This is a genomic window from Prolixibacteraceae bacterium (assembly GCA_019720755.1).
Lineage (GTDB): Bacteria > Bacteroidota > Bacteroidia > Bacteroidales > Prolixibacteraceae > Halosquirtibacter > Halosquirtibacter laminarini.
The window spans coordinates 865,071-1,787,816 of record CP081303.1; the positions used below are offsets into that span (position 1 = coordinate 865,071).

Here is a 922,746-nt window from a genome sequence, read left to right on the forward strand (position 1 = left end):
GTATTTCTAGGTTCAATGACGTCATCAATATATCCATAAGATGCTGCTTGATATGGGTTTGCAAATGCGTTGTCATATTCATCCGTTTTCTTTTGGATATAGTCTAACCTCTCTTGCTCATCTTCTATTTTGCGAACATTTTTGCCTTCCAAGACTTCGATAGCCCCTTTGGCACCCATCACAGCAATCTCTGCTGATGGCCAAGCGTAGTTAAAGTCACCTCTTAACTGTTTACTACTCATAACACAGTGTGCTCCACCATACGATTTACGTAGTGTTACAGTAACTTTAGGTACGGTTGCCTCTCCATATGCAAACATTAATTTTGCACCATGGTTAATAATACCAGCATACTCTTGTCCTGATCCAGGAAGGAATCCAGGAACGTCTACTAAAGTAAGAAGAGGAATATTAAATGCATCACAGAAGCGAATAAAACGTGCTGCCTTTCTCGATGCATCACAGTCAAGAACCCCAGCTAAGAAGTTTGGTTGGTTGGCGATAATACCAATAGATTGTCCTGCTAAACGAGAAAATCCAACCACAATATTACGAGCGTAGTTTTGGTGTATCTCCAAGAACTCGTTGTCATCGACGATAGAGTAGATAATATCTTTTACGTCGTATGGCATATTAGGATTAGGAGGAATAATGGTATTCAACTCCTCATCCAAACGATCAATAGGATCGGTACACTCAATCATCGGTGCCTCTTCAAAGTTGTTCTGAGGAAGATAAGAGATCAACTTACGTATCATCATTAATCCCTCTTCTTCAGACTCTACCTTGAAGTGAGATACTCCTGACTTGGAAGAGTGAACATTGGCCCCTCCTAAATCATTCACTGTAATGGTTTCACCCGTTACAGTCTTTACAACCTTGGGACCAGTAACAAACATGTAGGAGTTTTCCTCCGTCATCATGATAAAATCAGTCAACGCTGGCGAATATACTGCACCACCGGCACATGGACCAAAAATAGCAGAGATCTGTGGTACCACACCTGAAGCCAAAATGTTACGCTCAAATATTTCAGCATAACCAGCCAGTGCGGTCACTCCCTCTTGGATTCGAGCTCCACCCGAATCGTTGATGCCGATAACAGGGGCACCTGCCTTCATGGCCATATCCATCACCTTACAAATCTTCTGAGCCATCGTTTCAGAAAGCGATCCTCCAAAAACTGTAAAGTCTTGTGCATATACATAAACGACACGACCATCAATGGTACCGTGTCCAATTACTACTCCATCGCCTTTGAACTTGGTCTTTTCCATTCCAAAATTCGTACAACGATGCGTTACAAACATATCAAGCTCTTCGAAGCTACCTTCGTCAAGGAGCATTTCGATACGTTCTCTTGCAGTCATTTTACCTTGTTCGTGTTGTCTGTTAATCCGTGCTTCTCCTCCACCCATACGAGCTTCGTTACGCAATTCAATTAACTTTCTGATTTTATCTTGATTGTTCATGATGTTAGGTTTTTGAATCTATTGAGTATAGATTGTCAAAAGTAACTTATTTATTTATCTCCCTCGCTACAAAGCTCAGTAAGCACTCCGTGAGTAGACTTTGGGTGCAAGAATCCAATGTTTAGACCTTCAGCACCTTTTCTTTGTGTCTTGTCGATAAGACGAAGACCACTCTCTTCTGCTTCGGTAAGCGCTTCGTTTACATTATCCACTGCATATGCAATGTGGTGTACTCCTTCTCCTTTTTTCTCTACGAATTTACCAATAGGTCCTTCAGGATCTGTTGACTCTAGCAATTCGATTTTCACTTCACCAACCTTGAAGAAAGCGGTACGCACTTTTTGCTCTGCTACCTCTTCAACATTATAACACTTTGTTCCTAAAAGTGCTTCATAGTAAGGAATTGTTTCATCTAGACTTTTTACAGCAATTCCAATGTGCTCAATTTGCTTTACTTTCATAATTCAAATAACCTTTTGATTCGATACCAACGTCTTCACGTCGTCTTTAAAAGTGATGTAAATGTAGGTATCAAAAATTAATAAAACAGTTTTCAATATATGAGATAAGTCTGTTTTAGCAATGTTCTAAAACAGCGTATCGATATTCGATTTAACAAATTAATATACTCATTGATTGTGATCAAAAAAAATGTCACTTTTCTCCATTTCTATTGATCAAACAGATTGTTTTTATCGTTAAAATGGAGCCTTTTTGTATCATGCCGGGGGAAGGCTGATAATACATTTATTCATTTAATTTAAGCACAATTCATATAGGGTTCCATATGTCAAAGAGCATTATTCCCTTCCCTTTGGGCTATTCAAAGCGCAACCTGAAGGGGTAATAGGAATCGTTAAAGGCTTCCTGTTACACTTACAAAAGTAAAATAATATTAAGTATGGAGAATGAAATTACACGATTGTTTTATTCGTTTTAGCTTATTTAAACAGAATAAATTTTTAGAAATGTTTTTGTGCTCTTTTTTATTTTTTAGTAGAACACTTTTTATGTTTTTATGTTATGATACCATAATGATATTTTATAATTAAGAACCCATGCAATCTGATAATATAGAACATTTCGACCTTGTCGTTATTGGAAGTGGTCCTGCAGGATTTGCTGCGGCCATGCGTGCCATCGATTTTCATAAAAAGGTGGCAATAGTAGAAGAGAAAAATTTAGGGGGAGCTGGAGTATTTCACGGAGCTTTGACATCCAAGACGATGTGGGAGCTATCTGCTGATTTTGCAGTAGCCTCGGCTGTCAATAGAGGCTATCGTGCTTCTCACCTAACTGTTGATTATAAGAAGGTAAAAAAGACTGTGGTGAATGCAGCCAAAACCAAGCAGTACCAGATGCTTTCCCAGATAGAATCGTTCTCCTCGTCTAATAAGATTGGTCACGGTGGAAGTCTTACTCTGATTCAAGGACATGGATCTTTTCAAGATGCCCATTATCTGAATATTGAGACTAGAGGGGAAGGAGAGAAGGTGATTTATGGTGAGTATTTTATCATTGCTACAGGATCGAGACCGCGACAACATCCCATTCTTAAAACGGATGGACATCGTATCGTGAACTCAGATGAACTTTTGGGATTGGATCGTTTTCCTGAAAGAATGCTTATTGTAGGGTCGGGCATTATTGGTTGTGAATTTGCAACTATCTTTTCCAATTTCAATCAAACCGAAGTGCATCTATTGGATAGAGCACATTGTGTGATTCCTTTTGAAGACAAGGATGTAAGCTCTTTTGTCTCTGAAGGACTTGAGAAAAATGGCGTGCAAATACACCATACTGCAAACTTTAGAACTGTACGTAAGAAAGAGGATAGCTTGGATGTCGTACTCGATTATGAAGATGGACACAGTAGGGTCATTGAGGTGGATGTGATACTGGTGAGTATTGGGCGTGTGCCAAATACCGATCATCTGAAACTAGAGAATGCTGGACTCCATGCCAACGAGAGAGGATTTCTAGAGATTAATAATGAGTGCGCGATGGAGGACTTCTCTAAATGTCATATTTTCGCTGCGGGGGATACTACAGGACATAAGGCACTTTACTGTGTGGCTGAAGAACAAGGACGTCATATCGTGGAAGCGATATGGGGCAATGTTGCATACCCATTGGACTATAGTCACCTACCTACCTTAATGTTTTTTAAACCAGAACTTGCTTCCGTTGGCATGAATGAGACGCAACTGCAAGAGAAAAAGATCCCATATCGTGCTGCTTATTACTCTAATAAATTAGTCAATAGGGCGATTGCAATGCAGAATACTAGAGGTTTTGTAAAAATCATGATCTCAGATGATGGGAAAAATAAGATTTTAGGAATGCGTGCAGGAGGCCCACAAGCATCTGCTTTTATCACCTCTTTTGCCTATCTATTGGATCAAAACCTTACCGTGGAGGAGGTCCTTAAAAATACTCATCCCCACCCAAGTGTCACAGAGGGAATACAGGAGTGTTTGCGTCTTCTGATGGGTATGTCTATTTACAAAGAGGAGGTGTTTCCTGAAGAGATTAAATTAACAGAGTGGAAACCATAATAAGTTCTCTTCATGAGACTTTTGTGTCATATTCATCATTATTGAAGCTCCAATCAGGAGCTTCCTTCCTCTTTGGTGTTTCCGTTACGATTATTGCGACATGATTGGTGGTATGGTAGCAGAAATGCCGTAACTACCCAGGTTCTTTTTGAGTCTAATAATCACACAAAAGTTCCAAACACGTTGTTTTAGTGATGATTGTTAATAATAATAGGCCGTATTGTTGATTACTTTCTGTTATATTATTTTCTAATTTGTCAAGATCAATGAATCTTTGTAGTCATGAGAACAATTGATTGTTTAGAAGAAGAAAATAGAGCTTTAAAGAAGCAGGTTGAGTCCTTAAAGGAAGAGCTAGACAGAGTGATGTCACGAGTTCAAGCTTTGTCACAAGAGAATACTATGCTTCATGAAAAAGTAAAGGATCTAGAAGATAAACTATCGCGTAATCATAAAAACAGTAGTAATAGTAGTTTTCCACCTTCAAGAGATTTACATACAGTAAAGAAAAATCAATCACTTCGAAATAAATCCACTAGGAAACCCGGAGGTCAACCCAACCATAAAGGATCGACATTACAACAGAGTGATTTTCCAACAAGCATAGAGTCATATAATCCTCCATCGACATGTCAGTGTGGTAATACATTAAATCAAGAAGACGCAAGCTTGTTATGCAAACGTCAGGTTTTTGACATACCACCTGTTCTTGAACAAATCTGTACCGAGCATCGTCTTTATGAAAATAGATGCAGTTGTGGTCAACTACACAAAGGTTCTATGCCCTCGAATATAAAAGCACCTGTCCAATACGGTTCTCATTTACGATCACTAATTGTAAGCTTGTATGTTGAACATTATATCCCTTTAAACCGTATTGGTTCACTAGTGGAAGAGATAACATCATTTAAAATTGGAGATGGGACTATTACTAATATTTTAAATAAAGCCCAAGAGGTGATGACTCCTTTATATGAATCACTTCGTGAATCGATATCCAAATCCAGTGTAGTTGGCTCAGACGAAACAGGTTGCAAGATCAATGGAGGCAAAGGATGGATGTGGGTATGGCAAAATCATGAGGTAACATTCATTACAGCCAATAAGTCTAGAGGGTATAAAGTTGTTGTAGAAAATTTTAAAAAAGGATTTATTAATGCGACCTTAGTCAGTGACTGTTATGCTTCACAATTAAAAACTCCAGCCAAACATTATCAACTATGTTTAGCACATTTACAACGAGAATTAATCTACATTAAACAACAAACGAATAACAGTTGGGCAGAGGATATTTTGAATATATTCTATAAAGCCATGAAATTAAAGAGAGAATCAGCCAAGAACCAATATCCTTTAAAAGAAAAATCAATATTTAAAGAACAGCTTTTATTACTGTTGAAAAATGACGAGTATGACGATCAGCTAGATGAGATCAAGACATTACGGAGTCGATTAATTAAAAGGATTGATAGTGTGTTTACTTTCTTAGAGTATTACGAAGTTCCTTTTGACAACAATGCATCCGAAAGGTCAATACGTAATATTAAAATAAAACAAAAAGTATCTGCAGGTTATCGAACAGAAGAAGGAGCCCAAAGGTATGCCATGTTACGCTCTATTGTTGATACACTTAAAAAACAAGGAAAGAGTGTAGTGAGAATGATTGCTCATTGGTTATCTCAAAACCATCTTAAGGTCAGTTGGCAATAAAATAATTTACACATTATATATTTTCTGAACCTCCATTCTTTAGCGAATGGAGGCTAAACTATAAATGAAGCTGAGTAGTTACCTTTGATTGTATAATGTTTATAAACTTTGTGAGGTTTTAGGGTATAAAAGGGCGTGTTTTGATATATGTGGCATTTACTTCGACCTGTAGTCCTGTATTTCGACCTGTAGTCCTTGCACTTCTGAGAAGTGGTCTCTGAGCTTGTCAAAGGGTTCAGTAACCAAAATATCGTATCCAATTTCTTGTAGCCGTTGATACCATAAGTTTTAATGATGTGAGACGATTGGACACAAAAAAAAGGAGGATCTCTCCTCCTTTTTGAAATTCAATATAATTTATCTTTTAGACATGCACCTAAAAATGGTACCAGTCGTAGACTTATGATTCTTCTTGAGTAAGATCGCCCACGAGTCTTCTTCCATGGAACTCTTTGGCAGGGATCATCTCTTTGATCTCATCAATATTATCCTTGGTCACTTTACCAGCAACGATAATAACTGGATCTTGACGTGCAGCATCTCTCATCTTTTTAAGCATCTCCATACCCTCTATTGCCGTAGGTTTTCCCCCAGAAGTGAGAACTCTATCAATAGAACCTATCATCTTAATATGTTTGATTGCAAGGTCTGGTCGTGGACACTCATCGATGGCTTTATGGAAAGTGATAGACATTCCCCTAGCCAAGACACAAAGCTCTTGAACCACTTGTGTGTTTATCTCCGCCTTCTGGTTTAGAACCCCGAAAACAATCCCTTCTACTCCAAGTTCTCTGCACAGTTTAATGTCCTTCTTCATGATCTCCACCTCGATATCATTGTAGACGAAGTTACCACCACGAGGACGAATCATGACAAAGAAAGGAATCTTTAGGTATTTCTTACACAACGCAATAGTCCCATAGGATGGAGTAGTTCCTCCTACATGCAAATTCTCACAAAGCTCTATACGTGAGGCTCCCATTTTTTGGGCTTTTATTGCTTCTTCAAAATTCTCTACACAAACTTCTTTAATCATGACGTATCTTATTAAAATAACGCATTGAACACAACAGAGAATGCACAAAAATCATACCTTAGTGGAATGCTCTTTTAACTGATCAATTACATCAGATGCCAACTTACTCTTTCTGTGGATATGCTGAATGATCTCATTGACCACACTATTGGTCTCAAAAGTACCTCTTACTTGTTCGAAATCTTTTATCTGTACACTATCATCCCCATCTGGACCAAATCCAGTACGGCTACTTAGTGTAAATTCCTTCTTCGCATCATTATAGAGCATTTTATCTAACTCTATCACACTATCTCTCCAACGTCCAACAAGAGAAATCACATCACTCACCTGAATCTCTTCCAGCGATTTGTTCAACTCTTTTTCCAATAGATCCGCAGCCCAAGTCCACTCATATTCATAATAGTTGTTATGAGCGTCTTCAAAATAACTCTTTATTTGTTTAAGCGATTTAATCTCTTTTTGTTCAATTTTATCCATAAAATTTGTCACAACCTCTTTGGGTGTGATGAGTCCAGCTAGGTCAACCCATTGCCCTTTTCCGTATTTCGAAGTAGGCTTAAGGACCTCTTGTATCGTCATCTCTTTGTTGTAATTCATCTTATGTAGTCGAGAAATCACCGAGTTTCCTAAGAACTTAGTAATTCCTATGGAGTACAGATGAATCCCTCTCTTCAGTGATTTAGAGGTGATTTTTGTACTCATATAGTGATAACTCTCACTAGTCATTCCCGATACTGCTTGAAGTTGCTTGAGGATAGATCGTCCATTATACATCTTATTGATGGTGAACGGACTCAAAAGATTGCAATTTACAAGATCTAGTTTATTTGGATCTGTTCGTTTATCCCTCTTCGGCCACTTCACTGCATCACGGATCGTACCAACACTCTTTATGTTTACCGCTGGAGCCAAATAACTTTCATCATTTTTTTCAATAAGATAACTGAAAGGGAGGTCACTGGTATCCGAATTTTTGTAGTGACGTCCCATGACCAATGTAAAAGGACCTATCTTTGCTGGCCACAAGATGTAGGAATCTGAAGCCGTCTTTGACCCTCGTTGCATAATTCCTGCGTGAATCGGTCCCAACTTATACATGTGGTTACTTTGGTTCGATCCACTACCTGCATTCATAAACGAGTAGAGCCCTGCAATCAAAAGGGTCGACTTATGGTGTGTTACGGTATAGGGACCTGCAAAAATAGAGCATGCCTCACCATGATATCCTTGACAGTTTGCAAAGAAAAGAGAGTTCTCTGCGGAGTAGTGTTTGCTTAGTTTACATCCCTGTCCAATAAAACAACGATCTACAATGGCACTATCCGAAATTTCAGATCCTGATGCCACAATGAAATTACTTGCAATCACACCAGAGCCAATCTTTACAGGAGCTTTCTTTACACTGTTAATCGTTCCATTCGACAAACGATGTGCGTTTGTGATGGTGGAATATTTCCCTACTTTGGTATTTTTAATCTCTTTACAGTTCTCAATAATAGTCCATTCTCCAATCACTCCCACAGACGACTTCTGTTTTTCTGCATATTTTTGAATAATATTCTCTAGCTCTAGAATTGCCTTATCACGGTGACGATATAGGGCAATTATATAAGCCAGATGTGCGGATAATTGATCGAAAATAGGAACTTGACGTCCTCCTGTTTCATCTAAAACCGAAACTTTCACTCCGTTTCCAAATGAGGTCTCTCCCTCCACCTCTAGGGTGTTCAGAGATTCAATTCTTACATTGTTCTCAATGGTGTAGTTTGCAATGTAATTTTGTATATTATGAATGCGACAATTGTCTCCAATAGTGCAGTTTGAAAGGGTGGCACAATAAATTCCAGAGTCTCTTTTAATCCCATTTTTAAGTATAAACTGACTTTCAAAAAGTCCTAGACGTATGTTTCCATGAAACTGTACTTGTCTTATTCTTGTACAGTCCAATGGTTGTTTAACAAGAACTTTTTTCCAATCAGATGAGGTGCATCCGTTGTTCTCTAGCTCTTCAATTTGGTTAGGGGTTAAATTTTCATACATTTTATAATCTTTGTTAGTTCTCGTCTCTATATTAAAATTAAAGGTAGTAAAAAAAATGTATCACTTGTTTAATCCTTCAAAAAGATAATCGTTTAGCCATTTTTTAAAAATAACTTCGTCCTCTATATCATGATGCCTAATCTGTTTTAGCACTTGATCTAATGGCTTCTCTCGATCTAAATGATTTGGATCTTTGCTGTAAAATTTATCCGCAATACATACAATCTTTTGTTCATGACTTTCAGGAAGATAATCTTTTATGGGAATCGGGATATGTAGTGATTTCACTTTCTCTTTCGACAATCCGATACCAGTATGGTTCTCACTAAATGGAGCCAAATCGTCTCTTCCTTCTTGCCTAAGTATTTGTCCACCCAAGTAACCGTGACAGATATATGGAACTTTCCCATGACAACCTATATCTGTGGCATTCGTCTGAATGATTCCAATATCATGAGCCATAGCTCCCTCCTCAATAAGCTTTATGTTGAGGTTTAGATGGTTGCATTTGGAGGCGATATCCAAAGCCTTTTGTCTTACCAACTGGCTATGTATCAGTAGAATTTCGTATGCTAGGGGAGAATTTTCATAATATTTGCGAATAATATCTAGAATATTTATCTTCTCCATTACTTTTTTTTATTGTACTATTAAACCAAATATAGAAATATGTGTCTAAGATAGTAATAATATAAGATGGGGCATCTGTTTGTGGAACCCATAAGTAATAATCTTTAAATGGGGCAATGGCCAAAGACGATATCATTAAAAATCAGTTAAAGATTCCATCACAAAAAAAGTATGCTTTTCAGTCGATGGTACAGCTTTATCATCCCCGTCTATACCATTTTGCTCGTAAGATGGTATTAATACACGAGGATACTGACGACGTATTACAAGAGAGCTTTTTAAAAGCATGGAAGGCTATCGATAAGTTTCGAGGAGAGGCTTCTCTTTACACTTGGCTTTGCCGTATTGTGATGAACGAATCTCTCTCTTTTATTGAGAAAAAGAAAAAAGAAGCTTCGTTGATGAACCAAGATACAATAGATTGGAAAATGTCGCAACTTAAAAGCGATCCCTATTTTAGCGGAGGAGAGATAGAGTTGCAACTACAAAAAGTAATTTTGTCGCTTCCAGAAAAGCAACAGTTGGTATTTAATATGAGATACTACGAGGAGATGAAGTACGAAGAGATTTCAGAAATATTGGATGTCTCTGTAGGAGCACTTAAAGCATCCTATTTTCATGCTAAACAGAAGGTGGAGAAACATATGTTAAAGACATTATAAAGATTATGGAACTAGATAAGTTGAAAAATAACAAAAAGAGCTGGGACGTTCCGGATGGCTATTTCGACCAGTTCTCTGCAAAGATGATGGAGCGTATCGATCAAGAAGAGTCGGTGGAAGCACCAAAGGTGAAACCTTCTAAGGTCTTGATGTGGTCTTATGTTGGTGTGGCTGCCTCTATCTTATTAATGGTGGTAAACCTATTTGTTATGTCGAGCAATAGACAGATGCAAGATAAGATTGATACTTACCTCTCTGCTGAAATGGAATCAACGCCTCAAATTGAGGTAATCTCTGAGGAAGAGATGGAAGATATTCAAGAGTATTTGGTGGACAATAAACTAATTTATGATGCAATATACAATGAAGAGAATACCGAAAAATAAGTCCTGTTTTAGATGGATGATTCTTTTTATCGTGATGATTTTAGGAGGTCATGCGAATGCACAACGTTGTCTCTCGGAAGAGATGAAAGCTGAAAAGGTGGCATATTTTACCAACTTCCTGGATCTCTCTTCTAAGGAGTCTGCTGCTTTTTGGCCCATATATAATGACTATGAGTCTAATCGTCGGGATATTCATTCAAAACTTCGTGCCTATTATGGCGAAATTCATGAGGTGGTGAAGACTGACGATAACCAGAAGATCACAGAACTCTCTCTAAAAATAAGCGATGCGGTGGTCGAAGAGGGAGGATTATTGAAAAAATATCAACCCAAATTCGAAGAGGCTATTGGTCCTAAAAAAGCATTAAGACTCTTTCTTGCGGAGCGTAGTTATAGAGTTTATCTCATGAAGCGGTACCGTAAAGGGGGAGGCAATCGTCATGGACGAAAATAATATTGAGCTCGTAAAATTTAAAGTGTTTTGGTAGAGCTAATGGTATGTGCGTATCTACTCAGTTGAATTGCTTTTATATAGGTGGAGAGTGATAAAACGCAAAAAAGGAGCTTAAAATAAGCTCCTTTTTGTATGGGTCGCGCAAAGTAATGTATTGTGTAAAACTCCTTATAACAGGATTTGAGTGCCTGGCCGATCAGACTTCCACTGAACCTCGAAAGGTTACTCTTGCGAGTTGAGGCCTGTCTTTACAGTCATAAGCTTTCTCGTTTAAAATGTAAATGTTAGTTTACCAAAAACAGATACTAAGCGCGATATCTTTTATATTTAAATATCTTCTGTTTTGTTGATAACAAAGTTAATAGTTTTTTTCATTGACAAAACTATTTTGATTTAAAAAAATGACCGTAATTGTTAAAAATGCCCATTGTATAGGCTCAAATTATTGGTTTTATTGTAGTTGCGAGTAATCATAAAAATTCAAATGTTTTCATCCCAATAGCAGTCGCTTTGTCTACAATAATTCAATATAACGCTTCGCTTGTGTCTAAAAGATTCTCAAATATCAGTTCCCCTGTTTCAGAGAAATACAAGCTACCGTGGGATATGTCATAAAATACGCTCTTTTATTATTAAAGGATATTAAGAGAGAAATTGTTCAATAAAGATCCATGAATTTTTGATCTCATATTGTTCATCTACGACTAATGATCATGTTATTTTGCTTGTATTTATCCCTTCTGTAATAGTTCAAAAAGGGAATAGAAAAATGGTGGAATTCTATATAAGAGATATAGGGACGCTTTGATCTTAAGGGAAGTGAGTCGTTATATCATCTATCCCTTTCGTATGTTGCCATTGAATTTCTATCTTTATGACGAAAGAGAACCTTGAAATAGATTTTTTTATATTAAGTATTGTTGTGTTTCTATTTCAAGTTTAATTCGTTATGTTTCTTGCTGTAATGGTATCGCTAGATTGGATGAATGATGTTTTATCAATCTCTTGAAAGCTATAATCAACCATCAAATTTGTAATAAACGAACTATACCCAACGAGATATGAAGCGAGTAATCATGATGATATGTGGTGTTTTATTGATCTGTTTGTTCATTATATGCCCTACTTCTGCCCATATAAGGATCTATAAAAATGTAGCCCCCAATCTATTTCCACAAAGACTTTACAGTAACCTTTCATCTCAAATATATTGGGAGGATGGTTTTTTGGATGTTACCAAGGCTCCATATAGTGCGAAAGGGGATGGCATTACAGATGACACAGAGGCTATTCAATGGGCCATAGACGATGCTTTTGCCTCCAATCTAGTGGTTTATGTTCCTTTTGGGACTTATCTGTTATCCGATCAGTTGCACTGCATTCAACTGCAAGGCAAAGCGCTACCACAAAATTCAATCCAAGCGATGAGTCAACGTAAATTTGGACATATTTTATTGGGAGAAGCGCTACATCCTCCAATATTTCGTTTAAAAGATAATGCAACCGTTTCTGACCATATACTAATTTTGTTTGAATATATGGATACCAATGGTAAAAAGGCCCCTTCAAGACACTATCTAGGCACCCTACGAAATTTTAAAATAGAGATGGGAAACAATCCCCACGTCTCCGCAATATCCAATGCTGGAGCCCAACATTGTGTGTTAGAGAATATCGATATATCAGGAAATTTTGATGTTGGAATTAAATCTTTGCCTGGATCAGGGGGGTATGCTGCCAATATCAAAATAGAGGGAGGAAGGATTGGAATTCAACAAAATCAGTATCGACCTTGTCCCACCATATTTGGTATTCGGTTGGAGAATCAGACAGAACATGCTATAGAAGTATTGAACACACGAGGTGCGCTTACTTTGTGTGGGTTCGAAATTATTGGCCCAACAGATCCAAATGCTAAATATGAAGCCATTCGCGTTCATAATACGAATACGTCTCTTGAGCAAGGTGCTTGTGGTGATCTCGTCTTGGTTGATGGCGCTATTGAAACCTTCGGCTCTAGTACTGCTGTATTTAATTATCGTCAGAATATGGTGGTCCGTAATGTTTGGTTTAAGTCTCGTATTGCTATTTCAAGTGGAAACAATGCTTCGTCTTTGGACATCCTTGAAAGCAATGTGAATCAATGGAAGCGAATGCAGGAGTATGTATATGCTACGAGTGTCGATCATGGACAAGTTCATATAGATAAGAAACGTTATGCCGATGGAGTTCATGATTGTTGTTTGAAATTACCTCTTTTAGATGAGTGTCCTCCAAAAGATCTGCTTACTAGACATGTTTGGGGTAAAATGCCTTCTTGGGAAGATCCTCATGTAGATATAGTAAAAGATTTTGGTGCAACAAGGGATGATGATTCTGATGACGATGGGGTGCCCATTCAAAATGCAATTGATGCAGTGGTAAACCCTAAAAGCGTACATTTCGGAAAAACAATCTTTATTCCTCGTGGTCATTTCCATCTGAAGCGCAGTCTATCTCTTAAAGATGGGGTGAAGATGACTGGAGCAGGAAAAAATATCTCTCTCCTCATGGTGGCAGAGGATTGGTTGCCAGATTCGCCTGTCTCTGTTATCGAAACGGAAAACGACAAAGATGCATCTGTAAAATTAACCGACCTAGGACTCGTTCTCAATTCGGCTCCCATAAAACAAGGTTTGACAAATAATAGATTTTTTACCTTATTGGATGTAAAGTCAGGTAATTTTACGATGCGTGATGTACAGACCGACTATCGACTACTGAACTATGGTCCTAATGCCTTTGAACAACCGTTTATCCGCTTTGGGGGAAATGCTGGGGGGAAGATCTATGGACTTTGCTTAGATATCGGAACAAAAGGAACCGTAGCGGACTCTTTTCGTCATTTATTAATAAAAGATACACAAAATACTTTACGTTTTTATCAAATTTCGGTGGAGGATTATTACATGTCTACAAAGAGTGAGGTGGGTAAAGAAAATTTTACACCACTAGAGGTGGATCATTGTAATAGGGTAATTTTATATGGCTTTAAGTATGAGGGCCTATCTCGACATTTGGTCGTTAAAAATAGCCATGCTTTTGAGGTGTACGGGGGGGCTGGTAATCTGTCTATGAGAAACGATCGTTACGATGCCCTGTTCTACTTTGAAAATACCTCTTCTCTTTTTCTAGCGAACCTGTCGCATGACACGCACAAGGATATTACAGGAAAAAATATGATTGATGTTGATGGATATACAATTACAGACGATGCCCCACTTGTTCTTTATAAAAAGACAAAACGATTGTTTCGAAGAGTAAATGATAAGCAATAAGCAGTAGTCTGCCTTTTCATAGAGAGGTTTGATTATGCTGATTGATCATTTTTTTGGGGTGTTTTTTTGCCACTATGATCTTCAGCGAACGATGCTTTGGGAGTTATAGCAATACAATCTTAGACTTCTTGGGATTGTATAAGCAACTTGTTGCTTTCGTGCCTTTTTTTGAGAAAGGGGGGGTGGTTTGCTACCTTGATTACTCCGATGCAATGTCTACGAACTTTACTTCCACGAATCCCATGTTGTATCTACTATTTCGATGCCATCAATCATGATGGGACATCTCTATTACTATACCCCCAAAGGATTTTTTAATACGCCTTCTCTGACAGAGTCTCTCTCTTTATGGATAGTGACTTCTCTTCTTTTTCGAACAGTGTCTTCGTTTATTTTAGTAGTAAACAAAAAGGAACCTGAGCCCTACTTCGGATACCCTTTGGTTACCCTTTCTTTACCCTTTGGTTACCCTTAGAGTAACCAAAAGGTAAAGAAACCTTGACGTATGAGTATGGCAAGATAGGCTAAGATAAGTGAAAGAGTAAAATTGTATAAGGTCAGGATGGGAGTTTTTGGGAGTGTCCAGTAAAGAGTGTAAGTTCTATTGATCTATATTTCAATTTGGGACTGCTTCTAAAATTAAAGTGTCGGAAGGAATATTTTAACGTAGTATAATTGTCCTAATACGGCTTTGGTTTATTTTTCTTATAGATATAATCAGAAGCCTTTTTTATGTTGAAATAGAACATTCTTAAGGAATAGAGAGGCTCTTTTATTCTATTGTTTTGTGTGAAGCATAAAAAAAGTATAAATCAATAGAATTGATTTATAGTAAATTGGGTAAAAACTTGCGATGTAGTGGGAATTATTTAGGCTAATTATTTTGTGTAAAAGCTAGAGTTTTCTACATTTGCAACCGCAATCAAGGAGGGGTGGGTGAGTGGCTGAAACCACCAGTTTGCTAAACTGACGTACTCTATTCGGGTACCGGGGGTTCGAATCCCCCTCTCTCCGCTGATTTTTAAAATCAGTTTTTGTATGTCTTTTTTTGACAATATGATGTTTCGGGGTGTAGCGCAGTCCGGTTAGCGCACCTGCTTTGGGAGCAGGGGGTCCCAGGTTCGAATCCTGGTACCCCGACAGATTATTAGCTCAAAATAGTCATTATCAAAAAAACGTTGAATGTTTCATTCAACGAACTATAGTTTCGGGGTGTAGCGCAGTCCGGTTAGCGCACCTGCTTTGGGAGCAGGGGGTCCCAGGTTCGAATCCTGGTACCCCGACGAACTATTCGTTCTTAATAAGTTTTATTGCAATAGAAGTTGAATGTTTATTCAATGTACTATATTTCGGGGTGTAGCGCAGTCCGGTTAGCGCACCTGCTTTGGGAGCAGGGGGTCCCAGGTTCGAATCCTGGTACCCCGACGAACCATTTGTTCAAAATAGGTTCTATTGCAATAGGATGGAATAGTATATTCAATTATTTTTAGTTTCGGGGTGTAGCGCAGTCCGGTTAGCGCACCTGCTTTGGGAGCAGGGGGTCCCAGGTTCGAATCCTGGTACCCCGACAAACTATTCGTTCTTAATAAGTCTTATTGCAATAGCGTTGAATGTTTATTCAACGAACTATATTTCGGGGTGTAGCGCAGCCCGGTTAGCGCACCTGCTTTGGGAGCAGGGGGTCCCAGGTTCGAATCCTGGTACCCCGACGAACCATTTGTTCAAAATAGGTTCTATTGCAATAGGATGGAATAGTATATTCAATTATTTTTAGTTTCGGGGTGTAGCGCAGTCCGGTTAGCGCACCTGCTTTGGGAGCAGGGGGTCCCAGGTTCGAATCCTGGTACCCCGACAAACTATTCGTTCTTAATAAGTCTTATTGCAATAGCGTTGAATGTTTATTCAACGAACTATATTTCGGGGTGTAGCGCAGCCCGGTTAGCGCACCTGCTTTGGGAGCAGGGGGTCCCAGGTTCGAATCCTGGTACCCCGACGAACGATTCGTTCTTAATATTATCTATTGCAATAGGATTGAGTAGTTTATTCAATCATCTATAGTTTCGGGGTGTAGCGCAGTCCGGTTAGCGCACCTGCTTTGGGAGCAGGGGGTCCCAGGTTCGAATCCTGGTACCCCGACAAACTATTCGTTCTTAATAGTAGTTATTGCAAATAAGTTGGGTATCTTTATTCAACGATCTATGTTTCGGGGTGTAGCGCAGTCCGGTTAGCGCACCTGCTTTGGGAGCAGGGGGTCCCAGGTTCGAATCCTGGTACCCCGACAGATTTATCATAGATCAATTATTTTAGGAGGGATGGGTGAGTGGCTGAAACCACCAGTTTGCTAAACTGACGTACTCTATTCGGGTACCGGGGGTTCGAATCCCCCTCTCTCCGCTTTTTTTTATTTAACCGTTTTTTTGTACGTCTTGATGGACGTTTTTTAGTTTCGGGGTGTAGCGCAGTCCGGTTAGCGCACCTGCTTTGGGAGCAGGGGGTCCCAGGTTCGAATCCTGGTACCCCGACAGATTGATTCAGATCAACCATCTTAGGAGGGGTGGGTGAGTGGCTGAAACCACCAGTTTGCTAAACTGGCGTACTCTATTCGGGTACCGGGGGTTCGAATCCCCCTCTCTCCGCTTTCAATCACAAAGAAAGTCCTGCACGAATTTACTGTGTAGGACTTTTTTTATCTCTAAATGTGAAAGTAGAAAGTTGCTGCATTTCAAATATTGATTGATCCCAGAAAGGTTGCTGAGCTTGTCGAAGCAAAATAACCATCAATTCAATATGAACAATGGTAGGGGTATCCCTTGTGGTTACCCTCATATGCGAGAATCGCATATAAATGTTGTCAATGAATTATTATAATTGTTTGTTTTACAAACAAAAGGGCACCCATAAAGGGAGCCCCTACATCTCTTAATACATCAAAATTATTGCATTAAATGATATATTTCCAATATGTTGCAACAACCTTAGAGACAAGGCCCTGCCTTGTCTTATATCATGCAGTACAACGATTCATTATAATGATATCAGAACCATACAAATTCGACATTGTAGCTGCAAACCCATGTGTTTACCCTCGTTTCGTCAAATAGTAATGCAGAGCTACATATAAATGTTGTCAATGAATTATTATAATTGTTTGTTTTACAAATAAAAGGGCACCCTTAAAGGGAGCGCCTACATCTCATAATACATCATTGTAGCATTAAATGATGCATTTCAAATATGTTTCAACAACCGTAGAGACAACGGCACTGCCTTGTCTCATATTACGCAATATAATGATATCAGAACCATACAAATTCGACATTGTAGCTGCAAACCCATGTGTTTGCCCTCGTTTCGTCAAATTGTAAGAACTATTTAATGCGAAAATAAAAGTTTTTGGAGCCACACAAAGTGGAGTGCAGATATACCTTTTTTGTCTGATTTTATTCATTCGTATTTACAATAATAAAAATATCATCGTTTTTACTAAAGTTCTCTCTAACTTCAAATTCAAAATCTTTGATATAAGTTACGTCGTTTTTTGTGTACCCTAAATGAATATCAGGCTCATCGTCATATTTTAAAATATTTTCTCGAAGAGTATCAATTTTTTCAATAAATTCTTTAGCTGTCATTGGTTCTTTTCTTTTATTTGTAAGATTATACAGTAATGTTTTTTTAGCTTATCATCCGAGTAAAACCTATTCATCTGTTTCAATTAACTCCTGAAAGGACTAATTATAATGGAATATTTAGTCTTAAGCAGATTCGTCTGGTTCTATCATCGCAGATGGTGGTATTAATGCATTACCATCTCTGAATTTTTCAACTAAATGAAAATTTTCTAATTTTTTTTCAGTCCAGTATTTTTGTGGAGCATGTTCTAATAGAATTATTTGGAAATCTGTTTCATACTCCTTGTTTATAATATTGATAAATGAATTTATAAGGCTGAATGCGTCTTGTAGCTTACCTTTATCATCATCTTTAGTTAGCTCTTCATTTTCCTTTATGCCTTCATAATATGGTTGGCTTGGTTGATCAAGAACTAGAAATTGAGGTATATAACTTTGTTCTATATCAATAAAATGTTCATGAAGTCCTAGGAACATGAACAGGTGTAAGAACATGTAGTTTGATTTACTTCCAATTGTTTGTTGAGCAAGCTGTTCTTTGGGCTTCCTTACTTTCAAATTTTTTTCTTTAGTATCAAAAAAGACTTTATAATTTTGGTAGACTCCCATTGATTCTGATAAGTCAAAATATCTTTGAATTTTAGATTCCAATTCGTTAATAATTATACGTCTTTTATCGTTCGTATTACTAATAATCTTTTTTAGCTCATCAATTTCTACTGAGATATTAGATGTGTCTGATATTTCATCATCAATGTTCCACTTATCTTTATAAAAATCTAACTGTGATTTTAACTCTCCAATAAATATGAATTTCTGAGCTTCATCTTTATAATCTTTCGTTGTTGTTGGCAATTTAGATAGTTCAGCATCGATATTTTGAACTTTCTTTCTAATTACTGAAATTTCTGATTTTACATTTGTAGATAGTGTTTTTCTTTTAGAAACTTCAGTTTTAATGTTCCTTAAGGATGCTTCTAGAGTTGATAAGAATGTTTTTAATTCAATTGTAGGAATTAATTCATTGAAATTTTCTTGTAAATATTCTATTGGTCTTAAGCTGTCATAGTTATTTCGAAGGTTTTTTTTATAGTCAATGTATTCTGAATCGAAACGTTCTAGATTTCTCAACTTACGAAATAAACTTCGCTTATTCTTATTCAAATCATCAACCATCTGCATGTTGCTAGAATAGTTTGCTGTTTTAAAATCATTAATTAAATTCGATAATCGTTTTTCTCCTTCTTCTATTGTAAATAGTTTTCTTTCAATTAAATCGTATTCTTGTGCTTTGCCAACAAGTTCTATAATTTTTTCTCCGAATAATTTTTCTTCTTTATCAATTGCTTTCTTTTTCTTTTCAATTTTTAGAAGTTCTCTTTCAAGCTTATCTATTCTTTCTTTTGCTAGTACATTCTCAACATCATCAACACCTATAGCCAAATAAAAGATACGGGCTAAGGCTTCAATATACTTGTCTCTTTCATAAAGGTGATAATCAAAAAAAGTATTAGTGTGAGCTATTGTATCTTCCGATAGAGTATTGAATAATAAGAAGTAGCGATATGATATTTTTGAACCACCAGTAATATACTTACCACCGAAAGGGATTTTTAAATTTTCATCTATACCAAATTCTTGTTCTAAGGCAGTTTTTACAGATTTTATATCATTGTTTTGTTCTGGAGTATTTGGAATTGTTCCATCACTTGAAAAGTATATTTCTTTTGAACCTATATTGTTAATAGGGTGTTTTCTTATTATAACAAAATCCTTATCATTAATTTTAAAATCTAAACCATACCATAAAACATTTTCGTTTATAATCTCCTCTGTAATATTAGCTTTTGTTGAAAGCATACAGTAATCTAGAATTGATAATAAGCTTGTTTTGCCTGTGCCACTACCACCAGTTATTACATTGACTTTATTTGGTTTAAATACCAATTCTCTTGGTTTAGAATCATTTTTAAACCATAGGATTATTTTTTTAATATGGAACTTCATAATTGAATTTTGAGTTTTAGGTATAGAGAGTGTGTTTCTTCATCTTTAATTAGTTCATTCAGAGAGTCAATTGCTTGAAAAATATTTTTAGCCCTTTTCCCTATTTTAATTGAGTTTTCAGGGGAGAAGTTCGCTCCTATATTATATAGAAGAGCTTCTTTTTCAATTCGAGTGACATTAATGGCATTAAGAATGGTTATTGAATTAACTGAGATAGGTAGAAAGTCTTCATATCGTTTATTGAAAGTAATAAGACATTCAGGATGTTTTATTATGAATTCTTCAATGCTCCTTTTAAATGAACGACCTTTTAATTTCTTCATTGTGGGTTCATGTAAAACAAGTGGCAATACTATTAAAGCTTTTGCGATTGAAGTAACTTGGATATGCAACAAAATATCGGACAATTAATTAAGCCACATTAAAATATTTCTGTTTCCCAAATTCGAGAGGAGTCAAATAACCAAGTGTTGCATGTCTTCTCTGTCTATTGTACCAAATTTCGATGAATTCAATTATGTCTATCTTAGCTTGGAAATGAGAGTGGTAGTGTTTATGATCAATCATTTCTGATTTGATAATTTTAAAGAAACTTTCTGCAACTGCATTATCCCAGCAGTTTCCTTTTCTGCTCATACTTTGTTTTATTCGATCTTTAACTAACTCATCTCGGAATACTTTTGCTGTATATTGTACACCTCTGTCGGAATGAAAAATCATACCTGGCTTGTTATCACGGTTTATTTTAGCCATCCTCCATGCTTTAATGATTGTACACTCCGTGGTCATATTATCTGAAAGAGACCATCCTATTACTTTTCGATCAAAAAGGTCTATTACCGTTGTTAAATAAAGCCACCCTTGGTCTGTTGGAACATAAGTTATATCAGAGACCCAAACTTTTGATGGTTCGTCAGGTGAAAACTTTCGATCCAAGTGGTTGTCTGATATTATATTTGAATGATTAGAATCAGTTGTTTGTACCTTATATTTCTTATTTACAATACTTTTAATGGATTCTTTTTTCATTATTCTAGCAACTCTATTTCTTGAAGTAACAACGCCTTGTACTCTTAATTCTGCTGTAATTTTATGACTGCCATATCGGTATTTAGATTGTTCGTATATTTCTCGAATACGAATAGTATCCTCCTTTATAGCAATGGATCTAGGAGCTTCTTCTCTTGATAACCAATCATAAAAACCACTTCGACTCACTTGCATAACACGGCACATATCCTCGACAGTAAATTCGTTGTTAAACGTTGCTATAAATTCATATTTGTGCTGTCGCTCTTGGAGAATATGCTCACTGCCTTTTTTAATATATCTCGCTCTATTTGTGTTTTACGAAGTTCTGCCTTTAGTTCAGTAATTTCTTCTTGTTCAGCAGTACGAACAGGATTACCGTTCCCCTTAAAACTATTCTCTTTGAATTGAGTCTGCTCACTAACCCATCGATATACCATTCTTCTATCAAGGTCCATATCCGAAGCAACCTCACTTGTTGATTTGCCACTAAGACAGAGGTTAACAACCATTGTCTTGAATTCTTTGTCGTAACGTTTTCTTTTTTTTATTGTCATGTTGTAAAGATAAGTGCTTTATCTAATTGTCCGAACAAATGTAGCACATCCAACTTTATGTAGTTTCATAAAGTATCCCAAGGCAACACTTGCTATTGCTTCATTGTTATACAGGTATCTAGAGTGTTTCATTTTTATTCTGTTTTTTTCCAATCATATTGCCAACCAATTTCTTGACTCTCTGTAAGTAGATATAAGTGTCCGTTACTTAATTCCGTTGATAGAATTGTATCATCAATTTTTAGAATTTTATTTCTCATTTCATCTAAAAGAGATACAGCCGTTTCTTTGATATTATCATTTAATTCCTCAATTGAATTTCCAGAGTTTATTTTATGTTTTATTTTTCGATATTTTGCTTTGAAGTTATTTTTCCATATTTGGATTGTCTCTTCATTAAATTTTTTTAATTCAGAAGGCAATAAATCTCCATCATCTTCCCAAGTCTTTAGGTTGTTGTAGAGTTGTAATAGTTGGGTTGTAAATTCAATGATTTCCTCCCTGTCTTCAATCGATATGTCTCTAATATGAATTAGCTGTTTAATAAATAATTGTTCTTCAGGATTCTCTGGAAGAGAGAACTGAAAACTTCGAACAGGTAATTTATCACTCATTGCAACCTGAAAACATTTTCTGAATTTATTTATAAAATCTTCAAAACCTATAACATTTTTTGTGCCATTTTTAACTGATAAATAATTGGTGTCTCTTAGTTCAGAATGAAGTTTTACGTACACATCATCAACTCTATTTTTTTGATATATTTTTTCTAATATTCGTTGTTTTATTAGCCTTATTAAATCATCTTGATTAAATTCAAAACCAATGTGCATAACGAATTCTTTTAATAACGCAGCTTTGATTGCTTTAAATTCATTAATGTAATTACATATCGTTTTATCAGTAGTGCTATCGTGAAGAGATTTCAAGTAAGATTTGAAATATGATACATTTATGTCATCCTCTGCTAGTTGTTTAAGATTAATGATAAATTGGTTGGAAGCTAGGCTTTTGTTACTTATTAACTGAAAGGTAGTTTTTTTTACATAGTCAAGTGGAGATGCTTGTTCATTAATAATTTTAGTCCAATTGGAGATTGTTTTCCAAAGGTCTTTATCTCTTTCAGTTAAATTAATAGATTCACCATCAGACCTTGTTTGGAGAGTATGTTTTGTTTGAATCAGAATTAGGTCACCATTTGATAGTTCTACATGAACATCATCTTTTTCCTCTAAGCCAATTTTTTCCCCATGTTTTAGACCAAGTGTAAGATAAAAAAAATAATAAAATTGATAATCAAATCCGATTGAAGTATCAGAAGCTGAAATTACATTTTGCCTGTCAGAATTACCCATAGTCATGAGTTAAGTTTCTTATTTGATGAATAATTTTTTTGAGCAATTATATTATAAGAATTTTTAATATTCCAGTATTTAAAAATAGACATAATAGCTTTATTTATGAAGTGATTTGTGTCAATATAAATATTCAATTTGGAAAAGCCCTGCTCTATACATGGCTTTATCATAAAAAAGTATTTTATTTGAATAATGACAAACATATTAAACCTTTAAGATGACTAAAAAAACGAGGTTAAGGAGTACTATGAAAATTTGAAAGGAAATCTAGTTTATCCTAGAGATACATGAGGGAAGAAGCATGATTTAGAGTTTGTACGTAAGTAGTCAGGTTATATTATACTCTAGCCTGAGTAGTTACACTTTTTTTCTTTCTTGCTCTTTCCAAATGTTGATGGGAAATTCTAATATTATAGGTCTTTTTTAAGAAATATTGATAATATCAAAGGTCGTCTATTTTTAAAAAAATATTCAATTAAAAAATTCTCATATGATAAAATAAAATTGGTATGTATTTGCTTAAATAATAGACCTCAAAAATTCTACAATAAGTTTATTGAGGTCTATAATAAGTTGAATACTTATATCTTAAATTCTATAGTTTTACACCAAATCTTCATTTAGCAAATCAGCCAATTCATAGTATGTTCTAAAAGAGTTGTTACCATTCTTTGGTTTGGGTTTGTTCTTTAGTTCAATTGCTTTGTTTGATAGCATAAAAACTTGCTTTTCATCTTTAGGCAGTGCGGACCAAATTTTGTTTTTAAGCATATAATCTACATAGTCTTTTACTCTTTTGCGATAATCTTCGCTGTAATTCACATCTTTCAAGAATGTCTCGTAGTCGTCGTGAAAATTCAAGATGATGATGTCTTCGATTTTAAATAGTTTATCCATTTCCCCTCCGCCTTTCTTTCTGAAAGTAATGTAAAGAGGCTTGTGATTCATTAAATATTTTCCACTATTAGGACATTCATAGACCTTTAAATCATTTATGGCTTGTTCTGACCAATCTGCTGTTGGGATTGAATAAACTTCTTTTTCGTAAAATTTCATTGTTCCATTAATATTTGTTAGAAAACTAAAGTAATCGTCAAGTAGTGTATCTTGTTGCGGGAGTACATTATAGGTAAGCGTTCGGTTATTCACATCTTGTGCATTATTTTAAAGCCTTCTATTTTTGAGACATAATCAAAAAAAGAAATTGATGAGTAAAAAAGCACATATGTTTGATCTCATAGAAGCACAACACAATAGTGGACTAAGCAATATCAATTACTGTAAACAGAATAATATAAAACTATCAGTATATAGTTATTGGAAGGCAAAATATAAGAAGGAGTATTCTAAAGAAACTGAAGGTTTCTTTGTCACATTAGACAATGAAACCTCACAAATAAAAGAAGAGATCGTTATCACTTATCCCAATGGTGTAACCCTTCAACTTTCTTCAGCAACGACAATATCGACGCTTCGATCATTAATCCAAATTCAAGGCTGATGTTATCAATATCTTCAAATGATCGTTTTCACCTCTATTCTGAAGCAACAGATATGAGGAAAAGTTTTGATGGATTATCCGGATTGGTGCAGAATAAGATTGATGCCAATATTACTTCGGGAGATGTATTTATCTTTCTGAACAAACGTCGTACCATGATGAAATTACTTAAATGGGAAAGAGGTGGTTTTGTTCTTTTTGTGAAACGACTAGAGAGAGGAACCTTTAGACCTCCTGAAATAAAAGACTTAACATCAATGCATCTTGAGTACACTGATCTTGTCCTTCTTATAGAAGGTGTTCTTGTCAAAGAATATAAAAGACAAAAACGTTATGTTATTTAAATAAATATGTGTATCCTTAAACCATGAATAAGAGCGATATCATAGAGGATGTAAGTAAAGAAGATCTTTTGGATCAACTCCAGAAGATGATGACTGAATACTCTAATGTCGACTCTGAAGTTACTAGTTTAAAACAAGAAAACGAATCCTTAAAGGCACAGATTGCCTATCTTAAGAGACGTATCTTTGGCTCAACCAAAGAAACCTATAAAGATCCGAACCAATTAGAGTTAGCTCTTGAAGTCGAAGAGAAAAATCTAGAAGACTTACAGATATCTTCTCCAGAAGAGGAGGTTATTGAGGTTGTTAAGAAGAAAAAAAAGGCAAAAAGAAAAAGTATCCCTTCTGACCTTCCTCGTCAAGTAGAAGTGATTGAACCTGATGATGTCCCAGAGGGAGCAACTCGTATTGGAGAAGAGATATCAGAGAGAATTGAATTTAGTCCAGGTAAGCTTTATGTAAGACAAATTGTTCGTCCAAAATATCGTTTACCCGAAGAGGATAACATTATCATCTCCGAACTTCCGTCGGATCTTATCCCCAAATGTATGGCGGGAAACTCATTAATAAGTCAATTTATTGTTGGTAAATTCTACGACCATATACCTCTTTATAGAGCCCAAGGGATCTTTAAAAGATCAGGAATTGATTTTCCTAAAGCAACCATCAATGGATGGATAAGGAAGGCTGCTGAACTACTTTCTCCACTATACAAACATATCGAGAAAAAAGTAATCCAGTCAGACTATATTCAAGCCGATGAGACAAGTATCAAGGTTCTAACAGATAAGAAACAAGGAGCCACTCATCTTGGTTACTTCTGGATCTATTATGCTCCAAATATAAAGAGTTGTTTATTTACTTACGATAACTCCCGAAAAGGTTCTGTACCAGAATCGATTTTAAAAAAGTTTAAAGGAGTTCTACAGACAGATGGATATCAAGGTTATCATAAACTTGGAAATCAAAAAGAAATTATAAAGTTAGCATGTATGGCACATGCTCGACGGAAATTTTTTGAGGCAAAAGAAAATGATCGAACTCGTGCCGAATATGCTTTAAAAAAGATCCAAGAACTATATAAGATAGAGAGAACAAATCAGGAAAAAGAGTTGTCTATCGAAGAAACCTATCTTCTTCGACAAGAACTTGCTGTGCCTATACTAAAGGAACTCGAAAAATGGTTAAAAAAAGAGTCTCTTACAGCATTACCTAAAAGCCCTATTGGGAAAGCAATCAACTATAGCCTAAACCTATGGGATGAACTGTGCCAATATACAGAAGATGGAAGCTACATTATCGACAATAATAATGTGGAGAATAAAGTACGTCCAGTAGCCATTGGACGTAAAAACTATCTCTTTGCAGGATCAGAAGAGGGAGCTAAAAGAGCAGCAATGTTCTATACTTTATCTTCAATGTGCAAAATGGCAGACGTTGAACCTCATGCATGGTATACAGATATCTTAAATCGTATATCCGACACCAAGCCATCGAAATACGATGACTTACTTCCTCAAAACTGGAAATAATCTTTATAGTAAAAAAGATCAATCTTCATATACGTGAGTAGCCGAACGGATACCATTATAGAATGCACTAATAATATCTTCCCAAGTGATCGATATTAAACTTGGGTGTTTGTTATAGCTTGGAAGTTTAATGAGCGTAACACCAAAACAGTTGTTTCCAAATATGTCTAGCTCTTCGAAGACTTCATTTTCAATATAGTTCTCGATTTGTTTGTTTGCCTCGTAAACAGATATCCTTTTATTGATGCTTTTGGCTTCAATAAGAATTGCTTTAAAAGGCTGCCCTTCTTTATAGAATCGCAATACAATATCTGCTCTGTATTTATTGGTGGAGTTAGAGATCAATTCGCAATTAACAATAACTCGACTAAGGGATTTTAAATCAATTTCCCCTACCTTCGATTTAATAGAATGAATATCGAGAAAGGCTTTTAATGCTGTATCTGATTTTGATAATAATAGTCCCAGCCCTTTGGTTTGTTGTGTTTCTTTATCGCCTGAGATCAAATCAAAATAGCTCGAATGCATCGAACTATAAAGTCTAAAACTGTTCCTCATTTCTGTCTTTTGTAATGGGTGCAAACATTAATATGTTCACACATGTGTTGCTTATATACTTCGTATGTTGTTTGTGTGTGGTAAATTATAATTTTAATTATAAAGACTATTAATATATATCGTTTTTCTTTGCTAAATATGCTCAATAATAGTGTTTAGGGGGTGTTGGGGTTGATTAGAATAGGGATTGCTTTTATATCATTAGCAATAATTTCGCATGTGTATTACTTTTTCATTCGTGTGTCTCTATTGTTCTAGTCATAGTTTTGGGCGCAAGAAAGGATAGTTACGATTACCATATAGAACATCAATTTTAGGATGGTGGATATTGATAAAATATGCATGTTATTTAGAGTGGTATTGTTGCATATGATGGTCTGAAAGCACGATGTTGGAGATGCTACCATGATATGGTGATGTTGAATGTGGCGGACTGATATCGTGTGGTAGTATTTTGAGCTTTGGTACGAGATCGTATGCAGATCTTCCTTTTCGGATGGAATAGGGGGGTACTCTTTGCGGTTGCGATCGAAGAGGAAGCACATGGCGTAGGCGTGGTATTGGGTGACATTTTTTCTCTTTATCCCGATTTGAGCTTAGTTTTGAACAACTTCATTGTATTTATACCCGATGGGGTATATCATGCATTGAAAGAGAGTCGTGCTCTTTTGATTAGAGGTTTATGGTTTGGAAATAAATAGATCTTCAATATTGGTATGATCCTCTTCTTTCTCAAATATGAGCTTAAAATCATCTAACTTGTTTAGTAGGCGAGCAAGCTTCAGTAATGAGTCTAAGGATATTTGTCCTGTTGTTTCGAAACGTTTTAAACTTCCTAATGAGACACCAGATCGTTCTGCCATCTCTGCTTGAGAAAACTTTAACTGTTTTCGAAGGACTTTATGTCGCGTTGCCAATTGTTTGGCAATCTCTTTTGGTGTTGGGTCGAGTGAATACATATAGCTAATATATTATCCAAATATAGTGAAAAATATGCATTCTGGCTAATATATTGGCTGTTTTGTGTACTTGTCTTGTTAATGTGTTTAATTTATTTAGGTGTAACTAGCACTGTTGTTTTGTTTTCTGAGAGATTGGGAGTAATAAAATTGTTGTTTCATCTTTCTACTAGAGAGTTGTCGTATGGAAGCGTTGCTGAATAAGGTCGAAAACGTTGCTCTTAATTCATTAATGAAACATGAGAAATAAGATTTAATCTGTGCTTGTCTATGTTTATACTGCAAGTTAGTTCTAGTTCAGTTAGGAGTTGCTTAATCTTTGACACAGTTTCATGATATGCCTTTATATTTCTTTCATGTAAATGTTTGTAAAGTGTTTTATTGTTTATAGAGATTGTTCCACTCTTTAGAAATGTTGTTATTTTGCGTTTTAAGCTCTTTTAAGCAACTTAATATGGTTGGGTGTATGTTTGTCTTTGTGTTTTGTTAAAATCCCTTATATTGTCTTTATTCTCTTTTGTGTAAGATCGTTCTTGATGGTTTTTGTGACAAAGCGGTATGTTTTCTTTTTCTATTAGGTTTTCTCTGGTGCTTGTTTTTAGGGAGACAACTACTGTTACTGTCTCTGCAGGGTTTATGATATGGTCTTTATATTTTCTCCTGCAAAATATAGCGAAGGATTGCAGAGTGTGCTTTTTTTCTGATGCATCTTTTCGTTGATGGTAAGATATATCACTTGTTCTTTTTTCATGACTTTCATTTTAAGGTTTTTCTTTTTTGATTTATATCCGTTTACCGCTGTAAGCCTGGATGCTTTTGGGCTGTTCCAAAGGAGAAGTTGGATGCTACTTAGGGGATTAGCCTATTTTCTTGGTGCAACGGAGGTGCCCTTTTCACCTCACTCTATCCTGCGCTTGAGGGTAGGAGTCGAAATCGAAATCCTACTATGGCCGTCGAATCTCATCGCTTATAGCAGTATTTCACGGTTTTTACTTCAGTACTCTATAATTTCTGGTTTCTAATATCGTCTTAATTCTCTCATGATGATTGGTTTTGGATCAAAGGTCGTTTGAGGGAGAATTTGTTTTAATTGTTTTTTTTATACTTCTACATTTGTGTTTTTTTTAGATCTCCGATAGACACTATTGAGTGGGGTAGAATTAAAGGTTTGATGTTGTGACATGTAGAAGTATAATTTTTTTATACTTCTACATTTTTCGCATTAAATAAATCTGTGAGGACTTGTTGCATCTGTGGACATCATCTTCCTGCCTTTGTGTCTAGGTGGTTCCTTTTCCTATGTATTTTCGCAAAATGATGTTGTCACAAAGAGGGCAAATACATGGGTTTGCTGCTACCACGTCGTATTTGTGTGGTTCTTTCCTGCCTTTGTGTCTTCGTAGCTCTTTTTCCTTTGTACCTTCTCACAATGATATTGTCACAAAGAGGGCAAACACATGGGTTTGCAGCTACTACGTCGTATTTGCGTGGTTCTTTCCTGCCTTTGTGTCTTCGTAGCTCTTTTCCCTTTGTACCTTCTCACAATGATATTGTCACAAAGAGGGCAAACACATGGGTTTGCAGCTACTACGTCGTATTTGCGTGGTTCTGGTTATATCGGGTGTGATATTTCATGCGTTTAAACCAAACTTTGTCGGGCGCAAAAAATTGAAGCTGAACAGCACACTACAATATTGTCACTATGAAGTTACGCTACGACTAAAACCTATAAGAATAATGAGGTGCGGAAATAGATTCGAGATGAGTGATTCTAAATAAATTTTCTTGTTTTTTATATATACCCTTAATATATACTCTCTCATTTTTGCTTTTTTTATTTAGTCTAGATAGTGTGCTTTTTGATCGTAAATAGTTGATTGATTTGATGACACTTTTTTGTCGCATTTATGTGATACTGATATCAAGAGAAAAAACATATTTTAAGCATTTGCATAATACCTCCTGTTTTATCAAATTACAGGGCTTGTTGATGAAATTTAAGCGGCGAAGAAATCGTGTAATTTATCAGTATTTCGCACAAGCTCTTCTCTTAAAATATTCAAGTTATTGTAGCTATTTGTTTTCATTAATCCACTACAAATAAACAACATAACAGAGGATATTGATTTTTGTAATCCATGATCTAATGACTTTAATTTGTCTTCTCCAAAATTAACATCACGAATACGGTTCATTATTTCTATTTTCCAATGACCTCTAATAGCACCAGCAATTTCACCTATTTCCCCATTATAATTGGTGATATAATATCGTGTTTCTGTACTCCTTCTACCTCTCTTTACATTGTGACTCTCTCTTGTCACTTTAATCATATTACATATACCACTATTACTCCATCTAGGCTCTAACATCTCTGTATTGATTGGGAATATTTCGTACCTTCTAATGTCTATTCTTCCATGCGATTTGTCTGTTTCTGTCATCACATCACCTACTTTTATATGATTGGATGTATGCACTAAGTCATCCTTTAATTTCTTCTGATTTGACTTTATTTGAGTCAAATAGAATCGACTATTTTGGTGAATATTAGACAACAGATTTTCTGAATTGTGCATTGCGTCGAGTGTTATCTTTGCCTGCTCTGGCAACTCAAGAATATGATCATAAACAATACTCTTTTCACTCTCTTTTGTCCCATCATAAAAACCTAATAACTGTTGTACATTTGTGTTATGACCAATAGAGTAAACAATACTTAACCCTCTCTTTTTATTGCTTTTAGAATCGATACTTCCTCGAAGTTCTTTACCATCAATAGATATCCATTCTGTAGAAGAGTATACTTCATCACAAATTGTCAAAAAGGACTCATAATCAAACTCAGACAGAATTCTTGTCAACTGAACTCGACTTATAAAATGATCAACATCTTTATGTAAACAGATACATAACTTCTCATAATAACGAACCATATTACGATGAATCTTATTTATGCTAAGATGATCGGAACTTGTTAGAATTGAGATAATAAAAAGCGTAATCACAAATGCCAATTCATGCTTTCGTCCTACATGACTCCGATTATCGACTAATTTAACTTGTAATTTCTCATAGAATCTTCTAATTTCGGCACTTGAAAGGTCGTTATTCATAATTTATATCTGTTTTTAGCAATCCAAATATAATATGAATAGTCGACCTTTTATCATTTCAGCAATTCATGAACAAGCCCTGTACTAACCAATGAGATAAAGAAAAATTCCTTAGAATGAAGATACATATACTAATTCTTATTCAATATATTCCTATTTAAAATATACTCAATCACATTTACTTTTCCTAAAATGATAGTTGTTCGTGCATTAACAACTTCCTCAAAAGTTAAATCAGATTTATTAACTATTCCTGTAATATTATAATAACTTCCATTCTTATTAATGTGAACAACAGTATCTATATTAGATACAACAGACCTCAATACATATTTATCATGAAATGAAAATTCAATTTCTTGTCCTTGGGTTATTTTCTTAATATTGTCAACAGGAATGGCTATTTCATACCGAATAATACTATTAGTAGGATATAGGATTGCATTACATTCAATTGTTTCATTAAATCGATAACTACATGCTATACTAAAAAGTACCGTAAAAACTAAAGAAATCACTCCTACCCCAGTTCTAATGACTAATGGGGGAATCTTTCCAATAATATTTCTTACCTTTTCACTACGAAGTTCAATATCGTTTCTATCATCCATAATTAATTACCTAATTCTAGTTGATTTTTGATCAAATTATAATACTTTCCTTTTTTAATAGCAAGTTGTTCATGTGTTCCCTTCTCTGCTATTCTTCCTTCATCTAGTACGATAATTTGATCTGCATTTTTTACAGTACTTAAACGATGCGCTACAACAATAACAGTTTTGCCTTTATAGAACTCTTCAAGATTCTTTAGTATTTCTTTCTCATTATTCGCATCAAGAGCATTTGTAGCTTCATCTAAAAATAGAAAATCAGGGTCCTTATAAACAGAGCGAGCAATTAAAACGTAACTACTAAGCTTCATTTATAGTTTAGCCTCCATTCGCTAAAGAATGGAGGTTCAGAAAATATATAATGTGTAAATTATTTTATTGCCAACTGACCTTAAGATGGTTTTGAGATAACCAATGAGCAATCATTCTCACGACACTCTTTCCTTGTTTTTTAAGTGTATCAACAATAGAGCGTAACATGGCATACCTTTGGGCTCCTTCTTCTGTTCGATAACCTGCAGATACTTTTTGTTTTATTTTAATATTACGTATTGACCTTTCGGATGCATTGTTGTCAAAAGGAACTTCGTAATACTCTAAGAAAGTAAACACACTATCAATCTTTTTAATTAATCGACTCCGTAATGTCTTGATCTCATCTAGCTGATCGTCATACTCGTCATTTTTCAACAGTAATAAAAGCTGTTCTTTAAATATTGATTTTTCTTTTAAAGGATATTGGTTCTTGGCTGATTCTCTCTTTAATTTCATGGCTTTATAGAATATATTCAAAATATCCTCTGCCCAACTGTTATTCGTTTGTTGTTTAATGTAGATTAATTCTCGTTGTAAATGTGCTAAACATAGTTGATAATGTTTGGCTGGAGTTTTTAATTGCGAAGCATAACAGTCACTGACTAAGGTCGCATTAATAAATCCTTTTTTAAAATTTTCTACTACAACTTTATACCCTCTAGACTTATTGGCTGTAATGAATGTTACCTCATGATTTTGCCATACCCACATCCATCCTTTGCCTCCATTGATCTTGCAACCTGTTTCGTCTGAGCCAACTACACTGGATTTGGATATCGATTCACGAAGTGATTCATATAAAGGAGTCATCACCTCTTGGGCTTTATTTAAAATATTAGTAATAGTCCCATCTCCAATTTTAAATGATGTTATCTCTTCCACTAGTGAACCAATACGGTTTAAAGGGATATAATGTTCAACATACAAGCTTACAATTAGTGATCGTAAATGAGAACCGTATTGGACAGGTGCTTTTATATTCGAGGGCATAGAACCTTTGTGTAGTTGACCACAACTGCATCTATTTTCATAAAGACGATGCTCAGTACAGATTTGTTCAAGAACAGGTGGTATGTCAAAAACCTGACGTTTGCATAACAAGCTAACGTCTTCTTGATTTAATGTATTACCACACTGACATGTCGATGGAGGATAATATGACTCTATGCTTGTTGGAAAATCACTCTGTAGTAATGTCGATCCTTTATGGTTGGGTTGACCTCCGGGTTTCCTAGTGGATTTATTTCGAAGTGATTGATTTTTCTTTACTGTATGTAAATCTCTTGAAGGTGGAAAACTACTATTACTACTGTTTTTATGATTACGCGATAGTTTATCTTCTAGATCCTTTACTTTTTCATGAAGCATAGTATTCTCTTGTGACAAAGCTTGAACTCGTGACATCACTCTGTCTAGCTCTTCCTTTAAGGACTCAACCTGCTTCTTTAAAGCTTGATTCTCTCGTTCTAAACGATCTATTGTTCTCATGATTACAAAGATTCATTGATCTTGACAAATTAGAAAATATTATAACAGAAAGTAATCAACAATACGGCCTATTATTATTAACAATCATCACTAAAACAACGTGTTTGGAACTTTTGTGTGATTATTAGACTCAAAAAGAACCTGAGTAGTTACATTAAAACTCTTTGTTTTTGTCCCTGACTAACCCCTTGTCCATCTTCCCCAATAATAGTATTGTACCCTAATGGCATTTGCCTTATAAACTCATGTATACATGCTGTTTTTGTAGCATTCTTAAGTTTATTGGTATTTATATGTAAATCAGAGGTGGCAATGTTCTTTGCTATTGACTCAGAAAAAATAAAGCCATCCTGCATAACAGCTCCACATTTGCTTCTCCACCATTCTAATTTGAAGTTCTCAAGAGGTTGATTCCCGACATTAATACTACCTTCTTGTGGTTTATAATACCCAAGTAATAATTTAAGAAGAGTCGTCTTCCCACTACCACTTGCCCCAATAATAGCTGTAGTTTTACCATGTGGTATTAATAGGTTAATGTTGTTTAATACTTTTTTATTTGATCCATTTTCGTACCCAAATGAAAGCTCATTTATTAGAATATTTTTGTGCTGAAAATTATCGTATGAATTAATATGTTTTCTTCCTTCATTTTCTTCTTTCTTTTTATGAATCTCATTCATTCTTTCAAGGCTAATGCTTACATCTTGCCATTGATAAATAAAATTCATCATTTGCTCTATAGGGCTATTCAATTGACCAATTATATACTGTATTGAAAGCATCATACCAATAGTCAACTCTCCATAAATTACAGAGGAAGCAGCCAAAATTGTTATAAAGATATTCTTGGTTTCGTTAATGAATATACTCCCAGCTTCCTGTGACTGCTGTAATGAAAGTGTCTGCATGTTTACTTCAAATAAATCAGCTTGAGTATCTTCCCACTCCCAACGTTTGCTTTGCTCATAATTTTGAAGTTTAATCTCCTGCATTCCATTAATTAATTGATATGTCTTACTCCTATTAGTAGACTGATACTCAAATTTTTTATAATCCAGCACCCTTCGTTTCTTTAAGAAAAACATTGTCCAAAAGCCATATAATAAACCGCCAAAAATAAAAACTAAGAATATTTTTATATTATATATTAATAGCACAATGCCAAATATAATTAGACTAAATATTGAGAACAGGAGATTGAAGGATTGTACTGTAAGAAATCTTTCGACTCTATTGTGATCTTCAATTCTTTGCAAAAGGTCCCCATGAAGCTTAATATCAAAAAAACTCATCGGAAGTTTCATTAATTTTATGAAAAAATCTGAGATTAATGAAATATTTATTCGAGTGCTTATGTGTAACAATATTCTTCTTCTAATAAAATCTATTCCAGCTCTACCTAATAATAAAGACAATTGAGCTAGTAATACCAACCAGATGAAATTTATATCTTTATTGTTAATCCCCTTATCAACTATAGATTGAGTTAAAAATGGAAGGATTAGGTGCATAATGCTACCAGCAATTAAACCTATTATAAGTTGAAAAAATAACCTTTTATAGGGCAAGAAATATTTTGCTAAAAAAAATATTTTTCGACTATTATCTATTCTTGCATCACTATTTTTATTATAGAACAGAGAAGAGGGGTCCAATAAAAGAGCAATCCCTTTATCCTCATTTTTTTTTGAAGTGCTAATCCAATAATTCCTAAACTCTTCAACAGAATATGTTAATAGACCTTTATTTGGGTCAGCAACTCTTAAACTATATTGTCCCTTCTTTTTTTTCACTCGATAAAGGACAACAAAGTGATTTTGATTCCAGTGAAGTATGCATGGTAGGGGAGCATTCTCAACTAATTTTTCAAAAGTGAAACGGCCACCTAAAGTCTTAAACCCAAGCTCCTCCGAAGCTTTACTAATGCCCAATAAGGATACTCCATCTTTATTCAAGAATGCATGTTGACGTATAAAATCGATGCTATATTTGCGGCCATAATATTGAGAAATCATACTCAAACATGCAGGACCACAATCCATCGCATCGAGCTGTTTATGAAAGGGAAACTTCTTCATATGGTTTTATAACTATTTAAAATTAACAGTATTCTCTTTAGATAATCCCGATACTCTATCTTCGTTTCTCAATCTCTTTTTATTATTTCTCGTCTTTTTATTACCTGTATGTATAAAATAATTAAGCTTTATCCCAAAAACATTTTGCAACTCATCCCAAACCTTATTTTCATTTAATGAAATCACATTTGAAATAGACCTACTGGATACTGGTTCTGGTTGATGCCAATACCAAGCAGCAAGGGTAAGGTTCTTTTTTGTAAAAGAAAGCTGACCATAAGCACTCCTTCCAACTTCAGTTACAATATCTCCTTGTAAATTTTTATAAGGTTCAATATCCTCTAAAATTAGCTTCCAGCTTTTATGTGAAAGCGTTGCTTTTAAGCTAAAGTAGTGAGAGGCTAGTTTTTCTGTTCTATTCCCAGTATATTGGTTTGAAACATATGAAAAACCATAGATTGGCTGAATAACAAATTGTTTAAATGGCTTCCAGCTAATAAATAAACTCGTATATGCATCCTGAAGTTTTTCTTGATGCTGATAAGTTTTCAGTATATATTGGTTTTCATCGATAAATGTAGCTTGATAAGGTTCTAAAAATACTTGATACCTTGCTAAATAACTTATATATACTTTTTCAAAGTTTAATTGATATTTAAATTGATTACCTACTACATAATATGGAGATATGTTGTAATTCCCTCGGTATATTAAAAAATCATCTATTTGAACTTGATTATTTGCTAGCTCGGTTATTGAAGGGACATTGGATGATAAGTACGCATTATATCTAAACTTGTTCACACTATTAACTGTAGTGGATAGTGAGAGTGAAGATTTTAATACGATATCATTTTGAGTAATAGAGTTGTTGCTCTCATATTTTGCATGAGTGTTTTGAACTCCTAAATTATAGGTGTAGGATATCTTTTTAAACTTCCCTGATAGTCCTGAATATAGATAACTAATATTTTGGTATATGTCGCTAGAATATTGATTGTTGTATATTTGAGATAGATGTTTGTAAGAATTTCGAAAGCCTATGGTTAAACGATGTTTTTTTAATGGTTTGGTATAAAAGGTTTCTCCAATGATCGAATTGCTTTCATTATCATTAAAGTCAGAATAAATTCCACTATTATCCGATTTTAGTGAATTGGATGTTGAGAGTTTAGATTTTGAATTAGCTCCTGAAATTGTATTTACAATATTAATACCCCATGATTGGTCATTTCGTAATTTTCTTGAATAATATAAATCCAAAGCAATCGAATTAGATTGATCATCTAGCTCGCGGTGTCGATACTCTCTTTCTACTATCTCCATCCCACTGTGAGTGGCTCTTTGATTATATTTTTCATATCCATTGCTGTTACGATAAACCAATTCACCTGAGAATAGATATTTTGACGTATTGCGCTTGTATTCTGTGGATAGTTTGTTGTATGTCCCACGATATTCACTCGGTAAACCTTCGTAAATAGCATGGTAGTTTTTTTTGTTGTAGAAATAGGATTGATTTTTCTTTATATCATCAAACCCTCTATAGTCTATAAAATATTGTACATTAAAACTGTTAATCGAGTCGTATGCTTCAATGTTTAAAACATTTGTGCCAAAAATGTCTGAATAGGAGTTATTAAGATTCGTGCTTAGATCGAATCCTTTTTGCTTTCTATTGAAGGTAATAACATTAATTACTGATGTTAAGTTCAAATCGGAATATCGAGCAGGAGGAAGTTCGTAATGCTCAATTTTTTGAATCTCTTTTGGGTTTATTGATAACAATTTCTCTTCGTTTGTTCGTATGCCATTTAGCAGTAGTAGAACCCTTTTACCTTCATTGGTTGTAATTTTATTGTTAAAATGATTCAGTGAAAACAAAGGTAAATCGGTAATTAATTCAGAAGCTGTTGGAGTGTTTTTCCTATCCTTATCTGAGATTAAAAAAATATCCTTTTCGGCATTAACAAGCAGTTTGCTTGCTTTAACGTGAATATCATCAATAGTCAACAATGTGTCCTTTAACGTAATCGTATTAATATCCTTATAACTGAGACTGTTTAGCTTAACTGCCTTATCTTTGAATCCAAGACTTTTGAATCTAATTTCTGAGTATAATTTAGGATTAACATTTAAACTAAACCGACCTAATGTATCTGTGATGGTGCTATTTGTGTTTTTCCCTTCTTTGTCAAGGACCAATACACTGGTAGTTGGTATTGGTTCTTGTTTCTCATCAACTACAATTCCCTTTATTTTATTTTGTGCTAATGCTGCAAAAGAAAAATAAAAAATAAAAATAATTAGAGTAGATCTCATTTTAAACATATAATTTTTGTTGTAACTGTTTTAATTTCAAGTTAAAAAGAACTAATTCTTCAATGTTTAAGTTTAAATTTTTCAACACACATTCAAATCCATCTTTATTTTGTAAATGTTTTTCTGAGCATCTTCCGAAACAGGCAGGGTAAAGTTTACATTCGTAACAAGTATCGTCTCCAAAAAAAACCATTTTTTTTGCCAATCGATCAAAGTCCCACTTGATCAGACCACTTTCATAAAAAGTCCCTTCTGCATTTTCATCATTAAAATCATCACGAGTTGAGCATTTAAAGACCTTTCCGTCATAATTAATCAACACCTGATTTAGTCTTTCAGCAAAACATGGTATATTATGAGGTAATGTGTAGTAATCAACTAAAAAACCTTGCTTTAATATTAAAAATAATGTTGAAAGAATCGTTTCTTTTGAGATCTTTTCATGATCAACTTGCCAAACTTTCCTAATTATTAAAGAACATTTTTTTCGATTAAAACCATCTATCTTGTCTAATATTTTTGGCAAATCGTGTATAGATTCATCATCATAATTGAATCTTACCCATAAGTATGAGTTTTCAATATTTTCAAGGATCAAATGCATATTAGAAATTATTTTTTCATAAGTTCCTTTCCCATTATTTGTTTTCCTAATTGCATCATGCCTTACAGAACTACCATCTAGAGTTATTTGGAAGATAACTCTATACTTACCTAAGAAAGTAAGAAAGCTTTTAGAAATTAATGTTCCGTTGGTGGTGAAATCAAGTAATAGTTCTATCTTTCGTTCTCGACAAAATTCAGAAGTTAGTTCAATTAATGATTTAACACTATTAATATTTAATAAAGGTTCTCCACCAAAAAAAGATAGTTTTAATTCCTTATATGGATTACAGTCATAAGTTGCTTTTATATTCTTCTCTACTAATTCTATTACCTCATTAGTTATTTTTGTTCCTTTTATCTTATTTTCATGGCAATACCAACAGTCAAGATTACAATCTAATGTAGTGTTAACACTTACCTGATATGTACTGCGATCCATCCTAGACAACATTCTAGAGAAATGTGCATTTTTTAGCTCATCTTTTTCGTCATCTATAATTAATCCACTTTCGCATAACTGTTCAAAAAGAGCTTTTTCATATTGTTGAATATAATTAATGTCATTATTTTCGAATACATCACTCAGTCTATTATTAAGAATAGTATAGCTATTTTTTACACTGCTGTAAAAAACATTTCCTTTACTCACCCTTGCTTTTACAAAGTATTTACTTTTTTTCATTGAATATAAATTGAATATAATAAATACTACCCCTGTCATAAATAACAGAGGTAGTGTCTCACATTGCTGATTTATTACTTGCAATCGCAGCCGTGTCCTGAATTGTGAGTACTTTCACCAGAACAACCACAACCATGACCAGAGTTAATTACAGTATCTTCCATAATAGATTCACCCCAGCCTCCAACGACTAATAGCATTTCTTCTGATTCTAATACATCATCTACAAATGGGAACCTCTCAAAATCGTTTTTTTCAAACTAATGCCTGTATCCTCATAGAGATAAGAAAAATTATCTATTTTTAGTTACACCTTAAGCGTTGAATATCAGGATAATACACCATGCTCACTAATTGATTAGACATACCTATCCCTACATTAGTTGTAATCGTCTAATTTGCTCATATCTAAATAAGTTGTAAGTAAGATTAATTAGCCCTATAATGGTACTTGCTCTTTTAAAACCGATGCTTCTGACATATAATTTATTCATACTGTATTCCATAAAACCAAAGACATGTTCAACTCTTGATCTTGTTTTAGACTTCTCTTTATTTCGTTTTTTTTGCTGGTCTGTCAATGGATTTCCTCTGGTTCCTTTTTCATTGACTTTATTATTCATGTCGCTCTTTTTAATAATTTCCTCACATCTCTCTCCTGTATAAGCACTATCAGCATAAAAGTCACAATTCTCATCAGATTTGTCTCCGATAAGAAGTTCTATGACTTTTGAGTCGTGAAGCTCTGCACTAGAAGAGGTGTACTCATCTATCAGTTTACTTTTTGCATCTATTTTGATGTGATTCTTATAACCATAAAAGGTTTCACTTCCTTTTTTAGCCCAACGAGCATCTATATCTTTTTGTCTTATTTTATGAACATTAGACTCCCAAGACTCTGGAATACAGTCATTCTCTTTAATATGTTTGTTCTCTTCTTCACTATTTCGTTGCCTTGGAACTTCCACAAAACTTGCATCAACAATCTTCCCTTCTGAGACTAATAGTCCTTCATTATTTAACTTCTCATTAAAAAGTTCAAAGAGGTCTCGTTCAAGTCCTAACTTTGTTATATTGTCCCGAAATCGCCATATTGTCTTTTCATCAGGTACAGCACTACTTCGAACAAGACCTAAAAAACGACTAAATGAATGTCGGTCTAGAATCTGATATTCTGTTTGAAAATCACTAAGATTATAGTACCGTTGTAATATTAAAATCTTGAACATTAGTATTGGGCAATATGATGAAGCTCCTGCATTACTCTTTCGGTCTTTCTCATAAATAAGTTCCAATGTCGGTCGAAAAATTTCCCAATCGATAATGTCATTTAATCGCTCCAAGGGATCTCCCATTTGCTGTAACCTCTCTAGCCTAAAAATGTCATCAAATAAAATATCGTTATCTATAGTCTTATATCTCATAGTCCGAAAGATCTTAATTATGACAACAATAAGGTAATTTACAATATTAAGTATCAGTTAATTAATTCTGAGAGGTGCCCAAATGATGAAAATCCACTAAACGAATTGTTTTTTTCTAAATTCATAATTTTATAATTTATTAAATATTAATTTGAGTGTTTTATAGTGTTATCACTCATCACAATAACTATATGTAGTTACCTTATCTAAAATCTTCGATTTACCTTCTATACATTTCATGCAAAGTTCAGTCACATATTTTTAAAGTGCTTCTTAATTCTCTTGTGAATTCAAAGAACAAATGGAACATTACATTTTTTTAACAAAGATGATTCGTTAAACTAAGGTCGAAAATAACAGGGAAATTGCATTTATAACTTGTTGGATATTAGATAGAATTAACAAGTCTGTGAACGAGCGATAAGCTTTTCTCTATATTCATCGACATATATTGCTCTATTTTTCTTCCATTTCAATGTTTTTTTGTTCTCCGTATCCAACTTTAAGATGTTAAGAGCCATTTTACAAAGCATATTCATATTTTCAGCTGCATGATCTTTTTTTCGCTGCTGTTTATCTTCATTGAAGCTTACATCGAGTGTCCAATGAAGATTATTTTCGATTGCCCAATGTGAACGTATAAGTTTATTAAACCTCTCAGCTGTTGTATCTAAAGAGGATATGTAATACCTCACATCACTTCGTTCTTTATTTGTTGAAGATTCTAATGTCTGGGTTGTTATTCTAATTAAACTATGGATACCTCTCCATTTGGTCAACACAGGAGCATCTTCAAAGTCATTTATTACATCACAAATACGAGTTTCAATTCTTCCATGACCAAAGTCTTCTGTTATATTAGAATCACAAACAATATCTGTATTAAACTGAATATCAAGCTCCTCTTTAGTTTTCTTCTGATTGCCTTTTACTTGTAGAATATAGTCACCTTCTTTTTCTAGTATTTTATTTGCAATTTCAGTTTGACAGCCCATTGCATCTGTTGTAACAACCATGCCTTTGATAGTAATAAGATCTAACAATTCTGGAATGGCTGTTATTTCATTACTCTTTTTATTGGTGGTAACCTGTCCTAAACATAAACCATTATCTGAGGCAAAGGCAGAGACAACATGAATTGCATTCTTCTTTGCATTAGCAGATCCCTTAATGGTCTTTCCATCAATACCTATTACTTGATTAGATGTAAGCTTTGTTAAGCTTGAAGACCACTTGATAAAACACTCGTTAAAGAGAGAAGAATCTAAATGTCTAAATACTCGACCAATGGTATCGTGTGATGGAATCCCTGATGCGTACGGATAAAATTTTCTGAGCCAATCGATTTTAAGCTCTCCAAATTGTGCAATATCTTCATTGGTTTTAAAACCACTTAATATAGCTGACAATGAAAGAAATAGAACTTCTATAAGTGGGTACATAAAATTGCCTTTTTGTATTCTTCGAGGATCTTCTAATGGAAGGAAATAAAGAGCAAACTTATTATCATAATTATTTACTATTGCTTCACTCATGTTTTTTTTAGAAAGGGACATCTCCCTTGAATAATAATACAGAATGTAAAAGGCAGAATATGCCATAACTAATGTAGCAAAGATAACAATATTTATTAATTACTTAAATGCAATTTCCCTGTCGAAAATAAATCTTCTAGATCATCCCTAATACTGTCTTCTTGGTTATAATTTCTTAAACTTCTTATAACATAAGGAACTGCATTTGTTTTTTAAATAACAACACAAAATCATTACTTACACCTATCGCTTAAATTTGTAATTATTTGTAATTTTATGTTTATTAATATTGTTTCAAATATATAATATAATTTAAATAGGTTGTTCATATCTACGTTATTTATAGTACATCAAAACTATAAATAAACCATCAAAATTATTTTATTTAATCTTATATCTTGGGATAGGTACAAAATGCATATGGTGTAATATGCTATATGTGTGACAGTTAAGAGTTGTGATCTTTTTATGGTTCATCCACATTTTGCGTATATATCTTGATGCATTGCTTTTATTTTGTAACTACTCAGGTTCTTTTTGAGTATAATAATCACACAAAAGTTCCAAACACGTTGTTTTAGTGATGATTGTTAATAATAATAGGCCGTATTGTTGATTACTTTCTGTTATATTATTTTCTAATTTGTCAAGATCAATGAATCTTTGTAATCATGATAACAATAGATCGTTTAGAACGAGAGAATCAAGCTTTAAAGAAGCAGGTTGAGACATTACTGAAAGAGCTAGACAGAGTGATGTCACGAGTTCAAGCTTTGTCACAAGAGAATACTATGCTTCATGAAAAAGTAAAGGATCTAGAAGACAAACTATCGCGTAATCATAAAAACAGTAGTAATAGTAGTTTTCCACCTTCAAGAGATTTACATACAGTAAAGAAAAATCAATCACTTCGAAATAAATCCACTAGGAAATCCGGAGGTCAACCCAACCATAAAGGATCGACATTTCAACAGAGTGATTTCCCAACAAGCATAGAGTCATATTATCCTACATCGACGTGTCAGTGTGGTAATACATTAAATCAAGAAGACGCTAGCTTGTTATGCAAACGTCAGGTTTTTGACATACCACCTGTTCTTGAACAAATCTGCACGGAGCATCGTCTTTATGAAAATAGATGCAGTTGTGGTCAACTACACAAAGGTTCTATGCCCTCGAATATAAAAGCACCTGTCCAATACGGTTCTCATTTACGTTCACTAATTGTAAGCTTGTATGTTGAACATTATATCCCTTTAAACCGTATTGGTTCACTAGTGGAAGAGATAACATCATTTAAAATTGGAGATGGGACTATTACTAATATTTTAAATAAAGCCCAAGAGGTGATGACTCCTTTATATGAATCACTTCGTGAATCGATATCCAAATCCAGTGTAGTTGGCTCAGACGAAACAGGTTGCAAGATCAATGGAGGCAAAGGATGGATGTGGGTATGGCAAAATCATGAGGTAACATTCATTACAGCCAATAAGTCTAGAGGGTATAAAGTTGTCGTAGAAAATTTTAAAAAAGGATTTATTAATGCGACCTTAGTCAGTGACTGTTATGCTTCGCAATTAAAAACTCCAGCCAAACATTATCAACTATGTTTAGCACATTTACAACGAGAATTAATCTATATTAAACAACAAACGAATAACAGTTGGGCAGAGGATATTTTGAATATATTCTATAAAGCCATGAAATTAAAGAGAGAATCAGCCGAGAACCAATATCCTTTAAAAGACAAATCAATATTTAAAGAACAGCTTTTATTGCTGTTGAAAAATGACGAGTATGACGATCAGCTAGATGAGATCAAGACATTACGGAGTCGATTAATTAAAAGGATTGATAGTGTGTTTACTTTCTTAGAGTATTACGAAGTTCCTTTTGACAACAATGCATCCGAAAGGTCAATACGTAATATTAAAATAAAACAAAAAGTATCTGCAGGTTATCGAACAGAAGAAGGAGCCCAAAGGTATGCCATGTTACGCTCTATTGTTGATACACTTAAAAAACAAGGAAAGAGTGTAGTGAGAATGATTGCTCATTGGTTATCTCAAAACCATCTTAAGGTCAGTTGGCAATAAAATAATTTACACATTATATATTTTCTGAACCTCCATTCTTTAGCGAATGGAGGCTAAACTATAAATGAACCTGAGTAGTTACTTATTTACAGCCGCCTTGCATATTGAAAGTCCATTTTATATTGATTATTTAGATTTTGACACAGCCAATAAACGACTAGATGTTCATGTTTCTTTTACAAGAGGATCTAAATTTAGTTATGATGGTGAATGTGATCTAAGTGTACATGATACAAGAGAGAAACGTTCGCAGCATTTGAATTTCTTTGAAAATGAATGTTTCATAATAGCTAAAGTATCAAGAGTAATAACAAGATCTGATAGAGTTGTCACCTTACCTATGAGTTGGGAGGGAACAGTGAGTGGTTTTACACTACTATTTGAGGCGCTCTTATTACCATTACTTAGTAATATGCCAGTACATAAAGTATCGAAGCTTACAGGTATCTATGTTGATAAATCTAGGTCTACTGAAGATTTTACTGATCTAGAAGTGGTTGGTATTGACGAGACTTCATGTAAAAAGGGCCATAATTACGTAACACTATTTGTCGATTTAAAGGAACGAAGAACTGTACATGTCTCGGAAGGAAAAGGGTCTGACACGATTGCTTCATTTTGTGAGATTATCCCTCATAAGAAAGAAGAAGACATGCCAATAGAATCAGATTGTATCAAACAAGTTAGTTGTGATATGTCACCCTCCTTTATTAGCGGGGTACAAAAGCATCTACCTAAATCATCTATTACATTTGATAAATTTCATATTATGAAACTTATCAATGAAGCAGTGGATAGTGTTCGACGCACTGAATGTAAGGAAGAAGAGTGTTTAAAAGGTCACCGATATTTGTTTTTAAGTAATCAAGACAATTACACAAAAAAGCAAGAGGAGTCTTTTAATGATCTAAAGATATCTCATAGTAAATTAAAAAGTTTTAGAGCATTACGCATAAGAGAAAGTTTCCAAGATATTTATTCCTATGCTAATACGATTGAAGAGTTCGAATGCTTATTGAAACAATGGTATTATTGGGCAACACACTCAAGATTAGAACCCAATAAGAAGGTGGCTAAAACAATAAAAAATCATTGGAATGGAATCGTTAAGTGGATGGATACTAAACTTAACAATGGAATTTTAGAAGGCCTTAATTCTATTGTCCAATCCGCAAAAAGAAGAGCACGTGGGTTTAGAAAAACAGAGAATTTTATTACGATGATATACTTGATCACAGGTAAATTAGATTTTAGAAAAATCAACAAACATTATCGCTCTTTTTAGGATTACCCACCAAAGTTTGGAAAGAGCCTGTTTTTAGGTCCCCAGTTTGATACTTTTAGATTGTAAAAGGTCACGCTCTTTGATCTATTTTTACCTTTTTCTGTGATTCTCAAGATATAGTGTTGTGGTGTTGTGTTATCGTAGCGGCAATTAATATAGAAGACTGCCCCAAAACTATATAGAAAAAACAGAAATGTAATGAGTAAAATCGAGCCATAATCTCTAAGTTTTTTAAACATAAGTGTGATCTGATTCCTTCCTATAATAAGTAGGATTAGCAGAGATAACACTACGAGACTTGTTTTTAGCCAAACATTAGAATATTCATAGATGTTGTATTTCCCCACTGCACCAGTTATCATTGCAATAGATGAAAAGACAAGGGCAAAAATTACAGAAGGAAATTCACATTCACCGTAAATCATTTGGATGTATCCTTCAAAATATAGGATTGCAAAAATCGCAATGAAAGGAATTGCAAGAATCGCAAAAATCGCATAGTCAGACATGTCTGATATCATGCCCCAGATTAAAGAAATGGCTCCAAGTGTATTGATAACTATGGCTGTTTTTTTAGCAAGGGCTAGTTTTTCTTGATTTATCTCTTTAATTGGCGCATTTTTCTTTTCGTTTAACTTTTTCTGTTCAACCTCCCGTTGCTCGATTACATCGCACGCTTCAAATGTCTGGCTAATCCAAGAGAATAGATTATCATAGCCTACGACTCCTCTGTTGACCTTAATCCTCTTTTTTTGTTTGTCTTTAGGAATTAATAGAAGATATCCAGGGTTTTCTCGACAACCTTTAATTTCATCAAAGTATAGCTCTCTCTTTTGGGGTTTAAAATAACCGTAAGAGGTTAGCTTATCTTCCTCCACAATAAGGCGCTCTCTTTGTACATCCAGGTTTCCCATGATGCTAAAAACGTTTATCACTGTTATGATAGGTAGGGTAATAAGAAGATAAATGGGGGTACCTAAGAATAGTTTGGCTACCTCCCGTTTTTTTAGTCAGAAATCTAGATTGAGTCTCATTTGTCCTACGTCTACTTGTGTCTGTTTACTCTGTATTATATGTTTTGTGTAAACATTTGCCAATAAAATTTTAATTATCGTACTTATCTTATAATAGATAAAATTTCTGAGTTCAGATACCTTGTTTTTATCAAGTATCTTAATTTTGCTATCTAGCAACAACCTTAGATGCATGGACTCTAATGTGTTATAAAGGATTCCCATTGCAATGGTTAAAATTGCCAACATGCATTGCAGTCCATCAAACTTCTTTATTTGTATATTCTCTAAATCATAGCTTGATTTGATATGTCTATGGTATTCTTCTATTTTCCAACGAAAGCCATATGCTTGAAAAGCTTCCCTAATAACTTCTGTTATTGTATGCTTAGGTGAATTGGTTAATAACCAACATTTCCCTCCTGATTTGCGTTTTGTAGCAACAAGCCATAGCTCAAATTCCCTCTGCTTTATTCTATATTTAACCTTAACAGCACCACACTCAAAGTTTATCTTTTTACTTTTGTTTTTGCCTCTTTTATTGGCAGTTAATTCCATGAAGAATGGAATCTTTTTCCCAATTGTAGATACAGTAGTTTCTTTGCCTTTGTATATTAATTTGGTATTCTTTTTCAATCTGATTATGAAGTTATTTTGTTGACTAACAACATAATCCTTAATAATCTGACGATCAAATCCTCGATCAAACACACAAGTTACATTCTTATAAATAGCATTATCTACTTCTTTTAATGCTTCGATTGCTTCATTATTTTCACTCTTGGCTCCATGATCGAAACTGTACAGCTTATTATACAAAGGTGTCATCTTATTGGCCTTATCAATATGTACAACATTCATAAGCCAATAACCTAATCCAACCTTATTTTTCTCATCTCCATCTTTTACAAAATCCAGACCTTCCATGGTCTTAGCATATTTCTTTTGAATATCTGATCCATCAAATAGAATGTAGTCTCCTTCATGAATTGTATCTGACACACAATCCATATGGCCTCTAAGAAGTTTTAAAAAGAAACCTTTTTTATTGTAATGATTCCGAAGCCTTTTGGTCGTTTGTTGTTTGTCTATAGAATCCCCTATAGCTGTTGCTATTTGATTGATAATAACAGACCCTGTCTTAAGAATACCTGTTGTTATCTCACGTGTACAACGTAATTCTGGTTTGGTTAAATGACTATTTAATTTACAAAAATATAGACTTAACTTGTTCTGTATTTGTTTTGTAAGTATCTTGTTCATGAGCTAGGTTTTAAATGATTATGTTTTCACACTTAAAATAACATTTTTAATCTAGCTTTCCTCGTTTTTACACATATATTATATTGTGAATGTCAGATACTTGCAGTAATAATACAACTTTTTTCGGGAGGTAGTCAACTAAGAATAGTGGTAACAATCCAAGAATTGTGAAAATACCAAGCGCCAATGTTGTAAAAATCCAACGAGAATTAATATGGGCTTTCGTTACTTTAAATTCGTACATAGGAACGATTCGTTTGTAAGGTTTTGTGTCTGTCTTTTATAAAAGACATATATCAAATATATTAAATTGATTAGAAAAAAATGTATAATTAACATCAAATGCTATGAATCCTAATATATCTCACGTTTAATAGCCCCCTAGGTCTTATCTATCAAGCCATCGTTTGAATATGGCTGCCTTATCCTTGCCAACAACGATATCCATATGGTGTGTCGGTTCTGTTTCTAGTTTGAGTTTTCCATTAAAATAGTAATGTACTCTTTTGATGGCTTCGATATTGACAACGACTTGCCTGTTTATTTTAAAATAACAACTAGGATCTAGTTGGTCTTTTAAACTCTCTAATGAGTGGTTTATGGGGTACTCTCTCTTTTCGAAGGTGACAGCAAAGGTTACCCCATGGCTGCTGTAGAATAGGGCAATTTGTTCCATAGGTAGAAAGAAGAAAGATTCGTTAGACTGAATAAGAAATCGTTTTCTGTAATCGTTATGTTTATTCTGTATTATAGATGCCATCTCATTATAGTCAATGGAAGCATTTTTCTGTTGAATAAACTGTTTGTTATACTGAAGATACTTCTCGAGTGCTGCTTGTAGCTCCTCTTTTTCTATCGGTTTTAGTAGGTAGTCTAAGCTATTTACTTTGAATGCTTGTAGGGTATATTCATCGTAGGCGGTGGTAAAGAGGATCATGCTCTCTACTTGGATATGTTTAAAAATCTCGAAGCTCTTCCCATCGGATAGTTGAATGTCTAATAGGATCACTTCGGGATGTTTATTATTACGTAGCCACTTTATGGCAGCTTGGTTACTGCTAAGGCATCCTACCACTTCTGTCTCAATCTCTATCTCTTGAAGTGTCTCTTTGAGCAGTCGTTGAGCTGGTATTTCGTCTTCTATTATCAGTGTTTTTATAGCCATATTATGCCTCTATTAGTGGAATGAAGATGATGAATTCTGTCTCTGTTTGTTCGATCTTTAGTGTTCCTTGGTTTAGAAGTTCGAAGCGTTTGATCAGATTGGATAGCCCTGTGTGTGTTGAATCTATATTTTCTTTGAGTTGTAAGCTATTTCGTACGATTAACTGATTGGTTCCTTGTGTCTCAATAGCAATATGTAAAACTTGATCGATATTTGCAATATTGTGTTTGATGGCATTCTCAAGAAGTATCTGCAGGGTTAGAGGAGGAACCTCTTTGTCTAGAAAGTTTTCTGGCACCTTACATGAGTAGTCCAAAGCATCACCAATTCTCACTTTATGAAGGAAAATAAAAGAGTCGATAAATTCTAACTCTTTTCTAAGCGAGATGAGATCGTAGTTCTTACTTTGAAGTACGTAGCGATATACTTTAGACATTTTTCTCGTAAATGAGATCGCTGTTTCGGGATCGTGTTTTATTTCGGAGATTAATACATTCAGGCAGTTAAAAAGAAAGTGTGGGTTGACTTGATTTTGTAAGATCTTATATTCAGCCTTTAGTCTTTCCTCTTTGTAGTGTGCTGCATCCAATAGGGAGATTTGCCACTGTTTGAAGAAATTCATAGCCATAGAGATGCTGATACATCCAAGAAGTAGTACGAATGCCCCTATAAAAATGATGACAGTAGCAGGGGGATATGCTAAATATTTTCCATTGATATAGTACCAGATCGTAAATGGAATGACAATAGATAAAAACGACCACCCAAGTATTGTTAACAATTGAATGATCAACCTTTTTCGAGGGTTATCAAACCAAGGGAGCTTTCTATTTAAGTATCGATCCAAAAAAAGATTGCCTTCGGTGCTTAAGTTAAAGAATAGTAGGTATAATAAGCCGAAAATAGCTTTGGGAAAAGGTGGATTGAATTCAATATCATCTGGCATGGTGAATTGAACCAATTGCATTACAAAAATGGCATATACCGAAACCAAAACGACTCTCTTCACTGCATGATACCAATCTTTCTTTTTATCCATATTTTTCTTATTGCGTCTTATTTGTGAGTCCAAGTTATTGTAAAAGGAGGTTCTTCTTGTCGTGTGAAAAAGTAGATTCTCCCATTCTATGTAGCTATTTTAAGAAAAACTATCCATGAAATAGAAATGTTCAGTAGATCTTTTATGATACAATAACATTAAGGTATGAAATTGTGATCATGGGGGATGTCATTTGGACTTCTGTCTTAAATAATTGGAAAAGATATCTGCCAAGCATAAGCTAACGAAAGAGGCAAACCTTTTTAGGGGAGGTAGATTGGTTGTTATTATAAGAGTCCAAAAAAGGACTCCTATAACAACGATAATAAACAATAATTATAAACTATGTAGGGGGGTATATTTTTGTCTTTTAATGAGATGATTGTAATAATCCCATTATCTTTTGTGCCACTTCGTGTCCAGCATTTTGATTTTGTCCTGTTACAAAGCGTTTTTCTGAATCGATCACAGTAAGGTTGGCAAAGAGATCCATAAAAGCCGTATTGCTTTTATAGTCGGCCCCAGCCATTATTAGCTCCTCTTCTGGATGCATAGGGGTGAAGGTCACTTTCAACTCTTTGATCTGTTTATTTGTCACTCCTGTCATAATTCGACCTTCGATAAGTGCGTTGCCTACGCTATCTTTTGCTTGAATAAATCCTAAGGCTCCGTGACATACACTACCGAAAATTGCAGGGCTATCCTTATATGCATCACTTATCTTCTCTCCCAATATTGTGGAGTATCCTAGATCGTAGGCTGCTCCCCAACCTCCAGCGAAGAAGATCACATCGTACTGTGTAAAATCGATGTGGTCTATTTTCATGGAATGTTTTACCTTATTTTGGAAAAGAGAATCTTTCAGAAAGCGTTTGTCTGCTTTGGTTCGGATAAACCAATTAAGCGATTGTTTTTCGATAGGTATCTCCCCACCTTGAATGCTTGCGATATCGACAGCCATCTTTGCATCGGTAAATTCATAATAAGGAACGGTCATCTCTGAGGCATATACTCCTGTAGGCTTTCCTGTAGTTTCGCCTGGTGCGTTTAATATCCCATGACTCGTGGTGATGATGAGTGCTCTTTTCCCCTCTAAGTCGTATTTCTTCCCCTTGTATTTGGGGTGTAGACCCAATGCTTGTAGAATGTTTGGCATAAAGCATAGGATAAGTATTAGGAGTACTACGATGGATACTATTAATTTGCTATTCATTGTTTGGCGATTTTGGGGTGTAAATGGATAAAATAAACATAATCAATGAAAAGACGATCATCACATAGTTTGCTACTCCACCAGGTGCTGTACCGGTTGTGATAATCGGTTTCATCATACCTAAGATAAGTCGCATCAAATATTCGATGAAGAGGAATATATACATCAATGGAACCAAACTTCTATATCTTATCGAGACAACCCCATAGAAGATTCCCATAATAAGTTGTGATAATCCCCATAGAGAGAAGATCAAAATAACGGTTTGGGTAGCTTGAGTGGAGTAGCTGTCAATAGGAATGGTGGCGATACTTTGGGCCCCACCATCGGAAGCAAACATATGAATCAGGCTACGAGTGACGGTAATTAGTGTAATCAGGAAAAAAAAGTATAAAGCGATCTTTTTCCCCTTGTAAGTATTGTCTACAGTCTTTGGAAATATTTTCTCTAACATGATTATTTATTTAAAATGACACTTTTGTTTATTCTCAAATTGACAACGTAATGAAAGGGATATTGGCTCCTTCTACAAAGTCTAAAATGGCCATACCTATTGTAACTAGTTCTTTTTTTGGGACATGACTCATGTATTATACCTCTGTACGAATCTATATGGTTAGACCTATTCTGTGTCTATTTTAGTCCAATTTAAGGTTTTACTAAAGAACCCAACCGAGATCCTAATCTCTAGTTTGTTATCCTTTTTATGTAAATCTACATCATACCATGCATCACGTTTTGGAGCATATAGCTTCGCAGTCCATGCCTCTTTTTTGACTTTAATATTTTTTAATATAATCTCCCCAACCCTTGCTTTGGGATTGTCTGAAGAGATCATTTTGCCTATATAATCTCCATCCTGGGCTTCAATTTTTATCACCGTATTTTGGTCACCAGTATGCCATGATCCGATCAACTTTGATTGAGCCGAAGCAGCGATGCTGATAACACTAAGAATTGCTACAAAAAATATATGCTTCATATTTGATTCTTGTTTAATGATTCCTACAAATCTAAGCTGTTTTGCTTTTCGTGTTTAAGAAAAAATGTTCAGGTCGAATATCTGATGATAGAATCGAATAAAAGCATTATGAACTTCTAAAAGAACATGCTTTGTGATTCATTTGTTTTGATATAGTAGTATACCTTTTTTGACGCCTCTTTGTTCAAGTTTGGTGAACTCTATAGTGATGAGAAAAGACTTCGAAGGCAATTTATTGAGGAGACTGGAATACTAGTGTGGTTAAATATTGTCGAAATAATCTATTGGGTTATATATCAATACAGTAATTGTTTTAGTATAGACCTTCATCGTATTGCCAAGAGTATCATGGATGACTATGATCCAAACTATAAGTTTTTAGATTACTCGATGATTGGATTTATTCTCTTTTATAAAGAAAAGAGCCATAAAGTTCTACAAGCAGAAACACTCCTCTCTCAAAGACTTCATCCTCGATATGAAGCCTTGGTGAGAGGAGTGTCTTGTCTGTAAATACAACCACAGAACTTAGTCTAAAGAGGTGTCATAATTGGAAACGATTTAGTTCTTTGCGATTCGTTGGCAAAAGACTAAAATAGGGGATCTGTTTGTGCTCCTTTTCTTTTTAAATCCACTTTAACGCACCTCCATGATAGGATTGCATTTGTCGCTTGAATCCACGTCTTAATGTCTATCTCTATTTGTTCGTTGTGATCTCTAGTAATATCTTTTCTAGTATCATATTAAATGCTTCGGGTTTTTCTATCATAGGATAGTGGCCTGTAGCGGGAATGACCTCAATATTAAAATTCTCTTTACAGTGATCATTAAGTCCCTCTATATTCGTAGGAGTCGCATCACTATGGATCAGATGCAGTTTGTAGTTTAGCTTTTCTAACTTAGGAGCGTCATGCATTAGGAACTCCATCTGTTTCATGCAGGTTTCATATCCTACATGTGAATCGCTCTCGGAGAAATCTCTTTTTACACGATCTTTAACCTCTTGGGTGGTGGTAGGAGAGAACAGCGCCATATCGGCATATTGTGGTGCCGTGTTTTTGAAATCTTTTTTTAGCATCTCAAAGAATTCATCAAACTGCTCTAGTTGTTCTTTAGGAAATACGACATCTATTAGTTTGAAGTTGTCGATACCAACGATACCAATGATGTTGGGATTATTGGATAGTGCTGTTTGAAGCATGATTTCTCCAGCCATAGAGTGTCCGATGACTACAATGTTTTTCATCTTTAGCTCATGGATAAATGCCTTTATATCTTCAGAATATGCCTCTATGGACCACTCCTCTCTCTCCGCTTTTGATCCACCAAAACCGGGAAGATCTAATGCATACACATGATACTGTTTGGAGAAATAATCTATTTGATGACTCCAATAGGATTTATCAATACACCAACCATGAATAAATAGTAAGGAGATTTCTCCTTGCCCTTTCTCTATGTATTGGATCTCTACTTGGTTGTTCTGTAGGGTAATTTTTTTTGCACGCATATCTTATCATATTTTGTTATGGAACCCTCCTCTTATAAAGTGTAACAATATAGAAGAGGTATGTTCCGATGGTTTATGGTACAAAAATAGAGGGTCCTACTGACAGCCCTCTGTCAGGGGTCTATATAATTTTTTGGTACGCTCTTCTAGATAGCGTTCCATTTTAAATGTTTTATCTAGTAAGAAGTGAGATTCGAGTAGTTCAAACTCCAGAATTCTGTCCAAACGAAACTCTCTTAATTCACCCCTTAATTCGCAATAGGTGATCGTGGACCAAACCGCACCACTAAAGTATACGGCATAAGGTCGTATTGTTCGTTCTGTGATCTGTTGGGGATCACGTGCTTGGTATCTGATCTTCACTTTCATGCTTTCGGTGATGGCATGTTGTATTTCATCTAAATACAAACTGGTTGGAGCCCAAGGTTTGTGATAACCGATTCGTGAGTCTAACAACTCCAATTTATCTTTGTCGTGAAGCGACAGGATTGACTTGATCTTTAATAGGGCAGACTCATAATTTCTCTTTAGTGAATCTTCTGCGTGGTATTGTAGAATTTTACTTGTAGTAATCAGTGCTCTTGCCTCTTCTATGGTCAACATCACAGGAGGCAACCGATATCCATCCACAATAAAGTAACCTTTTCCCTCTTCTTCTCCTATAGGAATCCCTGCCAGTCTCAATGTTTGAATATCTCTGTAGATTGTTCTAGTGGATACTTCGAACCGTTTGGCTATCTCCCCAGCAGTAGAGATCCTCTTGGATTGAAGTTGAATAAGAATGCTTGTTAATCGGTCTAGTCTATTCATTATTTGTCCTAATATATGTACAATTCTTCGAATTTATCAAAACTCGTGAAACTATTGTATCGCAGTAATTTGAAATTATATTTTATTATTCTGAAGATTCTTGTATTATTCTTATTTTGTTGGCAACACATTAATGAATATCTCTGTAGATTGTTCTAGTGGATACTTCGAACCGTTTGGCTATCTCCCCAGCAGTAGAGATCCTCTTGGATTGAAGTTGAATAAGAATGCTTGTTAATCGGTCTAGTCTATTCATTATTTGTCCTAATATATGTACAATTCTTCGAATTTATCAAAACTCGTGAAACTATTGTATCGCAGTAATTTGAAATTATATTTTATTATTCTGAAGATTCTTGTATTATTCTTATTTTGTTGGCAACACATTAATTCTATAAAACGACAAACTGTATGAGACTATTTATGTTGACCATCATTTGGATATGGTCATTCCAACTTATTGCGCAAGAGAAGCCAAATATTCTATGGATCACCATTGAAGATACCTCTCCCCAGTTTATAGGTTGCTATGGAAATAAGGATGCACAAACCCCTGCTATTGATAAACTTGCTTCAGAGGGTGTGCTATTTAATAATGCTTTTTCTACAGGAACAGTATGTTCTCCTAGTCGTACTGCTATTATAACAGGAGTTAAGACGTATGAAACGGGAACAGGAAACCATCGAAGTGCTATTCCTATTCCTGATTATATCAAAGGGTTTCCCTACTATCTTCAAAAACAAGGGTACTACACGAGCAATAATAGCAAAACGGATTACAATGTAAAGAATGAGAGAGCGTTTATTGCAGCATGTTGGGATGAGAGCTCTCCCAATGCAGGATGGTGGAAAAGAGCGAAGGGGCAACCCTTTTTTGCAGTTTACAATTTTATGGATTCACACCAATCCAGGACGATGACCAATACATATGAGTGGTATGAAGACCATGTTTTGAAGAATGTAAAGAACCCTATTGGTGAAAATGAGTTTGATATGCCTCCCTTCTATAAGGATTCCCCAGCAATGCGCAAACAGTTTGCACGTGTTTACAACTCCATTAAATTAACCGATAGTAAGATAAACAAGCTGCTTCAACGTCTAGAGAAAGATGGTTTGAAAGAGAATACCATCATATTCTTCTATGCAGATCATGGGGAAGGTATTCCTAGGGGGAAAACCAATGGCATCAACTTAGGATATCGTGTCCCATTTGTAGTATGGTTTCCTGAAAAATATGAACATCTATCTCCTTGGGGAACAGGAGGTGTGGTCTCGGATGAACTGATTAGTTTTGAGGATTTAGCCCCAACACTCATCAGTCTTGCAGGAGGAGAATGTCCTGATTACCTGAAAGGGCGAATCTTGATGGGCAACCAGCGATCTCCAAATACAGACCACTTGATACTCTCTTCGGATAGATCCGATAATGGGATAGATATGGTTCGTACGGTAACCAATGGAAAATATGTCTACACTAAGAATTTTATGCCTTTTATGCCCGAGGCGAGATATATTCGCTATATGGAGATTGGCGACATAAAACAACAGATGCGAACGGACTACAAACAAGGACAACTGAATGAGGTGCAAAAAAGGTTGTTTGAACCGAGGCCCTCAGAGTCGTTATATAATATCGAAGAGGATAGATGGGAGTTGGTTAACCTGATTGATGACCCTGAACACCAAAAGATGGTGAAGCGGATGAGAAAGCAGTTGAAAAAAGAGATGTTGCAATCTCGTGATGTTCTGTTGTTGCCAGAATATGAACTGAACATGGTGGCGAAAAACATTCCTCCCTATGCTTATCGAATGGAAAAAGAGTATGCTATCAAAGAGATAGGCAAGGGTGCTTGGATGTCAGGAGAGAGAGGGGCTAAGATTGCTCAAAAACAGGCAAAGAATCTTTCTGATCCTAATAAGGTTGTTCGTTACTGGGCATCGGTAGGACTAAGATCTCAATCGAAGTCTGACTTGAATTCTTGCAGAGCTGATATTCTGAAAGCAATAGAAGATCCATATGCACCTGTAGCAATCACTGCAGCTGCTATTGCATACAATCAGTGGAAGAATAGAAAGGCTGAGTTATTACTTAAAAGTTACTGTATGGATTCTAATAATGATCTTGCGCTATTGTCTATTCACTATTTAATGTATGTGGAGGATAAAACCCCTTTTGTCGAAACGATCAAAGCATCCCATGAAATCAATGGGCGAGATTATAATGCAAAAGCAGCAGCCATTGATTTTCTAGGAAGTATAGGGCTGGTTCCAAACAATCCATCCTATAGCCAATAGAAGATGAATAACACCGTATTTACATGATTCCCTTGGCTAGGAATTATTAGAAAGAATCCTAAAAGAGTCGCTTTTAGGATTCTTCTTTATTACATACATTACTCCTTCGACAAGCTTATAAATATCTCCTGTTCTAAACATCTCTTATATTGATGAAATAGATCAATTAATTGTGCGACCTCTTCATTTAGGTTCAAAGAGGAAGTGGATCTAAACTGTTTATCATATAGTGTTTTGTTTCCATATCGTTGAATTAGATCCTCTATATTTTGGGGTATAAAGAAAGACGCTCTGTCTCCAAGATATTTAAAATACTCATCTCTAAAAATACGTATCCCCTCAAAATCAAAATCTCCAAAGTGGATATAGGAATTGTCACCCTGTTGTAGCCATCGAATTAAATCTTTGGATTGGGGATAGCGACTAACAAATAAGATGGATTTATGGTCAAAAAGACTTATCTGTTGTTGGATATATCGAAAGTTCTCTGGATTCTCGATACCAACCACTACGGTCTCCGAAGGGATATGAAAGCTTTCATAGTCGTGGATATAAGTATAGGTTCCTTCTTGGGGGGCTATCACCAATGCCTTATTGTGCATCTCAGCCTCTATGGGAGCCACGCAGTTGACCAAAAAACCTTTAAACGTACGCACCACAGAAGATTTCGAATCGGAGGAGGCTATGATATTCTCAGCCCTTGTGGTGCCACTCTCTAAATTGCGGATATATACCCCTAGATCGTGAATCCCCATCTCGTTGTGCAGATAGTTTGTTACAGCTTCAGGGGTGAGGACAAAGACGGTCTTTTTACTGCGACCTTGAAGTTTTATATTCAGCACGCCATCATCAATCATTTGATTGATGATGGCATTTTTTAGTTGTCCTAAAGGAATCGATTCCCCTAGGATTAAACGTTGTATCTTTTTTGCCGTCTGGATGGTTATCTTCTTCATCTCTTCCTTTTTAAATAGGATTAGAAACAATACGTTTAATGGTCGATTGTTTTTTACTGTCTTTACTGATTTTAAAGATATGACGATAGTTTAGTGGAGTGTTCTCTGTTGGCGAACCATTGATAAGTAAGATGTTTCGATCATTTGCAAAATGAAGTATTCCTTTCACATTGGTAGGATGAAGTTTTCCAATCTCATCCATCATACAGTGTAGTTTGAAGTCTTTAAATCTTCGAGAAGCTCCCTCTTTAAACACATTGAGAAGCATAATGTTGATCATGGCTTTCACCAGAACATCTGTCCCTTCTGATCCAACATTACTAAGTTTTTCGACCCATCCCGTGTCGTTGCCATTCTCCTCTATCCTGAATGTCAATTCAAAAGAATCTGTTAGTTTTATCTCCGTATTTTTACTTTGGTTGATCTCTTTAACTAGTTGTTTTAAAAGATCTACCGCTCTTTCATTGCTCTTGTCTTGTTTGTTTCCAGAGAACAGATTGGCCTCCCCTAAGATATGGGCATTTTCGTCGTTAAACGCTTTTATTTTCTTCAAAAGAATAACTGCACTATTCTTGCTATCTGTAATCCCTAGTTCAATATTATTAATGGCGGTAACAAAATTCTTTTGCCTGAAGTCTGCATTGATCTTATTGATGATCCTTTTAATCTCTCCTGTTTTCGAAATAAGTGAGGTGGTCTCTTTTCCTACAAGTTTGATAATATCTGCAAAACGTTCGTTGATCAGTTTCTCATAATGCTCAATTAGATTGTCTTCGATAAAATTGTTTAACTCCTCTGCTTGATCTATATATTCTCTGTTTTCGATGAGTCTAGTAGGGAAGTTAAATAAATTTCCTTTGGAGAAATGAGATAGAAACTTATCGATATTCTCTCTTAACTCTTGATTCTTTTTCGTTAGAGTGACATCATTATTTAAGATCTTATCAATAATATTGATTGCAGTCTCTTCTGTTTCTATCGTAGCAATGTTCTCTTTAACTCTCTCGAAATAGGAGAGTGCTTCCGAGACAGATTGCCTGTTGTATTTCTCTACATCGGCATCCAAGACCTCAATATGCTTCTCTATTATATGGATCTCCTGTTTCAGTGAATCGATCTTTTGTAAGAAGAGTTCCTTTTGATTATTAAAATCAGACTGCTGTTGTTGTAGCTTACTATTTAAGGTGTCTATTTTATTGGAAAACTCCTTCACTTTGTCAAACAGTTCTCTTTTATCTTTTTCATATTCACTCACGATAGACCTATTCTTCTCAATAAAAAGAAGTTCATTGTCCACCGTTGTAATCTGTTTGTCAATCTCAATAATACGATTCGTATCTGCTCCTTTGCTATGAAGTTCAGAAATTTGCTGTGTCTTTAAGTTGGCAATCAGTGCATCTACAGTTCCTTTCTTTTCATTAATTTGATGTTGCAAGTTCTCTTTGGTAATTTGATTTTCGGCACAAAGTTTATTGATCCTACGTGTTTTCTCTTTTTGTTTATTCTCTTTGGCTTTGCGTAATTTCTCTTTACATTCTTTAAGTTCTTTGAATGCCATCTCTTTAACCGAAATAGCACTATTTATCTCTTTTTGCAGAATACTGATGGCCTCAATTTTATCAGTCTGAGCCTTCTGTATTAGAGAATTAAGGTTTTGCTTCTCTTTCTCTATCTGCTTGTTTAATTGTTCTGCATGAAATTCAGACTGACGTATCTTCTCTTTAAGCTCTTTTATCTTGGGCTGATATCGACGTTGAATCTTTACTCTCTGTTTCTCTATTGACTCGGATGTCACTTGAATCTTTTGACGATATGCTTCGATTGTAGAAGTATAATTCTCTATCTCGAAACGGTAGTCCTCTATCGTCTTAATCTTTATTTCTAAATCCTCAAGGTGGATATTTACGCCATATAAAGAGGTGCTATTATCCGACAGCTTAGGAGATAGTCCATCTTGAAAAAGTAGCTTTTCATCTATCACCTTACCAATTGTACTCTCCCAGTTTGGTCTATTTTGATTTAACCAGCCATAGAGTGAATCACTACTTTTGGCTATTTTGTCTTCTATATCTTGTTTGACTTGAATCGTCTGATTTAATTCTTTTTTCAGACTATTCATGTCCATCCAATAATCGTTTTCGGCCTTCTGTATTGCATAATCCCACTTCGTTTGTAGTGTTTCAATCTGTTGCTTGAAATTACCACAATTGTTTATTTCTGTACTTCTTGATAATTGTGCTTCGCTGATCTCCTTTTGTTTGCGTATGATCTCCTCATCGTATAATTTTGTATACTCTAATTTTGTCTTCTGGTTGTTGAGGTTGTGTACTGCCTCTGATTTGATCAATAGAGATGCCTCTTTTGTCTCAATCTCTATATGGAGATCCTCTTCTATCTTTTGTAACAAATCACCATACTCTTTGTGGAGATTGGAGACAAACGCGATTTCCTGTTTATCTATTTCAATCTTTTGTTCCTCTTTTTGATTCCTAAAAAGATGAAACTGATTTTGCTGTTCCGAGATGAGTGCATCAAATTTGTTTTGAATGTCACTATGTTGATTGGTTAATATCGTACGCTCTTTCTTTAGCGAATCTAGCGCTAGTTTGAGTTCTTCATTCTTTGCCACTCGACTTATTAACTCCTCAATGTTTTTACTTGCATAATAACTCTTCTGTCGTTTAGAGTCTTTCATCCTATTGTTTAAGCCAATGACCTCCTCTTTGATCTTGTTCTCTCGTTTATGGAATAGTCCTTCTAGGTGGTTTAATTCGTGCTTCTCTTGGTTTAATATCTCTTGTTTCTCTATCTCTCTTTTAACGCACAGAGGTCTCTCTTGCTCTATAAAATCAAGTCGGTATTTAAGCTGTCCTGCAAGATTGTTTTGTTCCATCTGAAGATGACGTAAAGCCGAAAGGTTTGTGATGGCACTATTGGCTTGTCGTTGCACCGAAGGATATCGAAAACTCTTGATATCATTAAGTTGTTTCTCGAAATCTTTTAGGTGATGGTCATATTGTTCTAGATCTATCTTGGTGTTCTCCTCTTCCATGGAAGAGATGATTGTCTGTTTTATTTCATCTGCATCTAGCTTGGTATTTAGAAAGACATTTTGGATTGTACGGTATATGTTTTTATACTGCTTTGCTTCCAGTAGTGCATATCTTTTATACTCTCTCTTTCCTGCATAGTTGCCGAATAGGATATCTCTGTAGTCGTCGAAGCTACTGATTATAGGAGAGACATTCACCCTGTCTGCATCCAATCTTTCTCGGATCGCATCCCACGTAGCAAATGCTTCATGCGTCTCTTTAATAAAATATTCCGATTTATATGGGGTGTCTATAAAGCGATAACAAACTCTATTCTGTGACTTAAAGGCTAATACACAAAAAGCTCCTGTCTCTTTTATCACTTCATAAATAATATAGGAGTTTGTATGTTTGAGATACCAATCTACGAAACTTTTAGAGGTAGGTCCTTTAGGAATCCCCAACTTTCGTGAATCTGCATTATAAAAGAAAAGAATCGCACGTAGTACCGTGCTTTTCCCGACTCCTTGGGTACCAATAAAGTGTATATTACCATCCAAAGGAACTTCAGCATATGGGATTGTTGCACTATTAATGAAAATAATTTTATTTAGGTATCTCATTTTGAACTTCTTCTGAAAGGTTAATACTTAGGACTAAGTTTTCTAAATAACTAAATGAAGAGAGGACTTTATAAGCGTCTGTTGTTGCATCCTCTAACTCTACAAATCCCTCTTTCTCGAGACTTTTAATCAGATCCCCTATTTTTTCAAGTTCCTTTTCTGACTTGGTATATTTCTTTAAGGATGATAACTTATTCCTAAGCGTGGCATTTCTCTTAAGCTCTACGGTTATTTCGGAAGGGGTAAAGCGATAACCAGAACCAAAAGAGGGATCATATGTTTTAAAGAGATCGAGAATGTCAATCCATCGAAATGCTTGTTCTAGCTTTCTTGTTATATCCGCTTTCTGTTCATGTCGTGTGAAATAGAAGTATTCTACACCTTGTGTTAGAATGTAATTTATCTCTTTAAAATAGCTTGCTAATGCGTCGAAATGATCCTCTATATAGTTGTATAGTCTCTGTCTTTGTGGTTCGGAGCTATTAGAACATATAAAATTCCCTTTGCTCAATAACTCGAATACATCATTCTTATAATTATTTATTCCCATCGATTTAAATTTGATATGAACACCTTCCTATATAGGATACACAACTGAAAACTCCACCCCTTTATGGGTTATATACCTATCTGTAAACTTAAAATCGTTCTCATATAGAGAAATTAGTTGACAATAATAGGTTACAATATCTTCAAAATGAACCTGTTTTGGATAGTTGTATTGCAAGACAAATTCCAACAAGTGATAGCCAGAAGCAGTAAAGCTTGTCTTCATCTTCTCTAAATCAATAAACAGATCACTCTCTTCTGTCTCATTAAAGAAAGAGGGGTCTATCGCACCCGCTAAAGAGATCTTCTTTTTGGTTTTGCTTTGATCTTTCTGACTCAGCGTTTTTATGATTTGATATATACTGTCCTCCTGTAGTATATCTAGGGATAATTTGACCGAAGTATTCGTTCTCTTTTCAAAGAGGATAGCATTTTCTTTATTTAATACACCAAGAATATCACTTTTGTTTTCAAGTTCATATTGATCTTTCAGATATTTGATTTGACGTATCTTCTCAATCTTCTTATTTTGTTCTCTTACTTGATTTATAAAGTCGATGATCTGTTTCTCGATCTCTATCAAGATGTGCATAGAGACATTCAAGTCAGTAAGAAGCTTTCCTTTGATTTCAATCAACTCTTGATCCTTTGCTGTCGCAAAAAAGGTTAGTTCATCTTCTGTTACAAAAGTCTCTGTTTGCTGAATAAGCTGTTTGATATCGTCCCTTCGTTTGCCGTAGTTCTCGAGCTTTTTTATCTTGATTTTATAGTTCGGCTCGGTCTTAAATGTACTGTCAATATTACGATATAGATCGTCAATATTTCGGGAGCATATTAGGCCAATTTTACGAAGGGTTGTTTTAACTATTTTCAGGTATCTTCCTTTCTGATATTCCGTATCTTCTGATAAATAGTAATCAATATTCTCTCTTAAAGAAGTAATTTGTTCATGAATAAGAGAGATATTGATCTCCTCATTTACATCTAATATCTGTTCAAAGAAGGAGAGTAGTTGCTCTTCAATCTCAAGGTATCTACCATTCCTTTGAATGATGCCTTTGTCGATAAGCGCATTGACCCTATTCTCATCATAGTTATCCAGCTCAATTGCTTGGTTATATCGATAATCAAACGATTTTCGTTTCCCAAACATCTCACCCAATAACTCTTTCCCTGAGGTTAATGTGTTGAGTAGCTCTTTTATGGAGTGGAAGTTATACATATATTGAATGTCTTGTTTTATTATCTGTAGAGCTTGAACCTATTTCAAACGACCATGGGTGTCAAACCCAAAAATAATAAAAATATTGGTTCGTGAGTTCTCTGCCAACCGATTCCATAAACAGGATTTTATCCCATTTTACTTTGCTGAGCAATTCGTAAACCTACTCAATGATAGCACTCTGATGGGGAACAATTTTCCTGGAAGGAGCACAAGATGAGCAACCATGGTTTATAATGGTAAAGGCATTATTTGCTTCGAAAAGTGGGTCCCTGAGTCCTTCGATAAACTCAGGAACCACTTGTAGAAGGGCCCAGCAACCTTTCTGTCGAAATGTGGTCATTGAGCTTGTCGAAATGCAGTAACCTATATTCCGATCAATTCTCCTAAATTATCACCTGATCCTTTTTAATCGTTGATGCTGTAGACCCACCTAATTTGTAGTACCCCTTTATTTAAATTTAAATAGTACTTGTCTAAAGAGTCTTCTGTGTAGAATTCGATCACAGCAGTGTTACCCTTAATATAAATAGGATATTGAAGCTTGTAGTTAGGGCGATATTGGGGATCGTCTGGATACACACAGCTTAATATCTTATCTATATAGACCTTAGAGTCGAAGAGTTTCTCTATAGTATCTATTGCGCAAAAGAACCCAACGGGTGCATCATTGGCAGACTTCAAGGAGGAAAAGAACTCATCATAATCCTTAAGATGGGGTGCATATTTATAAATTGGTGCCTTCAAACTATGGTCTAGTAGCAAAATATCGAGTAGATCATACCTTTTATCTAGCTCTTTTAGATTCGAATTTTTATGATATTCTTGCTCAAAATCTTCATATCTAATAAATTTTGTCTGTCCTATCACTCTTGTATGGATACAGAATATGCTGATAAAAAAAGCAAACAGTAGAAGTATAGGTCGTCTCATAATTTATGAATTTATCATGTTGTTTTTACTTTGAAAAAACAATCTTTCAGGTTATCGTATTTATGGGATTGCTGTTGCAAAAAGACTTTGGATTCTCTGTTTTACAAAGGAGCCTTTCTGTTTTCTAAGTAACATATGAATTCTAAAGTTAAAAATAAATATCATGATTTAATATCGTTTCCAAAACAAAGCGATTTGCTTTTATGAGAACTTAGCCTCTGTCTTTGTCTTTGCTTTTGTCAACGATGTTATGATTTTGTCTGGTTCGATTCTCGACCATATTTGGAGGGAAGGGACATTTAATTTGAAATATACATTAAGACCACTTACACACTTTTCTGGACAGTGCCATGGACAGTGCCACAGTGTCCTTTTTTGTTTATAAATAATGGTCAAGTAGGGGATTGAAGGCTAGATTCTCCATCTTTTACCCAATCTTTATTCATGCTTCATCCACCGAATCGATGGAGAATCGATGAACAAACCATGAACAAACCATGAACAAACCATGAACAAACCATGAACAAAGGTGCTTTCAATCCCCTATCAAACTACTCTTGAACCGTTCATATATTATGTGGCAGGGTCAGTACATAAAGCCAAAGTCCCCTATCTTGTTCACACCTTTATTCATTCAAGTAGATTGAATTATACGAATAGAAAGATTTAATCTATCCGACTGAGATAACTAAGAAGATGTGTATTCTCTCAAGATGACCTTCTCTTTTTCTCTATTATAACAATTTAGTCTGATCCCCTTAATGTATTGGGACTATCTGTTAATTTTTTCTTGTCGTATTTCAGGCATGTATGTAATAATATTGAGCATCTATATAGGCTAGAGATGTGGCCAATAACTACAAACCTGATTTAAAATAGAAGGATCTTTACCTGTTTCCGTTATGGCTTTCATTTATTGTCTTTAGTTGTTTAAGAGAGTGGGGGTTAAACGTTTAAAAAACTTTTTAAACATTGATTAACTAGTCATAACTAACCGATTGTTTAGTTATATGAAAACTGAAATGAATATGCCAAGGGTCAAAACTTATAATGAGCATGAGGTTCTAGAAAAAGCAATGAATTATTTCTGGATACATGGATATGAGTCCGCATCGATGCAGGAGTTAGAGGTTGCAATGGGGATAAACAAATTCTCTATATACTCTAGTTTTGGAAGTAAATATGGACTTCTACTAGAGAGTATTAAGTGTTATGTGGCGAAGCTACATGTTATAATAGACAAGTTACAAAATGCAAGTGGAGGCATAAATGCGATAAAACAGTTCTTTTATGACTTTCTGAACTTCTCGAAAGAGAATCATATCCAGAAAGGTTGTCTTTTGACCAATCTTGCGAATGAATGTTCGAATGGAGATGATAGCGAGATCTTAAATATTATCAAAGAGTATACCTCCAATATTCGAAATGTATTTGCCTCTAAGCTTGAAGAAGCGACTGATTTTACAAAGGATGAGATAGAACAAAAAGCAGATTTTCTTTTTATTGCGATGTATGGATTTGCAACTGCTTCGAAGGTCTTTTCCCAACAACAGATCGAACATTACATCTCCCATATATTTAAAGCATGATATCGGTGTTGCCAATAGGTAATGTCTTTGTCTCTTTAAAAATGTTACTATTAATCTTTTAGATATAAACCCAAAACCAAAAAATATTGTCATGAAACAGACTACAATTATTATTTTAGGAGTTTTATTAAGTGCTCTCTACTCTTGTAATAGCAAGAGTGGGAAGAAATCGTCTACTATTGAAAAGGCGACTAAGAGTGAAGTTCCAACCCAAAGCCAGGAGTTGGAGCAGCGTAAAGAGAACTTTACCAAAAAGGCAGACTCGAATACTAAAGAGATATACAAAGAAGGAATCGATGCAGTAAAAGCTAGTGGTATCCTTGAGTCTGCAAAGAATGTAGGAGACATCGCACCTAATTTTACTTTGAAGAATGCACTGAAGAAAAATACCTCTTTGTCAGACTATCTAAAAAAAGGGCCAGTTGTTTTGGTTTGGTATAGAGGAGGTTGGTGCCCATATTGCAATATTAATTTGAGATACCTGCAACAAGAACTGCCAAATATTAAAGCATTAGGTGCCAATTTGTTAGCATTGACCCCCGAACGACCTGATGAATCCATCTCAACAAGTGAGAAGCATCATCTAGATTTTCAAGTGCTTAGTGATGTTGGGAATAAAGTGGCGAAAGAGTATGGTGTCGTATTCAAATTGACTGACGAAGTGGCCAAGATTTATAACGAAAAGATCGGTTTGAATGAACATAATGGGGATACATCGAACGAACTTCCGTTGGCTGCAACTTACATCATTGATACTAATGGGAAAATTGTATATGCCTTCCTAGATGCGGACTATCGAAATAGAGCTGAACCCAAAGATATAACAGCATTCTTAAGAAAGCTAGGAGAGAGATAGTATCCAAAGTCATCTTGTTTGAGTCTATTTACACGTATTGTTAGATGAATTGAGATGGCTTTTATTAAGGTCCTATTACTGGATAACACGAATGAACAAAAGCATTATGAATCATAGAATGAAAGGATTAATACCATTCGTAATACTGATTGGTTTGGCTGTTTTAGCTTATACTAATCAGGATAAAAAAAGTAACGATAAAGAAATAGACAAGCTGAAGGCTGAAAATGAACGACTGAGGACTACAATAAAAGATAAAAGTAGCGGTATGAGAAAGCAATTTATTACGTCATTAACTTTTCAAGATAATAATGCAGAGAAAGCAATGAATTTCTATATTGCATTGTTCGATAATTCTCGAATTATTCATATCAATCGTTGGGGTAAGGAGGCTCCTGTTGAGGAGGGGCGAATCATGAAAGCGACTTTCGAACTTAATGGAAATCTTTTTATGTGTAGTGATAGTCCTGCCCATCATAATTGGGACTTTTCTCCTGCAGTTTCTAAATATATTGAATGTGATGATGAGAAGGAGATCGAAAGACTATATTCCAAACTATCTGAGAATGGTGAGGTTCCTATGCCATTAGATAATTATGGATTTAGTACGAAGTTTGCATGGGTAATAGACCAGTTTGGTGTCTCATGGCAATTGAATTTACAGTAAAACAATCAAGTTGTTCTTTTAATAACAAAGATCTAAAAATAGAGTAGCCTGAATCATATATTCAGACTACTCTTGTTGTTTTAGTTTTTTGAATAAACTGCTTGAGTCTATTCGGTTTGTTTGTGTTTATAGTTGCCTATTTGGGCAGATGTCATAAGCTCTATCGCCATATAATTGAGTAGCCTGAACCATATATTCAGACTACTCCTGTTGTTTTAGTTTTTTGAATAAACTGCTTGAGTCTATTCGGTTTGTTTGTGTTTATAGTTGCCTATTTGGGCAGATGTCATAAGCTCTATCGCCATATAATTGAGTAGCCTGAACCATATATTCAGACTACTCCTGTTGTTTTAGTTTTTTGAATAAACTGCTTGAGTCTATTCGGTTTGTTTGTGTTTATAGTTGCCTATTTGGGCAGATGTCATAAGCTCTATCGCCATATAATTGAGTAGCCTGAACCATATATTCAGACTACTCCTGTTGTTTTAGTTTTTTGAATAAACTGCTTGAGTCTATTCGGTTTGTTTGTGTTTATAGTTGCCTATTTGGGCAGATGTCATAAGCTCTATCGCCATATAATTGAGCAGTCTGAACCATATGTTCAGACTACTCAGTTTGTTTTAGTTTTTATGTAAACTGCTCAAGTTCCTTCAGTTGTTCTTTGCTTAGTCCAGCTGGATCAAAGCCAGCAGACCATGCTGTTAATAATAATTTTGCTCCTTTATTTGCCACATCAAGGTAGTCAAATGCTTTCTCTACATCTTCTCCAGTAGCTGTTGCACCATGTTTTTCCCACAACGAAACATTGTTATTGCGCAGTGCTTCAATGGTTTTGTCTGCCAGATCTTCAGAACTAGAGAGAGCATATGGGGTACAGTGGACTCCCTTGGGTACAAATACCTTAATTTCAGGGCACATCTTCCATAAAGAATGATTCAGTAACTCTTGATCATCAAATATTGGGTGATGACTCATTACAATCAATTCGATAGGGTGTGTATGTACTATCGCTTTATGTGTTGGATTATTCACAGTGTTAACTTGATGTATTTTAGCATGTGATATTAATTCACATGTAGGTCCAAAATTCTCTTTCTTTCCACCCCATACAATAGAATATCCTGTACCTTCCTCATTAATTTTCAGGATACATGCCACCTCTTCTACACGATTGATTAGGTGACGAAGGTGACAACCTGTTCCTGAGATAAAAATAACCAAACCTGCTGCCTCTTTTGGGAATGCAAAATCAAAATATCGATCTGGATTATCTAGCTCTACCCCTTTAAAGTAGTCTGTCAAGTTGATAGATATGTTCCCAGCATTCCTTTCTGCCCACTCTCTTTGCCATAGGTAACCAGCAATTTCGGAAACCTTATCGATCTCTTCTTGTACTCCTTTAGGTAAAATTGTTATGTTATTCATAACCTAATATTTAAATTTTATAAACTCTTTTTATTATTATCTATTTGAGTATCTGTTTTTAAAACGAATACTTTTATATCTCTGAACTATCTTTTTGCCAATATTCTATAGGAATATTTCCCATAAATAGCGATCACAACGAAACACATTAAAGGAAGAGCAAACGATACATTAACAGCTGGTAAATTACCAACGGTTCCTAGATCAATAACCATCGCTTGCAACATAGGCATAATAGCCCCCCCCACGATAGCCATGACCAATTCTGCGGATCCCAGTGTGATATCCTGCCCAACATTTCCTAGTGCAATACCATATATTGTAGGGAACATCAATGACATAAAAAGAGAAGTTGCAACCAAACAATACAATCCAGGTAATCCAACAATGAATATTGCTCCTGTTATCGTTACAATGCCTCCTATTGCGAACCACATTAAAAGTTTGCTTGCATTGACATATTTCAATAAATAGGAACTAGCAAAACGTCCTGTAATAAATAGCCCCATGGCAACCATATTATGGTATTGTCCTGCCTCTTTCGATAAACCTAGATTCTCAGAATATTGAATAATAAAAGTCCAACACATAATCTGAGCAGCAACATATGCTATTTGTGTAATAACACCAGCTCGATACACTTTGTTATGAATCAATCGTTTCATTGAATGCAATGGTTTAATATCCTTTTGATGTGCAGTGTCTGGCATCTTAATAATAGCAATCACAACAAACATCGCAAGTACAACAAGTCCCAATGCAACATATGGATCTCTAATTACAGCCAAATCGTGTAATCGATCTAATGCCTTGGTGGATTCATCTAATGAAGAAAAAGCAATCTTATTTCCTACACTATCGAAATGCTTGTCAGCATTTAAGTTTGCAAGTACAAATTTTGCAGCTACAATCATCCCTAGAAAGGATCCTAATGGATTAAAAGATTGAGCAAAGTTAAGTCGACGTGTGGCGGTCTCCTTGGATCCCAAGGAGAGGATAAATGGATTGCATGTGGTCTCTAAGAATGCAAGACCAAATGTCAAAACATATAGTGAAACGACAAAGAAGCCAAACATCTGATAGTGGGCTGCTGGAAAGAATAGGAGTGCTCCTAATGCATATAGTCCAAGTCCAAGAAGTACTCCTTTCTTATAGCTATACTTCTGTATAAATAGCGCTGCAGGGATAGCCATGGTGGTATATCCTCCATAGAAGGCTAATTGGATTAATGTCGCTTTCGTATTAGAAAGCTCCATGACTGTTTTAAATGCAGCCACCATTGGGTTGGTGATATCATTGGCAAATCCCCACAAGGCAAAAAGACTTGTGATGAGGACAAATGGAACAATATATCTCTTTTCGATTACTTTGGTTTGAGGATTCACTATGTGTTTTGTTTATTGGTTTATATTGGTGTCATTCCTTTTTTGATGATGATATTCCCATACTTCTCTGTTTCTCCTGTAATGACAACAGCATATGCTTTGGTTGTTCGTTCAAAAAAAGAAAAACGTTCTATCTTCCCTATCTCCTTTATATCTGGATTGGTGATCTGAATACTTCTACGATAACGTAGCTCGATATTCGGATCTATCTTGTCTCCAGTATTCGTATCCATCATAATCAAAGGACTACCAGTATATTGATCTAATTCAATAAGGGGAAGAATCGCTTCCAACAAATGATGTATTTCCACTCCGTCAGCTCTAATAACATTCTTATTAAAACTTTCTCCAGGAAATGTTGCATTTGCTAACACAATTTCGTCACCTTGTTCCATCCTGTATAGGGTAGACAATAGTTCAGGGTTTAGTAGTGGAGATATTCCTTTTAGCATACTTCTAAGGTTTATTCTTAAATTCGAGAAACTGTTTATAGAGTTGGTTGTAGATATTAATATTTTTTGATGGAGTGATTACTTTGGGGTTATAAGTAATCTTTTCCCTAGCAGCTTCAGGAGTACTATATACTCCAGAACCTGAAAAAACAAACATTGCTGCTCCCAATACAGTGGTCTCTTTTTGATCAATTAAATGGATTGGAGTATTACATACGTCTGCTCGCAATTGATTCCATAGCATGTTTTTAGATCCACCACCGACACATATAATGCAATCGTTTTTAAATTCACCTGCTTCTTCTATTGCTTCCAAACCTTCTCGCAAACGATATGCTAGACTCTCTAAGAATGCTCTATATACTTGTCCTTTTCGTGTATCTATTTTTAATCCTCTGATGGTTCCAGAATTTTTGCTTGTTCCATCATCATAGAATGCTGGATCTACCGATATCCCTTCCGATCCTGGCACTTCTTGTTCTGCATCATGAATCATTTTTTCATATAATGCATCTCCACTTAAGTTTGGGTAGAAATTCTTGGCGAACCACTCTAATACTCCCGATCCCAACCAGTTCTGACCTATGTTGTAAACTCCTGATATAGAATCTAATTCAGTAGTTAAGTTGTTTTTTAATTCTTTAATGGAAGAAGAGAACGAACTACTTCTTGTCATGATAATTTCCCATGTGCCGGAGCTTAAAACAGGTTGATTCAACTCTGCACCCGATCCAAATATAGCAAACTGGGTATCGTGTCCAGTTAGAAAAACTGGTGTCGTTTCGGGCAATCCTGTTGCCAAAGCCGCACTTTCTGTAACTCCTCCTACTTGATCACCAGGTTCCCCAATGGACCCGAATTTTTCTAAATCAATACCAAGGGTGTTTAATATCTTTTCGGAGAGATCTCTTTTCCCAATGTCAGCCATCATGGATGTTCCCATCATGGTTGCATCGTTTTGGTATACTCCCGATAGTTTGCTTGCAAGAATAGAGGAGATAAATAGATATCTATCTGCTTGTTCAATCACCTCTGGTCTATTCTCCTTAAACCATATCATCTTATTGATGGTATTGAAAGCATATGGATAGACCCCACTGATTTGATACACCTCTTCCAATGGCATATATTTGCCAATATTGTCCATGATAGGTTGGGTACGTGCACATTGCCATGAAATAATCGGGTATAGAGGCGCTCCTTTATCATCGATAAACGTACCATCTACTCCAAAAGTGGTTACTGTGATTCCTGCGATCTGATCTACATCGATCTGAGCAGTAACAGTTTTGGTTGCTTTACACAATTTGGACCATAACTTATCGATATCCCACACCCTTCCTCCTGGATAGTATGGATCTTCGTCCGTTTCGTTAGGCATCGATTGGGCTGCAATGATTTGCCCCGATCTATTCATCGCAATAACCCTTACATTGGTTGCGCCACAATCAAAAACGATCGCTATATCTTTATGAGTCATTTTCCCTTTTATTTTGATTATCCGACATCTTAGAATGACTAGATACAAGAGCTTAAAAGGCTCCTGTAACTGTCATTCGAACTATATAGGTTTAATTTGAAGTTGAAATCATTACTTCATTCCGTATAGTGGTCCATAGTTTTCACATGCTCTATAGTCCGATCCCTCTTTATCCTCTCCAAATGCGTTCCATGCACTTGGACGGAAGATATCATCATCGTTCACATTGTGCATGTTCACAGGAATACGCAACATCGAAGCAAGAGTGATCAAGTCGGCACCAATATGTCCATAACTAATGGCTCCATGGTTTGCTCCCCAATTGGCCATTACAGAATAAACATCTTTAAATGCACCCTCTCCATTGGTTCTAGGAACAAACCATGTCGTAGGCCATGTAGGATTGGTTCTTTGATCCAATACGGTGTGAATCTCATCCGGTAGTTCTACAGTCCATCCTTCTGCCAATTGAAGTACTGGTCCCAAGCCTTTAACCATATTGATACGACACATCGTTACAGGCATCTGTCCCTCTGTCTTGAAGAGAGAAGAGTATCCTCCTCCTCTAAAATAACCACGGTCTGCTTGTGGCCAAGTAGTTTTATCTAGACACTTTTGTACCTCTTCTTCTGTGATCTCCCAGTATGGCTTCATTGTAGGATTCCCTTCAGAATCTCTCTGTTGTGCGGTTGCATCCAAGGTAGTGGATCCTGAATTAATAAGGTGGATGATTCCATTTCCTGCCAATCCAGTTAGTTCTTTTCCTGTAACACGTTGTACAGCATCTGGACTCCAATAGGTTCTAACATCCGAGAATATCTGTGCGGTATTGGTTAATAGGTGTCCAAAAAGCATAGATACACTGTTGAGACTATCATTTTCTGTGGCGAAAACAAAGGCCTCACGAATACCATTCCAATCAAATGATGAGTTAAGAATTGCTTCAGGGAAATCAGCATTTGGTTGATAATCGGTCCATTGACGCTGTCCTTGGAAGCCTCCTAGGATTGCATTTCTACCCAATCCTTCTTCTCTATATCCCTTGTCAATAACTTTTTGATTACCAATCATCATATCTCGGCATATCAAAGTCATTTTCACAACAGTTTCCCACTCCACTCTTTTTCTTTCAGCAGTTGCCTGTTTCTCTGGAACATTAGGATCTTCGCCCTCTTTGCAGTGTTTTTCTGTCCAAGCCATGGCTTTTTGGAACTCCTCTTCATCGTAGATCCCCTCTTCGATACGTCGAAGAATCTCTACGGATTCCACAAACTCTGTGCGAATACCTAGATAGTCTTGGAAGAAGTTTGAGTCAACCATAGAGCCTGCAATACCCATAGAACTATATCCAATAGATAGATATGATTTTCCGTTCATTTGTGCTACTGCAAGGGCACTCTTTACAAAACGTAGTAGCTTCTCTTTTACATCCGAAGGGATGGATGTGTCATCACAATCTTGCACATCACGTCCATAGATACCAAATGTTGGTAGTCCTTTTTGGGTATATCCAGCAAGTGCTGCTGCAAGGTAAACAGCCCCTGGACGCTCTGTTCCATTAAATCCCCATACTGCTTTGGGAATTAGAGGATCTGTATCCATTACCTCTGTTCCGTAACACCAGCATGGGGTTACTGTCAATGAAACACCTACTCCCTCTTTCTTAAATTTATTGGCACACATTGCAGCTTCTGCTACACCACCAATACATGTATCTGCAATGACACATTCTACTTTCTCCCCACTAGGGAATTTTATATTGTCTTCAATGAATTTTGCAGCTGCTATTGCAAGATCCATAACCTGAGTCTCTAACGATTCTCTTACACCATTCTCTCTACCATCAATTACAGGTCTGATCCCTACTTTAGGTAAATCGCCTATTAACCTTTTAGCCATATTGGTTATATTTTATTGTGTTTTAAATGAACTCTCTAACTTTTAAACAAAAATGATAATATTTAACTAGTTAATAAATGTTTGTTATCATTATATTTGTATCTATTTCAAACATAAAGCTGATGAAAACACGACTTAAAAAACCTGATAAAGGAGATCCTTCTGAAATATTACAGATGTTTCCTAGCTATAACTTACACTTACACTGCTGCCGATATTGGTGGTTGCAACATTGGGAATTTAATGAACTCTCATTTCCTTATTGGAGAATTTATCATAATAGCGAAGAGGGGGCTGTGATCATGTATGATAATAAAACATACCAATTAACTCCGGATAAAATTGTGATGATTGCACCCAATACATCTTATGCGACCCGTTTACATAACTATAAAATACCTCAAAATGGATATGAGTTAAAAGGAGGTCGCATAGGTTCTTCTGAATGTTTTGAAAAGATGCAAAAAGAGAAATATATTCAGCATTTCTTTATTCATTTTAATATCGGCATGCCGTATGATAATATTGCTCCAGGAGTTTTTGTATATGATTTGACAGATCATTTTAAGGAGAAGATAGAGGTGTTGAAACAACATCTTAATCATGAACACACTCGTTTCACATTCTATGCGAATCTTGTAATTAGATCTCTTGTGAGTGATTTGTTGTCCTCTTTGCCAGAATCTAGTTGGAATTTGATCTCTAATGATTTTCGAATATTGGAAGTTTTAAGCCATATAGAAACAAACCTAAATGAGGATCTGTCCAATATCTCACTGTCGAATATTGCGGGAATGGCTCCCAATGCATTTATTCGTCTTTTTACCAAAGAGATAAGTACTTCCCCTCAGAAGTATGTGAAGAGAAAAAGAATTGATAGGGCTTGTGTTTATTTGCATCACTCTAACCTTACCATTGATGAAGTGGCTTGGCAAACAGGTTTTGCCGATCGTTACCATTTTTCCAGAATCTTTAAGGAGATTACAGGGATCTCTCCTGCAAGATATAAGAAGGAGTTTGAAATCAACCTCTCTTTTGAACCTTAAAATCACCATCAAGGTATAGCCCTTTGCTGCAATCATATGCTTTGAGAAGAACAAGTAGTTTCACCACTATTAGGAGATATAACTGCTTGTTCTTCGTTTAATCATTCTGTTTGAAAATGTCAGATTGAGAAATTCGAGCTATCGTTTCATACATTATACGATACAATAACTTGTTTTATATAGATATCCAAAACGATGTTTCAATTGGTATCTTCTTTTTGATGTTTCTACTATAATCTACTTCTAATTAGACTATCTCAATAAAAAAAATAGTGCATAAAAACTCTTGACTTTAGAGATTTTACACACTATGATGAATTTGTTTTAAGTAGAGAAGGAGGTTCGTTTATAGCCTCCTTTTTACCCTCTCATATGCTTTTTTAGACGATCTTTATTTGTCGGTTCTATTCCCATCAGGATTTACAGAAAATCTACCATAGTTTTTATCATGAACAGTTTCTGACGTACTCCATGGCCAACCTCCAAATTCAGTCTCTCTATATTCTTTAAGCTTCTTCTTTAATGCTTCATTCGATTCTGCTACAAAAGGACCATATTGAACCACTGGTTCTGCAATAGGCTTTCCTTGTAGAAAAACAAACAACCCTCTTTGATCCCCATTATGCAAAACGATCTCTTTTTCACTTTTCAGTTCAACCATGTGGTCACTCTCAATCACTTCTTCTTCAATAGTGACCGTATCCCCCTGGTAAAAATATAGTGACCTATTCACATTCTCCTCTAATGGAGGAATCACAAAGGTGGCACCAGCTTCCATATCCAATGTCCATATTTGAACATGATTATTTGGATCGGCAGCCCATGAATCTGGATTTGGCGACAGGGATATTTTATCTCCATAGTATCCCGAAATCAGATTCAGTATAGTGTTTTTTTGATGAGAATCCTTTAGTGTGAGCTTAGGAATATCCTCACTCCATAACATCTGATAATAGGGGGTAGCACTTTTACTCTTAGCGGGAAGATTTAACCATAATTGAAAAATCTTCAGTGGGTTGGCATTTTTGTTTAACATAGGAAACATCTCAGAGTGGTTGATGCCATTCCCTGCAGTTAGCCACTGTACATCTCCATCTCCAAATCGTCCGTGTGCACCCATTGAGTCTGAATGATCCACCATGCCTTCCGTTACGATACTTACGGTCTCGAATCCACAATGAGGATGCGATGGAAATCCAGGGATATGGGAGCCATGGTACATACTCCAACCGTCTTTTCCTGAGAAATCGTTCCCTTTGTTTCTTCCCTCTAAACCATGAGAAAGCCCTAAGTTATCATCTCCTCCAGGATATCTTTCGTGATGATATGTCCCAAAAAGAAAGGGATCTTGCGTTTTCCATGGAATATTAAGGCGCGATATATTTTTAATTTGTCTATCTGTTTTCATATGACCTTTTTTGTAATGATATGATTCAAGAAATGGTTTGTTAGAGGGTGCCATATTCCCAGTTATTTAGGAATGAAAGCAAATACAGGTTTCTTTAATGATCTATACTTTGGGGTATGTTTTTTAGATACAGTGCATTAATAAATCCTCCTTTTCTCCATCTCGTATCATGAACAATATCTATCTCTTTTTGCTAATAGTGAGAGTATCACAAGAAACAGTGATAGTTGTTTCTTGTACTCTATTTATCTATAAAATATAGTCAAAACAATATCCAATTATCAATATTCGAAGAAGAGCCTTTATTCTGTTATCAACTTGATGTTTAGAGTAAATATATTGTCAATTGCTTTATTTCCTAGATTGTCAAAAAAGCTGTTTGAGCCATATCTAACGTTAAAATGAGAGCGGTCTACTTCGAGGCTTGCGGTATAGATATTGTTCGATCTTTTGACTTTGAATGTGATCTTTTCTGTCTCCCCTTTGATGGTAATGTTTCCTGTTACCGTTGTCTCATTATTATTGAAAGGAGTACTACTGATAATATGTAGTTTGGCTTCAGGATATTTTGCTACACCAAAGAAATCATCTGACTTTAAGTGACCAACCAATTTGTCTTGATATGTTTTGCTATCTAAGTCTGTATTTGTAATGGTATTCATATCCACAACAAACTCTCCTGATTGAATATTTCCATTTTTGAACTTTAATACCCCCTCTTTTAGTTGAATGGCTCCATTGTGTTGTCCACCTATTTTTTTCCCAATCCACTCTATGTTGGAGTTCTTTGTGTCTACTTTAACTGTTTTTGCATTTACCGTAATGGCGAATAGTACAAATGCTGCTGTAAGAATATTCTTAAGTTTCATATTTCTTTTTTTTAAATATTTGTAAATAATCTTAGATGGAATGGTTTCTTATCGATAGAGATAATTCATTGGGTCTATTCCATCTCTTTATTGTGATTTCTTTGTGTTTGTAACAATATCTGTTGTGGATATCTATTGATACAAAAAATTATTTTATTATTTTATCTATAATACGCTTCAGTTCAATAGCCTCCTCTTCTGTAATTTTCTTCTCAAAAAAGTCTCCTACAGATATCTTTGCTCTTTTGTGTGCTTCATATAATATTGCTTCTCCTTCTTTGGTCAGCGTTATATCGATTCTACGTCTGTTGTTTGGACAGGTCTCTCTAGAGATAAATCCTTTTTTAGTTAGTCGGTCTAATAACCTAGTTACATCTGGATTACTATCTAGAAGTTGCTCTTTTATCGAATTTACCGACACCGGTTCTGGAGCATTCCTATAGAGTATATGAAGTACATTTAGCTGAACATGGGTTATCCCAAATGGTTTCAATGCCCCTTTAATTTTTTTCTCCATCCAACTAGATGCTTTTATAAAGGTGAAATATGCTCTTGCATGTTTGGTTGTAATATCCTCTATCATCTCTTTATGTGTGTTTAACGATATTTGTTTACAACAACAAAACTATTACCTTTATTTTGAACTACCAAGTTTTTGGATATGAAGAAATACTAAAAACTCTTTTATTGTTTTCAAAATTCTGGTAATTAGGTGTCTATGTGTTTTTGTGGAAGAGGCTTTATGAACCATTTTGTAAAATACTAGAGACTTGTAGAGAGAAAATATTCGTAACTCACCAAGAGATTCTATGTGTTTAGACTGATGTTATCAGGTTTCATTGGAGACATATTCTTGGTTTGATTCCATCAATGGGTAGGAGTGGAGTTTTCGTTCTCTATGTGATTTGCATGACCTCAAAATACCCTTTTATGTTATTTATGAATTTTTCTAGGAAAAGAATCAAAAACGAATGAATGCATATCTCTATTTATATTATTTTGTAGAATATACGGATACAATGCACTAAATATGATGAAAAGAGTTTTTATGGTGACGATGCTTTGGATGATCTTCTCTTTGATCTCCATGGCACAAGTGAATGATGGTTGGAATATTTCAACCGAAACCTCCGATAACTATACAGGAATAGTACTTGCCAATGGAACTATTGGAATATTACCTACTTCCACTCCGTTTGGGGTAAAACATGTGGTGTTGAACCATGTCTTCGATAAAGACCCGTATCATCAGGTGAGTCGGGTGCTTCATGGAATGAACTTCGGGAACCTAGAGATTACAGTAGATGGAGAGAGGATTACTTCGGATAATATTCATCAATGGAGTCAAACCTTCGATATGAAAGAGGCGAAACTGGTCTGCTCCTTTGAGTATAAGGATAAAGCTAAGATTAGTTATGAACTCTATGCACTACGTAATCTTCCTCAGACGGGTTATTTTAATGTCAACATTAAAGCTCTTAAAGATATCGAGGTGAAGGTATGTGGGAAGATTGTCACCCCCAAGTCTGATTATCAAGAGCCTGTTCAACGATACCAAGTATTAGCCGATGCCGACAAGTCGATGCCCATTCTTCAATCTCTCGCAAAAAGTAGATATGGTCTACAGACGGTAAGCACCTCTGCCACTTTTGTTTGGCCTCATATCACTTCAGCATATGCTAAAGCGCGTCCAGAGCTAAAACATACTACTCGTTCAAAATGGGAACATACCCTTAGCTTTCGCAAAGCATTGCAGCAAAAGGACTCCTTGGATTTTGTATGGAGTGCATCGGTATGTTCTTCCCAAAACTTCTTTGACCCAAAGTCAGAAAGTGAGCGTATTGCCATATACACCCTTCTTACTCCCCGTAAAACATTGATTGATCAGCATGTTCAGCGATGGAAGAATCTTTGGAGAGGCGATATTATCATTGAGGGAGATATCGCATCCCAGCAAGATGTAAGACTTGCACTATATCATCTCTACGCTTTTGGTCGCGCGGGTAACGATCTTAGTATTGCTCCGATGGGGCTATCCGTTCAATCTCCCTATAATGGGCATATCTTTTGGGATACCGAACTATGGATGTTTCCGCCATTGTTACTCTTCAATCAGGGTATTGCAAACTCTTTGGTGAATTATCGCTACGATAGGCTAGAGGCTGCAAAGCGTAGGGCTACAACCTATGGATATAAAGGGGCTATGTATCCTTGGGAGAGTGACTTTAGTGGAGAGGAAGCTACGCCACCTTATGCTCTTACTGGTCCTTTCGAACATCACATTACTGCCGATATTGGTATTGCTTTTTGGAACTACTACTGTGTGACGAAGGATAAGGAGTGGTTGAAATCAAAAGGGTACCCTGTCCTGAAAGAGGTGGCCGACTTTTGGACTAGTCGTGTTACCAAGAATGTGGATGGTACATACTCTATTCTAAATGTGATTGGCGCTGACGAATATGCAACCAATATTGATGATAATGCTTTTACCAATGGAGCAGTTCAAACGGTATTGCATTATGCCACCCAAGCAGCAAAAGAGGTGGGAATAAAACCTATATCTAAATGGAAAGAGATTGCGAATGGTCTACAAATTCATCGTTTCGAAGATGGTACAGTGAAGGAGTACAAAACATATGATGGCGCGATCATAAAACAAGCGGATGTGAACTTATTGTCTTATCCGTTGCATGTTGTAACCGATAGTAAAACCATCGCTAAGAACCTTGCTTATTATGAGCCCAAATTGGCTCCTGAGGGGCCTGCCATGGGACGAGCAATCTTTGCAGTAAATTATGCAAGAATGGGAGATGCTTCTCATGCCTATTCTCTATTTAAAGCGTCATATGAGCCCAACAAACATCCACCCTTTGGAGCATTAAGTGAAACTGCTACAGCCAACAGATCCTACTTCGCTACTGGGGCAGGAGGAATGCTTCAAGTGGTGTTATTTGGATTTGGTGGACTACAATTTACCGAGAATGGTATTATCCAGAAAAAACCTATGTTACCTAAACAGTGGAAATCTTTAACGATCAAAGGAGTTGGTCCCAAACAGAAGACTTTTATCATCCGATAGAATAAAATAAGAATGGAGTGCTTGTCTGTAAAGTGAAGACTAGCACTCCATTCTTTTCATTATAGCGTGACATTCCTAGCGAGATTGTTCCATCCTAGTGTTTTCTTATGATAGTGAATTTCATGATGTTATTTTCTTAGAGAGATCTTGAAAGTCGTCGTAGAAAACCTTTGGGTACGTAGATCTTGGAAGCAATCTTTCGGTTTCTAAAAAATCAGTGATATGAACTACCCCATCTTTATATTGACGATCTATCTCTTGTGTAAACATATGCCATGGATAGAATTCGTAAGTTAATGCCTCAATATCACATTGGTTATCATAGTAGTATGCAATGTCTCCCCCTAGCAATGAATGAAGCCCAAACACCTCTTCTCTAAAATCTTGTAGTGCTGATCGATCTCTATTTAGGATATCATCTGATTCCATAAAATTCCTACAGAACGACCACCAACGTGGATCATAACAGCTATAGCGGTTGATAAAACAATCATTTTGTATATACCCGTACACATAATCCTCGTGTAAATTATGAAGATGGTAATAGTGACTACTTTTTGCGTGTTCAAATTCTTGAAAATAAGGGTTTTGATTCTGAAAGTATGGTAACTCTATGTACTGGTCTCCATGATTCTGTAACAACTTCTGCATAGGATAGAACTCATCACTGATCCATAATATATTGTCCGAATTTGCGTGGGGAATACTTCCCAACACAATATTCTGATATGAAGGTTCTTGCTTTACTCCATTTTCATCAAATTCATATTGGTCTATATATCCATAATCAACACGAATGGTGAACCTTTGAGAAAGTTCTTGTGCCAACATCTTAAGGTTCTTAAAATTCAAATTGTGATTTCCAATAATGGCTACTTCATGTCCCATTTTCTATTAAAGTATTAAGAGTATAATACGAGTAATCTAATATTGTTACTTTATGTCTCTTTAGACACTCAAGATGAGAAAAAATCTTCTCTTTCAGTCCTATTTAATGAAATGATCGGCACCTAAAAACTTGTTGAATAATAGGCTTCCGTTTTTTGTGGAAATTAATAAAGATAGTTGGAACTCTCAGAAAGTTTATTCTATGTTATCATTTATTGATTCGTATACGGAAAAAAATGATTTTTTACTTGGCAGATAATTCAATGCTGTTCTTTTATTTAAGGTTGTTCTTACTAGTAAGAGAGGTTGTTCTTTTTGTCAAAAAAACAATGATTATTCTTGCTGATTAAAAAACAAAAGCTATTTTTGAATCAAATATACATTATTGATGAAGAAGAAGTTACATAAACTCCAATTGTTTAGCGTCTACCTTTCAGGGGTAGTGCTGTTGCTTCATATGGTTATCCCTCATCATCATCATATTAATAGTGTCCCTGATTATCAGTCGTATGAATATTCAGAGTCTGTTAGACTCGAAGGCAGTGTGACGACCTCCAACCAGCACGAATTTTGTGACTCGTTAGAGCATATGTTTTCTGAACTAAATCAGAAGGATAATAGATCTATAGCACTCAGTTTTCTATTTTTCCCAATAACATTGTTGATCGCTTTAGTTCATCTTCTTGTTGAAGGCAGAGTGATGAAAAATAGATACTTTATACGTCTCAAATTTATTATTCACTCTCCTCTTTTATCCTCTTCATTATCTAGACGTGGACCTCCACAAATTTTATCTTTTTTATAACGTGTAAATATTTGTTTGTTCGTTTTTGACTAACAACAGGGAATATTTACTCTATTTTCTTTCTCTTTTGAGATTGGTTATTTCATATCTAATTTATATTGACTGTAATCTGTGGAATGGATTGATATACAGTCTGTATTGTTGGATCTTGAATAATGTTTAAACGATAAGATTTAGAGCATATCATGATAGACAAAATAATATCATTTTCAATAAAGAATAAATTCTTTATTGTACTACTTACGATCGCTTTAATCGTAGGTGGAATTTATTCCATGAAAAGCATTCCTTTAGATGCTACTCCTGATATAACGAATAATCAAGTACAGGTGATTACTGTTTCTCCAAACTTAGGAACAGAAGATATGGAGAAGTTTGTAACATATCAGGTGGAACTTGCGATGTCGAACCTACCTAAAGTAACCGAGTTGAGATCCGTATCTAGGTTTGGCCTTTCTGTTGTAACCATCGTTTTTGATGACGATATGGGAACCTATTTGCCACGACAACTGGTGAGTGAGGCTCTGGGGGAAGTGGAGGAGAATATACCTGAGGGTTTTGGAAAACCTTTTATGGCTCCTATCAGTACTGGCCTTGGCGAGGTATATCAATATACATTAGAGGTCGATAGTGCTCATAAAAGTATGTATACACCTCAGAAATTAAGAACCATACAAGATTGGATTGTCAAAAGACAGATGGCCATGACTCCTGGGGTTGTTGAGGTTAATTCTTTTGGTGGGTATACCAAGCAATATGAAATAGCAATTGATCCAGACAAGCTTAGGAGTATGAATATCTCTATATCGGAGGTGTTTGAGGCTGTGAAGAAAAACAATCAGAATACTGGTGGTGCATATATAGAGAAGAATTATAAGGTGAATTACATCCGTGGAGAAGGATTGGTTCGATCTCTAGACGATATCCGAGATATTGTGATAGATGTTCGAAATGGAGCACCTATCTATATTCGAGATATTGCGAATGTTCACTATGGAAATGCGATTAGATATGGTGCATTTACACGAAATGGTCAGGGGGAAGCCGTTGGAGGTATCGTGATGATGTTGAAAGGTGCCAATTCAAATAAAGTTATTGCCACGGTAAAAGATAGAATGGCACTAATTCAAAAATCTCTTCCAAAGGGAGTTCGTGTGGTTCCTTTTTTAGACAGGAGTGAAATGATCAAAAAAACCACTTCTACTGTTGCTGAGAATCTTGCCTTAGGTGCTTTGATTGTAATCTTTGTATTAGTTCTAATATTAGGAAATGTTCGTGGAGGTTTGATTGTCGCATCCACAATACCACTCTCTTTGCTTTTTGCTTTCATTATGATGAAGTGTTTTAATGTATGGGCAAATCTTATGAGTCTTGGTGCCATTGATTTCGGTATATTGATTGATGGAGCAGTGATTATTGTGGAGTCCATGGTGTTCTATCTCCATGAAAAACATATGATCGGAAAGAAGTTATCTTCTGAAGAGCGTAATGAGTTATCATTTAAGTCGTCTAGTACTATGATGAATTCTGCTTTTTTTGGACAGATTATCATCATGATTGTTTTTATTCCTATCATGGTTCTAGGAGGAATCGAAGGTAAAATGTTTCGACCAATGGCCTTAACTTTTAGTTTTGCTGTGATAGGTGTTTTAATTCTTTGTTTGACTTATATCCCTATGATGAGTGCCCTCTTCTTAAGAGCTCCTAAGAATAATAAAAGAAGTTTTGGGGATAAGGTGGTATCTGCATTGGAAAATATATATCGTCCTGTTCTTAATTGGGCGCTTTCTCATACAAAAACGATCATTGGTTCCTCTTTAGCTCTACTATTGGTATCCATTGGTGTTTTTTCAAGAATGGGGGGTGAATTTATTCCTCAATTAGATGAGGGGAATGTTGCACTTCATATCCTGATGCAACCAGGAACCGCACTATCCGAGATGGCCTCTACTTCAACTAAAGTAGAAAAGTTATTATTGAAAAAATTCCCTGATGAGATTAAATCTATTCAAACAAGGATTGGAGTTGCTGATATTCCAACAGATCCAATGCCAATGGATATTGGGGACTCTTTCGTAATATTAAACCCTCAAAGTCAATGGACCGCAACGGATAATAAAGAAGAATTGGTTACTCTTTTTAAGAAAACGGTTCAGTCAATACCGGGTGTAAACTATGAATTCTCACAGCCAGTAGAGATGCGTTTCAATGAACTCTTAACTGGAATTAGAGAAGACTTGGCGATTAAAATATATGGAGAAGATCTTGAAGTATTGGCAAAGAAAGCTTCTGAAATAGAGAAATTAATTGCGAATATTCCTGGTGTTGGTGATTTACGTGCCGAAGCGATTCAGGGGTTGCCACAAATAACCATCCACTATAATAGAAACAAAATCGCTCAATATGGTTTAGATATTGAGAAACTTAATCAGATGGTATCCATTGCTTTCGGAGGGCAATCAACAGGTGTAACTTATGAAGGAGAGAAACGCTTCGATATTGTAGTACGTTATGATGCTTCTCATCGTGCAGATATACAGGATGTTAAAGATCTAAATGTTGATCTGCCAAACGGAAACCAAATACCTTTAAAGGAGTTGGCAATGATTAGTTATAAGCCTGGTCCAATGCAGATTAGTCGTGATAATACCAATCGAAGAACTTATGTCGGAGTGAATGTAAGAGGACGTGATGTAAAATCATTAGTGTATGATATTCAGAATAAATTAGATAGTGAACTGGACCTTCCTGCTGGCTACTTTATTCGCTACGGGGGTGCTTTTGAAAACCTTCAGAGAGCTACCAATAGGTTAAAGGTAGTGGTGCCTATTGCATTAATTGTAATCCTTCTTTTAGTATATGTTGCGGTAAAATCTTTCAAACAGACACTGATGATATACGCAGCAATACCCCTAGCAGCTGTAGGAGGTATTTTCTCTCTGTATCTAAGAGGTCTTCCATTTAGTATCTCTGCAGGGGTAGGATTTATTGTGCTATTTGGTGTTGCTGTCATGAATGGTCTTGTCCTTATTGGGGGGCTTAATGAATTGCATAAAGATGGCAATCAAAATCTTAAAGATCTTATCTCTCTAGGTGCTATTCGTCGTATCCGACCGATTATCCTTACTGCCTCGACAGATATCCTTGGCTTCTTACCAATGGCCGTATCTACTTCTGCTGGGGCTGAGGTACAGCGCCCTCTGGCTACAGTTGTAATTGGGGGAATGATCACTGCCACATTGTTAACACTATTGGTTCTTCCTGTATTATATCAGTGGGTCATGAGGCCCTCAAAAAAGCAAAGAGACAAAAAATCTTCCTCGTCCAATGGTATTGTGATTGGAGCGGTTGTTCTGTTGATGTTTGTAGGAGTTAATAAATCGTATGCTCAAACTGTCAAAGTAGACTTAAATAGTGCAATTAAAATAACCAAGAAGAATTACCCCCAAATAAAAGCTGCTCGATTAAATGTAGTACAACAGAAAGAATTGAAACGAACTGCATGGGATTTCGGTACCACTGGAATTTCGACATCGGCAGATGAAACCAATAGTGTCGCTCCTGGTACTGTGAACAATATCGCAATCTCACAATCAAATATTGATCTTTTTACAGTCGGTGCTAAGAAGAAACTATTGGAGTCAAATATACATACTGCAGAGGCTTCCTCTAATTTAGTGGAAGATCAAGTGATTCTGCAGATGACTCAAGCGTTTAATAAGGTAGTGTATCGGAATATGATGGTCGATCTATACTCAAGTCTTGATACAATATATGATAATTTTGTCTCTGCTGCTGAAATGAGATATAAGATGAGAGAGAGTTCAAAATTAGATTATCTATCTGCTTTAACCAGGTATAAAGAGTTTCAGCTAACTGTTCAAAGAGTGAAAGGAGAGCAGGAAGTGGCTTTAAAAAACTTGAACCAATTCTTAATGTTAGAGGATTCCATTGTGATAGCTCCGATGACCAGCAAATTAGCTAGTTTTGATACAGATACATTGGTAAATTCATCTTTAAACCTTGCTTCTACTAAGATAGAGCAAGCATCTAAGAACTATAAAATGCAGAAGCTTCGATTTCTACCTACAATAAATGCTTCGTATAAGAAACAAAGTGTAGATGGCAGTAGTGGTTATTATGGATATGAAATTGGAATTTCAATTCCATTATTTAATGGACAGTCAGCACGATCTAAAGCCGCCAAAGTTCGAGTGCAAATAGCCCAACAGAATTATCAAACCCAGCTTATTGATAATCAAACATTATATGCGAAAATGCAAATAAGATATAAAGTTTTAAAGGATGTCCAAGATTATTATAATGACGAAGCACTCCCTTTAGTGGAGGAGCAGATCTCTGCTACACAACTAGCTTACAAGGCGGGAGAGATTGGCTATGTTGAATTTGTTCAAAATATTGATTCAAGTATATCAACAAAAGAAAAATATTTAGAGTCCTACCTATCTCTATTGGATGTGGTTGCCTCTTTAAAGTATATCACTGGCTCTATTTAATAAATACCTTTTAAATAAATATATAATGAAAGTTCTATCAAAAAATATACATACTCTACTTCTCTCTGTCTTTTTACTATCTATGTTTAGTTGTTCTAATAAGCAACCACTAAATGATAAAAAAGAGGAAGTTCATGAGTCAGAAGAACATGAATTAATTGAGGGGAAAGTTGTTCTTAATAAAGTTCAACGAGATGCGATTAATATAAAGATTGGCTCTATCCAAAAAAGAGTAATGGCTGGAACGATTAAAACCAATGGACGTCTGGTTATTGCTCCTGCTGAGAGAGTAAATATTACGACATATATCGGAGGAATTGTCAAACAGATACCTATACTTGATGGGAAAAAGGTAGACAAAGGGGATTTTATTGCAGAAATTGCTCACCCTGATATTATCCGTATCCAACAATCTTACCAGAAAGTGTTCCATAAAATGGGCTATCTTCAAAAAGAGATGCAACGACAAAAGGTCCTTTTTAAAGGGGATGTTGCAGCTGGGAAACAATATGAGAAGGCATCATCTGATTTTCAAATGGTTCAGTCAGAGTATAATGGAATGAAGATGCAGTTAAAAATGATCGGTTATGATACTGATAAGATTGAAGCAGGGAAAATTTACCCATCTTTGAGATTATTTGCTCCAATATCTGGATTTGTGAGCGATATTAATGTTCAATCAGGTCAATATATCAATGCCAATAGTTCTATCGCTACCATTTTAAATATCGAAAAACTCCACGCAGATATGCAGGTCTACGAAAAAGATATTGAAAAACTAAGAATTGGACAAAATGTACGACTAACTGCTACAACTTCTCCTTCGAGAGAGATAACGGGACAAATCTTCTCTATCGGAAAAGAGTTAAATCCCAAAAGTAAAACGGTTGTAGTTCATGTCTCGTTGGACACTGTCTTTTCTGATCTCAAAGCCGATGGCTTTGTGAATGGGGAGATTCTTTTTGGAGAGAAGCAAGCGGAAGTTCTACCTGAAAGTGCTATGGTTGAATTGGCTGGAAAATATTATGTTTTCGTCTTTGATAAACAAGTAACAAAAGAACTTGCTGAACTTACCCATACAAAAGATGAAATGCAAGAGGATCGTTTTGTATTCGACATGGTGGAAGTGATTCCAATAAAAAAACAAAATAGCTATATTGAAGTGAAATTTGTAAAACCAGTAAAATCAGATACAGATATTGTTCTTGATGGCGCTTTCTATCTTCTATCTGATATGAAAAAAGGAGAGACTGAGCATTCTCACTAAGCCTTTTGTTTTTGTTAAATAAGATTTTTTGTTCATATTCCTCGAAATTCAGTAATCAACTGAAAATCGAGTGAATTTTATAGCCAAACGGTGAGGATATATATGCCTTTAAATAACATGAAAAGTGTAATCTCAAGTGTTGTTAAATATTTTATTTCCTCATGATAATATTTCTAAAAGGACAGATTTTTAAGAATGAAAAGTCTGTCCTTTTATGGGATGTAAGATAACTGGACCCTATTTGAACTTAATTTACAACAAGTAGTCATCCCTAGATACTGATTCAATGAAAGATCATTTTTGGCCCTCTAAGGAAAATAATCTCCATACCCTATCCTTCTTGTATCTCTCTAATGAAGTTTTGGGAACAAACACCTTTGCCTCGAATTTAAACTTAGTATCAAAGCTATTATAACATATGGATGGAGGAGTCGTAGCTTTACATTGTATTACTTGTATTCCATTACAACAATAAAATGCCCACTTTTTGATGGAAGTGACACCTTTGGGAATTACGAGATGACCACCCAATCCCGTACACCCCTTAAAGACTTCCTCTTCAATTTTACTTAATCCCTTAGATAGAATGAGCTCTCCTGAGAACCCTTTACAGTCATAAAATGCATTTGAATCAATTTTAGTTACTGTATTAGGAATCTTTAGTTGGCCCGTGAATCCTGAACAGCCATAAAATGCTGAATCTTCAATTTTACGTAATCCCTTTTGCAGAATCAGTTCACCTGTAAACCCCTTACAATCCGTAAATGCTCCCGAACCAATTTCAGTCACGGTGTTCGGAATCTTTAGTTGTCCTGAGAACCCAGAACAATAAGCAAAAGCATATTCTTCAATTTTTTCCAATCCCTCAGGCAGAATAAGCTCTCCAGAGAATCCTGTACAATCATCAAATGCAAAAGAACCAATCTCGGTTACGTTCATCGGAATGTTTAGTGGTCCAGATAGCCCCTTACAATTAGTAAATGCTAAGGAACCAATTTTTCTCAAAGTATTTGGCAATATTAGTTTTCCCACTGCTTCTTCACAACTAACAAATGCAATATCAGCGATACTGTATACCTTTTTCCCATTGATCTCATTGGGTATCACAAATTCAGTATTGGTCGCAGGCCCTTCGTATCCAGTAATTTCAATACCTGAAATATATACACCATTTTCTAGGACTTTACAACTGTCATAGAGGAAGTCTTCCACTTTTTGTGCGGGTGCAATCCATACGATAAAAAAAATAGGATGGTAAGGTTTGTTTTCATGCAAATAACATTAAAGATTTATTGTTGTTGCTATTGCAAAGTTAAGTTTAAAAAGTATTTATTTCGTTGGTCTATAAGATAAATTGCCTTGTGTAATGTATAACTTTATGTCTATAACATGGATTCGATTCCATGTTTTAAGCTATTGATTGAATCGATTCATTCATTTTTTGTACTTCTTTATGGGGACAGAAAGGCAATATATAGAGGCAATAAAAAAGGACAAACCAACATCTGTTGACCTGTCCTTTCGTGGGAAATATGAAAGCAAACTTTTCCCAATATATTTTACTCTAACTCCACGTCTTTGTGGCTACCATCACAATAGGGTGGGGTCTTGGTCTGTTTACACATACATAGGGCAACCTCTTTCTCCTCTTTCATCATAAAGACAGTGGGAGTGAAGCTTGTTCCTTGATGTGACCCATCACACCACGGTTGATTTTTTGATCTACCACAAGCACACCAAGCATAGGTCTCCCCCTCTTTGAGAGTCAATATTTTGGGCTTATTATCTGGGATCATCGCTTTAGACATAGATTAAATTTTAAAATTATCATTGTTGAAAAAACCGAGAATACAATGATGAAGCATCTCTCATTCTTACACTTTCTGTATCTCTATCCTGATAAACATCTATAAGGGGGTGGTTGTTCAATCTCTTATAGATTGTGCAAAAAATAGTAAGAAATGGGGAATATTGGTTATTGCTAACCTAACGCGATGACAACCAGAAGAGGAAACACAATAAGATTTAAAATGATTTAGTAGAAGTATTTGCTATCTATAGAAAAGTTAAAAGTAAACCTGAAAGTTGATTTTATGAAACTAATCCCTATATTTGGAGAGAAGTTATGTGCAGTTGAATATCCTGAAGATCATGAAGATATATTCACCAAGATATTTGAAAGTTGGGTTAACCCAGAATATCTAGAGGAGTTCTTTGAGAACAATAAAGAGGATATTACTAAGGGATATTATATTGGTTACTCTGTAGAATCGGCAATATTAAAGACATATGATCTTGCGGAATAATTTGAAAAGAGAATATTAGAATTAGCCCATTTGCCAGTATGGGAATACGAAATAGGTTTGGATGAAATATTTAAACCATTGCACAATGAACAAACAAATATTATTCCGCTAAAAAAGAGTAAAGTACAAAAATATTGGTTAAGAATATATGCCCTGCGTATCGAGTCGAATATATATATCGTTACAGGTGGTGCAATAAAATTGACCAAAACAATGCAAGAACGACAGCATACACAAAAAGAGCTAAACAATATCGATAGATGTAAAAATTTTCTTGTAGAACAAGGAATCGTTGATCACGATGGGCTCATAGAAACACTCCAAAGTCAATAAGTTATGGCAGATACTTTAACCAAAATAAAACATGTTGCTGAATCTACCCCTTCAAAATGGATAGATAATGCAACAGAGAGACAACAAAATAGAGCTTGGAAGAGACGTTCGTTTAAAATAGCGGTAAGAGTACTTCAAGAGATTCGTGCCCAAAAACAGTCGAATGGAATGTCTCAAAAGATGCTTGCGCAGCACATGGGTGTTTCTCCCCAATATATCAATAAGTTACTAAAAGGAAATGAGAATCTTACACTCGAAACAATTTCTAAGATAGAAGAGGTGCTTCAAATATCTCTCATTGAGGTATTATCAGAAACAACGTCCACAACAGTGCGAACAATTAATACATTTGATAATGTGGTAAGTTCTAAGAAAGCAATAAATATTACAGAACCTAAAGTGATCGATCTAAATAGTTATACAAATGCAACGGTAACAAATGGATAATTTAAATCAAACCATAAGCTTTGCTTTGGCTAAAATAACCACTGAGCAATTTGCAATTATAGAAAATGATCTCTCTCTCGATTCACTTAACTTGGAATCGAATTTCCGTTTTGCTGCCGATAAGGAGAAGAAAATGGTTGGCGTATTTGCAAAATTTTCATTCTCATCAGACCAAAATCCTTTTATGATTATTGAGTGTGGGTGTCACTTTAGAATACAACCTGATGCGTGGGAAAAGTTATTAAGCAAAGAGGAGAACTCCATTACATTTCCTAAATCTATCATTCAGCATCTTACAGTGATAACCGTTGGAACAACAAGAGGGGTTTTGCATGCAAAAACAGAAAACACAAAATATAATCATCTCTTTCTTCCAACCATAAACCTACAAGAGATGATTACCGATGACCATAAATTCACATTTTAATTATCACCTTCCATCTATTATACGCTTATCGTAGTCTATAAAGATGTAAGTTTCATGTAACCCAATGCCTTAGAATGACAAATTGAAGAGAATGGTGATTTTATGTGGATAGTAGTGTTCAACTGTTTGTATGTTAAGTTGTTGGGATTGTGATATAGGTCTTGTTTCGGTCCTTTATGTCTCTGCATTGCAATAATCTTATAGAGAATAGAGATTGTTATCGCATATTATACTAGATCTCTTCACGTTTCAGAACGCTACCTATATAAATCAGTCCAATGAGAACCGTAGGTGGAAACCATCAAAATTACAGATATGTTGTGTTATCTCATTGTATATTGTACGGATTGTAAATTAAATAGTTAATACATTTTTGCATACGAACATAAGAGACTCTTTACATTTAGGCTCACTCTCTTGTAAAAGAAAATGATTACCTTAGTATTATATTAAGAATACCAACATCAATATGAAGATATTAGTAACAGGAGCAGCGGGGTTTATCGGGTTTCATTTAATTGAAAAATTAGTACAGATACCCCATTATGAAATCATTGGACTCGACAATTTAAATGACTATTACGATACTCGTTTAAAGTATGATAGACTGAAGATTGCAGGAATTGTTTCTAGTGAAGCCCAAAAAGAGAACTGTCTTACTAAAAGTACAAAATATACCAACTATCAATTTGTGCGCACCGATTTGGTGGATGAGGAGAAATTAAATCATCTCTTTGCAAAAGAGAGGTTTACGCATGTGGTCAATTTGGCGGCACAGGCTGGGGTTCGCTACTCTATTGAGAATCCACAAGCTTATGTTCAAAGCAACTTGGTGGGGTTTGTGAATATCTTAGAGGCGTGTCGTCACCATCAGGTGAAGAACCTTCTTTATGCTTCTAGCTCATCAGTGTATGGTGGCAACGAGAAAGTTCCTTTCTCTGAAGGAGACCAAGTGGATCATCCAGTGAGTCTTTATGCTGCTACTAAGAAGAGCAATGAGCTGATGGCACATACCTATTCACACCTTTATGGATTGAATACGATTGGGTTGCGATTCTTTACGGTCTATGGTCCTTGGGGACGTCCTGATATGGCTCCGATGCTATTTACAAATGCCATCTCAAAGGGAGAGGAGATTAAGATCTTTAACCATGGTGACATGGAGAGAGACTTTACTTTTATCTCCGATATTGTGGATGGGATTACAAAGTTAGTTGCATTGCAAGATTCGGGCAAAAACAAATACCAGATCTTTAATATTGGCAATTCTTCTCCGGTGAAATTGATGCATTTTATCTCTACTCTCGAGTCAGAGTTGGGGGTAAAGGCAAGAAAAAAATATCTCCCAATGCAAGATGGAGATGTCCCACGCACCTATGCGGATACCACTGCATTGCACCATGCCACCGGCTATCAACCTAAAGTGAAGATTGAAGAAGGAGTAGCTCTCTTTGTCGATTGGTATAAGAAGTATCATCAGATATAAAAGAAGGCTTGAAAATATATTATCACGACAGTTTTTACTTTCGTGATGTTCTTACAAAAAGATACTATAAGGATAAGATAGGTCAGTTATTTTACCTCGTAGTATCTTTTTCTTTTTACCCCCACTGGCATCATCAAACCCTCCTTATACTGTTGGTCTCTTTGTGGAATATCATGTCAGGTTCTTGATGGTTCTTGACAAATATTCAAGACCTCTTGTCTTCTTGTTGCTCCTATTTTCATAGAAATGATAAAAGGGATGATGCCAATATTTGTACCCTATTGTTCGAGAGATTGAATTCTTGTCAAAAAAGTAAATCAAACATGAATAAGGAGACCGTTTATATTATATACTTAAATAGTCCTCTGTTATGATGGCTTTGTTTTTGTAATATACTGAATATTAATACTATGATGTTTGTAGAGGGGGTCCCTTTTTATTCTATAGATTCGTTATAGGTGTTTCAAAATAGCGAATACTTTTTCTCTTATGAACTTTTGTAAATATTTTTATTCCGTTGGTTCGAAGTGTTTGAATGATCTCTTTAGTATCATTTAAATCTTTCAAAGAGACTCATGATCTCTTTTTCGTTTTGTTTGTTCTTATTCATGATATTATAAGAGAGATACTTAATCACCCGAATCATTTCAACCTTCCTAAAGAGTCGTAAACAGTAGAATGTTTGATATGTAATAGATATCGTTAATATTCGGTGCCAAAAGATCGACGAACGGACTATCTCAAACTTTTGAAAAATAGGACCTTAAAAAGCCTAATACTTTCCGCTACAAAGGAGTGTGTCAAAGCCTATGAATGTCATAAGCATCCCTTACCGATGACGTATATTGAAATGTGAGTGAATATAAAACAGAATGAATATATCGCGAGGTGCAAACCTCCAACGCAGATACTGTTTTCTCTTCTTTATGTGGAGGAGAGGGACCCTATCGGAGCTTATACTAAACTAAAAACATAAACTATTTATATGAAGTTAAAAGAGATGTCTTTAACGATGGCCATGATGTTCTCTGCATCTTGTTTCCATCACGCACAAGCCAAAGAGGAGAAGAAAAGTCCCAACATTCTATTTGTTGCTGTGGATGATCTGAATGACTGGATCGGTGCCATGGGGGATAAAGGACACCCAGATGCAATCACACCAAACTTAGACCGCCTCGCTGCCAGAGGGGTATATTTTACCAATAACCATGCGAACACGACTGCATGTACCCCTTCTCGTCTCTCTGTGATGACTGGTATGGGAGCTGTAAGTACTGGATGTTATACCAACAAAAGTGGGGTTCGAAATGAAAATCTGTTTGAAGAGTCCATTCCGCTTTCAAGTTATTTGAGACAGCAGGGTTACCACACGATGGGCTGTGGTAAGATCGAAGGTCATGCTTTGAAAGGGTATGACAAACGTTACCCACAAACCAAGATGTGGGATGAGCGTTTGCCTCGTAGTTTTCGTATCAACTCAGAGACTTTAAAGGATGCTGCAGGATATGGTGATGTCGATTTCTATCCATTTCCAATGGGTGGCTCAGATATCAAAAAACACAATGCATCTTACAAAGGATTCTCTCTTTGTGCTGGTCCTATCGATAGAGACTATATTCCTGGAGGAAAGATGCCAGACGAACTGACCGTAGCGTGGGCTATCGATAAACTTCATAAAGACTATGAAAAACCATTTATGTTAGGGGTTGGATTTGTTCGTCCCCATGTGCCTTATACTGCTCCACGAGAGTTCTTCGATCTCTATCCGATCGATAAGATCCATGTTCCAGAGGACCCTAAGGGAGAGATGGACGACATTCCTCTTTTTGGAAAAGCCATGGCTTACGGTTGTTTTGATCCTTGTGACGAAAGAATGGTGCGTGAATTAGGACCTGATTACAGAAGAAAACTGGTGCAGGGATATCTTGCTAGTGTAACCTTTATGGATGCACAACTAGGAAAACTTCTTGATGCATTAGACAAAAGCGACTATGCCGAGAACACCATCATCTGCTTGTGGTCAGATCATGGACAGCACCTAGGAGAGAAGCATAGCTGGAGAAAGCAAGATCTATGGCAAGAGGCAACCAACTGTCCTATGTTGTGGGTGGTGCCAGGAGTAACCAAAGGCGGTAAGGTCTGTAAAGAGCCAACCAGTTTGATCGATATCTATCCTACGATGGTGTCTCTTTGTGGAAATGATCCTGTCTCTCGTTTAGATGGAACCAGTTTGATACCACAATTGAAGAATGTAAAGTCTAAGAGATCCTATCCTGCTCTCTCTTCTTGGTCGTTTGGAAGCCACTCGCTTAGAGGTGTTCGCTATCACTATATTCGTTATTATGATGGCTCAGAGGAACTTTATGATTGTAAAAATGACTATGCAGAGCATCGCAATTTGGCATCGAATCCTAAATATGCTAAAGTGATCAAAAGAATGAAGAAATTCCTTCCAAAAGATAAGTACCAGCCAACAGATAAGAATCAAGAGTTTCATAACTATCTAGATCGCGTAGACCGTTGGACTAAAGACCCAGCTTCGCTACCAGACTACCTAAAATAGAGGTTTAAAGCCATTAGATAACACGAAAGGGGATCGCATAGCCATGCGATCCCCTTTATGCTTTTTATGAAAACAAGTTTCCTTCGATTGTGAACGTACTGCATTCGTAATTAAACTAGACTCAATATAAATTACCTTTATGCATAGAAAATTGCTACCAAAGAGACTCCTGTATTGAGAACGTTTCAACAAACAGATGGCGTTCGAGATAATTAGAATGTTAAATAAACAGCAAACTATACGAATGTCCAGGGCTTAGTAATCAAAAATAGACTCACTTATATCGATAAAGTGATACAAAACATTGCTTTCTAATAGAACTTACACACTTTTCGGGACAGTGCCTTGAAAAGATTCTAGAACCACTTTCATACTAGGTTTGGATACCCTTCGGTTACCCTTCCTTTACCCTTCCTTTACTCTAGGGGTAACCAAAGGGTAAAGGAAGGGTAACCGAAGGGTAAAGGATCTGTATTGCATCCACTTGTTTGTTGTAATATTTCGATTTTAATATTGAACACACTCACTTAATCAGATTTTTTAGACATCCTTGTTATTAGCATTTGTATTACTAAAGTAACAATAGGAATAGTAATTACAATAGCTAAATACCCTACAATAGTAATAATCAACCCTTCGGTCGTTCCTCTGGGGATATCAATTATTTTTCCTTGAGAAAAAAATCTCATTAATTTGTAACCTACTATCGCAGCAATAAATGGAGTAATACTATATTTTTTAAAAAATGTATTATTTTTATTCATGATTTGAAAATTAAATTAAGACTTCATGTGATGATATTTTACTAATAAATTGGTGATTAGCTATCTAATTTATGAATAAAATAGATAGCTAATCTTACAGTCTTTTCAACCTTACAATCCTACTGCTCCTGTCGCTATCCAATATGCAGCTCCTACGGGATTGGCGGAAGCAGCACCTCCTGTAGTTAGCGTAGCCTGTGCTCCAAAACAACCCATGCCAACAAAAAGCGACGAACAAACATCTTTTCCATATTCCAAACCTGCATTCAATGCGCCTCCTTCTTCAGTACAAGCGGATCCCATAGCACAACCAAGTCCTAGCTGCTGAATGGTTATATCGTGATTACTTTTTGTACTCATCCCTTGCATAAAACCAAGAGAAAAAATCCAGGGAATTCTCTGGATATAGTACTCGGATTCTTATCAAGATGCTTTGCAATGCAACGTAACGAAATTCCTTCTTTGACTTTATCTTCTAAAATGTATCTTTGTTGTATGGTGAAGTGCTTCATTGAGGGCAAAGTATTGATTAATATTTAGGTGCAACCTCAAAGAAAGGCTTCACCTTTTTCTTGTCCAAAATGTTGCACTTCAATCTAGAATCTAAGTAAAATAAAACAACTCTTTTTTATTACCTGTTGAGTAAGCGGCAAAAGCATCAGTCAAAATATTTGATAAACTACTTGTTTGTGAGATGTTTGAGCTAGGTATATTGTGTTTGCTATCATTAATTGATATCCTTAAAAAGAAAGGTATTGACCAAATACTAATCGCTACGATAACATAAATTGATAATATCTTTAATTGTTTGTTGTAATATTTCGCTTTTTTAATATTGAACACACTCACTTAATCAGATTTTTTAGACATCCTTTTTATTAGCATTTGTATTACTAAAGTAACAATAGGAACAGTAATCATAATAGTTAAATACCCTACAGTAATTATAATCACCCCTTCGGTCGTTCCTTTGGGGATATCAATTATTTTTCCTTGAGAAAATAATCTCAGTAAAAAGATAGCTGATATCGCAGCAATAAATGGAGTAATACTATATTTTTTAAAAAATGTATTATTTTTATTCATGATTTGAAAATTAAATTAAGACTTCATGTGATGATATTTTACTAATAAAATGGTGATTAGCTATCTACTTTATGAATAAAATAGATAGCTAATCTTACAGACTTTTCAATCTTACAATCCTACTGCTCCTGTCGTTATCCAATATGCAGCTCCTACGGGATTGGCGGAAGCAGCACCTCCTGTAGCTAGCGTAGCCTGTGCTCCAAAACAACCCATGCCCATAAAAAGCCCCCCACATACATCTTTTCCATATTCCAAGCCTGCATGCAATGCGCCTCCTTCTTCAGCATAAGTGGCTCCCATAGCACAACCAAGTCCTAGCTGCTGAATGGTTATATCGTGATTACTTTTTGTACTCATCCCTTGCATAAAACCAAGAGAAAAAATCCAGGGAATTCTCTGGATATAGTACTCGGATTCTTATCAAGATGCTTTGCAATGCAACGTAACGAAATTCCTTCTTTGACTTTATCTTCTAAAATGTATCTTTGTTGTATGGTGAAGTGCTTCATTGAGGGCAAAGTATTGATTAATATTTTGGTGCAACCTCAAAGAAAGGCTTCACCTTTTTCTTGTCCAAAATGTTGCACTTCAATCTAGAATCTAAGTAAAATAAAACAACTCTTTTTTATTACCTGTTGAGTAAGCGGCAAAAGCATCAGTCAAAATATTTGATAAACTACTTGTTTGTGAGATGTTTGAGCTAGGTATATTGTGTTTGCTATCATTAATTGATATCCTTAAAAAGAAAGGTATTGACCAAATACTAATCGCTACGATAACATAAATTGATAATATCTTTAATTGTTTGTTGTAATATTTCGCTTTTTTAATATTGAACACACTCACTTAATCAGATTTTTTAGACATCCTTTTTATTAGCCTTTTTATTAGCATTCGTATTACTAAAGTAACAATAGGAATAGTAATTACAATAGCTAAATACCCTACAATAGTAATAATCAACCCTTCGGTCGTTCCTCTGGGGATATCAATTATTTTTCCTTGAGAAAAAAATCTCATTAATTTGTAACCTACTATCGCAGCAATAAATGGAGTAATACTATATTTTTTAAAAAATGTATTATTTTTATTCATGATTTGAAAATTAAATTAAGACTTCATGTGATGATATTTTACTAATAAATTGGTGATTAGCTATCTAATTTATGAATAAAATAGATAGCTAATCTTACAGTCTTTTCAACCTTACAATCCTACTGCTCCTGTCGCTATCCAATATGCAGCTCCTACGGGATTGGCGGAAGCAGCACCTCCTGTAGTTAGCGTAGCCTGTGCTCCAAAACAACCCATGCCAACAAAAAGCGACGAACAAACATCTTTTCCATATTCCAAACCTGCATTCAATGCGCCTCCTTCTTCAGCATAAGTGGCTCCCATAGCACAACCAAGTCCTATCTGCTGAATGGCTATATCGTGATTACTTTTTGTACTCATCCCTTGCATAAAACCAAGAGAAAAAATCCAGGGAAATTGCATTTATAACTGATTGGATATTAGACGGAATTAACAAGTATTAGAACGAGCGATAAGCTTTTCCCTATATTCATCGACATATATAGCTCTATTTTTCTTCCATTTCAATGTTTTTTTGTTCTCTGTATCCAATTTTAAGATATTAAGAGCCATTTTACAAAGCATATTCATATTCTCAGCTGCATGATCTTTTTTACGCTGTTGTTTATCTTCATCGAATGACACATCAAGAGACCAATGAAGATTATTCTCTATTGCCCAATGTGAACGTATAGGTCTATTAAACCTCTCAGCTGTTGTATCTAACGAGGAAATATAATATCTCACATCAGATCTTTCTTTATTTGTTGAAGACTCTAATGTCTGGGTTGTTATTTGAATTAAACTACGGATACCACTCCATTTGGTCAATACAGAAGCACCTTCAAAGTCATTTATTACATCACAGATACGTGTTTCAATTCTTCCATGACCACAGTCTTCTGTGATATTAGAATCACAAACAATATCTGTATTAAATTGAATGACAATCTCCTCTTTAGTTTTCTGCTGATTACCTTTTACTTGTAAAATATAGTCCCCTTCTTTTTCCAGTATTTTATATGCAATTTCAGTTTGACAGCCCATTGCATCTGTTGTAACAATCATTCCTTTGACAGTGATAAGATCTAACAATTCTGGGATGGCTGTTATTTCATTACTCTTTTTGTTCGTGGTAACCTGTCCCAAGCACAAACCATTACCTGAAGCAAAAGCGGATACAACATGGATTGCATTTTTCTTAGCATTGGCAGAACCTTTAATAGTCTTACCATCAATTCCTATAACTTGATTTGAAGTTCGCTTAGTTAAATTTGAAGACCAGTTGATAAAACACTCATTAAAGAGCGAAGAATCTAAATGTCTAAATACTCGACCAATGGTATCGTGTGATGGAATCCCTGATGCGTACGGATAAAATTTTCTCAGCCAGTCAGTTTTAAGTTCTCCAAATTGTGCAATATCTTCATTGGTTTTAAAACCACTTAAGGTGGCTGATAATGAAAGGAATAGAATTTCTGTGAGTGGGTACATAAAATTACCTTTTTGTATTCTTCGAGGATCTTTTAATGGAAGGAAATAACGAGTAATCTTATTATCATAATTATTTACAACTACTTCATTCATATTTTTTTTAGAAAAGGACATCTCTCTGTTAATACTAATTCAGAATGTAATAGGCAGAATATGCCATAAATAATGTAGTAAATATAACAAAATTTATTAATTTCTTAAATGCAATTTCCCTGCCATTACCACGCTTTTTCAAAATAATATAGAGAAAGGATTTTATAAGGATAAGAGTACATATTACAATGGCGTCTCTTTAGGACATCAGTTAGATGTAGATGAGGTTCATGCTGGAGGGGTGCTATCCGACGTTCAGAATATTCAATATGTTGTTCCTGAGAGTTACAAAGTACGTATTGAACAGTCTAAGCAGGCTTCTTTGAAGAAGGACAAAGGGGGGTAAGTATAATCCGATCTAAGTGGCTCATTCCAAAGCGTGGATAGATCATGGTCGTGCTCCTTAAAGGGGCTTCCTATGAATATCTCGTATTGATGGATGCTAAGCGTAATGAAGCAAAAGATAGAGCAACCAACAAAGGGTATCAAGTGCTTCAGCAAGATTCTGTAGCCCATGTAGTGAAGCATGCGAAACTGAATATGACTGGTTATGTCATCTTTAAACCAAATGAATTCCATTCCAAAGGAAGGATTAAGGGGGTGGATACACCTCTATTGTTGATGATGAAAGAGAACGGAAAGGCGAGTATGTTGACTATTGCAAATCCGGACTTACATATGCCTAAGTGGAATCATAATATGTCGGTGATGCCTTTGGATATTACCCACGGATATATCTCGGGTGAAGTGGTGTCGGTTACCCTGGATGGGATTTGGAGACCGATAGGGTATAATTATGATTTGCTTTCGGTAAAGTATGACAACCAGAGCACTACGCTGAAAATCTATACCCGAGATGGGAAGAGTATTGATCTGCCTCTTAGTAAGCAGTAATCGTAGTTGACTTTAATATAATGTTGAATATATAATGCGAATCAAGAGTTGGATTTCATATCTAACCAAGTGGTTTAATTGCTTATATATTAGACATTTATATTGTTTTTATCTTTGAAAATCAGTATCTTATAGTTGTTTTCAAAGCGACTTTAAAATATGATAATCAAGGATAAGGACTTCAATTTAATAAAAATATACGATCTAATTTGTTATTATTTCGATGAGTTAAGATATTATTGTGAACGATTTAGTAACATAACTCCCCTTGCTTTACTGATCAAGAGGTGATGACAATATATCTTTTTGGTGTTCAATATCAAGAATACACCAAGATAAATCAGATTCATAAATTTGCATGTGATTACTTGTCTGACTGGTTTCCAAATTTAGGATCTTATCAAGCATTTTGTAATCGCCTTAATCGTTTAGGTGGAGCTTTTACAAGATTGTCTGAGTTATTACTTGAAGACACTCAGCCTAATGATTGTATTATCGATCAATGTTTACTTGATTCGATGCCAATTATAACGTGTTCTGGCAAACGAAAAGGCAAGGTGGCCAATGAAGTAACCAATAAAGGCTATTGCTCTACGAAAGGAGTTTACTATTATCGCATGAAGCTTCATATGCTGGGATAAGACGACAAGATGCTTTACCATTTCCAGAGCAAGTCCTTTTTACCCCTGCATCTGTGAACGATATTGTCGTTTACAAGGAGAGATGGTCAGAGATGCGGAACAGAACCTTCTTCGGAGATAAAATTTACATGCATAATGAATTTAACCAACAAGTGAAGAATCAGTATAATTCAGAAATGTTGACACCTATTAAGGCAATAAAAGGAATGCCCTTGATAATCAAACAAAGAATAAAAGCAGCAGATGATTTGTATAATAGAGCTGTATCTAAAATTAGACAACCTATTGAAGCAATGTTCTCTTGGCTAATCGAAAAAACAGATATACAAAGAGCTAGTAAAGTAAGGTCTACAAAAGGATTAATGGTACATGCATTCGGTAAACTAACTGCAACGTTTCTTAATTATGTTTTGAACCCTTGATTCGCATATATAGTGAAGTTTTACACTTCAGAGCTCGCATTGGGGACCAGCCATTCTCCAAAGCAGCTCTTTTAAACAACAAACTTAAATTATATAATATAATATATGAAGTTAAAAGATATATCCTTGTCGATGGCAATGATGCTCTCTGCATCTTGCTTTCATCATGCAGAGGCACAGAGTGAGGAAAAAAGCCCAAATATTTTATTTATCTCTGTAGATGATCTAAATGATTGGGTCGGATTAATGGGAGATAAGGAGCATCCTGATGTCATTACTCCTAATCTAGATCGTTTGGCTGCTAGAGGGGTCTACTTCACGAATAATCATGCAAATACCACCGCATGTACGCCCTCTCGACTCTCTGTGATGACCGGAATGGGAGCAGTAAGCACGGGCTGTTATACCAATAGTAGTGGGGTGCAAAATAAGTCGCTTTTTCAAGAGAGTATTCCTCTTCAAAGTACCCTTCGTCAGAGTGGTTACTATACTATGGGGTGTGGTAAGATTGAGGGACATGCTTTGATGGAGTATGATAAGAAATATCCTGATACAAAAATGTGGGACGAGAGGGTGCCAAGAAGTTTCCGTATGAATACGCCTACTTTTAGAGATGGTGGTGGTTATGGGGGGATCGATTTTTATCCTTTTCCTATGGGTGGATCGGATATCAAAAAATATAATGCATCCTATAAGGGACACTCTCTTTGTGCTGGTCCAATTGATAGAGATTATATCCCTGGAGGAAAGATGCCAGATGAACTAACCGTTGAGTGGGCTATGGACCGTCTTCAGAAAGACTATGAAAAGCCTTTTATGTTGGGGGTGGGATTTGTTCGTCCCCATGTGCCTTATACCGCACCACGTGAGTTTTTCGATATGTATCCTCTAGATAAAATTCATATTCCAGTAGACCCAAAAGGAGAGATGGATGATATACCACTTTTTGGTAAAGCGATGGCGTATGGTTGTTTTGATCCTTGTGATGAACGAATGGTTCGAGAGTTAGGACCAGAATATAGAAAGAAATTGGTGCAAGGTTATTTGGCTTGTGTCACGTTTATGGATACCCAATTAGGAAAACTGCTCGATGCCCTAGATAAAAGTGTCTATGCTGATAATACCATCATCTGTTTGTGGTCGGATCATGGACAACATCTAGGGGAGAAGCATAGTTGGAGAAAACAGGATTTGTGGCAAGAGTCAACGAATTGTCCGATGCTATGGATTGTTCCAGGAGTGACCAAAGGGGGTAAGGTTTGTAACCAGCCAACTAGTTTGATTGATATCTATCCTACCATGTTATCCCTATGTGGTTTGGAATCAAAGCATGCCTTAGATGGAAATGGCTTGCTCCCACAACTTAAGAATGTGAAAGTGAAAAGAGATTACCCTGCACTGACGTCATGGTCTTTTGGTAGCCATTCGTTGAGAGGGGTTCGTTATCACTATATTCACTATTATGATGGGTCAGAAGAGCTCTATGATTGCAAAAAAGATTATGCAGAACATACGAACTTGGCTTCGAATCCTAAATATGCTAAGGTGATTGAAAGAATGAAGAAATTTCTTCCGAAGGATAAGTACCAACCAACAGAGAGAAGTAAAGAGTTTCATCGCTATTGAGATCGTGTCGCTCGCTGGAGTAAAAATCCAGAGTCGCTACCAGACTATTTGCGGTAGCTTTTGTTATTTATATTTGTTCATTAAAGGGATTGCGTGCAAGTGCAATCCCTTTTTTAATATAACGTATGACTAAAATAGATGTATAGTCTACCTAATATTAGGGTTGAACGTTGATTCCTATGACGAGAGAAATGTCGAGTCGAATAAAAAAAAAGGTTGTCTAACATATAGACAACCTTTTTCGTGAAGAGAGCCGAATATCAGATTCGAACTGATGACCCCGAGATTACAAATCACGTGCTCTGGCCAACTGAGCTAATTCGGCATGTGGGCGAGCTAACTACATCGCACTGCTACAACCACCTATCCTTGCTGCCTTCCGACCCTGGGGAGTTTCAGTAGGAGCATGTCGTGTAGCACTCACCCGCGACAAAAGTAATACCTATCCTTTTATTTGCAAATATTTGTTCCCTTTTTTTTGATAAAAAATAGAATAAATGATCTATTTGGGAGGAGTGTTTTTTACCTCTCTTTTTAGATATGTCTATGAATCAGGTGAATATTCATTTGATATACATGTTTTAATTGTCTTCATCTTTTGCAATGATGAGGACTTTGAGTTTTATAAGTTCTACCATTTTTTAAACAATTCTGTAAAAAGAGTGTATTAAAAATTGCTTTTAATGCACCTTTAGTGTTAATCTGTGTTAATATTGGGGTTGTTTTTGTTTCGTATTTTGTTGTCTTATTTGTGTTTCAAATATATTGTGTGTTTGTAATATTCAGTATATTAGTTGTTTGTGTTTTTATTTCTGTGTGTGTTGGTGTTTGTCTTGTTTGTTAATAAAAATATATAAAATATCGTATAAGATTGTTTTTGTATGATATGTTTTGTACATTTGATATGCACCCTAGCGGAGAGCTTATTAATTGCTTTTTCTTTACTTTCCTATAAAAATTATGGCTCTTTGCTAGGGGGTCTTTCAAACATTTCTTCCCTCTTTATTGTTGATTATTGTGTAAGCATAAACTTTTATTTTATGGACCATGTCGACATTGCTAATATAGGAGTATCCCTTACTGGGACTAATATTATTCATCAACCTTCGTATGATCAACTATTTGAATATGAGTGTTCTCTCTCATTAGAGGATAATGAGCGTGGGGTGGTAACCAATACAGGAACCATTGCTGTGGATACTGGTGTATTTACAGGACGTACCCCACGGGATAAATATATTCTTATGGATAGCACTACGGATCATCAAGTTTGGTGGACGAGTGCTGCTTACCCTAATGATAATAAGCCGATAAGTCCATATATTTGGTCTCATCTTCTGGATTTAGTTACGAACTATTTGCAAGAGAGAAAACTTTATGTCGTAGACCTCTTTTGTGATTTAGATCCTCAATATAGAAAGAAAGTGAGAGTGGTTACGGAGATTGCTTGGCAAGCTCATTTCGCAATGAATATGTTTGTTCGCCCGACCAAAGAGGAGTTAGAATGTTTTGGAGATCCCGACTTTACGGTTTTGTGTGCTAGTAGGGTGTTGAATAAAGAGTGGAAAGAGCAGGGTTTGAATTCCGAAAATTTTGTTGCTTTTAGTTTGGCTCATGGTATTCAATTGATTGGCGGTACTTGGTATGGTGGAGAGATAAAGAAGGGGATCTTTTCGATGATGAACTATTTTCTTCCATTAAAAGGAGCTCCAACGATGCATTGTGCAGCTAATCAAGGAGAGGATGGAGATATTGCTCTTTTCTTTGGTCTTTCTGGAACAGGAAAAACGACACTTTCAACTGATGAGGGGCGTCTGTTGATAGGGGATGATGAACACTCTTGGGGGAATGCTGGAATTGCGAATCTCGAAGGAGGTTGTTATGCAAAAACATCTAAGCTGAGTTTTGAGAAAGAACCTCATATATACCAAGCGATAAAACGAAATGCACTCTTAGAGAATGTGATGGTGGGAGAGGATGGAGAGGTGGATTATGATGATGTGAGCAAAACGGAAAATGGTCGTGTTTCTTATCCTATTAATCATATTGAATCGCTTGCCTCCTTAGTACAACCATTAGGACATCCGAATAAGATTGTCCTTTTAACAGCAGATGCTTTTGGCGTTTTTCCTCCTGTCTCTAAGTTAAACAAACAACAGTTTATGTATCATTTTCTCTCTGGATTTACATCCAAAGTATCCGGAACGGAACAAGGGGTTCTAAGTCCAGTGCCTACATTTTCTGCTTGTTATGGTGCTGCTTTCCTGACACTACACCCTACGGTATATGCTAACTTAATATTGGAAAAGATTAAAACTTTTGGAACTGAAGTGTTCTTGGTAAACACTGGTTGGCAAGGGAGTGGAGTGCGTTATCCTTTAGATCAAACACGAGCTATGGTTCGATGGGTTCTTTCAGATGAAAGTTCTCATGCTTCGTATCAAAATATCCCTATTTTCAACCTGTCGGTGCCATTAGAGATTGTTGGGGTAGAAACGGCATTGTTAGACCCAAGAAATGGATATGAGACTGAATCTTTGTGGGAAGAGAGAGCCGATAAACTATCCAAAATGTTCGTGGATAATTTCGATAAATACTCCAGCTTATTTGATTACCAAAAGATCTGTAGTGGAGGCCCGTCTTTGGTGCATGACTTTTAAGTAAGTCGTCCCCCTTATTTGGAGATGCGTTCTGTTCTCTATATTTTTGGCACATGAATGTGAAAAAAGAATATACCCAGCCATTAGAGATCTTCTCTCCCGAGATAGATCAGAAGATGGAGCTTCCTTTTTTGGGAGATGTGGTTGCAGGATTTCCTTCTCCTGCTTCGGATTACATGGAGTTGAAAATCGATCTGAATAAAGAGTTGGTACAGTGCCCAGAAGCGACATTTTATGCTAGAGTTCGAGGAGATTCAATGATGGATGCAGGACTTCATGATGGGGATGTTTTGATTATCGATCGCAGTCTGCGTCTTCAAAATAACCAAATAGCAGTCTGTTTTGTGGATGGCGAATTTACGGTAAAGAGAGTTCTAATGGAGGAGAAACAGTATTGGCTCGTTCCCGAAAATCCCTCTTTTGAACGAATAAGAATAACGAAAGAGAATGACTTTATTGTTTGGGGTGTGGTCTCTTACGTGATTAAAAAAGTTCTATAGTATGGGTTATATTGGGCTGATAGATTGTAATAACTTCTATGTTAGCTGTGAACGTCTTTTTGATCCTTCATTAAACGGGGAACCGGTGGCTGTATTATCGAACAATGATGGGTGTATTGTTGCTCGATCTAATGAAGTAAAGCAATTGGGTATTCCAATGGGGGCTCCTGTGTTTAAGTATCGTGAGATTATAGAGAAAAATAATGTTCGCCTGTTTGCTTCTAATTATGCCCTTTATGGAGATATTAGTGACCGTATTATGCGTGTGATTTCATCTGAAGTTCCTGCCTTGGAGGTTTACTCTGTGGATGAGGCTTTTGTCGATTTAGGTGGGATGGAAGTGGATAAACTACAGTCCCTTGCGGTTGCATTGAAAGAGAAAATCTTTCGCTGGGTTGGAGTGCCTGTAAGCATTGGCATTGGGCGTACCAAAACTTTAGCGAAAGTGGCTTCTCATATTGCGAAGAAATTTCCACAACGAGAGGGAGTCCATATTTTAGAAGATGAACTCTTAGAACATAAAGCATTGAAATGGATTGCTTTGGGTGAGATATGGGGAATCGGCCGACAGTTAAGAAGACGTTTTTCTTACTATGGAGCGGAGGTTGCTTGGGATTTTGTGATGCTTTCGGACTCCTTGATTCGCAAAGAGGGAGCCATCGATGCATTGCGTATTAAGAAAGAACTCTTAGGAGAGTCGTGTTTCGAAATCGATAGCCAGCCTTCTAAAAAAAAGAGTATATCTAGTACCCGGACTTTTACAAAGATGGTGACAGATAAACAGGAGTTGATGTCTCGTATATCTAATTTCTCTGTAAGGTGTGCTGAAAAGCTTCGAAAAGAGCATCTATGTGCGTATGAAGTACGTCTTTTTGTTGCAACCAATAGAAATAGGCAAGATCTTCCTCAATATTTTCAAAGTGCTTATTATCGTTTTTTATCCCCTACTCATGATTCGATGTATTTGGCATCTACTGTTTCTAATTTGGTGGAGCAGATATATCGTGATGGTTTTCATTATAAACGTGCTGGAGTGATCGTTTCTGATTTGGTGGATAGAGATAGTATTCAGTTGGATCTATTTTCTGGAACAAGAAAGATAAAGACAGATGATCTACTAAAAGCATGGGATCGTCTCAGTAGTACTATGGGAAGGAATATCGTTCGATTGGGGAGTCAATACCAAAGTGCTCTATCTTCTAAACTTCGCAGTCCTAAATATACTACTAGGTGGGACGACCTTCTTCCTATTGGGAAATGCCAACCAGATGATTCATCAGAATAGGTCAATCTCATTATATATAGATATTTTTAGTTGCAATGGAGATTATATTCTACATAAGATAGAGGTGAAAGTTTATTATAAAGAGAAAAAGAGAGGCCCGTTGGGGCCTTGTGTACTTTACCATTTGTTGATATGGATTTTTGATTCATCATATTTATCTTTTGAGCTACTCTTTTGATCTGGTACTCCAAGAGGAATCACATTGAGAGGGACGATATGTTCAGGAAGCTCTAAGATTCGTTTTACGATATGTATTCTACTGATGTCTGGGTAGACGGCGGTCCATACAGCACCATAATTTAAAGATTCGATAGCAAGTAATATATTTTGGGTTGCGGCACTACAGTCTTGTATCCAAAAAGACTCTTCCCAGCCATCTAGCATATTCTTCTGATTTCCACATACAACAATTGCCGCAGGGGCAAATTTAGTCATCTTGGCATAGGGGAGAAGAGACCCTAGTTCGAAAAGAAGTGCTGTATTATCGATCACTACAAACTCCCAAGGTTGTTTATTTACAGCTGTAGGTGCTGCCATTGCTGCTTTAATGATAAGTTCTAGATCTTCTCTTGGAACCTTATCCTCTTTAAAAGTGCGTACACTCACTCTTTGTAAAATCGTATCAATGGTTGAATTCATAGTATGTCATTTTTCATGGAACAGTTGTCAGTATGGTTTTGTTCTTATCTAATTACAAACTCTCTCTCTTAGCAGCATTTCTTGACCATAGTCATGGAGAAGAGATATGTTGTTTGTGATAGGGGGAGAGAAATAAAAAGAGAGCATGTTGTCATCTTATAGTAATGAATCCCATGCTCTCCTTATATATGTATGTATACAAGATTATTTGTATATTTCGTTTTTTGCGGACATTAAGGTGTTGTATAGTAGCGAAGCAATGGTCATCGGTCCAACGCCTCCTGGTACAGGAGTGATAAAGCTACATTTCGGTGCGACATTCTCAAAGTCAACATCTCCAAGAAGTTTCCAACCAGACTTTGTTTTATCAGAAGGTACACGAGTAATTCCTACATCGATAATTGTAGCGCCCTCTTTAACCATATCTGCTTTTAGAAATTCGGCTTTTCCAAGTGCTGCAATGATAATATCAGCTTCTAAACAGATCTCTTTAAGTCCCACTGTTCTACTATGACAAAGGGTTACTGTGGCGTCGATTCCTTTCTGAGACATCAAGATACTCATCGGACGACCTACGATATTACTACGTCCAATTACGACACATTTCTTGCCAGAAGTCTCAATATTGTATCGTGAAATAAGTTCCATAATACCATGAGGAGTTGCCGAGACATAGCAAGGAGATCCAAGAGCCAAACGTCCCATGTTTTGAGGATGGAATCCATCGACGTCTTTATTTGGATTGATACGTTCGGTAACCTTCTCTTCTGAGATATGATCTGGGAGAGGAAGTTGTACAATTAGCCCATCGATATCTTGATCTTGGTTAATTTTATCAATTCTTGAAAGAAGTTCCTCTTCGCTAACAGAGGTCTCATAACGTATCAAGGAGGATTTGAATCCGACCTCTTTACAAGCCTTTACTTTGTTTGCCACATAGGTTTCGCTAGCCCCATTGTTCCCAACTAGGATGGCTGCCAAATGTGGCTGCTTCAGCCCTTGCTCTTTACGCTTTGCTACCTCTTCTGCGATCTCGTTTTTGAGTGCAACAGAAGTCTGCTTTCCATCTAATCGTATCATGATATATAAACCGTTTTAAATGATGTTTACTTATAGAAATAAAGGTATAAAAAATCTTGTTTCATGGAATATTTAGAGAGATTAAGCATAAGAATTTTGAAATTTATTTACATATGGGTGATATTTCTATGAGATAAAAAGGATTGGATGGCATAAAAAAAGCACCTCTTAGGAAGAGATGCTTTTATGTTTATTTGTAACAAACAATTATTGATACATTGGTAGTACTTTAAATAGCGTTGCCATATATGCTCCAAAAGCTTGATAATGATTATACCCGTCTACTTTGACTGCTTGTACTGGAGCGCCTTGTGACTGCATGTATTGAATTGCAGTGATTGAATTAATTGGGTTCACAATATTGTCGGAACTGCTATAAAAAACCATCATTGGTTGTTTTGGAACCCATTGCCATCGATCGTTATCTTTTACTGCATTAGATATTTGAGGATTATTTCCTGTTGTCAATGCTTCAATGAACGATTTACTCAGAAGTGCCTGTGGAATGGTTTGAACCTTTTTATATTGCAATTCGAAATTTGTATTAAGTTTGTTCATCATCTCTCCATAAGGGGCGTTTAACATCTCTGTCCAAGGAGTATCGATTTGATAAATAGTCTTATAGGTGTTCACAATCCAAAGAAAATATTTGGTCATTAGAGATGGTGCTTTCTCTTGAGCAAATAGTTTGTTTGCCTCTGTTTTATTGTAGGCACCAGAAGCAGGAATACTCAATGTGATTGCTTCGTTGCTGTTCTCTTCCATATACTTGTGAAGTGCCATGGTTGCAGAACCTCCCTCAGAATATCCTGTGATCACTAGTTTGTTATTGAGTGCAACATTCTTTTCTTTTAAGAATGCTTTGGCTGCTTGCAACATGTCAAAAGAGCTTTTTGCTAACGTCTCGGCATGTTCATATGGATGGATATAATCTGATGATGCACCATATCCAATATAGTCAGGAACTACTACAGCATATCCCATACTAGCAAGAGGAGTTGCTAACATCTTGATCTCTTTCCCTGTATTATACTCAGAAGGAGCATCACTCTCATTCCATATCGTTCCATGTTGGTATGAGATGATTGTCAGAGGTTTGTCTATATTTGGAACTAAAAGAGCACCAGAAGCTTTTACTTGTTTCCCATCGTAGTTGGTCGTATTGTAGACAATTCTATATACTTTAATGTCTAGAAGAGGCATCTCTGCTGCATTTTTTCCTACTACAGGATTTAGTGCAAGTAGTCCTCTTGTAGTCTCTTTATCCACATTCTCAATAAGAGATGATGAGTCATATAAAGTAGGGGTCTTTACCTCCTCTTTGCTACATGCAGTAAAGAGTGAAGATGTAATAGAGAAGATAAAGATGTATAGCAATAAATTTATTTTGCTTCGCATGATTTTATGTGTTTGTTAAAATATGGATGCGAATGTAAAAATCATTATACACTACTGCAATACTGAAAAATTTGATTGGTCGAAAGGTTGCGTACAAAAGGTTGGGTTGGCATATTTAGATTAAATGAAAGACGTAAAAGTGTTCATGCCCAATGTTTTGTTTTTTAATTATTTATAAGATGTATCATTTCACCTTATGGTGTTTTTTTAGAAGTAATTAATTTGAAATAGTAACTCTAGGGTTTAGGTGTTGCTGTAAGGACTGAATGATCTGCTCTGTAGATAGATGTTGCTTTAGGATCTCTCTATTTTTCTCTTTTTGTGCTTTTGTTAGAGGGGTGGTTAGACTACTCTCTTTTTTTAATTCTTTCATTTCAAATAGTGTAATACCAATTCTCTTAAAAAAATGATAGATATTGTTTCTAGTATCTAAAAAAAGTTTGGCTCCCAACCATAAAGAAATAATGATATTTCCCATGGCTTGTTGTCTATAGTGGTTCATGATCACATAACCACATTGCTGTACTATTTGGTTATACTCGGCTAGAGGCATAAAATTAAGCAAGGGTGTGAATTTATCTCCAAAAATAGTTGATCCTTCTTTATGGATCTGTGATGCATAGTGGTCATCTCCATAACTTAGAGGGACAATAATTTGTTGGTCTGCTGAAAGGAAAATGTTTCGAAGCATATCAAATACTTCTAGGTGGTTATTGCTATGAAAGGCAGAGTTCCCCACAAGTATATTTTCTCCTTGAATCGATTCATTACATATTTTTTCTAGAATGAACTCAATAGGATAGTAACTAAAGTTCATCCATCTAGATGTTTCTCCAATGATGTGGTGGTTGCATAGCATTTCGTGCTCTTCTCTAATCTGAGTTGCAAAAAAATCAATATGTTTTGCTGCCAACCTCACGGCATTGTCTGATGAGGGGAGTTTATATTTCAAGCGATAGTATAAGTTTCGAATATGTTGATGTATTTTATCCTGGATGGTCGTTTTACATAGAAGTTGTGTTTTTTGTCCATATTTTTCTAACAATCCCATCTCCTGATTTCGGTATACTTCGAATCCAAAATATGCCCATACAAAACATGTATTGGGTGAGGCCAGTACAATTTGAGCAAACTGAAATGGGAGACTATGAAGTATGACGCAATCATATTTAGGGAGAAGGGGGAGTATTTCTTTTAGTAAATATCTGAGTGAAACAATACGGGTGTTTTTTGTAAGAGTCACATGTTTGAGCGATTGGTTGGGGTTCTTTACTGTTATAATGAGATCATTCTCCTCAGGAAAAGCCTGTTCGAAAAGCCAATTAGAGGCATCGATAAACTTTTCGTCCATAGCTAGATGTAAAATCTTGTTATTCATAAAAATCTAATATCGTTTCTGCAACACGTACAACTTCTTGGTCCTTCAATTCATAATAAAGAGGTAGTCGTAGAAGGGTGTCAGCATATTTCGAACATTCATAAAAACTCTCTGTTTGCGGAGTCTGAGATCTCTTGATAAATGGGCTATTGTGTAGACCTAGATAATGAAATACTGCCTGGATATTCGCTTCTTTTAGATGTGAAATAAGGGCTGTCCTCTCTTCTAAATCACGGCATAAGATGTAAAAAATATGACCATTATTTGTTGCATCTTTTGCAATATGCAATGTCTTTATCTTCTTCTTTAATACGAGAGGATTTAGTAGGTGTTCATATTTTTCTGAAATGTGTATTCTTTGCTTTTGAATGGTGTCAATCGACTCTAATTGTGCTTTGAGAAATGCCGCTTGCATATCCGAAGGTAAAAAAGAGGATCCTGTGTCGACCCAATTGTATTTGTCTATCTCTCCTCGAAAAAACTTGGCTCTATTGGTTCCTTTTTCCCATATTATTTCTGCTCTCTCGGCAAGCAAAGGTTCATTGATTGCAAGAAAACCACCTTCTCCACATTGGATATTTTTTGTCTCGTGAAAAGAGAAGGTAGAAAGATGTCCAATAGTTCCTAAAGCTTTTCCTTGATAATATGAATCGATGGCTTGAGCTGCATCCTCAATAACGAAAAGGTTGTGTTTTTGTGCAATCTCCATTATCCTCTTCATTTGGCATGCTACTCCTGCATAATGCACGACAACCAATGCTTTGGTTTTGTGGGTGATTTGCGACTCTATAAGGAGAGGATCTATGTTTGGAGTTGTTTCCTCACTATCCACAAAACGTATATTGGCTCCTTGTCTAACAAAAGCCAAAGCGGTCGAGACAAATGTAAACGAGGGGACAATGACTTCGTCTCCTGGTTTTATATTTAGTAGAAGAGCACTCATTTCGAGTGCGGCAGTACAGCTATTGGTGAGAAGTACTTTATTGCATTTTAAGCGAGATTCTAAAAATTGTTGACACCATTGGGTAAATATTCCATTGCCGCTTAAATGTCCTTCCTCTACAGCCTCCTTTATATATTGGACCTCTTGTCCAGTCATATATGGTTTATTGAATGGTATAAAATGTTCCACGATAGCGTTGTGTTATATAGTTATACTAGAGAGATGTGATTTTTTTGAGAGGTGCTGAATAGCCTCTTTAGTTCCTACATTGAAAAGAAGGTCTAAGATGGATACATGATGGAAAAATTCTGGATAGCATTGTGGATAGGTGGGGTAGTGATCATATGTCATCCACGATACCTCTATTCGGTTCTTGTTAAAAAGCATTTCATCGAGATAACATTTTGCAGCAGGTCCTGATATATATATATGTGCATTGGCACCTTGACATATCTCAAGAAGTTTCTGGCTCTTGTGCCCTTTAGATGGATAATCTCTACTATTGGTAATTGGTGTGTTTATATCCATCATACTGCATAAGTGAGTGATGAAATGATGATTGATTTCTGAAATATATTGCGATGTACAGGTACGATATAGTGCCTCTATTTGTGGATATATCTCGTTATAGAAAGGTGCTTTAGTATAATGTGTTCTTAATGAAGAGAGATGTTTTTCTCTCCATTTACAGTTACTCACTGTGGTTTGGTCGATAGATTGATTGTATTTACTCTTGGTATTGCATGGAATTGTCAACCACTCTAGCCCTTTGTCTGTTTTTATCTGGTTTCTATTTCTCCAATCTCTTTTCGTAAATTGAACTTCATCAAAAAGAATGAATTCATCTACTAGATTTATCATGTCGAAATATCCTTTCCATGGGATATAGTTGGATTGTAATATGGCAATTTTTTTCATTTACATTCAATGCATTAGATCATATCCATATCTAGAAGCAGGGGTTACTTATCCTTTTTCTTGTATGGTATATAAGAAGTAACCAGCCTTTGTAGGGACTATGTTTCGTTTTAGTTAAAACGAAAGAATATATTTTAAAGTATAGTCTCTGTTTATTTTATGATGATATTTCTATAGCAAAAGTAAACACTTAGGAGTGTCATGGATATATTATCTATTGTTCGGCTTCATTTATGGTGCAATGAATCAATTCGAAATAGATGAGACGTGGAGTATAAAACCCATAACCAAACGAGACCTTACTTCTTATGAGTCGTTTTGTTATGGTTTTTTTTATCGAAACGATATGTTCCTTACTTGATTATTTCAATTTAAGATATTTGAAAATATTACGGCTTTTGATATTACTTGTAACCCCTTTCCCAATTAGTATATATTCACCATTGGTCTCTAGGTTGACTACCCTTGCAAAGCAGGAGAAGATCTCTCCTTTGAGGATACATAAAGTTGTACTCCGTCTTCGTATTGGCAATGGAGTGGAAAAGCCAAGGTTTTGATACGGCAAAATCAGTGAATACTTCAGAAACTTTTGCTTCAGACATATTAGGTAGTTTATTGTCGGCAAAAGAGATTCCTTGTCCTGTGGTAGAGAAACCAAACATCCCATTTTGTAGGTCTCAGCTATTAAAATAAGGTCCTTCTCCCTAATAAACAGTACCATGTCTTAATGGCTTTTTAATAGATTTCTTTGTATTTATGTCGTATGGACTCCATTTTCCTTCTTTATGTTCATACCATTCTACGACTCCAGCTTCGCTTCCCATTTTTAGCTTATAAAACTGAGGATGCTTTCTATCCTTGTTTTTCATCGTGATATCATAGAATCTAATTGCACCTCCATTCGCTGTAAAGCGATCTGAAAAATCTTTCATCAGTGCTCCGTTTGAAAGTCTTACTGGAAGTTTGTTCCCCTAGAAAATAATTGCAGTATACTTGTTTGTGTCTAACATTCCCATATAAGTTTGGTCAAAAGAGAGACTTCTTCAGCATTACTTCCTTTGGATGCATCTTCTGTTGTCTTCAATGAGTTTGCCTAGGCTTTGTTGTATGGATTCAGGTTATAGTCAATGCATTTGTAAGTAGCTTGGATACGATTGGTGTATAATGCATCTGAACCAAAGCCAGAACCTAGATCTCGAGACCATATGTCGCGCCATCGAAATAGATCGCATACAATCAAACGTTGGTTGTATGCCAAATCCAAAAGATATTGATTAAAAGCAACTGCTTTGTCTAACATTTTATCAGGAGATGGAAGTATCATTTGGTCTTTTATATATGGAGTTGCCGCGTACTTAAAAGCTGCTCCCATGATAGGTCCAATGAATTTCCAGAACTAGAGTATTTAATGATTTTATCGTCTTGGGAAGAGATGATTTTTTTATGGAACACTTTGGTCGTTTTAAGTACTATTTCTTGGTGAATATTTCCAACCTTTACAAAAATAGCCAAAGGGTGGTTCTTTGTCGTAGCATACATCATTTGGTAGCTTGTTCCTTTAAAATGGTAGTCATAGAGGACACAAGCTGGATAGAATTGAGAACTTCCTTTTTTAGCTTTCAGTTCAATCAGTTTATTTTTTGTTTTAGATATAATATACCATTGTTATCTCGATCATCTTTATTGACAAATGCATTTGCTTAAGTAATGAATAGCTCATTTCCCGTTCCAATAATAGCTTCAGGCATTTTGTCTTGATATGTTATCTTAACATGGTCAAGATCGGAAGCGAAAGAGATAGTATAGAATAGTAGTGTGGCTAATGTTAATAGATTGTTTTTTAGTTTCATAGAATAGGACTAGTTATTGTTGTAAATGATAATAATCTCTAATGTAATAACAATTCATGAGTTCGAATACTATGAATATTTATTTATCAATAAAGTAGCTGAAATGTAGTGATTGGAATGTGATTAAAACAATAAAAGTTTGAAGTTTGTATTTTGACTTCGGTGTGGATTGTTTAAATGTTTTTACCTTTGATGCAGAAGAGTTCACGGGGATGGTGGCCTTCATTGTTTTTTATTCATAAATTGTGCTTTATTTTATGCAAGATCTAACGAAAGGGAATGAGTCGAGATTGCTACTTACATTTGTTTGGCCTCTTATTCTTGCTAATATTTTCCAGAACCTGTATAATGTGGTGGATAGTGCCATTGTTGGTAATTTTATTGGTAAACAGGCATTGGCTTCGGTGGGTGCCTCTTTCCCCATCATATATACACTGATCTCTTTAATCATTGGAGTGGGGTCTGGAGCTTCTATCGTAGTAAGTCAATATTTTGGTGCGAAGGATAATGAAAAGGTAAAGCGTACAATTGATACGGTATTTATTTTTTTCTTGGGTGCTTCATTCTTGATTACCCTTATTGGTATTCCATTGGCTCCATCTATTTTTCGATTAATGGATCTGCCAGCAGAACTTCAGGACAGTGCCGTGGATTATATCCAGATATATCTTTCAGGAATATTTGTTTTCTTCTCTTTTAGTGGAATATCTTCTATTTTGCGGGGACTAGGGGACTCGAAAACACCTCTTAAGTATATGGTTTTCTCTACCATTTTAAATGTGGTTCTAGATATACTCTTTATTGTCGTTTTTGGATGGGGAATTAAGGGAGTTGCTTTTGCTACAATTCTTTCTCAAGCATTTGCTCTTATTGGAGCCATTGTGCATTTGAATAGAACCCATGATATCATCCGTCTTACCTTTCGACGTTATCATTTCGATGTTACGATTTTCAAAGAGGCTGTTCGTATAGGGCTTCCTACTGGACTTCAACAAGCTTTTGTCGCTATTGGAATGATGATTATGATGCGTCTAGTGAATGGTTTTGGAACCAATACCGTTGCTGCTTATGCTGCAGCCATGCGAATCGATGCTTTTGTCAAAATGCCTGCACTTACTTTTGCTTCGGGATTGTCCTCTTTTGTAGGACAGAACTTAGGTGCGAAGCTAGAGGGTAGGGCTCGTAAAGGATTGAAAAGTACTGTTTTTGTTTCCGGTGCTTATTGTTTGATAGTGGCTATTCTGATATATCTTTTCGGGGAGAATGTGATGTCGTGGTTTACTAAAGATCCAGAAGTGATCTCTATAGGGTATAACTATTTGTGGATCTGTAGTCTAATGTATTGGGCATTCTCACTGATGTTCTCTTTTATAGGATTTCTGAGAGGTGCGGGAGCTACATTGGTACCTATGTATATCACTTTGATTAACTTGTGGATTATCCGTATCCCGTTAGCAATATTCCTATCTAAGAGTTATGGAATAATGGGGCTATGGTCTAGTTTTCCTATATCTTGGGTATTGGGAGCCCTTGGAGCAGGAGGCTACTTCTTTAGTAATCGATGGAGAGGAAAGATTGCAAAGTAAACTTTATAGAAAAGGAAAGAGGTGTCATCAAGAATGCACCTCTTTTCTTTTTTATTTTCTTAGAATGATCAGAGAAGCTCCATAACCATATTTTTGAAATGAAGCATCTTGAATCTTATACTTTATATAGCGTTTACGATGTTCTTTATATAGTTGTGTTTTAAGCGTCCCATTTCCTTTTCCATGAATGAAGATGATACGTTTTATTTTATCTTTAATCGCGGACTCCATCTCTTTGTTAAATGCCTCTATCTGATGTCGTAACATTTCACTCTTTGATAAGCCATTGGTATTATCTAATAGAGCATCGATATGTAGATCAACCTCTTTAAGGTCTAGATTCTGAGAGACGATAGCTCCCATCATATGTTTCGGACGTTTTAAATCTCCTTGTTCTCTGATGGCCTTCTTAACCTCTTTAATAGAGATGTTTTCAAGCGCTTCCTCCACTTCATTGGTAGGTGCTTCATTTAATCGAATAAGATGCGCATCTTTGGTGAAAAATTCATTGGAAACAAATGCCCCTTTCTTATGAAGCTTCACAGGATCTATAGCTATCTCTCGATGAAGGAAAGGAGGAAGCTCCTGATTTCTTTTTCTAAAAGGGATGACTTGAAAAGCGAAAGTTGGTTTCTTTTCAAAGTCTCTCTCTTTCATCTCCATTAAATTAAATCGCATGTTCGGCTCTAATGTACCAGTCTCAATCGTCTCATAATAACTTCCATCTTGTTTGGAGAAATGGAAAAGAAGGGTATGGTTTGAGTCGTTTACAAGAAAGAGTTGTAACCCTTTATGTATGGGTGATTCTGGGGCGTTGGGAATTAGAGCCATGTAGTATTCCGGATCCAGATTGTCTTCTTGTACATTGATTTCTACAAACCCTTTTAGATCAGGAAGTTCTTCTTGATACCTCCAGTCTTCTTCCTCCTCTATTGCTACATTCTCGTCTTCCTCCTCTTCACTTAAGTCAGCCTCTTGCATAGCATTCGAAACCACTAGCTCGTTTACCATCACTGGTATTTCGAAACCATCTTCATTCTCTACGTTGACCATTTTACTGCTTTCGATAGAGACTACAGTACCTCCACCTATGTCGTTGAGGAATTTCACTTTGTCACCAATGCGTATTTTCATGATATATGATTGTTTTGTTTTATCCTAAGTTTTAAGAATATAAATCGATCTCTTCATAAGATATGGATTATTATACAAAGATGATAAATTGAGGGCTAATATTTTAATTGTTGTCTTTTTATTTTAAGCTACTCACTTTTATTTGTAAATTGATCTTGTCACCTTTTGAACTATCATAACGAATAAAATTATATGGCTTTAAACTATATTTGGGTTGCTTTTTTCCTCCTTGCATTCTTATGGGGATGTATTCGCGTTCTCTTTTTTGGAGAGTTGATGGTGTTCAATGATATGATGGATGCCATGTTTCAAATGGCAAAAGTAGGGTTTGAAGTTTCCTTGGGACTTACAGGGATCTTAACACTTTGGCTTGGAATCTTGAAAATCGGTGAAAAGAGTGGTGTGGTGGATAAACTATCTCGTTTAATCTCGCCAATATTCTCTCGTCTCTTTCCTGAATTAGGTAAAAATCATCCCGTTTACGGAACAATAATGATGAATATATCCGCGAACCTATTGGGGTTAGATAATGCTGCAACTCCATTGGGATTGAAAGCAATGAAACAGATGCAAGAGTCAAATCCTGTGGAAGATACAGCTTCGAATAGTCAGATTATGTTCCTCGTGTTAAACACTTCTGGATTGACTTTGCTGCCAATATCTATATTAGTCTATCGAACCCAAGCTGGTGCTGCCTTTCCAGCAGATATTTTTATTCCCATATTGATCGCAACTTATTGTTCTACTTTGGCTGGAATCATTGCTGTCGGAATAAAACAGAGAATACGTTTTCAAGATCCAGTTTTGTTATCGACCATTCTTGGAAGTATGATGCTTGTTGGTGGAATATTATTAGGATTCCGTTCTACTTCTCCTGATATGATGGCCCGTTACTCCTCTTTGGTAGCCAATGTATTGCTGTTTCTAATTATAATTGTCTTCTTAATACAAGGATTACGAAGTAAGATAGCGGTGTATGATACTTTTATTGTTGGAGCCAAAGAGGGCTTTAAAACAGCAGTACAGATTATACCGTATCTAATTGCTATTCTTGTAGCTGTGGGAGTATTTCGTGCTTCAGGAATTCTAGATATAATTCTACTTGCCATAAAAAAGATGGTCATTTGGGTTGGAGCTGATGCCCATTTTGTGGATGCTTTACCTACTGCGATGATGAAGCCACTTTCTGGCAGCGGGGCTAGAGGCATGATGGTGGAATGTATGAATCATTATGGAGCCGACTCTTTTGCTGGAAGACTATCTTCCATTTTTCAAGGGTCTACTGATACCACTTTCTATATTCTTGCGGTCTATTTCGGTTCTGTTGGAATCAAAAAAAGTCGCTATGCCCTACCTTATGGTTTGTTGTGTGACTTGGTAGGAATCATTGCAGCTATCATAATGGCTTATATTTTCTTCCCTGTATCATGAATTTGTTAAGTTAAATAGCATTAAAGGTTATTTATCTCTTATTTGTATCTATTTATGTCGTTTAACATATATAAATATGATATTTTCGTGGGGAATATAAATACAAACAATTTAAATTATGATCAGACTTTTACCCAAAACAATTTTTGTTTTGTTCATCTTATTAAGTGGTGTTTCTTTTGGACAGAAGCCTACTAAAACGTTGGTTTATGTAATGGACCCTGTATGTGTATGGTGTTATGGAAATATCAAAACTATCAATCAGATCCAAAAAAAAGTTGAAGGGAAGATTCCAATGGTTGCCTATTGTGGTGGCATGTGGTTAGATGATGAAGTCCCTAATGGAGGAGTTGAATTTTATAAGTTATTAAAGAAGCACAATCCTGGAGTAGTCATTAAAACTAAAGAGAGATTTTCCCCTGAATATTATCGTAGTTTAATGGATTCAACGTATCGTTTCTCGAGTTATGAACCATCTAAAGCTCTATGGATTATAAAAAATATTCACCCAAATAAATTTTGGGATTTTAAAGAGAATGTACAACGTGGAATCTTTGAAAAGGCGATGCGCACTGATTCTTTTGATGGCTACCTTCAAATAATAGATGAGATGGGATTAGACCACAATGCCTTCTCCGAGATGTGGAACTCTAAAGATGTCGATGCTCAAGTTCGTTCAGAGTTTAAGATAAGTGCTAGTTATTCCAGTTCTTATCCTACTTTGATCTTGGTTGAAGGAGATAAAAGAGAGATTATAGGAAAAGGCTATTTCTATGCAGATAAAGTGCTTGAAAAATTAGGTCTATAAATTGATATTCACAATAGAAAGAGATATGTAAAGATGCTACGTATCTCTTTTTTGTGATTTTAATTAATAAAACTGCTTATAGACGTTATCTTTGTATTACTTTTGCTGATCCAATAGAAGCTTATGAGAATTGGTACTCACAGAATAATACGTCAAATCATACTTCAGGTCATAATGATTTGTGGGGGAGTTGTAAATTGCTACTCGCATATCTACCCTATAGATCCGACAGGTGTAACTGATTCTGAAATGAAACAGAATCCTGATTCTTGTATGGTCGGTGTTGAAAAGTACTTCCAAGAATTAATCAACCCTAATGAAGAGATGGTTTTCCGTTACAATTGGGTAATGGGTAAGATCTGTTCTGAAAAGACAGATTATAATGAGGCTATTGGTTATTATGAAACGGCATTAGAATATCACGGATTAGATAATAATCAGAGAGACTACTATAGTATTCTTGAGGCACAAGGAATGTGCTACTTTCATTTAAGCAAATATAATAACTCCCTAGAACTACTTGGCCGATGTCTACGGTATCAGAATAAGAATAAAAATGCAGAAAATCAGAAGACTATTCTTCAAGAGATCTCTTTGAACTATATAATGATGGGAGACTTTAATTCTGCTGGTTCTTTTATCACTGATGCGATTAATATAGAATGTAATGGTAAGAAAATGATGCGTTTTGATGCATCTTTATACAACTCAATGGGGCGTATTAAAGGAAAACAGAAAAAGCACCTTGAGGCGATAGATAAATACAATAAATCGATTGAAATATATAAGGAATTAGAGGATAAGAATGCTGTTGCTTCAGTCCACAATAATATTGCTTTTGAGTATTTGGCTCTTTCCAATCATCAAAAAGCATTAGAGATGTCTCAAAGTGCTTTGAATACATTTCAAGATACTGATTATTCATTTGGCGAAGCAAGTGCTTATGGTACCATTGCAAATATCTATTCGGATATGAAACTGTGGAAGCTAGCGAAAAGTAATGCAGAGAGATCTTACTTTATTGCTAAAAAGTACAAGTTTCTTTTTTTAGAAGAGAATTTCTATAATATAATGGTACACTTGTATGAGTCTACCAAAAACTATAAGGATGCTTTCACTTATATGAAAAAGTTAAAGCAGCTCACTATTGATAGATACAATATTTCAAAACAAGAGTATATTCGAAAGGTTGAGACTTCTTATGAAAAGCAGAAGATATTAAAGGATAACTTAAATCTTCAGATTGAGAAAAAAGAGAGAGTGCTTGAACTGAAGCAAAAATCTCTTGAGAAAGACGTTTTTCTGTTCTTGTTCTTAACCTTTGTGGCTATCTTCTTGATTATTATTAGGCGTTATATCTTAAAGGTAAAGCATACTGATGCGCTAAAAGAGAAGAATCTTCAGATTTTAGATCAGAATAGAGAACTTGAAGAGTTAAATAGCAAATATGTTGAGGCAAATACAGCGCTATATCAATCAGAGAGAGAGCATGAGAAAAGTAAGAAAGAAACGGATAATGTATTCTCTATTATTACCCATGATCTACGTAGTCCTGTAAGTTCCATCATGGGCATTAATGAACTAATCAAAGAGGATTATGATGAAATGTCTAAGGAGGAGATGAAACCTCTTCTTCTTGAAGTGTACAAGAGCATCAATAACTTGGAATGTTTACTTACAAATCTACTATCTTGGTCTCGTGTTCGTACAGGGAATCTTAAAGCGTTAAAGAAATCTGTTTCATTAGATGATGTTGTGGATGATGCTTACTGTGAATTAATGTCTGAAATACAGGAAAAAGAGATTGACTTTAGAGTTGATATCGATTCCTCTATTTGTGTCTATATTGACGATCGTATTTTTAATAAAGTGTTGGTCAATGTGATTCGTAATGCAATAAAATATTCTTTCAGAAAAGGAATTGTTTCGGTGTCAGTTAAAGATGACAGCTTGAAATATGTGACATTGTATATTAGAGACAATGGGTTAGGTATTGATAAGAAAGAGCAGTATATGTTGTTTAAAAACGATATGCCGATTATTCGTAAAGGGACTTCAGGTGAAAAGGGTACCGGGTTGGGATTACGTGTTTGTAGTGCTTTCATGAAAGTTTTAGAAGGAGACATTTTACTTGATAGTACTTTGGGAGGAGGGACTACTGTAATGATAAAACTTCTAAAATTTCGTGCTCAAAAACAATAAACCTATAGCAAATATGATTTGAATGATCTTTTTTATTATTATTTCTACTTTCTTTGTACTGTTTTAATAAAATGAATCATTTCACATGACATATTCTCCAGTTAAAAAAGATCCAATAGGTGCCGCAGCGAAGCATTATTGGGATCATAATAAACCTACATTAATTGATGTGACTTCAGATATTGCTGAAGATGAGCAGATGGATGCTGCCTATTTCTTTCGTGATTTAGCACAAATGCCCATTTTAGAGAAAAAAGCTCTCTTGTGGTGCGAAGGCCGAGTTTTGGATGTCGGTGCATGTGTTGGTAGTCACACTCTTTTACTTCAACAAAAAGGATATGATGTAACTGGTTTAGATACCTCTTTTGATGCATGTATGATTGCTCGAATGAGAGGAGTCCAGAATGTGGAAAATCAAGATTTCTTCCAATTTAGCCCAAACCAAAAGTATGATACTTTGCTTTTGATGATGAATGGGATTGGAATATCTGGATCATTAGATGGTGTGACAAGACTTCTAGATCATGCCAAGACCATTTTGAAACCTAATGGTTGTGTGGTCTTCGATTCTTCTGACTTAATCTACCTTTTTATGGATGAGGATGGCGAAGCAATGATCGATATCAATAGCGATAAGTATTATGGGGTTGTAAATTACCAGATGAAGTATAACGATTCTGTTGGAGATTCTTTTGATTGGCTTTTCTTAGACCCTGATAGTATGCGTGAAATAGTTGCCAAATCAGGTTTTGTAGTGGAGAAGTATGAGGAGGGTGATCATTATGATTACTTAGTAAAACTTAGAAGAGAGGCTTAGAAATAATGTATAGAAATAAAATATCAACAAATAATCTTAAACAATTAATCTTAGCTATCTGCATTTTTGCACTGTCATGGTCTAATGTCCATGCTGATGAAGGAATGTGGATTCCTACTCTTCTCGAGAAATACAATATGGAAGACCTACAAAAGTTAGGTTTTAAACTCTCTGCAGAAGATATTTTTAGTGTGAATCACGCAAGTCTTAAAGATGCAGTGGTTCTTTTCGGAACTGGATGTACCGGGGAGGTAATCTCCTCTGAAGGACTTGTGTTAACCAATCATCACTGTGGTTATGCTTCTATTCAAGCACTGAGTAGTGTGGAACACAACTATCTAAAACAAGGTTATTGGGCTAAAGGTAGAGATCAAGAGTTGTCTGCAAATGGTCTAAAAGTTCGTTTTCTTGAGCGAATGGAGGATGTGACAAAAAAGATCGTATCTGGAATGGATGGATTGAACGAAGAAGTGCAAAAAGACACGATTCAAGCTCGTATTCAAAGAGTCGTAGCTGCTGAGGCACCAAACAAATTTAGAGAAGCAGTTGTAAAACCTATATTGTATGGAAATCAATACTTCTTATATGTTTACAAGGTGTATCGTGATATTCGTTTGGTAGGTGCTCCTCCATCTTCTATTGGGAAATTTGGTGGGGATACCGATAATTGGGTATGGCCTCGACATACAGGGGACTTTTCAATCTTCCGTATTTATAGTAAACCCGATGGCTCTCCTTCTGATTATGACGAAAATAATATTCCTCTAGAGACAAAAACACATCTAAAGATTAAGCTTGGGGATCTTAAACCTGATGAGCCAACAATGGTAATGGGCTATCCTGGAACCACCCAGTTGTACCTTCCTTCCCAAGCAATTCATATGTATCAAGATATCTCTTTCCCGACACGAATAAGTATTCGTGATATAAAGCTTTCTACTTGGAAGCATTTTATGGATAATGACCAAAAGGTAGAGATTCAATATGCTTCAAAATATGCACATACAGCCAACGGATGGAAGAAGTGGCAAGGTGCTATTCTTGGTCTATCTCGATATGATGCGATTCAACGTAAGAAGGAGCAGGAGAAAGCATTTAATCAGTGGGTATCTCAGGATCCCAATAAGATGAAAATGTATGGAACCATATTATCTGATTTTGATTCTCTTTATGAAGATTTTTATGAGCTAGATAGACGAAATATCTATTATCAAGAGGTGATCGAAAGAGGTTCAGATATCTTTCAACTAGCAAAGACGATGAACAACTTTGTTAGAGATAAGGACAAAGGAGAAGTGGTGGATATTGATGCTATCCAGAAGAAAGTTGCTCTCTTTTTTAAAGATTATAATGCGGATGTTGATTGTGCTGTATTAACAAAATTACTAAACTACTATTTCGAAAATCTTACTTTCGAACGCAAATCTAAATACTTTCATCATCTAGAGAATTCACTGCGTAAAGATCAATTCAAAAAACGTTATTACGATCGTTCTTTCTTATCTGACAAACAGAAAGTTCTCGATTTTATTGCAAATTATAAAAGATCAGATAGAATTCGTTTAAAGAAAGATCCTATTTTTCATTTAAAGGGAGAATTAGATCAAGACTATATATTCAACTATTTCTTCGATTACCAGAGAGTAAATAATCATATTCAGATGAATCAGAAGCTCTATGTGAAGGCTTTAAAAGAGATGAACGGAGACCGTCGTTTTAAAGTAGATGCAAATCTGACTATGCGTATTGCTTATGGAAAGGTCGAGGGTTACTCTCCTAAGGATGGTGTTGTTTATGAAGCCTTTACTACATTAAAAGGGGTTTACCAGAAGAGTCAGACGGATATTGCTGACTATCAGGCTCCAGCAAAATTAATCTCACTATACAAGGACAAAAATTATGGGGATTATGCAAATAGTAAAGGGGAGATGCCTGTTGCATTTTGCGCATCCAACCATACTACTGGAGGAAACTCAGGAAGCCCAGTGTTAAATAGAGATGGATATCTTATTGGAGTGAACTTTGATAGGTGTTGGGATGGAACTATGAGTGATTTAATGTTTGACCCAACCTATTGTAGAAATATTATATTGGACATTCGTTATGTCCTTTTTGTGATTGATAAATTTGCGGATGCACCTCACTTGATTGAAGAGATGGATATCGTAAGATAGTGATCATCATAGATGTAAGATATTGGTGTCACAATATCATCTTACCAATAGAGGAGTCTCTTTTTCTGAAGATGCTCCTCTATTTTTTTTGAGATTAGTTCAGAGGGTAAAACACATAATCTATATTCTTTTCCCTTTATCGTGGTCATTCCATTTAACTGTGTTTCGAATTAGAAAGTATTCTTATTGGGACTATCCGATATGAAACATGACTTCTGGAGATGGGCTTGTTGGGTGTAGAATTTTGAGGAAGGTAAATCTTGAATGATTCATATATTGAATACAAATTGGCTACCCTTCCTTTACCCTTTGGTTACCCTTAGAGGGTCTTACCTATTGAATATTAACTTACTGAAACACAGTGCAACATATTGTTTTTGAGTGCGTTGGTGAAATTGCTAAATTTACACTACCTTAGAATTAAGGGTTGAGTAATGTGTGTTGTTTCATTAATGTTTCATTTGATTAAATCAAGAATGGTATGGCTTCTGTAAAATTGGTACTGGTAAATAAGAATGCTGTTAATAAATATAACATTTCTGTGCAGATATTAAGTAATAGGACTAAAGCGATTTTGAAAACGAATTATTATGTCGAAAAAAATCAATTTAAGGAGGGTCGGGTGAGAAATCACCCTAATAGTACTCTTATTAATAAACGTCTGTCTTCTATCCTATCAGATTATGAACAGAAATTGGATAAGATCTATGTTGAGCAGACTAAGATGACTGCAAAGGAGATTAAGGAGTATCTTTTGAATGTGTATATTGAAGAGGTTCGAGAGAAGGAGGATGTGGAGTTGTTTTCTTATCTAGAGGAGTATATTGAGGAGTTGGATCGTAAATATAAGGCTCTTCTTCTTGTTGATAAAAAAGCTTCGAAAAGTACATGGAAGAATTATTCGAATTTATATAAGAGCTTACGTAAATTCAAAGGGGATCAACGGGTACTTTTTAAGAATATTAATAAAAGGTGGCTAGAAGATTATGAGCAATTTCTTCGGGAAAGTGGTGTTAATACTGGGATATGGACTTATATGAAGAGTTTGAAACATTTGTTTAATTCTTTAATTAATTCTGAAGATCAAAAGTTAAGTCCCGAATGCTATCCATTTCGATATTATAGTATCGCCAAATTTAAGGGGAATAGTACTCCACGATTTTTGAATATTGAAGAGGTTCGATCTGTGATGCACTATGAGACGACCAATGAGAATGAGATTTTTGCTAGAGATACTTTTATACTTAATTACTTGTTGATGGGTCTTAATTTTAAGGATATGTACTTTATAGAAAAAGAAGATATTCAGGATGGACGAGTGCATTATACCAGGTCGAAGACTGGGGTTAAACACAGTGTGAAGATTGAACCAGAACATCTGGAGTATTTTAAGAGATTAAAAGGTGAAAAGGAGTTGTTTTGTTTCCAAGAGAAATATTCATCTAGAGCTGCATGTAGTCAAATGATTTCAACGGCTTTGAAAAGAATTTGTGCTAATTTGAATATTCCTGCTTTTGCCATTGGACGAAGTCGATATACTTGGAGTACCATTGCTTTTAATGATTTGAATATAAATGAAACAGTGATTGACTTAGCGTTGGCTCACAAGGTAAGTCATACGTTGGCAGGTGCTTATTATATCGTTAAGAAGGTGAAACTTATGGATGATGCAAATCGACAAATGATTGATTATTTGTTTGAGACTGGTCCATTTGAGAAAGCATCAGAGTGATGATAATAAAAATCATGTAGTTTATGTTTGCGTGTATCAGAATAAAGAATTAATTTTAAGTAAACAATTTATGGTGTGGTAGTCATAGATTGTCGGAGGTGTATTGGAATAATATATTCCTAATATGTCGGACTTAGTTTACTTATCTATCGAAAAGAAAGAGTTCTTAGACTGTTTGAAGAAACAGTTTTATGCTGGCCATGGCAATGGAGTTAGACAAACTCTTATAGAACTCGGTTTAATCACTGCAGATATACGCAAAGCGGAAGCGAAGAAGTTATTAGGATGCTCTACTTATGACCGAGCTGTAGAGAAAGGTTATATAGTGGAACGAAAGCTTAATCCTGCAAAAAGGAATAGTAGTATTGTTGTGTCACGTTCCCAGGTGTTTTTTGTTCGGGATTTAGTTCTTGAAGGGGACGGCATGGAGATAAAGATGGTATAGAGTTCGTACGGAGGAAATACGGATTGAATAGAAAGGGCTCTCTATGAGAGAAAGCCCTTTCTTGGTGTGTATTGCATTGATCAAAGAACAGCTTTAAGTTTACCAGACAGAATGATCTACTAGTTGTTAATTAGTACATAAACAGAATGATCTACTAGTTGTTAATTAGTACATAAGCAGAATCAGAAGTACGATGTATTCCTTCACTATCTGTATAGTTGAAGAAACAATAAGTGTGAACATTACCGCTCAAACCCAATTTTTTCATGTCTATATTAATTTGCTTAGCAACTAGTATATCAATATTCATGCGTGGGAGAACCTTACCATCTTCAGTGATAAATAAGAAATGGATGTATGGATCCTTGTATATTTCCTCAAAAGCGTCATAGTCCCAATCAATTCTAAACATGTTGTCAGCACTCTCCGTTGCGACGAGATTACGAACAGGAGGTCTTGATCCATTGGCGATGATCAATTTACTGTAATCAATTTTCAATTCGTCTTTTTGTGCATCGTATGAGAAGTGTTTGAAGTTCTCTTTGATTGCAACATTGTGAGAAGTTTGATGAATGGCTACTTCTTGAAAACCAATTTTTACCAAGTCTTGAATGTTCGAGAAGAATTTTACTGCAGCCCCAAATTTTTTGCGTTGTGCAATTTGAGATTTGGTGGATGATTTTTTGCGCATCTTTGGCTTAGAACGGATGACATCGATACCTTTCCATGTCGAACCAATAACAGATCCTACAGTACCAGAGAATCCACCAAGAATACCTTTAGTAATTTTACCCATGATGTAAAGTTTTAGGTTAATAAACGTTTGTCATGTGCAACTTTATATATATTATATAGCAATCGCAAGTGTTTTATAATTAGTGCGTTGTTTTGCTTTGGGATGCGTTGTTATGCATTTTGATATCACTGTGTTATTCGTTAAATATGACGTTGTAACAAAACTGGTGGCTATGAAAGATTTGTTGATTTTTGTGGTGTGTGTATTTGCTAGTTTGACAGGATTGAGCTCTTTTAATGGTGTAGATTCGCCTGTTTCCTCAACTAATGATGTGGAGATTTCGGTTTCAGCAAAGGATGATGATGTTGGGACTTCGGTTTCAACGAAAGATGATGTGGAGGTTGTGAAGGAGACTTTAGACGAAACGAAGTTGCGGTTATTGACCCAGGAGCAGAAGTTGATGTTTCTGGAGGATCGATTTTTTGAGCGTTTGGATGGTGCTGAGGCAAGGATAAATGCTGAGATTCGAGGACAACAGAAGCAATTGGATAGTTTGCGTGGGTTGATGCATATGGTGCTCTCTTTTTTGATTGGATTGAGTGGGTTTTTGATTTATGAGAAGAGAGGAGAAAAGAGGGAGTGATCCTTCTTTTTTTTTGATTATTGGTAAAAATAGATGTGTTGTGGTGAATTGTTGAGGGGGTGTGATGTTTTGTGTGTTTGCCAATGGGATCGACTCGCGTTGTTTTAGGGATTGCGATTAGGCTTTTGTTGCGATACTTGAGGCGGTGAGGAGCTTTTTGAGAGTGCGAGGTACGAAGCATTCGATAAAGGAGGGACGACTGTAAAAGCGGAGCAGCCGAAAGGAGCACGGAAATGCCGATTGAGGAGACCGAATAAAAAAGATATTCCTTCTGGATGATTTCGCGTAGCGATGATTCCAGAAGGATTTTCTTTTCGGTTCTCCGATGGAGCAATCCCTTAAACAACTCCTTTGAAAGGGCGGGCGGGGCAAATTGTTTATGCTCTTTTTTTGTCTCTATACCTAAAGCCGTTGAGCGAAGCTCATAAGGCATGGGAGGTATAGAGACATTTTTGTTTTATACGTTGTCGTTTGATTTGTTGTATGGTGGTTTTGCTAATGTGGTAAGTTTTTTTGGGTTGAGGGGGTTTGGTGTTTTGTGTTTTTGCCAATGGGATCGACTCACGTTGTTTTAGGGATTGCGATTAGGCTTTTGTTGCGATACTTGAGGCGGTGAGGAGCTTTTTGAGGATGCGAGGGACGAAGCATTCGATAAAGGAGGGACGACTGTAAAAGCGGAGCAGCCGAAAGGAGCACGGAAATGCCGATTGAGGAGACCGAGTAAAAAAGATATTCCTTCTGGATGATTTCGCGTAGCGATGATTCCAGAAGGATTTTCTTTTCGGTTCTCCGAAGGAGCAATCCCTTAAACAACACCATTGAAAGGGCGGGCGGGGCAAATTGTTTGGGATTGATTTCTGGGGCGATGGCTTTGAAGTGGCGAAGCCACAAGAAAGAAGGCCCAGGGAGCTGAACGAATGCTGAAGAAGCGAAGCTTAAAGGCATGGAGTTTCAGGGACAGATAATTGGGTGGGTGGGGCCAACTCGCCTATTTTTCTATGAAGCATTATCGGAGGGATATTCTCTGGAGGGGGTGTAAAAATAGATGGTTATCGATCTTAGATCTCTGAGATATTTATACATAGCGTTGTTATATGACTTTTTCCGAGAGAACGAAGGAAAATGTTATATAACCCCAAGCTATGTTAAATAATTATGGAGATCTATGTGGAGAGATAACCTTCTATTTATCCCCCTCCTGGGAAAGAATATTCCGGAGATTATGCGAAATGGAAAATAGACCCGAGGGCATTTGTAATATAAAAGATTTCATATGATCATACAGGGCTTGGATGATAAATGGATCGGATCGAATCAATTATATAATAGGTATATGGTGGGTAGTTTGGGGTTTAATGGAACTTGTATGTGTTTGTAAGTGTTTGAGGAAACTTGTTTGTTGAGCCCCTTTTTTAATTGATAAATTATCTAGTTTGATCTCATTTTGTTAAATATTAACCCCATGGATCTACAACGGTTATTTCGATACAAGCCGCTTGATAATGTATTATGTGAGAATAGATTACCTATCAATTGCAACGCAAAACTATTCAATAACTCCATCTTTAATATAAACAATACGGTTAGTCATCTCCGCAATGTCATGTTCATGAGTTATAATAATTACCGTAATACCGTCATTGTTAATTTTTTTTAGCAATTCCATAATTTCCAAAGAAGTGCTTGAATCAAGCTGACCAGTTGGTTCATCTGCCAAAATTACTTGAGGATTACAAATTAAAGCTCTTGCAATAGCTACTCTTTGTCGTTGTCCTCCTGATAATTCAGAAGGTAAATGATGAGCCCATTCTGTCAAGCCAACTTTATCGAGATATTCAAGAGCTATCTTGTTTCGCTTCTTCATAGAAATATTTTGGTAATATAAAGGAAGTGCAACATTCTCTAATGCATTTTTATATGTAATCAAACTTGCATCCTGAAAGATGAAACCTAGTTTACGGTTACGATAAAAGGCTTCTTCCTTTTCGCTCAAATGGTTCATGTTAATACCGTCTAATTGATATTCGCCTTTATCGTATTTATCTAAGATGCCCAACATATTCAAAAGGGTCGATTTACCAGATCCGGAAGCTCCCATAATAGAAACCATTTCTCCTTCCTTAACTTCCAAGTCAATTCCTTTTAAAACATGCAAATTTGCATTTCCTGAACTATAGCTTTTATGAATGTTTCTGAGTTTAATCATTCTTTAGTTTTCTAGTGATATAGGAACTCCTGTATAGAAATCCAACATTTTCATTTTGAAGATATACTTATATTTTGCCTGTAAGTATTTTGATGTAACTTTAATTAGCTGAGTTTTTACTGTACCATAATCATAAACAGATATAATTCCGGCTTTTAGTTTTTCATTTGCATGATAAAAGGAGAGTTCTGAAGCATCCAATAGCTTTTTCTCAAACATCATTTGTTCTTTTGCAGCAATAAAGTCGTAATATACCTTTTGTACCTCCTGATATACATTTTGTTTGGTAAGCTGAATATTGGTAGCCATTTTGGACGAGTTAATTTTGGCAATATTTACTGAATTTCTGATACTAAACCGACTAAAAATAGGGATAGTTAATCGCAATCCAAAGTACATATTGATATTATCATTTAACTGGTTATAGTATAAATAATCAATTGCCTCTCCATGTTGATTAAACAAGGTACTGTTACTCGAGTAATTTGTACCACAATAACCTTCAAATGATAGAGATGGAAGCCTATTACCTTTTATGTATTTAACATTACTTTCAGCATTTTGTAAACGATATTGGGCACTTTTAATTTCTGGTAAAACTGTTAATGCTATATTGTAGTAATCATCAACTGCTTTATTGGCTTTTGGCAGCAATTTTAAGTTTTTAGGAATAATAATATCAAACCCGTGAGTGTCTTTAATATCTAATAATTGAATAAGGTCTATTAACTTTGATTGGTATGCATTTTTAGAAACAACCAAATTCAATGAATCCTGCGCCATTTGTGTGAAAAAATCCAACAAATAGGATTCGGTTTTTATTCCAGAATTTACTAACTCTTTGGCAATTGCTACCTGATCAATAGTCTGTTCAATTTGTGCTGAATTGTTTTTGATTAATTCATCATAAAACAGTAACTCCAGAAAAACGGAAGTAATATTTAAACTTAAGTTATTCTTTACTTTTTCAATGTCAAACATAACGGCTTTTAGTAAGCGTTCGGTTATTCACATCTTGTGCATTATTTTAAAGCCTTCTATTTTTGAGACATAATCAAAAAAAGAAATTGATGAGTAAAAAAGCACATATGTTTGATCTCATAGAAGCACAACACAATAGTGGACTAAGCAATATCGATTACTGTAAACAGAATAATATAAAACTATCAGTATATAGTTATTGGAAGGCAAAATATAAGAAGGAGTATTCTAAAGAAACTGAAGGTTTCTTTGTCACATTAGACAATGAAACCTCACAAATAAAAGAAGAGATCGTTATCACTTATCCCAATGGTGTAACCCTTCAACTTTCTTCAGCAACGACAATATCGACGCTTCGATCATTAATCCAGATTCAAGGCTAATGTTTTCAATATCTTCAAATGATCGTTTTCACCTCTATTCTGAAGCAACAGATATGAGGAAAAGTTTTGATGGATTATCCGGATTGGTGCAGAATAAGATTGATGCCAATATTACTTCGGGAGATGTATTTATCTTTCTGAACAAACGTCGTACCATGATGAAATTACTTAAATGGGAAAGAGGTGGTTTTGTTCTTTTTGTGAAACGACTAGAGAGAGGAACCTTTAGACCTCCTGAAATAAAAGACTTAACATCAATGCATCTTGAGTACACTGATCTTGTCCTTCTTATAGAAGGTGTTCTTGTCAAAGAATATAAAAGACAAAAACGTTATGTTATTTAAATAAATATGTGTATCCTTAAACCATGAAAAAGAGCGATATCATAGAGGATGTAAGTAAAGAAGATCTTTTGGACCAACTCCAAAAGATGATGACTAAATACTCTAATGTCGACTCTGAAAACACCAACTTAAAACAAGAGATAGAATCCTTAAAGGCACAGATTGCCTATCTTCAAAGACGCATCTTTGGCTCAACCAAAGAAACCTATAAAGATCCGAACCAATTAGAGTTAGCTCTTGAAGTCGAAGAGAAAAATCTAGAAGACTTACAGATATCTTCTCCAGAAGAGGAGGTTATTGAGGTTGTTAAGAAGAAAAAAAAGGCAAAAAGAAAAAGTATCCCTTCTGACCTTCCTCGTCAAGTAGAAGTGATTGAACCTGATGATGTCCCAGAGGGAGCAACTCGTATTGGAGAAGAGATATCAGAGAGGATTGAGTTTAGTCCAGGTAAGCTTTATGTAAGACAAATTGTTCGTCCTAAATACCGTCTACTCGAAGAGGATAGCATTATCATCTCCGAACTTCCGTCGGATCTTATCCCCAAATGTATGGCGGGAAACTCATTAATAAGTCAATTTATTGTTGGTAAATTCTACGACCATATACCTCTTTATAGAGCCCAAGGGATCTTTAAAAGATCAGGAATTGATTTTCCTAAAGCAACCATCAATGGATGGATAAGGAAGGCTGCTGAACTACTTTCTCCACTATACAAACATATCGAGAAAAAAGTAATCCAGTCAGACTATATTCAAGCCGATGAGACAAGTATCAAGGTTCTAACAGATAAGAAACAAGGAGCCACTCATCTTGGTTACTTCTGGATCTATTATGCTCCAAATATAAAGAGTTGTTTATTTACTTACGATAACTCCCGAAAAGGTTCTGTACCAGAATCGATTTTAAAAAAGTTTAAAGGAGTTCTACAGACAGATGGATATCAAGGTTATCATAAACTTGGAAATCAAAAAGAAATTATAAAGTTAGCATGTATGGCACATGCTCGACGGAAATTTTTTGAGGCAAAAGAAAATGATCGAACTCGTGCCGAATATGCTTTAAAAAAGATCCAAGAACTATATAAGATAGAGAGAACAAGTCAGGAAAAAGAGTTGTCTATCGAAGAAACCTATCTTCTTCGACAAGAACTTGCTGTGCCTATACTAAAGGAACTCGAAAAATGGTTAAAAAAAGAGTCCCTTACAGCATTACCTAAAAGCCCTATTGGGAAAGCAATCAACTATAGCCTAAACCTATGGGATGAACTGTGCCAATATACAGAAGATGGAAGCTACATTATCGACAATAATAATGTGGAGAATAAAGTACGTCCAGTAGCCATTGGACGTAAAAACTATCTCTTTGCAGGATCAGAAGAGGGAGCTAAAAGAGCAGCAATGTTCTATACTTTATCTTCAATGTGCAAAATGGCAGACGTTGAACCTCATGCATGGTATACAGATATCTTAAATCGTATATCCGACACCAAGCCATCGAAATACGATGACTTACTTCCTCAAAACTGGAAATAATCTTTATAGTAAAAAAGATCAATCTTCATATACGTGAGTAGCCGAACGGATACGGCTTTTAAGTAGAAATCCTTCGCCTGTACATTGTTTTTACGTTTAAAGCCTTGAAATATATCTATACCTGTATTAAGGGAAACACTCCCAGTATGCCTGTTGTTCTTTGATGATACTCCAGAATATGAATTTACCGCACGATCTATGTGATACCTTTGGCTCAATCCTGCATTTATTTGTGGTAGGTAAGCATTTTTAGCGGTATTTAAATTTATTCCGGCAATATCTGCATCGTAGTTTAATTGCTTAATTTGCAGGTTATTTTCTTTGGCATAAGAAATACATTTTTCAAGAGACCACTTATTTTTTTGCGCAAAAATATTGTTGCTTTGTAAAAACAAAAGCAACATGATAACTAATTTGAAAGAATTCATTATATGTGAAATTAGTGTCTGTTATTAATCCGAGTTTTTGAATTATGTTTCTTTATCAATAAAAGGACAAACACAGCAACTGTAACTGTTGTAATTATTATAACTATACATCCAACGGCAGAAATAATCGCTTCTTTGGATGTTCCTTTGGGAATATCTATTATTTTTCCATCAAGAAAAATTTTTAAGAGGACAAAGGTTACTATTGCGATTATGCTGCCTGTTAAAACAACAGTTTTTGGCAGACTATTATTTTTTCTCATCATAAAAATGTTTGTACAAATTTCAAACTCTTTAAACCGCTCCTATTTAATATCTTTGACTTGTTTGTCTACTTACTATTTCAAAAAAAGGAGTATTTGTATTCCTTCCTAGTTTATACGATTTTATCTTTTCCCATTTTAAATCCCACTTAAAAGGACTATGGATGCCATTGTGATCAATCGCTAAAACTCTATTTTGAAGAACAAAAGCATTGAGCAATATGAAAAGAATAGTCACAACAGAGGATATCCCAAAACCTAATCCTAATTTATTTGAGAAAAAGATGTAAATCATAAAAACTACAAATTTTACAAAGCGCAAAACTTTTTTAAGCTTTTGTGTTTGTAATTCTCAATATAAAAGACTTTCCTTAACCCCAACATATTGCCCTTGCTTTTAAACCAATACATACTAATAATTATCCCCGTCATACATGTAAAAACAACTCCTAATGCTATTGTGACATTAAGATTCATAAAAACAACTCCTATCATAGCCCCCAATGCAACAAATATAAAGGGCAGCATAATTAGGGTAAATTTTGTCTCAAGCTTTTACAAATCATTTCATTTTAAATTTACACAACTTATATACAGTCATCATACTTATAGCACATAGTTGGAAAAGAATTGTCCCAGCAAATAAATTGAACCAATTGGAATTGCCAATGCCCCTATTGCTTTTATCCAGTTAAGCTTATAAAGGTATTTTATGATGGGAATTAATAAAATAAAACACAAGGAAGAACTGATATTAATAATCCATCTTATCGAAATAAGTATAGTGTTCGACTTAAATAAAACCTCAAAATTTTCTTTAGTAAATTCTACGGACTCTATCAGATAAAGGCATACAGTGAATCCTACAGCAGGTATAACATACACTAATCCTGAATATTTGACAAAATCTTTAAATTCAGCAGCACCACCTAACAATATAGAAAAGACATGAAATAAGAAGCTACTAATTAGCCAAACTACAAATGCCGATAATACTGTAATAAATACATTAAATGTAGTTATATATTGATATAGTGAATAATTTGTACTTACTCCATTTATTGAAGATATTTCCCTATTTATAGTATTAAAATATTCTGACATCAATAAACTGTATACAAGTACAACAGCCCAAATCCAATACTGAGGAATATTTTTAGTTTTTATATATAAAGTCATTATTCTTATTTTATACAACACTAATATATGCTTCTACATAAGCAGCGACGGAAATTATCAACATAACTACAAAAATACCCATAGTAATAATTTTAAGATCTAAAGAGTTAGGATATTTATTTTTCGTCATCATTTTAATTAGTATACTGGCAATGTAAAACCCTAAACCACCAGAAAGCCATATCCCGATCATTTCAATACTATGAGGAGCAGTGTATTCAATTATTTTCCACCAACTCATTCCATTTCTGTTGGTAACACAAAACATATGGGCAGCTCCAAATCCATTCATTGCTAAATTACCAAATGTGCCAAGACCTAAAAGACATCCTCCAAATACATTTATTAGTATTACTGTAAGATTATTTTTTAATATAATATAAAACAACTCTTTTTTATTACCTGTTGAGTAAGCGGCAAAAGCATCAGTCAAAATATTTGATAAACTACTTGTTTGTGAGATGTTTGAGCTAGGTATATTGTGTTTGCTATCATTAATTGATATCCTTAAAAAGAAAGGTATTGACCAAATACTAATCGCTACGATAACATAAATTGATAATATCTTTAATTGTTTGTTGTAATATTTCGCTTTTTTAATATTGAACACACTCACTTAATCAGATTTTTTAGACTTCCTTGTTATTAGCATTTGTATTACTAAAGTAACAATAGGAATAGTAATTACAATAGCTAAATACCCTACAATAGTAATAATCAACCCTTCGGTCGTTCCTTTGGGGATATCAATTATTTTTTCTTCAAGAAATAATTTCATTAAAAAGGAGGCTGATATCGCAGCAATAAATACAGAAATACTATTTCTTTTAAAAGATGTATTATTTTTATTCATGATTTGAAAATTAAATTAAGACTTCATGTGATGATATTTTACTAATAAAAATGGTGATTAGCTATCTAATTTATGAATAAAATAGATAGCTAATCTTACAGTCTTTTCAACCTTACAATCCTATTACTCCTGTCGTTATCCAATATGCAGCTCCTACGGGATTGGCAGAAGCAGCACCTCCTGTAGCTAGCGTAGCATGTGCTCCAGCACTACCCATGCCAACAGCAAGCCCCGTACAAACATTAGCTCCATATTCCAAACCTGCTTGCAATGCGCCACCGTCTTCAGCACAAGCGGATCCCATAGCACAACCAAGTCCTAGCTGCTGAATGGTTATATCGTGATTACTTTTTGTACTCATCCCTTGCATAAAACCAAGAGAAAAAATCATTGCTACTGCGAAACCTAAAATCGCTTTTTTGTTTGTTTTCATTTTTCTAAATTTTTAATAAAAATTAAATTAATTGTATTTTAAAATAATGCCACGTTTGGCAATTGCTATAGCCTTTTGTTAATTATGAACTCATAGTTCCATGTTTAAAGTCTTCGTTATTTGAGTGATATAATTATGCATTTCATCCTTTATTTGTGTCCCTGCTGTTGTAGGTACTTTTTCATTTGTATCTGTAATAAAGGTTGCCATATCTAAAGCTTTGTCAGTTTCTTTCATTTCTATATATAGTTTTGCCAAAAGGTACTTCGGATATAATTTTGATGGGGTAATTCCACTTGCAGTAAGGTAAGCTTGTTCTGCTTCTTTATATCGTTTTTCTTCTTTCAATGCATTACCTAAAGTTATAAATGAGTTAGGTTCACTGGAAAGAGCTGTGGCTCTTTTGAGATACCTTATACACTCAGGAAAATTTTGCTTTTGATAATATGCAGAGCCAATGTAAAACAGGAACTCTCCATTATTTTGTAGTATTGGTAATGCTTTCTTATATGATGTTATGCCGTTATCTATATCACTGCTTAAGACTTTCGAATAGCCAGTACGAAAGTGGTATTTGCCATAGTTTTGCCTGAAACAAAGAAGTAGAATGCCCAAAACACAAAGTAAAGCAACCGAAATAAATGTTTTTTTATATTTTGGAATTGTATATTTTCTAAAATTATTCGAGTTCAATAATACAAACAGGCAAACTGCCATAGTCAATAAATTGGGCATAAACCTAAAAGGGTATGAAACCATACTTAAAACAAGTAATGAGATGAGCGATGCTTTGGCAGCAAGATGGTATTTAGCATTATTTTGATTGCGCCTTTTTAAAAGTGCAAAGTATATGATGCTCAAAAACAAGATTAATCCAATTATACCTGACTCAATCAACATTTCAAGAAATTCGTTATATGCTAATGTTACGTAATCCGCTACTTGTATCTCATTTTTAGAAGCAATATTGTTAAGAAAATATTGTGCTTGTGTTTTGCCATAATTTGATTTAAAAAAACCAAAACCATTTCCCGTCATTGGATTGTCGAGAGTCATTGACTTACTTGTTTTCCAAATAAATAATCTTCCAAAAGCAGATTCTGGTTTATATTGATATAACGCAAAACAGATAAAAATAATAGATATGGTCAGAGTAATACTTGCAATCCTCTTTGAAGCTTTTGATTTTAAAATGATAGTTGCATATTCAACTATCCTAAATTTGTGATTAAATACAAATAACGTTCCAACAAAAGTCCCAAGCCAAGCACCACGAGAATCACTTAGAATTAACAAACACAAAGTGCAACAAAGCCCAAGTATAACTGCATATAATAAATTTTCAGATTTGAATCGGTCTTTGTAAATAATAACGCTTGCCAACAGAATAGGAAAAACAATAGCTAAGTACCCGCCAAAAGCTCCCGGGTTTCCAAACAAACCACTTAAAACGAATCTGGAATTTGAACTAGGTACTAAGCCAAATAATTGTCCGAAACCAACAGTTAGTTCTATTGATAGCCCTAATAAAATACCACAAAACACATATTCAATAAGCTTGTTATCTCTCTTATTTAAGTATTTTAAGGGGATATAAATAGAAAAGCAAATCAAATAATTTAAAAATCGTTCATTGCCTAACAATGTCCCTTTTAAAGCATTATTTGCAATCAAGTAAACAATAAATACCCCTATTAATATCTCAGGGACAGTAATCTTAAAGTCAGCATTTGATTTCCATATATCAATAGTTGTTAATCCAAATAAAACGGCAATAACAAGATATAATATAACATTTGTCCATACTTGTAAATATGAGCTTTGGAAATGGCATAAAACCAAAATTAATACGACTAATATTCTTGTTGCGATCTTCATTTTAGAAACGTCATTATTTAGCTGTAACCTTATTTTTAATTTTTGGAAAATATAGAGTTGAAAAATAGACTGCAAGGCCAATTAAAAATGCAATGACCAACTGCCAAACACCTATTTTTTTTGATTGTGGCCTAGAATATTTAAAGTTTTCAGCAATTTTGGTGTTTGCAATTACTTCTTGAGTAAAAGCATCGTTGCCTTCATCGCTATTTTTTGAATAACGAATAACCTTTAATAATCCGAATTTTGTTGGTATTACTACTTGATTAAAATCTACTTCTTTTATGTCTGTTATAAACTTACCTGAGACAAAAAAGCATTGTTTAATATCATCAACCACAAAATCAGTAGTAACCAAACTAAGAGAATCTGTTTGTTTTTGTGTTTCCCCTATTTTAACACTTCTCGAAAAATCGTCAGCCAATTGTTTAAAAGTAAATTGATTCAATGTTTTCGTAGTAGGTAAAAAAATATACTGAATGTATTCTCCATCGAAATAGCTATTATTAGAAGTGTCAAAAAAACCTGCATCAACAGTTCCATTACCAAACCTATTGTTTAGCGTATCAACAGGTATTGTATCACAGCCCATAGGGAATACGATAGTATATTTACAATTCTTATTTTGAATATTTAAGATTGCAGCATTGCATGATATATATGAAATTCCTGGACTTAATAGCAGAGCTAATAAAAACAGTGATGTTCTTAAAAAATTAGATTTCATTTCTTAAAAATTTTTCATTTTCTTTTAATCCTTTTTTTATTTCAATATTTATTCCATCAGATAACCCTGTAGTTAAGAATCGTTTTTCTTCTTTACCCTCCGGTTTTATAACAGTAACATAAGCAGTATCATTTTGAAATTGGAGGTATTTTTCTTTTATGGCCAGGATATCAACTTGTTTATGTAATACAATCTCAGCATTGGCGGAATAACCTGAACGAATAACTAAAGAATCATCAACAAGGCTAAACTTAGCTTCAATAAAATATTTCATTATACCTTGTTCTTCTATTCCTTTTGCCGACACTTTATAAAGCGAAGCATTCCTTACCTGATTCTTATAAGCTGTAAAATTCAGACTAAGGTTCATACCCTTGCATAGATATTTCATGTCGCACTCATTGACTTTTCCTCTAAATATAAAAGTGTCAATATCAGCTACTGTAGCAATGGTTGTTCCATTGTTAAAATTATTGCGTTCAATGACGGAAGAACCTTCTTTTAATGGTAAATCTATTATTGTACCGGTAGCCGTTGCTTTAATAATATTTGATACATCAGAATCTCGTACCGTACCTTCCAAGATAAGTGTAAGCTGATTTTGGGCTGACTTAAATTGCTCCTTGCTTAAATCCAACGCCCGTGTGTATCGTTCAAATTCAATTTCTGGAATTACAGCCTTTTCGAATAAATCTTTATTACGCTGATAAACCTTCTTATTGTTCTCGTAGTTTATTTTAGCAGAATTAAGGTTACTTTTTGCTTTCTCCAAACTTGAAGGATCAGGTATCAATTTTATTTGGGCGATATCATCTCCAATTTTAACTTTATCTCCAATTTTAACAAACACATTCTCTAATGTTCCTGAGATTTGAGACTTAATATCAATCTCTGTTTGAGGGTATAAATTTCCAGGTATGAACCGTTTTTCTTCAATGGTTGTAACAAATGGTTGTTCTGTATCTATTGTTTTTGCATTTTTCTTGTAATTACTATTCTTCCATATTATAAATCCAATAATAGATGCAATAACTAAAACTAATATGATGTTTACTAATTTCTTCATTAATTAATTGTCTTAACTATTTCTAATTCCTGATTGCTTCAACAGGCGTTATGCTAGCTGCTTTTTTTGCAGGAATAAAGCCAGCAATTATTCCTGATAACATTAAAATAGACAGCGAGAATATAATCACTGCGTAATCAATACTTGCTTCAGTAAATAATGAATCTTTGTCTGTAAAAAATGATTCTATTACCCAATTCAAAATCCCAATAACACCTCCACCAACTACCAATCCTATAATTCCTGCCATTGAAGTAATTACTATCGATTCGGTTATTATCATCCGCACAATAGAACTAGATTCAGCTCCAATAGCTTTTCGTATGCCAATTTCATGAGTTCTTTCTTTTACAATAACGAGCATAATATTACCAATACCAACAATACCACTTAAAAGGAAGCAAAGGCCTATTATCCAAAGAAATAGATTAATTCCTTTAAATAGCTTATCGAACATTTTGACCTGATTTTCAAAGTTCAGAATGAAAATAGCTTTTTTATCCTCCTTATTAAATCCTTTTCGTTTGCCAAGAAATGTCTTTATTTTGTTCTCAAAAGCGGTTGCATCTGTTTTTTTTGCTAATGTTAAAACCAAAGAATTGTATTCAATTGTTGGTGTTAAGCAATCATTAAAAGTGTTGTACGGAATATAAATTACACTTTGTTCGTTCTGCGTAAAAAGAGAGCCTTTTTCTATTACTCCTACTATCGTAAAAAACGAACCCGCAATATTAATTTCTTTCCCCAAAGGCTCTTCGTCAGGAAATAGCTGATTAGATACCTGTTTTCCAATCAGAGCAACCCGGCGATATTCTTTATTATCAAGAGTATTTATTAGTCGTCCCTTTTCAGGTTTAATAATTTTTACATTGAAATAATCAGGAAGAATTCCTTTGATTTGTGGATATGCTGCGTTTTGTTCATATATAGTTAATGAATTGCCTCGAAAGATAACTTCAGGAGAAATGAATTCTATTTCCGGGTATCGTTCATTGATTATTTTAACATCTAAATCATTAAAAAGAATTTTCTTGTGCTGAATTGATTTATCTAATTTTTTTTCAGACACATGCCCTCCATAAATAAACATGCTGTTTTTTGCAAAAGAACTAAACAATTGAAGTATTCCTTCTTGAAAACCATTTCCTGCACCTAATAATAAAATCAAAATAAAAATTCCCCATGCAACTCCAAATCCTGCGAGTACGCTTCTTGTTTTATTCTGTTTTATGGAACTAAAAGATTCTTGTATGGGACTTATTAAATTCAAAATACTATTATAATTAACGTGATTAGAGACAATTAGTGTTATAAATTCTTAGCACAGGCCTAAAATGCAAGGAATATTAAAATGGGGCAACCAGACTCAGTTGAGTCACAAAGTTCTTTATAATTGGAAAAATATTTAGAATACTACTATAAATAAAAAACATTGCCATTTTTCACAAAGAAAGGTCGTTGATTTGGCTCAGCTAATTTAAAAAGAGCATTTCTAGGTACATTATTAAAGTTTAATTTATATTGCAAACTATTTTTTTTACATAAACTATCGCTACTCAGTATATTAGGTTGAATTTTATTATTGTTTCTGTATATGTCTGGAGTTGTTCTAGCTATGCACTTCCACCCATTATCCCACATTAAAAGATTATATGCTTTGTGCTTTGTAATGTTTTCACGATATAACAACCAATGCCAACGCCACACAATCAAATCCTTGATTGTATCTGTTTTTAAACTATCAGCAGTAAAACTGAACATAGTATTATCTTTATCTATATAAAAAGGACTATCCATAGGAGCAGATTGGTATGTCATAAACACCTGCGGCATGTACAAGATTTCTTTCCCCATATTTTTATATTTTACACCTTCTTTTGTTTTAGAACCATACCAAACAATTCGCCAATCGTTATTGTTCCATACAGAGATTACTGGTAATCCTTTGTACTCTTTATTTGGGCTGATGATAATATCCGTACATTCAATATAGTTTTTGGTAACATCCTTAAAATTAGGTATCAGTAAAAAACCAGGTCTTTTATACCCATCCGTCTCAGATAAAATATTTTTATTTACAGAGAATTGTTTTCGAAGTACTTTTGGTGCTTTAAAATAAAAAGGGACACCACTTCCAAATTCACCTAAATTATAGGGTTCCCATTTTTCAGGCCCAATTTTTATCGCATTCCACTCATGTCTTGAATTATTATTTCCCCACGCAGGAATAAAATCGATACTACAAGGAATGCCTACAGACCGCATTGACATGGCGCCAAGTGCAGCACAATGAGTACACGTCCCTCCTTTATGCAATTGCATTTCTTGATAAGTCATATCCTTAGGATACAAACCATAGCGTTTGTCATATTTAAACTGCTTACTTATCTCCCGATCAACCAACATGGCTATATCCTCAATAGCATCAGAGCTCAAAGTGTCTATCTTTGATTTCAATTGTACCCATAAAGGATTCCACCAATTATTTAAAGTTTCATATTTTACCCTATATGGTAGTACATATTCATAAAAACAACTATCGGTATAGTGTAGAGAATTAGAAATATAAGAACGTGACTCAAATGCTAAATTAATTCGATCAATAAGGAAATCTGATTTAATTGTTTTAAGATCTTCGCTAATCCCTATTATTTTAAAACGCGCATCAAGTGAATCCATTGCACCTCTCACTTCTTCCACATTATTATAATTATTAGGAATAACTCGACTATTGTGCGAGTCGTTAAATTGCATTGCCCCATGAGAAGACATATTGATAATTAGAAATTCCAGTGCCTTCCTTTTGTCCATATTAATGGAAGGGTCATTTAATGCTTCCATCAAATTATCTTTATTGTCTCCTGATAATTTTATTGACTTCTGAAAAGGCGTGTCACAACTAATCATTAATATTAATAGGTTAATAATGCATGCTATTTTGTTCATCTTAATATTCATTATTTAAATATTATTTAAGCATTATTTAATAGGCTCTAAAAGTACCTTGATGAGTAAATTATCTTTTATAAATCAAACTTAAAAGCATTTTATAACAGAATAGATTACACTGTTACTCAGTAATCTTGCCATGAGGCAAACCTCAAAATTGAATTTACAGCATAAACATATTATAAGTATTATTAACCTGCAAACGTTTTCGGAATTTATGTAAAAAAAAATCATTATACATTAATTTCAATCCTCGGTCATGAAATAGGGTTTACTGATAAAGAATCAGAAAGTTAATTTGTCACATCCATCTTTTGCGTATAGATCTTGATACATTTCTTTTATTATTAGCATAAAAAAGGAGGTGAAGGATGTTGAGAGGTCACTGAAAAAGTAACAATGTATTACGTCATATATATTTGACTTGATGCTTTTTTTATCTTAGCTATCAAATTACATAGCTATGCTCGTTCAACAACAATCGCTTCAATTCAGCCGATACGATGAATTGTACGATTTGATTATTACAGAGAATAATATTCTTCGTCAAATTTAATACTCTTGTCGATTTTAGTTTCATTTACAATGAGCTTTCGGAGAAATATTGTCATGACAATGGTAGAAATGCATAAAGTCCAATCAGGATGTTTAAATACTTATTATTGAAGTGTATTTATACGATCTCAGATGTTGATGTTGTTGAACGTTCACGATATGATATGTCTTTCAAATACTTTCTTGATATGTCTCCAGAATCAGATGTAATTAATTCAAACTCACTCACTAAGTTTCGGAAGCTAAGATTCAAAGACAATGATCTGCTCAATTTATTAATTGGCAAAACAGTTTAGGTAGCAATGGATAAGGGTATTATTAAAGCAAAATCAATAATAGTTGATGCTACCCATACTAAATCACGATTGAATCCTCTATCAGCAATTGAAGTATTAAAGGAACGTGCCAAATTACTTCGTAAAACCATATATACTCAGGATGAAGAATATAAATCAAAACTTCCGGCAAAGAATGAAGACGATGATTTGTCTAATGAGCTTGAATACTGCTTAGAATTAACAAAGACTATTCTCAAGGATGAGAGTTTTTCGATGATTCCAGCTATTCGAGAGAAATTAAACTTGCTAAAAGAGACTATTGATGATACTCAAGATCACTATACAATATCGAACGATAAAGATGCTAGAATAGGACATAAATCTGCAGATTCCTCATTTTTTGGATATAAGACTCATCTAGCAATTACAGAAGAAAGGATAATTACTGCAGCCACAGTAACATTTTAGTTTTGGCGGTTGCGACCGAAGAGGAAACACATGACGTAGGCGAGGTATTCTGTGAATTTGTTGAGGGTTGGGGATGGGATGTTGAGTTTGTGGCCAAAGAGACATGTAAAGAGAATGATGAGGATTACTATTTCATGGATGTTGCGATCTAAGAAGCCTGTGGAGGTGGTTTGATTGGCTTGGATGTTGCGGTTGCGTGCGTCTTGTTTGTCGGCTGTGGAGGTGTTTTTGATGATTCGGTCGGAGATGTGACGAGCTGTTCTGGTAAAGTGTTTGATGTTTTTTGTTTTCATGGGATATGTTTTTGATTATTGTATTGCCTCTTTTGGGTTGAGGTTGGGAATTTTCTTGGACAAGATTTTACCCTTGGACAGGCTCAGGGACCAGCATAGAATAAGATCTAGAGTTGTTCTTTGATAGGCTTCGGAATCTTTCCTGGATAAGCTCCTACCCTTCGACAGGCTCAGGGACCAACATAGAGCAAGATCTAGAATTGTTCTTTGATAGGGTTCGGAATCTTTTTTGGGTAAGATTCTGCCCTTCGACAGGCTCAGGGACCAACATAGAACAAGATCTAGAATTGTTCTTTGATAGGGTTCGGAATCTTTTTTGGGTAAGATTCTGCCCTTCGACAGGCTCAGGGACCAACATAGAACAAGATCTAGAGTTGTTCTTTGATAGGCTTCGGAATCTTTCCTGGATAAGCTCCTACCCTTCGACAGGCTCAGGGACCTTTCTTTATAAGGTTCGTAATTGTATTTCGATAGGGGTTCGGGATCTTCCTTTGGAAAAGATTCTGCCCTTCGACAAGCTCAGGGACCAACATAAAATAAGATCTAGAGTTGTTCTTTGATAGGGTTTGTAATCGTCCTTTGGAAAAGATTCTGCCCTTCGACTAGCTCAAGGACCTTTCTTTATATGATTAGGAAACGTATTTTGATAGGGTTCGGGATCTTCCATTTGATTATTGGTGTGATTATGGTTCTAGGTGTTCTGGTACTTTTTTCAGCGTATGTATTCATGTTGTGTTTGAAATAGTTGTAAGCTGAAGTTTATAATAGAAGACAGAGAGATAGTTCCTGGGGATTAATGGAACTATTCTTTGTCTGTCTTCATCACTTGATTTTAACCTTACAAAATTGAGAATTATAACCAGATTTTATTTTGACCTGTGTTGCGATGCTATTTGAGGACTTACAGAATGTCTTTGTCTAATTAATTGTATTGTTATTCTGATGTCCTGTTGTTGAATGAAAGACTAAGGAGCGAGAAGAGGCTCCATTAGTCTATCTACGTTAGCAAAACCCCACTTTGGTTTTGAATATTATGGCTTATTATCTATCGTATGGATGGAAGTTCTGTTCTTTTTGCCTTCTGAGTATATCTTCCACTTTCTCCTTTGGGTATATAGAGAGAAGTTCTTGGATATATTCTTCTTTCTTTTGTTGTCTTTTGATCGCATAACGTTTTTCTCGTTTTATTTTTAGCCGGTACTTGTGCGTAATGTATTTGTCCAGTTCTTTGATTTCTGGAATGAGGTAGTCTTTCCCTAGTCTAACGACCATATCCCGGACAAGTGGTTTTCGTTCTGCATAGCGAAGCGTTAAAAGGTCTGGGTGTTTCTCTTGCATTTTTTTCACTATTAAACTGCAGTCTGTTACCGTATTGAGTGTTTCGAGAATTTCCTTTCGCTGTCTTTTGGTCAACTTCATCTTAGATGTATTTAAGCGTTTGTTTATGGGTAAAACAATCGAATCTCTGTTTATAGATCTCCCTCAACATGATGGCGTTTACGAGATGCTATAATTGCTCTATGATCTTTGAAAGATCGAAGTTCGGGCAAGTCTTATGTTTGTTAAAATGGTTGTGGCCAAAGATATTTTCTTTGGGAATTTTAAAATCACGCATTATCTTTTTGAGTAGGATTCCAAGAAAGTGGAATTGTTCCTGGGAGAAATTGTTTCGTCCAGTGAGACATATTCCAATAGAGTCGATGTTGTGTCCTTTGCAGTGCGCACCAATCATTTCGAGGGATCTCCCCCATTTGATACGACCATTTTTAGTGATCACGAAATGGTATCCAATATCTTGCCATCCTCTATCGAGGTGCCATTGACGAATCGTTTTGACGTTGTCGTGGTGAGGATTATCGCTGTCGGAGCAGTGGATAATGACTTTATTTATCTTTCTCATGGTTTTAGTTTTAAGTTAAAGGTGATGGTTGCAGTCTCTTTTAGGATCGATTTCCTATTCGTGGTGAAGATGTGAGGTAGCTCCACTGAATTGGATTTAAAAGAAGCTAGTTCTTCTGCAGAGATATTTAGCTTTTGGTATGCATTCTTAAAGGAAAGTAGCTTTAAGGTGGCCGCTTCCTGTCGAATACGATAGATTTGTACCTCCGTGGTTTTGAGTGCTTTTGCAAAATAAGATGTAGGCACGCAAAATATGGCAAGGCTCACTACGGATGTGTTTAGGATATTGTCTTTGACGCACAGCTTTTGAATGATCTTCTTTGGATTTTGGTTGTGATATATCTGCTGCTCCACTAGATATCTTTTAAAGGCTATGTTGTATAGAAGCGCAGCCTTGCAGATGGTTTTGAGGTTGAATATATCGTATGACTTTACCCATATGAGTGCTCTCGTAGCATTGCTGTTGCCAATAGCGTTCTGGATCTCTTTTAAAGACCGGATTTTGTAGCAGTTTCCACTTGTATCTTTGTCGATAAATCGGATCTTGATTAGAGATGAGATTCTGCGTTTGAGTGTAGCGTATGAAATTTGAAGAGAAGTTGTTGCTTCTGTGATGGTTTTTTGGTCCAGTAGTATCTGTTTTTTTCCTAGAAACAGGAAATGACAGTATATTTGAAAAGAAGGGAGTGCCCTCTTTCTAAAGACATGTTCAATGACTGTAATAGGAATACTTTGGTATAACATAATACACTGATTATAAGTTATAATAAGGATATGCAAGAGCTGTCAACCAATGGGCATACACGTTATCTAATACATAGAAGGTTAAAGGCGCCCTTTTTCGCCTGTGGTTAGCGCGCTAGAGGGTAGGAGACGCAATCCTACTCGACGGCTATAGTATGACTCAATCCTTCGATTTCGTATTGTAATTGTCTGAAAGAATCTTCATGATATCGGATTCTTTGTAGAGTATTTTACCTCCTAGTCTGGTGAATGGGAGTCTTTTTGATGATCTGAGGTTCTGCAGTTTTCGTTGAGAAATATGCAGTAGGTTCATGACATCCTGGGCATCGAGCCATACCTCTTTTTTTTGAGGGAGTAGGTTGATCTGTTCTTTAAGGTTTAAAAGAGTGTTGATCATTGTGTCTATGGTTCGATTGATTTTGACACGTTGCTCTTTTTGATTCATACGGAGGAGATCTAGGGATTAAGTACTCTTGTGATTTTTGTGTGGTAGTAATCATTTTTGAGATGTAATGGATGGTTAATAATTTGTTTTTTATGCCCAATAGAATTGGGATTATCTTTAGATCAAAGTTAAGTGGTAAATAGATACGATCTGTTGCACGTGTGCCAACACACGTGTAAGACAAAGTGAGGAGAAAAGAGAATTTGTCCGAGCTAATGGTAGCCAATAAGACATAGACAAAGGGTGAAAAATTTGAAAATTTGTTGTTAACACACGTGCACACGACACAAAGTAAGTGGGATTTCAATGGCTAAATATTAGAGATAATGATAGATTTAAGTCTAATAATGCGCAGAGCGTGCGCATTATTAGAATATTCTAAGATCTATTGTTTCATACGTTTTTTGATACTCAAACACCAGATGTGAATTTTGTTTCGATGTTTAGAGTGGGAAGCACGTGCAATGTATTGTGGGCAGAAGTGTGTATTGTCTTTTCCAACAAAAATTTGAGATAAGGTTTCCCAGTACTTTTTCGTTGTCGGAGTAATAATCTTGAGGTCTTTTAGTTCAAAGAAGAGCGATTTGAGATCGCTTTGGGTTCCATGCCAAAGGATGTTTTGTTTTGGGTATATCCCAGTAAAAAGATCGAAGAAGTCGGTATGTTGTTTGATGATCCATCTCATGTCATTGAGATGTTCGTAGATTTCATCTAAGTAATTAATATAAATGGAAGAGGTCAGGGTGAATGGAACAGATAGAGTTGGATTTATTATTGGTTTTTGGCTTTTGATTAAAGCTTTCGTGAAGTAAAGGTGTTCCAGTGATTTTAACATATTCTCCGTAATGTCTAGTAGATGTTGGTCTTGACTGGATGAGAAGTCAATGGCGTAGAGAGTGTTAAATGAGATCATTTCATTGTAGGCCAGAGGGATCAGCGGAGCATAGGGAGATTCAAGGAAAGAGGTTTCTTTTCTTTGAAAAATTTCACAGAAAGATTTGTAGAGCTCAGTGGTTTTGTCATTTAGTTCCAGGATAGCATACATCTTATTTTCATGTTTTGACCATGTTTCTTTTTCCCACTGCATGAAATTGGCAATGATTCTTCGGTGAGAAGGATGAAGCGGTGCGATGATAAGTGTTGCGGTGAGTATTGCGATAGGTTGGGTTAGTTTGATTAGGTTTGAGTTTATTGTGGATGGGGTGTCATTGGATGTAGTCCACGGTTCATTTACTGGGATAGGGCAATCTAGAAGTTCATGATTAAAGAGCATTATCAGGTCTCCTTTGAGTTGGTCCAGAAAGAAGAAACGACCTAATTCGAGCGCTTCTAAGTACTCATGCAAAATTAATGGTATGTTCTAAACCAAATGCTCCTAGTGTTTCCAATAGACATTTTTTCAGAGAATTGTAGCTTTCATATGCTTTAAACTCAAGCCAAAAGTATTTGATGTGTTTCCAAAGTATTTCTATGATATTAAGTTCTGGAGAATATGGAGGAATAAAATAGATATAAAGATCTAAAGCATTCCATTCTTCTATTTTTGCTTTAAATTTTTTGGATCTATGAATAGGCGCATTATCAAGGACTAGTATTGTTTTCTTTGTTATCTGATTACATAACTTATCTATAAATGAGATCAAAATATCACTATTAATTGTTGTTTCATGTACTTCATAAAATATCTCATTTTTACGATTCATTGCTCCTATAACATTAAGAGCTTTACTTCTTGATGACGGAAGTAATATTTGACTCTTCTTGTCCTGCCATGCATATGGAACATAAGGAGTTAGACTAAAGTGACTTTCATCAACGAAATATAAATCTAAGTATCCTGAATCCTCACACTTACGTAATTCTGTTAGTTGATGTTGCTTTAGTTGGAAGTCTATATCATTCCGTTTTGTCTTGAGTGATCGCCGGACTCGTTTCCATACATACCCGATCTTTTTAAAAAACGTATTAAAGTCTCTTTTGAAATGGTAAGATTATAATGTTCTTTCAAATGATGAAGTATATAAGATAGATTACGATTATTTGTTTTTACTAAATCTTTGATTATATCATCGAATCCAGCTAATTTACACTTTGCTCCTCTTCCTTGTTTAATCCTAAGTGCATCAAAATTATATTCTAACCACTTGTCAAATAGACGTGATACTGTAATGACAGATATTCCCATTATCCTTGAAATATCAACCATAGAATAGTGACTATTGGACAGTAATAGGCAATGTGAACGCATTCTTTCCACCTTGTTGTCTGAATGTTCATATAGAGCAGTTAGTTTTAGAACTGCATCCTGTGTTAACTTTATATATCGCATGTCTCAAAGAAACAACATCTATTTTAATCATGAAAAAAAACTATCTGTAATTATGTGGACTTACTTAGAATGAGTTCACGATGTGCTCTTATGCAAAAAATATGATATACCTGAATGTCAGTGGGGTCGTATAAAAAATAGACTGGATTCGGGAGGGTGATCGATAAAACTTTGATTCGATTGATAATCCGGTGTATGTTTTTGTGGTCATTGGTAATCTGAGAATAGAATGTTTTTTTGAGGCGGATGTGTTGTTTGGCCAATGATAATGCTTTTTGTTTAACGAAGTTGAAGATCTCTTTTATTGCATCTGGAGAGATAAGCGTTTCAAAGTGATCGGTGATTGCTTGATTCGCTGCGATGTACAAATTTTGGGTAGTAAAATCTTTGTAGGTAAAGGAGTTTAAATTTTCGTTTAGGATATCTTCGACAGATAAATAATTATTCGGTTTCATGTAATTTTAAATTAAGTGTTCGGAGTATTTAAATTAACAAAATATGGCAATAATAAGAGTCGCGCTTGTTGTGTAGGGATTGTTTGAAGTCTTTAGGGGGTCTGCTGAGGTTAAAGTCTTAGAACTATTGGAATTTATGTTGAGAGAGAAGGTTATTGTTGATTTTGGTGAAGTTTGGGATCCGTTGGGTTTTGATAAATGAGAGCTCGGTTTGGTGTTTTGGTTGAGAGATGAAGTGTTGAAGATGATTGAGGTTTCAAGGGCGGAGGTTTTAAGGATGAAGATTTCAAGGATGGAGGTTTCAAGAATGGACGCAGAGATTGCAGAACGATAAATGAAGTGTTCAAAATGATTGAGGTTTCAAGGGCGGAGATTTCAAGGATGAAGATTTCAAGGATGAAGACAGATATTGAAGGTCGAATTGATATTCCATGGGCGGCGGTCAAAATGAAGCAACAATAGGATGATTGTTGAAAGAGGAATAAAGTGTTTAATGATTGAAGCCTCAATAATGAAGATGTCAAGGGTGGAGGCAGTGATTGAAGGTTAAAATTGACATACCATGGGCGGCGGTCAAAATGAAGCAACAATAGGATGATTGATGAAAGAGGAATAAAGTGTTTAATGATCGAAGCCTCAATAATGAAGATGTCAAGGGTGGAGACAGTGATTGAAGGTTAAAATTGACATACCATGGGCGGCGGTCAAAATGAAGCAACAATAGGATACTACAAGTTGACTACTTGAACTGTACGCTACGTGTAAAACCTAATACTTAAATCCTAAAAAAATAAGGAAAAAAAACAGTGGCTAAAATCGTCAATTCTAAATAAGGATTTATTCCCTTATTACCCTTTATACTACATCTATCATTTTTGCATTTTTTATTTAGTCTAGATAGTGGATTTTTAGACTATGTTTTTTGAGGTCTAAATGATGTTTTTCTGATGTTTTTTGAGGTGTCTTTTTTTGGATTAAAATAGAACATTTAGAGATGGGGGAGTTTATGATATTTTATGAGGAGTAAAAAAGTCTATTTAGAGATGGAGAGGTATGTGGAAATGTTTGACTGAATAATTGGGAGCGTGAAGTAAAAAAGTGTTTGTTATTTTGGAATTATGAGGAGTAAAATGGGATCGTGAATATATAATCAAAAAGTGAGGTTAAGTAGATTTTGGATGTGTCATTTTTTTTTGAGAGTTATATAATTTCGTACCTTTAAGTGTAGGCAAATATTTGATTTTATGGAGTGTCTATGATTTAATGATCTATATCGTGGAATTACTTGTGGTTAAAAAGATGTAACAAGTAGTATATATTGTTTCATTGTAGTTTCATAGATTGAAAAATAAAGTTTTTGTATTATTCTTGTAATATGCAGATATACAGGTTTTTAAAGTGGTTTATTTACTTTTATTTCGCGATCCCCTTAGAGTAACCAAAGGGTAAAGGAAGGGTATCTAAAGGGTAACGGAAGTTACTATGAAAGTGAGGAGTGAAAATTTGTTTGGCTTAATTTTTAATAAGGGGTTGCACTGTCCCGAAAAGTGAGTAAGCTCTATTGAGGTATATTTTAGAGGATAAAACCTCTTTTATTTACATGGAGAAGAGGAGAATGAGAAGTATAAAAAAGACTACTCGAGAACCAAGTAGTCTTTATAATCTTTTTGATCGACATTAAATATGATCTGAGAAGTACTTCATGAATTGAGCCCTCTCAAAAAGTTGTTGGTCCATCTCAGGATTACTAGAAAGACGACCTCTAAACTCATTTATATTATTAAAGTTCCATTTCTCCATCCAAGAGGTAAGCGTAGACTCTATTTCACTTAGCTTTTGGGCTCCATGAATATAAAGTGTTGAACACATCTGTGTGACAGTTGCGCCAGCAAGTAGCTGCTTAATGACATCTTCACCATTATGGATACCTGTGGAAGCTGCTATATCTATTCCTTCAACATAGCCAGATACAATACCAACCCAGCGAAGTGATTTTCTCAATTCAGAAGAGTTGCTGAAAATCTCACTAGATACAATATTCATTGTTTCAATATCGATATCTGGTTCATAGAATCGGTTAAATAGGGTTACAGAAGTTGCTCCATATGCCTTCAATTGATCCACCATACGAACAATATTGGTGAAGTTAGAACCAATTTTCATTCCAATAGGTAGGTTTGTAGCACTTTTCACTGTCTTAAGTATCTCTATATAACGCTTCTCTATCTCTTCAGACGTTTGATTTCTATCTGTAGGAATAATAAACGCATTAATTTCGATTGCATCTGCTCCAGCTTCTTCTACCTTTTTTGCAACTTCTTCCCACTCTTTGTTGGTGATACAGCTAATGCTTGCAATAACAGGTATTTCTAGTGCTTCCTTTGCTTTTGAAATAATGTTTATATGTTTCTCTAAAGTATTTTTTCTTGTATACTCGTGAATATACTCTTGGGCTTCAGGATAAGAATTATTGTGTGCTTCTTTTTTGGTAATGTGATGCACTTCGTTTCGTATCTGTTCTTCAAAAAGAGATTTTACGATGATGGCAGAAGCACCGTTTGCTTCAAATTCTTTCATTTTGTCTACTGACTGTGTTAGTCCTGAGCTTGCAACGACAAAAGGGCTTTTAAGCGAAAGGCCCATGTATTCACATGATAATTTTGTCATATTATTGTATGTTTTGTTTTATATCTTATTTAGTTTCTTCTACCAAAAATAGTGCTACCTATTCGAACCATGGTGCTTCCACACGCAATCGCTTGTTGAAAGTCTGATGACATCCCCATGGATAGCGTACCAAAATAATCATTGTTTGGGAAAAATGTTCTCTTTGTCTCGTTAAAAAATGATTTTAGCTCTTTGAACTCTAATTCAAGTTTACTCGTGTCTGCAGTGTTTGTTGCCATTCCCATTAAGCCGACAATACGAATATTTTCCATGGTGTGGAATTGCTCTGATTGAAGTAGTGTGGTTAATTCACTCGGAGTCAAACCAAATTTACTCTCTTCCTCTGCAATATGTATTTGAAGCAATACGTCAATTTGTCTATTGTTTTTTATTGACTCTTTATTAATCGTATTTAGTAGCTTTAAACTATCTACTGAATGGATAAGAGAGACAAATGGTGCAATATATTTTACTTTGTTTGACTGAAGATGTCCAATCATATGCCATTCGATATCCTTAGGTAAGATCTCTTGCTTTTGACACATCTCTTGCACCTTATTCTCACCGAATATCCGAACTCCTGCATTGTAAGCCTCTTGAAGCATCTCTATGGGCTTGGTTTTTGATACAGCAACAAGGGTTACAGTGTCTGGAAGAAGTGCTTTTACTTCTGTGATGTTTGTAGTAATACTCATAACTTTCAATACCGAATATGTGGTTCTCTATTCTCCAAAGTTATAATTAATTGGGATATTCTCTTTACTCAATTTCTGTTTTGTTCCTTCGTTTCAATAGAAACCTTTCCATTTTATTATTCTGACTTGTCTTGTTTTGGTGAAAGAATATTTCGTCTTGAAAAAGTATCGCTAGGGAATATCTATTGACGGGGACTTTGAGTTTATTTCACATGGGTATTGAATCTCTTTATCGAAGGATATATATTTTAGATAAGGTTCATATTATATTGGATTATAGACTGCTTTATAAAGAAGAGCATACCTCTATTATTGTCTTTCAAATGGGAATAAAATTCATTTTTTCTTAGTTCTATCATATGTTGGATAGAGAAGTTTAGATACCATTTTTAGAAGTTGTATTTTGTAGGATAGATTTAAATATTAAAAAACATTAATAGGTATCTTGTTGAAGTAGTGTGTTTTGTGTTTCTATATATGTGATTATGATAAATGTATTGGTGTTTATTCATAATAAAACAATCTATAAATAGTTATATTTACAACAGTATAATGATGAAATAGCTGGACAATGATATTATTGAAGAAAAGATACTTGATTACCTTCACACTTTTACTCAGTTCTTTTTTTGTGTGTTTGGGGCAAAGTAAAACGGGATATTGTGACAAACAATTTCTTAAATATAAGTCTCTAAATATAGCGAATGATTATTGGGATATCCCCCCTGAGGTAAAGAAAGAAGATATGAAAAGAATTGAGTTTATCAAAAGAATTGTTGCTTTGAGGGAGTACCAATACTTGGATGTTGATATTTTACTCACTGATTCAGGTAAGCCGATCTGTTTTCATTTCAATCAAGATGTATCAAAAGAATTTGAAAAATTAGTGAGTTCTAACTTAAAGAAACTACATTTTAATGCAGCACTAAAAGATAAGAGGTATCGTGCCTCTGTGTTTACTATAAATTTATGGTAGAGAATCGATTTTCAGTATGATTATATTTTTATAGATAAAAAGAGCACTTTATCGAAAGTGCTCTTTTTATTTGTCGCTATATTTAGAAACGTTTTCCTATGGAGAATCCATAAGAGAATGCACTAAACTTAAGATCTTTGCTATACTTGTAATCATAGATTAAAGATGGAGCAATAGCCCAGCCGTTTTTAATTGGCACTTCGTACTCTACACCAATTTTAGCGACGAAAAGCGATTCTGTCTTGATATCTTTCTTAAACTCAAATTCAATACCTGGTCCAAAAAATATTCCTAATCCTTCAATTGGCTTATATTTAGCAACTGCAATAAATGCCCAAGCATTTGTTCTTTCGTAAGTTCTTGCACCCTCCTCTTCGTCTACATAGTACTCTTCTAGCTCAAGGTCGGTCATCGCACCAATATCCCATTTGTGGTTTAAAGTATAGTAGTAATCCAAACCTATTGTAGGTACCCATCTTCCAGTACTTTTCTCCTTTGTCTCTTCAGAGAAGTAGGATCCAGCATTATGTGTAAAACCAGTATAGAGCGCAAGAGAGTGACGTCCCTCTTCTTCGTGTTGGTGGCTATTGCTATGTTCTTGTGCTGTTGCCATAAAAGAGACACATAAACAAATTAACAGTACATATAGGCTTTTTCTCATAACTTAAATAAAATAATAAAACAACAATAACTTTCTTTTTAAACAAAAATAGCTTACAACAGTTCATTTTTTCCCCGATGTTGAAAACCGTGACAAAACTATTAGATAATCTATATTTTATAGTATATATGTGAATCTTTATAACAATATTTCAAATTATTTACATTTGTATGACTTTTAATTCGGTTCTTCTGTTTTGTTGTCTGCCATCTACTGTTTTGTTTGAAGCGATCGGTTTACTGTAACCATATCCTTCAAAAGTGATCCTTGATTGATCTATTCCTTTGCCTATCAAATAGTCTCTAACAACTCGGGCTCTATTGATCGATAGTTGTTTGTTTAGATCCAAAGAACCCATAGAATCTGTATGTCCTCCAATTTCCACACTTAATTTTTCATTCTCTTGAAGAAAGCTATAGACGTAATCCAATTCACAATAGCTTATGTGGTCTAGTTCGTAGGAGTTGACTTTAAAGAAGATATTATTGAGAATGGTGGTGGCCCCTTTCTTTAACTTATGCATGGCAATGGTGATCTCAAACGGTTTACCCATACTGCTTCTCTTGGTTAGATTGAAGTTTTCTGAGTAGAAGAGATATCCTTTGGTTTCAGATGTAAAGCGATAATTATTTTTTAGTGGTAGACTCACCATAAACTCACCATTATCTCTCCAAGAAGCTAGTTCTGCTTCTTTGGCCCCTTCTAACATCTCCGTGAGAACAATATTGGCTCGTAATGGTTTTTTTGTATCTGCATCAATCACTTTACCTTTTACAAATGAAACGGGATTAGGTTTGGCTGTTTTTAGAGGAAACGCATAGATGTCTTTTCCCATCATTTTATCTCTGTCACTCACAAAATAGGCAAAATTACCTGTAGCTCCCACTACAAAAGCTTCATCATTTTGAAACGTGTTGATTGGATATCCAATATTCTTGCAGGAGATTACCTCTTTTTTATCGTTTAGCTGAGCTACATAGATATCGCTCTCTCCAATACTTGGCCAACCATCCGAGGAGAAGTAGAGTGTAGTTCCATCTGGATGTATAAATGGAGAAGTCTCTTTGTAACGAGTATTGGCTTTATTATTTAATGGAGAAACTTTTCCAAAGATAGGGCGTCCATATTTATCGTATCCAGTACGTTCTGCTCTGTATATATCTGTTTTTCCTAAGCTCTCTTTTCGGTTACTCACAAAGAAAAGAAACCGTCCATCTGCACTAATGGAGGGTTGTGATTCCCATCCAGCTGTGTTTACAGGGCCTCCTAGGTTGATAGGTGATGACCATTGATTATCAGCTGTCTTTAGTGAGAGATATATGTCGCAACTACCACGCCCTCCGACTCTATTACAGGCGGTAAAGAAGAGAAGTCTTCCATCTGCTGAGATACATTGTGCTCCTTCGTTGTCTGGAGTATTAATGGGAAACCCCATATTTTGAGACTGTCCCCAATGATCTCCATCTACTTTAGATTCGTAAAAGTCTTCTTGAGGAATCGCATATCTTTGTTTTGAATTGGGGTCTGTTTTTAATAGGCGAGTAAATACCATTGTCGACTCATCCATGCTAATACTTGGCCAATATTCATCTTCTTCTGTATTGATTCCTTCGCCAATAGAAAAAGGGGAGAAGGGCACTGGATTTTTCATCGCTTCAATGGTAAATCGGCAAGACTCAAGACGTAGATGAACCTCGTCAAGAAATAATGAGTCGCTCTCTTGCGTATGCTCTAGATATCTATTGTAGTTTTCTATAGCCTTTTCAAAATGGTGTTGTGATTTATCTAAATTAGCAAGACTTAGGTATATTTTAGGATATCGATGCTCTTTATCTATTCTCGTTGCCTGAGTTAAAGCTTCTCTTTGACCAGAATCATTCTTTAAATAGTAGTACACCTCTGAGGTAAGTAGGTATGGAGAGATCCACTTCGGATCACTTTTCGTTGCTTTTTTAAGATAGAAGAGAGACTTCTTATAGTTTCTATTATAATAACTCTCAAGGGCTTGTTTGTAATGCTTCTTAGCGGACGATTTTTGGGATTTATATTGTGCCTTTGCAACAGGAGCAACAATAAAAAGAAAGGCTACAAAAAGAAATATTTGTAGCCCTCGAATATATCCTATCTTTTGGGTTCTATTCATCTATCTATTCCAAATAGTCCAAGCCTCTTCAGCTTGTAAGTGTAACATTTCCAACCCATTTTTTACCACTGCTCCTTGTGAAATACCTCGTTTCATAAATAGTGTCTCTGCGGGGTTATAAACCAGATCAAAAAGTAAGTGTTGATCTGTAATCAGATGGTAGGGAATATCAGGACACGTTTCGTCTTTTGGAAAGGTCCCTAATGGGGTCGCATTTACAATCACCGTATGCTCTTTCATAATCGATTCGCTGAGTTGCTCATAAGACAGAATGCCTTCAGATGCTTTTCGAGAAACATAAGTTGGAGCGATCCCTATCCTTTTAAGACCATAGAATACAGCCTTCGATGCTCCTCCTGTTCCTAATATCAAAGCCTTTTTATGATGTAACTGAAGTAATGGTTTAATGGATTCAGAAAAACCATGAACGTCAGTGTTATATCCTTTAAGGGAAAACTTATCTTCACCAATATGATCTACTTTTACCACATTTACTGCCCCTATTTCTTGGGCCTCCTGAGAAATGCCATCAAGAAGTGGCATGATGGATTGTTTGTGTGGAATGGTAACATTCAGTCCATGAATCGATGTGTCATTGTTCAATTCATGGATGATCTGCTCTGCCTTAGGCAATTCAAAATTTTGATAACCTGCATCAATCTTTTCTGTTTCAAACTTCTCTGTAAAGTACCCTTTTGAAAAGGAGTGCGAAAGGGGGAATCCTAACAAACCGTATTTTTTCATCTTCTTATTTAATCGTTTACACTTCCTGCTAATTTTTCTAGAATGACAATAGAGAGAATTCCTGCAATCATACATGTTGTGGCAATCATAAACTCTGTAGTCATGACATCAGGCATTAACCATTGATATCCTTCGATAACCTTTTCTCCACTCTTTTTAATTAAGACCTCTCCATTAGATCCCAATTTGTAGATATTCTCTTTCCATGGCCATAAGATACAAAGAGACCCTAAGATAAATCCAGAAAGGGTTGCAATGGTATGGTCATGATGTTTCTTAAATACCCATGATAGTAGATGGGAGAAAGCAATTAGACCGATTACAGCTCCAATGACTACAGGTAAAAGAATACCCATATCTAGATTACTAATTGAACGAATCATCACTAGTTCATAATTTCCCATCAATATAAGTACAAAAGATCCTGATAATCCCGGAAGTATCATACTACATGCAGCAATAATACCACAAAGGATAAGATATAGAAAGCCACTATTCTCACCTGCTGGGGTCATGAGAGATATGGATAGCGCGATAGCTGTTCCTATTCCAAAAGCGACTACAGTGGATAGATTATATTTGTGTATCGTTCTAGCTACGAAGAAGACACTTGCTAGTATTAATCCAAAAAAGAACGACCAAATATATATTGGATACGCAGCAAATAAGAATTTGAATAGCTTGGCGAGTGTGATCAAACTAACAAATATCCCTAAGAATACAGGAACAAGTAACTTTAAATTGACTTGTTCTGCAAACCCTTTGAAATCCCCAGTAAAGAACATTTTTAAAGTGGTTGCATTGACATTCTTTATTGCATCGATGATTGGATTAAAGATCCCTGTAAGTAGCGCAATTGTACCTCCACTTACTCCTGGGATTACATTGGCAGCTCCCATAGCCAGACCTTTAAGAAATAGTAAAATTGATTTTTTCATCTATCTTTTTGTAATCATTGTTTAATTCGAGTAGACATATAAGGCATATGTATATGAACAAATCTAAGGATATCGTATCTAAAACAAAAAAAAGTTGTCAATTAAAACCATTTTATTTGCATTTAGATTTCCCATGAGTTGAGATATTTTTATTTGTACTAATTTGCCAGGATTATGCCTCCTTATTTATTATTAAGGGGTAAAAAATGATTGTAAATTCAAATTTTGTTGCACTATGTTTTTATCGCAAATATTATCTTTTGTTGCTGCGGCATTTCTTTTGGCCATCATGCCAGGTCCTGACAATATCTTTGTTTTAACAGAGAGCCTTTCTAAAGGTGCTAAAAATGGAGCACAAATATCTATGGGGCTCTCTTTAGGAGTTTTATTTCATACCACAGCGATTGCAACGGGACTAACCCTCCTTTTAACTAGTAGCCCGTGGGCTCTGAAAGGAGTGAAGTTTGCAGGTGCTATCTATCTACTCTATTTGGCTTTTTTGGCGACCAAAGAGAAGCCTATTCAAGTGGACTCGAACCATGATGTTTCGGATGATTCTGCATGGCAAAGAGTACGAAAGGGGTTATTGATGAATATTCTAAATCCTAAAGTGTCCCTGTTTTTTATCAGTTTCCTTCCACAGTTTGTCTATCCTGATGGGATGAAGCCGATGTGTCAGCTTTTTATACTTGGGGTAATTTTTATGATGGTATCTTTCATCACTTTCAGCGCTGTCTCTTTTTTATCAGGAAAGGTTACACATATCCTTGAGAGACCGAAGTTTTGGAATATAACCAAATGGGTTAAGTGTACTGTTTTTGTATTACTTGCACTATTCCTGTTTTTTGATTAGCATACGGGAGTGTAGTCCGCGAGTTTTAAATAATGGTAAGTTAACAGATGGTTAAAAGTGTTAAAAGTATTTTTTGTAGATAGTGTTCGTGTTTATATTTGTTAATATGTGTGAATATAATGTAAATCAATACCTAATTGATATGCGGTTAAAATCTAGTTTACTTGTGTTATTATTATTATTCATGTCATGTTATTCATGGGCGCAGAGCAAAACTTTTAAAGGGCAGGTAGTGGATGAGGAAGGAAATTCTATTCCTTATACTTCTATTTACGTAAAAAACCTAAAAGTTGGAACTAGTGCGAATTTGACAGGACACTTTGAATACACTTTAGATGAAGGAACTTATCAGATTGTTTTCAGTTCCTTGGGCTACAAAACGAAAAATATCGACGTAAAGGTTCCATTAAGTGAGCCTCTGAAGATTGTTCTTCCGACTCAACAACTCCAGATACAGGAAGTAAAGGTATATTCAAATGGGGAAGATCCAGCAATTCCGATTATGCGAAAGGCGATTGCCTTAGGAACCTATTATAGACGTGTTGTAAAAAGTTACGAAGCAGATGTCTATATGAATGGATCTTTCACGATTGTAAAAATACCTAAATTATTGTCAAGCACCATATCTGTAAATGATGAGAAAGGTTTTGAAGAGGGCAATGTCTATTCTCAGGAGAGTATGAGTCATGTGAAGTTTTCTCAGCCAGATCATTATGAACAGACAGTGAAGGCAGTAAAGATGGTTCTTCCAAAAAGTCTGGGTGTGGATAAAAGTATTGATCCAATCGAGTTTTTTAACTCAAGTATATACGATGATAAGGGGGACTTGATTACCCCTTTCTCTACTAGAGCTTTCTCTTTTTATAAGTTCCAATATCTTGGTTATTTTATGGTAGGGGATCGAGTAGTGAATAAAATATGTGTTACTCCACGTAATAAGAATAAGAACTGTTTTACAGGAGAGATTGGAGTGTTTGATAATACTTGGGATGTCTATTCCGTCCGTTTGGAGAATGAGCAGTTCTGGGGTAAAATGAAGATTGAAGAGACCTATAATGCAGTCGAAAAAAATGTGTTTATGCCAACACAACAGATTATTACTCTCAAAGTTTCGACTATGGGTATAAAAGTTGATTTTGATTATATCTCTTCTGTGAAATATCAGAATATTGCCTTAAATGAAGGGATCAAACAGCCTGCATTATTACAAGATTATTGGGCAAAAGTGGATGCTGAAAACAAAAAAGTGGAGGCACAAAAGCAGGAGAATGAGAAGGTTCTTGAAGCACAGAAGAAACTAGACGAACTTTTGTTGAAAGAAAAGCTTTCGCGTCGTGACCTACGAAAAATAGACAAACTTTCCGACGAGATTGAGAAGGAGACCATGATTGAAAATGGGGAACTTCCTGAAAAAGAGTCTTTAGAGGTTGTAAGCCATCATTCTATGAAAGTGGATTCTACTGCTAAGAAGAAAGATAATAGTTTTTGGGAGGTGAATCGCCCGATTCCATTGACGGAAGCACAAGTGGTTGCTATGTCCAAATTAGACTCTCTAAACACTTTGCAGTTAGAGAAGAATAAGAACAAAGAGGAAAAAGAAAAGAAAAAAGAGGAGAAGTCTAATGCCTTTACTAAAGCACTCGATGCTATCCTTTATCTAGATCTTTATTCTGCAAACGAAGGCAAACAGAGATTGTATTTCGAGGGAATATCTCCTACGGTAGAAAATTACTTTAATCCTGTGGATGGTTTTATGTTGTGGAGTGGCATAGGTTATGAAAATACGACATCTCGATTCTCTACAAGGTTAAGAGCCGGTTATGGTTTTGAATCAGAAAAAGTGCTTTTTGATTTTACAGGACAGAAAGAGTATGCATGGGAAAAAAGAGGAAAATTCTCTTGGAGTATCGGTTCTACTACTACTGACTTTAAGAAAGACAAAGGAATGTCTACCATTGTAGATGAGATCTCTTCGCTATTCTTTAAGGACAATTTCCGTCGTTTCTACGGCTCTGACCATGTTACTTTAAACAATGAAATAGATATTGCCAATGGACTGCAGTTCTCGTCTTCTATCTATTATGAAAATAGAAAAGAGTTAACCAACAATACGAACTATTCGTTCTTTAGAAAAGATGAAAATTATCAAAGTAACACCCCTGTGAATGCGCATGTGACAGACGATATGTTGAAAGAGTCTGCAGCAAGTGGTTTCTCTGTCGGTTTGCGTTATACTCCAAGACAGTACTATCGTATGGATAAAGAGGATAAGAGAAAAGAGATCTTATATTCGCATTTCCCGACTTTTGAGGTGAATTATAATCAGAATTTTGCAGTTGATTTCTTAGAAACTACAAGTAAATATAGTCATCTAAGTGCCTCGATTACTCAAAAAATCGATTTGGGATATGGGGATGAGCTTAAGTACTTTGTAAATGGAGGTCGTATGTGGAATGTCTCTCATTTCTCCGAATTTAAGAGTTTCTACACCCATCAGTCTCCTGTGACTATTGTTCCTTTTGATCAACCAGAAGGACGCTTTATGGTGGCTGATGATTATGCCTTAAATGAAAATAAATGGTATTTTAATGCCTATGCTAGAATCTCTAAACAATATATTTTGCTTAAATATCTTCCAGGTCTAAATAATACACTTATCAAAGAGGCGATATCCGTTAACTATCTGAAGAGTAGTATTTACGATAACTATGTTGAGGCCGGTTATAGCTTAAATGGCATCTTCCAAGTGGTAGACTTCGGTTTCTATACCGCATTTAATAAGGGGTCGAACCCTCAGTATAGACTGAAGTTAAGCTTGAAACTACAATAATTCGATTCTATCGTGATTCGTTATAAATAAACGATCTAGACTTTTTAATTAGTAATAAAAAAGTAATTCTTAAAGTAGCCTGCATGAACCTTCGTGTGGGCTATTTTATTATTTAACCTTCCCAATTGTTATGAACTCAGTAAATGGTAACTACTCAGGTTCTTTTTGAGTCTAATAATCACACAAAAGTTCCAAACACGTTGTTTTAGTGATGATTGTTAATAATAATAGACCGTATTGTTGATTACTTTCTGTTATAATATTTTCTAATTTGTCAAGATCGATGAATCTTTGTAGTCATGAGAACAATTGATTGTTTAGAACAAGAAAATAGAGCTTTAAAGAAGCAGGTTGAGTCCTTAAAGGAAGAGCTAGACAGAGTGATGTCACGAGTTCAAGCTTTGTCACAAGAGAATACTATGCTTCATGAAAAAGTAAAGGATCTAGAAGATAAACTATCGCGTAATCATAAAAACAGTAGTAATAGTAGTTTTCCACCTTCAAGAGATTTACATACAGTAAAGAAAAATCAATCACTTCGAAATAAATCCACTAGGAAACCCGGAGGTCAACCCAACCATAAAGGATCGACATTACAACAGAGTGATTTTCCAACAAGCATAGAGTCATATAATCCTCCATCGACATGTCAGTGTGGTAATACATTAAATCAAGAAGACGCAAGCTTGTTATGCAAACGTCAGGTTTTTGACATACCACCTGTTCTTGAACAAATCTGCACGGAGCATCGTCTTTTTGAAAATAGATGCAGTTGTGGTCAACTACACAAAGGTTCTATGCCCTCGAATATAAAAGCACCTGTCCAATACGGTTCTCATTTACGATCACTAATTGTAAGCTTGTATGTTGAACATTATATCCCTTTAAACCGTATTGGTTCACTAGTGGAAGAGATAACATCATTTAAAATTGGAGATGGGACTATTACTAATATTTTAAATAAAGCCCAAGAGGTGATGACTCCTTTATATGAATCACTTCGTGAATCGATATCCAAATCCAGTGTAGTTGGCTCAGACGAAACAGGTTGCAAGATCAATGGAGGCAAAGGGTGGATGTGGGTATGGCAAAATCATGAGGTAACATTCATTACAGCCAATAAGTCTAGAGGGTATAAAGTTGTTGTAGAAAATTTTAAAAAAGGATTTATTAATGCGACCTTAGTCAGTGACTGTTATGCTTCGCAATTAAAAACTCCAGCCAAACATTATCAACTATGTTTAGCACATTTACAACGAGAATTAATCTACATTAAACAACAAACGAATAACAGTTGGGCAGAGGATATTTTGAATATATTCTATAAAGCCATGAAATTAAAGAGAGAATCAGCCAAGAACCAATATCCTTTAAAAGAAAAATCAATATTTAAAGAACAGCTTTTATTACTGTTGAAAAATGACGAGTATGACGATCAGCTAGATGAGATCAAGACATTACGGAGTCGATTAATTAAAAGGATTGATAGTGTGTTTACTTTCTTAGAGTATTACGAAGTTCCTTTTGACAACAATGCATCCGAAAGGTCAATACGTAATATTAAAATAAAACAAAAAGTATCTGCAGGTTATCGAACAGAAGAAGGAGCCCAAAGGTATGCCATGTTACGCTCTATTGTTGATACACTTAAAAAACAAGGAAAGAGTGTCGTGAGAATGATTGCTCATTGGTTATCTCAAAACCATCTTAAGGTCAGTTGGCAATAAAATAATTTACACATTATATATTTTCTGAACCTCCATTCTTTAGCGAATGGAGGCTAAACTATAAATGAAGCTGAGTAGTTACCCTTCTCTTGCTAGTGCACTTTTATCATTTTCTATACTTTTAACAGATGCTGTAGTGTAGCAATTGGTTGCATTCTGACACTCTCCCATAAAACCTCCTGTAAATTCTCTTCTACAGTCAACTTTACCAGTAGTAAAACAGTTCTCTGCTTTTCCATTAAATAAGCCTGCCATGATCCCAGAGTAGTAGTGTCCTGTAATATTTGCATCAGTAAGGCCTAGAGCGGTGATTGAACTATTTTCTGTAGTATAACCAAAAAGAGCAACATATGATTCCCATGGTCTAAAGATGTAAAGTTTGTCAATAGTAAAACCAGCACCATTATAACTTCCTGAAAATCGAATATGTTGTCTATCTCCTGACCGACTATCTCCAATAGGGGAGAATCCCATTGGAGCTTCTTTGGTATATGGATCTTGATCCCCATCCTCTATATTCCAATTACGAGTGTCTTCTGCATCGATATCTGCAGTTTGAATAAAATGTTTATCCCAATTCCACGTGTTGATGGAAAGGTTTCTTAGTTGGACTAAGTTTTGAATCTGATAAGGAGCCTCTTTTTCACCTGTTCCTCCGTCAAATGCCTTTTTTAATGAGATATAACATACATTAGACTCTCTAGTTAGAAAAAATTGTGTCGATTGCAGTTGGTATCCACTTGCTCTTACTTCTATGGTATTGGTTGAGTTTGTGATCCCTGGGGAAGAAACATATCCGTCCTTGTTACTTTTCGTTTCAGTAGTCCCAATTTTAACAGAAGCATTCGCAACAGGTGACATGCCTCCATTTTTGTCTTGAGCTTGTACCACTATTTTACATGCTATTATAGTATATGGATGCATAACCCATACTACTTCTTTTGTTTCGTCAATGCGTCTTAAAATTGGAGGTGCTCCCTCTTTAAGTCTTTTATCTTCTAGAATAGTCCACCCTTTGTAATTCGATTTCACTCCTAAGCCCATTTTTGTGAGAGGAATCCCATAATTTAGATTGGAGTTGTGTTTAATTTTATTATAATTAAGAAAGAAGCAATTTACGTATCTTTTTTTAAATGTTTTAGATATAATATTCCCCATATAACCACCATCTCCAGTATCACTAAGTACTTTTGCAGTAGTGTAGCAGTTTTGTGCTTGGTAACATACGCCTATAAATCCTCCCACATCGCTGCTGCCTTTTACCTCTCCTGTGGTATAACAGTTTTGGACCTTTGAACTCGATTCCCCAGCCAATATACCTGCAATATTATAGCCCTTAATACTTGCATTGGTAATAGCTAAATTTTTAATGGTGCCATTGGCTGTTTCTCCAAAAAGTCCAACATAATACTCAATGGGTCTATTAATATAGAGATTTATAATGGCATGTCCATCGCCATTATAATTTCCAGTAAATAATTGTTGGTCCCTGTTTCCAGACCAACCATCTCCAATAGGAGAAAATCCCATGGGTTCATCTGGAGTATATATATCTCCATCTGCATCTCCGACATTCCAATTTTTTGTATCGGATGCATCGATATCTGCTGTTTGAATAAAATGCTTATCCCAATCCTTTGGTTTTGTTGAAAGTATTAGTAAGTCGAACAGTCTCCCTATTTGGTAGGGGTTCTCTTTTGTTCCATCTCCGCCACTATAACTCGGGGGGGGAAAGTATAGAGGCCCATAAAGAGATGGGAGATATTACTGATAGTAGTAATATAAATGATAGTAGTTTTTTTAAAATCATATAAATTCTGTTTTACACGAACGAACAATAAATTGTACTCGTGTTTTGAGTAATAGTTTGTTCTGTAAAATTAACAAATTGTGTTAAATATAATTAACATCAATCTGTTTTATGTTATAAAATAATATGGTATTTGTCAATATTTATAATATTGAGTCCCCCACGAGAACCCCTTTTATGGAATTATAGGATTATGCGTATTTTGGGACTTTTTAGTCTACAAAACTGAATCTGAATCTTAGTAACAATAACACTTTCTAATAAAGTCATTTTCGCAATAAAAAGATCACACAATTTACATTTAAGCATGTTTATGACCATCGAAATGTTTAGTTCGGAATAGTATTTTACTATTCGAACAAAATTCACCCATAATGATCTAGCTACTGCCCACATTTGATGTTTTATCAATCCTCTATAGACAGTGTTTTTTCCATTACAATGAAAACCTAATTGAAAAATACTCGCTTCTACATTATTCCTTATTTGAAGCTTTTCTATTGGGGTTTCTTTTATTCTTTGCCTTAAAAGACTTTTCTCAACCTCAGTCAATTTAAAATAGCGAAACTTGCCTTCTTCTAAATATATTTTATATCTATCTAACTCATCTTTTCCTTTGTATTTTGTATAATCAACATACCGTTGATGCTTATTATCAAACACTTTTAGAACTTGTGCCTCTAAACTAAACCGAAATCGTCCTTCTTTACCTTGTATGGCATGTAGATATAGGTGTTGGTTGTTTTCTGCACAATATTCTTGATTTTCCTCACTATTATAAGCCCCATCTGCATGAATGTTTATTACATTATATCCCAATACTTCTTGTGTCCTCTCTATTGATCCCTTAAAATGAGCAGTGTCCGAATGAGATACTTTTTCTACTTGTATAGAAGTAATGATATTAGGAAGTCCATTGTCTCCAACTACTTCTGTCAAATTAGCTGAATACCCTTTGCATTTATCACCTGCTTTATTTCTATAATCACAGTCCGTATCAAACGGAGTTTGCATGTTCTTTGCAGATAAATCTTCTCCTTTTATTGGAGTGGTAACTCCCTGATCATCTTTGAAAAACTGCTCTTTAAATAGACGTAATAGATTATCGTAATAACTATTGGCAGGTCCAGTATATTCATTAAGAATATTTGAAATGAGTATCCCAAGATCCACGATCTTTTGTTTAATTGAATCTGTTGAATTGCGATAAACAACCTTATCTCCATCTGTTGAGACCACATCTGAAATATGAGGTTTAAGATCATCAGAGAAATTAAAATTATTGCAACCTTTTGTCAGAAACAAGGACAATGTCTCATGTATTAGACTATATCGAGAAAGCCATTTTATGTTGCTATTCAGCAGTTTGCTATCCATTCTTATAGTATCACTCTTAATGCCAAGTATTTCTATATGAGAAGAAGTGATTTGTGTAAAAACATCTTCAAATAAATCAGATTCATTCTTCTCATTATATTCTTTTACTTGTTGTCTAAACTTATAATAAGTAGATTGTGCAGGAATAGAATCAGAAGCATGTAAAAGTCCTAACGCTGATCGGTAAAGTAGATTGAATTGACAGTTTTCAAACAACATTTCATCACTTATACCAGCACCTTCTTTCAAAATCATCATACCAACAAGAATACGAATAGGATAGTTGGGACATCCATTATCTTGACAATAGATCGGCGCAAAAATATCCTCACTTATCTGATAAACAACGAGCTTTCTAAATTGATTGTGCCAATGATTGTCATCATGATAGATATTTGATGCACGAGATGGTAATCCTTCAATTATTGAGGGACTATCAAACATATCTAGTTGTTTGTTGGCAGGACTACGTTTAAACATTTTGGATTATTATTGTTCTTAATACCATAAATATAACACTTTAATTAACAATATATTATATTAGGCGTAAGGTTTTCGGAGTGGACTCAATATTATGTTAATGTAGCTCTTAATGAGATTGTTTTTTAATCTGATTCAGATCATGATTAAAGTGTTTTCGTGTGAATTGAGTGCTTTCTAATTGGATACTATTATCTATTATCGGCTATTTCATTAAGGTTTCATAGGCACTTTGTCCATGGTTTGTCCATGGTTTGTCCATGGTTTGTCCATGGTTTGTCCATGGTTTGTCCATGGTTTGTCCATGGTTTGTCCATCGATTCTCCATCGATTTGATGGTTAAACCATGGTCCAAGTATGAATAAACCATGAGTAATGATACTATTAAACAGGGGTTGTTTATATTGAAAATACCATTCAATCCACCTTTTCCCTGGATCAATAGAGTGAGAAAGTAGATCTTCAGAACAAGTGTGTAAGTGCTTATATTTGACTTTAATATCAACCTTTACTTTGTCCCCAATATAAGTTTGAATAGGTTTTTGGTTATCTGTAACTTCTTTAGTTTGAAACTCTATTTTGTAGTTTTCGCACGTAGTGCAAGATTTTTCGATTTTTAAAGGGTCTTTTCGTATTGAGCTTAAAGTCTTTTTAAGTGATACATTCATTGGTTTTAATGATGAGCCTCTATCGTGTTTGTTGGATCTATTCCCTTTTTCATCGTTAACAGAATAACCCCTACTTGCAATTTATTTTCTGGTATTCATCTCTTGATTTGATACAGAATATGGAATCTTGTTGAGGAGAAGCGTGGTATCAAAATGAAGTTTTTGATGTTGATAATTTAGTATTGTCAGTATTAAAATATGTTGACATCATGTAAAATATTCAAAAATAGTGTTTCGTTATTGTGTTTTATTAACAACTATCTCGCATGAAACTATAGAGTCATCTGAATTGTTATATAATGAAATAGAAAGTTGTAGCATTAACAGAATCTTGTTTTGGAGTAAAAATTAATATCATACATTATGATTTTGGGAGTATGACATGAACGCTCGACCTTTTTATTTAGCCTAATATTCATTAACTTAGTTGATGACTTACAAACCAATGAACATTCGATAATATGAGAAGAACGCTTCTAATACAAATAATATTCTGGACGTTTCTTTTGAAGACCTCTTTAGGAATGGCTACAGTTGTGGGAATTCCTGAGACCTCTTTTTTTAGTAAAACGGACTATCAAGGTGGAACACAAAATTGGGCTATTTCTCAAGATAGTAGAGATCTCTTATGGATCGGGAACAATAAAGGAGTTATTCGTTATGATGGAGAAAATTGGGATCTAATCAGTGATTTTAAAATTCCTTTGGTTCGTGCGGTTCAATCTATTGGAGATCGGATTTATATCGCTGGTTTTGAATCATTGGGGTTCTATGAGACAAAAGATGCATCACATCAGTATCATGCATTGGAGCTACCCAAGCAAGTTGGTGCAATTGAAAACATTTGGGGAATATTTTCATTTAAGGATCAAGTGATATTTCATTCAGAGAAGGCAATACTTATATATGAGAATGACCAGTTGTCTTGTTCTATACCTGCTTTTACGCGATTTAAAAGAGCTTTTAATGTTGATGGAAAATTGTTTGTCTTTGATGAGGCGAAAGGATTGTTCTATCTTCAGGGAACGAAGTTAGTCAAACTTCCACACCAAATGTTATTAGAGGACAATAAGGTAACTTCGATGTTGGCATTTCCAAACAACCAGATATTAATAGGAACTCATAAATCTGGCTGTTTTCTATGGAGTTCCCAAGGGATTACAGCATGGAAGGGAAGTGCAAATACTCGATTAATACAAAACAATATTTTCTGTGCAACTCTATTTTCAAAGGGTTTGATTGCATTTGGAACGATACAAGGAGGTCTTATTGTAACCAACCTTGATGGGGATGTGGTCACAGTAGTGGACAAAGATAGAGGGTTAAAGAATAACACAGTTTTATCTCTGTTTGTGGATAGACAAAAGAATATTTGGTGTGGTTTAGATAATGGAATTGCTAAAGTAAACCTGAACAATCCAATTAGTTTTATTAGTAGTTACTATAATATAGGTACTGGATATGATATAACGAAGTCGGGTGATAGTTTCTATCTGGCAACGAATCAGGCTCTTTTTAAAGTAGATAGGGATCTGCTTTTAGGTGCTTCTGTCTCAAAAGAGAATTTCAAAAAGGTGAAAGGAACAGAAGGCCAAAATTGGAGTGTGTATAATGTGCAGAATGGAGTGCTTGTTGCACATGATTTGGGAGTGTTCTATGTAAATGGAAGCGGTGCAAAACTGATTACTCCCAAAGAGGTGGTAGGGGTGTGGAAGATATTGCCTATCTCAGGACATCCAAATTTGTTGCTTGGTGGCACTTACAAAGGGTTGATTGTCTTACGTAAAATTGGACGTCGATGGCGTTTCTCGCATCGTATAGAGGGACTAAATAAATCTTTAAATAATTTGGTGTGGGACAAAGATAATTGTTTGTGGGTTACAGGAGGAGAGGATGGAATCTTAAAGTTACATTTTGATTCCACCTTTACCACCTTTACTCGTATTGACACCATTCAAAATAGGCAATTTGCTAAAACAGATCATCCATTGAATCTTTTTCAAGAGAAAGGAGAGGTTAAGACATACAACCATTTGGGGATCTTTATGATTGATACGAAACATCTCACGGTGGGAAGAGATACGCATCTAGAGAGATATTTTGAGCAACGTCAGTTTCCCACCAAAATACGAAATGATAAAAGTGGTAATCTTTGGATCTTTAAAGAGAGAGGTGTTTCTGTTCTTCGAAGACTTGAGGATGGTTCAAGAAAACGAATTGTTTTTCCTTTTGTTCCCATTAACAATAGACTCGTAGATTTCTTTGGAAATGTATATACTACACCAGATGCTAAGCATACTTTTATAAATATCGTGGATGGTTTTGCCCATTATAATGCAAGTCAATCTTTTCATTTTGATTATAAATATAGGTTGAATATTACTGCTTTTGAGATGGTAGATCCTATCAATAATATTCGTACTCATAAAAAGGTAAAACAAGCAGTTTCCTGTGCATCTGATTATCCTTACCGAAAGAACAATGCTTTTCGATTGAGATATGCTGCAACGGACTTTAATGATTCTAACATTCAGTATAATGTGGTGATGCTTCGTGATGGAGATACCATTTCCAATATCTTAACAGATAAGTCTGTACGAAATTTTGAAAATTTGTCGGATGGACATTATACTGTATCTATTGGATCCGTGAATAGATATGGAGTGCAAGCAGATCAAGTGACCTTCTCTTTTAATATTGCTCCTCCATGGTATCGAAATGACATTGCTAAGGTGGTTTATCTACTTCTTTTCTTATTGCTTTTTTCAGTGATGTATATCGTACTGTCGAAGAAACAGAAACATGCTTATGGAGCGATTATGAAACAGTATGAGGAGGATATTAGGCAGAAGGAGCACGATTTTAATCAAGAGAAGTTAAGACAAGAGATGTCTTTTAAAGAGAAGGAGTTGTCTAATTTGATTAAACATATTGCACAGAAAAATGATTTTCTCCAAGAAATTCACCAACGTTTAAACCATATAGCCCATATTAAGGAGTTGTCTACTCGTAATAGAAAGATATCTCAGCTTCAAAAACAGATTGATAAGGACATGCACAACGAACTACATTGGGTAAACTTTAACAATGAGTTTGAGCAGATTCATCACTCTTTTATTGTGAAATTAACGGAGATTTACCCGGATCTTACAGAGAAAGAACAGAAACTTGCTGCCTATATTAAGCTTGGTATTGCCTCTAAAGAGATTGCGGTACTTATGAATATTACCCCACGTACCGTAGAAAATTATCGATATAAGTTAAGACAACGATTTGGACTTAAGTCTGGGGAGAGCCTCTCTAACTATATTATCCATATTTGATAACATTCTCACTCTTTGAAATAGTGTTGCAAATGTGAAAAGTTCATCAATTATTCATTCGAATAGAAATAAGTGCTATTTTATTACAAAAATATTACAATTATGTAATATCTTGATATATAGATTATTAATCTCTTTTATGTGAGGTAAAAGTGAGGTGTTTTAGGGGGGCTATTGAGGATTTTATGTATCAAATCGTACTATAAAATTTTTCACTACATCGTAATTTTATCTACTGTAATCGCTTGGCCAGTGAATCGTATTACACTAAAACTTATATGTCTAACAAATGAAAAGGATTATGAAATACAATCTTATTTTATTTATACTTCTTTGCTTTGGTTTTTCTGCATATGCCCAAGATATCAATCTGAAGGGTGTTGTAACAAGCAAAGAGGATGCTCTAACCCTACCGGGTGTCTCTATCGTGGTAAAGGGTACAAACATAGGAACTGTTACGGATTTTAATGGTAAATACTCATTGAAGGTTCCTGAAGGTAGTACAGTAGTATTCTCTTTTGTTGGGATGAAAACACAAGAGGTGGTCGCAGATCGAAACACTTTAAACGTAACTTTGAAGAATTCGATATCTGATATTGATGAGGTGGTTGTTGTAGGATATGGGGTTCAAAAAAAGGCTTTGGTGACGGGTGCCAATGTGAATGTAAAAGGAGAAGATATTGAGAAAATGAATACAGGTACTGCCATGGAAGCGCTACAAGGTGTTACTCCAGGGGTATCAATCACACGAAATAATGGTGCTCCCGGATCTGGAACCAAAGTGTCTATTCGTGGTCTTGGTACTATTGGCAACTCAAATCCATTGTATATTGTGGATGGTGTTGCCGTTGGAAATATCGATTATTTGAGTAGTTCTGATATCGAATCTATTGATGTGTTAAAAGATGCTGCTTCTGCTGCTATTTATGGTTCGAGGGCTGCCAATGGAGTGGTGCTTGTTACTACAAAAAAAGCAAAAAAGGGAAGTAAACCGTCTGTCTCTTATGATGGCTATTATGGAGTACAGAACATCTATAAAAACGTCGCACCTCTAAATGCACAGGAGTATATGTACGTGATGGATGAGGGCCGTGTAAACGATGGTTTGGCACCTCATAATTGGGAACAAGAGCTGATGGCTAACAATTGGCTAAATAGTAACTATCCGAATGAATTAGGAACACAATTAGGACAAGAAGTTTGGGATAAGCTGCAAAATGGTTGGTCTGGAACCAATTGGATTGATGAGATGACTAAGAAAGATGCACCAGTACAGAGTCATTCTATCAATATTACTGGAGCTTCCGAAGATATTACTTATGCAATGGGATTCTCGTACTTCGATCAAAGTAGTATTATCGGAGGAGATATTACGGATGCTGGATATAAAAGGATTACTGCTCGTATCAATACACAGATGATTCTCTTTAAGAATGAACGTCATAGTATTCTAACTGTTGGGGAGAATTTTACCTATACAAATACCGAGAACAGGGCCGTTTCTACTGGAAATATCTATGATAATGATCTACATAATGCCATTGTTCAGAATCCATTGATGCCTGCATATTGGAATAAATCGCCTGATAGAAAAGGTTACACTCCGACACTAGAAGGGGTTGATAATAGCCAAACCAATCCCCTTGCCGTCCTATATTATAAGAAGAACTATAATTGGGGTAAGAGCAATAATCTTGTAGGAAATGTATTTGCCGAGCTGGAACCAATTAAGAACTTAAAGTTACGCTCTTCTTTTGGTGTGAATAGTTGGTATGGACATAACCGTTCATGGGCTCCTACTTATCAGTTAGGCGTATTATATAATAACTCTCTCGATGCTGCATCTCAAAGTATGTACCAAGGAGTAGATTATACTTGGACCAATACCATCAATTATGATTTAGATTTAGATAAACATAAATTTCAGTTCCTTGTGGGTAGCGAGATGCTGAAGAATGTATTGAATATGAATGTGGGTGGTCGCAAATCAGGGACTACTTTTGGAAAACCAGATTATGCCTATCTAGACAATGTAAAGAAAGATAAGATCACTGGAATTGATACTTGGGGTAAAGATTGGGCAGCTCAAGGTGGTGGCTTGATGTCGTATATGGCAAGGGTAAGTTACAACTTCAATGAGAAGTATATCTTAGACGCAACTGTGCGTTCAGATGGTTCCTCTAATTTTTCAGAAGATAAGCGTTGGGGAGTTTTCCCTTCTGTCTCTGCTGGGTGGAACTTTTCTGAAGAGGAGTTTCTATCGAACCTTTCTATGTTAAATTATGGTAAGTTAAGAGCGAGTTGGGGACAAAATGGAAACCAGTCAATAGATAACTTTATCTATAGTTCAAATATTTCCTATATCGATCCTGGTTATTTCTTTGGGGATACCAAACCGATATCGGGCTCAACAGCAATTCCTGCAAACGTTCCCAATCCGGATGTAACATGGGAGACTTCTGAACAGTTAAACTTTGGTGTTGATACTCGTTGGTTTGATTCGAAGTTGTCATTTACTTTTGATTGGTATAAAAAGACTACCAAAGATTGGTTGGTGGTGGCTCCGATTCAAGGAACTGCAGGTGCTAGCGCTCCATTTATCAATGGTGGTAATATCGAAAATAGTGGGGTCGAGCTCTCTTTGGGATGGAACGATAATCTAGGCGATTTTTCTTATGGAGTGACTCTTAGTGGGACCTATAATAAAAACCGTGTCACGAAGTTAGACAATTCCGAAGGAATTATCACAGGACCGTCTAATGTGCTTTCTCAAGGAACATCTTATATCTCGAGAGTTGAAGTTGGAAAACCGATAGGTTATTTCTACGGATATCAGACGGATGGAATCCTTCAAAATCAAGATGAGGTAGATCAATATGTAGGGCCTGATGGAAATGCTTTCTTTGAGGATCAACGTATGGGAGATGTTCGTTTTGTCGACCAAAATAGTGATGGTGTGATTGACGAAAAAGATAAGGTGATGCTTGGTGATCCTCGTCCAGACTACGAACTAGGTATCCAATTGAATGCGGAGTACAAAGGGATCTATGCAAATATGACCATGACAGGTAAGTTTGGAATGCAGGTAATGCAGTCCTATAGATCCTTTGCCGATAAGTTTGACCAGAACTATACGACACAAATTTTTGATCGTTGGCATGGTGAAGGTACTTCGGATCGACTACCAAGACTAAGCTCTTCGTCTCACCGAAATACGAATTTTATATCGGATATATTTATGCATGATGCAGATTATCTGCGCATAAGTAATTTAACTGTTGGTTATGATTTTAGCAAAATGTTGAACGATGTGTCGTGGATGAGATCTGCAAAGGTCTATATCTCTGTAAACAACCTTTACACTTTTACTAAGTATGACGGAATGGACCCAGAGGTCTCATATGGACATGATGCAAACTGGGCTTCAGGAATCGATTTAGGTCTTTACCCACTTCCTCGTACAGTGATGATGGGTGTAAACATTGCTTTTTAACTTAAAACGGATTAAAGATGAAATTTAGATATACGATATTGATCGCTGCCCTAATATTTTCCTTGGTAGGATGTAATGACTTTCTAGATACAGACAATCTATATCAAAAGAGTTTGGACAACTTTTACCAAACGCCTACCGATATTGAGGAGGCAATGGGTGGAGTCTACAATGCACTCTATGTTGGTGGCATCTCAAGTAATGAACATGTAACGGCCAACCTTCTTTCTGATTTGATGTTCTCTGGAGGGGGACCTGATGATAAATTAGCAAAAAACATTGATGGGTTTAATGATCCTGATGAAGATACCTATAAAGATCTATGGGTAGAGACTTATAATGGTATTTATCGTTGTAATGCCATTATTGAGAAGGCTAGTACAACCGACTTCACTAGTTTTTTTAAGACAGAACAAGCATCGACAGATTTTAAGAATCAATCAGTAGGAGAGGCCTATTTTATGAGAGGATTTCTTCTATTCAGAGCTGCAAAATTCTTTGGTGGAATGCCATTGATTCTCTCTACCGACGCTCCAAGAAATGTTGATAGAGCTACTTTTACAGAAACTTTTAGTCAGATCGCTAGCGACTTTAAAACCGCTTCTGATATGTTGCCTAGAGACAATGCATTGGATATTTCGATTGATCGTTATGGTCATGCGAATGTATGGGTAGCTAAAGCTTATTTGGCTAGAGTGTATATGTTCTATACTGGCTATATGACTAATATTGAGAAGAGTGCTACTGATGTGTTACCTCTTGTGTCAGAGGGGGAGTTAACCAAACAGATGACTGTAGATGCCTTGGATGATATTATTGCAAATAGTGGGTATGAGTTGGCTTCTGACTTCAGAAACCTTTGGCCATATTCGTATGTCAATGAAGCTGCAGGAAAGGATGTGCTTCCTTGGGCTGCCAATGCTGGACTCTCTTGGGTTGGACAGGATGGTCCTCACTCAAGTATTGGAACCGGAAATAAAGAGGTGATGTTTGCTCAACGTTTTGCTTTCGGTAATTGGGATTGGGATAAAGGTCAAAGCTATAATAACCGTGTTTGTCTCTATTTTGGTGTTCGTGAGAACTCAATGGTTCCTTTTGGACAAGGATGGGGTTGGGGTACTGTAAATCCGATGTTGTATGACCAATGGGATGACAGCGACACTCGTAAGAAAGGTTCAATATTGGAATTAGGGGATGCCGATCAAGGAACAGATAGTTATAAAGGGGATGTTGGAGATCAGGAAACTGGTTATTTCAATAAAAAATATACCACCCTTCAGCATGATGGAGAAGATGGTGTTAAAGGTCTCTTCTACTATCTATATGATATGGATAATGGTGATCCTCTACAGTTATGGGCTGCACAAGATTTTTACTACTTACGTTTTGCAGATATTCTTTTGATGCAATCAGAGTTGACAGAGACGAATGTTGGTTTAAATAGAGTTAGAGAAAGAGCAGGTCTTGATGCAATTGCTTACTCGTTAGATGTATTGAAAGAGGAGCGTATGCATGAATTTGCTTTTGAAGGGATTCGTTGGTTCGACCTTGTTAGATGGGGAGATGTGGAGAAAGCAGGAGCTAACTACTTTCAAAGAAACATTCCTATTTCTAATATGGGTGTGGAGAGTGTTTATAACGTGACTTATCGCCCAGAAACCAAAGGATTGTTGCCAATTCCTGAGTCGGAAATCCGCCTTTCTAATGGTGTATATAAACAAAATCCAGGATGGTAGTCGTCTGTACGAACGATTCTAATGAAACTTATAAATTGAGATCGATTATGAAAAGATTTTTTCAAACATTTATATATATCATGGCGCTTTTCTTATTGGGAACCGCTTGTGATCCAATTGTGGACAGAGATTCGCTTAGCAATAGTTTTAATCCTGATGATATCAAACTTGAGGTGATTCAGTCAACAGAGGGAGGAAATGGGTTAACACTTAAGATGAATACTCCTGGAGTGGCAGGATATTGGGACTATAATATTGATAAGAGTTTCACAGACAAGGTGGTGGTGAATTATCCTATCCCTGGAAAGGCTGTTTTTACATACCATGTGACAACTGCCTATATGGAGGGGAATGATCCTGCAAAGACCTCCTATGTCTCTAAACAGATTGAGGTTCAAATAGATCAGCTCGACCAAGAATTACCACCAAACTATTATCGGTTGGTGGGTAATGACTTAGAGGGAAAGAAATGGGTTTTTGATGGAGGACCTGGTGCTGATGATCGAATGTGGTGGTATATGTCTCCAGGGAATGACCCTACTCAATGGGCTACTGCTTGGTGGAATGCAGGGGGTACTGGAGCAGGACCCGCGGATGCCTCTGGTTATATGCAGTTTGATTTGAATGGCGCAGCCAATTATACCTATCATGATGGATCTACAAGTCAATTGGGTTCATTTAAGTTTAATAAGGATTACACAAAGCTAACTTTAATGAATGCGCCAATTTTAGGAAATGATAGTCAAAGAATCAATGCGGATGGAGAGTATCAGATCATCGAACTCACAGAGGAAAAGATGATTCTTTATAATCCTGTGAGTGCTGGTGGAACAGGATGGACTTGGATTTTTAAACCAATGAATTAAACTGTTGAGCAGTCTTACTTTTGATAAGACTGCTCTATTAAACTGAAATAGGATTGTGATATGACACCGGAGAGATTATTATAACTTAATAAATCACAGTGGTGTATCATTTTGAATTCTTTATAAGATAAATATTCATCTTTATGGTTTGATACCATACTATAAGGTGTCTATCGAGCTCAAAAGTGCGCATATTGGAAGTGGAGGTCTTTGTCTTCTAAGAGAAAATGCTCCTTATTCATAATACTGTATTATATCGCCTATAAAATCATAACATATGAAAAATATCATATTATATTTCTCAATAATTGGAGCGCTTTTCATTATGGCTTCGTGCCAGTCGTCCAATGAAGAGGATCGAGTTGCTTCATTACTTGAAAAGATGACTTTAGAAGAGAAGATTGGTCAGATGTGTCTAATAAATACTCCTGGTAATAACCTTTCGGATAAAGATATTCAACGATTGAGAAATGGAGAGATTGGTTCTGTACTTAATGAGACCAATGTAGATCTGATAAATCAATTTCAGCGAGAAGCTGTTGAAAAAAGTAGATTAGGAATCCCTCTTTTAATAGGACGAGATGTCGTTCATGGCTTTAAAACAATGTTTCCTATTCCTTTAGGTATGGCTGCTTCGTGGAATCCAAACCTTGTAAAACAGTCGGCAGTGGTGGCAGCCAAAGAGGCTAAATCTTCAGGAATAAATTGGACTTTTGCTCCGATGGTTGATCTTGCACGAGATGCTCGATGGGGACGTATAGCAGAGAGTTTTGGAGAAGATCCTCTTTTAAGTGCTAAGTTAGGAGTGGCAATGATACAAGGGTTTCAAAGTGATACACTGAATGGAAAGTATAAGATCGCAGCTTGTGCCAAACATTTTGCAGGATATGGTGCTGCCGAAGGGGGACGTGACTATAATACTGCATTGATCCCAATGCGAGAACTTTACGATCAATATTTTCCTGCTTTTGAGGAAGCGGTGGATGCAGGAGTCTTCTCTATCATGACTAGTTTTAATGAAATTGATGGCGTTCCATCTACGGGAAATAGGTTTCTCTTAAGAGATGTTTTACGAGATCAGTGGGGGTTTAAAGGTTTTGTTGTAAGTGATTGGTGTTCTACTACAGAGATGATTGTTCATGGTTTTGCAGCCAATCCGAAGGAAGCTGCAGAAAGATCAATCAATGCCGGAGTGGATATGGAGATGGTGGCGACCTCTTTTCATGATAATATTAAGACGCTTCTTAAAGAGAAGAAGATTACCATGAAAGAGATTGATCAAGCGGTATTACATATTTTGAGGGTTAAAGAGTCACTGAACCTCTTTGAAGATCCTTATGTCGATAAAAATGAGCAACATCAATATGCTGCTCCTGAAGATCTTCTGTTGGCAAAGAAGATTACATCGCAAAGTATGGTATTGCTAAAGAATAAGAATCAAATTCTTCCATTGAAGTTGCCATCGACAAAGCTTGCATTGATAGGGCCCCTTGCGGATAAACCATACGAACAGCTTGGAACATGGAATTTCGATGGGGATGTGAGTTTATCGATCACACCAAGAGATGCATTTACAAAACGATGGGGGAATAAAGTGTCGTTTACTCCAGGATTAAATTATTCAAGAGATAAAAGCAACGATGGTTTTGCTAGTGCCATTGCCAATGCCAAGAAAGCTGACGTGGTCGTATTTTGTGCTGGAGAAGAGGCTATCCTTTCTGGTGAAGCACATTCACGAGCAGGCATCACTCTTCCTGGTGCACAAGCCGCATTGATTAAAGAGCTGAAGAAGACAGGTAAACCAATTGTTTTGGTGATATATGCTGGACGTCCTTTGGTCCTAAATGATGTAGAACCTTATGTGGATGCAATCATTTATGGTTGGCATCCTGGTACTATGGGAGGAGAGGTGTTAGCCGATATTGTGGACGGTACGATGAATCCTTCGGGTAAATTGCCTGTCACTTTCCCTCGTAGTGTGGGACAGATCCCAATGCACTATAATCATAAGAACACGGGTCGTCCTGTGGATCCGAAACAGTGGATCCCTATGGATAAAATACCGATTAAAGCAATACAGACTTCCTTAGGCAATACTTCTCACTATTTGGATGATGGATATACTCCTGCTTACCCATTTGGTTATGGATTGTCTTATACAAACTTTGATTATGGTTCAATTCATCTTGATAAACAAGTTTATGATGTGTCCGATACCTTACGAGTGACTTGTGATATTCGAAATACAGGAGACCGTGATGGTACCGAAATAGTACAACTTTATGTGAGGGATTTGGTTGGGAATGTGACAAGACCTGTTCGAGAGTTGAAAGCTTTTAAAAGAGTTCCTCTAAAATCTAATCAAACGAAAAAGGTGCAGTTCTATCTTCCTGTCTCCACTCTTGCTTTTCATGATATGCAGATGAATCGTATTGTAGAACCAGGTCGTTTTCAATTATGGATTGGTGGTGATGCCATTGTTAAGACCTCTGTCTATTTTCAAGTAAAATAGATTCCCCGATAGAGGGGTTTAAAAAGCCCCTCTGTTTTTTTATAAAAACAAAACAACATGCAATGAAAATATATTTATATCGTAAACTCATTTTATCTCTTCTTCTTCTTGTCGTTTCCTCCTCTTTGGTTTCGGCACAAGAGGAACAGGATATTGAAACTAAGATAGATCAAATTCTTTCACAATTAACCTTAGAGGAGAAAGTTAAGTTGTGTCATGCACAATCTAAATTTAGTGTTCCAGGTGTCGCTCGATTAGGAATACCTGAGTTATGGATGTCTGATGGTCCTCATGGAGTTCGTGCTGAGATCTCATGGGATAGTTGGAAACATGCTGGTTGGACCAATGATTCGTGTACTGCTTTTCCTGCTTTGACTGCCTTGGCTTCTACGTTTAATCCCGCACTTTCTCGTGAGTTTGGTGTTGCTATCGGTGAGGAGGCTCGTTATCGTCATAAAGATGTCCTTTTGGGACCTGGTGTCAATATCTATCGAACTCCTCTTAATGGTCGTAACTTTGAATATATGGGAGAGGACCCTTTTCTAGCATCTACGATGGTGGTTCCTTATATTCATGGAGTGCAACAAAACAAAGTGGCTGCTTGTGTTAAGCATTATGCTTTGAATAATCAGGAGGTTCTTAGAAATGAGATTGATGTAGTAGTAGATAAAAGAGCCCTTCATGAGATATATCTACCTGCCTTCAAAGCAGCTGTGGTTCAAGGTAAGGTGTGGTCTATTATGGGAGCGTATAATAAATATGAAGGTGTTTATTGTTGTGAAAACAAGTCTTTAAATATCGATATCTTAAAGCGTAAGTGGGGCTTTGATGGGGTGGTGATCTCTGATTGGGCTGCGGCACACTCTACTAAAGGATCTGCACTCTATGGTTTAGATATTGAAATGGGAACAGGAACCAATGGTTTGACTACTAGTGTTGCCAATAGTTATGATTCCTATTATTTAGCCACTCCTCTTCTTAAGATGCTTCAGAATGGTCAGATCGAAGAATCGGTAGTGAATGATAAAGCAAGACGCGTGTTGAGATTGATGATGCGTACCACAATGGTTCCTAATAGACCATATGGAAGTAAAGGGTCTAAAGCACATTTTGATGTAGCAAGAAAAGTGGCAGAAGAGGGAATGATCTTGTTGAGAAATCAAAACAATACCCTTCCTATCGATGAAAAGAGTAATATAAAGATCGCAGTCATTGGACAAAATGCAGTGAAGAAGATGACTCTTGGTGGCGGTTCTTCTGAATTAAAGGCGATTCATGAGATATCTCCTCTTCAGGGGATAAAAGATGCTTTTCCTGAAGCAACAGTAACCCATACCTTTGGTTACACCGCAGGGGAAACTGTTTATGATGTTCTTACTTATCCAAAAGAGAATCAGGACTCTCTTGCAATGGTTGCTATAAATCAAGCTAAAGAGGCGGATATGGTAATCTTCGTTGGAGGATTAAATAAGAACTACCAGCAAGATTGTGAAAATGGGGATAGAACAGGATATAACTTACCTTACAATCAAGATCAGTTAATAGAGAATATTGCAAATGTGAATTCTAATGTGGTGGTGGTTCTTGTGAGTGGTAATGCAGTAGCGATGCCGTGGCGTTCTGATGTGAAGGCAATTGTTCAAGCATGGTATTCGGGCAGTGAAACGGGTTCGGCATTAGGAAATATTCTTTCTGGTAAGGTGAACCCTTCAGGAAAATTACCAATAACTTTTCCTAAACAGCTTGACGATAGCCCTGCACATACTTTTGGGAAACAAGGATATCCAGGAATAGCCAAAAAGGTATATTATAAAGAGGGGATCTTAGTAGGTTACCGTTGGTTTGATACAAAAAAGATTGATCCTTTATACTGTTTCGGTTATGGATTGTCTTACACAAACTTTAAGATGGATAAGATACATTCAGATCGTAAAAGTTATGACAAAGAGGATGTGATTACTGTGAAAGGAGAGATTGAGAATACTGGTAAAGTGTCCGGCTCAGAGGTGATTCAAGTTTATGTGGAGGATGTGAAGTCTTCTGTTTTAAAACCACTTCAGGAGTTAAAGGGTTTCAAAAAAATAAAGTTAAACCCATTGGAAAAAAAGACATTTCAGATAAAGATACCTGTCTCTTCTTTAAATTATTATGATGCGGATAATGAAAAATGGGTAGTAGAGTCTGGACGTTATCGTCTAAGAGTTGGCACCTCTTCTCGTGATATTATAAAAAATATTTATGTTGAAGTAAAATAATTTTGTCCTAGCATCTTATCTGCTAAGATGCGAATAAGGGTGAATTATATTTGTGTGTGTAATAGTGAATAGGTATAGCCTTTTTTTAGGTTATGCCTATTTTTTTATAAGTATATACCCTTCTCTCTCTTACTGATAAATTAGAATTTTATCGATCTTAAAGTTGATTTTATAATGAATCTATATTCGTTAATATTAATAATTATCTCTATATTTGTCGCCCCGTTCAAGTAATCCCCCCTACCGAGATGGTGACTTATGAAAACGTTTAACTAAATAAAACATGACAAACACCCTTCTGATTATTCTATCTGCCTTATCTATTTGTATTTTTATACTCTATAGAAAGAGTAATCCCCTTGTTAAAAAGTCTGTTGTTCCAGAATTGGTCAAGATGTATGAAACGACAAAAACACTCTTCGTAAACCAGAACCCAAACATTTATTCTGCGATTATCGAAAGTCAAAATGATATGTTTAGGATAAAGTTGATGAAGTGTTTAACTCCCCAAGATCATATTCTTCTTTTAAATGAAATAAGCCCAGACGATAAAATCTCAGTTGTATGTATGACCACAAGAGGAGAGATTCTGGGTTATCTAAAAGGAGATACACCCAATTATGATATTCTTTTTGAAAAGGTGAAAAATCATCAAGTATTGTTCTATGCTGAGTTTGTGCAGTTTGATAATCCTAATTCGATAATTCACTTCTCTTGTTTACAATGTGAACCTGAATAATGTATGAAATTATCTTAAAAAGATATTATAATATTGATATGGTGTAATTGTATAGAAAATTATGTGTATTATTGTGTTGGTATATAATCATTTACATTATAATTGTTGGTGTGTTATATATAGTGAACAATGATCTACTATTTTCTCCATATTATATTATCTACCTTAAAATTACCTTAAGACACTTTGTTTTCTCAGATGAGACGACTTTTGCCAAATAGTCTACAACTCTTTACATTAACTGTTGGTAGCATTGCTTTGAATATGCTTTTAGGTATCTCTCGTTTTGTTTTTTTTATAAAAGTGTGCTTTGAGTGCATAGGTCCCTTGTAATTTTGTTTACACGTTAGAAAATATAATCCCCATTAACTGTTGGATTTGATCTAATATACCTCCCATAAATAGATCTATAATGATTGAATATAGGGAAGTCCAAGTGTAATTATTTTATAGGATATAATAAAACTAAGATTGAATTCTTTGGGTTAAATGTACCCCGTCTTAGTTGTGTTGTGTCTTTTACTGAGTCCAAAATCAAGGAGTGATGCGTTTGAATAAGTTAATAAAAACCCAAAGTGATGGATCTATTGAAATGTTCGAAGATAAAATGAGGATACGCAATTTTAATAAGTATAGAGATGAAACGTTAATCCAATTTCGTAAGACTTTGGTACGTCGATTGATGAAACAGAATGGAACACAAGAGGTGTCTTTTGATATTGGAGATATTCAAGAGGAAGACAACGAAGGTAAGCCCCAATTAAATTATGACAGTTTTAGATGTAGTCTAAAATGGGGGTTCCATGTTTATAAACGTGATAGAATTGGCCGTAAGACTTTTGTGGATAAAGTGCGGTTAAGAAAACAATTGATTTCTAATTTTACTCGTCAAATAGATTTAAAATGTTTTAATCGGAATCTCTCAATTCCTTGCAATTGTAAGGAGTTAGATCTCGACTGTAAACAAAAATATTCCATACATACGGAATTTACTCGTGCAAATACTAGCATGGATATAAAGCTTGTATTAAGTGAAAATGATAAGAAGAATATTATTTCTCGTAAGCTAGAATCTGATCGAAATGTTCAATATAGGCCTGCATTTAACGATGTCTTATCTTGTAAATTTTACCATGCTCCAGAGTTAATCGAGGATGACTCAGATATAACTTCAGATACAAAGAGTAAAGAAATACGCAATATTATTGCCTACCTTTTTCATTTTGATGATGGAAGCTATATGGTCACTCGTAATCCAAAACCATTTCAAAAACCAAAATTTGTTGTTCCGATTGCCGATGAGGATAAAGATGGATATCTGCTTCAAGGTTACGACAATGGTTATGTCAACAAAGTCTATATCTATTCGATCCTCAATAAATTGTTTGGTATATTATATCGTGAAGGGATGAACAAAGACCAAAATATAATTATGATGGAGGTAATCCCGACAGAGTCTTTAATTGTGTTAAGGTCCAAAAGGGATCATAGGTCTTATGTGAAGGTGTTTGATACCTCTCTTATTTCAACTCATAAGCCTTTAAATCTTAGAGGAGATTGTCTGTTACAAGATCATTTCGACTCTCTAGAGACCGTTTCAATTATTGGTCTCGTCAATAAGAAGAGAGTGGAAAGGCTGATCTCAGTTTCTTCTATAGGATTAGGAAAATGTGTGAATAATTGTCTTTTTGTAAAAGAACTACAATTTATAAATTACCAAAATAAGGTGAATTGATTTTAATTATAGATATCAAACTAACACGGATTACATTGGGGCAACATCGTTACAATTTATTTTGGTCCTTACAGAAATAGAAGTAGCATAATGGCACAAAATAGAGACTAACAAAGGTCCCTAATGTCATACCTCCGATAATCACTAAAGCCAATGGTCTCTGTAAAATACTCCCCAGATCTTCTCCAAAAAGAAAAGGTATAAGTGCTAGAATGGTTGTAATACTAGTCATAAGTATCGGTTTCAATCTTCGACGACCTCCTTCTTCTATGGCATGTTTTATCTCATAGCCTTGGATTCGTAATTGATTGATGGTGTCTATTTTTAGAATGGAGTCATTGATTATAATTCCACACATCACTACGATACCGATCATGGACATAAGATTGATTGCTCCTCCAAAGATCCAAAGAAGAAAGAGTGCTCCTGCAATATCCATCGGTACTTCAAGAAGTACAATAATGGGTTGTACAAGACTCTCGAACTGTGCTGCCAATATAAAATATAACAGAGACAATGCAACAGACAAAACCACTAATAGCTCCTTTAAGGATGCCTCTGTATTGAAAATCTCTCCTCCGAAATTAGCCTGTCCATATCCATATTTCTCTATAAAATGTTTGGCATCATGTTGTATCTCTTTCACTTCTCCTGTTCCAATAGAGGTAAACTTAAATGGGAAGATGACACCTGTTCTATCTGCTTCAATTGTCTTAAACTGATTTTTATGAACTATCGCTACCAATGCTCTTAATGGGATCTGTTTGTTCTTGCTATTGACAACCGTCGTTTCGCCTAGAATTTGAGAGATCGAAGTCGCACGGTCGCATAACATAATAGGGAGCAAGGTGGTGCCATCTCTTAATGCTTCTACCTGTACACTTTTCAGTCGTTGCCTTAGTATGTAATAAATATTTTGTTGAGAGACATGATATCGTGCTAACTTCTTTGGCAACACATGCAGTGATACGTACGACTGGCTAGCGAAGGGCGAAATCTTAGCATAAGGAAAAGCGATATTAAATTGAGATACTAGGTCATTCAGAGAGTCCACCTGCATATATTTTAATGGTTTGTTCGCTTGAATATTCATAACAAGTGGGGCTTTATCTGCTTCAAAAAGCTGTTGAAAAGAGGATTTAGGAGTGGAGATATCCAAGTGGGCAAGGGGGTATCTCTCTTGGATTAACTCACCTACCTGTTTTTCTATATCATCTCTTTTGATTCCACTTCGAAGCTCCCAATATAGCATACACTCATTTTCTGTCAGTGATTCGCTGTTGTTTCGATAGAACTGCTGTGTTCCCACAAAATTATGACTTCGAAGAGTCGTGTTCGCAAATCTTGAAAGCAATGCTCTTACCCTCTTTTCATTCTCACGTACATGGATTCGTTCATTCCAATCGATATGTAATACCATGGTGCTTTTTTGAAGCACAGGGAAGCGCTCTTTATGCATCTGTTTGGCTAGTAATAATGCGATGAGTATCAGTCCAAAGAAAGATGTAAATATACCTTTGCGGTGGGCGAATACCCAATGCCATCCTTTTTCGTACAGATCTGTAGAAGAGAATACCCCAAACGATCTTTGGGTAACGTCGTCTCCTTTCTTCTGGTTGCCTTTTCTGAGCCAAATTAGGTGGTATAGTGTCGGAATTAAAATGATCGATACAATCAATGAGGAGGCTAGTCCTATTGACACTGCCATCGCTTGGTCATAGAAGAGGGCTCCTGAAATACCACTTAGAAAAACCAATGGAATAAATACAGCACAGGTGGTTAAAACAGACGATATAAGAGGTCGAATCACCTCATTGGTCCCATTCACACAGGAGTCGAAGAGTGTGTCGCCAGAAGCTGTTTTTTGCGTGATATTATCAATCACAATAATGGAGTTATCAATCATCATTCCAACCCCCAAAATCAATCCAGAGAGGGAGATAATATTGATGGAGATACCCAATAGATAGAAAAGGAACAGCGAGATGACCAATGATATCGGGACACTTACCCCTATGAGCCATGGTGAACGACCATCTTTTAGAAAAATAAACATCACCAAGAATGCAAGAAGACCTCCCCACCATAGACTTTGGAACAGGTTGTGTATGGCATATTTTAGTATTCCCGTCTGGTCTCTAACGATGGAGTATTCGATGTCGGGAGTATTCTCCTCAAATGATTTTAGTTGTCTGTCGACCTTTTGTGTCAGTGTCTCTAGTTGTGCATCTGACTGCTTTACAATAGCCATGGTAACAGCCTGTTTTTCGTTCCACAAAAAAAGTCCTTTCAGCTCTTTGGGCTCTTTTACCACCTCTGCGATATCTTTTAGTTGTAACAGGTGACCATTTACATTAAAGTAGATCTCCTTCACATCCTGAGTGTTCACTAGTCCATTGGCGAATTGCACTCCGTAACGATATTGTCCATCTTTTACTTCTATGGTTCCGAAATTTTGATTGTGTTGATGTAGTGCATTGGTAATGTCATCCTCTTTGATACCAAGACTCTGCAATTTCTTTTGGTTTGGATAGATCGATATTTGAGATACCCTTTTTCCTGTAATATCTACCATGGCAACCTCAGGCAGTTGTTCCAATCGTCGTCGAACTACATCTTGAACATAACGACTCATCTCTAGTTGTTTTTGGACAGAAGCATGTGGATCTTTCAGTGCGGTATTAATATAAAAGACAGGAATATCGGAGGAAGATGCTTTCAGTATCGATGGGCGTGCTACCTCTTTGGGCATATTTCGAAGGGCTAAATCTACTTTGTCGTTTACCTCATTAAAGGCATAATTAATATTCCGCCCATAGGAGAATCTTAAAGAGATCGTGGCAATGCCATCGCGTGTACTACTCTTCAATTCCTCTAGATACGAAAGCTGTTTTAGTTGTTCCCTAAAGGGTTTTACAATTTCCTGTTCTAATTCTAATGCAGTGCGATCTCCTACATGAAACTGTACGGTGATTTCAGGAATATCGACCTCAGGAATCAAAGAGATTGGTAACTGTAGAGAGGATACGAGTCCCAACATCATAAACGAGATAAATGTGATGATGACCGCAATGGGACGTTTGATTAAAAATTTTACCATAATATATTATTTCTCTATGATTCGATACGTTTTTTTCTATGATCGTCTACTCTCAAGAAGAGTGGTAAACAGACCATCACTACGACGATACTAAACAGTAGTCCTCCGATGGACCCCATGGCTAAGGCGAACCAAAAGTCAGAACTGTTACTTTCTATCAAGAATGGGATCAATCCCAAAATGGTTGAACCGATTGTTAGTAGTATAGGGATGATTTTTTTATTAAAAGAGGATAGATAGTTCTGTAAAGAAGAACGTCTATTTTTATGATTTAGATTATTGTAGCCGTAGATAATATATAGACCACTGTTTACGGTGATTCCCGATAGGAGTATTAACGATGCATAACCTCCCTGTCCAAAGGGATGGTGGGAGAGGATAAAGGTTAAAAATACCCCGATATAGGATAGTGGAATCATCAATACCACCACCAATGGTTGAATTAACGATTCCAATAGGATCGCAGATATGACATAGATAATGATAGCCACCAATAATAGGAGATAGAATTGTTTTTTGTCTTTCGAATCCCATCCATAATGATCTCTAGAAGACTGTTTTATTTTATATCCTATAGGGAGCATGATCGACACCTTCTCTACAATATTTTTCTCCATCTTTTTAGTGAGAATTTTAGGTCCTATAAAATCATAATGGAGTTGAATGACATATTGCTGATTCTCTTTCTCTATTCCTCCAAAGACCATTTCTTTTCGTACGGTTGCCACCTCTTTCAATCTCACTCCTCGATCTTTGCTTTTGATGAGAAGGTTTTGAAGTTGCCAAATATCTATTCCTTTTCCTTGACTAGGAACAATGGATATGGATCTTATATCCCCATTGACACCTACAGAAGGGATCTCTTTTGGACGATAATCATTTGCCTTCAGGTTCTGAAATATGGTAGACAAAGAGACTTTCGCCTTTGCCAACTTGTGGAGGTCAAGATAGGCGATATAGTCATATCTTCTCTTGGTAATTCTATCTCTATTGGCGTGAATAATCACGTTTCTTACTCGCTCCTCTTTCTCTAGAAGGCCTTTGGTTGTATTGGCAAACTCTTGAAGTTGATCGTAGTTATATCCTAAAAGAGTTAAACAATTCGAAGCGTCAACGTTTCTATAGACATTGCTATAACTCTTATCTTTTATCCCAAATATTTGTGTGTCGACACTGCCAGTCTGCTCTGCGAACAATGCAAGATACCCAAAAAGCCATTTAGGAAAATTCCCTTTCTGACTCTCTTTGGTAAATTGGATATGAAGGTTGGCATATTCTGGATAGACATTACTTTTAAACATCGTAATCTCATCATATTCAAGGAGCTTATTTTCTACTTGAGAGATAAATTGATTCATCTGCTCCAATGTTGTTCCATCAGGCATATAGGCATGCATGTCAATGGTTATCTCCCTGGGTGTTTGTCTTGTACTATATGTTTCGTAATAGTGGTTAAAATGGGATATGACTCCTCCGAATAGGGTTTCAAAAATAGGAAGAAAATCCTCTTGTACCCATTCGCTTCCAATACTATGATTGTATGCTTCCACATACCAAGCTTGTCTCTCTCCATGTTTCAACTCATTGGGTCGTTGTCCAACTCTATGGGGAATCAAAAAGAGAGGAATACCAAAGATAAGTAGCCATAAAAAGAGTACCTTTTTACGATGTCGCATCATGCCTTCGATAAATTGTTGATATAGATAGGTCATGCGAGTAACCTTTCTTAATCCTCCGACCTTTTTTCGGCTTTCTAAGGAAGTGAGTGGCATTTTATCCATTAATGCAGGGATAAAGAAGTAGGCGATAGCCAAAGAGACGACCAGATTGATAATCATTACCCATGCAAAATCGGTTAGATTCATTCTCTGTTGTTCCTCTAAAAAGAAGAGAATGGATAGCGCACCAATGGTGGTTAAGGTAGAGGCGAGAATTGCCCAAAATATATTGTTCTCATACTTCTTTTTACGACGCAGAAAGTCTGTTGTCACAATCGTATTGTCGATAATAATTCCTAATGATACGGTAATTCCTGCCAAAGAGTATAGATGAATTTGAACTTTAAACCCTACATATCCAATGATAGCAATAGCCAAGTTGATAATCAACGAGAACAGGATTAAGAGAAGATATCTCCAATCCCTACTGATTAGATATACAAAAGCAAGAAGGATAAGTATTGCCAGTCCCGATCTCATCAAGATATCGTTACGCTCTCTCTTCAACCTCTTTGAAGCATCATATTTTAGATCAAAAAAGATATTCGAAGGGGCACTCTCATGAAGTCTATTCATTTTGTCTCGAATCTTATCTCCGAGAAGTATCTGGTTGGCTCCCTCTACACATTCTATGTTGAGGTAAAGGCTATTTAATCCATTAATTCGGAAGTAGGATTTGGGTTCTTTCTCTTTTTCCAACACCTCTGCGATCTCTCCCAATCGAATCAGTCGACCCTCTTTTTGAGCCACGATAATCTGGTTCCAATGGATCGTATCTTGACTATCCGCTCCTCCACAAAAACAGAATGATTGCCAATGATCCTCTTTTTCGTTGAGATGGAATCTTCCCAATTCTCTCTTCTCAAAGTATTCATATATGGTTCTTTCTACGTCGGTTTCACTTAACCCGAGTCTTTGAAGTCGTCTCTCTTTTAATCGCACCAACCATTGAATAGGTCGTTCTCCAACCACTTTGACACTCTCTACTGCATCGATGGCTCCAATAACAGGAACGATATTTCGGTTTAGATAGGCAACCAATGCTTTATTGCTAGCCTTTCCATTAAACACATAGGTCATCAAGAGGTCGGAATGACCACCTCCTTTATGGGACACAATGGAAGGACGGCTTACTCCCGTAGGTAGTTTGGGGTATAGATTTTTTACAATCGAAGAGATTTCGTAACGGACCGCATCCATATCGGTCTCTTTCTTAAATTGTAGATCCACTTTACCCCTTCCATTATTGGACATAGAGTGTATTTTCTCTATTCCATGGATAGAGGCGAAAGAAGATTCTAATATGGAAGTCACCTCTTGCTCTATAACACGTTTTGTGGTGTTTGGCCAATTAAACGAAACAGAGATCTTGTCTCCCTTATAACTGGGTTTGAGTTGTATGGTCAGTTGCATCATAAGCCCCAAACCGACAATAGCCAATGCCACAAAAATAGCGTTTATTCTAAAGCTATGCTTCATTATATTATGCTTCTCATTTATCGAATAACTTGTATTGGAGTCTTATGAGCTAGATTAAAGTTATTACTTACAACGACTTCATCTCCCTCTTTTATGTCCCCTTCTATGATGGTTACCTCTTGGCTGTTCTCTTCCCCCACCTTGACATATACCCATTCGGCAGTACCATGGTGATGCACGAAGACAACCTTTTTACTTTGACGATAGAGGACTGCACTCTTTGGAACCACCAGACGTTCTCCTGCAAGAGATGAGACGATCACATCTGCTTTCATCCCATCCATTAGGCGATGCTGTGCATTCGACAAAATACCTCTTACATGTACCATCCCATTGGCATCTACAGATGGATCTATAGAAACCACCTCTCCAGTTATTGTATGAGTACGGTCTGCATCGAGGATTATTTTCACTCTTGCCCCTTTGGTAACCTTCAACACCTCCTCTTCGAGAATGGTGAAATCGATCCACACCTTTCTGTCATTTATAATATTACAACACTTCTTATAACTAGTTGTAGGGTTAAACGATTCTGCCTTTAGGTCGGAAATCACACCATGAAAAGGAGCACGAACCTCTACATTTCTGAGGTCTTCTTTCGCACTCTCCAATTCGATGCAGGCACGAGTGTATCCACTCTCTATCTTTGCCATAATGAGTTGTTCCGATCTAATTTTAGTAGTATCTTCAATCGAAGAGACTCCATAAGTTAACAATTTGTCTTTTAGATCTATCAACGACTTATCGTATGCAAGTTTTGCTTTACGGTATTGAACGTTTAACTCTCTTGACTCTAGTTGAGCCAACAGTGCACCTTTGGAAACACGATCTCCATTTGCCACATATACATTCAATATCGTGGAGGCAACTTTAAAAGGGATCGACGCTTTTCGAGTTGCCTTCACCACTCCGTTACTTAGTATCTCATTATAAAAAGGACGTTTGTCTATTTTCTTCACACGAACTTTGGTCTTCAACCTCTCTTGGGGATGCTTCTTTACCATAGAATATGTTTTATCTCTTTGTTCTTTGCATGCCCCAAGGCAGAGTATTATCAAAGAGATAGAGAGTAAAACGATTGTATGTTTTGTGAGTTTGGTACGGTTCATTTTGTAGAAGTGAGGTATGTATCTTGATTGTAATGGTCTGTTTAAACGTTTCAATATCTTATTCATTATAGAGAGCAATCTATCTACTCTCTATAGTGAATGGAGAGTACTTTTTTTGTTCTGTCCAAACCATTGCCATTGGTTTATATTTTATAAATATCCCATTGTTTCTTTATAATCAATGTTGAACAACTCTCATTACACTCTATTTCTCTGTAAATTTGATATGGCTAAAGAAGTTATCATAGTCAAATTTTAATAGTGCTTTCTCATCTTGGTTAAAATCATATTTTAGATTGCAGATCCCATTTTTTACTTTAAATCGAAACTGAAAGTTATAGCTCACTTGTCCATATGCAGTATTCTTGCATTTGCTTACTTTTCCATGAATACCTCCTCGAAGGGTATAATCTTTTGTCTCTAATACCTCCTCAAATTTCAATGGTTTATATGCATTTTTCATCAGAAGATCCACCTTCTCGCTGGTTAATCCATCTTTCGTTCTATGTGTAATCAAGATATTTTGGTGTTTATTACCTTTTCTAGTGAAGGCTTCTACATCTATATTTAGAGTGACCATCTCCCCTAGCTCTGCTTTTTCTGTATAATGGAAGAAATGCGTTTTCGATCTTGAATCAAATTTAAACTTTCCTGGAAATTCAATCTTATATCTATCACAGTCAAAAGTGGTGGTTTGAGCCATCGAGGTAAAATAACTAAGTCCTATGAGTAGTGTGAATAGTATGGTTTTCATCTGGATTAATTTTTAAGGTTATAAGAGAAAATAGTGTTGGACTCAAAAGGAGACGCACCATATAACATCGTGTCATCTTCAGAAACGGCAAAAGATAGAATCAAATGATCTAAATTCAAGCGGTACTGTGGTTTTCCATCCATATCGATGACAAGGATATATGGAAGAACAGAAGGGTTTTCGAAATCTATTGTGGATAATGTCTCTTTACTCTGTTCTAAGATCAAAGCATAGACTCTATTTTTTGTGGTATATATTTCATTCCCATAGATGTAGTTTTTGCTTGAAGGTGCATATTGATTGCCATCAAAAAAAGTTGTTTTTCTCTGTTCAGCATATCGTATCGTTCCCATTTTTTTCATCTCTTGGGTATCGATAATATCGATTTGAGGAAAATTCTGATAGCTTATGAACATCTTCTTATCTTGAGGATCTATGGCATAAGAACCCGCAAATATTTGCCATAGATTTCCTCTTCCTTTATTGGCATCTGATTTACTCAAAAGATCTGTAGGAAAAGGGTATACCTCTTTTGTTGATTTTCCATCCGTGCATTGGAATAATCTTTCAATTTTAGGACCTCTTGGTGTCGTATTTTTAAAATAATAGTTATTGTAAAGACGAAATCCACAGTTTACAGGAAAATAACTTCTATCGAATTCGAAAAGAGAAGTCAGTTTTTTATTGGGTGTCCCTTCTATATTGTATTCATAAATGTTTAACAGGTCACAAAATTCTACCTTATTCCCTTTTACACGAAAAGTATGATTATCAATTTCTCGAGCTATCTCACCCTTTCCTTTTCCTTTATGGAGTTGATTGCCACAGAATTTATAATCCTGCTTCTCATTTTCATATATAGAAAGAAACGTTCCATCTACGTTATTCAGAAAGATTAATTTATTTTCGCTAATACCAATCTTTGTTGGGTTTAATAACTTCCCCTCTACGGAATGTTTCTCTAGCTTTATATCGATGGTTTCAATCTTTGATTGATCTACGGTTTGAATATTGTTTTCTTTCACCTTATTCGTGCAAGACATACCCAATAATAGCACTATAACGAGGTATAATTTCAGGTTCATTCGTTTATGGTTTAAATTAGTTTTCAGTTTTATTGATAGACTAAATATAACTATAAAATATTGAATATTGAATATTCAATATTTTTTCTGAAATGGTAAATTTGAGTGTTCATTTTTTCTGTAATTCTTATCTCATAGAGAGATCGTTTGTATGTTTAGTTTGATCTGAATTTATGACATATTTCAGTACAATAAGCAGATGTCCAGAATGTTTATCTTCTTAATTGCTCTCTAATATCATATATGTCGTCAGTTTGGTTTACACTTAGGAAATTAATAACATATGATTATAATAGATCGTAATAGGATGATTTGTATTCTTGTATTTATTATACCTTATTATGTTTATATTAAATAGATCTTGTCTGTGATAGCTACAGCAATCGGTCTCTATTTTTTACTTATATAATGGATATATCTGTTGTTTAATAGTCGTATTTAGGTGAATATTCTCCTATTTTAATATTGTGTTTTTTTATATCAAAGCAATATATTTAATATAATATTTAATTGATTTAACTTAATTATTGTAGTTTTGTGACGTTAACATCTATTTGTTTATGAAAGTAGGATAGTAGCAACAACAACAGTGAATCCCATTTCACCCCCATTTCTACTTTCTATTTATAGAACCATTCTACCATTAGATGTCCCAACAGTGTATGTGTTGTGTAAAATGAGATTATAATAATTATTAAAGAACAATTATGAATCGACCTTTACACTTATTCAAGAGCCTAGTTTTATTTCTACTATTGGCTCCAGTCTCTTTGTTGGCTCAAAGCCATAAGTATAGCGGAGGGGATGGAACTGAGGGTAGCCCATATCAAATTGGGACTTTAGCAGATCTTAGGCTTCTTTCAGAAACTTCAGATGATTGGAGTAAGCACTTTATTCAAACAGCGAATATTGATGCCACCGAAACAAAAGATTGGAATCCTGGTGATGCCGATGGAGACACATCTACTCCAGATGTACCAATGGGATTTCATCCTATAGGGGATGATCGTTATAGTCAAAGAGGAGAACCTGCCTTTAGAGGAAGTTATAATGGAGCTGGTTATATTATTGATCATCTCTACATCAATTGTCCTTCACAAGATTACGTAGGTCTTTTTGGCTCAATTTCTGGATCTGGTATTCAAAATAAGATCCGCAACTTAGGTGTGACGAATGCACAAATTGTAGGTGCGAATTGTACAGGAACTTTAGTTGGTGTTGCTCAAAATATAACCATTGAGAATTGTTATTCATCGGGGTCTGTAAAAGGACTTCTAAACGTTGGTGGGCTAACTGGAAATACGGAATTTACAACGAAATGTTATAGCACTGCAGTCATTGATTGTACTAATAGTGTAAAAGGAAGTTTAGGTATAGATATTTCAGGGGCCCCTGAAACCAACCATCCAAGTTGTTACTATTTAAGTGAATCTGGAGACAAAGATCCTTATAGTCGAAGTTATGGGGCACCAAGAACTGCTAAAGCATTGGGAGTGATGTCGCAGTATGAGGGATGGAATATTGTTGAAGATTTTGATCTTGTAAAAGGAGCTCCCCCCGTATTGAAAAATATCCATGGTTCTGCTCAATGGGTGATGAATCCACTTGAAGCAGTAGAGCTTACGATCACGGTGACCAATAATGGTAACGCAATTGATCTTGCAAAAGTGATTTGTAATGGAGAGCAGTTTACAGACAAACAAGGAGAAGTAAAGATAAAAGCCTCTACCAATACCACCATTGAGTACCAGATCATGGCATCTGGTTATAATACCATCTCTGGTAGTGTGGAGGTACTAGAAGCATCTGTTTCTACCGAGGTTCGTTTGGATAACGCGTACACTACAGGAACTGGTACTGAGTCCGATCCTTATCAAGTAGCCACTTTTGAACAGCTATGCAACTTATCTCAAAATACCATCGACTGGGACAAACACTTTATTCAAACGGCTGATATCGAAGCATCCGCTTCATCTGAGTTGAACAAAAGCAATGGGGTAGCGAAAGGTTTTTCTCCTATTGGTGACGATCCTACAAACGGAACACGCCAGCAGGTTGCATTTACTGGCTCTTATAATGGAGGTGGTTTTAAGATCGACCAACTATATATCCAACGCCCATCTGAAAACAATGTGGGACTCTTTGGTTATGCAAGCCAATTAGGTCAAAAGATCTATAACTTGGCGATTACCAATGCCAATATCACAGGGGAAGATTATGTGGGTATTGTAGCAGGATCGGCAAAAAATACCAATATTGAGAATCTTTATACCACAGGTACCGTTCATGGAAGTTATAAAGTTGGTGGATTAGCGGGCTTTTGTGGTCGTATTATCCATACTTACAGTACAACCAATGTGGTTTCTTCTACCAATACATGGGGTTCTTTGGGCTGTTTCTATAGCCAATCGGGATCTGTCCACACCAACTGTTTCTATCTAAGTACAAATGGGAGTGCTAATCCAAACAAAAACCACTTCGGTTTGCCATTGCGTTCTAGTCAGATGCAAGACCAAAGCAACTTTACCTCTTGGGACTTCGTTGAGGAGAGTACCAATGGAGACGACAACTATTGGGCTATCTCTCCTTTGGAAAATGGAGGCTTTCCATATCTAACACATGGACGTACGGTTGTTCGTTTGGGGTTGAATGCCTACACTTCTACCTATAGCGAATCGAATGAGTTGAATCCTGCAAACATTACAGGAGCTCCTGCGGGGAAAGATATTCAAATTGCTTTCCGTCCACACACAGACGACAATTCGGCTGCTTGGAATACGAATAAACCAACTAAGGCAGGAGTATATGATGTACAATTGGGGGTTTTGACTTCCGAGACAACCCTTGCAGATCAAGTAGAGATTACCAATGGTTGGACCATCCAAAAGAAAGATGTGGCTATCGTATGGGATGCACTTCCGAATAAAACTTATTTAGATGCTGCCTTTGATCTACAAGCAACCGTTGAAGGAAACGGTTCGATTGTTTATAGCTCTAGTAATGAAGATGTGGCTACCATTTTAGGAAATACGGTAACCATTGTTGGTGCTGGAACCACACAAATTACTGCTTCTTGTGCTGCCACTGAGAACTATAACGCGCCTGCAAATGTAGTGAGATCGTTTACCGTTGATCCTGCAACCGCAACCATTACGTTTGATGCATTGCCAACCAAAACTTATGGCGACGGAGATTTCTCTCTTGATGCAACTTCCGATGGTGACACAGAGGTTACTTATAGCTCTAGCGACGAAACAGTAGCTACGATTGTCGATGGGGTGGTGACGATTCTATCTGCTGGAGAGGCAACCATAACAGCTTCTGCTTTCGCTTCTACGAATTACCTTAAACCGGTGTCTAAAACATCTGTTTTGACTGTGGAGAAGGCACAAGCTTTGATCACTTTTGATGCACTTCCTTCCAAAAGGTATAAGGATGCTGCTTTTGACTTGAAAGCTACGACCAACGGTACAGGAACAATTATTTTTGCTTCTAGTAATGAGAAGGTGGCTACCATTTCCGAAAATACGGTGACCATTGTTGGGGCTGGAACAACCAATATCACGGCCACATTGGCTGAAACCAAAAACTACAAAGTTGCAACGGCTGTGGTCAATCCTTTGGTGGTGAATAAAGCACCTGCTACCATCACTTTTGATGCGGATATGACAGCTACTTATGGGGATGCGGATGTTGTGCTTCATGCCACAGTGGATGGAGATGGAGAGATTGTATATCAATCAGGAGAAGAAAATATCGCTAGAATCGAAGAGAACCTTGTCTCTTTCTTAAATGCTGGACAAACCACCATTACTGCATCGTGCGCAGCTACAGATAACTATTTGGCTGCAATCAACCAAGTGATGATTCTAACTGTAAACAAAGCAGATGCATCGATTCATTTTGATCCATTGGCGTCTAAATCATATGGAGATGCCGTATTTGATCTTCAAGCAACCCGTGTTGGTGAGAGTGCTATTGTTTATCATTCAAGCAATCCTGCTGTCGCATCTGTTTCTGGAACTACGGTTACCATTCACACTCCAGGAGAGACGGTGATAACCGCTAGTTGTGCTGCGTCGTCTAACTATGATGCAGCAACCGATGTTCCACAGACATTGGTGGTAAATAAGGCTTCAGAACAGATCGTTTTCGATGCGATCCCAGCAAAAAAATATGGGGACAATCCTTTCAACCTTTCTGCCTCTGTTCATGGGGATGGGGAGATTACTTATACTTCCGACAACACAGATGTCGCTACGATAGTGAATAATGTGGTTACTATTCATGGTGTGGGGAATGCGACCATCACAGCATCGTGTGCAGCGACTGCTCTATATGAGGCAGCAGATGCGGTATCACATGTTCTGACGGTATCTCGTGCAGATGCTAGCATCGTTTTTAATGCACTGCCTACCAAAACATTTGGAGATGCGTCTTTCCATCTATCTGCTTCTTCGTATGCAGGGGCTGCAATCCAATATGCTTCGGATAATGAAAATGTTGCCCAAGTGCAAAACAATACCGTGACCATCGTAGGGGCTGGTCGTGCTAATATTACTGCATCGTTGCCACAGAGTGAAAACTATTTGGCTGCGGCAGATGTGGTTCGTACGCTTGTGGTGAATAAAGCGACCCCAACCATTGCATTAGATGAGATCTCTGCAAAAACTTTTGGCGACAAACCTTTTGACCTCTCTGCTACTGCTTCTAATGGATTGAAGGTCTCTTATGAGGTGCAGAATACCAATATTGCTACTGTTGCAGGGAATACTGTGACTATAAAGAATGCAGGAACAACAACTGTTGTGGCTCGTACAGAGAACAATCCAAACTTTGTCTCTGTGGAGGCAACATGTAACTTGGTTGTCAATAGAGCGGCAGCTGTGATCCAATTTAAAGAGATTGCAAATAAAACCTATGGTGATAAAATCTTTCGTTTGGAAGCCACTGCATCAGAGAACGCAGCAGTCTCTTTTGAGTCGAATAACGAATCGGTTGCTTCGGTGACTAGAGATGTGGTGACTATTAAGGGAGCTGGAATCGCAGTGATTACCGCTCGTTGTGATGCTTCATCGAATTACGTTGCTTCATCGGTTTCCAAAACACTTACGGTGGAGAAATCCAATGCATCGATCTCATTTGATGCAATTGCTGCGGTTACCTATGGTGATCCTGCTTTCAGCCTAGGTGCTACGTTGAGTCACAATCAAGGAGCATTGGTCTACAGTTCAAGTAATCCTTCTGTTGCTACGGTAATCGATGGAGAGGTAGACATCGTAGGGGCTGGAACCACCACCATTACGGTTTCCAATGAGTCCTCTGATAATTATCTTGCAGCTGCATCGGTGTCTCAAGAGTTGGTGGTAAACAAAGCGAATGCAGTGATTCAATTCGCTCCTCTTTCTAGAAAGAATTTTGGAGAGGCTCCTTTCACACTTCGTGCTACATCTACAGGTGGCGCCTTATCTTATAGCTCTTTAGACCATTCTGTAGCCACGGTTAACGAAGATCAATGTACTCTTGTCGGAGCAGGATCTACTACGATCACAGCAACCAGTGCTGAGAATGCCAATTATAACACTGCTTCGGTACAACGTACTTTAGAGGTGAGCAAAGCCGATCCTCAGTTCTCTTTCGAAGCAATTCCTGTGAAGACTTTCGGTGATGCAGCTTTCGAATTACAGACTTCTACGCTTGCCGATGTTGTTCAGTTTGTTTCAAGTAATCCAGATGTCGCAACAGTCTCTGGTAATGAGGTTACGATTCACAAAGTGGGAGAAACCACCATCACTGCAACTTCTCAAGAGAACGAGAATTATGCAGAAGTTGCAGTATCACACCTGTTAAAGGTGGAGCAGTTTAGTTCAGAGATCTCATTTGATGCCCTAGATGCAAAAACATTTGGAGATGACGCTTTCGAATTGACCGCTATGTCTAATGATAGTAGAGCGATTACTTATGTAAGCAATAATCCATATGTGGCTACCATTCAGAACAATATAGTGACTATTATAGGTGCTGGTTCTACCTTTATTACTGCCTCGTGCGAAGCGACACAAAATGCTTCTAGTGCGTCCGTGACTCGTATGTTGGAAGTGAAGAAAGCCAATACGGTGATCACTTTTGATGCCCTTGCCGATAAAACATTTGGTGATGCTTCCTTTGCATTACATGGTTCGGTGAATGGAGATGGGGAAGTTTTATATACCTCAAGCAACCCAGCCATTGCCTCTATCGACCATAACGAAGTGACCATTCATGGTGCAGGTAGTGTGACGATTACGGCTTCTTGTGATGAGACAAATAACTACCTTGCAGCAACTGCTGTGAGCCATGAGTTGGTCATTGGTAAAGCCCTTGCCACGACCACTTTCGAAGAGATCGCGAACAAAACTTATGGGGATGATGATTTTTCAGTGGTAGCAAACAACAACGGCGATGGAACGATCTTGATGGCTTCAAGTGACCCATCGGTAGCAACCATTCACAATGGTATTATTACAATACAAGGTGCTGGTACTGCTACCATTACCGCTTCTTGTGGTGCCACTGCAAACTACTTAGAGGCCACTATTGTAAGTCGTGACTTGGTAGTAGCAAAAGCATCCCGTGAGATTACTTTTGAAGCACTCGAGGCCAAAGAGTTTGGCGATTCTCAGTTCTATCTACAAGCTTCTACATCAGAGAATGGCGCAATTGCTTATATCTCTAGTAATTCATCGGTGGCAACTGTTGTGGATAATGTCGTGACCATTCACGGTGCGGGTACTACGACTATCACTGCTTCATGTGCAGCCACAGCAAACTATACGAAAGCCGTTTCTGTGGATCAAGAGCTTGTGGTAAACAAAGCGAAGTCTGATATTATCTTTGCTTCTTTGGATGCCAAAGTGTATGGTGATGGTTCTTTTGCTTTAGATGCCAAAGTTACTGGAGATGGAGCAATTGTTTATAGTTCAAGCAATCCAGATGTTGCTTCGATAGAGAATGGAGAGGTTACCATCCTAAAAGCGGGTACTACCACGATTACTGCTTCTTGCGTAGCCACAGCAAACTGTGAAGCGGCAACTCCTGTAAGCCATGAACTAAACGTGGAGAAAGCGACACGCAACATCACTTTTGAGAATATCGAATCCAAACAGTTTGGCGATGCAGCTTTCCCATTGCAAGCAACGGTATCTGATGCATCAGAACTACAATATACTTCAAGCAACCAGAATGTAGCTACTCTGGATCATGGCTTGGTAAGTATTGTTGGTGTGGGTTCTGCTACGATTACGGCTGCATGTGAGGAGACCGAAAACTATAAGGCGATCTCTGCAATCCAAGTGTTGGAGATAGCGGAAGGCGATGGCAATATCACTTGGACGCTTGAGGGACTGTCGTTGGAGATGAAAATAGAGGATCTCTCTTTTGAATTAGAGAAAGCAACCTCTTCGGTTGAGGGAGCAACGATCACTTACACCTCTTCGAATGACGAAGTGTTGACTGTAGAGGATAATCTAGTTACCTTCCATAAGCTTGGAGAAGCAGATATTGTGGCTACCGTAACTGCCCGAAATTATACGGAGGTAGAATCGACAGTTCATGTGAAGGTAGTCTCTAAAACAGGGGTACACGATAGCCCAGTTTATGTAGAGACTATAAAGGTTTATCCAAATCCTGCATCTGAGTTTATCATGGTAGACGGAGCTCAAATGAATGAGATCTCTATCTTCTCAATATTGGGTGCAAAAGTTAATTTTGAACAACAAGAGAACCGAATTGATGTATCGAATTTTGCACGTGGCGTATATATCTTGAAATACCGAAACCAAGTGAAACGATTTATTGTTCAGTAATCTTAAGATATTTTGGATTGTAAAATTCAATCTATTTGATTTCTATTTATTACTACTTTAGTTTAGAAGGAGCCCTGGAAAGGACTCCTTCTTTCTTTTTTATAACAAAATGTAATTTGCCAACTGGTGCATTTGCTTTACTTTTTCGATGAATATCTCCCTTAAGTTTAGATAATCTGATTAACGATGTCATATAGTAAATATGCTGAATATCTATATTTATGATCTATAGTGTGGTATTGTATAATTTAAATATTATTATATTTACTATTTGTTCGCCTTTTATTAGAGAGCCGATTGGGGATATGTCTATCGAGGTTCTAGCTCATCTTGTTTGTTGTTGTTCTGGTTTTTATTGTTTTGATAGATTCAATTGTTTTGTACAATGGTATCTTTTGATTTAGTCTTTTGTCATATCCTACAGGGCTTGTTCATGAAATTTAAGCGGCGAAGAAATCGTGTATTTTATCAGTATTGCGCACAAGCTCTTCTCTTAAAATATTCAAGTTATTGTAGCTATTTATTTTCATTAATCCACTACAAATAAACAACATAACAGAGGATATTGATTTTTGTAATCCATGATCTAATGACTTTAATTTGTCTTCTCCAAAATTAACATCACGAATACGGTTCATTATTTCTATTTTCCAATGACCTCTAATAGCACCAGCAATTTCACCTATTTCCCCATTATAATTGGTGATATAATATCGTGTTTCTGTACTCCTTCTACCTCTCTTTACATTGTGACTCTCTCTTGTCACTTTAATCATATTACATATACCACTATTACTCCATCTAGGCTCTAACATCTCTGTATTGATTGGGAATATTTCGTACCTTCTAATGTCTATTCTTCCATGCGATTTGTCTGTTTCTGTCATCACATCACCTACTTTTATATGATTGGATGTATGCACTAAGTCATCCTTTAATTTCTTCTGATTTGACTTTATTTGAGTCAAATAGAATCGACTATTTTGGTGAATATTAGACAACAGATTTTCTGAATTGTGCATTGCGTCGAGTGTTATCTTTGCCTGCTCTGGCAACTCAAGAATATGATCATAAACAATACTCTTTTCACTCTCTTTTGTCCCATCATAAAAACCTAATAACTGTTGTACATTTGTGTTATGACCAATAGAGTAAACAATACTTAACCCTCTCTTTTTATTGCTTTTAGAATCGATACTTCCTCGAAGTTCTTTACCATCAATAGATATCCATTCTGTAGAAGAGTATACTTCATCACAAATTGTCAAAAAGGACTCATAATCAAACTCAGACAGAATTCTTGTCAACTGAACTCGACTTATACAATGATCAACATCTTTATGTAAACAGATACATAACTTCTCATAATAACGAACCATATTACGATGAATCTTATTTATGCTAAGATGATCGGAACTTGTTAGAATTGAGATAATAAAAAGCGTAATCACAAATGCCAATTCATGCTTTCGTCCTACATGACTCCGATTATCGACTAATTTAACTTGTAATTTCTCATAGAATCTTCTAATTTCGGCACTTGAAAGGTCGTTATTCATAATTTATATCTGTTTTTAGCAATCCAAATATAATATGAATAGTCGACCTTTTATCATTTCAGCAATTCATGAACAAGCCCTGTCATATCCTATAAGTTTGGTCTTAACAATGTGGGTTTTTCGAAGTGCTATTTTTAACTATGATCGTAGCGATATAAAATTTGAAATTGCAAAGAATAAATATTGAAATCCCATCCAGTCATGGTTCCAGACTCTATCTTTAATATGCTTTACGTTGCCAAGACTGTATTAAAGAATGAAATGAAAACTCCGAATCTTTTATGTGATCTCTTCTAAAATGTTGAGCGAAAAACCAAATTCAATCATTATTGAACCATATAGTCCTTACCAAGAAGAGGATCTATGTTTTTTCCGAATTGAGTCGACTGCAATGAATGGTTTTGGAGGTGTGAATAGAGAGCTACACGATATGTATGTGTGTAAAAATACTATCCAATATTTGGGATTTTCTGATTGGATTTGGACTATTGTGGATATTGACTAAACCATCGTTATATACGACAATAATCGGTTGTAATATTCATAAAAGGAGTGCCACAATCGTCTTTTTCTGTATTTATGGCAATCTTATAGCCTACTTTTTAATTACTTTTAATACTCTCTAAGCTTGAGTAAAATATGGATTCAATCCTGACTTTAGATACGTTTTCCTTAGACTTTAGTTACCCTTTGGTTACTCCTAGAGTAACTGAAGGGTAACCAAAGGGTATGGGAACCTAGGGTGAAAGTAGTTATGACCACGGCAAAAATATTGGTAAATAGTACTTGATTTTCATGAAACAAGTGTTATGGATTATTTTTATATGTAAATGTTTATATCTTGCTTTAGATGTAATTCTATAGCATCATTTACAAATATTAATCTATCGATCTATGAAAAAGAGTGTTCTAATAGGATACATTTTATGTGCTATATTATGTGTAGCATATATTATGATGGTTTTGTCTCATGCTCAAGGTATGTTATTCACTGTCGTTCAGTGTTCTGTTGTTCTTGCAATGGTTTTTATGCTTGGAGTACATTTCAATTTATTTGTTAAATTGGTCAAGCTATTAAGCAAGAAATAGAAACATAAAAAAAAGAGCAGATGGAGTGTCTGCTCTTTTTTTTATTGAACTAATAAACTTTTATTCATCCTTTACGACAAATTCAAATACCTTTACACGGCTGTTTTTAAGTTTGTCTGTAGCTCGGACCTTCACGACATAATGCTTTTTGTCTTTGAAAAGATCAAGTTCTGAAAGGTCTAATGTTTTAGGACTTGAGTAGTCGTTGTATGGTGCCCCATTGATGGAGTATTGAATCTGATCTGTACCACTCAATTTATCTGTTGCACCAACATACATCCTCGTATAGTTTGGATACACAGGAATATCCTTTCCATCTTTCTTCTCCGTACCAATCTGTTTGATACTGAAATTTACATATATTTCTGGTGCCGTTCCATCTACATAAACTTCGGATACTTTTGCTGTCTCCTCGTTATTTACGTTATCGATAGAGTGGAAAGTCACTTTGTAAAATCCTTCTTTATCTAGCTTTTGAGACTTTTTATACTCTTTTGCCTCTCCATCATTAATGGTTACAAATGTTTTGGCTACACCGGACCCTTTGTCTCCAGGATAGAGCGTGAATTTGGTGTCTAGACCAATAAAAAGAGTGTCTCTAGTGAAGAACTGTGGTCGATTGTAGTTTATTTGGGTGATGGGACTTTTGTTGTCTAGAAATAGTGTGGTAGAGTGTATTTTTTCCACATTCTCTACTTTATCTCTAGACCAATATGCTACAATATGTTTACCAAACTTTCCCTCTATGGTGAAAGGTTCTTTATAGATATCCTGAGAGGTATGGTCTAGATTTTTATAGGTCTCTTTTACTCCAGCCTTGTTATCCGTCGCTTCAAGAACAAATTTTGAACGCTCCGAAATGTATTGAATCTTACCACTCTTGAAGAAGTCTCCATCCATCTTATAGGTGGTTACAGGAGCGACCTTGTCTAGATATATCTCAATAGAGCTCTCTTTCTCCATGTTCTCCACATTGTCTTTGGCTTGCCAATAGATTTTGTGAACTCCATCTTTTAGGTCTCCTAGTGGTGTACACGTTAGATATTGTTTCATTTTTCTGTTATCTAAACGATAAAATATTCTACGTACTCCTGAAAGAGAGTCGTGGCTTGTAAGTTCGAAACAACATTTAGGAGAGATGATATCATTAAATTGGGGTCCATTGATTTTGTGTTTTGTGGTAGGTGCTTGAGTGTCATAAATAAAATGACGCTCTTTTGCCTTCTCCACATGACCTACTTGGTCCATAGAAAAGTATTTGATGGTATTTTCTCCTTCTATCCACTTGTCAAGAGAGGTCTTGTTCTTTTCGTATGGTGCTCCATTTACCGAGAAATGAGTGGATTCAACTCCTGAAAATCGATCCTTTGCTGTAATGGTCATTTTGGTTTCGGGACCATAGTAGTCAACTCCTGAAGTGCGATATGCATGGACTGCATCGATATGTTGATAGGAGATTGGTGCGGAACCATCTACATATACATCAAATACTACATCAAATCGTGGTTCTACTCGTACATGATTTTTGGGGTCTACAGCCCAGGGGGTGTGAACTGTATTTCTTCCTTCTGAGTCAAAATAGAATGGATTGGCATATTTCGTTGTAGTTTCACTCTTCAATCTCTGCATATCCTTCTTCTCGATCGTGTCGGATGTTAAGTATAGAAACATCGGAAGTTTCTTTGGTACGTATAGTTTTCCCTTCTTATTCGTATAGAAATGAACCTTCTCCTTTGGCTGTTCTTGTGCGATAGATTGGATAGAGATGCATGAAAGTAAAATAAGTACTAGTCTATTCATGGTGTTTAAAAAAATTAAATGTTAAATTGAATGTGTAATATTATGTTATATTTTGGTATAAACAAATGTTATCAATAATAAATATATGTTAATTGTGATATTTGTTCATATTATGATTCTATATTCGTATTGATCCTTATTTGTTTTGAGGGGATTCAGATTATTTTTTGTTTTATAGAAGAGAAGGGGATTGTTTTATAATACGTTTTAGTTAGAGGTTAATGAATTGCTTTTGTATTTATTGTAATTCTATATTCGATAACTCTATCAATGGTTTCTTTTTTGATATGAAGTTGCTATTCCTATTTTAGTTGGTGTACGTGAATATATATCATGAATTAAAAATGGAATAATTTTAGCGTTATCATTTACAATTGATTTTTTTTATAGAGTCTAAATTTAAATATAATGTACAAGGGTACGTAGATCGTCATGATATTGAAATGAAGTATATAAAAGGTTTGAGTTTTATACTGATCAACATAAAGATCTTGTCAATTAGAGTTAGCGGATGAAGTGTTCTGTTTTCACACCAAGACATAATGGAGTGTGTGATAACCTTTTTCTAAGTGAAAAGCCTTTAATTTGATTCTTGCAACCTTTTTATTAAGTGTCTAATTGCTAATAATATTCCTTGGGTTGAATAAATATATCATGACTATCGTGTGTAAAGTTTAATAATAAGCTGTATCGAGTTCGTGTAGCTTCTGAATCTATTACTTAGTGAAAATTTGTTATTAGTCCTAGTATCTTTTCTTATAAGAATGTCTGGAATAAAAACCCTTTTTGAAAAAGGGAGAGCGTGTTATAAGAATAAAGAGTATTATAAAGTTTTTGTGATACTTCGACTAACTGCTGAAAGAGGGAATGCTGATGCACAACGAATGTTAGGCGATTATGAAAGAGACGAGAAACAAAAGAATCCGATGAGAAAGTATTTGACATTGAAGTAATTGTTCCTCCGATTATGAACTTCCACCATGGATTAAAAATTATAGTTTGATCTACGTTCTATTGTTAGGGAGATGTTTATGACTGGATATTATCACTTTCATGTAAAGATTTTTATACAGTGAAGGGAATAATCGTGGTTGTTTGTTGAACGAATAAGTGAATGAGAGGTTGTTGACCCAAAATAGAAAAGCCGTACTCTATGTGAATGGAGTACGGCTTTTGAAATTTAATATTTATTCAATCAAAACTGTTTCATAATCAATGAAATGGTACGAGACAGATGAGTGATAAAAATAATCAAACTATCGTTATCATTGATATTATGAGCAATCAGTTACTTTGTAACAAATTCCCAAGAGATATGTTTTGGTTGCCACTTGCCATTATTTATGATTTCAGTACTAGTTGAAGTTCCATCTCTCTTAAGTTTGATTAAACTATAGTCTCCCTTTTCATAATTTAAAGAAGAGCCATCATCGTTATATAGTTCGAAAGAACCTGATTTGTTACCATATACACGAACTGTGATAGGGGTTTCTAATGTCCATTCAGATGTTTGTCTAATTTTAGGGATCATCGGAATGATTGCCCCGTCTTTTATGAAAAGAGGGATCTTATCTAATCCACATTGCACTGTTATCTTTCCACCTTCTCCAACAAGCTTTCCTGTGTAAAAGTCAAACCAACGCCCTTTAGGAAGAAGGACTTCACGCTTCTTTTGTCCTTCAAACATGGGTGCTACCAATATATAATCTCCCATCATATATTGATCTTTAAGATCTTTGCTCGCTGTTTCTGCATATGGATTCTCCGTATCGTCTAACTTCTTGGATACCTTTATACCCCCTTTTATCTGATGGTCTACTAGTTCCATTGCTCTAAATGGAGGAGTTCCTTTCAAATAGTATTGCGCAAAAGTGGAATAAATATATGGTAGCAGTTGCATGCGAAGAAATGCAACCTCTTGACAAGCCTCGTACACTTCAGGATAGCTCCATGGTTTGGTTCCATTGGCCCATGCATTTAACATCGCAATGGGAGCAAAACAGACAGACTGCATTCTACGAACCCACTCTTCAGATGTTTTGCTCGCACGAACTTCGGGTGTCCATAGCACCCCTGAAAAACTAGAATTGATAAGTGCAGTGATAAAATCTTTATGATTGTAGTAGTCATTGTAGATTACATAAGGATAAGATACGGAGCCTGCGTTGGCTGCACGAATCAGTCCGTAAGTACGTTCATTTTTTGAACGGTATGCATCATTCGTTGTTTTCATTAAGAGAGTGCCATACGTTTGGCGCATCTGCTCTCCGTCTAACCCTGAAGGGAAAGTAGCATAATCGGGCCATAACCAACGATCTAAACCATCCACTTCATCGATCTTAAACCCACTAATTCCTAAATCAAGTTGGTGTTTCTTAATGTGATTCTGAAATACTTTTTGTGCTTCAGGGATGGTATAGTCAGGAATGGTCCCATTCCATACTGTGTGTGATCCGGTATATGGCTCCATCTTTTTGTCTAGATCCGATCCTGGCCATAGATATGGATTACACCAAAGGTTGAGTCGTATGTGATCCTTCTTTAATAATTTCTGGGTAAACTGTTTTGGTGTAGGAAAACGAGTAGAATCCCACTCAAAAGTACATGGATAGGCTTTGCTATGCCAGCCTGGCTCTAGACCAATTACGTCAAGAGGAAATTTCTTCTTTTTGAAATTGTTGATCTCCTCAGTTACCTTTTTCTGGTTATACATAGTAGGAGTTCGGTGCCAAAATCCCAATCCCCATTTAGGAGGTATGAATCCACCACCACAATAGAGGTTAAATTTTTGAACTACTTCCATCATGTTGTCACCTGCAAAAAGGATTACATCGACTCCCGATTCTGGAACAATAATCTCGATATTGTCGGAATATGGCATAGGCTCCCATGTTGGGTCCATATTTCGATCTTTCACTACAGCAGGATTCTTTGCATTTTTGCGTACTCCTGTACCAACATAAACATCAATATATCGTGCTGCATTAATTAATACTCCGTATCCTTTGCTGGATACAAAAAATGGAACAGGTGCATGGTTTCTCCCATTATCTACCCCATTGTAGTGGTCTACATGTAGACGAAATATTTGCCCTCTTCTTTTTACGGTTTTGAAGTTTAATCCTAAACCATAAATTTGCTCTTTGCGTTCTAAGGGAAAACTTAGATAGGTCTTTCCATTCTTTTGAGATATTTCAATCTCATTCTTTGAAAGAGGAAAAGCACTGTTTTTGAATGTTTTTAGTATCTCTGTCTTTGGAGAAGAACCGGAACTAGATAGAAGATCGTATGTTGGACTCTTTCGACTATCGTTTTTCCATACTCCGGGATAGACCTTTTTCCATTTTTTTGAGAGGTTCGATTGGTCTGCGTTTGTGCATCCCATAGCCAAAAAGAGTATCAATAATGGTAATATTATTGACTGGATTCTTTGTTTCATAAGTTTGTTTTATCGTTTATTGTTCAATTTGATCCTTAAAAAACGTGATTTATATCCATATATACAATTTTTATATTGATTTAATTATAAATAAGTTGGATGTTTTGATTGTCGAAAATATCGCAAATGAGTTGTGTCGGTCCTCTGTATAGATCTGTCTGTGTACTAGATAATAGGAGATAATAACGATCTCTTACGATATGGTTTGTTGTCGAGAATTTGATATCTTGTTTTATACAAGAGGTTTGTGTGAGTTTAAAGGTCTGTAATCTTATTCTATATGTATGGGAGTCTCTTTTTTGAGAATATCGTGTTTTATTGATTTTACAAATTGATTGATCAACTGTTTATAGAAAAGATAGAATCTTAAAATTCCAGCAGGTGATAGAACATCTAAAAGAGGTATTGCATGAACGACAAGTAAAGCGAAACGATTTTCTTTTGAATAAGTAATCAAATAGCCCTTCGAGAAGCTCAGGGTCCCTCTTTGATATAAAGGATGTTGGGACTGTTGAAGGATATGGATCTCTTTTGATGGCAAGAATACTGTAAACCAATATTTTGGGGAATCAATTCAAATGCTAATTGGACTAATCTCAATAACATTCAACAACATTCAATATATTGAGATATCAAACGGAAAATAGGAGTTTCTTTTAGCCCAAGTGTTGACGCATCGTTTTGTTGTCATAACCCATTGTTGCTCTCTCCCCGAGAACCTTTGTTTCAGTTAGATCCCTGAGCTTTGACAAGGGCTCCATGATTGCACGATACCTCGAGCAGTACTTGTCGTATTCAAGTTATTGATATGTCGAACGGAAGCAGTAGCTTTCCTTTCGTCTACCAGAGCACACAGGTCTATAATGGATATGATACAAAAACAGCCACCTAAAAATTAGGTGGCTGAAAATCAAAAAATATCAACATATATGAATTTTGAGATTTAGAAGTTCTTTAGTAGTGTTGCTAAGCTACTATCGATCTTCTTTTCTGTAAGCGCGATGGCTTCAGAAGTTTTAAGCGTACTATTTGCGTTTCTAAAGGCAGCAACAAATTTCTTTAATCCGTCGATTTTCTTGTCGTTATAGAACTTCTTAGAAATGACATGAAGTTTATTTTGATACCATGCATAGTTGACTCCTGCAATACTTGAATAGTTAGCATCTAGCTCTTTTAATGTGGTATAGGCATTTGCATCATAAAGTAATGTCTCATTCAGAGAAGGGGCATACTCTAGTGTTTCTAATAGTTTAGGCTCTTTTGTTGCCACATAACAGTGAAGGAATAGGTTGGCGAAAAGTTCATTAAAACTATTAGGGGTAATTTGTACATGGTCTGCAGCAGAAAGAACATGTCCTAACTCATGTACAACCAAAAGAGAGAAGAATTTTGACATATCTACCTCTTTATTGGCATTGTCGTAGATGAGATGTAACTCATTGTTCTGTTCTGGAGTCAACTTCGATTGATTTGGGATGGTACTTTTCCAAAAGTCATTATTGTCAAGAGTCATCACCACCTTGTTTTTGGATGGGATAGCATATGGCATTCCATAGAGCGTTTGTGTCTCTTTCTTCCAATCGTCTTTGTTTAGAACCAATACTGAGATACTTTGAGTCACAGGCTGAATATTTTCTCCATAGAAGGTGATGGCTTGTTTCATTCTGGTTGCTACCTCTTGGATCTGAGATTCTGTGTAGCTGTTACTATATCTTATCTCTATATTTTTCTGCTTATGGCTCTTTAGGCTCGAAAGATTATCTTGATAGGTGGTTTTACTACATGAAAATGTGATGCAAAGAAGCAGTAAGATTGCAATGTTTAAAATATTCTTCATATAATTATTCTTAGACTTTTTTATAATACTCCTTTACCTTGTAAGTATTCAAAAGAGACAAATAATTACAGTGACTAATAAATATTATCATAATATTTGTTGGGATTGATCTTTTTTGTTGTAATATGTTTGTGTTTAGTGTGGTATGGGTCTTTTTTCGTCATTGTTTTATCTGTTTTTATTGCTATGGTTCCATATGATATTGCGATAAATAATATCCTAGCATAGCAAAAAAGTAAGCATCGTTCAATTAAGTTGATCCTAGTTAGAGGTGTTATTGACGAATTATCTTTATTTTTGAATTACAACCTAGCCTAAGAGGGTATATGGAAACTGCTTTAACTTATAAAATATCGATATTGTTACTCCTTGTGCCTTTTTTTGGGGTAGCTAAGCGTAATGATTGGAATAGAGACAATCTAAAAGGAAAGGTAGTATCCTTTACTGAGGTTGCTTATCGTTTAGAAAAACAAAACAATCGCTTTATTAAATCGATTAAAGCGTGGCAATATATGGAGTATGACACGAAATCAATTTATGATTTTCAAGGAAATAAGGTAGAGGAGTTATTCTTTGGCTATGATGGAGGTGTGGAGAAGAGATGTGTCTACTCTTTCAATAAAGATAATCTACCTACTACAAACTTGTGTTACGATAGACAAGGAACTATTCGTCATAAAACATGTTACGACTATAACGAACAAAATTGTCTTGTATCAAAAACCTGTTGGAGAGAAGATACACTGTTTTCTAAATCCGATTATCGATACAATACGGAGTTTCAATTGAAAGAGGTGAAAGTTCGGTATTATTATTCCCAAAAGATGAATCACACAATGCCAGAATGGAGTGATAAAGGAGCTTCTGTTTCATTCTATTATTACGATGAAAAGGCAACGCTGTATGAACGAATTGAATATAAAAGAAAAGATAGTCTTACGATAGAAGTACGATACAATGGTAATGGAAAGATTATAGGACGCAATTTCTGTACCTATGACGACCATGGTCATGAATTGGATTACTCTTCCTATGACTATGATGAACAAACACAGGAACAACACCTATCTGAATATGATCCGTATGGTAATATTATGGAATCCTACTGGTTTACGGATGATGGAGATATCATGAACTATCATAGTTATTCGTATGAATATGATGCATATGGAAACTGGACTAAACAATACATTACAAATGATGATCAATTTTACTATCTTGTGGAGAGAGAGTATTCGTATGAAGAATAAACTTTCCGTGAGATCTCTTCTTCTTGTAATGAACTCTTTTAACGTTTTTGATTTAATGCCTAAATGAACATGCATCATTGATTTACCATGTAAGGCTATTTTTCTTATATCTTGGCCTTGTTCGAAGTGAGGTATCGGTCTATTATTGTAATTGTTTATCCCCATTTTTGTCGTTTTATGATGAGTTAATGGGGTGAAAATCCATACAAATAGGTATTCTGTTGAAATTGTAATCTAGATACATTTGTTTCCTTAAATTAATAATGTTTCTTGATTATGAAATCTATTTTAAAAAGTGATCAGTTTCGTGAGAAGGTTCGGGTGAAATATCATAAAGATGGATTTGATAAACCAACCTTTGAGGATACAGAGATTGTTTATTCAGAAGACCACTACCATACTAAGTTAAGAGGTGTGTCTTTTAATGGATTGAAGATGACAATGCGTGAAGACTCTTTTGAGATTCCACTCAAGATGGAGGTGGAACATGATTTCCATTTTCTAAAGTTGCATTTTGAGATGGAGGGCTCAAGCCTCTATATTCCAAAGAATAGTGGAAGTACCATGGTGGATATTCCTGGGGGACACTACAATTTCTTCTTTCTTCCAAAGGTGAAAGGGGAGCTGCATTATAAACCGAAGTATCGTAGAACATTAGAAATTATATTCTCTGAGAACTATATCAATAACTATTTCCAACCGATACTAAACAAACAATTTAAAGAGTTTGCAAGGAAGATGAAGGATAGGGAACCGGTGCTTCTCTTTGAGAAGAGTCGTATCATTCCCAATCATATGAAAGATATTATAGAGCAGATCATTCGTTGCGATTTTCCAAATGAACTAAAAGAGGTCTATTTTATATCGAAGATTAATGAGCTAATATCTAATTTCTTGTATGAGGCGGCTCATTCTGTTGAATCAGAAGTTCCAAATGAGATTATTAATGCAAAGGAGATATTGAAGAAAGAGTATGATAATCCCCCAACAATTCTTTTGTTATCTCGAAGAATCGGGATCAATCAGAGTAAGTTGAAAAAAGATTTTAAATACCATTTTAATAAAACGATATATGCTTTTATTACCGAGACAAGGATGCAGATAGCATTGTTGTTGATAAAGAGAAATCAATCTTCAATTGCAGAGATATCGCATCATGTGGGATATAAGAATCCCCAACATTTTACTGTTGCTTTCAAAAAGTACTTTGGGTATCTGCCAAGCGAACAGAAGAGAAGGAATCTCTTGGATTCCTCCTCTTGAATTGGTTGCTCTTAAAATTTATAAGAGACTGTAACAATGAAGTTTCTGTTCTTTTGTGGTTGAATATAGGTGCCCATGTTTGCCCAATAGTTTTGATTTGTAAGATTGTTGCCTTTCAGCCCAATGCGCATACTGTTTGTGTCGTAGAATAGACTTGCATTTAGTACGGAGTATCCAGGAACGGTGATACTATTTCTGTCGTCGAGGTATGAGTCGCTAATATAGTTTCCTCCAAATCCAAATCCCAAATGATGTAGGATGCCTCGAGGTGCTTTATAGGAGAGCCAATAGTTGTAGGAATTTTCAGGGGTTGCATATGGAGCATTTCCTATGATGGACTTGTCTCCTTCGATAAATCTACTTTTATTATAAGCATATCCTGCCATCACATTCATCCCTTGGAAAGGAGCCGCATTTAGTTCTACTTCGAATCCTTTGCTTGACTTTTTTCCATCTTGTACCTGCGTGTATTGGTTCTTTTCTCGAACCCAACGCACCACATCATTTACGGTGATATTGTAGTAGCTTATGGTACTGTTTAGTTTTTTGTTAAACAATGAGATTTTTAATCCTCCTTCGTATTGTAATGCCTCTTCTGGTTTTAGAGGGACCTCTCTTTGAGAGGTGATAGAAGGCGTGATATTCTTAAAACCACTCATATAGTTCCCAAAAAGAGTTAGATGATTTTTACACAGTTTTAATACCGCACCAAATTTCGGAGACACTTGGTTTTGTGTATAGTCTTGTTCTATATCTACATAATGGTCGTATCGAATACTTGCCATCACCGATAGATATTTTGTGAGATCGATGATATCGGAACCATAGAGAGCCATGTTCTGTTGCTTGCGTTGACCAATACGGAATGCTTGGATTTCAGAAAGCATTTGGTTGTATTTATTCACATTGAAGTCTTTTACTGGGGCAGTATACCCAATGGTGTCATAAATAACTTGTGACCTGCGAAAGGGAGTTCTAAGGTATGTATAATCTGCCCCAATCAAGACCCTATTCTTTAATCCTGCCATTCGAAATGATCCCGTAATATTTTGTTGAATTTCTGTGTTGATAAATTGACTGGTTATCTTCATAATTCGTCTCTTGCTGTCTGCATCATTAAAGAAGTCAAGAAAGAGATAGTTGGTGGTATTATCGGTTTGAGAACTTGAGATAAGGGTCTCTGATTTCCAATTGTCACTTAACTTATAGGTAAGCTTACCAAAAACGGTGAATGCTTTATTTTCACTGTTTAGATAATCGCTACCATATGACTTTTTGAAGTCATATTTTAACTCATCGAGATGGTTTATCTTCGCGCGCCCAACATTAAAGAATGTTGCAGGACCAGTGCGGTTGTATATCTCTGTTTCAAGATCTAGTTGCAATCTGTCATTGGGTTTGTAGGTAAGACTAGGGTTCACAAAAAATGAATTGGTTCTTCCATAATCTTGAAAACTATGTTCTGCATGTTTTGCAGAGGTAATACGAAACAACACCTTCTGTGCTTTGTCGAGAGGTGTGTTATAGTCTAATGTCAAGCGTGAGAGTTCGTATGAACCTGTACTGTACGACACCTCTCCCTTTCTTTTTGCATGAGGCTTCTTGGTTACTCTATTTACCAATCCCCCATAAGAGGTTACCACACTTGTTCCAAAAAGTGTTCCTGTTGGTCCTTTGACGACCTCAATTCGTTCGAGGTTGATGGGATCGGTTCCTGTTTTAAATGCTGTAGACATACCGTTCCTCATTGCAATGTCGGCACTAAAACCTCTAATATTAAGTGTCATACCAAGTCCACCAGACCCGATGCCTTGCATGGCATTGGTGACACCCGCAGTGTTTTGTAGCGACGACTGTATATTGGTAGCCTGTATGTCTTCTAGAAATTGAGACGTAACCACAGAGTATACCTGCGGATTTTCTAAGTTTTTGAGAGGCATCTTGGATACATATTCTGTTTTTTCCCGCATATAGGGTCTTTTATCGGATTGTATCTTTACCTCATCAAGCTCTTCTATGCTAGGTTGCATGGTGATGGTTCCGAGGTCTATCTTTTGATCGAATAGATTTAGAGGGATCACCTTCTTCTTAAACCCTACTGATGTTAGTTTCACCTGATAGTTACCATAAGGAATCCCTTTGATTTGAAACTGCCCTTCTTGATCTGTTACCGAGACAATCTTATTGCGTTTTACTTCAATATAGACATCGTTTAGTTTATCCCCATTGGTGGAGCGCACTGTACCACTTATTTCTCCTATCCTTGTTTGGCTATGTGCTGTAAGGTTTGATAGGACAAAAAAGATGAAAAATAGATATAGATAATTTTTTGTATTCATTGTCTTTATTTAAAATAATTAAAAATAATAGACAAAAGTATTGTTTCGATCATTCCATTATTAACGGGAAAAGAACAAAAAATGACGTAAAAGGAAATTGTTGATATTGACCGTATTGCGTTGTTTTTACTTCGGATATCGTTATATATTGGTTTTGTTGTTTCTCTATTTTAGTTGCGACAAAAGATATCCTTTATCTGTCAAGATGGATACACACCCCTTACTTGTTGAGGAGAAACGATGGTTGTGTACCGGACGAAATGTGTAACATAATAAACGAATGTATGAAGTCATTTAATTGGAGAAAAATAAACAGAAAACTACATCTATGGATCGGACTCTCTTCCGGGCTTATATTATTCATTGTATCGCTGTCAGGTACCATGTTTGTGTTTGCTGATGAGGTGATTGACTGGTGTGCAGGAGATGCTAAATATGTTCAAGTGGAGGAAGGGCAAAAGAAGCTTCCCCCCTCTGTATTGATTGCCTCTTTCCATGAAAGATATCCAGAACGTGGCATATTCTATTTCGATACCTATAAAAAGAGAGAACGCTCTTTTCGTGTTGCATCCAATAGAGACAAGAAAGATTTTGCTTATACCTATATCAATCCTTATACTGGAGACGTAATAAAGACCTCTCGATCATATTGGTTCTTTTATACGGTGGCTGCTCGAATCCATGCCCATTTTATGGTTCCTAAATATGGCCATTATATCGTATCGTATGCCACCTTGTTATTCTTTTTTGAACTATTAGGTGGTTTGATCCTTTGGTATCCTAGAAGATGGAATCGCTCTTCTCGCAAATCATCATTTACAGTGAAATTAGGAGGTAAATTGCAACGAAAGTTCTACGATATTCATAAGGTTATCGGGTTTTATGTACTTGTCCCTTCATTGATAATCTGCATCACTGGTTTGTGTATGGGATTCCCGAGTTGGAATAAGATCGCTCAATCTTCTTTTGACGGAACTACAGGGGTTTGGAAAAAGTCGAGGGAGTATATGCCTAAATATGAGGAGAATCGAAAGAGATTGGATCTGGATAATATTGTTAGCAAATTGCAAGATGATAACTCTACGGCGGAAGTCTTGCGAGTAGGATTACCGTTTATGAATCCAAATCAGACATATTATATGATAATTCAAGGGGCATGGATTGGGATTAAATGCTTCGATGATGCGGAGTTGTTCTATGTGAATCGCTATAATGGCAAACGGATCGTGTTTCCAGAAAGACTAATCCGTGCGTTTGAGGTGGATCAGGTAATTTTTAATTTTCATGTAGGTCACTGGATGGGACTATGGGGAAAGATTTTCACGTTTATTATTGGTCTTATTATGACCTCAATGCCTGTAACAGGTTTTGTGATATGGCTCAATAGAAGAAGAGATTAGAACGTAGCGGTATAAGTGGGGCAGGAGGTTGTTCAGTACACCTCTCGTCATTGGAATATATCTCTCGAAGAGATATATTCCGTGTCTAAGTCGTTTATATCAATACTCTTTATTGAAAGATTGCCTTGGGTTGGTCAAGAGATAGTTTACTGGTGTATCTGTTTTCCATTGAATGTTAACAAAAAAAAACATATATTGTGTATGTAAACTGTTCTGTTGACAAAACCGTGGACTAAATAGGGTCGTCATTTGAATCTATTTTTATGGTTTCTTCCTGATAAGGTTTCTGGGAATGTGGTTTTTTTTTGATCTTCTGTTTATCTCTTAATGTTTACGAAAAGATCGTTTTATCTTAGAAAAGTATAATTTTAATAAATTCTTATAAGTGTTTAATATGAGCGAATTAGAAGAGGATTTGTCTGTCCCCAAAGAAGAGAAGGTAGAGCATAGGCTCTATACCAAATGGCGACCAAGAATGGAGTATGTAAAAATCACATTACAGATGCTAATCGGTGTGTTTATTATGATTTTTACTTTTTATCATCTTTATCTATTTGTTTTTAGGTATAATGATATCCGCTCCATGGTGCATACACCGACGCTCCTACATGGAATCTCTTACGGATTGTTTGCTTATGCAGGTATAGAAATAGGATATAGTTTCTTTGTTAATGGTGTTGGTGAGGCTGTGAAACCCTTGATTACTACAATCTCCGCTATAATGTTAATTGTTCTAGACGGAACGACAAACAAGGAAAGTATATCCTGTGTATTTATGTTATTGATCGCATTATGGTTTGTATTTTTCTTAAATAGAAAATATATTGAAAATAGATCTAGTGGTTGTAGTATGAAGAATATAAAGGATCTTTTTTCTAAAGATTCTGACAAGAAATAGTGCATTAATACGAAATGATTTTTTTGAATAAACCTTTTGTTCTAAGAGGTTTATTTTGTGTTTATTGATCTGTTTGTTCGGGTGTTGTGACGAAATATGAATCGTGTAGTACTATTGCTTTTGTCTCTGTATAATCCTCAATATATTCTCTTTTTATCAGGGTCTTATCTGTTCAAATAATGCGTTATGCCAAGATAATATAGGCTACCATTTTTAATCTAATCAGGCTTGTTTCTCCTTTAAAAAAACTTATAAATAGATATAATGCGTTGTATGATTTATTCAGAAGCAGAATCTTTTATATCTTGGTTTTCTTTCAAATAAAACTATAGATATGGCCTTTAAAACACTCTTTTTAGTACTCTCTTTCTTGTGCCTTTATGTGCAAGCACAACCAAAACAAGATAAAGAGATTCGTATCATGACCTACAACATCCACCACGGAGCTGATAGTGATGGAAAGTTAAACCTGTCGAATATTGGGTCTATTATCCAAGAAAATAACTTAGATATCGTTTTTCTTCAAGAGGTGGACTACAATGTCTCTAGATCGGGCAATAAAAACCAATCTCTATTATTGGGTGCACAGACCCAATTAATGCCCCTCTTTGGGAAAGCAATCTCGCTAAATCGTGGGGCTTATGGTGTTGCTCTCCTCTCCAAATATAATGTATTGAAGTCAGAGGTTCACAAGTTGCCACATACTTCCTCTACAGAGCAGAGAGTGGCTTTGGAATCGATCCTAGCACTCCCTTGTGGAAAGAGAATACGTGTGATCAATGCCCATCTTACGCATGTTTCAGAGACACTCAGATCCAAACAATTGGCCTATATTCAAAAGCTTGTGCATGATGAAATACCAACTATTCTGTCTGGTGACTTGAATGCGTTGCCTCAGGAGGTTCGAAAGAATATGCCCCAATGGAAGTTTACAAATAAAGCGAAAGATACCACTTATCCAGCTTTAAACCCTCAAGATAAGATTGACTATATACTTATCGATTCTCCTCATAATTGGCACGTTATCAGTTCTAAGGTAGTGGATCGACCCGAAGCTTCAGACCATCTTCCACTGATCTCTGTATTAAAGTTAAACTAAGTTTATGTTTTAGGGAGCTTTATGAAGTATGTTGTGCTTGCTGTAAAAAAAAAGATCAAGATTCTGTTTCTAAGAACACTATTTAGATTCGAATGTCAAGAGCAATTCTACGAAAGTATTTAGCCTTAACATGCTTTTCATTTTGTAATTGATGAGATAAAATTATACGAGGGTTTTACAACCATAAGTCTTTTAGTGAGCATTCGTTGTATCATTGCTTAGCCATATGGTTGTGTGATGTTTTTTTTAGTCTTTCGAGTTATAAATATTCTTTTTTTGATGATCTGAATGACTATAACGTATTTCCACCAAATCTATTACTCGTGTAATCTTAGGTGTTGTTACCTTTAGCGATGATCCCATCAGTTATGGGTCGTTGTATGATATTTTTTGTTTAAAAATATGTAATTTAAAAAGAAAAATCATTGCATTGTCAAATCAATGAACTTTCTCGTTGGAGATAACATTTATAGGGTATGTACTTTTTTAAAGACTGTACCGAACGGATAATATTAAAATAGATATGGAGACAATAAAAAGCATCTTAGACTTTAGCCTGCTACACATCGGAACCTTTCAAATAACGGTGTCAAGTATTCTCGTAGTTATATTGGTGGCTATGCTAACCAAGCTGTTGTTGAGGCTGCTTGAAAAAGCACTAATCCAAAAAAGACTCTTTACCACACTGGATGATGGCACTGCTTATGCATTGCTCCAAATTATTAAATACTTCATATGGATCATATCTATTGCTTTTATACTTGAGACCCTTGGTGTGAAAGTGACGATTCTGATTGCTGGTTCTGCTGCACTGTTGGTTGGGGTTGGTTTGGGACTACAACAGACTTTTAATGATATTATTTCGGGGTTGATATTGCTTTCAGAACGCTCCATTAAGATGGGAGATATCTTGGAAATTGATGGGGATGTGGTGAAAGTCGAAGAGATTGGACTTCGTACTTCTAAAGGTCTCAATAGAGACGATATTGCGGTGATTATCCCAAATTCATTAATCACGACAAACAAAGTGATCAACTGGAGTCACCAATCGAAGAATACTCGCTTTCAGATCAATGTAGGGGTGAGTTATGGGAGTGATATACCATTAGTTTGTGATACACTTGAAAAAAGTGTGAGAGAACATCCTGATATCCATCACGATGACTCTATTGAGGTACGACTAGTCGATTTTGGGGCCTCTTCTCTCGACTTTGAAGTGTTCTTCTATTCTGAAAATATCTTTAAGATAGAGAAGGTGAAAAGTGATATTCGTAAAATTATATACCAACGACTCAATGAAAACCATATTAATATCCCATTCCCTCAAATGGATGTGCATATGATTCCGAATAAATAAGTGACTATGTCATGTGGTTCCTGTGCTTCGACAAGGGATTTCCGAGTTTGTCAAAGGGGTCTGTAAATTAGATTCGGCTCCGTAGATATCATATATATCAGGGATTAAGTGGATCTAGAGCTTGTCGAAGGGGGCAGTAAACGTAACTGCTCAGAGACTAGTGAAAATCAAACACAATTGGTGTCCAACTACAATGTTGACTTTATTGGTGGTTTAAGAATTTAGTTATGCATGTTCAAACACTGAGACTCGAATATTTGATCGATTTTCAAAAATATAATGATGCCGATTATTGGAATAATGTTCCTAGTCACTCAATGGAACCATAGTTAATAACGTAGGTAATATCGTATTCAAAGAAATAAAAATGAGACAAGCTTTCTTACTATTCGGTAAAGTATAAGGTATCGTTACAAGTAAACATCGAACTATTAAATCAATAACAGCTTCATAAAACAAAAATTGTTTTAAATTAGTGCCTACAAATAAAAGTCCAGAATATCAGCCACAAGATATTCCAGTCTCTACCATTTCAAAGATCTTTAGAGTTCTAGGATGTGTAAAGAAATTCTAAATTATAGTAACTTGCTGAAATAAAAAGGTTATGTCGAAAATATTTATCTCACAACTTCATATAAACAAACTCTTATCAATCAATGATACTTCCATTGATGTGTCAAATAGTCAATTAAAGCATCTGATTATTACAGGGAAAAATGGATCTGGTAAAACAATGCTTTTAAATTCAATAATGGATTTTTTTCGTTTTGATTGTTACGAAGCTCCTCATGTACAAAAAAATTTAGATGATAGATTGTATCTAAGAGATAAATTAAATATTGGCAAATTAGATCATAAGGAGCAAAAAAAAATTAAATCAAAATATGACGAAGTTTTTAGTCGGACGAGTGATGTTTTTAGAACTTTGGAAGTACATATGATTCCTTCTATGGATGAATCTTTTACCCTAGTTGAATCAGGGAAAGCCATATTTACAATGTTCTCTGCCAATAGAAGAGTTGATATGTTAATCCCAAAGAATCCTATTAAACCTAGTTTTGTACATGGATCTTCATTTATAAAAGATCATAAACAATCGAAAGAATTTGTTAAGTTTCTTGTTGATTTAAAGGTTCAAGAAGCTCTTGCACGTAATGAAGGTGAAATTAAAGAGGCCGATAAGATTAGAGATTGGTTTACTTCATTCACTGATTTATTAAAACGTCTATTTGAAGATCAATATCTCAAATTAAATTTTGATTTTAGAACTTATCAGTTTACGATTCATTCTGAAGATAAAGTGTTTGGTTTTAATGAACTATCGGATGGATATTCTGCTGTAATAGATATTATTGCAGACTTGATTTTAGCTATGCAAAACGAAGATGGTTCTTTGAATGGTATTTATGATAAGCCTGGTATTGTTTTAATTGATGAAGTCGAGACTCATCTTCACTTAAAACTTCAAAAGGAGATTATGCCATTTCTAACAACCGTATTTCCGAATATTCAATTTATTGTAACCACACACTCTCCATTCGTTCTTTCTTCATTGGATAATGCTGTAGCTTATGATCTGGAGAAGAAACAAAAACTTACAGATTTACAAGAGTATTCTTATGAGTCATTAACAGAAGGGTATTTTAAAGTAAAAACCGAATCATCTTATCTAGGTCTAAAATTGAAGAGAGTGGAAGAGCTTCTTAAACTAGAAACAAAAGATAAAGCTCAAGATCGAGAGTTGAAAGAATTGATTGAATTATTTGACAATTTAAATCATGCTGTTACACCGGACAATGTGATTGCAAAGTATAATAAACTTCTTTTACGTTATCTATAGGCCATGATTAAAACCAATAAAAGTAAAGAAATACCAATTAGCCTTTTAAAAAAGAAGAAATATGATGATGAAGATGTTCGAAAATTACTAAATAAAGATCATCATAATAAATGCTATTAATGTGAGAGTAAGGTGAACCATGTCTTTGAGATTGAACATCTACTTCCAAAAGCCAAATATCCAGATTTAAAATATGATTGGAAAAACCTGTTTCTAGTTTGCCCATACTGTAATGGACGAAAATCTAATAACCTTGAGATTCTTAATCCTGCAGAATATGATTTAAAGAATATTCTAGAACAGCGAATTGATGATGATATAAACTGCATAGAATTAAAAGGGTTGATCCAGGATCCACGCATGGAGGATACGATATCACTTTTAAAACATCTAGTAAATGGAAAGGATGGATTAAGGGATTTGAAAACACAGATTCTATTTGATAACATTCAATATGAAGTAAAAAGTTTTCTTGGCAATCTTGTAAGGTATAAAAGAGATAGATCCACTGAAAACAGAAAAGTAATAGAAGATTCTATTCATGTCAAAAAAGAGTTCTTAGGCCTTAAGTATTGGATACTTAGTGATTTTAATCTTTTATCTGAATTTGAAAATATCATTAATTGGTAAGATATTATATCAACAAAAGAAACTTTTATTCCCCTTTGTGTAGATTTCTCTATTTTTTACCCATAGGTTTTGATACCCTTGCCGTTTCAATAATACCTGCAAAAGATAATTTTATCCATTGATTGAGATCATCATTACTTCTTATTCTTGTTTAGTTCTTGACATACTGCACACGATTATTTTCAAAATATACCGAATCAAAGAATTAAGGCCCGTTTGTAGTTTGAGAAGTTTATTCGAGCAAAACCTTTATGTCTTTTGTATTACATGTTATTTCTTACACGAAATAGCTTGTTTTATTCGTTTGAAATGTGGTCAACTAAAAAAAAGCTGATATTTTTAGTTTGAAATGTAGTGAATAAAAAAATGGCTGAAGTTTTATTAAACCAAAGTATTCGATTATCTTCTTTACCGTTCCTTCCTCTATTCCGATATGAGAAGCAAAGATTACACAAATAAGAATGATGAGGATTATTAACTCATGGGGTTTTCTATTGAGTTATTTTCCCCCCCTTCACTAAAATTTCACGAACCTTGATAGTTTCCTGTATCACTATATTTTATGATCTCAGATTATGGGGTATTTGTATCTTAATATTGTAAGAACGGTTCTCTTTTTTGTCTTTTTCGCGAATTACAATCTTGAAAGTTGCCATTATATAGAGGTTTAGGGTGATTTCTTAGGGTCAAACATAGGTCAAATATTTGTTTCAATATTTGCAAAAAAAACATGCGAAATGGGTGTTTTTTTGATGAAAATTAAGATGTAGAGCATCAAAAATTGGCATAAAAAAAGCGATTAAGATCGTTTCTTAACTCTCCTAATCGCTTTAATGTTAGATGTTTATCATGTAAAATACTTGTCGTGAAACAAGCAATGTAGAAAAACGTCTAATTAGGTATTCATTGCACCATAGATGTTTTGGTAATTTCTGTATGTTGTTGATATATAATGTTTTGTGATATTTTGTTTAAGTCAGGGTACAATATTGATCAAACATTCTGCAAAAAAAGTAAAATAATACTCATTTTGTAGTCTTAATGTACTAATATCTATTGAATTGTGGAGTAATTATTCAAATAGAGATAGATACTCATCGAAGCGATATAATTTACTTTTTCCATTATTCTCAAGTTCTTTTATAATCCCAGCTCCTATAAGATCTTTAATTATCTTGTATGCTGTAGGGGCTGAAACCCCACTGATTTCTGAAATCATTTCGAAATTGACTACTGGGTTACTAAATAGCTTATTTGTTATTTTGTATATCACTTTTGATCTTGGTAATGACAACACCTTCTCATCAATTCTATTTTTAAGCTTAATGATCTTGTCAAATGTAGTGGAACTATTTTTTGCTGTTTCAATAATTCCGACCAAAAAGAATTTTAACCATTGATTGAGATCATTATCTCTTCTAACTCTTGTCAAATTATCGTAATACAGCATACGATGCTTTTCAAAATAATCTGAAAGATAAAGTACCGGTCTTTTTAAAAGTCCTTTTTCAACTAAGTAAAGTGTAATTAAAAGTCTTCCCACTCTTCCATTTCCATCTAGAAAAGGATGGATTGTTTCAAATTGATAATGTATTATTGCAATCTTTATAAGATCTGGACACGGTATCATATCGTTATGAGCAAATTTTTCAATGTCACTCATTAGTTCATTCACTGTATCAAATGAAGGAGATATAAATGTAGCATCTTTTAAAGAGGCACCACCAATCCAATTTTGACTTGTACGAAATTTCCCTGGTAATTTATGTTTTCCTCTTACTCCTTGTAATAAGGTTTCATGAGTTTCTTTTATTAGTCGAGTTGAAAAGGGAAGTGTATCCAATCTATCAATTGCTTGATTCAGAGCTGTTACATAATTCTGTACTTCCTCCCAATCATGACGTCTCTCGTCATTTATCTCATCGATCTCTTTAAATGCTTCTTCAATATTGGTTCTAGTTCCTTCAATTCTACTCGATTGAGTTGCCTCTTTAACAACATGCATACGTATAAATAGATCTATGTCTGGAATAAAGTCAGAGAAAGAATCCAGTTTACCAAGCTCTCTATCTGCTTCGCTTAATAACTGAATAAGTTGCATGTCATCCAATATCCATTCTTTATCAATTTTTTCAGGCTGGAAACTATTATATGTTCCTTGGTTGAGAAGTTTTCCAGAGATAAAATTCTTCATATTTTTTGTATTACATGTGATTTGTAGTACAAAAATACCTTATTTTTTTAGTTAGAGTTTTAGTCAACTAAAAAAAACTCACTTTTTTTTAGTTGAAAACAATCTCAACTAAAAAATTCTTCATTTTTTTTAGTTGAAAGTGATTATTGCTAAAAAAAATCGTGTTTTTTTTAGTCGAAGTCGTATATAACTAAAAAAAGAGAGAATGTTTACTTCTCTCTTTTTTATTACTATCTCTTGGGCCTTCCAAATAAGAAGGCAATAATTAAACCTAAGTATTCGATCAACTTCTTTACCGTTCCTTCCTCTATTCCGATATGAGAAGCGAAGATCACGCAAATAAGAATGATGAGGAAAACTTGTATCATCCTTTTAGATAATATATTACTTTATTTTTGTTTTAATGATTTATTTTTACAAAAAAAACTGGTGTATGTTTCAGAAAAAATACAATATAATAATAAATATTAGTGGTATCTTTATAATAGGATGGGTGATATTTTATAAATCTATCTTCTTAGATATTTATGAATGGTTCTCATGGATGAGTGAAGTTGGAGAAGAATTTTATCCAATTGCATTATCCTTGATTGCATCATGGATTTTCTATCTTATCAATGTTTACTTGCCTTATTATGATAATAAGAGATCAATTAAATTGATTTTAAATAATCAAGTAGATAAAGTCAAGAAAGAGCTCTCTTATTTTCATTTTACGCTTGAATTAATTTCAACGGGACAAACAACTAATAAGATATTCAATGATCCTCCAACTCCTTTACTCGAACCTTATAATACTAAAACAAATCAATATAATAAATGGAGTGAATGTTTTCAAAATAGGTTATCTCCTCTAATAAAAGAATTGGTTGAAATCATTAGAAACAATAGAGATATATTTACTTTTGATTTTGTTGATGTAGTGTCAACGTTAGAAGTCAATGTGGACAATCTTGTAAATCGAATGAAGAATTTTGAAGAACAAGATAATATTAAGTCTTATGGGGTTCTAACTACATGTAGAAAAGAGATTATTAGTTCTGTTTTGGATTATAATCAAGATCTTATTATTGAAAAATTGAGAATATCAGATGACATTTTCATAAATCTTAAAAAGATTATTCTTGATCATATTGTTGGAGCTAAAACCAGTCAACTCAATGAAATGAAATTGACTAGTTTTATTGATCCAATGATTATTATAAAATTTTCAAATTATTTAAAAGATATCAAAGATTCAGAAAACTCCCCATTTTTAAAACATAGCCAAGAATTATCAAAAAGAATACTTTCTATTAATATTAATAAAATGGATTTGGAGAAAACGGAAATAGATGTAATAGAAATAATCAAGAAAATTGGTGAATCTATCGAATGGATTGAAAAAGAACTGATTTAATAAAAATGAGAAACTATCTTCATTGAAGATAGTTTCTCATTTTTTACCCTTCAATATGCCCACTCTTCACAAATGCGGCATTATTACGGATACCCATATTTGCCAAGCGGTTTACTGTGATTTCGATTTGTCCCTCCTTTTGATATGTGAAAGGGTTGATTAGGATCTCTAGTCCAGACCATAGTCCGATCCACATCTCACTCCAGGCTCCATAAACCATTCGTGTATCTTTGGCAGTATCTTTAAACAAAGAGCTATAGAAGGTTTGAATCTCCTCCCAGGTATTACCAATACCATTTTGTTTGGTGAGCTCTAATAGTCGTCTTCCAGAGCCTTCATCATACTTAACATCTTTCCCTTTGAAGAAAAGAGATCTACTCATGGCAAAAGAACCAGAGAGTTCCACTTCTGCCATCAACTTGTTAAATCCTGCTTCATCAAATGTGGTAGCGATTTCTCTTGCCTCCTCTTTTGATTTTTTGAAAACATCCTCGGTAATCTTTCGATCACAAGCTGCATACATATCCGCTAATAGGGCAGCATGGACGGCAGGGTTTTCTTGTGCCAAAAGCTCTTTGCTCCATTTATCACTCACCCCATATCTCAATGGCTCCAATTTGATTGAACTTGGACTGTTGATCCCCTGGGTGATTTGTTCCCCTTCTGCTTTGACTTCTGCAGTCGCAGGGTTGGCTTTCGATAGATTCAGTGTTCCAGTGATACCATCTAACACAGTACACCCCATAGAGCGATAAAGCGAAGGAGGTGTAATAATGCTTAATCCTGTTTGCTTCTGGTCGATGGTCCCAGAGTGATCTCAATGAGTAAAATTTCACTTGCTAGTAATTCTTTTGCCCTTTTTCTAATTCTTTGTGAATTTTTGGAGTTGCTTCGGAATGCAAATGCATTGTAGATCGTTTGTCGAGTCATATAGGGTAAAAACTCGTTTCTAAGTGCTTCGTGGTGCTTTCGACCTATACTTATTGGTGTGGGTTTAGACATGTGAAATATTTTATAAGTAATAAATAAACAGGGCATTTTCATAAAAATGTTAAATGACAAAAAGAGAAGCCATCTTTCTAATATCAGATAAGAACTTTTCTCTCTGAGCCTTAATGTTTTTAGGTTTATTTCGTTGTATTAAATTAACTACCGTTGTAATTAATATTGCCATTCAGGGCTTGTTCATGAAATTTAAGCAGCGAAGACATCGTGTATTTTATCAGTATTGTGCACAAGTTCTTCTCTTAAAATATTTAAGTTGTTGTAACGTAAGCGTTCGGTTATTCACATCTTGTGCATTATTTTAAAGCCTTCTATTTTTGAGACGTAATCAAAAAAAGAAATAGATGAGTAAAAAAGCACATATGTTTGATCTCATAGAAGCACAACACAATAGTGGACTAAGCAATATCGATTACTGTAAACAGAACAATATAAAACTATCAGTATATAGTTATTGGAAGGCAAAATATAAGAAGGAGTATTCTAAAGAAACTCAAGGTTTTTTTGTCACATTAGACAATGAAACCTCACAAATAAAAGAAGAGATCGTTATCACTTATCCCAATGGTGTAACCCTTCAACTTTCTTCAGCAACGACAATATCGACGCTTCGATCATTAATCCAAATTCAAGGCTGATGTTATCAATATCTTCAAATGATCGTTTTCACCTCTATTCTGAAGCAACAGATATGAGGAAAAGTTTTGATGGATTATCCGGATTGGTGCAGAATAAGATTGATGCCAATATTACTTCGGGTGATGTATTTATCTTTCTGAACAAACGTCGTACCATGATGAAATTACTTAAATGGGAAAGAGGTGGTTTTGTTCTTTTTGTGAAACGACTAGAGAGAGGAACCTTTAGACCTCCTGAAATAAAAGACTTAACATCAATTCATCTTGAGTACACTGATCTTGTCCTTCTTATAGAAGGTGTTCTTGTCAAAGAATATAAAAGACAAAAACGTTATGTTATTTAAATAAATATGTGTATCCTTAAACCATGAATAAGAGCGATATCATAGAGGATGTAAGTAAAGAAGATCTTTTGGACCAACTCCAGAAGATGATGACTGAATACTCTAATGTCGACTCTGAAGTTACTAGTTTAAAACAAGAAAACGAATCCTTAAAGGCACAGATTGCCTATCTTAAGAGACGTATCTTTGGCTCAACCAAAGAAACCTATAAAGATCCGAACCAATTAGAGTTAGCTCTTGAAGTCGAAGAGAAAAATCTAGAAGACTTACAGATATCTTCTCCAGAAGAGGAGGTTATTGAGGTTGTTAAGAAGAAAAAAAAGGCAAAAAGAAAAAGTATCCCTTCTGACCTTCCTCGTCAAGTAGAAGTGATTGAACCTGATGATGTCCCAGAGGGAGCAACTCGTATTGGAGAAGAGATATCTGAGAGGATTGAATTTAGTCCAGGTAAGCTTTATGTAAGACAAATTGTTCGTCCAAAATATCGTTTACCCGAAGAGGATAACATTATCATCTCCGAACTTCCGTCGGATCTTATCCCCAAATGTATGGCGGGAAACTCATTAATAAGTCAATTTATTGTTGGTAAATTCTACGACCATATACCTCTTTATAGAGCCCAAGGGATCTTTAAAAGATCAGGAATTGATTTTCCTAAAGCAACCATCAATGGATGGATAAGGAAGGCTGCTGAACTACTTTCTCCACTATACAAACATATCGAGAAAAAAGTAATCCAGTCAGACTATATTCAAGCCGATGAGACAAGTATCAAGGTTCTAACAGATAAGAAACAAGGAGCCACTCATCTTGGTTACTTCTGGATCTATTATGCTCCAAATATAAAGAGTTGTTTATTTACTTACGATAACTCCCGAAAAGGTTCTGTACCAGAATCGATTTTAAAAAAGTTTAAAGGAGTTCTACAGACAGATGGATATCAAGGTTATCATAAACTTGGAAATCAAAAAGAAATTATAAAGTTAGCATGTATGGCACATGCTCGACGGAAATTTTTTGAGGCAAAAGAAAATGATCGAACTCGTGCCGAATATGCTTTAAAAAAGATCCAAGAACTATATAAGATAGAGAGAACAAGTCAGGAAAAAGAGTTGTCTATCGAAGAAACCTATCTTCTTCGACAAGAACTTGCTGTGCCTATACTAAAGGAACTCGAAAAATGGTTAAAAAAAGAGTCCCTTACAGCATTACCTAAAAGCCCTATTGGGAAAGCAATCAACTATAGCCTAAACCTATGGGATGAACTGTGCCAATATACAGAAGATGGAAGCTACATTATCGACAATAATAATGTGGAGAATAAAGTACGTCCAGTAGCCATTGGACGTAAAAACTATCTCTTTGCAGGATCAGAAGAGGGAGCTAAAAGAGCAGCAATGTTCTATACTTTATCTTCAATGTGCAAAATGGCAGACGTTGAACCTCATGCATGGTATACAGATATCTTAAATCGTATATCCGACACCAAGCCATCGAAATACGATGACTTACTTCCTCAAAACTGGAAATAATCTTTATAGTAAAAAAGATCAATCTTCATATACGTGAGTAGCCGAACGGATACGTTGTAACTATTTATTTCCATTAACTTACTGCATATAAATAACATAATAGAGGATATCGATTTTTGCAATCCATGATCTAAAGACTTTAATTTGTCTTCTCCAAAATTAACATCACGAATACGATTCATTATTTCGATTTTCCAATGACCTCTAATAGCTCCAGCAATTTCATCGATTTTCCCATTATAATTTGTGATATAATATCGTGTTTCTGTACTCCTTTTATCTCTCTTTACATTATAACTCTCTCTTGTCACTTTAATCATATTACATATGCCACTATTACACCATCTAGGATCTAACATTTCTGTATTTATTGGGTATATTTCGTACTTCCTAGAGTCTATTCTTCCATGTGACTTGTCTATTTCTGTCATCACATCATCTACTTTTATATGATTGGATGTATGTACTAAGTCATCCTTTAATTTCTGCTGATTGGACTTTATTTGAGTTAAATAGAATCGACTATTTTGGTGAATATTAGACAACAGATTTTCTGAATTATGCATTGCATCTAGTGTTACCTTTGCCTTCTCTGGCAACTCAAGAATATGATCATAAACAATGTTCTTTTCACTCTCTTTTGTTCCATCATAAAAGCCTAATAACTGCTGTATATTTGTGTTATGACCAATAGAATAAACAATACTTAACCCTCTCTTTTTATTGCTTTTAGAATCTATACTTCCTCGAAGTTCCTTCCCATCAATAGATATCCATTCTGTAGAAGAGTATACTTCATCACAAATTGTCAAAAAGGAATCATAATCAAATTCAGATAGGATTCTTGTTAACTGAACTCGACTTATACAACTGTCGATATCTTTATGCAAACAGATACATAGTTTCTCGTAATGACGAACCATATTGCGATGAATTTTATTCATACTTAGATGACCATAACTTGTCAGAATTGAGATAATAAAAAGAGTGATAACAAAAGCCAATTCGTGCTTAAGTCCTATATGACTCCTATTATCTACCAATTTGACTTGTAATTTCTCATAAAATCTTCTAATTTCGGCACTTGAAAGGTCGTTATCCATAATTTATATCTGTTTTTACAAATCCAAATATAATATGAATAGTCGACCTTTTCTCATATAAATAATTCATGAACAAGCCCTGTATTGCCATTCCTTTTGCTTGATTTCTATTGGAGCATCGTATATTATCTTCAGAGAATAGAACATCTCTTATATAATTACTCATTTCTATCGTCCAGTGTCCCCTAATAGCTTTCGCATATTTATGTGGATGTATTTCATTACAATCTCGGTTACTAATATAATATGAGGTTTCTATCGACCTTTTATTCGAGTTTACTATTAGGCGATCTCTATCGACTTTAATTAAACTCTTGATTCCACAATGAACCCACTTTTCATCAAGTGTAACCTTTCTGATGTCATAAAAAGAGTAAGTTCTTGTTTCTTTTCTTCCATGTCCTTTATTATCAATTGAAAGGCTCATAAACTCAACACTTGACTGTTCATGATTCCGTAATTCTACATTCAAATTCTTTTGGTTATTCTTTACTTGTGCAATGTAGATTCCTTTGGCACTTTCACATTTCTCAAGAGTCTCAAACTGTGTATGAAGCGCATCAAATGTTAAGTTCGAAGATGCCAAAGATAGATCATTTAAGAGCTCTCTTACCGTCGTTATTTCACTTTCTTTAGCTCCTTCATAAAATGTTGCGGCTGTAGATATTTTATCCTTTTGACTTATGCCGTATACAATATTTAGACCTCGTTTTTGCCCTAGACTCTTAGCTATTGTTCCTCGTAGCTCTTTGCCATCTAAAGAAATCCAGTCATCATCATCTTTTGTGTTCTGCCATCCAAAATAGCTTGATTGAACCTCTTGATAATTAGTTGAAGCTAAAAAGGATATTATACGACGTAATTGACTATATGATATAGGTTTACATTTTGGCAGTCCAACGATCTTGCGTAATATAGAATGATAATTCTCTAGAAAACGAGAAATCTCAGACAGCAAGGTATTTCCAGTAATAATTGATAGAGTGATACCTACAAGGACAAACTCTAAATCATGCTTCTTCCCTCGTGTATCTCTAGGATCTACTAAATTTTCTTTCAAATATTCATAGTATTCCTTAACTTCGTTTTTTTAGTCATCTTAAAGGTTTTATATGTTTGTCGTTATTCAAATAAAACACTTTTTGATGACTTTTTTAGTTTTTATGGAAAAGCCCTGAATAAATAAAACAAGATTCTTTTTTTTCTATCTTTACGTAAGCGTTCGGTTATTCACATCTTGTGCATTATTTTAAAGCCTTCTATTTTTGAGACATAATCAAAAAAAGAAATTGATGAGTAAAAAAGCACATATGTTTGATCTCATAGAAGCACAACACAATAGTGGACTAAGCAATATCGATTACTGTAAACAGAACAATATAAAACTATCAGTATATAGTTATTGGAAGGCAAAATATAAGAAGGAGTATTCTAAAGAAACTCAAGGTTTTTTTGTCACATTAGACAATGAAACCTCACAAATAAAAGAAGAGATCGTTATCACTTATCCCAATGGTGTAACCCTTCAACTTTCTTCAGCAACGACAATATCGACGCTTCGATCATTAATCCAAATTCAAGGCTGATGTTATCAATATCTTCAAATGATCGTTTTCACCTCTATTCTGAAGCAACAGATATGAGGAAAAGTTTTGATGGATTATCCGGATTGGTGCAGAATAAGATTGATGCCAATATTACTTCGGGAGATGTATTTATCTTTCTGAACAAACGTCGTACCATGATGAAATTACTTAAATGGGAAAGAGGTGGTTTTGTTCTTTTTGTGAAACGACTAGAGAGAGGAACCTTTAGACCTCCTGAAATAAAAGACTTAACATCAATGCATCTTGAGTACACTGATCTTGTCCTTCTTATAGAAGGTGTTCTTGTCAAAGAATATAAAAGACAAAAACGTTATGTTATTTAAATAAATATGTGTATCCTTAAACCATGAAAAAGAGCGATATCATAGAGGATGTAAGTAAAGAAGATCTTTTGGACCAACTCCAAAAGATGATGACTAAATACTCTAATGTCGACTCTGAAAACACCAACTTAAAACAAGAGATAGAATCCTTAAAGGCACAGATTGCCTATCTTAAGAGACGTATCTTTGGCTCAACCAAAGAAACCTATAAAGATCCGAACCAATTAGAGTTAGCTCTTGAAGTCGAAGAGAAAAATCTAGAAGACTTACAGATATCTTCTCCAGAAGAGGAGGTTATTGAGGTTGTTAAGAAGAAAAAAAAGGCAAAAAGAAAAAGTATCCCTTCTGACCTTCCTCGTCAAGTAGAAGTGATTGAACCTGATGATGTCCCAGAGGGAGCAACTCGTATTGGAGAAGAGATATCTGAGAGGATTGAATTTAGTCCAGGTAAGCTTTATGTAAGACAAATTGTTCGTCCAAAATATCGTTTACCCGAAGAGGATAACATTATCATCTCCGAACTTCCGTCGGATCTTATCCCCAAATGTATGGCGGGAAACTCATTAATAAGTCAATTTATTGTTGGTAAATTCTACGACCATATACCTCTTTATAGAGCCCAAGGGATCTTTAAAAGATCAGGAATTGATTTTCCTAAAGCAACCATCAATGGATGGATAAGGAAGGCTGCTGAACTACTTTCTCCACTATACAAACATATCGAGAAAAAAGTAATCCAGTCAGACTATATTCAAGCCGATGAGACAAGTATCAAGGTTCTAACAGATAAGAAACAAGGAGCCACTCATCTTGGTTACTTCTGGATCTATTATGCTCCAAATATAAAGAGTTGTTTATTTACTTACGATAACTCCCGAAAAGGTTCTGTACCAGAATCGATTTTAAAAAAGTTTAAAGGAGTTCTACAGACAGATGGATATCAAGGTTATCATAAACTTGGAAATCAAAAAGAAATTATAAAGTTAGCATGTATGGCACATGCTCGACGGAAATTTTTTGAGGCAAAAGAAAATGATCGAACTCGTGCCGAATATGCTTTAAAAAAGATCCAAGAACTATATAAGATAGAGAGAACAAGTCAGGAAAAAGAGTTGTCTATCGAAGAAACCTATCTTCTTCGACAAGAACTTGCTGTGCCTATACTAAAGGAACTCGAAAAATGGTTAAAAAAAGAGTCCCTTACAGCATTACCTAAAAGCCCTATTGGGAAAGCAATCAACTATAGCCTAAACCTATGGGATGAACTGTGCCAATATACAGAAGATGGAAGCTACATTATCGACAATAATAATGTGGAGAATAAAGTACGTCCAGTAGCCATTGGACGTAAAAACTATCTCTTTGCAGGATCAGAAGAGGGAGCTAAAAGAGCAGCAATGTTCTATACTTTATCTTCAATGTGCAAAATGGCAGACGTTGAACCTCATGCATGGTATACAGATATCTTAAATCGTATATCCGACACCAAGCCATCGAAATACGATGACTTACTTCCTCAAAACTGGAAATAATCTTTATAGTAAAAAAGATCAATCTTCATATACGTGAGTAGCCGAACGGATACATCTTTACTATTGTAAATTATGATATCACAAATACAGGTATAAATTATACCTAGTTTTATGCTATATGAATAAAAATACACCTACAATAAAAGAGCGTGTTTTGTTATTTGCTGATTATAAAGAGAATAGCAAACAAGAATTTTTTTTTAAAAACGAGATTGAATTATAGTAATTACACGGGTAAATCGAAGGATGGTAACCTAAATTCGGATGCTATAGGTAAAATTATACTTAATTATCCCGACATAAACTTAGAGTGGTTGATTACTGGGGTGGGAACTATGACTAGAGATAAGAATTGTAAAAGTAATGAATATTGTGGGGAGCCTTTGGGGAAAAGCATTCCACTACTGCCAGTAAACGAACAAGGGGGATATCTGGATGATTTCGTTGCCCAGGTAACAAGGATTGATTGTGAGAGTATTTTGTCACCTATAAAAGATGTGGATTTTGGAATCACTGTTGTAGGGGATAGTATGGAACCACGTTATCCTAATGGATCAATTGTATTGATCAAAAAGATTAATGAAAGAGCTTTTATCGAATGGGGTAAAGTGTTTGTCCTGGATACAATCAACGGTATCGTGGTAAAACAACTAAAGCCCTCAACAAATGATGGCTTTGTCTCTTGTTGCTCCTATAACGAAGACTATCCACCGTTTGAAGTTGCTATGGAAGATCTGAACGGTATCTATAAAGTGATGATGGTGCTTAGTATGGTGTAAATTAATTGTATTTATGAATAAAATATCGACTAAAGATAAACGAGAAGATATCACTTTGTATAATTTGATAGAACCGAAAATGGCATGTGTTAAAGTTGTCATTCAAATGTTAATAGGGGCTGCAATTATACTTTTTGTTATCTGCAAATTTGTTTTCATTTTTATAGAATGTGACTTTGTGCAAAAATGTGGTTTTCTGCAAAAGGTGTGTTCATTTTCTTTAATTCAGGGTATCTCGAAAGGATTAATGGCAGCAACTGGGGTGGACCTAGGATACATGTTATTTACTGAAGGACCAGATGAGGCTGTGCAGCCATTAATGACTGCTATAGCTGCTGCTGTATTATTAGTTTTAGGAGGTGATATTACTATACAGGGCTTGTTCATGAAATTTAAGCAGCGAAGACATCGTGTATTTTATCAGTATTGTGCACAAGTTCTTCTCTTAAAATATTTAAGTTGTTGTAACTATTTATTTCCATTAACTTACTGCATATAAATAACATAATAGAGGATATCGATTTTTGCAATCCATGATCTAAAGACTTTAATTTGTCTTCTCCAAAATTAACATCACGAATACGATTCATTATTTCTATTTTCCAATGACCTCTAATAGCTCCAGCAATTTCATCGATTTTCCCATTATAATTTGTGATATAATATCGTGTTTCTGTACTCCTTTTATCTCTCTTTACATTATAACTCTCTCTTGTCACTTTAATCATATTACATATGCCACTATTACACCATCTAGGATCTAACATTTCTGTATTTATTGGGTATATTTCGTACTTCCTAGAGTCTATTCTTCCATGTGACTTGTCTATTTCTGTCATCACATCATCTACTTTTATATGATTGGATGTATGTACTAAGTCATCCTTTAATTTCTGCTGATTGGACTTTATTTGAGTTAAATAGAATCGACTATTTTGGTGAATATTAGACAACAGATTTTCTGAATTATGCATTGCATCTAGTGTTACCTTTGCCTTCTCTGGCAACTCAAGAATATGATCATAAACAATGTTCTTTTCACTCTCTTTTGTTCCATCATAAAAGCCTAATAACTGCTGTATATTTGTGTTATGACCAATAGAATAAACAATACTTAACCCTCTCTTTTTATTGCTTTTAGAATCTATACTTCCTCGAAGTTCCTTCCCATCAATAGATATCCATTCTGTAGAAGAGTATACTTCATCACAAATTGTCAAAAAGGAATCATAATCAAATTCAGATAGGATTCTTGTTAACTGAACTCGACTTATACAACTGTCGGTATCTTTATGCAAACAGATACATAGTTTCTCGTAATGACGAACCATATTGCGATGAATTTTATTCATACTTAGATGACCATAACTTGTCAGAATTGAGATAATAAAAAGAGTGATAACAAAAGCCAATTCGTGCTTAAGTCCTACATGACTCCTATTATCTACCAATTTGACTTGTAATTTCTCATAAAATCTTCTAATTTCGGCACTTGAAAGGTCGTTATCCATAATTTATATCTGTTTTTACAAATCCAAATATAATATGAATAGTCGACCTTTTCTCATATAAATAATTCATGAACAAGCCCTGTATTACTATAAGTAGTGCTTTAATTGTATTTCTTCTTATAATTTCTCTCTTTCTAATATTTTTTATAAACAATCGATATATTGAAACTAATAAGTCATCTTCAAGTATTGGAAGTTCGTTTTGTGGTTTTATCGGAAAGCTTTTCAAAAAGAAATGACGAATATCTTAACCTATTAAATAAATAAAGCCTCTCAATGATTGAGAGGCTTTATTTATTTAATAGATTGCCCTTGGAAATTTCTTTTTTACATACTTCCAGTTTATTCTTAATTGCTCTAGAGGTACACGGAACCTTGTTCCTCCTGGAGAAGAAGATGCTTTTCTAACTTCTATGGATGTGTCATCTGAATAGGAGTAGAATACAAGCTTTGTTCCATCCTTAATCCTGTCGTCCATATTAATCTTTTCATTCTTGGGATTGTTTAATACTATCAGATCATCTTTCTGTTTCTTAGAATTGATCCTGTAAGATAATGCTTCTAGTGCATCCCATTTTGTAAAAGGTTTAGCATTGCAGCCATCAAAAAATATCGTGCCAAAAACTGTATTGTATCTAGTGTAAATTGTATCTCCTTTATACAATACCTTTTGAAACTCCTCCTCTGTTTCTCCTCCAAGAATGGTAAGAGTATCATTAATCTGCATCCCTTTTATTTCACTACCATAAGGTTTGTCGCAAAAGGCATAGCGATTATGAACATACCCTTTGTATGGTCCATCTTTGGGACCGGAAACAAACCAGACTATCCCACCAATTATAATTAATACTAATAATATTCTTCGCCCAATTTTAGTAAATAATAGTCCAAAGATAATGGACCATAGAAAAGCCGCAGTCATTCGCTCCCCTTGTCTCTTAAATTGTTTTTGTACTGACATTTATAAGTTAGAATTTCATGTTATGTAATATAGAGTGTAAAAATATTATGTTTTGTTAAATTAATCAGTTTTTTTGTATTTTTATATCGTAATTATAAAGTTTTTATAGCCGTGAAAGTCAATCGTCATGGTATGGTTACAGGTATTTAATAATTTTATGTAATTTATTTATGGATAAAAGAAAAATTGCTTCATCACAAAAAACGAGAAAATTAACTTTAGACGATGATTATACTTTGTTCGAAGATGGAACTGTACTACATGAGTATGATAACAGTCAATTTGATTTTAATAAAGAAGATTGGATTGAATTGAAAGATGTTCCTAAAGAAAGACTTTCTGATTTTAGAAAGTCTGTAAAGCCTGAAGATGCTGATTTATTAGAGAAGTTATTAGCTAACTTGAATTGATTACTGAGAGAAAAGAAAAGACCTCAACTCGTGAGGTCTTTTTTTTCATATATAGTCAACATCTATTCTTTAGGTCATATTCATAAAACTTCAGTCTTTCTTTAATTATTCTTTTTGCCATTGTTTACTACATGGCTCCAAAACAAAACTATATTATACAAAATGGATTATTTTGTATCTTGTATTGTCGTTTTATTTATTGTTGCTTTAATGGAAGAAATTAAGAAAAAGTTAGATCTCATTCTCGAGACAATTGCAAAAGAGAAGACGTCTAATCAATATGATCATATTGAGCAATTAAAGTCTCATATGGAAAAATCTCAGGAACTTTTTGAGAAAAAACAGACGTATATTTCTGCTGGAGCTTTGGCAATTTCTTTAACACTTACAGATAAAATTCTAAAGTTCTCAACTTGTGATTTTAAGTGGATTATTATTGCAGGTTGGGTAATGTTGGCTTTGTCACTAGTTTTGAATCTAGTTTCTCATTTTGTTGTAGGTGAAATCTCCTCTTCATTGTTAAAAATGAAATCAGATGAGATAAATCTATTATCAAGATTTGATGATGAAAATGATATCTACAAAGTAAGCGTTCGGTTATTCACATCTTGTGCATTATTTTAAAGCCTTCTATTTTTGAGACGTAATCAAAAAAAGAAATAGATGAGTAAAAAAGCACATATGTTTGATCTCATAGAAGCACAACACAATAGTGGACTAAGCAATATCGATTACTGTAAACAGAACAATATAAAACTATCAGTATATAGTTATTGGAAGGCAAAATATAAGAAGGAGTATTCTAAAGAAACTCAAGGTTTTTTTGTCACATTAGACAATGAAACCTCACAAATAAAAGAAGAGATCGTTATCACTTATCCCAATGGTGTAACCCTTCAACTTTCTTCAGCAACGACAATATCGACGCTTCGATCATTAATCCAAATTCAAGGCTGATGTTATCAATATCTTCAAATGATCGTTTTCACCTCTATTCTGAAGCAACAGATATGAGGAAAAGTTTTGATGGATTATCCGGATTGGTGCAGAATAAGATTGATGCCAATATTACTTCGGGTGATGTATTTATCTTTCTGAACAAACGTCGTACCATGATGAAATTACTTAAATGGGAAAGAGGTGGTTTTGTTCTTTTTGTGAAACGACTAGAGAGAGGAACCTTTAGACCTCCTGAAATAAAAGACTTAACATCAATTCATCTTGAGTACACTGATCTTGTCCTTCTTATAGAAGGTGTTCTTGTCAAAGAATATAAAAGACAAAAACGTTATGTTATTTAAATAAATATGTGTATCCTTAAACCATGAATAAGAGCGATATCATAGAGGATGTAAGTAAAGAAGATCTTTTGGACCAACTCCAGAAGATGATGACTGAATACTCTAATGTCGACTCTGAAGTTACTAGTTTAAAACAAGAAAACGAATCCTTAAAGGCACAGATTGCCTATCTTAAGAGACGTATCTTTGGCTCAACCAAAGAAACCTATAAAGATCCGAACCAATTAGAGTTAGCTCTTGAAGTCGAAGAGAAAAATCTAGAAGACTTACAGATATCTTCTCCAGAAGAGGAGGTTATTGAGGTTGTTAAGAAGAAAAAAAAGGCAAAAAGAAAAAGTATCCCTTCTGACCTTCCTCGTCAAGTAGAAGTGATTGAACCTGATGATGTCCCAGAGGGAGCAACTCGTATTGGAGAAGAGATATCTGAGAGGATTGAATTTAGTCCAGGTAAGCTTTATGTAAGACAAATTGTTCGTCCAAAATATCGTTTACCCGAAGAGGATAACATTATCATCTCCGAACTTCCGTCGGATCTTATCCCCAAATGTATGGCGGGAAACTCATTAATAAGTCAATTTATTGTTGGTAAATTCTACGACCATATACCTCTTTATAGAGCCCAAGGGATCTTTAAAAGATCAGGAATTGATTTTCCTAAAGCAACCATCAATGGATGGATAAGGAAGGCTGCTGAACTACTTTCTCCACTATACAAACATATCGAGAAAAAAGTAATCCAGTCAGACTATATTCAAGCCGATGAGACAAGTATCAAGGTTCTAACAGATAAGAAACAAGGAGCCACTCATCTTGGTTACTTCTGGATCTATTATGCTCCAAATATAAAGAGTTGTTTATTTACTTACGATAACTCCCGAAAAGGTTCTGTACCAGAATCGATTTTAAAAAAGTTTAAAGGAGTTCTACAGACAGATGGATATCAAGGTTATCATAAACTTGGAAATCAAAAAGAAATTATAAAGTTAGCATGTATGGCACATGCTCGACGGAAATTTTTTGAGGCAAAAGAAAATGATCGAACTCGTGCCGAATATGCTTTAAAAAAGATCCAAGAACTATATAAGATAGAGAGAACAAGTCAGGAAAAAGAGTTGTCTATCGAAGAAACCTATCTTCTTCGACAAGAACTTGCTGTGCCTATACTAAAGGAACTCGAAAAATGGTTAAAAAAAGAGTCCCTTACAGCATTACCTAAAAGCCCTATTGGGAAAGCAATCAACTATAGCCTAAACCTATGGGATGAACTGTGCCAATATACAGAAGATGGAAGCTACATTATCGACAATAATAATGTGGAGAATAAAGTACGTCCAGTAGCCATTGGACGTAAAAACTATCTCTTTGCAGGATCAGAAGAGGGAGCTAAAAGAGCAGCAATGTTCTATACTTTATCTTCAATGTGCAAAATGGCAGACGTTGAACCTCATGCATGGTATACAGATATCTTAAATCGTATATCCGACACCAAGCCATCGAAATACGATGACTTACTTCCTCAAAACTGGAAATAATCTTTATAGTAAAAAAGATCAATCTTCATATACGTGAGTAGCCGAACGGATACTCTACAAAATTAAAAAGAAATATTATTACAGAACAAGAAAGAAACAGCTTAGGCAAAATGCAAAAAGTAAATGCTTCAATATAATGACTTTAATTTTATTATCTTTAGGTATAATTAGTTGTGTAATTTTTGTATCACTAAATATCTAATTTATGCCAAAAAATAGAGCTATTAAACCAAATCCAAATCAGAACTCAGAAACTTCAATGGAAAGAAGAAGTTTAAACACAAGCATTAACTTTAATCCTCCACCGAAACCACCAAGTAATAACGGTGGTTCTAAGAAATAATATTTAAAGACCTCAACTCATGAGGTCTTTTGTCTTTTCATGTAGTCAATAACTTTTCGGTTCGCTTTATCCAGTATACTCCAGTCTTTCTTGATATAGATATCGGTGACACGCATCATGGGGTCTACGTGGTTTAGAGCTACGTGGACATGATACTTGTCGACTCCTGCTTCGTTGGCTGCGATGGTGGCCCAGGAGTGACGTGCGGAATAGAAGGTTAAACCTGGAATCCCCAACATATCCCCAATTTTACGCATGTTTCTATTAATAGCCACATTAAAGTTTGTCATCTGGGCATAGCGTTCCTGGAACATGAAATAATATTCGCTTTCTATGCATATTTGAAATCTTCTCTGTTTAACGGAGTGAGTAGATTTCTCTATTTTTTACCCATAGGTTTAAAAGAGTGAGTAGATTTCTCTGTTTTTTACCCATAGGTTTAATGGAGTGGGTAGATTTCTCTATTTTTTACCTATAGGTTTCATTATCCCTACCGGTTCAATAATGGCTAATATTTTTAGTTTGAACTGTAGTCAACTAAAAAAACGGCTGATATTTTTAGTCTGAACTGTAGTCAACTAAAAAAAGCGACGGATTTTTTAATTTTGTGTCATTTTTAATTCTTAGATGTTTATCAAAATTTCTTTTTCCATTCAGAAATATACTTATTAAACAATTTATGAGGTAACCTTGCATTTGTTCTTAATAATGCTTCTAGTTTGGAGATAGCAGTATTATAGTCGATTAATCTTTCATCTAGTAACAATGTAAAAACATATAATATGCCTCTTACATCAACTCCATCTTCTTGTGCATCTCTTCTAAGATTACCATCACCAGTTAGTAGGACATAGTTATTGTTTTTTGCATAACTCCAAACAGAACAGTCTGGAATTGATACATTCGATTTTTGTTGACTGTGAAAATAAAATAAGTCAGAAAGTTCTTTCGCATCAAAGCTTTTGACCTGTAGATTATTATTTGATATATTACGAGTTAAAATATCTTTTTGTTCATTTTCTGTAACTTCATTAACAATGAAATCAGTAGTATGAATTTCAATAGATAATTGAAAGAATAATTCAAGTAGTCCTATTGAATGTAAATCAATAAGTATATTCGTGTCATTAACTGTAACAGTCACAAAATCGTTCATATTGTTAGATGTAAGTGAGTGACTCTTTTAATTCATTGACATTACTCATACTTAAAGCTGCTGCTTTTGATATTGTGATTAGTTCTTCAGTTATGGCATGATTAATTAAACTATTGAAACGATTAGATTCTTCAAGAGCCATATATCTAGATTTATCAACATATTGTTTAAATACTGATTCTGAATTTCTTTTGATAAAGAATTTTTTTACTTTATAAGTAGGAAGAATATTCAATTCTTGTAACTTATATACAATGGCAGTAAAGGAGATACCATATTGTTCCTGAATTTTACTTATTTCAGAGGAAACGATATTATGTCTTTTATTTGATAATAAATCTATAATAACACTTCCTGGAAGAAGTAGTTCACTAGAAAATTCGTTGCAATATTTTTCAATAGAATTTTGTTCAAGATATTTATTGAAATTTAAAACGATATGCCCTAATTCATGTAAAATAGTAAATCGTTTTCTTTCAACATTAAAATTCTTATTGATCACAATAAAGGGGATTTCATCATTGATATATCCACTTAGTCCATCGAACTTTGCAACTGCATTTATCTCAATTATTTTGATATGATTTTTTTCCAAAAGATCAATAACCGAAGGAATTGGTGCTTTACCAAGTTCCCATTCTCTTCTAATTATATTCGCAGAATCAATTACATCATCACTACCTAATACATGTATTTTTTCGGCTGGATTTTTAAATATTCCTTGTTTGTTTGTAATATTCTCAAGTTCAATATATCTTTCAATATAATCCTTAACAGTTTCTACTATTCTTTTTTTATCACTTACAGGTAGATTACTCTTTTTTCGGAATTCAAGTTGATCTATTACGATTTCAAAAGGTCTGAAAAAGTAATCGATTGAGACTTCTAATATATTTGAGAGTTTAATAAGAACATTACTATTAGGAAGCATTTCGCCTTTTTCATATTTGCTCAAAGCATTTTTTGAGACAATTTTGTCCATTGAATCAGATAGTTTGTCTAATGACAGGTTCTGTTTGATTCTAGCATTTTTAAGTCTTTTAGAAAAAATATCTTTCATAACATCTCTTTGTTGGTTTACAAAAGTATATAATTAACAACAAGGTGTCAACTAAAATGTTCTCTTTGTATACTACAATCAAATAAATATTTTTATCTTTTAAGCCTTCCAAACAGATAGGCAATAATTAAACTTAAGTATTCGATTAACTTCTTTACGGTGCCGTCGGCTATGCCAATAAGAGAAGCAAAGATTACACAAATAAGAATGATGAGGATTATTAACTCATGGGGTTTTCTATTGAGTTATTTTCCCCCCCTTCACTAAAATTTCACGAACCTTGATAGTTTCCTGTATCACTATATTTTATGATCTCAGATTATGGGGTATTTGTATCTTAATATTGTAAGAACGGTTCTCTTTTTTGTCTTTTTCGCGAATTACAATCTTGAAAGTTGCCATTATATAGAGGTTTAGGGTGATTTCTCAGGGTCAAACATTTGTTTCAACATTTGCAAAATAAACCTATAAAATAGGTGTTTTTTTACTTATAACGAAGGTGTAAAAACATTCTATATCGACATAAAAAAAGCGATTAAGATCGTTTCTCAACGCTCTTAATCGCTTTAATGTTAGATGTTTATCATGTAGAATGCTTGTCATGAAACAAGCAGTGTAGAAAAACGTCTAATTAGGTATTCATTGCACCACAGATATTAATAACCTGTCCACTAACGTATGATGAAAGGTCAGATCCTAAGAAAGTAACTACTTTTGCTACTTCGTCTGGAGTACCACCACGACGCATAGGGATTGAAGCTTCCCATGCTTTACGAGCATCTTCTGGAATTGCACCTGTCATCTCTGTGATGATGAAACCTGGAGCGATTGCGTTACAACGGATGTTACGGCTACCAAGCTCTTTCGCGATCGATTTAGTAAATCCGATGATACCTGCTTTAGAAGCACTGTAGTTTGCTTGTCCTGCGTTACCACTAACACCTACTACCGAACTCACGTTCACGATAGATCCTGAACGCTGCTTCAACATCGTACGTTGACATGCTTTGGTAAAGTTAAATACCGACTTAAGGTTCACTTCGATTACTTTGTCGAATTGAGTTTCAGTCATACGCATAAGAAGTGTGTCCATGGTGATACCTGCATTGTTTACCAATACATCGATACGTCCGAACTCTTTTACAACTGCTGCTACTACCTCTTCTGTTTGTGCGAAGTTAGAAGCATCTGATCCATATCCTTGAGCTTTTACACCTAAAGCTTTGATCTCTTCTTCTGTCTGTTTTGCGTTGTCATCATAGAAAAGGTCTGTAAATGCGATATTACATCCTTGTGATGCCAATTGTAAGGCAATGGCTTTACCGATACCTCTTGATGCACCAGTAACGATAGCTGTTTTTCCTTCTAATAGCTTCATAATAAAATGTTATATTTTTTGAACCCAGACTCTGTGACTAAATGATATGTAACAGAGCTGTTTTCATCGTTATATTCAATTTTTTTATCCTTTGAACTCCTCTCAAAAAGAAGACTATTCTTTAGTGGGTAATCCCCTTTTATGAGATAAGAACTGTTGCAAATGTAAAAAAAGTTAATGCTTTGCCCCTATTGTGATGATGGAAATCAAGTTATAGTGAGGGTTTTTATAGGATTTTATCATCTTACTGATAATTATTCGACTATTTGTTTTGAAGATTCGATCTCTTCTCCCTTCTGTATGAAAACGGATGTAGGGCTATAAAAGTTCTAATCTTCAGTGGTTTCCTAGCTTATTTTGTTGAATAATTGGCTTGTTTTATTTATCAAACATATATCTATGTACATGGAATAGAACTCTTCTATCTCTTTATGCTTTCTACTTGAGTCAAGCTGTTTGATAGGGGGGGATTCTATTTCTTCATTTGAATTGTATGCCCTATCTATCGGCTTACCGTCTATTCTTATTGGATTGTTTTTTATTGCGTGATAATTTACTGTCGATATAATTGTGATCCAAGATAAGCGAACCCTACAAGTAGGTTATCAATATGTTCTGACGAAATGGACGCAGATACAGAACTATGGACTCCGACGTATCTATCTTTTGGGGGATTGGGACGATCGAAATATGCTTACCGTCAGTCTTCGCCATAGTTTGTCGACTCCCAAGAAATGTTTTAATTCGAAGAGTTTGAAAGCATCGGAGTTGAGACGTCTTTAGTTGATTCGAATAGTGTCTTTATTATATTCTTTCCACGATTAGGGAATGAAACCGCTTGCGCTTCCATGTTCTCTTTGATTGGAATAGGGTTATAAATCTTGTTCTGATCTAATGGACAATGAGGACCTATCATGATAGCCCCATTGGAATTAAAATCTTTTTAGCCCTTATTCTAAGTTTTGTTTCGATAGTACTAGTAAAAGATGAGTTCGAAAGACCAACGCAAATACGCTTTTATCTTATCGATATTAAGTGTGAAAAAAAGGGCGTTAATGGGAGATAAACGCCCTCTTTTTTTTATGTCATTTGAGAATTATCTCTCCACAATAGGTGCGATATCTTGATCATGATAATAGATGATCCATTTCCCGAACTGTTTCTGTTTGTTATAGGCTCTTGTTAAGAAACGAGCTTCCTCAGGAACTCTCTTTTTGAATATTAGTACCGATGGATCATTTACTAGTTGGATAATTTGACTTTTCTGTGTGCCAAAATGGAGTAGATATCGTTTCCAATCTTTATTCTTTTGGAATGAAGTATTGCGTTGAAGAAGATAACTGCCATTCTCTATAGCATAGGTCTGTTTTTGTAACTGAAAGTCAAACGAGGCCACCCTCTCATCAAAGACTATTACGGCTGTTTTATCTAACCCCCTTTGTTGTAGAAATTCTGTGACGGGAGTGGTGCCATTAATCTCTAACTCCATCGAATTTAAGATGGTTGGGCTATAAGGTACCAACATCATAGGGATGGTGAGAGAGCTGACTAATAACGCATTGATTCGCTTCTCTTGAAGGCATGCCATGCTCGCAATAAGAGTGAAGTCGAGTATTAAGAGGACATACCACCAAATAGAGATATTCGGAATATTCTGTGCTGTATAGATTCCCATTCCTACTGGCAAAAGAAGAAAGAAACTGATATATAGAAATACCCTGCTGTTTTTCTTTAACTTCTCTAATTGGTGAAGTGAATACCCAAACCACAATGCAAAACCGAAGGCCGTTGGTAGTGGATATAATATTAATTTTGAACTTGAAATAGAGAAAAAGAGTAGGGGTATTGCCACCAAAAAGAGTATTGCCTTTTTGATATCTGAGTTATATTCTACCTTAAACGTGAATGGCAGGAATACCCAAGGCAATAAGCTTGGGATAAATGTATAAAGATAGTAGTAGAATGGCTCTGATCGCTTCATCGCCTTGGCATTGGCAAAACGGTCTACCAACTGCTCTTTTGTGAAGAAATCCCATAATCCTGGATTACTTTTCATTAGCTGAACATACCATATCCCTCCTAGAAAGATCGCAAGTAGGGCAGTAACCCATGGTGTGACCATCTTCAGCCTCTTTTGCCTTGGACATATCTTATTGGTTGGATAGATGGCTAATAGAGGTATTAACCATGCGACTGGCCCTTTGATCATAAAGAGCGTTGCCAAACTAATTCCCCATAATATATGGTAGCGATTGGGGTGATTGCTCTTTCTCGAAAGGGTATAGAGTAGAATTGCCAATAATGAGAAGGTGTTCAGATATGCATCCGTTGTAAGATTGCGCACCGACATGATAATCACTGGTAATGAAGCATATATTAGGGTCGTGATCTCTGAGAGTCGCTTCTTTTGAAACCACTTTAAAGAGATCGTATATACCAAAATGAGTTGTAAAAGATAGGCTATTGAGAGAAAAAAACGACTTCCAAACGGATTGCTTCCAAAGAGATTTTGTCCTAAAGCAGTGATCCAGTATGTCACTGGAGGTTTGTCGAAGTGGTAGATCCCCTGTAACTGTGGTTGAAGGTAGTCTCCACTCGCGACCATCTCTCTTGCAATCTCTGCATATCGAGCTTCGCTGCTTTCTAATAGCCCCCACTGTCCTAGCTGTAGGAGAGAGCAGAAGGTGATGATAAGGAAAAAAATTAAGTAGATCGTTCTTCTGTTCATGTTCTGTTTGTATATCTAATTTAGGGTAATGAACTAAAGGTACAAAAAATTAATTAGTTTTTAGGGGTTGTGGGTAGGGCTATTTAAGGGGGTAAGGAACCTTTGTTTTTTTACATTCTATGGTTTGATAAAATAAATTGTCATCGTTCTTTGTTTTATATGTAGTTTGGTTCGAGGAGAATAGAAATTATTTTAATCGTTCTTTTCGGATCCGTCTAGTTATTCGGATGACGAAGCATATCTCCTCGTTGATTGGTATATGATTGCAGTGACAACTATCACTAAATGAGTAGCACTGTCCAGAAAAGTGGCACTGGGCAATGTTAGAAAAAGAGTGTAAGTTTATTTTAGTGCTTCCAGAGGATAACTTTGAAACTACTTTCATCCTACCTTTGGATACCCTTCAGTTACCCTTCAGTTACTCCTAGGGTAACCAAAGGGTATCTAAAGGGTATGTGAAATGTAATCGAAGTAAGGATCAATATGCTCTTTTTCTCGATCTATGGCACTGTCCCGTAAGGTGTGTAAGTTGTCTTGAAGTCTATTTCAAATTATATTTTCTCGATCTCAAATATAATCTTTGATTGTCTTCTAGTTGTTTACGCTGTATTTTTTGGAAATGAATCGTTTTGAATAATTATAGGGTGCTTTATGCACCATATGTTTCATGAATGTATTTGAGAAGAGGAGGGGGGTATCGTTGTATATCCTTCACTGTTTTCTAGCGAAGGATATACGGACTTGGTTTTTTCTTATTTGAACTTAAGTATGTTAGTCTACTTTTTGGAAGTCTAGAACCACTTTTCCTTCTTTAGTAAGGGTAAGGTGATTGTTTGCAATAGCGTATCCATCACACTTCTCTAAAGTGGAAGTAAATTCAGTTTCTAAATTGGCATTCATACATAGCATTTTAGTAGATGCGATACGGATAAAATCCACCTTTTTCTCACCTAAAAGCATAAATTGACTATGATATCTATTGCAGCCTGTCGAGCCATAGGCAGTCTCTTTACGAAGGTTAATGGTTAGTGTAGGAGCATTCTTTGCGATTTTTTTATCGTTGATCTTCTTTAGTACCCACATGTCATTCAGGCGTATAGATGCGCTATCCATCACAGTCTGTTTCACTTGCTTTACATGATAGATATTTTTCTGCTTATCTTTCTCCATGGATACTGTTTGCTGATAGCCCATCTGCATTTCTGTTCCTTCGATCTCTTCAGGAGAGATGAAAAGTGTATTTCCATGATGGTCGATCAGAACAATCTGTTTTTTCCCCTCTTCATTACGATGGTAATAAGATGCGATTTTAACATCTTTTTTTAATGAAAACTTCGAGGTTGCACAGCTAGATAATAGAAAAGTAGAAAGTATAGAAATTAAAAGTGTGTAGTTAAAATATTTCATCTCAATTGTTTAATAGGTTATTTGCACATAACTATTGTGCTATTTCTATCACAAGGTAGAGATAAATATTACAGAATGGTATAGTTGTTAACGTCTATTAGATTTTTTTTGATCCATTACTCGATAGAAAAGTGTATTCACTTATATTTTTAATTTTTTTTACCCATAAGACACCGCTATCATAACCAGTGATTTCTACTGTCTCCCCAATCTTAATTGCCTCTTTGCTTCGGATAGACCATATTTTAAGGTCTAAGTTTCCTTTGCCGATACTGTATGGTAAAATATCCTCTTCTGCAATGACGATCTGTCCATTAAGTCGAGAGTGTATGCCATCTGATTTCCTTACCTCTTCGTTATAATATCTCATCTTTTCGGTCTTTTTGTAGAGCATGCTGATTGCTATAACCCCTAATGCAAGAAAGAAAATGAGTTGAAATTTTAAGCCTATTTGTGGGAAGAGAAGCCCGAGTATCCCGCATGCAAATGAGTCAACAGAGATGGCTAGAAAATAGAAGTTGTAGTTGGAAAATTCGAGTACTAAAAATAGTGCTGTAATAAAAAACCATATGATGATAGAAGTATACACGATATTAAAAGGTTTAAGAACTGGGTTGGTAGGTGCTTATTATAAAGATCAGTTTTGTATATTAAATGTATTACTTATTCAATGATTTTTGTTTATTTTTTACACGAAATAGCCCTTTTTGTTGATGAAATAGACTTAAATATTGTTAAATATAAAACTGTAAAAGATCTTGATGTCCATAGTAGGTAAATTCAATAGAATAGATTAAACTTGCAGTGGTCTTTGATGACTCATATTTGGATGTTGGGTATAGTTTACTACCTACGGATTAATGTTTTATTGTTCATGTTTGATATTGAGAATATTGTGGGGAAGTCGCATCGACTTCTGAAAGAATATTTTGGTTACGATACTTTTAGACCTCTACAAGAGGAGATTGTTACACACGTCATGCAGAAGCGTGATAGTTTGGTCTTAATGCCTACTGGAGGAGGAAAATCCCTATGCTTTCAAATTCCTGCTTTGATGATGGATGGGGTGACTGTAGTAGTGTCTCCATTAATTTCCTTGATGAAAGACCAAGTGGATGGGCTCAACTCTAATGGTATTGCTGCGGCATTCCTTAATAGTACATTGACCGAAGAGGAGGAGTCGAAGATTATGCAACAGTGTAGAGAAGGCAAGATCTCTCTTCTTTATGTCTCTCCTGAAAGAATTACACGTAGTTTCGAAACAATCTTTGGAATGCTCAATGTATCTCTCTTAGCTGTGGACGAAGCCCATTGTATCTCTAGTTGGGGACATGATTTTCGCCCTGAATATCAACAGTTGAAATGGATTAAGCATACTTTCCCAGACCTTCCTGTCATTGCGCTTACTGCAACAGCGGATAAAACGACACGAAATGATATCATTACCCAGCTTGGTATTCGTGAACCTAAAATATTCTTAGGCTCTTTTAATCGTCCAAACTTGAGTCTTGAAGTACGTGTTGGAGTAGGAGCTAAAGATAAGGATAGAGAGATTCTCGACTATATCCGTTCGCGCCCTAATGATGCTGGTATTATCTACTGTATGAGCCGTAAAAGTTGTGAGCGTCTCTCTGCAAAACTAAATAGTAAAGGGCTACATACCGATTTTTATCATGCGGGATTGTCTGCCGAACAAAGAGGGCGTGTTCAAGATAGTTTTATTAACGACGATACTTTAGTAATCTGTGCTACAGTGGCTTTTGGAATGGGTATTGATAAGTCGAATGTTCGATGGGTGATGCACTATAACCTTCCTAAAAATGTAGAAGGTTACTATCAAGAGATTGGTCGTGCGGGTCGTGATGGACTTCCCTCTGATACTTTCCTATATTTCAATTTAGGCGACATTATTACCCTTCGTAAATTTGCGGAGGAGAGTGGTCAAGTGGCATTAAACCTAGAGAAATTGGCTCAGATGCAAGCCTTCTCTGAATCAGATATCTGTAGACGAAAGATATTACTATCCTACTTTGGAGAATATTTAGATAAAGATTGTGGTAATTGTGATGTGTGCAAAAACCCACCCAAGAAGTTTGACGGAACGATTATTGCCCAAAAGGCCCTCTCTGCAATGATGCGTACCAAAGAGAATGCCTCTACCCAGATGGTGGTGGATATCCTTCGAGGATCGCAGAAGAAAGAGCTGATAGATCATGGTTTCCATCGTATTAAGACCTATGGCAAAGGAGCGGATATCGTGGAGGACGATTGGAAACAGTATATTCGTCAGATGATGCACCTTGGTTTGGTGGAGGTGGCTTACGATCGTAACAATGCATTGCGAACGACTGAATTGGCACGAAAAGTGCTTTTTGAAGACAAAAAGGTGGGACTTGTTAAACTGGTTGCTCCAGAGATTCGAAAGAAACGTTTTAAGGTAACTTATACCAAAGAGCAAGCCCAAAAAAGCCAACCTTGGAACCAACTGTTTGAATATCTTCGTAAGTGGCGTGTTGAAATGGCTCGAAACAAAGGAATTCCTCCATACTTGGTGTTTAATGATGCGACGCTAAGAGAAATTGCGGTGTCGAGACCAGAGAGTATGATTGACTTACTCTCTATCTCCGGGGTCGGAAAGGTGAAATATGATGCCTATGGAGAGGAGATCTTAGAGGAGATCTCTAAGTTTAAGCAGGCACAACGCAAAACAACCTCTACCTATCAATTGACCTTCGATATGTATCAAAAAGGGTATGATGTGGCGATGATTGGACAGCTGAGAGGCATGAATGTGATGACTGTATATTCTCACTTGGCCTTTTTGTATCAGCAAGGATTTGCTGTCGATCCTTTTCGTTATATCGACAAAGAGGATGTGGTACAAGTGCTCAAAGCGGTGCAGGTTACCGGAGAGAAGTTGCAAACCAAACCTCTATATGATTTCTTGAGAGGCGAGGTCGACTATTATCGTATCCGTTTGTCTTTGGCTTATCTAAGTAAAGAGGGCAAGATTTAATTATCCACAGATATCTATTCTTGAAGAATATCTGCGATGTTTGATGTAATCTGATGACAGAAATAATTATCCACAGATTACACAGATTTCCACAGATATCTATTCTTGATGAATATCTGTGATGTTTGATGTAATCTGATGACAGAAATAATTATCCACAGATTACACAGATTTCTATTCTTGAAGAATATCTGTGATGTTTGATGTAATCTGATGACAGAAATAATTATCCATAGATTACACAGATTTCCACAGATATCTATTCTTGAAGAACATCTGCGATGTTTAATGTAATCTGATGACAGAAATAATTATCCACAGATTACACAGATTACACAGATTACACAGATTACACAGATTACACAGATTACACAGATTACACAGATTTCTATTCTTGAAGAACATCTGCGATGTTTGATGTAATCTGATGACAGAAATAATTATCCACAGATTACACAGATTTCTATTCTTGAAGAACATCTGCGATGTTTGATGTAATCTGATGACAGAAATAATTATCCACAGATTACACAGATTTCTATTCTTGAAGAATATCTGTGATGTTTAATGTAATCTGATGACAGAAATAATTATCCACAGATTACACAGATTACACAGATTTCCACAGATTTCCACAGATATCTATTCTTGAAGAATATCTGTGATGTTTGATGTAATCTGATGATAGAAATAATTATCCACAGACTACTCAAAAGAGTTGATAAATCTGTGAGTGTGCAATAATATTTATGTAATTAATAATCTGCGGATAATTATAAATAAGCATTTTGTCATTGTATATAGGAATATTGTAGCTTTTAGTAGTTCTATATTAACATAATTCTTTATACAAAGAGTGAGATTGAGGCTTATCATGTGGTTATTCCAAAGGATTCACAGAAGCCTCTTTCGATCTCTGATAAATTGAATATTGTTCTTAAGGGAACGGATCTTTCCTTCAAAATAAAAGGAGAAGTGGTGGTTATCTCTAAAAAGAGACAGAGAAGACATGCAACACTTGGTTATTTGACTCCTCTCGAATTTGGGAAACAGAAATATTTTAATGTGGCTTAATTAATTGTCCGATATTTTGTTGCATATCCAATATGTCTCTTTGAAAGACGCAATGTTAAGCGAAACCGCTTTCTCTATGTTGATGTTCTCTAATGACTATAGTGAAGAAAATAGTAGTGGGGTGTTGGTCGACTATGATATGGGATTCCTTTTTTATAGTGGGGATGGTATTGTAGTAAAACATTACTCTATTGATGAGTTTGAGACTTCTAAAATTCGATTCGTCGAAGGGGATTATGAGGCTTTTGTGGATGACCCTTCATTAACAAAAGCAGCGGTTGAAGCCCAAAAGAAACAACTTATTGACAAAGTGAGGAATAGCAAAGCATCTCAGAACTTTATGGAGATGATGTTTGATTCTAAAGGATATTATATCTTTAATTTCTCAGGAACAGCATCTACACGTCAAGAGATGGTGCGCATTTCTGATCCGAAATACTATATCTCATTCTAGGTAGATGATCTTGATCCATAGATGTCGCGGTGTTCGCATCTCCAATTATGGATAGAGTCATTTTTTATGAACAACCATCTTTTTCTCTTAAATGTTGCACATTCTTGATTTTATAGAAAAAGAAAATAATAGGATAACTCCTTCATTTAGAATGAGGAGTTATCCTAGGTTGTCTTCATAAATCTTTTTTTAAAAACTACTTAATATCATATCGGTCGGAATCCATTACCTTACACCATGCATGAACAAAATCCTTAACAAACCGATTTTGGTTGTCATCTTGTGCATAAAGTTCAGCATAAGCACGCAAAACAGAGTTGGATCCAAAGACCAAATCAACTCTTGTCGCGGTCCATTTTACTTTTTCTGTCTTTCTATCAATAATTTCATAATGATCTTTTGAAATAGGGACCCATCTATTATTCATGTCTGTTAGGTTGACAAAGAAATCATTAGATAAGACTCCAACTCTCTCAGTAAAAACTCCGTGGTTTGTTTCAGAATGGTTTGTCCCTAGAACACGCATTCCTCCAATTAGAACAGTCATCTCTGGTGCTGTTAGACCCATCAATTGAGCTCTATCAAGAAGCATCTCTTCTGCTTTGACTGCGTAGTCATTTTTTTGCCAATTTCTAAAACCATCATGTAGTGGCTCAAGGACATAGAAAGAGTCTGCATCGGTCATCTCAGCTGTGGCATCTCCTCGTCCAGGAGTAAATGGAACTTTAATATTTACACCTGCTTGGTTTGCTGCTCTTTCTACAGCAGCAGATCCACCTAAAATAATAAGATCGGCAATGCTTATTTCGAAGTCTAGTTCTGATTGTATTTCCGTAAGTTTTTTTAATACTCTTTGAAGACGAGCTGGTTCATTACCCTCCCAATTGCACTGAGGAGAGAGACGAATCCTAGAGCCGTTAGCACCCCCTCTGTAGTCTGAGCCTCTAAAGGTCCTTGCACTATCCCATGCCGTATTGATTAGGTCCGTTGAAGATAGTCCACAATGTAGTAATTTCTCTTTTAGTACCTCAATCTCTTGTTCTCCGAGATTGTATTGAACAGAAGGAATTGGATCCTGCCAAATAAGATCCTCTTTAGGCACATCTGTTCCCAAATATCTACTTTTTGGACCTAAATCACGATGAGTAAGCTTAAACCATGCTTTGGCAAAGACTTCTTCAAAATATTGAGGGTCTTTATAGAAACGTTCTGATATCTTTCTATATTGAGGATCGAATTTTAGAGCCATGTCTGCATCGGTCATCATCGGATTTTGTCTTTTGTTTGGAATGTGGGCATCCCAAGGTTTATCCTCTTCCTTTATGTTAATAGGCTCCCACTGACTGGCACCTGCTGGGCTCTTTGTCATCCACCAATCATAATGAAGTAGTAGGTAGAAGTATGTGTTGTTCCATTGGTTTGGAGTGGTTGTCCATGCGCCTTCTAATCCACTTGTTACTGTGTTTTCTGCATTTCCATTGGGATTAATCCACCCTAATCCTTGTTCTTGTACTTCAGCAGATTCAGGCTCAACACCGAGTGTTGAAGCATCTCCATTCCCATGTGCTTTTCCCACGGTATGTCCTCCTGCAGTAAGTGCCACAGTCTCTTCGTCATTCATTGCCATCCTTTGGAAAGTGACTCTCATTGCCTGTGCTGTTTTTAGAGGATCTGGTTTCCCATCTACCCCTTCTGGGTTGACATATATCAATCCCATTTGTACAGCAGCCAAAGGGTTCTCAAGTGTTGTCTCTTTCGATTTGTCTGTATATCTATCTTTTGCTAACCATTCTTTTTCAGCCCCCCAGTATATATCTTTTTCAGGGTGCCAAATGTCTTTTCTACCACCTGCAAAACCGTATGTTTTGAATCCCATCGATTCGTAGGCCATATTCCCTGCTAGAATAATCAAGTCGGCCCAAGACAGATTGTTACCATATTTTTTTTTGATAGGCCATAGAAGACGTCGTGCTTTATCTAAGTTCGCATTGTCAGGCCAACTATTTAAAGGCGCAAAACGTTGATTGCCAGTGTTACTTCCTCCTCTACCGTCGGCTACTCTATAGGTTCCTGCACTATGCCATGCCATACGTATCATCAATCCACCATAATGCCCCCAATCTGCAGGCCACCATTCTTGACTTTCTGACATTAATGCCTTGAGATCTTCTTTGACTGCATCAAGGTCCAATCGATTAAATGCCTCTTTATAGTCAAAATCTTCTCCAAGTGGATCTGTTTTACAGTCATGTTGATGAAGAATGTCTAAATTTAATGCTTTGGGCCACCAGCTCATTACAGAGTCATTTGCCTCTGTATTTGCACCATGCGTTACAGGACACTTCCCTTTTTTAGAATGATTATCCATTAATTAATTATTTAAATATGTATATATTAATTACGTGTATTTTATTCATTTTGAGATGTTTCATATCACTTGCTTTAATAGAGGAAAGAGGTCCTCTAAAATGAATGATCCCAGTAAAAAGAACTCTCTTTCGTACGTCTCTCTGTCAAATATAGGGGATATAGATATCTAAAGCCCAAGAATCGTATTCGATATAATTTATAGATAGATCATTAAAATTTATGATACTAAAGGGTGTAATTATTACAACCTATAATTTATATATTACAAGTAGATCTACAATTTTGTTTTGTAGGGTGCTCTTTAATATTTCGTTTTATGGTTGATATGGGTATCCGTGTGAATGCTAATAATTACTGCATTATAAATGAAGAAAGCCCGATTGCTCATGCTTTATCTTCATATAAATATTCAAAGGAAATACTTAAAAGTTGGTAGGGTGTATTGCTCATACGACTTAGTAAAATCATGAATTAAGGGTTGCATTTCCGAAAAGGGGATCATGCTAGGTAAGTACTTTCACTATTTAAGCTTTTAAGCAACTTGTCACAAGATATCATTTATCAGAAAAGGGTCTCATGCCTAAATATGCAAGAATGGATTGTGTATCCTACATCAAAGAGGATTATGTATAGATGGCTCGTTGCACTATTTAGTAGCGTTGTGTAAGGTGTTGACAAAGAGTCTAGAATTAAGAAATTTATCTTTAGGGTCATCAGTGTCATTGCTAAATTCATGACAAGTGGAAGGCAACAAATTATGCATTTATCTACATCCAATTTAGGAATTCTCCATCTTTCTTATCAAATTGGCTACCTCCCGTTTTTTAGTCAGAAATCTAGATTGAGTCTCATTTGTCCGACGTCTACTTGTGTCTGTTTACTCTGTATTATATGTTTTGTGTAAGCATTTGCCAATAAAATTTTAATTATCGTACTTATCTTATAATAGATAAAATTTCTGAGTTCAGATACCTTGTTTTTATCAAGTATCTTAATTTTGCTATCTAGCAACAACCTTAGATGCATGGACTCTAATGTGTTATAAAGGATTCCCATTGCAATGGTTAAAATTGCCAACATGCATTGCAGTCCATCAAACTTCTTTATTTGTATATTCTCTAAATCATAGCTTGATTTGATATGTCTATGGTATTCTTCTATTTTCCAACGAAAGCCATATGCTTGAAAAGCTTCACTAATAACTTCTGTTATTGTATGCTTAGGTGAGTTGGTTAATAACCAACATTTCCCTCCTGATTTGCGTTTTGTAGCAACAAGCCATAGCTCAAATTCCCTCTGCTTTATTCTATATTTAACCTTAACAGCACCACACTCAAAGTTTATCTTTTTACTTTTGTTTTTGCCTCTTTTATTGGCAGTTAATTCCATGAAGAATGGAATCTTTTTCCCAATTGTAGATACAGTAGTTTCTTTGCCTTTGTATATTAATTTGGTATTCTTTTTCAATCTGATTATGAAGTTATTTTGTTGACTAACAACATAATCCTTAATAATCTGACGATCAAATCCTCGATCAAACACACAAGTTACATTCTTTGAAATAGCATTATCTACTTCTTTTAATGCTTCGATTGCTTCATTATTTTCACTCTTGGCTCCATGATCGAAACTGTACAGCTTATTATACAAAGGTGTCATCTTATTGGCCTTATCAATATGTACAACATTCATAAGCCAATAACCTAATCCAACCTTATTTTTCTCATCTCCATCTTTTACAAAATCCAGACCTTCCATGGTCTTAGCATATTTCTTTTGAATATCTGATCCATCAAATAGAATGTAGTCTCCTTCATGAATTGTATCTGACACACAATCCATATGGCCTCTAAGAAGTTTTAAAAAGAAACCTTTTTTATTGTAATGATTTCGAAGCCTTTTGGTCGTTTGTTGTTTGTCTATAGAATCCCCTATAGCTGTTGCTATTTGATTGATAATAACAGACCCTGTCTTAAGAATACCTGTTGTTATCTCACGTGTACAACGTAATTCTGGTTTGGTTAAATGACTATTTAATTTACAAAAATATAGACTTAGCTTGTTCTGTATTTGTTTTGTAAGTATCTTGTTCATGAGCTAGGTTTTAAATGATTATGTTTTCACACTTAAAATAACATTTTTAATCTAGCTTTCCTCGTTTTTACACATATATTATATTGTGAATGTCAGATACTTGCAGTAATAATACAACTTTTTTCGGGAGGTAGTCAATCTTATCAAACTTACACTTTATATTTTACGGAGATTGCAACAGGTGACTGATCAATAGCCTGAATATATAGATGGGTAGGGGAAAGTATGTTCTTTTTATTATGATTGATAAACAAATAGTCCTTAAGGTAATAGGAGTGCGTACCAAATCAGAAAATGTCACGTAATTATTTTAAATTGTACTTCAAAGTGAAGAAGTTGCGGAATTACGGTATAAAGTAAAAGGCCTCAGAGTGACCTGAGGCTTTTTACTTTATTCATCTGTATTCAGTTTTTCTATACGTCTTTGTTCAAACTCCTTTACATATTTTTAAAAATCGGTGCTGTCTTTTATAGGATAATTAAACTTTACTATGTTTGTTTTAATGTTGTCCTTACGTATTATAAGTAAATACTTTCCCCCTTTTTTTATAGTTCTATTCAAACCAGAGGTATTAGTGTTACTACTATAACTTTTTCCATTAAATTGAAAAACGAAATCAACAGATGGCTGAGACCCACCAGTCGATCCAATGCTCTTAGATTGTTCTCCATATTTATAATGTTCTGTTATATGAGCAATAGAATAATAACAGTTTTGCATTGTTCTTTCATCTTTTTTTTCAAATGCATATTTTATTATAACCAATGCAATAGCCCCCACAATTGGAGCTATAACCAATGGATGTGTAAAGAATGCGATGATAAATTTCTTCATATATTATTTAAAGATTTTTTTTTAATAAAAAGAGCTATTGGATTCATTTGTGTAAAAATATGTAAATATTAAGGGTTGACAATGTAGCATGGTGAACATCTTTATTTGTGTTGCGCTCCATTTTCTTCTGATCTGTATGTTGGTGGGAATGAGTAAAATAAACATGGAATATGGAAAGCTATTTTAGTTTCCTCTTTGCACTTAGAGATGCTGAATTGTTGTGGATCCACTCAGCCTTTTGCCAATCGCCATGTACGTCAAAATCACTGTATTTAAGATGTTTTTCCGTCTTCTGTTCTCCTGGGGTAACGAAGTCATTGGTGAATATTAAGTCGGTCAGAAATCCCAAATGATTATATTTGAAAAGAGTAATGGAGGTGACATCACGTTCATTGATCCTGATGTTTTTAGTTTTCTTGATTGTTTGATTGTCCTTGTTATAGGTCAGAAGAACCGTGTCAAACCCAATTTTTCCCCCACCTCTCTTATAGGATACCAATCGATTATTTTTGTATCGAAACTCTTTCCCTTGTAGTATGACTTTATCGTTTTGTAAGATCTCGAAACCGATTAGTTCTTGCCTATGGTTAAAATAGATTTTGTGTAAAAATGCCTGGCTCTCTTTAGGAGCGTTATATGTTTCATGAACCTCAAGGGTGTGGTTATTGGGAAAGTGATAGCTATAGGTTTTAGTGGTCTTGTATCCCCTATAGTTATACGCGATTTTGGTCGCCAAATCGTCTTGGTTTAGTTGGACGACTTTTTTTGATTTTTCTTCTCCTCTCTCCTTTATCTGATGAACGCCTTGGGTTCCTAAATAGAAGGAGAATTCATTTATTTCTAAGGCAACCTTTTTGAGATGTTCTATCTGTTTTTTGTTCTCTTTCGAGATCGGTTGAGCATGGATTGAGACGGTCAGGGATAACAGGATTGAGAGGGTTGAAATCGTCTTGTTCATTATGCATATATTAAAATGTAATTTGGAAAGAGGCCTACCTATCATCAAGAGGGATTTCTTTCTTTTTCTCTACTAGAAAAAAAAAGGCTGTATTAAATGCAAGTAACTCTTTCCAAATGATTGGGTTATTATAATGATCTAATGTACCTATTTCTAGATATTTATGCAATAAGTTTTTTGTCATGTTTTTTATATCTGTTCTATTTGTCAAGTTTGAGTTCTATCTTCTTTAGGAACATTGAATCGTAATGATGTAATATACCTCTTTGGAAGCTTTATCCTGTTGATATTTATTGCCGAATAAGCCCTCTTCATTCATCGCATACACTTTGAAAAGATACCGTATAATACCTTTTTTTGACAGTGTTACACACTTTTCGGGACAGTGCCCGAATGCAAATAGGTCATTGTTTCATGGTTGATTGATCCGTACATTACTTATATATGGTTCGAATTTTGTGCATGGTATCTCCATCGATTTTCCATCAAATCGATGAAGAATCGATGAACAAACCATGAACAAACCATGAACAAACCATGGACAAAGTAGCCGACAAATAGGGTAGAAGTATTTGTGTTTTTCTGTTTTTGTGTTGAAGGGTCCAATGTTTGTGAGGTAATTGTGCTTCAATATAAATGAGTTGTAAACTAGGTGTTTGGCTGTTTTGTGTGATAAAGTCTTCTATTCGAATGATTATGTTATCGTTCATGGTAGAGTGTAAATTGTGAACTCTTTAATCACTATATTGGATGAAAAATGAATATGCCTTTTTCATTAGAAAAAGTGCGAGTCATGATTTTTGGGTTCTTTAATCTGCTATATAATCCAAATTTTAGGGCATTTTGTTTTATTAACTTTTGTGTTTTATAGTCAATTCTTAGATGAGAATTCATCTTGTTTTCTTCGATTATATGGTGATCTTTTGTTTGACGATGGTTGTGAAATATCATTAAAATAGAATGTTTTATGGCTTTAACCGTTTATTTGTTGAAAACAATTAAACGCTTTGAGGTGTTCCCTAAATACATAGAATCAGTAAGATTTATGAGCGATAAAAATAAAGTATATCCAAAGACGTTTTCTCACATTGGGATTACAGTTCCAAATATTGAGAAGGCCGTGAAGTTTTATACAGAGGTGATGGGTTTCTATGTTTTGATGGAGCCTACCTTAGTTGTTGAAGAGACAGAGACTGCAATAGGAAAGATGTGTATTGACGTGTTTAACGGTGGTTGGGGGACCTTTAAGATTGCACATCTGTCTACAGGGGATCGTATTGGTATCGAGCTTTTTGAATTTAAGGAAAGCAAAGATCGTAAACCAGAATTTGATCCTTTTAGAAGTGGCCTATTTCATTTCTGCATACAAGATCCTGATGTGGAGGGATTGGTTCAGAAAGTGGTGGAAGCGGGAGGAAAACAAAGAATGCCTATAAGGGAATATTACCCTGGTGAGAAGCCTTACCGTATGTGTTATGTGGAAGATCCTTTTGGAACAGTGTTTGAGATATATTCACACTCTTATGAACTACACTATTCCGCTGGAGCTTATAAGTAGTTGTTTTATTTGTGTTTTAATTTTGGTTTAATTGTTCGGCCCCAACTTTTGTTGTTTGTTGAGTATGTTAATTAGTTTTTTAATTGCAAACATGGACTGCTATAGTTCGATAGTTTTGTTAGAATGTTGTTAATGTTGTGTTGGGGCTATTAATGGAGAGAGGTGTTGATTTTGTAACGCTTCTCTCTTATTATGTAGAATTATGAAGTTGCATGATTTCGTGTTTCTATCTCATTGTTTTTTATTAAAATGAGATGGTAATAAATAGGGTTATAGTTATCGTATGATGAATAGACTGTTTGGTCGGATAAAGACGAGTTTATTCTTAGAAATGTTTGTTCACGATGTCGTGTGGTGATTTGGTGGTTTTGATTAAAATATAAAAGGGCAGACCTGTTATAGATTTGCCCTTTACACTATAGAATAGAGATGGTTATTCTTTGTGATTATGGTGTCCAAAATGTTTTTCACCAATAATTGCATCTGCTTCTGCAAGCATCTGCTTTTCTGTTTCATGATTGTCTTCATTGAGGATTGCAATCACTAACTCCTTAAGATCTTTGTGGTGTTCTATCATATATTTATGGAAAGATTCGGCTTCATTACTTTTTCCTTTGCCGTGTCCCACTAAGATAATCGATTTGCAATCTCTTATTTCCGAAATAATCTCTTTGAAGAATTTATGGTCTTCAGGATTGTTCTGTCCTTTTAATTTGAGGCTTTTTTTGTGGTGCATATGCCATCTTCTAAGCCTTGGGTCTGATGGAATATCTTTCCATGTTTTACCTTCTTCTAGTCCTCCCAATATATAAAATAGGGCCTCGTGATGGTCTATCTTCAGTAGTCCAATATGATCTTTCATATGCTTTGCTTTTAAATTTTACTTGTAAACAACTAAAAGAAATAAAGTGTTCATTGACAGGATTATTTCTAAGTATAGTTCTAGCTTTGTATCAATTCTTATGATCTTTCACTTTTGTAGATTTTTTTAATTCTCTTTTCTATGATTGGATTGCCAAACTTTATTTCTAATACGTAGTATGATATAGACACAGAGGTTGACGGTGTAGGTGATCCCGATTGCATAGAACGTGTATAATATTCTTTCGTATTCTATCATCTCTACTTGATTTGGTTGTCTTAAAGTAATGCTCCCAATGACAATAATGGTCATGAAAATGATTGCAATAAAATAGTCGCTACTTAAATATAGGATGATCATGATAAAACTTACAGCCATGAGTAGATCTACCATCATGTGAGAATAGGGGAGGTGATGCGCAAAATTGAAAAGAATAACACCTATTATCGTTCCTACAAAACGATGAATGGTTTTAGGTAGATATTTATGTATCTCTGGTGCTGGATTAAAGAGTACGACAACAGTGATCGGTATCCAACATGCATAGTAGATATCGTAAAACTCCATAACAATAAAAGAGATGGTAAGAGCGATCCAGAATCTAAATATTGATAGTCGATTCCATAAATGTTTGGTATTTGAACAGATGTCTTTGATGGATAGACACTCTTTGTATTTAGGGTTGCTGCATTGGTATCCAACATCTGTTGAGGGTATCTTCTTTAGATGATTGCTACCCCATGAAAAGATGAAAAAGAGAGTGGTGGTAAAGATATATAGGACATATCCAATGGAAGTCCCGAAAATTAGAGATGGAGTGTGGTCGATGATCTCAAATCTGCTTAAAAAGGTGAAACCTATGATGACTGCATAATGAAATCGATTTTTAAAAGTGAATGATTTGGATATTCCGATTGATATGATAATAATGATAAAGATAAGGGTCGAGTTAAAAAAGGCTGTATTTGGTATATAGGTACGAGTAATGGATAATGATAGAAACGATAGAAAGAGATAACTAAAATATTTTAGCCGGAAACGAAGTGGTGCAATTGGGTCGGAAGCAAATATATAAAATAGGATGGTGTAAAAGATCGATATTTTAGTGACTTTATCTAATGCAAGAGCATTTCCTACATACAAAGAAACAACCAATAATATAATCTTTTGTGTCAATCCAAAGATGACAGGAATAGAATTGATATTTTGAATGTTCGGATAGAGGTCTCCCCATTTTTTACTGCTCATACTTTCGTATATGTTTTTTGTATCGTCTTTAAATACTAATAACATAAAGCAGTTTTATTTTGTTTGAATTCATTCAACTTTATTGGGGTGAATATTATTTGATATGCTGAAATTTTAGTGTGTGATTTCCTCTTATTAATTGCGTCTATATCTATTTTTGATAGGGGTTGTTTTACGTTGAGATATAAAATGAAATGTTAATTCTGCCTTTTTTATGATCTTTTCAGTCTTCAAGTTGTTATACCTATTAAAATCTAATATTGTTAGTCATATGAAGGTAGAAGATATTTTTGCACAGGAGGTTTTAGATAGTCGTGGTAATCCTACCGTTGAAGCTTGGGTTACTTTGGATAATGGAATACACGCAAGTGCCATTGTTCCTTCTGGAGCTTCTACAGGAGAGAGAGAAGCTTGTGAGTTGAGAGATGAAGATCCTAAACGATATTTAGGAAAAGGGGTTCTAAAGGCCGTTGAAAATGTAAATACTGTGATAGCGGATGCCCTTGTTGGAAAGGATATTGCTAGTCAGGAAGAGGTAGATAAGTTAATGATCGATTTGGATGGTACTCCAAATAAATCAAAATTGGGTGCCAATGCAATACTATCAGTATCGTTGGCTTTTGCTAAGGCACTATCTCATAGTTATGATCAACATCTGTTTGAGTATTTCGCTTTTGGGGAAGAGTTTATTCTTCCAGTGCCTTGTATGAATGTGATAAATGGTGGTGTTCATGCGGATAACAATGTAGACTTTCAGGAGTTTATGATTGCACCTCATCATGCGGATAGCTTTGAAGAGGCTATTCGAATGGGGATTGAGACTTTCCATCATTTAAAGAAGGTGTTAAAATCGAAAGGATATAATACAGCCGTTGGAGATGAAGGAGGTTTCGCTCCGAATCTAAAATCCAATGAAGAGGCTGTGGAGGTGATTATCGAAGCAATAAAAGATGCTGGTTATACTCCAGGAGAGGACATCTCAATCTGTATTGATCCTGCTTCTAGTGAGATGTGGAAAGATGGAAAGTATCACTTTTTTAAGTCGGATGGATCTTACAAAACATCTGAAGAGATGGTGGACCTTTGGGAGTCATGGGTAGATAAATATCCTATTGTTCTTCTAGAGGATGGAATGGCTGAAAACGATTGGGATGGCTGGAAGCTAATAACAGACCGAATTGGAGAGAAAGTGGAACTCGTGGGAGACGATATTTTCTGTACCAATCCTAAGATATTGAAAGAGGGAATTGATAAAGGCATTGCGAACTCTATTTTGATTAAGGTAAATCAAATTGGAACGCTTACTGAAACCTTTGAGACCATTAAGTTGGCTTACGAAAATGGTTATAATTGTTTTATCTCTCATCGTTCTGGAGAGACTGAAGATACCACTATTGCTGACTTGACTATAGCTGTTGGAGCTGGTCACTTAAAGACAGGTTCAGGATGTCGTAGTGAAAGAATTGCAAAATTTAATCAATTGTTACGTATTGAACGCTATTTAGGAGAAGCAGCAAAATTTGCAGGGCTTTCTACTTTTAAGAATCGATAACAGTTAAGGTTTTGTATTATTTAATTTAAAGAGCATTGCATGGATAGCGTTGGCGCATATTGTTAGGAGTATGGTTATATTTCAATGATATGATTAGAGTCAATTTAAATGATAGGGGTGTCGTGATTTGATTCTTTTTATTTCGTGTTTGCGTGACGCTATTTTCTAAAATGAAGGGGTTTTCTTTTTTTAAAGATGCCCTTTCATTTTGTTTATATGTTGAAACGAATAATGACTTTTTTACTTTTTTGTGGGGTCTAAAAATGTGCATAATTATTCATTTATAAATCTGCAAAGATGGTTATTGGGAAGGGATTGTTTTAAGGGGGGGACATATAATATTAATATTAAATAATTTTTTTATTATTAATATTACATTAAACCCTCTTTTTTTTGTGAGATTGTCTTATTGGTTATAAATCTGAATGTTGGGTGTTTATTATGTTTTTTTTACTCTAATAAGGTACCTGTAAATACGACTCTATCGGACTCAAATATTATCGTGTTTCAAAAATATGTTTAGTAAAATAAAAAAGATGTGTATATTTGAATTATACACAACACAACACTGTTTGGGCATGATTGGTACTTATTAGTGACAATCATGCCTTTTTTATTTTTTATATAAATGTTAATACTGTTTTATGTGAGCTCGTTACCTTTGATCTCAATAATACCTCTCTGAACTTGCTTTAGATTAGAAATGATTCTATTAGAAAAAGCAATGGGACATACTGGTTGATAATTTTGCATAAGAGGGATGTATTTACATATGAATAAGAAAGGATATGGAAGCCATTCTCTCCATCGTTTTTTTACTCTTTGAGATGGGGAAAATAGTGCAGGCTTATAAAATGTAATAGAGTCAAAAGATAGCTTTCGGATGCTTCTTTCCATCTGTCCTTTCATTTTAAGGTAATAGCTTGTGGAGAATCTGTCTGCCCCTATTGAGCTAATGATAGAAATGTGGGGGATATGCATTGTCTGGGCCCATTTTGCAATCTTATTTACTAATAATAGATCGACCTTTTTAAGATTGGATATAGGTTCTCTTTTTTCAAGTCTTGCACCAATGCATATCACTACATGGTCTGCTTTTAAACAAATTTGTTGTATACAGTCTATCGTGTATTGTTGAATATATGAGGGAAGCAGTGGGTCTTGTTTTCTTTGTATGGAAGTGATATTAAAAGAGGCATCTTGGATTAATTTTTGTGTTACCAAATTACCAATCATTCCAGACTGTCCAAATATTACGATATGCTTTCTATCCATCCAATGGTTCTTTTTAGTCATTGGTAGCAATGTAGGGAATATTAATGGTGTTTTGTATGACACTGCTCATTCGTTTTTTAGATCGTCGTGTATGAACTTTTTCTACTAATGCCCTGTTCATAATACATATACGTTGAACTTAATATTTATAAGATCCTATGTCTATTTTAAATAATCTTCAATGGCGTTATGCTACGAAACGCTTTGCACCAGAAATGAAATTGACCGATTCTGAACTTCTTACAATAAAGGAATCTATTCGTCTTGCTCCAACCTCTTTTGGTTTGCAACCTTTTAAAGTGTATGTGGTGGAAGAGATTGCTCTTCGAAAAAAACTTCAAGCATATGCTTGGAATCAACCCCAAATTGTAGAAGCATCACATTTGATGGTTTTTGCTAGAAAAGAGAACGTATCGATCGAGGATGTTCGTGAGTTTATAGACAATATATCGAATGTTCGCGAAGTGGATATGGCACACTTAAAGGGGTATCAGGATATGATGAACCAATGGGTGACTTCAATGGAAGACGAGGCAATGAAAGAGTGGACTTCTAGACAAACTTATTTGGCTTTGGGTACTGCTATCACCACTTGTGCGAGTATTGGTGTGGATGCTTGTCCTATGGAAGGATTCGATCCTGTTGCATTTGATGAAATCTTAGAACTACAAGATTCAGGCTACTCTTCAAAAGTGATTTTAACCTTGGGATTTAGAGATGAAAAAGATCAAACACAATATGATAAAAAAGTAAGAAAGGGACTAGATCAGCTTTTTGAAGCTAGATAAGCTAAATTGTTTTTTGGTTTTTGCAAAGGAAGTAGAGTGGTTCTTTAAACGATGGCTTCAATGAATACTTTACTTCCTTGAGTTATCATAAAAATGAAATACTTCCTTTTCTGTTAGCCTATAATTTAGGCTCTTCTTAAATTTAGGTTTATCTCTTATTATTGAAACGAGATGATCAATCTATGTCGTTAGCCTCTCTTAGATAATTTATGGATTTCTAATATGAATATGTTTCAGAGTCTATTTTATGTCTTTACCTTAGTCTTTTAGACCATAGCGGTACATATTTAAAATTTGATAAATATAGGCTATACTATTCTTTTGATGCGTGTTATTTGAATTAATCTATATCCCTCTGTGGTTTATGTGTTCAGATGAATGGCTTGAAATACGATTATAAATTAGAGAACTGTTAAAATAATGATAATGATATCGATTTTTTGTGATAATGTTTTGTGGTGGATTTAGATTGTTAGTTATTAGTGTTTTGTGGTGAATTTAGTTCGTAGATTGTTAATGTAATTTTAGTATCTTTTATTTAAAATATGTTATTATAGTCTATGGTCTAGTTGTAATGATAATTATATTTGATTACTTTGCATGAAGAAACGTAATGTTATGTTGTTTTGTGTAAGTCAGTATGTGTTTGGTTGAGCTTCCTGAAAGGATTTCTCATCCTCGATTTGTTATACCCTTAAATTACAAAAAATATGAGCACTTTAGAACTTTTACATTGGAAATATGCGAAGAAAAGCTTTGATCCAAATAAAAAAATAGATAGTAACGTCTTACACCAATTTAAAGAACTAATTGAATCTAGCCCTACTTCTAGCTCTATACAACCATTCAAAATATTCATAGTAAATGATGATGTTTTACGTGAAGAGATCAAATCTTATACGTGGAATAGAGAAGAGGTATCACAATGTTCTAACTTATTAATTTTTGCGTGCAAAAATAGTATCTCTGATAATGATATTGAAGAGTATATTTCGAACCTCTCTACAGTACAAAACTTGACTATTGATATTTCGACTAACTATAAGAATATGATGGAAGGATGGCTACATCGTATGTCTAATACTGAGATGCAACAATGGACTACGAACCAAACGTATCTAACTTTAGGTGTTGCTCTTACTGCTGCCGAAAAAGTAAATATTGATGCTTGTCCTATCGAAGGCTTTGATCCATGTGCTGTGGACGAATTGCTTGGACTTCGTAAGAAGGGATATAGCTGCAAAGTAATGTTAGCTTTAGGATATTATTCTGACACACAAAGTGTCAATGAAGCTTCAATTAATATCGGTAGTAATATCTTTCAGGCTGCAGAATTTTAATCACCAATCTTGTTTGTTCAGTGTGAGAGGAGTTATTCTACCAACGAACTCTTTGACTTTAGATATATTGATTTGAATAGATACACTACGATATAAGAAAACGATTATATCGTAGTGTTTTTAACTACCAGTTTACTTTTTTTCTTTTTATCTCCATGCTATAAAGTTTGATCCATTGTAAGGGTTATTCTTGTATTTAATATAATTCTATATTTTTTATTATATTTGACAATAGTTGCTATACTTTATTAAAGTTGCATAAAAACTATGCTAGATTGATAGAGGATTGTTACTATTGTTGTGTTAAATAATAAATGATTATAGATGGAGTTTCTAAAGCTTTTGCATTGGAAGTATATTGATAATGAGCTGGATAAATTGGAATATATTCCTGAGCCTTTAATGGTTGAATTTAAATATAAGGTCTTAAATTCAAGGATAAATTATTCTTTACAGCCTTTCCGAATATTGGAAATCTCTACGAATGAAATAAAGAATCAGATTAAAGCATTTGTGTATAATGCGCTCCCGATGGAGTACTCACACGTTTTTGTGGTTACGATTCCTGAGTCTATTACTAGAGATAATATTAGAGATTATATTCAACATTTCTCAGAGACAAATAATGTGTTTGACACCACATTAAAGCAATTTGAGGAGTCTTTAACTCATTGGGTTGAGGGGATGTCTTCAGATGAGTTAGAGAGATGGATACAACAACAAATCTATATCACATTAGGTGTGGTGTTGGAGTCTGCTAGAGAACTTGGATTGGTCGTTCATCCTGTAGAAGAGTATGACAACTCAGCATTAGATGAGATATTGGGGTTAAGAGCACATGCTGAATGTTCGAAATTAATGTTGGTTGTTTGTGGTAAAAAGACAGATGACGATAATTTTGCTGCTTCTCCATTTCTGAATCCTATTATTGAGGAATTATAAGTACTGTAATAGTAAATATTGCTATAGGCGAACTGTTTAGAGCTCTTGGTCGAAATAGAGTTTATAGTAATATTTACCTCTTTTCGCATCGTATCCTTTTTCAATTAATTTTTGTGATCCATGAATGTAAACATGGAAATTCGTATCTAATTTAAGTACGTGTTTGAATCTCTGCTTGGCTTTCTCTAATGCACTGTCTGTAATTTCAAATTGATCTTTGAGCTCTACCTTTTTATTTTTCTCCCACTCTTTTTGGTATTCATCAAACAGCTCTCTTTTCCCTGGATAAGGTTTGAGTACTTTGTCTTTAAATTCTTTCTTGTCGAAAGTCTCCGCATTGTTGAAATAGTCTAATGTTTCGGAGACAATCTCCACTTGTTGAACTGGTTCTATCTCATTTTGTGCATGGCATACATCATTAATAAAATTACGTGTGAGATCCATGTACTGTTTGGTTAAACCATAATCGTCACAAAGTAGTTTGGCATTTAAGAAGGTCTCTTTCCAGAACTTTGCAGTATCACTTTTCTTAACTTTGTCAATGAGTAAGATACGGTAACCATCCTCTGCATCCGTATTTATAATCAATGCTCCTTTATCGATCTTTTGTGGATTGATACCTTCTTCTCTGTTCAGTTCAAATCCATCTGTTGTCTCTTTAAGTTTTAGATAGGTCTCCTTGTGTTCCGATTTAAAGATTCCAACCGCATTGACTTCCTGATCTCCATAGCGAAGGTGTTCAATATAGGTTACATATAGTTCCCCCTTTTTGATGTTAGGTTGGTTGCAAGAGTCGTATAGAAACTGTGCTATATCTTGTGAGTCTCTTTCAAATTCGGCTTGAGACTCAAATATCTTTGCTATTTTCTTAGGAAGTACTTTTGTACTACTTATCACATCTGAAAAATGGAATGTGTCGTCTGTAGAGAAGGAAGAGAGAAAGAAGTTTAGCAGTGTCTCAGAGAAATCAGGGGATAGTGAGGTACAGCTTTGGGATAGCTTTAAAGGTTCCTCTTTCTGTTTGTTCCCGACAATATGAACAATTAATTTCTTAAATTGAGTCTCTTTGGTTATCTGCATTCTTTGTGGATCTGTATATTTTAGTGACAAAGATATGTGATTTTGTAGGGGCTTGCAATAAAACTACCCCATGCACTCGAAAAAAATGAACATTTATGATCGGTGTATGGAGTAGTATATTTTTAATGAAGTTGATTATTTTCTCAATTCAAGAACTTTTACAATATCGTCAGGAGTGAAAGTTCCTCTCTCTCCAATACCAGTAAGTCCACGACGAACAAAACGATTCTTAATATCTTGGAATCGGCTTCCGTCGATACCATAGTCAGAAAGTCTTGTCTTCACTTGTAGTGATTCAAAGAAGTCAATAGTTTTCTGAATTGCTGCATCGATTTTTTCGTCTTCAGTACCTTCTGTAATACCCCAAACTCTCTCTGCATATTGAATGATCTTACCAGCCTTTTCTACTCTTTTTAGTTCGAGAACTCCTGGAAGAACGATAGCTAGAGACTGGCCATGATCTACCCCATAGTAAGCTGTAAGCTCGTGTCCAATCATATGAGTTACCCAATCTTGAGGAACTCCCACACCAATAAGTCCATTCAATGCATTGGTAGCACACCACATAAAGTTTGAGGCTAGATCATAATCTGTTTTATTCTCTAAATATTTAGGTCCAATCTCAACTAATGTCTGAAGGATTCCTTCTGCTTGTCTATCTTGAAGATATCCTGCATCAGGGTAGGTTAAATATTGCTCTGTTGTATGGATAAATGTATCTACGATACCGTTACTTATCTGTCTTTCTGGAAGAGAGAACATCGCTTGTGGGTCCAAGATAGAGAATTGAGGAAGTACCTCTGGTTTGTTCATGCCAAGTTTCTCTTGAGTGTCTTTGTTTGTAACCACAAAGTTTGCATTCATTTCCGATCCTGTCGCAGGCAATGTTAACACAGTACCGATAGGAAGTGTTGGCTCTGTTAAAGGAGCATTCTTAGCCATGATATCCCAAGTATATCCTTTAAAGTTCACTGCAGCAGAGATAAATTTAGTTCCGTCTAATACAGATCCTCCCCCAACAGCTAATAGAAAATCCACTTTCTCGTTGCGGATGATCTCTACGGCTCTCATTAATGTTTCGTAAACAGGGTTTGGTTCGATGCCTGAAAACTCGATTACCTCATAGTTCTTAAGGCTATCCATCACTTGGTCGTATATACCATTACGCTTAATACTACCACCACCATACAATACCATTACTTTCTTTCCCTCTTCGATAAGGGTAGGAAGTTGTGAGATCTGATTCTTTCCAAAAACAATCTTTACACTATTTTGAAAACTAAAATTTTTCATCTGTTTGATCCTTTGATTTATTTTAGTCCTCAAGTTACTAATAAAAAAATAAAACTAAGAGATGAGTTTTTAAAATGCGATTACGGTAGTCCTAATATTGAATAGTTTTATGGGTCAAGGTGTTGAAAATGTGAAAAATGGGCGAGTTGTGAATGGGTGTGAAATAGAATGAAAAAATGCATCACTTCTAAAAACTATCCATTGCGTATCATCTTATGTTATAAGTATCTCTCTCTTTTGTTTATTCTATTTACATGATTAGAGGATCTTAAGTATAGATTGGGATGAAACAAACCACGTATTTAAATGTTTTTTTAATAGATTGACTAAAATTTCTACTTATGAGCTCTTTTTGCCGTGTTTTATTTGTTTTTGATAGAAATCTACGTTTAGATAACCATACTCTTCTGAAGAGATGTCTAGAAAATTGTAAAGATAGATGTTGTGAGGTTCTCTTTTTATATGTTTGGGACGAGGATTACTTATGGCCTCATGGTGTTAATGAGAAACAGGCTGCGTTTCTCCGTGAAGCCCTATTCTCTCTTCGTGACGACTTAAATCGTTTTGATTCTACTTTGCATTGTGTCGAAGGCGATCGACTACATGTGATAAGAAGACTTGTAGATGAAGGCGATTTCCGAACTGTATTTCTAGAACAGACGCTCTCTCCTCATGAGAGTGGTGACTTTTTGAAAATAAAAAATGCAGTACTCGAAAAGGGAGGACAATTTATTTCCGATAGAGGTAATTGGCTTTATGAACCAGGAGAGATACTCTCCAAAAAGAGAGAAGTATTGAAGAAGTATACCCCTTTTATGAAACAGTGTGCTGCACGTTTTGAGCAAGATATTCTAGAGATGTCTACACGCTGTTTTGATGCAACTAATTTGTCTTGGGGTGAGATGCAGACTGTTCATGAAGTCGGATTAGGATTGGTTCCTACTGTATTAGATGGAAAATTCCTTTCAAATGATTATGATTGGAGTGATGCCATGATGGAAAATTATCAAGAGAATAGAGATTTTCCTGCTCGTGATCCCGGGGTGTCTAAAGTGAGTGCCTATCTTCGTTTTGGTGTATTGTCTATCGATCAACTGGCTATTTCTGCATGGACTGGATCAAGAACTCTGTGGAATGAGTTGATATGGAGAGAGTTTTATGCTCATTGGTATTATCACTTTCCGAATACTGCAGTGGATAACTTCGATGTACGTTTTGATAAGATGTCATGGGTCCATGATTCTGTGTTATTTCAGAGGTGGGCTGAAGGAAAGACTGGATATGCTCTCGTCGATGCAGGAATGGTCTCTTTAATCGAGAGTGGTTATATCCATAATAGAGTTCGTATGGTGACTGCTAGTTTCTTATGCAAAGACCTTCATATGGATTGGCGAGAAGGGGAGAAGCTCTTTGCACAGCATCTTATCGATTATGATCCTGCTTCGAATGTAGGAAATTGGCAATGGGTTGCAGGATGTGGAGTCGATGCTGCTCCTTACTTTAGAATATTCAATCCAGAGCTCCAGAGAGAGAAGTTTGATCCTCACAAAATCTATACCTCCAGGTGGCTTTCAGATTCATATTCTATAGATAAGATAATAGATCATCAGATAGAGAAGGAGACTGCGATGGCACTTTATCGAGAGATAAAAAAAGATTAATTTTTTTTTAGAAAAGTGTGTTATATAGTCAAAACGATTGTTAAATGTGATGATTGGAAGGATATGTATGTCAGATGTATCACTTCATGCAATCCGAAAGAGGAGAGGATCTATTTAAAGTAAGATAAACTTGAAAATAGGATAAAAAGGCGATCATTAGAGTGATCGCCTTTTTCATTATGGTATAGTTCGAGGTTATTTTTTGATCTTGATGATCTCTGCTGGATATCCAGTAGTATTGATTATAGGTTTCTTACTACATGCTTCTGTCTTCGTGTCATAAGTGTAGAATCCATTTCCTGTTTCAGTAGACAGCCCGAAGAATACTTTGTCTCCAATGATGTTTACAGAAGCTCCAAAGTTATTGCTCTGTGGCAAATCTAATTTGGTAATTGTTTTGTTATACAAATCTACTTTGTAAGACCCTACTGTTTTGTCTTTGGTATAGCTAGGAGGATTACTATAGTATTGATCTACATTACCTGTGGCATATAGTACCCCATCTTTATGGTATTGAATGTGAATAAGATAAGATGGAGAGTGTTTCCCATTTTTAATATTGGTTGTAGTAACATCTAAAGCATAGCTATTGTCAAATTCGGTCTCTCCGGCCTGAATCCTTAAGAATCCTGATTTTTGATTTAAGCCCCCAAATCCTGAGATACAGTTGATATATATATCCTTTTTCTCGTCCATAAAGATAGACTTTTCATCTGCCTCCGGTTTGGTAGGCATCGAAAAATGTGCATCCTCTTGAGTGATCATCTTAAGGATTTTATCTGTTTTAGTGTCGATAATGGCGATATCGGCTTTGGCTCTCTCTGCGGTAGGAGTATAACCACCTACCATTTGGTTTAATCCCACATATAGTAGGTTGTCTCGTATCAACATGATTGCGGGGTCCGGATTTTTATCCCCTATACCATATTGTGACATATCAATCTCTCCAATTTTCTCCATCTTTTGATGATCAAGGATTAATATCTTGCCAAGAAAGATAAGAGAGACATAGAGTTTATTATTATGTTTTAGAATAGATACCGCTCCCGATTTGGCCGGAAGAAGGAAAGATTGCTCTTTAGAAAAATAATCTCCTTCTATTGTGTTTCGGGTCAATAGGTCTGTCTGCATACCAAAACCTGGAAGTTGATATATCTCGTTTCCAATCACAACTGGTGGTACTGAATATGATGCCGGTAGAGAGGTCTTGTTTGTCGTAGTTCTAGGCTCTGTATTCGGAAGTAATTGCATATATGCACTCCCTGAAGTACCATCACTATTCGCAATACGGGTAACTAATAATATGTCTCCTTTTACAGGAGCAGCGTCATTATTATTCTCTTTTGAACAAGAGAATAATGCAAGCAGCATGGCTGCGAATAATATTTCCTTCATTACTTTTATTTTTGCTTTTATAAAATAGGGGTTCAATATTTTTATTTAAATATGTAGTTGTCTCTGTCTCGTTATTTAAAGACATATCTAACTTTAAATCCATAATTTCTCAAGGGCAGAGGTTTGTTGTATTCTGACATGATTCTTTGATTGGTAAGGTTGTTCACTTGGAATACGAAGAATATCTTCTCTGAACCAAAACTTTGTTCTAATCCAGCATTGATTTTACATGATCTTGGAATCTTGCGCTCTTGAAATGAACTCTGTTCGAAATCGTAATAGTACTCTTCTGTTAGAGTGGCATCTGCATAAAGACGGGTGTTTTGCCCTCTTCCTCCCCAAAGGTTGTATTGATGTAGTTCTAGTCCAATATTCCCTATGAGGTATGGTATATTTGGCATTCTAGAATCGTAGGTAGGGTTTACTACCACAGAGTTTGGAAGGTTTTTTCTTTTATCTCTTAGGTCTTGATAGGTAATATTCCCCCATAGGTATAGAAAGTTGGTCACATCACTTTTTACTTCGAGCTCTACCCCTTTCGTTTCAATGGTTCCAAAATTCTCATATTTACTAAGAAGCGGTCCTCCTTTGAATCGAATCATATTATCTAAGTGATTGTAGAAGGCATTAAATTCTAATTCGATTAACTTTCTTGTCCCCCTCTCTTTGGTATACATCCATCCCGCATTGAGAGCAAAGTTCTTTTCTGGCATTAAATCTCCTGATGGGGTAATAATATATCCATCTCCTAATAGCTCTTGGTTCGTAGGAATACGCACATCGTATACAACGGACGATTTGAAAAGAAAGTCTGGAGTGAATCTCAAACGTATTGCTTCGCTGACGCCATAATCTGACTTATTCATCTGGATATCTTTCACACGACTCATTCCATATTGTGCAATGGCACGTGTGTCTATATCATAATAGTGATATTTCAATGTGGCCGAGTTTGTGAAAAATTGACCTAAAGTGTGATATTCATGATTAACGCCAATCGTAATGCTATGCATCTTACTGTTGAAATTAGTTTGATATCCAATGGCTTTATCTTTTAACTCGTCTTTGGGTTTTCCGTTAGCATACTGAAAATGCCAATTGAAATTGATACTTTGCTTTTTGTTAATGATATAATTTAAGTTGAGGCGCTGTAATAAGGATTGATTTACATTGTTCGAATTGTTCGGATTCTTTCCAATCTCTCCACCATATTCACTTATTGCTGGACGTCTATTCATCTCCCAATCATAACTGTATTGTGCTGTGTCGACAAATTGATAGATGGAGTGTGTGAATGTATTCTCAAAGTTTAAATCCATTCCTTCCCATAAGAAATCTTCTTTCTCTAATATTGCTTTTGCTATCAAAGCAGTCGATTTGCTATGTGCATTCAAAATAGGGTAGTTTATTCCTTGAACTTGCTTTGAACTTACTACTACCGTAGGCTCAATCTTTAATTTATCAAAATACCCAGCCTTATAGTTAAACCCTCCTCCAATACCTATCTTTTCATAGTTGTCATGATTTCTCGTAACCTCTGTAATTTGATTGGTGTTTTGTGTGTTTAGACCCTTTCTTAAAGGTAGTTGCATCTTATAATTGTTATCCGAATAGGTGTAGAATCCTCCTATGCCCATCTCGAATCCATTCTTATTGGTCTTTAAAGCTGTTGATACTTGGTGTGTGTTATATGATCGGATTGTATAACTAAAATCCATGTATTTGGGAGGGTACTCTTTTAGTACAATATTGACAGCTCCACCTATAGAGGAACCTCCGAATTTAGCAGGGACAATCCCTTTATATATCTCGATGCGATCTATCAGATCTACAGGGATGTCATTGATACTTACAAAATCTAAGTTATCATTCATCGAATTACCATCAATATAGAAACCTACCCTTTTCCCCTCTAATCCTCGAACGGAGATCTTTGAAGCACTCCCTACTCCTCCAGTAGATCGAATATTTACCCCTGCTGTTTTTGATAAGACCTCATTGATGTCGCTCACTGTTCCTTGGAGTGCATTCATAGAGATAACCGAAACAGGAAGAGCTGTCTCCCTAATCTTACGAGCTTCTGACTTAGCGGTAATGACCACATCACCCAACTGCTCTGAAGAGGGGACTAGTGCCATATCTTGAATCACTCTTTTTTTTGAGAGTGTAGATATAACTTCCTCTGTCTTATAGCCAATAAAGGAGTATGTGATTTGAAAAGATTGCTTGTTGGTGGTGATACTATAGTGACCATTGGCATCCGTCGTGGTTCCTTTGTGGAGTGCTTTTATATAGACCGAACATCCTGCCAATGGTTTCCCGTCTGTTTTGTCTGTTATCACTCCATAAACGGTGTATCTCTTGGTTCTTACTTGTGCTTCACTATGATTTATAGTGAAGGTCATCCATATTAATAATATAAATAATGAGTTTTTCATCGTTGGATTGTTGTAGTAAAATATCCCTATTTTATGGGATGTATAATCTATTATACCTGTTGTATTTTTGATAGTGTATTATTTATGTTCAAATTGTTTAAGCAAAGGAATAGCTCTTTTATTTATAATTATTTTATATAAGGGACTATTAATTATATATGAGGGTATGATGAGGTATAAAATTGTCTGCAATGTTGATGAATTGATAGAGAGCGATAAGGTCAAGTTATTACATGTAAACCGAGAGAAACAATATTATCACTATAATGGAGAGGTGGATTATGGGAATATCTCTTTTTCGATAAAAAACACACCGCAATGTTCTGTGATGCAGTGTGATTGTATGTTTAAAGAAGAGGTGACCATGTTAGAGGAGGTCGACTCTTCTATCTTTGCAATTCATTTCATGATAGAAGGAGATCCTGTCTATCATCATGCCAATGGAGATACTCTAGTCAAAAGTAATAGTCAGAACATATGGACAATGAACGATAAAAAAAACAATCGTACAACATTTAAACCCAATCACTTCTGCTCTTCATTTTGTGCGATATTGAATGAGCCCTTATTAAACCGTATTATTGATCAAACGACAGGTTCGTTTCGGATGCTATATCAGAAATATCTCTATGGGGAAGAAGCCATGTTATGGGATCGGCACAATAGCATTACGCCTCAGATGAGAATGTTAATAAGTCAAATACGTAATGGTTTCTTTATGGGAAATAGTGAGACCGAATATATTGAAGAGAAGGTGACTAATCTAGTGAATGAACAGATCTATCACTCATTGGAGTGTGAGGCGAAAGGGGGATGTAAACTAGACCGCTTTGATGTGATCAAGCTACAAGAGGCAAAAGAGATGGTGATGAGTCGTTATGATGCTCCTTTATCTCTCGCTGAATTATCAAAGGAGATTGGACTTAATCAGAAGAAACTGAAAGAGGGATTTAAAGAGTTGTTCGGAAACACTGTCTTTGGATTCTTGTTCGAATATCGTATGTCTGAAGCAAAGAGATTGTTACAAGAAAGCTCACTTTCTATTTCAGATATTGGATACCAATGTGGCTACTCCTTTCCTTCTCATTTTACCACTGCTTTTCGACGTAAATTCGATTGTACTCCCAAGACATTCCGTAATCTATCTTGGAGTTCCTCTCACTAATCAATATTTATTGTAATAATTATATATACAACTGTAATGTTTTTATTCGTATGGTTACTAATTAAGAAAACGTGTTAATGATCTACATATTACTGAAAAATATCTGTTGAATGTTTGTTTAATTGTTAAATTCAATGAGTATGAAGAAGAGTATCGTGATTTTATTTATCTATGTAGTAATGATGAGTGTCTCTTGTAAAAAGCAGGATTCGTCTGTCGTTCCCAAACTTACCCCTATTCCGACAGGTATTGATGTCAGTGTGAATTCAAATGGTATTGTCGAGTTGCCGTCCAATATGCCAGATGTATTTAAAAAGGTATTTACTAAATATACAAAAGTGATGGCTCCTAATGGAAAACCTATTCATATTCTTATACAGAACGGGTGGTCCGATGCACAGGCTGTGAAAGGAAGAAAGGTTTTAGAACATTATTTGACTAATTTTCCTGGATCCGAATATGGAAATGACAAATCTGCTGTTGCAAATAGTATTGCCAACTTAGGGGGAGTACTGTTTTTTGCTAATGATTGGAATTCAATGGAAACGCCTCAGATGCAGGCGGCGATGAATGCACTTGGAGGAAAAGTCCAAAATCAACATGCCAATGAAATTACAGTGGAAGGTTCCGAGGATTACTTGAATCATAAAACTAGAGATGCATCATGGGAAGAGATATTCCATTTTGTTCATGACTACGGAATTAAAAAAGTATTGCCAGAGTATCAAAAAGAGATTGTGGCTGCAGAAAAGGCTGCTGCTGCTCGAGGTTTTAAGGGATGGCCTAAAAATGAACCATCTAATTTCCCAAATGAATATTATATATGTGTTTATGATAACTACTTAAATTTATGGAAGGTAAAACCGAAGATATATGAAGGGAAATCTCTTACCCCAGAGGAAGTGCCAGCGGGAAAAAGTCATTTCGGCGCTTATCCATTTGCTGATTCAAGAGAAGGGGTGAGATCGAATGATGCTTTAGGTTATGCAATGGTTGAAAAATTCTTGCCTCCCTATATTACTTTTACCCCAGAATTGCCGTCGAGCTTTAATGATGTTTTTTGGATTAGAGAAAATGCAGATAAGGTATACACAAGCAAATCGATGTTTCTTAAAAATGTAACTCTTACTGGAAATAATAATTCTGGCATAATGGGAAATGAATTAGATAATATCTTTAAAGGAAATTCGGGTAATAATACTTTTGATGGATATACTGGAGATGATATTGTAGTCTTCATTGGTCCTAGAAGTGAATATGTTATTACAAAATCACAAGGAAGCACCACTGTTCAAGACACTCACTCCGGTCGCGATGGTGTTGATGTTTTAACCAATATCGAGAAAGTAAAGTTTTCTGATACAACCATCTCATTATAATCTAATACCTCTCGAATCATTATGGATGATTCGAGAGGGATACCTTTTCGTGAATTCTAGATTGAGGTGCAACACATTTCGTCATTATTTACATTATCGTTAATAAATTCAATAGGAGTATGGAATCTAAATTTCTTTCGAGGTCTTCTATTGAGTTTGTTTTCGTTATCTAACAGCTTCTAAACAGATGCTCATTCAAGGCTTTCTCCTTTAGGGTAATATTGTTTTAGAAGCCAATTTGTGTTCTCATTTAGACCTCTTTACCAACTAGAATATGGATCAGCAAAATAGGCCAGTGTGTTACACTCTTGCTCCACATTCTTGTGACAAGCAACCTCTTTCTTATTATCAAAAGTTGTTGAAATACAGGAAAATGAAGAGCGTTCATACATATGCATAATCGCCTTGAAAACATCCTTTAATATTTTTGCTTCTAGCAATATAAACATAAGTACAACTATATATTCTGCCTACTAAGGTTATTAACACTAGTGATTTCGCTCCAATAACAATATCAGCATCCCAATGATCTATGACACTTTTATTGTCATCCTCTAAGGGGCGTTCTCTTATATTCTTTCGATCAACTAATACTCCTCTGTTATCTATTGCGTATTTAGGTTTCCTTATCCTTGGTTTCTGTCTTAAATATTGGTATTCAATCTAGAATCTAAGGAAATTTAAAATATATATTACCATGTTTTTTTTCATACTTAATCCCTGAAAGAAAAAAACTCCACAGAAATCTTTCTTCAAGATATCTGTGGAGTTTCTGTATTAAGTAAGGGTAAAGGATTACTACAATCCTGGGTATCCTGGGTTTTGAGTAAGGTTAGGATTTTTTACAATTTGATCTTGAGGTACAGGCATCAAATAGTCTTTGCTCTCATCAAATTGGTATCCTCCATTGGAAGATATGGTCTCATGGTAAGGGTCAATAAAACCATTGCTATCCACACGATTTAGGTCTTCGATATTATTTTCCGAATCATCCATATATTTACCATCATAATCACTTCCAGTATACTGAGTTCCTTTAGGAATATATCCTTTAATGATTCTTCCTGCTCTCCAACGCATTAAGTCATTAAATCTAAACCCTTCCAATGCTAGCTCTACAGTACGTTCTCTACGTACAGCACCTACAGCAGCTGTTACTCCTAATTCATCCTTTAGGTACCAGCTGCTAGAAGAGATCGTCATATTTGGCATTCCTACACGATTTCTAAGAAGGTTTACAGACTTAGCCATTGCTGTAGCATCTAATTGCCCCAATTCAGCCTTAGCTTCAGCATAGTTCAATAAAGCCTCTGCATAACGGTAACATATTGTGGCTGTAGTTCCTGAGTTATGTGAGTTATCACTCCCTTGGTATCTGTCGGTATCCAATCCTTTCATCGTATTGAATCCTGTTGCAGATGCCATTTCTGCATTGTCTCCAAATAGGGTTGGCATTTTAAATATGGTATTTTCTTCTCTCTCTACCAGAACAACACCTTCGTGAGCCACTGTTTGTGACAAACGAGGATCTCTATTCTTAAGAATGCTTGTCATAGAAGTATAATCCACAAACTTACTTCCACCATTAGGCATATCACTTGTCGGAACATCTAGACGGCTATCGATAGGTTTCCCATCAATGTCCAAATATGTGTCAATCATACGTTTAGAGATACCGTTAAAATTGACTCCTTCAGATTGTAAATATCTTTGAATATTGTGAGTAATTCCCAACTCGACATCATATTTCTTCCACATTAACACTTCAGAAACTCCATCATAGCTAGTTCCATGAGAAAATAAGTTATGGTAATCAGATTCTGGATTTCCTGTATTTAATAAGGCACATGTTCCCAGGTTCATCAAAGCTTCTCCAGTTTCCACAACTTGGTTGAAGTATTTTTCAGGGTTTGCGTCTTTAACTCCATAAGGTGTCCCTTCGTGATACTTCTCCCAAGTCCCTTCATATAGCGCAACACGAGTCTTATACAACATAGCAACCTCCTTTGTTAGGCGATGTGATGGAGCATTGCTTCTATCCTTCATTTTTGAAATTGCAAGATCAAGGTCTTCTATGATAGAATCTGCAAGGTCGTTACGAGCAGTTCGAGGATCATAAAGTTCTGGGGAATCAAGATTTAAAACTTTTCCTATAAATGGAACTTCACCAAAACGCTGCATGAGTTCGAAATAGAACTTTGCTCTGAAAAAGTATGCTTCTCCGACGAAGTGATCAATATCATTCTGTTGCCCTGTAGCTTTTGTGTAATTCTCTATAAAGTAGTTTACTTTTCGAATGTTACCATAATTCCATCCACTTGCATCATATACTGTAACCTCTCCATTTAGACGAGAATTGTAACCTCTTCCAGGAATGTAACTATCGCTATTAAGGTCCCAACTTGCCGTTCCCTCATTATATCCGCTAATACCTGGAAGTGTTGGGTAAAATTGATTTACATAAAGCTCTAAATCTCTTGCTGAAGTCCAATAATCACTAGATGAAATAGAATCAATTGGGTCTTTATCCAATACACTCTCACAAGCTGTTATTCCAGTCAATAAAAGTGCTAGGAATATATATAATAATTGTTTCATTATTGTATTATTTTCAATTTTCGTTAAAATGACAAGCTAACTCCTCCTGATAGAACCATCTGTAGGGGGTACATCTTTCCTGCACCATAACCACCACTGATCGCTTCAGGATCATAAACACTACTCAATTTGGTAAATGTTAATAAATTTTCTCCAGAGAAATAAATACGTGCCTTTTTAATATCTACCCTTTCAGTCCATGACGTTGGGAATGTATATCCCACTTGAAGATTCTTCAATCTTAGATATCCCGCATCTTGTAAATATTTGTCTGACACTTGTTGGTTTTTTCCAGATCTATTGCTTAATGGTCGAGCATAGTATGCATTGGGATTTTCTGGTGTCCAGTAATCCATATGCTCTTCAAACGCTGTTGCTTGCCAAACACTTCCAGACATTCCAAAGAAGGTATTTCCTCCAAGCCAAACCTCTTTCCCTGCGACTCCCTGAAGGAAGATAGAAAAGTCTACACCTCTCCATGATGCACCTAGATTAATACCAAATTGGACATCAGGAATACTATTTCCTATTATCTCCATATCCCCATGATCATCTAGCGTGTTCTTACCCTTATTGATAATTCCATCTCCATTCTGGTCAACATATTTCACGTCTCCTGCACCCCATACTGAATTAATTTGAGACTGGTCATACCATCCTTCAGAAGATCCGTTGTAGTCTGAAGACATATTTGAAGCTTCTCCTTCTGTTAAGAAGCCATCCGTTGCACGATATCCCCAAATATCTCCGATACGTTTCCCTTCAAAATTTGAGTTTAGTAGTTTCGTTTCATTATTATATTTGGTAAATACCTTATTGTACCCAAACAAATTAAGGTTCGCAAAATAATGAAACTCATTGATATCATCAGACCATCCAAGATTGATCTCCCATCCCTTCGTTTCAATTGCTGCATTGTTCTCTTTAGGAGGATTGGTTCCTAATACACCAGGGATATCAGCACTAGCAGTTCCTAGTAGGTCATCTACAGTGCGCTTGTACCAATCCGCAGAAAGAGTGAAGCGATTATTCAACATGGCAATATCTAAACCATAACCAATTGTAGTAACCGTCTCCCACGTTAAATTTGTATTGATCATTCCTGGTATAGAAGTGTAGATTGGGCGCTCATCTCCCATAATCCAACCTAGATTCGTATTGATTGGAAGGATCTCAGCATCTGTATAGTTTCCTAGTCCATTCTGGTTTCCTAGTGATCCATAGTTGAATCGAGGTTTGAATTGGCTTACAACATCTGCTACCATTGGAATATTCTGCCAATATTCCTCTTTTGCCATATCATATCCTAACGATAGCGATGGGAAAGCTCCTAGTTGATTGTCTTTAGAAAATTTAGACGTTGCATCCGCACGGAAATTTACATTAAGTAAGTATTTGTTCTTATAGTTATAGTTGAAACGTCCAAAGACACTCTGCGTTCCCCAGCTATACTTAGAATCATTCCCATTTAGTGTGCCAGTACCTGTACTGATTGAAGGAACCTGGTCTGTAACCAACTGGTTTTTTGATAGATATTTGTACTCATATCTATAGTTTTCAAACTCATAACCTGCCATGATAGAAAAATCATGACCATTAATATCCTTAGAGTATGTCGAATAGAAAGAGGGCTTTATATAAGTTGAAGTATAAGCATTGGTGTAATAACCATTGGTTGATCTTACTGCGACTGTAGCTCCACTAGGAGTATAGGTGTTCACAAGCGCATTGTGACGCTCTCTAGAGCTAACATCTCCTCTATAGTTTAGCTCTGCTTTGGTTACCCATCCCTTGATTGGTTCAATGCTAAAACCAGAAGTTATCTGAGTAGAACCAAAGTTGGTAATATCATCACCAGAACCATTTAATACTGCTACAATAGCTGAATGTTCACTCTCTCCGATATATTGCCCTTGTGCGTTTACTGGAGAGTTCGTTGGATATAAGCGAGCTGTATTGTGAAATAATAGGCTCGTATTATATGATGTAGTCTTCTGATAGATTTTATTATATCGTACGTTTGTATATGAAGATAACCAATCATTTACCTTAATATTCAATCTAGAATTAAAGTTGTAACGCTGATATTTATCATCAATATACTGGATCTGTCCCTCTTGATCATAAAATCCTAACGAAGTATAATAGCTCACTCGATCATTTGCCCCACTTACCGAAAGATTATGCTGTTGACGCATAGACCAATCTTTGTATAGAACATCATACCAATCCGTGTTTGCATGTCCCATAGTATAGAAACCGTATTGATCTGCCTTATTCGGATCTTTGGTTGCTGGAGGTGTATTCACCGGATCTGCCATATATTCATCGATCTTGGCTAAGATGTCGTCAGAAAATATTGGAGCTCTTCCATCATTCGTTGAGGCTAAGTTAAAATATTCTGCCCATCTTTTAGAGTCTACCATATTTGGAGTATTGGTATTATGAGCAATTTGAATATTGTTAGAGTATTTTACAGTGATACCATCTTTACCACTCTTCGTTGTCACTAATACAACACCATAGGCTGCTCTAGCTCCATATATCGCTGAAGATGCAGCATCTTTCAGAACGGTGAAAGTTTCAATGTCATCTGGGTTAATATCATCCATGTTTCCCTCGATTCCATCAATAAGGACTAAAGGTGTTCCACTCCCTCGGATAGATAACGATTTTGATGCTCCTGGTGCCCCACCACTAGATGATGTCGAAACCTGAAGACCTGGAGTCAAACCTTGAAGTGCAGTTGATGCATTAGCTACAGGTCTATTTTCAATCTCTTTTGCAGTAGTTACAGCCACAGATCCTGTAATATCACTTTTCTTGACAGATCCATATCCTATAACAACCAATTCATCTAGATTTTCAGTAGATGAAGATAGGACAACATCTATTTTAGATTTTCCTTTGGTTTCAATAATTTTTGTTTCATATCCAATGAAAGATATAGATATAGAAGTATTAGGGGCTAATTTTAATTTAAAGTTTCCATCAAAATCACTAATGGTACCATTTGTAGTCCCTACTTCTAAAACTGAAGCTCCTGGTAATGGTCCCCCGGTATTTGCATCTTTAATTGTACCAATTATGGCTACTTGTTGTCCCATGACAAAATTACTGCATAGCAATAAAATTATTGTCAAGACTCGGCAATAATTTAGTTTCATTAGTCTTATTGTTTTAGTTGTGAATTACAGTTTGTTAAAGATTTATTTTAATAACAAACACTTAAATTGAATCTTTGATTTCAGTTCAAATAATGTTTCAAAACTATACATAAGCTTTTATATATATTACTATAAAGTGTTAACGATATTAAAACTATTTCAACCAATATTTATGGAATTGTGATGGCCTTTAGTATGGGAATAATTTTTTTTAAATAAGACTATATTTATCTAAATATTGTTACTGTTAGAGCTTCTATAGATTATGTAAAGCGAATAAAATTAATAAAGTGAACTAAGCCTGATTTAGTTGTTGTCACAGTGGCGTGTTGAGGGATAGAAGAGATGAAAAAAGAATTCGATGGCGAAATGTATTTCTGTGATTAATTACTCTTTTTCGATGTCATCGATTGTACTTTTAGCTCTTAAGAAATAATATAAAGATGGTGTCAGAGCGCATGGCGTTGATGTATGATCTCAAAAACATGTGTTGAAATCATGCATCTCATTTAATCGTTGTGATTTACTCTTAAATGTGTATCCTTATTTAATATTACAAAGTTGTTAAATCAACTATAAATGAGGAACAGAATCTAGTAAGGCTAGTGAATCGTGTTGAGCATTCGGCATGTTTTTGTCAAATGACTATGAGGATATTCTTGTTGTGTTTGCACATCTCCTGAAATATTTTTTGTTTCACATATTTTCTTGTCATAGTTGATATAAGTGATACATGAGGCTTCTTAAGTATGTATATGCAATCATTATACACCTCGACTTGTAACATTGTGAATTAAGAATAAGGATTGTACAGTCTGTGCTAATGGATAAACAAGTACTATAATAATACAAATATTTATTATTAGAGAAAACGTCGATATTACACCTCATTTCTAGGTATATTGGTTGTTTATGATCAAATATCTGGATTATCTTATTTTAAGTGTATTGGGTTGTAATGATTTGATTATTATGTTATTGTGTGATAATTTTTAAGAAGCCTTGTTTATAATATTTAAAAAATATGTTTATACTGTGATAATTATTTACATTTGTCCACTCTTATAATCCAAATCCATAACATACTAACATGAGGAAAATATTAATTTGGTTCCTGAAGACATTTCTCTTCTGGACTCTAGTATTTCAAATTGGTAGATTGGTCTTCTCTTTATATGAATGGCCACAAACATCAGCATATGGTATCACGACAATCATGAAATCGTTTTATCATGGGATACACCAAGATTTTTCTGCCAGTGGCTATATCACAATGTTAAATGGATTATTCTTATGGGTTATATTGATCTTAGGGATGAAACGAAACCGAATCTTTTTCAAGGTGTTGAACTCCTTTTTAATGGTGGTGGTTACTATCGTTACGGTGGTCGATAGCGAACTTTATAGAAATTGGGGAGTTCATATGGATGCTACCCCACTACTCTTCTTAAAGACCCCGAAAGATGCATTGGCATCTACTACTCTGTTTCAAATGTTTTTCATTTTGGTGATCATGATCTGCATGTTTATTAGTATCTTTTGGATTTATCGCAAACTATTTAAAACGGATATTGTCTATGTAAAGAGAAAAAAGTCACAGCGTTATAGTATGATAGTCTCTGTGTTGCTTGTCTGTGCTGTTATGATTATTCCTATCCGTGGTGGTTTTGGGATTGCACCGATGAACACCGGAACTGTATATTTTAGCAAAGACCTATATCCAAACCATCTTGCGGTGAACTCATCGTGGAACTTCCTCTATTCCGTCTCTAAGATGAATAAGTTTGCTAAACCATACAATTTTATGCCGAATGAGAAGGCTAAGGCAATTCGTGAGGATATCTTTAGGAAGTCAGCGCCTCGTCATGTGGTACTAAAAGAGGGACAGAAACCCAATGTACTGTTGATCCTTATGGAGAGTTTTACAGGTAAAATGGTTGGAGCTCTTGGATACAAAGAGTATACACCAAACCTTACACGTATCTCAAAAGAGGGGGTGTTATTTAATCATATCTACTCTACTGGCGACCGTTCTGATAGAGGTATTGTAGGAGTTATCAGTGGATACCCTTCGGAACCTACTGCATCGATTATGAAATACCCAGAGAAGTCGCAGAAACTTCCTTTTGTTACCAAAGTATTGAAGGACGAAGGATATAGTGCCGACTACTATTATGGAGGGGATACCGATTTTGCCAATATGCATAGTTATCTGACCAATGCAGGCTTTGATCGAGTGATTGATATGACCTATTTTGATCCCAAAGACTATAATTCCAAATGGGGGGTTCACGATGGCATTATGCTTGATTACTTCTTAAAGGATATCAACAAAGCGGCAGAAGATCCTTCGAAGCCATTCTTTAAAATGTTATTTACATTGAGTAGCCATGAGCCGTTCGAAGTGCCTATGGAGACCGTAATTTCTGGCAATTCAGAACAAAACAAGTTTCTTAATTCGGTGACTTACTCCGACAGATGTTTGGGAAAATTCTATGACGAAGCGAAGAAACAACCCTGGTTTAAAAACACCTTGATTGTTTTTGTTGCCGACCATGGTCACCGTCTCCCATACAATACCAAAGCAAACGATCCAAAGAAATATCATATACCACTTATTTTGGCAGGAGGGCTTGTCAAACAAGACTCTATTGTTACCAAATGTGGAAGTAATACCGATGTGCCAGCAACTATCCTTGGACAGTTGGGACTTCCAAACAATGAATTTAATTATAGTAAAGACTTAATGGATCCAAACTCATCTAGTTTCGGCTATTTTGTCTACAATGGAGGGGTAGGAGCGTGTGTGGATAGCTCCAAAATCGTATTTGATTTGAACACCCAAAAGGTGAGTTACAAAGAGAATTATGACCAAAAGAATCTTGAGAAGATACAAGCCGTACTTCAGAGTGCATGGAACACTTTCCTGGGAAATGAGGAGTAAGATATTGGGTATTCTAGTAGATTAATTTAGAGAAGATGAACATTACAAAGATATTTAGATTTGAAGGAGCCCATATTGTAAGAGGGTGTTCTTCTGTGCGTTGTAGAGAAAATATTCATGGACACTCTTATCGTGTCGAAGTGAGCTTGGAGTCCGACAGACTAGACAATGGTTTTATGGTGATGGACTTCAGTCTTCTTTCTAAAGTGAAGGTGCTGATCGACTCTTTCGATCACTCATACTCCGTATGGGACAAAGAGTCTGAAGAGTTTATGCAAATGGTAGACACCTTCAATAAGCGACACGTTACCATGCCTATATCTCCTTCAGCCGAAGGTTATTCACTACTTTTATTCTATGTAATTGATCGCATCATTAAAAACACCTCTTTTGCAAACAATGAAGGCCACGTACAGCTTTTTTCTGTGAAAGTGCACGAAACAGAAACAGGTTCTGCTACCTGCTTTGCTAAAGATATGGAGATGGTGTTTTTCGATTTGAACGACCTGAAATTCTCCGAGGGAATACAGAAGGAGTGGAAGACCCCTACATGGTGGCATGATCTTCTTCAAAACAAGGTCTTTGAGAATGAAAAACCTATATAATTAAATTATGAATCAGATAATATTGGCCAAAGATGGGATATTTCCTATTACTAGAGATATCGAAGGAAAGGCCATGACTCCTAAGACAGGTTTTTCTGTTGCAGGAACTATCCAAGGGGAGGGAAAACTTGCGGGAGTACCTTCTCTATTTATTCGTCTATATGGATGCAACCTAAGCTGTGCTTGGAAAGACGAAAATAATGCAGTGGTTCGTTGCGATACTCCACACGCCATCGATGCAGGAGTCGAGACAGAAAAGTGGTCGGTAGAAGATCTTGTACAAATGGTACAACTTAACATTGGGAATATGCGTCATCTAGTGGTTACTGGTGGAGAGCCAATGTTGCAAAGCAAATCACTATTGCCTTTTTTTGAAGCCTTAAAGAGATGGCGCGATGATCTTCATATAACGGTCGAGACCAACGGAACGCGTTTCTCTAATTCACTGAAAAAATATGTGGATCTATTTAGTGTCTCTCCAAAGCTAAGCTCTTCTACTGTAAATGCCTCTCCGCAGATATTAGAAAGCCTAGAGTTTCATGTGGAGAAATTTGCGTTGGCACGTCTTCGCAATAAGATCGACCTACAACTTAAGTTTGTTGTCTCTTCTAAGGAAGATATTGTGGAAATAGAGGAACGTTTTAGTGAAGTCCTAAAACATGTTACCACAGATGATATTCTATTGATGCCGATGGGTATTGGTGGAGAGAACTACGAACAACTTCAGATGGATGTTTGCCAATGGGCTATCGAGAGAGGTTGGCGTTTTGCTCCACGTCTTCACCTGATGTTATTTGGACACAAAGAGAACACTTAAAGTTCGATTCATTCAACCCTTGTGTTGAAGAAGTACGCATACGTCTCTAGATAGAGATATTGGATAATAAAGCATTGAGATCGGAACTCTTTCCGTAACTCAATGCTTTTTTTATTTAATCTAGTGTGCTATAATTTTATAAAAAGACTACTGTTTTTTGTGTGTATAGTCGTATGAAGATTGGCATGTTTGACTATTTTTATGGTCTGAGATAATTTTAATAGTTTGTTGCGCATGAATACTTTGTCTTAAGAGTCGTGTCTGTTTTTATAAACTTTTGATTTACAATAAAAAAAATAACATTATGTCTTTAATTAATATAAATGGCAATGAGTATACAATAGAGTTATATAAATGTGCCTGCCAATTTTTGGAGCGGATGGAAAACGTAAAAGAGTTTCTTTTAGTTCGATCTATATGGTGTTTAAAATTGAAGCGTGAAAAAAACAAGAATTATTCAGTTCAGCAGGTTGAACAATTTATTGCCGATCTTTTATCGATTAGAGTTATCACTGATATCGGATTTGATTCTGTCTCATTTAAATATACCGATTGGGAGACATATCTTGGCGAAAAGTTATATAATGATAAAACATTTGGAGATAAGGTATTTAAAGGTATAAAAGAGGATCAGAAGTTAAAATTAAGTGATAAAGTATTGATTGCTTCGAAATTCTGTACTCTTGATTTTTCTGCAGCTTACTTTTTGTCATCTGTAAAACGAGAAAAAAATTATTGGATGAACTGGGACCAAAGGGATATGTTCGAGGAGTTATTTGTCTATGACCATATTACAACGAATGAACCTTTCCTTCAGATAGTATTATCTGAGATAGCAGAAGATAAGTTTAAGTATGAACATATTTTGTACCTTCTTATAGACAATATTATTAATACAGTCCCTTGGAATATCATCTTTCGTTTGATTGAGAATGTCCCTAAGTTAAAAGAGTTAAAGGTTCAAGCCTTGGATGAGTTTTTTGGAGCTTCTGTTCTGGTTGGAAATAAAACATTTATTCAAGAAATTAAAAATTTCCATCCATTATGGTTCGATGAATATGCACTACCTTGGTTTGATGATCTGAGTGAATTAAAATCTATCCCTATTTTAGAACTGAATAGATGGACCAATACTCATATGGTTCATAACTCAAAGAAGTTGTTTGTTCCAGGGTATCGAGGTCTATTTATTGCTTTTGTATTGGTGAGAACCAATGATGACTCCACGATGAAAGCCCTTCTCACTTTAGCGAATGATGGAATTAAGGAGTATAAAGATGGCACCACTCCTTTGGAAGATTCCTTTTTAAATAGTTATAAATTTCTTCGTTTTTATGCACGAACTTCCTTAGGTAAAGAACTTGGAGGGAAGAATGTATGGCGTACTATTTTATCGAATTTAGATACTTTATCTAGCTCCGCTGGAGTGATTGGGATATTGGTGGCCAAATGGCTTGGCTATCATGAGTTAATAAAATCTGTGATAGAGAGTCAATTAGAAAATATATATAGTATTCTTGATGAAGAGTATGTTCCACGAATTCTTGTCGAATATGATCAAGCTTGTGCAGCAATAAATAAAAAGAAGAAGTTCTTGGAGATATTTTCTTCCTTTAATAAGCACGATTACTACGACTATCAGTTTTTGCAACAGACTGAGCCATGGAATAAAGCGCTTAAGTTAATCCTAAAATTAAGTGAGGATGAGAACAAGCATAACAATGCCTGTTTGATGTGGGTTATTCGTAATTATCACTATTATGGTGAGTTGGCTGTATATGAACGTACGCAAGGGAAGATAGGGTTAAATAAAGGACGTAAATTGTCTTTTAGTAAGCTAAAAAGTTCCCCTCCTGCCTCTGCCACACCTTTAGATCTTGAAGCCGTAAGTTGTTACGAAGAGGCCTCTTACCGTTATGGTAATGAATCTATTGATCGGATGCTTTATGCACTTCGTCGACATCCTCATGTTTATGCAGATAATGACTATGCAAATAGGGTGGATATTGTGGAGTATCCTTTCATTTTGGAGATCCTGAAAAAAGGGAACTCCTATCGTATTTCTGCAAATCAAGAGGTTCTTGAAAACTACTCGTACCACTTTATCAATAATACGAAAATAAGTGTTACGAAAGCTTCAGAGTTGGAGATAAAATTCTCTAAGATATTGGTAGAGTCTGGCGGTTCTATTCTAGTACCAGAAGGGGAGTGGGACGTTTTCCAGCAAGTACTAAAAGGTCTTTCAACAAAACTTTTTATTGATGGTGATCCTAACGAATCTACTGTGACAGTCCAAGAGAGTATTTCCGCTCCTATTGTACAAATGAGGCCTGTTGGTAAAAATCTTAGGGTAGATTTCCTCCTAAAACATCACGATAGTCAAACCTATTATAGTAAAATTGGAGGCAAATCCAATGATATTGTTATTGATGGGGATGACCGATCCTTTTTAGTTCGAACAGACATCAAGAAAGAAGACAAGATAAAAAAGAAGATTCTTAATACTTTCAAAGAGGAAGCGTTTCATGTAGATAAGAAAGAGCTCTCTGTCGTTTCTAATGATGTGCTAGAGTCTTTAGAACTTCTATCTTTTGTAAAAGAGAACTTTCAGAAGTGGCCTATCTTGTGGCCAGAGGGAGAGTCCTTTAAACTATCAGATACGATAACTGAAAAAGAGTTAAATATTGATATCGTTTCTAATGGAGGTTGGTTTGAAGTGAGTGGACAGTGGAAGGTCGATAACGAGAAAGTATACTCCCTATTAGAGTTGATGCAACGCTCTAATGGAGGACATCAGCGCTTTATCAAACTGGATGAGGATCACTATGTCACCATGAATGAAGCGTTACAAAAGAAGATTCAACAGATCTCTGCGTTGGGAGACAGGTCTATGGATGATCAAGGTGCCATTCGTATTCATCCTATGCTTATGCAGTTGTTCGACGATTGGATTGAAGGAGATGCTGTGAGTGTTCCGAACGATTGTAAAGAGATGCATGCAAAAATACAAAATTTACAAAAAAAGAAATTTGCTCTCACCAAAGATTTTGTAGCCAACCTAAGAAGTTATCAAGAAGACGGATTTCAGTGGATGTGTAGGTTATATGAACTAGGATTAGGAGCTTGTCTAGCTGATGATATGGGGCTTGGTAAGACGATTCAGATATTGGCTATTTTAGACAAGTATAAATCCAAAGGCCCTTCTGTTGTTGTGGCTCCCTCTTCTGTCTGTCTGAATTGGGAAAAAGAGATCGCTCGTTTTGCTCCTACTTTAGATTGTAAGCTGTTGCCTTTAAAAGGGCGAAAGAAATTCATTGAATCTCTTTCTAAAGGAGATGTGTTGATTGTCAGTTATGGAGTATTACAATCAAATACAAAGTTACTAGAAAAAACGCCGTGGAATGTGATGGTTTTAGATGAAGCACATGCCATCAAGAACAATCAAACTTCACGATCTAAGGCAGTAATGGATTTGGATGCTAAATTTCGAATTGCTGCCACCGGTACTCCTGTACAGAATCACTTAGGGGAGCTATGGAACCTCTTTCAGTTTCTGATTCCTGGATTGCTTGGCAACTACAAATCTTTTCAGTCGAAGTATATGAATGGAGAGAATGCCAATCGCAATAAAGAAGTCTTAAAGAAACTATTAACTCCTTTCATGCTTAGAAGAACCAAAGGAGAGGTGTTAAAGGAGCTTCCTGAAAAGACTGAGGTGGTACGCGAAATCGAGTTTTCTAGTGAAGAGAAGGTTCACTATGAAGCATGTCGTATCGCTGCCCAACAGAATATCGACAACAGCGATCCTGCCAAGGTTCGATTCCAAATCTTATCAGAGATCACAAGACTACGTCAAGCCTGTTTGTCTGGCTCATTAGTTAATAGCGAATTGACAATAGATAGTTCTAAATTGGCCGCTTTAGAATCGATCTTATACTCCATTGTGGATGGAGATCATAAAGTGCTTGTCTTTAGTCAATTTACAAGTTATCTGAAGATTATTGAAGAGAAAATTAGTGCGTTAGGATACGACTATTGTTATCTAGATGGACGTACAACCAAGGCTAAAAGAGCCAAACAGATTCAGTTATTCCAAGAGGGATCTCCAAAAATATTCCTTATTAGTCTGAAGGCGGGTGGCTTAGGATTGAACCTTACTGCTGCGGATTATGTCATTCATATGGACCCATGGTGGAATCCAGCTATAGAAGATCAGGCTACTGATAGAGCCCACCGTATGGGACAAGAGAAACCAGTGACTGTTTATCGTTTGATCACCAAAGGTACTATTGAAGAGAAGATCATAGCACTTCATGAGACCAAACGAGAGTTAGCAGATCATATTTTAGAAGGAAATAACACTTCGAGTCCTCTAGACTTAGATGAATTGAAGTCTTTGTTGCAATAGTTTTGATAGAGTGTTTCCAATAATGAATATTATATTCTCATTATTGGAAACTCTTTTTCTTCTTTTTTCTCCATGGTATTCTCGCTGTATTTATTGTCACTTTTTCTCTCTGTTTCTTTTCATTGATCCTTTATATCGCTTCTTATCTAATACATGATGACGAGATATTCGCGTCATATTTAAATTACATAACTCTTCTTTTTTTTCCTATTATCCCTTAACAGGGAGCTCCTTGTCAACTCTCTTCTTCATTATATTAAAAAGAGCCATTTGTCGCTTGAATTCATGTAACATGTTAGAATCTCCAAAGGTTTGATTATATTTAAACTGAAGAGGTGAGACAACTTTGTCATCCGAATGGTTTCAGTCTATTGGGGTTGGATCTTACAGTGCGAGGGATTTTTGGACTTAGGAGTTGAAGCCGATTATGAACTAAACTAAATAAAGAACTACATGAATGTGAATAAAATTAAGTTAATACTACTACTCTTTTGCTCCCTATTTTTATACTCTTTCGGGAGAACTAAGGGTAAAGAGATTCAGGTAATCTACAAACAAATTGGCGATGTCCAGTTAGAGATGAATGTTTTCTATCCAGAGAATTTTGATCAGAGTAAAAGTTATCCAGCGATTGTGTTTTTTAGTGGAGGAGGTTGGCTCGGGATGAATATTAATCAATTCCGTCCTCAAGCACAACATTTTGCAAAAAAAGGTTTTATCTGTTTTACTCCCAAATACAGAACTGCTAAGCACCATGGAACAGGACCTACTGCCTCTTTAAAAGATGCAAAGAGTGCGATGCGTTATATTAAGGGGAATGCCGATTCTCTTCATGTAAACACCGACCATATTATTGCTTCTGGAGGTTCGGCCGGAGGACATCTTGCAGCAGCATGTGCTTTGATCGAAGGCCATAACGAAGAGACAGACGATCTATCTATCTCTACGATTCCTTCTGCCTTGGTGTTGTTTAACCCCGTCATAGACAACAGTTCTGATGGCTATGGTTACAAACGTCTTGGCTGTGACTATAAGACCTTCTCTCCACTTCATAATATAAAAAAAGGAGCTCCACCAACACTCTTTTTGCTCGGAACCAAAGATCATCTTATCCCCGTTCAGACTGCTGAATTGTATCAGAAAAAGATGACTGATGTTGGAGCCAAATGTAAGGTGGTGTTATATAAAGATCAAGAACATGGTTTCTTTAATTACAAATTCAAAGAGAACTATCTTAAGACCATAAACGAAATGGAAGAGTTCTTGCTCGAACTTGGCTATAAACAGTTTGAACCTAGTAATTTGGCTATAGATACAATGGTTTATATTTAAAATAGAGTCTTTTATGGAGTTATAGGGGGCTTCAATATTTTGGTTGCTGAGCCCTTCGACAAGCTCAGGGACCGTTTGTTGCATCATATCCCTTCGACAAGCTCAGGGACCGTTTGTTGCATCATATCCCTTCGACAGGCTCAGGGGCCGTCTGACTATTTGGATCCCTTCGTGAAGTGGTCCCTGAGCTTGTCGAAGGGCTCACTGCCCCTTATGGTATTTACGAACAACCTTTCAACGTTAGTTGTCTTTCTACAAGCACAACTACCGTTTGTTGAAGTCCTAATAGTAGTCATGTGTCGTTGCATTTTTAATCGCACATTCATAACTGACTTCTTATTAGGAGAAGTCGGCTTGTTGTAAAACACATTTTAACTACAAAAATAAATTGACTTAAGAGATGATATATGTCTAATATGTTGTATATGCATCAAATTTGATTTAATTTTACACCATAATAAGATTCTATAAATATTTTATCGTAATTAATTAAAAGTATCATGACAAAAAGTCCTTTGCAGATAGCTAGAGCACAATATGCTCCTAAGCTTCCTAAGTCTTTGAGAAACAATTCTGTTGTTATTGTGGATGGTGAGAAAACTCAGTCAGTTGCTGACCAAGCAGACATCGAGAAGTTATTTCCTCACACATATGGAATGCCATTGTTGAGCTTTGAAGGATCAGATGCATCTGTTGAGCTACCTGTAGCAAACGTAGGTGTGATTCTTTCAGGTGGACAAGCACCAGGTGGACACAACGTAATTTCAGGTATTTTTGATGGTTTGAAAAAGTTGAACCCAAACAATAAACTTTATGGATTCCTAGGTGGTCCTGGTGGTTTGGTTGATCACAAATATATGGAACTAACTGCTGATGTTATCGATGAGTATCGTAACACTGGTGGTTTTGATATCATTGGTTCAGGTCGTACAAAATTAGAAGAGACTTGGCAATTTGACAAAGGGGTTGAGATCTGTAAGGAATTAGATATCAACGCTGTTGTTATTATTGGTGGAGACGATTCAAACACAAATGCTTGTGTTCTTGCTGAGTACTATCTTGAGCAAAATACAGGGGTTCAGGTTATTGGTTGTCCTAAGACAATTGATGGTGACCTTAAAAACGACATGATCGAAACTTCTTTCGGTTTCGATACTGCATGTAAAGTATACTCAGAGTTGATTGGTAACATCATGCGTGATGCGAACTCAGCAAAGAAATACTGGCACTTCATCAAGCTTATGGGACGTTCTGCTTCTCATATCGGACTAGAGTGTGCACTTCAAACTCAACCAAACATCTGTTTGATCTCAGAAGAGGTTGCTGAGAAAAAACAAACTCTTGGTGCAGTAGTTACAGAGATGGCTAATGTTATCGCTAAGCGTGCTGCAAACGGTGAGAACTTTGGTGTGGCATTGATTCCTGAAGGATTGATTGAGTTCATCCCAGAGATGAAGACTTTGATCTCAGAGCTTAACGATCTACTGGCTGAAGGACATGATTCAGCAAACGAATTTAAAGCGACTCCTAAAGCAGATCGTTTAGAGTGGGTTGCAAACCACCTTTCTGATGCTTCTTCTGTTGTTTTCCGTTCTCTTCCTGCTGGTATTGCTACCCAGTTGACTTTGGATCGTGATCCACACGGAAACGTTCAAGTATCTAAGATCGAGACTGAGAAGTTGTTGATCGAAATGGTTGAGGTGAAGTTGGCTGAGATGAAAGAGGCTGGATCTTATGCTGGGTCTTTCTCTTCACAGAACCACTTCTTCGGTTATGAAGGACGTTGTGCTGCTCCATCGAACTTCGATGCTGACTACTGTTATTCTATTGGTTTCACTGCTTCTGTATTGATTGCACAAGGAAAAACTGGTTATATGTCTTCAGTAAGAAACACTACTGCTCCTGCAGAAGAGTGGATTGCTGGTGGTGTTCCTGTAACAATGATGATGAACATGGAACGTCGTCATGGTCATATGAAGCCTGTTATTCAGAAAGCATTGGTTGAATTGGATGGTAAGCCATTCCTTGCTTTTGCTGCAAAACGTGATGAGTGGGCAGAGATGACAAGCTTCGTTTATCCTGGTCCTATCCAATATTGGGGACCATCAGAGGTTTGTGATTTGACTACAAAAACTTTGATCGAAGAGCGTAAGTAATTCCTACGCTTTTAAGATATCATAAAAGGGACTTCCTACGGGTTGTCCCTTTTTTTAGTGTCTAAAGGGACGGGTTCTGCCCCTTTGTGTAAGTTTATACTTTTGCATTTACATGGCTATTTTAATGTTTTTTGTTGGGTGAGGATAGTCGGGGTGTCTTATATTTTTTTTAATATTATCATCTATAAACAACGCTCATGCTGAAATAACATAACATGAAAAGAAGAGATTTTTTACGCAATAGTGCCCTTGTTGGGGCTGGCGTCGCTGCCATGCCTTCTCTTAAGGCAGGAGAGAGAACAAAATATAACTCATTACGTCCTTCCAAATCCGAACGTAACTTCCAAAGTGATGCGGTAGATACTCTTATTGGAGAGTTGAAACAGAAGATTTCTGATCCCAAACTGTCTTGGCTTTTTGAAAACTGTTTTCCAAATACATTAGACACTACTGTTGAATATCGTGAAGTGCAAGGCAAACCTGATACTTTTGTGATCACTGGGGATATTCATGCGATGTGGTTGAGAGACTCTACAGCACAAGTGTGGCCATACCTCCCTTTGTTAGAGATAGACGAGAAGCTACGTAAAATGGTGTTGGGTCTTGTGCATCGTCAGTCAGCTTGTGTTCAGATTGATCCTTATGCAAATGCCTTTAATTTTGACGATAGCGAAAAAAGTCATTGGGCTTCTGATCACACTAAGATGAGCAATTCACTTCATGAACGAAAATGGGAGATCGACTCTCTATGTTATGTGGTTCGTTTGGCTTATGGTTATTGGAAGCAGACCAATCGTAAAGATGCTTTCGATAAGTCCTGGCACAAGACGGCAGAGTTGATCTATAGAACCTTTGTGGAGCAGCAACGAAAAGAGGATGCTGGTCCCTACTCTTTTACACGAACAACGGATCGTCAGACTGATACGATGCCTGGGTTTGGATGGGGTAACCCAATAAAACCTAATGGTTTGATCTGTTCTGCATTTCGCCCATCCGACGATGCAACTTCCTATCTTTATCTCATCCCTTCAAACCATTTTGCTGTCGTCTCTTTGGGACAGATGGCTGAAATATTGCGCGAAATATATGGGGATAACGACCTTGCATCGAAGTGTGAGGTATTAAAAGAGGAGGTGGAACATGCTCTACAACAGTATGCAGAGCTAAAACATCTTAAATATGGTAAAATTATTCCATTCGAAGTGGATGGTTTCGGTAATGAATTGTTTATGGATGATTCAAACATTCCAAGTCTTCTTTCGTTGCCTTATTTAGGTGCTTTATCAGAGAAAGATAAATTATATCAACGTACTCGTAAGTTCGTGTTGAGTGAAGACAATCCTTACTTCTGGAGAGGTGAGGTGTGTGAAGGGGTTGGAGGCCCTCATGTGGGAATGTATTACGTGTGGCCGATGTCAGTTATTATGCGTGCTCTTACTAGTAGTGACGAAAAGGAGATAGAGTCGTGTCTAAAGATGTTATGTAACATGGACGGAGATACTGGTTTTATGCATGAAGGGGTACATAAAGATGACGCAACGAAGTTCACTCGATCATGGTTTGCATGGGTCAATACGCTTTTTGGTGAGTTAGTTGTGAAGGTTTCAAATCATTATCCTGAGCTACTTCAAAAGAGTTACTTCGAGCCTAAATAGACATAATCTTTTTAAATAATAATTGCCTTATGCTATTTTGATGTTCGTTGAAAAGTTCTATTTTTGAATCTGAATACTATGAAAACGAAATTGAATAATTAAAATTTAGTGTTTTATGAAGAGATTATTAGCTGTATTTTGTCTTTTAGTAAGTGCGATGACCTTGCATGCTCAAGAGGCTGCCAAACTTAAGAATAGTGGTAATGATGCTTTAAGAGCTAAGAATTATCCTTTGGCTTTAGAGAGTTACGAAAAAGCATACGCTGCCGATGCTAAATTTATCGGAGAAGACTTGAAGACGGTTTATAACATGGGTATTTGTGGTTATAAGACCAAGAACTATAACAAGTCAATAAAATACTTTACTATGTGCTTCGACCAAGGTTACAAAGGGGAGAAAGCATGTCGTTATATGTCGTACTGTTACAAGAAACAGAAAGATATGGATAACTATGTATCCATTCTTGAAAAAGGATTGGCAAAGTATCCTAATAGTCTTTCAATTAAGAAGTCTTTGTCAAAACACTATTTGATTCAGGCAAATGGTTCTTATTCACAGGCTATTAAAGTGCTTACAAAAGCAAACGAAGCGGTAGCTGCTGGTACATTCAAAACAAATGAGCCTCAGTACAAGAAGGCAGAGCAAGAAGCTAAAAAGCTTTACGAAGTTGCACTTCCTATCTGTGAGAAGTCTTTGTCTATCTATCCAGATAGCCCACAGGCAAAGAATATGAAGACGCAAATCGAAAAAGGAGTTTCTGATCTTACAAAGTAATTAGAATCTTTTGAAAATTTGTCGAAGAGCGGTTATTCTACATTCGTAGAATAACCGCTCTTTTTATTTCACTACAAGCATTTTAGCTATCTTTAGCTATTTTTCTCTCTATTAATGGTAAGAGACTCTTCATTTTACCTCTATATTCTACTTAAATTATATTAAATTTTCTTGTGATTGATATCATAATTTCACAATTTGAATGACTATTTTCATGGAGTCTCTTCATCCTCCATGAAAATAGATCAAAAACTATCTCTAATATTTTGCCCCTTTTGTCTCATTGACTAATCCAATAGGAGAGATATATTGTAGTTCACCTGGTTGTACTTTCATTCGTACTTCCGATACCCTTTGGTTACCCTTCCTTTACCCTTTGGTTACCCCTAGAGTAACCAAAGGGTAAAGGAAATGTAACTGAAACGTAGTGTAAGGGACTCTCAACCATATGGAATCTTGATGTCATTTAGGATCGGAGAAAGTTTTATTGAGAGACAGTCCCGATGAAGTGTATCTCAAAATCATTACATGATACTATTGTTGTTTGATCCAGATAGGGGATGGTTGTAGTCGATTGGTCTGATTTTATGTTATCGAATGACTATTGGTAGTTTTTTTTGTATACTGCTTCTTTTGGGCTGTTTAATGATCGTATTTGAATGCCTTTTGCTTCTTTAAAATCATTCTATATTTATGGTTCCGTTCATCGCTTTGATCACCTCCTCCTCTCTCTCTCTTTTAATATATTTTGTGTTTGAAATTGCCTCTTTTGTGGTTTTATTTATTGTGACAAGAGTACTCTTTTTATATGATCCTTAAATATTTGGTCGGAGGTTTAATCTGATTATCATATAGTATAGGTTTTTGTTTTAAGTGTTATGAAATATATTTTTTTAATTGATTGCTAGTGGTTTGTGTTGATGTTTTAAAGAGAGAAACTGTGTTGTGTAACATAATCTTTGGCTTGTGTTGTTGATAAGGGTTTGCTTATTTTGTATTGGCTGCGAATAGGGTGAGTTTGTAAATGATGTGGGGGCATCTAAGCTTATCAATAGCCTTTATTTTAATTAAACAAGAAGTAAATTAGGGGAATTGAAACGAGACTTTTTTTGATATTATATTCATTATTCCGTGTCCTTTCTTTCTAATTTTGTTACATTTGTTCCTCGGTACGAAACCTAGTTAACAATAACATTTAACCATTGTTCTGGGGAACAGTTTAAAACATAAGATTGAGAAATCTCATGTTTTAAGATTAATTTTTTTCATTGTTTAGACGGTGAAAAAGTGATAAATAAAATTAGTATTCATCAAAGCTTGTTTTTCTGATAAGTGAGAAGCAGACAACTTAATCTCTGAGACATGAAAGTTGTTGAGAAAATTGAGTTATTAAAAGAAAGAAGAGAGAAAGTACGTGCAATGGGTGGCGAAGCTCGCATTGCAAAACAACATGAAAAAGGTAAAATGAGTGCTCGTGAAAGAGTCGATTACTTTTTTGATGAAGGTACTTTCCGTGAGTTGGACATGTTTGTTCAACATAGATCTACAAATTTCGGTATCGATAAAGTAGAAATCCCATCTGATGGTGTAATTACAGGTCATGGTCTTGTTAATGGACGTCCTGTATTTGTTTTTTCTCAAGACTTCACTTCTCGTGGAGGATCTTTGGGGGAAATGCACGCAGCTAAGATCTGTAAGGTAATGGATCTAGCAATGAAATCAGGAGTTCCTGTAGTTGGATTATGTGACTCGGGTGGAGCTCGTGTAGAAGAGAGTGTGGATGCATTGAAAGGATATGGAGATATCTTTTTCCGTAATTCACGTGCTTCTGGGGTAATTCCTCAGATTTCTGCTATTATGGGGCCTTGTGCTGGTGGAGCCGTTTATTCTCCTGCAATGACCGACTTTATCTTTATGGTAAAGAAGCAAAGTCACATGTTTATTACTTCTCCTTACGTGATTAAGACCGTAACAGGAGAGGAGTCTACATTTGAAGAACTTGGTGGTGCAATGGTACACAACGAGAAGAGTGGTAACGCTCACTTCGCTTGTGATTCTGAAGAGGAGACATTGGATCAAGTAAAAGAGTTGCTTGAGTATCTACCAAATAACAACATGGAGGATGCTCCTGTCGTTGAAATGGGTGATGATCCAGCACGTCTATGTCCTTCATTGGATACTATCATTCCTGATGATGCTCGTATGGCTTACGACATGAAGGATGTAGTGGAAGAGGTTGTAGATAATGGAGAGTTCTTCGAGGTACAGAAGTACTATGCTACAAATGCTATTGTAGGTTTTGCTCGATTGAATAATCGTTCTGTAGGTATTATCGCAAACCAACCTGCTGTTTCTGCAGGATGTTTGGATATCAATGCTTCAGATAAGATTAGTCGTTTCGTTCGTACTTGTGATGCGTACAATCTTCCTATCATTACTTTCGTTGATGTTCCTGGTTATCTTCCTGGAGTACAGCAAGAGTGGGATGGTATTATCCGTCATGGCGCGAAGTTGTTATGGAGTTATGCTGAGGCTACTGTGCCTAAGTTGACTGTAGTAACACGTAAAGACTACGGTGGTTCATATATTGCAATGAGTTCGAAACACCTAGGAACAGATATGGTATTGGCTTGGCCAACTGCTGAGATTGCAGTGATGGGTGCTAAAGGTGCTGTAGAGGTTATCTCTACTTACCGTAAAGCGATCGCTGGTGCAGAGGATCAAGATGCAATGCGTGCAGAGAAGATCAAACAGTATGAGGATAAATTTAATACACCATTTGAGGCTGCTAAACGTGGTTATATCGATGATGTTATCCTTCCATCAGAGACGCGTATGCGCCTTGTTGATGCTCTAGAGATTCTTTCAACTAAGAGCGAAGCGTTGCCTCCTAAGAAGCACGGTAACATTCCTCACTAATATATTTTACTTGAAATGGCAGATAAAGCAAAAAAGTTAAAAGCTGCTATGGCTGCAGTCTCTTTTATTTTGCAAGAGGAGGCAGAAAATAGCCAAGTGAAAAAGGATAATCTTTGGGTTAATTCAAGTAAGAGAGCGATAATTAACGGTAGAGAGTTGACACAACGTCGTGGTCGCCTATTGCGTCCAGGTCGTGTTTCGTAACCTTCCACCATTTTAGTTTTAATTTACGTAGTCGGGGCAACTCGATTCCTAAGATAAAAAATTGATATGCAATTCGATAAACATGGGGTTCTAGAAATGGCCCAAATGAATTACGATGCAGATCGTCCAAAAGCATCGAATCCCATCAAAGTAAATGATGTTTCTTTGAGAGATGGACACCAATCACTATTTGCAACTCGTGGTCGTACAGAAGACATGATTCCAGTCGCTGAGATGTTGGATGAAGTTGGTTTTAACGCTATCGAAACATGGGGTGGTGCTACTTTTGATACGATGCACCGTTTCTTGGGTGAAGATCCATGGGAGCGTCTGCGTGTCTTGAAGAAGCACATTACTAAAACGCCATTCTCAATGTTGCTACGTGGTCAAAACGTAGTAGGATATCGTAACTATGCGGATGATGTAGTGAGAGCTTTCGTTCAGCGTGCTATTGATAACGGAATGGATATTTTCCGTTGTTTTGATGCATTGAACGATTACCGTAACTTCGAGACTGCTGCTCAAGTAATCAAAGACAATGGTAAGCACTTCCAAGGAACTGTTTGTTATACTTTGAACGAGAAGCGTCTAGGTGGTGATGTTTATAACATGGACTACTACCTAGGAAAAGTAAGAGAGTTGGATGCATTTGGTGTGGATTCAATCTGTTTGAAAGATATGGCAGGTTTGATGGCTCCTTATGATGCTTATAACTTGATTACTGAAATCAAAAAGATCTCTGAAACTCCTATCAGTCTTCACACTCACTTTACTTCAGGTATGGGTGATCTTACTATCTTCAAAGCAATTGAAGCTGGTGTAGATATCGTGGATACTTGTATGGCACCTTATGCGTACCGTACTTCTCACGCTGCTGTGGAGCCTCTAGTTGTATCTCTTTACGGAACAAGCCGTGATACAGGATTCGATCTTTCTCACCTTTCTAAGATTGGTAAGAAGATGGAAGAGTATATCCCTAAATATCGTCACTTGGATAACAGTCCTAAGTATGCTATCATCGATACTGATGTTATCATGCACCAGACTCCAGGTGGAATGCTTTCTAACTTGGTGAACCAGTTGAAAGCAATGGATGCACTAGAGAAGTTGGATGATGTATTCGAACAACTACCTAAAGTACGTAAGGATCTTGGAGACATTCCATTGGTAACTCCAACAAGCCAGATCGTAGGTATCCAAACTGTAAACAACGTATTGTTCGACAAAGAGCAAGGCGAGTATGCATCGATCACTGAGCAGGTGAAAGACCTTTGTTTCGGTCTTTATGGTAAAACTACCAAGCCTATCAACCCAGAAGTACAGAAGAAAGCATTGGCTGGATACCCACGTGGAGAAGAGCCTATCACTGTACGTCCAGGTTCGATCCTTGAGGATGAGATGCCAGGTGTGAAAGATAAGTTCAAAGATCTTGCAAAAGATATCGATGACGAAGTATTGTGTGCTCTTTACCCTGTAACTGGAAAACGCTTCTTGAAGTGGAAGTACGGTTTGGAAGAGATGCCAGAGGAAGTGAAGCCTCGCACAATGGAGCAAGTGAAGCATGATGCAGAGCTTGTTGAGAAAGCATTGGGTGGAAAACTTACTGACAAAGGTAGCGATGATAAGCCTGAGAATATGCGCGAGTTGGAAGTTTACGTGGATGGCGAGAAATTCGTTGTTGAGGTAGCTGACAAAAACGCTAAAGGTGGACAGCGTAAAAAGAAAGAGAAGAAAGAGGATGTTGTTGAATTGTCTGCTGACGGCGCAATGACTGCTCCAATTCCTGGACTTATCACAGAAGTGAAAAAATCAGTAGGTGATACTGTGGAAGCTGGTGAGACTGTTCTTGTATTGGAAGCGATGAAAATGATGAACAACATCGCAGCTCCTGCTGCAGGTACTATCGAAGAGATCAAAGTTGAGTCTGGAGATAGCGTATCTAAAGGAGACGTAATGTTCGTAATCAAGTAATCCTACTTCTTTACAATCATACTAAAAAGGGGAATCTCTCAGAGATTTCCCTTTTTTCGTGTCTATACTTTCGTGTCATGAATATTTATGATAACTCCTCTTTATCCTTTGTCAGGTGGTCCCTGAGCTTGTCGAAGGGCTTTTAAATTATACGAAACTTTGTGAAATATAGACTGTATCCCATATATAGAAGAAACAGACGGAAGCAGGAGCTTCCTATCTCCCAGGTGTTGATGCATCGATTATTAATACCCTATTTGTAGTCGTAGTAATTCGTTGTTTTCTTCAAATTCGTATTATCGACATAATTCAAGTTTTTGTACATGAGATAAATCTATAAGTGTTCAGTATATATAGGTGTTCATTGTCAATGAACACCTATATATACTGAACACTTGTGGGAAAAACAACTGATTTGGGATTAAATGTCCGTTCTGTGTCCTTGCAAAACAACGTTTTATAGAGTTGTTATGAATGCCGTTTCATTTGAGGGGGATGTTTCTGTTTTCTTATTTATAAGTAATGCTTTTGTGAGATCTGTTTAGTGAAAGTAAACATTCTTTATGTTATATTTGAAATTATAATTACCTCTATAATATGGGGTGTTTGTCTAATTTCATAGAATAGTGATTAACATATTGCTATCTTATAAATAAAAAATGTTTTTTTCCCTTAGCTTATGAGTGCCTTTATTGAAGTCGAAGAGATTGCCATTTGTAAAAAAATACACCTAAATCTATATGTTGAAGAGCTATCTGAAGAGGATGAAGAGTTGTCTTTTGTGTCGCAAATCCTTTTAGGTTTTTCTCGAGAATTGCCCATCGATGATCCGGATAAGATCTGTGTGGTAGATGTCAATGAAAAGAAAATCTTGATGGAAGTATCGGATATCTCTGAACTTTCTCTCTCGCATTATCATTGCGAGAGTCTTGATATCATAGATATGGATCTGGACTGTATCGATCTAGATCGGATGCCCCAAGGTTTTAGTGCTCTTTTATTAGAGAGTGGTTTTTTTAATCAGCAGATTATGAGTCGTTGTCCTGAGGTCTCTATGTTATATGATCGGATTCAGGATAGTGCACTTATGGCACGATATTTAGAGAATTTAGAAGATGGACAACATCTTAATAGAAGTATGTTAGCTTCATTAACAGAATATGAAAAACTTACGTTTGATACTGGCATTACCTCTTTTTTAAGACGATTACAACCGATGACGAATTTAAAGGAGTTGAATGTGAGCAAATATGCATTCTCTGATGAGGATGTGGTCCTTCTTGGACAGCTTGACTCTTTAGAGTCGTTGTCTCTATCATATCCTATTCGGATTCATTTTGATACGCTTCCCAAGAATCTTAAAGTGCTATCTTTGAGTGGCTATTTTGCAAACTCCATCCTTGATCTCCACTTAGATAGTCTCTCTTTAGAAAATTTGTATTTTGATACTTGTTATCTAGAGTCTATTGAAGGACTTTCTTCGTTAGAAACCTTAGAGTCTCTATTAATTGAGGAGACGTATGTTCCTTCTTTGGATCTCACTTCTCTACCGACCAATTTGATCAATCTACTTTATAGGAGTTGTGGAACAGAGGAGATGATCATCCCTGAAAAGGATATGAAAAGAGAAGTTCCCCATATGGAGCGTTTGGATATGTGTAATAACAAAATCACTTTTGATCATAAAACTTTATACAACCTAACAAACTATTATCCTATGTTGGAAGTGCTTTCCCTTTATGGAAACTGTATGGATTCGTTGCCTGATCCTCTGTTTGGGGAGAGCGAAGAGGAGAATTGTTTAGGATTGGTTCAAGGCTATTTTGATCTTTGTTATTATGAGCAAGAGAAACAGTTTGAGGAGGTGTCTGAAACGTTATCTTGCGCTGAACAAACGGAGCGTTTGATGGTTTGTTGGGACTTAAAAGATGCTCCTTGGGAGTCTATTATATATGACATTCAGTATACTTTCCATGATTTTTGGGCTCGTCTTGATGGGGTGGTGTTGTTCAAAGAGGGGATTGCCTGTAAGTTGCCTCACTATAAGATGACGATAAAGATCTACTGTCAGGATGATGGTAAGCTTTATTATGATGTGAGTGCTGAGGATGGTCCTTATACCTCTGTGATATTTTTTAACTATTTGAATGAGCTACACGCTCTATTTCAATTTCAGATGAACCAGTGGATTCTTCCTTCTTACCAATTTACAGAGAGGTATTCTGAATTGCCAGCGAGAATCGATCGTATCATTGGGCTTCGTAGATATGTCAAGAAAGATATGGTGCTGTGTAACAACCAAGGGGTGGCTCATTTGCTTGTTAATAATGTAAAGCGTAGTTATACCAAGCTATCTGAGGGTTTAGACCAGGAGGAGTATAGTTCTGAGAGGTTGGGTCGTCGTGTCTTGAAAGACAAATACTATGATGCTTCGCAGGTGGCTTTTATTCTTTTTAATGGGAAGAATGGATATCCTTTTTTAGTGCAGGAAGATAGGGAGGTCTCCAATAGTTATGATGGAGGCTATTTCAGCTTGGTGTTGCGTACAGCAGAAGAGAAGGAGAACTATATCTTTTCTTTGTGTAATAAGTTTTTGAATGGGGGACGTTTTGAGAAGTTTGTGACCAAAGAGAAGGGACTTCAGGTTTATTATAATCCGATGGTTCTCTCTTTAGAGGATGAGTCGTTATACTTTCGAAGGAAGTTCTCTTTGGGAGAGGTGCATTCATTGAAAACAAGTAGTGCCAACAAATGGCTTCATATTACCTCTAAAGAGGGAGAGTTACTCTTAGATTATAAAGCCAAAGCGTAAGGGAAACTTACGATACTCCATATTCTAAATCCTGATTTATCGGGATAAGGGAGATAGATTTTTTGAAATCTATCTCCCTTTTTTTGTGCTTTTTTTTCTGTGAAAATAGGGCTTCCTGCTCGCCAAAATATCTGAGTTATACCAATTTGTTCAGCCCTGAACAAGATCTTTATTCTTTTGTTAATCAGCGACTTTTGTGATCGAGTTTAACAAATAAATGATTTCTCATGACTCTAGAAGAGATGGTGAAAATCGTATTTGAAACATCCCAAGGAGCTGACTATCCTAAAGATATTCAACAGTTGATTGGAGCGATAAATATCTACTGCAATCCTCCTCTGAAAAGAGATGGAAAAGCCATTTATACCATCGTTCGTATTGCTTATGAATATTACATGGAGCGGGGCCAAAGAGATTGCGCAATGTCTATTGTTCACTCTTTCCCATCGGAAGCTTATCTGTGGAAGATGCAATGATAATACGAAAACCTCGGATGGGTACATAAAGAGATCTTTCGAAAATCACGATTGATATGACAAGGTTCGCGTACTTTTTAAACAAGACAGTAGAAGAGTTTATCTCAACCATTTTAGGGTTGCAATCCTATGAAATTGCAGGGTGTGGTGCTGTAGAGAGTTCACAATATTACCATGCTTTTAGATCTGCTGCTGCAGGTGCTGGGCTTGGGAGTTGTGTAGGGACTTTAGCCAAGGGGTCTAAAGGTAAAGAGGGAGGAAAGAAAAAGAAATAGTCATGATTCTATGGAGTCGTGAGGTGTAACAATAAGCGTAATAATTAAAACAAAAAAGATCAAATGATGAATTTGAAAAACGGAATCTTAGTAGGGGTGACATTGCTTGGTAGCCTGTCTGTGTCGGCAAAGAATAAAGAGGTTACTGGTAAGTATGAGAGAAGTTCATTGGCTGTGATGTTGCTAGAGACATCGAATTTTAAGAACAAAGCCTTGGTGGTAAAGGATTTTTCTGAAGCACCATTTCCCGAGAAGTATAACAATCACAATATCGGGATCTCTTCTATCGATCCTACACAATTTAACGTGGCTAAAGGGGATAAGGGGGTGTCGAAGGAACCAGTGGATTTGGTATTCCCTGATAGAAAGAACGATATTCCTACTATTGAAGCTTTCTTAAAGAAAGAGGATGTGGCGAAGAAGATGGTGGCTAAATGGTTTGATCGACAGGCTAATGGTGCTTTCGATGTGAATTTGGTGTCAGAGAGAGGTCTTTATAATGCAACGATACTAGAGAAGGCTGTGGCTGAAAATAGTGCTAGAGGAGTGGCAGCATTGCAAGATGCAGGGGAGAACCTGATTCCAAAAACATTCCTTGTGGTTTCGAAGATGAATTTTGTGGAGAATAGTACCATTGCTGCCGTTGCTTATGCTGCTGCAAAGACGAAGGCTGCGAAGATTACGAATCCTATCGCTAAGAAGAGTGCATTGATGGCTGCAGAAGCTGCTTTCAATAAGATGAAGGAGGGCTACAGTGTGTGGACTGTTTCTTATCTGTATCAGTTGAATTGGAATGAAGAGGTTGCCCAGACTTTCTATTCAAAATATTGGATGGATGGATCGAATCTTTCTGCAGAGAAAAAGGCTGCTTTTGATCACTCAAATCTATTCTCGATGAAGTATGTTGGAAATACTTATGTAAGTAGTTTGGTGACTTTTTCGTTGAAAGATCGCTCTAAAGAGGAGACAATCCAGTTGGCTACGGTGCGTAATATTGACAAGATTTATGCGAAATTACAGAAAGAGTATGATGCATTCCAAGTGATGACACCACTGTTGACTGTAAAACCTTGTACTGCAAAGATTGGAATGAAAGAGGGTTTGACAGGAAAAGAGAAGTTTCAAGTACTAGAGCAGATTGTGGATGAGGCGACAGGTAAGGTGCACTATAAAGTGAAAGGAACCATTTCTTTGAACAAGAGTAAGATATGGGATAACAGATACCAGTTGGCAGAGAATAAAGAAGAACTAGATGCAACTTACTTCAAAGGAGGAAAGAAATTTTATCCTGGAATGCTATTGAAGCAGATTAAGTAGGGTCAAATATTGTATTGTACAGGGCCATCTTATTTTCTAGATAGGGAGTGGATGGTTCCCTGTATCTATAATTTCAAAATAGATGAGACAACGATTCTTACTAATGGGAATGATTCTTCTTTCGATATCTATCACGACAGGGGTGTGTCAATCGAAAAGAAGAGCTAGAAAGAGAGCCGCGAAAGAGAGAACTGCGTATGTGTATGAATTAAATGCTGTGGCAGAAGGGGTGGTAGGAAACTATCTTGTGGAGGTGTGGAGCTACTCTAACCACCCTGATATTGCGATAGAGCAATCGAAAAAGAATGCAGTTCATGGAATCCTTTTCAAGGGGTATCCTGGAAAGAATGATAAAGGGCTACGTATTACCCCACAAGAACCTATTATCCGAGAGATGCCTTCAGAGAAGAATAAAAAAAAGTTTTTAGACAACTTCTTTAAGGATGAAGGGGACTATATGCAGTTTGTGACGAGGAGCAATGATGGAAGTGTGGCACCTCCAAAGGTTATGAAGTTAGGACGGAAGAGATATAAAGTGGGAGTGGTCGTTTCGGTTCGTAAAGATGCCTTACGTAAATATATGGAGGCCCATGGTGTGGTGAAGTCTTTAACGGATGGTTTTTAATGTAATGTGTTTGATATGAGATATTTATTTTGTTTGTGTGTCGCTCTCTGTAGTATGGGAAGTGTGGTGTTGGGGCAAGCGAAGAAACCTACTATTATGGTGGTCCCAAGCGATGCATGGTGTGCACAGCATGGGTTTATGTTGAATTTTGATAATCAGGGAAGCGAGATGCGTATTCCTGATTATGAACGAGCCTTTCAAGAGAGCCCAAACCTACTACTGGTGGTTAGTACTCTTAATGGTTTGATGGCCGATAGAGGTTTTCCTTTAAAAAATATGGAGAGTGTTCTGAAGAGCTTGAAACAACAGCATGCTGAGGAGATGATGATACAGTCGAAAGAGACAGGAGCTGAGATGATGGAGAGCCCTATTGATGCATTAAAGAAGGTGGCCAAGGCGGATATCTTGATGCAGGTGACTTGGACAGTGAATACTACAGGACCAAAGAAGTCTGTGACGTTTAATATACAAGGGTTGAACTCTTATACGAACAAACAGGTGGCTACGGCTACAGGTACAGGTGCTCCCTCTATGAACTCCTCTCTACCTATACTTATAGAGGAGGCGGTAAATTCGAAGATTGATGGTTACTGCCACCGTTTACAAGACTATTTTGGGGATCTCTTTGAAAATGGTCGTGAAGTGAATATTCATGTACGCACCTGGAGTGATTGGGGGCAAGATTTAGAGTCTGAGTTTGGAGACGATGAGCTCTCTTTTGTTATTGAGGATTGGATGCAACAGCATAGTGTGAAAGGTCGATTCAACACTACGGATGTTACGGAATCGATGATGACATTTGAGCAGGTTCGAATCCCTATGTATTATGAAAGAAAAGGTCGTAAAGTAGCCATGGATACACGACGTTTTGTTAGAGGGTTAACCAAGTTTTTGAAGAACGCCCCCTATCATATCCCCTCTAAGGTGGTGACCAAAGGTTTGGGTGAGGTAACGATCTATTTGGGAGGTAAATAGGATGGATAGAAGCGTTCGTTATTTGGGTGTGATGTTGGTGGCACTGTTTGGAGTGTCTGCAATCTATGCCCAGACAAAAGAGGATCAAGATAGAGTCGTGGTGACCCCCGTGGTTTCGCAATATATGAAAGGATATAATCGCTCGGTGGCTAGACTTTTAAGGAGTAAGCTAAATGGTATTGTTACTGCCCAAGGGGTTGGAGGAGGTGGTCTCTTTTCTCGTTTTGTGTTGACTGCCAATGTTCATGTTTTGGATAAAGAGGTGTTGCCTACAGCTCCACCACGTATTGCCCAGAAAGTAGAAGTTACGTTTCTTTTGGGGGATGGGGTGGATGGAAATCTTTATGCTACTACCTCAAAGGTATACAAGGGAATTGGTCGTAATGAGACCAAGGCTTATACCCAAGCATTGAAATATATACAAGGACATGATGAAATATTTACACGTTTTTTGGCGGAAGGAAAACAGAAGATTATCATTTTCTATAAAGAACATAGCGATTTGGTTTTTAAGGAGGTGGATCAGTTGGTTGCCCGTAAGAGGTATGAGGCCGCGGTTGCAAGACTTGAAGAGATACCGAAGGTGTGTAGTGCAGTGTATGAGAAAGCACAAGAGCGTATTGTGTTCATTGATAAGCAGCAGAAGAATGAGGTTGCCGAGCAATGTTTGTCGAAAGCACAAATGGCAGTATCTCAGCATCGATGGCAGGAGGCGAATGGGTTGCTCTATGGTATCCCTAAAGAGGCTGACTGTTATGAACAGAGCCGAAAGCTATTAGACGAGATCGAAGACGAGATCGATGGAGAGGCACTGCAGAATGCGAAACAAGCAATGGCAACAGGATCATGGGATAGTGCTTCGAAGTGGATCTATAGTATTCTACCCTCTTCGAAATATTATGCTGAAGCATTGACCCTTGCTAAAACAGCCAAAGAGGGAATGAGTAGTAGTGCTTTGAAGTGTGCTGAAGCAGCTTTGGCTTCTGAGGATTTTGAGAAGGTGCAGTTTTGGATTGCCAAAATAATGTCAGGAACAGTTGCTGCCAATGAGTCTAAACACTTGATAGAAGAGATGAAACAGCAGAAGGGAGAGATTGCCGAAAGAGATGCAAAAGCGGAAGCAGGCGCTTTAGAACGCCAACAGATAGAGCTGAAAAAGATGCTCTATGCATCGAAGCATGATATCTCAAATAGTGACCCTTTGAATCGACAAGACGCATCTAAAATAAAGGATTTGAAGTATCAACTAGAGAAATGGTTTGATCAATAGGTCGATGAGAATCCTACAAGTTGAGGAGAGATGCAAGGAGTGTGTTTTTGTTCTAAGTGTAGTTTGTATGTTTTTTTTGTGAAATAATGTAAAATTATTTTTTGTGGTGTGTTTTGAATGCACAGTTGCTCTCTTCCTTTGGGGGATTATTTCGTTTTTCCCTGATCCGTTAAGACTGAAAATAATGAAACAAAATGCCTTGTTGCAGGATGTGAATGAAGTTTTTTTTGATGAATTAAATAAAGATAATAAGATATGAAAAAAAAAGTAGAAATGTCTAGATTTTTTGTGGCTGCCGTGGCTCTATTTCTGTTTGGAATCGTTGCAAAGGTAACGTATGCAAGTGATAATGATAATGTGTCAAAAAAGATTGGCTGTGAATGGAGTACTCCTGGAAGAACTGAGACTTATGACAAGGCAAATATGAAATACAGCAGATATTACAATGCGCGATTTAAGTTTCAGTTAGAGCTCCCTTCTTCTTGGCATTTTGATGGATTGCCTCCTGCAAATAAAGATGGTCGTAAGTTTACCAATGGCAAGGATATACATCTAAGTGTATACGCTTCACACTATATGCCAGACTTTTCGCTATCTGTAAGATATGATGAAGATATTAATGATCCCAACAATGAGATTACCTACATGAGACCAGAGGATACATACTATATTTTGAGTGGAACACTGAAGGGAACAGATCTTATTTTCTACAAAAAAATGGTGCTATCTAAAAAAGGAGATGTGGTTAGAACTTTATATGTTACTTATCCGAAGGCACAATTGGAGCCACTACGTAGTGTGGTGGAGCATATGTGTAAGAGTTTTATAGAAAAGAGCGATCGCTCAGCGACCAACGACCAGTTGATTCCTCTCGCCTCTTCAAGTCTATAGGGCGTTGATAGAGGCTCGTCTGTTCTCATTTTGTTCAAGAGAAAGAGTTCACTCGGTGATTTTTCTATAAGATGAGTGTTGGGAATTTGGTCTCAAAAGAGAGATGTGAAGAAATATTTAATGAAACTAAATGTAGATTTATGAAAACAAGAAATGTCGTTGATTTTAGAACCGTAAGGTTTATCTCATGTTTTGGACTTAATACGGATTGTCCTAAGTGTCAGTCAGAAGATGCATTCTATAATGGGGCTTGCTACGAATGCCCATCTTGTGGTTACGAATGGTCTTAGAATAAGCAATGGATGCATGGAATACCATCTTATGGGATTCAAGAAACGCCATTATACTTATCTCGTTAAGATGTTATTGCCCGTATAAAAACAGAAGAATCCCAAATAATATAAACCAATTAAATAACAAAATATGAACGCCGATCAACAACGTAAAGCCAATAGCCAATTCAATAAGTATAGTAAAAAGGCATCTCCTGAGGATGTAAAAAAGATAAATGCCAAGCTTGGTGGAATGAATAGAGGTCCATTGAAAGCAATATGGGATGATATTCAGAAACTTTGGAAGATGGTGAAAGATCCAAATGCGGCATGGGCAGCAAAGGCTGTAGCTATTGGCGCACTGCTTTATACGATTTCCCCTATAGATGCTGTCCCTGACTTCTTGCCTGGTGTTGGTCTTCTGGATGATGCGGGGGTCATCGCTGCTGCTGTAGCCTCACTGAAATCCGCATTGAACAAGTATTAGTTGTTGAATTAATTTGAATTTGATAATAGTAGGAATCCCTGTTGTGCATTATATTGGACAATAGGGATTCTTTTTTATTTGTTTCAAGATGAATATTGGAGAGGTTATAGAAGTATGGTCCTTCGTAAAATATTTGTGATTCTGCACAATCTGCGGATATATCCTTCGTGTGATTGTGCTTATTTCTGTTTGATCGGTATTTCTATTACTTATCTTTGCAAACTTTATGATAATAGGAGTGTAGTCGTAAGGTTTATAGATTTAGACTAAATAATTGGGTTGTGTTCGTATGAAGAGAGTATTGCTTGTTTTATTGTTTTGTTTGAAGTGTTTTGTGGGGAGCTCACATGGGTTTTCGGATGAGATGTATCATCGTATTTTTCACGAGATATCTTCTAATAATCCCCAGGAGAGCTCTTTTAAGCAGCTAGATAGTCTGTTGTTGACTTCTTCTTTAAATAATTTTGATCGTGCTAGAATCTATAACTTAAAGGGGTTGTATCACGATTTGCTTCATGAACCTAAGGTGGCAGTGGATCAATTTAATCGTTCTTTGAAACTTTTGGGAGATAATGATAGCTGGCGTTGTAAGGTGGCTTTAAACTTGTCGGTGACCTATGTGGCAGACCATCAGTTTACAAAAGCAGCTACTTTTTTGATGCAGGTGGAGAAGCGTGCGGAGGAGATGCAGGATATTGCGTTGCAGACGAAAGTGAAGGAGTATTATGCAAACCTATATTTCAGACAAGGGGATATTAAAAAAGCTTTGTCTCAGTTGGAACGAGTGGTTCACTCTTACGAGTCGATGAAAGATACGGTGAAGATGTCACGTCTGTATAATAATTTGGCGGTGTTGTATCGTAATAATAGTTTTTACCAACAGGCGATAAAGTTTAATATGAAATCGCTTGAGTTAAGTAGTACTAAAGGGGATCGTCTTTCGGTTTCGCAATCTTATAATAATATTGGGTTGAATTATGAAGATTTGTATTATGAATCGAATAATATGGACTATTTGCAGCAAGCTGTAGACTTTTATAAAGAGGCTACTAAGATAAAAAGAGCGTTTCCTAAGGTGTGGAATAGTGCTCTTTCTAACTTGATTCGTGTTTGTCGTTTGATGGAGGATTATGAAGATTCGGACCGCTATTTTGAGGAGTTGAGTGAGAGTAAGCGAGGAAGTTATATGGAAGTGGAGCGTGTTCTTCGCGAGAAGATGCTTTTTGATTTGAATTGTGGTCACTCTATAGATGCATATCGTAGCCTTTTTCGTTTGGACTCTATTCAACGTCTTATACGAGACCAACAGACTGCTGATTTCGAGCAGATGCTAAAGAATCAAAGAGATCTCTTTGTTTCTAAGAAAAAGGAGAAAGAGAAGGCTTTGGCTTTAACCAAAGAGCATAACTTGCGTTTGATGGCTGAAAATAGACACAACCGTTTAAAGATTTTATTTCTGTTGATCTTGATTGTGTTATTGGTAGGCGGGCTGTTGTTTGTTCACTATCATAAAAGTATTATGCACAAAAAAGAGCAAGAGAAGAAAGACTTGAAACTGACGATACTAAGATCGCAGATGAACCCTCATTTTATCTTTAATGTTCTCACCGCAATTCAGAATAGCCTTTTGGATGATGACCCGCTAAGAAGTGCAGGATATATTGCACGTTTTTCTAATTTAATTCGTAAAAACTTCGACTTTACCGATAAAGAGAGTATCTCTTTATCGGATGACTTGGATGCATTGGTTAATTATATCGAGACACAAAAGATTCGTTTTGGTGACCTTTTTGATTATCATATTCATGTGGGGGACGAGGTGAAGAGTGATTCGGTAATGGTTCCTCCTATGCTATTGCAACCTCTTGTGGAGAATGCCATTGAGCATGGTTTGAAAAAACGGAAGGAGAAGGGTCTTTTACGTGTCGAGGTAGATAAGAAGGGTTCGAAGCTTTTGTTTGTCGTAGTAGATAATGGGATAGGGTATCGTCCCTCTTCATCGGATGGAAAGAAGCATGCCTTGGATGTCTTGAAGTCTCGACTTACGTTACCCGGTTATGGAGATGAAAAGAGCTTCTATATTGGACTAGGAGAAGCGGGCATCGGCACAGAGATACGGTTTTTATTAACATTAAATAGTGATGTATAAAGGAATAATTGTAGAGGATGAGTTCAATGCGCAACAGGCTCTGACTAAGATGTTGCGCTTGTTGTTTCCCCAACTAGAGATTGTAAAGATTGTCTCCTCTTTCGAAACATGTAAGCCTTATCTAGGTAAGCAGGATATTGACTTGGTTTTTCTTGATATTGAGTTGGAGGACGGGACGAGTGTGGAGAAGCTAAAAGAGGTAGACGTGGGCTCTTCTCAGATCATTTTTACTACTGGTTATAGTCAATATGCTATTGAGGCAATTAAGTTGAATGCTCTCGATTATTTGTTGAAGCCTATTGAACCTAGTGAGTTGAAAGGTGCTGTCGAGAAGGCTTTTGCGAAGATAGATCAGGAGAAGGAGACTAGGAAGAGGATTAAAGCAGCAAACAGAGTCCTGGATGAAGAGGCTAAGGAGTTGGTTGTGAAAACCATTGATCAGATATATTATATTCAGATAAAGGATATTGTGATGTTGCAGTCAGAAGGTGCTTATACTCGTATCTCTACTAAAGATACCACGATCTTGGCTTCGAAACATTTAAAGTATTATGAGCAATTGGTTTCCCCTTATGGTTTTATTAGAACGCATCAATCTTTTGTGGTGAATAAGAGGTTTGTACGAAAAGTTCAGAAGAGCCATATTCAATTGGAAGAGGGAATGGTTGCTAGTATCTCAGTTCGTAAGTATTCGGAGGTGATGGCGCTTCTTGCACAATCCGAGAGTGTGGTTTCGTAACTCTCTTTTGCTGAGAAATTGCTATCTTAAGAGGGATTTTATATCATGTAATTGGGTATTCTATTTTTGGAGGAAACATTTTTATGAGAGGTATATTCGAAAGAGTATCCCTCTTTTTTTACGAATATCAAATGAGATCCGACGCTTTTCAATTGCTTTTGGTGGTGTGGTGTTGGTAGCGCAACTTTGTAATGTCATTAAGAAATAAGGCACATGGGAAGAGAGAAAATAACGCTTTTGATCCATAGTGTGAATCTTTAGAAACACCTAACATTATAAATATATCACATCATGATTTACGGAATTACATTGTTGTTATTAGGAGTGCTGGCGGCTCCATCATTAATTTTATCAAAGAAACCAAATGCACAAGAACTTTTGGATAAAATCACTCCTTATCAAGGATGGATTGGTTTGGTGTCGTGTGTTTGGGGTGTTTGGGGTATCATTCAGGCCGTATTAAGTATGAGTCTTTTGGGTTCTTATCCAATCTGGTGGGCAAGCTGGATGACAGGAAATGTCCTTGAAGCAGGATTGGGATTCTTATTAGGTTATGGAATGATCAGCCAGTTGGTTCTGTCTAAGAATGAAGCAGCCAAAGAGAAAGGGGCTAAATTGTTAGCCAAACTAACTCCAGTACAAGGAAAATTGGGATTATTCGCAATTGCTTTTGGAGCTTGGACTATCGTAGCATCTATTTTATTTTCTTAATAGTAAGCAGTGGGTTTTGTTTTTAATTGCTACAGTTTAGATTGCTATAGATTCCCTGTTTGTAGTAGCCTGATTGTTTTCGATATGGAACTTAGAGCCCTTACACAGTAATAATTTATTTTTATTAAAGTACATATACTGCGATACTGACATAGAATACTTTTCGATTTGAAGGTTACTGTTTTCCATATGATGTTGGAGACAGTAACCTTTTTTATTATAGAGGGATGCTTTATCTTGATAGCGGGTTGATATTTACCTTTTGATTGGAAGAAATATGGTTTGAAAGGATGTTTGTCGGGGATGTTTCATATATCTTTGTGTATATTTATGATAGACTTAAATCGTCTGTATTTTTCATCTTCTATATGATAGATGATTGGCTTAAAAGTAAATAAACATTTATTATGGGACTATTTTCTACATTGTTGGGTACTGCCGATGAGATGGATCAGGATGATCTAATTGAGGAGTACCAAGAGCTTATGGCTTATCAAGAGGAGTTGGTTGCTGGTTATAGCTTCATCCGTGATACCATCATTTTTACTAATAAAAGGTTGTTGATTATCGATAAACAGGGGTTGACAGGGAAGAAAAAGGAGATGATGACAGTCGCTTATAAGGCTATTAGTCGTTTCTGTATTGAGACTTCTGGACACCTTGATTTTGATGGGGAGTTGCGTATTTGGATTGGTAGTGAAAAAGAACCTAGTATTATTGAGGAATTTGATAGTAGTGTGAATCTAATTGATATGCAGCGCATTTTGGCTCGTTATGCTCTTTAGATTTTTAAGCTAATATGACAAAAGCACCATGGGATGTGGTGCTTTTGTTGTGATATTTGTCGTGTGGATTTTATTTCCAACACTCTGTTTCGTTTTCAAGTCCTACCTCTTTGGCTTTAAAGACAGGGTCTTTGCCTTCGGCACGCTGTTGGGTATAGTTCTTCAGAACCTTTACTGCAATAGGTGCAAGTTGAATGATGGCATATAGGTTTAGTAGTGCCATGAACACCATAAAAATATCTGCAAGGTTCCATACCAAACTAGAGCTAGCTAGTGCTCCAAAGATTACCATCCCTAATACTAAAAGGCGATAGAGTTGTAGGTATTTTTTCTTCTCTGAAATAAATTTGATGTTGGACTCTCCGTAGTAGTAGTTTCCGATAATAGAGCTGAAAGCAAATAGGAATATACATACAGAGATAAAGGTCCCTCCCCAAGGGCCTATCATCTTAATCATGGCCTCTTGTGTGAGTTGTATCCCATTGTTACTACTGGTGGTGTAGGTGTCTGAAATCAATATCATAAAGGCTGTGGCACTACAGATGACGATGGTGTCGGTGAATACTCCCAAGGCTTGGATTAATCCTTGTTTGGCTGGATGGCTTACTGTGGCTGCTGCAGCAGCATTTGGTGCCGATCCCATACCCGCCTCATTAGAGAATAGTCCACGTTTGATTCCTTGTGTTACTGCTGCTCCTAATGCGCCTGCTGCTGCTTGATGTATTCCAAATGCTCCTTCGAAGATGATTTTGAAGATATTTGGTATCAGAGAGAGGTTGGTCAGAATGATGTATAGGACTACTAAGATGTAGGAGATGGCCATGACTGGAACGATGGCATTGGTTGCTTTTGCAATTCGTTTTACTCCTCCAAAGATGATGACTGCTGTTAGTACCACCAAGATGATTCCTATTAGTAATGGGTTGGTATCAAATGATTGGTGAAATGCTGCCGAGATGGTATCAGACTGTACTGCATTGAATACAAAACCGTAGCATACAGTGATAAGGAAGGCAAAGGCGATACCTAAATTTCTGTTTTTTAGAGCATATTGCATATAGTATGCTGGTCCTCCTTTGAATGCTCCCGACTCTTTGTCTTTCACTTTGTAGACCTGAGCGAGGGTACTCTCTATGAAGGCAGATGCCGATCCGAGTAGTGCAATAAGCCACATCCAGAATACGGCTCCTGGACCACCTGCTGCTACAGCCAATGCTACTCCAGCTAGGTTTCCTGTTCCAACACGACTGGCAAGGCTAATGGTGAATGCTTGAAATGATGATATTCCCCCTTTTTCTTTGTTTCCTTCAGTAAGAAGTTTGAACATTTCACGGAAATTAGTGAATTGTACAAATCGTGTTTTGAAGGAGAAGTAGAGTCCTGCAAAAAGAAGTACAGGGATTAATAGGTACAAGGTAATAAAGCCATCAAATTGGCTAATAAACGTCTCTATCGTATCTAACATATAGTGTATAAATTAATAAATGTTGCTTAATCTTCTTCTATTCCCAACTAACAAATATATAAAATGATGGGAATATTGTAGTTGTGTTTTAAGGAGAGAGTGGAATATTGGATGTTGTTTGTAAGGAAATAATGAGTAATCGTATGAAATTGTTAATAATGGATATATAGGTCTTTATGTTGTTAAATAGTTTATATATAGCGTCTTGTGTTTGTTTTGTTTTTGATGAGGATTGTTTTCTGTTGTCCTTATTAAATTGTATCTAAAAAAAAGTTATTTTTATTCTTTTCCTCTTGTTAATAGTGGTTTATCACGTGTTGTTTTAAGAAACTTGTATATAGGTAGGAGTATATTTACAAGTTTATTTGTGGTTCGAGTATAACTCAGGATCTCTCTATTTATATACGATTGTTTGTATTTTAATGTTGTGTTTGCTTTTTCCTTTTGAGGTCCCTATTTTTTTCTGCTTGAGAATTATTCTACCTGTCTTTATGAAGATGCTCTGTCTTTACCGAAAATGAAAGGAGATGTTTAAATGTTTCAGTTTTCTATTTAATAGGAATATTATTGTTGAATAGGTTTAACTGGGATAAGCAATGAGGCTATTACAGAACAAGGTCTCTTTAAGTGAAGTTTGTAAAGCGTATTGCTTTGGTTCTTTTTATAAATTATTGTAAATTTAGATATGTTTGCATATAATTGTTTTGGGCTTTTGGATTGTGTCGTCCATGACAAGCTATTGGGGTATTGAAATCACATTTGATTGAGAGATCATTAATTTTCATGCTTTGATGGTCCTTTCTTCTAGAGCCCGTTATTACAAAATGTTTGAGTTAAATATATTATTATGAAGATAAAATTAAACAATTTAGGAGGGATTGTTCTGCTACTATCCCTTATTGTAGGAATCCTAATAAATGATGGGAGTTTTGTAAATAATTTATTGATGCCTTTTGGAATGTCTGTAGGGTTTTCATTGGTTGTCTTGGGATGGAATCAAGACTATAAAATTTCGAAGATAAACTTAGTTGTTCTTTGTGTCAGTCTGTCGCTATTCCTTGGCATACGTCTCTTTTCCTATGAAATAGGAAGTAGATATATTGCCCAAATGATAACTATTGTCTATATGATATATCTAGTCATTCATACTTCAATACTTTATTTTACAAGGAAACCTGTAGAGCAATAAGTGTGTGTGTCATGGTTTCGATTGCGGTTGTCTTTAAAGAAATAGCATAATGGCCGATAGAAAAGTGATTGCTAAAATGAATGTTCTGTAAACTTTCTCTGGGATGAGCTGTATAATAAATTTTCCAACAAAGGCTCCTAAGAGTAGGAATGGTAACAGGACAAAGTTTAGCTGTAAAGTTTTCCACGAAAGGGTATGCCAATAGTATACGTGTAATGGAATTTTTAGTGTATTTAATGTGAGATAGAAACAAGCACCTGTAAATACAAAGGTCTTTTTGGGTAGTTTTAAAGTGATCAAATAGAGGTTGAATATCGGTCCCGCTGCGTTGCCTATCATGGTGGCAAAACCACCTGAGAGTCCTACTGCATAAGAGAATAGTCCTTTCCCTAATTCTAGCTTGTTGTTGGGATGCAACTCTTTCCATACCACAAGGGATAAGCATACCAATACTGCTATTCCCATGGTGTATTTAAATTGAATATCGTTGATCTGGTTCCCGAATATTGCTGCTAACATAATACCTGCTATTGCCCAAGGGAAGAAGTTCTTGATATGTTGCCAAGGGACTTTTTGGCGATAGGAGATAATGGCAAATAGGTCGCCAAAGATAAGAAAAGGCATCAGTATTCCAACCGAAGCCTTGGCTCCATATAGAAAAGCGAGTATGGGGATGGTGACCATCGCAAAACCTTTAAGTCCGCTTTTGCTTAGTCCAGTGATAAAGGCACAAAGGGCTGTTAAGGCCCAGACGCTCCAAGATGTTTGTAGTGGGTTAATGATATGTTCCATTGGAATGCAAAAGAACATAAATTATTGACTACTACAAAAAAATAGGTTCTAATTTGTGATCATTAGAACCTATTCGGTATTTCGTTTTTTCTTTTAAGAAAGACTATAAATCTTGTTTCTTCAGTGTGTATAGTCGATTAGAATAGAGATACCATGGTAGAAGTGAATAGGCAAGGCCATCTCTCTCCATCTCTTTATTCGAGTCGATTAGTATAAGCTCCCCTTCTTTGTAGCTGTATGTCTTGGCAGGAAGATTTGGTTGGTGTATTACCACTTTGTCTCCTACGCGATATGCGTGGTTCTGTCCATACTGCATGATTGCTCGACCTTTATCTTCTGGTAGCGTGGTTAGATCGTTTCCAATCATTGGATTGTTGTTCTCTACCCCTGCTAGAGACAATATAGTAGGTGCAATATCTATCTGACTTGCTAAAGTGTTTATCCTTTGTGCAGGTACATTTGGTCCTATGAAAAGAGCAGGAATATGAAATTTATTTACTGGCACAATGGCATCTCCATAGGTTCGAGTGTTATGGTCTGCAATGACTACAAAAATGGTGTTTTTATAATACTCTTCTTTTTTTGCTAATTCGAACAGTTTGCCTATCGCATAATCGGCATATTTCATGGCATTGTGTACTGTCGCAGGGTTTCCTTTGTCGTAAAGTTCAATACTTTCGCTTGGATACTCAAATGGTGCATGGTTAGAGGTGCTAAGCATCAATGCAAAGAATGGTTTGTCGCCTTTCGATTTGAATACTTCGTTTGCTTTGACTACCAAGTCCTCGTCGCAGACGCCCCAAGTACCTTTGAATTTAGGATTCTTGAATGAATCTTCATCATAGACATTTTGAATACCGTTGCCTTTGAAGAAAGTTTTCATGTCGTCGAAATTGCTCATTCCTCCATAGACAAAGTTCGTATCGTAGCCTAAACTTTCAAGAAGTGCCGCGATGGTAAAGAAATTGTTTCTAGACTTTCCTAACTTTACGACACTACGACCAGGTGTTGGTAAAAAACCAGCAACGGTACCTTCGATACCTCTAACTGTTCGTGTTCCTGTCGAATATAGGTTGGTTAGAAGAGTTCCTTCTTTGCTTAATCTGTCGATATTGGGAGTCAATGGCAATCCACCCAAACATCCTACATATTCAGCACCAAGACTCTCTTGAAGAAAGATGACGATGTTTTGAGGTTTTTGGCTCTTGGTTGTAGGTTGTTGCTTATGGAAGAATGGAATTTTGCTATTTATATTCTTGTCCCACTTTGCTTGACTTGTTTTTTCTATGCGCTGTACGATCTCTGAGAATTCCATCTTACCATATTTGCGTGATGGATCTTTTTCGTCTTTCATCTTAAGGCAAGCACAAAAAACAGAGAAGGTAGAGTTTAAACTTAACTCGTTGGCCATTTTACTGACATTACTAAAATATGCCGTACTAATATTGGCTGGACGTGGTGAGAAGCTTGATCGTGCTCCCATAAATACCAATCCTCCTACCAAAGGAAATGCAATAATACTATTTCTACACGTAAAAGGTTCGTAGTTGTTGATTACTCTACTAAAAAGTTTATATGATAGGATAGCCACTGCGGAGGTGATGATCACGGTAAGGGTAACACTTATAGGATTGTTCCCTATAACTGTTTGTGAAACTTCCTTCATGTGGTCTAGGTACTCGATGAAAATTCTGTCGGGACGAAGATCGTATTGCTCTATAAATGCATAAGTAGCTAACTCCATCATCGTTACAATGGTGATAAAGAATGCTAGATAGGTGTTCCAAATGACTTTGGTCGTTAATATCCAACGTTTTGGAATACATAGAAAGATCAATGTAGGAAGTATGGAGAAGTAACATATAGGTATTAGATCGATTCTTAGACCTAAGATAAGGATCTTCCATAATTGTGGTTCCATGACGATTCGGTCCCAATAGATTCCCATATATGCAAGGCGAAAGATGGTGGTGATCGCTAATGCAAGGAGAGCCATGGTTAGAATGGGAGCCAAGGACTTTGTCTTTAAGATTGATTTTTCAATACGTGTTAACATATATCTGCTTATTTGTTAATTTCTGTCTGTAAATATCTTGATTATTATTGAATTTTATATCGTACTATTTAATAATTGTATCAAGCATAAATGTTAAAGTTACTGATTTAAGTTATGTTTTTATATTGACCAGTTGGTCAATATAAAAAAAATAGTACTTTTGACTGAATGTTTGGTCAAAATATAATTGTATGCCGAGAACAGAAGAACAAAATGAAAAGATAAAAAATGAAAGAAAACAGCAGATCCTAAATGCCGCGATGCTGTTGTTCTCAAAACAGAATCCTGCGGAAGTCTCGATTGCTAAAATTGCAAAAGAGGCAGGTGTTTCAAAAGGATTGATGTACTCGTATTACGAGAGTAAAGAACATCTTCAAAAAGAGATTGTATTTCAATGTATGGATGAGATCATGTCTATTTTTCAAATGGATAAAGGGGCTTTTGTCGATGCCCAAGACTTTAGAGAGAGGATAGATCGTCTATTCGATCATGTGCAGAATAATATAACCACTTGGAGTATTTATACGCAATTGCTTATGCAACCTTCAATGAAGGAAGTTTTTATGAGTCCTAAAGTGTTGGAAATGATGGAGGATTATCAACGACAGCTATACCAATATATGACTAATCAAGGTTTTGAAGATCCAGAGAAAGAGATTGTTATTATGGGGGCCTTGATTGATGGAATCAGTGTTCAGTATGTTTCGGCACCAGAGTTTATAGATTTAAATGTTGTAAGAAACCATATAAAAGATGTTTATGGAAAAGAAAATTAGTGTCGTATTACTTTTGTGTCTCTTAGGAACGGTAAATGTTTTTGGACAAGATGCAAAAGCAATAGTGAAACGATCTTATGATCTGATGAGAGGAGCTTCCAGCTATAATGAGGCTACGATGTCGATTGTAAGACCTAAGTATACTAGGGTCTTGAAATTTAAATCATGGGCTAAGGGGACTGATTACTCTTTGGTGTATGTGCTTTCGCCAGCCAAAGATAAGGGACAGGTTTCGTTGAAGAGAGAGAGTGAAATGTGGAACTGGATGCCATCAATACGTAGAATGATAAAGATACCACCAAGTATGATGAATCAATCATGGATGGGATCGGATCTTACGAATGATGATATTGTGAAGGAGTCGTCTATTGTGGATGATTACGACCATAAGGTTCTTGGTGAGGTTGCATTCGAAGGAGAATCCTGTTATAGGATTGAGCTTATACCTCATGAAGATGCCGCTGTGGTATGGGGAAAGATCATCTCTTTGATTAGTAAAGAGCATGGATATACGCTCCAAAATAAGTATTACGATGAAGATGACGAGTTGGTCAATACGGAGACCATGTCGAAGGTGAAGAAGGTTGGTGACCGTACTATTCCTACATTTTATGAAGTGGTGCCTGCAGATAAGCCAGGTCATAAGACTACTATGAGCATGGATGTGATTCGTTTTGGTGTGAAGGTTCAAGATAGTTTCTTTAGTATTCAAAATGCCAAAAGAGTGAGGTAATATGAGAAATGAGATAGTAATGGCATGGCGCAACTTGTGGCGCAACAAAAGAAGAACATGGACGATGATCTCCTCTATCTTCTTCGGAGTGTTGGTTTGTAGTTTCATGAGTGGGATGCAGGAAGGGATGTACTCCGGAATGATTCGAAATACCGTTGAGAAGTATTTAGGTTATTATCAGATCCAAGATAAAAGTTACTGGGAGGATAAGAAGATCAATAATACCATGGAGTGTACCCCAGAATTGATGAAGAAGTGGAGCAATGAAGAGGTCAACTTGGTGCCTAAACTAGACTCTTATGCTTTGGTCTCTTATGAGAAGAAGTCTCGCCCTGTAGTTGTTAGAGGGGTGGATATTCCTAATGAGATTCAGATGAGTCATTTCGATAAACAACTGCAAGAGGGGGAGATGATTGCTCCGAATGATTATGCTGTTTTGATTGGTTCCACTTTAGCGAGTTATTTGAATGTCTCCCTTGGCGATTCTTTAGTACTGTTGAGTCAGGGATATCATGGACAAACTGCTGCGGCACTTATCCCTGTGAAGGGGATTGTGAAAGACCCAATTCCTAATATGAATAAACGTTTGGTATATATGCCTTTGGCTACTGCCCAGTCTTTTTATAGTGCCCCCAATAGGGTTACTTCGGTGGCTGTGTTGAAAAACGATAAGTTAGACATGCCTCAATATAGAGCTTCTTTATCTTCACGACTAGACGCTTCTTTGGTGGCCAAACGTTGGGATGAGTTACAACCAGAATTGATACAACAGATCGAAGGCGATCGAGTAGGTGGGGATTTAATTAAAGTGATTCTTTTTCTCGTAATCGGCTTTGGGCTTCTAGGTACTGTTACGATGATGGTGGCTGAGAGAAAACGGGAGCTTGGTATTATGATTTCAGTTGGAATGCGACGACAAAAATTGGCACGTATACTGATCTATGAGAGTTTTATCATGACATGGATTGGGGTGATTATCGGAGCTCTCTCTTCTTATTTGATTCTCTCTTATTATGCTCAAAATCCGATTCCTATGACGGGGGATATGCGTAAGATGATTTTAGAGATGGGATGGGACCCTGTGATGTCTTTCTCTAATGATCCTATGATTATCTTTAATCAGAGTATTGTGTTGGTTGTGATGATGATATTTATTGCCATCTATCCATGGATTAATGTGATGAAGCTTAAAGAGCATCTGGCTGTACGTGAACAATAATGAACTCGATAATGAAAAAAAATATATTACAATTGATCTCCATCTCGTGGAGAAATATATGGAGAAATAAGGTTCGTAGTGCTGTGGTTATCTCTGCGATGGCTATCGGTATGTTTGCTGCAATATTTGCCTCTTCGTTGGCTACTGGTTTGATTGTAGATAAGGTTAAGGAGGGAATTGAAGTGGAGACCTCTTATATACAAGTGCATGCACCTAAGTTTAGAGAAGATCTAGACCTTCATCTATCCATGCCTTGGAGTGAAAAGAGACAACAAGAGATCATGGATATCCCTGGTGTTGATGCCGTTTCACCTCGTTATAAAATGAGTGCGATGGCTTCTACTACTGAAGCAGGCCGTGGTGTGGAGATGTTGGCTGTAGATCCAACATTAGAAAAAGAGACTAGTACTGTAGCTTCGATGGTAACCGATGGCGTTTGGCTCGATCAAAGCAAACGTCGTAATAGAATTGTTATAGGAAAGAAGTTGGCTGAAAAACTAAAGGTAAAACTGAAGTCTAAAGTGGTGCTCTCGTTTCAAGATATTCATGGCGATATTGTAGGGGCAGCTTTCCGTGTGGTTGGAATTTATAATACCACAGACTCTCGTTTTGAAGAGCAGTTTGTATATGTCAAGAATAAGGATATCCAACGTATCGCTTCACTGGATAAAAATAAGATACAAGAGATTGCTATTCATATTAGTGATGGCGATCAGTTAGATGCCATCAAGAGCGAAGTAGTGAAGAAATTCCCAAATCAAGAGGTGATGGATTGGAAAGAGATATCTCCTGAACTTGGATACTCTATGGAGATGTCTTCATTCTATATGTTCATCTTTGTGATGATTATTCTCTTTGCTTTAGGTTTCGGTATTGTAAATACCATGATGATGGTGGTTCTTGAAAGAGTACGTGAGTTTGGTATACTAATGGCTATTGGTATGCAAAGAGCGAAGGTATTCTGGATGGTGATATTTGAGTCCGTATGGCTCTGTTTGACTGGAGGTGTTGTCGGGATTATCCTCTCTATGATTGCTATTGGTTTGACTCGAGATGGAATCCATGTAGCTTCTACAGCCGAAGGGTTTGAAGCGATGGGCTATAGCTCAGTGATACGACCTTATGTAGAAATGCATGAGATACTTTTAACCGTATTGATGGTCGTAGTTGCAGGTATATTGGCAGCCATTATCCCAGCAAGAAAAGCACTAAAAAATAATCCTTGTGAATCTATTCGTACTATTTAATTTATTATCATGGCAGTAATTGAAACAAAAGATCTATATAAAATATATCATGACGGAGAGAACGAAATCCGTGCAGTCGATGGCGTGAATATCTCGATCAATAAAGGTGAGTTTACGGCAATTGTAGGCCCTTCAGGGTCAGGTAAAACAACCTTGCTTAATCTATTAGGAGGACTTGATTATGCCACCAAAGGAGAGGTCTTTGTAGAAAATAGTGACCTTGGAACAATGACCGACAAGGAGCGCATTGATTTTCGCTTAAATAATATTGGATTTGTTTTTCAGGCCTATAATCTAATCCCTGTGTTGAGTGCAGAGGAGAATGTTGGATTTGTAATGGAACTCCAGGGTTGTCCTGCTAATGAACGACATGATCGTGCGGTTGCATTGCTTAAAGAGGTTGGACTTGAGGGAAGAGAAAATCAAAGACCTAGTAAACTATCTGGTGGACAACAACAACGTGTTGCTGTTGCGAGAGCTTTGGCTTCTAAGCCAGCTTTTGTGTTGGCTGATGAGCCTACTGCCAACCTCGATTCTCATGCTACTGCTTCGTTGTTGTCAACAATGGAGAAGTTAAACGAAAAGGAGGGAATTACTTTTGTCTTCTCAACCCACGATCCTCGTGTAATGAAACGTGCTCGTCGTATTATTGAGATTGAAGATGGTAAGATCATCCATGACTATGTCAAAGAGCCAGAAGCGTAATAAATAGCCTCTTTGTTATGAAAAGATTACATACATTATCCACGATGATAATGATTATCTTGTGCCTTACGAGAGTAAGTGCACAGGATAAGAATTATCAAATATCTGGATATATAAAGAATATGGAGGGACTATTTTTTATGGACCCTGCCTCGCAACAGTTGATGGGCATGTCCTCTAGTGTAATGGACTATAATTTAACCCACCAACGTTTTAATTTCGACTATTTTGTCTCTTCGGACCTTGTATTTACCATGCAAATGCGAACGCGTCTCTATGCAGGAAGTATGGTGCGTTATGTTCCTCAGTTTGCGGAACTTACTGCCGTAGACAATGGAAAGGTTGATATGTCATGGAACCTTGCTACTGGAGACAGTTGGTTTCTGAATACCAATATAGATCGACTTTATCTTGACTACACTTATGGAGAGTGGAATGTTACTGTTGGTCGACAGCGTATCAATTGGGGGATCAACTTTATATGGAATCCCAACGACCTATTTAATACCTACAACTATCTTGATTTTGATTATGAGGAGAGACCCGGTACTGATGCTGTTAAGTTGACTAGATACTTCGGTTATACATCTTCATTTGAGGTGGCCTATAAGATGGCTGACAACATGATAGATAGGACTTTGGCAGCTTCTTATCGTTTCAACTATAAGAACTATGATATCCAGTTAATTGGAGGATGGAAAGGGTACGATATGGTAATCGGAACTGGTTGGACAGGAGATATATCTGGTGCCGGTTTTCGAGGAGAAGTCTCCTATTTTCAACCAATGACGGGTTATAAAGATAAGTCTGAAGAGGCTTTGGTCGCTTCTTTATCTCTAGATTATACATTCCCTAAAGGACTCTATCTACAATCTAGTTTTTTATACAATAGTTTAGGAACAACTGGGGATATTAATCAAATGAGTTTGCAATATGTAGATACGAACCTATCTGCAAAGAACCTATCATTAGGAAAATATGAGGGATTTATGCAAGCGAGTTATCAGCTCTCACCAATTGTTTATCTTTCGGGATCTACCATCATAAATCTATCAGATTGGTCAGGATATATAGGACCTAGTGTAACCTTCTCTCTAATGGATGATTTGGAGTTGATGGCTATGGGGCAGGTGTTCTGGGGGAAAGATCTAACAGAGTATGGTACCCAGCCTAATAGTGTCTATCTACGATTAAAATATAGCTTCTAAGTCCTTTCTTAGAATAGAATGATAAGAGACATTTCCTTTTTATAGGATTGTCTCTTTTTTTCTTATATCGAAGCGTACAATCGATGATGACAACTTCTCTCTCTTGCTCTTCTATGTATATAGAAAAAAAGAGGCCATTACTTTCGTAATAGCCTCTTATGATAAGAATCCCTACGGGAAATTTCTTACTCAGCTGAGATAGCTTCAACTGGACAAACCTCTGCACAAGAACCACAGTCAGTACATAGATCTGAATCAATTTTATAGATATCACCCTCAGCAATAGCTTCTACTGGACACTCATCAATACAAGTTCCACAAGCAATACATTCGTCAGAAATAACGTAAGCCATAATTTTAAATTATTAGATTTTCTCAATAAAACGTGAAACAAATTTATGAAACATTTAGCTTTCGTCCATCCAATAATGGGTATGAAATTACCTTATATGGCTTATTTGTATTCATTCAATTTTAGATAAACACCTTGGTGTCTTTATTTGGGTGTTCTATATTTCTGTATATGAGAAAGGTATCAATAAGAGACTTAAAACAAGAAGTTGTTCTCCAACAAATCGTTTTGTAGTAAGAATACTACAGAATGTATTTAACATCTCTATTATTCATGATTTCTTAGGAGTTTTGAGCAAGATTAAACTCTCATTTTTCTATCCATGAAGAGGTGTTTCATCATCAATAACTTATCTATTTAAAATTAAATCTATAGGTGATACTTGGGATAATACTAAAAAGAGAGTATTCTGTAATAGAGATAGTGGATGGACTTCCATCTGTTGGTTTTGTAATTGACGTTGTGTAATTATATGGATTCTTTCTAGCGTAAACATTGTATGCGCCAAATGTCCATGTTCGTCGTCCTCTTTTGCGATCTTTGTGGAATGATATGGAGCAGTCAAGTCGATGGTATAACTTCATTCTTTTATTGTTCATTTTAGGAACAATCAATCCTACGGAACCTTCTGTTGTTGTATAGTAGGACGTTGGGATTGTAATAGGATATCCTGAAGATAGAATATAGTTTGCTCCAAATTCTATATTCTTAGAGAATTTATGTTGTAATACCAAAGAGAAGTCGTGAGTTCTATCGTAACGATATGGAAACCAATTTCCATTGTTTAGAGCTGCAAAGTTGCGTTCATTACGACTCAGTGTATAGGCAATCCATCCAGTGGTTTTTCCCATATCTTTTTTTAGAAGTACATCCATTCCATAGGCACGACCATCTCCTCTAGTTACTTCATCCTCCCAATGTTCTGAGCTTTCGAAAACTCCATACTTAAAATCGATTTGATTGGTCATCTTCTTGGCCCAACCTTCTATCGAAAAGCTTACACTTGGAGAGAGTTGAACTAAAGCTCCAACGGTGAATTGTTGGCAATTACTAGGCGGTATTTTAACTGTAGCAGGAACCCATATGCTCGTTCCCAATGCAAAGTTATTTTGTGAAAGTAGATGTATCGGTTGATTCATCAGAGAGTAGGATGCCTTCAGTGAAACAAAATCAGATGCCAGGTATCTTATTGCCACTCTTGGTTCATAATATTGAAACAATTTATCTTTTGCTTGGTATATTGCATAACGTAATCCCATCTTAAGTTTCCAACGATAATTTGGGTCTGTTTCCCACTCAATGAATGCTGCTCCCTCCTTGGTATTGGTATCCAATGTCCCTTGTATATTTGACTTTGTGCCACTCTCATCTGTAGTGGTGGTAACATTCTTCCCTGGAGTAAATTGATGATATACGCCAGACATTCCCCATTTGATTTTGTTTGAAGCTGAAAGAAGGAGCCTACTGTCGTATTTCAACCCCCAATCGGTTACCTTCGAAGTATAATTGTTTTTGAAGTTGCTTTTATATTCGATCTTGTTATTCTCTATTGTTGTATTAATATCCTCTTCTGAACTCATTTTTGTCAAATATTCATACATAGAGGAGTATACCGTTAGGTTCGAATACCAACGAGATGAATGAATTTGGTTCAGTCGCAATGAAGAGGTGAGATTTCCCCAATTAATATTCATGTCAAGTGAAGATTTCTCCTCCCCGAACTCATTACTTTTAGTGGACTTATTGTTTACACCAAACTGATCCGTTCCTTTATATATACTAAAATATGCTTTGGTGTTTGGAGCGATGCTATAAGTAATCTTCCCTGTCATATCGTAGAAATAAGAGGTGAATTTAGTATCCTCTTTGGTTCCTGAATTTGCATTTTTATTATTGTAATTTTTAATAAAAGGTTGCATCAAGAGATCAATATAGGTCCTTCTTCCTGTAAACATAAATGCCCCTTTCCCTCCATTTATAGGCCCTTCAATTAATCCTTTACTAGAGATGGTGCCGATGGATATGTCTCCTGTGATATGGTCTCTATTTCCCTCTTTCATCGAAATATCCACTACAGAGGATAGACGCCCGCCGTATTCTGCAGAGAATCCCCCTTTATAAAAGTCCACATTTCTTATTGCCTCTGGAGTGAAGATAGAGAATAGTCCAAGTACATGGGATGCATTATAGACTGGAACATTGTCTATCAAGAACAAGTTTTGGTCTGGGCTTCCTCCCCTTACGATCAATGAGCTACTTCCTTCGCTACCACCACTTACTCCAGGAAGCATCTGTATTGCTTTAATAATATCTTTTTCTCCGGCAAGAGATGGCAGGTTTTCGATCTGTTTGGGACTGATGGTATGGGCGCTTACTTGTGCATTCCGAAGAGTCATTGTTCGCTGGGCTCCTGTTACTTTCACCTCTCCAATTTCTTGTGTGGAGGGGGATAATTCCACTTGAATCGAACCATTTTTTATTTGATTGAATGGAATTGTTTTTGAGTCATATCCCATACATTGTACCCTTATCTCTTTGTGGTCCTGTTCTTTTGTAATAAAGGAGAAATATCCTTCGGTATTGGTAACGCCTCCACTTTTTGAAGGGTACAGAACTACCACTGCTCCGATAATAGACTCTCCATTGCTTTTATCCAATACTTTTCCTTGAATTGTCTGATTCTGTCCAACTCCTCTTGTCGTGACAAAGAACATGCATAGCATGAATAGGATTAGCTCTTTTATATTAGGTGATATCATGTCTATTCTTTTTCTTCGTTTTCTTGTTCAATCGTATTCGAGTAGTAGAGTGTTTTGGTTGTGCTATTTATTCCACCAAATATGCCTGTCCCATTTTTTATGTTGGATTGAATAGGAATGATAGGGGAGAAGCTCCCATTGCTATTTTGTTGAATGGTTAGGTCTCTAATATAGCGATTACTGTGTTCTGACATACGTATGATATGAGCTTTATACTCGTAGATAACATCCTCTTTCATCTTCATAACCTCCTCTTTTTGGAGGGAAGTATTCTTCTGTTCGGGAGTATATATAGAGAGCTCTTTTTCATTATAATCTTTATAGTTCCCAACCAAAATCTCGTTGAAACTACTGTTTTTAGAGTAATAGTAGTCATTTGCGTTTACAGCTACTTGGGTTATTTCAGATTGTTTATAAACCACCTTTATAGCCTCGTGTAAAGAGTATATATATGGTTTAATCGTTCCGTCATACTTCTCTTTCCATAGGTTTAATGTTTCGGTGGGTACATTGCCATAATTGTTCGGATTTTGTTCGAACCACTCTTTTATTTCTGTGAATGGCATCTCTAATGATGCATGACTTTGGATAAAAGATACAAATAGAGAAGAAGCTCCCATCGCTTTTAGTCTCTCGATAGCATCTGTAGTAATTACTACTGTCTCAGGGAAAGAACTTGTTCTTTCTACTTGGATTTTGACATAACAGTTCTCTTCCCAATCTTTTTCTAGTAAAAAACTCGTTTTAAAGTAACGGTCACCAATCGTATTGGCTCCAAGAAGAACTCTAGATTCTAACGATGTTTCAAAACTTTTAAAGACAAATGCTTTCGGGGCAAAATCTTCCGCTTCTATTACTTTATTATCTAATGTTGTTATTTCAAGTCGATATGAATTTTCATCTTTTGGAGTCGCTTTCGATAGATACTTCTGAAGGTCACTGTTGTAAGTTAGAGGTGTCTCAATACCATCTTGATCTACTATCTTTACCTCCTTTAAATCCAGCGTTTTGGGGGGTGTCTTGTCATTCAGTTTTTTAGAGAGGTGAATACTCACTTCCCAAGGAGAATTTGAAGAGAAGGTACATTGAACCACTAACTGTGGCTTGATCTCTTGTAGGTAATCATTAGTGACATCTTTCTTACATCCTCCTACAAGTAGGAGGATTAATAGAATGCCTATCAGATTCGCTTTGTCTTTCATATATATATGATTATATTTAATGTAAATATATGTTATATGTGTAAATAGATGCGCGCTTATTACGTTTTCTTGTAATAATGTTCATGATAGTAATCAAGGACATAGAGAGGTGTTATCCTTTTGATAGAGAAAGTAATGTAGAAGGATATAAAATTTGGTCTATAGGGGATTTTTCAAAAGCTTTAAATTGAATGGAAAAGAGTAGTAAACCTAATTGATTTAGGTCCAAAACTCTCTTCTATTCAAATAACATTCTATATTATATTATTTCTAATAAGAAAAAACAACGTGATGGTAATAGCACTAATATAGATCGCACTTCTACCGTATAATATATTTCGGATACGGTTGCATTTACCATGTTTAATAGATTGATACTCTACAAACCAACCTAATAGAATATAGGGAATGGCAATAATTACGAAGGTGTTATATCGGCATGCTTCCATTATATTTCCATGCAATAGTTGGTGTATTGCTCTTTGTGATCCACAACCAGGACATTGTAGTCCCGTAAGTTGCAAAAAGGTGCACTTTGGAAACATATTTGAGCGTTGAGGATCTATATAAAAATATAGAGATACTGCTGCAATGAGTAGCAGTATCCCCATTATCCCTATGGATATTACTATTTTTTTATTTTTTGCTATTCCAAACATTCCTTTTAACGTGCTTTTGTAGCCTCTTCAAACCCTTGTTTATATGCAGCTACAAATTCATCATAATTTGAAGTTACATTATAAATAATATATAGAAGCGATATCAACATTCCAACAATAATTATTGTTTTAGCCAATTTAGAGTATTTGTTTGCTTTTTCATAATCTCCACGATTGTACAATGATTCAATGCTTGAAGCATAAACAATCGCCACAATCGCCAAAGGCTGACAACAACATATGGTGACTAGGATAGACTCCACCAAGAATGTCTTTGGTTTGCGAGGGACTTCTCTCTTCTGTGTCTCATCGCTCTTTGCCTCTTTGGGCATCTGGGGTGGAAGCTCTTGAAGCAGTTCCTGAAGCTCAGGTAGCTCTCTTGCAAGTGTCCAATCATCTAATTCGCTATGGTGAACTAGTGTGTCGTGAGATAATCCACTCGCTATAAGTTGGTCATACGCTATAGGACCTACTTTTTCTCCGTCGATGATGATAAAGTATGTATTCATTCTTTCTGCTTTATGGTTTAAATTATCAATTTTTTAGATAAATAATTATTGTATTTTAAGTTACAGCTATATGTATAATAAAGGGATGAAATTCCATTATAGATGTTTCACAATTTCAGTAAAAAATCCAAGCATAAAATTTAGAATTATAAGAATAACTCCTATACAGATAGAGACGATAAACCATGTTTTAGCATGTTGGGATGCTTGTTCTGCTCTTTCATATTCCCCCTTGTAATACAGTGAGTCAATTTTGCTAGAGTACACGATGCTGACAATTCCAGTAATCATACAGCAACATATCGTAGATAGAATCGCTTCAACAAGCCATGTCTTTGGCTTGGGTGGTTTATTTTCAATGTCTATATTTTTAGATCTATCCGATGACTTCTGGGTTGTTGATGAGAATGGTGGAGGCAAATCTCCTAGTAATGATTGAAGCTCAGGAACTTCGTTTGCTAGAGTCCAATTGCTTAATCCTTTATGATAAACTAAAGTGTCGGATTGAAGTCCATTTTTCACTAGTTCTTCTAGTTGTAATGGGCCTTTTTTTTCTCCATTAACGATAATAAAATACGATTTCATGATAAGTTATTATATAGTGGTCGATTGAAGTATTAATATTTATAACTCACCTTGTAATGCCAATAAAAAAACGCTAAAAAACCCGCATGCAAATATTGCGATGAGTATAACAAGAGGAATAAACGATATTAAGAATAATATCTTCGCATTTTGGGATGCTTTGGCTGCTTCATCGTAACGTTTGTGGTAGTAGTAGTTCTCTACTTTATTTGAAAAAACAATGCCGATTATACCTAAAGGAAGACATAAAAAGATGGTGGATATTATCGATTCAATCAACCAAGTTTTAGGCATAGGTGGTGGCAATTTCTCTTCCTTAGAAGGAGATGTTTTAGGCATTTCTGGTGGTAATTCTGAAATGAGTTCTTTAAGCAAATCTACTTCATCTGCTCTTGTCCAATCAGACATGTCTGTACAAAAAACTAAAGTGTCTCTTTTTATCTCTTGCGACATAAGTTCGTCGATGGTAAAAGGTCCTTGTCTTTCCCCTTGTTTCAAAATAAAGAATTTCTTCATATTCTTTTTTTTTGTTAAAATTAATAAAAAAACATGAAAGGTATATGGTGTGCTATTGATTTATGTTTATACGCAATTATCTTCTTCGAATTATTTTTTTTAGAGGAAGAGCTCTTTCATGAATTACTTCGTGGTTTTTTATAATAAGTAGTGTTAACTAGTTAATTCAATAAGAGTAAAGCAGTCTATTGTTTTGGGAGTGATTCCCCTGATGAATAGGGTTCTGATACAAACCATTTCACGAATCTTCTTTCAAACAGTACAAATAAGATGTCTAGGTTCAAATTCAAATAAAGATTGTTCTCTCGGTAAATATAAAAAAAGGGATATCCTGTTTAGGATATCCCTTGATCATATTATTTCATTCCAATCTTCGATACTCCTTTGTCTTGCATAAAGCTTTCATGAACTTTATGTCGAAGTCTTAGAAAAAAATGACAATCTAAAGAATAAGATTCTTGTGAAAGATCTTTAACTATAGATAATTTTCATACTAAAGAGAATCTTTTTTAGAACCAAGTAGCACCTGTCTCAAGTTTCGTTAATGGTTTTCCAACCACCCCTTGAGAAGCGAGTACAGAAAGATCTAAATGAATCCCTTTGATGCTCTTATAAACCAAAGGAGCTGGAGTATAACCTGAAGGTGCCACATATATTCCTCGTGTAGCATCATACGTTGGAGTCTCTGTTTTAGACACAGACATTCCTGTCCTTGGAGTTACCCCTAAAGCAGCCGTTCCATAAAGTAGATCTCCATGAAATGACCCAAATGAACTAGAAGGAGTATCTGTATGGAAGAAACTATAAGTTTTACTATTGTGATAGAATATATTCCCTGAGAACGACAGGTTATATGGGTCTCTATACTTCAGTGAATTCTTTATGCACCATGGCTGACGACGCGACTTGAACGCTTGTAGATCCACAGCATAACCACCATTGTTAACAAAGAAGTTATTTGCAATCGTTAAACTATATGCCAAAGCATGAGTGGAAGCTTTCGCTCCTGAGTTCAGGTAAAGTGCCGCATTTCCTCTTGATGCCAATGTCTTATTCAAATCGAAATAGTTTCCAGCAATAAGATGACCACTGCCCCAAATAAAGGCACCACCAGCTTCTACCGTACTGCTACCGGTAAAGAAATTTTGTAAAAGAACTTGGTTGTCTCCATGACGAAGATTCATGGTTCCATCACAATCTTCAAAAGTATTCGCATAGTATACATTCTCTTTTGATTTGCTCGTGATAATTTCAGGCTCGGAGTTTTGACGTACAAACAGGTTAGAATCCACCAGGCATCTACCAAAATCTTTTCTCCAAAAACCAATACGAATACCGCCACCAGCATTCCCTTTTTTCTTATATGGGTTTTCAAAATAACAGTGATCTACTCTATGATACATTGCAGGTCCTGATGGTCCGGTCTTAGTCGTTTTGAATGTATTATTTAAATTTATTACTTGATCTCTTGATGTTTTGTTTAGAAAAGAACAGTGATCAATACGGCAATATTGTGGTACGTCTCCTGCTGTTGTTAAAGAAGTGGTAAGATATGCTGACTTTACATCATTAATCGCATCCATAACACACTCTGTAACTCTGTTATAGCTACCATAAATAGCAATCAGACCAGGACCTTTCACCTTCCATTTAGTTCCTGTTCTATTTACGTTCTTAAAGTAGAACCCTTTCAATACAATGTGCTCCCCACGAAGCTCTACAGAACAATCTCCTGATATAATTGCCTGTCCAGGGACTTCAGATTCTATAATGATTGGTTTATCGATCAAACCAGAAGCTGTTACTACCATTTTTAGATCCTTATAAACCCCTGGAGCGAACACTATTCGCTCATCATCAGTTGCTGCACTAATAGCAGCTACTGCCTCCGATACATTGCTTACAACGGTCTTCTTTGATAGAGACAGTCTATCCAAATCGGTCATAGGCAATGCCTTCGATACTGTGCTTATTGGGTACTTCCCTGATAAAGAGGGAGCCCAATTACTCTCACACCCGAACAATGCTAAAGCAAGCAATGTGATCAAACTTAATTTTCTATACATAAGCTTTGTTACTAGTAATTGATTTTAATTCAGTGTCACAATAACTCATAGATCTATGAGAAGAAATTATCTTCGTATAGCAACACATCACAACACCACAAATCTAGAATAATAGGTGCGAAAGAATGGACTTCAATTCATATTTTGGTACAAGGTGATATTACCAAAAACACCTATTAAACGAATTGGATACGTTTCGAACTGTCCATGAAGTATGACATCTGAATCTATGATTGATTTTTCAGAAAGATATTTTATAGTAGCAACCATAATTTATAAGATCCATACTGCTTGTTCATAAGTAGCGTTCTTCTTAAATAGAATATTATAAAACTGTAGTATATCAATGCTTTAGGTGGAGTATCTTTGTGTTTTAATATATATTAAAATATTAAAATTTATTGCAAATAGAAGAGGATGTGGAGAGTAGGGGGACATATGACGTGATAAAAGGATCTAAAGCAACTGTCGTCATGAAATAAATATATCCCAAAAATTATTCCCACTTTATGAATATTCTCAAGGGATACAAATTTGAAATATAAACCATCACAAGTATCGATATTGGTACTCTACAGCGGCCTCTAATAGCATTTTAAATATGTAATAGTGTCCATATTCACCAAGTCACTTGTTTATTTTAATGTCAACCAACATGGAAAGAGCTTCTCTTCTCACGATTCACTTTTTTTAGCCTAATAAGATCTTATTATAATTAAAAGTGATTAAAGAGACAATAAAGGATTGTAATGTCTGAATTAAACTATTACCTTCGTAAAAGAGAGAGAAATGATATATACTCCCCGACAAAAATGTTTTTTTAAATAAAACAGAACTTATATGAGCTTAATCGAAGATTTAGAGTGGAGATATGCCACCAAGTCATTTAATACGACAAAAAGTGTCTCAAAAGACGATCTAGATAAATTGATCCATGCTGTTCAATTGACCCCGACATCTCTAGGTCTTCAAACATTTCACCTTCATGTTATTGAGAGTCATGAGTTGAAACAAGAGCTATTTCTTGCAAGTTTTAATCAACAGCAGGTTGTCCAAGCTTCTCATGTTATGGTGATAAGTTACTATCCTCAAGTGGTAGAAAAACAGGTGGATGAGATTATTGCGATAAAATCAAAGCTGGAGAATATTCCTGTATCTACCCTTGTGCCATTTAAGGAGTTTGTAATGGGATATATCAATCGTATGGAGCCACAAGATATGGATATATGGAGTGCTAAGCAAACATACATTGCTATGGGAGTATTGTTGTCTGCATGTGCCGAACTTCATATTGATGCTTGTCCAATGGAAGGGTTTGATAAAAATGCATACGATAACATTTTGAATCTAACAGAGAAAGGATTGAAGAGTTCTCTTGTAATACCTATCGGCTATCGCGATTCGGAAGATAAATATCAATTTATGAAGAAGGTGAGAAGAGATATTTCTGATCTTACTACCTTTCTTTAATCTATATGTTTTTTTATGACTCCTTCAGGAGGGAGTCATAAAAAAGCAATCTTTTTACTTCTTTAGTGCCATTTCAATAGGGCAGGGGTTGGGAGCATCCTTTCCTTCGCGATATATATTTAATACTTTCTCTCCCTCTTCGATCATCCTTTTTCGAAGTTTAGTTCTCTCTCCTTTTATTCGTGCAACAGGTGTATTGTCGTAGTTGGTCAAATGGTGACGTATCCATCCATTGATTGCACGTTGTGCTTTTTGACTGGTATTGAGGCTAGAAGATCTTGCTGCAGTTCCACTACCAATAGGGGCCGTATGTTTTGTGATTGCCTCAGCTGCTCGTTCTTGTAATGCTGCATACCTTTTATGAAAGGAGAGTATTTTGATAATCTCTACCTTTAGCTCCCCACAAAAAAGACTATGTTGATGATCTCTTCTTTGTAATCTTTTCTCTTTTTGTAATGCATAATTGTTACTATTTCTTAATTGCAGCATCTTCTGTTGTGCCACTTCCACTATTTCTGAAGGAGCCCATAAACCTTGCGATATCCATCTTTTGCCTTTTTTCTTCTTCCACCGTATATATTGAGCTTGTTTGGTGACATTCCGTGTAATGCCTGCATCTCCTGCAGGAAGGAATGTCCATCCGCTAGGAATCTCTATGATTCGGTTCTCAGAATCTATGTATTTCCCATCCGATTGTTTGGTTACCTCTATTTGCATGATCCATTATTTTCGCCCTCCAAAGGTAATAGATTTTATCATGTAATCGGATCTGTTGTCCCTCTTCAAAGGATCTTTGTTTATGAAGTGATACCTTGTTTCTTTATCATTTAGATAGATTATCCTAGTTGGAGGTCATACTAAAAAAGGGCCTCCCTTTCGGGAAGCCCTTGATAACACAGTAATATAATATTACGATTACTTCACAATCAGTTTCTGTACCGAAGTTGTAGAAGCTCTCTGAATCTTCACATAGTAAATTCCAGAAGCTACATTTACTTCAAAACGTTTTTGTTGTGCATTCATAGATTTACTCCAAACGATGGATCCCATATTATTGATCAGTGTAATATGAGCAGCCTCATTTGAATCTGAACCTAATGTTACAATGAAATGGTCTGTACAAGGATTAGGATATACTTTATCTACTTTGATAGAGATATTTTCATCCACTCCAGTACCATCTGCTTTCACGATTAAGTGATGGTAAACAGTCACCTCTTCTTTGCCATCTTTCACGGTAAGTACCACAGTTGCTTTGGTGTCTTCTGTAACTACAGGAAGTGTCACTTCAGCTTTTACTTTGTCAGCATCTTTAATATCCGCTTTCACACCAACCACTTTCCATGCGTAAGTCAATACATCTTTTGTATCTTCATCCGAAGATTCGGTTGCATCCAACGTAATTACAGACCCGCCTTTCACTTCTTGAGCAATATCTTGCATGATGGCCATTGGTATATCGTTTTGATCATCTACAAGTACATTAAATGTTTTTGTATTACTCAAACCTTTTGCATCAGTAGCTACTATATCCACATCGTAAGAGGCAGTCTTCTCAAAGTTCAATGATTTGTTTGCAACTAAATAAGTTCCTTCCATTGCAAATTCAGAAGGCGAATCTTTGGCTAGAGCCAGTGTGAAATCATCTCTCTCTGGGTCAATCGCTGCAATATCTTGAATTACAAATTGTCCCTTTAAGTTCTCTTTCACATGTTGCTCAGTAACATCCGTCAAGAATCTAGGAGCTTCGTTCTTATCTTCGATGGTGAATATGATATCGAATGTCTCAGAATCAGTGACTCCTTCTTCTACTACTTTAAGAGTTACGACAACATTTGGATTGGCTTCATAGTAGAAACCTACTGGTGAATCTACTACTAAGTTGTTCTCACTTATTGTAAATAGTTTGTCGTTAATTCCATCGATATTTTCAATAGTGACAGTATACTTACCATTGGTTTCATCATCATCTACAATGCTAAATGGAAGTTTTGTTCCTACCTTGATATTGTCATCGATCTTATAGTTGTCGAAAGTAATCTCCTTAGGAAGCTCTTTGACGTCATTTACTGTAATCTCTACAGGAACTTCTATCTGTACATCTTGTACATCTTTAAAGATCACTATCGGATTGAATGTCGCCTTCTCTTCAAAGTTCGGAGCCTCTTTGAAAGAGATGAAGAACTTATTGTCTATAGTCTCAATATTGAAGAAGTCGTTATCAGCCACTTCTGGTTTAAAACTACATGTAAGGACATCTCCGTGAACACAATCTTCGTCGCTAACGATGATCTCGATCTCATTGAAGTGATTCTCATCTAGATTATTTCCAGTAACTTCTTTGAAAACTGGTGCGTCATCTACATCTTTCACATTGATAATGTATTCATGGTCATCCATCTTATCACTATCAAAAGCAACTTTCACTACCAATCTGTCAGCAGTCTCATAGTTTAATGTTGATTTAGCATACAGCTTATTGCCTTCGATAACGAATTGATCATTGTTTGCAATCCCTTCGATAAGCGAAGCTATTACAGAACTAGTAGATTTCACAAAGTCATCGTTTCCAAGTGCCTTAAATTCGCCAACTAAAGTGTGAGCTTCTTTATTCTCTTCAATTTCACAGTTTGAAAGAGTCATCTCATCCACAATAGCATCGCTAGTATCTAAATTGTCTGTCGCAGGAGATCCCAACAGTTTATCTGTTGCTGTATAACGAACAAGAAGTGTATTTTTACCGTTTAGATAAACCTCTTGGTTCGAAGCACAAGCAATCCACTTCTCATCGTTCAATTTGAACTCCATCTCTTCCGTTGCACCCACAATGTGAGCAGGTATACCTGAAACATTATCCACACTTACAGAAGGAGCTTCTCTTTGAGTTAGAAGTGCAAAAGATGTAACCTCTGTAGTTAATGTCTTTTTGCAATCTGCTTCAGCTATCTTCCATACACTGTTTTTCTCGCTCCATAATAACTTATCATTGTCTATACCTTCTGTTTTAATTGTATGAACAACATTTTTGTTTGCGATATTCTCATCAATGGAAACATCGATAACTCCTTGAGAATAGTCGACATCCGGTTTATGGAATACATAGTGAACAGCTCCTTTTTCTTTGTTATCAGCAGTGATTTTAAGATGAGACTTAAAATGAACAGCTCCTCTAGATACATTAAGATCTGCTGTTTTAGTACTTGATTTAAGCATCATGTTGATACCACAATCACCAGTGATTGATAATGTTGGTGCTGGAGAGTGCATGTCCCCTATAAGAACAGGAATCGTAATATTGGTATTGTTTACTTCAATATTTTTCAACCTGCGTAGGTCATATGCTTTCATTGGTTTATTTATGATCAGTTTTTTCGGACCAACACCTTCTACACCACCTAGATCAGATTCCACATCCAATATTGCATCTTTAGCCATTAATTGGAACTGAACAGATGCTTTTGGATGACTTAAGATTCCATCTCCATCGATGTGACCTGTTAGTGCCAAAGAGGTTACATCAAAATCTAATGTAGCCAATTTACCGATAGTAAGGTTTGTAAGATTCATCGCATTAACAACCTCTTCTCCTTTTTTAGTCAAGATTTTACCAGCGATCATATCACATTTCTCTAAAACATTGATCGTCTTCTGAATCTTGTCTGCACTATGGATCAGATATACTTTTTGTCCTGGAGCGTCAATAGTCAATTTCGCAACAGTCAAAGTATTGATTTTGGTTGCAAAAGTAGTCAAATAGTGAGAAGAATATCCATCAATCACTTTTAACGTACCTTTAAAACCTCCATCCCAGCTGTAATCATTCCATGCAATATTACCACCAACAGCTAGAGTGAATTCAGCGCCTGCTGAGGCTTTGAATCCTTCTGCTTTACATAAGAATCCTTCATGGACGGTCAATAATCCTTTGTTCAATGTATAGGTTCCTTTCAGTGCTTCTTCCTCGCTACTTTGGCTGATATGTTGAACATGAACGCTACCATCATTCATCGTGAAGGTTGCATCCTGTTCAGTGGACATACGATAAGCAGTAATAGCTCCTCCATCAACAGTAAATTTGTTGTGGTTTATAATTTCACCATCCACTGTTAATTCACCATTTTTAGCTACTGTTAATTCTGCTTCAGGTTTGATCGTTATAGATGAAACATCTACAGCATCATTGATAACAGGATAGAAAGTCCCCTTATCTACAACAATTTGTGCATTTTCAACAGGAAGCTTCTCATCTTTCCAGTTGCTCTTATCTTTCCAATCTATTGAGGTTGCTCCTGTCCATGTTGCCAATGGATCGTAGCTCTTATTGATGTCTAAAGTATAATCTTCGTAAGATCCTACGAGTTCATTTGAAAATGAATTGTAGTCTTTACCCGTTGACGCACAGGCTACACGGATATATGTCTTGCCTTCTGGTGCATCTGCTGGAATTGTGATTATTTTGGAAGCACTGTAAGATCCAGATCCTTTAAATAGCCTGATGCCTTCCGTTGTAGAAAAGTATCCGTCTTGATCCCAATCGATCCATACTTTTGCTATACTCGAATACTGCATGAAACCAGAACCTTTGATAGTAAGATCATAACTTCTGCCAGGACATACTTCTATCGTTTTAGTTTTGAAATCATTCATTCCACCTGTTCTTCTCTCATTGTTCAGAACATTTGCAAACTTCATGGATGAGATCATTGGCATGAATGAATATTTGAAGTTGATAGGAAGATACTCACCCCACTTTAATGTTTTAGCAGAGGTCATTGGAACAGTTCCTTCTGTGTAATATTGTATATCTTTTCCTTTGTTAGAGTATGGATAGATCTTATAGAAATGCTCTGTGTCTGGTGTTAGTCCACCAATGATAGAAAATGTTTTAGCACCATCTTCAACATATAAAGCACCTGATTTCTCGATCACACCATCTACTGGATCTTTGATTTCATCAGCTGTATATCCTACTTTGATAAGATATCCACTTACTGGAGTTGTGCTCTTGGCCACTTCCCACCAAAGAGGTTGTTGTTTACTCATGGTCATTTGTGCCCTAAAGTCTGTCACATGTTTATTAGGTGCAGCTCCGAAAGTAGCAAATGTGTGTTCGTTACCCCAGATGATCTCTCCATCTATTACCATAAAGGATTTAAAGAAGTATTGAGTACCCTCTTTTAGGTCAGTAATTGAAACAGAAAACTTGTTGTCCTCTCCATCCTTCACAACATACTTTTTGTCATAGGTGAAGACGCCTTGATCCATTCCAACATAGAAGCCTTTCTCTGTGATCTCAGGATCATTGTTAAGAATCATCTCTGCCGATAGTTTGGCTTCCTTAAAACCAACACCTTCAGCTTCTAAAGTCGTGATTTTTTGTTTTCTGTCTTTCACTATTAAAGCATAATCCTCGACTTGTCCGTAAAAGATATCAGAATCAGGGCCACTAATTTTGTTCTTCGAGTATTCTGTCATAACACGAATACGAATTAACTTGCCTTTCGTGAAGCTATCATCTACGGCTACCTCTGTAGTGAAGGTGCCTGTAAAATTAGGTTTTGTTGCTACTATTTCATCTGCAGCCATGGTTCCATCCCCATTTTTATCTATATAGATTATTGCTTGTACAGGATTGGTATCACCACTCTCTACTGAGACAGCATACTTTTCACCCTGATGAGCAATAATTGTTTCCCATGTGGCTGTGAAATCCATATAACCTGGTTCTCGATTCACACTTGATGATTTATTACAGAAACTACCAAATGCAAAACTGTAGATTCCCATACCATAGTTGTTCGGGTCTGGTGTAATAGTTCCAACAGGAATTGCAGTCATGGCCTCCACTACCGTGATTGTTTTCTCAAAAACAACCTTTGTCTCCAAGTTCTTTCTCTTCAGAGTAACAAAGATGTTATAAACTCCTTTTTCTGTAAAGTTCAATACCGGTTTCTCTGAAGTTTTATCAGTATCTTCTAGATATTCTATTTTATCAGTTCCAAAGTTCCATTCGAACGACTCTACCACTCCTTCTGTTGCTACAAATGGCGTAAACATTGCGCCAACAGCAAGAGAATTTGTATTTACAAAGATCTGTCCCTTAGGTGCCACTTGGTCTGCATTCATTATATAGTGTCTATACAATGGTCTGCAATTAATAGCACTAACAGTAAGATCTATTGCTTCCTTGTCTTTTAATGCATCAAATTCAAGATGACACTTGCCATATTGAATCTTTGTCTCCGCAATAATCTCTCCTTTGTGAACCAAAGTAACAATGGCACCTTCTTCAGAGATGTTTTCTAGATCAATAGATGTTTGACCTACAGTTAACTGCTTAGGAAGTTCTCCTGTGATTTTAGTTGGAGATGCAGTCCACATACGCATTGCAGGATCTCCAAACAGGTGGAACATACGATAGGTGTCGATTAGTAGAGATCCACTAGGATTGTATGTTTCGGTCATTCTTAGCAGACCAAGGTTTAATACATCCCCAAGTGTTGTTGTTGCTTTTTTGAATCCTTTTGGATTAGGTTTCACTGCATGACTTCCACTTCCAAAAGATGGGATAATTCCTGGTTCTGGCCACATTGCCTCTATCATTCCAATAGATAGACCATCGTTTGGTCCCGAATATGAGGAGTGTGATGCTCCAATTACCGCTACGGCTCCACCATTCTCAAGACGAAGAAATTTCTCTGCAAAACATGCTGGATACGAGAACTCTCCTGTGTGACAGTTGATAGAGAATACAACAGGTAACTTAGCTCCATTATGTAAGTTGGTGGTATTTATATCATTAGACATAAACTTAGGGTGTGCCCATCCTATACCTCCAGAATATCCATGATCTCTATGGAAAAGATAGAAACGTCCGTCATTGATGGCTTCCATTATCTCTTTCTTTCCACCATTCCAGTTGAAACCATTCTTGCGAAGAAGCTCTGCAGGAATTGGTTCTCCGTTTGAGTAAGTTCCATTGTTGAAGTTAGTTGGAGTTATATCTGAATCCGTATAGTAGATACGGTCTACTTTGTACCCCTGTTTCATCACATAGTTTCGAATATCCTCACTTGTATGACAGAATCTACGGGTTGCAAATCCATCTTTAGCATCACACTGAAATTGTGCACAGTTTACTCCTCTTTCATAGAATTTTGCATCTTCAACAGGGTTCTTTTCATAATTGATGATCTTATCAATCACCACATTTGCCTCTTCAATAGTGCTTACAGAGATACGACCTCTAGCCATATCCGGAGTGTAGTCATTGGCACCATCCATACATGCATAAGGAAGGTCTCCATAATATGGATCTCCATCACTCTTCTTAAATGGGAAGGATGGTATCTGCTCGATATCGCCAATCAAAACAAAATATTTAGGTTTTGGATTCATGGTACGATAACGATGAGCAATTTCTGCTCTTGCTGTTGTTGTAGTCCAATTATTTCTTGAAATCACTTCTACCTTATACCCCATGCTAGCTTTCCAATTTGCCAACTTCTGAGCTGCCTCTTTGAACATGCTGTGGGTGATGATCAGATAATCTTTGGCTTCTACTCCTGCAGATTTGCGAATAAGGCCATTGCTTTTTACGATATCTTCACCATTCACTGCACTGTTTCTTAAAAACTGTACTGCATTGGGATTCATATCTGTAACCACTTTGTGGTCTGCTCCATTCACACGATATACAATCTTTGAGTATACACGTAGCTTGTTCGTAACAGGATTGTATTGCACTGGACATACCTGAACTTTTGCGATACGAGTATCTCTCATGATTTGGTTCTCAACCAACTTCACTTGATGATTAGGATAGAAAGCATCTTTTCCATAGACATTTTCATCCCTTACAAATTCTGGTTCTGCATCACCTTGGGTATCGGTTGCAAGTTCTAATGCTGGGTGAATTAAGAAACCATCTATTTCGATAAACTCGGAATCGACCAACTCTACGGTTGGCATTTGATTCTTATCCATCACATACATGTCGTTTCTCATAGGTAGGGCTGGTGCACCCACTTTCCCTGTTTGACCAAATCCGTCAATATGAAGATAAGAGTAAGTCTCTCCTTCTACAATCTTATCCGTGGCAAGGGCTCCAGGGAATTGATAAAAGGTTACTTCTCTTCCATTTTGATCTGTAAGGTCTCTTTTGGGAACAATCTTTTGTTCTTTACGTGTACTTTTTCGGGCTTTTTTGCTGAAAGGAATGTAGCGATCCTTTCCAAACCCAACCATACTCATACAAAGTATAAGTGTGGCTAAAAGGTAAACTTTTTTCATAGATGATATGATTGATTAATAAATTTAGAGTCTCTTGTTGTTAGAGACTTTTAACTAAGTTACTTAAAAAGTATTAATAAACTAATGATTTTTTGTAATTAACTGTAAAAATACATCATAAACATGTCTGATATTTCGTAATATTTAACAACAAATGACTTTCATTATGTTTTTAGGGTATTGTATTAAATAGTAAAGTGTAATATGTCGTCTAAGGAAGTTTTCTTGTTTTTATTTCTAGATTGTAGATTGCTACTGGTTTATTATGTTAGTAAATGTATATTACATTGGTTGTTGTTATAATGTTTTATAATAAGAATTGGGTTCATTGTGTCTTATAGTATCAGGCTATTTTATATGATGTTTTTTAGTTTCACGAACTCAAATAAACACTATATTAATTTTATGTTTATTTGATATGGTACACTTATGGAGTATTGATGAGATTTTTTACTTATTATACTGTCTCTTTTCTCTATTTACACCGTACTTTGGTTACCCTTCCTTTACCCTTTGGTTACCCTTTGGTTACTCTAGCAGTAACCAAAGGGTAAAGGAACTGTCATTGAAGGGTAAGGGAAGTACGGCGCTGATAGATAATTGTTCCTCACTTTTTCTTTGTAGCATCAGAAGAATTGCGCTTTTATATCTAGTATGTTGTTTTCTGAGTTTTTTTTACTTAATCTATCAAAATTAAAAGATCGATGGTGGAGGTTGATAATGTTAAATGTCTGGGTAGATTTCGTTATTGATAAAAAGCAGGTGATGATTCATTTGGTGTAGAAACTTCTATTATCAGTAGTGATTTACTGAATCTTTACGATGAGTGTAGATATAAGAGAAAATAGATAGAAGTTGATATTGGAGAGATATGTTGTTTTATAATACGATGTTGGCAATTCTTTTTTATATATCGATATAATAAAGGTTCTTCCATGAATTGCGTATATGAACAAAAAGACTGGTAAACATATTCTATAGTTATTTCTTATATAAAACGCTATAGACTATGAATACCAGTAGTATATATCATTGTTTAGGATTACAAGACCAGCAATTATTATCCACATCCTATGTTGGAGATACCATCCAACTTAAAGTTAAAACAAAAAAAGACAAACTACGTTGTAGTCGCTGTAAAAGAATGCATGTTATTTGTTGTGGAGTTGTTGAACGTAGTTTCAAGGGGCCAATGATAGGCAAAAAGAAGTGCGTTATTATCATAGATGTTCAACGCCTTTATTGCAAGAAATGCAAGATCGTACGTCAGGAACATTTAAGGTTTGCAAAAGAGCAGAAGTCCTATATTCGATCTTTAGAGAAGATGGTTTTACTTCTCTCTTCTCATATGACGATTCAATCAATCAGTCGACTTTTAGATCTTAACTGGAATATTGTAAAAGATATCATTAAGTCTCACTTAAAATCAAAATATCATTCTCCTGGGCTAAAGGGGGTGAAACATATTGCTATCGATGAATTCGCAGTGAGGAAGGGACATGTATACATGACTTGTGTATATGACTTAGATAAAGGAGTCGTTTTGCATGTAGGAAAAGGTAAAGGTTCCGAATCATTGGTTCCATTTTGGAAACGAATAAAGATCAATAAAGTCCAAATAGAATCTGTTGCTATTGATATGTCAGCTGCCTATATCCTTTCAGTAAAGACCAATGCACCTAAAGCTACTATGGTATTTGACCATTTCCATATAATAAAGAAACTAAATGAGACTATAAGTAAAATTAGAAGAGATCTTTACAACAAAGAGAAGGATAAGGTTATCAAGAAAAGTTTAAAAGGAAGTCGTTGGCTATTGTTAAAGAACCCAGAGAATCTCAACCTTCAGAAAGGGGAAGACTCAAGACTTGAAAAAGTATTAGAAACGAATACCACCTTGTTTTACGCATATTATTTGAAAGAAGAATTGAGAGAATTATGGAATCAAGATAATATTAGAGACGCTTCAAAATTACTTAAACAATGGATAGAAGAGGCAAATGAGACTGAAATCCCTCAGCTTAAGAAAATGGTAGAACTATTGACCAAACACAAAACAGGAATTCTAAATTGGTATAAGTGCAATATCTCCACGGGGCCTTTAGAAGGAATAAATAACAAGATTAAAACCTTAAAAAGACAAGCATATGGCTATCGTGACTTAGATTTTTTTATGTTAAAAATAAAAGCAATGCATCAAGATATATACGCAAAATGTGGATGAACCATAATAAAGGGCAGCCCTACTAAAGACTGCCCTTTATATTTGTAATTAGAGGTCTTAAAAAAACAACTTGTTATTCTATATATATACTTTCTTTTGCTATCACCTTTCCAGCATGTTCAGCTAATTGAAAAACAAAGTTTCCTTTGTCAAGAACCCATTGATGACGATTGGTATTCCAATTATATAGTTTTTCTTTAGGAATCGTGATGGAGATATTTTTACTCTCTCTAGGTTGTAAGAATATCTTTTTAAACCCAACTAAAGAGCGAACAGGTTGATCTATTTTTGAATTTTTATGATGAACATATATTTGAGGAACCACACCACCTTCTCTTGATCCATCGTTTTGAATATGATATATTGATACGAATAGAGGTTAAATCCCTTGTAAGAATGACTACTAAAGGTGTATTTGTAGATATCAAAAAAGGGAGTGTCGTCATGACACTCCCTTTGAATATATAGATGGGTTGAAAGTGATAGATTACTGTACAATAAGTTTTTGTACAGAAGTACTTTCTTCTTTGTGAATCTTGATAAAATAGATCCCGCTTGGGACATGAATGTGGAAACGTTTTTCTTGTGCATTCATGATTTTGGTCCAAATGGTTCCTCCTGTATTGTCTAATAGCGTAACATAAAGTGGTTCTAGATATTCTGAATTTAATGATAAATTGAAATGATCGGTACATGGATTTGGGAATACTTGATCCATCTCAAAGGATATCTCACTTGTTGCATTGGGGTTATTGGTGGTGATGAACAGACTCTTGTATAGGCTGATAGGAGCTTTTCCATCATCCACTTTTAATACCAATGTGGCAAACCTATTTTTATCCGTTGGTGAAAATGTTACTGTCGTATTGGGACTCTTTGCATCTTCAAATGACGCATCGATTCCTACCATACTCCACTGATATGACAATGTATCGGATGGGTCCTCGTCACTAGACAGGTTTGCGTCGATAGAGATTGTTTTACCTGCTTCTACTGTGCTGGCAATTCCATTCATAATAGGTATGGGTAAGTCATTTTTATCATCGATTATGACATGAACAGGATACGTTGTATTTAAACCATCTTCATCCGTTGCAATAACCTCTATTTCATAGTTGTGTTGTTCTTCGAAGTTAAGAGATTCTGTTGTAACCAAGAAGTTTTTATCTAATCCAAACTGTTTGGGTGTGTTTGGTGCAAGTTTTAGTGTGACTGAGGCTCCTTCCGGATCAACGGTGTGAATCTGTTCTATTACAAATTTGGGTTTATTATTTTCTGGTACATGACATACTTTTGATGTGTTGAGAAAAAGGGGTGCTTCGTTTGTGTTGGTGATTCGAAATACAACATTAAATTCGGCAGATCCTGTTACTCCTTCTTCTTCTACTTTGAAAGTGACATATTGGTAATCATTTTCCCAGAAGCGGTAATCTACCTTTTTCTTGGTAATGAGTGTGTTCTCTTTCAATTCGAAAAGATTTGGATTGACACCAGATACTTTTTCCATTGTGATATGATATTTCCCTTTTTCTCTATCTTGGTCTACAAGTTTAAACGGGTACACCGTACCGATAGGCATATTGTCTGGTAACTTATATGATTCGAAAATTATTTCGTTTGGAAGTTCGTTCACATCATGGATATTTAACTTTACAGGGGTCTCCACTGTACCCTTTGCAGGATCTTTTATTACAATCACTGGCGTATAGGATGATTTCACTTCGAAATCAGGAGTAATTTTAAATGATAATCTATACTGTCCGTCTCTCTCTTCTAGAGTGAAAAAGTCGTTTATTGGTTCTTCTCTCTTTAATGAACAAGAAAGGAGTGTCTGATGTGCTTTGTCTTCATCTTCTAAATGAAGGATAATATCTCCTTTTTGATGTTCGTCTACAAAGTTATTTTCAACCTTCTTTAATCTTGGAAGATCGTTTTGGTCAATCACTTGTATTTCATAGCGACGCTTTTTTATGTTGCAATGTTCAAAAGAGACTTCGATTGGGTGTATCGCTAGTTCTTCAAAGTTCATCGATTGTTCTGCATATAATTTATTATCCACTATCGTAAAGAGATGATTGTCTAAAGCTCCTTTTGTTAGTAATGCCTTAAATTTTTGATTGTTCGTGACAAAAGAGTCTGAGCCAATTGAAGCAAACGTACCTATTAAGGTATGGTCTGTGTTATTCTCCTTTATATGGTTGCTTGACAATGCGATCTCATCCTTCTTAGTATTGTCAGTGTCTAGATTTGTTGTTGTGATGGATCCGACAGTATTCGCAGTTGCAGCGTAGCGAACCAATAAATTGTTGTGTCCATTTAGATTTACTTTTTGGTTTGTAACACAAGAGATCCATGGTTGATCATTAAGTTTGAATTCCATCGTTGGATCAGATCCTACTATCATTGCTTCCATACTGGATGCATTGTCTACTGAAACCTTTGGGGCTTCTTTTTGTATCATATATGCAAAAGAGGTTGGTTTATTGGTTAATGCCATCTCTTCTCCTTCTTTCGCAAATCTCCATACGTCAGTCTTCACTGCCCATTTTAGTTTGGGACTTCCTACATCGGGGGGTGTAATAGAAACAAGCATCTTTTCGTTCATAAGTTTTGTGTCTACAAATGCAGAAATGGTTCCTATGGGATAATACTCATTTGCCGCCTCTGTCTTTAGATGAACGACTCCTTGAGTGGTCGCATCATTCGATCTCTTGAAGTGAGAGACATATGAATCTCCATGTTTGTCGATAGGGATGTATAATTCGCTCATATTGGGTTCTAGTGGCGTATTGATTTGACAATTCTTGTCCACTTTGAATGGGATAGGAGCCTTCTCTTCTCTATTCGGTATGGTTAGATTCATATCGTGCAAGATGAACTCTTGTAGTCCAGTAAAATGATGATGAATGGTTAGATCTTTTTCTGCATATATATGCCTTACCCCCATTGCTTCTACTGTTTTAAACTCTGTCTCTGTTTTTAGTATTAGTGGTGAGTCCATTGTGTAGAAGGTGGTCTTTCCCTCTATGTTAATCAGTTTTCCATCTCCATCAATCAAGCCTGATAGTTTTAAAGAGGATCCTTTTAAGTTTAGTGATGCCTCTTTGTTTATAGTAAGATTGTTTAAGGTGAGATGCTCTACAATCGAGCCTGATGGGGTGTTGGTTGCGATCTCTCCTGCGAGCATATCGCACTTCTGCTCTATAATAATATTTTTATGATTCTTCTCATCTAATGCTGCAAAAGTGACTTTCTCTCCTGGTGCATTAATGATGAGTTTGGCAATATTTAGACTGCTACTTTTTCGAGAGATAATCGCATGTGTTTTTGATCCAGGGACAATCTTTAATATTCCTTTAAATGCTCCATTCCAGTTTGAGTTTTCGAAAGAGATGTTTCCACCGACCTGAATAGTAAAGTCTTCCCCTATGGTTCCTTTGGGGCCATTATAGTCAAATAGTAAGTTCTCATGTACAATAAACACACCTTTTTTAAGGTTAAAACTGGCATGAAGATATGGAATCGCGATACTACGTCTTGCTTTATTTGTCTCTAATGTTCCTCCATTTAATGTAAGAGTAGCTTCAGTCTCTATAAAAAAATGTCGCATACGAACTTTAGCTGCTTCGACCTTAAGTGTACCTCTGTTGGTGATTCCTTCTGATAGTATAAGAGTGGTTCCATCTTCAATAGATAGTTGTGCCTTTTTAGAGATCTCTATATTGTAGTAGGAGACAACTCCTGATAGTTTAGGGTTGTGTTTTCCATCTTGTATTATGATGTGGGCATTCTCTTTTGGTAGTAGATTGTTTTTCCAATTGGCTTTGTCGTTCCAAAGGCTTGATACCTCTCCCGTCCATATTGCTTGTAGATTATTGTTTCTGTTCACAAGAACAGGGTAATCTTCGTAGCTACACGATGCGACCTCTTGATGAGAATTGAATTTGGCATAATCGAAAGCATAACAAATACGCATTTGTGTTTTTCCCTCTTTCGCATCGGCTGGTATCATAATTTTACTCATGATGTCATATTCTTTTCCGTACCTACCGATGTTTATCATTTCGTTATCTGCAAATACCCCATCTTGATTCCAATCAAACCAAGCAACTAAAGTACCACTAGTTCTCTTTACGGTTATTCCGATTCCTTTAATGTGAAGGAGGTATTCCGTTTCTGTAGATACTTCGACTATTTGATCCGTAAAGCGATTGCCTCCAAGTTCTCTTGTGCTACTATTTTCTATATTTGAGAATCTTAAGTAGTGAATAAATGGAAATATAGGAACTCTCGATTTCATCGGAAGATAGTTTTCCTTTGTCAATGTTTTTGCTTGAACTTGAGGTACAATCGGAGTTGTATTGTATAAAATATCGGTTTCGCTATTGGCATAAGGAAAGATCTTGTATATATATTGTGTGTTCGGGGTTAGATCTGAGATCTCTACATGATTACTTTTTCCACCCTTTACGTATATTGTATTTTTAGTTTCAATGACTCCATCCATTGGGTTGTTGACTTCGTCTTTTGCTTTTCCATATTGAATTAAGTATCCATGAATACGTTGAGTGTTCTGCGGAACATCCCATTGGAGAGGTTGTTTCTTACTCATGGTGTTGATCGCACTGAAATTGGTTACGTGGGCATCGGGTTTGCTGCCAAAGGTGTTGAACGTCCTTTCTTCTCCCCATAATGTCTCTCCATTTAAGATGATGTAGGAACGATAATAATAGAAGGTTCCCTCTTTTAGAGATTGAATAGGGAGTTCTATCTTCTGGTCAAGAATCTTTGAAACAGTGTGTTTGGTATCGTATTTAGAGATATTTGAATTGGTTCCAAGGTGAAATCCCATCTCCGATATCTTTGGTTTTCCTTGTATATTTAGAGAGGCAGATAATGTTGCATGATGAAATCCAATCTCTTTAGGTTCAAGGGTGTGTATCTCTTGGTTGGTTCCATCCACAATGAGTGCATAATCCTCAACCTGTCCATATTGTATTTCGCTGGTTGCATTTGCCATCTTGTTTTTATAGTGTTCTGTCAATACTCGAACACGAAGCATTTGGTGCTCTTCGTAACTATTGTCGATGGATATCACTCCAGTACAGGTATTCGTGAATTTACTATTACTAAATGTCAATTCATTTTTATCGAAAATACCATCGTTGTTCTTGTCAATATATACTCTGCATAGTATCGGGTTTACTCCTCCTGTTGTAATCGATACGGGATAGTTTTTCCCTTGCTTTCCGTGAATATAGTGTGCTTCTCCTGTAAAGTCTCTATATCCTTTGTCTATGTTTGTATTGGGGGTTGTACTAGAGAAATTGCCAAAGGAGAAGTTGGTTATTCCCATACCGTATCTTTGTCCATGAGACCCTACTGTTGAGGTGCTACTCTTCTTACATTTGGGTACTATTTTAATCTTTTTTGGGGCAATCACTGTTGTCTCTCCATATTTGTTTCGTACTGTTAGAGATATGGTATAAGTCCCAGGAGCTCTGTAACAGACATATGGTGTAGTCGAATTTTTAGATGATTTATAGAGAAAAGTTATGTTGTTGGTTCCGAAATCCCACTCATATTGATCGACCTTTCCTTCTACCACCGCCTTCATCGAGTGTGCCATATTTACCGTAGCAAGCTCTTTGTTTACGATTATTTCAGCTTTGGGTGCAATCTTGTCTCCTCCCATCTTATAATGCATATAGATAGGCCTACAATTCGGTGCACTGATAGTAATATCTATCGGTTCCTTATTGGATAGAGGTTTGAATCCTAGAGTGCATTCTCCATATTTTATGGTTTCTTTTGCAATGATTCGTTCATGGCAGACCATAGTAACCAATGCCCCTTCTTGAGAAATATTGCTAATACGAAGTTTGGTTTGTCCCACTCTTAGTTTCATCGGAAGTTTCCCTATGATGTTTTTTGGTGTTTCCGTCCACATATGCATGGCAGGATCTCCAAAGAGGTGGAACATGCGATAGGTCTCTATAAGATTTATTGGACTTGGTGCCCAAGTCTCGTTCATTCGTAGTAGTCCTAAGTTTAAGACATCCCCTAAAGTGTTGGTGGCGATGGTAAATCCTTTAGTACGAACTCCTTCTGTAGCACCTTTCCCTTTTCCGAAAGAGGGCACAATTCCCTGTTCAGGCCAAATAGCCTCTACCATTCCAATAGAGAGACCATCATTTGGACCTGAATAAGAGGTGTGTGATGCACCAATAACTGCTACTGCACCTCCATTTTTCTTGCGAAGGAAACTTTCTGCAAAGCACTCATCAAAAGAGAACTCCCCTGTATGGCAGTTGATGGAGAAGACCACAGGTAGTTTGTTCCCATTGGTCAGTTCTTCGACATGAGAAGATAAAAATTCAGGATGTGCCCAACCTGTACCATCTGTATATCCATGATCTCTATGGAAAATATAGAAACGTCCATCATTTATCGATTTAACGATATCCTCTTTTCCTCCGTCCCAATTGAATTGGTTGTGCTTGAGCAACTCTGAAGGGAGGGCTTCTCCATTAGAGAAGTAGCCATTATTGAAATGGGTAGGTACAACCTTTTTATCCGTATAGTATATGCGTTCTACTTTATAACCATGATGCATCACATAGTTCCGAATGTCTTCACTCGTGTGGCAGAAACGTCTTGTAGCATACCCATCTCTTTCATCATCTTGAAATTGAGCACAGTTAAGACCAGTGTTGTAGAAGCTCTTGTTTTCTGTAGGGTTCTTTTCGTAGTTTATGATTTTATCAATGACAATATTGGCTTGTTCTTGACTTTGCACAGAGATACGACCTTTTGCCATATCTGGTGTAAAATCGTCCTCTCCATCCATACATGCATAGGGCAGGTCGCTAAAGTACCATGCTCCGTCCTCTTTTTTGAAACGGAATGAAGGGATCTGTTCTATGTCTCCGATAAGAACAAAATATAGAGGTTTATCCTTCATTGAGTGATAACGATGAGATATTTCACTACGAATGTTGGCTGTTGTCCAATGTTCTTTGGAGATGATTTCTACCTTATATCCTAAGCTTGCTTTCCAATTCGCTAATTTTTTTGCGGCATTCTTAAATAGACTATGAGTTAGAATGAGATAGTCTTTATCTTGACTATCTACAGATTTTAATTGAATGGTGCTTTTTGCATGAATATCTTCTCCATTTACCGCATTGGCTTTTAGAAATTTAATTGCAGTCTTGTTTATATCGGTTTCTATAGTGTGGTCTATTCCGTCAATACGGTAGGATATTTTAGAGTATAATCTAAATTTATTAGAGACAGGATTATATTGTACTGGACATATTTGAACCTTTACGATTCTAGTGTCTCGCATGATCTGGTTCTGTACTATTTTTGCAGGTCTATTGGGATAATATGCGTCTCTATTGTATATGCTTTCATCTTTTTTAAATAGTGGCTCGGAATCCCCTTCTGTATCTGTTGGAAGCTCTAATGCTGGGTGTATAAGAAATGCTTCCACTTCAATAAATTGGGTATCTGTAATCCTTATTGAAGGAGACTCATCTCTTTTAAGTATGTACATATCATTGCGCATAGGAAGAGCGGGAGCTCCTACTTGTCCAGTCTGTCCAAAGTCTTCTATCTGTAGTAAAGAATAAATCGTCCCTTCTACTTCCTTGTCAACAGCATTGGCTCCAGAGAAATGATAGTCGGTAGTGATGGCATTTAGTTGATCTTCCGTTTTACGTATGGGGGTAGTGAGGTGTTCTTTTCTCGTACTTTTACGAGAGAATTTTGAGAAAGATAGATATCGATCTTTACCCATTGTATTATGACTTATGAAAAGTAATATAACAATATACAAATAGTTTTTTATCATAGATTAATCTTTGATTTCATAATAACTGTGAAATAAGTGTTTAATATATGTAAAAAAAGAAATAATTTTGGTGATATCTACAATAAATGTTATTATGCTATTTTGTTGCATCACAGACTGTTCTCTTTGGAAGCTTCTGATTGAATGTAATGTGGAGTTTCTTTTGTTAAATTTATTAAAATAATATTTGTTAGTGTAATTTATTTTCTATTTCGTTATCTTTAATTCTAATTTATGTAACACTTTTCATCTTGAGGGATACTTGTTTTCAAAGTATAACAGGAGGATATTGTATCTTTTGTGTATAAAAATTAAAAAAACACCACTAACAATAACAACTGACTATAAAAAATGAAGTATCTCTCATTTCAAGAATTGCTGCGATGAAGAATACTTGAGACTAAAATCTAAAATATATGGATTCATCCGATTCAATAGTACTTGGCCTTCTGTCTATGGGTTCAGAGAAAGCGCTAAGTAAAATTATCATGAGATATAATGATGACCTTTTTCGATATGCCTTCTCTATTGTAAAAGATCGGGAGATGGCAGAAGAGGTTGTTAGTGATGTATTTATTCAACTTTGGAATCAAAAACGTCGTATTAAAGAGATATTACATCTGAAACGTTATTTGGTTACTTCTATACGTAATCGTGCTTTATCTGCTTTGTCAAAACAAAAGTTAGAGCTCTGTTCGGAAGAGGAGGTACATGTATTTCCTACTTATAGTGATTTCCGAACTCTTGAGGATGATGTAATATCTAAAGAGTTTTATGAATTTGTAATGAATCAAATAGAAGGCCTTCCTGATCGATGTAAAGAGGTCCTTGTTATGGCAAAAATAACGGGTTTAAAACAAGCAGAGATCGCAGAAATTCTTTCCATATCGCCAAAGACCGTAGAAAATACACTTTCACGTGCATTGAAAAAATTGCATGAAATGGTTGGTTCATAGTAAGTTGGATATGTGTAAATATTGTTTTGGAAATAAAAATTTAAAAAAAGTGGCATAGAGTAGGGGGATTTATCTCTTTTTCGAGTCTATGTTTATAGCCAATGTAATTTATGAAGAATAACTACTACATACTGAAAGCAAAATCCATATTGGGAACGCTGACAGAGAAGGAACAAAAGATATTAAGTCAGTTGGACCAAGAAGATTGTTCTCGGTTGGAAGATCGTCTTGTTGCAATGAAAAAGGGAAAGAGTAATTCTAAGAAGGTTGAGCAACTAGTAATGAATAAGATCTCTTCGAAAGGAAATCGATCATTACTCTCTGTTTGGTTTGTTGCAGCTTCTATTGTGGTTCTTTTGGGAATATGGCAGACTTTATTGATGTTGAATGGAACTACTGTTTGTAGGACCTATTCCAACAAAGGAGATTCTCCGAAGAGTTTGGTGTTGTCTGACCGAACAGAGGTGACATTGAATAAAGGAGCTGTGTTAGATATCTTAAGTGATTTTTCAGGAGTCCGAAAAGTGGCATTGCGAGGAGAGGCAATCTTTCATGTATCACATGACGAAAAACGTCCTTTTATTGTCAAAGGAGATTTGGGATCTGTGAAAGTATTGGGGACCACCTTTGTGGTAGATAATACTAGTGATGAGTTGAAAACCACATTGATAGAGGGATCGGTGGCATTTCAAACTAATGTTGGAGAGGTGATTTTAAAGCCCAACCAACAAGCTGTGTTTTCGGATTCGCAGCAAAAAATTAATGTCGTTTCTGTTCGAGGTGATTTGTCCACTTCATGGAGTGATGGAAAGATATGTTTTCAAAACGTTTCTCTGTCATCTGTTCTAGCGCGAATAGCAAAGGAGAAGGATGTAAAGATATATATAAAAAGTAGAGAAAAAGCTTTGATGAAAGTTTCAGGTGAGTTTGAAGTGAAAAGCTCATTAGAATCAATGCTTTATGCATTGACTAAAGTGACTAAATCAACATACAAGAAGGATGGAGATAGCTATGTGATTGAGTGATCATCTCTTGACACATGATCGAGATCTACTCCTTCGGTTTATCTAATATCTAAAAATTAAGTGTTTATGATTCCGATGTTTAAACAAGGAGCAAATATGGATAGATCCGTAAAAGGATATTCATCTATGTCTCGATTGTGCTTAATGTTATTGGCACTTTTACTCTTCCAGAATGTTTATGGATTTACTGATCCTCAAAGAGAGTTGAGTTCTGGAGATACTTCTCAAACCATTACGCTCGCATTTAATGGTGTGAAGCTGTCGAAAGTGTTGTCTGTTCTACAAGAAAGAACATCCATGCGTATTATCTACTCAAAAGAGGACGTGACATCTTATCAAGATGTGTCTGTACATTGCAATACCGTAGATTTGGATCAAGTGATGTCTGAGGTGTTAGATAATACAACGCTTGATTATGAATTGACCTCTAATCAGGTTCTTATATTCCAAAAAAATAAAAATCCTCAAATAACAAACAGTGTTGTTTCCCAAGACAACAAAAAAATTATAAAAGGTACTGTAGTCGACGAGAAAGGAATGCCTATTCCTGGAGCAACTGTTTCTGTACCAAATAGTGACAGAGGTGTTATCACCGATCCAAATGGTAATTACTCTTTGAACGTGGCAGATGCAAAACAGTTGTTGTTTTCATTTATTGGATATAAACCGCAAACGATTGCGATTAATGGTCGTTCTACCATTCGCATTACCCTAATTGAAGATCTTAAGAATTTGGATGAGGTAGTCATTGTGGCTTATGGTGTTCAAAAGAAATCGGATTTGACTGGAGCAGTTTCTTCTGTGAAGTCTGAAGATATGGAGAAAGTGGCTGTCTCTACTCCTGCAGAGTCGTTGCAAGGACGTGTGTCTGGGGTGACTGTGTCTCGATCAAGTGGTGCTCCAGGTGCTTCTATGAAGGTGAGAGTTCGTGGTGTCGCTTCTTTTGGTGGAAATACTCCTCTCTATATTATTGATGGCGTGGAAGGCGATATCAATACTGTGAATCCTGACGATGTTGCTTCTATGGAGGTGTTAAAAGATGCATCTTCTGCTGCAATTTATGGTTCGCGTGCTGCGAATGGAGTAGTGATTATCACAACCAAACAAGGGGATGTAGGTAAGTTGCGAGTTAATTTTTCTGCATATGCTGGTCCACAATCTGTTGCTAAGAGACTTCCATTGATGACCAATACGGCCGATTGGATGAAAGTGAATGGTGCTGCTTTTGACAATACAATACAAAATGCAAAGGATTATAATGCGAACAAACCAAAGGATGCGAAACCAATTCCTGTTCCTACTCCTGGTGCTTGGTTGAGTGATAAAGCGTTATTGAATACCAATACAGATTGGCAAGATGAGATGTATCGAGCAGGTATGATGCAAAACTATAACGTGAACTTTAATGGGGGTACAAAAGATGTAAAATACCTTTTCTCTATGGGGTATTTTGATCAAGAAGGTATTGTTGTGGGAACAGACTACAACAAGATTAGTGCTCGTATGAAGATGGATATGACTATTGGCATGTTGAAAATAACTCCTAATATTTCTATCACTCAAGACAACTATAATAATATGACCACCTCCATAGGTCGTATTAATAAAATTACTCCTTTTGCTCCTGTATATGATTCTTCAAAACCAAGTGGATATGGCTATTCAGACTATACTACTGCAACTGAGAGCAACCCTTATGGGGAGCAGATGTTGAACGAGTCGAAATCAAAATATACAGATATCAATACAAACTTGATGTTGTCTTTAGAACCAGTAAAAAATCTATTTGTTAAATTAAATACTGGTTATCGTAATAACTTCTATACTGGAAGAACGCATAACCCATCTTACCAGATAAATCCAAAGGACAAAGTTTCTTTTCCTGTTAACAGTGAATCTTCTACATATTTTAACCAATATTTGGTAGAACCAACGGTCTCTTATCATCTAGATTTTGATAAACATAGTGTGGATCTGTTGGGAGGTATGAGTGCACAAAGCCAATATTACAGAAATCATGGGGTATCTGTTGAGGGAAAAGACCCTAAAGGAAATCCTGCAGGTTTTCCTGATCAAGATTTCAATACTATTAATGCTGGTAAAGGTGGAACATTTAGTGGATCTGGTACGGAGTATACCTTCAATCGTTCCTCTATATTTGGCCGTTTTAACTATAGTTATGATAGCAAATACCTTTTCCAAGCAACAATTCGTAGAGATGGGACATCGAAATTTTCTGATGACTATCGTTATGGTGTTTTCCCTTCTTTCTCTGCAGGATGGAATGTCCATCGTGAGTCTTTCTGGGAGCCTATCGGGCAATTGGTTAGTCGTTTAAAGTTAAGAGCTAGCTGGGGTAAGTTAGGAAGTGATGAGAATCTTTCAAACTATTTTTATCAAGGTTTAATGAAAGCGGGCTATGCTTATGAACTTGGTGGTGTCTTGAATCAAGGTGCATATCCTGCGGGAATGTATATTTCAGATTATCGCTGGGAGGAATCTGTGGATACCAACTTTGGTGCGGACTTTGGTCTATTTGAAAATAGTTTGTTCGGTTCTGTGAACTATTTTACTAGTACTCGTAAAGATATTTTAGTGAGTCAGCCTCTTCCTATTTCGAGTGGAATGTCCTCTCAAATGATGAATATTGGGGAGATGAAGAATTATGGTTGGGAACTTGAATTGGGATATCGTAGTAGTGGCGATCATGATTTTACATGGGATGCTACAGCGACTTTCTCTACAATTAAAAACGAAGTGATAAGCCTTGGTGATGGCGTGAAGAAGCAGGAGGGTAGCAATATCGAGTATAAGATGCCTGTTGTTTGGACTGAAGTTGGTGGCTCGGTAGGGTCTTTATATACTTATAAGACAGATGGTCTTTTCCAAAATGAAGCGGAGGTAATTGCACATAGTAAAGAGGGTAACTTGATTCAACCGAATGCCAAACCTGGAGATGTTCGTTTTGTCGATGTAAACGATGATGGAGTGATTAATAGTAATGATGTGACTTCAACAGGATCTGCACTCCCAGATTTTGAGTTTGGCCTTAGTTTGAATATGGCTTATAAGGGATTCGATTTGAATATTTTTATGAATGGTCGTAAAGGAAATAAGATCTTCAATAGAGCCAAATATTTGGGTGAGTCTATGGTTGGTAACTTCAACTATTGGGATACTACCCTTGATTTCTGGACCCCAGAGAATACAGATACAGATATGCCTCGTCCTGTTCAGGATGATACTAAAAACTCAAGAATGTCTGATCGTTTTATTGAAGATGGTTCGTATTTGCGCTTGAAATCATTACAACTAGGATACTCTTTCTCTAATAGCGTTCTTGAGTCGTTGCATATGGAGAAACTTAGAGTCTATCTAAGCGGACAAAATCTTTTTACTATCACAGACTACTCAGGATATGATCCTGCTGTAGACAATAGTAAAATTTGGAATATGGGAGTGGATTATGGTTCATATCCTAGCTCAAGAACATATTTAATGGGAGTTCAAATTAGTTTCTAAGAAGGTAATATCATGAAAAAATTATTATATACATTCATCGCATTTAGCGTATTTTTGTCGAGCTGTTCTGACTCTTTCCTTGATCAGAAGTCTCCAGACACTTTGACTTTTGATAACTATTGGAAAGATGCTAGTGCTGCAAGAAAAGTATTAGTGAGTTGTTATTCTGAATTGACTTTCTCGAGTTGGACATGGGGAGAACGATCTTTTATCCCACAAAACTATAAAGGAGATGACATTTCGATGCTTCCTGGTTCAAGTGATTGGGCTCCTTTGAAGACTATAGGAAATTTTGAGTATGATTCATCCAATGAAACAATCTATTATTTGTGGAAGAAGTCTTATAGCTGTATTCGCTATGCCAATGATGTGATTGCACGTTTGCCTAACATTCCTAGTTCTGCTATTACAGACGAGGAGAGAAATCAGATGATGAGTGAAGCATATTTCCTTCGTGGATATGCTCACATGCTTCTAAATTTACAGTTTACGAATATAATTCTTCGCGATAAACCTATTGCGTCGGAGAATATGATTCAATCTGTTTCTTCTAAAGAAGAGGCTTGGAATTTTATCATCAAAGATCTTACCGAAGCAACAAAGTATCTTCCTGTATCTTGGAATGATGATAATACTGGTAGAGCAACCAAAGGTGCTGCTTATGGATTCTTAGGTAAGGCGTATCTTTTCCAAAAGAATTATACAGAAGCAATCAAGGCGTTTAAAGAGGTGATGAAGTTAGACTATACACTCGTGGATGATTTTGAAGGATTATTCAATGGAACCAATGAGAATTCAAAAGAGGTTCTTTTTGCTATTAACTATACGATCGCTTCTACTGGAGGTATGTCTTCTTATGCTTCTCAATCTTCTTTTATGGCTACTTCTTGTCTTAAAGGTTGGAATATGTGTCGCCCTAGTCAATATCTTATCGACACCTACCTTGAGGAAGATGCTACTGATGGTGAATATGACAAGCGTCTTTTGGCAACAATATGTTTCGATGATCCTAAAGGTAAAAGTACTTTGTGGGGTAAGCCATGGAGTGGTTATTGGAAACCAAAGTCGAAAAAGGATCCTACTATTGTCCCTGAAGTGATGTTTAAAAAATTTCTTGATACTTCCGAAGCCATTAGTAATGGTCATTCAGGTGTTGATGTACCAATTCTTAGATATGCAGATATCCTTTTGATGTATGCAGAGTCTTTAAACGAGAGTGGGGGTTCGACAACAGAGATTCAATCTTCATTGAATAGAGTGAGAACAAGAGCTGGTTTATCGAATTTCACGAAATCAAACCAATCAGAGTTGCGCAAAGAGATTCGTCGTCAGCGTCTTCTAGAGTTTCCTGCAGAAGGAATTAGATTCCCTGACTTGGTGAGATATGGAAATGTAAAACAAATATTGACGGATCATGGTCATGCATATGCAAGCTTGTATGCTCCTAAGTGTGATTACTATCCAATCCCATCGTATGAGGTGTCTCAAAACCCTAAGATTGAACCTACAAAAGGTTATTAAGATATAGTTGTTGTTAATAGAGTTTAAAAGAGGAATTCATCGTGGTTTTAGTACTTTGAATTCCTCTTTTTCTTTTCGTATTGGGATCCGGTAATATTAGAATGAATAGATTGTTGTAGAATGAATTATGAATAATATGAAAAGTTTATTTCAAGTACTTCTTGGATTTTGTTTTTTAAGTTCCACGTTGACATTTGCTGAAGAGACTCCTGATTGGGAAAACCCTCTTTGTATTGGGCGCAATAAAGAGAGACCCCATGCAGCGTTTATACCTTATGTAACTTCTAAACCTTCGCCTTGGATTGAGGATCGTTACAATAGTGGCTTGATACAGTCACTTAATGGTATATGGAAATTTCATTATGTGGATCGTCCTAGTGATCGACCTAATAATTTTTATCAAGAGAATTATGATGTCTCTTCATGGAAAGAGATTCAGGTGCCTGGGAATTGGGAGATGCAAGGTTTTGGTACTGCAATCTATACCGATGTGGCTTATCCTTTTCCTGCCAATCCTCCTCACATTCCTCATGACTACAATCCTGTTGGCTCTTATCGCCGTAGTTTCGATATTCCTAACAACTGGAAGGGAAAGACTATATTTATCCATTTTGGAGGGGTGAAGTCGGCTTGTTATCTTTGGGTGAATGGAAAGAAAGTGGGATATAGTCAAGGAAGTAAAACTCCAGCGGAATTTGATATAACCTCTTTGCTTCGTAGTAAAAACAATCACGTATCTCTCGAAGTATATCGCTATAGCGACGGTGCTTATTTAGAAGACCAAGATTACTGGAAGGTGAGTGGAATAGAGAGAGATGTCTTCTTGGTAGCTCGTGAGAAAGAGCATGTGCGTGATTTCAAAATAGAGGCTACCTTAGATTCTGCATATAGGGATGGAGTGTTGGATGCTCTACTCTATTGGAATGCACCTGTGAAGAAAAAACATCATCTAACTTTTGTATTGATGGCTCCCAATGGGGAGAAAATTGTTCGTAGAAATGTGATAGTTCAGAAGCGCGATTCTGTTTCACGTTTTTCTGTAGTAATTCCCAACGTAAAGCAATGGAATGCAGAGACTCCAACACTTTATCGATTGTTGGTGATAGATCAAGACCGAAAAAGAAGAGTTCAAGAATCTTTTTCTAAAAATATTGGTTTTAGAACTGTTGAGATTAAACATGGAACACTTCGTGTGAATAATGTGCCTATTCTTATCAAAGGAGTAAATCGTCATGAACATGATCCTAAGAACTGTAGAACTATCTCAGTGGAGAGTATTGTGCAGGACATACGTATTATGAAACAACACAATATTAATGCTATTCGCTGTTCTCACTACCCAAACAGAGAGGAGTTCTATGATCTGTGTGATAAATATGGAATGTATGTGGTGGATGAGGCCAATATTGAGTCGCATGGTATGGGTTATGATAAAGATAAAACTTTGGCTTGTAAACCGGAGTGGGAAAAGGCGCATATGGATAGAACACAAAGAATGTTTTATCGAGACCGCACCCATCCATCGATCATTATTTGGTCTCTTGGTAATGAAGCTGGTTTTGGACCGAACTTCGAAAAGACATACCAGTGGCTAAAAGCTCATGACAAGACGCGTCCAGTGCAGTATGAACAGAGTGGTTATAATGAATTTACCGATATTGTGGTGCCTATGTATGCACGACCTTATCATCTAAAGGCTCATGTGAACCATCTACGTAAAAGACCTTATATTATGTGTGAGTATGCTCATGCCATGGGAAATAGTGTGGGTAACTTAAAAGATTATTGGGACTTAATTTATAAATATGATCAGTTGCAAGGTGGTTTTATTTGGGATTGGGTAGACCAAACAATTGCTCTAAAGGATTCTCTAAAAAGACCTTTCTGGGGTTATGGGGGCGACTTAGGTTTTGTGGGTGTACCGAATGACTCAAATTTCTGTGCCAATGGTCTTGTTGCAGCAGATAGATCTTTGCATCCTCATATTAAAGAGGTGAAGAAAATATATCAAAATATTCATTTCGAACCACTTCCTCTATCTTCTAATTGTTTTAGGGTTACCAATCGTTTTGATTTTATCAAGACAGAAGGATTACAATTTCGTTGGTTTATTGAAGGAGATGGAGAGGTGGTCTCGAATGGCATAATAGATATCAATCCGATTGCTGCACATCAAAGTGTCGAAGTGGAGATTCCTATATCTAATATTACAATAAAACCCGCAACACACTATTTTGTTACTTTGGAAGCAGTAACGAAACATGAAGCACCGATGATTCCCAAAGGCTCCCGTATCGCATGGGATCAGTTTGAATTGCCATGGTTTAAACAAGCAAAAGAAGTTGCACCACAAGGAGAACCTTTGTCGGTTCAGAAGCGTGATGGTGTGATTACTATCTCTAATAAGCTTTCAAAATGGTCCTTTGATCTAAAAACAGGAGAATGGCTGTCTTGGAGTGATCATGATATTGCATTAATTGAGAAGGGGTATCATCCAAACTTTTGGCGTCCTGTGACGGATAATGATAAGGGCAATGGCCTTCCTCAAAGATGTGATACATGGAAACATGCTTCTGAAAAGATGACACTGAAGGATATGGATATTCAGAAGAAAAGTTGGGGTTACCTGGTAATAGCTCAATATGATATGATAGCGCAAAGTGTCGAATATACCATAAGCTATAGGTTAATGACATATGGTGATACGGAGATTCAAGTTCGTTTCGATGCAAATGGTGAACATTTGCCTGAAATCCCCCGTTTGGGAGGATATATTATGATGGATTCTTCTTTCTCTAATATGACATGGTTGGGGAGAGGACCATACGAGAGCTATTGTGATCGGAAAAGTAGTGCTGCTTTTGGTCTTTATCATGCAAATGCAAAGAGTGATTTTCATCGATATGTGAGACCTCAAGAGACTGCCAATAAGAGTGATCTAATTTGGTTCGCTCTTACGGATGATCAGGGAAAAGGGGTATTGATGCTTTCTAAGAATCAACGTATGAATGCTTCTGCTTGGCCTTTCTCTATGAATGCATTAATGGAGAATGAAGATGGTACATTCAAACATGGAGGCTCGATTTCTTTGGAGAAAAGTATCTGGTGGAATATCGACTTTAAGCAAATGGGTGTAGGTGGAGATAATACTTGGGGTGCTTATACTCACTCTGAATACGCTATACCATACAAAAATTATCAATATGATTTTGTATTGCGTCCTGTACGTAATGCACTTTTATCTCAGTCGAAAAAATGTTACGAAAAATAGTTATGTCGAATAAAAATATAGGATTAGGCGCTCTTTTGATAGCTCTAATAATGGTTTTTTTCGCTTGTGAAAGGACAAGTGTATCGGACAAGAGAGTATATAAATTGTCCAATTTTGATAATCTGTTAGAAATCAATTATACCCCTACACAGAGATTTGATATAAAACATACATTGTTTTCTGATATGGGTGCATGGCATGCTTATACTGTCCCCGAAAATAGTGAATATTATGGAGGATTTAGTGGACCGATGATGGCTTCGCTCTTTGGTGAGTGGATTTCCCCCTGTTTCGCCCAATGGTCTTTGTGGGAAGATGGCAAACGTTTTGATTGGAACATGGCCGTGAGGAGAGTCTCTTATCTTCCTGGATCAATAACCCAATACTATGTGATTCGTGGAATTGAAGTAGAGCAGAAGTTGCTGTTTACCGACAAGAGATCGTCTATGATTCGTACTGTAATCACTAATTCGGGTAAAGTGAACAGAAAACTTTCATTTCAGTTAGAAGGGGTTCTATGGTCAAGTGAGAATAAAATAACATCACCCTCTGCAGGGGTGGTTAACGTAACTATTCCTAAACATAACGCTACATTATTGCAGCGTGTGACTCCTTTACCTAATAAGACGAAAGTCGTATCGAAAGATTCTAGCTATGTGATGCGTTGGGATGCTTGTGATATTGCTCCAAAAGGCTCCGTTGTGTTGGATATAGAACATCAATATTGTTTTAAAACCGATAATGAGACTTTGTCTAACAGTGACTTTGTGACTGCAGAAAAAGCAAATACGAGTCGTTGGCAAGGATATTTGGATCACTATTTTCAAAGTACCGCTCCATTACTAAACGATTCAAGGTATGCTCGTGTTGCTGCTAAAGCGATTGTAACGATGGTGACGAACTACCGAAGTGAAGCAGGGGATCTAAAACATCCAGGTACTTTCCCTTCGTTATCTTATCATGGTTTCTATGGTTTTTGGAGTTGGGATAGTTGGAAGCATGCTGTGGCTTACGCTTATTTTGCACCAGAGATGGCGAAAAACAACTTACGATCTATGTTCGATTATCAAGATCGTCATGGAATGGTTGCCGATTGCATCTATATGAACGCCAAGGAAAATAATTGGAGAGATACGAAGCCTCCACTAGCATCTTGGGCAGTAGTGAAGATCTTTGAGGCAACGAAGGATAGTGCTTTTGTCAGAGAAATACTACCTAAGCTTGAAAGGTATCATCAATGGTGGTATGATAATCGTGATCATGATAAGAATGGTCTTTGTGAATATGGATCTACTGATGGGAGTCGGATTGCTGCAGCATGGGAAAGTGGTATGGATAATGCCGTTCGCTTTGATCATGCAAAAATGATTAAGAATAATGAGGTTGCTTGGTCACTTGACCAAGAATCAGTTGACTTAAATAGTTATCTCTATTATGATGCATGTATGATACAGAAACTACACCATTCTATCGGAGATTCTATTTCTGGCATAAAAGATAATCAGGAGTCTCTTAAGAAGATGATTCAAAATAAAATGTTTGGTGATGAGCATGGTTTCTTCTTTGATATTGATATGTATAAAAAAACAAGGATTGAAACGATGGGGCCTGAAGGATGGATTCCTTTATGGACTAAAGTGGCTACAAAGGAACAAGCTAGGTCTATCGTAAGGAATGTGATGGATACTTGTCGATTCAATACTTTTGTCCCTTTCCCTACATTAGATGCATCCCATCCTAAGTTTAACCCACTCGAGGGATATTGGCGTGGTCCAGTATGGCTTGATCAAGCCTATTTTGCAATCAAAGGAATGCGCAATTATGGATATAATAAAGAAGCCAATAGGATGACTTGTAAAATATTGGATCATTGTCAAGGACTTTTACAACAATCACCTATACATGAAAATTATCACCCTATTACTGGTGAAGGATTAAATGCAATAGGCTTTAGTTGGTCGTCGGCACATCTTTTAATGATGCTTAGAGAAGAGTAGTGATTTAACATATCCCCTTTAATTACCAGAAGGTCGTGCTGTAATGGTACGACCTTTCTTTAAATGAGAACCTTTTGTGTTTAGGTTCTTTATTGATTGTATGGAATCATTTTATTTTCGTTTGATAAGATTATCTTTTGGGGTTTTGTTGATACTTGTCTCTTTTCATTTTCTGTCTGTTAATATTAAATTCCGTAGGAATAATGTTTTTTTATATCTTTGACTATATTGAATCCGATGACCTCGGTGTAGTACAATCACTTTTATTGAAAGATTACTGATGAAGATTAGACCAGAGTTGATACAAAAGAGATTTCCTATTCTTGAACTCGAACTGTGTGAAGAGATTTCGGAATTAGGGGACTGGAAAGAGATCTCTAAAGGAGAGATGATGATTCAAGAAGATAAGTACATTAAGCGATTCCCAATGGTATTAGATGGAGTGCTTCGTATCTATCGTACAGATAATGATGGTCGAGAGTCCTTGCTGTACTATCTAACCAAAGGAGAAGTCTGTTTGATGGCTTTAACTTGTTGTATGGAACATCAAGTTTCTAATGTGAATATCATTGCGGAAGAGGACACTGATGTGATAGCCATTCCCGTAAATTATCTAGATGAGTGGATCGTGAAGTATGAGTCGTGGAAGATTTTTATTCTTCAGTCTTATAAATCACATTTTGATGGTCTTTTAGAAACAATAGATAGTCTTGCGTTTAAAAAAATGGATGAGAGACTGCTACTTTTTTTTAAGGAGTATCAACGTTCTACTAGCAAGAACTATTACAAAGGAACACATGGTGATATTGCTTCCTCTTTAACTACTTCTCGTGAGGTTGTCTCTCGTATATTGAAAGCACTCGAAAAAGAGGATAAGGTGATGTTATCTCGCAATAGAGTAGATTTCCTTTTTTAATAAAATGGACCTATAGGAACCTATCTCTTTCCTTTTTAATATAGGCGTTCATTAATATAATTTCCATTTAAGAAGCAATACTGTTTATCCTCGATTTCAGTATTGCTTTTTTTACTTCCACATAGACCTTCCCACTAATTCGTTTTATGGGAACTCTTTTAAAGAATCCATATTTGTATATAATCCTTTTCCGTTTTTAGTTGCCTACTTTGAGTTGTGATTTATATAACGCATATCACTAAAATGTATTTTATGCTAATATTATGTGAAGTATGTTCTGTCCTATTATATATCACCAAATTTAATTACTTATCTTAGTTGTTTCTTTTTGTATTGGATTGATATATAGATCTATGTGTTTTGCTATTTTCGCCTGTTGTCATACCTTATTCTGCACCAGATGGTGTTATATAGCATGTTGATTTTAATGACAGTGTTTGAATATTATTTGTGGGTGTATTTGGTTGGTATTCAGTTGTTTGTTTTGTGCTGTTTTTCTGTTGATTGATTCTGTCTCTTTTTTTGATAGATATTTGTTACTAATTGTGATCAATAGTAATTATTAAGTATCTGATATAAGATAATTTTGAGTGTAACTGTTTCGATAAGTACATGTTATCGAATGAAGATCAATGAAACGACTATGACCTGTCTGACGAAAATATCAAGTACTGCGTTAGGTGCAATGTTAGCACTTACTGTAAATGCTAAAAAGAGTGATAGACCCAATATCATATTTATTTTATTAGATGATATGGGGAAGGAGTGGGTGGAAAACTTTGGTGCTGATGATATAAAAACGCCCAATATTGATAAGCTTGCTAATAGTGGTATCAAATTTACCAACACTTACTCTATGCCTCAATGTACACCAAGTAGAGTAACTCTTCTTACAGGACAGTATCCTTTCAATCACGGTTGGGTAAACCATTACGATGTGCCGAGATGGGGGCATGGTGTTCATTTTGACGTATCAAAAAATCCATCTTACGCAAAAAGTCTTACACAAGCAGGTTATAAAACTTGTGCTGCTGGTAAGTGGCAATTGAATGATTTTCGTTTAGAGCCCGATGCAATGGTCGATGTAGGTTTTCAGGAATACTGTATGTGGACCGGAGCCGAAGGGGGAGGCGATTTGATAAAGACAGGACAGCGCTATTGGAATCCATATATCCACACAAAAAAAGGAAGTAAGACCTATAAGGACAAATTTGGAGAAGATGTATTCTCCGATTTTATCATTGATTTCATGGCAAAAAATAAGAAAGAGCCTATGATGGTTTATTATCCAATGTGCCTTCCTCATGGCCCATTGACTACGACTCCATTGGAACCAGATGCTCCCAAAAAAGAGAAACATAAGGCGATGGTTCGGTATGCGGATCATATCCTTGGTAAGATTGTAAATGCAGTGGATAGTCTTGGTCTAAGAGAAAATACCATCATATTTTGGACTACAGATAATGGTACTTCTGGAAATATCATTGGACACATTCATGGTAGACCAGTGAGAGGCGGTAAAACATGTCTCTCTGAGAACGGGATTAATGCACCTTTGATTGTAAGTGCTCCTGGAATGATCAAGCCTAATCAGGTGAGTGATGAGCTGATAGATTTTACGGATATGATGCCTACTTTTTGTGATTTAGCTGGAGCTTCAATGGATCGTAATTATTCGTATGACGGCTACTCTTTTGCTCCTATATTAAAAGGTGAAACATCAGAGACAGAGAGAGAGTGGATCGTGGCATTAGGTTCTCATGGAGGGTATTTCGAACAGGATCGTGTAGTAAACTCATATGAATATAGAGACCGAGCAATAAGAAATAAACGATACAAGGCTTATGTAGATACTACAGGCCATATTTATGAGATAGTAGACTTAAAAAGTGATTTCTACGAGCATTGTAATTTGATAAACAGTGGAGATCCAGAGATTATCTCGACGATAAAGACATTTCAATCAATCGTAGATAAGTTTCCTAAGAAAGACCATACCCCGAATTATGTGAAGCTAAAAGATAGTTATTACGATATTCCTGCAAATAGGATGTATAATATGTGTCAAAAGTCGAAGAAAAGACCGAATAAAAGCAAACTACCAATTAAATAAAATCAAAATATCCATATGATTCAATCTATTAAAATGTTTGGACTGTCGGTTTTGTTATCCGTCTCTTTACTTGCGATGGCCTCTGAAAAAGCGGAGCAACAAGAAAAAGTCCACTTTAAACCTACGATAAAATCTTTAGAGCAGTACCAGTGTCCTGAGTGGTTTAGAGATGCTAAATTAGGAATATATATGCACTGGGGAGTTTATTCTGTAGCCGAGCAGGGAGAGTGGTATGCACGCAAAATGTACATGGAAGGTACGAAAGAGTATGAGCATCATGTAAAGACTTATGGGCATCCCTCTGAATTTGGTTATAAGGACTTTATTCCGATGTGGAAAGCGGAAAAGTTTGATCCAGACAAGTTAGTGGCACTATTTAAGAAAGCTGGAGCCAAATATTTTTCACCATGTGCTGTTCACCATGATAACTTTGACTTGTGGAACTCAAAATATCACAAGTATAATGCGGTCAATATGGGCCCCAAGAAGGACTTAATTGGTATGTGGAAAAAAGCCACTTTAAAGCATGGATTGCGCTTTGGTGTGACTACCCATCTATCAAGAAGTTATAGTTGGTTCAATACAAATAAACTAGCCGATACAAAAGGACCAAAAAAAGGAGTTCGTTATGATGGTGCGGATCCTAAATATACTGATTTCTATTTTGAAGATCATAAAGATATACATCCTCGTGCTCCTGAGAATGCACCAAAAAAATGGCGCAAGCAGTGGGAGCGTAGAATTAAGGATCTAATCGATAACTACGATCCCGATATTTTATATTTTGATTGTGCAATTCCATTTAGGGGAGACGATCAAGGAAAGACGGGAATGAAGGTTCTTTCTCACCTATATAACCATTCACAAGATATCCACCAAGGAAAGCAGGAGGCTGTGATGTGTATCAAGGAGCGTCCTTGGCAAGGGGTTTTTTACCCAGGAGTAGCCACACTCGATTTTGAAAGAGGGAAAGCAAATCATATTCTTTCTGATCCTTGGCAGACTGATGATTCTATTGGTCCTTGGGGGTACAAAAAAGGTGCTACATACATGACTCCTAATATGGTGATTGATAAGTTGATTGATATTGTGAGTAAAAATGGAAATATGTTGCTGAATGTGCCAATAAAAGCAGATGGAACTTTAGATAGCCAAACCACAAATATCCTTGAGAAGATGGGAGAGTGGATGTCTATTAATGGAGAAGCCATCTTCGGTACTCGTCCTTGGTATATGTTTGGTGAAGGACCTACCAATGAAATTCATCATCGTGCACAAAAGTCGCCTTTCACCAAAAAAGATATTCGATACACCAAAAAAGAAAATACTCTCTATGCTTTTATTATGGATTGGCCAGGGAATAATAAGGTGGTGAAATTTCCTCACTTAACAAAAGCCAATTTGCGTATCAAACCGATAAAGAGTATCCAAATGCTTGGATGCGACCAAAACATTCATTGGTCTCAAGAAGGGGATGCTCTCATGGTCACTATGCCTTCTGCTAAGCCTTGTGATAATGCATTTTGTGTAAAAATTGAATTTAAAAAATAATATTTTTTGTGTAAAGAGGTCTTAATGACTGCTTTGTTTAATAACCTTGATGTTTAGAGACTCAAGATTTTGTTTTTTTTATAATTAAGTATCTAACTATTAAAAATGTAATTATGAATAAATTATTACTTATTTCGTTGATCACCCTTTGTTGTTTTAGTAGCATGGCTCAAAAGTCAAAGGGAAATCTTATTAATAATCCTTCATTTGAAAAGTCGCAACCTTCAAAGTTGAATAAAGGAGGTTGGAAGTTTAAAAAAGCTCCTAAATGGCAAGCAGTAGTCTCTGTGGTTACAGATAAGAGCTTTATTACAGATGGGAAACAGTCTATATCTTGTAAGATTAATGCAAAAGGAGGTAAGGATAGATTTCAGCAAGTAGCTGTAGGTCGCATTTTGAACGCACAGTTGTTTGATGTAACCAAAGATTATGAGTTGAAATTTGATCTAGGAACAGATGGTGAGGCAAAATATGAAGTATTTATTGCTTGTAATTCTAAAAGTTCAAAATCTAAAAAGATATTGGTGTCTTTAAAAGATCAGAAGAGTATGCCTGGAAAAATGAGTCCAATGGTATTCAAATTAGAGATATCTAAACTTGGAATTGATTCATCTGATCTGAAAAATGTGGCATTATGGATTCGTATGGGTTCAGGTAGTAATGCTGGAAAAACATTCTATTTCGACAATTTTAACCTTTACGCGATTTAAAGATTACCACTTTCGAGAAGAAGCCTTTGTGGGTGTTTTTAGATTGATTGTAATAACATTCACAATACTTCTTTATTAAAGTGTGAGAATAACCCATTACAGTGTTTGTTCATAAGGTGAATAATAATTCGAATATTGCTTCATCTCTTATGATATTAGCTGTTTTGCACAGATTAAAACTGTCTAATAGTATAATTCCATTTACTGGGATGAATAAAAAAAATGAACAAAAGAGGTGATATTCTCTTTGTGAACAAGTCCTGTACTTATTGCTATATTTCTTTTAAATAAACCAAAAGTTTAAAGACTGCTTAATTAGTTTTTCCAATTTTTTAAGTTTTCTTTAACACCAATACTATTAACTTATGAATAAATTTTTACTTTTTTCATTAATCGCTTTATGCGGTTTTAGTACAAAGGCTCAAGAGCCTAAAGAGAATAATAATTTAATTTTGAATCCATCTTTTGAAGAGACAGTACGGACCAGTATGACTCATGGAGGATGGAAACTTCGTAGGGCAACTGGTTGGAAGGCTGATCTTTCGATTGTATCTGACAAAAAATATGTGACACATGGTGCACAAGGTTTATCTTATAAAGTGACCACGAAAGGAACCAAAAATATAACACATCAAATAGCTTTAGGTCGACAATTTAAGCCTGAGTTATTCGATGTTACAAAAGATTATGATTTACAGTTTGATATGGGTACAGATGTGGAAGCAACCTATGAAATTGGAATTGTATATCATCTTTTTAGTAAAAGGCCTGCATTAAGTATCGTGGTACTAAAAGATCAAAAAAGTGTTCCTGGAAAAATGACTACGATGAAATTCAAAGTAGAACTTTCTAAACTTGGAATTGATCCTGCTGATTTTAAAGATGTGGAGATATGGATACGCATGGCTTTCGATAGTAATATTGGTAAGACATTCTATTTCGATAATTTCTATTTTTATACTGGTAGCTTCCCTACTGCAGTACAAGATTATTGGAAAAGTGAATTGAAAGTATATCCTAATCCAACATCAGAGCTTCTTTATCTTCAGTCGGAATCTCCAATTCAAAATGTAGAGGTTTTCAATATTTTGGGAACAAAAGTAATGTCGGTAGATCATTATCAAGAAGCTGGGATGAATATCTCTTCTCTTGATAAAGGTCAATATTTTCTAAGAGCCAAAACAGCAAAAGGTACAGTCTCTCATAAATTTATAGTAAAATAATATCCTTATCCCCCTTTATTGATTATAAAAAGAACACACCCGTTTGGGGCATCGATATTGATTCTTCTTTTCGGCAGATTGAAAACTTTCTATTCGTTTTTGCTCTTATGCCTACTCTTTTCTTGATATTTTTTAAGGAGAGTAGCAATCTGCTGGGGAATTTTTCTTATCGTCCTAATTTTGAATGTATCTCCTACGGTCTCACCCTTTTACCGTAGGAGGGACTTCTTTTATCTTTTAAAAATCGTGGGATCAAGATCCGTTGTATCCACGCTTCATTCCATCCCTTCACTTTTTAGGAATAAAATCGTTATGAATTACAGAATAGGATTTCTTCTTTTATGCTAAAAATAAATATATTAAGTGATTCTATCTAATGATTTTAGCTATATGGCAAAGTATTGAATATCTATAGTGTTTGTAATATGTTGAATAATACTTATCTTCATAGAAATTAAACTGATAAATATTATTCACAATGAAGAAACTTTTTCTGTTGAGCACATTATTATGTTGCTCACTGTTTATCTATGCACAACAATATCCTGGAGTGATCCCAACGCCTCAATCGTGTTCATTTGTGCATGTGGTTAAACCACTTTCTCTAGAGAACTATTGTTTCATTAATGAGTCGGATCAGAAGTTAGATCCTCTTTTTACTGTTTTTGCACAAGAGATGACAGATGTTGCCAATGCAAAAGTGAGTAAAAAAGGAACAGAGATCATTTTCCGCTCTGCCAAAGACGAACAACTGAAAGAAGGTGCATATAATCTAACTGTCGGCAAACAGGTGATTATTGAGTCTGATAGCTATGAGGGTTTTTTGTATGGTTCTCGTTCATTACTCCAATTGTTATCATCTAATAGCAACCATCATCAAGTTCCTCAAGGGACAATTATTGATGCCCCTGCTTATGGAAAAAGATGTTTAATGATCGATGTGGCTCGTAAGTTTGTTCCGATGAATGAGCTAAAGGATTATATCCGTACCATGGCATGGTTTAAGATGAATGAACTACACCTTCACTTAAGTGACAACTCTTGGGGTGGATATCCTGCTTATCGTCTACCTAGCGAAAAGTATCCCGAATTGACATCAAAAGATGGTCACTATTCATGGGAAGAGATCCGTGATCTTCAGGATTTTGCCAAAATATATGCCATTACGATTACTCCTGAGATCGATGCTCCTGGACACTCTCTTGCCTTTACTCAAATCAGACCAGATCTTAAAAGTCCTCTTATTGGGGAGAAATATCTTGACATCCTCAATCCAAATACCATTCCTTTTGTACAATCTATTATTGATGAAGTATTGCCTCATTTCGATGCACCAGATTTCCATATCGGAACCGATGAGTATCGTATACATGCAATCAAAGACAAAGAGCTTAGAACTAAAATTGGAGAGGCATTTCGTAACTATATAAACACCATGTCTGCTTATGTACAATCCAAAGGAAAAGGTTGTAGAATATGGTCAGGATATGAGCATATGCCTGGTGAAACTGAAGTTTCTAACAAAACAATTATAGATATGTGGGAGACTAGTGATGCTAAGAATAAATTGGATCAAGGATATACATTCCTTAACTCATCTCACTACTACACCTATATCGTTCCTGGAGCACCTTATTATGGCGTGAGCGATCCTTTTGTTTATAATACTTGGTCGCCTTTAATGTTTGGCCCAAAATCAGAAAGTATTTTAGACCACAATACACCACAACTTCTTGGTGGTAAACTTCACGTATGGAACGACTTTGGTCCTACTGGCTATACTACTGAGGAGATTGCTCGTTTAACCCTCCCTTCTTTGGCTGTATTCTCTCAAAAGCTATGGGGTACTTCTGCTACTCACACCTACAAGAACTTCTGTGTACTAAGAGATGAGCTACTTGATATTCCTGAGAGTCATCTAATGGATAGAGAAAAACAAGCACCTCGTTTGGTTGTAGCGTCTTCTAAAGTAACCCTTGATGGTAAGGGGGCAAAACAGATGGCAAAAGATGCTAAAAATATTACTTATCCTTGGACTCTTGAGATGGAGATCTATCCTACCACATCGTCATTAGATAGTACAACTATTCTTTCATCTCGTTTAGCTGGTCTCTATACGAATCTTAAGCACACTTATAAGGTGAAGAAAAAGAAGGTTGAAAAAGAGGGAATCGCTCTTGTGCGCGCGAATCAAAACTATTTCCATCACCCTCTAGACTCTCATCGTCCAGATGTTTTGGTTTTTGAATATAAGATACAACCTAATAAATGGAATAAGATAAAAGTGGTTGGAGAAAGAAAGAAGACAACGCTTTATGTCGATGGAAAAGAGATCGGAACCTATCGTATCCAAACAGTATGTCCTGTCGAGAAGTTCGGATCAGATGTTCAACAAAGTTTTACAGGTAATTTGAAGAATGTTAAAGTGTACAACTATGTAAAATAGTAGTGTTGCTATAACGAAATAGAATCAATTTCTTATTAAATCATAAAGACGAAATCTCTTCGTCTTTGTGATCTTTTTTTGTCTAAATGTTTTATAATTAATGCTTTTCGCATACTCATTTCTTTGTCGTTTAAGGCAATGTGTGTGCTTCGACTGGTGGTCCCTCTGCCCTTCGACAAGCTCAGGGACCATCATGTAGAAGGGAGTTTATTGAAGGGCATCGAGATTATAAGAGACTTCTGTATATAGCAAATTAATAATCATCAACTTTTCGTAAAAGTAAATCACCACTATTACTGACAGAAGTTCCCTTGATCCATCATGAGGATCTGCTATATAAACACAGTATAGGGAAGATTATTGAGCAGATTCAAAGATGCCTGTTCCTTACATGTCGTTGTTTGGATTATATTGCCTTTGCTCCTAATATAGCTACTATTAGATGGTTGTTTGAAAGTAACTTTATTCATGCTTTATTCACGGTTTGTTCATGCTTTACCCATCAAATCGATGGAGAATCGGTGGACAAACCATGGAGGAAGGATGGACAAACCATGGACAAAGTACGGTTCAATCCATATTCACCCCATGTACAATTAGCTTACAGGACACTGTTCATAAAAGTGTGTAAGTTCTATTGAGGTATATTTCAAACTAAATTCACACTATCTTCCAATAGATCTTTTCATTGTTTTACAATCATTCTTGTAATCGGCTTTTTGATAAACAATTGACTTTACTTCAATCTTAGTCTAGAAGCGCATCATTTCAAAAGACTATACGTGTTTTTTCTATGGAGGGTGTGCTATTTGTTCTTGAAACGTAACATCTTAGTAATAGTTAAAAATTATCTGAGATGATTTGTATATTATTCTCAATAAATCAGGGGGATATTGAACACTACTTTTAACAAAAAAAGGGAATAAACTATTATAGATCTTTTTATCAGTGTCCCACATGTAGCGTTGATTAAGGGACTGTTTTGATTAAATAATATTAAAATGACCCTTTTATGTGTTATGCTAATTTATAATATTCTTTATAGTTGTGTCCATAAAAGTTACATCCATGTTAGACTATAATATTTGTGTGATAAATGTAACAACGTTGTGTAATGTCACTATTAATGTACTTGAATACTATTCTCTAATTTTGATTTGATGGAGAATCTATACTCTTGATTATTAATGAAAAGAACCTCCCCCTATACTGTGTTTATCATGTGTGTAGAATTTTCATAAAAAGTCAGTGTAGAATAGAGGACATATCATAAAAACAACCGATATACAAACTTAGATTCAAACGTATGAAAAGACTAATTTTAGTTTTGTGTTGTCTGGCTTTCTGTATGACAGTTTTTGCACAGACCTTACAAGTATCTGGAAATATTACTGATAAGGAAGGACTACCACTTCCAGGCGTTGCAGTAATGATTAAAGGGACGACACAAGGAGCTGCCTCTAATTTCGATGGAGTATTTAGCTTAAAAGCCCCAAAAGATGCCACCCTTATTTTCTCTTTTATAGGCTTCAATAAACAAGAGATAAATGTAAATAATAGAACAAAGATAGATGTGATCCTTGAAGAGAATGTAACCTCTCTAAATGAAGTCGTTGCTATCGGTTATGGATCGATGAAGAAGAAAGATCTTACAGGTTCTGTCGCTTCTGTTAAAGCGGATGAAATCGTGAAAAATGCTGGTGCTACATTAGACCAAGGACTTCAAGGAAAAGTGGCAGGTGTTCATATCATGCAAAATAGTGCCACTCCTGGTGGTGGTGTATCAGTGCGTATTCGAGGTGTGGGTGGTTTTAACAACAGTGAGCCTCTATATGTAGTGGATGGTGTGCCAGTGAATGCGACTAGTAGCGAAGCGAGCAACCCTCTATCTTCTATCAATCCAAACGACATCGCCTCGTTAGATATCCTTAAAGATGCTGCGTCTGCTGCCATCTATGGTTCTCGTGCAGCCAATGGGGTTGTTATTATTACCACCAAAAAAGGGCAGAAAGGCGAAGGGGAGATTGCTTACAATGGATATTATGGTGTTCAGAAGGTCTCGAAAGTAATGGAGAGAATGACCGGTTCTCAGTTTGCTCAATACACCAAGGATCTTCGTGCTATTGATGGAGGTGATTACCCTTTAAACGATCCCTCCTCTTATGGAGAAGGAACTGACTGGTTTGATGCAATTACACAAGTGGCTCCTATCCAGGACCATCAGCTTTCATTTTCAGGAGCAAGCGACAAGGGTCACTTCTTTGTCTCTACAGGTTATTTAAATCAAGAGGGAACAACCAAAGGAACCTCTTTCAACCGCTTTACACTTCGTGCCAATATGGACAGAGATATCAAAGAGTGGTTAAAAATCGGAACCAATCTCAGTTATGCTGTTTCAGAACAAAAAGGTTGCGGAGGAGCACGAAATAATAATAATAGTATCATAGTCGATGCATATACTTTTTATCCTACTATTCCTACTCATGACAAAGATGGCAACTATTCTGCTACTGATAAAAACTCTCTGTACAAACCTAGAGCAAACCCTCTGTACGGCGCAGAGCGTAAAAAATATCCTTTAAGAATTAATCGTTTTATGGGGATTGGCTACCTCCCGTTTTTTTAGTCAGAAATCTAGATTGAGTCTCATTTGTCCTACGTCTACTTGTGTCTGTTTACTCTGTATTATATGTTTTGTGTAAACATTTGCCAATAAAATTTTAATTATCGTACTTATCTTATAATAGATAAAATTTCTGAGTTCAGATACCTTGTTTTTATCAAGTATCTTAATTTTGCTATCTAGCAACAACCTTAGATGCATGGACTCTAATGTGTTATAAAGGATTCCCATTGCAATGGTTAAAATTGCCAACATGCATTGCAGTCCATCAAACTTCTTTATTTGTATATTCTCTAAATCATAGCTTGATTTGATATGTCTATGGTATTCTTCTATTTTCCAACGAAAGCCATATGCTTGAAAAGCTTCACTAATAACTTCTGTTATTGTATGCTTAGGTGAATTGGTTAATAACCAACATTTCCCTCCTGATTTGCGTTTTGTAGCAACAAGCCATAGCTCAAATTCCCTCTGCTTTATTCTATATTTAACCTTAACAGCACCACACTCAAAGTTTATCTTTTTACTTTTGTTTTTGCCTCTTTTATTGGCAGTTAATTCCATGAAGAATGGAATCTTTTTCCCAATTGTAGATACAGTAGTTTCTTTGCCTTTGTATATTAATTTGGTATTCTTTTTCAATCTGATTATGAAGTTATTTTGTTGACTAACAACATAATCCTTAATAATCTGACGATCAAATCCTCGATCAAACACACAAGTTACATTCTTTGAAATAGCATTATCTACTTCTTTTAATGCTTCGATTGCTTCATTATTTTCACTCTTGGCTCCATGATCGAAACTGTACAGCTTATTATACAAAGGTGTCATCTTATTGGCCTTATCAATATGTACAACATTCATAAGCCAATAACCTAATCCAACCTTATTTTTCTCATCTCCATCTTTTACAAAATCCAGACCTTCCATGGTCTTAGCATATTTCTTTTGAATATCTGATCCATCAAATAGAATGTAGTCTCCTTCATGAATTGTATCTGACACACAATCCATATGGCCTCTAAGAAGTTTTAAAAAGAAACCTTTTTTATTGTAATGATTCCGAAGCCTTTTGGTCGTTTGTTGTTTGTCTATAGAATCCCCTATAGCTGTTGCTATTTGATTGATAATAACAGACCCTGTCTTAAGAATACCTGTTGTTATCTCGCGTGTACAACGTAATTCTGGTTTGGTTAAATGACTATTTAATTTACAAAAATATAGACTTAGTTTGTTCTGTATTTGTTTTGTAAGTATCTTGTTCATGAGCTAGGTTTTAAATGATTATGTTTACACACTTAAAATAACATTTTTAATCTAGCTTTCCTCGTTTTTATACATATATTATATTGTGAATGTCAGATACTTGCAGTAATAATACAACTTTTTTCGGGAGGTAGTCAATTTTATGGGGAATCTATTTGCTGAGTTTAAGCTCGTAAAAGATTTAACTTTCAAAACTTCTGCCTCCTATACTTATACAGGCAAATTCAACAAGAATAACAGAGACTCATTCGATTTGGGTGCTGCAGTTCAAGACTATCAAGAGGTTTCTCGTAATTTTGGGTACGGATCGAATATTCTTATAGAGAACACTCTGAACTATGATTTGTCTATTGGGAAAAGCACGATAAAGACCACTTTAGGGCAAAGTTTTCAAGAGTATGAGTCGGACAACTTAAATGTATCATCTTTTTACCAAGATAATGGACACTATATTGTAAGTGCGTATGGTGCTGAGCTTCCCCAGATCACGAACAACGTTCAAGATTATGCCATGAGCTCTTATTTTGGACGCCTCTTCTTTGATTGGGATCAGAGATTTTTGGTGACAGCCAACCTTCGTGCCGATGGATCTTCTCGCTTTGGTGAGAATAATAGATGGGGGGTATTCCCTTCTGCTTCTGCTGCGTGGCGTGTCTCTCAAGAGGAATTTTTTCCTCAAGAGGGGATCATATCTTCTTTGAAACTACGTGGTGGTTGGGGACAAGTAGGTAATAACGAGATTGGGAATTACCCTTACTCTGCTGCAATGATTTCAGGAAGTAACTATCCTTTTGGGGATACCAGCGGAGCAATTACTATTGGTGTCGCAGCCAAGTCTATCCCCAATGCTGATGTGAAGTGGGAGACAGTGACACAATATAGTTTTGGTTTCGATGCATACCTTTTTGATAACAAGTTAAGTTTGGTTGCAGAGTATTTCAATAAAAACCACTCTGATATGTTAGTGCCTGTTCAACAGTCTGGTGTGACTGGAATCTCTTCCGATTACACTCCTGGTGAGATGATTCAAAATATTGCAGAACTAAGCAATTCAGGTATTGAGTTGTCTCTAAACTATTCGAACAATATCGGAAAATGGAACTATTCTATTGGGGGTAATATCACTACTTTCAATAACGAAGTGAAAAACGTGGGTGGTAAAGGATATTACGAAACGTTCCCTTTCTTTGGTAGTTACATCATTCGTACCCAAGAAGGACACGAACTTGGTGAGTTCTATGGATATGTCAATGATGGTATTTTCCAAGTGGGAGAGGCCGAGAAATATACTTCTACTGCGGAAGATGGTACAGTGAACCGTATTCAACCTAATGCCGAAGCAGGAGACCTTCGCTTTAAAGACCTGAATAACGATGGCAAGATTGACGATCAAGACAGAGATTTTATTGGTAGTCCTGTTCCTGATTTCACTTATGCTTTGAATGCAGAGGTCAGCTATGGAAACCTTTCTTTAAGCCTTGCATTTAATGGTGTCTATGGAGTAGATATCGCAAACCTGACCAAACGTACGATGATAGACCCTACAAGTGGTGGTAACAAGATGAACTATACTCCTTGGTCTACTCAGAATCCAACAAGTCAGTATTTTAGAGCCCATCCAAACGATCCAAACAAAAATATTCGTTTCTCAGACTACTTTGTAGAGGATGGTTCATTCCTTCGTTGCTCTCTAATTCAGCTTGGTTATGAGATGCCTAAATCATTTACAAATGCCCTTCATCTATCAAGATGCCGTATCTATGGTAGTGTGAAAAATCCTTTTGTTCTCACCAACTATAGTGGCGTCGATCCAGAAGTAGGAGCAGGAAACGGAAGTAATCTAGAATCGGGTATCGATCGTTTTCTTTATCCATCCTCTCGAACTTTTACTATTGGTGTTAATATCAGTCTGTAATCTTTGTAAAATAGAATCTTATGCGATTAAAAATATATATATGCTTGGCGATGGTGATAACTTTCTGTAGTTGCTCCGACTCGTTAATCAAATTTGATAAAAATGGGCAAAATGCCGATACATATATGGAATATGCTAGTCAAGCTGAAAGTGCAGTAACGGCAGTATACGATCCATTAAGTTATTGTGGTCTATATAATTTCTCTTTTATAGTACTTGGAGAAGCCCCAACAGATAATATCTATAACCCTTGGGGAGATGGAGGATTCGGGCCTGATTTGGTCTCTATACACTTCTTTAACTGGGACAATACAAACCAATATTTTGGTAGCCGTTGGAACGCATGTTATAAAGGTATTGCACGTGCAAACTATGTCTTGGACAATATCAATAAACCTAAAGACATCTCAGATAAGGAGAAAACACAATTTGAGGGAGAAGCTCTTTTCCTTAGAGCACTTTACTACTATCACCTAGTAAGTGGGTTTGGAGATATCCCTTTATCGACGACAGTGCTAACTCCAGCACAGTCTAACACGATTCATAAAAGTCCAGCAAGCGAGGTTTGGAAACAGATCGATGCCGATTTAGTGAAGGCGGCCTCTCTTCTACCTGTGAAGTTTGACAAGAAGGAGGTTGGACATGCAACCAAAGGTGCCGCTTATGGCCTTTTAAGTCGTGTCCGCCTGTGGACAAAAGACTTTAAAGGGGCTGCTGAAGCCGCTGCGGAAGTGGAGAAATTAGGATATTCTCTTGTCTCTGCTGAAAACTTTATCCATATGTTTGATGGCAAAATGCAAAATAGCAGTGAATCTGTTTTTGAAGTACAATTTACTGGTGGTCATGGTCGCTATTGGAATAGAGAGAGAGCAGAGACCTCTGTATTACAACATTTATGGCCTCGTATCTCTTGGGGACAATATCTGCGACCTCGTAAAACATGGAAAGAGAATGGAGATATAGAATACAATATCCTTGATATTTTCGAAAAAAACGATATTCGTAGAGAAGGATCTATTCTAATTGCTGGGGTGGATAGTATCTATTATGAAGAGTTTAAAAAGAAGAGTGTTTTCCCAGACTACTCTTTATACTCTGATTTTCGTGCAGATTTAAGCCATAAAGGGGCACTGCAAACTCGTAAATTCCTATATCATAATCCACAGAATTGGAGATCTGGTGGTGCGAATTTCTCTAAAGGATCTGCCATTAATATTCCAGTGATCCGCTATGCTGAGGTAATCCTAAATAGAGCGGAAGCCTTAGCGATGCAAGGAGGAAAAACGCAAGAAGCATGGAATGAGTTGAAGAAGATCAGAGATCGTGCTGGTTTATCTATGGCTACAATTAGCAATAGCGATAATGATGCATTAATTGCACAAATTAAAAAAGATCGACGCATCGAACTTCTTTTTGAAGGACATCGTTGGGGCGATCTAAAACGATGGGATGAACTAAATACCCTAGTGGATGCGGGGATGAAATTTAAGAAAGAGTTCACCAACTGGCCTATTCCATTAAATGAGATAAGTATCAATCCAAATCTGAAGTAGTAGGTCTATTTAATATAAACTAATATCAAGTTGGCTAAACGGATATTTAGGGGTGTCCAAAAATGGATGCCCCTTTTAATTATAGATGTGACGATTTGTTGGTGCCATTGTTTTGTATCATTGCTTTATGATATTGTCGCAAGGAGGGCAAACACATGGGTTTGCAGCTATCACGTCGTATTTGTATGGTTCATATACAATTATGTAGTGTTGTTATTGTGCTTCGAAATATGGTCCCTGTGCTTCGACAAATGGTCCCTGAGCTTGTCGAAGGGCAGTAACCTAATATCGAAGGGCTTCGAGATTGCACGAGACTTCGTGCAATACACGTTATGTCAATAGTATCCAATATATTGATGCAACAGACGGAAGCAGGAGCTTCCTTATTCCCAGGAATTGACGCATCGATGGTTTGATGCAACATTTGTGGTTGTGGAAATTTGTGGCTCCTTTCCCTTTGTATCATTGCTTCATGATCTTATCAAACCTACTATCCATACAGACACTGATGTCGGTAGTGACAAACTGCCCCCGATAAAACAGACTAAATATCGTGGCAGGGGTAGGAGCACTTTGTGCTTGCTCTAAGCACTCTATCTTTATGATACGAAGCGAGAGATTACGATTCTGTGTACTCTCAACCAAAGAACGGTTTACATGATACTCCGTAAATGGACATCGATTGCTATAATATACGGTGATATCCTCTCTGCTATGGAGTTCTGTTTGCTGGACACTTGAACCGAAAGAGGGGGTGATACCATCGGAGTCAAACTTCAGACAGAGAAGGCTAAAGCCACTTGGAAGTCTCTCTACCTCTTCAAACCCCTGACGTAGCAACCATTTGGTATCACTCATAAAATGAAACTTCTTAGTCCCTACGATAGTAACCAAACCTGCTCTATTTTGACTTCTAGCATCCTCTATAGCATCCTGAAGCAACCTTTTAGCATATCCTTGGCCTTTATATCTTCCCGACACCCAAAAGCAATGGATATGAATAAAATTAGGTGCCACAATAGGAGCCCATGCACGTTCTGCAGGACCATACTCCATAAAGACCTTAGCTCTAGCATCCAATCGACGAAACACATAGCCGTGTTGCAACTCCTGCTTGAGCCACTCTCTCTTTTTTTGATATCCCTCTTGACATTTTTTATCCGAAATAGCACAACATATATGCTCTTGGTCTATGTTCTCTGGAGTCAGTGTGATAAATTCTTCCATAAGTCTACTCTTTTTTCCACCGTTCTAACTTCATTAAACTTCTTTTATTCATCATCAGCTTGGATACCCAACGCCATCTCCCTGATGCTACCATGGCATCCACTGTCACGTCAATAAAATCATCCAGTGTCCCTTCAAACTTAAATGCCCCTTGTTCGTAACAGTAGCTACAGTAGTATGTGCTTTTTTGACTATTGATCTCTGTTCCACCACCTTGAGTATCTTTAGCCATTGGCATATGGCAACTTTGACAAAATTTATTTTTCATAACTATTGAATTGGGATATATATTTCAGTTAATAATTCCTCTTTTTTCACCCGATCAGGATGGTTCAGATACTTTTCATAAGAGACACTATCACGTAGTGTCACACCACTTTGTGGAAGCCAACCATAATAGATGTCGTGATACATCTGGGCAATCTGGTTATAGGAACCATGTAATGTAAATACTGCAAATTTACCTTCGTCTAGAGCATAAGTCCCAATCTCTCCCTCCATTTCTACAGACTCCTCAATGGAGTAACATGCATAAAAGCGACATTGTTCCCCTTTGGTAATATTTGGATCATCAAAACTCAATCCAATAGCTTCTGTTCTTTGATTAAAAAGATGATTCGAATGCATATAGCTTCCCAGTCGCCCCCAGGCCTGTTTGTAAGCTTCTGGAGCACCATATTGGTCAATGATACGGAGATAAACCAAGGATATCTTTTTCTCATGACGAATTGTTGGGTGTAGTATATTACACGGTTTCTTTACCTCTCTTTTTGAATTGAAAAAGGTCTCGATGTTGCGGAAAGCAGTAGGAGTGACCCCAAAATGTCTCTTGAAAGCCTTAGATAATGCTTGTTGGTTATTATACCCCACCTTCTCCGCAATTTCAGTAAGGGTATGATTCGAGACACGAAGATATCCTGCGGCACTCTCTATTCGTACTCTAAGAATATAGGAACCAAGAGACTCTCCAATAAAGGCCTTAAATATACGATGAAAATGATACTCCGAAATATTTGCAACTTCAGCCAGACTCTTTAGATCTATAGGTTGCCTTATATGTATTTGGATATAGTCTATGGTTTTATTTATAGACTCATGGTATCGACTATTTGTACACTTCTTCATCATGTCATTGTTTCTGAATACAAATATAACCAGAGTATTTTGTAGCTCACTTATCCATTCTTGCTATTTTGAATGAAATCATATGAACAATAGGTAATAAGATTAAGTTTACCATATTTAAGTTGTTTGTGATCCCTTAAGAGAAGTGGTTCTAGTGCTTGTAGAAATGAGGTTGTTGATCCCTTCGACAAGCTCAGTGACCACATGTCGAGGGTCTTCGAGATTGCACGAGATTTCGTGCAATACATGCCATGGATATGCAACAAAATATCGGACAATTAATTAAGCCACATTAAAATATTTCTGTTTCCCAAATTCGAGAGGAGTCAAATAACCAAGTGTTGCATGTCTTCTCTGTCTATTGTACCAAATTTCGATGAATTCAATTATGTCTATCTTAGCATGGAAATGAGAGTGGTAGTGTTTATGATCAATCATTTCTGATTTGATAATTTTAAAGAAACTTTCTGCAACTGCATTATCCCAGCAGTTTCCTTTTCTGCTCATACTTTGTTTTATTCGATCTTTAACTAACTCATCTCGGAATACTTTTGCTGTATATTGTACACCTCTGTCGGAATGAAAAATCATACCTGGCTTGTTATCACGGTTTATTTTATCCATCCTCCATGCTTTAATGATTGTACACTCCGTGGTCATATTATCTGAAAGAGACCATCCTATTACTTTTCGATCAAAAAGGTCTATTACCGTTGTTAAATAAAGCCACCCTTGGTCTGTTGGAACATAAGTTATATCAGAGACCCAAACTTTTGATGGTTCGTCAGGTGAAAACTTTCGATCCAAGTGGTTGTCTGATATTATATTTGAATGATTAGAATCAGTTGTTTGTACCTTATATTTCTTATTTACAATACTTTTAATGGATTCTTTTTTCATTATTCTAGCAACTCTATTTCTTGAAGTAACAACGCCTTGTACTCTTAATTCTGCTGTAATTTTATGACTGCCATATCGGTATTTAGATTGTTCGTATATTTCTCGAATACGAATAGTATCCTCCTTTATAGCAATGGATCTAGGAGCTTCTTCTCTTGATAACCAATCATAAAAACCACTTCGACTCACTTGCACAACACGGCACATATCCTCGACAGTAAATTCGTTGTTAAACGTTGCTATAAATTTATATTTGTGCTGTCGCTCTTGGAGAATATGCTCACTGCCTTTTTTAATATATCTTGCTCTATTTGTGTTTTACGAAGTTCTGCCTTTAGTTCAGTAACTTCTTCTTGTTCAGCAGTACGAACAGGATTACCGTTTCCCTTAAAACTATTCTCTTTGGCTTGAGTCTGCTCACGAACCCATCGATATACCATTCTTCTATCAAGATCCATATCCGAAGCAGCCTCACTTGTTGATTTGCCACTAAGACAGAGGTTAACAACCATTGTCTTGAATTCTTTGTCGTAACGTTTTCTTTTTTTTTATTGTCATGTTGTAAAGATAAGTGCTTTATCTAATTGTCCGAACAAATGTAGCACATCCAACCGTTGTAATATTAAAATCTTGAACATTAGTATTGGGCAATGTGATGAAGCTCCTGCATTACTCTTCCAGTCTTTTTCATAAATAAGTTCCAATTTCGGACGAAAAATTTCCCAATTGATAATGCTATTTAATTGCTCCAATGGATCTCCCATTTGCTGTAATATTTCTGGCCTAAGAATGTCATTGTATAAAATATCGTTATCTATAGTTTTATGTCTCATAGTTCGAAATATCTTAATTATGACAACAATGAGCCAGTTTATAATACTAGATAATAGTCTGTTAGCACAGAGAGATACTCTGAGTTATGATGACAATGAGCCATTTTATAATGTTAAGTATGAGTTAATTGATCCTGAACGGTTATTGTAAAATTGGTTTTGGCTTATAATTATGTATAACTTAGTCTCATTCTCTTATACCTCATCCCCAAATGGTGTTACAGTATTTGAGAGGCATAACTAAATAAAATGAACAAATAGATGAAGAAGTAGCTTCTTCTTATAAAAATTAATAAACCATAAAATAGACACAATCAGATGAATTTAATGAAGAACTTTGTTCCGATGCTTTTGCTCGGGGCAGTGGGATGTAACAAATCTACTGAACCGGCCAAACAACGTCCCAATGTAATCGTGATCTTGACCGATGACATGGGTTACCAAGATGTGGGTTTCAATGGGTGTAAAGATATTCCTACTCCCAATATAGATAGAGTAGCCAACGAAGGGGTCTGTTTTACCAATGGATATGTTTCGTATAGTGTTTGTGGACCTAGTAGGGCGGGGCTTCTAACGGGTCGTTATCAAGAACGATTTGGTTTTGGTCGCAATCCGCTGTTTACTCCCAATGATTCGAATCAAGGGGTTCCTTTAAGCGAAGAGATGATTCCTGCTACCTTAAAAAGAGAGGGGTATCGATCGATGGCTCTTGGTAAGTGGCATTTGGGAACGACACCAGAACTACATCCACGTAGTCGAGGATTTGATGAGTTTTTTGGCTTTCTTGGTGGAGGGCATATGTATTTCCCAAAGAACCTAAACTTAGATGACTATCTGGATGTCAATTCGCAATCTGCAACTTATAGAACGAAGATTCTTCATAATGGGGAACGTGTAAGAGAGAAAGTGTATCTAACGGATGCCTTCTCAAGAGAGGCAGTCTCTTTTATCGATAAATCATCAAAAGAGCCATTCTTTCTATATTTAGCCTATAATGCACCTCATATGCCGCTTCAGGTAACCAAGAAATATCTGGATCGTTTTTCCCATATCAAAAATCGCAGACGTCGTAAGTATGCTGCAATGGTTAGTGCTGTTGATGATGGGGTTGGGAACATTCTCGCAAAACTTAAAGAGAAGGGCATAGAGGACAATACTATTGTTTTCTTCCTCTCAGATAATGGTGGTCCAGAAAAGTATAATGCTTCCAATAATGGAGTGCTGCGCGACGGAAAACGTTCTTTATACGAAGGGGGAGTACATGTGCCTTTTGCCATGAGGTGGCCTGCACAGATCAAAGGGGGACAGGTATATAATAAACCTGTTATTTCATTGGATATCTTCGCTACTGCAGTGGCTTATTCTGGAGCCAAACCAAAGAACCCATTGGATGGGGTAAATATTGTTCCTTATATTACGGGAGAGAAGAAAGGGACGCCTCATGAGCAGTTGGCATGGAGAACTTTTGATACCGGTTCTTATGCTTTGCGTTGTGGAGATAAAAAGATCATCAAAGTAGGAGACCAACCGCAAGAGATTTATAATTTAAAGCAGGATATTGGAGAGACTACTCCTTTAGATAATGTTTCGGATCAAGAAAGAAGTGCTTTAAAGGATCGTGTTGATAGTTGGCAATCAGAACTAAAAGATCCTGTTTTCATCGGACTCCATCATGGCGACGAGTATGACAAACTACATCCCGAACGTTGGGTATATAAAAAGAGAATAGGAAATACCTACTATATCGATCCAGTGAATGGAAGTGATGACAACAGAGGGTTTAACAAGGAGACTGCGTTGAAAAGTTTTGATCGTTTTAAGAGGGTCATTTTACTTCCTGGAGATACGGTAAAAGTTAAGTATGATGCAAACATCTTAACCTCGATCTCTTTCAAAGATGTTCAAGGGAAAGCAGGCAATCCTATTGTATTCACCCATTATGGTTTTCCAAAGGGTGCAAAAAAAGATAGTTCGGCTTTGAATAAAATCTTATCTCCTCACGGAAAATATATAGAGATCATTCGCTAAGTGAGTCGCGTTTATAGTATTTTTTAGATGGGCAAATTGAACGATTTGCCCATCGTTGCAATATGGGGCTGTTTAGACAAATACGGTAAAGTTATCGGAGCTTTTTTGATTTACTATGCTTGTCTTTTTTTTCGTCGACAACCGTTTCTTTTGATTATTAGACTTTTGTTGAAATTAATGATGTGAACACAATGTGTTACCCTAAAATGTCCTCTCAAAATCGGCTTATAGAATTAAATATACTCATTAAGAGTAAGCGTTTGGTGATTCACTTTTTTCGTATCTCTTACTCTCAATACTTCAGTAGTTTTTAGGCAACACTAGTCCCACATAATCGTATCTCTTTGACCACCTTTTGTAATTTCTTTAAGTTTGCACTTACACTAAACTTATACAGGGCTTGTTCATGAAATTTAAGCAGCGAAGACATTGTGTGTTTTATCAGTATTGTGCACAAGTTCTTCTTTTAAAATATTCAAGTTATTGTAGCTGTTTATTTTCATTAACTTACTGCATATAAATAATGCGAATCAAGAGTTGGATTTCATATCTAACCAAGTGGTTTAATTGCCTATATATTAGACATTTATATTGTTTTTATCCTTGAAAATCAGTATCTTATAGTTGTTTTCAAAGCGACTTTAAAATATGATAATCAAGGATAAGGACTTCAATTTAATAAAAATATACGATCTAATTTGTTATTATTTCGATGAGTTAAGATATTATTGTGAACGATTTAGTAACAATAACTCCCCTTGCTTTACTGATCAAGAGGTGATGACAATATATCTTTTTGGTGTTCAATATCAAGAATACACCAAGATAAATCAGATTCATAAATTTGCATGTGATTACTTGTCTGACTGGTTTCCAAATTTAGGATCTTATCAAGCATTTTGTAATCGCCTTAATTGTTTAGGTGGAGCTTTTACAAGATTGTCTGAGTTATTACTTGAAGACACTCAGCCTAATGATTGTATTATCGATCAATGTTTATTTGATTCGATGCCAATTATAACGTGTTCTGGCAAACGAAAAGGCAAGGTGGCCAATGAAGTAACCAATAAAGGCTATTGCTCTACGAAAGGAGTTTACTATTATGGCATGAAGCTTCATATGCTGGGGATAAGACGACAAGATGCTTTACCATTTCCAGAGCAAGTCCTTTTTACCCCTGCATCTGTGAACGATATTGTCGTTTACAAGGAGAGATGGTCAGAGATGCGGAACAGAACCTTCTTCGGAGATAAAATTTACATGCATAATGAATTTAACCAACAAGTGAGGAATCAGTATAATTCAGAAATGTTGACACCTATTAAGGCAATAAAAGGGATGCCCTTGATAATCAAACAAAGAATAAAAGCAGCAGATGATTTGTATAATAGAGCTGTATCTAAAATTAGACAACCTATTGAAGCAATGTTCTCTTGGCTAATCGAAAAAACAGATATACAAAGAGCTAGTAAAGTAAGGTCTACAAAAGGATTAATGGTACATGCATTCGGTAAACTAACTGCAACATTTCTTAATTATGTTTTGAACCCTTGATTCGCATTACATATATTCCACTTCAAAAAGGTTTTATGTACATGACAGCAATTATTGATGTTTTTAGTCGATATATTGTAGGTTGGAATTTATCAAACTCTCTTGATGCATCTGTAAGTATAGATGTTGTAAAGAATGCAGTAGAGAAGTATGGTAAGCCTGAAATACTTAATAGTGATCAAGGTAGTCAGTTTACTTCAGAAGCTTATTTAAATATATTAAAAGAGTATTGTATCGCCATAAGTGTGGACAGTAAAGGTAGAGCTCTGGATAACATCTATATCGAACGGTTTTGGAGAACAATCAAATATGATTACATTTATATCAATCCACCTTCTGATGGAATAGCCTTATACAAAGGTATACAGAATTGGTTAGAACATTACCATTACAGAGCACACCAAGGAATTAATAGAAAAAAACCATTTGAGCTCTATAGTAAAGTGGCATAATACATTAATTGTTTATGAAAGTTGGTTCAGTAAATCGAGGGTATTATACTATAAAGCCATGAAATTAAAGAGAGAATCAGCCAAGAACCAATATCCTTTAAAAGAAAAATCAATATTTAAAGAACAGCTTTTATTACTGTTGAAAAATGACGAGTATGACGATCAGCTAGATGAGATCAAGACATTACGGAGTCGATTAATTAAAAGGATTGATAGTGTGTTTACTTTCTTAGAGTATTACGAAGTTTCTTTTGACAACAATGCATCCGAAAGGTCAATACGTAATATTAAAATAAAACAAAAAGTATCTGCAGGTTATCGAACAGAAGAAGGAGCCCAAAGGTATGCCATGTTACGCTCTATTGTTGATACACTTAAAAAACAAGGAAAGAGTGTCGTGAGAATGATTGCTCATTGGTTATCTCAAAACCATCTTAAGGTCAGTTGGCAATAAAATAATTTACACATTATATATTTTCTGAACCTCCATTCTTTAGCGAATGGAGGCTAAACTATAAATGAAGCTGAGTAGTTACGTTTTAAGTTCTTAGGTTTTACGTTTCGTAATGATAAAGATCTTTATGGACGAGATCTCCGGTATATAAATATTGTACCGAACTCTGATTCAGAAAAAAAGCTACGAGGGAAAATATCAGATTATTTAAAAAGGCATGGACATAAAAACCCCACGGAGTTGGTACGAAGACTAAATAGCTTAGTGAGAGGCTGGATTAATTACTATGAAATAAGAGGAGTTACGAATACCTCATTAAGTAAGCGCAAGTTGCGATACTACTTAAGTCAGAAACTGTTTCGATATTATCGACGTAAAAGTCAACGAAAATGTAGGCATTATGGACCTAATGCCTTTGAGACATTAGTTCGTTACTACGGATTAATCGATCCTACCCAATACCATCCTTGATGACCTTATTTGTGAATGCTTTAGACGAAATATACAGGAAAGCCGTATGCGGGAAAACCGCACGTACGGATTGATGAGGGGGCTGGAGTGCATCTATTATTGCACTCACAGCTCTACTCTACTGGACATAATTGGTCCCTGAGCTTGTCGAAGGGCTCAGGGACCACCTGTCGAAGGGCTTTGTGTCTTTGCGACTTCGTGGTTCTTTTCCTAAGTCAAGCTTACCATTTTACCATTGGATGTTTAAGCTCTAATAGTTTAGGAAAAATCCGTTTGATATTAAACTATCGTTTGATAGGCCAGTGAAGTCCAAACTTAACTCCAACACGAAATTCATATAGTTGATGCAACGCTTTATAGTGATTCTCTTTAATGGTTCCATATTCTGTCCACCCACCTAATGCAAACAGATGAAAATTATCCTTTTCCCAAGGGTGAAGTTCCAAAAACATCAACATTTGCTGCTTAAAGCCTGTTTGGTTGGCTTCCACAAAACGAAATTTTTTGTCCGTCCCATTATCTATGTAATTGGGGATATATTTAAATCCAGGTCGAATCAATCCATGTCTCCATATACATTGAATGGGGGCAGCCACCACTCGCACCTTTTGAGGTGCAAAACCCGGTAGCCCGTTGTCTATTCCGAAATCTGTATCCATCAGGATATGTGGTAGATTCCAGTGCAGTCCGATCTTCGATGAGTAGCGCTCAAAATTGTCCTTCGAGTATCCAGCAAAGTTTAAACGAGTTTGGATGAGACCTTTTCCAATATCGCCAGCCCAATAAAAGTTGAGAAGGAGTGGGTTTGTATTGCTTTTAGCTTCTACTCTAGATAGATCCCCATTTAAAATTTGGACTCCAAACTCCTGTAGTCCGATGCGATGAGATATTCTAAGTCCTGTTTTCCATACAGGAAAACCACAACTAAGTTCAGAATATGAATATACATCTCCTGGAAGATAAAATGCTTCATAAATCCCATTTAATACAGGTTGCTTTCCGATTACAAAAGACCAATGATTATAATCATACCCGATAAGTAGCATGTTGATGTGTGTGCTAACTCCCCCCTCACGGTTTAAATAGCCAGTAAACTCTTGCCTATAAAAACCATACAAATTGTTCGATAATCTCACGTCTGCATACATAATGAAGCCCTGCATCGAGTACTCAGACTGACGAACTTTATTATCTTGTTGGTTTACTGGTGTGTTTCCATATTCCAACCGCCCATCAAAATTAAGATCAAATTTGTCAATTTCAATGTTTTTTTGGGCATATGATGCCCTGATTGATACTACCATAAGTAGAGTCAATACCAAGATTCCCTTTAGTTTCATTTCAGATTAAGTTACGTTATAATATATAGTCCAAACATGTATGAGTCAATTATCCTAATTATCCCCCCATTGAAATGAAAATTGAACAACCCTACATGATTGGACTATTATACTGTTAATTAAAAATTAAAGGTAATTTTCATAAATTAACATCCAATATTGTTGATAGGCAAATATTGACAAGTTGTAATAAAAGTGTTATAATTTAACTATATATTATAAAATTGAAGAATATTCGAAAACAGGACTTATAGTCTAAAATAGATTTTTAGTCGAAAAATGTTTGTTGTGTGTCGATTAATGGACTCTATTGATCTTTGAAAATGTGGTAGTTGTCTGTGGATAATGTTATAAATGCCATTCGGTTTTTCTAAATTGATTGTTTTTTATGAATTAAGTAGGTGAAATTGTAGGAGCTGTAAGGGGACACTGGCAAGTCGGAGAAGTGAATTGTATTGGTGATACTCATCTCGGATAAGACAGACTAAAGTGACTAGTTTATGAATTGAATAGAAACAATCTCTTCTATTATTTCTATGTAGAGGAGATAAAAAATATAAATAATAGCAAACACAAAGTCTTTAGAGACGAACTTGTTTACAACACAGTGAAAGCATAGGATCTGTTCGTTACTTAAATACCTTGAGCAGTTCTTGCTATATAATAAAAGAGGATGTCCTTTGGGGACATCCTACCAAATTGATTCTGAAATATATATTTAAGACTATATCTATGAGATTATAAGTTGTGCAATAATGGATAGAATACAGCTCTAGAGTTATCTATTGAAAAGTAAAGATGCACAGAAACCAAATATCCCAGTTAAACAGGTCCAAACGATATTCTCTTTTTTTCGTCCTTTGTAAATTAGAAACATAATGAATGCAAAAAAGACATTTCCGACCAAAGCCCATCTACTGCCTAAATAAAATACAGGTTTTATAAAGGAAGAGTATGGAGAGGTAAAGTCCAAGGAGAATGGGAATAAGTACTTTGTGAAACTCCCTTTTGTCTTCGGATTTGTCTCTGTATATTGGTCCACAATACGATTGTCTGTTGTAGAAATCGCGATATTTTCCTTTCCATTTCGAGAGATTACACTGACACACCAATAGAGCGGATTGGCCATAATAGAGAGATGGTTTGTCTCAGGATCAAATTTAGGGATTGGAATGGCATGAAATTGATATTGATTGGAGGTTAAAGAGTAAAGTTCGCCTTTCGTTCCAAATATAAAAGCATAAAAGCTCCTATCTGCTGGTTCTTGTGTCTCAATAAATAGCGGTGTGAGTCCATCTGGTATCGAAATCTTTCGAACAAATGGCTTCCCATTAACCATCTTTAGGTGAAACAGTTGATTTTGTCGATCCAAGATGAAATAGCCCTCCTCATAGGGTTTTCTTGGGTTTGGATTTCCTGCAAATTGTCTTGGAGGAAAACAGAAACCGTGAGATTCTAGAGCTTGTTGAAACTTTCTACTTTTTACCAGATCAACATCGCCACTATTGGGACGTAAGAACTCAATTTTATCTGTAATGCGAAACATGTCGCCAGGCATCTCCAATCGTACGCGCCCCGATATCGATTCAAAGAGTGTATATAGTGGGATTTGAGGTCTATTCTTCTCTTTGGGGCTATAGTTGTAGTTGAAGGTTTTTAAATTGATTCTATCTGGAGTGATCTCTTGACCATCAATTTTTTCAGGCATACGTCCATCAGCCAAGAGTTGTCGACAGAAGAATAGAGGTAAGATGCTATCGAACTCAGATTGGGAATACTCTTTGCCTGTCACCACATTGCGTCGAACCAATCGTTCTTCTTTCTCATTGAATAGGACTGTACAGAATGCATGGTCCACAGAACTGTAGTAAGAGAAGACATTACTAGGTGCTTTGTCATAGACTAAGTGGTAGGTGTATGGCATGGCCCATGATAGAATCACAGTGGTAATGATAATGATAAGGTATCGAATATTTTTCATCATTTATAAATATTGGAAATGTTATTAAAAATTGTCTTGTACTCCTGTTTTGAATCGGTAGACAGACAGAAAGCTAAATCCAACCACATATAGAGGCAGTGTCATACAGTAGATTAATGTTCCTTGGTAAGCCCCCGGAACGTTAGACAAGAAGAAGAATGGAATGATGGCTGCACCAATGATCAGGTTCAATGCACGACGTCTCCATGATGGTTCCATACAGATCCATGCAGCCAATCCATACCCCATATATCCTGCAAAAATCCAAGGAAGTATTGTGGTCCATATGTTTAGGATGATCTGTATGGGAAAAATACTCTGAAGATAACATGTGAGCGTGATCATGATCCACAGGAATAGGATTGTAAGCGAACCATACCCAAATCCCAGCATATTCCAAATGATGGTACTCTCCTTTAGTGGAAGATGTAGCGATAGCTTGATTCTATTTTGTATCATTTCAGGAACATACTGTGCCAATGCAAATACGATTCCACAGGCAAGCGGAAAGAACTTTAATTCGCCAAAAAGAAATTGGTTTCTATTGACTACGACATCCCAAAGATGTTCTAGTCCTGTGAACCTTATGGCTCGGTTTACCTTAAAATATAGGTATCCAAAAAGAAGCATATAGGCACAAAACATAAATATGATAGTCCATTTCAACTTCTTTCCCTCTTTTATTTGTAATGCTTTATTCATCTTTAATATTTTCCAGTTAAACCAATAAATATCTCTTCTAAAGAGAGCTCTCGTGTTTTAATATTTGGTGCAGTGATCCCTTTACTTTGTAGCAACGACTGTATCTCCACAGGGCTTTCAAAAGCATAAAATTCGCTATTGTCATTTCTTTTAGAGACACTATAAAAAGAGTCTATTTTAGCCAACTTTTTGGCTTCGTTCCCTTCCAATGAGTAGTGTTTGAATTTTTGCATTAACTCATCTACTGGTTTTTGAAGCAAAATTCTACCATAATCCATGACCATACAATCGTCGATAAGTCTCTCCATATCTTGAATGATATGAGAGGTTACAAAGACAGTTTTCTCTTCACTTTTAGCATAGTCGCTGAGAAAGTCTACAAACAGCATTCGATAGCCTGGGTCAAGCCCCATAGAGAAATCATCGAGTATTAGTAGTTCTGCGTTTTGTGCTAGGATTAGCCCAAGTGCTACTTGAGATTTTTGACCACAAGACATCTTGGAGATCTTCTGCTTGGGTGCTATTTGTAACAATCTCATGAGTTCATAATAGACTGTTTTGTCCCATTTGGGATAGAATGCTGCATAGAACTTCTCTATCTCCTCAATGTTCATGAAGTTGTACTGTACATGCCCTTCGATCAAAAGACCGATCTTCTGTTTGGTGGAAGGGGATAGGTTGTCCGATCTTTCTCCAAATATTGTACACTGTCCTGACGTGGGACGCAAGTACCCATTTAAGATGTTTATGGTTGTGGTTTTACCAGTCCCATTTTTACCTAAAAGACCTAGTATTCTTCCTTTGGGTATTTCAAAGTTTAAATTCTCGTATATACATCTGCTCCCATAGAAATGGGTTAAATTTTTACAAGTTACTATTGGCTCCATTTTACGATTTGTTTAAGTGCAGCCTTTTATTTAAAGATGCTGCATATGATTAGATTGAAATAAACTGTATTATGGGTGAAGAGATCTCTGGAAGAGGTCTTCTTTTTTTTAAAATGATATCTGATTGATGCATTCGTCTATAGGTAGCTGTGTGTTTTGTATAAGGTTCTGTATTGGATCATTCCAATGATATAAATAGTGTCAAGGCTTTCATACACATGGTGTTCGTAATCGAAAAGAATGTATGATACAAAGAGTTCATTTTTTATAGTACCATTCCTATCATCACTTGGTAGAGGTAATTGGGCTGGTAGTTTTTGTACCATGTGGACTGTATTTTCGAGGAGACATACCACATCTGTTTGGGAGAGGTGGGAAATGCCACTTTGACCTGTAAAGAGGAGGAGAAGTTTGGGCTTGTCTCCAGTCGATAGATAGGATCCACTAATTGTCTAAATATCGCTGTATTTTGATCGTAGTTCGATATGCTATGTCTTAGGGGATGGCGATAGATCACGCCTCCTTTTAATTGGATTGTTTTCTTTTTATGTTTTGTTTCAGCACCTTCTTGAAATTCTACTTCTACACTGCGTGTTTTTTTACGATGCTTCTCTTTTGCCATCCATGCGGTGTAGTTCATATGGTTATATTGTAATTTCGCTCTCCATTGATGAATATGGTGCCAAGCATTTGCTCTCTGTTCCCAAAGGAGATGGGATAGAAGATACCCTTGATTGTCGTCGTATCGTGGCATGATATTAATCACCTCATCCGACGGATTGCGTTCATATTCAGATCCTGTTTTTTTGTGATATCGTGCCTCTAATTTCCATATCCATTGCTCTGTTTTGGTGTCTCTTTTGTATCCAAAGCTTGCGATGTACTGTTTCTTCAAGTAGGTGTTCACCACTCTATTGTTTGCTTCCAAAAGGGCGAGGTTTTGATGTTCGTATCCCACATTCAGAAACCAACCTTTGTATGTTCTTGGAAATAGTTGAAGGTATAGGGCTGTGGTATTTATCTCGTAAGTATTTGCCACCGTTTTACCTCCTTGAATGACCTGTTGATAGCCTGAATCCATCTGCCCTAGTCCTTGAAGATAGAAAATAGAGGAGCCAGTGTTTGGGTTCATATGAATGATATGATGTGCTTGTTCGTATTGTTGCCAACGAATAGAAGAAGCAATACTATAATTTGTATCAAAATTCCATGCTATCCCCCCTTTCAGTTGAAGGTCCCATGTCAACGTTTTGGCTCTTGGGTCCAGCTTCCGATTAGATTCAGAGGCTAGATAGTTGGCTTGCATACCTATTTTGAAGCGCGCAAACTGTCTATTCCATAATCCATTAAAAAAATACTCTTCGGTAAACGATGTCCCTTTGATGGAGTCCGCCACGATGTAAGGCCATACGAGAGAGGGATTCTTTACATTACACCACTGGATGTTGTGTTGGATATAACGACGATAACTAGCTTGTCCATAAACATTTTGGAAGTGTCCTTTCTGATATAAATGAACATCGAAGTGTTGTCCATCACTTGTGTCTCCTTTCATCGGATCGAATAGATCTTGATTTCGTATTGATAAGTTTGAAAGGGTTACTTCTCCATAAGTGTTTTTATAGAAGAGATCGGAGAGTGCAGGATTGCCAAAGAGATCGGGAAGCATCTGTTGTACCTCCACCTCTACACTCTGTTGAATGGTCTTCTGTTGGTCCTCCGCATGCCCTAATAGAGATGAGAGAAACCAAGATGTGAATAGTAGTAGTCGTTTCATTCTGAAGAGGGATAGTGCGTGAAGAGAGTTATCCCCAAAAAAGTTTTAGGGATAACTCATGTTCTATGAATCCTTAATAGGTATATCTAGTTCTGTCTCTATCTTTTTGATTAGAGCCTCTATTTTTTCTCTACAGAGCCCGGTGATGGGATTGCTGTAGGATGAAAATCGAATGCAGAGTCGTTGGTATCTAAAAGAACAACCCTTTCCCCTTCGACATGGTCTACTTTACGGCGAACACTACTTCCATATCTCATGCCGTCACCATCGCCACAATGAGTCCATGAGATATCTAATGATGGGGCTAGTACTTTCCATTGGTATCCCGAAGCATAACTTATCTCTACTGCATCGATAATAGACACATTGTCTACTTTCCATGTATCTTCGTTCATATCCATTTTAAAATCGCCAAATACAAATTGGTGGCTATAGCTATGTGCATTGTTTTGTGCAAATGTTGCTGGAGTCACACTTTTGTCCAAACGACATAAGATATAAGAGGTGTTCCCCTTATTGTTCATTGCCCAAGTCGTATTGGCATTGCTAGAGATCATCTTCTCTAAGTTTGGTACTTCTGGAACATCTACATCAATAGTCCCTGCATCATACCATTCAAAATTAGATTTGGAAAGGTCAAATGAGTTTGAATTCTCTATTTTATGATTAATGGCCACATCACTAATTAGGATGGTCTCTCCAGGTTTTACAGGGTGTTGTTTCCCATCCCCAGGAATACGATATAAATCAGAGATCAATGTCGCAGTCTCTCTGTTGTCTGGGGTAAATGACTGTAGCGCATCGTCAGTGGTCAATGAGGTCTCTGCAATACAAAGTCCATCTGCATAAAGCACTTGGTCGCTGTTGTTGTATATCTCAAAGAATTTGTCTGTATCATATTGATTTCCATCTTTGTTACGTGTTCCTGCAAAGAATATCTCAGAGATGACAAATCCAGCACTCTTGTCATAGATAAATAGAGGCAGTTCGACGGTTATTTTACCTCCTTTTACTTCTACGTTTTCCAAACGACCTCTTACTTGGCTATTTCTATCCACCTCTTTTTTATTGGCATCCGTGGCAGTGTAAGATACCTCTCCTTCTAGAAGTACATTGTATAGTCCATCCTCTAGGCTTAGCTGGGGAACAAGAAGCGAAGTTAGCTCTTTGGTTGTTTTCTTTTTCGTATTTACATTTTCTAAAGTTAACTGTCCTGATTTAAAAAGAACCTTTTGGTTCTCAAGAATCGTTGGTAGCTCAATAGCCATATCTACATTAGAAAGAGGGATAACATTATCTTCTTTCTGGCAAGAGTATAAGAATGTAAATGCCATTACAATGGCTAGATTTTTGAATCTAAAGTTCATGATTTTAAATTAAATGTTGATATTAAGTTCCATGCCAAAATAGGGGGATTGTTTTCGAACCACTTTATATCCTGTGGCGTTTGTATAGCTCGGAGTATAGCGAAGAATTCTATTAATATAGAATGATAGTGCGATCTCCTTTGTTACCCTCTTGGACACGGTCAAGTTAAAGTCTATTGCAATCGGAACGATGTTCTCATCAAATAGTGATGGGGTCGGTTTGCTATATAAAAATCGAAGCATGGGGTCTGTGATATCTTGATTGGTAAAAAGATACTTTTTCCCCTGTTTGTCTATATAGAAGGTTGGCTTTCCATCATGGGGTTGTGTTTGATTCTTTTCAAACCACATACATTGTAGAATAGACGAGAATATTAATCCATATTTTTTGATATGGGTATCGCATCGGATATTGGTATTCAACTGTTCATATTTTTGTCCTCTGTCCCATTCATAGTATCCGAGAAATGGATACGGCCTGTTGTCTATCCGCTGTTCAGGGTGTCTATAGTCTGCAGCGGTGAGTGTATATTTTGTATACATCCATGCACCATTGATGGAAAATCTTGAATTCAACTGCTCAATACGACCAAAATCAAATTGATATTCAATGCCCCATTTTTCTTCATTAGAACCGTTGACTAGTTGAGGATAGACATAGAAATCATCTTGCTTTTGATAGTCGAACATATCTACTGTAGGAGGCCCATTAAGTGTTTCAGCAGCAGGACCAGAAGCGGCTTCATAAAGCTTATAAGAGATGATTTTGTAGTTTCCAACCGAACGCAGTCCATTGGATAAAACCTCTCTATATCCAGTGACTTGTAGCGAAGTCTCAAGAAACGTAATTCCGATACCTACCTCTATTTTTTTATTTCTATTGGCTGTGATCGACGTGTTGGTTGGATCAATGATATCTGTTTTATATTGAATTTGTCTCAAAGATGGTTGTTGAGAATAGTAGTTCAATTGGATTTGGTCTGAGTACAATAGCTCAGGATATAATTGAGAAATAGATGGGAGTTTGGTGTGCCATCCCATGCCTCCATAAATGATTGTTTTGATTGTATTTACCCCCACTCTCATCGAAGGCAGATGAAGGGCTAGATTCATTCGAGGGTCCCAAAATAGCTTGTTTGAGATGGTGTAATTGCTGCTAACACCTAGTGCTTTCATTGCGCGAGTCCCAATGCGTGTATCTAGTTGCATCCCTAGTATGGTCGTTGTAAATTGGTCTTCCATAAAGAGCGATACTTTATTGGATGCTGGTATTTTACGATAATCCCTTGGGCGCCCTTTGCTTGGTTCTAGAGGGCGAAATGGATCATAGATTTCTCCTCTTCCGTTGTTTTTGGAGTAGACCCATCCTCCTCCGAACAAAATTTTATGTGATATTCCCCATGTATTGGCTTTTAGATGGATATCGATATTGCTGAATAGAGATAGCGGTTGATTGTCATGAATATAGTGTGACATGTAAGAGGTTGGAAGGTGTGTACTATAAAATTCCCCCTCCTTGTGGTTGACCAACACAGGCATTCTTTCTCCATTTACAGCCTTATCCATTATCTTCTTTTGCCATGTTGAAGTGATTCCATATTGCAACTCTAACGATGAAAACCAACTCTCTTTGGTGTGTAGTAAGCGACTGGTACCCGCGTATGATAATTTCTTGTAGTCCCGATTGTAGTAGCTCCCTGCTGCAATATCGACTTCGGGATCTTTTTTTACAGTATCAAAAGAGCCAGTATAATCAATACTCGATCTGTTTTTAAATTCCCAGTTGCCAAACGGATGGTTATATTGTAAACGAACAGAACCGGTATATCGTTTGTAATTCACTTTAGGAGTACGCACATCTTGTTTGAAGTCTAACAGACTGAAATCGGTGTGTAAGTTCACATGTTCGAAGAGGTTTACCCCTTTCCCTATCGATAACATCTTTGACCCAGGAGTTGCTTTAAGGCGAGCCTTGAAAGGAGATGTTTGATAACTTCTTTCGATCTTAATCACACCTGAAGTGACTTCTCCATATTTTACGGATGGGATACCTCGTATTATGGTGATATTTTTAACTCCATCTGTTGTAACCAATCGTAGATCTTGACCTTGAGAAGCATATGCATTGGATGTGGAGGCTGGAATATTACCATCATTAATTGAGGGAACTCCATCGATCACAAAAGAGGTGCCAAAAGCACTATTGTTATTGTAGCCTTTGTTGTTAGAAGAAGCCGAAGCACTTGGTTCTCTAAGCCTAATCCACTTAGGAGAGGACATGTTATTGTATTTCATCTTTCCTCCTGGAATCAGTTGAAGTACATCTGCAAAACTAGTTGGCTGAAGATGTTGTAAGGCATCTGCTCCAATTTTAGAAGCAGTACCTCCTGCCTTCGATTCCTTGGAGATAACGGTGACTTCTTGGATTTGGTAATCCTTAGAGGTAAGTCGAAAAACAGACCTCCTATTTGGGCCAATGCACTCCATGGTTGAAGCTGCTGTTTTATAGCCTAAATGAGAAATGATAAAAGTATAACGATTCCCTTCTTTCAATTGGACCCTAAAATGACCAATAGAATCAGAGATCGCATTTTGAGGACTGCCCTCAATTTGTATCCATACACCTTCTATAGGTCTTTGGTTTTGTTTGTCTATTATTTGTCCTTCAAACGTATATCTCTCCTGTCCTTCCACATAACTATAAGAGAAAAGTGTTGTGATAATCAGAGTGATATAGTGTATTATATGCTTCATTTATACGTTTGTACGCTACAACTATTTTTACGTTGTAATGGATAGAGTAGAATGTTTTGTTAACAATCACTGCGAAAGTATTACAAAAGAAAACATATTGAAATCCTAATTATTGAGTAAAAATGTATATTGAAATCCTTATAAATAGTGATGTGTGAAAATTTATAATATGATATATAAATAGGGGTTGCTGAAAAAGAATCAGAAAGCAAATTTTAATTTTAAAGAGCTTTTCTGTCCAGTTTTGAATCATCATATCCATATCAGAAAGAAAAGTTCTTTTAAGCAGATAACAGAGTTACTCACATTTTCTGACAGAGACTGGCAGTGCCTTTAATAGTCTTCTCCACCAAACTCAGAATGCAACGAAACTGTTTTTCATTCCAACAATAGATACCAATTCCTCACCCTTTCTTTACCCTTTGGTTACTCCTAGAGTAACCAAAGGGTAAAGGAAGGGTAACCAAAGGGTAAAGAAACCTAGAATCAGATAGGTTTATTTTTTAGCCTTTGGCACTGTCTCTAAAAGTGAGTAAATTGTCTTTTATGTATATTTCAAATTACATTTCTTGTTTTAAGCAGGTCTTTATGCTTCGACAAGCTCAGCAACCTGAATGTAGAAATGTGGTCCTTGAGCTTGTTGAAGGCGGTCCCTGAGCTTGTCGAAGGGCAGTAACCTGAATGTCGAAATGTGGTCCTTGAATTTGTTGAAGGCGGTCCTTGAGCTTGTTGAAGGCGGTCCCTGAGCTTGTCGAAGGGCAGTAACCTGAATGTCGAAATGTGGTCCTTGAATTTGTTGAAGGCGGTCCTTGAGCTTGTTGAAGGCGGTCCCTGAGCTTGTCGAAGGGCAGTAACCTGAATGTCGAAATGTGGTCCCTGAATTTGTCGAAGGCGGTCCCTGAGCTTGTCGAAGGGCAGTAACCTGAATGTCGAAATGTGGTCCCTGAATTTGTCGAAGGCGGTCCCTGAGCTTGTCGAAGGGCAGTAGTCTTATCCTCGATAGGCGGTCCTTGAGCTTCGACAAGCTCAGCAACCTTATCCTCGATAGGCGGTCCTTGCGCTTGTCGAAGGGTATTGAGCAATATTTCTTGTATCCATATTATTCATCGTATTGTTGCAACAAAAGAAAGCAAGAGTTTTGTAAATATTGGATTAAACCTGTCTTTTAAACCGTTCGAGTAATTAAAATAGTTATTGGGTACAATTCCTTCTTTTGTGTTTTTTAAGTGTCTTAAAAGCTTTAGTTTGATGGTTACAATACCTAATTTGTTTTTGTGTGGATATAATTGATTGTCGGTTATTTATGTTACAATGTAAAGTATCGTAGGGGTTCCTCTTGTGGATGCCCTTTCTGTGTTTCAAATCCTATGGAAAATACGATAATTCGATTGAAAATCCTCCAATATTTTGCGGTGCTGTATGCAACATTAATATGGCGGCAAACTTAATATTAAGGAGGAGTAATCCTCTTTTTTGTACCCCATACTTTCACAATTTAACAAACCTTAGGTTTAGAATATAGCGTTGCATTTATGACTTGAATGCAAGAACCAAACTGTCAAACAAGATAGGTTCTGATTTAATTAATACAACGACTTAAAAGTATTTTGTTTAAGTGATAAAACAATTGCTATCTTTAGTTACTTTTGTCATACGGTGTCAAGTAAAAAGAAATTTTAATATATTATTGGTTTATAAGAACTGTATCCTAATTTGATAATAACATGAGTCTTTGTTACTTGGCAAATCAATCTGATATTGTTCCTGCTCATCTTAGTAAAATTAAATAAGGTAAACGGGATTTTTAGTTTTTTTATTGAAAAGTTTTACGCAAAAAGATTGGCGGAATAAATTATTTATATAATAAATGATAGCCTAATGCAATAGAGGCTGTATTTATAGTATCTAAGAAGATTTAACACTATGGCTGGTCAATTCATCACAAATGAGAAACAACTTCTTTCTAAAGTTATGGAAGGTGTATTTCCATATGCCAATAATCTTTATTTCTTAGTAGGTTATTTTTATTTCTCCGGATTTAGCGAAATAGTAAATAATTTAGATGGGAAAAAACTCAAAATACTAGTAGGTCTAGATGTCGAAAAGAATATGGTTAATCAACTTAAGGAAGTCGAGCTTCTTTATGCGGTAAATAGTTCTAGATCCAATATTCGTTCTAATTTTAATCAAGCACTTGTACAAATATTTAATGAAACGGACTTTTTTGACAATCCTGTGAAACAAAAATCTTTTAAGATTTTTGTTACGATGATTAAAAAAGGAGATTTAGAGATTCGCAAAACGAATCAACCAAATCACGCAAAACTATATCTCTTTGAAAATAAGGCTGAACTTACCCAATCTGGAACTTTTCCTGGCACTTTAATTACGGGGTCAAGTAACCTTACTGCTTCAGGTTTAAGGCATCAAAATGAGCTAAATGTAATTCTTCGGGATAAAACAGATTTTGAAGAAGGCATTCGAATATTCAATGATTTATGGAAAGATGCAATAGTTATTGCGGATGTAAATCATACAGAAATATTTGAAGAGGAAGTCTTGAGTCAAATATGGCTTGATAAACTGTTCGATCCATTTTTATTATATGTTCGTGTACTTCATGAACTTTTTAATATTGAATTCAACCAACCAATTAAATTACCTAGTGAAATAACCAACAATCGTTTTATCAATCTTAAATACCAAGAAGATGCAATAAAACAGGCATTGCATACAATAAAAATTCACAATGGTGTAATAATCTCCGATGTGGTTGGACTTGGGAAAAGTGTAATAGCATCTGCTGTTGCTCACAATATAAATCTTAGAACAATAATCATTGCTCCACCTCACCTGGTTAAACAGTGGGATGATGAATACAGAGATCTATTCAATTTCAATGCGAAAGTGTTTAGTAGTGGTGCTATGAAAAAGGCTCTGAAATATCACAATGAGTTAAACAATAACGAACCTCGTCTTATTATTATCGACGAAGCACATAAATATAGAAACGAAGATACAAACGATTATCTTGACCTGCATAAATTATGTCAAGGAAATAAAGTTATGCTTCTTACGGCAACTCCTTTCAATAACAAGCCGCAAGATCTATTCTCAATGATTAAACTGTTTCAGATCCCATCTAAATCTACAGTAAAAACTGTTGCTAATTTAGGTGACGAATTTAGTAAACTGATTATTGAATATAAAAATCTATCTAAAGACATTAAGAATAAAAAAATATCTCAAAATACGATTGACAATAAGATAAATACAATATCTCATAAAATACGAAATGTAATTAGTCCTCTTGTCATTCGTAGATCTAGAATCGACCTATCAGAAATAGATAGATATAAAGAGGATATGGAACTTCAAAATATTGAATTTTCGGTCGTTAATGCACCTGAACTTTTAACATACGACATCTCTTTAATAGAGGAGAAATATATCAATACACTCGAACAAATATCTCCTAAAGATGAAGATATTTCTCTATCTTGCTTTAAAGCTGTCAGATATCAGCCTGTTGAGTATTTAAAAGATATAGAAAGATATAGAAAAAATATAGAAAAGGAATTTGGTGATTTTAACTTGTTCAAGCAGTCACAAAGAAATATCGCAAAGTTTATGCGACATCTGTTGGTTCGTCGTTTCGAAAGTTCATTAGAGGCATTCAAGATGTCTGTGCTAAACATGATCAAAAACTACCAAAATATAATCCTTTGGTACGATACACGTAAAGCTTTTCCTATATTTAAAAAGGGAAACCTACCTGATATTTCGCTTATGGGAGATCAAAACAATGACGATACGATTGATGTAATTAATGAATTTGATCTTACAGAACAAATAAAGTCTTTAAAAGCTAGAGGTCTTTTCGAGATTCCTGCCGAAGATATAAAATATGAATATCGCGAAAAATTAGAAGCTGATCTTGAGGTATTGAAAAATATATATAACAATTGGTTCTCTGAAAATTCAAACATAATCGACCCTAAACTATCTAACTTTATAGATATGATGAAGGTTAATATAAAGACTGAACCAAAGCGTAAAATAATTGTCTTCTCTGAGTTTGCGGATACAATCAATTATCTATATAAACACACAAAGAATTCATTGCGTATAATTAAGTATACTGCTAAAGATGCTAAAGCATCTATTAAAGAAACTATTCGTCTTAATTTCGATGCAGGTGTACCTGTAAATCAACAAAAAAACGATTATGATATTTTACTCGCTACAGATGCAATTTCCGAAGGATATAATCTACATCGCGCAGGGGCTATAATAAATTACGATATTCCATACAACCCAACAAGGGTCATTCAACGTATTGGTCGAATTAATCGTATAAATAAAAAGATGTTTGATGAAATTAATATTTTCAACTATTTTCCTTCCGATACAGGAGAAAACGAAACTAGAACAAAAGAGATATCAACTCTGAAAATGGCTCTCATTCAAGCTATTCTAGGTGAAGATACCAAGATCCTTACAAACAATGAAGAATTACAATCTTTTTTCCAAAAGCAATACAAACATCAGCTCCAGAACAATGAAGAGCGTTCTTGGGAAACTCCATTTCTTAATCTTTATTTTAACTTAAAAAACGAGCATCCGCAGATTATCGAGAAAGCACTTAAAGTTCCTATTCGTGCGCGTATAGCTAGAAAAAATAAAGATGTTGAAGGGGTGTTGATATTTGGAAAAAAAGGGGATGATGCTCTTTTTAGATGGGGTGAGAATGCATTGTCTAACGAATCCATATCTCCTCATGATGCGCTGAAATTGATGAATGCTTCTCCTTCGGAGAAATCATTTAATACATCCTGTAAGTTTAATCCAACTTACGAATACATGAAAGATTCTCTTTTTATCAAAAAAAACAGCTCGTCAAACCCTGATAAACTTAAAATAGATACACTTAAAAAATTGAATACGATACTGTCGAAAAAACTATCCGATGATATCGACGGCATTAATGATATTATTAAAACTGTTGAGCTTGGTGCTCTTCCAACAAAATATTTGAAAGAAATAATTAAACTTAGCCGTGCGAGATGTAATGATTTATCATCTATCATCGATACAAATTATATCAAAAAGATATTAGAGAAAGCTCACAATATCGATAATGCCATAGAAGCTCTGATTATTTCAGAAGAATTTATCAAAGAATAAGTGTTAACAATTGATGTCATGATAACTCAAGAATTCTACAATATACCATACGATAGAGAAAGTTACTTAAATTTTTTCAAAAACAACCTTCTACCAGAATCTTTCGAATTGATTATAGAGGATGTAAACAGTACTGCAAAATACTTCACAGAAGTAACCAAACTAGGTGCTGTTGAAGATCTAAACCTAGCCATATTCGAAATCAAACATAGCTCAATTAGTGATGCCAGAGTAGGTCTAACACTCGATGCATATAAACTAATGAACAATCATGGTATCGAGAATGCTTTAATACTTTTCGTCCCGCAAGAATCAAAAAATTATCGCCTTTCATACCTTCATATAGAAAACGACATAAACGATAATGGGCAAGTAGTTTCTACATACAGAAACAAACGTCGTTTCTCCTATTTCCTTGGGCAAGATGCTAAAACGAAAACTGCTTTTCAATATCTTTTCGGAAAACAATCTTCTCGTATTAACTCTATAGAAGATCTTGAAAATAGATTCTCTATAGAAGTTGTTAATAAAGAGTTCTTTAAATCATATAAGTTCCATTACGGAAATTTGGTTGAAGAGCTTAAAAATTCAAATCTTGCTAAAGTACACTTTAGTGGTGAAGATAAAAGAATCCGTGATTTCGTGAAGAAATTCATGGGGCGTATCGTTTTTCTCTATTTTCTCCAAAAGAAAGGGTGGCTAGGTGCTTCTTCTACAGAATACTGCGACGGCGACAAAAACTTTATGCACAACTTATGGGAGAACTCCACCAAAGGGGATTCTTTTTATACCTGTTCTTTGGCTACACTTTTCTTCAATGGTTTGAATGAAAAGCGACCTAATGATGATTTTATATTAGAAAATGGAAAGAAAATTAAAATTCCTTTCCTAAATGGAGGACTTTTTCATGAGGAAAATGTTGCATTACGAAACATAGTATTTTCTCCTAAAAAATTAGAAGCACTCTTTAATTTTTTAGACTCATATAACTTTACTATAAACGAGAACGACCCTTTCGATCAAGAGGTAGGTATCGATCCCGAAATGCTAGGTCATATTTTCGAAAACCTTCTTGAGGATCAACAAAGCAAAGGTGCATTCTATACCCCTAAAGAGATTGTGCATTTTATGGTGCAAGAATCTCTCCTTCAATATATTAATACAGGTTTTAAAAAAAATAATGTAATCCTTTCAAGTGATGAACAGCTCGTACTAAAGAGTATTATTAAAGAAAAAATATCATATGAAGATATTGACGAAGACAACCATCATGAGGTTGTAAATGCTTTCCGTCAATCTAAACTTACCAAAGAACATGGAGCTCTCCTAAACGAACTACTCGACAATATAAAAGTATGCGATCCTGCCATTGGATCAGGAGCTTTCCCTATGGCAATGCTAAATGAAATTTACCAATGTAAACTAACTATTAATAGAGGGCTTAAGAAAGAGGAACGTTCTGAACTCAAAAAGCATATCATAGAAAATTCTATCTATGGGGTCGACATCGAAAAAGGTGCCGTAGATATTGCTCAGCTTCGTTTCTGGCTTTCTATTGTTATCGAAGAGGAGAAACCGACACCATTGCCTAATCTCGATTTTAAAATTATGGTCGGAAATTCTCTTTATAGTCAATTTGGAGATCAATACCTTAAAACTACTTGGGATTTAAAATCAAACTCAACGGGTAAAAATATTGCTTCTCGAATGAGGGGTAATTTACAAAAACTCACTGATTTACAACATCAATATTTTAAGACTACTGATAAAGATAAATTAAAAGATGAGATTAAGAATCTTCGTGCCGATATATTAATAGATCAAATAACTTTTAAACAACTAATCTATAAATCTAACGATACGCAGGTTTCTCTCGATGATACTTCTAAGATAGAGAAGCTAAAGTCGAAATTAGACTTCTTTGGATTCGAACAAAAGAAAGATACACTTAAAATAATTAAAACAACTCCCAATAAACCATTGAACTATTTCGATTGGAAGATGGATTTTCCTGAAATACTTAATCCAGGTATTGCTGGTGTAGATCCTGGCTTTGATATCGTTATTGGAAACCCACCGTACCTTCGCCTTCAGGGAATTAAGGAGAACGATACCAAATTTGCTGACCTATTAATTAATGAGTACCAGTCTGCCACGGGGGCATACGATCTCTACGCTCTCTTCACAGAAAAAGGACTTCAACTTACTAAAAAAGATGGCATTCTAAACTTCATTATGCCAGATAAATGGACTATTGGTGCTTTTGGAAAAGGTTTACGCACTTTTATAACGAAAGAAAATGCGGCCCAACGATTTATTTCTTTCGGCGAATATCAAGTATTCAATGCTTCAACATATACTGCTATTCAGTGGTTTAAACGAGGCACAGCAAACTTTAAATATCATCCCCTATCAAAAGATTTAAAAACAAATAGAGAATTAGGTGACTATCTAAACAAATTATGTGATAACGATTTCGTAGAATACCACGTTAAAGAACAATCAGCAAACACTTGGCAACTATCTGATGGTCCTACAATACAATTAATGCAGAGAATTAATAAGCATTCAAGAAATTTAAACGATATTTTTGATAAAATGTATCAAGGTCTTGCAACAAGTAAAGACTCTGTATATTTTCTCTACGATTCCATTAATAACGACAACACCATTACTGGTTACTCTAAAGAGTTGAAGCGTAATGTTACAGTCGAAAAGGAAATTGTTAGGCCACTTCTTAAGGGGGAAGATGTGCACCGTTACGACACCATGTCTACCTCAAAATATGTAGTTCTACCTTACCGTCTTAACAAACAAAAAGAAAAGGAAGTTGCTTCCTTGTTTACAGAAGAAGAACTTCAAATGTACCCTCTAGCATACAAATATATAAAAGAATGTGAGCAAGTATTAAAGGGGAGGGAGAAAGGTCGATTAAGCAATGATGATCAGTGGTTTAGGTATATATATCCTAAGAATATTGTTTTACAAAAGAAAGAAAAGCTCGTAGCTCCAGATATATCTTTAAGAAGTAACTTTGCATACGATACCGAAGGGGAATTCTATCACACAACCACCGTATATGGTTACATTAAAAAGGCCGAGATTAAAGAAGATTATCTCTTTTTAATGGCTGTTTTAAACTCCAAATTAACATGGTGGTACATGACAAAGAATGCACCTGTGATGGCAAATGGATACTATAGATACAAACCTGCATACCTAAAATCTTTTCCTTTTCCTGCGATAGATAATTTAAAAATAACATACCCTTTCATCAACATCGCAAAAATGGTGATATATCTTAAAAAAATACGTTCCGAAGCTCCAATTTGCGAGTCAGTTACCAACGAGCAGATCCAAACTCTATTAGAGTCAGTAATCGATGCATTGGTTCTTGAACTATATTTTAAAGACGATTTCGAAGAAAAAGAACTTTTTGTCTTCAAAAATCTTCCAAGTCAATTGTGTCAACTATGGAGTATTGATGAAAATTCAGAATGCAATAATCTAATTACTAATCTATATCAAACTTTTACCGATATAGACAATCCAGTACGCTTAACGATGAATTCGATTAAATCATCTTTACCATTTATAATCAATACTATCTATAAAGCTTAACAATCAACACAATCTAACGAAATATATTTCCCTTTAAAATGACACAAACAAAATATAAAATCAATAAGATAGCCCTAAAGAACTTTAAGTTCTTTAGGGAAGATTCTCAAAATACTGAAGCACTCCACATTAAGCTCGAAGGTAAAAATCTTCTTCTTTATGGAGAAAATGGAAGTGGTAAAAGTTCTATCTATTGGGGGCTATATACATTCCTACAAAGTATTCATAAGGAAGATTCCGACGTTCAAAAATATTTTGACATGAACGACCCTAACTCCCTTGTAAACGATTTCATAGAAGAAGGGGAAGAGAGTGAAATAATGATAGAATTCCTAAAAACAAACTCATCAAACAACCCTTCAGAAAACAATACTTCAGAAGAAATATCAGTTAAAATAAATGCATTAGACATAGAAACAAAAGATCATTCTTTCATCTCAGATTACTCAGATCAAAGCGATTTCATAAACTATAAGATTCTTTTCGAGCACTATAATTTTTCTCATAGTGATGAGATTGATATTTTTCCTCTCTTCGAAAAATATATCTTCCATACAATCGATATAGGCACTAGTATACCTTCAGAAGGTGACATGCCATTCAAATATACTAGTAATGTGTGGAAAGAACTTAATTTGCCTGTTTACAGTTATTACAGTGATAGGTTTAGTGATAAAATTATAACAAATTATAGTAGCGATTCATATCAAACGCTCGGTTCAGACTTAACAAATATCTCTAAATTAGATGATGTAAGGAAGAGTGTTTTTAAAGACTTATCTTCAGAACATGAAAATGTAGCGTTAGATGATTTTCCTCAAGATATACTTAATCAGCAACAAAAATTATTACAATTTAATATTAAATTTAATTCATACCTATCGGATTTATTTAACTTAGTGAATCAGATTCTACCTGATTCGTTAAATGTACAGTTATCTTACCATTATATCTTTTCTTACTACACTTTAAAAGATAGTCCTAATTCAAGGATATCTGAATACAAGTTGAATTATCCTAAGTTAAAGTTAATTGTAAAATTTAAGGATGGTCGACAAATTAAAAAACCACAATCATATCTAAACGAAGCAAAATTATCTCTAATTTCTCTTTCAATTCGCTTGGCTACTTTAAAACAAAGAAAAGGAGCTATTAATTCACGTGTACTTGTTCTCGATGATCTTCTCCTTAGCCTCGACATGAGCAATAGAGACATCGTCATAAACGAATTACTAACAAACTATAAAGACTACCAAATACTATTCCTTACACACGATAGAGGTTTATATAATTTTATCAAAAGAAGATTAGAATCATCAGGTTCTGAAAAAGAATGGTGTTTTAAAGAGATGTATCAGGATTTAGAAGCAGGTTCAATAAAACCTTTTCTACTTGATTCTAAATCAAATTTATCTCTTGCACAAAAATATTTTAAATTATTTGATTATCCTGCATGTAGTAATTATTTACGAAAAGAGGTTGAAGTAATTCTTAAGAAGATTCTTCCTGATAATAAAATAAATATAGTACGTGATACTAATGGAGAAGGAACTAGAACTCTTCAATTAGATACTTTAATTAGAAATTTTGAAGAATGGTATAGTGATCTTGGGTTTTCATTAGAACCATTCAAAAACTTAAAGGAATATAAAGATCTATTACTTAATCCACTAAGTCATGATAATATGGAATCTCCAATTTATCGAAAGGAATTAGAAAATATTTTTGAGATATTAAAAAAACTAAGCAAAATACAAAAGAAAACAATAGGAACCATAACGGATGAAGTAGATTCAACGAATATTTTCGAATTAAAAGAAGAAGATCAAAACGGCGATCATTATTCTTACACTTTCAAACTTATTGAAAATTTTTATATTGTAACAGGACCAGATAATACTAAAAAACTTAATAATCCTTTAATTCAAGTTATAAGTGGAAAAAATGTCACATCAGCTTTAAATTTGAACATATCTCAACAGAGAATAAAACTACTTCGTGCATATGATCAAATTCGTTTTAAAATTCGTAACAAAAGTAATAATGATGAAAAAATTCCGGCTAAAGATCTCATGACAATCGTTTATTTTCATGACACAGCTATCCAAAATATAGTTGAAGAAGCATCGTATTAAAATAGATTTTTTCATGCATTTATTACAACATAATAATCATTGTCTAATTGGATGACTTGACAATTAAACAAGATGAAGAATTGACATTAATATTAGTTGATATATCAGTTTTGAAATGATGTTGAATATCTTTTTTGTCATAAAGATTGAGTGGGATGTTTTTGAGTAGGGATATTGATTTGAATGGGATGAAATTGAGGAGATATATGGGGTGAATGATTATTCACCCGTACAGGAAGGTGGACGCCTTTTTCGTGAAGAAGAAGGGGCTTGTTTTAGTTTTTGCGGTGTCGTCGTATCGGTTCGGCTACTCACGTATATGAAGATTGATCCTTTTTACGATGAAGATACTTTCCAGTTTTGAGGAAGTAAGTCATCGTATTTCGATGACTTGGTATCGGATATATGATTTAAGATATCTGTATACCATACATGAGGTTCAACGTCTGACATTTTGCATATGGAAGATAGGGTATAAAACATTGCTGCTCTTTTAGCTCCCTCTTCTGATCCTGCAAAGAGATAGTTTTTACGTCCAATCGTTACTGGACGTACTTAATTCTCTACATTATTATTGTCAATAATGTAGCTTCAATCTTCTGTATATTGGCACAGTTCATCCTATAGATTTAGGCTATAGTTGATTGCCTTCCCAATAGGGCTTTTAGGTAATCTTCGATAGACAACTTTTTTTCTTTACAAATCCTGCCTATCTTATATAGTTCTTGGATCTTTTTTAAGGCATATTCAGCACGAGTACGATCATTTTCTTTTGCCTCAAAAAACTTCCGTCGAGCATGTGCCATACATGCTAACTTTATAATTTCTTTTTGGCTTCCAAGTTTATGATAACCTTGATATCCATCTGTCTGTAGAACTCCTTTAAACTCCTTTAAACTCTTTTAAAGTAGATTCTGGTACTGAACCCCTTCGAGAGTTATCGTAAGTAAATAAAGAACTCTTTATATACGGGGCATAATAGATCCAGAAGTAACCAAGGTGAGTGGCTCCTTGTTTCTTATCTGTTAGAACCTTGATACTTGTCTCATCGGCTTGAATATAGTCTGACTGGATTACTTTTTTCTCGATATGTTTGTATAGTGGAGAAAGTAGTTCAGCAGCCTTTCTTATCCATCCATTGATGGTTGCTTTAGGAAAATCGATTCCTGATCTTTTGAAGATTCCTTGGGCTCTATAAAGAGGTATATGGTCGTAAAATTTACCAACAATAAATTGACTTATTAATGAGTTCCCCGCCATACATTTGGGGATAAGATCCGACGGAAGTTCGGAGATGATAATGTTATCCTCTTCGGGTAAACGATATTTTGGACGAACGATTTGTCTTACATAAAGCTTGTCTGGACTAAATTCAATCCTCTCTGATATCTCTTCTCCAATACGAGTTACTCCCTCTGGGACATCATCAGGTTCAATCACTTCTACTTGACGAGGAAGGTGTGAAGGGATACTTTTTCTTTTTGCCTTTTTTTTCTTCTTAACAACCTCAATAACCTCCTCTTCTGGAGAAGATATCTGTAAGTCTTCTAGATTTTTCTCTTCGACTTCAAGAGCTAACTCTAATTGGTTCGGATCTTTATAGGTTTCTTTGGTTGAGCCAAAGATGCGTCTTTGAAGATAGGCAATCTGTGCCTTTAGAGTTTCTACCTCTTGTTTTAATCTAGTAACTTCAGAGTCGACATTAGAGTATTCAGTCATCATCTTTTGGAGTTGATCCAAAAGATCTTCTTTACTTACATCCTCTATGATATCGCTCTTATTCATGGTTTAAGGATACACATATTTATTTAAATAACATAACGTTTTTGTCTTTTATATTCTTTGACAAGAACACCTTCTATAAGAAGGACAAGATCAGTGTACTCAAGATGCATTGATGTTAAGTCTTTTATTTCAGGAGGTCTAAAGGTTCCTCTCTCTAGTCGTTTCACAAAAAGAACAAAACCACCTCTTTCCCATTTAAGTAATTTCATCATGGTACGACGTTTGTTCAGAAAGATAAATACATCTCCCGAAGTAATATTGGCATCAATCTTATTCTGCACCAATCCGGATAATCCATCAAAACTTTTCCTCATATCTGTTGCTTCAGAATAGAGGTGAAAACGATCATTTGAAGATATTGATAACATCAGCCTTGAATTTGGATTAATGATCGAAGCGTCGATATTGTCGTTGCTGAAGAAAGTTGAAGGGTTACACCATTGGGATAAGTGATAACGATCTCTTCTTTTATTTGTGAGGTTTCATTGTCTAATGTGACAAAAAAACCTTGAGCTTCTTTAGAGTACTCCTTCTTATATTTTGCCTTCCAATAGCTATATACTGATAGTTTTATATTGTTCTGTTTACAGTAATCGATATTGCTTAGTCCACTATTGTGTTGTGCTTCTATGAGATCAAACATCTGTGCTTTTTTACTCATCAATTTCTTTTTTTGATTATGTCTCAAAAATAGAAGGCTTTAAAATAATGCATAAGATGTGAATAACCGAACGCTTACTGAACAGGTGCTAGTTCATGTCCGAATAAAGCCAATACCTCATTCACTTTATCCATTCTTAAAGACTCTTTTCCCTGCTCCATTTCTCGAACAAAATGTAAACCGACGCCTGCTCTCTCGGCCAAATCGTATTGTGTTAAACCTAGTTGCTTTCTTCGAAGTTTGACAAATTGAATCGTGAATTCTTCATATCTATACCTTTTAGGGTATAAATATAGTGAAATTTGTCATTTTTATACCCGATAGGGTGTAAATATGATAAAAAAGAGCATATTACCCCCGTTCGGGTATATTATGCTTTTAAATAGAGTGAAGTGTTTTTATGCTTTTCTCGCAAAGGGATATTCCCTTTATAGTATAAATCGCATCAGAAATTGAGTTAAAGACTTCCTTTAAGAATCGAGCTTTGGGAGGAATTGATTTGGAGTTTTAGTATGATGTTTGTTCAAGAGGATTTGTATCATGGATTGTTCCATTATCTCTTTGCCTTTAATCACAAAAAAAGTCCAAACAAGTTATATTGTAGGACTTTTTATTTATTTGTTTCCAAATTCAATTTATTGGTTTGATGGATCATACCAACTACAATGACGAAATTTATATGACACACACCATGAATTTAATGTTTGTGCTTTCGATGCTTATTATGAAGATTTACGTTGTTTAAATAGCTTTAATTCTGTTTATTAGAGTGTTATAACCAAAATGAAATTGTAAAATTGATGTCTCTTCGTTATATGTTCTTAAAAAGAACTTCAGCTCTATTTGATATCAATTCTATGTATTCCTCTTTTTTACCATCAGATAAAAAAGACTTATCGATAAAATTGATTGCATTAGGGAGTGCTTTATGAAAACGTCTAAATATATTCTTTATTTGCTTTTCTTTTAACCCTATTTTTTGTGCAAATTGTATAAAATCATTTCTTTTGAATTTTCGTTTCTTGCCATTCATGGTTAACGCGAGTTCTTCAGGATCATCCTTTTTAGGTATTACCAATCGGGTCGATAAAAGGTCATAAGCTGGAGCTAATTGTGTTACCCCATTTTCGTTATCAATTAATGAAAAGTTTTTCAAGTGCATATCTGCATTGCCTGTTAAAAAAGAGAACAAGGTTAACTCAAAAAATACCTGTATATCAAAAAGAGGGTTAGTAGAGTATCGAGTAATCACTTTGCCAATTTGTTCCATTGAGCCTCTGTATTTATACTCTGTTAAACGTTCACTTAACTGACATAAATCTTCCATTGGTAATTTTGATCCTTTTACCCGATCTATTCGCTTTGTTATATAAGCCAACTCTCCTGACTTTAGTCGAATTAAGGAGTGTGGAACTGTATTAATCTTAAAAAAGTTTGCCAAGTGCATCGTTAAATCCTCATTCTCTGGTAAGTTTGCGTACTGAGCAGTAGGAGGTTTTAGAATATAATTACCCAATACTCCTACTAAAGTCATTCTATTGTTTTCACTCCTTTTCGGTTCAAAATAAAATGATAGTTTGGCTTGGACTCCAGGAACAGTTACTTGGTTTTGAATCACTTTTTTTGCCAACTCCTGCATTTTATTCAATGAATAATCTAATACAGGTGCTTGCTCTGTACCAAATAATTTTTTTGTGCATTTTACATGAAAATCATTTCCACTTTTGTCTAACGACTGATAACAATACAAACATTTATGATTCATTGTTTTATTTATTAATTGGTATTACAGAAACGGCTCCAATACAATCTTTGCAACATGATAATAGTAGTCCCATTCTATCACTCGATTTCAACTTCCAGTTATCTACAGCTACATCCAATAACCATCCCTCTGGTATTAGACCATCAAAAAAAGGAAACATGGTATTTGAGGTGTATGGAAGGTTGCTGATTGGTAATGTCTTACTTATAGGTTGGCATCCTTTTATTGCTAAGTATTCTTTTTCATACAAAAAGCGATAACCAGTTTCGGTTTCTTCTATGATTCCAGCTAATATATCGTTAAAATATACTTTTCCTTTTCTATTCATCTTCGATCATTTTAGATTGAACAGGTGCTAGTTCATGTCCGAATAAAGCCAATACCTCATTCACTTTATCCATTCTTAAAGACTCTTTTCCCTGCTCCATTTCTCGAACAAAACGTAAACCGACGCCTGCTCTCTCGGCCAAATCGTATTGTGTTAAACCTAGTTGCTTTCTTCGAAGTTTGACAAATTGAATTAAATTCTTCATATCTATACCTTTTAGGGTATAAATATAGTGAAATTTGTCATTTTTATACCTTTTAGGGTATAAATATAGTGAAATTTGTCATTTTTATACCCGATAGGGTGTAAATATGATAAAAAAGAGCATATTACCCCCGTTCGGGTATATTATGCTTTTAAATAGAGTGAAGTGTTTTTATGCTTTTCTCGCAAAGGGATATTCTTTGTGTTTTGCAATATTCGATGTGGTGTAATCTAAATTTTAACTGTTTTCGAAGGACTTTATGTTATTACCTTAAATCCGCAACTTCTTCACTTTGAAGTTTAATTTAAAATAGATACGTGATATTTGCTGATTTGGTACGTACTCCTATTACCTTAAGGACTATTTGTTTATCAATTATTATAAAAAGAACAGACTTTCCCCTACCCATCTATATATTCAGGCTATTGATAGGTGGCCTGTTGCAATTTCCGTAAAATATAAAGTTTACGTTTGATGAGAAAGGTGAAGAAGTCTCAAATTGGATGTAGATAAATGCATAATTTGTTGCCTTCCACTCGTTGTGAATTTAGCAACGATATTGATGACCCTAAAGGTGAATTTCTTAATTCTAGACTCTTTCTCAAGACCTTCTACAACGCTACTAAATAGCGCAACGAGCCATCGGTACATAATATGGATAATAGCTCTTATTATAAGGAAAACAGTATTCTCTTCTAATGAACTATGTGGCATCTTCTTCCAATCGAAATCATTATTTTGAATATCAAACACTCTTTCACTATTCCCTCTATTATTATAGAATCGGATGGCCTCTTCATTGGAGATTACTTTATCGTTCGTGATAAGAAACATATATTTTTTTGCATCTTTGGTAAAAGCAGATAATTGTCCTTTATTAGTAATTGTTCTGTAGATCACAATACGATGTTCATGCTTTCCGAAAATATATTTAAAACTTGAAACCTCTAAATCTTGATTGTTAATTCTGCACATTTCCCAATGATCACAATTGTCTGCAGATAACAACAATGTCTCTGAACTAGATGCTCTTATGCTGAACAATATACGTTCTTCTTGAAAATAGCCTGTTACCTCTTTGATGTAGGATCCACAATCCATTCTTGCATATTTAGGCTTGATTCCCTTTTCGAACAGTGCTTCTAGTACTGATTTATGTGTTGATAATTGATTCATTTTAACATTACAGTTGCCATTTCGGCCTTCCACATATACAGGAATATTTGATATAGTTGCAACTCCAGGAAAATAGCCTTTTCTCTTCTTGTAACTATAGGTTGCATCATATTTCTCGGTGGGAATAAATTGATGATCAAAGTCGTAAATTAATGAAGTGTCTTCAGGAATAATTTGCTTAAATTTTATTGCAGAATCAATCAAAATATCATTCATCTTGGTATTCACATTGATCTTATTTTCATTGTTGCTTTTTGTCTCAATAAAGCTGCAGGGTACAGATAATTCTTTATTTGATCGCAATATAGTATCAGCAGATGGGACTGAAATACCAGGAAGGTAATTTAAACACTCCTCTCGGATATAATTTACATTCTCAATACTACTTCCTCCACAGAAAACAGTATAAGCTTGCGTTAAAATAATATCTGAATAGCTGTAATTTGCACCTTTACCTCTATTTCCAAAGACTTTATTTATAAATTCTTTGACACCGAAAGATTGTAAATGCTTATTAACTAAACGCAAGCCTCCAAAAGCAGTAAGTTGTGATTTTGACTGTACGATCATTCACCTAAATAGGTGAATTTATTTTAACTACACAAGTGATACAACTGTTTGTTAACCAATTAAATGGGTTTATAACAAGAAATTAACATGCGTAGTTAGGGGTTCTATTGAGACAAAACAACATTACTATTTTGACCTTCTCGTTCTTTCTTTTGGTCCTACAATAATGAAATACCGATTCTTTTAGGGGTTGCTGCTTATAAAATGCAGATATGCAAAGCGCACTCTCTTCTTGTTGAACTCCGAAATGATACATTCATTCTTTTTTGGTCATCACGTGATATTTGATTACAAATCAAAGTAAGAGATTTTGTCAAAGTATTACAAGATGCACATCACCGAATACTTACGCTTGTTGGAGATTAAATGTAAACGAATCGTCGTTGTCAATAAGTAGTATATGCCCCATCAATAGTTTCTATTTCTTTGTTTCGATACAAAAATAGGCTAGAGGATACAAAAAAGGTTGCCTCATAAGAGGCAACCCCAGAATAACAAAATAGAGGAGAATAAATGTTCTCCTCTATTGCATAAAATAATTATTGTAATGTTTTGATAAAGTCATTGATGCTTTTGGCAAACATTGTTGGCTCGTGAAACATCATATAGTGTCCAGACGCTGGAAATACGACGTTCGTGATTTGTTTCGCATTAACTACTGCTTCTATCTCTTTCTTTTGAGAAGCAGAAACTGCAAAGTCATATTTCCCCCAAAGGATAAGTATTGGTTTTGTAAATGCGGCCACATTCTGAGTGTTGTCTGTTTTTAAAATCTCATTAAACAGCGTGCTATTACTTAAAATACCTCTCTGGTTGATCACAAAATCTTTGTGGTTGTCTACTTTGATCAGTACTTCAGGAATATATTTTGTTACTTGGTAAGCAAGTACATTCGCATTGGTTTTGCTAGATTTTATTTGAGTGACTACTTTTTCCCAATAGTCGGTGTTCTCTTTTTTTGCTATACGAACTTCTGCCTCTTTTTGTACATCCTCTCTGGTTTGCGCCATTAAGGTTTTACCATTGGTTACACCTGCTGCATCGATCCATGCCACTATTTTGTCTTTGTGGGTTGCATCTTTTAGGTATGAGGAAGTTAGCATTCCTCCCCAACTATGTCCTAATAGAACAATCTTTTTGTTTGGATAACGATCTTTTAATTGGTCGATCACTTTGTCCAGGTCTTCCACATATTGTGCGATGGTAAAGTGTTTTTTGTCATCAGATCCTTTGGATGCACCTGAGGCTCTCTGTTGCCAATATCCGACAAGGTGGTTTGTTTCGATGTCTTTGAATCCGTCCCCTCCTTTGTATGTTCGGAAGTCTAGTACATCCGATCCTGGTCCACCATGAACAGGTAGAAGAATGAAGTCGCTGTTTTCATTTCCATGTATCCATACAGGCATGGTTTCTTCCGCATTCGTTACTTCGAATGTGGCTTTTGGGTATACTTTCTCTACTGCCTTGTCTCCACCTCCACATGCAATAAGCAATGTGATTGATATAATGGATAGTAAATAGCTAATTTGTTTCATTGACTTCTATTTTGATATTTTAAATTAAATATATACTCTTCTGTTTATGGTGTATCATTGCTCTTTTTCTTATATGTCGGCTGTTATTTTATATTATTACATATGATTGAAAAAATGTGTAATCGATAAGGTTGTTTAGGGCTTGTTCACACCTGGATTCAAACGACTAATGCAACTATTCTATCCAAGTTAAGGATCAGATATTATTTTAGGTGGATCAGTAAAATGTTCATGGAAAAAGAGGATGTAGACTAATTGGAATATATCTCCTATTCAGATCTTCTCGAAATATTTCTCAACCATATTGTATGCCTCGTAGATACATATACTGGATGCGATAAGTTGACATATATGGGATGTATTGGGTATGTCGATATTATATTGCAATATTTATGATATGCATAACCCACCTAATATACTGAGTGATCCACAGTTGGGCAAGTTGGTTTTTTTAATGGGGTAAGGTGGTTTACGATTTTATCTATATTGGGGTTTCATTTGATTTATTGGGGGTGTAATAAAGAGTTCAGTAGCAAGTAATAATCTTACAAATGGACTCTTATTTTGATTCTTAGATTCTAAAAAAATTCACTGTTGGATTAGACGACTCGTTGAGTGCGTAAATCTTACTTCTACCAGTTCTAGTTCTGTTTTCTAACTTGTGGCTTTTTAGTGTTTGGTGTGAGATGGTATGCAGAACCCCCTCTTTGATTTGAAGAAGGGGCTTATTAGAGATTTGGTGTTAGCTTTTGCGTTGGCGACCGAAGAGGAAGCACATGGCGTAGGCGAGGTATTCGGTGAATTTGTTGAGGGTGGTGGTTGGGATGCTGAGTTTGTGGCCGAAGAGACAGGTGAAGAGGATGATCAGGATGACGATCTCGTGAATGTTGCGGTCGAGGAAGCCTCGGTTGGGATCGCTGTTTTGCTGGTTATGGTTGCGTGCATCTTGCTTGTCGGCTGTGGCGGTGTTGTTGATGATCTTATTGGTAATGTGTCTTGCGGTCTTGGTGATGTGTTTGGCATTTTTCATGAGATGGTTCTGTATTTTGCTTGGGCTTAATGATTGGATGAGTTTTTTGTAAAGGGTTGTGGTTCCTCTCCTTAGAAAGGATGCTAATTTGCGTTTAGAGGACTTCTTAGAGGTTTTCTGCGGTTGGAGGTGTACTTGATAGGGTGCTTTGCTAAAATGCGCTAGATTGTCTTTATTCTCTTTTGTATGAGGGTGTAGTTGTATGGTTTGTGACATGGCGGTATGATCTCTTTTTTCACTCTTTTTTAATGGGTTCATATGGTTGGGATTTTAGGGGACAGTTTTCTGCCCCCGTTTGGTTTATGATATGGTTTGGAGTACCTCTTCTACATCGAAGTTGGGACAACTTTTGTATTTGTTGAAGTGGTTGTGTCCATAGATCTTTGTTTTGGGTAGTTGATAGTCGCGCATGAGCTTGATAAGGAGCATGCGTAGGCTATTGAACTGGGCTTTGGAGAAGTGATGTCGTCCAGTGAGGCAGATGCCTATGGAGTCTTTGTTGTTTCCAGAGCAGTGTGCTCCATACATCCCTAGTGCTCGTCCCCATCGTATCCTTCCCTCTTTGGTGATTACAAAATGGTATCCGATGTCTTTCCATCCTCGTGCTAGATGCCAGCTTCGTATGGTCTCTACGTTGTCGTGTTGGGATAGGTCGCTGTCGGAACAGTGTAGGATGATCTTGCGAATGGTTCTCATTTTATTCATGGTATAAGTATTAAGTTATAGTATATGGTAGCACTTTCGTAGCGCACTACCTGGTTGTTTTGCATGGCTAGGTGGCTGGAGTCGTATTTCGTGAGATGGTTGACTTCCCATGGTAGTAGGTCGGTGACGTGCTTCTGTTGTGTTACTTGCAGTAGTCCTTTGCGTTCGGCCTCTTTGCGATAGCGATAGTATTGCGCGGAGGAGATATGGAGCGATTTGCTGTAGTAGTGGCTCGGTAGTTGGTAGGGGCCCTGCTTGATGATTCTTTCCCCTTCCCTTGTGTAGATGGTGTGCTTCTGTATCTCATCTCGGATCTTTTTTGTTTGAAGATGTTTGATCTGTAGTCGTTCTTTGAATGCGACATGAAATAGCATGGCGGTGATGGCTATCGTCTGGAAATGGAGGATGTTGTATTCGTGTTCCCATACCAGTTTGGTGCTACGAAAACGTAGTTGGTGGTGTATGAGAATATGTTTCTGGTTGTGGATGTGATAGTAGTTTGGACTCTTGTTTATAGGGGTGATAAAGCCTAGTTTTTGCAAGATGTGGATGCGACGATAGAGCGTGGTAATGGAGATCATCAGTTGATGGCTTAGTTGGAGTATTTTGCGTGTGTTGAAGTTCACCTCTTCTCTTTTTTCTAGCAATATATAGAGCTGAAGTGCAGGAAGTACTTTTTTCTGATGACACTTTTCGATGATGGCGAGATATATCATTTGTTCTTTTTTCATGACTTTTAGTTTTTTCATGTTTCTCTTTGTTTGAAGTATGTCCGTCTATTGCGGTGAGCCTGGATGCTTTTGGGCCGTTCCAAAGGAGAAGTTGGATGCTACCTAGGGGATTAGCCTATTTTTTTGGTGCAACGGGGGCGCCCTTTTCACCCCACTCTATCCTGCGCTTGAGGGTAGGAGTCGAAATCCTACTATGGCCGTCGAATCTCATCGCTACCAGCAATGTTTCACGGTTTTTACTTCTGTATTCTACGATATCTGTTTTCTAATATCTTCTCTATCTCTTCTTGTTTGTAGTATATCTTTCCCTCTATCTTGGTGTAAGGAAGGATGCCTTTGGATCGATACCTTTGTATGGTTCTGGCTGATACATGTAGTTGGTTGACTACCTCTGGTGTGTCGAGCCATTGGCTATGGTTCTTTTGTGTGGGTTGCCTTTTGATTAGCTTCTCTAACTCTTGAACGAGAGCCTGTGTGTGGTGTACGATGGTATGAAGCAGTTGAAGGATTTGTTGTTTTTTGGTTGGTTCTGTTGCTGTTTTGTCGATACTTTTTTCTGTATGGAGTCCCTGTGTTGGTGCTTCTTTCGATTGATTCCAATTTGTGCTTTGGTGTTTCTTCTTTTGGGATTCTAACTCTTTCATGATGATGGGTTTTGGTTTTGGATCAAAGGTAGTTTGGGGTAAAATATTTTTCTAATGTTTTTTTTTATCACTCGTCTTTTAAGTTTTTTTTACAATTAGGAATGAGCCATGTTGTATGGGAGGTATTGTTGGTTTTTAAAAAGATAAAAGACGAGCGATAAAATTTTTTATCACTCGCCTTTTGTGTTATCACTCGTCTTTTTATTTGCTATGAAAAATGGGGGTGTCGAGAAGTGTAACGATATTCATTATTTTGGATTGAAGCGTAGATTGTCGGCATTTAACAATCTTCTTGGTATTGATCAATTTGTTTCCATCCATCCGAAAGAGTATGCTTACTTTCTCCCAAAAGTTTCTTTTTTGGTATTCTACTCCTTCTAATTTTTTTATTTCAAGAATAAAAGTTCTTAGCGCGTTTAGTTTCCCAGTCCAAAGAATAGGGTGGGTAAGCGGTGTTCCATTGAATAGGTTGCGTAGTTCAGAGACGGTTGCTTGGCATAATCCGAGGTGATGGAGTTTTTTCTGAATGGTCACCATGGTTTGGATATCGATAGCTCTTTTGATATAGAAAGGAGCCTCTGTTTGACGGTAGTATTCGAGGTCGTTGATGGTAGTATTTGATTTTGCATAGATGTGTTGTTCTAGGTTCCTGTTTTGAATCAAATGTTGATGCTTTTTGATCTCTTTGCGTTTTTGGTGATGTTTTTCTTTTAATACCTCGAGAAGGTTGTTCAGTCCTAGACAGAAGTTGTTGTCGCATTGATTATGACAACGAGTTTGTGCAATACTTGTGAGTGTGCGAAATTCTGTGATCATCCATTGGATCGTCTTCTTGTCGTAGTTTTGTAGTGTCTCTATGGCGTGATCATAGTGGTATCTTATAAAGAGATCAAATTGAGTTCTTAGTTTTTTGTTTATGTTTTCCACGGTGATATAGGGACTTTGGGATGTGTAGTAGAACTTGTCTATCTCTTCGAAGACCGATGTCTCGATCTCTTGAAGGTTGTAGCAGGAAGGGCATATCAACAAGGTGAATTTGAGTAGTAGTAACGGTGTGGTGAGATGGTGATATTTCTCCTCGTAGGTCAACTCAGAGATTGTTTGTAGTTGTGCAAATTTGTTACATGAGGATTGGGATGGTAGTTGCGGAGCATACTCTTTGCAGTGTTGAGTCAAGGTCTCGATGTATACAAACTGGCTAAAGCTTTTCTGTTCGATGGGTGCGTTGAAAAGGAAACGACAGTGGAGAATGCAGAAGGGCTCTGTCATCGTATGATGGTAGTAGTGGTAGAGAGGGTTCTCTATGTTTTCGATCGCTTTCTCTAGTTGTAATAATAGAAGGGATGGTCTTTTTTTTAGTAATGGTTTTGGGCAACCTGTGGCGGTAACGAGTCTTCTATGGAAGTGCTGATCGGCTCGAAGGATTGCTTGCAGATACAACTTCTTGGCTGTTTCTTGATTGATAGCATGTTGTTTTCTGTTTTTACTTTGGTTTTGTATTATTTGTTTCATGATTGTGTGGAAATTAATTTAAGTTAAGCTATTGGAAAACAAACATCAGGGGGAAATGTTAGCGCTGCTTCAATGTGTGTGCCCCATGTAGTTTCATTATTTGGTGTTGCTGTATTGTGTGATATGAGACAAGACCGTGCCGTTGTCTCTACGGTTGGTTGCAATATCTATTGACGATGGAATTTATTGCGACAATATGTTGTATGGTAGCTGCAAACCCATGTGTTTGCCATGATGTGTCAACCATGTTGTTGCGATATTTGTGGGTGTTGCAATTGGGTTTATCATTATTGTGGTATGAGATGAGCAAATGATATTGTCTCAAGGAGGGCAAACACATGGGTTTGTAGCTACAATGTCGTATTTGCATGGTTTTGATAAATAATGTTGCAAGGAGGGCAAACACATGGGTTTGCCGCTACAATGTCGTATTTGCATGGTTCTGATAAATCGATGTTTTGTGATTATTATTTATGGTAACATGTTTAATCAAAAGAAATCTGTGAGGATCAGTTTAATCTTTGTGTATCTGTTTAACCTTTGTGTATCTGTGGCCTTAATTGGTCTCTGAGCTTCGAGAGGTGGTCTCTGAGCTTGTCGAAGGGGTTTGTGATGAATAATGTTGAAGAGTTTCGAGATTGCACGAGACTTTGTGCAATACACGTCATGTCAATCGTATTCAATATGTTGATGCAACAGGCGGAAGCAGGAGCTTCCTATCTCCCAGGTGTTGCAGCATCGAAGGTTGGATGCAACATTTATGGTTGTGATGAATAATGTTGCAAGGAGGGCAAACACATGGGTTTGCCGCTACAATGTCGTATTTGCATGGTTCTGATAAATCGATGTTTTGTGATTATTATTTATGGTAACATGTTTAATCAAAAGAAATCTGTGAGGATCAGTTTAATCTTTGTGTATCTGTGGATATAATCTTTGTGCCTTTGCGACTTCGTGGTTTTGTAACTGATTTTGTGATATTTCTTACGTTTAAACGAAACTTATGTCGGGCGGTCAAAATTGATGCTGAACAGCATACTACAGTATTGTCACTATGAAGTTACGCTACGACTAAAACCTATAAGAAAAATGAGATACGGAAATAGATTCATAATGAGTGATTCTAAATAAATTTTCTTGTTTGCTATATATACCCTTAATATATACTCTCTCATTTTTGCTTTTTTTATTTAGTCTAGATAGTGTCTTTGTATGGATGTTTTCAATGGCTAAATATAGTGATGAATTGGATGAGTCAGATTGTGAATATATTGTGTGGATTGTTGGTGGTATTGTCCATCTTCTTTTCATCTGTTTTGGCAATCACTGAACCTATTTTGAATATTATTGATTTTGAATGGCTTTTTATGAGTCAATGGTTCTTTGTTTTTTGTGAACTGCTTTATTTTGATGTTATTAATGCTTAATTGTTAAAAGTAAATAATTATTAAATTGAATTGTTTGTTATAAATTTAATAGGTGGTGATTTGACATTAAATTGGTGGTTTGATCGGCTGTACTTGTGCTTTGACAAGTGGTCCCTGTACTTCGACAGGCTCAGCAACCTAAATATCGATGGGCTTCGTGGTTACATGAGACTTCGTGCAATTCAAAATGGTTATAGTATTAATAAATAATTATGTTTATTTTTGTATTGCAAGTACACTGCACAGTGGCGTTCTATATTGCAGGCATGAAATAGATCTAAAAGAATATTCCATGGAAGCAATGTATAGAAATAGCTTTTATTATATCTGTCTTTATAATACGAATAATTGGATACTATTCTATAGAGTGCTCCCTTAGATCCATTTTATTACGCAATAAATAGTTTTAAAATCCAACAATTAGTGATCTTATATTAGGTCACTTTCAAATCTATATACGAATATGAAAAGAATTTTGCTTTTTGTGATTCTCTCCTTTTTTATGGGAATCATTAGTGTAAATGCTCAATGTGAAAAGGGGAAAAAGTATATTGAGAGTAAAGAGTATGTTAAAGCAATGGATGTTTTAAGTCCTCTTGCAGAAAAAGGAGACCAAGAAGCACAATTTCTCTTGGGTGAGATTTATAGCAATGAAGAGATTACCTTGTTTGATTTTGACAAAGCATTGAAATGGTATAAGCTCTCTGCCGAACAAGGAGATGAAGAAGCACAATTATGTCTAGGGAATTTTTATTGTTTTGGTGATGGGGGTGTACAGGATTTCAAAGAAGCATTCAAGTGGTACTCAAAGTCGGCAAAACAAGGGGATGCAAGGGCCCAGTGTCGTTTGGGAAACTTATATTATGAGGGCAAAGGGATAGTGAGAAACTATTCGGAAGCATTTAAATGGTATCAACTTTCAGCAAAGCAAGGAGATTCACATGCACAGTTTTGCTATGGTGATATGTTTTTTTTGGGTCACAGTGTCGAAAAAGACTATAAAGAAGCATTCAAATGGTATCGTCTCGCAGCAGAACAGGGACATGCAGGGGCACAGAAATATCTAGGAGATATGTACAGTTATGGTTATGGTGTGTCTACAGATTTAACAAAAGCGATAAAATGGTATACTGTTGCAGCAAAACAAGGGGCTGCTGCAAATGCTCAGTATTGTTTAGGCGACTTATATCGGTCTGGATCAGGGGTTTCGTAAGATTATAAAGAAGCATTTAAATGGTATCTTTTGGCAGCGCAGCAAGGATATTATAGAGCCCAGAGCTGTTTGGGTGACTTCTATTTCTACGGTAATGGTGTAGAAAAGGATTATAAAGAGGCAATGAAATGGTATTCCCTTGCAGCAAAACAGGGGTATGCAAAAGCTGAGTGCAGTTTGGGTTATTTTTATCAATATGGCTATGGTATAGAAAAAGATTATAAAGAAGCATTCAGGTGGTATCATCTTGCAGCAAGACAAGGAAATGCAGATGCTCAGTGTGGTTTGGGTGATTTTTATCTATATGGATATGGTGTAGAAGAAGATAATAAAGAAGCCTTGAAATGGTATCATCTTTCAGCAAAGCAAGAATATGCAATAGGCCAGTATCGTTTGGGTGAATGTTATTTCTACGGTTATGGTGTAGAAAAAGATTATAAAGAGGCAATAAAATGGTATCATCTTTCAGCAAAGCAAAGGAATGCATATGCACAATATCGTTTGGGAGACTGTCATGCTTATGGTTTGGGAGTTCCACAAGATTTCAAAGAAGCATTCAAATGGTATTCTCTTGCAGCAAACCAGGGGCATGTAGGTGCTGAGTGTGGTTTGGGTTATTTTTATCAATATGGCTATGGTATAGAAAAAGACTATAAAGAAGCAATCAGATGGTATCATCTAGCAGCTAAACAAGGAAATGCAGAAGGCCAGTATCGTTTGGGGGAATGCTATTTGTACGGTTATGGTGTGGAAGAAGATAATAAAGAGGCTTTGAAATGGTTTCATCTAGCAGCAAAGCAAGAATATGCCAGTGCCCAAGCTCGTTTGGGATTCTGTTATGTCTATGCTTGGGGAGTGAAGCAAGATTTTAACGAAGCATTCAAATGGTATAAGCTGGCAGCAGAACAGGGCGAAGCTAGTGCACAAAGCGAGCTAGGAAGTTTCTATCTATATGGCGTGACAGGGCAAAAAGATCTCAAAAAAGCATTTTATTGGTTTACTCTTGCAGCAAAGAAGGGGAATTCAAGAGGCCAATATGGTTTGGGAGAGATGTATGTTCATGGTTCTGGTGTAGAGAAGGATTATAAGGAAGCATTTTATTGGTACTTTCTTTCAGCAAAGCAAGGAGATGCCAGAAGCCAAGTAGGTTTGGCGAAAATGTATGCTTATGGATATGGAGTGGAAGAAGATTACAAAGAGGCTTTTAAATGGTTCTCTCTTGCAGCAGATCAAGAAGATGGTGAAGCCCAGTATTTTATTGGAGTGATGTCCTATGATGGGTTTGGGGTGACAGCAGACAAAGCCCAAGCCAAATTATGGATGAAGAGATCTATCGATAATGGCAATAAAGAAGCCCAAAACTTTTGGGATGAAAATAAGCTTTCAAACTACTAAATGAATTTAGCGGTTTAGAGGATTTTGCAACCTCCATATTTAGATATAATTTCTACGATATATTGTCGGTCATGGTTTTTATGGTGTTTGTATTCAATTAATTACCCCTGAAAATGAAATTTTATGTGCATCGACAAGAGGTCACTTTATCTCGATATCTGGCTTGCTGAGCTTGTCGAAGTAGAGTAACCTTTCGGTCAAAGGGCTTTGTGGTTGTTTCTGATTCTACTTACGGAAGCGGGAGCTTCCTATCTCCCAGGAGTTGATGCATCGATGGTTTGTTGCACCATGTGTGACGTTGCAATTTGTGGTAGTATTTTATCTTGGGGTATGATGAATATTGTCGCAAGGAGATCAAAGACATGGGTTTGCAGCTACTACGTCGTATTTGTATGGTTCTGATACAATCATGTGGAGTCGTTGTAGTATTTCGGTCATCAGTTTTGAGCCTTTCGATATTTGGTTGCTGCATCTCGACAAGTGGTTCCTGAGCTTGTCGAAGGGCTCAATAACCAATAATGACGAAGTAGAGGGACCACTTGTCGAAGGGGTTTTATATAAAGACACATATTTATTTAAGAGTATTATATGTATGGTGTCTGTATTTTTTATGTGTTAATACAATTAATATCATTTATCTATATGAAAAGAAAAAACACAGTACGACTCTTGTTTTCGCTTCTGCTGTTCATGATGACGCAAAGCGCCTTTTCACAAATAATGGGGATATCTAGAGAAAAAGATAGCTATTTAATCTATAAGATTACAGATAAAGAGGCTAGAAAGTTTTTTAAAAGCAAATCTCGTTCTAACAAAGTGAATGCCTCTTTTTATCATACATTAGTGGATACGGTATATAAGGAGGAATTTTTAAAACGTTGTAAAGAGAGGAGCAACGAGCCACAGGTATTTAAGAATATGGTGGGACACTATATTCATGCTTATTTTCAAGATTATGCGTTTCAAAGTGAATATTTTACAATTCGAGATTTTATTCCGTATTTTTTCAATGATAAGGAGCTTTTGCTTCTCAAATTGGTGGATATGAAAGGAGATAATATCTCTGATGCAAAAGTCACCTTGGGCAAAAAAACTTTTTATTATGACGAGAATAAAAGATGTTATGTAGGGCAAAATATTAAAATAAAGGATGAACAAAAGAATGTAGAGGTTCTTTATCATGGGAATACTTTCTTTTTAACATTTGATCCTGATCAATACCCTTCGTTTAGAGATTATAAATATGTTACCTATGTAGGTTATAATACCCAATTTTTAGGTGATAGAGTTTGGTATGACAATAAGAATTTTAACAATAATATAGTTTATTCTAAGTATTATAAATCAGGTTATTTAATCTTTAGTAAACCCAAATATAAACCACAAGATACTCTTAAGATGAAGGCGTTTATCTTGAATAGTAAAGGTGGTTTAGTAAACTCTAAGTTGAAGGTTGTATTAAAAGACACCTTTTCTAAGGTGTTAGGAGAGGTTATGCCATATCGAGATGGTGCATATACTTTTCAATTTTGTTTGGATGATTCGTTAAGTTTGAAGTTAGATCGTAGTTATAAGATCACTTTTGAGGATAGTAGTAAAAATGAGCTAATCTCTCGATATTTTAAATTTGAGGAGTATGATCTAAAATCGACTACGTTATCTATCGAGACGGATCGCAATAAACAAGGTCAAGGAAAGCCGATTCTGCTAAAAGTTGAGGCTACCGATGAGAACGGGCTAAATCTATTGGATGGAAGAGTCCAAATTACGGTAACTACGGAGGAGGTTTATGATGTGTATCAAAATAAAGATTTTATTCCTGATACGCTTCAATATATAGAGAGGTGGTTAGAGCCCAAAGGAGAAACGATCATAGAGATTTCGGATAAGAATTTCCCTAAGATGAACTTCAGGTATAACATTAAAGTGAAGATGCTCAATGCTAGTAATGAGATGGTAGTGAAAAACCTGAAGGTAGACTATCACTATAAAGAGAAGCCTTTGGTTACGAAGAAAAAGCGTCCAGGTTATTTTGTCTACGAGGTTGTCGGTGACTCTCTCTATATAGACTTTCTAAGAGATGGCCTTCGACAGAAACATAAGGCAATGATTTCTGGAGTTGATAGTTATGAAGATACTGTCTTTGTTGTAACCCAAGAGACCCCAATTCATCTAAAGCTAAATCCAAGCTATCAATCGTATGGCGCAACGGATTCTGTTGTTTATAACTTTTACAATATAAAGGAGAATACAAAGCCCATTGAGTGTCTCACCAGTAGAACCATAGATACTGTAAAAATTGAGGTCAAAAACCCTAATAAGATCCCTTTTCTTTATCGTATCTACGAAAAAGATAGTGTGGTGACTTCTGGTTATGATACCCAATTAGAATATAGAAAGAGAGTTCATTCTAAAGAGAACTACTTTGTCTATCTTCAGTATCTATGGGGTGGCGCTATTGAAGATAGAAAATATACAATTGCGCTATTAGAGAACCAATTAAATGTAAAGGTAAATCAACCAAGTAAAATCTATCCAGGAGAAACTACTCCTATCGAGGTGAAGGTAACTGATTTTGCTGGCAATCCTGTTGAGAATGTAGATGTTTCGGCATATGGATTTACATCGAAGTTTAAATCAGTACCCCCCAATATACCTTATCTAGGACCTTATCGATGGATCGATAGTGAGCCTCAATATAAAAAAACATTATATGACTGTAATAATCAAATTAGCACGTGGAACTTGGAAGAAAATGAAGAATGGAGATTAAGTGAAAATATAGGATTAAATGAAATATTTAAAGATTCTTTTTACCATCCGGTAAGCGAATTGTTTAAAATAGCCTATACTCCGACAGATTCTATTACCCAGTTTTCGCCTTTTGTAATGCACCTAGGGAGGATGAAAAAGGTTCATGTGGTATATGTCGATCAAAAACCAGTCTATATGAGTTGGGTTAAAGAGATACCATACTCATTTCGTGTTGATAGTGGGTATCACCAGATAAAGCTCCGTACAGCGACACATCTTATTACGGTAGATAGTCTCTATTTTAAGCCGTATCAAAGATTGCTGTTTTCTCTAGATGACGAACGTAGCTATGACCATGTACAGATCCAAAAGGCTTCTGCTAGGTTGACTAAAGATGAGCAAAAATTCTTAGACGCATACACTTTCTTTTGTAAGCCACCCCAAAGTGATAAATGTGCCTATGTTGCGAATAATGGGAACTTGTTTGTCGTCAATCCATTTATAGATCCTGATGATTATTATTTATTTCATCAGTACGACTCTCCAAATCGAGAGATCTGTGTTGGACCTCTTTCAGGAGATTTTCAATATAAACAGTATAATGGTTTTCAAAAAGAGTTGCATCAGTCTGATCTCGGAACTACTTTGAATAGGAACTTACGTAGAAGAAAACTGGAAGGATCTGTTTATTATGATGATGTTATTCGGGACGAAGTAAAGACAGAGAAGCAGTTTATAGAAGCGGTCTCGTCCAAATTAAATGATTATCGTGAGTCATACTTATATCGCAATCCTCATTTTGATAGGGAGAGTTCACTCGAAGGAAATTGTCGACTTAAACTGACATTTTTAGGAGGAACTCCAGACTTTGCTATATGGACAAAATATGGTGATCCTGGCTTTAAACGAGTCTTGTCTGGAAAAACACATAGCATGACAAAGATGAAAAAAGGGCTTTATAAAGTCGTTTTTCTCTATGAAGATTTTTGTTGTCAGATAGTGGATTCAGTCTCGGTGAATCCCAATGGAGAAAATTTTTTAAAGGTAAGTGACCTGAAGCAAGATGATAACCTTCTGATTACAAAACGAAGGAAAGAGGTGATTCATAAGGTATATCCAAATCTACAGGAAGATAGTGTGTATCTGAAGCGATCTGTTGCAGAGTTTAGAGATTCAACCACCGATAAATATTTTGATGGGTATATTTTTAGTAAGCGTCATTCGAACCCAATAGAAGGTGCAGTAATCAGTATGCCCAAACTAAATTATCGAGGTATCAGCAATAAGGATGGGTATTATAAGATACCATATACAAAAGATAGTATGGTGTATTATGTCAGCAAAAATAGATTTCATTCTTATGAATCTGATCAGTATAAGAAAAAGATCTATTTGAAAGAATCAGAAAGAACTGTTTTTGATAAAATTGTTCACAATATCATTGATTTTGTTCCCAATTTGTTTCGTTCTAGACGGAGGTATGGTGTTAGTATAGATAATTGCTTCTCTGGTGAGATGCCAAGGCAAAATACTCAAGGACAGTTTTATCATTCTAATCAACCTCCGGCAGATTTTGATAAAAAAATTACAGCGGAGGAAAGAAAAAAAATTGTTTCAACATACATCTCATATCTGAATCAGCATAAAGAGCATCCACCATTAGTCTTTATCAATAATAGGGTGTTCATTGGGGATATTACCACGTTAGACCCAACGATGGTAACCGGTGTGGAGATTCTAGAGAGAGAGAAATCACTTAAACTATTAGGAGAAAAAGGAGAAAATGGGGCGATTTTTATTCAAACTAATGAGACTAAGTTTAAGGATATCAGATTAGACAATGACGAAGAAATCGATGAAAATACTGAGGATTATATTCGTAGACACTTCTCTGATGTGGCTTTTTGGGAACCCTCTTTGACAACAGACAAGGATGGGATTGCCCGCTTTCATGTTACCTTTCCTGATGATATAACAAAATGGCAAACCTATTTTGTGGCAATGACAGACCAGAGACAATCGGGGCAAGCAGAAGGAGATATTCGTTCATTTAAGCCTATTTTGTCTCAACTAGCCTATCCTAAATTTTTGACTGAAGAAGATTCGACCTATGTCATTGGGAAGGTACAAAACTACGGCTTGGACTCACTAGATGTTTGTGCCACTTTTGAAGTGAATGGAGTGGAGAAAAAGAGAAGTGAGGTGTCTTGTAAGTCATTGTTTTTAGATACACTGGTTGTATCAGCACCGAAAGATACCTTGAGTGTCACCTACCAAATAGATACCTCAAGAGGATATCGTGATGGAGAGAGAAGAGAGATCCCTGTGTATCCGTTGGGAATAGAAAAAGTAGAAGGACAATTTGTGGCTTTAGATAATGATACCACGATGCAACTATATTCTGATCCTAAAAAAGGGGATGTCTTTATAGAGGGACAAACTAACTATTTGGATCTGCTGGAGAATGAAATTTCATATCTTTATGAATATCCGTTTTTATGTAATGAGCAGACCGCATCCAAGCTTTTAGCACTTCTTGATAGTAAAACGATTGCCCAAGCAAAAGCGCAGAAGTTTCGAGATAATAGATTGATAAGAAAGTGGATACGAAGACTTAAAAGACATCAAAACGGACATGGCCTTTGGGGATGGTGGAACAAATCGGAGGAGAAACTATGGCTTAGTAACCATGTGATATATGCACTGAAAGAGGCTAAAAAGATGGGCTTTAAGGTAGATATCGATCGTGACAAGATGGTGCCTTATTTAAAAGAACAGCTTCATGTAACTCCCGATACATGCAAACGATTAGAAATACTATGTCTATTGAAACAGGTAGATGCAGACCTTGATTATAGACAAAGTATCGCATCGTTAGAAGGGTATAAGAGATGGACTTTGGGACAAAAACTGGAAATTATCGCCCTGAAACAACAGTGTGGTATCCCCGTGGATCTTGAGGTGTTGAAACGCTATAGACATACGACCATTAGAAATAATGTATTCTATGGCGATAATAGATACTACTCGATTTCGTATAATAATATTTTAAATACTTTGCGTGTCTATGAAATATTTAAAAGGGCATCGGTACATCCAGAGGAGCTTGAGAGGTTAAGATATTACTTTTTGGAAAAGAGAGGTGGAGTATGTTGGTATAATACCTATGTGTCGTCCCGACTAGTACATACATTGGTAAATGATATGCTAAAAGAGGTTACGAACCAAGATTCGCTCAAGCTTCTAATCCAACAGGGAGATGAACAGGTTGTTGTAGACCAGTTCCCTTTTAAGATGAAGAGACATTCCAATGACCCAATTCAGATAAAGAAAGAGGGGGAAGGGTGTGTGTATCTTACTTCTTACCAGAAGTATTGGAAAAAGAGTCCAACAAAACAGAACGGAGCTTACAATATAACCACTGAATTTGTATCTACTCCTGCGTCTAAATTGGAAATAGGAAAAGAGGTTACACTTCGAGCACATGTGTCGATAGACAAAGAGTCCTCTTATATGATGGTTCGTATTCCTATCCCTGCAGGTTGTTCTTATGTAAACAAAAATAAAGGTTCTTATAGGGAGAGTCATCGGGAATATCGCAAGAATGAGGTGATTATCTATTATGATGATATGCATATAGGTTCGTATGCTTTGGATATCAAATTACTCCCAAGATACAAGGGAGTATATCACCTGAATCCAGCTAGTGTTGAGAATATGTATCTTCCTACCAAACGAGCAAATAATACCATTAAAAAGGTGACGATTCAATAGGATTGTGTGTATTAGAATAACAAAAAAAGTGTTGCAGTCAGTAGAGACTGTAACACTTTTTTTTGTGAAATATTATTGGGAGTATTTATTATGGAAAGTGTTGGTTTAATGGTAGAACTACGATTGTCACAATATGTTATTCTGGACATGTGATGTCGGAATTTGTTGTATGATCGCATCATATTTGTGGTGTTGCAATTCGTTGGGGGATTTTGTTTAGATTGTGATGATGTTGTCACAGGGAGGGCAAACACATGGGTTTGCAGCTACAATGTCGTATTTGCATGGTTTTGATATAATCATGTGGTGTCGTTTCTGTGTTTTAACAGGTGGTCCCTGAGCTTGTCGAAGGGCTTCGAGATTCATGAGACTTTGGGTAATTCGATACAGGGCTTGTTCATGAAATTTAAGCAGCGAAGACATCGTGTATTTTATCAGTATTGTGCACAAGTTCTTCTCTTAAAATATTTAAGTTGTTGTAACTATTTATTTCCATTAACTTACTGCATATAAATAACATAATAGAGGATATCGATTTTTGCAATCCATGATCTAAAGACTTTAATTTGTCTTCTCCAAAATTAACATCACGAATACGATTCATTATTTCTATTTTCCAATGACCTCTAATAGCTCCAGCAATTTCATCGATTTTCCCATTATAATTTGTGATATAATATCGTGTTTCTGTACTCCTTTTATCTCTCTTTACATTATAACTCTCTCTTGTCACTTTAATCATATTACATATGCCACTATTACACCATCTAGGATCTAACATTTCTGTATTTATTGGGTATATTTCGTACTTCCTAGAGTCTATTCTTCCATGTGACTTGTCTATTTCTGTCATCACATCATCTACTTTTATATGATTGGATGTATGTACTAAGTCATCCTTTAATTTCTGCTGATTGGACTTTATTTGAGTTAAATAGAATCGACTATTTTGGTGAATATTAGACAACAGATTTTCTGAATTATGCATTGCATCTAGTGTTACCTTTGCCTTCTCTGGCAACTCAAGAATATGATCATAAACAATGTTCTTTTCACTCTCTTTTGTTCCATCATAAAAGCCTAATAACTGCTGTATATTTGTGTTATGACCAATAGAATAAACAATACTTAACCCTCTCTTTTTATTGCTTTTAGAATCTATACTTCCTCGAAGTTCCTTCCCATCAATAGATATCCATTCTGTAGAAGAGTATACTTCATCACAAATTGTCAAAAAGGAATCATAATCAAATTCAGATAGGATTCTTGTTAACTGAACTCGACTTATACAACTGTCGATATCTTTATGCAAACAGATACATAGTTTCTCGTAATGACGAACCATATTGCGATGAATTTTATTCATACTTAGATGACCATAACTTGTCAGAATTGAGATAATAAAAAGAGTGATAACAAAAGCCAATTCGTGCTTAAGTCCTACATGACTCCTATTATCTACCAATTTGACTTGTAATTTCTCATAAAATCTTCTAATTTCGGCACTTGAAAGGTCGTTATCCATAATTTATATCTGTTTTTACAAATCCAAATATAATATGAATAGTCGACCTTTTCTCATATAAATAATTCATGAACAAGCCTTGTAATTCGATATGATTCTATTGTAATTAAATAAATAGTGGTAAATTGGCTCATTCTTAGATTTACAATATAGCGTTGCATTTATGACTTGAATGCAAGATTGAAAAGAATAAAGCCTTGAGAGGATAACTACTTAGAAATTATTAGTGAATGAAGACTCACTCAATGAGAGGCCTCGAAATAAAGTTGGATTTCGATCCGCTATTGAATCTACGCATAATTCACATTGAATGAAATTTCTATCTTGTTTCCTCACCAACTCTCCCAAAAGCATAACCTATTTATTTGTTCCAAAATGAAATAGGTTTCACATAAACATAAAATTTTCTGAGGTCTGGCTACTAGTGGTTGACTTTAATCCTTTTTGACAATTTAAATACTTGTTTGTTTATAAAAGACCTTTATCTCATTTATTGTCATTCAATTTACAAGTATATGTGTTTGTTTTGTGTATTTGTCTGAAAAATAGTTTTATAGAGTAATGTTGTTTGTGACTGGTTGATGATATTTATTATTAAATGTTTATAGTGTCAAATATAAATCATTGAGAGTAAGTGGATTAAATTGGTTTTTTGATTGTTTGTTATATAATGAATTGCTAATTTAGACATAATGTATCTTATAAGCTAGTGTATTTATTGAATAGATGGGCTTAAATCTTAGGAATTGGTATCTAATAGGTGTAAGATATAATGTCAAAACTATAAAAAAGAAGAGATGAATTCAGAACAGTATGCATATGAAATAAAGTCAAAGTTTGAGAAGATAAATCAAGAGGTGCAAAAACCAAATATATTACTAGTTGGCGGTACGGGAGTTGGAAAGAGTTCGTTAATAAACCTTGTGTTTGGAGAAGAACTCGTTAAGTCCGGAATAGGGGCTCCTATTACTCAAAAGATAGAAAGAATTTCCAATGATAAAGTAGATGTTAATATATTTGATTCTGCAGGTTATGAATTAGAGAATGAAGAGACCTTTTATAGGGAGACAATTGGGTACGTAGAGAAATGTAGCTCTCTTTCTTTCGAGAATCAAATACATCTAATTTGGCATTTGGTTGATGCTTCTTCAAATAGGGTGTTAGAATATGATCTTAAATTAAATGAAAAGCTAAAGAAACTTTCTATCCCAAGTTGCACCATTTATACTAAATGTGACGGCATTGACGAGGCTTCTGTGGATGAAATGATAAAGGTGTTTAATCCATCAGAGTCCTTCGAGAATTGTTTTACGACTTCAGAACCACCTTTTTTTATAACAACACAGAAGGATCTTGTTGTTGAGGAGTCAAATTTGGATTATAATAAAGTGGTAAAATGGTCTATAGGTCAGTTGCCAGAAGTGTTGAAAGAGGGATTTATAAGAGCACAGAAGTCAGATTTGGAGAGTAAAAGAGTGTTGGCTAATACATTAATTTTGCGTTATAGTACAGGAGCAGCAGCTATTGGTGTTAGCCCTATACCTTTTTCGGATGCCCCACTTCTTTTAGGAGCACAAACAGCCATGTTTACACATATTCTAAAAACATATGGGTTGAATAATCAAGAAGTTTTAACTCTTGTAAAAGGAGCATCTTCCTCTTTAATTATAAGTAATGTGGGTCGATCATTGGCAGGTAACATATTAAAACTAATTCCTGGTGTGGGTACTGTGGCTGGGGGTGTGATCAATGCAGGTGTAGCATCTGCGATTACTTACGCCATAGGAAAGGCATTGTCAATGGTTTGTGAGGATATGTGCCTATGTGCATTAAAAGGAGATAAGTCGAAGTATGAAGATATTTTGAATAATTTTTCGGTCATTTTTTCAATAGCATTCAAGTCTGTATACAATAAAAAGTAAAACATTCATTTAAAATCGATACTCTTTAAGTATTATTATTCATGAGAGTATCGATTACTCTTTATGTAAGAGCTTCTAAAAATAATATAAACTTAAGTTGTAGTCTTTATTTCTATCTAAGATATAGGAAATTATAGGGGGAATTTATCGATTGTGAGTTATTCTATGAAATTCATGGAACCACTATAATAAGGCCTTACTTAGTGATAGATAACTTTTTTCAGTCTTTACACCAATAAATAGAAAAAAATGTATAATTCATCCATATATGAGGCCCAACAACACCTTATAAAAACAGTGGGAGTCAAACCTAATATTCTGATCTTTGGTGGCTCCGGTGTGGGAAAATCAACCCTTATTAAAAGAATTATAGGACAAAGTAAATGTGTCAAGGAGAGTTGTAAAATAAGTGTATGTACCATCGAAGTCGAGAAATGGAATGGTTATGGTGTTCAGTTTATAGAATATCCTGGTTTTACACAAAAAGATTCTGAAGTGTCTATTATTCAGGTGTTCGATTATATATCACAGTGTAATCAGAAATCATATGAAAATCATATACATATGGTTTGGTTTATTTTGGATTCTAGTACTGCTAGAGTTCTCTCTTTGGATAAACAGTTGTATGATCGATTTGAGAAGATTTCTATTCCCAATCATACAATTTTTACAAAATGTGATCAGATTGATGAGGTCTCTATCACAAATATGTTAATGGAACTAGATTCAAATTGTGCATTCGAAACCTGTTTTACTAGCAGTGATTCTCCTTTTTTTACTACTAGCGATGGTACGATTACTGCGAAGAAATCATCTTTCGAAATATGTAATATTTTCAAAAATACGATGCTCACAATTCCTCTCTCTTTACATAAAATCTATAATTTGTATCAATCAAAAGAAACTTTTGAAGTTCATCTATTTATACAAAAAGAGGTCCAGTTGTTTGTTGAACAGATGGAAGAAAAGATAAGGAATACAAGCGATTCTTTTAGTAATTTATACTTTATCCCTCTAGGGGAAGTTGAGTCACAACAAAAAATTGAATATATCCAATTGATAAAGTCATTTACTAACCATATTGTTTCTCTTTTACTTGATTTATATAAATTGAATGTGATACCGAATATAGAATCTTCCGTTAGGGGTATTCTAGATGCCTATATAGAAAGAGGAAATTTATTAGAAGAGTTGACATCTGGAATATGTAGGCTTCATGTTACATTAGATGCTCTTCTTGAATCCTTCTTTAATATTAGCAAAAACCACCGTTTGATAAATAAAAATGAGCTACAGTACTTATTAAACAATTTTGATAAAACTTTTGATGATATGGTAAAGAATAAATATAAGAAATATCTTAAAGGATCTATAAATATACTTATGGCAGGTAAGTCTGGCGTTGGTAAGAGTAGTCTTATTAATTATCTTAAAAAAGATGAAGTTGCCATGACAGGAAGTGGGTCCGCCCAAACGAAAAGAGGTGTTGAGAAGTATCATATTAATTACGATGGAGATGAATATTGCTTTCATGATACTTGGGGAATTGAGCCTGGGAATAATAGTGTAAAATGGTTCGATGATTTTAGAAAACACTGCTCCTCTGAAACCCAGGGGAGAAACTATAAAACATGGATGCATGCAGTGATCTATTGTGTTAGTGGATCAGGAGGACGTATTGAAAAGGTTGAAATTGAAACTATCCAAAGAATTAAGCAGGAGTACTCGATGCAACCAATTGTTGTATTGACAAAAGCAGATGCAGATAAAGATGGCAAATTGGCATCGTGGATTGCAAAAGAGACTGGTCTTCATGTGTTGTCGGTTTGTGCTGTTCAAAAGTCTATGGGATTAGGTAAGAGTAAACGAGTCATAGAACCATTTGGTGAAGAGGAGTTAATTGCTAGTATAAAAGAACAGTCGTTGTTGCTTTTTCATGATCGTGTAAAAAAAATTATTGATGATGACTACAAGAATGCCTTGATAGGTATTGTCAATAACCTTCCTACATTGTATGAAAAAAAGATGAGAAAGTTCTCTTTAATGGGATATGTAAAGAAAGAAAATGCAGAGAATGTATCTAAAAGCATCGTAGACTATTTAGAAAATAAAGAAAAAGAGTTGGAAACAAAAGTAACCCAATGGGTTGAGGATATTAAAATAAGCTACCCTTTTCTGTTAGGAGATCTTAAGGTGAAAAGCACAAGTAAAAATGGATTTAATGTAGGTCAGTCACGCTCTTTTATAAATGGTTCTGATCTATTGGGTATCGGTATTTTAGAGGCTGTTACATTTTTTTTAGGGGCTGGTGGCCTATTTTTCTTGGGAAAGAAACTGTTCCCCGGAAATATCGATGTTGATAAAAGTGTCAGTCAAATGCAACTTCGATGTGCAGAGCTCATCGAAGAGATTGAAAAATGTGACAGCTTATTGGAACTTAAAAATAGCTACGAAGTCACAACGGTGTAAGGTTAAATCTTGCATTCAGGGATAAAACTAAGCTATAATTATAGAGATAATAATTGTGCATATAGAGTGCGTACTTGTTAATTATTTTGTAACTACTCAGCTTCATTTATAGTTTAGCCTCCATTCGCTAAAGAATGGAGGTTCAGAAAATATATAATGTGTAAATTATTTTATTGCCAACTGACCTTAAGATGGTTTTGAGATAACCAATGAGCAATCATTCTCACTACACTCTTTCCTTGTTTTTTAAGTGTATCAACAATAGAGCGTAACATGGCATACCTTTGGGCTCCTTCTTCTGTTCGATAATCTGCAGATACTTTTTGTTTTATTTTAATATTACGTATTGACCTTTCGGATGCATTGTTGTCAAAAGGAACTTCGTAATACTCTAAGAAAGTAAACACACTATCAATCCTTTTAATTAATCGACTCCGTAATGTCTTGATCTCATCTAGCTGATCGTCATACACGTCATTTTTCAACAGCAATAAAAGCTGTTCTTTAAATATTGATTTGTCTTTTAAAGGATATTGGTTCTTGGCTGATTCTCTCTTTAATTTCATGGCTTTATAGAATATATTCAAAATATCCTCTGCCCAACTGTTATTCGTTTGTTGTTTAATATAGATTAATTCTCGTTGTAAATGTGCTAAACATAGTTGATAATGTTTGGCTGGAGTTTTTAATTGCGAAGCATAACAGTCACTGACTAAGGTCGCATTAATAAATCCTTTTTTAAAATTTTCTACAACAACTTTATACCCTCTAGACTTATTGGCTGTAATGAATGTTACCTCATGATTTTGCCATACCCACATCCATCCTTTGCCTCCATTGATCTTGCAACCTGTTTCGTCTGAGCCAACTACACTGGATTTGGATATCGATTCACGAAGTGATTCATATAAAGGAGTCATCACCTCTTGGGCTTTATTTAAAATATTAGTAATAGTCCCATCTCCAATTTTAAATGATGTTATCTCTTCCACTAGTGAACCAATACGGTTTAAAGGGATATAATGTTCAACATACAAGCTTACAATTAGTGAACGTAAATGAGAACCGTATTGGACAGGTGCTTTTATATTCGAGGGCATAGAACCTTTGTGTAGTTGACCACAACTGCATCTATTTTCATAAAGACGATGCTCCGTGCAGATTTGTTCAAGAACAGGTGGTATGTCAAAAACCTGACGTTTGCATAACAAGCTTGCGTCTTCTTGATTTAATGTATTACCACACTGACACGTCGATGGAGGATAATATGACTCTATGCTTGTTGGGAAATCACTCTGTTGTAATGTCGATCCTTTATGTTTGGGTTGACCTCTGGGTTTCCTAGTGGATTTATTTCGAAGTGATTGATTTTTCTTTACTGTATGTAAATATCTTGAAGGTGGAAAACTACTATTACTACTGTTTTTATGATTATGCGATAGTTTGTCTTCTAGATCCTTTACTTTTTCATGAAGCATAGTATTCTCTTGTGACAAAGCTTGAACTCGTGACATCACTCTGTCTAGCTCTTTCAGTAATGTCTCAACCTGCTTCTTTAAAGCTTGATTCTCTCGTTCTAAACGATCTATTGTTCTCATGATTACAAAGATTCATTGATCTTGACAAATTAGAAAATAATATAACAGAAAGTAATCAACAATACGGCCTATTATTATTAACAATCATCACTAAAACAACGTGTTTGGAACTTTTGTGTGATTATTATACTCAAAAAGAACCTGAGTAGTTACTCTGAATTACGTCTTAAGGCTGAGCGTATTAGGGCATTGAAACCAGAAGTGGTTCCTGAGCCAAAGCAAACTATTAGTGAGGAGGTGACTCCCAAGGTTATCTTGCCATCACCGAGTGGAGTAACCCCACCAATGCCGTTAGTTGGAGATTTAATTCAGACAGGAGGACGAGTTGGTGTTTTGTCAAAAGATATCTTAATTGACCTAGATATTGCAGGTGATAATATTAAACAGATTTTTGGAATTAGACATTATATTATAGATCATTGGCATTATATTCATGATCCTGAAGTAGATAAAGATACATGGAGGTCTGCGGATGTTACAATACAATTATGTCATAAAGGAAAATTTCCAGGTGATTGTGATGATTTTGCTATTTTGATGGCTTCTTTAGCAAAACAAATAGGGCTTAATTCTAGAGTAGTTGGAGGTTATTCTCATGGTAGTGGGCATGCTTTTGCTGAGTTTCTTAGTCCTCGCAATTATAGCTTTAATTCATTGGTTTTGGATGAAGCTTATAGTGACTCAGAGGGGCTATGGATAAGTTTGGATTGGTTTTCGGGAAAAGATCATAATGACTATAACAATAATAGAGATGTGATTCTAAAGGATTAGATTTAGTGTATGAATAAAAATAAAGATTATTTTTGGATTGGATATTCTGATCTAATGACGGCAATGTTTTTTCTTATGTTAATGTGTTTTGTGTTTGTTACAAAATATGATAAGGATAAGATCTCTACAATTAAAAAAGAAGTAACTGTTTTAAAAAAGGAAAAAGCAATAATTGAGAGTGTCCAAACTACAATTAAAAAAGAAGTAACTGTTTTAAAAAAGGAAAAAGCAATAATCGAGAGTGTCCAAAAAAATATAGAGAAGTTGAAGGATAAAAAAGATCTTTTTTTGTATGATTCTCGATTTAAGCGGTACACATTAAAGTTTGATGTGCAGTTCCGAACTGGCTGTTTTCGATTAGATGAACAAGATGTAATCTATTTTAATAAAATTAAACATAAGCTTGATGATGCAGCTCGTGAATTAAAAGTTGTTATTGATAGATTAGATTATCTTAAACAACATGATGCTTCTTATAAAAATATTAGTTATTTAATTGTTGTAACAGGAAGTGCCTCACGTATTGGTCGAGATGATGTTAATTATCTGTTGAGTTATCAAAGAGCTTATTATCTTTATAAATATTGGAAGAATGATTTGAAAATAGACTTTGACGCTCCTAAATACCATAATCTTGTTGAATTTCAGATTGCTGGAAATGGAATTGGTGGTGTGGGAAGATTTCCGATCGAAAAGAAAGGGTTTTCGAGAAAGAATCAACGTTTTATTATTAATGTAATTCCTAAATTTGGAGAACTTTGATGTCGATTATCTAACGTGGATTGAGACAATAAATGTAACTATTATATCCAAATTTAACTTTTTATAGACCTCGAAAAGGCTTGTAGTATGGAAGCTTTTTCGAGGTCTATTATTTTATTCTGTATCCATTTAAAGTTATCTTGAGTCAAGTTCTCAAAAGAGTTTTCTTTGGGGATATCCTGTCGAATTAAACCGTTAAGATTCTCATTAGTACCCAGGGAAATTGCATTTAAGTAATTAATAAATATTGTTATCTTTGCTACATTAGTTATGGCATATTCTGCCTTTTACATTCTGTATTATTATTCAAGGGAGATGTCCCTTTCTAAAAAAACATGAGTGAAGCAATAGTAAATAATTATGATAATAAGTTTGCTCTTTATTTCCTTCCATTAGAAGATCCTCGAAGAATACAAAAAGGCAATTTTATGTACCCACTTATAGAAGTTCTATTTCTTTCATTGTCAGCTATATTAAGTGGTTTTAAAACCAATGAAGATATTGCACAATTTGGAGAGCTTAAAATCGATTGGCTCAGAAAATTTTATCCGTACGCATCAGGGATTCCATCACACGATACCATTGGTCGAGTATTTAGACATTTAGATTCTTCACTCTTTAACGAGTGTTTTATCAAGTGGTCTTCAAGCTTAACAAAGCTTACATCTAATCAAGTAATAGGTATTGATGGAAAGACCATTAAGGGATCTGCTAATGCAAAGAAGAATGCAATTCATGTTGTCTCTGCCTTTGCCTCAGATAATGGTTTATGTTTAGGACAGGTTACCACCAATAAAAAGAGTAATGAAATAACAGCCATTCCAGAATTGTTAGATCTTATTACTATCAAAGGCATGGTTGTTACAACAGATGCAATGGGCTGTCAAACTGAAATTGCAAATAAAATACTAGAAAAAGAAGGTGACTATATTCTACAAGTAAAAGGCAATCAGAAGAAAACTAAAGAGGAGCTTGATATTCAGTTTAATACAGATATTGTTTGTGATTCTAATATAACAGAAGACTTTGGTCATGGAAGAATTGAAACTCGTATTTGTGATGTAATAAATGACTTTGAAGATGCTCCAGTGTTGACCAAATGGAGAGGTATCCATAGTTTAATTAGAATAACAACCCAGACATTAGAATCTTCAACAAATAAAGAACGAAGTGATGTGAGGTATTACATATCCTCTTTAGATACAACAGCTGAGAGGTTTAATAAACTTATACGTTCACATTGGGCAATCGAAAATAATCTTCATTGGACACTCGATGTAAGCTTCAATGAAGATAAACAGCAGCGAAAAAAAGATCATGCAGCTGAAAATATGAATATGCTTTGTAAAATGGCTCTTAACATCTTAAAGTTGGATACGGAGAACAAAAAAACATTGAAATGGAAGAAAAATAGAGCAATATATGTCGATGAATATAGAGAAAAGCTTATCGCTCGTTCACAGACTTGTTAATTCTATCTAATATCCAACAAGTTATAAATGCAATTTCCCTGCATTAGTACCTCTTCCCCAAGAGTGGTAAGGATGTGCAAAATAGAAGTCAATATTTAATTTATCGGCTATCTGTTTGTCCTCATAAAACTCTCTACCATTGTCTGATGTGATTTGATGTTAAAGGTGGTGAGTGGGAGGAAAGTTTCTCGTGATTTTTTAAATTATCGACAGATTCCGTTTTTATTTTTGTTGATGCAGTTAGTCAAGGCAGTGCCGTTGTTTCTACGGTTTGGTTGAAAAGTATATTGTACTATGACAGATTTCCTATTATGTATATTAAGATTAAGGTGGTTCTTAAAAAGTGGATTCACCTCTATTGGTTGAGGTGAATCCACTATTGAGTAATTTTTATGTAGAAACACTGTTTTTTAAAGTTATTTCTATTTTTAGGTTATGGTAGTTTGGAGAAGTCGATTTGGGGTTTGTTTCCTTGTGCTTCTCTTTCAAAATTTTGGTCAAATGTTACACGATCGCTAAAGAAACCACAGTTTTTTAGGAAAAAGTGTCCATTGGTAGCGCCCCCAGCATAATCTAAACGTTCTTCTTTATGTGCTGTTGCATCTGCCGTAAATCTGCCTTTTGTTAATTCGTACCATTCTCCTTTGGTGTTGCACGCCCATTGGTTCGTAAAGTTTACAGTTCGAGGGATATTGCCTTGTTGAACCATAAAGTTTTCTAAGAATGAGTGAGGTCTTTTGATATAGGTGGATGTTTTTGGTCGACGAAATGAGGCGATGAGTTGCCATTTATTTACTTTTGGGTCCATAAACCAAGCGGTGTAATCAGTACAGTTTTCTTTGGTTGGTTTTGCTCTCAGTAGAAAACGGTATGTGGTTTGTGCTTCCCAGTTATATTTCAGGAAACTTTGTCCTCCTGACCCTTCACTCCCAAATTTCCCAGTGTAGACATCATCTCCTTTTTTTAGCATTTGTATGCGTTGGTCACTAGGAATTTCTTCGGGGTTATTGGTGTTGTATGGGCTCCATACAGAGAATAGGATGCGTCGTTCAGAAGAGGAGTTTACCTGAATTCCAAAATAACCTTCAGCAAATCCATTGGCCATGAAGTAAGATCCAATCACATCATTGTTTTTAGGGACTGTGATCTCGTTATAGAAATATTCTACGTCTCCAATCTCCTTGGGTACGGAATACCCCATATGCACCGATGGGCCTCTACGTCCCCAGTAGAAACTCTTCTTGACATAATAGATTGAATCGTTTGTGGCTTCCCCTACAAGTAGAAGGTCTTTATACTCTCCATAGGAGTCTCCTTTCTTGTTTATTCCTGTAATTTCTACCATGTGGTAGCCAGGTTTGTCTATTTTAAAATTACCTGCATTCACATCTTGCCATGTGGTATCTCTTAATGTGATATTATGTGTCTCTCCTTCGAATGAAAATTTAATTTGTGCATTTCCTTCTGGGGCCTTTGCGCGCAATCCTAAAAAAATTGTTCCTGTTGCTTCGGTGCGAAAATATAAACGAATGGCTTTCTCTTTATCTGTGAGATTAAATACTCCCTTTCTATTGAATTTTGTTCTATTGGCTGGCGTAGCTCCATCATTTATCCAACCGTTTCCGGCAAAAGGGACAGAAATTTTGTACTCAATCGGACTCTCCTCTTTGCATGAGGATAGGATTGCTACTAGGATAATGAGTATCCCAAATACTTTCTCCATTTTGTTCATGTGTTTGAATTTACAGCTTATTTATTGTGTTTGTTTAAATAGGTTTGTTCATAAGAACAACAATCAATGCAGTGCGATATTTTTTATTTTATGTAGAAATAAGCGAAAAGTATAATAATTATGTATTTATGAACGTAAGTTAACATATACTATAATAAATTACAATGTATTTCGATGATATGAACATATTTTCTAAGTAATATCATGTTTTTTTTGTTGATTGTTGATCATTTAGACTTAAATGGCTGCTTTTTGTTGACAGTTGTACTGTTTTTCATTGGGGATGAATAGCATATTTAAGTTTTTAATAAAAATTATATACTACTCTGATTATTCTTGTCTTTTGTAATAAGGAAGAGTTGCTGAAGGTTTTATTTCAATGTATTATGTGGATATTCTTATGGTTTTCTAGGTTATTCTGGCTCTATAACGGATCGTTGTGCTGATTTTTAATGAAATAACTACTACGGTTTGTTGTTCTTACACTTCTATTATTTATGATTTTGCAGGTTGTTCATTTTGAATAGAGGGGAGACAATTTATGCATATTTGAGACGATTTAGGTATTCTTCTACATGCTTGTTCTGTACGTTTGTGTGGGATGAATTTTAAGGATAGGTTTGAACTGTTAATCAATGTATAACCCCTTAAAACTAAATGTTATGGGAACAATTAATAAAGGAATTCTTGGTGGATTTTCAGGTAAAGTAGGTAGTGTTATTGGGTCGTCATGGAAAGGAATTCAAGTGATGCGTTCTTTGCCAACAGCATCTAAACGTAAAAAGAGTAGTAAATCCATAGAACACCAAGCTCATTTTAAAAAAGTGATTGATGTTATTTCAAAAGGAGGAGTCATTTTTAAGCAGGGATTTGCACCAATGGCAAAAGGGCAAACTGCTTTTAATGCTGCTTTTTCTCGTAATTTTTCTGTATTTAGTATGAAATCAGGGAAGCTTGATATCGCATACGATAAATTCGCACTATCTAATGGTTCTTTAGGTAACCTAAAGAATTTTAAGGCTACTGTGAATGACCTTGGTACTCTTTCATTGGATTGGAATCCAACCAATGTGGAACGTTTTGACAATAGAGATTTGATGGTTCAATGTTTGGTAGCTACTGATGATTTTGAATCTGTCATGTGTTATTTGAATGTTGATTTGGTTTCAGCTCATCATTGTGGTGTTGAATTGCTGGATGAGATGAAAGGGAAAGTCCTTCATGTATATGTTTTTTACAGTTTACCTGGAGTCTTTCGTGCGGATGCTATTTCGGATAGTAGTTATTGTAAAGTTGTTGTTTGATCTTTGTATGGACTATAATCAGGTTTTACAATTTTTAAAAGCAGGTCTTCGGATCTGCTTTCGTTTTTAATAAGACTGTGATAAGATTCAGTTCTAGTTTGATTTACAATTTCAATGGAGAGAGTAAAATATGCTCTGTTTATGTAATAAAGTGATTGAGTTGTAGCTATGTTTTTTTTGATGGAATAAAATCTTAATTATTTGGTGAAATGACTTATATTTTTAGTCTAATCTAGAAAAATATAGCCCAATATATTTTTGATGTGATGATTGGGGTTCTAATATCATCACTTTTGTTTTTATTTATTGAAGCCTGACAGTTTGTAATGATAGATGATCAAAGTATCGTCTCTGTATTTGTTATTAAAGTATTGGTATTGAGTGATATGAATTGTGTTTTATGTAATGATTCTTTGTGATGATATTTCTTATATCGTTGAAAACTCCTGTTTTATTGAGAAGTTTTATCTCATCTACATTATTCTTTAATCTTATTCTTTGCAGTCTGTGTATATTTTTTTGCAAGTGTTAATATTCTCTTAAAAAATAGTTTTTGACAAATAGAACAATTAAAAACAAATGGTTGTTAAAGAGGATGACATTACATCTATAATTAATATAATTATGAAAAGATTTCTACTCTTCGTTATCTCTTTTTTAATATCTATTAGTAGTTTGTTTTCTCAAAGTGAGGAGACATTTACTTTTGAAGGATCTCCTACTTCTGGTTCTTATTATGAAAATGGTCGACAGTTAAGTCTTCAAAATCGATTTCAGACCTATTCAGATGATACGAATCCTTATGGTATTGATAGCTCTAGTAAAGCGATACTAGGAAATAAAAGTATCTCTTCTGTTTTTGATGAAATTGGAGGATTCTATATGTATTATACTAGTTTTTATCTTAAGCGGTTTTATATAAAGGTAACTGACCCAACTGGTGCCACTATTGATACTAGTAAGGATATCTATTTAAATGGTTATCATTTCTCGGATCTAATTTTTCACTACAAGATACCTAAAGATGTTTATAATACAGATCCTAAAATCAATAACGGTTTTACTTTGATTGATCTTTCTACTATAGAGGGATTGGATTTAGATAATACGATTATTGATAAGATCATGTTTGAGAATAAGCCGAAAGAGGCATATGTTTTTATCGATAATGTTGTTTATACAGCCCAATCATATAGTAATGAAGATTTCCCATTGATGCAGATGGTAGAGGTGTCAAATATACAAGAAAATAGTGTAGATGTTTCTAGTGAATTTGTTCTATCTAGTGCTGGGTATACTGAGAGAGGTTTTGTGTATTCTACTATCGATGAGACGCCAACTGAAGAGGAGGGGGCTACGATGGTGGCAGTTGCAGGAGGTAGCTCTTCGGATGTCTTTACCACCACGATAAACAATATGGAGGTAGATAAGATCTATTATGTTAGAGCATATGCTAAAAATAGTAATGGAACCAGATATTCATTTCCTATATCTACTATGTCTGGGGCTTCTTCTGTGTTGAGAATCAGTTCTAACAATAATCCAATACCCAATAATTCCACAGAGACAATCACAGATAATAATACAGATTTGGGATCTACTAAGATAGGAGAAACCATATCACACACTTATACTATCGCGAATATTGGAAATGAGGATTATACTATCTCTACAACCCCTTTATTAAAGCTAGAAACCCTAGATGGTATCTTTGGTATTAATGAACCTCTAATTTTTAATCAGATTGCCGCAGATTCTGAAGAGACTTTTACCATCTCTGCAAATCATTCTACTCCAGGTATCTACACAAATACTGTCAAAGCGATTAATGGTGAATCGATTGACTATAGTTTTAACGTAAAGTCTATCTTTTATAAGGAGCCTGAATTTACAGGATATGGATATTACAGTTTGAATGGAGAGGATAGTATTGAGATTACTTCGACTGTGAAGCCAAACTTTTCCCCTACTTCTATACGGTTGGATTATGGATTGACGATCTCTTTGGGTAATACGATCAATAGACCAGGGACTCTATATTCGACGAATAATACCAATACTTTTAAAGTAAGTTTTCCAATTATTCAATACGGTACAGCACATTATTATCGATTTACTGCAACGAATGCTGCGGGAGATACGAATTCGTCTTATTATTATGTTACTGCTCCTACTATTGATCCAGTGATTGAAACCAATGATTTGATCACATTGAATGAGGGTGAGACTAAGGAAATTTCGAATTCTTCATTGTTGGTGAATGATCCAAATAATCAACATATAGGGATGACTATTCAAAGTTTGCCATCTCATGGCGAGATTCAACGGGATGGAGAGACTTTAGCCGTTGGTGATATCTTTACACAAGCAGATATTGATAATAATCTAGTCTCTTATGTTCATGATGGTTCGCATACTACGTCAGATCAAATGGTTGTAGTGATTCGAAATGACAAAAAGACTTTGGATCCAACTACAATACAATTTAGTATTACGACCGAAAATGATCCTCCTGTTGTGATTCCACAAACAAGAATTGCAGAGAAGGGACTAACTATTACTTTCACTACTGAACAATTTTCAGATAACCTAACAGATGAAGAGGGAGATGCATTAGAGAAGATCCAGATCACCACGCTTCCGACATCCGGAGATTTGAAACTCGATGGCGTACCAATTGTTTTGAACCAAGAGATTCCTCTTAGCGAAACAGCCAAAATTACTTATGTGAATGGAGATGAAGGAACTTTCTTCTTTATGTGGAAGGGGTATACGAATGCTTATTCGACAGAGAGTGGGGCAGTGTCTTTAGTTATTGGTCCAGATAATACACCGCCTACTATAACTTCGTGGAGTACGAATATGGTGGAGGACAATACATACAGTATTCCAACGAATTTGTGGACAGATAATTATAGTGATGCACAAGACTTGGTAAAAATTGCTCTTATTGAGGTTGGCACTGGAATTACTGTAACCTTAAATGATCAGGCTTTGACTCCTCCTGTGGAAGTTCTTGTGGCTGATTTAGATAATCTAAAGGTGGTTCCAGATCCTAATTATAATGGAGCTGTGGTAAGTCGTTGGGATGCTACTGATGGAGCCAATTATACGGATGGTGACAAAGAGTGGACTGTTTCAATCTCAGCTGTTGATGATATACCCACTGCAGGTATTATTGATTTGAATGAAACAGAGGACACCTCTATTTCATTTACAGGGGATCAATTTGGTTCTGTATATGATGATGTTGAGAATGATGGAATGACTGGTGTCGTTTTTGATCTTACCAAGTTAGATGGGGTATTGGCATTGAATGGTGTGGATGTTGTCGATGGTAAGGTTATTCCTAATGTAGATATTAGTGACCTTACTTATACTCCTAAGGCAAATGTATTTGGTAGTCGTATGGATACGTTATTGTATCGTGTTCAGAATACGAATGGTGAGAGTTTAGAGTTGTACCCTATTTATGTCTCTTTAAGCTCTGTAAATGACAAGCCTACAAACGAAGATTTTGAAATTGCCATTCGAGAAGATGAATCTTTTAACTTCTCTTTTGATCTGTTTAATAGGTCTTATGACGATGTGGAACAGCAGGTTCAAGAGAAGGTGAAAATTACCACTTTACCAACGAATGGTAAGTTAACCCTTCTTGGAAATCTTGTTGTCTTAGGACAAGAGATTCTAAAAGAAGATATAATGAACCTTCGGTATGCTCCAAAACCAAACCGTAATGGAACAGGTTTTGATAGTTTCCAATTCCAATCTAGTGATGGAATAGATTATAGTTCTAGTCATACTGTGACGATCCATGTCACTTCTGTTGCAGACTTGATGCAGGTTGGATTTTTTAATGCTTTACACTTTACTGGAAATGGTTATGTGGAAATACCTCATATTGAATTGAGTACCAGTGTCTCAACTATTGAGTTTTTGGTGAAAACAACTCTCGATAATACGGATCAAGTTATTGTCTCTTCATTGAGTAATAATAAAGGGTTTGAATTTGGTGTGAATAGTAGCAATCAATGGTATATTAAGAGTGGCAATGGGACAACTACAGACCTTACTGTAATTGGTAGTGTTGCTAATGGGGCTTCATGGAAAAAAGTGCAGATTGTGACTGGAGCAAATGCAAAAGTTACAGTATTGGAGAATGAGAATCAATTTACAACGATAGATGTTGGTGTGATTCAGAATAGTGATTCTTTTAGTTATTATTTAGGTAAGAGCTCTGATGAAGATATCAATTATTTTAAGGGAGCAATGGATGAGCTTACTCTTTGGAATATTGTACGAACAGTGGACCAGGCGAAAGATATTTATGCCTCTTACAATGTGAATACACCTAATTTAGTAAACTATTGGAATTGTGATGCCATTGAGTCTTTTGTATTGAAGGATCAGGTAGAGGGTAATATTGGTACAATTCAAGGAAACCTCTATTTTGAAGAGACAGGAAAGATTGTTTTCCATCAGATGAATGAGGAGGAGACTTTAAGAACTGGAGTGAAGATTACGGATTGGGATAGTGCCAATGGAGCTATCGAAATTGTCTCTAGTAACCATGGTGTAGCGACAATTGTAGATAACTATAATGTTGATTTTACTGCGAAAAAGGATTTCTCTGGAATCGCATCGTTTACTTATAAATTAGCAGGTTCTTCTGAGCAAAAAACAACTCAATATATTGAGGTGATTAATGTGGATGATGCGCCTGTGGCAATCCCTCAGTCAGTCCATGTTGGAGCTTCAGGAACGGTAACCTTATTAAAGAATCGTTTTGAAGAGAACTTTAGTGACGCGGATAATGATCCGTTAGAGAAGATTATTGTTAAGACGCTTCCTTTGGCAAGCCAAGGAGTGTTGAGGATGAATGGTGTTACGATTACTGAAAATCAAGAGATTTCGGTTTCGGATTTGGAGACTAAGGGAATTACTTTTACCAAAGAGGGTGATTTTTCCGGAACTGCAACTTTTAATTGGAATGGTTATGCCAATGGTAAATGGGCCGCAGTAGATGCTTATATTAATCTTATTGTGAGTCCAAAAGTGTCCAATCTTGCCATTTCGGATAATCGTATTGATGTTAGAGAAGATGAACCTTATCCTATCACAAAATCTTTTTTTGCTGATGCTATTAGTAATGGGGAAAATGTAACACATATTGCATTGATTACTTCTCCAGAAAATGGTTATTTTATGAAAGGGGATGATGTCTTAACTACTCCAATACAATTGATGTACAGTGATTTAGATGATCAAGATGTTACCTTGCATTTCAATGCAAACTGGAATGGTACAGATAGTTTTAGATGGGATTTGAGCGATGATGTCGGCTATACAGATGGGGATGCTACTGCTACTGTAGTTGTGGCGGCTGTTAATGATGCTCCAGAGGTGACAGATATCACAATGAAAACAAAAGAGGATGTGTCATTGAAATTTCATACACATTTATTCCGTGTTGGGTATAGTGATGTTGAGAGTGATGACGCCCAATATGTTATCATTGAATCATTACCAATAGATGGTGCACTATATTATAATGATCAAGAGGTGGTTGCAGGGGACCTTCCTTTAAAAATGGAGGTTTCTCCGAGTATTGAGCTTGTATATGCTCCACTAAATAATAGTAGTGTGAATGACACCTTGACCTATCGTGTTCAGGATAGTCATTTATCAAACAGTGTAAAGGCAAACTTAGCATTTGAAATTGAAGCAGTGAATGATGCTCCTGATGGAAGTGATCTGACTATTTCGATGAATGAAGACGAGGTCTTTGATTTCTTACCATCTGTATTCACAGACCATTACAGTGATGTGGAGAACGATGCATTAGGGGCTATTACAATAGTTTCACTTCCTGGTCTTGGAACATTGACTTATAATGGTACTACGATTAGTGAAATGATGATTCCTTTTGAGGTAAATGCAAGTAATATTGGTCTATTGAAATTTGTGCCTACACCAAATGGTTTTGGTGAGCCTTATACCTCATTCGACTATAAGTTGAAGGATGATAATGGGGCCATTAATGGTTCTTATAACATAACGGTAAGTGTCGTAGAAGTGGCGGATGCCCCTTCTATTACAGAGGATGTTCATATTTCAATGAATGAAGATAATAGCTATATCTTTAGTAGATCTATCTTTGATAAGAGTTTCTTAGATGTAGATAATCATACGCTAAAAACTGTCAAGATAACCACAATTCCGACGAATGGATCCCTATCGCTTGATGGTGTGGCATTGTCTGCTGGTGCACTTGTAGATATTACAAATATTGAAAACCTCGTATTTGAACCGAAGACAAACTTAAATGGTCAAGATATTACTGCTTTTGAATTCAAGTTTGTAAACGATCAAGGAGTCGAGAGTACTGATACAGGTAGATGTATTGCCAATATTCGTTCTGTCAACGATGCACCTGTTATTACAGATAGTGGTAATTGGTCTGTAACAGAAGGAGAAGTGTTTACACATACGCTAGCAGTAATGGATTATGATAATGACGGTCTATTGTATTCACTTGTGTCTGGTCCAGCAGGAATGACTATTAATAATCAAGGGGTCATTACATGGAATGCGGATGTGGAGACCAATCGAGTAGACGGTATCGTTGTTTCTGTAACGGATGGAGAAGAAACAGTCACTTTTACTACTAGTATCTTAATTAATAATGTGAATAATAAGGTTCCAGTTGTTACAACCACCTCGTTAAATATGAACTTGAAGGGGTTAGAACAGACATTTAATTTCCTATTAAAAGCAACAGATGCTGATTTTGGAACTACTAGTTTTACTAATTGGACCATCATTGATTTAGAGGATAAAGACCGGGATGGAGTAATGGCATTCTCTGTTGATTCTAGTACTGGAATAATCTCTATAAGTGATTATGATGAGTTGTTTAAATATGCAGATCATCAGTATGATTTTAAGGTTACAGTGAGTGATGGAACTCTAGTTAGTGCCCCAACAAACGTATCTATTGTGATTACTGATGACCGAGAAAGTCAATCAGTAAGTGGTGTATTTAATTTGTCGACGACATTTAATCAAGCCTCTGTAAGTCAGATTGAACAGAGTGATCAATCATTAGTATTACAATATGAGAGTAGTAATGGTGTCGTGGCAACTGTACAAGGACATATTTTACAGGTGAAGGGAGTTGGTACTTCGGAAATAACTGTAAGTAATGATGGAAATAAACAATATAAGCCGTATAGCGAAAACTTTACTTTTACTGTAGCAAAAGGCGATATTACAGTGACAGCAAGAAGTTATACTCGTAAGTATCAGGAGGCAAATCCTGTATGGGTGTATGATGTAGTGGGAGCACAGGATGGAGATAGTAATATCTTCACTACGGAACCTACTATCACCTCGGATGCTATACAAGATAGTGGTGTCGGTGTTTATAATATTGAGATAAGTGCCGGGATAAGTCCAAATTATAATGTACGGTATTTTGATGGTAATTTAACGATTGAAAAAGCGGAATGGAGTATTATATGGAGTAATCAGCCTGATAAGTTATATATAAATGAGCCGTTTACAATTGCACTTTCTGATGCATCTATAGCTTTTAATGTTACGTCAGCAGATGTCAACATCATTGCAGTAGATGGTAAAGTGATTACTGGATTAAAGGTTGGAAGCACTGATATATCCATTACTATTCCTGGAGATATTAATCACGAAACTAAAACAATCGTAGAAACTGTTACAGTTTACGAGCATGGAAACACTCCACCAACTGTGGATACTGATTCTGAGACTTTGAACTTAAAAGGGTTAGATGGAACAGAGACGATTCAGCTTGTCGCAAGTGATAAGGAGAGTGATAGTAGTGCTCTCAATGGATGGGAATTGCGTTATCTACAGGATAAGGATAATGATGGAACAGCTCCATTTGCACTGGATGCAATTACTGGAGTTCTTTCGATTACTGACCTAGATGAGTTGTTTGCATATGGAACACATGATTATACTTTCCAAGTAAGAGTACGTGATGTTGAGAATTATAGTGAATGGAAAGATGTTACCATTTCTATTGTAGATAATCGAGAATTGCAGTCTGTAACAGCAAGTTTCATCAAAGGCTCGAACTATAGTGAATTGACAGTTACTCAGGTTTCGCAGAGTGATGCATCTCTTGTCTTAGAGTATGTAAGTAGCAATGTTGGAGTGGTTCGTGTTGAAGATAATGTGTTTGAGATAGAAGGAGTTGGTAGTTCTGAGATTGCCGTAAGCAATGAAGGTAATAATATGTATAAGCCATATAGTGATACCTTTACTTTTACTGTAGCCAAAGGTAATATTACTGTGACAGCGAAGAGTTACATCCGTAAGTATCAAGAATCGAATCCTGTATTTGAGTACGAGGTAGTGGGAGCTAGAGAGGGAGATAGGGATCTCTTTGATAATGATCCAACGATCTCTACGACAGCAACTGTTACTAGTAATGTAGGTAGTTATGCGCTTACACTTGCCTCTGGCATTAGTTCTAATTACGATGCCGATTATATTGATGGAACGTTAACTATTGAGAGGGCAGATAGAGATATAGTTTGGAGTAATCCAACGAATACTCTTAAGGTTGGAGAATCATTGACTGTTGTTCTTTCTGATGCTACTGTACCTTTCACTGTAACTTCTTCCGATGAAGACATCGTATCTGTAATGGATCAAACGATTACTGCATTAGATGAGGGAAGTGCAACAATAACAGTAGGGGTGGCAGAAGACCAAAATTATCATGCGATAAGTTTTGTAGAAACGATCACTGTAACCAAACCAGCCAATACTCCACCAACAGTGGATACTGATTCTGAGACTCTGAACTTGAAAGGTTTAGACGGAACAGAGACGATTCAGCTTGAAGCAAGTGATAAGGAGAGTAGTGGTAGTTCGCTTAATGGATGGGAATTGCGTTATCTACAGGATAAGGATAATGATGGAACAGCTCCATTTGCACTGGATGCAATTACTGGAGTTCTTTCGATTACTGACCTAGATGAGTTGTTTGCATATGGAACACATGATTATACTTTCCAAGTAAGAGTACGTGATGTTGAGAATTATAGTGAATGGAAAGATGTTACCATTTCTATTGTAGATAATCGAGAATTGCAGTCTGTAACAGCAAGTTTCATCAAAGTCTCGAACTATAGTGAATTGACAGTTACTCAGGTTTCGCAGAGTGATGCATCTCTTGTCTTAGAGTATGTAAGTAGCAATATTGGAGTGGTTCGTGTTGAAGATAATGTGTTTGAGATAGAAGGAGTTGGTAGTTCTGAGATTACCGTAAGCAATGAAGGTAATAATATGTATAAGCCATATAGTGATACCTTTACTTTTACTGTAGCCAAAGGTAATATTACTGTGACAGCGAAGAGTTACATCCGTAAGTATCAAGAATCGAATCCTGTATTTGAGTACGAGGTAGTGGGAGCTAGAGAGGGAGATAGGGATCTCTTTGATAATGATCCAACGATCTCTACGACAGCAACTGTTACTAGTAATGTAGGTAGTTATGTGCTTACACTTGCCTCTGGCATTAGTTCTAATTACGATGCCGATTATATTGATGGAACGTTAACTATTGAGAGGGCAGATAGAGATATAGTTTGGAGTAATCCAACGAATACTCTTAAGGTTGGAGAATCATTGACTGTTGTTCTTTCTGATGCTACTGTACCTTTCACTGTAACTTCTTCCGATGAAGACATCGTATCTGTAATGGATCAAACGATTACTGCATTAGATGAGGGAAGTGCAACAATAACAGTAGAGGTGTCAGAAGACCAAAATTATCATGCGATAAGTTTTGTAGAAACGATCACTGTAACCAAACCAGCCAATACTCCACCAACAGTGGATACTGATTCTGAGACTCTGAACTTGAAAGGTTTAGACGGAACAGAGACGATTCAGCTTGAAGCAAGTGATAAGGAGAGTAGTGGTAGTTCGCTTAATGGATGGGAATTGCGTTATCTACAGGATAAGGATAATGATGGAACAGCTCCATTTGCACTGGATGCAATCACTGGAGTTCTTTCGATTACTGACCTAGATGAGTTGTTTGCTTATGGAACACATGATTATACTTTCCAAGTAAGAGTACGTGATGTTGAGAATTATAGTGAATGGAAAGATGTTACCATTTCTATTGTAGATAATCGAGAATTGCAGTCTGTAACAGCAAGTTTCATCAAAGGCTCGAACTATAGTGAATTGACAGTTACTCAGGTTTCGCAGAGTGATGCATCTCTTGTCTTAGAGTATGTAAGTAGCAATGTTGGAGTGGTTCGTGTTGAAGATAATGTGTTTGAGATAGAAGGAGTTGGTAGTTCTGAGATTGCCGTAAGCAATGAAGGTAATAATATGTATAAGCCATATAGTGATACCTTTACTTTTACTGTAGCCAAAGGTAATATTACTGTGACAGCGAAGAGTTACATCCGTAAGTATCAAGAATCGAATCCTGTATTTGAGTACGAGGTAGTGGGAGCTAGAGAGGGAGATAGGGATCTCTTTGATAATGATCCAACGATCTCTACGACAGCAACTGTTACTAGTAATGTAGGTAGTTATGCGCTTACACTTGCCTCTGGCATTAGTTCTAATTACGATGCCGATTATATTGATGGAACGTTAACTATTGAGAGGGCAGATAGAGATATAGTTTGGAGTAATCCAACGAATACTCTTAAGGTTGGAGAATCATTGACTGTTGTTCTTTCTGATGCTACTGTACCTTTCACTGTAACTTCTTCCGATGAAGACATCGTATCTGTAATGGATCAAACGATTACTGCATTAGATGAGGGAAGTGCAACAATAACAGTAGAGGTGTCAGAAGACCAAAATTATCATGCGATAAGTTTTGTAGAAACGATCACTGTAACCAAACCAGCCAATACTCCACCAACAGTGGATACTGATTCTGAGACTTTGAACTTAAAAGGGTTAGATGGAACAGAGACGATTCAGCTTGTCGCAAGTGATAAGGAGAGTGATAGTAGTGCTCTCAATGGATGGGAATTGCGTTATCTACAGGATAAGGATAATGATGGAACAGCTCCATTTGCACTGGATGCAATCACTGGAGTTCTTTCGATTACTGACCTAGATGAGTTGTTTGCTTATGGAACACATGATTATACTTTCCAAGTAAGAGTACGTGATGTTGAGAATTATAGTGAATGGAAAGATGTTACCATTTCTATTGTAGATAATCGAGAATTGCAGTCTGTAACAGCAAGTTTCATCAAAGGCTCGAACTATAGTGAATTGACAGTTACTCAGGTTTCGCAGAGTGATGCATCTCTTGCCTTAGAGTATGTAAGTAGCAATGTTGGAGTGGTTCGTGTTGAAGATAATGTGTTTGAGATAGAAGGAGTTGGTAGTTCTGAGATTGCCGTAAGCAATGAAGGTAATAATATGTATAAGCCATATAGTGATACCTTTACTTTTACTGTAGCCAAAGGTAATATTACTGTGACAGCGAAGAGTTACATCCGTAAGTATCAAGAATCGAATCCTGTATTTGAGTACGAGGTAGAAGGAGCTAGAGAGGGAGATTCCAATATCTTTGGTACTAGTCCAACACTATCTTCAAGTGCAACTCTAGATAGTGATGTCGGAACATTTGATATTGAAATTACACCTGGTATCAGTCCAAACTATAATGCGAATTATACAAATGGTACACTAACGATAGAAAGGGCAGATAGAGATATAGTTTGGAGTAATCCAACGAATGCTCTTAAGGTTGGAGAATCATTGACTGTTGTTCTTTCTGATGCTACTGTACCTTTCACTGTAACTTCTTCAGATGAAGACATCGTATCTGTAATGGATCAAACGATTACTGCATTAGATGAGGGAAGTGCAACAATAACAGTAGGGGTGGCAGAAGACCAAAATTATCATGCGATAAGTTTTGTAGAAACGATCACTGTAACCAAACCAGCCAATACTCCACCAACAGTGGATACTGATTCTGAGACTTTGAACTTAAAAGGGTTAGTTGGAACAGAGACGATTCAGCTTGAAGCAAGTGATAAGGAGAGTAGTGGTAGTTCGCTTAATGGATGGCAGTTTCGATATCTACAAGATAAAGACTATGATGGTAATGCCCCATTTGCTTTGCATCCCAATAGTGGCGTTCTTTCGATTACTGACTTAGATGAGTTGTTTAAGTATGGAGAGGATCAGTATGACTTCCAAGTAAGAGTCAGCGATGGCGAAGATTATAGTGAATGGACTGATATTACGATCTATATTGTAGATGATAGAAACGAGCAGTCTGTCACTAGTTCTTTTATTAATGAGGTAAATTATAGACAACTATCAGTTACACAAATTGCACAAACTGATCAGAATCTAACATTGAACTATTCGAGTGATAATATAGATGTTGTTTCAATAAATGGATTGATATTTAATATTGTAGGTGCTGGTACTTCTTTAATAACAGTAACAAATGATGGTAATACTCTTTATAAACCATTTAATTATACGTTTACTTTCGATGTTGCTAAAGCAAGTGCTACTGTTCGAGGAGTAAGTTATACTCGTAAATATCAAGAGTTAAATCCTATTTGGGGATACGATGTGGATGGTGCTCGTGAAGGGGACAATATTATCTTCACTACCAATCCAATATTATCTTCTGTTGCTACAAAAGACAGTGATGTTGGAAAATATGATATCGTGATTACTCCTGGTGTGAGTAAGAATTATGATGTGGAGTATATTCATGGAACTTTAACCATCGAAAAAGCGGAATGGAATGTAACATGGACTAATGAGGATCTTGATCTAGAAGTTGGGCAGACATTAGACGTTGAACTTTCTCAAGAGGTAGACTTTAGTCTTGTAAGTGCAGATCCATTGATCTTACAAACAATAAATCATACGATTACTGCTGTGGCTGAGGGTACTGTTATTCTAAGTATTATAGTTGATGAGGATGAAAATCACAAGCAACAGATCATTCAACGTGAGATCACTGTAATAGGTACTACAGGGGAATGGGATAGTGAAGAGAAGGTGAAGATATATCCTAATCCTGCTTCTGACTTCTTAGAAATAACCGGGTTGAAGACCGATGATAAAATCTTTATTTATGATTCAAAAGGACGATTAGCGAAGACTGTAAATGTGGAGGATGTGAAAGTCACAATTCCAGTTCAGTCACTCATAGAAGGAGTCTATTTGTTGAGAGTGAATAGAGATAAGGTATATAAGATTATTATTAAAAGATAGATTCTATTAATTAATTATTTAGTGAGAGAGGGTGTTCTATTCATATAGGACATCCTTTTTTTTGATTTGTAAACAAGAAGAAGGTAGCTTCTCTTATTATATATTGGAAATTAATATATATGTTTTTATTATTATGAATTATTCACTAGATATTGTCAAATGAGAGGATAATAATGTAACATCTCTCAAAAAGGACAAATTGGATCTAGTTTGGTACTTCTTGTTACGAAATTGATATTGTTTTTGTTATTAGTAGTTGAAAGCTTCCTTTATCATTGTACTTGAAATCCAATTACTAAACACGATTAATATTTAAATTATGAAGAGCACGATGAAGAGAGCTTTATGGTTTTGTCTGATTGGGGTAATATCCATATCGATAGTTTCAGCCAAAAAGAAAAATAAGAAAGATACAAAGAAGCTTACTGATAGTTCCATTCAATCTTATGATTGGAAAAAACCATATTCTGCAGAGTGGGGAGGGCTTAAGAAACAACCTATTCCTGAGTGGATGTTAGATGCGAAATTTGGGATATATACCCATTGGGGAATATTTTCTGTTCCTGCACATGGTGGTCCTGACTATGTAAAGAGTCTTTATACTGCGGGGGATAAGGATGTGAGAGGAACCAAAGCATATCACCGTGCTAAATACGGTCGCATCAAAGATTTTGGGTACAAAGATTTTGTTCCGATGTTTACTGCAGAGAAGTTCGATGCCAAGGAGTGGGTGTCAGTGATGAAAGAGGGCGGTGTGAAATTTGCAGGAATATGTCTTTCTCATCATGATGGTTTTTGTCTGTGGGATACTAAATATACCGATTTCAATTCGATGCAACAGGGACCTAAAAGAGATATCTATGGAGAGATTGCAAAAGAGGTTCGTAATGCAGATTTAAAATTGGCGGCAACCTTTCATATGGCTCGTACATATGGTTATGTTTTAAGAAAGAATAGAAATAAATTTACTCCATATCAGAAAGAAAACTGGGATATTTTCAAAGATGAGAACTCTAATATCTATTTAGATCCAGAGAAGATGCCCAAAGAGGAATATGGAAAGCGTTGGAGTGGTCAGGTGCGTGAAGTGATTGATAAATATCGTCCTGACGTGCTGTGGTTTGATGGGATCTCTGGTTCGATAAAAAATAATGAAGTTCCTGAGGATTCAGTGACATCGATCTTCAAATATTATTATAATAAAAAAGGAGTTAGTGGGGATGAGGTTGTTATTTGCAACAAGCTACCTGGTAGTAAAATGTGGAATTTCCCATTAGGTTTTGGACTTCGTTGTTATGAGAACTGTCGAGATATGGAGGAAGATCCTAAAGGTTACTGGTTGGCTGACAGAGCTATTGGTTATCCTTGGTGTTATGTGAATAATAAGAAGTATCGTCAACGTGAAGACTACCAGACTCGTAGTTTGATTGACATCGTGAGTCGTGGTGGTATCTTTTTCATCTCTTTGACACCAAAAGGTGATGGTTCTATTCCTGAAGAAGAGGTTGCCATTATGAAAGGGATGGGTGATTGGTTAAAAAAGAATGGCGAAGCGATTTATAATACACGTCGTTGGAAAATATCTGGTGAAGGAACAGCCAAAATGTTAAATTGGTCAAAGAATAAACACGCATATCGTTGGAATTTCCATGGGCTATCTGCTGAAGACATACGCTTTACAAGAAGCAAAGATATGAATAAGATCTATGCAACAGTATTAGGAAATCCCAAATCACACCAATATACCATTAAATGTATGAAGCGAGGAGAGAAGCTTTCTACAAAGAATAAGATTGATTCGATTGAGTTTCTTGCAACAGGGGAGAAAGTGAAGTGGGAGCGTACGGCAGAAGGTTTGACGATCTACTTCCCTAAGAACACTGCTAAAATTGATGATATTGCGAATGCTTTTAAAATTACTGTGAAAGGAAAATTGATTTTATAATTTACTTTTTCATCGTTTGTATTACTTTTCTTTTAATCATCTAAGGGGGAGATATTCGTATCTTCTCCTTTTTAGTGTGCCATGCATGATAATTAGCTAATCGGTATAAGTTCGTAGGTGGGGCTTGTAGATTCACCACCTAGCAGAAGACTATGGTGTATATAGTGCGGAACAACCTGTAGAAAGCCGTATGAAAACGCTGGTCTGTGGTACACGAATCGTATAAGGTATTTATGAACTGGATAGGCTTGCACTACAAAGTGAAACCCTAATTCTATACGAGCTCATGACGTAGATACGGCAGTTATATGTAGTGAATGTTAATTATTTTACCATGGGAGATCTCACTGAAGGATATATTCTCTGTTTGGATTGAAGGAATGGATTGTTTTAGGGTTGGTGCTTGATCTTTAGGATCCACACCATTCACATTGTCCATACAGAAATAGACTGGGGTATTTATCATTCCCAAATCATTGTTGTCGGTAGAGACCATTTCGAAGTCGATTTTCGTCACCTTACCTAAAACAGATAGATCCAATCATTTTCAAGAGTCAAGGATATAGTCTTTGGTATTGTCATCAAAACGATAATCTGCAAGATATGTCTCAGTCTTACCAGTCTCTTTATTGGCTGCATCACAACCTCTAACAATAAGCTTAAGCCAGTCTTTATCGTCCCCTGAAGTGCCTCCAAATTTCTTCGCATAATCCACCCCTTCTATTTCGTCAACCAAAGTCTCATGACGAAAAGACTCTGTCTCTGTCTTATAAAGATAGAGCTTCTCAATCGCGTGACTGTTTTCTAAATCTAATGTCAGATTATTTAGTTGTAATGATCCCACATCTCCTTGTACTACAATATTCAATTTTGTGAGAGGTTCATTTTTACTGCCTTGCCCTAATGCAGAAGAGGTTATGGCTTCATAATCAATATGATCTATAGAAACAGGTTGCCCTTCCACTACTTGGATATGGTCTAAATCCATCGATTGATATGCAGTATGATGAAAGCCTATGTATACAGTTTGTCCTTGAAATTCGGATAGATCTTGTGTATACTCTTTATACGAGCCTATGGTTTTTTGTGTCGCAATCTCTTTGAAATCTTCTGGCTTACTCCCTTTTGTGGATATGGCCACCGAGATTCTGCTACCATAGGTCTTGGCACTATATTTAAGAAGTCCATTTTTAGGGATTTGAATAGGCAGGGTGATCAACCAATCATCTCCTTTGGTATAGCCGTGGATACTTGCACATTTCGAATGGTCTACTCCAGCCATAAGGCTACGAATCCACATTTTCGAGTCATTGTCCACATTATGTGTTTTCCAACCTCTGGGAGGAAACGTTGTTTGCTCGAAGTCCTCTACCCATGGAAAACTCTTTATGGTTGGGTCTTCCATCGTCGTAAACTCCTAGATGGGGCATACTTCACTTTTCCCATATCTGTTTTTGGCAGCGACAGTACAGTAATATTGTTGGTTATACTTTGGAAGGGATATCTCAAGCGACGTTTGCTTAACCTCTTTGGAGGAGATGACATTCTTTATATTATCAAGCGTTGTTCCAACAGAGACGATGTAAGATTTTGCAGAAGGAGATGGTTCCCATTCTAAAAGAATATTTTTCTCTTGATCTACGGCATTAAATTTTGGATGTATTTCATCAGGGGCCATTGGTGAGTCTTTATCGTGATATTTCGACGGTAGTTTTACATCATCGATATATAGAAGTGAGTGGTTTTTGGCAGTAGATTTAATGGCAATATATATATTGTCCCCTGCATATGCAGACAAGTCGTAGGTGTATTGGGTATAGTTACTAGGAACCTCTTCAACTTTATCTAGCCTATTTTCATTCAAGAAAGAGACCGATACTAGATAGGTGGAAATATATACCTCAAAGCTCTCTTTGTTAAAACTATAGTTGCTTCGGGCCCAAAAAGAGAAGGTGTCTCCCTCTTTAACTTTTATACATGGGGTCACCAAGTATTCCTCATTTTGGGTTCCTTGCGAATCTATAGCAATCGCTTGGTTGCCACTGTGTGCCTTGTCCGCCAATTTCCATGTGTTTCCACCATTGCGATTCATGATAATCCAACCGTTGTCCTCTAGGCAGTTGGGGGATTCAAAATCTTCTAAATATTGTCCTCTACAAATAGAGAGAATAGAAGAACAAAAGAGTAAGAGTAAAATTTTTTTCATCTGTAATTTTAATTGATCGTTATTTTTCGTGAACTATCGAAATGATCATTAAAAAACAGCAATGATAAAGAAATTTTAAAGCTCTGGGATAGAGCATTAATAAGAAGTATCTTGCCAGTTTTTGATGCGATCACCCTAGCTCCCGAAGGTGTTATTTGTTGCAATCATTCTACTTCTGGCAGGTCTTCTGACTTCACTACACGAGACAAATAGCCTTCCCAAGATATATCCCAGTGGCATGTTTATTCGTCTTTTTTGGTAGCATTACAGCAGCGGGTACTGTTCTAGATTCTCACTAGATTCCCTATTAAATCCTCTGAATAAAAGGAACTCGTCAAATAGTTCCATTTCATAAGATACCAACTTCGAATTTTATAAAACGTTGCAAAAATACAAAAATAAAGTAGGTGAAAGTTAATTTATGTATATTAAATGTCTCCATTTCTAATCATTGGGTGGTCTATATTTCTCGGTGATATTTTTTTGTAGTTAATTACATCGAGTATTATCCTACTTTTATTAGATCTGTTTTTATTGAATTTCTGTGGTTAGCATTGTTGCTGTTAACTCTTTTTGTCTTCCTATTTACACCTAAGGTCTTTTGGTCTGATTGATATTCATCCAGTAGTAATGGTTTGTGTCGAATACAATGGTGCATGCGATCCATATAAACTTAGGCTTTTTTTCAATAGTAATAAGAAAAATAATTGTCATATCCATCCCACTTAGATGATATATTCACCCTGTTTTCTTCTTGTTTGATAAGGGATTCCTAGTAGGTTTGTCCATGGTTTGTCCATGGTTTGTCCATGGTTTGTCCATGGTTTGTCCATCGATTCTCCATCGATTCGGTGGTTGAACCATTCATAAAGTATGCGTATTGCATGAACAAAGTAAGGGACAATCCCTTAGGAAATACCTGTGAAACTTGTCTCAAATTCTATATTACACACTGTCGTGTCACTGTCAGAAACGATCCAGACATGGTGAAACAAAGTAGCGTTTTTAGATAATATGATTGTGGTATATGATTATAATAATGTATCTTCTGTATTTTTTGTAAAAGTATGATAAATGCGTATATATATTGTTTTGATGCGGGGTATCAATTTAGGGAACCATCACAAGGTAAAGATGGCAGATTTGAGAAGCTTTTTAGAGTCGGAGAGGTTTCAGAATGTCTCTACCTATATCCATTCGGGGAATATTGTTTTTACGCATGAAGGAGAGTCGCTAGAGGTGGTTTCGGCTTGTGTACGTCGTGTGTTGGATCGTCATTATGATTTTGAGATTCCTTTCCAATTATTCGACCTCTCTTCTTGGTGTGAAATGGTTGCATTCAATCCTTTTCCGCTTCATTCAGAGGAGTTGGTGAAGAGAAGTCATGTCACCCTGTTATCTTCTATTCCTGATATGAAGAGTGTATCTCAGTTGTCGGAAATTGATTCTAAAGGCGATCAGATAAGATGGGTTCAACGTGCAATATACCTTCAGTGTGAAGGGGCTTATCATCAAACAAAGTTTGGAAATAATCGCATTGAAAAGGTGTTAGAAAGAGAGGCTACGACCAGAACATGGCGAACGATTGTCAAGATCAGTGATTTGGTGGATCGTTTGGTTGTGGCTTTGTCGTGAGAGTGGATAGGAGCTTATCCTATAGGATATTAATCCCTTTGCTTCAGATTAAAGCTTGAAAAGATAAAGTATTTTATTCTGCTATTGGGTAGGATACGACGCAACAAAAGGGATATCGTTCACGATATCCCTTTTGTTTAAACTATCTATTTTCTATTTACTCTCTTTTTTATCTTTATATGTGTCCCATTGGTCGGTTCTGAATGAAGATAGTGGAAGTTTGTTTGCATCATAGATATCTCCTTTAAAGAAGTTGCTCCATCCATAACGTACAGCCACAGGTCTCTTCACTTTATCGGAAGATACTGCAATTTTATTCCATCCAATGATTTTTGCTTCTGCTGGATAGAACTTTTTATCTTTTCCTGCGATGGTGAAATTCGTAAGTTTCCCATTTTTACAAACCATTCCTTCGTTGCAGTGGGTAAATTCAAGGATCATACGCCCTTTTTTTGTGGTTGCGTTCTTATAGGTTGGTCCTTGGTCATCAATGGCTGTCATATTATAGACACGGTGAAGAGCCAAGTTAACGAAGCGATCCGAAATAGGTCCTTTTTCATGTGGGTGGATGTTTCCTTTCTCTCCCACATCACTTGTGATTACCACACCACTTTTCTCTATGGTTTGACTAATCGTAACTTGAGACTCTCTTATGTATTGAGATTCTGAGTCGTTTTTATATCCAAAAGGAGCGATTTGTGCAAGAAAGATGGAGAAGTTACAATCGAACTCCTTACGCCATTGTGCTGCTAAATCCTTAAATAGAGAGATATACTGCTTTGGTTTGTGTCTGTCCGATTCTCCTTGATACCATAACATCCCTTGGATGGTATAAGGGGTCAATGGTCGAATCATTGCGTTATACAAAGCGGTAGGAACATCGTTGTTCCATCTTGTAAATTTCAGGTTATCTGTCTTGATATTATCATATTTAGCCAAATTTTCTTTGCTAATCCACGAGGAGATATAGCTTCCTCCAAAGGAGCTGTGAATAACACCAATAGGTACATTTAAAGTCTCCTGCAGTTGCAAGGCAAACATATACGCAATGGCACTGGTCTTTGCTGCAGTATTTGGAGTAGATACCTGCCACTGTTCTTTGGATAGCAGTGTGTCTGAAGGAGTGAGCGAAGCAATGTTATCCACATCAAAGATACGTATTTGTGGGTTGTTTGCTCTCTTCAGCACCTCTTGTCTTCTGTAGGTATAACTACCATATTTCCCCTCTAATTTAAAAAACATATTGGATTGTCCAGAAAAGAGCCACACTTCTCCCATCAAAATATCCTCGTATACAATCTTCTCTTTTGCCGATTGTATGGTAATATTATATGGACCACCTGCACTAGTAGTCTCTATTTCAAAAAGCCACTTCCCATCTTCTCCTACTTCTGAGGTATAGTGTTTTTTATTCCACGAAGAGGTTAGTGTTATCTTCTTATTTGGTTTTCCCCATCCCCATATTTTGACAAGGGTATCTCTTTGGAGAACCATGTGAGAGCCGAGTACTTGAGGCGTTTTTAGTTTGTTGGCAAAGCTCGTATTAAAGGCAAACATAATGATGAATGCCAATATCAATCTTTTCATCTTATTTATATGTTTTATGGTTATCTTTCAATGATTGTTTCGATTTCGCTAGGATATGGTACTGGGCTTCCATCCTTTGCAAATGTTGGCATCTGGGCATCTACCTCTTTTAGATATTTGGTTAGTTTTGTAGCCATCTTTTTAGTTCTTTTTGGTTGTTGGCTTGCCAAATTGTAGTGTTCGCCTATATCGTTGGTGATATTGAATAGTTCAAATCGTTGATCTGTGTGGTAATAGATTAGTTTCCAATCGCCTTCTCTAATAGCACTATAGAATGAAATACCTGGTCCTTGTGGTCCCCATGAATTAGGGAAGTGCCAGTAGAAAGCACGATCTTTGTTCTTTGATTTTTTTCCTTCTAGTTCCGAAACAAAACTTAAACCATCTATTGGTTGCTTCTTATTCTCTTTGTATGAGATGTTTGCCATCTCTAAGATAGTAGGATAGAAGTCTTCGATAATTACTGATTGGTTACATTTTGTATTTGGAGTGGTGACCCCAGGCCATTTTACGATCATTGGCTCTCGTATTCCTCCCTCGTGAATAGATCCTTTACCACTAGAAAGAGGTAAGTTGTGGGTGTTTGCTAGTCCTCCACGAGCATGAGCACTCAATCCTCCATTATCGGACATAAAGATCACAATAGTGTTTTTGTCTAATTTATGGCGTTTAAGATATTTCATAATGTCTCCCAAGCTTTTATCCATCCCCTCTACCATCGAAGCATATTTGGCTTCAATCGGGCTTAATCCTCTTTGGATATATTTCTCTTCATATCTGTCGTCACCAGTGATGGGCGCATGCACAGCATAGTGTGACATATAAAGGAAGAAAGGTTTGTTCTTTGGGACTGAGTCATGAACCACTTTCAGTGCTTTTTGTGTCAACGCCTCCGTTAAGAAGATATCTTGACCATTAAATTCCTCTAAGCCAGGAATATTCCATATCGAATTTGGGTTGTTTACTTTTGCAAAATTCTCCTTCCCAAGGTATGATGCTGGTCCACCGCCTGCAAATCCTGCAATGTTCACATCAAAACCGACATTTTGTGGATTTTCTGTTGGGGTTCCGACTGCTCCAAAGTGTGCTTTCCCGCAGTGGATGGTATAATATCCATTGTCTTTAAGAAGTTTCGGTAGGGGTTGAGGAGTATAGACTGCATTATTTAGATCTTCGGATATTGCAATACCATTATAGTTCCATTTAGGGATCTTCAAACCTTTAACGGTATTGGTGTTCATCTTATCTTTATATAGTGTCCAGTTGGTTACTCTATGTCGAGCAGCATTCATACCAGTCATCAAACTGACCCTCGTTGGAGAACAGATGGCACATGCATAAGCTTGTGTAAACATTACTCCTTGTTCGGCAAGTTTCTCCATGTTTGGAGTGTGAAACTGCTCATTTAGATACGTCTTTTTATCCCAAAAAGGTAAGGAAGTGTCTTGCCATCCCATGTCATCGACCATGAAAAGAACAATATTGGGTCTTTCTGGAGTAGCCGGTTTATTGGCAAGTGCAAGTGTAGGTAGAAGTAGAGGCACAAGAAGTGCTTTCTTGGTTACTTCACGTAATTGTTTCATTAGTTTATGTGTTTTAGTTATTAAATAAATCTATTATGTTCAGTTTTTATTTGAAAAGTCTCAATTTACAGATATATTATAGAATAAAAAAAATAGCAATTAAATAATTTTAGAGAAGCCCTTTGTTTGTAGCCTTTTATGTGGGAATTAGTAGACTATAATATGGGGGCTGAGTAAAATTGCTTGTTAAAATGTGTAATACTTTTAGAGTAAGAGATACTAATAGTTGAGATTGTATTTTTTTGTATTGAAAAATAAAAGCTTTGTTTCTATTCTGAGAATAAGCTTTTATAGAGGAAATGATCGAATGACACCCTATCAATGGATTTTGTTAGACTATTAATTATTTGAAAGATATAAGATAATTAATTGTGTATAAAAGTTAAAAAGTGTATCATTGTAGGTCTATTAATTGTATCAACATATAATAATTAATTTATGAGAAAACTACTTAGCTTATTGGTTATCCTTCTTACATTGGGATCCATAGCAACAGTAAATGCACAGGTCACAATGGACACCCCGGCTCCATTAGATCAGAATGTGAGAAAAGGAGTTCTTCCTAATGGTTTGACTTATTATATTCGTCATAATGAAGAGCCAAAAGATCGTGCAAGTTTCTACATTGTTCAGAATGTAGGAGCGCTTCTAGAGAATGATGACCAAAATGGATTGGCTCACTTTCTTGAGCATATGGCTTTTAACGGAACAGAGCATTTCAAAGGAAAAGGTATTTTGAATACGCTTCAGAAGCATGGTGTAGAGTTTGGTCGTAATATCAATGCTTATACCGCTTTTAACGAGACAGCTTATAACTTAAGTGAGGTGCCAACAGGTCCTAAAGGATTGGTTGATACTTGTCTTTTGGTATTAAAGGATTGGACAAACTACTTGCTTCTAACAGAAGAAGAGATCGACTCTGAAAGAGGCGTTATCTCAGAAGAGTGGAGAACTCGTCGTAATGCAGGTTTCCGTGTAAGAAATCAATTTTTCCCTGTATTGTTAAAAGGGTCAAAGTATGCTGTACGTGACGTAATTGGAGATTATGATATTATCAATAATTTTAAATATAAAACATTGCGTGATTTTTATCACGACTGGTATCGTACAGACCTACAGTGTATTATTGTGGTTGGAGATGTTGATGTGGATAAAATAGAGGGAAAAGTGAAAGAGATGTTCTCATCTGTACCAGCAGTGAAGAACGAAAAGCCACGCCCTTTCTTTGATATTCCTTACCACAAAGAGACTTATTTTGTGAAGGCTTTGGATAAAGAGATGTCTCAAAATTCTATTACTGTATATAAGTTAGATCGTACATCACAAAAGAATCCAGAGACTATTGGCGATATTAGAAATAGTTATGTGAAGTCTTTGATGAACAGTATGTTTAATGCTCGTATCCAAGAGCTTCTACAAAAAGGAGATTCTCCATTTATTTGGGGTGCTGTAAGTGCAAGTGGATTTGTAAGAGGATATGACTGTTTTACTGCTTCTGTTGGTGTGAAGCCAGGAAAAGAGAAAGAGGGATATCAGGCGATCTTGAATGAGTGGGAGCGTGCTGCACGTTTTGGTTTCCAAACATCAGAGATTGACAGAGCAAGATTGAATATGATCAGTGGACTTGAGTCACAATATAAAAAGAGAGATAAGATCTCTAACGACCGTTACTGCCGTCAGTTGCAAAGCAATTTCTTGACAGGTTCTTCTGTGATTGGTATCGAGGCAGAGTATCAATTTGCACAAGCGGTACTTCCTACTATTCAGGTAGAAGAGGTGAACAACTTCTTGAAGCACTGGAGTAAAGATGGTAACCGTACTGTTGTGATTAGTGGTTCTACTGAAGTAGAGCATATGTCTGAGACAGAGGCTTTGTCGATGTTGACAGCGATGAAAGACACTAAATTGGAGCCTTACGTAGACAAAGTGACCAATGAGCCATTGGTAGACGTAGAGAAAATCAAGGCAGGTACTATTGTAGAAGAGAAAACACTTTCTCAGTTTGATGCTAAAGAGTGGACTCTTTCTAACGGTGCGAAGGTATTGTATCGTTTTGCAGACATCGACAAAGACAAAGTGGTGATTGATGGTCACAGTTGGGGTGGTACTTCGAAAGTAAGTGACGTAAATAAATTGATCTCAGCAAACTTTATCTCTGATTTTGTAGCGAGTTATGGTGCTGGCGATTTCGATGCAACTAGCTTGAAGAAGATGTTGACAGGAAAGCGTGTTTCTGTAAGAATGAGTGTGGGTGGTCTTTCTGAGAATATTTCTGGATATGCCGTACCTAAAGATTTTGAAACAATGATGCAACTATTGTATTTGAAGTTCCAAAGTCCTCGTTTCGACAAGCAAGCTTTCGATGCACAAAAGTCTCGTTATGCTGCTTATGTAGCCAATCTAGATAAAAATCCAGATGCTATTCGTCGTGATTCTATCTCTGTGATCACAAAAGATCATAATCCTCGAGTAATGCTTCTTAGCCCTGCAACAATCGAGAAGGTGAACTTCGATACAATGAAGAGTATCTACTTAGATCGTATGAAAGATGCTAGCGACTTTACTTTCGTATTGGTTGGTAATGTGAAAGAGGATGAGGCGAAGAAGATGGTATGTAAATATATCGCTTCTTTGAATGCTGGTGATCGCAAAGAGAAATTTGTAGATAACAAAGTTACTTTCCCTAAGAAAGATGTAAATAGAGAGATTGCTATTAAGTTAGAGACTCCTAAGACTACTGAGCATATGCGTTTTAACCAGTATATGAAGTATAGTGTGAAGAGCGATCTTTGTATGGATATCGTGAAAGCAGTTTTAGATTTCCGTTTCACAGAGAAGGTGAGAGAAGAAGCTGGCGGTACTTATGGTGTTGGTGTTGGTGCATTCATCAAACAATATCCTAAGTCGGCTGCTACTTTGGTTGTTCAGTTTGATTGTAAGCCTGATCGCGCGGATGAGTTGATGACAATTGTACGTGCTCAAATAGATAACATGTGTAAAGAGGGAATTTCTGAAGAAGATTTCAGTAAGGCTGTGAAGAATATGAAGAAGAATTTTGCGCAAGCGAAAGATCATAACTCATATTATGAGCGTCAACTTACTGCTTATATTCAGGATGGTGTGGATATGACAGAAGATAAGAATAATCCAGATGCAGTATTGGCAGAGATTACTAAGTCGGATGTAGAGAAGTTTGTTCGCAAATTCATCAAGAAATCTGAAAAGATTCATATTGAATTTGCTCCAGCAAAATAGTGATATACAACATTCTATTATACTAAGGCAACTCCATTTGGAGTTGCCTTTTTTCGTTCTTTGGTAGAAGGATATGGCTTGTGTCAAGTATATTTCGAAGAGGAAGAGAAGTGTCAATAGGTGCTTTATTCGTATCGTCGTATTTTATATTTTAAGATGATTAATCAATAGAGAGATGAGGCAGTTGGAACCTTTAAGATCACAACCCAATGTCACTCGATGATATATGTTAAAATATGATTTTCAATTTTGTGTTTTTTTCACGCAACATCTAAGGTTTCTTGGTGTTCTACCAATAGAAAACATCTTTCATAGAGAAATAACATTCATTTATGTGATTGCTCTACTCATTGGTTTGAGTTGCAGTGAGTTTTATGTTTAGTCATAGTTCGTTGTTGAATAGAAAAATAGAAAGATGAAGAAGATTTTATTGTTGTGGCTATGTTGTATACCATGTTTAATATTTGCTGAGAATAGAGAGAAGGATAACCTATCTATTGAAAAAGGGAAAGTGGTGTGGCAAAAGATCTTTACTACCCCTTATAATATGGAGAAGACCAAAGCATTATTGTTAACCCATGTCGCAGCAGAAGAGATAAAAGAGTTTGACAACAAGATCGTTTTTTCTTGTAATAAGTTCCACTTTAACTATCAAGATGCAGGTTTTGGACGTGCCAAAGCACCATTATATTATCAAAATATGATAGGAAGTGCTTTTGTTACGATCGATTTTAAGGAGGGAAAGTATCGAGTAACGGTACGGAATATAGTTTTGGAGGAGTTTAAGGTGGAGGCACTGACTCCAAGTTATCACTCCCATATCTCCTCTCATTATCTCGAGGAATTTGTGTTAAAGAAGAAGAATAGCGCTTTTAAAGCGAAGTTTTATAAATATGATGATCCTATTCTGAATACGACATTTGCCAAGATGTTTCAGCTAATTGATGATTCTAAATGGTAGATATTTCTTTTTTGTTGCTGGTTTTATATAAGTTTCGTTAATAGTAGAGGGGACCCTTTTGTGGATCTCCTCTTTTTTGTATGTCGGGCATGGTAAATAGTCTGGCAGAGTGTAAGTCTCTGTATGTGCCGAGTTGATAGGAAACATTCGCAATTGACAAGGGTGTTGGAGGTGATTCCAAATCTGAAGGAAGCCATTGCAAACTTGACGTACAGAAACCTGCTATAAGACTGACTTGTAGAGTGTAACCGACCTGTGTGTCGGGAACGTCCCAAATTTAACCGTAACTCCATACAGTAAATCAGGCGATACGCAAGGAAAGTCTATTGCCTTATTCTGAGAGATTTCACCACCTGTTGCAACGGTGACAAACCGATTGAAGACAATCGACCATAGATATTCATAAGAGTGAGAAGTTAGCACAAAACATTGTAGTTTTTTTTAGGAATACGAAGGTCTGAATCAATTAACGTAAGGAGCAGTCAGTCGAACGTTTATTTTATGGAGCATCAGCAAGACATAGCGTACCAATTAGATCTGTTCATGGAACAGAATCTGGACACTATACACCAATGCGGAATTCGTGAACACGTAGAGGGAGCGAATCTATCATTGGTGAAGCAAGTAAAAGGAGATAATAAACAAGGACGAGCCTTAGCTACCGACTTGACCTGTATTGTATTGTATGTTCGCATGCTAATCTATATCGTGCATTTAAGCAAGTGAAACGAAACAAAGCAAAGCAGTAGTAGGTATAGATCGAGTACCAGTTGGGAAATTCTCATCATGATACACCGAACATGGATAATTCACGGACTAAAGAAACTATTTTATGTCTAAATCGTTATATTATATACTTGACTGTAAGGATAGGTCTATCGATAAGAAAATTTTAGTATTCGCATTGGTTAAAAATAATTAAAAACAAATCCTTAGAGAGTTATAGGTTTCTGTTATAGTAAGATAATTAATTTAATTATCTGGGTTCTTATTAAACATAACGTATATGAGTGAGGTGTAGTTACTTAATATTTAATTAGGAGTTTGTGTTTATTGATTTATCTTAAATTATAAACATCTATTTGTTAATGTTTTTAAATTCAAAATACCATTAAATATTGTGGATCGATGTTTGTGTGTTTTGATAATCTGATATAAAACCTATATTTGTTAATAGCAACAACTTTTTAAAAATATAAAGATGAAAAAGATTTTATTAAATGTATTTGCTTTAGCTGTATTGTCATTTGGTTTATTTTCCTGTAGTGATGATAGCAGTTCTACAAATGATGCAACATTAAATGTTCGACTTACAGATGCTCCAGCAGATTATGATAAGGTAAATATTGATGTTCGAGATGTCGAGATAAATGTGAGTGAAGATCAAAGTGGATGGTCTTCTGTAGGGAATGTAAACAGTGGAATTTATAATCTTTTGGAATATACTGCTGGTAATGATACATTATTAACTTCGGGTTCGCTTCCAGCTGGGACTTATAATCAAATTCGTTTAATTCTTGGGGATAATAATAGTGTGGTTGTTGATGGACAAGAATATGAGATGAAAGTTCCAAGTGGCTCACAATCGGGATTGAAGCTTTTGGTCAATCAGACCCTAGAGGCAGGTGTGGCATACAATGCAATTCTAGATTTTGATGCCGCACGTTCTGTTATTGAAACGGGCAATGGTAATTATAAACTAAAGCCTACAATAAAGATGTTCTTTGAGGCTCAATCAGGCGCTATTCAGGGAGCTGTGCAAGAAGATGCATTAGGGGTTGTTTATGCTATTATGGGGAGTGATACTGTGTCTACCTATTTAAACCAAGGGAAGTTTCTTTTAAGAGGTGTTACACCAGGAAGCTATGAAGTAGTAGTAGAGCCAAGTGCCGATTCTAACTATATAAAAACCGTTCTTACTGATAATGTTTTGGTTGAATTAGGGCATACCGCAATAGTTGAACAAAATGAATTAAGTGTTTCTGAATCTAATGGAGAGGCTCAAACTACAGAACAATAATTTTGATCTGAATTAATATATTCGAAAGCATATTCCTTTTTCGATATTGTAGCATAGTCTAAAAATAAGGCTATGCTATTTTTTTGCTTTCTCTGGTGCTAATTCCTGCGATTTCCAGTGGTGTGTTCTTGTTTTTAAAACGGAACGATTTTATCTTTTTTATTTACCTCTTTATTAGACTTTAGATTGCTTTTTCTAAACTGGGTGATTATTGAAAAAGAGAGACTCGGCTTGAGCGATCTCTAATGAAAGATGCAAGTGTTTATTACTTCCAATTTTTAGGATCAGTTGTAAAACGAATAATTGTTTTATAAATTAAATATATGTTTATTTGTGTAGATGTTTTATGGAATAAGTATTGTTCTAATTCAGTTTTGTTATTCCCTCCATAATTAGAAACAGTTGCCAAATGTTTGGCTTCTATCCTAAGAAAAAAATAGTGCTTTCAGGATGTGATGGATACTTTATGATATTCATATAATTTAAGATTCATGAGATTTAAGATTCGTTTGTTGTTATTGGTAACTTGTTATTGCTTACATATCCATGCCCAAGATAAGAGGTGGGGGATTCAGGCAGGGTTGAATCGGTTTACGATTAGTGATCTTCCCGAGTTTCATTATACTTATCTTACAGGAATGCACTTGGGAATAGTTCGTTCTTACAATAAATATCCTTTTACTTTTACCCCAGGGGTTCTTTATGTGAAGAAGGGGGCGGGGAGAGATGTGAATGAGAAATATGCGATGCAAGAAAACCGCTTTATCTTGAACTGTCTTGAGTTTAAATGTGCCGCCGATATTCAGTTATGTAAATGCAATTTAATGTTACCTGGAAGCGGACCTAGGATTGGTATTGAGCCCTATTTTGATTATAATATTGGAGGAGAAGTTATTGATGGTTTTGGGGACTATGCTTATTCTCGTGATATGGTATTTGGATATCATGATAAGGCTGATGGTGTTCGTACCTCCTGTGGGGTTAAATTCTATATTAGTATGAATTGTGAGGTAGTAGAGCCTTATGTAGGTTATGATATTGGAATTACTGGGTTGAGTAAAAAGGATAATTCTTTGCGTAATATGGGGGTTTATTGGGGATTGATCGTTAATCTATAGTCCCGATTTAGAGAAGGTGTTCGGTAATAATATGCGCTGGATTTCCTACTACTGTTGCTCCTTTTGGAACCTCTTTGGTAACTACTGCTCCAGCACCAATACGTGCATTCGTTCCTATATGGATATCTCCTAAAATAATTGCTCCTGCTCCAATCTCCACATAGTTTCCAATGGTAGGGGGAGCGCTGAGTTTACCATCTTTCCCCATCTTGTTTCCAATGGTTACAAGGTGATGAATGGTGACATCCTCTCCGATAATACAGTCTTGGTGAATCACAATTCCATGTCCATGGTGTATGGTAAAGCGTTTTCCTATGTGTGTTGCAAAAGGAATATCACAACAAAGGGTTTGATAGATAAAACGGTGATAGTATATGGCATATATTCTAAATAATAGTTTCCTAAAGATATTTTTGTTTTGATGATGATAGAGGCTATTCCCTAGTCGATAATGGCTAATAATCTTTTTACCCTTATAACAGGATTGATCTCCTTGGTCGAGATAATAGTGCTGTATCCACTTATTGAAAAACATATTACGTATGATTGTTTATGGTTATAAATGTAATGAAAATAGCATTTATCTTTCTGCTATTTGATTAATATTTGTCGTTTGCTTATTTAAAGTGGATATCCTTTTTGTAATCAGAGAGGAGTTCCGTTTTAATCTTCTTCTCTTCAAAACTCAGTCTTCTTACTATTTCGTTTGTGTTTTTTTGTCAATACATTATATTTTAACTGTTTTGATTTAATTTATTTGTTCTAGTCCAAGTGCTGTAACTTGTTTATTAATAGCGTTAAAGTGTGTGTTGTCTGTGGTGTCCTTTATTTTATGTTCATTATATTGATTTCTTTTTGTTTTGTACTTCTATAAACATATTATATTTGCGGCTCACAAATAATGTTCTAGGAAAATAATGAAGCAATTGAAAAAACTACTACTCTTCATCGTGTTTGGGGTGTTGAGTATGTTGACACACACACTATCGGCTCAAACAATCTACTATGTAAAAGCATCTCAGGGACTGAACCTTAGAAGAGGTCCGTCGTCTAATTATGGTGTAGTCCGTTCTATCCCACCGAAAGGAAAGGTGAGAGTAATGGAACAAAATAGCAATGGATGGTGGAAAGTTACATACAATGGGCAGGAGGGATATGTCTCTTCCAAATATCTAACAGAGGATAAGTCTAAAGCAACCTCTTCAAACAGAAAAAATACAACTAGTTCGAAGCGTTCTAATGGACATTCATCCAATTCTCGTAATACGAACAGTAATCGTAATAATCGATCTTCTAATAGTCACGCTTCTGATTATGATTGGGGTGTTGGAGTTCGTTTGGGAGACCCCAGTGGTGTGACTATCAAGAAGGAGTTGCAGGGACATGCTTTAGAGCTTAGTGTTGGAAGTACTTATGTTTTATCGGGAAAAAAGTATGACGATCGCTATTATAATGATCATTTTAATGATTGGTATCATGATATGAATTATCATTATGATGATTTTCAATATATAGGGTATGATATCTCTACGCCAATCGCTGTCCAACTTCATTATCTTACTCAGAAAGATATCCATCGTTTGGGTGACAATGCGGTTCGTGGTTTGAGTTGGTACTATGGTTTTGGTGGACAGTTTCGTTTTCAGACCTATACTTACGACTATCGTTACAAAGTACATGGCGACAAAACATGGTACTATACCACAGGGGATAAAGAGACTGATATCGACTTTGGAGTAGATGGAGTAATTGGCTTGGAATATACTTTTTCCAATGCTCCGATCTCTATCTTTATGGATTTTACTACTATGATAGAGGTGTTTGATAATCCTTTTCAGTTTTGGTTTCAGGGAGGTCTAGGCGTACGTTATCGATTTTAATTAAAGTACTACCTATTTCGTCCTCTCTTTTGAGGATCAACACCTCATCATGACTTCGTTATGGTGAGGTGTTTTTTGTTTTTGTATAGGGCTGATAAGAAGGTAAAGTCGTTTGAGAACTTCAGATTAACCTTGTTGTTTTATTCTGTTCATCTATTCATTTGAGACTATTATATAATTAAATAGTAAAAAGATCGTTTTACTACGAAAGAAGTGAAATACACACTGCTGATACCATGATGTAGAAGCAAAGTATTTCACTCTTGATTAACTGAAACAAATTCATTATTGTATGTCCAAGCTGCTTATTGCTATTGATCTACAGGAGAAAGTGCAGATTTCTCATCTCTCCTATGAGACGAGTGAAAAATTTGCCAAAGATAAAGTGGATATTGATAGTGCCTCATATCGTATCATCTTAGATGGGGTCATTGTGAATCGTAAAGATTTGATTGCCCAGATGCCTCATTTGAGTTGGGAAGAGATCTTATGCCAGATGGCTCGAGAGGATGGCGTGCTCTTTCATCAAAAGTTAAGAGGCTCTTATTATGGCTTCCTATTTGATAAAAAAAGAGGAGAGTGGACGCTATTTGGGGATGCGATCAATTCGAAGCCTCTTTTCTATGCTTGCTGTGATGGTCGATTATGGATGGGAAACAATATTTTTGACATCGCATCCGTAATGAAAAAACAGGGTTGTGTCTTGACGTTTGATATTCTATCTTGTTATGATATGTTGATGCGAGGATATCTGTGTGAAGACCATACGCTAATGTCTGAAGTATCTCGATTACGCACTGGATTTCATTTGACAGGAGAGAAAGATAATTATAAGGCTTCTTCGTATTACAAACTCTCTTTTGAATATGACCAGACTATAAAGATGAACGATGCGATTGAGATTGTCGATACCTCTTTTCAAAAGGCTGTAGCACGTAATTATAGTGTGGATTGTGACTATGGGTTAAAACATGTGGCATCGTTAAGTGGGGGGCTTGATTCGCGTTTGACTGTGATGATGGCTCATAAGATGGGGTTTTCTGAACAACTTAATTTTACCTTCTCGCAGGTGGGAAGCTTAGATCAGAAGGTGGCATATGAGATCTCTTCGGATCTTCAACATGAATGGATCCATCAAGCTCTGGATGGAGGGAATTTCCTGAAAAGTGTAGATGATATTACACCCATAACGCAAGGATTGGTACTATATTTTGGTTTTGCACACGGATATAGTATGGTCAAGAATCTTCACTTGGATGGATATGGTGTGATGCACACTGGTCTGGTCGGAGGAGAAGTGATCGGAAGTAATCTAGATTCGGAGTCTGAGAACCATGCTGTGGATACAAGTTGTAAGTATCACTCTAGGAGACTGACTCATAGACAACATGAGTTTGATCTAAACTACTATACCAACCAAGAACATTTCCTTCTATACACAAATGATTTTGAAGCCTATAATCTGGGAAGCAATGTGTATCATGGACAGACGGAATCGCTTTCACCCTTTGCGGACATCGAATTTATGGAGCAGATGTTCCAAATACCTGTCTCTTTGCGTTCTAACCATAAACTCTATAAGGAGTGGATTAAAGTCAAACACCCTGAGATGGCTAAGTATCGTTGGACTACTACTGGTTGTAGAATCGATTCAATCGGATCGAAGCATATTCGTATAGGTAAGTTTAATCCATCGCTGAGTCGTGTGGTTCCTGCTATCTTAGAGCGTATGGGGTTACGTCCTGATAGATGGAGTGACAAACACTATATGAACCCTATTCAATTCTATTACAATACCAATGTTTCCTTGCAAATCTGGATGAAGCATTATGTCGAGACCCATATTGACCTCCTTGATTTTGATAAGAGGTTGAAGCAGGATTGTCTTGATCTTTTTCACTCAGGAAATTGTATGGAGAAGAGTCTCTCAATCACCTTGTTGAGTTTTATTAAAGCGATATCTACATGTTAGATAAGAGAGAACATGAGGTGGTAAAGGGCTTAAAGTGGAGTACAATAAATAAAATCATTACCTCTGTTTTTGCATTAATTCAAGTGATGGTGTTGACCAGATATCTTGATGTACCTGTATTTGGTCAAGTAGCAATTGCTTGGGTCGTTATCAATTTTACCCATGTCTTTGTTGATATGGGGATCACTTCGGCAGTGATGCATAAACTGGATGCTACCCGTCGGCAGATTAATAGTCTTTATTGGTTGAATCTTTTAGTCTCCTTGATTCTTTATGGTGCACTTTATGGGCTGACTCCCTTTTTGTCTCAGTTATATGACTCCCCTACCTTAATTCCCGTGATACGTTTGTTGGGGATAAATCTTGTGCTTATCACTGTGGGGCGATTGCCCCAGACCCTTCTTCAACGAGAGTTTCGTTTTAAATCGATCTGTTTAGGAGAGTCGTTGTCGGTGATTCTAGGGACTATTGTTGCGATTGCTCTTGCGATCGATGGAAAAGGGATTTATAGTTTGGTCTACTCAACCTTAGTAAAGTCGTGTGTTGCTAGCATTATTTTTTGGTGGAAGAGTCGTGAGATACATAAGATAGGTTGGGGTTTCTCTTTGGAGGAGGTAAAGGAACTTTTAAAGATTGGAGGGTATGCTATGGGTGCCTCAATATTAGATGTGCTTTCGGAAGAGGCCGATATATTGGTCTTGGGTATTACTTTAACTCCTCATGCTGTTGGGGTCTATTCATTGGTAAAAGAGTTGCTTTCTCGTTTCTTTACATTGATTAATTCAGTGGTCCAATCTGTATTGAGTCCTTATCTGTCAAGATTACAATATGAACCTCACAGATTAAAACGAACCTATTGTATGGTGGTTCATATGATGGCACAGTTGAATTTTCCACTCTATATGGGGCTTGCTTTCCTCTCTAGAGAGGTACTTACGCTACTTTATGGTGAGTCATTTCAGTCTGGCGATATTGTAATGACATTTTTAGCTCTGGCTTATGCGATACAGTCTATCTCTAGCCCTGTAGGTGCATTACAGATCGCTACAGGACGTACAGATCTTGGATTTCGTTGGACTATCTTTCGTGTGATCATTACCCCGCTAGTGATCTTCTTGAGTAGCTTCTGGGGAGCAGAAGCAGTGGCAGCTTCTTTTTTTGCTCTTTGTCTTTTTATGCAATATCCCGCTTGGAGAATTATGATATATCGTATGATTGATCTGAGTTTTATTGATTATATCCGATGTTATTCTCGAAGCTTTGTCATAATATGTATCTGTCTTATACTCTCTTTTCTTTTGAATCCCTTTATTCCTTTTGAATCTTTATGGGGGCTAATCGTTGCCAAAGGTGCTTTTATCGCTTTGCTCTTCCTTATCCTTACTTTCTTTGTGGATAGAAGAGGGTGGAGACAGTATATGGAGTGGGGAAGAAACTTTCGATCACTTATTTAAGATTTTTACTTGTTATTAGATGTATAAATATGGCAATAAGTGTTATAAATAAAACGATAAGTGTAAAAAAATGTTTATATTGTGGTTGTCTACTAATCGAGAAGTAATTCACTCGTTTTGTGATAGTTTGTATGTAGCCCGTTTAGCTCATATAAATTTTTTATGTTTTAGTTTTTAGATATATCTGTCTTTTAATTTATAGACATTTATTTTGAAGGTGATCAAGTATCACCTTCTTCTATTTATGTCTATAGGGGGTAAAGGCTATAGTTATATACTGGGGTAATATGTCGAAGGATGATTATATTTACATTTTTAGTTCCGTGTGCTTGCATCGCTTGATATTGTCTCAATAAACTAAATATACCGAAAGGATACCTAAAATCACGTAAGCCTATATGAACAAACGATCTTTTTAGTCCCTTCCACATAGTGAAAAGAGAACTTTCTTTTATTAAAATCAACAAGAGGGGCTCTTTAAGAGGTTGAAAACGATCTAAACTCATACACCTCGTAGGTTAAGAATATTGTTTATTTAAATTATTTGTCATGACCAACTTCAGGATTATAGTCTCGTCAATATTGTCTTTCTTTGCATTGTATTCATGCTCGCCATCAAAATCTATCGAAAATCATAAGGATAAGGATTTAGTGGTTATATCAAAGAAAAGAGATACTACCTTTTTTGTTTCTCATATCTATTCTGATACCAAACTAGGAGAGCTTTTTTATAAGAATAAAGAGGGCGATCTTATTCAAGTCAGTCATGAAAAGCAGAGTATCTCTTCTATTTTATTTGATAAGTGAAGCAATTTCTATAAACTATACCAGTTAAGTAGACCAAAATTTGTTCATTTTATGTAATTTTACATATTATATTGAATTAAAATAAGACTACAAATTGGCAAGACGAAAGATTTTTTACGACCCTCGAACCACGACAAATAAATTGGCTTACTATAAAAGTCTGAATGAAAAGTAGAAGCGTCATTTTTTAGCATATGAATACCTAAGTTTAGGTTATGGAAGTCAACGCTACTTAGCTGAGGTTTTTCGATGTGGTCGTCAAACGATATTGTCTGGAGTGAAGGAAGTTGAGTCTGAAGATTTTAATCCCCAACACAAAAGAATTCGAAAAGCTGGAGGAGGTAGAAAAAAAAAGAAGATGAACTAGAAGGTCTTACACATAAGATTTTGTCTTATGTTGCAGATCATATGGCAGGAAGTCCAACGGACCCAAATGTAAAATGGACTCATCTTCGACCTTGTGATATTGCAACGTTTATTCTAATGAAATATGACATAACACTGTCTAATGGGCAGATTAAAAGAATATTAAAAAACAACGGTTACTGTCGCCGCAAACCTAGTAAATCGATAAGTACTGGTGAAAGTAAAAATAGAGAAGAACAATTTCATGTCATACGAGTTTTAATGTTGCTGTTTACCAACATGCCACACAATCCAATCATAAGTATAGACACTAAGAAAAAAGAAGTCCTCGGGCAATTAACAAGAGATCAAGGAGTATTATGCAAAAAAGAAGGAACTCCGAAGGTTTATGATCATGACTATTCATATTTAACAACAGGTAAAGCTATTCCACATGGTATTTATGATATAAAACACAACAATGATTATATGTCTATAGGAGACTCGCATGAAACCGCGGAGTTTGTCATTGAGAATTTATTGTGGTGGTGGAACAACTTTGGAGTTTACAATTATCCTGAGGCTACACAGATATTGATACTTTGCGATTGCGGTGGAGCCAATGGATATAGGCATCACTTATTCAAAGTACTGTTGCAAGCACTTGCGGCTAAGATCGGACTGAAAATATCGATAGTGCACTATCCGCCATATTGTTCTAAATATAATCCGATTGAGAGATTGTTATTCTCACAAGTACATAGAAGTTTAAAGGACACTTTATTGACAGATGTTAATCAAGTAGCGGATTTGATTGGAAAAACAATAACGAAACAAGGACTTATAGTTCAAGTTAGAGTAGTAGTAAAACAATATCAGACAGGTAAAAGATCTTCTAAGGAAGACATAGCTGTCAAGAAGATCCTTTACAATAAAAAATTGCCTGATTTATCATATACGATTCTACCTTAAAATGGTCTTTGTTATTTTATTTCTTTCACTTAGAGTATTACGAAGTTCCTTTTGACAACAATGCATCCGAAAGGTCAATACGTAATATTAAAATAAAACAAAAAGTATCTGCAGGTTATCGAACAGAAGAAGGAGCCCAAAGGTATGCCATGTTACGCTCTATTGTTGATACACTTAAAAAACAAGGAAAGAGTGTAGTGAGAATGATTGCTCATTGGTTATCTCAAAACCATCTTAAGGTCAGTTGGCAATAAAATAATTTACGGATTATATATTTTCTGAACCTCCATTCTTTAGCGAATGGAGGCTAAACTATAAATGAAGCTGAGTAGTTACAAATTATATTCTAACCACTTGTCAAATAGACGTGATACTGTAATGACAAATATTCCCATTATCCTTGAAATATCAACTATAGAATAGTGACTATTGGACAGTAATAGGCAATGTGAACGCATTCTTTCCACCTTGTTGTCTGAATGTTCATATAGAGCAGTTAGTTTTAGAACTGCATCCTGTGTTAACTTTATATATCGCATGTCTCAAAGAAACAACATCTATTTTAATCATGAAAAAAAACTATCTGTAATTATGTGGACTTACTTAGGCAATGTGAACGCATTCTTTCCACCTTGTTGTCTGAATATTCATATAGAGCAGTTAGTTTTAGAACTGCATCCTGTGTTAACTTTATATATCGCATGTCCCAAAGAAACAACATCTATTTTAATCATGAAAAAAACTATCTGTAATTATGTGGACTTACTTAGTCGAAAAAATACGACTTCATATACGTGAGTAGCCGAACGGATATTTCTCGTTTAAGTTTGTTCCACAATACAATGATCTCTCTTTGAGGTAGAGCCTTTTCAATGTTGTCATTTTTATTGTATTGCGATATTCTTAAATTAAATTTCTTAGTTCATAGGTTTGTCTTAAACCTACATGTTATTATGGAGTGATGATTGAAAATAGGAATATATTGCCAAAGGTATAGGACTTCATTCCTAATAATGGCATGTTGGATAATTGGCTAGTATTGTGTTAATTAAGTTAGGTTTATGTTAATTTATATTGAAATAGAGTTGAATATGATGTTTGTCATGTTTTGAATAGAAGTATATTATTAATTTGCATCATATAGTTAAATAAGTAGTTTGACTATGAAATCTGTAAAACAACCAAAACACTCAACTAGCCATGAAACTGAATACCTGTAAAACGCACCCTTTCATACTTCATAAGTATGACTTCCTTCTTGGATATCATATTGATACTTACATTTCACAATAGATACTTATTCTGAATTACTATGACTGATCATATATCCTAAGTGATATGAGTTATGTTTTAAGTTATTGTTTAGATTTTATTACTCTTTCTTGAAATTTTGTTTATGCGAGAACAAGGTACTTGAGAGATTAAAAATAATAACTATTGAAACATCTACGGCTGTCTATGTTCAAGCAGATCGTGTAACCTTTCTATTTCTTGAAAAAGAGAAATAGAGTTGAATAAATCTAATGATGGAGATATGTCTAATAGAACAGACCTATGGGCTCTATTTGTCATACAATCATTAGAACAGATCTATAGATTTTATTTGTCATACAATCATATGTTTAAAAAAAAGAGTGAAGTGTCGGCAAACACTTCACTTAAATGTTCAAATATGTTAAACCAATTCAACAATTTTTGAAAATATATACAAAGTTAATGATAATATATTATTTAAAGTGTTATATGTTTCTTAAAGTGCATAAAGAAAGGAGGTAATAAAAAAAAAGAGAGTCTTTTTTGATCTTATGATAGCGGCAACTAGACTAAGATTCCTTATAGTAAGATCATAATTAATGATCTAAAACAACAAATAGTTAAACCAATTTATTAATTTACTTATGAGTAGCAAAGTAGGGATATTATTTCTATTTGTGAGCTTACTGGTACCTCATGTATTTGCCAGTAATCCTCCTGTAGAAATCCACACCTCTATCAATCAATCACAAAAAAAGAGTATTAAAGGGGTTGTTAGAGATGAAAATGGAGAAACACTTCCTGGAGCAAACGTAACTATTAAAGGAAGTACATCAGGTGTAATTACAGGACTAGATGGAACTTTTGAGATGTTGGTAAATCCAACTGACATCATTAAGATATCCTATATCGGATATGAAGTAAAAGAGCTAAAAGTCGAAAATAGAGTTAATTTTGATGTAACCTTAAAGAGTGACCAGAATGAGATTGAAGAGGTTACCATTGTCGCATTTGGTAAGCAAAAGAAAGAGAGTGTTATCGCCTCTATTGAAACTGTAGATACCAAAGAGTTAAAAGTACCATCGAGTAACTTGACCACAGCATTGGCAGGACGTATGTCTGGAGTTATTTCATATCAAAGAAGCGGTGAGCCAGGACAGGATAATGCCTCTTTTTTCGTACGAGGAATTTCCACTTTTGGAACAAATAATAATCCATTAATTCTTATCGATAATGTAGAGTCTACTACCACAGAGCTTTCATCATTAAACCCAGATGATATTGCAAGTTTTTCAGTGATGAAAGATGCAACTGCAGCAGCTCTTTATGGGTCACGAGGAGCAAATGGTGTTTTATTAATTAAGACAAAAGAGGGTCGAGTTGGAAAGGTTTCAGTATCCTTTAGAGCAGAGACTTCTATCTCTCAACCAACCTTTGACTTAGACTTAGTTGATCCTGTTACATTTATGGAACAGTATAATGCAACATCGATGTCTCGTTCTCCGAACACAAAACTTCCTTTTGCACCTGAGAAAATTCACTTCACGAAGAAGAATGTGAATCCATATGTTTACCCTGCTGTTGATTGGAGGGATATGATGTTTGATAAGCAAACAGTGAACCAAAGGTACAATATGAATGTGACAGGTGGAGGGAAGTTTGCAAAATACTTCTTGGCAGCCTCTCTTACAGATGATAATGGTAACTTGAAGATGGATAAACGTAACAACTTCAATAGTAATATCAACCTAAAGAAGTATCAAGTTAGATCCAATGTAAACTTCAATTTTTCTGATAATACCAAAGGAGCCATTAAGATTACGGGACAATTCGATGATTATATCGGACCTGTAGATGGTGGTAGTTCATTATATAATCAGGCTTTGGATGCCTCTCCTGTACTTTTTCCTGCATTTTATGCCCCAGATGAAGCAAACAAGTATACAAACCATGTACTGTTTGGTAATTTTGAGGAAAATGCTACTTATCGAAACCCTTATGCACAGATGGTGCGAGGGTATAAAGAGTATAGTAGAACTAATATTAACTTTCAAGCTGAGTTATCTCATGAATTTGATTTTATAAAAGGTTTGAAGTGGCGGGCTTTAGCAAACACAACGAGACGTTCCTATTTTGATGTTATTCGTAAATACAACCCTTACTTTTATAGTGTCGGGAATTATGATATTATGAATGATACATATGTCTTGAATAACTTAAATCCAACCGAAGGTACAGAGTACTTATCTTATTCAGAAGAGGGAAAGTCCATGGAAACTACCATGTATTTTGAGACTGCTTTGAATTATGATAAGACAATAAATGAAAAACATAATTTTGGGTCCATGTTGGTGTTTACAATGCAAAGTCGATTAAAAGCCTTCACTGGAAATATTCAACAATCTTTGGCATATAGAAATACTGGATTAGCTGGTCGATTTACTTACAATTATGATTCGAAATATCTTTTAGAGCTTAACTTCGGATATAACGGTTCAGAGCGTTTTGCCGAGAAAAATAGATTTGGATTTTTTCCTTCTGCAGGTTTAGGATGGAATGTTTCTAAGGAGGCATTTTATAAAAATAATGGAATATCCAATGTAATTGACAAACTTAAGCTTAAGGGTACCTATGGTCTGGTAGGTAATGATAATATAAGTGGAAGTGCAGAGGATCGATTCTTTTATCTTGCGAATGTTAATATGAATTCAAGTGGATTTGGTGCATCTTTTGGAAATCGCTTTGGAGAGTATGCAGATGGTGTTGAAATATTAAGGTATCCAAACCATGATATTACTTGGGAGATTGCTGAAAAGATGGATCTTGGAGTTGAGTTTTCTCTTTTTAAATCGATCACCTTTGTTATAGATTACTTCCAAGAGAATAGATCTAATATTTTGATGAAAAGAAATATTCCTTCGACAATGGGATTACAAGCCAACGTGAAGAGTAATGCTGGGGAAGCAGAAAGTAGTGGTATTGATGCTTCGATGGATATTAATCACTCTTTTAATAAGAATTTTTGGATCTCTGGTCGTGGTAATTTTACTTATGCTACAGGAACATTTACAAAGTATGAAGAGCCTGCCTATCCAGATACTCCGTGGAGATCTCATGAAGGGATGAAATTAGGACAGCAGTATGGTTTAATTGCAGAGCGACTGTTTGTTGATGAGGCAGATGTAAAGAACTCTCCAGTGCAACAGTTTGGTGATTATGGTGCTGGTGATATAAAATATAAAGATTTGAATAATGATGGAATTATCAGTAATCTCGATAAAACAGCCATTGGATTGCCAACCACTCCTGAGATTGTTTATGGTGCAGGAATTTCATTAGGGCTGTATAATTTTGATTTTTCTTGTTTCTTCCAAGGATCTGCAAGATCTTCATTTTGGATTGATTACAATAATACCGCACCTTTTATTTCAGATGGAGATAATAAGGGACAAAGAGGATTGCTTCAAGCTTATATGGATGACCATTGGACAGAAGAGAATAGAGATATATATGCTCTTTTTCCTCGTTTTGATGATGGATCTAATACCAACAATGGACAAACTAGTACTTGGTTTATGAGAGATGGATCATTCTTGAGACTTAAAAGTTTAGAGTTTGGATATACGTTCCCTAAAAACTTCACAAAGTCTGTCGGTATCACAAACTTTAGGGTCTACTATAGTGGATCAAACTTAGCTTATTGGAGTGAATTCGATCTTTGGGATACTGAGATGGGAGGTTCTGGATTCAAATACCCATTACAGAAAGTGCATAATATTGGAGTTCAACTATCTTTCTAATTTAATGAACAATGAAATATACAATTAATATAATTAGTGTCGCATTGCTACTGCTAATAAGTAGTTGTAAGGATTATCTAGACATTGTGCCAGATAATTTAGCAACTATTGATAATGCATTTCAAACGAAATATGATGCCCAAAGATTTCTATATACTTGTTACTCCTTCTTGCCTAGGTCTGGTCAAGTAAATGAAGATCCTGCTTTGCTTTGTGGAGATGAAGTTTGGATGAATGACTTAGTAACACAAAGAGGTAATCAAGTTGCAAGAGGATATCTTTCTGCGATAAATCCTGAGTATAATTTCTGGGATGGTGTCAATGGAGGAAAAGGCTTATTTGTGGCTATTCGTGATTGTCATATCTTTTATGATAAAATAGGGATGGTAGAGGAGTTATCATCCAAAGAACGTGATGAATGGATTGCAGAGGTCAAGTTTTTGGAAGCATACTATAATTGGTATCTCGTAAGAATGTATGGACCTATACCAATCATTGATGATAATCATCCTGTTGGAATAGATTTAAAAGAGACTTATGTTAAAAGACAGAATGTTGACAAATGTTTTGCACATATTGTCTCTTTAATTGACGAAGCAATTCAAAAGTTGCCTTCTATTAGAAGAAATGAAGGTGAAGAGTATGGTAGAATTACCAAATCGATAGCTTTAGCTATTAAGGCAAGAATTCTAACTACTTATGCGAGTCCTCTTTTCAACGGGAATATTGACTATACTGAACTACAGAATAAAGATGGCGAGAAACTTTTCCCTTCTTCCTATGATGAGACGCGATGGGAAGTTGCAGCGACTGCTTGTAAAGCCGCTATTGATGAGTGTGAAGCTGCAAGCCTACGACTATATAATATGGGAGATTATATCTCTAAATATCCTCTTTCTGATTTTACGATGAGAAAAATGATGATGAGAAACATCATTATGGATAATGCAAATCCAGAGTTCATTTGGGGGAATACACTTTCGAATGTGAATGACTTGCAGAATCAAGCTTCTCCAAAATTCTTTTCTGTTCAAAACTATTGGATGTCAAATCGATATTCGGTAACGATGCGTATTGTAGATCAATTCTATAGTAAAAATGGAGTCCCTATCTCTGAAGATATTGATTATGAGTACTCTACCCGATTTGATTTAACTGATGTCGATGCTTCAGATTATCTTTTCTCAAAACCTAATGCTACAACAGCAAAAATCAATTTAAATAGAGAGAATCGTTTCTACTCAACTTTGGGTTTTAATAGAGGTAATTGGTTTGGAAATGGAAAAACAACAGACGATACAGACACATGGTATATTGAGGGAATGTTAGGAGAGGCTTCTTCTGTTAGTAATGCGAGTGCATATAATACTACAGGGTATTGGGCTAAGAAACTAATAAGCCCAGAAAATGAATTGAATACTGATGGTAGTTATACTAGAACACGATATGCTTTTCCAATTATGAGAATGGCAGATCTCTATCTTCTTTATGCCGAAACATTAAATGAATCATCTGGACCTTCTGCAGAAGTGTATAAATATATCGATATGATTAGAAGCAGAGCAGGTCTTGAAGGGGTAGTTGAGTCATGGGGAAAGTATAGTAAAATACCTTCTAAACCTACGACAAAAACAGGTCTTCGCGAGATTGTTCATCAAGAAAGAGAAATTGAATTGGCATTAGAGGGAAGACGTTTTTGGGACTTGCGTCGATGGAAAGAGTGTGAGTCATTAATGAACAATAAAGTGATTAAAGGGTGGAATGTTCTCTCTCCTAATGGGGATGAAGGATACTATACTTTGACTAATTTATACCAACAAAGTTTCACTATTAAAGACTATTTCTGGCCTATACGTGAAGGAAACTTGAATATAAACCCTAATCTTGTTCAAAATATAGGATGGAAAAATTAAGTAACATGAAACGATTTACTATATACATACTATTAATAACTTTTCTACTTGTTTCTTGTGGAGAAAAGTTTGAATCGAAGCCATTAAAAGTGGATGGTACACCTCCTAGTAAAATTACTTCTGTCATTGAGGTGATCAATAAACATGGAGGAGCAACAATTAAATATACGCTTCCAGCCCTGAATGATTTACAGTATGTGGAGGCAAAATATGTATCCAAAGGAGAGGTGAAATCTCAAAAAGTATCCGCTTTTGAAAATGAAATTGAGATTAAAGGTTTGTCTCTAGAAGATGTTGGCGAACAGGATGTGGAACTTTATATAGTGGACAAAGGGGAGAATCGATCGGAACCTGTGACTGCAAAAATATCTCCAACAACACCTCACTATATCAATATCTTTAAGTCAATTACTAGTTTTGAAGATTTTGGTGGTGCATTATTTAAATGGAGTAATCCGGATAGCATTCCTGTTTATATTGATTTTATGATTAGAGATGAAGAAGGAGTGCTAAGCTCAAAATCCTTGTTGTCGACAAGCTCTCCAGAAGGTACATATAATGTAAGAGGGTTAGATCCTGTTGCACGTGATTTCGCTGCTGTAGTCATGGACAGGTACAAGAATATTTCGGATACATTCAAGATTAATTTGACTCCATTAGAAGAAATGCAATTCCCGAATGAAGAATTGGGTTATTTAGAACTAAATAATGATGTTGCTTGGGATGCATGGGAAGGAGATTGGAGTCATTTGTTTGATGGCAATTTACAAAATGTTCTACATACTAGAGGTGGTGAAGGATGGCCAGTATCTTTAACATTGGATCTAGGTAAAGAGAGAAAAATCAGTCGTTTTAAGATTTGGCAACGACAAGATCAAAGTCATTTTGCATATACCCATGGTAATCCAAAATCTTTTGTTATTTATGGTACCAATCAAACACCATCACAAAGTGGGGATTGGGATGAGTGGACTGAGATCATGGACTTCACGATTAAAAAATCATCAGGATTACCTCTTGGTCAAGAAAATGCTGAAGATATGAAAGTTTGGAGTGATGGACATGATGTTCCTTTTAAAGCGGACGTGCCAAAGTATCGTTATATACGATTAAAATTTACTGAAACTTGGGATGGTGCTACCTATGTCGGAATGGGAGACATGGCATTTTATGGTTCACCTGAAAAATAGATAAATAGATATGAAAAAATATATATATATCATAGCTTTATTTCTTTCATTGTGGGGTGTCACATCGTGCGATGATGCTTATAGTTCGTATGAAGACTTTATTCAAGATGGAGAACAGTCATATTCTCCTGTGATTGATTCCTTAGATGTATTCTCAGGAAATGAAAGAATAAAAATTGTTGCTGGATTTAATAATGCCCCCAATGTAAAAGCTCTTAAAGTAACATGGAAGAGTGGAGACAGTATTCGCATTATGGATATTGAAAACAAAGGAATTGGGGAGCAATATTATGATGTAATACTAGATAACTTTCCAGAAGGAATATATCTTATGCGTATTGCAAGTGTAGATAAGTTTGATAATACTTCTCTGACACAACTGTTTTCGGTAAGAACCTATGGCGATTTTTATATTTCGAACTTAAAAAACCGTAAAATTGATAGCAAGTCATTGAATGGAAACACTTTAGTGTTGAATTGGAAGTTACCTGAACAATACACTGAAAAAACAGTGATCTCTTATACAAACACAGAGGGGGATGAGGCGCAGTATACAGTTGATGATGAAGAAAACACTAGTACAATCGAAAATGTTGATGGTAATAGTAAAATTGAATATCAGACTTACTTCAATCCTGAAGGTAAAAGTATCGATCTATTCTCCTCATTGAAAGAATCCATCGAGTTATAGATCTTCACTATAATCCGTTTATACTTGGGGAGGAGAAGGTTTCTCCTCCCTTTTACATTTAATTATTTTATTGTGATGAAAATATATAAAATATTTTTAGCTTTTTTTTTCTTTACAATTGCATGTAAAGAGGAAGAAACATTGGTTCCAACATATTTAGATATTGAAAATAAGTCTGAACAAATATTTTTCTCAGACAATGCGGATAGTAGGCAAGTGATATTTTCTACAAATGCTTCGATTGTTGATGTTTCGTCTTCAGTAGATTGGTGCACTGTTAGTGTATCTAAATCGACTACTCCTGAGCAGAAGGTGTTAAACATAGATATTGCTAATCATGAAAAAAAGGATGAGCGAACATGTAATATTTTTCTAAATGTTGAAGGTATTACAAAAAAGATTAGTATAACTCAGCTTGGTATAACCCCCCAGATTATTATTCCTAATAAAGAATTCAAGGTCAACTATAAAAGCCAAGTTCTGGATGTGCTTGTTTCAGGAAATATTGATCTTAAACTAAAAAATACAGCAGATTGGATTGTAGAAAAAAAGAATAAAGAGAAAGCTGCTTCTTTGGTTGAACATCATTTTCACTTTGAAATTTCGAGAATGGAAACGAATGTAGAATCACGTGCTACGTATATCTATTTCAGTTCAGAGGATAAGTCTGTTAAGGATAGTATTCAGGTGATTCAGGTTGTAAATTTAGATGATAACTACACTCCTTCTAACACCGATATCTTTCCTAAAGACACCAAATTGAAAGTTCTGACTGTTTCATTATCGCCAAGTTCTGACTTTCAGTCAGGATATGAAATAACAAAGGCTATGGATGGAGATTATAGTACCTATTATCATTCAAAGTGGCCTGGAGTACAACCTTCCAATAAGGAGAATCATACTTTTGTCTTTGATATTGAATCCACCTCGTCTAGTGTTTTGAATTACATTGTTTTACACCCTAGGCAGGGTGGTGTGAATGGTATTATTAAAGATGCTACCGTTTGGGCAAAAGGAGGAGAAGATAATACCTTCATTCAAATAGGAGAAGTGCATGCTTCGAACACAAATTCTGCAATAACGATAAAGTTAGAGACTCCTATTGTTGAGCCAATGCAGGTTAAGATTGTCGTTACAGACACCTTCTCTAAAGATGGTGCCTATCATGTCTCATTGGCAGAGGCTGAATTTTTTCAAGCAAGTCATGTTGAATCATTAGAAAATGATATTCAATTTTTTGAGGATGAAACGTTTTCTAAATTGAAGCCAGGGGTGACCATTGATGATATTGAGAATTCATTTATTAAAAATATCGCTCTTTATCTTATAACTGGTCGTTATGATGAAAAATATCGTATCCAGAACTATGAGCCATATCGACCTATTGAATCATTAAAACAGGAGTTAAAGACGAATAATTATTCAGCATTCGAGAACCCTACTGGAATTTTCTTTCAAGAAGACCAAGATATTGTTCTTTTTGTTGGAGAAACTCATGGGGAAGAGATAAGTCTAAAGATTCACAATTTTGGTTCTGAAGGGGGGAGTAGTAGCTATCTGTTGAGCGAAGGGTTTAATTTAATCCAAACAAGAAATAAAGGTAATGGATATATCCAATATTACACCCCAAACTATGAGGATGCGAAAAACATTAAGGTTCATATTGCTTCTGGTAAAATAAATGGTTTGTTTAGAAAAGATCGAGATGACAATACTACTGGAAGTGGGATTTTAGATCATACTACAAGTGAGATCTTAGATATTGTAGGAGATCGTGTTCATCTGGCATTTCCTGTTTCCGAATTGAATAAGTATTGTAGAAATGAAATGCATGATTTAATCGTTCATTATGATAGTATCATTTCCAGTGAGCAAACAATGATGGGGCTAAGGAAATATAAAAGATTGCCTAAAAATCATATGTTTGGACGTGTGGTTTGGAGTGGATATATGTTTGCTGATGGTATGGGAGCTGGATTTCATAATAATACGATGGCTTCTCTTCTAGATGTAAATCAATTGAAAATTCAATCTTGGGGTATAGCCCATGAGTTTGGACATGTGAATCAAGTTCGTCCCGGAATGATGTGGGTTCGTACTGCAGAGGTTACCAATAACATTTACTCCACCTGGGCACAGTATTGTTTTTCACCAAATAATTTAAGATTAGAAAATGAGAATGTCGGAGGAGAAGTTGGTGGACGATGGAATGCTTTTTTACAGAGTGCTTTTATAAATGGAGAAGAGTGGGGACTTCAAGGTGGTCCTGATTTTGCTTACGAAGAGAGAAAAAATGGCTGGGGTGGAGACTTTTTTGTAGCAAATATACCTCTTTGGCAACTTATGTTATATTATCATATTGCAGGCGATGGGAATAGCTGGGGAGTTCAATATCCATTTGCTGATATTTTTGAGAAGTGTCGAGTGGAAGATCAATCCCAATATTCAGAAGGCGAGCTACAAATGAATTTTGTGAGAAACTTCTGTGATGTTGTGAAAGAAGATCTTTCAGATTTCTTTATTTCTTGTGGAATTCTTATACCTGTAGATAAGAAGTTTGAAGATTATAGGCCTTCACGTAAAACAATAACACAGGAGATGGTCGATCAAACGATTGAATATATTCGCAAGTACCAGAAACCAAGTGCTAAAGTGAAATATATCAGTGGAAACTCCATCGATGCTTATAAATATCATAAACGTGTAGAAGGAACATTTAATAATGGTGTTAGTGGAACAACAACTAAAACGATACAGGGTAGTGTTTGGAAAAATATTACTGTTTATGAGACATACCAAGGGGATAGTCTTATTGATATTACTTTAGTTTTTACTGGAGATGTTAATAAAACGTTTACCAAAGTATCTTATCCAAGTGGTGCAACAAGAATAGAGGCTGTAGGTTATGACGGATCACGTACATTGGTATATGGTACACGTTGAATGTCTTAGTTAGAAAATTTTATTTAGTTGTAATAGTGTGATTTTTTTGTTGGTTGTAGTTTCCCTGAGAAACTACAACCTTTTTTGTTTTAGTGTATTAAGTACAATTAATACGAAATTATGTGTCTAAAATATGTTTTGTTTCATTACAACTTGTTCATGTTGAGAATCAGGGCTTGTTCATGAATTGGATAAATAAGAATAGGTCGGTAATTACTCAGGTTCTTTTTGAGTATAATAATCACACAAAAGTTCGAAACACGTTGTTTTAGTAATGATTGTTAATAATAATAGGCCGTATTGTTGATTACTTTATGTTATAATATTTTCTAATTTGTCAAGATTAATGAATCTTTGTAATCATGAGAACAATAGATCGTTTAGAATGGAGATGCAACAAAATATCGGACAATTAATTAAGCCACATTAAAATATTTCTGTTTCCCAAATTCGAGAGGAGTCAAATAACCAAGTGTTGCATGTCTTCTCTGTCTATTGTACCAAATTTCGATGAATTCAATTATGTCTATCTTAGCATGGAAATGAGAGTGGTAGTGTTTATGATCAATCATTTCTGATTTGATAATTTTAAAGAAACTTTCTGCAACTGCATTATCCCAGCAGTTTCCTTTTCTGCTCATACTTTGTTTTATTCGATCTTTAACTAACTCATCTCGGAATACTTTTGCTGTATATTGTACACCTCTGTCGGAATGAAAAATCATACCTGGCTTGTTATCACGGTTTATTTTAGCCATCCTCCATGCTTTAATGATTGTACACTCCGTGGTCATATTATCTGAAAGAGACCATCCTATTACTTTTCGATCAAAAAGGTCTATTACCGTTGTTAAATAAAGCCACCCTTGGTCTGTTGGAACATAAGTTATATCAGAGACCCAAACTTTTGATGGTTCGTCAGGTGAAAACTTTCGATCCAAGTGGTTGTCTGATATTATATTTGAATGATTAGAATCAGTTGTTTGTACCTTATATTTCTTATTTACAATACTTTTAATGGATTCTTTTTTCATTATTCTAGCAACTCTATTTCTTGAAGTAACAACGCCTTGTACTCTTAATTCTGCTGTAATTTTATGACTACCATATCGGTATTTAGATTGTTCGTATATTTCTCGAATACGAATAGTATCCTCCTTTATAGCAATGGATCTAGGAGCTTCTTCTCTTGATAACCAATCATAAAAACCACTTCGACTCACTTGCATAACACGGCACATATCCTCGACAGTAAATTCGTTGTTAAACGTTGCTATAAATTCATATTTGTGCTGTCGCTCTTGGAGAATATGCTCACTGCCTTTTTTAATATATCTCGCTCTATTTGTGTTTTACGAAGTTCTGCCTTTAGTTCAGTAATTTCTTCTTGTTCAGCAGTACGAACAGGATTACCGTTCCCCTTAAAACTATTCTCTTTGAATTGAGTCTGCTCACTAACCCATCGATATACCATTCTTCTATCAAGATCCATATCCGAAGCAACCTCACTTGTTGATTTGCCACTAAGACAGAGGTTAACAACCATTGTCTTGAATTCTTTGTCGTAACGTTTTCTTTTTTTTATTGTCATGTTGTAAAGATAAATGCTTTATCTAATTGTCCGAACAAATGTAGCACATCCAGGAAAGCCGTATGCGGGAAAACCGCACGTACGGATTGATGAGGGGGCTGGAGTGCATCTATTATTGCACTCACAGCTCTACTCTACTGGACATCTCCTTTCTTTTTTTTGATATTCTTAATGTTTTGATATATTTTTTAGGGCTAGTTTTCTGTCTGTTCTTGCTGTTGATACTCCTGAAAAAATGATGTTGTTACATTATGATCCGTTTTAGGAATAATCTTATTATCAGGTTAATGTTGTGGCTTGTAGATATTAAAAGTGTCTATATTTACTGTATGTTAATTGTGTTTTTGCCTAATAGATGGGAACTGTTAAGAGGATGTTAATAGTTCATGGAGGCTTTGTGACTCGTAAAAACAATTGTTAAATTTGTGTAGAAGACAGTCATATATTTGAATACTTATAAAAAATAAATATCATATGAGTCAAGCTGTAGACATTAAGGAGCTGAATGAGAGAATCCAAAGAGAGAGTTCGTTTGTAGATGTTATCTCCAGTGAGATGAACAAAGTGATTGTAGGTCAGGAACATCTGGTTGAATCGCTACTGATTGGTTTGTTATCCGATGGTCATATCTTACTAGAGGGGGTGCCAGGTTTGGCGAAAACTCTTGCGATTAATACCCTGGCAGATATTGTAGATGCAGCATTTGCCAGAATACAGTTTACTCCTGATTTGTTACCTGCCGACCTTCTTGGTACGATGATATATAGTCAGAAAAATGAAGAGTTTGTAATCAAAAAAGGTCCTATCTTTACCAACTTTGTTCTTGCCGATGAGATCAACCGTGCTCCTGCAAAGGTGCAATCGGCACTTCTTGAGGCGATGCAGGAACGACAAGTGACTATTGGAGATCACACCTATACCTTAGATAAGCCTTTTCTAGTAATGGCTACACAAAACCCGATAGAGCAAGAGGGTACTTATCCGTTGCCAGAGGCACAGGTTGACCGTTTTATGCTTAAAGTAATCATTAGCTATCCTAAGAAAGAGGAGGAGAGAGCAATTATCCAAGCCAACTTATTGAAGCAGTTTCCTAAGGCATCGAAGCGTTTAACGCCACAAGATATTCTTTCTGCGAGAGAGGTGGTGAAGGATGTTTATCTAGATGAGAAGGTGCAAAAATATATTGTAGATATTGTTTATGCTACTCGTGAACCAGAACACCACGGATTGGCTGAATATAAAGACATGATTAGTTTTGGCGCTTCGCCTCGTGCTAGTATTAGTTTGGCTAAAGCAGCTCGTGCTTATGCTTTTATTAAGCGTAGAGGGTATGTCATTCCAGAAGATGTTCGTGCTGTATGTCCTGATGTTTTACGCCACCGTATTGGACTGAGTTATGAAGCAGAGGCTAATAATATTACTAGTGAGGAGATCGTATCTGAGATTTTAAATGCAGTGAAAGTCCCATAAGCATAACTTGTAGAGAGATAGGGTGAGATGTGAATCTTGCCCTGACTTGGTTTGTACAAGTAGCGTGGTATCACACAATATTAAATGGTAGATTTTAAATTGGGATATGGAAACTAGCGAGTTACTGAAGAAAGTTCGTAAGATTGAGATTAAGTCAAGAGGACTTTCGAAGAATATTTTTGCGGGGGAGTATCACAGTGCTTTTAAAGGTCGAGGAATGGCCTTTAGTGAGGTGCGTGAGTATCAATTCGGAGACGATGTGCGTAGTATTGATTGGAATGTTACGGCACGATATAATAAACCTTTTATCAAGATATTTGAAGAGGAGCGTGAGTTGACCGTGATGTTGTTAGTCGATGTGAGTGGTTCTCGTGATTTTGGAACTCTAGATCGTTGGAAGCATCATGTGATTACGGAAATCTCTGCGGTTCTCTCTTTTTCAGCCATTGCAAATAATGATAAGATAGGCGTTATCTTTTTTTCTGATAAGATAGAGAAGTTTATTCCGCCACAGAAAGGAAAAAGTCATACCTTGCGTATTATACGTGAGCTAATCGATTTTCAGCCAGAGAGTGAAAAGACCGATATCACATTGGCAGTTCAATATCTAAGTAATGTGATTAAGCGTAGATGTAGTGCCTTTATTATTTCCGATTTTATTGATAATAATCGTGATCTAGAAAAGGCTTTAATGATCGCTAATAAAAAGCATGACTTAGCTGCACTTCGCATCTATGATCGTAGAGAGACGGAGCTTCCTGCTATGGGCTTGGTGAAATTCAAGGATTCAGAGAGTGGAGCGTATGTCTTTGCGGATACTTCTAGTCGTCGCACTCGTAATCACTATAAGCAGATGTGGTATGAGCATGAACAACGAATGGATAGACTTTTTGCTAAGTCTGGTGTCGATTCGGTCTCTATTAACACAGAGGAAGATTTTGTTAAAGCCCTTATTTCATTGTTTCGGAAGAGAGCATAACCAAACGAAATGGTGGCGCTAAGTCACCTTGTAAAGAATCATATTTTTACTCATATATCTATGAATAATTTTAGTAGTAAAATATCTATAGTGATCCTTCTGGTTCTATTTTCTATAGGAGTGAAAGCGCAAGAGGTCCCTACGGTTAGAGCCAAGATTGATAGTTCTAATATAATGTTGGGAGATCAGGTGCATTTGACTTTTGAGTTAGAGAAGCTAGATGGAACTACTGTAGTGTTCCCTCAGTTTGCGGATACTTTAATGCAACATGTAGAGGTTTTAGAAGGTCCAATCTTGGATACTTTAAAACAAGATGAGAAGACGCTATTGCGTGCAGAATATTTGATTACCTCTTTTGATTCGGGGCAATATAAAATTCCTCGTTATCCATTGTTGTTACAACGAGCTGGAAGTACCGATACGCTATATACCCCTTCGGTGATGCTTCAGGTTCATAATATGAAGTTGCAGAAGCAGGATGGAATTGTCGATATTAAGACCCCTTATGAGGCTCCTATCACATTAGCAGAGGTGACGCCTTGGATATTAGGCTTTTTGCTTCTTGTCTCTTTGGTATTGATTATTCTTTATGCTATATATCGATATAAAAATAAGAAACCATTTTTTGCTGGACCTATTGAGCCCGAAGAGCCTTGTGAAATCAAAGCGGCTCGTTTGTTAGAGGAGTTAAAACAACATATTCCTACGGTTCCAGAGGAGGTGAAGCCGTTTTATGTATCACTAACTGATGTGGTACGAGAATATATGTCGAATCGTTTTGGGGTCTCTACCCTAGAGCTTACTACCGACGAGATCATAGATGTGTTGCGATCCGCAGAGAGTACAAAAGGATACCAAGCAGAGTTCAAAATGCTAGAGCCTGTATTGCGATTGGCCGACATGGTGAAGTTTGCTAAGTATATTCCAGAGGAGAGTGAGCATCCTCGACAGCTTTCTGTTTCAATCCAATTTGTGGAGAATACGAAACCTGTTGTAGAGATGATAGAGTCACAGCTTGATGATACCGAAATAGAACTGTCTGATGTCTTTGAGGAGACGAACGATGAGGAGCCACTAGACAGCTTGAGTGAAGAACAAGAGAATTTAGAAAAGTATGGACCCCAAAATAATCAAGAATAGAGCATGATGGATTCCGTTACATTTGCACACCCTAAGGTGTTTTATGGTGCCTTATTACTAATCCCTTATGTGGCTTGGTATTTATGGAAAAGAAATCAGATGTCGGCGAGTTTGAAACTCTCTACGACAAATAGTTTGGCTCAATTGCCTAAATCGTGGAAATATTATGGACGACACTTGGTGCCTATCCTGAATGTCGGGGTGGTTTTGCTTCTTTTGGTCTGTTTGGCTCGTCCCCAGTCTTTTAGAAGTTGGGAGAACTCACAAACCAAAGGAATCGACATCGTGATGGCGATAGATGTTTCAAGTAGTATGTTGGCTCAAGACTTCTCTCCTGATCGTTTGGAGGCCGCAAAAGAGGTGGCTCAGAAGTTTATTGCAGGTAGACCCAATGATCGCATCGGTTTGGTTGTGTTTAGTGGAGAGAGTTTTACGCAATGTCCGTTGACTACCGACCATGCAACCCTTCAGAATTTGTTTCTTAATATAAAGAGTGGAATGATTGAAGATGGTACTGCGATTGGTTCTGGTTTGGCTACTTCTGTTTCTCGTCTGAAAGATAGTAAGGCGAAGAGTAAGGTGATTATTCTTTTGACCGATGGGGCGAATAACCGAGGAGAGATTTCTCCTGAGACTGCAGCTGATATTGCACAGACTTATGGAATAAGGGTCTATACTATTGGAGTGGGAACAGAAGGAATGGCGCCGTATCCTTTTGATACGCCAATGGGAAGACGGATTCAACAGGTTCCTGTAAAGATCGATGAAAAGACATTGGAGGCGATCTCTGATAAAACCGATGGGCAATATTTTCGTGCCACAGATAATGAGAGCTTGAAACAGGTGTATCAAGAGATTGACAAACTAGAGACGTCGAAGATAGAGGTGAAGAAATATAGTAAGAAGAATGAGGAGTTTGGGCGTTATGCTTTGGCTGCTTTGGTTTTACTTCTTTGTTCTGTACTGCTTCGCAATACGATCTTTAGAAACGTCCCTTAATTAACATTAAAGCAACGATAATACTATACAGATGAATTCATTTCGTTTTGCACATCCTGAATATCTATATCTACTATTTCTAATTCCTCTTTTGGTTTTAGGATACTGGATGTTGATAAGTTACAATAAGAAACGACTCGAGAAGTTTGGAAACTATCATTTTATTGAGGCATTGATGCCCAATCGCTCCTCTTTTCGTAAAGGGTTAATCTTTGGATTGACGATGGTTTCCGCTAGCTTTTTAATCTTCGCTTTGTCTCAACCTCAGTTTGGTTCAAAAATGCAGAAAGTGAAAAAAGAGGGGATACAGATTATGGTGGCTTTAGATGTCTCCAATAGTATGCTTGCCGAAGATATCAAGCCTAGCCGTTTGGAGAGAGCCAAGATGGCAGTCAGTAAGTTAACTGATAAATTGAATAGTGATCAAATTGGTTTGGTTGTTTTTGGAGGACAGGCATACACACAGATTCCTATTACGAGCGATTATGCTTCTGCCAAGATGTTTCTTGCATCGGTAAATACACAGATGGTCCCGGTACAAGGTACGGCTATTGGTGCTGCAATAAATCTTTCTACCAAATCTTTTAGTCCAGAGTACGAGGGAAGTAAGGCGATCATCGTGATCACTGATGGAGAGAATCACGAGGATGATGCTATCGGTGCTGCACAAAATGCGGCGGATCAAGGGATCAAGGTTTTTACTCTTGGGATGGGATTGCCTCAGGGAGCACCTGTGCCTGTGATGAAAAATGGGCAACGTACTTTCATTAAGGATGGAAGTGGGAAAACGGTCATCTCTAAGTTGAACGAGAAGATGTTGAATGAGATTGCTCAAGCAGGGAAGGGGAGTTATGTTCGTGCGAACAATACCAATATCGGTTTGAATGCCATCTTTACCCAAATAAATAAGCTGGACAAGAAAGAGCTAGAGACACGACGTTATGCAGAGTATGACGATCAGTTTCCATATTTTATTGGTATCGCTCTTTTTTTCTTCGCCTTGGCAATGCTGCTGATTGAAAGAAAAAATAAGTGGTTGGCAAGAGTTAATTTGTTCGGAAACGATAAAAAACAGTCTTAATTGATCCTTATGATGAAGAAATTTACACTAATAATATTGCTTCTGTTTGTAGGAGTACAGTTTGTTTCGGCCCAACAGGAGAGACGTTTGATACGTAAAGGTAACAAAGAGTTTATGGAGGCCTTTAAGGATAGTTCTAAAGTGGACTCTGTAAAGTATGCTCAAGCAGAGACCTTCTACCGAAAAGCTTTAGAAAAAGATCCTGATAACTACCAATGGCAGTCGAACTTGGCTTCTGCTATTTTGAAGCAAGGTCACCCAAAAGATGCTGCGGAGATGATTGAGGGACTCGTGGATCAGGCTCCTACCAAACAAGATAAAGCAAAACTCTATTATAATCTTGGGAATAGCCATATGGCTGCCAATGATTTAGACAAAGCGATTGAGGCGTATAAGTCCTCTTTAAGAAATAATCCTTCAGATCCTGCTGCAAAGTATAACCTGACCTACGCAATGAAAAAGAAGAAGGAGCAGGAGCAACAGAAGAAGAATCAGGATAAGAACAAGGATAAGAATAAGAATAAGAATAACAAAGACAAGAACAAGGACAAGAATAAGAATAACAAAGACAAGAATAAGGATAAGAATAAGAATAACAAAGATAAGAATAAGGATAAGAATAAGAATAACAAAGATAAGAACAAGGATAAGAATAACAAAGACAAGAACAAGGATAAGAACAAGAATAATAAAGACAAGGATAAAGGCAAGCAGCAAAAACCACAAAAGAAAAAGAGTGGTTTGAGTAAGTCTAGAGCTAGTGCCATGCTGAAGGCGATGGAGGATAAGGAGAAAAAGACTCAAGAGAAGGTCCGACAAGCCCAAGTGAAACAGGAAAAGGCAAAAGCACGAAGTATAGAAAAGAAATGGTAAGGTCTTTTCGAAACTTATACTTATTTTCGTGATTGATAATGTTAAGAGTTTTAATATGATTACAAAAAAGATATCGATTTTTATCCTACTTTTATTTACGACGTTGAGTGTCTTTGCTGATAAAGTAAATGTGAGGCTCTCTACCCCTAGTGTTGCAAGAGTAGGACAACAGATACGTTTGGCTGTAGAAGCAAATGATAAGGTGGATAAAGTGAATCTGCCTGCTTTGAAAGCATTTGAAGTGATGATGGGTCCAATGACCTCTTCTAGTAGCTCAGTGCAGATTATTAATGGTAAATCATCTCGTTCGAGTTCGTACTCTTACACCTATATCTTAAAACCTAAAAAAGTAGGTGTTTTTACCGTGCCTGCAGTGGAGGTGGTTATTGATGGCAAGCGCTATAAGACAAATTCTCGCAAGATCGAAATTGTGAAAGGGAATGCCAATGCCAACACAACTTCTTCGGGTAGCGAGATTTCTAAAAAAGATTTGTTTGTTAAGGTGTTTCTTTCCCGTACCAATGTTCGCGAAGGAGAGGCAATTTTGGCAACTACCAAATTATATACAAGAGTGCCTATCTCAGGGGTTTCTGATATTCAGTTGCCTAGTTTTACAGGTTTCTACACGAAACCTGTTGGAGAGATTCGTCATTTAAGATTGAATCAAGAAGCGTATGATGGAGATATCTATAATACCTCTTTGTTAAATAAGACGTTACTCTTTCCTCAAAAAGATGGTTCGCTCAAAATTGAACCTGCGAAGGTTACAGTGCAGGTTCAACAGCAGGTTCGTCGTGCACAAGGTCTCTTTGATGATTTCTTTAATTCCACAAGAACGGTAACTGTCGATGTACAGAGTGCTTCGCGTGTGGTGCGTGTAAAAGGACTTCCAACTGCTCCAGATAGTTATTCAGGTGCTGTTGGTCAGTTCCATATTATGGCAAATATTTCCGAAGACAAGGTGAAAGCCAATGATGCGATTACGCTTCGTCTGACTATTAAAGGAAAAGGAAACTTGTCTTTGGTGACTGCACCAAAGTTGGATTTTCCAGAAGATTTTGAGACTTATGATCCTCAAACGAAGAATAGTATAAAAGTAACGGATAGTGGCGAGGTAGGTAGTAAAACTTTAGAGTATTTGGTTCAACCACGTTTTGCTGGTACTTATACGATCCCTTCTGTCTCTTTCTCTTATTATGATCCTGCAAAAGGAAAATTTGTGACTAAAGAGACGGAGACTTTCCATATCGAGGTGGCAAAAGGGGAAGGCAAAGGTTCTGCTCCAGCGATGGTAAATGATTTTAGTAAGGAGAGTGTGAAGACTGTTGGTAAAGATATTCGCTTTATCTCTACAGATGATGTGAAGTTCTCTAAAAAACATTCCTTCTTTGGAACCCTTCTTTTCTATATGCTATATGTAATAGGAGTGATTGCTTTTGTAATACTATATCTGATGAACTTAAAACGTATTCGTGAAAGAGAAGATGTTTGGGGCACTAAGAATAAGAAAGCAAATAGATTGGCTCTGAAACGTCTTAAGAAGGCTTCTGACCATCTGAAACGATCAGAAGACGAACTATTCTATGAGGCTGTACTTGTGGCACTGATGGGATATCTAGAGGATAAATTGACTTTGCCAAAATCTGAACTTACCAAAGAGACTATTGTGGCGTCTTTGGCTAAGCGTAAGGTGGCTCCAGAAGATGTTGATGCTTTGATATCGCTTGTAGATACTTGTGAGTTTGCACGTTATGCTCCTTCTCAAGATCATGGAGCACAAGAGGATATTTATCAGCGTTCTGTGAACGTGTTGAGTATGTTAGAAAAATCGATAAAGAAATAATAGATAGATGATGAAAAAAATAGTCGTATTGATAGTGGCGATGGGTTTCTCTCTATCGCTATGGGCTCAAAGTCCAGAACAACTGTTTGATCAAGCCAATGTATCCTATAAGAAGGGTGATTTTAAAGTGGCATTAGATACCTATAAGGAGATTGAGTCACAGGGATTTGCAGAGTCTGATCTTTATTATAACATGGGGAATGCTTATTATAAGCTATCTGAGTTTACTAAAGCCATACTTTACTATGAACGTGCTTTGGCACTTGATCCCAATAATAAAAATATTGCCTACAACTTGAAGATGGCAAATCAATATATTGTGGATAAGGTGGAGCCTTTGCCTCAGCCTATGGTGGTTCGTGTAAAGAATCAGATAAGGCAGCTTTTTAATGCTACCCAGTGGAGTGTGATTGGTTTGGTCTTTTTCTTCTCTTTCTTGTTTGGACTATCACTTCTCTTTATCTTCGGGAATAGCTCTCGTGTGAAGAAGGGGGGACTTGCTATTGCTATTGTAGCATTCCTGTGTAGTATTGCGAGCGGGCTTGCAGCAAAGAACCAGTATCTATATGAAACAGAACATCTTCATGCTATTGTGACCCAACCGAGTGTTACAGTGAAAGGGGCTCCTAGTGATACTGGTACAGAGCTTTTTATTCTTCATGAGGGAATTAAAGTGCAGATAACTGATAGTATTGAAGGATGGAAAGAGGTTCGTATTCCTGATGGAAATACTGGATGGATTCCAAACAACAGTATGGAACGTATTTAAAATATATTAGACTTATTAGTCGAGGGGGTGTCTTTGAAATAAAGGCACCCTTTTTTGGTTTTATATAAGGATGGTTATGTGACAGGGGTACAATATGTTGATTTCTGTCTAGTTAGATTCAGTCTGATTGTTCGGTAGATTTCCCCAATAATGTTTAAGATATATCAATCAGAAACAGGAGTTTCCAATATTACATGTGTTGTTGCATTTATTTGTTTTCGAAAACAAATATTGCAGTAACTTATGGGAATCGTTGTTTCATAAGTCACTGTGCCCATCGTGTCGAAGGGCTCAGTAATCTTTCTGTCGAAGAGTTCAGTGAACTATAATGTTGACAAGTTGCTCTTGTGTTTCGCAAGTGGTCCCTGAGCTTGTCGAAGGGCTCAGCGATCTTTCTGTCGAAGGGTTCAGTGAACTATAATGTTGACAAGTTGCTCTTGTGTTTCGCAAGTGGTCCCTGAGCTTGTCGAAGGGCTCAGTGAACTATATTCAAATAAGTCCACATAACACAATGGATTAAATTCGAAGAAGTAGAATAAATATTAAAATCGCATCTTTTGGAAGAATTGTACTATAAAGACACTGTTTTAACGTGGATGGGATACCTCTTAAAATTGGGACAATTATTTCGCATGATATTGTTATTTTATGTGATGGAATACTTCTTTTTATTTATTAGTTTAACCATGATTTACTTCTCTTTTGGGGCTCTAGTTATTTTGAGTAGTTTTTTTGCACAAATAGATAAATGGCTTCAGAAAGGGTGGTGTTCGAACTAATTATCATTAACCAATAAAACTATATTATGAAAAAAGTATTTCTTCTTTTTTTATCTCTGCATTGCCTTGTTCAGGGGTATGCCAAAAAACAGTTGCCTTATCAAGATGCTTCTCTGCCGGTGCATGTAAGGGTAGAGGACCTTCTTGCAAGAATGACCATAGAGGAGAAAATCGGACAGCTAAAACAGAGCGAACTATCTCATGAGATTGAGAATGGGAAGTTTAAGAAGGGTGCTATGGAGCGCATTTTTGGTGGTATTGGATCTGGTACTTTAGCGAGTCCTTTTATCTACTCTAAAGAGGTGGCTTCGGTGTATAATGAGGTTCAACATTACCTTGTAGAAGAGACCCGCCTTGGTATTCCTGGGTTGTTAATAGCTGAAACCCTCCATGGACATTTGGCTGTCGGGGCAACACTTTTTCCTCAAAGTATCGGTTTGGGAGCTACATGGAATCCTGAATTAATCCATACGATGGCTCAGGCGATCGCATTAGAGGCAAGCTCTGTTGGTGTTCGACAGGCTTTGGCTCCTGTGCTTGATTTGTCTAAAGATCATCGTTATGGGAGAGTGGAGGAGTGTTATGGGGAAGATCCTTTTCTTGTAAGTCGTATGGGGGTTGCTTATATTACGGGTATGCAGGGAGGTATGAAAGAGGATCTTCCTTCGAATCATGTGATGTGTATGGCAAAACACTTTGCTGCTTATTCGGTGCCTAATGGAGGGATCAATTTAGGTCCTACCTCTATAGGGGAGAGAGAGCTTCGATCACTACATCTTAAACCTTTTGAGGCTGCTGTAAAAGAGGCTAATGTTCGAGCTATTATGCCTTCTTATAATGAGATTGATGGGATTCCTGCTCATAAGAACCATTTTTTATTACAAGATGTATTGAGAAATGAGTGGAATTTTGATGGTTTCGTCTTTTCTGATTACGAAGGGATCGATATGTTGAACTATTTCCATCATGCGGCCAAAGATCGTAAGAGTGCAGCATTGCAAAGTATTCAGGCTGGGGTAGATCTAGAGGCTCCTTCAGATGATTGTTATAAGAATTTAAAAGTTTTGGTTGAAGAGGGAACTTTGGATGTCAAAGTAATAGATCGCTCTGTTCGATATGTTTTGAGTACAAAGTTTCGTGCAGGTCTTTTTGATAATCCTTATGTCAATACTCGACATGTAGAGTCTGTGGTGAATAAAAAAGAACATATTGAATTGGCACTTAAGATTGCCGAAGAGTCTATTGTGTTGCTAAAGAATGAAAACAATACGCTTCCTCTTGATTTTGAACATGCTTCTGTATCGATTTGTGGTCCAAATGCGGATCAAGTTCAATTTGGTGATTATAGTTACTCTAAAAGAAATGAGGATGGTGTGACTGTGTTAGAGGGGTTGAAAAAGTATGTGGATGCAGATCGTATTCTATATACAGAAGGTTGTGGATTAACTAGTTTAGATCATTCTGGTTTTGCAAAGGCTGTGGAGAATGCAAAGAAGAGTGATGTTGCAATTGTGGTTGTAGGTGGTACTTCTGCTACGCTTTCTGGCGTCGGCTGGGGTGGTGGAACCAGTGAGGTTAATACTTGCGGAGAAGGATTTGATAGGGCTTCTTTAGGGCTTCCAGGAGTTCAACTTGATCTGGTTAAAGAGATTCAAAAGACAGGTAAACCAGTAGTGGTGGTAATGGTGAATGGTCGTGGATATAGTACTCCTTGGTTGAAAGAGAATGTGGATGCCATCGTGGAGGCATGGTATCCTGGGGAGCAAGGGGGAAATGCTGTAGCACATATCTTAAGTGGAGAGGTGAATCCATCTGGTAAACTAGCTGTCTCTTTGCCTAAAAGTGCAGGTCATAGTATGACAAATTATAATTTCAAGCCATCAGGTCGTGGTTATTACCATAAGCCTGGTTCTATGACAAAGCCTGGTAGAGATTATGTCTTCTCAAACCCAAAACCTCTTTATCCTTTTGGTTATGGTTTGAGTTATACCTCTTTTAAATTAGATCGATTTGAAGTGAATCGCTCTTTATATCATCTGCCTGATACGATTACTGTGGAGGTAGAAGTGAAGAATACTGGTTCTAGAGATGGTAAAGAGGTGGTTCAGCTCTATGTTAATGATATGGTAAGTAGTGTTACCACTCCAGTGATGGAGCTGAAAGGATTTAAAAAGGTTTCGTTGGATGAAGGAGAGAATCAAATTGTTTCATTCCATATTCCAGTGAAGGCACTTTCTTTGATTGATAAAGATTTGAAAGAGATTGTAGAACCTGGAGAATTTATGATTATGGTAGGTACAAGCGCAGAGAGTATCTCATACAAAAAGGTTATTACAGTGGAGTAACCAATTGTACGTATATTCGATTATCTTCTGTAGATAATTCATTAAGAGGTAGTACCACGATATCTATGCAAATCTTTGCTTTAGATAAATCGAAGTACTATCTCTGTTGTTTTATCAGTTTTCATTGTAGTTTTGGAGTATCTCCGTTATTTCGGATTTAATTCTATTTTTTAATGATTTTGGACTGGTGACACGAATAGATTTTCCGTGTGAAAATATCAAATTAATGAACTCTGAGTTTACAATCAATTGTAATTCGATAGTGGTCCAATTTCCTTTTGTCCCCTTTATCTTTTGTGATATATGTAATGGTTTTGTCCTTATATAAGGAACTAAATCGGAATTAATCTCTAGTGTTATTAAGTCTTCTTTTGTCTCTTTAGGGTGCGTTATTCCTACTATCTCGTGGAAATAGTCATTGTAGTTTATTGAGGATCTAATAAATGAAATCTCAGAGTTTTCAATTTTAAGTATTCGATCTAAAGGAAGGGTTATGTTTTTTCTAATATTCTCACTTATTCCCAATAAGAACCATCTGGAATTATACTGTTTTAGAAAGTGAGGGTGTATCAACCATGTTTCAGGATAGTCCATCTTAACCCCTTGGTACGTTATCTTTAATACCTTCTTTTGTGTTATTGCATCAAATAGATTGCTTAATCTTTCTCTTCCATGGAGAAAAGGGTTCTCTTCAAAAGAGATATAAAAGTGGTTTGTATGATGATGTCTGAAGTCGGTATTTAAACGTGTGATTGCTTCGTTTAGCCATTTAAAATAGGGTAGTCCCTCAATTCGTTCTAAGACTTGTAGTGACTCTTGGAGTATTTTTTGTTCGTGTTCGCTCATTTTGCAGTTCTCAATAGAGAACTTAGGTTCGCTGTATCTATAATATTTGTTTTTGTTTTCATAAAGACTCTCTAGTTGAATTGCCCAACCAGCTTCGCTCTGCATAAAGCGTATGTCTTTATAGATCTGTCTTTTTGTAATGTTGGAGTTCTCTCCAAATTCATTCTCCAATGCTTCTTTACACTCCTCAATAAGATCACTAATGAAATATTTTTTTGAAACATCCCGGAAGCAATGGTCTAATGTTTTGTAACGTATTCTTGCACACTGATTTGTAGCCATATGGTCGTTTGATGTAAAGTTGGTATCCCTCTCTGTAACTGTGTCCTTTTTATACGTCGAATATACCGTGAGTTATCAATGAAAAATAGGTTTTTACTAAATATACATAATATAGAATAATCCTATATCTAATTGTACTCCTAAATTCACTGAAAATGAGATAAATCACTTTTATCATGGATCTATGTCTCTTTGATTTAAATCATATGACCAAGTACATGACTTCTCGATTACAGGGACACCTTGTCTTTGGTTTAGAGGAGATCTTGGGGTATAATCCTTGTGTGATGGATTTTGTTGATTGATGGTGTTGTGTTAGAATAAGTGTTTTTTGATGAATATTGCATTGTTTATTTAGAGGGTTGTGGGTTTATATTATACTTTTCTCTGAATGTAAGTGTATCTGTTGAGGGGGTGTTATTAAAATATTAATAATGGTAGATATTGTATCTAATTGCTTGTTTATTTATGTTAAAAAATATATCATTGTGTCAAATTGTATGTGATTCTTTTTTTATGTGATCATTCTGCAATGAAAACCTAATAAATTATTTTCTTATGAAAAAAGCAGCATTTTTATTATGTCTAATGATGGCCTCTTTTGTTTTGACGGCGCAAAAAAAAGAGGGATGGAGTCTCTCTGGAACTTTTATGAATCGTTATGTGTGGAGGGGAAATGACTATGGTAATGGACCCGTAGTTCAGCCATCTTTCTCTTATTCATTTAAGAATTTCTCTATTGGTGCTTGGGGTAACTACTCATTAAATATCAGTCCGAATAATGCAGAGGTTGATTTGTGGTCTAGTTATAGTTTTAGTAAAACTTTTAAAATGTTACTTACTGATTATTATTTTCCCGTAGAGCCTGGGAATCAAGGTAACTTTATGTCCTGCAATGCACATACTTATGAACTTGGAGCGATGAAAACTTTTGGGCGTTTTCAAGCATCTTTTTATGGGCTATTGAATGGTCCAAATACAATGTATGGAGAGGTAAAGTATACAAAAAATAAGATTTCTCTGTTTATTGGGGGTGGAGGAACTACGAACAATAATTTGTGTATACATAATACTGGGATTAGTTATCAAGATGCATTGGAGGTGAGTGATCGTTTTCAGATACCTATCCAAGGATCTCTTATCTACAATCCATCTTCTGAGCAAATCTACTTAACTTTTGGTTTTACTATTCAGTAATCGATCATTATTACTCTATAGTGAAACGTATTAAAAAAAACTTTTGTGGCACGATATTGACACAGTATCGTTATCCACAATGTAATTATATGGATGTTTTCTAATTAGCTAGGGGGGATCTATGATATTGGTTTTTATGAAGAGATTAATCAGTTTACTTCTCACGAACCATTTATGTCTGTTTTTTATTGGTAAAGCTAGAGGTATATAATGAAGATCATATCTTCATTATATAATGTTGGTGTGATCTCTAGATCGTATTCATTATTGCTCTATAGAAATGATTGGATGTATTATCCTGTTTCTTGTGATATAAGTTCTGTTGTCAAATAAAAATGCTCCCTCATTTGAGGGAGCATTTTTATTTGACAACTAATTGTGTGTTGTATCTAATGTGTTGAATGCAGGTATTATATGTGGCTTGTTTGTGTTGTGTCTTAAATCGTATGATCAATTTATTAAAATAATCTAAAAGGTGAATGAACGTTCGGTTATTGATTTTGGAGTGTTATATTTGCCCTCGATTATTTAATAAAGACATTTAAAGTAGGGTTTTATTTGGTGTTTATTTGTTTGTGTATTTAAAGTAGGGTTTTATTTAATCAAAAATGAACGTTTATTCATTATTGTTTCTTTAAACCTATATATTCGTTTTATAGATGTATTAAGAGTATGATTGAACAAAGTGTTGTTTTTAACCATTAGTAGTTTAAGTGCTTGTCAGTAGAAAAGGTTTGAGATCATGCGAACTAGACAAAATGAAGTTGTATAGAAAATTAATTATTTGAAGTTATGAGTAATTGGAAGAAGAAGTATAATAAGTGGTATTTTTGGATTTCAGGTATTGTTACAGCTTTGGGTACACTCCCCTCTGCCTTGGCTCCATATAAAGGAACTTTGGCTACTATGGGGTTAGATTTTGGCGATAAAATCAATTCATTGCCTTTAGTTGGACATTGGGGGATAATGGTGGTCGGAATTGGAGTGATGATCTTTAGAAGTGCAAAGAATTATGAACTTAGAAAGAATATCATTTGGTACTCTTTGATTGAAAAGAGTTATTTGGTTGCTGGATGTGTTTGGATCTATATGATGAACCCAGTTTGGGGAGCTGGCTATATGGCTGCAATTATTGCTGATTCCTTACAAATAATTGGTGGTGTCTTTTATCTACTAGTGACACGTAAAGAGAATTGACATTTTACTGAATGGATGGAGAGGTAGTCATTGCTTCTCCTTTTTTGTTTTTAGTGCGAATCAAGGGTTCAAAACATAATTAAGAAACGTTGCAGTTAGTTTACCGAATGCATGTACCATTAATCCTTTTGTAGACCTTACTTTACTAGCTCTTTGTATATCTGTTTTTTCGATTAGCCAAGAGAACATTGCTTCAATAGGTTGTCTAATTTTAGATACAGCTCTATTATACAAATCATCTGCTGCTTTTATTCTTTGTTTGATTATCAAGGGCATCCCTTTTATTGCCTTAATAGGTGTCAACATTTCTGAATTATACTGATTCTTCACTTGTTGGTTAAATTCATTATGCATGTAAATTTTATCTCCGAAGAAGGTTCTGTTCCGCATCTCTGACCATCTCTCCTTGTAAACGACAATATCGTTCACAGATGCAGGAGTAAAAAGGACTTGCTCTGGAAATGGTAAAGCATCTTGTCGTCTTATCCCCAGCATATGAAGCTTCATGCCATAATAGTAAACTCCTTTCGTAGAGCAATAGCCTTTATTGGTTACTTCATTGGCCACCTTGCCTTTTCGTTTGCCAGAACACGTTATAATTGGCATCGAATCAAGTAAACATTGATCGATAATACAATCATTAGGCTGAGTGTCTTCAAGTAATAACTCAGACAATCTTGTAAAAGCTCCACCTAAACGATTAAGGCGATTACAAAATGCTTGATAAGATCCTAAATTTGGAAACCAGTCAGACAAGTAATCACATGCAAATTTATGAATCTGATTTATCTTGGTGTATTCTTGATATTGAACACCAAAAAGATATATTGTCATCACCTCTTGATCAGTAAAGCAAGGGGAGTTATTGTTACTAAATCGTTCACAATAATATCTTAACTCATCGAAATAATAACAAATTAGATCGTATATTTTTATTAAATTGAAGTCCTTATCCTTGATTATCATATTTTAAAGTCGCTTTGAAAACAACTATAAGATACTGATTTTCAAGGATAAAAACAATATAAATGTCTATTATATAGGTAATTAAACCACTTGGTTAGATATGAAATCCAACTCTTGATTCGCATGATGAATAGAACGATATTAATTATATGTATGATGGCAGTGCTTTTTGCTTGTTCTCCTCAAAATGAAGAGCAGTCGAAATCCTCCTTAATTTCTTTTGTCGATCCCTTTATTGGAACCGATGGACATGAACATACCTTTCCTGGAGCAACCACTCCTTTTGGGATGGTACAACTAAGTCCCGATACCCACCTGAAAGGGTGGGAGGCGAGCTCTGGATATTACTATCAGGATAACCATATTTATGGTTTTAGCCATAGCCATCTCTCAGGAACAGGGATTGGAGACTTAGGGGATATCTCTATCCTTCCTTTCTCTGGGGCCTATAGTGATACGCTATATGCTACTTTTTCTAAAGACAAGGAGAGTGCTTCTCCTGGGTTTTTATCGCGTTTATCTTGATAATTTTCACATCCAAACTTCGCTTACCGCCTCTACTAGAATTGGAGTTCATCAGTATCAATACGACAATGCAAAAGAGCGTAAAGTGAAGATCGATTTGGGATTTACACTACAACAAGATTGGGGACATAAACCCAAAATGAGCGAAATAAAAATTGTAAACGATCATACTATTGAAGGGGTAAAACGAACTTCCGGCTGGGCATACGATCACCGTGTCGCTTTCCGCGCAGAGTTTAGCGAACCTTTTGTGAAACATGTAGTACATGCTAAGGGTGCGGACAAACAATCAACCTTTGCGGAGGAACGTGATTTGGAACTAGAACTACAATTTGACGAAAGCAATCGTCCGTTGACGGTGAAAGTGGCGATCTCTCCTGTCGATGTGGAGGGAGCAGCAAAGAATATGATTGCAGAGGGAACTTCTTGGGACTTCAATGTCTATAAAAAGAAAGCAGAAATGCTTTGGGAAAAACAGTTGTCCTCCATTCAGATTGAGACCAAAGACCTTTCTGTAAAAAGAGTATTTTATACTGCACTATATCACAGTATGATTGCACCTTTCATCTATCAAGATGTGGATGGGCGTTTTCTTTCGATGAAGAGAGAGGTGAAAAAAGCAGCCCCAGGACAGACAAACTATAGTGTCTATTCGTTATGGGATACCTTTCGTGCACTACACCCTTTATTGACAATCATTGAACCAAAACGTAGTAGTGAATTTGCTGCTAATTTGGTTAGAAAAAGTCAGGAGGGTGGCATTTTACCAAAGTGGCCTCTCGCTTCTAACTATACTGGTACGATGGTAGGATACCCTGCTGTCTCAGTATTGGCTGATGCTGTTGCGAAGAACCTCTATCATGGAGACCCTAAAGTGCTAATGAATGCAGTGGTGAAGGCTTCTACCTATAGGCCTGAGATCTTAGACTCTATTGTGGAACCAAGAGGGGAGCGTGTGATGTCGAAACATATCTACTACAAAGAGAAATATGGGATCATCCCTACGGACTCTATCTCGAAGTCGGTATCCAATGGATTAGAGATGTCCTACTATGATTGGTGTATCTCTACAATTGCCAAGAACTATGATGCAGAAGATATTGCCAAAGCATATCAAACTAAAGCCGAGTACTATAAAAACTATTTTGATCGTACTACTGGCTTTATGCGTGGAAAAAATGCGGACGGGTCATGGCGTACTCCATTCGACCCAAAGTATTCGTCTCATGAGCATAGTGACTATACCGAAGGAAATGCGTATCAGTGGAGCTTTCTTGCCCCTCATGATCCAAAGGGACTCGTGATGCTCTATGGAGGAGAGGATCGTTTTGAAGCCAAACTAGATACTCTCTTTCATACCAGTTCGGAGATATCAGGAAAAGAGGCCTCTGGAGATATTACTGGATTAATAGGACAATATGCCCATGGAAATGAACCAAGTCACCATATGGCTTATCTCTATCTATGGACACATGCTCCTTATAAGACTGCTGAGATACTTGACGAGATCATGCACCGCTTCTATCCCGACTCAACTGATGGAATTATCGGCAACGAGGACTGTGGACAGATGTCAGCATGGTATGTAATGAATGCGCTTGGGTTCTATCAGGTATGCCCTGGAGATCCTGTATACCACCTAGGAAGACCATTGGTGGATAAAGCATCCATTAAATTGAATAATAAAATGTTCGATATTATCGTTTATAATAATAACTCTAAGAATATCTATATCCAGAAAGTCTTACTGAATGGAACGGCGCTTCAAAAGCCCTTCTTTACTCACCAAGATCTGGTAAAAGGTGGAAAAATAGAGTTCTTTATGGGGGATACCCCCAAAGCTTCCCTATCGATGCTGTAAACCAAATTATTTAACCCAACTATCTTGATGCCGATGCCGTCTCACAGAGTTTATTTCTCTGGGTTGCGGCATCGTCTGTTTTTATATCTACCAACCTGTCTCTATTTCGAATTATCGGATCAATCGATATATGATGTGAACTGATCGGAATATAGATTGCTGAGCCTTTCGATATTTAGGTTGCTGAGCCCTTCGACAAGCTCAGGAACCACTAGTCGAAGTATAGTGACCACTAGTCGAAGTATAGGTCCTACAGATGAAGTACAGAAATTAATTATCGAAGTAAAATAACCATCTTATAATCCCTCGTTTCTCTACCCTTCACATACACCTTCTTTACCCTTTGGTTACTCCTAGAGTAACCAAAGGGTAACGGAAGGGTAACCAAAGGGTAACTGAAGTACGGAGGAATCTTATGTGATTTTCTGATCATCTACTGTTATTTTCCTGAATAAAACCGTTTTTTGCATTGTCATGGCACTGTCCAAATAAGTGTATTTGAAAGAGAAAGTACTACCTTTATATGCCGACGTTTCTATAAAGATTTACCAGCCATCATCCCTAAAACATGTCTTCTCTCTAAAAAGAACCTCAAAAGTGTGGTCTATGACCTGCTTTGTATCGTTAATGTATTTTGATTCTAGTTTGCTCCTTTTGAGACTTAGAAGGACCTTTTCAATTCTACGGGTTTCGTAGTAAAGGTTGAGTACGCCTAGACTATCCTCTTTGGTTACGGACTGTGAAATATCCTCTAGTTTTATGTTGCATATGGTCACACGGTATTTGGACTCTTTAAAGTCGATACAGACATGACATCTCAAGCTATTGTATAATAGTGCAGAAGGACAATTCCGTGCGGAAACTCCTGCTCCTAGATGATCGATGAGTACGCCACTTATAACAAACCACATTCGGTTGCCTTGGTCATGGACTTTTCTTAGATCCATCGACATCAGCATATTCTCTTTGATGGTCTCTTTCGATTGGGTGGATTGAAAGACCTTCTGCCAAACAAATTGTCCATCAATAATTGTCCCATAGGACGATTGGGCTGCTCCATTCAAATAGATGGACATGAATAGGGTGAAGAACAAACTTCTAAATAGATATCTCATAGTATATGTTTTTGGTGTGTCATTTTAAATCATCTTATTCTTCCTCCTACGATATGAATAATTATCCTGAGTTGAATGAAATGGTTGGTGTCTATTGAATCTTCTTTTTATAGTATAGGATCTTCACCTTGTATATGAGTTAAGAATCTACACGGAATCTATATGGCGGTTCATTCCCTTGGGATCGGGACCGATAGATAAAATGCAAAATAAACAATATTTAACAATAAGATGTCTATTCCATGGAGTTTTTTAGAGTTCAGAAGTGTCTTATTCTCTCTTTGGTGTCGTTTTATCGAGAGGTTTCCATGGAATATTAGAGGTAGGTTAGATCTAGTTGATCTGTTTTGCTCTGAAGAAAGGAAGAGGATAGAAGTATTCTTAAATGAGGCTAATTTTTAGGTTCGAAATCGGATTGCTCTAAGACGAAATCTAACTCAAAATATTTAGAGCTATAATAAGACATAGCTTCAGTCAGAGTTTGGCTTTCAAGCCAGACTCTGAGTGGATTTAAATAGATTGAGAGGTCTTTATCGACGATCTTTGGTTTAGAGATGCATAATTTCATGTGCCTTGTTTATGAGTTCTATTTTGTTGTCTCCCATCTCTTTAAAGGATGAGATAAAGCCGTTTTCTTTGAGTTTCTCTACAATTTGATGGTTCAAAGGGGTATTCTCCCATTTGGGTCTTTTTTTAGGCTCTGTCGCTTTGGTGTATGGGTCTCCTAGCTGATTTAAAATGTCGTGGATTTCGTGTTTATTTAAGAGATGCATGTATTGGTTGAACATCTTTAATCGAATCTCTTGGTCGCTAGTGTTTGTGATAAGATTTAGAATTTGGTCTGAGTTGTTATATTCATTTGTACTCTCTAAAAGAACATGACACACGATATCAATGAGTTTGATGTCATCGATACTTTCCAAACAATTTATCAGTTTCATCTTCTGTTCTGAGTGAATCTTTTTAGAGGTTAGAAGTTTCTTATAAAGCGGGATATCAAAGCTGTACTCGCTGTGTGTTTCGATAAATTCGTGGATATTGTTCTCTACAAAGAGGTTCAAAAGATCAATATCTTCTGTCTTTTCAAGCTGGTTATAGTGATGTGGATTAAAAGTGATGCTCTGCTGCTCTACAAGGATATAGAGTTTGTCTCTTTCTATTGATTTAAGATCTAAGTCATCAAGTCTAAATATGTCGGTATATTCTTTGTATACTGGGTTTGAAAGGGAGTTTGCTTTAAAGATATCCTCTATAAGTGTAGTATTGTATATTTCAGATAAGTGATCTTCTGTGTCATTGTTTTTTTCTTCTAATAAGGCACTGGCGACATGGGCTTGATTCAACCATTGGACTGCTGTCTCATCCAAACTATTATTTACCCAATAGTAATATAGGTTGTTCCAACAAGGCTGCACTACGTTATGTTCAAATAATTTGTCTAAAATGGTTTGGTTTTCAAATTCCTCTAGGTCTATGATTTGTGTGGTTACTTTATCAAGAATTTGGTCTATGGGTATATTCTCTTTATTTTGGTTATAGCACTCTATAAAATATGTAAGGGTATCATCAGACTCTTGTTGTGGCTGTTTTAGTTTTAAGTATATATTATGGAAATAGTCCTTAATATTGTTATCGATATAGTCTTTTAGTACTTTTTCCCCAAGGTTGGCAATACAGGTGTAATTCTGTGTTTCATAGCTGTTTTGCAGTGTGCTGTCTTCTTTGGTTATATTGGAGAAAATGAAGAGAAGCATCTCACTATTCAGCTTATAACAGTTGTTTTTGTAAATATACTCGAAGAGCTTTTAGTTTGAGTTCTCTGTTTTTGTAAGCTCCGAAAATTTGATATCCAGTGCTTCCATAAGATTTATTGCATGATCATACTCTATACCACTATCTATAAAATCTTTTTTCTTTTCAATATAGGGTTTTAATTGTTCATCTGATTCCCTGTTTAGCTTCTGAATTAAAGATTTATCTAATGATGAAATGGTATTTAGATAAGTAACCAAAATGCCATCATCTGTTGTTGTATTCTGAATATCCTTCCATATTCCATAAGAATATTTTTCTACAATAATTTGGATAAACCTTTTTTGTTCTACATGGTCTAGGGAGTTAAAAATAGGACCGATGTATTTTTCGAATACATTGTCAGATGTATTATTTGATAACTGCCTTAATATAAGGTCTAAGCGGTAATCCGTTGAGTCTTCATTTAGTGATAATAGATATAAAATTACTTGTTTGTTTAAAGTCGTTTTATAACAATATTCGTCTCGTGATATTTTAGAAACTACATTATGAATGCTTTCTTCTGTAAGTTTGTGTTCGAAATTATCTCCTTGTTGAGTCTTGACATTCATTAGAAATGCATGATCATTTGTACGTAAGGCACCCTCGTAGAAATATGACATATAGTGAAAGTAGTTTTCATCTATATATCCTTTGCGAAGCATTAATGCGAGAAGCTCTTTTTCTTTTGATAAATTGGTCGATTCTTTGAAAAGTGTCATTTTCCAACTATCATCTGGGCAAAAACGGATTAGTTTACTTAGGCTTTGGGGTAATGAAAATTGTACAAGTAACTCTTTTCGTCGATTTATGTAAGTAGAATATTCATCTATTTCATATTCTATTTCATGAAAATTGATAGTGCAATAGTTTCCGTTTTCTATGTACTGCTGATTTCTACAAAATTTCGAGAATTTGTCTTCATTTTTAAGTATCTCCTTAAAATCTATTTTATCTAGATTTTGAAGATTATTGTATCTTCTCAATATCGCAAGCAAATATTCTTCGCGGAGTTTCTCTTCTTCTTTTGCAATGTATTTTGATTCATCATATACAAATGGCCCTGAATATTCATTTTCATCGATAGACCAATTAATTAGCTCCTGTTTTTGAATTTCAAATATTTGATACAATAGCCCTCTGTTTTCTTGATCAAGTGTATACTGATTCGGGAATATATTTTTATAGACGATAATACTAAAGATATACTGAGACTGTTTTTGATCGTGTTTTGGGTTTATTGAAGTATTGTATATAATAAATTCATTGACGATATTTTTCAAAAGTCGTAGGTCATGGATAAAGATTGAAATATCGTTGATATAGTCGTTGCTTAAAATTTCTAAATCCTTTTCGTCCTCTTTTGAGGGAAGGAGCTCTCTAAGCTTATCTCCAGAGTTGCTTGTGTTTATAATGGGTATTATCGGTAAGATAAAGTCAAAGAATTTGGTTCGATGTAGTGTCTCTTTAAAGAGGTCGTCTCGAAGTGCATAGATGAAGATCACTCTTTGTGAAACCGAAGGGGCATTGTTAATCATTAGGTTCACCTCTCTAAGTTTTGTAAATAGAGAGAGATTATCAAAACGATCCAAATCTTCAATAACTACATACTTTTTCTTCTCGTTTGCATCAAAGAAGTAGATGAGCTCCTCAATATATTTGTTTAGAACAGAGTTTCCTGACAATTCCACCTCTGTTGATTTAAAGCTTAGTTTTTTAAGGTTGGTAATATGGCATAGGGTGATAAGCTTTTGGAAGATAAAGTAACATCCTCCAATAAATAAACCGAATAATACAAAATGGATAATAGAAGCAAACCACAATATCGAAGAAAAGAAATTTTGAAACCCATCTGCTGAAATTGCGAGGAAGTTTTGTTTCAATAGGCGTATGATGTCGTGGATGAAAGGTAGAGAGAACAACCAGCACAGAACTCCGACAATTACGCGACGAATATGTTTGATATTTTTTATTTGTTTGAACTTAGAGAATGGGAGGTCTTTATGGGAAAACTGATAGAATATCTGTTGTAAGATATGTTCTTCAATCTCTGTTTGTGTATATTTTTTTTCTTCGGATGTTTCACAAAAATTGGCTAAGGAGAGGAAGAGACATTCTGATTTCATAATATTGAAATCATTCTTCTCTTTGTCGTTATAGCTTTCGTTCTTTGAGTCATTTGGGCTGATTTTAGGAATATTCTTACTGCTATCTTTTTCTTGATTATCACATATTATCGCTTTTAGAATAGAGCTCTTTCCAGAACCATACGATCCAGTGATTGCAATGTTTTTGACATCATTTTGTTTGATAGCCCATAGGAGCGCATTTTTATATTGTGCTGCAATCTTTTCATCCGATATGGGTGAAAGGGTATTGAAATAGTCGGTTGTTTTGTTGTTTATACTCATGTAAAGAGGGAAAGGGTGATACGGTAATTAATTTAGCATAAATATAGTAATTTATTTCTGCATAAAATGTGTGGTTATAAAATCTCTTGATCAGATTTTATAAGCTTCTTAGAGGCTCTTTATTGGAGGTTGTTTGTGAAGTAGTCTTGATTTGTTTGTGGCTTTTATCTGTTTCTATTTATTTTTGTTCCAAACTATATATGAACGCGTAAAGCTGTTTTTCTAACCTACATTTTGAATGACTTTTTATTTTGTTTGGACACAAAATAAGATTTCTCTCAAAATTCTTATGAAATATTATTTGTCTTTTTTATTGCTATTGATCCTAACAATAGGAGCTCACTCTCAAGAGCTTGATAAGTTTGAAGTGGTGGATTATACTTTCACTTTAAGTAATGGGGATATCGAAAAAGGATTGGAGATTGTCGGGTATCATGGCACCTATCCAACGGATGGGTTTGTTATTCCTGATGAGATTGAAGGGAAACCTGTTTTTAGGTGTAAATCCCCAAAAAAAGAGTTGGTTCTTCCAAGTAGACTGCGTGTGATTGGAAAAAGAGCTATTTCTTCTTGTAGTAAATTGCAGGAGTCTTACGTCTGCCAGACTCCTTCATTACCATTGGGGACTATGTTTTGTGGCTCTTAATTATAATGCCTCGTCTTCATGGGCAACATATACCCATGCTTGGGTTCCAGATTGAAATGGAGCCAATATTCTTTGGTAGTCGCTAACCTCATATTTATCGGTCTCCTCTAGTTCGGATTGGGTAATCTCAAATATGGTTCCCTCAATAAAGTCTTCCTTTTTTCCTGTCTTCACAGCAATAGGATGGTATTCTTTCCCACTTTTCTCAATTACCTCTTGGCTGGTGATCTTAAGTTTGTCCAGTTTGTATCCTGGAAGGATGTCTTTGGTTCCTGTTAAAAGACGTCCATAGGTCTCTATTTGCACTCTATCCAGTTGCAAGGTGCCGTATGAGAATAGTCGATGTTTGTTGTTTTCCATCCGCGTAAATGATTTATAAAGGTGCATGTTCTCTTTTGTATCGATTATGCAAAGATTGAAATTTTTGAGGTGGGAGGAAAGTATTCAGAATAAAAATAGTGTGCCTTCCAATTCAACCACTGCTTCTAATCTACTTTTTCTGTAATCAAAAAATGAATCCTTTATGCACGGGAAGAGAAAGTAGATGTATGGAATGACTAACAAATGGTTCTTTATGAAGTGCTTAGTATTAGTATCCAATATTTATCACTTTATTCCACATTTAGATTCTAGGAAAAGGATTTGCGATATTGCATAGGTGCCACCCCAAACCTACGTTTGAAAGCTGTAGAAAAGTGGGAAGCATATTCGTATCCACATAGATTTGCGATCTCTACTATAGAACGATCTCTATCTTTGAGATAGGTTAGTGCAAGTTCCATTTTGTAATCGAACAGATATCCAAATATCGTATTTTCAAAGACCTCTTTAAACCCATATTTTAGTTTCTTTTCATTGGTTCCTACGGTGGAGGCTAGCTCTTTTATGGTTGGGGGATTGTTCAAATTAGACAATAAAATATCTTTTGCTTCATGTATCTTATCAATATCCCCTTTCCTATGGATAGAACGGTGGGGATGGTTATCGCTCTGCAATTGGATAGAGAGGATTTCCATTATTTTAGATTCTATATATAGATTCTGAACATTTCCCATTAAATGCGACTGTTTGATCTGTTTTATTAGATGCTGTATCTCTAGAGATATGTTGCAGTGTCTCTTTTGATAAGTAAAAGTTTCTCCTTTGCAGTATCTTGTGTAGCATTTTTCTAATAATTCAGGATACCTATTAACAAGTAGTTTCAGATATTCTGGATGGAATACGATGCTAAACGACTCCATATATTGGTCTTTGTTGAAAAAGGTAGAGCTGTTGCTTTGTGGACCCAATGACCAAAGATTATGGCTGTTTGAGTCAATATCGGAAGTGTGTCCTTCGAGAGTATACTCAGAACATCCCTGAAGCATGAAATGGGTTGCGAATAGTGGAGATTCATTAAAACCACTGATTTTAATATCCTCTTTGAATACACCACTCCATTGTGTGATGCTAAATCCTTGAAAGTTTTTCAGTATATAGTTTACATCTCCGATCTGATCGTGGATACTTTCTGAAGGACAACCTAGATTCCCCTCCTTCAGCGTAATCGTTGCGCTTCTCTCCATGGTAACTTCGGAAAGATCGTCTTCATTAATTTTAATATAGTAGCTCATTCTATTTGCCCTTCTCGTATAATTTATAGTTCGTGATATTTAAGATTGATTAACTTATAGTGGCGTAGTTTTGCATCTGTTTAGTTTTAGTCTTAATTAAAAGTAAAAGTATTGTCTCATTATAGTAGTGCCAATACCCATTTATAGGGATTAATATGTCAAGTTGAAAGAGAATGATGATAAAACAAATTCAAATGTCTAATATATGTAGTGTTCTGCTGTTCCTTTTATTAATTGGGGGGAGCACCATCTCATATGGTGCACCAAAGAAATTTTATATCAAAGGAACCATTGTAAGTAAAGATGATAAGTTGCCATTGCCTGGTGCTTCTGTGGTAATACATAGTTTAAAGAAAGGGGTTGTAACAGACAAAAATGGATCGTATCAATTATTGGTTCCTGAAGGGAAACATTCGTTGTATGTCTCCTACATTGGTTTTGCCTCTATACGCAAAGAGGTCAAGGTAAAAGGGAACGACAAAACTGTAGATATTGTATTGTCTAAAACGACAAAGGAGTTATCGGATGTGGTTGTAAACGGGACTTCAGTGGCAAGTTCCATGAGAGAAAATGCGCTTCCAATATCTGTTATAAGTATGGATGAGATAAAAGGGTCTGTAGGTGATGTCAATGATGTTTTAAGTCGTACTGCAGGAGTGAAGATTCGTAGAACTGGTGCTGAAGGGGCATCATCTCGACTTTCTGTTAGAGGTCTCGAAGGGAAACGAATTGGATATTATATTGAGGGGATGCCGATGAACGACAATGCTGATTTTTTGGATCTTAATGATATTCCTGTAGATATGATTGAACGTATTGAAGTATACAAAGGGGTGGTTCCTGCTCGTTTTGGTGGGTCTTCCATAGGAGGTGCAGTGAATATTGTGACCAAAGAGTATCCTGAAAAATATATGGATGCAGCTTATTCTTTTGGGTCGTATAACACCCATAAAATGAATTGTATATTAAAAAGGAATAATAAGAAAAGAGGTTTTGAGTATGGTATTGGGGGGTGGTATACAACTTCTGATAATAATTATGAAATGGAACTCCCTTTAGAACCAGGTCATTATGTTACACGTAGTCACGATAAATTTGTAAAGAAGGTTCTGGCGGGAGGGATGACCTTTAAACGATTGTGGTTTGATGAGATCGTTTTTGAGCCATCTTATACCAATACAAAGAAGGAGATTCAAGGAATCACAGGGTTCGATATACAAGGAGCCTATATGTTGAATGAATCGTATGTTCTATCTAATAAATTTAAAAAGAGTGATTTCTTAGTTAAGAATCTTTACTTAGATATTGCAAACAATATCGGGTGTGCGATTACTCAATTTAAAGATACTGCCAACGCTCGCTATGACTTTAATGGGACTAAATATCCAGCGGTTCATGCGCTTGGAGGAGAAGTCGGGGTGACACCTAACGACTCCTATAATAAGAAGTATATTGGAATGCAAAAGACCAATCTTAATTATGAATTGAGTTCTAATCATAACTTGAATTTAAATTCGGTCTATAATTATGCCTATAATATTCCACAGGATACTTTAGAAGAAAAAGCACGTGGTTATAGAACGAATTTTAATAGTAGAATGAATAGTTATATCGCAGGATTGGCTTTAGAGTCTTCTACCAATAATAAGCGATTGGTGAATGCTTTCTCCGTTAAATATTACTACTATTCGATGAACTCCACTTTGGCCGAATTGAATAATGGTAGTGCAACAAAAAAGGTTTCGATACAAAAGCAGGACTGGGGGATAAGTGATGGAGTAAGGTTTCGTTTTAATCCATACTTACTTGTTAAAGCATCCTTGGCATATGATGTACGTATCCCCTCTGAGAGTGAATTATTGGGAGATGGTTTCTTGATTACTCCTGCTGTGGATTTGGTTCCAGAAAGGAATACTAGTGCCAATCTAGGGTGGATGTATGAACGAAGAAATAGTAGCGGAAATCTATTTTCTTTAGAGTTAAATACCTTCTATATGTATCTTATTGATATGATCCGCTTTACAGGAGGGCCACTGCAGTCGATATATCAAAACTTTGGAAGAATGCGTACACTTGGTATGGAAGCAGAGATAAAATGGGATGTGACAAACCATGTCTATTTGTTTGCAAATGGTACTTATCAAGATTTACGTGATGATAGAGAATATGGTCCCAATTCGACTGTAGCGAACTTCTCCAAAGGGGCACGAATGCCCAATATCCCATATCTATTCTTTAACTGTGGATTTGACCTGCACAAAGAGAACTTATTCGGTGGGAGGGGACAGAATACTCGTCTCTATTCTGAACTCTCTTTCGTGGAAGAGTATTATCGAGATTTTAAGTTGAGTAATTTTCAAGAGAAGATAATACCTCGTGCGACCACTGTACAGTTAGGTCTTGAACATAGCTTATTTAATGGAGGCGTGATACTCTCTTTTCAGGTTAATAATCTTACAAATGCAAAGGTTATATCTGAGTTTAATCGCCCTTTGCCTGGTCGTAACTTTAATATGAAGATACGATATATATGGAAATAGTGTGGCCTGTTTTTCCTTTGGTGTCATCCTTAAGGTTAGACATCGTAGAGAAGAAAGGGGCTAGATAATTATCAATAAAAGAAAGAGAAAAAATAAAATAATACATGATGATGAGAAATACGACAATTTTTACGGTATCGATGTTTTTGATTCTATCAATCGTTGGATGTAATAAAGACGAGAGTAGTGTAGAGACAAACAAAGGGGATTTACTTTTTATCTCCTCTGCGCCAAATCCAGATGGACAGACGGGGGCAAATTTTATGCAACTAGCAGATGGATTAAAAGAGAAAAAATATACGAATTTATCTGCTTTCCCTATCTCGTATGGGGTGGCTCCAATCATCATTGATAAGAAGATTTACATTACTCCAGGTTGGTCTAATGAATCGAGTATGTTAAAACGTTATGTGATAAATAATGGTCAATTATCTGAAGAGGCTTCTCTTCAAATCCCTTTGGCTTCGGGTGCATCTAATATTGTAAAGAGTCAGAACAAACTCTATATGTCGATGTCTAAACGCGGCAAGATTATGGTGATTGATCCAAGTACTCTCAAGAAGATCAAGGAGATAGACCTCTCTTCTTATGGAGTGGGAGACCAAAATCCAGATCCGTCTTGTATGGTTGTTCGTGATGATCTATTGTATGTTGGACTGAACCAGATGGTTGGAGGATATTTTCCTTCGATTAAAAGAGCTGCTTCTGATGTGTTGATTCTCGATACAAAGACCGATAAAGTAGTGAAAATGATTACAACCAAGCTAGGGAGTATTTCACAACCTACTAGACCTTTGGATCCAAATTCGATATTTATGGATGAGAACCATGATATTTATATAGTCTGTTTGGGTGGTTTTGGTGCCGTTCCAGGTCAAAATGCTGGAATCCTTCGAATTAAAAATGGAGAGACCGAATTTGATGATAGCTATTCATTTGTAATTAATCAGGTGGATATCGCTGACGAGCCCCATCGTGCCAATGTATTTTGGTCTGTTAAATATGCTCGTAATGGTAAGATGTATGCTTGTGTGGATATTCCAGATTATCATGGAACTCCAGCAAATTATATTGAGGATCGCTCTGTATTGGCGGTGGAGGTCGATATTTATGCCAAAACGATACGTAATATTGGATTACCTCGTAGTAACTCTTTTAGTGGAATCGCTTCATTGTATAAAGACAAGGCGTTGTTTGGACTGGCAACAACCAAATATGATGGTTATTTTAGTTATGATTTGAATAGTAAAAAAGTAAGTGATAAACCTCATTTTACCACTACTGGGTATGCCTCGTTTATCATTCCTGTAGAATAATATATCAAGAAATTATGGAATCTAAAATATTGATTTCTGGATATATTCATAAAACTTTATATCCAGATATTTCGTGATTTTAGAAAGGAACTTATTTTTTGTGAGTTAAAGATATAATAAACCTATATGGTTTAGTATTCAATGATTTGTGAGATGTGGTTTAAGGGGTAGTTTTGTAAACTACTCCTTTTTTTGGTATGTCGGGCATGGTAATAGTCTAGCAGAGTGCAAGTCTCTGTATGTGCCGAGTTGATAGGAAACATTAGCAATTGGCAAGGGTGTTGGAGGTGACTCCAAATCTGAAGGAAGCCATTAGCAAACTTGACGTATTGACGCACAGAAATCTGATATAAGGCTGATTTGGAGCGGGCAACCGAGCTATAGATTGGGAACGCCCGAAATTCAACCGTAACTCCATACAGTAAATCAGGCGATACGCAAGGAAAGTCTATTACCTTATCCCGAGAGATCTCACCACCTGTTGCACCCGTAACAAACCGAGAGGAGACAATCGGCCATAGGTACTTATAAGAGTGAGAAGTCAGCAGAAGACATAGTCGTTTTCTTTTTTTTAGGAAAACGAAGGTCTGAATCAATTAACGTAAGGAGCAGTCAGTCGAACGTTTATTTTATGGAGCATCAGCAAGACATAGCGTACCAATTAGATCTGTTCATGGAACGGAGGCTGGACACTATACACCAATATGGAGATCGTAAACACGTAGAGGGCGCGAATCTATCATTGGGGAAGCAAGTAAAACGAGTCAATAAACAAGGACGAGCCTTAGCTACCGACTTGATCGGTATTGTATGTTCGCACGATAATTTACATCGTGCATTTAAGCAGGTGAAACGAAACAAAGGATCCGCAGGTATAGATAGAGTACCGGTTGGAAAATTTTCAACATGGTACGCCGAATATGGCGAATCAATGGTTGACAATATTTTGCTAGGTACTTACTATCCTCAATCCGTTCGGAGTGTTATGATTCCGAAAGCCAATGGAGGGGATCGCGAATTAGGTATCCCTACAGTTCAGGATCGAGTTATTCAACAAGCTATTTCTCAGGTATTAACTCCTATTTACGAGAATGAGTTTTCAAATTACAGTTATGGATTTCGTCCCAAACGTAGTGCTCATCAGGCATTAAAACAAGCGAGTGAATATGTTTCAGATGACATGTACTACGTTGTCGATATGGATATGAAGAGCTTCTTTGATGAAGTGAACCATGACCGATTGATATGGAAATTAAGCCATAAAGTAGAGGATCAACGCCTACTTTTACTAATCCGTCGTTACTTACAATGTGGAATTATGAAAGGGGGAGTGACATCTGTACGAATTAAAGGAACCCCACAAGGGAGTCCTTTATCACCACTTTTGTCAAACGTTGTACTAGATGAACTTGATAAAGAATTAGAATCTAGAGGTCATTGTTTTGTAAGATATGCTGACGATTTTAGCATTTTTGTTCGCAGCCATAGAGCCAGCGAGAGAGTAAAGAAATCGATAAGCAACTTTCTCACCTCTCAACTTAAATTAAAAGTCAATGAAGAAAAGAGTATCAGTTGTGAGAGTAGTAAAACCGAACTACTAGGCTACACTATCTTAAACAACGGAACACTTATCATTGGAAGATCTCGAACCGCGCGTCTTAAATCTAAGGTAAGAATGGTAACCAAACGTAACCGAGGACGAAGTCTGAAACAAGTTGTAGAAGAACTTAATCCTATCTTACGAGGATGGTTTAATTATTTTAAATGGGCAAGTTGCAAACGTATATTGAATGATATCGACGCATGGATTCGAAGAAAGTTAAGATGTTATCGATTGAAGCAATGCAAGAAAACGATTTCTGAATAATCTAGGAGTTCGGACATGGCAGAGTTGGATTCTAGCACTGTCAGGTAAGGGTTGGTGGCGTAAGTCAAGCAGTCGACAATCACATCAAGCAATGAGTTTGCAATGGTTCGATAAATTAGGGCTATACAATATGTCGATAAGCTACGAAAAGTTCAGAGTTAATTGAAACCGCCGTATACGAGAGTATGTACGGTGGTGTGAGAGGGCGGGGGAGTAATCCCCCTACCTACTCGATTCTTATATTACACCCTAGTTGTTTTTGGTTATTAATTCCACATAAAGAGCACTAACCGAGTAACCATCATCATTTCATTATCTATTGTTATTACATCCATACTATTAATTATATTAGGTAAAACAAGTGAAATATTCAATGATGAAATTAATTTCTTCCAACTAGGAATTAAACACAAGCACTTTTGTAAAACAAATATGTGTATATTTTATTAAATACAGAGAGAAATAGATGTCATCTTTTTTTTCTTGTAAATGAATGATAATTTGAATACCTGTAACTAGCCGTAGTAATGAAGAATTCCATATTCATCATGTCAAAGATTTCTTGATAAGTGATTTTATTATCTACCTTGCGAGCTTTCTTGAGGTCTTCCTCAAAGAGCTCGCAAAATCCTTCTCTGGTAATCATGCGAATAATACGGTGTGCTTAGTGCAGGGTGGATGTCAGTTGTGGCTTCTCTTTGAATTTCATAGAGATATATTTTAGAAAGTACGTAATGTAATCTTGAAGGTCTTCTGCTCCAGCCATGGAGCAACCAATGGCAATGGTATCGGTGATCACTCCAACGATCTTATCTCTTGATCGTTTCTTGTCTGCTTTTACATTCTCATTGATATCTTTATAGACCACCACATTTCGAAACATCCAGTGTTTGACAGGATCACTCATCAGGTCGGCTTCTCCTTTGTAAATAATTCGTTCTAGTTCTTTGGTTGGCTCCGACATGTTCTTGATCCCCTCAAAAGGTATTAAAACAAATTATTCCCTAAGTCGTATTGTTTCAATAAGTTTTCGTATTGATCAAGAGATATGCTGTTTTTAAAATATTAATCGTTAGTGTGTTACTGATCGATAAAATTCTTATCTTGAGAATGACTTAAATAAACTAGTCAAAACCTACCAAAAATTGAGATCTATTAACTCAAAATATATTCGAAATGAAAGATCAGATTAATTCCCTTATAGAGAGAATATCTACCTTGAAAGAAAGGATTGAAACAGAAGAGGCAACTAAGAATGCATTTGTAATGCCATTTTTACAAGCATTAGGATATGACGTGTTTAATCCATTAGAAGTCATACCCGAATATGTTGCAGACCAGTCAACAAAGAAAGGTGAGAAAGTGGATTATTGCATCTTAAAAGATGATGATCCCATCATTATCATAGAATGTAAAAAATGGCAAGAAAATCTTGATTTGCATAATACCCAATTGGAAAGGTACTTTGCTTTTACCAAAGCGAAGTTTGGTATTCTTACAAATGGAATTGAATATTTCTTTTATACGGATCTTGAAGAGGTAAATAAAATGGATGCAATTCCATTCTTGAAAGTGAACCTTGAAAATTTGAAAGACCAAGATCTTACTCAATTGAATAAATTTCATAAGTCAGAGTTTAATGTGGATCAAATATTTGATTCAGCTAGTGAACTGAAGTATCTAAATGCCATTAAATACTACTTCGAAAATGAATTAAATGCTCCTTCTTCAGACTTTGTACGTTTCTTTACAAAACAAGTTTATCAAGGAAAAATTACTGAAAAGGTTTCCCATCAATTTACTCCAATTGTAAAAAAAGCATTGAATGCTAAGATAAACGAGACCATAAATCAAAGACTTAACAGTGCATTAAACTCGCAAACAATAGAACAAAAAGAAGAGGTGGTATCACAAGAGAATCTTAGCCCTGATGAAATAATTATAGCTGAAGATGCTGATAAAGGTATTGTAACTACCCAAGAAGAAGTGGATGCTTATAATGCGATTGTGGATATTTTAGATGGTACTGTGGAAAAAGAGCATATCGCTTTTCGTGATACAAAAAGTTATTTTGGAGTCCTTTTTGATGATAATAACCGACAACCAATATGTCGCTTATACCTAAACCATCGATCGAAAAAATACATCGGGATCTTTGACGAAGATAAGAATGAAAAGAAATATCAAATCTGCAAAATTGCTCACATATACAAATACAGCAAAGAGATAATAAAAGCTGTTGAAAAGTATCTTGTTGTAGAGTCGGAATAACAGCTTTATATTTAACTAGTTAGTTCTAGGAAACATAAAAACTTGTATCTGGGAATTTTTTATACGAGTTTTTATTATATTAATCACATCAGGTATAATGAATATTGCGTTTAATTCATGAGAATCCTAGAAATTGTATTTGAATATTTATTTTTTAAATGATTCTATGTTGATAACCTAGAAAGAAGAATAAATGAAAGTATTTTAGTCTAATAAATGGTTTCATGTATTTCTCTATTTAAAGGTACATGAACGTAATTAAGTATTATATTGAAAATAATTAAAATATTATGAAACTATTATTTACTAGTTTGTTTGTTATTTTTACTCTTTTCTCAAGTCTGGGATAAGATGTTGATACATTTGAGCTAAAAGCAAATGGTCTTGAATCAGTACAAACGCATAAAGACTATATTGTTCTTGAACTGAATAATATTTCTAAGTCTGTATTATATCAAAAATCTCTCATTTATTTTAATTCAATATACAAAAGCCCTAAAGATGTAATTAGCTCTGTTGAAGATCAACTTATTACGATTCACGGTGTAATTGATAAAAGTATACGAAGAAATAGCTTTCATGTTTTTGATATGGATTATACGATTACCTTTCAATTTAAAGATGGGAAAGTGAGAATTAATAGTCCTAGTTTTGTGTTGACTGCTTATACAAAAAATATGCAGACACTTCACGTAAAATGGACAAAGTTTAGTTTTAATGGAGAACATTTGGGAATTTATGGTAAGAATGATAAATTGAAATCTGCAAGAGCAAAGAAGGACTTAGAAGTGTTTTATAATAACTACATAAAAGAATATTTTACGAGTATTATTCAAGATGACGAATGGTAAGAAGAGAACAAAATATAATATGTGTAAGGTTATAGAGTATCTTTAAATTTAGAAAAAGGGCTTGTTTATAAGATGAATAAAAATCAAAGATCATCTCATTTCATGCAAAATGATCTGTTTCGTAGAGAATTAATCTTTCTATTAGTACAATTCCATCTACTTGGATGAATAAAGATGTGTACAAAAGAGGTGACTTTTGCTTTATAAACAAGCCCTGTGTATAAATAATAATAGATCTTCGATCTCATATTTTATTCTTTTTGTGTGGGTGAAGACAAATTAAATAGTACCTAATTTCAATATTTAAGAAAACTTTGCTTGGATGTTATGTGTTATATCTGTTATATTTGTATGTATATTTAACACATTACAATGGAGACTCCACCAAAAGTTGATTTTAAGGATCTGTATTCAGACTATCTCTCAGGAGATCATAATCTTTTTCTGTCGAAGATGGAAGAAGAGTATCTGTATTGGAATAAATTCAAATATAAGGTAAAAGGAGACCAAGTCTATGGAAAAGATGTAATGAGGGCTTGGGGGCTCGTACAATTAGATCGCAAGACGAAGTCGCAGACCTTGAAGATTGGCTCCTATCAGTTTCGCTATTGGGCTACAAACAAGATTCAGGAGAGGTGTTATCATCTCAATGGATTAATTTCAAGATTGAACATGCCCCAAGATGATTTTGTAAAGTTGATGCATAAACGGTTTAAACTAGAGGCAATATCAAGTTCTCAGATTGAGGGTGCATCGACAACGACGGAAGAGGCTATTTCAATGATTGATAAAGCGAAGAAGCCTAAAGACGACTCTGAACAGATGATCCTTAATAACTTTCATGCTTATCAGTTTATCGTAGATAATCAGCAAAGAGAACTGGATGATTCTTTTCTAATGGATATTCAGGAGATCTTAGTGAAAAATACGAAATCATCGGATAAAGTTCAGATTAGAGAGAAGCAGGTGTATGTTACGGATAACATAAAATCTGAAGCAGTACATATCCCTCCAGAGGCTTCTGAATTGCGTATTTTATTGGATGATTTGTACACCTTTATAAAGGAAGATAATCCTTTTATCCACCCTATTGTTAAGTCCGCAATACTCCATTTTATGATCGGGTATATCCACCCTTTTTTAGATGGTAACGGGCGTACTGCAAGGACATTACTATATTGGTATCTATTTAAAAAAGGGTATAGGATTATGCATCTACTCTCTGTGACAGAGGTGATTAAGAAAGCAAGGTCAAAATATGATAAGTCTTTTATAGAGTGTGAATTAGATCATAATGATCTGACATATTTTATCAATTATTCCCTAGAGATATTAGAGAAAGCATTTGAAGACTTAATTCAGTATAACGAGAAAAAGAAAAATGAGAGGGATGAAATGGATCGTATGTATGCAAAGATTTCTCGCCAGAGTCAACGATTAAAGGCTATGGGGTCTACTGCTCTAAATGAACGCCAAATCAATTTACTATCCTACCTATATGTGAAACCTGATAAATGGTTGTCGGTTCAAGAGATCGCTGAAGTACATCATACAGAAAGGCAAACTGCTCGTAAAGATGTCAACCTTCTACTAAAGCAAGGGTTCTTATTAGAGGACAAACATGGACGAAATGTAGTTGTTAAGCTTAATAATAAAGCTTTTATTGAGTCCTGGCTTGCGCAAGCGTAGATGAATTTCTACTCATTATGGTTGCGATCAAAATAAATAAATATAGATACACTGTATATCTTAATCAATTCATGTGTTCATATTGTTGCAGAAAACTTAATGTTAAGGAGGAGTAATCCTCCTTTTTTGTACCCCATAGTTTCTCAATTTAACAGACTTTAAATTTAGAATATAGCGTTGCATTTATGACTTGAAACAATGTAGAATAATGCATTTAAATATCATCATACCAGGATGTTGTATGCTGTAGATGGTGAAGTCCTTCTCTGATTGAACAATTTTTAGGTTTAATAGTTATGGCGATAGTGTTTGGGGTGTTTCAAAATGTTGTTATTTAGTTGGTTATGCTGTTGTGTCTTCTGATGGTTTGTATTCCTTTAATACCTATAGCTATGTTTGATATTGTTTTGCTGCTTGTTCTTGTCCTTTTTAATCTTCTAGTTCTCTATTGGTTTATTAAGAAAGTAAGATCTATATTTCGACGGATGTCTCTAAAGAAAGAGGTAGTCAGCTACAATAATGCGAATACTGAAAAGAAATTTAAGAAGATATACAAAGGAAAAAGAGATTTTGTCAATCTTTGGAATCAACTGGTGGATCAGTATTCTAGTGGTGAATATCTTATCTCAAAACCAAGTCCGTATACGATTGTGGGAGTAACTTATGAGAATCGTATGGACTATATTCATCGTATGAAAGAGGGAGATCCTGTGATTCTTCGTAGAGAGTTGAACAATCCCCACGATAAGAATGCCATTGCATGTTATGATCGTTGGTGGAACCATTTGGGATATATGAGAAGAGGTATTGGGGCTTCTGGTGCTTTGTGGGCTGAGCGTATTGATGAGAAAACAATGATGCCCATGGCCTATTTCTATCAGTTGCTTGAAGAGGGACCAAATATTTTCGTAGGAATGGTTCATAGTGAAGATGACATTGAAGCAATACAAAGAAGAAAAGCATTGAAGGCAAAGAAATCTACAGTGGTAAAGAAGAGACGAAAGAAAGAGGTTCACTCAGATCCCGATTCTAAACTTAAGTTTGCAGTGATCGACTTTGAGACCGCGACAGGGCAAAAAGATAGCCCTTGTGAACTTGGGGTTACGATCATTGAAAATGGAAAGATCACGGACTCCAAAGGGTGGTTGATCAAACCCCATTATGAGACTTTTGGTGTTTTCCAGAAACGGGTACATGGTATTTTTGAAGAGGATGTGGTAAACGCTCCTTCATTCGATCACGTTTGGAAAGAAGCATTGCCGATGCTTGATGGAGCTATCATCGTGGCGCATAATGCTCCGTTTGACATCGGGGTGTTGTTGGCTACCATGGACTATTATCGAGTTTCTGTTCCAACATTTGAGTATCTATGTAGCTTGGTGCTATTTCGTAATATATGGAGTGGGGTAGAGAACTATAAGCTTGAGACCTTGTGCAGATATCACCAAATCGACTACCATCATCATAGAGCCAAAGCGGATACCGAAGCTACAGCTGCAGTATTACTGAAAGCAATCGAATCACAAGAGATCACAAAGATCTCAGACTTCATAGAGAAGTCGGGCGTGGCGCTTGGAAGTATATTAGCTGATGGGACCACACTTCCTTGCTCTGCAATCCATAAAGCCAAGAAAGTAGAGGAGTTGTCTCTTCCCAATCCCGATAACAATATAATCCAACAATGTCCTATCACTGGGAAAGTGGTGGTTGTAACAGGATCATTAAAAACACACTCAAGATCACAGATAGAACAGATTGTTATTTCTCATGGAGGGGTGTGGGAAAAAACAGTGACCATGAAGACAGATTTTCTTGTTGTAGGGAGACAAGATCTCACAGTGGTAGGCAAAGATGGTCTCAGTACCAAACACCGAAAAGCACTTGATTATATCGAAAGAAAACACCTTCCTGTTCAGATTGTGGATGAAGACACCTTTGAAGAGCTTGTTCATAATGAAGCGGAGCTTTAAATCTCATGAATCTTTGATTAAAAATCGAGGGCTTATGAGTGACATATCCTATGGTTGTGAATATTTAGTAATTCATCTGTCAATAGTATTCGTTCAATTTATTCTTATTAAATATCTGTCCATAGACCTTGTTTCGTTTGACTCCGAGTTGAAGAATATATGATGCTCCTTTTGATAAAAGATGGTTGTAAATAAACGAATCATCTATGAAATAGATCTTCTTATTTGAGAATTAAAGAGTATTTAAATTTAGATTCAGTGATTTTAATGGCTATATTTGCAGTATAAGTACATATAAGTGATGTTAAAATTGATATGCGATGATAATAGAGTTTTCAGTTACCAACTTTGGTCCAATAAAAACGAAGCAGACATTAAGCTTTGAGGCAACTAATGATGATACCCTTGAAGATTACTATGTTCATGAACCTATTCCTGGTTTACGATTACTTAAGTTCGCGATTCTATATGGTCCAAATGCTTCTGGAAAATCAACAATATTAAAAGCTTTGGATTTCTTAAGAAAGCTTGTTCTTAATCCTGAAGATAAAAAAACAGATAAGCTTGATTTTGAGCCATTTTTATTTGACGAAAATACCCCTTTACAACCTTCAGAATTAAATCTGTCTTTTATTCAAAACAAAATAAAGTACAATTATACGATTGTTTTTACAAAGGATTTAATTCTTAAAGAGGAACTAGATTATCAACCGAAAGGGCGTTCTGCTGTAGTTTATACAAGAGAGACAAATGTTGAAAATAGGATATCTGAAATAAACTTTGGAAGTACAATAAAAATATTGAAGGAAGATCGAATGATTCTTCGTGGAAATACCATCAGCAATAACAGTGTACTAGGTGCTTATAACAAATCAAATATTAATTCGCCAGAACTTGATGAGGTCTTTGGTTGGTTTAAAGATGAATTAATGAGGTTGATTCAACCACAACATAATTTATTTAGTTGGACATCTGATAGGGTTGAGAAGAATGAAAATGGATTTAGACAAAAGGTTATCGATATTATAAGAAAAGCGGATATTCAAATTAATAATATTGAGATTGACGTTGACGAAGAAGAAATAAGCAAACAGGTATTAGACAACATCGATAAGTTGCCAATATCGAATGAGGCAATTGAAAAAATAAAGACAGAAAAAAAGTTTGTAAAGAAAGATGTTATATTTCACCATAATATTAGCAACAATGGAAATGTTGAGACATACCACCTTTCTAAAGATTTTGAATCTTTAGGTACTAAGAGATATTATGAGCTGAGTGGTATATTGGCGACATTAATAGATGAAGAAAAAGTGGTTTGTATCGATGAAATTGAAACATCTCTACATCCTGATTTGATGAAACATTTTATCTTAACATATCTTGTGAATTCTAGATCTTCTCAATTACTGATAAGTACCCATAATGTGTTTCTATTATCGGAAAAAGATATGTTAAGAAATGATGCGATATGGTTTACCGAGAAGCAACTTGATGGTTCAACAGATCTATTTAGTTTAGATGATTTTGATTCTTCAACACTAAGAAAGGGCACATCCATTATCAATGCTTATAAAATAGGTAAGTTAGGGGCAAAACCGAACTTAGGAAGTTACTTCATAAATACTTATTCTAATGGCAAGGAATAGAAAAAGTAGGAAAACAAATAATTCTGTTGCTATTGTAGGCGATGGTCCTACAGAACAGATCTATTTTAATCAAATGAAAGAAACCGAATCTTTAAGGAATCATAATATTAAACCTGAACTACCTTGTAGGGCTGGAAGAGGTGGTGGACATATGAGGGTGCTAAATAGAATTGATGAATTATTAGAAGAAGGGCACGATCATATCTATTGCTTAATCGATTATGATAAAGTTATCGAAGAAGGCAATGTGCAAAAGTTCGAAAGTGAATGTAGGAGATTTGATCCTGATAGAGTTACAATTCTCATTAATAACCCAAGCTTTGAAATGTGGTATGTTTCTCATTTTACACGTACAGGAAAGTTGTTTAAGAATGGAAAAGAAGTCGAGACGTATTTGAAAAAGTATATTCCTAGTTATTCTAAAAGTCGTAATTATCTGATTAAAAAGAATATCTATAATCATTTAGAGCCAAAAATTACTTCTGCGATAAGCAATGCTAAATCCTTAGAGCATAAAAGAAGCGATAAAAGTGAACGATATCCTAGAGCTGAAGTCTTCAAACTGGTAGAAAAACTTCGCAAACTCGATAAGTAAAATTTTCTTCATATCTACAGTACTCGTATTCTCCTATTGTATTCAAGCTTCGATCCTCTAGATAATTAAAACAGTCGGATTTCATTGTTATTTTCTTGCTTATATAATCGTATTGGAAGGGCTTCTAAAACTTCGTAAAGAATGTGTATTGCATTAAATACAGCCATCTTTTTTGAATCACTGTCCCCCCAACTTGAGTGATATTTTGTAACCAGTCATAAGATCTAACTAGATGATCTTTCTCATCTTGCGGATTGTTTTTTTCGATCTTGTAAATGTATTTGCAAGTAAGACTCTTATTTTCATAACTATAGGATTTGTAAGATCTATGACAAACGTAGAAAACAGGATTCAAAGAAAGGATAGGTATTGTCTATTACATGTATTTAATAATTTTATTACATAACTCAGATAAATTGGTTGAAAAAATATCAGGAATATTATTTGAGTTATACTCTAGATTCTTCCGTGAATGATCAATTGCATAATTTATGTAAGTACTGTTGGCGACCTCAATTGTATTAACTCCCCCCTTAATCTTGTTTGCTAAGTAGTTTTTAAAATTTGTTGCTTTTGATTTGGAGGAATCTAAAAAAATAGAATTTGAAGAAGGTTTTGTATCGTAGAATTTGTAATATAGCCAAACTTCAAAACAAGGATTGCTAATGTAAACGTCGATTTTTGCATCTTCACAATCTTTTCTTCTATTTACAATATCTGATTCGAAATGATCAACATCCGTTACGATACAAACTTCGTCATCAATTTTGAAATCTTCAATGAATGAAGCAATTCTAGTTAATTGTAGAATTTCAAAATATCTATAATCAATCAAGTCAATATCTTGAACTAGAATTCCTAGTTCATGTAGTAAATCATTGAAATCGGACTTGTTCGTTATATTAGAACTACTTGTTAAGGCATCAGACAAATATTCAACAAGAAGCCCCTTTTTTATGTCTATAGCAGTGTTGCAAACCTGATTATAGCTACCTCCAGTGCTTCCATACGTATTATTTTCGTATATTACTTTCAATCTTTTACGGATGCATCTCTTTTTTAATTCGTTAAAATAATCGGATTCTTTTTTTTCAGCACAGCATACAATAGTAATACTGTAAAATGGCTTCTTTCCTGTTTTTTTAAATATAACGGATTGAGTTTAGTCGTGTCAATATCTGTCTCTCGTTTCTTTGGGAGCTCTTTTATTTGAATATTTCTCTTAAGTCTTGTCTGTTTGTTGGGTTTCGTATATTGATTCATTCTCAATTATCTGTCATTGGTAGATTGTAACTACTCAGGTTCTTTTTGAGTCTAATAATCACACAAAAGTTCCAAACACGTTGTTTTAGTGATGATTGTTAATAATAATAGGCCGTATTGTTGATTACTTTCTGTTATAATATTTTCTAATTTGTCAAGATCGATGAATCTTTGTAGTCATGAGAACAATTGATTGTTTAGAACAAGAAAATAGAGCTTTAAAGAAGCAGGTTGAGTCCTTAAAGGAAGAGCTAGACAGAGTGATGTCACGAGTTCAAGCTTTGTCACAAGAGAATACTATGCTTCATGAAAAAGTAAAGGATCTAGAAGATAAACTATCGCGTAATCATAAAAACAGTAGTAATAGTAGTTTTCCACCTTCAAGAGATTTACATACAGTAAAGAAAAATCAATCACTTCGAAATAAATCCACTAGGAAACCCGGAGGTCAACCCAACCATAAAGGATCGACATTACAACAGAGTGATTTTCCAACAAGCATAGAGTCATATTATCCTCCATCGACATGTCAGTGTGGTAATACATTAAATCAAGAAGACGCTAGCTTGTTATGCAAACGTCAGGTTTTTGACATACCACCTGTTCTTGAACAAATCTGCACGGAGCATCGTCTTTATGAAAATAGATGCAGTTGTGGTCAACTACACAAAGGTTCTATGCCCTCGAATATAAAAGCACCTGTCCAATACGGTTCTCATTTACGATCACTAATTGTAAGCTTGTATGTTGAACATTATATCCCTTTAAACCGTATTGGTTCACTAGTGGAAGAGATAACATCATTTAAAATTGGAGATGGGACTATTACTAATATTTTAAATAAAGCCCAAGAGGTGATGACTCCTTTATATGAATCACTTCGTGAATCGATATCCAAATCCAGTGTAGTTGGCTCAGACGAAACAGGTTGCAAGATCAATGGAGGCAAAGGATGGATGTGGGTATGGCAAAATCATGAGGTAACATTCATTACAGCCAATAAGTCTAGAGGGTATAAAGTTGTAGTAGAAAATTTTAAAAAAGGATTTATTAATGCGACCTTAGTCAGTGACTGTTATGCTTCACAATTAAAAACTCCAGCCAAACATTATCAACTATGTTTAGCACATTTACAACGAGAATTAATCTACATTAAACAACAAACGAATAACAGTTGGGCAGAGGATATTTTGAATATATTCTATAAAGCCATGAAATTAAAGAGAGAATCAGCCAAGAACCAATATCCTTTAAAAGAAAAATCAATATTTAAAGAACAGCTTTTATTACTGTTGAAAAATGACGAGTATGACGATCAGCTAGATGAGATCAAGACATTACGGAGTCGATTAATTAAAAGGATTGATAGTGTGTTTACTTTCTTAGAGTATTACGAAGTTCCTTTTGACAACAATGCATCCGAAAGGTCAATACGTAATATTAAAATAAAACAAAAAGTATCTGCAGGTTATCGAACAGAAGAAGGAGCCCAAAGGTATGCCATGTTACGCTCTATTGTTGATACACTTAAAAAACAAGGAAAGAGTGTAGTGAGAATGATTGCTCATTGGTTATCTCAAAACCATCTTAAGGTCAGTTGGCAATAAAATAATTTACACATTATATATTTTCTGAACCTCCATTCTTTAGCGAATGGAGGCTAAACTATAAATGAACCTGAGTAGTTACGGTAGATTAGGGGTAATTTTATCAATATTGGGGGTGGCTCCATACCTTCCTTGTATATAGCCATTCTTAATATTTATGGTATTATGTTCTTTAAATTCATTAAGAGAATATAAATCCGAAACACCGTTTTCTTTCTCTACAAACCAAACCTCATCAGAACGCAAATATTTTTTTTGATCTAAAAGTTCAGTTTCGTGTGTTGTATATATTAATTGTCCCTTACTTTTAATATTGCCAAAAAATTCAATTAATTTACAGATTAGTTCAGGGTGAATACTATTTTCAATTTCATCAATAAAAATAGTGTCTTTGTTGTTAATTAATATATATATTATACGAATAAGGTTTAAAAATGTTATTGTTCCATCTGATTGAGACCCCATGTCTAGTTCGCCAACAAAGCCATCTATCCCTTTCTGTTTAAATAGAATTTCTTTGACCAAAAGTTGCTCTTCTTCTTCTTGAATTAAATACATTGGTTTTTTACCATTGAATCGTATTAAGTTCGTCGCAGAAGGATCTTTTTTGAAAATGTTTTTAATAATATTAGTATCTTTAATATCATTTTCAGTTGAAATAAATTCAGTAAGTTCTGTTGTTTTTACAAAGAAGTTTTGTATTCCTAAGTTTACTTTATCGATGATCTTTTGAGCAAATAGGTTTAATCTTTCATCCTTAGAATAATCATTAATAAGATCTCTAGAATCTCTGTGAATTGGATATACTTTAATGTGATTTTTAATCCAATTTACTGATTTATCAATATTAATATTTTCAATAAATGAAACATCCGTATAAATTGATAAAAATGAAGATCGATTATTCTTGTCTAATGTTCGAGAGATTATTTGAATAATTTCAGAACTTATATTCACCTCTGCCCCAAATATTATCTCTTGATTATTACGTTCAAATTGGAGTCCGAAATCAGTCTTGTTAAACTTTTTTGTTTCTAATTTTTCTTTAAACGAATTTTCAGAAATAGCAAAACTATATTTATATACTTCATCTATTATTAAAAACTCAATACTAATGATTATTTCACTTTTAGTTTCTTCTTTAAGATTAAAAGTGTACCTATGTAATTTTTCTTTTTCTAGAAAATTTTTATCCAAAGCAATACCTTTAATGAAATTAATAGTTTTTAGTAGATTGGATTTACCAGAACCATTAGACCCAAAGATTGCTGCTTGTTTTAAAAGAGGAATATTAATATCTGAATATACTTGAGAAGATAATGTAGCCTTTTTTAGATTAGGAAACATATCGAATGATACCTCGTTATTGTATGAAAGAAAATTCTGTATATTTAGTCTGAGTAACATTGTTTTATTTATTTACTTTACAGTTGTAAAGTAAATGAATAAAAAAAACTTATCAAAACATAAGCGTGAGTTTTTCACGTTTGCGTTATTGTGATGAATAATTCCCTATGATGTATATAATAAAGTGTTGCTTCTCAATCTCAAATTCAGGAATTACATATCCCCTTATCCATTTTGCAAAGTAAGGTAAGCGTTCAGTTATCCCCATCTTGTGCATTATTTTAAAGCCTTCTATTTTTGAGACATAATCAAAAAAAGAAATAGATGAGTAAAAAAGCACAGATGTTTGATCTCATAGAAGCACAACACAATAGTGGACTAAGCAATATCGATTACTGTAAACAGAACAATATAAAACTATCAGTATATAGTTATTGGAAGGCAAAATATAAGAAGGAGTATTCTAAAGAAACTCAAGGTTTTTTTGTCACATTAGACAATGAAACCTCACAAATAAAAGAAGAGATCGTTATCACTTATCCCAATGGTGTAACCCTTCAACTTTCTTCAGCAACGACAATATCGACGCTTCGATCATTAATCCAGATTCAAGGCTGATGTTATCAATATCTTCAAATGATCGTTTTCACCTCTATTCTGAAGCAACAGATATGAGGAAAAGTTTTGATGGATTATCCGGATTGGTGCAGAATAAGATTGATGCCAATATTACTTCGGGAGATGTATTTATCTTTCTGAACAAACGTCGTACCATGATGAAATTACTTAAATGGGAAAGAGGTGGTTTTGTTCTTTTTGTGAAACGATTAGAGAGAGGAACCTTTAGACCTCCTGAAATAAAAGACTTAACATCAATGCATCTTGAGTACACTGATCTTGTCCTTCTTATAGAAGGTGTTCTTGTCAAAGAATATAAAAGACAAAAACGTTATGTTATTTAAATAAATATGTGTATCCTTAAACCATGAATAAGAGCGATATCATAGAGGATGTAAGTAAAGAAGATCTTTTGGACCAACTCCAAAAGATGATGACTAAATACTCTAATGTCGACTCTGAAAACACCAACTTAAAACAAGAGATAGAATCCTTAAAGGCACAGATTGCCTATCTTCAAAGACGTATCTTTGGCTCAACCAAAGAAACCTATAAAGATCCGAACCAATTAGAGTTAGCTCTTGAAGTCGAAGAGAAAAATCTAGAAGACTTACAGATATCTTCTCCAGAAGAGGAGGTTATTGAGGTTGTTAAGAAGAAAAAAAAGGCAAAAAGAAAAAGTATCCCTTCTGACCTTCCTCGTCAAGTAGAAGTGATTGAACCTGATGATGTCCCAGAGGGAGCAACTCGTATTGGAGAAGAGATATCAGAGAGGATTGAGTTTAGTCCAGGTAAGCTTTATGTAAGACAAATTGTTCGTCCTAAATACCGTCTACTCGAAGAGGATAGCATTATCATCTCCGAGCTTCCGTCGGATCTTATCCCCAAATGTATGGCGGGAAACTCATTAATAAGTCAATTTATTGTTGGTAAATTCTACGACCATATACCTCTTTATAGAGCCCAAGGGATCTTTAAAAGATCAGGAATTGATTTTCCTAAAGCAACCATCAATGGATGGATAAGGAAGGCTGCTGAACTACTTTCTCCACTATACAAACATATCGAGAAAAAAGTAATCCAGTCAGACTATATTCAAGCCGATGAGAAAAGCATCAAGGTTCTAACAGATAAGAAACAAGGAGCCACTCATCTTGGTTATTTTTGGATATATTATGCACCACATATAAAGAGTTGTTTATTTACTTACGATAACTCTCGAAGGGGTTCTGTACCAGAATCTACATTAAAAGAGTTTAAAGGAGTTCTCCAGACAGATGGATATCAAGGTTATCATAAACTTGGACGCCAAAAAGAAGTTATAAAGTTAGCATGTATGGCACATGCTCGACGGAAATTTTTTGAGGCAAAAGAAAATGATCGAACTCGTGCTGAATATGCTTTGAAAAAAATCCAAGAACTATATAAGATAGAGAGAACAAGTCAGGAAAAAGAGTTGTCTATCGAAGAAACCTATCTTCTTCGACAAGAACTTGCTGTACCTATACTAGAGGAACTCGGTCAATGGTTAAAAAAAGAGTCTCTTACAGCATTACCTAAAAGCCCTATTGGGAAAGCAATCAACTATAGTCTAAATCTATGGGATGAACTGTGTCGATATACAGAAGATGGAAGCTACATAATCGACAATAATAATGTAGAGAATAAAGTACGCCCAGTAGCCATTGGACGTAAAAACTATCTCTTTGCAGGATCAGAAGAGGGAGCTAAAAGAGCAGCAATGTTCTATACTTTATCTTCAATGTGCAAAATGGCAGACGTTGAACCTCATGCATGGTATACAGATATCTTAAATCGTATATCCGACACCAAGCCATCGAAATACGATGACTTACTTCCTCAAAACTGGAAATAATCTTTATAGTAAAAAAGATCAATCTTCATATACGTGAGTAGCCGAACGGATACCTCTAAATTTAAAAAAGATTCATTTAGTGCAAGTACACTACATGATGTCGTATCTCAAGCTTTAAAAAATATTGGACGTGTTAACGCAACAGTTGAAGAATTTAAAAATAAATACAACAATAGTTGGAAAAATGAGTTTTATAAAGTTCCTAAGAAAGGTAATATAGAATCTAAAAAGACAAAGATATCACTAGTGCGAAAAGGAAATGATTGGGAAGTAATCAAGAATGTTATTGAAGGAATTTATTCAAATCCTAATTACCATAAAAGAATTTTTATAGCCATGCCTTCTTTTACAAAAGAAGAACTTCAGATTAAGTTAGAGAAGACAAGTTGTAGTGACGGAAATTTACATGAAATACAATTACTATGGCTTTTGAGTTCTTTTATCTCAACTTGTCAAGATTATGGGGTGGAACCATATTTATTGACATATGGTTGATTATAGATCTGTTTGTTGATGTAGGGCTTCAAAGTTCTCTTTTCTGCATACTTATTATGAGCTAAATTGAAGGATCAAACATTTTAGAAATATATCTCCTCTGTCAAGGCAAAAATAATGAGACAAAGTAGACCCTACGTCGATATTTTATAACCTAGAATACGATGATACAGATACAATGGAATGATTCAATTAGGTTCATTATTTGGTATTGCATCATAATGTCCACAATCGTAGTTGAAGTATTGTAGATTACAATAGAAGAAAGCTTCTCGAATAGTATAACACATAAAAACTTGGTTATACTCAGAATAAAAAAGCCTGTAAATTGTTGATTTACAGGCTTTAGGTGATCTCAAGGGGACTTTGTAAACCATTGTATTCTAATGTTTTATCTTCTTCGGTATCACTTGTAGTATCAATCAAATGAAATAAATGTTAAAGATTTCTCTTTTGTTTAGATTAAGGCATAAACCTCTGGAATTAAAAATGTCATTACTCCACCAATGATTGTACTCCCTTTCATGAAATGCCACAAGTACTTTAATTTGAAATTATTTAACCTTAGATTTTCTTGTTAATCTAGTATCATTACATTTTAACTAGAATGAGTTTAGAATGGAGTCGTACTCATGCAGTCTTTTTGCCCAAGCAGGACGATTATTCTTTAAATTAACCCAGTCATCTTCAGTTAGATTTTCAAAAGCTTTTGGAAAATCAATTATTTCATATGTTAAGTTTTCAAGGATTTGATCATTCAAGCTGTAGTTAGAATAAAATTCACCAAATTGAGATGTACATATGACTGTGTTCGTATGTATAATACCTTTTGAAAGTAGTCCAGAAACTGTAGGGTCATTAATTGGCATTTTGATACTTTTACTTCCTAACAAGAAGAATTCTCGAATTAATGATTTTTCGTGAGGATCTAATGACTTGATGGTTTTCTTTAGCTTTCTTTTATATTTCCTTTTGTTGTAAAAAACTTTTAGTTTTTGTTTGATGTATTTACCAAATCTTATCAGAAGAATTAGTGTCGAAACAACGAAAGCTATAAAAATATATAGATTATACTTGGGATCTATACTTGAAATATTAAAAAAATCGAATATTATTTCTCCATAAAAAAGTTTTAATGCAGTAATAGCCATTATAATAAATAATGTAGTATTCGATATTTTATCTAGATCGATTAAGTTTTTGAGCCATTCCATATTACAATATTCAATTTTATAATAATTTGTTTATCAAAAATAATTATTAATTCATTAGTTTATCAAAAATCAAAATCAAATTTATCGTAAGATTACACCTTGTATAGTAATCAAGAATGGCTTGAATTCATTCAAGGTCATTAATATTTCTTTTCTAACATCTCCTGTCGATATTGATGTCTAGTGTAACCGGTGCCATTGATATGGTAGACGCACCAGACATCTACGGGCATTGTAGGTGTTGATTGATAATTTACTTCTACGGTCATGGGGACGCTGCCACTTTTTAAAGTGACAACGTCTCCTGGTTTAAATAACTTCTTAATTTCTTTTGATTCTTCCATGATACTTACTTGAGGTCAGTGAATAGATCCGATGGTTTATGTAGGGCTTCAAAGTCGTAGTTGGCTGTGAGTACTTCGATCTTTGATTTGTTGGGTTTGCCAGTACTATTGTTGTTGGCTACACTAACGGTCTGCTTGATTTGCTTCTGGTACCATCCATGTTTCTCTGCGTATTCGGAGAGAATGTCGGATGGATAACTACTCAATAAAAACTTACCCTTGATCGAGGATAGGAGCGTAAGGAGAGCTTCAAAGTCCTCTTTGCTGTATCCATCATAGTGTCCGCAATCGCTGTTGAAGTATGGAGGATCACAGTAGAAGAATGCCTCTTCTTGATCTCGGCTGTTGATGATACGTAGTGCATCGGTACATTCTATTTGTACGTTCTGGAGTCGTATGGCCAACTCTTCAGAGAACTCATTTCGTTTGTTATTGATCTTCTTGGAGGTGCAGTTCTTCGATATATCATATCCCCAGGTTCCATCCAACATGGAAGAAAAACTCTCGTTTGCCATCACCCATATCGCCCATGCTCTTTTCTCTCTTGTAAACATATGAGGATTTCCATAGATTACCTTTGCATCGTTGAATTGAGAGCGTGAGTGTAACGATATGCGTATCATGGTAGATAGTGTCGCAAAGTCATTTTTAATCACCTCATAGAAGTTAATAAGCTCTCTATTGGTATCGTTGATCACTTCGATATTAGAGGGACGCTTAGACCAGAAGATGGCACCACCTCCGATAAAGGGTTCTGCATATAGCGTGTGCATGGGAAATAGAGGTAAGATGGTTTTGATTAGGTTTTGTTTCCCACCATAATAACTGATAGGTGCTTTCATAATTTGTTTATTTTTGTTAACTTTAATTTATCTCTCACAAAAAAGCGTACAACCACGATAAGACATTTAGTGCCCTAGGTGTGTTTGTACGCTATGTATGATCATTTTATTGTGAGAGATAACTTGAAGTGCTTAGGGCACTTTTTTACCTTCTTGGTCTTCCAAAAAGGAATGCGATAATAAGCCCTAAGTATTCTATTAGTTTGGTGTTCGTCTCTTCTGGAATACCAATTGCTTTACCAAAGATGACACATAGTAGGATGATCAGTATTACCAGCTCATGAATGTTCTGATCCAACCATCCACCATTACGATTAAATCTTCGGGCATCTTGTTTGTCTCCAGTAGCACTGTTTTTGATAAACTTGGAGGCGGTCTTTTTTACCGTATCGGTAATGTTTTTCACATTGTCTTTCATGAATAGGCGTTTTAGGAATTTCATAATTAAGGGTTAAAGAGGTAAATTTTGCTTCCTTGATCACGAACATCAAGGTGAACCCAATGCACGTGGTTCTCTAATCTTATCGGATATGGAAGTTCGTCAGCAAGCTCTTCAATAATATATTTACGTACTTGCCAAGCCTCCATACCCTTCACATCAAAATCAATGGCTTGTCCCTGGATATGTGCAGACATATATACTTTCTCTTTTCGTGTCTTTGTAGCTACCAATTCACATAGATTGCATCTTAGTCCACGTTGGGAAAGGTCTCCATCGTAGTGCCAATCATTAACAAAGAAGGCTCTGTTTAACTTCGCACGTAAGAATAGAAGTGTTTCTAAAAGACGTGGATCAAAAAAGTTCCATGCTCTTGTGCCATACTTCTCATATACTTCTGGACACACCAATTCTTGTAACTCAAAATGTTTCTGCAGGTTCTTTATTGTTTCCATAAGGCTTCGCTTTAGGTGTTGAAAATTGCTTCTCAAGATTAGATATCTTTTCGTTCATAGCTTGTCGATATAGTTGACAGCTATGTTTGTGGGAGCGATCTCTCTCTTCTATGACAGCGATGGTTTTGGACAACTCTTGCAAAGCTTCACTTAGTCTGGTTAAAGAGTGTGAGAACTCTTTGTTTGCTTTTAATTGTGCCGAGATGATCCATCCGATGGTTCCAAGAAAGGCAGTAAGGGCAGCAGTGATAAGCGAAATAGCAAGGTCAGACATGATTGTTTAGTTTAGACTTTGAATAATAGAACGTGCAACAATAGGGGGAAAACCTTCAAAGGCACTCTTCACAAGCTTCTTAAACTCCTCTTTCTGCTCTTCATTGACTTCGACAGATTCTCCTTGGTAGATGAGTCTTCCAAGTTCATAGACTTTGTCTGAGCCTTGTGAGTAGATATAGTTTCCGAGGTGCTTCTCAATGAAGTCGGGAGCCAATGCATTCTCTTTGATGATGGCTTGTCTTACATCGTTTCCTGCTAGATCCTTGATCTTGATCTCTTGTACATTTTTTTTCATAGTGTGTCGATTATTATAAAGTCAAAATATAAGTCTTGATAACTTCCATTGAAGGCTCTTAGATAGAGATAGAAACCATGTACACTCCTCTCTCCATAGGTCCAACATATATCATTGTTCGCATCCCAGTTCTTATTTCTTTTTACTCGGATTGATCCCAATACGATATAATGGTAATTAATAAGATCCATCCCTGTGGTGCTTACAAAAATTCTTTTGTCACCGTCTATATCTCCAATAGTAATAGATCTCGTTCTTTGAGTAACTGTCAGTCTGCCTCTGATACTTGTGTCAGGCAATAGTGCTTTCCCTGCGTTAATGAGAACCGAACCATAAATTGACATAGCATACTCACTGTCTGTAGGACTATCAATGCGCATCCCTCCATGATCCCCTCTCAAGTAGAATGATGCTCCATCTGGACCAGCACCAAGAGTAAGAACCTGTTTATAATTTTTATAGAAGTATAGTGTGTTTTTTGATGCATCTACTTCAAGACGTGTTCCTCCAGTACCTGTTTTTAAATCACCGATGATATTGGCTCCTTGGGCTGTCAGTTGTCCTTCTGGTGTCACAATGAATTTGCCATTACCAAGATTGAAGCTACCTGCAGTAATATTTCCTAAAGCATGGATCTCTTTGGTCTTGATCAGACTCGTTTTGATATACCCTCCATCAATGATCGTGTTATCCAATCGTGCGATGGACACTTTACTTGCATAAGCAAGACTTCCTAACTTGGATGTGATCGCACTTTTTATGTCCTCAGGTTTGTATCCAGACGCAAATCGTGTTTGTCCATTGACCTCAATTTTAGATGCCTTGATTCGAACTGCCTCTGCACTTTGATTGATGGTTGAGACAATGTTCCCTTTCTCCACTTTAGATGTAATCGCCTTTGTATTGATCTGTATCTTACTGTTGGCAGAGGTTACTCCTTTGTTTGTTTCTGTAATACGCTTCGCTTGAAGGGTAATATCCTCTTTGGTTTGATTGATTTCTGTGGATAATGATGTCTTTATATTTTGAATCTGGTCGTTAATATCTTCGGGTGCAGGAGTCCAGTCAGTAGCTTTATTGCCAAACTCAAGTTTGTAGTTTCTGTACTCTAACGTTGAATCTTTTAGAACATTTCTACCATTGAATCCAGAAATACATTGTATTGGATTTGATGTAAAGTTCCAATCTATGGGAACATCTAGAATTGCGTTAACTTTTTGCCAATGATGATTCGAAGTATCAATCGATACACGTGACCTCTTTCGTTTGTGTCTGAAGTCCCATTCTAGGTATAAGTCATCCCAATTTCCTGTTAACTTTATCTCACAACTTAATACTAAGGTTTTTCCTCTTATCTCAATATTAAAAGGGTAAGTTATCCATTGGTAACAATTCCAATAGCTGTCTTTTAAGTTTGATAGAATTGTAAGCTTTCCTTTTTCTCTTTTACTTTTAGTATGATAATCGCTTCCAAGCAAGTAATAATCTTGACTATTAAGTAATAGATTTCTTCCTCCAATCTCTATGTCACCGACACACTTCTCTGCATGCTGCTTGGCTTCTTGTAACTTTGCTTCAGCATCTTTAATTGCTCTTTTTTCTTCATCAGATACCTTCCCATCTGCGTGGGCTTCAGCTTTTACTCTTGCGGCATTTGCTTCGGTTTCAGCATATTTCTTCTGGGCAGCTATTGCATCTGTTATAGATTGATTCGTTTTCGAAAATTCTTTGTTTACTTCTGTTTGTGACACTTTTGAAGTGATTGCCTTACTATTGATATTTATTTGGCTATTCGCTTCTGTAATTGCTTTGTTGGTTTCTGTAATACGTTTGGCTTGAAGGGAAATATCCTCTTTCGTTTGATTGATCTCAGTAGATAGTGTCTTTTTTACTTCTTCTGTTTTCGTGTTGGTATACTTCTTTGCATTTGCAAGTGCAGCATTGGCTTTTGCTTCTGCATCTTTAATTGCTCTTTTTTCTTCTTCAGAGACCTTCCCATCCGCATGTGCTTCTGCTTTCACACGTTCAGCTTCTGCCTTTGCTTTGACATACTCTTGATATGCTTTCTCGATATCTTCTGGAGTTGGTGTCCAAACTGTAGCCTTGTTTCCTTTTTCAACTTTCAAGTCTGAAATTATGACTTCTCCTTTGCAAATAATGTCAACAAAACCTCTATACTCATTTCCGTCAATATAATGATCAATGTAACGAGTCCCACTGAAAAATCTCCATTCGGAGTTAATATCTAATGTTCCTATGGTTATATCAGAAATCTCAATATGTAGGGTTTGATCTATGTTACTTTTAGCATTGAAACTTATTGAATAATTCCCTTCACCATACTCTGTAAAATTTCGATACCTCCAATATCCAAATTGATTAGGTGTAATTTTAAAGGCATTAAATCTATTTCCTTTTCCATTTGAAGAAAGGATATTAAGTCTAGTTAACTCTATAAGATTACGTCCACCAATCTCTATGTCACCGACACACTTCTCTGCATGCTGCTTGGCTTCTTGTAACTTTGCTTCAGCATCTTTAATTGCTCTTTTTTCTTCATCAGATACCTTCCCATCTGCATGAGCTTCAGCTTTTACCCTTGCGGCATTTGCTTCAGCCTCTGCATATTTCTTTTGGGCAGCTGTCGCATCGGTTATTGCTTTATTGGTTTTTGAGAACTCTTTGTTTACTTCTGTTTGTGATACCTTGGAAGTGATCGCCTTACTATTGATATTTATTTGACTATTTGCTTCCGTGATTGCTTTATTTGTTTCTGTTATACGTTTGGCTTGAAGCGTAATATCCTCTTTTGTTTGGTTGATCTTTGTGGATAGAGTCTTCTTGACTTCGTCAGTTTTCGTGTTGGTATACTTCTTTGCATTTGCAAGTGCAGCACTGGCTTTTGCTTCTGCATCTTTAATTGCTCTTTTTTCTTCATCAGAGACCTTCCCATCCGCATGTGCTTCTGCTTTCACACGTTCAGCTTCTGCCTTTGCTTTGACATACTCTTGATATGCTTTCTCGATATCTTCTGGAGTTGGTGTCCAAACTGTAGCCTTGTTTCCTTTTTCAACTTTCAAGTCTGAAATTATGACTTCTCCTTTGCAAATAATGTCAACAAAACCTCTATACTCATTTCCATCAATATATCGATCAATGTAACGAGTCCCACTGAAAAATCTCCATTCGGAGTTAATATCTAATGTTCCTATGGTTATATCAGAAATCTCAATATGTAGGGTTTGATCTATGTTACTTTTAGCATTGAAACTTATTGAATAATTCCCTTCACCATACTCTGTAAAATTTCGATACCTCCAATATCCAAATTGATTAGGTGTAATTTTAAAGGCATTAAATCTATTTCCTTTTCCATTTGAAGAAAGGATATTAAGTCTAGTTAACTCTATAAGATTCCTTCCACCAATCTCTATATCACCCACACATTTCTCTGCATGCTGCTTGGCTTCTTGTAACTTTGTCTCAGCATCCTTGATTGCTCTCTTCTCTTCTTCTGATACTTTTCCATCTGCGTGGGCTTCAGCTTTAACCCTTGCTGCATTTGCTTCGGCTTCTGCATATTTCTTTTGGGCAGCCGTGGCATCGGTTATTGCTTTGTTGGTTGTTTGGATCTTTCCATTCACATACGTTGTGGATGCTTTGGAAGAGAGGACGGTTCCAATATCTTCACCACTATGCAAAGCAAAGTGTCCTTTGAGATATACGTTCTGGGCAAATAGACCATATCCCTGCAGGGCTCCAAATTGAGGATCCACAATACCAGAAAGATTCCCCATTCGTTGTGATAGTTTATCATGAAGAGAGAAACTATTTATACCAGAGTAGAGATCTATGACAGGATTACTTGATCCAGTAGCAGAAAGAATTATGGCATTCTGCCTTTCTTGATTGCTGGTGTTTCCAAGTAATACTAAATCATCCCCCACGATAGGTGCAGCATTTCCATCTTTGATTGCTTTAGAAAGGTGAATGTAATCATCCCCAATGGATGTAACTTTAGACCATAGATAGCGTGGGACTCCTCCAAAAGTTTGAAGCCTTACTAGGTCGTTTACTACAAAAGGATTTGTAATATCCCCATCCTTGGTGTCGAAATAACATCTCCAATAAGCCCCTCCTTCTGTCACTTTAGAGACCTTCATCGATGCTGGAGAGATGATGACCATGCCTCCAACAGCACGAAGTTTTTGTATTACGATCTCATAGAAGGTCGCACTTTTACGTACCGTTAAGTTGTCCAGCTCTAAAGAAGCATTCGGAATATCTATTTTCATTCCTTCTCCAGCGAAGCCCGAAACAAAAGAGGATGAAACAATAGGACGTAAGAAGCGAACCATCTCTTCGATACACGTAAAATAGTTTTTTCCATTGGCTCCAGCTTGGAAACCATGCAATGCAGAAAGAATGTCCTTCCATGAAGTTTGTCCTTGAACCTCTTGGTTGATGTCTTTTCGAATAAATTGCTTCGAAGTTTTCCCTTCTAACTTTGCACTATCATCAGAATGAATCGATTGCTTTGCCTTCTGTTGAATTGTATTCTGGTCAATCCAATTGGATGCTTTGTTCCATTTGTTCTTCTCTGCAGTAGAGGTATGAATAGAGGTGTCTTCCATATGAGACTCTACGACCTCCGCTTCTGCAAAATAGGTGTCAGGCTTATTGTTTAACTTGTTCGCATTGTCTGCGACTTTTGCGTGTTCCGATTCTTTAGATAGATCCGCTTTCTTTGCGTGGTCTGCCTCCCTTGCATGATCTGCAAATATCGCTTTGGTCTTTCCCTTAGAGGTGACAATATAGTTATCCTTATCTATCTCCAATGGTAGTTTTGGAAGGGCTCCTTGATTTGATGCACCACCTCCTGTAGTTCCACTGGATGAACTTTTCCCTGTGGATTCTTTTGTCTCTGTTCTGATATAGTCTAATACTCTATTTTCGAATGAGAGAAGCTCCACCAACAGAACCGTTGCTTTATCTTTATATAGATCGTGACTCACGGATGCCACTTCAAACAGGGTCTCTTGATGTTGAATGATACGACTATAAGAGAAGTGTATCCCTCTGATATCACCTTTCAAAGTCACCCTTGCTTTGCGATTACGTGAGGTGATCATCTTACCCAGGATCTCACTTAAAGGATATTTGTTTGGTAGCTTCTTATCACTCCATGCTTTGGTTGGAATATGGTTGTTGTTGGTTGTATAACCACGATATGCCAAGTCTATATTCTGGACAGAAGGAGCATCTCCTGTAAGATATTTACAAGTACGCTCTTTACCAGTTGCATTTTCATTCACCGTAAAGTGGTAAGTAAAACCCTTAGGAAGAGGATTGTTCTCCTTGATGAACGTCACACTAATATCTTTATATTCAGACCATGATACTCCCAAGTTTCCATGGGCAGTACACTTCCCTCCATATAGACGTAATTCAATCTCTCCATCTTGATTGAATCCATCGGTTACCAGTTTCATCTCATAGAATGAAACACTAGACATTGGAGTCGCTGAGAACTCTTGTGATTCGATATAAGAGGCACTACTTTTCCATCCCTCTTTCGAGAGCCATTTTCTATTTCCTGATGTTGGTTTAAAACTAAATTGGATGAATACCTTTCCTGTGGTGTTTCCAACCAATCCAAATTTAAAAGCCAATAGCAGATCCAAAGAGGTAGCTTTAATCTTCTGGGTAACCTTGAGGTATCTTTTGTAATCATCATTTGTATCACGCATCACCCCAAATGACTCTTTCCCTGTAGGCTTATATTTGCCCCCATGATTCCAAAACCATCCCTTTGCATATTCCCCATTATTGGCAATTATAGGAGGGAGAATAGAGTTTTTCTTGTCTAAGGTCTCTTCTATCTTGGCACTCTTCATGGCTTTAGTCATAGACATATCCAGTACTCCCACGACATGAATATCCCCATAACCTAATGAAGTTAGTTCTAATACTTTTGGTGCTTCTTCATTTCCTAGATATAGTCCTTGAAAATCGTATACCTTTCGTGTAGATAACTTATCACAGGATCTTGTAATTTGCCATTGTCCATTTAACTGGGTAAGTTCTGCATCATACCTTGATAGAATATCTTCCAGTACTTTATAACAGTCTAGCTTGGTATCCTCTCTTACTTTGGGATTGTCATAGCACTCCACCAAAGGACTATGATTAGGGTTAAAACTATCTTCAGTTAGATCGATTGCCACAGAAAAAGGAAGCTCTAAAAGCGTCTCTTTAAGACAATCTCTCATCGTAGCCAGATGATTCTGGAACGTTGAATATGTATGATATTTCAACTCCTTTAGAAGTCCAACTCCATCGGATGCTGTGATGGTTACTGGAGACATATAGGTGTATTTCTCTTGATACTGTTCCGATAATATAAACCCCTGCCAAATGATCTGTCCATTCATTAAGAGTTGTACCTTGAACTCTTTGCTATCTTCAGTGTATAGCTCTTGAAATTCCCCCTCTATTTGAGGTTTCAAGGTGAACTTTAATGAGGTTCCTTTGATCCATGTGGCACTATCTTTAGATAGAATGGCTCCATCCATTGTAGTAGATCGATACAATGTATCCCCTGTGTAATCTCTTTTTAATATACGAATCTCATACTCCTTATGGAATACTTTCGAAGAGAAGATGCTATGATATTTTAATCCGAAATTCATGGTTCGTTATCTACTATTAGGTGAGTATACGTTGTCTTTGACTCTCTTGTTTGATGGTGGCCACAAGGTCTCCTGCTTTCTGTCTGAACTCTCCTGATACTTGAACTTGTACCAGACTAGAGTTCGGTGTAGGGAATTGCCTTACATCGAAATTACCACCAACAGGACTAGAAGATCCTCCAGAAGATCCAGATGCAACACTAGATAAAGATCCTTTGACTGCAGTACCTAGTGCCACCAATGCAACACCTGCAGCAATGGCCACCGCACCATTCAAACTCTTTAGTGCAGCCTTTATCCCTAGAGTGGCCACTCCTGTTGCAATGGCAATCTTACCTACTTGTATTGCCATGTCTGCAAACGTACTTGCAACGAGATGAGTAAAGCCTTTAAAAAAGTTCCCACCCTGGGCTAGCTTCCCAATCAGTGTACTAACACCAATGAGAACATTCTCTGTTCCTGCTCGGATAATTGGAGAGATGTCTGTAAATGCATTCTTGTAGTTTTGTACAAGTTGTTCTGCCATGATTCTTGTTTGCTCGGCAAAACTATTGAGCTTCTCTGTTTCAAGTTGTGGTTCAATCGTTACTGGTATTTTAGTTCCATCGGTGGAGGTAACTTCTTGAGATACTTGCACCACCTTCTTGGAGACAATACTTTCTGCCAACACCTTATTTAAACTTCTGGTTGCATCAGCATTCTTATGAACCTCTCTAGTTAGTCGATTATAATCACGCATTAAAGTGATAAGACCTGTAGATTGCTGGGCTTCTAAATTGATCGCTTTACCTCTCAGAATTTGAAGCTCTTCATTGTCTTTATTCATATTGTTAGCCAATGCCTGCTGTCTTTCAAGAATACTAATCTTCCTTTTAGTAAAATCAATCTCTTCTGCAGAGAGTTGTTTTCTAGCTTCCATTGCATTCTTAGTCGCTTGAAGTCTCTCTTCAGCACTATATTTGTCCTCCTCTCTTGACTTCAAACGATTCTTTGCAATATCGGCTTCTAGTTGTGCTTTTCTTGTGATAAAAGCAATCTGATCCTTTTCCAGTTGCTGCTCCTCTTTTTTAAGAGCCATGGCCGCTTTGCTTTCTTCTCGAATCTCTTTTCCTAAGCTCTTTACATTTCCAATAATTTTTTTTGTCTGCTTTTCATCCAGTCCTGTTAAAGCTTGATTGAGAGCATATCCCAAATCTTTGACTGCTTCTTTCCCTTCTCCTCTCAAGATGGCTCCCACGAGTTTCATTGAAGCATCAATAATCTTAGGTATCGCAGTAAAGCGATTAATAAATAATTTCTTTATGGTTTCCCAAAGTCCTTTAACAGCTTCTTTGGGATGGGAAAAAGCCCAAACCATCTTCTTTCCTAAAGCTGCCAATCGATCCACTATCACATCCATCACTGCTCCAAGTCCTGCAAAGACACGTTTCACTGCATCCGCTCCCTCTTGGGTTCTAGTAAAATAAGATAGAAGTGCTCCAAATGCGATAATGATCGCACCGATACCAGTAGATATCAACGCTTTTTTAATAATAGCCATTGCAATTTTAAAGACTCCTGCGCTTCCTTTTGATCCTTTGATGGTACGATTAAAGTTCTGAAATCCGTTCTGCATCGAATCAATGGCAGTGTTTACGGGACCAAGATTCACTCCAAAAGCGGATGCAATGGAATTGGTTGCATTTTGGGTTCCCTTGGCAAACTTCTTGGTAGACCTATCGGCTTTTTTTACCGCCTCTTCATACTTGGTGGTGTCCCCTGATATAATAACTTTAACGGCTCTCTTACCCATGATTTATATCTTTAATGGCATTGGCAATTGCTTCTTGTACCTCTTTGGATTGGAAATTGTCTTCCACTACTGGAGGAGTCTGCATCTCTTCCCATGATGGAATGGCGTCCATAAAACGCTCACGATCATTTTCCGATAACTGAATCGATCCCAAGGCGATAGTCTGTTGTCTTTGGAGGTTATACTGGAATTGCATTTGTTGTTCATGATATTGATTGAATCCAGAAAGAGCAGTATATACTTCACCTACACGAGATCGATTAAAGTCATTAGGTGTCCAACCAAGGACACCTGTCACTATTTGTTGAAGAGTCTTGACAGAAAACTTCGCCTCTTTTTTTTTACCTCTTTGGTATGGTTCTCCTCAGGTAGTACTGGAGCAAAGTATTGTTTGGTGAAGACTCCAGCAAAAATATTTAAGTGTCCTGGTCTTACGTGTGCTTTCATTTGGTCGAAAGTCATTTCAAAAGTTCTCCCTTCCAGTTCTTCTCCAGCTTGAATGGACACATACAACCATATCAAAATATATAGAGTGTCAATCCCTTGTCCCTTCTTTGAACGAGACACACATAAAGTTTCAAACTCAGAGAGTGTGATTCCTGATCTAGCTTCGAAAGCTTCTGCAGCCAACATATTGACCTCTACACGATACTTCTGTTCTTCTATCTGAAAAAAATCTTTCATGACTGTTCCTTTATCGGTTTACTTTGCAATCCCATCTTGGAGGGTTTCATCTTGGATGACCTCTGCCTTTAGGCTGTAGGTGGCATATCCATTAACACCTGCCTTTTCACCCCATGAAATAATCTGTAGATTGCCTTTCAATTGTGGCATACCTGTCTCAAGGCCATAGACGAAAGGACATCTTTTCCCTTCTCTTGCAGCTTTGCGCAAAGGAGCCCAGTCTGTTGTTGTTGGTGCACCTTTATCATTCACGCATAAAACACCAGAGATACTAAAGGACTCTTCTCTTCCAACCACCTCTTTCTTTTCGTGCCCATTGTCCTCTTTTACCAGAGAGGTTTCTGTTTTCACTGAGGAATCGAAGGATACATCAGTAACTCCAGCAAAGAGCTTATCCTCACACTTGATAGTGATCGTTTTCGCTAATATTCGTTTCTGTGTCATGACTAATATTGTTTGTGGTTTCTAATATAAATTCTCCTGCAGAGAAGTATCGTTCTATGGGTTCTTCAAAGTCGATAGGTTCCCAACTCTTTAATGTTTTATCCAGTACTCTAGGATCAGAGATATTAAGAATGGCACGTGTTACTTTGGGACGAAGGCTTTCAATCACATCAGGATCGACTCCATAAATATTGATGGTGACCAAGTATTCACAACCATAAATACCTTCTCTGTCCTCATGAACTGCAGTCAATTCATGACTATGAATCACCATCTCATGAAGAGGGAGCTGGTCTTTTTGATCGTTGTACAAGATGCTGTAGCTCTCAAATCCATAGGAAGTAAGCTGTTGTTGTATAATCTCTGAAATCATCTGAATCCTTTTTTACGTAAGAACTTGTCAAACTCTCCTTCAAATGCATCGGCTGCTTTCTCTTCTGCCTGTTGCATCACTGCATCAGAAGATCCTTTCTCAAAAAATCCTAAGGGCTTAATCCCTCCTTTCATCCCCTTACTTCTACTTCGTCTGGCATACACGAATTTATGGCCTTTACTTCTGTTGTCTAGAGTTCCATAGTTCTGCCACAAAAGAAGGAAGTAGGCATCCCACACTTGAGACCTTTTGTTGATATACTTGATTGCTTTTGCATAGAAACCAACCCATAATCCGATGTTCTTTCCCCTCATCGATTTGGCTTTCAATACTGCTTTGAACTTCTGGTATTCTGGAGGCAACGCATTATATAGTTCACGTCTTATCACCGTAGCTCCTTTGCGATAGCAACCCACAAGAACCTTCTTCTTTACAGGTTCTGCCCAGTTCATAAACATGATCTCTACCTGAGGATCAAGGTGTATTTCTGCCTGTTGACTCGCCATACTTAAACACGTTTACAAATCATCTCCATCTCTTCATGGTCTCTTACAATCTCATCTATCTCGTAGATTATATGATCCTCACGAAGACGCTGTCCCACATAGATGTCGTCACGTTTGTGTGTGGCAAATACCACCTTTGGTCTTTTCATTACTCCATCATAGGAGGTCTCCTTTCGTTGGTCTGCTAATAGATAACCAACCCCTTTCCACTCTTCCTGCTGTGCTCCAGTAGGACTACGAAATAACATTCTAGACAATATCTCTAATGGGGTGTTATATTGTCCAACTTCTTGGGCTCTGTTGTTCTTATACATGAGGTATCGATATGGCTTTGATCTGATTCTTTGCAAAAGTGTTCCGTTCATCTACATAGTCTCCACCATTAAGGAAGATCGTAGAAGCCGTCAATCGTACAGCATTCTTTACAATGTGAGGAAGTTCATCCGCATTGTATCCTGCAGTCATAGTGATCTCAATGGCATTATGTCTTTGGGTGTCCACCAGTGGTAGTTCTCCAGTAAAATAGATGTTGGCTGTAAGCTCTCTATTGTCTAGATGTGCCTGTGCTTCTTCAAGCTCTTTGAGGTTTCCAAACTCATCGATATATTTAACCGACACAATCTTTCGTACTGGACCTTTTGAGATCTCTTCAATCTCGTCCCAATTGGAAGCACTCCCAACCAATTCACATGGAGCCAAACTACGACCACTATAACGTTCAACCCAATCGGAAGCCTCTTCGATGATCTCTTCAATAAGGGCATCCTGATGGTTGTGTGTCAGACGAAGTTGCAACTTAGCCTGATCCATTGTGATCAAATGAAGAGGTTGCTCTCTATTTTTTCGAAGTACTTTCCACATGGTCTTATACTTTTAGGTCTTGGATAAAATGAAGAACTTTCTCCATGGCTTTGTTTCCGATACCATTTACTTCTATTAAGCTCTCACCAGCCTTTTCAATTTCATCTAAAGAGGTATATCCATTTTCAAAAAGGAGCTCTCTATATGGCAGGTCTTCATGTAGTTGATTCTCTTCGCTCTGGGTACTAGACACAATAGGCATGGCATACTTTCCTGTGATAAAAGTTTGTGCTACAGGTTCACCTAGTTCCACCTTGTCTCCCACAAAATATGAGTAGAAGGGATGGCATCTAATAATTTCTACTTTCATGGCTTTAGGTATAAAAGAGGAGAAGAGGTTTTTACTTCCCCTCTTTGGTAAATATTATAGGGTGATGATATCCTTACAAACAGCGAAGGACTCTTTACGGCGAACGGTGATGTCGTGCATCGAATGGATAAAGAGTTTAATTGCATTTTGCGATGCTGCAGTATAAGGATCAGAGATCAAGTCGATACCGCCCCATGATCCAATATATAGATCGGCAAAGTTTCCAAAGATCATAGAAGAAAGATTCTGTCCTGATCCTTTACTCAGATTGGATGGAAGCGAATTGGTTACGTGTGCATTGTAGCCATTCACTAAATTCTTATCCCAGATATAACCAGCCACGGCATCCGCTTTGAGTTTGGTCTTTAAGTAACCACGAACTTTGGCATTGGTGATATATGCCAAGTTTCCAATGTCCGCATTCATTTGAGAGATCAAGGTCTCCAACTTGACAATGTCGTCCCATGAAAGTCGATCACCATTAGATCCCAAACTGTGTGCTTGAATGCCATCTGTATTCAAGATACCTAAAGGCTCTTTATCTCCGGCTCCATTAAAGGCAGCTGTTTGAATACCATAGGCCATGGCATCTGTAAGGTTTTGACGAACGATCTGCTCTGCTACATTGTTGGTTTGAACCAAAAGTTTGCGTGAGATAGATCCTGCACAAGCCATCATCTTTGGTTGAAGGACTCGTTTGGTGGTCTTCATTTTACCAGCATCAATACCTTTGGATTCATCAATCCATGATGCTTCGAAACCAGCTCCATCAATCAAAGGAAGATCCCCTTGAAGACCTGTAAGGTAGGTGGCTCCCAATTGAGAAAGAATCATTTTATTTCTTAGCTCCATCAAGAAAGAACCTGCCTCTTCTGTAATCAACTCCTGACCTGCTCCAGGTTCAGTCGTGTTTTGTGATGGAAGTGCACGTCCTTGCGAAAGGATACGATGAGGAATAGAGACTCCATTAAAAGATTTACCTTGAGCAGTCGCTTCTTTTTTTGCCTCTTGATCCATCTCTCTTTCAATACCATCAAGAGGAGTGTCTCCAGCAGCAATACGAAGTGCTCTGGCAAAAGAGTAACTTCTTAGGTCGTTGTCGTCTTGAGTAGAGATCGTCTGGGTAGACGCTCCAGCTGCAGCACGAATAATATCTTCTGCTTGTTCTGTGCGTTGAAGCTCTTCATTAAGGGCTTTCAACTGGACTGTTCCATCATCAAATTGTTTCTTTTCATCATCGTTCAGTTCTGCAACACGCTTTGCCAATGGCTGTAATGTTGCTCGGAGATCTGTAATCTCTTTCTTGATTGCTTGGGATGTTCTCATTTTTATTCAGAATTAAGAGTTTGCTAAAGTCTTGTAATAGGTAAGTTCTCTCTGGAGGGATTCCACCTCTCTCTCTTTCGATCGTAATAGTTCTTTGGTGTCCTCTTCTGGAACAATCTCTTTTCCTTCCAGAAGGTCTAATATGTTGGTCACACGTAGTTGCTCAATTTCAGAGATGCGGTAATTACTACCGAGGGCTTTCCATATATACATCAATGCTTGGGAGGTGTTGTTTCGAAGTTGACGTTTGAGTGCCTCTTTGTTGGATGGGATATTCACCACCGACACCTCTAGTAGTTCCCGTTTGCCATAGAAGTATGTTGCATCTCGTTCTCCTGCAGCTTGATCATCGGCTCCCCAATTTCCCTCTTCTGTTGGAAGGAATCCCACGCTTACTGCATTGAGTGTTCCTGCCAACACCTTACGAAATATCTTCTCCGCTTTAAGATTGAGTTCTGCCTTTTCGAAAGTGATATCTACTAATAGAAGTCGTTCCGTTTCATCGATATAGGCATGTCCTTTCCCAATGACATCATCAGGATCGGGATCGGTACACATCGAAGCACCATACACATTGTGTTGGTATCCAATGATCGGATTGGCATTGAATGAGTCAAGCTCCCATCCTTCAAGAGGTAGGATGGTTCCATGGCGGTCTTTCGTTTCCGAGGACGCGATAAAGGTGATGGTGCGAGTCTCTTCCACATTTTCTGGAATGGCTCTCACAGTCCCTGAAGTGATGGGAGCGTAAGGAGTATGGATGGTGGTAGGTGTGGTCATGACTTATTCTTTTGTGTTTGATGTATTGTCTTTCTTATTCATCTTACCAGCAAGGTGTGCAGGGTAGAGTGGTTGATCGTTGTCGAGTCCTTCAATCTTTGGAAGGTTCTCCAGTTCTCTGGCTTCATTCCTTGTGAGGATACCAGCTTGTGTCAATCCTTTGACATATTCAAGTCGTGTCTTGGTGTCTCCACGAAGGAGACCATCCACGGAGTATTTAATGGTCAAGCCCTCCTTGGGATCGATGAGTTTCTGTTTCAATTCAGCTTCTACCATCTTAATCAAAGACCGAAGAGAGTAGACGACGAACTCAATATTCTGATGTTCTATGTTGGAGAATGTGGCTCTGGATAGATCCTTCAGTAAGTGAGGAGGTATATTAAACCAACGTGCCACATCTTGAATAGAGAATTGACGTGTGGCAATAAACTGTGCTTGGTCGTTATTGATTGGCACAGGATGATACTCCATATTGTTCTCCAGTACTGGAGTCGAAAAGTTGTCTTTCAATGCACCATGAAATTTACGGCTCCACTCTTTGTATTGCTCTTCTGATTTAAAAGCTTGTGGTGCTTTCACCCATCCTTTAAATTGTCCCTTCTTATCGAAGAACTCTTTACCAAAAGACTCGGCACTTTTACCCAGTGCTAAATTTTCTCTTCCTACCATCACAGGACTACGACCAATGATTCCATCCTTGGTGTTGATCTTTAGATGTAGTACTTCGTAAGATAGGAAGCTCCCTTGTATTTTGGTGTCTGATATTTTGTAGATAAGATTGAGAGCTCTATCCATATGTACCACAGTAGATAACCATGATACTGGAATGATAGAGGTTGGAACTCCTTGTTCTGAAAAACGAATTACTGCAATGGCATTGCCATGAAGTTGCAGCGAACGAAACAAGGTTTCAAAGAAGATATAGTTGGTTTGAAAACCATTAGGAGTATTCAGGAGTTGAACCACAGGGTGATCAAATAGACGTGTCCTGTTGTGATCCTCTTGTTTATATAATCGTATTGGAAGGGATGCTGGAACTTCTGAAAGAAGGCGCACTGCATTAAATACAGCCGCCATCTTTTCTGAATCACTGCCCCCAACTCGAGTGATATTTTGTAACCAGTCATAAGAGCCAACTAGATGATTGTTATCATCTTGCTGATCGTTTTTTTTCGATCTTGTAAATGCATTCGAAAGTAAGGCTCTTATTTTCATAACCATAGAATTTGTAAGATCTATGGCAAACGTAGAAATCAGGATTCAAAGTAAGGGTAGACATTGTCGCCTTTTTGAAACATTTCTTTGTAAAAAAATATTAATTTAGACGATTATAGCTTAAATAAATACTTCTATGGAAAATAATATTAAGAATTTAAACATATATCTCCGAAATATAATCTTAGAATTAAGATATGATCCAAATCCAATTATTCTCGATTTAAGAGGACAGTTGATAAACAGACTTATTAGTGATAAAAAATTTAAGGGGTATATTTGGAGTTTAACAGATAAAGGGATTGTATTAAACGATAAAGAATCAAAAGATGAGTCGTTGTATACAATTATTGTAGAAATTGATCGTTTGTCATATATTTCAAGGACAGTGGCTAGTTCAGAGGATCATTTTAATCGTTTTAAGAAAATACTAGAACTAATATTTCAAAGTATCGATAATGTTAAACTTAGGCGAATTGGCTGTCGTGTTCAGGGAGTTTATAAAGTCCTATCAAAGGATTACAGTAAGATATTTAATTCTTTCAAAGACCAGTTTAAAACAAATTTGTTTTTAAATGATTTCCCTTCAAAAGATCTCAAATTGTTAATTGAATATGAGAATGGACGCTATGAAACAGGCCCAATAGGTAAAAATGATTCTTTTGTTAGAACAAATTTTCCTAATAACACAAACTCTTCATTAGTTGGGATTGCAATCGATACTGACAATTATGTCATATTTGATGATTTTGAAGTTGATAAAAATAAAATTGAATCGAATACCAAAAGGATATACGACTTGTCTTTAACTGTAGAGAAAACTTTATATGAAAGGATGAAAGAATTTTAGAATATGAAGACAAATAAATCTGAGTTAAAAATAGCCTTTAGTAGGATTCCCAGAAAGAGTAAAAAAACAAACCCTTCTTATACTATTCCTGATCCCAATCCAATTACAGCTAAAAATGCAGGCCCGTATGGTATTCCAACTCAACCAATTCCAGAAGATAAAACGGAAGATGGTAATTTGAATCAGAGAATAGACTCTCTTTTCAATAATACTTCTGAACTTAAAACTGAATTCTATTCTGAATTAAATAAAAAAGTTGACCGAAGTGTATTTAATAAATTCATTTATGGATGTCTCTTTGTTGTTGTAATCACAATTTTAGGCTCCTATTTTGGTTTAATTAGAGGGTATGATAAAGATTTAGATAAAGTTTCCAATAAAATTGATAGAACTAATGAGGAGATTAAAGATATTAATAAATCAATTTTAGATGTAAAAGGTGAAATTATTGATATAAAGGAACGAACTGAAAATTTGAATTTAATTGAATATAAACTAATGATGCTAGAAAAGAGTATTGAAAAACCAAGTGCAAAAAAATAAATATTATTTTTTACGTCTAGTAAATGATTTATAGTTTTCATATCTATGCTGTCCAGTGATAATTAAAAACTCATTATTCATTTGTTCAAATACTTCAATGTACGAAATTTTTGGATCTATTTTGCGAGCTTTCTTGAGGTCTTCCTCAAAGAGCTTGCAAAATCCTTCTCTAGTAATCATGCGGATAATACGATGTGCTTGGTGTAAGGTGGTTGGCAGTTGGGGCTTCTCTTTAAATTTCATAGTGATAGGTTTTAGAAAGTACGTAAAGGGGTAATATAATCTTGAAGGTCTTCTGCTCCAGCCATGGAGCAACCAATGGCAATGATATCGGTGATCACTCCATCGATCTTATCTCGTGATCTTTTCTTGTCTGCTTTTACATTCTCATTGATATCTTTATAGACCACCACATTTCGAAACATCCAGTGTTTGACTGGATCACTCATCAGGTCGGCTTCTCCTTTGTAGATAATTCGTTCGAGTTCTTTGGTTGGCTCCGACATGTTTTTGATTCCCTGGTTGTACTCAAAAAGAATGTCTCCTAAACCATTTTGTTTCAATCCTTGGAAGACACCGTGGTATGCTTTGTAAGGGTCATATCCCAATGCTTTACAGTCGTACCTTTCAAGGATCATGGTGATGTCTTCTACCATACGATCGGTATCCAATACGTCTCCATTGAAAACATATATCCAACCCTCTCTACTCCATTTCAGGTAATCCACTTTATCTTCACGTTCTTCTACTTTGCGTTCTGGTATCCAGTACCAAGTTTTGAAAACAGGTCGTCCATGGATATTTGGAAAGTATAGAGATAAGGCATTGATGTCGACATGGGATGCAAGGTCTAATCCACCATAACAAACTTGACCTTCTAAATCTTCCATCGTAGTATCATGGTTATTCTTCTTCACCTTCTCATCGCTGATCCAAACCTCTGGAGCATTTACCCAGAGATTCAAGTTCTTGGTTTTGAAGTTGACCTCTTCAGAGGTTCTAAGTAGTGCTTCTTTGAATTGAGATCTAAAGCGATCCATATCCACCGAAACATTCAAGTTTGGATTGGCTTTTACCCATTCGGATTCTTCTTTCCACTTCTCTGGATCATCGATCGTGAAGATAAAGATGAAAGTGTCATCCGACTCTTTGTTTCCTTCTAGGATATCCACACAGGTATTTCGATATTCAAAACAAGGGAGTGTCTTGTCACGTCCTGCAGTGGTAATCACAAAGACCAAAGGTTGTAAACGGTTACCCATTGCCGATTCAATATTCTCTCTTACTTCGTTGCTCTTCCATACGTGATACTCATCGATGATGGCACAGTGTGGATTGATTCCCTCAATACCATCTGAGTCTCTTCCCAAAGGAGCCATCTTACTCATGGTGCTTTTGAATACGATGGACTTTCTCATTCGTGATGTTCTGGTCTTCAATGCTGGAGAACGATTAAGCATCTCTTTGGCTTTATCAAAACAGATCAAGGATTGCTTTTCCACCGTAGAAGCACAGTATATCTCAGCCTCTTTCTCTCCATCAAAGATCAACATATAGTTTGCAATGGCCGCTGCAAACGTGGTCTTTCCATTCTTCTTTGCAATCTCTGTATACGCTTTGGTGAAACGTCTTTTGCCATTGGCTTTCTTCCAACCAAAAACAATATAGATGATGGCAGCCTGCCATGGTTCACACTCGAAAGGAACATACTTGTTTTTGTCTGGAGTGTGGTATACTAGTTTCAAAAAATCGAATACCTTTCTTGCGGACTTCTCATCAAAGTACCATCCTTTTTCTGTGGCTTGATCTAGATCATCGATATGTCTTTGACATGCCAATCGAATATATTTACATGCCGGGATGGTTTGCTCTATTACCTGCTTGATATATTTTTTTGCTTTGTGACAACTCATAACTCTTCATCATATTTATTTGACAATGCTTCAAATTCATCTTGTGTCTGTTCTGTCATGACTCCTTTGATCTTGTGTTGGGATGCTGGAGTGATCCCCAATTCATTGGCCATCTTACGAGCGTTGTCTAGATATTCGCTCGCCATCTTATCCAGAGGATTGCGTATATATTTAAGTAGCGTTCCATTCTTATCATACACCGCCTGTAGTCTTGGCGTGGGATTGTCTTTGGTTCGTGCAAGCTCTTTCTCTGTAGTAAAGTACTTTCCCATCTCTGTGGCATAAGCCAAAACGATTGCAAGGTTTACTTCATTCAAAACACCCAGAAGCTTTAGTTGAGAACAGGTGGTCTCATAGAGTTTCTTTCCTTTGGTGCACAACTCACGTGGAGCTGGAGGCCATTGTATGATTTTTTGAAATGCTACATCGGGTCCTTTGTCTCTACATGGTTGCAATGTGCCTTGTAGTTTCTTTATTTCTCTATTTTTAGGTGGTCTTCCTGCCATTGTTGTAAGGTTAAAAAAGTTTTCATTTTGCATGCGACAACAAAAGAGGGGATGTGCGGTCGTGGGGGTCATTCCGTTTAGAGATCTGACTCCCCCCTTATCATGTTATATTTCTTCCCAACAGATGGGAGTTATTCGCTTTTTCTCTTCAAATCGTTTCTTTAGGTCTATTTTCATCGAATATTTGAATATTTAAGTAGAATAGTCGTGACAATAAATATAGTCTTTATTTGCCTAGAGCTATTTTAGGGTATCGAATATGCTATTTCTTGCCTCTTTTTAGCCCTTAGATTGAATGTATCACCCAAGGTCTGTATTGCACTATTACTTAAAGCTTTTTCACGCTCTATTGCACTTAAATAAATCATCGTTGTATCGATACTGGAATGTCCTAACATCTCTTTGACCGCTTGAAGGTCTGCACCATGTCTTATAGCAGTGATCCCTGCAGTATGTCTAAAGCTATGCATCGTGACTCCTGGTCTTTTCAGTTGTGCCGCTTCCAGTCTCTTCTTGATGATACGAGATAGTGCCATCGTATTGAGACGTTTGTTCTTATGGGTGACAAACAAAGGAGAGCATCCAGTATGATTTCGCTGGAGTAGATAGTCATTAAGATAATCCATTACGAACTCTGGAACACAACCAATGATACGATCCTTCTCGTCCCGACCTTTTCCCCAGACACGAAGCTTGAAACCATCGTATCCCATCTGTACATCTTCGACATCCAATCTACAAACCTCGATAGATCTTAATCCCATAGTGACCATCAAGGAGATGATTGCTAAGTCTCGATAGTCTATCACTCGATATAGTTTGATGGATCTTAATAGATGACAAACCTCTTTCTCTTGGAGGTACTCCTTACGGAATCCCTTGTATCGCTTAGGTGAATGAACTCCTGCTGCAATGTTCTCATAGAATCCTCTTCGTTCCATCCATGCAAAGAGCTGTCTCACACTGGATAGATAGTTATCCAGTGTGGTTGCTGCAAGATTCAAGGACTTCAAGTAAGACTTATAGGCAATGATGTTGGCTCTGGTAGGAGAACGAACATCGACCTTCGAAGTAACCAACCAACGTGTAAACACACGAAGGGTCGTTCGATAGTTCTTTCTTGAAGACTCCTTGATGTCTAACTCCTCCAGGAACATCAAGATCAATTGGTTGAACGAAAGAGAACTCTTGATAATCATCGTTTGATTCTTAAATGGGATGGATAATTCATATTCGTATGTTTCACTCTACCACGATCCATCATGGCTACCTTATGAATGTTAATGTGATCGTAATAGACATTCAGCTTCACATATGCGGTGAGTACATCGATCTCACCACCTTTCAAAGCAAACAACGTGTCTCTGATCTTCTCTTCTGCTTGGGATATTGAAAGCTTATTCATGACGTTTCTTTTTGTGTTGTTGAATCATTCGTTTGTCCGATGCGCCTTTGATTCGGTTGCATCTCATACAGAGAGGCTGGAAGTTCCTCTCATCATAAGGATCGTCACATATCTCCATGGGGATAATATGGTCGGTGGTCGTTGCTGGAGCAAGTACATGGTTCATCTTACAATGAACGCAAAACTGATTCTCTTCTCTGGATAGAAACTCTTTGGAGACCTTTCTCCATCGATAGGTATGATAGAAAGGATTACTCCTTTCTCGTACCTGTTCTTTTTCTCTTGCCTTTGAGAAGAGTCTGATGTTTTTCTTTCTCATAACTAACAAGCATTATATTGTTTCACAAATTCATCTAGTGTCACCTCTTCTCCTGAAGCATCACGCATTGATAACTCTGTACCTACAGGAAAGATGAATCCATTGCCAATAAGAAATTTATATGAATCACTATCTCGATTGTTAAATGCCAGTATCTCACCTGTTGGAAATATCATTGGGCTACTCGCTGCATTTAATAGACAGATCAATTGAAGGGTATCTTGAGCCGTCAATCTAAGTTTACAACATAGGTTCGTCACCTTGGATCTAGTCTTGAATTTTAGCTTTAAATTTTTCATGATATCTTATTTAGGGTAGTTAACAATTCTAATTATACGGACTTCAATTTATTGAACTCTATTTGTCCAGCTCTTCTGTCTACCTCTGTAATTATGGTATTGTACATTCGTTCTACCTCTTTCTTATTTGCTCCTGCTTTAACCACTTTGGGCAGAAAGAATAAATCATCAAAAGTTATAATACTACCATCTACTATTGTCGTACATGGAGAATAAGCATCATGTCTAATATTTTGAAGAGTGAACATGAGCTCGTCCGTGTGAATATTATCAAGGTTGTTTATATCGAAACTGATGTTAAGGTGTTTATTATCTTTAACTTCGATAGGTTCTTTATCTAATCGGTTACATATTTCTTCAAAAGCATCGAAGACTATATTGAGTTGAACTGGTACCTCTCTGCAAATTGGAATACCTTCATCAAATTCAGCTTCAGTAGGTTTGTTATTTATCGCGTGATAAATAAAGTCGAATTCTTCTTCCACATAATCTAGTAGGTCTTTTAGATATTTTATGTACTCGTCATCTTCCTCATATCCATCTTCCAGACCCTCTTCTATCAATTCATTTAATAGTGCTTCTGTCTTTTCTGGTGAATAGTTCACGAAACTTGTTGCACCGTTACGGACTGTCAATTTCTCTTGCCAATATATATCAGATACTCTACCTTCTGGAATAGGGATAAACTCTCGACAAAACACCCAGTTCCCGAAATCACCTGTAACAGTCATAACTCCTGATGTATTGATAAATCGAATAGCTTCCATTTTGTTATTGCCGATTCTCAATTCATGGATAGAAACCTTTCCAATCAATCCATGACAGTCCATTGTTTGAATATTAAGATTATGGTTTGAAAAATCATATTTTGTTCTTCTTCCTTTCATCTTGTTTTATTTTTAAATCAGTTGACTTAATTTGGGATTAGACTCTCTCTTATAATCGGAGATATATTTGCAAAGGATACGTTCTACCTTTCTTTTTTTTGCTTCGGCACCAAAGCTTATTCCAAGATCCTCCAGTACTTCAAAATGATCTATAAAGTTGACTTGTATCTCTTGTGTCGAATCAATAAGATCCACAGAAAAACTACAGGATAGAAGTCCTTTAAAGAAGATATTGACATTGAAATAGGTGTTGTTATTGTGGGTTTGACATAGGCATGCAAAATGGTAGCCTATTGCGTCAAATGTCCAGTGATTTGCTAATCGACTGTATGTTCTGGAAGAGAAGGTCTCTTTAGGTGCTTCTTGCAGGTGCAATCTTTGTAGAAGCTTTTCCCAATTAGACTGTTCTGGCATCTTATCCTTGACTGATATCTCTATTGTTTTGGTTGGACGTTCCTCTTCTGCTTTGGAAAGGATCTGCGATATAATGATATTTTGATATGTATGTTTCATAACTTGCTATTTTCTGCGTGATTCTCCATTCAATACAATCTGTGAAGTCATTTCACGTAAGCGATCTCTTACACGGTTTCCATATCTCGCTTCAATCTCTGTGGGTGTAAGGTTGGTAGTGATGAAGGTGAACCTTCTGGTTGCATATCTCGAACTAATGACATCGAATATTGGTCGAACAGTACTTCCAAAAACTTTATACTCTACATCCTCAATTCCAATGTCATCAATGGCGATATAGCCTTCAAGTAATCGTTTCTTTGCTGCTTCATCATTGCTTTTCATGATGGATGCAATCTCCAGAGCATTGAATATTCGAAGGTTGATCCTCTTGAGTTTAAAGATCTCAGCTACAATCTCCAGAAGCATGGTCTTTCCTGTTCCTACTGGACCACGAATAAAGAGTCCTTTGTGCAAACCATCTCCGAATCGTTCGTCTCCCAACAAGTAATAAGTCAATTTATTGAGAGCCTTTCGATTCTGGTCATCGATGATATATTCTGGAGTGTTTCTCTGTTGTGCTACCAATTGGGCAATATTCCAAATGACAGCTCCCATCTCTTTGCTTGTAAGGTCGAAACGAAAATTAGAGAGCCTCTTCTTCTGTATGGTTTGCTGTTGCGTTGACAATTGGTTGATTCGCTGAAACAGCTGATCTATTGTTTTCATAACCACCGTTTTTCAATGGGTAAAAGTCCTTCCATTCATTCTCAATCGTTTGATTAAGAATCTTCTTTGCTAACTGCAGGTCGTTGTTGCTCAACTGTAATAGCCTGTTCTCTCTTGCTTTAATCCCTTGAGGTGTTTTGATCGGTGATCCTAACAACAAGCGATGTTCTAAAAAACGATTCATAAGAGCTGCCCATTCTCCTTCGAGCGATGTTTCTACTTTCTTTTTTGGCGCAACTTTTTTCTTTGTTTTCGTTTTAGCAGAAGAAATTTTAGTACCAGAAGAGGATTTTTCAAAAGAGCCAGCCTTTTTTGTCTCTTTATTCTTGTCTATATCTTTATCTTCTTCTTTATCTATATCTAACTTAAGTGCCACCACTTTTGCGACCTCTTTTGTCCCCTCTTTTGGGTTGCTCTTTGTTGCATGTTTTGTTACTTCTTTTGCGATCGTCTTTGCCACTTGATTTGTAACCTCCTTTGTACTCTCTTCGATAGTAAGATTGTTCTTTAAGATGGTATAGGTTACATTTCCATTCGTTTTAGAGGTTGTAAAAGATATTAAACCTGCATTTGCGAGCTCTTTCTTTGCCTCTAAGAGCTTTTTACGATGAACAGTAAGATCCGCTTGTGTCTTTGCATTATTGCGCTTAAACGAGGATTTCCACGAAAGAGCATTGTTGACCTTTAGAAGATAGAAATAGAGAGCCACCGCAGTGGTACTAAATCCCACCTCCTCATGGAGAATCCAAAAGCGATTAATTAACTCTATATAACTCATAATCGGAGGTATTGAATGAATTCATCTTTGCTTATGATGTACCTTCGACCATCTTTATACATGGGAAGTGGATTATAAAAGTCATCACGTTTCCTTTGTACGGTAGATGCAGACCAACCCATAATCGCACATATTGCTCTAGTGTCCAGTATTTGAGTCGGGTAGCGGAGTATGTGAGCTTTGATATTGTCCACTTTGGTCTCATGTCGTAAACTCACCTTTACCTCTTCTATAATTCTAGGTGTGATCTCTTTGATTACTTCAGGGATTGCTTCCATGAGTACTTCGAAAATGATTTCACGAAATGCCATTCTTTGTTCTGAGGAAAGGTCTGCAGGGATTGTTTCTAAGATATTTTGTTTCATAACATCCTGTATTAATGTGTGAAATAATCGTTTTAGACCTCTGAAGGCAAGGAGTTAAGCATACGCTTGGCTCTTGCTCTTCTTAGAATATTTCTCTGGGCAACTACCAGTGCAGCTTCCAGTACTTTATCATTACAGAATGATACGAATCGATTAGATGTACAAAAGGTTCTTTGTACTGTGGATAGGGATACATTTGCCATTTCGGCAATCTCTGAGTAATCACCTCTGCGTAGATTACTCTTAATTCTTACGAGTTGGGATTTCATATGCGTTAACATATTTTACTACAAACTAATATTGTAGCTATTGATAGAGCCACTTTTTTTTATTTTATTTGTAGTTATTAGAAAATAGTAACCTCCGATCTATTGGCGGTTACGTTAATTAAAAAAGGGCAGAAAGTTTTTATTAAGTTTTTGCTTTCTTTTAATGATCTATTAAAAGGAGAGTATTATCTGATTGGCGTTTGATCGATACTCTTCTTTTTTTATTTCAACCCTAGGACTTCTCGCATTCGAGAATTTCTTGTTTTTACAACTTCTTCAATTTCATTAGAACACCTTGCTTTGATTAACTTTTTTTGTTCGCTTATTTGATTCTCAACATTATTTAGCTTTTCAATGTCAATCATCAACTCCATTTTTTTATCAAATACTCTTTGACCTGTAAGTATCAACCATATATATTGGCATGATACACCATACTTTTCAGATAATAATACTCGAGCACCTCTTGGAACTTTGGGAGCATTACAATATGATTCTCGTTTTTCATTCATTTTTTGTTTATATTTGTTATTGTAATTATTAAACAAGAATACTGTTTTGTTTATTTAAGTATATATCAAAAGTAAACAAAAGACTGTTTTTTAGCAAAAAAAAATCAATGAATTTACAGAAAAAAAATAGCTTTGAAGATTTTCCCCCATTGAGTGGGAATGAATTAAAAGAGAAAATTAAAGCTTCTGGTGTCAAGCTCATTCATATTGCTGAAAAATTAGGATTATCTCAACAAGGTTTAAATCAACGATTCAAAGCCCAAAAGGTGAAAAAAGGCTTTATTTTAGAGTTAATGGAAGTGATGAAAGTAGATCTGTCATTCTTCTTTGATGATCAAAATGAGATCAAACATAAACAGTCGGGCCTCTTAAAACGAATTAATATATACCTTTCTTGGTTAAAGTTTCAAGAAGTAGTTGAAACGAATCTAGACCTGGGACAGAAAATAGGTTTTACAAAAAACTATGTAGATCAAGTTTTAAATGGTCAGATTGATATAACCGAACTATTTGTGGATGCACTTCTTAGTCTTGATGATGGAGTAAGAAAGGATTGGTTATGGAATGGAAATGGTAAGATGTTTCTTGAGACTCCAGTACTTACTCATGAAGGGGAGTATACTATAACACAGATTCCATTTATTCCAGTAAGTGCACGTGCTGGTTTCGTTGAGAATACTTGTCAATATAGCGAACTAACCACCTTCCCAGTATATATGCAGAAGAGTGAAAAGATCGATGATTACCTCGTGGTCGAAATAGATGGAGACTCTATGGAACCTACACTACTTCCAAAAACCAAAGTTTTGATAAAACAAATACCTCCAGAGAACTGGGGATTTACTGTAGGTGTTGTCGTGGTCTGCTTTTCTGATATGATTGTTGTAAAAAGAATCACGGAGAATAAACTTCAAACCACAGGATTCTTAACGTTGCGATCGGATAATGTAGCTGGAGGAATGATGGAACTCATGGATACAGATATCATCAGCATGTTTAGAGTAATACGTATTGTAGATGCAGAAGTTCGATAAAATAATAAGGATGAAAAAAGACATAAAACTCAAAGCTTTTCAATTAATCATCGATTCTGATAGTATTAAAAGAGATGATATTATAATTTCCAATGAACCAGATGTACTTGAAAAAAACAGTAGAAGCATAAAGTACAATTACCTGTTTAATAAGAATGAAGATGTTTTGCTAATAGATGAAGCTATTGCAGCAAAATACCCTTATAGTAAAGATGCTTATGATTTTGAAAATCACATAGAATGTGAAACACCATATGATTCGAGTGTTTCTCCTTTTGATGAGCATAACTACTATATTATTGATATTAAAAATAGTACACTTTGGATAAGTGATATAAGACGTGACAAAATTTTTAAAGATATTTTAAAGCAAATATGTAGATCAAATAATATATGTATAAAAAACATATACAATAAAGAACAGTTTATACAGGCGTTAAGGTCGTTAAATACACTTAAAATGTCAGTAACCCCATCTTCTTTATTGTTTTCAAATAATTCTTTAAATGAAGCATTGTCGCAAGATGTATTTATGTATGATGCAGCCGATATTGAAATCAAGTTGAAATATGCAGACCTTTCCTTAAAAAGAAATCAAGTATCAGGATTCTTCTCAAAGAAAGACAAATTGGAAGAATTGTTAAATGATAGTTCAGTCAAATCACTTTTAATATGTGGTAAAGATAAAGATAATAGAGCAATATTTTTTAATTCGAATGCTATATCAGAAGAGTTGAGATTAAGAGTTGAAATTGATGAATATCTCATTGTTAAGAATAAAGAGCTCTTAACTGAGTTTGAAAAACGTTGATTATTCTATTCCTATTTCATACCTTTATTCAAAACTGTGAATTATGAAAGCTTTAGTTGGAACATTTCTGTTTGTCTTTTTTTCGTTTCATTCATTTGGAAACGATTCGTTTTCGAGCTTGCTTAGTTTAAATTCAATTTTTATAGGATTTGCACTAACCTCTTTAACTGTATTTGCTAATTCTCCATATTCACGACGTTTGTACAATATTGAATGTAAAGAGGATAATTCAAAAACATTATTGCATAAGTTAATTGATAAATATAAGGTTGGTGTAAGACATTATTTTTATTCAATATTATCAATTTTATTGTATATGATTTGCTTTCCAGAAAAAAGTATCTTAAACTCTTTAGTGATACATGTTGAAGAATTTAATTTTGGATTAAAATCATTTGTAGAATCATTAATTTGGACCAATACTGTATACGCATTGTTTTTAACCAAGAAGCTCCTTGAAGATCTATATAGTTTTACATTACAAAGTGGTAAAAGAACGAAGTGATCCATGTCTAGATCATTCGATAAACCTATTAGCATTATAACCTTTAACTTTATTTTTCAATCAGATCCATTTCATTTAATACAGTCTCATCAAATATCTTTGCATAGACCTGTGTGGAGTTGATATCAGCGTGTCCAAGGATACGTTGAAGTGTTTCGATACGTCCTCCAGAATTAAGAAAGATAGAGGCAAAAGTATGTCGTGCTACGTGAGTGGTAAGCTTCTCTTTGATTCCAGCAGCATCTGCGATGCGTTTTAGGTTTTTGTTATACTTCTGATTCGAGATAGAAGGGAAGAGTGTCTCACGTTCGTTATCCTTATATTTCTTGAGAATATGTTGGGGTAGGAGTAGAATAGGAACAATAAACTCCTCTTTTGTCTTTTGTCTCTTTTTTTTGATTACTGGGCGATTGTTGATCTCCAGTAAGTTTTCTTGAGTCAAAGTCATCACGTCACTATATGCAATACCAGTATAGCAAGAGAATAGAAAGAGATCCTTAGAGAGTTCTCCAGTCTCATAAGGGAGTGCAACTGCTTTTATCTTTTCAATTTCTTCAGGTTTAATATACCTAGGAACTTCACTATGATCCTTCTTGCATATCTTAAAATGCATATAGGGGTTCTCATGAGGGTTTAAATACCCCTCTTTAATAGCAGCATTTATAAATAGTTTAAGGTAGGAGTGTTGCTTTCCGATCGTAGCTATTTTATAGCCTTGTTTGTGTAGATAGTTATCAAATCCAACAATGTTTTTTAGATTGATGTCTGCCCAAACACGCATCTTGTTATGCTTCTTTATATTGGCTATTCCAGTATTTCTAGCCTTATATGTACCTACGGTGACACTGTTATCCTTTTTGTTATAGTTTTCACAAAATTGAATAAAATCATAACGATTTCCAGACTGTTTTATAAGAAGAAATTCTTCCAATATTTGAGGTGAAAGGCATGCTCCTCTATCCAAAAGTTCCATCTCTTTGTCCTCGATTCGATTCCTCAAAGAACGTATTTGATGATTCATTTTTATAGAGTTGGGGTTTTTACAAATACACTTATCTTTGTCATTCCACTCTTCTGGACGAATATATATTCCAGTCGAAATATAAGCCCTTTGACGACTTTTAAAATAGACACAAATTTGGATAAGAGCAGTGCCTTGTTTGTTTAATTTATTCTTCCTGTTGTAGATGTAACTATATCTTGCTTTCATATATCTTTAAAAAAAAATGGGTACCAAACGGGTATCACAAATGTCTTATTTTGGTCCTATTATTAAAGATACGAAAAAGTTTGAATAATCTTGTAAGTGGTTGTGTCTAAAATAAATAAAGCCCATTAAATGGGCTTTATTTTGCTTCTTGGGTGATCTCAAGGGGAGTCGAACCCCTATCATAGGAATCGGAATCCTACATTCTATCCAGTTGAACTATGAGACCTCTTTTGTATTCGAGACTCAAATATATACAATTTTTATGAAGTTACAACGGGCTAAAGTAAGATAGTCCCCAAAAGTTGGGGACTATCACGATGCTTGTAATATACCAATGAACGTCTTGAGAACTGTTCCCTAAATAGTTGTTAAAGCTGTTGTAGTGAAATGAGTCGTTTCGATATTATAACGATTTAATGGTTTCTGTTGACTCACTTCTCTACCTGTAGGTTTTAGGATATTAATTACGTTGCATCTTCACCACTGTAATAATATGTACATCTATAATCTTTGTTCTTTGTAATTTTCTACAATTTGTATATGCTTCTTTTTGCTTTCTAATTTTTGTTCTAATATAAAAATAGCTGGTTTTTATTGAGGAGAAACGTTGTACTCAGTACGTCGGTTTCTCCTCTTTTTAATAGAAAAGCTTCGATTCCCTATCCCTTTGCTCCGTTTTAGAGTTGCGGGATATATCGATGGTCCTGCTATCCATTTACCGGGGGGTAAATATCTTTTAGACGAAGTCTATGTTTCTGTTATCTCTTATCTTTCATGTCACCTACAAATAGATGTTTGTCTGTTGTCATGTATAGTGTGTTCCAAGTAGGACAAGGTAGTCCTGCACCGTTTACTAAGTTGGCTTTGGTATATGGAGCCCATGCATAGCGTGCGTATTTTGGGCTTGTTACTTTTGAATTTATCAAGATCACTTTGTCTCCTTTGATGGATGTCTGGGCTGGATGGAAGATGCGATCTTCTCCTGCTATCTCAAATCCTATCACCTCTTTCCCCTCTTTAGGGTGTAGTCCTTTGCCATATTCGAAAGAGACGATCAATTGACTGTCTTTCTGCTCGATCTTTTCCAATAGCGGTCCATAAGGAGTCACACTACGTTTGTTATAGGTGAAGTAAAGTGCTTGTTTTGCCAATCGTTCTCCAATCGGTTGTTTGTTTGTTGGATGTACATTGTTCGCATTCCCATAATCATAGGATACCACCATATGCGCATAAGGATCTTGTCTATCTAACTCGGTCTGTACATTTCGAATATAGCTCCATGATGGTCTGTTTAGCCCAGATAATTGCACATAATAGAAGGGTAGTTGAGGTCTAGCGTAGGCCGATCTCCAATCTTCTTTGAGTGTATTAAATAGGTGCGCAAACATCTCAGGATTCTCTGCATTCGATTCTCCTTGATACCAAAGAACTCCTGATATTGGGTACTTCGAAAGCATTTCCATAGAAGTCTGATACAAATAGGAGGCATGGTAAGGATGTTGTTGGTGTGGGTTGGTGGCTTTGCTAGTATTTTTGGCTGCTCTAGACTTTACCCAACTATCTACCCCATTAGAGCCTTTCCAATTGACAAAGAAATCGTAGGTGTTGGCATCGTGAGTCAAGGTATTGTAACGAATCCATGCTTCTGTTGGCGATCCTCCGATAGTATTGACAATGATCGCGGTAGGAATATGGGTGTTTTGTTCTAATGTATTTGCAAAATAGTATGCTATAGCTGAGACAGAACCGACACCATTCGATTGTGCTCTCTTCCATTTGCTAGGCAGGTAGAGCTGATGCCTGTTGATCTCGTCTAAAGTCTTTTTGCTTCAAGCAGTATTATTGGTTGGATGTGCTGTCTCCATACTATAGATATGGATGTTTTCATTGGTTGCCTTCTGGATGGCTTTCTCTCCATGCTGGCTACTTCTTAGTGGAAATGACATATTGGACTGCCCTGAGCATAACCATACATCTCCGATAGAGATCTCTTTGATATGAATCTGTTTTTTACTGGTAGAGATAGTCATCTCTTGGTCTTTTTCTACTTTCTGTTTGGGAAGATAGATACTCCACTTTCCATTCTCACGAGTCTTCGTTTGATAGCGCTCTCCTAAGAACTTGATCTTTACCTCTTCTTTTGGCGTTGCTTCACCCCATAGGTGAATAGGTTGATTGCGTTGTAGCACCATCCCATCTTGAAAAATGGAAGGGAGTGTTAAAGCAGGAAATTGATTTCCAACATATTTCGCCACCTCATGTGCTAAGAGTGTGGCACCTTTGCCATTAGGATGCAATCCATCTGTTAGTAGGTCTGGACGCGATACCAAAGGGCTATAGAAATCAATTACAGGGATGTCTCTTTGTGATGCGATATGGGTGGTGGTCTCCACTATTTGGTCATACCATGCTATTCTTCCAAGGGGGATAAAGGTTTTTAGCCCCAATACAGGTGACTCTTTACATATATAGAATTGTGGATTGGGATGATGGCTAGATGCCTTGAGTGTGTCTATCAATGCATAAAAATCGGATACAAAACGATCCCTATAGTGTGGCCAATTACGAGGGTCGGTATCATTTAACCCTAAGTGGATAACAAAGATGTCTGCATGAAATTGTAATGCCTTCTGGTATGCCTCTGTTTGAATATATGGATTGGGACCTTTTTGCATCAATCGAGCTCCACTATGTCCAAAATTTCCCACAAGAAACGAATCTCCCAACATCTCTTGAAGTTGTGTTGGGTAGTTATCATGGTCTCTATCTTTTATCGTTGCACCAAAGGTTACAGAGTTTCCAATACAAGCAACCTTTGTTTTTTCTTTGGAGAAGCTCGGGGTTGTCAATAGCATGGTCATGATAATGATACTGATTAGATGTATTCTGTTTCGTATTTTCATCTTTAGATTGTTATTCTATGGTGTTTTGCGAATGTTTTATGGAAGCCAAAATACGACAATCCGATGACGTCATGATAAGAGTGGTAGGGGGATAATTGAATCGTTTTGGGGGTAATAATTTAGATCTCTCTTTGTTTGGTGTGTGTATCTTGTTGTATTAAAATGGTTTGTGTCTGAGTAAGGTTCTGAGGGCGTAAAGGGTAAGATCGTTCTATTCTATAATCTTAGGAGAGTGTAAATGTGAGTCTAGGAGTGATGACATCTCGATTCAACCTGTGTGAAATAGCGTGAGGTGGTAGTTCTTTTGTGATCAGTATGTTAGAAATAAAGGAGAGAAAAAGGCTGTTGAAGCCGAAGGAAATTGGATAGATACCAAGGGCACTTTGCTAATTTGTGTATCTTTGTTTTATCGATTCGGGCATCATTGATGCCACTCCTTCGTAATAGAAACAGAGATAGAATATGACAAATCAACCGTTGGCAGAGAGGTTGCGACCTCAAAATTTAGATCACTATTTCGGACAAGAACATCTTGTCGGGGCACAAGGACCTATCCGTAAGATGATAGAGAATGGCAATATCTCTTCGTTTATCCTATGGGGACCTCCAGGTGTGGGTAAAACAACTTTAGCAAAGATTGTGGCACGTCTTTTAGATAGACCTTTTTTTGAGTTAAGTGCGATCAATTCAGGCGTGAAAGATGTGAGAGAAGTGATCGATAAAGCGAAGAAACAACGGTTTTTTAATACGCCAAACCCAATTCTTTTTATCGATGAGATCCATCGTTTTAGTAAGGCACAACAAGATTCACTCTTAGGGGCTGTGGAACAAGGGGTGGTCACTCTTATTGGGGCAACTACCGAGAACCCTAGCTTCGAGGTGATCTCTCCGCTGCTATCACGTTGTCAGGTCTATGTGTTGAAACATGTCGACGCTTCGGTTTTAAAGAAGATTGTACAACGAGCATTAGAGGAGGATCAATACCTTAAAGGGGTCGACATTCAGGTGAAAGAGTATGAGGCACTACTTCGGTTTTCTGGAGGAGATGTTCGTAAGCTTTTAAACATCCTAGAGGTGGTGGTCAATGCGCTCTCTTCGCAACAGAGTCAGGGTACTTTGGTGATTGATAACGATTCGGTGCAGAAGAACCTTCAAGAAAACTTGGCTCTTTACGATAAGAAAGGAGAGATGCATTACGATATTATCTCAGCCTTTATTAAATCGGTGCGTGGGGGAGATCCTGATGCCGCAGTCTACTATCTTGCACGTATGTTAGAGGGGGGAGAGGATGTGAAGTTTATCTCTCGGCGTCTGGTGATCTTGGCCTCGGAAGATATTGGACTTGCCAATCCCAATGCGCTACTTCTTGCCAATGCTACTTTCGATGCAGTGCATAAGGTAGGGATGCCAGAATCTCGTATTATGTTGTCGGAATGCACCATCTATCTTGCCACTTCGCCGAAGAGTAACTCTGCTTATAGTGCCATTAACGAGGCGATTGCAGAGGTGCGTCGAACTGGACATTTGCCTGTGCCATTGTCGTTGCGCAATGCTCCAACGAAGCTGATGTCGGAATTAGGTTATAAGAAAGATTATAAGTATTCTCATGCCTATGATGGCAATTTTGCAGAACAGCAGTTTATGCCAGAAGGGATTGAAAATAGTCGTTTTTATACGCCGCAAGACAACCCCCAAGAGAAAAAAATATTGGAACGTCTGAAGTCGTGGTGGAAATCTAGATTCTAAGAATGTTTTTAAATAGGCGGATTTTGTTTTGAAGCAGTAAGAAAAAAAATAATTTTGTTCTCTATCACTTTATTGCTAAAATCATGTCGTTATTTACAATCATTTTTATTGCTATTGGACTCTCTATTGATAGTTTGGCTGCCAGTATCTCCATGGGAGCTTGTGCCACCCGAATTCGTAAGCGGGAAGTGTTTCGTATTGCTTCTTATATGGCTTTGTTTCAGGGTGGAATGCCTGTGATTGGGTGGCTCGTTGGGAGTAGTTTTAAATCTGTCGTTCAGGCTTGTGATCATTGGATCGCCTTCTCTCTCTTACTGTTTATTGGGGGTAAGTTAATCTTTGATGGCATTCGTTTTGATGCCAACAAAGCTTGTGGTACCATGGGACACACTTCTAAATATTCTCATTGGATGTTGATGGGAGTGGCTTTGGCTACCAGTATTGATGCCATGATTGTTGGTGTTGGGTTCGCTTTAGAGGAGGTGAATATCACTCTTGCCATGGCTATCATTGCGCTGATAACTTTTACATTCTCCTCTGTTGGGGTTACTTTAGGTCGTAAGTTGGGGAACAAGATTAATAGTGGTATTGAGATCTTCGGTGGTGTGGTACTTATCGCTATTGGGGTGAAAATATTGATTAGCCATCTTTGTATGTAAAGGATTCTTTCATCGAGATGGTTTCTTGCCGTCTTTTCTTTTGGTCACAGCTCTTTGACTAGAAATTTTATAGTTATGATTATTCCAATCCTCCTCTCTCTCTTTTCATTCTCTAACACTTGGAGGAAACGATTGCCTTTCTTCTCTAAATAGCTTTTTAAATGATAGAAAGTGTTGTGCGCTTTCTATGTTTTTGCGACCTTTGTTTTTGAAAGTTTATATTAAAAAGACAAAAGTATGATTGAACAAGTCCCTAAAATAAAGCATACCGATTCAGGAAATTTTTTCCTGTTGGCTGGACCTTGTGCTGTAGAGAGCGAAGCGTTGGCAATGCATGTGGCAGAAAAGATGGTGGAGATCACCAATAAACTACGCATTCCGTATGTTTTTAAAGGCTCTTTTAAGAAGGCGAATCGTTCGAGATTGGATAGTTTTACTGGTATTGGGGATGAGAAGGCCTTGAAGATTCTTCGTAAGGTGAGTGAGACATTTGATATTCCTACTGTTACCGATATTCATACCGAAGCCGATGCTGAAAAGGCTGCTGCTTATGTGGATATCCTTCAGATTCCTGCTTTCTTATGTCGTCAAACCGACCTTTTGGTTGCTGCGGCGAAGACAGGCAAGGTGGTCAATATCAAGAAGGGGCAATTCTTGGCTGCTGGCTCTATGAAGTTTGCAGTGGAGAAAGTGCGTGAGATGAATAACCCAAATGTGATGCTTACGGAGCGTGGTAATATGTTTGGGTATCAAGATATGGTGATCGATTATCGTGGAATCCCTGAAATGCAGGAGAATAACTGTCCTGTAGTTTTGGATATTACCCATTCGCTACAACAACCAAACCAAGCAAGTGGTGTCACTGGTGGAAAACCTCAGTTGATCGAAACGGTTGCCAAAGCAGGTATTGCTGTGGGATGTGATGGTCTATTTATCGAGACCCACCCAGATCCAGCCAATGCACTTTCAGATGGTGCGAATATGCTTCACTTAGAGAAGATGGAAGCGATGTTAACTAAGCTGGTACGACTACACGAAGTGACTCGTACTTTTTAGTCAGTCGATTCAACGAAAATAACTTCCAAAGAGGGGAATGACATGTATATGTCTTCTCCTCTTTTTTATTGCGATATATATTGTCGCTTTTTTTGCCTTAGACCTGTTTGTCATATTGGATTCATTCGACTTTCATAGGGGATTGATAGGTACTTTGTCCATGGTTTGTTCATGGTTTGTTCATGGTTTGTTCATGGTTTGTTCATCGATTCTCCATCGATTCGGTGGATGAACTATGAATAAAAGGTTGACATACCATGAATAAAGGAACTAGTAAATAGGGTAGAGATATAAATTATGTGAGAACATACAACGTATATGTCCACAGATTTACACAGATTACACAGATTTTATTGGGATAATATTCTTCGTGATAATGAATTGCAAAGATTGAGTCATTTGGTTGGATATCAGTATTTATATGTAAACATGCAACGTTTATGTCCACAGATTTACACAGATTACACAGATTTTATTGGGATAATATTCTTCGTGATAATGAATTGCAGAGATTGAGTCATTTGGTTGGATATCGGGATTTATATTTAAACATACAACGTTTATGTCCACAGATTACACAGATTTGCACAAATTTTATTGGGACAATATACCATGTTATTTTAATATTTGTAGTAGTTGTGTTGCGAGATATTAGACAAGGCAGTGTCGTTGTCTCTACGGTTGGTTGCAACATTAATTGTTGTGGGAAATTGTGGTTGCATCGATAATTGATTGATGTGGGGATAATTTGTGGTAGTATTTTTATGTTTTGATAGGTTGTAGGAGCTTTCCTAGTGGTCACACTTTTGTTTGTGAAACAAACTATTATGATGATTCAAATACAATCATTTATATGCGATTCTCGCATATCAGGGCACCCATGAAGAGATGCCCCTACAAGGTTGAATGGCATATTTGCGTGGTTCTGATGAATCTGTGTTCGAGGTTGTCATTTGTCAATTGTGGTTTCTGTGCTTCGACAAGTGGCCCCTGAGCCCTTCGACAAGCTCAGGGACCACTTGTCGAAGGGCTTTGTGCTTGTACGAGACTTCGTGCAATATACACCGTTATCCATTATATGGATACAACAAACGAAAGCAGGAGCTTTCTATCTCCCAGGTGTTGACGCATTGATTGGTTGGTACACGATTTGTTGTAGCGTTATATTTTGTAGCATGTGATGAAATTGTCGCAACGAGGGCAACCACGTTGTAAATGGTTCTTATTTTCCTTTCGGAACCTGTGTTTATTTCTCTTCTATAATTGACTTTAATTTCTGGAGATGATTGTTTTGGCTTTTTAAAATGGGAAACAATCCGATCGTATGGAGAATATTGGGATCATTTTCTGGGTACTGAATAATCGAAACTTCTCCGTTATGATCTATTCGCGTGATTGTGTTGTTGTTTTTGGTGATTGTGGATATCACTCCATCATGATCAAATATGGTTGTATTGCCTGAATGCGTCCATGTTGAGATACTTCCATCAGAGTTTATAACTGTCGTAATGTTCCCACATTTTGTGATAGTGGAGATATCTCCATCTTGATTTACGATGGTGTTGTTCCCACATTTTGTGATAGTGGAGATATCTCCATCCGAATCTAAAACGGTCGTGATATTTCCGCATTTTGTGATGGTGGACACATCTCCATTCGAATTGATTACGGTTGTGATATTTCCATTATTTATCACGGTTGAATGTGTCCCATCTGCATTAACGATAATGGATTGGGCTGTTGCATAGCTGATGGAAAGAACGGATAAAAGTAAAAATAAGAATCTCATTGTAATTATGTTTTAAGAAAATAAATTAGGTGATATCTATATGGGTGAGGTGTTCCCTTTTAGATGGAATGTGTATAGTTGTATTCAAATATCAACATTGAAGTTAGTGATTTTAAGGTTCTTCCATGAATTGCGTATATGAACAAAAAGACTGGTAAACATATTCTATAGTTATTTCTTATATAAAACGCTATAGACTATGAATACCAGTAGTATATATCATTGTTTAGGATTACAAGACCAGCAATTGTTATCCACATCCTATGTTGGAGATACCATCCAACTTAAAGTTAAAACAAAAAAAGACAAACTACGTTGTAGTCGCTATAAAAGAATGCATGTTATTTGTTGTGGAGTTGTTGAACGTAGTTTCAAGGGGCCAATGATAGGCAAAAAGAAGTGCGTTATTATCATAGATGTTCAACGCCTTTATTGCAAGAAATGCAAGATCGTACGTCAGGAACATTTAAGGTTTGCAAAAGAGCAGAAGTCCTATATTCGATCTTTAGAGAAGATGGTTTTACTTCTCTCTTCTCATATGACGATTCAATCAATCAGTCGACTTTTAGATCTTAACTGGAATATTGTAAAAGATATCATTAAGTCTCACTTAAAATCAAAATAACATTCTCCTGGGCTAAAGGGGGTGAAACATATTGCTATCGATGAATTCGCAGTGAGGAAGGGACATGTATACATGACTTGTGTATATGACTTAGATAAAGGAGTCGTTTTGCATGTAGGAAAAGGTAAAGGTTCCGAATCATTGGTTCCATTTTGGAAACGAATAAAGATCAATAAAGTCCAAAGAGAATCTGTTGCTATTGATATGTCAGCTGCCTATATCCTTTCAGTAAAGACCAATGCACCTAAAGCTACTATGGTATTTGACCATTTCCATATAATAAAGAAACTAAATGAGACTATAAGTAAAATTAGAAGAGATCTTTACAACAAAGAGAAGGATAAGGTTATCAAGAAAAGTTTAAAAGGAAGTCGTTGGCTATTGTTAAATAATTCAGAGAATCTCAACCTTCAGAAAGGGGAAGACTCAAGACTTGAAAAAGTATTAGAAACGAATACCACCTTGTTTTACGCATATTATTTGAAAGAAGAATTAAGGGAATTATGGAATCAAGATAATATTAGAGACGCTTCAAAATTACTTAAACAATGGATAGAAGAGGCAAATGAGACTGAAATCTCTCAGCTTAAGAAAATGGTAGAACTATTGACCAAACACAAAACAGGAATTCTAAATTGGTATAAGTGCAATATCTCCACGGGGCCTTTAGAAGGAATAAATAACAAGATTAAAACCTTAAAAAGACAAGCATATGGCTATCGTGACTTAGATTTTTTTATGTTAAAAATAAAAGCAATGCATCAAGATATATACGCAAAATATGGATGAACCATAGTTTTGTGTTGAGGTAGCATTGGTGATTGTTTTTATGATATTTTGTGCAGTAACCAGTTTGATGAATGTTTTCAGAAACGTATCGTTTGATCTCAGAAATGTTGCAGTTTTATATATCAGCCCATTGCATAAAAACGTGTCGTTTGATATCAGAAATTGTACAATTTAATATCGACATCCCCACTGTTGCTATGCGATTATTTTGATGATTGTTTTTATGGTTATATGGGAATTGGATAAAAAAATGGGTTCTCCATGAAGGAAAACCCATTTTATGCATTGTTGTATTAAAAAGGATTAGAATTGGCTTTTACCAATTGTACTCTCCTTTTTACTCTTTTTAAATAGCTTGTTTAGGCTATAGGATGCTCTTAGTTCAACGATTGGTCCATTGCGAGTGTATTCTGTGTCTTGGTAGAAGATCTGCTCTCCTTGGGTGTTATATGCTCTAGTGCTTAGGCCTGTAATGTTAGAGCTAAGTATGTCTATGGCACGAAGTGAAAAGCTCCACTGTTGGTGTTTTATTGGATTGTATACCAATGCTGTATTTGCTTGATAGAACATTTCGTTCTCTCCTTGGGCTGTCACGGTTGCCGACTTGACATTGAAATCACTACTCCACTTGAAGCTTTTAGATAGATTCAGGTTTAAGTTCCCTTTAAGCGTCCAGTTGGTGCTTTCATTTTTCTCCTGGTATCCAAAGATATCTCCCTGTACGGTGTAGTGATATAGCGATCCTCCAAGGAATAGATCTCCTACAGTTCCTAGGTCAAAGCTAGTGTTTAGTTCTGCTCCCAAAGACTGCGTATTTCCAGAGTTGGTATAACTTCTGATTAGAACGTTTTCTTCTTCATATACGGTGTTGACACGAAAAACCGCATTGTCTGTTCCACGATAGAAACCTGTTAAATTAATAGCGATTTTAGAGTCTTTCCATCCATATTGAAGTTCGATGTTGTTTAGATATTCTGGTTCTAAGGTCGGATCTCCTACCACATACACTTCGAAGTGTCTTCTGTATAGAAATGGGGCCATATCTTTTAGTGCAGGACGGTTGATACGACGGCTCGCAGAGGCTGAAAGGCTATTCTTTTCGTTTAAATGATAACTTAAGTGAAGCGAAGGAAACCAATTGAGTTGATTTACTTTGTATTCTGATGCTGCAGGACGGTCGAATATGTTGAAATAGTCTGGATTGTCGATCTGCATATCTTGATCCATATACTCTGCTCGAAGTCCTAAGATATAGTTAAATTTCCCAATATCTCCTCGGTAGTCGGCATAGAATGCATAGATGTTACGTGTCATGTCGACCCCATTTTCAAGGGAGCTATAGTCTCCCCATGTTTGTGAGGCTACGTTTAGTGTGTCGTAACTAAAGCTACCAGTGATATCCATCCATTGTGGTTGAAATCCTACGGTCAATTGGCTATTGTTGTCAAACTCTTTTTCGTAATCGATGCTTAATCGATAGGCATGAAGTGGGGTGTCGTCCGTCTGTTTGAAATGATCCGTTTTTTCGCCTACTTGGTCATTCTGATAGTCAAACTCATAGTTTCTATTGTCTAGCTCTCTGCTTAATGCTGAGTACTCATATAGTAGATCGATGTCTAACTTGTTTTGGTTGTTGAATTTGTGAGTCAAATGAAGGTCGGTTGAATGGAACTGACCGTAGCGATTGTCGGTGTTTGGATTGTATATCCACTCTTCGTTGCGATCTACTCCCTCGATATTGTTTTTGTCGGCATCGGCATAAAAAGTATCGTACACATAGAATGCGGATCTACCATCATTTCTATTTCCATAAAAATAGGATGCAGAGAGGGTAGTTGCCTCTGACAGTTGATAGTCTGCTCCTAGTTGGGCTGTATAGTATTCGTACCATTCAGGACGCTCCCCTTGGGCTACCATATGGTAATAGGATCCATCGTTTTGTAGGAGACGAGCATCTCCTGAACGCTTTCCATTGACATTCTTTTTATTGTAGAAAAGTCCAGCATAGATGGATAGTTTGTCTTTGGTATATGAGGCATTCACACCACCACCATAACGTGCATCATCCATGTCGTAACCGCTATACTTGTCTGTTATGTTGGCCCAAGTAGAGGCTCCTCCAAGTAGATTGGCTGAGATAGAAAAACCATCTTGTGATCCTTTTTTTGTCTGGATATTGATAATCCCACCCTTACCTTGTGCATCGTATTTGGCAGTAGGAATGGTGATTACATCTACTGATTCGATGGCATCTCCTGCAATCTGTCCCAATAGTGTGGACGGGTCCATTTGGGTTGGTTTGCCATTGATATACACCATAAAATCGGTGGTTCCTCGAACGCTAATGTTTCCATCTGCATCAAGATCAATGGAAGGTAGCTTATTCAGTAGATCCACTGCATTCCCTCCTTTTGCAGTTTCGAAATCGGAGGTGTTGTATCTTTTCTTCTCTATATTCGATCTTACGGTTCCCGTCTTCGCAACAATGTTTATATCCTCAATCTGGTGTGTTGCTACTCTTAGATCGACTGTGGATATTTTTTTCCAACCATCCTTTTTCGTGAGTGTGAAGTTTTTAATGGTGTCATTTTCATATCCAATATAAGAGAATATGATGTTATATGTCCCTTTTTTTAACGGAAGGGAAAATTCTCCTTTGTCATTGGTGAACACCCCTGCCACTATTTTCTGATTTTGTGTCGCTTTTACCGTTACAAATGGAAGGGCTTCTCCATTGCTATGGTCCTTGATCTCACCTTGAACCCCTTTTTGAGCAAAGGTGATGGTTGATAAAAATAAGAGTAAAAGTGTAAAAATTTGCTTTTTCTTCATTTGATATTTGATTTTAGGCAATCGATAACATAATCGTGCCTGTCTTTATTGGTTCTGTTTTAATTTTTTGATTGTACATACAAAAAAATAGAATCGAACGCTTAGTATATGGTACAAATGAAAAAGCAGTGGTATATTTTTGTTAACTCTTGTTTCGGAACTCGTTGGGAGTAGTTTGGGTATATCTTTTAAAGTATTTCACAAAGTGTGAGGGATCTTTAAAGTTTAGGTTATATGCAATCTCTGATACAGAGTGTTGCGTGTATTTTATTTGTCGTTTGGCTTCTTTGATTGTCACGTCGGCGATGATTTGAGAGGCCGTAAATCCCACTGCTTTTCTACAAATGGCATTCAGGTTTTGTGGGGTAGTATTCATCATGAATGCATAGAATTGGACCTTCTTCTCCTTTTTATGATGCTTGTTCACAAGCAGAAAGAAATGGTGATAATCCTGTCTATTAGGGTTTGCTGTTTTGTGTGTCGGAGCATGTTCTAATACTTTGGTATACAATGCTTTTAGGATATGATCTCTGAAATGGGTGTTTAAAGAATTCCGTTCTTGATAAAGAATAGAGAATAGTTGATGTATTGTCTCATTATAAGAGAGAGGGATGCAGTCGTGCTCTGTTATATTTTGTGTTAATGATTCTAGTTGGGGATCTTGACAGAGGTCTAGAAAGTCTTTTTGTATAAGAATGACAAAGCCTGAAGGCTCGGTCAAAATGTCCCAATGGTGTACTTGCCCATAAGTTATTACAAAGATAGAAGGTTGGGTTGTAGGGTAGGCCTGTTCGTCAATAGTATGGGTTCCTTTGGCACTATGAAGAAAGACTATTTCCAAATATCCATGATGGATATGGGCTTTGGTCTTGCGTATATGCTTACGAAATGGTGCAATTTTAAACGGAGTTTTTGCTGGAAGTTTATTTTTTCTATCGATCATTCTAATGGGGAATATATTCAAATATTAAGGATTACAATATAGCTGATGTTTGGAGAATAGATCTAAAAAATGATTTCTTTTTCATTAAGACGACTAGGATTAAAGTATTATTCTTTCTGACAGGTAATCCCTTTTAAAGCTAGTTTTTTTATTGTTTTTAGTGTTTGATTTATACATCTTTTATGTTCTTAATAAGTTTTTTTTATTCAGATTTATTATTGTTAATTTTAATGAGTTTTATTAATATTACAACACTACAAAATATTTTAATTAAAATGCAACTATGAAAGAATTTATTTATTGCTTTAAGAATTATGCTCAATTTAATGGACGTGCAGGACGTAGAGAATATTGGATGTTCATTTTGTTTAACATGATTGTATCCTTCCTTATTAGTTTTATTAATCCAATTTTGGGATATATATATTCCGTTGCTGTGATCATCCCAGGTTTAGCTGTTTCGGTGAGACGTCTTCATGATTTAGGAAAGAGTGGATGGTTTTATCTACTTTGCTTAATTCCTATTGTTGGATGGATCATTCTGATCGTATGGTTTGCTACTAAAGGAGAAGAGGGTGAGAATCAGTATGGTGAGTCAGCTCCAATTATTGAATAGTAGGATATGATATCTAAGAAGTCTTAAAAAAGGGATTCATATAATGAGTCCCTTTTTTAAGACTTCTTGACTTGTTGGTTACGTCTGTTCCTCTCACTAATAACTCACCCATGACTCATAGGTTCACTTTTTCAGTTTGTTTTAGTAACACAAATTAATTAAAATATAGAGATTTCTATTTGAGTGGTATGCCTGATGTTTTGTCTTTTCTGTAGATAATGATCTTGGTCATTGAAGCAGAGGAGTTTCAGTAGAATGAGAAATATATTATTTTTTGTAAAGTATTTCTCATAAGTTTAATTGGTCTGTGAAAGATCATCTATTATTCAACTAATTAAAGATATATATGGCAATTAACCTTTTTGACTTTCCAAACAAAGACATTCAAGTTTGTCGTATTTCTCATGACAATGGCTATGATTTTTCAAAAATACATCGTCACGACTATTATGAGATATTCCTTTTTGAAAAGGGATGTGGTGGTAGTCAAATAGTAGATTTTGAGGAGTATCTTGTTTGTGATCGCTCGTTATTTGTAATTGCTCCGAATCAAGCTCATCTATTAACGCGTAAGCAAATGGAGGATGGTTGGATAATCCAGTTCTCTAGATCTAGTTTTGAAAAGTGTCTTCCTTTGCTTCCTCGCTCCATCGGTTTAAAATTGAAGTGTTGTGATCATAAAGTACTAGAGGTTGCGCAGTTTAATTCTTTGATTCGTCGTATAGAAGAGCTTGTAGGTTTGCTTGAAGAATCTGACGGCATGATGAGTGGAAAGATTGGCTTATATTTCTCTTTTCTTATATATGATTTTTACGATAAGTTTGATAGTGGAGAAGATATACGTATGTCGACTTTAACGGAACGATTTATTTCGTTCGTGGAACAAGATTTTCGGTCTGAGAGAGCGATTGGTTACTATGCAAGCAAACTGTGTGTTTCTGCTCCTACCTTAACAAAGCAACTGAAACGTGATGTTTCGATGACTCCCCTTGAAGTGATTCATGACGTTTTACTGATTGAGATAAAATTATTAATGAAGGAAAAATTGTCTCATAAAGAGATTAGTCATTTGTTACATTTTGATAGTCAGAGTTCCTACTCCCGTTTTGTTATGAAAATGACAGGTTGTAAGCCATCGGATCTAAATAAGTGTTTGTAAATTCACAATAGAAATACCTAAATGGGTAACGTTCAATCTCAAAACTTTATGTAGTTTTGAAGAATCAATAATTTGTGATTTATTTGATTCAATAGATCAAAGGCAATACTGGGGGGTAACTGTTCTGTATCTATTTTTTAAAAATAACTGTAAAGTATATATATTTAAAGAATAATACTGTTTGGTAATCAAATAGATCACAAATAAGGAGATCAAATAGATCTCCTTATTCTTTTTTATATCTTTGATTGTATCATTTCAGTAATTGTATTCACCCACTCGTCTGTATCGTTTAGGCTGTTTGAAAGAGAGAATTTTTCTCCTCCAAGATCTAAAAATAACTGGTGATACTGTTCTCCAATTTCAATGGTAGTCTCTAGGCAATCTGTTACAAAAGAGGGTGCTATCACATGTAATCTCTTGATCCCTTTCTTTGCTAATTGGTGTATTGTATCATCGGTATATGGTTGGATCCAAGGAGTCTTTCCTAATCTGCTTTGAAATGCAATAGTGTATTGATCTCTAGTTAAATTGAGCGTTTGAGCAATTTGATGTGCCGTGTGATAACATGCCGATTTATAACAATATGGATTATGTGTTTTGCACTCTCTAACTCCTTCACAAGAACTACAATATCCGCCTAATGCATTGATTTGACGTTGAGGTAATCCATGAAAACTAAATAATATATGATCTGGTACCTCCTTCTTTATATCTTCGTCTAATTGTCTACTAATGGCCTTTATAAATGTAGGGTGATCGTGAAAATATGGTATTGTTGCTAGTTCCGGAATGACAGGCCATTTTTTTATCTCCTCAAAGGCTTTGGCAATGGCAGTGCCATTGGTTGCAGAGGCATACTGAGGAAATAGTGGAAAGATAATCACTTTCTCAACAGACTTGTTTTTTAGAGACTCTAACTGTTTCTTGATAGATGGTGAACCATAGCGCATGGCAAGTTCAATATGGATAGAGGAGTGTTCAAATCTATTTTGGACTTTTTTCTCTAGAAGTTTACTAATCACCCTTAAGGGTAATCCTTCAGGTGTTTCTAATTTCAAATATTCATGTCGCACTTTGGGTGCTCTAAATGGAGCAATTATTCCATTTACAAGCAACCATCTTTTCCAACCTGGAATATCTATAACGCGCTCATCCATGAGAAACTCTTTGAGGTATCTACGAATATCCCGAGTATCGCAAGATGCTGGTGTTCCTAGATTTATCAGTATTACTCCGACTCTCTTTTTTCTCATCTACAAATTAAATTTTGATTATAGTTATGATATAGGCAAATATACCTCTTCTTTTGTTTAGACAAACGAGTATGTTTAAAAGTTTTTAGATAAAATGAAGTTTATTGTGTAGTTGGATTTGTTATTAGACATCTTGTCTACAAGGTATGATATTCTGGATCCGATGGTGATATTTGAGCTGTTAAATACGTTCATATCCATATATAACTCGGCACCAATGCTACGCTGAAAGTAACGGTTCCCATCTTCTATTCCATTCTGTATATCTTGACCATATGCTATTTCATTATACCAATCTTGTGGGGTTGTTCCTCGATTTTGATCAACTAAGTTATCTATTCTCGTTATGTATTCATCCAATTGACTTACTTGGAAGTCGTAGAATAGGGTACCCCATATTCTCTTTATATATGTTATGCCGAAAATACCTAGATCAGGATAAAGAAGCGGGAAAGCATAGGTGGCGCCAAATTTTCTAGTGTTGTTTATTAGTCCTAATCTTTGTGAGTATCCTCTAGAGTAATTAAAGTAATCATTCAGAATGAGATTAGGAGATAGGTTTTGATAACCGTAGTCTAGTTTTAATCCTTGATTAGGGAAGAGACCTGGAAGATATGTGGTTCCCATAAATGTCCATATTTTCTGATTCTCTGTCTCTTTAATATCTTGGAAATTGAACGACAATGATTGTCCTAGTTTGGGGTATAAGTTTTGTTTGGCTCTTTGATGTTGTGCATAAAAGCTTATTTGATAATGGTACGTTTTTGGTGTGAATTCTATGTTTTTTTTTGTTAGAGTTAGTTGATGGAAGGTGTAATCTGCACTAAAGGTCGTTCCCATTAAATAATTTCCTGTAACCCACCTTATCGGAAGTGATGCTTCACCAATCCACCGATAATCTTCGTAGCTGTTGGGATCCTCTTTGGATAGTTGATTCTCTACCATCTCTCCTCGAAGTTTTATTTTGATGGGCAATCTAGCATAAATAACTTCCCCATTAAAGTTTATCTCTTCATCGATAGAGCTGTATTTGTAGCCGATATTTGCATAGAAGTTATTAAAAAGGTTGGTGGTAAGGATTTGTGCGCCAAAATAGTTATTGTCTATATATACAGACCAAGCATAAGGTCTTAACTTAGGGGTCCATGGAATATATCGATGCTCCTTGTAACTCTTTTCAAATTCCAGTTGTTCAATGGCTTCCTCTTCATCATTTTTCACCAAGCTACCTCCAATTAATGGCGCTTTTTCTGGTAAAATTGGGAGCTCTTTAATAAAGTTATTTTTAGCGATTTTCCGTAGACGATATCCCTTTGAGGTAAAATTAGAATATACCAATGTATCATTTATTGGATCGACTGTTGGATAGTAAGCTCCAATTTTGTCATTGGTGTGTTGGCGAATGCGAGCTTTTCCTTCTAAAGAGACACTATATATTTGATCAATACCTGAAAATGAAGCACCGAAGTATAGATGTTTTTCATCTACATCCATTCCGCTGATAACATGTTTAGTCCACCCAACTAGGGGTGTGGCCTTTAAATTTGCAAGTTCTAGTCTTTGAATAGAAATTTCATGATTTTTTTTTGAGATGAAGAATATCTCTTGATCATTGGTTGCCCACTGTGGTTGTGAAACAAAAAAATTGTCGGGATTTGGAATGGTCTGAATGATTTTTTCTGTTTTAATGTCAAAGATTACTATTTGATAATGAAGTTTTTCTGTTTTCTCAACTACCATTAACTGTGTTCCTTCATGATTTACTTGAGGAGAGAAGTAATAACCTGGTTTCCCAATAACTTTTTTATGGTTTTTGCTTAAGTCAAATATTACAATCTTCTGTTTTCGAATCTCTTTAAATAGAGGGTTTTGTACTGTCTCTATCCACGATAAAATATAGTTGTTGTAGGTGATAGACGGGGATTGTGTAATACCAATTGAGGTTATTTTCTCTTCTTTCGTCTGTTGATAGTTTGTTAATTTGATGATCTCAGAAGTTTTGTCAAAGGAGGATTTTACCACATACATAGTATTGTTTTCGGCTATTTGTGGGTATTGATAGAATGCAACTTTGTTTTTGGGCATATCTAGCGATATAGATTTACTCGAATCATTCCGCATGGAACTCCACTGTTGTCTCCATAGCTTGTTTTGTTTCTTATTTACCTCCTTGTAGAGTTCATGTGTTGAGAGACCAACAAATGCTTTAGTTCCTCTAGCAAATGGGTAATATATATTTGAAATTTTAAATTTAACAGACTCTTTTAAAACTTCACTCCATACATTTGGTCCAGCTATCTCACGTCCTTCTCTTACCATATTGTACCCCAAGTTATAGTAGCTAGGAACAATATCTTTAAGCGATCCTTGTTCTAATTTGCGATATCCATATTGGATAGAGTCTAGACATAGTGCTCTTTGCTCTTTAAAGAAATAGGGTAGACGTCCTCGCCCTCCATCAGATAAAGCGGTTTCAGCGACTACAGCATCTCCCTCGAAGTACCATTTAGGAAAGATAAGGTTTGATACACCTACCCAACCATAGTCTCCTGTTAGTAATGACGCTAACTGTACTACATTTTGTTTCATGTTGACATATTGTTGAACATGTCTAAATTCATGAATAGAGAGTTGATCCATCCACTCTGTTGCTCCAAGTTGGTTTAAGTCTTGAGGGGCTAGTGTGTATAGCTCACTTTGAAAAGGAAAAACAGAAACATAGCCATTCGAAATACCATTGGAGTTATTAATGAGTATATTGATCTTTTTCTTTTTGGTTCCTACTGATAGGTTTTGTTCGTTGTCTATATAGGTTATGATATTAAGTGCTCTCTCTGCAGTTTCTTTTAGTCCTTCTGGATATACAATTCTTGCAATATTATTCTCAATATATTTCCACTTGTGGTGAATGGGATAGCCTCCGTAATTATATGATGACTGACCATTGGTTCCTTTTATAAGTGTGAGCAGTAGCGTAATTAAAAGAAGGATATTTTTCATTCTATGGACTATGTATTGATTGTAAATAATAAACAATATACAGATAAAGTTGTTTTCACAGAAACAAAAGTTTTTTTTTGATAAAAATCGATGAAAACAGAGGTCTATTTTTTAACTTCGAGGAATATAACTCTTAAATATTTTATATAAAACAAAATGGACGACGATTATTATAGGTTTGAAGATATCGATAAACTAGAAAGAAAGATAGCTTTAGTGACTGGTGCAAATTCGGGGATTGGCTTAGAAGTGACTAAAAAGCTAATTTCAAAGGGGGTGACAGTAATTATGGCTTGCCGTAATTTAACTAGTGCTACTGAGGCCAAAGAGGAGTTGCTTGAGGAATTTCCTTCTGGTAAAATTGAAATTCTTTCTTTAAATCTATCTTCAATAGATTCAATTTATCAGTTTTCTTCTAATGTTGAAAAACGATATGATCGTATTGATTTTTTGATTAATAATGCAGGAATTATGATTCCTCCTTTTCAAGTTGTTTACGATGATGTTGAGTCTCAATTAGGTGTTAATTATTTATCTCACTTTTTATTGACTCATCTTCTATTCCCATTAATAGAGAATGCTCCAGAAGGGCGTATTGTACAGTTGAGTAGTATTGCTCATAAAAGAGGAGATTGTCATTGGAATCAATATAATCGCCCAAATAAATATGACGCAATAAAAGCATACGGTCAAAGCAAATTGGCTTGCCTTGTGTTTGCGTATGAGTTGCAGAGGAGGTTGACACAAAAAAGAAGTCATGTGAAATCTTTTGCTGCACACCCTGGTGTTTCTTCTACGAATCTGTTTAATCATATAGGGGGAGTAAGAAAGCTTTTTTTATTACTGTTTGGCCACTTTATTTTCCAAGATGCAGAAAGAGGAGCCGAGCCTATTTTAAGAGCAATCTTGGACTCATACATTGCTCCTGGATCATACCTTGGTCCTAAAAACTTTAGAGAATTTAGAGGAGCGCCTGTTGTTGTCGACTCTTCCAAAAGATCAAAAGAAGCTAAAGCCGCTCTAGATTTATGGCGTTGGAGTGAAGAGAAGCTTGGTATAAAGTTCTTTGCCTAGAATTTTCTTCTATTATGTTTTCTGCATAAGTATTTATGTCTTTCGTTTGTGGAGGAGAATATCGCTAAATTAAGCCCCTATTTATTTCGTGTAGATTATCAAGGAAGAGGGTATATGGTTGAGATTAAGATAGATTTCGTATAGAATAGTTTGTATAAATGTCAATACAAAAAAAGAAGGTCAAATCACTGATGATCTCTGGCCTTCTTTGTCCTTTTTTAGTTCCTCGTTTTTTTATTTTCTATGAAACCCGATACTGCCCCATTCATATTTACAATCGGGACATTCATAACTTGCTCCATTGAAGAATGCATTTTGTTGTTTGCATCTTGGGCATAGAGTATTTACATATCTGATAACCTCTTCTTTTTTTAGATTTAACACGTGATACTTTTTCATTGGGTGGTGAATGGTTTAAAAGTTATTAAATATCTTCTTTTGAGTGTGTCTTATCTTCTATATAAAAATAGTAAATATTCGAGTATTAATCATTTGAGTGTCATTTTGTTTTGATGAAATTGGTATTTTATATGGTGAAATGTGTAATTATATGGATGAGTATAAAATATGTTAAAATCAGGTCTCTTCTTTATCTTGTATTACAATGGTATTGGACTATCTTAAGAATCTGTTTTTAAAATATGATTTATTACATTTATTGGTGGTCGACTAGAGTGCATTATAGATATGTTTGCTTAATAGGGTGAATGGTTCTATTGATTCTTTACAAAAGAAAATCGTGAGCTATTAGAGGGGCGCTGTTCTTTAGAATGTAACCCTAGGTGGTTTGTTGTGAGAAATGATTTTTTTTGTTAATCCTGATATAGAATATTCCATACTCTTTTAAGTTATATTTGAGTGTTTTTACTTGAATGATTATCTAAATCTTTTCGTTTAACCACTTTTTTAATGATGGAAGGGTATGTTGTCCTTGTTGGTAAGCGAGGTTAAATATTTTGGCTGTCTTGTCTGAATCTTTTACCAACCTCCCAATTGCAAGATCTTCTTGAGGACTAATAACAAAAGCTTTTCCTTGCATTTCTAGCTCTTTTAGTTTCTCCAAGGACTCATTGTATTGAAGGTGTCGTTTCTCTAGCATTTCATATACTTTAGGATGTTTCCGATATGGCCATTTAAACACCTTCTTTAATCTTAATTCAGACTTTCGATAGTTTCTAGGACGAGTTAATATTACAATGATTTTTTCTGCTCCATCTTCTAATGCTTTTTAAAAAGGAATAGAATCAGCCAACCCCCCATCTAAATAATTATTGTTGTTGTAATCTACCATTGGGGAAATAACTGGAAGGGATCCACTTGCTTGGAGTAGGGTGGCAACCTCTTTTGGCTTTAGATCGTTTATTTTGTAAAAATCTGCTTTGCCCGTGATGCAATTGCTTGTTCCAACGAAGAAATTAGGTGACTGTTCAATTGTTTTGAAGTCTAACGGAAGTAGATTGAAAGGTAGCTCACTTAGAAGAAAGTCCCATGATATATAAGATTTTGACTTGATGAGGTGCTTGACTCCACAATAACGTGAATCGCCACAATAACTATTTACCTCTATATTACGTCCTGGTTGTTTTGAAATATATGAAATCCCGTATAATGCTCCTGATGATATGGCATAGGTCGCATCGAGATAGATGTTATGTTCGAGGAAAAGCTCTAGTATTCCTGCGGTATACATGCCACGAGAACCCCCTCCCTCGAGAACTAATGCCGTTTTGCTATTTTTCATGATTTACATTTGTTAAACCTAAGTGTGTTTTGTGTACAAATATATTACTATGTTTTTTTTATCAAAAGAACAGAATGACTTCATTGGATTTGAGATAATGTCATGTTAAGTGGAAAATATTTAATCCAGAATATTTCCCATTATTGGCTCATAATTGGTCATATTAAATGGATGAAGTGAGATTCTACTATTGTAATGAATCGTTTGTTTCGTAGTTGTTGTGTAAATAGACTGTTTCGTTGATTTTATTTACGTTATAGAATTGTGGCGTCATTAGAATAAAAATGAAGATAAGGGAATCTATGATTTTGTTTATTAAATTATATTTTTGCTGATGAGAAAGGTATCCACTGATTTAATTAGAGGTTCTGTCGTATTTATGATAAAGTCATGTTAATAAGGAAGTTTTTTTCTTGTAGTTGTTAAAATAGTTATAAATTAGAGATCGAAATTACGTCTTTGATTGGTAAATATAGGTCTATTCTATTTTCCAAATTAGAACTAATAAAGATCGAATGTTGTTTACCAAATAAGTAGTTTTATTGATATAAATATATTGGGCATGAACTAGGGCTCGATAAAATTAATATGGCATGGGACAGAACTTGTTTTATATTGCTTTAGGTGGTTCTTTAGGAAGTATTTGTAGATTCTTAATTGCATACCTGTTTAGACGAATCGATTTTTCATTCCCTTTAGGGACATTAATTGCGAATCTACTAGGATGTTTGCTTATTGGCGTTTTTTATACGATGATTAAAGAGAGTCACTTTCTTTCTCAGGAAATTCGATATATTGGGATTATCGGTTTCTGTGGTAGTTTCACCACATTCTCATCTTTTGTATATGAAAACTTAGTAATGATTGAAAAAGGGCAGTTATGGACTTTTGCTGCTTATGCTTTGGTGAGTTTCATTCTAGGGTTAGGAAGTATTGTTATTGGTGTTAAAGCATAATGTGATGGAATATAAGTGTATTTTAATTGCAGTGGATGGTAGTGTTCATACCAAGAGAGCTGCAGATAAGGGGGTAAGCTTGGCAAAACAGCTAAATGCTGCCATAGTGATGGTCTCTATTATCGATCATGCGGATGTGTTGGGAGATATCGACTCGGGGGTTTTACCTGAAGAGAGTAAAGCAGTTGTTGAGAAGAGTCAAAGAGCGATGTTGAAGAGTTTTATTGATAGTTATCCCGATACTAATATTCAATGTGTTATTCTAGAGGATAATCCAGAAGAGGCCATTGTTCGTGTTGCAGAAGAGGTGAAAGCAGATATGATTGTTATTGGAGGACACCAGAAAGGGTTTGTAGAAGAGTTATTTACTTTGAATATAAGAAAGTATATTCTATCTCATACTCGTATTCCTTTGATGGTGGTTCCATCCTAGTTTCGTGTGTGTCAAGCTCCAAAAAGAATGTATATGTTATCTTTTGTCTAATAAAATTAGAAATAACTTCTTTGTTCTTGTCGTTTAATGTATATTCATCTTTTTTAATATGATAAATTGTTAGAATAAAGTTCTCTATGATAAAATATTTTTTTCTTCTATTCTTAAATGTTTCATTTCTTCATATCGTATTGGGGCAGAAAGAACCAAATGAGAGTCATTCTCCTCGTATAGGATTGGTCTTGAGTGGAGGCGGTGCTCGAGGTTTAGCCCATATAGGGGTTCTTGAAGTGCTTGATAGTTTGGGTGTTCGTCCAGATTATATTACTGGTACTAGTATGGGGAGTATTGTAGGAGGTTTATATGCTATAGGTTATAGTGGTAAAGAGTTGCGTGAAATTGTTACTTCTGTGTCTTGGAGTGAAATATTGTCTGATTTTAAACCTCTTAATAAAGTAGATTATTCTCAGAAAGAGATTTTGGAGAGATCGATGCTATCTTTCTCTATTACAAACCGAAGGTTTAATTTACCTTCTGGGATGATTCACGGGCAACGAATTCTTCGTTTATTAGATAGTTTAATTATTCGAAAGCCTGTTTCATCAGACTTTAATAAATTTCCTATCCCTTTTAGGGCTGTTACTACAGATTTAACAACAGGAACAACTTATTCTTTTGATCAAGGTGATCTAGCAATTGCTATGCGCGCATCTATGGCTATTCCAACAGCTTTTTCTCCAATTCGTTATAAAGGACGCGTGTTAGTAGATGGTGGAGTAATTGATAATTTACCTATAGAAGAGGCTCGGCGCATGGGAGCTGATATTATTATTGCCGTGAATGTTGGGTATTTAGACTACCCTGAAGAGGGCGATTTAAATAATTTGGTAACTGTATTGAATAAGGTTTCTACTCTTTATGGTAGGAATGAGACTTTTCGAATTAAAGACGATGCAGATGTGTTGATCGAACCCAAGCTTGGCGAATATAAAGTCATGGGCTTTAGCAAAGCTTCAGAGATTATAGCAATAGGAAAAGAGGCTGGTTTGTCACATTGTGAAGATCTCTCAAGCTATCGTTCTCTTGACAATAAAGTTATCTCTTTACCGAATGTTGTTAATAGAAAGGTAGATAGGATTGAATTTGTTGGTATATCTGATACTACAGCCCATGTGTTTTTATCAAGAATGGATTTCAAGTCTGGACAGGCTGTCAATGCCGTTACTATTGCAAAATGGATGGACTCTTTTGAGGCAACCAATTTATTTCACTGGGTAGAATATGCTTTTGATAACTACAATGGAAAAACGATTCTTCGTTTTGTGTTCAATAAAAAAGATGATAACCAGATAGGGGTGCGTGTAGCATATCACAATAGCACCAAATTGGAGATGTCAATTCAATATCAGTTGTTGGATTCTACATTAGTTAACCATCGGCTTCTTTCTGTTTTAAACTTGTCTAGAACCCCTGATTTCTTATTGTCATTAGAGAGCTTTTTTGGGAGAAAGAAAAGAGTTGGGATTGAGGCTCGCTTTATGTATGAGAATCAATTTGTTCCAATTTATGAAGAAAATGATAGGTTAGGAGTGGTCCAACTAACAGATGTAAAGCAATACTTAAGTGTGAATCTTTATACTTCAAGGAATAGTAAGTTGGCATTCTCTCTTATCGGAAATTATGAATCCATGAAGCCAAGAGAGGGAGTTAGTTTCGTGTTTTTAGATAGTAATCGCCTTAACCAAACATCTGTTATTGGTGAGTTGAGGTATAAAATAAACTCTCTAGATAGAAATTTTCTTCCCAATAGAGGATTTTACACAGATGTGAGCCTTAGTGTCAAAAGTCCTGTGAAGCTATCCAAAATAGAGCAAAATGAAGTGCTTAGTGAAGAGATAAATAATAATTATGGTCTTTTCCCACAGATTTCAGTACATCTTATTAAGCCATTGCGTTTGACTCAAAGATTGATTACTACCTTAGATTTAAGATCTGGTCTCTCTTTTAATGAGATGAACTATTTAGACCAATATGTGATTGGAGGTATTCATTCTGAGGAGTTCACTCGTATTGTTCCTGTTGCTGGAATTGGTTATGGTCAATATCTTGCAGATTCTTACTATAGTCTAGGGTTCGGACTTAGGTATCGGATAGCAGATGACTTCTTTGTCCGAACAAAAGCAAGTTGGCTTACTGTTTCATATGGAGATCTGGATCATTTTAACGACTATTCAATGAATGTTCCTGCTTTAGATATCGGGGTTGGTTATCGTTCGATGATTGGAGATATTATTTTAAACTTTGGATATAATCTCGAAGATTATCATAGCTATTGGAATGTGGCTTTTTATCCTTTTAGATAATTAAGGAACACACTTCTTTATGTTCAGTTTAGATGTGAATGACCAAAAATGTTTTCTGATGTTTGATCGTATTTCTCCTTAATAATTGGCTTCCAATGGGTATGAACTAAGTTCTTGTTTGCTTTTATAACGCTACACTTAAAAAAAAGGATCTATATTCTTAACCTTTGTTTAATGTATCCTGTTTTGTATATGGGGTTATTCCTCTATCTTTGCAGACTTTTGTTAAAAAATAATATATGGAATTGTTAGAACGTAGATCTAAGAATGTGAAAAATGACATTCTTTCTGGATTAACTGTTGCACTTGCCTTAGTTCCAGAAGCCGTGGCTTTTGCTTTTGTGGCAGGTGTAGATCCATTGGTGGGATTATATGCTGCCTTTATGGTCGGTTTTGTTACCTCAATTTTAGGTGGACGCCCAGGAATGATATCAGGTGCGACAGGTGCACTTGCTGTAGTAATGGTGTCCTTGGTAAAAGAGGGTAATGAAATGGGACTGAATTGGGCAAACCCTGTTGAAAATGCAGGTCTTTACTACCTTTTTGCAACAGTTATCTTGATGGGAATGATACAGATATTGTGTGGTCTTTTTAAGTTAGGTAAATTTGTTCGTTTGATTCCACATCCAGTAATGATGGGTTTTGTTAACGGACTCGCTATTGTGATTTTTGTTGCACAATTGGGGATGTTTACCCACGTAGTAGATGGTCAAAAAGTATGGCTTGAAGGAGCCGAATTATGGATTATGATCACAATGGTGATCTCGACTATGGCTATCATCTATTTCTTACCAAAGTTAACTAAGAAGATCCCTGCAGGATTGGTTGCGATACTGACAATCACTTTAATCGCCATATTCGGAGGTTTCGATGTGGCAACTGTTGGAAGTTTTGTGCGTGATAGTGGAGGAGATGGTATAAAAGGTGGACTTCCTGTTCCACAATTGGATGCATTGATGAGTCTTCCTTTTTCTATTGGAACACTTAAATTTATCTTTCCATATGCTCTTATACTAGCAGCGATAGGTTTGATTGAGTCACTTATGACATTAAACCTTATTGATGAAATTACTGATACAAGAGGTAATGCCAATAAAGAGTGTGTGGCACAAGGAACAGCAAATGTATTAACTGGTATCTTTGGAGGAATGGGAGGCTGTGCAATGATTGGTCAGTCTATTATCAATATACAAAATGGAGGACGTGGTCGATTGTCAGGTATTGTTGCCTCATTGGCACTCTTATCGTTTATTTTGTTTGGCTCTAGTTATATTGAGATGGTTCCAATTTCGGCGCTTGTTGGTGTGATGTTTATGGTGGTTATCGGAACATTCGAGTGGTCTACTTTTAAAGTGATTCATAAAATTCCTAGTACTGATGCCATTGTTATCGTTTTGGTGACATTATTAACTGTGATTTTTGACTTGGCAGTAGCTGTAGGGGCTGGTGTTGTGGTTTCGGCAATTGTATTTGCATGGGAAAGTGCAAAGCGTATTCGTGCACGAAAAACAGTCAAAGAGGACGGAACCAAAGTTTATGAAATTTGGGGACCATTGTTTTTCGGTTCTACAACTACTTTTATTCAGAAGTTTGATGTGAAAGGGGATCCAGATCGTATTGAAATCGATTTTATTGAGTCTAAAATTTCTGATCAATCTGCTGTCGAAGCACTCTCTTCTTTAGTGGGAAAGTATGAGTCTCAAGGTAAGGTCGTTGTTTTAAAACATTTAAGTGATGACTGTAAAAGGTTGTTGATCAAAGCAGATCCGCATCTATCAACTGTTATCGAAAATAGTGTTGAAGATCCACGCTACTATGTGGTGACAGACGTGATGGCTGAGGCTTAATGCTTAATTTCAAGCGTAGATAAAATATATTAATGGGCACTGCATTTGTAGTGCCCTTCTTTTTGTCAATTAGTATGATATCTATAAAAATCGAAAGCCCTTGGTTGTCGTTTTAATGAATGGGTACGAAAAAAGCAGTTGTGAAATGTACACAACTGCTTTTGTTCTATGTCTTTTTTGTTATTATGGGATAAATGCCATCCATTAACGTTTTTAATATTCTAGATTATTCTGATTTAGGTACTACTGGATTTTTTACTCGCATGATCACTATGGTGAGTATTACAGCAAAGACAATAGAAATGTATCCTGCCGTTTTGTATCCTCCTAGGTAGGATTCAGAAAGACTGAATAGTAGTGGGGCAATGGCACTAAAGAATACAATCATTGACATGTTGAATCCAGATATTGCACCAAGGTGATCTCTTCCAAAGAAACGTGGATGTCCTACGGATGAGATGGTGCTATATGTACCATTCAGTATACCTATTCCAATTATTTCTGCGTAATATGCTATAGGACTTACATCTAGATAGGTGAAGCTGATAGCGCATATAAATGCTCCTATTACATAGACAAAGAGAATCAATTTGATTCGTATATAGTCACTAAGATAACTGCTGATCATGGAGATGATGATTGCTATCACCGTCGCGGGGATAAAAGTTTTTAAAGCCTCTATTTCTGTATATCCCGCTTGTTTATATATAGAAACAATATTAAAATTAAAGCCAGATACAAAGAAACCAAAGAAAGTAGTGGATAGGGCTACACCCCAAAAGGCTGTCGTCCTTTTGGCCTCTTTTAGTGTGAATTGATATCGCTTTTTGTATTCTCCATTCTCACAAACATGATTTTCTCCATCAGGTATTAGTCCAAACTTTTCTGGGTTATCTCTATAGAAGCATAGCGCGAATATCGTGAACAGAAGAAGGCTTGCTCCTAGTACTTGGTAGGCTCCATCCCAATTGTAATGTTCTATGTCGATTGCAAAAATCAAAGGTGCTATAGAGAATCCAATACTTACAAAGATTGCACTAATTGCATTGGCAAAACCTCGTTTTTGGTCGAACCACTTCATGATCATTGTTCTCGAAACCATTGTCATCATTCCTTGCCCTGAAAATCGAAGAAGAAAGAAGATCAAAGACATGATAATAATTACTATTGCAAGTCGATCGACATGATGAAATAGTGAGGCGAAAATGTCTATAATCTGGGGAGAGATAGAGATGAGAAAACATGATGTACTAAGAAGTAAACTAGCAAAGATTATAAGAATACGTGCCCCTTTTTTGTCAAACATCTTTCCTACTTTGGTTAAGAACATAGAACTTCCGATGGTTCCTATCATATATGCCGTGGTAAGATTATTTCTGCTAATATTTAGCGCTTGAAGAATGTGATCAGTAAAAACGGATACCCCTGATGTTTGTCCTGGAAGACTGAATAAAATTCCTATGGTGCCAACAGCAACAATAATCCACCCATAAAAAAAAGTTGTTTTGGTTGGATTGATAGGGAATTTGTCAAATTTGTTCATGTTTCAGATATAAATTGAGTAATTGAAGGTAGGGTAAAGCCCTATCTCCATCGGTATTGTAGTAGAATGGGTAGTTACTTTGATATTGAGTAACTATTCATTCTTGGACAGTGCAAATGTAATTATTTTAGAAGCTTTATTACATATGAGCTTCATTGTACTCTCCCCCTTTAACTCTTTTTAGAGTTATAAAATTGAAGAGGGAGAGAATTGTAGAAAAAAGTATTATGTTTGGCATCTCTTTATTTGCTGGTCGCAACAACATGGCTTGTGGAGAGGTGGATAGAAGTAATGGGTTATAATATTACATCATCGCATGTTGAAAAATACAAAGATTTGAGTAACGAACAATTTGAAGAGTTATTTAGTGCGCATTTTCCTTCTTTACGTAACTATCTCTATTATCGATGTGGAGATCCTGAAATAGCTTCAGATTTAGCTCAAGAAGCTTTCATGAAGTTGTGGGAAAAAAAAGATAAGATCGATTTATCTAATACTGTTGGATTGCTGTATAAGATCTCTTTAGATCTTTGGATTTCGAAGGTGAGACATCAAAAAGTGCAGAAAAAATATTCTGCTTTTATTGAGGAGGTCGATTATCATACACCAGAGGACGAAGCCGATTATCAAGCACTAGTTCAAAGCTATGAGAAAGCTTTGGAAGAAATGCCAGATAATCAAAGAGAGGTTTTTTTGATGAGTCGTCATGATGCTTTAAAGTATAATGAGATTTCAGAACGTTTAGGTATTGGAGTGAAAGCTGTTGAAAAGAGAATGAAGAATGCATTGGCATTCTTGAGAAGTGCATTAAATTATGAGAAACGGAAAAAATAATAGGACAAATGATTGTGATCCTTTCAATGTTCAGGATTTTCCAGACATAAAGGTGACCTATGCGGAAACCCCCGAGGAGATATGGGCAAGGATATCTCAGAGGATTGGTAGTGCTGAGTCTACGGCGCAATCGCCTCCGAAGATGATCTCTATGCGTATCTTATATTGGGCAGCATCCATTCTACTGATTGTTGGTGCTTCGTGGGGAAGTTTTCGATTTACTCGGACGGTAACAATAACTGGCGATCCAGTTGTGGTTTCTCTTCCAGATGGGTCTACTGTGTTTGCTAAAAATAATTCAAAGGTATCATACAAACCTCTGGGTTGGTATCTTAGCAGAGAACTGAATTTTCAAGGAGAAGGCTTTTTTAAAGTTAAAAAAGGAAGTCGGTTTACTGTACGGTCTAATATGGGAATGACCCAAGTGTTGGGAACATCGTTTAATATATTGGCAGTAGATAACACTTTTGAAGTATCATGTTTTACCGGTCGTGTAGCCGTAACTACTAATGACAGAGAAAAGGTCGTTGTGCTACATCCGAAAGATTCTATGATTAAATTAGGAGAAAAGAAAGCGAAAGTTATTAAACAGAATAAAGATTTGATGGATGAGCCTTCTTGGTTGGTTAAGAAATTTACATTTCATCAACGTAGTATTTATTATATAGTAAAGTATTTAGAGATAGAGTACAATGTGAAAATTGATGTTCCGGAAGATCTTGATTTGAAGAGTACATTAGTTTTTGATCGTCCTGAATCGATAAAAAGTGCATTAAATTTGGTTTGTAAGCCTCTAGGCCTTTCTTTTGTAGAGAAAAACTTAGATCATTTTGTTCTTACAAAATCAATAGATGCAATTCAATAGATATTTTAATATAATATTACTATTCTCTAGTTTCTTATTGTTGCCATTTTGTGCGTTTGCACAAAATGGGCAGGGGCTAGGAGATTTTATCATTCAGTTTGCTCAAAAGAATAATCTTCAAGTTTCACTAGATTTAGATGCACTGAATCAATATATCGTCACTGAGACACCTTCTGGGGAGGACTTTGATACAATTATTAAATCTTCCGTAAATAATTTTCCTGTTTGTGTCGAAAAGATGTCAGGTGTATATGTTTTCTATTCTTGTCCCCAAAAAGTTGTAGAGATTAAAAAGGAGCCTGTTCCTAAGAAGATTCAACTAAAACAGAAAACCTTCGATCCTCATAATATTTCAACCAATCTAAAGAAATCTGTTTTTATTGCACGAAATCAAGTAAATTTGTTGGGGTTTCGAAATGCAAAAGGTTTATGGCTTTGGAATTCATCAAACGATTACATTGCGTCTGTCTCGGATAGTTTGAGGTTTGAATATGAGGATCGTTCTGGTGTTACTCACTCGCAAGAGATTGTTTGTGATACTATCCCTCACCTTGTGTGGGCTTATCTATTATCGAATCCGAATAATGATGTAGAATCCACCAAGAGTCAATATGTAAACGGAGTCTCGCAGAATGACCCATCCATAGCCCAAGAGAGCCCATGGAATTCTTCATCACAAAATAGCTTATCTAGTTCTTCCTATTATGATAATAGTAGCGTGGCAAGAGGTGTAGGTCCACAAGTTAATTCCCGTAAAGATATCCTTGATGATCGTTTTGAATGGTTTATTACTTCAGATCAAAAACTTGCACAGATTGGTAACAATGAGTTGTGGGCGATGTGGAAACATATCAAAGATTCAATAGAACAGGTATATGTTACAGCCTCTCTACATCGAACCCCTGGAGTTAATTCAAATAATATTACGGTGGAAGATGCCAATATTATGACACTTGATGATCAATATCTTGCCTCGTTAATGGGACGCTATCAATATCTTGTAGACCATAACAAGTTCTATGTTGATTTCAATGCAGTACATCAATCCTCTACTGCTTCTTCAAAGGATAAGTATATGCCTATAATAAAGAGAAGAAGAAGTTTGTTAGATTTTTCTGTCGGATATCAGATGTTCCTTAATAAGAATAGATCTTTGAATATCTCGATGCAAGAGAAATTTTTCCATGATCTGTACGATATTTCAGAAAATCACATGATTCCTGAATATAATGTAAAGAGTCGTTTGAGTAATACGGCATTTTCTGTTTCGATGAACTATCCTGTTATAAGTAGGCATATGCTCGAATGGGGAGTAAAAGAGGAGCTTCTAAATGGAACTCTAGATGTAATTCACTATAATCCTCAGTGGAATAATATGCTTGTGACTTCAGGCTATGTAAGTGATCAGTTTCGTATCTCTCCAAAAGTATTATTAAGAGCAGATGTAGGTGCTAAATATTTTAATAAACTCAATATACTTAAATTTAGTTATAGTGCTTATACTGAAGTTGATCTTAAGGATCATAGTTTTATTGGTATACGAATTAACAAAGAGGTTAGTTCTGCTTTTAGTTCGAGAATTTACACCCCTTCTACGGGGATTTTCGAAACAAATACAATATATCAGAAAAACGATTCAATTCAATATACTTATCGAAATACCTTTCTCTTGCACAATATAAATCTAGATTGGTCACTATTAGATCTAGATTTTGGGTATGATATACATAAAAATATCTGCTATTTAGGTTCAAGTAGTAATTTTACAGATGAACGTAATTTGTATGTAAAGATCAATTTGCATCGATCTTTTAATCATATAGACCTTTCTGCAGGATATATAATGGAAAAGTACGAAACTGTTCGTCCTCTCGCAAATACTATCTATATGGAAGGGGTTTCTCATGCTTTTCACATGAAGGTTAAATATGATAATCATCGATGGACAATCCAAACAGCTCCCTCTATTTATTTAGGAAACCCTTGGGTGCTACCATTTGAAGCTTCTATGCCATATCAAAACTATTGGATTAAATGGGGTACTGATATTCATTATCGATGTAAATTGTTTGGAATTCCTAGTAAATTCAAACTCTATGGAGATTATCAAGGAAATGGGAATAATTTAAAGAGTACAACTATATTAAGAACTGTAGGTAAGGGGGACGATGTTGGAGTGGTTGTACCTTCTTACTACTTTGGAGGAGCGATTGAATTTGAAATTTAAGTTAAATTTATTTTTTGTCGAGAAATAAAAATGGCTTTAATGCGTTTCATTAATATAATGATGAGCATTTAAAAGTAGGAAAAATAATGAAAGAGCAATATTGTATCTTTTTTAATGGAAAAAAACCGTTTCCTGTGTCTATTGACCAGCATCTCTCTTCTCCAGACTGGAAGATTGTCGAAAAATGGCTAGACTCTTTGGATGACAGTGAATTGATCACTCCATCTAAGTCGTGTAATGAAAATATAAGTAGATTAATCTATTCAAAATGGGAATTGAGTTAAATATTATTTTAATAACCATTTACTAATTCGTTTCTTTTTAAGAATTGAATTTATATATTTGCAGTGTGATAACGGCTCTATCGCGGTTCCCTTGTGGAAACGAGGAAAGTCCGGGCAACAAAGAGTGACATGCTTCTTAACGGGAAGATGGGTGTGAACTTATAGTAGCGTAACAGAGAATAACCGCTCCTCGGAGTAAGGGTGAAAAGGTGAGGTAAGAGCTCACCGGTATCTGTGGCAACATGGATAGCCGTACGCCTCATGTGTTGTAAGGCCAAATATATCTCGAACTTATATGAGTACAAGGCTGCTCGCTTTGGAGTAAATCTTTATGAATTGCTGTCGAGAGGGGTAGGCTGCTTGAGTTTATTGGTGACAATAAATCTAGATAAATGATAGAGGCCTCGAAAGAGGTACAGAACTCGGCTTATATGTTATCACATTTATAATTTAAAGAGTTATGCCTTAGGGTGTGACTCTTTATTTTTTATTACAAACCAATAAAAAAAAAACTTATAATTATGGCTCTTTTTGGAATTTTAGAAGAGGTAGCTGCTCAAGCTCCTTCTCAAGAGTTAATCACAAAAGGAATTGATTTTCTTAAACAAGCAGATTTAGAATCTTATTTCTCAAAAGTGGAGAATGGGTCTTCATATTGTCATGAGATTCAAGGTAAAGATCTTTTTGCATCTTTCCAGATTTATCAAACGAAACAACCAGAAGTGCCAAACTTCGAAGGCCATAAAAAGTATATCGATATTCAGTTTGTTTACGAAGGGGAGGAGCTTATTTATAATGGAGCTACAACAAATTCTTTTGATTCTATAGAATATGATTCGGAGAGTGATTTTTATTTGGCAAAAGTGTCTAGTTTCTCAACCATTAAGATGGGTAAAGGGGATGCTGCAATTCTATTTCCAACTGACCTTCATGCACCTTGTCAATGTGCAGGAGAGAAGCCTGTGTTAGTGAAAAAGATTGTGGTGAAGGTTGCTGTAAAGTAACTCTACTTTAGTCAATTAAAGAGGTGTTCGATTACTGTTTTGGTACCTCTTTTTTGCTTCTCTTTTAAAAGGGCTACTTCGATACATCCCCGATAAGTTGCAATAGCCTTGAGAAATTTTACGATATCAATGGCAAACAGTTCGGAGAGCAGTACAAGGTTCACCTAAGTGGCTTTCATTGTTGGGAATAGAAAGAGCATACTGATCAATAAACTCCCTTTAAATAAAAGGCAGGAAGTTAAAGAGGTTACACTAGATATGGCTGGTGCTATGGGGAAGGTAGTTCAAAGCTGTTTCCCAAAAGCAAGTAAAGTAATCGATCGTTTTCATGTGAAGAAACTAGCCTATGATGCATTGCAAGAAATTAGAATAAACATCGTTGGAATGCCATCGAAAAAAATAATGCGATTAAATGTGTCAAAGAAAAAGGTGGAAAATATACACCAGAACTACTTTCTAATGGAGATACTTTTAAACAACTTCTTGCAAGAAGTCGTTACTTGTTATTCAAGTCTAAAGACAAATGGGGAGAAAAAATTAAACTCTAAGAGCTAAGGTGCTTTTTCCATTGTATCCAGATATTGAGAAAGGATACAATCTAAATCATAAATTAAGAATGATATTTTCTCAAACACAAGAGAAAAGTGTTGCATATACAAAACTTACTATGGGCTTTAACGAAGTTGAGATATCTGATTTACTACATATAGGAAGATCTCAAATACAATATATAGTGATTATTCTGAAATGTTAAATTTCCTTGATAATAGAAGCACTAATGCTTCTGCTGAATCATTTAATGCAAAAATAAAAGCTTTTAGGGCTACACAAAGAGGAGTAACTGATATCGCTTTTTCTTATATCGTTTGACTAAAATATATACTTAGCCCACCTAATTTCTGGACTGATTCCGTTTCTTGTTGGTTTGAATGGATACCTATTATAGATTGAAAAAGAATACTACATATTCTTTAAAATAAAGATGTAGTATTCTATAATTTGTATGTGTTCTCTTTAAGAAATATTACCCAATGATATAACGACTTTTGGGTATATAGCTAAGTAGCCATACAATAACATTCGCTATGGTGAAGACAATAAGCGTAACCAATAGTTGTTCTATTCCTTCGTTGATTGATAAGTTGGAAGCAATGATTGGAGCAATCCAAAGATTGAGTATATAGTGAACGAGAAATATGCCATAACTGCGTTTTGAGAGTGTTGTAACCCACTTCGATGCATTATTCGATAACGAGAGTTTCTGAAACATGAGATATACTCCAACTGTCATCAATACTACATTAGGTGTAAGATTACCAATGCACAGTTCTAGTATTTTCCAATCTTCATTCCCTTGATGGAGTGCTTCCAAAAATCTATTGCAGTCGTATAGAAAGCCCTGGTAAGTAAATGCCAGTCCTATAGCGAATGCTATGATGCCAATTGAAAATGATTTTTTGAATGACATTTTGTTGTGATGATGTAGATAGTAGGCTAGAATAACATATCCTAAATAACCTCCAAAGTAAAATAACATTCCAAAGTCGTTCCAGTCACATTCCCCTAGGATTTGAGGGAACCATATTTTAATATATGGAAAAAAAAGTGTGATGACCCAAAGGATAAGAAAGTACTTAATATCGGATAGTTCTGCTTGTTTTATCCATGGTGAAAGAATTGGCATTGTAAGGTATAGTCCTAGAATCGTATATATAAACCAAAAGTGAACGTTGCTTCCAGTGAAGTTGATAGGAATCATCATCAAGTTGTAGAGGTAAACGTTCATGCCACTATCTGTGAATAGATTTGTGGGACCACCAAAGATTATTTTGGAAGGGATGGGTAAGAATACATAAAGTATTGACCATACTAGAAAAGGGATTCCCACTCGTTTAAATCGTCTTTTGATAAATTCTGTTCTAGTCTGTTTAATAGGCAGAAGAAGCACTGCTGAGATCATGATAAAAAGGGGGACAGATGGCCTAAGAAAGGCTACTAAGAATGATGTGTACGGATTAAAGGTATTGGTTGTTCCATCAAAAAGAAATGGATCTCCTGCATGGATGAATAGAACCATAAAACAGGCTAGAACCCTCAGAAGGTCTAGATATTCAATTCGACTTTGATTTTTTTCTAGTGTGTTCATTGTTTATTGTACTTGCTAATTAATACTATCTTTTTTTATATCTGTTGGAATATATTAAAACAGTAAGGAGGACTCTGAGTATTGAATATACATGAGTCCCCCTTTTTGTTGGTTTTACTTCTATAGTTTTATTATTCTATTTAGCTCTATATTTTAAGAGCTCTTTTTACAATAACTATTTTGCTTTTTTGAGAAAACAAGATATCTAGAAAACTGGTTCTAGTACTACTTTCAAAGTATAGTCTTTCGCAGGAACTGTATATTGCTTGTAAGGAGTTGCTCCCCATGAATTGTCTCCAGCTACACCCATCTGTTTTAGATCAAAAGTAACAAATACTGCATCTTTTTTTATGATATCGTTCAAATGTTTGAATTCACTGTGTGTCTCTTGATCAAAATCTTCGATAGGATTATGAAGTGCACTAAATCCAACAAGAGGTTCCCCTGTTATTTTTAGTCCGACACCATTATTGTTACATAATGAGAACCATCGTGTTTCTGTTTTATATCCATTTTCTTGAGGTCTTACATAATTCACATATTGGTCAGAGACTTTGCTGCTGTAAAGACCGACAAAAGCACTACGGTTACGATCGCAATAATTTTCGTGTGGTCCACGCCCGAAATACTTCAAGTTATCGAAACTTACAGGTAACTGCATTCTCATTCCAAAGCGAGGCATGTCAGGAAGTTTTTTCCCTTTTAATGAAATATGACTATTGATTTCCACTTTCCCATCTGCACTAATTAGATATGAAATGGTTTGTGTGCCTTTTATTGGTTTTAAGGAGAATGTCGATGTAATCTTAATTTGGTTCACCGAGAGTACTTCTTCTTTGATCTCTTTAAGAGTTAATCCACGTGAAGCTTTTCTCCACACTCCTAATCTATGGATCATATTACTTCCTTTGTCATTATCCACCGAAGCCCTCCAGTAGTTCGCTTTAGGTCCTTTCTTTAACAAGCTAAAACCATGACTATCCCAAGACTCAATATCTCCAGCTTTCGAGTCAAATACGATTTTAAAATCGTCTCCTGTAATCACTAATTGATTGGTGTTTTTCTCAAGAGATAATACTTGTTCTATTGGCTTTTTCTCAATCTTCGGAGTCTCGATATTTAATTTAAATTGATCATGTGCTACTTCGTGTCCCTCCTTTAAGATGTTCGTTGGCGCTTTTAGTCTAGTGGAGAAGTCGATAAAGTATTCGGCACCTGCTTTGGCATTAATATGAGGTAGCTCTATTTTGATTATCTTGTTTTGATGAGGTAATATGTTTTGAGAAACAAAGCCATGGTCTATTTCATGTCCATTTTCTGTGATGCTCCAACGAATATCATAACCATCTGTGGTGATAAAATCATGGTAATTGCTAATCTTGTAAGATCCTTGAGGAAGCCCTTTGTTCGAAATGCGAATGTATTGATATGCATATTTTACTTCCCACATCGCAGGCTGAGGCGTCAGGTCTGGAAAGAGGATTCCATTACAAACAAAGTTGTCGTCTGTTGGCATATTTTTTCCATAATCCCCTCCATATGTCCAATATCTACGTCCTTGATCGTCATGCTCTAGTAGTCCTTGGTCGATCCAATCCCAAATATAACCACCCTGTAGCTGTTTGTTGTTGCGATCATAAATTACATCCCAAAGATCTACTAAGTTACCTGTACTATTACCCATCGCATGGGAATATTCACTGATAATCATCGGATTTGTTTGATGTTTGGACGCATAGTGTTTTAGATATTTTACACCAGGATATTGAGGACAATAGATATCTGTATTAGGTCCCATTACGGCCCTTTCATAGTGTACAGGACGAGAGTTGTCGCGCTGTTTAATCCATTTGTTTACTGCAGTGAAGTTATCTCCATCTCCTGCTTCGTTCCCCATTGACCAAACGATGATAGAAGGGTGGTTTTTGCTACGCTCTACCATACTAATATTTCGATCTAAGTGCGCGTCTTTAAATTCTGGATTTTTTGCTAGAGAATATTTTCCATAATACATCCCATGAGACTCGATATTTGCTTCGTCCGTCAAATATATTCCATATTCATCGCATAACTCATAAAATCGAGGGTGAGGAGGGTAGTGCGAATTTCTTACTGCATTGATGTTGAATTGTTTCATGAGTTTGATCTCTTGGATCATATCCTCTTCATTTATCACGTGTCCAGTGTACTGATTGTGTTCGTGACGATTTACCCCTTTAATCAATACTTCTACCCCGTTAATATGGAAGATATCGTTTATGATCTCGACTTTGCGGAAACCAACTCGAGAAGACAATATTTCAGAAGTTTTACCTTTTTTGTCTTTTAGTGATAACACTAATGTGTATAGGTTTGGTGTTTCTGCATTCCATTTTAAAGGATTAAGAATTTCTTTTTCAAATGAAACTTTTAAATCTTTTTTTCTGTTGATTTTAGCATCTTTTATTTCCGATGCGATAACCTTTAAGTTTTTGTCATAGAGTTTGTACTCAACCTTGTAATTTCCAGAGCGAAGTCTGTTTACTCTGTTGTTTAGATCTACATCTAATTTCAATAAACCATTCTTATAGTCTTTGTCAAGATCTCCAATAACAAAGAAGTCACGAATGCGAACTTTCTGAGTTGAATATAGTATGACGTCTCTTTCGATGCCACTGATTCTCCAAAAATCTTGACACTCTAAATAAGAACCATCACTCCATCGGTAGACCTCAACTGCTAGTGTATTATCTCCTTTTTGAAGGTATTTTGTGATATCCCACTCTGCTTCTGTTTTGCTACCTTGGCTATACCCAACTTTCTTACCATTCACCCATATATAGAATGCTGATTTAACAGCCCCAAATTGAATGAATATCTGTCTTCCATCCCAGTTTTGAGGAATCGTAAAAGTACGACGATAGGAACCTACAGGATTATAATCGTGTGGTACTTGACCTGGATTAGCAGGATAAATTTTATCTACAAATTTTATCTCCTTTGAAACGGGTGCTTTAAAACTTGCAAACTCATATTGATGATTACAGTAAATAGGGATTCCATAGCCTTGACGTTCCCAATTGGAAGGAACTACAATATTATCCCATTCGCTTACATCGTAAGATGGCTTGTAAAAATCTTTAGGACGATCCGCAGGTTTTCTAACCCAATTAAATTTCCAAGTACCATTTAAACTCTTGTAGTAAATAGAGCTCTTTTGCTTTAACGTTAATGCCTTGTCAATTGATGAATAAGGCATAAGAGAAGCATGGGCTGCCTCTTTGTTTTGTCCAATCATTTTGGGATTCTCCCAATCATGAACTTTTTGTGCCATTCCTGTGTTGGCTAACATCAGCAGTGCGATGGCTATCCAACCAGTACGTCTAGTCTTTTCAAACATAGTTGTGTTATTATTCAGTTTTATAGATTTTACTAAAACAAAGTTATTTTGGGTTATCTCTTTGTTTTAATATCAATTAGAGTACAAAATATAAAAAAAAATACACTTTAACCTTATTCGGGGAAGTGAACATTATGTTCGTATTTATTGTTTCCCTTAAAATAAAAAAATAGACTCTTGTATGGTTAGGTGTTTATAAATGTTTTTTTATTTCTTGAAAATCGTAAATGGCTGTTTGTCAATGGTGTTGGTTTTTGGAAATTACTTTTATGTGCGATTTTGTTCTTTGATTTTATAAATAATTATTTCTAAATTTAAAGTAGATGTTAAATTATTACTATTGTGAAATGAAAAACACACTATTACTTTTTATGATGGTTTTTGTAGCCATTTTTTCATGCAAGAGAGATTCTGAAGAATTTAACTTGACTATAAGTACAGCAACGAAAGCAGAACTTTTATACGAGAAAAGTGGTCAAAATAAAGTTCATGTTTTATTAGATCATGCATACCTCGATGCGAAAGACAACTCTATTTTATACCTATCTAATTTCGATTATGCGGATATGTCAGAAAGATTTTCTGGTGGAGATCGTTGTTTGGTTAAGCTAGAGGTTATTCATTATTCAAATGGGACCTGTAGTGTGAATTTTAGATCTTCAATTGGCTTAATGAATGCCACTGGTGGTGAATATTTTAATAAATCGTTGTATTATCGTAATGGACCGAAAGTAAATAAAATCTCAGAAGTTACTATTCTTGACGATGAAAATGGGGATAAGACTCTGGAGATGTTTTTAAAATTTAAGTGGCAAGATGGAGATAAAATGGAATATTTAAATTTAGATGTCAAATCACTCCCATTGAAAGAGGTAAGTGATTCTTATGATCAATTGAATATGCCTTTAATCAATGTTGGAGCCCCCTTGATGCAAGTAGAGTTCTCAGAAAAAAATCCTTATGTTTTTACAGATTTCTGTTATCACAATGAAAAATTGTATGGTTGGATGAATGGTTATGATTATGCTTATCCGAGCAAAAATAGAGCATATCGTTTATATTCAAAACTTACTCAAGTTGATCTAGATAAGAAAATGACATCGATAATTTTTTGGGATAAAGAGTCTCATTCTTATAGCTTTATATCTACAGTGGATGGTCTTTGCTTTATTCCATGGTCAATGCCACTACACACCTATAAATATACTTTAGGTGATGAATATATGGAAAGAGATGAAAATTCTGTATTTAATACTATAGAAGAGGGGTGTGTGAAAAAGATTATTGAATGGGGGAAATACTATTATATCGTACAAGATAATTGCATAAAAAGACTGGATGATAATATGAATTGTGATATCATTCTACCTATCACAGGTTATGCTAGCTCTTTAGTTGTATATAAAGATAAGTTGTGGGGGGTAATTAATTATAACAAATTCAGTGTACAGAATTATGCTTTGATTGCTTTAGATCAAGACCTTAAATATATTGAGTCTTTTAAATTCACTATTGAGAATCCTGAAGTTACTAGCACCGGAATGGGAGTTCAGAGTGTGTGCAGTGGAGTGTTGTGTAACTACAAAGGGAATCAACTGTTATTTGCAGGTGAGTATAATCAGATATTTAAATTCGAACTTTAATAAAACGTGCTGATTTGTGGCAAACCCACTGATCAAAAAAGCATGAGTCAAAAGACTTACACAGTACAGTGTATTTAAACACAAGCGATATTATAGATGCTTGGTTCTAAGTTTTTTAGATTATTATGGGAATGGTGTTCAAAGGGAGATGACTTAAAAGTTAAAGAACTTAGTAAGTTATCTCCCTTTTGATTATTTAACAGGACTAGGTGTCCTTAATTGATAGTCAATCGTTACTTCTATGAAAAATAAAGATTAGAATTGATATCTCATTTTTACATTAGGATCTCTCCAAACTCTGATGTAATCAATTTTATATTCTCCTTTATCATCACTTGGGTTTGGCATACCAAACCAGTTAGGCATCGTTTCACTGTCAAAATTAATAGTTAAAGGCTGATGCCATTTCGTATTTTCACGTTTTCTAATTACTTGTCCATTCACATACCATATAAGAGAATCTTTTCTCCATTCAAAACCACTAATAAGATAATCATCTGCAAGAGGTGTGGGTGAATGCCATTCTACATGATCCGATGTAAGCTTGTCTCCTGTTTCTGGAGATTTAAGTATGTGAGTTGTTGCAAAGTATTTCTTGTCATAATCTTTTTGAGGATGCATCCCGCAGATTTCGAAAACATCTATTTCTGTCCAAAGATCTCCATCTACAGCATAGAACCAGAAAGCACTTGAACATCGAGATTTCATTGGTTTACAACGAATTTCATAATATCCATAAAGTACTCGATTTTTACTTTGTACCGCAGCAGTTGTAAATGTATGGTAGCCTTCAGGCAAGCCCTCTAATGTTTCTGTTTGAGATGTCAGAATGAGTTCCCCATTCTCTAGTCGAACATTATCTGGAGAGAAAAAACCCGGTTTGCGTCCTTTCCAACCTGGATTAAAGTCATACCATTTTGTTCTATTGATTTGATCTCCATTGAATTCGTCGCTTAGATGAGGTACAAACTCCCATGTTCCATGGTCTAATGGACATTCTGGTGCATTTTGTTTACAGCCAATCAGTAGGACACAAAAAAGTGCTACTGACAAAGCGATAAAATTTTTTTTCATTTTGTATGTGTGTTTAGTTAATACAAACCAAAGGTACTACTTTTTGATTACTACAAAATAGAACTTATGTGAATTACTTGTATATGGTTTATGTATAAATAAGTTTGTCTGTATTGCCTTGCATTAGGTCATTCTTTTTCCTCGTGCTGGAATTAAATATCAGACTCTTTAATTGTTTGGTTTAAAATTTATATCCTCTATTTTTGTGTTATACTAGTATATAAAATATGATCGATGAAAGGGAGTAATGAACTAAGTAGAGAACAGATTGAGAATATTATATGGGATGAGTTTGCTTCTGTCCCTTTTCACAATCTATATTTTCTTTTAAATAAACGCCCTGTTGATCCCAGTTATGGTGGAACCTGTTCCGATAAAGTTATTCATCTTTACCATAGATTAAATGATTTGGGTGTTCAGGTCTCTTTACATGCCTCTTTCATTAATGGAGAAGAAGGACATCGTCTATTAAAAGTAAAGTGTCAAGGACATTCTTATTTTGCGGATATTGGTTCTGGATGGCCGTCTTGGCACCTTCTCCCTTTAGATACTCCTTATGAATATACCTCTTTTGGTATCTCATATAAGACAGAAGTTGGTTCGAACTCTCTGAATGTTCACTTTATTAGACCAGAAAAGCGTTCTTGGCAAATCTCTATTCCATATAAATCAAAATCTCAAGAAGAGATATGGTATGACATAGAAACACGTTTTGAGAAAGATAATAACGATGTTTTTCTACATTCTGTTCGCTTCTCACAAATAGTTGAGGATCGCTTTCTATTTCTACGAGGAGATGAGTTATGGATCTATACTGATAATTCTGCTCCAACCTTTATCTCCCTAAAAGGAACACCTCTTTCAAATATCTTATTAAAGTATTTTAAATTCAATTTAGGGAAATTAGACAGATAGTTCCATTCTTTTTAGTCCGTTCGAAGGCTCGGTTATAATTTGTGATTTCTTGGTATAAGCAAATCTATATATGAAGGCCGAAATTTATAATGTATCTTGAATTTATATTCTTTGTGTAAAAAGATATTGTTTTTTAATTATAAATTGCTTGTATTTTATTATGTTTGGTAGATCTATTATATCTTTTTACATTTTTACATTTTTACATAGAATAACCATATGAGATATGTTTTCATATATGAGTCCCCCACGAGAACCCCTTTTATGGAATTATAGGATTATGCGTATTTTGGGACTTTTTAGTCTACAAAACAGAATCTGAATCTTAGTAACAATAACACTTTCTAATAAAGTCATTTTCGCAATAAAAAGATCACACAATTTACATTTAAGCATGTTTATGACCATCGAAATGTTTAGTTCGGAATAGTATTTTACTATTCGAACAAAATTCACCCATAATGATCTAGCTACTGCCCACATTTGATGTTTTATCAATCCTCTATAGACAGTGTTTTTCCCATTACAATGAAAACCTAATTGAAAAATACTCGCTTCTACATTATTCCTTATTTGAAGCTTTTCTATTGGGGTTTCTTTTATTCTTTGCCTTAAAAGACTTTTCTCAACCTCAGTCAATTTAAAATAGCGAAACTTGCCTTCTTCTAAATATATTTTATATCTATCTAACTCATCTTTTCCTTTGTATTTTGTATAATCAACATACCGTTGATGCTTATTATCAAACACTTTTAGAACTTGTGCCTCTAAACTAAACCGAAATCGTCCTTCTTTACCTTGTATGGCATGTAGATATAGGTGTTGGTTGTTTTCTGCACAATATTCTTGATTTTCCTCACTATTATAAGCCCCATCTGCATGAATGTTTATTACATTATATCCCAATACTTCTTGTGTCCTCTCTATTGATCCCTTAAAATGAGCAGTGTCCGAATGAGATACTTTTTCTACTTGTATAGAAGTAATGATATTAGGAAGTCCATTGTCTCCAACTACTTCTGTCAAATTAGCTGAATACCCTTTGCATTTATCACCTGCTTTATTTCTATAATCACAGTCCGTATCAAACGGAGTTTGCATGTTCTTTGCAGATAAATCTTCTCCTTTTATTGGAGTGGTAACTCCCTGATCATCTTTGAAAAACTGCTCTTTAAATAGACGTAATAGATTATCGTAATAACTATTGGCAGGTCCAGTATATTCATTAAGAATATTTGAAATGAGTATCCCAAGATCCACGATCTTTTGTTTAATTGAATCTGTTGAATTGCGATAAACAACCTTATCTCCATCTGTTGAGACCACATCTGAAATATGAGGTTTAAGATCATCAGAGAAATTAAAATTATTGCAACCTTTTGTCAGAAACAAGGACAATGTCTCATGTATTAGACTATATCGAGAAAGCCATTTTATGTTGCTATTCAGCAGTTTGCTATCCATTCTTATAGTATCACTCTTAATGCCAAGTATTTCTATATGAGAAGAAGTGATTTGTGTAAAAACATCTTCAAATAAATCAGATTCACTCTTCTCATTATATTCTTTTACTTGTTGTCTAAACTTATAATAAGTAGATTGTGCAGGAATAGAATCAGAAGCATGTAAAAGTCCTAACGCTGATCGGTAAAGTAGATTGAATTGACAGTTTTCAAACAACATTTCATCACTTATACCAGCACCTTCTTTCAAAATCATCATACCAACAAGAATACGAATAGGATAGTTGGGACATCCATTATCTTGACAATAGATCGGCGCAAAAATATCCTCACTTATCTGATAAACAACGAGCTTTCTAAATTGATTGTGCCAATGATTGTCATCATGATAGATATTTGATGCACGAGATGGTAATCCTTCAATTATTAAGGGACTATCAAACATATCTAGTTGTTTGTTGGCAGGACTACGTTTAAACATTTTGGATTATTATTGTTCTTAATACCATAAATATAACACTTTAATTAACAATATATTATATTCGGCGTAAGGTTTTCGGAGTGGACTCAGAAGATCAAGTTTTTTATGTTATAGTAAGTCATTGATTGATCTAGATTGTGCACTTTTAGGTCATTTTATAATAAGATTAAGTGGAGTAAGTTAAATAGAAGGTATTTCAGGGAGGTTCTAATTAATGGATAGTTGTTGACCTATACAATGCGTCTTAATTTCGTTTATTAAAAAAAAATGATGTTTTTTGTTTAATATAATATTCTTTTGATGCTTCTTGCACCGTGAAATTAGTAGCATATTAAACAAGAATATGGCGACACACTAAATATATAATATAATGATAAGAAAGTACCTTACAACTCTTTTAAGTTTCTCTGTACTATTCACTATAGGACAGAATTATGAACCGACCTCTACAACAGGAAAAGTAATACATCATCACTACTATAGTTTGAGTTATAGTGAGCAACACGAGCAGCCCGAATGGGTCTACTATATACTCACCCCATTGGAGGTAAATGGTCCGTTTAAAAGGACTGATGACTTTCGAGAAGATCCAAAAGTAGAAACAGGATCCGCATCTTTAAATGACTATGTGGGATCAGGATATGACAGAGGACATCTATGTGCTGCGGCCGATATGAAAAGAAATAATACTGCGATGAGTGAGACTTTTTATCTTTCGAATATGTCTCCCCAAGCTCCTTATTTCAATCGTGGTATATGGAAGAGTTTAGAGTCTACAGTCCGTGGATGGGCAGTTTCAGAAGATACAATTTATGTGGCTACTGGTGGAATTCTTACCTCAATCAATGGAACTATTGGAGTTAATAAAGTCTCTATTCCAAGCCATTTTTATAAGGTGATCTATGATCCAACAGGTGAGAAAAAGATGATTGCATTCATTTTGCCAAATAGAAAATGTAGCCAACCTCTTTCTAACTACGTCGTTTCAGTAGATGAGGTGGAAAAACGTACTGGCATCGATTTTTTTCATCAGCTTAACAATCGGTTAGAGCTACAATTAGAATCAAATAGTGATATCTCAAAATGGAAATTTAAGACTTATCGATCAAAGGCAACTAAAGCAAACACTAAAAATTCTTCCACACAATGCAAGGCGATTACTAAAAGTACTGGGAAAAGATGCCGTAACCGTACTAAAAATAGTAATGGGTATTGTCGGTTGCATCAACCATGAGCTGCTAATTATATGAATTAAATGGGTGTTAACTTGTTTAAGCTTTAAACTATAAATTGCGGATTTTAAGTTAATGTAGAAAGTTTTATAGCCCGCTTCAGTATTTTTACATTAACTATCTGTGCCCTTATGTTACGGCTTGGTTCGTGATGGCGCATCCAAGTTGTAACTAATTTGAAATTGATTGATTGTTTATCTAGGGAATAAATTTCTACACTGGTCTTTCCTTTTTTGAAGGTTCTTTTTCTTCTATTTCTCACATCAATAAGTGTTTTTATCTCCACGATATAGTTTTTTTTCAACTTTTTATCTGTAATTATTTCTTCCATTCTAACTATATCGAACGACGACTTCTGAGGAGATCAATTTAATAGCATGATCTTAACTGTTATTATGGATTTTAGTATTTGTTCTTGTTTCCTTAGTAATAACTAAAAAAGAACAATCATTGTTCGCTGTTCTTTTAAATACCAATTTTTGGGGGTTGTTAAGCTATGATACGAGTTGTTAATTTGTGTTGTGTTATTAATAGATCTAGAACAATCAATTAGAATGACATTATACACAGGTGTAATGCCTATTCTGAAAACGAAATGATACTGTAAAATATGAAAGCTAAATGAATATGCTTTGGAGTCCCCCTTATTATAATAGATAGGAGCTGGATTTCTTTATGTAGTATTCTTAAGTTGCTACACCATTAAGTGGTCAGATATAGCAAATTATATAAGCGTTATATATTGAGTTTTTTGTGATCCTTTTTTATATGACTTAAGTATAGTCAAACGACTTTGTCAAAAATTAATACTAGTTTTATTTGAGAGAATAGTTTACCGTTTTGCTATGGAGTGTATGAAAATTTGTAGCTATCTACTTTGCATCATTTTGCCATTTCTCTATAAGGTATTTCAATCTTGTGATGTGATTTTAACTGTCAATCTATTGATAACAAGAATCTTTTAAAACAGCGTCATGAGAATAAATAGAATCAACAAAGTATTTAGAAAAATTGGGGCATTCCAAATAAGATATAGGTGGCTCTTTATTATTGGAGCAGTATTTTTATCTGTGTTTGGTTTTAGTGGTCTTAGACACGTGAAAATTGCCAATGATCGAGAGGATTGGTTTGATGAGACAGATGCTATTGAGATTGCAACCAAGAAATTTGAAGATCAGTTTGGGAATAATGATAATGTAAATGTGTTGGTGCAAGCAGATGATGTTTTTGATACTGAAGTATTAAAAATGATTAAAGAGCTTGGGGAGACTTTACAAGATAGTGTGCCGTATGCAGACGATGTTTTGTCGTTAGCTGATATGGAGCTGTCAATTGGTACAGAAGAGGGAATGCAAGTTTTAAACCCATTTGAAGATGAGATCCCCAAAAGTCCACAAGTTTTAGATAGTATTCGAAATCTAATTTTGTCGAGACAAGCATTGGTTGGAAAGATTGTCTCAAGAGATTGTAAAGAGACTTGGATTAGTCTCTCTTTGCAAGAATACCCTAAAGACTGGCGTGAACATACCACCAAGGACCCTATGTTTCAAACAGGAGAAGCTGCTATTCGAGTGATCACTTCTGATCGATGGAAAAGCGATAAATATACCCTAAAGGCTGTAGGTACTCCTTATACGGAAACAGAAGAACGAGATTTCTTTAGTGTAGAAATGATGCAGCGATTTCTATCTGTCTTTATTATGATGGTGGTATTACTCGTTATTTTTACTCGTTCTTTGCGTGGTGTCCTAATCCCCTCTATTACTACTTTTTTGGGTGTTATAGTAGTCTTTGGTGGAATGGGATGGTTTGGTATCGGGTTGAATCAGAATATGATGATGTTACCTGTAATTTTGGGGATGGCCCTTTCTGTGGGATATTCTGTTCATATGTTTAATACTTTTACTCGTTCCTATAGAAAGTGTTGTGATCGAAAACAAGCTTCCATTGAGGCTGTTGAGGAGACAGGATGGCCTATTTTCTTTACCGCAGTAACCACTATCGGCTCTGTTCTTTCTTTTATTTCTGCTGGAATTGTCACAATTGCATGGGTCGGATATGCATGTGCTTCTTTTGTTTTGGTTGATTATATTTTTGTCATTGTTTTAATTCCGATCTTGATGAGTTTTGGGAAGAATAAGGAGAAAAGTGTAGTTGCTTCAGAATTGAATGGGGAAATGAAAATGTCAAAGTTTGAGTCTATAATGGAAGATTTTGGTCATTTTGTTATTCGTTATAGTGTTGGAATCATTGTTGGGTTTATGCTATTGATGTTGGTTATTTTTCCTAATATATGGAAGGTGGAAACCGACATGGATCTATTCCGATTTCTGGGAACAAAGATACCTTATGTGAATAGAGTGTATGAAGTAACTCAATCTCAATTAGGTTCATATCTGACTTATAATATAACCGTAGATTTTGACCAAGAAGATGCAATCAAAGATCCCGTTGCATTGAGAAAATTTGATGCCTTGATTGATTCTGTATCTGCATTTAGATTGACAAAGAAAAATCAAGATGCTGCCTCTATCTTTTCGGTTCTTGATATTATTAAAGAGATGAATCAAACACTACATGGTGATGATCCTGCTTATTATCGTATTCCAGATGACAAAGAGATGGTTGCTCAGATACTATTATTGTATGAAATGTCTGGTGGAACCAAAACATTTCATTGGATTGATGAAGATTACTCTATGTTGAGAGCACAGGTGCAGTTGGAGAAATATGAAGCCAATGAGATAACTCATGAATTAGAAGCAATTGAAAGAATTGGTCAGAAGAGTTTTTCTGATGCCAAAGTAAATTATGTAGGTAGTGCAATCCAGTTTGCTGAGTTGAATAAAAAAATTGTATCTGGGGAGCTCTACTCAGTCATATGGGCTTTGATTATTATAGGGTTCTTATTAATGATTGTTTTTGGTAGTCCTAGAACAGGCTTCATTGGACTGATTCCTAATTTTATACCCCTAATAGTCATAGGAGGCGTAATGGGATATTTTCACTCCGCTTTAGATATGATGACCATGACTATCCTTCCTATGTTGTTAGGAATTGCTGTAGATGATACGATACACTTTATCAATGCCATTAAGACTGAATTTGAAAATTGTGGAAAATATAAGGAGTCTATCATAGCTGCTTTCCATACTGTAGGAAAGAATATTATTATGACTACTGTAATACTATGTGTTAGCTTTGCCATGTTTACGCTTTCTCCTGTAGCCAATATGGTTCGAATCGGATATTTAGCACCTCTAGGCTTAGGATCCGCGCTTCTTGCTGATTTCTTTGTAACTCCTGCATTTATTTACGTAACAAAACCTTTTGGAAAGGGACAATTATAAATCTAATTTAAAATTTAACGTGATGAAATTAAGATATACCTTATTGATGCTTTTAATGTGTGTCGGAATCATACTCCATGCCCAAACCGGACGATCTATTATTGAGAAAGTATATGACAGACCTGATGGAGATACTCGCTCTTCAGAATTTACCATGAAATTGATCAATAAGAGAGGCAAAGAGAGATCTCGTAAAATTGCGTCTTATTCCATGGATGTGGGTAAGCAAATGAAAGATACCAAGACAATGATGTTCTTTGAATATCCTGGCGATGTGAAGGGAACAGGTTTTCTTACTTGGGACTATGATGATGTAGACAAAGAGGATGATAAGTGGCTTTATCTTCCTGCAATGAAAAAGACACGTCGAATTAGTGGTTCTTCTGCGAAGAAAGATTTTTTTATGGGGAGTGATTTTACTTATGATGATATGGGGAGTCGTAACATCGATGAAGATACCCATAAACTTTTGAGAGAAGAGACTTTAAATGGATGTGATTGTTGGGTAGTGGAGTCTGTTTCTAAAGATCGAAGAGATATTTACTCAAGAAAATTATGGTGGATTAGAAAAGATATTAATATGGCCATAAAGGTCGATTATTATGATCGCAGTAATCAAATACAGCGTCGATTGGTGGTCTCTGATATAAAGAAAATTGATGGCTTTTGGATTGGATGTAAATTGCATATGAAAAACTTACAATCCAAGCATCAAACGATCATGGTGATCGAAAATCCCAAATTTAATGTCGCTGTAAATAAAAACGATTTTACAGTTTCAAAACTCGAGAGAGGTTCTTTATAATGATAATCTTGTGTTTTTATGAAACGATTAAGTATAATAATAAGCATTGCACTGGGTGCAATGCTTATTATCCCATTTTCAATTATTGCCCAAAATCAAAATGTCGAATTTAAGTGTAAAGGCTTTGTAGATGTATATCATGCCGTCAGAAGTAGTTCACCACATGAGTTTATGAGCTCAAGAAGTCGGGTTAGAATGGAAGTCGAAGCAACTAAAGACAATTCTTATCTTTTTGTGTCTTTAAACTCTCAATACAATAATCTACTACCAGATCAAACTAAAATTGAACTAAGAGAAGCATTTTTACAATACACCACAAATCATATAGACCTGAAGGTTGGTAGACAAATTGTAATATGGGGAATTTCAGATGCTATGAGGATCACCGATGTGGTTTCGCCTTTAGATATGACGGAATTCTTAGCACAAGACTATGATGATATTCGAATGCCTGTAAATGCATTCAAATTTAGATACTTTAATTCAAAGATGAGTCTTGAACTGCTCTACATCCCGATATCTTCATTTTATGTTGTGCCAACTGATTTGTCTAATCCATGGTCCATTAGAACTGCAGCTGATCGGTTTGCAGTAGATGCCAATTTAGGCAAATATCCCGACAAGAACTTAGAAAATAGTGAATATGGAGGTAGATTGTCCTTTTTTTTGTCAGGTATTGATATTGGATTATGTGCGCTGCATACTTGGAACAAAATGCCTGTGATTGAATGTGAGTTAAGTGCTTCAAGTGACACCGTTTTTATGAGAGGAAAGTATGATAGAATGGATATGGTTGGAGGGGATATAACCTTTCCTGTAGGAAAATTTGTTGTACGAGGGGAGTCTGCGATTTATTTCGATGAGCTATTGCAGTCGTACAGTAGTTCGGATGTGAGACGAAACACCCTGAACTATTTGCTCGGTATTGATTGCTATCCCGGAAGTGAATGGACTCTCACAGCGCAATATTCGCGTAAGTATATACCCAATTATAAACCTACGATCTCTCTTAATAGAAGTTCAGAAATGGCGACTTTAGGGATAACGAAAAATATTCTACAAAGTACCATGAAGCTATCTAACTTTTTATATTACGATATGACAAATAAAGGTGCTTTTAATCGCTTTAGTGCCGATTACGCTATAAGTGATCAGATTCATTTAATAATCGGTTATGATTATTTTGATGGAGAGGAAGGTACATTTCGTCTTTACAAAGACAATTCTGAATTCTGGATAAAGGCCAAATTTAGTTTTTAAGCAAGTCCCTAAATGTATGAAACCCTATTTTGACAAAAGATGGAAGACTCCTTTTCTTCCATCTTTTGTCGGTTCTATTACCCCATTTATATATTCTAATATCACGAATTTAATGATATACTATTTCTGTTTATCGATTTTTAGAATAAAATAGCATTTGAGTACAAAAATATTGTTTAGTGTGTTAATAAAGAACAAAAAGAGGTAAGTGGTGAAATATATTTCGTTTTTGGTCATCTAATATCCTTGAATAATAAAACAGGAATAGATGAATATAGACTTTTTAGATACCTTAATTCCGCAACTTCTTCACTTTGAAGTTTAATTTTAAATAGATACGTGATATTTGCTGATTTTGTACGTACTCCTATTACCTTAAGGACTATTTGTTTATCAATTATTATAAAAAGAACAGACTTTCCCCTACCCATCTATATATTCAGGCTATTGATCGGTGGCCTGTTGCAATTTCCGTAAAATATAAAGTTTACGTTTGATGAGTAAGATGGATAAGTCTCAAATTGGATGTAGATAAATGCATAATTTGTTGCCTTCCACTCGTTGTGAATTTAGCAACGATATTGATGACCCTAAAGGTGAATTTCTTAATTCTAGACTCTTTGTCAAGACCTTCTACAACGCTACTAAATAGCGCAACGAGCCATCGGTACATAATATGGATAATAGCTCTTATTATAAGGAAAACAGTATTCTCTTCTACTGAACTATGTGGCATCTTCTTCCAATTGAAATCATTATTTTGAATATCAAACACTCTTTCACTATTCCCTCTATTATTATAGAATCGGATGGCCTCTTCATTGGAGATTACTTTATCGTTCGTGATAAGAAACATATATTTTTTTGCATCTTTGGTAAAAGCAGATAATTGTCCTTTATTAGTAATTGTTCTGTAGACCACAATACGATGTTCATGCTTTCCGAAAATATATTTAAAACTTGAAACCTCTAAATCTTGATTGTTAATTCTGCACTTTTCCCAATGATCACAATTGCCTGCAGATAACAACAATGTCTCTGAACTAGATGCTCTTATGCTGAACAATATACGTTCTTCTTGAAAATAGTCTGTTACCTCTTTGATGTAGGATCCACAATCCATTCTTGCATATTTAGGCTTGATTCCCTTTTATGACAGTGCTTCTAATACTGATTTATGTGTTGATAATTGATTCGTTTTAACATTACAGTTGCCATTTCGGCCTTCCACATATACAGGAATATTTGATATAGTTGCAACTCCAGGAAAATAGCCTTTTCTCTTCTTGTAACTATAGGTTGCATCATATTTCTCGGTGGGAATAAATTGATGATCAAAGTCGTAAATTAATGAAGTGTCTTCAGGAATAATTTGCTTAAATTTTATTGCAGAATCAATCAAAATATCATTCATCTTGGTATTCACATTGATCTTATTTTCATTGTTGCTTTTTGTCTCAATAAAGCTGCAGGGTACAGATAATTCTTTATTTGATCGCAATATAGTATCAGCAGATGGGACTGAAATACCAGGAAGGTAATTTAAACACTCCTCTCGGATATAATTTACATTCTCAATACTACTTCCTCCACAGAAAACAGTATAAGCTTGAGTTAAGATAATATCTGAATAGCTGTAATTTGCCCCTTTGCCTCTATTCCCAAAGGATTTATTTATAAATTCCTTGACCAATACTTCGGTAGTTTTTAGGCAACATTAGTCCCATATAATCGCATCTCTTTGACCGCCTTTTGTATTTTCTTTAAGTTTGCACTTACACTGAACTTAGATAAAAATAGATTTAGCATTAACTCATTGAAATTTATTGTTTTAATATTCTTTAGAGAGAAAGGTGTTTGTACTTGATTTCGATTATCTAACCAATCCGTCATCTTAGCTATATTGACAGATGTCATAGACATATTAAAGTGAAAATAGAGCTTTTTTTTACATCGAGCTTGACAATGATTCAAGCCTGTATATTGTTTAGCATCTCTGTAGATAAATTCTATCTGAAACCTTCTTTTGTAATAAAGAAGTATCTTTTCTGGTTTTAATTCAGTGTCAGTAGAGAAGTATATTTTATACGAAAGAGTCCCTTTGCTGTTTTGTGATTCCATATATACGACACGTATTTTTCTTTTCATCGAAACCGAATATACAACTGCAGAATATAGTGTATATGTTCCAGTCTGCTCTACTAGATCAAAATACTTTTTATCAATTTCTTTACAGTTCACTTTACCTCCATATGTTTTAGGTCTTCCTCGTTTCCCTGTTTTTTCTCCTGTATAATAATATTTAAGATTAGCATTACGTCGAAGCCTAGAAACAACTTGCATCTGTTGTTCAATCATACTATCTATGAATTTCTTATTTGAAAACCAGGCATCTACGACAAGGTAATTAGATATAGTCTTTATTGAGTCCCTTTTATTTACAAGTACATCAATATACCAATCATTAAGATTTTGAGACGATTTTGATATTGTTTGAACTGCTTCAAGATGAAAGGCTGTATTTTTTGCTACATCAATAGCAGCAATACCACCAATCTCTAATCCTCGTTTTGCTTTACCAGCACAACCCGACCAAAAAGTTCCTAATTCTGGGGTACATTTACCAGACTTATTTATATATGAAGGATCAAATGCCACTACATACTCAGAACATTTATTCTCTTCGAGTAAATGACGATTAAATTCCATAAAATCAAAAGACTTCGCAAATTGTTTTCTATAGGTCAGTTCGTTTTTGGTGCCATAACGAGCCAATTGCAAAAAATTTATTTTCCCTATAATGCTTAAGAATAGGCAAAATGTCTCAATTATAAAATTACGTCTTACTCGTCCAACATCTGACATCTTGTAAAGGGCTTTCTCAATACAGGAAGTATATCTCTTTTGTTTCATCAGTGATCTCCCAACCTTTAAGATACTGAAAACTAATGATATAACAAAATACAATAACAATTAAATTACTGTATATCAGATATTTGTATGAAAAAACACCGAAGTGTTGATAATATAAACGAAGCCTAAATCGACTAAGCTTAATGGCGTCCTTTGATAAGCTTAAGTTGGGGTAGAGGGATGGGAGAGAATTAAAAAGGGACTACGATTGTCGCAGTCCCTTTGATGTATGTTTTTTTGTATAGGATTACTTTCCGATACAGAAATTTTTAAATATATTTCCTAGTACTTCGTCGGTATTGATGGCTCCTGTGATCTCTCCTAGGTAGTGCATGCATTCACGAATGTCTTGTGAAACGAAATCGTTTGAGATGCCGCTTTGAATTCCTTGAAGGACTCTATCGATAGCATCGCCTGCTTTGACTAAGGCTTCATAGTGTCGTGCATTAGAGACGATCACATCTTGGGTGTGAAGGTTTCCTATCTCGGATACTTCGATTAGAAGGGAGCGTAGTTGGCTGATGTTTTTCTGTTCTTTGGCAGAGATAAAACATACCTCTTCGTTGCTTTCCAGTGGAAGGTCGGCTAGAAGTGCACGGATGGCATTCGATCCAGCTTTATCTGCTTTGTTTCCTACGATAATCACCTGTTGCTCTTCAGAGATCTTTTCTCTGACTTCATCCAAACGTGCGATGTTCTCATTGGTTGGACGAGATAGGTCCATCATATAAAGAACGACTTGTGCTTGTTGTAGTTTTTGGAATGTGCGTTCGATTCCAAGGCTCTCAATCTTATCTTTTGTGGTACGAATACCTGCTGTGTCGATGAAACGAAATGCAACTCCTTCGATATTGATTACATCTTCAATGACATCTCTTGTGGTTCCTTCGATATCTGAAACAATGGCTTTCTCTTCGTTGAGTAGTGCATTAAGTAGGGTAGATTTTCCAACATTGGTCTCTCCAACGATGGCCACAGGAACTCCATTTTTGATAGCATTACCAAGAGAGAACGAGTCTGCCAAGGAGTGGATCATCTCAGAAATGTTGTTGGCAAGTTGGATTAACTGGGTGCGATCTGCAAACTCGACCTCTTCTTCACTGAAGTCTAATTCTAATTCAATCAGCGAGACGATTTGAAGCAATTCGTTGCGAAGAGACATCAGTTCTTTAGAGAATACCCCCTTCATCTGACTCATCGCCATCTTATGTGATGCTAAAGAGTTGGATGCGATAAGGTCTGCTACGGCTTCAGCTTGACTTAAATCCATCTTTCCATTAAGAAAGGCACGTTGGGTATACTCCCCAGGGTTTGCCAATCGAGCTCCTTGCTTCATTAAAAGTTGAAGGATGGATTGTTGAATATATTGAGATCCATGGCAAGAGATTTCTACTACATCTTCTCCTGTGAAGGAGTGGGGTGCACGAAAGATGGAGACCACCACTTCGTCAATCGTTTCGCCCTTCTCTTGGATGGTTCCGAAATGGAGTGTGTTGGCTTTTTGGTCAACAAGTTTTTTTCCTTCTTTTGGTGAAATGAAAATTTTGTCTGCAATGGAAAGTGCTTCTTCTCCTGATAAACGTAGCACTGCGATTCCTCCAACACCTGGAGCAGTACTAATGGCACATATAGTAGATTGATCAATCATATCTTTCTAATAAATTCGATTCTTCTTTTATCTCTACTTTCTAGACGTGTGTCAAAAAATAGAGGACAAAGATAGTGATTATTGTGTGGATATGGTTCTTATTCGTGCTGATATTCTTTTGGGTTGCCCTAGTGCCGTTGGCGATAGATATGAAGCTTCTTTTAAAAGTGTAAAAAATAGCCTCTCAATATGAAATCGAGAGGCTATCGTTGAAGTTGTTGTGCACTTATTATAATTAAGGGGATCTATGTTCTCTTTTTCGTCGCCTAAGTATTCTAAATTTAGAATCCTATTTTCAAGAGACTGTTTTTTCTCTCTCTATCATTGAGATGAGAAAGACGAATGAGCATAGATCATTTTAAGTATCAATACGAAGTTACTGATAGGCTCCTTTAGATAAAGTATTCCGAAAATGATTTGGTTAGATCCAATGGGTCTTCGAAATGTTTTTGTTCTTTCTGAAGTCTCTTTATAAGCTCTTTTACTTTCGGTTGATATTTGTCTTGAAGAGACAGGTCGTAAAGCTCTTTAGGGTCTTCTTTTACATTATATAAAAGCACTTTCTTTGCTGTTGGGTATACAATCAACTTGTAGTCTCCAACACGAACCATACGTTGTAAGTTCAGGTAGCTCCCATAAATTGCATCATAATTATCATCTGCTTTGGCACTCTTACATATTGGAAGAAGTGAGTTGAACTCTATGTATGTAGGTTTTTTTACTTTCGCAATATCCAAGGTAGTTGCCATCACATCCTGTAGGTATACCAACTGTTCTCTCTTCTCATTCTTTGGAATGGATGGGCCAATTACAATAAGTGGTGGTTTCATGCTGTGTTCATACATACTCTGTTTTCCAATCAAACCATGTTTCCCTACTGCCAAACCATGATCCGCACTATATATGATATAGGTGTTTTTGTCTTTTCCTGTGCGTTTCAACTCTTTAATAATACGACCTATCTGTGCGTCTAGATGCGTGATAAGTGCATAATATTCGAGTCTATTCATTTGAACTGAATAGCGGGTTCTTGGGAATGGCGCAAGTTTTTCGTCTCTAAGTTTCTTGCTACATCCTATAAAATCTTTCCAAGGATATTCAGGCATGAAACTTGTTGGGATCTTAATCTTATCGACATCATACATGTCATTGTAGGCTTTGGGGGCTTGGCGAGGATCGTGTGGCGCATTAAAAGCAATATACATAAAGAATGGCTTTTTGCTTTTAGTACTTTGGTCTAGGAATTTAATGGCATCATCTGCTACCACTTCCGACCAGTGTTTTCCACCTTTCCAATATCCACCATTTTTAGTATCCCATGGTTTCCATTGATGATCATCTCTACTCTTAGGTCTATTGTATCCTTGTGGTGTTTGGTTTGGCATTCCTGGTCTTTCATGTGCTACTGTCATGAAGATATCCTCCACAGGAGCCTTCACATGCCACTTTCCGGTCATATACGTATCGTACCCTTTTTCTTCAAGAAGTTGGGCCCACATCATGCCATCTTTGGCTCTTTGAGGAAATTGTTTTTCTGCATTGTGTGCTCTCCAAACACTCATTCCAGAGTTCATCATGGCCCTACTTGCGACACAAACAGCACCATTCCATGCCCCCATATTGTATGTGTTTGTGAAGGTGACTCCTTGAGAAGTCAATTGGTCAAGATTCGGAGTGATTACTTCTGCATTACCTAATGCATGTATCTCTTCGTTACAATGGTCGTCTGCAAAAAGAAAAAGAATGTTTGGCTTTTTCTTTCCAAAGCATTGAGCCACGAGTAAGAGAATGAACAAGGTTGTTATCTGTCTTTTCATTATTGTGTTTTTTACCCTTATGTATTAATAAGTAAGGGAAGTTTTACTGTGTTTGTTATGAATAAAGGTAATGATTGTTTGACTGAATTTTAAGCACCGATTGTATTTCTGACGATAAATGAATCCCAATATGATTTATTTGCAATATTTATACAATTATTGAATAATTAGTGTTAAAAACTAGGTAGTGTTTGATGTTTGTTTCCTAATTGAATTGTAAAAAAACTAATTATGTTCTATCATATTACCTATCGATTAGTAAAATAAATAGGTTATATTTATATTTATTTCTTGGGATGTTTGACGGGATCTTTCTCCTCAATAAACCTCATTGAAGAATTAGAAGGTTATATCCACCATGTCTCCTAGGAGTGAATTATAAACACATTGAATAAAACGAACTAAATGAGAAAACTATTCTTGTTCCTCTTCCTGTGTATTATCACGTTGTCACTTCAGGCAACCGATATTATACCAGAACCGATGGTATCTAATAAAATTGATGGGAAATTCACTTTCCATAGTGGAATTAAAATTGCTGCCCCTAATGAGTTTAAAAAAGAGGCATTGATTCTTTCTACTCTAATGAAGACTTCTAATGGCTTTGAATTTGAGGTAAAGAAAAGAGCCCGACATGCTGATGTTGTCTTGAAACACAATCCTAAACTTCTCGATTCTTTGGGTGAAGAGGGATACAAGCTGGTAATTCGTCCAAATCAAATCACTATTTCTGCCCCGACATCTACTGGAGCTTTTTATGCAATTCAGACTATTCGCCAACTGCTTCCTGTAGCGGTAGATGGTTATTATCCAACCCCTGAGATTAAGATGTCCATTCCTTGTTATGAGATCGAAGATCAGCCAAGATTTTCTTGGAGAGGTTATATGCTGGACTGCTCTCGTTATTTTGTTTCAGTAGATCGTATCAAGAAGCATCTCGACTTGATGGCTCTTTACAAACTGAACACTTTTCAATGGCATCTTACCGACTACCAAGGATGGAGAATGCAAGTCCTTCACTATCCTAAGTTGACTAAAGTGGGTTCCAAAAGAGATCATACAATCTTTAAGCGTAGAGGGGCTGTTTTTGTGGATGATAAGACTCCAGATAATGGTTTTTACACCCAAGAGCAGATCAAAGAGTTGGTGTCTTATGCTGCGGATCGTCATATTACAATCATTCCAGAAATAGATCTCCCAGCACACTCTATTGCTGCAATTGCTGCCTATCCTGAAATATCTTGTACCGGAAATCCTGCAGAAGTAAGAGCTCTAAAAGTGGGTGGGATGAGCAATGTGATCTGCCCTGGAAAAGAGATCTCTTTTGAGTTTGTCGAAAATGTTTTGAAAGAGGTATTTGAGCTTTTCCCTTCAAAGATCGTACATATTGGTGGCGACGAGGTGAAAAAAGATGGATGGAAACAATGTCCTCATTGTAGCAAGAGAATGAAAGAGGAGTCGTTGAAAGACTATAATGCACTTCAAAGTTACTTTATAACAAGAGTGGAGGCTTTTGCAAACAAACATAACCGCACTATTATTGGTTGGGATGAGATCCTTGATGGAGGGGTTGCTCCCAATGCGATGGTCATGAGTTGGAGAGGTGAAAAAGGAGGTATCAAAGCTGCGAAGATGCACCACCCTGTAGTTATGACTCCCAATAGCTTCTTATATTTCGATTATCTACAGTCAAACGACAAGCATAATGAACCATATGTGCAGTTTAGAAAAGTACTTCCTATCAAGGAAGTTTATCGTTATAATCCAACTCCTAGTAGTCTGAGTGAAAAAGAGCAAAAGTATATTATGGGAGCACAGGCAAATATGTGGGGAAATTTTGTTACGACTCCAGCGCACTATGAATATATGACTTATCCTCGTCTTTGCGCTTTGTCTGAATTAGTATGGACTCCATTAGAGAAGAAAAACTATAACCATTTCGAGTCGAAACTGGAGAAACAATATCAACGTTTTGATGAGATGCATGTGGCATATCGTCGTCATGATAAGAGTGTTCAAGAATAAACCATAAACTATGAAGTTTAAGTATACTCCATTGGCGATACTAATAGTCCTTTTGACTTTGGTGTCGTGTAGTAAGAAAGAGGTCGAAAAGAAACGTCCTAATATTCTTTTTATCATGGCGGATGACCACACATCCCAAGCATGGGGAATCTATGGAGGGGTGTTGAAAGACTATGTACATAACCCGAATATCGAGAGATTGGCAGACCAAGGGATGGTGTTTGATAATGCAATGTGTACAAACTCTATCTGTGTCCCTAGTAGGGCTTCCATTATGACAGGGGAGTATAGCAACAAAAATCAAGTGTATATGTTGCGTGATCGTTTGGATGAGAATCGTCCTAATGTGGCAAAACTCCTTCATCAGAATGGGTACCAAACAGCCCTTATTGGGAAATGGCATCTAAAATCTAAACCTTCAGGGTTCGATTATTTTAATGTGTTACATGATCAAGGTCGTTATTGGGATCCTATCTTAAAGAGCGAGAAGAATTGGCAAGAGGGACCTAAAGGGGGTGAGGTAATCAAAGGCTTCTCTACAGATGTCATCACCGATCTAACTATTGATTGGTTGAAAAATAGAGATGATAAGAAGCCCTTTATGATGATGTGTCACTTTAAAGCGACACATGAACCATACGACTTTCCTGAGAGATATAAGGATCTTTATAAAGATCAAGAGATTCCTTACCCTGAAACACTCCTTGACTTTGACAAAAAGAATACTGGACGAACTTATGATGGGCAGACTTTAGAGAATCTTATATGGAGATGGGAGAAAGCTAGTGAAGATCCAGAAAAGTGGTGGTGTAAATATCCTGAGTTGCCATTTTCAACGAAAGGATTAGACTCTATTGCTGCTCGTAAGAAAGCATACCAAAAGCTGGTAAAAGACTTTATGCGTTGTGGGGCTGCGATTGATGACAATATAGGTCGACTTTTAGATTATCTAAAAGAGGCTGGATTGGATGAAAATACTGTCGTTATATATACAGCGGATCAAGGCTATTTTCTTGGAGAACATGGTTTCTTTGATAAGCGAATGATTGCAGAAGAGTCGCTTCATATGCCTTTCGTGATACGTTATCCAAAAGAGATTAAGGGTGGAACACGAAATGAGGATATCATCTTAAATGTCGATATTCCTGCTTTATTTGCCGATTATGCACAGGTGAAGAAGCCTAATTGGATGCAAGGGGAGAGTTTTCGACCTCTTCTAAAAGGAGAACATCCTGCTACTTGGCGAAAGTCGATGTACTATCGTTATTGGGAACACTATCCAATACGACCAGGACATCTAGGAGTGCGTAACGATCGTTATAAGTTGGCTCTCTATTATGGGGTGCCTATGGATAAAGATTCAAAGATAAAGCGTACTGCCCCAGAGTGGGAATTTTATGACCTTAAGGAAGATCCTAAAGAGCTTCATAATGCCTGCCAAGATGCACAATACCAAGATATTATTCTTGAGATGAAACATGAGATCGTTCGACTTCGCAATGAGGTGGGAGATGATGATAGTGAACGTCCATGGATTAAGGCGGTTGTGGAAAAGGAGTTGAGTAATATTTAAAAATACTTTACGACACCAATAAAATAGAGGCATGGGACTTTTCCAATGCCTCTATTTTTTTATTGTGTAAGGTTTATTAGAATCAAACATTATTTTAGATGGACTGATTGGAATATAGGTTCCTGAGCCCTTCGACAAGCTCAGGGAGCCCTTGTTGAAACATAGGGCCTCTTGTTGAAACACTGAGCCCTTCGACAAGCTCAGGGACCACCTGTTGAAACATAGGGCCCCTTGTTGAAATACTGAGCCCTTCGACAAGCTCAGGGACCCCTTGTCGAAACACAGGGGCCTGACTAATACACAGGATCCCAAAAGTTGTCACAACGAAAATGTTTCAACGTTATATTATATCAAAAACATGGTTTGAACCTATTTATTTCAAGTATGTCCCTACGGCTGCTGAAACATAATTTGTCGACTATAATGATCTTAATTGGATGATTGATAAATCATGGCAAATAAACTAGATATTATTTTATCAATTTGACGAGTCCTCCTAAAATAATATTTGATCCGTAATACTCCTATTTTTTAACCAACTGATCGATAGAAAACTTCCCTGGTCCCATAATAAATAGGGCAATAAATCCCACAAGATATAGTATTGCCAACTCTTTTTGTCCTATTGGATCGCCAGCATGAATCAATAACACCGCAACAAGCATGGTAATAATTAGAGGTATTGTTGCTAATCGAGTGAAAGCGCCTATCACTACCAATGCAGCACATACTAATTCTGCAAAAATGGCTAAAATAACGGATACTTTTACTGAAATAACAATTGCTGGAAACTGCTCTTTGGCTATTAATGTGTCGTAAGCTTCGAACTTACCCCAACCGTGAGTTATCATCAATAGTCCTAAAGCGACACGTAAGACAAGGAGAGCAAGACTTGTCCCCGTCACCTTACTTGAAAAAAGAATAGATTTTATCATCTGTTTTTTTGTTAAGAAGTTACTTCTTATGCTAACAAACAAGGGGAAACTTTGTTTAACCATAATTTACTTAAGAGATCGTATCTTTTTAGTCAAAAACGAAATGATATTTTGTTTTATTTAATGTTTGTTAAATGTGTATATTTGTGATGGTTCTCTAGCCTTTTGTGGAGTGGGCTAAAAATATGAAAACAAACTAGCTATATATGACTATGAAAAAGATAAAGTGGTTTTTGATGTTTGTATTGTCATTTTACTCCTATTGGGGTATTGCGCAAGAGACAAAACCATTAAAGAAGTTTACGAGTCTGGAAGTTGGAGAGACGATCCATATCATTCTGAAATATGCAAAAAACCCTTCTTTAGAGATTCATGGCGATCCTGCATATCGATCAAGGGTTCGTGTAATCCAACAAGGACGAAGTTTGATTCTTACCCTTAAAAAAGAGTTGCGTCAAACCAACAACCACAATCATAAGAACTATCTCGTTCTTAACTCACCCGTTTTTAACAAGATCTCCCTTCATGGTTATAGTCATCTAGATGTGGACTATCATTCTAATTTTGGTTCTATGCTTAAAATTGTTCAAAAAGGAAGTGCTACGATAAAAGGCAAGATTCAAGTGAAAAGATTTGAAAATGAGGTATATGGAGCAAGTGCTTGTAATTTAGAGGTGTTGTGTAATAGGTTAATTGTCAAAAGTCTTGGTTCTGGTACTATTGATCTGAAGACCTCGTGTCAACAATTTAATTTTACCAATGTAGGTTCTTCGCGTTGTAACTTATCGTTTAAAGCCCAATCAGGGATATTGGATTTAGATGGGGTTGGAGTCGTTCAAGGAAGAATGGAAGTCTCTAATTTAAAGTGTTATAATAATAATACAGGTGACTTATTAATTGACGTACTCTCTAGTCGTTTTGATTTGATACAAAGTACCATGTCAATATCTAAACTACGTGGAAGTGCAGGCCTTTTTTCTGTTCAAACAGTTTTTGGTAATGTTTATGCTAAAAGATTGGCCTCTCAAGTGTGTTATGTGGATATTGCAAGCGACGCATCTGTTTATCTAGGGGATACAAAGAAGCTTCATGCAATTGTACGTCCTAAAGGTATGGTCTATTATCAAGGAACTCCACATGTTAATGTTCCTATTGAGATGAGTTCACGTGTAAAGAGGGTACAGTAGATGACTGATGATAATGATTGTTGGAGGGAGAGGAAAAGTATTAAAAATGACATTAATTTGTGTCTTAATAGATACTATCTATAATTAAAGAAATATAGATATGCTTAGATTCTAAAAATCATAGGGTAGAGTCGTTTTAGATTTAATATATTTAACAAAAAGGACATTTTGTTGCAATCGCTTGTTTGTTGATAATCAGGGGCTGTTTTTGTGATAATACCAAAATAGTGATAATATCTTATTAAATTATGTAACGTTTTGTTCTTTGTTGCGTCTTAGGTATAGAGTAATATTAAAAAAACAAAGATTGATATGAAAACATTAAAACTTCTTTCTATTATTACCCTGCTTTGGGTTGGTGTGGTTGCCTCATCTATAGCACAAGTGCGAAAGAACATAGCTCCGTTTCAGACTCTTGTAGTAGAGGACATTGTGAATGTAGAGGTTCATTATAGTAAAACACCATATGTTGAAGTATATGGAAGTCAAGAATTTCTTAAAGTCGTACGTGTTTCATCAAAAGGAACGACGTTAAGATGTTATATAAATGGTAAATTCAAAAGCAAAAAGAGAGAGAATCAACCTAAAAATCGTATTGTTTTATATACGCCATCATTTCTTAGAATTGAAATGCAAGATGCTACAGACGTCACTTTAATGGATCACTTTGTTTTAGAAGATCGATTTGAGTTAAATCAAGAAGCTGCATCTGATTTCACCGGAGTAGTAAGTGCGGAGAATGTGACAATCGATTTAGAGGATGCCAGTGATTGTAACTTGACAGTGAAAAAATGTGACTATCTACGTGTACATGCTGAGGACGCCAGCGATGTTGAATTAAAGTCTTTAGCGAATGAGTTCTTCTTATTTGCACGTGATGCTTCCGATTGTAATCTTGATGTCGTGGCAGAGACAGGAGAGATTGTTTCAAAAGATGCTTCTGATGTTGAGGGTAACTTAAAGATTGCAAATCTAAAGTGTTCGACTGCTAGTAGTAGTGACCTTGATCTAAATACGCAATCTGATCGTGTCGAATTAAACCTAAATGGAATCTCGGATTCCCATTTGTCAGGAAAAACAGGTATCCTTGTGGTAAATACCAAAACCGCAGATTTAGATGCGAAAGGACTCATTTCTGAAGTGTGTTTTGTTAAAATTGACGATAATGCAAAAGTGAAGGTCCATGCTACGAAAAAAATTAATGCAATTGTAAATAAGAGAGGTAAGTTAGAGTATACTGGCTCTCCTAAGGTTCAATTTGGTAGTCGTTTTGAAAGAAATGTTTCTAATATCGAGAATACGGTTTCGAAGGAGGCCTCTAAGGTTATTTCTGATATTAAGACTGGGAGCGAAAAATGGTTCGATGAGAATAAAAACAAGGATAATAATCCTGATGATATTGATAGTTTCAATACATCGACTGATCAACCTTCAAAATCATGGCTTGATCAAAATAAAAATGAGACTTCCGACGACTTTACAAGAGAAGACATAAGAGATATCGCCGATGATGTGAAAGAAGAGATTGTAATGGCCTCTAAAGATGTGGAGGCCTGGTATAAGGCAAACCTAGACTCGGATGTAAAGAAAGTATCTAAGAAGGTTAAAATAAAAACGAACATGGCTTATGATAAAGCGGAAGCCTTTTTTGCAAAGAATTTTTAGTCTTGAATGGTTATCGTATTTATAATTTAGCATAAGGGAGTGTCTTTCGTAGACACTCTTTTTTTTGCTCATAATATGATGATTTGGAAACCTTATCTAAGGTGTTTGTGTGCAAACCTATTGATTGTGAGTTTTCTGTGTTTGATGTTTGTTGAATTGTACTATGTTTTTTCATTATTCGTGTGACTTCAATATAGGAAAATATTCTAATGTGTGATATTTAATATAGCCCAAAATAAATATCTTGTTAAAATATGTAACTTTCCTTTGAGGTGCACGTCATACATGTAGTAACTTAAATGTAATGATATGAAAAGACTTAAACATCTTACAATTTTGCTCTATATTATCGGGGCTGTTTGTACTCCAACATTTGCTCAAGAAAAGCAAGTTATTGCTTCTTTTGATAGGCTCATTGTTGATAATAATATAAAAGTGGAGATTCATCATGCAGAGGATCCCTATGTAGAGATATTTGGTAGTCCAAATTTTCTCGATAAATTGAAGGTTCAATCTGATAATGGTACGCTACGGTGTTATTTCGATAAAAGTTTTCGTGTGACAGAAGAAGAGGTTGCTTCCAAAAACCATATCGTGCTCTATACTCCAATATTTCGTAAAATGCTAGTACGTAATACTGCGACTGTAGTATTCAAGGAGAAATTCGATTTTGGAGATCACTTCGATATGGCTCAAGAAAATGCTTCTAAAGTTAGGGGAGAATTTAGTGCGAAAGAAATTAAAATGGTTGCGATAAATGCTAGTTCCAATAAGTTGATTATTCGAAGTGAGCTGCTTGATGTAGCAGCAAGTAACGCAAGTAATGTGGATCTAAATGCTACCAGTAACAAGTTTAATATTATTGCTAAGAATGCCTCCAGTTGTAAATTAAATGTGTCAGCGAAGAGTGGTCGTATTGCAACTATGAATGTTTCTAAGATCAAGGGAGTTGTATCCATTGGGAGTTTAAAGTGTGTTACGAATTCAAATAGTAGGCTAACTTTAGACATAGAATCGAAGCGAGTAGATGCAAATATAACAGGGCTTTCAGATGTTGAATTTTCGGGAAAGACTAGCTCTCTATTCTTGAATACAGACAAAACAGATATAGATGCCCGAAAGCTCAAATCAGAGGTGTGTTATGTGAAAGTATTTGGAAAAGCTTCTGTCTCGGTATATGCTACACAAAAGATCAATGCTTTGGTGAATTCAAAAGGTAACTTGAAGTGTTATGGAACGGCAAAGGTTCAATGTTCAAAAAATACGAAAGGTCATGTAGAACGATTCTCTAACGAGACGTCCATACTACCGAACCAACATAAGGTGGACGATAAATTCGTGAGTTTTTTTAAAGGCAAATACAAGGTTCAGGATGGTTATGATAGAACCGATCTTTTGGAACAATTCTTCTTAGGTAAACGTAAGGTTAGGATGCCGAAAAAATCGTATGCTAATATGGAGCAGTTTTTCAAAGGAGAAAAGAATGTTCAGTATAGCCTAAATACAAGCGACCTTGTAAAGCCGGTCGATGAGGAGAATGATAAAAGAAGATATCGTAATGATCCTAAAGATGCTGCAGAGCAATTCTTTAAAGGTCGTTATAAAGGTGAAAGACGAAATAATCCTGATGATGCTACAGAGCAATTCTTTAAAAGAAACTATAAAGGTAAAAAGCGTAATACCCCTGAAGGTGATGCAGAACAATTCTTTAAAGGAAACTATAAGAGGGATTCGAAGAAAGCAATAAGCTAAAGATTAGATTCTTTTTACGAACTAGATAGAAAATAAACGATATTTAGAGTCGCAGCGACGTGGGGTAATTCTAATGATTCTTCTAAAATTATTTTAGATGGGTATCATCAGAAGATAACTATATATTGCTTTTCGTTGAAGTAGATCAGAATTTAATGAATGTGATATCTCAAAAAGTGTCTTGGTATTTGTCTAGGGGAGGGCTGAATCCGAAGATGTTTTTGTAAAGTGATATCTTTTTAAGAAGGCCTTTAATGATAATTCATTAAAAGGCCTTCTTTTATTTTAGACTACGATATTGTCAGAAATATCTATTTCCCTCGAGAGATAAACGTTGCGGCACTAGATACTCCAAAAATATTGGTTGCAGTACGCCCCATATCGATAAGAGAGTCGATAGAGAGAACAAAAGTTAGTACAACTCCCATGACTTGAGGAGACACTCCCATAATTGTCATTGCGGTAATCGCAGCAAAGGATGCGGTGCCTGGCAAACCTGCAATACCAAAAGAGGAGATAACTACTGCTAATAGCATTGAGATGATAGATGCAACGGAGGTCAAATCTATATTTTCAAGTCCCATTTGATTGTTTACCCCTGTTGCCAAAACAATCATAAACACTGGCCACATGGCTCCACAAGCATTCATTCCCATAGTAGTACCCAAAGATGCTGTTAAACTTGCAGTTTCTGCATCTACTCCTCTATTCTCCTCTAAGCATTTAATAGTCACCGGTAGTGTCGCCCCACTTGATTGGGTAGAAAATCCTGTGATGAGTGCTGGCAACATTCCTTTTAGTTGTTCCCAAGGTTTTACTCCTCTAAAGGATAATACAATCAAATGCATCGCGAAGATGAATGCCATGGTAAGGTAGGCGATCCCCACAAATTGAAGTAGGTCTCCAAATAGGGAAGGACCATTTTTAGCTACAGCCATAGTCATCAAAGAGAGCACCCCATAAGGAGTCCATTTGATAATAAAGGTAGTCATACTGTTTATGATTATCTGCAATGAACTCAATGCATTGATGGCTCTTTGCATCTCTTGAGGTTTTTTCTTCTGCATCTTTCTTATCGCGAGTCCCACTAGGAGTGCAACCACCAAAGTTCCTACAATATTATTACTAGCAAATCCATCGAAGATAGAGGTTGGTATTTTTTGTGTTAGTCCATAGACGACTTTCCCAATGGAGGCATCACTTAGCGCATCAATTCTTTGAGAGTAGCCTTTTGCAATATGCGATGCCATAGAATCATCCACTTGAATTAGTGCCGGAAAGTTAAATATCTTGGACATAACCAAGGCGATAGATCCTGCTCCCAATACAGATGCAACAAAGTAGGTAATGATCTGGCGAAATTTCTTTCCTATATTTTCTTGGTCGTTGATCTTGACTAATGTATAGCAGATGGAGATGAAAACGATAGGTACGATCATTAATTTTAATCCACGGATATAGAGATTAGAGACTGTCTTAAAGTAATATACTAACTCTTTGTAGCTCTCCTGTGGAACCCATCTGTATATTGCCCAGCCAAAAAGTACCCCTAAGCATATTGCAATCAAATTACGATAGTGAAATTTTACTCTTTTGACAGAAAATGTTTTTAAAAGATACAGTAGGGCCACGAAAATTGCGAGGCATACGTAGATTGACAACATAGTTTTGGTCTTTATTTTTTCTTGTTTTATTACAAGTATAGAATCAATAAACTAAAAACAAAAGTCTTTAGTTCATTTTTTTGACCGACATGGTGTAATTTAATTTAGTATTTAGCTTTTGAAGAGTTTATATTGTTCTCTAAATGAATAATGTTTGAGGTGGATTTACTTCCTTGTCATGATATCATTACTTCATTATGAATGAGTCTGGTGGAGAGGAAGGATTGAGATAACTGAAAACTTCAAGATTGATCCATAACAGACTGTAATCTTGAAGTTTCATTGAAGTCTTTATGAAATAAATAGAGATGGTTGTACCTCTTTACTAAGGGTGAAGAGATGATTGATAATGGGTTCCATTGGAGTAGTTGTAAAGCTTAATGCATCTTGAGGACATGTCTTTATACAAGCTCCGCACATCAAACATTGTTTTACTTCGATCCCATCTAACTCTAGAATAGAAGGGTTGTCTACACTACATTTTCTGCGACATTTTCGACAGTCATTACACTTTAGTAAGTCTCGTTTGGGTTCGATAGCAACTGTTGGTAGAAGTTCTCTGTAGGGATGGTTTCCTGGAATAGCAAGAGGAGTCTGTCCTACATCTAGATCAATTTTATTGACCATCTTTAAGGCAAATGCTTTTAATTCGGCCCACTCTTCATTCGTAGGCCTATCAGTAGCGATAGGTTGTTGTGGTGTGGAGTATGAGTGGGGTGAAGCCACGGCTACCACTCCTAATACTGTATTATTGTTTTGTGTACACCAATCATAGAGTTCGATTAGGGCATCATCGATATGAATATTTCCAAATGTCTCTACAATAATCACACTTTTGTTGTAGAATGGGTGTGTCTCTAGCCAGTTCATATAGTCCACTGGGACCCTACCTTTGTATATAGGACATCCAATAATAACCAAATCATCGAGATTTGCGGGGGTGTTCGTCTTGATGTTGTCTAAAATAAAAGAGGCAACTTTTTTCGTGTTTCCCGTTGGAGAGAATACAGAAATATTACTCTTGTACATAAGTTTGAACTGTTTTAATTAGGGATAATTATTATAATAAAAAAAACAAAGATCTCGACCCTTTATTCCCATATGCTATAAATAGAATCAACAACAATGGTTTTTTACAAACAGTATTTGTATAAAGGGTCGAGAATAGGATCGATAAGATTGAAAGACTTATGTAGAATGCTACATGAGCTTTCATTACTTCTTAAAATATCACCTTAAGTGTTAAGGTTTGTAAGAATTTACAATATCATCGATCTTTTTTTGTCCCCTTGCAGATGGGACAAAACTTATGTGTAATATTAAATAAATTATATGGGAATAGAAAGGTTATTCTATCCTTTAAGATCGGATTTTGGTAAGGACCAATTGAATCTTACACTTAAAAGTCTGATTATAACAATTACAAGAGAGGTAATGGGTATAATTACATTCTCATTGTAGTTTAAATAGTGTAATAGTGTGTAAAATATCCCTCCTGTGATACATGCTGTTGCATAGATCTCTCGATGAAATATAAGAGGAATATCGTTGCAAAAGACATCTCGAAGTACTCCTCCAACGACTGCCGTAGATACCCCCATCATAATGGCACTATAAGAAGGTAATCCATATTCCAAGCCTTTTCCCACACCAATGACCGTAAAGATGGCAATCCCAATGGTATCGAAAAGAAATAACGTTTTCTTTAGTCGAAGAACTCGTCTCTTAAAAAGAATCGTGAGTAAGAATCCGATGAAGATGGCCAATAAATAATATGGGGTTTTCATCCAAGTTACAGGGGTTGATCCGATGAGGCAATCTCTTACTGTTCCACCTCCCACTGCCGTTACAGCCGCAATAAATAATGCCCCAAATAGGTCAAATCGCTTCTCCATGGCCGATAAAGTCCCAGAGATCGCAAACGCTACAGTACCAATTAAGTCTAGCGTATAAACTAAATCCATAAAAGGAGTGCTATAGAATTAAAAAATATTATAATTCACTCTCTGACTCTGGGAATCTCTCCATTACAAAGACTCCACAAGTACCTTGATCATCAATACTAGCCCCAACAATCTTACCTTCCTCTGTGAAAGTCCCTTCCCATTGGTCTAATTCATAATGTATTGGTTCTAGAGAATACAGGATGTTTGATTTAACACTTCGGAAACGAAATGAATCTCCATCGACTTCCCCTTCAATTTGATGTTCAACAACAAAAGAAGCATCTCCTTCGATCTGTTCCGTTACCTTGATCTTACCAACAACTTGATCGTCTTTCACTTTCAATAGTGCATAGCCAGTGTCGCTGCCCATTCCAAAGTCTTCATTAAATCTCCATTTTCCTGCGATTTTATGAAGTACAGATGTTTCTTGATTATGGTTCATATAAATTTATAAAAGAAAAATACAATCTATATTTTTATTCATTTTAAACTGCGTCAAAGGTACATTTTTTTCTCATTTTCAAAATATAAATCTTCTTTATTGTTTTCAAAATAGATGTTACCGAATTGTTAATAAACGGGACTTTTTTGTTTTGTATTGCTTGTGTATTTGGATCTGTGCTGTTAATTTGATATGTTTGAAGTGCAAGTCGAAGATCAACCCTGTTTAGATCTGTTGATTATGTAGAAGAGAGGAGAGACTAGGCTCAATGAATCTCTGACAACCTATTTTGATAATAAACGGTTTTAATTGCCAAAACAAGGTGCCAATACCTAGATCATAATGAATAAAAAAAAGAGTTTATGATCACGATGACAACGATAACACGAACGAGTATCTCCATGCTCTAGCCTTCAACCAGCTAGTTTTAGATAAAAAACACTACCACGTTGGTTCGAAGGCTCAGATGAATGCTTTACAAGCAAGTTATCTCATTTCCCAATCACATTATTTATTATTTTATGCCGAATATTGTTGTAAAATTCGGCGGATCCAATCTGAAGGACAAGTCAGACGTAACTCGTATTATCAAAGTAATAGAGAATTACGGTGAACGTCTTATTGTTGTGGTATCCGCATTTTATGGAGTAACAAACTACCTAGAAGAGTCGTTAGAGACTCTAAAACAAGGAGAAGATGTTTCAAGAACAGTCTACTCTTATCTACATGCCTTAAAAAGAGATGCTGTGGAGTATCATATTACCGATACCGCACTTTGCGAAGAGGCTTGGAATGAGATTGATACCTGTCTTGAAGAACTCTCAAATCTTTTAAAAGGGATCTATCTTACGGCAGATGCTTCCCCTGCTTTATGTGATTTTGTATTGTCGTATGGGGAGAGGCTTTCTGCAATCTTTCTGTCTTATGTCTTAAAGCAGCGTGAGTTAAAGTCTGTAGTCGCATATCCTGAAGACTTTGGTCTTATTACCGATGGTATTTTTGCCAATGCGTCGGTTGACTTCAAAAAGAGCAAGCATGCGCTGATGGAGTATTTCAAGGAGTCAAAAATATATGTCGTGCCTGGCTTCTATGGGATCAGTACCAAAGGAAAAGTCACCCTTCTTGGTAGAGGGGGTAGCGACTATTCTGCTGCAGCCATTGCCAAGTGTGTTGATGCCAAGTCATTGGATGTGTGGAAGGATGTAGAGGGATTTCTAACTTCAGACCCTAGAGAGGTATCTCAAGCAAAGAATATCAAGCATCTAAGTTATGTGGAGGCTGCTGAATTGGCCTATTTTGGAGCAAAAATCCTTCATCCACGTTGTGTCGAACCTCTGATTGAGCCTAATATATCGCTACGTCTATTCCATATTCATGGGGCTTCTGACGACTCTAATCCATTGACTATTATTGGTGGAGATGGATATGTCTGTGCTTCTGTGGTGAAGAGTATTACACATACAAGCGAGTTTGGTATCTTAAAACTAAAGGGTCCTGGTGTCGGAAGTAAACCAGGGATACTCTCTGTGGTGACTACTGCTTTTAGCAATGCAGGGATTAATATTAACTCTGTTTTGACCTCTCAGATCTCTATTAACTTTCTCCTACACAAGAATGACCTTCATCGTGCTAAAAGCCTGATTGATATCTCTACCATCCCGAGTGTAATGGAGATAGAGCATCATGAAGATGTGGCAACCATCGCCGCTATTGGAGAGGGGTTAATAGATAATTATGGTATAGCTGCACGTATCTTCTCCTCTTTGGCTGAAGAGAAGATTAATGTTCGTATGAGTTGTTCCTGTGCTTCGCCGGTTGTAAGCTACTTTATTGTATCAGAGACGGATAGGACTAGAGCAATTCAAGCAATGCATCGATCTCTATTTGAAAAAAAATTTTCACCAAAATAAAAAACCAAAATCAAATTTATCATGACAAAAAAGAACTTTGAGACGCTACAGGTTCATGCTGGGCGTCAAACAGATCCGACGACAAAAGCATGTGCTACCCCTATTTACCAAACAGCAGCATATGCTTTTGATAGTGATGAACATGCCGTGAATCTATTTGAACTGAAAGAGTTTGGAAATATCTATACTCGCATCATGAACCCGACTTCAGATGTCTTCGAACAGCGTATTGCTGCATTAGAAGGGGGAGTGGGAGCATTGGCAGTATCATCAGGCCATGCTGCCCAGTTTGTGGCCTTAACTAATATATTATCGGTTGGAGATAATTTTGTCTCTTCTCCTTACCTCTATGGAGGATCTTATAACCAATTTCATACCACTTTTAAGAAGATCGGTATCCAATGTCGTTTTGCCGACTCATTGGCTCCTGACGACTTTGAAAAGTTGATTGATGCAAATACCAAAGCAATCTATTTTGAAACCATTGGTAACCCTGGATTTAAGATTCCTGATTTCGAAAAGTTAGTTGCTGTGGCTAAGAAATACGACCTTCCTGTGATTGTGGATAATACTTTTGCAGGAGGGGGCTACCTTTGTCGTCCTATTGAATGGGGTGCTAATATTGTTGTTGAGTCTGCTACCAAATGGATTGGTGGCCACGGTACTTCAATAGGAGGAGTGATTGTCGATGGTGGTAACTACGATTGGGGTAATGGTAAATTTCCTGATTTTCAGGGAGACCCAGAGGATGACCATGCAATGAACTATGCCGAGGTATTTGGTAAAGATAGTGATTTCGGTAATATCGCATTTATTATTAAAGCAAGAGTCGAGGGGCTTCGTGATTATGGAACCTCTATCTCTCCTTTTAATAGCTTCCTTTTGGCTCAAGGATTAGAGACCTTGTCGTTGCGTATGGAACGTCATGTAGGAAACACTTTGGCTTTGGCTAAATGGTTGGAGAAACATCCTTCTGTGGAGCAGGTGAACTACCCAGGCCTAGAGAGCAGTCCAGATTATGAGTTAGCTCAAAAATATCTATCTCAAGGTGCTGGTGGGGTTCTTACGGTGGTTGTGAAAGGTGGAAAAGAGGCTGCCAAAAAAGTAGTTGAAAATGTAAAGTTGGCACAACACTTGGCCAATGTTGGGGATACCAAAACATTGATTATTCAACCTGCTACTACAACACATCATCAGATGGATGAAGAGGCACAATTAAAAGCAGGGGTACATCCTGCAATGCTTCGTATCTCTGTGGGTATCGAACATATTGATGATATTATTGCTGATTTCGAACAAGCATTGAAAGCATAACATATTTTTGGAGCCATTCATCTCGGTGGATGGTCTCCTCTTTTACTTAAATGAACTGAAAAACATGCCTTTAAAAGTCCCCAATGGTTTGCCTGCAATCACCCAGCTTAAAGAGGAGAATATCTTTGTTATGAAGGCCCAAAGAGCCGAAAGCCAAGATATTCGTACCATGCGTATTGCAGTCGTGAACCTAATGCCTGTAAAAGAGACTACTGAAACTGATCTGTTGCGCCTTCTTTCGAATACGCCACTTCAAGTAGAGATCGATTTTGTTCGTCTAGAAACACACCTTTCAAAGAATACCAGTAGCAACCATTTAGACAACTTTTATCGACCTTTTGGTGAGGTGAAGAATCAACGTTATGATGGATTGATTGTAACGGGGGCTCCTATTGAACACCTCCCTTATGAAGAGGTTGCTTATTGGGCTGAAATGCAAGAGATTCTGGATTGGTCTCAGACCAATGTTACCAGCAGTATGTTTATATGTTGGGCTTCTCAAGCTGCTTTATACCATTTTTATGGGTTACAGAAATATCCTCTCTCTAAGAAGTTATCTGGTGTTTATCCTCATACCTTATCATGTCCCACTCATCCAATTTTACGTGGTTTTGACGACCTTTTCTATATTCCTCACTCTCGCAACAGTGAAGTAAGAGTGGAGGATGTTGTTCGTTGTAAAGCATTGGAGTTACTATCCTCTTCTGAGGAGGCTGGGGCTTATATGGTGATGTCTAGGGATAGTAGGCAACTCTTTGTTACAGGACATGCTGAATATGCTAGAAATACGCTTAAACAGGAGTATGATAGAGATGTCGCGAAGGGATTGAATCCTACCGTTCCTAAGAACTATTTTCCTCTAGACGACCCCACTTTAAAACCTACTAAAATATGGGCTTCGCATGCCCATCTTCTATTTTCAAATTGGCTAAACTACCATGTCTACCAGTTGACTCCTTATGAGTGGAGTTAGGATAAACGTGTCCATTTTAAGAATCTCTTTGAGTGATTTCTAAAATATCCCTTTAGCTCCTTGCATCATGTTTAAGCGAGGAGCTCATGTTTTCCATCTAAATGGGGGCTGTTCCGCTGTTGTGGCGTCACTCAATTTCATCTTATTAATGGTGTTGTGGACATCTTTAAGCACCTATTTTAGTTGGTGAATCACTAACTAAGAACCTTAAGTTGGTCATATGTATCCCTATTTTGCCTTCCTAAATGAAATCTTCAAGTAAGATAACAGTATGTTTTTGCCTAGTTTCATAGTGGATTGATAGGTACTTTGTTCATGGTTTGTTCATGGTTTGTTCATGGTTTGTTCATCGATTCTCCATCGATTCGGTGGTTAAAGCATGAATAAACCATGAATTAAGTATGGACAAAAATACTAAGAATCCCCTTCTAAAGTGGAGTCAGTTACACATGTAAGCTCTGTCAGAAAAAGTGTGTAAGTGATTTGTAACAATTAACACGTAATGTTGTATACGATATGTATTGGACAAAGCCCTTCAACAAGCTCAAGGACCGCCTTTCGAAGCACAGGAACTACTTGTCGATAAATGATAACCACCAACATGATTTTATCAGAACGACGCAAATACGACGTGGTAGCTGCAAACCCATGTGTTTGCCCTCGTTGGGACCATATATAAATTTACTACAAAATACAACGACATAAAAAATGATAATAACATGTTGGACGCATCATGGCAAACACATGAGTTTGCAGCTACCATACAACATATTGCCACAATAAATCGGTACCAATATACCGAACATCAACCCATCGATGCGTCAACACCTGGGAGATAGGAAGCTCCTGCTCAATGTCATTAAGTTAAGTAATGTGTTGATTATCAATGGCTTGGCTTGTTATTATGATAAATATTTCGTATATTGTATTCATAATCAACAACATAGACATGGTAAAAAAAACACCTGAGTTCATATTGAAAAAGATAATGCAATATATATATTCGAATGAATTACAGAATCAATATAGAATGAACGACAAAGATTTTACAAGAAATAGAAAATTAAAATTCCCGAAAATACTTCTCTTTTTAATGAATAGAATTACCAAGACACTATCTATTGAAATTGATAATATCATTGGTGTATTTAACAAAGACAAAAAACTTAAAACAGATGATCATTTTACCAAGAGTGCATTTGTTCAAAGCAGAAAAAAGATTGATTACAAGGTGTTTGATGTTTTATCAAAGAAACTTACTGATGAATTTTATACTGATAATACTTATAAGAAATGGCATAAGTTTAGAGTCCTTGCAGTAGATGGATCGCTTCTAACTCTACCCAATACCAAAGAGTTAATGGAAGTCTTTGGATCTAATCAACCACATACAAAAGAACCTATTATTCAGGGAAGAGTTTCTTTATTATATGATGTATTAAATGGATTTGTTATTGATTCAACACTTCAGCCACTTTCTAGAACAGAACGAGATTTAGCGATTGATCATATAAAGCATGCAACTCCTGGTGATCTTATTTTATATGACAGAGGCTATCCTTCTTTTGATATGATGTATCAACATAAGAAAAGGGATATTGACTTTCTTTTTCGAGTTCAAACGAACTTTAATAAAGAAACAAAAGAGTTTTTGAATAGTACGGATAAAACAAAGTTGATTGAATTATCTCCAAGTATAACATGTTTAAAAGAAAAAGGTTACACTGGTGATGAAACTATCATTGTACGCATGAATAAAGTTGTGTTGCCAAATGGCACTGTTGAAATTCTTATAAGTTCTCTTCTTGATAAAGATGAGTATAGAAATAACATATTTAAAGACCTGTATTTCAAGAGATGGAATGTGGAGATTTATTATAATGAATTGAAGAATAAACTGAAGGTTGGAAACTTTTCAGGGAACTCAGAACAAGTGATATTACAAGATTTTTATTCCACTATTTTTGTTAGCAATATCCAAACCTTATTAATCGAAGAGATTAATGATGAATTAAAAGAACAGAAAGGGACTAAAAAATACAATTACAAAGTAAACAATAATGTATCCTATGGAATCTTGAAGAATAGAATCATTGAGATATTCTTTACAGAACAAGAAATGTCCAAAACGATATTTCAGATTAAAGAACTATTAAAAAAACACACAATTCCTATACGACCGAATAGAAAAAATGAGCGAGACACTAGAAAATTTGATAACAGAAAACGTCCAAAAACACTTACGAATCAAAGAGATGCAATATAATTAAAGCTTAACTTAATGACATTGAGCTCCTGCTTCCGTTTATTATGACAATATGATGGGTTCTATTGATATTGGAAGTATTGCACGAGGTCTCGTGCAATCACGAAGCAGGAGCTTCGAGGCTCCCAGGAGTTTACGCAACAAATTGTCCCCACAATAATCGATGCGACCATAAGTTCCCACAACCATAAATGTTGTACCCAACCGTAGAGACAACGGCACTGCCTTGTCTCATATCATGCAATACAACGACATAAAAAATGATAATAACATGGTTGACGCATCAAGGCAAACACATGGGTTTGCAGCTACCATACAACATATTGCCACCACATTAATCGAACATCAACCAATCAATGCATCAACACCTGGGAGATAAAAAACTCCTGCTTCCGTTTATTATGACAATAGGATGGGTTCTATTGATATTGGAAGTATTGCACGAGACCTTCGCGGCTCCCAGGAGTTGCAGCAACAAAATTACCACATCAATAGATGATGCAAGTCCCGTAGATAAAAGGTATTGCCTTGTATCATATGACACAATGCAACGATTACGAAGATGATAACAGTATGGTTGATCCACCTAAAACAATGCCTGATCCTTGGTTTGTAGTTATGATACAACAAAATAACTCGTAATAGGGCATAAAAAAAAGAGGTTGCCTAAAAGACAACCTCCTTAGAAGTGTTTTATAAAGAAGAAATAAAATTATTTCTGAACTTTCACTTTTTTGTATCCGTAAACAGCGCTTGCACCCAATTCAGCTTCGATACGAAGAAGTTGGTTGTACTTAGCCATACGGTCAGAACGGCTCAAAGAACCTGTTTTGATCTGTCCTGAGTTTGTTGCAACAGCGATATCAGCGATAGTTGCATCTTCTGTTTCACCAGAACGGTGAGAAGTTACAGAAGTGTAACCAGCACGGTGAGCCATTTCGATTGCATTCAAAGTCTCAGTCAAAGTACCAATTTGGTTTACTTTGATCAAGATAGAGTTTGCAGCGCTAAGCTCGATACCTTTTTGTAGATACTCTACGTTTGTTACGAAAAGATCGTCTCCTACCAACTGGATTTTGTCTCCTAGTTTAGCATTCAACAATACCCATCCGTCCCAATCTCCTTCGTCCATACCATCTTCGATAGAATCGATAGGGAAGTTTTCAACAAGACTAGCAAGGAAATCAACTTGCTCTTCACGAGAACGATGAGCACCTTCAGCACCTTCGAATTTAGCGTAGTTGTACTCTCCGTCTACGAAGAACTCAGAAGCAGCACAGTCAAGAGCGATAGAGATGTCACCACCTTCTTCAGCACGACCTGGCTTGTAACCAGCGTTCTTGATAGCCTCGATGATACAGTTCAATGCATCTTCAGTACCGTCAAGAGCAGGAGCGAATCCTCCTTCGTCACCAACAGCAGTAGACAAGTTTCTTGCATGAAGAACTTTTTTCAATGAATGGAATACCTCAGCACCCATACGAAGACCTTCACGGAAAGAAGGAGCCCCGATAGGACGAATCATGAACTCTTGGAATGCGATAGGAGCATCAGAGTGAGATCCACCATTGATGATGTTCATCATTGGAACAGGAAGAGTCTTCGCGTTTGTTCCACCAATGTAACGGTAAAGAGGCATCTCTAGGTAATCAGCAGCAGCTTTTGCTACAGCCAAAGAAACACCCAACATTGCGTTTGCACCAAGATTGCTCTTAGTTTTTGTTCCGTCGATAGCTAGAAGTTTCTCGTCTAAAGCAACTTGATTCAAAGCGCTCATTCCAACGATCTCTTTTGCGATTACGTTATTTACGTTATCTACTGCTTTCAAAACACCTTTTCCTAGGTAACGGTTCTTATCACCATCACGCAATTCAAGTGCTTCGTTCTCACCAGTAGATGCTCCTGAAGGAACACCAGCAAGACCTTTACATCCGCTCTCTAGAGTTACTTCTACTTCGATTGTTGGGTTACCACGAGAATCTAAGATTTCTCTTCCGACTACTTTTTCAATTAACATCTTTACTATGTTTATATGTTAAACAGTTATCAGTGCTTTCTTTTTATTAAAAAAAGAAGATCACTGAAGTTTAATATTTAAGACCTCAAGGGATTTAAACTTTCCCATAAGTGTTTTGAAGTTACTGCAAAAAATAAACCATGGTATGTTGTATAATAGTACGACAGTCATTGTTTGTTTTGTGCATTTTTTTCAAAACAGTACAAATATACATTTTAGTTTTTGTTTCCCTACTTCTGTTATCTCTTTTTTCGCCTATTACTGTAATATTTTTTAAACATAAGTATGTTAAATATGTGTTTTATAGCATTATTTCTTCTTTGTGTTATTTTTCGTTTTTGAATGGTGTTGCCTTGAATAACTCGGATATTGAGTTTTAATATTGTCTACGTATAAGAATCCCTATAATTGGGGATGTTTTCGTCTTTTATTTTATGCTTATTTTGTAAATATAAAATGAAATATCCTAAGATCTAGTGAATTGAGTTGAAAGGATAATAGGGCAATACAGATTATTAGAGTGCTGTATTGAAAAGATGTATTGGAGTGAAATGAACCAGAAGGGCTTCATTTGATTACAGTTTCGAACCTCTTGATAAAAACATAAAGATAAGAGGAGAATGGGAATAATATGTATGTTGAAATAGAAGAGCAAGGCCATGTAGTGGTTTGGTTCTTTCCATAAGGAGGAAGTGATATGAAAGAGTATATGGATCTAGATATGGATAAAATCTCTAAGATCTTAGAGATCAAAAGACAAATTTTTGATGGGGAGTTGACTAAAGAGGAGGCAAAAGCATTGGTGTCTCGTACTTTTGATGTGATTAAACCAGAAGAGTTCGCGTATACGGAACAGCAGATCTCCTTGAAAGGGATTTCCGATGAGTTGATGACCGATGAGATGGATGATATCATCGATGTGTTTCGCGATGTTTTAGACCCTACTCGAAGTAAGTTTCCATCGGGCCATCCTATTCGTTGTTATGAGTTGGAGATCGAAGCACTATATGCTTTAGCCGACGAGATGGAGAAGCATGCCTCTCGTAAGTTTGTGAAGAATCAATGGTTAGAGCTCTATGAAAAACTTTCTGAGATAAACACCCATTTCAGTAGAAAACAGAACCAACTATTCTCTATTTTAGAGCAAAAAGACTTTGATCGTCCCTCTAAAATTATGTGGACCTTTGACAATAATGTTCGGGATGCTATTAAAGAGGCATTTGGGCTGTTGCGTGCAGATAAAGATGTGCTCTTTTTAGAGAAGCAAGCCCATGTGATCGAATTGGTACGAGATATCTTGTCGAAAGAGGAGGATGTGCTTTTGCCTACTGCGGCAAGGCTTCTCACTGAAGAGGAGTTTGAGAAGATGAAAAGTGGAGATGATGAGATTGGCTACTGCTTGATTGATGCTCCAGTACGTGTTATTCAAACTGAAGATAAACCAGAAGTTTCGAGTGACCTTCTATCGGATCTGTTTGGAGTGTTGAAAAAGCATGAGATGTTGCCAAAACAGGTCTCTGGTTCTGAGGAGATGGATGTCAGTATGGGAAAACTTACATTGAATCAGATTAATCTGATATTCAAACATCTTCCGATAGACCTCTCTTATGTAGATGAGCATGATATTGTAAAGTTTTATAGCGATACCAAACACCGTGTATTTCCTCGTAGTGCAGGGGTTATTGGACGAGAAGTGCAAAACTGTCACCCTAGAGAGAGTGTGGAGACTGTAGAGCAGATTATTGCAGAATTTAGGGCTGGACGACAAGATGAGGCAGAGTTTTGGTTACAGATGGGAGATAAGTTCATCTATATTATCTACAACGCTGTAAGAGATGACCAGGGGAACTTTAGAGGCGTATTAGAGATGATGCAAGATGCAACCCATATTCGTAGCTTAGAGGGCTCACAAAAGCTTCTATCATGGAATAAGAACGAAGTGCAAGAGGATTCGAAGCCAAAAGAAAAAAATGATTCAGAAAGGAGTACAGATCGAATCATCACCAAAGAGATGATTATTGCACCACTTCTTAAAAAGTATCCATTCCTAAAGTCTTATTTGATCTCTTTAAGTGAAAAATATAAGAAGCTAGACAATCCTGTTGTCTTCAATACGATGGGCAATATTGCTACCATTGAGATGATTGCAGGTAGAGGTGGTTTCGAAACTGACAAGCTAATCGATTTACTGGAGAAGCGTGTGTTGGAAGAGAAGTAAAGGAGAGACTTCTATCACTTCATTATGAAGATGATTTGTTTGGTAAGAGGGAATAAAAGTCATCCTATATTTATATGTGATTCTCGGATATTAGGGTATCCACAGGAGATAACCCTACTATTGTGGTTTTTGATTATCATGTTTGGTGATCCATATAATAGATGGACGAACACATTGATTTGCCCATCTATTATTGTTTGAATTGAATCGATGGTTTATGTGCTTCGACAGGTGGTCCATGAGCCCTTCGACAAGCTCAGGAACCACTTGTCGAAGGGTTCATTAATCTATTATTCATATCAGTACACCTAAAAAATCCTGATTCTTTACAGTTCCGTATTACAACTCTTTACTAAGTTTTGTACCTCCACAAATCTTGAGCTCTGTGCTTTCCTTATCCATTCTCTTACAGTCTCTATATCGGATGAACTCATTCCCTCTATTATATAGTTGCCAATCTCAACTTCCTCCTTTTCTTTTGGATTTTTGGAAGTATCCTCTTCAACTAATTTCCATAAATATTGTGCCAACATCGTTAAATATTTCATTGCAAATGCCACATCATACTCCTTTTCCTTTAAAAGCTCATTGAAGTCAGAAGCATCCTTTGGCATATATTTTTTTAATATCCGTACTATCATAGGATTTCTCCCTTTCTGCTTTTTTCTTATATTATTCGAACTCCAAGTTCTAGCAACAAATCGCAATGCTTCCTCAAAAGTAACCGCGTCTGGATATAATATCTTCTCCATCAAAATACGAAACATCTCATTTAATCCTGAAACAGATAGCTCTCGATTTACTTTTCTATCGAGGCTATTTAATCCCAATCTAAAATCTTCAATATTTTCACTTGACAAATAAATGGCAAGTTTTTCCTCCGAATAATATGAGGGATTAATGGTCTCAATCTCTGAACGAACCTCTTGATAGAGTTTTGCATATGTTTCTTTCAAGTTTCCAGATTCAAAATACCTCTTCTCATGCTCCAAAAATGTGACCATCTCTATCAGTAATGGAAACATGGAGTTGTGATTCATAAATCTTATATCCTGTCCCAAAAAATCATGAACAAGTTCAAATTCGTCTTGAATCTTCTTTAAAATCTTCTTTTTCTGATCCTCGTTCCATCTTAACGGCAAAGATTTTTTTCCTTTTGGATAGGTCAACGAGGAAATTGGGATAAAATCTACATAAGAGAATCCATATCCTTTATCCTTCTTTGTTAATCCTGAATGAAAAAGCATTTTGTTATCTACAATACCATCTTTTATTTTATCCCGTGCTTCTTTACTGTCTGAAAATTCTAAGATAAGTGGCCATACACCTGTATTTTTAACCTCCGAAAATTGAATCTTCTTTATTTCTGATTTTGCCTTCTCTATTTGATTGGTAGATAAGAACGTATATAGATTTCCTATGACAAGTAGTCTTTGTTCTCCATCACTTTGTACAATTGGATCTAATTTTTTATCAATACTGTCCAATAGATCCTTATTCGTGAGCTCTAATTTTTCTCTTAATGGTTCAAGATCCACAGAATTCACCAAAGCATACAAAAGATTTATCACCCTTGTTCTATCCGACGAATCAAGATTTTTAACTAAAAAAAGAGCCAGCAAATGATCTATATAGCTTCCAATAACCCCTTCATCTTCTATATAATGCATTACAGAACGAACAAATGCTTTTTCCTGTCTACCGATTCGGCTTACAGCTCTTTCGTATAAGTTATGCTCTCCTTTCACCAGAATATTAGAAATAGGATCTTCATATACGTCTAGTGGAACCACCTCGATAAACTTAGAAACAAACATAAGTATGTTTTGGCGAATTAAATCAGGGGTGTTCTTATCTTGAATCGCTTGAAGGAGGTTCGTCATGATCCTTTTTCGCTCCTTTTCTCCAATATCAGCAAAACAGTAGTCTTGTGCCATACGTAATAGAAAGCCTTCATTTGGATTTTGTAATATATAAAAAAGAACAGGGAAAGGGTATGTTTCTATCACCTCTTTAAGTAATTGATAGACTTTTTGTTCGTTACTACCGAAGGAAGCCAATAGTCCAGATTCTATTAGTGTTAAAATATATTGCACTCCTAAACCAGCATGTGTGAAACCACTTCTAGAAGAAAAAATTGTTATTCGATCGCGATCATTCCCATAGGATCGAACTTTCGTATGGGTATGGCCAACTTGATCCAACTTCTTCATTAAATAGTTCGGGTTGTCATATATCGATTGTAGCCCCTCTGATTTTAGAGTTAAGATCTCGTCATTAATATTATCTCTTTCATTTTGATCTGCATTAAAAGGTAAGAAGAATCTGTATAACTCCAGGATATAGACTCTTTCTTGAATGTTTTCATGCGTACTATGTTCTAGTCTATTTTTTAAGAAGAGTCGTACCTCTGATTTGTTGAGATCAAAAAGTCCCCATAATGAGGCTTTCTTTAAAATATATGGTTCCGTTATTGTATCCCATTGATCTATTGTTCCCCATTGGTCTATTGTATCTTTTAATTTTGAGAAATCCAGACGAAAAGCATACTCTAACGCACGGTAATACTGATAGCGTTCTCCTTTCAATACGATCCCATTCATATTGAGAGTTTGTGAATCAGTTTTGTCTAGTTCAAGGGTCTTAAACGCCAGTTGTTCCTCTGTTTGGGTAAACTCATTATTCTCTAAAATAAAAGTTTGAAGTAGACTATCTCTATAAATCAAAAATCCTAATTTGACTTTGTTTTTAGTACTCGTATTTTGAAATAGACATAAGAAATCTTTATATGCCCTTCCATAATATATCTGAGGTGACATCATGATTCCATGCACTGCCATAAACATCCCTTGTAGGTATTTATCCTTCTCTTCTTGAGAACCTTGCAATTCCTTCCTCCTTTTATATCCTAGATCAGGGCTTGTTCATGAAATTTAAGCAGCGAAGACATCGTGTATTTTATCAGTATTGTGCACAAGTTCTTCTCTTAAAATATTTAAGTTGTTGTAACTATTTATTTCCATTAACTTACTGCATATAAATAACATAATAGAGGATATCGATTTTTGCAATCCATGATCTAAAGACTTTAATTTGTCTTCTCCAAAATTAACATCACGAATACGATTCATTATTTCTATTTTCCAATGACCTCTAATAGCTCCAGCAATTTCATCGATTTTCCCATTATAATTTGTGATATAATATCGTGTTTCTGTACTCCTTTTATCTCTCTTTACATTATAACTCTCTCTTGTCACTTTAATCATATTACATATGCCACTATTACACCATCTAGGATCTAACATTTCTGTATTTATTGGGTATATTTCGTACTTCCTAGAGTCTATTCTTCCATGTGACTTGTCTATTTCTGTCATCACATCATCTACTTTTATATGATTGGATGTATGTACTAAGTCATCCTTTAATTTCTGCTGATTGGACTTTATTTGAGTTAAATAGAATCGACTATTTTGGTGAATATTAGACAACAGATTTTCTGAATTATGCATTGCATCTAGTGTTACCTTTGCCTTCTCTGGCAACTCAAGAATATGATCATAAACAATGTTCTTTTCACTCTCTTTTGTTCCATCATAAAAGCCTAATAACTGCTGTATATTTGTGTTATGACCAATAGAATAAACAATACTTAACCCTCTCTTTTTATTGCTTTTAGAATCTATACTTCCTCGAAGTTCCTTCCCATCAATAGATATCCATTCTGTAGAAGAGTATACTTCATCACAAATTGTCAAAAAGGAATCATAATCAAATTCAGATAGGATTCTTGTTAACTGAACTCGACTTATACAACTGTCGATATCTTTATGCAAACAGATACATAGTTTCTCGTAATGACGAACCATATTGCGATGAATTTTATTCATACTTAGATGACCATAACTTGTCAGAATTGAGATAATAAAAAGAGTGATAACAAAAGCCAATTCGTGCTTAAGTCCTACATGACTCCTATTATCTACCAATTTGACTTGTAATTTCTCATAAAATCTTCTAATTTCGGCACTTGAAAGGTCGTTATCCATAATTTATATCTGTTTTTACAAATCCAAATATAATATGAATAGTCGACCTTTTCTCATTTAAATAATTCATGAACAAGCCCTGTATCCTAGATAGTGTCGGTAGGTGTTTTCAAGCGAAAAGTCAGACAACTTAGGTATTCTAAAAAGTCTTTTATAATCTTGTAATGAGATTTTTATTAAGAAACCTTTTTCATTGATTAATTTGTTTTGAGTTTCTTTCCAATCCCGTACATGGATCTTGCTTAAATCATAATTTGATTTCAAATAGAGAAATAAACATCTGAAAATTTCTGAAATATTATTTTTTTCTGAATTGTAACCTATTCTTTTTTGTACCTCTTCGTTTTGAATTGAAATCAATGCAATATTATGATTCTTAAATAAGATCCTCTTTTCTCTTGATATTTCATTACCAAGACTTAAGAAGTAGATTTTTGATGTTTCAGTGTTGTTTTTTTTCTTTGAATTATCTTTTACTATACTTCTGACCCATTTTAACCACTCTAAGAAATTTGGATCTTCGCCAGCAAAACCAATTAGACAAAATGATTCCTGAAGTAGGGATATTCTCATTAATTGGGTAAAGGCTTCATGTTTTTTAGGATAGGTCTCATAATCTTCTTTTGCAATTACGTAACATTTATGAATATCCTTATCAAGACAATATTCTGATTCTATATCGCTACGTATTGATCCATGCAACTTGACTATATTTTTATTCTTTTGTAATACAAGGTCACTTGCTTTTGTTACTAAATTAAATTTCTTCTCATTCTTCTCACTTCTTTTATCATCTAAAATATTTTTTTCCTTTTTTTCCTTCTTTTTCTTTTTTCCCTTTAAATAGGTGTCAATATTATCAAGTAATTTATCATATTCTTTTTTCCCTTTTTTCTTCTCTTCTTGCTCATTATTATTGTTGACCGTATCATTGGGATTTTTATCATTCAAATGGTAAAAACAGTATAGCGTTTTTACTATTAGATCATCAATGTTAAAGTTGTCTTCTTTGTTTATTTCGATTAATAGGTTATCTATTTTGTCTTTGGATTTACGAACGATGCTATCGATATCGTCAGAACAATCACCATTATTATCTTCTTTTTCTATTTTTTCTATAAGCTCGTCTATTTTATATTTACGAGTAGTGTTATTAGAATATTCGTTATATTTAAATGTTTTATCCGTTACAGAAAGACATTTTTCGTCCGTTATAGAAAAACTTTTTTCTAAAATATCTCTTAATTGTTCAGTGGTTTCAACTAAACTATCATCATCTGTTTTCTTCTTTTTAATTGATGTATTTTTATTATCAGGATTTTTATAGAGACCTAAGGATGCCTCAAGAAGATTATCATAGTTTGTTGTGTATATATTATTCCATGGTAGCGTTAATAGTTCTTTATGTAACGATAAATCATTGTTTAATTCTTTTTCTTTGCCATTTATATGATATGTGAGATTATCATCTTCATTCTGAAATACATAGGGGACTCTTTTCTCAATATAATCTGTTATGGCTTCACGATAGCCTTTCTTTAGGATATACAATGACCCTAACTCCAATAATCCGATCTTCTTTTGATAGTGTAAGGCACGCTCAATCATAAAATCTTTAGGTACATGCTTTATATCTTGAAAGAGATACTTATTTCGATTATAATCTTTTAGTATTTCGTCCTCGAACAGCTCATAAACCATATCATATAGCAGTTCATTCCAATTAAGGAATAATTTTGGATCGACGTTTTTACTAAATCCAGCGCCTACCAACAAAGACATATTGCTTTTGGCAAGTTCGCTTTTCAATGAATCTAACGATTGCAATTGAGGATCTATTTGAGTCTTGTTTTTATCTGTCATCACGGGTGTTGTTTTATTGTAAAGAGTAGAATAGATCGTGTTGATTCATATCCACACAATCTTATTTTACAATAAATGTATGAAATAGTTAAAATAAAACACCATAAATATGAGATCAGATTATATTACACAGCCTATTTAGAGTAAACTTGGAAGAATACCCTCTTATGAACGTTGAAAGATCCCCATATACTAATGGAGCAAATGTAAGTGGAAGGAGAACTGTGTGTGGTTTGTTCGGCTCCAGAACAGATGAGGGTATGTGCTCATGTGAGTTAGAGTGTTTAACTAATGTGTTCGCGCAAAGAGGGTCCTCGAACAACAAAACGCAAGTTTATTTCCCTGTATCTATGATAAAAAGTGTTCGAATCATTGAGGAAATTTCCTCTAGAAGTGAATTTGATGCTGGAATTTTGGTAAAATGATTGGGAGATAAATTACTGGAGAGAGATAATTGTTTGCCTCTATCTTTCTATATCTCGCCCCATATTCTATCTCTGGTTTATTCATGTAATCTCTTCCGAGTCGATGGTTCGCTTGGACTAAAATGTTTCAAGTTGGAGTGGTATTTTAGTTTCTATCTATTATATCTTGTGATGAATAGCTATCCTAATTGTGGGGTTGAAGAGATCTCTAATATCTTGATTGTTAGGTGTAGATTGCATTTGTTGATGATTTAAATAAGCCGAGATCTATTGGATTGTACCTCTCTGTTTGTAAAGAAGTCCCAGATATTGGTTTAAGTTATTCTAGGGTATTTTGTGAAGTCTACGTCATTTTGTTGTATCCTATCCATTGACACAATGTTTGCTGTTTAAAAAATCACTAATGTTAAAATATGTATCCATGGTTATGTGAAAATATGGATTAAAAAGTGAAATAGGCTCTCAATATATAAAGAATATTGTATGTTATTATCAATAAATGTTATAATATTAAACATAAATTATTGTTTCTATTTACTTATTAATAATGTCTATTTTGGGGTAAAATTGATTTGTATGTGGAGACGAAGACTATACGCATTTAAGTCAGTTGATAGCACACTAGATATTCAATTTAAAATTGCACGTTACTATTTACTAACTAAATCCATGAGCTTATGTGTAATCGTTTAAAAGTAGAAATTGATCAACGTGAAAGGTTGATCAGAAGGTTTTATTTAAAGTGGATTTTCGTATTCTTTAGTTTATTGGGAACTATTCCAGTCATAGGACAGACAGATCAAGGTCTAAAGACTATTAAAGGAGTTGTTCATGACAAAGAGAATTTGCCTATTGCTGGAGCTTCTATTGGAGTCAAAGGAACACAAACGGGTGCGATATCGAATGCTGAGGGAACTTTTGTTTTAAAAGTGAAAGAGGGTGCTGTACTTATGGTCTCCTTTATTGGGATGAAGCCAGTAGAAATTGTGGTGAACAACAAAGATTTTTATAAAGTTTCACTACAAAGTGCTTTTGAGTATGTTGATGAAGTGGTCGTTACTGCCCTGGGAATTAAAAGGCAAGAGAAATCATTAACTTATGCTACACAGAAGGTCGATGGTAAGAGTTTGGCCGCAATTCCAAGTAAGAATTTTATTACTTCCTTAGCTGGACGTACTTCTGGTCTGAATGTGACCACGTCAGGTTCTGGATTGGGGTCCTCTTCTAAAGTTATTTTAAGAGGTGTTACTTCGATTGTAGGTAACAACCAACCACTTTATGTGATTGATGGGGTACCGATGGCAAATCCAATATTTAGCCAAGTAGAGGGTGGCGATGGTTTTGGTGGTGGTGTTGATACAGGAGATGGAATCTCTTCTATTAATCCCGATGATATTGAGAGTGTAAATGTTTTGAAAGGAGCTTCTGCTGCGGCTCTTTATGGTAGTAAAGCTGGAAATGGAGTTATTTTGATAACTACCAAGTCTGGTAAAAATGGCGTGGAGACGATTAATTTTAGTTCGAGTGTTCAATTTGATAAGGTAAACCATTTAATGAAGTTTCAGAATTCCTACCTGCCAAAAGAGGGTGAGGAGTTCGGAGGAGCCAATTGGGGCGAAGCTTCTGATTTTACCGATACCCATGTGAAAGATTTTTTTGATACTGGTGTATCTTACACCAATAGAGTCTCTTTTAGTTCGGGTAGTGAAAAGAGAACTTCATATTTGTCTTATGCCAACTCAAATATGAAAGGTATTGTTCCTAGCAATACACTAAATAAACATAATTTGACGTTGAAGACCTCTTCTAAATATCTTAATGATAAGTTGAAGGTGGGGGCCCGTGTTAATCTATTAAAGCAAAAGTTAGAACAATCTCCTTCTTCTCCAGGTGAATATTATAATCCTATTTTTGGTTTATATAAATTTCCAAGAGGGGTCGACTTCAGCCAGTATAGAGATAAGTATGAATATTGGGATGAGGAGAGAAAAATTAATAATCAAAATTGGCCGTTTAAATCAAAATCAGATAACCCTTATTGGATCGTAAATAATATACATAAAGAGACCAATAAGAAGAGAGCAATTGTTAATTTGGATGCCTCTTTCGAATTGACTAAATGGGCTACATTAAAAGCTCGAGCGAATTTCGATAACACTGTAGAGGATCGCTCATTTAAGGCGCAGGCTGGAACGATGGAGACTCTAGCAAAACAAAATGGTAGATATTCTTCGAATAAAATTGATCATTTAGAATCTTATGGAGATGTGTTGTTATTGATAAATAAAACGTATGACCAATTTCAATTTGATATTACCTTAGGATCTAGTATCGAAGATATAAAACATGAGGTAATGGAAGTGAATGGTTATCCATCTCTTCCAAATGTGTTTTCTCCTTCCTCGTTAGAAAATGGTGGAAGTACAACAGAACGTAAAGAGCATTCACAGGTGCAGTCTGTTTTTGGTTCAGTAAATATTGGCTATAACGACATGATCTATTTGGATGCAACTTATCGTAAAGATTGGAGTTCTACGCTTCCTGTAGATAATTATGATTTTCAATATCCATCTTTGGGGGGTAGTTTTATCTTCTCTAAACTCTCTGACGAAAAACTCTTGGGTTTGATCGATTTTGGTAAGGTGAGAGCTTCGTGGACAAAAGTTGGTAACTCAGTACCTCTGTATGTTGCATCTCAAGGGAGACATACGGTGGATAGAAACGGAAATATCACGCTTAATGATGCAAAACCATTCTATCAATTGAAGCCAGAGATTACGACATCAAAAGAGATTGGTCTTGATTTGAGGGCACTTAATAATAGGATCTCTTTGGATGCATGTTATTATGTAGCCAATACGAAGAATCAATTCTTCAAGCAGGAGGCTGTCCTTGCATCGGGTTATTCGACCTACTATATTAATGCTGGAGATGTTGAGAATAAAGGAATTGAGCTAACATTGAATGTGGTTCCTGTTCGAAATGAAAATATGGAGTGGAACACTTCGTTGAATTTTACGAAAAATCAGAATAAGGTGATTAGTCTTCCTGAGAATTATCAAGAAAATGGCTTTAGATTTAGAGGATATCAAAGTTCTATCTATGCCAAGGAGGGGGAGCCAATCGGAAAACTATATTCCAAGGTTTTCAAAAAGAGAGATGGTAAATATCTTCTATCTCCTAAAGATAAGGATGATTTAAGTAAAGGATACTCTTTGGTGGTGAGTGGTGATGAGGAGTATATCGGTGATATCAACCCAAACTTTACAATGGGTTGGAGTAATACGATGAGATACAAGAACCTTAGTTTGTCATTCCTTATTAATGCAAGTGTTGGAGGCAAAGTGTTGTCTGTAACGCAACATCAACTGTCGAAAAGTGGATTGACAGAAGAGACTGCCGAGATGCGTCGTGATGGAGGTTTTGTGGTTGATGGATTAGTCTCTAGCGATGAGAAAAATTTCACATCGAAACAAGCAACTATTTCAGCTGAAGACTACTACGCTATAGCACCTGTTGGGGAGTTTCTTTATGATGCCACGAATGTCAAACTTCAGGAGGCTTCATTAACTTATAGCTTTGGATCACTATTTGGAAAGAATGCCCCTATTAAAGGGTTGGATGTCTCTTTGATAGGAAGAAATCTCTTCTTTTTCTATTTAGATGCACCATATGATCCAAGTATTGCAACCTCATCGAAGGGAAATTTTCAACTTAATACGGACCATTTTGGATTGCCAACAACAAGAAATGTGGGCTTTACAATTAATGTTAAATTCTAATCCGTCAATATTATGAAAACGAAACTATCAAAAAATATATATACATTATTCTTTGTACTAGTATTTCTATCAACATCCTGTACCAATGATTTTGAAGAGATGAACAAGGATCCTTACAAAGTAGAAGATATTTCCACTGGACCTCTTTTTGGAACCGTACAAAAAAGTATTAAACAGGAACTGCATTATATGTATCAGATTCAACAGAATTTGAATGGGGACCTGTATTGTGGGTATATGACCTCTCCAAATCCTTATGAGAATGATCACAATAATTCGACCTATAGTTTGATGGATGGATGGAACGAAACTCCATATAAGTATAGAATGACAGGTATTATGAAACCTATTTCGCAGATACTAAAGTTGTCGGATGAGCGTAGTAAGGATTTTATTGCTATTGCAAAGATACTTCGAGTGTTGGGAATGCATGAGGTGACTGATAGCTATGGTCCAATACCTTATAGCTCGTATGGAGTGTATGATACTTATGCACCATATGATTCTCAAAAAGAGGTTTATGACTCTTTTTTTAAGGACCTTGCTGAGGCAGATAAGTTTTTAAAAGAGGTTATTGCAAAGAATCCAGCAAAGAGTGCTTTTAAGAAGTATGATTATATGTTGGGAGGAGACTATTCTAAATGGAGAAGATTAGGGAATAGTTTGCGATTACGACTTGCAATTCGTATCTCTAATGTAGATTATGCTAGAGCGAAAATGGAAGCTGAAAAAGCAGTTGCAAATGGGGTGTTAAACGAAACGGATGGTGTTGTTGGTATGTTGGATGTAACAAGTTCGAATCCCTTGTATACGATCTCTAATGTTTGGCACGATGCCAAATTAGGGGCCAATATGGAATCGATATTGGTGGGGCTTAAAGATCCACGATTGGAAAAATATTTTACTCCAACAGAAGATGCTAAAGCAAAGGCTTTGGGAACAAACTATACGCTAAGTACAGGTGAAGCGGTGCGATTTCAGGGAATAAGAAATGGGGTTCGTCTAGTGAATAAGGGGCTGAGAACAGGTTTTTCTACTTTAGGTAAACCTTGGCAAGAGTCACAGGAGAAGATGACACCAATCTATTTTATAGTTCCTGCTGAGATTTATTTCTTAAGAGCCGAAGGAGCATTAAAAGGTTTTAATATGAATGGAACAGCTGAGGCCCTATATAAAGAAGGGGTTGAGGTGTCTATGAAACAATGGGGGGTAGAGATCTCGAAAGTTGGGACATATCTTAATGATGAAACATCTCACCCTTCTGATTATGTCGATCCAATTAATCAAGAGAATAATATTGTTGCAGCTTCGCATGTCTCTATTAAATGGGATGAATCTTTGTCGAAAGAGGAGAAGTTAGAGAAAATTATTACCCAAAAGTGGATTGCGAACTTTCCTAATGGACAAGAGTCATGGAGTGAATTCAGAAGAACAGGTTATCCTAAGCTTCATGTGATAAAGACCAATGATAGTTATGCCATCGAAAATGGACAGGTTGATAGCAAAATAAAGATACGTAGGTTGCCATTTCCAAAAGGAGAGGTGAAAGACAATATTGCTGAAGTGAAAAAAGCATATCAATATCTTTCGAGTGGTAAAGACAATGCTGGAACACGCCTTTGGTGGGATACTGGAAGTAATAAATTCAATTAATTTTTGTTGAGAATATATTGATCTAAATAGAAAAAAGAGGATGTCCTGTTTTAGGCATCCTCTTTCTATTAAATATCATGATTCAAGTAAAAACTTTTATGATTTCAATTGTGTGTCGTTCGTGGAATTTCATGGGATCACTATGTCTATACGATAGTGCTGTAGTAAGCCTATGTCAAAACTAATTTTCCTTAATCAAAGTGTAGTTGTAGATCTTGAATAAGCTCTTGGATATTTCCATTCTCTTTGACAAAATCATTCAGTATTTTTTGTTGCTCTTGCTCTTTTCGAGATCCTTCGGATATTTCGATGATTAGTTTGGTGTTGATTTTGGTTCGGATCGTATAGTATTTCTCAATTCTTTCCAATAGACTCTCCGCAATATCTTTTTGTGCCGGATTGATCTCTAACTTGATCTGATCGTCGGGTAGTAAAATAGGTTTGTGTTGTTGGAAGAATACGAGATCCGTTGGCTCTTTTAGTTTCATCATGATCTCATTCCAAAGAACCAATATAGAGTTGGGTGTGTGTTGGGTAATGGTGTGAGATGTGTCGTTTTTGTATCCTTGTTGCTTCTCTTTTACCTCCGTTATTGGGGGTGTTCCAGTTATTCGAACAGTTTTACGGATCGTTTTTTGTGAAGGAGGATCTTGTTTGGGTGTTTCCGATGTTTTCGAATTGATTGAATCGGCAATCACATTTGAAAACATCGAATCCAAACTATCTAGTTCTATATCCTCTAGCGTTTCATCATCGCTTTTTTTTTTAGTTTGGCATCTAATTGAGCCAATTTTATCAGAGCTAATTCAATATGAAGACGTTTGTTTGTCGAGTTTTTATATTGAAAATCGGATTCTGATACAATTCGCAATCCTTCGATAAGAAAAGGTTGAGAACATAATTTTGCTTGTGCTTTATATTGTTCTTTTGTTTTATTGCTTACCTCTAATAATTTGATGGTCACTTGATCGCTTGATACCATCAAATCTCTAAAGTGACGAGCTAATCCGCCTAAGAAGTGTTGTCCTTCGAACCCTTTAGAAAGAATCTCATTGAAGAGTAACATGGTGTTCAAATAGTCTCCTTTTAAGAAGAGATCTACGATTTTGAAGTAGTAGTCGTAGTCAAGAACATTTAGATTGTCAAGTACTTTCTCATAGGTAACCTCTTTACCACAAAAACTTACTACTTGGTCAAAAATTGAGAGTGCATCACGCATGGCACCATCTGCTTTTTGAGCGATAATATTGGCTGCATCCTCTTCTAATGAGATTGATTCTAACTCCGCAATATGCATTAAATGGTTCTCGATATTAGGAATATCCATTCTGTTGAAATCAAATATTTGACAACGAGAGAGAATGGTGGCTAATATTTTGTGCTTTTCTGTAGTTGCTAATACAAAAATGGCATGAGCTGGTGGTTCTTCCAATGTTTTAAGAAAGGCATTGAAGGCACTTTGAGAAAGCATGTGAACCTCATCAATGATATATACGCTATATTTTCCAATTTGAGGCGGAATACGTACTTGTTCATTTAAGGTGCGAATATCCTCTACTGAGTTGTTGGAAGCCGCGTCTAATTCATGAATATTATAGGAGCGATTTTCTGAAAATGAGGTACAACTTTCACACTCTCCACAAGGTTCAAAATCTTCTGTGATATTTTGGCAGTTGATTGTTTTCGCAAAAAGACGGGCACAAGTTGTTTTTCCAACACCACGAGGGCCACAGAAAAGATAAGCGTGTGCCAAATGATTTAGCTTAATAGCATTTTTAAGTGTGTTGGTGATGGCTTCTTGACCAACGACAGAAGCGAAGGTTCCCGGCCTATATTTTCGTGCAGAAACAATAAAGTTTTCCATATATCTTTTAATACTGTACCTATTCTGTTTTTGTATGTGTCAAAGATAGGAATTTTCATCAACCAATGGGATGAATTTTTAAAAAAAGGAGAAATGAGATGAGGTTGTTGTATCGTAGTCTTGTAGTCATCTTTTAAATGTTTACTTTTGGAGTAGTCCAAATTGTTTAAAATCTATTAAATAAATAACCCAAATGTTATTATTAATCTTTATCATGGTCGTAGGCATCGTGCTAGGCCATTTTTTACGCAAAAAAAGCGTAGTAATTCGTGCCAACAACATTCTAACGACTCTCGCTATTTATCTGTTGCTATTTGTTTTGGGAGTAGGAGTAGGATCTGATAAAAATATCATTACGAATCTACCTTCTCTCGGATGGGATGCTTTTATTCTTACTGTAGGTGCTGTTTTCGGTAGTATATTATGTGTGAGATTTGTTGAAAAGCGATTCTTTCCTTAAAGAATGTGAATGAGTGATTTATGTTTGTAAAACAGTTGATTGTTAAGGGGGTAGGCGAATTGTTGTGTCAAACGTCTGCCGTTAAGATAAAGTTGTTATGAAAGGAAGTATAATTATATTGTGTTTTTTTGCAGTAGGAGGGATTATTGGGTACTTTGCACCATCTCTTCTCTCATGGTTGCCTATGGATAATATGAGTGAGTATGTTCTAATGTTTCTTCTCTTTGTTGTAGGAGTAGGGGTGGGATCAGATAGCTCTTCTTGGGATTTAATAAAAAAGATGAATTTAAAGATTCTTGCCGTACCTCTATTAATTGCTTTGGGATCGGTGACGGGAGCTGCCTTGATCTCTTTATTGTTGCCTCATGTTTCGTTAGATGAAGGGGCTGCAGTGGGTTCTGGATTAGGTTATTATAGTCTTTCGTCTATCTTAATAACCCAATCGAAAGGGGATGCACTAGGAACTGTCGCTCTGTTGAGTAACATCATTAGAGAGTTGACCACCTTGGTGTTTGTTCCTTTCTATGTGAAATATTTTGGACGTTTTGCTGGGATTGCATCAGGTGGAGCTACTTCTATGGATACGACACTTCCTATTATTACGACTTATTCGGGGAAAGAGGTTGCTGTAATTTCTGTCTTCAATGGAATTGTGTTAACACTCTTAGTACCAGTATTAGTCTATTTTTCGTTGTCAATATTACCATCTATTATAGAGTTTTCGACTCATTTGTTCATGTAGTGTTTAGTGTTTTACTGAACAATGTTTAAATTTGCATTGTCTGTAAAAAAAAGGTTCAGGCTAAAAGTGGATAATATTTCCACATTTCGAAAGAGTTGAAGAAGGGAAAAGATATGATCAAATTAAATAATCTTGAGCGTAATGCGATCGTTTATAGAGATGAAACGATATCGTATCGCCAGATGTTAAAGAATATTCATGGAATGGCTGACCTCTTTAGTGGGGAAACGGTTCAAAGAGTTGGGATATTTTCGGAGAATAGACCAGAATGGATTTATGCTTTTTACGCTTCTTGGCGTAATCAAGCTACAGCTGTGCCTATCGATTTTATGTCTACACCTAGTGATGTAGCATATGTTTTGGACGATTGTAGACCAGAAGTGGTTTTTACAAGTAGTGAAATGAAGGCGGCACTCTTGGAGTCTATCGCTAAGACGGATTATACTCCAAGAGTGATTGTTTTTGATGAGTTAGATATTGAAACAAGAGTCTCTGACCGTGACGATTGGATAGAACCAGATCGTGAGGATGATACGGCTGTTATTATCTATACTTCAGGTACTACAGGTTCACCAAAGGGAGTGATGTTGAGTTATACTAACTTGGAAGCCAACGTTTGGGGTGTAACAGAAGGAGTTGTGATTTATAAAGAGGATATGCAAACCTTGTTACTTCTTCCTCTTCACCACATATTCCCATTAGGTGGTTCGATGTTGATTCCATTAGCTTCGGGAGGGACAATCATTGTTGCTCCATCTATGCAACCAAACGATATGATGGAAACTCTTAAGAACAACCAAGTAAATCTTATTATTGGAGTTCCACGTTTGTATGAGATCATGTATAAAGGAATTATGGGAAAGATGGAGAAGTCCAAAATTGCCATGTTCTTGTATCGTATTGCATCTAAAATAGGCTCTAAGTCTTTCTCAAAAAAGGTGTTTAAAAAAGTTCATACGAATCTAGGTGGACATCTTACCTATTTGATCGCAGGTGGAGCTGCTCTTTCTAGTGAAGTTTGTGATTTCTGGAGAACAATGGGATTCGAGATTCTAGAAGGATATGGAATGACTGAAGCTGCACCGATGATCACATTTACTCGTCCTGGTTCTATTGTGATTGGTAGTCCAGGTCAAGCATTGCAGGGCGTTGAGATCGACTTTAAAAATGGCGAAATTATGGCCAAAGGTCGAAATGTGATGAAAGGTTATTTTAATCGTCCAGAAGAGACTGCTGACGTTTTAAAAGATGGTTGGTTGTATACTGGAGATATTGGACATTTAGATGATAAAGGTTATCTCTTCATCACTGGAAGGAAGAAAGAGATTATTGTGACACCGAATGGAAAGAATATAAATCCTGTTGAGTTGGAGTCGAAGTTAGACCTGATTTCGGAAGGGGTCAAAGAGAGTGGTGTTACCCTTTATCAAGATCAGTTGCATGCTATCGTGGTTCCTGATTATAACTTTCTAAGTAAGAATGGGATAAAGGATCTAGATACCTACTTTAAAGAGGAGGTATTTTCTAAATATAATGATTCGGTTGCTTCTTATAAACGTATTGTGAAGTTTACAATTGTAAATAAGGAACTTCCTCGAACTCGTTTGAGTAAGATTCAACGTTTTAAGTTAGAGGAGTTTCTTGCTGCTGTTGAGTCACCAAAAATTTCTAAAAATTCGTCAAATAAAGAGGCTGCTATGTCGAAGGAGTACGAGGCAGTGAAAGAGTTTATTGAAGCGCAGGTGGATATGGAGGTGCAGCCTGAACATCATATTGAATTTGATATTGCCTTAGATTCATTAGCAAAGCTCAATTTGATTGATTTTATAGAGAAGAACTTTGGTGTGAAGATTGATGAAGATCGTCTATTGAAATTTCCATCTATTTCAAAAATGGTCGATCATATCAAAGAGAATAAGTTATTTCATAAAGTTGAAAATATTAATTGGAGTCAAACATTAAAAGAGCGAGTGAATGTCACGCTTCCTCGTACTTGGCCAACAACCAATTGGATTCGTCTGATATCTAAACTGTTCTTTAAGTTTTACTTTCGATTGAAGGGAATTAATAGAGATGTAATGCCTGAGGGTGCTTGTATTATTGCACCGAATCATCAAAGTTTTATTGATGGTTTGCTTGTGACTTCATACATTCATAGTAAAACGATGAATGACACCTATTTTTATGCAAAGAAGGAGCATATCAATAACCGTTTTTTACGTGGTCTGGCAGATCGCAATAATGTGATTGTGATGGATTTGCATAAGGACTTAAAAGAGTCTATTCAAAAGATGGCAGAAGTTTTGCGTCAAGGGAAGAAGCTGATTGTATTTCCTGAAGGGACTCGTACACATGATGGAAATGTAGGGACTTTTAAACAGACATTTGCAATTCTAAGTAGAGAACTAAATATTCCAATTCTACCAGTTGCAATTAGTGGTGCTTATGAAGCGATGCCAAGAGGAGCGAAATTCTTGAAGCCTTTTAAGAAAATAGATGTAGAATTTATGGATCTCTATTATCCAGGGCAAAAAGAGCCAAAGCAGATTGCTAGGGAGGTCAGAGACCTAATTGCTTCGAAAGTGGATAAGAAATAGTTTTGTTACTATATAGTCATTGAGGTAGTTGCCATTGGTAACTACCTTTTTTTGTCTATACAGCATGCATGTTGCTTTTGTAAATTTAGGACCTATTTCTTTTCTATAAGTTGTGTTCTTGATATGGTCAATGTTGTGCGATGATAATTTCTCTCTAGGTGTTTTTTTATGGGAATGAGGTGTTTTTGGAATCTTGTTCTTTGGATTGTTGTGTTAATTAAATTGTTTGTATAAGAGATGTTGTTCAAGTAAAGTGTAACTATCCAAATAATTGGTAGATATGAACTGTTGCTGAATAAAGTAGATCCAAAAATGGTTGAATCTCTGATAGGTGTAGAATAAGAGGGAAATAACAAAGCCTCTCTACACTGTAAAGAAGGTAGTATAGAGAGGCTCTAGGTAGTTGTTCTATAAATACAAGAGTTTTAGGCTGAAGAGAAGAGGATTGCTTTCTCCTTTAAAGATACTAAATTCAGGATCAGAGACATAACACTGACGAAGTCCAATCTGAATAGGGTAATCATTGAGTAGATTAATATCTAGATGAATACCAAATCCATAAGAGTGGATGTGTCTTTTGAAATCTTCTGATCTAACTTGTTGGAAGTCTGCGAATCCATCAGCAAAGATTCTTTTTATATATACCACCCCAGCTACACCAAAATCAGGATAGCATAATGGGGTTTGGTAGTTATATGATCCTTTATATTTATAGGTGTTCTTAAGCTCACCTGTTGCCATATCACTTATTAGGATGGATTGATACCCCTTTGCTTCTTCGAAAGTCCTATCAAAACGCTCCCATAAGTCATTTCTAGTGTGTTCGTAACCAAAGTCAACAAAGAACCCATCATTGGCGAAGAACCCCGGAAGGTATATCTTTGATTTTATGCTGACTTGTCTCATTTTAGTCTCATTAAGATTAAGACGAAATTTTGAAGCGAATGTTAATCCCCATTTTGGTTGAAGGTTTATCTTTTTCTTGTCTCTTACCTTAGAAAAATCAAGATGAAGAGAGAGTGCATTGAAATCGGCTGATTCTGATATATTTAGATTTTCATGAGCATCATTAAGACCATAGTATGAATAATTGTTATTTATTACTTCAGCACCGACATTTAGACTGTTTTCGTTATTTGATCCCCTCCATTGAATAGGAGAATAAATATCAATGGATGATCTAACATTTCGAACACTGTCTTCGTACATATTTAATAGGGCCCCACCAAGAATTTCTGTTCTAATACTTGACTTAACGGCATATTTTCCATAAGTAAGTGAACCAAATATTTGCCCTTTGTTTTGACTCTCTTTGAAGGAATAACCAGCAGATGCTGAGATGTTTGAGAGTATGTTTTTAGCTTCGATACCTAAATTAAAACTTTCTTGTAAATACATCACACCCCACGAGTGAAGTTTCATCCCATTTTTAATTGGACGATATTTTGTTTTTTTGTTCGAAGCTTGAAAATCGAAGCTAGTAATGTCTTGCTCTTGTTTGTTAGTGGTCCATTTTGTATGAGTTGTCTGCTTTAGCGGTTTGATTATAACTTCGGTATTTAGGCTTTTGTCCATTGTTATTTTCGATACCTTAGCTCCCATGTCAGTATAATCACAGTAGTATACTATGTTGTTTTGGGTATCGTAAATAGGATCGTATGCACCAATTTTGGCAGAAGTAATCTGCTCGATATTATTAGAATTATCTAAGTTTGTTTTAAAAATATTGTCGATTCCTGAGTAAGATGCAGAGAATAGAATGGTGTTGTCTTCTGTAATTCGAAAACTTGAGATCATATGATCACTCAAAGGGGTAATCTCTTTTACTTCTCCAGAGTGAATATCTATTGAGACAATTTGAAGCTTCGAATCGTATCCGTTCGGCTACTCACGTATATGAAGATTGATCTTTTTTACTATAAAGATTATTTCCAGTTTTGAGGAAGTAAGTCATCGTATTTCGATGGCTTGGTGTCGGATATACGATTTAAGATATCTGTATACCATGCATGAGGTTCAACGTCTGCCATTTTGCACATTGAAGATAAAGTATAGAACATTGCTGCTCTTTTAGCTCCCTCTTCTGATCCTGCAAAGAGATAGTTTTTACGTCCAATGGCTACTGGACGTACTTTATTCTCCACATTATTATTGTCGATAATGTAACTTCCATCTTCTGTATATTGGCACAGTTCATCCCATAGGTTTAGGCTATAGTTGATTGCTTTCCCAATAGGGCTTTTAGGTAATGTTGTAAGGGACTCTTTTTTTAACCATTTTTCGAGTTCCTTTAGTATAGGCACAGCAAGTTCTTGTCGAAGAAGATAGGTTTCTTCGATAGACAACTCTTTTTCCTGACTTGTTCTCTCTATCTTATATAGTTCTTGGATTTTTTTTAAAGCATATTCGGCACGAGTTCGATCATTTTCTTTTGCCTCAAAAAATTTCCGTCGAGCATGTGCCATACATGCTAACTTTATAATTTCTTTTTGATTTCCAAGTTTATGATAACCTTGATATCCATCTGTCTGTAGAACTCCTTTAAACTTTTTTAAAATCGATTCTGGTACAGAACCTTTTCGGGAGTTATCGTAAGTAAATAAACAACTCTTTATATTTGGAGCATAATAGATCCAGAAGTAACCAAGATGAGTGGCTCCTTGTTTCTTATCTGTTAGAACCTTGATACTTGTCTCATCGGCTTGAATATAGTCTGACTGGATTACTTTTTTCTCGATATGTTTGTATAGTGGAGAAAGTAGTTCAGCAGCCTTCCTTATCCATCCATTGATGGTTGCTTTAGGAAAATCAATTCCTGATCTTTTAAAGATCCCTTGGGCTCTATAAAGAGGTATATGGTCGTAGAATTTACCAACAATAAATTGACTTATTAATGAGTTTCCCGCCATACATTTGGGGATAAGATCCGACGGAAGTTCGGAGATGATAATGTTATCCTCTTCGGGTAAACGATATTTTGGACGAACAATTTGTCTTACATAAAGCTTACCTGGACTAAATTCAATCCTCTCAGATATCTCTTCTCCAATACGAGTTGCTCCCTCTGGGACATCATCAGGTTCAATCACTTCTACTTGACGAGGAAGGTCAGAAGGGATACTTTTTCTTTTTGCCTTTTTTTTCTTCTTAACAACCTCAATAACCTCCTCTTCTGGAGAAGATATCTGTAAGTCTTCTAGATTTTTCTCTTCGACTTCAAGAGCTAACTCTAATTGGTTCGGATCTTTATAGGTTTCTTTGGTTGAGCCAAAGATACGTCTCTTAAGATAGGCAATCTGTGCCTTTAAGGATTCTATCTCTTGTTTTAAGTTGGTGTTTTCAGAGTCGACATTAGAGTATTCAGTCATCATCTTTTGGAGTTGGTCCAAAAGATCTTCTTTACTTACATCCTCTATGATATCGCTCTTATTCATGGTTTAAGGATACACATATTTATTTAAATAACATAACGTTTTTGTCTTTTATATTCTTTGACAAGAACACCTTCTATAAGAAGGACAAGATCAGTGTACTCAAGATGAATTGATGTTAAGTCTTTTATTTCAGGAGGTCTAAAGGTTCCTCTCTCTAGTCGTTTCACAAAAAGAACAAAACCACCTCTTTCCCATTTAAGTAATTTCATCATGGTACGACGTTTGTTCAGAAAGATAAATACATCACCCGAAGTAATATTGGCATCAATCTTATTCTGCACCAATCCGGATAATCCATCAAAACTTTTCCTCATATCTGTTGCTTCAGAATAGAGGTGAAAACGATCATTTGAAGATATTGAAAACATTAGCCTTGAATCTGGATTAATGATCGAAGCGTCGATATTGTCGTTGCTGAAGAAAGTTGAAGGGTTACACCATTGGGATAAGTGATAACGATCTCTTCTTTTATTTGTGAGGTTTCATTGTCTAATGTGACAAAGAAACCTTCAGTTTCTTTAGAATACTCCTTCTTATATTTTGCCTTCCAATAACTATATACTGATAGTTTTATATTATTCTGTTTACAGTAATCGATATTGCTTAGTCCACTATTGTGTTGTGCTTCTATGAGATCAAACATATGTGCTTTTTTACTCATCAATTTCTTTTTTTGATTATGTCTCAAAAATAGAAGGCTTTAAAATAATGCACAAGATGTGAATAACCGAACGCTTACTTCGAATCAGCTTGTAGAATGTATAAGACTTTAGTGTTGTCGTATGACCATTGTGGTGAAAATGCATCTCCATGTTTAATGATAGAGAATTTTTTTAACTCGTTACCTGTTTTACGGTCTAATGTGACAAGGTATCGGTTAAAATTCGCATCCTTCTCAATCACAGCAATCGTTTTTCCATCTGTAGAGAGGGCGGGTGAGAAGTACTTTTTCTTTTCAGATAACTGTTTTTTCTCTTTAGTATATAGATTATAAGAGAATATGTTATGATAGTCTAAGTGCTTGTAAAAAGGGTTATCTCTCTTCTCGCTCCAAACGATCCATCCATTATGAATAGAAAACTGTTCGTTAAAATCTTTAGGTAGTCTTACTATTGTTTTTTCTTCTTTATTTGGTAAGATTTCTACAATACGAGGTATTTTCTGTAAAGGTCTTTTTAAAGCATAAAGTTTTCGGTCTTTTGTAATGTTTAGACATGAATAGTTTTCATAAAAACGCTTGTTTGAAGCGACAACTTCATTTTTTTCAGTTAATTGGAGATGTTTTATCTCATTTTGAAATTTAACTTCAAGACTGTCATATGTGTTTGAATATAGTTTACGTGTAGTAAAGCCAATATGTTTTTTAGTGCTATTTGAAAAGCTGTAGAATATTCCATGAAGATTAGCAGATGAGCGAATTACTTTCTTCCAAACATCTGGGCCTGCGATTTTTCTTCCTTGTTCAATAAGAGAAACACCATACACCTCCTCTTTTTCGATAACATCAATGAAGGAACCATTTCTTGCTTTAGGATATCTGTACTTTTTCCCTTTCAATACTCTTGCTCGTTGTTGTCTGTTGAATGAAGGAGTGTATCCAATACCCGCTTTTGTTAAAGTGGTTTGGGAAAATGTTGCATCACCCTCGAAAAACCAAGAAGGAATGGTAAAACTGCTAAGATTCTGAACTCCTTGGTCTCCATTTAACCAATAGATAATACGAAATACTCCAGAATTTAAATTGGAGTATTGAAGTGCCCGACGATATGCAAATATTGAGGATTGTGTAAGCCAATCGACTCCCCCTATATCCATGATGTTTTGTGGCCCAGTAGTAGGTATAATTGCTTTGTAAGGAGCCAATTGTATTTGTAGATTATTGGATAGATCATTTGGTGCAAGGATAATCTGCAGTTTTCTATTTGCATTCTTATCACCAATAGATTCTAGCTTATAATCATGTATGAATTTTGTGATATTTATAACTCTATTTGCAACACTATCATATCCGCTTGGATAGACAACGTTAATTGAACGTGTGTTAATGTTTTCCCATTTTGTACCTGGTTTAAAAACACCAAGTTCTTTATTCTGTGCTAAAAGCACGAATCCATTCACAAGAAATAGGATAAGTAATAAGACAATTTTCCTGTACATAAAATTATGTTTTGTTTTAGTTTCCTATTGTACGTATTAAAAGGAGGCCATTCATTACAGGAAAACCTTAAAAAAATAATTATTTACAGATTTAATGAACCTTTTAATCTTTTAGCATGTTTGGGATTATAAGTAATTTAAATACTAAAACTATGAGAAAAATCGTATTAACAATTTTAGCACTCTTAATGGTTTGTGTTTTAGTTTCTCCTGATGCTCATGCTCAGCGAAGAAAGAAAAATCAAAAACCAAATATAATTGTGATCTGGGGAGATGATATTGGGTTATATAATATTAGTTACTGGAATAGAGGACTGATGGGTTATAAAACACCAAATATTGATCGCGTCGCAAATGAAGGGATTGCCTTCACTGATTATTATGGAGAACAGTCATGTACAGCAGGTCGTTCCTCATTTATTACAGGACAATGTGGATTAAGAACAGGAATGACAAAAGTAGGTCTTCCTCATGCTCCAGCGGGACAAAAAGCAGATGATATTACTATTGCTGAGGCATTAAAGAACCAAGGATACATTACGGGCCAGTTTGGTAAGAATCACCTTGGTGATAAGGATGAAGATCTACCAACCAATCATGGTTTTGATGAGTTTTATGGATTCTTATATCACTTAGATGCAATGCAAGAGCCAGAAAATCAAGATTATCCACAAGATCCTAGTTTCGCTAAGAAATATGGACCTAGAGGAATCTTGGATTGTACATCTGATGGACCAGTAAAAGATACAGGACCTTTAACTATTGATCGTATGAAGGTTGTTGATCAGGATGTTACAGATCGTGCTATTAAATTTATGGATAAAGCCGTTGCTCAAGATAAACCGTTTTTCTGCTGGTGGAATTCTTCTCGTATGCACTTTGTGACTCATGTGGCAGAGAAGTATAGAGGTATTAGTGGACAAGGGTTCTATAACGATGGTATGATGGAGCATGATATGCATGTTGGTCAATTGTTAGATTATTTGGATAAAAAAGGATTGGCAGAGAATACAATTGTTATTTATGGTACAGATAATGGACCTCATTATAATGCATGGCCTGATGGTGCCATCACACACTTCCGTTCAGAAAAAGAGACTAATTGGGAGGGAGCTTATAGAGTTCCTACGTTTATCCGCTGGCCTAAACATTTTAAAGCGGGTCAAGTGAAGAATGGATTGATCTCACATTTAGATTGGTTTCCAACACTTCTTGCAGCTGCAGGAGATGATAATATTAAAGAAGAGTTACTTGATGGATATGAAGCAAATGACAAGAACTTTAAAGTACATCTAGATGGATACAATATGCTTCCTTATTTAAAAGGGGAAACGAATTTGTCTCCAAGAGAAGAGTTTATTTATTATAATGCAGATGCTCAGATTGTAGCAGTACGTTTTGAACAACGAAATTATACTGTTGGAACTTCAACATTTGCAGCTGGTGGAGGTACTATTGGCGATCAGCCAGCAGTTTCAAAACCAGATCAAGTAACTTCTTGGAAAGTGGTTTACGCAGAACAAAGAGCTAAAAGTATGGCATTATGGGCAGAGCCTTTTACATGGCTTCGTTTACCTAAAATATTTAATTTGAAACGTGATCCTTTTGAAAGAGCAGATCATAACTCAAATAACTATTGGACTTGGTATATTAACCATCCTCCAATTATGTATAAAGGAAATGGAGTGGTTTTCCAACATCTTGCAACATTTAAGGAATTCCCACCTAGTCAAAGACCTTCAAGTTTTACAATTGGAGATGCATCAGAACAAATTTATGAGAAATTTGGTATTGGTCCAGGTGAAACAACAGGAAAGGGAGTGAAATAATAAAGATTAATAGGGAAGGGAGATCAAGTTTTTGACTCCCTTTTCTTTATCTTAGTGACGTAATGTACTTTTTAAAACTAAAAAAGAGCTTTTATGATTAAAACACAAATTGTTTCTCTTCTATTCTTCTTATCTCTTCTAGCCGTTCAAGCTCAAGATAATGTAGCTCCTAAAAATAACCAATCAAGTTCCCCTGCTTTTATGTCGAATAATTTGAATATGGTTGATGGAGTACCTAAGCAATATGAAAACTTTTTTGAGGACCTGAAAGTTGCTATTGAAAAGCATAATAAAAAAGAGATGATTCGTTTAATGTGTAGTATTTCTGTTGTGAAACAAGATAAAAAACAATGGGATAGGTATCTAGATCATTTTTGGGTAGGAAAAGAGGAGAATAAAGAATATAACGGACTAATTACATGCAAGACTGATGATATTAAGATGTTTGAAGTGATTAATCATCAGATGATGAACGGTGCTTTTTTTGTTAATTGTAGATTGACAACAAAGAAAAAGAAGGTGCTTGTAAAACTAACGTTGAAAGAGACTGCATATGGCCCGGTGATAAGCGAAATGTAGATTTATTCACATTTTATTCATTATGCACTGTTTTTTTATAAAAAAAATCATTTTGTGGATCATTCGTACGATAATGTTCTACAACTATTGTATATCTTTGTCGCTACTTATGGGATATGTTGGCTGCCCAATATATCTTCTAAAATTGATCAATCGTATATTTATTAAATAGAGAAATGGATATAGAAGTTATAATTAAGAGTAGAGTTAAGGAAGCAGTCGTTGCTTTATATCAAAGTGAGGTAGATGAATCACAAGTGCAGATTCAACAGACACGCAAAGAATTTGATGGAGATAAAACAGTTGTTGTTTTTCCTTTTCTACGCATATCAAAGAAGTCTCCTGAGGTAACTGCACAAGAAATTGGAGATTATCTGAAGGAGCACATGGATGAAATCTCTGATTATAACATAGTGAAAGGTTTCTTAAACCTATCGATTTCTACCAGTTATTGGGTTGGTGTTCTTGATCATATCGCTTCAGTTAACCAATATGGTTTTAAATCTGTAACCGATGACTCGGAATTGGTAATGATTGAGTACTCTTCTCCAAATACCAATAAACCATTACATTTAGGTCATATCAGAAATAATCTGTTAGGATTCTCTATCAGTGAGATTATGGCTGCTAATGGAAATAAAGTGGTGAAGACCAATATTGTAAATGATCGTGGTATTCATATCTGTAAATCAATGTTTGCATGGATGACCCTTGGAAATGGAGAGACTCCTGAATCTTCTGGGAAAAAAGGCGATCACTTAGTTGGAGAGTACTATGTGAAGTTTGATAAGATGTATAAGGAACAAATCCAAGAGTTAATTGCTAGTAGTGTTTCTGAAGACGACGCTAAAGAACAAGCTCCTTGTATGGTTGCTACTCGTGATCTTTTAAGAAAATGGGAAAGTAAAGATGAGGAAACGATTGCATTGTGGAAGAAAATGAACGGTTGGGTCTACAAAGGGTTTGATGAAACTTATGAGCGTTTAGGAGTTGCTTTTGATAAAATATATTACGAGTCTGATACATACTTGACAGGTCGTGATGAAGTATTACGTGGTCTTAAAGAAGGCTATTTTGAAAAATATGAAGATGGTTCCGTTTGGGCTAATTTAGAGTCAGAAGGTCTTGATAAAAAAATTCTTCTTCGTTCTGATGGAACTTCTGTTTATATGACTCAAGATATTGGAACTGCTCAAATGCGTTTTGAGGACTATCCTATTGATCACATGATATATGTGGTAGGAAACGAACAGATATACCATTTTCAAGTTCTTTCGATCTTGTTAGATAAATTGGGGTATAAGTGGGGTAAAGATCTTTATCACTTCTCTTATGGTATGGTCGAACTTCCTCATGGAAAGATGAAATCTAGAGAGGGTACCGTTGTTGATGCTGACGATTTGATGGATGAAATGATCGCTGTAGCAAAAAAGGTGTCTGAGGATCTTGGTAAATTAGATGGTTATTCTGATGAGGAGAAAGCAAATATTTATCGTGTTGTTGCGCTAGGTGCATTGAAATACTTTATGTTGAAAGTAGACCCTAAGAAAGGAATGATGTTTAATCCAGAAGAGTCTATTGACTTTAATGGAAATACAGGACCTTTTATCCAATATACTTATGCTCGTATTCAGAGTGTTTTAAGAAAAGCTTCTGAGGCTGGTGTGGAAATCCCTTCTATTGTTCCAACAATTACTCCTAATGTTAAAGAGGTTGAATTGATTAAGATGTTGTCAATGTATGGTTCTTGTATTGCTGATGCAGGTAAAAATCATAGTCCAGCATTGATTGCAAACTATGTTTACGATTTGGTGAAATGTTTTAACCAATTCTATCACGAATATAGTATTAATAAAGAGGAGGATAAAGATGTTCAAGCTTTCCGTCTTGTTCTTGCAGAACAGGTTGGTAAGGTTATTAAGTCTGGTTTCTCTCTTTTAGGTATTGAGGTGCCATCAAGAATGTAAATTTATTGATAACCTCTCAATTGTATTTATAAATGAAGAGTCCACAGGTTCAATCTTGTGGACTCTTTTTTTGTTTTCTTAGTTTGTTCTAAGAAGTAGAATTCTTAACTATGAGTTCGTGATGTGAATTTTATACATAATTGATTGGTTTGTTGTTAAATATTATAAAAAGATTCCTTGTGTTATGGGTGGTTGAGTCTTGTTTTTTGCATGATATACTTGTGTTATTGCTGTTTATGTATTTTTAATTTAGTCAAAATTAATTGTGAATAAGTCGTGAATGTGAGAGATGAATTTGAAATTATAGTTTGATTTTATGATATTTATAGAGTGAATATAAACACAATAAAAGATGAAAAAAATATTTATAATAGTTTGTTTTTTTGCATGCTCTTTTCAGGTATGCAATGCACAAACTACACAGAAGTTTTCGGGTAACCCAAGCTGGAAAGAGTTGAAAGATAGACCTTATCCTCAATGGTTTAAAGATGCGAAGTTGGGGATTTTTATACATTGGGGACTTTATTCAGTTCCTTCCTCGGCAAGCAAGGAGGGATATGCTGAGTGGTATTTGAGAGGAGTGCAACTCAAAAGTAAGTCACGTATGGATTTTCAAAAGAGGGTTTATGGAGAGAATTTTACCTATCGTGATTTCAAAGATCTTTTTAAAGCTGAATTGTGGGATCCTAAACAGTGGGCTGATTTGTTTAAGGCTTCTGGAGCTAAATATGTTTTATTAGTCGCAAAGCACCATGATGGTTACTGTTTGTGGGATAGTAAATATGCACCAGAATGGAATAGTGTTGAAACAGGACCACATCGGGATATCGTTGGAGAACTGACAGATGCTGTTCGAAAGGATGGTCTTAAGATGGGGCTTTATTATAGCCTTCCTGAATGGAATAATGAGCTGCATAGATGGGATACTGATGATCCTCGTTCTATTGGACCTTATGTGGATAAGCATATGATTCCTCAATTTAAGGAGTTGATCTCGAAATATAAACCAAGTGTACTTTTTACTGATGGAGAATGGTGGAACACGGCAGAAGAGTGGCATGCTAGACAACTTATCGGTTGGTATTATAACACTGTTGGAAAAGATGCGATTACCAATAATCGTTGGGGATCAGGTTCTGATATTGGATTTTTAACTCCTGAATATAGTTCAGGGATCGTTTCTAAAGATCGACCATGGAGTGAATGTCGTGGTTTGGGGCGTTCTTTTGGGTTGAACCGTAATGAAACGCTTGATGCTTATATGACACCTGAATCATTGATTCATTTCTTTGTGAAGGCTGTTTCTAATGGAGGGGGCATCACTCTTAATGTCGGACCTAAAGCGGACGGACAGATTCCATTGCTTCAGCAGGAGCGTTTAATGCAGTTAGGTTCGTGGATTAACGTTAATAATGAGGCGATCTATAGGTCTAAGGCATGGGAGAAAAAGACAGGTGAAAATCGTCCCGTTTCTTATAGTCGTATAGACTCTACAATCTATTTTAATTGGGTGAGGAATCGTCCTGTTGAGAGTATAAAAGAGGATGATTTTACGGTAGATTGGGATGGTTATATCTCTCCTACGAAGAGTGGTGTCTTTACTTTTAATCTTACTGCTGATGATGGCGCAAAACTTTGGATTAAAGAGAAGCTTTTAGTGGACAATACTAAGGATGCCAAAAATGCAGCGGATGGTAACGTGATGACAAACAACGAAGCAACCAAACAGGCTAATACTATTCGCTTAGAGGCTGGTGTAAGGTATCCTATTAAAGTTCATTATTTTGAAAAGAAAAGGAATGCCTCTGTTTCATTAAAGTGGAGACTTGAAGGAGAAAAAGATACCGCTCTTGTTGTAATTCCTAAAAAGTCATTATTTGTAGACAAAATATCTAAGAAGCATGGATTGAATGCGGAGTATAAATCAGAGCAGGAGTATATGGTTTATACTGTGAATAATGAATCTCTTTATGCTATCTCATTGGAGTGGCCTGGTAAGGAGTTGAGAATACCTATAGAGAAGCCTAAAAGAGGAACAAAGGTAACAATCCTAGGGGTTGAAAAACCTCTTAAGTGGAGGTATAAACATGGTGCTATAGTTGTTGACCTATCCTCGTTTGGCCCTAATGATCTTCCTTGTCAGTGGAGTTGGACTTTTAAGATTGAAAATTATTTTAAGAAATAGATAAATAAAGTGCCTTTTATATTAAGACTCTAATATAAAAGTGAGCTGTTTTAGCTTTGTTATTCATTGTGGGTAGATAAAAAGGGGATCTCATATTAATGTGTTTCCCCTTCTCTACCTGTTTGTTTCGATTGGTTTTAGATATATTATTCTATTATACGGTTGCAAAAAGGATTAAAAGAACCCCAATAAATACTCCCAAGAGAGGAATAAGCTTTTTCTTCCTGTTCTTCTCTTTAAAGATCCAACCACCAATGAAAACGGCAATGAATATTTGGCATCTCTTTACTGCTGAGAGTAACATAATCATTGCAGCAGGGTCTTGAAGACCTCTAAAGTAACTATAGTCTGCAAGAACTAGTAGAATACCAACCATCGGTATGGTCCATCTCCAACTTGTATCTTTTACATGATTCTGGTCTTTAAGAATAAGCCATGTTAACACTCCACCTACCATGATTACGACATAAAAGAAGAACCAAAACTGTACTGTAAGAGGAGAATAGTTTTGATATTGGATAAGAAATTTGTCATATAAACCACTTGATGATCCAAAGAGAGTAGCAAGTACGATAGATATGATCCAACGATTTTTAGTAAAATGTATTCCTTCAAGTTTCCCTACCCGTGAATACAGCCACATTGAAATCAGTATAATACAGAAACCAATCCACTGAACAGGGGATGGTGTTTCTCCGTATATAAACAATGCTCCAAGGAGAGTGAAGAATGGTCCAGCAGCACGAATAGGGGAGACAATACTTATTGGAAGATGTTTTAAGGCACTATAACCTAATATCCACGAACATGTCATTAGTAGAGATTTGATACATATCAAAAGATGATCTTTTGGCCCAATTGTTTCAATATAGATCCCTAAATCTTGCGCTGTTGCAGGTGCTATCCTAGAAAGAATAAATATTGGTAAGATAAAAAATAGCCCTGAAAGGGTTGTTAAAAATAGAACAGGAATAACCTTGTTTTCCTTTACACTCATTTTCTTGCATATGCCATGAAATCCAAGAAATAGTGCCGCTAATAGTCCATAATAAATCCACATGCGACAAAAATAATTGCTTTTGACAAAAGGGAATAAAAAAAGAGGGTATAAAATACCCTCTCTCTCATATTTACAAAGTATGATACTTACTTTGTGTATATTCTATTTTCTTGTTCAGATACTCTAATAAATGTCGTACGCTTTGAAAGCTCTTTCAATTTTGCTGCACCAACATATGTACAAGTACTTCTAATCCCTCCAAGGATATCTAAAATTGTATATTTGATTTCACCACGATAAGGTACTTCGACAGTTTTTCCTTCGCTTGCGCGATAGTTTGCCACTCCTCCTGCATGTTTTCCCATTGCAGTAGCAGAACTCATACCGTAGAACTTCTTGTATTTCTTACCATCTCTTTCTACCATTTCGCCTGCACTTTCATCATGTCCTGCTAGCATTCCACCCAGCATTACAAAATCTGCACCAGCACCAAATGCTTTAGCGACGTCTCCAGGGATTGCACATCCACCATCTGCAATGATTAGACCACCTAGACCATGAGCAGCATCGGCACATTCGATAATAGCAGAAAGTTGAGGATATCCTACACCTGTTTTTACACGAGTAGTACAAACAGATCCTGGACCAATACCGACCTTGATCATGTCAGCACCAGCAAGGATTAACTCCTCGACCATCTCACCCGTTACTACGTTCCCTGCAATAATTACTTTGTCAGGATGTTGTTCGCGCATTTTCTTTACGAATGCAACAAAGTGTTCTGAATAGCCATTGGCTACATCAATACAGATAAATTTAAGCTGAGGGTTTGCAGTAATAATGTCTTTTACTTTTTGTGCATCTTGGACACCGGTACCAGTGCTTACTGCAATGTGATCTTCTATCCCTTTTGGAGCATTCGTCATAAAACTATTCCACTCTTCAAGTGTATAGTGTTTATGTACCGCAACAAATAATTGGTGCTCAAATAGGGCTAGAGCCATTTCAAAAGTTCCAACCGTATCCATGTTGGCTGCCATTACAGGGACTCCTGTAATTTCAACACCAGCATGTTTCGATTTAAACGTACGCTCGAGAGACACTTGAGATCTACTCTTTAGAGTTGATCGTTTGGGTCTAAACATTACATCTTTGAAACCTAACTTAAGGTCGTTCTCGATTCTCATAACTTTAAAATGTATTTTATTTTTATAACGTCTAAAGATACATATTAAAGCAGTGATCTCGACCTGCAATTTTGAAGTTTATTCTTTTTTTAACACAAGTTTGTTCTTTTATTTATGTAACCTTTTTTATGAAAAAAATTAGATTAAAGGACTGAATAAAATTCATCAGGTGGAAGATTTCGAAGGCAACTTTGTTTGTGAATTAATTAGTTATATTTCATGTAGCACATGAAATAGGATTGTAAAAAAAAGAGGATGTCCAATAGTGTTGAACATCCTCATATTTGTATTAAAAATAGCTTTTTTATAAAAGACCACGGTTTTTAAGAAGTGGTTCAATACTTGGCTCTTTTCCTCTAAATCCCTTATACATATCCATCGCTTTGCGTTTACCACCTTGCTCAAGAATGTTTTGACGGAATTTTAGTGCAGTTGTTTGATCGAAGATATTACCTGTCTCTTTATATGCTTCGAATGCATCGCTATCTAGAACTTCAGCCCATAGGTAACTGTAGTAACCCGAAGAGTATCCTCCTGAGAAGATGTGTGCGAAATATGTAGATCTATAACGAGGAATAATCTCTTCAATTAATCCAAGCTCTCTCATTTGGTCTGTTTCGAACTTGTTTACATCTTTAATGTTTGCATCCTTCACTGTGTGATATTTCATGTCTAGGTAAGAAGCAGCAATATATTCTACTGTTGCAAAACCTTGGTTGAAAGTACTACTTTTAACAAGCTTGTTGATTAGTTGTTTTGGCATTGGCTCTCCTGTTTTGTAATGTTTTGCATACATAGCCAATACTTCTGCTTCTGCTGGCCAGTGTTCCATTACTTGTGAAGGAAGTTCTACAAAGTCTCTCTCTACAGAAGTCCCCGAAATAGAGTAATATTTACATTGAGAAAGAAGCCCGTGAAGAGCATGACCAAATTCATGGAAAAGAGTAGTCACCTCATCATAAGAAAGAAGTGCCGGTTTGTTTCCTACTGGTTTAGAGAAGTTGCAAACAATAGAGATAATTGGAGCAACTCTCTCTCCTTTGTCGTTTTTATATTCTTTTCTGTAACTAGTCATCCAAGCTCCAGCTCTTTTGCTTGCTCTTGGGAAGAAGTCTGTATATAAAATACCAACCAAGGAACCGTCTTTTTCACATACTTTATAAGCTTTTGCTTCAGGGTGGTAAACAGGAATATCTTTAACTTCAGTAATTTTTAGACCATAAAGTTTGTTGGCTACCATGAATGCACCGTTACGAACATTGTTCAGTTCGAAATAAGGGCGAATTTGTTCTTCATCAAGGTCATATTTCGCCTTACGAACTTTTTCTGAATAGTACCACCAATCCCAACTCTCTAATTTGAAATTTTTCTTCTCTTTTTTGATCATCTTCTGCATATCAGTAACTTCTTCTTTAGCTCTCTGAATAGCTGGTTTCCATACTTGTGTAAGAAGATCAAATACACGAATTGGTTTTCCTGCCATACGATCTTCTAGACAAAGCTCAGACCAATTGTTGAATCCCATAATCTTTGCTTTCTCAGCACGAAGCTTAACAATCTTTTGGATATTTGCTTTGTTATCGTTCTCATTGTTGTTATTTCCACGATTATACATCGCTTTGTATAGCTTTTCTCTTAATGCTCTGTTGTCAGCATATGTAAGGAAAGGAATCCAACTAGGTTTCTGTAGAGTAAAAGCCCACTTGCCCACTTTGTCCATCTCTTTTGCTGTTTGTGCAGCGCCTTGTCTAACAGATTCAGGGAGACCCGAAAGATCTTTCTCTTTATCAATAATAAGAGAGAAAGCATTTGTTTCAGTCAATAGGTTTTTGCCAAACTGGATAGAAAGAAGTGAAAGCTCGGCATTAATTTTAGATAGCTTCTTTTTCTCTTCCTTCGATAGATTTGCACCACCATCTACAAAACCTTTATACTCCTTCTCAAGTAGCCTTACATCTTCTTCGCTCAGATTCAAAGAATTCTTTTGGTCGTAAACTACTTTGACTTTTTGAAATAGTTTTTCGTTGAAAGAGATCTGGTCACCATGTCTTGACATAATTGGTGATAATTCAGAAGCAATCACATCGATTGAGTCGTTTGTAACAGCAGAGCGAAGATTCGAGAAGATTCCATCAATTTGGTTTAATTCGAATCCACTTTTCTCTAATGCAACAATTGTATTTTCGAATGTAGGAGCCTCTTTGTTGTCGATAATTTTCTGTATACGCTCGTTTTGAATCTGCATTGCTTTCTTAATAGCAGGCATAAAATCACTATTGTGAATTTTATCAAAAGGAGGTACACCATATGGAGTCTCGAATTTTGTTAAGAGAGGATTGGTCTCTTGGTCTGTTTTACATCCTTGATTACAACAAGAACTTAGGATTGTTCCTGCTGTAATTAATGTCAGAATAGTTTTTTTCATAATGTTTAATTTCTCTTTCAATTATTACGTAAAAATATAAAATAGATTGTAGTTTGAAAATTTCAACAAACTCTTCGTCTTCCTTAACAGTTCTGTTTAAATTTGCAGAAAGATTAAGAAAAAAATGGAAACAAAAATCAGTGTTAAGCAGAGATATTTCATTCAGTTATCTTATAATGGAGCGGAGTTTCATGGATGGCAGATTCAACCTAATGCAGTAACAGTTCAAGAAGAGCTTCAGAAATCGATGAGTATGATTTCAAGAGAGTCAATTGAAGTTACGGGTGCTGGACGAACCGATACTGGAGTACATGCCTCTCTTTATGTCGCTCATTTTGATGCAGTGAGTTTAAAATTAGATGATCCAAATTTTGTATATAAGTTGAATAAACTTTTATGTAAAGGAATTGCAGTTCAGAAGATTTTTAAGGTCGGTCCTAAAGATCATGCTCGTTTTGATGCAACACATCGAACCTATAAATATTTTATTACTTTTGATAAAGATCCTTTTGTTTCATCTTTTGCTTTTAAGCCGTTTAAAAAGGTGGATATTGAAATAATGAATGAAGCAGCAGTATTTCTTTTAAAACACAAAGATTTTGAGAGTTTTGAAAGAACAGGTGCAGATAATAAGACTAGTGTTTGTGATGTGAGTGCTGCTTCTTGGGAGGTGTTTGATAATTTTGCTGTATTTACAATTCAAGCCGATCGTTTTCTTCGAAATATGGTTCGAGCAATTGTAGGAACTCTATTGGATGTCGGTTATGGTAAGATATCTCCAAAGAAGTTTAATCAGATCATTGAGAAACGAAATAGAAAGTATGCAAGTGCATCTGCACCGGGAGAAGCTCTTTTCTTAGTGGATGTGGGATATAACTCTCTTATAGAATCACAAATAGATTACAAGGCACAAGGATTTCATTTTGTCCCAAGAGAGATGCCTAAACGATCTTAATTCCTTTTCCATGGATAAGGGTGAGGGATACCGTAATGTAGTATGTTCCGATCAATATTATCATTTTAATCATTTAAAATTCGTTGTGAGATAGATGGAGAGTTATATCTGCCAATTAAAGAGCTTTATTGATGTGGAGAGTGATGCACAAAATAAACAGATAGAAGATATTTGGGCATTGCCTTTAGAAGAGCGTATTGAATTGGGACATACAATCAATAATGTCACTGTTTTTACAGTGATGGATGGCATTGATTGGGCTCGTCGAGGTTTTGCTTTTCTACAATTGCCTTTTAATGAGTCGAATCTGCGTCCAGGTAGTCGAATAAGACTTCATAAAGGAGTCCCTGAAGAGAACTATTTTAGTTGTGAAGTGGTCAGAGAACATCCCGGGTATTATGAAATTAAAGCTTCTTATGGATGCAATCTCTCCAATATTACTCACTGTAGTTCAGAATGGTTTGTGGATCCCGATCGAGTAGATTTGAGACATTTACTAAAGAATACTGTAGATTGTATCACTTCAACTCCTTTGGGAAACGATATTTTTGGACAATTAAAAGGTGTAATCCCTCCATTTATAGAGGCTTTTGATCCTAGTTTAAAACGACAGTATCGGGAAAAGTATGGTTTTAATGATACACAAGCAGATGCTTTTGTCAATGCACTTCATTGTTCAAATTATTATACGATTCAAGGACCACCAGGCACAGGTAAAACATGGGTTTTAGCATACCTTGCTTTGACATTGGCGCAACAGGGGTTGAATATACTTGTGAGTGCTTTTACCCATCGTGCAATAAATAATGCTTTAAAAAAGGTCCGATCTTTATCTGATTACTCCAAGTTATTTAAAATAGGTCCAATAGAGCAAGCGGAAGATTTGATTGCAAAACCCAACTCCGTAGGAAATTATGAACAGTTTATTCTATCCCCTTATAATTCATTAGATCGGGGCCTAATTGTAGGAGCTTCTCCTATGAGTTTAAGAAGTAAAAGAGTTGGGGCTTTATCTTTTGATGTTGCTATCATTGATGAGGCAGGTCAATTGACCCAACCATTAGCTATTGGGATCATGTTATCCTGTCGTAAAACAATCTGGATTGGCGATCACAAGCAGATGCCTCCTGTATTGGTTGCTTCGCACGACAAGAAAGAAATTGCTCGTTCTGCTTTTGAGTGTCTGACAGAAAAACATGAAGGGGCAATGTTGGAAACGACTTATCGGATGAATGAGATGATCAATTCTATTCCAAGTCGTTATTTCTACCGAGGACGCTTGAAGAGTGCTTCCAATGTATCTAAAAGAACTTTAGATATTATTGTAGAAGACAAACGATTCGATTTTCTCTCTAACCCCAAAATGGCTTCTCTTTTTGTAGAGACTAAGCATAGTCGATGCAAAGTTCAATCTAAAATGGAAGCATTGGTGGTTCGTCAGCTCACTGAGGTATTGGTAAATGCTGGAGTTCCTGCATGTGAGATAGGGGTTGTAACTCCATACCGAGCTCAGACTCGTTTGATTAGACATCATCTTGCAAAAATTCATTTTGATGATCCAAGCTTTAATCCAGAAGATGTTGTGGTGGATACAGTAGAGAGGATGCAAGGACAAGAGAAGGAGGTTGTCTTTTTTTCTTTGGTTTTAAGTAATATTGACCATATCTCTCATGGCTTTGATTTCTATTTTAACTTAAATAGGTGGAATGTCGGGATGACCAGAGCTAAATCAAAAATGATTTGGATAGGAAATCCATCTCTTTTTAAGCAACTAGAAGTACGAGAAAAAGAGAATCCACATTTAAAAGTGTTTTCAGATATAATAAAAGAGCTTCCAAAGATTCCGTTGGGTAAGTAGTTGTTTAATAGTGTCTATGTTACTGTTGTAGATATAATATAGTGATGTAAAATACTGTATTTTACACAATTTTATATGATTTTGCTGACTGACTGTATAATACAGTCTTTAGATTTGCAAGTAGAATCAATAACTATTAAAACAAACAGTCATGCACTATTTAAAGAAAACATTACTTCTTCTAGGCATCGCAACAACTAGTTTGGTTGGATGTAAGGAGCGAGTTTCAATGGATTTGAATAAGTCAAGCATTATTCCTATTCCTAATGAAATAAAAGCAGATGGTTTTTCATTCAAAATTACTTCTGCGACTGAAATCGTGGTTTCAGATGCTTCATTAATGAATACGGCAAAAGTTCTACAAGGTTTACTTCAGCCTGCAACTGGTTTTCCTTTTACTATAGTAGAAGGGAATAGTGCATCGTCTGATCAAATATTTTTAACACTTAATAGTTCTTTGACCAAAGCCGATGGTTACCAATTGAAGATTACTGAGGACCATATTACTGTCGAAGGAAAAGATGTTGGTGGTGTATTTTATGGTACACAAACATTGAGACAACTTCTTCCAGCTGCCATAGAAAAAAACGTAATACAAACAATTGATTGGAGAGTTGCAACTGGAACTATTAAAGATGCCCCTCGTTTCGAATATAGAGGTGCAATGTTAGATGTTGCAAGACATTTCTTTACTGTGGAAGAGGTGAAGCATTTTATTGATTACTTGGCAATGTATAAGATGAACTATTTTCATATTCACTTGACAGATGATCAAGGATGGAGACTTGAAATCAAATCGTGGCCAAAACTTACTGAGATTGGAGCAAGCACTGAAGTCGGTGGTGGAGAAGGCGGATTTTATACTCAAGAGCAATATACTGATATCGTGAAGTATGCAGCCGCACGTAATATTACCGTAGTACCTGAATTTGATATGCCTGGTCACACCAATTCTGCTTTGGCTTCTTATGGCGAATTGAATCCTGATAACAAGCCTAAGGATTTGTATACAGGAACAAATGTAGGATTTAGTACTTTTACCGTTGATAAAGAGATTACATATAAATTTATTGAAGATGTAGTGAAAGAGATGGTTGCACTGTCTCCTGGTAAATATTTCCATATCGGAGGAGATGAGACTCATGTTACTAAGAAAAAAGACTATATCAATTTTATAAATAGAGCACAAGAGATCATTGCTTCACATGGTAAACAAGTAGTTGGATGGGCTGATATTGCAGAAGCGAAACTACAGCCAAATACAGTTGCTCAGTTCTGGAAAGTAAAGACTCACAGTGCTAAATTAGCTTTGAAACAAGGTGCAAAACTTCTAATGTCTCCTGCTGCTAAGGCTTATATGGATATTCAATATGATAAAGACAGTCCAATTGGATTACACTGGGCTGGTTATACAGAAGTAGATGATGCTTATAATTGGGATCCTGCAACTTATCTGCCAAATATGGATATAGATGATATCATTGGTATTGAAGCTCCACTTTGGGCTGAGACTGTAAAAGATCTAAAAGATATTCAATATTTGACTTTCCCAAGACTTCCAGGTTATGCTGAAATAGGTTGGTCGAAGAGATCACAGCAAGATTGGGAAACGTATAAAGTAAGATTGGCTGATCAGCAAGATCGTTTCGAGGCAATGGGATTAAACTACTATCAATCTCCAAAAGTACCTTGGAAAAAGTAATCTGATAATTTAACAGATTCTATGCAGATTAATTCTCTTTCGTTCTAACTTGAATAACGAAGGGACGAAAGAGAATAAAAAGAAAATTCTCTTGAAATAGTTACTTTTCTTTTATATGCCTAAATACCTTTTGTGATCGATATTCAATGATCGAGAGATCTAAAACCTAGTTTCTTCATCTTTTTTGATCGAAACGCCCTTAATAAACAGACACACATTGGGGGATATTGTTTGATTATAAAGAGCGATATTCCTTATAATCGAGAGATTTAAAATCTGGTTACTCTTTTTGTTAAAGAGAGAATTTGTCAATATAAACACACACACACCGAGTTGTATATGAGTCTGTTAAAGGTTTGTATATCTCAAAATCGAGAGATTCAAAATCTAGTTTCCTTTTCAATTTCAAGGGAAATGCTCATAATAAACTCACACTAAGTTGTATAGTGGATGAATTGTACAACTCTTCATTAGAAGTGCTTCATTGAGTCTTCTTTTGATAAATAGTATGTCCTTAATAAACAGACGTAAAAAGATGGGTATAGCTTTTGGTTAGAAATAATATATCCTATTTTGATCGAGAGATCTGAAATCTAGCTTCATAAACTAATTTATCGAAGTGGCTATAGTAAACACACACACAAACAATTAATTTTGCATCTCTTTTTTTATTAAAAGAGATGCAATTTATTTTTTGCATGTAACATTAAATTACATTTTTGTCGCTCATTTGTATCCGTTCGGCTACTCACGTATATGAAGATTGATTTTTTTTACTATAAAGATTATTTCCAGTTTTGAGGAAGTAAGTCATCGTATTTCGATGGCTTGGTGTCGGATATACGATTTAAGATATCTGTATACCATGCATGAGGTTCAACGTCTGCCATTTTGCACATTGAAGATAGGGTATGAACATTGCTGCTCTTTTTGCTCCCTCTTCAGATCCAGCAAAGAGATAGTTTTTACGTCCAATGGCTACTGGACGTACTTTATTCTCCACATTATTATTGTCGATAATGTAGCTTCCATCTTCTGTATATTGACACAGTTCATCCCATAGGTTTAGGGTATAGTTGATTGCTTTCCCAATAGGGCTTTTAGGTAATGCTGTAAGAGACTCTTTTTTTATCCATTGGCCGAGTTTCTCTAGAATAGGTACAGCAAGTTCTTGTCGAAGATGGTAGATTTCTTCGATAGACAACTCTTTTTCTTTACAAGTTCGCTCTACATTATATAGGTCTTGGATTTTTTTTTAAGCATATTCGGCACGAGTTCGATCATTTTCTTTTGCCTCAAAAAATTTCTGTCGAGCATGTGCCATACATGCTAACTTTATAACTTCTTTTTGACTTCCAAGTTTATGATAACCTTGATATCCATCTGTCTGTAGAACTCCTTTAAACTCTTTTTAAGTAGATTCTGGTACAGAACTCCTTCGAGAGTTATCGTAAGTAAATAAACAACTCTTTATATGTGGGGCATAATAGATCCAGAAGTAACCAAGGTGAGTGGCTCCTTGTTTCTTATCTGTTAGAACCTTGATACTTGTCTCATCGGCTTGAATATAGTCTGACTGGATTACTTTTTTCTCGATATGTTTGTATAGTGGAGAAAGTAGTTCAGCAGCCTTCCTTATCCATCCATTGATGGTTGCTTTAGGAAAATCAATTCCTGATCTTTTGAAGATCCCTTGGACTCTATAAAGAGGTATATGGTCGTAGAATTTATCAACAATAAATTGACTTATTAATGAGTTTCCCGCCATACATTTGGGGATAAGATCCGACGGAAGTTCGGAGATGATAATGTTATCCTCTTCGGGTAAACGATATTTTGGACGAACAATTTGTCTTACATAAAGCTTACCTGGACTAAATTCAATCCTCTCTGATATCTCTTCTCCAATACGAATTGCTCCCTCTGGGACATCATCAGGTTCAATCACTTCTACTTGACGAGGAAGGTCAGAAGGGATACTTTTTCTTCTTAATAACCTCAATAACCTCCTCTTCTGGAGAAGATATCTGTAAGTCTTCTAGATTTTTCTCTTCGACTTCAAGAGCTAATGGTTCTTCCATGAATTGCGTATATGAACAAAAGACTGGTAAACATATTCTATAGTTATTTCTTATATAAAACGCTATAGACTATGAATACCAGTAGTATATATCATTGTTTAGGATTACAAGACCAGCAATTATTATCCACATCCTATGTTGGAGATATCATCCAACTTAAAGTTAAAACAAAAAAAGACAAACTACGTTGTAGTCGCTGTAAAAGAATGCATGTTATTTGTTGTGGAGTTGTTGAACGTAGTTTCAAGGGGCCAATGATAGGCAAAAAGAAGTGCGTTATTATCATAGATGTTCAACGCCTTTATGCAAGAAATGCAAGATCGTACGTCAGGAACATTTAAGGTTTGCAAAAGAGCAGAAGTCCTATATTCGATCTTTAGAGAAGATGGTTTTACTTCTCTCTTCTCATATGACGATTCAATCAATCAGTCGACTTTTAGACCTTAACTGGAATATTGTAAAAGATATCATTAAGTCTCACTTAAAATCAAAATATCATTCTCCTGGGCTAAAGGGGGTGAAACATATTGCTATCGATGAATTCGCAGTGAAGAAGGGGCATGTATATATGACTTAGATAAAGGAGTCGTTTTACAAGTAGGAAAAGGTAAAGGTTCTGAGGCATTGGTTCCTTTTTGGAAACGAATAAAGATCAATAAAGTCCAAATAGAGTCTGTTGCCATTGATATGTCACCTGCCTATATTCTTTCAGTAAAAACCAATGCACCTAAAGCTACTATGGTATTTGACCATTTCCATATAATAAAGAAACTAAATGAGACTATAAGTAAAATTAGAAGAGATCTTTACAACAAAGAGAAGGATAAGGTTATCAAGAAAAGTTTAAAAGGAAGTCGTTGGCTATTGTTAAAGAACCCAGAGAATCTCAACCTTGAGAAAGGGGAAGACTCAAGACTTGAAAAAGTATTAGAAACGAATACCACCTTGTTTTACGCATATTATTTGAAAGAAGAATTGAGGGAATTATGGAATCAAGATAATATTAGAGACGCTTCAAAATTACTTAAACAATGGATAGAAGAGGCAAATGAGACTGAAATCCCTCAGCTTAAGAAAATGGTAGAACTATTGACCAAACACAAAACAGGAATTCTAAATTGGTATAAGTGCAATATCTCCACGGGGCCTTTAGAAGGAATAAATAACAAGATTAAAACCTTAAAAAGACAAGCATATGGCTATCGTGACTTAGATTTTTTTATGTTAAAAATAAAAGCAATGCATCAAGATATATACGCAAAATGTGGATGAACCAGAAAACAATATTTAAAGAACAGCTTTTATTCTGTTGAAAAATGACGAGTATGACGATCAGCTAGATGAGATCAAGACATTACGGAGTCGATTAATTAAAAGGATTGATAGTGTGTTTACTTTCTTAGAGTATTACGAAGTTCCTTTTGACAACAATGCATCCGAAAGGTCAATACGTAATATTAAAATAAAACAAAAAGTATCTGCAGGTTATCGAACAGAAGAAGGAGCCCAAAGGTATGCCATGTTACGCTCTATTGTTGATACACTTAAAAAACAAGGAAAGAGTGTAGTGAGAATGATTGCTCATTGGTTATCTCAAAACCATCTTAAGGTCAGTTGGCAATAAAATAATTTACACATTATGTATTTTCTGAACCTCCATTCTTTAGCGAATGGAGGCTAAACTATAAATGAACTTGAGTAGTTACCTTCTATGAGATCAAACATCTGTGCTTTTTTACTCATCTATTTCTATTTTTGATTATGACTCAAAAGTAGAAGGCTGTAAATTAAAACACAAGATGTGAATAACCGAACGCTTACTTTAGGCCTATCTATTGCAGTAATGTATGTCATTATAATAAATTAAGTATTGCGAGAGGTTTTTTTAACATATATTAATTTATTATGTATTAATACTAATCTAATTGATTTAAGTGATTATATTTGTTGCTTTGAGAATAATTATATTATTAATTCGATTTCTAACCTTTCGATTAATAGTATATTTCTTTCATTTTAATGTTACTTATCGCACATGAATTGTGTTAATTATGTGTGTAAATAATTAATTGAAATATTGTAAAGAGCACATTCATTGTGTTTTATAGGATCGAATTGACTGTTGCGAAGAATAAAACTTGATTCTGTTATAAATTGAAAATAATCTAGTAACATCTTTAAATTTTCATGTTGATATTTGTACTATAAATAAAAGTAGAACTAGAGTAGTGACCCAAGCAGATCAGAATCTGTACTATTCTATTTTAATGTTAATTATATTGTATGTATACATGATGATAAGAATAAGAGGTCATGTATATACTACATGTATTTACTAAATAAATAAGTTAATGTGCAATAAACGTATTTAAAACTAAATCTATGAAATTAAACAGTTTGTTGTTTATCTTGATGTTATTTTTTGTGACGACTACTTATGCCCAAAAGTTCAATGTAAAGGGAGTCGTTAAAGATGCAAAAACAGGAGAGACAATACCAGGGGTAAATGTTATAATCAAAGGGGAAAATACAGGTGGTATAACCAATATCGACGGAGTTTTTAATTTAAAAACTAAGAGTCCTAGATCGACCTTGATTTTTTCATTTATTGGTTACAAAAAGAAAGTGGTTTTCTTAAAAGGTAGATCGAAATTGGAAGTGGAGATGACTACTATGAGAACTGAACTTGATGAAACCGTTGTTATTGGTTATGGTTCTGTGAAGAAAAGTGATTTGTCTGGATCGGTAGCTTCTATTAAGAGTGATGATTTAAATAGTACACCGAATCCAGATGTCGTTTCTGCATTGCAAGGAAAAGTTGCAGGTGTTTTTATTGAGACCTCAGAAGGAGGTCCAGGTGCTAGTTTAAATGTGCGTATTCGTAGTGGAAGTTCAATTGGTGCAAATACAGCCCCATTATATGTAATTGATGGTTTTCCTGTGGATGATAATCCTGTGGGTGTCACAACGGGTATTTCTGGAAACGATAACATGAATCCTCTTGGAAACTTAGATCCAGCGACCATTGAGTCTGTAGAGGTTTTAAAAGATGCATCATCTACAGCAATTTATGGTGCTAGAGGAGCGAATGGTGTTGTTTTGATTACGACAAAATCAGGTAAAGCGGGTAAAAATGATATTACTATCACAGCAAAGTATGGAACGCAACAGCTTGCTAATAGATTAAATCTTTGTAATTCTTTGCAACATGCTGAGTATTTATGGTATAAAAATAGACAGCAAGAACGATTTCCTACTGCAGAAGCATATCGCGATTCGATAAACCCAAAACATATCGACACAGATTGGCAAAATGAACTTTTTGGTGTTGGAACACTTCAGAATTATGGTGTTAACTTTTCTGGAGGTGTGAAGAAATATAGATATAATGCTTTTACTTCCTATTTTGAAAATACTGGTATTATTCCAAATAATGGTCTTAAGAGATATTTGGTAGACGCTAAATTGCAGATGGAGTTTGGGAAACTTAATGTTTCTTTTATTCAGAAATCAAGTTATACTGAGACAAATGGAGTGGACACTAAAACGAATGGATCTTTGGTGAGTGCAGGTATCATAAGACAGGTTGTAAATGCATCTCCTTCAAAAAGTGTTACCTATTCACCAGAGGAAATGTTTAATGAGGATACTGGAGAAGAGAAATCGGACATTCGAAATCCATATATCTTTGTTTGGGATGTCACCAATAAAATTAAACTAATGCAGAACATTAGTAAGGTTTCTTTTAAATATAACTTTACTAAGCACTTCTATTACAATTTAGATCTTGGAGGGTCTATAAATTACACAAAAGGTGATATTTACTATCCTTCCACTACTAAAATGGGCGCTGGTTCTCATGGTCGTGGTATGATTAAAAATAATTTAAGTGTAAAAGGAGTTCAAACAAGTATTTTGAACTTTTCGAATACTTTCAATGGTAAGCACAGCCTTAATTTGATGGGAGCTTTCTCAACTGAAAAGTACTATTCGGAGTCTCAGCAGTTATCTAGTTCTAATTTTAGTATGGACGACTTGAATACTGCAAATATGTCTGTTGGAATGAAGCCTGGTAAACCTGGTTCAGGTAAGTCTGCAGGAGGTCTTATCTCTTATATTGGACGATTCAACTATGTGTATGATGATCGTTATATCTTGACTGGTTCAATGCGTGCCGATGGTGCTTCTCGTTTTGGAGCAGGCCATAAATGGGGATATTTCCCTTCTGGTGCTTTTGCTTGGCGTGTAAATCAAGAGAAGTTCTTGAAAGGAGTGAAGGTGTTGTCAAATTGGAAATTTCGTTTAAGTTATGGACATACAGGTAACCAAAGAGTGGGGAACTATGAATCTCTAACACGTACAGGATTTGATTCGTATTCTTTTGGTGGCAAAGTAGCAACATCATTGGTTGTAAATTCTATTGGAAACCCATATTTGAAGTGGCAAACTTCAGTGCAGTCTAACTTAGGAATGGACTTAGGTTTCAATCGCAATAAGATTAGTTTTACTATTGATGTCTATAAAAAAGTAGGTAGAGATTTACTACAGAATATAGCAATGCCATATTCTACGGGGTTTAATAGTATGCGTAAGAATTTTGGTAGTGTAGAGAACCGAGGAATCGAATTTTCGATGAATACGGTTAATGTTTCTTCAAAGTTCTTTAAATGGACAACTAATTTTAACATATCTAAGAATGAGAATATTATTAGGGAATTAGGACCAGGTCAAGATCATCTTTTAAGAGGAGTATATCTAGATAAGGTTAATGAGAAGTCTGGAGCCTTTTATGGTTTCAAGCAAGTTGGAATTATACAAAATGAAGAAGAACTTGCTATTTATAGACATGGAAAATTTCGTGCTAATATGATTGTTGGTCAACGTAAATTTGAAGACATTGATAGAAAAGGTAGTATTTATGCAGAAGATGGTACACCTATTAAGGTTGTAATTGATGATAAAGATCGTACAACTGTAGGTAACAATCAAGCTAAATTCTATGGTGGATTATCTAATAGTTTTCGTTTTGGTAATCTTTCTATTGGTGTTCGTTTCCGTTTTAAATATGGTGGAGATGTTTACAATAAGTTGAATGAGAAGTTATTAGGTAATTGGATGCCTTCGGACAACAGATTAGTGTCAGTTCTAGATTTCTGGAGACCTGAAGTGAAAGATGAGAGTGGTGCTATAATAGATCCAGGTAATGTGAATAGTTTTCAACCAAATCCTATTGCTCGTGATTATAGAAATACGATTATTAATACTTTTATTGAAGATGGATCTTATGTAAGACTTTCATCAGTGAATATAGGTTATAATTTTTCTAAAAAGTTTCTTAGAAAGATAAAATTGAAAGGATTGAAGCTGTATGTGAAAGGGGATAATCTCTATACTTGGACTAAATATAGTGGATATGATCCAGAATTGTCCAATAGTATTGATAATGGGAATTATCCTAAATCAAAGAACTTTACTGCAGGTCTAAGTATAAAATTTTAATAGAAGACAGACATGAAATATATTTATATAGTACTCCTCTTTTTGTTTCTATCCTCATGTAATTCATTGCTTGAGGAAAATCCTGAGTCATTTATTAATCCTGACACATACTTTAATAATGCCGAACAAGCATTGACATCTGTAAATGGTGTTTATGCAGCAATGTTGAATCGAAGCAATAGTCCGTTTATGGATCTTCACCTGAAGAAGGATATTGGGACTTCTGTATCTGCTGCTAGGTCTAATAATGAGACGTTAAATATCTATTCTTTTACTTCTAGTGCTAGAGATATAAAAGAGATCTATCGTGGTTATTATTTAGCAATAGAGAGAGCTAACTGTACAATTAATAGGATTTCAAAGATGGATCCTGAGGTGACTCATATTAAAGAGCCACTTCAAAATAGACTTTTATCAGAGGCAAAGTTCATAAGAGCTTATAGTTATTTTGGATTGGTGCGTCTATATGGCGCGGTACCGTTAAATGTTACAGAAGTGAGATATGATGATAATTTTCAGATGTCTCGTAACTCGGTTGCTGAAGTCTATAAGCAAATTATCGAGGATCTTGAGTTTGCATCAGAATGGTTGTATTTTAAGACAGGATCATCGCTATCTCCTAGCTATGGTGTCGATGATGTCGGTCGTGTTTCAAGATGTGCTGCAAATGGGTTGTTAGCAAAAGTTTATTTAACTGCTGCATCCATGAAGAGACATTCTCATATGTCAGAGGCTTGGAATCTAACAATGAATAGTTATGATTGGGTTGACGAATTATTATACTATCAAAAGGCAAAAGAGTATGGTGAAAAAGTAGTTGGATTTGCTCATGATGGAGCGAACGTGGGGTTAGAAGACGATGTTGTTGCTCCTTTCTATTATTCAAATGAGAATAATAAGGAGTCGTTATTTGAGTTGCAATTAATCGAGGAGACTGGTTATAAAGGTCTTTCTGCAGGTTCGATGTCTGGTATATTTGGAAATTCATCGAAGCCTACTTCGGGAAAATATAGGATAACTTTGGCAAATGGATTTATTGAATCATTTATTCAAAATTACACTTCAGATGATTTAGATTATACTAATAGTGATCCTCGTATGGTTGCTTTCTTAAATGTTTATCTTTGGAAGGGTAAGAACCCAAAATATATTAATCTAATAGAACCGAATAAGTTCTCTTTTGTAAAATATAAAACAACTGCTCGTTGTTTTTTTGAACACGATCAAAATCAAGTTTTATTAAGATATGCAGATATCTTGTTGGTATTGGCAGAAGCTAATAATGAACTAGGAGATCAAGCTTCGGCAGCAAAGTATGTAAATATAATTCGTGCTCGTGCTCGTAGAGGCTCTACAATCTCGAAAGATATGGACGCACCTATTGGGGTGAATTATCCTGAATCGAGTCAGCCAGAAGATGTATTGACTAGTTTAACTCAAGAAGAGATGCTAGAAGTAGTATACCAAGAGCGTAAATGGGAGCTTTGTTATGAGGGACAGACACGTTTTGATGCCGTTAGAATGGGACGTCTAGTAAGTGAAATTAAAGCACAGCATTTGTATAAAAAACCATCTAAAAAGTCGGCTAAGTTTACTTATTTTCAGCAACGTGCACAAGGTATTAGTGCAGTGTTTGATCCTAAAAAAATAACTCCAGGAGCAGAAAATATTAGACAGCATCATATCCTATTTCCCATCCCGATGGATGAGCTAAATAGAAATATTGGAATTGTATCCCAAAATGTAGGATATTAATTAAGATTCTATCTTTTCTAAAACAGATACAGTTGATTTGTTTTTTTTAAGGAGATAGATGTTAAACTTTAGAGTAGTTATTAATACTCTCTTTCTCATTAACTGGGGAAGAGAGTGTTTTTGTTTAAGTAATTGCTTATTTATTTAATGTAAATAGTCTAAGAGTGTTAAAAATAGAGAGAGTATTCTGTTGTGACAAAAGTGTGAAAGTGATTAGTTATTTGCAATTTATCAGTTCTCAATCTTATTTTGGTAGTGATAATATTACTATCTATACCATATTTGATCTCAGTGGTAGGGCGGTTTATACATTTCGTAATGATCTCTGTAAAGATAAATTATTTCCGTTAATTGAAGATGGAATTTATGTTATTCGAAACCATAGAACAGGATTATTGAAGCCTTTTGTATTTCTGCATCATTGATTTTTTTGTCTGTATTTGATTTGCTATCCATTAAATATCCCATACTGTTATATTAACATGAAATATAACAGTATATCACTCCAAATGTAACATTGGTTTATAATGGGATAGAGATGTCATTGCCCATTATCTGTTAAAGGATGATATAATTATTTACATGATCATATTTTGATTAATTTGGTACTTAATGTGCAATTTGTACTAATGTCACATTGAATATCTCCTTACTTTTCCATTGTAAATATCCGTGGATAATTTTGAATTAGGATAACATAAATAGAGTACAATGAGAAATAATTTATTGTTAGCTATTGCGATGATATTGTATATCTCCGTTAGCGCTAAAAAAGAGATTTTTGTCTCACCTAAGGGAAGCGACAAAGGAAATGGGAGTATTGAAGCCCCTTTTAAAACTATAGGAAGAGCCTCAATGAAAGTGAAGCAGTTCGTTCACAAAAATAGTTCTGAAGATATTATTGTTTATCTACGAGAAGGTCGTCATCAATTAAATAAGACGCTCGTATTGGGATTGCCGCACACACTTAAAAATGGACATAAACTGACGTTCGAATCTTATAAAGATGAAGATGTGGTTTTGTCTTCAGGTCTTCCAATAAGAAAGTGGAAAAAGGTAAAGAGATACCCTAAAGGAACACCTTCTGCGGCAAAGGGACACCTTTATGAGGCGGTAATGCCTCGAGGTTTGAAATCATTCAGGACACTTTATGACGGTAATTCAAGGTTGGTGAGAGCAAAAAGTAAGAAGTTCCAGATGCCAAGAAATGAAAAGATTCGTCGTGCTGATAGTCAAAATGCTTATTATAATAGAGATCGGATTCATCTTCGCATGTTCCCTTTTACTGATCAAATAAAAGATTGGTCAAACTTGTCTGACGTGGAAGTGTTTTTCAATCCAGTACCATGGAATATCAACATCATTCAACTAGAGTCTGTTGATATGAAGAACAAAATTGCCTATCTAGCATTTGAAGCCAATGCTTTACCATTTTCTAGTGGTTCTCATCGTTTTGGTTGGGTTGAGAATGTAATTGATTATCTAGATAAACCAGGAGAGTGGTGTGTGAACACCAAAAGTAGAAAAATATATTATTGGCCTGAATCTGGAACCCCTTCAAAAACAATATATGCACCACAGTTAATGGAGCTTGTTAGAGTGGAAGGGAAGATTCATTATGATCTACTTAAAGACACACCAGCTAAAAATATTCAATTTAAAGGTCTTACATTTAGTCATGCTGATCGTACAGTGTGGTATAAGAATCGTAAAGGATGGGGCATCCAGCATGATTGGGATACATTTGATTATGGTAATGCTATGTTGCGCTTTCGTGGTGCAGAGGCTTGTTTGGTTGAGAACTGTCACTTTACAAATTCTGGAGGAAGTGCTATTCGTTTAGATCTTTATGCACAAAAAATTAAGATACAGAAGAATCTTATCGATCATGTAGGTCATATGGGTATACTTCTTGCTGGATATGGTCCTGGAATAAAAGATGTGAATAAGAATAATGTGATTCAAAATAATATTATTCACCATTGTGGAGAAATTGTATATCATGGACATGCAATTTTCGCGTGGCAGAGTGGTAGCAATATTATTGCAAATAATTATATTCACGACGTGCCTCGTAAAGCCGTTGGTATTTGTGGTGTTCGATGTCAAATTTTGATGAAAGATGAGTGTAACTTTGATGAAGCTTCGAGAACGATACGCTGGAGTGAGGTAATTCCTAATATTGATAGTACAAAGAGTATTATTCAACGTTATGCTCCATTTCTTCATGCTCGCAATAATATTATTGAGAATAATAGAGTGGAAAGAACGATGTTAAAACTGAGTGATGGCTCTAGTATTAATGTTTCTGGAGCAGGTCTTGGCAATGTGGTGAGACATAATTATTTGTATGATATTCCATATGTAGGTATTCGTAACGATGATTGGCAAGATGGTACAACTATTCGAAACAATCTATTGGTTAACGTAAGAAGAATTGGGATTATCCATAAAGGAATTAATACCGTTGAGAATAATATCATGATAAATTGTGCTAAGGGAATCCATTTTAGAGCTTATCCACAACAATTCTTTGAGCCAGAGTCTTCAATCTCACATAATATCTTCTATAATACATCAAAGGACTATGTCCCCAATACCACTTTTAAATGGGGGAATATGTTTGTACATAAAGCAGGGAAAAAGCCAATTCCTTACGAGTATCAGATGGATTATAACTGTTATTTCTGGCCTGGTGCAAAAGCAGATCTTGAAGATAAGCGTAAGAATGGTATCGAAGCACATGCTGTAATCATGGATCCTAAGTTTAAAGATATCAAGCATTTTGATTATAGAATTTGTAATAAGAAATTGATTCAAGCAATTGACTTCAAGCCTTTTGATGTGACAATGTCCAGCTTTGGTGTAAACAAAGACTACCCAAAGAATTTTTTTTTGATGAATGAAAAAGCATTGGCTGATGAAAAATATGAATAAACTATTTTTTGTTTATCTACCTTCAAATGCACCACACTCTCCAATTGTTTCAAATGAACTATTTAAAGGCAAAAGTGGTGTGGCTTCTCATGGAGACTTCTGTATGGAGGTCGTGTAATGAAAGCCTTTGATAAGATGGGGATTTCAGACAATACATTGGTTATTTTTACTGTTAATAATGGGGTTTCGCCTCAGGCGAACCTGAAATTACTGGAGAAATATCACCATTTTTCTAGTTGTATCTTTCGTGGAACGAAAGGAACATTGTATGAAGGTGTACACCATGTCCCTTTTATAGCAAAATGACCTAAGAAAGTGAAGTCGAACTATAAAAGCGACTACTTAATGTGTACTACTGATTTTATGGCAACATTGAAGGGTGTGTTTGGAGATACTATATCAAAGGAAAAGGGAGATTGTTTTAGTTTTTTACCTGCTCTTTATGGTAAGAATGTCGATGATAAGCAGAGAGAAGGAGTGGTTCCCCTTTCAGATGCAGGCTTCTACTCTATTATACGTGATAATTGGAAATTGGTCTTGCACGAAGGAGCACTTTCAAGACGCATAGCCCCTAAAGATGCTCCAGTAAAATTTCTTGGGAAAATACAACTTTTTAATGTTGCAAAAGACCCTAACGAGTCTGTAAATATTAAAGATAAGTATCCTCAAAAAGTGGAAGAGCAGACGAATTTAAAGGCTGTATTTGTTAATAATTGTCGAAGTAGGTTAGGAGATCTAATTGCTTTTGAAAATGATATGAATAAGGTTAAGAGGAGGCAACTTAAGATTATTAAATAGTTGATACAATAATCATAAGCTTCTAAAGATAGGCACTTGTGCCTATCTTTAATCTGATTAAAAAAACTAAAAACTAATGAAACAAATAGCTCTTGCATTAGGGATCACCTCAATGTGTTTTGTTGGATGTAAAACAGTGAAAGAAAACCAACATTCGAATAGTGTCACAATGTCAAAAAAATCCCCCAATGTGATATTAATTATGGCCGATGATTTGGGTTATGGTGATGTTGGATTTAATGGAAATAAGATTATTCAAACTCCAAATTTAGATGCCCTTTCAAAAAAAGGGGTGACCTTTACAAACTTCTATGCTGGAGGACCAGTATGTTCGCCGACGAGGGGTACTTGCCTAACAGGAAGACACTATGCTCGTTATGGAATTTATACTGCAAATGTAGGTCACCTGCCAAAGGAGGAAGTAACCATATATGACCTACTAAAAGAGAAAGGCTACAGTACTGGTCATTTTGGTAAATGGCATTTAGGAACAATCGTGAAAGGAGTCTCTTCTAAAGGAAAAAAACGCAAGCCTATTCTTAACTTTAACCCTCCTTGGGAACAGAATGTGGATGAATCTTTTGTTACAGAATCTGCTGTAGCCACATGGAATCCAACAGAGAATGATAGATATAAGAAAAATGAGTACTATCACAATGGCGTAAGAGAAACTGCAAATTTAGAAGGAGACGATTCAAGAGTGGTGATGGATAGAGTGTTGCCATTTATTGAAGATGCTACAAAAAAGAGTAAGCCATTCTTTAGTGTTATTTGGTTTCATGCTCCTCACGAACCCGTTGTTGCTGGACCAGAGTATAAAGCGAAATATAGCAATTATACGGATAGAGAACAGAACTATTTTGGTTGCATTACTGCTTTAGATGATCAAGTAGGTCGCTTGGTAAAACATTTAGATAGTCTTGGTCAGTTGGAGAATACGATCATCTGTTTTTGTAGTGATAATGGTCCTGAAGGGAAACATGAGAATAAACGATTTATTGGTAAAACGGGAGGATTAAGAGGAAGGAAAAGGTCTCTCTATTGTGGAGGTGTAGGTGTCCCAGCTTTTATGGTTTGGCCTGGAGTGATTGATTCTAATTCCCAAACCTCTTATATTACATCTACTTTAGACTATCTCCCTACACTTGTGGATGGTCTTAGTCTGTCTATCGGTGATGACCGTCCTATTGATGGAGTCTCATTGATGCCAATGTTTATGGGAAAATCGAAGGTGAGAAAAAACCCACTTCCTTTTATGTATAAAGGAAAAGGAGCGATTATTAATGAAGATCTAAAATATATTGTTACAAATGGAAAGCTTACTGAAGTGTATGATCTGCGAAATGATCGATTTGAAGAAAATAATATCATTGATAGCCATATAGATCAGGTTGGGAAAATGAAAATCTATATGACTAATTGGAATAATTCGTGTAGAAATAGTCAAAAAGGAGAGGACTACAAAAGTCGTAATTATAAGCCTGTTGACAAATGGCAAGGCTTAAGAATAAACTAAGATTATGAAAAGAATAATTTTAACATTAGGTGTGCTACTTTTTCTTTCTAGTACCTATGGGCAGAAGAAGGAAAAGTATCAACCGAACTGGAAGTCGTTAAGAACTCATCAAATACCACAATGGGCAAAAGATGCAAAATTTGGTATTTATGCTCATTGGGGTGTATATTCAGTAACTGGTAATTGGGACTATACTCGTCCGAATTGGGCTAATTATTATATTACTGGTTATTTGGGTTATTATCAGACTTCTCAACGTAATGAACAAGCAAATCTTTTTCGAAAGAATGTTGGAGATATTAAAAAAGGGATAGGATACAAAGACCTTGCAAAACAATTTAAAGCAGAGAATTTTGACCCTAAATATTGGGCCAAACTGATTAAAAAATCAGGAGCTAAATATGCTGGAATATGTGCAGTGCATCATGACGGTTACTGTATGTGGGATAGTAAGATAACTAATTTGTGTGCTGGGAAATTAGGCCCTCAAAGAGATATTATCTCAGACCTTTATAAAGAGCTTAGAAACGAAGATCTTAAGATTATTGCTACTTTCCATCATGGCCGTACTTATAAACATTTTCAAAATGTAGCAAAACGTTTTGAAGGAAAAACAGATTATGCGAATGTGGATCTTCTGAATAAAAAGAATTGGGATACATATTGGTATATGGGAAGTAAGGATCGTTTTGCGAAGAATAGGTATGACCTTACTGTTGAATTTATCAATAAATATAAACCAGACATTTTATGGTTTGATGGTGGTGGTGGAAAATTTGGTACAGAAAAAATATTATCTCATTTTTTCAATATGGGGGAGAAGGAAAACAAAGAGGTCTGTTTGCATAATAAAGGAAACTTTGGAAAGAACTTCGGAATCTATAGTTATGAGAATGGAGCACATCGCCCATCTTTTGTTGATTGGCCCTGGGAAGATGATACTCCAAGTGCTATTGGCTGGTGTGACTGGCAATGGAATAAAGGAATTAAATATAAAAAATCAAGAGATGTTATTGTTCGTTTGTGTGATCTAGTCGCTAGAAATGGTGGACTATTGCTTTCGATGAACCCTAGACCTGATGGAACTTTTGATAAAGAACAAGAGAATTTGCTTTTAGGAATTGGAGCTTGGTTAGAGCAAAATGGAGAGGCTATTTATGGAACCAGCCCTTGGGTGGTTTATGGTGAAGGTCATTTAGAAGATCTATTCTACTCTGAGACAAATCCAATGAATGGGAAAAAATCTAGGGCGATTCAGCCTAACCCATCTCTATTCAATAAAGAGGATGTTCGTTTTACAACGAAAAATAATGCACTATATGCTACATTTTTAGGAACAGATTTTGATAGATCTTGTTGTGTGAAGACGTTAAAGTCGAATGTGAAAGTTTCTGATGAAAACAAGATTGTTTCTGTTGAATTACTAGGATATGGTAAGGTGAAATTTCATCGTAATCAGAAAGGGTTGCATATCGATCTACCTAAAAAACTTCCAAACAAAGTGGCTTTGTCCTTCAAGATCTCTGTGAAAGGAACTCTATTAGAGAGAGAATTAAATGGAACGAATGGCGTGCTTCCTTTACAAACCTAAATTTAGTCAATCTCATCATAAAGAGAATGAGTGATTTGTAACAAAAAAAAGGCTAGCCTATAATAAACATATTGTTTATCTTAGACTAGCCTTTTTTATAAATTAGACTTCTTGATTACAAGAATCTCCAACCTAGAGATAGTGTAAACATATCTGATTTTTGGTCAAAAGAGACATTAGTTAGTCCATTTTCAATATTACTCAATCCCCACTCATAACGTGCATCAATAGTGAAAAGAGCTACGTTAAATCCAAGACCTAACTGGTATGCCCAGTTTACTCCTGAAGGATCTTTAAGCCCTGCTAAGACATCGTCAGCCAAACCATCGGTGTTTGAGAAAGAGATACTACTACCTTCTGTATTAATGGACATTACAGGACCTGTAAATGCATACATCGATGCAAGTTTTAGATCTAGTAGACGATATCCAAGAAGTACTGGAATATCAAAGGTTTTAAGATCCACCTTTTGGGTAACTTTCACTGGATTACTTTCTTTTGGTGTGATATCGAAATCTGTCTCTCCTTTTTTTAGAGAGTAGTATACTTCTGGTTGGATGAAAAAATTCTTTAAGTTGATTCTACCAAAGACTCCCACTAAATATCCATTGTTGTTCAATGGACTATAATCAGAAAGATTTGTAGAAAGTGTGGATGTGGACACTTTAGAAGAGTTCCATCCTAATTTTAGACCCAAGTTTACAGGTAATTGGGCAAAAGCCCCTGACCCAAGAAGCGAAAATATCGCTACGATAAATAATTTTTTCATAATAATCTGTTTTTAGTTATCATATTCACACAAACGTTCGTTAACAAAAGTATGTAACTATTCATCATAAAACAATTTTTTTTTATGTCAACTATTTGAATTGTAAAATGGATGAAGTCAATGTTATAGAAGAAAAGTGTAAAATATATGGAAGTATTATGATCTTCATAAGTCTTTTTTTCTATGAAATATATAACTTTACGATTATATTAAACTATATAATTAATAAAGATGACAACAATAAAAGAGCTCAATCCAAAAGAAGTTTGGGATCACTTTGATGCAATATGTCAGGTTCCTCGACCATCTAAAAGAGAAGAAAAAATCATTGATTTCTTATTGAACTTTGCCAAAGAACGTGGTATCGAAGCCAAGAGAGATACTATCGGAAACGTGGTGATGCGTAAAGAGGCTACTCCTGGAATGGAGAATAAACCAACAGTGATTCTACAGTCACATATGGATATGGTTTGTGAAAAAAACAGTGATAAGGTTCATGATTTTGACAAAGATCCAATAACTCCCATTGTCGATGGAGAGTGGGTGCGTGCCGATATGACTACGTTAGGAGCCGATTGTGGCATTGGTATGGCCGCACAGATGGCTGTACTAACAGATCCTGAAGCGAAGCATGGCCCTATAGAGTGTCTTTTTACCGTCGATGAGGAGACTGGTTTGACTGGTGCAATGGAATTAGAGGACGATATGTTGACTGGGAAAATCCTTTTGAATCTTGACTCGGAAGATGATGGGGAGATATTTATTGGTTGTGCTGGAGGTATTGATACATTGGCTGACTTCTCTTTTGAAAAGGAATCGGTTGATACTACAACATTCCCTCTTTTAGTTGAGGTAAAGGGACTTTTGGGTGGTCACTCTGGTGATGAGATAAATAAAGGACGAGCGAATGCAAATCAGCTTTTAGTACGTTTCCTATGGAACGTAGACCAAGCTTATGGTATCCGTATTGCAAACATCGATGGTGGAAACCTACGTAATGCGATTGCTCGTGAGGCATCTGCTGTTATTGTGGTCCCTAAGGCAAAAAAAGAGGAGATTATTGCTCGATTTAATATCTTTAGAAGTGATATGGAGCATGAGTGGGAGATGACCGAACCTAATTTAGATCTTCATATTGGTTCTACTGATCAACCTGAGTTTGTAATTGATCAAGATACACAATTCCGTCTGCTGAATGCTTTGATGAGCTGTCCTCATGGAGTATTGGCAATGAGTTATCGTATGCCAGGAATGGTTGAAACTTCAACCAACCTTGCTTCTGTTAAGTTTAAGGATAGCAAAATACATATTACAACAAGCCAACGAAGTGATTTAGGGAGTGGGAAGATATTTGCTGCTTCAAGCGTCGAGGCTGTATTTCAATTGGCTGGTGCGAACGTAAAACATAGTGATGGATATCCTGGTTGGGCTCCTAATCCAGATTCTCCTATTATGAGGATTGTTCGTGATTCTTATGAATCTCTTTTCAATCAAAAGCCTGATGTGAAGTCTATTCATGCAGGATTGGAGTGTGGTCTGTTCTTGACAAAATATCCACAACTAGATATGGTGTCGTTTGGACCAACTATTCGCCAAGCACATTCTCCTATGGAAAGAATTGAGATCAAAACAGTTGAAAAGTTTTGGGCTCATCTATTAGATGTTCTTGCCAAAGTGTGAATATGATAATATATAAGTTCAAAGAGAGGCTTCAATAGTCTCTCTTTTTTTGTGCCATGCATGATAATGTGCTAATCGGTGTAAGCCCGTAGTGGGGGATGTAGATATACCCCTAGAAGAAGATGAGGATTCTTATTGTGAGCTATAACTTGCAGGACGTCGTTTGCAAAACTCTAGTCTTAGGAACACTAGTTGGAAAAGAGGTCAACGAACTGGATAAATTTGCCCAAATTCTTTTTAATCCGTCAAAGCGTGTGGCTCTTAAGGCGCATCTGTTTGGTTATTTGGAAATGATGGATGAAGGTAAGAACGTAAATGATGAGTCTTTATAAGCTAGGGATGTCTAAATGCAAGGCTTATCAGTTTTCTAATACACGAAAGAAATATTGGCGCATATCTAAAAGGCGCATTCTACAACGCAGAATAACTAATATAAGGCTTAAACAAGCTGTCTATTTTACCCTTAGTGCCTATTATCTAAAAGTAAAATCCTGATTTAGGAAAACGTACGAATGGTGGAGTGGGAGGTGTACTAGAAGATTAAGCAATCTTCCAGCCATCTACCCGATCGTTTCATTATTATACTTCTGATTTTTACACTCAATCAAAAACACTACCTCATTTTTTTGTTTGTCCTGAATGATAACTTGCACCTATTGCATACATCAATTCTATCTTATACCTTTGCTCTATATTTAGTTGTCCCATGACGCACACTATATCTTGGTCGGTTAATGTGTTAATAATATGGTGGCAAACTTAATATTAAGGAGGAGTAATCCTCCTTTTTTGTACCCCATACTTTCACAATTTAACAAACCTTAGATTTAGAATATAGCGTTGCATTTATGACTTGAATGCAAGTTGCATCATATAGTCGATACATGCATGTCTTTGTCTTAAAAAAATATTTTTTTTAAGACAAAATTTAATAAACTAATACTATACTTCATATATATCTATATGTCAATGTTATTATAGATTGATTTTTGTTGCATTGGTTGACATGAGTTCTCTATTTTATATATTATCCTTTGCTTATATTATAGTTGCGAGTAAGACTCTTTCTTATTAGGTAAGGGTTAACTGTGTTTCTAAGACGGGCTTTACTATACAATAATATGAGTTATGTGTTTCTGTTGTAATCTTTATTGTGATCTAATAATCGCATAACTAAATTTTACTTAAAACATTTAACATTTGTTGTTGTTCTGTAGAAAGAGTGCATAGGTTTATTATACTTTTGCATCATAGAAACGTATATGTATTATGAGAAAGTTTTATTTGTTAGTTAGCCTAACTATGTTTGTGCTACTAAATTCATGTGCTTTAAAACATGGAGTGTTTGATGTTACATTGAAAACTGTTGTAGAACCATTAGCTCCTAATAAATCACATCCTTATAGTAAGATTTATGTAGAAAAAGGGAGCTCTCCAATTTCACATTATGACGACAAACGTATGCACATCACTTGGCGTGTTGATGCCTCAAAGTTCTATGTTGAGTTAGAAAATAAGACACCTAATTATCTTGTGATCTTATGGGATGGGGCAATGTTTATGGATGATCTGAATGGAGCAGAACATTTAGCAGCAAGAGGAGATAACAACTTTAGAAGTTACAAAAAAGGTTATGAGGAGCAAGAGTCTATTATAATGCCTTTTGATAAGATAAAAGATGAACTGGTTCCCTCTTCTCACGTCGCTTATTTTAGCAAACGATATCAATCACTAGATAAACATTATCTGTTTTATAATTCTTGGGGTTATCCTGAGGGGGCAGTATCTCGAGATATGGAGAGTTATGTGGGAACTGAACTTGCACTGATGATCCCAATGGAGATAAATGGAGTGATCAAGGAGTTTGTATTTACATTCGGAATTGATAAGTACTCATTCAAAAAGGGTGGTTTCTAGCATGATATTCTCTTCCTAATATAATACTTCTGATAGACCATATTTTGAAAGAAAAAACACCACTCATTGTTTTGGGGATCGTTGATACGATCCTTTCTATTTTTCTAATCTCGAATAGTTGATGTCCATTATTTTCTGCTGATTACAGGTGAATTTATTTTGTTCTTTGAGTGATAGGTCTATTTTATAAGACCTAAATATACCCAATTGATGGAGAATTTGTTTTCAAACATAATTATTAACTTGTTGATATCCAATTTTTTTGATAATATAGTATTGTAACCGCTATATTTTCTTTACAAATATACCATCGGTGGTATAACAAATATATAACACTATGAAAAAAGTACTACTATTATCTCTTTTTTTTCTAACTCTTCCCTGTTATGCTGGCGTGCAAAAAACGGAGCCCGATAGTTCTACAAAATGGTACTCTTTGCAATCAAAAGAGAAGATTGGAGTCAAAGAGGCAGAACTACGAATTGAAGGAATGTTGCATTATGTAACTTCAGAAAACTTCTTTCAAGTAATTGACCAACTTAATGATAACTCCATAAAGGATAAGAAACAAAAGCTAACAGACTATCTGCAGAAGAAAAAGGATGCAAAACCAATGGATGAAATTAAAGTTCGTAGAGACATCGAATCGCATTTTAATTTTACTTATAATGGATTGAAAGCAACACTACAGATTCCATTTGCAAGAAGATTTGGGTTCTTTGTATTCGTTGCGATTCTTGCCATGTCTATTTTTGGTGTATTTACTATCCTGAACCTCCTATTTAAAAGAGTTATCTAAAGCCTTTTGTATATGTCTAATTCAAAGATCTTCCTTGAAGAACAAATAACTCCTGATCACGAGTTTGAAAAACTGATTCATGATATGTTTGATCAATGGGCTCACGATATGCCACCTCACCCCCATAAGAGGATAGCACAAGAGATGTCTATTGAATCCATATTTTTACTACCTTCCTATCATAGTCAACTAAACTCGTTATACGAGACACGTGAAAAATATTATAAAACAAAAGTGTATAAAGGGGATTTTACTCCACCAAAACAAACAATATTTTCTCTCTCAGAATTTGATGAATGGAACTTTAATGTTCCCAAAGTAACGAATTTCTGTACTGATGAGAACACTTATAAGGTTCTTCGTTCTGTGGAGATATTTACTTGTAGAAAATGTGGCGGTAGCGGAGATATTCAATGTTCCTCTTGTGGTGGAAAAGGAAATAAAAGGTGTTCTTCTTGTAGTGGTCGTGGTCAGAATAGCTGTTCTTCTTGTAGTGGTCAAGGTCGACAGCACTGTTATTCCTGTGGTGGTTCAGGGTATAAGGAGAGAGATGGACATAGAGAGAGTTGTGGTCATTGTCACGGAAGCGGACATACAAGGTGTAGCTCCTGTAGTGGAAGTGGTCAACAAACTTGTCGCACTTGTAGCGGATCCGGTCGTGTGACTTGTAGTACTTGTAGCGGATCTGGTAGAGTAACTTGTCCAACATGCCACGGTTATGGAAGAATGCAAAAGTATATTGCATTAAAACGTACTATCGATTATTCTGATGATGGAATGCCGATTCACCATGTTGCTCACTCAGGAATGACAAAATATCTTCATTATTATCCAAATTATGCTTGTCTAGAGTTATTATCAACTGATACATTGACCTACAATGGTTCCCGTCGAGGGGAGATCGATCTTGAGGATCTTTTAATGGATCCTATCGTAGATGGTGTAATTCAGAAACAGTATGATCGAGGACAAGACTTGATATTTGGAAACAGTGCGATGATTCGCCAGACACACGAAGTGACAAGAAACTTGACCTATTTGATAACTTATCGTTATCATGATAAAGAGTACAAAGCACTGATCTATGACAATAAAGAACAACTAGACACAGCTGTTAGTCCTGTTTCTGAATATACTGACCTTTTGATTACCGAGGCAGAATCGTTGGCACGTAAGCGACTTTTTATTAGTTCTTTGCGAAAAGTGAAGTTGATTAAGAAATTTAAGGTGTTTGATCAAGCGGGGATTTTGTCTGATCTTTCATATAAAATATCTGAACGTATATATGGTTCTTATTACCTTGGGGCTAGTGTGGTGGCTGTGGTAGCTGCTGTTGTCTTCGGATTAATGGGGTTTGACTATTTTAATCATTACAACTATACATTAGGATGGGCTGATTTTGTTAACTCATCAGATTCTTCTGTTTATGTTGCCTATCCATATATTTCTGCAATAATGGCTGCATTGATCCCTATTTCATTAATAGGTAGTGCCAAACGTTTATGTACTAAGTGGTTCGGTGCAATGTTGGGTATGATCCCTCGCATCATCCTTGGTGCACTTTGTGTCACGATGCTTATTGTATTAAGTGAGTCAATATTTTTGGGACTATCTGTTTTGGGTGTATGGCCACTAGTTGCTTTTTTCCTCTATTGGATCTTTATCGGGTGTAAATGGGTGGTATTGGCAATATGGTATGTGATCGTATTTATTCTTGTAATAATCTATAAGTTTGGTGCTTGGATATTCTCTTTTTTTAGTTAATTAAAACTACACAAGCCCTTTCTACTGTATTAATATGTAAGAAGGGCTTGTCTCTGTTTTATCCTTCGATGTTTTATATAGAGAATCAAAGAGCATCTTTTTAACGACTTATATTGATCTCTTGGTGGACTCTGATTTCTTTTTATCTTCTCCATTTAATACTTGTGAAAAGGAGCGTAGCAAAATTAAATAAAACGCAGTATCTTATCTGCTTCCATTCGTGGAGTAGGAGCAGCGTGTTCTCCCTCTTCATACCCATAAACAATCACTGCTGCGACTCTTTCTCCTTCAGGAAGTGCCACAATCTTCTCAATGGCATTGTTGTCAATAACACCAAAGACACATGTCCCTATGCCCTTGGCATGAGCTGCAAGGCAGAAAGTTTGACAAGCAATGCCCGCATCAAAGATCTCCCATATCATCTCCCCTGAATCTTTAAATTCTCCTTTAGGAGTCGAAAGTTTCCCGCTTTTCCCTTTTACATAACTTAAGACACATACCCCTTTGGCATGAGCCAATGTTTTCATATTATAAGAAAATTGATGTACCCCATCCTGTGCAATGGCTTTGATTGTTTCAGGACTGTCAATCATCGTATATCGAGCTATCTGAACATTTGCCCATGAAGGAGCCCAACGGGCGAGGTCCACAATCTCTTTCATCAATGATCTATCTACTACTTGGTCCTTATATTTACGAACACTTCGTCTCTCTTTTAATAATGTAATTGCATCCATCTTTCTATATTTTAAGCATTGGATAATGACTCTTTCTCGTTACATTTTACCAACAAGGACCTCCAGTTATTGTTCATCAAGTTAGAAGTGGATCACGAAATGCCGTTATTTATTTTTTGATTCGTTTTGTTTCCCTTTCAGGCTTTTAGAGGTATCTTTCTAGTGAATCTTTCAGTATGGATGTCAATTTATGGCGAAGATGCAGTGGTTCAATCACTTCGATATCTTTTCCGAATGACAATAGCTGGGATGTCAATTCAAAGTTGATATAGACTTGTAATTCGATCATAAAGTCCTGATGATCGATCACTTTTTGGGAACCATGAATCGGTTTGCTTAAGATATATGGTTTCAGTCCCTCATTTACTTTTATAAAAACACGCTCTACTTGTGCATCTCTTGGAATGGTCACTCCTACCATATCTTCAAAAAGTTCCTCGAAATTCAGTTTGCTCTCCTGAAATATTGCTCTCTCAGCTACTTCTACTTCACATATTCTATCGAGCGAAAGGTTCGTATGATTCGTATATCCATCCATAAACCCAAAAATAAACCAACGATTGTTAAACTGCTTCAGAAGATGTGGCGAGAATAGGTAATCTTTGGGTTTGTCTTGCTTGAAGCTTTGGTAAGATATTCTCAAAACCTGTCTATTTATAATGGCATAATAGAGACTTGAAATATGATTAAGCCCCTTTAAATAGATGTTTTGATCAAATAGTATGGCACTCTCTTGATCTGATACCAACGAGAAACTAGACTCTAATCGAGTGGTGATCTCATCGATCCACTCAAATTGTGGTAGCCCTTTAAAGCGCTTTAGTGTCACCAATGCCTCTTTGATTTGATCTACTTCTTGATCATTAAGTAGCTGTTTTTTTATAGAAAAGTTTGGATCTGCATAACGATAATAGGTTTTTCTTCCATCTTTCAATCGATTGAGTTCAATATCAAATCCTGCCTCGCTCTCCATAAAGTCGATATCATCATAGATTTGTCGGCGTTGAACCCCACTTGTAATACCTGTTTGTAGACTCAATGATTGACAACACTCCTCAATCAGGTCGTCCATAAAATATTTCCTTCGGGGATTCCTAAAGCATCTATCTAAAGTGTTATAACGTATGGTTGCATGTTTGTTTGTTGCCATGAATAAGAGGTGTCTTAATGATTGTTGTTTATTGTTATTTTCACGAAGTTATAAAAAGTTCTTCAAATGAAATGAGAACTAAAAGGCTATTGTTATGAAATTTATTATATCAGTAAAAACAATCGTTTACTTCACCTAAGATGTGTTTATGCCTCTTGATAGTTGTATCTCTCTTGTTCTGACATTCCTTGCTTTTCTATAAGTGCAAAAAGATACGAAAGCCTCATGATTCTATATTATTTAAGTAAGAACACTTTTCTGCGATATGGACTATTTTATATTCTCCCTTCTTAAGAAACGAAAATCGAAGAATATTACTGTATTGTAAACCTTGACGTTAAATGATGAGGATAAACTTGATATCTGTGTTTAAAAATGTTAAATTAAGGGACATTGTATCTGATTCTGTATTTACTGTAGATTTGCTAATGAATCTTACAAATATTAAATTATGAGAAACTTAAAATAACTTCTATGAAAAAACTACTTCTGTTATTATGGCTCGTCAGCATGATATCCCTTATAACCAATGCTGAAAATAAAAACCCTCGAAACCTCTATTCTGAAGCCATTACTTATGAGGCGTTAACTCCAGAATTATTAGAGTCATACTCTAAGTTTCCAGTAATGGATGGGGTATATTATCTTTTTGAAAAAGGTGCTACAACCAAGTTGATTGAAACCAAAGAGTATAAAATTATTAGAACAAGGATTCCGAACAAGAGCGAGATGTACGGATATCAGCTTGTTCAGATGAGAACGTGTGGCTATCTAGATTCAAGTGTCTTCCCTCAGTTTCAGAGTATACAGAAACGAAAGAACTCTACAGGACAACGAGTAGACTATTCGTATGCTCCTGGTACAGATAAGCATAGTTTTATGAAAATAGAGGTGACGACAATCAAAGATAAAGATTATGTGATTTTGATAGAGAAGATTGTCTATAAGAAGCGTCACTCTTTTAAGCAAAAGGTGACCAAACCTTTTAGATGCGCTTTTTAATTTAAAGAACTAGCTGACTTGTTCTCTGATTCTCCGTAAACTTACACAAAGAGACACTTTGTTTTAGGAATGAGGAGCATTTATAGCCAACGATCACAGCGATCGTTGGCTATAAATTTTTTACCCCTTTTCTATTTTTAAAAGAAAAACTGTTACTCTTATTTTTACTCGTCTAAAGGTTGTTGTTACTTGGTGTTTTTATCTATAGAAACTGTTTCCTCTCTTTTTTCTTACGATTATTTTAGGTCCTCTCTTGGTATATCCTATCCGCATTGAAAGAGTCCTCTTCCCCTTAGTATCCATTATATCATTACGTCATTCTATTGATTTCACAGAATGAGACCTGTCTTTTTGTCTCAAAGAGATAAAAAAAATCATCGGTGCAATTCTATTGCACAATTGACTACTACTTTCGTCCACTGTAAAGTATAACAAGATATCATGGAACCAATAAAACAAGAAGTACTCAACAATCATCAAATATACGAAGCAATCACTACAGCGCTTCAAGGAGCCACTACTGAGATTCTAGTAGTTACAGCATGGTTTACCGATCCTATGCTGTTAGAGCACCTTATGGATCGAGCCCAGAACGGAGTGCGTATAGGCGTGGTGATCTCAGAAGATGAAGAGAACAAACGTCTTGACTTTTCCAAACTTACCTCTTTAGGAGCTTCAATCTATAGAATAGGAAGCCGAGGAAATAAACGAGGGATGATGCATCAAAAGTTTTGTGTCGTAGATAAATCTGTTGCTATTCATGGCTCCTATAATTGGACTGTTAATGCACGAAAGAACAACGAAGAGAGTGCTATCCTCACCAACCATCGTGAGACCATAGACTCCCTAATAGCGAACTATCATCAAATAATAGATAACAAAGATACCATGGGATTAAAGAATCTTCTTCATAGAAAAGAGGCCAAAAAGCAAAAGAAAGAGAACGCTGAACAGAAGACTCCGATTGTGATGAACTCAAAGAGCGATAAGACCCAATCCCTCTCTCATGCCGATAGATTAGAGTCTATTCTAGACAACCTGCTTGAGTCAGAGTTCTCCAATTTCGATAAAGATCGAATGAAAGCGCTTGGTTATCAAAACTCGAAAGAGAAATCTGGAGACCATGAGGTGTTGCAAAATATCCTTGATACTCTGTATGCTGACTTTGCAGGAGAACTGAATATTGCCCATGAGAAGAAGCAGAATATGATTTTACGTATTCAGGAGGAGGTTCAGAAACAGATGACAGGGATCGAAGCCAAGAGAGATGCCGAAATTCGTGAAGCGAACATTGCTTGCGAAACAGAGAGGAGCGATTACGATCGTAACATAAATGAGTTTAATACCCAGATAGAGAATGAAGAGTTGAAGAAAAAAGGATTGGTCGATGGAATTATGAAACGTCTTCAGAATCAGAAATCAGATTTGTTAAAAGCCATTGATGACCTTCAAGTATCTTTTGCCAAAACCAAATTGAACTGGTCCAAACTAGGTCCTTCGATTCTATTTATGATTATTATGTTTGTATACCTAATTGTCTTCTACTCTTCTGCTGGTTATATCTTAATATTTGGAAAACAAGATGCGGAATTTGCAAAGAATACCAATGCTTTAGGTACATATCTTCCACCAGAGGTGTTCGATCCCCAAGCCATTACCCATGTGTTGGAGAAGGGGGCTACAGGGGTTATGTTTGTTTTTCTTTTTGTGTTTGTTCCATTGGTGCTTTCTATCATTGATCTCTTCCTTGAACGAAGTACCCAACGATGGAAAAGGTATACTAAATTCGGACTAAAATGGTTTGGAATCCTCTTTATCGATGCAATTATTGCCTATAAAGTAGCGGCGACAATTCATGAAACCACTTATCTAAAGAGTGGACTGGGAGATCCCTTATTTCATTTGAAAGATTGTTTTACCAGTGTCGACTTTTATCTCGTTTTTGCTTTAGGTTCTTTTGGTCTAGTTCTTTTCTCTAGCCTTTTTAAATATATCATTAAGTGCTTTTCTGAACGAAATGAAGATGAGGTTCGTGCCGAAAACAAAATAAAAGAGCGACAGTTCCGCTCGGAGATAAAAAGAGCCGATGAGTGTTTGATGAAGGAAGAGAAACGTTTGATCGCCGTGGAGCAAGAGATTAACCAAATAAAGCAGAAGAGAGAAGTGCTTTTAAAGAAGATCGACAGTATTCCGATGGTTTTCGAGAATAAGAAAAATGCGGTTCTACGTCTTGCAGATCAGAAGTCCGAAGAGGTCTCTTATATCAAGAGTTTGTATCTCAGTAAGCTAGAGAATAACAATTTGAAGTTCTCTTTTTCCATGCTGACCAACAGAGTGAATACTTTCATGAACGGATGGACTGCATTCCTTCATTCGGAGTTTTCAGTGGCTAAAGCCGAACAAAAATCCAAAGAGGCAATGGCGTTGAAAGATACATGGTTGTTAAATAATCAAAATCGATAACGATGAAAAGAGTAAAAAATATCCTTATTGTAGTGTCTGTTTTTAGTATCATCTCATTTTTAATGATGGGGTGTACTAACTCTCAGAAATCGGATAATAATAAGATGCTAGAAGAGGCGAAGAAGATCCAAGAGGTTACGATTCAGGAGTATAATATTATGATTGCTCCAGACCTCTCTAATAGAATCAATGATGAAATCCACCCTAAGCCAGTGGATGATAGGGCTATTATTCACGAGGTATTTCAGATGATTCCCACGGTGCTGACCTCTAACAATCGTACTACAGGGCAGAAGGACCTCTTCTCTTTTATGTTTGTCAACTCGGGTCTAATTTCTCAAACAGGGATGGATGTGGACAGTTTGAGAATCGATTTCTCCTCTTTTGTCAATCCAGAGAGTGGCACAGACAACCAAAAGAATCGTATCGAGTATATAAAGAATCGTAATCCAGAGAGGTCCTTAAAAAAGGATGTCGTCGCAATAAACAACAGAATTGAAAAGCTCTACTCTTTTGCTCAATCTCATAGTGGAGGAGCAGATATTTGGAGTTTTCTAAATTCTGAAATCGATCCAACCATTTTAAAAACACAAACCAAAAGAAATGAAGTGTTCGGTGGCGTGATTCAGAATATAGTATGTAAGAATGTGATGATCCTTCTGACCGATGGCTATTTGGAATCTGGATTGTCCCGAGGTCAGAGTCAAGGCGAAGGAAAGAATATGTCATACGACCTCACCCAATCCAGAATCAGGGATTTTAGAAATGCGTTCAAACATTCTAAAATGAATGACCTTCGTGCATTTTATAAAAAAGAGGGGTATGGCATCGTGGCTCTAAAAAATAGTGCACTCAAAGATCTTCATCTTTTGGTGATGGAGATGGATGATAGATCACAGACTAAAACGGGAAATGCTACCGTATTTCCTACCGACGCTGAAATTATCAATCTTTTTTGGACCGATTGGTTGAAACGCTCTGGTGTCGCCACTTATGAACTACATCATGTGGTTCCAAGTAAAAGTAAAGCCCAAAAGATAATCCGTAATTTTCTGGAAGTATAGCTTTTGATCTGTTTTTTATGATAGGAGACACCCCCTGAATTTCTATAACTTAAAGAAATTCAGGGGGTGTCTTTCTCTTTTAAATGTTTCGGTCTTTTGTATACTATCAATTGACACCTCTAATTTAAGATATATTGTCATTAATTGTTAAATGACACACCTGCTCTCTTTTGTCTCTTTTCTCTATTGTAAAAGATTTGATCGGATATGTCGATACCAATGTAGTTCTTTAATTAGGTTTAAGTATTTGTAAAATTTATGTATAATTGTAAAAATACGTATCCTTCTATCTATCGACATCGTGGAGGCCGTTGAGGTCTTGACTTGTTTGTGTATAGGAGGTGTATGATTTTATTTTAAACCAATAAAACGAAATATGAATTGGAAACGTTTGATCACGTTGTCTCTGCTTGTTTTGACATTACAAGGGATTCATACACGTGCGATAGGAGGAGTTCAATATGAAGATTTGGATGCAGAACAGGCTCGTAATAGAGGCTTGAGATATCTAAATGGAAAAGGGGTTGCATTAAGCCCGAAAAAAGCCATCTATTGGCTTGAGATTGCTGCCCAAAAAGGCGATGCGATAAGCATGACGCAACTAGGAAATATATACCTTGGAAATAGATATGTCAAGAGGGATAAGGCGCGTGCATTCTCTTATTTTAAATCTTCAGCTGATACAGGCTACCCTATGGGACAGTTCTATCTTGGTAGATGTTATTTAACTGGATATGGTTGCACAAAAGATTATGCACTTGCAGTGCAAAACTTTCAGTTGGCAGCAACTACAGGGTTTAATCCAGCGCAAGTAATACTCGGTGTATGTTATATGAATGGATATGGTGTTAAGAAAGATTATAATGCAGCCAAATCCCTCTGTGAACTTGCTTTGGACACCCCCGATAACACTCCCATTACTACTTATAATAGCTTAACCGACTCATATAGAGGAGATGCCTATGGCCTCCTAGGATATATCTATTATAGCGGGAAAGGAGTTGAAAAAGACCTTCGAAAAGCATTTAAAATGTATAAAAAAGGGGCTGCTTTGAATAATGTGGTTTCGCTCTACTATCTAGCGCAGATGTATGAGAAGGGCGAATCTGTGTCAATAAATGAAAAGAAAGCTTTTAAATACTATCAAAAATCGGCAACGAGAGGTTTCCCCAAGGCGATGGTTAAAATAGGAGGGCTATACTACAGAGGCGACTATGTGACAAAAGATAGTCAAACAGCTTTTGAATGGTTCGAAAAGGCTTCTAATAAGAGATATCCTCCTGGGGTCTATCACTTAGGATTGTGTTACATGTCTGGGCAAGGGACTTCCAAAGATCCAACTAAGGGTTATAGCCTTTTCCTTACGGCTGCCAAAAAAGGAGAATCCAGAGCCCAATATGCCTTGAGTCAATGCCTCCTTAAAGGAGAGGGGTGCGACAAAGATGTGGATCAAGCTTATATTTGGCTACGCAAAGCGGCTAAGAAAAAAAATAAAGATGCAGTAAAGTATCTCGATGAGAATCCCAAAGGATTATAACTCCATTAAACTTTTCGAAATAGAGATGATTTTCATACGAGCTTTTCGTTTTGTCTAGAAAGACTCCCGTAAGACTTTCGTTTACGAATTAATCGTAGGATGAATATGATCCCAAAAAGATCCTCTAAAGCATTTTTCGCAACCATGCGAAATCATGTTTTGGAGGATCTTTTATGTTTTGAAAAGTGGTGACTTGCTCTCTAAATTATCTTAAAGGATCTCTTCATGAGGATCAGAAATGTTCAATATGTGGATAATACCCTTCTGTTTCTCTCTTTGACTCATCCACTCTATCCCTATATTTTACTATCTTTAAAGTCATAAAGGTATCTCACATAAATACTTTAAAACCACCAATCATGATCTTTTAACCATGAATTTTCTGTAAAAACAACACTTTTTCTAAAAGGGTTTCCTCGTTACTTCCTTTACCCTTTGGTTACCCTTCCTTTACCCTTTGGTTACTCTAAGGGTAACCAAACCGTAACCAATCCCTATCTAAACCCTATCCAATCTCACTGTTTGTTTCATCGTTATCAAAAACAAATTGTAAATAGCAACGAGAGTAGGATTAAGACTATTCACAATCTTTTTGTTCGTTTTATTGTAGTTTGTGTGTTCGTTGTACTTGTTGCATACTTTCTTCTATTTCGCTTTCGAAAACTAGCCTTTACCTTAGTGGTATGTTTAACATTGAAAATGGCTTTTAATGAGTATACCCATCGAAGAGGTATCAGTTTCCACTCCGTAGCCACGTCTTATGTGGGATTGGTAGAACGTAGTTTTGAGGAAAATGATCATTTTGTAAAAGATCTTAATGATGAACTTGTTTTAAATATTGAGTCTGATGTACTTAGTTCAATGGATTATGATAAGTCTAAAGTAAAACAGTATGCGAATGAAATCAGTACTAAGTATTTTATAGAGAACAATGATTCGCTATTTAAAGAATATGGACACATTGTTCGCTATTTGTCTGTTTTCAAGTGTATTAATAGTTCATGGAAATATGTTTCTGACCCTGAGGAGGAAGAGTTCTTTGCCAAAGCATCCCAATCGATGATAACGCTAGCTGGGGATTGTGACGACCACACCATTTTGATGTGCTCTTGTATCAAAGCCATAGGGGGAAAAACTCGTGCTGTTCTTATCAAGGGACACATATTCCCAGTGGTAAGGGTTGCAAACGATAAGTATGAGTTCGAAAGGCATATCAAGCCTGTATTAATAGAGCTCTTTGGTAATAGTCCAGACGAAGACTATGGGGTGATTGAGAATAATGATGGTTTATGGTTAAACTTTGACTATACAAAAAAAACACCAGGTGGACCTTTCCTTAGTGAAGAAGTGATTAAGGTGATTAAAATCTAGATTGTTGTGCCATTTGATTATGTTTTTGCGGATTGGAGGAGTATTTCTCCAATCTTACTGTTATCCCTCTTTTAGGGGGAGTATAATTTCCAATTAGAGTGGCTTAGATTGGATGAGATAGTAGACAGTATACAGGGGGATAAAATCAGAGAGGAGCAAACGGATGAGAATATTTTCACCTCTCCTTATCCTCTGTCTCTCTATGTTTCCCTTATTATGAAATCCCTATAGTTTCATAACGAAGTGGTGCAAAAGAATTTCATTAATATGCTCTAGTGAAACCTATTGCCCGATGTTTCATATGAATAGTTTTATGGCGATACGGGATTTTATGGAAATGTAGACAATGAGAGCTTTGTGAATTTGGAGGCCCGATCTTTTTTGATTGGAAGATGTGTGGTCTTGCTAAGATTCTGAGATGCATTATTGAACTTCGGGTCTTTGTGGTTAACTTGAAGATCGAATTTTATGATATGTTACTTGAATTATACACAATTTTGTATATATTTGAATCTATGATAGAGTGTTTTGAATAGCTGTGTGTTGAATTATAATATACTGCTAAATAACATCTTTTTAATGTTGAATTATTTATTACTTTTGTGCGCTCTAAGAAGAGTGTTAAATATTGTAAAAAAACGGCCGTTTTTGATGCTTTGCTTGAAAAATAGTCCTGATAATCAGTATTTTAATTTTCTATCTGTCAGAGAGTATGTTCCAGTGAGAGTAGGATTAAGACTCCCCACCTTTCTCCTTGAGGTCTTCTAACAATCGTCAGAGAGTATGTTCCAGTGAGAGTAGGATTAAGACTTTAATGCAGCTGCTGCTGCTTTTAACTCTGCAGTCAGAGAGTATGTTCCAGTGAGAGTAGGATTAAGACCATCCTAACAGGTGGAGCGTCTCTGGAGCACCGTGTCAGAGAGTATGTTCCAGTGAGAGTAGGATTAAGACTCTTGCAGGAACTCGTCCTGTAAATGTTCTGCCAGTCAGAGAGTATGTTCCAGTGAGAGTAGGATTAAGACCCGCACATCGCAGGGACCAATGTCTGGATACGCGTCAGAGAGTATGTTCCAGTGAGAGTAGGATTAAGACAGAAGGTGGATGCTTTCTGGAGCACCGTCCATACCCGTCAGAGAGTATGTTCCAGTGAGAGTAGGATTAAGACCCGTCTGAGATCTCTACTGCTTCTGCCGTCAGTGTCAGAGAGTATGTTCCAGTGAGAGTAGGATTAAGACACTCTACATTGTAGAATGATTTTGCAGGATCGTCAGAGAGTATGTTCCAGTGAGAGTAGGATTAAGACTTTTAAGGCAGCTGCTGCCGATTTCAATCCTTCGTCAGAGAGTATGTTCCAGTGAGAGTAGGATTAAGACGATTCTGAAGATAGATAAGCTTATCACATACACTGTCAGAGAGTATGTTCCAGTGAGAGTAGGATTAAGACTACGTACGGTCATGCCTCCAACGTATCTCTACGGTCAGAGAGTATGTTCCAGTGAGAGTAGGATTAAGACACAGTTAGTGTGTCCAATGATTGTAGACTAATAGTCAGAGAGTATGTTCCAGTGAGAGTAGGATTAAGACATTTCCCATACTCCACTTGGAGCATAGGATTTGTCAGAGAGTATGTTCCAGTGAGAGTAGGATTAAGACCATCCTCAGATACTCTGTCTGAATGACTGAATACCAGTCAGAGAGTATGTTCCAGTGAGAGTAGGATTAAGACACGAACCCTTTTGTATTATAGTATTTGATACCAGGTCAGAGAGTATGTTCCAGTGAGAGTAGGATTAAGACAAGATCTCTAACGCCGATTGTTGTTTTGCTGTTGTCAGAGAGTATGTTCCAGTGAGAGTAGGATTAAGACGTACGACAGGTCTACGTCCTTAAAGAGGACAAGTGTCAGAGAGTATGTTCCAGTGAGAGTAGGATTAAGACCCCAAGTCTCGCCAGTTAAGGCGTTTCGAAGAGATGGTCAGAGAGTATGTTCCAGTGAGAGTAGGATTAAGACAACTTCATGTAATTTTTCCCCTCAACTTCAAAACTGTCAGAGAGTATGTTCCAGTGAGAGTAGGATTAAGACAGCTCTTGCTTGATCTTTGGGGTTAGTATTTTGGTGGTCAGAGAGTATGTTCCAGTGAGAGTAGGATTAAGACGGAATCGAACCTGCTATCCATCTTCCCCGATTGTCAGAGAGTATGTTCCAGTGAGAGTAGGATTAAGACGGAATCGAACCTGCTATCCATCTTCCCTGATTGTCAGAGAGTATGTTCCAGTGAGAGTGGGATTATGGTGTAAGTGGTCACTGTGCTTCGACAAGCTCAGCAACCTAAATGTAGAAGTACTTCAAGGTTGCATGATACTTCGTGCAATATTCACTGTATCTATTTAGTTGAAAAAGCGAACGGAAGCAGGAGCTTCCTAACTCCCAGGTGTTGAAGCATCAATTGTTGAAGCATCAATTTATTGCGTTATTTCGTATTAAAAAAAAATGTGTGGATCTGTGGTGAATCCATAATCTGTGATTATTTGCAGATATTTCTTCTGTGTTATACTCCTCTTCAAAATAACATCTGTGAATATTGTTGTCGCACTTAGACAAGGCAGTGCTGTTGTTTCTACGGTTGTGGCAGATGGGATGAATTCGTCTTGATGGAAAAAATCTGTGTGGATCTGTTCCATCTGTTGGATCTGTGATGAATCCATATACCCCCCCCAGATGTTGAAGCATTGATTGGTGGATGTGTCATTTAATAGACGTTGCAATTTGTGGTGATAGATAGTTGCGACAATTGGTTGTATGGTAGCTGCAAACCCATGTGTTTGCCATGATGTTTCAATTATGTTATTACCATATTTTATTTCGTTGTATTTGATTGCATCTTTTTTGTTGCATGTAATGAAACTGTCCCAACAAGGGCAAAATCCATGGGTTTGCAGCTACAATGACGTTATTTGCATGGTTCTGATATGATCATGATAAGTGGTCACTGTGCTTCGACAAGCTCAGTAACCTAAATGTAGAAGTACTTCAAGGTTGCATGATACTTCGTGCAATATTCACCGTATCTATTTAGTTGAAAAAGCGAACGGAAGCAGGAGCTTCCTAACTCCCAGGTGTTGAAGCATCAATTGTTGAAGCATCAATTGTTGAAGCATCAATTGTTGAAGCATCAATTGTTGAAGCATCAATTGTTGAAGCATCAATTGTTGAAGCATCAATTGTTGAAGCATCAATTTATTGCGTTGTTTCGTATTAAAAAAAATGTGTGGATCTGTGGTGAATCCATAATCTGTGATTATTTGCAGCTATTTCTTCTGTGTTATACTCCTCTTCAAAATAACATCTGTGAATATTGTTGTCGCACCTAGACAAGGCAGTGCTGTTGTCTCTACGGTTGTGGCAGATGGGATGAATTCGTAATTGGTCTTGATGGAAAAAATCTGTGTGGATCTGTTCCATCTGTTGGATCTGTGATGAATCCATATACCCCCCCAGATGTTGAAGCATTGATTGGTGGATGTGTCATTTAATAGACGTTGCAATTAGTGGTGATAGATAGTTGCGACAATTGGTTGTATGGTAGCTGCAAACCCATGTGTTTGCCATGATGTTTCAATTATGTTATTACCATATTTTATTTCGTTGTATTTGATTGCATCTTTTTTGTTGCATGTAATGAAACTGTCCCAACAAGGGCAAAATCCATGTGTTTGCAGCTACAATGACGTTATTTGCATGGTTCTGATATGATCATGATAAGTGGTCACTGTGCTTCGACAAGCTCAGCAACCTAAATGTAGAAGTACTTCAAGGTTGCATGATACTTCGTGCAATATTCACTGTATCTATTTAGTTGAAAAAGCGAACGGAAGCAGGAGCTTCCTAACTCCCAGGTGTTGAAGCATCAATTGTTGAAGCATCAATTTATTGCGTTATTTCGTATTAAAAAAAAATGTGTGGATCTGTGGTGAATCCATAATCTGTGATTATTTGCAGATATTTCTTCTGTGTTATACTCCTCTTCAAAATAACATCTGTGAATATTGTTGTCGCACTTAGACAAGGCAGTGCTGTTGTTTCTACGGTTGTGGCAGATGGGATGAATTCGTCTTGATGGAAAAAATCTGTGTGGATCTGTTCCATCTGTTGGATCTGTGATGAATCCATATACCCCCCCCAGATGTTGAAGCATTGATTGGTGGATGTGTCATTTAATAGACGTTGCAATTTGTGGTGATAGATAGTTGCGACAATTGGTTGTATGGTAGCTGCAAACCCATGTGTTTGCCATGATGTTTCAATTATGTTATTACCATATTTTATTTCGTTGTATTTGATTGCATCTTTTTTGTTGCATGTAATGAAACTGTCCCAACAAGGGCAAAACCCATGGGTTTGCAGCTACAATGACGTTATTTGCATGGTTCTGATATGATCATGATAAGTGGTCACTGTGCTTCGACAAGCTCAGTAACCTAAATGTAGAAGTACTTCAAGGTTGCATGATACTTCGTGCAATATTCACCGTATCTATTTAGTTGAAAAAGCGAACGGAAGCAGGAGCTTCCTAACTCCCAGGTGTTGAAGCATCAATTTATTGCGTTGTTTCGTATTAAAAAAAATGTGTGGATCTGTGGTGAATCCATAATCTGTGATTATTTGCAGCTATTTCTTCTGTGTTATACTCCTCTTCAAAATAACATCTGTGAATATTGTTGTCGCACCTAGACAAGGCAGTGCTGTTGTCTCTACGGTTGTGGCAGATGGGATGAATTCGTAATTGGTCTTGATGGAAAAAATCTGTGTGGATCTGTTCCATCTGTTGGATCTGTGATGAATCCATATACCCCCCCCAGATGTTGAAGCATTGATTGGTGGATGTGTCATTTAATAGACGTTGCAATTAGTGGTGATAGATAGTTGCGACAATTGGTTGTATGGTAGCTGCAAACCCATGTGTTTGCCATGATGTTTCAATTATGTTATTACCATATTTTATTTCGTTGTATTTGATTGCATCTTTTTTGTTGCATGTAATGAAACTGTCCCAACAAGGGCAAAACCCATGGGTCTGCAGCTACAATGACGTTATTTGCATGGTTCTGATATGATCATGATAAGTGGTCACTGTGCTTCGACAAGCTCAGCAACCTAAATGTAGAAGTACTTCAAGGTTGCATGATACTTCGTGCAATATTCACCGTATCTATTTAGTTGAAAAAGCGAGCAGGAGCTTCCTAACTCCCAGGTGTTGAAGCATCAATTTATTGCGTTATTTCGTATTAAAAAAAATGTGTGGATCTGTGGTGAATCCATAATCTGTGATTATTTGCAGATATTTCTTCTGTGTTATACTCCTCTTCAAAATAACATCTGTGAATATTGTTGTCGCACCTAGACAAGGCAGTGCTGTTGTCTCTACGGTTGTGGCAGATGGGATGAATTCGTCTTGATGGAAAAAATCTGTGTGGATCTGTTGAATCTGTCAGATCTGTGGTGAATTAATTTTCTATGTTTTTTTGTTGTATGTTAAATAAAAACAATATTCATATTGTGTCTTCTGTGGGAAAATTAATCCTTGTTTCTATATGTGTTTTCGATTGTTATTTGGTGTATGTTTTGTTGGTCAACTGTTTTGTATGGCGATAGTTGCTAGTTTTTTATGCTGAATAACCTAAAATGTTTCTGTTGTGTAGATAGATTTCATAGTTCGGATATAAATTTGATGATAATAGTTAAAAAAAGCCCTTTAGATGGGTGCTGATTGCTATTATTATTTATAAATTGTGAATGCTTTTATGAAGTGTTGCACCTATTTGTTGCGGTGCAATATTATCACCTTACAACAAAATAGAGATGAATTTAGATTATAAGATAGAAAAATTCTTAGTGGATTTAGGTAGTATCGGTTCTACCATTGGAATGATTCGTGGAGCAGCAGGAACAGGAAAGACAACAGTTCTAAAATGTTGTGCTATCAAATATTCTAATATATATTATGTAGCACCAACAGGTAGGGCATCCATGGTTTTATCTAAAAGTGTTCAGCAGGAGTGTTCTACCATTCATCATCTCATATATACCTACGACGAAGCGGCAAGTTATAAAAGCCAGACACAAGAGATCTTCATGATGCAACCGAATCAATATCCTGCGGGAGCTCTATTTGTTGTGGATGAAGCTTCGATGATATCTAATAGGAGTCGAAAGGATGGTTCTTTGCGTTTTGGTTCAGGAAATTTATTATTCGATCTTTTGTCGTTTGTGGATTTTAGTAGAGGACAGAAGCTTCTCTTTAGTGGAGATCCAGCCCAATTGCCTCCTGTGGATGAAGTCAGATCTTCCGCTTTAGATCCTGCTTTCTTTAAAGAAGAGTATGGGATGGAGTGTTTGGTCTTGGAACTCAATAAAGTTTATCGACAAGATGCTAATAGCTACCTTTTGGAGCAGGTGGTTCCTTTAAGAGAGAATATATTGAATGAATTTCCAATCTCTTTAGAGTTGAAAGACAAAGAGGGGGAGGTTGAAAATATAGATTTTCATGAGGTCGTTTCACAATATCTTACACATTATCAACAGAATCTCAGCGAAGTGGTTGTATTGGCATATAGCAATCGTAAGGTGTTTGACTATAACCAACAGATCGTCACCTCAATGGGATATGACTACAAGAATCTCTTTGTTGGTTTGAAATTGGTGCAGATGCAGAATATGGTTCTAGATGGTGTGGCTATCTATAATGGAGATAGTCTTCTGGTTCGGAATGTTCTATCTTCTTCTATTTCATTAAGTGGTTTCTATAATGATGATCAGAATCGTCGCCATCCTGTAGGCCCTTTTCATTTTCAAAAAGTGAAGGTCGAAACAGAACAAAATAAGAATTTGATTGGGTGGGTATGGTTAGACTATTATAGGATTGATAAACCCTGTTTAGATCCGCAGGTCATGAAACATGTTGCCTCTGTTTTAGAACAAAATAGAGACCATCCTGAGGCAATAGATATAAAGAGAGTTCTGAAGGTGAAGATGGGGTATGCTATCACCTGTCATAAAGCACAAGGAGGAGAGTGGAAAAATGTGTTTGTGGATTTTGAAGGGATCTCACTATTGAACAGTATGGGTGCTAGATGGTGCTATACTGCACTTACTCGTACACGTAAATATGTTGGGGTGGTTGATTTGCCGACAGTAACCAAGAGGTCTAGATTGAATATCGCACCCATAACAAGAATAAAGGGGGCTGGCATAAAGAAGAATGGATTTCTTGACCTCTCTACCTGTTCTAATAATATGGAGGATGCTTTTCGTCGTTTGATCACTGCATCTGTGATGTGTCCCAATCTCGAAATAGAATATAAACAGTATTGCAACAGAGTCGTATTTGAAGAAGATGGAAAGTGTGCCACATTTGATTTTATCTACAATGGAATGCTTCATTTTAGAAAGCCTGTGATAGTCAAACATACGGATGTTGACTTTGCCAACCTTATTTTAACACAGTTGCTCTCTTTGGAGAAGGGGGAGTCCCAAGAGTGTGATATCGAATCCGAGATCGTGCTCTTGGATTTATGGCAACAAGAGATGATAAGATGGATTCAAACTCTTCTGTCTGCGTTTGAACAGTCTATAGGTGAGATCGAATTAAAAGAGAGTGGATATTATATAAACCTCTATCTCTGTAAAGATAGTAAAGGGATTGAGAGGTCGTTGAAACTCTATTTTAATGGAAAGAATCAGTTTACCCAGATAGTACCTTCTAGTACATTAGGTAATACAGATACCATGTTGGTGAACCTCCTAAAAACAATCAAATCATGAGTGTAGACTATCGAGAGATAAAGACTTTACGCAAAGAGCACAAGTGGCAAAATGCCTTAGATATTATAGCACAACTTACAGAAGCGCAAAAAGAAGCGTTGTGGTGTAAAAGAGAGATGGCTTGGCTCTATTATGATATGATCAAACAGGAGAGCTGTTCATGGAGCGACCGTATCTTTTATATGAAGCACATCGGGGCTTTAGAATTGCCTCCTGCAGAAGAGATGTTTTGGCAAAATGTCATGAGATTATTAGTCTCATTGGTAGCAAAGAATTTTGATCGAAGTGGGGTTGCCAATGCATCGAACTTAGATAAGGTGATTGAAGCAATGTTGACATGGTGTCCTGCTCGTCGAATGAGTGAAAGTGCGACATTTATCAATGTACTTCTTTCGAGGGTAAAAGAGGGAGTGTCTTTTCAGTGGATTGCGCTTTTGCAGTGGTGGTGTTGCACCGGTATTCATGCGGAATCCTATAAAGAAAGCGAGTATCAGGATAAAAAGATCCCAGCATTGGTGGATCGATCTTTTGGATATGGGATGAAGGTGCTGCGAAGTATGCAAGTGCCTCGTGATCCAGAGATTATTCGCTTTATGACTGAGACGATGGAGACATTTGTGGAGGCAGGGTATAGTTATAAATTTTTCAAATACTATATCGGGTGTTGCTACGAAATGGAGAATGATTTGGAAAAGGCCCAGCATCTTTTTCGTGCCTATATGATGGAGGCTGGAGAGTCTTATTGGCTATGGGATCATATTGCCCTATGTGAGCACGATATGGATTTGAAGATCGCATTTTTAGCCAAGGGTTTTCTTCAACATGATAAATTGGAATTTCGTATCTCCGTTGGGCAACGACTGGTGGAGTTATTGAGTCAGAAGGGGCAGGACGAGTTGGTTGTATGGTTGTCGAATCAACTAATAAAGGTGAGAAAAGAGAAAGGATGGAAGATCCCTGCTATTCTTGAATCTAAAGCGCAAGAACGGTGCATTGATAATAAATTGGCATATACACAATTAACCATGCTATCCAAGCCTTCTATTGCGTGGATGGTAGAGGGAATGACACCAAAGTATGGTATTGTAGAGACGGTGGATAAAAAGAATCGTTGTTATTGGATTGCCATTGACTCAGAGAATACTCTTCGTGTTCAAGAGAATGCGGTAGATTCCAATGTTAAGAGATATGATATGGTGGCATATTACTCCAAAGAAAAAGGTTCACGAAATGCAATGTGGGTGATGACTTCTTATTCGGGCATATTGCCAAAGACCTTTTATCAAGCGGGTAGTGGAACGGTAAAAAGACATCGGTCGAATGTATTTGGTTTTGTCCATGATCTATATATCCATCCCGATTTGATAAAGAGAGAGAATCTTCGAAATGGATCAGATGTGATGTATCGAGCCATCTATCGATATCATTCAAAAAAAGATAAATATGAGTGGCGACTATTAGATATAAAAAAGATTGAATATGACACAAAGTAAAAAGATAGACATCCTGACAATCAAATATAAGGTGCCGATACGATATGAAGAGATTGGAAAGTTTAGAGGTGCGCTACTTCATGAGGTGGGTGTGGAAGAAGATCTTTTTCATAACCATAAAGGGGATGGATTTCATTATAGATATCCTTTAATACAGTATAAACGAATCGGTGGTAGTGCAGGCTTGATGATTCTTGGTGAAGCTAATCGTGCGATGGTAGGCCTATCAAAGACTTTTGGAAAGAGTATTAGAGTCGGAGATCGTCGCGAAGTGTTAGAGGTGGACTTTATGCGTTCTAAGACATTGACTGTGCGAATGGGGAAGAAGATGTTTACCTATAAGTTGCTTAATTGGATGGGACTTAACTCTGAAAACTATCAGCATTTCCAAGAGATAGAGGATATCGAGGAGAAGGTGGCTTTTCTGGAGCAAATACTGTGTGGTCAGATTCTTGCCTTTTGTTATGGTATCGATTATGATCCACCTATGCAGCTGAAAGTAGAATTTTTAGAGATAGAAAGAGATAAGGTCGTGCCTTACAAAGGGCAGACGATGCAGGCTTTCGACCTGATCTTTCGGACCAATATATTTCTTCCCAACCATATTGGCCTCGGGAAAGGGGTGAGTATCGGAATGGGAACAGTAGAAGAAGTTTAACGAACTAAAAAGATATAGAATAATGACAAAGTATTTATATGGTGCCGCAGTCCAAGGTATTCAGTCGTTTATCTTTAAGACAAACAAACTGAAGGAGATTGTCGGTGCTAGCGAACTGGTAGACCAGATTTGTAGTTCTACCTTTGCAAAAGCATTGGCCGATGCAGAAGTATTAAAAGAGATTGATAAAGGTGTTGAAAAAAAGATTGGTCGAAACTTTGAGGAAAAAAGTTTTGATGCCCAAAAACACTATGATAATAATAATAGTTGGATACTAGGAGCTGCAGGAAATATCAAATACCTCTTTGATTCGAAGGAGGCTTGTGAAAAGGTGGTTTGTAATTTCCCTCGCATTGTAATGGAGAAAGCTCCAGGGATTACCATTAGTCAAGCGGTAGTCAAAGTTGATGGTGATATTACTGTTGATCATATAAATCTATTAGAACAGAAGTTGAAAGCTGAAAGAAATAAACCTACGGCTTTCTTCGATGGTGTGATGGGAGTTGAACGTTCACGTCGAACTGGAGATTTATCTCATGCTTATGATTTGAGTGATTTCGAGGTAAAGGCCAAAGACCTAGAACATAGTGATATTGCAACTCAGAAGAAATTAAGAGCATTTAAAGGAAATCAGTTAAGATCCAAGATTTTAATGAAAAATTTAAGATCAAAGGATGATCTTCTTTCGAGTGAATTGAGTGATGTTTCGTTTCCATATAACTTTAGTGAACTTAAGGCGAATAATACTAATGATGATGATTTGGGCTATTTGGCTGTGATCCATGCGGATGGGAATAGTTTAGGTCGTTTGTTACAAGGCTTGGCAAATAAAGCTAGAGAATCAAATTTGAGTGGTGATGACCTAATGATGTCATTCAAGTCTTTTTCTTTGGCTTTGAATGAAGCGACGTTAAGTGCTGCTAATTTGGCTTTGAATGACATGTTTCATGGTCGTGATTTTGAATGTGCATGGACAACCGAGGCTTGGAAGGACCTATGTGACAAAAATCAAATGATGCCAATGCGTCCGATTATTTTAGGTGGAGATGACTTGACAATGGTTTGTGACGCTCGTTATGCATTAGATTTTACTACTCTGTTTTTAGAACATTTTAAGGCAACAACAAGAGCTGCTTTTGATTCAAGAAAAGACCGTATTAAAGGTCTAAAGTACGATTATCTTACTGCTTGTGCTGGAATTGCATTTATCAAGATGAAATATCCAATATATTATGGGGTGCATTTGGCTGAGGATTTGTGTGGAGAGTCGAAGAAGAAGTCTAAAGAAATGATGGTCAATAAAGACGTTAATGTTCCAACAAGTTTGGCTTTCTATAAAGTAGAGTCCTCGTTCTATGATAGCTATAAAGAAGTGAAGAATAGAGCACTTACTGTCATGACATTAAGAAATTTAGACGATGTTGATAATGCATTGGAAGAGTCGTCATTAAGTTTTGCTTATGGACCATATTTGTTGGATCCTGTGGATGATACGATGAAGCAAGATAAACTTATACCGAGTCTTTCTTATTTGCATCGTTCTTTAAAAGATTTGGAAAAGGCTAAAGATGCAAAACAGGTTTGTGTTCGACCTTCTGCATTAAGGCGATGGTTGTCTGAATGTTATCACTCTGTAGAACAAGCTGAAGAGTTAAGAGAACGAATGGTGGAGGTTTTGAAAGAACGATCTAAAGATAATGCAAATAAATACCGTCGCGCGACGTTGGTGGGTGATCTTGACTTGAAGTTAAATAAAGGAAAAGGAAATGCTCTGATTCAAAGAAGAGGGGATATTTGGGTTTCACCTGTTTATGATTTAATAAGTATTTATTCACTTTTAAAATAGTGGTAATGGGAATAGTAAAATATAGATATACTGTCACTATGTTTAGTGATTGGCACATTGGCTCTGGTTTGTCTGGTGGAGCTGAATTAGATATGGTAGTCCTAAAAGATCATAATAGGTTGCCATATATACCTGGAAAAACAATTAAGGGATTGGTTCGAGAAATGTCCCAATTATTGTGTGATTTAGATAGTTATAATACAACAGAAGATACCCTTATGTCTCTTTATGGTTCTAGAAGTGAAAAAGGAGAAGATATTGGGGGTAATTGTTCAAAAGGAACATTGTTTTTTTCTGATGCGACATTGGAAAAAGATTTACAAGAGATGTTGCTAGAAAAACAGTATCAAGATGAATTGTATAGTATTGTTGCATCTACAGCGATTGGAGAAGACGGTATTGCAAAAAAGCATTCGTTGAGAAGTGCTGAAGTTACTATACCATTGATATTATCAGGAGTTGTAATGGGTGATTTTAAATCTTCAGAAATGTTTATTCAGGATAGTTTCAGTATGATTAAACGTTTGGGAATAGGTCGCAACCGAGGTTGTGGACGTTGTGAAATTAAGTTGGAAAAGGAGGAGCAAGATGTTTAAGATATCATTTAGATGCACATTTCTTAGCGATGTAGTGCTTAATTCACAATCTGCAACAGAAGGGGTTCAACCATCTTTGTCTTATGTTCCAGGATCAAATTTCTTGGGTATGGCTGCCCGTAAATTATATTGTGATGAACAGCTTTCTGAAGAGCAAAAAAGAGATATATTTCACCGTGGAGTAGTCACTTTTGGTGATGCTCACATAGAAGTAAAAGAACACAGAGCCTATAAAGTGCCAGCTTCATGGTTTTATAAGAAAGGAAAATCTTTTACCGATGATGAAGTTTATGTCCATCATAAAGTTCCTTCTAAATATTTGAATAAAATGATCGGCGATGGAACTCAATTGAAGCAGTCTAGAGAAGGGTACTTTATTTGCCATGCTGGTAAGGGTAAACAGGTTAGCATAAACAAACAGTTTTCTTTAAAATCAGCATATGATGCAGATAAGAGAAAATCTAAAGATAGTCAGATGTATGGTTATGAGGCATTGGAGGCTGGAACACGTTGGCAGTTCACTATTACTTCTGAAAATAGAGAGTATTTAGAGTTAATGATAGATGCTTTGAAAGGGGATCAGCAGTTAGGTCGTAGTCGTACAGCTCAGTATGGATGGGTGTATATCTCTGAAATTGGTTCTATTACCGAGGCTAAAAAGCATGAGGATGTTACAGGTGTGGTTTCTATTTATGCAGCGTCAGATTGGGCTTTAGTTGACCGTTTAAGTAATCCAATATACAAGCCTACGTTAGAGATTTTTAACCTGCCTGAAGGAAGTGAAATATTGTGGGATAAAAGCCAAATACGAACACGAGTTTATACACTTTGGAATGGTAAACGTGCAACACGTGATCTTAGTCGCATGGTTATTGAAAAAGGTTCAGTTTTAGTAGTTAAAACAAATGGTTCGTGGACAGACCATCCTCATCGTGTGGGGTGTTTTACCTCTGAAGGCTTAGGTGAGTATTTAGTGAACCCATTTTTCTTGGATAGCTGTCAAAATGATATGGGGCTAAGAGATCTAGATTTTGTTCTTGATGACGAAGATAAAAAAAATAGTTGTTTACCTCTTCATTTTGTAAATCAGGAAGCAAAGAAAAACACCATGTTAAAGTCTTATCTAGACAGGAGAAAGAGACGTAGAGATGCTGCTGTTATTATTCAACAAGTTGCAATGAAGTTTAAACGCCAACATCATGGTATCTATAAAGAAGTTTCATCTAGTCAATGGGGAAGTATCCGAAGTTATGCATTGAGTACCAACGATAAGTCAGAATTGTGGAACATGCTCTTTAAAGAGAATGGTAAAAAGAGTTCAGAAGTTGGATATTTGGTTCATGGAGTAGTGACACAAGATCTTTGGGAACAACGTCGAAGAGCTGTGACACTGAAGAAAGCTATAGAAAATTCGTTTGATGAGTATTTGCCTCAAGAAAAGACGTTTAATTCAGAAGCTGTGGTGAAATGTGTAGAGAAAATAGCAGCATTAATGCAGAAAGGATAATAAGACATGGGAGAAGTAAAAAATAAATACAGATATATTGCTCGCTTCTATGTAGAGGCGGCTACCGCTTTGCATATTGGCTCTGGAGAGTCCAATGCGAACATTGATCAGTTAATAGTTCGTGATTCTTTAGGGTTACCAATGATTCCAGGGACTTCGTTAATGGGGGTAATTCGTCATGGTTTATCTATAAGTGATGACTTTGATGTAGATAAAATTTGTGGTTCAGGAGGAACTAAAGGTACTGGCTCGTGCTTAAAGATTAGTTCTGCACACATAGTTGGAGATTATCATAAAGTCATAGAGAGACATGAAGATGAACAGAAGGATCTTTATCGCATTTTTGAAGACCTGCCAGTTCGCCATCATGCTCGTATTATGCATACCGGAGCAACTAAGAAGCATGGAAAGTTTGATAATGAAGTTTTGTATAAAGGGACTCGTTTCTGTTTCGAGGTAGAGCTCGAAGGAACAGAGTTATCACAAAAAGAGTGGCAAGCATTGTTAACCTTTATCAAATCTCCTAGATTTCGTATCGGTGGAGGTACCCGCAATGGAATAGGAAAATTAAAGGTTTTATCTTTTCAAGAGAGAGCGTATAATTTAGAGAATAGCATAGACCTGCTAGATTATATAAGTAAACCAAATAGTTTGAATAGTGATTTTAAAGGGGCGATAAAACATGACTGTACTTTAAATAAGAAAGATATAACGAATTGGTCTCGTTATGAGTTGAATATTATACCTGAAGAGGGTATGCTATTTGGTAGTTCTTTAGCTGGAAGTGTAGATGTGATTTCTGTTGAAGAACAGAAAATATCGTATCAGAATGATAAAGTCACTCTCAGTGGATCTAAGGATAAAAAAGAAGTTTATTGGTTGATCCCAGGTTCTTCTGTAAAAGGGGCAATATCTCATCGGGTAGCATATCACTACAATAAGGATAAAGGTTTATTTTCGGATCAAGTAGATGACATCTCGAACCTTGTTGGAGCCAATAATTTGGCAGTAAGAACACTTTTTGGTTTTACTTCTGAAGAGTGTAACAACTTAGCAAACGATGAACTAAGTGCTGCTCGTGGTAGGGTTATTTTTGAAGATATGATGATTCCTAAGAGGAGTGTAAGGGTGTTAAATCATGTGACTATCGATCGCTTTACAGGTGGTGCAATGGATGGACACCTATTTAATGAAGAGATAGCTATTCCTCAAAAGGAGATGGGAATGACAATTTATTTAGATCGACCTGAAAGTATTGATGCTGATATTATCCTTGCTTTTGAAAAAACTCTAAAGGATATTACAACAGGGATGTTACCATTAGGGGGCGGTGTCAATAGAGGACACGGCTGTTTTGAAGGGACTGTAACAAGAAATGATCAACCACTTAAATTTTAACCTTTATCATGAATTGTAATCAAATCGTAGAGATGGAAAAGACTCTTTTTACTGTGTTTAAGGATATTAATGCTCCTGAATTGCAATCTCTTTTAGAACATGTTCAAGAAGGCTATTATTGGTCGTCTGATAAGACGGAGCCAGTAGTGTTGAAGCAGGGTGTTGCTTTTAATGCACCTTGTGTAGATAACCCATATATTGTTGAGGCATATCTTTTATGTCAAGATTCTGATCAAAAGTTGCAAAGTGTTACGGTGAAAGATCGTGGTGATGGTGCAACGATTGTAGTTACTCCATTAGAAGCTTTAAAGGAGAATATGTCCATGTCAGAAGACCTAAAGAAAGCTTTCTTTGGTTATGAAAAAAGTTATGAGTCACATCGAATGGATAATAGATATCTAAGTTTCTATGAGGTGTGGAAGTTAGAGGAGGAGCCCGTTGCAGAATTGTATTGTGATGAATCAAATGAAACGATGATGGTGTTTAAACCATTTATGAGAGTTTTTAATGGTTTTGTTAAAAAGTAAAAACGAAGGATATGTCTGAAATAGAAATGAAAGCCCCATATAATTTTGTGCCATTAAGTAAGAATATTTATTTTCCAGATTGGGCAGATCAAATAAGTCATGATGTACCATTTTCTGATGGAGAGAGTGGTGTAATCGATATAAAACTTACTGCTGAATCGGATATTATTGTCAGTGATGGCAATAAGAATGGTACAGAGCAGTTTTGTCACTATATGCATGGAGGTGAGAGGCAGTATTTTATTCCTGGTACGTCTATGAAAGGTGCTATACGAAGCGTCTTCGAGATTCTTAGTTTCTCGAAAATGGATCTAATTCAAGATAGTAAGTTAGCTCTTCGTGATTTAAATAATACGGATGTATATACATTGACAGAAGATGCATCTAAGATTCGTTGTGGGTGGTTGTATCAGGATGGTGTGGATTATAAAATAGAGGACTGTGGCCGTCCATTGAGAATTTCTCATGCGGATATTGATGCTTTTTGGAGTGTAAACTTTGTTGATTCGTTCAAATTTAATGGAGCACAAACCACACAGAAAGGATTTCCAGCTAAAACAATCCGAGAAGAGGCAAAGCATGCCAAGTTTAAATATCAGATGTTTACTGGCAAAAATCTTACTTATAGGTATAAAGAAGAGCATATTAAGTCTAAGATTGAAGATAAGCTTATGGCTCGTTTTTATTCGAATTCAAATCAAGAGGGAACTTTGGTATTTACAGGTCAAATTGATGCCCGAGGTGAGATTTCTAAGGGAAAAGGAAAAAAAAGAACCGTAGGTAAATTTTATGAGTTTATATTTCCTTCTTCAACTAGCCATGAAATAGAAGTTCCCTATGAAAAATGGGATGTGTTTAGAAAGAGTTATAATGATCATCTCCCAGATCAAATATCCATTGATTGGAAGTATTGGAAAGAGAAACTAAAGGAGGGAGGAAAAGTTCCTGTTTTCTTTCGTAATAAAGGTAATATAGTGAAAGATTTTGGCTTGTCTTTTTTGTATAAATTGCCTTATAATTATTCTGTAAAAGATGCCAGAGAAGAAAATCACAAAAGAAAAATAAAAGATTTAGCATCGTGTGTCTTTGGATTTACGACGGATGAAGATGCATTAAAGGGACGAGTGCAGTTTGGAAAATTAAACACAACTAGCCATGTAACAACAGGTTCAAAGGTAAGTGTTATTTTAGGAGGTCCAAATGCAAGTTATTATCCAACTTATATTGATCAGAATCATCATTCTAATGGTGATGGTACAATTGCAAAAGATTCATATGAGACTCTTATGAGCCCGTCAGCAAGACTTGCTGGGTGGAAACGTTATCCTGTAAAAGATAGCGTAAAATTAGGATCAAAAGGGAATGGTAATGAAAAAGTTAAAACTCATTTTATCCCTCTGAAAGAAGGAGTCGTTTTTAAAGGAAAGATACGAGTACACAACCTTCGTCCAGTAGAACTAGGAGCTTTAATCTCTTCTCTTTTGCTTCATGGACATCCAGATGCATTACACCATATCGGGAAAGCCAAGTCATTAGGGTATGGTAATGTGAAATTAGAGATTACTGGCATGAATGGATTTAGTCGTTCTGAAGTTTCCTATTGGATGCAAAAATTTGAAGAGGAGTTGAATGTTGTCCTCTTTAGTGGAAAAAATCAGTGGTGTAAAGAATCTTCTATCAGAGAGTTGATTGCGATGTCTCTTCCTGTTGTCGATCGAGATGATCAACTCAGTTATATGGAATTGAAAGATTTTTCTAAAGCTAAAGGATCAAAATTAGGTAAAAATCAAACTCCTGGAAAATATCTTGAAAGATTTACAACAGTTTTTGGATCTGACTTCGTGGTTCCTTCTTATTCTGATCAAAGTTCATTAGAGATGGTGATGTTAAACAGAAAGCCTCAATATGACCAATATCTTGATAAACAAAATGCTATTGAAGAAAAAGAGAAGAGAGCACATGAAGCAATCCTATTTGAAATTAAGCGTGAGAAAGCACGTCAAGTCGAGGAGGAGGTAAAAAGAAAGAATGAAGAGAAATTGCATGCTCTAGAGGAAAAACAAGCAAAAGAACGTAAACAACGTGAAGCTGAACAGTACGAGAAAGATGCTTATCTTGAATCGTTACGTCAGCAAGAGGAAAAGAAAAAACGAGAGCAAGCGCAAGAAGATAAGAAAAGACAAGAAGAGAATAAAAGTAAGAAAGAAAGCGCTGCCTTAGAATTAATAAAGTCAGGATTAGCTTCCAGCGTATTATTAGATAAAGGTATTAAAGAGAATAAGAACTCAATCAGAAATTATAAGAACTCTTTAGTTTTAACAAACAGTTGCTTTTCAGATTCTGATTTAGAAGTTTTAAAGAATCTAGTAGGTTACTCTTTAAAGAAGACTCCTAAGCAATGGAAGAATAATAAAAAAGGGGATTTTAAATGGTTGATTGAAATTGTTGGCAATGCTAGTCTAGTATTGTCTTGGGTGAATAGTTAGATTTATGAAAACTGTATTAATATCTATAATCAGTGAACAGACCATTCCTAATGTGTTGATGATTCGTGAGCTTCGAGGTCAATATGATGAATTGGCTTTTATTACTACTTCGCAGATGGAAGAGAAGTGTGTAGGAGATCATGTGGAGATGGCTTGTGGACTTGATAAAGGGAGTGTCGGTCGTATCGTGGTGGAGCCAGATCTATTACAGCGCACCTCGGAGTTGTTGTCCGAAAATTTTTCCAATGAAAATCATTATCTGGTTAATATTACTGGGGGGACAAAGTTGATGTCGGTGGCTGTCTTTGAGTTCTTTTCGAAGATGTCTAGTGAGATTTTCTATGTGCCTATCGGAAAGAATCGTTACCGAAGAGTATTTCCTTACGATCAGGTGGAAGAGAGAGACATTCGATGTAGATTGTCTCTGAAGGCTTATTTGTTGGCTTATGGAAGATATTTCTCAGGTGAGAATAAACTTAAACGAGATGCTTCTGTTTCGATGCAACTTCTTAAGGATTTAAATAAAGTAGGCTTTGACCAGAGTAGGGTGTTTCAGATATTTCATGCACAAGAGCTTCCTGATAGAGAGGATCGTACTTACTTCTCTGGTGGGTGGTTTGAAGAGTATTGTTTTCATGTGATTCAGCAACATTTTAAAGGGAGTGATGTGTGGATGAATGTAGAAGTGCTTCGTGATAAAGATCAAGTAAAGAATGACAATGAATATGATGTGATGTTTGTCTACGAGAATGCCCTGTATGCCATGGAGTGTAAGGCACGCATCTGGAAACATAAACCAACAGGTTCCCCATTAAAACGTCATTTGGATGATTGTTTGTACAAGCTCGCAGGAGTGACTAAGAATGTTGGGTTAAGAGTTAATTCATATCTTTTGGTTCTCTCTGATTTGGATCAGTTTTCAGTCGAATCGAAAGAGAATTTAAAAATGCGTACAAACCTTTTAGGTATTAAAGGGGTAATTGCACAATCGGATTTTAATGGCAAATCAGATTGGGTGAAAAAAATAAAATAGATGGGAAGAAATATATTGATCTCCTTTTTGGGTAAAACTAATTATAGTAAAACAATTTATCAATTGGAGGGGAAGGAGTGTAGTACTCCAACTTTCACTCCAATGGATGCTTTAAGGGAGTACTATCCTTTTGAATTTTGTTATGTCTTTGGAACCGCTGACTCTAGTTGGGATTATCTTTTGAAAGAAGAGTTTAAGAATATTGATCTTTCAAAAGAGGATTTTATTCGTCAGAAGTCTTCTCTAGCTATTAGAATGAGAGACCATAAAATTAAGCCAGAAATTATTCATTATGGGAAGAATAAGCATGAGCTAGAAGAGAATCTAAAGATTATTATCAATGCATTGATAGACTTAAGAGATGGTGATAAGATCTTTATTGATATAACTTACTCATTTCGTTCAATACCTCTTTTTGCAATGAATGTAATTCAATATCTAAAAGAAGTTTCTCCATTGAATATTGAAATTGGTGGTGTCTTTTATGGCATGTTTCTGGCAAAGGATCCTTCAACAGGTATTGTCCCTTTGGTTGATATGGGACCAACTATTGAATTGATGGATTGGATTAAGGCTGCATCAGAATTTAAAGATCATCAAACGGCAGACAAGTTTGCTTCTTTATTAGGTCGAAATGATTTAAAGCAAGAAGCTGAACGTATGCAATCTTACATTGCCATAAATTCAGTTACACATTTACGTAAGTCTGTAACTGAATTTAAAAATTTATGGCTTAATGTAAGCGATTCTATTCATAAAAGGTTAGTTTCTCCTGCAGTACTTGATTTTCCTGATAATATCTCAAAAAGAGGAGAAGGTAAAGAATATCTAATATTAGCAAAATTGTCTGATTTACAATGGAAGCAGGGGCAGTATCTTGCTTCTATTACTAGTTGTTGGGAGGCATTGATTTCATATGTGTGGAGCATTTATAAATCACATAATAATAAAGGATATCCAAAATCATTTTGTTTCAATATAATATCAAAGCATTTGTGTGGAAAAGAGTATTTCTATTACGATTCTTTACCCTCGATAGATAATGAGTTTAGAGAGAAGATAGATGATTTTAGAGGGTATCGTAATATGATGGTACATGCAGATGAAAAAAAAGGATATGAGCTTGATGCTGATATGATTGATAAAGAATTGAAAGAGACTCGAAGACAGATAATAGAATCAATTCGTACAAATATTATTGGGCCAGTAGCTTATCGTATTGTTAGTAGTGAGAATTTTGGTAATGATTTGAAAGATAAAAAATCAAAATAATAATAAAAATGGCTAGAAAAGTATTTATTTCCTTTTTAGGATCAAGTGGATATAAAAAATGTTGTTATCAATTAAAGGACTATATTTCAGCTCCAATTCGTTTTATTCAAGAGGCAACGCTTGAAGCATTAGGTGTTGAAAATTGGGATGAAAATGATAAAGGGTATATTCTTTTAACTGATGGTGTGAAAGGGAGTAGAAATTGTAATTGGGAAGTAGGAATTGAGAATCAATATGCTCCTTTAAAAGATCAGATAGAATATAAAGGATTGAAACCTGTTTTAGAGTCTCATAATTGGAAATTTAAAATAGAGGAAATTTCCATCCCTGATGGAAATAATGAGATTGAATTATGGGAGATCTTTAATCGATTGTATGAAGTTCTACAGGATGATGATGAACTTTATTTAGATATCACTCATGGTTTCAGATACCTCCCGATGTTAATGTTAGTTTTATCTAATTATAGTAAGTTCCTTAAAGGGGTTCGAGTTAGACATATCAGTTATGGTAATTTCGAAGGTGGTTTTGAGAACCCTGCTACTAAAATTATTACTGCACCAATTATTGAATTGACATCATTCAGTGAAATGCAAGAGTGGACCTCAGCAGCAAGTGACTTTGTGCAGTATGGACAAACTAAAGGAATTGAAAGTCTACTTCCAAAAGATAGTGAGCTAGGAAATAATCTGCATGAATATACTACATTACTTCAAACAGTAAGAGGGGGTGATCTAATAAAAAATACACAAGTAGATAATCTTAGATGTTCTTTGGATTCTTTGGATTCAGTTGATGGTCCTAAACCTTTGTCTCATCTAGCGGATAGGATGAAGTCGACTGTTGCAGGCTATAAAGAAGATTCTGTTTTGAATGGTTTTGTTGCTGTTCGATATTGTATTGACACAGGTCTGTATCAACAAGGGTATACTTTACTTGAAGAGTTTATTATTACTAAAGTAATGGAAGAGCTTGGTGTTTTATCAAAGTATTTTACGGATAAGGATGTTCGGAATTCTGTTTCAGGAGCATTGAATGTAAATAAACTTGAAAGTTATAGTTTAGAGGCTGCACTTAGCCCTCGAGCCTTTGAAAAATGTTCAAAATTAGATGAGAGTGATTTTAAAAGTATTAATTCTTTAAGTACACTAGGAGAGAGTGTTTTTGAACTTCCTTATTTCAGTCTTTTGCGTAAGAAAGTATTTAAAAGTTTATCCCCTCTTAGAAATGATTTTGCACATGTTGGGATGAATAATAATCCAAATACAGGTGAAAAGTTAATCCAACAATTGAAAGATAAATTCCAAAAGACCTGTGAAATATTTAATATTGATTTAGAGTAGTATGTTTATAAATTTAAGTAATCATCCCTCTGTAAATTGGCAGAAGGGACAACTGGATGCAGCGAGAGAGTATGGAGAGGTGAAAGATTTGGCTTTCCCTGCAATGGACCCTTCGTGGGGTCACCAAAGAGTAGGTGCGCTTGTGGAGGATTATTTGCAGCGGGTGTTACTCTTGCTAGAGGAGGCTGAGGAGAAAGTGGTGCATATTATGGGGGAGATGACTTTTACCTATAATATGGTGAAAATGCTGAAGTCGCATGGGGTTAAGTGTTTGGCATCTACTACCCAAAGGGTGGCAACAGAAGAGAATGGTGTGAAGACGACTGTCTTTACTTTTGTCATTTTTCGAGAATATTGATTTGTATATTTTCCCTCTCTATGAATATTTGTTTCTTATAGAGAGGGGTTAATGCTTTTGCTTTATGGACCTAATTTTAAATACTTATGGCACAACTCTAACCAAAGACCTTGACTCGTTTGTGGTTGTGCATCCAGATGGAAAACAACGTGTTCATCCTAAGGGGGTGAAGTGTATCACGATCTCTAAAGGGGCGATGATTACAAGCGATGCCGCAATATTGGCTATCGAAAACCAAATCGATGTGCTTTTTGTGGATACGAAAGGTTCTCCTGTGGGAAGGGTGTGGAGCCATCGCTATGGTTCGGTGTCTACCATACGAAGAAACCAATTGGATTTTACTTTTAGTTGTAAGGCGGTGGATTGGGTGAAAGCAATACAACAAGAGAAGATAGGCAATCAGCAAGCTTTGTTGTTGGCTCTGACTCCTACTTCTTCGGAGATGGAGGCTGCAGTGAATGGTTGTGTGACTAAGTTGGAGGACTATCGTTCTAAGATCTCCCTTTTAGAAGGGGAGGTGGTGAGCGATATTGCTGCTTCTTTACGAGGTTGGGAGGGGGTGGCTTCTCGTGCTTATTGGAAGACAATTCAACTCTTTATGCCTGAATCTATGCGTTATGAAGCTCGTTCACAGCACCCAGCAATGGATCTGTTCAATTGTTTGCTGAATTATGGTTATGGGGTTCTTTATGGCAAAGTAGAAGGGGCATTAATTAAAGCGGGTATTGACCCTTATGTCGGAATGTTTCATCGTGATGATTATAATCGTCCAGTTTTGGTGTATGATGTGATTGAACGTTTTCGTATATGGGTTGACTTTGTGGTGATCTCTTTGGCTACCCAAGAAGCGATTCCTGTTGAGGGGTATCGAATAAAAGAAGATGGAAGTGTTTGGTTGGATGCTTTAGGTAAGCGTATTCTGATACAGTCTCTAAATGACTATTTTGATGAAGTGATTACTGTTGCTGGTGTAGCTAGAAGTCGAATGATTCACCTTCATCGTTTTTGTGAACAGTTGGCTCAATCATTTTTACAATATAATCCAGAGAGATGATTTACGCAGGAAGAAATATAAAACAGGTTCATGATCCATTACAAAAGGTAGATGTGGACTATTTGAAACGTGCTATTGCAAATCCGAAACCTCAGATTGTTTCTTTGATTGAACGTTTGAGACAGGTGCAGCAAATATCTATTGATCGTTATCGAACACTGAAAACGGAACTCCCTTATATTGTTACTGCGACATTTGTTCCTGCAATACGTAAGAAAGACAATTTTGCTTCGATACAGTATTTTATTCTAGATCTAGATCATTTGGTAGAACGTGGCTTTACTTGTGATGGCATTAAACAGAAGTTGTCCCAGGATAGTCAAGTGAAGATGATTTTTAGTTCTCCTGGAGGAGATGGCTTAAAGGTGTTGTTTTGTCTTTCAGAACCTTGTGATGACTCTCAGAAGTTTACGATATTCTATAAATTGTTTGCTACTTATTTCGGGACTTTACATCAGTTGGATGATGTGGTGGATAAAAAAACTTGTGATGTGACTCGTGCATGTTTTGTTAGTCATGATCCAAATATTTTCTTTAGAGAGAATTGTGAATCAGTGGTAATGGATCGTTTTGTAAACTTTGAAGATAGAGAAACTGTTGGTCATATTGAGAAAGAGTTGGCTTTTGAAAAGTGTGAGGCAGATAAACAAGAGAAGGAGAAGCGAACTCCTGTTGGAGATGAGATGATGCAAAAAATTAGAGAACGTCTCAATCCGTCTCAAAAAGTGAGAGTGAAGAAAACCTATTTTGTTCCTGACGAGGTTGAGGCTATACAAGAAACGTTACTTGATCGTCTGCAGTTTATGGGATTTGTTGTCGATCAGGTGGCTTCAATTCAATATGGAAAGAAATATTATGTTTCTGTTGGTTCTAAGAGAGGGGAGGTGAATCTCTTTTATGGGAAAAGAGGTTTTACGATTGTTAAGACTCCTAAACGTGGTACTGATCCTGATTTAAATGAGTTGGTGTGTAGGGCAATAGAAGAGGTGGTCTATGGCTAAAAAACGAAAAGAGTTAACCTTTTATGAGAAGATACAAAGGATAAAAGAGGCTGGAATTAAACCTGTTGTAGTAGGGGAGGATCAGAAAGATGAGGAGTCGTTAAAGTCCCTTGATCAACGTATTCAAGAGATGTTGGGTTTGTCAAAAAGTAGATTAAAACATAATGAAATGATCTTTTTTGTGATGTATGATATTGAAGATAATAGGGTGAGAACTCAAGTGTCTAAATTTTTGTTGAAGAAAGGGTGTCATCGAGTGCAGAAATCCATCTTTCTTGGTCGCTTGGAAAGAAAACAGTACAATGAAATTGCTACTGCCCTGAAAGAGATACAAGAGTTTTACGAGAATAAGGATAGCATTCTATTGGTTCCTGTCTCTTCTGATGAAATGCGTGCAATGAAGATTATTGGAGAGAATGTCGATTTTGATGTTATTTTGAGAAATCGTAATACTCTTTTTTTCTGATTCGTTTCATTTAGATCCTTTATCAATGGTTCGTTATATCTAAGAGTGGTCGATTAGTTATATTTATTTCTAGTATTGTTGCAATTTGGTAACAATACTAGATCTTTTTTGTGATAAATTGCTTTATGTAGATATAATTTTGTATATATTTGAATTAATGATAGAGTGTTTAAAATAGCTGTTTATTGAATTATAATATACTGCTAAATAACATCTTTTTAATGTTGAATTATTTATTACTTTTGTGCGCTCTAGGAAGAGTGTTAAATATTGTAAAAAAACGGCCGTTTTTAATGCTATGCTATAAAAATAGTGCTGATAATCAGCATTTTAATTTTCTATCTGTCAGAGAGTATGTTCCAGCGAGAGTAGGATTAAGACAGCCTCCACTCTACATTGTAGAATGATTTTGCGTCAGAGAGTATGTTCCAGCGAGAGTAGGATTAAGACCTCTACTTTTGAGTAGTAGAACTCCAACTTGCAGTCAGAGAGTATGTTCCAGCGAGAGTAGGATTAAGACGATCCCGTCTGAGATCTCGACAGCTTCATCTTTTGTCAGAGAGTATGTTCCAGCGAGAGTAGGATTAAGACAGCTCCATATCCTTGGAATGATAGAAACCATCCTCGGTGTCAGAGAGTATGTTCCAGCGAGAGTAGGATTAAGACTCTTCCCCTGTATCTGGTGAATTTCGTGCAAAAGTCAGAGAGTATGTTCCAGCGAGAGTAGGATTAAGACCAAGGTTTTCCATGTAAGTACGGAGGTTTGTTGGTCAGAGAGTATGTTCCAGCGAGAGTAGGATTAAGACTTCTTTAGCTAATTTCATTATATCTGACCTAGATGTCAGAGAGTATGTTCCAGCGAGAGTAGGATTAAGACTTATTGTTATACTCCCCCAATAATGGTGTTGCACTGTCAGAGAGTATGTTCCAGCGAGAGTAGGATTAAGACAATTCTATCAACTCGTAGCCTTTACGCTCTATTGGTCAGAGAGTATGTTCCAGCGAGAGTAGGATTAAGACCAAAGAGATCTGATAGAGATAAACCATCCAATCGTCAGAGAGTATGTTCCAGCGAGAGTAGGATTAAGACAGTCCCAAACTGGAAGTTACAATAGTTCTCCATCCGTCAGAGAGTATGTTCCAGCGAGAGTAGGATTAAGACCCTCCACTACCATGACATCGGTCATGTAGAATTGATGTCAGAGAGTATGTTCCAGCGAGAGTAGGATTAAGACATCATAGCCATGACTATGATATAAAGAATGTTAGTCAGAGAGTATGTTCCAGCGAGAGTAGGATTAAGACTACGTTCGTATAGTAGGCGGTTGTGTCTTCGTCGTCAGAGAGTATGTTCCAGCGAGAGTAGGATTAAGACTTGCCAATGAAATGTAAAAACATCTCCTTAGTCGTCAGAGAGTATGTTCCAGCGAGAGTAGGATTAAGACTTTGTGTATATCATGCAATACGATGATATCGCCTGTCAGAGAGTATGTTCCAGCGAGAGTAGGATTAAGACCCTCTCTGTTTTATTATATAAATCTAGCGTCATGTCAGAGAGTATGTTCCAGCGAGAGTAGGATTAAGACTATCGAAGGTTCTTCCACAAACGCTTTCTTTTGGTCAGAGAGTATGTTCCAGCGAGAGTAGGATTAAGACTGAGCAGTTGAACTCAATGAGTTCATACCCCTTAGTCAGAGAGTATGTTCCAGCGAGAGTAGGATTAAGACTTGGTTATTCTTACTCACACTTACAAAAAACATTGTCAGAGAGTATGTTCCAGCGAGAGTAGGATTAAGACCATTTAAAAATCTTCTCTCAAATTCTTGATTAGTCAGAGAGTATGTTCCAGCGAGAGTAGGATTAAGACTTTTTTTGCGTTGCTAGTCCAATTGTTTCACCACGTCAGAGAGTATGTTCCAGCGAGAGTAGGATTAAGACGTCTGTGTACTTTTTTAAATCCGCAGGTAGTAGTCAGAGAGTATGTTCCAGCGAGAGTAGGATTAAGACATAGTTGCCATAATGTAAAAATTTAAAATGTTAGTCAGAGAGTATGTTCCAGCGAGAGTAGGATTAAGACGACGGTAATGATTTTGTTACTTAGTTTGCTGCTCGTCAGAGAGTATGTTCCAGCGAGAGTAGGATTGCTTGGACAAGTTCAGCAACCTTATATTGATATCTTTTTGATTTAATCGATTTTTTACGAGACCCGTTCTTCAAATGGTGGTCCCTGTGCTTGGACAAGTTCAGCAACCTTATATTGATATCTTTTTGATTTAATCGATTTTTTACGAGACCCGTTCTTCAAATGATGGTCCCTGTGCTTGGACAAGCTTAGCAACCTTATATTGACACCTTCTTGATTTAATCGATTTTTTACGAAACCCGTTCTTCAAATGGTGGTCCCTGTGCTTGGACAAGCTCAGCAACCTCAATGTCGATGTGTTTCAAGATTGCATGAGACTTCGTGCAATATTCACCGTATCTATTTAGTTTAAAAAACTAATGGAAGCAGGAGCTTCCTAACTCCCTGGCGTTAAAGTATCGATTGGTGGATGTGTCATTTAATCGATGCAGCCATTGGTGATGATAGATTGTTGCGACATTTCGTATTAAAAAAACTGTATTGATCTGTTCAATTTGTTGGATCTATGGTGAATCGCTTATCTAGATTCATCTGTGGTGTTCTTCTTTGTTTTAGCATTACTGTATAAAATAATATTTTTATGATAATTCTTTTTGCAGTGTAAGTAGACTGCACAACTGTCCCTTTTCTTTGTTTCAGTTATTAAAAATTGAGGTTTTTATGGGTGTTATTCTATAACTACATGAATTAACCTTTGTGAATATGTTTAATTGAAATAGAGAAATATGTTTGAAAACTATTGGAATCGGATAATTGATTGGTTTTATGATAAGAAGGATCGCCGCAAATTGATTCGAGAATTTAATACTGCAGCTAGACACTCATTTATACAGGGAATGGCTCCTTCGTTACTTAAAGCAGATATCTCGAAAGGAGATGCTTCATATCGTCATCAATTTTCTCATTGGAGCAAGACTGGTTTTCGTATTGTGGCGTTCTCAGGTCGTCAACTACAGCGTAATGAGATGGAGCAGATCGGATCAGTGATCCTTTCAAATGACAATTTGATGCGACAGTTGGTGGTTCTTGGTTGGGACACACTAGAGATTCATGGAGATGAAGGGCAGTATGGTCTTCGTTGGCAATTAAAAGACTATTTGGCATTAAATTAAAGAACATGAAATACTTATTTCTAATTTCTACTCAAGATACACTGCAGCATGTAGTGAAAAATGTATCTGATTCGGCCACTACAGAATCGACAATATTTGGCAATATATGGTTCTGGGTCTCGATAATAGAGGCTGTGGTTATTTTGCTTTTGTGGATGAAAAAAAGACACCCCTCTGCATTGGAAAAAAAGAAGGAAGAGATACTAAACGAAGCTGTGGATTTTGATAATGTGATGAGAAGCTCTTTTCAGAGTAGCGAACGTTTAGATCGACTAAAAAGAAAGTGCCATCCAGATCGTTTTGTCTCTGATCCAGAAAAACAGGCACATGCTGAACGAATTTTTCAAGCAGTAATTGAAGGCAAAGATGACTATAAGAAGCTAAAGGCTTTGGAAGAGGAAGCTAGTCAGTATCTATAAGTTTAAACTATTTATATCTAAAATATGAAAATACTAATATTTGTTATTTTCCGATTGCTAATATCCTTTGCTATCGGAAGAATGGGAGAGAATCGCAAAATTGGCTATGGCTGGAGTTTCTCGTTATCTCTCTTTTTATCTCCGATAATTGCGTGGATTATAACACTCTGTTCTCGTAAAAACTCAGAGGTTCATTTTATAAACACAAATGACAAATAATAGGATTCATAATTTTTTTGTGGTGTTTGGGAGACCTGCTTTTTAGGTGACTTCAATTTAGTGAATGCCCGATAGGCTAAAACGAAAGGCTTTGGAGCCATGGTGAATCAATATCTATATTTAAAAACTTTTTATATCTAAAAATGAAACTATTAACATCATTCATTGCATTGCGAATATTGTTATCTCATTACAACGGGAAGTTGGGGCGGAAATACCGAATCGGATATGGTTGGAGTTTTGTAGTGTCTCTTTTAATCTCTCCGATTGTTGGATGGATCGTAATATGCTGTTCTAGTAAAAAATCAAAGGCTAACTCAATAAACTGTAAAGATTAAAATAAAACGATATGAAAGGATATGGAATCTTTTTTGTAGTGATTGGCACACTTGCATTTTTGGGTGATATGTCTACTCTTATAATAACTGGTAGACCTCCTAACTTTGTTGGGGTCTGTATTGTAATACTTGGAGCCTTTTTGTGTTCGACAGCCAATAGACACAAAAGAGAAATGGAGAAGGAGAAGAAGGACAGAGATGCCTTTAATCAATAAATATACTTGTCGAAATAAATAATTCAATTAACACAATTAAAATCATTAACTATGAAACGTTTTACTACATTGTCTTTGATGCTACTATTTATAATCACACTTTTTAGTAGTTGTACCCAACGATTGCTTGATTTTACGATGATCTCTTCGAAGAATATAGATCTAACGCATGGCGCAGATTTTCAACGAGGTCCTAAACGTGTAGATGGCGCAGACAAGATTCATTACATCATCTGTTTTCCTACAGGAGTGGTGAATATTAAAGAGGCATTAGACAGAGCCATTGAATCAACTCCTGGCTGTGTTGCTTTGCTTGATGGTGTTATCTATTGTAAATATTGGTATATCCCATTGATTTATGGTCAATACAAGGCTATTGTAGAAGGAACACCATTGATTGATCCACAAATAAAGCAAACTAGCAGTGTTCAAGATAATTATCGTATCCTCTCCTTCGACAAAAAGGGAAAACTTACAGAGAGTCGTAGTGTGGATGCCGAAACATTTGCTGGATTGACCCATAAGATGATCCCCATGAAGGTTGGTGATCACGTAAAAAATTAACAGATTTGTCTTGTTGATGTTGAAGACTTTCTAATATAAAGCTCTTATCGAGATCCTCTGTTTTTGAATTCAACGGTGGGAGCTTGTAGTGAAAAAGAGATGGGAGAGACAGCCCATCTCTTTGATATCCCCTTTTTTATGAACACATAATGCTTATAGAACACGATTGAAGTTATTAAGCGATAGTATTGAAGGAGATCGAATCTTGCCTGAAATATTGGCTTGAAAGAGATCTATTTTATGATTTTTACCAGTCGTTTGGTATCTGTTAAATTTTAATGTTTTATAAATTGTTAGTATGAAGTTTTTAGTTTTATTATTGCTTACTCCCTTTCTCTTAAGACACAAAGAAGGTACTAATGCTTACTTTGGATATGCAACAAAATATTGGACAATTAATTAAGCCACATTAAAATATTTCTGTTTCCCAAATTCGAGAGGAGTCAAATAACCAAGTGTTGCATGTCTTCTCTGTCTATTGTACCAAATTTCAATGAATTTGACTATGTCTATTTTAGCCTGAAAATAAGAGTGATATTATTTATGATCAATCATTTCTGATTTGATAATCTTAAAGAAGCTTTCTGCTACTGCATTATCCCAGCAGTTTTCTTTTCTGCTCATACTTTGTTTTATTCGATCTTTAACTAACTCATCTCGAAATACTTTTGCTCAATATTGTACTCCTCTGTCAGAATGAAAGATCATACCTGGCTTAATATCACGATTTATTTTAGCCATCCTCCATTCTTTAAGTATTGTACACTCCGTGGTCATATTATCAGAAAGAGACCATCCAATTACTTTTCGATCAAAAAGGTCTATTACAGTTGTTAAATAAAACCATCCTTGGTCTGTTGGAACATAGGTTATTTCAGAGACCCGAACTTTCGATGGTTCGGCAGGAGTAAACTTTCGATCCAAGTGATTCTCTGATATTATATTTAAATGATTAGAATCAGTTGTTTGCACCTTATATCTCTTATTTACAATACTTTTAATAGATTCGTTTTTCATTATTCTTGCAACTCTATTTCTTGAAGTAACAACGCCTTGCACTCTTAATTCTGCTGTAATTTTATTACTACCATATCGGCACTTAGATTGTTCGTATATTTCTCGAATACGAATAGTATCCTTCTTTATAGCAATAGATCTAGGAGCTTCTTCTCTTGATAACCAATCATAAAAACCACTTCGACTCACTTGCATAACACGGCACATATCCTCGACAGTAAATTGGTTGTTAAACGTTGCTATAAATTCATATTTGTGCTGTCGCTCTTGGAGAATATGCTCACTGCCTTTTTTAATATATCTCGCTCTATTTGTGTTTTACGAAGTTCGGCTTTTAGTGCTTTAATTTCTTCTTGTTCAGATGTGCGAACTCGATTATCGTTTCCTTTAAAACTATTCTCTTTGAATTGAGAATGCTCATTAATCCAACGATATACCATTCTTCTATCAAGATCCATATCCGAAGCAACCTCACTTGTTGATTTGCCACTAAGACAGAGGTTAACAGCCATTGTCTTGAATTCTTTGTTGTAACGTTTCCTTTGCTTATAATCATATTGTAAAGATAAGTGCTTTAATTAATTGTCCGAAAAATGTAGCACATCCACTTATGCTTTGAACCGATATACGAATCATCATATGACCGTTGGGGGAGATGGTACCAAGGATGCTGCAGATACTTTTAAAAGTGGTTCTGTAGATATCTATTATCAAAAAGTGCTGCCGAATGAACAGGAGGTCTTAATGAATGTCGTGGGAAACTATTATTCCACCTCGTCGGAGTATAAACTTTTGGAGATTGCAACGTTTGGTGAACAAGATACTTTGCTCTTTGATTTTATGAAGAGTGACAAGATACTCTGTTGTGGTAGAGTGAGGACACTGTCCCAAAAAGTGTGTAAGTCATTTTGTATGTCTAGTATAATGTCAGAGTGATCGTATAAATGGGAGTAAAATAAAGAATCGACGATAGGTTTAATGTAATGGTAACCCTAGAAAAGATTGGATTTTATGATTTTAGATCGTTTATTTGTTCTGATTAAAAATTAGAATGTAATGAAGAACAGGAGTAAAAAGCTGCATCGTTGGCCAGGATTAGTTATGGCATTTTTCTTTATATACTATGGTGTCTCTGGTATTCTTTTGAATCATCGTAATACAATATCCTCTGTGGATGTTTCACGTAAGCTTCTTCCATCTTCTTTTAGATATAATCATTGGAATAATGCTGCCTTAAAAGGAGATTTAAGAGTCAATAAAGATAGTATCTTGGTTTATGGTAATATTGGTGTTTGGGTTACCGATCATGAACATCGTAATTATCGTCCAATAAATAATGGTTTTCCTGATGGGGTGGATAATCGTAAGGTGAATGATATTCTGCGACTACCCAATGGTAATCTATATGCTGCAACGCGATCCGGACTCTATTGTTGGGATGTTAAAAGACGGAAATGGGATAAATTTAAAATGTCGACAGATGCACCTCGTTTTGTCGGTTTAACCCATGTTGGTGACACGCTTTATGCTGCAAATAGGTCGAATCTTTATCGAGCTTTTTCTCCAGTTATTGGATCTTCTTTTGAGGAAATTGTTTTGCCTGCCCCTGTTGGATATCTCAAGAAAGTCTCTCTTTTTCGGACTGTTTGGCAGCTACACTCAGGAGAAATATTCGGTCTTCCTGGGAAATTATTTATTGACTTTTTGGCATTAATTCTTATGTTACTTTCTGTAACTGGCATCTTCTATCTATTTCTCCCAAAATGGATACGTAAGAAGAGACAAAAGGGTAAGAAGCTTAATCGGTCTGTAGGTCTTTTTAAATGGAGTGTCCGAAAACATCATAAAGTTGGTATTTGGTCTTTTATTTTTGTTGCCTTTCTGACTTTTACTGGGATGTTTCTTCGTCCTCCTTTAATTCTTGCAATTGCGTCAGGAGAAGTTTCTCCTATTCCATATTCTCATTTAGATAAGAAGAATAGTTGGGATGATAAGCTTCGGGATATCCAGTATGATCGTTTGAGAGATCGAATGATGGTTGCTACTTCTGATGGAATCTATAGGGTGGATTTATGGGATGCTCCGTTACACAAGTTTGCTATTCAGCCACCAGTAAGTGTGATGGGGATAACGGTCTTTGAACCACAATGGGATGGTAGTTTTCTAATTGGCTCTTTTCAAGGTCTCTATCGATGGAATCCAGAGATCTTTCAAATATTGGATGCCATGACAGGAGAACCATATAAAGATAGTGGATCAGGACGTCCTGTCGGAAGTCATGTTGTGACTGGTTTGATTCATGGAGAGACAGGAGAACGGTTTGTTGTGGATTATTTTAAAGGCGTGAGAGAATCAAATTTAGGACATCGTTTCCCTGCGATGCCTAGTTCAGTGAAAGAAGTGTCTCCCATGTCTTTGTGGAGTGTGGCCTTAGAGGTTCATACAGGACGTATCTTTCGAGATCTTTTAGGAGATTTCTATATTCTGATTGTTCCGCTTTCAGGCATTGTTGGATTATTGGTCGTTTTTAGTGGGCTTACCTTATGGCTGCGTCGTTATAGAAAGAGAAAAAAGAACGCTTAGTTTGTTGGAGCCTTTAAATTAATTTTATTCATCCCTAACTGATATTATCTCTTTTCGACTATATTTATGGTAAATAATATAGGAAAAACCAGATAGATTATGTCGACGAATCGAAATGCAATAATACGTTATAAGACACTAGATCGATGTTTTAGAAGTAGATCAAGAGATTATACCTTTCATGATTTATTAGAAGCATGCAATAAAGCCCTTGTTCGTGTTAATCCTAAATCCACGGGGATATCAGAACGTACTTTACGAGGGGATATTGCAGATATGAAGAAGCCTGAGTTGTTTGATGCTCCTATTGAAACAAGGCAAAGTGGAATTGGAAAGTCTGAATATTACTATTATGATGACCCTAATTTTATGATCTTTAATCAACCTTTAGATGAGGGGGAGGAGTATCATCTTCGCGAGGCTTTACAGACATTATCTCAGTTCAAAGGATTACCTCATCTATATTGGGTAGATGAGATCATGCTTCGATTGCGCGAATCATTGAATATAGACCCTAAAGAGTGTGTCATGATGTTTGATGAAAATCCAAATTTGGAAGGTCGGGGTTTTATGACAGGGCTTTACGATTCTATTGTTCGAGAACAGACCATAAAACTGTTGTATAAGCCATTTAACTATGATGAGCCTTTTGAAGTTGAGGTGTCTCCTTATCTTTTGAAGCAATATAATAATCGTTGGTTTCTTTTTGCATGGGGAATGCAGGAGGATTGTCTTCGTATCTACTCTTTAGATCGGATTAAGAAAGTAGTGAGAACAAATGGTTCGTATCGTAAAAATGTAGATGTCGATTTCCAGGATTTCTTTGAAGAGATTGTAGGAGTAACCCATCATGATATTCCTGAACAGGAAATTCTATTGAAAGTGGACCTTGATTTAATTCCTTATATTCTTACAAAACCGCTTCATCCATCCCAGTCAAGTTTTCGAAAAGAGGAGGGGATCATACGCATTTGTGTGGTGCCAAACTATGAGTTGGAGTCTCTAATACTCTCTTTTGGTGATCGGATGGAGGTATTGGAACCCATTGAATTTAGAGAACGTATAGGCAATAGAGTTGCACGTCTATCGGAACGATATTCAACGAAAGGAGGTGAATAATCATCGAATATTACCTCTTTGATAGATTGTGGTGTATTTGGTTGATTATTCGAGTGGTAAGTGTGTGCGAATGGGTTTTATTGATGTAACGACCATAAGTGTTCGCGCATGAATTACACTGTTGCTTCCTTGTCCATTTCCAACCTTTTTGTTTTACACTGTTGCTTTTAGAAAAGACAAATTGAAGGAGATATGAATTAAATAATAGAATAAAATTTACAAAGTAATTGGTTGTGTAATACATCTATTCATGGAGTTGAATGTAGAAAGTAATATTTAATAATAATGGTTCATTTGATATTATTATTGAACCATATGCTATATATGTTGGTTTAAAGAGAGAGAAATAAAAAAGTATTCTTATAAAGTAATGGGATTTACTTTATGTGATTGTTTAGATGAATCGAGTTATATCTCTCTAAAACTAAAAATTATGAAAAAACTAATATTGCTTTCTTTAATTCTTTTCGTTTCATTCGGAGCTAAAGCACAACTTTTGCCATTTGATTTAGGTCTTAAGGTTGGATGGAACACTTCTGATATTAATACGAGTGATTTGTCTGATGCTATCTCTGCTTCTGATCCAACTAATAGTTCTGGATTTGCAGTGGGTGCATTTGCTCGTATTCACATGAAAAAACGTTATTTTATTCAACCAGAGGTTTATTTTAATAAGCGAAAAGGAACTACGACCTATAGCCTAGAGGATGGATCAAGTGTAGATTATGATTTGAAGATGAAGACCATCGATGTTCCTATTTTGTTTGGATACAAAGTGCTCAATGCAAAGGTTTTGAAGCTGAATGCTTTTACAGGACCTGTGATGATCTTTAACACCAATAGTTCTTCTGATTTTGAAAGTTCTTTAGGAAGTATCTCTGAGCCTTCAGGAACAGACTGGGGATATCAGTTAGGTCTAGGAGTTGATTTTTTAATGTTTACTTTAGATGCTCGTTATGAATGGGGATTGTCCAATGTAGATAGTGGATCGATTGAGAATATTTCTTTCGACCAAAAATCGAATATGTTGACGGTTTCTTTAGGATGGAGGATATTGTAAATAAGGTGCTTGAGGGAATTAATGAGAGAAGGTTATGAATCTTGCGTAGAAGAGTGTAACCTTCTTTTTTAGCACAAATTTTTTGTGAGGAATAAAAAGTATTATCTTCGTTTGAAGCTAATGTTTAACGAAAAGATCTTTTATTGGTATCTCATATCATCATAGTATTTATTGTATTGCTGTTTATCGTTCTATCTCTGTACTTTGAGTGGACGGGACCTTCATTTACCTTTTTAATAGCGGTGAGTGTTTTGGCAGTTTTTGGGATACTAACTCCAAAGGAGATAATGTCCGGATTTGCCAATGAACAGTTAGCGGTAATATTGCTTCTTCTGCTTATTGGAGATGTGATTCGACAAAGTTCTACGATTGAACGATTCTTTGATTGGTTTTTTCGTTCGAGTAAGACCTATCATAGTTTTGTATTTAGAATGACTTTAGTTGTCTCGGTTATGTCGGCTTTTTTTAATAATACTCCACTTGTGGCGATTATGATGCCTTATGTAGATAGTTGGAGTAGAAGGAATAGGATCTCACCGTCTAAACTTCTCATTCCGTTATCATATGCAGCAATTTTAGGAGGATGTGCTACTTTGATTGGTACTTCAACCAACTTAATCGTAAATGGCTTGCTATCAGAACAAGACATTCTTCCGGGTTTGGCACCTCTTGAGATGTTTGACTTTAGTATAGTTGGGATCCCTATGATTTTAATAGGAATATTATATTTAGTTTTTTTCTCCGATAAACTCCTTCCGGATAAGAAGGATGCTATGGGAGATTTTCAAAAGTCAAATAGAGATTATCTGCTTCAAGCGGTAGTGGATGAGGGCTCTCCATTGGTGGGAAAACGCATGAATGATGACAAGTTGAAGAATCTCCGTGGACTTTATATGGTGGAGATTGTGAGGGGGGAAAAACATATCTCTGCAATTTCACCTGAAACACAAGTGTTAACTGGAGATATCTTAACTTTCGCAGGAGATACAAGTACTGTTGCTGATTTGATAACACAATCTAATTCTGGGTTACGGTTTCCTGGAGCAGAGGGGTTGGTTTCTCGCAAAGTAACACAAGTCGTAGAGATTGTTATTTCACATAATTCAACACTGATTGGAAAGACGGTATTGGAGGCCAATTTTCGTGTGAAATACGATGCAGCAGTAATTGCTGTGCACCGTAATGGAGAAAGAATTTCTGGGCAAATTACATATGAGAAACTGAAGGCTGGTGATGCTCTACTTCTATATGGAGGACAGAATTTTATTCGTTTGAGTAAAAATTCTCAAGATTTCTTTTTAATTACAAGTGTATTGGAGAATCGAAAAGTAGCTCCTTATAAGAGTGCATTGGTTATTATTGGATTGATTGCGTCTATATTGTTATCTGTATTTCGTATTGTTCCTCTTTTTACCTCTCTCTTGTTCTTATTGGTTTTTATGAACGTGTTGGGGATCTGTTCACCAAAGGATATATATAAGAGTTTAGATCTAAATTTGGCAATGATAATTGCGCTAGCACTTGCTTTGGGCGTAGCAATGACTAAAACAGGGGTGGCTAAAATAATTGCTCAATCTATTATTACTATGTTTATGCCTATGGGGGTTTTGGGTTTGCTCGTAGGAATCTATTTGGTAACCTCATTGATGGCTAATTTAATTACTAATAAGGCAGCAGTGGCTCTTGTGTTTCCTATTGTATTAACCATTTCAAGGGATCTTCATATTCCTCCTGAACCATTGGTGTTATTGGTTGCATTTGCTTCTGCAGCGAACTTTATGACACCAATAGGATATCAGACGAATTTGATGGTTTATGGTCCTGGAGGATATTCATTTAAAGATTATACAAAAATTGGATTCCCTTTGACATTTTTGTATCTGATTGTGACCGTGGTTGTTCTCTATTTTGTCTATTTTTAGGTGTAACGTATCGAGAAAAATAAGTAATTATGAAACATTTTCATTTTATACAACATAAAAGAAATCTCATTAGAGGGATTTTAGGAGTGTTACTAGGGGCAGTAATGCTTTTTGTGCCAGGAATTACAGCGAAGGTAATTTTGATATTAATAGGTTCACTTTTTTTGGTCATTGGACTTTCTGGACTTCTTTTTAATACAAAAAAGATCAGTTTGCCGTTTCGTAATTTATTGCGTACAGAGTCTTATATAAGTGTTCTAATAGGGCTTGTGTTAGTGGTTTTTCCAATACAGCTTACGGAAATTCTATCGTTTATCGTGGGTTTAGGCTTGTTATTGCTTTGTATTAGGCAGGGGTTGAACTACTTTCAAACAATGCAGTACTTTAATCCATCAAAACTTTATTTGATTTCGGCAATAGTCGAGCTGATTATTGCTGTTATTTTATTGTTTTTCCCGAAACTATTGGTTAGTATTATTGTATGGGTTGTTGGATGTATTTTGGTTTTGTATGGTGCAAACCAAATTGGTTTGTATATACAGATGAAGAGGAAATATAATGGTGCATCTTCCAAAGATATTGAAGATGTCGATTTTAAAGAGTTGTAATAAATAATAGATATATAGTGAAGATTTGTATTGCCGAAAAGCCTAGTGTGGCGAAAGAGATTGCTACTGTTTTAGGAGCAACCCTAAGACGAGATGGTTATTTTGAAGGAAATGGTTATCAAGTAACTTGGACTTTCGGACACCTATGTACTTTAAAAGAGCCTCATGATTATGACCTCTCATGGAAGCGTTGGTCTTTGGCCTCTTTGCCTATGATGCCCTTGAAATTTGGAATTAAGGTGATTGATAATGCTGGAGTTCGAAAGCAATTCAATACAATTCAACGTTTGGTAGAGAATGCTGAGGAGGTAATAAATTGTGGAGATGCTGGTCAAGAGGGAGAATTAATCCAACGTTGGGTTCTACATTTGGCAAAATCAAAAGCACCATTAAAACGTTTATGGATCTCTTCTCTTACCGAAGAGGCGATTCGTGATGGTTTTGAGAGTCTTCGTGATGGAAATGATTTCGATCCTTTATATAAGGCTGGAATGGCTCGTGCTATTGGGGATTGGCTTTTGGGCATGAATGCAACTCGTGTTTACACCTTGAAATTTAGTCAAGGACAAGGAGTACTTTCTGTTGGTCGTGTTCAGACCCCTACATTGGCTCTAGTGGTATCGCGGCATTTAGAAATAGAGAATTTTAAGCCTACCCCATTTTGGGAACTTAAAACGACCTATCGTGAGGCTGTTTTTAATGTAAAGAGTGGTCGTTTTGATAATAAAGAAGAGGCTCAAAAACAGTTAGAAGAGATTAAGGATTCACCATTTGAGGTTACCAAGATTGAGACAAAGAAGGGTAAAGAGCATCCCCCTAAGTTATTTGATTTGACCCTGCTTCAAGTAGAGTGCAACAAGAAGTTTGGATATACTGCTGAGGAGACTCTTAAATATATTCAATCTCTTTATGAAAAGAAATTAACAACCTATCCTCGTGTTGATACGACCTTCTTATCTAATGATATCTACAAGAAGATTCCTTCTATTATGGGAAGCCTTTCAAAGGTTTATACCAAACAAATTACTCCTTTGCAGTCAGCTCCTTTTAGAAAGTCTAAAAAAGTGTTTGATGATAAGAAGATTACGGATCACCATGCAATAATTCCTACAGGAGTCTATCCAAGTGGATTGACCCAAGAGCAGAAGCAGGTTTATCATATGGTTTCCATGCGTTTTATTGCTGTATTTTATCCTGATTGTGAAATATCGAATACGACAGTAGAAGGTGTTTCAAATAAGATTGAGTTTAAAACGATAGGAAAGCAAATTTTGAGACCTGGTTGGAGAGTTCTGTTTCCTAGTGGAACCAATAAAGAAGATAAGGCGTTACCTCTTTTTGAGAAAGGAGAGCAGGGGCCTCATGAACCCGATCTTTTAGAGAAAGAGACTCAAGCGCCAAAGAATTATACTGAAGCGACTTTGCTTCGCGCAATGGAGACAGCAGGTAAAAGTGTAGATGATGAAGAGCTTCGAGATCTGATGAAAGAGAATGGGATTGGACGTCCTTCCACTCGTGCCAATATCATCGAGACACTATTTCGACGTAAGTATATCTATCGTGATAAGAAACGTGTTATGGCGAGCCCAACAGGAATTGAATTGATACAGACTATCGAGAATCAATTATTAACTTCTGCCGAACTTACGGGTACTTGGGAGAAGAAGTTGAGAGATATTGAATTAGGTAATTATGATCCTTCTATCTTCTTAATGGAGTTGAGAAAGATGGTTTGGGATACGATTCAAGGGGTTAAGTATGGTGCATCTAAGACCATTCATATTGTGGATGAGAAAGAGATGAAAGAGACAAAAAGTAGTGCTAAATCAGATAAAGATTCACGTTTAGCATGTCCTGTTTGTGGAGATGGAAGCGTGATGAAAGGAAAGGGTGCATGGGGGTGTTCTCGTTTTAAAGAAGGCTGCACGTTTCTTGTTCCTTTTGAAATATCGAAAGCTGCAATATCTCAAAAACAGATGGAGACGCTTGTGAAGAAGCGTAAAAGTGGTGTTGTCTCCTCTTTTAAAGATGATAAAGGAGAGAAATTCTCAGGCTTTTTAGTCCTCGATAAAGAGGGGGTGGTTCATGTTGAGCATAAAGAAGCAGATCCTTGGAAATGTCCTAAATGTAAGACTCATGAGATGGTCAAAGGAAAAAATGGATATGGTTGTAAAGGTTTTAATAGTGGTTGTCATTTTGTGATTCCATTTGTTGTGGGAGAGAAGAAAATTACAGACAAACAATTTGAGACCCTTATCAAACGTAAAAAAAGTCCATTAATAAAAGGTTTTTCGGATAAGGAAGGTAATAAATATGATGGTTACCTATTGATTGATGATAATTATAGAGTGATGATTCAAAAAAAGAGCTAAGGAGGAGTGTTTTTATGAAATTATTGTTGTCACCTGCAAAGAAGATTGATTTTGAACAGAAAGTTTCTTCAGATGTCGAATTAAAGCTACCCGTGTTTAATGCGGATGCCAATGAATTGGTAAGGCATTTACAAGAACTTTCTTCTGAGGAGTTGCAGTCCCTGATGTCTATTAGTAGTGATTTGGCAAACTTAAACTATAATAGATATGCTAACTGGGATTTTACAGATAATAAAAAAAGTCATTTCCCTGCACTTTGGGCTTTTCGTGGTGAAGTATATACGAACCTTGATGTAGAGACTCTATCTAGTGAAGCCTTAAAACGTGCTAATAACTCATTGCGAATACTTTCTGGACTGTATGGAGTGTTGGGTCCGTCGGATTTAATACAAGCATATAGATTAGAGATGGGGACGAAGTTCTCTTTCGAATCTTACAAGAATCTTTATGCTTATTGGAAGAGTCGAACAACTGATCTTTTAAATAAAGAGATTGATAGAGACAATGATCAGATTGTAGTGAATCTTGCAAGCACTGAGTATTCGAAGTCGATAGACATGAAGAAATTGAATGCAGAGGTTGTGACTCCTATATTTAAAGATTTGAAAGGTGATAATTATAAAGTGGTCTCTTTTTGGGCAAAACGGGCTAGGGGGTTGATGACACGATATATTTTAGAAAACGGTATTTGTGATGCGGAAGGATTACTAGGTTTTGATGTTTCTGGATACTATTATCATACGGATATGTCTAAACCTAATATGCCAGTATTTGTTCGTGATCATTAAGATGTAATAGTATAATTCTACTATTTTCAAAGGGGTATTATTTTGGGTAGTTGTTATTGAGGGATAGAAGAATCGAGAGAGATTCGTTTTCTTTTTTGAAAATAGAGTAAAGGAAAATACTTTTGGAAATAAAATATAAAAGAGATACAAATGCTTTAGTTTAAAAAGCTTGTATCTCTTTTGTTTTGTTAGATGTACTTACGAACATCATATATTTTACCTGTTTTGTTGTCTTCGAGACATTTTTTATAGATAAGTGCAACATCCTTTGCAGGTGTACCAGTACTACTATCCATCTTTAGCATTTCCATGGTCTCTTTCACAAATGGTGGAGAGATAGAATTCACTCGATGACTTTTGGTCATTTCTAATGCAACTGCTTTTACAAATGCATCTATTCCAGCATTAGCCATGCTTATAGAGCTTGCTCCATACATAGGCTCTTTGGCAAGAATACCACTCGAGAGTATAAACATACCTTCAGGATTAAGGAATGGGTATCCATAGCGTACCAAATTAACTTGTCCCATTAGTTTGTTATGAATAGCCATCCAGAAGTCCTCTTCAGATAGCAATTCATAGGTTCCTAATCTTGCATTTCCTGCCGTGGAAATAATTGCATCGACAGTTCCGATATGTTTGAACAAACCAACAATACTTTCAGGGCTTGTCATGTCCACTTTTAAACTTCCTTTTCTATGACCAACCTCGATGATTTCGTATTTTGGGGTCTTGGAAAGTAGTGCTACCACCTCTTTTCCTATGAGTCCGTGTGCTCCAATAACTAATATTTTCATAATAGTGCTTTTATTTATTGAAACAGAGGAGTGCCTATAAAAGTTTAAGGTTATTATTGAAAGATATCCATCACATCATTCTTATAGCTTTTACCAATTGGAAGTTTTTCTCCTCCTACTTCTAATTGATTTCCTTCTAGGGTTTCGATTGAAGCAATTGAAACTATATAGGATTTATGTATACGAATAAAACGATTTTGAGGTAATGTTTCAGTTAGAGATTTTAGAGAATAGTATGCTGTAATTCGTCGTTTTTTTGTATGAAAAGTGACATACTCTCTTTGACCTTCAATGTAGATAATATCCTCAAAGTTAATTTTATAAAGACGATAATCTGCTTTGATTGTAAGATAATCTTTTTGTGTTTTCTGTATAATATTGTCTTTAACACTCTCTTCCTCTTCATGATTTTCAATAAAATCAAGTGCTTTGTTTGTTGCCTTAAAAAATCTAGGAAAAGCAATAGGTTTAAGTAAATAGTCAAAAACATCGTAATTAAAACTATCGACAGCGTATTCTGAGAAGGCTGAAGTTATTATTATCTTTGAATCTATTTTAATTGTCTTTATAAACTCGATTCCCGTTATATGAGGCATCTGAATATCTAGGAAGATCAAATCTACCGTTTGGTCTTGAAGGTATGTGATTGCATCAATGGCATTGTCGAAAGTTTCTACAACTTCAAGATTAGGTATTTTTTCTACATAGCCTTGTAGTAGTTTTCTTGCTAGATGTTCGTCATCGATGATAATACAGGTTCTCATGATTCCAATTTATTTTAGATGAATGATCATCTCCACATGGAAGATGTCATGCGCTTCATTCATATTTAGTAAATGTCTTTTTGTATAGATTAACTCCAATCTTTTCCTTAAGTTTTTAATTCCAATACCTTTCCTTTGTGAAATTGTCTCTCCTCTAGGCGTAATGCTGTTTTTTGCATTTAGCTCTATTTTGTTACCCTTCTGAAGGAGGTATATTGAGACAAAGCTGTCAGGAGAAGAGGTTACTTTCCCATGTTTGAAACAGTTTTCAACAATTGGAATAAAGAGAAGAGGAGAGATCTGAATATCTGGATCTTCTATGTCTGTTTTAAAATGAATATTTAGAGGTTTATCCGATTTTAAACATTGAAAATCAATAAAGTTATTTAAATAGTCAATCTCTTTCTGTAACGGTACTGTATTTGCTGCACAGTCATCAATAATATATCTAAGCATGTCAGAGAGTCTTAGAATATTGTCAGCAGCACCCTCTTCTTTCATATATACTTGACTGTATACATTATTAAGCGTGTTGAAGAGAAAGTGTGGATTGATTTGTCCTCTTAAATATTTCAATTCGATATCTTTTTTCTCTAATAAAATTTTCTCCCACTTGATTTGTGCTTCTTTCCCCTTAAAAGAGATAAAAATAGACGTGCTTAGGAATAGAGTGATCAAGTAAGTCGCCATATAGCTAAATGCAGGATATATTGGACGGAATTCTGCACCATGAAAAAATGTGTCTTTTATTAATGGGTACAGTAGGTGTTTATGAAGAATGCAGAATAAAACCATCATTAATATTACCATTACCAAAGATAATATTGCATAGATGAACGAAAAAGCTCCTCTAGGTTTTAGGTATCTTGGAAGTAATAGGTAGATGTTTGTATAGGTAATAATCATTACCCCTGTAGTATTGATTAACGAACTTCGAAGTGCAAATTTCCATCCAAAATTGTTGGATGCCAAAATGAAGATAAAGAAAACAATACTCCATGTGATAAAATGCCACTGATTTTTTTTAAATATATCTATGATTGGAAACATATGTAACCTAAAATGATTTGATTATAATTTTAAAGATTATTTACAAAGATAACTTATTTCTTTGGGTTGTTTCCTTTGGATGTTCTCTTTTCAATCAGTTGCTTCTTTTGTTCAATAAAGTGGTCTTTGGATGCAAATAATATGTTTGTTGGTCAAACAACCCTTTTTTTGAAGGAAGTAGTCATTTTATTGAATCTTTTTTATTCTTAGTAGTAATAATTTCATCTTTGATGGAGTAAAGTAGACTTTATGTTTAAGTCCTTCTGTTGAACATATACACATTGTAGTAATATATTAATTATGAATAAAAAAATAGTTGGAGTTTTAATTGCTTTGGGGATTCTTTTGGCAGGTGTCGGGACGGTAATGTTTCTGAATAATACCAAAAAAGTTCCAAGTGTGAAAAAGAAAGTAGAGACCATTTATGGTGTGAAGTGTCAGCGTGTAGAGTACAAGGATATGATGGTTCCTTTTCATTATTCTGGTAGAGTTAGCTCTAATGCTATTGTTCAGCTTGGTGCCGAAGTACAAGGTCGTCTAATGGCAGGAAACGTTTTATTAAAAGAGGGGGTGAGCTTTAAAAGAGGAGAAGTTCTATTTAGAGTCTTTAGTGAAGATTTTAGAGCTTCATTGATTGCTTCTCGTAGTAGATTCCTAAAATCTCTTTCAGTAGTACTTGCGGATGTTTATGTGGATCTTCCTAACGAATACGAAAAATGGAATCGTTTTTTTGAATATATTTCAGTTGAGAAAGCGATGCCTGAATTGCCAAAGATAACTTCGGGTAAAGAGAAAATATACATGGCTTCTAAGAATGTATTGGGGGATTATTATGAGATTCGAAAAATGGAAATAATGCTTTCTAAGTATACTGTTCGTGCTCCTTTTAGTGGTTCTTATATTACAGTAAACAAAGAGGTTGGAAGTATTACTTCTCCAGGAACTGCTGTGGCAAGTATTATCCGTACGAATAATTATGAGGTAGTTGTTCCTGTTCTTATTCGTGATGCAAAGAAAGTGGGTGTTGGTGATACTGTGACTGTAGTCGAAGAGGATGGTGATTTATCGAAGACAAAAGTGATTAGAAAAGCAAACTTTATTGATCCTAGTACACAGAGTCAGAATGTATACCTTGCATATCGTGGAAATGAGATATTCTCTGGACAATATGTAGATGTTCAGTTTGAAAAGAACTTTCTTAAAGGGGTAATGGAAGTGCCTCGTGAAGCGATCTTTAAAGGAGACATGGTCTATGTGGAAAGAGATGGAAAGATTAAAAAGGCGACCGTAAATGTCGTGTATAAGAATGAAGATTTTATGTATATCAATGGTCTATCTAACGATGAAGTTTTGGTTATTGAGTCGTTGATCGGTGCATATGATGGAATGAAGGTAAATGCATTGATGCAATAAGAAAAAGAATCGTTTCGTATGTTAAAAAGAATAGTTTCACTTTTCGTAAAATACCCCTTTTACGGAAAGATTATTATTACCTCCCTATTGTTATTAGGAGGTATTTCTATGGGGTTGATGAAGAAGGCTTCTTTTCCTTTGATAGAGTCACATAATATTTCCATTACGGTTACTTACCAAGGGGCTACCCCAAAAGAGATGGACGAAGGGGTTACCTCTTTAATAGAGGATGCTCTTCGCGGTACTGTTGGGATGAAAGAGTTTTCTTCTGTGTCAAGAGAGAACAGTGCTAATGTGACTGTTGTTGTTGAAAACGACTACAATGTAGACGAGGTTCTTACGGATGTAAAGAATGCAGTCGATGGAATTAGCAATTTTCCTGCTGGAGCAGAGAAACCTGTCGTTGCCAAACAAAAGGCAAAAACTATTGCACTATTTATGAGGTTAAGTTCGGAAGAGAATGACCTGATGAAGATTAAAGAGCGTTCCCAAAAAATCGAAGATGATCTGAGAGCTTCTGGTTTGGTTTCACAGATTACGATCTATGGCTATCCTTCAAGAATGGAGATGTCTGTAGAGGTGAACGAATCTATGTTACGACGTTATAGCTTGACATTACAAGATATTCAAACTGCTATCTCTAATAATAATTTAGATATTTTTGGAGGGGTGATAAAGAATCACCGTGAGGAGATAAAAATTAATGCAAGAGAGCGCTCTGTACGCCCTGATGATATAGAAAATATTGTTGTTCGTGCCAATACTAATGGCGATTTGGTGAGAATTAAGGATGTTGCCGAAGTCCATTATCAATTTGAGGATATTCCATATAAATCGTTTGTTGATGGAGATCGTTCTGCATTCTTTGTTATAGAGAAATTGCGTACTGAAGATTTAGAGAAGATTTCTAATTTCATTAGCGACTATTGTGTGAAGTTTAATGAGGCGAACAAAGATATGGATCTAGAAGTTGTTCGTGACTTCAAAGACTTCTTGGATGCCCAACTTGATATCTTGTATAGCAATGGAATGATGGGAATGATTCTTGTTGTTCTCGCATTGAGTGTTTTCTTGAGTTTTAGGCTATCATTATGGGTTGCTTGGGGTATTCCTTCATCTTTCCTGGGAATGTTTATTGTAGCCAATATGATGGGGATAACCATTAACTTTATCTCTGTTTTCGGAATGATATTGATTGTAGGTATCTTGGTTGATGATGGTATTGTCATTGGAGAAAATATCTTTACACATTTTGAGATGGGTAAAAGTCCAAGACGTGCGGCTATCGATGGTACGTTAGAGGTGATCCCTGCAGTACTTACATCTGTAAGTACAACAATCATAGCTTTCTGTCCTCTATTCTTTATTGAAGGTAATTTAGAGATGATGTATGAGATGGCAGCTATTGTTGTTCTCTGTTTGGTGTTCTCTCTATTTGAAGGAATGTTTGTCCTTCCTGGTCACCTTGCTTCAGAGTCTGTATTGAAACCATTGAATAAAGATGGGTGGTATGGTAAGGTTCGTAATTTCTTTGATAAAGTCATTTTTGGAGTTCGTGATCGTTTATACCTTCCTCTACTACATTGGTTGTTGAAGTATAAACTGATCTCTGTAAGTATCTTTACTACTATCATTATCATCACCGTGGGATTGTTAACTAGTGGACGTATTTCAACTACTGTTTTTCCTCCTGTTTCAGAAGATAACTTTGTCATAGATCTTTGTATGAAACCGGGAGTGAACGAAGAGGTGACAATTGCTCGTTTGCGTTCTGTCGTTGATAAGATGAAACTAGTAAATAAAGAGTTGGCCGAGAAGTATGGAGAAGAAGTTCCTATTGAGAGTATTGCTATGAATACTGGTTGGGCGTTTAATGGAACCGAATCCGGAACCAATACTGGAAATATTCGTGTCTTCTTGCGTAAGATGGACAAGTCTAAGATGAGTTCACATATTGTGAAAGTAGCTATTTCAGAGAAAGTGGGAAAGATACAAGATGCCTACAAGTTTACTGTTGGTGCTAGTAACCGTTTTGGTGCACCTGTTTCTATTAGTTTATTAGGTAATAGTAAAGAGGAATTGGAAGAAGCGTCTCGTGAATTTAAGAGCGAATTGGGTAAATTCTCTTCTCTTTATAATGTGATGGATAATAACCAGATTGGTTCGCAGGAGGTTATTGTGAAGTTGAAACCTTCAGCGTATGCTTTGGGCTTGAATGAAGTAATGGTAATGACTCAAGTACGCCAATCTTTCTATGGAGGATTGTCTCAACGTATTCAGAATGGAAGGGATGAGATTTGGTTCTACGTACGCTATCCTTTGGAGAGTAGACGTTCCGTTGGACAACTTGAAAAGATGATGATTCGTACGCCTAAAGGAATGTATCCTCTTTCTGAAATTGCAGAGATGGATATTCAAAGAGGATTGACCTCGATTAATCATTTTAATGGAAAAATGGAGATCCGTATTGATGCTTATATGGTAAATGAGAAAGAGTCGGTCCCTCCAATCATTGAAAAAATAGAGAACCAAATATTACCGAAAATATTGGCGAACCATCCAGGTGTCTCTTACATGCATCAAGGTCAGATCAAAGATGCAAAAGAAGAGTCTGGTAGTATTGTTTTGTCTTTTGGAATAGCCTTCTTTGTTATATGGATTATTATCATCATATTCTTTAGATCTTTCACTCAAGGTATGATGATCGTAGCGATGATTCCATTCGGTATTATTGCAGCTTTATGGGGACACTTTATCGAGGGTATTTCTTTCTCTTCTATGAGCCTTTGGGGAATGGTTGCATTGTCTGGTACTATTATCAATGATGCGGTGGTGTTACTTGATCGATATAATCAGAATTTGAAACGAGGGTTTCATATGATACCTTCTGTAATTGAAGCAGCCAAATCACGTTTCCGCCCTATTATGTTGACAACTATCACAACTTCTGCTGGACTTTTTCCTCTTATTAGAGAAACAAGTAGTGATACTGTCTTTATTAAACCGATGGCTATCTCACTGGCATATGGTATATTGATTGGAACATTCTTTATTCTAACAGTGCTACCTGTTTATATTGTAATTGCCAATGAATTCCGTCTGTTTTATGCTCGCTTAAAAGGCGATCATAGTGCAACTCCAGAGAGTGTCGAAACAGCAGTTCGTGATCAAAAGATCTCTGAAACTCTTGATAAGGCTATGGCGCGTGAGATTGATGATACTCGTAATGAAGATGATTTTGAATTGTAATAGAAGAACTCATGATAAAGAGAAATGTTAAATGTTTATTTGTGATTGTCCTTTTGGCTATCTCCCCTATAGTGGGGAGTGCCCAAGAGGCATTAACACTTGAGCAAGCTATTGAGATCGGGTTGAAAAACAATTTTGATATCCTGATTTCGGATAAAAATCTAGATATAGCAACCACCAATAATAATTGGGGTAATGCTGGACGTTATCCTACAATCTCCTTCTCGATGAAAGGGGATATTTCACCAATGTATCAGAAAGATCAAAACATGACTGTTTATAGTGCAAATGTTATGGCTAATGTGGATTGGGTCTTGTTTGATGGTTTTCGTGTTAAGATTACGAAGCAGAAGCTTACTGATTTAGAGTCACTCTCTGGAGGACAAGCTTCTGTTGTTGTGGAAGGTGTGATACGAAAAATTATTTCTGCTTGGTATTTAGCTCGAGTAGAGAAAGAAAAAGAGATCGTTAGAAAAGAGATGGTGACTTTATCAAAGGATCGTTATGATCAGGCAAAAAGATTGGCTGAGATGGGTTCTAAGACAAAATATGAGCTTCTACAAGCACAGAATGCGTGGTTGGAAGATCAAGGAAACTATCTTTCTCAAAAGGTGACAGCAAAGAATGCTAGGCGTAATCTTTCATATGTGATGGGAGAAGATTCAAGTAAATCAATATGGGGGGTTCAAGGTGAATTATCTGCAGAAGATAAAGATTTTGTGATGGCAGATCTTTTGGATAAGATGTATCATGATAATAATAACCTTAAAAATCAATATCTCAATCAGAAGTTGATGGTAGATGAACAAGGATTGGCTAAGTCTAAAATGTTTCCTACAATCTCTTTGAATGGGGCGATCACTGAAAGTTATAGTGAGTCTAGTCCACAACATCCTAATATGATCCCTGGTGTGACAACAAACCCTTCTGTTGGTATCCGTCTAAGCTATAATATTTTTAGTGGAGGAACCCGTAAACGCGCAATTCAGGTAGCCAAAATCAATAAAGAGATATCAGATCTCAAGATTGATGATATGAAGCTTTCTCTTGCGAATCAGTTGGGACAATACTATGATCTATATGATGTAAACAAGTCTCTCCTTCATCTGTCAGATGAGCAGGTGGGGGCTGCAAAGCTAAATTTAGATATATCGATTCAAAAGCTTCGATCTGGAGCCATTAATTCGTTCAACTTTCGAGATGTACAGGTGATGTATTTTAATGCCAAGACAGCGCAGTTAAACGCAATATACAAACTTCAGATGTCTTATGTGGACTTGGTAACTATTACAGGTGGCGTAATAGCGGCGTATAGTCCTGCAAAGTAATAGCGGTAGTCTTTTATCTAAATCCCTTTGTCTACATTTTTATGTAGCAAAGGGTTTTTTTTTCTCCTTTAAGACTTATTTGATTATTAAGCGTGAAAAATATAAATAATTATGTAACACATTTGCACTTTTGATGACTAACAACTTTGATGAAAAAAATGTAGAGTGAAACTCTGTCTATTAAAGTAATATGAAATTTTAAATCTATGAAAAGAATTGCGACGACATTGGGAATATTGTTTCTGTCTGTTTTTTCTGTACAAAGTCAGAATAAATCGATATCAGATAGATATTTGGAAGCTGGAAATTTAAAGAAAGCGATTGAGGGGTACAAAAAGGATTACAACTCCAAAGTTTCACGCTTTACTAAGAAGCAACGTGCTTATAAAGTTGCTAGAGCTTATGCATTTGACGGAAACCAAGACTCTACATTTCGTTATTTATACATTGCATGTAAAAGGGATAGTACTGTAAAAGTATTAAGAGATCCTGCTTTCTATTACTATTGGGGTAGCGAGTCTTGGATTACTTTTGAGGATATGATCATTGAGAACACCCAGAAGAAGTATGGGGAGTATAAGAGTCTTAAAACTTCGAAAGATTTATGGAATATACGTGCTACATGGGAGTTGTTAGATTATCAAAATCGTGTTCTTGAATTAAAAGGTCTTGGAAGTTCTTCTTTATCGAGATTTTTAGGAAGAGAAAAAATGCTTCTTGAGAAGGATCTTGCTGTATTTGTAACAAATTATGTGGAGAAAAATGGATGGCCCAAGGATAGTGAATTGGGACGTAATGCAACACTTGCTGCTGCATTGATTGTATATAATAGTAGCGCAGAGAAAATTCGAGAATACTTATCTGTTGTCAAAGCTTCTTGTGAAGCAAATGAAACACTTTGGGGGGTATATGCTTATTTGTATGACAAGTTGGCTCGTTATGAGGATCGTCCTCAGAAATATGGAACACAGATGGTACAGATAGATAAATCTCATAAAGGGTTGTATCGTGTAGAGTCAAGAGCAAACTTAGATAAATTAAGAGAGGAGATGGGGCTTCAGAAAATAGATAACATGCTTCTTTATGGAGATGATTTCTGGGGATTCTTTTAATTCGGATTCCATTTTAACCTATAATAATCCCCATCAGATAATCGAACGATTATTGGATGGGGATTATTTTTTAGACTATTATTGCTCCATCTCTTTTACCAAAGCATTGTTGTGTGCCCCCAAAACTTCTTGCTCTTATTTCTTTTATTGTGAAAAATAATGAATATTCATGTTAGTCGTAAATAGTTGTGTCTGTACATAATTGTAAAATGCAATCGTTTTAAAGTTTGTCATACAAACTTCTTTCTAGATGGAAGTCATTAGGCCTTAAAACGTTTTGTATGTTTATAAAAAAAACATAATAATATCTTCTGTGAATAAAAGTTAAGTACTAAAATATTTTCTATATTTGAGTAGCTAATCTATTTTTTAAAATGGAGAAATTATGACGGACGAAAGAAAAAATGAATTTAGTGAGGACAGAGATAGAGATCAAGCTAGGCAACAGGATCTTTACTCTCAGGTAGTGAAAGCTGGTAATAGAACCTATTTCTTAGATGTAAAGAAAACTCGTTACGACGATCCTTATATGGTGTTAACTGAAAGCAAGAAGAAGGTCGATCAAAATGGTAAGTTTTATTACGATAAGTTTAAGGTTTATCTTTATCAAGAAGATATGGACGAGTTTCGTTCTAAGATGGATAATATTGCCTCTTTTATGGAGGGGTATTTAGAGAAAAATCCTCGTAGTGAAAAAAGTAGAGTAAAGTCTTATCGTAAAAAGAATGAAGAGGTAAATTCTGAATCATAATTTATGATTTCTAGTTAATCTTTTCGAATGTTTAAGTAGTAAGATTTGGTGTCAATGTTATATTGATTTTCCCCCAAGAAAAAGGAGTTATGACAAATAACTCCTTTTTTTAGTATGTCGGGCATTGTAATAGTCTAGCAGAGTGCAAGTCTCTGTATGTGCCGAGTTGATAGGAAACATTAGCAATTGGCAAGGGTGTTGGAGGTGACTCCAGATCTGAAGGAAGCCATTAGCAAACTTGACGTATTGACGCACAGAAATCTGATATAAGGCTGACTTGGAGCGGGCAACCGAGCTATAGATTGGGAACGCCCGAAATTCAACCGTAACTCCATGCAGTAAATCAGGCGATACGCAAGGAATGTCTATTACCTTATCCCGAGAGATCTCACCACCTGTTGCACCCGTAACAAACCGAGAGGAGACAATCGGCCATAGGTACTTATAAGAGTGAGAAGTCAGCAGAAGACATAGTAGTTTTCTTTTTTTTAGGAAAACGAAGGTCTGAATCAATTAACGTAAGGAGCAGTCAGTCGAACGTTTATTTTATGGAGCATCAGCAAGACATAGCGTACCAATTAGATCTGTTCATGGAACGGAGGCTGGACACTATACACCAATATGGAGATCGTAAACACGTAGAGGGCGCGAATCTATCATTGGGGAAGCAAGTAAAACGAGTCAATAAACAAGGACGAGCCTTAGCTACCGACTTGATCGGTATTGTATGTTCGCACGATAATTTACATCGTGCATTTAAGCAGGTGAAACGAAACAAAGGAGCCGCAGGTATAGATCGAGTACCGGTTGGAAAATTTTCAACATGGTACGCCGAATATGGCGAATCAATGGTTGACAATATTTTGCTAGGTACTTACTATCCTCAATCCGTTCGGAGTGTTATGATTCCGAAAGCCAATGGAGGGGATCGCGAATTAGGTATCCCTACAGTTCAGGATCGAGTTATTCAACAAGCTATTTCTCAGGTATTAACTCCAATTTACGAGAATGAGTTTTCAAATTACAGTTATGGATTTCGTCCCAAACGTAGTGCTCATCAGGCATTAAAACAAGCGAGTGAATATGTTTCAGATGACATGTACTACGTTGTCGATATGGATATGAAGAGCTTCTTTGATGAAGTGAACCATGACCGATTGATATGGAAATTAAGCCATAAAGTAGAGGATCAACGCCTACTTTTACTAATCCGTCGTTACTTACAATGTGGAATTATGAAAGGGGGAGTGACATCTGTACGAATTAAAGGAACCCCACAAGGTAGTCCTTTATCACCACTTTTGTCAAACGTTGTACTAGATGAACTTGATAAAGAATTAGAATCTAGAGGTCATTGTTTTGTAAGATATGCTGACGATTTTAGCATTTTTGTTCGCAGCCATAGAGCCAGCGAGAGAGTAAAGAAATCGATAAGCAACTTTCTCACCTCTCAACTTAAATTAAAAGTCAATGAAGAAAAGAGTATCAGTTGTGAGAGTAGTAAAACCGAACTACTAGGCTACACTATCTTAAACAACGGAACACTTATCATTGGAAGATCTCGAACCGCGCGTCTTAAATCTAAGGTAAGAATGGTAACCAAACGTAACCGAGGACGAAGTCTGAAACAAGTTGTAGAAGAACTTAATCCTATCTTACGAGGATGGTTTAATTATTTTAAATGGGCAAGTTGCAAACGTATATTGAATGATATCGACGCATGGATTCGAAGAAAGTTAAGATGTTATCGATTGAAGCAATGCAAGAAAACGATCGCAGCAAAACGATTTCTGAATAATCTAGGAGTTCGGACATGGCAGAGTTGGATTCTAGCACTGTCAGGTAAGGGTTGGTGGCGTAAGTCAAGCAGTCCACAATCACATCAAGCAATGAGTTTGCAATGGTTCGATAAATTAGGGCTATACAATATGTCGATAAACTACGAAAAGTTCAGAGTTAATTGAAACCGCCGTATACGAGAGTGTGTACGGTGGTGTTAGAGGACGGGGGAGTAATCCCCCTACCTACTCGATTTTGTTCTGATATGGTGATTGAGAGTAGGGATCCCTGTGTTCTGGAGTCATAAAGAATGCTCTGATATTATTTTAATTTGGGAACCAATTGTTGTGTTTTGAGGATAAATAGAGTCTAAGAAAAACTATTTAAAAGTGTGAAGTAATAACGATTTACATCGAAGAGGTTTATTTAAGTTGGATAAAGGTTTGTAAGGTTTTCTTGTAACGCTCTTCTTGTTCAAAAAAGAAAAGAAAGCTGTTACAAGTATGGTTTAAATGGTATCGTTAGTAATTAGCGCTGGCATGCCATTTTTTTGATTTGCGCTATTTGATTGTCTATAGATTTAAGATAATCTCTTTTGTTCATGCCGTCAATCAACATGTTCTCATCGTGTTTTACAGCATCCTTTTTTAACATGTTGTAGTACTCTAGTGTTTCGAAGTATTCTTTTCTTCCCATTTATTTAAAAATTTAATTATTGATAGTATTTATCTGACATAAGATCAGATGTTTTAATCTGTTTTAAGTTATTACACCTAATTGTTATAAGAAGTCGTATTCTTTTCTGTAATATGTGATGTTGTCTTATTAGTCCACAGTTTTTTTAGGGAACTAGACGGTTTTATCCTGTCTGATAGAAAATACGAACTGTCCAACTTTAATTTGGGCGTGTTTGTTACTATTTGACGCCATCATTTATCTTTACAATCGAATCAATTGTGTGTTTTTTCACTCTTCTGTTTTTGAGAGAAGAAAGAAGTGATAAACATCGAAAAATGATGGAGTAGAAGTGGAGAAAAATCTCTTTAATAATGTATAACTTCTAACTTTATCGCAGTTTATTTTATGCGATATTGAGTACAAACATACAATAAAAGAATTATAATACAAGAGATGAGGGAGTTTTTTTTTGTTTTTTAAATATTTTGTATTCTCAAATCTTAGGAGTTTTAATGTAGTGCAGATGTGTTTTATCTGGTGCGTCACGAGGCGTGCGTTTAATATAAATTAATAAAAACCAAGTAGAATGAAAGAGTCTACCAACCCAATTTGCCGTTCAGGTTGAAGATCATATGACATGGTAATTTGGAAACAAATATCATGAAGCTCTTATGAATCGGACTTGTAGGCTGCATCAGTTAGGCTTCGTTAGACTAATTTAGCAATGGTCAACCTCCCAGATATGGTGAAACCTGTTACTCATACGTTAGATGTTAGAGAAGATAGATTATCTAATCAACGGCAAATGCGATGAGATTGCTCGGAGTAATATGATGTTGCATGTAAGTCAATGGTTGCGCATGAACGTGAGAGCCCCTAACATTACAGTAGTCCAGTAGATGAGGGAGTCGGAGATGTCTATATTTAGTGTATGATGCTTGAAAAGGTAAAAGCAAGCGTAGCGAAGGGACATTACTGTATAAATAAGATATCGAATAAACTAAGCTAGTCAGAATTGAGAAATGAATAAGTATCAAGAACAAGACGGAGCAACTGAGAAACAATGTTTGTTGTTTAAACGCAAGAAGCGAGAACTTCCAGATGCATAAAGAGTACTTGCTTTACAGCGGAATCTATATCGAAGAGCCAAACAAAGTCGAAAGAATAAGTTTTACGTACTATACGACAAAGTTTTCCTATTGTATATCCTGCGCGAAGCATGGGTTCGAGTACGAAGGAATAATGGTAGTGCGGGTGTTGATGGGATGCGTATAGAAGATGTTGAGCTTTATGGTGTAGACCGATACTTAGAAGAACTAAGAGAAGATTTACGCCAACAAACCTATCGACCAGAAGCGGTAAAGCGCAAGCTGATCGAGAAGGCAAATGGCAAGACACGTCCTTTAGGTATCCCCACAGTCCGAGATAGAATTGCACAGACCGCGTGTCTTTTGATCCTTGAACCGATCTTCGAGGCGGACTTTGATGAAAGCTCTTATGGATTTCGCCCAAAACGGAGCAGCAAAGGAGCGATCAGAGAGATAAAGGAACAATTACAACAAGGAAACAGGTCAGTTTATGATGCAGATTTAAGTCAATACTTTGATACTATCCCACATGCTAAATTGATGATTGCTTTAAAGGAGCGGATCACTGATCCAAGGATTTTACGACTAATTAAGAAATGGCTAAAAGTCCCCGTAAAATATGGCCACAAAATGACAGGCGGTAAAAGTAATCATTTAGGTACCCCACAAGGGGTCTTACCTATTGAATATTAACTTACTGAAACACAGAGCAACATATTGTTTTTGAGTGCGTTGGTGAAATTGCTAAATTTACATTACCTTAGAATTAAGGGTTGAGTAATGTGTGTTGTTTCATTAATGTTTCATTAGATTAATTCAAGAATGATATGGCTTCTATAAAATTGGTACTGGTAAATAAGAATGCTGTTAATAAGTATAATATCTCTGTACAGATCTTAAGTAATAGGACTAAAGCGATTTTGAAAACGAATTATTATGTCGAAAAAAATCAATTTAAGGAGGGGCGGGTGAGAAATCATCCCAATAGTACTCTGATTAATAAACGTCTGGCTTCTATCCTATCTGATTATGAACAGAAATTGGATAAGATCTATGTTGAGCAGACTAAGATGACTGCAAAGGAGATTAAGGAGTATCTTTTGAATGTGTATGTTGAAGAGGTTGGAAAGAAGGAGGATGTGGAGTTGTTTTCTTATCTAGAGGAGTATATTGAGGAGTTGGATCGTAAATATAAGGCACTTCTTCTGGTTGATAAGAAAGCTTCTAAAGGTACTTGGAAGAATTATTCGATTTTATATAATAGCTTACGTAGATTTAAAGGGGATCAACGGGTACTATTTAAGGATATTAATAAAAGGTGGCTGGAGGATTATGAGCAATTTCTTCGGGAAAGTGGTGTTAATACCGGGATATGGACTTATATGAAGAGTTTGAAGCATTTGTTTAATTCTTTAATTAATTCTGAAGATCAAAAGTTAAGTGCTGAATGCTATCCATTTCGATATTATAGTATCGCAAAATTTAAGGGAAATAGTACTCCACGATTTTTGAATATTGAAGAGGTTCGATCTGTGATGCACTATGAGACGACCAATGAAAATGAGATTTTTGCTCGAGATACTTTTATTCTTAATTATTTGTTGATGGGGCTTAACTTCAAGGATATGTATTTTATAGAGAAGGATGATATCCAGGATGGACGTGTGCATTATACTAGGTCGAAGACTGGGGTTAAACATAGTGTGAAGATTGAACCAGAACATCTGGAGTATTTTGAGAGATTAAAGGGTGAAAAGGAGTTGTTTCGTTTCCAAGAGAAATATTCATCTAGAGATGCATGTAATCAAACGATTTCAACGGCTTTGAAAAGAATTTGTGCTAATTTAAATATTCCTGCTTTTGCTATTGGACGAAGTCGATATACTTGGAGTACCATTGCTTTTAATGATTTGAATATAAATGAAACAGTGATTGACTTGGCGTTGGGCCACAAAGTAAGTCATACGTTGGCTGGTGCTTATTACATTGTTAAGAAGGTGAAACTTATGGATGAAGCAAATCGTCAAATGATTGATTATTTGTTTGAGACTGGTCCATTTGAGAAAGCTTCGGAGTGATGATAATAAAACTCATGTAGTTAATGTTTGTGTGTATCAGAATAAAGAATTAATTTTAAGTAAACAATTTATGGTGTGGTAGTCATAGATTGTTTGAGGTGTATTGGAATAATATATTCCTAATATGTCGGACTTAGTTTACTTATCTATCGAAAAGAAAGAGTTCTTAGACTGTTTGAAGAAACAGTTTTATGCTGGCCATGGCAATGGAGTTAGACAAACTCTTATAGAACTCGGTTTAATCACTGCAGATATACGCAAAGCGGAAGCGAAGAAGTTATTAGGATGCTCTACTTATGACCGAGCTGTTGAAAAAGGTTATATCGTGGAACGAAAGCTTAATCCCGAAAAAAGGAATAGTAGTATTGTTGTGTCACGTTCCCAGGTGTTTTTTGTTCGGGATTTGGTTCTTGAAGGGGACGGCATGGAGGTAAAGGTGGTATAGAGTAAGTAGGGAGGAAATACGGATTGAATAGAAAGGGCTTTCTATGAGAGAGAGCCCTTTCTTGGTGTGTATTGCATTTAATTAAAGAACGAATTTTATGCATTGAAGCTTAATCTTCCATTATAGGTTGACCAATGCATGTACAGAATCAGAAACTTGTAGTTTACCTTCTACATTAATATGATGATAGAAACAATAAACGTGGACAGTACCACTGATTCCCAATTCATCGCTATTGATAGTTGTATTTTCTGCGACAAGTAGGTCAAAATCATAACGAGGTAATATCTCGCCATTTTCAGAGATAAATAATAAATTCAACATTGGATCGTGAGTTCCTCTTTCAAAGCTATCATATTTCCAGTCAAAGCTAAGACTATTATCAGAAGATTTTGTTACAGAAAAATTACGAACAGGAGGTCTTGATCCATTGGCGATGATCAATTTACTGTAATCGATTTTAATTTCGTCTTTTTGTGCATCGTAAGAGAAGTGTTTGAAGTTCTCTTTGATTGCAACATTGTGCGCAGTTTGATGAATGGCTACTTCTTGAAAACCAATTTTGACCATGTCATGAATGCTCGAGAAGAATTTTACTGCAGCCCCAAATTTTTTGCGTTGTGCAACTTGAGATTTGGTGGATGATTTTTTGCGCATTTTTGGCTTAGATCGGATGACATCAATCCCTTTCCATGTTGAACCAACAACAGATCCTACAGTACCAGAGAATCCTCCTAGAATACCTTTAGAAATTTTACCCATGATGAAAAGTTTTAGGTTAATAAACGTTTGTCATGTGCAACTTTATATATATTATATAGCAATCGCAAGTGTTTTATAATTAGTGCGTTGTTTTGCTTCGGGATGCGCTGTTTTGCATTTTGATATGGCTGTGTTATTCGTTAAATATGACGTTGTAACAAAACTGGTGGCTATGAAAGATTTATTGATTTTTGTGGTGTGTGTATTTGCTAGTTTGACTGGATTGAGCTCTTTTAATGGTGTGGAATCTCCTGTTTCCTCAACGAAAGATGTAGCGATTTCGGTTTCAAGGAAGGATGATGTGGAGGTGGTGAAGGAGACTTTAGATGAAACGAAGTTGCGGTTGTTGACTCAGGAGCAGAAGTTGATGTTTCTGGAGGATCGTTTTTTTGAGCGTCTGGATGGTGCTGAGGCAAGGATAAATGCTGAGATTCGAGGACAACAGAAGCAACTGGATAGTTTGCGTGGGTTGATGCATATGGTGCTCTCTTTTTTGATTGGGTTGAGTGGGTTTCTGATTTATGAGAAGAGAGGTGAAAAGAAGGAGTGATCCTTCTTTTTTTTTGATTATTGGTAAAAATAGATGTGTTGTGGTGAACTGTTGAGTGTGTGATGTTTTGTGTATTTGGGGTTGAGGGGGTTTGATGTTTTGTGTGTTTGCCAATGGGATTTACTCGCGTTGTTTTGGGGATTGCGAAAAGGTTTTTGTTGCGAACTGGAGGCGATGAGGAGCTTTTTTGAGGGTGCGAGGTACGTAGCAAACGATAAAGGAGGGACGACTGTAAAAGCGGAACAGCCGAAAGAAGCACGGAAATGCCGTTTGAGGAGACCGAATAAAAAAGATATTCCTTCTGGATGATTAGCGTAGCGATGATTCCAGAAGGATTTTCTTTTCGGTTCTCCGATGGAGCAATCCCTTAAACAACTCCTTTGAAAGGGCGGGCGGGGCAAATTGTTTATGCTCTTTTTTTGTCTCTATACCTAAAGCCGTTGAGCGAAGCTCATAAGGCATGGGAGGTATAGAGACATTTTTGTTTTATACGTTGTCGTTTGATTGCTATTAAGGTATGGTTTGTTTTCTGGTGGTTTTACTATTGAGGTAAAGATTGTTTTTGTTTTCTGGTGTTTGATCTGTTATATGGTGGTTTTGCTATTGAGGGATGGTTTGTATTAGGATGATGTTGGCTGTATGGAGATGGGGATGTTTGTTCTTTTTTGAATGGATGAAGTGTATTCGGTTGGATGTGTTTTTCTCTGCTGAGGTGAGAATGTGTGATTTGAATCTTGAGGTATTGGATTTTTGGTTGAGGGGGGTTGATGTTTTGGGTTGAGGGGTTGTGATGTTTTGTGTGTTTGCCAATGGGATTTACTCGCGTTGTTTTGGGGATTGCGATTAGGCTTTTGTTGCGATACTGGAGGCGGTGAGGAGCTTTTTGAGGATGCGAGGTACGAAGCAAACGATAAAGGAGGTACGACTGTAAAAGCGGAACAGCTGAAAGGAGCACGGAAATGCCGTTTGAGGAGACCGAATAAAAAAGATATTCCTTCTGGATGATTTCGCGTAGCGATGATTCCAGAAGGATTTTCTTTTCGGTTCTCCGATGGAGCAATCTCTAAAACAACACCTTTGAAAGGGCGGGCGGGGCAAATTGTTGTGTGTTGTTTTCTGGGGCGATGGCTTTGAAGTGGCGAAGCCACAAGAAAGAAGGCCCAGGGAGCTGAACGAATGCTGAAGAAGCGAAGCTTAAAGGCATGGAGTTTCAGGGACAGATAATTGGGTGGGTGGGGCCAACTCGCCTATTTTCTATGAAGCATTATCGGAGGGATATTCTCTGGAGGGGGTGTAAAAATAGATGGTTATCGATCTTAGATCTCTGAGATATTTATACATAGCGTTGTTATATGTAAGAGGTAACTTTACTTCATCAAATTTTCGTAAAAGCTATTCACCAGTTGTATATAAATAAAAAAGCCTCGATCTTTTAGGTGTCCAAACCAAAAATCGAGGCAATGAATAGAAAACAAAAATTCTCTATGTGGTACAAAGTTAAAGAAATGCATGAATCTGGCTTTAACAAAAGTCAAATAAGTGCGAAATTAGGTATTGATCGCGCTACTGTTCGCAAATATATCAATACAAAAGAGGACGAATTCATTCGAAGCTTAACGAGCATCTGTCAGATGCCTAAAAAGTTAGCACCGTATCAAATGTTCACCAAAAATTTATTGGTTGAGTATCCATTTCTCTCTGCCGCACAAATTGAAGATCGACTTAAAGAAAATTTTAAAGACTTGCCTCAAGTTTGTAGTAAGACGGTGTATAATTTTGTGATGTCAACTCGCAAACGATATGACATTCCTAAGGTCTCTGCCTATTCGATACGGCAGTATGAGAAAATCGTCGAAGTGAAATATGGTTCTGAGGCGCAGGTTGATTTTGGTGAATGCTATCTTTATAAAGAAGATGGATGCAGAGTTAAGGTCTATTTTTTTGCCATGGTTCTTTCTCGATCTCGATATAAATATGTCTATTGTCAAAGTCGTCCCTTTACTAGCGAAACTGCTAACTATGCTCATGAACTTGCATTTTCATATTTCGAGGGAATACCAAAACGTATTGTATATGATCAAGATAGTGTTTTTATTCATGATGAAAATCTAGGAGATTTTAAACTAACACAGGGGTTTAGACAACTTTGTGATAAGTATAAATTTGAGACTCACTTTTGTCGAAAGGCTGATCCTGAATCTAAGGGTAAAATAGAAAATGTAGTTAAGTATGTGAAATACAATTTTCTAAAAGGTCGAAAATTTATTGATAATGAATCTTTACAGACAGCATGTTTGGCTTGGTTGCGTCGTACTGGAAACCAAAAGAGACACAGTACGACTCACAAAATACCTTCAGAAGAGTGGATGATAGAAAAAGATCATTTACTTCCTTTTAATGGGGATATTGAAACACCTAAAGATAAATTACCTACACTTAATGTGTTAAAAGACAATACAATCAGATATAAAGGGAATACATATAGCGTACCTTTCGAAACGTATCAAGGAGTTGATACGAAAGTGATTGTATCACAACAAGACAATGAATTGCTTATTCTGAATAGCGATCAAACGCTATTAGCAAAACACTTAGTTCCATCTAGTAGAGGGAATTATGTGAAAAATAACGATCACTCGAGGCCAAAATCTAAAACAAAAGAAAAACTGCATAATACTATCTTGGATAAACTGGGACATACTGACTCTGTGAAACTTTATTTAGAAACTTTAGAGAATGATAAGTCAAGATATTATTATGATAGTCTAAGACTTTTAGACAGGAAAATCACAGATGATAATATTCGTTTTGCAGAGCAAACCATAAATTGGTGTTCAGAAAACAACATCCTGAATGCAAATGACTTCATACAGATACTTAACTATTATAAGAGTCGGGATGAAGCAATGAAGATCAGTCAAAAAGTTGTTCTTCCTAAAGTTGAAATGAGTGGTGGTAAAAAGATCAATAATCGTGATGTACAACCTTCAAGAAGTAGTATTGAAACATATGAAAGATTAATAAACCTATGAACCAGATTGAAAAAATAAAGCTACATGCTGATGCTCTAAGACTCACCCAGACCCGTAATAACCCAGAAGGGATTATACATGAAGCACAAATAAATAAGCCAACCTATATGGAGTTCTTATTATCTGTTTTTGAATGTGAAATTAAGCATCGAGAGAAGAAAAATATTGAACGACGAATAGCCTTAGCTAACCTTCCCAAAGATCATGATCTTGATAAATATGATTTTAATGCTTCAAATGGTATAACACCATCTCATCTTAAGCAACTGAGGGAGCTGATGTGGATGGAACAGAATTATAACCTAATTTTAATGGGACCATCAGGAACTGGAAAAACTTTTATCGCAGCAGGATTGATCTACGATGCCGTAAATACAGGATACAAAGCTTATTTTATCACCATGGAGGAGTTAATAAAGACATTGAAAATGAAAGAAATGATCTCTTCTGCTCTTGCAAAATACAACCGACTATTAAAGGCAAATATTATTGCCATTGATGATATTATGCTTTTTCCAATCAAGAAAGAAGATGCAGTTTCATTTTTTAATTTAATAAACCATCTTCATGAACAAACATCGGTTATTATAACTACCAATAAATCTCCTAAAGAATGGGCTGAAACACTCGAGGATGAAGTGTTGGCTACAGCATTACTTGACCGTTTACTATATCGTTGTGAAGTAGTAAAAATGAAAGGGCAAAGCTTTAGAATGGAAAATAGAAGGACCATTTTTGAACCTGTTCGATAATCATCCCTATACTGTATTTATATGGCAGATCCTCATTATGGATCAGGGAAACTTTTGGTTGTAATAGTGGTGATTTACTTTTACGAAAAAATGATGATTATTAATTTGCTATTTACAGTTATATGACCTTTTCCGAGAAAACGAAGGAAAATGTTATATAACGCCACGCTATGTTGAATAATTATGGAGATCTATGTGGAGAGATACCCTTCTATTTATCCCCCTCCTGGGAAAGAATATTCCGGAGATTATGCGAAATGGAAAATAGACCCGAGGGCTCTATAAAAAGGAGAATAAAACATAAATTATTATAATGTTATTTACTTTGTACTAAAGTGTACAGATTATAATATTATAAAAACATGAATGAATTATTATTATTTATTTGGATATTAATGCAGCTTGCATATTTTGAATATCTACTTGAAAAAAGTTTAGACGATAAGAAACATCTCAAAGTTTGTATCCTTAGTGATATTTTGAATGTTATTACTATCACAGTAACAATATCATTAAAATTAGTGCTATTTTCTTATATTCAGGTAATTGTATATATATTGATAAGGTTTTACATTCATAAACTTTACAAGTCAAAGGTATATGTCGATTTTTGCTTAATACCTATAGTATCACTTTTAGCTATTAAATATTTGTCGTTATGTAATACAGTTGACTTAAGTTGTGCATTCAGCAAAATAATATTTAAGATTAAAATTGGGACAATGAGTGAAACAACAGATTGGGATGTGATAACTGCATGTGTTGGTTGGGTAACCTTTTGGGCATTCTGGGCGCAATTGAAAGCAAATGAATTGGCAAGTGATGATGCAAAAAGATCCGGCATTCAAGATACCTTTAATAGCATGATGGAGACCTATAATCGAAATTTGCTAAATCTAAGGTTTAATGATAATATAGGATTAGATGCAATAGATAATTACGTTTTAATAATCAATGATTTAATAAAAGTTGATAGTATATCTACAAAGGATTTTTATTTAGCATATTCTTATTTCTACTTTATTCGAAAAAAAAATGATATAAATAGATTAAAAAAAACATTCTTAAATGGATATCCTGTTTCAGGGATAGAGAATTATGAAATGTCTTTGGAAATTAATCGATCAAATCATTCTGCATTATCTACATATTATTATCAGTTGTATCGAATAGTAAAATATATCGTTGTTGACAATAAAGATTTTTTAGATGAAGAAGAAAAGAAAAAGTACATAGGGATTTTGAGAGCACAAATGAGTCCTAATGAACAACTTTTGTTATTCTATAATTGGTTAGCCGGAGATCAGATGAATAAAATAGGTAATGGACTTGATAAACAATTTGGCTATTCATGGGAAAATATTGAAAAGAAGAATTACTTTTTTTCTGAGCATAAAGTAATTAAACATTTAAATACACTAGAACTAGAAGATGACCTTATAAAACTTTGTAAAGCAAAAAACTTTATTTCTTAGTAAATATCGGTGTTGAGTTGGATATTTCAGAAGGTGTATGTTAAGGTGTCAAATATCAAGACAGGACTAGTGTATCGTTTACGAATTTAAATATAGGAGTAGAATTATTAAGGTTTGGAAGTGGAAGGGTTGGCATAGAGGTGCTGCATATTCCACTTTTTATTTAAAATAGGGTTGTATCGAATGTAATACAGAAGGATATTATCTTGAGTAAGGAGCGTGAGTATATTGTGGATATTTCATATATGATTGAGTTTTTGATCGTTTATTATATCAAGAAAATGAATTTTTATATTAAGAGTCACTTATCAATAAGAGTTGAAAAATAATTATAAACTACAAAACAAACACTAAGTTTTACATTCAATAGCAAAAAGATGGAGCAGTGTAAATTATGTAATAAGAAAGAGGCAGATAAGAAAGGGTCTCATATGATTCCAGCTTTTCTAATAAATGAAGCCGTAAATGTTTCTGGTCAAAAAGGAAGAGATTATGAACTTCAATTTGAAATCTCAAATATTAAGGATAGTGAATTTTATTTTGGTCGTGGAGTTCAACCAAAAGATATAGAAGAGGTTGTTGGCGAAATTACAGATGATATTATAGAAAATAATAACAATAGTAATGTTATAGACAATATTTTCTGTTCAGAATGTGAAAAAAGACTTGGTGAGCTGGAGAGTCTTTATGCAAGCAAAAGGCCGACATTAGAATTTGAAGGTGTTTATAAAGGAGTTAACTCTCTTAAAGCGCGAGTATTTTGGTTATCTGTAGTTTGGCGTATGCATTTAACAGGGAAATATCTCAATAATTTTACAGAAGATGTTGCTGAACGTTTTAGGTCTGAAATATACAATTCTCTTTATTCTAAACAATCAGAATCAGTGATAGATAACCTATCATACATTTTGCTTTACCCATCTAATTTAGATCGCAATAAAACCGCAATGTTAGTTGCATGTATTGAATTTACACCAGCAATGATTTATGATATTTATGTCATAGCAGGGTATATTCTAATTATATCAGTCAATGGGAAATTTGATGATAAAGATATTGAATATAAGCTGCCATTTGATTTCGAAATAGAATCAGTAATAATTAATAATTTAGACCATGAATATGAAGTGATTAAATCTATAAGCTCATCAAATTATACTGATTATATCAAGCAATGTTTTCAAAGGTTAGTTAAAGAGAAAATTGAGGCAATGAAAATGAACGGGAATATTATACTAGATATACTGGGAATTCCAAGGGGGTTAGAACGAGATAATTTTTTAGATGACACGATTGCTAAATTAGTAATTACAGAAAGATCGGCATTATTAAAAGAACATGAAGTATTCGCACAAAATTTATCGAAAGCAATTCTTGATGATTATCAATATTCGATTTATGCTAAAAAAAAAATACAGTGAAAGCAGGAGTTGAGAATTGAAAGTGGAAAAATTGGCAATGAGGTTTTGCATCTTCCACCTTTTATTTGAATGGATGTTTGGTTTGACTTTTGATTCAAAATATAGATCTATGCTGGGCATTTTCATAAAGTGAATCAATGGCTGAAACTATCCACTTTTTATGCATTAATACCTAGCTAGAGCTGTCCAATATCTCATTTCAAAATGGTTTTATCCATCAGAATCTAAGAATTAATAGAAAAGTGAAAAAAAGAAGTCATATTTTCTTTTAAAACAAGCCTAGTTGATCTATGTGGAGAGATAACCTTCTATTTATCCCCCTCCTGGGAAAGAATATTCCGGAGATTATGCGAAATAGAAAATAGTCCCGAGGGAATTAATGATTTATTTAGATTGAACGTAGAGAGGTCTCAAGTTATTAGTCGTGATTATTTTTCAAACGTTGTTTGCCAAGCTTTACTGTCTAAGCAATAGTTTTATACGTTTTGATACTGCTAATAGAATAGCAAACTGATATATTTAGTATTTTAGGTGTACTATTAGCTGAATGCTTTAGGTGAAGAGGTGAACTATTTCGACTCTCAAATATTATGGTTTATATTAAACTTATTTACTTTTGAGTATCTAATTTTAGAATGATCATTGACCGATAGCGGAGTTGAGTTTTTTGCGAGATGTAGTATAAGTTTTAGTGTTGACGTAGGTTTATTGGGGCTAATGTTCCTTGCTTTTGAAAGGCAGTCATTTGAAGGACGAAATGACGTCGTTGATACGAAGTGTGAGCTTATGAAGGTGGCTGAGGTCTTAATTGGAAAAAGACCTCTCCCCCCCCTTAAGGATCATTGATTTTTAAAAGCAAATCCTACTGGATGGCAGGTTGAGGTATTTGTGCTCATGAATCTTTGATTTTCGTATCTTAATAACTTTAAAAAGATGCTCTACAGACTTCAGTTGATGCTCTGATAAAAGTTGTAATACCAGTGGATATGATCTATGTTTCCTTTCCAATTATGTTTATTCCATCACATTATGTCAATTCACTGTCTCATCTAAAAAACTACTGTATTTATTTTTCTTATATTTTTCCCATTTAGTTATAATATCCTTTAACTCACGATCATATTGATTATCTGAATAAACATTAAAGAGAAATTCTTCAAATTTAGTATAACCATCAAACGTTTGATCAATAAATGGTCGAAAAACCATTATATTATTGGGGGTAGTTGTTTGCTGTGGTATAATAAGGCTCTTTATGTATTTTATTCTATTTTCCTTTTTGCTAACAAATTCTCTCATCGTGTTGTTTGCGTCATTATCAATTACATGGACATTAGCATCATTAATTTTACTTGAACAATTATAATAATAGTTGAAAATATCCTTATCAAAACTAGATTTTTCGACTCTTTTATTTAGTAATTTGATTGTCAATGCATGAAATTTATTGAATCCATCTTCTATCTCAATTATTAAGGGTATAGTATTATTTTTATCATGGTCTAAGTAAGAAAGTTTAATATTAAAAATCATAAAGCTTAATAAATATCGCACTTTAGAGTTACTACACTGAATTATTTTACCAAGTATTTCTACAGACTCTTCCTTAAACTTATTAAGGTATTTATAAATTATCTGGAAGAAATCCCTCTCTTTAAGACTTGCTTGTAAATACAATAACCCTGCAATCAAAACAACTGATTGTTCTTTATATTTAGGCTGTTGCTTGATTAATTTAGAAATTAAAGAATTTGTCTTTGTGACATCAAGATTCTCTATATATGAAATAAGAGTTTCTACAGACTCTATACAGCCTTTAAACTCTTCATCCGTTAAATAGGATTTAGGTAATGCATTTCGATAATAAAACTTATAGTTTTCATTGTATGATGCACTCTTTGCTGTTGTTTGTAGTCTAAAAAAGATAGCAGAAACAAGATCAATAAAAAGATGATTATCATTTAATTTATATATTGGAAAATCAGGACTTACTTTACTGGAATCTACATGTCTAAAGATTGAATCAGAGCTCTCATTAAGATTGTTGAATGCAACTTTACCTTCATAAGTAGCAAAATAATGGCCTAAATTTAGATATAATTCCAACGCTTCTTTGGGATATAATATCTTCAAAATACTAACAAGAAATAACTCGTCCAATTCTGTTTCTTTACCAATTGATTTGTGCGAAGATAGAAATGTATTAAGAACGATATTCGCTATTCTAATATTTTCAATATAATTAGACACGTAAAGTGTTTCATTTGAGTTAGTATTTAAATACTCAAGATCATGTACTTGAGAAGGATTCAGATAATATTTATGCTCCAAAAACCCTTCGCTTGTTTTTGAAATATTCTTTTCCTTGAGCACTGTTTTTAGATGAGTAACAATATCATCTTTATCAATTGGTGTTAAAGTATAACGAAGCTGAAATATTTTTTCCAAATACTTTTCTGAAGAATAATCATTATTATCATTCTTCGTACTGAACTGCTCATTTAATTCCTTTAAAACATAATCATTATCATAGGTTACTATGAAAACAATATTTTTAAAATTTGCTGTATTACGAATGATCTTTAAACATTCTATAATCTCTTTGCCCAACAACCGATCAATGTCATCAAGAGTTATATATATGATACGATTTAAAGAAGCAATACATTTATTAAGATGTTCAAACTGTCCTTTTATATCGATAGATTCAGAAAGAAAATTTACCCCCTTTTCAACGAGATCCGTTATTTTATTACTCTCTAGAGATAATATTAACTCACTGTATTTCTTTATCTCTCTATTTAAATCACCGTGGTACTCTTTTAATGATTCTGAAAGTGTACTGAAAAAATGAGTAATTATTTCTTTCTCTGACTTACTATACCAAGGATAAAAATTAATTACAATAGCATTTTTATCCTTGAACTTTATTTTCTCTATTAAGAAGTTAAGAAACGATGACTTCCCAGTTCCCCATGGTGAGATAAGTCCTACAGCAAATGCATATTCACTATTTATATTAATGAGCAGGGCTTGTTCATGAAATTTAAGCGGCGAAGAAATCGTGTATTTTATCAGTATTACGCACAAGCTCTTCTCTTAAAATATTCAAGTTATTGTAGCTATTTATTTTCATTAATCCACTACAAATAAACAACATAACAGAGGATATTGATTTTTGTAATCCATGATCTAATGACTTTAATTTGTCTTCTCCAAAATTAACATCACGAATACGGTTCATTATTTCTATTTTCCAATGACCTCTAATAGCACCAGCAATTTCACCTATTTCCCCATTATAATTGGTGATATAATATCGTGTTTCTGTACTCCTTCTACCTCTCTTTACATTGTGACTCTCTCTTGTCACTTTAATCATATTACATATACCACTATTACTCCATCTAGGCTCTAACATCTCTGTATTGATTGGGAATATTTCGTACTTTCTAATGTCTATTCTTCCATGCGATTTGTCTGTTTCTGTCATCACATCACCTACTTTTATATGATTGGATGTATGCACTAAGTCATCCTTTAATTTCTTCTGATTTGACTTTATTTGAGTCAAATAGAATCGACTATTTTGGTGAATATTAGACAACAGATTTTCTGAATTGTGCATTGCGTCGAGTGTTATCTTTGCCTGCTCTGGCAACTCAAGAATATGATCATAAACAATACTCTTTTCACTCTCTTTTGTCCCATCATAAAAACCTAATAACTGTTGTACATTTGTGTTATGACCAATAGAGTAAACAATACTTAACCCTCTCTTTTTATTGCTTTTAGAATCGATACTTCCTCGAAGTTCTTTACCATCAATAGATATCCATTCTGTAGAAGAGTATACTTCATCACAAATTGTCAAAAAGGACTCATAATCAAACTCAGACAGAATTCTTGTCAACTGAACTCGACTTATACAATGATCAACATCTTTATGTAAACAGATACATAACTTCTCATAATAACGAACCATATTACGATGAATCTTATTTATGCTAAGATGATCGGAACTTGTTAGAATTGAGATAATAAAAAGCGTAATCACAAATGCCAATTCATGCTTTCGTCCTACATGACTCCGATTATCGACTAATTTAACTTGTAATTTCTCATAGAATATTCTAATTTCGGCACTTGAAAGGTCGTTATTCATAATTTATATCTGTTTTTAGCAATCCAAATATAATATGAATAGTCGACCTTTTATCATTTCAGCAATTCATGAACAAGCCCTGTATTAATGAGAAGTTCAGAAAGATCATCAACTAATATTGCTCTCGAATGAAATAGCTGATGTTTCTTCGGATCTGATAATGCATTATCTGGAATTAATACTTCTGTATTCTTTTTCGACAAAGTCATCCAGTTTACAATCCTAGAAATAAATAAACCAATTGCAAATAGATAGATAAAATCGAGATATACAATAGAATCAAAAAAACCTTCTTTCGTTATCTTTAAGAAATTCCACCTCACATCACCTATCCTATAATAACTATAGATAAGAGTTACAATACTATATATAACAATGAACTTATGCGAAAAAATATATCTTCGAATATATTTTCGTACGAAAAATACACAGATTAAAACAATCGCTATGATAATAACCATTAAATGAATATCATCCGATTCAACATGATCAAGTCTATCTTTCACTAAAGTAGTCTGTATCATGTCTTCTAATTTCTCATGGAAAAGAAAAATTAGTGTAAGTATGCTAATTATAAATAAATTAAACTTTGTGTAAATTACATCTAACCTCCCCAATAATTTATCTTTTGTATCTTGATTCATATTAGTATGTGTTTTTTTAACATAAAATACAATTCCAATTCTATCGTAATATACACTACAGACCAGCAGAAAAGCACTTCCTAAATAAGCAGAGTTATAACAGTAATTGGTATTAATCCAAGAATAGTATCTACTTACACTCATTCTAGGAACATGATCAAATAGAGACGTAAAACAATCCTTAAATCTCCATTACTGTTCTTTAAATAAACAGTTGTATCAATACACTTTTATCACCCACAGAATTACATTGCACGACAAAACTACATAATATTCACATGACTTAATATATAAATAATTTCTAAACAACTTTCAGCAATAAAGCACAATCCAAAATAAAAAATTCTACATGCTTATAAAACATCAGGGCTTGTTCATAAGATTTACGCAGCAAAGAATTTGTTCAACATCTCTGGATAATGTACCAAATCTTCCCTGAGTTTATTTAAATTTCCTTTATCGTTCATTTTAGATAAACCACTACAAATAAACAACATAATAGATGACATTGATTTTTGTAATCCATGATTTAGAGATCTAAAATTGTCTTCGCCAAAATTGACATCACGGATACGATTCATAACTTCTATTTTCCAGTGACCTCTAATTGCTCCTGCAATTTCACTCTTTAGTCCATTATAATTTGTGATATAATATCGTATCTCTTTACTCTCTTTATTCGTTTTTACGGTAAAACTCTCTCTGGTCACCTTGATCATATTGCAAATACCACTATTGGCCCATCTAGAATCCAAAACATCGGTATTCATTGTGTATATCTCATATTTTCGATGGTCTATTCGACCATGTGATTTCTCTATTTCTGTAATCTCTTTATCTGATTTAAGGTGGTCCGATATATGTGCAAGATCACTTTTTAAAATCTTTTGATTTGCTTTAATTTGTGTCAAATAAAAGCGACCCTTCTGATTAATGTCAGATAACAATCCTTCCGAATTATGCATGGCATCTAATGTGACTTTTGCTCCTTTAGGTAGATCAAAAAGATGATTTCCCACTACAGTTTTCTCACTCTCTTTTGTTCCATCATAAAACCCTAACAATTGTTGTAAATTTGAGGTGTGCCCTAATGCATAAACAATACTTAAACCTCTTGTATTGTAGTTTTTAGAGTCAATACTACCTCTGAGTTCTTTTCCATCAATAGAGAGCCATTCTGAAATATTCTTGCTTTGATCGGATAATGATAAAAAGGACTCATAATCGAAGTTTGATAATATCCGTGATAACTGAACTCTACTAATACAATGATCTACTTCTTTGTGTAAGCAAATACATAATTTTTCGTAATAGCGAACCATATTGCGATGAATCTTGCTCAAACTTAATTGGTCTGAACTTCTCAATATCGAGAGAATAAAGAGTGTGATAACAAAAGCCAATTCATGCTTACGACCTATAGCACTGCGATTATCTTTTAACTTCGTTTGTAATTTCTCATAGAATCTTCTAATTTCGGCACTTGAAAGGTCGTTATTCATAATTTATATCTGTTTTTAGCAATCCAAATATAATATGAATAATCGACCTTTTGTTATTTCAATATTTTATGAACAGGCCCTGTATAAAACATATCGATCCAAGATGCGATCACAAAATATCGCTATATTAAATCCAACAAAAAGAATCATTGATAGCCAAAAAGACAAATCAAAATAGAGTTAGTGAATAAACTATAATTATCTTTGAAATAGGACATCCAGTGGAGTAGTCATTTACACCATTAAACTTTAAAACGATGAATTACACTGCACCACAACTCGGCTTTGTAGGTGATGATGCTATTTACCCAGGTCTTATAGATAACGATACTTCTGTTTCTTTCAAGTCAATTATATCCATTCGTAAACATGATTGTCAAGGATCGTATATCAAATCATTATACATAGGACTTCCTCAAAACCTACAATAAACATGACAATAAATAGTTTAATATGGAACATAAAATATCTAACTCAACAGAGAGGCTCGGAATTATCTACATGAATCGTATAATATCGAAGTCAGGTAAAATTTTTCGTGAAATAAAGAGAGAAAATGATAAAGGAATCGATATAATTATTGAACAAACAAATAAAAAAGGAGAAGGTATAGGCAAATTTGTTGCCTTTCAAGTGAAATCTGGTGAATCATTTTTTAAATCAAGTACTCAATTATGTACTATAAAAATTGAAAACCATAGAGATTATTGGGGACAACATCCAATGCCAGTATATGGTGCTGTATACATTCCTTCGCTCAAGAAAGCGTATATTGTTAACATTAAAGATCGTCTTCATGAAACGACCTCTAATACAATATCGTTCTATGTTACAGATTCAGATGTTTTCGATTTTAACATTGAGACTCTTAATTCAATTATTAATAATGAAATTATTAAAAGGCCTTATAATGAAGTCTTTTTAGATTTTATTGATGATGAAAATTTAAAACCCATATATACATTAATAAAAAGATTCAGTAAATCAATTGATTCGATCATCGATAGATTACTCCAAGCAAATAATTTTATAGAATTTATAAGCGCAATAGGTGTTAAGCTAAACGATAAAGAGTATCTCAAATCATTAAACAAGCTAGGGCACAAAAATGCAATTGCAGGCTTTAAATATGGGACATTCACTTACTGTGAGGATTATTTAGGTTTAAAAAACACAGAATTAGAGTATTATAAAAACACATTTCATAACGCTCAAAAATACCTTCTTAAAAATGGGAAATAACTTTTTTACCAATATTGATATATTCGAAGAGTACATTGCTAACAACAACGTCCTATTTCACCGTTTCGATACACATAAGAATGGCATTGATGGAATTGTAGAGGTTATAAAAGATGAAAAAACAACTAATCATCAATTTGGAATTAGTATTCTTGAAATAGAAGAACATAAACAAGACAAGAACTTTGTAACTGTTGATATAACAAAAAATAAAGAATACTTCAAATCTTTTGATTTACCTATTATTTTAATAGTAATGAGTAATAAATCAGAAGAAGGTTTCTGGATAGATATAACAAAACTCAAAGACTCTATGTCTTCTGAAATTGTAATCCCAAAACAAGCAAAACACGTATTTAATAAAACAACTAGTTCCAAAATATTGATCGATTATTTCGTAAACAATAGGTCGAAATACTTAGAGATAGTAAAAGCTCTCGATTCTATTTATTTCAAATGCTTAAGATCACTTCTTGAGGATATGTTCGGAGTTATTGATATTGCAATACCCTCTATTCTAAAATATGAAAATTTGGAATCTCTTTTAGAAGAGGAATCTTTCACATTACATTTAAAACAATCAACAGGAAATAAATATAATGATGTTATGAGAATAAAGAAATCTAAAGAATACATCCAAGCTGAAAACTTACCACCAATTTCAAAAACAGAAAGTGTAATTAATTTAAATGGAAACTCACCATTTTATTTCAAAACAAAATCAAATCACATCTTCACAACCAAAGACAATTACAAATTATATTGCAAGTGGTATCGAATTTTAAAGTTCCGCTTCGATTAATCCACGAAACCTTAATAATTAAATATTTATAATATACAAAAAACATCACCCATCAAAAATTCACGATATAAAAAGTGAATTATGCTAATATACTGTTAATGTTTGCTTACTATAGCTTACTATCTTGAGTAGATTCTATTAACAAAACCATGCTAAATTAATATCATATTGCTGAAAATCACATGTTAGTTAGAGTATAAAGCGGAGTCAAAAATAGGATCCCAAGAAAAAGAGGAAAGTCCAACAAAACAGTGCATATAGATATTTTCTTGTATCATTTCAATGGTAGCCTGATCAGATAAATTACACATATGTTTTATGATCAAAGAACCTAATACCAGACGTGCATCTTTACTTGGTGCACCTCGTTTACGGCTCATCTTTTCATAATAATAGGTGGCAAATAGATCCCAATCTATTGCATTACTCAATAAGACCCATTTATTATTGGGGTTTAATGATTTACCAAATGGATGTTGGAACTCTTCTATAGATAATTGTTTTGTAGCAGTATATTGAATCATCAAATGCAAGGTTTTTTATCGCTTTAAAGATAAAACTCTAGGACTAAATGACAACTATAAATTAGATAAATAACTTAAACACAAAAGAATAAGACTTTTTCAGTATCCTCTAGGTAGGTGTTTTTGAACCCCGCTAATAAAAGATGGTGACATATCGCAACTAACTTGTTTGATACAATCAGACTCAATTGATTTGTCTTGCTCTTTCTTATGTGGGATGATTTCACAAAATGATGCTATGGTTTCAGATCCTTTACCTTCTGATACATGCACAGTTCTTCGCTTCTTAAGATCAACAAATAGTGTTACATAGTTGTGCCCTTTTTTACATGAAGTCTCATCAATACCAATAATTTCAAGATCAGAATAATCTTCTGTAGACTTAGACTTCTCAACATAATTAGTCAGTAATCTCCATAATTTATCATCATAGACTCCAGTAAGCTTCGATACTTTATGTACTGGCATATTACTAAGTAGGGGTAATAAGAGCGCCTCAAACAGTAGTGTAAAACCACTCACTGTTCCCTCCCAGCTCATAGGTAAGGTGACAACCTTACCAGAACTTGTTATTACTCTTGGTACTTTAGCGATGATGAAACATTCATTTTCAAAGAAATTTAAATGTTGCCATCGTTTCTCTCTCGTATCATGTACACTTAAATCACACTCTCCTTTGTAACTAAATTTAGATCCTCTTCTAAATGAAACATGAACATCTAGTCGTTTTTTTGATGAATTAAACTCTAAGTAATCAATATAAAATGGATCCTCAATATGCAAAGCGGCTGTAAATAAATCTTTCATGATTGCTATGTTTTTATAATCATATAACTATTAATTTACCCACTAAGTTTCGGAAAGAGCCAACAAAACTTACTTTAGGACAAGAAATAGGTATAGATGGAAATACGATTGTCTGTTTCCATTCTTCCTAGTTGTTCCTAGTATACAGTGAGTTATAAATACAATTTCACTACTCAACGCTTAATCTTGAATACAAATCTGTTGTCAATTTCGAATTAATTATAGTTCAATTAATAGTATTATAGTACAATCCCATGAACTATTGTTCAATTATTATGATTTAAGTTGTAAATAGTGTATTTAACATTTATTTCATTTAATATCATAAAAAAAATAAATGTCAAATAGCATGTATTGTATATAGTGCAGTTAATGAGGTTGTTTTGTGTTTAGTGATATTTTTTTTTGTTTATTAGTGTTGGTTTATGTTAATGATGTTATTTAATTTGCAATTCATTACATTATTGTATTAGTGGTTTTTAGATATCTATAAGCCGTAAGTGACTCAATTTTATTATTGGGCTGATGATAATTAATTATTTATGCTTTAATAAATATGATTAGATGATAGTTGATTGTAATAAGAGGTTTATAGTTAGTGTTATAACTGTAGTATTGTTTGTTGGGTGTGCAAAGGTTAGATCTAGTGAGATTTTAGAAAACAGAGTAGATGAATATAAGTGGACAGGGCTTTTCCATAAAAACTAAAAAAGTCATCAAAAAGTGTTTTATTTGAATTACAACAAACATATAAAACCTTTAAGATGACTAAAAAAACGAAGTTAAGGAATACTATGAATATTTGAAAGAAAATTTAGTTGATCCTAGAGATTCACGAGGAAAGAAGCATGATTTAGAGTTTGTACTTGTTGGTGTCACACTATCTATTATTACTGGCAATACCTTGCTCTCTGAGATCTCTCGTTTTTTAGAGAACTATCATTCTATCTTACTAAGGATTGTCGGAGTACCCAAATGTAAACCAATATCATATAGTCAGTTACGTCGTATAATATCCTATTTAACTTTAACTAATTATCAAGAGGTTCAATCAAACTATTTTGGATGGGAGAATACAAAAGATGATGATGATTGGATTTCACTAGATGGCAAGGAGTTACGAGGAACAATCATATCTGATAGAATATATAATGAGAAGAAAAACTTTAAAATAAGACCGGATCGTTATTATGAGTTGTCTTATTGGGATGATAAATGGATTACGATATCTAAGATCGACAAGGTAGATAGCACTGGAGTATTAAAATTTGAAAATGTGCCTCTTGGAGGCTTTTATTGGGTTCATTCTCCGCAAGAAGGAAAAGGTTGGGAAAGACCGTTTATTTATAAAGATGGGAAGCAATTGTTTTATTAAAGGTAGTGAAATGGAAAGTGCAACTAATATTTGATTTAAATACAACTAAAATTTGATGATAAAACAGAGTCTTACATATCTACGAGAAAGTCTGTCACTGATGATGATTGGGGCATTACTGTGTTGTAGTCAGGTTATTTGTCATTCCATGATGAATGGTACTGTTACATCTAAATGGGTGTACTTGTCAGCGGTGTCCATTCTTCTTCTTACATGTATGGCTTTCTATTTAATGACACAAAGACAGACACAGCATAGAGTATACTGGGTAGATTGTTTTGCCTCTCTATTGTATATATATATATTAAGTCGGTGTGATGCCTCCCAATATGTTTCTGTGTTGAAAATCAGTTCGGTTTTTATTTCTTGGATTGCCTTAAGGGGCTTTGTTCGTTCAAAATATGTAGAGCATGTTCTCGTGCTGTATTTACTATTTGTATTATGTCTTTGTATATATGGATTCTTGCAAATTTTGGGAATTACAAATTCATTTCATTCCCATTTCTTAGTTACAGGTTCTTTTCACAATCCTGGTCCATATGCAGGTTATATTATGAGTGGTGTGCCATTATCCCTTGGAATATATTGGATTACCAAACAACGTATTAAAAAGAATAAAGCAAGTGATTGTGAGATAGACTATTTGGTGAAGTTTGGAAATTATAAATTAAAGATCCCGAACCGAGATGTAATGCTTAACTACTTATCACAGCTGATCTTGGTTTTGGTTGTCATATTATTGCCTTCAACTCAATCGCGCGCAGCATTTATTGGGATGATTATTGGTTGTCTATATATGGTTTATTCTTTTAGAAGGACTTTATCTCAGTATAATAAGATTAAACTTCTTTTTCAATGGCCATCTAAACGAATCCGATTTATTGCAATGATGGGCATGGTGTTATTCCTGTTTTTAGGTGGTTATTTATTATATCTGACCAAGAAAGGGTCGGCTGATGGTCGGATATTAATGTGGAGAGTATCGACTGAGATGATAAAAGACAAACCACTACTGGGGTGGGGTGTCAGTGGGTTTGAGGCTCATTATGGAACATATCAAGCGGAATGGTTTAAAGAAGGAAAAGGGACCGTGTCTGAGGAACTGGTTGCAGGAACTCCAGATGCCCCTTTTAATGAGATTGTTAGAGTCTTGGTGTCGTTAGGGGGCGTTGGATTCGTATTATCTATTTTACTTTTCCGGTCGATATGGTATGGTCGTAAAAAGGGGCATATTACATCTTTTAATGGATTGAATACTACATTAAAAGGTGGTGTCATCTCCATTCTCGTATTTAGTATGTTCTCCTACACCTTAGATATTGCTCCTATGGTCGTTCAGTTGTTGATTCTTTCCGTACTACTCGTCAATAACCAAAGATATCCATTTGTATTATCATTGGGATGTTGGAAGTCAAAATACCCACTATTTGTTGGACATATTCTAGGTGTTATGATGTTAATCCTGATACCATTTTTATCTTCTGCAACCTGGAGAAGTTTTAAGGGATATCAGTCATGGAAAGAAGCGTATGACCTGTATAGGTATGGCGTTTATGATGATGCGAATAAGGAGTATGAACATGCTAATAGGTTACTTCCTGACGATGGCTTGTTGTGTCAAATGTATGGGAAGAGTTTGCAAATGAACGAGGAGTACGATGAAGCAAAGCAAATATTACTTCATGCTTCTAGTTTACGTAGTGATCCAATTTTGAGTATGACTTTAGGTCAATGTTATCAACAAATTGGAGAAATAAAGCAAGCGGAGACTCTATATTGGGATTCATGGTATATGATCCCTCATAAATTTTATCCGAAATATTTATTGGCTAAACTATATCAATATACTGGTGAGGATAAACAATTCGTTGAGATTGCGAATGAATTGTTGTCTAAAAAGATGAAAGTTAAATCCAAGGCGATTGAAGAGATGCGAAATGAATTAATAGGAATGATCAATAACGTGGAAGATGAAAATAGATAGGTTAAAAAAATATTGTACCGTTGGTCTTTATACTGTCATTTTCATGGTGGTTATAGGAAGGTTAGTCAATCTAATAGGCATATCAAGCTATATCGTTCCCTCTGCTTCAATGTTACCTACCATATTGCCGGGGGAAAGAATTTATGTCGATAAATTGGGTTATGGAGAGACGGTTCGTTTTCTAGGCATGTCGATACGTATGCCAAAATTTAGGGGTATTCAACGAGGGAGTGTTATTGCATTTCATTTTCCTGAGGGAGATACTGTTTTTGTGGATACACCTTTTGATAATTTTTATGATATGAAGCGTCGCTCTATTGTAAATAAGAGAGATATCCTGTTGAAGACTTCCATGTTCCTTCCTTTATCGTTCAGGCCTCTTTATGTAAAAAGATGTATTGGTCTACCTGGTGATAGTTTATCGATTAAAAAAGGTGATATTTATTTGAACTCCATGATATATGATGCACATTTTAATACAAAAAGGTGGTACCATATCTATGTGAAAGATCTACTTAAAGTGAAAAAGTGGTTATCATTCATCTCTAATAACCAATTCAAAAGATGGCATGGGCATCATGTCGTACTCTTGACTGAGTCGGAGAGAACTGGCATAGAGACATTGATTGATTGTGGTGTGCTGGATCGTATTTCACCATATATAGAAACATTTGTTAACCATAGTACCTACCCTTTTCTTGGTGACCATCCTATTTCATGGACATGGGATAATTATGGTCCTGTTTATATTCCAAAGAAAGGTGATACGCTTCAGATCAAAGGAGATCATATTTATAGATATAAACGAATGATTGAAGTGTATGAAAAGAACTCGGTTCATATTCATAATGACTCTCTTTTCGTAAATGGAAGATATTGCGAAAAATATATATGCAAGCAGGATTATTATTTTATGATGGGAGATAATAGACACAACAGTCTGGATAGCAGAAATTGGGGTTTGGTTCCAGAAGATCATATTGTGGGGCGCGTTTTTGCTGTAAAGTCATCGAAAGGGAATGTGATACCAAGATTGATTGATTCAAGAATGGATTCTATTGATTCGTGTATTAAAACAAGGAGGAAATGAGATATTTAGGACCAATAATTAGTATATTGATTTGTGTTTCTTGTTTATCTCCAGAGCAGCGGGTAATTAATCAAGCTGGAACGAATGGAGGTGAATTGCAGAAAGTATTAGATCACTTTAAAAATGATAGTATTAAAGAGAAATATGAGGCAGCTAAGTTTTTAATTCGCAATATAGGAGGTCACTTTGCGTATGATACATCGCGATTTCATGAATATAAACTCTTTTTAGATACTGCAAATTATTTACATGGTACTTATAGGGGGAACAATATTGATTCAGTTCTGATATCAGAGTGGAAAAAGCATAAGGCACGACATCGTAGGGGTAAAGATCGTAATCAGGTATTTTATGATTATAAGTTCTTGACAGCAGATTTCCTCATTAAGGATATTGACCTAGCCTATAGTGCATGGAAAGAAAATCCATACGGCTCTAAGGTGACTTTTAATGAATTTAAGGAATATATTTTACCATATAGAGTTACCACCGGGAAATCACTTGAATCTTGGCGATCCTATTTCTATGAGAGAGAAAAAGATCATTTTAGTAAGTACTATCCTGATAGTTTAATATCAGCATGTGATAAACTACTGTCTCACTATAAATATTTCAAGCATAACTATAATTCAGTACAAGAAATTTCTCTTTTAAGGTATCATGATTTTGAACAACTAAAGAGAGGAAGTTGTCAAGATCGGTGTTGGTATAATATGATGTTATTTCGTTCTTTAGGAGTTGCTTGTGCCACAGATTTTGTTCCTCATTGGGGGAATCGAAATAGAAATCATTCTTGGAATGTAATTATTCAACATGGAGCATCTTATGCATTTGAACCATTTTGGGATGAAGAGAGATGGAAATATAAAATATTATATAATAATAGATCTTGGGATCGAAAATGGGGGAAGTTTCGTTTGCCTAAGGTGTATAGGTATACATATTCTGATCATATTATTGGTCCTTTACAAGATAAAAGGGTTCGTAAGAATAATATACCGCATTTATTCAGAAATAGAAAACTATTGGATGTTTCAACTGAATATTTCAATACAACAAATGTAAATATTAAGTTGTTTGATACACTGCCAGATGCAACATTTTATTGTTACTTGTGTGTTTGGGGAAATAGAAGGTGGCATCCTGTTCAATATGGAAAGATCATTAATAATAAAGCCAGTTTTATTGATATGGGTAGAGATATTGTATACCTTCCATGTATCTGTAAGGATGGAAAATTATTACCCGCAAGTAACCCTTTCTTATTGGATGAATATGGATGTGTCAAAGAACTTACTGCAAGTATCCACAAGAGAAGTATTGTCGTAAGTAAAGTTCTACCACAAGAGCCTCAATTGGGTGATGGAATTAGGTTATTAAAGGGAAGTAGGTTTGAGATTGCTAACGATTCGTCGTTTAATAAAAGGACAATCATTTATAATATCCCAGATACTATGTTATATGAAAATAATTTTATCCATTTAAAACGTAGCGCTTATGGTCGATATGTCCGATTATTGTTTTCATGCTCAAATAAAGAAATAGGATTGTCTAATTTGGAATTTTATAAGAAAGACAGTGAAGGTAAGTTGATAAGACTAGAAGGAAGTATAATTAAATCTAATAATATACATGATGGATAACTTAGTAATATATATGATGGCATTGTTTCTACACAGAACAAAGTTTCATTAAGAGGGACATCAGTAAATGATTCATGGGTCGGTATAGATTTTCATTCTGAAGAAAAGGTAGACGCGGTGAGTTTCTATCCATTAATTCAAAGTGATTTATTAATGAATGATAGTTTTGAGTTATTCTATTGGGAGAATGGGTGGAGGAGTCTAGGAGTAAAAGAAGGCAACAGGTCTTCGTTACCATTTCACGATGTCCCGAACAATACTCTACTCTTATTAAAGAATTTAAGGTGGCCACAGGATGGTGCAGAGCGGATTTTTACATACGAAGATGGCAAACAAAAATGGTATTAAAAATATGCAAAAAAATGTTTTTTCATTAGCTGTAATAATGTTTAGCGTAACAATTGGTGTTATTGTATACGTTTACTATTCATCAATGTCATGTAGTGTGACCTTGACTACTGAAATACAATTTGGTCAAGACTTTGTGGATATGGGAGATTTAAAACAGGGTATTCCTAGATCAGTCGAGTTTAGATGTAAGAATACTGGATCTGAACCACTTGTTATTAAATATGTAGAGTCGTCTTGTGGATGTGCTAAGCCCGAGTGGACAAAGCATCCAATTTTACCCAATAAAACAGGGTTGATTAAAGTTACATATGATGCCAAATATCCAGGAAGTTTTACAAAAACTATAATGGTATTTTGTAATAGTGAAAAAGGAATGGAGAAATTGAAAATAAGAGGTCGAGTTATTCCCTCGGATATATAAACCATAAAAGATGAATAAGAACAGAAGCCTACATCAACGACCAATTGGAGCGAAGCTTCTGTTCTGTAGACCTCATCTTAAAAAAAGAAAGGAGGTTGATGGCAAAGATATAATTTTTTATTGAGGTAGATCAATAAGATCTGTGTTGTGAAATGATATACCAGCACATCTAAAGTATAAAAAAGAGGCTTAGTCGCCTCTTATAATTGATTTTAAAAATAAAAAGATGAATAAGAAATTTTTTATTGCAGCTATTGCTGTAATCGCAATTTTAGTAAGTGTTAATTTTAGTTTTACAAGAAACGGTTATAATAATTTAGATTTAGATGCTATTAGAAATGTCGCAATGGCCGATGCAGAAAACCCAGGTCCTGATGTTTGGTACCGATTTGGAGAGTATACTCTAATTACAAATTCTGGATCTTCATCTTCATTAAGTGTAAGTAATGGTGGTACTACGATTACAGGAACATATAATTCCGGTGATAGTTATACAACATATGATTGTATTGGTTGGTTCGGAGATTGTTAAAAAACTATATAGCCTTATTTAGGTAAGGCTATATATAAAAACTAAACTAATGAGAAAATTAGCCCTATTAATGAGTGTCCTACTCGTTGGATGTAGTAGTAAAGTAAATTTTGGTGGCTTTACGTCACAAGATCTTAAGTTATCTGACGTCGAGGTTCTAAAATTAAGCACAGATAGTCTGGTGACCATTCATGTACCAGAAAGATTAAATGGAGAGACTATTGATGCTTCTTCTATAGTTGATTCTATTTATGCAGTACCTCTTGAAACGAATAAAAAATGTCTTATAGGGGCTGTGTCCGATATTCGTATACATAATGATCTGATTTATGTTATCGACAAGAGGGTGTCCCAAGCGATATTTGTTTTTGATATGAAAGGTCGGTTTCTAAATCGAATAGGGAAGAAAGGCCGAGGTCCAGGAGAATATACCAAGTTGTCAGGAGTACATGTGGATAAATGTAATAATGAGATATTGATTTCAAGTCCTCCATTGCGAAAGCTCCTTCGATATAATCCCAAGGGAAAGTTTTTAGGGTATATCGACATTAATGTTGCCTATCTTGAATTTAGTATATTAAATGATGGAAATATTGTTTTATATGCTTGGAATCAAAAAAACAAACATCTAGGAGAGTTAGAGAATCGTTTGTTTTATATTGTCAATAGAAAAGGAGCGATCCTAAAAGTTGGTCCAATGTTTAAGCCTGTCTATCCAAAAGTTCATATGATGATGGAGAATGGCTGCATGTCTTCGCTTAATCAAGTTTCATACAGTCCGATATTGTCAGATACGATATATAGCATAGGTCCTAAGTCAGTTAAGTCCCGGTATTTTCTTGATTTTGGAAAAAATAGTATCCACGGTAAAGTGCCTATTTCTTGTTCAACCTATCAGTTTGATCAAAAAGTTCGTAAAAACTATTTGTCTTACTTTTTGGGTTCTCATTTAGAAACAAATTCTTATCTATGTTTTACATATGAGAGTAATGGTAAGCTAATTCATATGTTGTATGATAAGAAAAGCGCATCATTGATTGATTGTAATCGTATACAAGGCGATGAAACACATTTGTTTTTTTTTCCATTCAACTATTACTCTCACGATAGATTTATTTCGGCGATATCACCTAAAGCTATTTGGGAAATTGGTCAGCAAATCAAGAAGGCTGATAAAGCTGTATTTCAAAATTATATGAAGATATTTCACAGATATGGTGTTAGGGAATTGAGCATGGATAACAATCCCATTATCGTTTTTACAAAACTGAAAGACTAGCCCAATGAATAAGAAGTTAACAAGATTATTATTAATTATTATTTGTTGTTTCATATACATTTATATACAAAAATCAAGACTATATTTAGGATACAAAAATGATCGATGTCAAGGGTGTGTTATCAAAGATAGTATTGCAGATGCTTCAACTAATGAATTAATGCCTAATATAATTATTGAAGATGTCAATGGAGATACTCTGTGTTTGAAAAAATTGATAGATAATGATAAGCTTGTTATCTTAAAACTAACTATTCCTCAATGTTCTTATTGTATAGACCATGCATTATATTATTTTAATCTGTACTCAGAGGATAACTACGTAATATTGTTTCATTTTAATAATAAGCGAGAAGTGATAGCCTATAAGGAAGTTGAAAAATTGAGGTCTAATTATTATTTTACTTATGAAGACTTACCATTATCTGCTGATCGGTTTGGTTATCCATATGTAATAATAACAGATTCTTCTCTCATTACGCAAGATATTTTTATACCAGATAAAAGTTTATACCAAAGGACAGATAATTATTTTCGAAAAATATCAACTTTATAAGTTTAGCTTATATCTTTATAGACGAACTGCTTTGGCTATACAATAAAGATGTATTCAAACTAACTGATAATAACTATGCAAACTAACTTAGGTAACTCATTACATATTCTTTTGAGTTCTTTTCTTTTGATGTCTTTGTTTTCGTGTTCTACGAAACAAGAGGAGGATAGTGAATTGAAAAGCCAAACGGCTTTAACTGTGGATAAGGTCACGAAAGTGAAGGTAAAGAAGGCGGTAAAGAGCCGGTTTCATCATGAACTATTAAGTAATGGAATCGTACATGCTTGCGGAAAAGCTGCTGTTCCCTTTAAGGCCAAAGATCAGATTGTAGCACTTCATGTGGTGAATGGAACAAGGGTGAAGAGAGGCGATTTGATTGCTACGGTCTCGTCAGAGCAGCTTAAGATGCGCTTGGATGAAGCACAACTACAATATGATAAAGCCTGTATTACCCTTGAGGACAAGTTGCTTGGGTATGGTTTTACGACCAAGGATACTGCGACTATAGATCCTGTAATGTTTAAAATGATTAAGATCAAGAGTGGGTTTAACAGTGCAGCCATTGCTTTAAAACGAGCTAAGATAAATTATAGAGATAGAGAGGTTCGTTCTCCTTTAAATGGTGTTATATCAGATCTACAGGCCGAAGTATATAACCCTGCATCTAGCTATAAAAAGTGTTGTGATGTGGTGGATGATCATATGGTTTGGGTGGACTTCTCCATTTTAGAGGGAGAATACAATAAGATCTCTAAAGGGGAAAAAATCAAGGTGGTGCCTTTTGCCAATAAGAGTTTAGAGCTAATAGGTACGGTTGCTGCGATTGATCCAAGAGTGGATGCATCTGGGATGGTTCATATTAGGGCGAAAGTGAATAATTCGAAACATCAATTGATCGATGGGATGAATGTCAATGTGATCGTCCAAAGTGAAGGGGCTCGCTGTCTAGTGGTCCCCAAGAGTGCGGTATTGTATCGTCAGAATAAGAATGTACTCTTTGTTCGTAATGGAAAGAAAGCCAAATGGGTTTATGTAACTCCTGGGGAAGAGAATAGTTTGAATGTTCAGATACTAGAAGGCAAACTCGCGGAAGGGGACGAAGTGATTGTCTCTAATAACTTTGATCTAGCACACGATACTCCTATCGAGGTAATACAGTAAGCATGGCAAACGTTAAAAATTCATTTAGAATTAATGTCATCTTTATTGTTCTTGCTATTGTTGGTTTGGCTTTGGCTTCGCAGCTAACCGTGCAATTAAAACCATCACGAGACAGCAATCGTGCTAGCGTATCTTTTCAATGGAGAGGGGTGTCTGCAGAGGTGATTGAGCGAGAGGTGACCACTGCCATCGAGGGAGTATTATCGACGATGGATGGCTTAAAAGATATCAGCTCAGAGTCGGAAAAAGGAAGGGGAACCATACGTCTTGTATTTAAGAAAGAGGTGAATATGGATGTAGTTCGTTTTGAACTATCTTCGATACTCCGCACCCTTTATCCGAAACTGCCTGATGGAGTCTCTCGTCCAAGGGTCGGAGGCTATCACAATAGAAATGAGGATCGTCCTTTATTGATGACCTATACCGTCAATGGGGCCAAAAGTAAAGATGCATTGGGCAAGTATGCCAAAGATTATTTGGTATCTGTCATTGGTGAGATTGATGAAGTGGAAGCTGTAGAGGTCAATGGAACAACGCCTTTAGAGTGGTGTGTGGAATATGATACAGATCGTCTTCGTCAATTTGGGCTAACTACCGTTGATGTTTCGAATGCACTATATGTTCATTTTAATAAAGAAGAACTAGGGCTATTTAAGTGGCTTGATCAAAAAGCGTCTTCCTGGCATGCATTTAGCTATTGTGGGGGTGCGTATCAGCAGGAAGGTACAATTAACTGGGATCAGATTGTGGTCGGGATGCATGGAGATCATATGGTTCGACTAGGAGAGGTAGCGAAAGTAAAGGTTCGTCATACACCGCCTTATGGCTACTTCCGTTTGAATGGACTAAACACGATATACCTCAATATTTACAGCAGTGAAGGAGCCAATCAGATACAATTGGGGGCAGAGGTGCTAAAAACTGTAGAGAAGATACAAAAGAGTTTACCGGAGAGTGTGTCTTTAGATTTAAGTTACGACGCCTCTAAATCGTTAAGAGAAGAGCGTGATAAGATTCTTTTTCGTTCGGGGCTCGCCCTACTTATTTTGCTTCTCTTTGTTTGGATTATTAGTCGGGATTGGCGTTATCTATTGGTAATAACCGTCTCGTTAATAGTTAATTTAGCGATTGCGGTGATCGGTTATCTGTTTTTTGATGTACAGATACACTTATACTCTTTAGCTGGCATCACGGTCTCTTTAGGTATTATTATTGATAATACGATTGTGATGGCTGACTACTGCAAACGACAATCCAAAGAGAATATCTTCTGGGCGATATTTGCTGCGACTTTAACCACCATAGGCTCTTTGTCGGTAATCTTTTTCTTAAAAGAGAACCAACGATTGAATTTGGTCGACTTCTCGTGGGTGATCATCATTAACCTTGCCGTATCCCTTTTGATTGCCTATTTCTTTATTCCTGCATTGATGGATAAAGTACCGATGAAAAAGCGTGATACGGTGAAAGCATATCGAGCACTACGAAGGGTGGTTAAGGTATCGCATCTATATGAACGTTTTATCTTGTGGGGCTGCCGTTACAGAAAGAGTGTGATAACGTTTTGGATCTTGCTTTTTGGAATTCCATTTTTCTTAATCCCTTCTCATATTGGGAAACCAGAAAGCAGATGGGGGCAAGATAAGGTCCAACGGTCGTGGTTCGAAAATAGTTATAATAATAGTATTGGGAGCAACTTCTTTCAGCAAGATCTATTGCCATGGTGTCATCGTATTGCAGGAGGGGTGTTATATCGCTTTTCTCAATACTTTGAGACCCATGCGAGAGGGGAAGATCCTAAGGTTGTATTGCGAATGTATGCTAGTATGCCGGATGGTGCCACTCTTGATCAGATGAATAATGCTTTTCTTAAGATTGAAAGACGACTGAAGAAGTATCACGAGATTGATCGATTTATCAGCCATGTGTATAGTGCCAACCTTGGATCTTTAGAGGTACAGTTCAAGGAAGAAGAGGAACAGGGTGCTTTCCCCATGTCTTTGAAAAATGAATTGATTCAAATAGCCACAGAAACAGGAAGTTTGGATGTCCGTATTTTTGGAGTAGATCCTCAAGGATTCAGCAATCATATCTCGGAAAGAAATTTAAACCAATCAATCTCCCTTGTGGGAACGAGCTACCCTGTGTTGTTGAAGATTGGGAACAATATCAAAAAAGAACTGCATAAAAGTATTCGTGTGAAAGAGGTGGTGGTCCATGCAAATAAACAGAGAATTAGGGATAAGAAATTTGAGTATGTGGTGGATGTCGACCTAAAGAAACTCGCCATGTATAACCTGCATCTCGGAGACCTATTTTATCTATTAAGTCAACATCACTGGGGAGTGCAATATTTACCTCCTGTAGGCAAAGGGGCTGATTATCGATCGATGGTTTTAAGACCAAGTTTAAAAGATGCGGTTCCGATATGGGATATTCAGCATATGCTACTAAAGCATAGCTCGACCAAAGGAGTACGACTAAAAGAGGTGGCCAACATCCGTAAGCAGTTTACTTCAGGTAGTATAGAGAAAAAGAACCAAGAGTATATTATGCGTATAGACTATGAGTTTATTGGCGATCATAGTTTCAGTAAGATGTACAGAGAAGACGTTATAGAGAAGATCAGTGAACAGCTTCCTACAGGCTATAGGGTTGAGGAGAGTGTCAATAGAAGATGGAGATGGAATGCCAAAGATAAAAAGCAGTATGGCTTACTGTTTCTGGTGGCTGTAATTATCTATTTTATCTGTGCTATTCTTCTTGAATCGTTACTTCAACCTCTGGTGATTATCATTATGATCCCCCTTTCGTTTATTGGGATCTTTTCGATTTTTACCATTACTGAGTTTCCATTTAATCAAGGAGGCTATGCTTCGATGATACTTTTGTCTGGAATCACGGTCAACACGGCCCTTTATATAGTATATGATTACAACCATATGAGATTTTCTACTGGGCGTAAAGCATTGGCTTGTTATCTACATGCCTTTCATAAAAAAGTGATTCCCATCCTTTTGACTGTTGTATCTACGGTGTTGGGCTTGTTGCCTTTCTTGATAGATAGTCAAGATAAGGGCTTCTGGTTTGCATTGGCACTTGGAGCCATGGGTGGTTTGTTGTTTAGTTTGATAGCAGTGTTTGTCAGCCTACCCATATTTATGAACGTAGGTAAAAATAAGAAAGCGTAAAAACGAGATATTATGGTGAATTTTTTAATACGTAGACCCATCGCAGTAATTATGTCGTTTATTGCGATTCTTATGTTGGGATTGGTAACTTCACAGAAGCTACCTATCTCTCTTATCCCCGATGTCGATATACCTGTTATTACCATACAGTTGAATGGTAAAAATAAAACGGCTTTAGAGTTAGAGAATGAGGTGGTAACTAGATTTAGGAGTAAATTGAATCAATTACCCTATTTAGAAAGTCTTCGTAGCGAAACAAGAGATGGGTTGGCATCGATTGTTTTACGCTTTTCGTATGGTAGGGATCTGAATTATGCTTTTATCGATGTGAATGAGAAGGTGGATATGGTGATGCGTAATATGCCTAAGGATTTTGAGCGTCCTGCCATTATGAAAGCCTCTTCTACCGATATCCCTGCTTTCTATTTGAATGCTTCGTTAAAGAAAAAGGGGGTCGATGAAACCGATATTCTGGATCTAAGCGAGACGGTGTCTAATGTGATAAGAAAGAAAATAGAACAACTACCAGAAGTGGCGATGGTAGATATGACGGGCCGAATGTTTCCAGAGATATCGATTACTCCTGATGTCGAAAAGATGAAATCATTGGGATTAAGAACAGAGCAGCTGACACGGGTCATCAGTGAACATAATAGAGGGTTTGGTTCGATACAAGTGAAAGATGGTCAATATCAATATAATATTCATTTTTCTAATGGTTTACATCAAATAGAGGATGTGAAGGATATCTATCTAAATGTGAATAAACATCTTCTACAGCTCAAAGATATTGCCAAAGTAGAGATGCGTGCTCGAAGTCGTAGTGGACTGTTTATGACCAATGGAGAAGAGGGGGTGTCGATGGCTATAGTCAAACAGGCCGATGCTAGAATGGAGGATATGTCCAGAAAAGTAGATGGTCTTTTAAGAAGAATAGCCAAAGAGTATCCCTTTATAGAGATCACCAAAGTAAGAGATCAAACAGGAATTCTTAAATATGCCATGAGTAATCTATTTCAGAGCTTATGGTGGGGCGCACTGTTGGCCTTTATGGTGATGTTCTTATTCTTAAAAGATGGTCGATCACCTTGGCTTATTGGCGTTAGTGTTCCTATTTCATTGGTTATCTCCTTGTTGTTGTTCTATCTTTTGGGGATCTCGATTAATATTATCTCTTTGTCCGGGCTTATCTTAGGAGTGGGAATGATGATCGATAACTCCATTATTGTGATTGATAATATCACCCAAAGAATGTCTATGGGAGACGATCTTATGGAGGCATGTGGTAATGGTACCCATGAGGTCATTCGTCCTCTTATATCGTCTGTATTAACGACCTGTGCTGTTTTTCTACCATTAATCTATCTGAGTGGAATCTCTGGTGCTCTATTTTACGATCAAGCGATGGCGGTCACTATAGGATTAAGTTCTTCTTTGGTGGTATCGATTATCTTGATCCCAACACTCTATCGATTGATATGGATGAGAGGGCGCAAGAAGCAGCAAGAGAAGAAGAATCGTTTTGCGATATTCTCTTCATCGGATGCTTATGAGAAAGGGTGGCATTGGGTCTTTGACCATAGCAAAGGAATGTTTGTTGCCTTTCTTTTGCTTATTGGGCTCTCTGCTTTATTCGCTTATATCCTGCCGAAAGAACGCTTCCCTGTTTTAGATGAGAATGAACTATTGGTTCGTGTGGATTGGAATGAAAGGATAAATATTGACGAGAACAGACGCAGGGTAGAGGATTTACTTCAAAAAGTGGCACCCTATCTTGAGCATACCGATAGCTATATCGGAACGCAGCAATACCTACATCATAATGATTTGGAGTTGGCCGAGAATGAGTGTATTATCTATTTTAAATTGCGACAAGAGAAGCATAAAAGCACATTTGAACAAGAGATAAATCGATTTATCCCTCTTCAATATCCTAGTGCAAGCTACAGTGTATCGATCCCTCCATCTGGTTTTACCCAAATGTTTGAAGGGAAAGAAGCTCCTTTTATCATGAATTTAGAGGAGAAAAGACAGATGGATAAAGTCAATGTGGATAGTCTGAATCGATTTGTTGCTCATTTGAATCGACAATTCTCATTTGGATTGATCCCTCCTTTTGCGAGTGAAACCTATGTGGAGATATGTGTTATCCCAGAGCGTTTGGTATTATATCGTGTGGGGCAAATGGCGTTATTTAATAAATTGAAGACCGTGCTAAAAAGCTTTAAGATAGAAGATCTTCGTAGTAGTTCTGTATATATTCCTATTGTTATCAGTGGGAAAATGCACTCGATGGAACAGGTGCTTCGAAAGCTTAAGATAAGGAACCAAAAGAATATTGAAATTCCTGTCTCTTCGTTGGTCACCTTACGACAGAAGACCAATTTTAAAACCTATTATGGAAATCGGAGTGGGAGAATATTTCCCGTTGCATTTCAATCTACGGGTGATTACGATGAGGTTGCTTTAGCGCAGGTTCTGAAGAAAGAGGTTCGAGATAAGCAGTCGATGAATTGCTCTTTTGGAGGAAGTATAATGAAAGCCAAAGCGGTGATAAAAGAGTTGTTGATGGTGCTGTTGATTGCTTTATGTCTTCTTTACTTTATTCTTGCAGCACAGTTTGAGAGTCTTACACAGCCTTTTATTGTTCTATTGGAAGTTCCAATGGATATCGCAGGAGCCTTGTTCTTATTATGGCTTGGAGGAGAGAACTTAAATCTCATGGCAATGATCGGAATCATTGTGATGTGTGGTATTATTATCAACGACTCGATATTAAAGATCGATACAATCAACCAATTAAGAAAACAAGGACGAGGATTAAAAGAGGCTATTGAAGAAGGAGGCCATAGACGATTAAAGCCAATTTTGATGACCAGTATTACGACCATATTGGCGCTTTTCCCATTTCTTATAGGAGACGATATGGGAAGTATTCTACAACGTCCTTTGGCATTAGTTATTATAGGAGGGATGTTGTTAGGGACTTTTGTAAGTCTCTATTTTGTGCCGTTGTGCTATTACTACCTAAACCGTAAATCTAACGACTAATTTTATCATTCATGAAAAATATAAAAGGCATTTGTATTCTGGGATTGATGTTCTCTTCCTTTTTTGTTTTTGCTCAACAAGAACCATTTATCTTGACATTAGATGGAGCATGTCGATTGGCAAAAAGTAATTCATTATCTGTTTTTATCAACAAAAACAGCTTCCTATCTAGCTATTGGGAATACCGTACCTATAAAGCAGATTTTTTGCCTGAACTCACTTTGAAATCGAACCTAGTATCTTATAATAACTCCAATCGGTTGCGTTACAATTCGGTGACCAAGACCGATAGTTATGTACATACCAAGGATCTTAATTCTGATGTGTCCTTAAGTTTACGACAGAATGTTGGGCTTACTGGAGGGTCTATTTTCCTAGAAAGTTCTTTGGATAGAAACCAGAACCTAGGGGATCAAGAGTTCATTCAATATGCTTCCCGTCCTTATCGTATCGGTTATTCACAAAAGCTATTTGGATATAATCGATTGAAATGGAATCGTCTGTTAGAACCAAAGAAATATGAGAAAGCCAAAAGAGAATATCTAAGTAATCTAGAGGGAGTATATATCACTACTTGTAACTATTTCTTTAATTATGCTTTGGCACAAAAGAATCTTGAGAATGCAAAATATAATTACGATCAAACCAATGTGATGGTACAGATTGCCCATAAACGATTTAACATTGGTACGATTGAAAAAGATGAGCTGTTGCAACTAGAGCTACAGTTGAATAACCAATCTATTGCCTTGCAAGAGTGGGAAGTGAGGGTGCAAAAGAGTAGGGTGCAGCTACTATCCTTTCTAAGGTTGTCGCAGGATAAGGAGATTAAGGTGTTACTACCAAGCGTCGATTCCATACGTATTGAAGAGAGTCTGGCTTTAGATCATGCTAGAAAATCGAATGTTTTGATGATCCAAAATGAGTTGACCCTATTGAATGATCAATCTCATGTGGCTAGGGTCAAATCGGAACAACGCTTTCAGGCAAACCTTAATCTATCGTATGGAATTAATAAAGCCGATGGAAGTTATGATTATAAAAATAATGTTCCGGTAAATGGTTCGGTGCCGAACGTATATCAGCCAAAGTTTGATGACTATCAGAGTTTTGCTGTTACCCTGAGTGTACCACTTGTGGATTGGGGAAAACGAAAAGGTCGGGTTGAAATGGCTAAGTCAAGACAAGAAGTCAATCGAATCAAAGTAGAGCAATCACAGATCGATTTTGAACAAAATGTTTTGACCACAGTGATGGAGTTCAATTTGCAATATGCGAAGGTAAAGGCATCGCAACGATCACAACAAATTGCGGAGGATGGCTATGAAGTAACTAGTCAAAGGTTTCGTAACGGAAATATAGAGGTATTGCAACTCAATAATGCGCAAAGAGATCGTTCCAATGCGCTGATTAAAGTCATCCAATCGAAACAAAATTATTGGAAAAGTTATTTTACGGTCAGAAAATTTACGCTGTATGACTTTAAATCAGAGGTTGCATTAACGGAAGATTTTGAAGCTTTGATCCAGAACCTGTAGAAGGGTCGATGCGCACGGGATGGGACACAGATGAAACAGGTTTTAATAGCACAGCGAAGAGGTGAAGGAGTTTTAGCCACAGATTCAACGGATCAGACGGATTTCCACAGATCTTGTTGTGTCGCATAGAAAAAGTGGATATGCAACTTTTTACCGGACAAAAAGTTAAGCCGCACATTGATTATATAATTCCATAAATTCCAATGGCGATCTGTATCCCAATTTTGAGTGTATTCTTTTCCTGTTATACCAAACTTCAATAAAATGAAATATCTCTGTCTTTGCCTGAAATCTAGAGTAATAGTGTCTATGATCAATCATTTCAGATTTGATTATCTTAAAGAAATTTTCAGCTACTGCATTATCCCAGCAGTTTCCTTTTCTACTCATACTTTGAATTACATTCGCCTTTCTAAACTCTTTTTTTTTAGGTTCATCCATCTTTTGCGTATATATTTTGATGCATTGCTTTTATTCTTAGCATAAAAAAATCTAAGTCACGATATCCATATGCTTGTCTTTTGATGGTTTTAATCTTGTTATTTATGCCTTCTAAGGGACCAGTAGAGATATGGCACTTATACCAATTCAGAACTCCTGTTTTGTGTTTGATTAATAGTTCTACCATTTTCTTAAGCTGAAGTATTCCAGTCTCATTTACCTCTTCTATCCATTGTTTAAGGAATTTTGAAGCGTCTCCAATATTATTTTGATTCCATAGCTCCCTCAATTCTTCTTTCAGATAGTATACATAAAACAAAGTGGTATTCGTTTCTAATCCTTTTTCAAGTCTTGAGTCTTCCTCATTCTTAAGGTTGAGATTCTCTGAATTCTTTAACAATAGCCAACGACTTCCTTTTAAGTTTTTCTTGATAACCTTATCCTTCTCTTTGTTGTTTAGATCACTTCTTATTTTACTTATAGTCTCATTTAGTTTCTTTATTATATGAAAATGGTCAAATACAATAGTAGCTTTAGGAGCATTTGTATTTACTGAAAGAATATAGGCAGGTGACATATCAATGGCAACAGACTCTATTTGGACTTTATTGATCTTTATCCATTTCCAAAAAGAAACCAATGCCTCAGAACCTTTACCTTCTCCTACATGTAAAACGACTCATTTATCTAAGTCATATACACAAGTCATATATATATCCCTTCTTCACTGCGAATTCATCGATTGCTATATGTTTCACCCCCTTTAGCCTAGGAGAATGATATTTTGATTTTAAGTGCGACTTAATGATCTCTTTTATAATATTCCAATTAAGGTCTAGAAGTCGACTGATTGATTGAATCGTCATATGTGAAGAGAGAAGTAAAACCATCTTCTCTAAAGAGCGAATATAGGACTTCTGCTCTTTGGCAAACCTTAAATGTTCCTGTCGTACGATCTTGCATTTTTCACAATAATGGCGTTGAACATCTATGATAATAACACGCTTCTTCTTGCCTATCATTGGCCCCCCTAAAAACTACGTCTAACAACTCCGCAACAAATAACGTGCAATCTTTTACAGCGACTACAATGTAGTTTGTCTTAACATCAAAGTGAAAGGTATCCCCAACATAAGTTGTGGATAATAATTGTTGGTCTTGTAAACCTAGACAATGAAATATACTACTGGTATTCATGATCTATAGAGTTTTTGGATAGAAATAACTATAGAATATGTTTACCAGTTTTTTTGTTCATATACGCAATTCATGGAAGAACCATAAACATGCTGTTTTTTGCAAAAGAACTAAACAATTGAAGTATTCCTTCTTGAAAACCATTTCCTGCACCTAATAATAAAATCAAAATAAAAATTCCCCATGCAACTCCAAATCCTGCGAGTACGCTTCTTGTTTTATTCTGTTTTATGGAACTAAAAGATTCTTGTATGGGACTTATTAAATTCAAAATACTATTATAATTAACGTGATTAGAGACAATTAGTGTTATAAATTCTTAGCACAGACCTAAAATTCAAGGAATATTAAAATAGGGCAACCAGACTCAGTTGAGTCACAAAGTTCTTTATAATTGGAAAAATATTTAGAATACTACTATAAATAAAAAACATTGCCATTTTTCACAAAGAAAGGTCGTTGATTTGGCTCAGCTAATTTAAAAAGAGCATTTCTAGGTACATTATTAAAGTTTAATTTATATTGCAAACTATTTTTTTCACATAAACTATCGCTACTCAGTATATTAGATTGAATTTTATTATTGTTTCTGTATATGTCTGGAGTTGTTCTAGCTATGCACTTCCACCCATTATCCCACATTAAAAGATTATATGCTTTGTGCTTTGTAATGTTTTCACGATATAACAACCAATGCCAACGCCACACAATCAAATCCTTGATTGTATCTGTTTTTAAACTATCAGCAGTAAAACTGAACATAGTATTATCTTTATCTATATAAAAAGGACTATCCATAGGAGCAGATTGGTATGTCATAAACACCTGCGGCATGTACAAGATTTCTTTCCCCATATTTTTATATTTTACACCTTCTTTTGTTTTAGAACCATACCAAACAATTCGCCAATCGTTATTGTTCCATACAGAGATTACTGGTAATCCTTTGTGCTCTTTATTTGGGCTGATGATAATATCCGTACATTCAATATAGTTTTTGGTAACATCCTTAAAATTAGGTATCAGTAAAAAACCAGGTCTTTTATACCCATCCGTCTCAGATAAAATATTTTTATTTACAGAGAATTGTTTTCGAAGTACTTTTGGTGCTTTAAAATAAAAAGGGACACCACTTCCAAATTCACCTAAATTATAGGGTTCCCATTTTTCAGGCCCAATTTTTATCGCATTCCACTCATGTCTTGAATTATTATTTCCCCACGCAGGAATAAAATCGATACTACAAGGAATGCCTACAGACCGCATTGACATGGCGCCAAGTGCAGCACAATGAGTACACGTCCCTCCTTTATGCAATTGCATTTCTTGATAAGTCATATCCTTAGGATACAAACCATAGCGTTTGTCATATTTAAACTGCTTACTTATCTCCCGATCAACCAACATGGCTACATCCTCAATAGCATCAGAGCTCAAAGTGTCTATCTTTGATTTCAATTGTAGCCATAAAGGATTCCACCAATTATTTAAAGTTTCATATTTTACCCTATATGGTAGTACATATTCATAAAAACAACTATCGGTATAGTGTAGAGAATTAGAAATATAAGAACGTGACTCAAATGCTAAATTAATTCGATCAATAAGGAAATCTGATTTAATTGTTTTAAGATCTTCGCTAATCCCTATTATTTAAAAACGCGCATCAAGTGAATCCATTGCACCTCTCACTTCTTCCACATTATTATAATTATTGGGAATAACTCGACTATTGTGCGAGTCGTTAAATTGCATTGCCCCATGAGAAGACATATTGATAATTAGAAATTCCAGTGCCTTCCTTTTGTCCATATTAATGGAAGGGTCATTTAATGCTTCCATCAAATTATCTTTATTGTCTCCTGATAATTTTATTGACTTCTGAAAAGGCGTGTCACAACTAATCATTAATATTAATAGGTTAATAATGCATGCTATTTTGTTCATCTTAATATTCATTATTTAAACATTATTTAAATATTATCTAAACATTATTTAGTAGGCTCTAAAAGTACCCTGATGCGTAAATTATCTTTCATAAATCAAACTTAAAAGCATTTTATAACAGAATAGATTACACTGTTACTCAACAATCTTACCATGAGACAAACCTCAAAAATGAATTTATAGGATAAACATATTAATATTATAATTAACCTGCAAACGTTTTCGTAATTTATGTAAAAAAAATAAATATACATTAATTTCAATCCTCAGTCTATAAATAGGTTTTGCTGATAAAGAATCAGAAAGTTAATTTGGTTTACCCATCTTTTGCGTATAGATCTTGATACATTTCTTTTATTATTAGCATAAAAAAGGAGGTGAAGGATGTTGTGAGGTCACTGAAAAAGTAACAATGTATTACTTCATATTTATTTGACTTGATGCTTTTTTTATCTTAGCTATCAAATTACATAGCTATGCTCGTTCAACAACAATCGCTTCAATTCAGCCGATACGATGAATTGTACGATTTGATTATTACAGAGAATAATATTCTCCGTCAAATTTAATACTCTTGTCGATTTTAGGTTCATTTACAATGAGCTTTCGGAGAAATATTGTCATGACAATGGTAGAAATGCATAAAGTCCAATCAGGATGTTTAAATACTTATTATTGAAGTGTATTTATACGATCTCAGATGTTGATGTTGTTGAACGTTCACGATATGATATGTCTTTCAAATACTTTCTTGATATGTCTCCAGAATCAGATGTAATTAATTCAAACTCACTCACTAAGTTTCGGAAGCTAAGATTCAAAGACAATGATCTGCTCAATTTATTAATTGGCAAAACAGTTTAGGTAGCAATGGATAAGGGTATTATTAAAGCAAAATCAATAATAGTTGATGCTACCCATACTAAATCACGATTGAATCCTCTATCAGCAATTGAAGTATTAAAGGAGCGTGCCAAATTACTTCGTAAAACCATATATACTCAGGATGAAGAATATAAATCAAAACTTCCGGCAAAGAATGAAGACGATGATTTGTCTAATGAGCTTGAATACTGCTTAGAATTAACAAAGACTATTCTCAAGGATGAGAGTTTTTCGATGATTCCAGCTATTCGAGAGAAATTAAACTTGCTAAAAGAGACTATTGATGATACTCAAGATCACTATACAATATCGAACGATAAAGATGCTAGAATAGGACATAAATCTGCAGATTCCTCATTTTTTGGATATAAGACTCATCTAGCAATTACAGAAGAAAGGATAATTACTGCAGCCACAGTAACCTCTGGAGAGAAAGGTGGTGGACCACAATTACCTGCATTAATAAAACAAATTAAGAGAATGGTATAGAAGTTGATACTGTTATTGGAGATGGAGCATACTCAGGAAAAGATAATTTAGAAAACGCAGAAGAGCAAAATATTAAAATTGTAGCAAGACTAACCCCACATGTAAGTAAAGGTTTTAGAAAGAAGGAAGATGAATTTGAATTCAATAAAGATGCAGGGATGTATATTTGCCCAGCAGGGCACATAGCTAATAAGAAGAGCAAAGCAAGGAAAGAAGAATATCGGCACAAATCAATCATATTGTTATTACTTTGATATTAAGAAATGTCAGACATGTTCAAAAAGACAAGGATGTTATAAAGATGGAGCAAAAAGTAAGACCTACTCTGTTAAGATAAACGGAGAAACACATAGTAAGCAAATTGAATTAGAGAAGACAGAGTTTTTTAAGGAGAAAGCTAAGCAAAGATATAAGGTTGAAGCAAAGAATGGTGAATTAAAGAATAGACATGGTTACGATAGAGCAATTGCATATGGCTTAGAGAATATGAGTTTGCAAGCTGCGATGATAATTTTTGCAGTTAATCTCAAAAGAATTATAAAACTACAGTAAGAATATACGTAATCCCGAAGCTATATCTATTTTCATGAATTATGCCTAATAGAGAGCCAAAAAACTGATTCTAGTTAATCTAAAAAAATAAACGAAAAATCGGGTTACAGTTAGTTGACTTCTTTAAATCACACTAATGCAACCCGATTTTACTATAAGCTTATCCAAAGATAAAGGACATTTTCAGTGGCCTCTATTTTGGTTTTGAGTTTTTCCGAAGAGTATGCATGTAACTTTGGAGATGGATGAATGTTGATTTGATTTATGAAGTATAAGTCGATGTATCTATATTTACCGAAGGGTGAAGTTGAGTTTTGGGATCTTTATTTTTTTGATCTAAAATTAGTAAATTATGTAGAGGGAATTATTCTGGTTGATTCGACGAAATGATTTAGTAAATTGAGCTTTTTTTATATTGGACATCTATTTGTAATATTTTAACTATCTTGTAGTTATAAAGTAGTTATTGATTTATATAGTTTGGCATGGCAGTTAAAAATGAGCCCCTTTTTCGTGAAGAAGAAGGGGCTTGTTTTAGTTTTGGCGGTTGCGTCCGAAGAGGAAACACATGACGTAGGCTAGGTATTCTGTGAATTTGTGGAGGGTTGGGGATGGGATGTTGAGTTTGTGACCAAAGAGACATGTGAAGAGGATGATGAGGATTACTATTTCATGGATGTTGCGATCCAAGAAGCCTGTGGTGGTGGTTTGGTTGGCTTGGATGTTGCGGTTGCGTGCGTCTTGTTTGTCGGCTGTGGAGGTGTTTTTGATGATTCGGTCGGAGATGTGACGAGCTGTTCTGGTAAAGTGTTTGATGTTTTTTGTTTTCATGGGATATGTTTTTTTGTAATTATATTGTCACTTTGGTTGAGGTTGGAACTTTTCTTGGATAAGCTTCTGCCCTTCGACAAGCTCAGGACCTTCTTTTGATAGGCTTTGGATATTCACTTCGAAAGGTTTTGGAATCGTCCATGGATAATATCTTGAATTGCACTTTGATAGGTTCGAGAACCATTCTTGGTAAACTCCTGCCCTTCGACAAGCTCAGGGACCTTCCTTTATAAAGGAAACGTATTTTGATAGGGTTCGTAATTGTCCTTTGGAAAGGATTCTGCCCTTCGACAGGCTCAGGAACCATCCATGGAATGTTTTAATGTTCTATTAGATGTGTTATGGAGCTTGTATCGATATGTACTGTGATTTTCATTTGATTATTAGTGTGATTAAGGTTATTCATGTTCTGGTATTATTTTAGAGTATGTATTCATGTTTGAATAATGGCAAGCTGAAGTTTTATAATAGAAGACAGTGAGAAGGTTCCTGGGGATTAAAGGAGCCTCTCAAAGTCTGTCTTCCTAACTTGATTTTAACCTTACACAATTGAGAATTAACCAGATATTATTTGGACCTGTGTTGCGATGCTATTGAAGGATATTCAGAATGTCTTTGTCTAATTAATTGTATTGTTCTTCTGATGTCCTTTTGTTGTGAATGAAAGACTAAGGAGCGATAAGAGGCTCCATTAGTCTATCTACACTAGCAAAACCCCACTTTGGTTTTGAGTATTATGGCTTATTATCTATCGTATGGATGGAAGTTCTGTTCTTCTTGCCTTTTGAGTATATCTTCCACTTTCTCCTTTGGGTATATAGAGAGAAGTTCTTGGATATATTCTTCTTTCTTTTGTTGTCTTTTGATCGCATAACGTTTTTCTCGTTTTATTTTTAGCCGGTATTGATGCGTTACATATTTGTCTAGTTGTTTGATTTCTGGTATTAGGTAGTCTTTCCCTAGTCTAACGACCATATCCCGAACAAGTAGTTTTCGTTCTGCATAGCGAAGGGTTAAAAGTTCTGGGTGTTTCTCTTGCATTTTTTTCACTATTAAACTGCAGTCTGCTACAGTATTGAGTGTTTTGAGAATTTTCTTTCGCTCTCTTTTGGTCAACTTCATCTTAGATGCATTTAATGAGTTAAGCGTTTATTTAAGGGTAAAACACTTGAACCTTTGTTCATAGATCTCCCTCAACATGATGGCGTTTACGAGTTGCTATAATTGCTCTATGATCTTAGATAGATCGAAGTTTGGGCAAGTCTTATGTTTGTTAAAATGGTTGTGGCCAAAGATATTTTCTTTGGGAACTTTAAAATCACGCATTATCTTTTTGAGTAGGATTACCAGAAAGTGGAATTGTTCCTGGGAGAAATCGTTTCGTCCAGTGAGACAAATTCCAATAGAGTCGATGTTGTGACCTTTGCAGTGCGCACCAATCATTTCGAGGGATCTACCCCATTTGATTCGACCATTTTTAGTGATCACAAAATGGTATCCAATATCTTGCCATCCTCTATCGAGGTGCCATTGACGAATCGTTTTGACGTTGTCGTGGTGAGGGTTGTCGCTGTCGGAGCAGTGGATAATGACATTGTTAATATTTCTCATGGCTTTAGTTTTAAGTTAAAGGTGATGGTTGCAGTCTCTTTTAGGATCGATTTCCTATTCGTGGTGAAGATATGAGGAAGCTCCACTGAATTGGATTTAAAAGAAGCTAGTTCTTCTGCAGAGATATTTAGCTTTTGGTATGCATTCTTAAAGGATAGTAGTTTTAATGTGGCCGCTTCTTGTCGAATACGATAGATTTGCACCTCTGTGGTTTTGAGCGCTTTTGCAAAATATGATGTAGGCACACAAAATATGGCAAGGCTCACTACTGAAGTGTTCAAGTTATTGTCTTTGACGCACAGCTTTTGAATGATCTTTTTTGGATTTTGGTTGTGATATATCTGTTGCTCCACCAGATATCTTTTAAAGGCTATGTTGTATAGAAGCGCAGCCTTGCAGGTGGTTTTGAGGTTGAATATATCGTATGACTTTAACCAGATTAGTGCTCTTGTAGCATTGCTGTTACCAAGAGCGTTCTGTATCTCTTTTAAAGACCTGATCTTGTAGCAGCTTCCACTTGTATCTTTGACGATAAATCGGATCTTGATTAGAGATGATATTCTTCGTTTGAGTGTAGCGTATGAAATTTGAAGAGAAGTTGTTGCTTCTGTGATGGTTTTTTGGTCCAGTAGTATCTGTTTTTTTCCTAAAAACAGGAAATGACAGTATGTTTGAAAAGAAGGGAGCGCCCTCTTTCTAAAGACATGTTCAATGACTGTAATAGGAATACTTTGGTATAACATAATACACTGATTATAAGTTATAATAAGGATATGCAAGAGCTGTCAACCAATGGGCATACACGTTATCTAATACATAGATGGTTAAAGGCGCCCTTTTTCGCCTGTGGTTAGCGCGCTAGAGGGTAGGAGACGCAATCCTACTCGACGGCTATAGTATGACTTAATCCTTCGTTTTCGTATTGTAATTATCTGAAAGAATCTTCATGATATCGGATTCTTTATAGAGTATTTTACCTCCTAGTCTGGTGAATGGGAGTCTTTTTGATGATCTGAGGTTCTGCAGTTTTCGTTGAGAAATATGCAGAAGGTTCATGACATCCTGGGCATCGAGCCATACCTCTTTTTTTTGAGGGAGAAGATTGATCTGTTCTTTAAGGTTTAAAAGAATGTTGATCATAGTGTCTATGGTTCGGTTGATTTTGACACGTTGCTCTTTTTGATTCATACGGAGGAGATCTAGGGATTAAGTACTCTTGTGATTTTTGTGTGGTAGTAATCATTTTTGAGATGTAATGGATGGTTAATAATTTGTTTTTTATGCCCAATAGAATTGGGATTATCTTTAGATCAAAGTTAAGTGGGAAATAGATACGATCTGTCGCACGTGTGGCAACACACGTGTAAGACAAAATGAGTAGAAGTGGGAATTTGTCCGAGCTATCCGTACCGATAAGAGATATAAAAAGGGTAAAAAAATTTAAAATTTGTTGTTAACACACGTGCACGCGACACTAAGTAAGTGGGATTTCAATGGCTAAATATTAGAGATAATGATAGATTTAAGTCTAATAATGCGCAGAGTGTGCGCATTATTAGGATATTCAAAGATCTATTGTTTCATACGTTTCTTGATACTCAAACACCAGATGTGAATTTTGTTTCGATGTTTAGAGTGAGAAGAGCGAGCAATGTATTGTGGGCAGTAGTGGGCATTGTCTTTTCCAACAAATATTTGAGATAAGGTTTCCCAGTATTTTTTTGTTGTCGGAGTAATAATCTCGAGATCTTTTAGTTCAAAGAAGAGCGATTTGAGATCACTTTGGGTTCCATGCCAGATGATGTTTTGTTTTGGGTATATCCCCGTAAAAAGATCGAAGAAGTCAGCATGTTGTTTGATGATCCATTTCATTTCATTGAGATGTTCGTAGATTTCATCTAAATATTTAATGTAAACAGAAGAGGTCAAAGAGAATGGAACTGATAGCGTTGGATTTATTGTAGGGTTCTTTCTTTTGATTAAAGCATTGGTGAAGTAAAGATGTTCCAGCGATTTTAACATATTCTCTGTAATATTTAGTAGGTGTTGATCTTGGCTGGCGGGGAAATATTTTGTTTTCATGCTTTGACCATGTTTCTTTTTCCCATTGCAAGAAGTTGGCAATGATTCTTCGTTGAGAAGGATAAATCGGAGCAATGATAAGAGTAGCGGTGAGTATCGCGATAGGTTGCGTTAGTTTGATGAGGTTTGAGTTGATCATTGAGTGGGTGTCGTTAGATGCGGACCACGTTTCAATCACAGGAATAGGGCAATCTAAAAGTTCATGATTGAAGAGCATTATTAAGTCTCCTTTGAGTTTGTCCAGGAAGAAGAAACGACCTAATTCAAGCGATTCAAGAACAAGGTCTCGATGTGCTCTTATGCAAAAGATATGAAATACTTGAATGTCCGTGGGGTCGTATAAAAAATAGACTGGATTCGGGAGGGTGATGGATAAAACTTTGATTCGATTGATAATCCGGTGTATGTTTTTGTGGTCATTTGCAATCTGAGAATAGAATGTTCTTTTGAGGTGGATGTGTTGTTTGGCCAATGATAATGCCTTTTGTTTAACGAAGTTGAAGATGTCTTTAATTGCATCTGGAGAGATAAGCGTGTCAAAGTGGTCGGAGATTGCTTGATTCGCTACTGTGTACAAATTGTTGGTGGAAAAATCTTTGTAGGAAAAAGAGTTGAAGCTATTGTCAAGGATGTCTTCGACAGGTAAAGAATTATTCGGTTTCATGTAATTTTAAATTAAGTATTAGGAGTATTTAAGTTAAAAAAAATATGGCAATTATAAGTGCAGCGCTTGTTGTGTAGGGATGGTTTGATGTTTTTAGGGGGTCTGCTGAGGTTAGAATTTAGAGAACTATTGGAATTGTTTTTGAGAGAGAAGGTCATTGTTGGTTTTGGTGTGGTGTAGGATCCATTGGGTTTGGGATTTTGTGGAATGAGAGCGAGATTCGTGAAATGAGAGCAAATTTTGGTGTTTGAAAGAGAGATGAAGTGTTGAAAATGATTGAGGTTTCAAGGTCGGAGGTTTCGAGAATGGAGGTTTCAAGAATGGAGTCAGAGATTGCTGAGAGCGAAATGTAGTGTTGAAAATGATTGAGGTTTCAAGAATGATGAAATTAAGTTCGGAGGCAAAGATTGAAGGTTGAATTGATATACCATGGGCGGCGGTCAAAATGAAGCAACAATAGGATACTACAAATTGAATACTTGAACTGTACGCTACGTGTAAAACCTAATACTTAAATCCTAAAAGATTAAGGAAAAAAACAGTGGCTAAAATCGTAAATTCTAAATAAGGTTTTATTCCCCTATTACCCTTTATACTACATCTATCATTTTTGCATTTTTTATTTAGTCTAGATAGTGGATTTTTAGGCTATGTTTTTTGAGGTGTTTTTGAGGTCTAAGTGATGTTTTTCTGATGTTTTTTGAGTTGTCTTTTTTTTGGTAAAATAGGTCATTTAGAGATGGATAAATTTATGATTTCTTATGAGGGGTAAAAAAGACCATTTAAAGATGGAGTGGTATGTAGGAATGTTTGACTGAATAATTGTGGTATCGAAGTGAAAAGAGTTCGTTTTTTTTGATTTGTGGGGGAAAAATGGATTGGTGTATATATAACCAAAAAGTGAGGTTATGTAGATTGTGGATGTGTTGTTTTTTAATGAGAGTTATTTAATTTAGTACTATCAAACTTAGTCAAATATTTGATTTTATAGAGTGTCTGTGATCTAATGATCTGTATTGTGGAATTACTTAGGGTTAAAAAGATGTAACAAGTAGTATTTATTGTTTCATTGTAGTTTCATGGATTGAAAAATAAGGTTTGCATTTTGAGTCTGTAATATATTGATATATAGATTTTTAAGACGATGTATTTGCTTTTGTTTTACGATCCCCACAAGGCGGCGTAATATCCCCACTGTTGGCCAATATCTATATGAATTTACTTGATCGCATAGTCAATAATAGACAAAGTCTTTTTGGCGTTTCAGGCGTAAAAATGATAAGGTATGCGGATGACTTTGTTCTGATGGGCAAGATCATAACAACAGAGGTTAAGGATCAACTTCATCATCTTTTGACAAGAATGGACTTGATCTTAAATATTGAAAAGACCAAGCATATTGATTCGAAAGAGGCTAGTTTTAAGTTCTTAGGCTTTACGTTTCGTAATGATAAAGATCTTTATGGACGAGATCTCCGGTATATAAATATTGTACCGAACTCTGATTCAGAAAAAAAGCTACGAGGGAAAATATCAGATTATTTAAAAAGGCATGGACATAAAAACCCCACGGAGTTGGTACGAGGACTAAATAGCTTAGTGAGAGGCTGGATTAATTACTATGAAATAAGAGGAGTTACGAATACCTCATTAAGTAAGCGCAAGTTGCGATACTACTTAAGTCAGAAACTGTTTCGATATTATTGACGTAAAAGTCAACGAAAATGTAGGCATTATGGATCTAATGCCTTTGAGACATTAGTTCGTTACTACGGATTAATCGATCCTACCCAATACCATCCTTGTTGACCTTATTTGTGAATGCTTTAGACGAAATATACAGGAAAGCCGTATGCGGGAAAACCGCACGTATGGATTGATGAGGGGGCTGGAGTGCATCTATTATTGCACTCACAGCTCTACTCTACTGTATGAATTAGTGAGAGGAGTTGGTGTTTTGCTTTTTTGTTAACGTAGTGAAACTTTATTGCTGAACTGTGAATGACGTTTTATCTTCTTACAGTAGCGTTTTTCTGTGGTACCCCTTGAGTTGTTTTGTAAATTGTTATTTAGTAGAGTCAATGCAAGGAAAATCACTTTTATTTTCTTGTATTGTTCTTGATTCTGAAAAGAAACGATCTAAGTATGATTAGAGGTGAAATATATGGAGGCCTCTTATATTCCCTGTTCTGTGTTGTATTAAAATGATATTAGTCTCTTTTAAAGGGTAGATTACTGGTCTATCCCTTCAAGTTATTTTGTGGTAAACCACAGAAGATTGAATGTTCTCAAATCTTCTATGGTTATTTTGGGTAGTCTTATAAGTTACGTTCCTTTTTAATCGTCTGATATGCTTCGTTTAGCTTTTGGAACTTCTTATTGGCTGCTTTTACAATATCCTCTCCTTGATCCGCTACTTTATCAGGATGGTATTTAATAGCCATCTTTTTGAATGCCTTGTGCACATCTTGGTCTGTTGCATTTTGTTCAATTTCCAATACTTTGTAAGCCCAATTTGAATCTTGAATAAACATCGACTTAATGGAGATGTACTCTTGATTTGTAAGGTTAAACTGAAGTGCAATTTTAAAAATAAGTGATTCTTCTTCTTTAGATATGTGTCCATCTGCTAGTGCTAAACCAAAAAGAAGGTGTATCATCTGCATTCTAGCTTCTCTGTTGATGTGACGATTTATTTGGTGGCACACATCATTGATTGGTATATTTTGTTTTAAGATGTCTTTTAAGAGAATAAGTGACTCTTTAGCCTTTGCTTCTCCGAATGTCTGTCTTAAGAAAGTTTTTACATAATCTAATTCTGATCTCTTGACCTTATTGTCTGCTTTCATGACTGCAGCAATAAGAACCAATAGACTAACGAGGTAATCTCCTCCTGCTTGGCGTCTAGGTTCTGTTCTAGAGTATGACTCATCTCCTGTGTCTGAAGAGAAAAGGGCGGATGCCCCCATTCCTATAATGGCACCAATTGGACCGCCTAGAACCCAGCCTAAACCTCCTGCAAAAAGTGTTCTAAAGAAATTCATATTGTATCAATAAGTTTTAATAATTGTGGTATGATCAATTGATTATGATTGTTAATTATATAGTCTGCACGTTTCTCTTTCTTTTTTTCATCCATCTGATTGTTAATACGAGCTTGAACCTGTTCCTTAGAGATTTTATCTCTTTTCATGACGCGTTCTATACGAGTCTTTAAAGGAGCTTGGATAAAAATTACTTTATCCATTAGTTTATCAGATCCTGATTCGAATAAGAGTGCAGACTCATATGCGATAATGCTATTTTTCTGAAGCTGTTTCCAATGTTTAAACGACTCTTTTGTCGCATGATGAACCACTTTGTTAACCTTTCTAAGAATCTCTTGATTATGGAAAATCTTATTGGATATGTATGGTTTATTTAGATTTCCATCTTCTTGATAAGCTTCTATTCCTAAAATAGATGTTAATTTGTTCTTTACAATAGGATCGAAGGTCATCAGTTTTTTTGCTTCTATATCAGAGATGAAAATTGGTATATCTAAAAGCCTCAATGCTTTGCAGATAGTCGTCTTACCACAACCTATTCCACCCGTAATTCCTAATGTGATCATTAATCTATCTTTTTTTGAATAATGTAATCAACCTCCTTTGGACTAAAATGAAAATTATGAATCATTTTATTTTGTGCCTTCACATGGATTGGCATTTTGTTGTGCACGTCAATCATATCCCATGTAATGTTTGCTTGGAATGTTCTCTTGTCAATTTTTTTATACTTGCTGATCGGTGCTGTAAATGTAATATGTATTTTTTTGGGAAAAGTAAATATTCTAAGAGAGTCAGGAACATTTAAAGGGATTATGTTTACATCCATTTCCCCTTCGGTAAATTGTTCGATATTGGCTTCTATTTTTATTTCAGAAGGTGTTGACTGGATCTCTTCTGGTGTTCTTAGAGAGATAATCCTACTGATTGGTTTGGATACGTTTGTATAGCTCTGGGCAGTAGTTTTGATCTCATCAACTTTTAAAACTTTACTTTTGGGGCCTTTGATTGTAACCCATTGAGGGTTACATTTAATGCTGTCCACTAGTATGTATTGGGATTTCGGAGAGATATCGATATTTGGTATTACCTTCACTTTCTTTGTAATGATCTCTTCGAAGCGTAAGTAGATAGAGCTTGGCTCAATTTCGTCAATATCTATTTCTGAACTGATTATATGAGATAACTGTTTCTTCAGGACAATAGAAGATACAGTGACTGTAGTATCTGCGGATGCACTTATCCAAGGTGTTGCCAATTTGGAAATATTGAATACAATCGGAGTCGGATTGATTTGAAGTTTTAGTCTAAGAAGAGCGAATCCAAACCCACTAACTCTAAGATCTATCTCGGATGGTAGTTCCGATGTGATAATTCTATCTTTTGGTATCTCTTTATATTGAACAGGATAGGTGATGCTGGTGGTGTAGGTTTTAGAGAGGGCATTAAGTAGCCAAAAGCATAAGGAGACAATAAAACAAACGACGAAGATACGAATGTCTTTCTCTGGAGCCTTGCTTTTTGGGTTTATTCTCCTTACTGCACGAAGAAACTTCTCTTTTATCACGTAGGAAAGATTTGAGTAGAATAGTTTGTTTATTCATAATTTATAAATAAACAAACCATTCTAAATATTGTCAATTACTTTTGATTTTCAGCTTCGCTGTAGTCTTTTAGGATAGACGCTTTATCTACTTTGATGCGAGTGTCAGTATCTATCTGAATAAGGACTTTGTTCTCTTTGATTCCAGTGATTTTACCATAGATTCCTCCAGCGGTAACTACTTTGTCTCCAACTTTAAGTTCGTTACGGAACTTAGCTACCTCTTTTTGTTTTTTCGATTGAGGGCGGATCATGAAGAAATAGATCACAACAAAAACCAATGCTAAAGGAAGCATTTGCATAAGCATTCCCTTCTGTGCTGCTTGAGCTAAAATAATGTTAAGCATAAAAATATTAATTTGTTACGTTTTGAAATAATTCATTCTCAACCACTGCTGTAATCGTTAGATTATAAGAGTGATGGTTTGATGTTATAACACCAAATGTTTTCATTTGTTTTCCCCATTCGCCTGATGTGTCAAAGGTGACTACCACGCGACTCTCTTTGCCAGGAAGGATTGGTTTGTTTGGTCCTTCTATAGTAATACATCCACAGCTTTTGGTATATTTTGTGATGGTGATAGGTTTGCCTCCTTCGTTCGTAAAGAAGAATGAAGTGTAGACCTTCTCCCCATCTTTCAATTTACCAAAATTATGTATTCTTTTTTTAAAGCGCAATGATGGAGTCTCAGATTTATCCTTTTTTATTTGCTCTTTACTCTGTTTTGGGGAGGTATTTAAACATCCATAGAAGCAAAATAAGGCAACCATAATAATGATTGCCTTATTGTTGTATCTATTTAAACGTTTATCCTTGTAGTCCACGTCCTGCTTTTTTAATTTTATCATTTGATTGGTAATCTTGAAGCATTTTGTCTAAGATTCCATTAACAAATGTACTACTTTTTTTGGTGCTGTAGTATTTAGCAAGATCAATATATTCGTTTAGTGTCACTTTTACTGGAATAGAAGGGAATGTTATAAACTCTGTTAGGGCCATCTCCATAATGATGTTGTCTAAAAGAGCAATTCGATCGATATCCCAGTTTTTAGTATATTTTACCAATATATCTTGATTGTCTGAGTGGTTTACCAAAGTCTTACGAAGTAGGTCTTTTGTGAATTTAAGATCTTCGTCGTCTTTGTAAAGATTCATCAAACGATAGTTTTCATCTGAATCTTTCTTAAGCTTTTTGATAGACTTAATAACCATTGAGCAAACAAAATTGAAATCATCATGCCAATAGATGCTCAACTCTTCTAGTTCTTCTTCTAGCTCTTCGCTAGGAACTACGATACAGTTGAATATCTCTTCAATAAGCTTTTTGTGATCGTCATAAGTGACGTTCTCTTTTGACATGTATGCTTGGTAGAAGTCTGTCTCGGTAAGAGATTGAAATAATTTTTTTAATATTTCATAATGATTAATCCAATTCAGTTTATTCTTTTCGAAATAATCATTGAGATTATTGTTTTCTCTAAGTTGACCAACCACTGGATTGTTTATGAATCGAGTGTTCGGATTCAGGTCCTCATGAGTAGGCATTTTTTTGTTTTTCGCACGTTCTATTTTGTCTTCTGCTATTTTCGATAACTCTACAGGGAGAGCAAGAAGAAGATGGTAAAGATCATATGCTTTGTTTACGCTATAAAGTAGCTCTTGTTCCGACTCTGAGATTGTTTTTCCAGAGTTGCACAAGTTTGCATAGATAATGTGCATTACCTTTGTCCTGATGATTCTACGGCTGATCATAATATTAAGAGAACTTTTTTACTAAAATAAAATACTAAAAATTATTGTAACTTCGTTTTTTGTAAAACGGACTGCAAAGCTAAGATTTTTTGTTTAAAAACCATCCTTGGTTTTATGAATATTTAGATATTTTCTAAAAGTTCGTGTATTTTGCTTACAAATAGGTCAATATCAGACTCTTCTGTGTCGAAAGATGTCATCCATCTTACCACACTCTCCTCATGATTCCATACATAAAAGAAACATTCGTATTGAAGAGGTTTGATTAACTCTGATGGGAGTTTTACGAAAAGAGCATTAGTATCCACAGGATATACGACTTCGATATTTTGAATGTCTTTTATTTTATGATAAAAATATTCTGCCATTTGATTTGATTTATCTGCATTTCTTTTCCAAATTTCCTTTTGGAAATAGGGTATAAATTGAGCCGATATAAATCGCATCTTAGATAATAGTTGATTGTTTTGTTTACGAAGAAATGGAATAGTCTGTGAGGCTTTTTCATTAAAGCTAACGATCACTTCTCCGATCATCATGCCGTTTTTTGTTCCTCCAAAACTTACGATATCTATACCCAAATCTTGTGTTGCTCCTTTGAATGTCGTTTTTTGTTTTGCTACTGCATTCGATAGGCGAGCACCATCAAGGTGTACTAACATATCATTTTCGTGGGCTAGTTGTGTGATCGCTTTTATCTCTTCCATCGTGTAAAGTGTTCCTAATTCTGTAGGCTGAGAAATCGATACAACTTTGGGTTGTGTTCTATGTGGATTACCCAATTGGGCAAGATAGGGTTTGATCTGTTCTGGTTTGATTTTTCCATCCTCTGTGTGGATCGGAAGAATCTTACTACCAGTGATCTTTTCAAAAGCACCACATTCGTCCGTATTAATATGTGCAGTATGAGCGCATACAACTGCATCAAAAGAGTGGGTGATTGCATCAATTGCAGTAATATTAGTTCCCGTACCATTTAATGTAAAAAAACACGCTGCATTCTCTCCAAAAGCCTCTTTTAGAGTTTTTATTGCCTCTTCCGTGATGGGATCATCTCCATATCCATGGCAGTGACTTTGGTTGATGTGTGAAAGATATTCCATTATCTCTGTAGCAACGCCGGAGTAGTTGTCGCTACCGAATTCTTTACGTAGGTTGTTCATCTTCAAAATTTTTTTCAAAGATAAAACTTTTCCCATATCGTGAGTCCCAAATTGTATTAAGCTATATGAAAATCCAAAATCGGGGTTAAAGTGTGTAATATTAATTTTATGTTTTTCTTTTTTGTTCTGTTTTTTCTTATTTTACAGGCTTAAATTAAAAATATTAATACAATAAGTAAGGATGAAACCTACATTATTAATTTTAGCTGCCGGAATGGGTAGTCGTTATGGTGGACTGAAGCAATTAGATGCGTTTGGACCATCGGGAGAGACAATCTTAGAATATTCTATTTATGATGCAATCCGTGCTGGATTCGGAAAAGTTGTTTTTGTAATCCGCAAAAGCTTTTCAGAAGAGTTTAAAACTAAATTCGCTTCTAAATTAGAAGGAAAAATCGAAGTAGAATATGTGTACCAAGAATTGGATAATCTTCCAGAGGGTTTTAGTCTTCCAGAAGGACGTGTAAAGCCATGGGGTACAGGTCATGCTGTTTTGGTTGCAAAAGATGTGATCAAAGAGCCTTTTGCTATCATTAATGCTGACGATTTTTATGGAAAAGATGCATTTGTTGAATTGAGTCAATATTTATCGTCATGTACCAAACAGAGTGAGTATTGTATGGTAGGGTACCACCTTCATAAAACACTTTCTGATTTCGGTTCTGTTTCTCGTGGAGTTTGTAAAACAGATGACAATGATATGTTGGTAGAGATTACTGAAAGAACAAAGATTGTTGGAGAAGAAGATGGAATCTACTATTATGAAGGAGATGAAAAAACCGCTTTAGATCCTAAAACTGCCGTTTCTATGAACTGTTGGGCATTTATGCCAGGGTTCTTCGATTATCTTCAAGCAGGTTTTGTCTCTTTTCTAGAGAATGCAGGATCTGAAATGAAATCGGAGTATTTCTTCCCATTTGAGGTTTCTGACCAATTGAAAAATAATAATATTACAGTGAAAGTTCTTGATAGTGATGCCGATTGGTTTGGTGTTACATACCCAGACGATAAGCCAGATGTTCTTTCTAAGTTGAATGGTTTGATCCAACGTGGAGATTATCCTGAAAACCTTTGGGCTTAAGCATTATTTGAAAAATATTAATAGTAGCAAAGGGCCTTCATTTGCCTTTTGCTATTTCCAATAAAAAAGACTAAACCATGAACAATGAATTGTTAATGAATTTAGCTGGACAGTTTCAGCTAAAGGGAGATGTATGTACTGTGAAACCTTTAGGTGAAGGTTTTATCAATGATACTTTTATTGTAAAGACAGAGTCTGACGTGACTCCAAATTATATTCTTCAGCGTAAAAATAAAAATATCTTTACGAATGTTCCAGCCATGATGGACAATATCCTGAAGGTGACGACTCACCTCAAAAATAAGGTGGTTGAGCAAGGTGGAAACCCTGATCGTGAAGCGATGACAATTATTTTGGCTAATGATGGTAAAAGATATTATCAAGATGCTGAGGGGGAATATTGGGCTGTATGTGAATTTATAGCTGATACTATCGCTTATCAAAATGCTGAAACTCCAGAATTGGCTTATGCTGGTGGTAAAGGAATTGGTAAATTCCAAAATATGCTTTCAGATATGAAAGAGCCACTAGTGGATATCCTTCCTGGTTTTCACAATATAAAAATACGTTTTGATCAGTGGGATGAGGTGATCGCAAAAGATCCTGTTGGTAGAGTGAAAGAGGTGAAAGAAGAGATTGCTTGGATTGAAGATCGTCGTGCTAAGATGATGGAATTTTGGGCTTTGGTGGAAGATGGAACAATTCCTTCACGTGTTACTCACAACGATACTAAGATTAATAATATATTATTTGATAAGCAGGGTGACGTGCTTTGTGTTATTGATTTGGATACAGTTCTTAATAGCCCTGTATTGAATGATTATGGGGATGCACTTCGTTCTTATACCAATACAGGGTTAGAGGATGATGAGAACTTAGACAATGTATCAATGGATTTCGAGATATTCAAGGCATACACTGAAGGTTACCTTTCTGAAACAAAAGCTTTCTTAACAGAAAGTGAGAAAGATTGGTTGGCATTCGGTGGTTTATATATCACTTATGAGCAGGTATTACGCTTCTTGATGGACTATATTGATGGTGATAATTACTATAAAACGAAGTCAGAATCTCACAATTTAGTTAGAACAAAAGCACAGTATGCTTTGCTTCAAAGTATGGAAGCACAGTATGCTAAAATGAAAGAATTCGTTCAAGCTTGTTCTTAATTATTTGAAAAATATTCAGTTGTTGTGTGAAAAAAAATGCAACAACTGAATATTTATGTCTAGAATGTGATGATAGTTTTATGCTTATATCTTATCTTTGTTGTTGTTAAACCAAAGCAAGATCGATATTATACTAACAAACTATTGTCATGAATAGGTCTATTTTCATAATCATCATTCTATTTTTTTCGTCTCTTCTCTGTCTTGGGCAGAAAAAGGACGTGTTTGTGGTGACAGGTAAGGTGGTCCTAGAGCGTGATGTCGATCAAGAGATCACCATTTCTGCTATTTGTGTTGGAACAAATGATATCTACGCAAAGAAATATCTTAAATCAAAAGAACCTTTCTCGTTAAAATTTGAGTTTAATAAGGAGTATTTGATTGAATTTTCCAGTGAGAATTTCTATAAAAAATCAATAGGTATTGACACCCACATAGATGCGGTGGTGATGAATAGACTTGGAGAGATTGCTCCTTTCTCAATGATGGTAACTCTTTTCCAAGAAGTAGAAGGAATTGATGATAGCTTTACTCAAAAACCTGTAGGAAAGATATATTTTGATGACTATATTACCGGTTTTACTGCTGATGTCTTTACTCAAGATTTTGATATTGAGAAATATATATCCACGGAGAAAAAGAAGATGGAGCAGGAGTTTGCGATTAAAACAAAGAAACAGTCGTCTAAAGCCAATTCCAAAGAACGTGTTCTAGAGGTACGAAGCTCTTGGAGTAAATATCAAAATGATAAATCGTATTCTGAACTTGTCTTCTCTGCAGATAGTCTATACGGAAAGAAAATGTACAATCTTGCTCGTTTTTATTATGTGAAGGCTTTGAATAAGGCTAAAGATAATAGTTACTGTCTTGGTTCTATCAATAAGTGTCAAAAGAAGGTGGATCAAGAGCTTCGTAATATTCGGGTTTTAGAGGTGAAAGCACTAATTGATTTAGGGGACTCACTTTTTTCATTGGAGAAGTATTGCAGGGCTAGGTTTATCTATAACAAGGCCCATCTGAAGGTTCCAATGGATCGTTCTATTTCACAAAAGATTGATCATTGTAACCAGCTTATTAATCAATAGCTTATTTTCTGTCAATTTTGGGCTTTTGTCATTTTCTTGACAAAAGCCAGTCTATCTATCTTTTTGTAACTACTCAGGTTCTTTTTGAGTCTAATAATCACACAAAAGTTCCAAACACGTTGTTTTAGTGATGATTGTTAATAATAATAGGCCGTATTGTTGATTACTTTCTGTTATAATATTTTCTAATTTGTCAAGATCGATGAATCTTTGTAGTCATGAGAACAATTGATTGTTTAGAACAAGAAAATAGAGCTTTAAAGAAGCAGGTTGAGTCCTTAAAGGAAGAGCTAGACAGAGTGATGTCACGAGTTCAAGCTTTGTCACAAGAGAATACTATGCTTCATGAAAAAGTAAAGGATCTAGAAGATAAACTATCGCGTAATCATAAAAACAGTAGTAATAGTAGTTTTCCACCTTCAAGAGATTTACATACAGTAAAGAAAAATCAATCACTTCGAAATAAATCCACTAGGAAACCCGGAGGTCAACCCAACCATAAAGGATCGACATTACAACAGAGTGATTTTCCAACAAGCATAGAGTCATATTATCCTCCATCGACATGTCAGTGTGGTAATACATTAAATCAAGAAGACGCTAGCTTGTTATGCAAACGTCAGGTTTTTGACATACCACCTGTTCTTGAACAAATCTGCACGGAGCATCGTCTTTATGAAAATAGATGCAGTTGTGGTCAACTACACAAAGGTTCTATGCCCTCGAATATAAAAGCACCTGTCCAATACGGTTCTCATTTACGATCACTAATTGTAAGCTTGTATGTTGAACATTATATCCCTTTAAACCGTATTGGTTCACTAGTGGAAGAGATAACATCATTTAAAATTGGAGATGGGACTATTACTAATATTTTAAATAAAGCCCAAGAGGTGATGACTCCTTTATATGAATCACTTCGTGAATCGATATCCAAATCCAGTGTAGTTGGCTCAGACGAAACAGGTTGCAAGATCAATGGAGGCAAAGGATGGATGTGGGTATGGCAAAATCATGAGGTAACATTCATTACAGCCAATAAGTCTAGAGGGTATAAAGTTGTAGTAGAAAATTTTAAAAAAGGATTTATTAATGCGACCTTAGTCAGTGACTGTTATGCTTCACAATTAAAAACTCCAGCCAAACATTATCAACTATGTTTAGCACATTTACAACGAGAATTAATCTACATTAAACAACAAACGAATAACAGTTGGGCAGAGGATATTTTGAATATATTCTATAAAGCCATGAAATTAAAGAGAGAATCAGCCAAGAACCAATATCCTTTAAAAGAAAAATCAATATTTAAAGAACAGCTTTTATTACTGTTGAAAAATGACGAGTATGACGATCAGCTAGATGAGATCAAGACATTACGGAGTCGATTAATTAAAAGGATTGATAGTGTGTTTACTTTCTTAGAGTATTACGAAGTTCCTTTTGACAACAATGCATCCGAAAGGTCAATACGTAATATTAAAATAAAACAAAAAGTATCTGCAGGTTATCGAACAGAAGAAGGAGCCTAAAGGTATGCCATGTTACGCTCTATTGTTGATACACTTAAAAAACAAGGAAAGAGTGTAGTGAGAATGATTGCTCATTGGTTATCTCAAAACCATCTTAAGGTCAGTTGGCAATAAAATAATTTACACATTATATATTTTCTGAACCTCCATTCTTTAGCGAATGGAGGCTAAACTATAAATGAACCAGAGTAGTTACATCTTTTGTTCTATGTTGAAGTGTTATGATAACCCTTCTTATTTAACAGTATCTCTATTCTATTCGTGTTTGGGGCGTTTATGTTTCATCTTGTTCTAAACCTTCATCTTATTGACCCCGTTGGATGTACTTTCACATCGATTCTAGATATTTTTATCAGTAATTATCTTTGACTATCTATAGTCTTTTGTGTAAGCATAACTTTTGTTTTAAGAAGAAGTGTATGGACATATTTCTTTGTTTATCTTTCTGTAAGATATGAAGTTTTGATTCTGTCTGCCCTTCTATTTGTGTCGATTAATATCGAGAACTGCTAGAATTCCTTATTATTTTGGCCTTTTACCAAGATCTTATTTGTGGGGTATCGTTGCGTTCAAAATTCATGATTTTTCACTCTTTTCTTTGTTTTTTTATTCTGTTTTATGGAGTCTTAGTCTATTGTTTTTATATGGATTCCGTTACCCTTTGGTTACCCTTTAGATACCCTTTGGTTACTCTTAGGGTAACTAAAGGGTAACCAAAGGGTATGTTATATGTCTAGAAGATAAGGTCGATTTTTTTCTCTAGAATATAGTCTAAATGAAGAGGTTCAATGTTTTGTTGGAGAAAGAATTCCGGATGGGACAGTGAGTTAGGCGAATTGTTTGGTTTGTAGTTTATAAAGGGGCCTTCTTTTATGATGAAAGCCCCTTTGTTATTACCAATTGTCGGTTCTAAAACAAGTTGCAGGAATACCTGCTGTATTGTATAGTGTTGCTGGGATATAGTCTTTAAATGCGTATCTTACTGATTGGATCGATTTTACTTTGGAGCACTCAACCGTAATAGAGTTGTCCTTTCTGTTGATTCGAGCAACTGCAAAGTGGAATTTCTTATCTGAATCAGCGACTTCAAAGCCTAATAGTTTCTGATCGAAAGTGGTCAATCCATTGGCAGTGTTCTTCAGATAGACTTTAACCGAAGTTGATCCTAATCCCTCTGCATGATCCAACATAGGAGGATCACATGAGATCGTTTTGTATCCATATGTTTTGTTCAAAGCAAGGTAAGCCAATCTTTTTCCTACAATTTGTTTCTTTTGAGGATGAATGCAGCTGTAGCTTCCTACGTCAAGTGTAACGGCCATACCTGTATTCTCGACTAAATCTAAAACTTTATTTTGTTGTTCTTTTAATTCCGATGCTTTGCGACCTTTGTAATTATAAGGTGCAATCTGAACGAAGTAAAAAGGCATTTTCGCATCTCCCCAAAGTTGTCTCCACCTTCCAATCATGGCTTGGCTTAACCGTGCATAATTTTCTGGGTTAAAACAGTTTGCTTCTCCTTGGTACCATAAGAAACCTTTTGCTTTGTAATTTGTAATTGGGTTGATCATACCATTAAAAAGAAGCGTTGCTGTTTTATGTCCATTGTTTTCTGGAACTTTTGTTGGAATTGGAATACCATTAAAGAGCTTCAATGAAGTGGGGTCCATCCAAGCTTCAATAGTCGAAGCTCCTCTAGAAGTAGAGATAATACCAACAGGAACCCCTGTGCTTTTTTGTATCTCTTGCGCAAAATTATAGGCAACGGCACTAAAATCTGGGGCATTTTGAATCGATGAAACTTTCCATTCTCCCTTGACTTTATTTAACGGTTTTGCTGAGAGTTTGATTCCTACTTTAAAGAAACGAATGTTGTCATTGTTCGCTGAAAGAATCATGTCGTTGCTCCCTTCTACCGGTTGACATCGATATCCTTTGATTGGCATATACATATTGGATTGACCAGAGCATACCCATACATCTCCCATTAAAATGTCGGTAATGTCATGAGACGAACTCCCTTTTATGTGAAGCTTGTAAGGGCCTCCTGCTTTAGGTGTCCTTAGGATTATTTTCCATTTTCCTTCATTGTTTGTGATTGTTTGTAGGTCTTTGCTCCATGAAGTAGTGACCTTGATCTTTTGTCCAGGAGTATCCCAGCCCCAAAGAAGCACTTCTGACTCTCTTTGAAGTACCATGTGGTCTTGGATCAGACTTGCTAATTTCGTTTCCGCATACGCAGTCTGAATACTGAAAAGAAGAAGGAAAAGAAGAAAAAGATTTTGTCTCAAGTTATTCATATTATATTATGATTGATTAATTATTTATATGTAAAAAAGCTATTTTAATATTGAAATCAAAACATAAATAATAAATTAAGGTTAAATAATGTAATTAATGGGATCGTATGTGTCTGATTATATGGTATGCATACTATATTGGGCTAAAGGGATATTTAGAGATTGATTGTGAATATTTATATTTGATAATAAGAATTAATACTGATGAAATCTTTATCGTTAATTTTATGAAAAGAATTGAACTAATATTGTCTATTTTAGTAGGAGTGATGCTTGTGGCCAAGATCGCTATGATTCATCATTTTACTACAACCAACTATATCATACTTGCTCTTTTTACACTTTTTTATATGATATGGGGAATTGTAGGGTTTAAGGATGTGAGGGCAAGACATTTAATAAAGCGAAGGACCTATCGAAATTATGGTCTTTATAAACGTTATTTTCCTATTGTAAATGGATTTACATTGGGGATGATTACCTTAGGTTCGATATTTAAGTTTAAGTTGATGTCTAACTATTATTGGGTTTTATGGTTTGGAGTGATCTTAACGATAATCATATTTTTCATGGAGGTTTTTGATTATGTTAGGAGTAAAAAAGTAAAGATTCCTAGGCCTATTTTCAGGTCATTGGGCTGGATTATTTTGGGTAGCATTATCTTAAATTCTTCTGGGCTTGGAATAGTGAAATTGCGTTATAGAAATCATCCTGAAGTGATTCGAGCTTATGAGCTACATTTGAAACATCCTCATGATGTTAGATATCTTGATGCTTATAAGAGATATGTCAAACGCATTGACGAAGACCGTCGATAGTTTTTTTGAAGGTGATTTTTAATTGCTTCATATCGATTGCATGGGACTTTTTGACAGGAAACATGCTGTAATTTTTGTAAATAATAGTTTAAACAACTTATCTTTGTTTGTTGACAAATTTTAAAACAAATAAAATGAGTAGACGTGTAAACTATAGTTTGGGGTGTTTTTGTGCAACTCTTGCCATAACATTCAGTGGGTGTTCGGTTGATTCAAAGAAGGATAATTCGGAGAAGATACCTGCAATTAATGTAGCAGATTTGGATTTGAAAGCAAATCCATGCAATGATTTTAATGCTTATGCCAACGGAGGTTGGAAAGCAAGTCATCCAATTCCATCTGATCGAAGTCGATTTGGTACTTTTGACATGTTAGGAGATAGGGCACAAGCGCAGGTGAAAACTCTTTTCTCTGAGATAACTGGTGGAGAACATAAAGAGGGCACTAACGGATATAAGATAGCAACATTCTATAACTTGGGAATGGATACTGCTAAGATCAACCGTGATGGGATATCTCCTATATCTGGGCTTTTGGAGTCTATTGATGCGATAAAAGATAGAGCTGGATTGTTAGATCAAATTGCTTTTTTTCACCGTCATTTCATGAATCCTGGTTTTGCATTTTATGCAACTTCAGATATGAAAAATAGTGCTTATGTGATTGGTTACCTTAGTCAATCAGGGCTAGGTCTTCCTGACCGTGATTACTATACAGATAAAGGAGAACATGCTGATGAAATTCGTGCAGCTTACAAACTTCATATGACTAAAATGTTTGGTCTTACAGGAGATAAGAATGCACAAGAGACCACAAACATGGTGTATAACTTGGAGGATAAGCTAGCCAACAAGATGATGACTCGTTTGGAGTCTCGCTCTCCTGAGAATATTTACCATATCTATGATCTTGCTAGTTTGAAGAAACTTGCTCCTCAAATTGATTGGGATCAATATTTCAAAGGAATTGGAGTAGATGAGGTGAAAGAGCTTAATGTTGAGCAACCAGAATATCTTCAATTTTTTGCGAAAGAGTTCGAAACACTAGATCTAGAAGTTTGGAAAAGCTATTTGAAATGGAATGTAATCAATGAGATGGCTTCTTATTTGTCATCAAACTTTGATAAGCAAAACTTCGAATTTTATGGTAAAACGTTGAGTGGGAAAGAGCAGCAACTGCCTCGTTGGAAGCGTGTTCAAGGGTCTGTAAACTCTTCTTTGAGTGAAGCTATTGGACAGTTGTATGTGGAGAAATATTTTCCTGCATCAGCCAAACAACGAATGGTAGATCTAGTTGGAAATCTTCGTGTTTCGTTGAAAGAACGTATCAAAGGACTTCCTTGGATGGGAGAAGAGACTAAAGTGAAAGCTTTAGAGAAACTAGCTGCGATTAATGTGAAGGTAGGATATCCTGATAAGTGGAAAGACTATAGTTCATTAAATATTAAAAATGACTCGTATGTTCAAAATATTGTTCGTGCTTCAGCATTCTCTTTTGAAGAGAATAAAGCAAAACTTTATAAGCCTGTGGACCGTTTAGAGTGGGGAATGTCTCCACAAACAGTGAATGCATACTACTCACCAAGTATGAATGAGATCGTTTTTCCAGCTGCGATATTACAACCACCATTCTTTAATATGAATGCAGATGACGCGGTTAATTATGGAGCTATTGGTGTAGTTATCGGTCATGAGATGACTCACGGTTTCGATGATGAAGGTCGTAAGTATGATAAAAATGGTAATTTTAATGATTGGTGGACTGAAGATGATGCAAAACGTTTTGAGAAGAGAGCAAATATCTTAGTAAATCAATATAGTAGTTTCATTGTATCGGATACTGTTCATGCAAATGGAAGCTTAACACTAGGTGAAAATATTGCTGACCTTGGAGGTGTGAATATCTCATACCAAGCTTTCCAAAAAGTGAAGAAAGATGATAAAAAGATTGATGGATTTACTCCTAATCAGCGTTTCTTCTTAGCTTATGCTCATGTATGGGCGAGCAACACTCGTGAAGCAGAAAAATTAAGAAGAACAAAAACGGACCCACACTCTTTGGGTAAATATAGAACCAATGGTATATTACGTAATGTTCCCGCTTTTTATGAAGCTTTTTCAGTAAAAGAGGGCGATGCCATGTATCTTTCAAAAGAGCAGAGAGCAGAGATTTGGTAGTATCACTCTACTAAAAGATAATAAAAAGAGGATTTCACTTCGTGAAGTCCTCTTTTTTGCTTTCAATAGATACTATTGAGTTAAAAAGAGAGTTATTTATCTAAGGGTCTATTACTATTTTAAATAATATCAATAAATATATGAGTACCATTCCTATTCGTCTTACTTTGCTTTCAGTTTTACTGTGTTTTACTTCATTGATGGGGTATGCACAACACCCATCAAAAAAATTAAAGGGAATCGTTCATGACCTTCAAGGAAAACCAATGGGTGGGGTACAAGTGATATATCTATATAAACAAAAAGCTGTTGTAACTCAGGACAATGGATCATTTGAGATGACACTTCCTGTAGACACCTGTACCATCGAATTTCGTTATTTCTCGTTCAAAAAGAGAAGATATTTAATCGATATGCAGAAGATGGCCTATTTGAAGGGAGTTCTTGAGCCATTAGAGATTTTGGAGGTTCATGTTACAGGAGATCGAAACGCTTCATCTATGCAGCGAATAGAACTCTCATCGGTGAAGATGATGGACCATGGTCCTTCTGGTGGAGTAGAGAGTCTTTTGAAGACCCAGCCTGGTGTGAATAGTCGAAATGAATTGAGTAATCAGTATACCGTAAGAGGTGGTAATTATGATGAGAATCTACTTTATATTAACGGAATACAGATATATAAATCACTTCTATTTCGTTCTGGAAAACAGGAGGGGTTAAGTTCGATCAACCCTTTAATGGTAGATAGAGTACAGTTTTCTACTGGAGGTTTTTCTGCAAAATATGGGGACAAGTTGTCCTCGGCTCTTAATGTTTCGTATCGATTGAATGATACACTGAAGACCACACTGAAGGCGAGTATGCTCGGTATGTCGGCTCATACACAGGGGACATTGAATAAGTTTTCATATAATATTGGAGCCCGCTATAAGACGACCACCTATCTTTTGTCAGATATGGATGAAAAAGGAAATTATGAACCTCTTTTTTATGATTTCCAAGGTGTCTTTCGTTACTCTTTGGGGGAGAAGTTTTCTTTAGAGTATCTGTTTTTTCTCTCTAGAAGTGACTACTCTTTTAAACCTGAGAGTAGGGATACACGATTTGGAACATTACAAAATCCTCTACATTTTAAGATATACTACGATGGACAAGAGAAGGATCAATTTTTAAACTATACCAATGCACTAAAGCTGATTTGGACCCCAACGTCTAATAGTGAAGTGGTATTTGCTGGTTCGCAATGGATAGATAAAGAGAGGATTCGTTATGACATTATGGGGCAATATTATCTTCAGAAAGCAGGAGAACAGATTTCACAAAATATATCAGATAATAATAATCATGCAGGAGTTGGGTCAGATTTTAAGCATTCTAATGAAAAGGTGGATGTGAGAATTGATGCTTTACAGCTAGATTTTAAGGTGTTTAATGATTATCATAGGTTTCAAGCTGGGGTGAAATTTGAGAAAGAATATATTTACGAAGACAGTAGAAGATGGGCTGTGTACGACTCGTCGGGGTATTTCCTTCCGGACAATAATGATGTAATCTCTGTAGAATCTACCTATACGATGAAGAATGATATCGACTCTAAGCGTTATCAAGGATATATAACAGAGAGTCTCTTCTTCCCTATAGGAGGTATGGATTTGGCGATGAATGTGGGGTTAAGGTATCAATATTGTGATTATTTGAACGAGGGGACTTGGAGTCCTAGAGCTTCTTTAAATATCGCACTAAATGATAATAAGAATTTACGTTTGGCATGGGGAATATACCAACAGATGCCCTTTTATCAGGAATTCAAGTCTATGAATGGAACTTTTGTAGAGCATCTTTCTGCTCAAAAATCTACACATTATATAGTGGGATATAGTCAACCATTAGGAGAAGGAAGAAGAAAGATGATATTATCTATTGAGGCCTATTATAAAAAATTGCAAAATATGATTCCATATCTTTTAGATAATGTCTATATCCAATATTTACCAGAATATGTTAGTAATGGTTATACAAAGGGGATAGACATGAAGCTTGTTGGGGAGTTTGTTCCTGGAGTTGATTCATGGATAAGTATGTCTTATTTAAAGTCTGAAGAGGATATCGAAGGGGATTTGTATGGTTATATCCCGAGACCCTCGGATGAACGACTCAACTTGAACCTGTTTTATCAAGATTATCTTCCTGGCAATAGACTTTTTAAGATGCGAATGTTATTCTATTACTCAACAGGAGTCCCTTTTTATGCTCCTCAAGCGATTAAAACAGATAACTATTTCCGTATGCCATCTTATAAACGTATTGATATAGGCTTTTCACGCTCTTTAACTAGTCGTAGAATGAAACAAAAAGGAGCTGATCTTTGGGTGGGTTTTGATATTTTCAACTTGTTCGATATGTCTAATACCATCTCTTACTACTGGATTAAAGATATTCATGCGAACCAATATGCTGTTCCGAATTATATGACTGGAAGACGTTTTAATGTGAGTATGACGCTGTCTTTCTGAAATGTTATAGAATATTTCAGAACTGTTTTTTAATATCTGATATTGGTTGGAAATATGAATTTTTCGTTTTTTTTATTCTATTTCGAAACAACTTCATAACATAAATCCTTAAAATAGATTTAATATCACCTTGTGTCTAGTGAAATTAATATAATCTGATATCTTTGTGAGTACTGACTATTGTGTGTTTAAAGAAAAAAAGATTAATTTAAAGTAGTATATAAAAATAATAACATGAACAGGCTAATATCATTAGTATCACTATTCCTAGGAGTGCTTCTGCTCTCCTGTGAATCTCCACGAAAAGTAGAAATTTCTTCTCCAAGTAGTTCCATCGAGGTGAAGTTGTCTTTAAGTGGTGGTGTGCCGTATTATCGTGTATTTTACAAGGATAAGATGCTGATAGGAAAATCTAAATTGGGTTTGCAATTTAAAAATCTAGATAATTTAGATTCTGAGATGGTTGCAGTCTCATGTGATACCATTCATCATAGAGAGAAGTGGAGTCCTGTGTGGGGACAAAGTTCTTCTATAGATAATAATTATAATGAAATGGTATGGACGCTTCGTAATGAAACACGTATGGAGATGAAGGTGCATTTTAGAGTTTTTGATGATGGCGTTGCTTTCCGATATGTTGTACCTAGAAATGATATGATGGATAGTATATTGGTTTCAAAGGAGCTGACTCAGTTTAGTGTCAAGGGAAATCCTGAAAGTTGGTCAATACCTGCTAATTATGACTCTTATGAGATGCTCTATAATCATAAACGACTTTCTAAGGTGAAAGATGCTAATACTCCTATTACAATGAAGCGTGAAGATGGAGTATATTTGAGTATTCATGAGGCCAGTCTTACCAACTATGCAGGAATGACTTTGGTAAATGAAAGAGGAAATAATGTGTTAGGTGCAAATCTTGTTCCTTGGCCTGATGGGATAAAGGTAAGAGTGGACTCTGACTTGATTTCTCCATGGAGAACAATACAAATTGCTCCAAAGGCAGGTGACTTGATTACTTCTTCTTTGATTTTGAACTTAAATGAACCATCAAAGGTTAAAGATACTAGTTGGATTAAGCCGATGAAGTATGTAGGTGTTTGGTGGGGTATGCATATTGGTACTGAAGTTTGGACTGAAGGGGGACGTCATGGCGCTACGACAGAAAACTCAAAGCGTTATATCGACTTTGCTCACGAACATGGTTTTACTGGTTTTCTTCCTGAAGGATGGAATAAAGGATGGGACAAGTGGGGACAGAGTGGTGCCTTTGATCAGATAACTCCAGCAAAAGATTTTAATATTGAAGAGGTAGTTAAGTATGGTAAAGAGAAAGGCGTAGGTTTTATTGGTCACCATGAGACTGGTGGAGACATTGTTACCTACGAAAAATATATGGATAAGGCATTCAAAATGCTACATGATTTGGGGGCTGTAGGAGTTAAAACTGGTTATGCTGGAGGAATATATCCTCGTGGTCAGCATCATCATGGACAATTTATGGTTAATCATTATAGACGTGTGGTGGAGACTGCTGCCAAATATCATTTAATGGTAGATGCACATGAACCAATTAAAGCTACAGGAATTGCTCGTACTTGGCCAAATATGATGACTCGTGAAGGGGTTCGTGGTCAGGAATGGAATGCTTGGAGTGATGGAAATCCACCTAGTCATTATGCGACGATCCCATTTACTAGAATGTTGGGAGGTCCTATTGATTATACTCCTGGAATATTTGATTTGTTAATTAAGAATACTAAAGATAAACGCGTAAGTTGGAATTGTGACGATCTATCGAAGACTCGTGTACATACTACTTTAGCGAAGCAATTAGCATTGTATGTTGTGATTTTTTCTCCTTGGCAGATGGTAGCTGACCTACCTGAAAACATGGAAGGGAATCCAGCTCTTCAATTTATTGAAGAGGTGCCTACAACATGGGATCAAACACTAGTACCTATTGCACAAATAGGTGAAGAGGTGGTTATTGCTCGTAGAAGTGGGGAGAATTGGTTTATTGGGGGACTAACCAATGAGAAAGCTCGTGATAGTAAACTGACTCTTAATTTCTTAGAAGGAAACAAAAAGTATAGAGCAACGATCTTTAGAGATGCTGCAGATACTGATTTTGATAAAACACCTGAAAAGATTGCTATTGAGACAAGAGTGGTTTCTACACACGATGTTTTAAATGTACATATGGTACAAGGTGGTGGTTATGCTATTTCATTTATGCCTATTAATTAAATACAAACCATTTTTAAAACACTAAGTATGAGAATTGCACCATTATTTAAGAAGAAAAACGCTGTTTTTTACTCCGCATCTTTTTTTAATTCCAATTGAGTTGATAAAAAGATTAAAAACGCAGAACGAAACTATATTAAAATGAACATTGAATCTCAAAAAACCGGGCGTATTAGAGCCCGATTTCATCAATTTCTAGAGGCAGATGCTTCTGGTGGCGTATTGTTAATTGTATGTACTTTTGCTGCTCTACTATGGGCAAATTCTCCTTTTAAGGAAGCTTATGAGCATCTATTACATTCAGAGATTGCTTTTCACATTGGATCATTTCATTTTGAAATGCATCTATTGCATTGGGTAAATGATGTCTTAATGGCAATATTTTTCTTTGTCGTTGGATTAGAGATTAAACGAGAGATTATTGCTGGCGAACTCTCTTCTTTGAAGAAAGCAGTCCTTCCTGCTCTTGGAGCTGTCGGGGGAATGCTGCTTCCAGCAGTCTTTTTTGTTATGATGGCAGCGGGAAGACCTGGTGCTCAAGGATGGGGTATTCCGATGGCAACTGATATTGCATTCTCTCTTGGAATATTGAGTCTTTTGGGCAAAAGAGTTCCATTGCCATTGAAAGTTTTCTTGGTTGCTTTGGCTATTGTGGATGATTTAGGAGCTATTGTGGTTATCGCACTGTTCTATACTTCTAATTTGGCTGTTGGCTATCTGTATTATGCATTGGCTATTTTGGCTGTGATGTTTGTGATGAATAGACAAAAAGTGTATAAGATTTATCCTTACGTAATTTTAGGAATTATTGTGTGGTATTTCTTCTACCTCTCGGGTATTCACGCAACTATTGCTGGAGTATTGGTTGCTTTTACTATTCCTATTCGTAGAGAGCTGGATGAGAAGATCTTTAATAAAACTTTAAAAAAGATCTCTATTGACTCTGAGCATGTAACAGATTATACGATTAGTGATGAGGATATTCATAAGATTGATCATTTAAGAAAGAATGCGAAACGAGTATTAAGTCCTGTACAGTATTTAGAACATAAACTACATAAAGTGGTTAACTTCTTTATTATGCCTGTTTTTGCCGTTGCTAATGCAGGGGTTGACTTATCCTCTGGTGGTGGTTCAGGAGAAGATTATAGCTATATCTCTCTGTGTGTAGGACTTTCCCTGCTTCTAGGTAAAACCTTCGGTATTGTTGGTGTTGCTTGGTTAGGGGTAAAGCTAAAGATTGCAGAGCTTCCAAAATCCATTAAATGGAAACATATGTTTGGAGTGGCAATGTTAGGTGGACTCGGCTTTACGATGTCTTTATTTATAAGTAACTTGGCTTATATGGACGTTGCTATGTTGAGTGCTGCGAAAGTAGGTGTGCTTGTCGGGTCTACGGTTTCGGGTATTCTAGGATATTTTTATTTGAAATTAACACTTCCAAAGACAACTTTAGAGTAGTCTTAAGAAAACTAAACTTAATATTGTGGGTTATAGATGTTTTATTCTATAGCCCATTTTTTTGTGTTGTTGATCGATACTAGAATAGTATAGGATTTGAATATGTGATTTTGAGATATCTTATTTTTTGGGATGTTTGTCCTTCTATGGGATTGATCATGAAATATTAAAAATAAAAAGATTATTTTTTGTCAAAATATTAATAATGAAGGATTCAAGTAAAAAGAGTTTGTTATTACTCCATTTGGTGGTAATTATTTATGGTTTTACTGGTGTTTTAGGACGTTTGATTGAGATGGAAGCGGTCTCATTAGTATGGTATCGTATTCTGTTTGCTTCGTTTAGTTTGGGAGCTTATATGGTGCTGACACGTATGTCTTTTAAAATGGAGACAAAAGCTCTTTTAAAGGTTGCTGGCATAGGACTTATCGTTGCAGTTCACTGGATTACTTTCTTCTATGCCATTAAAATATCCAATATATCTGTTGCCTTGGGAACCTTCTCCGTTGGAACTCTGTTTGCAAGTATTCTAGAGCCTCTTTTCTTTAAAAAGAAAATAAAGAAACTTGAAGTGGTTACTGGCTTACTAATTATTATAGGATTGTATATAATATTTAATTTTGAGTTTAAATATTTTGCTGGAATTATGGTTGCCATCCTATCGGCTTTTCTTGCAACACTTTTTACTGTATTGAATAGATTCTTTGCTACTGAAGAATATTCCCCAATAACGGTGTCGTTTTATGAGATGGTCGCTGGGGTACTCGGTATTACTATTTGGATGGGAATAAAGGGAAATCTAAATAGTGCTCTTTTTGAAGTGTCCTCCATAGATCTCTTCTATCTAATGATACTAGGAGTCGTCTGTACAGCTTTTGCTTTTGTTTTGAGTGTGTGGGTAATGAGACAATTATCTGCTTATACAGTAGTTCTTACAGTCAATCTAGAACCTGTTTATAGTATTGTTCTTGCACAAATACTATTCCCCGAAACAGAGAAAATGTCTTTTGGTTTCTATATTGGGACATTTATTCTACTATTAGCAGTTTTTCTATTTCCTATTGTAGAGCGTTGGTCCGTGACGAGAGGTCGAAGTTTAAAATCGTAAGATGAATAGATATAATCCTAGATCTAAATAGAATCATTTCTAGGTTAAAATTACATTTAGTACTTTGTGATTGACGATTAATTTAACAAGAGTTGCTTTCGAATGGAGAGGTGATGAATGTTACAGAGTACAATATACAGTTTATCCGTAAGACTATATTATTGTACTCTGTAATCTTGTATTTTAGATGTTCTGCTCTATATTTTTGTTAAGCTTCTTCATCTCAAAAAAGAAAAGAAATAGAACAAATATAAAAGACATTGTGTCGCTTATTGGACCACATATCCATACTCCTTCTAATCCATAATGCTGTGGAATAACTAAAAGAAGAGGGATAAGTAGAATTACTTGACGTAAAAGTGACATAATCGTAGCCGTGAGAGCTTTACCAATAGATTGGAAGTAGTTTGATACTACTACTTGGAATCCAACTACAGGAAGAGTGATAAGAAGAACACGAAGACCTCTAGTCGAGAGCTTCATAAGTTCTGGACTATCGTGGTTAAATAGTTTTACAATACCTTGTGGGTAAAGCTCAACAATAATCCAACAAATGACCCCAACTACGGTGGCAAAACGAATTCCTAAAAATAAAACCTCTTTTACATTTTTGTATTTCTTTGCTCCAATATTATATCCAATAATTGGTTGAGAAGCCATATTGATAGCAATCATTGACATAATTATTAGATTGATGACACTATTGATAATTCCCATCGCACCAACAGCCAAATCTCCTCCATACTTAATGAGCTGGGTGTTCAGTATTCCTTGAACTAAACTTGCCGCTATTTGCATAGAGAAAGGTGCAAAACCTATGGTGAAAATATACCAAACAATGTCACCTTGCAATTTCATGTCCTCCCTTTTTACGTGGATATTGGCTTTTGGGCTTTTTACAAAGTGATACAAAACCCATATGCATAATATAGCCATAGATATTATTGTTGCTATAGCTGCACCTTTTACTCCCATATCGAAGCAAAAGATAAAGATTGGATCTAGAATTAAATTTGTTCCTGCACTAATAATAATTGAATACATTGCAATTTTAGCATTGCCTTCAGATCTTATTAGGTTGTTCATACCAAAACCTACCATGTTAAATATCGTACCAAATAGGATGATATTAAGATAGTCATTCGCATAACCTATTGTCTGATTACTTGCTCCAAAGAGCTTCAATACAGGCCCTTTTACAGCAAATCCGAGAACAGTAACTCCTAGGGCAAGAAGAATTAAAAGAGTTAAGGCATTTCCGAGTACTTTTGCGGCTCTACTCATGTCGCCTTTACCCATATTTATTGAGATACGTACTCCTGCACCCATCCCCACCAGCATGCCAAATGCCATCATGATAATCATAATAGGGAAGACAGCACTAAGTCCTGATAGTGCATAAGCACCAACTCCGTGACCTATAAAGATTCTATCTACAATATTATATAGAGAATTGACCGCTACACTCGTGAAAGAAGGGATGAAGTATTTCCAAAAGAGTTTTTTTATTGGAGTACTCTCAAGCTCCATGTTTTTGTTCTTATTCATTAATGTGTTATTAATATGGTGCTGCAAAATTAACAAACATATTTAGAAATAGATCTTGGAATTTAGTTATAAAGTATGACGAATACTGTTAAAGCTCCTGATTAATGGGCTTTTTTAGAAAGTTTTTATATTCGAAAAGGTGATGAATAAAAAAGTCATGCTATTTAATAATAACATGACTTTCATTTATAGTTTTAATCTTTCGTTTATTTCTTCAGGTTCTTGTCTAAGAAGTTAAAGAAAACACGTTGCCACAAGATTCCATTTTGAGGTTTAAGAACCCAATGGCATTCGTCTGGAAAGTAAAGAAATTCTGCAGGAACTCCTTTCATGATTGCAGTATTAAAGGCTCCCATTCCTTGAGTGTATGGGATGCGAAAATCTTTTGCACCATGAATCACTAGTATTGGACTATTCCAATTGTCTACAAACTTGTGAGGAGAAAATTCTTTGTAGCTTTTTTGTGCAGCTGCATTGTTCTTATCCCAGTATGGACCTCCTATGTCCCAATTAACAAAGAACATCTCTTCTGTAGTACTATACATCTGATCAAAATTGAAGATACCACAGTGAGAAATGAAGGCGTTGAAACGTTTATTTTGATTGTGTCCAGCAAGATAATATACTGAGTATCCTCCAAAACTTGCACCAACAGCTCCTAAATTGTTTTCATCTACATATGGTAACTTTGCGATGGAATCAATTGCAGAGATATAGTCATCCATACATTGTCCACCATAGTCCTTAGAAATCTCTTCACACCACTTTTGACCAAAACCAGGAAGACCCCTTCTGTTTGGTGCAACAATGATATAATCGTTTGCTGCCATCATTTGAAAGTTCCAACGATATGACCAAAATTGACTTACAGTTCCTTGTGGACCACCTTGACAGTAAAGCAAAGCAGGATATTTTTTATTAGGATCGAAATGAGGAGGATATATAACCCATACTAACTCTTTCTTCCCGTCTGTAGTATTTACCCAGCGTTTTTCTACCTTACCCATTTTTAACTTGTCCATAATAGGTTTTGTAACTTCGGTAATAGCTACATCTTGACCTGTTTTAGTATTTACTTTGTAAAGCTCAGCAGGAGCACTCATAGATACTCTTTGAGCAATAAGGCCATCTTTTGCAATTTGTACAGACTGATAGTTGTGGATTCCGTTTGTAACTCTTCGAATATTGTTTTTTTTCACCGATACTTGATAGATTTCATCTGTTGCATGGATGTCTGAGATTCCGTAGATAGATTTACTGTCATTTGCCCAAACAAGTCCGTGAATAGATTGATCCCATAGAGCAGTAACGTCTTTCTTCTTACCATTCTTAAGAGTCATTACAAAGATACGGTTCTTATCTGCTTCATATCCATCACGCTCCATACTACTCCATGCAATATATTTTCCATTTGGTGAGAATGTAGGAGACTTATCGTATCCCATCATCCCTTCGGTAAGATTTTTGGTTGTCTTATCCTCTATACTATACAGATAAATGTCAGAATTAGTAGAGGTTGCATATTCTTTACCAACAAGCTTTTTACAAGTATATGCAATTGCATTACTCTCTGTATTCCAGTTAATCTCTTCAATTCCTCCAAAAGGTTTCATTGGGGCATCATAGCGTTCGTTTGGCATAATATCCGTTGCAGCACCAATTGTTCCTGTAGTGTAAGCTGCTACAAATATATGATTGTATGTATAATCATGCCAACGATCCCAATGACGGTACATAATATCTGTTTCTAAGCGTGCATTTGCCTTAGGAAGATCAGGATAAAGATCATGAATATCAGCATCTAGTTTTACTGATTTGACGAATAGGATTCTCTTCATGTTTGGACTATATTTGAATCCTTGAATACCCCCGTCAATATCAGTGACTTGTTTATTGTCTGATCCATTTACATCCATTTCCCACATTTGAACAGAACCACTTTTAGATGAAAGGTAACCAATCTTCTTTCCATCAGGGCGCCATTGAATTCCAAATTCATTTTCGGGAGTATGGGTGATTTGTTGAACATCCCCATTTAGATCTTTCACATAGATATCTCTAGAGGCTTTGTTGTCTTTTACGCTATAGTAGCTTACGCCATAAGCTACTCTTTCGCCAGTAGGAGAAACTTGCATATCTCCAATACGTCCAAAAGACCATAAAATTTCAGGAGTCATTACATCATTGTCTTGTTGTCCTTGTGCTTTCGCAATATGAATTGAAAACAGTCCACAAGCCAATAATGAGCATAACAATCGATAGTGAATACGTCTCATTATAGTTTTGTATTAAAATTAACTTATCGACGAAAATACATGATTATAATGAGACGCATTATGAAATTTTGAACTTTTGATGAAAAAAAAGAAAAAACACCTAAAGGCTCTCTATTTATTCACTATTGTAGCTCTCTTGAATACAAAATCTTTAGAAATAGGAAGATGATAAGTGGTGTGTTTTTTGTGTTTATGTCCTCCTATCATTCTGCAAACTTTCATCATCGATGGATTAAAATCTCCAATCCAATTTAATTCAAGAGTTTTGTATGGAAAACCTGGTTGTAATACAATATTTTCGAAATGAACGATCATTGCGGCCTCAATGCCTTTGCCTTGAAATTCAGGTATGACACCAAATATACGACCGATGATTCGATCTATAAACTTACCTCTCTTTATTGAGTATAGAAATTTTAGTTTTTGATACCAACCAAATTTACCGTGAAACGTTTTAAATATTTGTCCAATATCAGGCATCAAGATAAAGAATGATATAGGTTGATCTTTATAAAATCCGAAGATAATAAGACGCTTGTCTATGATCGGCTTGATCAGTTTCATCTGTCGTATGGCTTCTTCTATGGATATAGGTGGGACTCCTTCAAAACTAGCCCATGCTTTATTGTAGATCTCTCGAAAATAATGGGGAAGCATCGGATCTTCTTTCCCTATATTTCGAATGGTATAATCTGTGTTTTGTAGTACTCTTTTCCCCGCTTTGGTGACCAGAGGATGTAGTATATTCGGTTCAAGAGGTCTAAGATAGGTAATCTGATCGAAATAATTAAGAAACCCAAATGATTCAAATAAATTCTTATAATAAGGAGGGTTATATGGCATATTATACACCGGAGGGTGTTCTCCTTCGACTAAGCAGCCCCAAAATTCATCTCTCATTCCAAAGTTTACAGGACCTTCTATTGCTTTCATTCCTTTCGATAGCATCCATCTTTTTGCTGTGTTGAATAGGAGTGATGACACCTCTAAGTTGTCAATAGATTCAAAAAAACCAATTTTACCTATCGTACTATTATTGGGAGCAAAAGCCGCAATACGAGCCATTATATTGTTTTTGTTGTCTCTAACCAACCATAAAGTAAAGTGTCCATTTTGTAACATTTGGTTTTTGGAAGGCAAAATATGCTTTTCCACATCTATGTCAAGAGGGTGTCCCCATAATGGATGATCTTGGTAGATCTTCTTAGCAAAAAGTATGAATTCCTCTACCTTCTTTAGATCCGTTGGATCAATAGACTCGATCGTAAATATATGTTTCATGATCAATTCATCGCAAATAATAAAAAACTTCTTAAAAGATAAAAGACTCTGCATTTATAGATGCAAAGTCTTTTAGTTTAAAAAGAAAATGAGAGATTATGCCTCAGCTTCTTCTCTTGCTGTTTCTCCGTTTGAAAAGTATGGGAAAACATCCATAATTGGACTTTCTGCAACGTTAGGGATTTCAAAATCCACTGTCATACCTTCCATTCCTGATTCAACACGCTCAAAAGCTTGTTTTACATCATTCGCAAGAACCAATACGTGTTGAGAAACTTTTTTCTCTTTTCCGCTATCCTCGTCCACTGAGATAAAAGTAACTTTAGCTTTGAACCAACGATCTCCATCTTCTGTTGGAATGATCTCTGCAATATTGGTTTTTGCGATTTTTGTTACAGTGAACTCACCGCTTATCATTTGTTCAAGCTCTTTATAGATACGACTTTCAGCTTCTGTAAAAGAAACAGCATCAATAAGATATGCTTCATTTACTTTCTTTTCACGTCCAGTCTCGTCTATTTTTACGTATTTAGCTCTACATTCAAACCAAGTATTCATCTGATATTATTTTATATATAAATTATGACTTAATATTTACGTATTATTTTTAGAAGAACAATAGACATAACCAAATCATATCCATTATTTCAATAGAGTTTTCCTCTTGTAAAGGTACAAATATAAGATAAAAAATGAAGAACAAAACCTACAATTATACTATATGATTCAAAGATTATGTTACTGTAATAATTCTTTATTTTGTCTACAAAATAGATAAAAAAGTTGATAAAATAAATAACCTTTGATATAAGTAGGAAAAACAAAAAAGCATATTTCAACGAATGTATGTAACGGATAAAATCATAGGATGTGTTTTCATATACAAAATATATTATTTTTTATTGCTTCATATCATTTTTGGACATCTCTTTTATATGGTTTGACTGATTTAAAATAAGGTGGAAAAACGATAGTGTTTACTCTCTAGTGTTTTTGGTAAAATGAGGAACTGTTGTCAACAAGATTGGTGAATATCATTTTGTGTAATAAAATATTCATTTTGTCTATTTTTCATCGTCTTATAATGAGACATTTTTGTTTCAATGAATGCCCTACATAATAAGTAACCACGAGTGATACATACTTCTTACTTGTTGAGTAGGGAATAGCAAGCGATAAAAATCGTATCCAATATCTTCAACAACTAACTTTATTTGTATGAATATCAAAAAAACTAGAAAGTTTATACTTTCATTTTTATTAATTTTTAGCTTCTCTATTCCGATATGTATTGCAGATCGTATTCAGGTTATTGACACCAAAACAGATGGACAACGAGATCCTGTAGGTATAGATAGCACTGCTCCTATATTCTCATGGAAAATGAGGTCGAAACAGAGAGGAAAGAAGCAGCAAGGCTACCAAATACAGGTCCGATCTGCAGAGGATGAAATATTATGGGATAGTGGTAAGGTTCTATCCGATAATAATATACGGGTAAAATATAATGGTTTGAACTTACGTTACAATCACCAATATTGTTGGCGAGTTAGAGTTTGGGATAATGATAATAAAAAGAGCTCTTGGAGTAAATATAGCTATTTTCATACAGGGATAATGATGGAGAGTCAGTGGAAAGCGAAATGGATCACAACGAAACAAAACATCTACTCCCCAATATATTTAAAAACATTTGATCTAGTCTCCATACCTCAAAATGCTTTTTGTTATGTGAATTGTCAAGGCTTTTTTGAACTGTATATCAATGGACAAAAAGTAGGTGACGATGTTTTGTCTCCCGCCGTGAGCGATTATCGATATGAAAATTATTATCTCACATATGATATTGGAAAGTATTTAAAGAAGGGTGAAAATACTATAGGGATATGGACAGGTAGAGGATGGTACTCTAAAGGCTTACCGGATGTGAATTATTCTTCGGCAATGTTTCGGTTGCAAGCACATTTGAGCACATCTGATCGTGAAATGCTGATACTTAGTAATGAAGATTGGAAATATTCTAAAAGTAACCTTCAATCAATAGGGGCATGGAGATGGAATAATATGGGAGGAGAAGTTCTTGATGATCGTATATCAATGAGTAAGTGGACCGAAAGAGCCCAAGATTTTCAATGGCATGCTGTGCGTGTTGTGCCTTCATCTGATGCACTTACTACATCACAAGCTTGTCCGAGGAATATTAAGACTGATCGAATAAAAGCAATAGATGTCACTCCAATAAAAAAAGGCATTTGGTTAATTGATTTTGGAAAAAACTTTACAGGATGGATGAAAATGAAGATTAAAAATCAATCTGTTGGGGATACGATAGATTTTATATATTCTGACTATTGTGATCAAACACCTACTCAAGTATCCAAATATAGATGGGACTTCGGAATAAAGAATATTCCTCAGAGGGATGCTTATATTTGTTCAAATAGAGAAGAAGGAGAGTTTTGTTCTAAGTTTAATTATCATGCCTTTCGATATGTCGTTGTGCAGGGGCTTTTATATAAGCCTAACGTAAGTGATTTTGAAGGAATTATGATTGAGTCTGATTTAGATAAGATTGGAGACTTTGACTCTTCAGATAGTGATTTAAATGCGATATATAGGTTGAATCGTTTCACCTATCGTTGCTTAGACAATGGTGGTTATTTTGTCGATTGTCCACATCGAGAGCGTTTAGGCTATGGGGGAGATGGTCAAGTTGCGATAGAAACAGGAACATATAGTTTCGACACCTACAACTTCTATAAAAAATGGGCAAGAAATTGGTTGGACAACCAACAAAGTAATGGCGATTTTAAACATACTGCTCCATCTCCATACGAAGCTGGAGGCGGTCCTGCATGGGGAGGAATGGGAGTTGTCCTTCCTTGGAAAATATATAGAAACTATGGTGATACTCTCTTCCTTAAAAATGCTTTCCCTTCGATGTGCAAATATGTATCCTTTCTTGAGTCAAAAAGTGTAGATGGAGTATTAAGGCATTATGGACATGAAAAATGGGGTTTTATAGGCGACTGGTTACCTCCAAAACGAAGGGGAAATAAGGAGTATCATATTACGAATGAAGACCGGGCTCTATTTAATAATTGTTATTTAGCATATCTGTATCAGATACTTTCTAAGTCGGCATCTGTATTGGGAGACGATTCTCTAGAACTGAAATATATAGAGTTGCAAAAAAGACTAAGTACTAAAATAGATGATCTTTTTTATGATGATAAGAAAGCTGTATTTGCTAATGGAGGACAATCCTATCTAGCCTTCCCGTTATTGATGAATATTCCATTGACAGCCAATTATGAAAAGGTCTTTAAAGAATTAGAATATGATATTCAAATTCGCAATGAAGGACATCTAGATACAGGAATGCTTGGTACTTATTTTATGCTAGATCTTTTAGCAAAGTCAGGACGTTCTGATTTAGTCTATTTAATGATGAAACAAAAGAGTTATCCTGGTTGGGGATATATGTTGTCAAAAGGGGCTAATACATGTTGGGAACACTGGGATGGTCGTTGGTCTAACATTCATGCTTGTTTCGTTTCAGGAGGAGGTTGGTTTTATCAAGGAGTTGCAGGAATAGGTCAACAAGAAAATTCTGCTGGTTTTAAAAAGATACTAATCAAGCCGCAATTGGTTGACTCAATAAGACATCAAAATACCTTTTTTATATCTCCATATGGTAAAATATCTGTTGAATGGAACCGAAATAATAAAGACCAATTGCAGTATAATATTGAGATTCCCGTAAATACGGAAGCAAAACTATTTTTACCTGTTACTAGAGAGAAAGTTATTTTGGAATCAGGGAGTGCTTTGGGAGATGAAATATCGATTATAGATCGAACTCAAGAGATGATAATATTATCGATACCTTCAGGGAAATACACTTTTGATATTAAGAATCATACAAATTATTGACGTTATATCGCTTCACAAAATAAATTAATAAGAATTTTTGTTGTCTGAACTAAAATTTGGAATAGTTTGGCTGGAATAAACCAATTGATCTAATTATCAGTTGTATATATGTAATGACTCAATTTCTAAAATGTCGTTTATGACTTTTTTGTACCTTGAGATGAAAATTCTCTTTTTAATATCTAACAAATGTTAGGTTATTGTAAAGAATTGACCATTATATTTGTACTCTTTTTTTATGTTAAAATTGATAATATGGTAAAGATATTGAACCGATACCTTTCTCGATGGTATTTAGCCGCATTTTTGTGGGGGTTGCTGGGAACAAGTTGTTCTACTAATACAGAGCCTTATAGTTATAAAAAAGCATCATATAAGTATTATTTAGTAGATAATAACTATGATAGTGAGAACAAGGTCTCTAATCTTATTAAGCCTTATCGTGATAAGCTAAATAAAGATATGAATCGTGTGATTGGAGAAGCTTCTGTAAATATGTTTAAGGGAAGACCAGAAGCTTTATTATCTAATTTTTGTGCAGATCTTCTCTTGTCGGAAGGCAAGGCATATGCTAAGACGCATGCAGAGGTCGATCGTATTGATTTTTCTATGCTAAACAATGGTGGTCTGCGTGTCCCTATAAGTAAGGGCAAAATAACCGTTGAGAATATCTTTCAGTTGATGCCTTTTGAAAATGAAGTAGTATTGCTTCAGTTGAGTGGTGCTCAGGCAAAACAGTTTTTAAATTATATTGCTTATCGAGGAGGCGAATCGGTGTCGGGAGTCCGATTTGTAATTCATGATAAGAAGGCAGACAAGGTCTTGTTAAACAATCAAAAGTTAAATTCCTCAAAAATGTATTGGTTGATCACTAGTGATTATATCGCAGATGGTGGAGACGGTTCAGGAGCTCTTAAGAAAGCCAACAAGAGAATAAACACTGGAATTAAGTTGAGAGATCTATTCATTACATATATAGAGAATCAAACAAAAGAAGGGAATAATATTACATCAAAACTAGATGGGAGAATTCAAAATGGAAAATAGAAGATCATTTTTAAAGAAAGCTGGAGTTTTAACTACATCTGCTTTAACTGCATCTGCTGTTGGAAGCCATGTTATTGCGGGTAATTCTCAAAACACAAGTAAGTTAACACTATTACATACGAACGATTTCCACTCTCATGTAGATCCTTTCCCTGAAGATGCAGCGAGATATGCTGGTAAAGGAGGTCTTGAACGTAGAGCAAATTTAGTACAAAAGATTCGAAACGAGGGAAATGAAGTGCTGTTGTTAGATGCTGGGGATATCTTCCAAGGGACTCCTTACTTCAACTATTTTAAAGGAAAGGTCGAACTTGAATGTATGAGTCTAATGGGCTATGATGCTGCGACTCTTGGAAATCATGAATTTGACAATGGATTAAGAGGGATTGATAGCCAGTTGCAACATGCTGACTTCCCATTTGTATGTTCAAATTATGATTTCACAAATACAATACTAAACGGAAAGACTAAGGAGTTTTTAATTCTGAATAAGGGAGATGTTAAGGTTGGAATCTATGGATTAGGAGTAGATTTTGATGGGTTGGTCTTAGAACGTAATTATGGCGAGACTATCTTTAAAGATCCGTTAGAGACTGCCTTAAAGATGGAGAAGATGCTAAAAGAAGAACATCAGTGCGATCTGATCGTCTGTCTTTCTCATATTGGTTATAAATATAAGACAGATCGTATCTCTGACATGATGGTAGCTGCTTCTACTTTATATACCAATGTGATTATTGGTGGTCATACGCATACTTTTCTTGATAAGCCTTCTATTGTTGAGAATAAGAAAAGGGAGAAGGTGATTGTGAGTCAAACAGGATGGGCTGGGATACAACTTGGACGTATTGATATAGAGTTTGTTCCAAGTAAAAATCCTGTATACCATTCCTCCATGGTGGAGATTGGGATAGATTCTTAGATTATCGTGCCTATAGTATATGTAAAAGACCGTTTTATTGGTTATTTATTGCATAACATACAATATTAAAAAAGAGAGCTCTTCCCACAAGAACTCTCTTTTTTAATATTGATTATATTTTTCTACTTGAGTGGGGTGATGTTTATTCTAAGCCATATTTCTGCCAAAGAAGTTTTGTTAAAGAAACGATATCTTTGTGTTGTTTAGATTCTTCTTCCGTTGGTGTTTTACGATGATCCACCTCTTTGTTACCATTTCTGTCCATGTTCTTCTCTGTCCACTTCCATACATTGCTATTATCCCACTCTTCCCCGCTAGTCTCTTTTGCCGCAGGGTAGGGAGGAAGGGCTTTGTAGTGTTGGGCCGTTTTAGATATTAAATCCGTAATTTGATATACAATTTTAGCTTGCGCTTTACTAGGATCTCCATCATGACTAAATCCCATAGAGTGAAGTAGTTCATGGGTCATCACATAAAATAAACTGCTCGGTGAGATTGCAACATTTCCTAAAACAATATTTAAGGGATAAAAATACTTGTATGGATAAGCATATTCCCCTTCAGTTATACCTGTAAAATGATCCGAAGTTATAATTACAGGATCCATAACATTCTTAGGATTAAGAATCTGTAGTCGAGCATAAAGGTATTGTGGGAAATACTTAGATGGACCTAAAGTTGCTTGCCAATGTCCTCCATCAGTTGAGTAGGTCTTTGCTTTATCTTCAATAATGTATAAATCACTATTTTTAGATAGCTCTATATCATATGCAGGATCAAGTTGTGGTTTTATATAGCCAGAGTTAAAATTATATCCTACGGTTTTTATGATGGTAACCTCTGCTTTTCTATCTGTTAGATCTTCGATAACTTTCTCAGTTGGGATCGTATGTATTTTTGAATTATAAAATTGGCCCCAATTTGAAGAGTAATCGATATATTGATTACTCTCTTTAAGCTGTTGCTTAAAATATTCTGAATTATACATTACCCGAATCATCGAATACATGAAAAGATAGTAACGTTTCTCTTCATCAGACCAAGAGCTAAGTTTTACTTGCTTACCATTTAAAAGAGGTATTGGATTGTATAGTGGATCATCGGTCGTTTTACCAACCACTTCAAAACCTTTGATCACAAGACCTTTAAATATTGGCATCTCTTTGTCGTAATCGTCTAACGTTTTTTCGGTTACAACAGGAAGTGTGGGCGGAGTTTCACTTTCTTCTTTGATTGGATCGCTACTGCATGACATCATCATAACAATCGAACAGATTAAAAGTAATTTGTTTTGCATATAATCTATGTTAGTTCATAAAATAAGTGCCAATATTAATAGTTTTTAGTGAAAAAAGTGTTGTATTGCATGAATAATATTTTGTTAAATAGAATTGATTGTTTGTAATCAAATCCTCTTTTAAATATATGATATAAAATTTTGCACCCTTTGATTATATGATGTAGAATCTTTGTTATCAGGATGTAATGCAATTAATAATGTCGCTCATTAATAAAGCTGCTAGGGTTGAAAAGTAGTAAAATATAAAAAGGTGTGATATCCATTGAATTTGATATCACACCTTTTTGCTAATTGATCAAAAGTGATTGGGTGAGAAACTCCTTGTTATTTTTGTAACTTATTTGATAGTTCAATAAAAAGAGAGTTATCGATCCAATTATAGAATGTAATCCAATCTTCTTGCTTTTTGTTTTTTGGCATATGTTTTAGAATCTCTTCTTGTTCTATATCAATTACCTTTTTAATTCCATCTTGAGGATTCAAGTATGCATTTAGGTTCATGTATTTATACCCAGAGGATCTCTTAATAGGATAAATTCGACTCTTGGCTTTCACACACAAGTCAGATAAAGGGGCTTTTGTTTTTTGGTCAGGAGAGATCATACAAGATGGTAATTTGTTGTCATCAGTCAAACGAATAGGAATTGCAGGGGTGGATAGGGGGAAGGCGATGGTGCTCCACATGGTAGTCTCTCCTTTTTGTTCTGGAGAACTAATTCCTTCGATGGTGATGGCAGATGCAGTTTCATGTCTACATATTAGATCTCCATTATTTACAAAAGGAGCTGAATTATAATCTTTATATTTAGCATAGTCCGTCTTTAGTAGACTATGATAAAGAGAACGTGACGTTTCAGTTGCAATCTCCTCTGCATCTAACCTGTTTTTGCTGTCTAAATCAAAGAGAAGCTCGGTAGCTGTTTCGAAACGAATAAAGCCATATCCTATATCTTTTTTCCCAGTATAGGAGTAGTTCGTTCTGATAATATACCCATTAGGAGCATGCATTGGGTTGTTGGCATCGAATTTAACGAAGTGGTCGTTGTCTGTTTCATAATATGCAGCACCCCCATTGGCATCAATGACACCAAAATTGGCATTTAATCCCCATGGTTTAGGCAACTTCTTAAGCATTTTCTCAAAATCTTTTAAGCTTTTGCAGTTTTGGAGGGCTTTTTTCATGACAATCCCTTCTTGGTCACAAAACTTTGTTGGTTTATCTAAATTGGTGTTGTAAGAGGCTGAGTTCATAATTGCAAACCCATATTCATTATAACCTCCCCAGACCATGGAGTTGGCATCTTTTAATGCATTTGTAAGAGCTACACAACGATATTTTCCATCCTCAAAGATCTGAATCTTATTGTAAAGGCTTTGAGTATCGCGAACTTTCCATATAATTGGACGACCACTCTTTGTGTATTTTCCAGATATAACAGCGGTAGTACAAGCCATTGTAGGAACCAGCATGATGCTTAGAATTGCAGTAAGAATGGGGGTAAGGATTTTTATTTTCATACTATATTTATATTATTGGTTTTGAATATTCTGGTTGTTGGAGGATTGAAGTGCTTCTGTACATTTTTTACAAAGGCAATCGTTGAAATTATTACTTATGTAATGATATGTAACCTTATCAATCTTTACTTTACTACACCAACAAGATTCTATTTTATCGTGACAACACTCGAAAGTTTCATGACAACGGGGGCATCTTTTCTGCATCTCTCTTCAATGATTTTGTTCGAAAATATGAATAAATAATCTAAGAATATATGATCATTCTAAGGGTTACAAATATATCGACATTCTACATTATTCGGTGCTTTACAAATTAAAAACACCAAAGATTTAGACTTTAATACGATATTGCACCTTTTTAGGAAAATGTGAACCTCTTATTTATCGTGTTAAATGGAAGTGGAACTGCTTTTTTAAGCAAAAGCTTAGTTTTTTTTGTAGCATTGTTATAAGAAACATAATCAATAATAACAATCATATAAATATGGCAAAGAGAAGAGAATTTTTGAAGGTTGCTTTCGCTGCAGGTGTTGGTGCCACTTTTTTTGCATCTTGTTCTGGAGATGAGAAAAAAGCATGTTCAAAAAAGAACTATAGTGTTGTTGCTTCATGGCCAAAAGCAGGAGATCAGATAACCGAAGTAGGAGTGACAGGAGTTACACAACTTCCTAATGGACATATACTATATTCGGGAGGAGATATTGCCAATCCGATGATTGAGCTGGATAAAGAGGGAAACCTTGTACGTAAATGGGGAGGAGATGTTATAACACTAAAGCACGAAGTGCGTTGCTTGGGGGATAAAATATTTATTACAGATATAGGCTCTCACCAAATTCATCAATTTGATTTGAAAGGCAACCTTCTTCAATCGTGGGGTGTGAAGAACGAGCCAGGAACCGATCATCTTCGTTTTAATAAACCAACAGATATTGCATTGGCTCCGAGTGGAGACTATTATGTAAGCGATGGTTATAAGAATAATCGTGTGGTCTGTTTGGATAAAAATGGAAAATACAAATTTGAGTGGGGACAGAAAGGGGTAGAACCTGGACAATTTAATATCCCTCACAATATTGGAGTGGATCGCAAAGGACATGTGTATGTTGCAGATCGAAAGAATGCAAGGGTACAGGTCTTTGAATTGGATGGCAAATTTGTAACCTCTTGGGATTGGTTTAGTCGTCCGTTTGGAATATTTGTCGCAGATGATGGAAATATCTATGTGAGTGATGGAGGAGCAGACAAACCACAGTGTGTCTCTATTGTCACCCCTGAGGGAAAGGTGCTTCAAACAATCGGATCTACTGGCTCTAAAAAAGGTCAATTTGATATTCCTCATTCTCTTTATGTGGCGAATGATGGAGCATTGTTTGTGGCAGAGGGAACCAATAAACGTGTACAAAAATTTGTGATCAAATAGATCTGTTTATTTTATTAAGTCAAAGCTTTCAGAAGGAGGAGGTTTGAATATAAGAAGCATCCTCTTTTAAGATTTGACTAAAGTGAAGATTGTATTTCAACGAGTGGTTGTCTTTTCGTTTTGAAAATAAAGTTGAAAGTGAACTTTTGTTGTTTTTAACTATTTGGGATACAAGGGGGTGTCGTAAACGACATTCCCTTGTGTAATTTAAAATATCTCAGTCTGATTGAAGAAAAAAGAGGCTTCAATCTGAGCATTATCATTTGAGTCTGATCCATGAACTGCATTATGAGACAGAGACTCTGCGAAAAGTTTTCGAATGGTCCCTTCTTCTGCTTTATCAGGATCTGTTGCTCCTATTAATGCTCTGAAATCAGTTACCGCATTCTCCTTCTCAAGAATTGCAGCAACGATAGGTCCTGAAGACATAAAAGAGATTAAGTCATCAAAGAAAGGCTTCCCCTCATGGATGGCATAAAACTTACGAGCCAGATCTACACTAAGATGAGTTAGTTTCATTGCTTTGATACGGAATCCATTCTCATTGATAATTCCTAGAATAGGACCGATATGATTTTTCTTTACCGCTCCCGGCTTTATCATAGTTAAAGTGATGTCGTTCTTATGCATATTAAATTAAAGGTTTTATATTAGCCTTATAAAAATAAAAAAATAGCGGTGAAAACTCGTCACACAAAGGGAACTTTTTTATATTTGTTGGTATAATAGTTTTGAAATAATAATATGCAGAGATTTGAACCCAAGCTTCTGGAACAGGCGAAAAAGCTTTTATCTAGTTTTAATAAAATTGTTATAGTGCCTCATACCAATCCTGATGGTGATGCGATGGGAGCTTCTATAGGCCTACATTATGTGTTGACTGCTTTGGGGAAGAGTGTTACTATTGTATCTCCAACTGATTTTCCTGAATATTTAAAATGGACTGACGTAAGTAAGGAGGTCGTTATCTTTGAATGGGAGAATGCCAAAGCCAAGAGAGTAATGCGCCATGCGGAGATGATTGTGTATCTAGACTTTAATGATATTAAAAGAACGGGATCGATGGAGAATGAGCTTGTTGCTCTAAACAAACCGTCGATCATGATTGATCATCACCCTTACCCAAAAGATATTGCGATTTACTCATTTAGTGACACGACCTCTAGTTCTACATGTGAGTTGGTAGTGGATTTTGTTTATGAGTGTGGCTGGAAGGAGAGTTTGTGTCGAACAGGTGCATCTTCTCTTTTTATGGGGATTCTTACGGATACTGGTGGTTTTGCTCACAACTCTTCCAATCCTAACCTATACCGTGTGGTAGGATTGTTGATGGAGAAGAAGGTGGATAAAGATTATATCTATTCCAAGGTGTTTCATCAGTTTAGCGCAAATCGACTTCGCTTAATGGGATATGCTATTTCCGAAAAGATGACTGTTCTAGAGGATTTAAGTGTTTCATATATCACGTTGACAAAAGAGGAATTGGAGAAATATCAATTTCAGTCGGGAGATACGGAGGGTGTAGTGAATGAACCACTACAGATAAAAGGAATGGTCTGTTCTGTCTTATTCATGGAAAAAGATGGATTTATAAAGATCTCGTTCCGCTCTAAAGGAGACTTCCCCGTAAATGAAATATCAGAGAAGTACTTTCATGGTGGTGGTCACTTAAATGCAGCTGGAGGAAGAAGTAATGGTACTCTATTGGAAGCTACTCAAAAGTTTGAGAAGGTCATTCAAGAGTATCGCGAATTATTGATTAATGAAATGCAAAAGCTAAAATAGATGAATAGAACAAAAACAGTAAATAAGTTTCTTAGTATTATCATGTTTTCCCTACTGGTGTCATGTTTTTCCTGTAAGAAAACTACGAACCAAGAGTTACGTGATCAAGAGTTGTCATTGAGAACTGGATATATCGAGAAGTATCATCGAAATGAGATCCCAGTTTATCGTGGAGTGTATGTTATTCCAGACAAGAATCAACCAAAGGATCAGGTAAAAGATGCTATTGTGGATAAAGATGTGGTTCGAGTTTACTATGAAGGATATCTTTTGGAACAGACCAAAGATGGTGTGAATATCAAAAAAGAACGTTTTGATGGGAACTTTGATTATAAAACAGGAAAAGAAAAGTATGATCCTTATACCGTTACTGTAGTGGATCAAGAGCTTCATCAGAGTGCACGTACTACAGAGATCTCTGGTTGGCATGTTGCTCTTACTCATATGCATATTGGAGAGAGAGCAGAAGTGATTATTCCATCCTCCCAAGCTTATAGTATCAAAGGTAACGGATCTATTGGACCATACCAAACATTGGTGTTCTTTATGGAGGTAAAAGAGAAGGCTAGTAGTAGCTCGGAAGAACCAATTGTTGAATAGTGACCTTTTTAATGCAAAATATATAGAAAGTGAAAAAGAGAAGCATTTGTAGGGTGTTTCTCTTTTTTTTTACAAAAAAACTAATTTAAGTAATGAATGACGGATTAAAAAAATTAATACCAGGACTTATTCCTCTTTTGGTATTTATTATTGCAGATGCTATTTGGGGGCCACAGATTGGAGTGATTGTTGCTCTTGTTATTGGTGTTTTAGAGCTTTTGATCGTCTATATTCGTGATCGTATCATTGATCGCTTTATACTTCTTGATACCGCGATACTTGTCCTTTTCTCCTCTTTGTCTCTGATCACTCATGATGAGATATTTTTTAAGCTAAAGCCTGCTTTTATGGAGTCGTTTTTAGTGGTTGTGATTGGGATTTCTGTTTTCACATCAAAGAACCTTATTCTGATGATGTCTCGTCGTTTTATGCCTACGGAGATTGGTGGCGATCAGGAAGCGATGATGAAAAAGATGATGATTCCTCTCTTTTGGATGATGTTAGTCCATGTGTTTATGATTGTGTATGCAGCATATTTTATGTCGAATGAATGGTGGGGATTTATAAGTGGTGTCCTGTTTTATGTGATTGTTCTATCTTACATGGCTTTCTTTATGCTTCGTAATCGATGGAGGGTCAAAAAGATGCAGCGTACTGTTCCATTTTTTGATGCAAACAATGGGATGAAGTCTTCTTCAGGAAAATTTACTCCTAGTTATATTCAGATTCGTCTCTTTTTAACGAACCAGTCTAAAGAGTCTGTGTATCTAAAGAATGAGGGGGATATTGCAAGTTTTACTGGTAATGTCTCTTCCAAAGAGGGAATAGAAGCCCAAATTGGACATTGGATTGGTGGGGAATTAGGACTATCATCTATGCAAGTCCAATTGGCAAATGAGTATAACCTGAGAGCAAAACAAGATAAGATTATTCTTGTCGTTTGGGCTATATGTGAAGATGACTTCTCTTTAGGGAGTGAATGGAAAGCTTATGCAGTACAAGAACTCTCTTCAAATATGATGTTTGACCTTAAGTCGTTCACATAGTTTCAATTTCGATTCAATATATAAAAGAGACAGACAAATCTATCGGGTTGGTTTGTCTCTTTTTTTATTTTGAGAGTCTTTGGAATCAAATAAGTAAAAGATTGTTTATCTATTGCCTTCTGGAATAACTCGATTCTCCCTTTCTAGTTATATGCCTATCATTCTATTACTTAGGAAGATCTTGCGATGAATTACTCTTTTAACACCTAACTCTTTTTGTGTACTCCATATGGTTTCCTTATTTATGATTAGGTCCTATTATATCCTATAGTAACGGGGCTCTTAATCCCATTTACAATCTTCTAACCAAAGTATTTACAACGTTTTTCTACCTTAGATTGTATACGTGTAGATGATACTTCCGATACCCTTTGGTTACTCCTAGAGTAACCAAAGGGTATCGGAAGTGTAACTAAAGGGTATCGGAAGTACCTATCATGTTAGTATAAGGGGAGAGTGTATCTATTTCAAAATTTTGTTTAGGGCTTATCTTATCGATTATAAATAATAGTTCTTTTTATTCAAGATTATATCCTTTTTTGCTTCTGTTTGAAGCAGACATTCTTTGAGGATGGGAACTAAAGTCGATAGAAAACATCGTATAGTGAAATTAGAGACTCGTATTTAAGATATTTTCTGTTCGGTATTTCATTTTTTTTAAATTGAATGGGAGGGTAACTCTTTTGTTGCTATCGTTCTCTTCAAAGATGTAAATTTCTTTTTGTCTATTCTGAACGACCTCTTTTCCCTATTAGCAGGGGTTTTCTTGTCTGTGTATCCTTTTTATCATGGTTCATTTCTTTTATTTTCCATTTCTCCCTCTATAATTACAAAAAATAGAACCTTATAATCGCTTCTTTTATGTAGTGTAAGTTGTTGCCATTTAGGTATCTATGGTTAAAAATGAACTCTTTTAAAGTCCCAATGAGTGGGCTATTTGTTTGGGTTTATATCATAGGCTTGATTAAGCTTCTCTATTTCAGATAAAAATAGGAGTAGAGAAGAGTGAAACTATTTTTACCATGTTTTCATTTGAATTTTATGAAGGGACTGGGGGAATTATAACATCCCAGAGATTCTATAGTACACTCCTTCAAGAGTTGTTTATGTTGTGCTCTATGGATAGGTGATAAAAAGGGGTAGGAGAGACCTGATTACAAATGTGAATAAATATACACGCAGTTAAGATGGATGATTTTGGTTACATCTGTAGTGTTCTCGTAACACAATAAGGTTGTTTACAAGTGTAATTGAGCTATCTCAAGGTAGAGAAAAAAATATGGAGATATATATTACATTTGTATGTGAAGTTAAATGTTAGTGATATAATATATTAATAATCAGTGTTTTTGTTGTGGTTATATGATAAGATACTTTAGTTGTGTGTGATTGGTTGATTACATTTGTGAATGATTTGTGAGTATAATTGGTTTGTGTAGTTGTAATCACGTTATAATCAGTGAAATATATAATTTATATGAAATTTTAGTTTAGATATATAAGAGTGAGATTAGAATTTCCATCAATATCCTGATTATTAGGAGTAGTAATGAGGGGATCAATAGCTTTGGTGTTCTCATTTGTAATTATTACATTTGTATACAGCCATAGAAGTATGTGTATGGAAATACAATATTTGATGTTAATTACAAATGTGATCAGATTATGAGAGATCGAGTTCAGACATTATTAGACAGATATAACCTATCTGTTTCAGAATTTGCAGAAAAGATAGGAGTACAGAAGTCAAGTATCTCGCATTTAATAAGTGGGCGCAATATGCCAAGCTTTGCTTTTTGTGAAAAACTAGCACAAACATTCCCTGAGGTGAATATGAGGTGGTTTATTAGTGGCCAAGGAGCTTTTTTAGAGGATGATTCTTCGGATAGCGCAGATAAAAGTAATCTGGATCTATTTAGCTCCTTAGAGGAGGTTGTAACAGAGACAGATGTCGATTCAAAGAGACAGCGCGTAGAGCGAATTATAGTTTTTTATGACGATAATACCTTTAAAGAGTATAATCCTAGATAAATTTGAGTATATTCGCATTTCGAAAAGAAACGTTCTAAAAACATCGTTATTTGACGATATTAAATAGGACGGGATATATACATATATTTCAAAAGTTTTCGAATGAATAAGACCGTTCAACGCCTTGTTGTAATAAACAAAGAGATTATTAATGAAGACAATTTTATTCTGTCTTTAAAGTCTCCTGTCCCTCTCGCTAATGTCTTAGCGGGTCAATTTCTCTCTATTAATGTGGAAAAATCAAAAGATGTCTTTCTGAGACGTCCTTTTTCTATTCATGATGTACATCTTGAAAGCAACTCTTTAGATGTTTTGATTAAGACTGTAGGTCCTGGATCTTCTGCTTTAAAAGAGGTTGAGGTTGGCGATGAGCTGGATACTATCTACCCTTTAGGAAATAGCTTTACGATGCCTAAAAAGGATGAGAAAGTACTTCTTGTAGGTGGAGGAGTAGGGATCGCTCCAATGCTATATTTAGCTAAAGAGCTTAAGCCTTATACATCTAACGTAAATATTCTTTTAGGGTCAAGAAAAGGTTCTGATCAAATTTTATTAGATCGTTACGAAAAAGTTGGTACGGTTTTTACTACTACCGAAGATGGAACTGTTGGAGAAAAAGGGTACGTTACTGATCACTCTTTCATGAAAGAACATCTTGGTGAAATAGATCATATCTATTGTTGTGGTCCAGAGCCGATGATGAAGAGCATTGCTAAATTAACTGCATCTGAAGGTGTTGACTGCGAAGTGTCGCTAGAGAACATGATGGGATGTGGCTTCGGCGTGTGTTTGTGCTGTGTGACTGATACTCAAGCTGGACATAAATGTGTTTGTTCTGATGGTCCAATCTTTAATACTAGTGATTTAAAATGGTAGATTTAAAAGTAGATTTGGGCAATGGCCTAATATTAGATAATCCAGTTTTGACAGCATCAGGTACCTTTGGATATGGTACAGAGTTTGATGATTTTATTGATCTGAATAGACTCGGTGGTTTCGTAGTGAAGGGTACTACTCTTAATCATAGAGAAGGTAATCCATATCCCCGAATGGCAGAAACTCCTTCAGGAATGTTGAATGCAGTAGGTCTTCAGAACAAAGGAATAAAATATTTTGTTGATAATATATATCCAACTCTTACAAAGTATGAGTCTAAAGTAATTGTTAATGTATCTGGTTCTACTATCGAAGACTATGTTGCATGTACAGAACACTTAGAAGGGTTAGAGGGAATTGATGCGATTGAGTTGAATATCTCTTGTCCTAATGTAAAAGAGGGGGGAATGGCTTTTGGTACTAGTTGTGCTTCTGCAGAAGAGGTTGTGAGTGCTGTAAGAAAGGTTTATTCTAAACACTTGATGGTTAAATTGTCGCCAAATGTAACTGATATCACAGAGATTGCGCGAAGTGCAGAGGCTGCTGGAGCTGACTCTGTATCTTTGATCAATACATTATTAGGTATGGCTATTGATGCAAAGAGTAGAAAACCTTTACTTTCGACTGTTACGGGAGGTTTGTCAGGACCTGCCGTGAAACCTGTTGCACTTAGAATGGTATGGCAAGTGGCGAATAGTGTCCAGATTCCTGTTGTAGGTCTTGGTGGTATTATGAACGCAGAGGATGCTGTTGAGTTTATGTTGGCAGGAGCATCTGCAGTACAGCTTGGGACTGCTAATTTCATTGATCCTCAGGTGACTGTGAAAGTAGTCGACGGGATTCAAAGTTATATGGAAGAACAAAATATTGCTTCTTCAAAAGAATTGATTGGAGCATTAAAATTATAATAAAATTATGGATTAAGGGAATAAATGTTATATTTGTTCCCTTAATTAAAAAAATGTAGCGCCTAATTATGAACAACAAACGATCTAAAAATAGTGTATTGATATGCACAATTTTTTCTCTACTCTTTATGTGTCCATACTTCTTCTTTTCGTGGACAGAAGGGCAAGAGTTAGGTCGTCAGGGTGCAACTATTACTCCTCCATCTAGTTATGTAACCAAACCAATTGCGATTGATGCAAAGGTCGAATCAAAGATTAATGACATGGTTACTCGTTTTATGAAGAGAGAGGAGATGAATGGAATTTCTCTTGCTTTTGCAAAGGATGGTAAGGTCGTTTATTCCAAAAGTTTTGGTGTTAGAGATACTATTTCCAAAGATTCTGTCCATAATACAACCATGTTTCGTATTGCAAGTGTATCCAAGTTGATTACAGCTGCAGGTATTGGAAGGTTGTGTGATCAGAATAAGATAAAGCTAGAAGACAAGATTTTTGGTATAGATGGTATTATAAATGATACTATTTATATGCCATACAAAGACAAGCGTTTGACTGATGTTACAGTTCGTGAACTTTTAGAACATTCTGGTGGATGGACCCAAAGATATGGCGATCCCATGTTTAATACCATGGCTGTAGCAAATAAGATGGAGGCTTCTCTTCCTTGTGATGAGCAAACCATGTTAAAGTTTGTGACTTCTCGTAGGCTGCATTTTACACCCGGAACTAGATGTTGTTATTCTAATTTAGGTTATTTCTTATTGGGGCAAGTGATTGAGAAAGTGAGTGGAATGCCATACGAAGAGTATATTAATAGATATGTTTTGTATCCTTCGGGAATCGTCGATATGAAACTAGGAAAGAGCTTTTCCGATTCTCTGACTATAAATGAGACTCAATATTATGAACCAGAAGGTTCTTTTGAGATTTCAGCATATGATGGAAGTAACCAGTTGGTTTATAAATCGAATGGTGGAAACAATATCTCTCTTTTGAGTTCTGCAGGTGGATGGATTAGTAATCCGACAGATCTTTTGTTGTTGTCGATGTCTTTAGATGGCAATGAAACTTATCCAGATATTGTTTCTAATAAGTTTATTCGTGAGATGATCTCTCCCCGAAAAGGTTTTGATCCATTAGGTTGGAGAGGAATTGATGCAAACAAAAATCCATTCCGTACTGGAAGTATGCCTGGATCTCAAGCGCTTTTGAAGCAGCAGAAAAATGGAGTATCTTTTGCTATTGTTACCAATACCAGTAGTTGGAAAGGTCCTCGTTTTTCGAGTAATTTAAGTTCGTTGATGTCTGCTATTGAACGAAAGCTTAAATTATAGATCTATTTCTTCCTTCTTTTTGTTTTCATCTACTACTCTTATTTTTTACTGAATCTTTTTCCTTTATGAGTATCTATGAAGATTCATAATGCTACTCCTGTCTTTTTCAGAATTAAAACCGATGATTAAAACTTTGTTGTAAATAAAGTCTTTTTTCACTCTATGTCTTCAAACAGTATCATTCATCTTTATACTACTCTTCAAATATCAGGACTATTCATCTTTGTTTCTTTATCTGTTTATATAGAAATATGGGGGAGAGTAGGGGAGTATTGCCATTATTCAAGATATTCAAAAAGATCTTTTTATATAATTATCTCTATTGAAAGTTCATTTTTATGTTATTGAAAAATTGCAATATAAGCGCTTTAAAATCTTGTGTTGAATTATAGCATTCCTTGGGTAGAGTTCGTCTGTTATATCGAATTTATGAAATATGGATGTAAACAGTGTCTTCTTTTTTATTCATGAATACTTATCCAAAAGCCCTTAGTGTGAATATTTATTCAATGTGAATATTTGTATACCACACCGTGGTATTATAACTTTAAGTTATAGATCAAGGTGCGTGTTGTATTATCTCGCAATGTGACATATTGACATGGATGTATCATAAATAGGATTAAAGTATTTGGAGTAATCGCTTGTTTTGTATTATATTTAAAAGAAAAAAGTAGATGACAAAAACAAAAATTTCAATTCATTGGCAAATATTAATCGCTCTGTGTCTTTCTGTATTATTTGGTTATTATTTAAAAGACTATGTCCCTTATGTTAGTTGGATGGGAGATATCTTCTTACGATCTCTTAAAATGATTGTTATTCCCCTTGTTTTAACATCCGTTGCATCTGGAATTGCCAAATTAGGAGAAACAGACGGTTTTAAAAGATTGGGTTTAAAAACACTTCTTTACTATTTGACAACGAGTATATTTGCTATTCTAGGTGGTCTGTTTTTTTCGAATATATTGAAGCCTGGTGTTGGATTTACACCTACAGAAACCTCTAGCAGTGAGGTAACTAGTAGCTTGACTTCGGCCAATAGTACGAGTATAAAAGATACTTTAATTCATATTGTTCCAGATAATATCTTTAGTTCATTTTATCATAGTGAACTTCTCTCTATTATTTTCTTTGCTATTGTCATTGGTATATTTATACCAAAGTTAAAAAAACGAGATTCAGAGATGCTAATAGGTATTCTAGAAGCCTCATTTGAGTTGTTTATGAAGATTACCATGTTTATTATTAAATTGGCTCCTTATGGTATTTTTGGACTGATTTCAAAAGTGGTCGCAGAGCAAGAGGATATGTCCGGTATGTTGTCTAGTTTGGGAATATTTATGGTGTCTGTACTTTCTGCCCTCTTTGTTCACTTTGTAATTGTTATTCCCTTAATGGTTCGTTTTATTGGAAAAGCCAATCCAATAAAACATTTTGACAACATGAGTACAGCGTTGTTAACTGCTTTTTCTACAGCTTCTAGTGCTGCTGCCCTTCCTCTTACGATGGAGGCTACTCATGAAGAATCGGGCGTCTCTAAAAAGATCACTAACTTTACATTGCCTGTAGGGGCTACGGTAAATATGGATGGTACTGCAATATATATTTGTGCTGTTGTCATGTTTATTGCACAACTCAAAGGGGTAGACCTTTCATTTTACCAGCAGTTTGTTATTTTAATCTCTGCTTTATTGACGAGTATTGGTACTGCTGCAATTCCTATGGGGAGTTTGGTTGTTATAACAATTATATTAGATCTTCTAAACCTCCCGATTGAGATGGTTGCAGTCGTTCTTCCTGTTGACAGATTGTTGGATATGTTCAGGACAGCGACCAACGTATGGAGTGACTCTTGTGGTGCTGTAATTGTTGCAAAAACAGAAGGAGAGACTCTTCATGTATAAATAAAATATTAAACAGGTGTCTTATAAAAAGGGAGATATTTGTTCAATATCTCCCTTTTGTATTTATTGGCCTTCTTTTTACTCTTTTTATCACCACCTATTCGTATCCTTAATTTCTTCATATTTCTCTCTCTAATCCCTCTTTTATTATATAATTATTCCCCTTTTCCTTAGGGGTTACTACTCAATTCTGTAACCACTCTTTTTCTGTTTGAATATAAAAGTGCATCGTTTCTTATTCTGTATTTGACCTCCATATACGCAAAATATTCAACCATTTCAATTTCTCTGATAATAAAAAAAGCTCTTTAATTTAGCTCAAGAATAGTTTTCGTTTGACCTTCGTAAATGTCTGTGTTATAGCATTGATACTTTTACAGACTACTACAACTAAACACTTAGTTGATTGTTTGCTATCTAATACTGGGGTTTTGATTATGTTAGAGGAATGTATATGTTTGTCAAATGGTTTAACCAAACAGTTAAAATAAATGGTTAATGAAATTGAACTAAAGATTATAGAGACAGCAAGAGCTATCTTTATAGAAGAGGGGTATAGTGGTGCCCGAATGCAAAAGATTGCTGATGTAGCAGAGATAAACAAAGCACTGTTGCACTATTACTTTCGAAGCAAAGAGAAGCTGTATGAGGAGGTGGTCAAGAACTTAATAGCTGATGTTGCCAGTCGTTTGACTTTGATCTTTGAATCTGATGGGACGAGTTCCCAAAAGATAGAGCTTGTTGTGAATATGTATTTCAAGATGATTTCACGACATCCTAAACTTCCATTGTTTATAATGAATGAAATTCATGAGAACCCCGATCGTTTTATGATCGCAGTGGATCAACAGAGTACTAAGATTCAGAAGATTCGAATGATTTTGTCTGTAGATGCTTCCAAAGGCGATTATGATGGGATACACTCCTTGATTAATTTGGTCGGAATGTCTGTATTTCCATTTCTTGCAAAACCTCTATTAAAGAAACTTTTCTTTGGAGGAGAGGATGAGAGCTTCAATCAATTTATGGAGAGTCGTCCACAAAAGATATCTCAAATACTTGATATTTAAATATTAATCTGCTTAGATATGATAAAAACACGAAATCTATTTACCGTATTACTCTTGCTAGTAATGACTAATGGTTTTTCCCAGACCATCACACTAGAGGAATGTAAAGAGTGGTCGCATGATGTTTTTCCTCTTTTTAGATCACAGAAGATCTACCAATCACTATTGGACAAAGAACAAGCTGTTGTTCATTACGATAAGTACCCTTCGTTTGTAATAAAAGGTCAAGCCTCTTATCAGTCAGATGTTGTCTCTCTTGATGAGCCTAGTCCATTATTCTCTTTTCCTGAAATTTCAAAAGATCAATACCAACTATTTGTTGAGGTGAATCAGAGCATTTATGATGGGGGAGTTAAGCAGGTAAAAGGAGAGATCAATATTTTGAACGATTCGATTTGTCACCTTTCGTTTATGATGGATCTACATCGATTGGATGAAAAACTAGAACAGACCTATTGTCAGTTATTGCTTTCACAAAAACAGTATCAACTTCATGTAGAGCAACTTAAAACGGTTGCAAGAATATTAGATGAGGTCTCAGCACAGGTAGCGCAAGGAAAAGCATTGCGGTTACAGGTTAATGAGATAAAAGTACAGCAGTTGGTGTACGAACAGAAGAGAGATCAAGCATTAGATCAGTATCAACTATTATGTAGAGTAATGGGTGTTTTGAGTGGTAAGAGTATCGATATATCCACTGCTTCTTTTCAATTTCCATTAATCTTATTAAGCGAGGAGACACAAACTCCGAACGATATCATGATGATGAATTTACAGCAACAGCATTTTAAAGAGCAGGCTAAGCTATTGAGCAAATCGATGATGCCTACTGTTCAGGCATTTGGTAAAGGAGGTTATGGTCGTCCTGGATTAAATTTCTTAGATAATAGTTTTGCTCCATACTATTATGTCGGTGTTGGTGTAAGTTGGAGGCCATTTGATTGGAGAAATACAAAGAGAAAGCAGTCAATGCAATTAGATCAAGTGGCACTATTAGAGGTTAAAAAAGATCAGACTACGCAATTAAGGGATGCACATAAGGTGCAACTAAAAGGGAAGATTGAGACTTTAAATCATCAACTGAATAAAGACCAAGAGATAAAAGAGTTAAGAGAAGCTATCAAAAAGGATTTAAAACAGCAATGGGAGCTTCGAACTATTCCTTTTTCTATCTATATAGATGGGGTGAATAATAGTCTAGAAGCCGAAATACAAAAGGAGCTTCACCGTATTCAGAAGTTAGAAACCATATTAAGTTATAATCGTTATCAAAAACAGTCATAAGCTATGAAAAGCCTGTATATATCTTTGTTGTCATTATTTGTTCTTTATTCATGTAACACTGCGGATCCACGTGCCGATGGTTATGGTAATTTTGAGGCTGCCGATGTGGTTTTGTCTAGCCAGAGTTCAGGAAAAATTTTGGATCTCTATCTAAAGGAGGGAGATAAAGCTTACAAAGGGGATACTATTGCAATTATCGATACTACTGATATTGTAATCCGAATGGAAGCGTTAGACCTACAGTTGAAAGTGGATGATACTAAAATAACACGTTTGTATGTTGAGGCCTCAAAAACAAGAGATGCTTTGAAGACAAATGAAAAAGATCAGAATCGTATTCACACTCTTTATAATAAAAAGGTTGCAACAGAGACTCAAAAAGATCAAATTGATTTGAAAGTTTCGAACTTTAAGAAGACGCTTCAGCAGTTGAATCTAGAGGTCAAGAGTTTGCAACAGCATAAAGAGTCCATAAATAACCAATTGTCATTAATGAATAATCATCTGTCTCATTGTTTTATTGTTTCACCAATTGATGCAACGGTTTTAAATCGATATAAAGAGCCTGCAGAGTTTGTGATTCCTAGTAATCCAATCTATAAGATTGCCTCTTTAGATCCTCTGTTATTGCGTATTTACATCTCTGGTGCAGAACTTTCTAAAGTGAAGTTAGGACAAGATGTGAAGGTATCATATGATCATGAAGGGAAACTGAAAAAGGTTACTGGTACTGTTGCTTGGATTTCTGATCAGGCTGAGTTCACCCCTAAGACAATTCAAACAAGAGAAGAGAGAGTGGCTCAGGTCTATGCTGTAAAAATTCGTGTCCCCAATGCAAAAGGAGAGATGAAAATAGGAATGCCAGGAGAGTTACATTTAAACTAGAGGATACAATATGCTACGAGTCAAGGATTTTAAACGTCATTATGGCGATCTTTTAGCAGTAGATCGTTTCTCAATGGAGGCCAATTCACATGAGATCGTTGGACTTATTGGACCAGATGGAGCTGGGAAAACAACCATTCTACGTAGTATTGCTACGCTTCAAAATATGGAAGATGGAGAGGTCACTATTGATGGATTGGATGTAAGAACTGATTTTCTCAAGATAAGAAAGAGATTGGGCTATATGCCTGGTCAGTTCTCTCTATATCCAGATTTAAGTGTTTGGGAGAATTTATCTTTCTTTATGGATATTCATGGGGTTCGTTATGAGCAGTGTAAAGATGCTATTGACCCTATATTTTCGCAATTGGCTCCTTTTAAAAGTCGTAAATCAGGACAGTTGTCTGGAGGGATGAAGCAGAAGTTAGCCCTCTGTTGTGCTTTGGTAAATCAACCCTCTCTGCTTCTTTTAGATGAGCCTACTACGGGAGTGGATCCTGTTTCGAGACGAGAGTTTTGGAATATCCTTAAAGACTATAGATCTCAAGGAACATCCATGGTCGTATCTACTCCATATATGGATGAGGCGATGATGTGTGATCAAATTTTGTTGATACATGAGGGTAAGGTGTTAGAGTCTGGTTCTCCCAAAGCATTGATAGAGAAGCCTCGTAACAGAAGCTTCTATCAAATAGAGGGAATTCCTTCCAGTGAAATCTATCGTTTTAAGCAAAATATCATGAGAAGACATCCTGAGGTATTTGCTTATCTATCTGGCAAAGCCATTAGAGTGATTGCGAAAAAAGAGCATTCTCTTATGAATATCCTACAAGAGACACTCTCTCGTGTATCTGGTATAATTCGTGAAGTGACTCCTGATATTGAGGATGTTTTTATGTTTCATCTAACGAATAGAAATGATGTGTGATTCAAACTATGTGATTCAGGTCTCCAAACTATGTAAAAAATTTGGATCTTTCTATGCAAACAATGAGTTGAGTTTCGATGTAAAGCGTGGAGAGATATTTGGTTTTCTTGGGGCTAATGGTGCTGGAAAGTCTACAGCTATGAAGATTATTTCTGGGCTACTCACACCTACTTCGGGAGATGTAGAGGTCCTTGGTTACAATGTATACCATGAGTCAGAGAAGATCAAACGAGAAATAGGTTATATGTCTCAGAAATTTTCTCTTTATGAGGATCTTACTATATGGGAGAATCTACGTCTTTTTGCAGGGATCTATGGATTGTCTAAGTCACAAATAAAAGATAAAGGGGAAAAGATTCTACATAAACTCAATTTATGGAGTCATCGAGATGACCTAGTTAAATCGATACCATTAGGATGGAAACAGAAGCTTGCCTTCTCATTGGCTACAATTCACGATCCTAAAATTGTATTTCTAGATGAACCTACAGGAGGAGTGGATCCGCAAGTTAGACGTCTTTTTTGGGACCAAATATATGAAGCACAAGCGCAGGGGATCACTATATTCGTAACGACACACTATATGGACGAAGCGGAGTATTGTGATCGTATCTGTATTCTGAGTCAGGGAGAAGTGGTTGCTTATGGTGATCCAGAATCTCTTAAAGAGACTCACAAAGTGGATTCGATTGACTCCCTTTTTGTTTTGTTAGCACGAAATGTTGAGTAATATTAAAAAGATCTAAAACGTAGAATAAGATGAAAAAAAGAGTTTGGGGACTAATAAAAAAAGAGTTCATCCATATCTTTCGTGATAAGCGAACTCTCTTCATGATCTTTGGTATTCCATTGGTAGAGATACTTCTATTTGGATATGTAATACGTACCGACATCTCCAATATACAGGTTGGTGTGGTGGATAGAACCCATGATCAGATAAGCCAAGATATATGTAATAAATTAGAGGGAAGTAGTTACTTTGATTCGGTGGTAAAGATAGATAAGATAGAGGATGCGGATCGACTTTTTCGACAGAATAAGATACAAGAGCTTATTGTCTTTGACCTTGATCTTGAATGTTCTACTGTAAATAGAGAGGGAGGGGACATCGGTATTATATTGGATGGTTCCAATCCAACGGTTTCTCAGTTAATACTAAACTATACGAGTTCTGTAATAGGAGATTATCTAGGAGTTGAGAATCATTCTTTGATACGTCCACAATATCGAATGGTATATAATGAGGAGCTCAAGAGTACCTATATGTTTGTGCCTGGTGTAATGGCTTTGGTCTTGCTGCTTATATCTGCGATGATGACGGCCATTACTTTGACAAAAGAGAAAGAAAACCACTCATTTGAAATGCTATTAATCTCGCCTATACGTCCTATAGAGGTGATTATAGGAAAAGTAACTCCCTACTTGATATTGTCTTTTATTAATGGGCTTCTTATCTTAGTATTGAGCAAATTACTTTTTGGGTTGCCATTTTTAGGGAGTAATGTACTTCTTTTTGGTGTGATACTTCTCTATATTCTACTCTCTTTAAGTATCGGTATCTTTATTTCAGTGGTCGCAGACACACAGATTGTAGCCATGCTGTTCTCTTTGGTTGTATTGTTGATGCCAACCATGCTATTGTCAGGATTTATATTTCCTGTAGCCAATATGCCCATGATACTACAATGGATCAGCAATTTGATGCCTGCAAAGTGGTTTATTATCTGTTTTAAAGGAGTTGTTATTCAGGGATTTGGGTTAGAAGGGATACTCAAGCCATTTCTTGTTTTATTAGGAATGACACTTTTCTTCATGGTTTTAAGTGTGAAAAAATACAATGTCCATTTAGATGATTAATAACACGAAGCGATGAAAGTAATTTTATATTTAATACAGAAAGAGTTTCTTCAAATACGAAGAAACAAAGCAATATTACCGATCATCTTTGCAATGCCTATTGTTCAGATGTTGGTATTGGTGTGGGCAACAACCATGGAGCTAAAAGAGGTAAATGTCGGAGTTATAGACCAGGATCATTCTGCTTTATCTCGTAAATTATATACAAAACTTGAAGGGCTCGATTGTTTCTGCCTTCAGCCCTTAAATGCTAATGGGTCTGCTTTAGATCAGCTTCATCGTGAACATCTTGATGCAGTAGTGGAGATTCCTGAACATTTTGGTCGCGACTTTGAAAGCAATATCAACGTAAAGCCACAGGTAGCCATTAATGCGGTGAATAGTAGTAATGCTGAGATGATTAAAGGATATTTTGAAAGTCAATGGCATAGTTTTGAGAGTCATCAAAGAGATGTGGGGTATTCAGTCACTCCTGCTGATATTCATTTTCGCTATTGGTATAATCCCGAGATGGACTTTAAATACTATATGGCACCGGGGATCTTGGCTATATTGATCTCTTTGGTTGGAATGATGCTTTCGGGGATGAATTTTGTTCGAGAGAAGGAGATGGGAACCATTGAACAAATCAATGTGACTCCAATAAAGAAATATCAATTTATTTTGGGAAAGCTCATTCCATTTATGATTATCGGAATTGTAGATCTTTTACTGGGTATTGGTATTGCTAGATTGGCTTTTGGACAACCTATCGCAGGAAATCTGTTTACTTTGATGTTTAGTACCGCAGTCTATCTCGTTCCTCTATTGGGGATTAGTTTGTGGGTTTCTGCTGTGAGTGACAAGCAACAACAGGTGATGTTTATCTGTTTTTTTTTCCTATTGGTATTCATCTTAATGAGTGGAATGTTTACTCCTGTAGAGAGTATGCCTCAATGGGCACAAATATTAAACTATCTTAATCCTCTATTCTATTACATACGAATAATTCGAGGAGTGTTGTTAAAGGGTGCTTCGATAATAGATATTCAGTTCGAAATTATTTCACTTTTTGTATATGGTATCCTTATCTTCTTGATTGCTACATTCAAGTATAAAAAAGTTTCATAAAAAAGATTCGTTTCTTTTTGTTTTTAAATGAAGGGTAATAATTTAGCTGTTGTTCTTAATTATAAACCATTGGTTTAAAGTATTATAAAAGTGTTGGAGGTTCTTGGTTTATAGGAATTGACTATATGCAGAATGTTTGTACTGAAAACAAAGTATACCCATGCTATGTTTTTGGTGGTAAGAGTAGCACATTCTCATAGAAGAGAGGTGTTGCTCTTTTTTGTTTCACAACCTTTGGTTTTATTGGAGTGTGGAGTGTGGATCTTTTAATAACATGCCCTGTTATTGCATATTCTTATCCATTAAGGACTATTTACTTGTGTGTAATGTGTTTATGTGTAAATAATAGAATTAGAGTTTTGTGTTATCATAACAATATTTGTCTTTTATTATATTGTGTGTTTTTAGAATCTTTGGTATTTTTGGGCTATAAATGATAGACCATTTAGTTTAGAGAAAAACCTATCTCGATTGATTGTACAGATGCTTTTATAATCTATTGCTACATACCGTCAGATCACTTTGTGATTCTTAGATTGTCCTTCTTCTAAATTCTAGTCGAAAAGATTATCTATCCTCACCCCCTGTTTCATATAATGATATAAAAACTAAATGTCTGTCTCGCGGGATGGTTGACTTTAATTTAATTATTGGCGCCATCCCTTTTTTATTGAGAGAGTATAGAGAGGTTGTGTCGTTGAACCATTCAATTGATGACAAAAAAGCCCACCTCTAAATGATAAAGAAGTGGGCCTAATCTTATATATAGAAAAATTAGATACTATCTAGATTAAAGTAATACCATTAGCTGTACACTCTTCAATCATCTTATCTGGCCAAATAGAAGCTTGGACTTCTCCGATATGCGCTTTTTGAAGGAAGAACATACACATACGTGATTGTCCAATACCTCCACCAATAGAAAGAGGCATCTCATCATTTAAAAGCATTTGGTGCCACATTAACTTTTCACGATCCTCTTGCTTTGCTTCAACCAATTGACGTTTAAGAGCATCTTTATCTACACGAATACCCATTGACGAAACTTCAAAAGCACGTTTAAGTGTAGGGTTCCAAAGAATAATGTCTCCATTAAGTCCTTTTTTACCTTCTAATGTTTCAGTACTCCAATCATCATAATCAGGAGCTCTTCCATCATGTCTCTGATCTGAAAATGGTAGTTTGCCACCGATTCCAATAATAAATACCGCTCCAAATTTCTTTGCAACTTCAGTCTCTCTCTCAAAAGGAGTAAGCTCAGGATACATCTTTTCTAGATCCTCCGTATGGATGAAAGTAATCTCTTCTGGTAGAACAGGTTTGATTGCAGGATAGTATTCATATACCATAAACTCAGTACGAAGGAGTACTCCGTATATCTTTTGTACCATTTTCTTTAAGAAGTCTAGGTTACGATCTTCTTTACGAATAGATGCTTCCCAATCCCACTGGTCGACATACATCGAATGAAGATTTGTTAGTTCTTCATCTGCTCTAATCGCATTCATATCGGTATAAAGACCATATCCTGCTGGGATATCGTATTTTCCCAACATCATTCTCTTCCATTTAGCCAAAGAGTGAACTACCTCTGCTTTTGCATCTCCTAACTCTTTTACTGGAAATGATACAGCACGCTCTATTCCATTTAAATCATCATTGATTCCAGTTCCTTGCATCACAAAGAGTGGTGCAGTCACTCTGCGTAATCTTAGTTCTGAAGATAAGTTTTGTTGAAAGAAATCTTTTACGAATTTAATTGCTTTCTCTGTCTCTTTTAGTGTTAGAGCGGATTGGTATCCCTCTGGAATTGTTAGAATCATAATAACTTAATGTTTAGAATAAGGTTTATATTTTGATCTTTTGTTAATAAAAAGAATGTTTTTCTATCATTATGGTATCACAAACATACCCTGCTTATGACATATATCCAAATATTTTTGAATAAAAACATCATTTTGATACAAAAAAAACACTAACGATAGCAAAATGATTGAAAGTCTGTTTTATTGTAAAGTGATGTAACCTATGTAAAATGAGATGTTTAACTTGTAAGATAGGTTGTATATGGTAAAAGAGTAAAACTTGTGATAGGATATAACTTCTGTATATTATTTACAAAATGTCAATATAAATTTGAAAAATATGACTTTTTGTTATTTCCAATTGAGAGATTTTATATAAAGAGGGTTGGTTTAATGATGGATATTCTCAACGTATATTATCTTTGTCGGAGAGTACAAAACAAGAAAGCAATCATGATATATATATTTTCTGCGACCAATGAACTAGAGATCGCTAATGGACTTCATAGTTATACACCCGCGAAACATTTAAGAGACTTTGCAGAAGATCTCGCTTTTTTACCCTACTATTTTTGTGTGGATGGTGATACGCTATTGATAGAAAATCATGCGACTGAGGATTTTATAGATCGTATCTCTGCTATACATCGTTGTAATATCACTCAGACAGCTTTAAGCAGAGCAATACTTTCACTAAAGAATAAAACTCCAGAACCATTAGAGGCATGGGGATGGAGCCCAAAAATGCATCATCAATTGGCTTCGGTTAAACCTCTATGTCAATTACCAAAGCGTTTTCAAAAATGGCAATCCATAGATAAAGAGGTTTATTCTCGTGCTTTTGCATTAAAGATACTACAAGATATTCTGGTTCATCATTCTGATAGACGATGTTATTTGCCTGAAACAGAGCTTCCTAAAAAGGCATTCTCTAAAGAAGAGGTACACGCCTTTTTTGAGGAACACGGAGACATTGTGGTCAAAACACCTTATAGTTCTTCAGGAAGAGGGATGATCTTTCTTCATACGGATAAAATACATGATACGTACAACCATTGGATTGAGGGGGCATTGAAACAACAGGAGTTTCTTATGGTTGAGAAGAAAATGGAAAAGTTATATGATCTTTCTCTTCATTTTAGAGTAGATGCTAAGGAGATATCTTACTTAGGGGCAGCCTCTTTTTTTACAATGGAGAATGGGCAATATGAAGGCAACTATCTAGAGGCTATTCCTGAGGATATGGATCATGACCTGAAAGAATTTGTTTCAACTCATACACCTTTAATTGTATCTGATCTAAAAGAAGCATTTGAACGTAACCTATTAAGAGATCGTTATCATGGAATAATAGGTGTGGATGTATTACTTTATAGAGCACCGAATGGAGAGCTTCGATTTCAGCCCTGTTTAGAGATGAATATGCGATATAATATGGGGACCGTTACACTCGCTTTAAGAAGTTGTTTGGGAGAAGGAGTAAAGGGTTTTTGGAAAGTAGCTCGTTTGGGAAAAGGTGACCCAATAGCTTTTGATCAAAAGATGCAAGCACTTTATCCCGTAGAGTTAGATGATTCTGGCAAACTAAAAAAGGGGTATGTTCCTTTGATAGAACCTTCCCCTTGTCGAAAATTTGCATGCTATTTGCAGATGCAATAAAAAAAAAGAAAAAAAACTCCTTACTTATCTATCCCAAATGATAGGTAAGGAGTGGTGGCACTATCTTTGCCATTTAATACAGAAATTGAGATACTTCTTCTTTAGTTGGTTAAAAAGACAATAGAACTGCTCCATCTGTTCGTTGAGTCTGAGATGGGCATTAAAGAACATGATTTTGTCTTCCATATCTGAGTCAGCAGTAATTGTAGATAATTTCTTTTCGTCTCCATCAATGATATGATGTAATTTCCGAATTTCGCCTTCTTCAATTAACAATTCATTTTGTATCACCTCGAGCTTCTTCATAAATTCTTTCTCTTCTATCTTGTCTGTGGCCAATTCAGCAAGATGTTTACGATAGAACTTAATTAATCGGTGATAGAAGCGCATGTCTTCACGCCATTTGTTGTGCTCGAGGTGTAACGCCGCGATATTTGATAATATATCCATAACCTTAAAGCTTTGGTTTATTTTAATACGTTCTTTAAAAGGTAACATTCACATAACTTACAATGTTCATCGCAAATACAATTTTTCCAATCAATATTGCTGTGTAACATAAGCTTTTAATCACTCTTTTACAGTAATACAAAATATGGGCTTTGTTTCGTGTGGTAAATATTCAAAAGAACAGAGCTTTCCTCTTGCTAACCAATCTCAAAGGGTGTAGGGCAAGATGTGAACAAGAGGAAAATCTCTATTATCATTTTTGTAACTGTTACCAAAGATAAAGTAGGAAGGAGAAAATAAAGAAAATGCGCAAGTGATTAACCTTACCTTAAATAGACGTTGATTTTTTTTTAACAAATGGTTTAAGGGTAAAATTATTGGTCTTAAGCCTATTAAGCGTTATTGATACAGTATGGTGATAGAATATTAAAATGAACTTCTATATTGTCATATTAATATTTTATTAAGGCTTTATTCTAGGAATAAGATTAGGTACGACTCTTCTAAAATATATTAATGCAATGAGATCAACAAGAATCGCATCTATTAGCCCAATTATGGCAGATGACATAGATTTATAGACTAATCATGTTATATGAAAAAAAGTGGTTGTCGATCTAATACTGTAAATCATCAAAAAGAGTTTAATTAATCCATGAGAATGTCTGTGTGAAATTTAGATAGAGTAGTCTTCTCATTGATTGTTCATTTTTGTAATTAGTGGTAGTATAGTGGTATATGTGGTGTTGTGCATGTTTTTATACCCTTTAGTATGGTTTTCGCTACTTTTTTATCACAAAGAAGAGACAACAAAGCATTTTGATGAGAATTATTTTTTATGATTTCATTCGAAAATAGCAGCAATATGAAACATAATGTGGTACATATTGGACATTTTGAAGTTGTATTTGCTTATAAAGTAATTACATAGATGATATAAAGTTGTATTAATTCTATTTACATCATGTTATATAAAGTAATACTTCTAATAGGATCTTAACTATCATCTTTTACCTCAGCATAGAATAATAGTGCTCTATTGCCATGTACTTTATCTAAATAAGCGTCTTATTTATGTTCTTTTATGTTATGAAGTATCATTGGATAAATCTTACTTTTCTTTGAACTGAAAAATTGTATTATGAGGCAATTATCTTGAGTTTTTTTTCACCAATCTAGGCGATAGAATCTCAAAAATCTCTATGATTCGATTCTAGGAGCAGTATGAGTCTTCTTTATTAAATGTTGAATCAACAGAACGAATTTACTGGTGATTACAACATAAATCAAGTTTGAAATCCATTTGATAATAATAGAATGGATTTTTTAAACAGCTAAGATTTCAATTGAAAATATATATGAACAAAGATATTGAATGTGAAAATTATATTAAATATGTGTCATGAACATAAAATAAGTTAATAAGAATACTATATTTAAGCTGTTAAATATTAATACATGTAAAAATATGCTATCTAGGATTAAATCAACCATCTCATTTACCCTGTTTTTTCTTCTTTTAGTCACGACCAATGCACTAGGGCAGAATCTTCTTGGTGCGGACCAGAAAATATGGGAAGTAAATAAAGTAACGATTGATGGGGTTGAGGGAATCAACCTCATTAAATACATTGGACCAGAGATTGAAGAGATATCTACCCCCTCCTTTATTGGAGGAGAAAAGGTTATCTCTATCTGTTATAAAAACAAAAGCTTAAAAGGTCTTTTTGGACAGTCCACTTTTGATCGCAATACCAAAATTAAAAAGATTTCTGTTTATGGCCTACATATGAAAGTGATCGGTCCTTATAGTTTTGCGTATCTCGAAAATTCGACAATACGAATCCAAGTGATTAGTACTGTCGAGGAGATTGGGAAATATGCTTTCTCTGAATCCAATCTCTTTAAATTTAATTTTCCTACTAGTTTAAAAGTATTAGGGAGTGCGGTATTTAATCAATGTTCCAAATTAGCTTATATTAGTCCGCTTCCAATTGGAGTAACTCATATCCCTCCATTTGCATTTGATGAATGTAAACAATTAAGTGTTCAAATAAATTCATTTTTACATGATGAATTGGTCGAAATTGGAGAGTATGCTTTTTATAATTGTACTTCTTTAGAAGGAAATGTAGTTTTTGGTCCGAAAATTCAATCGATTAAAAACGCAGCTTTTGGTGGATGTAGCCTATTAAAAGGAGATCTTATATTACCGAATAGTTTAACTGAATTAGGAGATTATGCTTTTTGGAATTGTAAAGGTTTAGATGGGAAGTTAGTGTTATCTGATAACATAAAGTCTATAGGGACTGATGCTTTTTGTAGATGTAATTTTAATGGAGATCTTGTTATTCCTGCTGCTGTTACGAAAATCGGAAATGAAGCTTTTTATGAATGTTCTAATCTTAAAGGTACGCTTACTTTCAAAGGAGATGTGGTTGCAATTGGAGATAGAGCTTTTGAAGGTAGTAGTTTTACCGGAACACTTGATTTGCCTCCAACTTTAACTAGCTTAGGTCGTTATGCCTTTTATGCGTGTGATGGTTTTACTGGAGATTTAAAGATTCCTGATGGAATTACTACAATTAAACAAGGATGTTTTAGTGGATGTTCTGGTTTAAATGGTTCGCTTTATTTGTCTGCCAATTTAGAGTATATTGAATCGAATGCTTTCTATTCTTGTGAAGGGTTTAGGAATAAATTACTTTATCCAGAATCACTTCGTTTTATAGGTAAACATGCATTTTATGGTTGTAAAGGGTTCAATCCAGGGAGTCAGTTGCCTGTAAGAATCACAAGTATTGAGTCTAATTGTTTTCAAGGGTCTTTCCTTTACCGCAAAAAGTTAGTTATTCCCGAAGGAGTTAGAATGATTGCAGTATCAGCATTCGAATATGATATTTGGGGAATTGGTAGAGATATTACTGAGCTTACATTACCTTCTACTTTAAGAGAAATTGGACAGAAAGCGTTTTGGGGAACTTCCGGTATTTTAAAAAGTATCACTTTAAATAGTGAAAACCCTCCCATATTTAGTGATATTGTTGGTAACTACTATTCTAAAGAAGACTTGAAAACTATCAAGGTATTCTCTGGAGGTGCTTATAAAAAAGCAATAGTGATGGTTCCATCGACTGCTTTAGATGTTTACAAAGCGGATCCTTTTTGGGGCAGATTTAAGAATATTCAGGCCTTGGTTGCCACATCTAATACTTCTAATAAAGTGGACAAAAGTTGTCAAATTATTTGGAATGCCCCTTTTTATAAAATCCACTCGAAGAAAGCCATTGAGTATATTGACTACTATAATGTAATGGGACAGAAGATGCAACGTATCTATCCTTCGGATAATTTGATATTATTAAAAAAACAACACCAATCGATGGGACTGATTAGAGTAACTTATAAAGATGGAACACAGAATGTACAAAAGATAATGTAATAGCCCATTCATAAGATACATAATTACTCGAAGACTTTTTTCATCATCTTATATCGATTTAGATTGGTGGTTAAAAAAGGAATACTCGCACTTTTGCGATAGATAACGAGATGCCTTTTGTGGTATCTCGTTTCTTGTATACACAGGTTGTATCTCTTTGATTTACAGACTGAATTATCTATATTGATACGTTATGAAAAAAAATCAAATATTAAAATAGTAAAAAATAGACTACTAGTGTAATTCTATGTTAATTTAATGGCACTGTTTTTGCTTTTTTTTATCTAACAAATACAATATAAAACAGTGTATATGAATAAAACAGCAATACTATATTTAATAGTCATAGCCTTCGGAATGGTTGGATGTAATACAATGGTAGAATATGGCGATGTAAGAGTAGATGGACGTTTAGAGTATGATACGTACTTAGGGTATGGGAATGTTTATCACTATACAGAGCCTGCGGATATCGATGGATACACACAACTATGTCTAATGAAGTCTAACGAAACATTAGAAGACAATTTTTTTGCCACATGGTCCTATCTTGGTAAGAATCGGTATAAAGTGATCTTCACCAAGGGGTTCTCAATGAACCAGTGGAGTGAATCGCAGAACTTAGGCAATGGCTTTAGTATTGGTGTCAATCAGAAGCTAAAGATCTCTCCAGACTGTGTTACTATAATCAAAGACAACGCAGTTATCTTTCGGGCACCTATTTTTGATAATACCAATATCTACAATGGAGTGATAGCCAAAGATATTTGTCGTCGAATAGAAGTGGACTACACCCTTGAAGCAGGTTCCTACAGCCTACAAGAGTCTATGCGAGGCATGATAGGGGATGATAGTTTCTTTTGGAGCTATTAACTAGAAAGGTACAAACTATTCTAACTCCTTTAAGATAGTGGGCGCTTATCCTTATTGGTTTATGTAGCATAAACTTTCTGCATGCAATGATGTATTGAAAGAGGTATATGAATCTTCTGCTACGGATAAAAGATATTAATTTAGAACTAAACACTTAGTTGATTGTTTGCTATCTACAGGATGGCAAATTCCCATTTTTAAAATCTATAGAACGATTCATAAACATAATCAAACGTCAATACAATGAAATATAAAATTATAGGGCAGCCATGATGGTTGCCCTTTTTTACGACATATCTTAGATCATAGTAAAAGAGGAGGGGATGATGTTGAGGTCGATATTTTGAAGAAATTTTTACCAAATACTATCTCCAACCAGGGGAATGTAATGAATGAAATGAAGAGCAGAAGAGCATATTTATTGATTCTAGCAAAGAAATGAAGGATATCATATTATTTCTTGTATTTATGGAGAAAAGGGATCAGACATTATTTTACGAGAATCAGTAAAATGGACCAGAACTAAGCGTTTGTGCATTGATTCATATTATATGTGGGCTGATTCGAATATAAGTTGCTAAACCCTTCGAGAGAAAGGTTGCTGAGCTTGTCGAAGCAAATGAACCATCTATTAAATTTAACATCAAGCACGATATTCAAGAACCACAATAGTAGGGGTATCCTTTGTGGATACCCTAGAATCGTATATAAATGTAGGATAAGACACGATCTATACACACTATGATCAAATATTAAATTTCTTTGATAAAAGCAGCACTAATACTTCTTCGGAATCATTTAATACCAAAATAGAAGCTTTTAGGGCTACACAAAGAGGAATAACAGATATCCCTTTTTTCCTATATCGTTTGACTAAGATATATGCTTAGTCCACCTAATATCTGGACTGATTCGAGAGAAGTGGATACAAGAAGATCATAAAAAAGCGATAGCTCCGAAGAGATACCGCTTTAAATGTTTTCACAACGGAATAATCCTTATTGTGAATACCTTTCAATTTTGTACTACGAATATATAAAATAATAGTTAATATAAAAAATAAAGGGAAGAAAATGCTATTGCTACAACTCTTCGTATAACCTTCGATCCTCGAATATCTTCTCTTGTAGTTTGGAGTAACTGTTTTATCTATAGTTTCTTAGTCTTTTATTCATTATAAGGTACTCGAGCCTTTAGATCCCCCAATTTTTTTCGGTTTTATCTATCTCGATTTTCCTATTCGCTCTCTCGGATATTCCTTCTCCTTCTTTATTTAAAGAAGGTTTCTAAATAGTAATAGATTTAATTATAATAATAGCAATTTTTCGTATTTTGATTAACGAACATAAAGTAATTAGTATAGGAGATAACCAAGAAGAGGTATATCGCTTTAAATTAGCATATGAAACAACACCATCTCTTTTAATTGGTCCAAATACTCCTTACATCTCTTTATGGTTTGACACATAGAAAAGAGAATATATTTTAAAGATACAATCCTATGGCTAAAATATTAGGACTAGATTTAGGAACCACCTCAATTGGTTGGGCTCTTGTGGAGGAGTCTCATGACAAAAAGTGCTCCATAATACAGAGCGGTGTAAGAGTGGTTCCACTTACAGTGGATGAGAAGGGTAATTTTGAGAAGGGAAAAGCAATTACTACCAACGCGGATCGCACTCTTAAACGATCGGCCAGAAGAAATCTACAACGCACCAAACTTCGACGAGAAGTACTTCATAAACATCTTTGTGAATATGGCTGGATCTCTTCAGAAACACCTCTTTATGAAGAGGGGAAAGACTCTACCCATCGAACATTGCAAATTAGAGCAAAAGCGGCCACCTCTCAAATCTCTTTAGAGGAGCTGGCAGTGGTTCTATTCTCCTTGAACAAAAAGAGAGGATATAAGTCGAGTCGCAAGATGATCCAGTCGGAGGAAGGGGATGCGGTAGACAATTTAGAGTTGGTACTTCAACTTCAAGAACAGGGAATCACTCCAGGAGTCTTCTGTTATCAAAAACTACAAAAAGATCCAAAGAAGACTTTGCCTACTTTTTATCGTTCCGATCTACTAGATGAACTCCAGCAGATATGGAACAAACAGAAGGTCTTTCACGATACTTTGCTGAGTAAGGCGTTATGGAGTCAAGTGGTGGAATCGAAGAGCAGCAAACAAGTTTGGGATATTTGCAAGGAGCCTTGGAGTCTCGAAGGGATAAAGATTCCTGGAAACAAAAACGAACAGAAGGTTGCCAAATACCAATATCGCTCCGAAGCCTTGACGCAGAAGCTCTCTTTAGAGAAAATTGCGATTGTGGTTTCTGATATTATGGGATTGATTGCCAAGTCTAGTGGATATCTCGGGGATATTAGCGACCGGAGCAAACAGCTCTATATGGAGAAGATTACGGTGGGGCAGTATCTATGGCGACAAATAGAGGCACATCCTTTTCAATCTATCAAGAATCAAGTATTCTATCGTCAAGACTATATGGATGAGTTTGAACGCATTTGGGACGTTCAAAAACAATTTTATCCAGAAGCCTTAACCCTCGAACGACAAAAAGCACTTCGTGACATTGTGATCTTCTATCAACGTCCTTTGCGTTCGCAGAAAGGGCTTATTTCTCGTTGTGCCTTTGAGAAGCGTATCGTAAAGTTTGAGAAGGATGGAAAACAGTGCGAAAAGGAGGTCGGCCCTAGAGTGGTCCCTAAATCGTCTCCACTATTTCAAACTGCCAAAGATTGGCAGACGGTATACAACTATAAGTTGGTGCATAAAGAGACCAAACAGGAGGTCTCTATCAAAGATTATGCTCTCGAACAACGTAATAAATTACAACAGAAGCTCTCTATTGGTAATAGCATGAAACCCGCAGAGGTGGCTAGCTTCTTGGGACTAGACACGCCCAAAAAGTGGGATAGTCCACTTCAGGAGATGGAGGGAAATAAAACCAACCTGAAGCTCTACCAAATCTATCGACGTATTGCTGTCGAGGAGGGGTATGGGCACGACTGGGAGAGACGTTCGGTGGGAGATATTCAAGAGGAGCTTACCGAAGTGTTTAAACAGATTGGCGTCGATCCAAAGATCTTACATCTTGACCTCTCTTTAGAGGGAGATCTTTTTGACAAACAACCTGCCTATCAGCTATGGCATCTTCTCTATGCCACCCAAGACGATGTCAAGGTGTCCTCTGAAGATCGTATTCGCTATGGGCAACAGAATGTGGCAGTAAAACGTTCGCTACATATTCAGTTTGGTTTTCCTATTGTCTACGCCCAATGGCTTGGGAATATTCAATTCCCTTTGGATTACGGTTCGCTGAGTGCCAAAGCCCTTCGTAAGATTCTTCCTTTTCTTCAACAAGGGATTGGCTATTCGGATGCTTGTGAGAAGGCGGGCTACAACCACTCCAACTCCATGACAAGAGAACAGAGAGACCAACGTATCTTGGAGCCTAAGATGGAGATCCTAGCAAAGAACGAACTTCGAAACCCTGTGGTGGAGAAGATCCTAAATCAGGTGGTGCATGTGGTGAATGGAGTGATTGATCGCTATGGAAAACCCGATATCGTTCGAGTAGAGTTGGCTCGCGAACTAAAGAAGGGAGCCAAAGAGCGTGCCAGTGACACCTCCTTTATCAACCAACGAAAGAGGGAGAATGAGAAGCTTGCTTTAGAGTTGAAAGAGTCTTATAACATCAGCAACCCCACCAAAAACGATATCGTTCGACTTCGACTATACCATGAGTTGAAAGATCTAGCTTTTAAAGATATCTACACCAACACCTATATCGACAAGGAACAGCTCTTTTCTAAGGAGATAGAGGTGGAACATATTCTTCCCAAAGCCCGTCATTACGACGATAGCTTCTCGAATAAAACCCTCTCCTTTAGTGCTTTCAATAAGGATAAAGGAGCAGATACCCCACTCGATTTCTTAGAACGTACCGCTTCTGGAGCAGTGGTGGATTATCAAAATAGGGTAGAACTCCTATATGCCAATGCAAAGATATCCAAATCGAAACGTGACAAGCTCTTGATGCACCAAGAGGATATCCCTGAGAACTTCTTAGAGAGAGATCTCCGAAATACCCAATATATCTCTCGTGAGGCGACAGCCCGACTGCAAAAGGTGTTCCGAAAGGTAGAGACCTCTTCTGGTTCGATTACGAGTAAGCTACGCGAAGAGTGGGGTATTATGGAGGTGATGAAGGAGTTAAATCTTCCTGTCTACCGCGCTAGAGGACTTGTAGAAGTCGAAGAGCGTGGACCTATTGATAATCGACGAGAGGTGGAGGTGATTCGTGAGTGGACCAAAAGAAACGACCACCGTCACCATGCGATGGATGCCATCACCGTTGCTTTTACGACCCCTGCCCATATTCAGTGTTTGAATCGTTACAATGCGCTTTATAAGTGTCGTAAGGAAGAGAGAGTCACCGATAAAAACCTGTTTGCTCTTTATAGTAACCTGAAAGAACAGTATGTGGATAAGAGAGGACGTACTCGTACTCGATTTAAGGCTCCTTTTGCCTATTTCCGTCAGGAAGTAGAGAGATCCCTTTCGCAGATCTTGGTCTCTTTCAAAGCGAAGAATAAAGTGGTTACTAGAAACCAAAATCGTTACAAAACCAAAGAGGGACAGGCTAGCCAGTTGTGTCTTACCCCTAGAGGGCCTCTTCATAAAGAGACGGTCTATGCACAGCGTACACGTTGGGTGGTTTCGGAGGCGAAAATTGGAACGAAGATGACCAAAGAGGTGATCGAAACCGTGACCAAACCGCTATACCGTTCTCTACTTCTAGCTCGCTTAGAGGCCAATGGAGACGATCCAAAAAAGGCATTCACCGGACGTAACAGTTTGACAAAAAAGCCTTTGATCGATTCCAAAACAGGGGTAGAGGTTCCTGAAAAGGTGAAAATACGCAGCCAAGAGACCTATTTTACGGTTCGTAAATCGGTAGACAAAGACTTGAAGTTAGAGAAGATTGTCGACCAAGGTACTCGTCGTATTATCGAAACCTATATTGCGGCGCGTGGAGGAGATCCAAAGAAAGCCTTGGATAATATAACCAATGATCCTATATGGCAAGATGAAACCAAAACACAGGCGATCACAGATGTCCGTATTGAAGCGGTGAAAGAGGCTACACCTATTCATGCTGTGAATGCCTCAAGAGGGAGAGAGGATAGCCCTTCATACCATGATTTGGTGCCAAATGATTATGTGCAGACTGGAAACAACCACCATGTTGCAATTTTCAGAGATGCTGATGGAAAATATCATGAAGAGGTGGTCTCATTTTACGAAGCGGTAGCAAGGGTGTTAGAAGGAGTACCTATTGTTCGAGACAACCATCCCGAGCACCCAGACTGGACGCTGCAGTTTACACTGAAGCAGAACGAGATGTTCCTTCTTCCCTCGGAGGATTTTAACCCAAGAGAGATAGATCCATTAGATCCAGATCAAAGGGCTACCATTGCCAAACATCTTTATAGGGTGCAGAATATTTCTAGTAAATATTATGTATTGACCCATCATTATGAAACAACTGATGTTACTAGAGTAGAATCTATGTTGGGATGGCGTTTTATCCGAAAGAGATCTTTAAATGGCTTGGAGGACTGGGTAAAGGTTCGTATCAATCACCTTGGAGAGATCGTCCAAGTGGGAGAGTATCGTTAGAGAAACAATCCACATCAATTTACTTTGAACATATTAACAAAATCCCTGTTATACTAAATAGAAAGCTCATATCCTATCTTCCTCTTTGGGAGATAGGGTGTATGGGCTTTTAGCAAGGTAAGCATGGACTATCTTGCACCAAACGAGAGGTCTTTTTGTTGGAGTAGCTTTCTATATGTTGAATCATTTAAAATTCAAGGTATGTTAAAACGCACTCTATTTTTTAGCTCTGCTGTCTCTCTAAGACTTCAGCTATCCCAGCTTGCGATCCATTTTGTCGAGGAGGATCGTCCGAACCAAACAATCCCTTTAGAGGATATTGGGATCATCATTTTAGAACATCGGCAGATACAGTTAACCCATCCACTGCTCTCAGCGTGTATGGAACACAAGATAACGGTGGTCTGTTGCGATGCCAAACACATGCCCTCTGGTGTGATGCTTCCCTTTCGTGGACACTCCGAGATGCAACAGAGACAACGTTGGCAACTTCAAGCCAAAGAGCCACTACGAAAGCAGTTGTGGAGACAGTTGGTGGTTCAGAAAATACGAAATCAAGCAGCAGTATTAGAACAGGTTGGGAGAGATGGTCGACCTCTTTTGGCGATGATCGAATCGGTGCAGAGTGGCGATAAAACCAATGTCGAAGGACATGCAGCAGCACTCTATTGGAGAGAGGTCTTTGCCGATTTCTACCCTAAATTTGTTCGTGATCGCGACCTTGCCATGGTCAACCCCATACTGAATTATGGATATGCGGTGGTTAGGGCTGCAGCAGCAAGGGCTGTGGTAAGTGCTGGATTGCTCGTCAGTTATGGTCTCTTTCATAAAAACAAATACAATGCCTATGCCCTTGCTGACGATCTGATGGAACCATTTCGTCCCTATATGGATCGTTTATGCTACGACTTGATACTCGAACATGGAGAGGTTGAGATAGAGGAGGTGACACTTTCGATGAAACAGCAGATTTGGCAACTAATGGGAAGTGAGGTTCAGATAGATGGAAGCCATAGTGTTTTCCAGATAGCCATGCAAAGAAGTGCCGTCTCTTTGGCACACTGTTTTGCTGGAACCCAACGAAAACTGAATCTTCCGAATCTATGAAAAATGATGTCTCACCCTTTAATCGTTATCGTAATATGTGGATCATGGTCTTTTTCGATCTCCCAACCGATACCAAAACCGAACGCAAAGAAGCAGCTCGCTTTCGTAAAGCACTACTAAAAGATGGTTTTGTGATGTTTCAATTTTCTGTCTATTTTCGTTTCTGCACCTGTAGAGAGATGGCAGATCTTCATATTCAAAGAATAAAAAAAGTTCTTCCTTCGAAAGGAAAGATATCTATTTTGGCCGTAACAGACCACCAGTTTGGTAAAATGGAGCTTTTTATTGGAAGAAAAGTGGATCAATCTATAGAGAGACCACAACAACTGCAACTATTCTAGAATAGAAAAAAGAAGGGGGTACGAAGTATCACTACTTCTAAAACCCTCTTTTTTTATTCTATTTTTAGGTGTAAGATGTTCATAATAAAAAAGTTACACTCTTTATACTGCGAATAATACGCCTAAATTACAAAATTGATAGGTATTCACAACTGTCGAAAATCCAATCTGCCATTGTTCGGTACTGCGAATAATACGCCTAAATTACAAAATTGATAGGTATTCACAACGATACCATGCACTTGCATCGTTCTCGTCTCACTGCGAATAATACGCCTAAATTACAAAATTGATAGGTATTCACAACTGAAACCTCTATGATGTTAACCATCTTACTACTGCGAATAATACGCCTAAATTACAAAATTGATAGGTATTCACAACTCTTATGAACAGATGCGTTGTTGTCAATCAACTGCGAATAATACGCCTAAATTACAAAATTGATAGGTATTCACAACGAGGCTAGATGACAATGTGTATCTAGATGCAACTGCGAATAATACGCCTAAATTACAAAATTGATAGGTATTCACAACAGTGTTGGACGTGGTGCTATTATTACTGCAACTGCGAATAATACGCCTAAATTACAAAATTGATAGGTATTCACAACATAGACGATGGAGACACCAATGGCTTGTTTACTGCGAATAATACGCCTAAATTACAAAATTGATAGGTATTCACAACTGCTTGGACGTGTTGAAGCCTTGAACGGTGACTGCGAATAATACGCCTAAATTACAAAATTGATAGGTATTCACAACATTTGTTTTGGATAGCTCAAAACGATCTTTACTGCGAATAATACGCCTAAATTACAAAATTGATAGGTATTCACAACTCAACAACCGATCCAAGCACATTGACAGGAGACTGCGAATAATACGCCTAAATTACAAAATTGATAGGTATTCACAACTAATATTGATTGATAGCAACACACAAAAAGACTGCGAATAATACGCCTAAATTACAAAATTGATAGGTATTCACAACTAACAGACATTATACTAAGTCACTTTGATTACTGCGAATAATACGCCTAAATTACAAAATTGATAGGTATTCACAACTTAGCATGTGAAGCTATAGATCAAAAACACACTGCGAATAATACGCCTAAATTACAAAATTGATAGGTATTCACAACTCTATACTAGAGCCTTCAGCCCAATACACTACTGCGAATAATACGCCTAAATTACA

The 922,746-nt window shown here is 35.9% G+C and carries 701 protein-coding genes, 15 tRNA genes, 2 other RNA genes, 6 pseudogenes, 3 CRISPR repeat arrays and 2 riboswitches (2 of these 729 running past the window's edge); of the genes and pseudogenes, 393 read left to right on the forward strand and 331 right to left on the reverse strand.

Going from position 1 to position 922,746, the window contains the following annotated elements; translation table 11 throughout:
* Both K4L44_03625 and mce read right to left on the reverse strand, forming a co-directional pair.
* Positions 1-1,472 carry the 5' portion of an acyl-CoA carboxylase subunit beta gene (locus K4L44_03625; GenBank protein QZE14940.1) on the reverse strand. Its footprint begins 88 nt before the window's first position, so only the first 1,472 of its 1,560 coding nucleotides appear in the window; the start codon lies at positions 1,470-1,472; the stop codon falls past the left edge of the window.
* 50 nt (positions 1,473-1,522) lie between these two features.
* Entirely contained in the window at positions 1,523-1,933 is a 411-nt protein-coding gene (gene mce, locus K4L44_03630) for a methylmalonyl-CoA epimerase (protein ID QZE14941.1), read from the reverse strand.
* Positions 1,934-2,530: 597 nt separating this feature from the next.
* Between mce and K4L44_03635 the strand changes: the two genes are divergently transcribed.
* A complete protein-coding gene (locus K4L44_03635) occupies positions 2,531-4,030 on the forward strand; it encodes an NAD(P)/FAD-dependent oxidoreductase (GenBank protein QZE14942.1) in 1,500 nt (499 codons plus the stop codon).
* A gap of 282 nt (positions 4,031-4,312) precedes the next feature.
* The gene (locus K4L44_03640; protein ID QZE14943.1) at positions 4,313-5,740 is read left to right on the forward strand and encodes an IS66 family transposase; all 1,428 of its coding nucleotides are present in this window, start codon (positions 4,313-4,315) and stop codon (positions 5,738-5,740) included.
* A 400-nt stretch (positions 5,741-6,140) separates the two neighbouring features.
* Here K4L44_03640 and K4L44_03645 read toward each other — a convergent pair whose 3' ends face one another.
* From K4L44_03645 to K4L44_03655, 3 genes are read right to left on the reverse strand one after another with little or no spacing between them, the layout of a single operon-like run.
* Positions 6,141-6,776, reverse strand: a complete 636-nt coding sequence (locus K4L44_03645) for a copper homeostasis protein CutC (protein ID QZE14944.1) — start codon at positions 6,774-6,776, stop codon at positions 6,141-6,143.
* Positions 6,777-6,827: 51 nt separating this feature from the next.
* On the reverse strand, positions 6,828-8,819 hold the full coding sequence (locus K4L44_03650) for a DUF4954 family protein (protein QZE14945.1): 1,992 nt from the start codon (positions 8,817-8,819) through the stop codon (positions 6,828-6,830).
* A gap of 60 nt (positions 8,820-8,879) precedes the next feature.
* Positions 8,880-9,449: an HD domain-containing protein gene (locus K4L44_03655; protein QZE14946.1), complete on the reverse strand. Its 570-nt coding sequence runs from the start codon at positions 9,447-9,449 to the stop codon at positions 8,880-8,882.
* Positions 9,450-9,565: 116 nt separating this feature from the next.
* On the opposite strand from K4L44_03655, the gene K4L44_03660 reads away from it, so the two are divergent.
* The 17 genes from K4L44_03660 (at position 9,566) to K4L44_03740 (ending at position 16,904) form a co-directional block, all read left to right on the forward strand.
* Positions 9,566-10,111: an RNA polymerase sigma factor gene (locus K4L44_03660; GenBank protein ID QZE14947.1), complete on the forward strand. Its 546-nt coding sequence runs from the start codon at positions 9,566-9,568 to the stop codon at positions 10,109-10,111.
* 5 nt (positions 10,112-10,116) lie between these two features.
* Complete coding sequence (locus K4L44_03665; GenBank protein ID QZE14948.1) at positions 10,117-10,497, forward strand: hypothetical protein; 381 nt, start codon at positions 10,117-10,119, stop codon at positions 10,495-10,497.
* Positions 10,460-10,951, forward strand: a complete 492-nt coding sequence (locus K4L44_03670) for a hypothetical protein (GenBank protein ID QZE14949.1) — start codon at positions 10,460-10,462, stop codon at positions 10,949-10,951. Before K4L44_03665 ends, K4L44_03670 begins: the two co-directional genes overlap by 38 nt.
* Positions 10,952-12,012: 1,061 nt before the next feature.
* Positions 12,013-14,268 (forward strand): glycoside hydrolase family 55 protein, encoded by a 2,256-nt coding sequence (locus K4L44_03675; protein ID QZE14950.1) that lies wholly within the window; start codon positions 12,013-12,015, stop codon positions 14,266-14,268.
* A 926-nt stretch (positions 14,269-15,194) separates the two neighbouring features.
* A tRNA-Ser gene (locus K4L44_03680) sits at positions 15,195-15,282 on the forward strand.
* Positions 15,283-15,333: 51 nt separating this feature from the next.
* A tRNA-Pro gene (locus K4L44_03685) sits at positions 15,334-15,408 on the forward strand.
* Positions 15,409-15,476: 68 nt separating this feature from the next.
* Positions 15,477-15,551: transfer RNA gene (locus tag K4L44_03690), tRNA-Pro, on the forward strand.
* A gap of 67 nt (positions 15,552-15,618) precedes the next feature.
* Positions 15,619-15,693: transfer RNA gene (locus tag K4L44_03695), tRNA-Pro, on the forward strand.
* Positions 15,694-15,761: 68 nt separating this feature from the next.
* A tRNA-Pro gene (locus K4L44_03700) sits at positions 15,762-15,836 on the forward strand.
* 66 nt (positions 15,837-15,902) lie between these two features.
* Positions 15,903-15,977: transfer RNA gene (locus tag K4L44_03705), tRNA-Pro, on the forward strand.
* 68 nt (positions 15,978-16,045) lie between these two features.
* Positions 16,046-16,120: transfer RNA gene (locus K4L44_03710), tRNA-Pro, on the forward strand.
* A gap of 66 nt (positions 16,121-16,186) precedes the next feature.
* Positions 16,187-16,261: transfer RNA gene (locus K4L44_03715), tRNA-Pro, on the forward strand.
* A 68-nt stretch (positions 16,262-16,329) separates the two neighbouring features.
* A tRNA-Pro gene (locus tag K4L44_03720) sits at positions 16,330-16,404 on the forward strand.
* Positions 16,405-16,472: 68 nt separating this feature from the next.
* Positions 16,473-16,547 (forward strand) — tRNA-Pro (locus K4L44_03725).
* A gap of 27 nt (positions 16,548-16,574) precedes the next feature.
* A tRNA-Ser gene (locus K4L44_03730) sits at positions 16,575-16,662 on the forward strand.
* 53 nt (positions 16,663-16,715) lie between these two features.
* Positions 16,716-16,790: transfer RNA gene (locus tag K4L44_03735), tRNA-Pro, on the forward strand.
* Between the two features lie 26 nt (positions 16,791-16,816).
* Positions 16,817-16,904 (forward strand) — tRNA-Ser (locus K4L44_03740).
* Between the two features lie 804 nt (positions 16,905-17,708).
* Here the strand turns inward: K4L44_03740 and K4L44_03745 are convergent.
* From K4L44_03745 to K4L44_03775, 7 genes are all read right to left on the reverse strand, one after another.
* Positions 17,709-17,900: a hypothetical protein gene (locus K4L44_03745; protein ID QZE14951.1), complete on the reverse strand. Its 192-nt coding sequence runs from the start codon at positions 17,898-17,900 to the stop codon at positions 17,709-17,711.
* A gap of 123 nt (positions 17,901-18,023) precedes the next feature.
* Positions 18,024-19,907 carry a DUF3732 domain-containing protein gene (locus K4L44_03750; protein QZE14952.1) on the reverse strand — a complete coding sequence of 628 codons (1,884 nt, stop codon included), beginning with the start codon at positions 19,905-19,907 and terminating at the stop codon, positions 18,024-18,026.
* The gene (locus K4L44_03755; protein ID QZE14953.1) at positions 19,904-20,302 is read right to left on the reverse strand and encodes a hypothetical protein; all 399 of its coding nucleotides are present in this window, start codon (positions 20,300-20,302) and stop codon (positions 19,904-19,906) included. The genes K4L44_03750 and K4L44_03755 overlap by 4 nt, the downstream gene beginning before the upstream one ends.
* 16 nt (positions 20,303-20,318) lie before the next feature.
* Entirely contained in the window at positions 20,319-21,233 is a 915-nt protein-coding gene (locus K4L44_03760) for an IS3 family transposase (GenBank protein ID QZE15948.1), read from the reverse strand.
* Positions 21,176-21,493: a transposase gene (locus tag K4L44_03765; protein QZE14954.1), complete on the reverse strand. Its 318-nt coding sequence runs from the start codon at positions 21,491-21,493 to the stop codon at positions 21,176-21,178. Before K4L44_03765 ends, K4L44_03760 begins: the two co-directional genes overlap by 58 nt.
* 134 nt (positions 21,494-21,627) lie before the next feature.
* Complete coding sequence (locus K4L44_03770) at positions 21,628-22,848, reverse strand: hypothetical protein (protein QZE14955.1); 1,221 nt, start codon at positions 22,846-22,848, stop codon at positions 21,628-21,630.
* Positions 22,849-23,454: 606 nt separating this feature from the next.
* Positions 23,455-24,000, reverse strand: coding sequence for a hypothetical protein (locus K4L44_03775; GenBank protein QZE14956.1), 546 nt, complete (start codon positions 23,998-24,000; stop codon positions 23,455-23,457).
* Positions 24,001-24,058: 58 nt separating this feature from the next.
* Between K4L44_03775 and K4L44_03780 the strand changes: the two genes are divergently transcribed.
* The 3 genes from K4L44_03780 to K4L44_03790 are packed head-to-tail and all read left to right on the forward strand — an operon-like array spanning position 24,059 to position 26,228.
* Positions 24,059-24,352 carry a hypothetical protein gene (locus K4L44_03780; protein QZE14957.1) on the forward strand — a complete coding sequence of 98 codons (294 nt, stop codon included), beginning with the start codon at positions 24,059-24,061 and terminating at the stop codon, positions 24,350-24,352.
* Positions 24,352-24,696: an IS66 family insertion sequence element accessory protein TnpB gene (gene tnpB, locus K4L44_03785; GenBank protein ID QZE14958.1), complete on the forward strand. Its 345-nt coding sequence runs from the start codon at positions 24,352-24,354 to the stop codon at positions 24,694-24,696. The genes K4L44_03780 and tnpB (K4L44_03785) overlap by 1 nt, the downstream gene beginning before the upstream one ends.
* A gap of 23 nt (positions 24,697-24,719) precedes the next feature.
* Positions 24,720-26,228: an IS66 family transposase gene (locus tag K4L44_03790; GenBank protein QZE14959.1), complete on the forward strand. Its 1,509-nt coding sequence runs from the start codon at positions 24,720-24,722 to the stop codon at positions 26,226-26,228.
* Positions 26,229-26,246: 18 nt separating this feature from the next.
* Here the strand turns inward: K4L44_03790 and K4L44_03795 are convergent, their stop codons facing one another.
* Positions 26,247-26,786: a hypothetical protein gene (locus tag K4L44_03795; protein ID QZE14960.1), complete on the reverse strand. Its 540-nt coding sequence runs from the start codon at positions 26,784-26,786 to the stop codon at positions 26,247-26,249.
* A 476-nt stretch (positions 26,787-27,262) separates the two neighbouring features.
* Here K4L44_03795 and K4L44_03800 point away from each other — a divergent pair, with 476 nt between their 5' ends.
* Positions 27,263-27,487, forward strand: a complete 225-nt coding sequence (locus K4L44_03800; GenBank protein QZE14961.1) for a hypothetical protein — start codon at positions 27,263-27,265, stop codon at positions 27,485-27,487.
* On the opposite strand, the gene K4L44_03805 is transcribed toward K4L44_03800, so the two are convergent.
* The 10 genes and pseudogenes from K4L44_03805 to K4L44_03850 all read right to left on the reverse strand — a co-directional run bounded on the left by K4L44_03805 (position 27,467) and on the right by K4L44_03850 (position 41,925).
* Positions 27,467-27,745: a helix-turn-helix transcriptional regulator gene (locus K4L44_03805; protein ID QZE14962.1), complete on the reverse strand. Its 279-nt coding sequence runs from the start codon at positions 27,743-27,745 to the stop codon at positions 27,467-27,469. The genes K4L44_03800 and K4L44_03805 overlap by 21 nt on opposite strands.
* Before the next feature lie 1,997 nt (positions 27,746-29,742).
* Positions 29,743-30,861 (reverse strand): ISAs1 family transposase, encoded by a 1,119-nt coding sequence (locus K4L44_03810; GenBank protein QZE14963.1) that lies wholly within the window; start codon positions 30,859-30,861, stop codon positions 29,743-29,745.
* Between the two features lie 131 nt (positions 30,862-30,992).
* Positions 30,993-31,472: a hypothetical protein gene (locus tag K4L44_03815; protein ID QZE14964.1), complete on the reverse strand. Its 480-nt coding sequence runs from the start codon at positions 31,470-31,472 to the stop codon at positions 30,993-30,995.
* Positions 31,473-31,474: 2 nt separating this feature from the next.
* Positions 31,475-31,765 (reverse strand): annotated as a pseudogene (locus K4L44_03820) (peptidase domain-containing ABC transporter).
* 82 nt (positions 31,766-31,847) lie between these two features.
* Positions 31,848-33,275 carry an IS66 family transposase gene (locus K4L44_03825; protein ID QZE14965.1) on the reverse strand — a complete coding sequence of 476 codons (1,428 nt, stop codon included), beginning with the start codon at positions 33,273-33,275 and terminating at the stop codon, positions 31,848-31,850.
* A gap of 149 nt (positions 33,276-33,424) precedes the next feature.
* Positions 33,425-35,356 (reverse strand): peptidase domain-containing ABC transporter, encoded by a 1,932-nt coding sequence (locus tag K4L44_03830; protein ID QZE14966.1) that lies wholly within the window; start codon positions 35,354-35,356, stop codon positions 33,425-33,427.
* Between the two features lie 12 nt (positions 35,357-35,368).
* On the reverse strand, positions 35,369-37,678 hold the full coding sequence (locus K4L44_03835) for a TonB-dependent receptor family protein (GenBank protein ID QZE14967.1): 2,310 nt from the start codon (positions 37,676-37,678) through the stop codon (positions 35,369-35,371).
* Between the two features lies 1 nt (position 37,679).
* Entirely contained in the window at positions 37,680-38,966 is a 1,287-nt protein-coding gene (locus K4L44_03840) for a radical SAM protein (protein QZE14968.1), read from the reverse strand.
* Between the two features lie 374 nt (positions 38,967-39,340).
* Positions 39,341-40,390 carry an IS5 family transposase gene (locus tag K4L44_03845; protein QZE14969.1) on the reverse strand — a complete coding sequence of 350 codons (1,050 nt, stop codon included), beginning with the start codon at positions 40,388-40,390 and terminating at the stop codon, positions 39,341-39,343.
* 398 nt (positions 40,391-40,788) lie between these two features.
* Positions 40,789-41,925: an ISAs1 family transposase gene (locus tag K4L44_03850; GenBank protein QZE14970.1), complete on the reverse strand. Its 1,137-nt coding sequence runs from the start codon at positions 41,923-41,925 to the stop codon at positions 40,789-40,791.
* A gap of 671 nt (positions 41,926-42,596) precedes the next feature.
* On the opposite strand from K4L44_03850, the gene K4L44_03855 reads away from it, so the two are divergent.
* Both K4L44_03855 and K4L44_03860 read left to right on the forward strand, forming a co-directional pair.
* Positions 42,597-44,024 carry an IS66 family transposase gene (locus K4L44_03855; GenBank protein QZE14971.1) on the forward strand — a complete coding sequence of 476 codons (1,428 nt, stop codon included), beginning with the start codon at positions 42,597-42,599 and terminating at the stop codon, positions 44,022-44,024.
* Positions 44,025-44,088: 64 nt separating this feature from the next.
* On the forward strand, positions 44,089-45,309 hold the full coding sequence (locus K4L44_03860; protein QZE14972.1) for an ISL3 family transposase: 1,221 nt from the start codon (positions 44,089-44,091) through the stop codon (positions 45,307-45,309).
* Positions 45,310-45,311: 2 nt separating this feature from the next.
* Here K4L44_03860 and K4L44_03865 read toward each other — a convergent pair whose 3' ends face one another.
* From K4L44_03865 to K4L44_03895, 7 genes are all read right to left on the reverse strand, one after another.
* Positions 45,312-46,223 carry a hypothetical protein gene (locus K4L44_03865; protein QZE14973.1) on the reverse strand — a complete coding sequence of 304 codons (912 nt, stop codon included), beginning with the start codon at positions 46,221-46,223 and terminating at the stop codon, positions 45,312-45,314.
* Between the two features lie 96 nt (positions 46,224-46,319).
* Complete coding sequence (locus K4L44_03870; protein QZE14974.1) at positions 46,320-47,585, reverse strand: transposase; 1,266 nt, start codon at positions 47,583-47,585, stop codon at positions 46,320-46,322.
* Positions 47,586-47,973: 388 nt separating this feature from the next.
* Entirely contained in the window at positions 47,974-48,750 is a 777-nt protein-coding gene (locus K4L44_03875) for a LytTR family DNA-binding domain-containing protein (GenBank protein ID QZE14975.1), read from the reverse strand.
* Between the two features lies 1 nt (position 48,751).
* Complete coding sequence (locus K4L44_03880) at positions 48,752-49,789, reverse strand: histidine kinase (GenBank protein ID QZE14976.1); 1,038 nt, start codon at positions 49,787-49,789, stop codon at positions 48,752-48,754.
* Positions 49,790-50,159: 370 nt separating this feature from the next.
* The gene (locus K4L44_03885) at positions 50,160-51,002 is read right to left on the reverse strand and encodes a type 1 glutamine amidotransferase domain-containing protein (protein ID QZE14977.1); all 843 of its coding nucleotides are present in this window, start codon (positions 51,000-51,002) and stop codon (positions 50,160-50,162) included.
* Entirely contained in the window at positions 50,995-51,456 is a 462-nt protein-coding gene (locus K4L44_03890) for a hypothetical protein (GenBank protein QZE14978.1), read from the reverse strand. Before K4L44_03890 ends, K4L44_03885 begins: the two co-directional genes overlap by 8 nt.
* 168 nt (positions 51,457-51,624) lie before the next feature.
* Complete coding sequence (locus K4L44_03895; protein QZE14979.1) at positions 51,625-51,984, reverse strand: DUF2147 domain-containing protein; 360 nt, start codon at positions 51,982-51,984, stop codon at positions 51,625-51,627.
* 180 nt (positions 51,985-52,164) lie between these two features.
* On the opposite strand from K4L44_03895, the gene K4L44_03900 reads away from it, so the two are divergent.
* Positions 52,165-52,497 carry a hypothetical protein gene (locus K4L44_03900; protein QZE14980.1) on the forward strand — a complete coding sequence of 111 codons (333 nt, stop codon included), beginning with the start codon at positions 52,165-52,167 and terminating at the stop codon, positions 52,495-52,497.
* 184 nt (positions 52,498-52,681) lie between these two features.
* Here K4L44_03900 and K4L44_03905 read toward each other — a convergent pair whose 3' ends face one another.
* From K4L44_03905 to K4L44_03915, 3 genes are all read right to left on the reverse strand, one after another.
* Positions 52,682-53,494: an alpha/beta hydrolase gene (locus K4L44_03905; protein QZE14981.1), complete on the reverse strand. Its 813-nt coding sequence runs from the start codon at positions 53,492-53,494 to the stop codon at positions 52,682-52,684.
* 96 nt (positions 53,495-53,590) lie between these two features.
* Positions 53,591-54,304 (reverse strand): YafY family transcriptional regulator, encoded by a 714-nt coding sequence (locus tag K4L44_03910; protein QZE14982.1) that lies wholly within the window; start codon positions 54,302-54,304, stop codon positions 53,591-53,593.
* 130 nt (positions 54,305-54,434) lie between these two features.
* The gene (locus K4L44_03915) at positions 54,435-54,560 is read right to left on the reverse strand and encodes an HTH domain-containing protein (GenBank protein QZE14983.1); all 126 of its coding nucleotides are present in this window, start codon (positions 54,558-54,560) and stop codon (positions 54,435-54,437) included.
* A 155-nt stretch (positions 54,561-54,715) separates the two neighbouring features.
* Here K4L44_03915 and K4L44_03920 point away from each other — a divergent pair, with 155 nt between their 5' ends.
* Positions 54,716-56,599 (forward strand): sulfatase, encoded by a 1,884-nt coding sequence (locus K4L44_03920; protein ID QZE14984.1) that lies wholly within the window; start codon positions 54,716-54,718, stop codon positions 56,597-56,599.
* Positions 56,600-56,697: 98 nt separating this feature from the next.
* On the opposite strand, the gene K4L44_03925 is transcribed toward K4L44_03920, so the two are convergent.
* The 5 genes from K4L44_03925 to K4L44_03945 form a co-directional block, all read right to left on the reverse strand.
* A complete protein-coding gene (locus K4L44_03925) occupies positions 56,698-57,555 on the reverse strand; it encodes a hypothetical protein (protein QZE14985.1) in 858 nt (285 codons plus the stop codon).
* A 10-nt stretch (positions 57,556-57,565) separates the two neighbouring features.
* The gene (locus tag K4L44_03930; protein ID QZE14986.1) at positions 57,566-61,210 is read right to left on the reverse strand and encodes an ATP-binding protein; all 3,645 of its coding nucleotides are present in this window, start codon (positions 61,208-61,210) and stop codon (positions 57,566-57,568) included.
* Complete coding sequence (locus K4L44_03935) at positions 61,194-61,760, reverse strand: hypothetical protein (GenBank protein QZE14987.1); 567 nt, start codon at positions 61,758-61,760, stop codon at positions 61,194-61,196. Before K4L44_03935 ends, K4L44_03930 begins: the two co-directional genes overlap by 17 nt.
* 27 nt (positions 61,761-61,787) lie before the next feature.
* Entirely contained in the window at positions 61,788-62,981 is a 1,194-nt protein-coding gene (locus K4L44_03940) for a hypothetical protein (GenBank protein QZE14988.1), read from the reverse strand.
* 408 nt (positions 62,982-63,389) lie between these two features.
* Entirely contained in the window at positions 63,390-63,914 is a 525-nt protein-coding gene (locus tag K4L44_03945; protein QZE14989.1) for a hypothetical protein, read from the reverse strand.
* Between the two features lie 1,028 nt (positions 63,915-64,942).
* On the opposite strand from K4L44_03945, the gene K4L44_03950 reads away from it, so the two are divergent.
* From K4L44_03950 to K4L44_03960, 3 genes are all read left to right on the forward strand, one after another.
* Complete coding sequence (locus K4L44_03950; protein QZE14990.1) at positions 64,943-65,503, forward strand: TetR/AcrR family transcriptional regulator; 561 nt, start codon at positions 64,943-64,945, stop codon at positions 65,501-65,503.
* A 91-nt stretch (positions 65,504-65,594) separates the two neighbouring features.
* Positions 65,595-66,359: an AhpC/TSA family protein gene (locus tag K4L44_03955; GenBank protein ID QZE14991.1), complete on the forward strand. Its 765-nt coding sequence runs from the start codon at positions 65,595-65,597 to the stop codon at positions 66,357-66,359.
* 106 nt (positions 66,360-66,465) lie between these two features.
* The gene (locus tag K4L44_03960) at positions 66,466-67,026 is read left to right on the forward strand and encodes a VOC family protein (protein QZE14992.1); all 561 of its coding nucleotides are present in this window, start codon (positions 66,466-66,468) and stop codon (positions 67,024-67,026) included.
* 627 nt (positions 67,027-67,653) lie between these two features.
* On the opposite strand, the gene rhaD is transcribed toward K4L44_03960, so the two are convergent.
* The 5 genes from rhaD to K4L44_03985 form a co-directional block, all read right to left on the reverse strand.
* Positions 67,654-68,451: a rhamnulose-1-phosphate aldolase gene (rhaD, locus tag K4L44_03965; GenBank protein ID QZE14993.1), complete on the reverse strand. Its 798-nt coding sequence runs from the start codon at positions 68,449-68,451 to the stop codon at positions 67,654-67,656.
* An 86-nt stretch (positions 68,452-68,537) separates the two neighbouring features.
* Positions 68,538-69,836 (reverse strand): L-fucose:H+ symporter permease, encoded by a 1,299-nt coding sequence (fucP, locus tag K4L44_03970; GenBank protein ID QZE14994.1) that lies wholly within the window; start codon positions 69,834-69,836, stop codon positions 68,538-68,540.
* A gap of 20 nt (positions 69,837-69,856) precedes the next feature.
* Entirely contained in the window at positions 69,857-70,288 is a 432-nt protein-coding gene (gene fucU, locus K4L44_03975; protein QZE14995.1) for an L-fucose mutarotase, read from the reverse strand.
* A gap of 4 nt (positions 70,289-70,292) precedes the next feature.
* Positions 70,293-71,768 (reverse strand): L-fuculokinase, encoded by a 1,476-nt coding sequence (gene fucK, locus K4L44_03980; GenBank protein ID QZE14996.1) that lies wholly within the window; start codon positions 71,766-71,768, stop codon positions 70,293-70,295.
* Between the two features lie 111 nt (positions 71,769-71,879).
* Complete coding sequence (locus tag K4L44_03985) at positions 71,880-73,667, reverse strand: L-fucose isomerase (protein ID QZE14997.1); 1,788 nt, start codon at positions 73,665-73,667, stop codon at positions 71,880-71,882.
* Positions 73,668-73,789: 122 nt separating this feature from the next.
* Here K4L44_03985 and K4L44_03990 point away from each other — a divergent pair, with 122 nt between their 5' ends.
* Positions 73,790-74,713, forward strand: coding sequence for an AraC family transcriptional regulator (locus K4L44_03990; protein QZE14998.1), 924 nt, complete (start codon positions 73,790-73,792; stop codon positions 74,711-74,713).
* Positions 74,714-75,104: 391 nt separating this feature from the next.
* Here the strand turns inward: K4L44_03990 and K4L44_03995 are convergent, their stop codons facing one another.
* The 3 genes from K4L44_03995 to K4L44_04005 form a co-directional block, all read right to left on the reverse strand.
* Positions 75,105-76,121 (reverse strand): pirin family protein, encoded by a 1,017-nt coding sequence (locus K4L44_03995; GenBank protein QZE14999.1) that lies wholly within the window; start codon positions 76,119-76,121, stop codon positions 75,105-75,107.
* A 302-nt stretch (positions 76,122-76,423) separates the two neighbouring features.
* Entirely contained in the window at positions 76,424-76,990 is a 567-nt protein-coding gene (locus K4L44_04000) for a YceI family protein (protein QZE15000.1), read from the reverse strand.
* A 148-nt stretch (positions 76,991-77,138) separates the two neighbouring features.
* The gene (locus K4L44_04005; protein QZE15001.1) at positions 77,139-77,573 is read right to left on the reverse strand and encodes a MarR family transcriptional regulator; all 435 of its coding nucleotides are present in this window, start codon (positions 77,571-77,573) and stop codon (positions 77,139-77,141) included.
* Positions 77,574-78,020: 447 nt separating this feature from the next.
* Here K4L44_04005 and K4L44_04010 point away from each other — a divergent pair, with 447 nt between their 5' ends.
* Positions 78,021-80,069, forward strand: a complete 2,049-nt coding sequence (locus K4L44_04010) for a hypothetical protein (GenBank protein ID QZE15002.1) — start codon at positions 78,021-78,023, stop codon at positions 80,067-80,069.
* A gap of 120 nt (positions 80,070-80,189) precedes the next feature.
* On the opposite strand, the gene K4L44_04015 is transcribed toward K4L44_04010, so the two are convergent.
* The gene (locus K4L44_04015) at positions 80,190-80,957 is read right to left on the reverse strand and encodes a hypothetical protein (protein ID QZE15003.1); all 768 of its coding nucleotides are present in this window, start codon (positions 80,955-80,957) and stop codon (positions 80,190-80,192) included.
* Positions 80,958-81,345: 388 nt separating this feature from the next.
* On the opposite strand from K4L44_04015, the gene K4L44_04020 reads away from it, so the two are divergent.
* The 3 genes from K4L44_04020 to K4L44_04030 all read left to right on the forward strand — a co-directional run bounded on the left by K4L44_04020 (position 81,346) and on the right by K4L44_04030 (position 87,546).
* On the forward strand, positions 81,346-81,762 hold the full coding sequence (locus K4L44_04020) for a hypothetical protein (GenBank protein ID QZE15004.1): 417 nt from the start codon (positions 81,346-81,348) through the stop codon (positions 81,760-81,762).
* A 185-nt stretch (positions 81,763-81,947) separates the two neighbouring features.
* Positions 81,948-86,279 carry a CusA/CzcA family heavy metal efflux RND transporter gene (locus K4L44_04025; protein QZE15005.1) on the forward strand — a complete coding sequence of 1,444 codons (4,332 nt, stop codon included), beginning with the start codon at positions 81,948-81,950 and terminating at the stop codon, positions 86,277-86,279.
* 25 nt (positions 86,280-86,304) lie between these two features.
* Entirely contained in the window at positions 86,305-87,546 is a 1,242-nt protein-coding gene (locus tag K4L44_04030; GenBank protein ID QZE15006.1) for an efflux RND transporter periplasmic adaptor subunit, read from the forward strand.
* 294 nt (positions 87,547-87,840) lie between these two features.
* Here the strand turns inward: K4L44_04030 and K4L44_04035 are convergent, their stop codons facing one another.
* Together K4L44_04035 and K4L44_04040 are read right to left on the reverse strand one after the other, a co-directional pair.
* Entirely contained in the window at positions 87,841-88,821 is a 981-nt protein-coding gene (locus K4L44_04035) for a leucine-rich repeat domain-containing protein (protein QZE15007.1), read from the reverse strand.
* Between the two features lie 284 nt (positions 88,822-89,105).
* The gene (locus tag K4L44_04040; GenBank protein QZE15949.1) at positions 89,106-89,354 is read right to left on the reverse strand and encodes a CDGSH iron-sulfur domain-containing protein; all 249 of its coding nucleotides are present in this window, start codon (positions 89,352-89,354) and stop codon (positions 89,106-89,108) included.
* A 285-nt stretch (positions 89,355-89,639) separates the two neighbouring features.
* Here K4L44_04040 and K4L44_04045 point away from each other — a divergent pair, with 285 nt between their 5' ends.
* From K4L44_04045 to K4L44_04070, 6 genes are all read left to right on the forward strand, one after another.
* Positions 89,640-89,852 (forward strand): hypothetical protein, encoded by a 213-nt coding sequence (locus tag K4L44_04045; GenBank protein ID QZE15008.1) that lies wholly within the window; start codon positions 89,640-89,642, stop codon positions 89,850-89,852.
* Positions 89,853-89,882: 30 nt separating this feature from the next.
* Positions 89,883-90,185 (forward strand): hypothetical protein, encoded by a 303-nt coding sequence (locus K4L44_04050; protein ID QZE15009.1) that lies wholly within the window; start codon positions 89,883-89,885, stop codon positions 90,183-90,185.
* Between the two features lie 3 nt (positions 90,186-90,188).
* On the forward strand, positions 90,189-90,632 hold the full coding sequence (locus K4L44_04055; protein ID QZE15010.1) for a helix-turn-helix domain-containing protein: 444 nt from the start codon (positions 90,189-90,191) through the stop codon (positions 90,630-90,632).
* Positions 90,625-91,059: a hypothetical protein gene (locus K4L44_04060; protein QZE15011.1), complete on the forward strand. Its 435-nt coding sequence runs from the start codon at positions 90,625-90,627 to the stop codon at positions 91,057-91,059. The genes K4L44_04055 and K4L44_04060 overlap by 8 nt, the downstream gene beginning before the upstream one ends.
* 469 nt (positions 91,060-91,528) lie before the next feature.
* A complete protein-coding gene (locus K4L44_04065) occupies positions 91,529-92,545 on the forward strand; it encodes an NAD-dependent epimerase (GenBank protein ID QZE15012.1) in 1,017 nt (338 codons plus the stop codon).
* A gap of 985 nt (positions 92,546-93,530) precedes the next feature.
* On the forward strand, positions 93,531-95,108 hold the full coding sequence (locus K4L44_04070; GenBank protein QZE15013.1) for a sulfatase: 1,578 nt from the start codon (positions 93,531-93,533) through the stop codon (positions 95,106-95,108).
* A 527-nt stretch (positions 95,109-95,635) separates the two neighbouring features.
* On the opposite strand, the gene K4L44_04075 is transcribed toward K4L44_04070, so the two are convergent.
* From K4L44_04075 to K4L44_04115, 9 genes are all read right to left on the reverse strand, one after another.
* The gene (locus K4L44_04075) at positions 95,636-95,872 is read right to left on the reverse strand and encodes a hypothetical protein (protein QZE15014.1); all 237 of its coding nucleotides are present in this window, start codon (positions 95,870-95,872) and stop codon (positions 95,636-95,638) included.
* A gap of 111 nt (positions 95,873-95,983) precedes the next feature.
* Positions 95,984-96,232, reverse strand: a complete 249-nt coding sequence (locus K4L44_04080; GenBank protein QZE15015.1) for a hypothetical protein — start codon at positions 96,230-96,232, stop codon at positions 95,984-95,986.
* Positions 96,229-96,384 (reverse strand): helix-turn-helix domain-containing protein, encoded by a 156-nt coding sequence (locus K4L44_04085; protein QZE15016.1) that lies wholly within the window; start codon positions 96,382-96,384, stop codon positions 96,229-96,231. Before K4L44_04085 ends, K4L44_04080 begins: the two co-directional genes overlap by 4 nt.
* Positions 96,385-96,721: 337 nt before the next feature.
* On the reverse strand, positions 96,722-96,958 hold the full coding sequence (locus tag K4L44_04090; GenBank protein QZE15017.1) for a hypothetical protein: 237 nt from the start codon (positions 96,956-96,958) through the stop codon (positions 96,722-96,724).
* Positions 96,959-97,069: 111 nt separating this feature from the next.
* The gene (locus K4L44_04095) at positions 97,070-97,318 is read right to left on the reverse strand and encodes a hypothetical protein (GenBank protein QZE15018.1); all 249 of its coding nucleotides are present in this window, start codon (positions 97,316-97,318) and stop codon (positions 97,070-97,072) included.
* Entirely contained in the window at positions 97,315-97,470 is a 156-nt protein-coding gene (locus tag K4L44_04100) for a helix-turn-helix domain-containing protein (protein ID QZE15019.1), read from the reverse strand. The genes K4L44_04095 and K4L44_04100 overlap by 4 nt, the downstream gene beginning before the upstream one ends.
* Before the next feature lie 337 nt (positions 97,471-97,807).
* Positions 97,808-98,056: a hypothetical protein gene (locus K4L44_04105; protein ID QZE15020.1), complete on the reverse strand. Its 249-nt coding sequence runs from the start codon at positions 98,054-98,056 to the stop codon at positions 97,808-97,810.
* A gap of 111 nt (positions 98,057-98,167) precedes the next feature.
* Complete coding sequence (locus K4L44_04110; GenBank protein QZE15021.1) at positions 98,168-98,416, reverse strand: hypothetical protein; 249 nt, start codon at positions 98,414-98,416, stop codon at positions 98,168-98,170.
* A 69-nt stretch (positions 98,417-98,485) separates the two neighbouring features.
* Positions 98,486-99,622, reverse strand: coding sequence for an ISAs1 family transposase (locus K4L44_04115; protein ID QZE15022.1), 1,137 nt, complete (start codon positions 99,620-99,622; stop codon positions 98,486-98,488).
* A 390-nt stretch (positions 99,623-100,012) separates the two neighbouring features.
* Here K4L44_04115 and K4L44_04120 point away from each other — a divergent pair, with 390 nt between their 5' ends.
* The 4 genes from K4L44_04120 to K4L44_04135 all read left to right on the forward strand — a co-directional run bounded on the left by K4L44_04120 (position 100,013) and on the right by K4L44_04135 (position 103,205).
* Positions 100,013-100,516: a hypothetical protein gene (locus K4L44_04120; GenBank protein QZE15023.1), complete on the forward strand. Its 504-nt coding sequence runs from the start codon at positions 100,013-100,015 to the stop codon at positions 100,514-100,516.
* 287 nt (positions 100,517-100,803) lie between these two features.
* A complete protein-coding gene (locus K4L44_04125) occupies positions 100,804-101,157 on the forward strand; it encodes a hypothetical protein (GenBank protein QZE15024.1) in 354 nt (117 codons plus the stop codon).
* A 53-nt stretch (positions 101,158-101,210) separates the two neighbouring features.
* A complete protein-coding gene (locus K4L44_04130; GenBank protein ID QZE15025.1) occupies positions 101,211-101,579 on the forward strand; it encodes a hypothetical protein in 369 nt (122 codons plus the stop codon).
* Between the two features lie 105 nt (positions 101,580-101,684).
* Positions 101,685-103,205: a sulfatase gene (locus K4L44_04135; protein ID QZE15026.1), complete on the forward strand. Its 1,521-nt coding sequence runs from the start codon at positions 101,685-101,687 to the stop codon at positions 103,203-103,205.
* Positions 103,206-103,456: 251 nt separating this feature from the next.
* Here the strand turns inward: K4L44_04135 and K4L44_04140 are convergent.
* A tRNA-Thr gene (locus K4L44_04140) sits at positions 103,457-103,530 on the reverse strand.
* Position 103,531: 1 nt separating this feature from the next.
* An RNA gene (gene ffs, locus K4L44_04145) (signal recognition particle sRNA small type) lies at positions 103,532-103,631 on the reverse strand.
* Between the two features lie 614 nt (positions 103,632-104,245).
* Between ffs and pckA the strand changes: the two genes are divergently transcribed.
* The 3 genes from pckA to K4L44_04160 are packed head-to-tail and all read left to right on the forward strand — an operon-like array spanning position 104,246 to position 107,650.
* Complete coding sequence (gene pckA, locus K4L44_04150; protein ID QZE15027.1) at positions 104,246-105,865, forward strand: phosphoenolpyruvate carboxykinase (ATP); 1,620 nt, start codon at positions 104,246-104,248, stop codon at positions 105,863-105,865.
* A 53-nt stretch (positions 105,866-105,918) separates the two neighbouring features.
* Positions 105,919-106,365, forward strand: a complete 447-nt coding sequence (umuD, locus tag K4L44_04155; protein ID QZE15028.1) for a translesion error-prone DNA polymerase V autoproteolytic subunit — start codon at positions 105,919-105,921, stop codon at positions 106,363-106,365.
* Position 106,366: 1 nt separating this feature from the next.
* Entirely contained in the window at positions 106,367-107,650 is a 1,284-nt protein-coding gene (locus tag K4L44_04160) for a Y-family DNA polymerase (protein ID QZE15029.1), read from the forward strand.
* 117 nt (positions 107,651-107,767) lie between these two features.
* On the opposite strand, the gene K4L44_04165 is transcribed toward K4L44_04160, so the two are convergent.
* The 10 genes from K4L44_04165 to K4L44_04210 all read right to left on the reverse strand — a co-directional run bounded on the left by K4L44_04165 (position 107,768) and on the right by K4L44_04210 (position 115,856).
* Complete coding sequence (locus K4L44_04165; GenBank protein ID QZE15030.1) at positions 107,768-108,289, reverse strand: nitroreductase family protein; 522 nt, start codon at positions 108,287-108,289, stop codon at positions 107,768-107,770.
* 204 nt (positions 108,290-108,493) lie between these two features.
* Positions 108,494-109,369 carry a bifunctional 5,10-methylene-tetrahydrofolate dehydrogenase/5,10-methylene-tetrahydrofolate cyclohydrolase gene (locus K4L44_04170; GenBank protein QZE15031.1) on the reverse strand — a complete coding sequence of 292 codons (876 nt, stop codon included), beginning with the start codon at positions 109,367-109,369 and terminating at the stop codon, positions 108,494-108,496.
* A gap of 207 nt (positions 109,370-109,576) precedes the next feature.
* Complete coding sequence (locus K4L44_04175; GenBank protein ID QZE15032.1) at positions 109,577-110,767, reverse strand: lipase family protein; 1,191 nt, start codon at positions 110,765-110,767, stop codon at positions 109,577-109,579.
* A gap of 217 nt (positions 110,768-110,984) precedes the next feature.
* A complete protein-coding gene (locus K4L44_04180) occupies positions 110,985-112,145 on the reverse strand; it encodes a TDP-N-acetylfucosamine:lipid II N-acetylfucosaminyltransferase (protein ID QZE15033.1) in 1,161 nt (386 codons plus the stop codon).
* Positions 112,138-113,244 carry a dTDP-4-amino-4,6-dideoxygalactose transaminase gene (gene rffA / locus K4L44_04185; protein QZE15950.1) on the reverse strand — a complete coding sequence of 369 codons (1,107 nt, stop codon included), beginning with the start codon at positions 113,242-113,244 and terminating at the stop codon, positions 112,138-112,140. Before rffA ends, K4L44_04180 begins: the two co-directional genes overlap by 8 nt.
* Before the next feature lie 45 nt (positions 113,245-113,289).
* On the reverse strand, positions 113,290-114,006 hold the full coding sequence (locus K4L44_04190) for a WbqC family protein (GenBank protein ID QZE15034.1): 717 nt from the start codon (positions 114,004-114,006) through the stop codon (positions 113,290-113,292).
* A 437-nt stretch (positions 114,007-114,443) separates the two neighbouring features.
* Positions 114,444-114,668: a hypothetical protein gene (locus K4L44_04195; GenBank protein ID QZE15035.1), complete on the reverse strand. Its 225-nt coding sequence runs from the start codon at positions 114,666-114,668 to the stop codon at positions 114,444-114,446.
* 42 nt (positions 114,669-114,710) lie between these two features.
* The gene (locus K4L44_04200; GenBank protein QZE15036.1) at positions 114,711-114,938 is read right to left on the reverse strand and encodes a hypothetical protein; all 228 of its coding nucleotides are present in this window, start codon (positions 114,936-114,938) and stop codon (positions 114,711-114,713) included.
* Positions 114,939-115,099: 161 nt separating this feature from the next.
* Positions 115,100-115,378 carry a hypothetical protein gene (locus K4L44_04205; protein ID QZE15037.1) on the reverse strand — a complete coding sequence of 93 codons (279 nt, stop codon included), beginning with the start codon at positions 115,376-115,378 and terminating at the stop codon, positions 115,100-115,102.
* Positions 115,379-115,706: 328 nt separating this feature from the next.
* Positions 115,707-115,856 carry a hypothetical protein gene (locus K4L44_04210; protein ID QZE15038.1) on the reverse strand — a complete coding sequence of 50 codons (150 nt, stop codon included), beginning with the start codon at positions 115,854-115,856 and terminating at the stop codon, positions 115,707-115,709.
* A 257-nt stretch (positions 115,857-116,113) separates the two neighbouring features.
* Here K4L44_04210 and K4L44_04215 point away from each other — a divergent pair, with 257 nt between their 5' ends.
* The gene (locus K4L44_04215; protein QZE15039.1) at positions 116,114-117,442 is read left to right on the forward strand and encodes an MATE family efflux transporter; all 1,329 of its coding nucleotides are present in this window, start codon (positions 116,114-116,116) and stop codon (positions 117,440-117,442) included.
* 51 nt (positions 117,443-117,493) lie between these two features.
* Here the strand turns inward: K4L44_04215 and K4L44_04220 are convergent, their stop codons facing one another.
* Complete coding sequence (locus K4L44_04220; GenBank protein ID QZE15040.1) at positions 117,494-118,576, reverse strand: DUF2027 domain-containing protein; 1,083 nt, start codon at positions 118,574-118,576, stop codon at positions 117,494-117,496.
* Between the two features lie 192 nt (positions 118,577-118,768).
* On the opposite strand from K4L44_04220, the gene K4L44_04225 reads away from it, so the two are divergent.
* From K4L44_04225 to K4L44_04255, 7 genes are all read left to right on the forward strand, one after another.
* On the forward strand, positions 118,769-120,007 hold the full coding sequence (locus tag K4L44_04225) for a hypothetical protein (GenBank protein QZE15041.1): 1,239 nt from the start codon (positions 118,769-118,771) through the stop codon (positions 120,005-120,007).
* 118 nt (positions 120,008-120,125) lie between these two features.
* Positions 120,126-120,815 (forward strand): hypothetical protein, encoded by a 690-nt coding sequence (locus K4L44_04230; GenBank protein QZE15042.1) that lies wholly within the window; start codon positions 120,126-120,128, stop codon positions 120,813-120,815.
* 249 nt (positions 120,816-121,064) lie between these two features.
* Complete coding sequence (locus tag K4L44_04235; GenBank protein ID QZE15043.1) at positions 121,065-123,017, forward strand: tetratricopeptide repeat-containing sensor histidine kinase; 1,953 nt, start codon at positions 121,065-121,067, stop codon at positions 123,015-123,017.
* Positions 123,018-123,102: 85 nt separating this feature from the next.
* A complete protein-coding gene (locus tag K4L44_04240; GenBank protein ID QZE15044.1) occupies positions 123,103-123,834 on the forward strand; it encodes a class I SAM-dependent methyltransferase in 732 nt (243 codons plus the stop codon).
* A 5-nt stretch (positions 123,835-123,839) separates the two neighbouring features.
* A complete protein-coding gene (locus tag K4L44_04245; GenBank protein QZE15045.1) occupies positions 123,840-126,008 on the forward strand; it encodes a S46 family peptidase in 2,169 nt (722 codons plus the stop codon).
* A gap of 481 nt (positions 126,009-126,489) precedes the next feature.
* Positions 126,490-127,740 (forward strand): site-specific integrase, encoded by a 1,251-nt coding sequence (locus tag K4L44_04250; GenBank protein QZE15046.1) that lies wholly within the window; start codon positions 126,490-126,492, stop codon positions 127,738-127,740.
* Positions 127,741-127,864: 124 nt separating this feature from the next.
* Entirely contained in the window at positions 127,865-128,185 is a 321-nt protein-coding gene (locus tag K4L44_04255) for a hypothetical protein (GenBank protein QZE15047.1), read from the forward strand.
* Positions 128,186-128,339: 154 nt separating this feature from the next.
* Here the strand turns inward: K4L44_04255 and K4L44_04260 are convergent, their stop codons facing one another.
* Positions 128,340-128,981 (reverse strand): hypothetical protein, encoded by a 642-nt coding sequence (locus K4L44_04260; protein QZE15048.1) that lies wholly within the window; start codon positions 128,979-128,981, stop codon positions 128,340-128,342.
* A 172-nt stretch (positions 128,982-129,153) separates the two neighbouring features.
* Between K4L44_04260 and K4L44_04265 the strand changes: the two genes are divergently transcribed.
* A complete protein-coding gene (locus tag K4L44_04265) occupies positions 129,154-129,564 on the forward strand; it encodes a hypothetical protein (protein QZE15049.1) in 411 nt (136 codons plus the stop codon).
* 1,546 nt (positions 129,565-131,110) lie between these two features.
* Here the strand turns inward: K4L44_04265 and K4L44_04270 are convergent.
* Positions 131,111-131,770 carry an ABC transporter ATP-binding protein gene (locus K4L44_04270; protein ID QZE15050.1) on the reverse strand — a complete coding sequence of 220 codons (660 nt, stop codon included), beginning with the start codon at positions 131,768-131,770 and terminating at the stop codon, positions 131,111-131,113.
* A gap of 3 nt (positions 131,771-131,773) precedes the next feature.
* Entirely contained in the window at positions 131,774-132,751 is a 978-nt protein-coding gene (locus tag K4L44_04275) for a TolC family protein (GenBank protein QZE15051.1), read from the reverse strand.
* Positions 132,752-132,840: 89 nt separating this feature from the next.
* Between K4L44_04275 and K4L44_04280 the strand changes: the two genes are divergently transcribed.
* From K4L44_04280 to K4L44_04290, 3 genes are read left to right on the forward strand one after another with little or no spacing between them, the layout of a single operon-like run.
* The gene (locus K4L44_04280) at positions 132,841-133,134 is read left to right on the forward strand and encodes a hypothetical protein (GenBank protein QZE15052.1); all 294 of its coding nucleotides are present in this window, start codon (positions 132,841-132,843) and stop codon (positions 133,132-133,134) included.
* Complete coding sequence (gene tnpB / locus K4L44_04285) at positions 133,134-133,478, forward strand: IS66 family insertion sequence element accessory protein TnpB (GenBank protein QZE15053.1); 345 nt, start codon at positions 133,134-133,136, stop codon at positions 133,476-133,478. The genes K4L44_04280 and tnpB (K4L44_04285) overlap by 1 nt, the downstream gene beginning before the upstream one ends.
* Before the next feature lie 23 nt (positions 133,479-133,501).
* Complete coding sequence (locus tag K4L44_04290; protein QZE15054.1) at positions 133,502-135,010, forward strand: IS66 family transposase; 1,509 nt, start codon at positions 133,502-133,504, stop codon at positions 135,008-135,010.
* Here the strand turns inward: K4L44_04290 and K4L44_04295 are convergent.
* From K4L44_04295 to K4L44_04350, 12 genes are all read right to left on the reverse strand, one after another.
* Complete coding sequence (locus K4L44_04295) at positions 134,995-135,438, reverse strand: TolC family protein (GenBank protein QZE15055.1); 444 nt, start codon at positions 135,436-135,438, stop codon at positions 134,995-134,997. The genes K4L44_04290 and K4L44_04295 overlap by 16 nt on opposite strands.
* An 11-nt stretch (positions 135,439-135,449) precedes the next feature.
* Positions 135,450-135,704, reverse strand: coding sequence for a hypothetical protein (locus tag K4L44_04300; protein ID QZE15056.1), 255 nt, complete (start codon positions 135,702-135,704; stop codon positions 135,450-135,452).
* Between the two features lie 43 nt (positions 135,705-135,747).
* A complete protein-coding gene (locus tag K4L44_04305) occupies positions 135,748-135,996 on the reverse strand; it encodes a hypothetical protein (protein ID QZE15057.1) in 249 nt (82 codons plus the stop codon).
* A gap of 311 nt (positions 135,997-136,307) precedes the next feature.
* Positions 136,308-136,880, reverse strand: coding sequence for a hypothetical protein (locus K4L44_04310; GenBank protein ID QZE15058.1), 573 nt, complete (start codon positions 136,878-136,880; stop codon positions 136,308-136,310).
* 10 nt (positions 136,881-136,890) lie between these two features.
* Entirely contained in the window at positions 136,891-137,496 is a 606-nt protein-coding gene (locus tag K4L44_04315) for a stage II sporulation protein M (GenBank protein QZE15059.1), read from the reverse strand.
* The gene (locus K4L44_04320; protein ID QZE15060.1) at positions 137,497-137,733 is read right to left on the reverse strand and encodes a hypothetical protein; all 237 of its coding nucleotides are present in this window, start codon (positions 137,731-137,733) and stop codon (positions 137,497-137,499) included. It lies immediately after the preceding gene.
* Positions 137,734-137,845: 112 nt separating this feature from the next.
* The gene (locus tag K4L44_04325) at positions 137,846-138,166 is read right to left on the reverse strand and encodes a hypothetical protein (GenBank protein ID QZE15061.1); all 321 of its coding nucleotides are present in this window, start codon (positions 138,164-138,166) and stop codon (positions 137,846-137,848) included.
* A gap of 90 nt (positions 138,167-138,256) precedes the next feature.
* A complete protein-coding gene (locus K4L44_04330) occupies positions 138,257-140,044 on the reverse strand; it encodes an O-antigen ligase family protein (protein ID QZE15062.1) in 1,788 nt (595 codons plus the stop codon).
* Between the two features lie 13 nt (positions 140,045-140,057).
* Positions 140,058-140,771, reverse strand: a complete 714-nt coding sequence (locus K4L44_04335; GenBank protein ID QZE15063.1) for a hypothetical protein — start codon at positions 140,769-140,771, stop codon at positions 140,058-140,060.
* On the reverse strand, positions 140,761-141,837 hold the full coding sequence (locus K4L44_04340; GenBank protein QZE15064.1) for an efflux RND transporter periplasmic adaptor subunit: 1,077 nt from the start codon (positions 141,835-141,837) through the stop codon (positions 140,761-140,763). Before K4L44_04340 ends, K4L44_04335 begins: the two co-directional genes overlap by 11 nt.
* A gap of 22 nt (positions 141,838-141,859) precedes the next feature.
* The gene (locus K4L44_04345) at positions 141,860-143,107 is read right to left on the reverse strand and encodes an ABC transporter permease (GenBank protein ID QZE15065.1); all 1,248 of its coding nucleotides are present in this window, start codon (positions 143,105-143,107) and stop codon (positions 141,860-141,862) included.
* A 146-nt stretch (positions 143,108-143,253) separates the two neighbouring features.
* Entirely contained in the window at positions 143,254-144,783 is a 1,530-nt protein-coding gene (locus K4L44_04350) for a transglutaminase-like domain-containing protein (protein QZE15066.1), read from the reverse strand.
* Between the two features lie 466 nt (positions 144,784-145,249).
* On the opposite strand from K4L44_04350, the pseudogene K4L44_04355 reads away from it, so the two are divergent.
* Both K4L44_04355 and K4L44_04360 read left to right on the forward strand, forming a co-directional pair.
* Positions 145,250-146,069: pseudogene (locus tag K4L44_04355) on the forward strand (transposase).
* Positions 146,070-146,089: 20 nt separating this feature from the next.
* Entirely contained in the window at positions 146,090-146,239 is a 150-nt protein-coding gene (locus tag K4L44_04360; GenBank protein QZE15067.1) for a hypothetical protein, read from the forward strand.
* Positions 146,240-147,421: 1,182 nt separating this feature from the next.
* On the opposite strand, the gene K4L44_04365 is transcribed toward K4L44_04360, so the two are convergent.
* The 10 genes from K4L44_04365 to K4L44_04410 all read right to left on the reverse strand — a co-directional run bounded on the left by K4L44_04365 (position 147,422) and on the right by K4L44_04410 (position 155,614).
* A complete protein-coding gene (locus K4L44_04365; GenBank protein ID QZE15068.1) occupies positions 147,422-147,799 on the reverse strand; it encodes a hypothetical protein in 378 nt (125 codons plus the stop codon).
* 88 nt (positions 147,800-147,887) lie between these two features.
* Positions 147,888-148,280 (reverse strand): N-acetylmuramoyl-L-alanine amidase, encoded by a 393-nt coding sequence (locus tag K4L44_04370; GenBank protein QZE15069.1) that lies wholly within the window; start codon positions 148,278-148,280, stop codon positions 147,888-147,890.
* On the reverse strand, positions 148,277-149,023 hold the full coding sequence (locus tag K4L44_04375; protein ID QZE15070.1) for a hypothetical protein: 747 nt from the start codon (positions 149,021-149,023) through the stop codon (positions 148,277-148,279). Before K4L44_04375 ends, K4L44_04370 begins: the two co-directional genes overlap by 4 nt.
* Positions 149,024-149,183: 160 nt before the next feature.
* On the reverse strand, positions 149,184-149,468 hold the full coding sequence (locus tag K4L44_04380) for a helix-turn-helix domain-containing protein (GenBank protein QZE15071.1): 285 nt from the start codon (positions 149,466-149,468) through the stop codon (positions 149,184-149,186).
* A gap of 385 nt (positions 149,469-149,853) precedes the next feature.
* Complete coding sequence (locus K4L44_04385) at positions 149,854-150,813, reverse strand: hypothetical protein (GenBank protein ID QZE15072.1); 960 nt, start codon at positions 150,811-150,813, stop codon at positions 149,854-149,856.
* The gene (locus K4L44_04390) at positions 150,806-151,417 is read right to left on the reverse strand and encodes an IS630 family transposase (protein QZE15951.1); all 612 of its coding nucleotides are present in this window, start codon (positions 151,415-151,417) and stop codon (positions 150,806-150,808) included. Before K4L44_04390 ends, K4L44_04385 begins: the two co-directional genes overlap by 8 nt.
* Positions 151,360-151,797 (reverse strand): hypothetical protein, encoded by a 438-nt coding sequence (locus K4L44_04395; protein QZE15073.1) that lies wholly within the window; start codon positions 151,795-151,797, stop codon positions 151,360-151,362. Before K4L44_04395 ends, K4L44_04390 begins: the two co-directional genes overlap by 58 nt.
* 50 nt (positions 151,798-151,847) lie before the next feature.
* Entirely contained in the window at positions 151,848-152,252 is a 405-nt protein-coding gene (locus K4L44_04400) for a hypothetical protein (GenBank protein ID QZE15074.1), read from the reverse strand.
* Positions 152,253-153,929: 1,677 nt separating this feature from the next.
* Positions 153,930-154,919, reverse strand: coding sequence for a dihydroorotate dehydrogenase-like protein (locus tag K4L44_04405; GenBank protein ID QZE15075.1), 990 nt, complete (start codon positions 154,917-154,919; stop codon positions 153,930-153,932).
* 29 nt (positions 154,920-154,948) lie between these two features.
* The gene (locus tag K4L44_04410) at positions 154,949-155,614 is read right to left on the reverse strand and encodes a YggS family pyridoxal phosphate-dependent enzyme (protein ID QZE15076.1); all 666 of its coding nucleotides are present in this window, start codon (positions 155,612-155,614) and stop codon (positions 154,949-154,951) included.
* Between the two features lie 745 nt (positions 155,615-156,359).
* On the opposite strand from K4L44_04410, the gene K4L44_04415 reads away from it, so the two are divergent.
* A complete protein-coding gene (locus K4L44_04415) occupies positions 156,360-156,590 on the forward strand; it encodes a hypothetical protein (GenBank protein QZE15077.1) in 231 nt (76 codons plus the stop codon).
* Positions 156,591-156,672: 82 nt separating this feature from the next.
* Here K4L44_04415 and K4L44_04420 read toward each other — a convergent pair whose 3' ends face one another.
* The 4 genes from K4L44_04420 to K4L44_04435 all read right to left on the reverse strand — a co-directional run bounded on the left by K4L44_04420 (position 156,673) and on the right by K4L44_04435 (position 161,076).
* Positions 156,673-157,203 (reverse strand): transporter, encoded by a 531-nt coding sequence (locus tag K4L44_04420; protein ID QZE15078.1) that lies wholly within the window; start codon positions 157,201-157,203, stop codon positions 156,673-156,675.
* Between the two features lie 208 nt (positions 157,204-157,411).
* The gene (locus K4L44_04425) at positions 157,412-159,394 is read right to left on the reverse strand and encodes an OmpA family protein (protein ID QZE15079.1); all 1,983 of its coding nucleotides are present in this window, start codon (positions 159,392-159,394) and stop codon (positions 157,412-157,414) included.
* On the reverse strand, positions 159,395-160,138 hold the full coding sequence (locus tag K4L44_04430; GenBank protein QZE15080.1) for a shikimate dehydrogenase: 744 nt from the start codon (positions 160,136-160,138) through the stop codon (positions 159,395-159,397).
* Positions 160,139-160,146: 8 nt separating this feature from the next.
* Positions 160,147-161,076 (reverse strand): DUF368 domain-containing protein, encoded by a 930-nt coding sequence (locus K4L44_04435; GenBank protein ID QZE15081.1) that lies wholly within the window; start codon positions 161,074-161,076, stop codon positions 160,147-160,149.
* Between the two features lie 235 nt (positions 161,077-161,311).
* Between K4L44_04435 and K4L44_04440 the strand changes: the two genes are divergently transcribed.
* The 3 genes from K4L44_04440 (at position 161,312) to K4L44_04450 (ending at position 166,486) form a co-directional block, all read left to right on the forward strand.
* Positions 161,312-161,929: a LysE family translocator gene (locus K4L44_04440; GenBank protein QZE15082.1), complete on the forward strand. Its 618-nt coding sequence runs from the start codon at positions 161,312-161,314 to the stop codon at positions 161,927-161,929.
* A gap of 166 nt (positions 161,930-162,095) precedes the next feature.
* Positions 162,096-164,759, forward strand: a complete 2,664-nt coding sequence (locus K4L44_04445; GenBank protein QZE15083.1) for a DUF5686 and carboxypeptidase regulatory-like domain-containing protein — start codon at positions 162,096-162,098, stop codon at positions 164,757-164,759.
* A 299-nt stretch (positions 164,760-165,058) separates the two neighbouring features.
* A complete protein-coding gene (locus K4L44_04450; protein ID QZE15084.1) occupies positions 165,059-166,486 on the forward strand; it encodes an IS66 family transposase in 1,428 nt (475 codons plus the stop codon).
* Between the two features lie 78 nt (positions 166,487-166,564).
* Here K4L44_04450 and K4L44_04455 read toward each other — a convergent pair whose 3' ends face one another.
* The 3 genes from K4L44_04455 to K4L44_04465 all read right to left on the reverse strand — a co-directional run bounded on the left by K4L44_04455 (position 166,565) and on the right by K4L44_04465 (position 170,821).
* Positions 166,565-168,016 carry a hypothetical protein gene (locus K4L44_04455; GenBank protein QZE15085.1) on the reverse strand — a complete coding sequence of 484 codons (1,452 nt, stop codon included), beginning with the start codon at positions 168,014-168,016 and terminating at the stop codon, positions 166,565-166,567.
* Between the two features lie 463 nt (positions 168,017-168,479).
* Entirely contained in the window at positions 168,480-170,153 is a 1,674-nt protein-coding gene (locus tag K4L44_04460; protein ID QZE15086.1) for a transposase, read from the reverse strand.
* 221 nt (positions 170,154-170,374) lie between these two features.
* A complete protein-coding gene (locus K4L44_04465) occupies positions 170,375-170,821 on the reverse strand; it encodes a hypothetical protein (protein ID QZE15087.1) in 447 nt (148 codons plus the stop codon).
* A 461-nt stretch (positions 170,822-171,282) separates the two neighbouring features.
* Here K4L44_04465 and K4L44_04470 point away from each other — a divergent pair, with 461 nt between their 5' ends.
* The 8 genes from K4L44_04470 (at position 171,283) to K4L44_04505 (ending at position 187,480) form a co-directional block, all read left to right on the forward strand.
* A complete protein-coding gene (locus K4L44_04470) occupies positions 171,283-174,144 on the forward strand; it encodes a LuxR C-terminal-related transcriptional regulator (protein ID QZE15088.1) in 2,862 nt (953 codons plus the stop codon).
* Between the two features lie 301 nt (positions 174,145-174,445).
* Positions 174,446-177,637 carry a TonB-dependent receptor gene (locus tag K4L44_04475; GenBank protein ID QZE15089.1) on the forward strand — a complete coding sequence of 1,064 codons (3,192 nt, stop codon included), beginning with the start codon at positions 174,446-174,448 and terminating at the stop codon, positions 177,635-177,637.
* A 17-nt stretch (positions 177,638-177,654) separates the two neighbouring features.
* Positions 177,655-179,373, forward strand: coding sequence for a RagB/SusD family nutrient uptake outer membrane protein (locus tag K4L44_04480; GenBank protein ID QZE15090.1), 1,719 nt, complete (start codon positions 177,655-177,657; stop codon positions 179,371-179,373).
* Positions 179,374-179,420: 47 nt separating this feature from the next.
* The gene (locus K4L44_04485; GenBank protein QZE15091.1) at positions 179,421-180,239 is read left to right on the forward strand and encodes a hypothetical protein; all 819 of its coding nucleotides are present in this window, start codon (positions 179,421-179,423) and stop codon (positions 180,237-180,239) included.
* 277 nt (positions 180,240-180,516) lie between these two features.
* A complete protein-coding gene (locus K4L44_04490) occupies positions 180,517-182,751 on the forward strand; it encodes a glycoside hydrolase family 3 C-terminal domain-containing protein (protein ID QZE15092.1) in 2,235 nt (744 codons plus the stop codon).
* A gap of 62 nt (positions 182,752-182,813) precedes the next feature.
* Entirely contained in the window at positions 182,814-185,006 is a 2,193-nt protein-coding gene (locus K4L44_04495) for a glycoside hydrolase family 3 C-terminal domain-containing protein (GenBank protein ID QZE15093.1), read from the forward strand.
* 283 nt (positions 185,007-185,289) lie between these two features.
* Positions 185,290-185,745 (forward strand): hypothetical protein, encoded by a 456-nt coding sequence (locus tag K4L44_04500; GenBank protein ID QZE15094.1) that lies wholly within the window; start codon positions 185,290-185,292, stop codon positions 185,743-185,745.
* Positions 185,746-186,289: 544 nt separating this feature from the next.
* Positions 186,290-187,480: a hypothetical protein gene (locus tag K4L44_04505; protein QZE15095.1), complete on the forward strand. Its 1,191-nt coding sequence runs from the start codon at positions 186,290-186,292 to the stop codon at positions 187,478-187,480.
* Between the two features lie 49 nt (positions 187,481-187,529).
* On the opposite strand, the gene K4L44_04510 is transcribed toward K4L44_04505, so the two are convergent.
* The 5 genes from K4L44_04510 to K4L44_04530 form a co-directional block, all read right to left on the reverse strand.
* A complete protein-coding gene (locus K4L44_04510) occupies positions 187,530-190,580 on the reverse strand; it encodes an efflux RND transporter permease subunit (protein QZE15096.1) in 3,051 nt (1,016 codons plus the stop codon).
* Between the two features lie 14 nt (positions 190,581-190,594).
* Positions 190,595-193,777: an efflux RND transporter permease subunit gene (locus K4L44_04515; GenBank protein QZE15097.1), complete on the reverse strand. Its 3,183-nt coding sequence runs from the start codon at positions 193,775-193,777 to the stop codon at positions 190,595-190,597.
* 17 nt (positions 193,778-193,794) lie between these two features.
* A complete protein-coding gene (locus K4L44_04520; protein ID QZE15098.1) occupies positions 193,795-194,781 on the reverse strand; it encodes an efflux RND transporter periplasmic adaptor subunit in 987 nt (328 codons plus the stop codon).
* Between the two features lie 310 nt (positions 194,782-195,091).
* Complete coding sequence (locus K4L44_04525; GenBank protein ID QZE15099.1) at positions 195,092-195,640, reverse strand: hypothetical protein; 549 nt, start codon at positions 195,638-195,640, stop codon at positions 195,092-195,094.
* 5 nt (positions 195,641-195,645) lie between these two features.
* A complete protein-coding gene (locus K4L44_04530) occupies positions 195,646-196,725 on the reverse strand; it encodes a TolB-like 6-bladed beta-propeller domain-containing protein (protein QZE15100.1) in 1,080 nt (359 codons plus the stop codon).
* 707 nt (positions 196,726-197,432) lie between these two features.
* Here K4L44_04530 and K4L44_04535 point away from each other — a divergent pair.
* Entirely contained in the window at positions 197,433-204,569 is a 7,137-nt protein-coding gene (locus tag K4L44_04535; GenBank protein ID QZE15101.1) for a T9SS type A sorting domain-containing protein, read from the forward strand.
* A 440-nt stretch (positions 204,570-205,009) separates the two neighbouring features.
* Here the strand turns inward: K4L44_04535 and K4L44_04540 are convergent, their stop codons facing one another.
* Positions 205,010-206,128, reverse strand: a complete 1,119-nt coding sequence (locus K4L44_04540) for an ISAs1 family transposase (GenBank protein ID QZE15102.1) — start codon at positions 206,126-206,128, stop codon at positions 205,010-205,012.
* A gap of 298 nt (positions 206,129-206,426) precedes the next feature.
* On the opposite strand from K4L44_04540, the gene K4L44_04545 reads away from it, so the two are divergent.
* Positions 206,427-206,633, forward strand: a complete 207-nt coding sequence (locus K4L44_04545; protein ID QZE15103.1) for a hypothetical protein — start codon at positions 206,427-206,429, stop codon at positions 206,631-206,633.
* Positions 206,634-207,277: 644 nt separating this feature from the next.
* On the opposite strand, the gene K4L44_04550 is transcribed toward K4L44_04545, so the two are convergent.
* Positions 207,278-209,017, reverse strand: a complete 1,740-nt coding sequence (locus K4L44_04550; protein QZE15104.1) for a hypothetical protein — start codon at positions 209,015-209,017, stop codon at positions 207,278-207,280.
* A 764-nt stretch (positions 209,018-209,781) separates the two neighbouring features.
* On the opposite strand from K4L44_04550, the gene K4L44_04555 reads away from it, so the two are divergent.
* Entirely contained in the window at positions 209,782-209,970 is a 189-nt protein-coding gene (locus K4L44_04555) for a hypothetical protein (GenBank protein ID QZE15105.1), read from the forward strand.
* A gap of 335 nt (positions 209,971-210,305) precedes the next feature.
* On the opposite strand, the gene K4L44_04560 is transcribed toward K4L44_04555, so the two are convergent.
* Positions 210,306-212,456: a DUF5110 domain-containing protein gene (locus K4L44_04560; GenBank protein ID QZE15106.1), complete on the reverse strand. Its 2,151-nt coding sequence runs from the start codon at positions 212,454-212,456 to the stop codon at positions 210,306-210,308.
* Between the two features lie 943 nt (positions 212,457-213,399).
* Positions 213,400-214,293 (reverse strand): hypothetical protein, encoded by an 894-nt coding sequence (locus tag K4L44_04565; protein ID QZE15107.1) that lies wholly within the window; start codon positions 214,291-214,293, stop codon positions 213,400-213,402.
* A gap of 326 nt (positions 214,294-214,619) precedes the next feature.
* Between K4L44_04565 and K4L44_04570 the strand changes: the two genes are divergently transcribed.
* Together K4L44_04570 and K4L44_04575 are read left to right on the forward strand one after the other, a co-directional pair.
* The gene (locus K4L44_04570; GenBank protein QZE15108.1) at positions 214,620-215,543 is read left to right on the forward strand and encodes a hypothetical protein; all 924 of its coding nucleotides are present in this window, start codon (positions 214,620-214,622) and stop codon (positions 215,541-215,543) included.
* Between the two features lie 276 nt (positions 215,544-215,819).
* The gene (locus K4L44_04575) at positions 215,820-216,806 is read left to right on the forward strand and encodes an AraC family transcriptional regulator (GenBank protein QZE15109.1); all 987 of its coding nucleotides are present in this window, start codon (positions 215,820-215,822) and stop codon (positions 216,804-216,806) included.
* Between the two features lie 11 nt (positions 216,807-216,817).
* Here K4L44_04575 and K4L44_04580 read toward each other — a convergent pair whose 3' ends face one another.
* Positions 216,818-219,145 carry a TonB-dependent receptor gene (locus K4L44_04580; protein ID QZE15110.1) on the reverse strand — a complete coding sequence of 776 codons (2,328 nt, stop codon included), beginning with the start codon at positions 219,143-219,145 and terminating at the stop codon, positions 216,818-216,820.
* A gap of 284 nt (positions 219,146-219,429) precedes the next feature.
* Here K4L44_04580 and K4L44_04585 point away from each other — a divergent pair, with 284 nt between their 5' ends.
* From K4L44_04585 to K4L44_04610, 6 genes are all read left to right on the forward strand, one after another.
* Complete coding sequence (locus K4L44_04585) at positions 219,430-220,545, forward strand: PepSY domain-containing protein (GenBank protein QZE15111.1); 1,116 nt, start codon at positions 219,430-219,432, stop codon at positions 220,543-220,545.
* Positions 220,546-220,939: 394 nt separating this feature from the next.
* Complete coding sequence (locus tag K4L44_04590) at positions 220,940-221,443, forward strand: hypothetical protein (GenBank protein ID QZE15112.1); 504 nt, start codon at positions 220,940-220,942, stop codon at positions 221,441-221,443.
* Positions 221,444-221,777: 334 nt separating this feature from the next.
* Positions 221,778-222,542 (forward strand): endonuclease/exonuclease/phosphatase family protein, encoded by a 765-nt coding sequence (locus tag K4L44_04595; GenBank protein ID QZE15113.1) that lies wholly within the window; start codon positions 221,778-221,780, stop codon positions 222,540-222,542.
* Between the two features lie 523 nt (positions 222,543-223,065).
* Positions 223,066-223,899 carry a mechanosensitive ion channel gene (locus K4L44_04600; protein ID QZE15114.1) on the forward strand — a complete coding sequence of 278 codons (834 nt, stop codon included), beginning with the start codon at positions 223,066-223,068 and terminating at the stop codon, positions 223,897-223,899.
* A gap of 604 nt (positions 223,900-224,503) precedes the next feature.
* On the forward strand, positions 224,504-225,739 hold the full coding sequence (locus tag K4L44_04605) for an AAA family ATPase (GenBank protein ID QZE15115.1): 1,236 nt from the start codon (positions 224,504-224,506) through the stop codon (positions 225,737-225,739).
* Between the two features lie 132 nt (positions 225,740-225,871).
* Positions 225,872-226,369, forward strand: a complete 498-nt coding sequence (locus K4L44_04610; GenBank protein QZE15116.1) for an HNH endonuclease — start codon at positions 225,872-225,874, stop codon at positions 226,367-226,369.
* A gap of 1,072 nt (positions 226,370-227,441) precedes the next feature.
* Here K4L44_04610 and K4L44_04615 read toward each other — a convergent pair.
* On the reverse strand, positions 227,442-228,563 hold the full coding sequence (locus K4L44_04615) for a Fic family protein (GenBank protein QZE15117.1): 1,122 nt from the start codon (positions 228,561-228,563) through the stop codon (positions 227,442-227,444).
* Positions 228,564-228,996: 433 nt separating this feature from the next.
* On the opposite strand from K4L44_04615, the gene K4L44_04620 reads away from it, so the two are divergent.
* A complete protein-coding gene (locus K4L44_04620) occupies positions 228,997-229,962 on the forward strand; it encodes a hypothetical protein (GenBank protein ID QZE15118.1) in 966 nt (321 codons plus the stop codon).
* A 43-nt stretch (positions 229,963-230,005) separates the two neighbouring features.
* On the opposite strand, the gene K4L44_04625 is transcribed toward K4L44_04620, so the two are convergent.
* Complete coding sequence (locus K4L44_04625) at positions 230,006-230,707, reverse strand: hypothetical protein (GenBank protein ID QZE15119.1); 702 nt, start codon at positions 230,705-230,707, stop codon at positions 230,006-230,008.
* A 604-nt stretch (positions 230,708-231,311) separates the two neighbouring features.
* On the opposite strand from K4L44_04625, the gene K4L44_04630 reads away from it, so the two are divergent.
* From K4L44_04630 to K4L44_04640, 3 genes are read left to right on the forward strand one after another with little or no spacing between them, the layout of a single operon-like run.
* Positions 231,312-231,605, forward strand: a complete 294-nt coding sequence (locus K4L44_04630; protein QZE15120.1) for a hypothetical protein — start codon at positions 231,312-231,314, stop codon at positions 231,603-231,605.
* On the forward strand, positions 231,605-231,949 hold the full coding sequence (gene tnpB / locus K4L44_04635; GenBank protein QZE15121.1) for an IS66 family insertion sequence element accessory protein TnpB: 345 nt from the start codon (positions 231,605-231,607) through the stop codon (positions 231,947-231,949). The genes K4L44_04630 and tnpB (K4L44_04635) overlap by 1 nt, the downstream gene beginning before the upstream one ends.
* 23 nt (positions 231,950-231,972) lie before the next feature.
* A complete protein-coding gene (locus K4L44_04640; GenBank protein QZE15122.1) occupies positions 231,973-233,481 on the forward strand; it encodes an IS66 family transposase in 1,509 nt (502 codons plus the stop codon).
* Here K4L44_04640 and K4L44_04645 read toward each other — a convergent pair.
* Positions 233,466-234,584 (reverse strand): ISAs1 family transposase, encoded by a 1,119-nt coding sequence (locus K4L44_04645; protein QZE15123.1) that lies wholly within the window; start codon positions 234,582-234,584, stop codon positions 233,466-233,468. The two genes, K4L44_04640 and K4L44_04645, sit on opposite strands and share 16 nt — an antisense overlap.
* On the reverse strand, positions 234,577-235,644 hold the full coding sequence (locus K4L44_04650) for an ISAs1 family transposase (protein ID QZE15124.1): 1,068 nt from the start codon (positions 235,642-235,644) through the stop codon (positions 234,577-234,579). Before K4L44_04650 ends, K4L44_04645 begins: the two co-directional genes overlap by 8 nt.
* A gap of 232 nt (positions 235,645-235,876) precedes the next feature.
* On the opposite strand from K4L44_04650, the gene K4L44_04655 reads away from it, so the two are divergent.
* From K4L44_04655 to K4L44_04670, 4 genes are all read left to right on the forward strand, one after another.
* Positions 235,877-236,170, forward strand: a complete 294-nt coding sequence (locus K4L44_04655) for a hypothetical protein (protein QZE15125.1) — start codon at positions 235,877-235,879, stop codon at positions 236,168-236,170.
* On the forward strand, positions 236,170-236,514 hold the full coding sequence (tnpB, locus tag K4L44_04660) for an IS66 family insertion sequence element accessory protein TnpB (protein ID QZE15126.1): 345 nt from the start codon (positions 236,170-236,172) through the stop codon (positions 236,512-236,514). The genes K4L44_04655 and tnpB (K4L44_04660) overlap by 1 nt, the downstream gene beginning before the upstream one ends.
* 23 nt (positions 236,515-236,537) lie before the next feature.
* Complete coding sequence (locus K4L44_04665) at positions 236,538-238,046, forward strand: IS66 family transposase (protein ID QZE15127.1); 1,509 nt, start codon at positions 236,538-236,540, stop codon at positions 238,044-238,046.
* 212 nt (positions 238,047-238,258) lie between these two features.
* The gene (locus K4L44_04670) at positions 238,259-238,825 is read left to right on the forward strand and encodes a S24 family peptidase (GenBank protein QZE15128.1); all 567 of its coding nucleotides are present in this window, start codon (positions 238,259-238,261) and stop codon (positions 238,823-238,825) included.
* A gap of 392 nt (positions 238,826-239,217) precedes the next feature.
* On the opposite strand, the gene K4L44_04675 is transcribed toward K4L44_04670, so the two are convergent.
* Complete coding sequence (locus tag K4L44_04675) at positions 239,218-240,336, reverse strand: ISAs1 family transposase (protein ID QZE15129.1); 1,119 nt, start codon at positions 240,334-240,336, stop codon at positions 239,218-239,220.
* A gap of 298 nt (positions 240,337-240,634) precedes the next feature.
* On the reverse strand, positions 240,635-241,297 hold the full coding sequence (locus tag K4L44_04680; GenBank protein ID QZE15130.1) for a hypothetical protein: 663 nt from the start codon (positions 241,295-241,297) through the stop codon (positions 240,635-240,637).
* Positions 241,298-241,467: 170 nt separating this feature from the next.
* Here K4L44_04680 and K4L44_04685 point away from each other — a divergent pair, with 170 nt between their 5' ends.
* The 5 genes from K4L44_04685 (at position 241,468) to K4L44_04705 (ending at position 244,540) form a co-directional block, all read left to right on the forward strand.
* Positions 241,468-241,707, forward strand: coding sequence for a hypothetical protein (locus K4L44_04685; GenBank protein QZE15131.1), 240 nt, complete (start codon positions 241,468-241,470; stop codon positions 241,705-241,707).
* Between the two features lie 162 nt (positions 241,708-241,869).
* Positions 241,870-242,331, forward strand: a complete 462-nt coding sequence (locus tag K4L44_04690) for a hypothetical protein (protein ID QZE15132.1) — start codon at positions 241,870-241,872, stop codon at positions 242,329-242,331.
* Between the two features lie 39 nt (positions 242,332-242,370).
* Positions 242,371-242,664 (forward strand): hypothetical protein, encoded by a 294-nt coding sequence (locus tag K4L44_04695; protein QZE15133.1) that lies wholly within the window; start codon positions 242,371-242,373, stop codon positions 242,662-242,664.
* Positions 242,664-243,008 carry an IS66 family insertion sequence element accessory protein TnpB gene (gene tnpB, locus K4L44_04700; GenBank protein QZE15134.1) on the forward strand — a complete coding sequence of 115 codons (345 nt, stop codon included), beginning with the start codon at positions 242,664-242,666 and terminating at the stop codon, positions 243,006-243,008. The genes K4L44_04695 and tnpB (K4L44_04700) overlap by 1 nt, the downstream gene beginning before the upstream one ends.
* Before the next feature lie 23 nt (positions 243,009-243,031).
* Complete coding sequence (locus K4L44_04705; protein QZE15135.1) at positions 243,032-244,540, forward strand: IS66 family transposase; 1,509 nt, start codon at positions 243,032-243,034, stop codon at positions 244,538-244,540.
* Between the two features lie 360 nt (positions 244,541-244,900).
* On the opposite strand, the gene K4L44_04710 is transcribed toward K4L44_04705, so the two are convergent.
* From K4L44_04710 to K4L44_04745, 8 genes are all read right to left on the reverse strand, one after another.
* Positions 244,901-245,173 (reverse strand): hypothetical protein, encoded by a 273-nt coding sequence (locus K4L44_04710; protein QZE15136.1) that lies wholly within the window; start codon positions 245,171-245,173, stop codon positions 244,901-244,903.
* 344 nt (positions 245,174-245,517) lie between these two features.
* Positions 245,518-246,039 carry a hypothetical protein gene (locus K4L44_04715; GenBank protein ID QZE15137.1) on the reverse strand — a complete coding sequence of 174 codons (522 nt, stop codon included), beginning with the start codon at positions 246,037-246,039 and terminating at the stop codon, positions 245,518-245,520.
* Between the two features lie 4 nt (positions 246,040-246,043).
* Complete coding sequence (locus tag K4L44_04720; GenBank protein QZE15138.1) at positions 246,044-247,099, reverse strand: XRE family transcriptional regulator; 1,056 nt, start codon at positions 247,097-247,099, stop codon at positions 246,044-246,046.
* Between the two features lie 631 nt (positions 247,100-247,730).
* Positions 247,731-248,477, reverse strand: a complete 747-nt coding sequence (gene fabG / locus K4L44_04725; protein QZE15139.1) for a 3-oxoacyl-[acyl-carrier-protein] reductase — start codon at positions 248,475-248,477, stop codon at positions 247,731-247,733.
* Between the two features lie 739 nt (positions 248,478-249,216).
* Entirely contained in the window at positions 249,217-249,393 is a 177-nt protein-coding gene (locus K4L44_04730) for a hypothetical protein (GenBank protein QZE15140.1), read from the reverse strand.
* A 180-nt stretch (positions 249,394-249,573) separates the two neighbouring features.
* Positions 249,574-251,205, reverse strand: coding sequence for a glycosyltransferase family 39 protein (locus K4L44_04735; protein ID QZE15141.1), 1,632 nt, complete (start codon positions 251,203-251,205; stop codon positions 249,574-249,576).
* Between the two features lie 771 nt (positions 251,206-251,976).
* Entirely contained in the window at positions 251,977-252,612 is a 636-nt protein-coding gene (locus K4L44_04740) for an META domain-containing protein (protein QZE15142.1), read from the reverse strand.
* A 97-nt stretch (positions 252,613-252,709) separates the two neighbouring features.
* Positions 252,710-253,201, reverse strand: coding sequence for an NfeD family protein (locus K4L44_04745; GenBank protein QZE15143.1), 492 nt, complete (start codon positions 253,199-253,201; stop codon positions 252,710-252,712).
* 285 nt (positions 253,202-253,486) lie between these two features.
* Here K4L44_04745 and recQ point away from each other — a divergent pair, with 285 nt between their 5' ends.
* From recQ to K4L44_04760, 3 genes are all read left to right on the forward strand, one after another.
* Positions 253,487-255,628, forward strand: coding sequence for a DNA helicase RecQ (gene recQ / locus K4L44_04750; protein QZE15144.1), 2,142 nt, complete (start codon positions 253,487-253,489; stop codon positions 255,626-255,628).
* 876 nt (positions 255,629-256,504) lie between these two features.
* Positions 256,505-256,702: an STN domain-containing protein gene (locus K4L44_04755; GenBank protein QZE15145.1), complete on the forward strand. Its 198-nt coding sequence runs from the start codon at positions 256,505-256,507 to the stop codon at positions 256,700-256,702.
* Positions 256,703-256,718: 16 nt separating this feature from the next.
* A complete protein-coding gene (locus K4L44_04760) occupies positions 256,719-257,156 on the forward strand; it encodes a hypothetical protein (GenBank protein QZE15146.1) in 438 nt (145 codons plus the stop codon).
* Positions 257,157-257,352: 196 nt separating this feature from the next.
* On the opposite strand, the gene katG is transcribed toward K4L44_04760, so the two are convergent.
* The 4 genes from katG to K4L44_04780 all read right to left on the reverse strand — a co-directional run bounded on the left by katG (position 257,353) and on the right by K4L44_04780 (position 263,413).
* Entirely contained in the window at positions 257,353-259,524 is a 2,172-nt protein-coding gene (gene katG, locus K4L44_04765; GenBank protein ID QZE15147.1) for a catalase/peroxidase HPI, read from the reverse strand.
* Between the two features lie 830 nt (positions 259,525-260,354).
* Positions 260,355-261,620: a transposase gene (locus K4L44_04770; protein ID QZE15148.1), complete on the reverse strand. Its 1,266-nt coding sequence runs from the start codon at positions 261,618-261,620 to the stop codon at positions 260,355-260,357.
* A gap of 448 nt (positions 261,621-262,068) precedes the next feature.
* Entirely contained in the window at positions 262,069-262,455 is a 387-nt protein-coding gene (locus tag K4L44_04775; GenBank protein ID QZE15149.1) for a hypothetical protein, read from the reverse strand.
* Between the two features lie 178 nt (positions 262,456-262,633).
* Positions 262,634-263,413, reverse strand: a complete 780-nt coding sequence (locus K4L44_04780; protein QZE15150.1) for a hypothetical protein — start codon at positions 263,411-263,413, stop codon at positions 262,634-262,636.
* Between the two features lie 1,045 nt (positions 263,414-264,458).
* Here K4L44_04780 and K4L44_04785 point away from each other — a divergent pair.
* Complete coding sequence (locus tag K4L44_04785; protein ID QZE15151.1) at positions 264,459-264,971, forward strand: lactoylglutathione lyase family protein; 513 nt, start codon at positions 264,459-264,461, stop codon at positions 264,969-264,971.
* A 433-nt stretch (positions 264,972-265,404) separates the two neighbouring features.
* On the opposite strand, the gene K4L44_04790 is transcribed toward K4L44_04785, so the two are convergent.
* Positions 265,405-265,833, reverse strand: a complete 429-nt coding sequence (locus K4L44_04790; GenBank protein ID QZE15152.1) for a hypothetical protein — start codon at positions 265,831-265,833, stop codon at positions 265,405-265,407.
* 126 nt (positions 265,834-265,959) lie between these two features.
* Positions 265,960-267,126, reverse strand: coding sequence for an FUSC family protein (locus K4L44_04795; protein ID QZE15153.1), 1,167 nt, complete (start codon positions 267,124-267,126; stop codon positions 265,960-265,962).
* Between the two features lie 226 nt (positions 267,127-267,352).
* Here K4L44_04795 and eno (K4L44_04800) point away from each other — a divergent pair, with 226 nt between their 5' ends.
* Positions 267,353-268,633: a phosphopyruvate hydratase gene (gene eno / locus K4L44_04800; GenBank protein ID QZE15154.1), complete on the forward strand. Its 1,281-nt coding sequence runs from the start codon at positions 267,353-267,355 to the stop codon at positions 268,631-268,633.
* 642 nt (positions 268,634-269,275) lie between these two features.
* Here the strand turns inward: eno (K4L44_04800) and K4L44_04805 are convergent.
* On the reverse strand, positions 269,276-269,908 hold the full coding sequence (locus K4L44_04805; GenBank protein ID QZE15155.1) for a hypothetical protein: 633 nt from the start codon (positions 269,906-269,908) through the stop codon (positions 269,276-269,278).
* 158 nt (positions 269,909-270,066) lie between these two features.
* Between K4L44_04805 and K4L44_04810 the strand changes: the two genes are divergently transcribed.
* The 3 genes from K4L44_04810 to K4L44_04820 all read left to right on the forward strand — a co-directional run bounded on the left by K4L44_04810 (position 270,067) and on the right by K4L44_04820 (position 272,978).
* The gene (locus tag K4L44_04810) at positions 270,067-270,696 is read left to right on the forward strand and encodes an NAD(P)H-dependent oxidoreductase (GenBank protein QZE15156.1); all 630 of its coding nucleotides are present in this window, start codon (positions 270,067-270,069) and stop codon (positions 270,694-270,696) included.
* Between the two features lie 710 nt (positions 270,697-271,406).
* Positions 271,407-272,036: a nitroreductase family protein gene (locus K4L44_04815; GenBank protein ID QZE15157.1), complete on the forward strand. Its 630-nt coding sequence runs from the start codon at positions 271,407-271,409 to the stop codon at positions 272,034-272,036.
* Between the two features lie 324 nt (positions 272,037-272,360).
* Positions 272,361-272,978 (forward strand): hypothetical protein, encoded by a 618-nt coding sequence (locus K4L44_04820; GenBank protein ID QZE15158.1) that lies wholly within the window; start codon positions 272,361-272,363, stop codon positions 272,976-272,978.
* Positions 272,979-273,014: 36 nt separating this feature from the next.
* Here K4L44_04820 and K4L44_04825 read toward each other — a convergent pair whose 3' ends face one another.
* Together K4L44_04825 and K4L44_04830 are read right to left on the reverse strand one after the other, a co-directional pair.
* Complete coding sequence (locus tag K4L44_04825; GenBank protein QZE15159.1) at positions 273,015-274,088, reverse strand: nucleoid-associated protein; 1,074 nt, start codon at positions 274,086-274,088, stop codon at positions 273,015-273,017.
* Between the two features lie 105 nt (positions 274,089-274,193).
* Positions 274,194-275,351 carry an iron-containing alcohol dehydrogenase gene (locus tag K4L44_04830; GenBank protein ID QZE15160.1) on the reverse strand — a complete coding sequence of 386 codons (1,158 nt, stop codon included), beginning with the start codon at positions 275,349-275,351 and terminating at the stop codon, positions 274,194-274,196.
* 341 nt (positions 275,352-275,692) lie between these two features.
* Between K4L44_04830 and K4L44_04835 the strand changes: the two genes are divergently transcribed.
* Positions 275,693-277,012, forward strand: a complete 1,320-nt coding sequence (locus K4L44_04835) for a DNA photolyase family protein (GenBank protein ID QZE15161.1) — start codon at positions 275,693-275,695, stop codon at positions 277,010-277,012.
* 195 nt (positions 277,013-277,207) lie between these two features.
* Here the strand turns inward: K4L44_04835 and K4L44_04840 are convergent, their stop codons facing one another.
* Both K4L44_04840 and K4L44_04845 read right to left on the reverse strand, forming a co-directional pair.
* A complete protein-coding gene (locus K4L44_04840; protein ID QZE15162.1) occupies positions 277,208-278,407 on the reverse strand; it encodes a hypothetical protein in 1,200 nt (399 codons plus the stop codon).
* A 71-nt stretch (positions 278,408-278,478) separates the two neighbouring features.
* On the reverse strand, positions 278,479-280,845 hold the full coding sequence (locus K4L44_04845) for a TonB-dependent receptor plug domain-containing protein (GenBank protein ID QZE15163.1): 2,367 nt from the start codon (positions 280,843-280,845) through the stop codon (positions 278,479-278,481).
* Positions 280,846-281,011: 166 nt separating this feature from the next.
* Between K4L44_04845 and K4L44_04850 the strand changes: the two genes are divergently transcribed.
* Together K4L44_04850 and K4L44_04855 are read left to right on the forward strand one after the other, a co-directional pair.
* The gene (locus tag K4L44_04850) at positions 281,012-282,010 is read left to right on the forward strand and encodes an AraC family transcriptional regulator (GenBank protein ID QZE15164.1); all 999 of its coding nucleotides are present in this window, start codon (positions 281,012-281,014) and stop codon (positions 282,008-282,010) included.
* Positions 282,011-282,150: 140 nt separating this feature from the next.
* The gene (locus K4L44_04855) at positions 282,151-283,389 is read left to right on the forward strand and encodes a hypothetical protein (GenBank protein QZE15165.1); all 1,239 of its coding nucleotides are present in this window, start codon (positions 282,151-282,153) and stop codon (positions 283,387-283,389) included.
* A 260-nt stretch (positions 283,390-283,649) separates the two neighbouring features.
* On the opposite strand, the gene K4L44_04860 is transcribed toward K4L44_04855, so the two are convergent.
* The 3 genes from K4L44_04860 to K4L44_04870 form a co-directional block, all read right to left on the reverse strand.
* The gene (locus K4L44_04860; protein ID QZE15166.1) at positions 283,650-283,838 is read right to left on the reverse strand and encodes a hypothetical protein; all 189 of its coding nucleotides are present in this window, start codon (positions 283,836-283,838) and stop codon (positions 283,650-283,652) included.
* 349 nt (positions 283,839-284,187) lie between these two features.
* Positions 284,188-285,987: a RagB/SusD family nutrient uptake outer membrane protein gene (locus K4L44_04865; protein QZE15167.1), complete on the reverse strand. Its 1,800-nt coding sequence runs from the start codon at positions 285,985-285,987 to the stop codon at positions 284,188-284,190.
* 23 nt (positions 285,988-286,010) lie between these two features.
* On the reverse strand, positions 286,011-289,154 hold the full coding sequence (locus K4L44_04870; GenBank protein QZE15168.1) for a TonB-dependent receptor: 3,144 nt from the start codon (positions 289,152-289,154) through the stop codon (positions 286,011-286,013).
* A gap of 1,090 nt (positions 289,155-290,244) precedes the next feature.
* Between K4L44_04870 and K4L44_04875 the strand changes: the two genes are divergently transcribed.
* The 25 genes from K4L44_04875 to K4L44_04995 all read left to right on the forward strand — a co-directional run bounded on the left by K4L44_04875 (position 290,245) and on the right by K4L44_04995 (position 322,724).
* The gene (locus K4L44_04875; protein ID QZE15169.1) at positions 290,245-292,098 is read left to right on the forward strand and encodes a sulfatase-like hydrolase/transferase; all 1,854 of its coding nucleotides are present in this window, start codon (positions 290,245-290,247) and stop codon (positions 292,096-292,098) included.
* Positions 292,099-292,133: 35 nt separating this feature from the next.
* Positions 292,134-292,703, forward strand: coding sequence for a 6-pyruvoyl tetrahydropterin synthase family protein (locus K4L44_04880; GenBank protein QZE15170.1), 570 nt, complete (start codon positions 292,134-292,136; stop codon positions 292,701-292,703).
* Between the two features lie 7 nt (positions 292,704-292,710).
* Positions 292,711-293,520: a 7-carboxy-7-deazaguanine synthase QueE gene (locus K4L44_04885; GenBank protein ID QZE15171.1), complete on the forward strand. Its 810-nt coding sequence runs from the start codon at positions 292,711-292,713 to the stop codon at positions 293,518-293,520.
* A gap of 379 nt (positions 293,521-293,899) precedes the next feature.
* Positions 293,900-297,928 carry a DEAD/DEAH box helicase gene (locus K4L44_04890; GenBank protein QZE15172.1) on the forward strand — a complete coding sequence of 1,343 codons (4,029 nt, stop codon included), beginning with the start codon at positions 293,900-293,902 and terminating at the stop codon, positions 297,926-297,928.
* 453 nt (positions 297,929-298,381) lie between these two features.
* Positions 298,382-299,260: an alpha/beta hydrolase gene (locus K4L44_04895; protein ID QZE15173.1), complete on the forward strand. Its 879-nt coding sequence runs from the start codon at positions 298,382-298,384 to the stop codon at positions 299,258-299,260.
* Between the two features lie 500 nt (positions 299,261-299,760).
* Complete coding sequence (locus K4L44_04900) at positions 299,761-301,416, forward strand: diphosphate--fructose-6-phosphate 1-phosphotransferase (protein ID QZE15174.1); 1,656 nt, start codon at positions 299,761-299,763, stop codon at positions 301,414-301,416.
* Positions 301,417-301,631: 215 nt separating this feature from the next.
* Positions 301,632-303,071, forward strand: a complete 1,440-nt coding sequence (locus tag K4L44_04905; protein QZE15175.1) for a glycoside hydrolase family 125 protein — start codon at positions 301,632-301,634, stop codon at positions 303,069-303,071.
* A gap of 115 nt (positions 303,072-303,186) precedes the next feature.
* Positions 303,187-303,846 carry a hypothetical protein gene (locus K4L44_04910; GenBank protein ID QZE15176.1) on the forward strand — a complete coding sequence of 220 codons (660 nt, stop codon included), beginning with the start codon at positions 303,187-303,189 and terminating at the stop codon, positions 303,844-303,846.
* A 1,362-nt stretch (positions 303,847-305,208) separates the two neighbouring features.
* Positions 305,209-306,765 carry a methylmalonyl-CoA carboxyltransferase gene (locus K4L44_04915; protein ID QZE15177.1) on the forward strand — a complete coding sequence of 519 codons (1,557 nt, stop codon included), beginning with the start codon at positions 305,209-305,211 and terminating at the stop codon, positions 306,763-306,765.
* A 15-nt stretch (positions 306,766-306,780) separates the two neighbouring features.
* On the forward strand, positions 306,781-306,969 hold the full coding sequence (locus K4L44_04920) for a hypothetical protein (protein ID QZE15178.1): 189 nt from the start codon (positions 306,781-306,783) through the stop codon (positions 306,967-306,969).
* 66 nt (positions 306,970-307,035) lie between these two features.
* On the forward strand, positions 307,036-308,940 hold the full coding sequence (locus K4L44_04925) for a pyruvate carboxylase subunit B (protein ID QZE15179.1): 1,905 nt from the start codon (positions 307,036-307,038) through the stop codon (positions 308,938-308,940).
* A 679-nt stretch (positions 308,941-309,619) separates the two neighbouring features.
* Positions 309,620-311,752 (forward strand): hypothetical protein, encoded by a 2,133-nt coding sequence (locus tag K4L44_04930; GenBank protein ID QZE15180.1) that lies wholly within the window; start codon positions 309,620-309,622, stop codon positions 311,750-311,752.
* Positions 311,753-311,979: 227 nt separating this feature from the next.
* Entirely contained in the window at positions 311,980-312,228 is a 249-nt protein-coding gene (locus K4L44_04935) for a hypothetical protein (GenBank protein ID QZE15181.1), read from the forward strand.
* A 56-nt stretch (positions 312,229-312,284) separates the two neighbouring features.
* Positions 312,285-312,503, forward strand: a complete 219-nt coding sequence (locus K4L44_04940) for a hypothetical protein (protein QZE15182.1) — start codon at positions 312,285-312,287, stop codon at positions 312,501-312,503.
* Between the two features lie 63 nt (positions 312,504-312,566).
* A complete protein-coding gene (locus K4L44_04945; protein ID QZE15183.1) occupies positions 312,567-313,820 on the forward strand; it encodes a hypothetical protein in 1,254 nt (417 codons plus the stop codon).
* A gap of 82 nt (positions 313,821-313,902) precedes the next feature.
* Positions 313,903-314,445, forward strand: a complete 543-nt coding sequence (locus K4L44_04950; protein ID QZE15184.1) for a hypothetical protein — start codon at positions 313,903-313,905, stop codon at positions 314,443-314,445.
* Between the two features lie 15 nt (positions 314,446-314,460).
* Positions 314,461-315,420 carry a hypothetical protein gene (locus tag K4L44_04955; GenBank protein QZE15185.1) on the forward strand — a complete coding sequence of 320 codons (960 nt, stop codon included), beginning with the start codon at positions 314,461-314,463 and terminating at the stop codon, positions 315,418-315,420.
* 1 nt (position 315,421) lies between these two features.
* The gene (locus tag K4L44_04960) at positions 315,422-316,690 is read left to right on the forward strand and encodes a hypothetical protein (GenBank protein QZE15186.1); all 1,269 of its coding nucleotides are present in this window, start codon (positions 315,422-315,424) and stop codon (positions 316,688-316,690) included.
* A 255-nt stretch (positions 316,691-316,945) separates the two neighbouring features.
* Positions 316,946-317,581: a hypothetical protein gene (locus K4L44_04965; GenBank protein ID QZE15187.1), complete on the forward strand. Its 636-nt coding sequence runs from the start codon at positions 316,946-316,948 to the stop codon at positions 317,579-317,581.
* Between the two features lie 140 nt (positions 317,582-317,721).
* Positions 317,722-317,871: a hypothetical protein gene (locus tag K4L44_04970; protein ID QZE15188.1), complete on the forward strand. Its 150-nt coding sequence runs from the start codon at positions 317,722-317,724 to the stop codon at positions 317,869-317,871.
* Between the two features lie 133 nt (positions 317,872-318,004).
* Positions 318,005-318,340 (forward strand): DUF1232 domain-containing protein, encoded by a 336-nt coding sequence (locus tag K4L44_04975; GenBank protein QZE15189.1) that lies wholly within the window; start codon positions 318,005-318,007, stop codon positions 318,338-318,340.
* Positions 318,341-318,629: 289 nt separating this feature from the next.
* Positions 318,630-320,489 carry a histidine kinase gene (locus tag K4L44_04980; GenBank protein ID QZE15190.1) on the forward strand — a complete coding sequence of 620 codons (1,860 nt, stop codon included), beginning with the start codon at positions 318,630-318,632 and terminating at the stop codon, positions 320,487-320,489.
* On the forward strand, positions 320,482-321,228 hold the full coding sequence (locus tag K4L44_04985; protein ID QZE15191.1) for a LytTR family DNA-binding domain-containing protein: 747 nt from the start codon (positions 320,482-320,484) through the stop codon (positions 321,226-321,228). Before K4L44_04980 ends, K4L44_04985 begins: the two co-directional genes overlap by 8 nt.
* 291 nt (positions 321,229-321,519) lie before the next feature.
* A complete protein-coding gene (locus K4L44_04990) occupies positions 321,520-321,939 on the forward strand; it encodes a hypothetical protein (protein ID QZE15192.1) in 420 nt (139 codons plus the stop codon).
* A gap of 407 nt (positions 321,940-322,346) precedes the next feature.
* Positions 322,347-322,724 (forward strand): PH domain-containing protein, encoded by a 378-nt coding sequence (locus K4L44_04995; protein ID QZE15193.1) that lies wholly within the window; start codon positions 322,347-322,349, stop codon positions 322,722-322,724.
* A 70-nt stretch (positions 322,725-322,794) separates the two neighbouring features.
* On the opposite strand, the gene K4L44_05000 is transcribed toward K4L44_04995, so the two are convergent.
* The gene (locus K4L44_05000; GenBank protein QZE15194.1) at positions 322,795-324,189 is read right to left on the reverse strand and encodes an alanine:cation symporter family protein; all 1,395 of its coding nucleotides are present in this window, start codon (positions 324,187-324,189) and stop codon (positions 322,795-322,797) included.
* An 847-nt stretch (positions 324,190-325,036) separates the two neighbouring features.
* On the opposite strand from K4L44_05000, the gene K4L44_05005 reads away from it, so the two are divergent.
* Positions 325,037-325,378: a hypothetical protein gene (locus K4L44_05005; GenBank protein ID QZE15195.1), complete on the forward strand. Its 342-nt coding sequence runs from the start codon at positions 325,037-325,039 to the stop codon at positions 325,376-325,378.
* Positions 325,379-325,411: 33 nt separating this feature from the next.
* On the opposite strand, the gene K4L44_05010 is transcribed toward K4L44_05005, so the two are convergent.
* Together K4L44_05010 and K4L44_05015 are read right to left on the reverse strand one after the other, a co-directional pair.
* Positions 325,412-326,170 (reverse strand): sulfite exporter TauE/SafE family protein, encoded by a 759-nt coding sequence (locus K4L44_05010; protein QZE15196.1) that lies wholly within the window; start codon positions 326,168-326,170, stop codon positions 325,412-325,414.
* 103 nt (positions 326,171-326,273) lie between these two features.
* The gene (locus K4L44_05015) at positions 326,274-328,226 is read right to left on the reverse strand and encodes an LTA synthase family protein (GenBank protein ID QZE15197.1); all 1,953 of its coding nucleotides are present in this window, start codon (positions 328,224-328,226) and stop codon (positions 326,274-326,276) included.
* 191 nt (positions 328,227-328,417) lie between these two features.
* Between K4L44_05015 and K4L44_05020 the strand changes: the two genes are divergently transcribed.
* Genes K4L44_05020 through K4L44_05045 form a run of 6 tightly spaced genes read left to right on the forward strand, consistent with a single transcriptional unit; the run spans position 328,418 to position 334,114 of the window.
* A complete protein-coding gene (locus K4L44_05020; protein ID QZE15198.1) occupies positions 328,418-329,002 on the forward strand; it encodes a TetR/AcrR family transcriptional regulator in 585 nt (194 codons plus the stop codon).
* The gene (locus tag K4L44_05025) at positions 328,986-329,735 is read left to right on the forward strand and encodes an outer membrane lipoprotein-sorting protein (protein ID QZE15199.1); all 750 of its coding nucleotides are present in this window, start codon (positions 328,986-328,988) and stop codon (positions 329,733-329,735) included. The genes K4L44_05020 and K4L44_05025 overlap by 17 nt, the downstream gene beginning before the upstream one ends.
* 1 nt (position 329,736) lies before the next feature.
* Positions 329,737-330,954, forward strand: a complete 1,218-nt coding sequence (locus K4L44_05030; GenBank protein QZE15200.1) for an ABC transporter permease — start codon at positions 329,737-329,739, stop codon at positions 330,952-330,954.
* A gap of 11 nt (positions 330,955-330,965) precedes the next feature.
* A complete protein-coding gene (locus tag K4L44_05035; GenBank protein ID QZE15201.1) occupies positions 330,966-332,201 on the forward strand; it encodes an ABC transporter permease in 1,236 nt (411 codons plus the stop codon).
* A 9-nt stretch (positions 332,202-332,210) separates the two neighbouring features.
* On the forward strand, positions 332,211-332,906 hold the full coding sequence (locus K4L44_05040; protein QZE15202.1) for an ABC transporter ATP-binding protein: 696 nt from the start codon (positions 332,211-332,213) through the stop codon (positions 332,904-332,906).
* 17 nt (positions 332,907-332,923) lie between these two features.
* Positions 332,924-334,114, forward strand: coding sequence for a hypothetical protein (locus K4L44_05045; protein ID QZE15203.1), 1,191 nt, complete (start codon positions 332,924-332,926; stop codon positions 334,112-334,114).
* A gap of 185 nt (positions 334,115-334,299) precedes the next feature.
* On the opposite strand, the gene K4L44_05050 is transcribed toward K4L44_05045, so the two are convergent.
* The 8 genes from K4L44_05050 to K4L44_05085 all read right to left on the reverse strand — a co-directional run bounded on the left by K4L44_05050 (position 334,300) and on the right by K4L44_05085 (position 342,762).
* Positions 334,300-334,467 carry a 4Fe-4S binding protein gene (locus K4L44_05050; GenBank protein QZE15204.1) on the reverse strand — a complete coding sequence of 56 codons (168 nt, stop codon included), beginning with the start codon at positions 334,465-334,467 and terminating at the stop codon, positions 334,300-334,302.
* Positions 334,468-334,819: 352 nt separating this feature from the next.
* A complete protein-coding gene (locus K4L44_05055; GenBank protein QZE15205.1) occupies positions 334,820-337,225 on the reverse strand; it encodes a TonB-dependent receptor in 2,406 nt (801 codons plus the stop codon).
* Between the two features lie 2 nt (positions 337,226-337,227).
* On the reverse strand, positions 337,228-338,427 hold the full coding sequence (locus K4L44_05060) for a DUF4249 domain-containing protein (protein ID QZE15206.1): 1,200 nt from the start codon (positions 338,425-338,427) through the stop codon (positions 337,228-337,230).
* A 254-nt stretch (positions 338,428-338,681) separates the two neighbouring features.
* Positions 338,682-339,038, reverse strand: a complete 357-nt coding sequence (locus K4L44_05065) for a DUF2752 domain-containing protein (GenBank protein ID QZE15207.1) — start codon at positions 339,036-339,038, stop codon at positions 338,682-338,684.
* A gap of 53 nt (positions 339,039-339,091) precedes the next feature.
* Entirely contained in the window at positions 339,092-339,595 is a 504-nt protein-coding gene (locus tag K4L44_05070) for a CD225/dispanin family protein (GenBank protein ID QZE15208.1), read from the reverse strand.
* Between the two features lie 96 nt (positions 339,596-339,691).
* Positions 339,692-340,180, reverse strand: a complete 489-nt coding sequence (locus K4L44_05075; protein QZE15209.1) for a CD225/dispanin family protein — start codon at positions 340,178-340,180, stop codon at positions 339,692-339,694.
* A gap of 39 nt (positions 340,181-340,219) precedes the next feature.
* Positions 340,220-340,696 (reverse strand): CD225/dispanin family protein, encoded by a 477-nt coding sequence (locus tag K4L44_05080; protein ID QZE15210.1) that lies wholly within the window; start codon positions 340,694-340,696, stop codon positions 340,220-340,222.
* Positions 340,697-341,205: 509 nt separating this feature from the next.
* On the reverse strand, positions 341,206-342,762 hold the full coding sequence (locus tag K4L44_05085; protein QZE15211.1) for a hypothetical protein: 1,557 nt from the start codon (positions 342,760-342,762) through the stop codon (positions 341,206-341,208).
* Positions 342,763-343,602: 840 nt separating this feature from the next.
* On the opposite strand from K4L44_05085, the gene K4L44_05090 reads away from it, so the two are divergent.
* Entirely contained in the window at positions 343,603-344,232 is a 630-nt protein-coding gene (locus tag K4L44_05090) for an NAD(P)H-dependent oxidoreductase (protein QZE15212.1), read from the forward strand.
* A 54-nt stretch (positions 344,233-344,286) separates the two neighbouring features.
* On the opposite strand, the gene K4L44_05095 is transcribed toward K4L44_05090, so the two are convergent.
* Together K4L44_05095 and K4L44_05100 are read right to left on the reverse strand one after the other, a co-directional pair.
* The gene (locus K4L44_05095) at positions 344,287-344,949 is read right to left on the reverse strand and encodes a DUF2293 domain-containing protein (GenBank protein QZE15213.1); all 663 of its coding nucleotides are present in this window, start codon (positions 344,947-344,949) and stop codon (positions 344,287-344,289) included.
* 198 nt (positions 344,950-345,147) lie between these two features.
* Complete coding sequence (locus K4L44_05100; GenBank protein ID QZE15214.1) at positions 345,148-352,524, reverse strand: T9SS type A sorting domain-containing protein; 7,377 nt, start codon at positions 352,522-352,524, stop codon at positions 345,148-345,150.
* Positions 352,525-353,533: 1,009 nt separating this feature from the next.
* Between K4L44_05100 and K4L44_05105 the strand changes: the two genes are divergently transcribed.
* Positions 353,534-354,748 (forward strand): ISL3 family transposase, encoded by a 1,215-nt coding sequence (locus K4L44_05105; protein QZE15215.1) that lies wholly within the window; start codon positions 353,534-353,536, stop codon positions 354,746-354,748.
* A 73-nt stretch (positions 354,749-354,821) separates the two neighbouring features.
* On the opposite strand, the gene K4L44_05110 is transcribed toward K4L44_05105, so the two are convergent.
* A complete protein-coding gene (locus tag K4L44_05110) occupies positions 354,822-355,073 on the reverse strand; it encodes a fibronectin type III-like domain-contianing protein (GenBank protein ID QZE15216.1) in 252 nt (83 codons plus the stop codon).
* 162 nt (positions 355,074-355,235) lie between these two features.
* The gene (locus tag K4L44_05115) at positions 355,236-362,552 is read right to left on the reverse strand and encodes a T9SS type A sorting domain-containing protein (protein ID QZE15217.1); all 7,317 of its coding nucleotides are present in this window, start codon (positions 362,550-362,552) and stop codon (positions 355,236-355,238) included.
* Positions 362,553-363,022: 470 nt separating this feature from the next.
* Here K4L44_05115 and K4L44_05120 point away from each other — a divergent pair, with 470 nt between their 5' ends.
* The 9 genes from K4L44_05120 (at position 363,023) to K4L44_05160 (ending at position 379,478) form a co-directional block, all read left to right on the forward strand.
* Positions 363,023-363,562, forward strand: coding sequence for an RNA polymerase sigma-70 factor (locus K4L44_05120; GenBank protein ID QZE15218.1), 540 nt, complete (start codon positions 363,023-363,025; stop codon positions 363,560-363,562).
* 110 nt (positions 363,563-363,672) lie between these two features.
* The gene (locus K4L44_05125) at positions 363,673-364,587 is read left to right on the forward strand and encodes a FecR domain-containing protein (protein ID QZE15219.1); all 915 of its coding nucleotides are present in this window, start codon (positions 363,673-363,675) and stop codon (positions 364,585-364,587) included.
* A gap of 66 nt (positions 364,588-364,653) precedes the next feature.
* A complete protein-coding gene (locus K4L44_05130; GenBank protein QZE15220.1) occupies positions 364,654-368,109 on the forward strand; it encodes a TonB-dependent receptor in 3,456 nt (1,151 codons plus the stop codon).
* A gap of 12 nt (positions 368,110-368,121) precedes the next feature.
* Positions 368,122-369,630 carry a RagB/SusD family nutrient uptake outer membrane protein gene (locus tag K4L44_05135; protein QZE15221.1) on the forward strand — a complete coding sequence of 503 codons (1,509 nt, stop codon included), beginning with the start codon at positions 368,122-368,124 and terminating at the stop codon, positions 369,628-369,630.
* A gap of 136 nt (positions 369,631-369,766) precedes the next feature.
* A complete protein-coding gene (locus K4L44_05140; protein ID QZE15222.1) occupies positions 369,767-372,901 on the forward strand; it encodes a DUF4981 domain-containing protein in 3,135 nt (1,044 codons plus the stop codon).
* Between the two features lie 185 nt (positions 372,902-373,086).
* Positions 373,087-374,898, forward strand: a complete 1,812-nt coding sequence (locus tag K4L44_05145; protein QZE15223.1) for a hypothetical protein — start codon at positions 373,087-373,089, stop codon at positions 374,896-374,898.
* 280 nt (positions 374,899-375,178) lie between these two features.
* Positions 375,179-375,814: a Crp/Fnr family transcriptional regulator gene (locus K4L44_05150; protein ID QZE15224.1), complete on the forward strand. Its 636-nt coding sequence runs from the start codon at positions 375,179-375,181 to the stop codon at positions 375,812-375,814.
* 643 nt (positions 375,815-376,457) lie between these two features.
* The gene (locus K4L44_05155) at positions 376,458-377,927 is read left to right on the forward strand and encodes a sulfatase-like hydrolase/transferase (GenBank protein ID QZE15225.1); all 1,470 of its coding nucleotides are present in this window, start codon (positions 376,458-376,460) and stop codon (positions 377,925-377,927) included.
* A gap of 15 nt (positions 377,928-377,942) precedes the next feature.
* Positions 377,943-379,478 carry an alpha-L-fucosidase gene (locus tag K4L44_05160; GenBank protein QZE15226.1) on the forward strand — a complete coding sequence of 512 codons (1,536 nt, stop codon included), beginning with the start codon at positions 377,943-377,945 and terminating at the stop codon, positions 379,476-379,478.
* A 538-nt stretch (positions 379,479-380,016) separates the two neighbouring features.
* Here K4L44_05160 and K4L44_05165 read toward each other — a convergent pair.
* On the reverse strand, positions 380,017-380,124 hold the full coding sequence (locus tag K4L44_05165) for a hypothetical protein (protein ID QZE15952.1): 108 nt from the start codon (positions 380,122-380,124) through the stop codon (positions 380,017-380,019).
* A gap of 429 nt (positions 380,125-380,553) precedes the next feature.
* Here K4L44_05165 and K4L44_05170 point away from each other — a divergent pair, with 429 nt between their 5' ends.
* The 3 genes from K4L44_05170 (at position 380,554) to K4L44_05180 (ending at position 386,483) form a co-directional block, all read left to right on the forward strand.
* Positions 380,554-381,411 (forward strand): T9SS type A sorting domain-containing protein, encoded by an 858-nt coding sequence (locus K4L44_05170; GenBank protein QZE15227.1) that lies wholly within the window; start codon positions 380,554-380,556, stop codon positions 381,409-381,411.
* Between the two features lie 478 nt (positions 381,412-381,889).
* Positions 381,890-383,857 (forward strand): family 20 glycosylhydrolase, encoded by a 1,968-nt coding sequence (locus tag K4L44_05175; GenBank protein QZE15228.1) that lies wholly within the window; start codon positions 381,890-381,892, stop codon positions 383,855-383,857.
* A 1,306-nt stretch (positions 383,858-385,163) separates the two neighbouring features.
* Positions 385,164-386,483 (forward strand): SusC/RagA family TonB-linked outer membrane protein, encoded by a 1,320-nt coding sequence (locus K4L44_05180; GenBank protein ID QZE15229.1) that lies wholly within the window; start codon positions 385,164-385,166, stop codon positions 386,481-386,483.
* On the opposite strand, the gene K4L44_05185 is transcribed toward K4L44_05180, so the two are convergent.
* Positions 386,484-387,749: a transposase gene (locus K4L44_05185; GenBank protein QZE15230.1), complete on the reverse strand. Its 1,266-nt coding sequence runs from the start codon at positions 387,747-387,749 to the stop codon at positions 386,484-386,486.
* A 142-nt stretch (positions 387,750-387,891) separates the two neighbouring features.
* Between K4L44_05185 and K4L44_05190 the strand changes: the two genes are divergently transcribed.
* Together K4L44_05190 and K4L44_05195 are read left to right on the forward strand one after the other, a co-directional pair.
* Positions 387,892-389,664 carry a SusC/RagA family TonB-linked outer membrane protein gene (locus tag K4L44_05190; protein QZE15231.1) on the forward strand — a complete coding sequence of 591 codons (1,773 nt, stop codon included), beginning with the start codon at positions 387,892-387,894 and terminating at the stop codon, positions 389,662-389,664.
* Between the two features lie 20 nt (positions 389,665-389,684).
* The gene (locus tag K4L44_05195; GenBank protein ID QZE15232.1) at positions 389,685-391,217 is read left to right on the forward strand and encodes a RagB/SusD family nutrient uptake outer membrane protein; all 1,533 of its coding nucleotides are present in this window, start codon (positions 389,685-389,687) and stop codon (positions 391,215-391,217) included.
* A 462-nt stretch (positions 391,218-391,679) separates the two neighbouring features.
* Here the strand turns inward: K4L44_05195 and K4L44_05200 are convergent, their stop codons facing one another.
* The 6 genes from K4L44_05200 to K4L44_05225 form a co-directional block, all read right to left on the reverse strand.
* On the reverse strand, positions 391,680-392,444 hold the full coding sequence (locus tag K4L44_05200) for a GNAT family N-acetyltransferase (GenBank protein QZE15233.1): 765 nt from the start codon (positions 392,442-392,444) through the stop codon (positions 391,680-391,682).
* A gap of 4 nt (positions 392,445-392,448) precedes the next feature.
* A complete protein-coding gene (locus K4L44_05205) occupies positions 392,449-392,712 on the reverse strand; it encodes a zinc ribbon domain-containing protein (protein ID QZE15234.1) in 264 nt (87 codons plus the stop codon).
* A gap of 2 nt (positions 392,713-392,714) precedes the next feature.
* Positions 392,715-393,572, reverse strand: a complete 858-nt coding sequence (locus tag K4L44_05210) for an AraC family transcriptional regulator (GenBank protein QZE15235.1) — start codon at positions 393,570-393,572, stop codon at positions 392,715-392,717.
* Positions 393,573-393,851: 279 nt separating this feature from the next.
* Entirely contained in the window at positions 393,852-394,766 is a 915-nt protein-coding gene (locus K4L44_05215) for an IS3 family transposase (GenBank protein QZE15953.1), read from the reverse strand.
* Positions 394,709-394,981 (reverse strand): transposase, encoded by a 273-nt coding sequence (locus K4L44_05220; protein QZE15236.1) that lies wholly within the window; start codon positions 394,979-394,981, stop codon positions 394,709-394,711. The genes K4L44_05215 and K4L44_05220 overlap by 58 nt, the downstream gene beginning before the upstream one ends.
* 42 nt (positions 394,982-395,023) lie before the next feature.
* Positions 395,024-395,302: a hypothetical protein gene (locus K4L44_05225; GenBank protein ID QZE15237.1), complete on the reverse strand. Its 279-nt coding sequence runs from the start codon at positions 395,300-395,302 to the stop codon at positions 395,024-395,026.
* Positions 395,303-395,620: 318 nt separating this feature from the next.
* Between K4L44_05225 and K4L44_05230 the strand changes: the two genes are divergently transcribed.
* The 5 genes from K4L44_05230 to K4L44_05250 all read left to right on the forward strand — a co-directional run bounded on the left by K4L44_05230 (position 395,621) and on the right by K4L44_05250 (position 400,261).
* Positions 395,621-397,330: a sulfatase-like hydrolase/transferase gene (locus K4L44_05230; protein QZE15238.1), complete on the forward strand. Its 1,710-nt coding sequence runs from the start codon at positions 395,621-395,623 to the stop codon at positions 397,328-397,330.
* 648 nt (positions 397,331-397,978) lie between these two features.
* A complete protein-coding gene (locus K4L44_05235) occupies positions 397,979-398,884 on the forward strand; it encodes a transposase (GenBank protein QZE15239.1) in 906 nt (301 codons plus the stop codon).
* A 41-nt stretch (positions 398,885-398,925) separates the two neighbouring features.
* Positions 398,926-399,336, forward strand: coding sequence for a DDE-type integrase/transposase/recombinase (locus tag K4L44_05240; GenBank protein ID QZE15240.1), 411 nt, complete (start codon positions 398,926-398,928; stop codon positions 399,334-399,336).
* 58 nt (positions 399,337-399,394) lie between these two features.
* A complete protein-coding gene (locus K4L44_05245; GenBank protein ID QZE15241.1) occupies positions 399,395-399,790 on the forward strand; it encodes a transposase in 396 nt (131 codons plus the stop codon).
* Between the two features lie 147 nt (positions 399,791-399,937).
* Positions 399,938-400,261 (forward strand): hypothetical protein, encoded by a 324-nt coding sequence (locus K4L44_05250; protein ID QZE15954.1) that lies wholly within the window; start codon positions 399,938-399,940, stop codon positions 400,259-400,261.
* A 284-nt stretch (positions 400,262-400,545) separates the two neighbouring features.
* On the opposite strand, the gene K4L44_05255 is transcribed toward K4L44_05250, so the two are convergent.
* The 7 genes from K4L44_05255 to K4L44_05285 all read right to left on the reverse strand — a co-directional run bounded on the left by K4L44_05255 (position 400,546) and on the right by K4L44_05285 (position 411,069).
* The gene (locus K4L44_05255) at positions 400,546-401,601 is read right to left on the reverse strand and encodes a hypothetical protein (protein ID QZE15242.1); all 1,056 of its coding nucleotides are present in this window, start codon (positions 401,599-401,601) and stop codon (positions 400,546-400,548) included.
* Between the two features lie 778 nt (positions 401,602-402,379).
* Entirely contained in the window at positions 402,380-403,585 is a 1,206-nt protein-coding gene (locus K4L44_05260) for a DUF4857 domain-containing protein (protein QZE15243.1), read from the reverse strand.
* Between the two features lie 21 nt (positions 403,586-403,606).
* Positions 403,607-404,284, reverse strand: a complete 678-nt coding sequence (locus K4L44_05265) for a hypothetical protein (GenBank protein ID QZE15244.1) — start codon at positions 404,282-404,284, stop codon at positions 403,607-403,609.
* 2 nt (positions 404,285-404,286) lie between these two features.
* The gene (locus K4L44_05270; GenBank protein ID QZE15245.1) at positions 404,287-405,171 is read right to left on the reverse strand and encodes an ABC transporter ATP-binding protein; all 885 of its coding nucleotides are present in this window, start codon (positions 405,169-405,171) and stop codon (positions 404,287-404,289) included.
* A gap of 265 nt (positions 405,172-405,436) precedes the next feature.
* Positions 405,437-406,948: a hypothetical protein gene (locus K4L44_05275; GenBank protein ID QZE15246.1), complete on the reverse strand. Its 1,512-nt coding sequence runs from the start codon at positions 406,946-406,948 to the stop codon at positions 405,437-405,439.
* Between the two features lie 119 nt (positions 406,949-407,067).
* Positions 407,068-408,315 carry a DUF4876 domain-containing protein gene (locus tag K4L44_05280; GenBank protein QZE15247.1) on the reverse strand — a complete coding sequence of 416 codons (1,248 nt, stop codon included), beginning with the start codon at positions 408,313-408,315 and terminating at the stop codon, positions 407,068-407,070.
* Between the two features lie 9 nt (positions 408,316-408,324).
* Positions 408,325-411,069, reverse strand: a complete 2,745-nt coding sequence (locus K4L44_05285; protein QZE15248.1) for a carboxypeptidase-like regulatory domain-containing protein — start codon at positions 411,067-411,069, stop codon at positions 408,325-408,327.
* Positions 411,070-412,992: 1,923 nt separating this feature from the next.
* On the opposite strand from K4L44_05285, the gene K4L44_05290 reads away from it, so the two are divergent.
* The 3 genes from K4L44_05290 to K4L44_05300 are packed head-to-tail and all read left to right on the forward strand — an operon-like array spanning position 412,993 to position 422,012.
* A complete protein-coding gene (locus tag K4L44_05290) occupies positions 412,993-416,256 on the forward strand; it encodes a hypothetical protein (protein ID QZE15249.1) in 3,264 nt (1,087 codons plus the stop codon).
* An 18-nt stretch (positions 416,257-416,274) separates the two neighbouring features.
* A complete protein-coding gene (locus K4L44_05295; GenBank protein QZE15250.1) occupies positions 416,275-419,877 on the forward strand; it encodes an Eco57I restriction-modification methylase domain-containing protein in 3,603 nt (1,200 codons plus the stop codon).
* 38 nt (positions 419,878-419,915) lie between these two features.
* Entirely contained in the window at positions 419,916-422,012 is a 2,097-nt protein-coding gene (locus tag K4L44_05300) for a hypothetical protein (protein ID QZE15251.1), read from the forward strand.
* A gap of 336 nt (positions 422,013-422,348) precedes the next feature.
* Here K4L44_05300 and K4L44_05305 read toward each other — a convergent pair whose 3' ends face one another.
* The 11 genes and pseudogenes from K4L44_05305 to K4L44_05355 form a co-directional block, all read right to left on the reverse strand.
* Entirely contained in the window at positions 422,349-422,495 is a 147-nt protein-coding gene (locus K4L44_05305; protein QZE15252.1) for a transposase domain-containing protein, read from the reverse strand.
* A gap of 146 nt (positions 422,496-422,641) precedes the next feature.
* Positions 422,642-422,908: pseudogene (locus K4L44_05310) on the reverse strand (IS66 family transposase).
* The gene (locus K4L44_05315; protein QZE15253.1) at positions 422,895-423,797 is read right to left on the reverse strand and encodes a transposase; all 903 of its coding nucleotides are present in this window, start codon (positions 423,795-423,797) and stop codon (positions 422,895-422,897) included. The pseudogene K4L44_05310 and the gene K4L44_05315 overlap by 14 nt, the downstream one beginning before the upstream one ends.
* A gap of 23 nt (positions 423,798-423,820) precedes the next feature.
* Positions 423,821-424,165: an IS66 family insertion sequence element accessory protein TnpB gene (gene tnpB, locus K4L44_05320; protein QZE15254.1), complete on the reverse strand. Its 345-nt coding sequence runs from the start codon at positions 424,163-424,165 to the stop codon at positions 423,821-423,823.
* Entirely contained in the window at positions 424,165-424,458 is a 294-nt protein-coding gene (locus tag K4L44_05325) for a hypothetical protein (protein QZE15255.1), read from the reverse strand. The genes tnpB (K4L44_05320) and K4L44_05325 overlap by 1 nt, the downstream gene beginning before the upstream one ends.
* Before the next feature lie 74 nt (positions 424,459-424,532).
* Entirely contained in the window at positions 424,533-424,712 is a 180-nt protein-coding gene (locus tag K4L44_05330) for a type II toxin-antitoxin system Y4mF family antitoxin (protein QZE15955.1), read from the reverse strand.
* A 557-nt stretch (positions 424,713-425,269) separates the two neighbouring features.
* A complete protein-coding gene (locus K4L44_05335; GenBank protein ID QZE15256.1) occupies positions 425,270-426,223 on the reverse strand; it encodes a HipA domain-containing protein in 954 nt (317 codons plus the stop codon).
* A 4-nt stretch (positions 426,224-426,227) separates the two neighbouring features.
* Positions 426,228-426,551 carry a HipA N-terminal domain-containing protein gene (locus tag K4L44_05340; GenBank protein QZE15257.1) on the reverse strand — a complete coding sequence of 108 codons (324 nt, stop codon included), beginning with the start codon at positions 426,549-426,551 and terminating at the stop codon, positions 426,228-426,230.
* Positions 426,544-426,756 (reverse strand): helix-turn-helix transcriptional regulator, encoded by a 213-nt coding sequence (locus tag K4L44_05345; GenBank protein QZE15258.1) that lies wholly within the window; start codon positions 426,754-426,756, stop codon positions 426,544-426,546. The genes K4L44_05340 and K4L44_05345 overlap by 8 nt, the downstream gene beginning before the upstream one ends.
* Before the next feature lie 465 nt (positions 426,757-427,221).
* On the reverse strand, positions 427,222-428,502 hold the full coding sequence (locus K4L44_05350; protein ID QZE15259.1) for an IS1380 family transposase: 1,281 nt from the start codon (positions 428,500-428,502) through the stop codon (positions 427,222-427,224).
* Positions 428,503-429,041: 539 nt separating this feature from the next.
* Positions 429,042-430,037, reverse strand: coding sequence for an alpha/beta hydrolase (locus tag K4L44_05355; protein ID QZE15260.1), 996 nt, complete (start codon positions 430,035-430,037; stop codon positions 429,042-429,044).
* A gap of 712 nt (positions 430,038-430,749) precedes the next feature.
* On the opposite strand from K4L44_05355, the gene K4L44_05360 reads away from it, so the two are divergent.
* Entirely contained in the window at positions 430,750-431,097 is a 348-nt protein-coding gene (locus tag K4L44_05360) for a hypothetical protein (GenBank protein ID QZE15261.1), read from the forward strand.
* A 270-nt stretch (positions 431,098-431,367) separates the two neighbouring features.
* On the opposite strand, the gene K4L44_05365 is transcribed toward K4L44_05360, so the two are convergent.
* The 4 genes from K4L44_05365 to K4L44_05380 all read right to left on the reverse strand — a co-directional run bounded on the left by K4L44_05365 (position 431,368) and on the right by K4L44_05380 (position 434,659).
* Positions 431,368-431,772, reverse strand: coding sequence for an N-acetylmuramoyl-L-alanine amidase (locus K4L44_05365; protein QZE15262.1), 405 nt, complete (start codon positions 431,770-431,772; stop codon positions 431,368-431,370).
* Entirely contained in the window at positions 431,769-432,488 is a 720-nt protein-coding gene (locus tag K4L44_05370; protein QZE15263.1) for a hypothetical protein, read from the reverse strand. The genes K4L44_05365 and K4L44_05370 overlap by 4 nt, the downstream gene beginning before the upstream one ends.
* Positions 432,489-432,739: 251 nt before the next feature.
* The gene (locus tag K4L44_05375; GenBank protein QZE15264.1) at positions 432,740-433,147 is read right to left on the reverse strand and encodes a helix-turn-helix domain-containing protein; all 408 of its coding nucleotides are present in this window, start codon (positions 433,145-433,147) and stop codon (positions 432,740-432,742) included.
* Between the two features lie 201 nt (positions 433,148-433,348).
* The gene (locus K4L44_05380) at positions 433,349-434,659 is read right to left on the reverse strand and encodes a hypothetical protein (GenBank protein ID QZE15265.1); all 1,311 of its coding nucleotides are present in this window, start codon (positions 434,657-434,659) and stop codon (positions 433,349-433,351) included.
* 612 nt (positions 434,660-435,271) lie between these two features.
* Between K4L44_05380 and K4L44_05385 the strand changes: the two genes are divergently transcribed.
* From K4L44_05385 to K4L44_05405, 5 genes are all read left to right on the forward strand, one after another.
* Complete coding sequence (locus K4L44_05385; protein QZE15266.1) at positions 435,272-435,436, forward strand: hypothetical protein; 165 nt, start codon at positions 435,272-435,274, stop codon at positions 435,434-435,436.
* A gap of 464 nt (positions 435,437-435,900) precedes the next feature.
* Positions 435,901-436,086 carry a hypothetical protein gene (locus tag K4L44_05390; GenBank protein QZE15267.1) on the forward strand — a complete coding sequence of 62 codons (186 nt, stop codon included), beginning with the start codon at positions 435,901-435,903 and terminating at the stop codon, positions 436,084-436,086.
* 463 nt (positions 436,087-436,549) lie between these two features.
* Positions 436,550-437,299 (forward strand): sel1 repeat family protein, encoded by a 750-nt coding sequence (locus K4L44_05395; protein ID QZE15268.1) that lies wholly within the window; start codon positions 436,550-436,552, stop codon positions 437,297-437,299.
* Between the two features lie 30 nt (positions 437,300-437,329).
* Complete coding sequence (locus K4L44_05400) at positions 437,330-438,694, forward strand: sel1 repeat family protein (GenBank protein ID QZE15269.1); 1,365 nt, start codon at positions 437,330-437,332, stop codon at positions 438,692-438,694.
* A gap of 642 nt (positions 438,695-439,336) precedes the next feature.
* Positions 439,337-445,222: a hypothetical protein gene (locus tag K4L44_05405; protein QZE15270.1), complete on the forward strand. Its 5,886-nt coding sequence runs from the start codon at positions 439,337-439,339 to the stop codon at positions 445,220-445,222.
* 406 nt (positions 445,223-445,628) lie between these two features.
* Here the strand turns inward: K4L44_05405 and K4L44_05410 are convergent, their stop codons facing one another.
* On the reverse strand, positions 445,629-446,747 hold the full coding sequence (locus tag K4L44_05410; GenBank protein QZE15271.1) for an ISAs1 family transposase: 1,119 nt from the start codon (positions 446,745-446,747) through the stop codon (positions 445,629-445,631).
* A gap of 797 nt (positions 446,748-447,544) precedes the next feature.
* Here K4L44_05410 and K4L44_05415 point away from each other — a divergent pair.
* Positions 447,545-448,669 (forward strand): 50S ribosome-binding GTPase, encoded by a 1,125-nt coding sequence (locus K4L44_05415; protein QZE15272.1) that lies wholly within the window; start codon positions 447,545-447,547, stop codon positions 448,667-448,669.
* A 249-nt stretch (positions 448,670-448,918) separates the two neighbouring features.
* Complete coding sequence (locus K4L44_05420) at positions 448,919-451,138, forward strand: GTPase domain-containing protein (protein ID QZE15273.1); 2,220 nt, start codon at positions 448,919-448,921, stop codon at positions 451,136-451,138.
* Positions 451,139-451,308: 170 nt separating this feature from the next.
* On the opposite strand, the gene K4L44_05425 is transcribed toward K4L44_05420, so the two are convergent.
* Positions 451,309-452,736: an IS66 family transposase gene (locus K4L44_05425; protein QZE15274.1), complete on the reverse strand. Its 1,428-nt coding sequence runs from the start codon at positions 452,734-452,736 to the stop codon at positions 451,309-451,311.
* Between the two features lie 117 nt (positions 452,737-452,853).
* On the opposite strand from K4L44_05425, the gene K4L44_05430 reads away from it, so the two are divergent.
* The 3 genes from K4L44_05430 (at position 452,854) to K4L44_05440 (ending at position 455,741) form a co-directional block, all read left to right on the forward strand.
* Positions 452,854-453,507, forward strand: a complete 654-nt coding sequence (locus K4L44_05430) for a transglutaminase family protein (GenBank protein ID QZE15275.1) — start codon at positions 452,854-452,856, stop codon at positions 453,505-453,507.
* Between the two features lie 9 nt (positions 453,508-453,516).
* Complete coding sequence (locus K4L44_05435) at positions 453,517-454,269, forward strand: hypothetical protein (GenBank protein ID QZE15276.1); 753 nt, start codon at positions 453,517-453,519, stop codon at positions 454,267-454,269.
* Positions 454,270-454,604: 335 nt separating this feature from the next.
* Positions 454,605-455,741 carry an ISAs1 family transposase gene (locus K4L44_05440; GenBank protein QZE15277.1) on the forward strand — a complete coding sequence of 379 codons (1,137 nt, stop codon included), beginning with the start codon at positions 454,605-454,607 and terminating at the stop codon, positions 455,739-455,741.
* 433 nt (positions 455,742-456,174) lie between these two features.
* Here K4L44_05440 and K4L44_05445 read toward each other — a convergent pair whose 3' ends face one another.
* Complete coding sequence (locus K4L44_05445) at positions 456,175-457,464, reverse strand: DUF3472 domain-containing protein (GenBank protein ID QZE15278.1); 1,290 nt, start codon at positions 457,462-457,464, stop codon at positions 456,175-456,177.
* A 671-nt stretch (positions 457,465-458,135) separates the two neighbouring features.
* Here K4L44_05445 and K4L44_05450 point away from each other — a divergent pair.
* The 3 genes from K4L44_05450 (at position 458,136) to K4L44_05460 (ending at position 474,006) form a co-directional block, all read left to right on the forward strand.
* The gene (locus tag K4L44_05450) at positions 458,136-458,777 is read left to right on the forward strand and encodes a hypothetical protein (GenBank protein ID QZE15279.1); all 642 of its coding nucleotides are present in this window, start codon (positions 458,136-458,138) and stop codon (positions 458,775-458,777) included.
* Positions 458,778-459,401: 624 nt separating this feature from the next.
* Entirely contained in the window at positions 459,402-472,061 is a 12,660-nt protein-coding gene (locus tag K4L44_05455; GenBank protein QZE15280.1) for a tandem-95 repeat protein, read from the forward strand.
* A 331-nt stretch (positions 472,062-472,392) separates the two neighbouring features.
* Complete coding sequence (locus K4L44_05460) at positions 472,393-474,006, forward strand: alpha-L-fucosidase (GenBank protein ID QZE15281.1); 1,614 nt, start codon at positions 472,393-472,395, stop codon at positions 474,004-474,006.
* Between the two features lie 304 nt (positions 474,007-474,310).
* On the opposite strand, the gene K4L44_05465 is transcribed toward K4L44_05460, so the two are convergent.
* Genes K4L44_05465 through K4L44_05475 form a run of 3 tightly spaced genes read right to left on the reverse strand, consistent with a single transcriptional unit; the run spans position 474,311 to position 476,212 of the window.
* Entirely contained in the window at positions 474,311-474,547 is a 237-nt protein-coding gene (locus tag K4L44_05465) for a DUF4465 domain-containing protein (protein QZE15282.1), read from the reverse strand.
* A 6-nt stretch (positions 474,548-474,553) separates the two neighbouring features.
* Positions 474,554-475,411, reverse strand: coding sequence for a DUF4465 domain-containing protein (locus K4L44_05470; protein QZE15283.1), 858 nt, complete (start codon positions 475,409-475,411; stop codon positions 474,554-474,556).
* Positions 475,412-475,423: 12 nt separating this feature from the next.
* Entirely contained in the window at positions 475,424-476,212 is a 789-nt protein-coding gene (locus tag K4L44_05475) for a choice-of-anchor J domain-containing protein (GenBank protein ID QZE15284.1), read from the reverse strand.
* Positions 476,213-476,371: 159 nt separating this feature from the next.
* A riboswitch (cobalamin riboswitch) is annotated at positions 476,372-476,562 on the reverse strand.
* A 724-nt stretch (positions 476,563-477,286) separates the two neighbouring features.
* On the opposite strand from K4L44_05475, the gene K4L44_05480 reads away from it, so the two are divergent.
* Positions 477,287-477,847: a DUF1697 domain-containing protein gene (locus K4L44_05480; GenBank protein ID QZE15285.1), complete on the forward strand. Its 561-nt coding sequence runs from the start codon at positions 477,287-477,289 to the stop codon at positions 477,845-477,847.
* Positions 477,848-478,000: 153 nt separating this feature from the next.
* Here the strand turns inward: K4L44_05480 and K4L44_05485 are convergent, their stop codons facing one another.
* Both K4L44_05485 and K4L44_05490 read right to left on the reverse strand, forming a co-directional pair.
* Positions 478,001-479,434 carry a sialate O-acetylesterase gene (locus tag K4L44_05485; GenBank protein QZE15286.1) on the reverse strand — a complete coding sequence of 478 codons (1,434 nt, stop codon included), beginning with the start codon at positions 479,432-479,434 and terminating at the stop codon, positions 478,001-478,003.
* A gap of 20 nt (positions 479,435-479,454) precedes the next feature.
* Positions 479,455-481,017 carry a sulfatase gene (locus tag K4L44_05490; GenBank protein ID QZE15287.1) on the reverse strand — a complete coding sequence of 521 codons (1,563 nt, stop codon included), beginning with the start codon at positions 481,015-481,017 and terminating at the stop codon, positions 479,455-479,457.
* A gap of 438 nt (positions 481,018-481,455) precedes the next feature.
* Here K4L44_05490 and K4L44_05495 point away from each other — a divergent pair, with 438 nt between their 5' ends.
* The 5 genes from K4L44_05495 to K4L44_05515 all read left to right on the forward strand — a co-directional run bounded on the left by K4L44_05495 (position 481,456) and on the right by K4L44_05515 (position 488,371).
* The gene (locus K4L44_05495) at positions 481,456-484,272 is read left to right on the forward strand and encodes an insulinase family protein (protein ID QZE15288.1); all 2,817 of its coding nucleotides are present in this window, start codon (positions 481,456-481,458) and stop codon (positions 484,270-484,272) included.
* Positions 484,273-484,687: 415 nt separating this feature from the next.
* A complete protein-coding gene (locus tag K4L44_05500) occupies positions 484,688-485,233 on the forward strand; it encodes a hypothetical protein (protein QZE15289.1) in 546 nt (181 codons plus the stop codon).
* 501 nt (positions 485,234-485,734) lie between these two features.
* The gene (locus K4L44_05505) at positions 485,735-485,959 is read left to right on the forward strand and encodes a hypothetical protein (protein ID QZE15290.1); all 225 of its coding nucleotides are present in this window, start codon (positions 485,735-485,737) and stop codon (positions 485,957-485,959) included.
* A gap of 475 nt (positions 485,960-486,434) precedes the next feature.
* Complete coding sequence (locus tag K4L44_05510) at positions 486,435-487,253, forward strand: DUF4382 domain-containing protein (GenBank protein QZE15291.1); 819 nt, start codon at positions 486,435-486,437, stop codon at positions 487,251-487,253.
* A 491-nt stretch (positions 487,254-487,744) separates the two neighbouring features.
* Positions 487,745-488,371: a hypothetical protein gene (locus K4L44_05515; protein ID QZE15292.1), complete on the forward strand. Its 627-nt coding sequence runs from the start codon at positions 487,745-487,747 to the stop codon at positions 488,369-488,371.
* Between the two features lie 7 nt (positions 488,372-488,378).
* Here the strand turns inward: K4L44_05515 and K4L44_05520 are convergent, their stop codons facing one another.
* Complete coding sequence (locus K4L44_05520) at positions 488,379-488,906, reverse strand: serine O-acetyltransferase (protein ID QZE15293.1); 528 nt, start codon at positions 488,904-488,906, stop codon at positions 488,379-488,381.
* Positions 488,907-489,288: 382 nt separating this feature from the next.
* Between K4L44_05520 and K4L44_05525 the strand changes: the two genes are divergently transcribed.
* From K4L44_05525 to K4L44_05575, 11 genes are all read left to right on the forward strand, one after another.
* A complete protein-coding gene (locus K4L44_05525; GenBank protein ID QZE15294.1) occupies positions 489,289-490,251 on the forward strand; it encodes an SH3 domain-containing protein in 963 nt (320 codons plus the stop codon).
* 292 nt (positions 490,252-490,543) lie between these two features.
* A complete protein-coding gene (locus tag K4L44_05530) occupies positions 490,544-492,223 on the forward strand; it encodes a hypothetical protein (GenBank protein QZE15295.1) in 1,680 nt (559 codons plus the stop codon).
* A complete protein-coding gene (locus K4L44_05535; GenBank protein QZE15296.1) occupies positions 492,217-493,677 on the forward strand; it encodes an MOP flippase family protein in 1,461 nt (486 codons plus the stop codon). Before K4L44_05530 ends, K4L44_05535 begins: the two co-directional genes overlap by 7 nt.
* 549 nt (positions 493,678-494,226) lie before the next feature.
* Entirely contained in the window at positions 494,227-494,484 is a 258-nt protein-coding gene (locus K4L44_05540) for a hypothetical protein (GenBank protein QZE15297.1), read from the forward strand.
* Positions 494,485-494,871: 387 nt separating this feature from the next.
* Positions 494,872-495,801 carry an ISAzo13 family transposase gene (locus K4L44_05545; protein QZE15298.1) on the forward strand — a complete coding sequence of 310 codons (930 nt, stop codon included), beginning with the start codon at positions 494,872-494,874 and terminating at the stop codon, positions 495,799-495,801.
* Between the two features lie 8 nt (positions 495,802-495,809).
* Positions 495,810-496,055 carry a transposase gene (locus K4L44_05550; protein ID QZE15299.1) on the forward strand — a complete coding sequence of 82 codons (246 nt, stop codon included), beginning with the start codon at positions 495,810-495,812 and terminating at the stop codon, positions 496,053-496,055.
* A gap of 1,644 nt (positions 496,056-497,699) precedes the next feature.
* Positions 497,700-500,855 (forward strand): TonB-dependent receptor, encoded by a 3,156-nt coding sequence (locus K4L44_05555; protein QZE15300.1) that lies wholly within the window; start codon positions 497,700-497,702, stop codon positions 500,853-500,855.
* A gap of 11 nt (positions 500,856-500,866) precedes the next feature.
* On the forward strand, positions 500,867-502,768 hold the full coding sequence (locus tag K4L44_05560) for a RagB/SusD family nutrient uptake outer membrane protein (protein QZE15301.1): 1,902 nt from the start codon (positions 500,867-500,869) through the stop codon (positions 502,766-502,768).
* A 5-nt stretch (positions 502,769-502,773) separates the two neighbouring features.
* On the forward strand, positions 502,774-503,958 hold the full coding sequence (locus K4L44_05565) for a DUF4959 domain-containing protein (GenBank protein ID QZE15302.1): 1,185 nt from the start codon (positions 502,774-502,776) through the stop codon (positions 503,956-503,958).
* Positions 503,959-503,968: 10 nt separating this feature from the next.
* Positions 503,969-504,649: a DUF4998 domain-containing protein gene (locus tag K4L44_05570; protein QZE15303.1), complete on the forward strand. Its 681-nt coding sequence runs from the start codon at positions 503,969-503,971 to the stop codon at positions 504,647-504,649.
* A 75-nt stretch (positions 504,650-504,724) separates the two neighbouring features.
* Complete coding sequence (locus tag K4L44_05575) at positions 504,725-507,592, forward strand: M60 family metallopeptidase (GenBank protein QZE15304.1); 2,868 nt, start codon at positions 504,725-504,727, stop codon at positions 507,590-507,592.
* A gap of 416 nt (positions 507,593-508,008) precedes the next feature.
* Here the strand turns inward: K4L44_05575 and K4L44_05580 are convergent, their stop codons facing one another.
* Both K4L44_05580 and K4L44_05585 read right to left on the reverse strand, forming a co-directional pair.
* Entirely contained in the window at positions 508,009-508,923 is a 915-nt protein-coding gene (locus K4L44_05580) for an IS3 family transposase (protein ID QZE15956.1), read from the reverse strand.
* Complete coding sequence (locus K4L44_05585; protein QZE15305.1) at positions 508,866-509,183, reverse strand: transposase; 318 nt, start codon at positions 509,181-509,183, stop codon at positions 508,866-508,868. Before K4L44_05585 ends, K4L44_05580 begins: the two co-directional genes overlap by 58 nt.
* A gap of 474 nt (positions 509,184-509,657) precedes the next feature.
* Between K4L44_05585 and K4L44_05590 the strand changes: the two genes are divergently transcribed.
* The 9 genes from K4L44_05590 to K4L44_05630 all read left to right on the forward strand — a co-directional run bounded on the left by K4L44_05590 (position 509,658) and on the right by K4L44_05630 (position 521,461).
* A complete protein-coding gene (locus K4L44_05590) occupies positions 509,658-510,653 on the forward strand; it encodes a MoxR family ATPase (protein ID QZE15306.1) in 996 nt (331 codons plus the stop codon).
* Between the two features lie 106 nt (positions 510,654-510,759).
* Entirely contained in the window at positions 510,760-511,632 is an 873-nt protein-coding gene (locus K4L44_05595; GenBank protein QZE15307.1) for a DUF58 domain-containing protein, read from the forward strand.
* Positions 511,633-511,692: 60 nt separating this feature from the next.
* Positions 511,693-512,772 carry a hypothetical protein gene (locus tag K4L44_05600; GenBank protein ID QZE15308.1) on the forward strand — a complete coding sequence of 360 codons (1,080 nt, stop codon included), beginning with the start codon at positions 511,693-511,695 and terminating at the stop codon, positions 512,770-512,772.
* Positions 512,773-512,778: 6 nt separating this feature from the next.
* The gene (locus tag K4L44_05605) at positions 512,779-513,771 is read left to right on the forward strand and encodes a VWA domain-containing protein (GenBank protein ID QZE15957.1); all 993 of its coding nucleotides are present in this window, start codon (positions 512,779-512,781) and stop codon (positions 513,769-513,771) included.
* A 31-nt stretch (positions 513,772-513,802) separates the two neighbouring features.
* Complete coding sequence (locus K4L44_05610) at positions 513,803-514,852, forward strand: VWA domain-containing protein (GenBank protein QZE15309.1); 1,050 nt, start codon at positions 513,803-513,805, stop codon at positions 514,850-514,852.
* Positions 514,853-514,861: 9 nt separating this feature from the next.
* A complete protein-coding gene (locus K4L44_05615) occupies positions 514,862-515,725 on the forward strand; it encodes a tetratricopeptide repeat protein (GenBank protein ID QZE15310.1) in 864 nt (287 codons plus the stop codon).
* Positions 515,726-515,780: 55 nt separating this feature from the next.
* On the forward strand, positions 515,781-517,568 hold the full coding sequence (locus tag K4L44_05620; protein ID QZE15311.1) for a BatD family protein: 1,788 nt from the start codon (positions 515,781-515,783) through the stop codon (positions 517,566-517,568).
* Between the two features lie 7 nt (positions 517,569-517,575).
* Positions 517,576-518,337, forward strand: a complete 762-nt coding sequence (locus tag K4L44_05625) for a tetratricopeptide repeat protein (GenBank protein QZE15312.1) — start codon at positions 517,576-517,578, stop codon at positions 518,335-518,337.
* 805 nt (positions 518,338-519,142) lie between these two features.
* Positions 519,143-521,461, forward strand: coding sequence for a glycoside hydrolase family 3 C-terminal domain-containing protein (locus K4L44_05630; GenBank protein ID QZE15313.1), 2,319 nt, complete (start codon positions 519,143-519,145; stop codon positions 521,459-521,461).
* Positions 521,462-521,575: 114 nt separating this feature from the next.
* Here the strand turns inward: K4L44_05630 and K4L44_05635 are convergent, their stop codons facing one another.
* Entirely contained in the window at positions 521,576-522,589 is a 1,014-nt protein-coding gene (locus K4L44_05635; GenBank protein ID QZE15314.1) for a WYL domain-containing protein, read from the reverse strand.
* A 558-nt stretch (positions 522,590-523,147) separates the two neighbouring features.
* On the opposite strand from K4L44_05635, the gene K4L44_05640 reads away from it, so the two are divergent.
* Both K4L44_05640 and K4L44_05645 read left to right on the forward strand, forming a co-directional pair.
* On the forward strand, positions 523,148-523,786 hold the full coding sequence (locus tag K4L44_05640) for a hypothetical protein (GenBank protein ID QZE15315.1): 639 nt from the start codon (positions 523,148-523,150) through the stop codon (positions 523,784-523,786).
* Positions 523,787-524,578: 792 nt separating this feature from the next.
* The gene (locus tag K4L44_05645; GenBank protein ID QZE15316.1) at positions 524,579-524,983 is read left to right on the forward strand and encodes a hypothetical protein; all 405 of its coding nucleotides are present in this window, start codon (positions 524,579-524,581) and stop codon (positions 524,981-524,983) included.
* A 60-nt stretch (positions 524,984-525,043) separates the two neighbouring features.
* Here the strand turns inward: K4L44_05645 and K4L44_05650 are convergent, their stop codons facing one another.
* The gene (locus tag K4L44_05650; protein QZE15317.1) at positions 525,044-525,949 is read right to left on the reverse strand and encodes a transposase; all 906 of its coding nucleotides are present in this window, start codon (positions 525,947-525,949) and stop codon (positions 525,044-525,046) included.
* 123 nt (positions 525,950-526,072) lie between these two features.
* Here K4L44_05650 and K4L44_05655 point away from each other — a divergent pair, with 123 nt between their 5' ends.
* Together K4L44_05655 and K4L44_05660 are read left to right on the forward strand one after the other, a co-directional pair.
* Entirely contained in the window at positions 526,073-526,474 is a 402-nt protein-coding gene (locus K4L44_05655; GenBank protein QZE15318.1) for a hypothetical protein, read from the forward strand.
* On the forward strand, positions 526,440-528,335 hold the full coding sequence (locus tag K4L44_05660) for a GH92 family glycosyl hydrolase (GenBank protein QZE15319.1): 1,896 nt from the start codon (positions 526,440-526,442) through the stop codon (positions 528,333-528,335). Before K4L44_05655 ends, K4L44_05660 begins: the two co-directional genes overlap by 35 nt.
* Positions 528,336-528,880: 545 nt before the next feature.
* Here the strand turns inward: K4L44_05660 and K4L44_05665 are convergent.
* From K4L44_05665 to K4L44_05675, 3 genes are all read right to left on the reverse strand, one after another.
* Positions 528,881-529,450 (reverse strand): hypothetical protein, encoded by a 570-nt coding sequence (locus K4L44_05665; protein ID QZE15320.1) that lies wholly within the window; start codon positions 529,448-529,450, stop codon positions 528,881-528,883.
* Positions 529,451-529,998: 548 nt separating this feature from the next.
* On the reverse strand, positions 529,999-531,204 hold the full coding sequence (locus tag K4L44_05670; GenBank protein ID QZE15321.1) for a hypothetical protein: 1,206 nt from the start codon (positions 531,202-531,204) through the stop codon (positions 529,999-530,001).
* Between the two features lie 51 nt (positions 531,205-531,255).
* On the reverse strand, positions 531,256-533,655 hold the full coding sequence (locus tag K4L44_05675) for a hypothetical protein (protein ID QZE15322.1): 2,400 nt from the start codon (positions 533,653-533,655) through the stop codon (positions 531,256-531,258).
* A gap of 289 nt (positions 533,656-533,944) precedes the next feature.
* Here K4L44_05675 and K4L44_05680 point away from each other — a divergent pair, with 289 nt between their 5' ends.
* Complete coding sequence (locus tag K4L44_05680; protein ID QZE15323.1) at positions 533,945-534,301, forward strand: hypothetical protein; 357 nt, start codon at positions 533,945-533,947, stop codon at positions 534,299-534,301.
* On the opposite strand, the gene K4L44_05685 is transcribed toward K4L44_05680, so the two are convergent.
* Positions 534,302-534,661, reverse strand: coding sequence for a gamma-glutamylcyclotransferase (locus K4L44_05685; protein QZE15324.1), 360 nt, complete (start codon positions 534,659-534,661; stop codon positions 534,302-534,304).
* A 269-nt stretch (positions 534,662-534,930) separates the two neighbouring features.
* On the reverse strand, positions 534,931-535,914 hold the full coding sequence (locus K4L44_05690) for an AraC family transcriptional regulator (GenBank protein QZE15325.1): 984 nt from the start codon (positions 535,912-535,914) through the stop codon (positions 534,931-534,933).
* A gap of 194 nt (positions 535,915-536,108) precedes the next feature.
* Here K4L44_05690 and K4L44_05695 point away from each other — a divergent pair, with 194 nt between their 5' ends.
* The 3 genes from K4L44_05695 (at position 536,109) to ltrA (K4L44_05705) (ending at position 541,637) form a co-directional block, all read left to right on the forward strand.
* Complete coding sequence (locus K4L44_05695; GenBank protein QZE15326.1) at positions 536,109-538,454, forward strand: TonB-dependent receptor plug domain-containing protein; 2,346 nt, start codon at positions 536,109-536,111, stop codon at positions 538,452-538,454.
* Positions 538,455-538,558: 104 nt separating this feature from the next.
* Positions 538,559-539,770 (forward strand): hypothetical protein, encoded by a 1,212-nt coding sequence (locus K4L44_05700; protein ID QZE15327.1) that lies wholly within the window; start codon positions 538,559-538,561, stop codon positions 539,768-539,770.
* A 631-nt stretch (positions 539,771-540,401) separates the two neighbouring features.
* Entirely contained in the window at positions 540,402-541,637 is a 1,236-nt protein-coding gene (ltrA, locus tag K4L44_05705) for a group II intron reverse transcriptase/maturase (GenBank protein ID QZE15328.1), read from the forward strand.
* Positions 541,638-542,301: 664 nt separating this feature from the next.
* Here the strand turns inward: ltrA (K4L44_05705) and K4L44_05710 are convergent.
* Positions 542,302-542,601 carry a phage terminase family protein gene (locus tag K4L44_05710; GenBank protein ID QZE15329.1) on the reverse strand — a complete coding sequence of 100 codons (300 nt, stop codon included), beginning with the start codon at positions 542,599-542,601 and terminating at the stop codon, positions 542,302-542,304.
* A gap of 212 nt (positions 542,602-542,813) precedes the next feature.
* Between K4L44_05710 and K4L44_05715 the strand changes: the two genes are divergently transcribed.
* The 6 genes from K4L44_05715 (at position 542,814) to K4L44_05740 (ending at position 550,662) form a co-directional block, all read left to right on the forward strand.
* Complete coding sequence (locus K4L44_05715) at positions 542,814-543,908, forward strand: type I restriction enzyme HsdR N-terminal domain-containing protein (protein ID QZE15330.1); 1,095 nt, start codon at positions 542,814-542,816, stop codon at positions 543,906-543,908.
* A gap of 413 nt (positions 543,909-544,321) precedes the next feature.
* The gene (locus tag K4L44_05720) at positions 544,322-544,759 is read left to right on the forward strand and encodes a DUF4468 domain-containing protein (GenBank protein QZE15958.1); all 438 of its coding nucleotides are present in this window, start codon (positions 544,322-544,324) and stop codon (positions 544,757-544,759) included.
* Between the two features lie 372 nt (positions 544,760-545,131).
* Positions 545,132-546,448 (forward strand): Fic family protein, encoded by a 1,317-nt coding sequence (locus K4L44_05725; GenBank protein ID QZE15331.1) that lies wholly within the window; start codon positions 545,132-545,134, stop codon positions 546,446-546,448.
* A 392-nt stretch (positions 546,449-546,840) separates the two neighbouring features.
* Positions 546,841-548,418, forward strand: a complete 1,578-nt coding sequence (locus K4L44_05730; protein QZE15332.1) for a hypothetical protein — start codon at positions 546,841-546,843, stop codon at positions 548,416-548,418.
* A 320-nt stretch (positions 548,419-548,738) separates the two neighbouring features.
* On the forward strand, positions 548,739-550,067 hold the full coding sequence (locus tag K4L44_05735) for an ATP-binding protein (GenBank protein ID QZE15333.1): 1,329 nt from the start codon (positions 548,739-548,741) through the stop codon (positions 550,065-550,067).
* Positions 550,054-550,662, forward strand: coding sequence for an RloB family protein (locus K4L44_05740; protein ID QZE15334.1), 609 nt, complete (start codon positions 550,054-550,056; stop codon positions 550,660-550,662). Before K4L44_05735 ends, K4L44_05740 begins: the two co-directional genes overlap by 14 nt.
* Positions 550,663-551,038: 376 nt before the next feature.
* Here K4L44_05740 and K4L44_05745 read toward each other — a convergent pair whose 3' ends face one another.
* Positions 551,039-551,812, reverse strand: a complete 774-nt coding sequence (locus K4L44_05745) for an RloB family protein (protein ID QZE15959.1) — start codon at positions 551,810-551,812, stop codon at positions 551,039-551,041.
* A gap of 292 nt (positions 551,813-552,104) precedes the next feature.
* Between K4L44_05745 and K4L44_05750 the strand changes: the two genes are divergently transcribed.
* Positions 552,105-553,532 (forward strand): IS66 family transposase, encoded by a 1,428-nt coding sequence (locus K4L44_05750; GenBank protein ID QZE15335.1) that lies wholly within the window; start codon positions 552,105-552,107, stop codon positions 553,530-553,532.
* Between the two features lie 78 nt (positions 553,533-553,610).
* Here K4L44_05750 and K4L44_05755 read toward each other — a convergent pair whose 3' ends face one another.
* Entirely contained in the window at positions 553,611-554,879 is a 1,269-nt protein-coding gene (locus K4L44_05755; protein ID QZE15336.1) for an ATP-binding protein, read from the reverse strand.
* 324 nt (positions 554,880-555,203) lie between these two features.
* Here K4L44_05755 and K4L44_05760 point away from each other — a divergent pair, with 324 nt between their 5' ends.
* From K4L44_05760 to K4L44_05775, 4 genes are read left to right on the forward strand one after another with little or no spacing between them, the layout of a single operon-like run.
* Positions 555,204-555,497 (forward strand): hypothetical protein, encoded by a 294-nt coding sequence (locus tag K4L44_05760; GenBank protein QZE15337.1) that lies wholly within the window; start codon positions 555,204-555,206, stop codon positions 555,495-555,497.
* A complete protein-coding gene (gene tnpB / locus K4L44_05765; protein ID QZE15338.1) occupies positions 555,497-555,841 on the forward strand; it encodes an IS66 family insertion sequence element accessory protein TnpB in 345 nt (114 codons plus the stop codon). The genes K4L44_05760 and tnpB (K4L44_05765) overlap by 1 nt, the downstream gene beginning before the upstream one ends.
* Positions 555,842-555,864: 23 nt before the next feature.
* The gene (locus K4L44_05770) at positions 555,865-557,373 is read left to right on the forward strand and encodes an IS66 family transposase (GenBank protein QZE15339.1); all 1,509 of its coding nucleotides are present in this window, start codon (positions 555,865-555,867) and stop codon (positions 557,371-557,373) included.
* A 33-nt stretch (positions 557,374-557,406) separates the two neighbouring features.
* On the forward strand, positions 557,407-557,868 hold the full coding sequence (locus tag K4L44_05775) for a hypothetical protein (protein ID QZE15340.1): 462 nt from the start codon (positions 557,407-557,409) through the stop codon (positions 557,866-557,868).
* 602 nt (positions 557,869-558,470) lie between these two features.
* Here K4L44_05775 and K4L44_05780 read toward each other — a convergent pair.
* The 20 genes from K4L44_05780 to K4L44_05875 all read right to left on the reverse strand — a co-directional run bounded on the left by K4L44_05780 (position 558,471) and on the right by K4L44_05875 (position 576,716).
* Positions 558,471-559,082, reverse strand: a complete 612-nt coding sequence (locus tag K4L44_05780) for a superinfection exclusion B family protein (protein QZE15341.1) — start codon at positions 559,080-559,082, stop codon at positions 558,471-558,473.
* Between the two features lie 140 nt (positions 559,083-559,222).
* Positions 559,223-559,426: a YodC family protein gene (locus K4L44_05785; protein ID QZE15342.1), complete on the reverse strand. Its 204-nt coding sequence runs from the start codon at positions 559,424-559,426 to the stop codon at positions 559,223-559,225.
* 5 nt (positions 559,427-559,431) lie between these two features.
* Complete coding sequence (locus K4L44_05790) at positions 559,432-560,268, reverse strand: DNA adenine methylase (protein ID QZE15343.1); 837 nt, start codon at positions 560,266-560,268, stop codon at positions 559,432-559,434.
* Positions 560,269-560,413: 145 nt separating this feature from the next.
* Positions 560,414-560,710 (reverse strand): hypothetical protein, encoded by a 297-nt coding sequence (locus K4L44_05795; protein ID QZE15344.1) that lies wholly within the window; start codon positions 560,708-560,710, stop codon positions 560,414-560,416.
* A 2-nt stretch (positions 560,711-560,712) separates the two neighbouring features.
* Positions 560,713-561,162 (reverse strand): hypothetical protein, encoded by a 450-nt coding sequence (locus K4L44_05800; GenBank protein ID QZE15345.1) that lies wholly within the window; start codon positions 561,160-561,162, stop codon positions 560,713-560,715.
* Positions 561,128-561,436 (reverse strand): hypothetical protein, encoded by a 309-nt coding sequence (locus tag K4L44_05805; protein QZE15346.1) that lies wholly within the window; start codon positions 561,434-561,436, stop codon positions 561,128-561,130. The genes K4L44_05800 and K4L44_05805 overlap by 35 nt, the downstream gene beginning before the upstream one ends.
* Before the next feature lie 6 nt (positions 561,437-561,442).
* The gene (locus K4L44_05810; GenBank protein ID QZE15347.1) at positions 561,443-561,733 is read right to left on the reverse strand and encodes a hypothetical protein; all 291 of its coding nucleotides are present in this window, start codon (positions 561,731-561,733) and stop codon (positions 561,443-561,445) included.
* Positions 561,730-568,425, reverse strand: coding sequence for a hypothetical protein (locus tag K4L44_05815; protein QZE15348.1), 6,696 nt, complete (start codon positions 568,423-568,425; stop codon positions 561,730-561,732). Before K4L44_05815 ends, K4L44_05810 begins: the two co-directional genes overlap by 4 nt.
* A gap of 16 nt (positions 568,426-568,441) precedes the next feature.
* On the reverse strand, positions 568,442-570,217 hold the full coding sequence (locus tag K4L44_05820; protein ID QZE15349.1) for a hypothetical protein: 1,776 nt from the start codon (positions 570,215-570,217) through the stop codon (positions 568,442-568,444).
* The gene (locus K4L44_05825) at positions 570,210-570,515 is read right to left on the reverse strand and encodes a hypothetical protein (GenBank protein ID QZE15350.1); all 306 of its coding nucleotides are present in this window, start codon (positions 570,513-570,515) and stop codon (positions 570,210-570,212) included. Before K4L44_05825 ends, K4L44_05820 begins: the two co-directional genes overlap by 8 nt.
* Positions 570,515-570,901: a hypothetical protein gene (locus K4L44_05830; protein QZE15351.1), complete on the reverse strand. Its 387-nt coding sequence runs from the start codon at positions 570,899-570,901 to the stop codon at positions 570,515-570,517. Before K4L44_05830 ends, K4L44_05825 begins: the two co-directional genes overlap by 1 nt.
* An 18-nt stretch (positions 570,902-570,919) precedes the next feature.
* Positions 570,920-571,345: a hypothetical protein gene (locus K4L44_05835; protein ID QZE15352.1), complete on the reverse strand. Its 426-nt coding sequence runs from the start codon at positions 571,343-571,345 to the stop codon at positions 570,920-570,922.
* On the reverse strand, positions 571,299-571,718 hold the full coding sequence (locus K4L44_05840; protein ID QZE15353.1) for a hypothetical protein: 420 nt from the start codon (positions 571,716-571,718) through the stop codon (positions 571,299-571,301). Before K4L44_05840 ends, K4L44_05835 begins: the two co-directional genes overlap by 47 nt.
* A complete protein-coding gene (locus K4L44_05845) occupies positions 571,715-572,224 on the reverse strand; it encodes a hypothetical protein (protein ID QZE15354.1) in 510 nt (169 codons plus the stop codon). The genes K4L44_05840 and K4L44_05845 overlap by 4 nt, the downstream gene beginning before the upstream one ends.
* 2 nt (positions 572,225-572,226) lie before the next feature.
* Positions 572,227-572,538 carry a hypothetical protein gene (locus K4L44_05850; GenBank protein ID QZE15355.1) on the reverse strand — a complete coding sequence of 104 codons (312 nt, stop codon included), beginning with the start codon at positions 572,536-572,538 and terminating at the stop codon, positions 572,227-572,229.
* The gene (locus K4L44_05855) at positions 572,531-573,085 is read right to left on the reverse strand and encodes a phage head-tail connector protein (protein ID QZE15356.1); all 555 of its coding nucleotides are present in this window, start codon (positions 573,083-573,085) and stop codon (positions 572,531-572,533) included. Before K4L44_05855 ends, K4L44_05850 begins: the two co-directional genes overlap by 8 nt.
* A 4-nt stretch (positions 573,086-573,089) precedes the next feature.
* Entirely contained in the window at positions 573,090-573,395 is a 306-nt protein-coding gene (locus K4L44_05860) for a hypothetical protein (protein ID QZE15357.1), read from the reverse strand.
* Between the two features lie 54 nt (positions 573,396-573,449).
* Positions 573,450-574,721, reverse strand: coding sequence for a phage major capsid protein (locus K4L44_05865; protein ID QZE15358.1), 1,272 nt, complete (start codon positions 574,719-574,721; stop codon positions 573,450-573,452).
* Between the two features lie 12 nt (positions 574,722-574,733).
* Positions 574,734-575,501 carry an HK97 family phage prohead protease gene (locus K4L44_05870; protein ID QZE15359.1) on the reverse strand — a complete coding sequence of 256 codons (768 nt, stop codon included), beginning with the start codon at positions 575,499-575,501 and terminating at the stop codon, positions 574,734-574,736.
* 3 nt (positions 575,502-575,504) lie between these two features.
* Positions 575,505-576,716: a phage portal protein gene (locus K4L44_05875; GenBank protein ID QZE15360.1), complete on the reverse strand. Its 1,212-nt coding sequence runs from the start codon at positions 576,714-576,716 to the stop codon at positions 575,505-575,507.
* Between the two features lie 136 nt (positions 576,717-576,852).
* Here K4L44_05875 and K4L44_05880 point away from each other — a divergent pair, with 136 nt between their 5' ends.
* On the forward strand, positions 576,853-577,566 hold the full coding sequence (locus K4L44_05880) for a hypothetical protein (GenBank protein QZE15361.1): 714 nt from the start codon (positions 576,853-576,855) through the stop codon (positions 577,564-577,566).
* A 3-nt stretch (positions 577,567-577,569) separates the two neighbouring features.
* Positions 577,570-578,109, forward strand: a complete 540-nt coding sequence (locus K4L44_05885) for a hypothetical protein (protein QZE15362.1) — start codon at positions 577,570-577,572, stop codon at positions 578,107-578,109.
* 3 nt (positions 578,110-578,112) lie between these two features.
* Here the strand turns inward: K4L44_05885 and K4L44_05890 are convergent, their stop codons facing one another.
* The 14 genes from K4L44_05890 to K4L44_05955 all read right to left on the reverse strand — a co-directional run bounded on the left by K4L44_05890 (position 578,113) and on the right by K4L44_05955 (position 586,544).
* A complete protein-coding gene (locus K4L44_05890) occupies positions 578,113-578,352 on the reverse strand; it encodes a hypothetical protein (GenBank protein QZE15363.1) in 240 nt (79 codons plus the stop codon).
* 11 nt (positions 578,353-578,363) lie between these two features.
* Positions 578,364-580,022 carry a hypothetical protein gene (locus K4L44_05895; GenBank protein ID QZE15364.1) on the reverse strand — a complete coding sequence of 553 codons (1,659 nt, stop codon included), beginning with the start codon at positions 580,020-580,022 and terminating at the stop codon, positions 578,364-578,366.
* Positions 580,019-580,528 carry a P27 family phage terminase small subunit gene (locus K4L44_05900; protein ID QZE15365.1) on the reverse strand — a complete coding sequence of 170 codons (510 nt, stop codon included), beginning with the start codon at positions 580,526-580,528 and terminating at the stop codon, positions 580,019-580,021. Before K4L44_05900 ends, K4L44_05895 begins: the two co-directional genes overlap by 4 nt.
* A gap of 245 nt (positions 580,529-580,773) precedes the next feature.
* A complete protein-coding gene (locus K4L44_05905; protein QZE15366.1) occupies positions 580,774-581,727 on the reverse strand; it encodes a site-specific integrase in 954 nt (317 codons plus the stop codon).
* The gene (locus K4L44_05910) at positions 581,724-581,933 is read right to left on the reverse strand and encodes a hypothetical protein (protein ID QZE15367.1); all 210 of its coding nucleotides are present in this window, start codon (positions 581,931-581,933) and stop codon (positions 581,724-581,726) included. Before K4L44_05910 ends, K4L44_05905 begins: the two co-directional genes overlap by 4 nt.
* Positions 581,926-582,252 carry an HNH endonuclease gene (locus K4L44_05915; GenBank protein ID QZE15368.1) on the reverse strand — a complete coding sequence of 109 codons (327 nt, stop codon included), beginning with the start codon at positions 582,250-582,252 and terminating at the stop codon, positions 581,926-581,928. Before K4L44_05915 ends, K4L44_05910 begins: the two co-directional genes overlap by 8 nt.
* Positions 582,253-582,254: 2 nt before the next feature.
* Entirely contained in the window at positions 582,255-582,551 is a 297-nt protein-coding gene (locus K4L44_05920) for a hypothetical protein (GenBank protein QZE15369.1), read from the reverse strand.
* Between the two features lie 32 nt (positions 582,552-582,583).
* Positions 582,584-583,438 (reverse strand): hypothetical protein, encoded by an 855-nt coding sequence (locus K4L44_05925; GenBank protein QZE15370.1) that lies wholly within the window; start codon positions 583,436-583,438, stop codon positions 582,584-582,586.
* A gap of 12 nt (positions 583,439-583,450) precedes the next feature.
* Complete coding sequence (locus K4L44_05930; GenBank protein ID QZE15371.1) at positions 583,451-583,951, reverse strand: hypothetical protein; 501 nt, start codon at positions 583,949-583,951, stop codon at positions 583,451-583,453.
* Between the two features lie 6 nt (positions 583,952-583,957).
* Positions 583,958-584,620 carry a hypothetical protein gene (locus K4L44_05935; protein ID QZE15372.1) on the reverse strand — a complete coding sequence of 221 codons (663 nt, stop codon included), beginning with the start codon at positions 584,618-584,620 and terminating at the stop codon, positions 583,958-583,960.
* Complete coding sequence (locus K4L44_05940) at positions 584,538-585,398, reverse strand: hypothetical protein (protein ID QZE15373.1); 861 nt, start codon at positions 585,396-585,398, stop codon at positions 584,538-584,540. Before K4L44_05940 ends, K4L44_05935 begins: the two co-directional genes overlap by 83 nt.
* Positions 585,395-585,763: a helix-turn-helix domain-containing protein gene (locus tag K4L44_05945; protein ID QZE15374.1), complete on the reverse strand. Its 369-nt coding sequence runs from the start codon at positions 585,761-585,763 to the stop codon at positions 585,395-585,397. Before K4L44_05945 ends, K4L44_05940 begins: the two co-directional genes overlap by 4 nt.
* Positions 585,764-585,795: 32 nt before the next feature.
* Positions 585,796-586,032: a hypothetical protein gene (locus K4L44_05950; GenBank protein QZE15375.1), complete on the reverse strand. Its 237-nt coding sequence runs from the start codon at positions 586,030-586,032 to the stop codon at positions 585,796-585,798.
* Positions 586,033-586,253: 221 nt separating this feature from the next.
* On the reverse strand, positions 586,254-586,544 hold the full coding sequence (locus K4L44_05955) for a hypothetical protein (protein QZE15376.1): 291 nt from the start codon (positions 586,542-586,544) through the stop codon (positions 586,254-586,256).
* Between the two features lie 107 nt (positions 586,545-586,651).
* On the opposite strand from K4L44_05955, the gene K4L44_05960 reads away from it, so the two are divergent.
* Both K4L44_05960 and K4L44_05965 read left to right on the forward strand, forming a co-directional pair.
* Entirely contained in the window at positions 586,652-587,578 is a 927-nt protein-coding gene (locus tag K4L44_05960; protein ID QZE15377.1) for a hypothetical protein, read from the forward strand.
* A gap of 10 nt (positions 587,579-587,588) precedes the next feature.
* On the forward strand, positions 587,589-588,389 hold the full coding sequence (locus K4L44_05965; protein QZE15378.1) for a hypothetical protein: 801 nt from the start codon (positions 587,589-587,591) through the stop codon (positions 588,387-588,389).
* Between the two features lie 554 nt (positions 588,390-588,943).
* Here K4L44_05965 and K4L44_05970 read toward each other — a convergent pair.
* The 4 genes from K4L44_05970 to K4L44_05985 form a co-directional block, all read right to left on the reverse strand.
* A complete protein-coding gene (locus K4L44_05970; GenBank protein QZE15379.1) occupies positions 588,944-590,104 on the reverse strand; it encodes a site-specific integrase in 1,161 nt (386 codons plus the stop codon).
* A 153-nt stretch (positions 590,105-590,257) separates the two neighbouring features.
* Positions 590,258-590,330: transfer RNA gene (locus tag K4L44_05975), tRNA-Arg, on the reverse strand.
* 532 nt (positions 590,331-590,862) lie between these two features.
* Positions 590,863-591,912, reverse strand: a complete 1,050-nt coding sequence (locus tag K4L44_05980) for a sialate O-acetylesterase (GenBank protein QZE15960.1) — start codon at positions 591,910-591,912, stop codon at positions 590,863-590,865.
* A 21-nt stretch (positions 591,913-591,933) separates the two neighbouring features.
* The gene (locus tag K4L44_05985; protein QZE15380.1) at positions 591,934-593,007 is read right to left on the reverse strand and encodes a hypothetical protein; all 1,074 of its coding nucleotides are present in this window, start codon (positions 593,005-593,007) and stop codon (positions 591,934-591,936) included.
* A gap of 462 nt (positions 593,008-593,469) precedes the next feature.
* On the opposite strand from K4L44_05985, the gene K4L44_05990 reads away from it, so the two are divergent.
* The 3 genes from K4L44_05990 to kdsA all read left to right on the forward strand — a co-directional run bounded on the left by K4L44_05990 (position 593,470) and on the right by kdsA (position 596,468).
* A complete protein-coding gene (locus K4L44_05990; protein ID QZE15381.1) occupies positions 593,470-594,753 on the forward strand; it encodes a replication-associated recombination protein A in 1,284 nt (427 codons plus the stop codon).
* 83 nt (positions 594,754-594,836) lie between these two features.
* Positions 594,837-595,412 carry a manganese efflux pump MntP family protein gene (locus tag K4L44_05995; GenBank protein ID QZE15382.1) on the forward strand — a complete coding sequence of 192 codons (576 nt, stop codon included), beginning with the start codon at positions 594,837-594,839 and terminating at the stop codon, positions 595,410-595,412.
* 237 nt (positions 595,413-595,649) lie between these two features.
* Positions 595,650-596,468 carry a 3-deoxy-8-phosphooctulonate synthase gene (gene kdsA, locus K4L44_06000; GenBank protein QZE15383.1) on the forward strand — a complete coding sequence of 273 codons (819 nt, stop codon included), beginning with the start codon at positions 595,650-595,652 and terminating at the stop codon, positions 596,466-596,468.
* Between the two features lie 1,246 nt (positions 596,469-597,714).
* On the opposite strand, the gene K4L44_06005 is transcribed toward kdsA, so the two are convergent.
* Positions 597,715-598,257 carry a hypothetical protein gene (locus K4L44_06005; GenBank protein QZE15384.1) on the reverse strand — a complete coding sequence of 181 codons (543 nt, stop codon included), beginning with the start codon at positions 598,255-598,257 and terminating at the stop codon, positions 597,715-597,717.
* Positions 598,258-598,456: 199 nt separating this feature from the next.
* Here K4L44_06005 and K4L44_06010 point away from each other — a divergent pair, with 199 nt between their 5' ends.
* Both K4L44_06010 and K4L44_06015 read left to right on the forward strand, forming a co-directional pair.
* Positions 598,457-598,882, forward strand: a complete 426-nt coding sequence (locus K4L44_06010) for a hypothetical protein (GenBank protein QZE15385.1) — start codon at positions 598,457-598,459, stop codon at positions 598,880-598,882.
* A 21-nt stretch (positions 598,883-598,903) separates the two neighbouring features.
* Positions 598,904-599,671, forward strand: a complete 768-nt coding sequence (locus tag K4L44_06015; GenBank protein QZE15386.1) for an ISL3 family transposase — start codon at positions 598,904-598,906, stop codon at positions 599,669-599,671.
* Positions 599,672-599,974: 303 nt separating this feature from the next.
* On the opposite strand, the gene K4L44_06020 is transcribed toward K4L44_06015, so the two are convergent.
* The gene (locus tag K4L44_06020; GenBank protein ID QZE15387.1) at positions 599,975-602,503 is read right to left on the reverse strand and encodes a TonB-dependent receptor; all 2,529 of its coding nucleotides are present in this window, start codon (positions 602,501-602,503) and stop codon (positions 599,975-599,977) included.
* Between the two features lie 142 nt (positions 602,504-602,645).
* Positions 602,646-603,446 carry a helix-turn-helix transcriptional regulator gene (locus K4L44_06025; GenBank protein ID QZE15388.1) on the reverse strand — a complete coding sequence of 267 codons (801 nt, stop codon included), beginning with the start codon at positions 603,444-603,446 and terminating at the stop codon, positions 602,646-602,648.
* A 283-nt stretch (positions 603,447-603,729) separates the two neighbouring features.
* Between K4L44_06025 and K4L44_06030 the strand changes: the two genes are divergently transcribed.
* Both K4L44_06030 and K4L44_06035 read left to right on the forward strand, forming a co-directional pair.
* Positions 603,730-604,062: a DUF805 domain-containing protein gene (locus tag K4L44_06030; protein QZE15389.1), complete on the forward strand. Its 333-nt coding sequence runs from the start codon at positions 603,730-603,732 to the stop codon at positions 604,060-604,062.
* A 346-nt stretch (positions 604,063-604,408) separates the two neighbouring features.
* Positions 604,409-605,221 carry a helix-turn-helix transcriptional regulator gene (locus K4L44_06035; protein QZE15390.1) on the forward strand — a complete coding sequence of 271 codons (813 nt, stop codon included), beginning with the start codon at positions 604,409-604,411 and terminating at the stop codon, positions 605,219-605,221.
* Between the two features lie 236 nt (positions 605,222-605,457).
* On the opposite strand, the gene hemH is transcribed toward K4L44_06035, so the two are convergent.
* Together hemH and K4L44_06045 are read right to left on the reverse strand one after the other, a co-directional pair.
* On the reverse strand, positions 605,458-606,477 hold the full coding sequence (gene hemH, locus K4L44_06040) for a ferrochelatase (GenBank protein QZE15391.1): 1,020 nt from the start codon (positions 606,475-606,477) through the stop codon (positions 605,458-605,460).
* A gap of 75 nt (positions 606,478-606,552) precedes the next feature.
* Positions 606,553-609,477: a hypothetical protein gene (locus K4L44_06045; protein QZE15392.1), complete on the reverse strand. Its 2,925-nt coding sequence runs from the start codon at positions 609,475-609,477 to the stop codon at positions 606,553-606,555.
* A gap of 156 nt (positions 609,478-609,633) precedes the next feature.
* Here K4L44_06045 and K4L44_06050 point away from each other — a divergent pair, with 156 nt between their 5' ends.
* Complete coding sequence (locus tag K4L44_06050) at positions 609,634-610,551, forward strand: SDR family NAD(P)-dependent oxidoreductase (protein ID QZE15393.1); 918 nt, start codon at positions 609,634-609,636, stop codon at positions 610,549-610,551.
* Between the two features lie 880 nt (positions 610,552-611,431).
* Here the strand turns inward: K4L44_06050 and K4L44_06055 are convergent.
* Together K4L44_06055 and K4L44_06060 are read right to left on the reverse strand one after the other, a co-directional pair.
* Positions 611,432-611,650 carry a hypothetical protein gene (locus tag K4L44_06055; GenBank protein ID QZE15394.1) on the reverse strand — a complete coding sequence of 73 codons (219 nt, stop codon included), beginning with the start codon at positions 611,648-611,650 and terminating at the stop codon, positions 611,432-611,434.
* A gap of 129 nt (positions 611,651-611,779) precedes the next feature.
* Entirely contained in the window at positions 611,780-612,292 is a 513-nt protein-coding gene (locus K4L44_06060; protein ID QZE15395.1) for a patatin family protein, read from the reverse strand.
* A gap of 593 nt (positions 612,293-612,885) precedes the next feature.
* Between K4L44_06060 and crcB the strand changes: the two genes are divergently transcribed.
* From crcB to K4L44_06080, 4 genes are all read left to right on the forward strand, one after another.
* On the forward strand, positions 612,886-613,248 hold the full coding sequence (crcB, locus tag K4L44_06065) for a fluoride efflux transporter CrcB (protein ID QZE15396.1): 363 nt from the start codon (positions 612,886-612,888) through the stop codon (positions 613,246-613,248).
* Between the two features lie 4 nt (positions 613,249-613,252).
* Complete coding sequence (locus K4L44_06070; GenBank protein ID QZE15397.1) at positions 613,253-613,681, forward strand: universal stress protein; 429 nt, start codon at positions 613,253-613,255, stop codon at positions 613,679-613,681.
* Positions 613,682-613,818: 137 nt separating this feature from the next.
* The gene (locus tag K4L44_06075) at positions 613,819-616,044 is read left to right on the forward strand and encodes a patatin-like phospholipase family protein (GenBank protein QZE15398.1); all 2,226 of its coding nucleotides are present in this window, start codon (positions 613,819-613,821) and stop codon (positions 616,042-616,044) included.
* Positions 616,045-616,283: 239 nt separating this feature from the next.
* Positions 616,284-617,891 (forward strand): SulP family inorganic anion transporter, encoded by a 1,608-nt coding sequence (locus K4L44_06080; GenBank protein ID QZE15399.1) that lies wholly within the window; start codon positions 616,284-616,286, stop codon positions 617,889-617,891.
* Between the two features lie 226 nt (positions 617,892-618,117).
* On the opposite strand, the gene K4L44_06085 is transcribed toward K4L44_06080, so the two are convergent.
* Positions 618,118-619,434, reverse strand: coding sequence for an MFS transporter (locus K4L44_06085; GenBank protein ID QZE15400.1), 1,317 nt, complete (start codon positions 619,432-619,434; stop codon positions 618,118-618,120).
* A gap of 336 nt (positions 619,435-619,770) precedes the next feature.
* On the opposite strand from K4L44_06085, the gene K4L44_06090 reads away from it, so the two are divergent.
* The 7 genes and pseudogenes from K4L44_06090 (at position 619,771) to K4L44_06120 (ending at position 625,535) form a co-directional block, all read left to right on the forward strand.
* On the forward strand, positions 619,771-620,268 hold the full coding sequence (locus K4L44_06090; protein QZE15961.1) for an RNA polymerase sigma factor: 498 nt from the start codon (positions 619,771-619,773) through the stop codon (positions 620,266-620,268).
* Positions 620,249-621,133, forward strand: coding sequence for a FecR family protein (locus tag K4L44_06095; protein QZE15401.1), 885 nt, complete (start codon positions 620,249-620,251; stop codon positions 621,131-621,133). Before K4L44_06090 ends, K4L44_06095 begins: the two co-directional genes overlap by 20 nt.
* Entirely contained in the window at positions 621,120-623,360 is a 2,241-nt protein-coding gene (locus K4L44_06100) for a hypothetical protein (GenBank protein ID QZE15402.1), read from the forward strand. The genes K4L44_06095 and K4L44_06100 overlap by 14 nt, the downstream gene beginning before the upstream one ends.
* 86 nt (positions 623,361-623,446) lie before the next feature.
* Complete coding sequence (locus K4L44_06105) at positions 623,447-623,644, forward strand: hypothetical protein (GenBank protein QZE15403.1); 198 nt, start codon at positions 623,447-623,449, stop codon at positions 623,642-623,644.
* A 64-nt stretch (positions 623,645-623,708) separates the two neighbouring features.
* An RNA gene (gene rnpB / locus K4L44_06110) (RNase P RNA component class A) lies at positions 623,709-624,090 on the forward strand.
* A gap of 75 nt (positions 624,091-624,165) precedes the next feature.
* On the forward strand, positions 624,166-624,648 hold the full coding sequence (locus tag K4L44_06115; protein ID QZE15404.1) for a YhcH/YjgK/YiaL family protein: 483 nt from the start codon (positions 624,166-624,168) through the stop codon (positions 624,646-624,648).
* A 125-nt stretch (positions 624,649-624,773) separates the two neighbouring features.
* A pseudogene (locus K4L44_06120) lies at positions 624,774-625,535 on the forward strand (transposase).
* 137 nt (positions 625,536-625,672) lie between these two features.
* Here K4L44_06120 and K4L44_06125 read toward each other — a convergent pair.
* Entirely contained in the window at positions 625,673-626,794 is a 1,122-nt protein-coding gene (locus K4L44_06125; protein ID QZE15405.1) for an acyltransferase, read from the reverse strand.
* 205 nt (positions 626,795-626,999) lie between these two features.
* A complete protein-coding gene (locus K4L44_06130) occupies positions 627,000-630,173 on the reverse strand; it encodes a DUF4981 domain-containing protein (GenBank protein QZE15406.1) in 3,174 nt (1,057 codons plus the stop codon).
* Between the two features lie 347 nt (positions 630,174-630,520).
* Here K4L44_06130 and K4L44_06135 point away from each other — a divergent pair, with 347 nt between their 5' ends.
* Positions 630,521-631,816 carry a hypothetical protein gene (locus K4L44_06135; GenBank protein ID QZE15407.1) on the forward strand — a complete coding sequence of 432 codons (1,296 nt, stop codon included), beginning with the start codon at positions 630,521-630,523 and terminating at the stop codon, positions 631,814-631,816.
* A 255-nt stretch (positions 631,817-632,071) separates the two neighbouring features.
* Here the strand turns inward: K4L44_06135 and K4L44_06140 are convergent, their stop codons facing one another.
* The gene (locus tag K4L44_06140) at positions 632,072-632,890 is read right to left on the reverse strand and encodes a family 16 glycosylhydrolase (GenBank protein QZE15408.1); all 819 of its coding nucleotides are present in this window, start codon (positions 632,888-632,890) and stop codon (positions 632,072-632,074) included.
* Positions 632,891-633,124: 234 nt separating this feature from the next.
* On the opposite strand from K4L44_06140, the gene K4L44_06145 reads away from it, so the two are divergent.
* Positions 633,125-633,805, forward strand: coding sequence for an arylamine N-acetyltransferase (locus K4L44_06145; protein QZE15409.1), 681 nt, complete (start codon positions 633,125-633,127; stop codon positions 633,803-633,805).
* A gap of 270 nt (positions 633,806-634,075) precedes the next feature.
* Here the strand turns inward: K4L44_06145 and K4L44_06150 are convergent, their stop codons facing one another.
* Positions 634,076-635,749: a transposase gene (locus K4L44_06150; GenBank protein ID QZE15410.1), complete on the reverse strand. Its 1,674-nt coding sequence runs from the start codon at positions 635,747-635,749 to the stop codon at positions 634,076-634,078.
* 370 nt (positions 635,750-636,119) lie between these two features.
* Here K4L44_06150 and K4L44_06155 point away from each other — a divergent pair, with 370 nt between their 5' ends.
* From K4L44_06155 to K4L44_06170, 4 genes are all read left to right on the forward strand, one after another.
* On the forward strand, positions 636,120-636,983 hold the full coding sequence (locus K4L44_06155) for a DNA/RNA non-specific endonuclease (GenBank protein ID QZE15411.1): 864 nt from the start codon (positions 636,120-636,122) through the stop codon (positions 636,981-636,983).
* A 972-nt stretch (positions 636,984-637,955) separates the two neighbouring features.
* Positions 637,956-640,331 (forward strand): MMPL family transporter, encoded by a 2,376-nt coding sequence (locus K4L44_06160; protein QZE15412.1) that lies wholly within the window; start codon positions 637,956-637,958, stop codon positions 640,329-640,331.
* 22 nt (positions 640,332-640,353) lie between these two features.
* A complete protein-coding gene (locus K4L44_06165; protein ID QZE15413.1) occupies positions 640,354-641,136 on the forward strand; it encodes an outer membrane lipoprotein-sorting protein in 783 nt (260 codons plus the stop codon).
* An 18-nt stretch (positions 641,137-641,154) separates the two neighbouring features.
* On the forward strand, positions 641,155-642,396 hold the full coding sequence (locus tag K4L44_06170; protein QZE15414.1) for a hypothetical protein: 1,242 nt from the start codon (positions 641,155-641,157) through the stop codon (positions 642,394-642,396).
* Positions 642,397-642,883: 487 nt separating this feature from the next.
* On the opposite strand, the gene K4L44_06175 is transcribed toward K4L44_06170, so the two are convergent.
* From K4L44_06175 to K4L44_06195, 5 genes are all read right to left on the reverse strand, one after another.
* Positions 642,884-643,519, reverse strand: coding sequence for a transposase (locus tag K4L44_06175; GenBank protein ID QZE15415.1), 636 nt, complete (start codon positions 643,517-643,519; stop codon positions 642,884-642,886).
* Between the two features lie 27 nt (positions 643,520-643,546).
* Positions 643,547-644,089 carry a hypothetical protein gene (locus K4L44_06180; GenBank protein ID QZE15416.1) on the reverse strand — a complete coding sequence of 181 codons (543 nt, stop codon included), beginning with the start codon at positions 644,087-644,089 and terminating at the stop codon, positions 643,547-643,549.
* Positions 644,090-644,103: 14 nt separating this feature from the next.
* On the reverse strand, positions 644,104-645,309 hold the full coding sequence (locus K4L44_06185) for a transposase (protein ID QZE15417.1): 1,206 nt from the start codon (positions 645,307-645,309) through the stop codon (positions 644,104-644,106).
* A gap of 247 nt (positions 645,310-645,556) precedes the next feature.
* A complete protein-coding gene (gene mnmE / locus K4L44_06190) occupies positions 645,557-646,957 on the reverse strand; it encodes a tRNA uridine-5-carboxymethylaminomethyl(34) synthesis GTPase MnmE (protein QZE15418.1) in 1,401 nt (466 codons plus the stop codon).
* Positions 646,958-647,349: 392 nt separating this feature from the next.
* Positions 647,350-648,774, reverse strand: coding sequence for a sulfatase-like hydrolase/transferase (locus K4L44_06195; GenBank protein QZE15419.1), 1,425 nt, complete (start codon positions 648,772-648,774; stop codon positions 647,350-647,352).
* 405 nt (positions 648,775-649,179) lie between these two features.
* Here K4L44_06195 and K4L44_06200 point away from each other — a divergent pair, with 405 nt between their 5' ends.
* Both K4L44_06200 and K4L44_06205 read left to right on the forward strand, forming a co-directional pair.
* Complete coding sequence (locus K4L44_06200; GenBank protein QZE15420.1) at positions 649,180-650,799, forward strand: beta-N-acetylhexosaminidase; 1,620 nt, start codon at positions 649,180-649,182, stop codon at positions 650,797-650,799.
* A gap of 10 nt (positions 650,800-650,809) precedes the next feature.
* A complete protein-coding gene (locus tag K4L44_06205; protein ID QZE15421.1) occupies positions 650,810-652,372 on the forward strand; it encodes a sulfatase in 1,563 nt (520 codons plus the stop codon).
* A gap of 524 nt (positions 652,373-652,896) precedes the next feature.
* Here K4L44_06205 and K4L44_06210 read toward each other — a convergent pair.
* Entirely contained in the window at positions 652,897-653,307 is a 411-nt protein-coding gene (locus K4L44_06210; protein ID QZE15422.1) for a DoxX family protein, read from the reverse strand.
* Between the two features lie 212 nt (positions 653,308-653,519).
* On the opposite strand from K4L44_06210, the gene K4L44_06215 reads away from it, so the two are divergent.
* From K4L44_06215 to K4L44_06225, 3 genes are all read left to right on the forward strand, one after another.
* On the forward strand, positions 653,520-654,494 hold the full coding sequence (locus tag K4L44_06215) for a DUF2807 domain-containing protein (protein QZE15423.1): 975 nt from the start codon (positions 653,520-653,522) through the stop codon (positions 654,492-654,494).
* Between the two features lie 312 nt (positions 654,495-654,806).
* The gene (locus K4L44_06220; GenBank protein ID QZE15424.1) at positions 654,807-656,159 is read left to right on the forward strand and encodes a DUF2807 domain-containing protein; all 1,353 of its coding nucleotides are present in this window, start codon (positions 654,807-654,809) and stop codon (positions 656,157-656,159) included.
* Between the two features lie 309 nt (positions 656,160-656,468).
* The gene (locus K4L44_06225) at positions 656,469-657,911 is read left to right on the forward strand and encodes a DUF2807 domain-containing protein (GenBank protein ID QZE15425.1); all 1,443 of its coding nucleotides are present in this window, start codon (positions 656,469-656,471) and stop codon (positions 657,909-657,911) included.
* A gap of 311 nt (positions 657,912-658,222) precedes the next feature.
* Here K4L44_06225 and K4L44_06230 read toward each other — a convergent pair whose 3' ends face one another.
* The 4 genes from K4L44_06230 to K4L44_06245 form a co-directional block, all read right to left on the reverse strand.
* Positions 658,223-659,575 carry a cation:dicarboxylase symporter family transporter gene (locus K4L44_06230; GenBank protein ID QZE15426.1) on the reverse strand — a complete coding sequence of 451 codons (1,353 nt, stop codon included), beginning with the start codon at positions 659,573-659,575 and terminating at the stop codon, positions 658,223-658,225.
* A 291-nt stretch (positions 659,576-659,866) separates the two neighbouring features.
* Positions 659,867-660,604: a hypothetical protein gene (locus tag K4L44_06235; protein ID QZE15427.1), complete on the reverse strand. Its 738-nt coding sequence runs from the start codon at positions 660,602-660,604 to the stop codon at positions 659,867-659,869.
* A gap of 323 nt (positions 660,605-660,927) precedes the next feature.
* Positions 660,928-661,539, reverse strand: coding sequence for a trimeric intracellular cation channel family protein (locus tag K4L44_06240; protein QZE15428.1), 612 nt, complete (start codon positions 661,537-661,539; stop codon positions 660,928-660,930).
* A gap of 28 nt (positions 661,540-661,567) precedes the next feature.
* Entirely contained in the window at positions 661,568-661,963 is a 396-nt protein-coding gene (locus K4L44_06245; protein ID QZE15429.1) for a hypothetical protein, read from the reverse strand.
* Positions 661,964-662,198: 235 nt separating this feature from the next.
* A riboswitch (SAM riboswitch) is annotated at positions 662,199-662,309 on the forward strand.
* Between the two features lie 175 nt (positions 662,310-662,484).
* On the opposite strand from K4L44_06245, the gene K4L44_06250 reads away from it, so the two are divergent.
* The 4 genes from K4L44_06250 (at position 662,485) to K4L44_06265 (ending at position 668,426) form a co-directional block, all read left to right on the forward strand.
* Positions 662,485-663,873 carry an aspartate kinase gene (locus tag K4L44_06250; protein QZE15430.1) on the forward strand — a complete coding sequence of 463 codons (1,389 nt, stop codon included), beginning with the start codon at positions 662,485-662,487 and terminating at the stop codon, positions 663,871-663,873.
* A gap of 21 nt (positions 663,874-663,894) precedes the next feature.
* Complete coding sequence (locus K4L44_06255; protein ID QZE15431.1) at positions 663,895-665,187, forward strand: O-acetylhomoserine aminocarboxypropyltransferase/cysteine synthase; 1,293 nt, start codon at positions 663,895-663,897, stop codon at positions 665,185-665,187.
* 64 nt (positions 665,188-665,251) lie between these two features.
* A complete protein-coding gene (gene metA, locus K4L44_06260) occupies positions 665,252-666,160 on the forward strand; it encodes a homoserine O-succinyltransferase (protein QZE15432.1) in 909 nt (302 codons plus the stop codon).
* 988 nt (positions 666,161-667,148) lie between these two features.
* Positions 667,149-668,426: an IS4 family transposase gene (locus tag K4L44_06265; GenBank protein ID QZE15433.1), complete on the forward strand. Its 1,278-nt coding sequence runs from the start codon at positions 667,149-667,151 to the stop codon at positions 668,424-668,426.
* A gap of 712 nt (positions 668,427-669,138) precedes the next feature.
* On the opposite strand, the gene eno (K4L44_06270) is transcribed toward K4L44_06265, so the two are convergent.
* Positions 669,139-670,443: a phosphopyruvate hydratase gene (gene eno / locus K4L44_06270; protein ID QZE15434.1), complete on the reverse strand. Its 1,305-nt coding sequence runs from the start codon at positions 670,441-670,443 to the stop codon at positions 669,139-669,141.
* A gap of 697 nt (positions 670,444-671,140) precedes the next feature.
* On the opposite strand from eno (K4L44_06270), the gene K4L44_06275 reads away from it, so the two are divergent.
* Entirely contained in the window at positions 671,141-672,661 is a 1,521-nt protein-coding gene (locus tag K4L44_06275) for a PAS domain-containing protein (protein ID QZE15435.1), read from the forward strand.
* 326 nt (positions 672,662-672,987) lie between these two features.
* Here the strand turns inward: K4L44_06275 and K4L44_06280 are convergent, their stop codons facing one another.
* From K4L44_06280 to K4L44_06290, 3 genes are all read right to left on the reverse strand, one after another.
* Positions 672,988-675,549 carry a hypothetical protein gene (locus K4L44_06280; GenBank protein ID QZE15436.1) on the reverse strand — a complete coding sequence of 854 codons (2,562 nt, stop codon included), beginning with the start codon at positions 675,547-675,549 and terminating at the stop codon, positions 672,988-672,990.
* Between the two features lie 45 nt (positions 675,550-675,594).
* Entirely contained in the window at positions 675,595-676,713 is a 1,119-nt protein-coding gene (locus tag K4L44_06285; GenBank protein QZE15437.1) for an ISAs1 family transposase, read from the reverse strand.
* Between the two features lie 66 nt (positions 676,714-676,779).
* Positions 676,780-678,576, reverse strand: a complete 1,797-nt coding sequence (locus K4L44_06290) for an SIR2 family protein (GenBank protein ID QZE15438.1) — start codon at positions 678,574-678,576, stop codon at positions 676,780-676,782.
* A gap of 1,102 nt (positions 678,577-679,678) precedes the next feature.
* Between K4L44_06290 and K4L44_06295 the strand changes: the two genes are divergently transcribed.
* Positions 679,679-682,783: a SusC/RagA family TonB-linked outer membrane protein gene (locus K4L44_06295; GenBank protein QZE15439.1), complete on the forward strand. Its 3,105-nt coding sequence runs from the start codon at positions 679,679-679,681 to the stop codon at positions 682,781-682,783.
* 12 nt (positions 682,784-682,795) lie between these two features.
* Positions 682,796-684,436, forward strand: coding sequence for a SusD/RagB family nutrient-binding outer membrane lipoprotein (locus K4L44_06300; protein QZE15440.1), 1,641 nt, complete (start codon positions 682,796-682,798; stop codon positions 684,434-684,436).
* A gap of 191 nt (positions 684,437-684,627) precedes the next feature.
* Here the strand turns inward: K4L44_06300 and K4L44_06305 are convergent, their stop codons facing one another.
* On the reverse strand, positions 684,628-685,155 hold the full coding sequence (locus K4L44_06305; protein QZE15441.1) for a hypothetical protein: 528 nt from the start codon (positions 685,153-685,155) through the stop codon (positions 684,628-684,630).
* Positions 685,156-685,175: 20 nt separating this feature from the next.
* Entirely contained in the window at positions 685,176-686,300 is a 1,125-nt protein-coding gene (locus tag K4L44_06310) for a DNA polymerase III subunit gamma/tau (GenBank protein ID QZE15442.1), read from the reverse strand.
* 193 nt (positions 686,301-686,493) lie between these two features.
* Between K4L44_06310 and K4L44_06315 the strand changes: the two genes are divergently transcribed.
* The 3 genes from K4L44_06315 to K4L44_06325 all read left to right on the forward strand — a co-directional run bounded on the left by K4L44_06315 (position 686,494) and on the right by K4L44_06325 (position 690,099).
* A complete protein-coding gene (locus K4L44_06315; GenBank protein QZE15443.1) occupies positions 686,494-686,760 on the forward strand; it encodes a lysine exporter LysO family protein in 267 nt (88 codons plus the stop codon).
* Between the two features lie 97 nt (positions 686,761-686,857).
* Positions 686,858-687,502 carry a lysine exporter LysO family protein gene (locus tag K4L44_06320; GenBank protein ID QZE15444.1) on the forward strand — a complete coding sequence of 215 codons (645 nt, stop codon included), beginning with the start codon at positions 686,858-686,860 and terminating at the stop codon, positions 687,500-687,502.
* A 113-nt stretch (positions 687,503-687,615) separates the two neighbouring features.
* On the forward strand, positions 687,616-690,099 hold the full coding sequence (locus K4L44_06325) for an AMP-binding protein (protein QZE15445.1): 2,484 nt from the start codon (positions 687,616-687,618) through the stop codon (positions 690,097-690,099).
* Between the two features lie 408 nt (positions 690,100-690,507).
* On the opposite strand, the gene K4L44_06330 is transcribed toward K4L44_06325, so the two are convergent.
* The 5 genes from K4L44_06330 to K4L44_06350 form a co-directional block, all read right to left on the reverse strand.
* Positions 690,508-691,908 carry a hypothetical protein gene (locus K4L44_06330; GenBank protein ID QZE15446.1) on the reverse strand — a complete coding sequence of 467 codons (1,401 nt, stop codon included), beginning with the start codon at positions 691,906-691,908 and terminating at the stop codon, positions 690,508-690,510.
* A gap of 116 nt (positions 691,909-692,024) precedes the next feature.
* The gene (locus K4L44_06335; protein QZE15447.1) at positions 692,025-693,533 is read right to left on the reverse strand and encodes an IS66 family transposase; all 1,509 of its coding nucleotides are present in this window, start codon (positions 693,531-693,533) and stop codon (positions 692,025-692,027) included.
* A 23-nt stretch (positions 693,534-693,556) separates the two neighbouring features.
* On the reverse strand, positions 693,557-693,901 hold the full coding sequence (gene tnpB / locus K4L44_06340) for an IS66 family insertion sequence element accessory protein TnpB (protein ID QZE15448.1): 345 nt from the start codon (positions 693,899-693,901) through the stop codon (positions 693,557-693,559).
* Positions 693,901-694,194, reverse strand: a complete 294-nt coding sequence (locus tag K4L44_06345; GenBank protein ID QZE15449.1) for a hypothetical protein — start codon at positions 694,192-694,194, stop codon at positions 693,901-693,903. Before K4L44_06345 ends, tnpB (K4L44_06340) begins: the two co-directional genes overlap by 1 nt.
* 74 nt (positions 694,195-694,268) lie before the next feature.
* Positions 694,269-695,690 carry a hypothetical protein gene (locus K4L44_06350; protein ID QZE15450.1) on the reverse strand — a complete coding sequence of 474 codons (1,422 nt, stop codon included), beginning with the start codon at positions 695,688-695,690 and terminating at the stop codon, positions 694,269-694,271.
* Positions 695,691-695,842: 152 nt separating this feature from the next.
* On the opposite strand from K4L44_06350, the gene K4L44_06355 reads away from it, so the two are divergent.
* From K4L44_06355 to K4L44_06370, 4 genes are all read left to right on the forward strand, one after another.
* Entirely contained in the window at positions 695,843-697,519 is a 1,677-nt protein-coding gene (locus K4L44_06355) for an arylsulfatase (GenBank protein ID QZE15451.1), read from the forward strand.
* A gap of 93 nt (positions 697,520-697,612) precedes the next feature.
* Positions 697,613-698,098 carry a hypothetical protein gene (locus tag K4L44_06360; protein QZE15452.1) on the forward strand — a complete coding sequence of 162 codons (486 nt, stop codon included), beginning with the start codon at positions 697,613-697,615 and terminating at the stop codon, positions 698,096-698,098.
* A gap of 176 nt (positions 698,099-698,274) precedes the next feature.
* On the forward strand, positions 698,275-700,065 hold the full coding sequence (gene argS / locus K4L44_06365; protein QZE15453.1) for an arginine--tRNA ligase: 1,791 nt from the start codon (positions 698,275-698,277) through the stop codon (positions 700,063-700,065).
* A gap of 352 nt (positions 700,066-700,417) precedes the next feature.
* Entirely contained in the window at positions 700,418-702,250 is a 1,833-nt protein-coding gene (locus K4L44_06370) for an alpha-L-fucosidase (protein ID QZE15454.1), read from the forward strand.
* Between the two features lie 154 nt (positions 702,251-702,404).
* On the opposite strand, the gene K4L44_06375 is transcribed toward K4L44_06370, so the two are convergent.
* The 3 genes from K4L44_06375 to K4L44_06385 all read right to left on the reverse strand — a co-directional run bounded on the left by K4L44_06375 (position 702,405) and on the right by K4L44_06385 (position 706,862).
* The gene (locus K4L44_06375; protein ID QZE15455.1) at positions 702,405-703,310 is read right to left on the reverse strand and encodes a DMT family transporter; all 906 of its coding nucleotides are present in this window, start codon (positions 703,308-703,310) and stop codon (positions 702,405-702,407) included.
* Positions 703,311-703,396: 86 nt separating this feature from the next.
* Positions 703,397-704,437: a GMP reductase gene (locus K4L44_06380; protein QZE15456.1), complete on the reverse strand. Its 1,041-nt coding sequence runs from the start codon at positions 704,435-704,437 to the stop codon at positions 703,397-703,399.
* A gap of 304 nt (positions 704,438-704,741) precedes the next feature.
* A complete protein-coding gene (locus K4L44_06385) occupies positions 704,742-706,862 on the reverse strand; it encodes a M3 family metallopeptidase (GenBank protein ID QZE15457.1) in 2,121 nt (706 codons plus the stop codon).
* Between the two features lie 136 nt (positions 706,863-706,998).
* Between K4L44_06385 and truA the strand changes: the two genes are divergently transcribed.
* The 3 genes from truA (at position 706,999) to K4L44_06400 (ending at position 711,377) form a co-directional block, all read left to right on the forward strand.
* On the forward strand, positions 706,999-707,817 hold the full coding sequence (gene truA / locus K4L44_06390; GenBank protein ID QZE15962.1) for a tRNA pseudouridine(38-40) synthase TruA: 819 nt from the start codon (positions 706,999-707,001) through the stop codon (positions 707,815-707,817).
* Between the two features lie 94 nt (positions 707,818-707,911).
* Positions 707,912-709,675, forward strand: coding sequence for an AAA family ATPase (locus K4L44_06395; GenBank protein ID QZE15458.1), 1,764 nt, complete (start codon positions 707,912-707,914; stop codon positions 709,673-709,675).
* Positions 709,676-709,826: 151 nt separating this feature from the next.
* On the forward strand, positions 709,827-711,377 hold the full coding sequence (locus K4L44_06400) for a beta-N-acetylhexosaminidase (GenBank protein QZE15459.1): 1,551 nt from the start codon (positions 709,827-709,829) through the stop codon (positions 711,375-711,377).
* 785 nt (positions 711,378-712,162) lie between these two features.
* Here K4L44_06400 and K4L44_06405 read toward each other — a convergent pair.
* The 4 genes and pseudogenes from K4L44_06405 to K4L44_06420 form a co-directional block, all read right to left on the reverse strand.
* The gene (locus tag K4L44_06405) at positions 712,163-712,267 is read right to left on the reverse strand and encodes a transposase domain-containing protein (GenBank protein ID QZE15460.1); all 105 of its coding nucleotides are present in this window, start codon (positions 712,265-712,267) and stop codon (positions 712,163-712,165) included.
* Complete coding sequence (locus K4L44_06410) at positions 712,225-712,626, reverse strand: transposase (protein QZE15963.1); 402 nt, start codon at positions 712,624-712,626, stop codon at positions 712,225-712,227. The genes K4L44_06405 and K4L44_06410 overlap by 43 nt, the downstream gene beginning before the upstream one ends.
* 6 nt (positions 712,627-712,632) lie before the next feature.
* Positions 712,633-712,782, reverse strand: a pseudogene (locus K4L44_06415) (IS66 family transposase).
* A gap of 6 nt (positions 712,783-712,788) precedes the next feature.
* On the reverse strand, positions 712,789-713,379 hold the full coding sequence (locus K4L44_06420; GenBank protein QZE15461.1) for a transposase: 591 nt from the start codon (positions 713,377-713,379) through the stop codon (positions 712,789-712,791).
* 150 nt (positions 713,380-713,529) lie between these two features.
* Here K4L44_06420 and K4L44_06425 point away from each other — a divergent pair, with 150 nt between their 5' ends.
* From K4L44_06425 to K4L44_06475, 11 genes are all read left to right on the forward strand, one after another.
* On the forward strand, positions 713,530-713,799 hold the full coding sequence (locus K4L44_06425; GenBank protein QZE15462.1) for a hypothetical protein: 270 nt from the start codon (positions 713,530-713,532) through the stop codon (positions 713,797-713,799).
* 44 nt (positions 713,800-713,843) lie between these two features.
* Positions 713,844-714,035 carry a hypothetical protein gene (locus K4L44_06430; protein ID QZE15463.1) on the forward strand — a complete coding sequence of 64 codons (192 nt, stop codon included), beginning with the start codon at positions 713,844-713,846 and terminating at the stop codon, positions 714,033-714,035.
* Entirely contained in the window at positions 713,999-714,730 is a 732-nt protein-coding gene (locus tag K4L44_06435) for an ISL3 family transposase (GenBank protein ID QZE15964.1), read from the forward strand. The genes K4L44_06430 and K4L44_06435 overlap by 37 nt, the downstream gene beginning before the upstream one ends.
* Positions 714,731-714,767: 37 nt before the next feature.
* Entirely contained in the window at positions 714,768-715,082 is a 315-nt protein-coding gene (locus tag K4L44_06440; GenBank protein ID QZE15464.1) for a transposase, read from the forward strand.
* Positions 715,083-715,840: 758 nt separating this feature from the next.
* Positions 715,841-718,957 carry a TonB-dependent receptor gene (locus K4L44_06445; GenBank protein QZE15465.1) on the forward strand — a complete coding sequence of 1,039 codons (3,117 nt, stop codon included), beginning with the start codon at positions 715,841-715,843 and terminating at the stop codon, positions 718,955-718,957.
* 12 nt (positions 718,958-718,969) lie between these two features.
* Positions 718,970-720,712: a RagB/SusD family nutrient uptake outer membrane protein gene (locus K4L44_06450; GenBank protein QZE15466.1), complete on the forward strand. Its 1,743-nt coding sequence runs from the start codon at positions 718,970-718,972 to the stop codon at positions 720,710-720,712.
* Positions 720,713-721,423: 711 nt separating this feature from the next.
* Positions 721,424-723,649: a right-handed parallel beta-helix repeat-containing protein gene (locus tag K4L44_06455; GenBank protein ID QZE15467.1), complete on the forward strand. Its 2,226-nt coding sequence runs from the start codon at positions 721,424-721,426 to the stop codon at positions 723,647-723,649.
* A 117-nt stretch (positions 723,650-723,766) separates the two neighbouring features.
* Entirely contained in the window at positions 723,767-723,955 is a 189-nt protein-coding gene (locus K4L44_06460) for a hypothetical protein (protein QZE15468.1), read from the forward strand.
* A gap of 57 nt (positions 723,956-724,012) precedes the next feature.
* The gene (locus K4L44_06465; protein QZE15469.1) at positions 724,013-724,447 is read left to right on the forward strand and encodes a hypothetical protein; all 435 of its coding nucleotides are present in this window, start codon (positions 724,013-724,015) and stop codon (positions 724,445-724,447) included.
* A gap of 76 nt (positions 724,448-724,523) precedes the next feature.
* A complete protein-coding gene (locus K4L44_06470) occupies positions 724,524-725,963 on the forward strand; it encodes a sulfatase-like hydrolase/transferase (GenBank protein ID QZE15470.1) in 1,440 nt (479 codons plus the stop codon).
* 4 nt (positions 725,964-725,967) lie between these two features.
* On the forward strand, positions 725,968-727,554 hold the full coding sequence (locus tag K4L44_06475) for an alpha-L-fucosidase (protein QZE15471.1): 1,587 nt from the start codon (positions 725,968-725,970) through the stop codon (positions 727,552-727,554).
* 115 nt (positions 727,555-727,669) lie between these two features.
* Here K4L44_06475 and K4L44_06480 read toward each other — a convergent pair whose 3' ends face one another.
* Positions 727,670-728,323: a PorT family protein gene (locus tag K4L44_06480; protein ID QZE15472.1), complete on the reverse strand. Its 654-nt coding sequence runs from the start codon at positions 728,321-728,323 to the stop codon at positions 727,670-727,672.
* Between the two features lie 231 nt (positions 728,324-728,554).
* Here K4L44_06480 and K4L44_06485 point away from each other — a divergent pair, with 231 nt between their 5' ends.
* From K4L44_06485 to K4L44_06500, 4 genes are all read left to right on the forward strand, one after another.
* Positions 728,555-730,003 (forward strand): aminoacyl-histidine dipeptidase, encoded by a 1,449-nt coding sequence (locus K4L44_06485; GenBank protein QZE15473.1) that lies wholly within the window; start codon positions 728,555-728,557, stop codon positions 730,001-730,003.
* Between the two features lie 1,269 nt (positions 730,004-731,272).
* Positions 731,273-731,920 (forward strand): hypothetical protein, encoded by a 648-nt coding sequence (locus tag K4L44_06490; GenBank protein ID QZE15474.1) that lies wholly within the window; start codon positions 731,273-731,275, stop codon positions 731,918-731,920.
* Between the two features lie 337 nt (positions 731,921-732,257).
* On the forward strand, positions 732,258-732,719 hold the full coding sequence (locus tag K4L44_06495) for a hypothetical protein (protein ID QZE15475.1): 462 nt from the start codon (positions 732,258-732,260) through the stop codon (positions 732,717-732,719).
* 12 nt (positions 732,720-732,731) lie between these two features.
* A complete protein-coding gene (locus K4L44_06500; protein QZE15476.1) occupies positions 732,732-734,483 on the forward strand; it encodes a hypothetical protein in 1,752 nt (583 codons plus the stop codon).
* A gap of 185 nt (positions 734,484-734,668) precedes the next feature.
* On the opposite strand, the gene K4L44_06505 is transcribed toward K4L44_06500, so the two are convergent.
* Both K4L44_06505 and K4L44_06510 read right to left on the reverse strand, forming a co-directional pair.
* Entirely contained in the window at positions 734,669-735,220 is a 552-nt protein-coding gene (locus K4L44_06505) for a nitroreductase family protein (protein ID QZE15477.1), read from the reverse strand.
* Positions 735,221-735,365: 145 nt separating this feature from the next.
* Positions 735,366-736,370, reverse strand: a complete 1,005-nt coding sequence (locus tag K4L44_06510) for a WYL domain-containing protein (GenBank protein QZE15478.1) — start codon at positions 736,368-736,370, stop codon at positions 735,366-735,368.
* 474 nt (positions 736,371-736,844) lie between these two features.
* On the opposite strand from K4L44_06510, the gene K4L44_06515 reads away from it, so the two are divergent.
* The 26 genes from K4L44_06515 to K4L44_06640 all read left to right on the forward strand — a co-directional run bounded on the left by K4L44_06515 (position 736,845) and on the right by K4L44_06640 (position 773,677).
* Positions 736,845-737,372, forward strand: coding sequence for a hypothetical protein (locus tag K4L44_06515; protein ID QZE15479.1), 528 nt, complete (start codon positions 736,845-736,847; stop codon positions 737,370-737,372).
* A 441-nt stretch (positions 737,373-737,813) separates the two neighbouring features.
* A complete protein-coding gene (locus K4L44_06520; protein ID QZE15480.1) occupies positions 737,814-739,835 on the forward strand; it encodes an FAM83 family protein in 2,022 nt (673 codons plus the stop codon).
* Between the two features lie 2 nt (positions 739,836-739,837).
* A complete protein-coding gene (locus K4L44_06525; GenBank protein ID QZE15481.1) occupies positions 739,838-740,899 on the forward strand; it encodes a hypothetical protein in 1,062 nt (353 codons plus the stop codon).
* Between the two features lie 376 nt (positions 740,900-741,275).
* Positions 741,276-742,436 carry a sel1 repeat family protein gene (locus K4L44_06530; GenBank protein QZE15482.1) on the forward strand — a complete coding sequence of 387 codons (1,161 nt, stop codon included), beginning with the start codon at positions 741,276-741,278 and terminating at the stop codon, positions 742,434-742,436.
* Positions 742,437-742,958: 522 nt separating this feature from the next.
* Complete coding sequence (locus tag K4L44_06535; protein QZE15483.1) at positions 742,959-743,807, forward strand: hypothetical protein; 849 nt, start codon at positions 742,959-742,961, stop codon at positions 743,805-743,807.
* Between the two features lie 702 nt (positions 743,808-744,509).
* Positions 744,510-746,101: a CRISPR direct-repeat array (repeat unit 37 nt; unit sequence GTCAGAGAGTATGTTCCAGTGAGAGTAGGATTAAGAC).
* 3,566 nt (positions 746,102-749,667) lie between these two features.
* Positions 749,668-751,629, forward strand: a complete 1,962-nt coding sequence (locus K4L44_06540; GenBank protein ID QZE15484.1) for an AAA family ATPase — start codon at positions 749,668-749,670, stop codon at positions 751,627-751,629.
* Positions 751,626-753,122 (forward strand): hypothetical protein, encoded by a 1,497-nt coding sequence (locus tag K4L44_06545; GenBank protein ID QZE15485.1) that lies wholly within the window; start codon positions 751,626-751,628, stop codon positions 753,120-753,122. Before K4L44_06540 ends, K4L44_06545 begins: the two co-directional genes overlap by 4 nt.
* Positions 753,109-753,780 (forward strand): hypothetical protein, encoded by a 672-nt coding sequence (locus tag K4L44_06550; protein ID QZE15486.1) that lies wholly within the window; start codon positions 753,109-753,111, stop codon positions 753,778-753,780. The genes K4L44_06545 and K4L44_06550 overlap by 14 nt, the downstream gene beginning before the upstream one ends.
* A 22-nt stretch (positions 753,781-753,802) precedes the next feature.
* Positions 753,803-755,626, forward strand: coding sequence for a hypothetical protein (locus K4L44_06555; protein QZE15487.1), 1,824 nt, complete (start codon positions 753,803-753,805; stop codon positions 755,624-755,626).
* 5 nt (positions 755,627-755,631) lie between these two features.
* Positions 755,632-756,222: a hypothetical protein gene (locus tag K4L44_06560; protein ID QZE15488.1), complete on the forward strand. Its 591-nt coding sequence runs from the start codon at positions 755,632-755,634 to the stop codon at positions 756,220-756,222.
* Positions 756,215-757,729, forward strand: coding sequence for a hypothetical protein (locus K4L44_06565; GenBank protein ID QZE15489.1), 1,515 nt, complete (start codon positions 756,215-756,217; stop codon positions 757,727-757,729). The genes K4L44_06560 and K4L44_06565 overlap by 8 nt, the downstream gene beginning before the upstream one ends.
* Before the next feature lie 6 nt (positions 757,730-757,735).
* Entirely contained in the window at positions 757,736-759,127 is a 1,392-nt protein-coding gene (locus tag K4L44_06570; GenBank protein ID QZE15490.1) for a hypothetical protein, read from the forward strand.
* A gap of 8 nt (positions 759,128-759,135) precedes the next feature.
* Complete coding sequence (locus K4L44_06575; GenBank protein ID QZE15491.1) at positions 759,136-759,654, forward strand: TIGR04423 family type III CRISPR-associated protein; 519 nt, start codon at positions 759,136-759,138, stop codon at positions 759,652-759,654.
* Positions 759,655-759,665: 11 nt separating this feature from the next.
* Positions 759,666-762,140: a TIGR03986 family CRISPR-associated RAMP protein gene (locus tag K4L44_06580; protein QZE15492.1), complete on the forward strand. Its 2,475-nt coding sequence runs from the start codon at positions 759,666-759,668 to the stop codon at positions 762,138-762,140.
* A gap of 4 nt (positions 762,141-762,144) precedes the next feature.
* Positions 762,145-763,173, forward strand: a complete 1,029-nt coding sequence (locus tag K4L44_06585) for a DUF1887 family protein (GenBank protein ID QZE15493.1) — start codon at positions 762,145-762,147, stop codon at positions 763,171-763,173.
* Positions 763,174-764,445, forward strand: a complete 1,272-nt coding sequence (locus tag K4L44_06590; GenBank protein QZE15494.1) for a TIGR02221 family CRISPR-associated protein — start codon at positions 763,174-763,176, stop codon at positions 764,443-764,445.
* An 8-nt stretch (positions 764,446-764,453) separates the two neighbouring features.
* The gene (locus tag K4L44_06595) at positions 764,454-765,788 is read left to right on the forward strand and encodes a TIGR02221 family CRISPR-associated protein (protein ID QZE15495.1); all 1,335 of its coding nucleotides are present in this window, start codon (positions 764,454-764,456) and stop codon (positions 765,786-765,788) included.
* Position 765,789: 1 nt separating this feature from the next.
* Positions 765,790-766,146 (forward strand): CRISPR-associated protein, encoded by a 357-nt coding sequence (locus K4L44_06600; GenBank protein ID QZE15496.1) that lies wholly within the window; start codon positions 765,790-765,792, stop codon positions 766,144-766,146.
* 64 nt (positions 766,147-766,210) lie between these two features.
* A complete protein-coding gene (gene cas1, locus K4L44_06605) occupies positions 766,211-767,200 on the forward strand; it encodes a CRISPR-associated endonuclease Cas1 (protein QZE15497.1) in 990 nt (329 codons plus the stop codon).
* Positions 767,197-768,201: a hypothetical protein gene (locus K4L44_06610; protein ID QZE15498.1), complete on the forward strand. Its 1,005-nt coding sequence runs from the start codon at positions 767,197-767,199 to the stop codon at positions 768,199-768,201. The genes cas1 (K4L44_06605) and K4L44_06610 overlap by 4 nt, the downstream gene beginning before the upstream one ends.
* Positions 768,194-768,667: a CRISPR-associated endonuclease Cas2 gene (cas2, locus tag K4L44_06615; GenBank protein QZE15499.1), complete on the forward strand. Its 474-nt coding sequence runs from the start codon at positions 768,194-768,196 to the stop codon at positions 768,665-768,667. The genes K4L44_06610 and cas2 (K4L44_06615) overlap by 8 nt, the downstream gene beginning before the upstream one ends.
* 344 nt (positions 768,668-769,011) lie before the next feature.
* Positions 769,012-770,815: a CRISPR direct-repeat array (repeat unit 37 nt; unit sequence GTCAGAGAGTATGTTCCAGCGAGAGTAGGATTAAGAC).
* A gap of 720 nt (positions 770,816-771,535) precedes the next feature.
* Entirely contained in the window at positions 771,536-771,922 is a 387-nt protein-coding gene (locus K4L44_06620) for a hypothetical protein (protein QZE15500.1), read from the forward strand.
* A gap of 5 nt (positions 771,923-771,927) precedes the next feature.
* A complete protein-coding gene (locus K4L44_06625; GenBank protein ID QZE15501.1) occupies positions 771,928-772,341 on the forward strand; it encodes a hypothetical protein in 414 nt (137 codons plus the stop codon).
* Between the two features lie 24 nt (positions 772,342-772,365).
* Complete coding sequence (locus K4L44_06630) at positions 772,366-772,560, forward strand: hypothetical protein (GenBank protein ID QZE15502.1); 195 nt, start codon at positions 772,366-772,368, stop codon at positions 772,558-772,560.
* Between the two features lie 349 nt (positions 772,561-772,909).
* Positions 772,910-773,113: a hypothetical protein gene (locus K4L44_06635; protein ID QZE15503.1), complete on the forward strand. Its 204-nt coding sequence runs from the start codon at positions 772,910-772,912 to the stop codon at positions 773,111-773,113.
* Between the two features lie 51 nt (positions 773,114-773,164).
* Positions 773,165-773,677 carry a hypothetical protein gene (locus K4L44_06640; GenBank protein QZE15504.1) on the forward strand — a complete coding sequence of 171 codons (513 nt, stop codon included), beginning with the start codon at positions 773,165-773,167 and terminating at the stop codon, positions 773,675-773,677.
* Between the two features lie 672 nt (positions 773,678-774,349).
* On the opposite strand, the gene K4L44_06645 is transcribed toward K4L44_06640, so the two are convergent.
* Positions 774,350-774,991 (reverse strand): IS3 family transposase, encoded by a 642-nt coding sequence (locus tag K4L44_06645; GenBank protein ID QZE15965.1) that lies wholly within the window; start codon positions 774,989-774,991, stop codon positions 774,350-774,352.
* The gene (locus K4L44_06650) at positions 774,934-775,206 is read right to left on the reverse strand and encodes a hypothetical protein (protein QZE15505.1); all 273 of its coding nucleotides are present in this window, start codon (positions 775,204-775,206) and stop codon (positions 774,934-774,936) included. Before K4L44_06650 ends, K4L44_06645 begins: the two co-directional genes overlap by 58 nt.
* 127 nt (positions 775,207-775,333) lie before the next feature.
* Between K4L44_06650 and K4L44_06655 the strand changes: the two genes are divergently transcribed.
* The 8 genes from K4L44_06655 to yaaA all read left to right on the forward strand — a co-directional run bounded on the left by K4L44_06655 (position 775,334) and on the right by yaaA (position 785,146).
* Positions 775,334-775,630 (forward strand): hypothetical protein, encoded by a 297-nt coding sequence (locus tag K4L44_06655; GenBank protein ID QZE15506.1) that lies wholly within the window; start codon positions 775,334-775,336, stop codon positions 775,628-775,630.
* Positions 775,631-775,750: 120 nt separating this feature from the next.
* Complete coding sequence (locus tag K4L44_06660) at positions 775,751-777,277, forward strand: PepSY domain-containing protein (GenBank protein QZE15507.1); 1,527 nt, start codon at positions 775,751-775,753, stop codon at positions 777,275-777,277.
* Positions 777,278-777,376: 99 nt separating this feature from the next.
* Positions 777,377-778,396 (forward strand): WYL domain-containing protein, encoded by a 1,020-nt coding sequence (locus K4L44_06665; GenBank protein QZE15508.1) that lies wholly within the window; start codon positions 777,377-777,379, stop codon positions 778,394-778,396.
* 433 nt (positions 778,397-778,829) lie between these two features.
* Complete coding sequence (locus tag K4L44_06670; GenBank protein QZE15509.1) at positions 778,830-779,456, forward strand: PorT family protein; 627 nt, start codon at positions 778,830-778,832, stop codon at positions 779,454-779,456.
* A 143-nt stretch (positions 779,457-779,599) separates the two neighbouring features.
* On the forward strand, positions 779,600-781,378 hold the full coding sequence (locus K4L44_06675; protein ID QZE15510.1) for an SLC13 family permease: 1,779 nt from the start codon (positions 779,600-779,602) through the stop codon (positions 781,376-781,378).
* 29 nt (positions 781,379-781,407) lie between these two features.
* On the forward strand, positions 781,408-781,986 hold the full coding sequence (locus K4L44_06680) for a DUF308 domain-containing protein (GenBank protein QZE15511.1): 579 nt from the start codon (positions 781,408-781,410) through the stop codon (positions 781,984-781,986).
* Between the two features lie 17 nt (positions 781,987-782,003).
* Positions 782,004-784,358: a DNA topoisomerase 3 gene (locus K4L44_06685; protein ID QZE15512.1), complete on the forward strand. Its 2,355-nt coding sequence runs from the start codon at positions 782,004-782,006 to the stop codon at positions 784,356-784,358.
* Positions 784,359-784,372: 14 nt separating this feature from the next.
* Entirely contained in the window at positions 784,373-785,146 is a 774-nt protein-coding gene (gene yaaA / locus K4L44_06690) for a peroxide stress protein YaaA (protein QZE15513.1), read from the forward strand.
* Between the two features lie 188 nt (positions 785,147-785,334).
* On the opposite strand, the gene K4L44_06695 is transcribed toward yaaA, so the two are convergent.
* Genes K4L44_06695 through K4L44_06705 form a run of 3 tightly spaced genes read right to left on the reverse strand, consistent with a single transcriptional unit; the run spans position 785,335 to position 787,757 of the window.
* Positions 785,335-785,943, reverse strand: coding sequence for a short chain dehydrogenase (locus K4L44_06695; protein ID QZE15514.1), 609 nt, complete (start codon positions 785,941-785,943; stop codon positions 785,335-785,337).
* Between the two features lie 53 nt (positions 785,944-785,996).
* The gene (locus K4L44_06700; GenBank protein ID QZE15515.1) at positions 785,997-786,707 is read right to left on the reverse strand and encodes a LytTR family DNA-binding domain-containing protein; all 711 of its coding nucleotides are present in this window, start codon (positions 786,705-786,707) and stop codon (positions 785,997-785,999) included.
* 9 nt (positions 786,708-786,716) lie between these two features.
* Positions 786,717-787,757 carry a histidine kinase gene (locus K4L44_06705; protein ID QZE15516.1) on the reverse strand — a complete coding sequence of 347 codons (1,041 nt, stop codon included), beginning with the start codon at positions 787,755-787,757 and terminating at the stop codon, positions 786,717-786,719.
* 300 nt (positions 787,758-788,057) lie between these two features.
* Between K4L44_06705 and K4L44_06710 the strand changes: the two genes are divergently transcribed.
* The 6 genes from K4L44_06710 to ltrA (K4L44_06735) all read left to right on the forward strand — a co-directional run bounded on the left by K4L44_06710 (position 788,058) and on the right by ltrA (K4L44_06735) (position 797,574).
* Positions 788,058-789,170 (forward strand): HlyD family efflux transporter periplasmic adaptor subunit, encoded by a 1,113-nt coding sequence (locus K4L44_06710; GenBank protein ID QZE15517.1) that lies wholly within the window; start codon positions 788,058-788,060, stop codon positions 789,168-789,170.
* Between the two features lie 18 nt (positions 789,171-789,188).
* Positions 789,189-792,419, forward strand: a complete 3,231-nt coding sequence (locus tag K4L44_06715) for an efflux RND transporter permease subunit (GenBank protein QZE15518.1) — start codon at positions 789,189-789,191, stop codon at positions 792,417-792,419.
* A gap of 11 nt (positions 792,420-792,430) precedes the next feature.
* Positions 792,431-793,747, forward strand: coding sequence for a TolC family protein (locus K4L44_06720; protein QZE15519.1), 1,317 nt, complete (start codon positions 792,431-792,433; stop codon positions 793,745-793,747).
* A gap of 206 nt (positions 793,748-793,953) precedes the next feature.
* The gene (locus K4L44_06725) at positions 793,954-794,859 is read left to right on the forward strand and encodes a hypothetical protein (protein QZE15520.1); all 906 of its coding nucleotides are present in this window, start codon (positions 793,954-793,956) and stop codon (positions 794,857-794,859) included.
* A gap of 385 nt (positions 794,860-795,244) precedes the next feature.
* Positions 795,245-795,610, forward strand: a complete 366-nt coding sequence (locus K4L44_06730; protein QZE15521.1) for a PUR family DNA/RNA-binding protein — start codon at positions 795,245-795,247, stop codon at positions 795,608-795,610.
* Positions 795,611-796,158: 548 nt separating this feature from the next.
* The gene (gene ltrA / locus K4L44_06735; protein ID QZE15522.1) at positions 796,159-797,574 is read left to right on the forward strand and encodes a group II intron reverse transcriptase/maturase; all 1,416 of its coding nucleotides are present in this window, start codon (positions 796,159-796,161) and stop codon (positions 797,572-797,574) included.
* A 343-nt stretch (positions 797,575-797,917) separates the two neighbouring features.
* Here the strand turns inward: ltrA (K4L44_06735) and K4L44_06740 are convergent, their stop codons facing one another.
* Positions 797,918-798,085 carry a hypothetical protein gene (locus tag K4L44_06740; GenBank protein QZE15523.1) on the reverse strand — a complete coding sequence of 56 codons (168 nt, stop codon included), beginning with the start codon at positions 798,083-798,085 and terminating at the stop codon, positions 797,918-797,920.
* Positions 798,086-799,266: 1,181 nt separating this feature from the next.
* Between K4L44_06740 and K4L44_06745 the strand changes: the two genes are divergently transcribed.
* The 3 genes from K4L44_06745 (at position 799,267) to K4L44_06755 (ending at position 801,678) form a co-directional block, all read left to right on the forward strand.
* Positions 799,267-799,848, forward strand: coding sequence for a hypothetical protein (locus K4L44_06745; protein ID QZE15524.1), 582 nt, complete (start codon positions 799,267-799,269; stop codon positions 799,846-799,848).
* 134 nt (positions 799,849-799,982) lie between these two features.
* On the forward strand, positions 799,983-801,233 hold the full coding sequence (locus tag K4L44_06750) for a site-specific integrase (protein QZE15525.1): 1,251 nt from the start codon (positions 799,983-799,985) through the stop codon (positions 801,231-801,233).
* Between the two features lie 124 nt (positions 801,234-801,357).
* Positions 801,358-801,678 carry a hypothetical protein gene (locus K4L44_06755; GenBank protein ID QZE15526.1) on the forward strand — a complete coding sequence of 107 codons (321 nt, stop codon included), beginning with the start codon at positions 801,358-801,360 and terminating at the stop codon, positions 801,676-801,678.
* A 120-nt stretch (positions 801,679-801,798) separates the two neighbouring features.
* On the opposite strand, the gene K4L44_06760 is transcribed toward K4L44_06755, so the two are convergent.
* The gene (locus K4L44_06760; protein ID QZE15527.1) at positions 801,799-802,440 is read right to left on the reverse strand and encodes a hypothetical protein; all 642 of its coding nucleotides are present in this window, start codon (positions 802,438-802,440) and stop codon (positions 801,799-801,801) included.
* A gap of 172 nt (positions 802,441-802,612) precedes the next feature.
* On the opposite strand from K4L44_06760, the gene K4L44_06765 reads away from it, so the two are divergent.
* The 5 genes from K4L44_06765 to K4L44_06785 all read left to right on the forward strand — a co-directional run bounded on the left by K4L44_06765 (position 802,613) and on the right by K4L44_06785 (position 809,670).
* Entirely contained in the window at positions 802,613-802,990 is a 378-nt protein-coding gene (locus K4L44_06765; GenBank protein ID QZE15528.1) for a hypothetical protein, read from the forward strand.
* A gap of 1,460 nt (positions 802,991-804,450) precedes the next feature.
* Positions 804,451-806,022, forward strand: a complete 1,572-nt coding sequence (gene istA, locus K4L44_06770; protein QZE15529.1) for an IS21 family transposase — start codon at positions 804,451-804,453, stop codon at positions 806,020-806,022.
* Complete coding sequence (gene istB, locus K4L44_06775) at positions 806,019-806,774, forward strand: IS21-like element helper ATPase IstB (GenBank protein ID QZE15530.1); 756 nt, start codon at positions 806,019-806,021, stop codon at positions 806,772-806,774. Before istA ends, istB begins: the two co-directional genes overlap by 4 nt.
* A 362-nt stretch (positions 806,775-807,136) precedes the next feature.
* Positions 807,137-808,249, forward strand: a complete 1,113-nt coding sequence (locus K4L44_06780) for a putative phage abortive infection protein (protein QZE15531.1) — start codon at positions 807,137-807,139, stop codon at positions 808,247-808,249.
* 377 nt (positions 808,250-808,626) lie between these two features.
* A complete protein-coding gene (locus tag K4L44_06785; GenBank protein ID QZE15532.1) occupies positions 808,627-809,670 on the forward strand; it encodes a hypothetical protein in 1,044 nt (347 codons plus the stop codon).
* Positions 809,671-810,702: 1,032 nt separating this feature from the next.
* On the opposite strand, the gene K4L44_06790 is transcribed toward K4L44_06785, so the two are convergent.
* The 4 genes from K4L44_06790 to K4L44_06805 form a co-directional block, all read right to left on the reverse strand.
* Positions 810,703-812,760, reverse strand: a complete 2,058-nt coding sequence (locus K4L44_06790) for a KAP family NTPase (protein QZE15533.1) — start codon at positions 812,758-812,760, stop codon at positions 810,703-810,705.
* Positions 812,717-813,835, reverse strand: coding sequence for an ISAs1 family transposase (locus K4L44_06795; GenBank protein ID QZE15534.1), 1,119 nt, complete (start codon positions 813,833-813,835; stop codon positions 812,717-812,719). Before K4L44_06795 ends, K4L44_06790 begins: the two co-directional genes overlap by 44 nt.
* A gap of 53 nt (positions 813,836-813,888) precedes the next feature.
* Positions 813,889-814,479, reverse strand: a complete 591-nt coding sequence (locus K4L44_06800; protein ID QZE15535.1) for a hypothetical protein — start codon at positions 814,477-814,479, stop codon at positions 813,889-813,891.
* 383 nt (positions 814,480-814,862) lie between these two features.
* Entirely contained in the window at positions 814,863-815,981 is a 1,119-nt protein-coding gene (locus K4L44_06805) for an ISAs1 family transposase (protein QZE15536.1), read from the reverse strand.
* A gap of 257 nt (positions 815,982-816,238) precedes the next feature.
* On the opposite strand from K4L44_06805, the gene K4L44_06810 reads away from it, so the two are divergent.
* From K4L44_06810 to K4L44_06820, 3 genes are read left to right on the forward strand one after another with little or no spacing between them, the layout of a single operon-like run.
* Positions 816,239-816,412 carry a hypothetical protein gene (locus K4L44_06810; GenBank protein ID QZE15537.1) on the forward strand — a complete coding sequence of 58 codons (174 nt, stop codon included), beginning with the start codon at positions 816,239-816,241 and terminating at the stop codon, positions 816,410-816,412.
* Positions 816,413-816,434: 22 nt separating this feature from the next.
* Positions 816,435-817,223, forward strand: a complete 789-nt coding sequence (locus tag K4L44_06815; GenBank protein ID QZE15538.1) for a DUF4365 domain-containing protein — start codon at positions 816,435-816,437, stop codon at positions 817,221-817,223.
* Positions 817,213-818,025: a DUF4365 domain-containing protein gene (locus K4L44_06820; protein ID QZE15539.1), complete on the forward strand. Its 813-nt coding sequence runs from the start codon at positions 817,213-817,215 to the stop codon at positions 818,023-818,025. The genes K4L44_06815 and K4L44_06820 overlap by 11 nt, the downstream gene beginning before the upstream one ends.
* Positions 818,026-818,210: 185 nt before the next feature.
* Here K4L44_06820 and K4L44_06825 read toward each other — a convergent pair whose 3' ends face one another.
* Together K4L44_06825 and K4L44_06830 are read right to left on the reverse strand one after the other, a co-directional pair.
* Positions 818,211-818,549 carry a transposase gene (locus K4L44_06825; GenBank protein QZE15540.1) on the reverse strand — a complete coding sequence of 113 codons (339 nt, stop codon included), beginning with the start codon at positions 818,547-818,549 and terminating at the stop codon, positions 818,211-818,213.
* A gap of 99 nt (positions 818,550-818,648) precedes the next feature.
* Complete coding sequence (locus tag K4L44_06830; protein ID QZE15541.1) at positions 818,649-819,356, reverse strand: transposase; 708 nt, start codon at positions 819,354-819,356, stop codon at positions 818,649-818,651.
* 802 nt (positions 819,357-820,158) lie between these two features.
* On the opposite strand from K4L44_06830, the gene K4L44_06835 reads away from it, so the two are divergent.
* The 13 genes from K4L44_06835 (at position 820,159) to K4L44_06895 (ending at position 837,528) form a co-directional block, all read left to right on the forward strand.
* Positions 820,159-820,731, forward strand: coding sequence for a transposase family protein (locus tag K4L44_06835; GenBank protein ID QZE15542.1), 573 nt, complete (start codon positions 820,159-820,161; stop codon positions 820,729-820,731).
* A 472-nt stretch (positions 820,732-821,203) separates the two neighbouring features.
* Entirely contained in the window at positions 821,204-822,715 is a 1,512-nt protein-coding gene (locus K4L44_06840; protein ID QZE15543.1) for an O-antigen ligase family protein, read from the forward strand.
* A complete protein-coding gene (gene lepB, locus K4L44_06845) occupies positions 822,702-823,805 on the forward strand; it encodes a signal peptidase I (protein QZE15544.1) in 1,104 nt (367 codons plus the stop codon). Before K4L44_06840 ends, lepB begins: the two co-directional genes overlap by 14 nt.
* Entirely contained in the window at positions 823,802-825,448 is a 1,647-nt protein-coding gene (locus tag K4L44_06850; protein QZE15545.1) for a hypothetical protein, read from the forward strand. Before lepB ends, K4L44_06850 begins: the two co-directional genes overlap by 4 nt.
* A gap of 153 nt (positions 825,449-825,601) precedes the next feature.
* The gene (locus tag K4L44_06855; GenBank protein ID QZE15546.1) at positions 825,602-825,796 is read left to right on the forward strand and encodes a hypothetical protein; all 195 of its coding nucleotides are present in this window, start codon (positions 825,602-825,604) and stop codon (positions 825,794-825,796) included.
* A 4-nt stretch (positions 825,797-825,800) separates the two neighbouring features.
* Positions 825,801-826,220, forward strand: coding sequence for a DUF1573 domain-containing protein (locus K4L44_06860; GenBank protein QZE15547.1), 420 nt, complete (start codon positions 825,801-825,803; stop codon positions 826,218-826,220).
* Positions 826,221-826,446: 226 nt separating this feature from the next.
* Positions 826,447-826,752, forward strand: a complete 306-nt coding sequence (locus K4L44_06865; GenBank protein QZE15548.1) for a hypothetical protein — start codon at positions 826,447-826,449, stop codon at positions 826,750-826,752.
* 49 nt (positions 826,753-826,801) lie between these two features.
* A complete protein-coding gene (locus K4L44_06870; protein QZE15549.1) occupies positions 826,802-828,031 on the forward strand; it encodes a 6-bladed beta-propeller in 1,230 nt (409 codons plus the stop codon).
* A gap of 4 nt (positions 828,032-828,035) precedes the next feature.
* Positions 828,036-828,587, forward strand: a complete 552-nt coding sequence (locus K4L44_06875; protein ID QZE15550.1) for a hypothetical protein — start codon at positions 828,036-828,038, stop codon at positions 828,585-828,587.
* Between the two features lie 75 nt (positions 828,588-828,662).
* Positions 828,663-829,748 (forward strand): efflux RND transporter periplasmic adaptor subunit, encoded by a 1,086-nt coding sequence (locus K4L44_06880; protein QZE15551.1) that lies wholly within the window; start codon positions 828,663-828,665, stop codon positions 829,746-829,748.
* Between the two features lie 2 nt (positions 829,749-829,750).
* Complete coding sequence (locus K4L44_06885) at positions 829,751-832,939, forward strand: efflux RND transporter permease subunit (GenBank protein QZE15552.1); 3,189 nt, start codon at positions 829,751-829,753, stop codon at positions 832,937-832,939.
* Between the two features lie 12 nt (positions 832,940-832,951).
* On the forward strand, positions 832,952-835,990 hold the full coding sequence (locus K4L44_06890; protein QZE15553.1) for an efflux RND transporter permease subunit: 3,039 nt from the start codon (positions 832,952-832,954) through the stop codon (positions 835,988-835,990).
* Positions 835,991-836,001: 11 nt separating this feature from the next.
* Positions 836,002-837,528, forward strand: a complete 1,527-nt coding sequence (locus K4L44_06895) for a TolC family protein (protein QZE15554.1) — start codon at positions 836,002-836,004, stop codon at positions 837,526-837,528.
* Positions 837,529-837,693: 165 nt separating this feature from the next.
* Here the strand turns inward: K4L44_06895 and K4L44_06900 are convergent, their stop codons facing one another.
* The 6 genes from K4L44_06900 to K4L44_06925 all read right to left on the reverse strand — a co-directional run bounded on the left by K4L44_06900 (position 837,694) and on the right by K4L44_06925 (position 841,113).
* Entirely contained in the window at positions 837,694-837,969 is a 276-nt protein-coding gene (locus tag K4L44_06900) for an integrase core domain-containing protein (protein ID QZE15555.1), read from the reverse strand.
* Complete coding sequence (locus K4L44_06905) at positions 837,962-838,609, reverse strand: ISL3 family transposase (GenBank protein QZE15556.1); 648 nt, start codon at positions 838,607-838,609, stop codon at positions 837,962-837,964. The genes K4L44_06900 and K4L44_06905 overlap by 8 nt, the downstream gene beginning before the upstream one ends.
* A gap of 52 nt (positions 838,610-838,661) precedes the next feature.
* Positions 838,662-838,991 carry a hypothetical protein gene (locus K4L44_06910; protein QZE15557.1) on the reverse strand — a complete coding sequence of 110 codons (330 nt, stop codon included), beginning with the start codon at positions 838,989-838,991 and terminating at the stop codon, positions 838,662-838,664.
* Between the two features lie 245 nt (positions 838,992-839,236).
* Entirely contained in the window at positions 839,237-839,437 is a 201-nt protein-coding gene (locus K4L44_06915) for a hypothetical protein (protein QZE15558.1), read from the reverse strand.
* Between the two features lie 146 nt (positions 839,438-839,583).
* Positions 839,584-840,624, reverse strand: a complete 1,041-nt coding sequence (locus K4L44_06920; protein QZE15559.1) for a transglutaminase-like domain-containing protein — start codon at positions 840,622-840,624, stop codon at positions 839,584-839,586.
* A 195-nt stretch (positions 840,625-840,819) separates the two neighbouring features.
* Positions 840,820-841,113 carry a hypothetical protein gene (locus tag K4L44_06925; protein ID QZE15560.1) on the reverse strand — a complete coding sequence of 98 codons (294 nt, stop codon included), beginning with the start codon at positions 841,111-841,113 and terminating at the stop codon, positions 840,820-840,822.
* 476 nt (positions 841,114-841,589) lie between these two features.
* Here K4L44_06925 and K4L44_06930 point away from each other — a divergent pair.
* A pseudogene (locus tag K4L44_06930) lies at positions 841,590-843,039 on the forward strand (IS1182 family transposase).
* A 597-nt stretch (positions 843,040-843,636) separates the two neighbouring features.
* Positions 843,637-843,969 carry a hypothetical protein gene (locus K4L44_06935; protein QZE15561.1) on the forward strand — a complete coding sequence of 111 codons (333 nt, stop codon included), beginning with the start codon at positions 843,637-843,639 and terminating at the stop codon, positions 843,967-843,969.
* Positions 843,970-844,614: 645 nt separating this feature from the next.
* Here the strand turns inward: K4L44_06935 and K4L44_06940 are convergent.
* From K4L44_06940 to K4L44_06965, 6 genes are all read right to left on the reverse strand, one after another.
* Positions 844,615-844,992, reverse strand: a complete 378-nt coding sequence (locus K4L44_06940; GenBank protein ID QZE15562.1) for a hypothetical protein — start codon at positions 844,990-844,992, stop codon at positions 844,615-844,617.
* A 96-nt stretch (positions 844,993-845,088) separates the two neighbouring features.
* Positions 845,089-845,481, reverse strand: a complete 393-nt coding sequence (locus K4L44_06945) for an N-acetylmuramoyl-L-alanine amidase (protein ID QZE15563.1) — start codon at positions 845,479-845,481, stop codon at positions 845,089-845,091.
* Positions 845,478-846,224: a hypothetical protein gene (locus tag K4L44_06950; protein QZE15564.1), complete on the reverse strand. Its 747-nt coding sequence runs from the start codon at positions 846,222-846,224 to the stop codon at positions 845,478-845,480. The genes K4L44_06945 and K4L44_06950 overlap by 4 nt, the downstream gene beginning before the upstream one ends.
* A gap of 160 nt (positions 846,225-846,384) precedes the next feature.
* Positions 846,385-846,669 (reverse strand): helix-turn-helix domain-containing protein, encoded by a 285-nt coding sequence (locus K4L44_06955; GenBank protein ID QZE15565.1) that lies wholly within the window; start codon positions 846,667-846,669, stop codon positions 846,385-846,387.
* A gap of 384 nt (positions 846,670-847,053) precedes the next feature.
* Positions 847,054-847,353 (reverse strand): hypothetical protein, encoded by a 300-nt coding sequence (locus K4L44_06960; protein ID QZE15566.1) that lies wholly within the window; start codon positions 847,351-847,353, stop codon positions 847,054-847,056.
* Between the two features lie 34 nt (positions 847,354-847,387).
* Positions 847,388-848,227, reverse strand: a complete 840-nt coding sequence (locus tag K4L44_06965) for a hypothetical protein (GenBank protein ID QZE15567.1) — start codon at positions 848,225-848,227, stop codon at positions 847,388-847,390.
* A gap of 1,197 nt (positions 848,228-849,424) precedes the next feature.
* Between K4L44_06965 and K4L44_06970 the strand changes: the two genes are divergently transcribed.
* Positions 849,425-849,934: a hypothetical protein gene (locus K4L44_06970; GenBank protein QZE15568.1), complete on the forward strand. Its 510-nt coding sequence runs from the start codon at positions 849,425-849,427 to the stop codon at positions 849,932-849,934.
* A gap of 611 nt (positions 849,935-850,545) precedes the next feature.
* Here the strand turns inward: K4L44_06970 and K4L44_06975 are convergent.
* The 7 genes from K4L44_06975 to K4L44_07005 all read right to left on the reverse strand — a co-directional run bounded on the left by K4L44_06975 (position 850,546) and on the right by K4L44_07005 (position 855,793).
* Positions 850,546-851,271: a TerB family tellurite resistance protein gene (locus K4L44_06975; protein ID QZE15569.1), complete on the reverse strand. Its 726-nt coding sequence runs from the start codon at positions 851,269-851,271 to the stop codon at positions 850,546-850,548.
* A complete protein-coding gene (gene coaE, locus K4L44_06980) occupies positions 851,268-851,840 on the reverse strand; it encodes a dephospho-CoA kinase (GenBank protein ID QZE15570.1) in 573 nt (190 codons plus the stop codon). Before coaE ends, K4L44_06975 begins: the two co-directional genes overlap by 4 nt.
* Positions 851,840-852,841, reverse strand: coding sequence for a YbbR-like domain-containing protein (locus tag K4L44_06985; protein ID QZE15571.1), 1,002 nt, complete (start codon positions 852,839-852,841; stop codon positions 851,840-851,842). The genes coaE and K4L44_06985 overlap by 1 nt, the downstream gene beginning before the upstream one ends.
* Before the next feature lie 74 nt (positions 852,842-852,915).
* On the reverse strand, positions 852,916-853,224 hold the full coding sequence (gene yajC / locus K4L44_06990) for a preprotein translocase subunit YajC (protein QZE15572.1): 309 nt from the start codon (positions 853,222-853,224) through the stop codon (positions 852,916-852,918).
* Between the two features lie 7 nt (positions 853,225-853,231).
* Entirely contained in the window at positions 853,232-853,726 is a 495-nt protein-coding gene (locus K4L44_06995) for a DUF1573 domain-containing protein (GenBank protein QZE15573.1), read from the reverse strand.
* On the reverse strand, positions 853,686-854,630 hold the full coding sequence (nusB, locus tag K4L44_07000) for a transcription antitermination factor NusB (GenBank protein QZE15574.1): 945 nt from the start codon (positions 854,628-854,630) through the stop codon (positions 853,686-853,688). The genes K4L44_06995 and nusB overlap by 41 nt, the downstream gene beginning before the upstream one ends.
* Positions 854,631-854,752: 122 nt before the next feature.
* On the reverse strand, positions 854,753-855,793 hold the full coding sequence (locus K4L44_07005) for an aminotransferase class V-fold PLP-dependent enzyme (protein ID QZE15575.1): 1,041 nt from the start codon (positions 855,791-855,793) through the stop codon (positions 854,753-854,755).
* Positions 855,794-855,974: 181 nt separating this feature from the next.
* On the opposite strand from K4L44_07005, the gene K4L44_07010 reads away from it, so the two are divergent.
* The 4 genes from K4L44_07010 (at position 855,975) to K4L44_07025 (ending at position 860,660) form a co-directional block, all read left to right on the forward strand.
* Positions 855,975-856,874 carry a nucleotidyltransferase gene (locus K4L44_07010; GenBank protein QZE15576.1) on the forward strand — a complete coding sequence of 300 codons (900 nt, stop codon included), beginning with the start codon at positions 855,975-855,977 and terminating at the stop codon, positions 856,872-856,874.
* Positions 856,875-856,951: 77 nt separating this feature from the next.
* A complete protein-coding gene (locus tag K4L44_07015; GenBank protein QZE15577.1) occupies positions 856,952-858,043 on the forward strand; it encodes an aminoglycoside phosphotransferase family protein in 1,092 nt (363 codons plus the stop codon).
* Positions 858,044-858,192: 149 nt separating this feature from the next.
* Positions 858,193-859,128 carry a hypothetical protein gene (locus K4L44_07020; GenBank protein QZE15578.1) on the forward strand — a complete coding sequence of 312 codons (936 nt, stop codon included), beginning with the start codon at positions 858,193-858,195 and terminating at the stop codon, positions 859,126-859,128.
* A 218-nt stretch (positions 859,129-859,346) separates the two neighbouring features.
* Positions 859,347-860,660 (forward strand): IS66 family transposase, encoded by a 1,314-nt coding sequence (locus tag K4L44_07025; protein ID QZE15579.1) that lies wholly within the window; start codon positions 859,347-859,349, stop codon positions 860,658-860,660.
* Positions 860,661-861,553: 893 nt separating this feature from the next.
* Here the strand turns inward: K4L44_07025 and K4L44_07030 are convergent.
* On the reverse strand, positions 861,554-862,960 hold the full coding sequence (locus K4L44_07030; GenBank protein ID QZE15580.1) for a sialate O-acetylesterase: 1,407 nt from the start codon (positions 862,958-862,960) through the stop codon (positions 861,554-861,556).
* A 227-nt stretch (positions 862,961-863,187) separates the two neighbouring features.
* Between K4L44_07030 and K4L44_07035 the strand changes: the two genes are divergently transcribed.
* The 6 genes from K4L44_07035 (at position 863,188) to K4L44_07060 (ending at position 873,287) form a co-directional block, all read left to right on the forward strand.
* The gene (locus K4L44_07035) at positions 863,188-863,778 is read left to right on the forward strand and encodes a hypothetical protein (protein QZE15581.1); all 591 of its coding nucleotides are present in this window, start codon (positions 863,188-863,190) and stop codon (positions 863,776-863,778) included.
* Positions 863,779-863,912: 134 nt separating this feature from the next.
* Positions 863,913-865,955, forward strand: coding sequence for a M13 family metallopeptidase (locus tag K4L44_07040; GenBank protein ID QZE15582.1), 2,043 nt, complete (start codon positions 863,913-863,915; stop codon positions 865,953-865,955).
* 140 nt (positions 865,956-866,095) lie between these two features.
* Positions 866,096-868,468, forward strand: a complete 2,373-nt coding sequence (locus tag K4L44_07045) for a TonB-dependent receptor (protein QZE15583.1) — start codon at positions 866,096-866,098, stop codon at positions 868,466-868,468.
* A gap of 234 nt (positions 868,469-868,702) precedes the next feature.
* Positions 868,703-870,718 (forward strand): glycoside hydrolase family 97 protein, encoded by a 2,016-nt coding sequence (locus tag K4L44_07050; protein QZE15584.1) that lies wholly within the window; start codon positions 868,703-868,705, stop codon positions 870,716-870,718.
* A gap of 141 nt (positions 870,719-870,859) precedes the next feature.
* On the forward strand, positions 870,860-872,179 hold the full coding sequence (gene nhaA / locus K4L44_07055; GenBank protein QZE15585.1) for a Na+/H+ antiporter NhaA: 1,320 nt from the start codon (positions 870,860-870,862) through the stop codon (positions 872,177-872,179).
* Positions 872,180-872,384: 205 nt separating this feature from the next.
* On the forward strand, positions 872,385-873,287 hold the full coding sequence (locus K4L44_07060; protein QZE15586.1) for a DMT family transporter: 903 nt from the start codon (positions 872,385-872,387) through the stop codon (positions 873,285-873,287).
* A gap of 183 nt (positions 873,288-873,470) precedes the next feature.
* Here K4L44_07060 and K4L44_07065 read toward each other — a convergent pair whose 3' ends face one another.
* From K4L44_07065 to K4L44_07080, 4 genes are all read right to left on the reverse strand, one after another.
* Positions 873,471-874,835 carry an MATE family efflux transporter gene (locus K4L44_07065; protein ID QZE15587.1) on the reverse strand — a complete coding sequence of 455 codons (1,365 nt, stop codon included), beginning with the start codon at positions 874,833-874,835 and terminating at the stop codon, positions 873,471-873,473.
* Positions 874,836-875,041: 206 nt separating this feature from the next.
* Positions 875,042-877,111 carry a S9 family peptidase gene (locus K4L44_07070; protein ID QZE15588.1) on the reverse strand — a complete coding sequence of 690 codons (2,070 nt, stop codon included), beginning with the start codon at positions 877,109-877,111 and terminating at the stop codon, positions 875,042-875,044.
* A gap of 111 nt (positions 877,112-877,222) precedes the next feature.
* Positions 877,223-878,392 (reverse strand): hypothetical protein, encoded by a 1,170-nt coding sequence (locus K4L44_07075; GenBank protein QZE15589.1) that lies wholly within the window; start codon positions 878,390-878,392, stop codon positions 877,223-877,225.
* A 96-nt stretch (positions 878,393-878,488) separates the two neighbouring features.
* A complete protein-coding gene (locus K4L44_07080) occupies positions 878,489-878,950 on the reverse strand; it encodes a DUF4494 domain-containing protein (GenBank protein QZE15590.1) in 462 nt (153 codons plus the stop codon).
* A 660-nt stretch (positions 878,951-879,610) separates the two neighbouring features.
* On the opposite strand from K4L44_07080, the gene K4L44_07085 reads away from it, so the two are divergent.
* The 3 genes from K4L44_07085 (at position 879,611) to K4L44_07095 (ending at position 884,297) form a co-directional block, all read left to right on the forward strand.
* Complete coding sequence (locus tag K4L44_07085) at positions 879,611-882,328, forward strand: glycoside hydrolase family 78 protein (GenBank protein ID QZE15591.1); 2,718 nt, start codon at positions 879,611-879,613, stop codon at positions 882,326-882,328.
* A gap of 255 nt (positions 882,329-882,583) precedes the next feature.
* Entirely contained in the window at positions 882,584-883,375 is a 792-nt protein-coding gene (locus tag K4L44_07090; protein QZE15592.1) for a 5'-nucleotidase C-terminal domain-containing protein, read from the forward strand.
* The gene (locus K4L44_07095; GenBank protein QZE15966.1) at positions 883,365-884,297 is read left to right on the forward strand and encodes a metallophosphatase; all 933 of its coding nucleotides are present in this window, start codon (positions 883,365-883,367) and stop codon (positions 884,295-884,297) included. The genes K4L44_07090 and K4L44_07095 overlap by 11 nt, the downstream gene beginning before the upstream one ends.
* A gap of 142 nt (positions 884,298-884,439) precedes the next feature.
* Here K4L44_07095 and K4L44_07100 read toward each other — a convergent pair whose 3' ends face one another.
* The 3 genes from K4L44_07100 to K4L44_07110 form a co-directional block, all read right to left on the reverse strand.
* Positions 884,440-885,594: a hypothetical protein gene (locus K4L44_07100; protein ID QZE15593.1), complete on the reverse strand. Its 1,155-nt coding sequence runs from the start codon at positions 885,592-885,594 to the stop codon at positions 884,440-884,442.
* A gap of 327 nt (positions 885,595-885,921) precedes the next feature.
* Positions 885,922-887,115, reverse strand: coding sequence for a hypothetical protein (locus K4L44_07105; protein ID QZE15594.1), 1,194 nt, complete (start codon positions 887,113-887,115; stop codon positions 885,922-885,924).
* Positions 887,116-887,127: 12 nt separating this feature from the next.
* Complete coding sequence (locus tag K4L44_07110; GenBank protein ID QZE15595.1) at positions 887,128-887,322, reverse strand: cysteine-rich CWC family protein; 195 nt, start codon at positions 887,320-887,322, stop codon at positions 887,128-887,130.
* Positions 887,323-887,602: 280 nt separating this feature from the next.
* Between K4L44_07110 and K4L44_07115 the strand changes: the two genes are divergently transcribed.
* A complete protein-coding gene (locus K4L44_07115) occupies positions 887,603-888,541 on the forward strand; it encodes a peptidyl-alpha-hydroxyglycine alpha-amidating lyase family protein (GenBank protein ID QZE15596.1) in 939 nt (312 codons plus the stop codon).
* 207 nt (positions 888,542-888,748) lie between these two features.
* Here K4L44_07115 and ndk read toward each other — a convergent pair whose 3' ends face one another.
* The gene (gene ndk / locus K4L44_07120) at positions 888,749-889,171 is read right to left on the reverse strand and encodes a nucleoside-diphosphate kinase (GenBank protein ID QZE15597.1); all 423 of its coding nucleotides are present in this window, start codon (positions 889,169-889,171) and stop codon (positions 888,749-888,751) included.
* Between the two features lie 114 nt (positions 889,172-889,285).
* On the opposite strand from ndk, the gene K4L44_07125 reads away from it, so the two are divergent.
* The 15 genes from K4L44_07125 to K4L44_07195 all read left to right on the forward strand — a co-directional run bounded on the left by K4L44_07125 (position 889,286) and on the right by K4L44_07195 (position 906,162).
* Positions 889,286-890,326: a bifunctional oligoribonuclease/PAP phosphatase NrnA gene (locus tag K4L44_07125; GenBank protein ID QZE15598.1), complete on the forward strand. Its 1,041-nt coding sequence runs from the start codon at positions 889,286-889,288 to the stop codon at positions 890,324-890,326.
* The gene (locus K4L44_07130; protein ID QZE15599.1) at positions 890,327-890,926 is read left to right on the forward strand and encodes an FKBP-type peptidyl-prolyl cis-trans isomerase; all 600 of its coding nucleotides are present in this window, start codon (positions 890,327-890,329) and stop codon (positions 890,924-890,926) included. It begins immediately after the preceding gene.
* Between the two features lie 92 nt (positions 890,927-891,018).
* Positions 891,019-891,972, forward strand: a complete 954-nt coding sequence (locus K4L44_07135) for a septation protein IspZ (protein QZE15600.1) — start codon at positions 891,019-891,021, stop codon at positions 891,970-891,972.
* Between the two features lie 1,665 nt (positions 891,973-893,637).
* Entirely contained in the window at positions 893,638-894,003 is a 366-nt protein-coding gene (locus K4L44_07140) for a helix-turn-helix domain-containing protein (GenBank protein ID QZE15601.1), read from the forward strand.
* Positions 894,004-894,105: 102 nt separating this feature from the next.
* A complete protein-coding gene (locus tag K4L44_07145; protein QZE15602.1) occupies positions 894,106-894,879 on the forward strand; it encodes a dihydroorotate dehydrogenase electron transfer subunit in 774 nt (257 codons plus the stop codon).
* Entirely contained in the window at positions 894,873-895,787 is a 915-nt protein-coding gene (locus K4L44_07150; GenBank protein ID QZE15603.1) for a dihydroorotate dehydrogenase, read from the forward strand. The genes K4L44_07145 and K4L44_07150 overlap by 7 nt, the downstream gene beginning before the upstream one ends.
* A 68-nt stretch (positions 895,788-895,855) precedes the next feature.
* A complete protein-coding gene (locus K4L44_07155; GenBank protein QZE15604.1) occupies positions 895,856-897,121 on the forward strand; it encodes a beta-lactamase family protein in 1,266 nt (421 codons plus the stop codon).
* 677 nt (positions 897,122-897,798) lie between these two features.
* On the forward strand, positions 897,799-899,028 hold the full coding sequence (locus tag K4L44_07160) for a dicarboxylate/amino acid:cation symporter (GenBank protein QZE15605.1): 1,230 nt from the start codon (positions 897,799-897,801) through the stop codon (positions 899,026-899,028).
* Positions 899,029-899,519: 491 nt separating this feature from the next.
* On the forward strand, positions 899,520-900,098 hold the full coding sequence (locus K4L44_07165) for a TetR/AcrR family transcriptional regulator (GenBank protein QZE15606.1): 579 nt from the start codon (positions 899,520-899,522) through the stop codon (positions 900,096-900,098).
* Positions 900,099-900,116: 18 nt separating this feature from the next.
* Positions 900,117-901,382 (forward strand): TolC family protein, encoded by a 1,266-nt coding sequence (locus K4L44_07170; protein ID QZE15607.1) that lies wholly within the window; start codon positions 900,117-900,119, stop codon positions 901,380-901,382.
* 3 nt (positions 901,383-901,385) lie between these two features.
* Entirely contained in the window at positions 901,386-902,267 is an 882-nt protein-coding gene (locus K4L44_07175) for an HlyD family efflux transporter periplasmic adaptor subunit (protein ID QZE15608.1), read from the forward strand.
* 10 nt (positions 902,268-902,277) lie between these two features.
* Positions 902,278-903,195 (forward strand): ABC transporter ATP-binding protein, encoded by a 918-nt coding sequence (locus K4L44_07180; GenBank protein ID QZE15609.1) that lies wholly within the window; start codon positions 902,278-902,280, stop codon positions 903,193-903,195.
* Complete coding sequence (locus tag K4L44_07185) at positions 903,188-903,925, forward strand: ABC transporter ATP-binding protein (protein ID QZE15967.1); 738 nt, start codon at positions 903,188-903,190, stop codon at positions 903,923-903,925. The genes K4L44_07180 and K4L44_07185 overlap by 8 nt, the downstream gene beginning before the upstream one ends.
* A 29-nt stretch (positions 903,926-903,954) precedes the next feature.
* Positions 903,955-905,052, forward strand: a complete 1,098-nt coding sequence (locus tag K4L44_07190) for an ABC transporter permease (protein QZE15610.1) — start codon at positions 903,955-903,957, stop codon at positions 905,050-905,052.
* Positions 905,053-905,064: 12 nt separating this feature from the next.
* Positions 905,065-906,162: an ABC transporter permease gene (locus tag K4L44_07195; GenBank protein ID QZE15611.1), complete on the forward strand. Its 1,098-nt coding sequence runs from the start codon at positions 905,065-905,067 to the stop codon at positions 906,160-906,162.
* Positions 906,163-906,947: 785 nt separating this feature from the next.
* On the opposite strand, the gene asnA is transcribed toward K4L44_07195, so the two are convergent.
* A complete protein-coding gene (gene asnA, locus K4L44_07200) occupies positions 906,948-907,985 on the reverse strand; it encodes an aspartate--ammonia ligase (protein ID QZE15612.1) in 1,038 nt (345 codons plus the stop codon).
* 435 nt (positions 907,986-908,420) lie between these two features.
* Here asnA and K4L44_07205 point away from each other — a divergent pair, with 435 nt between their 5' ends.
* Positions 908,421-909,626 (forward strand): hypothetical protein, encoded by a 1,206-nt coding sequence (locus tag K4L44_07205; protein ID QZE15613.1) that lies wholly within the window; start codon positions 908,421-908,423, stop codon positions 909,624-909,626.
* A gap of 60 nt (positions 909,627-909,686) precedes the next feature.
* Here the strand turns inward: K4L44_07205 and K4L44_07210 are convergent, their stop codons facing one another.
* Complete coding sequence (locus tag K4L44_07210; GenBank protein ID QZE15614.1) at positions 909,687-910,076, reverse strand: hypothetical protein; 390 nt, start codon at positions 910,074-910,076, stop codon at positions 909,687-909,689.
* A 1,468-nt stretch (positions 910,077-911,544) separates the two neighbouring features.
* Here K4L44_07210 and K4L44_07215 point away from each other — a divergent pair.
* From K4L44_07215 to cas2 (K4L44_07240), 6 genes are all read left to right on the forward strand, one after another.
* Positions 911,545-913,518: a leucine-rich repeat domain-containing protein gene (locus K4L44_07215; protein ID QZE15615.1), complete on the forward strand. Its 1,974-nt coding sequence runs from the start codon at positions 911,545-911,547 to the stop codon at positions 913,516-913,518.
* Between the two features lie 312 nt (positions 913,519-913,830).
* Positions 913,831-914,391, forward strand: a complete 561-nt coding sequence (locus K4L44_07220; protein ID QZE15616.1) for a hypothetical protein — start codon at positions 913,831-913,833, stop codon at positions 914,389-914,391.
* 728 nt (positions 914,392-915,119) lie between these two features.
* Positions 915,120-915,281: a transposase gene (locus K4L44_07225; protein QZE15968.1), complete on the forward strand. Its 162-nt coding sequence runs from the start codon at positions 915,120-915,122 to the stop codon at positions 915,279-915,281.
* Between the two features lie 611 nt (positions 915,282-915,892).
* Positions 915,893-920,086: a type II CRISPR RNA-guided endonuclease Cas9 gene (gene cas9, locus K4L44_07230; protein QZE15617.1), complete on the forward strand. Its 4,194-nt coding sequence runs from the start codon at positions 915,893-915,895 to the stop codon at positions 920,084-920,086.
* Positions 920,087-920,287: 201 nt separating this feature from the next.
* Positions 920,288-921,193 carry a type II CRISPR-associated endonuclease Cas1 gene (cas1, locus tag K4L44_07235; protein QZE15618.1) on the forward strand — a complete coding sequence of 302 codons (906 nt, stop codon included), beginning with the start codon at positions 920,288-920,290 and terminating at the stop codon, positions 921,191-921,193.
* A 35-nt stretch (positions 921,194-921,228) separates the two neighbouring features.
* Positions 921,229-921,534: a CRISPR-associated endonuclease Cas2 gene (gene cas2 / locus K4L44_07240; GenBank protein ID QZE15969.1), complete on the forward strand. Its 306-nt coding sequence runs from the start codon at positions 921,229-921,231 to the stop codon at positions 921,532-921,534.
* Between the two features lie 106 nt (positions 921,535-921,640).
* A CRISPR array of direct repeats spans positions 921,641-922,746; the repeat unit is 38 nt; unit sequence ACTGCGAATAATACGCCTAAATTACAAAATTGATAGGT (it continues 3,785 nt past the right edge of the window).

Excerpts from the sequence above, each read along its gene's own strand:
- mce (QZE14941.1), bottom strand. The coding sequence starts at position 1,933 with ATGAAAGTAAAGCAAATTGAGCACATTGGAATTGCTGTAAAAAGTCTA.
- K4L44_03635 (QZE14942.1), top strand. The coding sequence starts at position 2,531 with ATGCAATCTGATAATATAGAACATTTCGACCTTGTCGTTATTGGAAGT.
- K4L44_03640 (QZE14943.1), top strand. The coding sequence starts at position 4,313 with ATGAGAACAATTGATTGTTTAGAAGAAGAAAATAGAGCTTTAAAGAAG.
- K4L44_03645 (QZE14944.1), bottom strand. The coding sequence starts at position 6,776 with ATGATTAAAGAAGTTTGTGTAGAGAATTTTGAAGAAGCAATAAAAGCC.
- K4L44_03650 (QZE14945.1), bottom strand. The coding sequence starts at position 8,819 with ATGTATGAAAATTTAACCCCTAACCAAATTGAAGAGCTAGAGAACAAC.
- K4L44_03655 (QZE14946.1), bottom strand. The coding sequence starts at position 9,449 with ATGGAGAAGATAAATATTCTAGATATTATTCGCAAATATTATGAAAAT.
- K4L44_03660 (QZE14947.1), top strand. The coding sequence starts at position 9,566 with ATGGCCAAAGACGATATCATTAAAAATCAGTTAAAGATTCCATCACAA.
- K4L44_03665 (QZE14948.1), top strand. The coding sequence starts at position 10,117 with ATGGAACTAGATAAGTTGAAAAATAACAAAAAGAGCTGGGACGTTCCG.
- K4L44_03670 (QZE14949.1), top strand. The coding sequence starts at position 10,460 with ATGATGCAATATACAATGAAGAGAATACCGAAAAATAAGTCCTGTTTT.
- K4L44_03675 (QZE14950.1), top strand. The coding sequence starts at position 12,013 with ATGAAGCGAGTAATCATGATGATATGTGGTGTTTTATTGATCTGTTTG.
- K4L44_03745 (QZE14951.1), bottom strand. The coding sequence starts at position 17,900 with ATGACAGCTAAAGAATTTATTGAAAAAATTGATACTCTTCGAGAAAAT.
- K4L44_03750 (QZE14952.1), bottom strand. The coding sequence starts at position 19,907 with ATGAAGTTCCATATTAAAAAAATAATCCTATGGTTTAAAAATGATTCT.
- K4L44_03765 (QZE14954.1), bottom strand. The coding sequence starts at position 21,493 with ATGACAATAAAAAAAAGAAAACGTTACGACAAAGAATTCAAGACAATG.
- K4L44_03770 (QZE14955.1), bottom strand. The coding sequence starts at position 22,848 with ATGGGTAATTCTGACAGGCAAAATGTAATTTCAGCTTCTGATACTTCA.
- K4L44_03780 (QZE14957.1), top strand. The coding sequence starts at position 24,059 with ATGAGTAAAAAAGCACATATGTTTGATCTCATAGAAGCACAACACAAT.
- tnpB (QZE14958.1), top strand. The coding sequence starts at position 24,352 with ATGTTATCAATATCTTCAAATGATCGTTTTCACCTCTATTCTGAAGCA.
- K4L44_03790 (QZE14959.1), top strand. The coding sequence starts at position 24,720 with ATGAATAAGAGCGATATCATAGAGGATGTAAGTAAAGAAGATCTTTTG.
- K4L44_03795 (QZE14960.1), bottom strand. The coding sequence starts at position 26,786 with ATGAGGAACAGTTTTAGACTTTATAGTTCGATGCATTCGAGCTATTTT.
- K4L44_03800 (QZE14961.1), top strand. The coding sequence starts at position 27,263 with ATGCAGATCTTCCTTTTCGGATGGAATAGGGGGGTACTCTTTGCGGTT.
- K4L44_03805 (QZE14962.1), bottom strand. The coding sequence starts at position 27,745 with ATGTATTCACTCGACCCAACACCAAAAGAGATTGCCAAACAATTGGCA.
- K4L44_03810 (QZE14963.1), bottom strand. The coding sequence starts at position 30,861 with ATGAATAACGACCTTTCAAGTGCCGAAATTAGAAGATTCTATGAGAAA.
- K4L44_03815 (QZE14964.1), bottom strand. The coding sequence starts at position 31,472 with ATGGATGATAGAAACGATATTGAACTTCGTAGTGAAAAGGTAAGAAAT.
- K4L44_03825 (QZE14965.1), bottom strand. The coding sequence starts at position 33,275 with ATGAGAACAATAGATCGTTTAGAACGAGAGAATCAAGCTTTAAAGAAG.
- K4L44_03830 (QZE14966.1), bottom strand. The coding sequence starts at position 35,356 with ATGAAGAAGTTTCCCTTTCATAAACAGCTCGATGCGATGGATTGTGGT.
- K4L44_03835 (QZE14967.1), bottom strand. The coding sequence starts at position 37,678 with ATGAGATCTACTCTAATTATTTTTATTTTTTATTTTTCTTTTGCAGCA.
- K4L44_03840 (QZE14968.1), bottom strand. The coding sequence starts at position 38,966 with ATGAAAAAAAGTAAATACTTTGTAAAAGCAAGGGTGAGTAAAGGAAAT.
- K4L44_03845 (QZE14969.1), bottom strand. The coding sequence starts at position 40,390 with ATGAGATATAAGACTATAGATAACGATATTTTATTTGATGACATTTTT.
- K4L44_03850 (QZE14970.1), bottom strand. The coding sequence starts at position 41,925 with ATGAGTGAAGCAATAGTAAATAATTATGATAATAAGTTTGCTCTTTAT.
- K4L44_03855 (QZE14971.1), top strand. The coding sequence starts at position 42,597 with ATGATAACAATAGATCGTTTAGAACGAGAGAATCAAGCTTTAAAGAAG.
- K4L44_03860 (QZE14972.1), top strand. The coding sequence starts at position 44,089 with ATGAACCTGAGTAGTTACTTATTTACAGCCGCCTTGCATATTGAAAGT.
- K4L44_03865 (QZE14973.1), bottom strand. The coding sequence starts at position 46,223 with ATGGGAAACCTGGATGTACAAAGAGAGCGCCTTATTGTGGAGGAAGAT.
- K4L44_03870 (QZE14974.1), bottom strand. The coding sequence starts at position 47,585 with ATGAACAAGATACTTACAAAACAAATACAGAACAAGTTAAGTCTATAT.
- K4L44_03875 (QZE14975.1), bottom strand. The coding sequence starts at position 48,750 with ATGGCTATAAAAACACTGATAATAGAAGACGAAATACCAGCTCAACGA.
- K4L44_03880 (QZE14976.1), bottom strand. The coding sequence starts at position 49,789 with ATGGATAAAAAGAAAGATTGGTATCATGCAGTGAAGAGAGTCGTTTTG.
- K4L44_03885 (QZE14977.1), bottom strand. The coding sequence starts at position 51,002 with ATGAATAGCAAATTAATAGTATCCATCGTAGTACTCCTAATACTTATC.
- K4L44_03890 (QZE14978.1), bottom strand. The coding sequence starts at position 51,456 with ATGTTAGAGAAAATATTTCCAAAGACTGTAGACAATACTTACAAGGGG.
- K4L44_03895 (QZE14979.1), bottom strand. The coding sequence starts at position 51,984 with ATGAAGCATATATTTTTTGTAGCAATTCTTAGTGTTATCAGCATCGCT.
- K4L44_03905 (QZE14981.1), bottom strand. The coding sequence starts at position 53,494 with ATGCGTGCAAAAAAAATTACCCTACAGAACAACCAAGTAGAGATCCAA.
- K4L44_03910 (QZE14982.1), bottom strand. The coding sequence starts at position 54,304 with ATGAATAGACTAGACCGATTAACAAGCATTCTTATTCAACTTCAATCC.
- K4L44_03915 (QZE14983.1), bottom strand. The coding sequence starts at position 54,560 with ATGAATAGACTAGACCGATTAACAAGCATTCTTATTCAACTTCAATCC.
- K4L44_03920 (QZE14984.1), top strand. The coding sequence starts at position 54,716 with ATGAGACTATTTATGTTGACCATCATTTGGATATGGTCATTCCAACTT.
- K4L44_03925 (QZE14985.1), bottom strand. The coding sequence starts at position 57,555 with ATGAAGAAGATAACCATCCAGACGGCAAAAAAGATACAACGTTTAATC.
- K4L44_03930 (QZE14986.1), bottom strand. The coding sequence starts at position 61,210 with ATGAGATACCTAAATAAAATTATTTTCATTAATAGTGCAACAATCCCA.
- K4L44_03935 (QZE14987.1), bottom strand. The coding sequence starts at position 61,760 with ATGGGAATAAATAATTATAAGAATGATGTATTCGAGTTATTGAGCAAA.
- K4L44_03940 (QZE14988.1), bottom strand. The coding sequence starts at position 62,981 with ATGTATAACTTCCACTCCATAAAAGAGCTACTCAACACATTAACCTCA.
- K4L44_03945 (QZE14989.1), bottom strand. The coding sequence starts at position 63,914 with ATGAGACGACCTATACTTCTACTGTTTGCTTTTTTTATCAGCATATTC.
- K4L44_03950 (QZE14990.1), top strand. The coding sequence starts at position 64,943 with ATGCCAAGGGTCAAAACTTATAATGAGCATGAGGTTCTAGAAAAAGCA.
- K4L44_03955 (QZE14991.1), top strand. The coding sequence starts at position 65,595 with ATGAAACAGACTACAATTATTATTTTAGGAGTTTTATTAAGTGCTCTC.
- K4L44_03960 (QZE14992.1), top strand. The coding sequence starts at position 66,466 with ATGAATCATAGAATGAAAGGATTAATACCATTCGTAATACTGATTGGT.
- rhaD (QZE14993.1), bottom strand. The coding sequence starts at position 68,451 with ATGAATAACATAACAATTTTACCTAAAGGAGTACAAGAAGAGATCGAT.
- fucU (QZE14995.1), bottom strand. The coding sequence starts at position 70,288 with ATGCTAAAAGGAATATCTCCACTACTAAACCCTGAACTATTGTCTACC.
- fucK (QZE14996.1), bottom strand. The coding sequence starts at position 71,768 with ATGACTCATAAAGATATAGCGATCGTTTTTGATTGTGGCGCAACCAAT.
- K4L44_03985 (QZE14997.1), bottom strand. The coding sequence starts at position 73,667 with ATGGCTAAAAGGTTAATAGGCGATTTACCTAAAGTAGGGATCAGACCT.
- K4L44_03990 (QZE14998.1), top strand. The coding sequence starts at position 73,790 with ATGAAAACACGACTTAAAAAACCTGATAAAGGAGATCCTTCTGAAATA.
- K4L44_03995 (QZE14999.1), bottom strand. The coding sequence starts at position 76,121 with ATGAAAACAGATAGACAAATTAAAAATATATCGCGCCTTAATATTCCA.
- K4L44_04000 (QZE15000.1), bottom strand. The coding sequence starts at position 76,990 with ATGAAACTTAAGAATATTCTTACAGCAGCATTTGTACTATTCGCCATT.
- K4L44_04005 (QZE15001.1), bottom strand. The coding sequence starts at position 77,573 with ATGATAGAGGATATTACAACCAAACATGCAAGAGCATATTTCACCTTT.
- K4L44_04010 (QZE15002.1), top strand. The coding sequence starts at position 78,021 with ATGATGAAAAGAGTTTTTATGGTGACGATGCTTTGGATGATCTTCTCT.
- K4L44_04015 (QZE15003.1), bottom strand. The coding sequence starts at position 80,957 with ATGGGACATGAAGTAGCCATTATTGGAAATCACAATTTGAATTTTAAG.
- K4L44_04020 (QZE15004.1), top strand. The coding sequence starts at position 81,346 with ATGAAGAAGAAGTTACATAAACTCCAATTGTTTAGCGTCTACCTTTCA.
- K4L44_04025 (QZE15005.1), top strand. The coding sequence starts at position 81,948 with ATGATAGACAAAATAATATCATTTTCAATAAAGAATAAATTCTTTATT.
- K4L44_04030 (QZE15006.1), top strand. The coding sequence starts at position 86,305 with ATGAAAGTTCTATCAAAAAATATACATACTCTACTTCTCTCTGTCTTT.
- K4L44_04040 (QZE15949.1), bottom strand. The coding sequence starts at position 89,354 with ATGTCTAAAGCGATGATCCCAGATAATAAGCCCAAAATATTGACTCTC.
- K4L44_04045 (QZE15008.1), top strand. The coding sequence starts at position 89,640 with ATGAAACTAATCCCTATATTTGGAGAGAAGTTATGTGCAGTTGAATAT.
- K4L44_04055 (QZE15010.1), top strand. The coding sequence starts at position 90,189 with ATGGCAGATACTTTAACCAAAATAAAACATGTTGCTGAATCTACCCCT.
- K4L44_04060 (QZE15011.1), top strand. The coding sequence starts at position 90,625 with ATGGATAATTTAAATCAAACCATAAGCTTTGCTTTGGCTAAAATAACC.
- K4L44_04065 (QZE15012.1), top strand. The coding sequence starts at position 91,529 with ATGAAGATATTAGTAACAGGAGCAGCGGGGTTTATCGGGTTTCATTTA.
- K4L44_04070 (QZE15013.1), top strand. The coding sequence starts at position 93,531 with ATGAAGTTAAAAGAGATGTCTTTAACGATGGCCATGATGTTCTCTGCA.
- K4L44_04075 (QZE15014.1), bottom strand. The coding sequence starts at position 95,872 with ATGAATAAAAATAATACATTTTTTAAAAAATATAGTATTACTCCATTT.
- K4L44_04080 (QZE15015.1), bottom strand. The coding sequence starts at position 96,232 with ATGAGTACAAAAAGTAATCACGATATAACCATTCAGCAGCTAGGACTT.
- K4L44_04085 (QZE15016.1), bottom strand. The coding sequence starts at position 96,384 with ATGAAGCACTTCACCATACAACAAAGATACATTTTAGAAGATAAAGTC.
- K4L44_04090 (QZE15017.1), bottom strand. The coding sequence starts at position 96,958 with ATGAATAAAAATAATACATTTTTTAAAAAATATAGTATTACTCCATTT.
- K4L44_04095 (QZE15018.1), bottom strand. The coding sequence starts at position 97,318 with ATGAGTACAAAAAGTAATCACGATATAACCATTCAGCAGCTAGGACTT.
- K4L44_04100 (QZE15019.1), bottom strand. The coding sequence starts at position 97,470 with ATGAAGCACTTCACCATACAACAAAGATACATTTTAGAAGATAAAGTC.
- K4L44_04105 (QZE15020.1), bottom strand. The coding sequence starts at position 98,056 with ATGAATAAAAATAATACATTTTTTAAAAAATATAGTATTACTCCATTT.
- K4L44_04110 (QZE15021.1), bottom strand. The coding sequence starts at position 98,416 with ATGAGTACAAAAAGTAATCACGATATAGCCATTCAGCAGATAGGACTT.
- K4L44_04115 (QZE15022.1), bottom strand. The coding sequence starts at position 99,622 with ATGAATGAAGTAGTTGTAAATAATTATGATAATAAGATTACTCGTTAT.
- K4L44_04120 (QZE15023.1), top strand. The coding sequence starts at position 100,013 with ATGGTCGTGCTCCTTAAAGGGGCTTCCTATGAATATCTCGTATTGATG.
- K4L44_04135 (QZE15026.1), top strand. The coding sequence starts at position 101,685 with ATGAAGTTAAAAGATATATCCTTGTCGATGGCAATGATGCTCTCTGCA.
- pckA (QZE15027.1), top strand. The coding sequence starts at position 104,246 with ATGGACCATGTCGACATTGCTAATATAGGAGTATCCCTTACTGGGACT.
- umuD (QZE15028.1), top strand. The coding sequence starts at position 105,919 with ATGAATGTGAAAAAAGAATATACCCAGCCATTAGAGATCTTCTCTCCC.
- K4L44_04160 (QZE15029.1), top strand. The coding sequence starts at position 106,367 with ATGGGTTATATTGGGCTGATAGATTGTAATAACTTCTATGTTAGCTGT.
- K4L44_04165 (QZE15030.1), bottom strand. The coding sequence starts at position 108,289 with ATGAATTCAACCATTGATACGATTTTACAAAGAGTGAGTGTACGCACT.
- K4L44_04170 (QZE15031.1), bottom strand. The coding sequence starts at position 109,369 with ATGATACGATTAGATGGAAAGCAGACTTCTGTTGCACTCAAAAACGAG.
- K4L44_04175 (QZE15032.1), bottom strand. The coding sequence starts at position 110,767 with ATGCGAAGCAAAATAAATTTATTGCTATACATCTTTATCTTCTCTATT.
- K4L44_04180 (QZE15033.1), bottom strand. The coding sequence starts at position 112,145 with ATGAATAACAAGATTTTACATCTAGCTATGGACGAAAAGTTTATCGAT.
- rffA (QZE15950.1), bottom strand. The coding sequence starts at position 113,244 with ATGACTGGACAAGAGGTCCAATATATAAAGGAGGCTGTAGAGGAAGGA.
- K4L44_04190 (QZE15034.1), bottom strand. The coding sequence starts at position 114,006 with ATGAAAAAAATTGCCATATTACAATCCAACTATATCCCATGGAAAGGA.
- K4L44_04195 (QZE15035.1), bottom strand. The coding sequence starts at position 114,668 with ATGTTTGGTTTCTCTACCACAGGACAAGGAATCTCTTTTGCCGACAAT.
- K4L44_04200 (QZE15036.1), bottom strand. The coding sequence starts at position 114,938 with ATGAAAGATTTTTCAGATCGCTTTACAGCGAATGGAGGTGCAATTAGA.
- K4L44_04205 (QZE15037.1), bottom strand. The coding sequence starts at position 115,378 with ATGGGAGCAGCTTTTAAGTACGCGGCAACTCCATATATAAAAGACCAA.
- K4L44_04210 (QZE15038.1), bottom strand. The coding sequence starts at position 115,856 with ATGAAACTAAAAAACAATCTATTAACATTAGCCACACTACTATTCTAT.
- K4L44_04215 (QZE15039.1), top strand. The coding sequence starts at position 116,114 with ATGCAAGATCTAACGAAAGGGAATGAGTCGAGATTGCTACTTACATTT.
- K4L44_04220 (QZE15040.1), bottom strand. The coding sequence starts at position 118,576 with ATGAAAATACGCATTGGTGACAAAGTGAAATTCCTCAACGACATAGGT.
- K4L44_04225 (QZE15041.1), top strand. The coding sequence starts at position 118,769 with ATGGCTTTAAACTATATTTGGGTTGCTTTTTTCCTCCTTGCATTCTTA.
- K4L44_04230 (QZE15042.1), top strand. The coding sequence starts at position 120,126 with ATGATCAGACTTTTACCCAAAACAATTTTTGTTTTGTTCATCTTATTA.
- K4L44_04235 (QZE15043.1), top strand. The coding sequence starts at position 121,065 with ATGAAACAGAATCCTGATTCTTGTATGGTCGGTGTTGAAAAGTACTTC.
- K4L44_04240 (QZE15044.1), top strand. The coding sequence starts at position 123,103 with ATGACATATTCTCCAGTTAAAAAAGATCCAATAGGTGCCGCAGCGAAG.
- K4L44_04245 (QZE15045.1), top strand. The coding sequence starts at position 123,840 with ATGTATAGAAATAAAATATCAACAAATAATCTTAAACAATTAATCTTA.
- K4L44_04250 (QZE15046.1), top strand. The coding sequence starts at position 126,490 with ATGGCTTCTGTAAAATTGGTACTGGTAAATAAGAATGCTGTTAATAAA.
- K4L44_04255 (QZE15047.1), top strand. The coding sequence starts at position 127,865 with ATGTCGGACTTAGTTTACTTATCTATCGAAAAGAAAGAGTTCTTAGAC.
- K4L44_04260 (QZE15048.1), bottom strand. The coding sequence starts at position 128,981 with ATGGGTAAAATTACTAAAGGTATTCTTGGTGGATTCTCTGGTACTGTA.
- K4L44_04265 (QZE15049.1), top strand. The coding sequence starts at position 129,154 with ATGAAAGATTTGTTGATTTTTGTGGTGTGTGTATTTGCTAGTTTGACA.
- K4L44_04270 (QZE15050.1), bottom strand. The coding sequence starts at position 131,770 with ATGATTAAACTCAGAAACATTCATAAAAGCTATAGTTCAGGAAATGCA.
- K4L44_04275 (QZE15051.1), bottom strand. The coding sequence starts at position 132,751 with ATGTTTGACATTGAAAAAGTAAAGAATAACTTAAGTTTAAATATTACT.
- K4L44_04280 (QZE15052.1), top strand. The coding sequence starts at position 132,841 with ATGAGTAAAAAAGCACATATGTTTGATCTCATAGAAGCACAACACAAT.
- tnpB (QZE15053.1), top strand. The coding sequence starts at position 133,134 with ATGTTTTCAATATCTTCAAATGATCGTTTTCACCTCTATTCTGAAGCA.
- K4L44_04290 (QZE15054.1), top strand. The coding sequence starts at position 133,502 with ATGAAAAAGAGCGATATCATAGAGGATGTAAGTAAAGAAGATCTTTTG.
- K4L44_04295 (QZE15055.1), bottom strand. The coding sequence starts at position 135,438 with ATGAATTCTTTCAAATTAGTTATCATGTTGCTTTTGTTTTTACAAAGC.
- K4L44_04300 (QZE15056.1), bottom strand. The coding sequence starts at position 135,704 with ATGATGAGAAAAAATAATAGTCTGCCAAAAACTGTTGTTTTAACAGGC.
- K4L44_04305 (QZE15057.1), bottom strand. The coding sequence starts at position 135,996 with ATGATTTACATCTTTTTCTCAAATAAATTAGGATTAGGTTTTGGGATA.
- K4L44_04310 (QZE15058.1), bottom strand. The coding sequence starts at position 136,880 with ATGACTTTATATATAAAAACTAAAAATATTCCTCAGTATTGGATTTGG.
- K4L44_04320 (QZE15060.1), bottom strand. The coding sequence starts at position 137,733 with ATGAATAAAAATAATACATCTTTTAAAAGAAATAGTATTTCTGTATTT.
- K4L44_04325 (QZE15061.1), bottom strand. The coding sequence starts at position 138,166 with ATGAAAACAAACAAAAAAGCGATTTTAGGTTTCGCAGTAGCAATGATT.
- K4L44_04330 (QZE15062.1), bottom strand. The coding sequence starts at position 140,044 with ATGAAGATCGCAACAAGAATATTAGTCGTATTAATTTTGGTTTTATGC.
- K4L44_04335 (QZE15063.1), bottom strand. The coding sequence starts at position 140,771 with ATGAAATCTAATTTTTTAAGAACATCACTGTTTTTATTAGCTCTGCTA.
- K4L44_04340 (QZE15064.1), bottom strand. The coding sequence starts at position 141,837 with ATGAAGAAATTAGTAAACATCATATTAGTTTTAGTTATTGCATCTATT.
- K4L44_04350 (QZE15066.1), bottom strand. The coding sequence starts at position 144,783 with ATGAACAAAATAGCATGCATTATTAACCTATTAATATTAATGATTAGT.
- K4L44_04365 (QZE15068.1), bottom strand. The coding sequence starts at position 147,799 with ATGAAGTTGACCAAAAGACAGCGAAAGGAAATTCTCGAAACACTCAAT.
- K4L44_04370 (QZE15069.1), bottom strand. The coding sequence starts at position 148,280 with ATGAGAAAGATAAATAAAGTCATTATCCACTGCTCCGACAGCGATAAT.
- K4L44_04375 (QZE15070.1), bottom strand. The coding sequence starts at position 149,023 with ATGTTATACCAAAGTATTCCTATTACAGTCATTGAACATGTCTTTAGA.
- K4L44_04380 (QZE15071.1), bottom strand. The coding sequence starts at position 149,468 with ATGAATCAAAAAGAGCAACGTGTCAAAATCAATCGAACCATAGACACA.
- K4L44_04395 (QZE15073.1), bottom strand. The coding sequence starts at position 151,797 with ATGCGATATATAAAGTTAACACAGGATGCAGTTCTAAAACTAACTGCT.
- K4L44_04400 (QZE15074.1), bottom strand. The coding sequence starts at position 152,252 with ATGAAACCGAATAATTATTTATCTGTCGAAGATATCCTAAACGAAAAT.
- K4L44_04405 (QZE15075.1), bottom strand. The coding sequence starts at position 154,919 with ATGACAAAATTATCATGTGAATACATGGGCCTTTCGCTTAAAAGCCCT.
- K4L44_04410 (QZE15076.1), bottom strand. The coding sequence starts at position 155,614 with ATGAGTATTACTACAAACATCACAGAAGTAAAAGCACTTCTTCCAGAC.
- K4L44_04415 (QZE15077.1), top strand. The coding sequence starts at position 156,360 with ATGAAAAGAATTGAGTTTATCAAAAGAATTGTTGCTTTGAGGGAGTAC.
- K4L44_04420 (QZE15078.1), bottom strand. The coding sequence starts at position 157,203 with ATGGCAACAGCACAAGAACATAGCAATAGCCACCAACACGAAGAAGAG.
- K4L44_04425 (QZE15079.1), bottom strand. The coding sequence starts at position 159,394 with ATGAATAGAACCCAAAAGATAGGATATATTCGAGGGCTACAAATATTT.
- K4L44_04430 (QZE15080.1), bottom strand. The coding sequence starts at position 160,138 with ATGAAAAAATACGGTTTGTTAGGATTCCCCCTTTCGCACTCCTTTTCA.
- K4L44_04435 (QZE15081.1), bottom strand. The coding sequence starts at position 161,076 with ATGAAAAAATCAATTTTACTATTTCTTAAAGGTCTGGCTATGGGAGCT.
- K4L44_04440 (QZE15082.1), top strand. The coding sequence starts at position 161,312 with ATGTTTTTATCGCAAATATTATCTTTTGTTGCTGCGGCATTTCTTTTG.
- K4L44_04450 (QZE15084.1), top strand. The coding sequence starts at position 165,059 with ATGAGAACAATTGATTGTTTAGAACAAGAAAATAGAGCTTTAAAGAAG.
- K4L44_04455 (QZE15085.1), bottom strand. The coding sequence starts at position 168,016 with ATGGGATTTTCTCCTATTGGAGATGGTTGGTCTGGAAACAGGGACCAA.
- K4L44_04460 (QZE15086.1), bottom strand. The coding sequence starts at position 170,153 with ATGTTTAAACGTAGTCCTGCCAACAAACAACTAGATATGTTTGATAGT.
- K4L44_04465 (QZE15087.1), bottom strand. The coding sequence starts at position 170,821 with ATGAATGTATCACTTAAAAAGACTTTAAGCTCAATACGAAAAGACCCT.
- K4L44_04470 (QZE15088.1), top strand. The coding sequence starts at position 171,283 with ATGAGAAGAACGCTTCTAATACAAATAATATTCTGGACGTTTCTTTTG.
- K4L44_04475 (QZE15089.1), top strand. The coding sequence starts at position 174,446 with ATGAAATACAATCTTATTTTATTTATACTTCTTTGCTTTGGTTTTTCT.
- K4L44_04480 (QZE15090.1), top strand. The coding sequence starts at position 177,655 with ATGAAATTTAGATATACGATATTGATCGCTGCCCTAATATTTTCCTTG.
- K4L44_04485 (QZE15091.1), top strand. The coding sequence starts at position 179,421 with ATGAAAAGATTTTTTCAAACATTTATATATATCATGGCGCTTTTCTTA.
- K4L44_04490 (QZE15092.1), top strand. The coding sequence starts at position 180,517 with ATGAAAAATATCATATTATATTTCTCAATAATTGGAGCGCTTTTCATT.
- K4L44_04495 (QZE15093.1), top strand. The coding sequence starts at position 182,814 with ATGAAAATATATTTATATCGTAAACTCATTTTATCTCTTCTTCTTCTT.
- K4L44_04500 (QZE15094.1), top strand. The coding sequence starts at position 185,290 with ATGACAAACACCCTTCTGATTATTCTATCTGCCTTATCTATTTGTATT.
- K4L44_04505 (QZE15095.1), top strand. The coding sequence starts at position 186,290 with ATGCGTTTGAATAAGTTAATAAAAACCCAAAGTGATGGATCTATTGAA.
- K4L44_04510 (QZE15096.1), bottom strand. The coding sequence starts at position 190,580 with ATGGTAAAATTTTTAATCAAACGTCCCATTGCGGTCATCATCACATTT.
- K4L44_04515 (QZE15097.1), bottom strand. The coding sequence starts at position 193,777 with ATGAAGCATAGCTTTAGAATAAACGCTATTTTTGTGGCATTGGCTATT.
- K4L44_04520 (QZE15098.1), bottom strand. The coding sequence starts at position 194,781 with ATGGTAAAGAAGCATCCCCAAGAGAGGTTGAAGACCAAAGTTCGTGTG.
- K4L44_04525 (QZE15099.1), bottom strand. The coding sequence starts at position 195,640 with ATGAAAACCATACTATTCACACTACTCATAGGACTTAGTTATTTTACC.
- K4L44_04530 (QZE15100.1), bottom strand. The coding sequence starts at position 196,725 with ATGAACCTGAAATTATACCTCGTTATAGTGCTATTATTGGGTATGTCT.
- K4L44_04535 (QZE15101.1), top strand. The coding sequence starts at position 197,433 with ATGAATCGACCTTTACACTTATTCAAGAGCCTAGTTTTATTTCTACTA.
- K4L44_04540 (QZE15102.1), bottom strand. The coding sequence starts at position 206,128 with ATGAATAACGACCTTTCAAGTGCCGAAATTAGAAGATTCTATGAGAAA.
- K4L44_04545 (QZE15103.1), top strand. The coding sequence starts at position 206,427 with ATGTTGAGCGAAAAACCAAATTCAATCATTATTGAACCATATAGTCCT.
- K4L44_04550 (QZE15104.1), bottom strand. The coding sequence starts at position 209,017 with ATGAATAGACTAGTACTTATTTTACTTTCATGCATCTCTATCCAATCT.
- K4L44_04555 (QZE15105.1), top strand. The coding sequence starts at position 209,782 with ATGTCTGGAATAAAAACCCTTTTTGAAAAAGGGAGAGCGTGTTATAAG.
- K4L44_04560 (QZE15106.1), bottom strand. The coding sequence starts at position 212,456 with ATGAAACAAAGAATCCAGTCAATAATATTACCATTATTGATACTCTTT.
- K4L44_04565 (QZE15107.1), bottom strand. The coding sequence starts at position 214,293 with ATGAAGAATATTTTAAACATTGCAATCTTACTGCTTCTTTGCATCACA.
- K4L44_04570 (QZE15108.1), top strand. The coding sequence starts at position 214,620 with ATGGAAACTGCTTTAACTTATAAAATATCGATATTGTTACTCCTTGTG.
- K4L44_04575 (QZE15109.1), top strand. The coding sequence starts at position 215,820 with ATGAAATCTATTTTAAAAAGTGATCAGTTTCGTGAGAAGGTTCGGGTG.
- K4L44_04580 (QZE15110.1), bottom strand. The coding sequence starts at position 219,145 with ATGAATACAAAAAATTATCTATATCTATTTTTCATCTTTTTTGTCCTA.
- K4L44_04585 (QZE15111.1), top strand. The coding sequence starts at position 219,430 with ATGAAGTCATTTAATTGGAGAAAAATAAACAGAAAACTACATCTATGG.
- K4L44_04590 (QZE15112.1), top strand. The coding sequence starts at position 220,940 with ATGAGCGAATTAGAAGAGGATTTGTCTGTCCCCAAAGAAGAGAAGGTA.
- K4L44_04595 (QZE15113.1), top strand. The coding sequence starts at position 221,778 with ATGGCCTTTAAAACACTCTTTTTAGTACTCTCTTTCTTGTGCCTTTAT.
- K4L44_04600 (QZE15114.1), top strand. The coding sequence starts at position 223,066 with ATGGAGACAATAAAAAGCATCTTAGACTTTAGCCTGCTACACATCGGA.
- K4L44_04605 (QZE15115.1), top strand. The coding sequence starts at position 224,504 with ATGTCGAAAATATTTATCTCACAACTTCATATAAACAAACTCTTATCA.
- K4L44_04615 (QZE15117.1), bottom strand. The coding sequence starts at position 228,563 with ATGAAGAATTTTATCTCTGGAAAACTTCTCAACCAAGGAACATATAAT.
- K4L44_04620 (QZE15118.1), top strand. The coding sequence starts at position 228,997 with ATGTTTCAGAAAAAATACAATATAATAATAAATATTAGTGGTATCTTT.
- K4L44_04625 (QZE15119.1), bottom strand. The coding sequence starts at position 230,707 with ATGGGGTGTACTGTGTTAGATGGTATCACTGGAACACTGAATCTATCG.
- K4L44_04630 (QZE15120.1), top strand. The coding sequence starts at position 231,312 with ATGAGTAAAAAAGCACATATGTTTGATCTCATAGAAGCACAACACAAT.
- tnpB (QZE15121.1), top strand. The coding sequence starts at position 231,605 with ATGTTATCAATATCTTCAAATGATCGTTTTCACCTCTATTCTGAAGCA.
- K4L44_04640 (QZE15122.1), top strand. The coding sequence starts at position 231,973 with ATGAATAAGAGCGATATCATAGAGGATGTAAGTAAAGAAGATCTTTTG.
- K4L44_04645 (QZE15123.1), bottom strand. The coding sequence starts at position 234,584 with ATGGATAACGACCTTTCAAGTGCCGAAATTAGAAGATTTTATGAGAAA.
- K4L44_04655 (QZE15125.1), top strand. The coding sequence starts at position 235,877 with ATGAGTAAAAAAGCACATATGTTTGATCTCATAGAAGCACAACACAAT.
- tnpB (QZE15126.1), top strand. The coding sequence starts at position 236,170 with ATGTTATCAATATCTTCAAATGATCGTTTTCACCTCTATTCTGAAGCA.
- K4L44_04665 (QZE15127.1), top strand. The coding sequence starts at position 236,538 with ATGAAAAAGAGCGATATCATAGAGGATGTAAGTAAAGAAGATCTTTTG.
- K4L44_04675 (QZE15129.1), bottom strand. The coding sequence starts at position 240,336 with ATGGATAACGACCTTTCAAGTGCCGAAATTAGAAGATTTTATGAGAAA.
- K4L44_04680 (QZE15130.1), bottom strand. The coding sequence starts at position 241,297 with ATGTCAGTACAAAAACAATTTAAGAGACAAGGGGAGCGAATGACTGCG.
- K4L44_04685 (QZE15131.1), top strand. The coding sequence starts at position 241,468 with ATGGATAAAAGAAAAATTGCTTCATCACAAAAAACGAGAAAATTAACT.
- K4L44_04690 (QZE15132.1), top strand. The coding sequence starts at position 241,870 with ATGGATTATTTTGTATCTTGTATTGTCGTTTTATTTATTGTTGCTTTA.
- K4L44_04695 (QZE15133.1), top strand. The coding sequence starts at position 242,371 with ATGAGTAAAAAAGCACATATGTTTGATCTCATAGAAGCACAACACAAT.
- tnpB (QZE15134.1), top strand. The coding sequence starts at position 242,664 with ATGTTATCAATATCTTCAAATGATCGTTTTCACCTCTATTCTGAAGCA.
- K4L44_04705 (QZE15135.1), top strand. The coding sequence starts at position 243,032 with ATGAATAAGAGCGATATCATAGAGGATGTAAGTAAAGAAGATCTTTTG.
- K4L44_04710 (QZE15136.1), bottom strand. The coding sequence starts at position 245,173 with ATGACAAACTTTAATGTGGCTATTAATAGAAACATGCGTAAAATTGGG.
- K4L44_04715 (QZE15137.1), bottom strand. The coding sequence starts at position 246,039 with ATGAACGATTTTGTGACTGTTACAGTTAATGACACGAATATACTTATT.
- K4L44_04720 (QZE15138.1), bottom strand. The coding sequence starts at position 247,099 with ATGAAAGATATTTTTTCTAAAAGACTTAAAAATGCTAGAATCAAACAG.
- fabG (QZE15139.1), bottom strand. The coding sequence starts at position 248,477 with ATGAAGCTATTAGAAGGAAAAACAGCTATCGTTACTGGTGCATCAAGA.
- K4L44_04730 (QZE15140.1), bottom strand. The coding sequence starts at position 249,393 with ATGATAGGTCCTCATTGTCCATTAGATCAGAACAAGATTTATAACCCT.
- K4L44_04735 (QZE15141.1), bottom strand. The coding sequence starts at position 251,205 with ATGAACAGAAGAACGATCTACTTAATTTTTTTCCTTATCATCACCTTC.
- K4L44_04740 (QZE15142.1), bottom strand. The coding sequence starts at position 252,612 with ATGAAATATTTTAACTACACACTTTTAATTTCTATACTTTCTACTTTT.
- recQ (QZE15144.1), top strand. The coding sequence starts at position 253,487 with ATGTTTGATATTGAGAATATTGTGGGGAAGTCGCATCGACTTCTGAAA.
- katG (QZE15147.1), bottom strand. The coding sequence starts at position 259,524 with ATGGATAATCATTCTAAAAAAGGGAAGTGTCCTGTAACGCATGGTGCA.
- K4L44_04770 (QZE15148.1), bottom strand. The coding sequence starts at position 261,620 with ATGAACAAGATACTTACAAAACAAATACAGAACAAGCTAAGTCTATAT.
- K4L44_04775 (QZE15149.1), bottom strand. The coding sequence starts at position 262,455 with ATGAAGAAATTTATCATCGCATTCTTTACACATCCATTGGTTATAGCT.
- K4L44_04780 (QZE15150.1), bottom strand. The coding sequence starts at position 263,413 with ATGAACAAGACGATTTCAACCCTCTCAATCCTGTTATCCCTGACCGTC.
- K4L44_04785 (QZE15151.1), top strand. The coding sequence starts at position 264,459 with ATGAGCGATAAAAATAAAGTATATCCAAAGACGTTTTCTCACATTGGG.
- K4L44_04790 (QZE15152.1), bottom strand. The coding sequence starts at position 265,833 with ATGAAAGATCATATTGGACTACTGAAGATAGACCATCACGAGGCCCTA.
- K4L44_04795 (QZE15153.1), bottom strand. The coding sequence starts at position 267,126 with ATGTTATTAGTATTTAAAGACGATACAAAAAACATATACGAAAGTATG.
- eno (QZE15154.1), top strand. The coding sequence starts at position 267,353 with ATGAAGGTAGAAGATATTTTTGCACAGGAGGTTTTAGATAGTCGTGGT.
- K4L44_04805 (QZE15155.1), bottom strand. The coding sequence starts at position 269,908 with ATGGATAGAAAGCATATCGTAATATTTGGACAGTCTGGAATGATTGGT.
- K4L44_04810 (QZE15156.1), top strand. The coding sequence starts at position 270,067 with ATGTCTATTTTAAATAATCTTCAATGGCGTTATGCTACGAAACGCTTT.
- K4L44_04815 (QZE15157.1), top strand. The coding sequence starts at position 271,407 with ATGAGCACTTTAGAACTTTTACATTGGAAATATGCGAAGAAAAGCTTT.
- K4L44_04820 (QZE15158.1), top strand. The coding sequence starts at position 272,361 with ATGGAGTTTCTAAAGCTTTTGCATTGGAAGTATATTGATAATGAGCTG.
- K4L44_04830 (QZE15160.1), bottom strand. The coding sequence starts at position 275,351 with ATGAAAAATTTTAGTTTTCAAAATAGTGTAAAGATTGTTTTTGGAAAG.
- K4L44_04835 (QZE15161.1), top strand. The coding sequence starts at position 275,693 with ATGAGCTCTTTTTGCCGTGTTTTATTTGTTTTTGATAGAAATCTACGT.
- K4L44_04840 (QZE15162.1), bottom strand. The coding sequence starts at position 278,407 with ATGAAGGAAATATTATTCGCAGCCATGCTGCTTGCATTATTCTCTTGT.
- K4L44_04845 (QZE15163.1), bottom strand. The coding sequence starts at position 280,845 with ATGAAAAACTCATTATTTATATTATTAATATGGATGACCTTCACTATA.
- K4L44_04850 (QZE15164.1), top strand. The coding sequence starts at position 281,012 with ATGATGAGGTATAAAATTGTCTGCAATGTTGATGAATTGATAGAGAGC.
- K4L44_04855 (QZE15165.1), top strand. The coding sequence starts at position 282,151 with ATGAAGAAGAGTATCGTGATTTTATTTATCTATGTAGTAATGATGAGT.
- K4L44_04860 (QZE15166.1), bottom strand. The coding sequence starts at position 283,838 with ATGTTTATATTGCTAGAAGCAAAAATATTAAAGGATGTTTTCAAGGCG.
- K4L44_04865 (QZE15167.1), bottom strand. The coding sequence starts at position 285,987 with ATGAAACAATTATTATATATATTCCTAGCACTTTTATTGACTGGAATA.
- K4L44_04870 (QZE15168.1), bottom strand. The coding sequence starts at position 289,154 with ATGAAACTAAATTATTGCCGAGTCTTGACAATAATTTTATTGCTATGC.
- K4L44_04875 (QZE15169.1), top strand. The coding sequence starts at position 290,245 with ATGAGGAAAATATTAATTTGGTTCCTGAAGACATTTCTCTTCTGGACT.
- K4L44_04880 (QZE15170.1), top strand. The coding sequence starts at position 292,134 with ATGAACATTACAAAGATATTTAGATTTGAAGGAGCCCATATTGTAAGA.
- K4L44_04885 (QZE15171.1), top strand. The coding sequence starts at position 292,711 with ATGAATCAGATAATATTGGCCAAAGATGGGATATTTCCTATTACTAGA.
- K4L44_04890 (QZE15172.1), top strand. The coding sequence starts at position 293,900 with ATGGAAAACGTAAAAGAGTTTCTTTTAGTTCGATCTATATGGTGTTTA.
- K4L44_04895 (QZE15173.1), top strand. The coding sequence starts at position 298,382 with ATGAATGTGAATAAAATTAAGTTAATACTACTACTCTTTTGCTCCCTA.
- K4L44_04900 (QZE15174.1), top strand. The coding sequence starts at position 299,761 with ATGACAAAAAGTCCTTTGCAGATAGCTAGAGCACAATATGCTCCTAAG.
- K4L44_04905 (QZE15175.1), top strand. The coding sequence starts at position 301,632 with ATGAAAAGAAGAGATTTTTTACGCAATAGTGCCCTTGTTGGGGCTGGC.
- K4L44_04910 (QZE15176.1), top strand. The coding sequence starts at position 303,187 with ATGAAGAGATTATTAGCTGTATTTTGTCTTTTAGTAAGTGCGATGACC.
- K4L44_04915 (QZE15177.1), top strand. The coding sequence starts at position 305,209 with ATGAAAGTTGTTGAGAAAATTGAGTTATTAAAAGAAAGAAGAGAGAAA.
- K4L44_04920 (QZE15178.1), top strand. The coding sequence starts at position 306,781 with ATGGCAGATAAAGCAAAAAAGTTAAAAGCTGCTATGGCTGCAGTCTCT.
- K4L44_04925 (QZE15179.1), top strand. The coding sequence starts at position 307,036 with ATGCAATTCGATAAACATGGGGTTCTAGAAATGGCCCAAATGAATTAC.
- K4L44_04930 (QZE15180.1), top strand. The coding sequence starts at position 309,620 with ATGAGTGCCTTTATTGAAGTCGAAGAGATTGCCATTTGTAAAAAAATA.
- K4L44_04935 (QZE15181.1), top strand. The coding sequence starts at position 311,980 with ATGACTCTAGAAGAGATGGTGAAAATCGTATTTGAAACATCCCAAGGA.
- K4L44_04940 (QZE15182.1), top strand. The coding sequence starts at position 312,285 with ATGACAAGGTTCGCGTACTTTTTAAACAAGACAGTAGAAGAGTTTATC.
- K4L44_04945 (QZE15183.1), top strand. The coding sequence starts at position 312,567 with ATGATGAATTTGAAAAACGGAATCTTAGTAGGGGTGACATTGCTTGGT.
- K4L44_04950 (QZE15184.1), top strand. The coding sequence starts at position 313,903 with ATGAGACAACGATTCTTACTAATGGGAATGATTCTTCTTTCGATATCT.
- K4L44_04955 (QZE15185.1), top strand. The coding sequence starts at position 314,461 with ATGAGATATTTATTTTGTTTGTGTGTCGCTCTCTGTAGTATGGGAAGT.
- K4L44_04960 (QZE15186.1), top strand. The coding sequence starts at position 315,422 with ATGGATAGAAGCGTTCGTTATTTGGGTGTGATGTTGGTGGCACTGTTT.
- K4L44_04965 (QZE15187.1), top strand. The coding sequence starts at position 316,946 with ATGAAAAAAAAAGTAGAAATGTCTAGATTTTTTGTGGCTGCCGTGGCT.
- K4L44_04970 (QZE15188.1), top strand. The coding sequence starts at position 317,722 with ATGAAAACAAGAAATGTCGTTGATTTTAGAACCGTAAGGTTTATCTCA.
- K4L44_04975 (QZE15189.1), top strand. The coding sequence starts at position 318,005 with ATGAACGCCGATCAACAACGTAAAGCCAATAGCCAATTCAATAAGTAT.
- K4L44_04980 (QZE15190.1), top strand. The coding sequence starts at position 318,630 with ATGAAGAGAGTATTGCTTGTTTTATTGTTTTGTTTGAAGTGTTTTGTG.
- K4L44_04985 (QZE15191.1), top strand. The coding sequence starts at position 320,482 with ATGTATAAAGGAATAATTGTAGAGGATGAGTTCAATGCGCAACAGGCT.
- K4L44_04990 (QZE15192.1), top strand. The coding sequence starts at position 321,520 with ATGATTTACGGAATTACATTGTTGTTATTAGGAGTGCTGGCGGCTCCA.
- K4L44_04995 (QZE15193.1), top strand. The coding sequence starts at position 322,347 with ATGGGACTATTTTCTACATTGTTGGGTACTGCCGATGAGATGGATCAG.
- K4L44_05000 (QZE15194.1), bottom strand. The coding sequence starts at position 324,189 with ATGTTAGATACGATAGAGACGTTTATTAGCCAATTTGATGGCTTTATT.
- K4L44_05005 (QZE15195.1), top strand. The coding sequence starts at position 325,037 with ATGAAGATAAAATTAAACAATTTAGGAGGGATTGTTCTGCTACTATCC.
- K4L44_05010 (QZE15196.1), bottom strand. The coding sequence starts at position 326,170 with ATGGAACATATCATTAACCCACTACAAACATCTTGGAGCGTCTGGGCC.
- K4L44_05015 (QZE15197.1), bottom strand. The coding sequence starts at position 328,226 with ATGTTAACACGTATTGAAAAATCAATCTTAAAGACAAAGTCCTTGGCT.
- K4L44_05020 (QZE15198.1), top strand. The coding sequence starts at position 328,418 with ATGCCGAGAACAGAAGAACAAAATGAAAAGATAAAAAATGAAAGAAAA.
- K4L44_05025 (QZE15199.1), top strand. The coding sequence starts at position 328,986 with ATGGAAAAGAAAATTAGTGTCGTATTACTTTTGTGTCTCTTAGGAACG.
- K4L44_05030 (QZE15200.1), top strand. The coding sequence starts at position 329,737 with ATGAGAAATGAGATAGTAATGGCATGGCGCAACTTGTGGCGCAACAAA.
- K4L44_05035 (QZE15201.1), top strand. The coding sequence starts at position 330,966 with ATGAAAAAAAATATATTACAATTGATCTCCATCTCGTGGAGAAATATA.
- K4L44_05040 (QZE15202.1), top strand. The coding sequence starts at position 332,211 with ATGGCAGTAATTGAAACAAAAGATCTATATAAAATATATCATGACGGA.
- K4L44_05045 (QZE15203.1), top strand. The coding sequence starts at position 332,924 with ATGAAAAGATTACATACATTATCCACGATGATAATGATTATCTTGTGC.
- K4L44_05050 (QZE15204.1), bottom strand. The coding sequence starts at position 334,467 with ATGGCTTACGTTATTTCTGACGAATGTATTGCTTGTGGAACTTGTATT.
- K4L44_05055 (QZE15205.1), bottom strand. The coding sequence starts at position 337,225 with ATGATATCACCTAATATAAAAGAGCTAATCCTATTCATGCTATGCATG.
- K4L44_05060 (QZE15206.1), bottom strand. The coding sequence starts at position 338,427 with ATGAAAGACAAAGCGAATCTGATAGGCATTCTATTAATCCTCCTACTT.
- K4L44_05065 (QZE15207.1), bottom strand. The coding sequence starts at position 339,038 with ATGGGGATACTGCTACTCATTGCAGCAGTATCTCTATATTTTTATATA.
- K4L44_05070 (QZE15208.1), bottom strand. The coding sequence starts at position 339,595 with ATGAATACATACTTTATCATCATCGACGGAGAAAAAGTAGGTCCTATA.
- K4L44_05075 (QZE15209.1), bottom strand. The coding sequence starts at position 340,180 with ATGAAATCGTATTTTATTATCGTTAATGGAGAAAAAAAAGGCCCATTA.
- K4L44_05080 (QZE15210.1), bottom strand. The coding sequence starts at position 340,696 with ATGAAGAAATTCTTTATTTTGAAACAAGGGGAAAGACAAGGACCTTTT.
- K4L44_05085 (QZE15211.1), bottom strand. The coding sequence starts at position 342,762 with ATGTATAGAAAATTAAGTTTGATCACATTGCTTGCTTTAGCATTGTTC.
- K4L44_05090 (QZE15212.1), top strand. The coding sequence starts at position 343,603 with ATGAGCTTAATCGAAGATTTAGAGTGGAGATATGCCACCAAGTCATTT.
- K4L44_05095 (QZE15213.1), bottom strand. The coding sequence starts at position 344,949 with ATGCAAATAGAGGTAACCAAACAATCGGATGGGAAATACATAGATTCT.
- K4L44_05100 (QZE15214.1), bottom strand. The coding sequence starts at position 352,524 with ATGAAAAAAGTTTACCTTTTAGCCACACTTATACTTTGTATGAGTATG.
- K4L44_05105 (QZE15215.1), top strand. The coding sequence starts at position 353,534 with ATGAATACCAGTAGTATATATCATTGTTTAGGATTACAAGACCAGCAA.
- K4L44_05115 (QZE15217.1), bottom strand. The coding sequence starts at position 362,552 with ATGGGTAAAGATCGATATCTATCTTTCTCAAAATTCTCTCGTAAAAGT.
- K4L44_05120 (QZE15218.1), top strand. The coding sequence starts at position 363,023 with ATGGATTCATCCGATTCAATAGTACTTGGCCTTCTGTCTATGGGTTCA.
- K4L44_05125 (QZE15219.1), top strand. The coding sequence starts at position 363,673 with ATGAAGAATAACTACTACATACTGAAAGCAAAATCCATATTGGGAACG.
- K4L44_05130 (QZE15220.1), top strand. The coding sequence starts at position 364,654 with ATGATTCCGATGTTTAAACAAGGAGCAAATATGGATAGATCCGTAAAA.
- K4L44_05135 (QZE15221.1), top strand. The coding sequence starts at position 368,122 with ATGAAAAAATTATTATATACATTCATCGCATTTAGCGTATTTTTGTCG.
- K4L44_05140 (QZE15222.1), top strand. The coding sequence starts at position 369,767 with ATGAAAAGTTTATTTCAAGTACTTCTTGGATTTTGTTTTTTAAGTTCC.
- K4L44_05145 (QZE15223.1), top strand. The coding sequence starts at position 373,087 with ATGGGTGCATGGCATGCTTATACTGTCCCCGAAAATAGTGAATATTAT.
- K4L44_05150 (QZE15224.1), top strand. The coding sequence starts at position 375,179 with ATGAAGATTAGACCAGAGTTGATACAAAAGAGATTTCCTATTCTTGAA.
- K4L44_05155 (QZE15225.1), top strand. The coding sequence starts at position 376,458 with ATGACCTGTCTGACGAAAATATCAAGTACTGCGTTAGGTGCAATGTTA.
- K4L44_05160 (QZE15226.1), top strand. The coding sequence starts at position 377,943 with ATGATTCAATCTATTAAAATGTTTGGACTGTCGGTTTTGTTATCCGTC.
- K4L44_05170 (QZE15227.1), top strand. The coding sequence starts at position 380,554 with ATGAATAAATTTTTACTTTTTTCATTAATCGCTTTATGCGGTTTTAGT.
- K4L44_05175 (QZE15228.1), top strand. The coding sequence starts at position 381,890 with ATGAAGAAACTTTTTCTGTTGAGCACATTATTATGTTGCTCACTGTTT.
- K4L44_05180 (QZE15229.1), top strand. The coding sequence starts at position 385,164 with ATGAAAAGACTAATTTTAGTTTTGTGTTGTCTGGCTTTCTGTATGACA.
- K4L44_05185 (QZE15230.1), bottom strand. The coding sequence starts at position 387,749 with ATGAACAAGATACTTACAAAACAAATACAGAACAAACTAAGTCTATAT.
- K4L44_05190 (QZE15231.1), top strand. The coding sequence starts at position 387,892 with ATGGGGAATCTATTTGCTGAGTTTAAGCTCGTAAAAGATTTAACTTTC.
- K4L44_05195 (QZE15232.1), top strand. The coding sequence starts at position 389,685 with ATGCGATTAAAAATATATATATGCTTGGCGATGGTGATAACTTTCTGT.
- K4L44_05200 (QZE15233.1), bottom strand. The coding sequence starts at position 392,444 with ATGGAAGAATTTATCACACTGACTCCAGAGAACATAGACCAAGAGCAT.
- K4L44_05205 (QZE15234.1), bottom strand. The coding sequence starts at position 392,712 with ATGAAAAATAAATTTTGTCAAAGTTGCCATATGCCAATGGCTAAAGAT.
- K4L44_05210 (QZE15235.1), bottom strand. The coding sequence starts at position 393,572 with ATGATGAAGAAGTGTACAAATAGTCGATACCATGAGTCTATAAATAAA.
- K4L44_05220 (QZE15236.1), bottom strand. The coding sequence starts at position 394,981 with ATGGTTGTTAACCTCTGTCTTAGTGGCAAATCAACAAGTGAGGCTGCT.
- K4L44_05225 (QZE15237.1), bottom strand. The coding sequence starts at position 395,302 with ATGAGACATAAAACTATAGATAACGATATTTTATACAATGACATTCTT.
- K4L44_05230 (QZE15238.1), top strand. The coding sequence starts at position 395,621 with ATGAATTTAATGAAGAACTTTGTTCCGATGCTTTTGCTCGGGGCAGTG.
- K4L44_05235 (QZE15239.1), top strand. The coding sequence starts at position 397,979 with ATGATAATCAAGGATAAGGACTTCAATTTAATAAAAATATACGATCTA.
- K4L44_05240 (QZE15240.1), top strand. The coding sequence starts at position 398,926 with ATGACAGCAATTATTGATGTTTTTAGTCGATATATTGTAGGTTGGAAT.
- K4L44_05245 (QZE15241.1), top strand. The coding sequence starts at position 399,395 with ATGAAATTAAAGAGAGAATCAGCCAAGAACCAATATCCTTTAAAAGAA.
- K4L44_05255 (QZE15242.1), bottom strand. The coding sequence starts at position 401,601 with ATGAAACTAAAGGGAATCTTGGTATTGACTCTACTTATGGTAGTATCA.
- K4L44_05260 (QZE15243.1), bottom strand. The coding sequence starts at position 403,585 with ATGATGAAAAATATTCGATACCTTATCATTATCATTACCACTGTGATT.
- K4L44_05265 (QZE15244.1), bottom strand. The coding sequence starts at position 404,284 with ATGAATAAAGCATTACAAATAAAAGAGGGAAAGAAGTTGAAATGGACT.
- K4L44_05270 (QZE15245.1), bottom strand. The coding sequence starts at position 405,171 with ATGGAGCCAATAGTAACTTGTAAAAATTTAACCCATTTCTATGGGAGC.
- K4L44_05275 (QZE15246.1), bottom strand. The coding sequence starts at position 406,948 with ATGAAACGACTACTACTATTCACATCTTGGTTTCTCTCATCTCTATTA.
- K4L44_05280 (QZE15247.1), bottom strand. The coding sequence starts at position 408,315 with ATGAACTTTAGATTCAAAAATCTAGCCATTGTAATGGCATTTACATTC.
- K4L44_05285 (QZE15248.1), bottom strand. The coding sequence starts at position 411,069 with ATGAAGCATATAATACACTATATCACTCTGATTATCACAACACTTTTC.
- K4L44_05290 (QZE15249.1), top strand. The coding sequence starts at position 412,993 with ATGGCTGGTCAATTCATCACAAATGAGAAACAACTTCTTTCTAAAGTT.
- K4L44_05295 (QZE15250.1), top strand. The coding sequence starts at position 416,275 with ATGATAACTCAAGAATTCTACAATATACCATACGATAGAGAAAGTTAC.
- K4L44_05300 (QZE15251.1), top strand. The coding sequence starts at position 419,916 with ATGACACAAACAAAATATAAAATCAATAAGATAGCCCTAAAGAACTTT.
- K4L44_05305 (QZE15252.1), bottom strand. The coding sequence starts at position 422,495 with ATGTTTTATACCCTATCTTCCATATGCAAAATGTCAGACGTTGAACCT.
- K4L44_05315 (QZE15253.1), bottom strand. The coding sequence starts at position 423,797 with ATGAATAAGAGCGATATCATAGAGGATGTAAGTAAAGAAGATCTTTTG.
- tnpB (QZE15254.1), bottom strand. The coding sequence starts at position 424,165 with ATGTTATCAATATCTTCAAATGATCGTTTTCACCTCTATTCTGAAGCA.
- K4L44_05325 (QZE15255.1), bottom strand. The coding sequence starts at position 424,458 with ATGAGTAAAAAAGCACAGATGTTTGATCTCATAGAAGCACAACACAAT.
- K4L44_05335 (QZE15256.1), bottom strand. The coding sequence starts at position 426,223 with ATGAATCATAAATGTTTGTATTGTTATCAGTCGTTAGACAAAAGTGGA.
- K4L44_05340 (QZE15257.1), bottom strand. The coding sequence starts at position 426,551 with ATGAATAGAAAAGGAAAAGTATATTTTAACGATATATTAGCTGGAATC.
- K4L44_05345 (QZE15258.1), bottom strand. The coding sequence starts at position 426,756 with ATGAAGAATTTAATTCAATTTGTCAAACTTCGAAGAAAGCAACTAGGT.
- K4L44_05350 (QZE15259.1), bottom strand. The coding sequence starts at position 428,502 with ATGATCGTACAGTCAAAATCACAACTTACTGCTTTTGGAGGCTTGCGT.
- K4L44_05355 (QZE15260.1), bottom strand. The coding sequence starts at position 430,037 with ATGAAACAAATTAGCTATTTACTATCCATTATATCAATCACATTGCTT.
- K4L44_05365 (QZE15262.1), bottom strand. The coding sequence starts at position 431,772 with ATGAATAAAATGAGAACCATTCGCAAGATCATCCTACACTGTTCCGAC.
- K4L44_05370 (QZE15263.1), bottom strand. The coding sequence starts at position 432,488 with ATGATATATCTCGCCATCATCGAAAAGTGTCATCAGAAAAAAGTACTT.
- K4L44_05375 (QZE15264.1), bottom strand. The coding sequence starts at position 433,147 with ATGAAAGAGTTAGAATCCCAAAAGAAGAAACACCAAAGCACAAATTGG.
- K4L44_05380 (QZE15265.1), bottom strand. The coding sequence starts at position 434,659 with ATGAAACAAATAATACAAAACCAAAGTAAAAACAGAAAACAACATGCT.
- K4L44_05385 (QZE15266.1), top strand. The coding sequence starts at position 435,272 with ATGAATAATGTTGAAGAGTTTCGAGATTGCACGAGACTTTGTGCAATA.
- K4L44_05390 (QZE15267.1), top strand. The coding sequence starts at position 435,901 with ATGAATTGGATGAGTCAGATTGTGAATATATTGTGTGGATTGTTGGTG.
- K4L44_05395 (QZE15268.1), top strand. The coding sequence starts at position 436,550 with ATGAAAAGAATTTTGCTTTTTGTGATTCTCTCCTTTTTTATGGGAATC.
- K4L44_05405 (QZE15270.1), top strand. The coding sequence starts at position 439,337 with ATGAAAAGAAAAAACACAGTACGACTCTTGTTTTCGCTTCTGCTGTTC.
- K4L44_05410 (QZE15271.1), bottom strand. The coding sequence starts at position 446,747 with ATGGATAACGACCTTTCAAGTGCCGAAATTAGAAGATTTTATGAGAAA.
- K4L44_05415 (QZE15272.1), top strand. The coding sequence starts at position 447,545 with ATGAATTCAGAACAGTATGCATATGAAATAAAGTCAAAGTTTGAGAAG.
- K4L44_05420 (QZE15273.1), top strand. The coding sequence starts at position 448,919 with ATGTATAATTCATCCATATATGAGGCCCAACAACACCTTATAAAAACA.
- K4L44_05425 (QZE15274.1), bottom strand. The coding sequence starts at position 452,736 with ATGAGAACAATAGATCGTTTAGAACGAGAGAATCAAGCTTTAAAGAAG.
- K4L44_05435 (QZE15276.1), top strand. The coding sequence starts at position 453,517 with ATGAATAAAAATAAAGATTATTTTTGGATTGGATATTCTGATCTAATG.
- K4L44_05440 (QZE15277.1), top strand. The coding sequence starts at position 454,605 with ATGAGTGAAGCAATAGTAAATAATTATGATAATAAGTTTGCTCTTTAT.
- K4L44_05445 (QZE15278.1), bottom strand. The coding sequence starts at position 457,464 with ATGGAGAAAGTATTTGGGATACTCATTATCCTAGTAGCAATCCTATCC.
- K4L44_05450 (QZE15279.1), top strand. The coding sequence starts at position 458,136 with ATGGGAACAATTAATAAAGGAATTCTTGGTGGATTTTCAGGTAAAGTA.
- K4L44_05455 (QZE15280.1), top strand. The coding sequence starts at position 459,402 with ATGAAAAGATTTCTACTCTTCGTTATCTCTTTTTTAATATCTATTAGT.
- K4L44_05460 (QZE15281.1), top strand. The coding sequence starts at position 472,393 with ATGAAGAGAGCTTTATGGTTTTGTCTGATTGGGGTAATATCCATATCG.
- K4L44_05470 (QZE15283.1), bottom strand. The coding sequence starts at position 475,411 with ATGGAAGACCCAACCATAAAGAGTTTTCCATGGGTAGAGGACTTCGAG.
- K4L44_05475 (QZE15284.1), bottom strand. The coding sequence starts at position 476,212 with ATGAAAAAAATTTTACTCTTACTCTTTTGTTCTTCTATTCTCTCTATT.
- K4L44_05480 (QZE15285.1), top strand. The coding sequence starts at position 477,287 with ATGCGTATATATATTGTTTTGATGCGGGGTATCAATTTAGGGAACCAT.
- K4L44_05485 (QZE15286.1), bottom strand. The coding sequence starts at position 479,434 with ATGAAAAGATTGATATTGGCATTCATCATTATGTTTGCCTTTAATACG.
- K4L44_05490 (QZE15287.1), bottom strand. The coding sequence starts at position 481,017 with ATGAAACAATTACGTGAAGTAACCAAGAAAGCACTTCTTGTGCCTCTA.
- K4L44_05495 (QZE15288.1), top strand. The coding sequence starts at position 481,456 with ATGAGAAAACTACTTAGCTTATTGGTTATCCTTCTTACATTGGGATCC.
- K4L44_05500 (QZE15289.1), top strand. The coding sequence starts at position 484,688 with ATGAAGAAGATTTTATTGTTGTGGCTATGTTGTATACCATGTTTAATA.
- K4L44_05505 (QZE15290.1), top strand. The coding sequence starts at position 485,735 with ATGGAGCATCAGCAAGACATAGCGTACCAATTAGATCTGTTCATGGAA.
- K4L44_05510 (QZE15291.1), top strand. The coding sequence starts at position 486,435 with ATGAAAAAGATTTTATTAAATGTATTTGCTTTAGCTGTATTGTCATTT.
- K4L44_05515 (QZE15292.1), top strand. The coding sequence starts at position 487,745 with ATGAGATTTAAGATTCGTTTGTTGTTATTGGTAACTTGTTATTGCTTA.
- K4L44_05520 (QZE15293.1), bottom strand. The coding sequence starts at position 488,906 with ATGTTTTTCAATAAGTGGATACAGCACTATTATCTCGACCAAGGAGAT.
- K4L44_05525 (QZE15294.1), top strand. The coding sequence starts at position 489,289 with ATGAAGCAATTGAAAAAACTACTACTCTTCATCGTGTTTGGGGTGTTG.
- K4L44_05530 (QZE15295.1), top strand. The coding sequence starts at position 490,544 with ATGTCCAAGCTGCTTATTGCTATTGATCTACAGGAGAAAGTGCAGATT.
- K4L44_05535 (QZE15296.1), top strand. The coding sequence starts at position 492,217 with ATGTTAGATAAGAGAGAACATGAGGTGGTAAAGGGCTTAAAGTGGAGT.
- K4L44_05540 (QZE15297.1), top strand. The coding sequence starts at position 494,227 with ATGACCAACTTCAGGATTATAGTCTCGTCAATATTGTCTTTCTTTGCA.
- K4L44_05555 (QZE15300.1), top strand. The coding sequence starts at position 497,700 with ATGAGTAGCAAAGTAGGGATATTATTTCTATTTGTGAGCTTACTGGTA.
- K4L44_05560 (QZE15301.1), top strand. The coding sequence starts at position 500,867 with ATGAAATATACAATTAATATAATTAGTGTCGCATTGCTACTGCTAATA.
- K4L44_05565 (QZE15302.1), top strand. The coding sequence starts at position 502,774 with ATGAAACGATTTACTATATACATACTATTAATAACTTTTCTACTTGTT.
- K4L44_05570 (QZE15303.1), top strand. The coding sequence starts at position 503,969 with ATGAAAAAATATATATATATCATAGCTTTATTTCTTTCATTGTGGGGT.
- K4L44_05575 (QZE15304.1), top strand. The coding sequence starts at position 504,725 with ATGAAAATATATAAAATATTTTTAGCTTTTTTTTTCTTTACAATTGCA.
- K4L44_05585 (QZE15305.1), bottom strand. The coding sequence starts at position 509,183 with ATGACAATAAAAAAAAGAAAACGTTACGACAAAGAATTCAAGACAATG.
- K4L44_05590 (QZE15306.1), top strand. The coding sequence starts at position 509,658 with ATGAGTCAAGCTGTAGACATTAAGGAGCTGAATGAGAGAATCCAAAGA.
- K4L44_05595 (QZE15307.1), top strand. The coding sequence starts at position 510,760 with ATGGAAACTAGCGAGTTACTGAAGAAAGTTCGTAAGATTGAGATTAAG.
- K4L44_05600 (QZE15308.1), top strand. The coding sequence starts at position 511,693 with ATGAATAATTTTAGTAGTAAAATATCTATAGTGATCCTTCTGGTTCTA.
- K4L44_05605 (QZE15957.1), top strand. The coding sequence starts at position 512,779 with ATGGATTCCGTTACATTTGCACACCCTAAGGTGTTTTATGGTGCCTTA.
- K4L44_05610 (QZE15309.1), top strand. The coding sequence starts at position 513,803 with ATGAATTCATTTCGTTTTGCACATCCTGAATATCTATATCTACTATTT.
- K4L44_05615 (QZE15310.1), top strand. The coding sequence starts at position 514,862 with ATGATGAAGAAATTTACACTAATAATATTGCTTCTGTTTGTAGGAGTA.
- K4L44_05620 (QZE15311.1), top strand. The coding sequence starts at position 515,781 with ATGATTACAAAAAAGATATCGATTTTTATCCTACTTTTATTTACGACG.
- K4L44_05625 (QZE15312.1), top strand. The coding sequence starts at position 517,576 with ATGATGAAAAAAATAGTCGTATTGATAGTGGCGATGGGTTTCTCTCTA.
- K4L44_05630 (QZE15313.1), top strand. The coding sequence starts at position 519,143 with ATGAAAAAAGTATTTCTTCTTTTTTTATCTCTGCATTGCCTTGTTCAG.
- K4L44_05635 (QZE15314.1), bottom strand. The coding sequence starts at position 522,589 with ATGGCTACAAATCAGTGTGCAAGAATACGTTACAAAACATTAGACCAT.
- K4L44_05640 (QZE15315.1), top strand. The coding sequence starts at position 523,148 with ATGAAAAAAGCAGCATTTTTATTATGTCTAATGATGGCCTCTTTTGTT.
- K4L44_05645 (QZE15316.1), top strand. The coding sequence starts at position 524,579 with ATGAGTAATTGGAAGAAGAAGTATAATAAGTGGTATTTTTGGATTTCA.
- K4L44_05650 (QZE15317.1), bottom strand. The coding sequence starts at position 525,949 with ATGATAATCAAGGATAAGGACTTCAATTTAATAAAAATATACGATCTA.
- K4L44_05655 (QZE15318.1), top strand. The coding sequence starts at position 526,073 with ATGATGAATAGAACGATATTAATTATATGTATGATGGCAGTGCTTTTT.
- K4L44_05665 (QZE15320.1), bottom strand. The coding sequence starts at position 529,450 with ATGAGATATCTATTTAGAAGTTTGTTCTTCACCCTATTCATGTCCATC.
- K4L44_05670 (QZE15321.1), bottom strand. The coding sequence starts at position 531,204 with ATGCTTCTCTTCATTTTCTCCAATATAACCAAAGAAGACAGCACACTG.
- K4L44_05675 (QZE15322.1), bottom strand. The coding sequence starts at position 533,655 with ATGAGTATAAACAACAAAACAACCGACTATTTCAATACCCTTTCACCC.
- K4L44_05680 (QZE15323.1), top strand. The coding sequence starts at position 533,945 with ATGAAATATTATTTGTCTTTTTTATTGCTATTGATCCTAACAATAGGA.
- K4L44_05685 (QZE15324.1), bottom strand. The coding sequence starts at position 534,661 with ATGGAAAACAACAAACATCGACTATTCTCATACGGCACCTTGCAACTG.
- K4L44_05690 (QZE15325.1), bottom strand. The coding sequence starts at position 535,914 with ATGAGCTACTATATTAAAATTAATGAAGACGATCTTTCCGAAGTTACC.
- K4L44_05695 (QZE15326.1), top strand. The coding sequence starts at position 536,109 with ATGTCTAATATATGTAGTGTTCTGCTGTTCCTTTTATTAATTGGGGGG.
- K4L44_05700 (QZE15327.1), top strand. The coding sequence starts at position 538,559 with ATGATGATGAGAAATACGACAATTTTTACGGTATCGATGTTTTTGATT.
- ltrA (QZE15328.1), top strand. The coding sequence starts at position 540,402 with ATGGAGCATCAGCAAGACATAGCGTACCAATTAGATCTGTTCATGGAA.
- K4L44_05710 (QZE15329.1), bottom strand. The coding sequence starts at position 542,601 with ATGTCGGAGCCAACCAAAGAACTAGAACGAATTATTTACAAAGGAGAA.
- K4L44_05715 (QZE15330.1), top strand. The coding sequence starts at position 542,814 with ATGAAAGATCAGATTAATTCCCTTATAGAGAGAATATCTACCTTGAAA.
- K4L44_05725 (QZE15331.1), top strand. The coding sequence starts at position 545,132 with ATGGAGACTCCACCAAAAGTTGATTTTAAGGATCTGTATTCAGACTAT.
- K4L44_05730 (QZE15332.1), top strand. The coding sequence starts at position 546,841 with ATGTTTGATATTGTTTTGCTGCTTGTTCTTGTCCTTTTTAATCTTCTA.
- K4L44_05735 (QZE15333.1), top strand. The coding sequence starts at position 548,739 with ATGATAATAGAGTTTTCAGTTACCAACTTTGGTCCAATAAAAACGAAG.
- K4L44_05740 (QZE15334.1), top strand. The coding sequence starts at position 550,054 with ATGGCAAGGAATAGAAAAAGTAGGAAAACAAATAATTCTGTTGCTATT.
- K4L44_05750 (QZE15335.1), top strand. The coding sequence starts at position 552,105 with ATGAGAACAATTGATTGTTTAGAACAAGAAAATAGAGCTTTAAAGAAG.
- K4L44_05755 (QZE15336.1), bottom strand. The coding sequence starts at position 554,879 with ATGTTTCCTAATCTAAAAAAGGCTACATTATCTTCTCAAGTATATTCA.
- K4L44_05760 (QZE15337.1), top strand. The coding sequence starts at position 555,204 with ATGAGTAAAAAAGCACAGATGTTTGATCTCATAGAAGCACAACACAAT.
- tnpB (QZE15338.1), top strand. The coding sequence starts at position 555,497 with ATGTTATCAATATCTTCAAATGATCGTTTTCACCTCTATTCTGAAGCA.
- K4L44_05770 (QZE15339.1), top strand. The coding sequence starts at position 555,865 with ATGAATAAGAGCGATATCATAGAGGATGTAAGTAAAGAAGATCTTTTG.
- K4L44_05780 (QZE15341.1), bottom strand. The coding sequence starts at position 559,082 with ATGGAATGGCTCAAAAACTTAATCGATCTAGATAAAATATCGAATACT.
- K4L44_05785 (QZE15342.1), bottom strand. The coding sequence starts at position 559,426 with ATGGAAGAATCAAAAGAAATTAAGAAGTTATTTAAACCAGGAGACGTT.
- K4L44_05790 (QZE15343.1), bottom strand. The coding sequence starts at position 560,268 with ATGAAAGCACCTATCAGTTATTATGGTGGGAAACAAAACCTAATCAAA.
- K4L44_05795 (QZE15344.1), bottom strand. The coding sequence starts at position 560,710 with ATGAAATTCCTAAAACGCCTATTCATGAAAGACAATGTGAAAAACATT.
- K4L44_05800 (QZE15345.1), bottom strand. The coding sequence starts at position 561,162 with ATGGAAACAATAAAGAACCTGCAGAAACATTTTGAGTTACAAGAATTG.
- K4L44_05805 (QZE15346.1), bottom strand. The coding sequence starts at position 561,436 with ATGTCTGACCTTGCTATTTCGCTTATCACTGCTGCCCTTACTGCCTTT.
- K4L44_05810 (QZE15347.1), bottom strand. The coding sequence starts at position 561,733 with ATGAAAAAAAATGTACAAGAGATCAAGATCAAGGATCTAGCAGGAAAC.
- K4L44_05815 (QZE15348.1), bottom strand. The coding sequence starts at position 568,425 with ATGAATTTCGGATTAAAATATCATAGCATCTTCTCTTCGAAAGTATTC.
- K4L44_05820 (QZE15349.1), bottom strand. The coding sequence starts at position 570,217 with ATGGGTAAGAGAGCCGTTAAAGTTATTATATCAGGGGACACCACCAAG.
- K4L44_05830 (QZE15351.1), bottom strand. The coding sequence starts at position 570,901 with ATGAAAGATTTTTTTCAGATAGAAGAACAGAAGTATCGTGTAGAGGTC.
- K4L44_05835 (QZE15352.1), bottom strand. The coding sequence starts at position 571,345 with ATGACACAGAAACGAATATTAGCGAAAACGATCACTATCAAGTGTGAG.
- K4L44_05840 (QZE15353.1), bottom strand. The coding sequence starts at position 571,718 with ATGATTTCAGAGATTATACAACAACAGCTTACTTCCTATGGATTTGAG.
- K4L44_05845 (QZE15354.1), bottom strand. The coding sequence starts at position 572,224 with ATGGCGAGTCAACAGGCAGAAATACACCTTGATCCTCAGGTAGAGATC.
- K4L44_05850 (QZE15355.1), bottom strand. The coding sequence starts at position 572,538 with ATGTATAAGAACAACAGAGCCCAAGAAGTTGGACAATATAACACCCCA.
- K4L44_05855 (QZE15356.1), bottom strand. The coding sequence starts at position 573,085 with ATGTGGAAAGTACTTCGAAAAAATAGAGAGCAACCTCTTCATTTGATC.
- K4L44_05860 (QZE15357.1), bottom strand. The coding sequence starts at position 573,395 with ATGAAAGTAGAAATTATTAGATGCCATCCCTTCTACTCATATTTTGTG.
- K4L44_05865 (QZE15358.1), bottom strand. The coding sequence starts at position 574,721 with ATGAGAACATCCCAAGCAATCAAGAAAGAGATTACAGATCTCCGAGCA.
- K4L44_05870 (QZE15359.1), bottom strand. The coding sequence starts at position 575,501 with ATGACCACACCTACCACCATCCATACTCCTTACGCTCCCATCACTTCA.
- K4L44_05875 (QZE15360.1), bottom strand. The coding sequence starts at position 576,716 with ATGAAAATAAGAGCCTTACTTTCGAATGCATTTACAAGATCGAAAAAA.
- K4L44_05880 (QZE15361.1), top strand. The coding sequence starts at position 576,853 with ATGGAAAATAATATTAAGAATTTAAACATATATCTCCGAAATATAATC.
- K4L44_05885 (QZE15362.1), top strand. The coding sequence starts at position 577,570 with ATGAAGACAAATAAATCTGAGTTAAAAATAGCCTTTAGTAGGATTCCC.
- K4L44_05890 (QZE15363.1), bottom strand. The coding sequence starts at position 578,352 with ATGAAATTTAAAGAGAAGCCCCAACTGCCAACCACCTTACACCAAGCA.
- K4L44_05895 (QZE15364.1), bottom strand. The coding sequence starts at position 580,022 with ATGAGTTGTCACAAAGCAAAAAAATATATCAAGCAGGTAATAGAGCAA.
- K4L44_05900 (QZE15365.1), bottom strand. The coding sequence starts at position 580,528 with ATGGCAGGAAGACCACCTAAAAATAGAGAAATAAAGAAACTACAAGGC.
- K4L44_05905 (QZE15366.1), bottom strand. The coding sequence starts at position 581,727 with ATGATTATCAAGAGTTCTCTTTCGTTCAACCAATTGATCTTGATGTTC.
- K4L44_05910 (QZE15367.1), bottom strand. The coding sequence starts at position 581,933 with ATGAATAAGCTTTCAATATCCCAAGCAGAAGAGAAGATCAGAGACACG.
- K4L44_05915 (QZE15368.1), bottom strand. The coding sequence starts at position 582,252 with ATGAGAAAGAAAAACATCAGACTCTTCTCAAAGGCAAGAGAAAAAGAA.
- K4L44_05920 (QZE15369.1), bottom strand. The coding sequence starts at position 582,551 with ATGAAAAATTTAAAGCTAAAATTCAAGACTAGATCCAAGGTGACGAAC.
- K4L44_05925 (QZE15370.1), bottom strand. The coding sequence starts at position 583,438 with ATGAAAGGAAGAAGAACAAAATATGATTTTTCAAACCATAATCTTAAT.
- K4L44_05930 (QZE15371.1), bottom strand. The coding sequence starts at position 583,951 with ATGAAACATACATATCAAAATATCATTATATCGCAGATCCTTTCCAAA.
- K4L44_05935 (QZE15372.1), bottom strand. The coding sequence starts at position 584,620 with ATGAAAACAATAGATCAGCTGTTTCAGCGAATCAACCAATTGTCAACG.
- K4L44_05940 (QZE15373.1), bottom strand. The coding sequence starts at position 585,398 with ATGAGTTATATAGAGTTAATTAATCGCTTTTGGATTCTCCATGAGGAG.
- K4L44_05945 (QZE15374.1), bottom strand. The coding sequence starts at position 585,763 with ATGAAACAAAATATCTTAGAAACAATCCCTGCAGACCTTTCCTCAGAA.
- K4L44_05950 (QZE15375.1), bottom strand. The coding sequence starts at position 586,032 with ATGAAATCCCAACTCGTAAGAATTAAGAGTAATCTACGCAGAGGTGAT.
- K4L44_05955 (QZE15376.1), bottom strand. The coding sequence starts at position 586,544 with ATGAATGAAAAACGAGAATCATATTGTAATGCTCCCAAAGTTCCAAGA.
- K4L44_05960 (QZE15377.1), top strand. The coding sequence starts at position 586,652 with ATGAATTTACAGAAAAAAAATAGCTTTGAAGATTTTCCCCCATTGAGT.
- K4L44_05965 (QZE15378.1), top strand. The coding sequence starts at position 587,589 with ATGAAAAAAGACATAAAACTCAAAGCTTTTCAATTAATCATCGATTCT.
- K4L44_05970 (QZE15379.1), bottom strand. The coding sequence starts at position 590,104 with ATGAAAGCAAGATATAGTTACATCTACAACAGGAAGAATAAATTAAAC.
- K4L44_05985 (QZE15380.1), bottom strand. The coding sequence starts at position 593,007 with ATGAAAATACGAAACAGAATACATCTAATCAGTATCATTATCATGACC.
- K4L44_05990 (QZE15381.1), top strand. The coding sequence starts at position 593,470 with ATGACAAATCAACCGTTGGCAGAGAGGTTGCGACCTCAAAATTTAGAT.
- K4L44_05995 (QZE15382.1), top strand. The coding sequence starts at position 594,837 with ATGTCGTTATTTACAATCATTTTTATTGCTATTGGACTCTCTATTGAT.
- kdsA (QZE15383.1), top strand. The coding sequence starts at position 595,650 with ATGATTGAACAAGTCCCTAAAATAAAGCATACCGATTCAGGAAATTTT.
- K4L44_06005 (QZE15384.1), bottom strand. The coding sequence starts at position 598,257 with ATGAGATTCTTATTTTTACTTTTATCCGTTCTTTCCATCAGCTATGCA.
- K4L44_06010 (QZE15385.1), top strand. The coding sequence starts at position 598,457 with ATGAATACCAGTAGTATATATCATTGTTTAGGATTACAAGACCAGCAA.
- K4L44_06020 (QZE15387.1), bottom strand. The coding sequence starts at position 602,503 with ATGAAGAAAAAGCAAATTTTTACACTTTTACTCTTATTTTTATCAACC.
- K4L44_06025 (QZE15388.1), bottom strand. The coding sequence starts at position 603,446 with ATGATCGATAGAAAAAATAAACTTCCAGCAAAAACTCCGTTTAAAATT.
- K4L44_06030 (QZE15389.1), top strand. The coding sequence starts at position 603,730 with ATGAAAGAATTTATTTATTGCTTTAAGAATTATGCTCAATTTAATGGA.
- K4L44_06035 (QZE15390.1), top strand. The coding sequence starts at position 604,409 with ATGGCAATTAACCTTTTTGACTTTCCAAACAAAGACATTCAAGTTTGT.
- hemH (QZE15391.1), bottom strand. The coding sequence starts at position 606,477 with ATGAGAAAAAAGAGAGTCGGAGTAATACTGATAAATCTAGGAACACCA.
- K4L44_06045 (QZE15392.1), bottom strand. The coding sequence starts at position 609,477 with ATGAAAAATATCCTTCTTTTAATTACGCTACTGCTCACACTTATAAAA.
- K4L44_06050 (QZE15393.1), top strand. The coding sequence starts at position 609,634 with ATGGACGACGATTATTATAGGTTTGAAGATATCGATAAACTAGAAAGA.
- K4L44_06055 (QZE15394.1), bottom strand. The coding sequence starts at position 611,650 with ATGCTAGAGAAACGACACCTTCAATACAATGAGTCCTTGGAGAAACTA.
- K4L44_06060 (QZE15395.1), bottom strand. The coding sequence starts at position 612,292 with ATGAAAAATAGCAAAACGGCATTAGTTCTCGAGGGAGGGGGTTCTCGT.
- crcB (QZE15396.1), top strand. The coding sequence starts at position 612,886 with ATGGGACAGAACTTGTTTTATATTGCTTTAGGTGGTTCTTTAGGAAGT.
- K4L44_06070 (QZE15397.1), top strand. The coding sequence starts at position 613,253 with ATGGAATATAAGTGTATTTTAATTGCAGTGGATGGTAGTGTTCATACC.
- K4L44_06075 (QZE15398.1), top strand. The coding sequence starts at position 613,819 with ATGATAAAATATTTTTTTCTTCTATTCTTAAATGTTTCATTTCTTCAT.
- K4L44_06080 (QZE15399.1), top strand. The coding sequence starts at position 616,284 with ATGGAATTGTTAGAACGTAGATCTAAGAATGTGAAAAATGACATTCTT.
- K4L44_06085 (QZE15400.1), bottom strand. The coding sequence starts at position 619,434 with ATGAACAAATTTGACAAATTCCCTATCAATCCAACCAAAACAACTTTT.
- K4L44_06095 (QZE15401.1), top strand. The coding sequence starts at position 620,249 with ATGAGAAACGGAAAAAATAATAGGACAAATGATTGTGATCCTTTCAAT.
- K4L44_06100 (QZE15402.1), top strand. The coding sequence starts at position 621,120 with ATGCAATTCAATAGATATTTTAATATAATATTACTATTCTCTAGTTTC.
- K4L44_06105 (QZE15403.1), top strand. The coding sequence starts at position 623,447 with ATGAAAGAGCAATATTGTATCTTTTTTAATGGAAAAAAACCGTTTCCT.
- K4L44_06115 (QZE15404.1), top strand. The coding sequence starts at position 624,166 with ATGGCTCTTTTTGGAATTTTAGAAGAGGTAGCTGCTCAAGCTCCTTCT.
- K4L44_06125 (QZE15405.1), bottom strand. The coding sequence starts at position 626,794 with ATGAACACACTAGAAAAAAATCAAAGTCGAATTGAATATCTAGACCTT.
- K4L44_06130 (QZE15406.1), bottom strand. The coding sequence starts at position 630,173 with ATGTTTGAAAAGACTAGACGTACTGGTTGGATAGCCATCGCACTGCTG.
- K4L44_06135 (QZE15407.1), top strand. The coding sequence starts at position 630,521 with ATGAAAAACACACTATTACTTTTTATGATGGTTTTTGTAGCCATTTTT.
- K4L44_06140 (QZE15408.1), bottom strand. The coding sequence starts at position 632,890 with ATGAAAAAAAATTTTATCGCTTTGTCAGTAGCACTTTTTTGTGTCCTA.
- K4L44_06145 (QZE15409.1), top strand. The coding sequence starts at position 633,125 with ATGAAAGGGAGTAATGAACTAAGTAGAGAACAGATTGAGAATATTATA.
- K4L44_06150 (QZE15410.1), bottom strand. The coding sequence starts at position 635,749 with ATGTTTAAACGTAGTCCTGCCAACAAACAACTAGATATGTTTGATAGT.
- K4L44_06155 (QZE15411.1), top strand. The coding sequence starts at position 636,120 with ATGATAAGAAAGTACCTTACAACTCTTTTAAGTTTCTCTGTACTATTC.
- K4L44_06160 (QZE15412.1), top strand. The coding sequence starts at position 637,956 with ATGAGAATAAATAGAATCAACAAAGTATTTAGAAAAATTGGGGCATTC.
- K4L44_06165 (QZE15413.1), top strand. The coding sequence starts at position 640,354 with ATGAAATTAAGATATACCTTATTGATGCTTTTAATGTGTGTCGGAATC.
- K4L44_06170 (QZE15414.1), top strand. The coding sequence starts at position 641,155 with ATGAAACGATTAAGTATAATAATAAGCATTGCACTGGGTGCAATGCTT.
- K4L44_06175 (QZE15415.1), bottom strand. The coding sequence starts at position 643,519 with ATGGATTGTGGATCCTACATCAAAGAGGTAACAGACTATTTTCAAGAA.
- K4L44_06185 (QZE15417.1), bottom strand. The coding sequence starts at position 645,309 with ATGAAACAAAAGAGATATACTTCCTGTATTGAGAAAGCCCTTTACAAG.
- mnmE (QZE15418.1), bottom strand. The coding sequence starts at position 646,957 with ATGATTGATCAATCTACTATATGTGCCATTAGTACTGCTCCAGGTGTT.
- K4L44_06195 (QZE15419.1), bottom strand. The coding sequence starts at position 648,774 with ATGAAAAGACAGATAACAACCTTGTTCATTCTCTTACTCGTGGCTCAA.
- K4L44_06200 (QZE15420.1), top strand. The coding sequence starts at position 649,180 with ATGAGAAAACTATTCTTGTTCCTCTTCCTGTGTATTATCACGTTGTCA.
- K4L44_06205 (QZE15421.1), top strand. The coding sequence starts at position 650,810 with ATGAAGTTTAAGTATACTCCATTGGCGATACTAATAGTCCTTTTGACT.
- K4L44_06210 (QZE15422.1), bottom strand. The coding sequence starts at position 653,307 with ATGATAAAATCTATTCTTTTTTCAAGTAAGGTGACGGGGACAAGTCTT.
- K4L44_06215 (QZE15423.1), top strand. The coding sequence starts at position 653,520 with ATGAAAAAGATAAAGTGGTTTTTGATGTTTGTATTGTCATTTTACTCC.
- K4L44_06220 (QZE15424.1), top strand. The coding sequence starts at position 654,807 with ATGAAAACATTAAAACTTCTTTCTATTATTACCCTGCTTTGGGTTGGT.
- K4L44_06225 (QZE15425.1), top strand. The coding sequence starts at position 656,469 with ATGAAAAGACTTAAACATCTTACAATTTTGCTCTATATTATCGGGGCT.
- K4L44_06230 (QZE15426.1), bottom strand. The coding sequence starts at position 659,575 with ATGTTGTCAATCTACGTATGCCTCGCAATTTTCGTGGCCCTACTGTAT.
- K4L44_06235 (QZE15427.1), bottom strand. The coding sequence starts at position 660,604 with ATGTACAAGAGTAATATTTCTGTATTCTCTCCAACGGGAAACACGAAA.
- K4L44_06240 (QZE15428.1), bottom strand. The coding sequence starts at position 661,539 with ATGGATTTAGTTTATACGCTAGACTTAATTGGTACTGTAGCGTTTGCG.
- K4L44_06245 (QZE15429.1), bottom strand. The coding sequence starts at position 661,963 with ATGAACCATAATCAAGAAACATCTGTACTTCATAAAATCGCAGGAAAA.
- K4L44_06250 (QZE15430.1), top strand. The coding sequence starts at position 662,485 with ATGCCGAATATTGTTGTAAAATTCGGCGGATCCAATCTGAAGGACAAG.
- K4L44_06255 (QZE15431.1), top strand. The coding sequence starts at position 663,895 with ATGACAAAAAAGAACTTTGAGACGCTACAGGTTCATGCTGGGCGTCAA.
- metA (QZE15432.1), top strand. The coding sequence starts at position 665,252 with ATGCCTTTAAAAGTCCCCAATGGTTTGCCTGCAATCACCCAGCTTAAA.
- K4L44_06265 (QZE15433.1), top strand. The coding sequence starts at position 667,149 with ATGCAATATATATATTCGAATGAATTACAGAATCAATATAGAATGAAC.
- eno (QZE15434.1), bottom strand. The coding sequence starts at position 670,443 with ATGTTAATTGAAAAAGTAGTCGGAAGAGAAATCTTAGATTCTCGTGGT.
- K4L44_06275 (QZE15435.1), top strand. The coding sequence starts at position 671,141 with ATGAAAGAGTATATGGATCTAGATATGGATAAAATCTCTAAGATCTTA.
- K4L44_06285 (QZE15437.1), bottom strand. The coding sequence starts at position 676,713 with ATGGATAACGACCTTTCAAGTGCCGAAATTAGAAGATTTTATGAGAAA.
- K4L44_06290 (QZE15438.1), bottom strand. The coding sequence starts at position 678,576 with ATGACAGATAAAAACAAGACTCAAATAGATCCTCAATTGCAATCGTTA.
- K4L44_06295 (QZE15439.1), top strand. The coding sequence starts at position 679,679 with ATGTGTAATCGTTTAAAAGTAGAAATTGATCAACGTGAAAGGTTGATC.
- K4L44_06300 (QZE15440.1), top strand. The coding sequence starts at position 682,796 with ATGAAAACGAAACTATCAAAAAATATATATACATTATTCTTTGTACTA.
- K4L44_06310 (QZE15442.1), bottom strand. The coding sequence starts at position 686,300 with ATGGAAAACTTTATTGTTTCTGCACGAAAATATAGGCCGGGAACCTTC.
- K4L44_06315 (QZE15443.1), top strand. The coding sequence starts at position 686,494 with ATGTTATTATTAATCTTTATCATGGTCGTAGGCATCGTGCTAGGCCAT.
- K4L44_06320 (QZE15444.1), top strand. The coding sequence starts at position 686,858 with ATGAAAGGAAGTATAATTATATTGTGTTTTTTTGCAGTAGGAGGGATT.
- K4L44_06325 (QZE15445.1), top strand. The coding sequence starts at position 687,616 with ATGATCAAATTAAATAATCTTGAGCGTAATGCGATCGTTTATAGAGAT.
- K4L44_06335 (QZE15447.1), bottom strand. The coding sequence starts at position 693,533 with ATGAATAAGAGCGATATCATAGAGGATGTAAGTAAAGAAGATCTTTTG.
- tnpB (QZE15448.1), bottom strand. The coding sequence starts at position 693,901 with ATGTTTTCAATATCTTCAAATGATCGTTTTCACCTCTATTCTGAAGCA.
- K4L44_06345 (QZE15449.1), bottom strand. The coding sequence starts at position 694,194 with ATGAGTAAAAAAGCACATATGTTTGATCTCATAGAAGCACAACACAAT.
- K4L44_06350 (QZE15450.1), bottom strand. The coding sequence starts at position 695,690 with ATGTACAGGAAAATTGTCTTATTACTTATCCTATTTCTTGTGAATGGA.
- K4L44_06355 (QZE15451.1), top strand. The coding sequence starts at position 695,843 with ATGAGAAAAATCGTATTAACAATTTTAGCACTCTTAATGGTTTGTGTT.
- K4L44_06360 (QZE15452.1), top strand. The coding sequence starts at position 697,613 with ATGATTAAAACACAAATTGTTTCTCTTCTATTCTTCTTATCTCTTCTA.
- argS (QZE15453.1), top strand. The coding sequence starts at position 698,275 with ATGGATATAGAAGTTATAATTAAGAGTAGAGTTAAGGAAGCAGTCGTT.
- K4L44_06370 (QZE15454.1), top strand. The coding sequence starts at position 700,418 with ATGAAAAAAATATTTATAATAGTTTGTTTTTTTGCATGCTCTTTTCAG.
- K4L44_06375 (QZE15455.1), bottom strand. The coding sequence starts at position 703,310 with ATGTGGATTTATTATGGACTATTAGCGGCACTATTTCTTGGATTTCAT.
- K4L44_06380 (QZE15456.1), bottom strand. The coding sequence starts at position 704,437 with ATGAGAATCGAGAACGACCTTAAGTTAGGTTTCAAAGATGTAATGTTT.
- K4L44_06385 (QZE15457.1), bottom strand. The coding sequence starts at position 706,862 with ATGAAAAAAACTATTCTGACATTAATTACAGCAGGAACAATCCTAAGT.
- K4L44_06395 (QZE15458.1), top strand. The coding sequence starts at position 707,912 with ATGGAGAGTTATATCTGCCAATTAAAGAGCTTTATTGATGTGGAGAGT.
- K4L44_06400 (QZE15459.1), top strand. The coding sequence starts at position 709,827 with ATGCACTATTTAAAGAAAACATTACTTCTTCTAGGCATCGCAACAACT.
- K4L44_06405 (QZE15460.1), bottom strand. The coding sequence starts at position 712,267 with ATGGCAGACGTTGAACCTCATGCATGGTATACAGATATCTTAAATCGT.
- K4L44_06425 (QZE15462.1), top strand. The coding sequence starts at position 713,530 with ATGAATACCAGTAGTATATATCATTGTTTAGGATTACAAGACCAGCAA.
- K4L44_06430 (QZE15463.1), top strand. The coding sequence starts at position 713,844 with ATGGTTTTACTTCTCTCTTCTCATATGACGATTCAATCAATCAGTCGA.
- K4L44_06445 (QZE15465.1), top strand. The coding sequence starts at position 715,841 with ATGAAATTAAACAGTTTGTTGTTTATCTTGATGTTATTTTTTGTGACG.
- K4L44_06450 (QZE15466.1), top strand. The coding sequence starts at position 718,970 with ATGAAATATATTTATATAGTACTCCTCTTTTTGTTTCTATCCTCATGT.
- K4L44_06455 (QZE15467.1), top strand. The coding sequence starts at position 721,424 with ATGAGAAATAATTTATTGTTAGCTATTGCGATGATATTGTATATCTCC.
- K4L44_06460 (QZE15468.1), top strand. The coding sequence starts at position 723,767 with ATGAAAGCCTTTGATAAGATGGGGATTTCAGACAATACATTGGTTATT.
- K4L44_06465 (QZE15469.1), top strand. The coding sequence starts at position 724,013 with ATGGCAACATTGAAGGGTGTGTTTGGAGATACTATATCAAAGGAAAAG.
- K4L44_06470 (QZE15470.1), top strand. The coding sequence starts at position 724,524 with ATGAAACAAATAGCTCTTGCATTAGGGATCACCTCAATGTGTTTTGTT.
- K4L44_06475 (QZE15471.1), top strand. The coding sequence starts at position 725,968 with ATGAAAAGAATAATTTTAACATTAGGTGTGCTACTTTTTCTTTCTAGT.
- K4L44_06480 (QZE15472.1), bottom strand. The coding sequence starts at position 728,323 with ATGAAAAAATTATTTATCGTAGCGATATTTTCGCTTCTTGGGTCAGGG.
- K4L44_06485 (QZE15473.1), top strand. The coding sequence starts at position 728,555 with ATGACAACAATAAAAGAGCTCAATCCAAAAGAAGTTTGGGATCACTTT.
- K4L44_06490 (QZE15474.1), top strand. The coding sequence starts at position 731,273 with ATGAGAAAGTTTTATTTGTTAGTTAGCCTAACTATGTTTGTGCTACTA.
- K4L44_06495 (QZE15475.1), top strand. The coding sequence starts at position 732,258 with ATGAAAAAAGTACTACTATTATCTCTTTTTTTTCTAACTCTTCCCTGT.
- K4L44_06500 (QZE15476.1), top strand. The coding sequence starts at position 732,732 with ATGTCTAATTCAAAGATCTTCCTTGAAGAACAAATAACTCCTGATCAC.
- K4L44_06505 (QZE15477.1), bottom strand. The coding sequence starts at position 735,220 with ATGGATGCAATTACATTATTAAAAGAGAGACGAAGTGTTCGTAAATAT.
- K4L44_06510 (QZE15478.1), bottom strand. The coding sequence starts at position 736,370 with ATGGCAACAAACAAACATGCAACCATACGTTATAACACTTTAGATAGA.
- K4L44_06515 (QZE15479.1), top strand. The coding sequence starts at position 736,845 with ATGAAAAAACTACTTCTGTTATTATGGCTCGTCAGCATGATATCCCTT.
- K4L44_06520 (QZE15480.1), top strand. The coding sequence starts at position 737,814 with ATGGAACCAATAAAACAAGAAGTACTCAACAATCATCAAATATACGAA.
- K4L44_06525 (QZE15481.1), top strand. The coding sequence starts at position 739,838 with ATGAAAAGAGTAAAAAATATCCTTATTGTAGTGTCTGTTTTTAGTATC.
- K4L44_06530 (QZE15482.1), top strand. The coding sequence starts at position 741,276 with ATGAATTGGAAACGTTTGATCACGTTGTCTCTGCTTGTTTTGACATTA.
- K4L44_06540 (QZE15484.1), top strand. The coding sequence starts at position 749,668 with ATGAATTTAGATTATAAGATAGAAAAATTCTTAGTGGATTTAGGTAGT.
- K4L44_06545 (QZE15485.1), top strand. The coding sequence starts at position 751,626 with ATGAGTGTAGACTATCGAGAGATAAAGACTTTACGCAAAGAGCACAAG.
- K4L44_06550 (QZE15486.1), top strand. The coding sequence starts at position 753,109 with ATGACACAAAGTAAAAAGATAGACATCCTGACAATCAAATATAAGGTG.
- K4L44_06555 (QZE15487.1), top strand. The coding sequence starts at position 753,803 with ATGACAAAGTATTTATATGGTGCCGCAGTCCAAGGTATTCAGTCGTTT.
- K4L44_06560 (QZE15488.1), top strand. The coding sequence starts at position 755,632 with ATGGGAATAGTAAAATATAGATATACTGTCACTATGTTTAGTGATTGG.
- K4L44_06565 (QZE15489.1), top strand. The coding sequence starts at position 756,215 with ATGTTTAAGATATCATTTAGATGCACATTTCTTAGCGATGTAGTGCTT.
- K4L44_06570 (QZE15490.1), top strand. The coding sequence starts at position 757,736 with ATGGGAGAAGTAAAAAATAAATACAGATATATTGCTCGCTTCTATGTA.
- K4L44_06575 (QZE15491.1), top strand. The coding sequence starts at position 759,136 with ATGAATTGTAATCAAATCGTAGAGATGGAAAAGACTCTTTTTACTGTG.
- K4L44_06580 (QZE15492.1), top strand. The coding sequence starts at position 759,666 with ATGTCTGAAATAGAAATGAAAGCCCCATATAATTTTGTGCCATTAAGT.
- K4L44_06585 (QZE15493.1), top strand. The coding sequence starts at position 762,145 with ATGAAAACTGTATTAATATCTATAATCAGTGAACAGACCATTCCTAAT.
- K4L44_06590 (QZE15494.1), top strand. The coding sequence starts at position 763,174 with ATGGGAAGAAATATATTGATCTCCTTTTTGGGTAAAACTAATTATAGT.
- K4L44_06595 (QZE15495.1), top strand. The coding sequence starts at position 764,454 with ATGGCTAGAAAAGTATTTATTTCCTTTTTAGGATCAAGTGGATATAAA.
- K4L44_06600 (QZE15496.1), top strand. The coding sequence starts at position 765,790 with ATGTTTATAAATTTAAGTAATCATCCCTCTGTAAATTGGCAGAAGGGA.
- cas1 (QZE15497.1), top strand. The coding sequence starts at position 766,211 with ATGGACCTAATTTTAAATACTTATGGCACAACTCTAACCAAAGACCTT.
- K4L44_06610 (QZE15498.1), top strand. The coding sequence starts at position 767,197 with ATGATTTACGCAGGAAGAAATATAAAACAGGTTCATGATCCATTACAA.
- cas2 (QZE15499.1), top strand. The coding sequence starts at position 768,194 with ATGGCTAAAAAACGAAAAGAGTTAACCTTTTATGAGAAGATACAAAGG.
- K4L44_06620 (QZE15500.1), top strand. The coding sequence starts at position 771,536 with ATGTTTGAAAACTATTGGAATCGGATAATTGATTGGTTTTATGATAAG.
- K4L44_06625 (QZE15501.1), top strand. The coding sequence starts at position 771,928 with ATGAAATACTTATTTCTAATTTCTACTCAAGATACACTGCAGCATGTA.
- K4L44_06630 (QZE15502.1), top strand. The coding sequence starts at position 772,366 with ATGAAAATACTAATATTTGTTATTTTCCGATTGCTAATATCCTTTGCT.
- K4L44_06635 (QZE15503.1), top strand. The coding sequence starts at position 772,910 with ATGAAAGGATATGGAATCTTTTTTGTAGTGATTGGCACACTTGCATTT.
- K4L44_06640 (QZE15504.1), top strand. The coding sequence starts at position 773,165 with ATGAAACGTTTTACTACATTGTCTTTGATGCTACTATTTATAATCACA.
- K4L44_06650 (QZE15505.1), bottom strand. The coding sequence starts at position 775,206 with ATGGCTGTTAACCTCTGTCTTAGTGGCAAATCAACAAGTGAGGTTGCT.
- K4L44_06655 (QZE15506.1), top strand. The coding sequence starts at position 775,334 with ATGACCGTTGGGGGAGATGGTACCAAGGATGCTGCAGATACTTTTAAA.
- K4L44_06660 (QZE15507.1), top strand. The coding sequence starts at position 775,751 with ATGAAGAACAGGAGTAAAAAGCTGCATCGTTGGCCAGGATTAGTTATG.
- K4L44_06665 (QZE15508.1), top strand. The coding sequence starts at position 777,377 with ATGTCGACGAATCGAAATGCAATAATACGTTATAAGACACTAGATCGA.
- K4L44_06670 (QZE15509.1), top strand. The coding sequence starts at position 778,830 with ATGAAAAAACTAATATTGCTTTCTTTAATTCTTTTCGTTTCATTCGGA.
- K4L44_06680 (QZE15511.1), top strand. The coding sequence starts at position 781,408 with ATGAAACATTTTCATTTTATACAACATAAAAGAAATCTCATTAGAGGG.
- yaaA (QZE15513.1), top strand. The coding sequence starts at position 784,373 with ATGAAATTATTGTTGTCACCTGCAAAGAAGATTGATTTTGAACAGAAA.
- K4L44_06695 (QZE15514.1), bottom strand. The coding sequence starts at position 785,943 with ATGAAAATATTAGTTATTGGAGCACACGGACTCATAGGAAAAGAGGTG.
- K4L44_06700 (QZE15515.1), bottom strand. The coding sequence starts at position 786,707 with ATGAGAACCTGTATTATCATCGATGACGAACATCTAGCAAGAAAACTA.
- K4L44_06705 (QZE15516.1), bottom strand. The coding sequence starts at position 787,757 with ATGTTTCCAATCATAGATATATTTAAAAAAAATCAGTGGCATTTTATC.
- K4L44_06710 (QZE15517.1), top strand. The coding sequence starts at position 788,058 with ATGAATAAAAAAATAGTTGGAGTTTTAATTGCTTTGGGGATTCTTTTG.
- K4L44_06715 (QZE15518.1), top strand. The coding sequence starts at position 789,189 with ATGTTAAAAAGAATAGTTTCACTTTTCGTAAAATACCCCTTTTACGGA.
- K4L44_06720 (QZE15519.1), top strand. The coding sequence starts at position 792,431 with ATGATAAAGAGAAATGTTAAATGTTTATTTGTGATTGTCCTTTTGGCT.
- K4L44_06725 (QZE15520.1), top strand. The coding sequence starts at position 793,954 with ATGAAAAGAATTGCGACGACATTGGGAATATTGTTTCTGTCTGTTTTT.
- K4L44_06730 (QZE15521.1), top strand. The coding sequence starts at position 795,245 with ATGACGGACGAAAGAAAAAATGAATTTAGTGAGGACAGAGATAGAGAT.
- ltrA (QZE15522.1), top strand. The coding sequence starts at position 796,159 with ATGGAGCATCAGCAAGACATAGCGTACCAATTAGATCTGTTCATGGAA.
- K4L44_06740 (QZE15523.1), bottom strand. The coding sequence starts at position 798,085 with ATGGGAAGAAAAGAATACTTCGAAACACTAGAGTACTACAACATGTTA.
- K4L44_06750 (QZE15525.1), top strand. The coding sequence starts at position 799,983 with ATGGCTTCTATAAAATTGGTACTGGTAAATAAGAATGCTGTTAATAAG.
- K4L44_06755 (QZE15526.1), top strand. The coding sequence starts at position 801,358 with ATGTCGGACTTAGTTTACTTATCTATCGAAAAGAAAGAGTTCTTAGAC.
- K4L44_06760 (QZE15527.1), bottom strand. The coding sequence starts at position 802,440 with ATGGGTAAAATTTCTAAAGGTATTCTAGGAGGATTCTCTGGTACTGTA.
- K4L44_06765 (QZE15528.1), top strand. The coding sequence starts at position 802,613 with ATGAAAGATTTATTGATTTTTGTGGTGTGTGTATTTGCTAGTTTGACT.
- istA (QZE15529.1), top strand. The coding sequence starts at position 804,451 with ATGAATAGAAAACAAAAATTCTCTATGTGGTACAAAGTTAAAGAAATG.
- istB (QZE15530.1), top strand. The coding sequence starts at position 806,019 with ATGAACCAGATTGAAAAAATAAAGCTACATGCTGATGCTCTAAGACTC.
- K4L44_06780 (QZE15531.1), top strand. The coding sequence starts at position 807,137 with ATGAATGAATTATTATTATTTATTTGGATATTAATGCAGCTTGCATAT.
- K4L44_06785 (QZE15532.1), top strand. The coding sequence starts at position 808,627 with ATGGAGCAGTGTAAATTATGTAATAAGAAAGAGGCAGATAAGAAAGGG.
- K4L44_06795 (QZE15534.1), bottom strand. The coding sequence starts at position 813,835 with ATGAATAACGACCTTTCAAGTGCCGAAATTAGAATATTCTATGAGAAA.
- K4L44_06800 (QZE15535.1), bottom strand. The coding sequence starts at position 814,479 with ATGAATCAAGATACAAAAGATAAATTATTGGGGAGGTTAGATGTAATT.
- K4L44_06805 (QZE15536.1), bottom strand. The coding sequence starts at position 815,981 with ATGAATAACGACCTTTCAAGTGCCGAAATTAGAAGATTCTATGAGAAA.
- K4L44_06810 (QZE15537.1), top strand. The coding sequence starts at position 816,239 with ATGAATTACACTGCACCACAACTCGGCTTTGTAGGTGATGATGCTATT.
- K4L44_06815 (QZE15538.1), top strand. The coding sequence starts at position 816,435 with ATGGAACATAAAATATCTAACTCAACAGAGAGGCTCGGAATTATCTAC.
- K4L44_06820 (QZE15539.1), top strand. The coding sequence starts at position 817,213 with ATGGGAAATAACTTTTTTACCAATATTGATATATTCGAAGAGTACATT.
- K4L44_06825 (QZE15540.1), bottom strand. The coding sequence starts at position 818,549 with ATGATTCAATATACTGCTACAAAACAATTATCTATAGAAGAGTTCCAA.
- K4L44_06830 (QZE15541.1), bottom strand. The coding sequence starts at position 819,356 with ATGAAAGATTTATTTACAGCCGCTTTGCATATTGAGGATCCATTTTAT.
- lepB (QZE15544.1), top strand. The coding sequence starts at position 822,702 with ATGAAAATAGATAGGTTAAAAAAATATTGTACCGTTGGTCTTTATACT.
- K4L44_06850 (QZE15545.1), top strand. The coding sequence starts at position 823,802 with ATGAGATATTTAGGACCAATAATTAGTATATTGATTTGTGTTTCTTGT.
- K4L44_06855 (QZE15546.1), top strand. The coding sequence starts at position 825,602 with ATGAATGATAGTTTTGAGTTATTCTATTGGGAGAATGGGTGGAGGAGT.
- K4L44_06860 (QZE15547.1), top strand. The coding sequence starts at position 825,801 with ATGCAAAAAAATGTTTTTTCATTAGCTGTAATAATGTTTAGCGTAACA.
- K4L44_06865 (QZE15548.1), top strand. The coding sequence starts at position 826,447 with ATGAATAAGAAATTTTTTATTGCAGCTATTGCTGTAATCGCAATTTTA.
- K4L44_06870 (QZE15549.1), top strand. The coding sequence starts at position 826,802 with ATGAGAAAATTAGCCCTATTAATGAGTGTCCTACTCGTTGGATGTAGT.
- K4L44_06875 (QZE15550.1), top strand. The coding sequence starts at position 828,036 with ATGAATAAGAAGTTAACAAGATTATTATTAATTATTATTTGTTGTTTC.
- K4L44_06880 (QZE15551.1), top strand. The coding sequence starts at position 828,663 with ATGCAAACTAACTTAGGTAACTCATTACATATTCTTTTGAGTTCTTTT.
- K4L44_06885 (QZE15552.1), top strand. The coding sequence starts at position 829,751 with ATGGCAAACGTTAAAAATTCATTTAGAATTAATGTCATCTTTATTGTT.
- K4L44_06890 (QZE15553.1), top strand. The coding sequence starts at position 832,952 with ATGGTGAATTTTTTAATACGTAGACCCATCGCAGTAATTATGTCGTTT.
- K4L44_06895 (QZE15554.1), top strand. The coding sequence starts at position 836,002 with ATGAAAAATATAAAAGGCATTTGTATTCTGGGATTGATGTTCTCTTCC.
- K4L44_06900 (QZE15555.1), bottom strand. The coding sequence starts at position 837,969 with ATGGATGAACCTAAAAAAAAAGAGTTTAGAAAGGCGAATGTAATTCAA.
- K4L44_06910 (QZE15557.1), bottom strand. The coding sequence starts at position 838,991 with ATGATAGGCAAGAAGAAGCGTGTTATTATCATAGATGTTCAACGCCAT.
- K4L44_06925 (QZE15560.1), bottom strand. The coding sequence starts at position 841,113 with ATGAACAAAATAGCATGCATTATTAACCTATTAATATTAATGATTAGT.
- K4L44_06940 (QZE15562.1), bottom strand. The coding sequence starts at position 844,992 with ATGAAGTTGACCAAAAGAGAGCGAAAGAAAATTCTCAAAACACTCAAT.
- K4L44_06945 (QZE15563.1), bottom strand. The coding sequence starts at position 845,481 with ATGAGAAATATTAACAATGTCATTATCCACTGCTCCGACAGCGACAAC.
- K4L44_06950 (QZE15564.1), bottom strand. The coding sequence starts at position 846,224 with ATGTTATACCAAAGTATTCCTATTACAGTCATTGAACATGTCTTTAGA.
- K4L44_06955 (QZE15565.1), bottom strand. The coding sequence starts at position 846,669 with ATGAATCAAAAAGAGCAACGTGTCAAAATCAACCGAACCATAGACACT.
- K4L44_06960 (QZE15566.1), bottom strand. The coding sequence starts at position 847,353 with ATGAAATGGATCATCAAACAACATGCTGACTTCTTCGATCTTTTTACG.
- K4L44_06965 (QZE15567.1), bottom strand. The coding sequence starts at position 848,227 with ATGAAACCGAATAATTCTTTACCTGTCGAAGACATCCTTGACAATAGC.
- K4L44_06975 (QZE15569.1), bottom strand. The coding sequence starts at position 851,271 with ATGAATTTCTTTAGAACACTTTTTGCAGGAGGTTTAGGCTGGGTTCTA.
- coaE (QZE15570.1), bottom strand. The coding sequence starts at position 851,840 with ATGATCACATTAGGAATTACGGGTGGAATAGGTTGTGGTAAGACGACT.
- yajC (QZE15572.1), bottom strand. The coding sequence starts at position 853,224 with ATGCTTAACATTATTTTAGCTCAAGCAGCACAGAAGGGAATGCTTATG.
- K4L44_06995 (QZE15573.1), bottom strand. The coding sequence starts at position 853,726 with ATGATAAAATTAAAAAAGCAGGACGTGGACTACAAGGATAAACGTTTA.
- nusB (QZE15574.1), bottom strand. The coding sequence starts at position 854,630 with ATGATCAGCCGTAGAATCATCAGGACAAAGGTAATGCACATTATCTAT.
- K4L44_07005 (QZE15575.1), bottom strand. The coding sequence starts at position 855,793 with ATGAACAACCTACGTAAAGAATTCGGTAGCGACAACTACTCCGGCGTT.
- K4L44_07010 (QZE15576.1), top strand. The coding sequence starts at position 855,975 with ATGAAACCTACATTATTAATTTTAGCTGCCGGAATGGGTAGTCGTTAT.
- K4L44_07015 (QZE15577.1), top strand. The coding sequence starts at position 856,952 with ATGAACAATGAATTGTTAATGAATTTAGCTGGACAGTTTCAGCTAAAG.
- K4L44_07020 (QZE15578.1), top strand. The coding sequence starts at position 858,193 with ATGAATAGGTCTATTTTCATAATCATCATTCTATTTTTTTCGTCTCTT.
- K4L44_07025 (QZE15579.1), top strand. The coding sequence starts at position 859,347 with ATGAGAACAATTGATTGTTTAGAACAAGAAAATAGAGCTTTAAAGAAG.
- K4L44_07030 (QZE15580.1), bottom strand. The coding sequence starts at position 862,960 with ATGAATAACTTGAGACAAAATCTTTTTCTTCTTTTCCTTCTTCTTTTC.
- K4L44_07035 (QZE15581.1), top strand. The coding sequence starts at position 863,188 with ATGAAAAGAATTGAACTAATATTGTCTATTTTAGTAGGAGTGATGCTT.
- K4L44_07040 (QZE15582.1), top strand. The coding sequence starts at position 863,913 with ATGAGTAGACGTGTAAACTATAGTTTGGGGTGTTTTTGTGCAACTCTT.
- K4L44_07045 (QZE15583.1), top strand. The coding sequence starts at position 866,096 with ATGAGTACCATTCCTATTCGTCTTACTTTGCTTTCAGTTTTACTGTGT.
- K4L44_07050 (QZE15584.1), top strand. The coding sequence starts at position 868,703 with ATGAACAGGCTAATATCATTAGTATCACTATTCCTAGGAGTGCTTCTG.
- nhaA (QZE15585.1), top strand. The coding sequence starts at position 870,860 with ATGAACATTGAATCTCAAAAAACCGGGCGTATTAGAGCCCGATTTCAT.
- K4L44_07060 (QZE15586.1), top strand. The coding sequence starts at position 872,385 with ATGAAGGATTCAAGTAAAAAGAGTTTGTTATTACTCCATTTGGTGGTA.
- K4L44_07065 (QZE15587.1), bottom strand. The coding sequence starts at position 874,835 with ATGAATAAGAACAAAAACATGGAGCTTGAGAGTACTCCAATAAAAAAA.
- K4L44_07070 (QZE15588.1), bottom strand. The coding sequence starts at position 877,111 with ATGAGACGTATTCACTATCGATTGTTATGCTCATTATTGGCTTGTGGA.
- K4L44_07075 (QZE15589.1), bottom strand. The coding sequence starts at position 878,392 with ATGAAACATATATTTACGATCGAGTCTATTGATCCAACGGATCTAAAG.
- K4L44_07080 (QZE15590.1), bottom strand. The coding sequence starts at position 878,950 with ATGAATACTTGGTTTGAATGTAGAGCTAAATACGTAAAAATAGACGAG.
- K4L44_07085 (QZE15591.1), top strand. The coding sequence starts at position 879,611 with ATGAATATCAAAAAAACTAGAAAGTTTATACTTTCATTTTTATTAATT.
- K4L44_07090 (QZE15592.1), top strand. The coding sequence starts at position 882,584 with ATGGTAAAGATATTGAACCGATACCTTTCTCGATGGTATTTAGCCGCA.
- K4L44_07095 (QZE15966.1), top strand. The coding sequence starts at position 883,365 with ATGGAAAATAGAAGATCATTTTTAAAGAAAGCTGGAGTTTTAACTACA.
- K4L44_07100 (QZE15593.1), bottom strand. The coding sequence starts at position 885,594 with ATGCAAAACAAATTACTTTTAATCTGTTCGATTGTTATGATGATGTCA.
- K4L44_07105 (QZE15594.1), bottom strand. The coding sequence starts at position 887,115 with ATGAAAATAAAAATCCTTACCCCCATTCTTACTGCAATTCTAAGCATC.
- K4L44_07110 (QZE15595.1), bottom strand. The coding sequence starts at position 887,322 with ATGCAGAAAAGATGCCCCCGTTGTCATGAAACTTTCGAGTGTTGTCAC.
- K4L44_07115 (QZE15596.1), top strand. The coding sequence starts at position 887,603 with ATGGCAAAGAGAAGAGAATTTTTGAAGGTTGCTTTCGCTGCAGGTGTT.
- ndk (QZE15597.1), bottom strand. The coding sequence starts at position 889,171 with ATGCATAAGAACGACATCACTTTAACTATGATAAAGCCGGGAGCGGTA.
- K4L44_07125 (QZE15598.1), top strand. The coding sequence starts at position 889,286 with ATGCAGAGATTTGAACCCAAGCTTCTGGAACAGGCGAAAAAGCTTTTA.
- K4L44_07130 (QZE15599.1), top strand. The coding sequence starts at position 890,327 with ATGAATAGAACAAAAACAGTAAATAAGTTTCTTAGTATTATCATGTTT.
- K4L44_07135 (QZE15600.1), top strand. The coding sequence starts at position 891,019 with ATGAATGACGGATTAAAAAAATTAATACCAGGACTTATTCCTCTTTTG.
- K4L44_07140 (QZE15601.1), top strand. The coding sequence starts at position 893,638 with ATGAGAGATCGAGTTCAGACATTATTAGACAGATATAACCTATCTGTT.
- K4L44_07145 (QZE15602.1), top strand. The coding sequence starts at position 894,106 with ATGAATAAGACCGTTCAACGCCTTGTTGTAATAAACAAAGAGATTATT.
- K4L44_07150 (QZE15603.1), top strand. The coding sequence starts at position 894,873 with ATGGTAGATTTAAAAGTAGATTTGGGCAATGGCCTAATATTAGATAAT.
- K4L44_07155 (QZE15604.1), top strand. The coding sequence starts at position 895,856 with ATGAACAACAAACGATCTAAAAATAGTGTATTGATATGCACAATTTTT.
- K4L44_07160 (QZE15605.1), top strand. The coding sequence starts at position 897,799 with ATGACAAAAACAAAAATTTCAATTCATTGGCAAATATTAATCGCTCTG.
- K4L44_07165 (QZE15606.1), top strand. The coding sequence starts at position 899,520 with ATGGTTAATGAAATTGAACTAAAGATTATAGAGACAGCAAGAGCTATC.
- K4L44_07170 (QZE15607.1), top strand. The coding sequence starts at position 900,117 with ATGATAAAAACACGAAATCTATTTACCGTATTACTCTTGCTAGTAATG.
- K4L44_07175 (QZE15608.1), top strand. The coding sequence starts at position 901,386 with ATGAAAAGCCTGTATATATCTTTGTTGTCATTATTTGTTCTTTATTCA.
- K4L44_07180 (QZE15609.1), top strand. The coding sequence starts at position 902,278 with ATGCTACGAGTCAAGGATTTTAAACGTCATTATGGCGATCTTTTAGCA.
- K4L44_07185 (QZE15967.1), top strand. The coding sequence starts at position 903,188 with ATGTGTGATTCAAACTATGTGATTCAGGTCTCCAAACTATGTAAAAAA.
- K4L44_07190 (QZE15610.1), top strand. The coding sequence starts at position 903,955 with ATGAAAAAAAGAGTTTGGGGACTAATAAAAAAAGAGTTCATCCATATC.
- K4L44_07195 (QZE15611.1), top strand. The coding sequence starts at position 905,065 with ATGAAAGTAATTTTATATTTAATACAGAAAGAGTTTCTTCAAATACGA.
- asnA (QZE15612.1), bottom strand. The coding sequence starts at position 907,985 with ATGATTCTAACAATTCCAGAGGGATACCAATCCGCTCTAACACTAAAA.
- K4L44_07205 (QZE15613.1), top strand. The coding sequence starts at position 908,421 with ATGATATATATATTTTCTGCGACCAATGAACTAGAGATCGCTAATGGA.
- K4L44_07210 (QZE15614.1), bottom strand. The coding sequence starts at position 910,076 with ATGGATATATTATCAAATATCGCGGCGTTACACCTCGAGCACAACAAA.
- K4L44_07215 (QZE15615.1), top strand. The coding sequence starts at position 911,545 with ATGCTATCTAGGATTAAATCAACCATCTCATTTACCCTGTTTTTTCTT.
- K4L44_07220 (QZE15616.1), top strand. The coding sequence starts at position 913,831 with ATGAATAAAACAGCAATACTATATTTAATAGTCATAGCCTTCGGAATG.
- cas9 (QZE15617.1), top strand. The coding sequence starts at position 915,893 with ATGGCTAAAATATTAGGACTAGATTTAGGAACCACCTCAATTGGTTGG.
- cas1 (QZE15618.1), top strand. The coding sequence starts at position 920,288 with ATGTTAAAACGCACTCTATTTTTTAGCTCTGCTGTCTCTCTAAGACTT.
- cas2 (QZE15969.1), top strand. The coding sequence starts at position 921,229 with ATGTGGATCATGGTCTTTTTCGATCTCCCAACCGATACCAAAACCGAA.